The 911,656-nt window shown below is 62.2% G+C and carries 818 protein-coding genes, 12 tRNA genes, 2 other RNA genes and 9 pseudogenes (2 of these 841 running past the window's edge); 464 read left to right on the top strand and 377 right to left on the bottom strand.

What is annotated here, in order from left to right; genetic code table 11:
• A pseudogene (locus tag U0029_RS14545) lies at positions 1 to 502 on the top strand (IS3 family transposase); it begins 253 nt to the left of the window's first position.
• A gap of 49 nt (positions 503 to 551) precedes the next feature.
• Positions 552 to 801 (top strand): annotated as a pseudogene (locus U0029_RS14540) (integrase core domain-containing protein); the annotation flags it as partial.
• Between the two features lie 70 nt (positions 802 to 871).
• Here the strand turns inward: U0029_RS14540 and U0029_RS14535 are convergent.
• Complete coding sequence (locus U0029_RS14535) at positions 872 to 2,101, bottom strand: MFS transporter (protein WP_114852723.1); 1,230 nt, start codon at positions 2,099 to 2,101, stop codon at positions 872 to 874.
• 104 nt (positions 2,102 to 2,205) lie between these two features.
• On the opposite strand from U0029_RS14535, the gene U0029_RS14530 reads away from it, so the two are divergent.
• The 4 genes from U0029_RS14530 (at position 2,206) to arsH (ending at position 5,089) form a co-directional block, all read left to right on the top strand.
• Positions 2,206 to 3,030 (top strand): AraC family transcriptional regulator, encoded by an 825-nt coding sequence (locus U0029_RS14530; RefSeq protein WP_012416278.1) that lies wholly within the window; start codon positions 2,206 to 2,208, stop codon positions 3,028 to 3,030.
• Positions 3,031 to 3,236: 206 nt separating this feature from the next.
• Positions 3,237 to 3,596, top strand: a complete 360-nt coding sequence (locus tag U0029_RS14525; RefSeq protein ID WP_114852724.1) for an ArsR/SmtB family transcription factor — start codon at positions 3,237 to 3,239, stop codon at positions 3,594 to 3,596.
• Positions 3,597 to 3,951: 355 nt separating this feature from the next.
• Positions 3,952 to 4,374, top strand: coding sequence for an arsenate reductase (glutaredoxin) (gene arsC / locus U0029_RS14520; RefSeq protein WP_012416281.1), 423 nt, complete (start codon positions 3,952 to 3,954; stop codon positions 4,372 to 4,374).
• Positions 4,352 to 5,089 (top strand): arsenical resistance protein ArsH, encoded by a 738-nt coding sequence (arsH, locus tag U0029_RS14515; RefSeq protein ID WP_169507401.1) that lies wholly within the window; start codon positions 4,352 to 4,354, stop codon positions 5,087 to 5,089. The genes arsC and arsH overlap by 23 nt, the downstream gene beginning before the upstream one ends.
• A 234-nt stretch (positions 5,090 to 5,323) precedes the next feature.
• Here the strand turns inward: arsH and U0029_RS14510 are convergent, their stop codons facing one another.
• Both U0029_RS14510 and U0029_RS14505 read right to left on the bottom strand, forming a co-directional pair.
• Complete coding sequence (locus U0029_RS14510) at positions 5,324 to 6,826, bottom strand: M81 family metallopeptidase (protein ID WP_114852726.1); 1,503 nt, start codon at positions 6,824 to 6,826, stop codon at positions 5,324 to 5,326.
• On the bottom strand, positions 6,823 to 7,809 hold the full coding sequence (locus U0029_RS14505; protein WP_114852727.1) for a Bug family tripartite tricarboxylate transporter substrate binding protein: 987 nt from the start codon (positions 7,807 to 7,809) through the stop codon (positions 6,823 to 6,825). Before U0029_RS14505 ends, U0029_RS14510 begins: the two co-directional genes overlap by 4 nt.
• Before the next feature lie 111 nt (positions 7,810 to 7,920).
• Here U0029_RS14505 and U0029_RS14500 point away from each other — a divergent pair, with 111 nt between their 5' ends.
• From U0029_RS14500 to U0029_RS14380, 25 genes are all read left to right on the top strand, one after another.
• Positions 7,921 to 9,258 carry an aspartate aminotransferase family protein gene (locus U0029_RS14500; protein ID WP_039051518.1) on the top strand — a complete coding sequence of 446 codons (1,338 nt, stop codon included), beginning with the start codon at positions 7,921 to 7,923 and terminating at the stop codon, positions 9,256 to 9,258.
• Between the two features lie 24 nt (positions 9,259 to 9,282).
• Positions 9,283 to 10,152, top strand: a complete 870-nt coding sequence (locus U0029_RS14495; protein WP_114852728.1) for a MurR/RpiR family transcriptional regulator — start codon at positions 9,283 to 9,285, stop codon at positions 10,150 to 10,152.
• Positions 10,153 to 10,864: 712 nt separating this feature from the next.
• Positions 10,865 to 11,695, top strand: a complete 831-nt coding sequence (locus U0029_RS14490) for an alpha/beta fold hydrolase (RefSeq protein WP_012416288.1) — start codon at positions 10,865 to 10,867, stop codon at positions 11,693 to 11,695.
• A gap of 163 nt (positions 11,696 to 11,858) precedes the next feature.
• Positions 11,859 to 12,764, top strand: a complete 906-nt coding sequence (locus U0029_RS14485; RefSeq protein ID WP_114852729.1) for a VOC family protein — start codon at positions 11,859 to 11,861, stop codon at positions 12,762 to 12,764.
• A 65-nt stretch (positions 12,765 to 12,829) separates the two neighbouring features.
• Positions 12,830 to 14,002, top strand: a complete 1,173-nt coding sequence (locus U0029_RS14480; protein WP_012416290.1) for an acyl-CoA dehydrogenase family protein — start codon at positions 12,830 to 12,832, stop codon at positions 14,000 to 14,002.
• Between the two features lie 7 nt (positions 14,003 to 14,009).
• Positions 14,010 to 15,191, top strand: a complete 1,182-nt coding sequence (locus U0029_RS14475) for a flavin reductase family protein (protein ID WP_114852730.1) — start codon at positions 14,010 to 14,012, stop codon at positions 15,189 to 15,191.
• 70 nt (positions 15,192 to 15,261) lie between these two features.
• Positions 15,262 to 16,152, top strand: a complete 891-nt coding sequence (locus U0029_RS14470) for a LysR family transcriptional regulator (protein WP_012416292.1) — start codon at positions 15,262 to 15,264, stop codon at positions 16,150 to 16,152.
• A 178-nt stretch (positions 16,153 to 16,330) separates the two neighbouring features.
• Positions 16,331 to 17,131 (top strand): 2-keto-4-pentenoate hydratase, encoded by an 801-nt coding sequence (gene mhpD / locus U0029_RS14465; protein WP_114852731.1) that lies wholly within the window; start codon positions 16,331 to 16,333, stop codon positions 17,129 to 17,131.
• Positions 17,132 to 17,192: 61 nt separating this feature from the next.
• On the top strand, positions 17,193 to 18,143 hold the full coding sequence (locus tag U0029_RS14460) for an acetaldehyde dehydrogenase (acetylating) (RefSeq protein ID WP_012416294.1): 951 nt from the start codon (positions 17,193 to 17,195) through the stop codon (positions 18,141 to 18,143).
• A gap of 11 nt (positions 18,144 to 18,154) precedes the next feature.
• Positions 18,155 to 19,192, top strand: coding sequence for a 4-hydroxy-2-oxovalerate aldolase (dmpG, locus tag U0029_RS14455; protein WP_114852732.1), 1,038 nt, complete (start codon positions 18,155 to 18,157; stop codon positions 19,190 to 19,192).
• Positions 19,193 to 19,204: 12 nt separating this feature from the next.
• Positions 19,205 to 19,645 (top strand): hemerythrin domain-containing protein, encoded by a 441-nt coding sequence (locus U0029_RS14450; protein ID WP_039051515.1) that lies wholly within the window; start codon positions 19,205 to 19,207, stop codon positions 19,643 to 19,645.
• Positions 19,646 to 19,958: 313 nt separating this feature from the next.
• Positions 19,959 to 21,332, top strand: coding sequence for an MFS transporter (locus U0029_RS14445; RefSeq protein WP_114852733.1), 1,374 nt, complete (start codon positions 19,959 to 19,961; stop codon positions 21,330 to 21,332).
• Between the two features lie 93 nt (positions 21,333 to 21,425).
• On the top strand, positions 21,426 to 22,565 hold the full coding sequence (locus U0029_RS14440; RefSeq protein WP_114852734.1) for a porin: 1,140 nt from the start codon (positions 21,426 to 21,428) through the stop codon (positions 22,563 to 22,565).
• 53 nt (positions 22,566 to 22,618) lie between these two features.
• The gene (locus U0029_RS14435; RefSeq protein ID WP_012416299.1) at positions 22,619 to 23,086 is read left to right on the top strand and encodes a hypothetical protein; all 468 of its coding nucleotides are present in this window, start codon (positions 22,619 to 22,621) and stop codon (positions 23,084 to 23,086) included.
• A gap of 40 nt (positions 23,087 to 23,126) precedes the next feature.
• On the top strand, positions 23,127 to 23,312 hold the full coding sequence (locus tag U0029_RS14430; protein ID WP_012416300.1) for a hypothetical protein: 186 nt from the start codon (positions 23,127 to 23,129) through the stop codon (positions 23,310 to 23,312).
• A gap of 51 nt (positions 23,313 to 23,363) precedes the next feature.
• Positions 23,364 to 24,743: an MmgE/PrpD family protein gene (locus tag U0029_RS14425; RefSeq protein ID WP_249037549.1), complete on the top strand. Its 1,380-nt coding sequence runs from the start codon at positions 23,364 to 23,366 to the stop codon at positions 24,741 to 24,743.
• A 286-nt stretch (positions 24,744 to 25,029) separates the two neighbouring features.
• The gene (locus U0029_RS14420) at positions 25,030 to 25,668 is read left to right on the top strand and encodes a TetR/AcrR family transcriptional regulator (protein WP_231838586.1); all 639 of its coding nucleotides are present in this window, start codon (positions 25,030 to 25,032) and stop codon (positions 25,666 to 25,668) included.
• A gap of 195 nt (positions 25,669 to 25,863) precedes the next feature.
• Positions 25,864 to 26,778 carry an SDR family NAD(P)-dependent oxidoreductase gene (locus tag U0029_RS14415; protein ID WP_012416303.1) on the top strand — a complete coding sequence of 305 codons (915 nt, stop codon included), beginning with the start codon at positions 25,864 to 25,866 and terminating at the stop codon, positions 26,776 to 26,778.
• Between the two features lie 35 nt (positions 26,779 to 26,813).
• Positions 26,814 to 28,001 (top strand): Rieske 2Fe-2S domain-containing protein, encoded by a 1,188-nt coding sequence (locus U0029_RS14410; protein ID WP_049794120.1) that lies wholly within the window; start codon positions 26,814 to 26,816, stop codon positions 27,999 to 28,001.
• 3 nt (positions 28,002 to 28,004) lie between these two features.
• Positions 28,005 to 29,177: an acyl-CoA dehydrogenase family protein gene (locus tag U0029_RS14405; protein WP_012416305.1), complete on the top strand. Its 1,173-nt coding sequence runs from the start codon at positions 28,005 to 28,007 to the stop codon at positions 29,175 to 29,177.
• A gap of 13 nt (positions 29,178 to 29,190) precedes the next feature.
• The gene (locus U0029_RS14400) at positions 29,191 to 30,327 is read left to right on the top strand and encodes a CaiB/BaiF CoA transferase family protein (protein ID WP_114852735.1); all 1,137 of its coding nucleotides are present in this window, start codon (positions 29,191 to 29,193) and stop codon (positions 30,325 to 30,327) included.
• Positions 30,328 to 30,376: 49 nt separating this feature from the next.
• Positions 30,377 to 31,363, top strand: coding sequence for a substrate-binding domain-containing protein (locus tag U0029_RS14395; protein WP_012416307.1), 987 nt, complete (start codon positions 30,377 to 30,379; stop codon positions 31,361 to 31,363).
• A gap of 10 nt (positions 31,364 to 31,373) precedes the next feature.
• Positions 31,374 to 32,384 (top strand): cupin domain-containing protein, encoded by a 1,011-nt coding sequence (locus U0029_RS14390; RefSeq protein ID WP_114852736.1) that lies wholly within the window; start codon positions 31,374 to 31,376, stop codon positions 32,382 to 32,384.
• An 11-nt stretch (positions 32,385 to 32,395) separates the two neighbouring features.
• A complete protein-coding gene (locus U0029_RS14385; protein ID WP_012416309.1) occupies positions 32,396 to 33,250 on the top strand; it encodes a fumarylacetoacetate hydrolase family protein in 855 nt (284 codons plus the stop codon).
• A 12-nt stretch (positions 33,251 to 33,262) separates the two neighbouring features.
• Entirely contained in the window at positions 33,263 to 34,231 is a 969-nt protein-coding gene (locus U0029_RS14380) for a PDR/VanB family oxidoreductase (protein ID WP_012416310.1), read from the top strand.
• Positions 34,232 to 34,418: 187 nt separating this feature from the next.
• Here U0029_RS14380 and U0029_RS14375 read toward each other — a convergent pair whose 3' ends face one another.
• Both U0029_RS14375 and U0029_RS14370 read right to left on the bottom strand, forming a co-directional pair.
• Positions 34,419 to 34,613 carry a hypothetical protein gene (locus tag U0029_RS14375; protein ID WP_039051513.1) on the bottom strand — a complete coding sequence of 65 codons (195 nt, stop codon included), beginning with the start codon at positions 34,611 to 34,613 and terminating at the stop codon, positions 34,419 to 34,421.
• A complete protein-coding gene (locus U0029_RS14370) occupies positions 34,610 to 35,071 on the bottom strand; it encodes a hypothetical protein (protein WP_012416311.1) in 462 nt (153 codons plus the stop codon). The genes U0029_RS14375 and U0029_RS14370 overlap by 4 nt, the downstream gene beginning before the upstream one ends.
• 270 nt (positions 35,072 to 35,341) lie before the next feature.
• On the opposite strand from U0029_RS14370, the gene U0029_RS14365 reads away from it, so the two are divergent.
• Both U0029_RS14365 and U0029_RS14360 read left to right on the top strand, forming a co-directional pair.
• Positions 35,342 to 35,779 (top strand): hypothetical protein, encoded by a 438-nt coding sequence (locus U0029_RS14365; RefSeq protein WP_012416313.1) that lies wholly within the window; start codon positions 35,342 to 35,344, stop codon positions 35,777 to 35,779.
• Positions 35,780 to 35,793: 14 nt separating this feature from the next.
• The gene (locus tag U0029_RS14360; RefSeq protein ID WP_012416314.1) at positions 35,794 to 36,300 is read left to right on the top strand and encodes a hypothetical protein; all 507 of its coding nucleotides are present in this window, start codon (positions 35,794 to 35,796) and stop codon (positions 36,298 to 36,300) included.
• A gap of 149 nt (positions 36,301 to 36,449) precedes the next feature.
• Here U0029_RS14360 and U0029_RS14355 read toward each other — a convergent pair whose 3' ends face one another.
• The 5 genes from U0029_RS14355 to U0029_RS14335 are packed head-to-tail and all read right to left on the bottom strand — an operon-like array spanning position 36,450 to position 40,653.
• Positions 36,450 to 37,475 carry a Bug family tripartite tricarboxylate transporter substrate binding protein gene (locus U0029_RS14355; RefSeq protein WP_012416315.1) on the bottom strand — a complete coding sequence of 342 codons (1,026 nt, stop codon included), beginning with the start codon at positions 37,473 to 37,475 and terminating at the stop codon, positions 36,450 to 36,452.
• 54 nt (positions 37,476 to 37,529) lie between these two features.
• Positions 37,530 to 38,297, bottom strand: a complete 768-nt coding sequence (locus tag U0029_RS14350; protein WP_012416316.1) for an SDR family NAD(P)-dependent oxidoreductase — start codon at positions 38,295 to 38,297, stop codon at positions 37,530 to 37,532.
• Positions 38,294 to 39,013 carry an SDR family NAD(P)-dependent oxidoreductase gene (locus U0029_RS14345; protein ID WP_012416317.1) on the bottom strand — a complete coding sequence of 240 codons (720 nt, stop codon included), beginning with the start codon at positions 39,011 to 39,013 and terminating at the stop codon, positions 38,294 to 38,296. Before U0029_RS14345 ends, U0029_RS14350 begins: the two co-directional genes overlap by 4 nt.
• A gap of 8 nt (positions 39,014 to 39,021) precedes the next feature.
• On the bottom strand, positions 39,022 to 39,918 hold the full coding sequence (locus tag U0029_RS14340) for an isocitrate lyase/PEP mutase family protein (protein ID WP_012416318.1): 897 nt from the start codon (positions 39,916 to 39,918) through the stop codon (positions 39,022 to 39,024).
• 21 nt (positions 39,919 to 39,939) lie between these two features.
• Complete coding sequence (locus U0029_RS14335; protein WP_012416319.1) at positions 39,940 to 40,653, bottom strand: GntR family transcriptional regulator; 714 nt, start codon at positions 40,651 to 40,653, stop codon at positions 39,940 to 39,942.
• A 284-nt stretch (positions 40,654 to 40,937) separates the two neighbouring features.
• On the opposite strand from U0029_RS14335, the gene acnA reads away from it, so the two are divergent.
• The 4 genes from acnA to U0029_RS14315 are packed head-to-tail and all read left to right on the top strand — an operon-like array spanning position 40,938 to position 46,778.
• Entirely contained in the window at positions 40,938 to 43,619 is a 2,682-nt protein-coding gene (acnA, locus tag U0029_RS14330) for an aconitate hydratase AcnA (protein WP_114852737.1), read from the top strand.
• Positions 43,620 to 43,649: 30 nt separating this feature from the next.
• A complete protein-coding gene (locus U0029_RS14325) occupies positions 43,650 to 45,011 on the top strand; it encodes a dihydroorotase (RefSeq protein ID WP_012416321.1) in 1,362 nt (453 codons plus the stop codon).
• Positions 45,012 to 45,044: 33 nt separating this feature from the next.
• Positions 45,045 to 45,773, top strand: coding sequence for an isochorismatase family protein (locus U0029_RS14320; RefSeq protein ID WP_114852738.1), 729 nt, complete (start codon positions 45,045 to 45,047; stop codon positions 45,771 to 45,773).
• 9 nt (positions 45,774 to 45,782) lie between these two features.
• Positions 45,783 to 46,778 carry a CobW family GTP-binding protein gene (locus U0029_RS14315; RefSeq protein ID WP_114852739.1) on the top strand — a complete coding sequence of 332 codons (996 nt, stop codon included), beginning with the start codon at positions 45,783 to 45,785 and terminating at the stop codon, positions 46,776 to 46,778.
• Positions 46,779 to 46,903: 125 nt separating this feature from the next.
• On the opposite strand, the gene U0029_RS14310 is transcribed toward U0029_RS14315, so the two are convergent.
• The gene (locus U0029_RS14310) at positions 46,904 to 49,411 is read right to left on the bottom strand and encodes a heavy metal translocating P-type ATPase (protein ID WP_114852740.1); all 2,508 of its coding nucleotides are present in this window, start codon (positions 49,409 to 49,411) and stop codon (positions 46,904 to 46,906) included.
• Positions 49,412 to 49,759: 348 nt separating this feature from the next.
• On the opposite strand from U0029_RS14310, the gene copM reads away from it, so the two are divergent.
• A complete protein-coding gene (gene copM / locus U0029_RS14305; protein WP_012416325.1) occupies positions 49,760 to 50,473 on the top strand; it encodes a CopM family metallochaperone in 714 nt (237 codons plus the stop codon).
• A gap of 223 nt (positions 50,474 to 50,696) precedes the next feature.
• Here copM and U0029_RS14300 read toward each other — a convergent pair whose 3' ends face one another.
• The 17 genes from U0029_RS14300 to U0029_RS14220 all read right to left on the bottom strand — a co-directional run bounded on the left by U0029_RS14300 (position 50,697) and on the right by U0029_RS14220 (position 69,240).
• On the bottom strand, positions 50,697 to 51,530 hold the full coding sequence (locus U0029_RS14300; protein ID WP_012416326.1) for a PhzF family phenazine biosynthesis protein: 834 nt from the start codon (positions 51,528 to 51,530) through the stop codon (positions 50,697 to 50,699).
• 86 nt (positions 51,531 to 51,616) lie between these two features.
• Positions 51,617 to 51,955 carry a DUF3325 domain-containing protein gene (locus U0029_RS14295; protein WP_012416327.1) on the bottom strand — a complete coding sequence of 113 codons (339 nt, stop codon included), beginning with the start codon at positions 51,953 to 51,955 and terminating at the stop codon, positions 51,617 to 51,619.
• Positions 51,952 to 53,841 carry a PepSY-associated TM helix domain-containing protein gene (locus tag U0029_RS14290; protein ID WP_114852741.1) on the bottom strand — a complete coding sequence of 630 codons (1,890 nt, stop codon included), beginning with the start codon at positions 53,839 to 53,841 and terminating at the stop codon, positions 51,952 to 51,954. The genes U0029_RS14295 and U0029_RS14290 overlap by 4 nt, the downstream gene beginning before the upstream one ends.
• 2 nt (positions 53,842 to 53,843) lie before the next feature.
• Positions 53,844 to 56,306, bottom strand: a complete 2,463-nt coding sequence (locus U0029_RS14285) for a TonB-dependent siderophore receptor (RefSeq protein ID WP_114852742.1) — start codon at positions 56,304 to 56,306, stop codon at positions 53,844 to 53,846.
• A 111-nt stretch (positions 56,307 to 56,417) separates the two neighbouring features.
• Positions 56,418 to 57,374, bottom strand: a complete 957-nt coding sequence (locus tag U0029_RS14280; protein WP_114852743.1) for a FecR domain-containing protein — start codon at positions 57,372 to 57,374, stop codon at positions 56,418 to 56,420.
• Complete coding sequence (locus U0029_RS14275) at positions 57,371 to 57,877, bottom strand: sigma-70 family RNA polymerase sigma factor (RefSeq protein ID WP_041937490.1); 507 nt, start codon at positions 57,875 to 57,877, stop codon at positions 57,371 to 57,373. Before U0029_RS14275 ends, U0029_RS14280 begins: the two co-directional genes overlap by 4 nt.
• Positions 57,878 to 58,186: 309 nt before the next feature.
• Entirely contained in the window at positions 58,187 to 58,681 is a 495-nt protein-coding gene (locus U0029_RS14270; RefSeq protein WP_012416332.1) for a hypothetical protein, read from the bottom strand.
• Between the two features lie 165 nt (positions 58,682 to 58,846).
• Entirely contained in the window at positions 58,847 to 59,653 is an 807-nt protein-coding gene (locus U0029_RS14265) for an alpha/beta fold hydrolase (protein WP_012416333.1), read from the bottom strand.
• Positions 59,653 to 60,954 (bottom strand): O-acetylhomoserine aminocarboxypropyltransferase/cysteine synthase family protein, encoded by a 1,302-nt coding sequence (locus tag U0029_RS14260; RefSeq protein ID WP_012416334.1) that lies wholly within the window; start codon positions 60,952 to 60,954, stop codon positions 59,653 to 59,655. Before U0029_RS14260 ends, U0029_RS14265 begins: the two co-directional genes overlap by 1 nt.
• Before the next feature lie 370 nt (positions 60,955 to 61,324).
• Positions 61,325 to 62,722, bottom strand: a complete 1,398-nt coding sequence (locus U0029_RS14255) for a chloride channel protein (RefSeq protein WP_114852462.1) — start codon at positions 62,720 to 62,722, stop codon at positions 61,325 to 61,327.
• 228 nt (positions 62,723 to 62,950) lie between these two features.
• The gene (locus tag U0029_RS14250) at positions 62,951 to 63,190 is read right to left on the bottom strand and encodes a hypothetical protein (RefSeq protein ID WP_012416336.1); all 240 of its coding nucleotides are present in this window, start codon (positions 63,188 to 63,190) and stop codon (positions 62,951 to 62,953) included.
• A gap of 214 nt (positions 63,191 to 63,404) precedes the next feature.
• On the bottom strand, positions 63,405 to 64,184 hold the full coding sequence (locus tag U0029_RS14245) for a 3-oxoacyl-ACP reductase (protein WP_114852461.1): 780 nt from the start codon (positions 64,182 to 64,184) through the stop codon (positions 63,405 to 63,407).
• Positions 64,181 to 65,191: an ABC transporter substrate-binding protein gene (locus tag U0029_RS14240; RefSeq protein WP_012416338.1), complete on the bottom strand. Its 1,011-nt coding sequence runs from the start codon at positions 65,189 to 65,191 to the stop codon at positions 64,181 to 64,183. Before U0029_RS14240 ends, U0029_RS14245 begins: the two co-directional genes overlap by 4 nt.
• Complete coding sequence (locus U0029_RS14235) at positions 65,188 to 65,964, bottom strand: ABC transporter permease (protein WP_012416339.1); 777 nt, start codon at positions 65,962 to 65,964, stop codon at positions 65,188 to 65,190. Before U0029_RS14235 ends, U0029_RS14240 begins: the two co-directional genes overlap by 4 nt.
• Positions 65,961 to 66,701 carry an ABC transporter ATP-binding protein gene (locus U0029_RS14230; protein WP_012416340.1) on the bottom strand — a complete coding sequence of 247 codons (741 nt, stop codon included), beginning with the start codon at positions 66,699 to 66,701 and terminating at the stop codon, positions 65,961 to 65,963. Before U0029_RS14230 ends, U0029_RS14235 begins: the two co-directional genes overlap by 4 nt.
• A complete protein-coding gene (locus U0029_RS14225) occupies positions 66,698 to 68,161 on the bottom strand; it encodes an acyl-CoA reductase (RefSeq protein WP_012416341.1) in 1,464 nt (487 codons plus the stop codon). The genes U0029_RS14230 and U0029_RS14225 overlap by 4 nt, the downstream gene beginning before the upstream one ends.
• Entirely contained in the window at positions 68,158 to 69,240 is a 1,083-nt protein-coding gene (locus U0029_RS14220) for a LuxE/PaaK family acyltransferase (RefSeq protein ID WP_039052080.1), read from the bottom strand. The genes U0029_RS14225 and U0029_RS14220 overlap by 4 nt, the downstream gene beginning before the upstream one ends.
• A gap of 233 nt (positions 69,241 to 69,473) precedes the next feature.
• On the opposite strand from U0029_RS14220, the gene U0029_RS14215 reads away from it, so the two are divergent.
• The 5 genes from U0029_RS14215 (at position 69,474) to U0029_RS14195 (ending at position 74,444) form a co-directional block, all read left to right on the top strand.
• Positions 69,474 to 70,028 (top strand): GNAT family N-acetyltransferase, encoded by a 555-nt coding sequence (locus U0029_RS14215; RefSeq protein ID WP_039052078.1) that lies wholly within the window; start codon positions 69,474 to 69,476, stop codon positions 70,026 to 70,028.
• Positions 70,029 to 70,250: 222 nt separating this feature from the next.
• Entirely contained in the window at positions 70,251 to 71,276 is a 1,026-nt protein-coding gene (locus U0029_RS14210; protein WP_039052081.1) for a 2-keto-3-deoxygluconate permease, read from the top strand.
• On the top strand, positions 71,273 to 72,487 hold the full coding sequence (gene dtnK, locus U0029_RS14205; protein WP_039052079.1) for a D-threonate kinase: 1,215 nt from the start codon (positions 71,273 to 71,275) through the stop codon (positions 72,485 to 72,487). Before U0029_RS14210 ends, dtnK begins: the two co-directional genes overlap by 4 nt.
• On the top strand, positions 72,484 to 73,530 hold the full coding sequence (gene pdxA, locus U0029_RS14200) for a 4-hydroxythreonine-4-phosphate dehydrogenase PdxA (protein ID WP_012416346.1): 1,047 nt from the start codon (positions 72,484 to 72,486) through the stop codon (positions 73,528 to 73,530). Before dtnK ends, pdxA begins: the two co-directional genes overlap by 4 nt.
• 8 nt (positions 73,531 to 73,538) lie before the next feature.
• Positions 73,539 to 74,444 carry a GntR family transcriptional regulator gene (locus tag U0029_RS14195; protein ID WP_012416347.1) on the top strand — a complete coding sequence of 302 codons (906 nt, stop codon included), beginning with the start codon at positions 73,539 to 73,541 and terminating at the stop codon, positions 74,442 to 74,444.
• 198 nt (positions 74,445 to 74,642) lie between these two features.
• On the opposite strand, the gene U0029_RS14190 is transcribed toward U0029_RS14195, so the two are convergent.
• Positions 74,643 to 75,377 (bottom strand): GntR family transcriptional regulator, encoded by a 735-nt coding sequence (locus tag U0029_RS14190; RefSeq protein ID WP_012416348.1) that lies wholly within the window; start codon positions 75,375 to 75,377, stop codon positions 74,643 to 74,645.
• A 205-nt stretch (positions 75,378 to 75,582) separates the two neighbouring features.
• On the opposite strand from U0029_RS14190, the gene U0029_RS14185 reads away from it, so the two are divergent.
• The 11 genes from U0029_RS14185 (at position 75,583) to U0029_RS14135 (ending at position 85,072) form a co-directional block, all read left to right on the top strand.
• Positions 75,583 to 76,437, top strand: a complete 855-nt coding sequence (locus U0029_RS14185) for a fumarylacetoacetate hydrolase family protein (protein ID WP_012416349.1) — start codon at positions 75,583 to 75,585, stop codon at positions 76,435 to 76,437.
• Between the two features lie 11 nt (positions 76,438 to 76,448).
• The gene (locus U0029_RS14180; RefSeq protein ID WP_231838588.1) at positions 76,449 to 77,432 is read left to right on the top strand and encodes an ornithine cyclodeaminase family protein; all 984 of its coding nucleotides are present in this window, start codon (positions 76,449 to 76,451) and stop codon (positions 77,430 to 77,432) included.
• A 58-nt stretch (positions 77,433 to 77,490) separates the two neighbouring features.
• Positions 77,491 to 78,591, top strand: a complete 1,101-nt coding sequence (locus U0029_RS14175) for a cupin domain-containing protein (RefSeq protein ID WP_012416351.1) — start codon at positions 77,491 to 77,493, stop codon at positions 78,589 to 78,591.
• A gap of 26 nt (positions 78,592 to 78,617) precedes the next feature.
• Positions 78,618 to 79,103: an aromatic-ring-hydroxylating dioxygenase subunit beta gene (locus tag U0029_RS14170; RefSeq protein ID WP_114852460.1), complete on the top strand. Its 486-nt coding sequence runs from the start codon at positions 78,618 to 78,620 to the stop codon at positions 79,101 to 79,103.
• A gap of 14 nt (positions 79,104 to 79,117) precedes the next feature.
• Positions 79,118 to 80,407 (top strand): aromatic ring-hydroxylating dioxygenase subunit alpha, encoded by a 1,290-nt coding sequence (locus U0029_RS14165; RefSeq protein ID WP_012416353.1) that lies wholly within the window; start codon positions 79,118 to 79,120, stop codon positions 80,405 to 80,407.
• A 2-nt stretch (positions 80,408 to 80,409) separates the two neighbouring features.
• Positions 80,410 to 80,739 carry a non-heme iron oxygenase ferredoxin subunit gene (locus U0029_RS14160; protein ID WP_012416354.1) on the top strand — a complete coding sequence of 110 codons (330 nt, stop codon included), beginning with the start codon at positions 80,410 to 80,412 and terminating at the stop codon, positions 80,737 to 80,739.
• On the top strand, positions 80,736 to 81,962 hold the full coding sequence (locus tag U0029_RS14155) for an NAD(P)/FAD-dependent oxidoreductase (RefSeq protein WP_114852459.1): 1,227 nt from the start codon (positions 80,736 to 80,738) through the stop codon (positions 81,960 to 81,962). The genes U0029_RS14160 and U0029_RS14155 overlap by 4 nt, the downstream gene beginning before the upstream one ends.
• Complete coding sequence (locus tag U0029_RS14150) at positions 81,959 to 82,372, top strand: nuclear transport factor 2 family protein (protein ID WP_012416356.1); 414 nt, start codon at positions 81,959 to 81,961, stop codon at positions 82,370 to 82,372. The genes U0029_RS14155 and U0029_RS14150 overlap by 4 nt, the downstream gene beginning before the upstream one ends.
• Before the next feature lie 30 nt (positions 82,373 to 82,402).
• Positions 82,403 to 83,209 carry a 2-oxo-hept-4-ene-1,7-dioate hydratase gene (hpaH, locus tag U0029_RS14145; protein WP_012416357.1) on the top strand — a complete coding sequence of 269 codons (807 nt, stop codon included), beginning with the start codon at positions 82,403 to 82,405 and terminating at the stop codon, positions 83,207 to 83,209.
• 5 nt (positions 83,210 to 83,214) lie between these two features.
• A complete protein-coding gene (gene hpaI, locus U0029_RS14140) occupies positions 83,215 to 84,012 on the top strand; it encodes a 4-hydroxy-2-oxoheptanedioate aldolase (protein ID WP_012416358.1) in 798 nt (265 codons plus the stop codon).
• 82 nt (positions 84,013 to 84,094) lie between these two features.
• On the top strand, positions 84,095 to 85,072 hold the full coding sequence (locus U0029_RS14135; protein WP_012416359.1) for a Bug family tripartite tricarboxylate transporter substrate binding protein: 978 nt from the start codon (positions 84,095 to 84,097) through the stop codon (positions 85,070 to 85,072).
• A 138-nt stretch (positions 85,073 to 85,210) separates the two neighbouring features.
• Here the strand turns inward: U0029_RS14135 and U0029_RS14130 are convergent, their stop codons facing one another.
• The 3 genes from U0029_RS14130 to U0029_RS14120 form a co-directional block, all read right to left on the bottom strand.
• Positions 85,211 to 85,579 (bottom strand): EF-hand domain-containing protein, encoded by a 369-nt coding sequence (locus tag U0029_RS14130; RefSeq protein ID WP_114852458.1) that lies wholly within the window; start codon positions 85,577 to 85,579, stop codon positions 85,211 to 85,213.
• Positions 85,580 to 85,587: 8 nt separating this feature from the next.
• Positions 85,588 to 85,830, bottom strand: coding sequence for a glycine zipper 2TM domain-containing protein (locus U0029_RS14125; RefSeq protein WP_012416361.1), 243 nt, complete (start codon positions 85,828 to 85,830; stop codon positions 85,588 to 85,590).
• A 368-nt stretch (positions 85,831 to 86,198) separates the two neighbouring features.
• Complete coding sequence (locus tag U0029_RS14120) at positions 86,199 to 87,107, bottom strand: LysR family transcriptional regulator (RefSeq protein ID WP_039052083.1); 909 nt, start codon at positions 87,105 to 87,107, stop codon at positions 86,199 to 86,201.
• Positions 87,108 to 87,437: 330 nt separating this feature from the next.
• Between U0029_RS14120 and U0029_RS14115 the strand changes: the two genes are divergently transcribed.
• The 3 genes from U0029_RS14115 to U0029_RS14105 all read left to right on the top strand — a co-directional run bounded on the left by U0029_RS14115 (position 87,438) and on the right by U0029_RS14105 (position 90,842).
• The gene (locus tag U0029_RS14115; RefSeq protein ID WP_114852457.1) at positions 87,438 to 88,586 is read left to right on the top strand and encodes a DSD1 family PLP-dependent enzyme; all 1,149 of its coding nucleotides are present in this window, start codon (positions 87,438 to 87,440) and stop codon (positions 88,584 to 88,586) included.
• A 264-nt stretch (positions 88,587 to 88,850) separates the two neighbouring features.
• Positions 88,851 to 90,239, top strand: a complete 1,389-nt coding sequence (gene dbpA / locus U0029_RS14110; protein WP_114852474.1) for an ATP-dependent RNA helicase DbpA — start codon at positions 88,851 to 88,853, stop codon at positions 90,237 to 90,239.
• 84 nt (positions 90,240 to 90,323) lie between these two features.
• Positions 90,324 to 90,842 (top strand): GNAT family N-acetyltransferase, encoded by a 519-nt coding sequence (locus tag U0029_RS14105; protein ID WP_114852473.1) that lies wholly within the window; start codon positions 90,324 to 90,326, stop codon positions 90,840 to 90,842.
• 42 nt (positions 90,843 to 90,884) lie between these two features.
• On the opposite strand, the gene U0029_RS14100 is transcribed toward U0029_RS14105, so the two are convergent.
• Positions 90,885 to 91,826, bottom strand: a complete 942-nt coding sequence (locus U0029_RS14100) for a 2-hydroxyacid dehydrogenase (RefSeq protein WP_039052259.1) — start codon at positions 91,824 to 91,826, stop codon at positions 90,885 to 90,887.
• Between the two features lie 47 nt (positions 91,827 to 91,873).
• Entirely contained in the window at positions 91,874 to 92,800 is a 927-nt protein-coding gene (locus U0029_RS14095; protein ID WP_012416369.1) for a LysR family transcriptional regulator, read from the bottom strand.
• A 255-nt stretch (positions 92,801 to 93,055) separates the two neighbouring features.
• Between U0029_RS14095 and U0029_RS14090 the strand changes: the two genes are divergently transcribed.
• Positions 93,056 to 94,045, top strand: coding sequence for an N-carbamoyl-D-amino-acid hydrolase (locus tag U0029_RS14090; protein ID WP_039051463.1), 990 nt, complete (start codon positions 93,056 to 93,058; stop codon positions 94,043 to 94,045).
• A gap of 60 nt (positions 94,046 to 94,105) precedes the next feature.
• Here U0029_RS14090 and U0029_RS14085 read toward each other — a convergent pair whose 3' ends face one another.
• Positions 94,106 to 95,023 (bottom strand): LysR substrate-binding domain-containing protein, encoded by a 918-nt coding sequence (locus tag U0029_RS14085; protein ID WP_012416371.1) that lies wholly within the window; start codon positions 95,021 to 95,023, stop codon positions 94,106 to 94,108.
• A gap of 240 nt (positions 95,024 to 95,263) precedes the next feature.
• On the opposite strand from U0029_RS14085, the gene hydA reads away from it, so the two are divergent.
• The 9 genes from hydA (at position 95,264) to U0029_RS14040 (ending at position 103,747) form a co-directional block, all read left to right on the top strand.
• Positions 95,264 to 96,763 (top strand): dihydropyrimidinase, encoded by a 1,500-nt coding sequence (gene hydA, locus U0029_RS14080; protein WP_012416372.1) that lies wholly within the window; start codon positions 95,264 to 95,266, stop codon positions 96,761 to 96,763.
• Positions 96,764 to 96,810: 47 nt separating this feature from the next.
• Positions 96,811 to 97,665: a transporter substrate-binding domain-containing protein gene (locus tag U0029_RS14075; protein WP_114852456.1), complete on the top strand. Its 855-nt coding sequence runs from the start codon at positions 96,811 to 96,813 to the stop codon at positions 97,663 to 97,665.
• Positions 97,666 to 97,684: 19 nt separating this feature from the next.
• Positions 97,685 to 98,437, top strand: coding sequence for an amino acid ABC transporter ATP-binding protein (locus tag U0029_RS14070; protein ID WP_012416374.1), 753 nt, complete (start codon positions 97,685 to 97,687; stop codon positions 98,435 to 98,437).
• Entirely contained in the window at positions 98,437 to 99,114 is a 678-nt protein-coding gene (locus tag U0029_RS14065; protein ID WP_114852455.1) for an amino acid ABC transporter permease, read from the top strand. Before U0029_RS14070 ends, U0029_RS14065 begins: the two co-directional genes overlap by 1 nt.
• 10 nt (positions 99,115 to 99,124) lie before the next feature.
• Entirely contained in the window at positions 99,125 to 99,793 is a 669-nt protein-coding gene (locus U0029_RS14060; protein ID WP_012416376.1) for an amino acid ABC transporter permease, read from the top strand.
• Between the two features lie 96 nt (positions 99,794 to 99,889).
• The gene (locus tag U0029_RS14055) at positions 99,890 to 100,828 is read left to right on the top strand and encodes a dihydrodipicolinate synthase family protein (protein WP_114852454.1); all 939 of its coding nucleotides are present in this window, start codon (positions 99,890 to 99,892) and stop codon (positions 100,826 to 100,828) included.
• Positions 100,829 to 100,850: 22 nt separating this feature from the next.
• Complete coding sequence (locus tag U0029_RS14050; protein ID WP_114852453.1) at positions 100,851 to 101,507, top strand: aspartate/glutamate racemase family protein; 657 nt, start codon at positions 100,851 to 100,853, stop codon at positions 101,505 to 101,507.
• Between the two features lie 2 nt (positions 101,508 to 101,509).
• Positions 101,510 to 102,937 carry an FAD-binding oxidoreductase gene (locus tag U0029_RS14045; RefSeq protein WP_236824204.1) on the top strand — a complete coding sequence of 476 codons (1,428 nt, stop codon included), beginning with the start codon at positions 101,510 to 101,512 and terminating at the stop codon, positions 102,935 to 102,937.
• A 24-nt stretch (positions 102,938 to 102,961) separates the two neighbouring features.
• Positions 102,962 to 103,747: an SDR family oxidoreductase gene (locus U0029_RS14040; RefSeq protein ID WP_114852452.1), complete on the top strand. Its 786-nt coding sequence runs from the start codon at positions 102,962 to 102,964 to the stop codon at positions 103,745 to 103,747.
• A gap of 109 nt (positions 103,748 to 103,856) precedes the next feature.
• On the opposite strand, the gene U0029_RS14035 is transcribed toward U0029_RS14040, so the two are convergent.
• Positions 103,857 to 104,459: a LysE family translocator gene (locus U0029_RS14035; RefSeq protein WP_235354838.1), complete on the bottom strand. Its 603-nt coding sequence runs from the start codon at positions 104,457 to 104,459 to the stop codon at positions 103,857 to 103,859.
• A gap of 128 nt (positions 104,460 to 104,587) precedes the next feature.
• Between U0029_RS14035 and U0029_RS14030 the strand changes: the two genes are divergently transcribed.
• Positions 104,588 to 105,040 (top strand): Lrp/AsnC family transcriptional regulator, encoded by a 453-nt coding sequence (locus U0029_RS14030; RefSeq protein ID WP_114852451.1) that lies wholly within the window; start codon positions 104,588 to 104,590, stop codon positions 105,038 to 105,040.
• Between the two features lie 211 nt (positions 105,041 to 105,251).
• Positions 105,252 to 106,025, top strand: a complete 774-nt coding sequence (tam, locus tag U0029_RS14025) for a trans-aconitate 2-methyltransferase (protein WP_012416383.1) — start codon at positions 105,252 to 105,254, stop codon at positions 106,023 to 106,025.
• Positions 106,026 to 106,028: 3 nt separating this feature from the next.
• Here the strand turns inward: tam and U0029_RS14020 are convergent, their stop codons facing one another.
• Entirely contained in the window at positions 106,029 to 107,078 is a 1,050-nt protein-coding gene (locus U0029_RS14020) for an NADP(H)-dependent aldo-keto reductase (RefSeq protein WP_012416384.1), read from the bottom strand.
• 130 nt (positions 107,079 to 107,208) lie between these two features.
• A complete protein-coding gene (locus tag U0029_RS14015) occupies positions 107,209 to 107,604 on the bottom strand; it encodes a hypothetical protein (RefSeq protein WP_012416385.1) in 396 nt (131 codons plus the stop codon).
• A gap of 149 nt (positions 107,605 to 107,753) precedes the next feature.
• Here U0029_RS14015 and U0029_RS14010 point away from each other — a divergent pair, with 149 nt between their 5' ends.
• Entirely contained in the window at positions 107,754 to 108,080 is a 327-nt protein-coding gene (locus U0029_RS14010; RefSeq protein WP_012416386.1) for a 4a-hydroxytetrahydrobiopterin dehydratase, read from the top strand.
• Between the two features lie 2 nt (positions 108,081 to 108,082).
• Here the strand turns inward: U0029_RS14010 and U0029_RS14005 are convergent, their stop codons facing one another.
• From U0029_RS14005 to U0029_RS13995, 3 genes are all read right to left on the bottom strand, one after another.
• On the bottom strand, positions 108,083 to 108,808 hold the full coding sequence (locus U0029_RS14005) for a DUF6776 family protein (RefSeq protein WP_012416387.1): 726 nt from the start codon (positions 108,806 to 108,808) through the stop codon (positions 108,083 to 108,085).
• Positions 108,809 to 108,950: 142 nt separating this feature from the next.
• Positions 108,951 to 109,625 (bottom strand): N-acetylmuramate alpha-1-phosphate uridylyltransferase MurU, encoded by a 675-nt coding sequence (gene murU / locus U0029_RS14000; RefSeq protein ID WP_012416388.1) that lies wholly within the window; start codon positions 109,623 to 109,625, stop codon positions 108,951 to 108,953.
• Complete coding sequence (locus U0029_RS13995) at positions 109,625 to 110,656, bottom strand: aminoglycoside phosphotransferase family protein (RefSeq protein ID WP_012416389.1); 1,032 nt, start codon at positions 110,654 to 110,656, stop codon at positions 109,625 to 109,627. The genes murU and U0029_RS13995 overlap by 1 nt, the downstream gene beginning before the upstream one ends.
• Before the next feature lie 172 nt (positions 110,657 to 110,828).
• On the opposite strand from U0029_RS13995, the gene U0029_RS13990 reads away from it, so the two are divergent.
• From U0029_RS13990 to rsmA, 3 genes are read left to right on the top strand one after another with little or no spacing between them, the layout of a single operon-like run.
• A complete protein-coding gene (locus U0029_RS13990) occupies positions 110,829 to 113,222 on the top strand; it encodes an LPS-assembly protein LptD (RefSeq protein WP_114852450.1) in 2,394 nt (797 codons plus the stop codon).
• Positions 113,219 to 114,739, top strand: coding sequence for a peptidylprolyl isomerase (locus U0029_RS13985; protein ID WP_114852449.1), 1,521 nt, complete (start codon positions 113,219 to 113,221; stop codon positions 114,737 to 114,739). The genes U0029_RS13990 and U0029_RS13985 overlap by 4 nt, the downstream gene beginning before the upstream one ends.
• Before the next feature lie 14 nt (positions 114,740 to 114,753).
• Positions 114,754 to 115,542 (top strand): 16S rRNA (adenine(1518)-N(6)/adenine(1519)-N(6))-dimethyltransferase RsmA, encoded by a 789-nt coding sequence (gene rsmA / locus U0029_RS13980; protein ID WP_114852448.1) that lies wholly within the window; start codon positions 114,754 to 114,756, stop codon positions 115,540 to 115,542.
• Positions 115,543 to 115,754: 212 nt separating this feature from the next.
• Here rsmA and U0029_RS13975 read toward each other — a convergent pair whose 3' ends face one another.
• Complete coding sequence (locus U0029_RS13975) at positions 115,755 to 116,900, bottom strand: glycerate kinase (RefSeq protein ID WP_114852447.1); 1,146 nt, start codon at positions 116,898 to 116,900, stop codon at positions 115,755 to 115,757.
• A 92-nt stretch (positions 116,901 to 116,992) separates the two neighbouring features.
• On the opposite strand from U0029_RS13975, the gene pyk reads away from it, so the two are divergent.
• Positions 116,993 to 118,435, top strand: a complete 1,443-nt coding sequence (gene pyk, locus U0029_RS13970) for a pyruvate kinase (RefSeq protein ID WP_012416394.1) — start codon at positions 116,993 to 116,995, stop codon at positions 118,433 to 118,435.
• Positions 118,436 to 118,442: 7 nt separating this feature from the next.
• Here the strand turns inward: pyk and U0029_RS13965 are convergent, their stop codons facing one another.
• From U0029_RS13965 to glyQ, 11 genes are all read right to left on the bottom strand, one after another.
• The gene (locus U0029_RS13965; protein ID WP_012416395.1) at positions 118,443 to 119,672 is read right to left on the bottom strand and encodes a nucleoside recognition domain-containing protein; all 1,230 of its coding nucleotides are present in this window, start codon (positions 119,670 to 119,672) and stop codon (positions 118,443 to 118,445) included.
• A gap of 143 nt (positions 119,673 to 119,815) precedes the next feature.
• Complete coding sequence (gene def / locus U0029_RS13960) at positions 119,816 to 120,349, bottom strand: peptide deformylase (protein ID WP_012416396.1); 534 nt, start codon at positions 120,347 to 120,349, stop codon at positions 119,816 to 119,818.
• A 185-nt stretch (positions 120,350 to 120,534) separates the two neighbouring features.
• The gene (gloA, locus tag U0029_RS13955; RefSeq protein WP_012416397.1) at positions 120,535 to 120,930 is read right to left on the bottom strand and encodes a lactoylglutathione lyase; all 396 of its coding nucleotides are present in this window, start codon (positions 120,928 to 120,930) and stop codon (positions 120,535 to 120,537) included.
• Positions 120,931 to 121,040: 110 nt separating this feature from the next.
• On the bottom strand, positions 121,041 to 122,195 hold the full coding sequence (gene tcuB / locus U0029_RS13950; RefSeq protein ID WP_269467718.1) for a tricarballylate utilization 4Fe-4S protein TcuB: 1,155 nt from the start codon (positions 122,193 to 122,195) through the stop codon (positions 121,041 to 121,043).
• Entirely contained in the window at positions 122,185 to 123,585 is a 1,401-nt protein-coding gene (tcuA, locus tag U0029_RS13945) for an FAD-dependent tricarballylate dehydrogenase TcuA (RefSeq protein ID WP_114852470.1), read from the bottom strand. The genes tcuB and tcuA overlap by 11 nt, the downstream gene beginning before the upstream one ends.
• 78 nt (positions 123,586 to 123,663) lie before the next feature.
• Positions 123,664 to 124,584: a LysR family transcriptional regulator gene (locus U0029_RS13940; RefSeq protein ID WP_012416400.1), complete on the bottom strand. Its 921-nt coding sequence runs from the start codon at positions 124,582 to 124,584 to the stop codon at positions 123,664 to 123,666.
• A 4-nt stretch (positions 124,585 to 124,588) separates the two neighbouring features.
• A complete protein-coding gene (locus tag U0029_RS13935; protein WP_114852446.1) occupies positions 124,589 to 125,434 on the bottom strand; it encodes a M48 family metallopeptidase in 846 nt (281 codons plus the stop codon).
• A complete protein-coding gene (locus tag U0029_RS13930; protein ID WP_114852445.1) occupies positions 125,421 to 126,149 on the bottom strand; it encodes a lysophospholipid acyltransferase family protein in 729 nt (242 codons plus the stop codon). Before U0029_RS13930 ends, U0029_RS13935 begins: the two co-directional genes overlap by 14 nt.
• Before the next feature lie 3 nt (positions 126,150 to 126,152).
• Complete coding sequence (gmhB, locus tag U0029_RS13925) at positions 126,153 to 126,692, bottom strand: D-glycero-beta-D-manno-heptose 1,7-bisphosphate 7-phosphatase (protein ID WP_114852444.1); 540 nt, start codon at positions 126,690 to 126,692, stop codon at positions 126,153 to 126,155.
• Positions 126,689 to 128,824 (bottom strand): glycine--tRNA ligase subunit beta, encoded by a 2,136-nt coding sequence (gene glyS, locus U0029_RS13920; RefSeq protein WP_114852443.1) that lies wholly within the window; start codon positions 128,822 to 128,824, stop codon positions 126,689 to 126,691. Before glyS ends, gmhB begins: the two co-directional genes overlap by 4 nt.
• 1 nt (position 128,825) lies before the next feature.
• Positions 128,826 to 129,731, bottom strand: a complete 906-nt coding sequence (gene glyQ, locus U0029_RS13915) for a glycine--tRNA ligase subunit alpha (protein ID WP_012416405.1) — start codon at positions 129,729 to 129,731, stop codon at positions 128,826 to 128,828.
• Positions 129,732 to 129,973: 242 nt separating this feature from the next.
• Between glyQ and U0029_RS13910 the strand changes: the two genes are divergently transcribed.
• Positions 129,974 to 130,741 carry a crotonase/enoyl-CoA hydratase family protein gene (locus U0029_RS13910; RefSeq protein ID WP_114852442.1) on the top strand — a complete coding sequence of 256 codons (768 nt, stop codon included), beginning with the start codon at positions 129,974 to 129,976 and terminating at the stop codon, positions 130,739 to 130,741.
• Positions 130,742 to 130,808: 67 nt separating this feature from the next.
• Positions 130,809 to 132,329 (top strand): fumarate hydratase, encoded by a 1,521-nt coding sequence (locus U0029_RS13905; protein WP_012416407.1) that lies wholly within the window; start codon positions 130,809 to 130,811, stop codon positions 132,327 to 132,329.
• A 110-nt stretch (positions 132,330 to 132,439) separates the two neighbouring features.
• Here U0029_RS13905 and U0029_RS13900 read toward each other — a convergent pair whose 3' ends face one another.
• A complete protein-coding gene (locus U0029_RS13900) occupies positions 132,440 to 144,763 on the bottom strand; it encodes a C80 family cysteine peptidase (RefSeq protein ID WP_114852441.1) in 12,324 nt (4,107 codons plus the stop codon).
• A gap of 311 nt (positions 144,764 to 145,074) precedes the next feature.
• Between U0029_RS13900 and U0029_RS13895 the strand changes: the two genes are divergently transcribed.
• The 5 genes from U0029_RS13895 to U0029_RS13875 all read left to right on the top strand — a co-directional run bounded on the left by U0029_RS13895 (position 145,075) and on the right by U0029_RS13875 (position 149,677).
• Complete coding sequence (locus U0029_RS13895; protein ID WP_114852440.1) at positions 145,075 to 145,899, top strand: FAS1-like dehydratase domain-containing protein; 825 nt, start codon at positions 145,075 to 145,077, stop codon at positions 145,897 to 145,899.
• 24 nt (positions 145,900 to 145,923) lie between these two features.
• Positions 145,924 to 146,160, top strand: a complete 237-nt coding sequence (locus U0029_RS13890; protein ID WP_236824205.1) for a hypothetical protein — start codon at positions 145,924 to 145,926, stop codon at positions 146,158 to 146,160.
• Positions 146,160 to 146,984 carry an HpcH/HpaI aldolase/citrate lyase family protein gene (locus U0029_RS13885; RefSeq protein ID WP_012416411.1) on the top strand — a complete coding sequence of 275 codons (825 nt, stop codon included), beginning with the start codon at positions 146,160 to 146,162 and terminating at the stop codon, positions 146,982 to 146,984. Before U0029_RS13890 ends, U0029_RS13885 begins: the two co-directional genes overlap by 1 nt.
• 9 nt (positions 146,985 to 146,993) lie before the next feature.
• On the top strand, positions 146,994 to 147,509 hold the full coding sequence (locus tag U0029_RS13880; RefSeq protein ID WP_114852439.1) for a DedA family protein: 516 nt from the start codon (positions 146,994 to 146,996) through the stop codon (positions 147,507 to 147,509).
• Between the two features lie 113 nt (positions 147,510 to 147,622).
• On the top strand, positions 147,623 to 149,677 hold the full coding sequence (locus tag U0029_RS13875) for a PhoX family protein (protein ID WP_114852438.1): 2,055 nt from the start codon (positions 147,623 to 147,625) through the stop codon (positions 149,675 to 149,677).
• Positions 149,678 to 149,721: 44 nt separating this feature from the next.
• Here the strand turns inward: U0029_RS13875 and U0029_RS13870 are convergent, their stop codons facing one another.
• The 5 genes from U0029_RS13870 to hda all read right to left on the bottom strand — a co-directional run bounded on the left by U0029_RS13870 (position 149,722) and on the right by hda (position 153,605).
• Positions 149,722 to 150,318: a cysteine hydrolase family protein gene (locus U0029_RS13870; RefSeq protein ID WP_114852437.1), complete on the bottom strand. Its 597-nt coding sequence runs from the start codon at positions 150,316 to 150,318 to the stop codon at positions 149,722 to 149,724.
• 74 nt (positions 150,319 to 150,392) lie between these two features.
• Positions 150,393 to 150,866 (bottom strand): 2-amino-4-hydroxy-6-hydroxymethyldihydropteridine diphosphokinase, encoded by a 474-nt coding sequence (locus tag U0029_RS13865; RefSeq protein WP_114852436.1) that lies wholly within the window; start codon positions 150,864 to 150,866, stop codon positions 150,393 to 150,395.
• Positions 150,863 to 152,221: a polynucleotide adenylyltransferase PcnB gene (gene pcnB, locus U0029_RS13860; protein WP_012416416.1), complete on the bottom strand. Its 1,359-nt coding sequence runs from the start codon at positions 152,219 to 152,221 to the stop codon at positions 150,863 to 150,865. The genes U0029_RS13865 and pcnB overlap by 4 nt, the downstream gene beginning before the upstream one ends.
• Entirely contained in the window at positions 152,221 to 152,919 is a 699-nt protein-coding gene (locus U0029_RS13855) for an HAD family hydrolase (RefSeq protein WP_012416417.1), read from the bottom strand. Before U0029_RS13855 ends, pcnB begins: the two co-directional genes overlap by 1 nt.
• Complete coding sequence (gene hda, locus U0029_RS13850) at positions 152,916 to 153,605, bottom strand: DnaA regulatory inactivator Hda (protein ID WP_012416418.1); 690 nt, start codon at positions 153,603 to 153,605, stop codon at positions 152,916 to 152,918. Before hda ends, U0029_RS13855 begins: the two co-directional genes overlap by 4 nt.
• A gap of 276 nt (positions 153,606 to 153,881) precedes the next feature.
• Between hda and purM the strand changes: the two genes are divergently transcribed.
• Positions 153,882 to 154,931 carry a phosphoribosylformylglycinamidine cyclo-ligase gene (gene purM / locus U0029_RS13845; protein WP_114852435.1) on the top strand — a complete coding sequence of 350 codons (1,050 nt, stop codon included), beginning with the start codon at positions 153,882 to 153,884 and terminating at the stop codon, positions 154,929 to 154,931.
• Between the two features lie 45 nt (positions 154,932 to 154,976).
• Here the strand turns inward: purM and miaA are convergent, their stop codons facing one another.
• Complete coding sequence (gene miaA, locus U0029_RS13840) at positions 154,977 to 155,915, bottom strand: tRNA (adenosine(37)-N6)-dimethylallyltransferase MiaA (RefSeq protein ID WP_114852434.1); 939 nt, start codon at positions 155,913 to 155,915, stop codon at positions 154,977 to 154,979.
• Between the two features lie 2 nt (positions 155,916 to 155,917).
• The gene (mutL, locus tag U0029_RS13835; protein ID WP_114852433.1) at positions 155,918 to 157,783 is read right to left on the bottom strand and encodes a DNA mismatch repair endonuclease MutL; all 1,866 of its coding nucleotides are present in this window, start codon (positions 157,781 to 157,783) and stop codon (positions 155,918 to 155,920) included.
• Between the two features lie 107 nt (positions 157,784 to 157,890).
• On the opposite strand from mutL, the gene U0029_RS13830 reads away from it, so the two are divergent.
• Positions 157,891 to 158,526, top strand: a complete 636-nt coding sequence (locus U0029_RS13830) for a VTT domain-containing protein (protein WP_012416422.1) — start codon at positions 157,891 to 157,893, stop codon at positions 158,524 to 158,526.
• An 88-nt stretch (positions 158,527 to 158,614) separates the two neighbouring features.
• Here U0029_RS13830 and U0029_RS13825 read toward each other — a convergent pair whose 3' ends face one another.
• From U0029_RS13825 to U0029_RS13795, 7 genes are all read right to left on the bottom strand, one after another.
• The gene (locus U0029_RS13825; protein WP_012416423.1) at positions 158,615 to 159,535 is read right to left on the bottom strand and encodes an AEC family transporter; all 921 of its coding nucleotides are present in this window, start codon (positions 159,533 to 159,535) and stop codon (positions 158,615 to 158,617) included.
• Positions 159,536 to 159,631: 96 nt separating this feature from the next.
• Positions 159,632 to 161,365 carry a ubiquinone-dependent pyruvate dehydrogenase gene (gene poxB, locus U0029_RS13820; RefSeq protein WP_114852432.1) on the bottom strand — a complete coding sequence of 578 codons (1,734 nt, stop codon included), beginning with the start codon at positions 161,363 to 161,365 and terminating at the stop codon, positions 159,632 to 159,634.
• 7 nt (positions 161,366 to 161,372) lie between these two features.
• On the bottom strand, positions 161,373 to 162,875 hold the full coding sequence (gene mqo / locus U0029_RS13815) for a malate dehydrogenase (quinone) (RefSeq protein ID WP_114852431.1): 1,503 nt from the start codon (positions 162,873 to 162,875) through the stop codon (positions 161,373 to 161,375).
• 19 nt (positions 162,876 to 162,894) lie between these two features.
• Entirely contained in the window at positions 162,895 to 163,272 is a 378-nt protein-coding gene (locus U0029_RS13810) for a cupin domain-containing protein (protein ID WP_231838602.1), read from the bottom strand.
• A 27-nt stretch (positions 163,273 to 163,299) separates the two neighbouring features.
• Positions 163,300 to 163,530 carry a hypothetical protein gene (locus U0029_RS13805; protein ID WP_127812046.1) on the bottom strand — a complete coding sequence of 77 codons (231 nt, stop codon included), beginning with the start codon at positions 163,528 to 163,530 and terminating at the stop codon, positions 163,300 to 163,302.
• Between the two features lie 663 nt (positions 163,531 to 164,193).
• On the bottom strand, positions 164,194 to 165,555 hold the full coding sequence (locus U0029_RS13800; protein ID WP_039051444.1) for an N-acetylmuramoyl-L-alanine amidase: 1,362 nt from the start codon (positions 165,553 to 165,555) through the stop codon (positions 164,194 to 164,196).
• Entirely contained in the window at positions 165,486 to 166,019 is a 534-nt protein-coding gene (locus U0029_RS13795) for a bifunctional alanine racemase/tRNA (adenosine(37)-N6)-threonylcarbamoyltransferase complex ATPase subunit type 1 TsaE (protein WP_012416428.1), read from the bottom strand. Before U0029_RS13795 ends, U0029_RS13800 begins: the two co-directional genes overlap by 70 nt.
• A 144-nt stretch (positions 166,020 to 166,163) precedes the next feature.
• Here U0029_RS13795 and fumC point away from each other — a divergent pair, with 144 nt between their 5' ends.
• Complete coding sequence (gene fumC, locus U0029_RS13790; protein ID WP_012416429.1) at positions 166,164 to 167,552, top strand: class II fumarate hydratase; 1,389 nt, start codon at positions 166,164 to 166,166, stop codon at positions 167,550 to 167,552.
• A gap of 39 nt (positions 167,553 to 167,591) precedes the next feature.
• Here the strand turns inward: fumC and U0029_RS13785 are convergent, their stop codons facing one another.
• The gene (locus tag U0029_RS13785) at positions 167,592 to 168,491 is read right to left on the bottom strand and encodes an AEC family transporter (RefSeq protein WP_114852430.1); all 900 of its coding nucleotides are present in this window, start codon (positions 168,489 to 168,491) and stop codon (positions 167,592 to 167,594) included.
• Positions 168,492 to 168,708: 217 nt separating this feature from the next.
• On the opposite strand from U0029_RS13785, the gene U0029_RS13780 reads away from it, so the two are divergent.
• Together U0029_RS13780 and U0029_RS13775 are read left to right on the top strand one after the other, a co-directional pair.
• Positions 168,709 to 169,686 carry a tripartite tricarboxylate transporter substrate binding protein BugE gene (locus tag U0029_RS13780; protein ID WP_012416431.1) on the top strand — a complete coding sequence of 326 codons (978 nt, stop codon included), beginning with the start codon at positions 168,709 to 168,711 and terminating at the stop codon, positions 169,684 to 169,686.
• A gap of 119 nt (positions 169,687 to 169,805) precedes the next feature.
• Positions 169,806 to 170,348 carry a GNAT family N-acetyltransferase gene (locus U0029_RS13775; protein WP_114852429.1) on the top strand — a complete coding sequence of 181 codons (543 nt, stop codon included), beginning with the start codon at positions 169,806 to 169,808 and terminating at the stop codon, positions 170,346 to 170,348.
• Between the two features lie 55 nt (positions 170,349 to 170,403).
• Here the strand turns inward: U0029_RS13775 and U0029_RS13770 are convergent, their stop codons facing one another.
• The gene (locus U0029_RS13770; RefSeq protein WP_114852428.1) at positions 170,404 to 171,102 is read right to left on the bottom strand and encodes a hypothetical protein; all 699 of its coding nucleotides are present in this window, start codon (positions 171,100 to 171,102) and stop codon (positions 170,404 to 170,406) included.
• A 630-nt stretch (positions 171,103 to 171,732) separates the two neighbouring features.
• Here U0029_RS13770 and U0029_RS13765 point away from each other — a divergent pair.
• The 7 genes from U0029_RS13765 (at position 171,733) to U0029_RS13735 (ending at position 177,570) form a co-directional block, all read left to right on the top strand.
• On the top strand, positions 171,733 to 172,284 hold the full coding sequence (locus U0029_RS13765) for a carboxymuconolactone decarboxylase family protein (RefSeq protein WP_114852426.1): 552 nt from the start codon (positions 171,733 to 171,735) through the stop codon (positions 172,282 to 172,284).
• Between the two features lie 5 nt (positions 172,285 to 172,289).
• Positions 172,290 to 173,078: an ABC transporter ATP-binding protein gene (locus U0029_RS13760; RefSeq protein ID WP_114852425.1), complete on the top strand. Its 789-nt coding sequence runs from the start codon at positions 172,290 to 172,292 to the stop codon at positions 173,076 to 173,078.
• Positions 173,075 to 173,902 (top strand): ABC transporter permease, encoded by an 828-nt coding sequence (locus U0029_RS13755; protein WP_114852424.1) that lies wholly within the window; start codon positions 173,075 to 173,077, stop codon positions 173,900 to 173,902. The genes U0029_RS13760 and U0029_RS13755 overlap by 4 nt, the downstream gene beginning before the upstream one ends.
• A 12-nt stretch (positions 173,903 to 173,914) precedes the next feature.
• Positions 173,915 to 174,874 (top strand): ABC transporter substrate-binding protein, encoded by a 960-nt coding sequence (locus tag U0029_RS13750; RefSeq protein WP_114852423.1) that lies wholly within the window; start codon positions 173,915 to 173,917, stop codon positions 174,872 to 174,874.
• Positions 174,875 to 174,996: 122 nt separating this feature from the next.
• Positions 174,997 to 175,758, top strand: coding sequence for an alpha/beta fold hydrolase (locus U0029_RS13745; RefSeq protein ID WP_114852422.1), 762 nt, complete (start codon positions 174,997 to 174,999; stop codon positions 175,756 to 175,758).
• Between the two features lie 188 nt (positions 175,759 to 175,946).
• Positions 175,947 to 176,711 (top strand): MipA/OmpV family protein, encoded by a 765-nt coding sequence (locus tag U0029_RS13740; RefSeq protein ID WP_114852421.1) that lies wholly within the window; start codon positions 175,947 to 175,949, stop codon positions 176,709 to 176,711.
• Between the two features lie 259 nt (positions 176,712 to 176,970).
• Positions 176,971 to 177,570, top strand: coding sequence for a nitroreductase family protein (locus U0029_RS13735; RefSeq protein WP_012416440.1), 600 nt, complete (start codon positions 176,971 to 176,973; stop codon positions 177,568 to 177,570).
• 97 nt (positions 177,571 to 177,667) lie between these two features.
• Here U0029_RS13735 and yghU read toward each other — a convergent pair whose 3' ends face one another.
• On the bottom strand, positions 177,668 to 178,546 hold the full coding sequence (gene yghU, locus U0029_RS13730; protein WP_114852420.1) for a glutathione-dependent disulfide-bond oxidoreductase: 879 nt from the start codon (positions 178,544 to 178,546) through the stop codon (positions 177,668 to 177,670).
• Positions 178,547 to 178,855: 309 nt separating this feature from the next.
• Between yghU and U0029_RS13725 the strand changes: the two genes are divergently transcribed.
• Entirely contained in the window at positions 178,856 to 179,950 is a 1,095-nt protein-coding gene (locus tag U0029_RS13725) for a branched-chain amino acid aminotransferase (RefSeq protein WP_114852419.1), read from the top strand.
• A 129-nt stretch (positions 179,951 to 180,079) separates the two neighbouring features.
• Here the strand turns inward: U0029_RS13725 and U0029_RS13720 are convergent, their stop codons facing one another.
• The gene (locus U0029_RS13720; RefSeq protein ID WP_236824207.1) at positions 180,080 to 181,264 is read right to left on the bottom strand and encodes an HPP family protein; all 1,185 of its coding nucleotides are present in this window, start codon (positions 181,262 to 181,264) and stop codon (positions 180,080 to 180,082) included.
• A gap of 49 nt (positions 181,265 to 181,313) precedes the next feature.
• Here U0029_RS13720 and U0029_RS13715 point away from each other — a divergent pair, with 49 nt between their 5' ends.
• Positions 181,314 to 181,892: a flavin reductase family protein gene (locus tag U0029_RS13715; RefSeq protein ID WP_012416444.1), complete on the top strand. Its 579-nt coding sequence runs from the start codon at positions 181,314 to 181,316 to the stop codon at positions 181,890 to 181,892.
• A gap of 54 nt (positions 181,893 to 181,946) precedes the next feature.
• Here U0029_RS13715 and U0029_RS13710 read toward each other — a convergent pair whose 3' ends face one another.
• The 4 genes from U0029_RS13710 to U0029_RS13695 are packed head-to-tail and all read right to left on the bottom strand — an operon-like array spanning position 181,947 to position 187,033.
• On the bottom strand, positions 181,947 to 182,510 hold the full coding sequence (locus U0029_RS13710; protein WP_236824208.1) for a DUF2894 domain-containing protein: 564 nt from the start codon (positions 182,508 to 182,510) through the stop codon (positions 181,947 to 181,949).
• Positions 182,503 to 183,153 carry an OmpA family protein gene (locus tag U0029_RS13705; protein ID WP_114852417.1) on the bottom strand — a complete coding sequence of 217 codons (651 nt, stop codon included), beginning with the start codon at positions 183,151 to 183,153 and terminating at the stop codon, positions 182,503 to 182,505. The genes U0029_RS13710 and U0029_RS13705 overlap by 8 nt, the downstream gene beginning before the upstream one ends.
• Positions 183,150 to 186,341 (bottom strand): DUF802 domain-containing protein, encoded by a 3,192-nt coding sequence (locus U0029_RS13700; RefSeq protein ID WP_115600722.1) that lies wholly within the window; start codon positions 186,339 to 186,341, stop codon positions 183,150 to 183,152. Before U0029_RS13700 ends, U0029_RS13705 begins: the two co-directional genes overlap by 4 nt.
• A complete protein-coding gene (locus U0029_RS13695; RefSeq protein ID WP_114852416.1) occupies positions 186,338 to 187,033 on the bottom strand; it encodes a DUF3348 domain-containing protein in 696 nt (231 codons plus the stop codon). Before U0029_RS13695 ends, U0029_RS13700 begins: the two co-directional genes overlap by 4 nt.
• A gap of 216 nt (positions 187,034 to 187,249) precedes the next feature.
• On the opposite strand from U0029_RS13695, the gene U0029_RS13690 reads away from it, so the two are divergent.
• Positions 187,250 to 188,830, top strand: coding sequence for a methyl-accepting chemotaxis protein (locus U0029_RS13690; RefSeq protein WP_114852415.1), 1,581 nt, complete (start codon positions 187,250 to 187,252; stop codon positions 188,828 to 188,830).
• Positions 188,831 to 188,835: 5 nt separating this feature from the next.
• On the opposite strand, the gene U0029_RS13685 is transcribed toward U0029_RS13690, so the two are convergent.
• Complete coding sequence (locus tag U0029_RS13685; RefSeq protein ID WP_012416450.1) at positions 188,836 to 189,213, bottom strand: DUF1090 domain-containing protein; 378 nt, start codon at positions 189,211 to 189,213, stop codon at positions 188,836 to 188,838.
• A 350-nt stretch (positions 189,214 to 189,563) separates the two neighbouring features.
• Between U0029_RS13685 and U0029_RS13680 the strand changes: the two genes are divergently transcribed.
• From U0029_RS13680 to U0029_RS13670, 3 genes are all read left to right on the top strand, one after another.
• Positions 189,564 to 191,378: an ABC transporter ATP-binding protein gene (locus tag U0029_RS13680; RefSeq protein WP_114852414.1), complete on the top strand. Its 1,815-nt coding sequence runs from the start codon at positions 189,564 to 189,566 to the stop codon at positions 191,376 to 191,378.
• 82 nt (positions 191,379 to 191,460) lie between these two features.
• Positions 191,461 to 192,534 carry a linear amide C-N hydrolase gene (locus U0029_RS13675; protein ID WP_012416452.1) on the top strand — a complete coding sequence of 358 codons (1,074 nt, stop codon included), beginning with the start codon at positions 191,461 to 191,463 and terminating at the stop codon, positions 192,532 to 192,534.
• Positions 192,535 to 192,651: 117 nt separating this feature from the next.
• Positions 192,652 to 194,118 (top strand): amino acid permease, encoded by a 1,467-nt coding sequence (locus U0029_RS13670; RefSeq protein WP_114852466.1) that lies wholly within the window; start codon positions 192,652 to 192,654, stop codon positions 194,116 to 194,118.
• Positions 194,119 to 194,334: 216 nt separating this feature from the next.
• On the opposite strand, the gene U0029_RS13665 is transcribed toward U0029_RS13670, so the two are convergent.
• Entirely contained in the window at positions 194,335 to 194,607 is a 273-nt protein-coding gene (locus U0029_RS13665) for a hypothetical protein (RefSeq protein ID WP_012416454.1), read from the bottom strand.
• 172 nt (positions 194,608 to 194,779) lie between these two features.
• On the opposite strand from U0029_RS13665, the gene U0029_RS13660 reads away from it, so the two are divergent.
• Positions 194,780 to 196,078 carry an EAL domain-containing protein gene (locus tag U0029_RS13660; RefSeq protein WP_114852413.1) on the top strand — a complete coding sequence of 433 codons (1,299 nt, stop codon included), beginning with the start codon at positions 194,780 to 194,782 and terminating at the stop codon, positions 196,076 to 196,078.
• 122 nt (positions 196,079 to 196,200) lie between these two features.
• Entirely contained in the window at positions 196,201 to 197,745 is a 1,545-nt protein-coding gene (locus U0029_RS13655) for a hypothetical protein (protein ID WP_114852412.1), read from the top strand.
• A gap of 154 nt (positions 197,746 to 197,899) precedes the next feature.
• Here the strand turns inward: U0029_RS13655 and U0029_RS13650 are convergent, their stop codons facing one another.
• Positions 197,900 to 198,400 carry a GNAT family N-acetyltransferase gene (locus U0029_RS13650; protein ID WP_012416456.1) on the bottom strand — a complete coding sequence of 167 codons (501 nt, stop codon included), beginning with the start codon at positions 198,398 to 198,400 and terminating at the stop codon, positions 197,900 to 197,902.
• A 133-nt stretch (positions 198,401 to 198,533) separates the two neighbouring features.
• Complete coding sequence (locus U0029_RS13645) at positions 198,534 to 199,409, bottom strand: LysR family transcriptional regulator (RefSeq protein ID WP_114852411.1); 876 nt, start codon at positions 199,407 to 199,409, stop codon at positions 198,534 to 198,536.
• A 102-nt stretch (positions 199,410 to 199,511) separates the two neighbouring features.
• Between U0029_RS13645 and argC the strand changes: the two genes are divergently transcribed.
• A complete protein-coding gene (argC, locus tag U0029_RS13640; protein ID WP_114852410.1) occupies positions 199,512 to 200,420 on the top strand; it encodes an N-acetyl-gamma-glutamyl-phosphate reductase in 909 nt (302 codons plus the stop codon).
• A gap of 6 nt (positions 200,421 to 200,426) precedes the next feature.
• On the opposite strand, the gene U0029_RS13635 is transcribed toward argC, so the two are convergent.
• Together U0029_RS13635 and U0029_RS13630 are read right to left on the bottom strand one after the other, a co-directional pair.
• The gene (locus U0029_RS13635; protein ID WP_236824231.1) at positions 200,427 to 201,602 is read right to left on the bottom strand and encodes a TIGR03862 family flavoprotein; all 1,176 of its coding nucleotides are present in this window, start codon (positions 201,600 to 201,602) and stop codon (positions 200,427 to 200,429) included.
• A gap of 97 nt (positions 201,603 to 201,699) precedes the next feature.
• Complete coding sequence (locus U0029_RS13630) at positions 201,700 to 202,860, bottom strand: metallophosphoesterase (RefSeq protein WP_114852408.1); 1,161 nt, start codon at positions 202,858 to 202,860, stop codon at positions 201,700 to 201,702.
• Between the two features lie 97 nt (positions 202,861 to 202,957).
• Between U0029_RS13630 and U0029_RS13625 the strand changes: the two genes are divergently transcribed.
• Positions 202,958 to 203,266, top strand: a complete 309-nt coding sequence (locus tag U0029_RS13625; RefSeq protein ID WP_114852407.1) for a putative signal transducing protein — start codon at positions 202,958 to 202,960, stop codon at positions 203,264 to 203,266.
• A gap of 3 nt (positions 203,267 to 203,269) precedes the next feature.
• Here U0029_RS13625 and U0029_RS13620 read toward each other — a convergent pair whose 3' ends face one another.
• The 3 genes from U0029_RS13620 to U0029_RS13610 all read right to left on the bottom strand — a co-directional run bounded on the left by U0029_RS13620 (position 203,270) and on the right by U0029_RS13610 (position 206,496).
• Entirely contained in the window at positions 203,270 to 203,719 is a 450-nt protein-coding gene (locus U0029_RS13620) for a GNAT family N-acetyltransferase (RefSeq protein WP_114852406.1), read from the bottom strand.
• A gap of 83 nt (positions 203,720 to 203,802) precedes the next feature.
• On the bottom strand, positions 203,803 to 205,020 hold the full coding sequence (locus tag U0029_RS13615; protein ID WP_114852405.1) for an MFS transporter: 1,218 nt from the start codon (positions 205,018 to 205,020) through the stop codon (positions 203,803 to 203,805).
• Positions 205,021 to 205,122: 102 nt separating this feature from the next.
• Entirely contained in the window at positions 205,123 to 206,496 is a 1,374-nt protein-coding gene (locus tag U0029_RS13610) for a GntP family permease (protein ID WP_114852404.1), read from the bottom strand.
• A 259-nt stretch (positions 206,497 to 206,755) separates the two neighbouring features.
• Between U0029_RS13610 and U0029_RS13605 the strand changes: the two genes are divergently transcribed.
• Entirely contained in the window at positions 206,756 to 207,370 is a 615-nt protein-coding gene (locus tag U0029_RS13605) for a glutathione S-transferase family protein (protein WP_114852403.1), read from the top strand.
• Here U0029_RS13605 and U0029_RS13600 read toward each other — a convergent pair.
• Both U0029_RS13600 and U0029_RS13595 read right to left on the bottom strand, forming a co-directional pair.
• Positions 207,367 to 208,449 carry an NAD(P)H-dependent flavin oxidoreductase gene (locus U0029_RS13600; protein WP_012416466.1) on the bottom strand — a complete coding sequence of 361 codons (1,083 nt, stop codon included), beginning with the start codon at positions 208,447 to 208,449 and terminating at the stop codon, positions 207,367 to 207,369. The two genes, U0029_RS13605 and U0029_RS13600, sit on opposite strands and share 4 nt — an antisense overlap.
• Before the next feature lie 16 nt (positions 208,450 to 208,465).
• Positions 208,466 to 209,317, bottom strand: coding sequence for a LysR substrate-binding domain-containing protein (locus U0029_RS13595; RefSeq protein ID WP_114852402.1), 852 nt, complete (start codon positions 209,315 to 209,317; stop codon positions 208,466 to 208,468).
• A 141-nt stretch (positions 209,318 to 209,458) separates the two neighbouring features.
• Here U0029_RS13595 and U0029_RS13590 point away from each other — a divergent pair, with 141 nt between their 5' ends.
• The 4 genes from U0029_RS13590 to U0029_RS13575 all read left to right on the top strand — a co-directional run bounded on the left by U0029_RS13590 (position 209,459) and on the right by U0029_RS13575 (position 214,385).
• Entirely contained in the window at positions 209,459 to 210,409 is a 951-nt protein-coding gene (locus tag U0029_RS13590) for an adenosine deaminase (RefSeq protein ID WP_012416468.1), read from the top strand.
• Positions 210,410 to 210,668: 259 nt separating this feature from the next.
• Complete coding sequence (locus U0029_RS13585; RefSeq protein ID WP_012416469.1) at positions 210,669 to 212,168, top strand: ABC transporter substrate-binding protein; 1,500 nt, start codon at positions 210,669 to 210,671, stop codon at positions 212,166 to 212,168.
• A gap of 14 nt (positions 212,169 to 212,182) precedes the next feature.
• Entirely contained in the window at positions 212,183 to 213,979 is a 1,797-nt protein-coding gene (locus U0029_RS13580; protein ID WP_169507456.1) for a gamma-glutamyltransferase family protein, read from the top strand.
• A 7-nt stretch (positions 213,980 to 213,986) separates the two neighbouring features.
• Complete coding sequence (locus tag U0029_RS13575; protein WP_012416471.1) at positions 213,987 to 214,385, top strand: hypothetical protein; 399 nt, start codon at positions 213,987 to 213,989, stop codon at positions 214,383 to 214,385.
• Here the strand turns inward: U0029_RS13575 and U0029_RS13570 are convergent.
• Positions 214,382 to 214,822: a GNAT family N-acetyltransferase gene (locus U0029_RS13570; RefSeq protein WP_012416472.1), complete on the bottom strand. Its 441-nt coding sequence runs from the start codon at positions 214,820 to 214,822 to the stop codon at positions 214,382 to 214,384. The genes U0029_RS13575 and U0029_RS13570 overlap by 4 nt on opposite strands.
• Positions 214,823 to 215,010: 188 nt before the next feature.
• Positions 215,011 to 215,562: a Dps family protein gene (locus tag U0029_RS13565; protein ID WP_012416473.1), complete on the bottom strand. Its 552-nt coding sequence runs from the start codon at positions 215,560 to 215,562 to the stop codon at positions 215,011 to 215,013.
• Positions 215,563 to 215,785: 223 nt separating this feature from the next.
• On the opposite strand from U0029_RS13565, the gene U0029_RS13560 reads away from it, so the two are divergent.
• Positions 215,786 to 216,001 carry a hypothetical protein gene (locus U0029_RS13560; protein WP_012416474.1) on the top strand — a complete coding sequence of 72 codons (216 nt, stop codon included), beginning with the start codon at positions 215,786 to 215,788 and terminating at the stop codon, positions 215,999 to 216,001.
• 158 nt (positions 216,002 to 216,159) lie between these two features.
• On the opposite strand, the gene U0029_RS13555 is transcribed toward U0029_RS13560, so the two are convergent.
• On the bottom strand, positions 216,160 to 216,756 hold the full coding sequence (locus tag U0029_RS13555; protein WP_039052110.1) for a DUF2325 domain-containing protein: 597 nt from the start codon (positions 216,754 to 216,756) through the stop codon (positions 216,160 to 216,162).
• Positions 216,757 to 216,959: 203 nt separating this feature from the next.
• Here U0029_RS13555 and U0029_RS13550 point away from each other — a divergent pair, with 203 nt between their 5' ends.
• The 6 genes from U0029_RS13550 to cyoD all read left to right on the top strand — a co-directional run bounded on the left by U0029_RS13550 (position 216,960) and on the right by cyoD (position 222,929).
• Positions 216,960 to 218,159: an ATP-binding protein gene (locus U0029_RS13550; RefSeq protein ID WP_012416476.1), complete on the top strand. Its 1,200-nt coding sequence runs from the start codon at positions 216,960 to 216,962 to the stop codon at positions 218,157 to 218,159.
• 92 nt (positions 218,160 to 218,251) lie between these two features.
• A complete protein-coding gene (locus U0029_RS13545) occupies positions 218,252 to 218,809 on the top strand; it encodes a response regulator transcription factor (RefSeq protein ID WP_012416477.1) in 558 nt (185 codons plus the stop codon).
• A 269-nt stretch (positions 218,810 to 219,078) separates the two neighbouring features.
• Positions 219,079 to 219,987, top strand: a complete 909-nt coding sequence (cyoA, locus tag U0029_RS13540) for a ubiquinol oxidase subunit II (protein ID WP_114852400.1) — start codon at positions 219,079 to 219,081, stop codon at positions 219,985 to 219,987.
• 3 nt (positions 219,988 to 219,990) lie between these two features.
• Entirely contained in the window at positions 219,991 to 221,967 is a 1,977-nt protein-coding gene (cyoB, locus tag U0029_RS13535) for a cytochrome o ubiquinol oxidase subunit I (protein ID WP_039052112.1), read from the top strand.
• A gap of 6 nt (positions 221,968 to 221,973) precedes the next feature.
• Positions 221,974 to 222,588, top strand: coding sequence for a cytochrome o ubiquinol oxidase subunit III (gene cyoC, locus U0029_RS13530; RefSeq protein WP_012416480.1), 615 nt, complete (start codon positions 221,974 to 221,976; stop codon positions 222,586 to 222,588).
• Positions 222,588 to 222,929 carry a cytochrome o ubiquinol oxidase subunit IV gene (gene cyoD / locus U0029_RS13525; protein ID WP_012416481.1) on the top strand — a complete coding sequence of 114 codons (342 nt, stop codon included), beginning with the start codon at positions 222,588 to 222,590 and terminating at the stop codon, positions 222,927 to 222,929. Before cyoC ends, cyoD begins: the two co-directional genes overlap by 1 nt.
• A gap of 76 nt (positions 222,930 to 223,005) precedes the next feature.
• Here cyoD and U0029_RS13520 read toward each other — a convergent pair whose 3' ends face one another.
• Positions 223,006 to 223,305, bottom strand: a complete 300-nt coding sequence (locus tag U0029_RS13520; RefSeq protein WP_236824209.1) for a hypothetical protein — start codon at positions 223,303 to 223,305, stop codon at positions 223,006 to 223,008.
• Positions 223,302 to 223,883, bottom strand: a complete 582-nt coding sequence (locus tag U0029_RS13515) for an SAM-dependent methyltransferase (RefSeq protein ID WP_236824210.1) — start codon at positions 223,881 to 223,883, stop codon at positions 223,302 to 223,304. Before U0029_RS13515 ends, U0029_RS13520 begins: the two co-directional genes overlap by 4 nt.
• A gap of 334 nt (positions 223,884 to 224,217) precedes the next feature.
• On the opposite strand from U0029_RS13515, the pseudogene U0029_RS17295 reads away from it, so the two are divergent.
• From U0029_RS17295 to U0029_RS13500, 4 genes and pseudogenes are all read left to right on the top strand, one after another.
• A pseudogene (locus U0029_RS17295) lies at positions 224,218 to 225,072 on the top strand (PAS domain-containing protein); the annotation flags it as partial.
• Positions 225,058 to 225,732, top strand: coding sequence for a methyl-accepting chemotaxis protein (locus tag U0029_RS17290; protein ID WP_370510843.1), 675 nt, complete (start codon positions 225,058 to 225,060; stop codon positions 225,730 to 225,732). The pseudogene U0029_RS17295 and the gene U0029_RS17290, both read left to right, overlap by 15 nt.
• A 162-nt stretch (positions 225,733 to 225,894) precedes the next feature.
• Positions 225,895 to 226,560, top strand: coding sequence for a LysM peptidoglycan-binding domain-containing M23 family metallopeptidase (locus U0029_RS13505; protein ID WP_039052119.1), 666 nt, complete (start codon positions 225,895 to 225,897; stop codon positions 226,558 to 226,560).
• Positions 226,561 to 226,616: 56 nt separating this feature from the next.
• Positions 226,617 to 227,099: a YajQ family cyclic di-GMP-binding protein gene (locus tag U0029_RS13500; protein ID WP_012416485.1), complete on the top strand. Its 483-nt coding sequence runs from the start codon at positions 226,617 to 226,619 to the stop codon at positions 227,097 to 227,099.
• Positions 227,100 to 227,136: 37 nt separating this feature from the next.
• Here the strand turns inward: U0029_RS13500 and U0029_RS13495 are convergent, their stop codons facing one another.
• The 11 genes from U0029_RS13495 to U0029_RS13445 are packed head-to-tail and all read right to left on the bottom strand — an operon-like array spanning position 227,137 to position 243,036.
• Entirely contained in the window at positions 227,137 to 228,300 is a 1,164-nt protein-coding gene (locus tag U0029_RS13495) for a VWA domain-containing protein (RefSeq protein WP_114852399.1), read from the bottom strand.
• A gap of 42 nt (positions 228,301 to 228,342) precedes the next feature.
• Complete coding sequence (locus U0029_RS13490; RefSeq protein ID WP_012416487.1) at positions 228,343 to 228,840, bottom strand: hypothetical protein; 498 nt, start codon at positions 228,838 to 228,840, stop codon at positions 228,343 to 228,345.
• Positions 228,837 to 229,574 carry a hypothetical protein gene (locus tag U0029_RS13485; RefSeq protein WP_114852398.1) on the bottom strand — a complete coding sequence of 246 codons (738 nt, stop codon included), beginning with the start codon at positions 229,572 to 229,574 and terminating at the stop codon, positions 228,837 to 228,839. Before U0029_RS13485 ends, U0029_RS13490 begins: the two co-directional genes overlap by 4 nt.
• A 17-nt stretch (positions 229,575 to 229,591) precedes the next feature.
• Positions 229,592 to 231,157: a formylglycine-generating enzyme family protein gene (locus U0029_RS13480; RefSeq protein WP_162790371.1), complete on the bottom strand. Its 1,566-nt coding sequence runs from the start codon at positions 231,155 to 231,157 to the stop codon at positions 229,592 to 229,594.
• A complete protein-coding gene (locus U0029_RS13475) occupies positions 231,147 to 232,346 on the bottom strand; it encodes an ABC transporter permease (protein ID WP_114852396.1) in 1,200 nt (399 codons plus the stop codon). The genes U0029_RS13480 and U0029_RS13475 overlap by 11 nt, the downstream gene beginning before the upstream one ends.
• A complete protein-coding gene (locus U0029_RS13470; RefSeq protein ID WP_114852395.1) occupies positions 232,343 to 233,029 on the bottom strand; it encodes an ABC transporter ATP-binding protein in 687 nt (228 codons plus the stop codon). The genes U0029_RS13475 and U0029_RS13470 overlap by 4 nt, the downstream gene beginning before the upstream one ends.
• 12 nt (positions 233,030 to 233,041) lie before the next feature.
• On the bottom strand, positions 233,042 to 235,003 hold the full coding sequence (locus U0029_RS13465) for a vWA domain-containing protein (RefSeq protein WP_114852394.1): 1,962 nt from the start codon (positions 235,001 to 235,003) through the stop codon (positions 233,042 to 233,044).
• Between the two features lie 8 nt (positions 235,004 to 235,011).
• Positions 235,012 to 235,959, bottom strand: coding sequence for a hypothetical protein (locus U0029_RS13460; protein ID WP_012416493.1), 948 nt, complete (start codon positions 235,957 to 235,959; stop codon positions 235,012 to 235,014).
• 9 nt (positions 235,960 to 235,968) lie between these two features.
• Positions 235,969 to 238,677 carry a putative virulence factor gene (locus tag U0029_RS13455; protein WP_114852393.1) on the bottom strand — a complete coding sequence of 903 codons (2,709 nt, stop codon included), beginning with the start codon at positions 238,675 to 238,677 and terminating at the stop codon, positions 235,969 to 235,971.
• Positions 238,678 to 238,682: 5 nt separating this feature from the next.
• On the bottom strand, positions 238,683 to 241,784 hold the full coding sequence (locus U0029_RS13450; protein WP_012416495.1) for a virulence factor SrfB: 3,102 nt from the start codon (positions 241,782 to 241,784) through the stop codon (positions 238,683 to 238,685).
• 16 nt (positions 241,785 to 241,800) lie between these two features.
• Positions 241,801 to 243,036, bottom strand: a complete 1,236-nt coding sequence (locus U0029_RS13445) for an SrfA family protein (RefSeq protein ID WP_236824232.1) — start codon at positions 243,034 to 243,036, stop codon at positions 241,801 to 241,803.
• Positions 243,037 to 243,549: 513 nt separating this feature from the next.
• Between U0029_RS13445 and atzF the strand changes: the two genes are divergently transcribed.
• From atzF to U0029_RS13425, 4 genes are all read left to right on the top strand, one after another.
• Entirely contained in the window at positions 243,550 to 245,367 is a 1,818-nt protein-coding gene (atzF, locus tag U0029_RS13440) for an allophanate hydrolase (protein ID WP_114852391.1), read from the top strand.
• A 92-nt stretch (positions 245,368 to 245,459) separates the two neighbouring features.
• The gene (locus U0029_RS13435) at positions 245,460 to 245,834 is read left to right on the top strand and encodes a COG4315 family predicted lipoprotein (RefSeq protein ID WP_114852390.1); all 375 of its coding nucleotides are present in this window, start codon (positions 245,460 to 245,462) and stop codon (positions 245,832 to 245,834) included.
• A 12-nt stretch (positions 245,835 to 245,846) separates the two neighbouring features.
• Positions 245,847 to 246,371: an RNA polymerase sigma factor gene (locus tag U0029_RS13430; protein ID WP_012416498.1), complete on the top strand. Its 525-nt coding sequence runs from the start codon at positions 245,847 to 245,849 to the stop codon at positions 246,369 to 246,371.
• Positions 246,368 to 247,165: an anti-sigma factor family protein gene (locus tag U0029_RS13425; RefSeq protein WP_012416499.1), complete on the top strand. Its 798-nt coding sequence runs from the start codon at positions 246,368 to 246,370 to the stop codon at positions 247,163 to 247,165. The genes U0029_RS13430 and U0029_RS13425 overlap by 4 nt, the downstream gene beginning before the upstream one ends.
• 9 nt (positions 247,166 to 247,174) lie before the next feature.
• Here U0029_RS13425 and U0029_RS13420 read toward each other — a convergent pair whose 3' ends face one another.
• The 3 genes from U0029_RS13420 to U0029_RS13410 all read right to left on the bottom strand — a co-directional run bounded on the left by U0029_RS13420 (position 247,175) and on the right by U0029_RS13410 (position 251,892).
• Positions 247,175 to 247,879: an SDR family oxidoreductase gene (locus U0029_RS13420; RefSeq protein WP_114852389.1), complete on the bottom strand. Its 705-nt coding sequence runs from the start codon at positions 247,877 to 247,879 to the stop codon at positions 247,175 to 247,177.
• Positions 247,880 to 247,940: 61 nt separating this feature from the next.
• Positions 247,941 to 248,744: an EamA family transporter gene (locus U0029_RS13415; protein ID WP_114852464.1), complete on the bottom strand. Its 804-nt coding sequence runs from the start codon at positions 248,742 to 248,744 to the stop codon at positions 247,941 to 247,943.
• A gap of 607 nt (positions 248,745 to 249,351) precedes the next feature.
• Complete coding sequence (locus tag U0029_RS13410) at positions 249,352 to 251,892, bottom strand: autotransporter family protein (protein ID WP_115600721.1); 2,541 nt, start codon at positions 251,890 to 251,892, stop codon at positions 249,352 to 249,354.
• Positions 251,893 to 252,089: 197 nt separating this feature from the next.
• Here U0029_RS13410 and U0029_RS13405 point away from each other — a divergent pair, with 197 nt between their 5' ends.
• On the top strand, positions 252,090 to 252,317 hold the full coding sequence (locus U0029_RS13405) for a hypothetical protein (RefSeq protein WP_147294807.1): 228 nt from the start codon (positions 252,090 to 252,092) through the stop codon (positions 252,315 to 252,317).
• Positions 252,318 to 252,615: 298 nt separating this feature from the next.
• On the opposite strand, the gene U0029_RS13400 is transcribed toward U0029_RS13405, so the two are convergent.
• From U0029_RS13400 to U0029_RS13375, 6 genes are read right to left on the bottom strand one after another with little or no spacing between them, the layout of a single operon-like run.
• Positions 252,616 to 253,755, bottom strand: a complete 1,140-nt coding sequence (locus tag U0029_RS13400; protein WP_114852386.1) for a methyltransferase — start codon at positions 253,753 to 253,755, stop codon at positions 252,616 to 252,618.
• A 29-nt stretch (positions 253,756 to 253,784) separates the two neighbouring features.
• Positions 253,785 to 254,045: a formate dehydrogenase subunit delta gene (locus U0029_RS13395; protein ID WP_012416506.1), complete on the bottom strand. Its 261-nt coding sequence runs from the start codon at positions 254,043 to 254,045 to the stop codon at positions 253,785 to 253,787.
• A 24-nt stretch (positions 254,046 to 254,069) separates the two neighbouring features.
• On the bottom strand, positions 254,070 to 254,885 hold the full coding sequence (fdhD, locus tag U0029_RS13390; protein ID WP_114852385.1) for a formate dehydrogenase accessory sulfurtransferase FdhD: 816 nt from the start codon (positions 254,883 to 254,885) through the stop codon (positions 254,070 to 254,072).
• A gap of 18 nt (positions 254,886 to 254,903) precedes the next feature.
• Positions 254,904 to 257,765, bottom strand: coding sequence for a formate dehydrogenase subunit alpha (gene fdhF, locus U0029_RS13385; protein ID WP_012416508.1), 2,862 nt, complete (start codon positions 257,763 to 257,765; stop codon positions 254,904 to 254,906).
• An 11-nt stretch (positions 257,766 to 257,776) separates the two neighbouring features.
• Positions 257,777 to 259,333, bottom strand: a complete 1,557-nt coding sequence (locus tag U0029_RS13380; RefSeq protein ID WP_114852384.1) for a formate dehydrogenase beta subunit — start codon at positions 259,331 to 259,333, stop codon at positions 257,777 to 257,779.
• A complete protein-coding gene (locus U0029_RS13375) occupies positions 259,330 to 259,797 on the bottom strand; it encodes a formate dehydrogenase subunit gamma (RefSeq protein ID WP_012416510.1) in 468 nt (155 codons plus the stop codon). Before U0029_RS13375 ends, U0029_RS13380 begins: the two co-directional genes overlap by 4 nt.
• 136 nt (positions 259,798 to 259,933) lie before the next feature.
• Here U0029_RS13375 and U0029_RS13370 point away from each other — a divergent pair, with 136 nt between their 5' ends.
• Genes U0029_RS13370 through mobA form a run of 3 tightly spaced genes read left to right on the top strand, consistent with a single transcriptional unit; the run spans position 259,934 to position 262,689 of the window.
• Positions 259,934 to 261,001, top strand: coding sequence for a substrate-binding domain-containing protein (locus tag U0029_RS13370; protein WP_039052180.1), 1,068 nt, complete (start codon positions 259,934 to 259,936; stop codon positions 260,999 to 261,001).
• A gap of 28 nt (positions 261,002 to 261,029) precedes the next feature.
• Entirely contained in the window at positions 261,030 to 262,112 is a 1,083-nt protein-coding gene (gene moaA, locus U0029_RS13365; protein ID WP_114852383.1) for a GTP 3',8-cyclase MoaA, read from the top strand.
• The gene (gene mobA, locus U0029_RS13360; RefSeq protein ID WP_114852382.1) at positions 262,105 to 262,689 is read left to right on the top strand and encodes a molybdenum cofactor guanylyltransferase MobA; all 585 of its coding nucleotides are present in this window, start codon (positions 262,105 to 262,107) and stop codon (positions 262,687 to 262,689) included. The genes moaA and mobA overlap by 8 nt, the downstream gene beginning before the upstream one ends.
• Here the strand turns inward: mobA and U0029_RS13355 are convergent.
• From U0029_RS13355 to moaC, 5 genes are read right to left on the bottom strand one after another with little or no spacing between them, the layout of a single operon-like run.
• Positions 262,686 to 263,885, bottom strand: a complete 1,200-nt coding sequence (locus U0029_RS13355) for a molybdopterin molybdotransferase MoeA (RefSeq protein ID WP_012416514.1) — start codon at positions 263,883 to 263,885, stop codon at positions 262,686 to 262,688. The two genes, mobA and U0029_RS13355, sit on opposite strands and share 4 nt — an antisense overlap.
• On the bottom strand, positions 263,882 to 264,400 hold the full coding sequence (gene moaB, locus U0029_RS13350; RefSeq protein ID WP_012416515.1) for a molybdenum cofactor biosynthesis protein B: 519 nt from the start codon (positions 264,398 to 264,400) through the stop codon (positions 263,882 to 263,884). The genes U0029_RS13355 and moaB overlap by 4 nt, the downstream gene beginning before the upstream one ends.
• Positions 264,397 to 264,867 (bottom strand): molybdenum cofactor biosynthesis protein MoaE, encoded by a 471-nt coding sequence (locus U0029_RS13345; RefSeq protein ID WP_012416516.1) that lies wholly within the window; start codon positions 264,865 to 264,867, stop codon positions 264,397 to 264,399. The genes moaB and U0029_RS13345 overlap by 4 nt, the downstream gene beginning before the upstream one ends.
• Before the next feature lie 2 nt (positions 264,868 to 264,869).
• On the bottom strand, positions 264,870 to 265,121 hold the full coding sequence (gene moaD / locus U0029_RS13340; protein WP_049794130.1) for a molybdopterin converting factor subunit 1: 252 nt from the start codon (positions 265,119 to 265,121) through the stop codon (positions 264,870 to 264,872).
• Positions 265,102 to 265,590: a cyclic pyranopterin monophosphate synthase MoaC gene (gene moaC, locus U0029_RS13335; protein ID WP_114852381.1), complete on the bottom strand. Its 489-nt coding sequence runs from the start codon at positions 265,588 to 265,590 to the stop codon at positions 265,102 to 265,104. Before moaC ends, moaD begins: the two co-directional genes overlap by 20 nt.
• Before the next feature lie 119 nt (positions 265,591 to 265,709).
• Here moaC and U0029_RS13330 point away from each other — a divergent pair.
• The 3 genes and pseudogenes from U0029_RS13330 to U0029_RS13320 all read left to right on the top strand — a co-directional run bounded on the left by U0029_RS13330 (position 265,710) and on the right by U0029_RS13320 (position 271,181).
• A pseudogene (locus U0029_RS13330) lies at positions 265,710 to 269,170 on the top strand (DUF748 domain-containing protein).
• Positions 269,171 to 269,303: 133 nt separating this feature from the next.
• Positions 269,304 to 269,807: a peroxiredoxin gene (locus U0029_RS13325; protein WP_012416520.1), complete on the top strand. Its 504-nt coding sequence runs from the start codon at positions 269,304 to 269,306 to the stop codon at positions 269,805 to 269,807.
• 57 nt (positions 269,808 to 269,864) lie between these two features.
• On the top strand, positions 269,865 to 271,181 hold the full coding sequence (locus U0029_RS13320; protein ID WP_114852380.1) for an MFS transporter: 1,317 nt from the start codon (positions 269,865 to 269,867) through the stop codon (positions 271,179 to 271,181).
• A gap of 1 nt (position 271,182) precedes the next feature.
• Here U0029_RS13320 and U0029_RS13315 read toward each other — a convergent pair whose 3' ends face one another.
• Both U0029_RS13315 and bioB read right to left on the bottom strand, forming a co-directional pair.
• Positions 271,183 to 272,031: a V-type ATP synthase subunit I gene (locus tag U0029_RS13315; protein WP_012416522.1), complete on the bottom strand. Its 849-nt coding sequence runs from the start codon at positions 272,029 to 272,031 to the stop codon at positions 271,183 to 271,185.
• Positions 272,028 to 272,999 (bottom strand): biotin synthase BioB, encoded by a 972-nt coding sequence (bioB, locus tag U0029_RS13310; protein ID WP_012416523.1) that lies wholly within the window; start codon positions 272,997 to 272,999, stop codon positions 272,028 to 272,030. The genes U0029_RS13315 and bioB overlap by 4 nt, the downstream gene beginning before the upstream one ends.
• Before the next feature lie 548 nt (positions 273,000 to 273,547).
• Between bioB and U0029_RS13305 the strand changes: the two genes are divergently transcribed.
• Together U0029_RS13305 and U0029_RS13300 are read left to right on the top strand one after the other, a co-directional pair.
• Positions 273,548 to 273,787 (top strand): DUF4148 domain-containing protein, encoded by a 240-nt coding sequence (locus U0029_RS13305; protein ID WP_407655165.1) that lies wholly within the window; start codon positions 273,548 to 273,550, stop codon positions 273,785 to 273,787.
• Between the two features lie 83 nt (positions 273,788 to 273,870).
• Entirely contained in the window at positions 273,871 to 274,446 is a 576-nt protein-coding gene (locus tag U0029_RS13300; RefSeq protein ID WP_114852379.1) for a TetR/AcrR family transcriptional regulator, read from the top strand.
• Between the two features lie 111 nt (positions 274,447 to 274,557).
• On the opposite strand, the gene U0029_RS13295 is transcribed toward U0029_RS13300, so the two are convergent.
• The 7 genes from U0029_RS13295 to U0029_RS13265 form a co-directional block, all read right to left on the bottom strand.
• Positions 274,558 to 274,634 (bottom strand) — tRNA-Asp (locus U0029_RS13295).
• A gap of 38 nt (positions 274,635 to 274,672) precedes the next feature.
• A tRNA-Glu gene (locus U0029_RS13290) sits at positions 274,673 to 274,748 on the bottom strand.
• Positions 274,749 to 274,772: 24 nt separating this feature from the next.
• Positions 274,773 to 274,848 (bottom strand) — tRNA-Ala (locus tag U0029_RS13285).
• Between the two features lie 284 nt (positions 274,849 to 275,132).
• Positions 275,133 to 275,209: transfer RNA gene (locus U0029_RS13280), tRNA-Asp, on the bottom strand.
• Between the two features lie 38 nt (positions 275,210 to 275,247).
• Positions 275,248 to 275,323 (bottom strand) — tRNA-Glu (locus U0029_RS13275).
• Positions 275,324 to 275,347: 24 nt separating this feature from the next.
• Positions 275,348 to 275,423, bottom strand: a tRNA-Ala gene (locus tag U0029_RS13270).
• Between the two features lie 126 nt (positions 275,424 to 275,549).
• Complete coding sequence (locus tag U0029_RS13265) at positions 275,550 to 276,260, bottom strand: phosphatase PAP2 family protein (protein WP_052236173.1); 711 nt, start codon at positions 276,258 to 276,260, stop codon at positions 275,550 to 275,552.
• Between the two features lie 176 nt (positions 276,261 to 276,436).
• On the opposite strand from U0029_RS13265, the gene miaB reads away from it, so the two are divergent.
• The 5 genes from miaB to lnt all read left to right on the top strand — a co-directional run bounded on the left by miaB (position 276,437) and on the right by lnt (position 281,952).
• Positions 276,437 to 277,864 carry a tRNA (N6-isopentenyl adenosine(37)-C2)-methylthiotransferase MiaB gene (gene miaB, locus U0029_RS13260; protein ID WP_012416527.1) on the top strand — a complete coding sequence of 476 codons (1,428 nt, stop codon included), beginning with the start codon at positions 276,437 to 276,439 and terminating at the stop codon, positions 277,862 to 277,864.
• Positions 277,861 to 278,883, top strand: a complete 1,023-nt coding sequence (locus tag U0029_RS13255; RefSeq protein WP_012416528.1) for a PhoH family protein — start codon at positions 277,861 to 277,863, stop codon at positions 278,881 to 278,883. The genes miaB and U0029_RS13255 overlap by 4 nt, the downstream gene beginning before the upstream one ends.
• The gene (ybeY, locus tag U0029_RS13250) at positions 278,880 to 279,365 is read left to right on the top strand and encodes an rRNA maturation RNase YbeY (protein ID WP_114852378.1); all 486 of its coding nucleotides are present in this window, start codon (positions 278,880 to 278,882) and stop codon (positions 279,363 to 279,365) included. Before U0029_RS13255 ends, ybeY begins: the two co-directional genes overlap by 4 nt.
• Before the next feature lie 125 nt (positions 279,366 to 279,490).
• Entirely contained in the window at positions 279,491 to 280,363 is an 873-nt protein-coding gene (locus U0029_RS13245) for an HlyC/CorC family transporter (RefSeq protein WP_114852377.1), read from the top strand.
• Positions 280,360 to 281,952: an apolipoprotein N-acyltransferase gene (gene lnt, locus U0029_RS13240; protein ID WP_114852376.1), complete on the top strand. Its 1,593-nt coding sequence runs from the start codon at positions 280,360 to 280,362 to the stop codon at positions 281,950 to 281,952. The genes U0029_RS13245 and lnt overlap by 4 nt, the downstream gene beginning before the upstream one ends.
• Positions 281,953 to 281,957: 5 nt before the next feature.
• Here the strand turns inward: lnt and U0029_RS13235 are convergent, their stop codons facing one another.
• On the bottom strand, positions 281,958 to 282,950 hold the full coding sequence (locus tag U0029_RS13235) for an aldo/keto reductase (protein ID WP_169512743.1): 993 nt from the start codon (positions 282,948 to 282,950) through the stop codon (positions 281,958 to 281,960).
• Between the two features lie 265 nt (positions 282,951 to 283,215).
• Between U0029_RS13235 and U0029_RS13230 the strand changes: the two genes are divergently transcribed.
• The 3 genes from U0029_RS13230 to U0029_RS13220 all read left to right on the top strand — a co-directional run bounded on the left by U0029_RS13230 (position 283,216) and on the right by U0029_RS13220 (position 283,506).
• Positions 283,216 to 283,291 (top strand) — tRNA-Ala (locus tag U0029_RS13230).
• A gap of 24 nt (positions 283,292 to 283,315) precedes the next feature.
• Positions 283,316 to 283,391: transfer RNA gene (locus tag U0029_RS13225), tRNA-Glu, on the top strand.
• Positions 283,392 to 283,429: 38 nt separating this feature from the next.
• Positions 283,430 to 283,506: transfer RNA gene (locus U0029_RS13220), tRNA-Asp, on the top strand.
• Between the two features lie 166 nt (positions 283,507 to 283,672).
• On the opposite strand, the gene secF is transcribed toward U0029_RS13220, so the two are convergent.
• From secF to queA, 5 genes are all read right to left on the bottom strand, one after another.
• Positions 283,673 to 284,608: a protein translocase subunit SecF gene (gene secF / locus U0029_RS13215; RefSeq protein ID WP_114852374.1), complete on the bottom strand. Its 936-nt coding sequence runs from the start codon at positions 284,606 to 284,608 to the stop codon at positions 283,673 to 283,675.
• A 66-nt stretch (positions 284,609 to 284,674) separates the two neighbouring features.
• Positions 284,675 to 286,555, bottom strand: coding sequence for a protein translocase subunit SecD (gene secD / locus U0029_RS13210; protein ID WP_012416534.1), 1,881 nt, complete (start codon positions 286,553 to 286,555; stop codon positions 284,675 to 284,677).
• Positions 286,556 to 286,618: 63 nt separating this feature from the next.
• Positions 286,619 to 286,960 (bottom strand): preprotein translocase subunit YajC, encoded by a 342-nt coding sequence (yajC, locus tag U0029_RS13205; RefSeq protein ID WP_012416535.1) that lies wholly within the window; start codon positions 286,958 to 286,960, stop codon positions 286,619 to 286,621.
• A 143-nt stretch (positions 286,961 to 287,103) separates the two neighbouring features.
• On the bottom strand, positions 287,104 to 288,240 hold the full coding sequence (tgt, locus tag U0029_RS13200; RefSeq protein ID WP_012416536.1) for a tRNA guanosine(34) transglycosylase Tgt: 1,137 nt from the start codon (positions 288,238 to 288,240) through the stop codon (positions 287,104 to 287,106).
• The gene (queA, locus tag U0029_RS13195; protein ID WP_236824211.1) at positions 288,237 to 289,277 is read right to left on the bottom strand and encodes a tRNA preQ1(34) S-adenosylmethionine ribosyltransferase-isomerase QueA; all 1,041 of its coding nucleotides are present in this window, start codon (positions 289,275 to 289,277) and stop codon (positions 288,237 to 288,239) included. The genes tgt and queA overlap by 4 nt, the downstream gene beginning before the upstream one ends.
• Before the next feature lie 200 nt (positions 289,278 to 289,477).
• On the opposite strand from queA, the gene dacB reads away from it, so the two are divergent.
• Positions 289,478 to 290,881, top strand: a complete 1,404-nt coding sequence (dacB, locus tag U0029_RS13190; RefSeq protein WP_086935765.1) for a D-alanyl-D-alanine carboxypeptidase/D-alanyl-D-alanine endopeptidase — start codon at positions 289,478 to 289,480, stop codon at positions 290,879 to 290,881.
• 56 nt (positions 290,882 to 290,937) lie between these two features.
• Complete coding sequence (gene upp, locus U0029_RS13185; RefSeq protein WP_012416539.1) at positions 290,938 to 291,576, top strand: uracil phosphoribosyltransferase; 639 nt, start codon at positions 290,938 to 290,940, stop codon at positions 291,574 to 291,576.
• 5 nt (positions 291,577 to 291,581) lie between these two features.
• Here upp and cysG read toward each other — a convergent pair whose 3' ends face one another.
• Positions 291,582 to 292,967, bottom strand: a complete 1,386-nt coding sequence (gene cysG, locus U0029_RS13180) for a siroheme synthase CysG (RefSeq protein ID WP_114852463.1) — start codon at positions 292,965 to 292,967, stop codon at positions 291,582 to 291,584.
• A gap of 439 nt (positions 292,968 to 293,406) precedes the next feature.
• On the opposite strand from cysG, the gene U0029_RS13175 reads away from it, so the two are divergent.
• The 4 genes from U0029_RS13175 (at position 293,407) to U0029_RS13160 (ending at position 295,347) form a co-directional block, all read left to right on the top strand.
• Complete coding sequence (locus U0029_RS13175; RefSeq protein ID WP_114852372.1) at positions 293,407 to 294,120, top strand: hypothetical protein; 714 nt, start codon at positions 293,407 to 293,409, stop codon at positions 294,118 to 294,120.
• Between the two features lie 83 nt (positions 294,121 to 294,203).
• Positions 294,204 to 294,521 (top strand): DUF883 family protein, encoded by a 318-nt coding sequence (locus tag U0029_RS13170; protein ID WP_012416542.1) that lies wholly within the window; start codon positions 294,204 to 294,206, stop codon positions 294,519 to 294,521.
• A gap of 56 nt (positions 294,522 to 294,577) precedes the next feature.
• On the top strand, positions 294,578 to 294,991 hold the full coding sequence (locus tag U0029_RS13165) for a phage holin family protein (RefSeq protein WP_012416543.1): 414 nt from the start codon (positions 294,578 to 294,580) through the stop codon (positions 294,989 to 294,991).
• Positions 294,991 to 295,347 (top strand): hypothetical protein, encoded by a 357-nt coding sequence (locus U0029_RS13160; protein ID WP_012416544.1) that lies wholly within the window; start codon positions 294,991 to 294,993, stop codon positions 295,345 to 295,347. Before U0029_RS13165 ends, U0029_RS13160 begins: the two co-directional genes overlap by 1 nt.
• 49 nt (positions 295,348 to 295,396) lie before the next feature.
• Here U0029_RS13160 and U0029_RS13155 read toward each other — a convergent pair whose 3' ends face one another.
• Positions 295,397 to 296,203: a hypothetical protein gene (locus U0029_RS13155; RefSeq protein WP_127814978.1), complete on the bottom strand. Its 807-nt coding sequence runs from the start codon at positions 296,201 to 296,203 to the stop codon at positions 295,397 to 295,399.
• 143 nt (positions 296,204 to 296,346) lie between these two features.
• Positions 296,347 to 297,891, bottom strand: a complete 1,545-nt coding sequence (locus U0029_RS13150; protein WP_114852371.1) for a UbiD family decarboxylase — start codon at positions 297,889 to 297,891, stop codon at positions 296,347 to 296,349.
• A gap of 85 nt (positions 297,892 to 297,976) precedes the next feature.
• Between U0029_RS13150 and U0029_RS13145 the strand changes: the two genes are divergently transcribed.
• A complete protein-coding gene (locus tag U0029_RS13145; protein ID WP_012416547.1) occupies positions 297,977 to 298,801 on the top strand; it encodes a lytic transglycosylase domain-containing protein in 825 nt (274 codons plus the stop codon).
• A 10-nt stretch (positions 298,802 to 298,811) separates the two neighbouring features.
• Here the strand turns inward: U0029_RS13145 and U0029_RS13140 are convergent, their stop codons facing one another.
• Positions 298,812 to 301,040 carry an inverse autotransporter beta domain-containing protein gene (locus U0029_RS13140; protein WP_114852370.1) on the bottom strand — a complete coding sequence of 743 codons (2,229 nt, stop codon included), beginning with the start codon at positions 301,038 to 301,040 and terminating at the stop codon, positions 298,812 to 298,814.
• A 145-nt stretch (positions 301,041 to 301,185) separates the two neighbouring features.
• Positions 301,186 to 302,340: a pyridoxal phosphate-dependent aminotransferase gene (locus tag U0029_RS13135; RefSeq protein WP_114852369.1), complete on the bottom strand. Its 1,155-nt coding sequence runs from the start codon at positions 302,338 to 302,340 to the stop codon at positions 301,186 to 301,188.
• A 33-nt stretch (positions 302,341 to 302,373) separates the two neighbouring features.
• On the opposite strand from U0029_RS13135, the gene U0029_RS13130 reads away from it, so the two are divergent.
• From U0029_RS13130 to U0029_RS13115, 4 genes are all read left to right on the top strand, one after another.
• Positions 302,374 to 303,174, top strand: coding sequence for a hypothetical protein (locus U0029_RS13130; protein ID WP_114852368.1), 801 nt, complete (start codon positions 302,374 to 302,376; stop codon positions 303,172 to 303,174).
• Between the two features lie 97 nt (positions 303,175 to 303,271).
• Complete coding sequence (locus tag U0029_RS13125) at positions 303,272 to 305,560, top strand: NADP-dependent malic enzyme (protein ID WP_115600720.1); 2,289 nt, start codon at positions 303,272 to 303,274, stop codon at positions 305,558 to 305,560.
• On the top strand, positions 305,541 to 306,740 hold the full coding sequence (locus tag U0029_RS13120) for a patatin-like phospholipase family protein (protein ID WP_162790389.1): 1,200 nt from the start codon (positions 305,541 to 305,543) through the stop codon (positions 306,738 to 306,740). The genes U0029_RS13125 and U0029_RS13120 overlap by 20 nt, the downstream gene beginning before the upstream one ends.
• Positions 306,737 to 307,201 carry a barstar family protein gene (locus U0029_RS13115; RefSeq protein ID WP_012416553.1) on the top strand — a complete coding sequence of 155 codons (465 nt, stop codon included), beginning with the start codon at positions 306,737 to 306,739 and terminating at the stop codon, positions 307,199 to 307,201. Before U0029_RS13120 ends, U0029_RS13115 begins: the two co-directional genes overlap by 4 nt.
• A gap of 26 nt (positions 307,202 to 307,227) precedes the next feature.
• Here the strand turns inward: U0029_RS13115 and U0029_RS13110 are convergent, their stop codons facing one another.
• Positions 307,228 to 307,962 (bottom strand): 16S rRNA (uracil(1498)-N(3))-methyltransferase, encoded by a 735-nt coding sequence (locus tag U0029_RS13110; RefSeq protein WP_012416554.1) that lies wholly within the window; start codon positions 307,960 to 307,962, stop codon positions 307,228 to 307,230.
• A gap of 211 nt (positions 307,963 to 308,173) precedes the next feature.
• On the opposite strand from U0029_RS13110, the gene tkt reads away from it, so the two are divergent.
• The 5 genes from tkt (at position 308,174) to U0029_RS13085 (ending at position 314,254) form a co-directional block, all read left to right on the top strand.
• Positions 308,174 to 310,213, top strand: coding sequence for a transketolase (gene tkt / locus U0029_RS13105; RefSeq protein WP_012416555.1), 2,040 nt, complete (start codon positions 308,174 to 308,176; stop codon positions 310,211 to 310,213).
• A gap of 16 nt (positions 310,214 to 310,229) precedes the next feature.
• Positions 310,230 to 311,240 carry a type I glyceraldehyde-3-phosphate dehydrogenase gene (gap, locus tag U0029_RS13100; RefSeq protein WP_012416556.1) on the top strand — a complete coding sequence of 337 codons (1,011 nt, stop codon included), beginning with the start codon at positions 310,230 to 310,232 and terminating at the stop codon, positions 311,238 to 311,240.
• Positions 311,241 to 311,350: 110 nt separating this feature from the next.
• Positions 311,351 to 312,544 (top strand): phosphoglycerate kinase, encoded by a 1,194-nt coding sequence (locus U0029_RS13095; protein ID WP_114852666.1) that lies wholly within the window; start codon positions 311,351 to 311,353, stop codon positions 312,542 to 312,544.
• 91 nt (positions 312,545 to 312,635) lie between these two features.
• On the top strand, positions 312,636 to 314,036 hold the full coding sequence (locus U0029_RS13090; protein WP_305954674.1) for a SulP family inorganic anion transporter: 1,401 nt from the start codon (positions 312,636 to 312,638) through the stop codon (positions 314,034 to 314,036).
• Complete coding sequence (locus U0029_RS13085) at positions 314,033 to 314,254, top strand: hypothetical protein (RefSeq protein WP_305954673.1); 222 nt, start codon at positions 314,033 to 314,035, stop codon at positions 314,252 to 314,254. Before U0029_RS13090 ends, U0029_RS13085 begins: the two co-directional genes overlap by 4 nt.
• On the opposite strand, the gene fabI is transcribed toward U0029_RS13085, so the two are convergent.
• The 6 genes from fabI to U0029_RS13055 form a co-directional block, all read right to left on the bottom strand.
• Complete coding sequence (gene fabI / locus U0029_RS13080) at positions 314,239 to 315,009, bottom strand: enoyl-ACP reductase FabI (RefSeq protein ID WP_012416559.1); 771 nt, start codon at positions 315,007 to 315,009, stop codon at positions 314,239 to 314,241. The genes U0029_RS13085 and fabI overlap by 16 nt on opposite strands.
• On the bottom strand, positions 315,006 to 316,193 hold the full coding sequence (locus U0029_RS13075) for an acetate/propionate family kinase (protein ID WP_012416560.1): 1,188 nt from the start codon (positions 316,191 to 316,193) through the stop codon (positions 315,006 to 315,008). Before U0029_RS13075 ends, fabI begins: the two co-directional genes overlap by 4 nt.
• On the bottom strand, positions 316,190 to 317,128 hold the full coding sequence (locus tag U0029_RS13070; RefSeq protein WP_012416561.1) for a phosphate acetyltransferase: 939 nt from the start codon (positions 317,126 to 317,128) through the stop codon (positions 316,190 to 316,192). Before U0029_RS13070 ends, U0029_RS13075 begins: the two co-directional genes overlap by 4 nt.
• A gap of 20 nt (positions 317,129 to 317,148) precedes the next feature.
• Positions 317,149 to 319,797: a DUF3141 domain-containing protein gene (locus U0029_RS13065; protein WP_162790390.1), complete on the bottom strand. Its 2,649-nt coding sequence runs from the start codon at positions 319,795 to 319,797 to the stop codon at positions 317,149 to 317,151.
• A 137-nt stretch (positions 319,798 to 319,934) separates the two neighbouring features.
• Positions 319,935 to 320,609, bottom strand: a complete 675-nt coding sequence (yfcF, locus tag U0029_RS13060; protein WP_012416562.1) for a glutathione transferase — start codon at positions 320,607 to 320,609, stop codon at positions 319,935 to 319,937.
• Between the two features lie 57 nt (positions 320,610 to 320,666).
• Positions 320,667 to 321,152, bottom strand: a complete 486-nt coding sequence (locus U0029_RS13055) for a GNAT family N-acetyltransferase (RefSeq protein WP_039051488.1) — start codon at positions 321,150 to 321,152, stop codon at positions 320,667 to 320,669.
• Positions 321,153 to 321,315: 163 nt separating this feature from the next.
• Between U0029_RS13055 and U0029_RS13050 the strand changes: the two genes are divergently transcribed.
• From U0029_RS13050 to U0029_RS13035, 4 genes are read left to right on the top strand one after another with little or no spacing between them, the layout of a single operon-like run.
• Positions 321,316 to 322,254, top strand: a complete 939-nt coding sequence (locus U0029_RS13050) for a DnaJ C-terminal domain-containing protein (protein ID WP_114852668.1) — start codon at positions 321,316 to 321,318, stop codon at positions 322,252 to 322,254.
• A gap of 2 nt (positions 322,255 to 322,256) precedes the next feature.
• Positions 322,257 to 322,571 (top strand): chaperone modulator CbpM, encoded by a 315-nt coding sequence (locus U0029_RS13045; RefSeq protein WP_012416565.1) that lies wholly within the window; start codon positions 322,257 to 322,259, stop codon positions 322,569 to 322,571.
• A gap of 50 nt (positions 322,572 to 322,621) precedes the next feature.
• On the top strand, positions 322,622 to 323,320 hold the full coding sequence (locus U0029_RS13040) for an AzlC family ABC transporter permease (protein WP_114852669.1): 699 nt from the start codon (positions 322,622 to 322,624) through the stop codon (positions 323,318 to 323,320).
• Entirely contained in the window at positions 323,317 to 323,655 is a 339-nt protein-coding gene (locus U0029_RS13035; RefSeq protein ID WP_114852670.1) for an AzlD domain-containing protein, read from the top strand. The genes U0029_RS13040 and U0029_RS13035 overlap by 4 nt, the downstream gene beginning before the upstream one ends.
• Positions 323,656 to 323,658: 3 nt before the next feature.
• On the opposite strand, the gene U0029_RS13030 is transcribed toward U0029_RS13035, so the two are convergent.
• A complete protein-coding gene (locus U0029_RS13030) occupies positions 323,659 to 325,134 on the bottom strand; it encodes an inorganic phosphate transporter (RefSeq protein ID WP_114852671.1) in 1,476 nt (491 codons plus the stop codon).
• Between the two features lie 114 nt (positions 325,135 to 325,248).
• Here U0029_RS13030 and mog point away from each other — a divergent pair, with 114 nt between their 5' ends.
• The 3 genes from mog to U0029_RS13015 are packed head-to-tail and all read left to right on the top strand — an operon-like array spanning position 325,249 to position 327,117.
• Positions 325,249 to 325,881 carry a molybdopterin adenylyltransferase gene (gene mog / locus U0029_RS13025; RefSeq protein WP_012416569.1) on the top strand — a complete coding sequence of 211 codons (633 nt, stop codon included), beginning with the start codon at positions 325,249 to 325,251 and terminating at the stop codon, positions 325,879 to 325,881.
• Between the two features lie 55 nt (positions 325,882 to 325,936).
• Entirely contained in the window at positions 325,937 to 326,275 is a 339-nt protein-coding gene (locus U0029_RS13020) for a hypothetical protein (RefSeq protein WP_012416570.1), read from the top strand.
• The gene (locus U0029_RS13015; RefSeq protein ID WP_169507405.1) at positions 326,266 to 327,117 is read left to right on the top strand and encodes a peptidoglycan DD-metalloendopeptidase family protein; all 852 of its coding nucleotides are present in this window, start codon (positions 326,266 to 326,268) and stop codon (positions 327,115 to 327,117) included. Before U0029_RS13020 ends, U0029_RS13015 begins: the two co-directional genes overlap by 10 nt.
• A 15-nt stretch (positions 327,118 to 327,132) precedes the next feature.
• Here the strand turns inward: U0029_RS13015 and U0029_RS13010 are convergent, their stop codons facing one another.
• The 3 genes from U0029_RS13010 to U0029_RS13000 all read right to left on the bottom strand — a co-directional run bounded on the left by U0029_RS13010 (position 327,133) and on the right by U0029_RS13000 (position 328,650).
• Positions 327,133 to 327,426 (bottom strand): hypothetical protein, encoded by a 294-nt coding sequence (locus tag U0029_RS13010; protein WP_012416572.1) that lies wholly within the window; start codon positions 327,424 to 327,426, stop codon positions 327,133 to 327,135.
• Positions 327,427 to 327,500: 74 nt separating this feature from the next.
• Positions 327,501 to 327,767, bottom strand: a complete 267-nt coding sequence (infA, locus tag U0029_RS13005) for a translation initiation factor IF-1 (protein ID WP_012416573.1) — start codon at positions 327,765 to 327,767, stop codon at positions 327,501 to 327,503.
• A 349-nt stretch (positions 327,768 to 328,116) separates the two neighbouring features.
• Positions 328,117 to 328,650 (bottom strand): helix-turn-helix domain-containing protein, encoded by a 534-nt coding sequence (locus tag U0029_RS13000; RefSeq protein WP_012416574.1) that lies wholly within the window; start codon positions 328,648 to 328,650, stop codon positions 328,117 to 328,119.
• A gap of 77 nt (positions 328,651 to 328,727) precedes the next feature.
• Here U0029_RS13000 and U0029_RS12995 point away from each other — a divergent pair, with 77 nt between their 5' ends.
• Positions 328,728 to 329,618, top strand: a complete 891-nt coding sequence (locus U0029_RS12995) for a DMT family transporter (RefSeq protein WP_012416575.1) — start codon at positions 328,728 to 328,730, stop codon at positions 329,616 to 329,618.
• A 194-nt stretch (positions 329,619 to 329,812) separates the two neighbouring features.
• Here U0029_RS12995 and U0029_RS12990 read toward each other — a convergent pair whose 3' ends face one another.
• Both U0029_RS12990 and U0029_RS12985 read right to left on the bottom strand, forming a co-directional pair.
• Positions 329,813 to 331,303 (bottom strand): tripartite tricarboxylate transporter permease, encoded by a 1,491-nt coding sequence (locus U0029_RS12990; RefSeq protein WP_114852672.1) that lies wholly within the window; start codon positions 331,301 to 331,303, stop codon positions 329,813 to 329,815.
• Positions 331,300 to 331,728: a tripartite tricarboxylate transporter TctB family protein gene (locus U0029_RS12985; protein WP_012416577.1), complete on the bottom strand. Its 429-nt coding sequence runs from the start codon at positions 331,726 to 331,728 to the stop codon at positions 331,300 to 331,302. The genes U0029_RS12990 and U0029_RS12985 overlap by 4 nt, the downstream gene beginning before the upstream one ends.
• A gap of 647 nt (positions 331,729 to 332,375) precedes the next feature.
• On the opposite strand from U0029_RS12985, the gene U0029_RS12980 reads away from it, so the two are divergent.
• On the top strand, positions 332,376 to 332,828 hold the full coding sequence (locus tag U0029_RS12980; protein ID WP_012416578.1) for a GNAT family acetyltransferase: 453 nt from the start codon (positions 332,376 to 332,378) through the stop codon (positions 332,826 to 332,828).
• A gap of 42 nt (positions 332,829 to 332,870) precedes the next feature.
• Here the strand turns inward: U0029_RS12980 and U0029_RS12975 are convergent, their stop codons facing one another.
• Positions 332,871 to 334,148 (bottom strand): dicarboxylate/amino acid:cation symporter, encoded by a 1,278-nt coding sequence (locus U0029_RS12975; protein ID WP_012416579.1) that lies wholly within the window; start codon positions 334,146 to 334,148, stop codon positions 332,871 to 332,873.
• Between the two features lie 241 nt (positions 334,149 to 334,389).
• Between U0029_RS12975 and fba the strand changes: the two genes are divergently transcribed.
• The 13 genes and pseudogenes from fba (at position 334,390) to U0029_RS12915 (ending at position 352,121) form a co-directional block, all read left to right on the top strand.
• A complete protein-coding gene (fba, locus tag U0029_RS12970) occupies positions 334,390 to 335,454 on the top strand; it encodes a class II fructose-bisphosphate aldolase (protein ID WP_012416580.1) in 1,065 nt (354 codons plus the stop codon).
• 133 nt (positions 335,455 to 335,587) lie between these two features.
• Positions 335,588 to 336,469 (top strand): phosphoribosylaminoimidazolesuccinocarboxamide synthase, encoded by an 882-nt coding sequence (locus U0029_RS12965; protein WP_114852673.1) that lies wholly within the window; start codon positions 335,588 to 335,590, stop codon positions 336,467 to 336,469.
• A gap of 168 nt (positions 336,470 to 336,637) precedes the next feature.
• A complete protein-coding gene (purE, locus tag U0029_RS12960) occupies positions 336,638 to 337,159 on the top strand; it encodes a 5-(carboxyamino)imidazole ribonucleotide mutase (RefSeq protein ID WP_012416582.1) in 522 nt (173 codons plus the stop codon).
• A gap of 96 nt (positions 337,160 to 337,255) precedes the next feature.
• Entirely contained in the window at positions 337,256 to 338,434 is a 1,179-nt protein-coding gene (locus tag U0029_RS12955) for a 5-(carboxyamino)imidazole ribonucleotide synthase (RefSeq protein WP_012416583.1), read from the top strand.
• Positions 338,427 to 339,452: an L-threonylcarbamoyladenylate synthase gene (locus tag U0029_RS12950; protein WP_114852674.1), complete on the top strand. Its 1,026-nt coding sequence runs from the start codon at positions 338,427 to 338,429 to the stop codon at positions 339,450 to 339,452. Before U0029_RS12955 ends, U0029_RS12950 begins: the two co-directional genes overlap by 8 nt.
• Positions 339,453 to 339,579: 127 nt before the next feature.
• Positions 339,580 to 340,398 carry an IclR family transcriptional regulator gene (locus tag U0029_RS12945; RefSeq protein WP_012416585.1) on the top strand — a complete coding sequence of 273 codons (819 nt, stop codon included), beginning with the start codon at positions 339,580 to 339,582 and terminating at the stop codon, positions 340,396 to 340,398.
• Positions 340,399 to 340,877: 479 nt separating this feature from the next.
• On the top strand, positions 340,878 to 341,768 hold the full coding sequence (locus tag U0029_RS12940) for an arginase family protein (RefSeq protein ID WP_012416586.1): 891 nt from the start codon (positions 340,878 to 340,880) through the stop codon (positions 341,766 to 341,768).
• A gap of 34 nt (positions 341,769 to 341,802) precedes the next feature.
• The gene (locus tag U0029_RS12935) at positions 341,803 to 342,588 is read left to right on the top strand and encodes an ABC transporter substrate-binding protein (protein ID WP_012416587.1); all 786 of its coding nucleotides are present in this window, start codon (positions 341,803 to 341,805) and stop codon (positions 342,586 to 342,588) included.
• Between the two features lie 15 nt (positions 342,589 to 342,603).
• The gene (locus tag U0029_RS12930) at positions 342,604 to 343,296 is read left to right on the top strand and encodes an amino acid ABC transporter permease (protein ID WP_114852675.1); all 693 of its coding nucleotides are present in this window, start codon (positions 342,604 to 342,606) and stop codon (positions 343,294 to 343,296) included.
• Positions 343,297 to 343,299: 3 nt separating this feature from the next.
• Positions 343,300 to 344,046 (top strand): amino acid ABC transporter ATP-binding protein, encoded by a 747-nt coding sequence (locus tag U0029_RS12925; protein WP_012416588.1) that lies wholly within the window; start codon positions 343,300 to 343,302, stop codon positions 344,044 to 344,046.
• A gap of 160 nt (positions 344,047 to 344,206) precedes the next feature.
• Positions 344,207 to 345,766, top strand: coding sequence for an acetolactate synthase large subunit (locus U0029_RS12920; RefSeq protein WP_012416589.1), 1,560 nt, complete (start codon positions 344,207 to 344,209; stop codon positions 345,764 to 345,766).
• 862 nt (positions 345,767 to 346,628) lie between these two features.
• A pseudogene (locus tag U0029_RS17285) lies at positions 346,629 to 346,706 on the top strand (ESPR-type extended signal peptide-containing protein); the annotation flags it as partial.
• 114 nt (positions 346,707 to 346,820) lie between these two features.
• On the top strand, positions 346,821 to 352,121 hold the full coding sequence (locus U0029_RS12915) for an Ig-like domain-containing protein (RefSeq protein ID WP_162790391.1): 5,301 nt from the start codon (positions 346,821 to 346,823) through the stop codon (positions 352,119 to 352,121).
• Between the two features lie 163 nt (positions 352,122 to 352,284).
• Here U0029_RS12915 and U0029_RS12910 read toward each other — a convergent pair whose 3' ends face one another.
• Entirely contained in the window at positions 352,285 to 353,478 is a 1,194-nt protein-coding gene (locus U0029_RS12910; RefSeq protein WP_012416591.1) for an acyl-CoA dehydrogenase, read from the bottom strand.
• Between the two features lie 58 nt (positions 353,479 to 353,536).
• Positions 353,537 to 355,246, bottom strand: coding sequence for a thiamine pyrophosphate-binding protein (locus U0029_RS12905; protein ID WP_114852677.1), 1,710 nt, complete (start codon positions 355,244 to 355,246; stop codon positions 353,537 to 353,539).
• A 195-nt stretch (positions 355,247 to 355,441) separates the two neighbouring features.
• On the opposite strand from U0029_RS12905, the gene U0029_RS12900 reads away from it, so the two are divergent.
• The 5 genes from U0029_RS12900 to U0029_RS12880 all read left to right on the top strand — a co-directional run bounded on the left by U0029_RS12900 (position 355,442) and on the right by U0029_RS12880 (position 358,884).
• Positions 355,442 to 356,347, top strand: coding sequence for a LysR substrate-binding domain-containing protein (locus U0029_RS12900; RefSeq protein WP_012416593.1), 906 nt, complete (start codon positions 355,442 to 355,444; stop codon positions 356,345 to 356,347).
• A 1-nt stretch (position 356,348) separates the two neighbouring features.
• Positions 356,349 to 357,293, top strand: a complete 945-nt coding sequence (gene xerD / locus U0029_RS12895; protein WP_370510832.1) for a site-specific tyrosine recombinase XerD — start codon at positions 356,349 to 356,351, stop codon at positions 357,291 to 357,293.
• Between the two features lie 10 nt (positions 357,294 to 357,303).
• Positions 357,304 to 357,792, top strand: coding sequence for a Cys-tRNA(Pro) deacylase (gene ybaK, locus U0029_RS12890; RefSeq protein WP_012416595.1), 489 nt, complete (start codon positions 357,304 to 357,306; stop codon positions 357,790 to 357,792).
• A gap of 80 nt (positions 357,793 to 357,872) precedes the next feature.
• Positions 357,873 to 358,451 (top strand): DJ-1/PfpI family protein, encoded by a 579-nt coding sequence (locus tag U0029_RS12885; RefSeq protein WP_039051484.1) that lies wholly within the window; start codon positions 357,873 to 357,875, stop codon positions 358,449 to 358,451.
• Between the two features lie 73 nt (positions 358,452 to 358,524).
• A complete protein-coding gene (locus tag U0029_RS12880; RefSeq protein WP_012416597.1) occupies positions 358,525 to 358,884 on the top strand; it encodes a ribbon-helix-helix domain-containing protein in 360 nt (119 codons plus the stop codon).
• Between the two features lie 10 nt (positions 358,885 to 358,894).
• On the opposite strand, the gene pbpG is transcribed toward U0029_RS12880, so the two are convergent.
• Positions 358,895 to 360,124, bottom strand: coding sequence for a D-alanyl-D-alanine endopeptidase (gene pbpG, locus U0029_RS12875; protein WP_012416598.1), 1,230 nt, complete (start codon positions 360,122 to 360,124; stop codon positions 358,895 to 358,897).
• 401 nt (positions 360,125 to 360,525) lie between these two features.
• Here pbpG and U0029_RS12870 point away from each other — a divergent pair, with 401 nt between their 5' ends.
• The 10 genes from U0029_RS12870 to recR all read left to right on the top strand — a co-directional run bounded on the left by U0029_RS12870 (position 360,526) and on the right by recR (position 372,132).
• On the top strand, positions 360,526 to 360,801 hold the full coding sequence (locus U0029_RS12870; RefSeq protein WP_147294805.1) for a hypothetical protein: 276 nt from the start codon (positions 360,526 to 360,528) through the stop codon (positions 360,799 to 360,801).
• Positions 360,802 to 361,094: 293 nt separating this feature from the next.
• Positions 361,095 to 361,169 (top strand) — tRNA-Arg (locus U0029_RS12865).
• A gap of 323 nt (positions 361,170 to 361,492) precedes the next feature.
• Positions 361,493 to 362,686: an MFS transporter gene (locus tag U0029_RS12860; protein WP_012416600.1), complete on the top strand. Its 1,194-nt coding sequence runs from the start codon at positions 361,493 to 361,495 to the stop codon at positions 362,684 to 362,686.
• Complete coding sequence (locus tag U0029_RS12855) at positions 362,683 to 362,817, top strand: hypothetical protein (RefSeq protein WP_256682174.1); 135 nt, start codon at positions 362,683 to 362,685, stop codon at positions 362,815 to 362,817. The genes U0029_RS12860 and U0029_RS12855 overlap by 4 nt, the downstream gene beginning before the upstream one ends.
• 51 nt (positions 362,818 to 362,868) lie before the next feature.
• On the top strand, positions 362,869 to 365,520 hold the full coding sequence (locus tag U0029_RS12850) for a PD-(D/E)XK nuclease family protein (protein ID WP_114852678.1): 2,652 nt from the start codon (positions 362,869 to 362,871) through the stop codon (positions 365,518 to 365,520).
• A 3-nt stretch (positions 365,521 to 365,523) separates the two neighbouring features.
• The gene (locus U0029_RS12845) at positions 365,524 to 368,847 is read left to right on the top strand and encodes a UvrD-helicase domain-containing protein (protein WP_012416603.1); all 3,324 of its coding nucleotides are present in this window, start codon (positions 365,524 to 365,526) and stop codon (positions 368,845 to 368,847) included.
• 111 nt (positions 368,848 to 368,958) lie between these two features.
• An RNA gene (gene ffs / locus U0029_RS12840) (signal recognition particle sRNA small type) lies at positions 368,959 to 369,056 on the top strand.
• A gap of 143 nt (positions 369,057 to 369,199) precedes the next feature.
• Positions 369,200 to 371,140 (top strand): DNA polymerase III subunit gamma/tau, encoded by a 1,941-nt coding sequence (gene dnaX, locus U0029_RS12835; protein ID WP_114852679.1) that lies wholly within the window; start codon positions 369,200 to 369,202, stop codon positions 371,138 to 371,140.
• A 37-nt stretch (positions 371,141 to 371,177) separates the two neighbouring features.
• Positions 371,178 to 371,504: a YbaB/EbfC family nucleoid-associated protein gene (locus tag U0029_RS12830; protein WP_012416605.1), complete on the top strand. Its 327-nt coding sequence runs from the start codon at positions 371,178 to 371,180 to the stop codon at positions 371,502 to 371,504.
• Between the two features lie 19 nt (positions 371,505 to 371,523).
• Positions 371,524 to 372,132 (top strand): recombination mediator RecR, encoded by a 609-nt coding sequence (recR, locus tag U0029_RS12825; RefSeq protein ID WP_012416606.1) that lies wholly within the window; start codon positions 371,524 to 371,526, stop codon positions 372,130 to 372,132.
• A gap of 86 nt (positions 372,133 to 372,218) precedes the next feature.
• Here recR and lpxO read toward each other — a convergent pair whose 3' ends face one another.
• Genes lpxO through carA form a run of 3 tightly spaced genes read right to left on the bottom strand, consistent with a single transcriptional unit; the run spans position 372,219 to position 377,574 of the window.
• Positions 372,219 to 373,115, bottom strand: coding sequence for a lipid A hydroxylase LpxO (gene lpxO, locus U0029_RS12820; RefSeq protein ID WP_012416607.1), 897 nt, complete (start codon positions 373,113 to 373,115; stop codon positions 372,219 to 372,221).
• Between the two features lie 54 nt (positions 373,116 to 373,169).
• Positions 373,170 to 376,409 (bottom strand): carbamoyl-phosphate synthase large subunit, encoded by a 3,240-nt coding sequence (gene carB, locus U0029_RS12815; protein ID WP_012416608.1) that lies wholly within the window; start codon positions 376,407 to 376,409, stop codon positions 373,170 to 373,172.
• A gap of 10 nt (positions 376,410 to 376,419) precedes the next feature.
• A complete protein-coding gene (gene carA / locus U0029_RS12810; RefSeq protein ID WP_039051483.1) occupies positions 376,420 to 377,574 on the bottom strand; it encodes a glutamine-hydrolyzing carbamoyl-phosphate synthase small subunit in 1,155 nt (384 codons plus the stop codon).
• 206 nt (positions 377,575 to 377,780) lie between these two features.
• Here carA and tal point away from each other — a divergent pair, with 206 nt between their 5' ends.
• Positions 377,781 to 378,740 carry a transaldolase gene (tal, locus tag U0029_RS12805; RefSeq protein ID WP_012416610.1) on the top strand — a complete coding sequence of 320 codons (960 nt, stop codon included), beginning with the start codon at positions 377,781 to 377,783 and terminating at the stop codon, positions 378,738 to 378,740.
• A gap of 29 nt (positions 378,741 to 378,769) precedes the next feature.
• On the opposite strand, the gene U0029_RS12800 is transcribed toward tal, so the two are convergent.
• The 6 genes from U0029_RS12800 to U0029_RS12775 all read right to left on the bottom strand — a co-directional run bounded on the left by U0029_RS12800 (position 378,770) and on the right by U0029_RS12775 (position 384,882).
• A complete protein-coding gene (locus U0029_RS12800) occupies positions 378,770 to 379,408 on the bottom strand; it encodes a histidine phosphatase family protein (RefSeq protein ID WP_012416611.1) in 639 nt (212 codons plus the stop codon).
• On the bottom strand, positions 379,401 to 380,309 hold the full coding sequence (locus tag U0029_RS12795; protein ID WP_012416612.1) for a LysR family transcriptional regulator: 909 nt from the start codon (positions 380,307 to 380,309) through the stop codon (positions 379,401 to 379,403). Before U0029_RS12795 ends, U0029_RS12800 begins: the two co-directional genes overlap by 8 nt.
• A gap of 20 nt (positions 380,310 to 380,329) precedes the next feature.
• Positions 380,330 to 381,415 (bottom strand): ABC transporter ATP-binding protein, encoded by a 1,086-nt coding sequence (locus U0029_RS12790; RefSeq protein ID WP_012416613.1) that lies wholly within the window; start codon positions 381,413 to 381,415, stop codon positions 380,330 to 380,332.
• Positions 381,416 to 381,418: 3 nt separating this feature from the next.
• Positions 381,419 to 383,116 carry an ABC transporter permease gene (locus U0029_RS12785; RefSeq protein ID WP_012416614.1) on the bottom strand — a complete coding sequence of 566 codons (1,698 nt, stop codon included), beginning with the start codon at positions 383,114 to 383,116 and terminating at the stop codon, positions 381,419 to 381,421.
• Between the two features lie 67 nt (positions 383,117 to 383,183).
• Positions 383,184 to 384,506: an ABC transporter substrate-binding protein gene (locus U0029_RS12780; RefSeq protein ID WP_114852680.1), complete on the bottom strand. Its 1,323-nt coding sequence runs from the start codon at positions 384,504 to 384,506 to the stop codon at positions 383,184 to 383,186.
• Between the two features lie 85 nt (positions 384,507 to 384,591).
• Positions 384,592 to 384,882, bottom strand: a complete 291-nt coding sequence (locus tag U0029_RS12775; protein WP_012416616.1) for a hypothetical protein — start codon at positions 384,880 to 384,882, stop codon at positions 384,592 to 384,594.
• Between the two features lie 132 nt (positions 384,883 to 385,014).
• Between U0029_RS12775 and U0029_RS12770 the strand changes: the two are divergent.
• Together U0029_RS12770 and greA are read left to right on the top strand one after the other, a co-directional pair.
• Positions 385,015 to 386,332: pseudogene (locus U0029_RS12770) on the top strand (solute carrier family 23 protein).
• 597 nt (positions 386,333 to 386,929) lie between these two features.
• Positions 386,930 to 387,406: a transcription elongation factor GreA gene (greA, locus tag U0029_RS12765; protein WP_114852681.1), complete on the top strand. Its 477-nt coding sequence runs from the start codon at positions 386,930 to 386,932 to the stop codon at positions 387,404 to 387,406.
• Positions 387,407 to 387,583: 177 nt separating this feature from the next.
• On the opposite strand, the gene U0029_RS12760 is transcribed toward greA, so the two are convergent.
• A complete protein-coding gene (locus U0029_RS12760; RefSeq protein WP_012416619.1) occupies positions 387,584 to 388,177 on the bottom strand; it encodes a YhbY family RNA-binding protein in 594 nt (197 codons plus the stop codon).
• An 18-nt stretch (positions 388,178 to 388,195) separates the two neighbouring features.
• Between U0029_RS12760 and U0029_RS12755 the strand changes: the two genes are divergently transcribed.
• The 5 genes from U0029_RS12755 (at position 388,196) to U0029_RS12735 (ending at position 394,085) form a co-directional block, all read left to right on the top strand.
• Positions 388,196 to 388,855, top strand: coding sequence for an RlmE family RNA methyltransferase (locus tag U0029_RS12755; protein ID WP_012416620.1), 660 nt, complete (start codon positions 388,196 to 388,198; stop codon positions 388,853 to 388,855).
• 151 nt (positions 388,856 to 389,006) lie between these two features.
• Positions 389,007 to 390,890, top strand: a complete 1,884-nt coding sequence (gene ftsH / locus U0029_RS12750) for an ATP-dependent zinc metalloprotease FtsH (RefSeq protein ID WP_012416621.1) — start codon at positions 389,007 to 389,009, stop codon at positions 390,888 to 390,890.
• Positions 390,891 to 390,906: 16 nt separating this feature from the next.
• Entirely contained in the window at positions 390,907 to 391,743 is an 837-nt protein-coding gene (folP, locus tag U0029_RS12745; protein ID WP_012416622.1) for a dihydropteroate synthase, read from the top strand.
• The gene (glmM, locus tag U0029_RS12740; RefSeq protein ID WP_114852682.1) at positions 391,740 to 393,083 is read left to right on the top strand and encodes a phosphoglucosamine mutase; all 1,344 of its coding nucleotides are present in this window, start codon (positions 391,740 to 391,742) and stop codon (positions 393,081 to 393,083) included. The genes folP and glmM overlap by 4 nt, the downstream gene beginning before the upstream one ends.
• Before the next feature lie 186 nt (positions 393,084 to 393,269).
• Positions 393,270 to 394,085, top strand: a complete 816-nt coding sequence (locus U0029_RS12735; protein WP_012416624.1) for a GNAT family N-acetyltransferase — start codon at positions 393,270 to 393,272, stop codon at positions 394,083 to 394,085.
• A gap of 50 nt (positions 394,086 to 394,135) precedes the next feature.
• Here U0029_RS12735 and ppx read toward each other — a convergent pair whose 3' ends face one another.
• Positions 394,136 to 395,617, bottom strand: coding sequence for an exopolyphosphatase (ppx, locus tag U0029_RS12730; RefSeq protein WP_012416625.1), 1,482 nt, complete (start codon positions 395,615 to 395,617; stop codon positions 394,136 to 394,138).
• Positions 395,618 to 395,934: 317 nt separating this feature from the next.
• On the opposite strand from ppx, the gene ppk1 reads away from it, so the two are divergent.
• On the top strand, positions 395,935 to 398,010 hold the full coding sequence (ppk1, locus tag U0029_RS12725) for a polyphosphate kinase 1 (RefSeq protein WP_012416626.1): 2,076 nt from the start codon (positions 395,935 to 395,937) through the stop codon (positions 398,008 to 398,010).
• Between the two features lie 32 nt (positions 398,011 to 398,042).
• Here the strand turns inward: ppk1 and U0029_RS12720 are convergent, their stop codons facing one another.
• Positions 398,043 to 398,492: a C80 family cysteine peptidase gene (locus U0029_RS12720; protein ID WP_114852683.1), complete on the bottom strand. Its 450-nt coding sequence runs from the start codon at positions 398,490 to 398,492 to the stop codon at positions 398,043 to 398,045.
• Positions 398,489 to 407,926, bottom strand: coding sequence for a C80 family cysteine peptidase (locus U0029_RS12715; protein ID WP_115600719.1), 9,438 nt, complete (start codon positions 407,924 to 407,926; stop codon positions 398,489 to 398,491). The genes U0029_RS12720 and U0029_RS12715 overlap by 4 nt, the downstream gene beginning before the upstream one ends.
• Before the next feature lie 335 nt (positions 407,927 to 408,261).
• Between U0029_RS12715 and pstS the strand changes: the two genes are divergently transcribed.
• The 5 genes from pstS to U0029_RS12690 all read left to right on the top strand — a co-directional run bounded on the left by pstS (position 408,262) and on the right by U0029_RS12690 (position 412,314).
• Positions 408,262 to 409,299, top strand: a complete 1,038-nt coding sequence (pstS, locus tag U0029_RS12710) for a phosphate ABC transporter substrate-binding protein PstS (protein WP_012416627.1) — start codon at positions 408,262 to 408,264, stop codon at positions 409,297 to 409,299.
• 131 nt (positions 409,300 to 409,430) lie between these two features.
• A complete protein-coding gene (gene pstC / locus U0029_RS12705) occupies positions 409,431 to 410,444 on the top strand; it encodes a phosphate ABC transporter permease subunit PstC (RefSeq protein ID WP_114851921.1) in 1,014 nt (337 codons plus the stop codon).
• 14 nt (positions 410,445 to 410,458) lie between these two features.
• Positions 410,459 to 411,316, top strand: a complete 858-nt coding sequence (pstA, locus tag U0029_RS12700; protein WP_012416629.1) for a phosphate ABC transporter permease PstA — start codon at positions 410,459 to 410,461, stop codon at positions 411,314 to 411,316.
• A gap of 27 nt (positions 411,317 to 411,343) precedes the next feature.
• The gene (gene pstB, locus U0029_RS12695) at positions 411,344 to 412,120 is read left to right on the top strand and encodes a phosphate ABC transporter ATP-binding protein PstB (RefSeq protein WP_012416630.1); all 777 of its coding nucleotides are present in this window, start codon (positions 411,344 to 411,346) and stop codon (positions 412,118 to 412,120) included.
• 117 nt (positions 412,121 to 412,237) lie between these two features.
• Positions 412,238 to 412,314, top strand: a tRNA-Pro gene (locus U0029_RS12690).
• A 505-nt stretch (positions 412,315 to 412,819) separates the two neighbouring features.
• Here the strand turns inward: U0029_RS12690 and U0029_RS12685 are convergent.
• Both U0029_RS12685 and U0029_RS12680 read right to left on the bottom strand, forming a co-directional pair.
• Entirely contained in the window at positions 412,820 to 413,098 is a 279-nt protein-coding gene (locus U0029_RS12685; protein ID WP_114851764.1) for a BrnA antitoxin family protein, read from the bottom strand.
• Complete coding sequence (locus U0029_RS12680; RefSeq protein WP_236824233.1) at positions 413,079 to 413,249, bottom strand: BrnT family toxin; 171 nt, start codon at positions 413,247 to 413,249, stop codon at positions 413,079 to 413,081. Before U0029_RS12680 ends, U0029_RS12685 begins: the two co-directional genes overlap by 20 nt.
• Before the next feature lie 282 nt (positions 413,250 to 413,531).
• Here U0029_RS12680 and U0029_RS12675 point away from each other — a divergent pair, with 282 nt between their 5' ends.
• Genes U0029_RS12675 through U0029_RS12615 form a run of 13 tightly spaced genes read left to right on the top strand, consistent with a single transcriptional unit; the run spans position 413,532 to position 427,251 of the window.
• On the top strand, positions 413,532 to 414,329 hold the full coding sequence (locus U0029_RS12675; protein ID WP_012416633.1) for a GntR family transcriptional regulator: 798 nt from the start codon (positions 413,532 to 413,534) through the stop codon (positions 414,327 to 414,329).
• A 16-nt stretch (positions 414,330 to 414,345) separates the two neighbouring features.
• Positions 414,346 to 415,551 carry an ABC transporter substrate-binding protein gene (locus U0029_RS12670; protein WP_012416634.1) on the top strand — a complete coding sequence of 402 codons (1,206 nt, stop codon included), beginning with the start codon at positions 414,346 to 414,348 and terminating at the stop codon, positions 415,549 to 415,551.
• Between the two features lie 2 nt (positions 415,552 to 415,553).
• Positions 415,554 to 416,426, top strand: a complete 873-nt coding sequence (locus U0029_RS12665; RefSeq protein ID WP_114851766.1) for a branched-chain amino acid ABC transporter permease — start codon at positions 415,554 to 415,556, stop codon at positions 416,424 to 416,426.
• Between the two features lie 2 nt (positions 416,427 to 416,428).
• On the top strand, positions 416,429 to 417,400 hold the full coding sequence (locus tag U0029_RS12660; protein WP_169507407.1) for a branched-chain amino acid ABC transporter permease: 972 nt from the start codon (positions 416,429 to 416,431) through the stop codon (positions 417,398 to 417,400).
• Positions 417,393 to 418,148 carry an ABC transporter ATP-binding protein gene (locus tag U0029_RS12655; protein WP_039051607.1) on the top strand — a complete coding sequence of 252 codons (756 nt, stop codon included), beginning with the start codon at positions 417,393 to 417,395 and terminating at the stop codon, positions 418,146 to 418,148. The genes U0029_RS12660 and U0029_RS12655 overlap by 8 nt, the downstream gene beginning before the upstream one ends.
• On the top strand, positions 418,145 to 418,855 hold the full coding sequence (locus tag U0029_RS12650; RefSeq protein ID WP_012416638.1) for an ABC transporter ATP-binding protein: 711 nt from the start codon (positions 418,145 to 418,147) through the stop codon (positions 418,853 to 418,855). Before U0029_RS12655 ends, U0029_RS12650 begins: the two co-directional genes overlap by 4 nt.
• A gap of 2 nt (positions 418,856 to 418,857) precedes the next feature.
• Complete coding sequence (locus tag U0029_RS12645) at positions 418,858 to 420,126, top strand: 3-isopropylmalate dehydratase large subunit (protein WP_012416639.1); 1,269 nt, start codon at positions 418,858 to 418,860, stop codon at positions 420,124 to 420,126.
• A complete protein-coding gene (locus U0029_RS12640) occupies positions 420,123 to 420,623 on the top strand; it encodes a LeuD/DmdB family oxidoreductase small subunit (RefSeq protein WP_012416640.1) in 501 nt (166 codons plus the stop codon). The genes U0029_RS12645 and U0029_RS12640 overlap by 4 nt, the downstream gene beginning before the upstream one ends.
• A gap of 10 nt (positions 420,624 to 420,633) precedes the next feature.
• On the top strand, positions 420,634 to 422,304 hold the full coding sequence (locus U0029_RS12635; RefSeq protein ID WP_012416641.1) for a hydantoinase B/oxoprolinase family protein: 1,671 nt from the start codon (positions 420,634 to 420,636) through the stop codon (positions 422,302 to 422,304).
• On the top strand, positions 422,301 to 424,346 hold the full coding sequence (locus U0029_RS12630) for a hydantoinase/oxoprolinase family protein (protein ID WP_114851767.1): 2,046 nt from the start codon (positions 422,301 to 422,303) through the stop codon (positions 424,344 to 424,346). Before U0029_RS12635 ends, U0029_RS12630 begins: the two co-directional genes overlap by 4 nt.
• Positions 424,347 to 424,371: 25 nt before the next feature.
• Positions 424,372 to 424,980, top strand: a complete 609-nt coding sequence (locus U0029_RS12625) for a cysteine hydrolase family protein (RefSeq protein WP_114851768.1) — start codon at positions 424,372 to 424,374, stop codon at positions 424,978 to 424,980.
• On the top strand, positions 424,977 to 426,374 hold the full coding sequence (locus tag U0029_RS12620; RefSeq protein ID WP_114851769.1) for an FAD-dependent oxidoreductase: 1,398 nt from the start codon (positions 424,977 to 424,979) through the stop codon (positions 426,372 to 426,374). The genes U0029_RS12625 and U0029_RS12620 overlap by 4 nt, the downstream gene beginning before the upstream one ends.
• A 13-nt stretch (positions 426,375 to 426,387) precedes the next feature.
• On the top strand, positions 426,388 to 427,251 hold the full coding sequence (locus U0029_RS12615; protein ID WP_114851770.1) for an isocitrate lyase/PEP mutase family protein: 864 nt from the start codon (positions 426,388 to 426,390) through the stop codon (positions 427,249 to 427,251).
• A gap of 59 nt (positions 427,252 to 427,310) precedes the next feature.
• On the opposite strand, the gene U0029_RS12610 is transcribed toward U0029_RS12615, so the two are convergent.
• The 13 genes from U0029_RS12610 to U0029_RS12550 all read right to left on the bottom strand — a co-directional run bounded on the left by U0029_RS12610 (position 427,311) and on the right by U0029_RS12550 (position 442,226).
• Complete coding sequence (locus tag U0029_RS12610) at positions 427,311 to 428,291, bottom strand: Bug family tripartite tricarboxylate transporter substrate binding protein (RefSeq protein ID WP_114851771.1); 981 nt, start codon at positions 428,289 to 428,291, stop codon at positions 427,311 to 427,313.
• Positions 428,292 to 428,560: 269 nt separating this feature from the next.
• Complete coding sequence (locus U0029_RS12605) at positions 428,561 to 430,009, bottom strand: N-acyl-D-amino-acid deacylase family protein (RefSeq protein ID WP_114851772.1); 1,449 nt, start codon at positions 430,007 to 430,009, stop codon at positions 428,561 to 428,563.
• Between the two features lie 24 nt (positions 430,010 to 430,033).
• Entirely contained in the window at positions 430,034 to 431,329 is a 1,296-nt protein-coding gene (locus U0029_RS12600) for a D-amino acid dehydrogenase (RefSeq protein WP_114851773.1), read from the bottom strand.
• Between the two features lie 3 nt (positions 431,330 to 431,332).
• Positions 431,333 to 432,994 carry a thiamine pyrophosphate-dependent enzyme gene (locus tag U0029_RS12595; protein WP_114851774.1) on the bottom strand — a complete coding sequence of 554 codons (1,662 nt, stop codon included), beginning with the start codon at positions 432,992 to 432,994 and terminating at the stop codon, positions 431,333 to 431,335.
• Complete coding sequence (locus U0029_RS12590; protein ID WP_114851775.1) at positions 432,991 to 433,641, bottom strand: TetR/AcrR family transcriptional regulator; 651 nt, start codon at positions 433,639 to 433,641, stop codon at positions 432,991 to 432,993. Before U0029_RS12590 ends, U0029_RS12595 begins: the two co-directional genes overlap by 4 nt.
• Positions 433,642 to 433,937: 296 nt before the next feature.
• Positions 433,938 to 435,179, bottom strand: coding sequence for an MFS transporter (locus tag U0029_RS12585; RefSeq protein ID WP_114851776.1), 1,242 nt, complete (start codon positions 435,177 to 435,179; stop codon positions 433,938 to 433,940).
• Positions 435,176 to 436,390: a M20 aminoacylase family protein gene (locus U0029_RS12580; RefSeq protein ID WP_114851777.1), complete on the bottom strand. Its 1,215-nt coding sequence runs from the start codon at positions 436,388 to 436,390 to the stop codon at positions 435,176 to 435,178. The genes U0029_RS12585 and U0029_RS12580 overlap by 4 nt, the downstream gene beginning before the upstream one ends.
• Positions 436,387 to 436,881, bottom strand: coding sequence for a 6,7-dimethyl-8-ribityllumazine synthase (locus U0029_RS12575; RefSeq protein ID WP_114851778.1), 495 nt, complete (start codon positions 436,879 to 436,881; stop codon positions 436,387 to 436,389). The genes U0029_RS12580 and U0029_RS12575 overlap by 4 nt, the downstream gene beginning before the upstream one ends.
• 57 nt (positions 436,882 to 436,938) lie before the next feature.
• Positions 436,939 to 438,414, bottom strand: coding sequence for a sodium:solute symporter family protein (locus U0029_RS12570; RefSeq protein WP_114851779.1), 1,476 nt, complete (start codon positions 438,412 to 438,414; stop codon positions 436,939 to 436,941).
• A complete protein-coding gene (locus tag U0029_RS12565) occupies positions 438,411 to 438,623 on the bottom strand; it encodes a DUF3311 domain-containing protein (RefSeq protein WP_012416655.1) in 213 nt (70 codons plus the stop codon). The genes U0029_RS12570 and U0029_RS12565 overlap by 4 nt, the downstream gene beginning before the upstream one ends.
• A 135-nt stretch (positions 438,624 to 438,758) precedes the next feature.
• Positions 438,759 to 440,192, bottom strand: a complete 1,434-nt coding sequence (locus tag U0029_RS12560) for an NAD-dependent succinate-semialdehyde dehydrogenase (protein WP_114851780.1) — start codon at positions 440,190 to 440,192, stop codon at positions 438,759 to 438,761.
• A gap of 102 nt (positions 440,193 to 440,294) precedes the next feature.
• On the bottom strand, positions 440,295 to 440,792 hold the full coding sequence (locus U0029_RS12555) for a flavin reductase (RefSeq protein WP_012416657.1): 498 nt from the start codon (positions 440,790 to 440,792) through the stop codon (positions 440,295 to 440,297).
• Between the two features lie 69 nt (positions 440,793 to 440,861).
• Positions 440,862 to 442,226 (bottom strand): LLM class flavin-dependent oxidoreductase, encoded by a 1,365-nt coding sequence (locus U0029_RS12550; RefSeq protein WP_012416658.1) that lies wholly within the window; start codon positions 442,224 to 442,226, stop codon positions 440,862 to 440,864.
• Positions 442,227 to 442,443: 217 nt separating this feature from the next.
• Here U0029_RS12550 and U0029_RS12545 point away from each other — a divergent pair, with 217 nt between their 5' ends.
• The 3 genes from U0029_RS12545 (at position 442,444) to U0029_RS12535 (ending at position 443,847) form a co-directional block, all read left to right on the top strand.
• Positions 442,444 to 443,010: a helix-turn-helix domain-containing protein gene (locus U0029_RS12545; RefSeq protein ID WP_012416659.1), complete on the top strand. Its 567-nt coding sequence runs from the start codon at positions 442,444 to 442,446 to the stop codon at positions 443,008 to 443,010.
• 347 nt (positions 443,011 to 443,357) lie between these two features.
• Positions 443,358 to 443,723 carry a hypothetical protein gene (locus tag U0029_RS12540; protein WP_114851781.1) on the top strand — a complete coding sequence of 122 codons (366 nt, stop codon included), beginning with the start codon at positions 443,358 to 443,360 and terminating at the stop codon, positions 443,721 to 443,723.
• Between the two features lies 1 nt (position 443,724).
• The gene (locus U0029_RS12535) at positions 443,725 to 443,847 is read left to right on the top strand and encodes a hypothetical protein (RefSeq protein WP_256682173.1); all 123 of its coding nucleotides are present in this window, start codon (positions 443,725 to 443,727) and stop codon (positions 443,845 to 443,847) included.
• Between the two features lie 68 nt (positions 443,848 to 443,915).
• Here U0029_RS12535 and U0029_RS12530 read toward each other — a convergent pair whose 3' ends face one another.
• From U0029_RS12530 to U0029_RS12480, 11 genes are all read right to left on the bottom strand, one after another.
• On the bottom strand, positions 443,916 to 444,293 hold the full coding sequence (locus U0029_RS12530) for a DCC1-like thiol-disulfide oxidoreductase family protein (RefSeq protein ID WP_012416661.1): 378 nt from the start codon (positions 444,291 to 444,293) through the stop codon (positions 443,916 to 443,918).
• 427 nt (positions 444,294 to 444,720) lie between these two features.
• Positions 444,721 to 445,500, bottom strand: coding sequence for an enoyl-CoA hydratase/isomerase family protein (locus U0029_RS12525; RefSeq protein WP_114851782.1), 780 nt, complete (start codon positions 445,498 to 445,500; stop codon positions 444,721 to 444,723).
• A 20-nt stretch (positions 445,501 to 445,520) separates the two neighbouring features.
• The gene (locus tag U0029_RS12520) at positions 445,521 to 446,288 is read right to left on the bottom strand and encodes a GntR family transcriptional regulator (protein WP_012416663.1); all 768 of its coding nucleotides are present in this window, start codon (positions 446,286 to 446,288) and stop codon (positions 445,521 to 445,523) included.
• Between the two features lie 11 nt (positions 446,289 to 446,299).
• Entirely contained in the window at positions 446,300 to 447,100 is an 801-nt protein-coding gene (locus U0029_RS12515; RefSeq protein WP_114851783.1) for an alpha/beta fold hydrolase, read from the bottom strand.
• 2 nt (positions 447,101 to 447,102) lie between these two features.
• Complete coding sequence (locus U0029_RS12510) at positions 447,103 to 447,474, bottom strand: hypothetical protein (protein ID WP_114851784.1); 372 nt, start codon at positions 447,472 to 447,474, stop codon at positions 447,103 to 447,105.
• Positions 447,471 to 448,991 carry a class I adenylate-forming enzyme family protein gene (locus tag U0029_RS12505; protein ID WP_114851785.1) on the bottom strand — a complete coding sequence of 507 codons (1,521 nt, stop codon included), beginning with the start codon at positions 448,989 to 448,991 and terminating at the stop codon, positions 447,471 to 447,473. The genes U0029_RS12510 and U0029_RS12505 overlap by 4 nt, the downstream gene beginning before the upstream one ends.
• Entirely contained in the window at positions 448,984 to 449,712 is a 729-nt protein-coding gene (locus U0029_RS12500) for an ABC transporter ATP-binding protein (protein ID WP_012416667.1), read from the bottom strand. The genes U0029_RS12505 and U0029_RS12500 overlap by 8 nt, the downstream gene beginning before the upstream one ends.
• Positions 449,705 to 450,475 (bottom strand): ABC transporter ATP-binding protein, encoded by a 771-nt coding sequence (locus U0029_RS12495; RefSeq protein ID WP_012416668.1) that lies wholly within the window; start codon positions 450,473 to 450,475, stop codon positions 449,705 to 449,707. The genes U0029_RS12500 and U0029_RS12495 overlap by 8 nt, the downstream gene beginning before the upstream one ends.
• Positions 450,472 to 451,455 (bottom strand): branched-chain amino acid ABC transporter permease, encoded by a 984-nt coding sequence (locus U0029_RS12490; protein WP_012416669.1) that lies wholly within the window; start codon positions 451,453 to 451,455, stop codon positions 450,472 to 450,474. The genes U0029_RS12495 and U0029_RS12490 overlap by 4 nt, the downstream gene beginning before the upstream one ends.
• The gene (locus U0029_RS12485) at positions 451,452 to 452,309 is read right to left on the bottom strand and encodes a branched-chain amino acid ABC transporter permease (protein ID WP_012416670.1); all 858 of its coding nucleotides are present in this window, start codon (positions 452,307 to 452,309) and stop codon (positions 451,452 to 451,454) included. Before U0029_RS12485 ends, U0029_RS12490 begins: the two co-directional genes overlap by 4 nt.
• A 55-nt stretch (positions 452,310 to 452,364) precedes the next feature.
• Positions 452,365 to 453,522 (bottom strand): ABC transporter substrate-binding protein, encoded by a 1,158-nt coding sequence (locus U0029_RS12480; RefSeq protein ID WP_114851786.1) that lies wholly within the window; start codon positions 453,520 to 453,522, stop codon positions 452,365 to 452,367.
• 289 nt (positions 453,523 to 453,811) lie between these two features.
• Here U0029_RS12480 and U0029_RS12475 point away from each other — a divergent pair, with 289 nt between their 5' ends.
• Positions 453,812 to 454,120, top strand: a complete 309-nt coding sequence (locus U0029_RS12475; RefSeq protein ID WP_012416672.1) for a hypothetical protein — start codon at positions 453,812 to 453,814, stop codon at positions 454,118 to 454,120.
• Positions 454,121 to 454,576: 456 nt separating this feature from the next.
• Here U0029_RS12475 and U0029_RS12470 read toward each other — a convergent pair whose 3' ends face one another.
• Positions 454,577 to 455,659: a M14 family metallopeptidase gene (locus U0029_RS12470; RefSeq protein ID WP_114851787.1), complete on the bottom strand. Its 1,083-nt coding sequence runs from the start codon at positions 455,657 to 455,659 to the stop codon at positions 454,577 to 454,579.
• Positions 455,660 to 455,700: 41 nt separating this feature from the next.
• Positions 455,701 to 456,651, bottom strand: a complete 951-nt coding sequence (locus tag U0029_RS12465; protein WP_012416674.1) for a Bug family tripartite tricarboxylate transporter substrate binding protein — start codon at positions 456,649 to 456,651, stop codon at positions 455,701 to 455,703.
• 98 nt (positions 456,652 to 456,749) lie between these two features.
• On the opposite strand from U0029_RS12465, the gene U0029_RS12460 reads away from it, so the two are divergent.
• Positions 456,750 to 457,688, top strand: coding sequence for a LysR family transcriptional regulator (locus U0029_RS12460; protein WP_114851788.1), 939 nt, complete (start codon positions 456,750 to 456,752; stop codon positions 457,686 to 457,688).
• A gap of 14 nt (positions 457,689 to 457,702) precedes the next feature.
• Here the strand turns inward: U0029_RS12460 and U0029_RS12455 are convergent, their stop codons facing one another.
• Positions 457,703 to 457,915, bottom strand: coding sequence for a hypothetical protein (locus U0029_RS12455; protein ID WP_039051612.1), 213 nt, complete (start codon positions 457,913 to 457,915; stop codon positions 457,703 to 457,705).
• Positions 457,916 to 458,957: 1,042 nt separating this feature from the next.
• On the opposite strand from U0029_RS12455, the gene U0029_RS12450 reads away from it, so the two are divergent.
• The 5 genes from U0029_RS12450 (at position 458,958) to U0029_RS12430 (ending at position 463,265) form a co-directional block, all read left to right on the top strand.
• Positions 458,958 to 460,532 carry a cytochrome ubiquinol oxidase subunit I gene (locus U0029_RS12450; RefSeq protein ID WP_039051614.1) on the top strand — a complete coding sequence of 525 codons (1,575 nt, stop codon included), beginning with the start codon at positions 458,958 to 458,960 and terminating at the stop codon, positions 460,530 to 460,532.
• Positions 460,533 to 460,534: 2 nt separating this feature from the next.
• On the top strand, positions 460,535 to 461,668 hold the full coding sequence (cydB, locus tag U0029_RS12445) for a cytochrome d ubiquinol oxidase subunit II (protein WP_012416678.1): 1,134 nt from the start codon (positions 460,535 to 460,537) through the stop codon (positions 461,666 to 461,668).
• 10 nt (positions 461,669 to 461,678) lie between these two features.
• Positions 461,679 to 461,885, top strand: a complete 207-nt coding sequence (locus tag U0029_RS12440; protein WP_012416679.1) for a hypothetical protein — start codon at positions 461,679 to 461,681, stop codon at positions 461,883 to 461,885.
• A 66-nt stretch (positions 461,886 to 461,951) separates the two neighbouring features.
• The gene (locus tag U0029_RS12435) at positions 461,952 to 462,452 is read left to right on the top strand and encodes a DUF1440 domain-containing protein (protein ID WP_049794133.1); all 501 of its coding nucleotides are present in this window, start codon (positions 461,952 to 461,954) and stop codon (positions 462,450 to 462,452) included.
• Positions 462,453 to 462,761: 309 nt separating this feature from the next.
• Positions 462,762 to 463,265, top strand: coding sequence for a DUF1440 domain-containing protein (locus U0029_RS12430; protein ID WP_012416681.1), 504 nt, complete (start codon positions 462,762 to 462,764; stop codon positions 463,263 to 463,265).
• 27 nt (positions 463,266 to 463,292) lie between these two features.
• Here the strand turns inward: U0029_RS12430 and U0029_RS12425 are convergent, their stop codons facing one another.
• The 17 genes from U0029_RS12425 to U0029_RS12345 all read right to left on the bottom strand — a co-directional run bounded on the left by U0029_RS12425 (position 463,293) and on the right by U0029_RS12345 (position 482,795).
• The gene (locus U0029_RS12425; protein ID WP_012416682.1) at positions 463,293 to 465,065 is read right to left on the bottom strand and encodes an amidase; all 1,773 of its coding nucleotides are present in this window, start codon (positions 465,063 to 465,065) and stop codon (positions 463,293 to 463,295) included.
• Positions 465,066 to 465,074: 9 nt separating this feature from the next.
• Positions 465,075 to 466,082 carry an ABC transporter ATP-binding protein gene (locus U0029_RS12420; RefSeq protein ID WP_012416683.1) on the bottom strand — a complete coding sequence of 336 codons (1,008 nt, stop codon included), beginning with the start codon at positions 466,080 to 466,082 and terminating at the stop codon, positions 465,075 to 465,077.
• Complete coding sequence (locus U0029_RS12415) at positions 466,079 to 467,146, bottom strand: ABC transporter ATP-binding protein (protein ID WP_012416684.1); 1,068 nt, start codon at positions 467,144 to 467,146, stop codon at positions 466,079 to 466,081. The genes U0029_RS12420 and U0029_RS12415 overlap by 4 nt, the downstream gene beginning before the upstream one ends.
• A 9-nt stretch (positions 467,147 to 467,155) precedes the next feature.
• The gene (locus tag U0029_RS12410; protein WP_039051615.1) at positions 467,156 to 468,052 is read right to left on the bottom strand and encodes an ABC transporter permease; all 897 of its coding nucleotides are present in this window, start codon (positions 468,050 to 468,052) and stop codon (positions 467,156 to 467,158) included.
• A gap of 20 nt (positions 468,053 to 468,072) precedes the next feature.
• Positions 468,073 to 469,008, bottom strand: coding sequence for an ABC transporter permease (locus tag U0029_RS12405; protein WP_012416686.1), 936 nt, complete (start codon positions 469,006 to 469,008; stop codon positions 468,073 to 468,075).
• A gap of 33 nt (positions 469,009 to 469,041) precedes the next feature.
• Complete coding sequence (locus U0029_RS12400) at positions 469,042 to 470,622, bottom strand: ABC transporter substrate-binding protein (RefSeq protein WP_012416687.1); 1,581 nt, start codon at positions 470,620 to 470,622, stop codon at positions 469,042 to 469,044.
• A 48-nt stretch (positions 470,623 to 470,670) separates the two neighbouring features.
• On the bottom strand, positions 470,671 to 472,110 hold the full coding sequence (locus U0029_RS12395; RefSeq protein ID WP_114851789.1) for a M81 family metallopeptidase: 1,440 nt from the start codon (positions 472,108 to 472,110) through the stop codon (positions 470,671 to 470,673).
• 321 nt (positions 472,111 to 472,431) lie between these two features.
• Positions 472,432 to 473,721, bottom strand: coding sequence for a sensor domain-containing diguanylate cyclase (locus U0029_RS12390; RefSeq protein ID WP_012416689.1), 1,290 nt, complete (start codon positions 473,719 to 473,721; stop codon positions 472,432 to 472,434).
• Positions 473,722 to 474,068: 347 nt separating this feature from the next.
• Entirely contained in the window at positions 474,069 to 474,542 is a 474-nt protein-coding gene (locus tag U0029_RS12385; RefSeq protein WP_012416690.1) for a copper chaperone PCu(A)C, read from the bottom strand.
• A gap of 125 nt (positions 474,543 to 474,667) precedes the next feature.
• Entirely contained in the window at positions 474,668 to 475,060 is a 393-nt protein-coding gene (locus U0029_RS12380; RefSeq protein WP_039051617.1) for a hypothetical protein, read from the bottom strand.
• Between the two features lie 58 nt (positions 475,061 to 475,118).
• Positions 475,119 to 475,436 (bottom strand): hypothetical protein, encoded by a 318-nt coding sequence (locus U0029_RS12375; protein ID WP_012416692.1) that lies wholly within the window; start codon positions 475,434 to 475,436, stop codon positions 475,119 to 475,121.
• Positions 475,437 to 475,709: 273 nt separating this feature from the next.
• Positions 475,710 to 477,353 (bottom strand): Na+/H+ antiporter, encoded by a 1,644-nt coding sequence (locus tag U0029_RS12370; protein WP_012416693.1) that lies wholly within the window; start codon positions 477,351 to 477,353, stop codon positions 475,710 to 475,712.
• Positions 477,350 to 478,831: a TolC family protein gene (locus U0029_RS12365; protein ID WP_012416694.1), complete on the bottom strand. Its 1,482-nt coding sequence runs from the start codon at positions 478,829 to 478,831 to the stop codon at positions 477,350 to 477,352. Before U0029_RS12365 ends, U0029_RS12370 begins: the two co-directional genes overlap by 4 nt.
• A complete protein-coding gene (locus U0029_RS12360) occupies positions 478,821 to 480,710 on the bottom strand; it encodes an FUSC family protein (protein WP_012416695.1) in 1,890 nt (629 codons plus the stop codon). The genes U0029_RS12365 and U0029_RS12360 overlap by 11 nt, the downstream gene beginning before the upstream one ends.
• Complete coding sequence (gene mdtN / locus U0029_RS12355) at positions 480,697 to 481,749, bottom strand: multidrug transporter subunit MdtN (protein WP_114851790.1); 1,053 nt, start codon at positions 481,747 to 481,749, stop codon at positions 480,697 to 480,699. The genes U0029_RS12360 and mdtN overlap by 14 nt, the downstream gene beginning before the upstream one ends.
• 1 nt (position 481,750) lies before the next feature.
• Positions 481,751 to 482,032 (bottom strand): YtcA family lipoprotein, encoded by a 282-nt coding sequence (locus U0029_RS12350; RefSeq protein WP_039051661.1) that lies wholly within the window; start codon positions 482,030 to 482,032, stop codon positions 481,751 to 481,753.
• Between the two features lie 226 nt (positions 482,033 to 482,258).
• Positions 482,259 to 482,795 carry a DUF3455 domain-containing protein gene (locus U0029_RS12345; RefSeq protein ID WP_012416698.1) on the bottom strand — a complete coding sequence of 179 codons (537 nt, stop codon included), beginning with the start codon at positions 482,793 to 482,795 and terminating at the stop codon, positions 482,259 to 482,261.
• Positions 482,796 to 482,988: 193 nt separating this feature from the next.
• Between U0029_RS12345 and U0029_RS12340 the strand changes: the two genes are divergently transcribed.
• On the top strand, positions 482,989 to 484,458 hold the full coding sequence (locus tag U0029_RS12340; RefSeq protein ID WP_114851791.1) for a metal-dependent hydrolase family protein: 1,470 nt from the start codon (positions 482,989 to 482,991) through the stop codon (positions 484,456 to 484,458).
• Between the two features lie 69 nt (positions 484,459 to 484,527).
• Positions 484,528 to 484,776, top strand: a complete 249-nt coding sequence (locus tag U0029_RS12335; protein ID WP_039051618.1) for a hypothetical protein — start codon at positions 484,528 to 484,530, stop codon at positions 484,774 to 484,776.
• On the opposite strand, the gene U0029_RS12330 is transcribed toward U0029_RS12335, so the two are convergent.
• The 3 genes from U0029_RS12330 to U0029_RS12320 all read right to left on the bottom strand — a co-directional run bounded on the left by U0029_RS12330 (position 484,750) and on the right by U0029_RS12320 (position 489,000).
• Positions 484,750 to 485,445: a MarC family NAAT transporter gene (locus tag U0029_RS12330; protein ID WP_012416701.1), complete on the bottom strand. Its 696-nt coding sequence runs from the start codon at positions 485,443 to 485,445 to the stop codon at positions 484,750 to 484,752. The two genes, U0029_RS12335 and U0029_RS12330, sit on opposite strands and share 27 nt — an antisense overlap.
• Entirely contained in the window at positions 485,442 to 486,332 is an 891-nt protein-coding gene (locus U0029_RS12325) for a GntR family transcriptional regulator (RefSeq protein ID WP_012416702.1), read from the bottom strand. Before U0029_RS12325 ends, U0029_RS12330 begins: the two co-directional genes overlap by 4 nt.
• A gap of 88 nt (positions 486,333 to 486,420) precedes the next feature.
• A complete protein-coding gene (locus U0029_RS12320; protein WP_082011669.1) occupies positions 486,421 to 489,000 on the bottom strand; it encodes an aconitate hydratase AcnA in 2,580 nt (859 codons plus the stop codon).
• A gap of 206 nt (positions 489,001 to 489,206) precedes the next feature.
• Between U0029_RS12320 and U0029_RS12315 the strand changes: the two genes are divergently transcribed.
• The 10 genes from U0029_RS12315 (at position 489,207) to U0029_RS12270 (ending at position 499,414) form a co-directional block, all read left to right on the top strand.
• A complete protein-coding gene (locus U0029_RS12315; RefSeq protein WP_012416704.1) occupies positions 489,207 to 489,860 on the top strand; it encodes a thiopurine S-methyltransferase in 654 nt (217 codons plus the stop codon).
• A 121-nt stretch (positions 489,861 to 489,981) separates the two neighbouring features.
• Positions 489,982 to 490,140, top strand: coding sequence for a hypothetical protein (locus tag U0029_RS12310; RefSeq protein WP_012416705.1), 159 nt, complete (start codon positions 489,982 to 489,984; stop codon positions 490,138 to 490,140).
• A gap of 147 nt (positions 490,141 to 490,287) precedes the next feature.
• Positions 490,288 to 491,907 carry a methyl-accepting chemotaxis protein gene (locus U0029_RS12305; protein WP_114851792.1) on the top strand — a complete coding sequence of 540 codons (1,620 nt, stop codon included), beginning with the start codon at positions 490,288 to 490,290 and terminating at the stop codon, positions 491,905 to 491,907.
• A gap of 5 nt (positions 491,908 to 491,912) precedes the next feature.
• Positions 491,913 to 492,401: a chemotaxis protein CheW gene (locus U0029_RS12300; RefSeq protein WP_114851793.1), complete on the top strand. Its 489-nt coding sequence runs from the start codon at positions 491,913 to 491,915 to the stop codon at positions 492,399 to 492,401.
• Positions 492,398 to 493,618 (top strand): CheR family methyltransferase, encoded by a 1,221-nt coding sequence (locus tag U0029_RS12295; RefSeq protein WP_114851794.1) that lies wholly within the window; start codon positions 492,398 to 492,400, stop codon positions 493,616 to 493,618. Before U0029_RS12300 ends, U0029_RS12295 begins: the two co-directional genes overlap by 4 nt.
• Complete coding sequence (locus tag U0029_RS12290; protein ID WP_114851795.1) at positions 493,615 to 494,238, top strand: chemotaxis protein CheW; 624 nt, start codon at positions 493,615 to 493,617, stop codon at positions 494,236 to 494,238. Before U0029_RS12295 ends, U0029_RS12290 begins: the two co-directional genes overlap by 4 nt.
• Positions 494,235 to 496,454: a hybrid sensor histidine kinase/response regulator gene (locus tag U0029_RS12285; RefSeq protein ID WP_114851796.1), complete on the top strand. Its 2,220-nt coding sequence runs from the start codon at positions 494,235 to 494,237 to the stop codon at positions 496,452 to 496,454. Before U0029_RS12290 ends, U0029_RS12285 begins: the two co-directional genes overlap by 4 nt.
• Entirely contained in the window at positions 496,451 to 497,479 is a 1,029-nt protein-coding gene (gene cheB / locus U0029_RS12280) for a chemotaxis response regulator protein-glutamate methylesterase (protein ID WP_114851797.1), read from the top strand. Before U0029_RS12285 ends, cheB begins: the two co-directional genes overlap by 4 nt.
• A gap of 11 nt (positions 497,480 to 497,490) precedes the next feature.
• On the top strand, positions 497,491 to 498,501 hold the full coding sequence (locus tag U0029_RS12275) for a diguanylate cyclase domain-containing protein (protein ID WP_114851798.1): 1,011 nt from the start codon (positions 497,491 to 497,493) through the stop codon (positions 498,499 to 498,501).
• Between the two features lie 205 nt (positions 498,502 to 498,706).
• A complete protein-coding gene (locus tag U0029_RS12270) occupies positions 498,707 to 499,414 on the top strand; it encodes a flagellar brake protein (protein WP_114851799.1) in 708 nt (235 codons plus the stop codon).
• Positions 499,415 to 499,484: 70 nt separating this feature from the next.
• Here U0029_RS12270 and U0029_RS12265 read toward each other — a convergent pair.
• Together U0029_RS12265 and U0029_RS12260 are read right to left on the bottom strand one after the other, a co-directional pair.
• Positions 499,485 to 501,028 (bottom strand): annotated as a pseudogene (locus tag U0029_RS12265) (ABC transporter substrate-binding protein).
• A gap of 24 nt (positions 501,029 to 501,052) precedes the next feature.
• The gene (locus tag U0029_RS12260; protein WP_012416715.1) at positions 501,053 to 502,183 is read right to left on the bottom strand and encodes a C45 family autoproteolytic acyltransferase/hydolase; all 1,131 of its coding nucleotides are present in this window, start codon (positions 502,181 to 502,183) and stop codon (positions 501,053 to 501,055) included.
• Positions 502,184 to 502,586: 403 nt separating this feature from the next.
• Between U0029_RS12260 and U0029_RS12255 the strand changes: the two genes are divergently transcribed.
• The 3 genes from U0029_RS12255 to U0029_RS12245 are packed head-to-tail and all read left to right on the top strand — an operon-like array spanning position 502,587 to position 504,378.
• On the top strand, positions 502,587 to 503,324 hold the full coding sequence (locus U0029_RS12255) for a transporter substrate-binding domain-containing protein (RefSeq protein WP_012416716.1): 738 nt from the start codon (positions 502,587 to 502,589) through the stop codon (positions 503,322 to 503,324).
• A complete protein-coding gene (locus U0029_RS12250) occupies positions 503,324 to 503,485 on the top strand; it encodes an Rdx family protein (protein ID WP_082011670.1) in 162 nt (53 codons plus the stop codon). Before U0029_RS12255 ends, U0029_RS12250 begins: the two co-directional genes overlap by 1 nt.
• Complete coding sequence (locus U0029_RS12245; RefSeq protein ID WP_012416717.1) at positions 503,482 to 504,378, top strand: LysR family transcriptional regulator; 897 nt, start codon at positions 503,482 to 503,484, stop codon at positions 504,376 to 504,378. Before U0029_RS12250 ends, U0029_RS12245 begins: the two co-directional genes overlap by 4 nt.
• A 6-nt stretch (positions 504,379 to 504,384) precedes the next feature.
• Here U0029_RS12245 and U0029_RS12240 read toward each other — a convergent pair whose 3' ends face one another.
• From U0029_RS12240 to U0029_RS12230, 3 genes are read right to left on the bottom strand one after another with little or no spacing between them, the layout of a single operon-like run.
• On the bottom strand, positions 504,385 to 504,963 hold the full coding sequence (locus U0029_RS12240; protein WP_012416718.1) for an amino acid synthesis family protein: 579 nt from the start codon (positions 504,961 to 504,963) through the stop codon (positions 504,385 to 504,387).
• A 17-nt stretch (positions 504,964 to 504,980) separates the two neighbouring features.
• Complete coding sequence (locus U0029_RS12235) at positions 504,981 to 505,943, bottom strand: Bug family tripartite tricarboxylate transporter substrate binding protein (protein WP_162790332.1); 963 nt, start codon at positions 505,941 to 505,943, stop codon at positions 504,981 to 504,983.
• Between the two features lie 38 nt (positions 505,944 to 505,981).
• Positions 505,982 to 506,884 carry an NAD(P)-dependent oxidoreductase gene (locus U0029_RS12230; protein WP_114851800.1) on the bottom strand — a complete coding sequence of 301 codons (903 nt, stop codon included), beginning with the start codon at positions 506,882 to 506,884 and terminating at the stop codon, positions 505,982 to 505,984.
• A gap of 138 nt (positions 506,885 to 507,022) precedes the next feature.
• On the opposite strand from U0029_RS12230, the gene U0029_RS12225 reads away from it, so the two are divergent.
• The 3 genes from U0029_RS12225 to U0029_RS12215 all read left to right on the top strand — a co-directional run bounded on the left by U0029_RS12225 (position 507,023) and on the right by U0029_RS12215 (position 509,596).
• On the top strand, positions 507,023 to 507,973 hold the full coding sequence (locus U0029_RS12225; RefSeq protein WP_012416721.1) for a LysR family transcriptional regulator: 951 nt from the start codon (positions 507,023 to 507,025) through the stop codon (positions 507,971 to 507,973).
• Between the two features lie 67 nt (positions 507,974 to 508,040).
• The gene (locus tag U0029_RS12220) at positions 508,041 to 508,823 is read left to right on the top strand and encodes a metallophosphoesterase family protein (protein WP_012416722.1); all 783 of its coding nucleotides are present in this window, start codon (positions 508,041 to 508,043) and stop codon (positions 508,821 to 508,823) included.
• Between the two features lie 41 nt (positions 508,824 to 508,864).
• Complete coding sequence (locus tag U0029_RS12215; RefSeq protein ID WP_114851801.1) at positions 508,865 to 509,596, top strand: phosphatase PAP2 family protein; 732 nt, start codon at positions 508,865 to 508,867, stop codon at positions 509,594 to 509,596.
• Here the strand turns inward: U0029_RS12215 and U0029_RS12210 are convergent.
• The 3 genes from U0029_RS12210 to U0029_RS12200 are packed head-to-tail and all read right to left on the bottom strand — an operon-like array spanning position 509,565 to position 511,001.
• The gene (locus U0029_RS12210) at positions 509,565 to 509,978 is read right to left on the bottom strand and encodes an NAD(P)-binding domain-containing protein (protein WP_012416724.1); all 414 of its coding nucleotides are present in this window, start codon (positions 509,976 to 509,978) and stop codon (positions 509,565 to 509,567) included. The genes U0029_RS12215 and U0029_RS12210 overlap by 32 nt on opposite strands.
• Positions 509,975 to 510,397 (bottom strand): PaaI family thioesterase, encoded by a 423-nt coding sequence (locus tag U0029_RS12205; protein ID WP_114851802.1) that lies wholly within the window; start codon positions 510,395 to 510,397, stop codon positions 509,975 to 509,977. Before U0029_RS12205 ends, U0029_RS12210 begins: the two co-directional genes overlap by 4 nt.
• Before the next feature lies 1 nt (position 510,398).
• The gene (locus U0029_RS12200; protein ID WP_012416726.1) at positions 510,399 to 511,001 is read right to left on the bottom strand and encodes a TetR/AcrR family transcriptional regulator; all 603 of its coding nucleotides are present in this window, start codon (positions 510,999 to 511,001) and stop codon (positions 510,399 to 510,401) included.
• A gap of 323 nt (positions 511,002 to 511,324) precedes the next feature.
• Here U0029_RS12200 and U0029_RS12195 point away from each other — a divergent pair, with 323 nt between their 5' ends.
• The 18 genes from U0029_RS12195 to U0029_RS12110 all read left to right on the top strand — a co-directional run bounded on the left by U0029_RS12195 (position 511,325) and on the right by U0029_RS12110 (position 529,152).
• A complete protein-coding gene (locus U0029_RS12195) occupies positions 511,325 to 512,488 on the top strand; it encodes a porin (RefSeq protein WP_114851803.1) in 1,164 nt (387 codons plus the stop codon).
• Between the two features lie 196 nt (positions 512,489 to 512,684).
• Complete coding sequence (locus tag U0029_RS12190) at positions 512,685 to 513,044, top strand: NADH-quinone oxidoreductase subunit A (RefSeq protein WP_005012020.1); 360 nt, start codon at positions 512,685 to 512,687, stop codon at positions 513,042 to 513,044.
• A gap of 30 nt (positions 513,045 to 513,074) precedes the next feature.
• Positions 513,075 to 513,551, top strand: a complete 477-nt coding sequence (locus tag U0029_RS12185) for a NuoB/complex I 20 kDa subunit family protein (RefSeq protein ID WP_005012021.1) — start codon at positions 513,075 to 513,077, stop codon at positions 513,549 to 513,551.
• Between the two features lie 65 nt (positions 513,552 to 513,616).
• Positions 513,617 to 514,237 (top strand): NADH-quinone oxidoreductase subunit C, encoded by a 621-nt coding sequence (locus U0029_RS12180; RefSeq protein ID WP_012416728.1) that lies wholly within the window; start codon positions 513,617 to 513,619, stop codon positions 514,235 to 514,237.
• A 2-nt stretch (positions 514,238 to 514,239) separates the two neighbouring features.
• On the top strand, positions 514,240 to 515,496 hold the full coding sequence (locus tag U0029_RS12175; RefSeq protein ID WP_012416729.1) for an NADH-quinone oxidoreductase subunit D: 1,257 nt from the start codon (positions 514,240 to 514,242) through the stop codon (positions 515,494 to 515,496).
• Positions 515,497 to 515,537: 41 nt separating this feature from the next.
• Positions 515,538 to 516,032: an NADH-quinone oxidoreductase subunit NuoE gene (gene nuoE, locus U0029_RS12170; protein WP_012416730.1), complete on the top strand. Its 495-nt coding sequence runs from the start codon at positions 515,538 to 515,540 to the stop codon at positions 516,030 to 516,032.
• Positions 516,029 to 517,396 carry an NADH-quinone oxidoreductase subunit NuoF gene (gene nuoF, locus U0029_RS12165; protein WP_012416731.1) on the top strand — a complete coding sequence of 456 codons (1,368 nt, stop codon included), beginning with the start codon at positions 516,029 to 516,031 and terminating at the stop codon, positions 517,394 to 517,396. The genes nuoE and nuoF overlap by 4 nt, the downstream gene beginning before the upstream one ends.
• Positions 517,397 to 517,411: 15 nt before the next feature.
• Positions 517,412 to 519,739: an NADH-quinone oxidoreductase subunit NuoG gene (gene nuoG / locus U0029_RS12160; protein WP_012416732.1), complete on the top strand. Its 2,328-nt coding sequence runs from the start codon at positions 517,412 to 517,414 to the stop codon at positions 519,737 to 519,739.
• On the top strand, positions 519,739 to 520,812 hold the full coding sequence (nuoH, locus tag U0029_RS12155; protein ID WP_012416733.1) for an NADH-quinone oxidoreductase subunit NuoH: 1,074 nt from the start codon (positions 519,739 to 519,741) through the stop codon (positions 520,810 to 520,812). Before nuoG ends, nuoH begins: the two co-directional genes overlap by 1 nt.
• A gap of 21 nt (positions 520,813 to 520,833) precedes the next feature.
• A complete protein-coding gene (gene nuoI, locus U0029_RS12150; protein WP_012416734.1) occupies positions 520,834 to 521,322 on the top strand; it encodes an NADH-quinone oxidoreductase subunit NuoI in 489 nt (162 codons plus the stop codon).
• A 17-nt stretch (positions 521,323 to 521,339) separates the two neighbouring features.
• Positions 521,340 to 521,972: an NADH-quinone oxidoreductase subunit J gene (locus U0029_RS12145; RefSeq protein WP_012416735.1), complete on the top strand. Its 633-nt coding sequence runs from the start codon at positions 521,340 to 521,342 to the stop codon at positions 521,970 to 521,972.
• Positions 521,969 to 522,277 (top strand): NADH-quinone oxidoreductase subunit NuoK, encoded by a 309-nt coding sequence (gene nuoK, locus U0029_RS12140; RefSeq protein WP_012416736.1) that lies wholly within the window; start codon positions 521,969 to 521,971, stop codon positions 522,275 to 522,277. The genes U0029_RS12145 and nuoK overlap by 4 nt, the downstream gene beginning before the upstream one ends.
• A 17-nt stretch (positions 522,278 to 522,294) precedes the next feature.
• Positions 522,295 to 524,310 (top strand): NADH-quinone oxidoreductase subunit L, encoded by a 2,016-nt coding sequence (gene nuoL / locus U0029_RS12135; protein ID WP_114851804.1) that lies wholly within the window; start codon positions 522,295 to 522,297, stop codon positions 524,308 to 524,310.
• Entirely contained in the window at positions 524,307 to 525,809 is a 1,503-nt protein-coding gene (locus U0029_RS12130) for an NADH-quinone oxidoreductase subunit M (protein ID WP_012416738.1), read from the top strand. Before nuoL ends, U0029_RS12130 begins: the two co-directional genes overlap by 4 nt.
• A 9-nt stretch (positions 525,810 to 525,818) precedes the next feature.
• Positions 525,819 to 527,306, top strand: coding sequence for an NADH-quinone oxidoreductase subunit NuoN (gene nuoN / locus U0029_RS12125; protein WP_012416739.1), 1,488 nt, complete (start codon positions 525,819 to 525,821; stop codon positions 527,304 to 527,306).
• Positions 527,303 to 527,617, top strand: a complete 315-nt coding sequence (locus U0029_RS12120; RefSeq protein ID WP_012416740.1) for a DUF2818 family protein — start codon at positions 527,303 to 527,305, stop codon at positions 527,615 to 527,617. Before nuoN ends, U0029_RS12120 begins: the two co-directional genes overlap by 4 nt.
• Positions 527,618 to 528,035: 418 nt before the next feature.
• Positions 528,036 to 528,467 carry a glycine-rich domain-containing protein gene (locus U0029_RS12115; protein ID WP_114851805.1) on the top strand — a complete coding sequence of 144 codons (432 nt, stop codon included), beginning with the start codon at positions 528,036 to 528,038 and terminating at the stop codon, positions 528,465 to 528,467.
• Positions 528,451 to 529,152: a hypothetical protein gene (locus U0029_RS12110; protein WP_114851806.1), complete on the top strand. Its 702-nt coding sequence runs from the start codon at positions 528,451 to 528,453 to the stop codon at positions 529,150 to 529,152. The genes U0029_RS12115 and U0029_RS12110 overlap by 17 nt, the downstream gene beginning before the upstream one ends.
• On the opposite strand, the gene ispF is transcribed toward U0029_RS12110, so the two are convergent.
• Complete coding sequence (ispF, locus tag U0029_RS12105) at positions 529,127 to 529,615, bottom strand: 2-C-methyl-D-erythritol 2,4-cyclodiphosphate synthase (RefSeq protein ID WP_012416743.1); 489 nt, start codon at positions 529,613 to 529,615, stop codon at positions 529,127 to 529,129. The two genes, U0029_RS12110 and ispF, sit on opposite strands and share 26 nt — an antisense overlap.
• Entirely contained in the window at positions 529,612 to 530,298 is a 687-nt protein-coding gene (gene ispD, locus U0029_RS12100) for a 2-C-methyl-D-erythritol 4-phosphate cytidylyltransferase (protein ID WP_012416744.1), read from the bottom strand. The genes ispF and ispD overlap by 4 nt, the downstream gene beginning before the upstream one ends.
• Before the next feature lie 25 nt (positions 530,299 to 530,323).
• Between ispD and mfd the strand changes: the two genes are divergently transcribed.
• Together mfd and serB are read left to right on the top strand one after the other, a co-directional pair.
• Positions 530,324 to 533,788, top strand: coding sequence for a transcription-repair coupling factor (gene mfd, locus U0029_RS12095; RefSeq protein WP_114851807.1), 3,465 nt, complete (start codon positions 530,324 to 530,326; stop codon positions 533,786 to 533,788).
• Between the two features lie 25 nt (positions 533,789 to 533,813).
• Positions 533,814 to 534,671, top strand: coding sequence for a phosphoserine phosphatase SerB (serB, locus tag U0029_RS12090; protein ID WP_114851808.1), 858 nt, complete (start codon positions 533,814 to 533,816; stop codon positions 534,669 to 534,671).
• Between the two features lie 74 nt (positions 534,672 to 534,745).
• Here the strand turns inward: serB and U0029_RS12085 are convergent, their stop codons facing one another.
• The 4 genes from U0029_RS12085 to risA all read right to left on the bottom strand — a co-directional run bounded on the left by U0029_RS12085 (position 534,746) and on the right by risA (position 538,097).
• Positions 534,746 to 535,264, bottom strand: coding sequence for a carboxymuconolactone decarboxylase family protein (locus U0029_RS12085; protein WP_012416747.1), 519 nt, complete (start codon positions 535,262 to 535,264; stop codon positions 534,746 to 534,748).
• 58 nt (positions 535,265 to 535,322) lie between these two features.
• Positions 535,323 to 535,871, bottom strand: a complete 549-nt coding sequence (locus tag U0029_RS12080; RefSeq protein WP_012416748.1) for a peroxiredoxin — start codon at positions 535,869 to 535,871, stop codon at positions 535,323 to 535,325.
• A gap of 62 nt (positions 535,872 to 535,933) precedes the next feature.
• Positions 535,934 to 537,328: a sensor histidine kinase RisS gene (gene risS, locus U0029_RS12075; protein WP_162790333.1), complete on the bottom strand. Its 1,395-nt coding sequence runs from the start codon at positions 537,326 to 537,328 to the stop codon at positions 535,934 to 535,936.
• Positions 537,329 to 537,362: 34 nt separating this feature from the next.
• Positions 537,363 to 538,097, bottom strand: coding sequence for a response regulator transcription factor RisA (gene risA / locus U0029_RS12070; RefSeq protein WP_012416750.1), 735 nt, complete (start codon positions 538,095 to 538,097; stop codon positions 537,363 to 537,365).
• 129 nt (positions 538,098 to 538,226) lie between these two features.
• Between risA and tsaB the strand changes: the two genes are divergently transcribed.
• Together tsaB and U0029_RS12060 are read left to right on the top strand one after the other, a co-directional pair.
• Complete coding sequence (gene tsaB, locus U0029_RS12065) at positions 538,227 to 539,498, top strand: tRNA (adenosine(37)-N6)-threonylcarbamoyltransferase complex dimerization subunit type 1 TsaB (protein ID WP_114851810.1); 1,272 nt, start codon at positions 538,227 to 538,229, stop codon at positions 539,496 to 539,498.
• Positions 539,498 to 540,346: a uracil-DNA glycosylase gene (locus U0029_RS12060; protein ID WP_114851926.1), complete on the top strand. Its 849-nt coding sequence runs from the start codon at positions 539,498 to 539,500 to the stop codon at positions 540,344 to 540,346. The genes tsaB and U0029_RS12060 overlap by 1 nt, the downstream gene beginning before the upstream one ends.
• Positions 540,347 to 540,363: 17 nt before the next feature.
• Here the strand turns inward: U0029_RS12060 and lplT are convergent, their stop codons facing one another.
• Positions 540,364 to 541,680 (bottom strand): lysophospholipid transporter LplT, encoded by a 1,317-nt coding sequence (lplT, locus tag U0029_RS12055; RefSeq protein ID WP_114851811.1) that lies wholly within the window; start codon positions 541,678 to 541,680, stop codon positions 540,364 to 540,366.
• A gap of 267 nt (positions 541,681 to 541,947) precedes the next feature.
• Between lplT and smc the strand changes: the two genes are divergently transcribed.
• Genes smc through ligA form a run of 3 tightly spaced genes read left to right on the top strand, consistent with a single transcriptional unit; the run spans position 541,948 to position 548,650 of the window.
• On the top strand, positions 541,948 to 545,478 hold the full coding sequence (smc, locus tag U0029_RS12050) for a chromosome segregation protein SMC (protein WP_162790334.1): 3,531 nt from the start codon (positions 541,948 to 541,950) through the stop codon (positions 545,476 to 545,478).
• 44 nt (positions 545,479 to 545,522) lie between these two features.
• Positions 545,523 to 546,563 carry a cell division protein ZipA C-terminal FtsZ-binding domain-containing protein gene (locus U0029_RS12045; protein WP_012416755.1) on the top strand — a complete coding sequence of 347 codons (1,041 nt, stop codon included), beginning with the start codon at positions 545,523 to 545,525 and terminating at the stop codon, positions 546,561 to 546,563.
• Positions 546,563 to 548,650, top strand: coding sequence for an NAD-dependent DNA ligase LigA (ligA, locus tag U0029_RS12040; protein ID WP_114851812.1), 2,088 nt, complete (start codon positions 546,563 to 546,565; stop codon positions 548,648 to 548,650). Before U0029_RS12045 ends, ligA begins: the two co-directional genes overlap by 1 nt.
• 59 nt (positions 548,651 to 548,709) lie before the next feature.
• Here the strand turns inward: ligA and U0029_RS12035 are convergent, their stop codons facing one another.
• Genes U0029_RS12035 through msrB form a run of 4 tightly spaced genes read right to left on the bottom strand, consistent with a single transcriptional unit; the run spans position 548,710 to position 550,749 of the window.
• Positions 548,710 to 549,486: a peptidylprolyl isomerase gene (locus U0029_RS12035; protein WP_039051624.1), complete on the bottom strand. Its 777-nt coding sequence runs from the start codon at positions 549,484 to 549,486 to the stop codon at positions 548,710 to 548,712.
• Between the two features lie 39 nt (positions 549,487 to 549,525).
• Positions 549,526 to 549,795, bottom strand: a complete 270-nt coding sequence (locus U0029_RS12030) for a BolA family protein (RefSeq protein ID WP_012416758.1) — start codon at positions 549,793 to 549,795, stop codon at positions 549,526 to 549,528.
• Between the two features lies 1 nt (position 549,796).
• A complete protein-coding gene (locus tag U0029_RS12025) occupies positions 549,797 to 550,357 on the bottom strand; it encodes a septation protein A (RefSeq protein ID WP_012416759.1) in 561 nt (186 codons plus the stop codon).
• Positions 550,354 to 550,749 carry a peptide-methionine (R)-S-oxide reductase MsrB gene (gene msrB, locus U0029_RS12020; protein ID WP_012416760.1) on the bottom strand — a complete coding sequence of 132 codons (396 nt, stop codon included), beginning with the start codon at positions 550,747 to 550,749 and terminating at the stop codon, positions 550,354 to 550,356. Before msrB ends, U0029_RS12025 begins: the two co-directional genes overlap by 4 nt.
• 50 nt (positions 550,750 to 550,799) lie before the next feature.
• Here msrB and U0029_RS12015 point away from each other — a divergent pair, with 50 nt between their 5' ends.
• The 7 genes from U0029_RS12015 to U0029_RS11985 all read left to right on the top strand — a co-directional run bounded on the left by U0029_RS12015 (position 550,800) and on the right by U0029_RS11985 (position 557,768).
• Positions 550,800 to 551,477, top strand: a complete 678-nt coding sequence (locus U0029_RS12015) for an energy-coupling factor ABC transporter ATP-binding protein (RefSeq protein ID WP_012416761.1) — start codon at positions 550,800 to 550,802, stop codon at positions 551,475 to 551,477.
• Positions 551,474 to 552,061, top strand: coding sequence for an energy-coupling factor transporter transmembrane component T family protein (locus tag U0029_RS12010; protein WP_012416762.1), 588 nt, complete (start codon positions 551,474 to 551,476; stop codon positions 552,059 to 552,061). The genes U0029_RS12015 and U0029_RS12010 overlap by 4 nt, the downstream gene beginning before the upstream one ends.
• A 38-nt stretch (positions 552,062 to 552,099) precedes the next feature.
• Complete coding sequence (locus U0029_RS12005) at positions 552,100 to 552,651, top strand: biotin transporter BioY (protein ID WP_012416763.1); 552 nt, start codon at positions 552,100 to 552,102, stop codon at positions 552,649 to 552,651.
• A gap of 221 nt (positions 552,652 to 552,872) precedes the next feature.
• Positions 552,873 to 554,036: an ABC transporter substrate-binding protein gene (locus U0029_RS12000; protein WP_012416764.1), complete on the top strand. Its 1,164-nt coding sequence runs from the start codon at positions 552,873 to 552,875 to the stop codon at positions 554,034 to 554,036.
• 115 nt (positions 554,037 to 554,151) lie between these two features.
• A complete protein-coding gene (locus U0029_RS11995; RefSeq protein ID WP_012416765.1) occupies positions 554,152 to 555,189 on the top strand; it encodes a branched-chain amino acid ABC transporter permease in 1,038 nt (345 codons plus the stop codon).
• A gap of 3 nt (positions 555,190 to 555,192) precedes the next feature.
• Complete coding sequence (locus U0029_RS11990) at positions 555,193 to 557,031, top strand: branched-chain amino acid ABC transporter ATP-binding protein/permease (RefSeq protein WP_012416766.1); 1,839 nt, start codon at positions 555,193 to 555,195, stop codon at positions 557,029 to 557,031.
• Positions 557,028 to 557,768: an ABC transporter ATP-binding protein gene (locus U0029_RS11985; protein ID WP_012416767.1), complete on the top strand. Its 741-nt coding sequence runs from the start codon at positions 557,028 to 557,030 to the stop codon at positions 557,766 to 557,768. The genes U0029_RS11990 and U0029_RS11985 overlap by 4 nt, the downstream gene beginning before the upstream one ends.
• Before the next feature lie 9 nt (positions 557,769 to 557,777).
• Here U0029_RS11985 and U0029_RS11980 read toward each other — a convergent pair whose 3' ends face one another.
• The 12 genes from U0029_RS11980 to fdxA all read right to left on the bottom strand — a co-directional run bounded on the left by U0029_RS11980 (position 557,778) and on the right by fdxA (position 569,915).
• Complete coding sequence (locus U0029_RS11980; protein WP_114851813.1) at positions 557,778 to 559,859, bottom strand: phosphocholine-specific phospholipase C; 2,082 nt, start codon at positions 559,857 to 559,859, stop codon at positions 557,778 to 557,780.
• A 150-nt stretch (positions 559,860 to 560,009) separates the two neighbouring features.
• Positions 560,010 to 560,849, bottom strand: coding sequence for a branched-chain amino acid aminotransferase (locus U0029_RS11975; RefSeq protein ID WP_012416769.1), 840 nt, complete (start codon positions 560,847 to 560,849; stop codon positions 560,010 to 560,012).
• A gap of 283 nt (positions 560,850 to 561,132) precedes the next feature.
• Positions 561,133 to 562,116, bottom strand: a complete 984-nt coding sequence (locus U0029_RS11970; protein ID WP_012416770.1) for a branched-chain amino acid ABC transporter permease — start codon at positions 562,114 to 562,116, stop codon at positions 561,133 to 561,135.
• Complete coding sequence (locus tag U0029_RS11965) at positions 562,113 to 563,000, bottom strand: branched-chain amino acid ABC transporter permease (RefSeq protein ID WP_012416771.1); 888 nt, start codon at positions 562,998 to 563,000, stop codon at positions 562,113 to 562,115. Before U0029_RS11965 ends, U0029_RS11970 begins: the two co-directional genes overlap by 4 nt.
• A 93-nt stretch (positions 563,001 to 563,093) precedes the next feature.
• Entirely contained in the window at positions 563,094 to 564,308 is a 1,215-nt protein-coding gene (locus U0029_RS11960) for an ABC transporter substrate-binding protein (protein ID WP_114851814.1), read from the bottom strand.
• A 59-nt stretch (positions 564,309 to 564,367) separates the two neighbouring features.
• Positions 564,368 to 565,081, bottom strand: a complete 714-nt coding sequence (locus tag U0029_RS11955; RefSeq protein ID WP_012416773.1) for an ABC transporter ATP-binding protein — start codon at positions 565,079 to 565,081, stop codon at positions 564,368 to 564,370.
• Positions 565,078 to 565,851, bottom strand: coding sequence for an ABC transporter ATP-binding protein (locus U0029_RS11950; protein ID WP_114851928.1), 774 nt, complete (start codon positions 565,849 to 565,851; stop codon positions 565,078 to 565,080). Before U0029_RS11950 ends, U0029_RS11955 begins: the two co-directional genes overlap by 4 nt.
• A 227-nt stretch (positions 565,852 to 566,078) precedes the next feature.
• Positions 566,079 to 566,714: an endonuclease III gene (gene nth / locus U0029_RS11945; protein WP_012416775.1), complete on the bottom strand. Its 636-nt coding sequence runs from the start codon at positions 566,712 to 566,714 to the stop codon at positions 566,079 to 566,081.
• 6 nt (positions 566,715 to 566,720) lie between these two features.
• The gene (gene rsxB, locus U0029_RS11940) at positions 566,721 to 567,362 is read right to left on the bottom strand and encodes an electron transport complex subunit RsxB (RefSeq protein WP_012416776.1); all 642 of its coding nucleotides are present in this window, start codon (positions 567,360 to 567,362) and stop codon (positions 566,721 to 566,723) included.
• A 54-nt stretch (positions 567,363 to 567,416) separates the two neighbouring features.
• A complete protein-coding gene (locus tag U0029_RS11935; RefSeq protein WP_012416777.1) occupies positions 567,417 to 568,643 on the bottom strand; it encodes a polyhydroxyalkanoate depolymerase in 1,227 nt (408 codons plus the stop codon).
• A 137-nt stretch (positions 568,644 to 568,780) separates the two neighbouring features.
• Positions 568,781 to 569,572, bottom strand: a complete 792-nt coding sequence (locus U0029_RS11930) for a ferredoxin--NADP reductase (protein ID WP_114851815.1) — start codon at positions 569,570 to 569,572, stop codon at positions 568,781 to 568,783.
• Positions 569,573 to 569,591: 19 nt separating this feature from the next.
• Positions 569,592 to 569,915: a ferredoxin FdxA gene (gene fdxA / locus U0029_RS11925; RefSeq protein WP_012416779.1), complete on the bottom strand. Its 324-nt coding sequence runs from the start codon at positions 569,913 to 569,915 to the stop codon at positions 569,592 to 569,594.
• A gap of 162 nt (positions 569,916 to 570,077) precedes the next feature.
• On the opposite strand from fdxA, the gene pncB reads away from it, so the two are divergent.
• Together pncB and U0029_RS11915 are read left to right on the top strand one after the other, a co-directional pair.
• Positions 570,078 to 571,253, top strand: a complete 1,176-nt coding sequence (pncB, locus tag U0029_RS11920) for a nicotinate phosphoribosyltransferase (protein WP_039051668.1) — start codon at positions 570,078 to 570,080, stop codon at positions 571,251 to 571,253.
• Positions 571,254 to 571,293: 40 nt separating this feature from the next.
• Positions 571,294 to 571,647: a RidA family protein gene (locus U0029_RS11915; protein WP_012416781.1), complete on the top strand. Its 354-nt coding sequence runs from the start codon at positions 571,294 to 571,296 to the stop codon at positions 571,645 to 571,647.
• Between the two features lie 46 nt (positions 571,648 to 571,693).
• Here U0029_RS11915 and U0029_RS11910 read toward each other — a convergent pair whose 3' ends face one another.
• Both U0029_RS11910 and U0029_RS11905 read right to left on the bottom strand, forming a co-directional pair.
• Positions 571,694 to 572,212 (bottom strand): flavodoxin family protein, encoded by a 519-nt coding sequence (locus U0029_RS11910; RefSeq protein ID WP_114851816.1) that lies wholly within the window; start codon positions 572,210 to 572,212, stop codon positions 571,694 to 571,696.
• Complete coding sequence (locus tag U0029_RS11905; RefSeq protein WP_012416783.1) at positions 572,209 to 573,036, bottom strand: M90 family metallopeptidase; 828 nt, start codon at positions 573,034 to 573,036, stop codon at positions 572,209 to 572,211. The genes U0029_RS11910 and U0029_RS11905 overlap by 4 nt, the downstream gene beginning before the upstream one ends.
• A 203-nt stretch (positions 573,037 to 573,239) precedes the next feature.
• On the opposite strand from U0029_RS11905, the gene U0029_RS11900 reads away from it, so the two are divergent.
• The 6 genes from U0029_RS11900 to U0029_RS11875 all read left to right on the top strand — a co-directional run bounded on the left by U0029_RS11900 (position 573,240) and on the right by U0029_RS11875 (position 580,594).
• Entirely contained in the window at positions 573,240 to 575,471 is a 2,232-nt protein-coding gene (locus U0029_RS11900) for a RelA/SpoT family protein (RefSeq protein ID WP_114851817.1), read from the top strand.
• A 104-nt stretch (positions 575,472 to 575,575) separates the two neighbouring features.
• Positions 575,576 to 576,727 (top strand): acetylornithine deacetylase, encoded by a 1,152-nt coding sequence (gene argE / locus U0029_RS11895; protein WP_012416785.1) that lies wholly within the window; start codon positions 575,576 to 575,578, stop codon positions 576,725 to 576,727.
• Positions 576,728 to 576,863: 136 nt separating this feature from the next.
• Complete coding sequence (gene trpB, locus U0029_RS11890) at positions 576,864 to 578,063, top strand: tryptophan synthase subunit beta (protein ID WP_039051625.1); 1,200 nt, start codon at positions 576,864 to 576,866, stop codon at positions 578,061 to 578,063.
• A complete protein-coding gene (trpA, locus tag U0029_RS11885) occupies positions 578,064 to 578,924 on the top strand; it encodes a tryptophan synthase subunit alpha (protein WP_114851818.1) in 861 nt (286 codons plus the stop codon).
• 32 nt (positions 578,925 to 578,956) lie between these two features.
• A complete protein-coding gene (gene accD / locus U0029_RS11880; protein WP_012416788.1) occupies positions 578,957 to 579,835 on the top strand; it encodes an acetyl-CoA carboxylase, carboxyltransferase subunit beta in 879 nt (292 codons plus the stop codon).
• A gap of 213 nt (positions 579,836 to 580,048) precedes the next feature.
• Positions 580,049 to 580,594 (top strand): acyloxyacyl hydrolase, encoded by a 546-nt coding sequence (locus tag U0029_RS11875; RefSeq protein WP_012416789.1) that lies wholly within the window; start codon positions 580,049 to 580,051, stop codon positions 580,592 to 580,594.
• A 232-nt stretch (positions 580,595 to 580,826) separates the two neighbouring features.
• Here the strand turns inward: U0029_RS11875 and U0029_RS11870 are convergent, their stop codons facing one another.
• From U0029_RS11870 to U0029_RS11860, 3 genes are all read right to left on the bottom strand, one after another.
• A complete protein-coding gene (locus U0029_RS11870; RefSeq protein WP_039051626.1) occupies positions 580,827 to 581,456 on the bottom strand; it encodes a LysE family translocator in 630 nt (209 codons plus the stop codon).
• 83 nt (positions 581,457 to 581,539) lie between these two features.
• Complete coding sequence (locus U0029_RS11865) at positions 581,540 to 582,343, bottom strand: helix-turn-helix domain-containing protein (RefSeq protein ID WP_012416791.1); 804 nt, start codon at positions 582,341 to 582,343, stop codon at positions 581,540 to 581,542.
• Between the two features lie 253 nt (positions 582,344 to 582,596).
• The gene (locus U0029_RS11860; RefSeq protein ID WP_114851819.1) at positions 582,597 to 585,644 is read right to left on the bottom strand and encodes an Rne/Rng family ribonuclease; all 3,048 of its coding nucleotides are present in this window, start codon (positions 585,642 to 585,644) and stop codon (positions 582,597 to 582,599) included.
• A 520-nt stretch (positions 585,645 to 586,164) separates the two neighbouring features.
• Between U0029_RS11860 and U0029_RS11855 the strand changes: the two genes are divergently transcribed.
• From U0029_RS11855 to msrQ, 4 genes are all read left to right on the top strand, one after another.
• Positions 586,165 to 587,124 carry an RluA family pseudouridine synthase gene (locus tag U0029_RS11855; RefSeq protein ID WP_114851820.1) on the top strand — a complete coding sequence of 320 codons (960 nt, stop codon included), beginning with the start codon at positions 586,165 to 586,167 and terminating at the stop codon, positions 587,122 to 587,124.
• 1 nt (position 587,125) lies between these two features.
• Complete coding sequence (locus tag U0029_RS11850; RefSeq protein WP_012416794.1) at positions 587,126 to 587,782, top strand: HAD family hydrolase; 657 nt, start codon at positions 587,126 to 587,128, stop codon at positions 587,780 to 587,782.
• A 104-nt stretch (positions 587,783 to 587,886) separates the two neighbouring features.
• Entirely contained in the window at positions 587,887 to 588,846 is a 960-nt protein-coding gene (gene msrP, locus U0029_RS11845; RefSeq protein WP_012416795.1) for a protein-methionine-sulfoxide reductase catalytic subunit MsrP, read from the top strand.
• 11 nt (positions 588,847 to 588,857) lie between these two features.
• On the top strand, positions 588,858 to 589,487 hold the full coding sequence (gene msrQ, locus U0029_RS11840) for a protein-methionine-sulfoxide reductase heme-binding subunit MsrQ (protein ID WP_114851821.1): 630 nt from the start codon (positions 588,858 to 588,860) through the stop codon (positions 589,485 to 589,487).
• On the opposite strand, the gene U0029_RS11835 is transcribed toward msrQ, so the two are convergent.
• The 3 genes from U0029_RS11835 to U0029_RS11825 are packed head-to-tail and all read right to left on the bottom strand — an operon-like array spanning position 589,462 to position 591,548.
• A complete protein-coding gene (locus tag U0029_RS11835) occupies positions 589,462 to 590,244 on the bottom strand; it encodes an N-acetylmuramoyl-L-alanine amidase (protein ID WP_114851822.1) in 783 nt (260 codons plus the stop codon). The two genes, msrQ and U0029_RS11835, sit on opposite strands and share 26 nt — an antisense overlap.
• A gap of 3 nt (positions 590,245 to 590,247) precedes the next feature.
• Complete coding sequence (locus tag U0029_RS11830; protein ID WP_114851823.1) at positions 590,248 to 590,958, bottom strand: SAM-dependent methyltransferase; 711 nt, start codon at positions 590,956 to 590,958, stop codon at positions 590,248 to 590,250.
• Positions 590,955 to 591,548, bottom strand: coding sequence for a Maf-like protein (locus tag U0029_RS11825; protein ID WP_114851824.1), 594 nt, complete (start codon positions 591,546 to 591,548; stop codon positions 590,955 to 590,957). Before U0029_RS11825 ends, U0029_RS11830 begins: the two co-directional genes overlap by 4 nt.
• Positions 591,549 to 592,018: 470 nt before the next feature.
• On the opposite strand from U0029_RS11825, the gene U0029_RS11820 reads away from it, so the two are divergent.
• The 17 genes from U0029_RS11820 to recO all read left to right on the top strand — a co-directional run bounded on the left by U0029_RS11820 (position 592,019) and on the right by recO (position 607,845).
• The gene (locus U0029_RS11820) at positions 592,019 to 592,681 is read left to right on the top strand and encodes a DUF177 domain-containing protein (protein WP_012416800.1); all 663 of its coding nucleotides are present in this window, start codon (positions 592,019 to 592,021) and stop codon (positions 592,679 to 592,681) included.
• Positions 592,682 to 592,733: 52 nt separating this feature from the next.
• Complete coding sequence (rpmF, locus tag U0029_RS11815; protein WP_012416801.1) at positions 592,734 to 592,916, top strand: 50S ribosomal protein L32; 183 nt, start codon at positions 592,734 to 592,736, stop codon at positions 592,914 to 592,916.
• A 47-nt stretch (positions 592,917 to 592,963) separates the two neighbouring features.
• A complete protein-coding gene (plsX, locus tag U0029_RS11810; protein ID WP_039051628.1) occupies positions 592,964 to 594,028 on the top strand; it encodes a phosphate acyltransferase PlsX in 1,065 nt (354 codons plus the stop codon).
• Positions 594,028 to 595,014, top strand: a complete 987-nt coding sequence (locus tag U0029_RS11805) for a beta-ketoacyl-ACP synthase III (RefSeq protein WP_114851825.1) — start codon at positions 594,028 to 594,030, stop codon at positions 595,012 to 595,014. The genes plsX and U0029_RS11805 overlap by 1 nt, the downstream gene beginning before the upstream one ends.
• A gap of 59 nt (positions 595,015 to 595,073) precedes the next feature.
• On the top strand, positions 595,074 to 596,009 hold the full coding sequence (fabD, locus tag U0029_RS11800; protein ID WP_114851826.1) for an ACP S-malonyltransferase: 936 nt from the start codon (positions 595,074 to 595,076) through the stop codon (positions 596,007 to 596,009).
• Positions 596,010 to 596,762 carry a 3-oxoacyl-ACP reductase FabG gene (gene fabG, locus U0029_RS11795; RefSeq protein ID WP_114851827.1) on the top strand — a complete coding sequence of 251 codons (753 nt, stop codon included), beginning with the start codon at positions 596,010 to 596,012 and terminating at the stop codon, positions 596,760 to 596,762.
• Positions 596,763 to 596,977: 215 nt separating this feature from the next.
• Positions 596,978 to 597,217, top strand: coding sequence for an acyl carrier protein (acpP, locus tag U0029_RS11790; RefSeq protein ID WP_003813816.1), 240 nt, complete (start codon positions 596,978 to 596,980; stop codon positions 597,215 to 597,217).
• Positions 597,218 to 597,391: 174 nt separating this feature from the next.
• The gene (fabF, locus tag U0029_RS11785; RefSeq protein ID WP_039051629.1) at positions 597,392 to 598,621 is read left to right on the top strand and encodes a beta-ketoacyl-ACP synthase II; all 1,230 of its coding nucleotides are present in this window, start codon (positions 597,392 to 597,394) and stop codon (positions 598,619 to 598,621) included.
• A gap of 430 nt (positions 598,622 to 599,051) precedes the next feature.
• Positions 599,052 to 599,651, top strand: coding sequence for an RNA polymerase sigma factor RpoE (gene rpoE / locus U0029_RS11780; RefSeq protein WP_012416808.1), 600 nt, complete (start codon positions 599,052 to 599,054; stop codon positions 599,649 to 599,651).
• 12 nt (positions 599,652 to 599,663) lie between these two features.
• Positions 599,664 to 600,149: a sigma-E factor negative regulatory protein gene (locus U0029_RS11775; RefSeq protein WP_012416809.1), complete on the top strand. Its 486-nt coding sequence runs from the start codon at positions 599,664 to 599,666 to the stop codon at positions 600,147 to 600,149.
• Entirely contained in the window at positions 600,149 to 601,174 is a 1,026-nt protein-coding gene (locus U0029_RS11770; RefSeq protein ID WP_114851828.1) for a MucB/RseB C-terminal domain-containing protein, read from the top strand. Before U0029_RS11775 ends, U0029_RS11770 begins: the two co-directional genes overlap by 1 nt.
• Positions 601,175 to 601,219: 45 nt before the next feature.
• Entirely contained in the window at positions 601,220 to 602,716 is a 1,497-nt protein-coding gene (locus U0029_RS11765) for a DegQ family serine endoprotease (protein ID WP_012416811.1), read from the top strand.
• A 202-nt stretch (positions 602,717 to 602,918) separates the two neighbouring features.
• A complete protein-coding gene (gene lepA, locus U0029_RS11760; protein WP_012416812.1) occupies positions 602,919 to 604,712 on the top strand; it encodes a translation elongation factor 4 in 1,794 nt (597 codons plus the stop codon).
• A gap of 20 nt (positions 604,713 to 604,732) precedes the next feature.
• Complete coding sequence (gene lepB / locus U0029_RS11755; RefSeq protein ID WP_114851829.1) at positions 604,733 to 605,617, top strand: signal peptidase I; 885 nt, start codon at positions 604,733 to 604,735, stop codon at positions 605,615 to 605,617.
• Positions 605,618 to 605,622: 5 nt separating this feature from the next.
• A complete protein-coding gene (rnc, locus tag U0029_RS11750; RefSeq protein WP_012416814.1) occupies positions 605,623 to 606,378 on the top strand; it encodes a ribonuclease III in 756 nt (251 codons plus the stop codon).
• Positions 606,375 to 607,265 carry a GTPase Era gene (gene era, locus U0029_RS11745; RefSeq protein ID WP_012416815.1) on the top strand — a complete coding sequence of 297 codons (891 nt, stop codon included), beginning with the start codon at positions 606,375 to 606,377 and terminating at the stop codon, positions 607,263 to 607,265. The genes rnc and era overlap by 4 nt, the downstream gene beginning before the upstream one ends.
• A complete protein-coding gene (gene recO, locus U0029_RS11740) occupies positions 607,258 to 607,845 on the top strand; it encodes a DNA repair protein RecO (protein ID WP_012416816.1) in 588 nt (195 codons plus the stop codon). Before era ends, recO begins: the two co-directional genes overlap by 8 nt.
• Before the next feature lie 323 nt (positions 607,846 to 608,168).
• On the opposite strand, the gene U0029_RS11735 is transcribed toward recO, so the two are convergent.
• From U0029_RS11735 to U0029_RS11720, 4 genes are all read right to left on the bottom strand, one after another.
• A complete protein-coding gene (locus U0029_RS11735; protein WP_012416817.1) occupies positions 608,169 to 608,879 on the bottom strand; it encodes a Bax inhibitor-1/YccA family protein in 711 nt (236 codons plus the stop codon).
• A gap of 100 nt (positions 608,880 to 608,979) precedes the next feature.
• On the bottom strand, positions 608,980 to 609,216 hold the full coding sequence (locus tag U0029_RS11730; RefSeq protein ID WP_012416818.1) for a hypothetical protein: 237 nt from the start codon (positions 609,214 to 609,216) through the stop codon (positions 608,980 to 608,982).
• A gap of 23 nt (positions 609,217 to 609,239) precedes the next feature.
• Positions 609,240 to 609,677, bottom strand: coding sequence for a DNA polymerase III subunit chi (locus tag U0029_RS11725; protein WP_012416819.1), 438 nt, complete (start codon positions 609,675 to 609,677; stop codon positions 609,240 to 609,242).
• Between the two features lie 16 nt (positions 609,678 to 609,693).
• Positions 609,694 to 611,208, bottom strand: coding sequence for a leucyl aminopeptidase (locus U0029_RS11720; protein WP_114851830.1), 1,515 nt, complete (start codon positions 611,206 to 611,208; stop codon positions 609,694 to 609,696).
• Between the two features lie 54 nt (positions 611,209 to 611,262).
• Here U0029_RS11720 and lptF point away from each other — a divergent pair, with 54 nt between their 5' ends.
• Positions 611,263 to 612,381, top strand: a complete 1,119-nt coding sequence (gene lptF, locus U0029_RS11715; protein WP_012416821.1) for an LPS export ABC transporter permease LptF — start codon at positions 611,263 to 611,265, stop codon at positions 612,379 to 612,381.
• Positions 612,382 to 612,387: 6 nt separating this feature from the next.
• On the opposite strand, the gene U0029_RS11710 is transcribed toward lptF, so the two are convergent.
• Positions 612,388 to 613,311 (bottom strand): LysR family transcriptional regulator, encoded by a 924-nt coding sequence (locus tag U0029_RS11710; protein WP_114851831.1) that lies wholly within the window; start codon positions 613,309 to 613,311, stop codon positions 612,388 to 612,390.
• Positions 613,312 to 613,461: 150 nt separating this feature from the next.
• Between U0029_RS11710 and U0029_RS11705 the strand changes: the two genes are divergently transcribed.
• The 4 genes from U0029_RS11705 to U0029_RS11690 all read left to right on the top strand — a co-directional run bounded on the left by U0029_RS11705 (position 613,462) and on the right by U0029_RS11690 (position 618,232).
• Complete coding sequence (locus U0029_RS11705; RefSeq protein ID WP_012416823.1) at positions 613,462 to 614,670, top strand: ABC transporter substrate-binding protein; 1,209 nt, start codon at positions 613,462 to 613,464, stop codon at positions 614,668 to 614,670.
• Positions 614,671 to 614,727: 57 nt separating this feature from the next.
• On the top strand, positions 614,728 to 616,221 hold the full coding sequence (locus U0029_RS11700; RefSeq protein ID WP_012416824.1) for a CoA-acylating methylmalonate-semialdehyde dehydrogenase: 1,494 nt from the start codon (positions 614,728 to 614,730) through the stop codon (positions 616,219 to 616,221).
• 481 nt (positions 616,222 to 616,702) lie between these two features.
• Entirely contained in the window at positions 616,703 to 617,647 is a 945-nt protein-coding gene (locus U0029_RS11695) for a CysB family HTH-type transcriptional regulator (protein WP_012416825.1), read from the top strand.
• Positions 617,648 to 617,896: 249 nt separating this feature from the next.
• Positions 617,897 to 618,232: a DUF2325 domain-containing protein gene (locus tag U0029_RS11690; RefSeq protein ID WP_012416826.1), complete on the top strand. Its 336-nt coding sequence runs from the start codon at positions 617,897 to 617,899 to the stop codon at positions 618,230 to 618,232.
• Positions 618,233 to 618,431: 199 nt separating this feature from the next.
• Here U0029_RS11690 and U0029_RS11685 read toward each other — a convergent pair whose 3' ends face one another.
• Complete coding sequence (locus U0029_RS11685; protein ID WP_012416827.1) at positions 618,432 to 619,088, bottom strand: C40 family peptidase; 657 nt, start codon at positions 619,086 to 619,088, stop codon at positions 618,432 to 618,434.
• 269 nt (positions 619,089 to 619,357) lie between these two features.
• Here U0029_RS11685 and U0029_RS11680 point away from each other — a divergent pair, with 269 nt between their 5' ends.
• From U0029_RS11680 to ltaE, 5 genes are all read left to right on the top strand, one after another.
• A complete protein-coding gene (locus U0029_RS11680) occupies positions 619,358 to 621,247 on the top strand; it encodes a propionate--CoA ligase (protein ID WP_114851832.1) in 1,890 nt (629 codons plus the stop codon).
• Entirely contained in the window at positions 621,244 to 621,651 is a 408-nt protein-coding gene (locus U0029_RS11675; protein ID WP_012416829.1) for a heme-binding protein, read from the top strand. Before U0029_RS11680 ends, U0029_RS11675 begins: the two co-directional genes overlap by 4 nt.
• Positions 621,652 to 621,677: 26 nt before the next feature.
• A complete protein-coding gene (locus U0029_RS11670; RefSeq protein WP_231838672.1) occupies positions 621,678 to 622,949 on the top strand; it encodes an MFS transporter in 1,272 nt (423 codons plus the stop codon).
• Positions 622,950 to 623,088: 139 nt separating this feature from the next.
• Positions 623,089 to 625,068: an acetate--CoA ligase gene (acs, locus tag U0029_RS11665; protein WP_012416831.1), complete on the top strand. Its 1,980-nt coding sequence runs from the start codon at positions 623,089 to 623,091 to the stop codon at positions 625,066 to 625,068.
• A 368-nt stretch (positions 625,069 to 625,436) separates the two neighbouring features.
• On the top strand, positions 625,437 to 626,450 hold the full coding sequence (ltaE, locus tag U0029_RS11660) for a low-specificity L-threonine aldolase (RefSeq protein WP_012416832.1): 1,014 nt from the start codon (positions 625,437 to 625,439) through the stop codon (positions 626,448 to 626,450).
• A gap of 66 nt (positions 626,451 to 626,516) precedes the next feature.
• On the opposite strand, the gene U0029_RS11655 is transcribed toward ltaE, so the two are convergent.
• Positions 626,517 to 627,350 carry an NAD-dependent epimerase/dehydratase family protein gene (locus U0029_RS11655; protein ID WP_012416833.1) on the bottom strand — a complete coding sequence of 278 codons (834 nt, stop codon included), beginning with the start codon at positions 627,348 to 627,350 and terminating at the stop codon, positions 626,517 to 626,519.
• A 132-nt stretch (positions 627,351 to 627,482) separates the two neighbouring features.
• The gene (locus tag U0029_RS11650) at positions 627,483 to 629,129 is read right to left on the bottom strand and encodes an electron transfer flavoprotein-ubiquinone oxidoreductase (RefSeq protein WP_039051630.1); all 1,647 of its coding nucleotides are present in this window, start codon (positions 629,127 to 629,129) and stop codon (positions 627,483 to 627,485) included.
• A 135-nt stretch (positions 629,130 to 629,264) separates the two neighbouring features.
• On the opposite strand from U0029_RS11650, the gene U0029_RS11645 reads away from it, so the two are divergent.
• The 15 genes from U0029_RS11645 (at position 629,265) to ftsB (ending at position 646,264) form a co-directional block, all read left to right on the top strand.
• Entirely contained in the window at positions 629,265 to 629,717 is a 453-nt protein-coding gene (locus tag U0029_RS11645) for an acyl-CoA thioesterase (RefSeq protein ID WP_012416835.1), read from the top strand.
• A 108-nt stretch (positions 629,718 to 629,825) separates the two neighbouring features.
• Positions 629,826 to 630,524: a CoA transferase subunit A gene (locus U0029_RS11640; RefSeq protein ID WP_012416836.1), complete on the top strand. Its 699-nt coding sequence runs from the start codon at positions 629,826 to 629,828 to the stop codon at positions 630,522 to 630,524.
• Between the two features lie 12 nt (positions 630,525 to 630,536).
• Positions 630,537 to 631,190 carry a CoA transferase subunit B gene (locus U0029_RS11635; RefSeq protein WP_114851833.1) on the top strand — a complete coding sequence of 218 codons (654 nt, stop codon included), beginning with the start codon at positions 630,537 to 630,539 and terminating at the stop codon, positions 631,188 to 631,190.
• Positions 631,191 to 631,385: 195 nt separating this feature from the next.
• Positions 631,386 to 632,270 (top strand): MurR/RpiR family transcriptional regulator, encoded by an 885-nt coding sequence (locus U0029_RS11630; RefSeq protein WP_039051631.1) that lies wholly within the window; start codon positions 631,386 to 631,388, stop codon positions 632,268 to 632,270.
• Positions 632,267 to 633,247, top strand: a complete 981-nt coding sequence (locus tag U0029_RS11625) for an isoaspartyl peptidase/L-asparaginase family protein (RefSeq protein WP_012416839.1) — start codon at positions 632,267 to 632,269, stop codon at positions 633,245 to 633,247. The genes U0029_RS11630 and U0029_RS11625 overlap by 4 nt, the downstream gene beginning before the upstream one ends.
• 37 nt (positions 633,248 to 633,284) lie before the next feature.
• On the top strand, positions 633,285 to 635,168 hold the full coding sequence (locus U0029_RS11620; RefSeq protein ID WP_012416840.1) for a dipeptide ABC transporter ATP-binding protein: 1,884 nt from the start codon (positions 633,285 to 633,287) through the stop codon (positions 635,166 to 635,168).
• Between the two features lie 77 nt (positions 635,169 to 635,245).
• Positions 635,246 to 636,799, top strand: coding sequence for a glutathione ABC transporter substrate-binding protein GsiB (gene gsiB, locus U0029_RS11615; protein ID WP_012416841.1), 1,554 nt, complete (start codon positions 635,246 to 635,248; stop codon positions 636,797 to 636,799).
• Between the two features lie 50 nt (positions 636,800 to 636,849).
• Positions 636,850 to 637,770 carry a glutathione ABC transporter permease GsiC gene (gene gsiC / locus U0029_RS11610; protein ID WP_012416842.1) on the top strand — a complete coding sequence of 307 codons (921 nt, stop codon included), beginning with the start codon at positions 636,850 to 636,852 and terminating at the stop codon, positions 637,768 to 637,770.
• A gap of 7 nt (positions 637,771 to 637,777) precedes the next feature.
• Positions 637,778 to 638,671 (top strand): glutathione ABC transporter permease GsiD, encoded by an 894-nt coding sequence (gene gsiD / locus U0029_RS11605; RefSeq protein ID WP_012416843.1) that lies wholly within the window; start codon positions 637,778 to 637,780, stop codon positions 638,669 to 638,671.
• Between the two features lie 93 nt (positions 638,672 to 638,764).
• The gene (locus U0029_RS11600; protein WP_039051632.1) at positions 638,765 to 639,832 is read left to right on the top strand and encodes a DmpA family aminopeptidase; all 1,068 of its coding nucleotides are present in this window, start codon (positions 638,765 to 638,767) and stop codon (positions 639,830 to 639,832) included.
• Between the two features lie 12 nt (positions 639,833 to 639,844).
• Positions 639,845 to 640,663, top strand: a complete 819-nt coding sequence (locus U0029_RS11595; protein WP_012416845.1) for a M55 family metallopeptidase — start codon at positions 639,845 to 639,847, stop codon at positions 640,661 to 640,663.
• A gap of 14 nt (positions 640,664 to 640,677) precedes the next feature.
• Positions 640,678 to 642,474: an aminopeptidase P family protein gene (locus U0029_RS11590; protein ID WP_012416846.1), complete on the top strand. Its 1,797-nt coding sequence runs from the start codon at positions 640,678 to 640,680 to the stop codon at positions 642,472 to 642,474.
• Positions 642,475 to 642,696: 222 nt separating this feature from the next.
• Positions 642,697 to 644,349 (top strand): CTP synthase, encoded by a 1,653-nt coding sequence (locus U0029_RS11585; protein ID WP_012416847.1) that lies wholly within the window; start codon positions 642,697 to 642,699, stop codon positions 644,347 to 644,349.
• Positions 644,350 to 644,535: 186 nt separating this feature from the next.
• A complete protein-coding gene (gene eno, locus U0029_RS11580; protein ID WP_012416848.1) occupies positions 644,536 to 645,822 on the top strand; it encodes a phosphopyruvate hydratase in 1,287 nt (428 codons plus the stop codon).
• Positions 645,823 to 645,895: 73 nt separating this feature from the next.
• Positions 645,896 to 646,264: a cell division protein FtsB gene (gene ftsB / locus U0029_RS11575; RefSeq protein ID WP_012416849.1), complete on the top strand. Its 369-nt coding sequence runs from the start codon at positions 645,896 to 645,898 to the stop codon at positions 646,262 to 646,264.
• Positions 646,265 to 646,287: 23 nt separating this feature from the next.
• Here the strand turns inward: ftsB and U0029_RS11570 are convergent, their stop codons facing one another.
• The 6 genes from U0029_RS11570 to U0029_RS11545 all read right to left on the bottom strand — a co-directional run bounded on the left by U0029_RS11570 (position 646,288) and on the right by U0029_RS11545 (position 651,938).
• On the bottom strand, positions 646,288 to 646,941 hold the full coding sequence (locus tag U0029_RS11570; RefSeq protein WP_012416850.1) for a hypothetical protein: 654 nt from the start codon (positions 646,939 to 646,941) through the stop codon (positions 646,288 to 646,290).
• A gap of 59 nt (positions 646,942 to 647,000) precedes the next feature.
• Positions 647,001 to 647,921, bottom strand: coding sequence for an Hsp33 family molecular chaperone HslO (gene hslO, locus U0029_RS11565; protein ID WP_012416851.1), 921 nt, complete (start codon positions 647,919 to 647,921; stop codon positions 647,001 to 647,003).
• A 38-nt stretch (positions 647,922 to 647,959) separates the two neighbouring features.
• Complete coding sequence (locus U0029_RS11560; RefSeq protein ID WP_114851834.1) at positions 647,960 to 648,481, bottom strand: gamma carbonic anhydrase family protein; 522 nt, start codon at positions 648,479 to 648,481, stop codon at positions 647,960 to 647,962.
• A 5-nt stretch (positions 648,482 to 648,486) separates the two neighbouring features.
• Positions 648,487 to 650,151 (bottom strand): acyl-CoA synthetase, encoded by a 1,665-nt coding sequence (locus U0029_RS11555; RefSeq protein ID WP_114851835.1) that lies wholly within the window; start codon positions 650,149 to 650,151, stop codon positions 648,487 to 648,489.
• A 161-nt stretch (positions 650,152 to 650,312) separates the two neighbouring features.
• A complete protein-coding gene (locus tag U0029_RS11550; RefSeq protein WP_012416854.1) occupies positions 650,313 to 650,798 on the bottom strand; it encodes an RDD family protein in 486 nt (161 codons plus the stop codon).
• Positions 650,799 to 651,137: 339 nt separating this feature from the next.
• A complete protein-coding gene (locus tag U0029_RS11545; RefSeq protein WP_012416855.1) occupies positions 651,138 to 651,938 on the bottom strand; it encodes an AraC family transcriptional regulator in 801 nt (266 codons plus the stop codon).
• A 277-nt stretch (positions 651,939 to 652,215) separates the two neighbouring features.
• Here U0029_RS11545 and U0029_RS11540 point away from each other — a divergent pair, with 277 nt between their 5' ends.
• The gene (locus tag U0029_RS11540; RefSeq protein WP_012416856.1) at positions 652,216 to 653,892 is read left to right on the top strand and encodes a 2-isopropylmalate synthase; all 1,677 of its coding nucleotides are present in this window, start codon (positions 652,216 to 652,218) and stop codon (positions 653,890 to 653,892) included.
• A gap of 393 nt (positions 653,893 to 654,285) precedes the next feature.
• Here the strand turns inward: U0029_RS11540 and U0029_RS11535 are convergent, their stop codons facing one another.
• The 6 genes from U0029_RS11535 to U0029_RS11510 form a co-directional block, all read right to left on the bottom strand.
• Complete coding sequence (locus U0029_RS11535; RefSeq protein WP_114851836.1) at positions 654,286 to 654,474, bottom strand: hypothetical protein; 189 nt, start codon at positions 654,472 to 654,474, stop codon at positions 654,286 to 654,288.
• Positions 654,475 to 654,699: 225 nt separating this feature from the next.
• Positions 654,700 to 656,307, bottom strand: coding sequence for a THUMP domain-containing class I SAM-dependent RNA methyltransferase (locus U0029_RS11530; RefSeq protein WP_012416858.1), 1,608 nt, complete (start codon positions 656,305 to 656,307; stop codon positions 654,700 to 654,702).
• Positions 656,308 to 656,328: 21 nt separating this feature from the next.
• Entirely contained in the window at positions 656,329 to 656,757 is a 429-nt protein-coding gene (locus tag U0029_RS11525; RefSeq protein ID WP_012416859.1) for a CopD family protein, read from the bottom strand.
• Positions 656,758 to 656,884: 127 nt separating this feature from the next.
• Positions 656,885 to 658,087 carry a bifunctional 2-methylcitrate synthase/citrate synthase gene (prpC, locus tag U0029_RS11520; RefSeq protein ID WP_114851837.1) on the bottom strand — a complete coding sequence of 401 codons (1,203 nt, stop codon included), beginning with the start codon at positions 658,085 to 658,087 and terminating at the stop codon, positions 656,885 to 656,887.
• 68 nt (positions 658,088 to 658,155) lie between these two features.
• Complete coding sequence (prpB, locus tag U0029_RS11515; protein ID WP_012416861.1) at positions 658,156 to 659,049, bottom strand: methylisocitrate lyase; 894 nt, start codon at positions 659,047 to 659,049, stop codon at positions 658,156 to 658,158.
• 190 nt (positions 659,050 to 659,239) lie between these two features.
• Complete coding sequence (locus U0029_RS11510; protein WP_012416862.1) at positions 659,240 to 660,229, bottom strand: malate dehydrogenase; 990 nt, start codon at positions 660,227 to 660,229, stop codon at positions 659,240 to 659,242.
• Between the two features lie 317 nt (positions 660,230 to 660,546).
• On the opposite strand from U0029_RS11510, the gene U0029_RS11505 reads away from it, so the two are divergent.
• The 7 genes from U0029_RS11505 to U0029_RS11475 all read left to right on the top strand — a co-directional run bounded on the left by U0029_RS11505 (position 660,547) and on the right by U0029_RS11475 (position 666,363).
• On the top strand, positions 660,547 to 661,326 hold the full coding sequence (locus tag U0029_RS11505) for a GntR family transcriptional regulator (protein ID WP_012416863.1): 780 nt from the start codon (positions 660,547 to 660,549) through the stop codon (positions 661,324 to 661,326).
• 120 nt (positions 661,327 to 661,446) lie between these two features.
• Positions 661,447 to 661,860, top strand: a complete 414-nt coding sequence (gene sdhC, locus U0029_RS11500; RefSeq protein WP_012416864.1) for a succinate dehydrogenase, cytochrome b556 subunit — start codon at positions 661,447 to 661,449, stop codon at positions 661,858 to 661,860.
• A complete protein-coding gene (gene sdhD / locus U0029_RS11495) occupies positions 661,860 to 662,243 on the top strand; it encodes a succinate dehydrogenase, hydrophobic membrane anchor protein (RefSeq protein ID WP_012416865.1) in 384 nt (127 codons plus the stop codon). The genes sdhC and sdhD overlap by 1 nt, the downstream gene beginning before the upstream one ends.
• A 3-nt stretch (positions 662,244 to 662,246) precedes the next feature.
• The gene (gene sdhA, locus U0029_RS11490; protein ID WP_039051633.1) at positions 662,247 to 664,025 is read left to right on the top strand and encodes a succinate dehydrogenase flavoprotein subunit; all 1,779 of its coding nucleotides are present in this window, start codon (positions 662,247 to 662,249) and stop codon (positions 664,023 to 664,025) included.
• Between the two features lie 13 nt (positions 664,026 to 664,038).
• Positions 664,039 to 664,755 (top strand): succinate dehydrogenase iron-sulfur subunit, encoded by a 717-nt coding sequence (locus U0029_RS11485; RefSeq protein WP_012416867.1) that lies wholly within the window; start codon positions 664,039 to 664,041, stop codon positions 664,753 to 664,755.
• Positions 664,756 to 664,780: 25 nt separating this feature from the next.
• Positions 664,781 to 665,041: a succinate dehydrogenase assembly factor 2 gene (locus tag U0029_RS11480; RefSeq protein ID WP_012416868.1), complete on the top strand. Its 261-nt coding sequence runs from the start codon at positions 664,781 to 664,783 to the stop codon at positions 665,039 to 665,041.
• Positions 665,042 to 665,061: 20 nt separating this feature from the next.
• Positions 665,062 to 666,363 carry a citrate synthase gene (locus tag U0029_RS11475; protein ID WP_012416869.1) on the top strand — a complete coding sequence of 434 codons (1,302 nt, stop codon included), beginning with the start codon at positions 665,062 to 665,064 and terminating at the stop codon, positions 666,361 to 666,363.
• Between the two features lie 604 nt (positions 666,364 to 666,967).
• On the opposite strand, the gene U0029_RS11470 is transcribed toward U0029_RS11475, so the two are convergent.
• Together U0029_RS11470 and U0029_RS11465 are read right to left on the bottom strand one after the other, a co-directional pair.
• Positions 666,968 to 668,542, bottom strand: coding sequence for a sensor domain-containing diguanylate cyclase (locus tag U0029_RS11470; RefSeq protein ID WP_114851838.1), 1,575 nt, complete (start codon positions 668,540 to 668,542; stop codon positions 666,968 to 666,970).
• Between the two features lie 731 nt (positions 668,543 to 669,273).
• Positions 669,274 to 670,173, bottom strand: coding sequence for a LysR family transcriptional regulator (locus U0029_RS11465; protein ID WP_114851839.1), 900 nt, complete (start codon positions 670,171 to 670,173; stop codon positions 669,274 to 669,276).
• Between the two features lie 162 nt (positions 670,174 to 670,335).
• On the opposite strand from U0029_RS11465, the gene U0029_RS11460 reads away from it, so the two are divergent.
• The 5 genes from U0029_RS11460 to U0029_RS11440 all read left to right on the top strand — a co-directional run bounded on the left by U0029_RS11460 (position 670,336) and on the right by U0029_RS11440 (position 676,278).
• Positions 670,336 to 671,412 (top strand): putative 2-aminoethylphosphonate ABC transporter ATP-binding protein, encoded by a 1,077-nt coding sequence (locus U0029_RS11460; RefSeq protein ID WP_012416872.1) that lies wholly within the window; start codon positions 670,336 to 670,338, stop codon positions 671,410 to 671,412.
• Positions 671,413 to 671,422: 10 nt separating this feature from the next.
• Positions 671,423 to 673,147 carry a putative 2-aminoethylphosphonate ABC transporter permease subunit gene (locus U0029_RS11455; RefSeq protein WP_169507408.1) on the top strand — a complete coding sequence of 575 codons (1,725 nt, stop codon included), beginning with the start codon at positions 671,423 to 671,425 and terminating at the stop codon, positions 673,145 to 673,147.
• Between the two features lie 5 nt (positions 673,148 to 673,152).
• On the top strand, positions 673,153 to 673,995 hold the full coding sequence (phnX, locus tag U0029_RS11450) for a phosphonoacetaldehyde hydrolase (RefSeq protein WP_012416874.1): 843 nt from the start codon (positions 673,153 to 673,155) through the stop codon (positions 673,993 to 673,995).
• A gap of 119 nt (positions 673,996 to 674,114) precedes the next feature.
• The gene (locus U0029_RS11445) at positions 674,115 to 675,077 is read left to right on the top strand and encodes a putative 2-aminoethylphosphonate ABC transporter substrate-binding protein (protein ID WP_231838679.1); all 963 of its coding nucleotides are present in this window, start codon (positions 674,115 to 674,117) and stop codon (positions 675,075 to 675,077) included.
• A 73-nt stretch (positions 675,078 to 675,150) separates the two neighbouring features.
• A complete protein-coding gene (locus U0029_RS11440) occupies positions 675,151 to 676,278 on the top strand; it encodes a TIGR03364 family FAD-dependent oxidoreductase (RefSeq protein ID WP_012416876.1) in 1,128 nt (375 codons plus the stop codon).
• Between the two features lie 48 nt (positions 676,279 to 676,326).
• Here the strand turns inward: U0029_RS11440 and U0029_RS11435 are convergent, their stop codons facing one another.
• From U0029_RS11435 to U0029_RS11420, 4 genes and pseudogenes are all read right to left on the bottom strand, one after another.
• Positions 676,327 to 676,779, bottom strand: a complete 453-nt coding sequence (locus U0029_RS11435; RefSeq protein WP_114851841.1) for a DUF2214 family protein — start codon at positions 676,777 to 676,779, stop codon at positions 676,327 to 676,329.
• A gap of 99 nt (positions 676,780 to 676,878) precedes the next feature.
• Positions 676,879 to 677,562 (bottom strand): Fe2+-dependent dioxygenase, encoded by a 684-nt coding sequence (locus U0029_RS11430; protein ID WP_012416878.1) that lies wholly within the window; start codon positions 677,560 to 677,562, stop codon positions 676,879 to 676,881.
• Position 677,563: 1 nt separating this feature from the next.
• The gene (locus U0029_RS11425; RefSeq protein WP_114851842.1) at positions 677,564 to 679,759 is read right to left on the bottom strand and encodes a TonB-dependent receptor; all 2,196 of its coding nucleotides are present in this window, start codon (positions 679,757 to 679,759) and stop codon (positions 677,564 to 677,566) included.
• Positions 679,760 to 679,944: 185 nt separating this feature from the next.
• Positions 679,945 to 680,270 (bottom strand): annotated as a pseudogene (locus U0029_RS11420) (MFS transporter); the annotation flags it as partial.
• A 74-nt stretch (positions 680,271 to 680,344) separates the two neighbouring features.
• On the opposite strand from U0029_RS11420, the gene U0029_RS11415 reads away from it, so the two are divergent.
• A complete protein-coding gene (locus U0029_RS11415; protein ID WP_115600718.1) occupies positions 680,345 to 680,554 on the top strand; it encodes a hypothetical protein in 210 nt (69 codons plus the stop codon).
• Between the two features lie 92 nt (positions 680,555 to 680,646).
• Here U0029_RS11415 and U0029_RS11410 read toward each other — a convergent pair whose 3' ends face one another.
• Positions 680,647 to 682,929 (bottom strand): NADP-dependent malic enzyme, encoded by a 2,283-nt coding sequence (locus U0029_RS11410; protein ID WP_114851844.1) that lies wholly within the window; start codon positions 682,927 to 682,929, stop codon positions 680,647 to 680,649.
• Positions 682,930 to 683,084: 155 nt separating this feature from the next.
• Positions 683,085 to 685,742 (bottom strand): alpha-ketoglutarate dehydrogenase, encoded by a 2,658-nt coding sequence (gene mdeB, locus U0029_RS11405; RefSeq protein WP_114851845.1) that lies wholly within the window; start codon positions 685,740 to 685,742, stop codon positions 683,085 to 683,087.
• 225 nt (positions 685,743 to 685,967) lie between these two features.
• Here mdeB and U0029_RS11400 point away from each other — a divergent pair, with 225 nt between their 5' ends.
• The 12 genes from U0029_RS11400 (at position 685,968) to U0029_RS11345 (ending at position 702,997) form a co-directional block, all read left to right on the top strand.
• Positions 685,968 to 688,001 (top strand): OPT family oligopeptide transporter, encoded by a 2,034-nt coding sequence (locus tag U0029_RS11400; RefSeq protein ID WP_012416884.1) that lies wholly within the window; start codon positions 685,968 to 685,970, stop codon positions 687,999 to 688,001.
• A gap of 368 nt (positions 688,002 to 688,369) precedes the next feature.
• Positions 688,370 to 691,240 carry a 2-oxoglutarate dehydrogenase E1 component gene (locus U0029_RS11395; protein WP_012416885.1) on the top strand — a complete coding sequence of 957 codons (2,871 nt, stop codon included), beginning with the start codon at positions 688,370 to 688,372 and terminating at the stop codon, positions 691,238 to 691,240.
• Positions 691,241 to 691,286: 46 nt separating this feature from the next.
• Positions 691,287 to 692,486 (top strand): 2-oxoglutarate dehydrogenase complex dihydrolipoyllysine-residue succinyltransferase, encoded by a 1,200-nt coding sequence (gene odhB / locus U0029_RS11390; RefSeq protein WP_012416886.1) that lies wholly within the window; start codon positions 691,287 to 691,289, stop codon positions 692,484 to 692,486.
• A 67-nt stretch (positions 692,487 to 692,553) separates the two neighbouring features.
• Positions 692,554 to 693,978: a dihydrolipoyl dehydrogenase gene (gene lpdA, locus U0029_RS11385; RefSeq protein WP_114851846.1), complete on the top strand. Its 1,425-nt coding sequence runs from the start codon at positions 692,554 to 692,556 to the stop codon at positions 693,976 to 693,978.
• A gap of 77 nt (positions 693,979 to 694,055) precedes the next feature.
• Positions 694,056 to 695,147, top strand: a complete 1,092-nt coding sequence (gene zapE, locus U0029_RS11380; RefSeq protein ID WP_012416888.1) for a cell division protein ZapE — start codon at positions 694,056 to 694,058, stop codon at positions 695,145 to 695,147.
• A gap of 196 nt (positions 695,148 to 695,343) precedes the next feature.
• On the top strand, positions 695,344 to 695,784 hold the full coding sequence (locus U0029_RS11375) for a sigma-70 family RNA polymerase sigma factor (protein WP_086935826.1): 441 nt from the start codon (positions 695,344 to 695,346) through the stop codon (positions 695,782 to 695,784).
• Positions 695,777 to 696,688, top strand: coding sequence for a DUF4880 domain-containing protein (locus tag U0029_RS11370; protein WP_114851847.1), 912 nt, complete (start codon positions 695,777 to 695,779; stop codon positions 696,686 to 696,688). The genes U0029_RS11375 and U0029_RS11370 overlap by 8 nt, the downstream gene beginning before the upstream one ends.
• A gap of 112 nt (positions 696,689 to 696,800) precedes the next feature.
• Positions 696,801 to 699,266: a TonB-dependent siderophore receptor gene (locus tag U0029_RS11365; protein WP_370510831.1), complete on the top strand. Its 2,466-nt coding sequence runs from the start codon at positions 696,801 to 696,803 to the stop codon at positions 699,264 to 699,266.
• A 96-nt stretch (positions 699,267 to 699,362) separates the two neighbouring features.
• Positions 699,363 to 699,659: a DUF3649 domain-containing protein gene (locus U0029_RS11360; RefSeq protein ID WP_039051639.1), complete on the top strand. Its 297-nt coding sequence runs from the start codon at positions 699,363 to 699,365 to the stop codon at positions 699,657 to 699,659.
• A complete protein-coding gene (locus tag U0029_RS11355) occupies positions 699,656 to 701,275 on the top strand; it encodes a PepSY-associated TM helix domain-containing protein (protein ID WP_114851849.1) in 1,620 nt (539 codons plus the stop codon). The genes U0029_RS11360 and U0029_RS11355 overlap by 4 nt, the downstream gene beginning before the upstream one ends.
• Positions 701,272 to 701,601: a DUF3325 domain-containing protein gene (locus tag U0029_RS11350; RefSeq protein ID WP_114851850.1), complete on the top strand. Its 330-nt coding sequence runs from the start codon at positions 701,272 to 701,274 to the stop codon at positions 701,599 to 701,601. The genes U0029_RS11355 and U0029_RS11350 overlap by 4 nt, the downstream gene beginning before the upstream one ends.
• Positions 701,602 to 701,674: 73 nt before the next feature.
• Positions 701,675 to 702,997 carry a tryptophan--tRNA ligase gene (locus tag U0029_RS11345; protein ID WP_114851851.1) on the top strand — a complete coding sequence of 441 codons (1,323 nt, stop codon included), beginning with the start codon at positions 701,675 to 701,677 and terminating at the stop codon, positions 702,995 to 702,997.
• Positions 702,998 to 703,114: 117 nt separating this feature from the next.
• On the opposite strand, the gene U0029_RS11340 is transcribed toward U0029_RS11345, so the two are convergent.
• The gene (locus tag U0029_RS11340) at positions 703,115 to 705,166 is read right to left on the bottom strand and encodes an ATP-dependent DNA helicase (protein ID WP_012416896.1); all 2,052 of its coding nucleotides are present in this window, start codon (positions 705,164 to 705,166) and stop codon (positions 703,115 to 703,117) included.
• Between the two features lie 166 nt (positions 705,167 to 705,332).
• Between U0029_RS11340 and tex the strand changes: the two genes are divergently transcribed.
• Entirely contained in the window at positions 705,333 to 707,705 is a 2,373-nt protein-coding gene (gene tex, locus U0029_RS11335) for an RNA-binding transcriptional accessory protein Tex (RefSeq protein WP_114851852.1), read from the top strand.
• A 175-nt stretch (positions 707,706 to 707,880) separates the two neighbouring features.
• On the opposite strand, the gene U0029_RS11330 is transcribed toward tex, so the two are convergent.
• From U0029_RS11330 to U0029_RS11315, 4 genes are all read right to left on the bottom strand, one after another.
• Positions 707,881 to 708,543, bottom strand: coding sequence for an ADP-ribosyltransferase family protein (locus U0029_RS11330; protein WP_114851853.1), 663 nt, complete (start codon positions 708,541 to 708,543; stop codon positions 707,881 to 707,883).
• A gap of 6 nt (positions 708,544 to 708,549) precedes the next feature.
• On the bottom strand, positions 708,550 to 709,527 hold the full coding sequence (locus tag U0029_RS11325; protein WP_127815009.1) for a hypothetical protein: 978 nt from the start codon (positions 709,525 to 709,527) through the stop codon (positions 708,550 to 708,552).
• Positions 709,437 to 710,222, bottom strand: coding sequence for a filamentous hemagglutinin N-terminal domain-containing protein (locus tag U0029_RS11320; protein WP_115600716.1), 786 nt, complete (start codon positions 710,220 to 710,222; stop codon positions 709,437 to 709,439). The genes U0029_RS11325 and U0029_RS11320 overlap by 91 nt, the downstream gene beginning before the upstream one ends.
• Before the next feature lie 315 nt (positions 710,223 to 710,537).
• Complete coding sequence (locus U0029_RS11315; RefSeq protein ID WP_039051677.1) at positions 710,538 to 711,332, bottom strand: outer membrane protein assembly factor BamD; 795 nt, start codon at positions 711,330 to 711,332, stop codon at positions 710,538 to 710,540.
• 106 nt (positions 711,333 to 711,438) lie between these two features.
• On the opposite strand from U0029_RS11315, the gene U0029_RS11310 reads away from it, so the two are divergent.
• The 10 genes from U0029_RS11310 (at position 711,439) to U0029_RS11265 (ending at position 720,590) form a co-directional block, all read left to right on the top strand.
• Positions 711,439 to 712,401 carry an RluA family pseudouridine synthase gene (locus tag U0029_RS11310; protein ID WP_114851855.1) on the top strand — a complete coding sequence of 321 codons (963 nt, stop codon included), beginning with the start codon at positions 711,439 to 711,441 and terminating at the stop codon, positions 712,399 to 712,401.
• Positions 712,389 to 713,150: a peptidoglycan editing factor PgeF gene (pgeF, locus tag U0029_RS11305; RefSeq protein ID WP_012416902.1), complete on the top strand. Its 762-nt coding sequence runs from the start codon at positions 712,389 to 712,391 to the stop codon at positions 713,148 to 713,150. Before U0029_RS11310 ends, pgeF begins: the two co-directional genes overlap by 13 nt.
• Positions 713,151 to 713,288: 138 nt before the next feature.
• Positions 713,289 to 714,914, top strand: coding sequence for a class I poly(R)-hydroxyalkanoic acid synthase (gene phaC / locus U0029_RS11300; protein ID WP_114851856.1), 1,626 nt, complete (start codon positions 713,289 to 713,291; stop codon positions 714,912 to 714,914).
• Positions 714,915 to 714,970: 56 nt separating this feature from the next.
• Entirely contained in the window at positions 714,971 to 715,708 is a 738-nt protein-coding gene (locus U0029_RS11295) for a 3-ketoacyl-ACP reductase (RefSeq protein WP_012416904.1), read from the top strand.
• A 90-nt stretch (positions 715,709 to 715,798) separates the two neighbouring features.
• The gene (gene phaR, locus U0029_RS11290) at positions 715,799 to 716,362 is read left to right on the top strand and encodes a polyhydroxyalkanoate synthesis repressor PhaR (RefSeq protein ID WP_012416905.1); all 564 of its coding nucleotides are present in this window, start codon (positions 715,799 to 715,801) and stop codon (positions 716,360 to 716,362) included.
• Positions 716,363 to 716,531: 169 nt separating this feature from the next.
• Complete coding sequence (locus U0029_RS11285; protein ID WP_012416906.1) at positions 716,532 to 717,071, top strand: iron transporter; 540 nt, start codon at positions 716,532 to 716,534, stop codon at positions 717,069 to 717,071.
• Positions 717,072 to 717,073: 2 nt separating this feature from the next.
• The gene (locus U0029_RS11280; RefSeq protein ID WP_012416907.1) at positions 717,074 to 717,406 is read left to right on the top strand and encodes a cupredoxin domain-containing protein; all 333 of its coding nucleotides are present in this window, start codon (positions 717,074 to 717,076) and stop codon (positions 717,404 to 717,406) included.
• 10 nt (positions 717,407 to 717,416) lie between these two features.
• Positions 717,417 to 718,253 (top strand): FTR1 family iron permease, encoded by an 837-nt coding sequence (locus tag U0029_RS11275; protein ID WP_012416908.1) that lies wholly within the window; start codon positions 717,417 to 717,419, stop codon positions 718,251 to 718,253.
• Between the two features lie 25 nt (positions 718,254 to 718,278).
• Positions 718,279 to 719,640 (top strand): 4Fe-4S binding protein, encoded by a 1,362-nt coding sequence (locus U0029_RS11270; protein WP_012416909.1) that lies wholly within the window; start codon positions 718,279 to 718,281, stop codon positions 719,638 to 719,640.
• Between the two features lie 74 nt (positions 719,641 to 719,714).
• The gene (locus U0029_RS11265; protein WP_114851929.1) at positions 719,715 to 720,590 is read left to right on the top strand and encodes a PhzF family phenazine biosynthesis protein; all 876 of its coding nucleotides are present in this window, start codon (positions 719,715 to 719,717) and stop codon (positions 720,588 to 720,590) included.
• A 91-nt stretch (positions 720,591 to 720,681) separates the two neighbouring features.
• Here the strand turns inward: U0029_RS11265 and U0029_RS11260 are convergent, their stop codons facing one another.
• The 5 genes from U0029_RS11260 to cphA (U0029_RS11240) form a co-directional block, all read right to left on the bottom strand.
• Positions 720,682 to 721,014, bottom strand: a complete 333-nt coding sequence (locus U0029_RS11260) for a BON domain-containing protein (RefSeq protein ID WP_012416911.1) — start codon at positions 721,012 to 721,014, stop codon at positions 720,682 to 720,684.
• 66 nt (positions 721,015 to 721,080) lie between these two features.
• Entirely contained in the window at positions 721,081 to 721,245 is a 165-nt protein-coding gene (locus tag U0029_RS11255; protein ID WP_114851857.1) for a DUF1328 family protein, read from the bottom strand.
• A gap of 30 nt (positions 721,246 to 721,275) precedes the next feature.
• Entirely contained in the window at positions 721,276 to 721,476 is a 201-nt protein-coding gene (locus tag U0029_RS11250; protein ID WP_012416913.1) for a CsbD family protein, read from the bottom strand.
• An 806-nt stretch (positions 721,477 to 722,282) separates the two neighbouring features.
• Positions 722,283 to 724,856: a cyanophycin synthetase gene (gene cphA, locus U0029_RS11245; RefSeq protein WP_114851858.1), complete on the bottom strand. Its 2,574-nt coding sequence runs from the start codon at positions 724,854 to 724,856 to the stop codon at positions 722,283 to 722,285.
• A 68-nt stretch (positions 724,857 to 724,924) separates the two neighbouring features.
• Positions 724,925 to 727,537 (bottom strand): cyanophycin synthetase, encoded by a 2,613-nt coding sequence (cphA, locus tag U0029_RS11240; RefSeq protein ID WP_012416915.1) that lies wholly within the window; start codon positions 727,535 to 727,537, stop codon positions 724,925 to 724,927.
• 355 nt (positions 727,538 to 727,892) lie between these two features.
• Between cphA (U0029_RS11240) and U0029_RS11235 the strand changes: the two genes are divergently transcribed.
• Entirely contained in the window at positions 727,893 to 730,076 is a 2,184-nt protein-coding gene (locus U0029_RS11235; RefSeq protein WP_249037538.1) for a cyanophycin metabolism-associated ABC transporter, read from the top strand.
• Positions 730,077 to 730,080: 4 nt separating this feature from the next.
• Complete coding sequence (locus U0029_RS11230; protein WP_114851859.1) at positions 730,081 to 730,545, top strand: cyanophycin metabolism-associated DUF1854 family protein; 465 nt, start codon at positions 730,081 to 730,083, stop codon at positions 730,543 to 730,545.
• 5 nt (positions 730,546 to 730,550) lie between these two features.
• Here the strand turns inward: U0029_RS11230 and U0029_RS11225 are convergent, their stop codons facing one another.
• The gene (locus U0029_RS11225) at positions 730,551 to 731,681 is read right to left on the bottom strand and encodes a GNAT family N-acetyltransferase (RefSeq protein ID WP_114851860.1); all 1,131 of its coding nucleotides are present in this window, start codon (positions 731,679 to 731,681) and stop codon (positions 730,551 to 730,553) included.
• Positions 731,682 to 731,722: 41 nt separating this feature from the next.
• Between U0029_RS11225 and U0029_RS11220 the strand changes: the two genes are divergently transcribed.
• The 3 genes from U0029_RS11220 to U0029_RS11210 all read left to right on the top strand — a co-directional run bounded on the left by U0029_RS11220 (position 731,723) and on the right by U0029_RS11210 (position 735,662).
• The gene (locus tag U0029_RS11220; RefSeq protein WP_370510830.1) at positions 731,723 to 732,523 is read left to right on the top strand and encodes a ferritin-like domain-containing protein; all 801 of its coding nucleotides are present in this window, start codon (positions 731,723 to 731,725) and stop codon (positions 732,521 to 732,523) included.
• Between the two features lie 24 nt (positions 732,524 to 732,547).
• A complete protein-coding gene (locus U0029_RS11215) occupies positions 732,548 to 733,765 on the top strand; it encodes a lytic murein transglycosylase (RefSeq protein WP_012416920.1) in 1,218 nt (405 codons plus the stop codon).
• A 334-nt stretch (positions 733,766 to 734,099) separates the two neighbouring features.
• A complete protein-coding gene (locus U0029_RS11210) occupies positions 734,100 to 735,662 on the top strand; it encodes a sensor domain-containing diguanylate cyclase (RefSeq protein WP_039051645.1) in 1,563 nt (520 codons plus the stop codon).
• 7 nt (positions 735,663 to 735,669) lie between these two features.
• Here U0029_RS11210 and U0029_RS11205 read toward each other — a convergent pair whose 3' ends face one another.
• On the bottom strand, positions 735,670 to 735,987 hold the full coding sequence (locus U0029_RS11205; RefSeq protein ID WP_012416922.1) for a hypothetical protein: 318 nt from the start codon (positions 735,985 to 735,987) through the stop codon (positions 735,670 to 735,672).
• Between the two features lie 122 nt (positions 735,988 to 736,109).
• Between U0029_RS11205 and U0029_RS11200 the strand changes: the two genes are divergently transcribed.
• Both U0029_RS11200 and U0029_RS11195 read left to right on the top strand, forming a co-directional pair.
• A complete protein-coding gene (locus tag U0029_RS11200) occupies positions 736,110 to 736,634 on the top strand; it encodes a DedA family protein (protein WP_114851861.1) in 525 nt (174 codons plus the stop codon).
• A 104-nt stretch (positions 736,635 to 736,738) separates the two neighbouring features.
• A complete protein-coding gene (locus tag U0029_RS11195) occupies positions 736,739 to 737,161 on the top strand; it encodes a hypothetical protein (protein ID WP_114851862.1) in 423 nt (140 codons plus the stop codon).
• Here U0029_RS11195 and rfbB read toward each other — a convergent pair.
• From rfbB to U0029_RS11045, 29 genes are all read right to left on the bottom strand, one after another.
• Positions 737,158 to 738,213, bottom strand: a complete 1,056-nt coding sequence (rfbB, locus tag U0029_RS11190) for a dTDP-glucose 4,6-dehydratase (protein WP_114851863.1) — start codon at positions 738,211 to 738,213, stop codon at positions 737,158 to 737,160. The genes U0029_RS11195 and rfbB overlap by 4 nt on opposite strands.
• A 153-nt stretch (positions 738,214 to 738,366) precedes the next feature.
• Positions 738,367 to 739,245, bottom strand: coding sequence for a glucose-1-phosphate thymidylyltransferase RfbA (gene rfbA, locus U0029_RS11185; RefSeq protein WP_012416926.1), 879 nt, complete (start codon positions 739,243 to 739,245; stop codon positions 738,367 to 738,369).
• Between the two features lie 544 nt (positions 739,246 to 739,789).
• A complete protein-coding gene (locus tag U0029_RS11180; protein WP_012416928.1) occupies positions 739,790 to 740,761 on the bottom strand; it encodes a glycosyltransferase family 2 protein in 972 nt (323 codons plus the stop codon).
• Positions 740,758 to 741,159 (bottom strand): GtrA family protein, encoded by a 402-nt coding sequence (locus tag U0029_RS11175; protein WP_012416929.1) that lies wholly within the window; start codon positions 741,157 to 741,159, stop codon positions 740,758 to 740,760. Before U0029_RS11175 ends, U0029_RS11180 begins: the two co-directional genes overlap by 4 nt.
• Complete coding sequence (locus tag U0029_RS11170) at positions 741,159 to 742,070, bottom strand: transketolase family protein (protein ID WP_114851864.1); 912 nt, start codon at positions 742,068 to 742,070, stop codon at positions 741,159 to 741,161. The genes U0029_RS11175 and U0029_RS11170 overlap by 1 nt, the downstream gene beginning before the upstream one ends.
• Positions 742,070 to 742,882: a transketolase gene (locus U0029_RS11165; RefSeq protein ID WP_012416931.1), complete on the bottom strand. Its 813-nt coding sequence runs from the start codon at positions 742,880 to 742,882 to the stop codon at positions 742,070 to 742,072. Before U0029_RS11165 ends, U0029_RS11170 begins: the two co-directional genes overlap by 1 nt.
• Positions 742,879 to 743,928, bottom strand: a complete 1,050-nt coding sequence (locus tag U0029_RS11160; protein WP_119651586.1) for an NAD-dependent epimerase/dehydratase family protein — start codon at positions 743,926 to 743,928, stop codon at positions 742,879 to 742,881. Before U0029_RS11160 ends, U0029_RS11165 begins: the two co-directional genes overlap by 4 nt.
• Positions 743,929 to 743,947: 19 nt before the next feature.
• Complete coding sequence (locus U0029_RS11155; protein WP_049794138.1) at positions 743,948 to 744,835, bottom strand: phosphotransferase; 888 nt, start codon at positions 744,833 to 744,835, stop codon at positions 743,948 to 743,950.
• Positions 744,828 to 745,781 (bottom strand): sulfotransferase family protein, encoded by a 954-nt coding sequence (locus U0029_RS11150; RefSeq protein ID WP_012416934.1) that lies wholly within the window; start codon positions 745,779 to 745,781, stop codon positions 744,828 to 744,830. Before U0029_RS11150 ends, U0029_RS11155 begins: the two co-directional genes overlap by 8 nt.
• A gap of 342 nt (positions 745,782 to 746,123) precedes the next feature.
• Positions 746,124 to 747,209 carry a CDP-glucose 4,6-dehydratase gene (gene rfbG, locus U0029_RS11145; protein WP_012416936.1) on the bottom strand — a complete coding sequence of 362 codons (1,086 nt, stop codon included), beginning with the start codon at positions 747,207 to 747,209 and terminating at the stop codon, positions 746,124 to 746,126.
• Positions 747,196 to 747,981 carry a glucose-1-phosphate cytidylyltransferase gene (gene rfbF, locus U0029_RS11140; protein ID WP_114851866.1) on the bottom strand — a complete coding sequence of 262 codons (786 nt, stop codon included), beginning with the start codon at positions 747,979 to 747,981 and terminating at the stop codon, positions 747,196 to 747,198. Before rfbF ends, rfbG begins: the two co-directional genes overlap by 14 nt.
• Positions 747,982 to 747,984: 3 nt before the next feature.
• Complete coding sequence (locus tag U0029_RS11135) at positions 747,985 to 749,820, bottom strand: hypothetical protein (protein ID WP_114851867.1); 1,836 nt, start codon at positions 749,818 to 749,820, stop codon at positions 747,985 to 747,987.
• 683 nt (positions 749,821 to 750,503) lie between these two features.
• The gene (locus U0029_RS11130; RefSeq protein WP_211308638.1) at positions 750,504 to 752,168 is read right to left on the bottom strand and encodes an acyltransferase family protein; all 1,665 of its coding nucleotides are present in this window, start codon (positions 752,166 to 752,168) and stop codon (positions 750,504 to 750,506) included.
• Between the two features lie 55 nt (positions 752,169 to 752,223).
• Positions 752,224 to 752,559 (bottom strand): acyltransferase family protein, encoded by a 336-nt coding sequence (locus tag U0029_RS11125; protein WP_206611245.1) that lies wholly within the window; start codon positions 752,557 to 752,559, stop codon positions 752,224 to 752,226.
• 955 nt (positions 752,560 to 753,514) lie between these two features.
• Positions 753,515 to 754,333 (bottom strand): 4-hydroxy-2-oxoheptanedioate aldolase, encoded by an 819-nt coding sequence (gene hpaI, locus U0029_RS11115; RefSeq protein WP_114851868.1) that lies wholly within the window; start codon positions 754,331 to 754,333, stop codon positions 753,515 to 753,517.
• Between the two features lie 31 nt (positions 754,334 to 754,364).
• Positions 754,365 to 755,168: a 2-oxo-hept-4-ene-1,7-dioate hydratase gene (gene hpaH / locus U0029_RS11110; RefSeq protein ID WP_114851869.1), complete on the bottom strand. Its 804-nt coding sequence runs from the start codon at positions 755,166 to 755,168 to the stop codon at positions 754,365 to 754,367.
• 9 nt (positions 755,169 to 755,177) lie between these two features.
• Positions 755,178 to 755,585 carry a 5-carboxymethyl-2-hydroxymuconate Delta-isomerase gene (locus U0029_RS11105; RefSeq protein WP_012416942.1) on the bottom strand — a complete coding sequence of 136 codons (408 nt, stop codon included), beginning with the start codon at positions 755,583 to 755,585 and terminating at the stop codon, positions 755,178 to 755,180.
• Positions 755,585 to 756,385 (bottom strand): fumarylacetoacetate hydrolase family protein, encoded by an 801-nt coding sequence (locus U0029_RS11100; RefSeq protein WP_114851870.1) that lies wholly within the window; start codon positions 756,383 to 756,385, stop codon positions 755,585 to 755,587. The genes U0029_RS11105 and U0029_RS11100 overlap by 1 nt, the downstream gene beginning before the upstream one ends.
• Entirely contained in the window at positions 756,382 to 757,059 is a 678-nt protein-coding gene (locus U0029_RS11095; RefSeq protein ID WP_236824214.1) for a fumarylacetoacetate hydrolase family protein, read from the bottom strand. Before U0029_RS11095 ends, U0029_RS11100 begins: the two co-directional genes overlap by 4 nt.
• A 179-nt stretch (positions 757,060 to 757,238) precedes the next feature.
• Positions 757,239 to 758,699 carry a 5-carboxymethyl-2-hydroxymuconate semialdehyde dehydrogenase gene (gene hpaE, locus U0029_RS11090; RefSeq protein ID WP_162790339.1) on the bottom strand — a complete coding sequence of 487 codons (1,461 nt, stop codon included), beginning with the start codon at positions 758,697 to 758,699 and terminating at the stop codon, positions 757,239 to 757,241.
• 29 nt (positions 758,700 to 758,728) lie between these two features.
• Positions 758,729 to 759,115, bottom strand: a complete 387-nt coding sequence (locus U0029_RS11085) for a RidA family protein (protein WP_114851872.1) — start codon at positions 759,113 to 759,115, stop codon at positions 758,729 to 758,731.
• Positions 759,112 to 759,513 carry a RidA family protein gene (locus U0029_RS11080; RefSeq protein WP_114851873.1) on the bottom strand — a complete coding sequence of 134 codons (402 nt, stop codon included), beginning with the start codon at positions 759,511 to 759,513 and terminating at the stop codon, positions 759,112 to 759,114. Before U0029_RS11080 ends, U0029_RS11085 begins: the two co-directional genes overlap by 4 nt.
• A 39-nt stretch (positions 759,514 to 759,552) precedes the next feature.
• Entirely contained in the window at positions 759,553 to 760,557 is a 1,005-nt protein-coding gene (gene hpaD / locus U0029_RS11075) for a 3,4-dihydroxyphenylacetate 2,3-dioxygenase (protein WP_114851874.1), read from the bottom strand.
• 142 nt (positions 760,558 to 760,699) lie between these two features.
• A complete protein-coding gene (locus U0029_RS11070) occupies positions 760,700 to 762,100 on the bottom strand; it encodes an amidase (RefSeq protein ID WP_236824215.1) in 1,401 nt (466 codons plus the stop codon).
• A gap of 35 nt (positions 762,101 to 762,135) precedes the next feature.
• On the bottom strand, positions 762,136 to 762,861 hold the full coding sequence (locus U0029_RS11065) for an ABC transporter ATP-binding protein (protein WP_114851876.1): 726 nt from the start codon (positions 762,859 to 762,861) through the stop codon (positions 762,136 to 762,138).
• Complete coding sequence (locus U0029_RS11060; RefSeq protein WP_114851877.1) at positions 762,858 to 764,651, bottom strand: branched-chain amino acid ABC transporter ATP-binding protein/permease; 1,794 nt, start codon at positions 764,649 to 764,651, stop codon at positions 762,858 to 762,860. The genes U0029_RS11065 and U0029_RS11060 overlap by 4 nt, the downstream gene beginning before the upstream one ends.
• A complete protein-coding gene (locus U0029_RS11055; RefSeq protein WP_114851878.1) occupies positions 764,641 to 765,669 on the bottom strand; it encodes a branched-chain amino acid ABC transporter permease in 1,029 nt (342 codons plus the stop codon). The genes U0029_RS11060 and U0029_RS11055 overlap by 11 nt, the downstream gene beginning before the upstream one ends.
• 5 nt (positions 765,670 to 765,674) lie before the next feature.
• Complete coding sequence (locus tag U0029_RS11050) at positions 765,675 to 766,856, bottom strand: ABC transporter substrate-binding protein (protein ID WP_127812180.1); 1,182 nt, start codon at positions 766,854 to 766,856, stop codon at positions 765,675 to 765,677.
• A gap of 732 nt (positions 766,857 to 767,588) precedes the next feature.
• Positions 767,589 to 768,248, bottom strand: a complete 660-nt coding sequence (locus U0029_RS11045) for a Crp/Fnr family transcriptional regulator (RefSeq protein WP_012416955.1) — start codon at positions 768,246 to 768,248, stop codon at positions 767,589 to 767,591.
• 447 nt (positions 768,249 to 768,695) lie between these two features.
• Here U0029_RS11045 and U0029_RS11040 point away from each other — a divergent pair.
• A pseudogene (locus U0029_RS11040) lies at positions 768,696 to 768,809 on the top strand (IS5/IS1182 family transposase); the annotation flags it as partial.
• A 416-nt stretch (positions 768,810 to 769,225) separates the two neighbouring features.
• Here U0029_RS11040 and U0029_RS11035 read toward each other — a convergent pair.
• From U0029_RS11035 to ompA, 6 genes are all read right to left on the bottom strand, one after another.
• A complete protein-coding gene (locus U0029_RS11035) occupies positions 769,226 to 769,495 on the bottom strand; it encodes a helix-turn-helix domain-containing protein (RefSeq protein ID WP_114851880.1) in 270 nt (89 codons plus the stop codon).
• A gap of 375 nt (positions 769,496 to 769,870) precedes the next feature.
• Positions 769,871 to 770,276, bottom strand: a transfer-messenger RNA (tmRNA) gene (ssrA, locus tag U0029_RS11030).
• Positions 770,277 to 770,322: 46 nt separating this feature from the next.
• Positions 770,323 to 771,507: an MFS transporter gene (locus U0029_RS11025; RefSeq protein WP_012417024.1), complete on the bottom strand. Its 1,185-nt coding sequence runs from the start codon at positions 771,505 to 771,507 to the stop codon at positions 770,323 to 770,325.
• Between the two features lie 197 nt (positions 771,508 to 771,704).
• Positions 771,705 to 772,388, bottom strand: coding sequence for a phosphoglycolate phosphatase (gph, locus tag U0029_RS11020; RefSeq protein WP_114851881.1), 684 nt, complete (start codon positions 772,386 to 772,388; stop codon positions 771,705 to 771,707).
• Positions 772,385 to 773,110 (bottom strand): bifunctional 2-polyprenyl-6-hydroxyphenol methylase/3-demethylubiquinol 3-O-methyltransferase UbiG, encoded by a 726-nt coding sequence (ubiG, locus tag U0029_RS11015; RefSeq protein WP_012417026.1) that lies wholly within the window; start codon positions 773,108 to 773,110, stop codon positions 772,385 to 772,387. Before ubiG ends, gph begins: the two co-directional genes overlap by 4 nt.
• Positions 773,111 to 773,184: 74 nt before the next feature.
• Positions 773,185 to 773,769, bottom strand: a complete 585-nt coding sequence (gene ompA, locus U0029_RS11010) for an outer membrane protein OmpA (protein ID WP_012417027.1) — start codon at positions 773,767 to 773,769, stop codon at positions 773,185 to 773,187.
• A 391-nt stretch (positions 773,770 to 774,160) separates the two neighbouring features.
• Here ompA and gyrA point away from each other — a divergent pair, with 391 nt between their 5' ends.
• The 15 genes from gyrA (at position 774,161) to cysM (ending at position 790,533) form a co-directional block, all read left to right on the top strand.
• Positions 774,161 to 776,812, top strand: a complete 2,652-nt coding sequence (gyrA, locus tag U0029_RS11005; protein ID WP_114851882.1) for a DNA gyrase subunit A — start codon at positions 774,161 to 774,163, stop codon at positions 776,810 to 776,812.
• A gap of 7 nt (positions 776,813 to 776,819) precedes the next feature.
• Positions 776,820 to 777,950, top strand: a complete 1,131-nt coding sequence (gene serC, locus U0029_RS11000; protein WP_012417029.1) for a 3-phosphoserine/phosphohydroxythreonine transaminase — start codon at positions 776,820 to 776,822, stop codon at positions 777,948 to 777,950.
• Entirely contained in the window at positions 777,943 to 779,025 is a 1,083-nt protein-coding gene (gene pheA, locus U0029_RS10995) for a prephenate dehydratase (protein WP_012417030.1), read from the top strand. The genes serC and pheA overlap by 8 nt, the downstream gene beginning before the upstream one ends.
• Before the next feature lie 19 nt (positions 779,026 to 779,044).
• Positions 779,045 to 780,166 carry a histidinol-phosphate transaminase gene (gene hisC / locus U0029_RS10990; protein WP_012417031.1) on the top strand — a complete coding sequence of 374 codons (1,122 nt, stop codon included), beginning with the start codon at positions 779,045 to 779,047 and terminating at the stop codon, positions 780,164 to 780,166.
• Complete coding sequence (locus U0029_RS10985; RefSeq protein WP_114851883.1) at positions 780,163 to 781,056, top strand: prephenate dehydrogenase; 894 nt, start codon at positions 780,163 to 780,165, stop codon at positions 781,054 to 781,056. Before hisC ends, U0029_RS10985 begins: the two co-directional genes overlap by 4 nt.
• The gene (gene aroA, locus U0029_RS10980) at positions 781,056 to 782,375 is read left to right on the top strand and encodes a 3-phosphoshikimate 1-carboxyvinyltransferase (protein WP_114851884.1); all 1,320 of its coding nucleotides are present in this window, start codon (positions 781,056 to 781,058) and stop codon (positions 782,373 to 782,375) included. The genes U0029_RS10985 and aroA overlap by 1 nt, the downstream gene beginning before the upstream one ends.
• An 18-nt stretch (positions 782,376 to 782,393) precedes the next feature.
• Positions 782,394 to 783,062, top strand: coding sequence for a (d)CMP kinase (gene cmk, locus U0029_RS10975; protein WP_114851885.1), 669 nt, complete (start codon positions 782,394 to 782,396; stop codon positions 783,060 to 783,062).
• A gap of 258 nt (positions 783,063 to 783,320) precedes the next feature.
• The gene (gene rpsA / locus U0029_RS10970; RefSeq protein WP_012417035.1) at positions 783,321 to 785,033 is read left to right on the top strand and encodes a 30S ribosomal protein S1; all 1,713 of its coding nucleotides are present in this window, start codon (positions 783,321 to 783,323) and stop codon (positions 785,031 to 785,033) included.
• A 2-nt stretch (positions 785,034 to 785,035) separates the two neighbouring features.
• On the top strand, positions 785,036 to 785,395 hold the full coding sequence (locus U0029_RS10965; RefSeq protein ID WP_039051685.1) for an integration host factor subunit beta: 360 nt from the start codon (positions 785,036 to 785,038) through the stop codon (positions 785,393 to 785,395).
• A gap of 164 nt (positions 785,396 to 785,559) precedes the next feature.
• The gene (locus tag U0029_RS10960; protein ID WP_012417037.1) at positions 785,560 to 785,868 is read left to right on the top strand and encodes a LapA family protein; all 309 of its coding nucleotides are present in this window, start codon (positions 785,560 to 785,562) and stop codon (positions 785,866 to 785,868) included.
• A gap of 34 nt (positions 785,869 to 785,902) precedes the next feature.
• A complete protein-coding gene (gene lapB, locus U0029_RS10955) occupies positions 785,903 to 787,132 on the top strand; it encodes a lipopolysaccharide assembly protein LapB (protein WP_039051650.1) in 1,230 nt (409 codons plus the stop codon).
• Positions 787,129 to 788,070 (top strand): D-glycero-beta-D-manno-heptose-7-phosphate kinase, encoded by a 942-nt coding sequence (gene rfaE1 / locus U0029_RS10950; protein ID WP_114851886.1) that lies wholly within the window; start codon positions 787,129 to 787,131, stop codon positions 788,068 to 788,070. The genes lapB and rfaE1 overlap by 4 nt, the downstream gene beginning before the upstream one ends.
• The gene (rfaD, locus tag U0029_RS10945; protein ID WP_012417040.1) at positions 788,067 to 789,065 is read left to right on the top strand and encodes an ADP-glyceromanno-heptose 6-epimerase; all 999 of its coding nucleotides are present in this window, start codon (positions 788,067 to 788,069) and stop codon (positions 789,063 to 789,065) included. Before rfaE1 ends, rfaD begins: the two co-directional genes overlap by 4 nt.
• Before the next feature lie 103 nt (positions 789,066 to 789,168).
• Positions 789,169 to 789,558: a ComEA family DNA-binding protein gene (locus U0029_RS10940; protein WP_114851887.1), complete on the top strand. Its 390-nt coding sequence runs from the start codon at positions 789,169 to 789,171 to the stop codon at positions 789,556 to 789,558.
• 63 nt (positions 789,559 to 789,621) lie between these two features.
• Positions 789,622 to 790,533, top strand: a complete 912-nt coding sequence (cysM, locus tag U0029_RS10935) for a cysteine synthase CysM (RefSeq protein WP_012417042.1) — start codon at positions 789,622 to 789,624, stop codon at positions 790,531 to 790,533.
• Positions 790,534 to 790,578: 45 nt separating this feature from the next.
• Here cysM and mltB read toward each other — a convergent pair whose 3' ends face one another.
• Positions 790,579 to 791,718 carry a lytic murein transglycosylase B gene (gene mltB / locus U0029_RS10930; RefSeq protein WP_012417043.1) on the bottom strand — a complete coding sequence of 380 codons (1,140 nt, stop codon included), beginning with the start codon at positions 791,716 to 791,718 and terminating at the stop codon, positions 790,579 to 790,581.
• Between the two features lie 10 nt (positions 791,719 to 791,728).
• Between mltB and U0029_RS10925 the strand changes: the two genes are divergently transcribed.
• The 8 genes from U0029_RS10925 to U0029_RS10890 all read left to right on the top strand — a co-directional run bounded on the left by U0029_RS10925 (position 791,729) and on the right by U0029_RS10890 (position 801,483).
• A complete protein-coding gene (locus U0029_RS10925) occupies positions 791,729 to 792,652 on the top strand; it encodes a histone deacetylase family protein (RefSeq protein WP_236824236.1) in 924 nt (307 codons plus the stop codon).
• 70 nt (positions 792,653 to 792,722) lie between these two features.
• On the top strand, positions 792,723 to 793,472 hold the full coding sequence (locus tag U0029_RS10920) for an electron transfer flavoprotein subunit beta/FixA family protein (protein ID WP_012417045.1): 750 nt from the start codon (positions 792,723 to 792,725) through the stop codon (positions 793,470 to 793,472).
• A 2-nt stretch (positions 793,473 to 793,474) separates the two neighbouring features.
• Positions 793,475 to 794,404, top strand: a complete 930-nt coding sequence (locus U0029_RS10915; protein WP_012417046.1) for an electron transfer flavoprotein subunit alpha/FixB family protein — start codon at positions 793,475 to 793,477, stop codon at positions 794,402 to 794,404.
• A gap of 315 nt (positions 794,405 to 794,719) precedes the next feature.
• Positions 794,720 to 796,417 carry an aspartate-alanine antiporter gene (gene aspT, locus U0029_RS10910; protein WP_114851888.1) on the top strand — a complete coding sequence of 566 codons (1,698 nt, stop codon included), beginning with the start codon at positions 794,720 to 794,722 and terminating at the stop codon, positions 796,415 to 796,417.
• A 49-nt stretch (positions 796,418 to 796,466) separates the two neighbouring features.
• Positions 796,467 to 798,287 (top strand): acyl-CoA dehydrogenase, encoded by a 1,821-nt coding sequence (locus U0029_RS10905; RefSeq protein WP_114851889.1) that lies wholly within the window; start codon positions 796,467 to 796,469, stop codon positions 798,285 to 798,287.
• Positions 798,288 to 798,388: 101 nt separating this feature from the next.
• A complete protein-coding gene (locus tag U0029_RS10900) occupies positions 798,389 to 799,030 on the top strand; it encodes a peroxiredoxin (RefSeq protein WP_012417049.1) in 642 nt (213 codons plus the stop codon).
• 1,014 nt (positions 799,031 to 800,044) lie between these two features.
• Complete coding sequence (locus U0029_RS10895; protein WP_115600729.1) at positions 800,045 to 801,130, top strand: PA0069 family radical SAM protein; 1,086 nt, start codon at positions 800,045 to 800,047, stop codon at positions 801,128 to 801,130.
• A 107-nt stretch (positions 801,131 to 801,237) separates the two neighbouring features.
• The gene (locus tag U0029_RS10890) at positions 801,238 to 801,483 is read left to right on the top strand and encodes a hypothetical protein (RefSeq protein ID WP_114851890.1); all 246 of its coding nucleotides are present in this window, start codon (positions 801,238 to 801,240) and stop codon (positions 801,481 to 801,483) included.
• Positions 801,484 to 801,490: 7 nt separating this feature from the next.
• Here U0029_RS10890 and U0029_RS10885 read toward each other — a convergent pair whose 3' ends face one another.
• Complete coding sequence (locus tag U0029_RS10885) at positions 801,491 to 802,363, bottom strand: DMT family transporter (protein ID WP_114851891.1); 873 nt, start codon at positions 802,361 to 802,363, stop codon at positions 801,491 to 801,493.
• Positions 802,364 to 802,607: 244 nt separating this feature from the next.
• Here U0029_RS10885 and rplS point away from each other — a divergent pair, with 244 nt between their 5' ends.
• Positions 802,608 to 802,997: a 50S ribosomal protein L19 gene (gene rplS / locus U0029_RS10880; protein WP_012417054.1), complete on the top strand. Its 390-nt coding sequence runs from the start codon at positions 802,608 to 802,610 to the stop codon at positions 802,995 to 802,997.
• 162 nt (positions 802,998 to 803,159) lie between these two features.
• Positions 803,160 to 803,870, top strand: a complete 711-nt coding sequence (locus U0029_RS10875; protein WP_169507410.1) for a CoA pyrophosphatase — start codon at positions 803,160 to 803,162, stop codon at positions 803,868 to 803,870.
• A gap of 6 nt (positions 803,871 to 803,876) precedes the next feature.
• Here U0029_RS10875 and otnI read toward each other — a convergent pair whose 3' ends face one another.
• Genes otnI through U0029_RS10860 form a run of 3 tightly spaced genes read right to left on the bottom strand, consistent with a single transcriptional unit; the run spans position 803,877 to position 806,846 of the window.
• Complete coding sequence (otnI, locus tag U0029_RS10870) at positions 803,877 to 804,668, bottom strand: 2-oxo-tetronate isomerase (protein ID WP_114851892.1); 792 nt, start codon at positions 804,666 to 804,668, stop codon at positions 803,877 to 803,879.
• 25 nt (positions 804,669 to 804,693) lie between these two features.
• A complete protein-coding gene (rsgA, locus tag U0029_RS10865; protein ID WP_114851893.1) occupies positions 804,694 to 805,590 on the bottom strand; it encodes a ribosome small subunit-dependent GTPase A in 897 nt (298 codons plus the stop codon).
• Positions 805,587 to 806,846, bottom strand: a complete 1,260-nt coding sequence (locus U0029_RS10860) for a M48 family metallopeptidase (RefSeq protein ID WP_114851894.1) — start codon at positions 806,844 to 806,846, stop codon at positions 805,587 to 805,589. The genes rsgA and U0029_RS10860 overlap by 4 nt, the downstream gene beginning before the upstream one ends.
• Before the next feature lie 54 nt (positions 806,847 to 806,900).
• Here U0029_RS10860 and orn point away from each other — a divergent pair, with 54 nt between their 5' ends.
• Positions 806,901 to 807,446, top strand: coding sequence for an oligoribonuclease (gene orn, locus U0029_RS10855; RefSeq protein ID WP_012417059.1), 546 nt, complete (start codon positions 806,901 to 806,903; stop codon positions 807,444 to 807,446).
• A gap of 195 nt (positions 807,447 to 807,641) precedes the next feature.
• On the opposite strand, the gene paaX is transcribed toward orn, so the two are convergent.
• On the bottom strand, positions 807,642 to 808,565 hold the full coding sequence (gene paaX, locus U0029_RS10850) for a phenylacetic acid degradation operon negative regulatory protein PaaX (RefSeq protein WP_114851936.1): 924 nt from the start codon (positions 808,563 to 808,565) through the stop codon (positions 807,642 to 807,644).
• 158 nt (positions 808,566 to 808,723) lie between these two features.
• On the opposite strand from paaX, the gene paaA reads away from it, so the two are divergent.
• From paaA to paaK, 9 genes are all read left to right on the top strand, one after another.
• Complete coding sequence (paaA, locus tag U0029_RS10845) at positions 808,724 to 809,713, top strand: 1,2-phenylacetyl-CoA epoxidase subunit PaaA (RefSeq protein WP_012417061.1); 990 nt, start codon at positions 808,724 to 808,726, stop codon at positions 809,711 to 809,713.
• A 59-nt stretch (positions 809,714 to 809,772) separates the two neighbouring features.
• Positions 809,773 to 810,057, top strand: a complete 285-nt coding sequence (paaB, locus tag U0029_RS10840; protein ID WP_012417062.1) for a 1,2-phenylacetyl-CoA epoxidase subunit PaaB — start codon at positions 809,773 to 809,775, stop codon at positions 810,055 to 810,057.
• Positions 810,058 to 810,066: 9 nt separating this feature from the next.
• Positions 810,067 to 810,831, top strand: a complete 765-nt coding sequence (gene paaC, locus U0029_RS10835; protein ID WP_114851895.1) for a 1,2-phenylacetyl-CoA epoxidase subunit PaaC — start codon at positions 810,067 to 810,069, stop codon at positions 810,829 to 810,831.
• A gap of 26 nt (positions 810,832 to 810,857) precedes the next feature.
• Positions 810,858 to 811,328, top strand: coding sequence for a 1,2-phenylacetyl-CoA epoxidase subunit PaaD (paaD, locus tag U0029_RS10830; protein WP_086935827.1), 471 nt, complete (start codon positions 810,858 to 810,860; stop codon positions 811,326 to 811,328).
• Positions 811,329 to 811,339: 11 nt separating this feature from the next.
• Positions 811,340 to 812,428, top strand: coding sequence for a 1,2-phenylacetyl-CoA epoxidase subunit PaaE (gene paaE / locus U0029_RS10825; RefSeq protein ID WP_114851896.1), 1,089 nt, complete (start codon positions 811,340 to 811,342; stop codon positions 812,426 to 812,428).
• Between the two features lie 53 nt (positions 812,429 to 812,481).
• Positions 812,482 to 814,146, top strand: a complete 1,665-nt coding sequence (gene paaN / locus U0029_RS10820; protein WP_114851897.1) for a phenylacetic acid degradation protein PaaN — start codon at positions 812,482 to 812,484, stop codon at positions 814,144 to 814,146.
• Positions 814,147 to 814,156: 10 nt separating this feature from the next.
• Positions 814,157 to 814,945 carry a 2-(1,2-epoxy-1,2-dihydrophenyl)acetyl-CoA isomerase PaaG gene (gene paaG / locus U0029_RS10815; protein WP_114851898.1) on the top strand — a complete coding sequence of 263 codons (789 nt, stop codon included), beginning with the start codon at positions 814,157 to 814,159 and terminating at the stop codon, positions 814,943 to 814,945.
• The gene (paaI, locus tag U0029_RS10810) at positions 814,945 to 815,409 is read left to right on the top strand and encodes a hydroxyphenylacetyl-CoA thioesterase PaaI (RefSeq protein WP_012417068.1); all 465 of its coding nucleotides are present in this window, start codon (positions 814,945 to 814,947) and stop codon (positions 815,407 to 815,409) included. The genes paaG and paaI overlap by 1 nt, the downstream gene beginning before the upstream one ends.
• A gap of 63 nt (positions 815,410 to 815,472) precedes the next feature.
• Positions 815,473 to 816,789, top strand: coding sequence for a phenylacetate--CoA ligase PaaK (gene paaK, locus U0029_RS10805; protein ID WP_114851899.1), 1,317 nt, complete (start codon positions 815,473 to 815,475; stop codon positions 816,787 to 816,789).
• Positions 816,790 to 817,035: 246 nt separating this feature from the next.
• Here paaK and U0029_RS10800 read toward each other — a convergent pair whose 3' ends face one another.
• Positions 817,036 to 817,269: a hypothetical protein gene (locus U0029_RS10800; protein ID WP_114851900.1), complete on the bottom strand. Its 234-nt coding sequence runs from the start codon at positions 817,267 to 817,269 to the stop codon at positions 817,036 to 817,038.
• Between the two features lie 155 nt (positions 817,270 to 817,424).
• The gene (locus U0029_RS10795; RefSeq protein ID WP_114851937.1) at positions 817,425 to 817,670 is read right to left on the bottom strand and encodes a hypothetical protein; all 246 of its coding nucleotides are present in this window, start codon (positions 817,668 to 817,670) and stop codon (positions 817,425 to 817,427) included.
• A gap of 96 nt (positions 817,671 to 817,766) precedes the next feature.
• Between U0029_RS10795 and hemN the strand changes: the two genes are divergently transcribed.
• The gene (gene hemN / locus U0029_RS10790) at positions 817,767 to 819,146 is read left to right on the top strand and encodes an oxygen-independent coproporphyrinogen III oxidase (RefSeq protein ID WP_012417072.1); all 1,380 of its coding nucleotides are present in this window, start codon (positions 817,767 to 817,769) and stop codon (positions 819,144 to 819,146) included.
• Here hemN and U0029_RS10785 read toward each other — a convergent pair whose 3' ends face one another.
• Complete coding sequence (locus tag U0029_RS10785) at positions 819,147 to 819,890, bottom strand: response regulator transcription factor (RefSeq protein WP_114851901.1); 744 nt, start codon at positions 819,888 to 819,890, stop codon at positions 819,147 to 819,149.
• Between the two features lie 465 nt (positions 819,891 to 820,355).
• Here U0029_RS10785 and thrS point away from each other — a divergent pair, with 465 nt between their 5' ends.
• From thrS to ptsP, 6 genes are all read left to right on the top strand, one after another.
• Positions 820,356 to 822,308 carry a threonine--tRNA ligase gene (thrS, locus tag U0029_RS10780; protein ID WP_114851902.1) on the top strand — a complete coding sequence of 651 codons (1,953 nt, stop codon included), beginning with the start codon at positions 820,356 to 820,358 and terminating at the stop codon, positions 822,306 to 822,308.
• On the top strand, positions 822,308 to 822,877 hold the full coding sequence (gene infC / locus U0029_RS10775; protein WP_231838710.1) for a translation initiation factor IF-3: 570 nt from the start codon (positions 822,308 to 822,310) through the stop codon (positions 822,875 to 822,877). Before thrS ends, infC begins: the two co-directional genes overlap by 1 nt.
• 155 nt (positions 822,878 to 823,032) lie before the next feature.
• A complete protein-coding gene (gshB, locus tag U0029_RS10770; protein WP_114851903.1) occupies positions 823,033 to 823,989 on the top strand; it encodes a glutathione synthase in 957 nt (318 codons plus the stop codon).
• Positions 823,990 to 824,002: 13 nt separating this feature from the next.
• Positions 824,003 to 824,401, top strand: a complete 399-nt coding sequence (locus tag U0029_RS10765) for a PTS sugar transporter subunit IIA (protein ID WP_012417077.1) — start codon at positions 824,003 to 824,005, stop codon at positions 824,399 to 824,401.
• An 84-nt stretch (positions 824,402 to 824,485) separates the two neighbouring features.
• Positions 824,486 to 824,755 (top strand): HPr family phosphocarrier protein, encoded by a 270-nt coding sequence (locus U0029_RS10760; RefSeq protein WP_012417078.1) that lies wholly within the window; start codon positions 824,486 to 824,488, stop codon positions 824,753 to 824,755.
• Positions 824,756 to 824,858: 103 nt separating this feature from the next.
• Entirely contained in the window at positions 824,859 to 826,553 is a 1,695-nt protein-coding gene (ptsP, locus tag U0029_RS10755) for a phosphoenolpyruvate--protein phosphotransferase (RefSeq protein ID WP_086935828.1), read from the top strand.
• A 30-nt stretch (positions 826,554 to 826,583) separates the two neighbouring features.
• Here the strand turns inward: ptsP and U0029_RS10750 are convergent, their stop codons facing one another.
• Positions 826,584 to 827,852 carry an Nramp family divalent metal transporter gene (locus U0029_RS10750; protein ID WP_012417080.1) on the bottom strand — a complete coding sequence of 423 codons (1,269 nt, stop codon included), beginning with the start codon at positions 827,850 to 827,852 and terminating at the stop codon, positions 826,584 to 826,586.
• A 151-nt stretch (positions 827,853 to 828,003) separates the two neighbouring features.
• Here U0029_RS10750 and lhpI point away from each other — a divergent pair, with 151 nt between their 5' ends.
• Positions 828,004 to 828,939: a bifunctional Delta(1)-pyrroline-2-carboxylate/Delta(1)-piperideine-2-carboxylate reductase gene (gene lhpI, locus U0029_RS10745; protein WP_114851904.1), complete on the top strand. Its 936-nt coding sequence runs from the start codon at positions 828,004 to 828,006 to the stop codon at positions 828,937 to 828,939.
• Between the two features lie 97 nt (positions 828,940 to 829,036).
• Positions 829,037 to 830,200: an ABC transporter substrate-binding protein gene (locus tag U0029_RS10740; protein ID WP_012417082.1), complete on the top strand. Its 1,164-nt coding sequence runs from the start codon at positions 829,037 to 829,039 to the stop codon at positions 830,198 to 830,200.
• Positions 830,201 to 830,365: 165 nt separating this feature from the next.
• Here the strand turns inward: U0029_RS10740 and dut are convergent, their stop codons facing one another.
• Genes dut through U0029_RS10725 form a run of 3 tightly spaced genes read right to left on the bottom strand, consistent with a single transcriptional unit; the run spans position 830,366 to position 831,947 of the window.
• A complete protein-coding gene (gene dut, locus U0029_RS10735; protein ID WP_012417083.1) occupies positions 830,366 to 830,815 on the bottom strand; it encodes a dUTP diphosphatase in 450 nt (149 codons plus the stop codon).
• Between the two features lie 38 nt (positions 830,816 to 830,853).
• Positions 830,854 to 831,300 (bottom strand): hypothetical protein, encoded by a 447-nt coding sequence (locus U0029_RS10730; protein ID WP_012417084.1) that lies wholly within the window; start codon positions 831,298 to 831,300, stop codon positions 830,854 to 830,856.
• 11 nt (positions 831,301 to 831,311) lie between these two features.
• Complete coding sequence (locus tag U0029_RS10725; RefSeq protein WP_012417085.1) at positions 831,312 to 831,947, bottom strand: DedA family protein; 636 nt, start codon at positions 831,945 to 831,947, stop codon at positions 831,312 to 831,314.
• A gap of 89 nt (positions 831,948 to 832,036) precedes the next feature.
• Between U0029_RS10725 and U0029_RS10720 the strand changes: the two genes are divergently transcribed.
• Entirely contained in the window at positions 832,037 to 833,068 is a 1,032-nt protein-coding gene (locus U0029_RS10720; protein WP_012417086.1) for a metal-dependent hydrolase, read from the top strand.
• Positions 833,069 to 833,080: 12 nt separating this feature from the next.
• A complete protein-coding gene (gene pepE / locus U0029_RS10715; protein ID WP_039052074.1) occupies positions 833,081 to 833,785 on the top strand; it encodes a dipeptidase PepE in 705 nt (234 codons plus the stop codon).
• Between the two features lie 150 nt (positions 833,786 to 833,935).
• On the opposite strand, the gene U0029_RS10710 is transcribed toward pepE, so the two are convergent.
• Positions 833,936 to 834,406 carry an Lrp/AsnC family transcriptional regulator gene (locus tag U0029_RS10710; protein ID WP_012417088.1) on the bottom strand — a complete coding sequence of 157 codons (471 nt, stop codon included), beginning with the start codon at positions 834,404 to 834,406 and terminating at the stop codon, positions 833,936 to 833,938.
• A gap of 120 nt (positions 834,407 to 834,526) precedes the next feature.
• Between U0029_RS10710 and U0029_RS10705 the strand changes: the two genes are divergently transcribed.
• Complete coding sequence (locus U0029_RS10705; protein ID WP_039052065.1) at positions 834,527 to 835,468, top strand: membrane protein; 942 nt, start codon at positions 834,527 to 834,529, stop codon at positions 835,466 to 835,468.
• 15 nt (positions 835,469 to 835,483) lie between these two features.
• On the opposite strand, the gene coaBC is transcribed toward U0029_RS10705, so the two are convergent.
• The 4 genes from coaBC to U0029_RS10685 are packed head-to-tail and all read right to left on the bottom strand — an operon-like array spanning position 835,484 to position 841,063.
• Complete coding sequence (gene coaBC, locus U0029_RS10700; protein ID WP_012417090.1) at positions 835,484 to 836,680, bottom strand: bifunctional phosphopantothenoylcysteine decarboxylase/phosphopantothenate--cysteine ligase CoaBC; 1,197 nt, start codon at positions 836,678 to 836,680, stop codon at positions 835,484 to 835,486.
• A 48-nt stretch (positions 836,681 to 836,728) separates the two neighbouring features.
• Positions 836,729 to 837,244, bottom strand: coding sequence for a signal peptidase II (gene lspA, locus U0029_RS10695; RefSeq protein WP_114851905.1), 516 nt, complete (start codon positions 837,242 to 837,244; stop codon positions 836,729 to 836,731).
• Between the two features lie 2 nt (positions 837,245 to 837,246).
• The gene (gene ileS, locus U0029_RS10690) at positions 837,247 to 840,108 is read right to left on the bottom strand and encodes an isoleucine--tRNA ligase (RefSeq protein WP_114851906.1); all 2,862 of its coding nucleotides are present in this window, start codon (positions 840,106 to 840,108) and stop codon (positions 837,247 to 837,249) included.
• Positions 840,098 to 841,063: a bifunctional riboflavin kinase/FAD synthetase gene (locus tag U0029_RS10685; protein ID WP_039052066.1), complete on the bottom strand. Its 966-nt coding sequence runs from the start codon at positions 841,061 to 841,063 to the stop codon at positions 840,098 to 840,100. Before U0029_RS10685 ends, ileS begins: the two co-directional genes overlap by 11 nt.
• A 111-nt stretch (positions 841,064 to 841,174) precedes the next feature.
• Here U0029_RS10685 and purN point away from each other — a divergent pair, with 111 nt between their 5' ends.
• A complete protein-coding gene (gene purN / locus U0029_RS10680) occupies positions 841,175 to 841,780 on the top strand; it encodes a phosphoribosylglycinamide formyltransferase (RefSeq protein WP_231838725.1) in 606 nt (201 codons plus the stop codon).
• A gap of 180 nt (positions 841,781 to 841,960) precedes the next feature.
• Positions 841,961 to 843,271, top strand: coding sequence for an RsmB/NOP family class I SAM-dependent RNA methyltransferase (locus tag U0029_RS10675; protein ID WP_039052075.1), 1,311 nt, complete (start codon positions 841,961 to 841,963; stop codon positions 843,269 to 843,271).
• A gap of 6 nt (positions 843,272 to 843,277) precedes the next feature.
• Here U0029_RS10675 and U0029_RS10670 read toward each other — a convergent pair whose 3' ends face one another.
• A complete protein-coding gene (locus tag U0029_RS10670; protein ID WP_012417096.1) occupies positions 843,278 to 843,643 on the bottom strand; it encodes a hypothetical protein in 366 nt (121 codons plus the stop codon).
• A 250-nt stretch (positions 843,644 to 843,893) separates the two neighbouring features.
• Here U0029_RS10670 and U0029_RS10665 point away from each other — a divergent pair, with 250 nt between their 5' ends.
• A complete protein-coding gene (locus tag U0029_RS10665) occupies positions 843,894 to 845,102 on the top strand; it encodes a DesA family fatty acid desaturase (RefSeq protein WP_012417097.1) in 1,209 nt (402 codons plus the stop codon).
• Positions 845,099 to 847,351: a UvrD-helicase domain-containing protein gene (locus tag U0029_RS10660; protein ID WP_012417098.1), complete on the top strand. Its 2,253-nt coding sequence runs from the start codon at positions 845,099 to 845,101 to the stop codon at positions 847,349 to 847,351. The genes U0029_RS10665 and U0029_RS10660 overlap by 4 nt, the downstream gene beginning before the upstream one ends.
• Positions 847,352 to 847,706: 355 nt before the next feature.
• Here the strand turns inward: U0029_RS10660 and U0029_RS10655 are convergent, their stop codons facing one another.
• From U0029_RS10655 to dapC, 5 genes are read right to left on the bottom strand one after another with little or no spacing between them, the layout of a single operon-like run.
• On the bottom strand, positions 847,707 to 849,629 hold the full coding sequence (locus U0029_RS10655; RefSeq protein ID WP_114851907.1) for an ATP-binding cassette domain-containing protein: 1,923 nt from the start codon (positions 849,627 to 849,629) through the stop codon (positions 847,707 to 847,709).
• Entirely contained in the window at positions 849,626 to 850,516 is an 891-nt protein-coding gene (gene prmB / locus U0029_RS10650; RefSeq protein ID WP_114851908.1) for a 50S ribosomal protein L3 N(5)-glutamine methyltransferase, read from the bottom strand. The genes U0029_RS10655 and prmB overlap by 4 nt, the downstream gene beginning before the upstream one ends.
• 6 nt (positions 850,517 to 850,522) lie before the next feature.
• The gene (gene dapE, locus U0029_RS10645) at positions 850,523 to 851,656 is read right to left on the bottom strand and encodes a succinyl-diaminopimelate desuccinylase (protein ID WP_012417101.1); all 1,134 of its coding nucleotides are present in this window, start codon (positions 851,654 to 851,656) and stop codon (positions 850,523 to 850,525) included.
• Positions 851,656 to 852,477 (bottom strand): 2,3,4,5-tetrahydropyridine-2,6-dicarboxylate N-succinyltransferase, encoded by an 822-nt coding sequence (gene dapD, locus U0029_RS10640; protein ID WP_012417102.1) that lies wholly within the window; start codon positions 852,475 to 852,477, stop codon positions 851,656 to 851,658. Before dapD ends, dapE begins: the two co-directional genes overlap by 1 nt.
• A gap of 23 nt (positions 852,478 to 852,500) precedes the next feature.
• Complete coding sequence (gene dapC, locus U0029_RS10635) at positions 852,501 to 853,691, bottom strand: succinyldiaminopimelate transaminase (protein ID WP_012417103.1); 1,191 nt, start codon at positions 853,689 to 853,691, stop codon at positions 852,501 to 852,503.
• 45 nt (positions 853,692 to 853,736) lie between these two features.
• On the opposite strand from dapC, the gene U0029_RS10630 reads away from it, so the two are divergent.
• Together U0029_RS10630 and U0029_RS10625 are read left to right on the top strand one after the other, a co-directional pair.
• Positions 853,737 to 853,823, top strand: a tRNA-Leu gene (locus U0029_RS10630).
• 638 nt (positions 853,824 to 854,461) lie between these two features.
• Positions 854,462 to 854,800, top strand: a complete 339-nt coding sequence (locus U0029_RS10625; protein WP_039051389.1) for a DUF6693 family protein — start codon at positions 854,462 to 854,464, stop codon at positions 854,798 to 854,800.
• A gap of 380 nt (positions 854,801 to 855,180) precedes the next feature.
• On the opposite strand, the gene U0029_RS10620 is transcribed toward U0029_RS10625, so the two are convergent.
• From U0029_RS10620 to U0029_RS10610, 3 genes are all read right to left on the bottom strand, one after another.
• A complete protein-coding gene (locus U0029_RS10620) occupies positions 855,181 to 855,369 on the bottom strand; it encodes a hypothetical protein (protein ID WP_012417162.1) in 189 nt (62 codons plus the stop codon).
• A 190-nt stretch (positions 855,370 to 855,559) separates the two neighbouring features.
• On the bottom strand, positions 855,560 to 855,880 hold the full coding sequence (locus U0029_RS10615; RefSeq protein WP_114851909.1) for a helix-turn-helix domain-containing protein: 321 nt from the start codon (positions 855,878 to 855,880) through the stop codon (positions 855,560 to 855,562).
• Positions 855,877 to 856,176: a DNA-binding protein gene (locus U0029_RS10610; RefSeq protein ID WP_114851910.1), complete on the bottom strand. Its 300-nt coding sequence runs from the start codon at positions 856,174 to 856,176 to the stop codon at positions 855,877 to 855,879. The genes U0029_RS10615 and U0029_RS10610 overlap by 4 nt, the downstream gene beginning before the upstream one ends.
• A gap of 642 nt (positions 856,177 to 856,818) precedes the next feature.
• On the opposite strand from U0029_RS10610, the gene U0029_RS10605 reads away from it, so the two are divergent.
• Entirely contained in the window at positions 856,819 to 856,989 is a 171-nt protein-coding gene (locus U0029_RS10605) for a putative hemolysin (RefSeq protein WP_231838633.1), read from the top strand.
• 187 nt (positions 856,990 to 857,176) lie between these two features.
• On the opposite strand, the gene U0029_RS10600 is transcribed toward U0029_RS10605, so the two are convergent.
• Both U0029_RS10600 and U0029_RS10595 read right to left on the bottom strand, forming a co-directional pair.
• On the bottom strand, positions 857,177 to 858,970 hold the full coding sequence (locus U0029_RS10600) for an ABC transporter ATP-binding protein/permease (protein ID WP_211308639.1): 1,794 nt from the start codon (positions 858,968 to 858,970) through the stop codon (positions 857,177 to 857,179).
• 430 nt (positions 858,971 to 859,400) lie between these two features.
• A complete protein-coding gene (locus tag U0029_RS10595) occupies positions 859,401 to 859,589 on the bottom strand; it encodes a DUF4148 domain-containing protein (RefSeq protein ID WP_049794142.1) in 189 nt (62 codons plus the stop codon).
• Between the two features lie 291 nt (positions 859,590 to 859,880).
• On the opposite strand from U0029_RS10595, the gene U0029_RS10590 reads away from it, so the two are divergent.
• From U0029_RS10590 to U0029_RS10575, 4 genes are all read left to right on the top strand, one after another.
• Positions 859,881 to 860,201, top strand: coding sequence for a hypothetical protein (locus U0029_RS10590; RefSeq protein ID WP_012417168.1), 321 nt, complete (start codon positions 859,881 to 859,883; stop codon positions 860,199 to 860,201).
• Between the two features lie 307 nt (positions 860,202 to 860,508).
• The gene (locus U0029_RS10585; RefSeq protein ID WP_012417169.1) at positions 860,509 to 860,712 is read left to right on the top strand and encodes a cold-shock protein; all 204 of its coding nucleotides are present in this window, start codon (positions 860,509 to 860,511) and stop codon (positions 860,710 to 860,712) included.
• 277 nt (positions 860,713 to 860,989) lie between these two features.
• Positions 860,990 to 861,535, top strand: coding sequence for a DUF924 family protein (locus U0029_RS10580; protein WP_012417170.1), 546 nt, complete (start codon positions 860,990 to 860,992; stop codon positions 861,533 to 861,535).
• 255 nt (positions 861,536 to 861,790) lie between these two features.
• Entirely contained in the window at positions 861,791 to 861,997 is a 207-nt protein-coding gene (locus U0029_RS10575) for a cold-shock protein (RefSeq protein WP_012417171.1), read from the top strand.
• A gap of 69 nt (positions 861,998 to 862,066) precedes the next feature.
• On the opposite strand, the gene U0029_RS10570 is transcribed toward U0029_RS10575, so the two are convergent.
• Entirely contained in the window at positions 862,067 to 862,645 is a 579-nt protein-coding gene (locus U0029_RS10570) for a TIGR00645 family protein (protein ID WP_012417172.1), read from the bottom strand.
• Positions 862,646 to 862,824: 179 nt separating this feature from the next.
• On the opposite strand from U0029_RS10570, the gene tig reads away from it, so the two are divergent.
• The 4 genes from tig to lon all read left to right on the top strand — a co-directional run bounded on the left by tig (position 862,825) and on the right by lon (position 868,800).
• Positions 862,825 to 864,135 carry a trigger factor gene (gene tig / locus U0029_RS10565; RefSeq protein ID WP_012417173.1) on the top strand — a complete coding sequence of 437 codons (1,311 nt, stop codon included), beginning with the start codon at positions 862,825 to 862,827 and terminating at the stop codon, positions 864,133 to 864,135.
• Positions 864,136 to 864,137: 2 nt separating this feature from the next.
• On the top strand, positions 864,138 to 864,791 hold the full coding sequence (gene clpP / locus U0029_RS10560) for an ATP-dependent Clp endopeptidase proteolytic subunit ClpP (RefSeq protein WP_012417174.1): 654 nt from the start codon (positions 864,138 to 864,140) through the stop codon (positions 864,789 to 864,791).
• 103 nt (positions 864,792 to 864,894) lie between these two features.
• On the top strand, positions 864,895 to 866,193 hold the full coding sequence (gene clpX, locus U0029_RS10555) for an ATP-dependent Clp protease ATP-binding subunit ClpX (RefSeq protein WP_012417175.1): 1,299 nt from the start codon (positions 864,895 to 864,897) through the stop codon (positions 866,191 to 866,193).
• A gap of 174 nt (positions 866,194 to 866,367) precedes the next feature.
• A complete protein-coding gene (lon, locus tag U0029_RS10550; RefSeq protein ID WP_012417176.1) occupies positions 866,368 to 868,800 on the top strand; it encodes an endopeptidase La in 2,433 nt (810 codons plus the stop codon).
• Between the two features lie 235 nt (positions 868,801 to 869,035).
• Here the strand turns inward: lon and pdxR are convergent, their stop codons facing one another.
• Positions 869,036 to 870,532, bottom strand: coding sequence for a MocR-like pyridoxine biosynthesis transcription factor PdxR (gene pdxR / locus U0029_RS10545; protein ID WP_012417177.1), 1,497 nt, complete (start codon positions 870,530 to 870,532; stop codon positions 869,036 to 869,038).
• Between the two features lie 107 nt (positions 870,533 to 870,639).
• Here pdxR and U0029_RS10540 point away from each other — a divergent pair, with 107 nt between their 5' ends.
• Complete coding sequence (locus tag U0029_RS10540; RefSeq protein WP_012417178.1) at positions 870,640 to 871,884, top strand: benzoate/H(+) symporter BenE family transporter; 1,245 nt, start codon at positions 870,640 to 870,642, stop codon at positions 871,882 to 871,884.
• Between the two features lie 159 nt (positions 871,885 to 872,043).
• Here U0029_RS10540 and U0029_RS10535 read toward each other — a convergent pair whose 3' ends face one another.
• The 3 genes from U0029_RS10535 to U0029_RS10525 all read right to left on the bottom strand — a co-directional run bounded on the left by U0029_RS10535 (position 872,044) and on the right by U0029_RS10525 (position 875,813).
• Positions 872,044 to 873,237, bottom strand: a complete 1,194-nt coding sequence (locus U0029_RS10535) for an MFS transporter (protein WP_114851912.1) — start codon at positions 873,235 to 873,237, stop codon at positions 872,044 to 872,046.
• Positions 873,238 to 873,682: 445 nt separating this feature from the next.
• Positions 873,683 to 874,324, bottom strand: a complete 642-nt coding sequence (gene lexA / locus U0029_RS10530) for a transcriptional repressor LexA (RefSeq protein WP_114851913.1) — start codon at positions 874,322 to 874,324, stop codon at positions 873,683 to 873,685.
• A gap of 286 nt (positions 874,325 to 874,610) precedes the next feature.
• The gene (locus tag U0029_RS10525; RefSeq protein ID WP_114851914.1) at positions 874,611 to 875,813 is read right to left on the bottom strand and encodes an amino acid aminotransferase; all 1,203 of its coding nucleotides are present in this window, start codon (positions 875,811 to 875,813) and stop codon (positions 874,611 to 874,613) included.
• 75 nt (positions 875,814 to 875,888) lie between these two features.
• On the opposite strand from U0029_RS10525, the gene uvrB reads away from it, so the two are divergent.
• The 11 genes from uvrB to U0029_RS10470 all read left to right on the top strand — a co-directional run bounded on the left by uvrB (position 875,889) and on the right by U0029_RS10470 (position 885,342).
• A complete protein-coding gene (gene uvrB / locus U0029_RS10520) occupies positions 875,889 to 877,919 on the top strand; it encodes an excinuclease ABC subunit UvrB (protein ID WP_114851938.1) in 2,031 nt (676 codons plus the stop codon).
• Positions 877,920 to 878,168: 249 nt separating this feature from the next.
• Positions 878,169 to 878,660 (top strand): low molecular weight protein-tyrosine-phosphatase, encoded by a 492-nt coding sequence (locus U0029_RS10515; protein ID WP_012417183.1) that lies wholly within the window; start codon positions 878,169 to 878,171, stop codon positions 878,658 to 878,660.
• 189 nt (positions 878,661 to 878,849) lie between these two features.
• A complete protein-coding gene (gene iscR, locus U0029_RS10510; protein ID WP_012417184.1) occupies positions 878,850 to 879,383 on the top strand; it encodes a Fe-S cluster assembly transcriptional regulator IscR in 534 nt (177 codons plus the stop codon).
• 21 nt (positions 879,384 to 879,404) lie between these two features.
• Entirely contained in the window at positions 879,405 to 880,616 is a 1,212-nt protein-coding gene (locus U0029_RS10505) for an IscS subfamily cysteine desulfurase (RefSeq protein WP_012417185.1), read from the top strand.
• 36 nt (positions 880,617 to 880,652) lie between these two features.
• The gene (gene iscU / locus U0029_RS10500) at positions 880,653 to 881,057 is read left to right on the top strand and encodes a Fe-S cluster assembly scaffold IscU (protein ID WP_114851915.1); all 405 of its coding nucleotides are present in this window, start codon (positions 880,653 to 880,655) and stop codon (positions 881,055 to 881,057) included.
• Position 881,058: 1 nt separating this feature from the next.
• Positions 881,059 to 881,382 (top strand): iron-sulfur cluster assembly protein IscA, encoded by a 324-nt coding sequence (iscA, locus tag U0029_RS10495; protein WP_012417187.1) that lies wholly within the window; start codon positions 881,059 to 881,061, stop codon positions 881,380 to 881,382.
• 3 nt (positions 881,383 to 881,385) lie between these two features.
• Positions 881,386 to 881,892 carry a Fe-S protein assembly co-chaperone HscB gene (gene hscB, locus U0029_RS10490; RefSeq protein WP_114851916.1) on the top strand — a complete coding sequence of 169 codons (507 nt, stop codon included), beginning with the start codon at positions 881,386 to 881,388 and terminating at the stop codon, positions 881,890 to 881,892.
• 32 nt (positions 881,893 to 881,924) lie between these two features.
• Positions 881,925 to 883,787, top strand: a complete 1,863-nt coding sequence (hscA, locus tag U0029_RS10485; RefSeq protein WP_114851917.1) for a Fe-S protein assembly chaperone HscA — start codon at positions 881,925 to 881,927, stop codon at positions 883,785 to 883,787.
• 8 nt (positions 883,788 to 883,795) lie between these two features.
• Positions 883,796 to 884,137: an ISC system 2Fe-2S type ferredoxin gene (gene fdx / locus U0029_RS10480; RefSeq protein ID WP_012417190.1), complete on the top strand. Its 342-nt coding sequence runs from the start codon at positions 883,796 to 883,798 to the stop codon at positions 884,135 to 884,137.
• Positions 884,137 to 884,331: a Fe-S cluster assembly protein IscX gene (gene iscX / locus U0029_RS10475; RefSeq protein WP_012417191.1), complete on the top strand. Its 195-nt coding sequence runs from the start codon at positions 884,137 to 884,139 to the stop codon at positions 884,329 to 884,331. Before fdx ends, iscX begins: the two co-directional genes overlap by 1 nt.
• Before the next feature lie 114 nt (positions 884,332 to 884,445).
• A complete protein-coding gene (locus U0029_RS10470) occupies positions 884,446 to 885,342 on the top strand; it encodes a methylglyoxal synthase (RefSeq protein ID WP_114851918.1) in 897 nt (298 codons plus the stop codon).
• A gap of 44 nt (positions 885,343 to 885,386) precedes the next feature.
• Here the strand turns inward: U0029_RS10470 and U0029_RS10465 are convergent, their stop codons facing one another.
• The 6 genes from U0029_RS10465 to U0029_RS10440 all read right to left on the bottom strand — a co-directional run bounded on the left by U0029_RS10465 (position 885,387) and on the right by U0029_RS10440 (position 891,843).
• On the bottom strand, positions 885,387 to 885,674 hold the full coding sequence (locus tag U0029_RS10465) for a hypothetical protein (protein ID WP_114851919.1): 288 nt from the start codon (positions 885,672 to 885,674) through the stop codon (positions 885,387 to 885,389).
• A gap of 13 nt (positions 885,675 to 885,687) precedes the next feature.
• A complete protein-coding gene (lysS, locus tag U0029_RS10460) occupies positions 885,688 to 887,202 on the bottom strand; it encodes a lysine--tRNA ligase (protein ID WP_114851920.1) in 1,515 nt (504 codons plus the stop codon).
• A 6-nt stretch (positions 887,203 to 887,208) separates the two neighbouring features.
• Positions 887,209 to 887,958, bottom strand: coding sequence for an SDR family oxidoreductase (locus tag U0029_RS10455; protein ID WP_012417195.1), 750 nt, complete (start codon positions 887,956 to 887,958; stop codon positions 887,209 to 887,211).
• A 50-nt stretch (positions 887,959 to 888,008) separates the two neighbouring features.
• Positions 888,009 to 889,113 (bottom strand): peptide chain release factor 2 gene (gene prfB, locus U0029_RS10450; RefSeq protein WP_012417196.1). Its coding sequence is split into 2 segments (ribosomal slippage): positions 888,009 to 889,031 and positions 889,033 to 889,113, totalling 1,104 coding nucleotides; the frame shifts between segments, so codons are not numbered across the junction.
• A gap of 106 nt (positions 889,114 to 889,219) precedes the next feature.
• A complete protein-coding gene (recJ, locus tag U0029_RS10445) occupies positions 889,220 to 890,926 on the bottom strand; it encodes a single-stranded-DNA-specific exonuclease RecJ (RefSeq protein ID WP_114851939.1) in 1,707 nt (568 codons plus the stop codon).
• The gene (locus U0029_RS10440; protein WP_039051399.1) at positions 890,908 to 891,843 is read right to left on the bottom strand and encodes a hypothetical protein; all 936 of its coding nucleotides are present in this window, start codon (positions 891,841 to 891,843) and stop codon (positions 890,908 to 890,910) included. Before U0029_RS10440 ends, recJ begins: the two co-directional genes overlap by 19 nt.
• Positions 891,844 to 891,976: 133 nt before the next feature.
• Here U0029_RS10440 and U0029_RS10435 point away from each other — a divergent pair, with 133 nt between their 5' ends.
• The 5 genes from U0029_RS10435 to U0029_RS10415 all read left to right on the top strand — a co-directional run bounded on the left by U0029_RS10435 (position 891,977) and on the right by U0029_RS10415 (position 895,726).
• The gene (locus U0029_RS10435; protein ID WP_370510841.1) at positions 891,977 to 893,254 is read left to right on the top strand and encodes a lipoprotein-releasing ABC transporter permease subunit; all 1,278 of its coding nucleotides are present in this window, start codon (positions 891,977 to 891,979) and stop codon (positions 893,252 to 893,254) included.
• Positions 893,247 to 893,939: an ABC transporter ATP-binding protein gene (locus U0029_RS10430; RefSeq protein WP_012417200.1), complete on the top strand. Its 693-nt coding sequence runs from the start codon at positions 893,247 to 893,249 to the stop codon at positions 893,937 to 893,939. Before U0029_RS10435 ends, U0029_RS10430 begins: the two co-directional genes overlap by 8 nt.
• A 2-nt stretch (positions 893,940 to 893,941) precedes the next feature.
• Positions 893,942 to 894,742, top strand: coding sequence for a TatD family hydrolase (locus U0029_RS10425; RefSeq protein WP_012417201.1), 801 nt, complete (start codon positions 893,942 to 893,944; stop codon positions 894,740 to 894,742).
• 139 nt (positions 894,743 to 894,881) lie between these two features.
• A complete protein-coding gene (locus U0029_RS10420) occupies positions 894,882 to 895,115 on the top strand; it encodes an RNA-binding S4 domain-containing protein (protein ID WP_012417202.1) in 234 nt (77 codons plus the stop codon).
• Positions 895,116 to 895,147: 32 nt separating this feature from the next.
• Positions 895,148 to 895,726 carry a restriction endonuclease gene (locus U0029_RS10415; protein WP_012417203.1) on the top strand — a complete coding sequence of 193 codons (579 nt, stop codon included), beginning with the start codon at positions 895,148 to 895,150 and terminating at the stop codon, positions 895,724 to 895,726.
• A 64-nt stretch (positions 895,727 to 895,790) separates the two neighbouring features.
• On the opposite strand, the gene U0029_RS10410 is transcribed toward U0029_RS10415, so the two are convergent.
• The 5 genes from U0029_RS10410 to U0029_RS10390 are packed head-to-tail and all read right to left on the bottom strand — an operon-like array spanning position 895,791 to position 901,493.
• Positions 895,791 to 898,064, bottom strand: a complete 2,274-nt coding sequence (locus tag U0029_RS10410) for a xanthine dehydrogenase family protein molybdopterin-binding subunit (protein ID WP_115600715.1) — start codon at positions 898,062 to 898,064, stop codon at positions 895,791 to 895,793.
• A gap of 42 nt (positions 898,065 to 898,106) precedes the next feature.
• Positions 898,107 to 898,793: an isochorismatase family protein gene (locus U0029_RS10405; protein ID WP_114852620.1), complete on the bottom strand. Its 687-nt coding sequence runs from the start codon at positions 898,791 to 898,793 to the stop codon at positions 898,107 to 898,109.
• Entirely contained in the window at positions 898,790 to 899,863 is a 1,074-nt protein-coding gene (locus U0029_RS10400) for a hypothetical protein (RefSeq protein ID WP_012417206.1), read from the bottom strand. The genes U0029_RS10405 and U0029_RS10400 overlap by 4 nt, the downstream gene beginning before the upstream one ends.
• Positions 899,864 to 899,898: 35 nt before the next feature.
• Complete coding sequence (locus U0029_RS10395) at positions 899,899 to 900,720, bottom strand: alpha/beta fold hydrolase (RefSeq protein ID WP_012417207.1); 822 nt, start codon at positions 900,718 to 900,720, stop codon at positions 899,899 to 899,901.
• Positions 900,720 to 901,493: a maleate cis-trans isomerase family protein gene (locus U0029_RS10390; protein WP_012417208.1), complete on the bottom strand. Its 774-nt coding sequence runs from the start codon at positions 901,491 to 901,493 to the stop codon at positions 900,720 to 900,722. The genes U0029_RS10395 and U0029_RS10390 overlap by 1 nt, the downstream gene beginning before the upstream one ends.
• A gap of 305 nt (positions 901,494 to 901,798) precedes the next feature.
• Here U0029_RS10390 and U0029_RS10385 point away from each other — a divergent pair, with 305 nt between their 5' ends.
• The 4 genes from U0029_RS10385 (at position 901,799) to U0029_RS10370 (ending at position 907,734) form a co-directional block, all read left to right on the top strand.
• Positions 901,799 to 902,956 carry an FAD-dependent monooxygenase gene (locus U0029_RS10385; protein WP_039052052.1) on the top strand — a complete coding sequence of 386 codons (1,158 nt, stop codon included), beginning with the start codon at positions 901,799 to 901,801 and terminating at the stop codon, positions 902,954 to 902,956.
• A gap of 87 nt (positions 902,957 to 903,043) precedes the next feature.
• The gene (locus tag U0029_RS10380) at positions 903,044 to 903,565 is read left to right on the top strand and encodes a (2Fe-2S)-binding protein (protein WP_012417210.1); all 522 of its coding nucleotides are present in this window, start codon (positions 903,044 to 903,046) and stop codon (positions 903,563 to 903,565) included.
• Positions 903,562 to 906,357: a cytochrome c gene (locus tag U0029_RS10375; protein WP_114852619.1), complete on the top strand. Its 2,796-nt coding sequence runs from the start codon at positions 903,562 to 903,564 to the stop codon at positions 906,355 to 906,357. Before U0029_RS10380 ends, U0029_RS10375 begins: the two co-directional genes overlap by 4 nt.
• Before the next feature lie 60 nt (positions 906,358 to 906,417).
• The gene (locus tag U0029_RS10370; protein ID WP_012417212.1) at positions 906,418 to 907,734 is read left to right on the top strand and encodes an MFS transporter; all 1,317 of its coding nucleotides are present in this window, start codon (positions 906,418 to 906,420) and stop codon (positions 907,732 to 907,734) included.
• Between the two features lie 38 nt (positions 907,735 to 907,772).
• Here U0029_RS10370 and U0029_RS10365 read toward each other — a convergent pair whose 3' ends face one another.
• Positions 907,773 to 908,240, bottom strand: a complete 468-nt coding sequence (locus tag U0029_RS10365) for a MarR family winged helix-turn-helix transcriptional regulator (RefSeq protein WP_012417213.1) — start codon at positions 908,238 to 908,240, stop codon at positions 907,773 to 907,775.
• A 269-nt stretch (positions 908,241 to 908,509) separates the two neighbouring features.
• On the bottom strand, positions 908,510 to 909,445 hold the full coding sequence (locus U0029_RS10360; RefSeq protein WP_039052060.1) for a LysR family transcriptional regulator: 936 nt from the start codon (positions 909,443 to 909,445) through the stop codon (positions 908,510 to 908,512).
• Between the two features lie 190 nt (positions 909,446 to 909,635).
• Between U0029_RS10360 and U0029_RS10355 the strand changes: the two genes are divergently transcribed.
• Complete coding sequence (locus tag U0029_RS10355; RefSeq protein ID WP_012417215.1) at positions 909,636 to 910,931, top strand: MFS transporter; 1,296 nt, start codon at positions 909,636 to 909,638, stop codon at positions 910,929 to 910,931.
• A 15-nt stretch (positions 910,932 to 910,946) separates the two neighbouring features.
• Positions 910,947 to 911,656 carry the start of a M81 family metallopeptidase gene (locus tag U0029_RS10350; RefSeq protein WP_012417216.1) on the top strand. 793 nt of this gene lie beyond the right edge of the window, so 710 of the gene's 1,503 nt are visible here — the first part of the coding sequence; it begins with the start codon at positions 910,947 to 910,949; its stop codon lies beyond the right edge, outside the window.

Here is a 911,656-nt window from a genome sequence, read left to right as displayed (position 1 = left end):
GAACCAGAGCTGGTCGATGGATTTTGTTGCCGATGGCCTGGCCTACGGCCGTCGGTTCCGTTGTTTGAATGTGGTGGACGATTACACGCGAGAGTGCCTGGCCATTGAAGTCGACACGTCACTACCTGGACTGCGCGTGGCACATGTCTTGGAAAGGATCGGCATGATCCGCGGCTTACCCCGATCCATCACGGTGGACAACGGGCCGGAGTTCGCGGGCCGAGCACTCGATGCCTGGGCTTATCAGGCGGGTGTGAAGCTGTCGTTCATTCGGCCGGGCAAGCCCGTGGAGAATGCCTATGTCGAAAGCTTCAACGGCAAGTTCCGCGATGAATGCTTGAACGAACATTGGTTCCTGTCACTGCGTCAGGCCAAATCGTTGATCGAAGCATGGCGCCTCGAGTACAACACCGAACGGCCTCACAGCGCCCTGGGCTACTTGGCCCCAGAGCAGTTCGCCAAGAATCATCAGAAAGAAGAGATTTTTAACCCCGGAATCTAAATCAGTTTCGTACTAAATCCGGGGGCAGGTCAGCAACGCCTTGACTTGAATCCTGGATCGGTTGGCACTGAGCCGGGGATTATCCAAAGCCATCCGGACAGACAACGGTAAGGAATTCTGTGGGCGTGCCATGCTGAGTTGGGCGCATGACCGGAATATAAAGCTGTTCCTTATCGAACCTGGCAAACCCAACCAGGATGCTTACATCGGGCTGCTGGCGCGATTAGTGTCTCAATGAGCGTTGGTTTAGCAATCTGCTCCAGGCCAAGATCATCATCGAGGCCTGGAGAGGGCAGTACACCATCATGTCGGCGCGATGCGAGGTCGGCACGCGCTGATCAGGCGGCAACCGCGGATGGATGCGCGGCGTCATCGGCTCATTGCGAGGGTCGTTTTACGCATGGCGATGCCCAGTGCGGCGAAGGACAGCGCTAGGGGAATGAATGACACCCACAGCACGGTGTTCCAGCCGAAGGCCGACAGCAGGCCTCCGGACGAGAAGGAGCCGATCGCCATCAAGCCGAAGACGATGAAGTCGTTCAGGGACTGGACGCGTGTTTTCTCCTCGGGCCGATGGCATTCCAGAACCAGCGCGGACGCACCCAGAAAGCCGAAGTTCCAGCCCACGGCGAGCAGAATCAGTGACCACCAGAAGTGCATGACGTCGATACCACCGAGACCCACAGCGGCCGCGACGCCAATGAGGACGAGGCCCATGGTCGCGACCCGTCCCGCGCCGAAGCGGGAGATGAGTCGGCCGGTGAAGAAGCTTGGCGCGTACATGGCGATGACATGCCACTGTAGTCCCAGATTGGCGGATTCCTGCGAGTGGCCGCAGATGTACATGGCCAGTGGGGCGGCCGTCATGAGGAAGTTCATGAGCATGTAGGAGACGGCGCCAGCGATCACGGCGGCGATGAAACGCGGCTGTCGCGCAATCTGGGAGAGCGGCCGCCCGCCTGCGACTTCTGCGGCAGTGGGGGCGGGCAATCTGACGCCCAGAAGAATGAAGGCGGAAATCGCAGCCACCGCCGCCTGCGCCAGAAAGGTGGCGGCAAACAGGTGCGGCGGCCACAGGTTCATCGTCCAGGTGACGAGTTGTGGCCCGACGACACCGGCGGCGACGCCACCCGCCATGACCAGGGATAGCGCGCGCGCGCGCCGCTTGGGTTCCACGCCGTCCGCGGCGGCGAAGCGAAACGACAGCACGACGGCCGCATAGACACCGCCGAAGAAGGTGGCCAGGCTGAACAGCCAGAAGCTTTCTATCATGACCGCCAGCATGGCCAGCAGGCCGGTGAGCACGCCCGCGCCTGCGCCTAGCAGAAATGCCGCAAGCCTGCCGTAGCGCCTGGCGATGGCGCCCATGGGCAGCGTACATGTCGCCATGCCGACCACAAAGATGGAAATCGGCAGTGTCGCGAGCATGGGTGTCGGGGCGAGCATATTGCCGACGATGGAGCCCGTTGCATAGACAACCACCGAATTCGCGCCTGCCAGGGCTTGGGCGGTGGTCAGTCTCCAGATATTGCTTTGTTGAACGCCCTCGGGCAGAACAGCGGGGAGATCATGTCCCGGGGAGGCGCTACGTTGTGTCATTGCGGAGGGTGGCGTGAGCGGGAAATGGTAGAGAGGGCATTACAACTCAAGCTTAGGTTGATGATCTATCGAAAGAATGCCAAGTTATATAGAATCGGCGACATATGAACGCGCTCTTGCAGTGGAAAGCCATTACCGCGCCGCCGGATGTTCTGTCGCCTTCGCCAATGACCATGCGGGTGCAGTCCATCGGCGCGCGGAATTATTTCGCTGCGCATACGCATGAATGGCATCAGGTCGTGTACGCGGTTTCCGGCGTCCTCATGGTGACGGCGGAAGGGCGCTCCTTTGCCATATCGCCGAATCAGGCGGCATGGGTTCCGTCAGGAACGGAGCATAGTGTTGGGTCTTTCCTCGGCGCTGAATATCGCAGTCTGTGGCTTGCCGACCACCCCGGGGGGACGCTTTCTAAGGGCGGCGTGGCGGTCTTTGGCGTTTCAGCGCTGTTGAAGGCGCTGCTTGTCGAGGCGGCGACGCTTCAAGGCAATCCGGACGAGAGCGGGTATTTCGGTCGAATTTATAGATTGGTGCTCGATCAGCTCTGCCGCGCAAGCCCGATTTCATTGGTCTTGGCTTGGCCCGCGAGCGCTGCGCTACGGACGCTTTGCGAGACCTTGTATAACCAGCCGGCCGATCCGAGAGGCCCCGACGATTGGGGCCGGGAGCTAGGGATGTCGGGCCGGACACTGGCCAGGAAGTTTTTTGCGGAAACCGGATTGACGCTGCGCGATTGGCGTCGCCAGCTCAAGTTGTTCAGAGCCATCGAGTTGTTGGAAAGCGGGCTCGACGTAACGGCGATCGCGCTGGAGTTGGGCTATGGCTCCGCATCGTCCTTTATCTTTGCGTTCCGCTCTGCAATGAAGTGCAGCCCCATGGCGTATAAGCGGATACGGGCGCGAGATCCTGCCGGGGCGCCCGGCGAGGACTAGCCGCCGATACCGGGTCGCCTGGGCCAGGCCGAAAGGAGTGTTTCGCGGGCATGGCGCGGCTGACTCCGCTTTGATGCTTGGGGCTTGGGGCCGGCGCACCAGCACTTGGCCAGCGGCCGCCCCCAGAGCCGGCGTCGCGGCTTCTGATCGGGTCTGATGCGGGCTGAGGTAAGGCAATTATTCAATAATCGTTGTATTATTGATTTATGAATGAAGATCAAGCTGTCTCCGCACTCGGCGGTCTTGCCCATCCCCAGCGGCTGCGCGCGTTCCGCGCGCTGGTCGTCGCCGGCCTTCCCGGCCTCACCCCCAGTGTGCTGGCAGATCAACTCGGTGTTGCAAGGAATGCGCTGTCCTTTCATTTGAAGGAGCTCGCGCATGCCGGCCTGGTAAGCGCCGAGCAACAAGGCCGAAACCTGATCTACCGCGCCAATTTTTCCCAAATGGATGGCTTGCTCGGCTATCTCACCGAACACTGCTGCCAAGGGTTTTCTTGTGAGGTCTCCGACTCTGGACGTTGCACGGCCTGCGAATCAGGCACTGTCCAGGCAGCGATTTCACGTTGAGTTGCGCGTCGATGAGCTGCCTAAGCCCATCGGCTGCAGTTGCCCGTTTCTTGCTCAGGAGCCGGCCCGTGTTGAGTCCGACGCTGCGCAGGCGTGCAGCCCCTCCTGTGCGTGCCGCCATGCTTACGCGCGGTGACGCCGCGGTCTTGCGTCGCCAAACCGAGAGTGCGCAGGCGCTGAGCGCTCTGAAGCCCAGAGTAACAGCGGCCAAGCTGGCGACGAACGATCCGGGTCAAGCCTCCTGCTGCGACTGCCGCCGTGAGGGGGGGCGTTCCCCTGGGCCTGGCAGCCGGCGCTTGATGACTGCGCGGGCGTTGGTCTATTGATATTTCGGTCTTGCATTAACAGAGGTTTTATGAGTCCCATCACCATTTATCACAACCCCGCATGCGGCACTTCCCGCAATGTGCTTGGGCTGATCCGCAATAGCGGCGAAGACCCCACCATCATCGAGTATCTGAATACGCCTCCCGCCGCTGCCACGCTGAAATCGCTTATCGCGGCCATGGGGGTTTCGGTGCGAGAAGTGCTCAGAAAAAAGGGTACGCCTTACGACGATCTGAGACTCTCCGACCCGAAGTGGACGGATCAAGAACTGATCGACTTTATGATCCAGCATCCCATCTTGATCAATCGTCCCATTGTCGTCACCCCATTGGGTACGCGTTTATGCCGTCCATCAGAGCAGGTGCTAGACATTCTGCCCCAAGGTCAGCGCGGCGCTTTCAATAAAGAGGATGGCGAGCCGCTCGTCGATGCGGAGGGAAATCGTGTCTAAGGGCCTCGGCAATCTGCCCAACCTCGATCCGTCGTGCTTCGAGAAGCCAAGCGCCACCGAGTTATTCTCGCCTCAACGGGCGACACATGCTCCGCGTTTTCTGCTGCTATACGGTTCGCTGCGCGAGCGCTCCTACAGCCGTTTGGTCGCCGAGGAGGCCGCCCGGCTTTTACAGGCTCTGGGCGGCGAGACGCGGTTCTTCCATCCTTCTGGCCTACCCCTGGTTGATGACGCCAGCGAGGATCATCCTAAGGTCCGTGAGCTGCATGGGCTGGTTCAGTGGGCGGAAGGGATGGTCTGGAGTTCGCCGGAACGCCATGGTGCGATGAGCGGCTTGATGAAGACGCAGATCGACTGGATCCCTCTCTCCGTGGGGGCGCTACGTCCGACCCAGGGTAAGACGCTAGCCGTTATGCAGGTGTCGGGCGGGTCGCAATCATTCAACGCTGTGAATCAGATGCGCGTTCTGGGACGCTGGATGCGTATGCTGACGATTCCCAACCAGTCTTCGGTGGCCAAAGCCTACCAGGAGTTCGATGATGCAGGCCGCATGAGGCCATCGCCGTACTATGACCGTATCGTCGATGTGGTCGAGGAGTTGATGAAATTCACCTTGCTGACGCGCGATGTATCGCCGTACCTCTTGGATCGCTACAGCGAACGCAAAGAGACCGCTGCCGCGCTGTCGCAGCGGATGGAGCAAAAATCCATTTGATCCGCGAGGCGCGCATCATTGCCGGAGGGCGGGGAACCTTTATGCCGAGCGATTCAGGCCTCAGGCAAGGGTGGCAAGGCTGAGGGGCCGCGTTGTGCGGAGCGCTTCCTGTTCTGCGCTTGCCGATGGCCCGGATAGCAAAGCCTCGAGTGCGGAGGCGAGTCGTCGAAACGCTGACATTGCGGAGGGCCAGATTTTGATCGGGGTGGTTCCGGAAAGCCCGTGCTGGCTTGTTCAGTATTGCGCAATGATGTGCCGGTGCTTGAACGGGAGTTGTGACAGGTCCTGGGACGCCGGTCCGGGTGCGTCGCAGTCCAGTATTTCTGCGCAGCGCTGCGCAAAGGCGGCGCGAAAATGGTTCTTGGCTTTCACGCACAGCAGGCGTAATTGCGCCGGTTCTATGCCGTGCAAGGCATAGAAGGCGGGGTCGTCGGCCGCCACCACGCGCTCGGTCACGATGATCCGTACATCGGGAAGCGCGGTCAGGCGCAGCAAGGCGGTTGCGCCGCAGGAGCGGGCCAAGCCGGCGTGCATGGGGCCGTGGTTGATGAAGGCGCCGTCGGTCAGGCGCTCGACCTCTGCATGCACCGTCACGCCGCGGCCGAATTGCGCGCCGTGACGCGCGCCCAGTTGCCGGGTGATCGTCCCGCCCACGCCAGCCTCGCGCGCCGCCTGTACTGCCGACGCATCGGCGAAGCTGGCGAACAGTGTCGGGACGGCCGCCCGCGCGGCGATCAAGGCGGCAAACAGCCCCGGCGTATCGCAGCTGCCGCCCGATAGCGGGTTGTCGCCAGAATCCGTCACTGCGATCAGGCCCGGCAGCGGACTGGCCAAAGCCCGAGCCACCGCCTCCTCGGGCGTGGGGAGCGAGACGCGGAATTCAGCAGCCAGGGCATGGACATGAGCCATGACCTGGCGAGCAGCGCGATGCGCGCAGGCGCCGTCGGGGTCGCTGTCTTTGTCGCTGATGACGAGGACGGCGGCGCCGGTGGCGGCGGTGTCCGCGTACGGGAAACCGCCAAAGAGCGCGACTTCGATCACGGGGGGCACTGTTGCGTCACGGGCGATCTGTTCCAGTTGGTACATGGGCCCGCCCGGCGCCGTGCGCATATTGATGCTGGGCAAGATGACGCCTTCGTTGAGCACCACGCACCGGGTGCGCAATCCTGTCGTCGCGCAACGCACTAAGCCGTCAAGCACGCGCGCGGCCGTTTCTTCCATATCCACGTGAGGGTGGCTGCGGTAGGCGGAGGCGATGTCCAGGATCTGCGCCCATTCGGCGGGCAGATTGCCATGCAGATCGAAACTTGCGCCCAGCGGCACATCGGGCAGCAGCGTCCGCACCGCGCGCGCGAATTCCAGCTCCGGGGTTTCCCGCTTCTGGGTGATGGCGGCGCCGTGCAATGACAGATAGACCGCGTCCCAGCCGCCTTCGGCCATGCCTGCGCGAAGCCCCTCGATGACCTCGTGCAGGAAGTGGTCGAACAGGGTGTCGGGGACCGGGCCTGCGGGTAGGGCCGCCGCGCAGCGTAGCACGACGACTTGCCAGTCGGGATGGTGTTCGGCAAAGCGCGCCACCGCACCGAGTTCCGAAGCCGTGCCCCGCATGGTGGCAAGCACGGTTTCGCCCTTCTGCCATTCGTATTCCTGAAACCGCGCCAGGCTTGCCGGCTCGGGACAGAAGGCGTTGCCCTCGAACCAGAATCGCGCAACGGCCAGTCGTTTGCGCCGGGTCATTGGGGTGTTGCCTTGATGTCTTTGAGGAGTTCGCCGTAGCGCGCCTGCTCGGATTTCAGGTGGTCTGCCAGCCGGGCCGCATTCCCGCCTATCGGCACGGCCCCCAAGGCTCGGAATTTTTCGCGGGTCGCCGCTTGCGTTTCGAACGCATCGATGGCGGCCGAGATTTTGTCTATCACGGGCGCCGGCGTGCCGGCGGGCGCCACGATGACGAACCAGGAGGGCAAGAGGTAGCCGGGCACCGTGGCGCTGACCGGCGCCACACCCGGCAGCACGTCGAGCGGCTTGTCGCTGGCCACGCCAAGCGCCACAAGATTGCCTGCGCGTATCTGCTCCAGCGCCGAAGGCACATTGTCTCCGGCCAAATCGATATGGCCCGCAAGCAGATCCGCCGAGGCCTGCGACGCTCCCTTATAGGGCACATGGGCAAGCTCTACCTTGCCGAGTTTTTTGAGCAACTCCAGTGCAATATGGCCGGTGCTGCCGACGCCCGGCGACCCCCAGTTCAAGCTGCCGGGCTGTTGCCGGGCGCGCGCCAGGACATCGTCAATGTTTTTCATGCCGCTGGCCGGACTGGTCAGGATGACATTGGGTACGTCGGCCACGTATGACACCGCAGCGAAATCACGCGCCGGGTCAAAGGCCATCTTCGGGTAGACATAGGGGTTGATCGCCAGCGGGCCCGGCGTTCCCATCAGCAGCGTGTAGCCGTCAGGCGTCGCCCGGGCCACCTCGGCAGCCCCGATATTGCCTCCCGCGCCTGGCTTGTTTTGCACAATGACAGTTTGGTTCAGGGTCTTGCCCAATCCTTCCGCCACCAGCCGCGCCAACAGGTCGGTCGTGCCGCCCGCCGCGAAAGGCACGACCAGCTTGATGGGAGAGGCAGGCCATGCGGTGTCGGCGCGGACTGTGGCAGGCGCCGCAGTCCATAGGCTGGCTGTCAGGAGGGCGGCCCCCCAAATGCGGTTCGGCAATCTATTCATGAGGCGCCCCTGTCGTCCGAGCAGCACGGCTGCGAGATTGGATCAATTGATTTAAAAAATATTATGATGGATCATATGATCTATTTTTGAACCTTGTCAACAGGCTCCGTCATGACGCATATCTTTCATCGCAACCCGCGCAAACCGCCCAGTTTGGCCGTGCGCGGCCAGGGCAGTTTTCTGATCGACGCCCAAGGCAAGCGCTATTTCGACGGTTCGGGCGGCGCCGCCGTTTCCTGCCTAGGGCATGGCCATGCGGAAGTGATCGAGGCGGTTATTGAGCAGATTCGCAATTTGGAGTACGCGCATACCGGTTTTTTCAGTTCTGAGCCGGCCGAAGCGCTCGCCGAGCTGCTTGCGCGCGAATCGCCGGCCTCGCTGGGCAACGTGTATTTTCTTTCTAGCGGTTCCGAAGCGGTCGAGACGGCGCTGAAGATGGCGCGTCAATACCATGTGGAGCGGGGGCAGCGGGAGCGGCGCCACACGATCGCCCGTTTGCAGAGCTATCACGGCAACACATTGGGCGCCTTGGCTATCGGTGGCCATCGCGGACGCCGCGCGCTCTACCAGCCGCTGTTGCCGCAGAGTAGCCACGTGTCGGCATGTTTCGCCCGCCATTACCGCATGCCGGGCGAGGACGACCATACCTACGGTGACCGTCTGGCCGCCGAACTCGAGCAGCGCATACTCGAGCTGGGGCCGGAGACGGTCAGCGCGTTTATCGCCGAAACCGTGGTGGGGGCCACCGCGGGCGCGGTTTGCGCGGTGCCCGGCTATTTCGCCAAGATCCGGCGCGTTTGCGACCGTTATGGCGTGCTGTTGATTCTGGACGAAGTGATGTCGGGGATGGGGCGCACCGGCACCTATCACGCCTTCGAGGCGGAAGGGGTGGTTCCGGATTTGCTGTGCCTGGCCAAAGGCCTGGGCGGGGGCTATCAGCCGATTGCCGCAGTGCTGGCTCAGGACAGGGTGGTCGAGACGATTGTCGCGGGGTCTGGCGCATTTCAGCACGGCCATACCTATGTCGGTCATCCTGTGGCCTGCGCTGGCGCCTTGGCGGTGCAGCGTATTGTTGCGCGGGACGGGCTGGTGGCACAGTCGGCGCGGCTGGGCGACTATCTACACACCAGGCTTCAGGCGCAGTTCGGCGGACACCCGCATGTGGGCGATATCCGCGGGCGCGGCCTGTTTCAGGCGATTGAGCTGGTTGCGCGGCGCGCTCCCGACGAGCCCTTTGACGCCGCCTTGCAGGTGCATGCCCGCATCAAGCTCGCGGCGCAAGCCCTCGGTTTGCTGTGCTATCCGGGCGGCGGCACGATAGACGGCGAGCGCGGCGATCATGTTTTATTGGCGCCGCCTTATACGGCGTCCACCGGCGAGCTGGATTTTGCGGTCGAGGGTCTTGCGCAAGCCCTGGATACGGTCATCGCAGGCCTATCCGTAAAATAGGCGTCCTGCGAACAAGGAGCATCGATGGACAAGCGCATGGTAGACAAGCGGATAGAAGCGCAGTACGGCGAATTGCCGCCTGCCTTGCAGCGTGCTGCGCGTTACGCCATCGATAATCCCAAGTCTATTGCCCTGCAGTCGATGCGTGCGACGGCGGCCAAGGCGGGCGTGCAGGCCAGTGCAATGCACCGCCTTGCCCGTCAACTGGGTTTCGAGGGCTATGAGGCCTTGCGCACCGTGTACCGTGAATGGCTCGCCCGCAGCGCCGGCTCGTTCGCCGAGCGCGCGACCGCCTTGCAATCCCGCTCCGACAAGGCGGGGAGTCTAGCGCGGGAACTGGTGCTTGCGGATAGCGGCAACCTGGCCGCGCTGCTCGAGCCGGCGGCGCTGGAGGCGATCAGCGCCGCCAGCGAGATTCTGGCGCAGGCGCGTCGTATCTACGTGGGCGGACTGCGCAGCCTGTTTCCGGCCGCTTTTTATTTCAACTATGCCTGCGGCATGTTCAGGCAGGACACCGTGCTGCTCAGCGGTATCGCGGGCACGTTTGCCGATGACCTGCGCCATGCTGGGCCGGACGACGCCTTGCTGATGTTCAGTTACGACCCTTACGCCCGCGATGCCGTGTCGGCAGTGCGCTTCGCCCATGCCCGGGGGCTTAGGATCGTCAGCGTCACCGACAGCGTGGTGTCGCCCATCGCTGCGCCAGCCTCTGCCGTTATTCTGGTGGCCAACGCCACCCCGTCGCTGTTTCCCTCGGTGGTGCCGGCGCTGGCGGTTGCGCAGGCCTTGGTCGGCCTGCTGGTGGCCAGAGGGGGGCAGGCCAATTTGAGCGAGGTCGAAAAAAGCGAGGCGCAATTGCGGGAATTCGCGGTGTATACGAAGGACCGTTGCTGACAGTGGCTTAGCCTCCGCCGTTGTCACGAATCAGGAGGTTTTTGACTCCCTCGCCGTGTGCTTGTTGCCGGCGTCGGGGGCTGAGCTGCCTTCAAGCGCTTGGACAGTGAAACGCCAAGGGCCGAAGTCCTGGGTCCGGCGCTGAACCAGGCTCAAGCCTTTTCATTGGTGCGGCGGGGACGGTCTGTCTAGCGTTCATGCTGCGCAGCCGACTTCCGCCGCATCACGTGGGCATCGATATTGCTGGCGTGAGGAGGATTACGCGATGCCGCCGAGATCAGACAGGCCATCACAATCCGCACAAGCACTGCCTGCTTAAACCCGGCATGGCCTTGATTGAACTGCTTGGCTAGCCCGGCACTGCGAACAGCATCGAGCTCGAATTGCTAGGCGTACTTCGTTATGAACGGCTCCGCAACACTTGGCTACCCCTCCAAATCTTGGGGAGGGGCAGGCTATTTAGCGGGAGATTCGAGAGCCACGCGGTTGTAAAACGCACATCCACCCTGGAAGACTTGCCCTCGAGCTGGGGCGGCTGCATGCCCTTGTATTAGGGTTGTCGATTATTAACTCTAGAACGCAAATTCTAATATAGTCATCCCATTGCACGATGATGTAGCGCAACGTGCATCGACGGCAGATTGAGTCGTGCCAAGTCATAACAGCGGCGTGCGACAACGTTCGCGATAGCGCAGCCAACCGGAGGACACAAATGAGAGCTTTGACGGAAGAGGGCACCAGCAAGCGCATCAAGACCAAAAGCTGGGATATCCACTATCACGAGGCGGGCCAGGGCGCTCCGCTGATTCTTGTGCATGGTGGCGGCCCGGGCGCGTCCGGGTGGAGTAACTTTCACACGAACATCCCCTATCTCTCGGAAAAGTTCCGCGTTTTTGCTGTCGATCTGCCGGGCTGGGGAAAGTCGCAGTCGGTCAAATACGACCAGCGCGACAACAGCGGGGCGCTGGCGGAGTTCATCGAAGCGTTAGGCCTTGGAAAGGTCGCTCTGGTCGGCAATTCGATGGGCGGGTCGTCCTGCATACGCCTAGCCTACGAGCGTCCGGAGCTTATCTCGCATCTTGTCACACTGGGTTCCTCTGCGGGTGTGCCTAGCATCTTCGATCCGGCCGGCTTGAGCGAAGGCGTTAAAGCCCTGGAGGCGGCATACTTTCACCCGGGTCCGGAATCGATGCGCAAGTTCATCGCCACGATGGCTTTCGACACGCGTCATGTGACGGATGAGTTCGTGCAGGAGCGCGTGAGCATCCTGAATTCGCGTCCTGATCATATCGAAGGCTGGATCAGCGGGCATGGCAAGCCCATGGTCAAGATCGACCAAGCACGTCTGGCCGACATCAAGGCGCCGACGCTGTTGATCCACGGGCGCGACGACCGGACGGTGCCCTATACGGCGGCTCTGCATCTGATCCGCCAGATCCCCGATGCGCGCATGTTGCTCATTCCCCGCTGCGGCCACTGGGTGCAGTTGGAGCATGCGGATGAGTTCAATCGGAACGTCGCGTCGTTCATTCTGGAACATTGATCGCGAGTCACGCGCTGTCGGCGGCGCTTTTTCACATGTCAGGTAGATAAAGCGATATCGGTCGGGGCAGGTTCGGCTCCGACGTTTATCGCCGCTGTCTGTCGCCGTTAATAGAATTTAAATTCTAGATTAATAAGTCAATAATGACCGATGGGAGGCAGGATTGATTACCTCGCTTGCATATTTCGGCGCCACCTCGCCTGCTCATGCGGACTGGGACACGTTTGGCCCCCAGGTGTTGGGCGCCGAGCGTGTCGATCCCGGGCCAGACGGGGCGGTACGTCTTCGGTTCGATGAGATGGCCTATCGCATGGCGATTCATCCCGGCGACAGGAATGCCGTTGCCTATATCGGCTGGGAGACATCGGGCGAAGACGGCGCCGGGTCTATCGTGCAGCGCTTGATCGATCATGGCATTGCCGTCGCGCGGGCCTCGCAGGAAGAGGCCGCCCTGCGCCAGGTATTGGGCTTTTACTGGTTTGTCGATCCGGCGGGCATCCGGCACGAATTGGCCTGGGGGCAGATGCGCGCCCGGACGGCGTTCCGGCCCGGGCGCGCGATGAGCGGCTTTCGCACGGGAGATCAGGGCTTGGGCCATGTGGTGTTCGCCGTGCCGGACTTAGACGAGGCGGATCGCTTTTATCGCGAGGTTCTAGGCTTTCACCCCTCGGACACGGTGATCGATGGCCCGATCCATGCGCATTTCTACCATATCAACGGCCGTCACCATTCGCTGGCGATCGCGCGCTCTCCGAACCAGAGCGCAGCCTTCCTGCATCTGATGCTGGAGGTGAACACGCTGGAAGATGTCGGCACTGCGCTGGATCTGTGCGAAGCGCGCAGCGTGCCGATTACACGGACCCTGGGCTGCCACACAAACGACAGGATGACTTCCTTCTATCTGCACTCGCCCTCGGACTTTCGTATCGAGTACGGATGGGGGGGGCTGGAGGTTGAGGACCTGTGGGTGCCGCGCTACTACGACCGCACGAGTACCTGGGGGCATCGCCACCAGCATAAGGAATTGTCTCCCTTTCTCTTCATCGATCCGCCCGCTTCGCGGAGCTGAGGCTCTCGAGCAGGCAGGGACCCCAAAAAATATATCCCTATGCATAACCCATTAGGAGTCTGACCATGCACCCGGTTGTTCAAGGTCTTCAGGGTCTTGGCGAAGCTGTCGCCAAGGAAGTCGATCAAAGCGAGCGCTGCGGCTCGATTACGGATGAAGCGGCGCGGTTGCTGCGCGAGGCGGGCGTGATACGCATGCTGCAACCAAAAGACTACGGCGGTGACGAGGCGCATCCGCGTGAGTTCATGGAGGTGCTGCTGGAATTGGCGGCGCGCGCGCCCTCCATTGGATGGGTGAGCGGCGTGGTGGGCGTGCACCCGTTCGAATTCGCCCAGACCTCTCCTCGCTTGCAGGAAGAAGTTTGGGGCGCGGACAGGGATACCTGGATCGCCTCGCCGTATGCCTTCATCGGACGTGCAAGGCGGGTCGAGGGCGGCTTTATGCTCAGCGGCCAATGGCCCTTTTCTTCGGGCACCGATCATTGCCAGTGGGTGGTGCTGGGCGGCCGCGCCGAAAAGAAGAATGGGCCGGCAAACGAATTTACCGAGCTATACCACTTCATCCTGCCGCGGGCCGAGTACGAGATCCTGCAGGATTCTTGGAAAGTCATGGGGCTGGCCGGCACGGGCAGCAAGGATGTTGTGGTGAAGGAGGCTTTCGTGCCGGATTACCGGACGCTGGAAGTTGGCCTGCTCAACGCCCGCGAGTACGCGTCCAAGTACCGGCCTGGCTCGGCACTTTACCAAGTCCCTTTCGATCTGCTGTTTCCGTGCGCCATCGCAGCCGCCACGATTGGCATCGCCGATGGCGTCGTGCGGCATTTCTCCGAGTATTCGCGCGACCGTGTTTCGCGGATGGGCGTGAAGGCGACGCAGAATCCGTACCACATGTCGTCGTTGGGCGCTGCGATTGCGGACATCGATGCGGCGCGCTTGCAGATATTGTCGGACATCACAGACGCCTACGATGTCGTGTCGCGCGGCGAGCGTGTCAGCAGCGCAATGCAGGCCCGGGCGCGCGTGCACCAGGTGCGGTCCGTTCATCGTGCGGCGGCGGCAGCGGCCAGTGTCTTTAAGAATGCCGGTGGTAATGCGACCCGGCTCTCTAATCCCATCCAGCGGCAGTGGCGCGACCTGTCCGTCGCGCTGGGCCACGCGTGTAACGTGGAAGAGCCGGTCTATGCGGCTTTCGCCGGGTCCTTGTATGGAATCGCCGCTCCGGCGGGGGTCATCATCTGAGACGGCAATGGAACAGGGATACATCGATATCGAGCGCTTCCGCGCATTGTTGGGAAGCTATCCGACCGGGGTAGCGGTCGTCACGGGGCTGGATGCTGCAGGGCAGCCGCTGGGAATGGTGGTGGGCACGTTCACGTCGGTATCGTTGGAGCCGCCCCTGGTCGCGTTTCTGCCGATGAAGAGCTCGCGCACCTTCAACAGCCTGCGCGATGCTTCCAAACGCTTCTGCGTCAATATCCTCGCCGCCGACCAGGAGGCGGTCTGCCGTGTCCTGGCCACCTCGGTCCACGATAAGTTCGCGGGCATTGCATGGCGCAAGAGCCCAGCAGGCAATCCTGTCATTGATGGTGTGGTGGCCTGGATCGACTGCGATTTCCACAACGTTGTGGACGCTGGCGACCACGACATCGTGCTGGGTGCGGTGCAGGCCATGGGGCTGGAACGCGATGCGCTGCCCCTGCTGTTTTTCCAGCGCGGATATGGCCGCTTTTCCTCCGGCTCGCTCGTCCCGGTCAATGAGCGCGAGGTGTTGTGGCAGGTGCGGCTGGCGGAGGCGGCCAGGGTACAAATGGACGCCCTGGCCGCAGAATTGGACGTGGGTTGCAGCCTCATTGCTTCGGCCGGCGCCGAATCGATCTATGTCGCGGTGGCCGATAGGCCAGGATCGCCGCAAGGGCAGAGCCGTCTGGGCACCCGGGCGCCGCTCGTGCCGCCGCTAGGCGCGCTGTTCGTGGGCGGCGCGGGCGGCATGTCTGAAGACGCCTGGCTGGGCCGTCTTGGCAAGGGCAGCGCCGAGGCGGCCGCTAAGGCCAGGGAGCAATTGGCTCGGGTAAGCCGCCGGGGCTGGTCTATTTCTCTATTGGGCGGACTCTCGCCGCAAGAGCTGGACTTGGCGATCGACCTGTATTCCTGCACGCACAGGACACCAGAGCAGGAGCGGCGCTTCTATTCCACGGTGAACGCCATGTTCGACAGGCACGAGCCCGAAGACATCGCGGAAGATGAAGCCTACGACGTGCTGCATCTGTCGTTTCCGGTAAGACGTTCCAGCGGCGCAACCCTGTTCATTCTGCGGATCAGCGATCTGCCTGCCGGCCTGACCGGCGCGCAGATCGGAAATCTCGTGGAACGGCTCAGGATCGCTGCGTCCGATGTCGAATCGGCGATCGCCGGCATTCCGGAACGCTAGCCCGCCTTCCTGCCTATCCATTCAGCACGCGCCGCGTCGCGCCTTATCCACTCTGATCTCTTGCACTGCTATGGAAATCTCTCAATTACGCAGTTTCGTGGCAGTGGCAGAAGCGGGAAGCTACATCAGGGCATCCGACCTGATGAATGTGCCGCAGCCCACGCTGAGCAGGCAGGTGCGCACACTGGAGCTGGAGCTTCGCGCCAGCCTTTTCCATCGGCATGGTCGAGGTGTTCGGCTAACCGAGCGGGGCGGAAAATTCATCGACTACGCCCGTTCGGTTATCCACACGGTGGACGCGGCGGTGGCGTCGGTGCGCGACAGTGACGCGGTCTACACGGGCAGCCTGATCGTCGGCCTGACGCCCAGCATAGGCCGCCTGCTCATCCCGACGCTGGCCCCCTTGCTGAAAGAGCGATTCCCCAGGGCTTCGGTTAGGTTGACCGAAGGTCTTTCCGGGGCGCTCTACGAAAAGGTGCTGCTGGGCCAGATCGATTTCGCCGCAGTACTCAGTCCCGCAGGCTCATCCCACCTGGACATCGAGCCACTCGCGACCGAGCAACTGTACCTGGTCGGCCCGCCGGCGGCGCTGCCCGGCAGTCCTGACATCGAACTTTCGGAACTGGTCAACCTACCGCTGATCCTGCCCCACAGCAGCCAGTGGACGAGGCCGGCGCTGGAGACTGCCGCCGCTCGACTGGGCCTGCGTTTGCGGGTCGATCTGGAGATCGATTCCACCGCTTCGACTACGGAGATCGTCGCCGCAGGCGGGGGCTATTCCATCATGCCTGGCAGCCTGCGCAAGCTGCGAAGCTTGCCGCAACTGTCCTGGAGAAAAATCGTGAATCCCCATGTGGAGGCCACCGTCAGCATGATTTCGCCGGCAAGGCAGCCTCGCAGCCAATTGTCTGTGACCGCCGCGCAGGTCGTCCGGGAGGCGCTGCTCGACATCTACCCCTAGCCGGCAGCGCGGTAGCGGTCGGGCTATGCGAAATCCGAATAGCTGCGTTGCGGCCAGCCGCGTTGAAGCGTGGCGGCATTGATTTGAGAATGCATTGCGTGCCAGGACGGTCTGCCGCAGTGGTAAAGCTGAACTTCCGTCCGGCCGCCAAGCTGGACCCAACGACTGGGATGAAAAAGTGAGTGCAAAACTAGTGCAAGAACTGGCCGCGCGTCTGCGTCAGGCGGAACAGGAGCGCGCACCCATTGCGCCGCTGCGAAGCTGTTTAGCTGAGCTCGGCGATCGCGATGGGGAAAGCCTGGCCTACGCCATCCAGCAGGCCAATGTGGCGTTCGCCCTTGCTCAGGGCAGGCGTATCGTCGGCCGCAAGATTGGCCTGACGTCGCCTGCCGTCCAAAAGCAGTTGGGTGTGGACCAGCCCGATTTCGGTGTGTTGTATGCCGACATGCTGTACGGCGACGACGAACCCATTCCCGCGCATCGCCTGCTGCAACCCAAGATCGAGGCGGAAGTCGCCCTGGTGCTGGCCAAGGATCTGGAGCGGGCGGACACCACCTTGGTAGAACTGATTGATGCCGTCGGCTACGTGCTGCCGGCGCTGGAAATCGTGGGAAGCCGGATCGCCAACTGGGATATCCGCCTTACAGACACCGTGGCGGACAACGCCTCCAGCGGCCTGGTGGTCCTGGGAGGCGTGCCTGTAGCGTTGAGCGGCCTGGATCTGAAGCTCGTGGAAATGACCCTGAGCCGCAATGGCGAACTGGCCTCGCAGGGCGGCGGCGCCGCATGCCTGGGCCATCCCTTGAACGCGGCGGTATGGCTGGCGCGCAAGCTGGCCCTTCTGGGTCATCCCTTACGCGCCGGCGACCTGGTGCTGACCGGCGCGCTGGGCCCCATGGTGCAAGTTGCGCCGGGGGATCGCTTTGAAGCCAATATTACCGGCGTCGGATGCGTCAGGGCCCAGTTCGCTCCCGCCTGAGCTTTCCGCAGTTCGGCCCACCGGGCCGCCCTATAACTGATTTCTCATGAAGGCAAGCGCTATGACGCGTAGACTCAAGGCCGCCATCATCGGCAGCGGCAATATCGGCACGGACTTGATGATCAAGATTCTGCGCCACGGTAAACACATCGACATGGCGGCCATGGTCGGCATCGACCCCAAGTCCGATGGGTTGGCGCGTGCCGCCCGCCTGGGTGTCGCGACCACTTATGAAGGCGTTGCCGGCCTGATCCGTCTGCCTGTCTTCGCGGATATCGACTTCGTCTTCGATGCGACCAGTGCCGGCGCGCATGTGGAGAACGACGCCTTGCTGCGCGCGGCCAAGCCGGGTATCCGACTGGTCGACCTCACGCCTGCAGCGATCGGCCCCTATTGCATTCCGGTGGTCAATGGCGACGCGCACCTGGATGCGCTCAACGTGAATATGGTCACCTGCGGCGGCCAGGCGACCATTCCCATGGTGGCCGCTGTGTCGCGCGTCGCCCGCGTGCATTACGCGGAAATCGTCGCATCGATCGCCAGCAAGAGCGCCGGTCCCGGCACACGCGCGAACATCGACGAGTTCACCGAGACGACCGCCAAGGCCATCGAGGCAGTGGGCGGCGCGACGAAGGGCAAGGCCATCATCGTCATGAATCCCGCCGAGCCGCCGCTCATCATGCGCGACACCGTCTATACCCTGAGCCAGCCCGCCGACGAGGAGGCGATCGCGGAATCGGTGGAGCGCATGGTTGCCGCGGTGCAGGCTTACGTACCGGGCTATCGCCTTAAACAAAAAGTGCAGTTTGACCGCATCGACAGCCCCCTACGCATTCCCGGTGTGGGCGATGCGCTTAAGGGTCTGAAGACCTCCATCTTCCTGGAGGTCGAGGGGGCCGCACACTATCTGCCTGCCTATGCCGGCAACCTGGACATCATGACTAGCGCCGCCCTGCGCACCGCGGAACACATGGCCCAACGCATGTTGGCCGACGCCACCGTCTCTGCCTGATGAGAACGCATATGACTGCCAACAGAAAAATCTATATCTCCGACGTTACCCTGCGCGACGGTAGCCACGCGATCCGCCATCAGTACAGCGTGAACGATGCGCGGCGGATTGCCCAGGCCCTGGATGAAGCCCGCGTGGATTCCATCGAGGTCGCGCATGGCGACGGCCTGCAGGGGTCCAGTTTTAACTATGGGTTTGGCGCGCATACCGATCTTGAATGGATTCACGCGGTGGCCAGCGTGGTCAAGCACGCCAAGATCGCCACGCTACTGCTGCCCGGCATCGGCACGGTGCATGATCTGAAGGCGGCCTACGATGCCGGCGTGCGCGTGGTGCGAGTGGCCACGCACTGTACCGAGGCCGATATCTCCCGGCAACACATCGAGTGCGCTCGCGAGCTGGGCATGGAGGCGGTCGGTTTTCTGATGATGAGCCATATGACGACAGCCGAGGCATTGGCCGGGCAGGCAAAGCTCATGGAGAGCTATGGTGCGACGTGTTGCTACGTCGTGGACTCGGGCGGCGCGTTGAGCATGCAGGATGTGCGCGACCGCTTCCGCGCCTTAAAGGACGTGCTCAAGCCCGAGACCCATACCGGGATGCACGCGCACCACAATCTGAGCCTGGGTGTCGCCAATTCCATCGTGGCGGTGGAATCCGGCTGCGACCGTGTGGACGCCAGCCTGGCGGGTATGGGGGCGGGCGCGGGCAATGCGCCGCTCGAAGTGTTCATCGCCGCCGCCGAACGCATGGGCTGGAATCACGGCACCGATCTCTACAAGCTGATGGACGCCGCTGACGATATCGTGCGTCCGTTGCAGGATCGTCCGGTGCGGGTGGACCGCGAGACACTGGCGCTGGGTTACGCGGGCGTCTACAGCTCCTTCCTGCGCCACTCGGAAACCGCAGCGGCCAAGTACGGCCTGAAGACCGTTGACATCCTGGTGGAGCTTGGCAAACGCCGCATGGTGGGTGGCCAGGAAGACATGATTGTGGACGTGGCCCTGGACCTGCTGCGCCAGCGCCGTAGCGGCGCGGCCGCGGTATAGGGCGGCGTGGCGATGGAGTGGCATACCGACCTCGAACTGGGCTATGCCCCGATGGACGATATCCACGAGGAATTCGTGGATATCGTTGCCCGCCTGCAGGCGGCGCCCGATGATCGTCTGGCCGAGCTGCTAGCCGAATTGCACCTGCATCTGGCGTCGCATTTCGGCCAAGAAAACGCCTGGATGGAAGAGACGGCGTTTCCGCCTCGAGATTGCCATATCGGTGAGCACGATGCGGTGCTGAAATCCGTCAAGGATGTCCGCCTGCTGCTCGCTGACCAGGGGAATACCCGGATTTGCCGCGAGCTGGTCGCGGCCTTGGCCGACTGGTTTCCCGGCCACGCGGCGCATCTGGATTCGGCGTTGGCGCATTGGCTGTGCAAGCGGCGGCTGGGAGGAAGCCCGGTGGTGCTCAGGCGTGGGCAAGACCGTTGCAACCGCGGGCAGGCCTGAAAGATCTGGCCTTGATTGCATGCGCAGATCGTATAGCAGCCATGTCGAATTTTGAAGTTGCGGTGGCGGTATTCTGAGTCCAAAATTCTAGAAAATAAATTCCAGAGCATAGCTCGGGAAAATTATACCAACGGAGACAAAGTTGATGCATTTCGTGTCGTACCGACGCGCGTCCAGTCGCGCGCAGCGTGGAGGCGTTTTCCCTAGCCCTTTGGCCACAAGCGGCTTGCCATTGCCCCAGCCTCGCGAGTGATGCCGTGAGCGTCCGCACAGGCCACTGAACCGCATGCTCTACACCCAAGGAATTGCTTCCATGACAGACTCAACCACTGCAGCAGGACAGGATAAGCAGAAGCGGCGCGCTATCTTGGCCAGCTATCTCGGAACGACGCTCGAGTATTACGACTTTCTCTTGTATGGCGTCGCGGCGGCGCTGGTGTTTCCCCAGATTTTTTTCGTAACGCTGGACCCCTTGGCGGCCACGCTGTCGTCGTTTGCGACCTTTGCCGTGGGGTATTTCGCGCGGCCCTTGGGTGCGGTGGTGTTCGGCCACTATGGCGATAGACTGGGGAGAAAGAACGTCCTGGTGGTCACACTGATCCTGATGGGGCTTTCCAGCATGCTGATCGGTCTGCTGCCGTCGTATAGCCAGATTGGCATCGCGTCTCCGATCCTGCTGGTGGTTCTGCGGCTGCTGCAAGGGATTGCGATCGGCGGCGAGTGGGGCGGCGCGACGCTGATGTCTATGGAGCACGCCAAGCCGCGGGCGCGCGGCCTGGCGGTCAGCCTGGTCAGCGCGGGCGGACCCTCTGGCGCTGTGCTGGGAACGCTTGTGATGACGCCCTTCACCTTGCTGCCCAGCGACCAGTTCCTGGCATGGGGATGGCGTATTCCCTTTCTGCTCAGCGCGCTGCTGATGGTGTTGGGGCTGATCATACGCGTACGCGTCACAGAGACGCCGGAGTACGAGGCCGCGCGTAAGGAGCAGGCCGCCAAAGGGGTGCCCAAAGCTATCCCGCTGGTGATCGTGTTCCGCCACAACAAGGGCCAGGTGCTGTCGGGCGTATTGGGTGGATTGGCGCCGCTTTCTTTCGCGACCTTTGCAGCGGCGTTTCTGTTGAACTATTCCGTGGAGGTCGGCCATACGCGGACCAGCGCGCTGATGGCGATGACCATCGCCAACTTCCTCAATATCTTCACGCTGCCTCTGTTCGGGGCGGTCTCGGATCGCATTGGCCGCCGGCCGATGATGATTGCGGGCGCGGTCGGCGGCATGTTGCTCATCTGGCCTATTTTCCAACTGGTGCACAACGGTTCGTTCCTGACCCTGCTGTTGGCGATGGTGCTGGCCATGCCGGTTATCCAGGCGATGATGGGAGGAGTGTTCAACACGTGGATCAGCGAGAAGTTCGCCGCCGACGTGCGCTATAGCGGAATCGCGCTGACCTTCCAGATTGCGTCCACCTTGGGGGCTGGCCTGTCGCCCCTGATTGCCGCAAGCCTGCTGGCGGCCTCGGGCGGAACTAACCCGCAATGGGTGGCTGCCTATTTCGCGGGCATCTGCCTCATCAGTTGTGTGGCGTACCTGCTGGGTAAAGAGCGCTTCGACCAGGAGCTGCCTGCTAATACCGAAGGCGTAGAGGACGCAGCGCAGACAGCTCCCGTGACCAGAAAAATGCTCGCCTAGCAGCAGCTGGCATTACCCCCAAAGGAGTTCTACCCGATATCCGTACCTTGCACGGAGAGGCAAGGCTTTCTCAAAAAAATATCAAGGGACAAAATGAAGAGGGTTCAGGTGGGTTTGACCGCCCTGACGGCGGCCACAGCGGTATTCGGACAGGACTGTATGGCGGCAGAGCCAGCGCGGCCTAGCTCAGTGCAGATCTATGGCGTGGCCGACGTGGCGCTTGCGCACTACCAGACCTCGGGCAGTTCGGGGACCAAGATGCAGACCGGCGGTTCCGGATCACGCATCGGCTTTTTCACCAGCGAGGGCCTGAGCGATGGATGGCGGGTAAACACCCGTCTGGAGGCCGGCTTCAACATGAATTCAGGCACCAAGAGTTCCACTGGCGGCGTGCCCGACCGCTTGTGGAGCCGACAGGCCTATGTCGAGCTCGAGAATAAGGCGCTGGGCGGAGTGCGCCTGGGACGCCTGCAAGGGCCGACGTACAACTTTTTTCCCAAATTCGATCCAATGCTGGTCCCGGCGATGGACGTCTGGGGCGTGTTGACGACCTTGGGCGCCGCGCTGCCGGGATATGGGTCGGGCACAGGTGTGTCGTCCGGGTTCCTCATCAATCCGACTATGCGCACGCAAAACACCATCGCGTATATGTCGCCGAGCTGGCGTGGCCTGCAGGCGGAAGTCGCGTATAGCTTTAGCAATGGATCGAGCGTGGAGCCCGCGCTTCTGGAAGTGGGGCTCGATTATCGGTCAGGGCCGCTTGCCGTCGGTCTTTTGTTCGTGCACGCGGACAGCACCTCAGGCGCCGGCACGGTGCGCGCCACGAAGCCGGTTTCCGAAATGGCCATCGGCGCCAAGTACGATTTTGGACCCTTCAACCCCTATGTGACCTATATCCATCGCAACCTCACCGACCAGATGGTGGGAAGCGATGGCGCTGCACTCAACACCAATTCCGAGAGCGTGAAGCTGGTCGGGGCGGTGGTCCCGGTATCCAGCCGAGGCAACATCCGGATCACCTACGGGCGATACTCAAGCGGCAGCCCGGGGCGCGATGCAAAAAGCTATGGCCTTGCCTACACCTACGACGTCAATCCTCGCCTGATGCTGATGGTCGCGGCGACGCGGCTCACGCAGCAGGATAAGGCCAATTGGCCGGTGTTTCAAAGTCCCCGGCCCGATGCAGGCGCCTCGGTCAATGGTGTGATCACCGGTATGACCTGGCGTTTCTGACAGGCTTGCGCGACCCCTTTCCGGGAAATCCAAATTTTTAAAGGTTGATAGAAATGGCTGCTAAATCGCCGTGGTATTACATCATTCATTGGCTTAGGCTTTACTTTGGCGCCCACCTGCTTTTCTCTGGCATCCGCTATGCAGCGACCGGCTATGTGCCGGACATACCGGGTGTCGGGGGCGAGTGGGTGCAGGCGAACGCGAACATCTACCTCTACCAGACGATCAAGTACCTCGAGATCCTGACCGGCGCGATGCTGTTCTTTAACCGCTATGTGTTGTTGGCCCTGATCCTGGAATTCCCCGCGACGATCAACATCTTCTGGCTGAACACCTTCATCGTAGCGACCCCCCGCCAGTTGTTCACCGGGCCGCAGGAGCTTTTCATGAACGGCGTTCTGCTGCTGGCCTATAGCGGCTGGATGTACGCGGCCGTGAAGCCTAAGCTGGAACCGCTCTGGATCTGGGACGGCGCCAAGGCTTACGCGCCGCAAATCGGTCAACGCATCGTTCGCAAATAAGCGCCCGCGGGCCATTCCTGTTACGCAATGAGGTGAATCAATGGACAAGAATAAATGGATTGCCGCCGTGGTCTGCCTGTGCCTGACCGTCATCGCCTACATCGGCTCCACGGGTCTTTTCTATGCGCAGTTCCGGCCGATCCGCAACTATGATCTGGTCGCTTTCTTCGGTTCATGGGCAGGTCTGATCTACCTTTTCATCCGGGATCGGAACCGAGAGGACTGATCGCACCGGTCGTCTTTTGCCGGACTCGGCGCCCATCATAGGAAATCGATAATGAAGTTGACCCGCAGGCAGTTTGCGCAGTTCTCGGCGCTCTTGGCGACCGGCTGGGCCACAGGTTCCTCCTGGGCCCAGTCCAGCGGCAAGCCGGCAGGGGCGGCCGATGCCGCCCGGCACGACACCCTCTACACCCTGATCGACCACTGCCTGGGCTTGCGCTATGAGGCGCTGCCCGCCGATGTCATTGCGGCCACCAAGATTCAGATCCTGGACACGGTTGCCGTTGCGCTGCCCGCGCGCGATGCCGATGGGATCAAACAGCTCTATGCCTGGAGCAAAGAGCGCGGTGGCAAAGGCGAGAGCCTGGTCCTGGGCACTCATGACCGGCTGCCTGCCGAGACGGCCGCGCGCTTGAATGCTTCGATGGCGGCTGCACTGGAATTCGACGACACATACGAGCCGTCGCTGATCCATGCCTCCTGCGTCAATGTTCCCGTCGCCTTCGCCACGGCGGATGCCGTGGGGCGCATCAGCGGCAAGGAATTGATCGTGGCGGTGGCGATGGGCACCGACCTGGCCTGCCGGCTGTCGCGCGCCGGTTCGCCGGGCGTCTCGCCCTTTATCGTGGGCTGGGACCCGACCCCCATGTACGGCTTCTTGGCGGCCGCGCTGGTGGCGGGGCGCCTGCTGGGGCTGACGCGCGATCAATTGGTGGGCGCGGTCGGCCTGGCCTATCATCAGATGTCGGGTAATGCGCAAGCCGCTATCGATGGCACGCATGCCAAGCGATTCGGGAGCGGTTTTGCGGCCTATGGTGGCCTGATGTCTGCGCGCCTGGCGGCGAAGGGCGCTTTCGGGCCCATTAATGTGTTGGACGGTCCCAAGGGGCTTTTCAAGCAGTATCACGGCGGCAAGGTGGCGCGCGAGGCGCTGCTGGACGGGCTCGGGACCGAGTTCGTGGGCACGGGCATCGCACCCAAGCCCTATCCCTGCTGCCGCGGCGGGCATGTCGCTATCGATGGAGCGCTGGAGCTGGTAGAGGCGAACGACATCCGGCCCGCCGACGTGGCGCAGGTCATCGTGTACAGCCCACCGGCTGAAATGATGTTGTTGGGCGCTCCGCTGGATAAGAAGCAGAATCCCAAGACCATCGTGGAAGCGCAGTTCAGCAACCCCTGGATGGTTGCTACGGCTATCCAGGACCGGGACGTGGGCCTGCGCCATTTCACGCCCGAGGCTTTGCAGCGAGAAGATATCAGGGCTCTTGCCAGGCGGGTCGCCACGGCCGAGGATAAGCGCCTCGTGCGTCCTGACGGCGGCCCGGGATTCGTGCGGCTGGAGATCCGCATGCGCGACGGACGGGTGCTTACGAAAGAGGTGCGATACGCCAACCAAGGGCGATCCGAAGAATCCGATGACGCCGGCCGAGTATGAGAAGAAAAACTATGAGTGCGCGCAGGCGTCCGGCATGAAACGTGAGCAGGCGGCGCGTATCATTCAGCGCTTCATGAATCTCGACGCAGAGCCTGACGTATCCGACTTGAGCCTTGCCCTGGCCAGCTAGAAAGTCAAATAGTCTTTATGAAATAATGCGTGGCGCAATGAGGTGCTGCGGTTTGCAGCACCGAAATCCAGCAACCCGTTTTGTCGAATCGGATCTATGGTTTCTAACTCGAACAATCGTACCCGTAGGCCTGGTGAGCATAAATCGAGCGCCGCTGTGCGGGCTCGAATCCTTGAAACGGCGTTCAGCCTGATCTCCAAGTTCGGCTACAGCGGAACCACCATGGGCAAGGTGGCCACTAACGCGGCGCTTCCGATAGGCAGCGTGTACTGGCACTTCGAAAGCAAGGATTTGCTGCTTGCCGCGATGATCGAAGAAAGCTTTATACGCTGGCGCAATGAGACCGCTGAACGCAATCGGCCCCGCGAAGGCGAGACCTTCGAGGAGCACGTGACGCGCATCTTCGGCTCGACGGCCAATCCCAAATATTTCGCGGCCGATTTCTGGCGCCTGGGCGTCATTCTGAGCGTCGAGAAATCTGTCCCGGAACAAACGGCCAGAAAGCAATTCCTGACGATACGCGAAGCGCAAAGAAAGGAGCTGACTTCCTGGTGGAGCGCGACGCTGCCGCCGACGCTGCTCGAAACGCAGCCGGATCTGCCCGAACGGCTAAGCATGTTCACGTTGGCCATGCAGGATGGCAACGCCATCGCGGGCAGTTCGGGAGAGTCTTTGGACGACTTCCAGGCCATCTTGGCCTCCTGCCTTATCCATCTCGTATCGCAGGCGCGGCAGCAAGCCAGCGCCAGCACGGAAAGCAAGAAGAGAACCCGCGCCGCACGGACCCGCAGCTGAGGCCGCCCGCGCTTCCTGAACGCTGTGTCCACAGCGGTTCTTAACCCGGCATACGCCAAGCGCGCATGCCGGGTTTTTGTTTGTCGTCGCCTTCAGAAATACAGAATATGAATAGCAGAATGTGAGAAATCCGGCTTGGTGCAAGTGAGGTCGCAGCGGAGAATTTGCAGCAATCTCCTAAAGGCGCGAAATCACATGGATAGGCTGAAAAACAAGGTTGCGATCGTTTTCGGTGCGGGCCCGAACATTGGCGGCACGATTGCGCATTTCCTCGCACGCGAAGGGGCAAGCGTATGCGTCATGGACGCGAGCGAGGCGGCGGCCCAAGAGACGGTGGATTTTCTGCAAGCGCGCGGCTTGACCGCTTTCGGCGTCGCGGGCAATGCGCGTTGCGGAGACGATGTGCGCCGCGCCGTGGCTGAGACCGTGGCGCGTTACGGGCGCCTGGATGTGGCGGTAAACATGGCCGGCCGCGTGCACTGGAGCCATGTGCTAGACATGGATATGGACGATTGGAACGATTCCGTCGCCAGTTTCGTGACGGCCGGCCTGATCACGACTCAGCACTGCGCGCGCGCCATGCAACAGAGCGGCGGCGGAAGCATCATCCACATTCTCTCGACAGCGGCGCACTTTGGCGAAGCCGACGGCGCGGCTTATTGCGCGGCTAAGGCGGCGCTGCTGAGCTTCGCGCGCTCTTCGGCCTTGGATCTGGCGCATCTTGGCATCCGCGTGAACACCGTAACCCCTTGTTCCATGGAGCACCAGCTCTGGACAACGATGCGCGACGAAATGTTCGATCCCGCCTGGGTTGCTCCCGCCAGAACGGGCTTTTATTCGCGCCAGGAGTACCTGGACCAGATGCCTTTGCGCCGTTTTCCCCGCGCTGCGGACCTGGCTTGGGCCACGGTCTTTCTGGCGTCTGATGAGTCTGCCTGCATGACCGGATCGGACATGGCGGTGGATGGCGGGCTGCGCCACAAATACCCCACCTGGTCGCCGGGCAAGCACTATCCGCTGGATGTGCGGGACTATGCACGCAGCATACAGCTGACCAAATACGGAGAGCCGCAAGGGCCTCTGACCGATCTGTTGGGCGAGCCCGTTTGACGGCTCTCCTTCCTCGACATCATCAGGAGACGAATATGAATGCCTTGGACGAGCGTCGCCAGGAACGTGCGCGCCAGTTTCAGCGCTTGACACAGTGCGACCGCGATTCCGATATGGGAAAGCTGCTGCGCAAGTTCTGGCAGCCCATAGCGCTGTCGGAGAGCATCGAGCTGAACGCCGCCATTCCCGTCAAGGCGCTGGGCGAAGAGCTGACCTTGTATCGCGGCGCCAGCGGCGCCCTGCATCTGGTCGGTGGACGCTGCGCGCATCGCCGCACCCTGCTGCATACCGGTTGGGTCGTGGGCGAGGAAATCCGCTGTATCTATCACGGATGGCAATTCGACAGCAGCGGCGCCTGTGTGCATCGCCCGGCCGAAGGCGATACCGGCATGCCGCGCACCAAGATCGCCGGCTATCCCGTCCGGGAATACCTGGGGCTGGTCTTCGCCTACCTGGGCGAGGGCGATGCGCCCGAGTTCGACCTGCCTCGCAAGCCTCAGGCCGAGCAGGCCGGCGCGGTGGTCGCCAACGGCATGGAGCGTTGGGACAACAACTGGTTCCAGCAGGTGGAAAACTCGATGGATGCCGTGCACGTCAGCTTCGTGCACATGGCGTTGACGGTGGGCGCCTTCGGCAAGGCGGTGACGACCAGCATCCCCGAACTGAGCTACGAAGAAACGGCGGCCGGCATCCGGCAGACGGCGCGGCGCGCTAAGGATAATGTCCGCCAAAGCGACTGGACCTTTCCGAACAACAACCACATCACGGTGCCTGGCCTGACGCCGGAAGATCCCTGGCTGGATGTGTTCGTTTGGATGCTGCCCAACGACGAGCTGAATACGACGCGCTTCATGATCTACAGTCTGCCACCCGGCGCGAGCGAAGCGTCCAAGACACGATTCCGCGCTTACTTCGCCAAGTATGGCAAGTACGATCCGGCTGCGCACCATGACGAGCTGTTCGGCTCTCGGGTGTGGAAGAACCCTGAAGACACCTTCGTGGGTTTGACCGCCGCGCAGGACTATTTATCCATTCGCGGCCAGGAGCGCATCACCAAGCGCGAAGACGAAATTCTGGGCCGCTCCGACCTGGGTATCGTCACGTTGCGCAAGCTGTTCTGGCGCGAGCTGGACCTGTTGCGCGACGGCAAAGAGACCAAGCAATGGGTGTCGCTGGACGAGGCCGTCGAGCTGCCGCATCAGCCTGGCGCAATCGAGGGATAAACCATGCTCGATCTGATCCCGCACGAGTCCCTGCCTGAAGAATTGTTGATGTTTCGCTCTTCCATCCGGCGTTTCGTGGACAAGGAGCTGGTTCCGCTGGAGCATGCGCTGGGCGCGGACGGCCTGCTTGATGAGGTGCAGGCCCAGGCTGTGCGCGACCGCGCCCGCGCGGCCGGCTTCTGGCTGATGGATGTACCGGAAGCGTTGGGCGGGCAGGGGCTTTCCCTGCTGCCCCTGGCGGTATTCTGGGAAGAGGTGGGGCGTAGCACTGTGGCGTCCTGGGTCAGGCATCACGGCCTGTTCGGTCCCACGGTTGGCCCCATCCTGGCGGGGCTGAGCGAGCACCAACGCAAGGATTATCTTTATCCCGTTGTCGATGGCGCAAAAAAGTTCTGCTTTGCTCAGACCGAGCCGGACGCGGGCTCCGACCCCTCTGCCATGCGCACGCGTGCCGTGCGCACCGAGAAGGGCTACCGCATCAATGGAGTCAAGCGCTTTATTACGCGGGCCGGCCAGGCCGATTTCGCGCTGGTCATGGCAGTGACCGATCCTGAAAGGGGCGCCCGCGGCGGGATCTCTTGCTTCATCGTGGACATGCAGACGCCGGGGGTGCGCCTTGCCGGCGCGGAGCGCACGCTGATGGGCGATAGGCCTTGGGAAATCGCTTTCGAAGACGTGGACGTTCCTGCTGAGAACCTGGTCGGCGAGGAGGGCAGGGGCTTTGCCCTGGCCCAGGGCTATATCAACCACGGGCGCATCCGTCAGGGCGCGCATGCCTGCGGCGCTGCCGAGCGTTGCCTGGGATTGACCGCCACCTATGCCGGTCAGCGCAAGACCTTCGGCGCGCCCCTGTCGGAACGCCAGGGCGTGCAATGGATGCTGGCCGATGGCTTTACCGAAGTCTATGCCACGCGCCTGTTGGTCTACGACGCGGCGCGAAAGGCCGATGCTGGCATGGACGCCAAGCTGGAGACTTTCATGATCAAGACGTTCGGCGTGGAGATGGGTTTCCGGGTGGTCGACGCCTGCTTGCAGATGCATGGCGGCATGGGCCTGACGGAGGACTCTCCCATCGAACGCTTCTGGCGCGATCTGCGCAGCTACCGGATTACCGAAGGCCCGACCGAGGTGCTGCGCACCACGCTTGCGCGGCAAATTCTCAAGCACTTCCAGTGAGCTGTACGCAACAATGAAAACCGCACTCAACGATATTCTCGTCATCGAGCTAGGAACCGTGTTAACCGCCCCTTTGGCGGGCATGATGCTGGCCGACATGGGCGCGCGCGTCATCAAGGTGGAGCATCCCGATGGTGGCGATCCTTTCCGCCGTCACGCGGGTAAGTTGTACAGCCCGCATTTCGCCGCCTACAACCGCAACAAGGAGAGTATTCAGCTCGACTTGCAGACGGATCAGGGCAAGGCCGATCTGGCAAAGCTGATCTCCCGTGCGGACGTGCTGCTGGATAACTATCGTTCCGGCGTGATGCAGCGGCTGAGCTTTGACGAGGCCCGCCTCAAGGCACTTAATCCGCGCCTGATCCAATGCTCCATCATGGGCTTTGGCGCCAGCGGGCCCTATCGGGATCGTCCTTGTTACGACGCCGTGGCGGTGGCGCTGTCTGGCATCGCGGCTCAGATCGTGAACCCTGAGCAGCCGGCGCTCAGCGGCCCTTCCCTGTCCGACAACATCACCGGCATGTACGCCGCCTACGGGATACTGGGTGCGCTGCACAACAGGGACCGCACGGGCGAGGGCGCTAGAGTCGAGGTCAATATGCTGGAGGCCTCGGTGGCGTTTTCCCCCGAAGGCTTCGCGCAGTACACAGGGCTGGGCCTCGTCCCCAATCCGCTGTCGCGCGTGGCGATTTCGCAGTCGTACGTATTCCGCTGCGCGGACGGGCGTTTGGTTTCGGTCCATTTGTCGTCGGTGGAGAAGTTCTGGCAAGGGTTCGTCAAGGCTATCGAGCGGGACCATCTTCTGACGGACCCACGCTTTCAGACGCCGGTATCGCGTACCCGGCATTACCTCGAACTGGCTGCTATCGCCGGGGAGACGTTTGCGGCCAGGAACCGTGACGAATGGTGTCGGCGGCTGGAAGCCAACGATGTGCCCTTTGCCGCAGTCAACAGCGCGCCAGAGGTCATGCAGGACCCGCAGGTGCGCCATCTGGGCATTTTTTATGAGGTCCCGCATCCCGAACAGGGCAGGGTTACCGCGATACACCGGCCGGTGCTGATCGATGGCGAACGGGGGCCGTCCGATAAGGCAGCACCGACGCTGGGCGAACACACGGCCGCGATCCGGCGCGAATTCGAGCTGTCCTGATCCCACCGCGTTTCGCTTACCGCGAAGCCAAGAACAGAGAACACGATTCATGAGCAAACTGAAACTTTCCGTGGCTATCGGAAACTATGACCGCTGCCGTCCGCTGATAGACGGCGCCGTCCAGATCGACGGCGTGGACCCCACGATCATGACGCTGTCGCCCGAAGAGATTTTCTTTCGTGCTTTCCGCGGGCAGGAATTCGATATCTGCGAGCTGTCGCTGTCCAGTTCGACCCTACAGACTGCGCAGGGGAACTTTCCCTACGTGGGCATCCCGGTATTCCTGTCGCGGGCTTTTCGACACACGTCCATCTATTGCCGCACAGACCGGATCGAGAGCCCGGAAGACCTGCGCGGCCGCAAGATAGGGCTGCCGGAATATCAGTTGACCGCCAATGTGTGGGCGCGCGCAATTCTGCAGGACGACTACGGCATTATGCCGTCCGATGTGACCTGGGTGCGTGGCGGGATCTCTCACGCGGGTCGGCCCGAGAAAATAAAGATTAAGCTGCCGGATAACTTGACGCTGCAAGACGCGCCCGCCGGCGAGACGATCTCCAGCCTGTTAGCCCAGGGCGAGATCGACGGCTATATCGCCCCGCGCCACCCCGATGTCGCGCCGGGCACGCCCAATATCGGCTGGTTGTTTCGCGACCCCGTCGGGGCGGCCAAAGAGTACTACCGGCGCACCCGTATCTTTCCCATCATGCATATCCTGGGCGTTCGGCGCGAACTGGCCGAGCAGCACCCCTGGTTGCCTGGCGCCATTTACAAGGCATTCGAACAGGCTAAGCGTCAGGCAATCGAGCACCTGTCGGATACGTCGGCGACCAAGATCACGCTGCCTTTCGCCGAAGAACGCCTGAAGGAAGCGCGTGACCTCATGGGCGAGGATTACTGGTCTTACGGCATCGACGCCAACCGTCACGTGCTGGAGCACTTCTTCCGCCATCACCATGAGCAGGGGCTGTCGCCGCGCCTGGTGACGCCCGAAGACTTGTTCCATCCTGGCACGTTCGAAAGCTATCGCCTGTAAGGAGCCCGTGATGTCATCGAGCAGCGAAGCAATCCGCAGGCAGTGGCGCGAGGCCGGGCTGGCGCCGCTTTGGGAAAGCCCGAATGCGCACAAGGAGCAGGATGGCGCCGTACCCAGCCATATCTGGCGCTGGGAGCAAACGCGCCCCTTGATCGACCTGGCGTTCCAGGAGACTTCGCCGGCCGCAGTACAGCGCCGCGTCTTGCAGATGCTGAGTCCGCAATCGCACTCTGTCGCTGACGAGTACACCTGCGGCAACGTGTTGGCGGCCTTTCAGTGTCTCTTGCCAGGCGAGACCGCGCGTGCGCATCGGCACACCATGAACGCGTTGCGCTTCATGCTGGAAGGCCGGGGCGCTGTGACCCTGGTGGACGGCAAGGAGTGTCCGATGGCGTTCGGCGACCTCGTGCTGACGCCGGGAATGGCCTGGCACGCGCATCGCCACGACGGTAGCGAGCCGGTGGTGTGGCTGGACGTGCTGGACGTGCCTTTGCATATGTACCTGGGGACCGCCGTGTTTCAACCTGGGCCCATGGAGCCCAGGCCGCAGACGATGCGCGACGAGGCCTATGCTTCGCCGAATATCGCGCCTTGCGTCACGCTGGGTGATGCGGACAGGTCTCCGGTGTTCCGCTACCCCTACGAGGACGCGGTGCGCGCGCTGCACTATGCGCCCGCCTCGCGCGACGGCATCCGCAGGGTGCGCTACGTCAATCCCCTGACGGGACAGGGCGCTTTACCCCTGCTCGACACCACGATGCAGGAGCTGGACGCGGGCATGTCGTCCCGGCCGACCCGTTCGAACGCCAATCTGGTGGTCGCCGTGGTCGAAGGGCAGGGCGAGAGCCGGGTCGGGGATGCGCGGTTTCGCTGGAAGGCGCGCGATGTGTTTACCGTACCCCAGCACAACTGGGTCACTCATACCACATTCGAAGGGAAGGCGCGCTTTTTCGTCGTTTCGGATGCGGACGTGCTGCGCAGGCTGAACCTGCTGGCCGAAGACGTGCGCGAAGATTTCTGACAGGAAGAAAGATGAAGATCTGCTGGTTCAATGATGATCGACTGGGCGTCGTCGACGGCGCTTTCGTCGCGGACGTGAGCGCCGCCTTGCGGGCGCTGCCTGCCCCCGCTTACCCGAATCGCGCGGGCGATCTGGCGATCGCGCATCTTCCCGAGTTGCGCGCCGCCATCGAAAAACTGCTGTCTCAGGCGCCGTTCTATCCCCTGGATTCCGTGAGGCTGCTCAGCCCCGTGGCGAATCCGGGAAAAATCATCGGCGTGCCGGTGAACTACCTGAAGCACGTGGAAGAGGTGGCGGCCGACGTGGCGACCTTCACGGGCCGGGAGACTGGCAGCGTGCTCGAGCAGGGGCTGTTTCTCAAGGCGAATAGTTCGCTGATCGGTTGCGGCGAGCCGGTGCGCATCAGCATGCCGCAGAGGCTAACCCATCACGAAATCGAGTTGGCCGCCATCATCGGCAGGACCGCCAGGAACGTCTCCGAACAGGACGCGCTGGCCTATATTGCGGGCTACACGATTGCGCTGGACATGACGGTGCGCGGCGCCGAGGACCGCTCCATGCGCAAGTCCCTGGACACCTATTCCGTGCTCGGCCCCTGGCTGGTGACGGCCGACGAGATCGCCGACCCGCAGCGCTTAGGCTTACGCCTGAGCGTCAACGGCGCGGACCGTCAGGTGGCGAACACCTCGGAAATGATCTTGCATATCGCCGAGCAGATCGCCTGGGCCTCGCGCTTTTACACCCTGGAGCCTGGGGACGTCATTATGACGGGCACCTGCGACGGGGTGGGGCCGGTGGTGGCCGGGGACGTGATGCATGCCGAGATCGAGGGCATCGGCGCGATGACAGTGTCGGTGGCCGCCTAGGATGATGACGATATGAGCGCTTTTTTGCCGGGCTCGGACAAGGGCCTTTTGGAATTACGGGTGCAGGCGATCCGCTACGCGGCGCGCGACATCCACCTGGTGGAGCTGGTGCATCCGGACGGCGCTGAACTGCCCGCCGCCACTCCCGGGGCCCATATCGACCTGTATCTGGGTCAGGGTCTGGTGCGCTCGTACTCGCTGGTCGAGCCCGGCGCGCATCCCCGCAGCTACCTGCTGGGCGTCAAGCGGGAGGCCGCCAGCCGGGGAGGCTCGCGCTACGTGCACGAACAGCTGCGCGTGGGTACGACGCTGACGGTGTCTGCGCCGCGCAACCATTTTCCGCTCGCCGAGCATGCCCGGCACTCTATCCTGATCGCCGGCGGAATCGGTATCACGCCGATCTGGTGCATGGCCCAGCAGCTAGAGGCTGTGGGTGCTTCCTGGGAGCTGTGGTACAGCGCCAGGACGCGAGCGGATGCGGCGTTCCTGGATCGCTTCGAACCGCTTTTCGCCAAAGTGCATCTGCATTTCGACGACGAGCAGGGTTGCTTTCTCGACCTGGGCGCTGTCGTGCGCGGCGCCGCCGAGGATACGCATCTTTATTGCTGCGGCCCTACGCCTATGCTCGACGCCTACGAGGCCGCCGCCGCGCAGCGGGACCCCCGGACCGTGCACCTGGAGCGCTTTGGCGCGAAAGCCGCCGCGTCGCTGGAGGGCGGCTTTGTCGTGGCGCTTGCGCGCAGCGGTAAGGAGATGGCCGTGCCCGAGGGGGCCAGCATCCTGAAAGTCTTGTTGGATAACGGCGTGCCGGTGGATTTCTCTTGCCAGGAGGGCATTTGCGGATGCTGCGAAGTCGCGGTGCTGGAAGGGGAGGTAGACCATCGCGACGCGGTTCTCAGCGAGAGCGAGCGGGCTCAGGGCAAGACGATGATGGTTTGCTGCTCCGGAGCAAAAAGCGCCAGGTTGGTGCTGGATCTTTGACGCGGGCCGCAACTGCGCACGCTGCGGGCCGCAGCACGCTGACCCTGTAGGCGGCGCTGCCTGCCGGGCGAACTCGCGTTCGGCCATCGCCAAACCCTGCCCGCGCACAGAGCCCCTGGCTGACTGCGATGGCGCCGCGTCCGGGCAGGCGCCCGACATGAGGCGAGAACGCCGGGCTTTGGCCATGTTATCGGGCGTCTTGTTTGACGCGGTCCTTGATCATGCAAATCAGGGTGAGCAGGCATGCCCCAACGGGCGGACCCCAGTCGTAGATTCTCAACGGACGCGAACCCATCGTGGTGGAGAAGCCAATGACAATCAAAGTCCAGACTAGGGTGACGCCAAGGACTATGGCGAAATGTTTGAGACCGATGCTTTTCATGGCGTGTCCTGTCCGTGGTGGCGGTTTTTTTCCCAAAGAAACGCCGGCTTGGCTTTCAGCTTGAAAAGGCCGGCATAGCTTTTCCCATACGCAATTATCAGTAAACCGCAGAGCAGCAACTCCTGTGTGCCTGTGAACAATTGCCGAGGGTGGGGCGAAACGAAGAGGTTCAGATAGGCGATCTGGAAGGCCACCCCCGCCATGACGGCCAGAGCAAGGGGCACGAAAATATTGAACAGCAGCATGCCGCCCAGGACGATTTCAAGATATTTGATGAACGGGTAGAAGCCGATGTTGTTCATCTCGGCCAGGTAGGGGCCAACCGCTCCCGCCTTGCTGAAGTCGGGAATCACCCCGAACACGGCATAGTTGATTCCCGACTTCAGGAAGTGGATCGCATAGTAGAACCGCAACCACATGATCAGATACTTCCATGGCAAACGCTGAGCCTCCATCATTCATGCTTCCTTTGGAAATGGCTTTTTCTGATGCCAAAATCTAAAGGCGGCCGATGGGTCGAGCAAGCATGCAAAGTGGATGGCTGGTATGCCGATATGCAGACCCTGCAGATTCGGGCCACGCTCGCCACAAGAACGGAAATACAGGAATTGCATACCAGCGATGTGAAATCCGCTGTTGTTGTTTCTCGGCTTCCCGTTCAAAATCCCTGAAAACAAAATTCCGGAGTAAAAGTCCGGTAAATACCAAGTGGGAGACAAGGAATCTGCATGCGCATTCTGTCTTTATTGGGGGGCATCGCGCTGATTGCGTGGATCGCCCATGGTCTGCATACCAATCCGCGCTGGACCTGGGCCCCGGGCGAGGGGGAGCTGCCACGCGACGTCGTCGCCAAATACATGGACTTGGCCTATAAGCAGGGGAACACGGACAAAGCGGCGGAGCTGTTCTTTTCGCCCAAGATCAAGGACACGGTGGCTGCCACTGACGTTTTGCCCGCCAAGGGGGCTTTCGAGCCCAAGCTGGTTCGCGTCGTAGCCGAAGGCTTGAATGTCGTGGTGCAGTACCGGGCCGCATTGGATGGCGCCGATACCGAGTTCGTAGAGATCTTCCAGATCCAGAACGGCCGCATCGCCTCTCGTGAACGAGTCGCCCGGACTGACGCCGGACAGCCCGGCCGCGTGGTGGCCACGACACTGCGGGATTAGAGGGGAAGAAAAGAATGAAGGACTCAATAAGCTTCAAGTTGGACATCAGGACCGCCGGCCAACTCGTCATCGCCCTGATGCGTCTTTATCTCGGTGCCTGGATGGTCGTCAGCGGGGCGAGCTATTGGCTGCATCAACTGGGGTATCAGCCTATTTTTCCCCAACCTTTCGGTACGCTGCCCGCCTCCAACAAGATGCTGATCACCCTTGTCGAAGTCGGGCTTTTCAATTTGGTCAAGACGCTAGAGATCGTGGGCGGCCTGTTTCTGATAGGCAATATCTTCGTGCCATTGGGTTTGCTTATCCTTTTTCCCATCAGTGGCATGGTGTTCTACAACGCTGTCTTTCTGAATCAGCGGTATGACGGCATTTTCTCCCTGACCTATATGGGGACCCTCTGCCTGTATATGAATGTGGTGCTGCTGCTGGCCTACATCAAGCATTATCTGCCGATGTTGGCGCTCAATGCTCGCAGCGGCAGCCTGTCGGATATCAAGCGTCTGCCAGAGATATTCAGGTGATCTGCCTGGGGCGCACCCAAGGCGTCAGGGCGACGAACGCTTCGCGCATCTGCGGGAGATAGGCGATGCGCGGTCAAGCCCAATGGCTTGCCGTGCATCTGCCTTGGTGGTGCAGGCCGCCGCGCTGGCGGGGCGGGCGGTGCTGCGGTTTAGTCGATGCGGGCGCCGGAGATCTTGACGGCCTCGGCCCACTTTGCGATTTCCTGCTGCACGAAGACCTCGAACTGCTCGGGCGTGGTGGGCGTGAATTCGCTGCCGGCGGCGATGATTTTTTCCTTTGCCGCCGGGTCGGCCATGACTTCGCGGATGTCGGCCGAGATTTTTTCCACCAAGGGCTTGGGCGTGCCCTTGGGAACAAAGAAGCCAGACCAGGGCGGCGCGGCATAGCCCGTAAAGCCCTGCTCAGCCACCGTCGGGTAGTCGGGCGCGCTGGCAAAACGCTCGGCCGTGGTCAAGGCCACGATCTTCAGCTTGCCGCTTTTCGCGTAGGCTTGTACGGCGGGCAGGCCAGTGATGCCGACCTGGATCTGCCCACCCAGCAGGTCCGTCACCATCGGCGAGCTGCCGCGGTAGGGGATGTGCGAAAGCTCGAACTTGCCCTGGTTTTTGATCAGTTCCATGCCCAGGTGGGAAGCCGTGCCATTGCCATCGGAGCCATACGAATAGTACTTATCGGTGTTTTTCAGCAGCGCGATGAGTTCTTGCAGGTTGTTGGCCGGTACGTCGTTGTTGACGATGATCGCGTTCGGGTAGAGGGTGGCTTGCGTGACGGCCTCGAAATCCTTGAGGGGGTCATAGCGCATGTTTTTGTAGAGCGACGGGTTGATGCCGTGCGAGCCGGTGACGCCCAGCACTAGGGTGTAGCCATCAGGCGCGGCGCGAGACACGTATTCTGAGCCGACGTTGCCGCCCGCGCCCGGCTTGTTCTCGATGACGACTGGCTGGCCCCACTTTTTGGACAGGCCTTCGGCTACCAGGCGAGCGGTGATGTCAGTGGCGCCGCCGGCCGGGAAGGGCACGACGATCGTGACGGAACGATTGGGGAAGTTGTCGCTGCCCTGCGCAAAAGCGGGGGCGCTGACAAGCCCGATGGCCCCGGCAAGCGTGGCCAGCATACCGAGTGCTCTGCGGCGCGACAGGCGCGTGCGCGTGGCGGAAGTAATCGAGTGCGTCATGATTCAATCCCCTTGTTGTGGTGTAAGCATTGCGTGAGTAAAACGGTGGCCGCGCTATTGCGCGGTATAGCCGCCGTCGGCACGGATGTCCGTGCCCGTGATGAACGAGGCAGCCTCGCTGATCAGAAAAACTGCGGTTTGCGCGATCTCTTCAACGGTGCCGAGTCGCCCGGCCGGGTATTTGGCGGCTAAGGCGGCGCTGGCGGCCTGCGCGCTGCCGTAGCGATCCACCAGGCGGCTGGTCAAGACCGCGCCGGGCGATAGGCTCAAGGCGCGGATGCCGTCGGCGGCATGGTCCACCGCGATGGCCCGCGCCAGGGCGATCAGGCCAGCCTTGCTCGCCCCATAGGCGCCCCGGCCCGGCGCGGCGACGCTGCCCAGTTGCGAAGCAATATTCAGTACGACGCCGCCGCGCGTCATATGCCTAATCGCCCACTTGCTCATCAGCCAGGCGCCGGTGAGGTTGACGTCCAGCGCGAGCCGCCATTGATCCGGTGTCAGGTCGGCGACCTTGGCGCTTGGCGTGACGGTGGCGGCGTTGTTTACGAGAGCGTCGATGGCGCCCCAGTGGGTGGCGATCTGTTCCACGGCCGAGCGGGAGGCATCGGCGTCGGTGATGTCGCAGCTCAGCGTCAGGATGCGGGAGGGTGCGAGGGCTAAGGTCCGGCAGCCTTGCGCCAGCATGTCCGCGTCCCGATCCAGGAGGGCCACGCGGGCGCCGGCATCGAGACAATGCTTGGCGATAGCCTGACCGAGTCCGCCGGCCGCGCCGGTCACCATGACAACCTTGTCGTCCAGCAGGGGTGGGTTCGCGCTTGTCATGGTGTCATGGCTCCCAAGGAGGCGCCGCCACAAACGTAGAGTGTCTGTCCCGTGATGGCGCCCGCTTCGTCGCTGAGAAAAAAGGCGAGGGTCGCGGCGACTTCGCGCGCGGTGATCAGGCGGCCCAGCGGCAGGTCCAGGCTGGGCGCGGCACCCCGTTTCGGATCGTTCAGCATGGGGGTGTCGACCGCGCCGGGCGCAATCACGTTGACGGTGATGCCACGGCCGACGAGTTCAGCGGCCAGGCTGCGCGCCAGTCCAATCTGCGCAGACTTGGTGGCGGCATAGGCCAGGCGCTGCGCGCGGCCCAGCACGGCGCGGCTGGATACCAGCAGGATGCGGCCGCGACGGTCGGGCAGTTGCGGCGCCAAGGCCTGGACCAGCGCCATCGGCGCGGCGCCATGCAGGCGCCAGAGCAGCTCGGTGTCTTGCGGCCGCGTATCCCGCGCGCCGCCCGTGCGCACCAGGCCGGCGCAGTGCACCAGCGCGGTCGGCGCGCAGCCGTCCAGGTCCGCGCACAAAGCCTGCAAGGCGGCAGGGTCGGCCAGGTCGCAAACAAGATGGCGGTACTGCGTGTTGTCCTGGATGACGGGGGGCGCAATGTCCACTCCGGTCACCCGCCAGCCCTCGGCGAGCAGACGCTCGGCCAGCGCCAGGCCAATGCCGGATGCCGCGCCTGTCAGGATGCAATGCGCCGACGCCTTAGGCTTGATCATGGCAGTTCTCAGGTGTCCAACGTCGTCAGGCGCTTTTCCATGGCGCGCATCTGCTCGTAGCCCATCAGTTGCATGATGTCTTCGATGCCGACCAGCAAATCGGGACGATCCGCCGGTTCTCCTGTGGCGATGACGCCTTGCATGACCGCTAAGGCCTGGCGCATGCCGTGGATGGCGGCGGCCGGCAGCATACGGGGCAGGCTGATGCGCTTGACACCGATTTCCTTCAGGCGCGGCAAGGGAATCAGCGGGGTGGTGGGGCGGTTGCGGATGCCAAAGCCCATGTTGATGCTCACGGGGATGCCCGCAGCGTCCACCAGCCGCTTGATATCGTCTTCCGTGCGCACGGCATCGGGGAAGAGCATGTCCGCGCCAGCCCGGGCGTAAGCGCGGGCGCGCTTGACCGCGCCTTCGATGCCCTCGATCGCGAGCGAGTCTGTGCGGGCGATGATGACGAAATCGTCATCGCGCCGCGCCAGGCAGGCGGCTTCGATCTTCTTGACCATCTCGGCTTCGCTGACGACATCTTTGCCGGGCATGTGGCCGCAGCGCTTGGGGCTGACCTGATCCTCAAGATTGATCCCTGCGACGCCGGCTTCCTCGAACATCTGCACCGTGTGGTAGACATTGACCGGATTGCCGTAGCCGGTGTCGGCGTCGGCGGTGATCGGGATGGAGACGGACCTTGCCAGGTGGCGGCAATGGGTCACGTTTTCGGACAGGCCCATGACGCCGATATCGGCGATGCCCAGCAGCGCATTCGACACGGCTGCGCCGCTAGTGCAGGCGGTCTTGAAACCCGCAGCTTCAACCAGGCGGACGCTGTATCCATCGTAGACCCCGGGGGATACGAGGAAGGGTTCGTTCTTCAGCAATTGCCGGAACTGGTGGCGCGGGTTGTTCATGTCGTGCTGCTCCAAATAGCGTTATACGGCCGGGACGGGATGCCCGGCGATGCCGGATGCCCCTTCTGCCAGGTGTTCAAAAAGGTGTTGCGCTGCGCGTTCGATGTGAGAGCGCATGAGCGATTCCGCCAGCTCCGCATCGCGCGCGCGGATGGCGCGCAAGATCTGCCAGTGCTCGGCATAGGCGTCGTCCTTGCGTTCAAGCACGGTGCCAGAGTGCCGGCGATAGACGCGCAACAGGTGGTAGAGGTCGCCGCATAGGGCGTTGATGATGCGGGTGTTGCCGCTGGCCAGCACGATGCGCTCGTGGAAGTCGAAGATGCGCTCGCCGCCGGTGGCGGCTTCCAGGCGGCGCTGGCGGTCCTGTTCCAGCTCGGCGAGCAGCTGCGCGATTTCCTCGTCGCTCATGCGGCGGGTTGCTAAGTTGCAGGCCACGCCTTCCAGCGCCATCCGCATCTGGAACAGTTCCAGCGCGGACTCTGCCGACAGCGTGACGACGCGCGCTTTGATGTAGGGCTCGCGCGTGACCAGTTGAATGCCTTGCAAGCGGCGCACCGCTTCGCGAACCGGGCCGCGGCTGACGCCAAATTCCTGCGCCAGCGCCACCTCGTTGATGACGCTGCCTGGCGCAAGCCGGCCCTGGTAGATCGCTTCCAGCACGCGGTCGAACACCACGTCGGCCAACGGGCCGGAGGCGTCATCCTTGGTGGCGATGGAGGGCGAGGAGGTGTTCATAGTGTTAACAGCCTATCAAAGGGATTATAAAAGTGTCAACTCTTTTGGGTCGGGCGGGATTGCGGCTCGGCGTGCTGCGGGCGGCTGTTTTTATAGAAAAGACGGGATTTTTCGTCTATTTATCAGGGATTTCCCTAGGTTTCTTATCGAGAGAGGCGGCGTGGCGGGTGGAGCAGGCTTATCAAGGTCTATAAACCTGCCTCAAAAAACGCTCATAATGTTGACACTATTGTTTTTAAGATCGTAAGATGGTCTTAGTTGATATTCTCCCGGTTAGCCTTTCCATGATCCAGTCTTTCTCCTGTCGCGGCAGGGTGCTGCGCTATGCGGATCTGTCCGCCGCCGCCCATGCCGAAGGCCGTGATATCCGGACCTATCCCTATGTCATCCGCGTGCTGCTGGAGAACCTCTTGCGGCACCGGGCCTGGGGCGCGGCGGTATCCGAAGCGGAAATCAGCCGGCTGTGGGATTGGGGCAAGCACATCGGGGCGGATCTGCCGCTGCATGTGGCCCGCGTGATCCTGCCGGATTCCAGCGGGCTGCCGGTCTTGCAGGACCTGGCGGCCTTGCGCGACGCGGTCGCTCAGGCAGGCGGCGACGCGGCGCAGGTGGATACGCGAATTCCCGTGGATCTGATCGTCGATCATTCGCTTCAGGTCGACTATTGGGGCGACTCGGGGGCGGTGCAGCGCAATCTGCGACGGGAATTCGAACGCAACGACGAGCGCTATCGATTTTTGAAGTGGGCGCAGCAGGCCTATAAAGGACTGCGCGTCATTACGCCCGGCATCGGGATTATCCATCAGGTCAACCTGGAGTACTTGGCGCCGGTCGTCGCACACCAGACACGCCCGGACGGCGAGTGGGCCTATCCCGATTTCGTGATTGGCGGCGATTCTCACACCCCTATGGTCAACGCGCTGGGCGTGCTGGGTTGGGGGGTGGGCGGCATTGATGCCGAGGCGGCTCTGCTGGGCCATGCCTACACTTTTCCTATCCCGGAGGTCGTGGGGGTACGGCTGCACGGTGCTATCCAAGCCCTCACCACGGATGCCGCGCTGCTGGTTACGCAGCAATTGCGCGCCGCAGGCGTGGTAGGCAGCATGGTCGAATTCTTCGGCCCGGCCGTGGCGGCGCTTGCCGTGCCCGAACGCGCCACGATCGCCAATATGGCGCCGGAGTACGGCGCCACCTGCGGGTTTTTTCCGATCGACGCGCGCACGCTGGACTATGCACGCATGACGGGGCGCGACGAAGCGCAATTGGCCTTGATCGAAGATTATGCGCGTGCCAATCAGCTCTGGCGCGATACGGCGCAAGCCGCGCCTGCCTATAGCCGAGTGATCGATATCGACCTGTCGGCGGCGCGTCTCAGCCTGGCTGGGCCGCGCCGTCCGCAGGATCGCATGGATGTGGCGGATGTCGCCGCAGACTTCCGCCGTCGTCTGGGCGCGCCGCAATCGGAGGGCGGCTTCGAGGTGGACATGGGGCTTGCGGCCGGCCGCGACGTCGTCGGCCATGGTTCGGTGGCGCTGGCGGCGATTACTTCTTGCACCAATACGTCCAACCCCAGCGTGATGCTGGCGGCTGGCCTGATCGCGCGTAAGGCGCTGGACCGTGGTTTGACGCCGCCTGCCTGGGTTAAGCGCTCGCTGGCGCCAGGCTCACGCGCCGTGACCCGCTATCTCGAGTCTGCGGGCCTGCTGACGGCGCTGCAAGCCCAGGGTTTTCACGTCATCGGCTATGGCTGCACGACGTGCGGCGGTAAATCAGGGCCGCTGGACGCCGGGGTGGCCGAAGCCATTGTCGAAGGCGGCCTGGTTGCCGCTGCCGTGCTGTTGGGCAATCGGAATTTCGAAGGGCGTATTCACAAGCTGCTGCGCGCCAACTACATCGGGTCGCCCGCGATGGTGGTGCTGTATGCGCTGGCGGGCCGCATCGACGTGGATTTCGAGCGCGAGCCGCTGGGGCCGGGCGCGGACGGCGCCCCGGTTTATCTGCGCGATGTCTGGCCTAGCCAGGAGGAGATCATGGCCTTGATGCCTTTGGCTTCGGACCCGGCGCTGTTTGCCGAAGTGTATGACCCTGCCAGCCTGGACAGCGCCATCTGGCGCGATTTGGCCGCGCCGGCCGGTTTGCGCTTTCCCTGGGACCCGGATTCGCAATACCTGGTTGAACCCCCGTTCTTCAAGACCGAACCTGGCCGCGACGCCTTGGCCGACCTGGCGGCTGGCCTGGCGCGCGGACGTGTGCTGGCGGCGTTCGGCGATTCGCTGACGACCGACCATATTTCGCCCAGCGGCGAGATTCCCGCCGACACGCCTGCCGGCAGCTACCTGATCGCCAAGGGGGTGGCGCCGCGCGACTTCAACACCTATGTGGCCCGCCGTTGCAACCATCACGTGATGACGCGCGCCACCTTCGCCAACATCCGCATCAAGAACGCCCTGACACCGGGCATGGAAGGCGGCGTCACCCGCCACTATCCGAGCGGCCGGCTGATGCCGATTGTCGACGCCGCGACGGCCTACCGCGATGCGGGCGAGGCCTGCATCATCCTGGGGGGCAAGGACTACGGTATGGGCAGCAGCCGGGATTGGGCGGCGAAGGGCTCGGCGCTGCTGGGCGTGCGCGCGGTGATCGCGGAGTCGTTCGAGCGCATCCATCGCGCCAATCTGGTGGGTATGGGTGTGCTGCCGCTGGCGTTTGCGCCCGGCCAGGGCTGGCGTCAGCTCGGGTTGACCGGCGCGCAGACGCTGCGCTTGGAGAATGTGGCCAATGGCGTGTTGAAGGGGGAACCCATTGACGTGATCGCCGAGGACGGCAGCCGCCAGGTGCGCTTTCAGGCCTATGCTCAGGTGCTTACCCATGCAGAACGCAAGCTTATGGCGGAAGGCGGAATTCCCGCCAGCGTTCTCAACGCTTTCTTGACCGACACGAAGGCCGCCGACGCGGCCCATGGCTGACAACACGCATCATTCGGAAAACTCGACATCATGCTGGATCTCTTACTGACCAATGCAAGGCTGCTGTTGCCGCAGCAGGGCTTGACCGAGGGTGTGCTGGGCGTCATCGATGGCCGTATCGCCATCATCGCCGAACCCGGCACGCCGCTCCAGGCCCGCGAAACGATTGATTGCCAGGGGCTGTGGGTGTTGCCCGGCTTGATCGACCCTCATGTGCACTTCGGATTCGGCTCGCCGGAGACCGATTTCGAGACCGAGTCGCGCTTCGCCGCGCTGGGCGGCACGACTACGGTGCTGTCTTTCCACCGATCGGCCGACATCCGCGAATCCTTTGAAAGCGTGCGCGACCGCGCGCTGTCGCAAAGCTGTGTCGACTTTGGTTTTCATTTCGGCATCACCAGCAATCTGCATGTGGAAACGCTAGAGGAAATTTCACGCCGTTTCGGTGTGTCGTCTTACAAGCTATACATGATGTACAAGGGCGCGGCAGGTCTGTCCAAGGGCTTCACCGACATTGACGACGGCCTGCTGTATTCGGCCTTGCGCGCCACGGCCGCCATCCCCGGCGCAATCATGGGCGTGCACTGCGAAAACGTCGAGGTCATCCCCGTGCTGAGAGACCCTCTGCGCGCAGCCGGCCGCGATGATTTGAAGGCATGGAATGAGCAGAGCCCGGATTTTCTGGAGGCCGAGAACGTGCACCGCGTGTGCTATTTCGCGGCAAGGACTGGCGCCGCGGTCAATATCGTGCACCTGAGCAGCCGCGAGGCGCTGGACGAGGCGCGGCGCCATCGGCGCACGCCCAACGCGCCGCCCATTTACGTCGAGACCTGCCCGCACTATCTGTTTCTGAACGATGAGTCGCCCGCCGGAACCTATGCCAAGGTCAATCCGCCGGTGCGAGGCCAAAGCGATGTGGACGCCATGTGGGAAGGTGTGCTGGACGGCTCCATCACCACGATAGGCACCGACCATGTGCCCCGCAAGCGGGCCACCAAGGACAAAGACATCTGGGCGGCCAGCAATGGCTTCCCGGGCACGGGCCTGATGCTGCCGATCTTGCTGCACGAAGGCTATCACCGCCGAGGTGTTCCCCTGGAGACCTTGATGAAGCTTAGCGCCGAGAATTCCGCCCGCATCTATCGCATGCCGGGCAAGGGCAGCATCGAGATCGGCAAGGACGCGGACCTCGTCATTGTAGACCCCGACCTGCAACGCACCGTCGATCCGGCCACCCTGGAATCGAACTCCGATTATTCGCCTTACGAGGGCATGACCTTGAAAGGCTGGCCCGTGCGCACGCTGGTGCGCGGGCGCACCGTGGCGCTGGACGGCCGCATCACGGACGAGGCCCGCGCCAAGCCCGGCGGCCGCTTTCTCAAGCGTCTTTGAACTGAATCAATAGCCTTTCTGATGGAAACCACTATGAGCGACACCAAGCGAATCTGGGACGACTTCCTTACCGAACGCGACAAGCAAGTGCTGGCCCAGGCCGGCTACGGCAAGCGCGGCGGCTTCGGCAAGCGCCCCGCGCTTTTCATCATCGACGTGCAATACAATTTTTGCGGCGATACGCCCGAGGACATCCTGGAGGGCTTGAAGCAATACCGCACCCACTGCGGCCGCGAAGCCTGGGATGCGGTTGCGCATATCGTGCCGCTGCTGGAACTGGCGCGCGAAAAAAACATCCCCGTCTTCTATACCGAGAGCGGCCGGCGCGCAGACCTGTTGGACAGCGGCGTGCAAGTGGGCAAGAACCACCGGGGCGGGGAAAAGACGGTGCTGGCAAACACCCATGCGACCCAGACGGTGGAGCCGCTGGCCCCGCGTCCGCAAGACATCCGCATCACCAAGCAGAAGCCTTCCTGCTTCTTCGGCACGATCTTCATGAGCCACTTGAATTTTCTCGACGTGGACACCCTGATCCTGGTGGGCTGCACGTCGTCGGGATGCCTGCGAGTCACGACGGTTGACGCCTACTCATACAATTTCAAGGTCATCATCCCCGAAGAGGCGGCGTTCGACCGCTTCCAGGCCAGCCACGCCATGAGTTTGTTCGACCTTAACTGCAAGTATGCGGATGTGATCCCGTCGCGCGAAGTGCAGGATTACCTGCGCGGCCTGCCTGCGCCCGCCGATGCCGCGCGAGACTGAGCTGGAGCCATGGCCGCTACCGCTCGCCCTATCCCCGTCTACCTGCTGACCGGTTTTCTGGGCAGCGGCAAAACCACGCTGCTGTCCCGCCTGGTCCGCAGTCCGCGCTTTGCCGATACCGCAGTGGTCATCAATGAGTTCGGCGAGATCGGCCTGGATCATATGCTGGTGGGCAAGTCGGATGACACCGATGTCGTGCTGCTGGATTCTGGCTGTCTGTGCTGCGCGTCCACCAGTTCTTTGCAGGACACGCTGGAGTCCTTGTACTACCGTCGCCAGCGCGGTGAGATTCCGTCGTTTACCCGGGTGGTGGTGGAGACCTCGGGTCTGGCGGACCCCTGTCCGGTCATCAACACGCTGGCAGCCGATCCGCTGATCGCTCGGCACTACCGCTTCGGCGGCGTGGTGGCGACGGCGGACGCGCTGCACGGGATGGGCACGTTGGCTGCTTATCGAGAAGCCAGCACCCAGATCGCGATCGCCGACCGCATCGCGCTGACCAAGGTGGATCTGGCCGATGAGGCCGCGATTCAAGCGCTGAAGACCGCGCTGAGGGGATACAACGCCAGCGCGCCGATCCGTTCGGTCTCGCCCGCCACGGTGGATGAGGACGCACCGGCGCTGTTTGACGAGCTGCGCCCGGAGCATCTGGACGCGGTCGTATTGCGGGAGTCTCCGTCTGCCGCCGCCGGGCCGCTGGCGCATGTGCTGCGCTACGGTATCGTGTCCTATGCATTCCGGCAGCGTGCGCCGCTAAGTTGGCAAGCCTATGCCAACTGGACGCGGTATATGCAACGTCATGTCGGAGAACGCCTGCTGCGGGCCAAGGGCTTGCTGCGCTGGGAGGACGGGAGTCTGAGGGCGGTGCATGGCGTGCAGCATGTCTTCGCCTTGCCCGAAGCGCGGGTCTTGCGTGAAGACGCTGCGCCGGGCGCCATGGTCCTGATCGTGCGGGATATGTCGGCCGAAGAGTTGGAGCAGGCGATGCAAGCGCTAGGCCTGTGAGCGCCGGCAGAGCCCTTGCCGAAGGCTATCGCCTGTGGCCGGCCCCCCGATGCGGCGTGGGCCGGGCCAGGGCATCGCCCCTGCGATCCCCTGGCCGTCGTCTCCTTGCCGCTGACCGTTCTTGGTTACGGCGCCTCGTTAGCCGCCGTGTCCGCCGCCAGGGGCGGCTGGAAGCGGCGCAGCCGCAGTGCGTTGCCGAGCACGAAGACGCTGGACAGCGCCATCGCACCTGCCGCAATGATCGGTGAGAGCAGGATGCCGTAGGCCGGGTATAACACCCCTGCCGCGACGGGGATGAGTGCGGTGTTGTAGCCGAAGGCCCAGAAGAGGTTTTGGCGGATGTTGCCTATCGTGGCTTTCGAGAGGGCGATGGCATTGGGCACGCCCTGAAGATTGCCGGACATGAGCACGACGTCGGCTGACTCTACCGCGACGTCGGTCCCGGTGCCGATGGCCAGGCCAACGTCGGCCTGCGCCAGCGCGGGGGCATCGTTGATGCCGTCGCCGACGTAGGCGACATGGCCATGGCTGGCTTTGAGCCGGCGCACCGCTTCGACCTTGCCTTCGGGCAGCACTTCGGCCACCACTTCGTCTATGCCCAGCTGGCGGGCGATGGCTTGCGCCGTGCGCGCGTTGTCGCCGGTAATCATGGCCACCTTCAGGCCGAGCTTGTGCAAAGCCGCAATGGCCGCAGGGGTGCTGGCCTTGATCGGGTCGGCCACCGCGATGATGGCGGCCAGGCGGCCGTCGATTGCGGCGTAGAGCGGCGATTTGCCTTCGTTGCCCAGGCGTTCGGCGGTGTGGGCGAAGCCGGCCACGTCCAGGCCCAGTTCGCGCATGAAACGGTCTGCGCCGACTTCGACGCGGGAGCCATCCACGGTGGCGCGCACCCCCATGCCCGTGATGGATTCGAAGTTCGTCATCTCGGGCGGCGCGATGCCGCTTTGCTCGGCGGATTCGACGATGGCGCGGGCGATCGGATGTTCCGAGCGTGATTCCACGGCGGCCACTTTTGCCAGCACCTGCTTGCGGTCCAGACCTTCGGCGATCTCCAGGTCGGTCAGGACAGGGCGGCCTTCCGTCAGCGTGCCGGTCTTGTCCACGGCCACCACCTTGGCGTCCTTGAGCAGTTGCAGCGCTTCGCCCTTGCGAAACAGCACGCCCATTTCGGCGCCCCGGCCGGTGCCGACCATGATCGAGGTTGGCGTGGCCAGGCCCATGGCGCAGGGGCAGGCAATGATCAGTACCGCCACGGCATTGACGAGGGCGAAGGACAGCGCGGGGGACGGGCCGAACGCCAGCCAGACCACGAAGGTGAGCAGGGCTGCCAGCATGACGGTGGGCACGAACCATAGCGTCACCTTGTCTACGACGCCCTGGATAGGCAGTTTGGAGCCTTGGGCCTGTTCGACCAGGCGAATGATCTGAGCCAGCATGGTCTGGCCGCCTACGGCCGTGGCGCGCAGCGTCAATGCGCCATTCTGGTTGACCGTGCCGCCCACCACGGTATGGCCGCTTTCTTTTTCGACCGGAATCGGCTCGCCCGTGATCATGGATTCGTCTACGAAGCTGCGGCCCTCGATCACTTCGCCATCGACCGGTACGCGCTCGCCGGGGCGGACTTCCACGATGTCGCCCAGGGCCACGTCGCTGATGGGGATGTCTATGACGCGGCCGTCGCGCCGCACATGGGCTTCTTTGGCTTGCAGGCCGACCAGGCGTTTGATGGCTTCGGAGGTGCGGCCTTTGGCCCGCGCCTCAAGAAAGCGGCCCAGCAGGATCAGCGCCACGATGACGGCGGCCGCTTCGTAATAGACATTGACCGTGCCGGCGGGCAGCAGGCCGGGCGCGAAGGTGGCGACTACCGAGTAGCCGAAGGCGGCGGCTGTGCCGACCGCGACCAGCGAGTTCATGTCGGGGCCCAGGCGCACAAGCGCAGGAAAGCCCTTGGTGTAGAAGCGCCGGCCGGGAAAGACGAGCACCAGCAGGGTCAGCACGAATTGCAGGTACCAGCTTTGCTGGATGCCGATGGTGGCCGCCACCCACTCGTGCACGCCAGGGACCATGTGCGAACCCATCTCCAGCACGAATACGGGCAGCGCCAGCACGGTGGCCAGGATCAGGTCGCGCTTGAGTTCAGCGCGCTCGGCGTTTTTTTTCCCGGCGGCTTCGGCGTCAGCCTGCATGCTGGTATCGATGGGGTGCGCCTCGTAGCCCGCCTTCTTGATCGCCGCAATCAAGTCTTGCGTGTCCACCACGCCGCGCACGGTGGCCCGTTCGGTCACCAGGTTGACGCTGGCTTCGCTGACGCCGGGCACCGCTTTCAAGGCCTTTTCCACTCGGCCCACGCAGGAGGCGCAGGTCATGCCCTCGACGGCGAGCTCCACGGCGCCGGCTGGCACGTCATAGCCCACTTTTTCGACCGCCTGAACGAGCGCCTGGCGATCGACCGGGCCAGCCAGGCGGATATCCGCTCGCTCGGTGGCGAGATTGACGGACACGCTTGCTACGCCCGGGACTTTGGCCAGGGCGGTTTCGACTCGGCCCACACAGCTCGCGCAAGTCATGCCCTCAATAGGCAGACTGAGGACGGCTGCGGCGCTTCGGGCATCAGTCGTGGTTGGCGTATTCATGATGGGTTTCCCATGGTGGACGTTTGACATGTGAGCACCTTAAAGCTTGCCATTGTGGGAACGTCAAACATCAAATCCTGCGTATTGTCTGATTCTTTATGCTGTGACCGGAGATGATCGCCAAATTTAAGCACCTCCCTCATAAGATATGTCCTATTCTTATTTGCCGCAGCAAGCGCGTTGCTTGGTCTGCAGGCCGGGAAAATAGTGACGCAGCTCAATGCATCTGCCCATCGCGCAGGCAAGGGGCAGCGTATGACCCGGTGGACGGCGGTTGCGGGGGGTTGACCTTCCAACGGTGGTAAGTCATATCGTGAGCCTGCCTATTTCTTCTTATGGGAGTGTTTGATGAAGGCCAATAGACTCAATCTCCGCTTTGTTTCCGGGGCCTTGTTCGCCGTGGCAGGCCTGTTTGTGATCCAGGGGTATCAACAGCCGGCGCAGGCTGGGGGGGTGGTGTTGGCGGACGCTGGGCACGCGATGCCGGCCCGCTCCTCGGTGAAGGACAGCCCCGCCATCGCAGCTTACCGCGCCGCAGATGCCCGGATGCATCACGCCATGATGGTGCAATACAGCGGCGATCCCGATGTGGATTTCATGCGCGGCATGATTCCGCATCATCAGGGCGCGGTGGATATGGCCAAGGTGGTGCTGGAGTACGGTAAAGATCCGCAGGTGCGTAAGCTGGCCCAGGATATTGTGGCCTCGCAGTCCGGCGAGATCGGGATGATGAACAAGTGGTTAAGCGAGCACAGGGCGGCCCCGGGCAAGTCGGCTGATGCCGCGATCGCGGCTTACCGTGCTGCGTCGGATCGGATGCATCAGGCCATGATGATTCAATACAGCGGCGATCCCGATGTGGATTTCATGCGCGGCATGATTCCGCATCATCAGGGCGCGGTGGATATGGCCAAGGTGGTGCTGGAGTACGGCAAAGATCCGCAGGTGCGTAAATTGGCCCAGGGTATCGTGGCCTCGCAGTCTGGCGAGATCGGGATGATGAACAAGTGGTTAAGCCAGCATCAGCCGGCTGCTGCCGCAGCGAGCCAGGGTTCGCGATAAGGAGGCGATGCGGCCGGTGAGCGCATGGGGCCAGGCTCCGCGCGTTTATCGCTTTGCCGGGCGGCAGCGTCATCCTGAGCGCGGCGTAGGCGGTCTCGCCCAAGAGGCCGTTTTTCCGACCCCAGGGGCAAAGCCGAACGCAGGACGGTAGCCCAGTGCGGCTTTGGGGGCGTGGCTTGCAGGATGGCGCCGCCATGGCGAGCCAGGCGGCTGCCTGGGCGGCTTAGCCGAGAAGGGCGGACGTGCCGCGCACATTCACGGGCGCGCCGCGCTCAGCCGTGAAGCTCACCTCAATCCGGCAAGGCTGCCCCATGTCTACGCCCTGCATGATGACGATTTCGCCCAGTTCCGCTTCGCCCAGATCGCGCAGCATGCCGGCCAGTGCCGCCGCCGCGGCGCCGGTTGCGGGATCTTCCAGCACGCCGCCGATGGCAAAAGCGTTGCGGGCCTGAAAGCGGGTGGCGCTTTCGCGGAATAGGAAGGCGATGGTCCCGATGCCATGGTCTTGCATGAAGCGACGTCCTTGATTCAAGTCGTAGTGCATGCGGGCCAAGGCTGCGCGGGAACGCAGCGGGATGATGAGGTGGTCAATCCCGCCATTGGCCATGCAGGCTGGCAGCGCGGGGTCTAGCTCATCCCTGTCGTAGTCGAAGAGTTCGAGGGCTTGCGCCAGCAAGGCGGGGCTGGCGATGGCGCTATGCGTGGGCGGAGAGCGCAGCGTGCTCAGCCATGCGCCGTCTTGTTGCTCGGCCGCGACTTCGATGTGGCGGTTTGACAGCGCCAGCGGATACCGGCCCGGACCGAAACGCAGTCCAAGCACGGCGCCCAGCGCGATGGTTGCGTGTCCGCAAAAGGCGACTTCCGCTTCCGGGGAGTAATAGCGGGTGCGCCAAGCGCCGTGGCCGTCCGGGCAGGAGAAGACGGTTTCGGAGTAGCCGACCTGGGCCGCCACCTGCTGCATGGTGTCGGCTGAGGGCAGTTGATCAGCCAGCACGACGCCGGCCGGATTGCCGCCCTGGCCCTCGCAGGTGAACGCGGCGATACGATGAATGTGCATGGAATAAACCCCGGGTGTTGAGGATGCGGCCGAGTATAGCGGCCGACGCTCGAGAACAAGGAATCAGGGGGCGGCCCCCCCCCGTTTCAGGCAGAGACAAGAATCAGGCCAGTCAGTGCTGCCGCCACGGCCATAAGAGGGAGGCGTCTTGGCGCGTAGCTGAGCGTGAGGGTGGTCAGGATGGCGCCGCAAGACAGCATGCCCAGACAGACCAGGGCGGCTACCGCCGTTCCCCAGGCTTGCAGGCAGCCAGTCATCGTGGCCAGGACGAGCACACCGGCGGAGACACGCAGGCTGCCGCGCCGCCACGCTGTGCCGCCATGGCCGCTTACCTGCTCGTGATGCCGGTCCATCGCCAGCGCGGCGCAGGCGACGGCGGCGAAGGACAGCAACAGGGCGGCCAGGGCCGCAGCGGTGCTGTTCATGGTCCCCCCATTGTCCAGGCCAGCGCGGCCAGCGCGGCCAGCGCAGCCGTGGCCGCCAGCAGGTCGCGCCATGCGCGGGGCGCGGCGAATACCCATAAGATCGCCGCCGCGTAGATCAGAAAACTCAGCAGCGTGGCCAGGCTTAGCCCGATGGCCGGGCGGGCCAGGCCGCTTAGCGCGAGGATCTGCGCCAGCAGGGTGGCGCTGGCTGTGGCCAGCGCGTAGCCGCCTGCCACGGCGCACAGCAGGCGCCCCAGCACGCGCCGGCGATAGCCTGGCGGGGCGCTGGCCGGGCGTCCTGGTTTGGGCGCGGCCCAGACGCCCTCGCGCACCCGCAGGGCGGCAATGGCGAACAGGCCGCCGAACCCGAGGATGGCCGACTCCACCCCCGCGGCCTGTCCGTCGCCGGCGCGTGCGTAGGCCAGCAGATGCTGCCCAGTGGTCAGCGCATTCACCACGGGCAGCGCCAGGCAGAGCAGGCAGGCGGCGCAGAGCTGTTCGAGCCAGGCGCGCCGCGTGGGCCGAAGGCAGGCATGCAGCAGGCTGAGAAGCCAAACCAGGAAAAAGGCGCGAATCTCCCAGATGTCGCGGCCGGGAAGGTCCGCCTGGATCAGGCGGTTGGCATGAAAGTAGGCGATGCAAGCCAGGCAGGCGCCTGCGATGGCCGCGACGTTGAGGGATTCTGCCATGCGGTAGAAGGCGGCCGTGGCGGCGCCGAACTCGCCCGCGCTTTTGTTGCGCCGCTTGATCGTAAAGAGCACGGCGCCGGTCGCCATCATCAGCGCGCCCGCCAGACCGCAGATGAAATACAAGCCCTTGATGGTCCAGCCGCCATAGGCCGCCACATGCAGGCGCTCCATGATGTGATGCGCGACCTCCGACGTTTGCTTGCCGACGCTGGCGTGCAGCGCGGTGAAGGCGCCGCTGGCGCCGTCGAACACCGCCCGCGCGGCGGGGCTGGAGAGCTGGCGTATCGCCTTCTCTTCATCTGGCCGGGTATACACCGTGATGCGCTCTCCGGGCTGTCCGGGGCGTTCCACCATGATCATGCGCGCGGGGCGGTCCAGCGCCGCCTGCGCGGCCTGCGTCAGCAGGCCTAGCTGCTGGCGGGCGGGCATGCGCTCGTCAAGCTGTGGGGGCGGCGGCAGGGGGGCGGTGTTTGTGTGGGGGGGCTCTCTGGCGAGGTCGGCTTGCCAGCCTGCCATGCCCTGTTCGCCATAGACCGCATGCAGGGGGCCTGGCATATAGCTGATATAGAAGATCGCCAGCCCGGTGTAGGCGATCATCAGTTGAAAAGGCAGCGTGAGCACGGCCGAGGCATTGTGGCCGTCGAGCCAGGCCCGCTGGCCGCGGCCGGGACGGAAGGTGAAGCAGTCTTTGAAGATGCGTTTGTGCACGATGACGCCGGAAAACAGGGCGGCCAGCAAGCCTATCGTCAGCAGGCCCACCAGCCAGAATCCGATATTCCCGGCGTGCAGCGTGTAGTGCAGCGTCATGAAATGACGGCCGCCTTCGCTTTTGCGTCCCCAGGGCTGGGGCAGCAGGGCGCCGTCACGCGGGTCCAGCGCCGCTTCATGCGTGACGCCGCCTGCGCCGCGCCAGAACAGCTTCATCGCCTGCGAGGGGGCGGCGGGCAGTTCGATGCGCCAGAAGCGCGCATCGGCCTGCTGTCCGGCGAGATAGCGCGAGGCGGCCGCCAGCACGGCCTCTTGGGGCAGCGAGGCGCAGGCCTCGGGCAAGACGGGTTCGGACGCCATCCAATGCGAGATGGGCTCGCGGAACACGCTGAGGCTGCCCGCCAGAAAGATGAGGCACAGCAGCCAGGCGCACAGCAGCCCGCAGCAGGTGTGCAGCCAGCTCATGCGCTGGCGCAGGCCGGCTTTCATCGTCAGAACGTGCCGCGCAGCGTCAGCATGACATTGCGGGGATCGCCGTAATGGATGCCATTGACCAGGTTGCCGACCGCGCTGTAGTAGCGCTTGTTCAAGAGGTTGTTGAGGTTGACCGTGGCGGCCCAGTTGGGGTTGATCTGGTACTTGCTATAGGCGTTCCAGATGGCGCGCCCGCTGGCCTGCACCGTCGTGGCGCCGATCTGGCGCGATTGGCCGCTTTGCACATTGACGCCGCCGCCTATCGTGAAGGCGCTCCAGTCACCCGGCAGTTGGTAGGTGGTCCAGAGGTGGAAAATATGTTTGGGGGTGTACCAGGCGAAGGCCTGCCCCTGGCTGTTCTGGTCTTTCAGATATTTGGTGGTATTGAAGGTATAGCCGGCATACAGGTTCCAGCCCCGTGTCAGCTCGCCGCTGATCTCCGCGTCAAAGCCCTGGCTGCGCACCTTGCCGGCATCGGTGTAGCAGTAATAGTCGGCCGCGCAGGTCGGGCTGGAGTTGAAATCGACCTGAGCGCGGTGGCTTTGATCAATACGGAAAAGGGCGAAGGCCGTATTGACGCGGCCGTCCAGCAATTCGCCCTTGATGCCGAGTTCATAGCTTTCCCCGACGATGGGCTTGAGCGCCTGCCCCGAGGCGTTGACTTCGCTCTGCGCCTGGAAAATGTCGGTGTAGCTGACATAGCTCGTCCACTGCGGCGAGAGTTCCAGGATCAGGCCGGCATAGGGCGTGAGATGGGTGTTGGCCTGTTTGGTCTGGCCGTTGCTCAAGCGGCCCGCCGTGGTGGTGTCGGTGGTCCAGATTCGGTTGGAGCGGCTGAAGCGGCCGCCCAGCACGAGTTTCAAGGGGTCGGCCAGTTGCAGGCGCGTAGCGCCATAAAAGCCCAGTTCGCGGTTCGAGCCGATGCGCACCTCGTCGGTGCCCGCGCGCAGGGCGGCCGTGCTCGGCTCGGGCAGGTCCGGATCGAAATGGAAGGCGTTGAAGCTGGCGTAGTTGACCAGATAGGAATAGGAAGTGTCGATCTTGCTGTGGCCGTAATTGCTGCCCACCACCACATCGTGCGTGCGGCCAAAGGCGCGGAACCTGCCTGTCAGATGGGCGTCTACGCCCGAGGTGTCGATGTCGGCCACGGTTCTGGCCACGCTGACCGTCGCCATCTGTGTTAGCGGGTTCACGGCGCGGCTGGAGGCGGTGTATTTGAGGTATTGCTTCTCGCGCACGTAGGCGCCGGTCAGCTTGAAGCGCCAATCGTCATTGAAGGCATGGGTGAGATCCGCGTAATAGCCCTGGTTCGAGGTCTTCTGGCGGTTCCAGTCGGCGGCGAAGCTGGTGGGGCGCTTGAAGTCTACGGCTTCGCCCGTGCTGTAGCGCGGCAGACCCGAGATGGCAGGACGGCCCCGCAGGTCTTCGTGGCTATAGCCCAGGTTGACCTGGGTGCGTGGCGAGATGTCGTATTCGAGCGTGGCGTATAAGGTGGTGTTTTTCAGGTTCACCCGATCGACGAAGGAATGATTGTCCTGCCGGTCGATTAGGGCGCGGCTGCGCAGGCTGCCGTCTTCGTTCAATACGCGGCTGGCGTCCAGTTGCAGGCCATAGCGGTCCCAACTGCCCGCCTTGGTTTCGACCATGAGGCGGTCTTCCGTCAAGGGGCGTTTGCGCACGAGGTTGACTGCGCCGCCGGGCGAGCCCGAGCCTTGCAGCAGGCCTGCCGCGCCACGCAGCACCTCCACCCTGTCATAGAAGGCGGTGCCGCCCGAGTAGTTGCTGGCGCGGCCATACATATTGCGTTCCAGCGGGACACCGTCGTACTGGATCACGCTATTGTCAAAGCCGCGCGAGTAAATGTATTTGCCGCCCTGCGGACTTTGCTGCAAGGTCACGCCGGTGGTGTTTTCCAGTGCGTCATACACCGAGGCCAGATTTTGTTCATCCAGCCGCTGACGGGTCACCACACTGACGGACTGCGGAATCTCGCGCAAGGATTGCTCGCCCTTGCCTATGCTGACGGCGGGCAGGGTGTAGGAGCCGCTGCCTTCCGTGCTGAGACGATAGCCCTGGCCGGTCACCTTGACGGGCTCGAGCAGGGCGGTCCCGGCCAGACGCCGCACGGCATAGCCGCCGCTGGGCAGTCGTATGCCTTCAAAACCCGTGCCGGCCAGCAGGGTTTGCAAGCCGCGGTCCAGGCTCCAACTGCCTTGCAGTCCGGCGCTGTGCTGGCCGCTCACCTGGGCGGCTTCGAAGGAGAGATTCACGCCGCTGGCATGGGCGAATTGCCTGAGCGCCTGGTCCAGCGGACCGGCTGCGATGGCGTAGCGGTATTCCCGCCCGGTGGCCTCCTGCGCCCGCGCATCAGGCGCGACCCAGGCAAGGGCGGCGCTGCACAGCATGCCGGACAGGACGTTAGCAAGCAGGGTCGGGGCAAACGCCGGGCGTGCTGGCTGGGAAGTGCGGACGAGGATCATTGCGTAGTCTTGAGGGGCCAGGTTAGAGGATGTCTTTCTCTGTAGGCCGTTTGAAAACGCGTATCCCCTCACTTTTTCCAAACAAAAAATCGAGCCCGAAAAAAGCGGGCCTCAGGCAGGCCCTACGGCCACCCAGTAGCGGGTCCAGTAACGCAGCCGGATGGGCAGGGTCTGGGCCAGAAATGCCAGCGTCCGGTCGCTGTCGTCGACATGGTAGGTGCCCGACACCTTGAGATCGGCCACCTCGGGCGCACAACTGATGCGGCCGGGACGGTAGCGCGCCAATTCAGCCAGAAGGTCGCCCAGGCGCATATCCTGGCCCTCGATCGCACCCGCCAACCAGGCATCGCTGGTGATAGCCGGCGTTTGCATTGGCAGGGCGCGTTGACTGTCCAGCCGCCATGTCTGGCCGGCCTGGGCGATCATCCGGTCCGCGCCGCTGGCCGGGCGCAGCGCGACGGCATCTTCTTGCACGCTGATCCGCGCGTAAGCCTCTGCCAGGCGCACCACGAAACGCGTGCCCAGGGCCTGGGCCGTGCCGAAGGGCGTGCGCACGAAAAAAGGCCTTTTGACGGGCGATGCGGCATCGGCGCCGGTCTGAATCGAGATTTCACCGCGATAGAGCACCAGCACCCGCTCGGCCCCCTCCATGCGTAGGCCGACCGCGCTGTCGGTGTTCAGCATCAGCAGGGTGCCGTCAGCCAGTGTCAGGCGGTCGCGCTGGCCCACGCCGGTGCTGACGTCGGCCGCTTGCCAGGGCGCATGTTCGCGGATGACCCAGCCGGTGCTGGCCAGGCCGCCCAGCGCAGCCAGACTCTTGAGGACGGCGCGGCGCCGCCTGCGAGTCGTCGCCGTCAGGGTGTCCAGCGCCAGTCCCTGGGGCAGGGCGCTGAAGTCGGCGTTGACGGTCTGCACCCGCGTCCAGGCCTGCTCATGATCCGGTGCGGCCCGGCGCCAGCGTTCGAAGGCGGCACAGGTGCCCGGGTCGGGCGAGCCAAAATTCAGTTTGACTGACCAGGCGATGGCTTCATCGACCACCGAGGCGGGGAGGGCGCCAGCGTCCTTCACGGCTCACCGAAGCGGCAGGCATAGCAGTGGCGCAGGCCCGCCGCCACATAGCGCTCGGCGGTCGCCAGAGAGACCCCCAGACGCTGCGCTATCTGCGGGCAGCGCATGCCCTCGAGCTGCGCCCATAGAAACGCCTGGCGCACCTTGGGCTTGAGGGTATCGAGCATTTGATCGATTTTGATGAGCGCTTCGAGCACCAGCATCCGGGTTTCGGGCGAGGGCGCCAGGGCTTCGGGGGTATGCGCCAGCGCCTCCAGCCAGGCGCGTTCGAGTTCTCGGCGGCGCCAGTGGTCGATCAGAAGGCCGCGCGCAATGGCGCTCAGGTAGGCGCGGGGTTCGCGGGTTTCGATGGCCGCAGGGCGGCGCAGCAGCCGCAGGAATACATCGTGCGCAAGATCGGCCGCCTCGAAGGAGTTCCCCAGTTGCCGGCGCATCCAGCTTTGCAACCATCCGTGATGGTCGGCGTACAGCGTCTCGACGTGGGCTTGCTTTGAGGAGGTCATTCCATATTCTTGCAAATGATAATTATTATTTATTGTAGATAACAGATTTGGCGCAAGCAAGACGCCGATAGCCTGGGGAAAACGCTGGGCAAGACGAGGGTTCGCCCGGCGGCGGGGGGCGAGAGGGTGGCTGGCCTGCCGGTGTATCCGGCGGTTATGACTGGGCAGCAGCATTGCCGCCTGCCCCATGCTGAAGTCGGGCGCAATACACTTTGGCGCCGGGCGCTGTCAGCGAGGCCCGTATCGCGCGGGGGGGGGGGCGCTCAAGCCCGCAGCGTTCTTGCCCCGCGTGATTCATCCCGCCGGGCCTCAGCCCTGTCTGCCGAAGCCGCCCTGCGCCCAGACCGATGCGCTTTGTACGTTTAGCTTGTAGTTCGGGGCGACATGGGTCTGAGCCAGTTGTTCCCCGCTTTCGTTGTAGGCGCTCAGCACGGCATAGGGCTCGTCTTCGTCCGGAACGATATCGAGTTTGATAGTCAGGCGGCCCTCTGCGGCGTCGATTTTCACGCTCTTGTGCAGGGCGGCATGCAACTGCTGCTCATGGCGGCGCAGCACTTCATTCGCGGTTTTGACCAGGGTGTAGAAGGCGGAGGCGTCAAGCGGCTTGGGGTTTTTCTTGTCGCGGCCCATGGTCCATGGCCCGACCAGGGCCGGCTCCGCCTGCCCGTCCAGGGTCATTTCCACGGCCCAGCCGTCGTCGTCTTCGTTTTTGATGACACGGGCGGTCCAGCCGTCATCGCGCCACAGGCGGGCTTCCTGTTGTTTGGCTTCGTCGGGGGTATCGTTTAGCGGGGTGTCGTGCATGGTGATGCGGCTCCTGGATGCATTCGCGCCGTCTGGGCGCAGGCTTGCCGCCCCATCGGGCTGGCAAGCCTCGCGGCGGACTCGCGCGGGCCATGCACTGTAACTGACCCTGGGGCCGCCGGGCAGGGGGCGCAAGCAGGATCCGTTTTCGGGGCTTCTGGCCGGTCAGCTCAGGCCGAGCAGCACCTCGGTCAGCAGCGCCGGATGCGTGATATGGGCTTCGTGCGGCGCAGCCAGATCGACCCAGTTCCAGCCCTGTTGCGATTTCACCAGCTTGCGCGATTGTTCCAGAACGGGCAGCTCCGGCTGGGTGCAATGAATATAGGTGCGCGGCCGGCCGTTGCCGATCGGGTGTTGCAGCGTCAAGGGCGTGGTGTAGCTGGCCAGAGGGTGTTGCGTGAGCCGGCGTTTGACCCAGGCCTCGGTGTCGCTGCCGGGGGCGATGCCCCAGGCAGCGGGTAGCGGATCAGGGATGGGTACGGCCAGGCCCTGGGTCGCCTTGGTAGCGGCCGCGATGCGCGCGTCGGCATCGGCCTTGGGATACACCGAGAAGGCATTCTGGCCGTTTTTCAGCACGATGGAGTCAAAGTAGACCAGATGCGCCAAGGCCTCGGGGATGCGGTCGGCCACGCCTGTGATCGGGATGCCGCCAAAACTGTGGCCCACCAGAATCACATCGTTCAGCTCTTCGCTTTGAATGAGTTGAACGAGGTCCTCGACGAAGGTATCGATCGTGATGCCCTGGGCCAGCAAATGGGCGCGGTCGCCCATGCCTGTGTAGCTGGGGGTATAGACGCGATGCCCGGCCGCCCGCAGGCGGTCGGCGACGGGGCGCCAGCACCAGCCGCCATGCCAGGAGCCCGAGGCCAGCACATAGGTGTTGCTTTTCTTGGGCGCGGCTTCGGCCAGGGCCGTGCCACCGGTGATGAGAGGCAGGCCCGCGGCCATTTTCAACAGAGTACGGCGTTGCATTATTTCTCTACCTTGGCCAGCGCCTGATCGAGGTCAGCGATCAGGTCGTCGATGTGTTCGATGCCGATGGACAGGCGCACGGTTTCTTCGCGCACGCCGGCGCGCTGGAGTTCTTCGGGGTTGAGCTGTCGGTGGGTGGTCGAGGCCGGGTGGGTGGCCAGCGACTTGGCGTCGCCGATGTTGACCAGACGGGTGAAGAGCTGCAAGGCGTCCTGCAAGCGCGCGCCGGCTTGGCGCCCGCCCTTGACGCCGAAGGTGAACAGGCCCGGCGCTTTGCCCGCCATATATTTCTGCACCAAAGCATGATCGGGGTGATCCGCCAGGCCGGCATAGTTGACCCATTCGACCTTGTCGTGGCCGCGCAGAAAGGTCGCCACCTTGACGGCGTTTTCGACGATGCGGTCCACGCGCAGCGCCAGCGTTTCGATGCCTTGCAGAATCTGGAAGGCGTTAAAAGGCGAGATGGCCGCGCCGGTATTGCGCAGCGGCACCACGCGGGCGCGCCCGATATAGGCGGCCGCGCCAAAGGCCTCGGTGTACACCACGCCGTGATAGCTGACGTCGGGTTGGTTCAGGCGCGCGAAGCGGGTTTTGTGTTCGGCCCAGGGGAATTTGCCCGAGTCGATGATGGCGCCGCCCAGGCTGGTGCCGTGGCCGCCCAGATACTTGGTGAGCGACTGCACGACGATGTCGGCGCCGTGCTCGATGGGGCGCAAGAGATAGGGCGAGGGCACGGTGTTGTCCACGATCAGCGGCAGGCCGTGGCGGTGGGCCAGTTCGGCCAGCGCGGCGATGTCGGTGACGTTGCCCAGCGGATTGCCCACCGACTCGGCGAAGATGGCCTTGGTGCGCTCGTCGATCTGGCGCTCGAACGTGGACAGATCGCGCGGGTCGGCAAAGCGGGTGCTGATGCCGTATTGCGGCAGGGTGTGCGCCAGCAGGTTGTAGGTGCCGCCATACAAGGTGCTGGAGGACACGATGTTGTCACCCGCCTCGGTGATGGTCAGGATGGCATAGGTGACCGCGGCCTGGCCCGAGGCCAGCGCCAGCGCGGCGATGCCGCCCTCCAGGGCCGCCACGCGCTGCTCCAGCACATCCGTGGTGGGGTTCATGATGCGCGTGTAGATATTGCCCGGCACCTTCAGATCGAACAGGTCTGCCCCATGCTGGGTGTCGTCAAACGCATAGGCCACCGTCTGGTAAATCGGCACGGCCACCGCCCGCGTGGTCGGGTCGGGACGGTAGCCTCCATGCACCGCGATGGTTTCGAGGCGCCAATCAGGGTTTTGGGTGTCGCTCATGATTTACTCTTCAAGCGTGAATGCAAAAGGGGCCAGGCGCGAGCCGCGCGGCGGCAGCGATCGGCAGATCCGTCGGGCAGGCGGGGCATTGCCGCTGCGATGCCGGTCTATGCCTTGCTTCGGAGAGCCTGCGGCCCGCTCAGGTCTGAGCGGGGCTGGCCTGCCAATCGACACAAGCGGATTCTAGGGGGATGCCAGGAATCGGGATAAGGCTAAGTTTTCATAACCATATGCCGAATTTGTTTTAGGTCTACATTGCGGCAGGAAATAAATGCGAGCCCTTGCCCGGCATGAGCCATACCGGAATCCCGCGCGCTGGCCTGATATGACGCCGCCGGCAGAGCCGGCGGGTATCGTGGGAGGAGATGCGTCAGGGTTGGGCGGCCGCCGGCTTGTCTTTGATATGCGTGGCGATCACCTGCTGCCGGAACTGTCCGGCGGCCAGATGATAGAAGGCATGCGGCGAAAACTGGCGCGAGGTAGCCGACGCCAGCAGCGATGTGATCAACAGGCCGAACAGCATGGATTGGCTGCCCGTCATCTCCATGACGATCACGCTTGCCGTCAGGGGCGCCTGGGTGGCTGCCGCGAGAAAGGCCGCCATGGAAAACAGCACCAGCACCCGGGCGTCTGCTCCGCTTCCGAACCATTGGTAAAGCTGTTCTCCGACGCCTGCGCCCGCCGTCAGGGCGGGGGTGAAAATTCCGCCCGGAATGCCCGCCCAATAAGAGGCGACGGTCGCCGCTATTTTTGCTAGGCCAAAGCCCGCCTGGGCCGGCGCTTCGCCAGAGAGAGAGCCCGATGCGACGTGGTAACCCGTGCCGTACACGGCGCCGCTGGTCAGCAGCCCCAGCACGGCGACGATCAGGCCCATGACAAAGGCCGTGGCGATCGGATGGGCGCGCAGGGTGTCGCGCCAGCGGGGCGGGGTGCTGCCCACGACGCCTTTGCCGAGCAGCCAGGCGAAAATACCACCCAAGGCGCCATTGACCACGCCGACGATCCCCATCCAGATGACGATGTTCTGGGAAAAATCGGCGCCGACGAATTTGCCCAGATAGGGGTTGGTGCCGGATACCGCGACGACGATCAGACCCGTTGCCAGCACGCCAGTGAAAACCAGGCGCTGCCAGCGCAGGGCGGTGCCTCGCCCCAGTTCTTCGATGGCGAAGATGACGCCGGCCAGGGGCGCATTGAACGCGGCGGCCAGGCCGCCCGCGGCGCCGGCGGCAATCAATTCATTCGAATGAAAGCTGCGCAATTGCACGCCGCAGCGTTTCCAGAAATTGCCCCAGGCCAGCATCACGGCCGCACCGATCTGCACGGAAGGGCCTTCTCGGCCTATCGAGGCGCCTGCCAGCATGCCGCCAAAGGCGAGTGGCATTTTCCAGAGCGTTTGCCGCAGGGTGACCAGACTGGTCTGCGCATTGCCAGGGGGCAGGGAGAGGGCGGCCATTACCTGGGGAATGCCGCTGCCGGAAGCATTGGGCGCAAAGCGCAGCGTGCACCATCGGAGCCCGGCGAGGGCGCAGGGCAGAACGATGAGCGCGGCCCAGCTTGCCTGTCCGACCCATCGGGCATTCCATGCCAGGGCGATATCGGCCAGCCAGGTGAACAGCAGGGAAAGCCCTGCGACGATGGCCGCGCCGCCGAGCAAAATGCATAGCGGAATGATGCTGCGCGACAGGCGTCCGATCTGACGGGATTTTCGGCGCAGTAACAGACGGGTGCGCACCGCGACGGTACGGAGAAAGGGGTGCTCTTTCATCGGTGGGCCAAAAAATGGGCAGTGGCTCCCCTGAAAACGTCATGTGCCGGTTGGCGTATTCGCGATAGCGATGGCTGCTTGCGCGCAATAGCCTACAGCGGGCGAGTCCAGAGGGGATGTTATGCGGTCGAGGTCTTGAGTTTAGCCCTTGGGCATCGATCGATAGACCCTTTAAGCAAAGCGCAGCCCAAAACCAGGGGAATGCTGTGCTTGCGCCGAGCGCTCCGGTCAATGGCTGTTGACCCAGTCCTGCGTGCCGCGGATGAACCAGGGCAGATTCAAGCGCTCTCCCTCGCCGGACTGAATGGTCAGGCGCGGTGCTTGGGCATCTGGGGCTTTGTCCGCCGCTGTGGGGGCCGGGCGGCTTTGATAGTTCAAGTCGTTGCGAGGCGTATGCGCGCAGGCGGCAAGGGATGCGCAGGCAGCCAAGATAAGGGCTGAGCGAAGCGCTGAAGGGATAGCTTTCATGGTCTTCCTTAGGCGGCGCCGGATTGGGGCGTCGATTTGATGCCAGCATGGTAATGCAAGCGTTGGCGTAGGACAGGTCTTTTGGCCTAATCTGGGATGCGGCGCGAAGCCGGCCATGATCTGCCAGGAATCGCGGCTTGCAATTTTCTCAGGAAACGTAGGCTGGACTGCGGTCTGCTTCGAGCGCTTTGTCGCGGGATGCCCAGGCAGGCCATCAGCGCATGACCAGTCCGCCGTCCACGAACAAGACCTGGCCTGTCATGAAGCCGCTCCAGTCGGAGGCCAGAAACAGCACCGGCCCGGCGATGTCTTGGGGGCGGGCGATACGGCGCAGCGGCGTAGCCGCGATGAGAGCGTCGCGAAACGCTTCCTGGGTGCTGCCGCTGGTGTCGGTAGGGTAGACCAGGCCGGGCGCCACGCAATTCACACGCACGCCATAGGGGCCCAGCTCGGCGGCAAGATTGCGGCTGAAACCCACCAGGGCGCTCTTGGCCGTGTTGTAGTCGTGGTAGGGCACGACAGGATGCTCGACGAGGTTGCTGGCGATGTTGATGATGCTGCCCTGGCCGCGCTGCTTGAAGTGAGGCAGCGCAGCGCGGCAGCAATGATAGGCCGCGCCCACGGCGCCGTCGAACTGGCTTTGGTAGTCTTGCCAATCGAGGGTGTCGAAGGTCTGGCGCTGGCGCGGGTCAAAACGGTAGGGGCGCAGCGCATTGTTGACGATAACGTCGATGCGGCCGGTTTCCAGGATGATCTCATCCATCATGGCCTGCACGGCCGGCGCCGAGCCTACGTCGGCCTGCAAGGCCCAGGCCTGCGCGCCCGCGGCTTCGCATTCGGCCACGACGGCCTCGGCGGCTTCGGTATTACGCAGATAGTTGATGATGACGGTAGCGCCTTCGCGGGCGAAGGCGCGAGCGAGTTCGGCGCCGATGCCCCAGCTGGCGCCCGTTACGAGCACGACTTTGCCTTGGAGTTTGAGGGCGGCGTTCATGGCAGCAGGCTGGTGTCCAGCACTTGGCGGACCTCGATGGGGTGTTGAATCAGGCCCAGGCTGTGATAGGCGTCAGCCGCCTGTTGCCAGCGTTCGAGGTCAAACGCGCCCAGGGGCGGAGTGCGCCCGTCGGCGCCGGCCGGCGCCTGTGCGGCGGCATTGCGCAGGCTAATCACGTCGAGATTGATGCTGCGGTCGGTGCCGTCGATGGCGCGCTTGGCGGCAATGGCGGCGGCTTGCTCGGGCTGGGCGATCATCCAGGCGGCGCTGTCCCGATAGGCGCGCAGAAAGTCGCGCAGCAGGGGCGCTTCTTGCTGATAGGTGGCCTCGCGCACCACGAAGAGGTCGCTGGAAATATTGATGTGGTCGCGCAGCGCCATGACATCGACCTCGCCCAGACCACGGCGGCGGCCCACCACCAGGCCGGTATCGGTGGCGGCGGTGGCGTCGACCTGGCCTTGCAGCAGCGGTGCGAAATTGAGCACGCCGGTCACAACGATCTCGACATCCTTTTCGCTGAGGCCCGCCTGGTGCAGCAGCACCAGCAGATTCTGGCGCGTGCCGCTCGAAAAGCTGTAGACGCCGATGCGCTTGCCTTTGAGGTCGGCCGGACGTTTGATATTGGCCGATTTGAGCGAGACGACATTGAAAACGTTTTGCGGGTAGATGTCGTAGATGCCGCGCAGTTTCTCGCCCTTGTCGAGCGCCATGAAAAAAGAGCCGGGGTCCGTGAACGCCACATCGGCCTGGCCGCTCAGCAGATTGCGGATAGCGTCTCCGCCGCCTGCGCCGGGGATGTAGCCCAGCGCCACGCCCTGGCTTTTGAAAAAGCCCTTGTCGGGTTCGGCCAGCAGATTGCTGATTTCCGAAATGGGTTTGCTCCAGCCGCCTACGGTGATTTTGCGGTCTTGGGCGGCGCGCGCCAGAGGGCTGGCCAGCGACAGCGCGCTCAGGCTCAGGGCAGCGCCGAGCAGGGTGCGGCGAGAGGAGGAGGGGGATGGGGTCATGAGAGTTCGGTGTAGGGGCGCAGCAGGCGCTGCTCGAGGGCGAGAGTGGCCTGATAGCAGAGCAGGCCGATGAGGGCGATGGCGGTCAGCGCCGCGAACATGAGCGGCGTGTCCATCATGCCTTGAGCGGCGATGATGACGGCGCCCAGGCCGCTGCTGGCGCCGATAAACTCGCCGACGACGGCGCCGACCAGCGCCAGCACCAGCGCCACGCGCAGGCCAGCCAGAATGCCGGGCAGGCCTGCGGGCAGTTTCAGGCGCAGCAGGGTTTGCGTGCGCGAGGCGCCGAGCATGGCGAATAGTTGCAAGCGGTTAGCGTCCACCTGCCGCAGCGCGGTCAGGGTGTTTTCCATGAGCGGAAAGAAGCAGATCAGCGCGGTCATGATCACGGTGGGCAGCATGCCAAACCCGAACCACAGCACGAAGAGCGGGGCGAGCGCGAGCTTGGGCACGACCTGGCTGAGGATGACGTAGGGTTTGAGCAGGCCGTCGAGCAGGGGCGATTCGGCTAGCGCTATGCCCATGCCCAGACCGGCCGCGCCGCCCAGCAACAGGCCCAGCAGCATTTCGGCCAGCGTCACGCCGATGTGCGGCCAGAGATAGCCGCTGGCCAGGCTGTTCCAGAGCGTCAGGGCCACGGCCGACGGCGCCGGCAGCACCAGGGCGGAAATGCCGGTCTGGCGCACGGCCAGTTCCCAGCCGCCCAGGAGGATGCAGAGCAGCGCGGCGGCCAGTAGGCGGATAAGGGTACGCGGGAATGGGGCGCTGCTCATGCTTCGGCTCCGCGCATAGCGTCGTAGAGTTGCGAGCAATATTGATTGAAGGCCGCGCCATGACGCATGGAGGGCGCGCGCGGCGTGGGCAGCGTTACAGCGATATCGGCCGCAAGCCGGCCTTTGTGCATCACGGCGACGCGGTCGCCCAGGTAGACGGCCTCGCCGATGTCGTGGGTGATGAACAGCACGGTGGTGTGGTGCTGGCGGCAGATGGCCAGCAGATCGTCTTGGAGTTCTTCCCGCGTGATGGCGTCCAGGGCGGCGAAGGGCTCGTCCAGCAGCAGCAGGTCAGGGTTGAGAATGAGGGCGCGCGCCAGCGCGACCCGGCTTTGCTGTCCGCCCGACAGCTGGCGCGGATAGCGCAGCGCATGCTCGGCCAGCCCCAGCAGGGCCAGCAGGGCCTGCGCCCGGGCCTGGTCGGCGGGCTGCGGGCGGCCTTGCAGCGATACCGGCAGCAGCACATTGTCGATCACGCGCAGCCAGTCCAGCAGCGTGGGAGCCTGGAACACATAACCCAGCCGGGTCCGGGGGGCGCCGAGAATGTCTCCGCTTTGCGGGGCCAGCAGCCCGGCCGCCAGTTTGAGCAGGGTGGTCTTGCCGCAGCCGCTGCGCCCGACCAGGCAATGAAAGCGGCCGGTCTGCAATGACCAGTCTATGCCGTCGACGACGGGGGGCTGGCCAGGATAGGCATAGGACAGCTGCCGCAGTTGCAGAAAGAGCGGGGCGCTGCTCATGGTTCGTAGGGCGCGTAAGCGTCGGCAGCAGCTTCGGCGGAGTGTTCGATCTCGCTCATGCGCACCAGATCCAGCAGATTGAAACGCCCGTCGTTATGCCAGCCGGCTTCGGGCTGGCTCATGGCGCCCAGGGCGCTGATGCGGGTCACGCCCGCAGCGCCCAGCTGGTCAGCCAGTTGATACAGCTCTTCGGGGGTGGCGGCCACGCCGGCCGTTTGCAGATAGGCGGCATGCTTTGCCACGGCGGGCGCTACGTCGTCCAGGCTGTCGATGGCGGCGACCACGATGCTGCGTTGCAGGGCGGTGGGGGCAAGGTCCTGCGCATAGTCGGTATAGACCACGCTCCAGGCGTCGTCGGGGTCGCCGATCAGGATGTCGGCCGGGCGGCCCGCTGTCTGGCGCCACTCTATGGACTGACGCCATTTGGCCAGCGCGGCCGATTCCTGCAGATCGAGCCTGTGCCGGGGATAGCGGTTTTGCAGATTGGCGAGTTCGCCCGCGAGATAGGAGGCGAAGGCCTGTGGCGGCAGGGGTCCGCCGCGCTGCACATAAAAGATATGAGGGGAATAACAGCCTTGTTGGTCATAGCGCATGACGTCCCAGGCGGCCCGGCGGGCCAGCGCGGGGCCTTTGAGCGTATCCAGCGCGGCGGCGCTGATCACGCCAAAACCTAGCTTGTGGCCGTGCGCCAGTAAGCGGGTGCTGACCGGCAAGCGTTGTCGAATGGCTTGCAGCGCTTCGTTGCCGCCATAGGCCACCACGGTATCGGCCTGAGCGTAGAGGGCCGAGGCCTCATCGCCGCCCGCGCCCCGCCACCAGACCACGGCCAGGCAATCTGCCCAGGGCGGGTGGACGTCGGCTAGCAGGCGGGCGAACCAGCCGGCGAACAGCGGTTCGGCGCTGGGCAGCTTGCCGATATTGCCGGCCTTGACCAGCAGGCCGCAAACCAGGCTCCAAAGCGCCAGCGCGGGAACATTGCCGGCCCAGCTATGAACAAGCAGCCCCGGCCCGTAGGCCCGTACGGCCCCGCCCTTGGTCGCGGGCTGAAAGCCGTCCAGCACCTTGGGATTGGCGAAGTCTTCGGCCACGAAACGATGCAATTGCGGGGCGCGGAAGGTCTTGAGCAGGCCGGTCAGGCCGAGCCGCACCATGTTGGCGTCATAGCCCGTGACCCAGGGCAGCAGGGCGTCCGCCTGCTGGCGCAGGGGGTCGGCGGCATCCAGCAGCCGGGCCACGGCGCGGTCGATGACAGTGATGATCTCGGAGACGGTCATGGTCTTGAGATGCCTGGCGCTGGCCTGCCGCACACGCAGGGCCAGCGCGCTCATCTGCGCGGCCGACAGCACCGGCAGCGCGACCTCTAGCGTCTGGCCATCGCGCGCATAGGTCTGGACATGCCATTGCACCTCCTGCGCGCTCAGGCCGGGCAGATAGGCCGCCTCAATCCGGCGGGTGCTCATGCCGGGGTGGAGCGCAAAAATTCTTCCACCGCCAGCGAGCAGCCTTTGGCTTGCGCGCCTTCGGCCCGGCCAAGCAGCAGAAAGCCGCCTTCGGCGGGCGCGCCGACATCTTCGGTGAGAATGGTGGTGACCGAGTTGAAGTTGCCCAGATCGCAGTGCGCCAGGATGCCGCGCTCGCCGGCCGGCACAGTTTGGCCGGTGGCCGGATCGACCAGGCGCGAGCGTATCCAGTGCGGTCCGGATTTCACCGCAGGCAGGGTGGCGTTGCCGTTGTCGTAGAACTGCGTGCTCAATTCCGTCATGCCATACATATTGATGCAGCGCTCGCGCGGCACGCCCAATAGATCGGAAAGCTCGGAATAAAAGGCCTCCAGCGGCAGTTCGCGGGATTGTTTCTTGTAGCCGCCGGTATCGAGAATGCGGCTGCCGGGCGGCAGGCGGAAACGGCGGCCGCTTGCGCGCAGGGCATCGATCACATGCACGAAACTGAAGCTCGCGCCCAGCAGCGCATAGGGCTGGCCTAGGCGTTCGGCCTGTTCCAGCGCCTGCCACAGGCCGTCCAGATCCATGCCTTGCGGCGACATGAAATAACGGCTGTCCGCTGTGCCGAAGACCGATTTCGCCAGCGCCAGATAATGGGCCAGCGATGAGTTCGGCATGGCTTGCTCATCGGGAAACAGAATCCCCATGGGCAGGCGTTCCGCGCCTTGCATGAAGCGCTGCGCGAAATGGCGCGTCATCGACAGATCGTAGACGTCCAGATGCGGATGGAAATGCCGTCCGCGCGTATCGGCGCGGGTGGTGCCGCTGGTCATGAACACCCGCTCGTCGTCGCGAGGCGGTTCGCAGCGCAGCTCCAGCGCCTTGAAGGCGTCAATGGGCACGGGCGGAATATCGCTCCAGGTTTGCACCCGGCGCGGCGTGGCGTTGCGGCGCTGGCAGAAACTGCGGTAGGCGGCATTCGCGCCATATTGATAGCGAAACAGCGCGAGCGCGAGCCGGTCGAATTGCGCGTCGGTGCAGCCGTCCTGGGCAATGAAGGCGAGTAGGTCCGCGAGCGGCGGTTCGGCGTGGATCATGGACATTCGAGGATTCCGGTTCATGGACGCTCCGAAGCCCAGCCGCGAGGGCGCTGCGGCCCTGTCGAGATGTGCTCTTCTTACGCCGGGATAAGCCGGGTCAAGTTCGCGGGTGTGGATCTCAGCACTTGCGTGCACCCCGGAGCAGGCGCCATCTTAACCCGCAATGCCGTTTCGCCAGGGCGCGGCGATTCAGCGCTAGTATGGCGCGCTTACACGGTGCCAGACACGCTATGACGCTTATCCTTCCTTTTTCCAATTACAGCTTGCAGCGCGCCAGTGTCGCGGACGCGGCCGCGCGGTGTGACTATCAGTGGCGCAACCGCGAGCGGCTGCGTCCCTGGGAGCCTCTGCGCGACGAGGCCTATTACACGATCTCGGGCGTGGTCGCCCGCTGCCTGGAGCAGGAGCGGCAGATGGCGCTGGGCAATGCGCTGTATTTCGTGATCAAGCGCAGGGACGATGGCGCGATGGCGGGAGAGTGTGGCTTTACCAACATCGTTCGAGGGCCCTTTCAGGCCTGCTATCTGGGGTTTTCGCTGGACGGGCGGGAAGAGGGCAGGGGCTTGATGCAGGCCGCCTTGCAGATCGCCATCGCGCAGGTCTTCCAGTCCTTGCGGCTGCACCGGATCATGGCGAATTACCGGCCCGAAAACACGCGCAGCGGCGCCCTGCTGTCTCGCCTGGGTTTTGTGAAAGAAGGCTATGCCCGGCGTTATCTGAAGATCAACGGCGTCTGGCAGGACCATGTGCTGACGGCCAGGACGAATGAGGATGAACCCGATTGATGCGGGCCGTTCGATAAGGCCTCATCGCTGAGCGCCCAGAGCCGCGCTGCGACCGATGGCGGGAGCGGTGCAGGGGTTTGCCCGCGCTACCGCTTTCCGAGTCCTTGCCTTACTCTGTACGTACAGGTTGTACGGATAGGTATAAAATTACCCCATCCTATTTCCGATAAACCTGATCATGAATGCTCGCGTTCGCAAAAAAAACGTATGGAGACTCAGAAAGTGACAACTGAAACCACCCGCTCGCCGTTCTTCGGCACGATGCAGAAAATCCCCGGCGGCTTGATGCTGGTGCCCTTGATTCTCGGCTCTTTGATTGGCACGTTTGCGCCCGATGCCCTGGCTATCGGCGGCTTTACCACGGCGCTGTTCAAGAACAGCGCGCTGCCCTTGATCGCGCTGCTGATTTTCGCGACCGGCACCCACGTCAATGCGCGCACCGGCGGCCCTATTCTTGCCACGGCCGGCACCATCTTGCTGATGAAAACCATCGTGCCCGCCACGCTGATCATCATCCTGGGCGCTTATGTCGGTCTGGACGGCGTGCTGGGCGTTTCCATTCTGGCCATGCTGGCGGCTTTCGATAACAGCAACGGCGGCCTGTGGCTGGCCTACACGGGCCAGTATGGCGATGCCCGGGATCGCGGCGCTTATGTCGCCAGCGCCCTCAATGACGGCCCCTTCTTCAGCCTGCTGTTTCTGGGTGCTTCCGGCCTGGCCGATATTCCGGCCATTGCCATGATTGCGGCGCTTGTGCCTTTCCTGCTCGGCGTGCTGGTGGGCAATCTCGACCCCAAGTGGCGCGAGGTGCTCAAGCCCGTGCCGACCATCGTCATCCCCTTTTTCGCTTTTGCGCTGGGTACAGGCATCAATCTGGGCGCGGTCGTCAGCGGCGGCATCAGCGGCCTGATTCTGGGCCTGTTGATCAGCCCGCTCACGGGGGGGCTGGTTTATCTGGGCTATCGCCTGATCCTGCGCCGAGGCGGCAAAAGCGGCCTGGGATTTGCGGCGGGCACGACGGCCGGCAACGCGATCGCCACGCCCGCCGTGGTGGCGGCAGCCGACCCCAGCTTCCAGCAATACGTCGGCGCGGCCACGGCCCAGGTTGCGGCCTGCGTGCTGATCAGCTCGATTCTGGCCCCCGTGCTGGCTTCTTACTTTCTGAAGCGCGCCGGTCAGCTCAAGCCGGATACCGCCGATGATGTCGCCCTGGCCGACACTCGCACGGCCAGAGGAGAGGCGCTGTGAAACCCGTCGTCGCGATTGTTGCCGACGATCTGACCGGAGCGGGCGACACCGCGGTTCAATTCGTCAGGGCGGGCTGGAGCACGCGTCTGTCGGTGGACGGCGCGCGCGAAGCGCTCGTCTCGCCGGTCGATGTGGAGGTGCTGGCGGTCACCACGCACAGCCGCGCCATGCCCGACGCCGAGGCGGGCGAGGCGGTGCGCGACAATATCGAACGGCTGCGCGCCGCCGGCGCGTCGCGTTTGTATAAAAAGGTGGACTCCACGCTGCGCGGCGCATTCCGGGCGGAAATCGACGCCGCCCGCGCCGCCTGGCGTGCGGACGCCATCGCCGTGGTCTGCCCGGCGTTTCCCGCGACGGGGCGCACGGTCGAGAACGGGGTGCTCTTGGTGAACGGCGAGCCGGTCACGGCGACTTCAGCCGCCACAGATCCGGTCACGCCCGTTACCGAAAGCCATATTCCGACCCTGCTCGGCTGTGCCCATGTGCCTGTGCTCGACGGCGAAGGCCCCGCCTCGCTGGCGGCGCGCATCGCCCAGGCCGGCCCAACGGTGGTGGTCGACGCCCGCAATGAAGCGGACCTCGAGCGCCTGGCTCGCGCCATTGGCGAATTGGGCGCGCGCGCCTTGCCCGTGGGCGCGGGCGGTCTGGCCGCGCCCCTGGCCCGAGTCTGGGCGGGGGCGGATCAGCGTTCCCCGGTGGTGGTGGTCGTGACCTCGCAGCACAGCAACGCCCGGGCGCAGATCGCGGCCTTGCAGGCCGCAGGCGCCCTCTGCTGGTCGCCGTCGTTGGCGCAACTGGCCGATGCCGCCGTCTGGCAGCACTGGGCCGAGGCGCAATTGCGGGCGCTTGCCGAAGAGGGGCCGCCCGATGCCGGCACGCTGTTGCTGCTGGCCCCGGCCGGCAAGCTCGACGGCCTGGATGCCGATACCGTGGCGCAGCGTCTGGGCAGCCTGGCCGCGCAGGCGGTCAGCGCCTCGGGCGCGGCGGGGGTGGTCGCCACCGGTGGCGACGGCGCCCGGCAAGTTCTGGCGGCTTTGGGCGCAAACGGTATCGCCCTGGTCGATGAAGTGATGGGCGGCGTGCCTTTGGGCACATTGATCGGCGGCGCGGCTGCCGGTCTGCCCGTGGTGACCAAGGCCGGTGGCTTTGGCTCCGAAGACGTACTGGTTCGCGCTGTGCGCGCGATCCGAGATAGGAGATTCAAACGATGACGCAAGCCCCGCAGATCCCCCTTTTGGCCGTCACCCTGGGCGACGTCGCTGGCATCGGGCCGGAAATCACCGCCAAGATGCTGATGAAGCATGACGCGCTGCGCCAGAAGGCGCGGCTGGTGGTGATCGGCGATGTCGATGTAATGACCGAAGCCGTGCGCCGCCTGGGCGGCGACCCCGCCATCGTGCGCCGGGTCGAGCGCACCGCCGATGTCAGCAACACCCCCGGTACGATCGAGGTCTATCAGGCCGGCCCGTCGCTGGCTGGCGTGAAACTGGGCGAGATCAGCGCCGCTGCCGGCGACGGCTCGGTGCGCTTTGTCACTACGGCCTGCGCGCTGGCCCGGGCAGGCGAAGTAGACGGCATTGTGACCGCGCCCTTGAACAAGGCCGCCATGCACGCCGCAGGCCATAAATGGCCTGGCCACACCGAGCTGCTGGCCCATGAATTCGGCGTCAAGACCTTCTCGCTGGTGCTGTCTGCGGGCGATCTGTATATCTTCCATGCCACCACGCATGTGTCCCTGCGCCAGGCCATCGAAGACCTGACGCCGGCCCGCGTGCGCGCCGTGCTGCGCTTGGCCGGATCGTTCGCCAAGGCGCTGGGCCGTGGCGACCAGCCGGTCGCCGTGTCGGGTCTGAACCCGCATGCGGGCGAGAACCGCATTTTCGGTGATGAAGACGCCGATATCCTGGCGCCCGCTGTGGCCGAAGCCAATGCCGATGGCATTCTCGCCGCAGGTCCGATTCCGGCCGACGCGCTCTTTCCGCAGGCCGTGCGCGGCAAATGGCAGTTCGTGATCGCCTGCTATCACGATCAGGGCCATGCGCCCTTCAAGTCGGTTTATGGCGATGACGGCGTCAATATCACCGTGGGCCTGCCCGTGGTGCGCGTGTCGGTGGACCATGGCACCGCCTTCGATATCGCGGGTCAGGGCATCGCCCGCGAAGACAGTCTGGTGTTGGCGGCCGAGCGTGCGGCCGCTCTGGTTCCGGGCTGGACGCATGTATGGGAAACTGCGCAGGCCCAAACAGAAAACTGAGTTGCAAGATGGCGGTGACCCACGCTGGAGATTTACCCGTACTCGATCGTTCCGCTGACGTGCCCCTGCACGTACAGGTCGCCGCCCGCTTACGCGGCTACATCCGTGCCCGCAAACTGGGCGCCGGCACGCAACTGCCTAGCGAGGCCGCCCTGTGCGAGCGTTTTGGCGTGGCGCGCAGCGTGGTGCGGCAAGCCCTATCGGCCCTGGCCGCCGAGGGCATGATCCAGCGCGAGGCCGGGCGCCCGGCGGTAGTGGCCGCCGCCAGCGAGCACCGCCGCCTAGTGCAGCGATCCACGGGCTTGTATGCGCAATTGGCCCAGAACGGTGTGGCGCTCAAGACGCGGGTGCTGGGTTTCGGTCCTGCCGAGCCGCCCGGCGCAGTGGCCGATTTTTTCGGCAGCCGCCGCTTGCTCTTGCTGGAGCGCCTGCGCTATGTCGCCGATGCGCCGCTGGCCTATGTGCGCACCTGGCTGCCAGCCGTCCCCGGCCTGCAAGCCCAAGACTTGACCGATACCTCTTTGCACGGCGTATTGATTCAGCGCTTCGATTTGCATCCGGGCGCCGGCCGCAATCAGATCCGCGCGGTGGCTGCCGACACGGAGCTGGCGGCCTCGCTGCAAACGGAAGTGGGGGCGCCGCTCTTGATGCTGGAGGGGCAAAGCGCCGACCAGCACGGCCGGCCGCTGGAATGGTTCAGCACCTGGCACCGCGCCGAACAACTGGTGTTCGATGTGGATGTCGGCACGGGCGGCGAAGTCGTGCAGCCGCAATGGCAGGGCACAGCCCCCTGCGCGCCGCTTTTGGCCGCCGATGCGCTGGCTGCCGATCATCCGCTCGATCCCTTGGCCCGCGCTCAAGCGCTGGTGGCGGAACTCTCGGCTGAACTGGCGCGTCTGCGCGCGGAACGCTAGGCCTCCTCTGTCCGGCTGGCGTCTCGGCCACACGGCAATATCCCCTCGTCCTGCTCGCTGAAGGCCTTGCGGCCGCTGCTGAGCCAGGCTTCGGACCCCTTTGGCATCGCGAGCATGGGCGCCGTCGCAGACGGTGTTGTGGGGCGGCGTCTCTGTGGGGCTCTTATCGCGCGGGCCGGCCAGAGGCGGTCCTGTCCATCAACTTGCTAAGGGCGCGGCGCTTAAGGCCATGCTGTGACGTTCGGTCTTGATGGAATCGAGCATGACGCGCTTGTTTTCGCGGCTGCGGTAGGCGTGCTCGCGCATCAGGCTTTCGGCGCGGGCGGCTTCGCGCCGGGTGATGGCGCGCAACAGGTCTTCGTGGTCGGCCTGGGCGCGCAGCACATAGGGCGTCTCGAGCAGAGAGGGCGTGGAGGGCAGGGTGAGCGCGGCCGGACCGGCGAGCGGGGTTTTGTTGTTGTGTTCCAACGCAGACAGCAGGGCCCGGTTGCCTGCGGCCTGGCAAAGAATGTCATGAAAACGCTGGTTGATGCGGCCCCAGGCGCGGGCATCCACCAGGGTTTCGGGATTGCGTGCGGCGGGGGCGAGCAATTGCCGTCCGGCTTCAACGGTTTCTTTCAGGCTGGCCAAAACCTCATCGCTGACGCCGCGTTCGGCCAGCAGGCGAACCGCCATGCCTTCGAGCACGCCGCGTACGTCGACAGCGTCGCCGATCTCCTCCACGGTAAAGGCCCGCACGCGAAAGCCGCGTGAAGGCAGGCGCTCCAGCAGCCCTTCTGTTTCCAGCTCGGTCATGGCGATGCGCAGCGGCGTGCGCGACACGCCCAGTCTGGCGGCGAATTGCAGTTCGACGATGCGCTCTCCGGGCGCGATTTCGCCCGAAAGAATCATGTCGCGCAGTTCTGAGATGACTTTATCGATTTGTGCGGCCATGCCGGTCTACTCCTTCAAGCGCCGGACAGTGTACCGGGTGATTGCATGCAATGCGGAGTTTTCTTTGTGAGGAAAGCTTGTGAAAAAGCAAAATTGCATGCAATATATAAAAAACACGCGATGAAATTCAAATTTCATTGTTATTGCATGCAAACCGAGGCCGGAATGTTTTTTTGGCCTGGGGCGGCAGACTCGAGGAGACAAAATGAAGCTTCAAAGCTTCGTGCACGCTGGCGCCCCGGCCTGGGGCATCCGCGAGGGTGAGCAAATCCGGCTCATGACGTCGTATTGGCCCGATGTGGCCAGCGCCCTGGCGGCCGGTTCGCAAGCGCTGGCGCAGGCCGCGCGCCAACCCGCGCCGCTGATCGATGCTGCCGGGCTGCAATGGCTGGCCCCCGTGGTGGCGCCGGGCAAGATTCTCTGTGTGGGCCTGAACTATGGCCGTCATGTGCTGGAGGCGGGCCGCGAGCTGCCCAAGCATCCCTCGGTTTTTGCCCGCTATGCCGATTCCCTGGTGGGCGCGGATCAGCCGGTGTGGCGCCCGCAAGTGTCGGAAAAACTGGATTTCGAGGCCGAGCTGGCGGTGGTGATCGGCCGTGGCGGCCGTCATATTCCCGCCTCGCAGGCGATGGAGCATGTGGCGGGCTACACCTGTATGGCCGAAAACTCGGTGCGCGATTTTCAGAAGCACAACGCCCAGGTCACGCCGGGCAAGAACTTCGAGCGTTCGGGTGCGTTGGGGCCCTGGCTGGTCACGGCCGATGAGGTGCCCGACCCCACCGCGCTGCGGGTGCGCTCCTATCTCAATGGCGACCTGATGCAGGACGGCAGCGTGGCCGACCTGATTTTCTCCATCCCCACCCTGATTGCTTATATCAGCAGCTTTACCCCGCTGGCGCCGGGCGATGTGATCGCCACCGGCACGCCCGAAGGCGTGGGCGCCACGCGTCAGCCGCCGCGCTTTCTGCGCGCGGGCGATGTGTTTGAAGTGGATATCCCCGGCGTGGGCCGCCTGGCGAATCCCGTGATCGATGAACCGCAAAACAAGCAGGCCGTGTAATGAGTCAAACCATGCGATATCTCTCTGAAGCCGATGTGGTCGGCGTGCTGGACATGCCGCGCGCTATCGACGCGCTGGCCGACACGCTGGCGCTTCAGGGGCAGGGACAGGCGCGCAATGTGCCCAAGGCCCTGGCCACCTGGGGCGAGGGCAGCTCCATGCATGCGCTGGGCTCGGTCATGACCGGCGAGGGCGGCGTCTGTGGTTTCAAAACCTGGGTGCATACCCGCCAGGGCGGCGGCTCGGTGTTCACGCTGTTCGATGCCAGCCGGGGCACCCTGTTGGCCGTGATCGAGGCGCGGGCGCTGGGCATGTTGCGCACGGCAGCCATCACCGGTTTGGCCACGCGCACGCTGGCGCCGCAAGCGCCGCGCCATGCGGCCCTGATCGGCACCGGCCCGCAGGCGGTCACGCAATTGGCTGCACTGGCGGCGGTGCGCACGCCGCAATCTGTGCGGGTTTATAGCCCTACACCGGAAAAGCGCGAAGCCTTTGTGCGTCAGGCGCAGGGCCGCTATGGCTTTGCCGTCGAGGCGGCTGGCAGCCTGGAACAGGCGCTGGAGGGGGCCGAGATCGTGACCCTGATCACCCGTGCCGAACAGCCTTTTGTGGACGCGCAGGCTCTGCGCGACTGCCGCCACCTGAACGCCGTGGGCGCGATTTTGCCGGCCCGCGCCGAGTTTGCTCAGGATGTGTTCGAGCGCGCCGATCTGGTCGTGGTGGATGACCTGGAGAACGCCCGCCGCGGCTCGCGCGAGCTGCGCGAACGCTATGGCGCGGGCGCCGAGCCCTGGCAGGGCGTCGAGGTGCTGTCGGATTTGCTGGCCCGTGGCCAGGGCCGCGCGCCGGACGCGCGCCTGACGATTTTCAAGGGCATGGGTATGGGGCTGTCGGATCTGGCTTTGGCCCGCGTGGTCTATCAGGCCGCTTGCGAGCGCGATCTGGGCCAGCGCCTGGCGCCGCAGACCCGCGAAAACCTGTTGCTGTCGCGTTGACGCCGGCCGCACAAGACTATTCGGCGGGCCAGTCCCGCAAGCAGACAAGGAGAACACAATGTTCGTGGACGTGAGCGGGGCCGCACCCCGCCAACAGAATATGTGGCCGTCGATCGTGATTGCCAAGGAAGATATCGACCTTGAAATCGAACGCCTGATCGACGCGCCGCGCCCGGCCAATGGCCGCCGCGCCAGCCTCATCGTGCATCCGCAGGCCACCGCGCCCGGCCTGGGCCTGGCGCCGGGAACCGATGTGACGATCAATGTGGTGAACCCGGGCGAAAGCACGCTGAATCTGCGTAAGAACTCCAATATGCTGGAGATCTGTATCAGCGGAGAGGGCGTGGCCACCGTGGGCGGCCGTTCTTTCTCCATCGGCAAATGGGATGTGTGGAATACGCCGTCCATGCAGGTGCACAGCTACCGCAATGAGGGCAAGACACCCTGGGTGCGGCTGTCCTACTCTAATGCGCCGCTGCTGGAAAAGCTGGAAGTGCATTTCGTGGAAGAGTTCGAAGGCGATGTTCCGCCTTTGGACGCCAACACCACCCGCCGCGAAGGCCCGCAGGCCGGCGCTGCCCGCGCCCGCGATCTGGCGCTCAATGCGCCGGTCGGTTCGGATGGCGCGCGTCTGCTGGGTTATGAGTGGCTGATCGATATCGACGTGTTGGAGTCCAAAGCCTTGCACTGGCCTTACGCCAGCGTGGCCGAGCATCTGCCGTCGGTGGAAGACATTGCCAAGGGCTATAACGGCCGTCGTCTTTTTGTGTTGTACAACCCCGCCACCGAGCGGCGCATCGGCACCACGCACAGCTTTTTCGCGACGATTTCCAGTTCGCCGCCGGACAACCACCATGTGCCGCACCGCCACAGCTCTTCGGCCATCAACTATTACCTGCGCGGCGAAGGCTATAGCAAGGTCAATGGCGTGCGCCTGGACTGGAAGGCGGGTGACCTGATTTTGTCGGCGCCGGGCTGGGCCATGCATTCGCACCACACCAAAAACAGCACGACCTCGTCGCTGACGGTGCAGGACCATCCTTTGCAGATCGCGATGGAATCGCTGATCTGGCAAGAACGCATGCAGGAACCCATTCTCGCGCTGGGAAGCCAGAGCGGCTTCGAAAGCAACCGGGCCCAACTCGCTGCCGCCCGCTGACCCATTACGCAAGGATGTTCAACGCTATGTCTAAGCCTGACGATCTGCGCGCCCTGCGCGCCGAACTGCGCGATCTGTACGAGGATTACGCCTTTTGCCTGGATGAGGGCGACCTCGAAGCCTGGCCCGATTTCTTTACCGAAGACTGTCATTACCGCGTGCTGTCGCGCGAGAACCATGATGCCGGCCTGCCGCTGGGCCTGATCTACTGCATGAATAAAAACATGCTGAAAGACCGGGTTACGGCGCTGCGCGAAACCACCATGTTCGAGCCGCGCTCGCTGCGGCACTTCATCGGCGGCGTGATGGTGCGCGAGCGCCGGGGCGAAGAAGTGGTGGCCCAGGCCAATTTCGCCATCATGGAGTCGCTGTCGGATCGCGAGCCCAGCCTGAACATGGTCGGCCGCTATCTCGACGTCTGGCGCCAGACCGACGCCGGCTGGCGTCTGGCCAGCCGCGACTGCGTCTATGACAACTACCGGGTGCGCACCTCGCTCATCGTGCCCATCTGATTCCGGAATCCGCCATGTCCTGCACTCACAACGAATCCCACGAGGCCTGTGCCTCGCACGCGCCGGCCGTCGCCGAGCAACCCATTCACATCGAGCGCCGCTGGCCCGAAGAGGGGCATACCCGCATTCCTAACTGGGTCTACACCGACCCCGCTGTGTTCCAGAAGGAGATGGAGATCTTCTTCAATGGCAAGACCTGGAACTACGTGGGCCTGGAATGCGAAGTGCCGGAAGTCGGCTGCTATAAGCGCAACTGGATCGGCACCAGCCCGGTCATCATGGTGCGCACCGAAAGCGGCGAGATCGCGGTGCTGGAAAACCGTTGCGCCCATCGCGGCGCGCAGATCTGCTGGCAGAACACCGGCAAGGTCACGGACTTCACCTGCCCCTATCACCAGTGGAATTACGACCTGAACGGCAATCTGCAAGGCGTGCCGTTTCGCCGGGGCGCGATGGGCAAGGGCGGCATGCCGCGCGACTTCGATCCCAAGCAAAACGGTATCCGCAAGCTGCGCAGCGTCAATCGCGGCGGTTCGATTTGGGCCACTTTCTCCGACGAGGCGCCCAGCTTCGAAGAGTATTGCGGCGAGGAGGTGCTGGCCGAGATCGACCATATGCTGCCGGGCAAAAAGCTCAAGCTGCTGGGTTACAGCCGCCAGCTTATTCCTAGCAACTGGAAGATGTACCTCGAGAACCTCAAGGACCCCTACCACGCGACGCTGCTGCATACCTTCTACATCACTTTTGGTCTGTGGCGCGCCGATTCGAAGTCGGAGTGCATTCCGACTGGCGGCGGCGCGCACAGCGTGATGGTGTCGCACAACGAGGGCAAGAAGGTCACCGAGGCCACCTCGGAGATGAGCCGTTTCCGCAACGATCTGGAACTGCTCGATCTGGAAACCGTGACGCCGCGTGCAGAATTCAACCGCGGCCGTGTCGGCGGCGCCTGGGTATTCCCGGCGGCGCAGTTCGGCATCCAGGCCAATTCGCTCAAGACCCGTCATGTGATCCCGCGCAGCCCCACCGAGCACGAGCTGGTGTTCACCTATTACGGCTATGAAGATGACGACGAGGAGATGACCCGTTTGCGTCTCAAGCACGCCAATCTGCTGGGCCCGGCCGGTTTCGTGTCGATGGATGACAGCGAAATGCTGACGCAATGCCAGATCGGCGTGACAGGTTATCCGGGCGCGCGGGGCATCATCGAAATGGGCGGGCGCGATACGGAGCCGGCCGATTACATGGTGACCGAAGTGCTGATCCGCTCTTTCTATCAGTACTACCGGAAAGCGATGGGGTTCTGATCATGGCCGATACCGAAGTGTGGAAGCCCGTGGCGCTGGTCAAGGACATCTCGCCCGATACGCACACGCTGCGCGTGATGCTGGACGGCGAGGCGGTCTGCCTCTACAAGCTGGAAGAGCGGGTCTGCGCCACGCAGGATAAGTGCCCGCATGGCAATGCCAGCCTGGCCGAAGGCTGGGTCGAGGACGGCACGGTGGAATGCCCGCTGCATCAGGGCGTGTTTGATATCGCCAGTGGCAAGCCGCAGTGCCCGCCGGTCACGACCGATTTGCGCTGCTACGACGTGCGTGTCGAGGACGGCACCGTGTTTTTGCGCGCCGAGTCGGCATGAGCGCCTCCGGAACCATGTTGATCGTGGGCGCGGGCCAGGCGGGCGCCTGGGCGGCGCGCACCCTGCGCGAGCAGGGTCACGCCGGGCGCATCGTGCTGTGCGGCGCCGAGCCGCACCGGCCTTATGAGCGCCCGCCGCTGTCCAAGGGCCTGATTACCGGCGCCAGCACGGCCGCAGAGGCCGAGCTGCTGAGTCAGGCAGAAATTCAGGAGCGCGGCATCGAGTTTCTGCCGACGCTGGCCGTGGTGTCGATCGACCCCGCCGCTCGCCAGGTGCGTTGCGCCGATGGCCGAGAGATCGGCTACGACAAGCTATTGTTGGCGACCGGCGGCCGCCCCAGCCGGCCGCCCCTGGCCGGCCTGGACAGCGCCCGCCTGCGGGTGCTGCGTACGCTCGATGATGCGCTGGCCTTGCGCCAGGATTTCGCGGCCCGTCCGCGAGTGGCGATTATCGGCGGCGGTTGGATAGGGCTGGAAACCGCCGCGACGGCGCGCGTCCTGGGTTGCGAGGTGGCCGTGATCGAAGCCGGGCCGCGCCTGTGCGGCCGCAGCGTGATGGCGCCCCTGTCTGCCGAATTGCAGCGGCGGCATGAGGCGGCCGGTGTCGCGGTGCATCTGGCCCGTGGTGTGACCGGCCTGCAAGACAGGCCGGACGGCGTCAAGGTTTTGTTTGGTGAAGGCCCCGCCATCGAGGCCGATTTGGTGTTGCTGGCCGTGGGCATGCAGCCCAATGACGCGCTGGCCCGCGAGGCCGGCCTGGATTGCGCTCGTGGCGTGCGTGTCGATGCCGCTTGCCGTACCTCCGATCCGCATATCTATGCGGCGGGCGATGTGGCGCTGCTTTCGCACCCACGCGCCGCGCAAGGCTTGCGGCTGGAGTCCTGGCAGAACGCGCAGGATCAGGGCGTGGCGGCCGCCCGGGCCATGTTGGGGCAGGCGGTCGACTATGCGCCGGTGCCGCTGCTCTGGTCAGAACAATACGAACACATGATCCAGATCGTGGGCTTTCCGGATCTGGCGCAACACACCGTATCGCGAACGCTGGCCAATGGCGGACAGCTTTTTCTCGGCCTGGATGCTGGGGGCCTGGCGGTGGCGGCCGTGGGTATCGACGCGGGGCGGGATTTCCGCGCCGCGCGCAAATGGGTCGAGCAGGGCGCGCAGCCGCCGCTCGCTGATTATCAGGCCTGTGAAGCGCAGGCTGTCCAGGAGGGGGTGGCATGAACGATGCAAAGGCTTTGCTGTGCCAGGCGGCAGGCGAGCAGGTATTGAATTTCTTTGCTGCCCTCGATGAGCGCCGCCACGATGACGTGGCCGCGCTCATGGCCAGCGATGGCGTCTGGTATCGCCAGGGCCGCGAACTGATCGGGCCGCAAGCGGTGGCGCAGGCTCTGGCCCAGCGCGACCCGGCGCGGGAAACCGCCCATGTCGTCAGCAATCTGCGCGCCGAAATGACCGGCCCGGATAGCGCCCGCCTGCGTTTCTATCTGCTGGCCTACGACGGCCGCAGCGGCGATGATGCGCCGCGTCTGGTGGCGATCCGTTTCTGTGAAGACGAACTGCGGCACACCAGCGCCGGCTGGCGTTTCACAAAGCGCTCTAGCCAGCGGCATCTGCCGCCCGAGGCGCGCTGACCTTTCCTCCCTTATCTATCGAGAGTACTCATGGCTTTAGCTGTCTCTACCATCGACGCCATCGCCCGCCGCCTGCACGAGGCCGAGCGCACGCGCACCCAGATCCGTCAGGTTTCTCTGGACCATCCCGAGATGGACATCGCCGACGGCTATGCCATCCAGCGGCGCTGGATGGAAATCAAACAGGCCGAAGGCCGCCGTGTGGTGGGTCATAAAATCGGCCTGACCTCGCGCGCCATGCAGTTGTCGTCGCAGATCGACGAGCCGGATTTCGGCGCGCTGCTCGATGACATGCTGTTTACCGACGGCGCTGCCATCGCGCGTGACCGCTTCATCGTGCCGCGCGTGGAGGTCGAACTGGCCTTCATTCTCGACAAGCCGCTGCGCGGTCCTGACGTGACCCTGTTCGATGTGCTGGACGCCGTGCGATATGTGATTCCCGCGCTGGAAATCATCGATGCGCGTTCGCATCAGATCGACCCCGAGTCGCGCCGTCCGCGCAAGGTGTTCGACACCATCGCCGACAATGCCGCCAACGCGGGTGTCGTGATGGGCGGGCGTCCGGTGCGGGTCAATGATGTCGATCTGCGCTGGGTAGGCGCCATTCTGTCGCGCAATGCGGTGATCGAAGAAACCGGCCTGGCCGCAGGGGTGTTGAACCACCCCGCCAATGGCGTGGTGTGGTTGGCTAACCGGCTGGCCGGGCATGGCGTGGCGCTGGAAAGCGGCCAGATCATCCTCAGCGGCTCTTTCACCCGGCCGGTCTACGCCGAGCGCGGCGATGTCTTTTATGTTGATTACGGCCCGCTGGGCGCCGTCAGTTGCCGTTTCGAGTAAGACCCATGAAAACCCCTGGCAATACCTTTAAGGCGGCGCTGGCGCGCGGCGAATCGCAGATCGGCATGTGGTTGGGCCTGGCCGATGGCTATGCGGCCGAGGTCGTGGCTGGCGCCGGTTTTGACTGGCTGCTGATCGATGGCGAGCATGCGCCCAACACCCTGGACAGCATTCTTAGACAGCTACAGGTGCTGGCGGCCTATCCGCTGGAGCCCGTGGTGCGCCCCGCCTGGAATGATCCGGTGGAGATCAAGCGTTTGCTCGATCTGGGAGCCCGCACGCTGCTGGTGCCTATGATTCAGAGCGCCGAGGAAGCGGCGGCGGCCGTGGCCGCCATGCGTTATCCGCCTTCCGGCATTCGGGGGGTCGGGAGCGCGCTGGCGCGCGCCTCGCGCTGGAACCGTCTGCCCGGCTATCTTGCCGAGGCCGACGCGGCCATGTGCACCCTGGTGCAGGTCGAGACCCGCCGTGGCGTCGAGGCGCTGGACGAGATCTGCGCCGTCGAAGGGGTGGATGGCGTGTTCATCGGGCCCGCCGATCTGGCCGCCGACTACGGCTATCTCGGCCAGCCCAATCACCCGGCGGTGCAGGAGATCATTGAAGCGGCGATTGCCCGCATCCGGGGGCAGGGCAAGGCCGCCGGCATTCTGATCAGCGATCCCAAACTGGCCGACCGCTATATCGAATGCGGCAGCCTGTTCACCGCCGTGGGGGTGGACGCCACGCTGCTGGCCCGCGCCGCGACGGATCTGGCAGCACGGTATGGGCGTGCGGCCTCCAGTGGCGCGGCAGGCGTTTACTGATTCCCAGGGCCGGTCGCCGCCGGCCTTTTTACACACTTAAGGCCGGGACAAGGCCAGTAACGCATTATCGAGGAGACCTGAAATGTCCTTTTTCAAACCAACCGCCCTGTGGGCAGCCGGTATCGCCACCTGTTTGCTGGCGGGCGCGCCCGCCAGCGCCGAAACCTGGCCCAGCCGTTCCATCAGCCTGGTTGTGCCCTTCCCGGCCGGCGGCGGCGCCGACACACTGGCCCGGTTGATGAGTGAACCGCTCATGCGTGATCTGGGCCAAACCATTGTGATCGAGAACCGTCCGGGCGCGGGCGGCAACATCGGCAGCGCCACGGCCTCGCGTGCCGAGCCCAACGGCTACACCCTGGCCTATGCCACCAATGGCACGCAGGCCATCAATCACTGGCTGTATAAAAACACCGGCTTTTCGCGGGATGATTTCGAGCCCATTTCCCGGCTGACTACGATTGCCGCCGCCGTGGTCGTCAATCCTGACGAGCCGTATCAAAGCCTGAAGGATTTGCTGGACGCCGCGCGCGCCAAGCCTGGCATGCTGACCTGCGGCTCGGCCGGCAATGGCACCACGTCGCATCTGGCTTGTGAGCAGCTCAAGCAGATGACGGGCGTGGATATCGTGCACGTGCCTTACAAGGGGGGCGCTGCGGCCATGACGGATTTGATGGGCGGGCGTTTGTCGCTCTTGATCGATGTGATGCCCAATGTGGCGCAGCAAATCAAGGCCAAGCGCCTGCGCGCGCTGGCCGTCACGACCAATGAGCGGGTGGCCTCCAATCCGGATATCCCGACGGTGGCCGAGGCCGGGGTTCCGGGCTACTCCTTCTTTGCCTGGGATGCGCTCTATGCGCCCAAGGGCACGCCGCCTGCGGTGCTGGATCGCGTGAACGCCGCTGTTCACAAGGTTCTGGCTGAACCCGCCTTGCGCGCGCAGTTGGAAGAGCGCGGCGCCCAGCCCGCGCCGACCACCCGCGAGGGGCTCAAGACTTTCTCGAATGAGGAATACGAGCGCCTGGGCAAGGTGGTGCGTACGGCTGGCGCTGTGATCGACTGACAGGTCAGAGAGATGCTGCGCGCCGTCCGGGCCGGGAGTGCCGGCGGCGCTGTCGGGCAGTGTTTTTGTAGTACGGCGAAAGTGTAACGGCCTTCCAAGGAAGGCCGTTTTTTATGCGCAGAAGTGTTGCTGCCCCGCTTAGTTGAGGCTTAGAAAGCCATCGCCGTTGCGATCTTGCTTGCGGAAGTCGTTCATGACCTGAGTCATGAACTCCTCCCGGGTCACATAGCCTTTTTTGTTCTTGTCGAGCAGGGCGAATTCACGCTCGGTCAGGACATTCGCCGATTGCGCCGGCGTCAGTTTGCCATCGCCGCTGGTGTTGAGCTTGTCGAAAGCCTTTTCCATGAAGTTGCGGTACTTGGCTTCGCTGACCTTGCCGTCGCCGTTGGTGTCCATTTGCTGGTAGACCTTGGGATCGAACGCACGGGTCTGCGCTTGCGCGGACAGGGCCAGAACGCTCAGCGAGAGGGCGGCCACCTGGGCAATGCGGATAACAGATTTTTTCATGGTGATCCTCAGCGGCAGCCAATTTGATTGCCGGCATAGCTGCCCGCGCCCGCACCCGCCACCGTGGCGATGGTTTTGCCGGTGCCCCCGCCGACCATGCTGCCCAGCAGGCCGCCGACGACCGCGCCGCCGACCGTGCCGGCAATGCAATCGAATTCGGAGCTGGCTTTCGCACCGCCCGGCATATTCTGGCAACCCGCCAGAGCCAGGGCTCCGGCGGTCAGGGTAATCGCTATCAACGCTCTATTCATGAATGCACCTTCTGTGAACGGGGTTGGCTACCCGCAATAGGATATACAAGACGTGCAAAAAAAGGGAGCGCGGCAACGGGCCGCCGGCGCCCGTCGTTTGATATACGGCAGAGAAACCAAGATGAGGCGTAGGGCTTTCTAGGGCTCGCGGGATCGCCTGCCCTGGAAAAGCTAGGCATTGCCGCGTTGGCGGCTGGGCTCGCCCGAACCTGCCCGGCATTCGCGGTTTTTCGTACTTGTTCAACATTTTCCGAGAGCGGGAAGCAAGGAAAAAAACCTGTTGCGCTAGGGCAATATCCGGCCAGGGGGTTCTGGCTTTTTGGAGGCTCAGGGTGGCAAGCCCGGCTCGGTTCGAGGTGTTCAGTGCGCTAGGCGCTGTCCGCAAGCCAGGGAGTCGCCATCTCGTGCAGCTGCTCCAGAAACCGTTCGGTGCGCGCCGAACGGGATTTGCGCGAGGAAACCAGGGCGACGATATCGGCGTCAGGCAGGCGCCAGCCTGGCAATATCTCTAGCAGTTTTCCATCGCGGAGGGCTTCGGCCACATCCCATTCGGAACGGGCGAGTATGCCCAGGCCGCTCAAGGCCCATTGCAGCGCGACGCCGCCATCGTTGCTGGCCAGCCTGGGTTCGATGCGGACGGTGGCGCGGCGGCCGTCATGGTTGCCTAGCCGCCACAGCGTGACGTCTTCGTCGTTTTCACGCAGCGCGATGCAATCATGATGGTGCAGATCCTCGGGAGAGGCGGGGGTGCCCTGCCGTTTCAGGTAGGCGGGGGCGGCGCAGAGAATGCGCCGGTTTCTGGCCAGCCGGTGCATGATGAGCGATGAGTCGCGCAGCTCGCCGATATGGATCAGCACATCCCAGTGATGCGCGTCCAGACGCTGCGGCCGGTCGGAGAGCATCAGAGTGGCGGTGACTTCAGGGTATTGCTGTTGAAAGCGGCCTACCAGAGGCGCGATATGGCGCTGGCCAAAGCCCAGGGGCGCCAACACGCGCAGCTGTCCGGCGACCTGTCCGCGGCGGCTGGCCAGGGTATCGGCCAGGCCGCTGAGCTGAGCGCAGATCGAGCGCGCCCGTTCGGCCAGCAATTCGCCCTCATCGGTCAGGGCGATGCGCCGGCCGCTGCGATCCACCAGTTGAATGCCTAGCCGGCGCTCCATCGCGCTAAGACGCTGCGTGACGGCGGAGGGGGTGACGTCCAGCCTGCGCGCGGCATCGGCCAGCGTTTGCTCCGGCGTCAGGGCCATGAAAAATAACAAATCGTCCGTGCTCAGCATATTCATGCGTGCTTAATTCAGTATTAAGTTGATGTTAGCCATCTTTACCTCGCCCGGCCCCATACTTCAGACCAGAATTTCGCCACGCCTTTATCTGTGTTGCTAGCCGTTCTGCCTGGAGAAGGGCCTTGCGACGCGGGTTTGCTTCTTGCCTGCTGTCTTGCGGCGCGGTCTTCGATGCATTGCCCGCCGCAGCGCAGGCCGCCAGGCCTGACATCGCCCATGCTATCCCGCTTCGAATTCACGTATTTACCTCGTCCGGCGGTCCCGCTGGACAAGGGCGCAAACGCAGCCCGCGCCTGGGCTGTGCCGGCATATTGGAGTCATGAAATGAATAGGAAAACGCGGCCCACCCTCGACAGCCTTGATACGCCCTGCCTGCTGCTGGATGAGGCGCGCATGGAGGCGAACATCGAATACATGAAGGCCCGTATGCGGCGTCTGGGTGTCGCCCTGCGTCCGCATTTGAAAACGCCCAAGTCGGTCGAGGTGGCTCGGCGCGCGATGCAGACGCCGCAAGGGCCGGCCGCTGTGTCCACCTTGCAGGAGGCCGAGCAGTTCGCCCGGGCGGGGGTGCGGGATATTCTTTATGCCGTCGGTCTGTCTCCGGCCAAGATAGACCGGGTCTTGGCCTTGCGTGCGCAAGGCGTGAATCTGACCGTGGTCGTCGATAGCGTCGAGGCCGCGCAGGCGCTGGCCAGTCGTTCGCGCGCCGCGGGCGCGCCCATCCCCGCTTTGATTGAAATCGACTCCGACGGCCACCGCGCCGGCGTGCGACCGGAGCAGCAGGCTTTGCTCTGCGCGATCGGCCGCGCCTTGCACGAAGGCGGCGCCGAGCTGCACGGCGTGATGACCCATGCCGGGGAGTCATACAGCTCGCCGGATGTAGCGGCCATCCGTGATATGGCCGAGCGCGAACGCAGCGCGGCAGTGCGCGCTGCGGCCGTGTTGCGCGAGCAGGGTCTGCCTTGCCCGGTCGTCAGCGTGGGTTCCACGCCCACCGCGATGTTTGCCGAGAACCTCGAGGGGGTTACGGAGGTGCGAGCCGGCGTCTATGTGTTTTTCGACCTCTTCATGGCCGGCCTTGGGGTCTGTAAACAAGACGACATCGCCTTGTCGGTGCTGACCACCGTCATCGGGCATCAGCCGGAAAAGGCTTGGATTCTGGTCGATGCCGGTTGGATGGCCATGTCGCGCGACCGGGGCACGGCCAATCAGGCCGTGGACCAGTATTACGGCTTGGTGTGCGATGTGGCGGGCCATCCTTTGCCCGGGCTCGTGCTCAAGCAGACCAACCAGGAGCAGGGCATCATCACGCTGCGTCCGGGGGCGACCGGCGCGCTTCCCGATCTGCCCATCGGCACGCGTCTGCGCATTCTGCCCAACCATGCCTGCGCGACCGGCGCTCAGCACGACGCCTACCAAGTGCTGCGCGGCGCGGATGTGGCCGCCGTCTGGCCGCGCTTTCGCGGCTGGTAGCGGCCATGCCAAACGATGGCATGCTGTCGGACAAGCCGATGGTCGATGCGCGGCGGGTCAGGGGCGAGGTCGCCGGTCTGCTGGACTAGGCTTTCTTGCCGCGACGGCTCATCGGCGGGCCTGGCCATCATGTGCTTTGATCGGCAGCCCTGCCGGGGGGGCTGCCGATCAGGGCGGCGCCGATGCCTCGTGCTCGGCTTGGGCGCCAAAGGCATACACTGTCGCTTGAACTGTTTTTTGCAGATCTCGCGATCTGCTCCTATTGTGACCGATACGTCTTTTTCTTCCTTGCCGCTGCTCCCCGCCTTGCTGGAAAACCTGCAAAGCCTGGGTTTTGAGCAGATGACGCCTATTCAGGAGCAGAGCCTGCCCCTTATTCTTGATGGGCGCGATCTCATCGCGCAGGCCAAGACCGGCAGCGGCAAAACCGCGGCTTTCGGCCTGGGCCTGCTGCAATCGCTGGACCTGACGCGCCTGGTGCCGCAGGCCTTGGTGCTCTGCCCTACCCGAGAACTGGCCGACCAGGTGGCGCAAGAGCTGCGCCGCCTGGCCCGTTTGATTCCTAACGTCAAGGTGTTGACGCTGTGCGGCGGCGCTGCCGGTCGGCCGCAGGCCGAGTCGCTGGCCCGTGGCGCGCATCTGGTGGTGGGCACGCCTGGCCGTGTTCAGGATCATCTGGCGCGCGGCAACCTGGATTTGGCGGCCTTGAAAACCCTGGTGCTGGACGAAGCCGACCGCATGGTGGATATGGGTTTTTACGACGACATCGTCGCCATTGCTTCGCATTGCCCGGTCAAGCGCCAGACGCTGCTGTTTTCCGCGACCTATCCCGATAACATCCGCAAGCTCAGCGCTCGCTTTCTGCGCAACCCGGCCGAAGTCAAGGTGCAGACGCAGCACGACGCCAGCCGCATCGAGCAGATTTTTTACGAAATCGATGAGGCAGACCGGCTCGATGCCGTGGCCACCTTGCTGGCGCACTACCGGCCGGCCTCGACTCTGGTGTTCTGTAATACCAAGATCCGCAGTCATGAGCTGATCGAACGCTTGCGCGCCGACGGCATCAGTGCCCAGGCGCTCAATGGCGACCTGGAGCAGCGTGACCGCGACGAGATTCTGATCCAGTTCGCCAACCAGAGCTGCGCGGTCCTGGTGGCGACGGATGTGGCCGCGCGCGGTCTGGATATCCAGAACCTGAGCGCGGTGATCAATGTGGATGTGAGTAAGGACACGGAAGTCCATGTGCACCGCATCGGCCGCAGCGGCCGGGGCGAGCAGAAAGGCCTGGCCTTAAGCCTGTGCTCGCCCGAGGAAATGCGCTGGGCCAACCTGATCGAGCAATATCAGGGCGCGCCGCTCAAATGGGCGGATATCAAATCGCTGCGTTCCAAGGCGGACCGCCCTTTGCGCGCGCCCATGGTCACGCTGTGCATCCAGGGCGGTAAAAAGGACAAGCTGCGTCCGGGCGATCTGCTGGGCGCGCTCACGGGTGACGGCGGGCTGAGCTTCGAGCAGGTGGGCAAGATCAACATCACGGAGTTCAACGCCTATGTGGCGCTGGACCGTCAGATCGCCAAGCAGGCGTTCTCGCGGATTTCCAACAGCAATATCAAGGGCAGGCGCTTTCGCATGCGCTTTCTGGAAGAGTTCTGAGCGCTTGCTCCCGCGCCGGTCTTGAACGGCGCGGGAGCATGCTTGTACGAAAACGACCCGGCAGGGCAACAGGGGAAAAAAAAGATGCTTATTACGCGTTTGTTCGATACCGGGCCTGCGCTGGACGGCTTATCCGAGCTGCTCAAAAACTGTGTGGATGAGGGCGCCTCGATCGGCTTTCTGCCGCCGCTGGCGCAGACAGCCGCGCAAACCTATTGGCGGGAGGTCGGCGCCTCGCTTGGCGCAGGGTCCAGAGTGCTGCTTGTCTGCACCCAGGATCAGCGCATGGCCGGATCGGTGCAGTTGTCGCTGTGCGGCAAAGAGAACGGCCTGCATCGGGCCGAGGTCGAGAAGCTGATGGTGCACACGGACTTTCGCGGGCAGGGCATCGGCCGCCAATTGCTCGAAGCCATCGAGGCCATTGCCGTGCAGGCTCGCAGAAGCCTGCTGGTGCTGGATACCCGCACGGGCGATGTGGCGTCCCGGCTCTACCGCAGCGCGGCTTATGTCGAGGCTGGCCAGATTCCCGGCTTCGCGCGCGATGGCCATGGCGAGCTGTGCGGAACGACTTTTTTCTACAAGGTGTTGGCAGGCACGGCTTGAGGGCCGCGCCTGCCAGCGGGCTGCTGCGGGCAGGCCGCCGGATCAGATCGGGGTGAGCAGGGGTTCGCCCGCATAGAAGCGGCGGGCGTTTTCCAGGAATTTGTCGATCGTGCGTTGCACGGCTTCGGGCGACCAGCCGGCCACATGGGGCGTCAGCACGATGTTCTCCAGGTCGGCCAGACCGGAGGGCAGTTTGGGCTCGCCCTCGTAGACATCCAGGCCGGCGCCGGCCAGCCTGCCCAGGCGCAGCGCCTGCTCCAGCGCTGCGGTATCGACGACGCTGCCGCGCGCGATATTAATCAAATAGCCCGCCGGGCCCAGGCGTTCAAGAATATTGGCGTTGACGCGGTGGTGGCTGTCGGCGCCGCCGGGGATGGCCACCACCAGAATGTCTGCCCAATCGGCCAGGGCTTCCAGGCTGTCGAAATAGCGCCGTGTGGAATCCGGGCGCGGACGGCGGTTGTGGTAGCCGATCGGCATGTCAAAGCCCTGCGCCCGCTGGGCGATTTTCTCGCCGATGGCGCCCAGGCCAAGAATGCCGACCTGCTTGCCCGATACATTGGGCGGCAGCGTGAGCTGCGAGCGCCACACGCCTTCCCGCGTGAGCCGGTCCAGGCGGGGGATGCCGCGCACGATGGCCAGGATGAGACCCATGGCGTGATCGGCGACACAGCTATCGTTGGTGCCGGCGCCATTGGTGACGGCGATACCCCGCGCCTTGGCATGGGCCAGCGCGATATTCTCGTGCCCCACGCCCATCGAGCAGATCAGTTTGAGTCGCGGCAGGGCGTCGATCTGCGCGGCGCTCAGGCCGGTGGCGCCGTTGGTCAGTACGACTTCGGCGCGGTGGCCGGCTTCGATGATGGCCTGCTCGAAGCGTTCAGGCGTGGGCGCGTTGATGATCTCGAAGTGGGCGCCGATCTGCGCCAGACCTTCCGGGTCTACCGAGTTTTTGATGAGGAGCAGCGGTTTGTTCGATGACATGAGCAGAGTCGATGGGGGCGGGGTAGGGAGCGGGCTTGCCGGGGGCATCAGCTCGCGGGACTGCCGCGTGCAGGTGTCATCAGCGCCCGCAGCGTTTCGACGAAACGCCTTGCGGTGGCCGACAGGGGGCTGCTCGCAGCGTGCAGCAGATGGATGGGGTGGTGCAAACAGGGTTCGGTGGGCAGCAGCACGAAGTCCTTGCTAAAGCCCGGGTGGTAGCCCAGGCCCTCGACCAGCGCCACGCCGATGCCCTGGCGCACCAGGGCCAGGGCTTCTGGCGTGGAGCGGATTTCGATCTGCGGCGACAGCGGCACCGTGTGCAGGAAGCGGCTGGCCAGGCGTCCGAACGGCGTATTGGCGTCATAGCCGATCAGCAGATGCCCCTGCAAGTCTTCGGGGCGCACGCAACGGCGTCCGGCCAGCGGGTGGCCCAGCGGCACCGCGCAGCCCAGCCAGCCCTGGCCGACCTCGGCGCTGATGACATGGGCATTGGCCGGTGGCGGCATCGACGCGATGCCGAAATCGGCCTGTCCGAGCAGCAACTGAGGCAGCAGGGCGTCATAGGCAAGCGGACGGTAACGGATGGGGGTGGCGGGATGACGCTGGCGAAACTGCTGGATGGCCTGCGGGATCAGCCATTCGCTCAGACTGGGGCTGGACACCAGGGTCAGCGTGTCTGCCCTGCCTGCGCCTAGCGCGCCCGCCAGGGAATTGAAATGCCCGACACGCTCGAAAATGGCTTCCGCCTCGGGCATGAGGCGGCGGGCTTCCGGCGTGGGATGCAGCCGCCCTTTGACCCGCTCGAACAGACGATAGCGCAGACGGTTCTCAGCCGACGCGAGCAGACGGCTGATGGCCGGCTGGGTGACCGACAGCATGCGCCCGGCCTCGCTCAGCGAGCCGGTCAGCATGATCGCGTGGAAAACCTCGATCTGGCGCAGCGTCAACTGCGTCGAGGCAAGAGCGCCGGCCATGGGGCGAGCATCCAAAAACCCGAGAAGGCCATTTTATGGGCAAGACGCGGCCTGCGCGCAACACGCCGCTCATGCCCTTTTGCGCGGCGCTTATAAAAAAAGTATGGGCCCAGGCAGCCCTGTCGCTCAGGAAGGCCCTGTTTTCCCAATGAAAAGCCGGTTTGTGGCCCGCCATCGCGGCGCGCAGGGCGGGGCTGGGCGGGCGGCCGGGCATGCGCCATGCTGGAGGCTGTCTTTCCCTCAATGGATTGCCTCATGTCCCGTATCGTTACCGTCGCCGCCGCCCAGTTAGGCCCCATTCAACGCGCCGAGGGGCGCGAGTCGGTGGTCGCCCGCATGATCCGCCTGCTGGAACGGGCGCAGCAGCGCGGCGCCCAGGTAGTCGTGTTTCCCGAGTTGGCGTTGACCACTTTTTTTCCGCGCTGGTATTGCGAAAACCGGGATGAGGCCGATGGCTGGTTCGAGACCAGCCTGCCGTCGCCTGCCACTCAGCCGCTGTTCGACGCCATCAAGCGTTATGGCCTGATGGTCTATCTGGGTTATGCCGAATTGGCCTGGGAGCCGGACGAGCAGGGCGTCGTGCGCAAACGCCGCTTCAATACCTCTGTCGTGATCGCGCCCAATGGCGAGATCGTGTTCAAGTATCGCAAAGTGCATTTGCCCGGCCAGGCGGAGTTCGCGCCCTATCGCAAGGTGCAGCATCTGGAGAAGCGCTATTTCGAGGTGGGCAATCTGGGCTTTCCGGTGGTGCGCACGCCCGTCGCGCCAGGACTGGAGGTCAATATGGGCATGCTGATCTGCAATGACCGCCGCTGGCCGGAAGCCTGGCGGGTCTTGGGTTTGCAACAGGTCGAGCTGGTCATGGTGGGCTACAACACCCCTAGCCTGAATCATGAAAACCAGGGCTTCGAAGCCCATCATCTGCGTGTGCAGAATTCCCAGCTTTCCGTTCAGGCCGGCTGTTATCAGAACGCCACCTTTGGCGTTTCCGTCGCCAAGGCGGGAAAGGAAGACGGCCATGAACTGTTTGGCCATTCCATCATCGTCAACCCGCAGGGCGAGGTCATCGCCCTGGCCGCGTCATGGGATGATGAACTGGTGGTGGCGGACTGCAATCTGGCCATGTGCGATCTGGGCCGCAACACCCTTTTCAACTTCGCCAAACATCGCCGGCCCGAAGCCTATAGCCGCATCGTGGAACAGACCGGCAGCGTCGCGCCCGCGCAATGGAAGCCCTCGTTCTGAACGCAGTCGGGCCTCTGCTGTCTTGCCGCGTGACCCGATGCCGCAGCGACCTCGGCGGCCTCAGGCCGCTGCCTGGATGCCATGCTGATTGTCTTTGCGGATTTCGGCTTTGAGCGTTTCGATGAATGATTGGGAAATCTGCGACATCGGCTCGTCGCGCAGCCGGATGAGATGCGCATGGAGCAGTGGGCTGGCTTCTATGGGCCGGGTCACGAAGCGGCTGGCCGACCAACTGCGTGCAGAAAACTGATCCACCAGCGCGATGCCCGCGCCGGCCTGAACGAGCGCGCAGGCATTCTGGGGCGAACCGACTTCTACGACGGAGCGCAAGGGCTGGCCGCTTTGCTCGAACATGGACTCGACCATGCGGCAAAAGGGCGAACCCCGCTCATAGGAAATGAAGGGGTAGGCCAGCAGATCCTTGATCTGCAACACCGCGCGGCGCGAGAGCGGATGGTTGTAAGGGCAGATGCAGACCAGGCTGGTGCTCGCCAGCTCCTGTTGTTCGAGATTGGGGTGCTTGATAGGCAGGATGGTGATGGCGAGGTCGGCCTGGCGCTTCAATAGCCGTTCGGTTAGCGGTGCCTGGGTCAGGTATTGGAAGGTCAGCTTCACGTGCGGGTGGGTTTGCCGATAGCTGGCGATGGCGGCAGGGATGAGCATCTGCCCGATGCTGGGGCTGGCCACGATATTCAGTATGCCTTCCTGGTGCTCGAACAATTCTCGTGCAATGTCGTTCACCCTTGTCACGCCTTCGTAGACGATCTCGACCTCATGGAAAAGCCGCTGCGCTTCCAGTGTGGGTTGCAGGCGTCCGCGGGCGCGTTTGAAAAGAGGAAATCCGATGCGCTGCTCGGTATGCGACAGCAGTCGACTGACCGCGGGTTGAGACACAAAAAGCAGTTCGGAAGCGCCTCGTATCGAACCGGTGATCATCACCGCGCGGAAGACTTCGATTTGGCGGATATTCAGTTTCATGGCGGGCGGGTCACGCTGTGTTTGGGGCCTAGTGGTTAAGACGGATGCCGGGATGAAAAAGCAAGACGCTCAGGCTATACGTCAAATCCCCCGGAAAAACACGGGGTTTTCCCGACGAGTTTTCGGGCGCTGCCCAGGAGGCCTTAACAAAACGTTAAGGGGTGCGTTGAAAGAAGCAATAGGTATGCAGGCGGTGGAGGCCAATAATTTGCGCATCTGAATTTTTCAGGGTCGCTCGACATGCCGCAGGTTCAAGAATCCCCGCAACGCTTTGACCTGACCTTGCGCAAGGGCAGGATTTCAAACGCCGATGGCACTTTCTTCGCGGACATCGGCATCCGCGATGGAATCATCGTCGAGATCGGTCAGGACCTGAGTCCGGGCATTGAAGATGTCGACGCTTCCGGCATGTGGCTGCTGCCCGGCGGCATCGATAGCCATACCCATATCGAACAGCTCTCCGGCATGGGCGTGATGTGCGCCGACGATTTTTACTCCGGCACGGTGTCGGCCGCTTTTGGCGGCACGACGACCATTATTTCCTTCGCGGCTCAGCACCGTAATGACCGCATCCCCGAGGTGCTGGCGGATTACTCCCGCCGGGCGAGCGAGAAGGCGGTGATCGACTATGGCTTTCATCTCATCCTCGCCAACCCCGATGAGCAGGCCCTGACCCAAGAGCTGCCCGCCGTGATCGCGCAGGGCATCACCTCGATCAAGGTCTATATGACCTATGACAAGCTCAGGCTCGATGACTATCAGTTGCTGGATGTGCTGGCCGTGGCTGACGAGCACGGTGCCATGGTCATGTTGCATGCCGAAAACCATGACATGATCCGCTGGGTGGCGCGGCGCCTGCTGGAGCGCGGGCATAAGGCGCCGAAATTTCATGGCGTGTCGCATGACCCTCTGGCCGAATCCGAGGCGACGCATCGCGCTATCGCCCTGTCTAGGCTGTTGGATGTGCCGGTGTTGATCGTGCATGTGGCGGGGGCGCAGACCGTGGATATCATCCGCCGCGCGCGTCAGCTTGGCGCTCAGGTTTATGCCGAGAGTTGCCCGCAGTATTTGTTCCTGGAGGCGACAGACGCAGATCTGCCGGGTCTTGAGGGCGCGAAGTTTTGTTGCAGCCCGCCGCCGGGCGACAAGTTTTCGCAGGAGGCGGTCTGGGCGGGGTTCAAGGATGGCACGCTTGGGGTGTATTCCTCCGACCATGCACCCTATCGTTTTGACGCCTCGGGCAAGCTGCCCAAAGGCGATGCGACCACATTCAAGGAAATGGCCAACGGCGTGCCAGGTATCGAGCTGCGCCTGCCTTTGCTGTTCTCCGAGGGCGTCATCAAGGGCCGTCTGAGCATCGAGGAATTCGTCGCGCTGACCGCCACCAACCATGCCCGCATGTACGGTCTGGCGCCGCGCAAAGGGGCGATCGCTGTCGGCGCCGATGCCGATATCGCCATCTGGGACCCGGCCCGCCGCACGACCGTGACGGCCTCCTTGCTGCACGACGCCGTGGGCTACACGCCCTATGAAGGCCGCGAGCTGACAGGCTGGCCGGTCGAGGTCTACAGCCGTGGTCGCTGCATTATCCGCAACAACACGCTGCATGCCGAACGTGGCAGCGGGCAGTTCATTGCCCGCTCACGGCCCGACCCCGTCATGCACCGTCCGGCCTCTTCCGAAGACCGTAAGCGCTTCGGTGATTTCGTGGGTTTGAAGTCCGCCGCTCTCAGTAAATAAACCTGTGCGCCGATTGCCGGCGCCAGCCAACAAAGCAAGGGGATGTTATGCAGATGATCAATTCCGTACTCCGCCGTTGCATTTTCACGGGCGCTCTCCTGATGGCCTTTGCCGGGCAGACGCCTGCCCAGACGCCACCATTGCGCACGGCGGTGGACGCTACCTTCGCGCCGCATGCCATGACCCGTCTCGATGGCGGGGTTCAGGGCTTTAATGTGGATTTGGGCCGAGAGATCGCCAAGCGGCTGGGACGCGATCTCACGATCGAGGCCGCCGAGTTTTCCGGGCTGGTGCCGGGCTTGAACAGCCGGCGCTACGATTTTCTGATTGCGCCGGTGACGGTCACGCCGGAGCGCGCGCGTTCGCTCCTGTTTACCGAAGGCTATTTCGATACGGATTACACCTTTCTTGGCAGAAAAGATGCGCCGCCCCTGACCTCGCTGGAACAACTCAAGGGCAAGGTTCTCGCCGTCAACAAGGGTTCCAACTATGAGTCCTGGGCGCGTGACAACGCGGGGAAATATGGCTTTCGCTACGACGTCTATGGCGGCAACGCAGATGCCGTTCAGGCCGTGCAGGCCGGACGGGCCGACTACAACCTGGCGGGCGCGACCGTTGCGGGATGGGCGGCCAAGCAAAACAGGCGGCTGGCGACTAGTTACACCATCAAGACCGGCCTGGTCTGGGCGCTGGCCTTTCGCAAGGACGATAAGGAAGGCCGTCAGCAAGTCTCCAATGTGATCAAGTGCATGAAGCAGGACGGCTCCATCGCCAAGCTGGCTGAAACCTGGTTCGGCTTTGCGCCGGATGCCGACAACTCCGCCGTGCGGATCGCGCCGGGAACCGGCGTGCCCGATACGGAGGGCTATGACCCGACGCCCGTCACGCCACAGTGCGCCTGACGCGCCAAGGAGCCAGACCATGGAGACACAAGCCATCCTGGAAATCTCTGACCTGCGTAAGCACTACGGCGCTACGGAGGTGCTGCGCGGCGTCAACCTCAAGGTGCGGCGCGGCGAGCTGGTATGCGTGATCGGGCCCTCGGGCTCGGGCAAGAGCACCATGCTGCGTTGCTGCAATCTGCTGGAAGTGCCGACCTCGGGACGCATTGTCGCTAACGGACATGATTTGCGCGATCCGAAGACGAACATCAACCGGATGCGGCAGGACGTCGGCATGGTGTTCCAACAATTCAACCTCTACCCCCATCTGAACGCCCTGGACAATGTGTCGTTGGCGCTTTGCAAGGTGCAAAAGCGCAGCACCGCCCAGGCGCGGGAATTGGCTCAGGCGGCGCTGGAGCGCGTTGGTTTGGGACATAAGGCCTCGGCCATGCCCTCCCAGCTCTCGGGCGGGCAACAGCAGCGTGTGGGCATCGCCCGCGCGATTGCGCTGCAACCGCAAATCATTCTGTTCGATGAACCGACCAGCGCCCTCGATCCTGAACTGGTCGAGGATGTGCTGGAGGTGATGCGGGAGTTGCGCCATAGCGGCATGACCATGCTGGTCGTCACCCATGAAATGGGCTTCGCCCACGCCGTGGCGGACTATGTCGCCTTCATGGATGGCGGGGTGGTGGTCGAACATGGCACCGCCAAACAGGTCTTCGAGCAGCCGCAACAGCCGCGCACGCAGAGTTTTCTGTCCCGTTATGCCGGCAGGTTGGCGAACTGATGGACAGCCTTCACGCGTTTATCTTCACCTTCTTCAACATGAAGGTGGCCGTCGAGTACGCACCGGCCTTGGGTATGGGCGCGCTGCTCACGCTGGGCACGGGTCTTGCCGTCGTGCTGGCGGGTACCCTGCTGGGCGTATTGCTGGCCATTCTGCGCGCGCTGGCGGTCCGGCCGCTAAGCCTGGCGATCGTGATGTTCGCGGATGTGCTGCGGTCGCTGCCGCCCCTGGTTTTGCTGATTGTGCTGTACTTCGGCCTGCCGGAAGTCGGCCTCCCCCTGTCAGCCTTTCTAGTGACCTGGATCTCCCTGTCGCTGGTGCTTGCGGCCTATGCCGAAGAAAGTGTCTGGGCCGGCATAGCCTCTCTGCCGCCGGGGCAGATGGAGGCCGCCCGCTCGAGCGGTCTGTCATGGTGGCAGGCGATGCGATGGGTGATTCTGCCGCAGGCCGTGCGCCGCGCGGTGCCCACCCTGACCAACCGCATCATCTCCATTACCAAGAATACGGCGCTGGGTTCGGTGGTGTCCTTGCACGAATTGCTCAATGCCGCGCAGGGGGCCAGCAGTCTATCGGGCAACCCCACGCCTTTGATGATGGCGGCAATCGCCTATGTGATCATTTTTCTGCCTCTGGTGGTGTTCTCGCGCTGGCTCGAAAAAAACTGGGTCCGGTGCTGAGGGGAAAAACATGGAAAACCTGATTCACAGCTTTTTCAACCTCGAGATCTATGCCGAGGTATTCCCCCATCTCCTGAAAGGCCTGTGGACGACGATATGGCTTTCCGCCATCGTCATCCCGCTAGGCGCCCTGGCCGGGCTTGCGCTCGCCCTCGTCATGACGCAGGCCGGCCCGCGCGCGCTGCGCTGGATGGTCATCGGCTATATCGATTTCTTCCGGGCCTTTCCTCCGCTGGTGCTGCTCATCCTGGTGTATTTCGGCTGGCCCTTTCTGGGCATCGAACTGGACAAGCTGACGGCCGTGATCGTGGCCTTTGTTCTCAACAACGCCAGCTATTACGCCGAGGTGTTTCGCGCGGGCATTGAGGCGGTGCCCAAGGGCCAGATGGAGGCTGCCCGCTCGACGGGTCTGGGGCGAGGGCAGGCGCTGGGGTTTGTGGTGATTCCGCAGGCGGTCAGAAATGTGCTGCCCGACCTGGTCGGCAACAGCATCGAAGTCGTCAAGCTGACGACGATCGCCAGCGTCGTGGCGCTGCCCGAGTTGCTGCGCGCCGCCCGCGATGCGCAGGCCCTGGTCTATAGCCCTTCGCCTGTCGTGCTGGCTGCGCTGATGTATCTGGTGCTGCTTTGGCCCTTGACGCGCTGGCTGGGACGCTTGGAACACAGAAAACACCGTTAAGCCTTCTCTGCGAGATCCGGGGCGCGTCATCGCCCCGATTGGGAAACTTTGCCCGCCAATGGGCCTGTCATATCAACTCCTGGAGCTTTTCTGACTATGTCTTCTGATAAAAACCGCCTCAACGCGCAGGCGTCCGGCGTCTATGTCATCGCGGCTACGCCGTTTCGCGACGATGGCGAAGTGGACTGGCACAGTGTGGACAGCCTGACGGATTTCTATCTCGAAAAAGGCGTCACCGGCCTCACGATCCTGGGCATGATGGGCGAAGCGCCCAAACTCAGCGAAGAAGAAACCTCGCAGGTCATGGCCCGCATTCTCAAGCGCGTGAATGGGGCGGTCCCGGTCATTGTGGGTGTGAGCCATGCCTCCAACCGCCATATCGCCCATCTGTCGAAAGCGGCGATAGACCTCGGTGCCGCAGGCGTGATGGTGGCGCCCGTGTCCAATCTCAAAACCGACGATCAGGTCTATGGCTATTACGCCAACGTAGCCCGCATGCTGGGCGGCGACATCCCGATCTGCCTACAGGACTTCCCGCAGGTCACCGGCGTGCATACGTCCGTAGCGGTGATTCTGCGTCTTGTCGATGAGTTCGAGCAGATCGTGATGCTCAAGCACGAGGATTTTCCGGGGATGCGCAAGCTCAGCCAGGTTCGGCAGCAAAGCCTGGACGAGGGGCGCCGCCGCATCAGCGTTCTGGTGGGTAACGGCGGGCTGTTCCTGCCTCAGGAAATGCGGCGCGGCGCGGATGGCGCCATGACGGGCTTTGCCTACCCGGAAATGCTGGTGCAGGTATGCCGGCTGTTCGCGCAGGGCGAGCCTGAGGCCGCCGAGGATGTGTTCAACATCTATCTGCCTTTGCTGCGGCATGAGTTTCAGTATGGCATCGGGCTTGCGCTACGCAAGGAAACCCTGCGCCGCCGGGGCGCCATCAGGTCGGCCTTTGTCCGCAAGCCCGGTCCGGTGCTGGACAAGTGGGACCACGAGGAGCTGACGCGCTTGATCCAGCGTCAGGATGCCGCGCTGAACCCGTGACAACACTGCCGGAGGGCACACCATGGTCAAGACCCTGTATGTCATCAACCCCAATAGCGATAAGGCCGTCACGCGCGGTATCGAGGCCGCGCTAGCGCCGCTTAGCGATGCGCGCCACCCCCTGGAGTGCGTGACGATCGGCGAGGGGCCGCCCGGCATACAAAGCCAGCGCGATGTGGACGCGGCCGCTGTCATGGTGCGCGACTTCGCCGAGCGGCATCGCGAACAGGCGGCGGGTTTCATCACGGCCTGCTTCAGTGATCCCGGTCTGCACTCGCTCAGAGAGATGCCCGGCGTGATCGCCATGGGCATCAGCGAGGGCGCCGCGCTCAGCGCCATGGCCATGGGGGACCGCTTTGGCGTTATCGCGATGGCGCAGGCGGCCATTCCGAGGCATATGCGCGCCTGGCGGGCGATGGGAGTGGCCGGGAGAGTGGCCGGAGAGGTCGCTATCGGACGTACGGTGGCCGAGCTGGCCGACGCCGACGCGACGCTGGCGGCCATGGTGGCGGCGGGTAAAACCTTGAAAGACCAATATCGTGCCGACGTGCTGATCATGGGCTGCGCGGGCATGGCCAGCTATCGCGAAGCCTTGCAGGCCGCCGTGGGGCTGCCCGTGGTGGAGCCTAGCCAGGCGACCGCCGCGCTGGTGCTGGGCCGGCTGAGACTGGGGTGGTGATCATGGATCAAATGCTGGAGACGCGTGACGCCTTGTTCTTGCAGCGGCTGCATGCCATCGTGGGCGATGCGGGCCTGGTGCATGATGAGCAGGCCAAGGCCGCGCACGATTTGGACTGGCTAGGAAAGTGGCAGGGGCGTAGCTGCGCTGTTGTGCGTCCCGCCACAACCGCCGAGGTGGCTGCGGTGATGCGGCTGTGCCATGAAACCCGCACGCCTGTCGTGACGCAGGGCGGCAATACCGGCATGAGCGGCGGCGCCACGCCCGACGATAGCGGGGCGCAGCTTATTCTCAGCACGGCGCGGCTGCGCGCGATACGCGATATCGACCCGCTCAACAACACCCTGACGGCCGAGGCCGGGGTATTGCTCGCGCATGTTCAGGACGCCGCCACGCAGGCGGATCGTTATTTTCCGCTCAGTCTGGGCTCCGAGGGCAGTTGCACCATAGGCGGCAATCTGGCGACTAATGCCGGCGGCATCGCCGTTTTGCGCTACGGCAATATGCGCGAGCTGGCCTTGGGCTTGGAGGTGGTCTTGCCCACCGGAGAAATCTGGAATGGCTTGCGCGCTTTGCGCAAAGACAATACGGGTTATTGCCTGCGCGATCTGTTCATCGGTTCGGAGGGCACGCTGGGCGTGATCACCGCCGCCGTTCTCAAGCTCTATCCCAGGCCGCTGGCCCGCGTGGCCGCTTGGCTGGGCTGCGCAGACATGGCGGCCCTGCTGGAGGTGTTGGCGCGGATGCGCAATGCCTGCGGTGACCGTTTGGTCGCCTTCGAGATGCTCACTGAAGAATCGCTCGAGCTGGTGCTCGAACACGTCAGCGATACGCGGCGGCCGCTCGAAGGCCGCCACCGCTTCCATGCCCTGGTCGAAGTGGCCGACACGCGCAGCGACGATCTTGAGGCCTTGATGGAGTCGGTCCTGGGCGAGGCGATGGAAGCCGGCCTGGTTAGCGATGCCGTCATCGGCGCTAATCTTGCCCAGCGCCAGGCGTTTTGGAAAGTGCGCGAGGGCATTTCGCAGGCGCAAGTGCGGGCCGGTAAGGTCATCAAACACGATATCGCGCTGCCGATATCCCGTCTGCCGCAGTTTGTCGAGGCGGCGCAGGCCGCCATCCTGGGGTGCAGGAACGAGGCGCGGATTATCAACTTCGGCCATATGGGTGATGGCAATCTGCACTTCAATGTCTTGCTGCCCAAGGAGACCTCGGCGGCTGAGTTTTCCGGCCTGTTGTCAAGCATGAATCGCCTGGTGCATGACCTCGTGGATGAGGCCGGCGGCAGCATCAGCGCCGAGCATGGCGTGGGCCAACTGCGTCGCGATGAACTGCGGCATTACAAAAGCGGTGTGGAGTTTGGGCTGATGATGCTGATCAAGCAATCGCTAGACCCGAACCAGATCATGAACCCTGGAAAACTGCTTTAAACCCTTTGTGAGCGGAGAAAAGAAATGGATCTTGGCATCAAGGGCAAGACCGCCCTGGTATTTGGCGCAGGCGGCGGCCTGGGCGGCGCAATCGCGCGGAGTCTGGCCGCAGAGGGTGTGCACGTGGCGCTGGCCGATATCGATGGCGAGGCGGCGCAACGCAACGCCGCCACGCTGAAAGAAATGGGCGCGCGCGCCCATGCCCTGGCCTGGGATCTCGCCAGGCTGGACCTGATCGAGCAGAATCTCGCCCGTATCGAACAGGAACTCGGCCCGGTGGATATTCTGGTCAATAACACGGGCGGCCCGCCGCCGACCACCGCCTCCGGACAGGCCACGGCGCTCTGGATGCAGTATTTCCAAAGCATGGTGCTGTCGGTCATTGCCGTGACGGATCAGGTGCTGCCCGGTATGCGCGAGCGCGGCTTCGGGCGGATCATCACCAGCACCTCGTCGGGCGTTGTCGCGCCCATCCCCAACCTGGGGCTGTCCAACACCTTGAGAGCGAGTCTGCTAGGGTGGTCGAAAACCCTGGCCCGGGAAGTCGGGGCCGCGGGCATCACATCGAACATCGTGCTGCCCGGCCGTGTCGCCACGGCGCGCACCCAGTTCCTGGATGCGCAGAAGGCCAAGAAAGAAAACCGCGAGGTGCAGGCCGTCGCCGCCGACAGCGCCGCGACGATTCCGCTTGGCCGTTATGGCGAGCCCCAGGAGTACGGTGATGTGGTGGCTTTTCTGGCCAGCGCCCGGGCCTCCTATGTCACGGGGTCGGTTATCCGCGTGGATGGCGGCCTGCTGGCCAGCATCTGAGGCCGGCAGGCTTGGCGGCCAGGTGGCTTGGCTGGCCGCCTGGCCGGTTTCATCGGGCCTTGTTCCGCAGGCCTTGATCCCTCGGCCCCAGGCGGGATGTGTGCAGCGTTCAGATCAGCTGTTCGGCCAGCAACATGAGGGCGATCACAATCATCGCTACCCCGGAAAACTGGCCGACCCGGCGCGCCGCCTCAGGCCGCGCGCCCAGCAGGGTTTTGGCCCCTGCGCCCACCAGGGAATAGACCAGGGCGCAGTTCAGGATTTGCACCAGACCCAGCACGGTGATTTGCGTGGCGATGGGCCAGGCGCTGTCGCGGGTGGTGAACTGCGGCAGCAGGGCCAGATACAGCAGCAAGACCTTGGGGTTGACGCCGCTGACGAGAAAGCCGCGCGCGGCCCAGGCCCGCCAACTGCCTTGAACGCCTGCGCCGCTGCTGACTGCGGCTGCGGGGTGCTTGAGCTTGCCCGCGCCCAGCCAGAGCAGATAGGCCGCGCCGACGACACTCAGCAGGGTCAGGATACGCGGTTCGCTGACCACCAGGGCGCCGATACCCGCCGCAGTCAGCAGCGTGATCATCATGTAGCCGCTCAGCATCCCGCCCAGGGCAGGGGCAATGGCCCGGTGCCGCAGGCCAGCGGAAATGACATAAGCCCAATCGGGGCCAGGCACGATAACCAGAGACAGGGATACGATCCAAAAACTCAACAACATCCCGGTTTCCACGGCCGGCATCCTTCGTAAAACAGTGTGATGGCAATGCGGAAATGGTAGCGGCGGGCGTCAAGAAAGTGCTTCCGTTTATTTCTTGGACATCCTTCATTCTTGATAGAATTCCGCGTATGAATGCCATTGACAGAAAAATTCTTGCCGAGCTTCAACAGGACGCGAGAATTTCCCTCACTGACCTTGCCGCCCGCGTCGGGCTTAGCCTTTCGTCCTGCCATCGGCGTGTCCGCGCCCTGGAGGACAGCGGCGTCATCAGCGGCTACCGGGCCGAGGTGGACTATGCCGCCGTCGGCCTGCATTTCTCGGCCCTGGTTTTCGTGGTCCTGCGCGAAGGCAGCGCCGGCCACGTGCGTGCGTTCGAGGCCGCGCTGGTCGATGTGCAGGAAATCGTGCAGGCGCAACGCCTTTTCGGCGATCCCGATTACCTGCTCCATGTGGTTTGCCGCGACCTGGAGGCCTTCCGGGCGCTCTACGACAGCACCCTGTCGGCCCTGCCCAGTGTGCAGCGCCTGTCTTCGACGCTAGTGATGAAGCGGGTGCTGCGCGACAGGCCGCTTCCCCTCTAAGGTTCCGTCTTGCCGAGTCGGTTTGTGCCGGCAGGCGCCACGGACGAAAAACGGCGCGAGCGCGGCGGTGCTTGTCATCGCGCGCATCCGGGTCTGCGGGCGTCGCAAAGCCGCCTGGCGACGGCCCGCCGGACTTGAGGGGGGCGGGCCCGCGTTGCGGTCCGAACCGCTCTTGCCTAGACTGGAGGCCTCTTTTTGCGCAGGAGTCATCATGGGCTGGTCCGCTAAACAATATTCCACCTTCGAAAAAGAACGCACCCGGCCGGTGCGCGATCTGCTGGCGGCCATCGAGGCGGACGCGCCGCGCCGTGTCGTGGATCTGGGCTGCGGTCCGGGCAACTCCACCGAGGTGCTGGCTGCGCGTTTTCCGCAGGCCGAGGTCAGCGGCATGGACAGCTCCCAAGACATGGTGCTGGCTGCGCGCCAACGCATGCCGGGCGTGGCATTCAGCCAGGCCGACATCGCCACCTGGAATCCGCCGGAATCCTTCGATGTGATTCTGGCCAATGCCTCCTTGCAGTGGGTGCCCGATCACGCCACGCTTTATCCGCGTCTCTTGAGCAAGCTGGCGCCGGGCGGCAGCCTGGCGGTGCAGACGCCCGATAATCTGCAAGAGCCGGCGCACCGCCTGGCGCGCGAAGTGGCCGCGCAGGGGCCGTGGGCGGCGCGCATGAGCGAGACGCGTCACCCCGACCGTCATCCTGCCGAATGGTATTACGCCCTGCTCAAGCCGCTGGCTGCGCGTGTGGATGTCTGGCGCACGACCTATATGCACCCCTTGGCGGGCGCAGCCGCTGTGGTCGAGTGGTTCAAGGGCACGGCCTTGCTCCCCTATCTCAAGCAGCTCGACGATAGCGAACAGCCTGAATTCCTGGCGCGCTACGAGGCGGCCATCGCCAAGGCCTACCCGGCCCTGGCGGATGGCACGGTGCTCCTGCCCTTTCCGCGCATTTTTCTGGTCGCGACGCGCCAGCCGGCTGGCTGACGCTCAGGGTGCGGGATTGGGCCAGCGGGCGTGAATGGCATTGACGGCCTTGATGATCTCTTGCGAGATGCTCACGTCCACGCTGTCAATGTTTTCCTTCAGTTGTTCAAGCGTGGTGGCGCCGATCAGGTTGCTGGTCACGAAGGGACGGGTGTTGACCCAGCCCAGCGCCAATTGCGTCGGCGTCAGGCCATGTTCGCGCGCGAGGTCGCAATACGCCTGCGTGGCGGCGTCGGATTGCGGGTTGTTGTAGCGCGTGAAGCGTTCATAGACTGTCAGGCGTGCGCCGGCGGGCCGCGCCCCGTTCAGGTATTTGCCGCTGAGCATGCCCATCGCCAGCGGCGAGTAGGCCAGCAGACCGACATCCTCGAAACGGCTGAACTCCGACAGACCGGCTTCGTAATAACGATTGAGCAGGTTGTAGGGGTTTTGGATCGACGCCACACGCGGCAGGCCGCGGTTTTCCGCAAACTTGAGAAATTGCGACAGACCCCAGGGCGTTTCATTGGACACGCCAATGTGGCGCACCTTGCCTGCCCGCACGAAGTCTTGCAGCACTTCCAGCGTTTCCTCGATAGGCACGGTGTGCGCGTCATCGACCCAGGGATAGAACGGGCGGCCGAAGGTCATGGTGCTGCGGTCGGGCCAGTGCAGCTGGTACAGGTCGAGGTAGTCGGTCTGTAGACGCTTGAGGCTTGCATCCAGCGCTTCGGTGAGGTTTTTGCGGTCTAGAAAGGTCTTGCCGTCGCGGATGTGGCCGGGGCGCTTGGGGTCGCGCACGGGGCCCGCGGCCTTGCTGGCCAGCACGATGTCGTTGCGGCGGCCGGTTTTCGCCAGCCAGGTGCCGATATAGCTTTCGGTGCGGCCTTGGGTGGCGGCCATGGGCGGCACGGGGTACATCTCCGCCGTGTCCACCAGATTAATGCCGCGCTCCAGCGCGTAGTCCAGTTGCTCATGCGCTTGAGCTTCGGTGTTTTGCTCACCCCAGGTCATGGTGCCCAGGCCGATCAGGCTGACCGAAATATCGGTACGGCCGAGTTTGCGGTATTTCAAGGGAGTGCTCCAGTCTATGGGTCGCCAGCCGGCAACGCCTTGGCAGCCGATCTTACACCCGGGCGATGTACCGTTTGTGCAGGGGGATGACGGTCGTGGGGCTTTAAGCCCCACGACAGTTCGGTCTTTCTTAGGGCCTCTTGGCCTTGGGCGCGCGGCTGGCCTGGCAACGCCCTTGCAGGCCTGCGTTCAGCCAGCGGGTGTCGGCCGGTGAGGCCTGATAGGGGGCGCGGCAAACGAGGTAATGCGTTTGCAACACATCATCGAGCAGATAGCGGCTGCTGCGCGCGGCCATGGTCGTGCCGCCGATGCGGCCCGCAGCGCAATCGTCGCTGTCGCGCTTGACCTGGCAGAAAGTGATGTTGATCTGAAAGTCGCACAGGTTGCGCAGGCGCTGCCCGCCGGCTTCCTGGAGCAGACAGGCGTTCATGGTGGGGCCATTGATGCGTTCAGCCCTTGCGGGGGAAATGCAGGCCAGACCCAGCAGGCAGAAAGACAGACAAAAGGGCAGGGGGCGCAGAATCATGGCGGTGGATGGGATCGTCGTTCCGGGTTATACGCAATTTAGGCGCTTGCGGCTAGCCCGGTTTATGTCGGCGTCGCGGTAGTATGGCGGCAGGAGCCGCCATCGGTCCGTCCGCGGGGAGGGGCGACAGGCTGGCCAGGAGTTCCCTGATGAGCCAACGATATTTGCGCATGGATTTGTCCATCGCGCTTGGGGCCTTGCCGCAATGGCAGGCTCATCCCACCCGGCAGGCGCTGCAAAAGCGCTACCGCTTTGATCACTTCAATGCCGCCTTCGGTTTCATGAGCCGCGTGGCCATGTTCGCCGAGAAGATCGACCATCATCCGGAATGGAGCAATGTCTATAACCGGGTGGATGTCGTGTTGACCACGCATGACGCGGGCGGCGTTACCGAGCTGGATGTGCGCATGGCGCAATTCATGGACGAGGCGGCGGCCCAGGCCGGCGCAACCGGCTTGAGCCTGCCCGTCTACTGAGCTTAGTTGACGCGGGTGCCGTCGTTGTTGCGCACGTAGTAAATGCGCATGGCGTGCTGGCGCTGTTGGCCGTCCAGCACGCGGATGGTGACCGACCGCGGCGTGAAGCCCTCGGGCAGGGGCAGCTTGCCCACGCTGTGGTCATAGCGGGTCAGCTTCAGGGGCAGGGCATCGGGCGTGATGCGGTCGCGGCGCCCGTTGGCGAAATTGCCATCCACGGTGATTTCGACCGTGCCCTCGAAAGCTTTATCCGTGTCTTTGTCGCGCATGATCAGCAGTTGATAATCGAGCGCGCCGGGCTCGCGCTTGAATCGGGCCGAGCGCACACCGATATCGCCGCCACGAGGGTCCGGCGGCACGGCATCTTGGAACAACACCAATTCCTGGCGCAGCGTGTCGAGCTGGCTGCGCGCCGCAGCGAGGTCAGCGCTCAACTGCTCATGCGACGATTTGTTGCTGTCACGCTGCGTGATCGCCTCGTCGAGCTGGCTTTGCAGGCGCTGGCGCTCCATGTTGGCGGCGCTCAGTTCGGTGTGCAGTTGCTCGGATTGCTCGACCGTCAGGCGCTGCGGGCCGTAATTGGCTTGCAGAAAAAGCACGCCTCCTGCGCCTAGGCCGATCCCGATCAGCAAGAGCACCAACCAGCGCGGCAGACGGCGAGAGCGTTTTCCGGGCTGGTATAGCGAAGGTTTGAATACCGGTTTATGCGACCGTCCGAAGATCCCCATGCGAACAAACTTCCTATAGCGGGTGTAATGCGTGACGCTTGGCGTCACTTGGCAAAGTCAGGGAGGATACCGCGAGTCGATCCATCAGGTTTGCTCCGGACAACTCTGGTTTCCGACCTTGATACCGTGAAATATGGGGCGCTCAGGCCCCGGTCAATGCGTGGTCGAGGGCGGCGAGGCGCTCGGGGGTGCCGACATCGGTCCAGCGCCCCTCATGGCGCTGGCCTCGTACCCGGCCCTGCGCCATCGCGGCCCGCAACAGGGGCGCTAGCGGCGCCGGCGTGTCGGGCGGCAGTCCGGCGAACAGAGAGCCATCGTAGATGCCGATGCCGGAAAAGGTCAATCTCGGGCCGTCGCCACTATGGACCTGGCCATCTGCGCCGAGTAGAAAATCCCCCGCCGGATGTTGCGGCGGATTATTCACCAGCAATAGCCAGGCCCCGCCTGGCGCAGGGCGGCGCTCGGCTGCCAGGGCGGGGTTCCAGTCGCACCAGATGTCGCCATTGATGACCAGAAAGGGCTGGTCGCCCAGTAGCGGCAGGGCGCGGGCGATGCCGCCCGCCGTTTCCAGCGCGGGCGCCTCGGGCGAGTAATGCAGCGTCAGGCCGAATGCCGAGCCGTCTCCGAGCCGGGCCTCGATCTGTTCGCCCAGCCAGGCGTGGTTGATCACCACATCGCGAAAACCGGCCCGCGCCAGGCGCTCCAGATGCCAGACGATCAGGGGTTTGCCCGCGACGCAGAGCAAAGGTTTGGGCGTGTGGTCCGTGAGCGGGCGCATGCGCTCTCCGCGTCCGGCGGCCAGAATCATGGCGCGCATCAGAAGGTGTACCCCACCTTGACCTCACGCTGGTCCAGACGGTCGAGCAGCCGCAGCAGTGGGGTGAAGACCCCGTAACGCTGCGCGACCTGGCGGACATAGCCATTGACGCGGGGCAGGTGGTCCAGATAGCCCGGCTTGCCGTCGCGGTGGTTCAAGCGTGCGAAAACACCCAGTATGCGCAGATTGCGCTGTAGGCCCATCCATTCGTAGGCGCGGTGGAACTCCGCGAAATCGGCATCCACGGGCAGACCGGCGCGGCGGGCCATTTCCCAGTAACGGATCGCCCAATCCAGTTGCTGCGGCTCTTCCCAGGTGGTGCGGGCATCGGTGACCAGCGAGGCCAGGTCATAGGTGATCGGACCGGCCAGGGCATCCTGGAAATCGATCACGCCGGGGTTACCCTCGGGGCAGACCATCAGGTTGGGGGAATGGAAGTCGCGGTGCACGAAAACCGCAGGCTGCTCGCCATTGCTCGCGGCCAGCAGGGCGAAGATGCGTTCCAGGGCGTTGGCGCTCTGGTCGTCGAGCGTGGTCTGATGGTGAACGCCCACATACCATTCCGGGAAGAGTTCCAGCTCGGCGCGCAAGCGGGGCGTGTCGTAGGCGGCCAGACCGGTCGTGGCCGCCGTTTGCATGCGCACCAGCGCGGCCAGCGCGTCGCGGTACAGGCTTTGCAGGGTGGCGTCGTCGATGCCGGCCTGGATGCGCTGGGTGTAGTTCTGTTCGCCCAGATCGCTGAGCAGCAGCAAGCCTTGGTCCGAGTTTTGGGCCACAATGGTCGGCACATGGACACCCGCTGCGGCCAGCAGGCCGTCCACATGCAAAAAGGGCCGCACGTCTTCATGGGGCGGGGGCGCGTCCATGACGATCAAGGGGCGGCCAGCCGCTTGCAGGCGGAAGTAGCGCCGGAAACTGGCGTCGCCGGATACGGGCGTCAGGGTGTCGGGAGCCAGACCCAACTCGGCGGGCAGGCAGGCAAGCCAGGCGTGAATCGAGGCCAGGCGGGGGTCATTGTCGGGGGTAGTCAAGGCAACCGATCTCGCGGAAATGCGCTGGGAAAAAGGGGCCACCCGCAGGCGGCCGCACCGTCTCGCACGATCCGGGAAACCGGCGCGGCGAGGCTTCTCTATAATACCGGGTCGATCCAGCGTCCGCCCGGGGCTGGCGCGCCCCAAAACAGACACAGGTTGGTTTTTACTCGTGCATACGATCAGGTGCTTGATCCTCTCCGCTCTCAGCGTCGCCGGGGCCGCACAGGCCCAAGGCAGCCAGGATGCCGCCCCTGCCGGGCGCCAACCCGTGGGCAGCGTGGCTTCCCCTGGCCTGGAAATGCCGGGTCTGCGTCTGTCGCCCGGCTTGCGGGTGCGCAAGCTGACCGAAGATCAGATGCCCGCCTTCATGGAGGCCGATGAGATGTCGGGCGAGCCCTCCGCCGAGTTGCTGCTCAAGGGCAATGCCCAGGTGCGCCGGGTGGATGGGGTGATCAAAGGCGACTCCATCCATTACGACGACGCCACCAGCGAAGTCGAGGTCAAGGGCAATGCCCGCATCCTGCGCGACGCCACCCTGGTGACGGGGCCGTCTGCGCGGATCAATCTGAATACCTATAGCGGCGACATCGACAAGCCCAATTTCTGGATCGGCGCCAGCGGCGGCACGGCCCGCGCCGAGCACGCCGACATCTTCAGTCGCTCGCAGATGCGGCTGACCGATGTGTATTACAGCGGCTGCCCCTGCGAGAAACCCTCCTGGTACATCAAGGCGACGTCGCTGGACCTGGACGTCGACGAGAACGAAGGCGTGGCCCGCAACGGGGTGCTGTATTTCAAAGACGTGCCCATTCTGGCTTCGCCCTACCTGACCTTTCCCATCCGCAAGGAGCGCAAGTCGGGTTTTCTGCTGCCGACCTACGGCACGTCGAGCAAGACCGGCCTCGATATTTCCGTACCCTATTACTTCAACCTGGCACCCAATTACGACGCCACCCTGATTTCGCGTTATATGGGCAAGCGCGGTCTACAGTTGGGGGGAGATTTCCGGTATCTGGGGTATAGCTATGCCGGTTCGGTCTCGGGCACCTATCTGCCCAATGACCGCGACGCGGGCTTTGACCGTTACATGTATCGCCTCACCCACAAGCAATACCTGGGCAGCGGCTTTTATACCGACTGGGACATCAGCGGCGTGTCCGACGATAACTACTATCGCGACATGACCACGCTGGGCCTGAACACGGCCTCGACGACCTATCTGCCGCGCCAGGGGCGGGTGGGCTGGTCGTCCAATTACTGGCAGACCTATGTGCAGGTCTACAAGTACCGCACCTTGCAGGACCCGGACGCGCCGATCGTGCCGCCTTACGACAAGGAGCCGGAAATTTTCTTGCAGGGCGCGCGCTACGACTGGAACGGCTTTGATGTGCGCATGGACTCGACGGCGGTGCGTTTCCGCCGCCCCTTGTTCCTGGGCAATCGCATTGGCCAGGAAGGCGAACGCCTGGAGGCCTATCCCACGATCGCCTATCCCATCGTGCGCGCCGGCTGGTATTTCACGCCCAAGGCGGGCCTGAACTACACCCAGTATCACACCTCTTGGTTCAATCAGGATTGGAACCGGCTGGGCAGCCTGGCGCCTTATCGCGGCACCGAATCGCGCACCCTGCCTATTGTCTCGCTGGACACCGGTATGACGTTCGAGCGTCCTACGACGCTCTTCGGCAAGGACTCCACCCAGACGCTTGAGCCGCGCCTCTATTACCTGCGTGTGCCTTATCGCAACCAGAGCGCGTTGCCGGTTTATGACACCAGCCTGGCCGACTTCAGCTTTGAGCAGGCTTTCCAGGAAAACATCTATACCGGTGGTTGGGACCGTATCGCCAACGCCAATCAGCTTACGGTGGGTCTGACGACGCGCTGGCTCGATGCCAGCACGGGCTTTCAGCGTGTGGCGCTGTCGGCGGCGCAGCGGCTGTATTTCGAAGATCAGCGCGTGACGCTGCCGGGCGAGACGCCGCGCGAGAATGTGCGGTCCGATTTCCTGGTAGGCGCCAGCGCGGCCCTGACCGATACGCTCACCACGGATCTGGCGGCGCAATACAACCCCTATGACAACAACTGGTCGCGGGGCTTGGTCAGCGCGCGCTGGACGCCGCAACGCCAAACGACACTGGCGCTTGCCTATCGTTACCAACGTGACCCGATCAGCAATATTTCTTATGCGCCGCGCGGCCAGAATCAAGTCACTCTGGCCTTCCAATGGCCGTTCACCCAGCGCTGGTATGGGGTGGGCCGCGTCGATTACGCCATCCGTTCCGATACGGGTGGAGTCGTGGGGGCATCCGATTCTGCGCGTGTTACGCAAGCGATCGCCGGTCTCGAGTACAAGGGTGATTGCTGCTGGACGGGCCGGGTGGTCTTCCAGCGTTATGCGGTGGCGGCCAATGATGCCAACACTGCGGTTTTCTTCCAGCTCGAGTTGACCGGGCTGGGTGCTTTGGGGACCGATCCCCTCAAGCTGCTCGACAAGAGCATTCCGGGCTATCAACCGGTGTCTCAGCCGACACCGGCGGGCACGACATTTGAAAGGTATGAATGATGCGTAGGTTGCACTCGTCGCGCCGTTTTAGCGGCAGCCTTCTGGCATTGGCGCTAGGCCTGGCTTTGCCGCTGGCTCATGCGGCAGATAAGCCCGCTGCGGGCAAGCCTGCGGCCAGCCAGCCCGCCGCGAGCAAGCCGCAGGCCGGCGAACAGTTTGTGGACGGTATCGCGGCCATCGTCAATAAAGATGTCATCACCATGCGCGAGGTCCAAGATGGCGTCAAGCGCGCCAAGGTCGATCTGAAAGAGCGCGGCATTCAATTGCCCGACGACAAGGTGTTGCAGAAGCAGGTGTTGCAACGCCTGATCTTCGACCGCCTGGAGCGCCAGGAAGCCGATCGCCTGGGTATCCGTGTGGATGACGCCCAGGTCACTCAGGCCATCAATATGGTGGCTTCGCGCAATAAACTCACGCCGCAGCAATTGCGCGCCGAGGTCGAAAAAAACGGCCTCTCCTGGGATGACTACCGCAAATCCCTGCGTGAGGAAATCCGCACGGATCGTCTGCGTCAGCGTACGATCGACAACCACATCATCATCACCGACGCCGAAGTCGATGCCTATTTGAAAGACCAGGCGCGCAATCCGGCCTTGCAGCCGCAGTCGGCGCAGGCTCCGGTGCAGGAAGCGCCGGCTGCCGCTACCGGCCCGGTGATGCTCGCCCTGGGCCAGATCCTGGTGCGCGTGCCCGAAGGCGCTTCGCCCGACACCGTCGCCTCTTTGCGTAAAAAGGCCGAGGATATCCTGGCCCGTCTCAAGCGTGGCGATGATTTCGCCAGCGTGGCTGCCGCCTCCTCTGACGGCCCCGAGGCCCTCGAGGGCGGCGTGATGGGTGTGCGTCCGATCGATGGCTGGCCCGATCTGTTCGTTAAAGCGGTCAGCAATGTGCCCGCCGGACAGGTCAGCGGCATCATTCAGTCGGGTAATGGCTTTCATATCCTGAAGGTCTTGCAGCGCGGCCAGGCTGGAGCGCCGGCACCCGCCCGCGCCGCAGCACCCATGCCTGCACCCGCAGCCGGCCGCGCCGCGCAAGGGCCGGTGCAGGTCACGCAAACGCACGCCCGCCACATTCTCATCAAAACCTCCGCTGTCATGAGCGATCAGCAGGCGCGTCAGCGTCTGGAGCAGGTGCGTCAGCGTCTGGAGTCGGGCAGCGCCAAGTTTGAGGATATGGCGCGCCAGTACTCGCAGGATGCCACCGCCCCGCAGGGCGGCGATCTGGGCTGGGTCAATCCCGGCGAGATGGTTCCGTCCTTCGAGGCCGCCATGAATTCGCTCAAGCCGGGCGAGATCAGCCAGCCCATCGAGTCGCCCTTTGGCTGGCATCTGGTGCAAGTGCTGGAGCGCCGCCAAAAAGACGTGACCGACGAAATGCAGCGCATGCAGGCGCGCCAAGCCCTCTTCGAGCGACGCGCGGGTCCGGCCTTTGAAGACTGGATGGAACAACTGCGCGCCCAGGCCTATATCGATAATCGCCTGGAAAAGCAGGAACGTATCGAACAAAACAATCGCTGAGTACGGAACGCTCCATGTCGCAACACCAGGCGCGCAAGCGTTTTGGCCAACACTTCCTGACTGACGAAAGCGTCATCGACGCCATCGTGCGGGCCATCGCGCCCGCGCGTGATGACGCCATCGTCGAGATCGGGCCGGGCCTCTCGGCCCTTACCGCGCCGCTGATCGCACGCCTGAACCGCCTGTCCGTGGTCGAAATCGACCGCGACCTGGCGGCCAGGCTGCGCAAGAAATATCCGCCAGAGCAGCTGTCCGTGGTCGAGGCCGATGCGCTGACCGTGGATTTCCGCCAGTTCGGCGCCGGCATGCGCGTGGTTGGCAATCTGCCGTACAACATTTCCAGCCCGCTGCTCTTTCATCTGATGGGCGCTGCCGATCTGGTGCGCGATCAACACTTTATGCTGCAACGCGAAGTCATCGACCGTATGGTCGCCGAGCCCTGCTCGGCGGACTACGGCCGTCTGTCGGTGATGCTGCAATCGCGTTATCGCATGGAAAAGCTGTTCGATGTGCCGCCCGAAGCCTTCGACCCGCCGCCGCGTGTGGTGTCGGCCGTGGTGCGTATGGTGCCGTTGGGCCCCGATCGGCCCCAGCCCGCCAGCGAGGCCGCCTTCGAGGCCGTCGTGGCGCGGGCCTTCTCGCAGCGGCGCAAAATGCTACGCCGTGGCCTGGGCGACTGGGCGGCGCATGTCCCCTGGGATGACATCGGCGTGCCGCCAACCGCCCGTGCCGAAGAAGTCGGCGTGGCGCAGTTCATCCGCTTGACCGACGCCCTGCTCGCCGCCGGCGTAATCAAAGCCTGAACCCACAGCAAACCCTTGCCAGACACAACCCTGCTGTGGCGCACAGCAGGGTTTTTTATCGTAGGGCCGCCCCAAGATAAAAAAGCCCCCTCGGGGGGCAGCAAGCGCGCGAAGCGTGCGGGGGCGCGATCCTCTCGTAGGGCCGGTCCCCTCGGGGGCCCGTTCCTCTTGCCGCAGCGCTTACATCGTCAGCAGCCGTGCTGCATCAAGCGTTAATGAGCGGCCTTGCCACGGCAGGCCAGCACGAGCTGCATGACATCGCGAGCCCGGTCGCAGAGATGTTCGGCCGCGCTGTGCAAGGCTTGCTCCAGCGTTTGGGGCCCGGGCGCCAGGCTGAAGGCGGCCGCGATGCTGGCGCTGTGCAGGGCTTCATAGCCCGGGCCTAGCGAACCGGCCAGGGCCACGACAGGCACTCCCGCCTGTTGCGCCAAGCGGGCCACACCCGCGGGGACTTTGCCGCGCAGGGTCTGGGCATCCATGCGGCCTTCTCCGGTAAAGACCAGTGAGGCGTTCTGCAAGGCTGCGGCCAGTCCGCCCAGTTCCGCCACCAGCTCGGCGCCAGGGCGAAAGCGCGCGCGCAAAAAGGCCAGCGCGGCAAAGCCCATGCCGCCTGCCGCACCGGCGCCGGGCGTATCGCGGTGATCCCTGCCCAGCAAGGCCTGTGTGACGTCGGCCAGCCGTGCGAGCGCCGCATCCAGGTGTACGACCTGCTGCGGGGTGGCGCCTTTTTGTGGACCGAATACCTGCGCCGCGCCCTGAGGGCCGCAAAGCGGGTTGTTCACATCGCAGGCGACCTGCACATTCAGGCTGGCCAGGCGCGGGTCCAGACCATCGAGGTCGATGCGGGCCAGGTGCGCCAGCGACGCGCCGCCTGGCGCCAGTTCCTGGCTGTCTGCATCGAGAAAGCGTGCGCCCAGGGCGCGCATCATGCCGCAGCCCCCATCCGTGGTGGCCGAGCCGCCCAAACCTAGCATCAGTGTTTTCGCGCCTTGATCCAGGGCGGCGAGGATGAGCTCACCCACGCCATGGGTGTCGGCGGCCAGCGCATCGCGTTCTGCCGGCGCTATGCCTTCCAGGCCTGCCGCAGCCGCCATTTCGATCACGGCGCCGCCATCGTCCAGCCAACCCCAATGCGCTTGCCTGCTGCGCCCCAGGGCATCGAGAGCTTGCGTGCGCATGCGCCGGCCGGCGCGCGCGGCCAGCACGGCCTCTACCGTGCCCTCTCCGCCATCGGCCATGGGAATCAACACGGTGTGCGCATTAGGGCAGGCCTGTTTCACGCCACGCTCGATGGCGCGGGCGGCCTCAGGTGCGCTCAGGCATTCTTTGAATGAATCCGGGGCGATGACTATTTTCACGGCGAAAGCTCCTGTGGGCTGCGACATGATACCCGCGCCCGCCCAGGCGGCGTACCATAGGGCTCCTGTGGATTCTTTGGTTGAGAGTATTCATGCTTGTACTGCGCCGCACCAAAATTGTCGCCACCCTGGGCCCTGCAAGTTCCACGCCGCAGATGATAGGCGCGCTGATCGATGCGGGCATGGACGTCGCCCGCTTGAATTTCTCGCATGGTAGCCCCGACGATCACCGCGAACGTGCGCGCACGATACGCAAGCTGGCCGCCGAGCGCGGCCGCTTCGTCGCCATCATGGGCGATTTGCAGGGCCCGAAGATCCGCATCGCCCGCTTCGCCGATAAGCAGGTTGTGCTGGAACCGGGCCAGCCTTTCACCCTGTCGCGCAGCCATCCCAAGGATGCGGGCAACGCCGCCATAGTCGGTATCGATTTTCCTGAGCTGGTGCATGACTGCCGGCCCGGCGATGAGTTGCTCCTCGATGATGGCCGCATTGTGCTCCAGGTCGAGCGTGTCGAAGGCGATGCGGTGCACACGACGGTGGTGGTGGGCGGCGCGCTGTCGAATAACAAGGGCATCAACCGCCGTGGCGGCGGTATTTCCGCGCCCAGCCTGACCGACAAGGACCGCGAAGACATCCGTCTGGCCGCTGAACTGGAGCTGGATTATGTGGCGGTATCCTTTCCGCGCTATGGGCATGATATTGACGAGGCGCGCGCCCTGGTGCGCGCGGCCGGCAGCGACGCCTGGATCATCGCCAAGATCGAGCGCGCCGAAGCGGTGGCCGATGACGAGGCCCTGGATGCGCTGATCCGCGCCAGCGATGGCGTGATGGTGGCCCGGGGCGATCTCGGTGTCGAGGTGGGCGATGCCGAACTGGTCGGCATCCAGAAACGCATCATCCAGCATGCCCGCACCCTGAACAAACTCGTGATCACGGCCACGCAGATGATGGAATCCATGATCGCCAGCCCCATGCCGACCCGCGCCGAAGTCTCCGACGTGGCCAATGCCGTGCTCGATTACACCGACGCCGTGATGCTGTCGGCCGAAAGCGCCTCAGGCCAATATCCGGTGCAGGCGGTGCAGGCCATGGCGCGCATCTGCCTGGGCGCTGAAAAGCACCCGACCACCACACACTCGCATCATCGCCTGGGTGAAACCTTCGGGCGTTGCGACGAGACCATCGCGCTGGCGGCGATGTATGCGGCGAATCACTTTCCCGGCGTGAAGGCCATCATTGCCCTGACCGAAAGCGGCCACACGTCGCTCATCATGTCGCGCATCCGTTCGGGGGTGCCTATCTACGCCTATTGCCCGCATCCGCTGACACAGAACCGTGTGACGATGTTCCGTGGCGTGTACACGGTGCCGTTCTCGCCCGATGCGCACGATCCCTCCGTATTGAGCGATGCCGCCATCGACGAGCTGAAAAAACGCGGCCGTGTCGAGCCCGGCGATTGGGTCATCCTGACCAAGGGGGATTTCTACCGCGATAGCGGCGGCACCAATGGCATGAAGATTCTGCGGGTCGAGTAAACGGCGCTCAGGCGAAAAACCAGTAACATACGCCGATCGAGGCCAGCACCCCGGCCAGATCGGCTAGGAGCGCGCAACCCACGGCGTGGCGCGCGCGCAAAATACCCACAGAACCGAAGTACACGGCCAAGACGTAAAACGTGGTTTCGGTGCTGCCCTGCATGATGGCGGCCAGCAAGGCCGGAAAGCTGTCCACCCCGAAATGGGTCATGGTTTCGAGCATCATGGCGCGCGCCGCGCTGCCCGAGAAGGGTTTGACCAGCGCGGTCGGCAAGGCATCGACAAAGCGGGTGTCCCAGCCGGCCCAGGCGGCCAGCCAGCGTATGCCTTCGAGCAGAAAATCCAGGGCGCCGGAGGCGCGCAGCACGCCTACGGCGCACAGCATGGCCACCAGATAGGGCAGCAGATCGCGGGCGATCCCGAAACCCTCTTTCGCGCCTGTGATGAAGGTTTCATAGACCGGCACTTTCTTCCAGGCGCCGACCGTCAGAAAACCCAGCAGCACCGAGAACAGGGTCAGGTTGCCCAGGAGCGACGACAGCGCCGCGATAGCGCCGGCTGTCATGCTGGCCAGCAGGGCCATGAAGGCGCTCAGCAGCAGCGCGCCGCCGCCCAGCCAGGCCAGCACCACTGGGTCCCAGAGCCGCAGACGCTGGCAGACTGCCACCGCGAGTAGGCCGGCCAGTGTCGAGGCGCTGGTGGACAGCAGTATGGGCAGAAAGATCAGGGTGGGGTCGGCAGCGCCCTGTTGGGCGCGGAACATGAACAGCGTCACGGGCAGCAGGGTCAGTGACGAGGCATTGAGCACGAGAAACAGAATCTGCGCGTTGCTGGCGGTGTCCGGCCGGGGGTTGAGGGTTTGCAGTTCGCGCATGGCGCGCAGGCCGATGGGTGTGGCGGCGTTGTCCAGGCCCAGGCCATTGGCCGCGAAGTTCAGGGTGATCAGGCCGATGGCGGGATGGCCGCGCGGCACCTCGGGCATGAGGCGGGCGAACAGGGGGCCGAGCAGGCGCGCCAGCATTGTGACCAGGCCGGCCGATTCTGCGATACGCAGAAAACCCAGCCAGAGCGTCAGGGTGCCGAATAGCAGCACCATGACTTCGACAGAGATGCGGGCCATGTCGAACAGGCTGGCGACAATGCCGCGAAAGACTTCGGGTTCGCCCAGCCCGATCCAGCGGAACAGGCCCGCCGCCGCCGCGATCAAAAAAAAGGCCAACCAGAGTTTGTTCAGCATCGTTCATCAAGAGGGCCGGATGGATGGCCGCTATTGTCGCAGACGATGGGGCTCGTAAAGGGTCTGGCAAGCCGCTAACCTGCTTGTATCGACAAGCCGCGCAGCCTGCTGGCCCCCGCGCGCGGGCGCGCCCGCCCTGCCGCTCAATCGTCTTGATTGGGGTCCATGTCCGGAAACAGGATGTCGGTAAAGCCGAACTTCGAAAAATCCTGGATGCGCGAGGGGTAGAGGCGGCCGATCAGGTGGTCGCATTCGTGCTGCACCACTCTTGCATGAAAGCCGCTGGCCTCGCGATCGATCGCCGTGCCGTCAGGGGCGAAACCCTGGTAGCGGATATATTGGTAGCGCGGCACCAGGCCCCGCAGGCCCGGCACCGACAGACAGCCTTCCCAGCCGTCTTCCATCTCATCGGATAGCGGCGTGATGACCGGATTGCACAATACCGTCTTCGGCACGGCGGGCGCATCGGGATAGCGCGGATTGCGTTCAAAGCCGAAGATGACAAGTTGCAGATCCACGCCGATCTGCGGCGCGGCCAGCCCGACGCCATGGGCGTAGGCCATGGTGTCAAACATGTCGTCGATCAGTTGCTTTAGCTCGGCGCTGCCGAAGCGCTCGACCGGCGCCGCCACGCGCAGCAGGCGGGGGTCGCCCATTTTCAGGATGGAGTGGATCATGGAGACTCAGTTATTGCGGCCTGTGTTCAGGATGAGACGGCCCGATCGGCCGCCCCTGGGATGATGCTGCGTGTAGAACCGATACCCCCGGGCGTCATGGCGCTAGGCATGGCCGCCAGAAGGTCGCCATAGGGGAGCAAGCCCGCCTGATCGCAGGCGGGCTTTCGTCAGGTGCCGAGGCGGGCTCAGTCCACGCGGCCCTTTTTCTGGATGAACTCGATCTTATAGCCATCCGGGTCTTCGACAAAGGCAATGACGGTGGTGCCATGCTTCATGGGGCCGGCCTCACGGGTCACCTTGCCGCCTTTGGCCTTGACCTTGTCACAGGCTTCATAGGCGTTTTCGACTTCCAGGGCGATATGGCCGTAGCCTGTGCCCAGGTCGTACTTGTCGGTGTCCCAGTTGTGGGTCAGCTCGATGACGGCGCCTTCGGCCTCGTCTTGATAGCCCACGAAAGCCAGCGTGAAGCGGCCTTCCGGGTAATCATTGCGGCGCAGCAGGCGCATGCCCAGCACTTGGGTGTAGAAGTCCAGCGACTTTTCAAGATTGCCGACACGCAGCATGGTATGCAGAAAACGCATGTTTTTTCCTCAGGTAACGCGGCCGCACGCGTTGCGGCCATGACAGCATCGTAGCAAACCGGCCTGACAGAAAATCGAACTGTCCGCCAGGGCTGTCTGGAGAACAGGCCTTAGTCTGCGCCCGACAGGCCCCGGCTGGCCTGGCGTTTTTCGATGGCCGATTTCAGCAGCGCGGCCGAGCGGAAAATGCCGTGGGCGAACTTTCCATAGGGCAGCGTGAGAAACAGCGCCATCACCACGCCCAGATGCACGGCCAGCAACACAGCCATCCAGGCGGTATCCCGCAGGGCCAGCAGCAACAGACCGCTCAGGCTGGTGAAAAAAAGCAGGGCGATAAAGCCCCGGTCCATCGGGTGTTGGCGGGCATCTCCTTGCTGGGGATCGCGTTTGAGGTTGAGCCAGAATAGGCCGGCCGGCCCGATCAGCAGGCCGATGCCGCCCGCTGTGCCCAGCAGCACCGGCAGGCTGAACAGCGGGTAGGGCGCCTGCCAGCCCAGCATATAGTGGTAAAGCGTGGCGACCGAGGTGGCGGCGAAACACAGCATGAAGCCGTAGAACGTGCAGTGGTGAAAACGGCGGCGCGCCAGCGTGAAAGCGTCATCGCCTTCGTTACAGCCTTTGCCGTGGCCGCCATCGAGATAGGTCAGGCGCAAGACATGTCCCGCCGCTTCTGTCATGGCGGGCCCGTGCACCCGCCCGGGACGCTGATCGCGCCAGAAGCGCCGCACGCCCAGCGTCAGCGCCAGCACCGCATAGGCGAACACCAGACCGAACATCAGGGCCAGCATGTTATGCGGAAAGATGGCGTAAAAATTACCGGCCAGCGGCTCGTGCAGCCAGCCGCCATGGATGACGGCCAGAAGCGTCATAAACAGCGCCAGCGCGAAAGCGGCCGCCAGCGACAGGGTCAGGCCGTTGCGCTGATAGAGCTGCCCCATAGCCTGGGGCCAGGCGTAGCTGGCATAGGTTTGCCGCCGCAGCCGGGCCATGGCTCGCGGCACATTGACGCCGAACTCATGCGGCGGCGCGTATTGGCAGGCGTGCAGACAGGGGCCGCAATGGTGGCAAAGATTGGCCAGATAGTGGACATCGCCCCGTTCGAATTCCAGGCGGCGCGTCATGGCGGGAAACACGGCGCAAAACCCTTCGCAATAGCGGCAGGCATTGCAGATCTGCATGGCACGCGCGACTTCCTGTTCGGCGTCGTTCATGGCGGCGCGGGGCACAAAGCGCAGCGGCACGGCAGTCAGGGTTTCAGGCTGCATGGGGTACTCCTTGTTGGGCCCACGCGGCCGCGCGGGTTCCGGCGATGCGGCCGAAGGCCGTGCCGATGGACATGCCGACACCGGCCGTGTAGCCCTTGCCTAGCACATTGCCGGCCATCATTTCGCCGGCGACGAAGAGGTTGTCGCTGGGCCGTCCGTCAAAACGCACGGCGGTGGTTTCGTCGGTCTTCAAGCCCAGATAGGTGAAGGTGATGCCCGGACGCAGGGCATAGCCAAAGAAGGGGCCGCGGTCGATGGGCTGCGCCCAGTGGGTCTTGGCGGGCGTGATGCCTTCGGTATAGCAGTCATCCAGACGGGTGTGGTCAAAGTTGCCAGGCCGGCAGGCGCGGTTGTAGCCGTCCAGGGTTTGCATGAAGCGCGCCGGGTCCAGTTGCAGCTTGAGGGCCAATTCCGGCAGCGAGTCGGCGCGCATGCCCGGAAACACCGGCGGCATGAAGCGGCCCACCGCCTTGCTGTCGATGATGGAATAGGCAATCTGGCCCGGTTGCATGGCGACCAGGCGGCCCCAGATGGCGTAGCGCTTGGGCCAGAAGTCCTCGCCTTCGTCATAAAAGCGTTCGGCATCGCGATTGAGCACCACGCCCAGCGATACGCAATCGATGCGGGTGCAGATTCCGCCATCATATAAGGGGGCGCGGGCATCGATGGCGACGCAATGCGATTGCGAGGGGTCGCCGATGATGTCCGCGCCCGCCTGCATCATGAACTTCAGCAGCACGCCCTGATTAAAGCGCGTGCCCCGGATGAGAAAATTATCGGCCGGCCATTCGCCGCGCTCGTTCTGCCCCCAGGCCTCACGCAGCCATTCGCGGTTGGACTCGAAACCGCCGGCCGCCAGCACACAGCTGCGCGCTTCGATGCGCTCATCACCGATGCGGGCCGCCACGAAATGGCCATCGCGAATTTCCAGAGCGTCAACCGGCGCGTTATAGCGGATCTGCACGCCCAGCCCTGCCGCGCTGCGGTAATAGGCGTTGACCAGGGCTTTGCCGCCGCCCATGAAAAAGGCATTGGTGCGCGCGACATGCAGCGCGCCCGACAAGGGCGGCTGAAAGTTCACACCATGGCGGCGCATCCAGTCGCGGCAGGTGGATGACTCGCGGATGACCAGGCGGGCCAGTGCTTCGTTGGTGATCCCTCCGGTGACCTTGAGGAGATCCTGCCAATATTCTTCTTCGGAGTAGGCGTCTACCAGCACGTCCTGCGGCGCATCGTGCATGCAGCGCAGGTTGCGGGTGTGTTGAGAATTACCGCCCCGCCATGCGCGCGGCGCGGCTTCGAGCATCAGCACGCTGGCGCCGGCCTCGCGGGCCATCAGTGCGGCGCACAGGGCGGCGTTGCCGCCGCCGATCACCAATACATCTATCATGTCGGCATCCATCATTTGATGGCCGCGACTATAGGTGCCCGCGTTAGCGCCCGCCAGCAGGCGGCCGGCAAGACCTCTTCATGATTCGTGAAGGGTCGCGCCGGGCCAGGCTCCGGCGCGGACCTGTTGTGTGGCGGTTTGCGCCAGCAGCACCCTCGCGGCCAGCGCGGCGGGAGATAGCTCATCATCTGACAGACTCGCCAGCAGATTGGTGCGCGCCAGTTGGCGTTCGCGTATCAAGCCGGCCCGCAGCGAGCCGCCGCGCAGGCTGGCCGCGCCGGGTTGGATGGTGGCGCCGTGGCCGGCGCGCACCAGGTCCATCAGTACATCCAGGCCGTCGATCTCGGCCACGATGCAGGGCCGCAGGCCTATGCGGTCGAACGCCCGGTCAAGCAGGGCGCGCAGGCCGTGGCTGCCGCTGGGCAAGAGCAAGGGCAGGTCCGCCAGATTGCGCAGGCGTATCGCGCCGCCTGCGGGCAGACCGGGCATATCCGGACGGGCGATCAAAAATAGCTGTTCATCCAGCAGGGGCAGCACGCTCCAGCGCCGGGCGGTTTCGGTCTGGAATACGATGGCCACATCCAGTTGGCGCGCATTGAGCATAGTGGACAGATGTCCCGACAGGCTTTCCACCAGCCGCACCCTGACATCAGGGTAGTGTTCGCGCATGGCGCTCATGAAGGGCAGCGCGAGCACCGATGCCGTGGTCTGCGCCAGGCCGACGCTCACATGGCCGCTCAGGCGCGACTCACGTGCGGCGCGTACCGCGTCGTCGGCGTGGCGCAGGGTCAGTTGGGCCTGCCGCAGAAAAGCTAGCCCCGCATCGGTGAGCAACACGCCGGTCGATGTTCGGGTGAGCAGCCGTGTGCTCAATTCGCTTTCCAGGCGGCTGATCTGCTGGCTCAGGGCCGAGGTGACCACGCCCAGCTCGATGGCGGCGCGCCCCAGGCTGCCGCATTCGGCCGTCTTGACGAAGTAGCGCAGTTGGCGCAGCTCCATGGCTTCAGAAACGCGGCAACATGGCCGGATCATGCTGCTTGAGCACTTTCTTGGCGGCTTCGAAGCCGGGCAGAATCTGGCCGACTTCGGTCCAGAAGTCCTGGCTATGGTTCATCTCGCGCAGATGCGCGAGTTCGTGGGCGATGACGTAATCGATGATGTCCTGGCTGAAGTGGATCAGACGCCAGTTCAGCATAATGCAGCCGTCGCTGGTGCAGGAGCCCCAGCGGGTCGCCGCCGAAGACAGCCGCCAGCGGCGGATCTTCAGGCCGGTAAGCGTCAGGAAGTGCGCCAGCCGCTCGCCGAACAGCACGCCGGCGCGTTGCTGTAACCAGGCCTGGGCCGCGTCGCGGATGCGGGGGGATTCGGCGTCGGGGGGCAGGGGCAGCCAGAGTATGGCGCCGTCGGCGGCGGGGTCGCCCTCCAGGCGGGCGGCGCGCTGATTGGCCGCCAGGCCGATCACGATGCGCCGGCCCAGATAGGGCAGTTCTCCCCCGGCCTGCCAGCGCGTGTGCGCTAGGGCAAGCTGTTCGCGTCGGGCGTGCCAGTCGCGCAGCTTGGACAGAATCCAGCGCGATTTCTCGCGCACCGCGTCATCGATCTGGCCCAGCGTGACCCAGTTGGGCGCGGTGACCCGCAAGCCATCGTCGGTAACGACAAAACCGATGCTGCGGCGGCGCGAGCGCAGCAGCAGAAAACCGATGACCTGCTGCTCAGTCGGGACTTCGCGCCAGCGCGCGCCGGCCGGCAGCGCGTCGGGGCAGGGCGTGGGAATAACGACGGTATTGCCGCCGGCCTGCGCCGCAGGTCCGGCGTCAAATAGCAATTCGAGTTGGTCAGTGCTGGCCATACCTTTCTGGATTGAGCTGCCGCATTTCCGCATCTATCCAGGCGTGGACTCGCGCATTGAGTTCGTCGGGGTTCAGCCCTTCGGAGGGAATCGGTGGGCCGAAGGACACCGTGACCAGCCCAGGGCGCTTGACGAAGGCATTGCGGCGCCAGCATTCGCCGGCGTTCAGGGCCACGGGCACAACTGCCGCGCCGTTGCGCGAGGCGAGCAGGGCGCCGCCCATCTTGAAACGCCCCATCTGGCCGGGCGCCACGCGAGTCCCTTCCGGGAACAGCAGCGGCCAACGGCCGTCGGCCAGGCACTTGCCGCCTTCCCGCACGACCTGCTCGAAGGCATCGCGGCCCTTGGCGCGGTCGATGGGAATCATGCGCAGCAGCGCCAGGCCCCAGCCAAAAAAAGGCACCCAGTGCAGCGATTTTTTATAAACAAAACAGACTTGGCGCGGCATGTGCGCCGGGAAAAACAGCGTTTCCCAGGCGGACTGGTGTTTGGACAGCAGCACGATGGGGCCGTCGGGCAGGTTTTCGCCGCCCTTGATCCGCCAGCGGATGCCGCAAAACACCTTGGCGCCCCAGATGGCCAGGCGCGGCCAGCCCACCGTGAGTTTGTAGCGCCAGCGTTGCGGCAGCGGCGCCCACAGAATGCAGGCGAAGGCGTAGGGAATGACCGTGATGGTCAGGAAAAGCGCATAGAGAAATGAGCGTAGCCAGGCCATGTCTTATTCATCCAGGAGCAGGAGATCGACCACTTCGGCCAGGTTGGCGCAGATGCGCGTGCCGTCGGGCAGATGGCCTTTGCTGCGGGTTTTTTCGCCGTTGCCGGTTAGTACCAGCCAGGGCGAGCAGCCCGCCGAAGCCGCCGCCTGCAAGTCACGCAGAGAGTCGCCCACCGCCGGTACGCCATCCAGTTCGATGGCATAGCGTCGGGCGATGTCCCGCATCATCCCGGGCAGCGGTTTGCGGCAGTTGCAGCCTTCATCCGGCCCATGCGGGCACAGAAAGATGGCGTCGATGCTGCCGCCCAGGGCCGCCAGCTCGCGGCGCATCTTGATATGGATGGCGTTGAGCGTATCCATATCGAAGAGGCCGCGCGCCAATCCCGACTGATTGGTGGCCACCACCACGGTCCAGTCGGCCTGGGTGAGGCGTGCGATGGCTTCCAGGCTGCCCGGCAGGGCGATCCATTCGTCAGGCGATTTGACGAAGGCTTCGCTATCGCGGTTGATGACCCCGTCGCGGTCCAGGATGATGAGCTTCACTGCGCCAGCCTGGAGATGTCGGCGACCTGGTTCATCAGGCCGTGCAGCTGCTTGAGCAGAGCGAGACGGTTGGCGCGCAGGGCCGGGTCTTCGGCCATCACCATGACATCGGCGAAGAAGGCGTCCACGGGTTCGCGGGCCTGGGCCAGCGTGCGCAGATTGGCGGCGAAGTCGCCGGCGGCCAGTTGCGCTTCGGCTTGAGGTCCGAGCTGCTCGATGGAGCTGGCGAGCTTGATCTCCGCTGCGTCGGTCAGGCGGGCGGGGTCGACCTCGCCGATCTCGCCTTCGGCTTTTTTCAGCAGATTGCCGATGCGCTTGTTGGCGGCGGCCAGGCTGGCGGCTTCGGGCATCTGGTCGAAGGCGGTCACCGCGCGCACGCGCTCGGCCACTTGGTGCAGCGGCGGGTCCAGGGCAATCACGGCGTCGACCGCATTGCGGTCGTGTTCGCCGATGAGCTGATTGCGATAGCGCTCATAGATGAAGGCGCGCACCTCGGGGAGCGTGCTGGCCGGCACCTTGCCAGCCGGGAAGCTGGCTTCGGCCAGCGTCAACAAGCCGTTGAGCGACAGCGGGCCGTCTTCGCTGATCTTGAGCCAGCCGCCTGCGGCCAGCTGCTCGAAGGCGCTGATCAGGCCCAGCGCGGCGCGGCGCAGACCGAAGGGGTCACGCTCGCCGGTGGGGGCCAGGCCGATGGCCCAGATGCCGGTCAAGGTTTCGGCGCGTTCGGCCAGGAACAGCGTGACAGCGGTCAGGGTGTCCGCCGTGACCGGGCTGTCGTAGCGGTTACGGTACTGGTTGCGCAGGGCCTCGACGACTTCGGCCGGTTCGCCGTCGCCCGCCGCGTAGTAGGCGCCCATGATGCCTTGCAGCTCGGGGAATTCCCCCACCATGTTCGAGCTCAGATCGGCCTTGGCCAGCAAGGCGGCGCGGTCGCTGGCCGCTACATTGCCGCCCAGGGCCTGGGCCACGCCGCGCGCGATGGCGCGCACGCGCTCGACCCGTTCGAGCTGGGTGCCCAGCTTATTGTGATAAACGATGTTGCCCAGCGGTTCGACGCGGGCCGCCAGCGGCACCTTGCGGTCGGTTTCAAAGAAGAACTGCGCATCGGCCAGGCGCGGACGCACCACGCGCTGGTTGCCTTCGATGATATTGACCGGGTTGGCGGTGCGCATATTGCTCACGATGAGAAAGCGATGCGTGAGTTTGCCGGTCTGCTGGTCGAACAGCGGGAAATACTTCTGGTTCAGGCGCATGGTGAGGATGAGGCATTCCTGCGGCACTTGCAGGAACTGCTCCTCGAACTGGCCTACGTAAACGGTGGGGTGCTCGACCAGCGCGGTCACTTCGTCGAGCAGGGCGGCCACTGCCGGGTCATCGCCCAGCGTGCCCGCCAGCTTGCCGGCTTCGGCCAGCAACTGGCTTTCGATCTCGGCGCGGCGCTTTTCGAAGGACGCCACCACCTGCGCCTGCGCCAGCGTCGCTTCATAGGCGTCGGCCTGGGCGATGAGCACATCGCCTTCGCTCATGAAGCGATGGCCCAGGGTTGCGCGGCCGGCCTCTAGGCCCAGCACCGAGACCGGCACGATGTCGGCGCCGTGCAGGGCCACCAGACGGTGGGCCGGGCGAACGAATTTCACGGAGGTCTGGCCATCGGCCAGTTGATAACGCATGACCTTGGGGATGGGCAGGCCGTCGATGGCCTTCTCCAGGCCCTCTTGCAGGCCGGCGGCCAGTTGCGCGCCAGGGGCGGTGCCACGGGCGATCAGATAATCCTGTTTGCCGTCGGATTCGCGCTCCAGCGTGGCCGGGTCCAGGTGCTCGAGGCCTTTGGCGGCCAGCTTCTTGGCCAGCGCCGGGGTGGCTTTGCCGTCCTCGGTCAGGCCGATTTTGGCCGGCATCAGCTTTTCGGCATAGGCCTGGTCGGGGGCCTGGGCCAGAACGGCCGACAGATGCACGGCCAGGCGGCGCGGCGTGGCATAGGCGGTGACCTGGCAGCCGTCGGCCAGCAGGCCCAGGCTTTGCAGTGTGGCGCGCACGCCTTCGGCAAAGGACTCACCCAGGCGGTTCAGGGCCTTGGGCGGGAGTTCCTCGGTCAGCAGTTCAACCAGCAGGGGGCGGATAGTGGTGGTCATGTCAGGCAGCCTCCCCGGCTTTGTTGCGCAGCATGGGGAAACCCAGTCGTTCACGGGAGTCGTAATAGGCCTGCGCGACAGCGCGCGACAGGTTGCGGATGCGGCCGATATAGGCGGCGCGCTCGGTGACGCTGATCGCGCCGCGCGCGTCGAGCATATTGAAAGTATGGGCGGCTTTCAGCGCGGCCTCATAGGCCGGCAGCGCCAGCGGGACTTCCATCAGGCGCTTGGCCTCGGCTTCGTAGTCATTGAAATGCGCGAACAGCATCTCGGCCGAAGAATGTTCGAAGTTGTAGGTGGATTGCTCCACTTCGTTCTGGTGGAACACGTCGCGGTACAGCACGCGCTGACCGTTGGCGCCTTCCGTCCAGACGAGGTCATACACGCTCTCGACGTTTTGGAGGTACATGGCCAGGCGTTCCAGGCCGTAGGTGATCTCGCCCGTGGTCGGCGTGCAATCCAGGCCGCCGACCTGCTGGAAATAGGTGAACTGCGTCACTTCCATGCCGTTGAGCCAGACTTCCCAGCCCAGGCCCCAGGCGCCCAGCGTCGGGTTTTCCCAGTCGTCTTCGACAAAGCGGATGTCGTGCTGGGCCGGGTCTATGCCCAAAGCCTTGAGCGAACCGATATACAGGTCGAGGATTTCCGGGGGAGCCGGCTTGAGCACGACCTGATATTGGTAGTAGTGCTGCAAGCGGTTGGGGTTTTCGCCGTAGCGGCCGTCCTTGGGGCGGCGCGAGGGCTGGACATAGGCCGCGCGCCAGGGCTCCGGGCCGATGGCGCGCAGAAAGGTCGCCGTGTGCGAAGTACCGGCGCCGACTTCCATGTCATAGGGTTGCAGCAGGGCGCAACCTTGTTTGTCCCAGTACTCCTGGAGCGTGAGGATGATTTGCTGAAAGGTAAGCATAGGGTTCGTGGCTAGCGGTCGCCGTGCCGCAAGGGCAGGGCCGGGCGCGCGGACGCGGGAAAACCAATGATTTTAACTGGCTTGCGGCCGGTCACGGGCGGCAGGGGCGCGCAACAGGGTTTTTTGCCGCCCAGCCAGCGCCTTAACCGCCCGGCGGCTGCCATGCGCCGGCTCAATGGTCGTATCATTGCCCTTTGCCCCAGTCTTATATAAAACCGGTCAATCCGGCGGAAGGAGCCAACATGTCCGAACTCATCAAGGTGGAAGTCACCGGCGGTATTCAGATCATCACGATCAATCGTCCCGACGCCAAAAACGCCATCAACCTGGAAACCGCCGAGGCGATGGCCGCCGCGCTGGATCAGCTGGACGCCAGCGATGACATCCGCATCGGTATTCTCACTGGCGCGGGCGGCACCTTTTCATCGGGCATGGATCTCAAGGCCTTTGCGCAAAGCCGCCAGCGCCCGCTGATTCCGGGCCGGGGGTTCGCCGGTTTGAACGAGCGCCCGCCCCAAAAGCCGCTGATCGCCGCGGTTGAGGGCTATGCCCTGGCGGGGGGCTGCGAGATGGCGCTGGCCTGCGATCTGATCGTGGCCGCCGGTAATGCCAAATTCGGCCTGCCGGAAGTCAAGCGTGGCCTGGTTGCCGGTTCGGGCGGCATGATCCGCCTGCCGCGCCGCCTGCCTTATCACGTCGCCATGGAAATCGTCCTGACCGGAGACATGCTGAGCGCCGAGCGGGCCTATCAGCTTGGCCTGGTCAATCGCCTGACCGAAGCCGGTCAGGCGCTCGAAGGCGCGCTGACCCTGGCCCGCGTCATCGTCGAGAACGGCCCCCTGGCCGTGCAGACCGCCAAGGGCATCGTGCAGCAGTCGCTGGATTGGCAGCAATCCGAAATGTTCGAGCGCCAGCGTCCGCTGATCGCGCATATTTTCGAGTCCGCCGACGCCAAGGAAGGCGCGACCGCCTTCGCCGAAAAACGCAAGCCGGTGTGGCAGGGCAAATAAAACTATTTCACGCGAGGCCGGGTTTGCCGCCCGGCCTGTTGTTTTCGTTGTTTCTCACCGTACTACCATGACCGTCATCATCAAAGAAGAAGATCTGGTTCAGTCGATTGCCGACGGGATTCAGTTCATCAGCTACTACCACCCCGTCGATTACATCCGCCACCTGGCGCGCGCCTACGAGCGCGAAGAAAGCCCGGCTGCGCGCGACGCCATGGCGCAGATCCTGACCAACTCGCGCATGTGCGCCGAGGGCAAGCGTCCGCTTTGTCAGGACACCGGCATCGTCAACGTCTTCCTGAAGATCGGCATGGACGTACGCTTTGACACCAAGCACACCCTGCAAGCGCTCTGTGACGAAGGGGTGCGCCGCGGTTATACCAACCCGGAAAACCCGCTGCGCGCCTCCGTGCTGGACGACCCGATCTTCGCGCGCAAGAACACGCGCGACAACACGCCCTGTATCCTGCACGTCGAACTCGTGCCGGGCAACACGGTCGACGTGCAAGTCGCCTCCAAGGGCGGCGGCTCCGAGAACAAAACCAAGTTCGCCATGCTCAATCCCAGCGACTCGCTGGTGGACTGGGTGCTCAAGACCGTGCCGACCATGGGCGCGGGCTGGTGCCCGCCGGGCATGCTGGGTATCGGCGTGGGCGGCACGGCCGAAAAAGCCATGCTGATGGCCAAGCAGTCGCTCATGGAAGATATCGATATGTATGAGCTGCTGGCCCGCGGCCCGCAGAACAAGCTCGAAGAGCTGCGTATCGAACTCTACGAGAAGGTCAATGCGCTGGGCATCGGCGCCCAGGGTCTGGGAGGCTTGACCACGGTGCTAGACGTCAAGATCAGCACCTTCCCGACCCATGCCGCCTCCAAGCCCGTGGCCATGATCCCGAATTGCGCCGCCACACGTCATGCGCATTTCGTGCTGGACGGCTCCGGCCCGGCCCGTCTCGATCCGCCCTCCCTGAGCGAGTGGCCCGATGTGCACTGGGCGCCCGACTACAACAAGTCCAAGCAAGTGAATCTGGACACGCTGACCCGCGAAGAAGTGGCGAGCTGGAAGCCGGGCCAGACGCTGCTGCTGTCGGGTAAGATGCTGACCGGCCGCGATGCCGCGCACAAGCGAATCCAGGACATGCTGGCTCGCGGCGAGACGCTGCCGGTGGACTTCACCAACCGCGTGATCTATTACGTCGGCCCGGTCGATCCGGTGCGTGACGAAGTGGTCGGCCCGGCAGGTCCCACTACCGCCACCCGCATGGACAAGTTCACCGAGATGATGCTGGCCCAGACTGGCCTGATCTCCATGATCGGTAAGTCCGAGCGCGGCCCGGTCGCCATCGAGGCCATCAAGAAGCATCAATCCGCCTACCTCATGGCGGTTGGCGGCGCGGCCTATCTGGTGTCCAAGGCCATCCGCGAGGCCAAGGTGCTGGCTTTCGAAGACCTCGGCATGGAGGCCATCTACGAGTTCGACGTCAAGGACATGCCCGTGACCGTTGCCGTGGATGCCCAAGGCACCTCGGTGCACACCACCGGTCCCAAAACCTGGCAGGCCAAGATCGGCAAGATCCCGGTGGTTGCCTAACCCCGTGCATTGAGGGCAATGGAGCTGGCCCGCCCGCGGGCTGGCTCCGCTGCCTGCTGAGCTTGGCATTCTTAGCCTTGACAGGGGCAGGGATCGCGCGTTTGCCTAGCCTAATCGTTTGGTCTGGCGTGCACCGTTGCGGATTTATCGTCAGGATCCCAGTCTAGTCGCGTGCCGTGCATCTGTAGTCCATTCAGAAGATGCTGTGTATGTTTGCCAAGAGGGGTTTCCTCGAGGAATTCCTGTAAATCGGGCGCATCGGTGTCTTCGAGATAATCCAGGGTCATCGTATTGATGATGTTTTCCTGCACGATTTTCGAGGGGCGTTCGTTCTCGTAGCCATAGGCCTTGGACATCATCGCATACTGCGCCAGCACGACATCGCTTGCAAAATAGGGCGGCGTTTTGTTCCTGCGATAGTTGGCCTGCATGATCCAGGTGTCTGGAGAATAGGCATTGGTGAAGCTGTTTTGGAAGACGCCAGGGTCCCTATCGCTGAGCAGGTAGTTGAAGCCGCCTTCATGCCGGAAATAAAATTGCCCGCTTTGGGTCAGTAAGTCGATGGCTGCCCTGCGTTCGGGCGTGGCGAGATAATTGCCAAGAGCATCGCCAGCCCTTGCCTGGGATGTGTCGAAAGCAAACTTCACGTCTGATGCATCGATGGCATAGCCGCTTGGCTTGATGTTTAAGCCAGCCAGCAGGCGCCGGGCCTGTTTGCCTGCCTGCGTCTCGTTAATGAAGGCGTGTAGGCCTGCGGCCTGATCCGCATACGGGGCCACTTTTTGTTTATCACTATCGTTGAGTCTGAAACTGATGGTGCTGGGCAGCTGGTTTTGGAAACCATGCTCTGAGCCCGCCACCAGGTATTGCGCCAGAACCACGTCGGTACTGTTAAAGCGCGGCTCAGGCTGAGTTCGGACCTCGGGTGCCAGCACCGTCCAGTTGTTGGGCGCAATGACATTGCGGTAGCTATGCTTGGGTCCAGGGTCCTTGCTCTGGATGACCTCCATCCCAGGGATGCTGTACTCGGGGTTTTCCGTGAGATCCCTGTGCTCCATGTAATTCATTACGAAATCGAAGCGGCGTCTGTTATCAGGGTCGGAGAGATAGGCTGCCAATACCTGTGGGACCTCAGAAGATGCCGCGGCGTGGATGGTTTCGTCTGATGTTTGTGCCTGGGCGGGCAGGGCGCGCTTGGCCGGCGGCGGTGCGCTGCCGGATGACGCGGCCTCGGCAGGCAGGGGGCGTTTTGACCCCGTGGCGGGGCTGGGCGTGGGAGCGGCCTGCGCCGCCGATGCGTCGGTCGCTGATGGGTTTTCGACAGAATGCGCCGGGTAGATGCCGGTCACGCTGTGACGTCGGGCGGCTGCGGATGGGCGCAGGCGAGGCCCTTCGGGACTGTATAGTGGATAGTCGACCAGCGCGTCGACCATACCCGCATCCGGGCGCGCCTGCATCTGCGCATCCTCTAGCACTGCCCGCAGCACGTTTTGATTGTCGTAGGCCTTCAGGCGCAGGCGCAACGGAGTGTGGCTAGGGAAGAGCACTTCCTGGATGCTGTCGAAGATCGGATCTGTCAAATTAGCGAGCGGTGTGATGCTCGCGCCTCGTCCGGCGATGTGCAGCAAGGCGGTTGGGCCTTCCTGAGGGTTGAGGTACTGTCGGGCAGTTGCGACATTTTCCGATGTGGACATCATGGCTGGTTCGACATAGATGCCACCTTCTTCGAGCTGCTCCAGCGGCTGTGCCCATTGCCCTCGGTGCACCAACCCTTTCTCGTTATGGAAGCCCGCTTCGATCAAGTGGCGCGCGCCTGAATCGGCCGCTTCGATCAAGGCTTGCACGGGCCCTGAGGGCGCCTGAGCGCGTAAGGCCTGGTTGATGTCGCCGCTGGCGTGGATGTAATGCATCAGTGCGATGGCTTCGTGCGGCGAGAGCACCTGCGCTGCGGGCTGGTTCTCCGACATCATGGACAGATAGTTGTCCGCGTACTGCCCGGCCTGTGCCGGACTCAGCCTGGGCAGCAATTGGAAGATTTGTTGCAGCGTCTGCCTGCGTTGCTGTTGCTGCCTTTGCTCGGCAAAGAAGGCGGACAGCCTGCTGTCTGGTTCGGAGTCGCTGTCGCTATCGGTGCTGCTGCTGCTGCTGGAGTCGTCGTCGCCCAGACCGCCCTTGGCCACGCGGATTTTATGGCCCTCCGGAGCGATATCGATCTTGCCCTGATAGCCTTTGACCGCGATCTCCGGCCGTTGCAATGTTTGTTCGACCTGGCTGCGCAGATCCTGGCCTGAGCACGCGCCGGAGTCGCAGGCGACCAGTGACAGTTTGCTCACAGCGTCGGTCAATAGGGGGCTGATGCCCTCGATGAGGGATCGTGCATCGCGGCCGCCCAGGGTAGGCTGGCCATCCGCGGTTGCGCCGTGACCCACCAGTTGGATCTTAACGGGTCCTTTTTTCGTGTTGACAGCGGCGCGCAACAGTTTCAGTTCTCCAGAAGGTAGTTGCTGCATGATTACTGTGTTGTTGGCGTGCTTTGCCGCCAGTCGGCGGGCTGCCTGGCGTGTCAGGGGCTCGTTGTCGGCTAGCACGACGATACGGCGTCCATAGTCAGGATGGCTGCCAAGGTGAGGGGGCGGGTTTGCCAAGTTGGCGCCCGGCCTTTCCACTTTGCCGGCCGCTTGCGAAACGGGCAGGTAGGACGAGGCGGGAAGAGTCTTGCGCTTCGCCTCGCCAGAGGTCGGCGCCACGTTGGGTGCGACGCTGAGGATGGCCTGTTTCCCCTCGGGCGATTCTTGCAGCGGTGTGGCATGCATACCCAAGCCTTCCAGAATGCGTTGGATATGTTTTCCATTGGGGGGGGCTTTCAGCAAGCGTCCCCGGTCTGGTTGAGAGCCGGCCTGTTCGAAGAATTGCGCTGTAGCCTCGTTGACGATGTTGTCGCGAACAATGGCCTTGGGCTGTTGGCCGTAATAGCCATATTTCTTGGCTGTTGTGTCTGTCCTGGCTTTTGCCGGATGCGTTTTGGCCGTGCCGTCCTCCTTGGTCCGCAATGCGGATTTGGCGGGCGTGGTGGCGACGGATTTGCTTGTTCTCTTGAGGGCGCTCTGGCCGGCTTCCTTGGGAGTGCCGCTGGCGGGCAGATGTTTGGGGGCCGGGGTGTCTTTGGGGATAGCGGCTTTGCGGCTTGCCGCGTCGGTATCCTGCCGGCTGGGATATTCCTTGGGGCGTGCGGTTGGAGGCCGTCCGCCCATGGGGGGCGGCCCGCTGCTGCGGGATGCCTGGGCGTCGGCGCGGATGCCGGTGGCGAGTGTCGTGTTGCGCCGAACGGTATTGACGGATCGGCCTGCCGCCGCTTTGGCGGCGGGCTGGCGATTCGGCGCGATATCCATCGTCGCGTTGCGGCTCACCGGGTCGAAGGACAGCGAGGTTGCATGCATATCCAAGGCGTCGAGGATGCGGTTGGTGTACTTCCCGTTGGGGGTTTCTTTGAGATAGCGCTGGATGTCCGGCGCAGGACCCGCCTCGCTGAAAAACTTGAGCGATTGTGCGTTACTGATGTGGTCCTGTACGAAACGCGAAGGCAGGGTGCCGTAGTAGCCGTGTTTTTTGGCGACGTTAGCGTATTGGGCCAGCATGACATCGTTGGCGAAATAAGGCCGGTCGCGGTTGGGCCGGGCGATGCTCAGCACGGTCCATGTCGATGGAGAGAAGGCGTTGACGAACAGGTTCATGGGCAGGTCGGGATTTCTATCCGACAGAAAATGCGTGCTGCCTGGCAGGTTCGGACGATTTTCTTTGCGCCAGTGGAAGTCCGGTGAGTTCAGCAACATCTCGACTGCTGTCTTGCGTGCGGGCTGGGCGAAGTAGTCCGCCAGCATATCGGCCGGAGCATCTGGTCTGGTTTGCACATTCAGCGATATCCGGCTGCGTTGCATATCCGTTTCTATGCTTTGCGCCTGCACGCCGATCGCCTGCATGAGGTTCTGCGCGCGCCGGCCCGCAGGGCTTGTCGCCAGGAAGTCTGATAGGGACACGGTATCGCCTTGCCCGACGATGCTTTTGAAGTTCTGCAGGTGCAAACCAAAGGTGAGTTTGGCAGGCCGCTGATTCAGAAAACCCTCTTCTGATCCCGCGCGTATGAACTGCGCCACCGCGACATCGGTGGTGTTGAAACGCGGTTCCGGCCGGGTGCGCAGATCCGGCTCGTGGATATACCACTCACTAGCCGAATAACTATTGGTATACATATGCCGGGCATGCGGATCAGACGTCTGCATGACACGCACGTCTGGCCCTTCGTTGACATAGAACTCCGTTTCATCCGAGTGTTCCATCTCCTTGCCCTGCACGAAATCGAAGCGCTTTTTATTGTCGAGGTCGGACAAATACTTCGCCAGCACGTCGGTCTGTGCAGCGGGGGACTCGGCAGCCGTTTTCTTCTGCTTCGCCGTTTTGTCTTGGCTCCTGCTTTTAACGTTGATTTTTTTATCCGTCGCGCGCTTGGCGCCCGGCTCTGTGGTTTTGGCCGGCACGCGCTTGGGACCCAGGCCGCCGCTCTCGACACTGATTTTGCGCCCATCGGGGACGACATCGATGTTGCCGCCGTATCCCTTGACAGGCGTTGCGGGCAGGTGGGCCTGAAGCAGGCTGCTGATGTCCTTGCCGGGGCAGTTTCCCGAGCCGCATGAGACGAGCGCGATCTTGGCGGGCGTGTGGCCGAGTAAGGGTTGGATCTGGGTCGCGAGTTCGGCCGCGCTATAGCCCCCGATGGTCGGCGGTTTGTCCGCGGTATTGCCATGACCGACGATCTGGATTTTTTCCGGGCCAGCCGCCATGTCTGGGGCGGCGCGCAAGATCTTTGTCTCACCGGATGCCAGCCATTGCCGCAGCTCGGTGTTCGCGGGGTGCTTGTCAGCCAGGCGTTCAGCCGATTGCAGGGCTTGGAGATCGTCGCCGACTACCACGACGGTGCGTTTGCGGTACGGATCGGTTTGGCTTTGCGGGCGGTTCTGCGGCGGGGAACTAGGGTTGTCGTTCAGGAAAGAGGCAGATTCCGTGGCGGCCGCAACGCGGATTTCAGGGCCGTTGATCTGGCCTGTTGTCAGGTCCAGTACGGGCTGTCCGTTCTTGGGTTTGCTTTCTTTGATGACAATGAAATCGGTCTGTTCGGAGACATTGGGTGCATACCGGATGTGTCTTTGCTCACGATGGTTGACTTCAAAGATGGTATTGGGTTTAAAGATGATTTCGGATTGTTTGGTGACGTTGCCGACGTTGATGCCCGTCTCGCCTTCCACAAGGAAGAATACGGGCTTCATGGGTTCGCCGAGTTCCATGTGGGCGCGCATTGCTTTTCGCACATGGTGTGCGCTGGCGGAAGTAGACATCAGGGCTTTGTCTGCAAATCGGGTGCCGGGCTGGAGCAGGTCTATGGCTGGCATGACGCTGCCATCGACCCATCGATAGGAGGTGGAGGATGCGCCGGGCAGTTGATCAAGCGCCTGGGATATGGCGGCGGCCAGGTCGGCGGCGGGCTGTGTATGGGCCGGGTTCAGCGTCTTGCCGGTGCGTAAAACGGTGTTGATATCGGCGAAGGAAAGCCCGGGTATGTGTTTAGCGCCACGGTAAAAATCAAGCGCTTCGCGCTGGGGAGCGGGCAGATCTTCGATGGCCTGCCGCGTGTGCGTTTCATATTTGAGCTCATGCAGCAAGGCATTGGTGTCGCCGCTGCGGCGCAGCTCAAAGCCCAGTGCGAAGAGATCTACCATGCCGTGGCCGATGCCTTCGGAGATCGGCAGGTCGGCATCCCCGCCTGACCCGGCGGCCGGTTGGCGGGGCGCCCCATGCGAGAGGCTGTCCTCGAGGACGGCGTCAGGGCGCTGCCGGATGCTGCCGGTGTCACCCGTGGGGGTGGGGGGATCCTGGGTGCTGTCTGAGGGGTGTCGCTGGTAGGAGACCAGTGTCACATTGATGTGGTCAAGATCGGCGACTGCCATCGGACGTGGGCTGTCGTTGTCCGGCGCATCGCTATCCTGGGGGGTGATCTTGCCGAACTTTCCGCCCTTCTTGAAATCCGTAGCTAAGGGCCCGTCCAGATTGCCCTCGTCCTGCTCTTGCTTGGCCTTTTTCCTTCCCAGATCGAGTTTGGAGAGGGTGATGTTGATGTCATTTTGGGCCCACTTTCTATCGTCTTCGATCGTGCGGATACGGCTGACGTTTTCATTGAGCTGGCCCTCTGTGGCCCCAGTGCTTATCTGGCCATGGCCTTGGCGCTGGCCGACGTCGATGGTGCTATGCAGGGTGGCGGCGAAATGCTCGCCGGCGATGCGGCCGCCCGAAAGGGAGACGGTGGGCAGGCTGGTGGTGCCGGAGATGCCGATGGAGCCGCCGGCATAGCCGCCATCGTGGTCACGGTATTCCTTAAGGTCAGCGACGGACAAGGTGCCCTTGATGTCCACCTTGGCGCCTTTGCCGGCGGCACTGATCTCGCCGCCGGTCAATCGGGCATTGCCCTGTACGCTCAGGTCCAGCTTGTCGTTGGCGGCGAGGCCGGCGATCTGTTTGGCCAGGGCAGAGTTGTCGTGTTCGTGGCGCGCGGTCCCGCCCAGGTTGAAGGTTAGGGTGCCGAGGGTGCGGTTATTGATGGCCGCGCCCATCGAGGCATTCCAGCTGCCGCCCTGGGTCTTGCTCTGTTGGGTGTCGAGCTGGGTTTGCACATGCAGCGCGCCGCCGACCTTGGCCAGAATGGGTCCGCTGGCCTGGGCGCGCGCGCCCAGCAACAGCAGATCGCGCTTGCTATCGAGCTTGACCTGTTGGGCCAGGATGCGGCTGTGGTTATGCAGCAGGCTGTCGTTGTTGCTGATGCTGTGCGAGCCGGCCATGCTCAGGTTGACGCCCAGGCCGCAGGATGCCTGGATGGCGTTGCAGCTGGCGGATCCGTTCATGTAGAGGCTGACGCTGTGTTGCTCCCCCCATGATTTTTCGTTGGTCTTGGCGGACGTCAGCACGATGTTGCGGGCCGAGATCAGGTCAACGTGTTGGCCGCCGGAGAACTGCGTGCCAGCGAGCCGGATATCGCCCTGGTTGCTGACCAGCCGTATGTTGCCGCCTACGACATTGGTGTTTTCCGCGGTGCGCCTGTAATGGGATTTGCTGTTGCCAATCTCCATGCCCGCGCTCAGGGTGAGTTCGGCGGTGTCATTGAGCAGCAGATTGCTGAGGTCGCCCGCGACCTGGGCAGTTGTCATCAGCGGATCGACCTCGCGTCCCTGCGCGGCCTGTTGGGCGGTGACGCCGGCGTGGGTGGCCACATCGATCAAGGAAGATTGAGCGCTGGCTTTGGTGCCGAGGAAAAAGCTCTGGCTTGTTTCGTGTTGCTCGTGGATATCAAGGTATTTGGTGTTGGCGATGTCACCCGCAGTGATGTTCAGATTGCCATCGTGCAGGGCCGAGGCCTGGTTGCGGTCGGCGTTGATGTCGGCGCCGCCCATGTCGAAAGTCTTCGTCACCCATACCTTGCCGTTACCCAGGTTTAGCTGGGCATTTTGCTGGGTGGTGGTCTGGCTTTCCGTTTTGGCGTTCTCGAAATACAGGCCGAATTTCAGTTCTGCCCCCGCCATTTGGCCGTCGCCGGCATGGCTCTGCATTTTGCCGCCGACGCTCTCGAAGCTGGCTTCCTTGCCGCCGGCACCCGCCCGGCCGCTGGCCAGGAGGCCGAAAGTCGTTTCTTGCTGCCGATAGATGCTGTGCGTGGCGCTGGCGGCGGCCATCATCCGACCGCCGACGTCTACTTGGCTGTGCTCGGCCTGGATGCGGCCGCCCCTCATGAGCAGGTCCTGGGCCACGTCGATCTTCAGGTCCCGGGCGGAGAGGGTCGAGCCCGCGCCCTGGTCGCGGGTCTGGTGGGTTTGGGTGATGCGCGCGCCCAGCAGGCCCAGATCAAGCTCCAGCCTTTGGCTGCTGGAGATTTCGCGCACCTCGCCCAGATTCAGGGTCTGAGCCGTCAGCGACAGTTGCTGGCCGCTCAGGCTGGCGCCCAGGGTGTTGAGGTGTTGGCCGGCCTTGAGTGTGAGCGCCTGCTCGGCAAACAGGCCAGTTGTGTGATCTTTGACGAGGGCGGCCTCCTCGTCGGTCGTCATGCCGGTCAGAATCTCCAGATTGCGGTCCGCGTCCAGCTCCAGATGCCGGCCCCTGAGGATACCGCCCTTGATGTAGAGGTTGCGGCCCTGCAGGTGGGCAGTCTGATCGGCCTGGATGCCACCGTGAACGTGGTCGCTGTTGATGATTTTGACGTCGCCCTCCTGGACCTGGATATCGATATTGCGGGCAAGCGTCAGGGCATTGTTTTGCATGACATCGCCATGCTCCGTGACGATACGGATATCGCCGCCGGAGGCCATGACTGCGCCGCCTGCGGCTTGTTGAGCAGCCAGGGCGGCGACGGTGCGATCGCTGAGGTATACCTTGGGCATGAGCACGACTGTGCCATTGACCGGGGTCCAGACGTACCAGACGATATCGTCTTTCAGCCCGGCCAGCTGGGTGGCGTTCAAGGCTTTGCCGACTTGCAGGCTCAGCGCGGTTCGGGCTTGCGCGGCGTTGTCTATGAGGGCCTTGGCCAAGGCCGCGCCGCTGGCGGCTTGACGCAGATACTGCGCGCCCATCAATCGCTCCGCCTGGCGCTGTATGAGGATGGTGTCGAAGTAGTTGTCGCCACCGACATAAGTTTTTTCGCCTGGGGTATAGCCGATTTTCTCAAAAAAGTAGTCTGATCCGTAGAACGCTTCCTGCTTGACGAATGGCACGCGGGACTCGTAATAGGGGGTGCCGGCGTTTACAGCGGCACCAGAGTGGCCGAACAGATGATGATTGGCCAGAGTGTCGTCAAGCGCGGCCTTGAAATCGCTGTCTTGCAGCGTTGATACGTAGTAGGCCTGGCGGTGTGCGGCTTCGCGGCGTTTGGCCTGTTCCTCGGCGCGTTGCCGGGTGCGTTCTTCTTCGGCTTTGCGCTGGGCCTCTTGCGCGAGGAAGTTTTGCATTGCTTCCTTGGTGGGAAAGCGATGTTTGACACCGTCGATGAGGGTTTCGAACAGCGCTTGGCTGTCGGGTTCGGTGCCGGGTGTGGTGTTGTCGGCCGGCGGGGTGCTGCCGGTGTCGGACGGACGAGGTAGATTCCAGTTTTTGATGGCCTGTTCGAGGGCGGCTTGCAGTGAGGCATCAAGCCCTGATGGCAAAAGCGTGGTGACGTTCTCGCCGTTTTGCAGGCTGCCATTGACATGCAAGCCTGCATAGCCGCCCAGGGTGGTTTTGAGCTTGGGGTAGAAGGTCATGGTGCTGCCGCGCCGGCCTTCCTTGAATTCCCGCCAGCGTTGGCCGAGCTGCGCCTCGCTCAGGCCCTTCCAGTCGGCGCCTAGGGCGTGGCTCAAGGCGTCACTGAGCCGGGGAGAGGCATTGATGGAGTAGCTGGCGAGGGCGTCGGCATACCAGGCGTGCGAATAGGTATACAGGCCCCAGATAGTGCTCGATTGACCATCGAAAATATGTTGCATCAGGTCGAACAGGCTGGCGAAGCGCTCCGTCTTGGGGGTGAGGATTGCTGCGCTGTGCGTCGTTTTGATTTCGATGCCGTCTATGTTCTTCAGGTAGTCCTGTATGGAAATCTGGCGGGAGAAGGATTGATTGCGGACATCGGCGTCGATACGCTGTGTGCCCTGGGTCGTCAGCCGCCCCTGGTTGAGCACCTGATTGGCTTGGTTCAGGCGGCGATGCTGATTAATGTCCATATTGCCGCCGCTGTGAATGACACCTTGTTGGACCGCCAGTGAGGAAACGATTTCGCTTGCAATAAAGGGTTGCAGCTCCATCGCGATGAGCGTGAGCGGGAAGGTGCGCGCGGCGACGGCGCGGCCGATCTGTTGGCCGGTCTTTGGGTTGAAGCCCACGCTGCCGGTCAGCGTTGAGAGGTTCTCGAGCTTGGGGGTGTCGATGACCATGTCGCCGCGGCTCTCGATGCGGCCGCTCAGATTGCGCAGCAACTGTGCGGCCTGGATGGCGGCAGCTGCGTTGGCGTAGATCAGGCCGTGCGAGTGATTGAGGATGCGCTGGCTTTTCAGACCGATGTTGCGCTGGGCCCAGATCAGGGCGCCGTCATGGTTGTTGATGTCTGCCTGGGCGTTCAAGATGATGTCGCCCCCCGACTCGAGGGCGGCATAGTTGTCGATGTTGCCCGCCTTGGCTTCCAGGCGCAGGGTTGCGGTCTGGCTGATGGGGGCTTGGATCTGAATCCGAGGCGCTACGAGGTCCAGGAACTCGGTGGCCGAGGGGGCATGGCCGTCGAGCACCAGGTCGGCGCCCGTTTTAAAGCGCACGCGCGCTCCAGTGATCTGCCCCTGGCCTCGATGTGCGCCAGTCTCGATGTCCAGTTGTTCCGCGGCGTTGATATGGCCGGTATTAGCGAGGCGCTGCGGGGCGAGCAGGGCGGCATTCTGACCCCAGATATCACCGTCGTTGTCCAGGGAGGCGGCCACCAGGGCCAGTGTCTTGCCTTGCAGCCGCGCCTGATCGCCATTGCGCACAGACGCGGCACGCAGGATGGTGTCGAGCGCGCCCTCGATGCGGCCGGTATTGCGCAGATCATTCTGGACGTCGATAGTCAGTTTGCCGTGGCCGGTGCTTAGTTCGCCGGTGTTGTGCAGGGTGTCGGCCTGGAGGGACAGGCTGTCGCCCATGAGGGTGCCGCTGTTGTCTGCGCCGCCGCGGGCGCGGATGCGTAGTTCGCCGGCGGCGTCTATCGTGCCCGTATTGTCCAGGGTTTGGTCCAGGTCGAGCGTGAGAGGGCCCGAGAAGGCATTCAGGGCGCCGTGATTGCTCAGGCTGGCGCTGGCGAGGGTCAGCTGTTCGCCCTGGAGTGCGCCGGAGTTGTGCAGGGCTTGTTGCGTGGCCAGTGTCAGCGCGCCTTGCGCGCTGATGATGCCGGGGTTTCGCAGCTCACCCTGGGTTTCAATGCGGAGTTCGCCGCCGCCCACACTGAGCAAACCTTGGTTGTCCAGGGTGCCTGCCTGGATGTGGGTATCGCCCTGTCGCACAAGCAGGCCGCAGCAGCTGCGGGGAGAGGGGCGGGCGGCCGGCGTCGTGTCGGGTGCAAACGATGGCGGTCTGCCTTGAGCGTCGGTCTTGACCGAGGTGTCGGGGACGGCCGCCTGCCAGTCCGCCTGGCTTTGGTAGTCGCCAGTCAGTTGGATAGCGGCGGCCGGTGTTTGCGCGTTTTTGCCCTCCACGCTGAGCAGGGCCGAGGTCAGGGACAGGGATTGCGCCTGGATATGCAGGGTGTTGGCGTGGGCATTGCCCGCGAACGCGACCTGGCCGCCTGTCTGAATGCTCAGGGCTTCACCGGAGATGATGTTGCCGGCCTGGGCCAGGGTGACAGTCTGCCCGGCCTTGATGAAGGTATTGCCACGGGCGGTGCTGTGGGCAAGAACAATATCGCCGTTGGCTTGCACGCGGATGTCACTGGGAGATCGCAGCGATCCCTGCAGGCGCACGCCGGCACCGGCGTCGGTGGCCTGGATATAGATGTGGGCGCCATGCATGGCGCCCAGCGCGCTGGCGCTGATCAGGGTCTGCGGTGTTGCGGCTGGGGCGGGCAGGGCGGTGATTTGGCCGCTGCGCAGGTCGAGTTGGTTATGGCCGGCTTGTAGTCTCAGGGTGGCGGGGGATGAGGAGGCCGGGGCGATCGGACCGTTGATCCGCATGCTCTGTGCGATGAGGTCGAAGGTTTGCAGGCCGTCGGTGTTCACACCCCCAGCGCCGATGTCGATGGTGCCTTGTTGTGTCCATAGCGTCAGGGTCTTGTTGTCGTGCCGGACAGACCCGGTCGATAAGGTGAGGGCCCGGGTGTTGAGGGTGGACAGGCCATCGACACTGATACCGTTGGGGTTGGCGATGATAAGTGCGGCGCGTTTGCCAAAAATCTCCAGCGTGCCTTGGAGCCTTGAGGGTTCGCCGGGCGAGGTGACTTCGGCCAGGATGCTGTCGGCCGGCGGGCCGCTGCCCAGTTTGGGGTTCTTGAGGATGTATCCGGCCAGTTGCGAGCGGCCATCGTGGGTGCTGTTGTTGAAAACGGCGCCGGGCTGCTCGATATCCAGTTTCTCGAAGCGGTTGCGCGACAGGCCCTGGCTGTCAGGCGGGGCGATATTGATGACAGGCACGCCATTAGGCGCGGGAATGGCCGAGACCTGCGGGCCATCGGGCACGATGGCGGCCCGCGCGGGCAGCGCCATGAGCAGGCCTGCCAGGGGAAGCAGGCGGATCAGCAGGCGGGAGCGACCGATAAAGAGGCCGGCGCTCCCGCAGGCGACGCCGCTGCGGATCTCCGCGACCGCGATCCATTGGCCGGTGCGCCCATGCCGGCGCAGGCGATAGCAGTTCTTGTTCATGGCGAGGGTGTTTGGGTAGGCAGCAAACAAATCGGCGGCCGGGATATCAGCAACCTGTTTGGGGCAGGATGAGAGGGCCGACGTTAATCGTTTGCAGTGTAGGGATGAGGTTTTTCGACTTCCGGGAGCCGCTGCGCTTATAAGACTGGTGAGGCAGTGATGCGCTTTGGGCGAGTTCCCCAACGCTCATGGCGGGGCTGGGCTTGTCAGCTATGCCAGATCGAGCCCAGCCCCGCGGTGAGAAAAAACGAATTTACAGACGAGGCCGGACCCGGCATCCTCTGGGGGACGACACATAAAGGAGAGCAGTCATGTCAGAGCAGGCCCTGGAGCAGTGGCTAGGCAAGACCGAACACATTGCTGACACGCTGGACCCGGCGCACGCGCAGCGTATTGCCGCCACGCTGGGCGCTCCCCTGGCGGGCGATGCCTTGCCGCCGCTGTGGCAGTGGGCCTATTTCATCAAGGCCGTCGACCCCTGCGGCATCGGCCTGGATGGCCATCCGGCGCGTGGCGGTTTTCTGCCGCCGGCCGATGGCCGCAACCGCATGTGGGCGGGCGGGCGCGTGAATTTTCATTCGGCCTTACGTATCGGCCTGCCGGCCGAGCGTGTGTCTACCGTGATGGATATCCAGGAAAAAACAGGCCGCACCGGCCAGTTGCTGTTTGTCACCGTACGCCATGAGTATCTGCAAGATGGGCGGGTGGCCATCTCCGAAGAGCAGGACATCGTCTATCGCCAGCCCACGCCGCCCAAGCTGCAAGGCAGCGAACCGGCAGCTCAGGGACAGTGGCGCGAAACCATAGCGCCCGATGCGGTATTGCTGTTTCGCTATTCCGCCGTAACCTTCAACGGCCACCGCATCCATTATGACCATCCCTATGTGACCGAGGTCGAGGGCTATCCCGGTCTGGTGGTGCATGGCCCTTTGATCGCCACATCCATGCTGGCGGCCTTTTGCCGCGCGCATCCCGCAGCGCGCCTGAAGCACTATGCCTATCGTGGACTGCGGCCGCTCATCTCGCCGCAAGCTTTCGAGGTGTCCGGCCTGATCGAGGCGCCCGGACAAGCGCGCCTATGGGCCGCGCAAGACGGCACGCTGGCGCATCAGGCCGAATTGCGCTTCGAAGCCTGAGCGCGTCCCGGCCTCTGGACGGCATTGCTGTCGTCAGTCTGGAGCCGGCCACCGCTGCGCCTTTTTGCCCCCGGCAACTGGCGTGAGGGGGGCAGTCCGGTCGGGCCTATCCCGTCTTTCCTGCCGCCGACGCGCAGCAATGCCTTTAGCCCGCCTAAGGATGCTGTGCCGGCCGCGGGTGAGCATGCCGACGCGGTGTTAGCATCGCTGGAGTACGCGCCCGATGAGGTGGCGCGCCTGCATGCCGAGGAGGTCGTGTAATGCCCCCAGTCATTCGTACTGCGCTCTTCGTACCGGCCACCCGGCCCGATCGCATTCCCAAAGCCCTGGCCACCGGGGCCGACGTTGTCATCGTCGATCTCGAAGATGCCGTCGAGCATCTTGCCAAAGACAGCGCCCGCACCGCCCTGCTGGGCTTTCTGAACAGCCAGCCGGATGTCCGTCTGTGGGTGCGCGTCAACGACGCCAGCACGCCCTGGCATGACGCCGATCTGCGCGCCTTGCGCGGGCGGGCAGGCGTCAGCGGCATCGTGCTGCCCAAGGCCGAGAGCCTGGCCCAGGTCCGGCATGCGGCCCAGACCAATATCCCGGTGATTCCCATCATCGAGACGGCCCGTGGTGTGCTCAATCTGGCCGAGATCGCCGCCACGCCCGGGGTGCAGCGGCTGGCTTTCGGCTCGCTGGATTACTCGCTCGATCTTTCCATGACGCCCGATACCGAAGGCGCCGATCGGGTGCTAGACCACGCCCGGGTGCAATTGCTGCTGCATGGCCGCGTGGCGGGTCTGGCGCAGCCGCTGTATGGCGTGTTTCCGGGCATTCAGAACACCTCGGGCCTGCGCGCTGCAGCCATTCGCGCTCGCGATATGGGTTTTGGCGGCCTGCTGTGCATTCATCCCACCCAGGTGCCGGTCGTGCATGAGGCCTTTCTGCCGCCCCTGGCCGATCTCGAATGGGCGCGGCAGGTCGTGCGCGCTCACCGGGAGGGCGGTCAGGCCGCCTTCAAACTGGACGGGAAAATGGTTGACGCGCCCGTCATCGGCCGCGCTCGCCGCCTGTTGCAGCAGGCAGGCGAGAGCTGCTGAATCCCGCTTATGGAAACGCTGCACCATCTATTGCTGACCTATGGCGCCTGGCTGTTGTTCGCCTGCCTCTATCTGGAATCCATGGGCGCGCCCGTACCCGGCGAGTCCGCCGTGGTGGCGTCTTCTTTGCTGGCCTTGCATGGCGAGATGTCTTTCCCCGGCATGCTGATCGCCGTTTTTCTGGGAGCGGTGCTGGGCGATTGCACAGGCTATGCCATTGGCCGTTTCGGAGGCCGCCGTTTGTTGCTGCGTTACGGACATTTCGTGAAAATCACCCCGGAACGCCTGGCGAGCCTTGAAGCGCAATTCCGCAAGCGGGGCGTCTATGTCGTGATGGGTGCGCGCTTCGTGGTCGTGCTGCGTCAACTCAATGGTCTGATCGCCGGTTCGGCAGGCATGCCGTTTCATCGCTTTCTGGCCGCCAACATCGTCGGCGCGCTTGCCTGGACCGCTGTATGGGGGGCCGGTCCTTACTTGGTGGCCGATGTCTTTCAGCCCCTGCTGCACTGGTGGCATTCGCGTTGAGATTTCCTGTCGTATCGCCCTCGGGATGCTTTCGGCTTGCTGTCATGAGCGATTAACTTTCGCTTCTTAGGATCTTGCTTTTCCAATGGCCTAACTCCCCGACAGGAGCCCAAATGAGCAAGTCCATAACAGACAAGATCGTCCGCAATCCGAGCGGCAACCGGCCTTTCAGCGACATTCTTGAGCGCAATTTGTCGCGCCGCGCCGTGATGCGGGGCAGCCTGGTCGCCTTGGCCGGAATGAGCACCCTCGGCCTGGCCGCCTGCGGGGGGAGCGACGATGAGGATGACGCCGCTACGCCCGCCAAGCCCCAGGCCGCGCTCAAACTGGGTTTCCAATCGCTGCCGGCTTCCATGACGCATGCCTGTGTCGTGCCGGCTGGTTACGTCGCGCATGTTCTGGGCGCCTGGGGCACGCCGCTCAATGACAATGCCCAGCCCTGGGACAAGGACGGCAATAACTCCTCGAATGACTTGCTCAATTCGACCGGCATGCACCACGACGGCATGCATTACTTCGCCTTGGAAGGCAGTTCGAACGAAGGCTTGTTGGTCGTCAATCACGAATACATCGACCAAGCCGCGCTGCATCCCAACGGCCCGACGGTGCTTGCAGGCAAGCGTCCGGTCGAAGAGGTGCGCAAGGAAATCAATGCCCACGGCGTGGCGGTGATGCATATCCGCCGCCAGGGTGGGAAGTGGTCTATTGTGCCGAATTCGCGCTTTAACCGCCGTTTCACGTCGGCAACGCCCATGAAGCTGAGCGGCCCGGTCGCGGGCACCGACTGGGTCAAGACGCCGTACTCGCCCAATGGCTCGACCGTGCGCGGCACCAACAATAATTGCGGCAATGGCACGACGCCCTGGGGCACTTACATCACGGCCGAAGAGAATTGGGCCGCCTGCTTCGTCAATACGGCCCCGCGTCCGCCGCACCAGGTGCGTGTCGGCGTGGCGACCGCCCGAGGCCGTTATCAATGGGAAACCGCGGCCAATGATCCGTCCGAGCAACAGGGCGAGTTCGCCCGCTTCGATGTGACGCCTACCGGGGGGGACGCCACGCAGGATTGGCGTAATGAGGTCAATGGTTTCGGCTATCTGGTTGAAATCGACCCCTATGATCCGGCCAGCATCGCCACCAAGCGCACCGCCATGGGCCGCTTCGCGCACGAGGGCTGCACCTATAGCAAGCTGGAAGCCGGCAAGCCAATTGCTTTCTATACCGGCGATGATTCGCAATTCGAGTATCTGTACCGCTTCGTCTCCGAGGCGGTCTGGGACCCCAAGGATGCCCAGCGCAGCGACCGTCTGACCGTCGGCGCTAAGTATCTGGATCGGGGCACCCTGTATGTCGCCCGCTTTGATGCCGACGGCAGCGGTGTGTGGCTGCCGCTTACGCCCGAGACGGTCGGTCTGGATGGCGTGCGCACGCTAGGTCAGGAGTTCGGCGCGCTGGAGAACATCCTCATCAACACCCGCGCGGCGGCCGATTTTGTCGGCGCCACCCCGATGGACCGCCCCGAGTGGACGGCCACCCATCCCAGCAATGGCGATATCTATCTGAGCCTGACCAACAACACCGCGCGCAACGCCAGCAAGGGCACCAATCCGGCCAATCCGCGCCTGAATAATGTCAATGGCCATATCGTGCGTTGGCACGATGAGCCCGGCTCCACCCAGTTCAAGTGGGATATTTTCCTGTTTGGTTCGAGCGCCGGCGCGGATGCCGACACCAACCGTTCCGGCCTGACGGCGCTCAATGAGTTGGCCAGCCCCGACGGCCTGGCTTTCGATGACCGGGGCATCCTCTGGATTCAGACCGACAACGGCATCGACAATGGCCGCAAAAATGATGTGGCCCGGACCGTTAACGATCAGATGCTGGCCGTGATTCCGGGTTCGCTGGCCCATAGCAGTGGCAGCGGTCCTGCCATCAATGCCGCCAATCAGGCCGATCTGCGCCGCTTCTTTGTCGGCCCGGATGAGGCCGAAATCACCGGCTTTGCCTTCATGCCCGACTACACAGCCATTTTTCTGAACGTGCAGCATCCGGTGAACTGGCCGGCCTATGGCACGGATGACGCCACCCAGACGCCCACGGGCAGGGTGCGTCCGCGTTCATCGACGGTCGTGATCCAGCGCGCCGACGGTGGCCAGGTCGGCGTCTGATCGCAGGGTTTGGGAAAGGGGCGAGGGCCTGCCGGCCTTTTTTATCATGCAGCGTGCAGGGCGGCGGCGATGTCTGGCACGCTGCGCACCTCGGCGTGCTTGACGAGGATTTTGTCGAGCAGGACGCGATGCACCTCCGGGTCGCTATCGGCGCATCCCTCGCGCGCCACGACGATCCGGTAATCCAGGTCAGCGGCCTGCCGCAGGGTCGAGAGCACGACGCCCGAGGTGCTGATCCCGCAAAGCACCAGGGTGTTAATGCCCTTGGCCCGCAGCAGGGTGTTCAGGTCCGTTTCCGAGAAGGCGCCGTAGCGATGCTTGATGACCACGGGCTCTCCGTCCTTTGGCGCGACGGCCGGATGGATGGCGGTGTCCGCCGCGCCCTGCATGAAGCGTCCCTCTGCCTTCATGCCCGAGAAAACCCGGTTATTCGGGCTAACCTCAGGGTAGCCAGGCCGAAAAGAGAGCGTGACGTAGATGACCTGCGTGCCTGTCTCGCGGGCGGCTGCGAGCATCTGCGCCGTCGCGCAGAGCGCTGCGCGGGCCTGGTCTGCGCAAAGCGTGTTGTCCAGAATGCCGTGCTGATAATCCATTACCAGCAGAGCGGCGTTGACGGCCGCGATGGCGTAGGGCTTGGTCATGGGAAGGCTCACCAGGAAAAGAGCGCAGGATCGCGCTGTTCAACAGTAGAGCACGGCCAGGCCGATCCGTGGCCCTATAAGCGTTCGATGGCCTGATCGTTCAGTGCCCGCAGCAGGTCGCAGTAAGTGCCCTGGGCAAACCGCAGCGTCGGCGCGATGTCGCGCAGGGGATAGAGCACGAAAGCCCGTTCATGCAGTCGCGGGTGCGGCAGCACAAGGCGGGGCGTGTCCATGACGAGATCGCCATAGATCAGCAGGTCTAGATCCAGGGTGCGCGGCGCGTTTTTGTAAGGGCGCTGGCGGCCGTGGCAGCGCTCCAGATCCTGTAGGGCATCGAGCAGTTCCAGCGGCGTCAGCGTGGTGTCCAGCGCGGCGGCGGCATTGGTGAAATCCGGACCGCTGGCCTCTACCGGCGCCGAACGGTAAAAGGGCGAGGCTTCGCAGCGCCTCACCCCTGACAAAGCGGAAATTTCCGCGAGAACGGCGCGCAGCGTGGCAGGGCCGTCTCCGAGATTGGCGCCCAGGCCGATATAGGCGCGCACGCTCATTCTGCGGGGCTGGCGCGGCGGCGGCGCGGACGGCGGCGGCGGCGGGCCGTGCCGCTGCTTTCTTCGGGGGCGTTTTCACGCGGTTGGTGGGAGGCCTCCTCGATCATCTCGGCGCGCGTCGCATCATCGGCGTTGGCGAGATCCATCCACCATTGGGCCAGCACGCTGTCGAACTCGCCGGCGGCGGCGCGCAACTGTAGAAAATCGCAGGCGGCGCGAAAGCGCGGCTGTTCAATCAAGCGATAGATGGTCTTGCCGCCACGGCGTTCAAAGCGCGGCTGCATGAACCAGATCTCGCGCATGTCGGAAGAGAAACGGCGCTGGATGGCGAGTTTTTCTGTCTGCTCGTCCAGCACCGAGTCGGCCGCCTGCACCAGCGAGGGAATGTTGTGGTCGCCTTGGCCGCGCAGTTCCTTCCAGCGCGACTCGACCTGTTGCCACAGCAAGGCGGCGAAGAGAAAGCTGGGGCTGATCGTTTTACCGGCGCGCACGCGGGCGTCGGTGCGCTCCAGGGCCAGTTCGACAAAGTGCTCGCCGCCGGGCTGCTCCAGCACGACATCGAGCAGGGGCAGCAGGCCGTGGTGCAGGCCATCGGCGCGCAACTGGCGCAGGCAGTCCATCGCATGACCGCAGGTCAGCAGCTTGAGCATTTCGTCGAACAGACGCGAGGCCGGCACGTTTTCGATGAGCTCGGCCATGGTGGCGATAGGCTGGCGCGTGGCCGGATCGATCGTGCCATTGAGCTTGGCCGCAAAACGCACGGCGCGCAGCATGCGCACCGGGTCTTCGCGGTAGCGCGTGACCGGATCGCCGATCATGCGGATCTGACGCTTTTTCAGATCCTGCACCCCGTTGTGGTAGTCGATAACCTCTTCGGTGTGCGGGTCGTAGTACAGCGCATTCATGGTGAAATCGCGCCGCGCCGCGTCTTCTTCGTGGCTGCCGAACACGTTGTCACGCAGAATGCGGCCGTGCTCGTCGGTTTCCTGCTCGGCCGAGGCCGGAGCGCGGAAGGTGGAGGTTTCTATGATCTCTTGGCCGAAGACGACATGCACCAACTGGAAGCGCCGGCCGATGATGCGTGCGCGGCGGAACAAGGGGCGGATCTGCTCAGGCGTAGCATTGGTGGCGACGTCAAAATCTTTGGGCTCCAGGCCCACGATCAGATCGCGCACCGCGCCGCCCACGATATAGGCTTCGTAACCATGCTGGCGCAGCACTTCGCAAACTTTGATGGCATGGCGCGAGACGTTACGGCGATCAATGCCGTGGCGCTCTTGCGCGATGCGCTGCGGGCCTCGGTTGACCGGGCCGAACAGGCGTCCGACGAATTTTCGTATGGTGTCGGTGATCATCAGGACTTGGTGTCTACGAGATAGTCGAACAGATCCAGCACTGGCCATCCGCGTTCTTGCGCGGTCTGGCGCAGACTGGCGCTGGGGTTGGTGGCGACAGGGTGGGTCACGACTTCCAGCAAAGGAATGTCGTTGGACGAATCACTGTAGAAATAGGATTCGGCAAAATCAGCCAATGACAACTGGCGGTCTGCCAGCCATTGCTTGACCCGCAGCACCTTGCCTTCCTTGAAGCTGGGCGTGCCCTCGATGCGTCCAGTGTAACGGCCATTGCGATACTCGGCATCTGTGGCGATCAGGTGAGGGATGCCGAAGGCGCGCGTGATGGGCGCGGTGACAAAGCCGTTGGTGGCCGTGACCACGATGCACAGATCGCCCGCGCTCAGGTGCTTGCTGACCAGCTCGATGGCGGCGGGCAACATGGCCGGACGGATCACCTCGGTCATGAAGGTTTCGTGCCAGGCGGCCAGATCGACCGGATTGTGCGCGGCCAGCAGGCCCAGCATGAATTCGGCCGCCTGCTCGGCGGTGAGTTCGCCGCCGTTGTAGCGGTCCATCAGCTCGTCGTTGCGGCGGCGTGCTTCATCCGGGTCACCAGCCCGGCCCGTTCGAGCCAGGTAATCGGCCCATTGATAATCGCTGTCCAAGGGCAGCAGGGTGTGATCCAGGTCGAACAGGGCGATGCGGCGGGGGCTCATTTGACTTGAGATTCGGCAAGCATGGCGCGTAAAAGCGCCGTGGTGATGGGGCGGCCTGTGGCCAGGGAATAGCGATCCAGCGCGTCCAGGAGCGAGGCCAGCTTGCGGATGTCGCGCTCATGGTGCGTGAGCATCCAGTTGATGACTTCTGGCGCCAACTGCAAGCCGCGGTCTGCGGCTTGAGCCGAGAGCGCGGACAATTTGTCTGCATCCGAAAGAGGCTCAAGGCGGAAGACCAGATCCCAGCCGAGGCGGGTGCGCAGGTCTTCGCGCAAGGGCAGCGACATGGGGGCCCGGTCGCCGGCCACCGCCAGCGCGAAGGCGCGGTCGGTCGCGGCGGATTCGCGCCAGCGATTGTACAGGGCGAATAGCGCCGCCTGCCTGGCTTTATCCATTAAATGCACATCATCGACGGCGATGATGGCCGGCATGGGCGCCGTGGAGTCGGCCTCGGCCAGTTGGCGCAGCAGCTTGGGCCCGCTGGCCGCGTCGATGTACACCGCGTTGGGGCGCAGTCCGCGCAGCAAATGGGTACGGCCGCTGCCTGCCGGGCCCCACAGATAGACAGCGCGTCCGGGGGCGAGCGCGCGAGCGGCGGCCAGAGCCTCGCCATTGGGGCCGGCAATGAAGTTGTTCAGCGAAGGCGCTGGCGCAGGAAGTACGTCGAGCAGCAGCTGGCGGTTCATTGGAATTGCGATAAAACGGGCTGGGAGCGGGCTGACCCTGAACTTTAAACTACGAAAGCCATCGCCGTCTTACAAAGGTGGCGCCAGGAACGTTAAACCGGCACCTAAAGAGAGAAAGGCCCGGAAAAGCCCGAAAAAGCGAGGAAAAACACGGCCAGAAAGCGAGAAATCGGGCGTCGCGGCCTGGCTCGCCTGCCGCATCCTCCCGCTTCGTCTAAAATCCCGGGCTAGCTACTTCCAAAACCCGCAATTGTTACATACCCCACGGTTTTTCTCATGACTAATGAACATAGCGCTCCCCTGACCTACCGCGACGCCGGGGTCGATATCGACGCCGGCGATGCGCTGGTCGACCGCATCAAGCCCCTGGCCGCGCGCACCATGCGCCCGGGTGTGCTGGCGGGCATCGGCGGTTTCGGCGCCCTGTTCGAGGTGCCCAAGAAATACCGTGAACCGGTGTTGGTGTCGGGAACCGACGGCGTGGGCACCAAGCTGCGTCTGGCTTTCGACTGGAACCGCCATGACACCGTCGGTATCGATCTGGTGGCCATGAGCGTGAACGACATCCTGGTGCAGGGCGCCGAGCCGCTCTTCTTCCTCGATTACTTCGCCTGCGGCAAGTTGTCGGTCGATACCGCCGCCGCCGTCGTGGGCGGCATCGCCCGTGGTTGCGAGCTGGCGGGCTGCGCTCTGATCGGTGGCGAAACCGCTGAAATGCCCGGCATGTACCCGGACGGCGAATATGACCTCGCCGGTTTCGCGGTTGGCGCGGTCGAAAAAACGGCCATCATCGATGGCAAATCCATTCAGCCCGGCGATGTGGTGCTGGGTCTGGCCTCTAGCGGCGCGCACTCCAACGGTTATTCGCTGGTGCGCAAAATTCTGGAGCGCGCCGGCGCCCGTCCGGATCAGGACTTTCACGGCCAGCCGCTGGTCGATGTCGTCATGGCGCCCACGCGCATCTATGTGAAGCAGGTGCTGGCGGCCCTGGCCGAGCATGGCACGGCCATCAAGGGCCTGGCGCACATTACGGGCGGCGGTTTGCTCGACAACGTGCCGCGCATTTTGCAGCAAGGCCTGTCGGCCAAACTCTATCGCGACGGCTGGCAGATGCCCCAGTTGTTCCAGTGGTTGCAGCAGCAAGGCGCCGTGGCCGACTCCGAGATGTACCGCGTCTTTAACTGCGGCATCGGTATGGTGCTGGTGGTTGCGGCCGATCAGGCCGACGCCATTTCCGCCACGCTGCGTGCCCAGGGTGAAGCAGTCAGCCGCCTCGGCGAGATCGTGCCTCAGCAAGACGGCATGGCCCAGACCTTCGTGGTCTGAGGTTTGTTGGGCAGGAGGCGGCAGCCCGCTGCTTGCCGCCTTCGCTCAGCCGGGCAAATAGCGCGCGGCGATATCCACGACGCGCGCGGCCGTGCCCGCGGCCAGACAATCCACGATCACACGCTCAGGCTGGGCGCGCAGCCATGTCAGTTGCCGCTTGGCCAACTGGCGCGTCGCTGCGATGCCTTGTTCGCGCGCCTCGTCAAACGAAACCTCCCCATCCAGATAGGCCCACATCTGCCGGTAGCCCACGCAGCGCACCGAGGGCAGGCCGGGGTGCAGGTCAGTGCGTTGTTTCAGGCTGCGCACTTCCGCTTCCAGACCGGCTTGCAGCATGGCGTCAAAGCGCTGCGCGATGCGCGCATGCAAGCCGGCGCGATCGGAGGGTTCCAGGCTGATCGTCACGAAGCGTAGATCGGACGGCGCCGGACGGCGCGTGCCGGTCAAGAGCGCTGACATGGCCCGCCCGGACAGTAAACAGACTTCCAGCGCGCGCTGTATGCGCTGGCTGTCATTGGGTGACAGGCGGACGGCGGTGATGGGGTCATGCCGCGCCAGCTCGGCATGCAGCGCCGGCCAGCCCTCGTTTGCGGCCCGGGCTTCGAGCTCGGCGCGCAGTACGGGGTCGGCCTGAGGCAGGTCATCCAGGCCTTCACGCAGGGCCTTGTAATAAAGCATGGTCCCGCCGGCCAGCAAAGGAATGCGGCCTCGCGCCTGGATGTCCTCGATCAGGGCCAGCGTGTCGGTCCGAAAGTCGGCGGCCGAATACGCCTGGGACGGGTCGCGGATGTCCAACAGGTGCTGCGCCACCTGCGCCTGTTCGGCAGCAGAGGGTTTGGCCGTGCCGATATCCATGCCACGGTAAATGGTCGCGGAATCGACATTGATGATTTCCAGCGGCCAGCGCTCAGCCAGTGCCAGGGTCGCGGCGCTCTTGCCGGCGGCGGTCGGTCCGGCCAGGCAGATCAGGGGGAGGGTGTTCATGCTTATTGGCCGCGCAGGAAAAGTTTGTCCAGATCGTTGACCGTCCACTGTATCCAGGTGGGCCGGCCATGGTTGCATTGGTCTGCGCGTTCGGTCGCTTCCATCTGGCGCAGCAGCGCGTTCATTTCCTCGATCGTCAGGCGGCGGTTGGCCCGCACCGAACCGTGGCAGGCCATGGTGGATAGCAGCTCGTTGCGTTGCTCGGTCAAAAGCTGCGATGCGCCTACGGCGCCTAGGTCGCGCAGCACGGCGCGGGCCAGGCCTTCGATGTCGCCCCGCGCCAGCAGGGCCGGCACGCTGCGCACCGCGATAGAGGTCGGGCCGGAGGGCCGCATCTCGAACCCCAGTTCGCTGAGCTGTTCCGCATATTCTTCGGCCAGGGCGACGTCTTTTTCCTGGGCGTGAAACACGACCGGCACCAGCAGGTCCTGACGCGGCAGGCTGCGTTCGTCGAGCGCGTGCTTGAGCTGTTCGTAGACGACGCGCTCGTGCGCGGCATGCATATCGACCAGCACTAGGCCGCGTGCGTTCTGCGCCAGGATATACACCCCGTGCAACTGGCCCAGAGCCATGCCCAGGGGGTGTTCTTCCTCGCTGACCAAGCGGGCGGGGGCCGCCGCCTGAGGCCGGTCCGCCGTCTGGGGCGTGGCGCCGGGTTCGGCCAGCGGGCGATAGAGCGATTGCCAGTCGCGCGCCGAGACGCCAGCCGGCTCTTGCAGTCGGAAGGGCATCTGGCTGTGCGGCCGGGACGGGTAAGGCGCGGCCGGGGGTTGGGCGGGCGCCGAGGGGAGCGCCGCAGCAGGAGAAAGCGATGGGGGGGGAGGCGTCTCGGGCCTTATCGGCTCAGGCGGCGGATCTTCGGCATCGAGCGCCTGCGCGCCGCCGGTCTGCGCCAGGGCCTGGCCAACCACTTGAGAGACGAAGCGGTGGACTGCGCCGCTGTCGCGAAAACGCACTTCATGCTTGGCCGGATGCACGTTGACGTCCACCGCCGCCGGATCGACCTCTAGATACAGCACATAGGCCGGCTGGCGATCGCCATGCAGAACGTCGGCGTAGGCGCTGCGCAAGGCATGGCTTACCGTCCGGTCGCGCACATAGCGGCCATTGACGTAAAGGTATTGGCGGTCGGCGCGGGCCCGGGCCGCCGTGGGCCGGGTCACCATGCCCATCAGGCCGATCGCGCCATAGCGTGTGTCGACCGGCAGCGCCTGGCCAGCGAACTCGGCGCCCAGCACATCACGAATGCGCTGGCCCGGATCGGCGGGCAGCCATTGGCGCTGCGCTTTGTCGTGGTGAAACAGCCGGAAAGCGATTTGCGGATTGGCCAGGGCGATGCGTTCGAGCGCATCCAGGCAATGGCCGAATTCGGTGGCCTCCGAGCGCAGGAACTTGCGGCGCGCCGGCACGTTGTCGAAAAGCTGGCGCACGTCGACGGTCGTGCCCGGCGGGCCGGAGGCCGGGCTGATTTCGCCGCTGCTGGCGTCGATTTGCCAGGCATGGTCGCCGTTGCGCACACGCGAAATAATCGTCAGGCGCGCCACCGAAGCGATAGAGGCCAGGGCTTCACCGCGGAAACCCATCGAGACCACCGACTCCAGTTCGGATAAGGAACGGATTTTGCTGGTGGCGTGCTGCGCGACGGCAAGCGGCAGTTCTTCGGGCGGGATGCCAAAGCCATCGTCGCTGACCGCGATGCGGCGGATGCCGCCGCCTTCGAGCCGGATCTCGATGGCGCGCGCACCGGCGTCGATGGCGTTTTCCAGGATTTCCTTTAAGACGGACGCCGGGCGCTCGATGACCTCGCCGGCCGCAATCTGGCTGATCAGCAGGTCGGGGAGTTGGGCGATGGGGCGTCGTTCAGACATGGTGGCGCAATCCAGATTCAAGGGGCTGGCTCGATTTTAGCCCCTGTGCCGCTGGGCTATAGTGTCTCTTCTTTTTTGGGTATGGGTTTTCGAGGCCGGCGCAGACAATGGAATTTCTCAATATGATCCTGCACATCGATCAGACGCTGGGCGTCTGGGTCGATCAATACGGGGTGTGGGTGTATCTGGTGTTGTTTCTGATTGTTTTTGCGGAAACCGGGCTTGTGGTCTTCCCGTTTCTGCCGGGGGACTCTCTGCTGTTTATCGCAGGCGCTTTTGGGGCGACTGGGGCGATTGATCCCGTCCTGCTCGCCATCCTGCTCATTGTGGCGGCAACGACCGGCAATACCCTGAATTACTGGATAGGGCGTTCGCTCGGGCCCAAGGTATTCACCATGAATGTGCGCTTTCTGGACCGGGGGGCGCTGCTCAAGACCCATCTGTTCTATGAAAAGCACGGCGGCAAGACCATCGTCATGTCGCGCTTCATTCCCGTGGTCCGCACCTTCGCGCCCTTTGTGGCCGGTGTTGCGCAGATGGCGCAGGGACGCTTTCAACTCTTCAATGTGGGCGGCGCCATTCTTTGGGTGCTTGGCCTGATTGCCGCGGGCTATTTCTTTGGCAATATCCCCATCGTCAAAAACCATCTCAACACCATTGTCTTGCTGGGGCTGGCCGCCGCTATCGTGCCGGTGGTGGCGGCGGGCGTCTTGCGCTTTGTGCGCAGCCGTCGGACACACTGAGCCGGGCGTGCTCTCTCGCTGTCCGGTGACGCCGGCCAGCTCGGGACAGATAACGCGATCCCCTCGAGGATCGCGTTTTTTAGCAAGCTCAGAACTGCGCGGCGACAGCGATCCCCACCGTGATCGACACGAGCGAGAACAGCGTGCTCAGCAGTACCGTGGAGGCAGCGTCGTCCATATAGGCCTGATTGGTGACGGCCAGCGCAGGCACGGCGGTTGCCGTGGGCAGCACACCGATCAGAAAGGCCGAGATCAGCAGGTCGCCCTTCAGGCCCAGCGCTAGGCCCATGCCCAGGATGAGCGCAGCCTGCAGCACGTTCTTGACCAGTACGTTGAAAACCAGCTCGGGGCGGATTTTGAGCTTTTCTCCCGACAGGAACAGGCCCAGGAAGAACAGCGCTACGCCGCCTGCTGTTTTGCCCAGTTCATTGACCGAGTTTTGCAGCAGTTCGGGCAGCTTGATGCCGGCCACGGCCAAGATCGCGCCCAGAATGGGTAGAAAAACCAGGGGTTGCGAAACGGCATGCCAGAGGGACTTGAGCGGGCTGGCGCCTTTCTGGCGGCCGCCCAGGGCCAGCAAAGCCAGCGGGATGATGATGACTGTATAAATCAGGTTGCCGATCACCATGGCGATCAGGCCCGCCGAGCCGACGGCGGCTAGCAGCACCGGAGGCCCGCAGTAGGCCATATCCGGGAACGATGCCGACAGAGCCTGCATGGTGGCGTCGGTATGGGTGTGCTTGAAAATCAGCTTCCCGGCGATATAGGCCACGATATAGCTGCCGATCAGGCCCACGGCCAGCGACAGCGCGTAATCGACGTTCAGGATAGCGGAGGGCGAGGAGGTGGCCGCCGCCAGAAACAGCGCCAAGGGCAGGGCGATTTTGACGACGAAGTCGGCGAAGGCCTGGGCGTACTCGCGTTTGACGAAGTGATAGCGGCCTGACAGCCAGCCAACCAGAAACCCCAATACGATCGGCCCCAAGGCCGCGAGCATGGTGTGCACCATATCGAAGATATCCCCTTGTTGTCATGATGGGGCGGGGGTCTTTCGAGCTATTCCCCCGCCTCTTTCATCCAAAGCCGCTGCGGCGAGCCTAAGGTGTCAACGCCCCGACAGATTGACCCTGGCCAGATCGATCACGTCATGCATGCGGCCGTCCATTACGGCGCGCAGCCCCCAAAGGCTGAAGCCCTTGACCTGCTCCAGCCCGATGGTGGGCGGTAGCACCAGCTCTTGTTTGGCGGTCATGACATCGAGCAGCGCCGGGCCGTCGTGGGCCAGCACCTCGTCGATGGCGGCCGGCAAGGCGGCCGGGTCTTCGACGCGCACGCCATGGATGCCGACCGCCCGAGCCACGGCGGCAAAGTTCGGGTTGTCGAGATCCACGCCGATATTCACAAAGCCGGCAGCCTTCATTTCCAGCGCCACAAAGCCGAGCACGCCGTTGTTGAACACCACCACCTTGATGGGGATGTTGTGCTGTTTGAGCGAAATCAAGTCGCCCATCAGCATGGAGAAACCGCCGTCACCCGAGAAGGTCACGACCTGGCGTCCGGGCTGGGCATATTGGATGCCGATGGCCTGCGGCATGGCGTTGGCCATGGAACCATGAGCGAGCGAGCCGATCAGACGGCGCTGGCCATTCATTTTCAGATAGCGCGCCGACCAGACGATGCAGGTGCCGACGTCTGCGGTGACGATGGCGTCGTCGTCGATCTTGTCGCTCAGCAGCCGGGCCAGATACTGCGGATGGATAGGGCCGCCCGGCTTGCCCTGCGCCAGCTCGTCCAGCCCTTCGCGGGAGCGGGCGTAGTGCGCCAGCGCCCTGTCCAGAAACTGGCGATTCTGGCGAGCGGCCAGCTTGGGCAGCAGCGCATCTAGGGTCAGGCCGATATCGCCCACCACGCCCAGGGTGAGCTGGGCACGCCGGCCCAGGTGTTCGGGCCGGATATCGATCTGCGCGATCTTGATTTTTTCGGGCAGAAATTGTTTGTAAGGGAAGTCGGTGCCCAGCATAAGCAGCAGATCGCAGTCATGCATGGCGGCATAGCCGGACGAGAAGCCGATGAAACCCGTCATGCCGACATCGAAAGGATTGTCGTATTCGACATGCTCCTTGCCGCCCAGCGCGTGGACGATAGGGCTTTTCAGCGCATCGGCCAGCTGCATCAGCTGCGTATGGGAGCCTGCGCAACCGCGTCCGGCGAACAGTGTGATGCGCTGGGTGCCATTGAGCAGATCGGCCAGCTCGTCAATCTCGGCTGGCGCAGGTGTGATGCGCGGTTGCGGCGGCAGCAGTCCCCGGCGCGGCGTGACCGCCTTGACCGGCGAAGCGCGCAAAGCCACGTCGCCCGGCAGCACAATCACGGCCACGCCGCGCTGCCCGACTGCGGCGCGGATCGCGTTGTCTAGCACATAGGGCAATTGGCCGATGTCCGAGATCAGCTCGCAATAATGGCTGCACTCGCGGAACAGCTCTTGCGGATGGGTTTCCTGGAAATACGCGCCGCCGATTTCGCTGGAGGGGATGTGAGCCGCAATCGCCAGCACCGGGGTGCGCGTGCGGTGCGCATCGAACAGGCCATTGATCAAATGCAGATTGCCTGGGCCGCAAGAGCCCGCGCATACGGCCAGCTCGCCAGTGACCTGCGACTCGCCGCAGGCGGCGAAAGCCGCCACTTCCTCATGGCGCAGCCCCACCCACTCGATAGCGGGACGCTCGCGCACGGATTCGGTCAGCCCGTTCAGGCTGTCGCCGACTACGCCGTAAATGCGTTTGACGCCGGTCTCGATCAGGGTTTCGATGACCAGATCGGCTACGTTTTTGATTGTCATGCCTGCCTCACACGTAATCGAGATTCAACACGGACGCCGTTGACTTGCGGATGCTGAAGCAGGCTTCGGCATCGGTCTTCAGGTCCACACCATAGGTCGGGATCACTGTTTTCAGGCGCGGCAGCCAGGCGTCTGCGGTCAGCTTATCGGCGAAGCATTTTTGCAGCACTTCCAGCGCGATGAAGGCGGCGGTGGAGGCGCCGGGCGAAGCGCCCAATAGCGCCGCGAAGGAGCGATCGGCCGAGGTGACCAGCTCAGTGCCGAACTCCAGCACGCCCACCTTGTCCGTGCCGGGCTTGATGATCTGCACGCGCTGGCCAGCAACTGCGTGAGTCCAATCATGGTTGCGCGCCTCGGGGTAGTACTGGCGCAGCATCTCGAACTGATGGCCGGCGCTTTGCAGCACTTGCGATACGAGATATTCCGTCAATGGCCAGTTATCCTTCGCCACATCCAGCATGGGCAGGACATTGCCGGGACGCACCGAGCGGAACAGATCGGTCAGCGAGCCATGCTTCAGAAAACGCGACGAGAAGCCGGCGTAGGGGCCGAACAGCAGCGAACGCTTGCCGCCGATGATGCGGGTGTCCAGGTGCGGCACCGACATCGGGGGCGAGCCGTGCGGCGCCTTGCCATAGACTTTGGCGTGATGCCGCTCGCTCACGCTATCGACATCGCAGCGCAGCCAGATGCCGCTGACTGGGAAGCCGCCGTAACCGTGGCCCTCCGGAATACCGGATTTTTGCAGCAGTTCGATCGCCCCGCCGCCGGCGCCGACGAAGACGAATTTGGCCTGTATCGTCTGCTGCGCTTTGCTGCCGCTGTCGCGGATGCCGATGCGCCAACTGCCATCGCGCTGGCGGGCGAGATCATGCACATGCTTCAGATAGTGCACCTCGAAACCGGCCTGTTCCGTAAGCGACTTGATGAGCAAATGCGTCAGCGCGCCGTAGTCCACATCCGCGCCGGAAACGATGCGGGTGACTGCAATCGGCTCATTGCCGCTGCGGCCTTGCATCACGAGCGGCACCCATTCGGCGATCTGCTTGGGGTCTTCGCTGTATTCCATGCCGCGATAGCAATGGTGCGCCGACATTTCCTTGAAACGCTGGCGCAGGTATTTGACGTTGTCTGCGCCCCAGACCATGCTCATGTGGGGGCAGGGGTGAATAAAGGCCTGCGGATTGGGAATCGCGCCCGTTTTCACCAGATAAGACCATAGCTGGCGCGACAGATCGAACTCAGTGTTCACCTCCAGGGCTCTGGAAATATCGACCGTGCCATCTGGGCGCGGCGGGGTGTAGTTCATCTCGCAATTGGCGGCATGTCCGGTGCCCGCGTTATTCCAGCCGTTGGAACTCTCCATCGCGCAATCATTCAGCGTCTCGAGCATCACGATTTTGAGCGAGGGCTCCAACGCCTTCAGCACCGTGGCCAGCGTGGCGCTCATGATGCCTGCGCCTATCATCACAATATCCGCCCGCTCGGGCAGATTGCTTGTCGTGGTCATGACGACTCCTCCGGCGTGTTCAGGCTTGGGCGCGCACAAAGGGCAGCACGGCGTCCTTGTGCAGAATCACATAGGCCCGCCGCCAGGGCTGCTCATCAATCAGCCGCCAGCGATGGCCGCCGCCCGTCGTGTCTTCGGCCAAAAGAATGTCGCCCGGATGCAGGGTGAAGGTCGCGCCACCCCGGGTTTCGAATTCCAGCGTTCCGCTCAGGGTCAGAACGAACTGGCGCGTTGGCGCCTCATGCCAGGTGAAACTGCCGCCCTGGCTGGTTTCGCGGAAAGAAATGCTGGCGCTTGCGATGACCGTGCTTAACAGGTCACCGCGCTCACCCTGCGGTAAATCTATCCACCCTTGCTCAAAGTGCGACTGATCGTCATCACCTGTCCACAAACGCACGCATCGAATCATCGCTATCCCTGTTGGTCAGTTCTCGCAATATGGAGCGGAGCGCCAGCTTGCCTCATTCGTCCGCTGGTTGGAAATAGGCCTGATGATTTTCCAAGGTTCGTCCGCAGCGAGGTGGGGGCATCGCGCATGACCCCATGCCCGCGCTATCCCCGTGGTGCGGTTGATGACCGCTTGCCGGCCATGCTGAATATTCGCTTCGACGTGCGGTTCGGCTGCCGCCTGGATATCGGTATGTTCGTCGATCATGGGCTTCCCTGGTCAAAACGTCGGTATCCGGGCATCTGGGGGTTACGGGTACGCAATGACCCCATGCCACCGGCGATATTGGACACATGAATTCGAACATTCAGAGCAACCATATTTGTCAAGGTGTGGGGGATCAATCGGACAAGTCAGAAACGATAAGAGCGGTTCCCCCTCCCTGTGCTTGTCATCATTTGCGCAGATTTGAGGTGTTGCGAGAGGGCGCCCCGCCGCCATCCTGACGGGGGGGGCGTCCTGAAGCGCTTAGCCTAGCGGGGCTGTGCACGGCCTGCGTTTTTCGCTTGTCACCGTGGGGGCCCCGCTGGCCTTGCTCTTGTCGCGGCGGGCGTTCCTGCCTGCGCCCTGTTTCTCGCCGCGCTTTGCGTCGTTTTCTTCGCCGGTGCCGGATGTTGTTCCTTTCCCGCCGCCGCCGGCTTGTTCGGCGCGACTGTGATCGTGGCGTTTTTTGACGGATGCGCGTATCGAAAGCTGGCGCTTGGCACGTAGGGGAGGCTGCCGCCCTTGCCAGCACAACCATCCATCGCGGGCCGGCTTGCCTCCCTTGTTTGCCTCCCCTTGCTTGCCTGGGTGCTAAGGCCTGAGAGCCGTTTCGACAAGCAAAAAAAATCCACCCCTGAGGGGTGGATGTCCAGGCCGCAGACCGGCTTAGCTAGCGTCGCTCAAGCGGGCCAGTGGCGGATTGGCGGTGAAATAGCGGTCGATGCCCGTCATCATGGCTTGCGCGAGTTTGTCCAGATGGGCATTGCTGCGCAGCTTGGCCTCTTCTTGCGGGTTGCTGATGAAGGCGGTTTCCACCAGGATGGAGGGAATGTCAGGCGCCTTGAGCACGGCGAAACCGGCCTGTTCGACACTGTTTTTATGCAGGCGGTTGATCTTTTTGATTTCTTCCAGGAAGGCCGAGCCAACCTTGAGCGAATCGCTGATTTGCGCGGTGGTGGACAGGTCGAGCAGCACCTTGGCGACCTGACGGTCGTGGCTGCCCAGGTTGACGCCGCCGATCAGGTCGGCCGCGTTTTCCTTGTCGGCCATCCAGCGCGCCTGGGTGCTGGACGCGCCTCGCTCTGACAGGGCGAAGACCGAAGAGCCGTTGGCCGTCGGTTTGACCCAGGCGTCGGCATGGATGGACACGAAGAGATCTGCGCGCACGCGGCGGGCCTTTTGCACGCGGACATTCAGGGGCACGAAATAATCGTCGTCGCGCGTCAGGTAGGCCCGCATGGCGGGCTGGGCGTCGATCAGGGCCTTGAGCCGGCGGGCAATGCGCAGCACGACGTCTTTTTCGCGCAGGCCGCTCGCGCCGATGGCGCCGGGATCTTCGCCGCCGTGGCCTGGATCGAGCGCAATGGTCAGCATGCGGCGGCGCGCGCGGCCGGGCGCGGGAGCCGGCTTAGGGGTGGGTGCAGGCGGCGTCTGGGCCGGCTGCTGTCCGCGGGCCAGCGGTGCGGGCTGATTGCGCGAGATGTCGTCCAAGATACGCGCGAGCGGATCATCGACATCAGGGCCGGACGATTTGTTCAGGATGGCGACCAGCGGGTCCTGTGCGATCTTGGGGTAGAGATCCAGCACCAGCCGGTATTGGTAGTCACCGACGGGCTTTAGCGTGAAGACCTGCGGCGCCACGGGCTGTTTGAGGTCGAACACCAGCCGCACGACATTGGGCCGGTTCTGCGCGACACGCAGCCCGCGGATATAGGGGTCGTCGGGACGCACCTTGGAGATGAGGTCGGTGAGCGAGGCGTTGGTGCTCAGGCCTTCGATGTCGACGACCAGACGATGCGGATTTTCAAGCGTGAACTGTTCCGCCTTGAGTTCGCTGTCCAGTTCGAGCGTGACGCGGGTGTACTCATCGGCGGGCCAGGTGCGGACCGCAAGAATGGTGGCGGCCCGAGCCAGCCGGGGCAGCACCGGCAAGACGAGCAGTGTCGCCGCGACGCTGATCAGGCGTCGGCGAGTGGCGGCGCGGGGTGCGAGCGCGCCGCTATCGGAGGGACAATCGCGTTCAACCATGTTTGTCCTCTGGCGGTGTAGGCGGTCAAGGTGGCGTCGCGTCCCTGGTCGGCATGAGCCAGGTTGATATCCAGATCCGGCACCGGTAAAAACTGGCCGGCGCGTTCGGGCCATTCGATCAAAACGACAGCATCGTCACGCAGTAAATCGCGGAATCCTGCGTCCAACCATTCGCGCGTATCACTAAGTCTATAAAAATCAAAGTGATAGAAGTATAAGTTAGAAACTTTATAGGATTCAAGCAGCGCGTAGGTCGGGCTTTTGATGCGGCCCTTGATGCCGCTGGCGCGCAACAGCGCCCGAGTGAAGGCGGTTTTGCCCGCGCCGAGGTCGCCGCGCAGGTGGACCCGTCCCCCAGCCTGGCCGGCCGTCCCATTGACCAGAGGCGCCAATTGTCCGGCCAGCGCGTCCGTGGCGCTTTCGTCGGGCAGATGCAGTGCAAGTCGGGCGAGGGGATCGGGCATAGTCAGTGGCCAAGTGGTAAAAAACGGGTGTGACTCGGATTATAGAAAGCCGCGCCTTTCTGCTACGCTTTGATATTGATTCTCATTGTCGTTTGTTGAATTTCTGCCTGACAGAATTCTTTCGCTCTCACGGAGTTGCTATTCATGAAAACTCGCACCGAAAAAGATACATTCGGCCCGATCGAAGTCCCTGATGATCATCTTTGGGGAGCGCAGACGCAGCGTTCGCTGCATTTTTTTGCGATTTCCACCGAAAAAATGCCGGTCCCGCTGGTGACGGCAATGGCGCAGCTCAAGCGCGCCGCCGCGCAGGTCAATGCCGAACTGGGCGAGCTGGACCCAACCATCGCGCAGGCCATCATCGCCGCTGCCGATGAAGTGATCGCCGGCAAATGGCCGAATGAGTTTCCGCTGTCGGTGTGGCAGACTGGTTCGGGCACCCAGAGCAATATGAATATGAATGAGGTGCTGGCCAATCGCGCCTCGGAGATCCTGGGGGGCGAGCGTGGCGAGGGCCGCAAGGTCCATCCCAACGACCACGTCAATCGCGGCCAGTCCTCCAACGACACCTTTCCGACCGCCATGCATGTGGCCGCAGCCGTGCAGATCGAGCACCATTTGCTGCCTGCGCTCAAGACTTTGCGCGCCACCCTGGCCAAAAAGAGCGCCGATTTCCATGACATCGTCAAGATCGGCCGTACCCATTTGCAGGATGCCACGCCGCTTACGCTGGGCCAGGAGATTTCGGGCTGGGTGGCCCAGTTGGATCTGGCCGAAGCGCAGATTCGCGCTACCTTGCCGGGCCTGCATCAATTGGCCATTGGCGGCACGGCGGTCGGCACCGGCCTGAACGCGCATCCGCAGTTCAGCGTAAAAGTCTCGGCCGCGCTGGCCCACGATACCGGCTCTGCCTTTGTGTCGGCGCCGAACAAATTCCAGGCGCTGGCCTCCCACGAGGCTTTGTTGTTTGCCCACGGCGCCCTCAAAACGCTGGCCGCCGGCGCGATGAAGATCGCCAACGACGTGCGCTGGCTGGCCAGCGGCCCGCGCTCGGGCCTGGGCGAGATCAGTATTCCCGAGAATGAGCCGGGCAGCTCCATCATGCCGGGCAAGGTCAATCCCACGCAGTGCGAAGCCCTGACCATGCTGGCGGCGCAGGTGCTGGGCAACGATGCGGCCATCAATATCGGCGGCGCCAGTGGTAATTTCGAACTGAACGTTTACAAGCCGCTCGTCATTCACAACTTCCTGCAGTCGGTGCGTTTGCTGGCCGATGGCATGGCCAGCTTTGACGAGCATTGCGCGCGCGGCATCGAACCCAACCGCGAGCGTATCGCCGAACTGGTGGACCGGTCCTTGATGCTGGTCACGGCCTTGAATCCGCATATCGGCTACGACAAGGCCGCGCAGATCGCCAAGAAGGCGCACAAGGAAGGCCTGTCGCTCAAGCAGGCCGCGCTGGCGCTGGGTTATGTGAGCGAAGCGCAGTTCGCCGAGTGGGTGGTGCCCTCCCACATGACTAACGCCAAGTAAAGGCAGTTTGCCGCGCCTGCGGGGCCGTCGCAGGCGGTGTCAGAGGCGCGGCGCCGCCAGCAGCCATAGGGGTATCGTCAGGGCGGATAGCAGCGTGCCCAGCGAGATCAGCACCGCCACCATGCGACCGTCGCCGCCCATGCGCATCGCCAGCACATAGGCTGCCGATGCGGTGGGCAGCGCCGCAAACAGCAGCAGCATCAGCGCTTCCTGAGCCGGCAGGCTGAATAGCCGCGCCACGCCTAGCGCGACGGCAGGCAGGGCCAGCAGCTTGACAGCCAGCATCCAACTGATCAGCTTGCCGTGCCCCCGGCCGCCTTCCCAGGAGAGGTTCGCGCCCACGCAGATGATGCCCAGCGCGATGGCGGCCGCGCCTAGGCGGGCGAGCATGGTGTCTAGCGGTCCCGGCAAAGACAGGCCGGCCAGATTGCAGGCCAGCGCCAGCATCGTGGACACCAGCAGGGGATTGCGCGCCAGTTCGCGCAGCAGGCCGCTGCCGCTGTGGCGCGCCAGACCGTATACCGCGGCAATATTGGCCATCGGCACGGCAAAGCCGACGATCAGGGCCATGCTGGTCTGTCCGGTCGGGCCGCCCAGGCTGGCAGCCAGCGCCAGACCGATATAGGTATTGAAGCGATAGCCGCATTGTGCGGCCGAGGCCAGCGCCACCGGCGCGGATTTCAGCAGCAGGGCGGCCATCCAGGAAAGCACGACGCCTGCGGCGATCACGGCCGCCGTGGCCTGTAGAAGCAAAAGCGCGTTGCCCGCGCTGATGGGGGTGCGCAAAATCGATTGGAACAGCAGGGCCGGAAAAAGAATGTAGTAGACCAGCCGCTCGCAACCCGCAAAAAACTCACGCGAAAAGTTCAACCTGTGGCGCAGCGTCCAGCCCAGGGCGACCAAGAGAAAATCCGGTAGAACAAGCAGGGCAACCGACATGGTTCAAGGCGCAGAGTGAGGGTTCGCAAAGGGTCGCTATCCTACCGTGCCAGGGCTATTTACTGCTATTCTCTATTTTCGAGCGCGTGTTTCGGGCCTTGCAACGGGGCTCGCGCACGTTCGCCAATAATCACATAGACATAGGTGGCCTACAGGCCGCCGTTCCCGCACCGGCGCTGCTCACGCGCGGCGCCGCCAATCAGGAGGAAACACACCGATGATCAAAGTACGCACTCTCGCTCAGGCGCTGGCCTTGGCCGTGGGCATTGCGGGCGCTGCCGGCGCCCATGCGGCCTATCCCGACAAGCCCATTCGCGTGATCGTGCCGTTTGCGCCGGGCGGTTCGACCGACATCATCGCTCGTATCGTGACGCAGCGCATGGCCCAGGAACTGGGTCAGCCCATGGTGGTCGAGAACAAGGGCGGTGCAGGCGGCGCTATCGGCGCGGCTGAAGCCGCCCGCGCTGCGGCCGATGGCTACACGCTTTCCATCGCCACGGTGTCGACCATGGCCGTGAACCCGGCCTGCCGTCCCAAGGATCTGCCCTACGACCCGATCAAGGATTTCCAGCCCGTGACCAACTTCGCCAATACGGCGAATGTGGTGGCGGTCAACCCCAAGTTCCCGGCCAAGGACTTCCCGGCCTTCCTCGAAGAGCTGAAGAAGAACCCCGGCAAGTATTCCTATGGCAGCTCGGGCACTTGTGGCGTGCTGCACTTGATGGGCGAGTCCTTCAAGATGGCGACCGACACGGATATCGTGCACGTGCCCTACAAGGGTTCGGGTCCGGCCGTGGCCGATGCCGTGGGTGGCCAGATCGAATTGCTTTTCGACAACCTGCCGTCCTCCATGTCGCAGATCCAGGCTGGCAAGCTGCGTCCGATGGCTGTGGCCTGGCCCAAGCGCGTCGAAGCGCTCAAAGATGTTCCGACCTTCGCCGAAGTCGGTTTTCCGGTCTTGAACCAGCCGGTCTGGTACGGTTTGCTGGCGCCTAAGGGCACCCCCAAGGAAATCGTTGACAAGCTGCGTGACGCAGCCGTTATCGCGCTGAAGGACCCGCGTGTTCTCAAGACGCTGGACGACCAGGGTTCGGCACCTTCGGGCAACACCCCCGAAGAGTTCGCCAAGGAAATCAAGGAACAGTACGACTGGGCCGCCGACGTGGTGAAAAAGCAAAACATCAAGTTGGACTGATCCCGGCATGATGTCCAAGGCGCCGTAGCAATACGGCGCTTTTTTTGTTTATCGACCATTAGCGGGGTAGGCGCAGGGCTATCTACAATGTGCGTCGTCCTTGATACTCGGAGGCTCGCATGAGCACCTCGCACGCTGAAGTGCGTTTGATAGATTGCACCGAGGCCGAACATTCGGCCGCCATTTTGGATATCCTGAACGACGCCATTGTCAATTCGACGGCGCTTTATGATTACCATCCTCGCCCCCCCTCGGCGATGGCGGCGTGGTTCGCGGCCAAGCGGGCGGGCGGCTATCCGGTGGTCGGCGCGGTTGATGGCGAGGGCCGCTTGCTGGCCTTCGCGAGTTGGGGCGTGTTTCGGGCCTTTCCCGCTTTCAAGTACACGGTGGAGCGCAGCATCTATGTGCATGGCGACCAGCGGGGCCGCGGCCTAGGCGGCCTCTTGCTGCGTGAATTGATACGCCGCGCCTGCGAGGCTCAGGTGCATGTGTTGGTGGGCTGTATTGACGCCAGCAACAGGGGCAGCATTGCGCTGCATGAAAAACTCGGCTTCAAGCACAGCGGTACCTTGTCTCAGGTGGGGTTCAAGTTTGGGCGCTGGGTCGACGCTTCCTTCTATCAGCTCACCCTGGCCACGCCCGAGGAGCCGCGCGACGGCTGAGACCCAAAAGCGGGATGTGGGCGGCCAGCGAGCCCGCGTGTTGCACCGCCGCCTGTCAGTAGTGCCAAGTCAGGCCTAGGGTATAAGCCTGCGTGTGGGCGCCATCGACATAGTGCCCATATAGAAAGTCCACATCCATGTCGCCGCGAGTTAGGCGCAGCCCGCCCTGATAACCCCGCGGATCACCCCGGCGGCGGAAGGTTTCACCGATCAGGGACAGGGTTTCATTCAGGGTATAGGCGAGTTGCACGCCTTCGGTATAGGCGTCGCGCCGGTCGGCGCCGTCATCATGTGACCAGCCCACGTTCAGGTTCAAATTCAGTTTGTCGCCCAGCGGGATGGTCACGGGAATGAGGAGCGCACCTGCATCCATACGGTCACGGCGCGTATTCCATTGCGCATTACCCGATAGCGCGACACCCACGCCGCTTTCACTGGGCAGTAGATTCCATTTGAAGGTGGGCCCGATGCCCAGGCCGTGATCACTGCGGTCACGCGTGTATTCGCCTTGCATGCCCAGCTCCAGCGAAGGCAGGCTGCTTGGCGTGCAGGCCATGCCCAGGTGCCCCAGGCCTTGTTTCGTGCCGTAGCGCGAGGCCCAGGTCTCCACGTGGCAATGGCCAGGCGTTTCGACATCGGCATCGTCGACCACGAGGGCGCCGCCAGCCTGAGCCGCCGTGAGATTGGCGCTAAAGAGCAGGCCGCCCAGGGCGCGCCAGGCCAGACCTTGGGGGGATATCCAGTTTTGTTTCATGTTTATCATCCTGTTGCCGGGGCGTGCCCCAGTCGTTCAAAGACAGTAGCGCAACCGTGTCGGGAGACCTGCCGCGTCGGGCAGGTAAGCGTGGGGGCCGACGTGAAAACATCGGCTTCGTTGCGGCGGGCAGTCTGGCCGATTTCCGATGCTTGCATGCTGTGGGAAGCCGGTTTGGATTGCCCTGTCCATCGTAGTCTCCGATGGTTTCGTGTCCGCGTCCAGAGCGGCGGATATCAACCTTTTTTACCCATTGGACGAGTGCGATTGCCTTGGCGATCGGGGAGAGCGGCAGCCCGCGGGCGGGGTTCTCCACGTTAGGCTTGCCGTTGAGGTGAACCGCCGCAAGTGTAAGGGCGCGTGGGCCTGACAGAAAGACTTTGAGGGGCGATGCCTGGGTATCGCCGTCAGGCCGCAGCCGTGATCGGCGCAGGCGTGGTGAGGGCTTTTATCTCCCTTGCCTGGCGTGCAGGATGTGTGGCCTGCGGCCGCCTGGGTCAAGGCGGCCGAGAGGCAGAGGCTTTGCGCCGATGTCTACCGAAAACGATATCGATATGGGCAGAATGTATTTCCGCTGGCGTGGGCGGCTGGTTAGGATGGCCCGGCGTCCTTATTCCTAGCCTATCTATCGTGCCTCGTTTGTCTGTCCCGGATCTGAGCAAACTCGATCCCGAAACCGTTTTCCTCTATCAACAGTTGCTGCGCGACTATGGCCCCTACGGCAATATGCTGAGCGCTTTCTTGCCGCGCCCGCCGGCGCTCAAGCATCTTTTTTCTTATCTGGTCGAGTCGAAAAAAGAGGGCCTGATTTCGCCGCGCCATCTGGAAATCGCGCTGTTGGCGGCGTCCAAGGCCCATGCCTGCCATTACTGCGTGACGCTGCACGAACCCAAGCTGGCTTCGCAGGGGATTTCGCAGCAAGCCATCGACCGCCTGTTGGAGCCGGAGGTCCCCGGCCTGGATGATCAGGATTTGGCCGTGCGAGATTATGCGGTCGCCGTGACGCTGGACGCCGCCCGCATCGGCGATGGGCTTTTCGCCCGTCTGCGCCGTTATTACGACGAGCCTGCCGTCGTTGAGCTGACCATCCGCATTGCGCTGTGCAGCTTTTTCAAGCGTTTCAATGAAGCGCTGGAAGTGCCGTCCGAAGACGTGGTGGCGTTCGAGCTGCCGGCGGCCTGACGCTCATGTCCGTTACGCCCAAACTTCAGGTCCGCCATATCAGCAAGCGCTTCCAGGGCGAGCAGGGCGCCGTGCAGGTGCTCGATGACATCAGCCTGGATGCGGGCAGCGGGGAGTTCGTCAGCATCATCGGTCCCTCGGGTTGTGGCAAGTCCACGCTGTTCAACATCTTGACCGGCCTGCTTGATCCCGATGCGGGTTCTATCCTGCTCGATGGCAAACCGGTCGCGGATTTGCGCGGCCGGGTCGGCTACATGCTGCAACGCGACCTTCTGATGCCCTGGCGCACGGTGCTGGATAACGTGATCGTGGGCCTGGAGCTGCGCGGCGCGCCGCGGGTCGAGTCGGTCGAAAGGGCGCGGCATTATCTGCATGCCTTCGGTCTTTTGCAGTTTGAGGACAGTTACCCCAAGGCTTTGTCGGGCGGTATGAGGCAAAGGGTGGCCCTGGCGCGCACCCTGTTGCCGGACCCGGATGTGCTGTTGCTGGACGAGCCGTTTTCCGCGCTCGACTATCAGACCCGCTTGTTTCTGGAAACCATGCTGGCCGATACCGCCAGCAAGCAGGGCAAAACCGTGGTGCTGGTCACGCATGACATCGATGAGGCCATCGCTTTGTCGCAGCGCATCTTCGTGTTGAGCGCCCGGCCGGGCCGGCTCAAGCGCGTGCATGACATTCGTTTGGGCGAGCCGGCCTCGCCGCTGGCTGCTCGCCGCCACCCTGGTTTTTCCACCTATTTCGATACCCTCTGCCAGGAGCTGGACATCCAGACCGGGCAGGCGGAGGCAGCATGAGCACTATCTTGTCTGGCGTCGCCACGCGCGCGCCCCGTTTGAAATTGCCGCGGCCGCCCGTGCTGGCTGCGCAACTATTGATTCTCGTGCTTCTGTTCGGCGCCTGGGAGCTGGGCGTGAGCGCGGGCTATATCAACGGTTTTTTGTTCGGCTCGCCGGCCGGTGTCGCACAGGCCGCCTGGAAGATGATGCTGTCGGGCGAACTGCTGGAACATGCGGGCTATACCCTGTGGGCATCGGCGCTGGGTTTTGTGGTCGGCACGGCAGTAGGCACTGCGCCCGGTCTGGGGCTGTGGTATTCGCCCTATGCGGCCAAGGTGGTCGAGCCCATTCTGGTCGCCGTCAACAGCGTGCCCAAGATAGCGTTCGCGCCGCTGATCATCCTGTGGTTTGGCACCGGACTCATTTCCAAGGTGGCGCTGTCGATTTCGCTGACCGCCATTGTGGCCCTGCTGGCGGCATTTCAGGCTGCCAAGGATACCGATCCGGATATCCAGCGCATGATGGCGTCGCTGGGCGCCACGCGCAACCAGGTGTTCGGCAAGGTGGTCGTGCCCGCGGCGCTGCCCTACATCATCAGCACCTTTCGCATCAATATCGGTTTCGCGTTGGTCGGCACCGTGGTGGGCGAATTCATTTCCTCCAAGTACGGCGTCGGCCACGTGATTTTCGTGGCGTCGTCGCTTTATGACCTGAACACGGTCTGGGTCGGCATTTTCACGCTCATGCTGCTCGGCTTTGTGCTGTATGCCGGCGTGGATATTGCCGAAAAACGCCTGTTGCGTTGGAAAGACCAGACCTACGCCACGCAATTCAAACTCTGAGTTTCATTCACTATGAACTATTCCCGTCTCGCGCTTGCCGCGGCGCTGTCTTGCGCCAGTCTGGCCGCCCACGCCAAGGACCAGGCCGTCGTCTCGGCGGCGTTTAAGTCGGTTTTTTATCTGCCGGTGTATTTCGCCCAAGAGCAGGGCTATTTCAAGGATGAGGGGCTGGATGTGCGCATTGATGTCGCCTCGTCGTCGACAAACGCCCTGGCCGCCGTGATTTCCAAGAGCGCCGATTTTTCCTTGCATGGCCCGGAATGGACCGCCATTTCCTTTGGCCGTGGCGCGCCGGTCAAGGTGGTGGGCGGCACGCTCAATCGTCTTGGCGTCTGGCTGACCTGCAAATCGGCCTTCGATTTCAAGGATTTCACCAGCCTGAAGGGCGCGACCATCGCCACCGGGGCGATGCCCACCACCAGCACTTCCGCCTTTCTGAAGATTTTGCGCAAGGCGGGTCTGGACCCCAAGCGCGACGTGAATCTGCTGGAGGTGCCGCTGGGTAATGAAGCGGGGCCATTGAGCGCCGGTCTGGCTGATTGCGCCGTGCTCTACGAGCCGGGAGCTTCTCAGGCCGAAGCTCAGGGTTTTAAGGTCGTATCGGCCTTCTCGCGCGAGATCGGGCCCTACACCTTCTCGGCCATCTCCACGCGCCAGGACATTGATCCCCATGTCGCCGGAAAGCTGGTGTCGGGGCTGGATCGCGCGCTCAAGACAATACATAAAGACCCTGAGGCCGCTGTGCAGAGCGGTTTGAAGCTTTTCCCCAATTTGCCGCCCGAAGTCGTGCGTAAGTCGGTGATGCGCCTGATCGATGACGGCGTGTTCGCCGATTCCGCCGCGATCGTGCCGCAGGCGCTGGCCGATGCGCTACAGACCCAGGTTGACCTCGGCAATCTCGATAAGATCCCGGCCGACCCGCGCTGGCTGGATCTGAAGTGGTCCAAGGAGATCGACGCTAAGACCTATTGATTGCTGTCGTGTTCGACGCCGCCGGCTAAGGGCGCGGGGGCCGAGAGCCTTAGCCAGGGCTGGCTGCGGACTTGTGGCGGCGGCGCGCTATCATCCTAGGCTTATCCGTCCGGGGCGCGCCCATGCTCAGCATTCAAGACCACGACATCGACACAGGCCAAGGCCGTCTCTTTGCCCGCAGTTGGCAGACTGGCAGCGCACTGCCGCCTTTGGTGCTTTTGCATGACTCGCTGGGTTGTGTGGCCTTGTGGCGCGATTTTCCCGAACAACTGGCGCAGGCTTGCGGGCGCGATGTCATTGCTTATGACCGCCTGGGTTTTGGCCAGTCCGATCCCGGCCGGATCACGCTGGATTTTGTGCAGCGGGAGGCGGACAGCGGGTTTCTGGCCCTGCGGGAGCACTTAGGTATTAGCGCCTTTGTCGCCCTGGGCCATAGCGTGGGCGGCGGCATGGGCATTGCCTGCGCGGCGCGTCACGCGGCCGATTGCCAAGGCCTCATCACGATCGCCGCCCAGGCTTTTGTCGACGAGCGCATTCTGGCTGGCGTGCGCCAGGCCCGTGAGGGCTTCGCCCAGCCGGGCCAGATGGCGCGTTTGCAGAAATATCATGGCGACAAGGCCGCCTGGGTATTGAGCGCTTGGATCGACACCTGGCTGTCACCCGAATTTGCTGCCTGGAACCTGGATGCCGAGCTGCGTCGCATCGGCTGCCCCGTTCTCGCGCTGCATGGCGATCAGGATGAATACGGTTCACCGGCGCATGCCGCGCATATCGCCCGGCTGACGTCCGGACGCGCCCATGTTTTTCAGGGTCTGGGCCATATGCCGCACCGCGAAAAGCCGGAGCAGGTCTTGGCCGAGATCCGTGGCTGGCTTGAACCATAGTGTCGAAAAAGCCCAGAGCAGCGGATGTTGCGCTGCGACAAATTCCGGTCTGATAACGCGAATTTTTCGCCAGGCGGCTGCAAAGGGCTCGGGTACTATCCCCGGTGATTTAAGTATTTATCCGGGCAAGATCAAGGAAATAGCCTGCGTGATCTTCGTCTTTATCACCGCAATAGCGAGGAGTTTTCATGCGCTTTGGTATGTTGACCAAAACTACTTTCGTCCTGGCGGCCCTGACCGTCATGGCGTCCGCGCAGGCCCAGAGCCGGAATTTTGTCGGTCTGGGTCTGGGCGTGGTTCCGCTTTATGAGGGTTCCAGCAAATACCGTGTGCTGCCCGTACCCCTCATCAATTATGAATCCGGCAGCTTTTTCATCTCTCCTCGCGCCGGTCTGCCGGCCCTGGGCCTGAAAACCAAGCTCGCGCCTGACCTGACCGGCGGCCTGTTCCTCGGCGCCAATCTAGGCCGTGATGCAGATGATTCCCGGCTGACACGCGGCATAGGCGACATTAAATTCCATGCCGCTTACGGCGCATTCGTCGAATGGGCGCCTGGCAGCTACTCATTGGGCGCGGCCTACCGGCAGGCTGCCCATTCCGGATACGGCGGCACGCTGGAGTTGCGGACTTCCTACGCCTTTTTGCAAGACGATCGCAACAGCCTGCGCCTGGGCCTGAGCACCCAGTGGGGCAGCCGTGATGACATGCAGACCTGGTTTGGCGTCACCTCGTCGCAGGCCGCCAAGAGCCGCGCCGGCCTGTCGACCTATTCGCCTTCTTCGGGTTTCAAGTCGGCCTCTCTGTTCTCGAACTGGGTTTACCGTTTGAACAGCAGCTGGAGCACCATCACGACGGTCGGCCTGACCTCCGTGCTGGGTGATGCGCGTGACAGCCCGCTGAACGAACGCAAGGTCAATATGTTTGGCGGCGTGGGCATGGTCTACGCTTTCTGAGCCCCGGCTTCGCTGACCCCGCCCGCTCCTGGCCGGAGCGGGCTTTTTTTATGGGGCCCGCCGTCCCCCGATCGGGACTGGCCACGCTGATATCGAGCCGGTTTGGCGTGGCGTCGAGGCACTGTTGTTGCCAGTAGAACAAACTGTCTCGCAGCGTATGATGAAGTCTAATCATTTATTGCTGGCAAGCGCTTATCAGTGGTCGGTAGAATCGCGGCAAGTCTCCCCCTAATCTTTACTGTCGAAAGGCTATAAGGTCATGAGCAACGCTTATATCGATGCGCTTAAACAGCGCCGCACCCAGTATTCCCTGGGCCGCAACCTGTCCTTGTCCAAGGATGCGCTGGTCTCTCTGATCCAGGAAGCCATCAAACACAGCCCTTCGTCCTTTAACTCGCAAAGCTCGCGCGCGCTGGTGCTGTTCGGCGCCGAAAGCGACAAGCTGTGGGCCCTGGCCACGGATGAGGTCCGCAAGGTTGCGCCCGCCGAAGGCTTTGACAAAACCGAAGCCAAGCTCAAGAGCTTTGCCGCCGGCGTGGGCACGGTGCTGTTCTTCGAAGACCAGGACGTGATCCGCGGCTTGCAAGAGAAGTTCGCGCTTTATGCCGATAACTTCCCGGTCTGGTCGGAACAGGCCAGCGGCATGGCCCAGCTCTCGGTCTGGAGCGCGCTGGCCAACGCGGGAGTCGGCGCCAGCCTACAGCACTACAACCCCCTCATCGACGCCGCCGTGGCCCGTGAATGGAATGTGCCGGCTTCCTGGAAGTTGCGCGCGCAAATGCCCTTCGGTTCAAACGAAGCGCCCAAGACCGACAAGGCCTTCATGAGCGACGCTGACCGCTTCATCGTGGCCGGCTGATATAGCGCCTCAAAAACAGCACCTCAAAAAAAACGGAGCCTGCGGGCTCCGTTTTTTTTGGGGGGTGGTAGGTTCAGCAGTCTCGAACCGCGCGAACCTAGTTGCCGGCTTGTAGTTTGTCTTGCGTGCGGGTCGTAAAGTCGCTGGCGTCGTGGCGTTCGTGTAATTGCTCTGACAGCGGGCCGCGCAGGCGATTGACGATGCGGCCGCGTTGCACGGCCGGACGGGCCAGCAGGGTATCGGCCCAACGCTGCACATGGCGATATTCGTGAACGGCGAGGAATTCTGCCGCATCGTACTGCCAGCCCTTGATCAGGCCGCCATACCAGGGGAATACCGCGATGTCGGCGATGGTGTATTGGTCGCCGGCCAAGAACTCGTGCTTGGCCAGCCGCTGATCCAGCACGTCGAGCTGGCGCTTGACTTCCATTGCGAAGCGGTCGATGGCGTATTCGATCTTGACTGGCGCATAGGCATAGAAATGCCCGAAGCCTCCGCCCAGATAGGGGGCGCTGCCCATTTGCCAGAACAGCCAGGACAGCGTCGCGGCGCGCAGGGCAGGGTCCGTGGGCAGGAAGTCAGCGAATTTTTCGGCGAGGTAGAGCAAAATGGCGCCGGACTCGAATACGGGAATGGGGCTCTGGCCGGAACGGTCCACCAGGGCGGGAATCTTGGAGTTGGGGTTGATGTCGACAAAGCCGCTGCCGAACTGGTCGCCGTTGCCGATGTTGATCAGCCAGGCATCGTACTCAGCGCCCTGGTGGCCGCGAGCCAGCAACTCTTCGAGCAGAATGGTGACCTTCTGGCCGTTGGGCGTGCCCAGTGAATAAAGCTGTAGGGGGTGGCGGCCGACCGGCAGGGTTTTTTCGTGGGTGGCGCCGGCGACCGGGCGGTTCAGGCTGGAGGCGGCGGAGGCGGTGCTGGCTCCGTTCTGATTCCAGGTCCAGACTTTGGGCGGCAGGTATTCATTGCTCATGGAAGGGCGCTCCGTTAGAGGGTGACGTTTATGATTTTGCCGCGTTTCTTGCCTTACCTCCCGATTAACCTTGTGGCGCAAACTTATTTTTTGCGCCCCGCATCGCTGTCTCGCAAGCCTGCGATGCCTGGCGGCGCCCCTCTTTCGCCATGCGGCGCGATGTCGTCCTGCGTTGCCGAGCGAGGGACAAACGGGCGGTCGCCGCATCGGACGGTGCAAGATCACGGGTCAGGCCACGATATCTGAGCGGGATGGCGTATCCTTGCGCCATCATGCTGCATTCATACCCCTGATCTGCTGGAGACAGAAATGAGTCAAGACAAACCCACTTTCTTGATTGAGCACCATCCGAATCCGGTGGCGCCTGCCGAGCGCGAGCGCCTGCTCCAGGACCCCGGGTTTGGCCGGATTTTCACCGACCACATGGCTACCGTGCGCTATAGCGCCGAGCGTGGCTGGCATGACGCCAAGATTACCGCCAGGGCTGATCTGCGTCTCAATCCTTCGACGCTGGTGCTGCATTACGCCCAGGAGATCTTCGAAGGCCTGAAGGCCTACCGCCTCCCTGATGGCGGTTCGACGCTGTTTCGCCCTGACGCCAATGCCCGTCGCTTTCGCAGCTCTGCCGCCCGTCTGGCGATGGCCGAACTGCCCGAGAACATTTTCGTGGAGTCGGTTCAAGCCCTGGTGCGCGCCGACCGCGACTGGATTCCCTCGGCTGAAGGCGCTTCTCTCTATTTGCGTCCCTTCATGATTGCGACCGAAGTGGCTTTGGGCACCAAGCCTTCGTCGGAATATCTGTATGCCGTGATCGCCTCGCCGGTGGGCGCTTACTTCAAGGGTGGCGGTTCGGCCGTGACCATCTGGGTTTCCGACAACTACACGCGTGCGGCGCCGGGCGGCACTGGCGCGGCCAAGTGCGGCGGCAACTATGCGGCCAGTCTCCAGGCCCAGGCCGAAGGCGCGCGCGAAGGCTGCGATCAGGTGGTCTTTCTGGATGCGGTCGAGCGACGCTGGATCGAAGAGCTGGGCGGCATGAATGTGTTTTTCGTGTTCGCCGACGGTTCGCTCCAGACCCCGCCGCTTACCGGCACCATTCTGCCCGGCATCACCCGTGATTCGCTCATCACCCTGGCGCGCGATCAGGGCCTGACGGTGCGGGAGGAACCCTATTCCATCGACCAATGGCAGGAAGACGCCAAGAGCGGCAAGCTGGTCGAGTCCTTTGCCTGCGGCACTGCCGCCGTGGTCACGCCTATCGGCCAGGTCAAGGGCCGCAAGCATGGCTTCACCATCGGCGATGGCGGCGCAGGCGCCACCACGCTCAAGCTGAAGGCGGCCTTGCAGGATATTCAACGTGGCCGTGCCGAGGACAAGCACAACTGGCTGCACAAGGTAGCCTGAGCGTCGCACAGAGATTCAGCGCGGGTGGCGGCGTTGCAAGCCCTTTACGCTTGCAACGCCGCCTGAGGCGGCATCATCCAGGCATCGTACAGCTCGGTTTGCCGGGATTTTTAGCTTCGGGCGCTGCTGTCAGTGTTCGCCGTCGGGGGGCGCCAGCCGTTTTTCATCTTGCGCCAGGGTGATCTGATACAGCGCGGCGATGAGATCCGATTGCGTGACCAGGCCTTGCAACTGGCCCTGCTCATCGAGCACGGGCAGGCAGTGTCGGCCATCCGCCATGGGCCGCGCCAGCTCGATGGCGGGCAGGTCGGGGGTGGCGAAGGCGCGGTCACGATGCAGGCAGTCGGCCAGCGCGGTGTTCAGCCCGTCCATGGCGTCGTGTTCGTGCAGCAGGCCCAGATAGCGGCCGTCCTCCAACACCGGCAGCACGCTCAGACGGTGGTGTCGCATCAAGGCCAGCGCATGCGCCAGGCTATCCTGTGCCGTGACACTCACCACATCACGCGACATGATGTCGGCGCACCGCAGCTCGGCGTGGCGCCGCGATGCGGCGCGGGTTTCCGCCGCGATCACGATGGCCTGGAGATCCTCTTCGCTGATGTCCAGCAACTCGCCGCGTTCGGCCAGGGTTTGGCGCAGGTCTTCGGGCGAGAAGCCCAGGCGCTGGCTGGGGGCTGGGTCGCGCGTTCGGTGCGGCGTGGCGCTATCTTGGGGGCGGCGGGGATAATGCCGTTTTAGCAGGCCGTTGAACAGCAAAGCCATGCCGAGCAGCGCTAGGGAGTTGATGCCCACGGGCCAGAGGGCAAAGCCGAAGCCGAGCTTGGCGACGGCCGGTCCGCCCAGCACCGCGGTCAGGGCCACCGCGCCGCCTGGCGGGTGCAGGCAGCGCAGCGCGAACATGGCTGCGATCGCCAATCCGCATGCCAGCGCCGCCGCCAGCGCGATGTCGGGAATATAAAGCGCGCAGGCCACGCCCACCAGGGCGGATACGACGTTGCCGCCCATGAGGGACCAGGGTTGGGCCAGCGGGCTGGCGGGGGCGGCGAACAGCAATACGGCGGATGCGCCCATCGGCGGAATGATCCAGAGGCTGGCAGCGCCGAGCACGTGGCGGCCTATCCATTCGGTGCATAACAGGCCGATCAGGGCGCCCAGGGCGCCATAGCATTTTTCGCGGGAATTGGCTCCGGCGGGGACTGGCGCGAAGGCGCTCAGCCAGGCGGTAAAGCGGGCAGACAACACTTTCTCCAGGCGGCGATTCCGCCGCAAGGCTTGGGAATGTAGCACGTGCTCCGGTGGCGAAGCGATGCGCATTTTGGTTCAATCGGCAGGCTGTTACGCCGCAGTATCTTCAGGAGCACCCATGTCTTCCCATTTTCAGTCCGTGGCGCTGGAACACGCCAGCCGCCTTATCAATCATGGTCCGACCGTGCTCGTCACCACGCGCCATGGCGCTGCGCGCAACATCATGGCGGCGGCCTGGTCCATGCCGGTGGAGTTCTCGCCGCCCCGTGTGTCGGTGGTGATCGACAAGCACAGTTATACGCGGGAGCTGCTGCATGCCAGCGGCCATTTCGCCCTGCTTATACCGGGCGCGGCCTGGGTGGACCAAACCTATGCCGTAGGCAGCGTATCAGGCCGCGATGGCGACAAGTTTCTGCGCTATGGTCTTGCGACTTTTGACGGCCCGGTGCTGGGTCTGCCCCTGATCGAGCAGGGCATGGCGGCCTGGATGGAGTGCCGCCGGATTCCCGAACAACACACTGAAGATGCTTACGACACCTGCTTTGCCGAGGTGGTGAGTGCAGCTGCCGATCCGCGCATTTTCTCTGGCGGGCACTGGAATTTCTCTGAAGCCAATCGCGACCTGCATACGCTGCATCATCTGGGTGCCGGCAATTTTGCGGTGGCGGGCATGCCGCGAAAGGCGCGCGAGCTTTAATTCGCAGGCTCGCTTGAGCGAGCCGATCTCGGCGCCTGCTCGAGCCGGGCTGCTTCAGGACCGTGGCTTGCGCGCGCGGCGAGGCTCTTTGGGCGGGGCGGGCGCGGTCAGCCGCTCCAGCCATGACAGCGTTTCGACATAGCTCATGAACTGATACAGATAGTCGGGCGAGAGCGCCCGCATATGCGATAGCGCCCGGTGCGCCAGATGGTCGGCGTTCAGCGGCCCGGCATTTTCCGGCAACTGCGCCATGGATTGACGCAGTTGCTGGTCGGCGCTCAAGCGCGTCCAGAGCGCGCGGAAACTGTCCAGCAGCGGCAGGTCTGGGTAGTGTTCGCGCAAAGAATGGTCCAGGCCTGCAGGCCGCTCGGCGATGTGAGCCAGTAAGGCCTGTAATTCGCTCAAGGGCGGGGTCTCGGGCGCGGCCGGCGCGGCCTGCACGGCGGCAAGCCGGGCTGCGTAGTCGTCAAGATGCCGCGCCAGATGGGCTTGGGCCGCCTCGCGTGCGCCGCCGGCCAAGGCTTGGACGCGCCGCGCCAGGGCCTCAAGCCGCGCGAAGCCGCAGGGATCAAGGCGGTCGGCGCCCTGCTCGCGCCAGCGTTGCAGGCGCTCAGTCACGCGCAGCGTCCTTGCCGGTGCCGGTCTGACGGGGCACCGGCGCGATTTCCACGCGGCGGTTTTTGGCCTGGCCTTCAGCATCGTCATTGGAGGCCACCGGCTGCTCGGAGCCGAAAGCCGCCGCGAACAGCGATGACGCGGGAATGCCCGCGTCGATCAGGGCGCGTGTCACGGTAAGCGCACGCTGAGCGGAAAGCTCCCAGTTGTCGCTGAAACGACGGTTGTGCTCACTCACGCGCTGGTTATCGGTAAACCCGCTGACCATCAGGATTTCGTCGCGGCTCTGGAGATAGGTTTTCAGCGGCTCGGCCAGGCTCATGAGCAGCTCCCGGCCTTCTGGCTGAAGCTGGTCGGAATTCAGCGCGAACAGCACGCTGCCGCTGATCCCGATGCGGCCATCGACCAGCGTCACGCGGCCTCCGGCCAGAGGCACGGCCAGCGCCTGTTCCAGCGTCTCGCGCCGCTGGGTTTCGGCCTGACGTTCTTTGACTTCTTCGTCCAGCTTGACCGACAGTTGCAGCTGCACGCCGATAATGCCCACCAGAATGAGCACAAAGGCGCCCAGCAGTACGGCCATCAGATCACCAAAGACTGCCCAGGCGGGCGCCGGGGTGTCCTGGCCAGCGTCGAGCTCATCTCTCATGCCGTGCCGTCATGGTTGATTTGCCGCAGTTCTTGCAGGATCTGTTTTTGCGACAGCATGGAAAGGTCAACGACTTCGCGGGCCTGGGCCACGTAATAGGCCAGCTGTTCGTCGCTGCGGGTCAGTGATTTGGCCAGCGCCGATTCGATTCGCTCAAGCTGGGCTACCAGCTTGCTGTTGGACTCGTCGAACAGGCGTACCGCCGTGCCCAGAGCTTCGCCCAGGCTGGCGACGTCGGCGGCGCTGCCGCTGACTTGATCGGCCACGGCCGCAATTTTGCCGGTTTCGCCTGCTATATGCTCGGTGAAACGATGGCCTACCCGGTCCAGCAGTTCGGCCGACGAGGCCACCAGCGCGTCCACCGCGCTGCGCTGTTCGGTGCTGGCGTGATTGATGGCCTGCAACAGGGTATCGACCGTTTCCAGCAGATGACCGCGCTCTTGCAGCATGGCGTTATCGCGCGCCATGCTGTCAGAGAGTTTTTGCCGCAGCTCGGCCACCATGTCGGCGGCGGCCTTGGGCGCTTGTGACGCGGCCTCCAGCAGGCGTTCGATTTCGGCGATAGTGCGCTGGGACTGCATGTCGGCCTGGGTGGTGATGTCGCTGATGGCAGCCGAGAAGTTGTCGCAGATTTCCTGTTGACGCGCCAGACTGCGGTTGCCGGTGTCTTCCCATTCGGTGCGCAATGCCGCAGCCACGCCGGCTAGGGATTGTGTCCAGGCCGACAGCCGCGCCTCGTCGCGAGCGGCCAGTTCGCCATGCAGGCGGCCATGGGCCTGATCGATTGTGGCCAGCAAAGACGCCGAATGGTCTTCGAAACGTTGCGCTGCCGCATCCAGCGCCTGTTGATGCGCACCGGTCAGCGCGGCGCTGGCTTGTTCGTGCTGGGCCAGCGCTTCGCCCCATGCCCGCGCTAGTTGCTCGGTGGTGACATCCAGGCGGGCCGCCACCTTGTCGACCAGGCTGGCCGAGCGGGTGTCGAAGGCGGCTGCGAAACCTGCCAGCGCATCGCGCAGGTGCTGAGCCAGCGCCGCCTGTTCGCGGGCTTGCCCGTCGAGCGCGCTGCGCCATTCTTGCAGGGTGTTCGCCGTGTTGGCCGACACCGCTGCCGCGCTGCTCTCCAGACGGGCGGCAATGCCGTCGATCAGCGCGCCCGAGCGGGTTTCGAAGGTGTGCGCGAATTGCTCCAGCGTGCTGCGCAGGCACTGGTTGAGGGCTTGCTGCCCCTGCTGTTGGCTGGCCAGGGCTTCTTGCCAGGCGGCCAGGGTGTGCTGGGCATGGTTGGCGATGCTGCCGGCCGCGCCGTCCAGGCGGGCGGCCACGCCATCGACCAGCGACTTCGCACGCTGGTCGAAGTTCTGGCCGAATTGTTCCAGCGTGCTGCGCAGGCCCTGGTTGAGGGCTTGCTGCCCCTGCTGTTGGCTGGCCAGGGCTTCTTGCCAGGCGGCCAGGGTGCGCTGGGCATGGTTGGCGATGCTGCCGGCCGCGCCGTCCAGGCGGGCGGCTACGCCATCGACCAGCGACGTCGCACGCTGGTCGAAGTTCTGGCCGAATTGTTCCAGCGTGCTGCGCAGGCCCTGGTTGAGGTCTTGCTGCCCCTGCTGTTGGCTGGCCAGGGCTTCTTGCCAGGCGGCCAGGGTGTGCTGGGCATGGTTGGCGATGCTGCCGGCCGCGCCGTCCAGGCGGGCGGCCACGCCATCGACCAGCGACGTCGCGCGCTGGTCGAAGTTCTGGCCGAACTGTTCCAGCATGCCGCTTAGTTCGCGGGTGAGAGCGTGCTGAGCTGTCCGCTGTTCAGCCAGCGCGGTCTGCCAGGTGGCGGCCACGCCCGTCTGGGTGGCCGTGACGCTGTCAGTGACGGTGGTGAGGCGCTCGGTAATCTGCGTGAGCAAGCTGGCCGAGCGGGTTTCAAAGGTGCCAGCAAATTGCGCCAGCGCCGCGCTCAGTTGCGCAGCCAGCGCTTCCTGGTTTTCCTGCTGGCGTTGCAAGGCTTGCGACCAGGCCTGCGCCGTGTGTTCCGAGCCGGCCGCCAGTGCCGAGGTGCTGTGCTCCAGCCTGGCCGACACATCCGCCAGCAGCGCACCTGCGCGGGTATCGAAACCCGCGCTGAAACCCTCCAGCGTGGCGCGCAGATCCTGGTTCAGTATCTGGTTGGTCTGCTGCTGCTCGGCCAGAGCATGAGACCAGTTACCGGCTAGGGCAGCGCTGGTTTTCTCCAGGCGTGCCGACAGGCCATCCATTTGCGCTTGCATGGCCTGGGTGATGGTCTCGCGCCAGGCCGTGGTTTCGCGCGCCAGGGTTTGCATGGTGGTTTCGACAGCGGGTTGGATGGCGGCGCCAGCAGCCTGGGCGCTGGCGCTCACGCTGTGGGTGAGTGCGGTTTCCACCGAGTTGGCCAGACGTCCATAGACTGCTTCGGTCTTGCTGTGGAAGGCCTGCTGACCTGCCAGCAGTTGTTCGTTCAGGGTTTGATTCTGGCGCTGCATGGCGGCCATCATGGCGGCTAGCTGTTCGGCCAGTGCCGGCATGACCTCTGCCTGACCGCGCAGCAGCTTGAAGCTTTCCTCGCGTTGATGGGCCAGCGAATAGGCGCGCAGCGTTGTGGCCGCTTGCGTGTCGAGCAATTGGCCCGCCTGCAGGCGCGAGCGGCGGCACAGGGCCGAGAGCAGGCCCAGCATGGCCGAGGCGGCCACGCCGGCGACCGAGGTGCCGAAGGCGAAACCCAGGCCTTTGACGGGCGCAGCCAGCGAGGCGCGCATGGCCGCCAGGTCGGTGGCGCTTTCCAGCGCCATGCCGGTGCCGCGCAGCGTGGCGACCATGCCCAGAAAGGTGCCGAGCATGCCCAGCAAGACCAAGAGACCCACGAGATAGGGAGTCAGGGCGGGGCCGGGCAGGCTTATGCGCTCGCCCTCGATGCGCAGTCGCGCCGTGTTGCGCAAGCTGGGGTGCAGGCTGTCGAGCCAGTCCGAGAGTTGTGCGGGAGCGGTGCTCAGCCCTTGCAAGGCCCGTGTCAGGCTGCGAGTGGCCTGTTGATAACACAGCAATTCGATGGCGCCGGCCAGATAACAGACGGCGATCAGGGCGGTGATGGAAAGCGCCAGGGGATTCGTGCCGGCATAACCGGCGCCAATCCAGCCTATGGCGGCCAAACCCGTGAGAAAGACGATGATGTGTAGGAGACGGGTCATGACGTCCTTATACGAAGAGCGGCGAACAGCCCTTCGACTGGTTGTAGTCGAACATCGAGCTCGGCGAGCAGAACACTTTGCATGTCCTGGCGAAAGGTTTGCAGCCAGCCGCCATGTCGGGCCTCTGGCTGGCTGGCCTCTTCTTCGGCCAGGCGCAGGCGCTGAAAGTGTTTTTCGAGCAGGCCGGGCACATTGGCCAGGAGGGCGCGCTCATGTGGGATCAGGGCGCGTTCCATGATGGCGTCGATCACGGCCAGCTGGGTTAGCTCGGGCGTGCTCGTTGCCAGCGTGGCCCGCAGGCGGGTGCGCAGGTTGCCGATGCGCGTTTCCATGGTTTGCTGCAAGGCCAGATAGAGCTGGCGGTAGGTCCGGTAGTCATCTTCGGCGGGCGCGTCCTTGGCCTGAAATGGCGAGGGGCCGCGCTGTTTGATGTCGCGCGCGATCGCGTTGGACAGCCCGGCGCGCAGCAATATCAGATCGCGCTCCTGGACCCGATCCAGGCGAGCCTCGCCAGGCATGGGATGGCTGTTTAGCGCTGCCGCGAGAGCAAGCCCGTCTGTCCAGCCCAGCCATTGGCTGAGACGGTCGGAAAGGGATTGTCCAGACTCGGGAACGTCCGCGTCGGTCAAGCGGGTCAGCAAGCGGATGAAAGCCGGTCCGCCAACACCGGAACGCCGGGGCGATTGCACCATGCAGCAGGGCCAAAAAGCCAGGAGTTTACACGCGCCGACTGTTTTACATGTCCGAATCTCCGAGGCTTGCCGGACAGGTCTTAGGGGCCTGTTTGCGGAGAAAATTGACCGGCATCAATAAAATCCAAGGAATCTGTCCCCCTATGCCTTGACCCCCTTAGAGCAAGAGGCGATAATTGTTACAATAGTTCACAAAAATAGTAGAATTTACTAGTAATGAGACTAAATAATTACAAAATCGGCACGCGGTTGGGGGGCAGTATCTGGGTGCTGTTGCTGCTGATGGGCGCCATGATGGGGGCTAGTCTGTGGGGCGTGGCCCAGATGCGCGCGGCGCAGCATCATCTTGGCGACTCGCTGCGGCGGGTGGCGCTCACGACGGAATGGCGAGGCGTGCTGGATTCTCACCTGGAAGCGGTGTCGGCCTTTTTGCGCGGTTCCGATCCCCAAGAGCAGCAACGCTTGCTGGCCAAGTTCGCAGCGCAGACCAAACGAAGCAATGAAATCCGCGCCAGCCTGGAGAAATACGCCTCAGCGGCCGGTGAGCGCGCACTGGCTGATATCTGGCCGGCGATGGATAACTATCGCCAGGCTCGGGCGCAGGCCGCGGAAATCAAAAGCCGTAATGACCCGGCCGACATGGCGCGGCTCGATGCTTTGGTCAACGAGCAACTGCGGCCCATGATGCAGGCCTATATCGACCGGGTGGGGGATTATGGCGATATGGCGCGCGGCCAAGCCGACCTCGCCGGCGAGCAGGCCGAATACGCTTCCAACTTGGTGCGCGCACTGCTGTTTGCATTTGGCCTGACGGCGCTCGTGCTGGGCGGATTGCTAGGCTGGCTTGTCACCCGCAGCATCGTGCGGCCTATTGGCTACGCCGTGAAGATTGCCGAAACCGTGGCCGCCGGCGACCTTACCCTGCGCATCGACGTGCAGGGCAAGGACGAAACGGGCCGTTTGTTGCTGGCTTTGCGCGATATGAACGCGCGGCTGGCGAGCACCGTAGCCGGTATTCGGGTGGGTGCCGAGAATATTTCCTCGGCGTCCAATCAGATCGCGGCTGGCAATATCGACCTGTCCGCGCGCACGGAAGAACAGGCGGCTTCGCTGGAGCAGACGGCCGCCTCGATGGAGGAGCTGGCTTCAACGGTCAGGCAAAACGCGGACAATGCCCTGCAAGCCAATCAGCTGACCTCCAGCGCGTCGGAGGTGGCGTTGCGCGGCGGCAAGGTGGTGGCCGACGTGGTGCACACCATGCAGGATATTACGGCCAGTTCCGGCAAGATCGCCGAGATTGTGGCGGTCATCGACGGCATTGCTTTCCAGACCAATATTCTGGCCCTGAACGCGGCGGTCGAGGCGGCGAGGGCGGGGGAGCAGGGCAAGGGTTTCGCCGTGGTCGCCGCCGAAGTGCGTTCCCTGGCGCAGCGCAGCGCCAGCGCCGCCAAAGAGATCAAACATCTGATCGAGGATTCCGTCAGCAAGGTCGGCATGGGGGCGAGGCAGGTCGAAAACGCTGGCGCCACCATGCGGGACATCGTCAACTCGGTTCGCCGGGTGAGCGATATCATGGGTGAAATCACCGCGGCCTCCGCCGAGCAATCCATCGGCATCGAGCAGGTGAATCAGGCGGTGTCGCAGATGGATGCGAACACGCAGCAGAACGCGGCCATGGTCGAGCAAGCCGCCGCTGCGTCCGGCGCCATGCAGGAGCAGGCGCGTGAATTGCTGGGGTCGGTCAGCGCTTTCAAACTGGGCCGGACCCCCGTGCGTGCGCCGCCGGCCCTGGTCTGAACGGTTCAGCGATTGAGTTCGGCGCGCTCTTTTTCGAGATCGCGCCGGGCCTCTTGCAGCTTGCGCTGCGCTTTGGCGATGTCTTTGGGGTCGCCCTTGGTGGTTTTTTCGGCGAGTTCGGCTTCGCGCTGCGCCACCTTGGCTTGGGCGCTGCGCACCGAGGCCTCGCGCTCTCGCTGCAATTGGGCGTCGTCACAATGGGCCGCGCCCGCCAGGGCCTGCTCCAGCCCGTGCACTCGATGCGAGTTGCCGGCCGCCCGGGCGGCGTTGAGCTGGGTTTCGATGGCCTGTTTTTTTGCCGCACAACCCCGTAGCTCAGCATGAGCGGCAGGCAGCATGGCGCTTAAACCAAGGGCTAGAACCAAAGGTTTAAAGAAAGACATGATGGGCTCTCCAGGCAAGTGAGGAGATTCAAGGATACCGGGCTTGCCTTCTCTTGTGTCGCGGCAAAACCCCATGTGGGGCATGGGCTCTGCGTGTTTTTTCCCGGAGAGCAGATAGAATCGAATCGATTCATACCCGCTTTTGCTTCCATCTCACCACCACACCCAGGGAGGCCAGAACCATGTATTCGCTAGCCGACCCGCGCGTGTCTTCGCGACCTCATTAAGTCGCCCCTGTGGCGTTCTCCGCCACATTTCTTCGTACTGTCCATCCTGCGCGGCGCGCTTGCTGCAGCTAGGGGTATCCGTTTTCTCTTTGAGCGCCGGCCTGTTGGCCGGTCTATTCCACGATGGCTAGAACCCGAAAAGAACGACGTAGCCAGACATTCCGTCATGTGCTGGGCTTTGCAATACGCCATTGGATCAAGCAACCTTGGCGCCTTTTGATCGTTGCCTCCATGGCTCTGCTGTCGGCGCTGGCCGATGTGCTGACACCGATGTATGCCGGCCGCCTTGTCGATGCCATCGCCTCCGGGGCGCCTGGTGAGCAGACCATCTGGCAGGCCGCCATCACGGCCTTCTGGTTATTGGTGGCGCTGGGCGTGGGCAGCACGCTGCTGCGCCAGCTGGCCTTTCAGAACATCATCCCCTTCACACTGAACATGATGCGCGGCATTGCGACGGATGCGTTTCACCGGGTGCAGCGGCTGTCCTCTGACTGGCATGGCAACAGTTTCGCCGGCTCCACGGTGCGCAAGATCACACGTGGAATGTGGGCGGTGGACATGCTCAATGACACCCTGCTCACCGCGCTGCTGCCGTCTTTCGTGATGCTGACGGGCGCGACCCTGCTGCTGGCCCTGACCTGGCCGGTCATGGCCCTGGTGGTGGGCCTGGGCGCTGCCTTGTATATCGGCATCACGATCGCGCTCACGCTGCGCTATGTGGCGCCGGCCGCCCGGCTGTCCAATGCCTGGGATACCCGCATGGGTGGCGCGCTGGCGGATGCGATCAGTTGCAATGCCGTGGTCAAGGCGTTTGGCGCTGAGGCGCGCGAAGAAAACCGCCTGCAACGCGTGATCGCCAAATGGCGGATGCGTACGCGCCGCTCCTGGGTGCGCGGCACGATCAACGGCGGCCTGCAGGGCGCCATGATGACCACCATGCAGGCCGCCATGCTCGGGACTTCACTTTATCTGTGGGCGAATGACCGGGCCAGCGTGGGCGACATCACCTTCGCCATGACGCTGTTCTTCGTGCTCAAGGGCTATCTGCGCGAGGTCGGCATGGATTTGCGCAACTTGCAGCGTTCGGTCAACGACATGGAAGAGCTGGTCCTGCTGCACAAGCAGCCCCTGGGCGTCGATGACCGGCCCGGCGCGCGCGCCATTCAAGTCGGCGCCGGCGAGATACGTTTCGAGGACGTCACCTTCCGTTACGGCGCACAACGCCAGCCGCTCTACGAACATTTTTCCATGCGCATCGCACCGGGCGAGCGTGTCGGTCTGGTTGGCCATTCCGGCTCGGGGAAAACGACCTTTATCAAGCTTATCCAGCGTCTCTATGACGTGGATGAAGGCCGCATCACCATCGACGGGCAGGATATCGCCACCGTGAAGCAGGCTTCCTTGCGGCGGCAGATCGCCATCGTGCAGCAGGAGCCGATTCTGTTTCACCGCACCCTGGCTGAAAACATCGCCTATGCACGGCCCGACGCCTCGCGCGCCGAGATCGAGGAAGCCGCCCGGCAGGCCAGCGCCCATGATTTCATCATGGCGCTGCCCAAGGGCTATGAAACCCTGGTGGGGGAGCGCGGCATCAAACTCTCCGGTGGCGAGCGTCAGCGGGTGGCGATTGCGCGGGCCTTTCTGGCCGATGCGCCCATTCTTATTCTGGATGAGGCGACATCCAGCCTGGATAGCGAAAGCGAGGTGTTGATTCAGGAGGCCATGACCCGTTTGATGCAGGGGCGCACCACGCTGGTGATCGCGCACCGCCTGTCTACCGTGCGCGCGCTGGACCGCCTGCTGGTGATGGATCATGGCAAGGTGCTGGAGGAAGGCAGCCATGATGTGCTGGTGCGTCGTCAAGGCGGTGTCTACCGGCGCTTGTTCGAGCGCCAGGCGCTGGAACTTACCAAAGGCCTGGACGACGTGCTGCCCTGATGCAGGGGGGATTTGCGCCGCGAACCCCGCTTGCGGTAAGTTTGCCAGGGGGCGGGCTGCCGTCCGCCCAACGGGAGCCGACATGAAAAAGCAAGTTCAGCCCTCTTTTTTAAAACCGGTGGCCAGCGCCTGGCTAGCCGCCGCCCTGCTTTGCGCGCCCCTGATCGCGCAGGCCTGCACCCGGGTGGTTTATCTGGGGCCCGATGACAACATCATGACCGCCCGTTCGATGGACTGGAAGGTCGATGTGGGCACGAATCTTTGGATCTTTCCCCGGGGCATGAAGCGTGATGGCGCGGGCGGCCCCGGCACGCCCCAATGGACTTCCCGCTATGGCAGCGTTATCGCCAGCGGCTACGACATCTCCACCACGGATGGCGTCAACGAAGCCGGGCTGGTCGCCAATCTGCTGTGGCTGGTGGAGTCGCAATATCCCGACGCCGCGGCGGGTAAGCCGCCGCTGTCGGTGTCGATCTGGGCGCAATACATGCTGGACAACTTCGCCACCGTCAAAGAGGCGGTGGCGGCGCTGGAGAAAGAACCTTTCGTGGTGGTCACCGACAAGGTGCCGGGCGAAGACCGGCTGGCCACGCTGCATTTGTCCTTGTCGGACAGCACGGGCGACAGCGCCATCGTCGAATACATCAATGGCAAACAGGTCATTCATCACTCGCGTGAATACCAGGTGATGACCAACTCGCCCATTTTCGAGACACAGCTGGCCCAGGAAACCTATTGGCGCGACATCGGCGGCACGGTGGTGCTGCCGGGAACCAATCGCTCGGCCGATCGCTATGCCCGCGCCATGTTCTATATCAACGCGGTTCCCAAGAGCGAAAACCCGCAGATGGCGCTGGCCAGCGTGTTCAGTGTGATCCGCAACGTGTCGGTGCCCTATGGCATCACTACGCCGGATCAGCCCAATATCTCGTCCACGCGCTGGCGCACCGTGGTTGACCATAAGCGCAAGCGGTATTTTTTCGAGTCGGCCGTCAGCCCGAATATTTTCTGGGTCGATTTGAATAAGGTGGACTTCTCACCCGAGAGCGGCAAGGTGCGCAAGCTGGACCTGGGCCCCGAGCAAAGCCACATATACTCGGGCGCGGCCAACGAGGCTTTCAAGGACAGCAAGCCATTCGCATTTCTGGGCGTCTAGTTGACGGGTGGGCGGCGGGCTGCGTTATGCTCGCCGCTTTTCTAGGCCGCCCGGCGGGCGGCCCATCACCCTGAGGAAGTCATTTTGGCCGAACAACATCGCAGCCAGGCTGTGGGCATGCCTGCCAAGGATGTGTCCACTCCCACTGGCCTTCGGCGCACCCTGTCGGCGCGTCATCTGTCCATGATTGCTGTGGGCGGCTCCATTGGCACCGGCCTGTTCGTGGCTTCCGGCAACACGATTGCCCAGGCGGGCCCGGGCGGCGCTTTGCTGGCCTATGCCCTGATCGGCCTGATGGTGTATTTTTTGATGACCAGCCTGGGCGAGCTGGCCGCCAATATGCCGGTGGCAGGCTCTTTCGCCACCTATGGCGCGCGTTTCGTCGAGCCGGGCTTCGGTTTTGCCCTGGGCTGGAACTATTGGTACAACTGGGCCGTGACGGTCGCGGTCGATCTCGTGGCCGCGCAGTTGGTGATGGCGTACTGGTTTCCCGATGTGCCGGGTGTCTATTGGAGCGCGCTGTTTCTGGCCATCACCTTTGGCCTGAACGCGTTGTCGGCGCGTGGTTTCGGCGAGGCTGAGTTCTGGTTTGCGCTCATCAAGGTGATTGCCGTGCTGGCTTTCATCGTCATGGGCGTCTTGATGATTCTGGGCATTATCCGTGGCGGAGAGCCGGACGTCTGGCAGAACTGGGTGGTCGATGATGCGCCGTTTGCCGGGGGCTTCGCGGCGCTGATCGGTGTGGCCATGGTGGTGGGGTTTTCGTTTCAGGGCACCGAACTGATCGGCATTGCGGCGGGGGAGTCCAAAGATCCGGCGCGCAATCTGCCCCGCGCGGTGCGCCAGGTGTTCTGGCGCATCCTGCTGTTTTATGTGTTCGCCATCGGCGTGATCGGCTTTCTGATCCCTTATACCGATCCGCAGTTGCTGCGCAACGAGGTGGGCGATATCGCCGTCAGCCCTTTTGCACTGATTTTTGACCGCGCCGGCCTGCTGGCTGCGGCTTCGATCATGAATGCGGTGGTGCTGACCTCCGTGCTCTCGGCCGGCAATTCCGGGATGTATGCGGCCACGCGCATGCTGTATGCGCTGGCGCGGGAAGGCAAGGCGCCCGCCCTGTTCGGCCGGGTGTCGCGCAACGGCGTGCCGGTGTTGGCGCTGCTGGCGACAACGGCCGTGGCGGCGCTGTGTTTTCTGTCCTTTTTGTTCAGCCCCAACGAAGTCTATATCTGGCTGCTCAATACTTCAGGCATGACCGGCTTCATTGCCTGGTTGGGCATTGCCGTCAGTCATTACCGTTTCCGTCGCGGCTATCTCGCTCAGGGTAAGAGTCTGGCTGATCTGCCTTATGTGTCGCCCTTCTTTCCCTTCGGGCCGATGTTTGCGTTTGCGCTCTGTCTTGCCATTACGCTGGGGCAGAACTATGAAGCGTTTTTGCAGGATCGGATTGATTGGGCAGGCGCGGCGGCGACCTATATCGGCATTCCCTTGTTTCTGCTGATCTGGGGAGGCTATCGCCTGCTGCGCGGTTCGCGTTTCGTGGCCTACGACGAGATGGATTTTTCCCAGGGTCGCGAGCGCTGAGCCTCAAGATCGGGTTTCCTCGCCCAGCATTTGCCGCCGTGGTTCGCGCAGCCCCGCCTGCGGCAGCATGCTGGAAAGCCCCCGTCGCGCGCGCTCGTGCTGGCGCGATGGTCTGTCTTTTGCGTTGGCCTGCTTGCGTGTGCCGGATAGGGGCGCTTTTGACAGGCCGCCCGGCCAGGAGCCGGGACTGGCTGTCGGTTCGCTGAGCGCAGACGCTCAGAGTTTGGCGCCCTTGGTCACGGCTAGCGCAAGCTGGAGGGTTTCCGTGACGCGTTTTTTGGCGCCGGCCTTGGCGTCCTGAGGCCAGTCCAGCGTCTTGGTCAGGTATTGCAGCAGCGAGTCCGCCACATCGTCGAGGACGCCTAGGGCTTCCTGCGGTTTTTGCTGACGCATCGCGAAAAGGGCGATGTGTGCAGCATTGAGGGCCAGATCGCCCAGGGCTGTCTGCTGTTCGGCGCTGGGGCCGGTAGGTTGGGTGGAATCGCTCAATTCAGGCTCCAGATTGACCGCAGGGCGGTATAGAACGCGAGACTATAGGAAAAAAGACGCTCCTGGACAAACGGCGGGGGCTTGAGCGTTGGCGGCGTTTTCGTCTTCATCCTATGTGCGGCGTCCGCAGGCTTAGATAGGATCAAGCAGTGGTCGAACAGAGATTACAGATGTGGACAACGATACCGCTCAGCCTGATGGCAGCGTCGGTCGGATATTCGCTTTCGCAGCCAGTGCCGAACGCGCTGCGAAACTATCCAGAAAAATTCTAGAAAGCGGCTTTGGCGAGCCTGAGAGCACGCATTTATTCGATGCCATGCTATGCCGCCTACGCGAACAGCACTTCGCGGTGGTCGTGGCGGAACTGCACCCGCAACATCATGACGCCTTGCGTCTGCCCGACGCGCTGCGTGAGCGGGCGCGCTGGCCGGTTCCGCATATTCTATGGGTCGGCGATTACACGCCGGCGCGATCGCCATTCCTGCCCGGCGAGTCGCAGGCGCGCCCAGGCAGGCTGGCTTTTGCGCTTGGCGCCCTGGTCGGAGGCATTAGCTTGCAGGCGCTCCAGGCGCATGCCTATCTGGCCCGCAGCAAGGGGATTCATGCCGAAGCCGTCTCCGACGAAGGGGGGCTGCGTCAATATCTGCGCATGCTGGCCCGTCAGCCCGTCTCTGCGACACTTCTTTCGTCCTCGCCGCAGGCGCCGGACTTTACCGACGACGAGCTCTGCGAGGCGCTGGAGTCCGGGCGTGGGATGCGGGTTGATCTGCAACCGCAGTTCGACTTGCGCACGCGCAGAATCGTCGGCGCGGAGGCCCTGATCCGTTGGCGCCACACTGGTCCCGGCGATGTGCCGGTGTCGGCCATGCTGCCCGTGGTTTCCCGCCTGGGGCTGGATGGTCTGCTGTTTGGCTATGTGCGCGACCAGGTGATCGAGACACTACGCCTCTTGCGAAGTCATGGCCGTTGCGTGCCGATCGCCATCAATATTTCCGCCGCCACCTTGAGCCAGCCGGGCTTGATTTCTCTTCTGGGCGAGCGGGTCCGTGAGGTCGGGCTGGGACCGGAGTTGATCAAGATCGAATTGACCGAAGACGCCGCGCCTCTGGATGAGCTCAGCCTGTCCACCGCGCTCAATTGTTTGCGTGCCGAGGGCTTTCTGCTTTCGCTCGATGATTTTGGAACCGGCTCGGCGAGCTTTGAGCTGTTGGCGGACATTCCCTTCGATGAACTCAAGGTCGCGGGCAAGTTCGTGCGCGATGTCGCGCAGCGCGAGTCCTGCCGCGCCATTCTCGCCGCCTTGTCCCGCCTAGGGCGTGCTTTGAATATGTGTCTGGTGGCCGAGTGTGTCGAAACGGAGGCCGACATCGCCTGCTTGCGCCAGCTTGGTGTGCAGGTCGGTCAGGGCTATGCCTTGTGCCGACCCATCAGCGCGCCGGACTTTCTGGGCAGAATGATGCAGCAGGAGTGAGCGCTGCGATTGGCATGGCATGTCGCGCTGTTCGGCGCGTGTTGCTTTGGGGCTTAATCTTTGGCGCAGGCTGCCGTTAACTGGCGACGAGAGCTACGCCTCGCTACAGAGAACAGCCTGTCATGACCACCATTTCTGCTTTGACGGCCAGCACTGCCCTGGCCCCTGCTCCCGTAGTGGCGCGGACTGACAGGCTGCCCGTTCAGCACAATGCAGGTGTCCGGGTTGAGCTGACCGGCGGCAAGGCCTCGTCTTCCGTCTATATCGAGCCCTCGCCCGCGCCGTCGGCAGGCAAGGCGGTCTGGGAGCGGTCTGCGGATGACACCGTATCCGCGCTTATGCAGCGCAATTTTTCTTCTACCGCGCCCGAGCTGCGTTTCAAGGGTCTGGGCGGCGCTTTGCTGGAACGTTTTCGCACCGACGGCAGCCCTTACTCGCAGTCGCTCATGCAAGCGCGGCCCGGCAGTCTGGATGCGGCATCGCAATGGGCCGAATTGCATCGCGAAACCGAGAACCAGGTGACGCTCTCGGTCAAGACCGCCAGCGGCAAGGCAGTGCAGATCAAGCTTGGCAGCGGCCCGGACGGCTTGGCCGTTTCGGTCGAGACGGCCAACGACGAAGCATTGAGCGCCGAAGAGCGTAATGCTCTGGCGGATCTGTCTACCGTTTTTCAGGACGCCATCGATGGTTTGGCTGGCGGCGACGCTGCGCTCAAGGTGTCCGGCCTGATGGCTTTCGACACTAAGGTGCTGTCCTCGGTCGATTTGAAAGCCAATATCAAACAGCATGACAGGGTGCAATCGCTGTCCTTGCATGCCGATGCCAAATCGCGCTCGCTGGAAGCCGTGAGCGCGGCCGGCACGGTCAAGGTCGATGTCGATCTCAGCCAGTCAGGCCTACTGGGCAAGGCCTCGCAACGTGACGCAGCCGTGCGCGACTACCTGAACCAGTTCGACCGCGCCCGTCAGCGTGGCGATGGCGAGCAGGCCTTGATGACCCAGTTCAAAGATGCTTTCAAGGCGCTGCATAGCCATTACGGTAACGCAAGCGAGCCGGATAGGCTGTCGCGCGAAGTGACGCTCAGCCGTGGCGATCGCAGCGTGTTGAGCGGCATGGCCGATTTCAGCGCCTCGATCAGCCAGGTTTCGACCTCGCCCAATACGGCTTTGCCGCAGGAGCGCGACAGTTTCAATTATGAGGCCTCTCAGCGCACGGCAGTCACGGGAGAAAATACCGCCAATCGTTCGGTGCGCCAGGAGCAGCAATCCGCGCTCAAGGCCAGTTACCACCGCCCGCTTCAGAAGGATATTCCGATGAATCTCGGCGGCGCGCGCGAAACGCAGAACTACAACTATTACGAGATCGCCGATCGCAGCAAGAGCCTGACCGAGATTGCCTATAAAGACGGGGAACTCATCAAGGCGGATCTGAGCAGCGTGGTCAACGAATCGACTAAGGTCAGCAAGTTCATCAACGGCAAGCAGGCCGAAGTGAACGATATTCCTTCCGAATTCACGCAGCGCAAGAGTCTGCGCTCCCTGCTGCGCGCAAGCGACCGCGCCGCTATGGCGGGCGCCAGGGAACAACTGCGTCAGCATCAGCCGCTGCTGATCGAAAACGGCTACGACAAACTGGCCAGTACTGCCGCCAAGGTGCGCGTGCGCTGAACGCCGCCAAACCGTAAAAAATGGCAGATCGCGTATCTGCCATTTTTTATTGGGCCGCAATGCAAGTTGATCTCACCGCGTGCCGATTAAGCCGCGCGACCCGCTCTTACGCAGCGGCTTTCGCCCGTCTGCTGCACGACATCCCCGGAACCTCTTAGGGCAGGCCTAAGCCTGCGCAGCTTGGGTCCCCTCGCAACGCCATATGAATCAAGGGGAAAGGCCGTCCCTGGCCATCCAGCGGCGAGCGGCCCGTCTGTTCAAAACCGTAATGGCGGTAAAACTCCCAGGCCTGCGGATTCTGTTCATTGACATCCACCGTCAGTGCGCCATGGTCTGCCCTGGCCTGATCCAGCAGGCGGCGTCCCAGGCCCTGTCCGCGTGCGGCCGGCTCGATGAACAGCATGGCCACATCGGCGCCCTGCGCGTGCACCTGTAGGCCCATGAAGCCCAGGCAAAGGCCTGATGCCTCTTCGGCCAGCCATAAGGTGACGGCGGGCAGATAGTGATCCCGCACTTCGGGGTAGAGGGCCAGCACGGTGGCTTCGTCGAGAAAGTCGTGGGTGGCGCGCACTGAGCGCAGCCATAGCTGGGCTAGGGTTTCGGCGCTCGGCGTGGTGTCAGGCTGCCACAGGCGTACTGTGATCGTGGAAGGCATGCCTGCAGTGTAGCCGCGCCGCTTAGCGCCGTTCTCGCCTGGGCCTGGCCGGCGGCAAGCCTTGGACCTGAAGGTTGCCGGGGCGCGGGTGGTGCTGGCCGCTCGCGCGGATGGCGGCAGCCCTGTGCGGGGTTCAACGCTGGCGCAGTGCATCCAGCACATGGCGGGTCGCCGTTTCCATGGCGGCGGCGCGATGGGCGATGCCCAAAGGCCGCCATAGCGCTGGACGCAGGGGGCGCATGGCGATGCGGTCGTCGGGCGGCGGGGCAGTGGCCTCATGCGGCAAGAGGGCGGCCCCGTAACCTGCCGACACCAGGCTTTTGATGGCGTCGTTGAAATTGAGATGGATGCGCGCCTTGGCCCGCAGACCCGCCGCAGCGAACCATTCCGTCGTGATGCGGGATAGCCGCGTGCTCGCGTCGTTCAGGATCAGCGCCCGGTCCGCCAGCCATTGTGGGGTGATTCGGGCGGGCGGCCGCCAGGCCGCGGGCACAAAGGCCATGACGGGATCGCGGCGCCAGGGCCGCACCGTCAGGCCGGGCGTTTCGGCTTGCGGCAAGGCCACCAGTGCGATGTCCAGGGGGCCCTTGCTCAGCCGGGTCAGGCTTTCCTGGGAGGTCAGGACTTCCACCTGGACGTCGATGCCAGGGTGGGTGTTGCCCAGCGCTTCCAGGGCCCGAGGCAGGAGATGGGCAATGGCGCCGGTGGAAGCGCCCAGCCGCACGCGGCCAGCCAGCCCCTGCACCTGGCGCTGCACATCGTCCAGTGCCTGATCCGCTTCGGCCAACAGACTGCGCGCCCGCGCAACCAGGGTGTCGCCGATGGGGGTGGGGCGCACCTGGCCCCGCTGGCGGGAGAGCAGGGGCGCGCCGATGCGGGCTTCCAGCTCGGTGATATGCAGGCTGACCGTAGGCGCAGCCAGGTGCAGCGCGCGGGCGGCCTGCACGAACGAGCCGAGATCGGCAATGGCCACCAGGGTGCGCAGACGGTCCAGGCTGATTTCACGCATGAGCTGTTATTCAGAAATACTGAATCTGAGAGTTATGAAATTCAACTTTTCTTAGTTTAAGCCAAGCGGGATCATAGGCGCATCCGATCCGGGGAATGCACCATGACTCAAGCACTTGTTTTTATCGACGGCGACCAGGGCACGACGGGTTTGCAGATCCATGAACGCCTGCGCGGGCGCGATGACCTGCGCATCCTGACCTTGCCCGCCGCCGAGCGCAAAGACAGCCAGCGCCGCGCAGAGGCTATCAATCAGTGCGATATCGCCATTCTTTGCCTGCCTGATTCCGCCGCGCGCGAAGCGGTCGCCGCCATTCGTAACCCCGCCGTGCGTGTGCTGGACGCCAGCTCGGCGCACCGGCTCACACCGGGTTGGGAATACGGTTTTCCGGAGATGGCGCCGGCACAGGCGGAGCGTATCGCCCGCGCTGCCCGGGTGAGCAATCCCGGCTGCTATCCCACCGGCGCGGTCGGCCTGTTGCGTCCGCTGGTGGCGGCCGGGCTAGTGCCAGCCGATTACCCCATCACCGTGCATGCCGTGTCGGGCTATTCCGGCAAGGGGCGCGTCGGTGTGCAGGAGCATGAAGGCGGCGCTGATGCGCCGCCTTATGCGGCCTATGGTTTGGGGCTCGCGCACAAACACACGCCCGAAATCGAACATTACGCCGGGCTGGCCGCCAGGCCGGTATTCACGCCGGCCTATGGATCATTTCGCCAGGGGATCGCGCTCACGATCGCCTTGCAGCGCCGCCTTTTGCCTGCAGGGGCCGATGGGCGCGCGATGCGCGACTGCCTGGCTCGCCACTATGTGAACAGCGTCCATGTGCAGGTTTGCCAGGCCCTGCCCGAGCAGCTCGATCCGCGAGCGGCCAACGGCAGCAACGCCCTGCACCTGCATGTCTTCGAGAACGCCGAGCATGGGCATATCCTGCTGGCGGCGGTGTTCGACAACCTGGGCAAGGGCGCAGCGGGCGCGGCCGTGCAGAACCTGGATCTGATGTTGCAGGCCTGAGGCGTGTCAGGCGTGGTCGGCGAGCAAGCCTTGCGCGGCGGCCTTGCCGCTGGCCATGCAGGCGGTGAGCAGATAGCCGCCCGTCGGCGCTTCCCAATCCAGCATTTCGCCTGCGCAATACACGCCGGGCGCATCGCGCAGCATGAGCTGCGGCGTGAGGGCCTCGAAGCAGATGCCGCCAGCGCTGCTGATCGCCTCGTCGATGGGGCGGGGCGCCTGTATACGGATGGGCAGCGCCTTGATGCGCTGCGCCAGCAGGTCCAGATCATGGAAGTCCGGCAGGCATTCGCGCAGCAGACCGGCCTTGACACCCTTGAGACCCAGACGGCTTTGCAGGTGGCTGGACCACGAACGCGCGCCGCGAGGATGATGCACGGCATCGGCCACGCGGGCCGCGCTCCAATCAGGCAGCAGATCCAGCCAGGCGGTGGCTTCGCCCTCGCCGAGCAGGGTGTCGCGCAGCGGGGCCGATAAGGCGTAGACCAGGCTGCCTTCGATGCCCGAGGCGCTGATCATGCACTCTCCCCGCCTGCCTGGCCCGTTTTCCGACAAGGCGAGCGCCACGGATTTAAGCGGCTGCCCGGCGTAGCGTTCGATGAAATGGGGGCTCCAGGCGACATCAAAGCCGCAGTTGGCTGGCAACAGGGGGGTGACCGCCACCCCGCGCTGCGCCAAGGGCGCCAGCCAGGCGCCATCCGAACCCAGACGGGCCCAGCTTGCGCCGCCCAGAGCCAGCACCACGGCGTCGGCCGAACTTGTCAGCGTTCCTTCGGGTGTATCGAAGCGCAGCGTTTGCGGGCTCGCGGGTTCGCTGGCAAGCCAGCCTTGCCAGCGGTGCCGCATGTGAAAGCGAACCCCCTGAGCGCGCAAGCGCGTCAGCCAGGCGCGCAACATGGGCGCCGCCTTCATTGCTTTGGGAAAGACTCGGCCTGACGTCCCGATGAAGGTCTCCACGCCCAGGGCGTGGGTCCAGTCGCGCAGCGCATCGGGTGAGAGCAGTGCCAGCCAGGCGGCGACCTGTTCGGCGGCTGCGCCGTAGCGGCCGATGAAGGCGGGCAGCGCTTCGCTGTGCGTCAAGTTCAGGCCGCCTCGGCCTGCCAACAGAAACTTTCGGCCTACCGAGGGCATGGCGTCGTAAACATCGACCTGGGCGCCGCCCAGCGCCAGCGTTTCGGCAGCCATGAGACCGGCGGGGCCGCCACCGATGACGGCGACGTGTAGGCGGGAAGGGGAGGAGGACATGAAGAAAGAAATGCCGGCTGTTCAGGCCGGCATTGTCTCATGTGGCTCGGGTCAAGCGAACCAGGCTGATCTCGGACGGTGCGGCCAGACGCATGGGGGGGCCCCAATAACCGGTGCCTCGGCTGGTGTAGACCCAGAGTTTGCCCTGTTTGTGCAGGCCCGATGTGAAGGGCTGTTGCAGGCGCACGAAAAAGCCCCAGGGGAAGAACTGGCCGCCATGCGTGTGTCCCGATAGTTGCAGGGTGTAGCCCAGCGGCGCGGCGGCCAGGGCGCTACGCGGCTGATGCGCGAGCAGCAGCTTGACGGCCGCATCGGCCGGGGCGCCGTTCAAGGCTTGTTGCGGATCGCTGCGCTGTGCGGGATCGAAGTCGCCGGCCGTGTAGTCGGTGACGCCGGCGACCACGACCTCCTGCCCCTTGATCGTGACGACCGCGTGTTCGTTCAGCAAGACCTTCAGGCCCAGGCGGCGGAGCTCGCCTATCCATTGATCCGCGCCCGAGTAGTACTCGTGATTGCCCGTGACCAGATAGACGCCGCCCGGCGCGCGCAGCTCACCCAGTGGTCGGGTGTGCGGCCCGAGCTGGGTCACGTTGCCATCGACGATATCGCCGGTGATGGCGATGATGTCGGGGTTCAAGGCATTGACCGCGTCCACAATGGCCTGGACATAGGGGGCTTTGATCGTGGGGCCGACATGGATGTCACTGATCTGGGCGATGCGCAAGCCCTCGAGCTCGGCAGGTAGCCCGGCAATGGGTACGCGGACCGCTTTGACATGGGCCAGCCGTCGGGCATTGAAAAATCCCAGAACGCTGCCAGCCAGCGCCAGCAAGGGCACCGCCATAGCGCTGACTTCGCGCAGCCGGATCGGCGGCGCGCCGCCGGTGGCCAGCCGCCACAGGCCTGCGCCGACCAAGACCACATCGCGCAGCACCGTGAACACAAACAGCGAAGAGAAAAAGCCCATGGCCAAGAGGCCAGCCCAGGCCAGGCGGTCCGCCCAGGGCTGGCGTCCCGAGGAGCGGCTCAGCATGCCCAGCGGGATCAAAATGCAGGACAGCACCAGCACTAGGGTGGCGCCGACTTGCCAGATTTGTCCTAGCGGTACGGCAGGGATGATACGCAGGCCGACATAGACATGGGCCAGTACGCCTAAGGCGAGAAAGCGGAGAAAGAAAGAGGAGTTGCGCAGCGCCATGACAATCCAGGGGCAAAAGCGGATTCTAATCCCGCAAGCGCGGGGCCTTGCCCGCAGACGAGAATAAAATACCTTATCTTCCCCCCGAGCTCATACCATGTACCGGCTTGTCCGCGCGCCCAGTCTTTTGTTGGCCCAGCATTGGCTGAACCTACTGCGTCAGGCACGGGTGTCCGCCGAGCTGCATAACCAGCATCTGCAAGGGGTGATGGGCGAAATTCCGGTGGATCAGTGCGGGCCGGAGATCTGGATCGAACGTGAGTCCGACCGCGATTTCGCCATGCGTTTGATTGGCCTTGAGCCCGCAGCCGAGGCGGCGGCCTTGCCCTGGACCTGCCCGCGCTGCGCAGAGGTCCTGGAAGCGCAGTTCAGCGAATGCTGGCGCTGCGGCACCGAGCGTCCCTGAGCTTCAGCGCTGTGTGCCGCGCTCCTTCTTGTTTGCGGCCTTCATCAGGTATTTGGGGGCTTCCTGATAGCCCAGCCGCTCATAGAATCCGTGCGCCGCATTGCGGTCTTCGTGGCAATGCAGCTCGATGCGGTCACAGCCTCGGGCCCGGGCGGCGGCATGGACGGCGGCTTCGAGCAGCGCTCCCGCCCCCATCCCGCGTGCTTCGCTGGCGACACAGCAATAACTGATGCGGCAGAAATCCTGGGGCAGCCCCAATTGCGGGATGAAATGATAGGAAATGAACCCGATTACCGCCTGCCCGCGTTCGGCGACAACAATGCCGGCGTCAGGGTGGTCGAGCAGCTGCGTCAGGCGCCGGGCCAGAAAGCCCTCGGCGCCCGGATAGCCCAATTGGTCGAGCAGTTCGGCGATCCGGTCACCGTCAGCCCGGTTGGCGGCGCGCAGGCGCATGGCGCACTCCTTGAAAAAGCTTCTGGTATAGCGCGCTGGCATGACGGTTTGATGTCTGTCATGAAAGCGCAGCCTTTTTCGCCTCAGGGACCCGGGGCCAGTGTTTTGAGTTTGCGCAGTTCGGGGAACCACCACATCCATAGCCCGGCGACTGCCATCGTGCCCAGGCCACCCAGCACAACGGCCGGCACCGTGCCCAGCAGCGCCGCCGTCAGGCCCGATTCAAACTCGCCCAGTTGATTGGACGCGCCGACAAAAAGCGTGTTCACGGCGCTGACCCTGCCGAGCATCTCATCAGGGGTGTGCAACTGGACCAGCGAAGAGCGCACCACCACGTTGATCGAGTCGGCCGCGCCCAGCACGGCCAAGGCGGCAAGCGAGACCGGGATGGAGGTCGACAGGCCGAAGGCCACGGTCGCTATGCCGAACAGCATCAGGGCGCCGAACAGCATGCGGCCGACATGTTCGCCCATGGTCAGCCGGGCCAGCGCCAGCGAAGTCAAGGCCGCGCCCAGGGCCGGGGCGGCGCGCAGGGCGCCCAAGGCCCAGGGGCCGGCATCCAGAATGTCTTTGGCGAAAACCGGCAAGAGCGCGGTCGCGCCGCCCAGCAGCACGGCGAACAGATCCAGAGAAAGGGTGCCGAGCAGAATGCGGCGGCTGGCGATAAAGCGGATGCCGGCAAAGAGGGTGTGCCAGGTGGTGGGCGCCTTGTGCGCCGGCGGGCGTTGCGTGCGCACGCGCAGAATGGACACCAGCCCGACGCCATAGATCAGCGAAGCGGCGCAATACACCCAGCCCGTGCCGATGCCATAGCCGATGCCGCCCAGCGCCGGGCCGGCGATCTGGGCGATCTGGTTGGAAGACGCCGACAGCGCAGTGGCGCGCGGAATCCCGTCGCGCGGCACGATGGCCGGAATCAGGGTGGGCAGGGTCGGGGCCTCGAAGGCGCGCGCCGAACTCATCACGATCACGGTGGTGTAGATGAGGGCCGTGCCTCCGAAGCCGTGCAGGGCGGCCGCAGCCAGCACTAGCGTGGCCAGGGCTTCCAAGGCCATGCAGATGGCCACGATGCGCCGCCGGTCGTAGCGGTCGGCGACATGCCCGACCACCAGGGTCAAACACATCATGGGCAGGAACTGAGCCAGCCCGATCAGCCCCAGGTCCAGCGCGCTGCCCGACAGGGCATAGACTTGCCAGCCCACCGCCACAGATACGATTTGATAGGACAGCGAGGCGCAGAAACGGGCAGCGAGGAAGCGGCGCAATGAGGGGCTGGAGAGCGGATCGGCGGCCGTGGACATGGGGGCGGCTAGGGAAGCGAAGCCCGGCCGCCTCCCGGCTGAGGCAGGGGCGCGGTTAGCGCTTTTAAGTGGATAGGCGCGTGGATAAACACGCGCCGGCATTCAGATCACGCCGCTCAATGCGATGACGGTCACGAGGGCGATAAGCGGCCCCACGATGGTGACCACCGCGATATCGCCATAGGAGCTGCGGTGCGTCAGGCGGCAGATCGCCAGCAGCGTGATGATGGCCCCGGATTGCGGCAGGGTGTCCATGCTGCCCGAGGCCAGCACTGCCACGCGGTGCAGCAGCTCGGGGCTGATGCCAGCCTTATGGGCCATGGCTAGATAGTCGGCCCCCAGGGTCTGTAGCGCGATGCTCATGCCGCCAGAAGACGAGCCCGTAATGCCCGCCAGTGTGCCCATGGCGATGGCCTCGGAAATCAGCGGGTTGCCGGGCGAGACGTTCAGGACTGCGTCGCGGATGAGAGCGAAGCCCGCCAGGCTAGCGATGACCGCGCCGTAACCGACTTCCGATGCCGTATTGAACAAGGGCAGCATGAATCCGAACACCCCCTTGTTGACGGTTTCGCGCAGCCCCTTCCAGTGCTTGAGGCGCATCAGGATCAGCACCGTGCAGGAGGTGGCCAGCGCGATGATCAGCGCCCACAAACCCGCCATCTTGGAGGGGTCCAGGCCAGGATGCTGTTTTTCGAGGGGGCCGAAATCCATGCGCGGGAATACGATGTAGGTGAACAGGGCATTGATGCCGATCACCAGCAGCAGGGGCAGCAGAGCCTGGGCCAGCGGCACTTTCGGGCGCTCTTCGTCGTGCGAGGCTTCTTCGGTGTGTTGGCCATAGCCCTCGTTGGCCACTCTCGCACGCTTGGCGCGGCTGAGCAGCCACGCCATGCCCACGCCCAGCATGATGACCCCCGCGATGGTGCCCAGCAGGGGCGCGGCAAACACATTGGTGCCGAAATAGGGGATGGGCAGCGCGTTCTGGATGGACGGCGTGCCGGGCAGGGCCGTCATCGTGAAGGTGAAGGAACCCAGCGCGATGGAGGCCGGGATCAGTCTTTTGGGGATGTTGGCGTCACGAAACAGCACTGTGGCGATGGGATACACCGCGAAAGCCACTACGAACAGCGACACCCCGCCGTAAGTCAGCACGGCGCAGGCCAGCACAACGGTCAGGATGGCGTGGCGCGTGCCGAGTTTGTCGGTGATCCTGCGGGCGATGGCCTGGGCTGCGCCGGAGTCCGACATGAGCTGGCCGAACAGCGCACCCAGCAGAAAGATGGGCAAAAACTGAATGACATAGCCGCCCAGGGCGTGCATAAAGGTCTGGGTATAGGCCGGCAACAGAACGGTGATGTCCCCTGACATCACCACGGCCAGCGCCGCCATGATGGGTGCCAGGATCAGTACCGTGATGCCTCGGTAGGCGAAGTACATGAGCAGAAGCAGCGAGACGACGATTGCCAGTATTCCCATCGGTGCAGAGTCCTTTCTGAACTTGAAACAACAGGGCGCGGCGGCGCCCATGCAGTGCCGCGCAGAGTAGGTAGCTTACTGTTTTATGTCGACGTTACTTAGACTGATACGCACGGCTTTATTGCGTCAAATCATGACACGGCGCCAGGACAAACCGTAGTCCCAACCTGCTGTTATGGTAGGTATCCTTGCTCTCTGTCTCTATTCCGCAGACGCATCCTAGGCGTAGACTGGCTCTCTCCTATTGCTGGAGCCGCTCATGCGCATCCTGGGTAAAGCCTCTTCCATTAACGTTCGCAAGGTGTTGTGGGCCTGCGACGAACTCAACCTTCGCTACACGCGGGAGGATTGGGGTGCCGGCTTTCGACCCACGGCCGAGCCCGATTTCCTGGCCCTCAATCCCAATGGCCAGGTTCCTGTCGTTGTCGATGGCGATTTCGTGCTGTGGGAGTCCAACAGTATTCTGCGTTATCTGGCCAATCAGTATCAGGGTGAGTGCTTGTATCCACGGTCTGCCCGAGAGCGGGCGCGGGTGGACCAATGGTTGGACTGGCAGGCCACCGATCTGAATTCGGCCTGGCGTTATGCCTTCATGGCCCTGGTGCGGCGTGCGCCGGGCTATCAGGACGCAGCCCTGATCGAGGCTTCCTGCCAGGCCTGGCTCGGGGCCATGCTTGTGTTGCAGGCCCGCCTGGCCGAGACCGGCGCTTATGTGGCGGGCGAGCGTTTCAGTCTGGCCGATATCGCCATCGGGCTGTCCGTACTGCGCTGGCGGGCCACCGAGTTCGAGCGTCCGGCGCTGCCGGGGATCGACGCCTATTGTGATCGCCTGAGCCGGCGCGCCGGTTTTTCGGCCTGGGCCGAGCCTCGCTAGCGAGGCAGGGCAGCTTGGCGCGCGGCCTGCCACTCTTGCGCCAGGGTCGCGACCAAGGCTGCGGCGGGCAGACCGCGCGACAGCGCGGCGGCCTGCCCGGCCCATTGCGCGGCGTAGCCGTTGTCGCCCCGTGATTTGGCAGCGGCGTTCAGGGCTTTGCCCGCGTCGTAGGTGATGGGATAGTCGGGGATGGGCGGGCAGTCCGGCGCTTCTCCTAGTTCCGTGAAGCGGTTGACGATGCAGCGCGCCAGACGGCCGGAGATGGCGCTTGTGAAGGTGGTGGCCACAACATCATGGCCCAGCAGCGCGGCGCGGTAGGCCGCATCGGCCGAGGATTCCGGGCAGGAGATAAAGGCCGTGCCGAGTTGAGCGGCCTGGGCGCCCAGGGACAGCGCGGCGGCGACGCCCTGGCCGTCCATGATGCCGCCCGCAGCGATGACGGGCCGATCCACGCCGGCGGCCAGCAAACGGGTCAGGGCCAGCGTGCCCAGGCGGTGGTCGCGCGGGGTGTCATCAAACACACCGCGATGGCCGCCCGCTTCGATGCCTTGCGCCACGATGGCGTCGATTCCGGCTTCGGCGATGCGGCGGGCTTCGGAAAGCTGGGTGGCGGTCGCCATCAGGTAGATGCCGGCGGCGCGCAGCGCCTCGAGTTTCTTGCGCTCGGGCAGGCCGAAATGCAGGCTGACGACCGCCGGCCGGGTTTCCAGCAGCATATCCAGCATATCGTCATCGACCTGAAAGCTGGTGTAGATCTCGGTGATGCGTTCCGGAGGGGCGGCGCCAAAGCTTGCGAAGTGGGGGGCCAGTCCGGCGAGCCAGGCGCTTTCACGTGCTGGATCGGCCACCGCCGGACGATGACAAAACAGATTCACGCCAAAGGGGCGGGAGGTCAGCGCGCGGGTAGCCTCGATCGCTTTGCGCGCCGTCGGGGCATTGCTCGCGCCCAAGCCCAGCGACCCCAGAGCGCCGGCATTGGAGACGGCGGCGGCCAGGGCGGGCGTGCTGACGCCCGCCATCGGAGCCTGAATGATGGGCCATTGCAGCCCCAGGCGGGAAAGGAAGTCGGAACGCGGCATACAAGGTCTCCGGAGGTCAGTCGCGCAAGGCGGACAACAAGGCTTGATAGTTGGCGCTGTCCTGGCCTTTGCGACGGATGAGAAAGCAGTGCGCGGGGCCAATGACGCGCGAAGGCGGCGTCAGCGTTTGCAGATCGAGCACGGAACGCGGCAGAACGGCCATGGCCGAACCCGCCATCACGCAGGCCAGAATGGCGTGGTAAGAGCCCAACTCCAGCATCTGTAGGCGGGCCGGGTCTTCGCCGGCGTCGCGCAGCCATTGTTCGGCGCGGTCGCGATAGGCGCAGCCGCGGGCGAAGGTGGCGAGCGCGCGTGGCGCGGCATTGCCGGGCGGCGTGATCAGCAGCAATTCTTCCGTGAACAGATAATCGCCTTCGAGCGCTGCACCCAGGGCTTCGTCCAGCCTGGCGCCGGGGGGCTGGGCGCTGGGGTAGGCGACGATGGCGCAGTCCAGTGCATGGCTGGTGACGGCGTCGGCGAGAAAACGCGTAGTGCCGGTGCGCAACTGAATTTCTACCGCAGGCCAGCGGGCGTGCAGCCGGGCCAGCGGCAGCGGCAGGCGGCTGGCTGCCGTGCTTTCCATCGAGCCCAGGCGCAGGCGGCCCTGCGGCCCGGCCGCGCGCAAGGCCTGCTCGGCCTCGTCGGCCAACGCCAGGAGACGCTGCGCGTAGTCCTCTAGCCGGCGGCCGGCGTCAGAGAGCGTCATGCGTTTGTGCTCGCGCATGAACAAGGCCTGGCCCAGATGATCTTCCAGCTGCCGGATGCGGGTCGTGACATTCGAGGGCACGCGGTCTAGCGCCTGAGCGGCTCGCGTCACGCTTTGTTCGCGGGCCACGGCCAGAAAAATCCTGAGATCGGAGAGGTCCATGCTTTCTTCCCCATGCTCAGCCGAGCATGGCACTAAATTCTTAAAAAAAGAATAAAAATAAAATATCGTTCATTATTGCAGAATATTGGCTCGCAGGCGGCAGCGGTATGATCGTGCCAGCGCTGTTTTCAAGGACGCATCATGCAAGACTGGCTGACCGCTCTGCCCAAAGCGGAACTACATATCCATCTCGAGGGGGCGCTGGAGCCCGAGCTGCTGTTCGCGCTGGCGCAGCGCAATGGCGTGACACTGCCCTGGCCCGATATCGATGCGTTGCGCCAGGCCTATCAGTATCAGAACTTGCAGGAATTCCTCGATCTGTATTACCAGGGCGCGCATGTCCTGCGCACCGAGCAGGACTTCTACGATCTCACTTGGGCCTATCTGCGCAAATGCGCCGAGCAGGGCGTCACCCACACCGAGCCTTTTTTCGATCCCCAAACGCATACCGACCGCGGCGTGCCGTTTCAGGTCGTGTTGAGCGGTATTCAGGCCGCGCTGGCCGATGGGCGGCGCGATTTGGGCATACAAAGCGGCTTGATCCTGAGCTTTTTGCGGCACCTGCCCGAGGAGGCCGCGATGCGCACGCTTGATGAGGCGCTGCCTTATCGCGATGCGTTTATTGCGGTCGGCCTGGACAGCAGCGAGGCCGGTTTTCCGCCGCGCCTGTTCGAGCGCGTATTCGCCCGAGCGCGGGCCGAAGGCCTGCCGGCCGTGGCCCATGCGGGCGAAGAGGGGCCGCCCGAGTACATCTGGGAGGCCTTGGAGCGTTTGCAGGTCAAGCGTATCGACCACGGTGTGCGGGCCTGGGAAGACCCGCGTCTGATCGCGCATCTGGTCGATACGCAAATACCCTTGACGGTCTGTCCTTTGTCCAATGTGCGCTTGCAGGTTTTCGAGCACATGGGGCAGCACAATGTGCTCGAGATGCTGGAGCGGGGGCTGAATGTTTGCATCAACTCCGATGACCCGGCTTACTTCGGCGGCTATGTGCTGGAGAATTTCATGGCCCTGCGCGAACACCTCGGCATGAGCCAGGAGCAGGCCCGCCGGCTGGCGGCTAACAGCCTGGCCAGCGTATTGACCGCCTGATTTCAGGCCGCGTCGAGATCCCGCAGGCGCAAGAGGTTTGCCACGACCGCCGAAGGCGCACGGCCAGACCCCGCACCGCACACCCTGCGTGCTTTCGAGCGCGCAGGCCTGGGCGAGGAGTTCAAGACGGCAACTAAGCAGGTGGGCTAAGGCCGCCAGGCAGCCTCATGCATGACAGCAAACGCCGGGCTAGCCCGGCGTTTGCCTGTTTGCGTCGGAGTAGAATGCCGGACTAGTTCACTCTAGGGGGAGTATTGCCATGTCTAAACTTCGAGTTGCCCTGGCCATCGCTGGCCTGGTCGCCAGCGCCGCCGTGTCGGCGCAAACCACTTTGCGCATTGGTCTGCAAGATGATCCTGATGTGCTGGACCCCGCGCGCGCGCGCACTTTCGTGGGCCGCCTGGTGTTCGCTTCGCTGTGTGACCGTCTGGTGGATATCACACCCGATCTGAAGTTCGTGCCGCAACTGGCCGAATCCTGGTCTACCTCTGAGGACGGCAAAGCCCTGACTTTCAAGTTGCGCAAGGGCGCGGTCTATCATGACGGCAACCCCATCGATGCCGCTTCGGTCAAGGCCAACCTCGAGCGCGCCATGACGCTGCCCGACAGCAACCGCAAGAGCGAGCTCTCCTCCGTCGCCAGCGTTGAAGCGCCCGATGCCCAGACCGTCGTGCTACACCTGAAACAGGCCGACGCCTCGTTGCTGTCGCAGCTTTCCGACCGCGCCGGCATGATGATTTCGCCGGCCACCTTCGACAAGGACCCCGGCAGCAAGCCGGTGTGCTCCGGGCCTTACCGTTTCAAAGAGCGCGTGCAAAACGACCGCATCGTGCTGGAAAAATTTCCGCAATACTGGGATGCCGGCCACTACCACTTTGACCAGTTGGTGTTCACGCCGATTCCGGACTCCACCGTGCGCCTGAACAATCTGCGCTCCGGCGGCCTGGACATTGTCGAACGTATCGCGCCGACCGACGCCGATGCGGTCAAGAGCGATTCCAAGCTGGCCCTGGCTCCGGTCACGGGCCTGGGTTTTCAGGCCATCGCGGTGAACATCGCCAACGGCGACCGCGTTAGCGCGCCGTTCAAAGACGCCCGCGTGCGTCAAGCGCTGGATCTGGCCATTGACCGCGACGTGATCAATCAGGTCGTGGGGCAGGGCATGTTCCAGCCCGCCCACCAGCCGTTCTCGCCGGCCAGCTTCGCCTACGATACGGCCGTCGAACACAAGGGCCGCGACCCGAAGAAGGCGAAGGCGCTGCTCAAAGAAGCAGGCTATGACCGCGTCAAGTTCGAGCTGACCTACGGCAACAACACCACCATGCAACAGGTCATGGAGCTGATCCAGGCCATGGGCGCCGAAGCGGGTTTTGATATCTCGCTGCGCCCTTTGGAGTTCGCCGCCATGCAATCCGCGTTGTCGCGTGGTGATTTCCAGGTGGGTCAAACCGGCTGGTCGGGCCGTGTCGATCCTAGCGGCAATATCCATCAGTATGTGAGCTGCAAGGGCAATCTGAACGATGGCCGTTTCTGCGACGCCGAGATCGACAAGTGGCTTGAAGAAGCCCGCGCTATCTCCGACGAGGGCAAGCGCCGCGAGCTCTACAGCAAGGTGCTGCAAAAGATGACCGTTGAGCGTCCCCAGATCTATCTGTACTACCTGCCGTGGGTGTTCGGTACGCAGAAGAAGGTCGAAGGTTTCGTGCCCTATCCTGATGGCCTGATCCGCCTGAAGGACGTCAAGCTGACCAAGAAGTAATCATGGATACGCGCATGTTCACGACCCGTCCGGAGATTCTGGGCAGCTTTGGCGTGGTGACGTCCACGCACTGGCTGGCCAGCGCCAGCGGCATGAGTCTGCTGGAGCGGGGCGGTAACGCCTTCGATGCGGCAGTGGCGGCCGGTTTCGTGCTGCAAGTGGTTGAACCGCATCTGGTCGGCCCGGCTGGCGAGGTGCCGGTAATCTTCCACTCGGCCCGCACCGGCAAGACCGAAGTGCTGTGCGGCCAGGGCTGCACACCGGCTGGCGCCACGCTGGAGCACTATCGTGGCCTGGGCCTGGATCTGATTCCTGGCAACGGTTTGCTGCCTGCCGTGATTCCGGGCGCTTTCGACGCCTGGATGCTGCTGCTGCGCGATTACGGGTCGATGCGCGTGCGCGATGTTCTTGAACCGGCGATTTTTTATGCCGAATCCGGCCATGCGCTGATGCCTCGCATCAGCAATACGATTGCCGGCTTGAAAGACTTCTTCGAGCAACACTGGCCCAGTACGGCCGAGGTCTACCTGCCCGGCGGGCAGGTGCCTCGCGCCGGAAAGCTGTTCCGCAATCCGGCGCTGGCGCGCACCTGGCGCCGGGTGCTCGAAGCCGCCGAGGCGGTGGGCGCCGATCGCGAACGCCAAATCGACGCCGCTCGCGATGCCTTTTATCGCGGCTTTATCGCCGATGCCATTGACCGTTTCGTCCAGAACGAAGTCATGGATGAAAGCGGCCGGCCGCAGCGCGGCGTGCTGCGCGCCAGCGATATGGCGGGCTGGTCAGCCAGCTACGAAGCGCCGCTGACCTACGATTACGGCGACTACACTGTCGCCAAAGCCGGCGCCTGGAGCCAGGGGCCGGTATTCTTGCAAACGCTGGCCCTGCTCAAGGGCGCAGATCTGGGCGCCATGGGCGCCAACAGTGCGGCCTTCATTCACCACGTGACCGAGGCCATGAAGCTGGCTTTCGCCGACCGCGAGGTGTATTACGGCGATCCCAGCTTTACCGAGGTGCCGCTCGATATCCTGTTGTCGGATGCGTATAACGATGCGCGCCGGGCCCTGATCGGCGAAGCCGCCTCGCATGAGTTGCGGCCGGGTCAGGTGCCGGGCTTCGAGGCCCAGTTGGCCCGCGTGATGGATACGCTGTCGCGTCTGTCCAAGGTCACGCCGGTCGGTGCGGGCGGCAACGAACCCACGCTTGCCGACATGCGGGCATCAGTTAAACGAGGCGATACCACCCACGTCGATGTGATCGATCGTTGGGGCAATATGGTGTCGGCCACGCCTTCGGGAGGCTGGTTCCAGTCCTCGCCCATTATTCCCGAGCTGGGCTTCGGCCTGAATACCCGCGCTCAGATGTTCTGGCTGGAACCGGATCTGCCATGCACGTTGGCGCCGGGCAAGCGCCCGCGCACCACGCTTACGCCGTCGCTGGCCCTGCGCAGCGGCAAACCCTATATGGTGTTCGGCACGCCGGGCGGAGACCAGCAGGAGCAATGGCAGATGTTGGTGTTCCTGCGTCATGTGCATCATGGGCTCAATCTGCAAGAGGCCATCGACCAGCCCATGTCGCACACCCAGCATTTCCCGACCTCTTTCTACCCGCGTGACCGCAAGCCCGGGCATTTGGCTGTCGAGGCCAGCTTTGGTCCCGAGGTGATCGAGGATCTGCGCGCGCGCGGCCACCAGATCGAGCAAGCCCCTGCCTGGAGTGTTGGCCGTGTAACCGCCGCCGCACTCGATGAGGATGGCCTCTTGCATGCCGCGGCGACGCCGCGCCTTATGCAGGCCTACGCTATCGGCCGCTAACGCCGCCATGGCCGGTTCGCTCTTTGATCCGCCGCCCAAGCGAACACCGGTGCGCGTGAATACGCTGGCATGGGTGTTCGAGGCGCTGGAGCGCGAGCCGGCTTATGCGCGGCGCAAGATGTTTGGCTGCGAAGCCGCCTACCTGGATGAACGCCTGCATCTGTTGGCCGCAGATCGTGGCGGCAGCTTTGACGGTCTGCTGGTCTGCACTTCGCAGGAACATCATCCCTCGCTGATGGCGGCGTTTCCTGGCCTGCATCCGCATCCTGAGTTAAGAAAATGGCTGTATCTGCCGCAGAGCCACGAAGATTTTGAAGCGCTGGCCGCCGCCATCGTCAGCCTGGCGCGGGCGCGTGATGCGCGCATCGGCGTAGCGCCCCGTCCCAAAAAGCGGCGCCTCGGTTAAGCGCCGCCCGTGTACCGGTAAGCGACGTCCCACTCGGATTCGCCCACCTTCTCGAAACCCTGCGCCAGATAGAAGGCATTCGAGCGGCTGCCCCTGAGCGCGGTCAGTTCGATGCTGGCGCCCAGGGCGCGTGCGCGGCTGCGGAGTTGCGCAAGCACTGCTGAGCCAATACCCCGTCCGCTGTGATCGGGATGCAGATAAAAATGCGCAAGCCGCCAAACAGGCTGGCGGTCATCCAGAATAAAGAACCCCACCCGCTCGCCGTCTGCCTCGATGTGGCGCGTAAGCGCCGGGTCGAAACTGGCGCGCAGCCGTTCGCGCGAGCGCGCCGGGTCATAGCGGCCCAATGCCTCCAGGCTGGGGCGCATGGCGGCCCGCCGCAACTCGGCGAGCGCGTCGAAATCGGCTTCTTGGGCAAGCGGGGTATGCAGCAGCATGGCGGGTTTCCCATGGCGGGCTTTTGTCGGGCGGGCTCCAGAGAATCTGCCACAGCCCCGGCGCCATGGCCAGCCCGATCTCAAAGGCGCGCGGCAATAGGGCCGCGCGCCTGTTGTCGCCAGGCCGCGACGGGCCTGGCGCCTATGCACACTCCTGAGCACGGGTCGCGTCAGAAGTTGCGCCCGGATCAGTGCCCCGCGCTGCCGGCCTCGCGGCTGGCTTCGAACAGGAACCAGGTGCGGCGTTCCGTTTCGTCGATCCAGTTTTCCAGCAGGCTGGAGCTGGCGATGTCGTGATGTTCGTCGGTAATGTTGTGCGCTTCGCGCAAAGCGGCGGCTAGCGCTTTGTTGTCCTCGCGCAGCTCGGCCAGCATGTCCAGCGGTTCAACGTAATCGGCATCGTTGTCCAGCACGCGTTGCGAGCGGGCGATGTGGCCGATGGAGCGCAGCGTGGTGCCGCCGATTTTGCGCACGCGCTCGGCCAAGGGATCGGTCATGGCGAACAGTTCGTCGCCCTGTTCGTCCAGCAAGAGGTGATAGTCGCGAAAGTGCGGGCCGCTCACATGCCAATGGAAATTCTTCGTCTTCAGATACAGGGCGAAAACATCGGCGAGCAATTGGTTGAGCGCGGCGGAGATGTCGCGGGTGGCGTCTTGCGCCAGATCAGTCGGGGTTGCAATAGGGCGTTTGCGGCGTTCGGTCGCCACGGCTTTCTGTTTCGTATCCAGCTTCTTGGCCATGCAAGTCACTCCTTTTAGGGGATTAAGACCGACTCAGTTCCGGCGCCTTGTTGCGCGCCAGCCTCCCTAATAGCGTAAACCCCAGGGGCAGGCTTTGCCAACTTCACATAGCCGACTTGCATTGAGCACAGGGATGGGCGAGGATGATTAGCGTCGAATGACGACACACATCAACGGCAATCTCTATGCGGCCTAGGTTGCCGCCTTCCACGGAGTCATCAGCATGGAATGGAAAATCGCACGTAATGGTTGGGTGGGCGATCGCAATTTCGACGTCGAGCTTGCCGAAGAAGAGGCCGGCTATGTGCCGCGCGTGAAGGTCTTTGGTTTCCCGCCGATGGAGGTGCCGGGCGCGCCTTATCCCACGCAGGATCTTGCACTCAAGGCCGCCTTGGCCCGCCTGTCTGAAGAGTTCGACGAAGCGCCTCGTTTTGCTTGAGGTCGCTCAGGCGGCGGACTGCGCCGCCATCTAAGGCCGGCGCATCCTGTGCCGGCGGCGCCGGTTTGCTTCGCCGAGCGGTGTCGGCCGGCCAGCCTTGATCCCGTATCGCGTCGTGCAGGGTGAGCGCGCCGGCAGGCGCTCAGGGAGCTACGCGCTCAGGGCTTGGGCCGATGCCGCTCGGGCGGGCGAATCACGGCGAGCGCCTGCGGGCTATCGACCAGCACGCACTGCTTGCCAGTGCGCTTGCAATGATCGCGCACCAGCCAATAAGCGTCGTGGCTGATGCAGCCGGTCTGGCAGATGACCAGGTCGGCAGCACGCAGACTGGCCTCCAGGGCATCGTCTTCGCCTTCATGTTTCAGAAAGCGCCCGCCAGTGCTTTCCACCAACTGCCGGGCCAGACCTTCGGTGTTGCCATCTCCGCCCACGCAGAGCACGGCGCGGCCGCCCTGTCGCTGGCGGGTCAGCGAGCGGACCCGTTCGATCAGGTTTTCGACCTGCCGGGCCAGCGTTTTGCGGCGCGGCAGTCCGGCGTCGTTGCGCAGCGCCTGGCATTCCTCATCGGCCCAGGCCATGCGGGTGTCGCGCAGCACGACCGCGATGCGTGTCTGGAACAGGGCGTGTTCCAGCGAGGCGATCTGCTCGGCCTGGCGCCTCAGGCGTAGAGAGCAATCCGCCTGAATGCGGCCATAGGCCTGGAGAAGGGCGGCGTGCTCCGAGCGCAGTTGTTCGGTGTCGGAAAGCGTGGACATGCGGCCTCCAGAGAAACGGACGCGGGCCCAAGCCCGCAAAACGCATCATTATAATTAATAATCATTATCGTTTATGGGCGAGTAAGGTATCAGAACATCTGGCAAGGATGTAGGCCGTCTGCCCTACAATCCGGGCTGACGTCCTGATCGCAGCCTGGTTGGCAGGTTGCGGCGAACTCCGTTTTTCGCGGCGCGCTTTATTTATGCCTGGTAGTACCGCCATCTCCTTTTTGCGCACCTTGTGCAGCCTGCGCTGGTTCGCCATCGGCGGGCAGGCTGTTACGGTGCTGATCGCCAATGGTCTGTTGGACCTGCCCTTGCCGCTTGGCCCCCTGTGGGCCGGCGTCGGCACCCTGATGGCCTTCAACCTCTACGCCAGCCTGCGGCTGCGCGGCGCGCGCGATGTTTCCTATGCCACGGCCTTCGCCCATCTGATGGTGGACATGGTGGTGCTGGCCTGGATGGTGGGTTGGAGCGGCGGTATTACCAATCCCTTCGGCACGATGTTCCTGGTGCCGATTGCCCTGGCGGCTTTCGCCTTGCCGCGGGGCTGGGCTTTTGCCGCCGCACTGGCCTGTCTGGCGGGGTATACCGCAGCGGCCGTGCTGGGCCGGCCGCTGCTCAGCAGCGACGAATCTTATGTGCTGCTGCTCTGGGGACTGGGCGCCAACTTTCTGATCTCGGCGGGCGTGGTGCTGTATTTCTCGATCCGGCTGTCCGCCGACATGCGGGCCCGCGCTCGCGAGTTGGCACTGCTGCGCGAGCGCTTCACGCGCAACGAGGGTATTGTGGCGCTCGCCACCCATGCGGCCGCCATGGCGCATGAGCTCAATACGCCACTGGCCACCATGACCCTGCTGGCCGATGAGGTGCGCGATGAGGTCAGTGACGAGGGGGTTCGCGCCGATGTCGATACCCTGCGCGAGTTGCTGGCCCTGTGCCGCGAGCGTATCCGTAATCTGGCCGTGCCCACCGAGGTGGATCTGGTCAGAGTGGTGGGGCAATGGCGGCTGGTGCGTCCGACCATCGATCTGCGCCGCACGGGAAGTCTGCCGGAATCCCTGCGCGTCGAACCGGCCATTGCTCACCTGTTGCAGGCGCTGTTGAACAATGCGGCCGATGCCGGTGAAGAGGCCGGCGATCCCCGGGTAGACTTGCATCTCGAATACCGGAACGGGGCCTTGCGCGGCGAAGTGCGGGATCATGGGCGGGGGTTTGACCCGAACCACACCCTCTTGCCCGCCCTGTTCAATAGCAATAAGCCGGGCGGATTGGGGGTCGGATTGGCGTTATCCCACGCCACTGTAGAACAATTAGGGGGCGAAATGACGATTTCCGCAGCAGAAGGCGGGGGCTCCCGCACCAGTTTCCATTTGCCCCTGGGCGGTTCATCCCAGGCCTAGCAGGCGCCCGCATCGGCGGATAAATACAGTACTTCGGTGGTTTCTGGCTGCCGGCGCCACGATATCGCGCCAGCTTGCGTACTATTACTACTATGACGGAATCCCATTCCCCGGTCGGTCTGCTGATCGACGACGACGAGCTTTATGTGCGGACTCTGCAGCGCAGCCTGGCGCGGCGTGGGCTGGAGACGCATATCGCCTGCAATATCGCCGAAGCCTTGCGCCTGGCCGAAACCATTCGGCCGGCTTTCGCCTTGGTGGACCTGCGCCTAGGAGAAGATTCGGGTCTGACCCTGATTCGGCCCTTACGGGCTCTACGCGAAGATATGCGCATTTTGCTGGTCACCGGCTATGCCAGCGTCGCCACGGCCGTCGAGGCTATCAAGCGGGGCGCCGATGACTACTTGCCTAAACCGGCGACCGCCCCCATGATATTGAGAACGCTGGGTCTCATGAAAGCGGAAAGCGTGGCGATCGAAGACACCATGACGCCGCTGCACCGCCTGGAATGGGAGCACATCCAGCAGGCCCTGCACGAGACGGGCGGCAATGTGTCGGCCGCGGCGCGTTTGCTGGGCATGCATCGCCGCTCGCTGCAGCGCAAGCTGATGAAAAAACCCGGCCCCGAGCGCGATCCCGTCCTCGAGTAGCGTTTTCACGCCAATGCCCGCAGAAACATCTGCGTCATATTGTCGCAGCTCGTCATTCCGTCTGGGTGCCTATTATTACCCTGCTGACAAGCGTTTGGGGTCGTATTACCGCCTGGGACTTTTCCGGGGTGCGTCATTTTGTCGCACCCCCTCGGCGGCAGCACTGGCTACAGTCTAGCCCTTGATCAATGGTTCTGTGAGAAGTTCCCCTCAGTGTGAACGGACCCGCAGGGCAGCGAACCCTTTCTCCATCCATCCCAAGGCTGTACGTGAAACACCCCCACCTTGCGACTCTCGCGCGCGCGCTAGCTGTCGGCGCTGTCATGCTGCTAGGCGGCTGTTCGATGGAAATTCTCTCTCCCAAGGGAGACATCGGCGCCCAGGAAAAAACCCTGCTCCTCACCGCTCTCGGCTTGATGCTGTTGATCGTGGTGCCCGTCATTTTCATGACGCTCTACTTCGCCTGGAAGTACCGCGCCTCCAATACGGAAGCCGAATACCTTCCCAAGTGGTCGCACTCGACCCGGATCGAAGTCGTGGTCTGGACCATTCCCTGCATCATCATCGCCATCCTGGCCGTGCTGACCTGGAAGTCCTCGCACGCGCTGGACCCTTACCGGCCGCTGCAATCCGACGTCAAGCCGGTGACCATCGAAGTGGTGTCGCTGGACTGGAAGTGGCTGTTCATCTACCCCGATTACGACATCGCCACGGTGAACCAGATCGCCTTCCCGGTAAATACCCCGGTCAACTTCCGCATCACCTCGCAGTCGGTGATGAACTCCTTCTTCATTCCCCAGCTGGGCAGTCAGATCTACTCGATGTCCGGCATGGAAACCAAGCTGCACCTGAACGCGTTTGAAGTGGGCGATTACGCCGGCATTTCCGCGAACTACAGCGGCAGCGGGTTCTCTGGCATGCGCTTCCGTGCGCTGGCCATGACGCAGCAGGGCTTTGACGACTGGATCGCCAAGGCGCGCGCCTCGAATAATCCGCTCACCCCGGCGGTCTATGAGGCGCTGACCAAGCCGAGCGAAAACAATCCGGTGACGATGTACTCCGAAGTTCCGACGGGCATGTTCGACTTCATTGTGCATAACCAAATGAGCAAGATGGCCGGTGTCGACCCTGCGACGTGCACGCCCGCCACGAATAATCTGATCGCTGTTGCGGAGTAATTGATGTTCGGAAAACTCACCCTGGAGGCCATTCCGTACCATGAACCTATCGTCATGGTTACGCTGGCCGCTGTCGCCCTGGGAGGCCTCGCGCTCCTAGGCGCGATCACCTACTTCGGCAAATGGAAGTATCTGTGGACCGAGTGGCTTACCACCGTGGATCACAAGCGCATTGGCGTGATGTACATCATCGTCGCCCTGGTCATGCTGCTGCGCGGTTTTGCCGACGCCATCATGATGCGCACCCAACTGGCCGTCGCATCGGGCGATAACCCTGGCTTCCTGCCGCCGCACCACTACGATCAGATCTTCACCGCCCACGGCGTCATCATGATTTTCTTCATGGCGATGCCCTTCATCACGGGCCTGATGAACCTGATCGTGCCGCTGCAAATCGGCGCGCGCGACGTGGCCTACCCCTTCCTGAACTCGCTGAGCTTCTGGCTGTTCTCGGCCGGCGTGGCGCTGATCATGATGTCGCTGTTCGTGGGCGAATTCGCTGCGACCGGCTGGCTGGCCTATCCGCCGCTGTCCGGGCTGGAATACAGCCCGAGCGTGGGGGTGGACTACTATATCTGGGCACTGCAGATATCAGGGCTGGGTACGACACTTAGCGGCATCAACTTCATCGTCACCATCCTGAAGATGCGTGCGCCGGGCATGACCCTGATGAAGATGCCCGTGTTCACCTGGACTGCTCTGGTGACCAACATCCTGATCGTGGCCGCCTTCCCGGTGTTGGCCGCCACGCTGGCCCTGTTGACCGCCGATCGCTACATGGGCACGCACTTCTTCACGAACGACGGTGGCGGTAACGCCATGATGTACGTGAACCTGATCTGGATCTGGGGCCACCCCGAGGTCTACATCCTGATCCTGCCTTGCTTTGGCGCGTTCTCGGAAATCATCGCGACCTACTCGCGCAAGCCGTTGTTTGGCTACAAGTCCATGGTCTACGCCACGGCTGCGATCGGCGTGCTGTCCTTCCTGGTCTGGCTGCACCACTTCTTCACGATGGGCGCGGGGGCCAACGTCAACGCCTTCTTCGGCATCGCCACCATGATTATCTCCATCCCGACCGGGGTGAAGGTGTTCAACTGGTTGTTCACGATGTACAAGGGCCGCGTCGTGTTCACCACCCCGGTGCTCTGGACGGTCGGCTTCATGGTCACCTTTGTGATCGGCGGCATGACCGGCGTGCTGATGGCGATTCCGGCCGTGTCTTTCGTGCTGCACAACAGCCTGTTCCTCATCGCGCACTTCCACAACGTCATCATCGGCGGCGTGGTCTTCGGTTGTATCGCGGCGATGACCTACTGGTTCCCCAAGGCTTTCGGCTTCAAGCTGAATGAGCGTCTGGGCCGTTACTCCTTCTGGTGCTGGTTCATCGGTTTCTACCTGGCCTTTATGCCCCTGTACATCCTGGGCTTCAAGGGCATGACCCGCCGTCTGAACCACTACGACAACCCGGAGTGGCAGCCTTACCTGATCGTTGCCCTGATCGGCGCCTTCTTCATCGCCCTGGGCATCTGGTTCTTGTTGCAACAGGTGGTGATGTCTATCGTCGATCGCAAGAACAACCAGGATCTGACGGGCGACCCCTGGAATGGCCGTACCCTGGAGTGGGCGACTTCTTCGCCTCCGCCGTTCTATAACTTCGCTCACGTGCCCCACGTCGATTCGCTCGACCAGCACTGGGAAGATAAGGAGCGCGGTGTTGCCTTCAAGCAGCCCAAGACCTACGAAGACATCCACATGCCGCGCAATACCGCCGCAGGCATCTATATCGGCGCCTTTGGCCTGATCATGTCCTTCGGCCTCATCTGGCACATTTGGTGGCTGGCCATCGTGGGTCTGGTCGGCATGATCGGTTCCTTCATCGTCCGCGCCTTCGATCGCGATATCGACTACTACGTGCCTGCGGCCGAAGTCGAGCGAATCGAGAATGAATACTACGCCAAACTGCAAAAGGCGATCTGATCCACTATGACGCACGCTGTAGCCTCTCACTCTCAAGATGCCCACCACGGGCATGAGCACCACGACGATGGGTCCAAAACCGTTTTCGGTTTCTGGGTCTATCTGATGAGCGATTTGCTCATCTTCTCGGTGCTCTTCGCCACCTTCGCCGTGCTGTCCGGCGCGACGGCTGGCGGCCCGACCGGCCGCGATCTCTTCGACCTGAACTTTGTTCTGGTCGAAACCATGCTGCTGCTGATCTCCAGCTTCACGTTCGGCGTGGCCATGTTGAATATGTATGCCGGCAAGACCAACAAGGTCATCGCGTGGCTGGTCATCACCTTTATTCTGGGCGCAGGCTTTATCGCCATGGAACTCTATGAGTTCCAGCACCTGATCCATCAAGGTGCGGGCCCGGACCGCAGCGCCTATCTGTCGTCCTTCTTCTTCCTGGTCGGCACCCACGGTCTGCACGTCACCGCCGGTCTGCTGTGGATCATCATCATGATCATCATGGTGTGCCGCCATGGTCTGGATGCCACCAATAAGCGCCGTCTGGCTTGCCTGAGCCTGTTCTGGCACTTCCTGGACATCGTCTGGATCTGCGTCTTCACCTTTGTTTATCTCATGGGAGCCATCTGATGTCTGCTCATCACGACGCCGCCCACGCCGATGGCGGTCACGGCAGCCTGAAGTCGTACATCATTGGCTTCATTCTCTCCATCATCTTGACCTTGGGTTCTTTCTGGCTGGTCATGAATGGCACCTTCTCGCGTCCGCTCGTGCTGGGCGGAATCCTGGTGCTGTGCGTGGTTCAGTTGTTGGTGCAACTGGTGTTCTTCATGCACATGGGCACCGCCAAGAGCGAGCAGGACAACCTGTCGGCTTTCCTGTTTACGGTCATGATCATCGCCATCATTGTGGGTGGTTCGATCTGGGTGCTGCACAACATGAATGCCAACATGTTGCATCCCATGCCCTGATACGGCATTGCTGTAAACAACAACGGCGCCCTTGGGCGCCGTTGTTGTTTTGTGGGCCGATGAGGGCTTGCACACTCTAGGGCCGCCGGGCCGTCACTGTCGGGAACAGGCAGGCCGGATCATCGTGGAAGACGATGTCGTGAAAGCCGGCTTCTTCGAGCAGCGCGCGGGTTTCGCCGTGGGTGCGCAAGCCGGTCCAACGCGGTGCGGCCAGCCGTGTGAACAGCACCTGCTGCAACATCAGGTCGTCGGCATTCAGGCGGTCCAGGCGCCAGGGCGAGGCCGGATTCAGGCTGGGGGGCGGCGTCATGAAGCTGGTCAGAAAGAGGCCGCCCGATTTGAGCTCGGCAGCGCAACGTCGATAGAGCTGCGTCACGCGCTCGGTGTTAGGTTCGTAGATGACAGGCCGTGGCTGACGACGATGTCAGCTTCGGCGGCGATGTCGCCTTGCCAGGCATCTTGTTGGCGCAGATCGACGGGAAGCCCTTGTTGCAAGGCGCGCGAGCGGGCGGTGGCGAGCGCCTGGGCGTCGATATCGACGCCGATGAGATGCACCTCGGGTGCGTTGCGGTAGTCCAGGCTGAGCAGATCGGTCAGGGTGCCGCAGGGAATGCTGAGCAGCGTCATCCGGGGGCGCAAGGCCGCTTGCAAAAGCTGTCGAAAAATTCCATAGCGATGGCGGGTCGCCAGCGTGGCGGGCAGCCGCTCGAGCAGCAGGATGTCAGCGTGATTGCGAGCGCTACCGGATTGATGCGTGACCACCACGTCGGTCCAGTGGGCATCCAGCCCGCCATGCGCCATCACGAAGGCGCCCAGTTCGCTGCCTGCGACGGTATCTAGCAGTTCGAGCTGACGTTCGACCGGCCAGCCGGGCAGATCGCCCAGCTGTTCGATGCGGCTGCGAAGGTCCACGCAGGGCTGGGTGTGGCCGTGGCTGAGATTGCGGTCGTTCATGGGCTTGGGCTGCCGGTAGAGAAGGGAGGCCGACGATACTGCTTGCGTCCAGGGTGAACTAGGACGTGCGGTCTGATATTGCATGAAAGTGTGAGACCCTGGCCAAGCTTCGATTAATCGGTCATCCTGCGCTGAGCAAGAGGAGAGCGCCGCCTGCGGCCCTGCGGATTTCCCCTAGTGAAATCAACGGTATTGTTGCCATTATTTATGGCAAAATATATCCAATAGTTTCATGGTGTGGATAGTAAAACGTATAGAAATATAAAAAGCACTGTCCGCCTTCCGGCAGGACGGCGAGGTCGCGCTTTGGCTGAGGGGCCGATAAGTGGCGGATATGCCAGGGGAAGGAGGCCGGTTTAGGGATGCGGGTGGCGCGCCATGTTCTGTGTCTCGGTTATGCACATCCCGACCCGCTCGGCAGCACTTGACCCGATGTGTTTGTCCTACCCCAAAGGAGGAGGCGATGATGCAGCGCTTTTCTTTAGGCAAATGGCTGGGAGTTCAGCACGCTGAACAGCGCGCGAGACTGGCGGCGCTGGACAAGGTGCAGGCCATCATCGAATTCGATCCCGATGGCACTGTGCTGACGGCGAATGGCAATTTTCTGAATATCTTCGGCTACACGCTGGCCGAGATCATCGGTGAGCATCACCGCATGTTTGTCGATCCCAAGCAATGGGCTTCATCGGACTACCAGCGATTCTGGGAAAAGCTCGCGATGGGCAGGCCCGATTCGGGGCGTTACCGCCGCATCGCCAAGGATGGCGGCGATATCTACTTGCAGGCCAGTTACAACCCGATCTGTGATGCTCAGGGGCAAGCGCTGAAGATCGTCAAATACGCCACGGATATCACCGAAGAGCAAATACGCCGCTCGGATGCGCAAGGCCAGTTGGAGGCTATCAGCAAGGTGCAGGCCATCATCGAGTTTGATCTGTGCGGCAATATCCTCGACGCCAATGAGCTGTTTCTGGCGGCAATGGGCTATCGCCTCGATGAAATCGAAGGTCAGCATCACCGTATGTTCGTGCAGCGCGCTGAGCGCTCCAGCCCCGCCTATGCCGAGTTCTGGCGCAAGCTGGGGGCAGGCGAGCATCAAACCGGCCAATATCTGCGCATCGGCAAGGGAGGGCGCAGCGTCTGGATCGAGGCCAGCTATAACCCGATTTTCGATGTGGATGGGCGCCCCTTCAAGGTCGTGAAGTACGCCACCGATATCACGCGCCGCATCACCGCCGCGCAAACTTTGCGGCTGGCGGTGCAGGGGCTGAGCGAGAATGCGGTTCGCGCCTCGCAGGCCAATGAGCTCGCCCAGCAGGCCTGCCGGGTGGCCGAACAGGGCGGGAATACGGTGGAAAACGTCATCACCACGATGAACACCATCACCGCCAGCTCGCGCAAAATTTCCGACATCATCGGCGTGATGGACCGTATCGCCTTCCAGACCAATATCCTGGCCCTGAATGCGGCCGTCGAAGCGGCGCGCGCTGGCACGCATGGCAAGGGTTTCGCCGTGGTGGCCGCCGAGGTGCGCAGCCTGGCGCAGAGCAGCGCTTCAGCCGCCAAAGAAATCAAGCATCTCATTAACACCTCGGTTGAGCAGATTGGGCGCGGCGCTGAGCTTGTGCAGTCAGCCGGCAGCACGATGACCGATATCGTGGCGTCATCGCGCCGTGTGACCGAGATCATGAGCGCGGTGCTGCAAGAGTCGCTCGAACAATCCGCCAAGCTAGAAGGTGTGACCGAAGACCTCGGCAGCGCCAATAACGGCCAGCAGGCCGCGACCGGCCTGCTGGCCTTGTGTGATCGCGCTCCTGCCCACGCGGCATCAGGCGGCGGCCTTTCATGAAAGACAGAAAAAACTGTAAAACTTCGTCAGGATGACGGTGTCGAAGGGCGCGCGGGGTTCAGGCCCGCGGCCCCTATGCCGTATTTCTTGGTACGCTTGCCGGGTCATCCATCTCCCAACGCCGACGTTTTGTTCCTCGCCTTTGTCTCTCGCTTCTCGCCGCTGCGCCTGCTGTTCGCCACGGCCCTGCTCGCTGTTCTGGCGGGCTGCGCATCATCTTCTGTCAGTCCGGGATTTCATCGGGTGGAGTCCGGCGAAACGCTGAGCGCTATTGCACGGCGCTACAACCAGAGCGTGCCTGACCTGGTTCGTTGGAACAAACTGAACAGCGCCAATCGCATCGAGAAGGGGCAGTTGCTGCGCGTGCAGCCTCCCGGCGGCACCTCGGGTACGGTCGCCAGCAAACCCCGGTCCAGCGCAGCTTCGCCGCCGCCGTCTGCCCCGCGCGGCGCGCCGGTGACCGGCATCACGCTGATCTGGCCGGCCGAAGGCAAGCTCACGCGGACGTACAACGGCACCTCGTCCAATGGCCTGACTATCGCCAATGCCTCGGGCACCCCTGTGCTGGCTGCTGCCGCCGGCACAGTGGCCTATGCGAGCCATGGTCTGCGCGGCTATGGCAATCTCGTGATTTTGCGCCATGGCAATAACTTCATCACTATCTATGCGCACAACCGCAAACTGCTGGTCAAGCAGGGGCAGAGTGTCAAGCAGGGGCAGCAGATTGCCGAGATGGGCAATAGCGATGCCAGCAGCAATCAGCTTTATTTCGAGTTGCGCCGCGATGGCAAGCCGGTGAACCCCACGGGTGTGCTGCCGCGCCGCTGAGAAGGCAGATTCGTCTTAAACTTGCGGCCGTTTCCCTTCTTTCAGGATGAACCCTCATGCCGAGCTTTGATGTCGTTTCCGAAGTTGACAAGCACGAACTGACCAACGCGGTCGATCAGGCCAACCGCGAATTGTCCACCCGCTTCGATTTCAAGGGGTCGGATGCCAAGTTCGAGCTGGAAGGCTATGTGGTGACCCAGGTCGCCTCCAGCGCCTTTCAACTCAAGCAGATGCTGGACATTCTGCGCGGCCGGCTGGGTGCGCGAGGCATAGACGTGCGCTGCCTGGACGAGGAAAGCCCGCTCGAAAATCTGGGTGGCGCGCGTCAGAAGATCACCATCAAGCAGGGTATCGAGCAGGCGGTCTCCAAGAAGCTGATCGCCGCCATCAAGGCGAGCAAGCTGAAGGTCGAGAGCCAGATCAACGGCGAAAAACTGCGCATCACCGGCAAGAAACGCGACGATCTGCAGGCGGTGATGCAGTTGCTGCGCAAGACAGAAGTGGACCTGCCGCTGCAGTTCGATAACTTCCGCGACTAAACCTGCGCCCAGTCCGGCGCAGGCTTGAGCCCCGCTTTTATTTCGCGTCGAGCAGCTTTCTCGCTTCGGCCGACAGGTCTACCGATTGACCTTTGTGGTCGCCCCAGGTGTAGGCGTTGCCCTGGGTTTCCTGCGCCACACAGGGGTCGAGATTCTTCTGGCCGGTCAGATCGACCTGGTTGATGCGCAGACGCGGTTGTTTGGCATGCAGTTCTCGGGCCACGGCGCAGACGTCTTCGTCGCAACGATCCGGTCCGCCCGCAAAGACGAAGATCAGGGCATCGCGGCTCTTGCCGTCCACGGCTTCGGCCGCCCGGCGCAGGCTGGCTCCGAGAGAGGCCTTGCCGCCATTGTCGGATTGCTTGACGGCCGAGAGCATTTGGCCGCGGTCCGAGGCCGGGAAGGGTCCCTGATAGGTCGGCGCGCGGCATTCGCCGCCGCCATAGCGCACCAGATGTGCGGTCGTTTTGGATGGCAGGCCCTGGCTCAGCCGCTCGATTTCCCTGCTGGCAAGTTCCGCCCGGCTTGGCGAACCCTGGCCTGCCCGCTCATTCATGGCTGCCGAGGTGTCAAGCACGATGACCAGTTCGGTCGGCCAGTTTTTGTCGTCAGGCTCGGCCTTGGCCGGGGGCGCCGCCGGTTCGGGGGCGATCTGCTCGGGAGGGACGGTTTGCGCGGGGGGCACCGGCACGGCCGGACGCATCCATAGCCACCAGCACAGCAGGGCCAGCAGCAAAAGCAGTAAGAACAGCGGCAGCGCAATCCATAGCCAGCGCCGCCGGCTTGGAGGCGCGGCGGCCGGCGCGGGCATTCCCTGCGTGAGCAGCAGATGGCCTTCCACGCTGAACATGCTGGCCGGATCGGCCCGGCTTTGCAGGCTGCGCACCAAATTGGCTTGCGGCGCCATGCCCCGCGCGTCGAGCGATCGAGCCAGGCTTTGCAATTGGGCCTGGTGTTCAGCATGCCGTGCCAGCAAGGCTTTTTGCTGCGTTTCGTTCAGCGACGCAAAGGGGGTGACGGCGCCTTCCTGGCTCGTCCACCACTCCAGAGAGGCGTCGCTGCCCAGGCGCGGCAGGGCATAGACCTGGGCGACGCTGGGTGGGAAATGGCGTTCGAGAACCGCAACCCGCTCCTCGAAGAAGCGGGCCATCTCGTCGGTGGAAGTGCCCTGGGGCAGAGGATCACGCTGAAAACGTTGCACGGTGCGGAAAGGATTGGCGCGCGGCGAACCGCGCGATGTTGGCTAGGGGGCTTGCAGCACGCTGGCGCGCAGTCGTTTGACCATTTGTTCCAGGTCTTGCACCTGGCGTTGGCGGGCGGCGATGTCGGCGTCGCCGGCCTTGATCGGCTGGGCCTGCAAGGCCGCGAGGTCTTTCTCGGCCAGTCTCAGTTGCAATTTGAGCTTGTCATTGGCGCCAGCGCGCTGGCGCACTTGATCCAGCAACTGGCGTGTGCTGGCCACGGCGGCATCACGCGCTTTTTGCTGCTCCTGGACCGATTGACCCAAGGATGCGCGCTGCGCCTCCAGCGCGTCGAGCGATAGGCGGAACAGGGCGTTTTCTTCCTGTGCCGCAGACAGCCTTGCCTCTTTCTGGTCTACCGTCTGGCGGTAGCTGCCCGAGCCATCGCACTGCATTTTACGGATGACGCTCACGTCGCGGTTGGCGGGATCGCAGGCGCCCGGCGGCAGCGAGGCGCAGCCGGCCAGGCCCAGCATCAGCAGGGGGGTAAGCCGTTTCATACGATCTTGCCCCAGTCCAGCGAGTCGCGCTGCGTGCTGAGCGTGCCCATGGCGGTGCGCAGCTTGGCCGCTTCGGCCTGGAGTTTTTCGATTTGGGTATCGAGCTTCTTCAGATCTTTCTTGGAGCCATCCTGAGTGCTGGCGGCGGCTTCCCGGTAGGCCGCGATCTTGTTGTCGATATTGTCCTGCTCTTGTTTGATGCGTGCGATGTCGGCGTCGACATTGCGCAGTTGCTTGCGGGCGCTGGCCTGATCCAGCTTGCCCTGGGCGACATCCAGGCGTAGCTGCTCGATCTTCTGACGGTCTGTCTCGATCACGGCCTGCAGCGTCTGCGAGCGCTGCTGGAGCTTTTGCGTGTCTTTTTCCACGTCCTGCGTGACGGCATCCAGCATCTCGCCCGTGGTCTTGTACTGGCTGCGGCGGTAGTCCAGATAATAGTTGGTGCCCATGGCGATACCGCAGGCGGCGATGCCCGCCACGACGGCGCAGGTGGCTTTCTGCTTGGAGGGGGCAGCCAGCAGGCAGAGCGCCACCCCGGCGACCGCCGCGCCCGCGCAGGCTTCAAAGCCCGAGCGGCTGAAAAATTCGGCATCATTGCCCTGGGTTAGGCGGGGGTCGAGTTGTGTGCCGCCCAGCATGGTGCTGCCCGTGCTGGCACAACCCGAAATCGCCAGCGTCGCAGCGACCAGGGCGGCGATGGAGGCGCGCCGCCATCCCTGTTTGAATACTTGCATGTGCTTCTCCTGTTGCTTTAGTTTTTGACTGTTGCCACACAGGCAGACAGCCATTTTTCCTTTTCCACCTTCCAGGACTTCAGATAGCCCTTTTGGTGTCCCCAATACACCTTGAGATAGGGCGTGAGGCCCTTCAGTTTTTCGTTTTGCTCAAGGATTTTTTCCATCACGGGCAATTGCCGGGCAATGTTTTCCTGGCCGTACAGGGTGGAGGCATCCACCAGGGTGCTGGCGTAGTACTGCGTGGTTTCGCCCAGTTCGTAGCGGCGCTTTTGCAGATTGGTTTTGTAGCTGGCGCATTCGGCGGCATCCGGGGTGGCGGCGCACAGATCGTCATAGGTTTTCTGCACGTAGTCCACATAGCGCCCGTCATCCCGCAGCTTGGTGCACAGGAAGGCGCCCAGGTTCAGGCTGGCGCGGATGGCCTGGTCGCGGGCCTCTTCCTGCTTTTGATTGCTGGCGCGCAGCTTGCCTTCGAGGTCTTTGAGCTGCTCCTTGAGCCTGCGGTCTTCGACTTTGCCCGCCAGGTCGCCCAGTTCTTGCACGGCGCTTTTGCCTTTGCCCGAGGGGTCGTTGGAGACCTGGCCGCTGCCCAGCGCTTTCCATCCAGTTTCCAGTTGCTGTATGCGGTCGCGTGAAGTCAGTTCGGGCGCAGCGATTACCCAGCGCAGTCCGACGGTTTTCTCTTTTTGCTCGCCGTCCTCGTTGTAATAACTGCCTTCGCGCCGTGCGGCCGAACGGATGCCGTCCTCCGCTTTACGGAAGTCGCCTCCCCGTATGACATAGGCGCCGGTGCCGCCGTGCTGACGGTCCAGCTTGTTCAAGCGGAAGGCGTCCTGGGTCATTTCGGCCACGTTGCCAAGTATGTCGTGCAGACCGAGCGGATTGGGTTTGAGCAATCCCACCGGCTGCGCCTTGCCATTGGCCGATTGCGCGCCGGCATACCATTCATGATCGACGATGCCTTCCGGCATGGGATAGCGGGCCTCGGCGAATGCGGCAGCGTCGACATTGATCCCGCCGCGTGCGGCGAACTCCCACTCGATTTCCGTAGGCAGTCGCACAAAGCCGCTGACCCCATCCTCTTTGGGCAGGACATTTTTTTGTTGTTTACGCAACCAGATGTTGTATAGGTGCGCTAGCTGCGCCGCATCGAACCAGCCAATGTCGCTTAGGGGCAGCATGCCATTGCGAGACGGCGTGGGGCAGCTCTTGGCGGCCTCGCCGGTCAGTGTCTGGAGCGCCTGATACTGTTGTTGCGTCAGCTCGTACTTGGCCATCAGGTAGTAGCGCGCCTTGCTTCCCTGTTCGGTGAAGCTGCCGGCAATATGGGCAATACGCCGTTGTTCGAGGAAGGCGAAGTTTTCGCTCTCTTGTCCCACGTTGATAGGCAGGTCGTCTAGCGGACCCGCAGCCGGCACGACAATCTTGCGAAACACCAGCGCGCCCTCGCAAGGCAGGGGCAGCACGACGTCATCCTTGGCCGGCTTGGGGTTGTAATAGCGTTCTTCCCACTTTGGGGCCGCACCGGCCGCACCCGCGAAGGCCGACAGAATAAGCAACAAAGCCGCTTTAGATTTCACGCAGACTCTCCGCAGGTTGAATACGGCGCGCGCTGAGCGCGCCCAGTTGCGATACCAGCAGCGCCACGGCCAGGGTGATGGTCAGGGCGATCAGGGCATGCTGCGGCGTAATGCGGCAGATAAAGCTCTGGGTGTCCTGGCTCAGGCCGAGCAGGTGGTTAAAAATGGCGCTGCCTGCAAAATAAACACCCAGGCCCAGCACGAAGGCGATAGCCGTCAGGATCAGGGCCTGGATCACGATGTAGAGGTTCACCTGGCGGCCTTCTAGGCCGATCAGGCGCAACACGGCGATGTCGCGCCGCTTGCGCCTGATGTTGGCCAGAAAAGCCCCAGCGAGAGAGGCCAGGCAGCCCAGCACGCCCGTGCCGGCGATGACGCCGAACACCGTGGACAGCAGGTGGTCAATGGCCTTTACCTTGTCTATCTCGGCCAGGCGGCTGGTGGTTTCGATGCGCATATCGTTGAGGTGACGTTCCAGCGCCTCGACGGCGTCGATGTCGCGCGCGTAGACACGCGCCTTGGCGAAGCGTTGGCGGGCAAGATCCAGGGGCTGGCCATCTTCGGCGCCCAGGGCGGCATAACCGTCGCGATACCACTCCATATCGCGCAAGAGCTCGGGCTGGACAAAGGCGGCCGGACGGGGATAGGCCGACGGCGCCAGCACGGCATGGACGATCAGCGGCACCATGGCCCGCTGGTCCCGGCCTTCGAGGCGGCGGCTCACTCGCATGCGCAGCGTATCGCCCGGGTTGGCGCCCAGCCGTGTGGCGGCCTGTGCGCTCAGCACGACTGCGCCGGCTGCCGGTGCGCGCAGGCCTGCCATCAAGGGGTCGCCGCTGGCGGTGGGCAGCACGTCGGCATTCTCCAGAAACTGCGCGCCGGAGCGCAACAGATCTGCCTGGGTGTTCAGCGAGCGGGTCAGGCCGATGACGAAGCCGGCTTGGGGATGTTGCGCCAGGGCGTCAACCCAGGTCTGATCGTAGCTGCCGCTATTGAGCAGACGGATCTCGAGGTTGTGCGGGTCATTCAACAATTGATCGCGCATGGTGCTGATCACGCCGTGTTTCAGACCGAATAGGAGCAACAAGGGCGCGATGACGGCCACCAGCGAGGCCACCATACACAGGGACACCAGGCGGTCATGACGCAGGTCCGCACCGGCCAGGCGGGCGATCTGGCCGAGTTTCATACGGCTTCCTCGAACTCGGTCACCCCGGCGCGTGAATAGGCCTTCAGATGGCGCAGGCCGAATTCTTGCACCAGCGCCCAATCGTGGGTGACCACCACCGTTACCATGCGGCAACGGCGGGCCAGGTCGATGAACAGACCGAAGAGGCGGCGCGAATTGTCGGGGTCGAGCGCCGAGGTGGGCTCGTCGGCCAATAGCAGGCCGGGGCCGTGCGCCATGGCTCGCACTACGGCCACGCGCTGGCGTTCGCCGAGCGATAGCGCGGCAGGCCGTTGGCCGAGCAGGGCGCTCAGGCCCAGTTGTTCGATGGCCTGCGTGGTGTGCGCGTCAGCGTCCGGCATGCCCTGTAGTCGGCGTGGCAGGGCGATGTTTTCTCCGGCAGACAGATAGGGCAGCAGGCCGCCCGATTGCAGCACGAAGCCGATGCGCGCCGCCCGCAAGGCGGCCAGTCCGCGCTCATCGTCGCGCCGCATCATGGCGGCGACATCTCTCGTGCCGTCCAGGATGTAGCGGCCGATGGTCGCCGGGGCCAGCAACAGGCCTAGGCCTTCGAGCAGGGTGCTCTTGCCGCAGCCGCTGCTGCCGACCACGGCGATGACTTCGCCCGGGGCCAGTTCGAGCGTGGCAAGCCGTACTTCGAAGGCAGGGCCGCGAATCAGCCGCAGATCTTCGATCTGCAACATATCAGTCCGGCCTCACGGCATCATTTCCAGCGGCACGGGATAGACATAGTCGCGCTGGTCGCTATCCTTGGCCAGCGCGACCCAACGATCGGCATCGGCGTTGTAGATCTGATAGTGGCGCAACTTGGTGCTGAGCGTGCGGATGAATTTCTCCTGCGCCAGGCCGTCCATGCTCTTCCAGCTGTCTTCGTCCAGGTTGAGGACCTCGCTCTGATAGGGCAGGCCTTCGAGATACTCGGCCATAAAGCCCATGTCCGACAGCTTGGATTGCTTGAGCTGGTTGGGGTCAGCGCCCATGGCGGCAGCCACCGAGCGCAATTGCTGGAACATGTCGGAAGACGAGATCAGACCCTGGTTGGCGGCATCCACGATCTTACGCATGACGTCGTTCAGATCGCTCAACTGGCCCTTGGTCAGCAGGACTCTGACGTCGGTGGTCGGGATATTTTGCTTGATGAGGTCGCGGTCACTGATCCAGGCCTGAAACACCGGGGGGGCCTGGGCGCCGATTTTTTCGCCCAGATAGGCAAGCTTCATTGCATTGCCGATCAAGGCCGCGTCATCGCGCATCTTGTCGTCGGCGTTGGCGGGTTTGCGCCCCGGGTCGCTGGCATTGGCTGCGCTGCCCACGGCATCCTCTCCCTGGTAGGCGGACTTGACCTGCTGCGTGATGGCGGCAGCCAGCATGTCCACTTTTTTGCCGTACTCATTCACGTCACCGGCGTTGACCGGGTAGTACAGCGAAAGGTTGGTGTTGCCGTAGGTGGAGAGGTTGCGGTATTGCGACTCTGCGTGGGCATGGTTGTTCTTGCCGGCCGCGGTTTTCAGATGCAGCGTGTAAATCGCCACCCCTGGCTTGCCTGCTTCCAGCCGCACCTGGCTGGCGTCCAGCCCGGTCGAGGACAGTTTGTTGCCGCCGTCGATGGCGCCGGCGTCTGTAATCAGCACGATGTAGCGCGCGCCGAAGTTGCGCCAGTCCACCTTGTTGATGGCCTCCGTGACGCCTGCATAGGCATCCTCGTCGAACAGGCTGCTGGACACCGAAGCCTGTTTCAGGTCTGACACCTTGGACAGAAAGTCCGCGCCGTCTTTGACGGTATTGGGATCCGCATAGACCCGGCTGACATATTCCAGGCCCGGCACTGCCTTGACGTTGGAGCGGAAGGCGACCAGACCGAACTTGACGCGGTCGCCCAGCTTTTCTTGCTCGATCTGCGAATAGACCCGCCGCACGGCCTCGCGGGTACGCTCGATATAGGGGTCCATCGAGATGCTGGAGTCCACCACGAATACAACGGCCGCCGAGAATTCCTTGATCTGATTACTGCGCTGCTCGGCCGATGAGGTGTCGCCCGAGGCCGGCGCAGTGGTCGCGTCCTTGCTGACCGAAGCGACATTCAGCACACGGGTGCGAAAGCCCTGCTCGGTCATGACCTCTTCGCCGCTCAGGATGGGCAGCAGATAGAAGTGCTTTTGCATGTCCACGAAGAGCTCGGGTTCCTGGGCCACAATGCCGGCAGCCTTACCCTGAGATTTGAGCTGATGGCGCACCGGCGCAATCTTCTCGACCGGATCGACGGCGTTGAGCACGGCGTCAAGCTTGTCGCGTTCCTGGAAGAAGAGGGTGCGGTCGCGGCCGGCGGGGTTGGTGAAGGCCAGTGACAACTGCATCTTCCAGTCCACCGTGCAGGCCTGGTTCAGCCAGCCGGTGGTCTTGCCATAAGAGTCGGGGCCGACCTGTAGCCATTTGCCGCCATCCGCGTCCTGCCGGGCGTAGACATAGAAGCGGCTGAAGGCGGGCTGGGGCACGCCGGCCGCGCCGGGCTTGGCGTGCAGTTGGCAGCCGGGCGTGGTCAGCACGCGCTGGTATAGCGTCTTCTTGCCTTCCTGGAGCAGGGGCGAGGCCGCGTGCGCGGAACTCAACCCGAGCAAGAGCAGCAGGGCGGCGGTCTTTAACGGCGGGACGTGAGGCATGGCAGGGATCACTTGGGCAGTGCTTGCAGTTTGGCGAGCGCGTCGGGCTGGTCGGCTTGTTTTTCCAGCACGGACTCATACCAGTAACGGGCGGTGGCGGCCTCGGGCTTGAAGCAGGCGCTCTTGGCGCTGGCCGGGTCGTATTCCTGGGCGTAGGCCAGCGCGACGGTGATGTCGCCGGCATTGGCGCGGTTGGCGTATAGGCGCTGGGCGATATCGCATTGGCCAGCGTCGCGGGCAGCGTGAATCACAGCAAGGAGGGCGTCCGCTTCCTTGACGTCACGGATGCAGCTTTGCACAAAACTCATGGTGTCAGCGCCAGGCAGGGCGGCAACCGAGCAGGCTTGCGTGGCCTGCGGCGGTGTGACCACCGTTTCGGCCGGTTTGCGGGCCTGATTCAAGAAGTAATAGGCCAATGCGCCAAGCAGCGCCACAAGCAGCATCGTCAGCAGGATGGGCACCAGGCGCTGGCGCTTGGGCTTGAGATAGTCGTCGGGCAATCCGGATGCTGCAATCGGCGGATCGTTTTGCATGACGGGAGGGTCGGCGGGTTTGGGCGCAGCCGCAGCGCTGATGGCGCTACTGCCGCCTATCTTCGGCGCAGCGCCTGCTGCGCTGCTGGGCAGCACGTCAGCATCGCAGCGGAAACTGTGCCGCGTTGCTTCACCGCCCGCTACGCGGGTATAGCCGCGGCAGCTTTGGCCTTGCGTGCCGGCCAGCAGGGTGTCCACGAAATCCGGGCCCACCGGCATGATCAGGGTCTGGCCCTGGACGCTGGCGCCTTGCAGAGAGATCCATTGTTCGTCGCTGACCCAGCCGCGGCTCGCGATATCCAGATAGGGGGTATCGGCGTTGCGGCGCACCGAGAGTTCGATCTGCGAGGCATCGGTCTCCCAGGGAGAGATGCGCAGTTCTGCGCGGCCAGGAGCGACCGCCTTGAGAAGAATATTTGCCATGATGTTCGACTACGTCTGGCGGAATCCCTGAAGGATGCCGCCCAGAGCCTGGTTTTGTTCGATAGAGATTTCACTGCCGGCCATATGGCCCGCATTGCCTTGCACCACATTCATCAGGCCGGTCAGCCAATAGCCGGCATATTCGGTATTGGTGTCGGCCGGCTGCTCGTCGAGCTGCGGGAGGTCAGTGGCATCCAGACGGGTGGTGCGGGCGAAAAGCCGTTGCTTGTTGGCGATGCTGACTGGCCGCTCTTCGAGTGGCATGGTCAGATAGCCTAGCCAGGCGATGAAGTCGTTCAGTATAAGTTGTGCGCGCAACACCTGACGCATGACTAGCTGCTCGCGCGTGGAGCTGCTGTCCTGGCGGCCGGTCAGGCTGGCTGCCAGGCTGCCCTGTAAATCCAGGCGGTTGGCCGCCGTAATGAGCTCATCGACCAGCGTCTCGACAACTTCTTTCTTGATAAAGAGGCTGTCGATCAGGCGCTTGCGCTCCGGCAGATCGCGCAGGTGGGCGATCCACCGCTGGAAGACCGCTTCCGCGTAAAGATGGTCGGCGGTCTTGAGGGCCGCCTTGACCGGCTTGGCCGCTGGCGCTTCTGCGCTTTGCGCGAAAGGATTGCTGTCAACCGTGGCGAAGGGGTTGTCCTCGACCGAGGCGAAAGGATTGACATCGGGGGTGTCTTGCGTAGCGGCCTGGTCGCCCGACTCGTCAGCCTGCGGTTGGCGGTGCAAGCCGTTCAAGTACAGATCGCGCAGGTCTTCGCGCGGCAGCTCCATGGCGTGCATCAGCTCCATGGCGTGCATCAGCTCGGGAATGGCCTTGCGCACACCGTAAAGCGCTTGCGCCAGAAACTGGCCACGCTGTTTTTTTAGCGCGACATCGTCGCCATCGATGTCTTTATGATATTGCGCCAGGCGGGCCAGGATGCCGCCTTCGCGCTGTAGTTCTTCAGTGTGCTGCTGGCGCAGTCGGCTAAGCTTGAACTCCAGGTCGGCAATGCCGGCGATACCATCAGCCAGACGGCTCATGCCGCCGTCGTTCTCCTTGAGCACCGCTTCCCAGGCCCGCTGCGGGTCCGCCACGCGGCGCGCCACCGAGTCGTGGCTGATGAAGGCTTGGCCCAGACGCGCCAGTCCTTCGCGCTTGTCAGGGTCGATCTCTTCGAGCCCGCCCCGGATCTTGATGAAAGAGCCTTCGATCAGGGGTTTGCGCACCAGATAGACATTATTGAAAGCGGTTTCGCTCCAGGTTTTCATGAAGCCCAGGTGGCCGTAGCGCTCTTCCATGGTTCCCTGAACCATGCCATACCAGCCTTCGACGATTTGCGAGTCGCCATCCAGGCGCAGCATGTTTTGCAGACGCATGTCGAATTTGGTGATGGCCCAGAACAGGCCGCAGGCGCGCTGGCCCCGAGATTGCGGTGTTTCGCCTTGGGTGCGGTCCACCCAGCGCTCCAGCACGTTGGCGATGTCGCTCACGTTGCTTTGTTCGTGCGTGCACAGCACCAGGCCATTCATGGCCTGTGTGTCGGTATAGCTTTCGAACAAATAGGCGACCTTGCCGCGCAGGAAGAGTTGCGCCACCGGATTCTCGTCCGCCGAGATGTCAGAGAGCCGGCTGGCCTTATAGCGTCCGCGGTAGCCGGGGAAGTCCAGCAGATCGACGGCTTCGATGCTGGCCACGCGCTTGGGCTCGACCGAAGGAAAAACCAATTCGACCGTGAGCGCCGCCAGATGCGAGACGCGCACATCGGTGGGCGCGGCCAGCTTGCCGCTCACTTCGGGCCGGACGGTGACGATGTTGTCTTGCGCCGAACCCTGGCGCACCAGCGCGTCGACCGACATGATACTGTCGCGGCCATATTGCAGGCGGCCATCCACCGTGGTCGTCAGCGCCGACAGAGGCAGGAAGGCCGTGCTGGCGTTTTTCAGCTTGCGCAGGCTGGCCGCGAAATCGGCGTAAACCTGAGTCAATTCAGGCAGCGCGCCCCAAAGCAGCGAAAAGAATTGGGCACGGTCGTCGGTGGACAGGCGCGGCGCGAGTGTCATGGCCTCTTGCCAATAGCCGTTTTCAAGCGGCTGCAAGGCCTTGCCGAAGGCGGCGCGCGCGTAGTCCCAGAGCGAAACGACATCGTCGGCGCTCAAACCTTCTTGTGGGGTGGCCTGCGCGCGGCCGGCATAACGGTTGAGCATCTCGCTGACCCGCTGCTCATTCAACTGATAATCGACCTTGTTCTGATCGAAATCATTGAACCAGGCGTTGCAGAGAATCTTGGCCAGATCGATTTCCGCCAGCAGCCGGACTTCGATCGGAAAGGCGGCATCTTCGGGTGTGCGCGCCTGATTGGTGAATCGCGTCACCAGACCCGTCGCTTCCTTGCCGCTGCCGGGTGGATTGATATGGTCGATGAAATTGACGCGCTGGCCGCCGTAGACGGTTTCGAACTTTCCCTGGTCGTTGGCGCCCAGGGCGGAAATCAGGAAGGACTTGCCCGCCTGCGACTCGCCGAAGAAACCCACGGTCATGGGGGTGCCGGCGGCTTTTTGCAGGTTGCGGCTTTTGTTGCGCGTCTGACGCAAGGCGTGCACCAGGCTGTCGGCCTCGCTATTAAGGCGTTTGGAGTTGCCGCGCACCTGCTCGACCCATTCGATGGCCCTGCCCGCGTTGTCCAGAATGGCGCCCCATTGGCGCGTCAGTTGATCTTGTTGTTGATTCATGATGATCAGATTTTCACGCTGCCGCTATCGAGCCAATAGGCATCCTGGCCTAGCCCGGCGTGCAGCAGGGTGTTCAGTTCAAAGCGCACACCGCTTTTCTGGATTTCCACGGCGCCCACGCCTTGGGCGCTTTCGACTTGCAGGCGGTCGCTGATAAGCCCCTGGAGCTTGTCGCGTTCCTTCGGGCTCTTTACCGAAAAAAACACATGCGCTTTGGGGTCTGGCAGGCTGGCGTCCTTGTTCTGGTTCTCGCGGTACTTCTGGTTCCAGGCGTGCTGGAAACTCAGCAGATACATGGGGGCGGCGGGCCAGCGCTGCGAGGCCAGCTGGCGGTAGCCCAGACGGGAGTCGCCATTGAGAACGTAGGGCGCGGTGTTGCCCGAAGCCTCTTTGGGCAGTTCGATGCAGCCGTCTTCCAGCGGCTGGCCGTCGGGAGTGCTGGTGGTGATGTTCGCGAACAGCACGTCTTCCTGTTTGATCAGGTTGTTGCCGTCGACCCGGCCAAAGTAGCGGATCAGCGGCAGCGGCCGGATGCGCGATGGGCTGAAGTAGAAGTTCGGCAGGCGGCGGTTTTCCGTCAGCCAGCAGACCAGCGCCCCCACCGAGGCCGTGGTTTTGGGATCGGGGATCAGGCCGCTCTCGTGAAAGGGGAACCAGGTGCCGCTACGGTAGTTTTGCATCGGCAGCACGCGGCCCGCAGGCAGGGCGGCCAGACTGCGGATCAGGGTGCGCACACCAGGCAGGCAGGAGGGCCGTCCAGTCAGCAGCAGCACATCGCAGTCGTAGTGCGCTACGACTTCGCTCAATGACGTGAGCGTCTTGCAGATGTTCAGGCCATCGGTCAAGAACTTGGCGTGCAGAACGGCCGGATCGAAGCTCAGGACGATGTCGTCCATATCCAGCGTCGTCGGCTTGCCCAGGTTGCTGCTGAGATTCTTAGCGACGAATTCGCGCACGGGCGCGCTGATGACCGCATGCTCACCTAGCCACTGTGCCCATGTCGCCGTCCGCTTCTGGCTGCCTTGTTCGACATCGTAGCGTTCGTAGGCCGCCAGCACGGCCAGCGCCAGTGGATAAAACACTTGCAGGGTCAACTGCTGGCGCAGCACCAGATCCACCGCGCCCAGGCTGCGCGCGCCGCAAATCTTGTCGGCGAGGTCGGCCGGAGCGGCAACGCCCTTGTCTTTTAGCGCCTGCTCGAACGAGGGCAGAATGAACTGCCGGACGACGTCCAGCACGATGTCGTCGCCTGCGACCTTGAAGCCGTCACGGAACCGTTGCGTCGGCAGGATGGGGGCATTGCTGCCGCCGCCTGCGCCATCGCGCTGCAAATGGTAGTCGTTGATCACCAGATCGGTGGTGCCCCCGCCAATATCAATCGAGGCTACGGTAATCCGTTCGCGGTCGAGTTTGCCGGGGCGGGCCAGAGCGGCGAAGAATTCTTCCGGGTGGCCACCGAAGTGTTCACCCACTTCGGTATAGAGATAGACCAGTTGTGCGCAGGTGGCCTCGTCCCATTTGACGACAACCTTGGGCAGCGGCACGCGCAGGCGCGATTCATCGCCCATGTCGCTGATCGGGTCTACATCGTAATTGCCCGTATGCCAGCCCAGGCTCTTCCAGAGCAGTCCCAGCGCCTGTTGCACGCAATCACGGAAGATGGTGCGCTCGACCTGCGGCATGCTGGGCGGCACCGTCAGAATGACCGTGCGCAGCCAGCGCGAGGTGGCGGTGCTGCCCTGACTGTTGCGATACAGAATGCTGTTGATCTGCGTGACCGCCTGATTGAAGACCTCGTTGAGCATCAGCGTCATCAGCGACGAGCGCGAATACTTGGTCTCGAACACCGATTCGGCTTCGCCCGTCACATAGAGCGCCCGGCCCAGATCGTCGATCAGATCGGCCAGCGGCTTGAGCGTCGCCATCGGTTCCTGGTGGCCCCGCAGGCTGCTGGTGTTCAGGCGCCAGACCTGATCGTAGGGGCGCTCATCCCAGAGGTAGCGTTTGGGGCTGGACAACCCCGTCGAGCCTTCCGTGCCTTCACGCAGGGCCGCCAGCTTGGCGGCCTCGGTGCCCACGCGGGTCATGCTGGCCCAGGCGAAGGCATCGGGCCGCCCGCTTTGCATCGACCATTGATCCAGCCCGAGATTGATTTTGGCGAATTCGACGCGTGACTCGAAGGGCTGGTCGTAAGTATGTTCGGGCGCGCTCATGTCGCGCAGCCGCAGAGGCTTGTTGCCATGCAGACCGCGATTGTTTTGCTCGGGATCTTCGACCAGGATGCCGCAGGTGCGCGAGTTGCCTACGTCCAGCACCAGGTCCACGGCTATCGGTTTGCCCGCGCCTATGGCGTTGCGCAGCTTGACCTTGACGATCGGCACGGCCACCTTGGGCTCCCGGTTGGGATGGGTGGTCGGGGCCGGGCCGCGCATCAGGCTCAGCACGTTCAGGTAATGGGCAATGTGGCGCAGCTGGCCCAATTCGGTCTGGATGTCCTCGCGTTCGCGCTTGGCTTGCAGGCAACGATCCTGGAATACCTCCTTGATCCATTCCTTGACCCAGTTGAGGTCGAGAAACCAGCGCATTTCGCCCAAATGCACCGCCAGCCGGAAGGCCTGGCCGTTGCGCAGGTCTTCATCATTGGGTGCCAGATAGGCCACACCTTCCCGTTTGGCCATGATGCGGGTATCAAAAGCCAGTGTGATGCGATGGGTGTGCCCGTGTTCGTCGGGCGTGGGAAGCTGCACGATGCGCAGACGCGCCCAATTGTTGGGGCCCTGATCAAAGCGCGTATCGGATAGGTAGCGGAAAAAAGGCACAGGCAGCCAGAGCGAGTCCAGCAGCGCCAGGCTTTCTTTCATGCTGACGTCGTCCAGGCCAGGACCGGGGCGCGCGCGCTCCTTTTTCTCGGCTTGCGCTTCGTAATACAGATTGCCGTCTTTGTCTTCGAACAGGCGCGCCAGCATGCCGTTATCGAAGCGGGCGAACTGGCCCGCCGGCTCGCGGCGCAGGTCCAGCGTGACGGCCAGATCAAGAAACTGAATGCCAGTGTCGCCAAACAGATCGACGGCTTGAGTTTCGGTATAGGTCTCGACTTTGGGCAGCATGGGCGATGCTCGTGATTCAGGGCTTGCGCATGGTCAGGGGGAACTGCTCGGCACCATAGTTGCCGGTGCAGGACGCAGTGCGGTTGGCGTCGGGCTGGCAGCGGATGGCGGGCATTTCATAGCTTGTGCCGTCGCTGCACCGGGCCGCGGCGCCGTTGTTGATGAGCAGGGCGCCGCCACTCATGGCCGCGCCTACCGGCGCCTGGCATGACACGCCGTTGTGGCGTTTGAGGGTCACGTGACCCTGGCCTTGTTCAAACTGGTATTGCAGGCGCAGCGGCTCGCCGGTGTTGCGATCCTGGATACCGGCGCGTACGCGCCAGTCGCCGTTCAAAAAATCCGCCCGGCCGTCCGGCGCCTGCTCCGGCAGGGTCAAGGGGTCGGTCTGCGCGGCAGGGCTGTCATTCGGCGCTTGGGGCGGCACTGCCTTGTCCTGGCCTGCCGCGGGCGAGGCTTGCGGGGCGGCATCTGCCGTCGTGCCGGATTTGCTTGCGGCTTCGGATGCGATGGGCTGGGCAGGGAGGGCTTCGTGCTGTGCGCGGGTCAGTGGGGTTGCCAAGGCAGGCGCCTGTCCGGCGGCGGGCAGCACTGAGGCGGCGGCGCCGCTGAGCGTCACATTGGGAAGGCTGGGCGTGGCCGGCTGCGTGGCAGAAACCGGTAATGCTGGCTTGTCTGGCATGCAGGCGCGCAAGCCCAACAACAGCAAGGCCAGCAGCAAGAGCGGCAGCAGCCAGAGCCACCAGCGCCGCCACCAGGGTTTGTCTGCCGTCGCGGGCGGGAGGAGGGGCGCAGGGGGGCTGCCCGGCGCCGAGGGCGCCGCCGGGCTGGACGGCGCGGCGCTCAGGCTATTGAGTGGCGTGTGATCGCGGCTGGCTCCGGCGCTGACAAAGCCCCAGAAAGTGATGACGGGTTTGCCGTTCACCAGATAGATATGGCTGTTGTCCGGGTGCTGCGTGATCCAGGGCAGCAACTGCGCGAACAAAGAGGTGCTGCCCTCTTCCAGTGAAGCGCGCAAATCTTGAATCTGCTGGCGCACCTCGTCCAGACGGGCCGTGGCGGCCGTGCGCTCGTTTTGCGTCGCGGCGCTCCAGGGGACGACCGGACCTGCCTCGGGGGCATACCAGTCGATCAGGCTGCCGTCGGCGCTAGCCTGCGGAATGGCGAAATGGCTGGCCAGATCGGGACGGCGGCGCTTGAGTGTTGACAGGATTTGTGACGCGGCCAGGTAGACGGGCTGCCCTCGTTCGCCCAGCGCTTCATAGAGATCGATTTTTTCACTGCGAAGCTTGACGCCAGAAATTCCCCAACCACCATTTCAACATTATGACCCTTATTTCGAGTCGTATCAGAGCGTTGAAATTTAACACGATTTAGTAATGTTTTTTTACGTGCTTAATCGTGTCAAGATGTTGAGGGATAAGGGAATAGATCATTGGTTTTATATTTTTATCTCTATTTTTCCGTCGAACATTGAAAACTTATAATTAAAAAAGTGCAGTGAAAGTAATATTTTTGCATTGGATTTAGCAGGGATAAATGTCGCTGCGGATTCTCCGGCGGCTGGATTCTGTCCCGCTGGGGACGGGTTTTCCCTGCCAGCGTCCCGTCAGCGCACAACACCGGTGCATTCCATCCCCATGCAAGTGCGCACCTCGCTGGTCTAGCGCGGCGTGCGAGGCGATATGTGAGGGAAAGGGGGCAGGCTGCGCAGATGGCACGGCGCTTGCTTGGGTATACCCACATGTATACCACTGAGGACTCCCGCATGAATGATTCCGTCGTATCCACTCAGGGCTGGACCTTGGCGCACTGGCGTCAGGCCTATCGGGAGGGCGCCACACCCGAGTCGCTGCTTGCCGTGCCGCTTGCGGACAATGCCTGGATCACGCGCATCCCACGGCTGGATGCGCAATTGCGCGAGCTGGAGGGACGCCTGAGGGCGGCCGGTGGCGATATGCGCAATCTGCCGCTTTATGGTGTGCCCTTCGCGGTCAAGGACAATATCGACGCAGCCGGATGGCCCACCACGGCGGCCTGTCCGGCCTTTGCCTATCAAGCTGAGGCGGACGCCACGGTCGTTGCGCGTTTGCGGGCGGCAGGGGCCGTCCTGCTGGGTAAAACCAATCTCGATCAGTTCGCCACGGGTCTGGTGGGCACGCGCTCACCGCATGGTCCGGTCGCCAACAGTTTCGATGAGCGCTATATCAGCGGTGGGTCGAGTTCCGGTTCGGCCTCGGTCGTCGCGCGTGGTCTGGTGCCTTTTGCGCTGGGCACGGACACCGCCGGGTCCGGACGGGTGCCGGCAGCCTTCAACAATATCGTCGGGCTTAAGCCCACACGCGGCTGGTTGAGCACGGCGGGCGTAGTGCCGGCCTGCCGCACCCTGGATTGCGTTTCAATCTTTGCGCTGACGGTGGAGGATGCGCTGACCGTCGCGGACATCGCGGGCGGCTACGACGCTCTCGACCCCTATTCCCGCGCCGAACCCGTAGGCCTGCGTCGTCCTTGGCATACGCCGCCGCGTTTTGCCGTGCCGGCCGATACGGAGTTTTATGGCGACGCCCTGGCTCGCGAAGTCCATGAGGCCGCGCTCGAGCGCTTGCGGTCGATGGGCGCAAGCATCCAAGCCGTGGATTTCTCGCCCTTTGCCGAATTAGCCGAGCTGCTTTATCAGGGCCCCTGGGTGGCCGAGCGTTTCGTGGCATCGCGGGCAGTCTTGCAAAGCCATCCCGGCGCCATGCATCCCGTGGTGCGCGGCATTGTCGAACAGGCCGGGCAATACAGCGCCGTCGACGCCTTCACCGCCGAATACCGTCGGGCCGAATTGGCCCGGCGCATTCAAGAAACCCTGGCAGGATTCGATGCCCTGGTCGTGCCGACCACGCCCTCTATTTACACCATCGCGCAACTGTTGGCTGATCCGCTGAGCTTGAATTCGCGTCTGGGCATCTATACCAACTTCACCAATCTGGCCGATCTCAGCGCGTTGGCGCTGCCGGCGGGTTTGCGCGCGGACGGCCTGCCTGCCGGGATCACGCTTATCGGCCTGGCCTGGCAGGATCACGCGCTGGCGGCGTTCGGGCAGCGCTGGCAAGAGACTCTGAATCTGCCCCTGGGGGCGACGGGTCAGCGCTTGCCCGCCAGCGCCCGCGCGCTGTCTGCGACGGAGGACAGCGTGCGTCTGGCCGTGGTAGGAGCGCATCTGACCGGGATGCCCTTGAACCACCAGCTGATTTCACGTGGCGCGAAGCGCGTCGAGCAGACCTGCACCGCGGGCGATTACCGTCTTTATGCTCTGGCCGACACGGCGCCGCCCAAGCCCGGTCTAGTCAAGATGCGAGAGGGCGGGGCGCCCATCGCGGTCGAGCTTTGGGATATGCCGCTCTCGGCCTTTGGCAGCTTTGTGGCCGAGATTCCCGCCCCGCTGGGCATCGGCACGCTGACCTTGATAGATGGCCGCGAGGTCAAAGGGTTTATCTGCGAGCCTTATGCGGTGCAGGGCGCTCGCGACATCACGGCGTTTGGCGGTTGGCGCGCCTTTCTGAACGGGTTGAGGGCGGACCCTTGCCCGACGCCTGAGTAAGATGGGGGAGGTTTTTTCATCGTTCAGGGAATATTCGAGGTCTTGCCGTCGTCGATAGCTTGGTATGCCCCCTTACTTCAAGGAGTACGACCATGAAACGACATTACGCAGCGCTGGCCCTCGTGAGTCTGAGCCTGTTGGCCGGCGGCGCTCACGCCCAGTCGCCTGCCAAAACCGAGTCCGGCATCTTGGTTGATGCCAAAGGCATGACGCTTTACACCTTTGACAATGACGTCAGCGGCAGTGGCAAAAGTGTCTGCAATGACGCTTGCGCCAAGGCATGGCCACCCCTGATGGCCACCGCCGGCGCGCAAGCCCTGGGGGATTGGTCCATCGTGACGCGTGACGATGGCGCCAAGCAATGGGCTTACCGGGGCAAGCCGCTTTATTATTTCGCGAAGGACACCAAGGCCGGCGACAAAACGGGCGATAATTTCAAGAACGTCTGGCATCTTGTGAAGCCCTGAGCCTGCCTTCCCATGTCCGGTGAAATCGAAGCCCTGATCGTGGCCTGCATCCCCAGTCTGCGGCGTTATGCCCGCGGACTGACCGGAGACCGCGACCGGGCCGATGATCTGGTGCAAGACACCCTGGAGCGCGCCTGGAGCCGTTATTCACGCTGGCAGCGGCGTGGCGAACTGCGCGCCTGGATGTTCGGGATCATGCACAATCATTTCATCGACGGGCTGCGCGCGCAGAAGCGCCAGCCCGAGTTCGCGACCGACGCCGATATACCGGAGCTTCCTATCCGGCCTACTCAGGACGACGGCCTGGAGGTGCGCGATCTGGATCGATGTCTGGCCCGGCTGACTCCCGATCTGCGCGCCGTCATCCTGCTGGTTTCGGTGGAAGAATTCAGCTATCAGGAGGCTGCGCGCGTGCTGGATGTGCCGCTGGGCACCGTCATGTCACGTCTGTCCCGGGCGCGCGAAAAGCTGGCGGCCATGCTGGCCGATACGGCCGCGCCTCGCGTCTCCGCTTCTTTGCATCGCATCAAACCATGAACGACGACCTAATCCTGCCGCCGCCCGGCGCGCCTATCGCCGAGGCGGATCTGCACGCCTACGCCGATGGGCTGTTGCCTCCCGCGCGGCGCAGCCTGGTCGAAGCCTATCTGGCCGGTAATGCCGCGGCCCGCGAGCAGGTGCAGCAATGGATAGAACAGAAACGCCTGTTGCGCGAGCACCTGAAGGGCGTGCTGGATGAGCCCTTGCCTTTGCGCCTGCCCTTGCGTGCGGCGCCGCGTCGCAACTGGGGCTGGGCGCTGGCGGCCGGCCTGTTGATCGCCGTGAGCAGTGGCGCTGCGGCCTGGCTGGCGCGGGGCGCTTTCGACGCCCATATGCAGCGCACTCAGCTTGCGCAGGCGATGGACAGCGGCGGCTTTGCACAGCGGGCGGCCGTGGCGCATGCCGTGTTCGCCTCGGATATGCGGCGTCCCGTGGAGGTCGGCGCCGATCAGGAACAGGCCATGGTCACCTGGCTGACGCGCCGGCTGGGCAAACAGGTTCATGCCCCTGTTCTCACTGCGGCGGGCTATGAGCTGGTGGGCGGCCGGGTGCTGCCGGGCAGACAGGGGGCCGTGGCGCAACTCATGTATAGCTCCGCCGCCGGTCAGCGTTTGACGCTCTATGTCACTCACGAAGCCAAAGGCGAAACGGCCGCGTTCCGCTATATGCAGGACGGGCCGGTGGGCGTGTTTTACTGGATCGAGGGGCGTCTGGGCTATGCCTTGTCGGGCGAGGTTCCGCGCGAAGAGCTGCTGCGTCTAGCCGAGAGCATCTACCGGCAACTGAACTGATGACCCCTCTCAGACCGAACGGGTGATGCCCCCGTCGATACGGATATTCTGGCCGGTGATGTAGCTTGATTTGTCCGAAGCCAGGAAGGCGATCAGATCGGCGACCTCGTCGGCGCGGCCGTAGCGGCCCATCGGGATGCGCGCAAGCCGGTCATCTTTCTCGGGCAGGCTGTCGATAAAGCCGGGCAGCACGTTGTTCATGCGCACATTGGCGGCGGCATACTCATCCGCAAACAGCTTGGCGAAGGCCGCCAGCCCGGCGCGGAACACCCCCGAGGTCGGGAAGGCCGCTTCGGGTTCAAAGGTCGCGTAGGTGGAAATATTGACGATCGAGCCGCTGCGCTGGGCCTGCATGATGGGCGCCACCAGGCGCGTGATACGCACCACGTTCAGCAGGTAGTAGTCCATGCCCAGGGCCCAGTCGGCATCGCTGATTTCCAACAGCTTGCCCTTGGGGCCGTGGCCGGCGCTGTTGACCACGGCGTCGATGCGGCCCCAGCGCTGCATGGTGGCTTGCACCAGACGGGCGATGTCCTCGGCCGAAAGATTGGAGCCGGTCACGCCCAGCCCACCCAGTTCTTCCGCCAGAGCTGCGCCCTTGCCCGAGGACGACAGAATCGCCACTTGAAACCCCTCGGCCGCGAGTTTGCGTGCGGCGGCTGCGCCCATGCCGCTGCCCCCGGCTGTGATGATGGCGATTTTCTGCTGGTTCATGTCTGCTCCCTGTTTGTGAGTCACTTATTTGAGCAGGGGCGCCTTCGGGATGCAAACCGCGCTAACCTCGTCGATTGCTGGCCGTAATGCCGGCCGAGGCGAGCACGATGGCCCCTACGGCCAGCCATTGCTGTGTGTTGAGCGCTTCACCCAGGAAAAACAGCCCTGACAGGGCGCCGAAAACGGGCTCCAGGCTTAGCAGCGTGCCAAAAGTGCGGGCCGGCAGGCGGCTCAGGGCCTGTATCTCCAGCACATAGGGCAGGGCGCTCGAGAGAATGGCCACGGCGATGGCCCAGGGCAGCAGAGCCGGTGCGAACATCGCCGCTGCCCCGGCGTGCGCCAGGCCGAAGGGCAGCACGCCCAGGGCAGCAATGCTGGCGGCCAGCGCCACGGTGCGCGAGCCGTAGCGCAGGCCGGCCCGCTGCCCGAACACGATATAAAGCGCCCAGCACAGACCGGCCGCCAGGGCATAGCCCACTCCCACCGGGTCCAGCGAGCTCAGGTTGGTGCCATGAGGAATCAGGGCCAGCAGGCCAGCGGCGGCCAGCGCAATCCAGGCAAAATCTTTCAAACGGCGCGACGTCAGCACGGCTACGGCGAAGGGGCCGGTGAATTCCAACGCCACGGCGATGCCCAGCGGCACCGTGCGCAGCGCCATATAGAACATCAGGTTCATGCCGCCCAGTGTCAAGCCATAGAGCGCGACATCCCGCCAGCCGCGGGCATCCAGCCTCAGACGCCAGGGTTTGAGCAGGGGCAGCAAAATGAGTGCCGAGAAGAACAGCCGCAGCGCGGCAGTGCCCTGCGCGCCCACGGCGGGAAACAGGGATTTGGCCAGCGCGGCGCCGCCTTGCAGCGAGGCCATGGCGATCAGGAGCAGAACAACCGGGTAGAGCGGGGAGCGGGACATGAGGCGTGGGCGGAGAAAAACAGTCCGCGATTCTACGGTAAGCGCAGATCGCAGCGGCGCACCGCCAGTTTGCCGCCATGATTCGAATTCAGCCCACCCGAGATCTACGGGCCGACAGTCCCTCTCGCGCCGCCCAGTTAGCCGGCTTTTCTACACGTTTTTTACGTGGGCGTCACGGCCTTTGGCAACACCGCCCTGCCCGAGATGCAGCGCCAGGTGGTCGAGGCGCACGATGGATGAACGTCGCATTTGGGCGGCACTGACCTAGGGCCCAAGTTGATGGGGAGGGTTGGCAGGTGGCTGGATGGGCGACCCGTTGGCCCTTCATGCGTGCCGATGGTGATCCTGCTCGAGCTGAGGGAGGGCGGAGCAATCTTGGTGTGACCAGACCGCGTTCCTGTGAGGGCCGGGCTGATGGCCGCCAGCGCCGTGCTCATTAGCCTGGCGTCAGTGCGCGATGGGTATAACGCCGTCATGACAGGGTGGCGGTCGCCACCCTGTCCCCAGCGCATTTTTGTGGCGGCCAGCGCCCTAGCACAGGCCTGGCCGCCAGTTTCGCGGCTTAGAAGGCCCAGCGCGCCTGGATCTTGGCGGTGTGCTGGGTATTGCCTTCGCCGAACTCGCCAGCGTAGTTCAGCGCCAGCGTGCCATTGCGGCTGACGGCCAGATCGGTGCCGATTTCCACCAAGCCGGTACTGCGTGCGATGGCATTGCCATTGATGGAGAAGGATTGACTGCCGTTAAAGGCCACTTTGCCGCGCGAGGTGAGGTCTCCGCTGAGATTGCGGTAACCGACACCCGCCCGCAGCACGCCCTGGGTCTTGCCCAACTCATATTTCCACTGGCTGCGCAGCCCCAGCGTGGTGGTCAGGGAGTGCTGGTTCGTCGCTTGGCCGCTGAGGGCAGCGGTTCCGCCCGATTCATCGAAGGCGCGGGTGCGCAGATTGTTCCACGACAGGCCGAGATAGGGCTCAACGCTGGCCTTGCTCGACAAGGGCATCAGATAACCTACTTCGCCAAAGAGCTGCGCGGTGCTGGCGCCGTAGTCGGCGGTCAGGGTCTCGGGCAGCAGCGCCGCCGCCATATTGCGGGAGGTGCCGATGTCATGCCAGGTGTAAGCCGTGCCGAGCATGAGGTTCAATCGGCCGTTGCCCGCGTCCCAGCCTCGGCCGCCATAGAGCGACAGGCTGTAGTTGTCGATCGAGCCGCTGGCCGAACGATTGTTGATGTTGACATGGGTATTGGAATATCCCACCGCCGCGCCCAGCCGCCATTGTTTGCCGATGGCATGGTCCGCGCCGATATAGAGGCCATAGTTGCTGGCCCGCATGCCGGGATTGCTGGCGTTGCCCTTGTCGCGCTGCCAATTGCCGACCACTTCCGCCCACATCGGCTGAGCCGCCGAAGACGGCAAGGCTGCGGCAGGATAGGTGCCCGAGCCCTGGGCCAGCGGCGCCCCGGCGCGCAGGCCGGCCGTGAGGTTGCGATGCAGAATCGTCATGGGCACGTTGATTTGCGGCGCCGAAATAGCCATGGTTTGCAGGGCGGCGTTCATGCCGAGCGCACTATCGCCGGACAGGGCCTGCAGGGCTGCGCCTGGCGCGCCTTTCGGCAGGGTCAGCACGTGCTGATACAACTCGCTATCATGCGGCAGCGTTTCCAGCGCCCTGCCCGCAGCGGCTGCATTGCGGGTTTCGGCGAGTGAGGCAAGGTCGCCGTTCTGGCTGAAGGTGACGTTGGCAGTCTTGTCGGTGTAGCCGACCTTGCTGGTCAAGTAGGCCATATTGCTGTCTATGGTCGTGTCCTTGAACGTGCCAGTCAGCGAACTGCCTTCCAGCAGGGTGTAGGCTTCGCCGATTTTGACGCCAGGCTTGGCGTCGACGTGGAGATTGGCGCCCGTGACGATAACGTTTCCCGTGGCTTTGACCTGCGCCTGAGCGGGGTCGGTCTGGTCGTCGATTGTCACGCCCAGCGTGGTGCCGCCGGCAAGCGAAAAAGTGCCCGTGACAGCAACGGGGCCGTGCACTTTTATTTGCCCATTATTGGTCACAAAGGTGTTGCCCAGTGTGCCTGCGCTCATGCTCAGCAGGCCGCCTTGTACTTCTGCGCCGCCAGAGAGGTGGCTCTGACGCGCATCCAGCGTGCCGCCGGTCACGGTGGTTTTGCCTTCAAGCGTCTGGCCGTTCAGCACGGTATAGCCCGCTTGTTGCAGCACTGCGCCCTTGCCCGTAATGCTGGGCTCGAATACATAGCTGCCGCTGTTGTCGCTGTGGTTGAAGACGATGGCTTGTTGCGTGTCGTCGCCACTGAATTTGACGCCTTTTTCACTGCTATCGAGAAAACCCGGCGCGGCTGCGGCGCTTTCGCCGCCGATGATCAGTTTGCTGTCCTTGCCCTGGAAGTCCAGGCCGTACTTGCCCAGTTCCAGCTTTGCGCTGTTTTGCAGGGTGATATTCACCTTGTCGCCGGCGGTAATGCCGGTGGCATCCAGCGTGGAGTTCTGGCCGGTAACGAGCAGGCTGGCTTTCGGTTTGAGCACCTCCTTCACGTTCAGGGCGGCGGGTTCAGCGGCCGCTGCTGCCGCCTGGGGCTTGGCATTCAGGCTTATGCTTGCCGTCGCTCCGTTGTTGGAGCCGATGACGACCTTCGCCCCGTTTTGCACGGTGATGCTTGCCATGCCCGGGCCCGAGGTCAGGCTGGTGGCATAGAGCGTCGATCCATCAACCAGCACTGACGATGCGTCGTTTTCCTGGCCCGACATTTTCAGATCGCCGCCGTTGCCATCGTCTGCCGTCGCGTCTGCAGTGAGCGTGAGCATGGCGCCCTTGGTGACGGAAAGCGTAGCCTGGTTTTTCAGTTCGGCCTGCTTCATGTCCAGTTTCGAGCCGGTGCCGCTGACGGTGATGCTGGCGTTTTCGAAGCTGGCGGGCTTTTGCAGGTCCAGTTTGGCGCCCTTCTCGACTTCCACCAGGGCGGGATGACCGTTGGCGCCTGTCGCTGTCGTCGCGCCTTCGATGGTGAGCGTGGCGCCACCGGTCACCGTGAGCGTGGCGGGACCTGTTTCTGTGCTGGTGAGGGTTGCGTCGCCGGTCGCACGGGGCATGACGGTATCACCCTCGATCAAGAGGTGGCCGTTTTGGATCTCTAGCTTGTCGATAAGCGAGTCTGATGCGGACGAAGAGGAGGTAATAGACTCTGATTTATCAACGATTTTTTTATCTATGATATTTGGCGTGGTAGGGTATCCCCCCCCCCCATCCCGGTATGGGTGTCGCCGTCGCTCGCAGTGCCCTGCTGCTCATGTTCGCCCTGGTCTTGATGATCCTGGCTCTTGTCTCCTTCTGCTTTGGCCCCGTCAGCTTTGTCCTTGTCTTCTTCTTGAGCGCCAGCATCATGATTCCCGGCGGCCTCACCGTTTTTGGCCTGGTCGCCAGCTTCCTGCTCGTCTTTTTCACCGACTTGAGCAGCGGGCTGAGCGCCGTCAGCGGCCAAAGCCATCGGAATGTGCAGATAGAGCGGGGCCGATAAAAAGAGGCCAGCCAGCATTTTGCGCGTGAGCGACGCAGGGGACGGCGGGTTGAAGGGGACCGGAGAGGCCTGAATTATGACGATTACCTTTGCTAGTGAAAGCGTTATCTCGAGAATCCTGAGAGGGATGTGCAAGATTAGGTAAATGTCCGCTAAGACCCGTCAAACGCCGCAAAAAATAGGTCTCAATTAAGAGGGGTGCATCATTATCCGACGATGTGTGGAGCACCTTGTTGCAAGGATAGGAATGCGCGCGGCATTGACGCCTTTCTATAAATGGCCGTAAAAGCGGCCGCGTTTAACGCTCGCAGGTCAGCCGCCAGAGCGAGGTGGTTTCGCGCGAGCGCGCGGCATGCAGCGGGTCGCTCTTGTCCAGGGCGCGGGGATGTTGCGGTTTTGCCGTGTGTTGCCCCGCCACGCGCAAGCCCGCCGCCTTAATCCAGTTCTGCAAATCATCGGGGGCGCGCAGGCCGAGGTGTTCGGCCAGGTCGGAAATGATCAGCCAGGCTTCGCCGCCTGGCAGCAGATGCCCGCTCACCCCCTGCAAATAGGCGCGCAGCATGCGGCTGTTCGGGTCGTATACGGCATATTCGATGGGCGAGCTGGGTTTGGCGGGAATCCAGGGCGGGTTGCAGACGATGAGCGCCGCTTTCCCTTCCGGGAACAGATCGGCGCGTTGCAGACTGACCCGCGCCGACAGGCCGAGCCGGGCCAGATTGTCGCGAGCGCAGGCCAGCGCGCGCGGGTCCAGGTCGGTGCCGATGACAGGCTGCGCGCAGCGTCGCGCCAGCACGGCGGCCAATACGCCGGTGCCGGTGCCGATATCGAATATAGGGCCCTCGGGCATGGGCGCGCGCGCCACCAGGTCGATGTATTCGCCGCGCACCGGGGAGTACACGCCATAGCAGGGATGGATGCGTTCGCCATTGAGCGCCGGGATGACCACGCCTTTCTTATGCCACTCGTGTGCGCCGAGCAGGCCTTGCAGCTCGCGCAGCGATATCAGGTAGTTGGAGCCAGACGGGATGCCGGCGGCCGCGCAGGCGGCGGTGATATCGGGCGCGCGCCGCAGGCTAAGGCCATGGTCCGGTTCAACCTCGATGAGCAGCATACCCAGCGTACGGGCCCGTTGTGCCTGCCACATGCGGTGTTGGTTGAAACACTCGCGCGGGGTTTCAGCCAGTTTGGCTTGGCGCTTGTCCAGGCGCCGCGCCATGGCCTGGAGCAGCTGCCGGGCATTCTGGAAGTCGCCGCGCCATAACAGGGCGGTGCCTTCGCAGGCTTTTCGATAGGCGATGTCGGCCGGCAGGCGGTCATCGATGAGGTCGATGCGGCGCGGCGTGGGCGCGCCGCTTTCGGATTGCCAGCGTGCCTGGCGGGCGCTGCCGTCGGCTTCGGTCCAGTGGACGGCAGAGGGGGGAGGAGATGCGAAGGACATAGGCCGGCAATGTAGCCGGTTTTCTCGCCTCAGGCGATCCGGGCCTGGCGTGGCGTCAGTCGGGCCATGTTGAGCACGACGGCCTCCCGCACCAGCGGATGCAGGCGGATTTCCGGTGCATCGCCCTCGGGATAGGCCGCGAGAAAGTCCAGCAGTTGCCAGCGCATGCGTGGCTCCCAGAACTTCTGAATGTGGTTGGCCACACCCTCCAGCGCCTCGGCGTGGTCTGGGTAAGCGTCGAAGAAATCGCCGATGCGATTAACCATGCGGATGAGATTGGCGGCGTCCATGAGCGTAGGGATAGCAGGGCCGTCTCAGCGGAGACGGCCGGGGTGGGTGTAAAGGGTGGCGTTGGCCTCTCGCACGAAGCCGGCCAGGGTCAGTCCGGCCTGATCGGCCAGGCGGCAGGCCAGCGCGGTCGGGGCGGAGACGGCGGCCAGCACCGGAATGCCGGCGCTGGCGGTCTTTTGCACCATCTCGAAGCTGGCGCGGCTGGATACCACGGCCATGCCCAGGGCGGCGGGCAGGCCGGCGCGGGCCAGGGCGCCGATGAGTTTGTCGAGCGCATTGTGACGGCCGACGTCTTCGCGGCTCAGCCTAAGCGTGCCTGTGGCGTCGGCCCAGCCTGCCGCATGGGTGGCGCCGGTGAGATCGTGCAGGCGCTGTTGACCGCGTAGCGCGCGCATGGCCTGGAGCAGCGCCGCCAGCGATAAATCAGGGCCGGGCGCGACCGGCGCAACCGGGCGCAGGACTTCGGGCAGGGTTTCCACACCGCACAAGCCGCAGCCGGTACGGCCCGCCATGGCGCGGCGTCTTTCCTTCAGGCCGACCTCGCGGGCTGTGGCGATTTCCACTTGCACGACGATGCCGTCGGCGCGCGGGTCGAGATCGATACCGCGCACCTCGCTTGCCGTAGCGACGATGCCCTCGCTGAGTGCGAAACCCAGCGCGAAGTCCTCCAGGTCGGCCGGTGTGGCCAGCATCGTGGCATGGCTGATGCCATTGAACTCCAGCGCCACGGGGGTTTCTTCGGCTAACTTGTCGTGCTGCGGCAGGCCTTGCCCGTCGCGCACGCGCAGCACTTCGACTTCACGGTAAGCAGGCCAGGAGGGTTCGCGGGCAGATGTCATGGCAGGAAGGTTTGAGCGTTATTTCCCGGCCATCGTGGCGCTTTCGCTCAGCAGGCGCTGCTGCACTTCGGTAAAGCGCGTCCAGTGACGCTGCCATTCCGAGGGCTGCGATACCCGCGTGACCTGCACCGCCGTGACTTTGTACTCGGGGCAGTTAGTGGCCCAGTCGGAGCTGTCGGTCGTGACCACGTTGGCGCCCGATTCCGGGAAGTGGAATGTTGTGTATACCACGCCCGGTTGCACACGGTCGGTCAAGGTGGCGCGCAGCACCGTTTCGCCGGCGCGGCTCTGGATGCCGACCCAATCGCCGTCGCGCACCCCCCGGTCTTCGGCATCCTGGGGGTGGATTTCGAGCAGGTCTTCGCTGTGCCAGTGCACGTTCTCGGTGCGCCGGGTCTGTGCGCCCACGTTGTACTGCGACAGAATGCGGCCCGTCGTGAGCAGCAGCGGGAAGCGCCGGGTGCTGCGCTCATCGGTGGGCACATAGCGCGTGATCATGAAACGGCCCTTGCCGCGCACGAAGGCATCGATATGCATGATGGGTGTGCCCTCGGGCGCCTCGTCGTTGCAAGGCCATTGCAGGCTGCCCAGGCGCTCCAGCTTTTCGTAAGTCACGCCCGAGAACGTGGGGGTGAGCCTGGCGATTTCCGCCATGATCTCGGAGGGGTGGCGGTAGTGCATGGGGTAGCCCAGCGCATTGGCCAGCGCCACGGTGATTTCCCAGTCGGCCATGCCGTTGCGCGGCTCCATGACCTTGCGCACGCGAGAGATGCGCCGTTCCGCATTAGTAAAGGTGCCGTCTTTCTCCAGGAAGGATGAGCCGGGCAGGAAGACGTGGGCGTATTTGGCGGTTTCGTTCAGGAAGAGATCCTGCACCACGATGCATTCCATGGCCGACAGGGCCGCCGCCACGTGCTGCGTGTTGGGATCGGACTGCACGATGTCTTCGCCCTGGCAGTACAGGCCCTTGAAACTGCCTTCCAGCGCGGCTTCGAACATATTCGGAATGCGCAGGCCGGGCTCGGGCTGTAGCGTGACTCCCCAATCCTGCTCGAAAAGACCGCGCGCGGCATCATCGGAAATATGCCGGTAGCCGGGCAGCTCATGAGGGAAGGACCCCATATCGCAAGAGCCCTGCACATTGTTCTGTCCGCGCAGCGGGTTCACACCCACACCTTCGCGGCCGATGTTGCCGGTGGCCATCGCAAGGTTGGCGATGGCCATGACGGTGGTCGATCCCTGGCTGTGTTCGGTCACGCCCAGGCCGTAATAGATGGCGCCGTTGCCGCCGCCAGCATACAAACGCGCCGCGCCGCGCACGGCCTGCGCTGGCACGCCGGTGATTTCCTGTGTGGCTTCGGGAGAGTGCTCGGCGCGCGCTACGAATTCCTGCCATTGCGCGAAGGCCTCCGGCTCGCAGCGGTCGGCGACATAATCCTGCTTGACGAGCCCCTCGGTGACGATGACATGGGCCAGCGCCGTGAGAAGCGCCACATTGGTGCCGGGGCGTACTTGCAGGTGGTAATCGGCCTTGATGTGGGGCGAGTTCACCAGTTCGATGCGGCGCGGATCGATCACGATGAGGCGGGCGCCTTGGCGCAGACGCTTTTTCAGGCGCGAGGCGAAGACCGGGTGGCCGCTGCTTGGGTTGGCGCCCATCACGATGACCACGTCGCTGAACATGACCGAGTCAAAGGTCTGGGTGCCAGCCGACTCGCCCAGCGTTTGTTTCAGACCGTAGCCGGTGGGCGAGTGGCACACGCGCGCGCAGGTGTCGACATTGTTGGTGTTGAAGGCGGCGCGCACCAGTTTCTGCACCAGCCAGGTTTCTTCGTTGGTGCAGCGCGATGAGGTGATGCCGCCCACGGCATCGCGCCCGTAGCTGGCCTGAATACGGCGGAACTCCGATGCGGCATAGCGCAGGGCCTCGTCCCAGGACACTTCTTGCCAGGGGTCGGTGATGCGTTTGCGGATCATGGGTTTGAGCACGCGTTCGCGGTGGGTCGTGTAGCCCCAGGCGAAACGGCCTTTCACGCAGGAGTGCCCGCGATTGGCCTGGCCGTCTTTCCAGGGCACCATGCGCACGACTTCCTGGCCTTTCATTTCGGCCTTGAACCCGCAGCCCACGCCGCAATAGGCGCAGGTGGTGATGACCGAGTGCTCGGCCTGCCCGAGCATGATGACGGTCTTTTCCTGCAAGGTGGCGGTCGGGCAGGCCTGCACACAGGCGCCGCAGGACACGCAATCGCTTTCCATGAAAGACTGGCTCTGGCCCGGTGAAACCCGCGATTCGAAACCCTTGCCCGCGATGGTCAGCGCGAAGGTGCCCTGTGTTTCCTCGCAGGCCCGCACGCAGCGGTTGCACACGATGCACTTGGACGGGTCATAAGTGAAATAGGGATTGGACTCGTCTTTCTTTGCTTGCAGATGGTTGGCGCCGTCTTGGCCATAGCGCACATTGCGCAGCCCCACCACGCCCGCCATGTCTTGCAGTTCGCAATCGCCGTTGGCCGCACAGGTCAGGCAATCCAGCGGGTGGTCGGAGATGTAAAGCTCCATCACGCCGCGGCGCAGTTCGCGCAGCTTCGAGGTTTCGGTGCTGACGACCATGCCATTTTCGGCCGGCGTCGTGCATGAGGCGGGGTAGCCGCGCCGCCCGTCGATCTGCACCAGACAGAGGCGGCAGGAGCCGAAGGCTTCCAGGCTGTCGGTGGCGCACAGCTTGGGAATATTGATGCCCGCCTCGGCGGCGGCGCGCATGACCGAGGTGCCCTCCGGCACCGAGATGGTCTGCCCGTCGATGGTGAGTGTCACCAGGTTTTCGCTCTGGCGCGGCGGCGTGCCGAAGTCACGATCGCGTTTGATTACGGTTTCCAGCATGTCGGTCTCCTTCAGGCGGGCTGGGCGGTTTGCCCGAAGTCTTCAGGGAAATGGTTGAGCGCGGATAGCACCGGGTAGGGGGCCATACCCCCCAGCGCGCACAGCGAGCCGCCTAGCATGGTGTCGCAGAGGTCGCGCAGCAGATGCACCTGCGCCTCGCGTTGCTCGCCGCCGGCCATGATGCGGTCCAGCGTTTCGACACCGCGCGTGGAGCCGATGCGGCAGGGCGTGCATTTGCCACAGGACTCGATGGCGCAGAACTCCATCGCATAGCGCGCCATGCGGGCCATATCCACACTGTCGTCGAAGGCCACCACCCCGCCGTGGCCGACCATGGCCGAGATGGCGATATAGGCTTCGTAGTCCAGCGGCACGTCCCATTGGGATTCCGGCAGATAGGCGCCCAGCGGCCCGCCGACCTGTGCGGCGCGCAAGGGCCGGCCGCTTGCGCTGCCGCCGCCGAAGTCATAGAGCAGCTCGCGCAGGCTCAAACCGAAAGCCTTTTCCACCAGCCCGCCCTGGCGGATATTGCCCGCCAATTGAAAGGGCAGGGTGCCGTGCGATCGGCCTACGCCGTAGTCGCGGTAAAAGGCCGCGCCCCGGGCCAGAATGGTGGGTACGGTGGCCAGCGAGATCACATTGTTGATGACGGTGGGTTGGCCGAAGAGTCCGCTGATTGCCGGCAGCGGCGGCTTGGCGCGCACCACGCCGCGCTTGCCCTCCAGGCTTTCTAGCAAAGCGGTTTCCTCGCCGCAGATATAGGCGCCCGCACCCTCTCGGACTTCAAGGTCAAAGCATCGGCCGCTGCCGTGGATATCCTCGCCGAGCCAGCCGACCTCACGGGCGCGTCCGATGGCCGCGCGCAGGGTGGCGATGGCATGGGGATACTCGGAACGCACGTAGATATAGCCATAGCGCGCGCCCACGGCCAGGCCGGCGATGGTCATGCCTTCGATCAAGGCATAGGGGTCGCCTTCCATGAGCAGCCGATCCGCGAATGTGCCGGAATCGCCTTCATCGGCGTTACAGACGATGTATTTCGTGGCAGACGGCGCGCTGTGTACGGTTTTCCATTTGATTCCGGTCGGAAAGGCCGCGCCGCCGCGCCCGCGCAGGCCCGATGCGGTGACCTCTTCGATGATTTGTTCCGGCGTCAGGTTCAGCGCACGCTCCAGGCCGGCGAGTCCCCCGTGGGCCGCATAGTCTTGAATGGACAGCGGATCGATCACGCCCACTCGGACGAAAGTCAGGCGTTCCTGGTGACGCAGATAGGGGATGGTCTCGGTCAGGCCGTGCCCCAGAGGGTGTGCGGCGCCGCTTAGCCAGCCGGCGGCGAACAGGCCCGGCACATCGTCGAGGCTGACCGGCCCGTAGGCCACGCGGCCTTCGGGCGTGGCCACCTCGACGAGCGGTTCTAGCCAGAGCAGGCCGCGTGAACCGTTGCGCACGATGTCCACCGGCTGATTCAGGCGTTCGGATTCGGCCAGGATGGCGGCGGCGACTTCGTCGGCCCCGACTGCCAGCGCTGCCGCATCGCGCGGCACATAAATGCGGATAGGTGTTGTCATGCCTGGCCTCCCTGATCGATCAGACGATCCAGCCGTGCAGGCGTCATCCGGGCATGGGGCCGGCCGTCCAGCATGAGCGCTGGCGATTGCGCGCACAGGCCAAGGCAATAAGCCGGTTCGAGCGTGAAAGCGCCATCGGCGCTGCGGGCGTGGAAGTCACAGCCCAGCCGCGCTTGCGCATGGGCGGCGAGCGCGTCGCCACCCATGGCCTGACAGGCCTCTGCGCGGCAGATTTGCAGCACATGGCGGCCTGCCGGCTCCGTGCGGAAGTGCGGATAGAAGGTGATCACGCCATGCACCTCGGCCCGCGACAGCGACAGGGCTTCAGCCAACACCCCGACCGTCTCGGGCGGGATACAGCCCAGTTCTTCCTGGAGCGCGTGCAAGAGCGGCAGCAGGGCGCCGGGCTGATCCGCGAAGCGGGCGGCCAGCCGCTGCGCAACAGCGATGGGATTGGGGGGCATGACGGGTCTCCTTCTCGGGTTTGCTACCTGCCGTCAGTGTGATTAATATGTTTATTTTTACATATAAAAAACGTCGCGGCAGGCTTGTTAGGGCGGTACTCTACGCTTCAGATCAGGCGGCTTCAATATGCAAGAAATGACATATAAATTTCGTGTCGGTTTGCGTCCGCAATGGCATCTGGCCCTTGATGGCGACGCCGACGAGACCTCCATGCAGGAATTGCTGGCGCTTCTGGCCGCCATCGATGCCGAGGGCCATATCGCCGGCGCCTGTAAAAGTCGCGGGCTGTCTTATCGGCATGGTTGGGGCTTGTTGCGCCGTTTTGAGGCTTTGTTCGGCACGGCGCTGGTGCTGACGCGGCGGCGGCAGGGCAGCGAGCTGTCTGTGTTTGCGCAACGCTTGCTCTGGGCCAACCGCCGCATCGAGGCCCGGCTGGCGCCCACCTTGGAAAGCCTGGCCTCGGAGTTGCAAGAAGAATTGCAGCGGCTGCTGCCGCAAGAGCTGCCGCCTCTGCGCTTACAGGCCAGCCATGGCTTTGCTGTCGAGGCCCTGATGCAGCAGGGCGCCCGCGTGGAGCTGCGTTATCGCAACGCCAGCGAAGCGCTGGCTTCGCTGGCGCGGGGGGAATGCGATCTGGCGGGTTTTCAACTGCCTAGCGGGGAGTTCGAGCGCGACATCTTGGCCCATTACGCCCAATGGCTGGATCGCGAAACCCATATGCTGATTCATCTGGCGCGGCGCAATACCGGGTTTTTCGTGATGGCCGGCAATCCCAAGGGTATCGCCGGCGTGCGGGATCTCGCCCGGCCCGATGTGCGCTTCGTCAACCGCCAGATGGGGTCCAGCACCCGCTATCTAGCCCATTTGCTGTTGCAGCGCGAAGGTATCGATGTCAGCCAGGTGCAAGGTTTTCAGAGCAACGAATTTACGCATATGGCGATTGCCGCCCATATCGCCAGCGGCATGGCTGACGTGGGCATGGGGGTGGAAACGGCGGCGCGCCGCTTCGGCCTGGATTTCATTCCGCTGGTTCAGGAACGCTATTTCTTTGCCCTGCGCCGGGCCGAGCTGGGCCAGCCGCTCATGCAGGACTTTCTGCGCGCGCTGCGCAGCCCGGCTTACCAGGCCGAGATCGGCGCGCTGGCAGGCTATGACGCGAGCGATTGTGGCCGCATAATGGCCTTGGCCGACGCTTTTTCCTAGGCAGTCATTCAAGGGCTATCATCCCATCATGTCTTCCGTGATCCATCTCGTTGATGAACACATCCCTGTCGCCGTCGCGCCGCCCGCAGCGGGTGAGCCGCTGCGGGATCAACGCGGCCGTCCCCTGCGTGATTTACGCATCTCGGTGACGGATCGCTGCAACTTCCGTTGCACTTACTGCATGCCACGTGACGTATTCGACGCCAGCTATCGTTTCATGCCACATTCGGCCCTGCTGTCATTCGAAGAAATCACCCGCGCCGCGCGTGTGTTCACCCGACTGGGCACCGAGAAAATCCGCCTGACCGGTGGCGAGCCGCTGCTGCGTAAAGATGTCGATAAGCTCATCGCCATGCTGGCTGATCTGCGCACGCCTCAGGGGCTTCCCCTCGACCTGACCCTGACCACCAACGCCAGCCTGTTGGCGCGCAAGGCGAGCGCCCTCAAAGCGGCAGGCCTGGGCCGTGTCACGGTCAGCCTCGATGCACTGGACCCCGGGCGCTTCAAACAACTGGCGGATGCCGACTACACCCCATCCGATGTGTTGCGCGGCATCGATGCTGCGGCTGCGGCGGGGCTGCCCGTCAAGGTCAATATGGTTGTGCGCCGTGGCGTCAATGACGATCAGATCCTGCCTCTGGCCAGACATTTTCGTCATAGTGGCCATGTGCTGCGTTTTATCGAGTACATGGATGTCGGCAACAGCAATGGCTGGAACCTCACCGAAGTCTTGCCCAGCGCCGAACTAATCGCTCGCCTGAGCACCGAGTTCGCGCTGGAGCCCTTGGAGGACGCGCCGATGGGGCGGGTCGCCGAGCGCTGGCGCTATGCCGATGGTGCGGGTGAAATCGGTGTGATTTCCAGCGTGACCCACGCTTTTTGTGGCGGCTGTACGCGGGCCCGCCTGTCGCCCGAGGGGCAGTTATTCCTCTGTCTGTTTGCTTCGCGTGGCTATGATCTGCGCACCTTGCTGCGCAATGGCAGCGACGACGAGTCGTTTGCCGCCGCGCTTAGCGGCATCTGGACGGTCCGCCGTGACAACTACTCCGAGCGGCGCGGCCAAGCAGGCGTTGCTCAGGAAAAAATCGAGATGAGTTACATCGGTGGCTAAGCGCGCGATCTCCGGGCTGATTCTCGCGGGCGGGCAGGGCAGGCGGGTCAATGAGGCCGATAAAGGTCTGCTGCCCTGGCGCGGCCAGCCCCTGGTCGCCCATGTGGCGCAACGCCTCGCTCCTCAGGTGGGCGCCCTCTACATCAGCGCTAATCGTCATCTCGAAACCTATGCGCAATACGGCAAGGTGCTGCCCGACGATGCGGCGCTAGGCCCTTGGCAGGGCCCGCTTGCGGGGCTTGCCGCCGGCTTGGCGGCCTGCCGGGATGACTGGCTGGTATGCGTGCCTTGCGACACCCCTCTGATTCCGCGAGATCTGGTCCTGCGGCTCACGCAGGCGGCCGAACATGCCGGGGCGTCGATGGCCGTGGTGTCCAGCCAGGGACGCCGGCACGCTGTCTGCATGGCGGCGAGAGCCGCCCTGGCGCAGGATTTGCGCGCCTATCTGGCCGCAGGCGACCGCAAGGTCGCCCTATGGCAAGATCGGGTTGGCGCCATCGAAGTGGCTTTCGATGACGAGCCCCAGGCTTTCATCAACCTCAATACGGCGGAAGATTTCGCTTTCGCGCAGGGCTAAGCCTGCCACAGGCGCATGTCGTAATAGCGTACCTGCGCGCCGTCCTGGATATCGGTGTCGTAGGGCAGCCGCGCCAGCCCATCCGACCAGGCCAGGGAGCTCAGTACGCCCGAACTCTGATTGGTGTAGGCATGCAGCTCGGGCGTGAGGCCCACACGGTATTGCACCCGCAGAAATTCCTCGCGGCCATCTCGGCGGGTATGCGCTGTGCGTAAAGCCACATGATCGACGCGCGGGTAGATCTCCCGGCGGCCTTGCATGCGGCGCAGCAAGGGAGAGACCAAGACCGTGAATACCGTGTAGGCCGATACCGGATTGCCTGGCAGGCAGACCAGAGGCTTGCCGCGCGCATGGGCCAGCGCTACCGGCTTGCCCGGTTTCATGCGTACCTTCCAGAGCACCAACTGAGCTCCCATGGACTCCAGCACCGGTTTGACCAGATCGCGCTCGCCGACTGAGACGCCGCCCACGCTCAGGATCAAATCGCAATCGTCCAGCAACTGATCGAAGGCCGCTTTCAGGCTCTCCTCGTCGTCGCGGGCGTGCAGTACATGAGTGGCTTGCGCGCCCATGCCTTCGGCCAGTGCGGCCAGCATGGCGCCATTGGAGTTATAGATCTGCTGGGCTTGGCGGGGCGCGCCCGGCGGCACCAGTTCATCGCCGGTGGTGAGGATGCCCACGCGCAGCCGGTCGATAACCTCGGCCTGCGCAATACCCTGGGAGGCCAGCAAGGCGATGTGCGCGGCTTGCAAGACCGTGCCCCCCGCCAGCAGCAGCGCGCCGGCGCGGGTGTCTTCGCCTCGTTTGCGCACATGCTGGCCTGCGCTCGGCGCGAGCAGAATCTCGACCTGGCCGTCGGTTTCACGAGCGTCTTCCTGCATGATGACGGTGTCGGCCCCTTCGGGGAGCAGGCTGCCCGTGAACAGGCGCGCCGCCTGCCCGGCCTCCAGCCGCGCCGGCATCTCGCCCGCGAATACGCGTTGCGTCACGGGCAGGGCGCGTCCAGCCTGATAATCGGCGTAGCGGATGGCATAGCCGTCCATGGCGCTGTTATCGGCAGAGGGCAGATCCAGCGTGGCCGTGATGTCCTGCGCTAACACGCGGCCGGCCAGTCTGGCCAGGGGCAGGGTCTCGCGGCGTGTTAGCGCCGCCGCGGCCTCGGCCAACTGGGCCTGGGCCTGATCGAATTCCATCATGATGCGTCCTTGCGCGAGAGCTGCGTGGCGAAGTTGCAGGGTTTGTATCGGCTGTCGAGTTGTTCGGCAATGATGCGCGTCCAGGCGGTTTTGCAGGCGCGGGTCGAGCCAGGCATGCAGAAGATCACCGTCTGATTGGCATAGCCCGCCAGGGCGCGCGACTGGATGGTCGAGCTGCCGATATCATCATAGGAAATCTGGCGGAACAGTTCGCCAAAACCTTCGATTTCGCGGTCAAACAAGGGCCTTACCGCTTCGGGCAGGCAGTTGCGCGGCGAGAAACCGGTGCCGCCGTTGGTCAGGATGACCTGGACCTCAGGGTTGGCGATCCAGTCGCTGAGCACGCGCCGGATCTGATAGATGTCGTCCGGCACGATGGCGCGGTGCGCGCAATGATGGTTGGCCGCGACGATATGTTCGGCCAGGAGATCGCCCGAGGTGTCTTCGGCGGGGCTGCGCGTATCGCTGATGGTCAGCACGGCGCAGACCAGCGGGATAGGGGTGTTGGCGTTCATGCTGTCTCCTCGTCCTTATTCCAGGCATCGGTGCGCGCTTCGTCGCTGGCGCGCTGCTCGACCCAGAAGCTGTTGCCGCTGGCCAGCGTTTCGCGCTTCCAGAAGGGCGCGCGTGTTTTCAGCGCGTCTATCATGAATTCGCAGCCGCGAAAGGCATCGCCGCGATGCGCGCTGGCGGCGGCGACGAACACGATCTGGCTTTCGCGCGGCAGGGCGCCGACGCGGTGGGCGATGACCGTGCCGGCCAATTGCCAGCGCGAGCGCGCCGTCTCGGCGATCTCGGCCAGTTCGCGTTCGCACATGCCGGGATAGTGTTCCAGGAACAGCGTCTCGGTGGCTTCGTCCGGCGCGTAATCGCGCACATAGCCGGTAAAGGTCACGATGGCGCCAGCGGCCGCGCCGGCTTCGGCGCGCAGACCCGCCAGCAGGGCGCCGGCATCGAAGTCTTCGGTTTGTACGACGATCATGGCTAGCCTCCGGTGACCGGCTCGAAGACCGCGACTTCGTCGCCGGCCGACAGCGGCGCCTCGCCTTTGACGTGATTCTGGTTGATGGCGATTTTCAAGCGCTTCACGCCCGCGAGTTGGGGATAGCGTGCGGCCAGATCCGCCATCAATTGTTCAGTGTTGGCCGGTTGCGGCAGGGGCAGGCGTTCGGCGCGCTTACCCAGCATTTCCGCGACTCGGGCGAAATACCGCAGTTCAATCGTTGCGCCACTCACCGCTCTTACCTCCGGATTTGTAGGCCAGCCTTACCTGTTCGATAACAATGCCTTTGTCGGCCGCTTTGCACATGTCGTAAATGGTCAGGGCTGCCACGCTACAGGCGGTCATGGCCTCCATCTCGACGCCGGTTTTATAGCGTGTGCGGCAGGTGGCGCGGATCTCCACGCGATGGCCTTCATCGTCGAGCGAGAACTCGATGCCGACAAAGGCCAAGGGCAGGCTGTGGCACAGCGGGATCAGCTCGGCGCAGCGCTTGGCCGCCAGCACACCCGCCACGCGAGCCGTATTCAGCACTTCGCCTTTGCCCTGACCGGGCTGGGTAAGCAGGCCATAGGCTTGCGGGCTCATGCGCACAGCGGCACGGGCAATGGCGAGCCGGTCGGCATCGGCTTTGTCGCCCACGTCGACCATGCGCACCTGGCCGCTGTCGTCCAGATGGCTCAGGGTAGGAAGAGAGTCAGACATCTCGAAAGGAAACCTGGCAAAAAAGGATTTGGCCTTGCCGGCTGGCAGGCCACCCTATGATAGACGAGCCCGGTTCGGGAGCGTGATAATCTCCGAGAAACCTGTCAGGAGTTGCCGATATGTCCTTGCGTCCACCAGCGCTGAAGCTTTCGCGCCGTTGCGCGAAAATTTTTGGGGCGGTCGTGCTGGTGGTGCTCGGTCTGGCCGGTTTGGCGGCATGGCAGCTCCCAAAAGTGCTGCGCAGCGCGCTGACCCACGATGTGGCCGCCATGCTCGGCCGCGAAGTCAGCGTGGGCGATATTGCCTTCAATCCTTTTACCCTGACTCTGCGTGCGCAGGATCTGGCCATTGCCCAGCCGCAATCCCAGACCGCCCTGCTCAAGGTCGGGCTGGTCGAGGTCAGCGCGGCTTGGCGCTCTTTGTTCTGGTTTGCGCCCGTGCTGGATCGCGTGCGTGTCGTCGCGCCGCAGCTCGCGCTGACGCGCGAAGATTTGTTGCGCTTTAATTTTTCCGATATCCAGCAAAAGCTGGCCGCTTCCGAAACGTCCGCCGAACCCGCCACGCCGCCGGCCGGCTTGCCGCGTTTTGCGCTGCATCGTTTCAGCCTTGAGGGCGGCCGCATCGAGCTTGACGACAAGGTCAGCGGCCGCAAGCAGCGCATCGACGATATGTCGCTGAGCCTGCCCTTTCTTTCCACTTTCGGCCATGATCGCGACGTGGACCTGCGGCCCGCTGTGCATATGCGGATCAATGGCAGTCCGCTGGATATCGGTGGTGTGGCGCGCCCCTTCGATGCGCTGCCTTCGGCCAAGCTCGATCTTCGTGTCGAGGGGCTGGGCTTGCAGCAATGGGCCGATATCTGGCCCTGGACCTGCCCCTCATTCTCGATCGCGCCTTGCTCGACAGCCGTCTGCAATTGGTCTACCAGCAGGCGGCGGATGGGCCGCCTGCCTTCAAGCTGACTGGCGAGGCGGGCCTGCGCCAACTGAATGTCCGCGAAACCTCGGGTGCGGAACTGCTGCGCTGGAGCGCGCTGAATCTGAGAAATATCCTTAGCGAGCCGCTGGAACAAAAACTTGCCATCGAGGAAATCGCGCTCTGGGCGCCTCAGGCTTGGGTGAGCCGCGACGCCCGTCAGCGCATCAACTGGCTGGAGATTATCGATAAGCTGGGGCGTGTTGCGTCTGGCGGCGCGGCCGGCGCAAGCGGGCCGCGGCTCGGGCCGGCCTCTCCGGCAAGGGCTCAGGCGGCGGCGCCGCCTGAAAAAATCGCAGCAACAGCGGGCGGACAGGCCGATGGGCAGGCAGACGAAAACGTGGCGCGGCTTGTGCCTGCCACGCCGCCCGGATGGCAGCTGACGATCGACGCCGTCAATGTTCACGATGCCGAGGTGATGCTCAGTGATGCCGGGCTCGGTCTGGACTATCCCCTCGACGGCCTGAACCTGACGGCCGAGAACGTGCAATGGCCGCAGCCCGCTGGGCAGCCCATCCGTCTCTGGGCCGATATGACGCGCAGCGCCGATGGCGCTTGGCTGCGCGCTAAGGGGCCGCTGGGGCTCCATCCCTTGGCGCTAGACCTGCAATTGCACCTGAGCAATCTGGCGCTGGCGCCCTTTGCGCCGGCGGTGTTGGCGGCTGTGCCGCTGAGCATCCAGGATGGCCGCCTGGGCTTGGACGCCCGGCTGGTGCTGGATCAGCAGTTCAGCGCGCGCGATGTCTCGCTCTCTCTGACCAGCCTGACCGTTCGTGACGAGGCCATGCGCCCGGCGCTGGACCTTCGCCTGGGGCAGATGGAGATTCAGGCAGACCAGTTGTCCATGGGCGCCGCCCCGACAAACTTCACGCTGAAGGCTGCCGATATCCAGGGCAAAGGGCGGTTGGCCATGCAAGGCGTCTTGACCTCCGCACCCCTCAGTCTCAAGAGCCAGGTGGATCTGAGCGGCCTCGATCTGGCGCCATTCGGTCCCTATGTGGCCTCCAGCCTGAATGCCACGGTGCGTGCGGTGACCGTCGGCGCGCAGGGGCAGGCCGAGTTCGCAGCCGCCAACGGCCAGACGCCCATGACCGCTGCCTGGCGAGGCGCGGCCGAGGTCAGTGATTTTGATCTGCAAGACCGCGTTAATCAGGCGGACTTTCTCAACTGGGGCAAGCTGGCTTTCAGCAATATGCAGGTGGCCGTGCGCGGCGATGCCTTCTCGGCCAATCTGGGCGATATTGTGCTGGACGATTTCTACGGCCGGCTCTTGCTCAATGCGCAGGGCAGCCTGAACGTCATGGATCTGGTGGCCGAACCGGGGCAGGCGGGCGGCTCCATCACGCAAGACACGCAGACCCGCTCTCGCCCGGCCGCTAAGGCCAGCGGGGCGTCGGCCAAACAGGCGGCGGCCATGCCCGATATGTCGGTCAACAGCGTGACGCTCAAGCGTGGCCGCATGAGCTTTACCGACCGCTTCGTGCAACCCAATTACACGGCCGAGCTTTCCGCTATCGAAGGGTCGATCTCGGCGGTGTCTTCTCGCAATCCCAAGCCTGCTACGGTGAAGGTGGGCGGACGGGTCTACACCACCGCGCCGTTTTCCATCAGCGGCACGGTACAGCCCTTCGCGCAATATCTGGCGCTCGATCTCAAGGCGTCCGCCAAGGGCGTGGATCTGCCTCGTTTCACGACCTATTCGGCCAAGTACATGGGCTATCCCATCGTGCGGGGCAAGCTCTCGGTCGATGTTCAGTACCAGATCAAGGATCGCGCCTTGCAGGCTAGCAATCGCGTCATACTCAACCAGCTCACCTTCGGCGATAGAACCGATAGCAAAGATGCGCTGAAACTGCCTGTGCTGCTGGCGGTCGCCCTGCTCAAGGACAGCAAGGGTAATATCGACATCAATCTGCCCATCTCCGGCTCACTGGATGACCCTCAGTTCTCGGTGGGCGGGATTATCGCGCGGGTTTTTGTGAATCTCATCGTCAAGGCCGTCACCTCTCCCTTTACCCTGCTGGCCTCGGCCTTTGGCGGCGGCGAAGAGCTGTCGTATATCGAATTCGCACCAGGCAGCGCCCAACTGACGGCCGAGAGCGAAAAACGCCTGCAAACGCTGGCTAAGGCGCTGAACGACCGGCCGGGCCTGAAGCTGGATATCGCCGGACGGGCGGACCTCAACACCGATGAAGACGGCTTGCGCGCGGCCTGGGTCGAGCGGCAAATCCGTCTGGCCAAGGTGCGCGACACAGCGGGGCGGGGCAAGAAAATCCATCCCGACGGGGTCGATGTCAGTCCGGCCGAGCGCAATAAATATCTTGAAAAGGTGTATGACGACACCAAGATCGAGGGCAAGCCGCGTAACCTCATCGGGATGGCCAAATCGATACCGGCTGAGCAGATGATGGCTTTGCTCAAGGGGGTGGCGCCGATTTCGCAGGAAAGCCTGCGCAAACTGGCCGATGAGCGTGCTCAGACGGTATACGAGACATTACAGACTGAGGGCCCGGCCGACCGGATTTTTCTGGTCGCGCCCCAGCTCGACGCTTCGGGCATCAAAGACGATGGCAAGCCTTCGCGGGTGGATTTCTCTCTGAAATGAGGGTGTGTGTGCAAACGTTTGGCGTTTTTTCCTGATCGGACGCAAGTCCGATCGGGGCTGGCGCGATCTATGATTGAGGTCAGGCGGCTTGCCGCCTCAAACCAAGAAACAACTGTTCCTGTTGGAGAATTGCATGACAATTTCTGTTGGCGCCCGTGTTCCGGATGGCACCCTCACCGAGTTCATTGAAACCGAAACCCCGGGCTGCCAGCTCGGCCCCAATGCCTTTCAGGTGGCCGACCTGACGCGCGGCAAGAAAATCGCCTTGTTCGCCGTGCCGGGCGCTTTTACGCCGACCTGCTCGGCCAAGCATCTGCCTGGCTATGTGGCGCAGGCCGAGGCTTTCAAGGCCAAGGGCGTGGATGAAATCTGGTGTGTCGCGGTCAATGACGCCTTCGTGATGGGCGCCTGGGGTCGTGATCAGCACGCCACGGGTAAAGTGCGTCTGCTGGCCGACGGCTCGGCGCTCTGGACGCGCGAGCTGGGTCTCGAGCTTGATCTGATCGCGCGCGGCATGGGCGTGCGTTCGCAGCGCTATTCGGCCTTGATCGAAGACGGCGTGGTCACTCGCTTGAACATCGAAGCTCCCGGCAAGTTCGAAGTGAGCGACGCCGAAACGCTGCTGTCGCAAATCTGATCCATCCTTAGCGGGAGGCCGGCTGGCCTCCCTGCGCACGCTGCCGCCTGCCCCCCCATGTTCGCCACCATTTCCTCGTTTTCGTCGCTGTACTTCGCCACGTTGTTGATGCTCATCGGCACGGGCTTGTTCAACACCTATATGGGCCTCACCCTGACGGCGAAATCCGTCAATGAGGTTTGGGTCGGCGCCATGATCGCGGGGTATTATCTGGGCCTGGTTTGCGGTGCGCGCCTGGGTCATAAACTGATTATCCGGGTGGGGCATATCCGGGCTTTCGTGGCGTGCGCGGCGGTGGCCACCAGCATGATTCTGCTGCAGGCGCAAACCGACTCTCTGCCCATCTGGCTGCTTCTGCGCCTGATCTCCGGCATCATGATGGTGACCGAGTTCATGGTCATCGAGAGCTGGCTCAACGAACAAACCGAGAATCATCAGCGCGGCCGCGTGTTTTCGGTTTATATGGTCGTCTCCGGCTTGGGCACCGTGCTTGGCCAACTGGCGCTGACGCTCTACGCCAACCTCGACAGCGGTCCGCTGGTGCTGGTGGCCATGTGTTTGGTGCTCTGCCTGGTGCCGATCGCCGTAACGGCGCGCTCGCACCCGCCCACGCCGCGTCCGGCGCCCCTGGATTTCTTTTTCTTCGTCAAACGTGTGCCGCTGGCCATGACCGTCCTGTTCGTGGCGGGCAATCTGAGCGGGGCTTTTTACGGTTTGGCGCCGGTTTATGCCGTCAAGTATGGCCTGGATACCTCGCAGGTGGCGCTCTTTGTGGCCGTCGCCGTCACGGCCGGTCTGCTCTCGCAATGGCCTATCGGATGGCTGTCCGATCGTATCAACCGCGCCGGCCTGATCCGTTTCAATGCCGCGTTGCTGGTGCTGCTGCCCGTCTTTATGTGGGGTTGGGTGGACCTGCCTTTCTGGGCCTTGCTGGCGCTATCGGGCATGCAGGGGATTTTGCAGTTCACGCTCTACCCCCTGGGGGCGGCGCTGGCCAACGACCATGTCGAGGCCGACCGCCGTGTCAGCCTGAGCGCTGTCTTGCTCATGGTGTATGGCGTGGGCGCCTGTCTGGGGCCGCTGGTGGCCGGCCTTATCATGTCTCTGGGCGGCTACACCACTTACTATGTTTTCGTGCCCCTTTGCGCGCTCATTCTTGTCTGGCGTGTGCGGCCCAGCGCCATCACCGGTGTCAATCAGGTGGATGAGGCGCCGGTCCAGTTTGTACCCATGCCCGATACCCTGCAATCCTCACCTGCGGTGGTAGCCCTTGATCCCCGGGTGGATCCGGTCGCCGATCCCGACATGGAAATGCTCACGCCGATGGCCGATGTCATGCAGCCGCCCAATAACGAGCCGCGCGCCGGCTCTTGAGTCAAAGCGGCAGCATCACGGCGACTGCGGCCAGCGCCAGGGCCAGTCCCAGGCCATTCAAGGCCGACAGTTTTTCGGAAAACAGCAGGGCGCCTGCCGCCGTGCCCACGGCGATCACGCCCATATTCATCGAGGCGAAGACCAGCGCGGGTTGATCGGGCAGGCTTTGGTGGGCCCGGATATAGCTGTAGATGTTGCCGAAGTTGATGAGGCCCAGCAGCACGCCCGCAGCCAGGTCGCGTGCGCGCCAGGCAGCGCCGCGCCACAGCAAGTAAGCCAGCATCAGCAGACCGGCCAGCACAAAGGCCCCGAGCAAAGCGGCCGGAAAGCCCGCGCCGCCTCGCGCCATGACCTTGAAGAGCACATCGATCAGGCCATAGCCCACCCAGACGACCAGAGGCCATAGCCAGGCGCCGCGCTCGCCGCCGTCGTGCGCGGGTTTGCGCAGCAGGCAGAACAGCGCCGCACAGGCGAGGGCGATACCGGCCAGCTTGCGCGCCGTGAAGACCTCGCCAAATAGCACAAAGGCGGCGCCTAGCGCGATGAAGAGCGACAGGCGCTGGGCGGCATCGGTCCGCACGATGCCTGCGGCGCGCACGGATTGCGCCAGCGCCATGAAAATCAGCGGTAGCAGCACACCCAGACCGCCCAGCGCAAGCAGCAGCGATCCCTGCGGCAAACGGTTCAGGTCCGGCTGCAGCAACAGCAGGCATAGCGCGGATGCGACGGCGTAGTTCGTCAGGATGGCCTGGCGGGCATCGATGCCCTGGCGGCGGGCCAGTTTCAGAAACACCGCCAGCCCGACGCTGCACAGCACACTGAACGGTAGAAACAGCAGACCGGAATTCATACCGTCTCGGGACGCATGCCCAGCTTGCTCATCAGGGCGCGGTCGGCCTGCACCTGAGGATTGCCGGTGGTCAGCAAGGATGCGCCGTAAAATATGGAGTTGGCGCCTGCCAGCAGGCATAGCGCCTGTTCGGCTTCGCTCATGGATTGGCGCCCCGCCGACAAGCGCACTTTGGCGCGCGGCATGGTGATGCGGGCCACGGCGATGGTGCGGATGAATTCAAACACATCCACGGGGGCGGCTTCGGCCAGCGGCGTGCCGGGAATCGGCACCAAATGGTTGATGGGCACCGACTCCGGGTAGGGTTCCATATTGGCCAGTTGCGCGATCAGGCTGGCGCGGTCGCGGCGCGATTCGCCCATGCCGATAATGCCGCCGCAGCACACATGGATGCCGGCGTTCCGCACACGGGCCAGCGTGTCCAGGCGGTCCTGATAGCCCCGTGTGGTGACCACGTTGCCGTAGAACTCGGGCGAGGTGTCGAGATTGTGGTTGTAGTAATCCAGCCCTGCCTCTTTGAGCTGTTCGGCCTGACCGTCTTGCAGCATGCCCAGCGTGACACAGGTTTCCAGGCCCAGCGCCTTGACCTCGCGCACCATCTCGGCCACCGCCTCCAGGTGATGGGGCTTGGGGCTGCGCCATGCCGCGCCCATGCAAAAACGCTGCGCGCCGGCGTTTTTGGCGGCCCGGGCCTCGGCCAGCACCTCGTCCAGCGGCATCAGTTTTTCTGCAGCCAGGCCGGAGTCGTGGCGGGCCGACTGCGAGCAATACCCGCAGTCTTCCGGGCAGCCGCCGGTCTTGATCGACAACAGGCTGGAGAGCTGGATTTCAGTGGCGTCGAAGTGCTCCCGATGGACGCTCTGAGCCCGGTGCAGCAACTCCGGAAACGGCAGTTCGTACAGGGCCACCACGTCGGCGGTGCGCCAGCGTCCGGCCGTGGGGCGGATGGGCAGGGGGATGGTCTGCATTCGAATCTCCTGAGTAGCGGAACGGCGGATCGTAGAAAGCCGTTGCTCGAATGGCAATGTGCCGAAAAAAGGCAAAATTGAATGCGAATAAGCAGGGGAAGGATGAAAAAGAAGGCGAGATGTCGGCCTGAGTGGGTTAAATTGCCGGCATCTCCAGAAAGCGGAGCTGCCCTGAAAATTGTTTCTTATTGTAAATGTACGATGAGAGGGAGATTTGCCTGCGGGCGGGCATACATGCGGGGGGGGCTGAAGCGGGATGGGATGCGCCGCAAAATTACAAGTGCATACAGGTTTCCGGCTTGTCTTATCTATCTACTAGTAGGTAATATTCATCCAACGGTCAACGCCGCATCGTTTGTGAAAGAAGCCGTTCAGAAATAAAGCAGTACGAGGCTCCGCCTCTTTTTATTTCTCCTGATATCTACCTATAGGTAGATAGATTTAAAAATCGCTGTCAAAGATTGTCCTTACGGAGATTCACCATGAAGACCCTTGTTTCCGCCCTGATTCTTTCCGCCGCCTTCGCCGGAGCCGCCTAAGCCGGTGAGTTGGATTGGCCGCCCGCCCAAGACAGCAGCAGCACGCTCAGCCGCGCCCAGGTCGAGTCCGAGCTGGCCTCCGCGCGTCAAGCAGGCCTGATGGCCTCTGGCGAAAATGATTACCCGATCGCCGCTTATGCCCAGGGTGCCATGGCCACCCGCGCTCAGGTCAAGGCTGAGCTGGCGTCCGCCCGCGCGCAGGGTCTGACCGACAGCGCTGAGTTGGACTATCCACCCACGGCCGGCTGATGCGCCGCCTCGCGGCCGCACGCCCGCTCAGGCGTGCGGCCGGCGTGAGTGCATCCCGATCTATGTGTAGGTAAACTAACGCCATGGATACGCCAACAGCAAACTCGACCCGCGATCAGCTCCTGAGCCACGCGCAAAAATTGATTCGCTCACGCGGATGCAATGGCTTAAGTTACCGCGACTTGGCCGATTATGTGGGCGTCAAAACGTCCAGTATTCATTACTACTTCCCCTGCAAAGACGATCTTTTGCTCGAAGCGCTGGAAAGCTATAGCTCGCGTGCGCTGGCTTCCTTGCGCAATATCGACGCCACGCTCGCGCCCCGTGAGCGCCTGGACCGTTATTTCGAAAAAATCGAAGCGCAGCTTTGCGCCGGAGACGAGCTTTGCCTAGGCGGCATGTTGGCCGCCGAAATCATCTCTTTGCCTGAGAGTGTGCGGCAGGCCTTGCAGGGGTTCTTCCGCGGGCAGGAGCAGTGGCTAATGGGGGTGCTTCGCGATGGCCGGGCCGATGGCAGTATCGTCTTCCATGGCGACATCGAAACCGCCGCACGCGCGCTGTTCGCCGCCGTGCAGGGGCTGATGATTACCGCCCGTCTGTTTCGCGAACCCGCGCGCCTCAAAGAAACCCTGTCCGATCGGCTCGCTTGCATTGTTTGAGGCGCTTGCCGTCTGTGGGGCAGGCCGCAATGGCTGCTAGCCTGCTACGGGTAGCCTTCGCCGCGAATGAAAAAAGCCGCTTGATTTGCAATCAAGCGGCTTTTTGAAATTTGGCGGAGCGGACGGGGCTCGAACCCGCGACCCCCGGCGTGACAGGCCGGTATTCTAACCAACTGAACTACCGCTCCGCAGCGGTGACACCTTGCGGCATCTTGCCAAGCAAGCTTGGCGTCCCCTAGGGGATTCGAACCCCTGTACTCACCGTGAAAGGGTGATGTCCTAGGCCTCTAGACGAAGGGGACCTCGGTACTGCTTCCGTCGCCGATTGGTGGAGGTAAGCGGGATCGAACCGCTGACCTCTTGCATGCCATGCAAGCGCTCTCCCAGCTGAGCTATACCCCCGTTGTCACATCAGGCGGTAGAGCCCTGAGGCGCTTGCCGTTTTCTGTGCCGTTTGGCGAACGGGTCCGAATTATGCACTATTTTTTTATCTTGTGCCAATTCTCTTTGCGGCATTGCTCATGGGCGTCATTCAAGCCTGAATTGCCTGCTCGCAAAACGGCAATTCGGATTGCTGAGCGGCTCATGGCGTGCTGAATGCGAAAGCCCTTCATAAAGACCTTCAGGGCCTTTGCCTCGAATGAAAAAAGCCGCCTGATTTTGCAATCAAGCGGCTTTTTGAAATTTGGCGGAGCGGACGGGGCTCGAACCCGCGACCCCCGGCGTGACAGGCCGGTATTCTAACCAACTGAACTACCGCTCCGCAGCGGTGACACCTTGCGGCATCTTGCCAAGTAAGCTTGGCGTCCCCTAGGGGATTCGAACCCCTGTACTCACCGTGAAAGGGTGATGTCCTAGGCCTCTAGACGAAGGGGACCTCGGTACTGCTTCCGTCGCCGATTGGTGGAGGTAAGCGGGATCGAACCGCTGACCTCTTGCATGCCATGCAAGCGCTCTCCCAGCTGAGCTATACCCCCGTCTCACATAACGCGGCATTACCCGAAGGCCTTTGCCGTTTTTGTGCCGATTGGCGAATCGGGGGCGAATTATGCACTATTTTTTTAAAGTGTGCAGGGAAGCCGCCGAATGATCGGGAAATCGGTTCAGGAAGCCTTCCACCACCGCCATGGCGCGCGCAGCGGCCAATGGTAGCGGGTGTCAAGAATGCGCGGCGCCAGCAAGACGGCGCAGCAGATCGCGATCAGTGCGCCGACGCAGACATCGCTCAGGAAGTGGTCGCGGTTGATCACGCGGCTGGCCGCCACCAGCACCGCCAGGGTCATGACGGGCCAGCGCCAGCGTGGCGATAGAATCGCGATCACCGACGCCACGGCGAAGGCGGCCAGGGTATGACTGGAGGGGAAGGAGTCATAGGGCTTGCCGGCGAATACCTGTCCCAGGCCATAAATGCCGTGGTCCAGCAGCGCTTCGGGTCGGGCGCGCGAAACCAGGCGCTTGAGCAGCCAGGTGATGATGCCCCCCACCGTCATCGTGGCAAGCAGCAGCAGCGAGCCGCGCGCCATGCGATCAAAACCGCTCTTGAAAGGGCAGCTCCAGCCTCGCGCCAGGCCGTTGAGCGCCCAGATATAGCAGATGAGGCCGACAGCGACATAGAGGCCGGCATCGCCCAGATTGCCGATACGATCGAAGGCCTTGTCTAGCGCGGGCGGAACATTGACGTTCAACCAAAGGCTCAGCGGGCGATCGAGCCAAATGGCGCAGGCCAGCAACAGCAGGGCCAAAGCCAATGCTCCCGTTGCGCCGCGAGCAAGGCGCGATGTGCGCTGAGAGGGGGTGGGTACGCCTGTCGTCATGACCGTGGAAGGGTCCGTTCAGAAAAAGTAAGCGCGCGCAGCCGCGCGGCGGCTAATAGTAATGGCCCAAGCCCCAGGGTCAAAGGCGATTTAATGGCTAAGGCGCTAAAATAGGGGACTTTCCCAATCCTTTTTGATAACGCCCCCGGGATCTACAACCGTCACGGCGTCCCTCCATGCACGAAACGACACTCAAGCGCGAAGGCGCAAGCACGCCTTCCAATCCCACGCCTTCCACCCACGCCGCCGGCAGTGGCAAGATCTATATCCGCACCTTCGGCTGCCAGATGAATGAGTACGACTCCGACAAAATGGTCGACGTGCTCCGCGAAGATCAGGGCCTGGAAATGACCGACAACCCCGAAGAGGCGGATGTCATTCTCTTTAATACCTGTTCGGTGCGCGAGAAGGCCCAGGAAAAGGTCTTCTCCGATCTGGGCCGCGTGCAACATCTTAAAAAACTCAATCCGAATCTCGTGATCGGTGTGGGGGGATGCGTGGCCAGCCAGGAAGGCGCGGCCATCGTCAAGCGCGCGCCCTATGTGGATGTGGTGTTCGGCCCGCAGACCCTGCACCGCCTGCCCGAACTGATCCGTCGCCGCCGTGACGAAGGCGTGTCGCAGGTTGACATCAGCTTTCCCGAAATCGAGAAGTTCGACAATATGCCGCCTTCGCGTGTCGAAGGCGCGACGGCGTTTGTGTCCATCATGGAAGGGTGCAGCAAGTATTGCAGCTTCTGCGTGGTGCCCTATACACGTGGCGAAGAGGTGTCGCGTCCTTTCGAGGATGTCTTGACCGAAGTCGCCGATCTGGCCGACCAGGGCGTGCGCGAAGTGACTTTGCTGGGCCAGAACGTCAATGCCTATCGCGGCCGTATCGAGGGCAGCGACGAGATCGCCGATTTCGCCATGCTGCTCGAATACGTGCATGAAATTCCTGGCATCGAACGCATCCGCTACACCACCTCGCACCCCAAAGAAATGACGCAGCGCATGGTTGAGGCCTATGCCCGCCTGCCCAAGCTGGTGTCTTTTCTACATTTGCCGGTGCAGGCCGGCAGCGACCGCGTGCTGGCGGCCATGAAGCGCGGCTATACCGCGCTCGAATTCAAGTCGGTCGTGCGCAAGCTGCGCGCGGCGCGACCCAACCTGACGCTGTCCTCCGACTTCATCGTCGGTTTTCCGGGAGAGACCGAGGAAGATTTTCAAAAAACCATGAAGCTCATCGCTGATGTGGGTTTTGATACCTCGTTTTCCTTTGTGTATTCGCGCCGTCCCGGTACGCCAGCGGCCGATCTGCAAGACGACACGCCTCAGGACGTTAAACTCAAACGTTTGCAGCAGTTGCAGGCGCTCATCAACGAGCAGGCCGCCGCCATTGCCCAGAGCATGGTGGGCACGCGTCAACGCCTCCTGGTTGAAGGTCCGTCGCGGCGCGATCCCAATGAACTCATGGGCCGCACCGAGAACAACCGCATTGTCAATTTTGAAGGGCCGTCACGTCTGATCGGCAACATGGTGGATGTCATCATCACCCATGCTTTCACCAACTCGCTTCGCGGCCGTGTGGCCGGTACCGAAGAGAGCGACCAAGGAGCAGCATGAGCAATCCGCGCAGCCGCCGCAGCATCCCTGTCATCGTGACCCTGGACGGCGACAATATTCATCTCTCCAACCTCTGTGGCCCGCTGGATGAAAATCTGCGGCAACTGGCTGACGGCATGGGCGTGAAGCTCTCGCGTCGTGGCAGCCGCGTCACCATCGAGGGCGAGCAGGCTGAGCTGGCCGGGCGGGCTTTGCGCCGCTTTCACGAGCAGGCCACGCATCGCGCCCTGTCCGTCGATGATATCCAGCTTGGCCTGGTCGAGATCGGCGTGGGGCGGCGTGTCGAAGTGCAGGCCGATCCGCGCGATATCGATCCCAGTCTGCCTCCTGTCGATGATGAAAGCGATGGCATCGCCTTGCGCACGCGGCGCTCGGACCTGCGTCCGCGCACTCCGCGCCAACGCGATTATCTGAACAATATTCTCAAGCACGACATCACTTTCGGTATTGGCCCGGCCGGCACAGGCAAGACCTGGTTGGCGGTGGCCTGCGCCATTGACGCGATGGAGCGCGACTTGGTCCAGCGTCTGGTGCTGACGCGTCCGGCGGTCGAGGCTGGCGAGCGCTTGGGTTTTTTGCCTGGCGATCTGGCGCAGAAGGTGGACCCCTATCTGCGCCCGCTATACGACGCGCTTTATGACCTGATGGGCTTTGAGCGGGTGCAGCGTCTCTTCGAGAAGCAGACCATCGAGATCGCGCCGCTGGCTTATATGCGGGGGCGCACCTTGAATCATGCCTTCGTGATCCTGGACGAAGCCCAGAACACCACGCCCGAGCAGATGAAGATGTTCTTGACCCGTATCGGCTTTGGCAGCAAAGCGGTCATCACCGGCGACCCGTCCCAGGTCGATCTGCCGCGCGGCCAGTTGAGCGGTCTGGCGCATGCCTCCAAGGTGCTGGCCGATGTGCAGGGCATCGCCACGACCCGCTTTACCAGCCGCGACGTGGTGCGTCATCCGCTGGTGGCGCGCATCGTCGATGCCTACGAATTGTCCGAGAAGGCCGAAGGTAAGTCATGAAGGCAGGCGAGCCGGGTCTTGCGCTGGCGGTGCAGTATGCGGTTGCCGAACCGCGTCTGCCGCGCTGGCGGCTGCGCCGCTGGGCGGGCTACGCTCTGGCCGGCGCGGCGGCCGATGGTCTGATTGATTTTCAGGCCGCCGAATTGAATGTGCGCTTGGTAGGGCAGGCTGAGGGCCGGCGCCTCAATGCGGATTTTCGAGGGCGCGATTACGCCACCAACGTGCTGACCTTCGAATATGGCGTAGACCCGCTGGGCACGGCGCGCGGCGATATCGTGATCTGTGCGCCCGTGCTGGCCCGCGAGGCCCGGGAGCAGAAAAAATCCTTTGTGGATCATGCGGCCCATCTGACCATACATGGTGTGCTGCATGCTTTGGGCTACGACCACATCAAGGTCCGTGAGGCCAAGCGCATGGAGGCGCTGGAGACCCGCATCCTGGCCCGCATGGGCATTGCCGATCCCTATCTGCTTGCCGACTGACAAGCAGGCGGCGCTTGCACTAGGAAAACCCGGACATAGCGGCGTGTTGCCGCTGCCGGTAGAACTAGCATGGATTCGAAAGATATCGGTTATGCTGATCGTTTTAATACGAGTCCATTTGGACAATGTCTGACCCTTACCCTGCTGCCGATTCCGCGACTGCCGCGAACAAATCCTCCAAATCTCTGCTGGACCGCGTGTTATCGCTGGTCCGGCGCGAGCCAGAAGACCGCGAAGGCATCAAGACCTTCCTAGAAGCCGCCCACGGCAGAACCTTGCTCGACGCCGAGTCTTACGCCATGATCAAAGGCGCGCTGGCGGTCTCCGAGCGCACGGCTGCCGACATCATGGTGCCGCGCTCGAAGATGGATCTGCTGGATGTTTCCCAGCCCTTGCAGCAACTGCTGGCCACCATCATCGAGACCGCGCATTCGCGCTTTCCTGTCTACGAGAACGACCGGGACAATATCCTGGGTATTTTGTTGGCCAAGGATCTGCTGCGCTATATGCTGGACCCATCCATCGAGCTGCGCGCCCTGATCCGTCCTGCGATTTTCATTCCTGAATCTAAACGCCTGAACGTGCTGTTGCGCGAGTTCCGTGAGGCGCGCAATCACCTGGCCATTGTCATCGACGAGCACGGCGGCATCTCGGGTCTGGTCACCATGGAAGATGTGCTCGAACAGATCGTCGGCGAGATCGAAGACGAGTTCGACGAAGACGAAGAAGAGTCCATTTTCCCTGAAGGCGAAAATCAGTGGCGCCTGTTGGCCGCTACCGAGATCAGCCATTTCAATGACACCTTCGGCACCCATTTGCCCGATGACGAATATGACAGCGTCGGCGGTTGGTTGGGCGGCAAGTTGGGGCGTATCCCCCGCCGGGGCGATACGGCTGATTTTGAGGATTTCAGCTTCGAAGTCATCCGCGCGGACCCGCGCCGTGCGCTGTGGTTGCGCGTGCGCCGGGTGCCGGTCCGTCAGGAGACGGAGGAGTGAGGCGCGGCTGGCCGCTGGCTGGCCTGCTGGCCCTTGCCGGCGTATTGCATGCCCTGAGTTTCGCTCCGGGTCCGCTGCCTTCCTGGAGCCTGGCCTGGGTCCAGGTATTCATGCTGGCGGTGCTGGCCCATGCCGTGCTGCAGGCCCCTACGCGCCGCGCGGCATGGCTGCGTGGCTGGGGCTTCTCCAGTGTCAGCTTCACGGTCGGTTTGTACTGGCTGTATATCAGCATGCACGATTACGGAGGCCTTGCCGCACCCTTGGCGGCGGCAGGCGTTCTGTTGCTGTCGGTTTTTCTGGCGCTTTTCCCGGCTACGGCGGGCTGGCTGGCGCGCAGTATCTGTCCCCCCGGTCAAGCCGCCAAGCCCTGGCGCAGCGTCTGGGTCGCCCTGGTCTGGGCGGCCTGCTGGACGGTATTCGAGTGGTTGCGCGGCACCCTCATGACGGGTTTTCCCTGGCTCAATATCGGCTACGGCGTCGTAGATAGCCCGATCGCAGGTTGGGGGCCCGTGCTGGGGGTTTACGGCATGGCCTTTGTTACGGCGTTTTGCGCGGCGGCGCTGGCTGGCCTCAAGGGCGAGGGTTCCGCCAGGCAGGCGCTGGCGGCGGGGCTGGCGGTGTTGCTGGTGCTGGCCGGCGGCCTGCTCGCTTTGCTGCCGTGGTCGCGGCCCTATGGCGATCCGCTCAGTATCCGGCTGGTGCAGGGCAATGTTGAGCAATCACAGAAATTCGATCCCGCCTTGATCGAGACCGGCCTGCTGCGTCATCTGGAACTGGCCGCCCTGACCGGGCCCGCCGGCAGCGCCTCTTCGCCCGATCTCATCATCCTGCCTGAAACCGTTATTCCCTTGTTCCAGAACCAGCTTGCGCCCTCGGTCTGGGAAGCCTGGAAAACCATCGCCGGCCGCCAATCTGCGACTATCGCGATGGGGGTGCCGCTGGAGGTGCCTGACGCCACGGGGCGGCTGCGCTACACCAATAGCGTCATCGGTCTGGATGCGCACACCCCGCTGGAGCAGTTGCGGGGCGGTACGACGGCCATGCGCTATGACAAGCAGCATCTGGTGCCCTGGGGGGAATTCGTGCCGCCGGGTTTCCGCTGGTTTGTCGATATGCTGAATATCCCGCTGGGCGACTTTGATCGCGGTGCGGCGTATCAACAGCCCTTCGCGGTGGCTGACCAGCGTATCGCCTTCAATATCTGCTACGAAGATCTGTTCGGCGCTGAGCTGCTGCCCGCGCTCTATCCCGACAATCAGGGCGGCGCCACCATTCTGGCCAATGTCAGCAATCTGGGCTGGTTTGGCGACACCTGGGCCTTGCGCCAGCATTTACAAATCGGCCGCTTGCGTAGCATCGAGACGGCACGCCCCATGGTGACGGCCACCAATACCGGCGTTACCGCCGCCATCGATGCCCGTGGCCATGTCGTCGCGCAATTGCCCACGCATCAGGCGGGGGTGTTGCCGGTGGTCGTGCAGGGCATGACTGGCCTGACGCCCTATGCGCGATTTGGCGACAAGCTCGCCCTGGCCATCGCCGGCTTGATCCTGGTTGCGGCCGCAGCGCGCCGCCGCAAGCGTTCTTAAGCGTCTCAACGCAGAAAGTCGGTCGGCGTCGGCAGGCTTTCTGATTCGGGCGGCAGCAAGGGGCCGCTGCCTGCGCCGGTGCGTGCGCAGGCGTCCGCGATCAATTGCATTGCATCGTCATCCAGCTCCAGCGTGGCGGCGCCCAGCCAGTCATCCACCTGGGCTGGGCTGCGCGCGCCCACGATGGCGCCCGTCACGCCGGGCCAGGCCAGTGTCCAGGCGATGGCCACTGTGCCGACTGTCGTGCCGTGGCGCTCCGCGAGCGGACGCAGTGCGTCGGCCAGGCTGAGGTTGCGCTCCAGATCGGGCGCTTGAAACGCTGCGTCGCGAGAGCGCCAATCGTTCTCGGGCAATACCCGGTTGGCATCGAATGCGCCCGACAGCAGTCCTGATTGCATGGGGCTATAGACGATTACGCCGGTCTGCCTGGATTCGCACCAGGGCAGGATGCCGTCGCCGGCATCGCGCCGGATGGCCGAGAAGGGCGGTTGCACGCTGTCCACATGACCCATGGCTTCGGCCGCCTGCAATTGTGAGAGGCTGTGGTTAGAAAGGCCCACGGCGCGCACCTTGCCTTCGCGCTTGAAGTCCAGCAGCGTCTGCCAATACACCTCCAGCGGAGTACCGTCGGTCGCTGGCCGGTGCATCTGGTAAAGGTCGATACATTCCACACCCAGACGTTTGAGCGAACCCTCCAGCTCGCGCCGCAGGCTGTCTGGCTGACCCACGCAGCGGGTCGCGCCCTGATGCTCCAGCAGGCCGCCTTTGGTAAACACATAGGGGCGTGCCGACGGAGGCATCTGTGCCAGCGCTTGCCGGATCATGTCTTCTGCATGCCCCTGGCCATAGGCGGCGGCCGTGTCTATCCAGTTGATGCCGCGGTCTACCGCGTGGCGGATAGTCCGTACCGATACGCTGTCATCCTGTGGCCCCCAACTAAAGGCCCAATCGGCACCGCCGATCGCCGAGGCGCCGAACCCCACGCGCGATAGGGCCATGCCGGTGTTGCCCAATTGTCGGGTCGGAAAAGAAGTGAGGGTCATCGTCATCGCTCCATAGGCAGTCGGACCACTCTAGCATGTGAGATTGAGGGCGGTGGGCCCGATCGCTTCTCGGATGTCATCTTGGGCAGAGCAGGCACACGAAATTTTTCGTTTTTTCTATATTTTCCTGTGCCAAGGCTTGCACGCTTCAAAAAACTCGTGCATAATCTCATTTCTTCGCGGTTGACGTAAAAATCATCTGCAAATTGCTGGAAACCCGGGGGGTATAGCTCAGCTGGGAGAGCGCTTGCATGGCATGCAAGAGGTCAGCGGTTCGATCCCGCTTACCTCCACCAATCGGCGACGGAAGCAGTACCGAGGTCCCCTTCGTCTAGAGGCCTAGGACATCACCCTTTCACGGTGAGTACAGGGGTTCGAATCCCCTAGGGGACGCCAAGCTTGCTTGGCAAGATGCCGCAAGGTGTCACCGCTGCGGAGCGGTAGTTCAGTTGGTTAGAATACCGGCCTGTCACGCCGGGGGTCGCGGGTTCGAGCCCCGTCCGCTCCGCCAAAATTTCGAAAAGCCGCTTGATTGCAAAATCAAGCGGCTTTTGCTTTTTCCTGGCATGTTTCTGTGTTGCCTGCCGTATCGGCCTGTCTTTCCTGGTGGTTTGCCAAGCTGCGAATAAAAAGCGCCGCATGTGCGGCGCTTGATGTCACTCAGGACAGAGAAAGCGTCAGGGCGCCTCGATCTCGCCTTCAGCCTTTTTGGGCTGTTTGACCAGATCCTCGCGCTTTACGCCGAACCACATCGCCAGGGCGGCCGCCACGAATACCGAGGAGTAGATGCCGAACCAGATGCCGATGGTTAGGGCCAGAGCGAAGTAGTGCAGGCTGGGGCCGCCGAAGAACAGCATGGCCAGCACCATCATCTGCGTCGAACCGTGGGTGATGATGGTTCGCGAAATGGTTTGCGTGATGGCGCTATTGATGACTTCATGGACGTCGGCCTTGCGGTACTTCCGGAAGTTTTCACGGATACGGTCCATGATAACGACCGACTCGTTGACCGAGTAGCCCAGCACAGCCAGCACGCCTGCCAGTACCGAGAGCGAGAACTCCCACTGGAAAAAGGCGAAAAAGCCCAGAATGATCACCACGTCATGCAAGTTGGCGATCACGCCAGCCAAGGCGAACTTCCATTCGAAGCGGATGCCCAGGTAGATCATGATGCCGACCACCACGAACAGCAGCGCCATCAGGCCGTTGTTCAGCAACTCCTGGCCGACCTGTGGCCCGACGAATTCGACGCGGCGCAATTCGACGGAGTTGTCCGCCGCTTTTAGGGCGGCCAGCACGGTTTCGCTTTGTGTGGCCGATGTCTGGCCAGCGGATACCGGCAGACGGATCATGACATCGCGAGAGGTGCCGAAGTTCTGCACCTGGAAATCGGTGTAGCCGAGCTTGCCCACCACGCCGCGCACCTGATCGAGCTGGGCGGTCTGGGCGTAGCTGACTTCCATCACCGTGCCGCCGGTAAATTCGATCGACAGGTGAAAGCCGCGCGTGATGATAAAGAACACCGCCGCGATGAAAGTCACCAGGCTGATGATGTTCAGCACCAGCGCGTGGCGCATGAACGGGATGGTGCGATGAATCCGGAAAAATTCCATGTTTCGCCTTGCTGTCTTTTGAGGAGCCGGACGGCGCGGCGATAAAGCCGCGCCCGCCCGGTTCTATCACTTGGTTCCGGGTTTCCAGACCGTGCCGATGGAAATCTTGGCGAGCTTTTTGCGGCCGCCATACCAGAGGTTGGCCAGGGCGCGCACACCCACCACGGAGGAGAACATCGAGGTCAGGATGCCCAGGCAGTGCACCACCGCGAAGCCGCGGATGGGGCCAGACCCGAAGGCCAGCAGCGCCAGGCCGACGATGAGTGTGGTCAGGTTGGAGTCCAGAATGGTGCCCCAGGCACGCTCGAAGCCATGATAGATGGCTTGTTGCGGAGAGGCGCCTGCTCTGAGCTCTTCGCGGATACGCTCATTGATCAGCACGTTCGAGTCGATGGCCATGCCCAGCGTGAGCGCGATAGCCGCGATGCCGGGCAGGGTCAGGGTGGCCTGCAGCATGGACAGCAAGGCCAGCAACAAGAGGACGTTGAAGGTCAGGCCGATCGTGGAGAACACCCCAAACAGGTGGTAGTACACGATGATGAAGACCGCGATGGCAATAAAGCCGTAGAGCGTCGAATAAAAGCCCTTGGCGATATTGTCCGCGCCCAGGCTCGGACCGATGGTGCGTTCTTCGATGATGGACATCGGCGCCGCCAGCGCGCCAGCGCGCAGCAGCAGCGCGGTGTCGGCCGCTTCTTCCGCAGACATGCTGCCCGAGATCTGCACCTGGCCGCCGCCGATTTCGCTACGGATGACCGGCGCTGTCACCACTTCGCCCTTGCCGTTTTCGAACAGCAGAATGGCGATGCGCTTGCCCACGTTGTCACGCGTGACATCGCGGAAGATGCGCGCGCCCTTGGAGTCCAGGGTCAGGTTGACCGAGGGCTGCTGGGTCTGGTGGTCGCGGCCGGGCTGAGCGTCCTGGAGATTTTCGCCCGTCAGGATGACCTGGCGGCGCACGAGAATCGGGCGGCCGTCGCGGTCGGAGTAGCGCTCCAGGCCGAAGGGCACGGTGCCGTTGGCGAGGGCGGCTTGCGCGGCGGGCGAATCGTCCACCATGCGCAGCTCCAGGGTGGCGGTGCGGCCCAGCAGTTCTTTGGCCTTGGCCACGTCCTGCACGCCGGGCAGTTGAACGACGATGCGGTCAGCGCCTTGTTGCTGAATCACGGGTTCGGCCACGCCAAGCTCGTTGATCCGGTTGTGCAGGGTGTTGATGTTCTGCTTGAGCGCGGTTTCCTGCACGCGCGCGATGGCTTGCGGGCTGAGGGCGCCATCGAGCACGAAACGGCCGTCCTCGTTGCGATCGATGAATTGCAGATCGGTCATGCGGCTGCGCAGGGCTTCGCGGGCGCGGTCGCGCAGTTCGGGGCTGGAGAAGGTGGCGACGATGGCTTGGCCGCTGCGTTCGACGTTGACGGCGTCGATTTTCTGGTCACGCAGGATGGAGCGGGCATCGGCGGCCAGCGAGTCATAGCGTGCCGTCAGGGCGCCTTGCATATCGACTTGCAGCAGGAAATGCACACCGCCGCGCAGGTCGAGACCGAGATACATGGGCCGGGGTTCGAACCAGCCCAGCGAGCGCATCCAGGGCGGCGAAGCGGGCAGCAGGTTCAGGGCCACGGTGTAATGCGGATCACCGGCAACCGTATTCAGGCTGCGATCCAGCAGGTCCCGGGCCTGCAACTGGATGTCGGTGGACGGAAAGCGCGCCCGGATCGTGCCCAGCGTGCCGTTTTGTTCATAGTAGACGCTGGTGGCCGATAGCTTGGCGTCGGCCAGAATCTGTTCAACACGGGGCAACAGCGACGGCTCGACCTTGATAGTGGCCTTGGCGCTGGAAATCTGCACGGCGGGGGATTCGCCGTAAAAATTGGGCAGGGTATAGAGCAGGCCGATGACGACCGCAACCAAAACCGTGATGTACTTCCAAAGGGGATAGCGGTTCATTGCCGGCTACGCATTCAAGGGGTGGAACGGACAAAGGGCCCCGCGAGGAGCCCAATGTGACTGTTACAGGGCCTTGATGGTTCCCTTGGGCAGCACCGACGTCACGGAGCTCTTGGTCAGCGTGATTTCGACCGGCTTTTCGGCCAGGTCAGCCACTTCGATGGAGATGTAGCTGTCAGTTACTTTCGCCACTTTGCCGAGGATGCCGCCGGCGGTGACGACTTCGTCGCCCTTGGCCAGGGCGGCGACCAGGTTGCGGTGCTCTTTCTGGCGCTTCATCTGCGGACGGATCATCAGAAAATAGAGGATCACGAACATCAAGATGATGGGCAGGATGCCGCCGAGGATGTTGCCTTCGGGGGCGGCCTGGGCCAGAACGAGGCCAGTGGTATCGATCACGGACATAGGAAGTACTCCTGGTTGAGTTTTAACGCTTTTGCGTTTTTGCTTGCGGCTGATGCCTTGTTTTGTCCCTGTCCCCGCGCGAGCCTTGGACAGGGTAGCCGGCTATTGTAGCGATGTTGGGCGCTGGCTGGCGCAGGCCGCGTTCAGTCCACGCCGCGTGCGCGGTCGGCGGCGAATTGCGTCCGCCAGGTCTGGAAGCGGCCGGCCGCGATCGCCTCGCGCATTTCGGCCATGATGGTCAGGTAGAAATGCAGGTTGTGCAAAGTGTTCAGGCGTGCGCCGGTGATCTCGTTGGCGCGTTGCAGGTGGTGCAAATAGGCGCGCGAGAAATGGCCGCAGGTGTGGCAGGCGCAGCTCGGGTCCAGCGGGCGGGTGTCGTCGCGGTACTTGGCGTTGCGGATCTTGACGTCGCCAAACCGTGTGAACAGCCAGCCGTTACGGGCATTGCGGGTGGGCATGACGCAATCGAACATGTCCACGCCGCGCGAGACGCCTTCGACCAGGTCTTCGGGGGTGCCCACGCCCATCAGATAGCGCGGCGCATGCTGCGGCAGGCGGGGCGCCACATGGCCCAGGATGCGCATCATGTCCGCTTTGGGCTCGCCCACCGACAGGCCGCCGATGGCGTAGCCATGGAAACCGATGTCGGTCAGGCCGGCCAGCGACTCATCGCGCAGGTTTTCATACATACCGCCTTGAACGATGCCGAACAGCGCGTTCGGATTACCCAGGCGATCGAACTCCTCGCGTGAGCGGCGCGCCCAACGCAAGGACATGCGCATCGAGCGGGCGGCTTCTTCCTGGGTGGCGGGACGGCCGTCGATTTCGTAGGGCGTGCACTCATCGAACACCATGACGATGTCAGAATTCAGCGAGCGCTGGATGCGCATGGATTCTTCGGGCGTCAGAAAGAGCCGGGCGCCGTCGATGGGGGAGGCGAACTTGACGCCTTCCTCGGTGATCTTGCGCATGCCCTGCAAGCTGAACACCTGAAATCCGCCCGAATCCGTCAGGATGGGCTTGTCCCAATGCATGAAGCCGTGCAGACCGCCATGCTTTTCCATGATGGCGGTGCCGGGGCGCAGCCACAGGTGGAAGGTGTTGCCCAGCACGATTTGCGCCCCGATTTCCTTGAGTTCATGCGGCAGCATGGCCTTGACGCTGCCGTAAGTGCCCACGGGCATGAAAATAGGGGTTTCGACTACGCCGTGGTTGAGCGTCAGGCGTCCGCGACGCGCGCCGCCGTCTGTGGCGAGCAGTTCGTATTTGAGTCCGGTCATGGCTGGGGAGATTCGATGAACATGGCGTCGCCGTAGCTGAAGAAACGGTAGCGGCCGGCCACGGCGTGGGCGTAGGCTCGGCGGATAGGCTCGATGCCGGCGAGGGCCGACACCAGCATCAGCAGGGTCGACTGAGGCAGATGGAAGTTGGTGATCAGGGCGTCAACCACGCGATAGCGGTAGCCCGGCGTAATGAATAAGCGGGTGTCGCCCTGAGCGGCAGCCAGGGGGCCATCGCCCGCCGCGGCGGCGGACTCCAGTGCGCGCACGCTGGTCGTGCCCACGGCGATGACGCGGCCGCCGGCCGCGCGGGCGCGGGCAATGGCTTGAACTGTCGCTTCGGGTACGGTGTACCACTCGGCGTGCATGATGTGCTCGTCGATCTTCTCTACCCTGACCGGCTGAAACGTGCCCGCCCCGACGTGCAGGGTCACGAAAGCGCGTGCTACCCCCAGCGCCTCGATACGGGCTAGCATGTCCTGATCAAAATGCAGGCCGGCGGTGGGCGCGGCGACGGCGCCGGGCTCGCGGGCATAGACGGTCTGGTAGCGTTCGTTGTCTTCGGATTCTGCGCTATGGGTGATGTAGGGAGGCAGGGGCGTCGCGCCATGCGCCTCCAGCAAATCCAGCACCGGGCCTGCGAAGCGCAGGTCGAACAGCTCTCCCTGGCGGCCCATCACTTCGGCCCGGACCGCGCCGCCGGCCAGCTCAAGCCGCATGCCGGGTCCGGGCGATTTGCTGGCGCGAACATGGGCCAGTGCCCGATCGGGTTCGGTGATGCGTTCCACCAACACCTCGACCTTGCCGCCGGTGGCTTTCTGGCCGGTCAGGCGGGCTTTGATGACGCGGGTGTCATTGAAAACCAGCAAATCATTGGGGCGCAGCAGGGCGAGCAGATCGGCAAATTGACGGTCATGCAGCTGGCTGCCGGCGTCAAGATGAAGCAGGCGGCTGCCGCCGCGCTGGGCGGCGGGAGTCTGCGCGATCAGCTCGGGCGGCAGGTCGTAATCGAAATCGGAAAGCGTAAACGTGGGCACGATGGCGTCCGGGCGGCTTGGTATGGAAGGGCGGCGTCTGGCACCGGGGCAGCCTGCTATTGTAGACGCCCGCCGCGAAGAGGCCCTCCACCACGCGGTGCGCACCTTAGGTATGCTTGCACCTTCGGCCATCAGAAATTGCGATAGCGGGCATGGGACATCGGGCTTGGAGGCGCGCCGCGCAGGCGCTGGGATTGATAATGGCTGCGGCCTGGGCCGCACTGACGCCAGCCGCGGGCCAGGCTCAGGTGGCGGGCCTGCCTCCCAAGCTCATGCAGGCCTGGAAGGCCACCAAGCTGCCCGATGAGGCGCTCTCGGTGGTGGTCCAGGAGGTCAATGGGCCGCGTATGCTGGCGATCAATGCCCAGACGCCGCGCAATCCGGCTTCTGTCATGAAGCTGGTTACCACCTGGGTTGCATTATCGGAATTGGGGCCAAATTACAGTTGGCGCACCGACTTCCTGACTGACCCTGGCGTTCGCCCCGATGCGCAGGGCCGGCTCAACGGCCCGCTGTATTGGCGTGCCGGCGGCGATCCGCAATTCATGTTGCAAGACCTCTGGACCCTGTTGCGAGACTTGCGCCTGCGCGGCGTCAAGGAGATCAGCGATCTGGTGGTTGATCGCAGCATTTTCGGGCAGGTCGCTATTGACCCGGGGGCCTTCGATGGCGCACCCGACCGGGCGTACAATGCCAGCCCCGATGCCCTGATGGTGGGCTTTGGCGCCCTGCGCCTGCTGGTCACCCCCGATCCGGTCGCCCGCAAATGGGTGGCGACCGTCGATCCTCCTGTGTCCGGCCTGCGCCTTGAGGGCGCGATCCAATGGACCGACGCCCGCTGCCCTGGTGCGCCGGCGGTGTCCACACAGCCTGTCGTGACCCAGGAGGGCGTGAGCCTGCGCCTGTCCGGGGCGGTGGCCGGTTCCTGCGGCGAATTCAGCCTCTATCGTCTGGCGCTGTCTCAGCCCGAATACACGGATGCGGTCTTTCGCCTGCTGTGGCGTGAGCTTGGCGGCACATTCAAGGGTAAGATGCGCCCCGGCGTGGTGCCAGGCGATGCCATTGTGCTCGCTTCCCACGAGTCGCCCACCTTGGGCGAGGCTATCCGCGTGATCAATAAGCGCAGCAATAATGTCATGGCGCGCACCTTGTTGCTCACATTGGGCGCCGAGCGGGGCCGTCGTCCAGCGACCGTCGCCAGCAGTGAGTCGGTCGCCAAGCAGCTGTTGTCCGGGCAGGGGCTGAACATGCCTGAGTTGGTGCTGGACAATGGCGCGGGGCTATCGCGCGATGCGCGCGTGTCGGCAGACAGTCTAGCGGCCATGCTTTCGCTGGCCTGGCGTTCGCCCGTCATGCCGGAGTATCTGGCGTCAATGGCGATTGCCGGGGTGGATGGCACCGTGCGCCGCCGCATGCAGGGTAAGGGCGCTCTGGGGATGGCGCATCTGAAAACCGGTTCCCTGCGCGATGTGCGCTCGATTGCGGGATATGTGCTGGGTAACAGCGGTAAGCGCTATGTGGTCGTCAGTATGGTCAACCACGAAAACGCCGCCGCGGTGCGCAGCTTCGATGATGCCTTGATCGCCTGGTTGGCGGAGCAGTAAAAAAGATATGGCCCGTTCTGCGGGTTTCTAGCATTTAATTTTTGGAGAATCCGGACATGCCCGTGCATGAAATCCGTCATCCGCTGGTGCGGCACAAACTAGGCATCATGCGTCGCGTCGACCTCAGCACCAAGAGCTTTCGCGAACTCTCGCAAGAGGTGGCCGCGCTCTTGACCTATGAGGCGTCCAAAGACATGGCGCTGGCGCCCGCCACGGTCGAAGGCTGGTGCGGAACGGTCGAGGTCGAGAAGATCGCCGGCAAGAAAGTCACCGTCGTGCCTATTCTGCGCGCCGGCATCGGCATGCTGGACGGCGTGCTCAGCCTCATCCCTGGCGCCAAGGTCAGCGTCGTGGGTCTGGCCCGCAACGAAGAAACCCTGCAAGCGCATACCTATCTCGAGCGTCTGGTCGGCGAACTCGATCAGCGTCTGGCGCTGATCGTCGATCCCATGCTGGCGACCGGCGGATCGATGGTCGCGACCATCGATATGCTCAAGCGGGCGGGCGCGCGTGAAATCCGCGCGCTGACCCTGGTCGCCGCGCCCGAAGGCATCAAGGCCGTGCTGGATGCGCACCCCGACGTGAATATCTACACCGCCTCGATCGACCAGGGCTTGAACGAGCAGGGTTACATCATGCCCGGCCTGGGTGACGCGGGCGACCGCATTTTCGGCACCAAGCAAAAGGTCGAGTAAGGCCTTCAGGGCTTGCCGAACCAGGCGAGCCTGTCCGCCAGCGCCGCCACTTCGCCCACGATCAAGAGCGCGGGCGAGGCGACGGCCTGTTCTCGCGCCCGTTCGGCCAACTGCGATAAGCGTCCCGTCACCACGCGTTGGCTGGGGCGGCTGCCGTTTTCGATCAGGGCGAAGGGCGTGCTGCCAGGTCGGCCATGGGCCACCAGCCGGGCTGACAGGATGTCGAGCTGTCCCACTCCCATATAGAAGGCCAGTGTCTGCTGGCCTCGGGCCAGCCCGTCCCAATCCAGCGCTTCTTCGTCGGCCCGGCAATGCGCCGTCACCAGATGCACGGATTGCGCATAGTCTCGGTGCGTCAGCGGAATGCCGGCATAGGCGGCGCAGGCCAGCGCCGCCGTGATGCCGGGCACGACCTCGTAATCCACGCCGTGGGCGCGCAGATGTTCTAGCTCCTCGCCGCCACGTCCAAAAATGAAGGCATCTCCGCCCTTGAGACGCACCACGCGCCGGCCGGCGCGGGCATGCTCGACCATCAGCTCGTGAATGCGTGCCTGGGTGGCGTTATGGTTCTCACCCAGGCGTTTGCCTACGGTGATGCGCTCGGCATCCCGGCGCGCCAAGGCGAGCACTTCGGCGCTTACCAGGCGGTCATGCAGAATGACGTCGGCCTCGTTCAGTGCGCGCAGCCCTTTGAGCGTCAAAAGGCCGGGGTCGCCAGGACCGGCTCCGACCAGCACTACCCGGCCGTCCTGAGACAGGGCAGGGCGGGCCAGCGCCTCGTCCAGCGCTTCCTGGGCCTGTTGCGGCTGGGCGCGGCGCAAGGCGGCTGCGACCGGCCCGTCCAAGAGCCAATCATAAAAGCGGCGCCGTTCTTTCAGATCGGCGCGAGCGGCGCGAATGGCCGGTCGGTAACGGGCGGCCAGTTCGGCCAGCGCCCCCAGGCTGTGATCGAACAGGGATTCCAGCCGTTCGCGCAGGCGCCGGGCCAGCACAGGGGCAAGCCCCGACGATGAGATCGCAACGATGAGGGGGGAGCGGTCGACGATGGACGGTACCTGAAAGCTCGACAGCGCCGGGTCATCGACCACATTGCAGAACTGCCGCCGGGCACAGGCGGCTTCGTAGACGCGGGTATTGACCGTTCGGTCGTCCGTGGCCGCGATGATCAGCCAGGCGTCCTTCAGCCAGTCAGCGTCGAACTCCCCTTGCAGATGGGTGATGGTTTGCCCTTGCGCCAGACGGGCCAGCTCAGGCGTCAGCGTTGGAGCGCCGACGGACACGGCCGCGCCAGCCTCCAGCAAGGCCTGCGCTTTGCGTGTGGCGACGGCGCCGCCGCCCACAACCAGCACGCATCGGCCTTTGATATCGGAAAAAATCGGAAAGAGCTTCATGAACACCCGGGCCGTGCCTTGCCATCGTCGGCCCATCATAGGAGGCCCAAAGCGTCCCTACAACGTTTGCTTTCTTCCTTTCTTATAGCCAAAAACGATTTGAAATGCGCATCTTTGGTGCGTGGCGTGCACCGGCATGGCCCTTCGTTGCTCGTTTCATGGTGCGAACACGATGCAAAAGCATGAAAAAACAAGGGTTTGTTCTTTGGCTTATCTGTTTTTGTGTCTGGCATGCGGTTTGCTTTAGACAACAGGTCCGCAAGGACAGGAAGGCCGTCCCAGAGATGGCCCAAGGGGAAAAGCAGTGCAGGGAGGCGTTTCGTCCAGAGGGCGAAACGCCATTTCTGTTGAATGCGTCAGGTTTGTGCGGGGCGGGCGCGCAACCGGTGTAGTATCAGGAGGCGCTGTTGTTGGCGCATTCCTTCTACAGGAGCGACCGTTGTTTCGTTGGATATCCACACTGGCGCTGGCTGGCTTGGCCCCGATTGCGCAGGCAGGCGTGTGCGACGCCCAGTTCATGCACGACGGCGGGCAGGTGCAGTTCACCGGGTCCGGGACGATCAATCTGGGTGCCGATCTGGCTTTCAGTGAAGTCAGCCGCAGCAACGCCGATAACTGCCGTGCGCGGGTGCGTGGGGTGGCGACATTCGCCTACGGCGGTCTGCCGCCGGGCAAGTCCAAGCTGGATTACCTCATGACCGTCAAGAAGGGGCAGGCGGCTTTTGTCCGCTACGATCAGGCCGGCGAGGCTCCCGCTACGGACGGCCAGTTCGATCTGCGCATTCTGGGCCTATTTGCCTACGATAAGATCACGGGCCAGGGGCAAAGGCTGCCGGGGGGCAGTTACCGGATCAACATCGGTAAAGAGGCGCCCGTGGGCGGCCAGCCCAGCACCACGATTCGCATTGGCGAGAAAACCGTTGGCGCACGGCGGGAGATTGTCACGGCGCTCGGTAAGCAGTCCTGCTGGCCGATCAGCTATTCGCGCACCAGCGATCCCACGACAGCCACGTTCAAGGGGCTTACCCTGCCCATTCCCGGCATGAACACCACGGTGACCGACTGGTATTGTCCGGCGACGCATCTGGTTATGAAGCAGGAAATCGACTTGTCTGGAAACAAGTCTCAAGTTGAGATTACCCAAATTAAGTAGCAGTCCGTAGCAAGGCGCGTGATCCGCTTGCGGATCACGCTGGTATCATCAAATCACTGACGACACATCACAAGGAGTCCTCTATGCCCGCGAAAAAAACCGAAGACATCTCCAAAGATAAATTGATCGACAGTGTTAAGAGCAGCCTGAACGATGTCGAGAGCCTGCTGCGCGAAGCGGCATCCTCCTCCGGCGAAAAGGCTTCCGAATTGCGCGAGCTCGCGCTCGGCTCCCTCAAGCGCACCCGCGAAGCACTTTACGACGCTCAGGACGCCATGGTTGAACGTGGCCGCCGTGCGGCCCGCGCCACGGACGACTACGTCCACGACAATCCCTGGCAAGCCATCAGCATTGCAGGCGTGACCGGCCTGCTGCTCGGCTTGCTGATCAGCCGCCGCTGATCGCCTGGGTCTTTGCGAGGCGCCGCGCGGTGCCGCAGCAAGGCCCACCTATCCCCATGAGTTTACGCACCTCGGTATTCGGCGTGGCCGCCAGCCTGGTCGGGCTGGCGCGCACGCGTCTTGAACTTTTGGCTCTTGAAGCCGGCAACGAGAAATTGCGCCTGCTCAAAGTGCTGGGTATGTCCTTCGGCGCTCTGCTGTTTCTCACTCTGGCCGTCCTGGTGTTCACCGTTGCGATTGCGGTGGCCTTCTGGCCCACTCCGGATCGCTATGCTGCGTTGGGTTGGCTGGCCGGCATTTATGGCGTGATCGGTGTGCTGCTGCTTTGGCTGGTGCGCCGTGAGCTGGTTGACGGCCCATTGCCGTTCGCCGCTACGCTCGAAGAACTGGGCCGGGACACCGACCTGCTCGAACGCGTGCGTGACGCCCAGGCTGATCTGGATCGCCGCGAGGCGGAAGGGGGGAAGTGATGGCGCATCGACACTCTCCTGTCATTAATCGCCAGGTCCGTATCGAATTGCTGCGTGCTCGCGCCGCCATCGAGCGCGAGGCCTTGGCGCAAAATATCGCTGAAGCCGGCCATGCGCTGGAGCCGTCCAATCTGATCAAGAGCCTGCTGCCTAGGTTCAGCAAAGGGCAGACTTCCCAGTGGCTTGTGCAGGCGTATAACCTGGCTCGCCGCTATCCCTTTGTCAGTTCTGCCGCCTCTGCCCTGTTTATGCGTGGGGGCAAACGGCTGGGATTTTTGCGCTGGGCCGGTATCGGCTTGGCGGGATGGCAGTTGTTCCGCACCTGGAAGGCAGAGCAAAAGTCGGATGAGTCATAGCTTCGGCAAGTCACAAAAAATGCAGCCTCAGGGCTGCTTTTTTTGGCGTTTACTCTATTTCGATGGGGGTCGTATTCGAGGCAAAGCCCGAAACGGTGTTAAAGGGCACAAGTTGCCCCGCCACATAGAAGCCTGAAGGGACGGAGACGTGCAGCTCGGAGTCGTTGACCCATTTGAAACTCGCCGAAAGCGTGTCGTGCCCGGGCAAAATCATTTGCGGGTTGTTGGGATATTTGCCTTGCAGCATGGCACTGATCGGGGCATCGAAACTCAGCGTGGTGTCGAATCCCTCGACCTTCAGCGCCCGGTATAGAACCAACCGCCCAGGTCGGGCAAGATCTTCTTTGATGGGAGCGGTATCGGGAAGTTGGGCGATGGTTTGTTCGAAGGGCCCTTCCATGACCTCGTTCCATCGCATTTTGGATGCAGTCACTTTGATGGACTTGGCCAAGGCGAAGTCGGTCTGCAGCTGGCCGCTGACTGGCAGAATCTCCGTGCTGAAACTGCCTACGGCGTCGCCAGAAAGATGGATGCTGTTAATGCCATCGCAGGTAAATGTTTGCCCGGCCAGTGACCAGGCTTTCGCGTCGGGGATGGCGTGGTTACGCCAGCGCACGCGGTAGCCGCCGCCTGCTGCCTCGGGTGCCTTGCGCCAGATGGAACCTGGCCCCAGCGTATTGGAGGCGCCGAAGAATAGCGTGGTGCTGCTGTTGATGTCTGAGTCGGCGCAGCGTTCGAGTATTTTGGACCAGGCGGTCTTGATCGTTGGCGAACATCCTTGAAGCAATGCTGCGCTGCTTACTATGAACAATAGAGCTAGCCCTCTTCTGTTTAGCATAAGAATTCCGAGCGTCAATCGTATTGGTCGTATTGATCGTGCTTGGTCTCAGGCCGTTGAGCATTGCCCGCGCCTCGCAGAACGAATATTGTCGCTTTGCGGGTTAGAAGTGAAACGCCAGGTATCAAAGACAGGACGCCGGAGCGTCCTCTGGGGCGTGTTTACAGCCCCAGTTCTTGCCACATGGCGTCAACACGCGCTTTGACGTCATCGTTCATTTTGATGGGCACTCCCCATTCGCGTTGGGTTTCGCCTGGCCATTTATTGGTGGCATCCATGCCCATCTTGCCGCCGAGCCCGGAGACCGGCGAGGCGAAATCGAGATAGTCGATCGGCGTGTTCTCGACCAGCAGGGTATCGCGCACCGGGTCCATGCGCGTGGTCATGGCCCAGATGACCTCGGCCCAGTTGCGTGTGTTGACGTCTTCGTCAACCACCACGATGAACTTGGTGTACATGAATTGCCGCAGAATGCTCCAGACACCGAACATCACGCGTTTGGCATGACCGGCATACTGCTTGCGGATGGAGACCACGGCCAGGCGGTAGCTGCAGCCTTCCGGCGGCAAATAAAAATCCACGATTTCAGGCAATTGCCGGCGCAGCAGCGGCACGAACACTTCATTGAGCGCGACACCGAGCACCGCCGGTTCATCCGGCGGTTTGCCGGTGTAGGTGGTGTGGTAGATCGGATTTTTGCGCATGGTGATGCGCTCGACCGTGAAGACGGGGAACCAATCCTGTTCGTTGTAGTAGCCGGTGTGATCGCCGTAGGGACCTTCCAAGGCCATTTCATAGCCGGTATCCGGCGCGGGTGGGGCGCCTTCGGGAACATGGGGGGGCAGGGCGCGCGGATCGCTGGACGGCAGCAGATGGCCTTCGAGCACGATTTCGGCCGTGGCCGGCACCGACAGGGTGCTGCCTAGCGCCTGGGTGACCTCCGTGCGCGAGCCGCGTAACAAGCCGGCGAACTGATATTCGGACAGGCTGTCGGGCACCGGGGTGACGGCGCCCAGCGTCGTAGCCGGATCTGCGCCCAGTGCAACCGCGATCGGGAAAGGCTGGCCCGGATGGGCCAGACGATGATCACGGAAATCAAGCGCTCCGCCGCGATGCGATAACCAGCGCATGATGAGCTTATTGCGACCGATGACTTGCTGACGATAAATGCCCAGGTTTTGCCGCTTGGCATTGGGGCCGCGCGTGATCACCAGGCCCCAGGTCAGCAGCGGGGCCACGTCACCCGGCCAGCAGGTTTGGATGGGCAGGCGCGACAGATCGACGTCATTGCCCTCCCATACCACTTCCTGGCTGGCCGCGCCCCGCACGGTCTTGGGGCTCATGTCCCACAGCGCGGCTTTGAGCATGGACACTTTGGCCAGCGCATCGCGAAAGCCGCGCGGCGGTTCGGGTTCACGTAGCGAGGCCAGCAATTCGCCCACATCGCGCAGTGCGGTGACGTTTTCCGCGCCCATGCCCCAGGCCACGCGGTTGGGCGTGCCAAAGAGGTTGGCCAGCACAGGCATTTCTGATGCCTGGCCCTTGTGGCGGGCCTGCTCGAAGAGCAGGGCGGGGCCGCCGGCGCGCAATACGCGGTCGGCGATTTCCGTCATTTCAAGCTTTGTGGAAACGGGCGCGGCAATGCGTTTGAGCTCGCCCTGGCGCTCAAGCTGGTTCAGAAAGTCTCGGAGGTCGCGGTACTTCACAACAGATCCCGGCAGGTTGGTTACATTTTTGATGCAATTACAGGTTAACATCCAGCCCTTACTTTCCCAACGCAGGAGGTGCACTATGCCCGATGCGTCAATGGCCGGTGTGTTTCGACAACTGGCCCAGGGAGTGCATCACAACCTCGCCGAGGGGCTGCGCTTATGCTCGGTCTACCTGGGTATCGCGGTTATCGTGACCGTCAGTATGGGGTTTGCTTTGCCTGGTTTGCGCGACCAGGCCTTGCAAGTGCACAAAGCCCTGTTGACCGCCCTCGCGCCAACGTCCTTGTCCGCCAGCCCCGATGCCGGGGGCGAGTCGGAAGGTTCCGCCGCCATGGTGTTGGTCGTGCCGAATGCACCGGCCAGCAATGCTACCGGTTTTTTGGGACCGCTACGCTCGGATCAATCGACGGCGTCCTCACAACGCAAATCCGTTGCGGGCACGACCAGCGGCCAGGTGGAGGCGTTGCGCAACTATATCTCGCGTAAATACAAGGTCGCCTATGACGCGACCGGCGTGCTGGTGAATACGGTTTACAAGGTCGGCCGCGACAAGCAGCTCGACCCTTTACTCTTGTTGGCGGTGATTGCCATCGAGTCCCGTTACAACCCCTTTGCCGAAAGTTCGGTCGGGGCGCAGGGTCTCATGCAGGTCATGACGCGCATTCACCAGGACAAGTTCGATGCCCTGCCTATCGGCAAGGTCAGCGCGCTGGACCCGGTAGCCAACATTCATGTGGGCGCCACCATCCTGAAGGATTGCATTGACCGGCGAGGGTCTGTCAATGGCGGGCTGGCTTGCTACGTCGGGGCAACCGGCCCGGATGATGGCGGTTATGGCGCCAAGGTGCAGGCCGAGCGCCGCCGCCTGGCGTTGGCTTCGGGCATCGCTTTGGCGCGCGACTGAGGTCCGGTGCTCAAGCGGTCGAGTAGTGGTACTCGACCGGAACTCCGACACCGCCATCCTTGCCGCTGACGGTCACCGAGACGATGCCGGCGGTTTCTTTCTGGGATGACGTGGCATGGAAGTTTCCTTGCGCATCAGCCTGGACCGTCATGTCGTCTCCCGATGGGAACAGCACAAAAACGCTCAGCCCGGGTTCGGTCTGGCCGCGTATGCTGAGTTTGCCGGCGGTGTCTGCCGTGGCGCTGCTGATGTGGGCGGTGGGAGGGTTGCGAGTATAGGTCTGCGTGGCGGCGCTGCCGACGCCGGCGGAGCGCCCGGTAGCGATGACCATGATTTCGCCTGAAGGCATGCTCTTGGATGTCGATACGGCTGTGTAGTTGCCCGAGGCATCGGCATTGACCGTGGTGGAGCTGCCGTCCGGGAATTGCACATAGACCTCGGCATTTGCCTGAGTGAGGCCGGAAACGGTCAGCTCGCCAAGCGTGGAGGGAATCACGCTGGTGATGGTGGCTTGCGGGGCTTCCGGCGTATAGGGCTTGAACACGGCGTCACCGACCGCGCCGTCGATGCCGCTGGCCGTGATCATGATGTCGCCGGACTGCAGCACCGCGCCAGGCGAGTGCAGGGTGTATCTGCCCTGGGCGTCGGCCGTGGTGTTGGCATCCGTGCCGTCGGGGAAATTCGCTTGTATGGCGGCGCCGGCCTCGCTGCTGCCCTGGATGGTAAGCCGGCCTACCAGGTCGGCAGAGACGGCATCCACGGTGGGTTCGCCGGGAGGCTGCTTGACGTAAGCGTAGGTGCTGGCCTCGCTGACGCCGCCATCTGGCAGGCTGGCGGTGACCAGGATGTCGCCTGAGGCATGTGGGCGCGTCGAACTCAGTATGAAGCTGCCGTCGGCCTCTGCCTTGCCGTTAACCTCTTCGTCGTCGGGGAATACCGCCCAGATGTCCGCGCCGGCCGCCGCCCGGCCGGAAACGCGCAGCAGACCATTGCGCAAGGTTTCGACGCGTTCGATGCGCGGAGCGGCCGTCATCTCGATCTGCGGGTTTGCTGTGTAAAAGCGGCTGACCTCCGGGCTGCTGTCTCCATGGACATTGCGCGCTTGGGCGCGCACGGTGCCGCTGGGCATGTCGGGACCCGAACGGGCTGTGTAGCGCCCACTGGCATCTGCTCGGACCCAGTTGCCTGAACCATCGGGAAACGTCAGCATGATCCGGGCGCCCGCTTCTGTTTGCCCGGAGACTTCGATTGCGCCGTTGGTCGGGTCGCCGCGCAATTGCGCGATGGACAGAGGCAGGGTGATGGCCTTGCGCCGGGTGTTCAAAACGATGCGGGACTCTCGCTCCACCCATTGATGTCGTCTGCTGGTCAGATTGAAGGGCTGAGACTCGCGGCGTAGCTGGCGTGATAGCGGTTCCTGCAAATTGATTCGCACATTCAGCTGTACCGAAGTCTGTTTCTGGCCATCCAGTGTGCGGGTCTGGTTCAGGCCGATATTGAACAGCGCCCCGGGCTGATAGGCCACGCCGTAGCGGAAACCGGAGGCATTGCGTTGCGCTCGGCCGCTATCGAAGACGTCGATGCCGGCGCCGTGCCATCGGAAATAGGCCGCTTGCAGACTCAGGCCGGCATCGCTGCTGAGTTGGCCGCCTAGGTCGTAGCCTGCAGCGGGCCGTTCTTCGCGGCGGCTATCGCGCCGGGCGCCTTTCCAGCCCGATAGCGGGGCGTAATAGTTGGCGTACAGGCTGTAATGCGGAGCAATGGCCTCCAGGCCGAGAGAGCCACGCACATGCTGTTTGCCAAACTCGTAGTCCAGGAAGGCATTGCTGCCGACGATCAGGCCAGGGCTGGCCTGCTGGCGCAGAACGATGCCGGTATTGGCTGTGGGCCTTTGGTTCTGGTTGTGCAGACCCGCTTGCAGCATCAGAGCGCGGCGCTCGCTCACCATCAGGTCATCGATGGTGCGCAAGCTGAAGGACAGGCGGCCGGGATCGAGGTCATAGCGCAGCCCGCCGTCGAGATGGCGCAGCCAGGGTAAGCCGGTTTGCCGCGAGGCTTGCAGGCCGGCGGCAACGCCGGCGTCCAGCGCGGACTGCGCCAGGCCGGGCGAGGTGTCCGGATGCTGGGCCCGCGTCCAGAGATTGCGGGCGACCTCGGATTCGATAGCGCTCCCGTAGGCGACGGGCGGAAGCAGGGTGGGGCAGAGCAGCAGGGTCAGTAGTCTCGCAGGGCTTGGCATGGAGCAATAGAGCAAAGGCGTTGGCAGTCCTGGACTGCGAGGCTCCTTACTCTATTGAGAGCACGCCTAACTGAATGTAAGCTGACTTCCTGGTGTGGTGTGGGTTTTTTCTTTTTTTACCCAATCACGAACGAAAATAAGATGATTAGAGGAGCTTTCCGATTCGCGCCACGGCTTCCTGCAGACGGTCAAGGCCGGTTGCATAGGAAAAACGCATGGTGGTGAGGCCGTGGGTCGGACCGAAGTCCACGCCGGGTACGGCGGCAACGCCCGCCTCGTGCAGCAGGCGTTTGGAGAACGTCAGGCTGTCCTGGCCCAATTGGCTGATGTCCGAGTAGATATAAAACGCGCCATCGGGCTTGACCGGCACCGGAATGCCCAGGCGCTCGAACTCGGGCAGCAGGTAGTCGCGGCGTTGGCGAAACGCATCGCGGCGCTGCGCGAAGATCTTCAAAGCGTCCGGGCTGAAGCAGGCCAGCGCGGCGTGTTGCGCCAGCGTGGGCGCGCAGATCTGCAGGCTGGCCGACATTTTTTCGAGGACGCCTATCATGGATTCCGGCACGATCATCCAGCCCAGGCGCCAGCCCGTCATATGGAAGTACTTTGAGAAGCTGTTGATGATGATGAGGTCATCGTCCAGGGTCAGAGCCGAGCGCGGCGCCTGTTCATACGACAGCTCCAGGTAGATCTCGTCCATGATGGTGTAACCCTGGCGCTCGCGCACGGCGGCCAGAAGCTCCTTGAGTTCCTCATGGCCGATGCTGGTGCCGGTCGGGTTGCTGGGCGAGGCGATCAGCACGCCTTGCGTAGACGGGCCCCAGTTATCCCGCACATCCTGTGCGCTCAGTTGGAAGCGCTTGGCCGCGTAGCTGGGCACCAGCTTGGGCCGGCCGCCCGCAGCCAGGATGAAATTGCTGTTGGCCGGATAAGAGGGGTCTGGCATGAGGACTTCGCTACCGGGGTTCACCAGGGCGGCGCAGGCCAGGGCGAGGGCGCCCGAAGCGCCTGCCGTCACGATGACGCGCTCGGGGTTGAAGCGCGCGCCAAATTCGGTGGCGTAGAACTCGGCGATGGCTTCGCGCAGCGGCATCAGGCCGCCTGGGGCGCAATAGCCGCTCAGGCCGGCGCGCGCGGCGCGTTCCAGCGCTTCCACGACCTGGGGCGGGGCGGTGAAGTCCGGCTCGCCGATGCCCAGGCTGATGATGTCGCGCCCGGCCGCGGCCATCGCTTGCGCTTCTTTAAAAAGTTCTACAACCTGGAATGTCAAAAAATCGTTGGTACGGGAGGCAAGGCGCGGCATGATAAGTCTCAAAGCGAAAGAGAGATTTTAGCCATGCAATCATCCCGACGCGCCTTTCTCCTGGGGCGCAGGCCCGAGCGAGCGCCCTGGGAGGCCTTTTGCGAGGGCCTGCGGGCCGTCATCGTGGGTGAATTGCGACAGCGGCGTCTGATCCTGGGGCATCCGCAGGATGTCTGGCGCGCGCGTGAGCTGGCTGCCCACTACGGCATCGTGCTAGGCCTATGGGGTTTGGCGGGGCCGCCGGAGGGGCTTTGGCTAGACCCTTGTGCGCTGCGGGCCTGGCGCGAGGAGGACGGGGCGCTGGTGGCGGCACCCGGTTGTCCGGTCGGCGAATTGGCCAGGGCCGGCTTGCCGCAATTCAGGCAGGCCGATCCGCAGCAAAGTGTGGCGGTCTGGCTGGCCAGCGCCACGGATTATGCGCGCCCCGCCGACAGCGGCCTGAATGCCGTTACGGTCATGTTTGCCGATGGCGTGGTGGAATCCCTTGGCCCTTTCGGGCTTGCCGGCAGCCAGCCTTTACGGTCGGGCACCACGCAGCGGCTGGTGCCCGCTCTGTTTCGGCTCGCTGCTGGCACGGATGCCGCCGGGCAGCGCTGGCCTGCCCGCTTTCGTCTGGATGCCTTGCGCCAGCCGGCCAATCTGGCTCAGGTGCTGCTGGGGCATGGGGGGGCGCTAGCCTGGGTGCAGGAGAGTCGCTGGCGGCCCGGTCTGCCCGCGGACAGCCCCTTAAGCCTCAGCGTCGAGGGCGAGCGGGTGGATCAGCAGGTCAAGGCTTTGTTTGATGCGCAGGGACGTTTCATCTGTGCTCAAGGCCACCCGAAACACCCGTCATGAGCGAGCGGCGGAGTAAGATATCGCCAGGCTGTCGTCCTACATGATGGGGCGGCTCTCTGTTTTTCTATTGACGTTTTTACACGATACGACCGCAACTATGGATGCCAATCTTCGCAAAGCCGCGCTGGAATATCACGAGCACGGCCGGCCCGGCAAAATCTCGGTCACGCCGACCAAGCAATTGACCAATCAGCGCGATCTGGCGCTGGCCTATTCGCCCGGCGTGGCGGCGGCCTGTGAAGAAATCGTCGACGATCCCGCCAACGCCTTTCGCTATACCGCGCGCGGCAATCTGGTGGGTGTGATCTCCAACGGCACGGCTGTGCTGGGTCTGGGCAATATCGGCGCGCTGGCCTCCAAGCCCGTGATGGAGGGCAAGGCCGTGCTGTTCAAGAAGTTCGCCGGCCTGGACGTGTTCGATATCGAAATCAACGAGACCGACCCTGACAAGCTGGTCGAGATCATCGCCGGCCTGGAGCCCACCTTCGGCGGCATCAACCTCGAAGACATCAAGGCGCCCGAGTGCTTCACGGTCGAGCGCAAGCTGCGCGAGCGCATGAAGATTCCCGTCTTCCATGACGATCAGCATGGCACCGCCATTACCGTCAGCGCCGCCTTCATCAACGGCCTGAAGGTCGTGGGCAAGGACATCAAGCAGGTCAAGGTCGTGACCTCGGGCGCCGGCGCGGCCGCGCTGGCCTGCCTGGACCTGATGGTGGACCTGGGCCTGCCGCTGGAAAACATCTGGGTGACCGATATCGAGGGTGTGGTTTACGAAGGCCGTGTCGCGCTGATGGACCCGGACAAGGCCCGTTTTGCGCAAAAAACCGACGCGCGCAAGCTGGCTGATGTCATCGCTGACGCGGATGTGTTCCTGGGCCTGTCGGCCGGCGGTGTACTCAAACCCGAAATGGTCGCCGCGATGGCGCCGCGCCCCCTGATTCTGGCCCTGGCCAATCCCACGCCGGAAATCCTGCCCGAAGTCGCAAATAGCGTGCGTGACGATATCGTCATGGCCACGGGCCGTTCGGACTATCCCAACCAGGTCAACAACGTCCTGTGTTTCCCCTACATCTTCCGCGGCGCGCTGGACGTCGGCGCCACCACGATCACGCGTGAGATGGAAAAGGCCGCGGTTTACGCCATCGCCAAGCTGGCCCAGGAAGAACAGAACGAAGTCGTGGCGGCCGCCTATGGCACTTACGATCTGTCTTTCGGTCCGAATTACCTGATTCCCAAGCCCTTTGATCCGCGCCTGATCGTGCGCATCGCGCCGGCCGTGGCCCGCGCGGCGATGGCCGAAGGCGTGGCCACCCGCCCGATTGCCGATCTGGACGCCTACGTCGAACAGTTGCAGCAATTCGTCTACCACTCCGGCGCTTTCATGAAACCCCTGTTCGCCATCGCCAAACAGGTCGTGCGTGACCAGGGCCGCGCGCGCATCGTGTTCACGGAAGGCGAAGATGAACGCGTGCTGCGTGCCGTGCAAGTCATCGTGGACGAAAAACTCGCCAAACCGATTCTGGTCGGCCGTCCGGCCGTGTTGGCCACGCGCATCGAGAAATTCGGCCTGCGCTTGCGTCTGGGCCAGGACGTCGAGGTCACCAATCCGGAGTACGACGAACGCTTCCATCAATACTGGACGACCTACTGGGAACTGATGTGCCGCCGTGGCATCACCAAGGAAATGGCGCGGGTCGAGATGCGCCGCCGCTCGACGCTGATTGGCGCGGTCATGGTGCGCCTGGGCGATGCGGATGGCATGGTTTGCGGCAGCGTGGGCGCCTACCACGACCATTTGCGTTTCATCGACGAGGTGATCGGCAAGAAGCCGGGCGCCAATATCTACGCCGCCATGAACATCCTGCTGCTCAATGAGCGCACGGTGGCGCTGGCCGATACGCACATCAATGACGATCCCACTGCCGAACAGATCGCCGAGATCACTCAGGCTGCCGCAGAAAAGATGCGCCGCCTGAATCTGGCGCCGAAAGTGGCGCTGCTGTCGCGTTCCAACTTTGGTTCCGGCAGTTCGGCATCGGGCAGCAAGATGCGCGCCGCGCTGGATATCCTGCGCGAACAGACCCCGGACCTTGAAGTCGATGGCGAAATGCACGGGGACTGCGCGCTGGACGAGGCCCTGCGCCTGCGCATTCTGCCCTCGTCCACGCTCAAGGGTGAGGCCAATCTGCTGGTCTGCCCCAACGTGGACTCCGGCAATATCGCCTACAACCTGCTCAAGACGGCCGCAGGCGGTAATGTGGCCGTCGGTCCCTTCCTGCTGGGCGCCAACGCCCCCGTCAATATCCTGACGTCCAGCTCGACCGTACGCCGCATCATCAACATGACTGCCCTGACCGTGGTCGATGCCAATCTCGCACTCTGACCCTGCCGGTCCACCGCGCTCCACGGGTCTGGTTCTGACCGGCGGCGGAGCGCGGGCGGCCTATCAGGTCGGGGTGTTGAGCGCGGTGATGGCCTTGCTCGATCCGCAGCGCCGGCCCAGCTTTCCCAATCCCTTTCCCATCATTTGCGGCACCTCGGCCGGCGCGGTCAACGCAGCGGCGCTGGCCTGCCGCGCTGACCGGCCGCATCTCGCGGTCAGACGCATGCGCCACCTCTGGTCATCCCTGCACATCAGCATGGTTTACCGGGCGGATGCGCCAGGGCTGATCCGCACCGGTGTCAGGTGGCTGGGCTTGCTGGCCCTGGGCTGGATGTTTGCCGGCCGCCGCCGTCCGCAGTCCTTGCTGGATAGTGAGCCCTTGGCCCGATTGCTGGAGCGTTCGCTGGATTTTCCGCGCATGCGCGACAATCTGCGCCGGGGGCAGCTATCCGCCCTGGCGATCACGGCCTCGGGCTACACCAGCGGCGAGCATCTGACTTTTTATCAGTCTGAGCGCGTGATCGAACCCTGGCGCCGTTCGCTGCGGCGCGCCGTGCCCTTGGATATCAGCACAGATCATGTCATGGCGTCGTCGGCCATTCCTTTCGTTTTTCCTGCCCGGGCGGTCACGGTGCATGGGCAGACGGAATGGTGCGGGGATGGGTCAATGCGCCAATTGGCCCCTATCAGCCCCGCCATCCATCTCGGCGCGCACCGCGTGCTGGTGGTGGGCACCAGTTTTCGCGATGAAACCCATCCGGAGAAACGTGCGGCCGAGCCGCCCTATCCGTCGCTAGCCCAGGTGGGCGGTCATGCCTTGGCCAGTATTTTTCTGGATGGTCTGTCTTCGGATCTGGAGCGCCTGGAAAACACCAACCGCCTCCTGGAGCATTGTGCACAGTCTGGCGGTCCACGCCCCGTGGAGGTGTTGGCCATCACGCCCAGCCAGTCGCTGGATCAGCTTGCCCTGGAACATTTGAGCGCGATGCCCGTCGAGGCGCGTACCCTTTTTCGCGTACTCGGTGTATCGTCCGTGCCGGGGCATGCAGGGGGTGGCTCGCTCATATCCTATTTGCTCTTCGAAAGTGCCTACACAGAACGATTGATAGAACTGGGTTATGCCGATACGATGCGGCGTAGTGAAGACGTATTGCAGTTTTTCCAGGAGGCCCAGGCATGACGCGCAACGGCCAGACCACGCTGATAAAACAATTGCGCCGCGGCGGCGCAATCGAGCACGACGATACGGACAAAGAGTCCATGGTCAATGCTGCCCACGAACTGGGCATGGCCCTGCTCGTGGCCGATTGCGATCGTGCGCGCAGCCGTTCGGCGGTGTTGCGCGCCATCGCCAAGGCAGTGGATTTTCCCGAGTTCTTCGGCGGCAATCTGGATGCCCTCTACGATTGCCTGTGCGACACCATCCTCGATAACAAGACGGGTGTCGTGCTTTGGCTGTATCGCCTGCATTCGGGTGATCCGGCGCTGGCAGACGATGCCGTCGCCATCGAGAACGCCTGCGCCGACGCGGCGCAGTTCGCCAGCGAGAACGGCCGGGTATTCTGCTATCTGGTCGAGCATGCCGGACGGCATCCCGATCCGGAGCCGGGTGTGGCGGCTACGCCTTACGGCGAGGTCTGAACTACCGTCTGAGGCCGCCTGGGGGATCAGTTCCAGCCCAGAAGGGCGGTGACGGAAGCGATAAGCGCCAGACCCGCCGTTTCGGTGCGCAGCACTCTGGAGCCCAGCCTGACCGAGGCCACGCCCGCCGCACGCGCGGCGGCGAGTTCTTCTTCCGACCAGCCGCCTTCCGGGCCGACCAACAGTGTCAGGGCTTCGGGGGCTGGCTGGCTTGCCAGCCAGCCGGGCAGGTCATCGGCCGCTTCCGGGTGGCACATCACCCTTGCCCCCTGGGCCGGCTGGGCCAGCCATTCCCGCAGGCTCGATGGGGCGCTGACCTGAGTCAGACGGTTGCGGCCGCATTGTTCGGCGGCGGCCTGGGCGATGCGGCGCCAATGCGACAGACGTTTTTCCAGGCGCGGACCGCTCAGTTGCAGGACACTGCGCTGCGCGGCGATAGGCGCGACGGCGGCGGCGCCCAGCTCCACGGCTTTTTCGATGATCCAATCCATTTTGTCGCCTGACGGGAGCCCCTGAGCCAGCGTGATGCGGCCGGGCAGTTCGGCTTCGCGCGCGACATGTTCCGCCAACTGCGCATAGCCCGTCTTGCCTTCGATTTCCAGCCGGGCCGGATACTCGCCGCCTCGCCCATCGAACAGCACAATGACGGCGCCGTCGCGCAGGCGCAGCACACGGATGGCGTGATGAGCCAGGGCTTCGGGTAGCGCGAGGCGCTGTCCGGCAGCTAGAGGGGTATCGCAGAAAAAACGGGGCAGACTCATGCTTGGTGGGCGATAAAAATTACGGGACGCATCAAAGGCCGCGCTCGGGGGAAGGCCGCATTTTGGCCTGAAGTGGGCGTCCGGCGCCAGCCGGACGAGCGGTTTTTAATCGCGTCGGATGGGGTTACCCCCAGATGGTAAAATGCTGAGCTTTCCACCATCTACCTCTGGCGCCTTGATATGAGGTGCCAATGCCTAAGAGCCTTCTTGCATGAGCACCTCGACTGCCCCCAAACCTGTCTTGGCAGATGCCATCCGTGTACTCGCGATGGACGCCGTACAAAAAGCGAATTCGGGGCATCCCGGCGCTCCGATGGGCATGGCTGAAATCGCCCAGGCGCTGTGGTTGAACAACCTCAGCCATAACCCGGCCGATCCGGCCTGGGCCAACCGCGACCGTTTCGTGTTGTCCAACGGTCATGGTTCCATGCTGATCTACGCGCTGCTGCACCTGACCGGCTACGACCTCTCGCTGGACGAGTTGAAGAACTTCCGCCAGTTGCACTCCAAGACGCCGGGGCACCCCGAAGTGGGCATCACCCCGGGTGTCGAGACCACCACGGGGCCGCTGGGCCAGGGGCTGGCCAACGCCGTGGGCATGGCCCTGGCAGAGTCGCTGCTGGCTGCCGAATTCAATCGCCCGGGCCACCAGATCGTCGATCATCACACCTATGTGTTCATGGGCGACGGCTGCCTGATGGAAGGTATCTCGCACGAGGCCTGCTCGCTGGCCGGCACACTCAAGCTGTCCAAGCTGATCGCGCTTTACGACGATAACGGCATTTCCATCGACGGCCACGTCGAGCATTGGTTCGGCGATGACACCGCCAAGCGTTTCGAGGCCTATGGCTGGAACGTGATCCGTGGCGTGGACGGCCATGATGTGGCCGCCGTCGATGCCGCCATCAAGGCCGCTCGCGCCCAATCGGAAAAGCCCACGCTCATCATCTGCCGTACCGTCATCGGCAAGGGGGCGCCCACGATGGCTGGCACGCATAATGTGCACGGCGCGCCGCTGGGCAACGAGGAAATCGCCGGTGCTCGCGCCGCCATGGGCTGGAGCGCCACGCCCTTCGAGGTGCCGCAGGATGTGCGCCAGGCCTGGGATTCCCGCGATGCCGGCGCCGCAGCGCAGCGCGCCTGGCAACAGGTCTTTGATGCTTATGCTCAGGCTTTCCCGGCCGAAGCCGCCGAATTCACCCGTCGCATGAAGGGCGAGCTGCCTGCCGACTTTGCCGAGAAGGCGCAGGCTTTCGTTGCGGCCACCGTCGCCAAGGGCGAAACGGTCGCCACCCGCAAGGCCTCGCAATTCGCCATCACTGAACTGGCTGGTCTTTTGCCTGAGCTGCTGGGCGGTTCGGCGGATCTGACCGGTTCGAACTTCACCGACTGGAAGGGGGTGACTGCTGTGCGCGCTGCCGAGCAAGGCGGTGTGAACTTCGGCCGCCATATCAATTACGGTGTGCGTGAATTCGGCATGGCCGCCATCATGAACGGCATCGCCCTGCATGGCGGCTATCTGCCTTTCGGCGGCACCTTCCTGACCTTCTCCGATTACTCGCGCAACGCTATTCGCATGGCCGCGCTGATGAAGCAGCGCGTGGTGCATGTGTTCACTCACGACTCCATCGGCCTGGGCGAAGACGGTCCGACCCACCAATCGATTGAACACGCCGCCAGCCTGCGTCTGATTCCCAATCTGTCGGTCTGGCGTCCTTGCGACACGGTGGAAACCGCCGTGGCCTGGAATTTGGCGGTAAGCCGTCCGGCCAGCATCGGCATGGATGTCCATGATGGGGGCCCGACCGCGCTCTTGCTGTCGCGTCAGAATCTGCCCTTTGTGCCGCGTGATGAAGCGACCTTGAAGGCAGTTGAAAAGGGCGGTTACGTCCTGCGTGATGCGCCCGAAGCGCGCGCCGCCATCTTGGCGACCGGTTCCGAAGTCGCGATTGCGCTGGCTGCCCAAGAGGCCCTGGCGCAGGAGGGCATCGCGGTGCGGGTGGTTTCCATGCCCAGCACCGATGTGTTCGATCGTCAGGATGCGGAATGGAAGCGTGCCGTGCTGCCTCCTGGCATGCCGCGCGTGGCCATCGAGGCCGGCGTGACCGCTTTCTGGCACAAATATGTAGGTCTTGACGGCGTGGTGCTCGGCATCGACCGCTATGGCGAGTCGGCCCCGGCAGGCACGTTGTTCAAGTTCTTCGGCCTGACCTCCGAGAAGGTGGCCGAGGCCGTCAAGCAGGTTTTGTAAAAAAGGAGCTTTCGTCATGACTATTCGCGTCGCTATCAACGGCTATGGCCGTATCGGCCGCAACATCCTGCGCGCCCATTACGAAAACGGCAAAAAACACGACATCGAGATCGTGGCCATCAATGATCTGGGCGATCCCAAGACCAATGCGCACCTGACGCGCTTTGACACCGCCCACGGCAAGTTCCCCGGCACCGTCGAAGTTGACGGCGAGTACATGGTCGTCAACGGCGACAAGATCCGCGTGCTGGCCAACCGCAACCCGGCCCAGCTTCCCTGGGGCGAGCTTAAGGTTGACGTGGTGCTGGAGTGCACCGGCTTTTTCACCTCCAAGGAAAAGGCCAGCGCCCACCTGCAAGGCGGCGCCAAGAAAGTCATCATCTCGGCCCCGGGCGGCAAGGACGTGGACGCCACCGTCGTGTTCGGCGTGAACCAGGACGTGTTGCGTGCCGAGCACACCGTCATCTCGAATGCTTCTTGCACCACTAACTGCCTGGCCCCGCTGGTCAAGCCGCTCAATGACAAGCTGGGTGTCGAGACCGGCCTGATGACGACGGTGCATGCCTACACCAACGACCAGGTCCTGACCGACGTCTACCACGAAGACCTGCGTCGCGCCCGTTCGGCCACCATGAGCATGATCCCGACCAAGACCGGCGCCGCTGCCGCAGTCGGCCTGGTGCTGCCCGAACTCAATGGCAAGCTGGACGGTTACGCCATCCGCGTCCCGACCATCAACGTGTCCATCGTCGATCTGACCTTCATCGCCAAGCGCGACACGACGGTCGAAGAGGTCAACGGCATTCTGAAGGCCGCCGCCGATGGCGAGCTGAAGAACATCCTGACCTACAACACCGAACCGCTGGTCTCGATCGACTTCAACCACAACCCGGCTTCGAGCAACTTTGACGCCACCCTGACCAAGGTGTCGGGCAAGCTGGTCAAAGTCTCGTCGTGGTACGACAACGAGTGGGGCTTCTCCAACCGCATGCTCGACACCACTGTCGCGCTGATGAACGCCAAGTAAGTTGCCATGCGCACGGAGCCTTTCGCGAGGCTCCGGCTTGGACAACAGGCCGGGCCCCAGGTGCCGGCCTTTTTCTTGTCCACGCAGACCTATAGAACAAGGAAGACAATATGTCCAAAGTGAATACGCTGTCGGCTCTCGCCAAGGAAGGCAAGCTGGCTGGCAAGCGGGTTTTCATCCGCGCCGATCTGAATGTTCCCTTCGATGAGGCCGGCCGCATCAGCGAAGACACCCGTATCCGCGCCTCCGTGCCGGGCATTCGCATGGCGCTGGACGCCGGCGCTGCGGTGATGGTCACCTCGCATCTCGGACGTCCCAAGGAAGGCGTGCTGACCGAAGAAGACTCGCTGGTCCGCGTAGCTCAGCGCCTGTCCGAACTGCTCGGTCTGCCCGTGCCGCTGGTGCAGAACTGGGTTGACGGCGTGAAGGTGGATGCGGGCAGCGTGGTGCTGCTGGAAAACTGCCGCGTCAATCCGGGCGAGAAAAAAGACGACGAGACGCTGTCACGCAAGATGGCCGCGCTGTGCGACGTTTATGTGAATGACGCCTTTGGCACTGCGCATCGCGCGGAGGCCACCACGCATGGCATCGCGCGTTTCGCGCCCATCGCCTGCGCCGGTCCGCTGCTCGAAGCCGAGCTGGACGCGCTGGGTCGTGCGCTGCACGACCCCAAGCGTCCGCTGGTGGCCATTGTCGGCGGCTCCAAGGTCTCGACCAAGCTGTCCATTCTGCAGGCGCTGGCCGGTAAGGTGGATCAGTTGGTGGTGGGCGGCGGTATCGCCAATACCTTTATGCTGGCCGCGGGCCTGCCCATTGGCAAGTCGCTGGCCGAACCCGATCAGATCGCCGAGGCGCGCGCCGTCATCGATATGATGGCCCGCCGCGGCGCGGCCGTGCCTATTCCGACCGATGTGGTGTGCGCCAAGTCTTTTGGCGCCGATGCCGAGGCCACCGTCAAGGCGGCTGCCGAGGTGGCGGATGACGACATGATTCTGGATATCGGCCCGCAAACGGCCCAAACGCTGGCTGCTATTTTGGCCCAGGCAGGCACCATCGTCTGGAATGGTCCGGTGGGGGTGTTCGAATTTGATCAGTTCGCCCATGGCACACAGGTGATCGCCCGGGCGATTGCCGACTCGGAAGGCTTTTCCATCGCGGGCGGCGGCGATACGCTGGCCGCCATCGCCAAGTACAAGATTGGCGACAAGGTTGGCTATATCTCTACCGGCGGCGGCGCCTTCCTGGAGTTTCTGGAAGGCAAGTCCTTGCCCGCTGTGGCGGTGCTGCAAGAGCGCGCGGCCTGACGTTTTACGGCTGCGGGTATGATCGGGGCCTGGACCGCGTGAGCGGCCAGGCCCCGGTTTCTTGTGGTTTATTTCATTTCTGACCCTGTCGATGAATCTGAAACGCTTGTTCGGACCTGGGCTGCGCAAATGGCGCGGTGTCAGCGCAGCGTCGGCGCGGCGCGATGCGCTGGCTGGCCTGAGCGTCGCCGCCGTGGCGCTGCCCGTAGGCCTGGCCTATGCCACCATGATGGGCTTGCCTGCCGCCAGCGGCCTGTGGGCGGCGATTGCCGGCATGCTGGGCTACGCGCTCTTCGGCGCCTCGCGCACCCTGGTCGTCGGCCCGGATACCGCCACCTGCACCTTGATCGCCGCGACGCTGACCGGCCTGTCTATCGTTGATCCGCAGGCACGTCTGGCGGCCGCAGCCGGCATGGCCGTAGTGGTGGGGCTGGGTTGCTTGCTGGCTCGCGTGTTCCGCCTGGGCGTCTTGGCCAATCTGTTGTCGCGGCCTGTGCTGGTGGGTTATATGGCGGGCGTGTCCGTCACGCTGGCCTGGTCGCAGTTGGCCATCCTGACCGGCGCGGGGCCGCATTCTTCCGACTTGCTGCGCCCCTTTGATGCCGTGACCCGGCTCGTCACGGGCGCCCATCCCGCCACCTTGGTCTTGGGTTTGATCTGCTGTGCCGCGCTTGCCGCGCAGCGCATCTGGCGGCCTCGCTGGCCGGGGGCCGTTGTGTTGGTCGCCGCAAGCTGCGTTCTGTCGTGGGCCCTGAACTTTCCCGGCCTGGGTATTGCCGTCGTCGGCGAGATTCCGGCCGGCCTGCCCAGCTTCCAACTACCCGAGGACTTCCGCAATGTGCCCGGCTTTCTGCTGGGCGCGGGCGGCGTGCTGTTGGTGAGTTTTTCCAGCGGCATCGTCACGGCGCGCAGCTTTGCCACGGTCAGCGGTGAAGAGGTCGAGCCGAATCGCGAGTTGGTGGGCTTTGGCGCCGCGAATCTGGCCGCCGGGCTGTTTCAGGGTTTTGTCGTGACGGGCGCCGATTCGCGCACGGCCGTCAGCCTGTCTTCGGGAGCGACGTCGCCGCTCGCCAGCATTGTTGCCGCCCTGACGTTGGGGGTGATTGTGAGTGTGGCGACTGGCTTGCTGTACTGGCTGCCGCAGCCGGTGCTGGCCGCGATCCTGCTCTTCGCAGCCATGCATCTGTTTCAGTGGGGGGCGTTTGTGCAACTGGCGCGTGTGTCACGCGCAGAACTGGGCTTTGCGGTGCTGGCGGCGGTTGGCGTGGTGTTTTTCGGGGTGCTGGGCGGTGTGGTCACGGCTGTGACCGCGACGCTGATGTATGTCATGTACGTGACGGCCAATCCGCGCGACGCTTTGCTGGGCAGGCTGCCGGGCGATCATGCGCTGTGCAAGCTGCATCTCAATCCCAGCGCAGCCGCCGCCGTGCGCGCGATGTCGTGGCGCTGGCGGGCAATGCCAAATGGTTTGTTCTGGATGCCGAGGCCATGACTCACGCCGACGCCGATGCGGTCGAGGCTCTGTTCACGCTCAAGCGCGAACTCGATGCGCGCGACACCGTGATGATGATTGCAGGCGGCCATGGCCTGTTCCGCACCGCGATGGAGCGCTCCGGCCTGATCGAGGCGGTCGGGCCGGAGCAGGTTTTCATCAGCGCTGAACACGCGGTGGCGTCGATCGAGCAGCGCAGGGCTCAGTCGACGATGTGATAGCCGCCGTCGATGTAAAGGGTCTGGCCGGTCATGCGGCGCGCCGCATCGGTGGCCAACCATGCCGTGGCCTCGCCGACATCGTCGATGTCGACCAGGCTGCGGATGGGCGCTTTTTCCTGGGCTTTGTAAAGGAGGTCGTCAAAGCCGGCGATGCCCGAGGCGGCGCGGGTCTTGAGCGGGCCGGGTGAAATGGCGTGCACCCGTATGCCTTGCGGGCCCAGCTCGGCGGCCAGATAGCGGGTGGCGGATTCCAGCGCGGCCTTCACCGGCCCCATCATGTTGTAGTTTTCGACCACCATCTGCGAGCCGTAATAACTCATGCAGAACAGGGTGCCGCCCTGTGGCATCAGCGGCTCGGCCAGGTGCGCCATACGGATGAATGACCAGCAGGACACATCCATGGCCGTTAGAAAACCCTCGCGGGAGCAATCGACAACACGTCCTTGCAGATCGTCGCGTGGCGCGTAGGCAATCGAGTGCAGCACGAAATCCAGGCTGCCCCAGGTCTGTGTGACGCGCTCGAACACCGATTCGAGTTCGCCTGCGCGCATCAGATCCAGCGGCATGAGCAAGGACGCCTCGATCTGCCGCGCCAGCGGCTCGACATGCACATGCGCTTTGTCGTTGAGATAGGTGAGCGCTAGCTCCGCGCCCATGGCGCGGAAGGCCTTGGCGCATCCCCAGGCGATGGAGTGCTCGTTGGCGATGCCCGTGACAAGGCCGCGCTTGCCGGCCAGAGGCAGGTGGTTCATAGTGACCTCACCAGATCCAGCGTGTGTTGGGCGATGATCAGCTCTTCGTTGGTGCGCACCACATAGACGCCGATCTTGCTGTCTTCGGTGCTGATGCGCGGGCCGTTGTGCGCATTGCGTTCGGGGTCAATGCGCACGCCCAGCCACTCCCAGTGGCGGGCGATGCGCGCCCGCATCGTGGGGGAGTTTTCGCCGATGCCTGCGGTGAAGATGATGGCGTCGATGCCGTTCATGGCACAGCCCAGGCCGGCCATGCCTTCGGCCACCCGCCATGCGAAATAATCCAGCGCCATACGGGCAGCCGGCGCCTCGCTGGCTTCCAGTTCGCGCAGGTCATTGCTGATGCCCGACATACCCTTCAAGCCACAGTCGTGGTAGAGAAAATGCTGTATCTCGTCATGGCTCATGCCTCGCTCCATCAGCCAGAGCACGATGCCGGGGTCCAGGCGGCCGGGGCGGGTGCCCATGGGCAGGCCTTCGAGCGCCGTGAATCCCATCGTGCTGTCAACGCTCTTGCCATTGGCGATGGCGCAGGCCGACACGCCCGAGCCCAGGTGGGCGGCGACAATCTTGCCGTCGGCGATCTCGGGCAACGCGCGTTTGACGCGCTGGGCGACATATTCGTAAGAAAGACCATGAAAGCCATAGCGGCGCACGCCTTCCTGGTAGAGCGAATCGGGCAGGGCATAGCGGTCGGCCAGCGCAGAATGACTGCGGTGAAAGGCGGTATCGAAGCAGGCCACCTGCGGCAAGTCGGGACGGCGCTGGCGGATCACCTGTATGGGCGCCAGGTTGTTTGCCTGATGCAGCGGCGCCAGCGGGCTGAGCGCCTGCAATTGTTCGATCACGGCCTCATCGACCAGTACCGGCGCATCCAGATCGGGACCGCCGTGCACCACGCGGTGGCCCACGGCCAGCGGCGAGCCCGTCAGGTGGCCGTTGAGCCATGTGCCGACCACTTCTTGAGCATCATGCACATCGGCGGCATGGCGCGGCGAGATGTCGCGCTCGGTCAAGGCCTGGCCCTGCGCGCCGCGCACCCGCAGGCGCGGGCGCTGCGTGCCGATGCCTTCGAGCTGTCCACCCAGCAGCGGCAGCAAGGCCTCGCCGATACCGTAGAGATAGAACTTGATGCTCGAACTGCCGGCGTTGATGACGAGAATGCTGTCGTCGTGTGGCTTCATTGGACGGACACCTTGCGGCTCAGATGATGGGCGTAGATCATGGCGACCGCGCAAGAGGCCAGGCGCGATCGGGCGCTATCCGCGCGGCTGGTCAGGATAATGGGTACGCGTGCGCCCAGCACGATGCCGGCGGCATCGGCCCCTGCCAGAAAGCTAAGGTTTTTCGCCAGCATATTGCCCGCCTCCAGGTCGGGCACGACCAGAACCTGGGCGCGTCCAGCCACCGGCGAGACGATGCCCTTGACCTGGGCGGCCTGCGGGCTGATGGCGTTATCCAGGGCCAGTGGGCCGTCCAGCACGCCGCCCACGATCTGGCCCCGGTCGGCCATCTTGCACAGCGCCGCCGCCTCTATCGTGCCGGGCAGCGAGGTCATGATCTGCTCGACCGCCGACAGGATGGCCACGCGCGGCGTGCCCAACCCCAGGCCCAGATGCAGTTCGATGGCATTGCGGATGATGTCGGCCTTGGTGTCGAGGTCGGGGGCGATATTGATGGCCGCATCGGTGATGAACAGCGGCTCGGGGTAAGTGGGCACATCCATGATGAACACATGGCTGATGCGGCGGCCGGTACGCAGCCCGGTGTCGCGGGCGACCACCTCATGCATCAGCTCGTCGGTGTGCAGGCTGCCCTTCATGAGCAGGGTGGCCTGGCCGCAACGCACGCGCTCGACAGCCACCGCTGCCGAGGCGTGGCTGTGCGGCGTATCGACAATTTCAATCGAGGTGAGATCCAGGCTGCAGCGCTCGGCGACTTCGCGGATCTTGCGCCGAGGGCCAATCAGGATGGGCTCCAGCAAGCCCAGGCGTGCGGCCTCCAGGGCGGAGCTCAGCGAGGTCTCGTCGCAGGGATGCGCAATGGCGCAGACCGCGGGCGGCAGCTGGCGCGCGTGCGCGATCAGACGTTCGTAGTGCGGTACATGGTTTGCAGTCATGGTTTTCATCCCTTGAACAATCAGCCTCGTTTGCGGATGCCGGCGGATTGGGGGGTGGCCGGTTTAGCGGCGGTCCGGGGTTTGGCCTTGGTCGCCGTGCCGTCAGCGGGTCTGGCGCGGGGTGGGGCTTTGGCGACCGGGGCCGAGGTGTTGCCTGCGGTATTCCTGGCAGCGGCCTTTTGGGTGGATGTCTTGGAGGCCGCCGCCTTTTTGGCGCTTGCGGCCTTCACGGCAGCTTTTGCGCCAGGCCTGGTTGCGGGGCTTTTCGGTCTGTCGGCCAGCCGGCTGCTTTGTCCTTGCTCTGACAGGTGCAGACCCGCCGCGAGCAGGGCGGCGCGGCCGACTTCCGTGTTGCCGAGAGAATCGAGCAGGGGCAGGCGCTCGACGGGTTGCGCGCTGGCTGCTTCATGCTTGCGGGCCCGCCGTTCGGCCGAGTCGAACAGACGCTCCATTTCTGCAACCATGGCCTGGGCACGGGGCGACAGGGGTTTGGCGGCTTCGACAATGTGCCGGGTGACCGCCAGCGTCAGGCGGATGAGGTCGGCAGGCACGCCCTCGAGCAGCTTGGGGATGGCGCGCAAGCTTGCCGGGCCATCCAGACGCATGAGCAGGGCCTGGTCGCGCACCGTGTCCTTGAAGTCTTGCAGTGCGATATTGGTTTCGATATCGCTGCGCAACTGCCGGATCATGGCGTAGCTGCGCTCATCCAGCCCGCCGCCCGCGTTCGACACCGCCAGCAGCATGCGGATGGCGGCTTCGCGCACGCCCCCTTGCGAAATCCGTGCGCGCAGTTCGTCGTGGCGCAGATGCACGAAGTCCCGGTGTTCGGGCGATACCCCCGGATGTTTGCGCGGCGCGCCGGGGCGTGCGCCCAGGCCGGCCCAATCCTGCACCAGCAGAGAGCCGTAAATATTCATGAAACTGCGCTCGATGGCGGCATCGCGCAATTCGGTATAGATTTCCAGGCCGGCGACGATGGCTTGCGACATCATTTGCTGTGCTAGCAGGAAAGGGTTGTCGGGGGCCACCGGTTGACGGTTTGCACGCACCTCTTGCGCCAGCTGCGCGACCGGCGCCACAAAGGGGTTGCGGTCCGAAATCAGCTCATAGGGCAGGCGCAGCGGGTGCATGCGTTGCGCCCACTCCGCCGATTGCGGCGTGACGGCTGCCTGCACCCAGGGCCGCACAAAGCTGCGGTACAGCCCCAGATTGATATCCGAAATGCGCGCCACGGCGGCGAAACGCCTGTCATCTTCTTCGATGCGGTCCACGATGGCCCGCACGTCGTCCAGCGTGCGCTGGGGGAAGGACAGGACGTAATCGCCGTGAGCCAGGTCGGCATTGACGGTATCGGGCGTTTTGTCCTTAATTTCGGTCTGATAAATGCCGGGGGGCAACACATCGATCATGTCGATGTTGCTGGTGAATTCCTGGTGTTCTTTGCGCGCCACGCTACCCGACACGAAAATGCCGAGGTGGCCGATGCTTTCGTGGATGGCATAGACAATGGTCTGACCGTGGGCGATGACCTCGCTATCGTTTTGATAGAGATCCGTGATCCAGCCCAGCGCCTGCGGCGGCGGCGTGATGTTGTCGCCTTTTGAGCAGAATACGATGATGGGTGAGCGGATATTGCGCAGGTCGATGCGGATGCCGTCTGAGGTGACCAGGCCGGCCGTGGCCAGGCGATTACCCACGAATAGGTTGTCGACGATATATTGGATTTCAGACGCATTCAGAAAAACGTGGCCGCCCCACCATTTTTCGAATTCCAGATAGCGCGGCGCTTCGGTATCGACCTTGGAGTACAGGTTGTATTGCTTGCTCCAGAGGGTGTTGGCCGGATTGAGATTTTCGAAATTCTGCACCAGCCAGGCGCCATCGAATTTACCGTTGCCGAGATCGGCGGCGTATTCGGTCAGCCAGGAGCCCCCCAGCATGCCGCCGGAGTAGCGCATGGGGTTTTTGCCGCGCCAGCCGGCCCAATATGACAGGGGCGCCCCCGCCACGATGATGGGACCGAACAGTTCGGGCCGCATGGCGGCCGTCATCATGATCTGCCAGCCTGCCTGGCAATTGCCGACCACGACAGGTTTGCCCTCGGCATTGGGATGACGGGCGATGATTTCTTCGAGAAAGCGCGCCTCGGCGCGCATCACGTCTTCGACCGTCTGGGTTGGCGTGGGCTGGGGCAAGAAGGAGGCGAAATAACAAGGGTGGCCGGCTTTCACCGCCACGCCGATCTCGCTTTCGGGTTTGAAACCGCCGATGCCGGGGCCGTGGCCGGCGCGGGGGTCAACCACCAGAAAAGGGCGTTTTTCAGGGTCCGCCGGGGTGTCGGCGGGCGGCACGATGCGCAGCAGCATGTAATTGACGGGGCGTTCCAGTTCGCGGCCGTCGAGCAGCACCTCGCTGTCCATCGCCAGGACATTCGGCTCGCACTTGGCCATGTGCACCAGGTACTGGTTGCCGCGCTGGCGCATCACGTCGGTATAGAGGATGCTGCGCTGCCATGCATCGACCGAATAGTTGTACGCAGCCTGCCACAACGCCGGGCCAGGCAGAGCCTGAAAGGCGGATGGGTCGGGCTGAAAAAGGGAGGTGAACAGGGCGGGTATGCTATCCGCGGATGTTTCTGTGGTCTTGCGGGGTTTGCCCGAGTCTGCCATGGAGGTCTCCTGCTTGATCGGCGTGTAGCCTGGCCCCCCGGGGAGTGGGGATAGGGTCCATTACACCGCAAGAAATGGTGCGTCGCAACAATGACTCGGACTGAAGGCGGCCTGTCCGCCTCCTCGTCCTATGCCGTTCAGGCGCGCGCGCTGGCGTTGTGGCGCAGCCATCGCTGCACAGAGGGCCGCTGCCATTGCTGTTCGGCGTAGTCGGCTAGCCAGGCCGGGAGTTCGCTAGGCGTCAGACGTCTCAGCATTAGCGCCAGCTCGGTGTCGGCGATACACCAGTTGGCGAACAGCGTTGGCTGCGCCGGTTTGAGCAGCCGTTCGGCCACCCGCAGCAGCTTGGCGCTGGCCGGCAGCGCGGCTTCGCTCAGGGGCCTGGCGATTTTCGCGTGAAAGACGTGTTCCGTCGGGCGCTCCTGGCGCAAGGCGAGCAGGTCGCTGCGCAGCCAGGCCTGCAATTGGCGCGCACGAGCACGCTCCTGCCGGTCAAGGGGATAGAGCGCGGAGAATTGCGGCGCCGGAAAGCTCTCTTCGAGGTATTCGGCAATGGCGCTGGACTCGGTGAGATGAAAGCCTTCGTGACAGAGCGCCGGCACACGACAGGTCGGCGCGCGCTGCTGGAAGGGCGCCATGTATTGCTCGTGGGCGCCCAAGTCCACCAGGCGAAGCTCAAAGGGCAAGCCTTTTTCGCTCAAGGCGACATGCGATGACATCGCATAGGGGCTCAGGAAATCGGCGTCAACGTAAAGCGTCAGATTCAACACAGGTCTCCGGCAGCGCGGGGTGAGACGATCAGAGTAGCGCATGCGCCGATTGCGGTCACGGCGCCTGTGGCGCACAGACCTCAGTCGGCGCGCAAGGCTTCACGCAGCCCGTTTTTTCTGCCAGAACTGGGCGACGCCCGTGGCTTCCTGCAAGGCATAGCCTTCATAGCCCATCTTGCGATAGAGCGCACGTGCGGCTTCATTGCCTTCCAGCACTTCCAGCGTGATCTTGCAGCAGTTCAGCTCACGCGCCAGATCGTCCAGCGCACGGAGCAGTTGCTGGGCGACGCCCTGGCCGCGAAAGCGCGCCGACACCATGAAATCATGCAGATTCAGTAGCGGTTTACAGGCAAAGGTCGAAAAACCCTCGAAGGTGATGGCCAGTCCGGCGGCTTGGTCGCCGGACCAGGCCAGCAGGGCGCGCGCGGTGGGGCGGCGGGCCAGCTCTGCAATGAGATTTTCCTGCGTCCAGGCCGGCAGCGGTTCGCCGCCGCCCATAGGTTCGCTGGCATATTCATTCAGCAGGTTCAGGATGGCCTGGGCGTGGGCCGGATTGTGAAAATCGGCAAGGGTAATCGTGATCACGGTTGACTCAGAGAGCGTTTGAAGTAACAGGGTGATTATGCCGTGTCGGAGGATGTTGTCTGCGCGATTGATAATTCCGGCTATAAGCCCTATCTTGTGATGATCGTCCGGTTGTGCGGGATCCGCACGGCCGCCCATTTGTCATGCAAAAAAGAGCCGGAAGATGGAGTTCAAGGACTACTACAAGATATTGGGCGTGGAGAGTTCCGCCACCGAAGACGACATTCGCAGCGCCTATCGCAAGCTGGCGCGCAAGTATCACCCGGACGTCAGCAAGGAAAGCGATGCTGAGACCCGCATGCGCGAGGTCAATGAGGCCTACGACGTGCTGCGCGACAAGGAAAAACGTCAGGCCTATGACAACCTGGCTGCCGGGGTCTCTCCCGGTGGCGGCTTCCAACCGCCTCCCGGATGGGATCAGGGTTTCGAGTTTCATTATGGTCCGGGCGGTGGGGACGATGATGGCTTTAGCGACTTTTTCTCCTCCCTCTTCGGCGGCCAGCAACGCCGCCGCGCGCAGCAGGAAAATTTTCGAGCGCGTGGCGAAGACCAGCATGCGGCGATCGAGGTCGATGTCGAAGACGCCTTGCATGGCGCCACCCGCGAAATCAGCCTGCGCTCCATGCAGCCCAACGCTCAGGGACAGCCTGAAATCAAGTCACGCACGCTCAGCGTGAAGATCCCCGCCGGTGTGCGCGAAGGGCAGTTCATCCGTCTGGCAGGCCAGGGCCAGCCCGGCTATGGCGGGGCGGAGCCCGGCGATCTCTATCTGGAGGTGCGCTTCCGGCCGCATGACCGCTATCGCGTGGACGGACGCGATCTTCATATGGATCTGCCCGTCGCGCCCTGGGAGGCCGCCCTGGGCGCCACCGTGAAAGTGCCCACCCCCGGCGGTACGCTGGAAGTCTCGGTTCCGCCTGGCTCCAAGGCCGGCCGCAAGCTGCGTTTGCGTGGCCGGGGCATTCCGGGCGATCCGCCGGGCGATTTGTATCTCGTGCTGGATCTGGTGTTGCCTCCGGCAGATACGGAGGCTGCTAGGCAGGCCTATAAAACGCTCGCTGAACAATTGCCGTTCAATCCGCGCAGCCATTTTGGGGTATGAAGATGAAGTCTGTCACCATTACGCAAACCACCATCGTCTGCCCGGCCGATCCCCTGACCGCCGATGACCTGGCGCGAGCCTGCGAGGCTGAGCTGGAATGGGTTCGCCGCCTGGTCGAGGTCGGTATCGTCGCCGCCCACGGCGAGCATCCTGCAGCTTGGCGTTTCGAAAGCACCGATCTGCGCCGCGCCATGGATGCGCGGCGTCTGGAACGCGATTTTGGCGCCGGCCTGGATGCGGCGGCCCTCATCCTCGATCTGAGCCAGGAAATCCGCCGCCTCAAGGGCCAGTTGCGCGCGCTCGGACTCAATGGCTGAGCGTCTGTCAGCGATCCTTACAATACGGGTTTTGCATCACGGCAAAACCCATGAAAGCGCATACTGTTTCGTCCTTGCCTGACGCGGGTAGCGGGCTTAAAGCCTGTTTGCCCGTCATGATCGGTTATTTCCCGGTGGCGGTGGCCTTTGGCATTGCCGCGACCGGGGTGGGCCTGGCTCCCTACCAGAGCCTCCTCATTTCCATGCTGGTCTATACCGGAGCCAGCCAGTTTCTGTTGCTGGCCTCGATCAAGTCGGGCACGCCCTGGCTCTGGGTCGTGGCCTTGTGCTCGCTGCTCAATGCGCGGCATCTGCTTTACGGTCCGATTCTTTCGCGGTTTCTCCCTGAGTCGCTGCGCACTCGTCTGCGTCTGGCGTTTTTGCTGACCGACGAGGTCTTCGCAACGGCCTTGCAGCAATTGGCTGAGGTGCCGCCCGAGCGTCACGCGCGTTGGATGACGGCGCTGGGCCTGGGGGCCTGGCTGACCTGGATAGGCGGCACAGCGGTGGGCGTCTATGCCGGCGACAGCCTGGAGCAACACTATCCGATGCTGTCCCAGGTCATGCGTTTTGCGTTGCCTGCGCTGTTTCTGGCCCTGGTGTGTCAGAGCTTGACGCGCGGCCTGTTGCTGCCGCTGGCGGCAGCTTTTGCGGTCAGCGCCCTGCTGACGGCATCAGGACAGGGCACATTGGGGATTTTATTGGGCGCCGTGGCGGGCAGCCTCTGTTATCGCAGGGAGCGAGTATGACCAGCGGTCTGGATTTCTGGGTGGCCGTGTTGGCAATGGCCGCCGTTACCTATTTGTCGCGTGGCCTGCCCTTCATGTTGCCGCCGCGCCACCGTCTGCTGCGCAAGCTTGCACAGGAAGACTCTGCGCTGTCAGCGCTGGGGCCGGTGCTGTTGGCGGCGATTGCCGCCGCCGTCATCGTGCCCGACCTCTGGGGCGAACAGCGCGTCGCACAGATCGCGCCTTATCTGGCCGGCATGGCCGTGACCGCCCTGGCGGCCCGCCTGTCTGGCAACAGCGGCCTGGCGGTGATCGCCGGGCTGCTGGCTTATGGCGGCGGGCTGCTGCTGTGCTGAAGTCTAGCCGGTAAACAATACCCCGAGCCAGAACAGGCCCGCGGCCAGCAACATGGAGGCGGGCAGGGTGAAGATCCAGGCCAACAGGATGTTGCGCACGGTGTTGCCTTGCAGGCCGCTGCGGCTGGCCACCATGGTGCCGGCCACGCCTGACGACAGCACATGCGTCGTGGATACCGGCAGGCTGAATACATTGGCCAGACCGATGGCGCCTACGGCCGTTACCTGTGCAGCCATGCCTTGCGCATAGGTCATGCCTTGCTTGCCGATTTTCTCACCCACGGTCAGCACGACGCGGCGCCAGCCCACCATGGTGCCGATGCCCAGCGCCAGGGCCACGGCGACGATGACCCACAGCGGGGCATATTCCGTGGTGGACGTCAGATCGGCGCGCAGGCGCTGAAGATCAGTGCGTTCGCGTGCGTCCAGGTTAGGCTGGGCCATGACTTTTTTGGCCGTGTCGTCCAGGCAGAGCAGGTAGCGGCGCACGGCGATGCGGTCGTCTGCCGTCAGGTCTGCATACTTGTGCACCCCCGCCAGACGGCTTTGCACGGCGTCGATGGTGGCCCTGGTCAGTTGTGCGTCACAGCGGAAATTGGCGGGGAGATCGCTGGCTTTGCCCGGCCGCGACAGCGCCAGATACTCGCCCAGCGTATCGGTGTTGCGCTCATACAAGGCGGACAGATGCGAGACCGCGTCGCGCGTGCGGTCGATCTGATAGGGGGTGGCGTTCACATCCAGCACGAACTTGGCCGGCACGATGCCGATCAAGACCAGCATGATGAGGCCGATGCCTTTCTGGCCATCGTTGGACCCATGCACGAAGCTCACGCCCATGGCCGACAGCACCAGCACCAGCCGGTTCCAGAACGGCGGATGCTTCTTGGCATCCAGTTCGCGCCGCTGTTCCGGCGTCTTGTGCATTTTGGACAGCGGGAAATAGCGTTTCAAGAGCAGCAGCAGGCCGGCCGCCACGGCAAAACCGGCTACCGGTGAAACGAGCAAGGACAGCCCGATTTCGATGGCCTTGTTCCAGTTCACGCCCGCGCCTAGCGGCAGATCGGTCAGCATGGCGTTGGCCAGACCCACGCCCAGAATCGAGCCGATCAGGGTGTGCGAGCTGGAGGCCGGGATGCCGAAGTACCAGGTGCCCAGATTCCAGGCGATGGCGGCCGCCAGCATGGCGAAAACCATCACCAGTCCGCGTCCGGTATCGACGTGGATTAACAGCTCCACTGGCAGCAGATGGACGATGGCGTAGGCGACGCCCACGCCGCCCAGCAGCACGCCGAGAAAGTTGAAAATCCCGGAGAGCACCACGGCCAGATGGGGCGGCATGGCTTTGGTATAGATTACGGTGGCTACGGCATTGGCCGTATCGTGAAAGCCGTTGATGAATTCAAACGCCAGTACGAAAGTCAGTGCCAGCACAAGGCTGAGACCGACCCAGAAGTCAAGGCCAGAGAAGAGATCGAGCATGGAATGGAGCCGATATGGAGTGGCCGAATTATTGCAGATTTGTGACCTGCCCTCGGGCGGCCTCCGTTGCGGTAGCATTCCGGCTGACTCCCGATTCTTTTTGATGGACATTCCATGACGCGTTCGCAGGCCCTTGTTCGCAACCATCCCGATGAACTCATCGTTGGCCTGGTCTCGGTTTCTGACCGTGCCAGCGCCGGGGTGTATACCGATCAGGGCCTGCCTTCCCTGCGCGAATGGCTGGGTCAGGCGCTGGCCTCGCCCTGGCGGGCGGTCGAGCGTCTGGTGGCGGATGACGCCGAGGCCATTTCCGCCGCCTTGATAGAACTGGTCGATCAGGTGGGTTGCGATCTAGTGCTGACGACCGGCGGCACCGGGCCGGCGCGGCGCGATGTCACGCCCGAGGCGACACGGGCTGTGGCCACCCGCGAAATGCCTGGTTTCGGCGAGCAGATGCGCCAGATCAGCTTGCAATTCGTGCCCACGGCCATTTTGTCGCGGCAGGTGGGCGTGCTGCGTGAAACCCCCGATCACGCCGCGCTCATTCTCAATCTACCCGGCCAGCCCAAGGCGATCCGCGAAACCCTGGAGGGTCTCAAAGACGAGACGGGGGCGTCCCGCGTGCCGGGGATTTTCGCTGCCGTGCCTTATTGCATCGATCTGATCGGCGGCCCCTATATCGAGACACGTTCCGAGGTGGTCAAGGCGTTCCGGCCGAAATCGGCCCAGCGTCAGCCGAGCGTCTGAGCGTCTGAAGGCTTGCGGTATATTGGCCGCAGTTTTTTCCCGTCTGGAATTCCTCATGTCTATCCGTATCGCCCTTATCCTGGCTTTGGCTGCGCCGCTGGCGGCCTGTGTCACCGCCAAAGACCTCAGCTCGCTGGATCCGGTGTTCTACGGCTCCACCCAGCGCAGCGCGCAAGACTATATCGAGTGTGTGGCAGCAGCCTGGAAAGGGCAGGGCGTGAAATTTCAGCAACACCCGTTGCGTGACGGTTTTGAGCTGACGGTCGACGGCGCCTTGGGCGTCGAGGCCGTCCTCAGCGCCAGCACCTATCGCGGCAAGACCGACGTGCGGCTGAACTCGCGCTTGGCGCAGCGCGCTCAGCCGCTGGCCGAGGCGGGCAATCTGTGTCTGTGAGCCGTCGCCAGATCATCGCTGGCGCCCTGGCTGCGCTGATCGCCGCACCGGGTGTTCAGGCGGCCGGCTTTATCGCCCGCAGTTTGAACCAGCCCGTGCCCGGCGGTGTGGCCGTGATCGGGCTCGGTGCGTCGGAGCAGGCGCCCAAGGCGCGCTTTCAGGGCCGGCCAGTGCTGGTCGTGCGCGACAGCGATCAGGATTGGGTGGCGATTGTCGGTATCGGCCTGAAAACCCCGGTGGGAGAGCAAAAGCTGGCTGTGCAGGCGCAGGCCGGGCAGCGTGCGCGCGATATCCCGTTCAAGGTCGGTCCCAAAGACTATGCGGCCCAGCACATCACGCTGAAGAACCGCCGCCAGGTCAATCCTGATCCGGAGGACCTCAAGCGCATCGAGCGTGAGCTGGCGGCCCAGAACGCCGCCTATGCGGCCTTTCGCGCCGATGTCACGCCCAGCAACGTCTTGCTTGACCGCCCTGTGCAAGGGGGGCGGCTGTCCAGCCCTTTTGGGCTGCGCCGGTTTTTCAACGGCGAAGAACGCAATCCGCACTCTGGTCTGGATTTCGCCGTGCCGACCGGCACGCCGGTGCGTGCGCCAGCGGCTGGCAAGGTCGTGCTGGTGGGAGATTATTTCTTCAATGGCAAAACGCTGTTTATTGATCATGGCCAGGGCTTGATCAGCATGTTCGCGCATTTGTCGGCTATCGATGTGAAGCTAGGCGACAACGTGGCGCGAGGCGCTGTCGTCGCCAAGGTGGGCGCGACGGGTCGCGCCACAGGTCCGCATCTGCACTGGAACGTCAGCCTGAACGATGCCCGGGTAGATCCGGCCTTGTTCATCAAATAAGCGGGCCGTTGCGGCTCATTGCGCCTGGCTGCCCTGCATAATCTGGTGGGCATACAGGCGTTCGGCGTAGTCCAGCTCCCGGGCGATGCGTTGCTGCATATCGCGCTGCTGGTCTAGGCAGATATCGAATTTGGTTTTGGCCTGGGCGTAGTTCAGGCCGGTATGGCGCAAGCTATTGATGAAGTTCTCGCGAGACTGCATCAAGAGGGTCAGGCCGCGCTCACTGTGTTCGTGCGCCCGCCTCGCTCGCGCCAAGCGGTCGGCGGCTTGGCGCAAAGCGTCGGCGGGGTCGGGATGCGTCGTACTCATACCGCGATTTTCCCATGCCGGCGGTCACGGCGATTGGCCCAGAACGGGCCGGGAAGCTGGCTAGTTCGCTGGGCTTAGCGGCGCACGAAATTGCGATTGGCTGGTGCAGACGAGGGGCGCTCGTCTTTGTGACGGAAGTTGATGCGGCCCTTGGTCAGGTCGTAGGGCGACATTTCCAGCGTGACGCGGTCACCGGCCAGAATGCGGATACGGTGCTTGCGGATGCGGCCCGAGGCATAGGCGCCCACTGCAACACCATTGTCCAGGGTGACGCGATAGCGGCTGTCGGGCAGCACTTCGTCAACAACGCCCTGGAGTTCGATGAGTTCTTCTTTCGCCATGGTTAGACTCCTTTTCTAGTACGCGCATGCCGGAGCATGCGCCAAACGCCCAGCGCAAGAGAGCAGTGCGGCGCAACAGCGTCGCGACTGGCACGGGTACGGGCCGGCCCCTGGAAGGGCCTCAATAAGGCGGGTACTCACGCCGCGAGGGCAATGTGCGCCGTAAGGCGCGGCTTGGTCGCGGCAAGACGCGTTCTTGCCGGAAGAAGCTGCGGGAAGCGGTATCAATGCTGCCCGCTAGGTCTGGGGAGGGGAGATCGCGCAGGCGACCCATTGGTGTTCAGACCCTGTGGATAAGACTAAAGCAATTGTAGCGTGGATACCACGTTATGACCAGTGTCAAGGGCTTTCAATACACCACATTGCGCGTGAAACGCAACACTGTCTCGCCTTCGTTCAGGTAGGCATAGTCCGCGCAGCTATCGTAGGCCGTGGCCGAACCGGCTGCCAGCAATCGGGTTACACCCTCATAGCGCAGCGTTAATTCCCCCTCGATGACGTAAAGTATTTCGCTCCAGCCTGGCGGATCGGGTTCGGCTTGATATCGCTCGCCCGGCGCCAGCGTCCATATCCAGAGTTCGGTATTTGCCTTGCCTGGCGCAGAGGCCACCAGATGGGCCTGGCTGCCCGGATGCAGACCACGCCAGGTGAGCGCGCCTGGAGTTTGCCCTGGCGAGGACACCAGCTCAATGAAATTCACGTCCAGCGCTGTGGCGATCAGGCCCAGTTTGGCCAGACTGATATTGGCTTCCCCGCTTTCCAGTCCCACGATCATCCGCCGGCTCAGGCCAGCCCTTGCGGCCAGCGCCGTTTGGCTCAGGCCGCGTTCGGCGCGCAGTCGGCGCACATTGGCGCTGACATGTTCTAGGACGGGTTCGGACAAATTTTTCTCCTGTCGGGACTGGCGTGGGGCACACCATTTTGCGTGAATTCGAGAGCTTGTCTATACTGCGCAATATAATGCGCATATCATCCTCACGCCTGCCTGAGCTCGCCCTCATCCTGATCACCGTTGTATGGGGCGGCACCTTTCTATTAGTGCAGTACGCCATGCAGTTCAGCGGCGCGCTGTTCTTTGTCGGCTGCCGTTTCGCCGCGGCTGCGCTGGCGGTGGGTCTGCTGTGCTGGCGCATTTTGCCCGGCATGACGCGTCAGGATCTGATGGCAGGGGCGATCATCGGTTCGACCATCACCCTGGGCTATGGCTTGCAAACGATGGGCCTGCGGCACATCCCCAGCTCCGAGTCCGGCATGTTGACCGGTCTTTATGTGCCCCTGGTGCCGTTATTGCAATGGCTGGTGTGGCGGCGGCGTCCGCATGTCATGTGCTTGTTGGGCGCGGTGTGCGCCTTTGCAGGCCTGGTCTGCTTTGCTGGCGGCGATGTCAGCCTGTCATTTTCCTACGGGCAGACGCTGACCCTGTTAGGGGCTTTCGCCATTGCCGCCGAAATCATCCTCATCAGCCATTTCGCGCCTCGCGTCAATCTGCGCCGCGTGACGGTGGCGCAGCTGGGTTTCGCCTCGCTGTTTGCCTTTCTGCTCATGCCCTTGACGGGCGAGACGGCCATTCCTGAGTTTTCTTGGCAATTGGCCGCGCTGGCCATTGGCCTGGGCGTGACCAGCGCCATCATCCAAGCCACGATGAACTGGGCGCAAAAAACGGTAGACCCTTCGCGTGCCGCCATCATTTACGCCGGTGAACCCATCTGGGCCGCTGTCTTTGGCCGAATTGCCGGTGAGCGTCTGCCGGCCCTGGCGCTGCTCGGTGGCGCTCTGATCGTGCTGGGTATTATCGTGAGCGAGCTGCGTCCGCGCGGCTGGCGCGTGCGAACGGGCAGGCCGGCCAGCTAAGCGCGGTTTATGCCCAAAGTGCGGCCGGTCTGCCGCAGCGAGAACTTGTGAGCGGCCCTCAGCGAGGCAGAGCGCGTCCGCACTGCCTTTTCTTTTGAGAGAATGCCGCCCCAGGGTTTCTTGGCCAGAGATGAAGCGGCCTGAGAAGGGTGCGCGAAACCTGTCACCGGGGCGGCGTGGCCTTAATGATTTTCTTACTGCAATTCGGGTGACTGTTTGCGCAGAAAGCCCCGGAATTGCCAGAGAACGATCAGTGCGATGACGCCAAGCAGCGTAGCGCTAATGGGCCGGGTGACGAAGACTCCAAAGTCGCCACGGCTCAGGAGCATTGCGCGCCGGAAGTTTTCCTCCAGCATCGGGCCGAGAATAAAGCCCAGCATCAGCGGCGCCGCTTCCATCCCCAGGCGCATAAAGATATAGCCGATGAAGCCGAAGCAGGCCGTGATGTAGATGTCGTCCAGGCTATTGTTAATGCTGTAGGTGCCGATGCAGCAGAAAAACAGAATCGACGGGAACAGCACGGTGTAGGGAATCTTGAACACCGTCAGCCAGTAGCGCACCAGCGGCACGTTCAGGATCAGCAGAAAGCAGTTGCCGATCCACATGCTGGCCACCAAGCCCCAGAACAGGTCAGGGTGGGTGCCTATCATGTTGGGGCCGGGTTGGATGCCCTTGACGATGAAGGCCGCCAGCATCAGCGCCATGACGGCGTTTTCGGGGATGCCGATGGCCATGAGCGGAATGAAGCTGGTGCGTGCTGCGGCCTCGTCGGCGGCAGCCTGACCGGCCACGCCTTCGATGGCGCCCGTACCGATTTCTTGGCGGTACTTGCTAAAGCGTTTGTCCGCAGCATAGGCAGCGAATTGGGCGATCGTCGGGCCGCCGCCAGGCAGAATGCCCAGCACCGAGCCGATGACGCTGCCGCGCAGGGCGCTGGGGATGATGCGCTTGAATTCGGGCCAGGTCGGGATCAGCTTTATCTTGCCGTTGAACGGTGTCAGCGTATTGCGGTTATCGAGGTTCTTGACGATTTCCGCGATGCCGAAGCAGCCCAGGGCAATACTGATCAGGCCGATGCCGTCTTGCAGGAATGCCAGGTCCATCGTGTAGCGTGGCATGCCCGTGTTGACATCAGTGCCCACCACCCCGAGCAGCACGCCTATCATGGCCATGGCCAGACCGTTGAGCATGTTGCCGCTGCTCACGAAGCTCACACAAAAAAAGCCCAGCAGCATCAGCGCGCAGTAGTCGGTGGGGCCGAACAGCAGGCCGACTTCGCCCAGCGCAGGCGCCATGGTCGACAGCACCACGATGGCGACGGTGCCGCCAATGAAGCTGGACACGCCGGCAGTAAATAACGCCAGACCGGTTTTGCCCTTGAGGTTCATGGCATAACCGTCGATGCAGGCCACGATGCTGCTGGCATGCGGGATTTTCATCGTGATGGCGCTGACGCTGTCACCATACTGCGCGCCGTAGTAAATACCGGCCAGCATGATGAGGGCGCCGCCGGTTGGGATGGAGTAGGTCAGCGGCAGCAGCAGGCTGATGGTCGAAAGCGGGCCCAGGCCGGGCAGCAAGCCGATTAGCGTACCCACGACGCAACCCAGCGCGCAGTACATCAGGTTTTGCAGCGTCAACGCGTGCTCGAAGCCGAATGCGAGATTGTTGAGGATTTCAGTCATAGCAGCGGCAGGCTCAAGCCGAGGAAGTATTTGAATCCGAAGGCCACGGCGCACAGGCCTACCGTGATCTTCAGGTTGCGAACTACGGAGTACGACGTGCCGGCCAGCGTCGAAATAAAGACGAGGCAGGCAATGCCCAGCAGCATATTGATGAAGTGCGAGACCAGGACAAAGGCGATCAGCGCCGACAGCACGATCACGATGTTCTTGATGTTGTAGTCAAGCTTCTCGGGGGCTGCAAAGCGGGCGCGCGCAATGGTGGCTATGCCAATTAGAACCAGCAGGCCGCTGACGATGAGTGGAAACAGGCCAGGGCCAAAACGGCTGAGCGTACCGATCGGGTAGCGGAGTGCCGCGCCTCCGAACACGATACCGATCAGCATGATGAATAGACCCCTAACCACGATGCGGTTATTCAGATTCATGATGCCCGTCCTTTCGCGAGGACCGCGCTGTGCTTACTCCCAACCATGATGGATGGCCTCCTTTTTTCATTATTTGTCGAACACCCACGCCGTTTCAGCGTCGGTGTAGAGCGCGATACTAGGGAGGCAGGCTGTCAGTGGGCTTTCAGGTTCAAGGGAATTTGTTCGACTAGGCGTAAGTACTATTGCGGCAAAACCACAGCCTTGTTTTTCGGTTCAGGACAGTGTCAGATACCCCCTTAAAAAAAGGGGTTTCAGGCGTTTTTGTTCAGATTTCCGTCAGGCATCGAATAGGCGCCTGCAATGCCTCGTGGCGGGAAAATAGGCCGCGTTCAAAGTCCGTCCATGAGCGAGGCGTCGCAGGCAGGGGGCGCTGATCCGCGAGTAGGCGTGCAACAGGCTTGATGTTGACGTACAGATGACTTGCCTGGCGCTCCGGGCGCAGGTAGTCTATGACCCATGAATACGATGTCCGCCGCGTCCCGTATTGCTGTCCGACGAATCACTCAACGTTGTTGAGTGGCTGGTCAGCGCGCGCGCCGCGTCCCTACCGAAGGCCACGATCTGTAATCGTGGCCTTTTTGTTTTTCACGCGGAACAGATCTGACCTTCGGTTCAAGAAATTTTCAACCCGAAGGAGTCACAGCATGACCGCAGCATTCCTGAAAATCCGGCCCTATGCGCATCACGATGAAGCGCAGGTTGTCGCGCTTTGGCGCGTCTGCGGCCTGACGCGGCCTTGGAATAGTCCCTATAGAGATATCGCCCGCAAACTGACCGTGCAGTCGGAATGGTTTTTGGTGGGGGAGATCGAAGGAGGGGTGGTGGCCAGTGTGATGGCCGGCTACGACGGACATCGCGGTTGGATCAACTATCTGGCGGTTGATCCGGCCTGGCAGAAACGCGGCTATGGCCGCGCCTTGATGGCGGCGGCGCAGGCGCGGCTATTGGCGGCCGGCTGTCCCAAAGTCAATCTGCAAATTCGCCGTGACAATGCCGCAGTACAGCAGTTTTATGCGTCGATGGGCTTTGCGCCCGACGATGTCTTGAGCCTGGGCAAGCGCCTGATCCCGGATACCGAAGAGCAGGCGCTGGGCTGATGTAGGCCGAGGGGCGAGGGCGGGCAAGCCCGCCCGCTTGCTTTAAGCCTGGGCCTCGTCTTCGGCGCTGGCCGACGCGATTTCGTCGTCGCTGGCGCGGTCGCCTTCCATCTTGGCGATGACGGCCGTAGCCAGGCTGTTGCCGACCACGTTGGTGGCGGTACGGCCCATATCGAAGAACTGATCGATGCCGATGATGAGCAGCAGACCGGCCTCTGGCAGATTGAACATCGGCAGGGTTGCGGCCACCACGACCAGCGAGGCGCGCGCCACGCCTGCCATGCCCTTGCTGGTCACCATGAGCACGAGCAAGAGCATGAGTTGCTGCGTGAAGCTCATGTCGATGCCATAGGCCTGCGCGATGAAAAGCACCGCGAAGGACTGATACATCATGGAGCCATCCAGGTTGAAGGAATAGCCTAGCGGCAGCACGAAGCCGGAAATGCGCGGCGATACACCGAAGCGCGTCAGCGCCTCGATGGTCTTGGGGTAGGCCGATTCGCTGCTGGCTGTCGAGAAGGCCAGCAGGATGGGCTCTTTGATCAGCCCGCCGAGGCGGCCCACATCACGACGCAAAAAGAGATAGCCCACGCCGAACAGCAGCGCCCACAGCAGGGCCAGGCCGAGATAGAACTCGCCAATCAGCTTGCCATAACTCACCAGCACGCCCAGCCCTTCCGTCGTGACGGCGGCCGCCATGGCGGCAAACACGCCCAGCGGCGCGAATCGCATGACGTAGTCGGTCACGCGGAACATCACCTTGGCCAGTTCATCAATGGCCGAAACGATGGTGGTGTGGCCGCTGCGCCGCACAAAGGCAAGCGCTGCGCCGAAAAACAGCGAGAACACCAGAATCTGAAGGATTTCATTGTTGGCCATGGCTTCCATGATGCTGCGCGGGAAGACATGGGTAATGAAAGCCTTGAGCGTGAAGTCGCCGGTTTTCAGGCTGGTGGTGGCGCTGGCGTCGGGCAAGGCCAGGCCCAGTTGGGCGCCGGGCTGGAACAGATTGACCAGCAAGAGGCCCAGCAGCAGGGAGGTGGCCGAGGCGACGATAAACCACAGCATGGCGCGCAAACCGATGCGGCCGACCGCAGCCCCGTCAGTCATACTGGCCAGGCCTGAGACCAGGGTGGCGAACACCAGCGGCGCGATGATCATCTTGATCAGGCGCAGGAAGATGTCGGTCACCATGCTGAAGTAGGAGGCCAGTTCCTTAGCATGTTGCGCATCCTGCGCATAGCGGTTGCAGAGATAACCCACCGCAATACCGAGCACCATGGAGATGCCGATATAGCGTGTCAGCTTTTTAGTATTCATGGAAAGTACAGATGAAGTCCGCGGTGATGTCCGTCAGATGGACGGAACGTAGGACCGAATGATGGTTCTCCAAAGCTGACAGCTAGTTGTCAGCTCGGGGACGGATCGCGGGGGAGGTAAAGCGCGTGAAGATGTTACGCCCTGAGGCCATCCCATAAGACGCGGGATGAAAGACGGCTAAAATCATGCGATTAAGCCGGATTTCATCATCCATCAATACGAGAATTCAGGAGTCCTTGTTATGGCCCTCGTTTCCATGCGCCAGTTGCTCGACCATGCCGCCGAGCACGGTTATGGCATCCCCGCCTTCAATGTCAACAATCTGGAGCAGGTCCAGGCCATTATGGAAGCCGCTGCGGAGACCGACAGCCCGGTCATCATGCAGGCCTCGGCCGGCGCGCGCAAATATGCGGGCGAAGGCTTTCTGAAGTACCTGATCCAGGCTGCTGTCGAGTCGTATCCGCATATTCCGGTCGTCATGCACCAGGATCACGGGCAGTCCCCGGCGGTCTGTCAAGGCGCCATCAATCTGGGTTTTTCCAGCGTCATGATGGACGGCTCCCTGAAGGAAGACGGCAAAACCATCGCTGACTACGAATACAACGTCGAAGTGACCCGCAAGGTGGTCGACATGGCCCACAAACTGGGCGTGACGGTGGAAGGCGAACTGGGCTGCCTGGGCTCGCTGGAAACCATGGAAGGCGATAAGGAAGATGGTCACGGCGCCGACGGCAAGCTCACGCTGGAACAATTGCTGACCGATCCCGAGCAGGCCGCCGACTTTGTGCGCCGTACCCAGCTCGACGCACTGGCCATCGCCATCGGCACCAGCCACGGCGCCTACAAGTTCACGCGTAAGCCCACCGGCGACATCCTCTCGATCAAGCGCATCAAGGAAATCCACGCCCGCCTGCCCAATACCCACTTGGTGATGCACGGCAGCTCCAGCGTGCCCCAGGAACTCTTGGCCGAGATCCGCGAATTCGGCGGCGACATGAAGGAAACCTATGGCGTGCCCGTCGAGGAAATCCAGGAGGCCATCAAATATGGCGTGCGCAAGATCAACATCGACACCGATATCCGTCTGGCCATGACGGGCGCCGTGCGTCGTTTCTTTGCCGAAAATCCGGGCAAGTTTGACCCGCGTGAATACCTCAAGCCCGCCCGCGCCGCCGCCAAGGCGATCTGCGTGGCGCGTTACACCGAGTTCGGCGCAGCCGGCAACGGCAGCAAGATCAAACCGATTCCGCTGGCCGAAATTGCCCAGCAGTACGCTGCCGGCAAGCTGGCTCAGCTTGTGCAATAAGCGCATCGCCGCTGTTTTCTGCGCTAATGCGCAAACGGCGGTGCGCGGCGGGGCAGTCATCGCCCTGCTGGCCGGCTCCGCCGTCTCCTCCCGTCAGCCGCCGACGGGATCTTTACTGCCATAGGCCCATTCCGTGACTTCCGCTTTGCATGAATCCAGCATCAAGTCCCTGCCTCTTCTGGGGCGGGGCAAGGTGCGTGATATGTACGCGGTCGGCGACGACAAGTTGCTGATCGTGGTGACCGACCGCATCTCCGCTTTCGACGTCATTCTCGATGACCCGATTCCGGGCAAAGGCCAGGTGCTGACCGAGCTGACCGAGTTCTGGCTCAAGAAGCTGGCCCACATTCTGCCCAACCACTCGACCGGTATTGCGCCTGAAGACGTCGTAGCGCCCGACGAGGTCGAGCAGGTCAAGGGGCGCGCGGTCGTGGTCAAGCGTCTCAAGCCCATTCTGGTCGAAGCCGTCGCGCGCGGCTACCTGATCGGTTCGGGCTGGAAAGACTATCAGGCAACGGGTGCGGTTTGCGGCATCAAGCTGCCCGCCGGCCTGAATCAGGCCAGCAAGCTGCCCGAAGCCATTTTCACGCCCGCCGCCAAGGCCGAGTTCGGCATGCACGACGAAAACGTCGACTTCGCGCACGTGGTCAAGGAAGTCGGCCAGGAAATGGCCGAGCGCATCCGCGACGTCACGCTGCGTCTGTACAGCGAGGCTGCGCAATTCGCCGCGACCAAGGGCATCATGATTGCCGATACCAAGTTCGAATTCGGTCTGGACGATCAGGGCACGCTGCACCTGATGGACGAAGTCCTGACGCCGGACTCCTCGCGCTTCTGGCCGGCCGACGGCTATCGCGAAGGCATCAGCCCGCCGTCTTTCGACAAGCAGTTCGTGCGTGATTGGCTCGAAACGCAAACCTGGGACAAGACGCCTCCCGCTCCGCGCCTGCCTGCCGACGTGCTCGAAAAGACTGCGGCCAAGTACCGCGAAGCGCTGGATCGTCTGACTGCCTGATCTCGGGACGGAGACGGTTCCCGGAGAACCGTCTCCGCCTGGAAAACAGCGGCTAGGGCGTTTTCCCCCGGCAGGCCGCGCCGGGCCGGGTAAAATAAAGGGCTTAGCGGCCGGGCATTGCCCGGCCTGGTTGCTATCCATCCTTGCCCAGGCGGCGCGCTTTTGGTCATGACCACACAACACTCGGCAGTTTCTTCTTCCTCCCTCAGCCCTCTGGTGGGCGTCATCATGGGTTCTTCCAGCGACTGGGAGGTCATGAAGAACGCGGTGGCGATGCTGGAATCCTTCGGCGTGCCCTTCGAGGCCCGTGTGATTTCCGCGCACCGCATGCCTCAGGATATGGCCGAATACGGCGCCGTAGCCCGTCAGCGCGGCCTGCGCGCCATTATTGCCGGCGCAGGCGGCGCCGCCCATTTGCCGGGCATGATGGCCGCCTTGACGGAGGTGCCGGTGTTCGGCGTGCCCGTGCCGTCCAAGTATCTGCGCGGTGAGGATTCGCTGCTGTCCATCGTGCAAATGCCCAAGGGCGTGCCGGTGGCCACTTTCGCCATTGGCGAGGCAGGCGCAGCCAATGCGGCGCTGCACGCCATCGCCACGCTCGCGACGACCGATGATGCGCTGCATGCCAAATTGCTTGCCTTTCGCGCCAGCCAGACCGAGGCCGCGCGCAATATGACCTTGCCTGTCTGATGACGCGCCGGCCTGCGCTTTTGCGGCCTTGCCGGCTTTTTTTGATCGTGGCGCTTTCATAGCGCCCAGTTTTTCCCGCCCCTGGCGGGCCTGACCATGTCGCAATCTCGATCCGAACTCTTTGTCGCTCCCGGCGCCTGGCTGGGCCTGCTGGGCGGAGGCCAATTGGGCCGCATGTTTTGCCATGCCGCGCAAAGCCTGGGCTACCGCGTGGCGGTGCTGGACCCGGCCGAGGAGTGCCCGGCCGGCATGGTAGCCGACCTGCACATTCGTGCCGCCTACGATGATCCGCAAGGACTTCAGGCGCTGGCGCAGCGCTGCGCGGCGGTGACGACGGAGTTCGAGAACGTGCCGGCCGACAGCCTGCGTGCGCTGGCTGCGCAATGCCGCGTCACACCCTCTGGCGACGCGGTCGCCGTGGTGCAGGACCGCATTGCCGAAAAGCGCTTTATCGCGGCGCAGGGGATTCCGGTCGCTCCCCATGCCGCCGTGGGCGCCGAGGCGGACCTGGTTGCGGCGCCCGACACGCTGTTCCCTGGCATTCTCAAGGTGGCGCGCCTGGGTTATGACGGCAAGGGGCAGGCCCGCGTCGCCAATCGCCAAGAGGCCCTGGCGGCTTTTACCGAGTTCGGCGGCGTGCCTTGTGTGCTGGAGGCTTTGCTGCCGCTGGACCATGAAATTTCTGTGGTGATCGCGCGGGCCGTCGATGGCGCCAGCGTGGTTTTTCCCATTGCCCGCAATGTGCATCGCGATGGCATTCTGGCCGTTTCGACGGTGGGCCAGGATGAGGGTTCGGCCCTGCAAGCGCAGGCGCGCGCGGCGGCCCAGGCCATTGCTCGCGGCCTGGACTATCACGGCGTGCTGTGCGTAGAGTTTTTCGTGCTGCGAGATGGCAGTTTGGTGGTCAATGAGATCGCGCCGCGCCCGCATAACAGCGGTCACTACAGCATGGATGCCTGTGTCACCAGCCAGTTTGAGCAGCAGGCGCGGGTCATGGCCGGCCTGCCCTTGGGCAGTGCGGATCTCATGGCGCCGGTCGTCATGCTCAATCTGCTGGGCGACCTTTGGTTCGAGGGCGAAACCCAGCGCGAGCCCGACTGGAGTGCGGCGCTGTCGGTGGACGCGGCCAAGTTGCATCTTTACGGCAAGCGCGACGCGCGGCATGGCCGCAAGATGGGTCATGTGAATATCGTTGGCGCCACCCTGGATGAGGCGCGGCGCGGCGCCGCCCGCGTGGCGCAGGCGCTGGGTCTGCCCGATCCCGATCATGAGTGATGCGCAAATCCAGGCTGCCGCGCGGCGGCTGCTCGAAGGCGGTCTCGTCGCCTTTCCTACGGAAACGGTTTACGGCTTGGGCGCTGACGCTGAGAACGCTCAGGCCGTAGCCGGCATTTATGCCGCTAAAGGCCGGCCGGCCAATCATCCTGTCATCGTGCATATCGCTCCGCAGGGCGATCCCGGTTATTGGGCCAGCGAAGTGCCGCCCGAAGCCAGCAAACTGATCGAGGCTTTCTGGCCCGGTCCCTTGACGCTGATTCTCAAGCGCCGCCCTGGTGTGGGCGAGGCCGTCAGCGGCGGGCAGGACAGCATTGGCATCCGCTGTCCTTCTCACCCCGTCGCGCAGGCCTTGCTGGCGGCCTTCGCCGCGCAAAAGCCGGGCGGGCAGGGCGGCGTAGCTGCGCCGTCCGCCAATACCTTTGGCCATGTTTCCCCCACACTGGCCGCTCATGTCCGCAGTGAATTTCCGCGTGAAGTGGCGGCCGGCATGCCGGTGCTCGACGGCGGCGCATCCGAGGTGGGTATCGAATCCACGATTCTCGATCTTTCCCGCCTGGATCAGGGCATGGGGCCGGTGCTGCTGCGCCCGGGGCACATCAGCGCCGAACAAATCGCCCAGGTGCTTGGCGTGGCGGTGCGCCGTCCTGATGCAGCCGCGCCGCGCGCTTCGGGCACCTTAAAGGCGCATTATGCGCCCCGCACCCCGCTGGAACTGGTGGACAGGGCCTCTCGTCCGCTTGGCAAAATCCATGGCCGCATTGCGCTGGTGGCCTATAGCTGGCCGCCGCAGGAAGGCGACGGGCTGATCTGGCATCGGGTGCCGGCAGATCCGGCGCGTTACGCCCAGGCGCTGTACGCCACCTTGCGTGAGCTGGATGCGCAGGGCTACGAACGTATCTGGGTCGAAGCCCCGCCAACCGACGCGGCCTGGGATGCCGTCAACGATCGTATCGGCCGCGCAGCCGCTGCCTTCAGCCTCGATACCTCGGGCCTGGCCGAAGGCAAAACACCGTAATCCGCCGTGCGTGCCGCTGCGTGCAAGATAGCGGCCTGGTCCCTCTGTGCGAAATAATTTGCATCGGTGAGCGATATGGATAGTTCGGATTGCGGTACGCTATGCGCACCCTGATCTGAGTGCCCTTATGTCCGCATCTGCTGAGGATTCTCCTCTTTACGTCGCCGCGCTGGCGCGAGGCATCTCGCTGCTATCTGCTTTCAGTGAGGGCCGTCCTGCATTAACCCTGCCTGAGTTGGCCGAGGCCACGGGCCTGTCTAAAAGCGCCGTACAGCGCTTTGCTCATACGCTCTGGGTTTTGGGCTATTTGCGCAAGCATCCGCAAACCAAGAAATTCTCGCTGTCGCCGCGTTCGCTGGAGCTGGGCATGCGCTATGCGCAAACCAGCGCCCTGGTGTTGGGCGGCAATCCTTTTCTGCATCTGCTTAATCGCAGCAGCGAAGAAACCTGCAGCCTGGCTGAGCCCGATGGTCTGGATATGGTGTACGTGGCGCGCTTTGCCACGCACAAGCAGATGTTTGTTCACATGCCGGTTGGCAAGCGCTTGCCGATTTACTGCACGGCCGCCGGCCGGGCGGTGCTGTCCCGTCTGGACGAGGATCGTGCCCGTGCGCTCATGGCGGCCTGCGAACGCCGCGCCCATACCGCCAACAGCATCACCGACCTGGACGCCCTGATGGCTGAGGTGGCCTATGCCCGCCAGCATGGCTATGCGCGTTCGAATAGCGAGTTCTATCCGGGCGACATCACCGTCAGCGCCCCGATCCTCGATCCGATGGGTACGCCGGTGGGGGCGATCAATGTTTCCGTGCCAGCCAGCCGTTGGTCTTTCGAAGAGGCGCAGGCGGTTTTCGGCCCGCAAGTGGTCGAGACCGCGCATGCCATCAGTGCGTCGCGCACCATCGGCCTGACCCAGCCCTTTTACATGATGGAAGCGCCGGTCTAGGCGCTTAAGCCAGGCCGCAGGCGGGGCCGCGGATGTCAGCCCACTCAGGCTTAGCAGTCAGGGCAGTGGCCGTAGAGCGGCGCGCTGGCGCCTGCTAAAAATAGCTGCGCACGCAACGTATGCGCCCTTGGCGCCGATCGGCAGGCCTGCCCGCCATTGGCCGCCATCTTCACAACAATCCACGGTGTAGGCCTGCTGCTGTTCGAGGCGCTCGCGCATGTCGCCGGTCGCCGCAAACCTGCTTGCCGCTATCGTGTTCCGCGCCGCTCGGTCGCATCGCCTTTCCGCTGTCCTTGCCTGCTTTCCGCCGGGGAATTCCCTAATTCCGTTTGTTTTCTCATCGCTCAATAATGACATGACCATATCGGTAGACGATATGATTAAACAAACAGGCGCTACGGCGCTTTGGGGGAGGGCTTGTGCTGCAAAAGGAATTCGCGCTCGCGGACACCACCGTGTTTGCGCCAGGGAGTCGTTTCATGGACCTGCCTGCGCCGTCGGTGCAAGATGAAGCGCCAGGGGTCTGTGTATTGGGCATTCCGTTTGATTGCGGCACCCATCCCTTTCGTGTCGGATCGCGCCAGGGGCCGGACGCCATCCGCGAACAGTCGCGGCTATTGCGGCCTTTTGATTTGTTTCGCCGTGCGGGCGTGGAGAACCCCGCGCAGTTCTTGCGGGCCGTGGATGCGGGCAATGTGGTGTGTTGGCCTGGCGACCCCGAGCGCTCCTATCCTGTGATCGAGACAGCGGTGGATCGCATCCTGGAGGCTGGCGCCATTCCTGTCACGATGGGTGGAGATGGGGCAGTGACCTTGCCGCAGTTGCGGGCGGTGGGACGGCGTCATCCCGGTCTGGTAGTGCTGCATTTCGATGCGCATACCGATACTTACCCGGTTTCCGGCTACAACACGGCAAGCACCTTTACCCGAGCCGCCGAAGAAACCCTGCTGGACGTAAGCGCCAGCTTTCATGTGGGCACACGCGGCAACTCTTTTATGGGCGGTGTGGTCGAGTATAGCCGCGAGGTCGGCTATACCGTGATTCCCTTCGATGATTTTGACCGCGACCAGGTGGCGATGCTTGACGAGATCAAGCGCCGCGTCGGCGATCGTCCGGTCTATCTGTGTTTCGATATGGACGTTTTCGACCCTTCTTGTGCGCCGGGTGTGTGTACGCCCGAATGGGGCGGGTTGACGGCGAAGGAGGGTCTGGCCCTGCTGCGGCGCCTATCGGGCCTGAACTTCGTGGCATTCGACGTGAACACCGTATCGCCGCCTCAGGATGTCGGCGGCGCCACGGCCTTTCTGGCTGCGACCGTGATGCAGGAGTTTCTTGCATTGGCCGTCGCCGCTATCCGGCGCCATGCCTAAATGGGCCGGCCATAACAACCGCAAGGGGAAAACGATGAAACGCATCATCAACAGTCTGTTGGCCATCAGCCTGCTGTGCTCGGCGGGTCTGTCACAGGCGCGCAGCTTGGAGCAGATCCGAGCTGCGGGCAGCATGAACGTCATCACCACGGCCTCCGCGCCGCCGCATGGTTTCAAGAACCCGGCGAGCAACCAGCTCGAAGGCATTATGGTCGATGTCGCGCAGGGCGTGGCCCAACACCTGAAGGTCAGCATGAAGCTATCCGAGGTGCCGTTTTCGGGCCTCATCCCCACCCTGACATCCGGCCGGGCCGACGTCATGTCCGCGCCGCTCTTTATCACGCAAGAGCGCGCGCGCGTCATCGACTTCAGCGCGCCCGTGTATGAATGGGGCGAGGGCATTGTCGTCAGCGACAAGAGCAAGAAAAGCTATGCCCGCTTTGGCGACATGAAAGGCCAGCGGGTGGGGGTGCTCGTGGATTCCGTGCAGTTCAATATGATCAAGGACATGCCAGGCACCAAGGTCACGACCTACCAGGACTATGCGACGCTGTTAGCCGATGTGCGCGCCGGCCGCATCGACCTTGGCATCGTCGATCCGCCTAGCATCATCTATCAAATCCAGACCCGCAAGATCCCGGGCGTGAAGCTCGACACGACCTATCACCCCGAGAAGAAGTGGCAGGTGGGCCTGGCCGTTGAGAAGGGGAATAAAGATCTCCTCGACGCCGTGAACGCGGCCATCGCCACGATGAAGCAAAACGGCGAGATGGCCGAGATCGGGCGCAAGTGGGGTGTGGCGGATCTGATGAGCCAATAAGCGCAGGAGATGACGATGGATATCGCCACCCTCAAGATGTATTTGACGCCGCTGGCCGAAGGCTCGCTCTGGACGCTGGCGCTTTTCTTCTGTTCGGCGTTTTTAGCGGTTGCGGTAGGCTTGGTCGTCTGTCTGTGCCGTTTATCCAAGTCGGCGGTGCTCTCACGCGCCGCCCGCTTTTACATCGAGGTCATACGCGGTACGCCCCTGTTGCTGCAACTGTTCTACATCTACTACGGTCTGCCCGAAATGGGGGTGGTGATCGGGGGCTTCACGGCAGGGGTGCTAGGCCTCACGCTGAACTTTGGCGCCTACCTCGCCGAGCTGTTTCGCAGCGGTATCCAGTCTGTGGATTCCGGTCAATACGAAGCGGCGCGGGCGCTGGGCCTGTCGCGTTTTCACAGGCTGCGCGACATTGTGCTGCCCCAGGCGCTGCGCACCGTGTTTCCTGCCTTGGGCAACTACACGCTGGTGCTGATCAAGGAAACCTCGCTGGTCGCCGTCATCAGTGTCTACGAGTTGATGCGAGCCGGTGAAATGCTGGCCGGCGCAACCTTCCAGGCGCTGACCGTCTACACCATGGTGGGCATCATCTATTTCTGTATGTGCAGCGTGCTGTCTTGGGTGTTCAGACGCTCTGAAAAACGGCTTGCCGTGCCCGGCTACTGGAACGGCGCCGGCGAAAACCATGACATTACCAAGGCCTGAAGCATGAGCGCCCAACCCATTATCAGCCTGCGCGGTGTCTCCAAATGGTATGGCGATTTCAAAGTTATCGACAACCTCTCCCTGGACGTTCATGCCGGCGAAAAACTGATTCTCTGCGGCCCCTCGGGTTCCGGGAAGTCCACCACTATCCGTCTCATCAACCGGCTGGAAGAGCATCAGCAGGGCGATATCGTCGTCAATGGTATTGAACTGAATGAGCAACTCTCCAATATCGAGCGCATCCGCGCCGATGTCGGCATGGTGTTCCAGCACTTCAACTTGTTTCCGCATCTGACCGTATTGCAGAACTGCACCTTGGCGCCCATGCGCGTCAAACGCGTAGCGCCCGCCGAGGCCGAGGCGCGCGCCATGCAGTATTTGCAGCGCGTGCGTATCCCGCAACTGGCCGATAAATTCCCCGGCCAGTTGTCGGGGGGGCAAAAACAGCGCGTGGCGATTGCGCGCGCGCTATGCATGCAGCCCAAAGTCATGTTGTTTGACGAGCCTACCTCGGCGCTGGACCCGGAAATGGTCAAGGAAGTGCTGGAAACAATGGTCGAACTTGCGCGCGAAGGCATGACCATGATCTGCGTCACGCATGAGATGGGTTTTGCGCGCGAGGTCGGTGACAGGGTGGTGTTCATGGATGGGGGGCGCATCGTCGAGAGCGCGCCGCCGCAGCGTTTTTTTACCGCGCCGCAAAGTGAAAGAGCCCAGGCTTTTCTGGGGCAGATCCTCAGTCCTGCCTGACCCGCTCTACAACCCTGGGTTCGCGCGGACGGCTGCGAGTGGTTCCATCTCGGGGCGCCGAAATGGATCTAGCGGCCGTTGCGGCCTGTCCCTATCATGTCCGGCAACCGGGCAGGCGCTAGGCCTGCCCGCCCTTTTTCTTTGACTGTGACCTTGAACCATGAACGGCGCCGACAGCCTTTGCGATACCCTGCTTGTCAATGACATCGACGTTTGCTTTGCCAACCCTGGCACCTCGGAAATGCACTTTGTCGCCGCACTGGACCGCAAGCCGCGCATGCGTTGCGTGCTGGGCCTGTTCGAAGGCGTGGTAACGGGGGCGGCCGACGGCTATGCCCGCATGGCCGACAAACCCGCAGCGACTTTGTTGCACCTGGGGCCCGGTCTGGGCAACGGCCTGGCCAATCTGCACAATGCCCGCCGCGCTCGCACCCCGATGGTCAACGTGGTGGGCGATCACGCTACCTATCATGTGCAATACGACGCGCCGCTCACCAGCGATGGCGAGGCCGTTGCGCGTCCGATGTCGCATTGGGTAGGGCGGATCGAGGACGCCGCTTCGGTCGCCGCCCGCACGGGCGAGGCCATCCGCGCTGCCCGTCAGGCGCCGGGTCAGGTCGCCACCTTATTCCTGCCGGCCAACGCCGCCTGGACCGACCTTCCCGACAACACGCCCGCGCCCCGGCCGGTCGCGTTCGATGGCCCCGCGCGTCCTGATGGCGACGCGGTGCGCGCCGCCGCCGCTGCCATCCGGTCGGGAGAAAACACCACCTTGCTGCTGGGTGGCGATGCTTTGCGCGGCCGGGCGCTGGCCGCGGCGGCGCGCATTGCTCAAGCGACGGGTGTGCGCCTGGCCAGCGAAACGTCTAACCGACGCATCGAGCGCGGCCTGGGCCGTGCGCCGGTCGAGCGTTTGCCGTATCCCGTGGATATGGCGCTGGAATTTCTAAAAGATGTGCGCAATCTGGTGTTGGTGGGTTCGCGTTCGCCGGTGGCTTTCTTTGCCTACCCCGGCAAGCCCAGCCTGCTGGCCCCCGAGGGTTGCCATACCGTCACCCTGGCCACTCAGGAGCAGGATCTGGCGCATGCGCTGGAATGGCTGGCCGAAGAGCTGGGCATCAAGCCGGATGCGCCGCAACTGGCCGCGCCGGGCTGGACCGAAGCCCTGCCCACCTCGGGCAAGCTCACCAGCGCCGCCGTCAATCTGCTCACGATGCGTCATCTGCCCGAAAACGCCATTGTGGTCGATGAGTCTATTACCCAGGGCCGCGAAATCGGCTCGCACAGCATCAATGCCGCCCCGCACGATTGGCTCCAACTGACAGGCGGTGCTATCGGTATCGGTATTCCCATGGCCGCAGGCGCCGCCGTCGCCTGCCCGGATCGCAAAGTCGTCACCATGCAAGCCGACGGCAGCGGCATGTATACCGTGCAGGCGCTCTGGACGCAGGCGCGGGAGCGTCTGAACTGCCTGACCATTGTCTATGCCAACAACAGCTATCAGACGCTGCATGGCGAGATGCGCAACGTCGGAGTGCAAGAGCCGGGCCGCAATGCGCAGCGCATGCTGGACCTGGTCGATCCCAAGCTGGACTGGGTCAGTCTGGCCCGCGGCATGGGTGTCGAAGCGGTGCGCGTGGATACGGTGGAGAGTTTTGCGCAGGCGCTGCAAACCGGTCTGAAGCATCGCGGCCCTTTCCTTATCGAAGCCGTCATTTAAGTCCTATTCATTTAAGTTCCATTCAGAAAAAGACCGTGTCCTTGCGTGAGGGCACGGTCTTTTTTATGCATGAGATCGGCGGCTCACCGGATAGGCCAGATGAGGTTTGCGGATCTGCGCGAGGGCGGCGGCCCATGAGTGGGGAAGGCTTACCTGGGTTCTTATACCCATGCGCTCCCCGCGAGTCATAGGGCGGTGTGGCATGAGCGATAGGGCGAGACGCCGATCGACGCGGCTCAGGAAGACGTTACGTCCCTGCGAGAGCCACTAGCCCTTTCAATCTGGACGAGTTAAGCAAGGCCCAGGCTAAAACTGGCGAAGCCAATCCGCATTGTTTGGGTGAAGGGTGGGTTCTTCTCAGGCCAGGACACAAGGTCAGGAGAGAAGCAGGCACCCATGTTTTCGCTTGTCGTCGGGTCTGTCTATGGAGGTGTGGATGCGCGCAGCGCACAGCCACACGCTATTGCGGCGAGGCCGGTAAGGCTTGATCCCTCGTTGCGTGTTGCGACACCAAGAAGTGGCAGCAATAAATGACAGCATGTCTGACCGCCGCAAAACTAATCGACTTGACCGAAGAGTATTCCTGCATACCGAGAGGATGTGGACGATTTTTTGAGTTTGTACGTATCAGTATGGTTTTCGGCTGTGGTGTAAGCCACTTCTTGATCGTGTTTCTCGTCTAAGCCAGAAGCGCAGCGTTTTTGGGCATCCTGGCGGTATCGCCATAGCACTCCTGCAACTGATTTTTCCGAGCTTCTTCTGCATCGGGCAGGAAGGCGTTCGACCGTGTTTTTGGGATGCCAAGCCAAGAAGGCCAGAGGGTCGTTGCGGTCTCAACAGGAGATTGTTCGTGAACCGAGGCATGTATCGCGTTATTTGGTCGCAGGCCCGCGACGCTTGGATTGTTGTCAAGGAAGGTGTCGTCAGCCACGCAAAGGGCTCAGGCCGAAACAGGCGTCGTCGAGCCCAGCGCGCGGCTTCCTCTGCGGTCTGCCTGTCCCTGGGCATGCAGGCCGCCGCGCCTCTGGCGGTACTCGCACAGGGAGCGCCCGAGATGACGAACCGACCCGAGGCCGGTGATATCGTGCCTAGCGATGTGCTTACACAAGTCGCCGTCCGGGCTCAGGATCTGGCGCGCCGCCAGGCGGATCGGCGCGAGGGTGCCCAGGTCGATGCCGACTATCTCAAACAACAGGGGCAGGCGCAATTCAACCAGTTTCTGCAAGAAGGGGTGCGGGCGGCAAATGAAAGTGGATTGCGCTTTTTGCGCAATTTGCAAGGTGATCTGCGTCACGATTTCGATAATGGGCGCACCTCGCTGGAGTTGCGCACGATAGACCAGGTATATCGCAAGGGCGCGAACACGGGTTTGCTGCAACTGGGCGGGCATAACCAGAACAACCGTCCCACGGCCAATCTGGGCGGGGTCTATCGGCGCGATATTAATGAGCGACTCATGCTGGGCGCCAACGCTTTTCTGGACTATGAGTTTGCTAAACAGCATTTGCGCGGATCTTTGGGCGTGGAAGCCATCGCACCCGAGTTCTCGTTCTACGGCAATGTGTATGCACCCATGTCGGGCTGGACTGGCGCCAAGCGCGACAACAGGCGTGAAGAGCGTCCGGCTTCTGGCATGGACTTAGGCATGAAGTACAGCCCTGGGTTCGCGCCAGGTCTTAGCCTTAAGGCCAACTATTTCCGCTGGAATGGCGCAGCGGTCGATTACTTCGACAATGGCCGCACGCAAGACCGCGCCACCGGCTTCAAATATGGTGTGCAGTACAAGCCGGTGCCCTTATTGAGTCTGGGGGTGGAGCAGACCCGGGTGATCGGCGGTGCAAGCCAGACCAGCGTGCAGTTGGGCGTAGCGCTCAATCTGTCGGAGCCCTTATCCAAGCAGCTGCGGCGCGGCGGTGAAACGCCGGTCTTTAATCTGGACGCGCATCGTAACGCGCTGGTCGAGCGCGAAAACCGCATCGTGCTCAATACCCGCCAGAAACTCATCATCCTGCCGCTGACGGTCACGACGGTGCTTACGGATTCCGTGAGCGGCCGCATCACGCTGGTGGGCCAGACGCAAGCGCAAGCCACCGTGAATTGGACCCTGCCTGATGGCAGCAGCGGCCAGTCGCGGGCCGACGCCTCCGGTGTCTATCGCATCGAGTCGCGCAAGGATCAGCCTTCGGGTCCCATCCGCCTGAAGGCGGTCAATCAATACGGCGACCGCAGTCGCGAGGTGGTGTATCAATACGAGGATGGTCTGGTGCTGGGCGGGCTGGAGGTCAAGATCCTCGTCATGCAAACCCTGCCTGCCAATGGCAAACTGAAGGTGCGGGGCAAGACCGAGCCGAAGATGGATGTGCGCGTGACCTTCCCTGATGGTGAGGTGGTGCAGCTTCGATCCGCGGATGACGGCAGCTTTACGGCGCTGTCCAAGCAGCGAGTGCCGCGCGGAGTTGTCCAGGTGCGCGTCACCGATCCGTCCACGGACCAGGAAGCCGTGGCGCAAGACATGTATGAGCCGCCCGCCGCTGTCGCACCCACCATAGATAAGGTGACGACGGATCCTGCGACGGGCCGGGTGACGATAGTCGGCGAGGCTGAGCCCCGAAGCCGCGTCGAGATCCGCTTCAGCGATGGCACGACCGAGGTGGTGGATGCCGATGACGAGGGGCATTACAGCGCGACCTCGGCGGGCGATTTGCCCAGTGGTGAGTTGCGCGCCACGCGCTTGCCCGCTGCGGGCGAGCAGCCTTTGTCGACCCGCCGCGAATACAAGGACGAGGTCGATAAGACGGCGCCCGAGGCGCCGAGCATCACAAAGGTTAGCACCGATGCCACGACGGGCCGGGTGACGGTAAGCGGTTCTGCGGAACCGGATGTGGTCGTGACGGTCATGTTCCCAGACGGTACAGAGAAAACCGTGCCGACCAATGATGACGGGACCTACCGCGCCACTTCCGACGGCAATATGGTCTCGGGCGATATCCTTGCTCATGCCACGGACAGGGCGAAAAACAGGAGCCCCGATACCCGTTATGCTTATGCCGACGCGGTCGCTCCCGCCACGCCCGTGATTCGCCGTCTCACCACCAACAGTACGACGGGCCAGGTCACTGCTGCGGGTACGGCAGAACCCGGCAATCAGGTAGCGGTGACCTTTCCCGACGGCACGCAAAAAACGGTGACGGCGGACGGCGAGGGCCACTACACCGCCGAGTCCGAGGGTGATCAGCCCAGCGGTGATGTCAAAGCGCAGGCGGTGGATGCGGCGGGCAATAAGAGCCCTGAGGCGAGCAAGAACTACGCGGATACTGTCGATAAAACGCCGCCTCCCATGCCCAGCATCACGTCCGTGAGCGCGCATCCTGACACGGGGCATGTCACCGTGCAGGGGGAAGCCGAGGCCGGCGATCAGGTGGCGGTGACTTTCCCCGACGGTGAGCGCAAAGTCGTGCCGGTCAAGGACGATGGCAGTTACACGGCGACCTCTGACCATGATCAGCCCAGTGGCGACATCACGGTCTCGGCCACGGATGCGGCAGGTAATAGCAGTCCAGAGCTGAAGCGTTCCTATACCGACACCGTCGATAAAACCGCGCCGGCAGCGCCGACGATCACGGATGTGGCGACCGATGCCACGACGGGCTATGTCACAGTCATCGGCACGGTGGAACCTGATGCTCAGGTCACCGTAACCTTCCCTAGCGGTGAGAGCAGGCAGGTGTCGGCGGATGCGGGCGGTGCCTATCGCGTCAGCTCTGACACGGATCAACCCAGCGGCGAGATCAAGGCGCAGGCCGCCGATGCGGCGGGCAACAAGAGCCCCGAGACAAGCCGGAATTACGTCGATACCGTAGACAAAACAGCGCCAGCCGCGCCGACGATCACCAATGTCGCGACCGATGCTGCGACAGGCCACGTCACGGTCTCGGGCAGGGCGGAATCTGATACGCAGGTGACCGTGACCTTCCCCAGCGGTGAAAGCAAGCAGGTGCCGGCGGATGCGGGCGGCGCTTATCGTGTCAGCTCCGACACGGATCAACCCAGCGGCGAGATCAAGGCGCAGGCCGCCGATGCGGCGGGCAATAAGAGTCCCGAAGCCACCAAGGCATATGACGATACAGTGGACAAGACAGCGCCGCCCCTGAGTATCACTAACGTGAGTACGGCGCCAGCCACTGGTGTCGTGACCGTGACAGGTAACACCGAGGCGGGCAGCAGCGTAGCGGTGAACTTCCCAGGCGGACAGAGCGTGAATGTCACGGCCGCTGCGGACGGCAGCTATACCGCCAGCTCGACCAGGGATGTTACGCAATCGGGCGACATCACGGCGACGGCAAGGGATGCGGCGGGCAATGTTAGCGCGCCAGCCACGCAGGCCTATAACGATATCGTCGATAAAACACCGCCGCCCGTGAGTATCACTAACGTGAGTACGGCGCCAGGCAGCGGCATCGTCACGGTGACGGGCGTTTCCGAGCCGGGCGCTTCCGTGGTGGTGAACTTCCCCGGCCGTGGCACTGCGCGTGCCGAAGCGGCCCCGGATGGCGGCTACACGGTGAGTTCAACGGGGCCTGTCGAATCCGGAGCGATACAGGCCGTGGCGACGGATAGCCATGACAACCATAGCGAGCCCGTTCGCCGAGACTACCTTGACACGACAGCGCCTGCCGCGCCGGTCATCAGCGAGGTGACGGCCGGACCGACGGGCCTGGTGACGGTCGAGGGCAGGGCCGAGGTGGGCAGCACCGTGACCGTCACCTTCCCCGACGGCGCCAGCAAACAGGTGCCGGTAGCTGACGCAGGCACCTACCGTGTGACGTCGGATGCGAATCAACCCAGTGGAGATATCAAGGCCAGCGCCACAGACAAGGCGCGCAATAAGAGCCCGGAGGCCACTCAGGTCTACACTGATCAGACGGCTCCCGCCGTGCCGCTTATCAGCACTGTGAATACGAGCCCCCAGACGGGTGTGGTCACGGTTGAGGGGACGGCCGAGGCGGATAGCCAGGTCAAGGTGAGCTTCCCTGATGGGACGAGCAAGACCGTTTCGGCTGACGGCAGCGGCCATTACACCGCGACCTCCGATCATGACCAGCCCTCTGGTGAGATCAAGGTCCAGGCCACCGATGCGGCGAATAATAAGAGCCCAGAAGCCACCAAAGCGTATGCCGATGGGGTGGACAAAACACCGCCGGTCGTGAGCATCAGCAATGTGCAAGCTGCGGACGCCACCGGCATCGTGACGGTCACCGGACATACCGAGGCCGGTAGCACCGTGCAGGTGACCTTCCCTGACGGACAAGCTGTGAATGCGACGGTTGATCAGGATGGCAGCTATACCGCCCGCTCTAGTAAAGATGTCACGCAGTCGGGCGACATTACGGCGACGGCGACGGACGCCGCCGGCAATCCCAGTGCGCCTGCGACGCAGGCCTATGACGATACCGTGGACAGGACGGCGCCGCCCGTGCCGACGATCAGCAGCGTTACGGGCAATGCGGCAGGCCAGGTCACGGTGGTGGGTACCGCCGAGCCCGGCAGCACCGTGACCATCAACTTCCCCGGCGGCAGTGAGAAGCAGGTGCAGCTTAATGCTGACGGTCAATACTCGGTAACATCCGATGGTCATATCCCGACAGGCGACATCAAGGCCAGTGCGACGGACAGGGAGGGTAACAAGAGCGCCGAGGTCAGCAAGGCCTACATGAGCGCGCCGCCGGCCCCTGTTATCAACAGCGTCACCACGGATGCGAACACGGGTCGCGTGACAGTCAGCGGTACCGCCAAGCCCAATGGCAAGGTGTTGGTGACTTTCCCCGGCGGTTCGCAGCGTGAAGTGTCTGTCAGTGCGGGGGGAGATTACACTGCCACCTCGTCCGATGATGAGGAGTCCGGCGAGATAAAGGCAGTTCTTCTGGAGGGCGCCGAGCGTAGTCGGGAAACCAAGCGCAACTACGCCGACGAGGCGGTTAGGTTGTCAGCAAAAGATGTCGAGATAGAAAACGGAGACCAGGCCGGTTTCTGGCTTACCGTCACACATTCGGTGGGCAGCTACGGGTACAGCCTACTCAGCATTCAAACTTCAGGAAAAGTCAGCGTGAAGCTGCTGCCTAGCGATCCCTCAGACCGTAATCAGCAAGAGTTGGTCAAGGTCATTGCATTGCAAGTTTCCGGCCCTTATGCATGGAGCGGCGCGGTTAACGTCAGCGCTGACAAGTATATCGATCAAAATCCGCCATCTTGGGTACCCGCTGGGACATACCCCGTCAAGATCGTAGTGACTCAAATCGCAACGGGAGCAACGGTGGAGGTGTCAGGAACCATCGTCTACAGCAAGACTGCTGTTTGACGAAGAGGGCGTCTGACGCGCAAAGGCAGGAAACAACATGGCCTGGATGCGCTAGCGCATTCAGGCCATGTGTTCGCCTCAAGTTTTTGCGGCCAAGGTCAGGCCTTTTGGGAGCAGTCCATCTATTAAGATGGGCTGCCGGGCATGACTGGGGGGGCCTGGCTTAGAAAAAGGCCTGGATGCCCGTCTGGGCGCGGCCCAGAATGAGGGCATGCACATCGTGCGTGCCTTCGTAGGTGTTGACCACTTCCAAGTTGACCAGGTGGCGGGCCACGCCGAACTCATCGGAGATGCCATTGCCGCCCAGCATGTCACGCGCCACACGGGCGATGTCCAGCGCCTTGCCGCAAGAGTTGCGCTTCATGATGGAGGTGATTTCAACGGCGGCGGTGCCTTCGTCTTTCATGCGGCCCAGGCGCAGGCAGCCTTGCAGCGCGAGCGTGATTTCGGTCTGCATGTCGGCCAGCTTTTTCTGGATCAGCTGATTGGCGGCCAGGGGACGGCCGAACTGCTTGCGATCCAGCGTGTACTGGCGGGCGGTGTGCCAGCAGGCTTCCGCCGCGCCTAGCGCGCCCCAGGCGATGCCGTAGCGGGCCGAATTCAGGCAGGTGAAGGGGCCGCGCAGGCCGGAGACGCCGGGCATCATCTGGGCGTCGCTGATCTCGACTTCGTCCATGACGATTTCGCCGGTGATCGAGGCGCGCAGGCCGACCTTGCCGTGAATCGCCGGAGCCGTCAGGCCCTTCATGCCTTTTTCCAGGATGAAGCCGCGGATTTTGCCGTCGAACTCGCCGCCCACGCACTTGGCCCACACCACGAACACGTCAGCGATCGGCGAGTTGGTGATCCACATCTTGGCGCCCGACAGCTTATAGCCGCCATCAATCTTGACGGCGCGGGTTTCCATGCCGGCAGGATCGGAACCGTGATTGGGTTCGGTCAGGCCGAAGCAGCCGATCCACTCCCCGGCGGCCAGCTTGGGCAGATATTTGCGCTTTTGCTCTTCGCTGCCGAATTCATTGATCGGCACCATCACCAGCGAGGACTGCACGCTCATCATGGAGCGATAGCCGGAATCGACACGCTCGACTTCACGCGCGATCAGGCCATAGCTGACGTAGTTCAGGTCGGCGCCGCCATATTCGGACGGGATGGTCGCGCCCAGCAGGCCCAGTGCGCCCATTTCCGCGAAGATGGCCGGATCGGTCTTTTCGTGGCGAAAGCCTTCCAGCACACGTGTGGCCAGCTTGTCTTGCGCGTAGGCATGAGCCGCGTCGCGCACCATGCGCTCTTCTTCAGTCAGTTGCTGATCCAGCAACAGCGGGTCTTCCCAGTTAAACGAGGGCGTCGAGGACATTCGGTACTCCGGTATAGATGTTTTATTAGTTTAAACCTAAAATTTTTCGTGCGCTGGCTCAGGCATGCGCCTTGAGCGCCGCAGCACGAATCTTCTCCAGCGTCGTTGACGGCGAGATCGTTTCGGGATCGATCAGGCAGTGCAGGATGGCTGGTTTGCCGCTGGCTAGCGCCCGCTCGAAAGCGGGGCCGAACTCAGCGCTGGTTTCCACGCGTTCGCCATGGCCGCCAAAGGCGCGGGCGTAATCGGCGAAATCAGGGTTTTTCAATTGTGTGGCGCTGATGCGGCCGGGATAGTGTTTTTCCTGGTGCATGCGGATCGTGCCATACATGCCGTTATCGATCAGCACCACCACAAGGGGCAGGTCGTATTGCACTGCCGTCGCAAATTCCTGGCCGTGCATTAGGAAGCAGCCGTCGCCTGCGAAACAGACCACGGTCTTGTCGGGCCATACGCGCTTGGCGCCCACGGCGGCCGGCAGGCCGTAACCCATGGAGCCCGAGGTCGGCGCGAGCTGCGTGCCGTAGCGGGTAAAGCGATGAAAGCGGTGCAGCCAGGTGGCATAGTTGCCCGCGCCGTTGGTCATGATGGCGTCGGCAGGCAGCCTGGCTTCCAGATAAGCCATGACCTCACCCAATTGCAGCCGGCCCGGGGTCTGGATGGTCTTGGGGTCGCTCCAGGCGAGATAGCTCTGATGCATCGCGTCGGTGTCGGTAGCCCAGACCGGCGCTGCGCTCGGCGCGGGCAGGGCCGCCAAGGCGGCGCTGAACGACACCGGCGAGACGTTGATGGCCAGGTTGGGGCGATAGACGCGCGCCAGCTCGGCGCTGTCCGGGTGCACGTGCATCAGCTTCTGGCGCGGCACGGGAATGTCCAGCAGCGAGTAGGTCTGGCTCGGAATTTCCGACATGCGCCCGCCCACCAGCAGAATCAGATCGGCTTCGCTCAGGCGGGCCAGCAGCGCCGGATTGATGCCCAGGCCGACATCGCCGATATAGCAGGGGTGGTCGGCCGGGAACAGCATCTGGCGGCGAAAGGAAACGGCCACGGGCAGGGCATGCGTCTTGGCGAAGTCGGCGAATTGCGCGACGGCTTCGGCGCTCCAGCGCGTGCCGCCCAAAATCGCGACCGGCTTGCGCGCCGAGGCTAGCGCTTGCGCCAGGGTCTCCATCTGGCCTGCGCCAGGCGCTGCATCGATGACTTCGTAATGCGGCGCATCGGCCACCTCAGCGGTCTCGACCAGCATGTCTTCCGGCAGCGCGATCACCACGGGGCCGGGGCGGCCGGAGGTGGCGACATGAAAGGCGCGAGAGATGAGTTCGGGAATGCGTTCGACCTGATCGATCTCGGTGACCCATTTGGCCTGCGAGCCGAACACGGCGCGGTAATCCATTTCCTGGAAGGCTTCGCGTTCGCGCATGCCGCGTTCGACCTGGCCCACGAAAAGGATCATCGGTGTGGAGTCCTGCTTGGCGATATGGACGCCGGCCAGGGCATTAGAGGCGCCGGGACCGCGCGTGACCATGCAAATGCCTGGCTCTCCCGTCAATTTTCCGTGCGCGTCGGCCATCATGGCCGCGCCCCCCTCCTGGCGGCAGACCGTGACCTCGATGCGGGCATCATGCAGCCCGTCCAGCACCGCCAGATAACTTTCACCCGGCACGCAGAACACATGTTTGACGCCGTGAGCGGCCAACTGATCAACGAGTATGTGTCCGCCGATGCGGCTTGCGGGAGGGGGTGAAGACGGGGAACTGGAAAGAGTCATATCGGCCTGTCGTGAATGTCGCGCCAGAATAGTGTTCGGCGCTTGCACAAAGCAATTGATAAAATTGCACAAGATAGTGAGCTGCCAGCACGTGCCGGCCCGCTGCGGGGCAGCGGTCCTGGGAGGGTGCGAATAGGCGGCGCGCCTGCCAATCCGGATTAACCCGAGGCAGGCCGACGGAGAAACATACACTGCATGAGAAACGGCATTCCCAACTTGAGCGCGCTTCAGGCTTTCGAGGCTTCGGCGCGCCTGGGCAGCTTTTCACGCGCAGCGGAAGAGCTGTCGCTGACCCATAGCGCGGTCTACCGGCAGGTGGCCAGCCTGGAGGCGCGCCTCGGCGTGCAATTGTTTACGCGGGTGCGCCGCCGTATCGTGTTGACCGATCCAGGTGCCGAGTATGCCGGGCGTATCCGCCACCATCTGGATCAAATCGAAACCGACACCTTTGGCCTGGTGAGCCGCACCGGCATGGGGCGCAGCATCCATATTGCCGTCGTGCCCACCTTGGCCACGACCTGGCTGATCCCGCGTCTGGCCGATTTTCAACAGACGCAGCCCGACATCAGCGTTAGCCTGTCGGTGCGCACCCTGCCATTCCAGTTCAAGGACCAGCCTTTCGATGGCGCGCTTTATCACAGCGATGGCGTATGGCCCGGCAGCAAGGGCGCGCTGCTGTTCCCAGAGCGCGAGCTGGTGCCGGTCTGCGCGCCGGCGCTCGCTGGCGAGGCGCGCGAGCGCGGTGGCCTGGGCGGCATGACGCATCTGCATCTGGCTTCGCGGCCCGATGCCTGGCGGCAATGGTATGCCATCAATAAGCAGCCCTATGGACCGCAGGCAGCGGGCGGCCCGCGCTATGAGTTGTTCACCATGGTGATGGCCGCGGTGCAGGCTGGCCTCGGCGTGGGGCTGATGCCGCGCTTTCTGGCCCGGCCAGCGCTGGATGCCGGGACACTGGCCATGCCGGTTTCGCAGGCTTTGCAGGTCAGCCAGGGCTATTACTTCGGTTACCCCCAGCACAGCGAGCCATCTGGCGCATTGAGGGCGTTCGAGACCTGGCTACAGGCGGTAGCCTCGCAAGAGGCCGCCCGCAACCCGTAGAATGGCGGCATCCCCGCACTCTCTGTCTGCCATGCCAGATCCCTTGCTCGCCCAGGCCGATATCGACGCTTTCATCGACGCTCTCTGGCTGGAAGATGGCCTGGCCGCCAATACGCTGGCAGCTTACCGGCGTGATCTGAGCGCCTTCGCGCGCTGGCTGCAACAGACTGGCCAGGCCGCGTCCGGGCAGTTGTGCGAGGCCTCGGGCGGCGATATCGAGGCCTGGTTCGCCGTGCTTCACCAGGACAGCCGGCCCGCCACGGCCAACCGGCGTCTGGCGACGCTGCGTCGTTTTTATGCCTGGGCGCTGCGCGAGAAGCGCACGGGGACCGATCCCTGTCTCAAACTGGCGGCGGCGCGGCAGCCTTTGCGTGTGCCCAAAACCCTGTCGGAAGCGCAGGTCGAGGCCTTGCTCGGCGCCCCCGATCTTGGCACGCCGCGTGGCCTGCGCGATCGCGCCATGCTCGAAACCCTTTATGCCACCGGCCTGCGCGTCTCTGAACTGGTCGAGCTGCAGACGCTGGACGTGAGCCTGAGCGATGGCGTGGTCCGGGTGGTGCAGGGCAAGGGGGGCAAGGACCGTCTGGTGCCGATGGGGGCCGAGGCCGCGCATTGGTTGCAGCGTTACCTGACCCAGGCTCGGCCTGCTTTGGTGGGTGCCCGCCAGTCCGATGCGCTATTTGTCACCGGAAGGGCTCAGGCCATGTCGCGCCAGGCGTTTTGGCAATTGGTTAAAAAGTACGCGCAGCGTGCCGACGTGCATGCCCCCCTGTCGCCGCATGTGCTGCGCCACGCCTTCGCCACCCATTTGCTGAATCACGGCGCAGATCTGCGCGTGGTGCAGTTGCTGCTGGGTCATGCTGATATTTCCACGACCCAGATCTATACCCATGTGGCCCGCGAGCGCCTGAAGGCCTTGCATGCGGCCCATCATCCGCGCGCTTAGCGTCCGAGCCATGAGTAAAACCCGCCACGTATCCGAAACGCCCGCCACCCAATGGCTCAAACAGCATAAAGTGGCTTTCACCGAACACACTTACGCCTACATTGATCACGGCGGCGCGGGCGAGGCCGCCCGGCAACTGGGCCTGGACCCGCATGCCGTGGTCAAGACGCTCATCATGGAAGATGAGGCGGCCCGCCCCTTGGTGGTCGTCATGCATGGCGACCGCGAAGTCTCCACCAAAAATCTGGCGCGCCAGGCAGGGCTGAAAAAAGTCCTGCCTTGCCAGCCCGAAGTAGCGCAGCGTCACTCAGGCTATCAGGTCGGGGGGACGTCGCCTTTCGGCACGCGCAAGCGGATGCCGGTTTATATCGAAGAGAGCGTGCTGGCCTGTCCTCAGGTTTATATCAATGGCGGGCGGCGTGGCTATCTGGTGGGCATTGCGCCCGCCGTGCTGCTCGATCTGCTGGGCGCAAAGCCTGTCAGCGTGGGGCTCGAATAGCGGCTGCGGTAATCCTGTACCACCCGGCTCCGCTGCTCCGGCGTCACAATGGGGCGCACCTTATGGAGTGGGAGACGACAATGAGCAAGAAACTCTTGATGTTGGTGGGCGATTACGCAGAAGACTACGAAACCATGGTGCCCTTTCAGACCCTGTTGGCGGTCGGGCACAGGGTTCATGCGGTATGCCCGGACAAAAAGGCAGGCGACACCGTCGCCACGGCCATCCACGATTTTGAGGGCGCGCAAACCTATAGCGAAAAGCGCGGGCACAACTTCACGCTCAACCATGATTTCGCCTCGGTCGATCCGTCCCAGTACGACGGCCTGGTGATCCCAGGCGGGCGGGCGCCGGAATACCTGCGGCTGAACGAAAAAGTATTGGACATCGTGCGGCACTTTGATGCCGCGCGCAAACCCATTGCCGCGGTTTGCCATGGCGCGCAACTGCTGGCCGCAGCAGGCATTCTCAAGGGGCGTACCTGCTCGGCCTATCCGGCCTGCGCGCCGGAGGTGCGCTTGGCCGGCGGCACCTACGCGGATATCCCCATCGATCAGGCCTGCACGGACGGCCATCTGGTCACGGCGCCGGCCTGGCCCGCGCATCCGGCCTGGCTGGCGCAGTTTCTGGCCGTGCTTGGCACCCGTATCTCTCACTGAGTCAGGGCGCGCCGGCCGCACTTGCCGCCGGCGCGCGCTTGCTCGTACAGTGAAGCCCTGACCGGAGGGGCTCATGTGCGAGATCTTCATCCGCGCCAACGCGCAATCTTATGCCTACGAGAGCCGTTCTTTGCGGCTGCACGGTGTGGCCACCAGCATCAGGCTGGAGAAGCTGTTTTGGATGGTGTTGCAGGAAATCGCCGAGCGTGATGGCCTGCGTGTTTCCAAGCTGCTTGAAAGGCTGTATGACGAGCTGATGGCCTACCGGGGCGAGGCGGCCAACTTCACGTCATTTTTGCGCGTCTGTTGTTTGCGCTATCAGATGCTGCAGACCGCAGGCCGTCTTCCGCCCGCTGTGCCCATCAGTTCCTTGGATGCCGCTGCCGTGTTCGAAGGCCTGCCGGGCCATCTCTATGACCCGGTTCATGCCTGATTCAAGCGCCCTACAGCATGGCCACATCGCTTTGCACGATGCGGCGGATGCGCATGGCGTCGCCAATGCGTGAAAGCTTGCCTTGCGAGTCCAGCAGCACGATGGCCATGTCGCGCCCATTGATGCGGGCCAGCATGACCAGGCACTCGCCTGCCTCGTTAATAAAGCCTGTTTTGGACACCTTGATGTCCCAATCCGGCTTGCGCACCAGCAGATTGGTGTTGCGGAAGGTCTGGGTGCGTTTGTTGATTTCCACGTCGTACTCGGTGTCGGTCGAGTAGCGGTGGATGAGCGGACGCTGCGAGGCGGCGCGCAGCAAACGGGCCAGATCGTGCGGCGAGGACACGTTTTCGCTGGACAGGCCGGTGGGCTCGACGAAGCGCGTGTTGATCATGCCCAGCGAGCGCGCCTTGGCATTCATTGCCGCCACGAAAGCCTCCAGCCCGCCCGGATAATTCCGCCCCAGTGCGTGCGCGGCGCGGTTCTCTGACGACATGAGGGCCAGGTGCAGCATGTCGCCGCGGGACAGGCGAGTACCTACCCGCAGACGCGAGGTCGTGTGCTTGAGCGTATCGATATCTTCGTCGGTGACTTCGAGGATTTCGTTCATGGGCTGGTTGGCGTCAACGACGACCAGCGCGGTCATGAGTTTGGAAATCGAAGCGATCGGGCGCACGACGTTTTCGTTCTTGGCGAACAGCACCGTCGAGGTTGTGAGGTCTTGCACATAGGCCGTGGAAGAGCGCAGCGCACGCGCCTCGGCTGCTGGCGAGGCGGCGGCCGGCGCCAGTCCGGCGCTAGCGATCTTGCGGACTTTGGGGGAAGCTTTTTTGTTGCCCGCTGTGTTTTTGGTTGCGGCTTTCGACTGGGAAGATGTCGCCGACTGGCTCGCGGTCTTGCTGGCAGTTTTGCCCGTTGTCTTGGCTGCGGTCTTGCTTGCGGGTTTCGCCGCCTTGGCGTTGCGGGTTTTATTGGCGGAAGTGTTCTTGCTGGCGCCCGCTTTAGCGTTGGTGGCGGGCTTTGCTCCCGCCTTGGCTGCGGGCTTGGCCGCGTTGTTATTGCCGGATTTCTTAGCGCTGGCGGCTTTTTTCTTGGCCGCCGCGCACTCGGCGGATTTTGCGTTGACTTTGCAGGGGTCCGCCGGTTTGGCAGCGTGGGCGTTGGCCGAGAGCAGGGAGCCGGCTGCCAGCGCGAAGGGCGCCATGGCCGCTGCGACCGCGCGTATCCAGGGAAATGCCATGATTGCAGGCCTTATCTGTCTGTATGAAAGTACGACCCGGTTGCGTCTAGGAAGAAGCTAGAAAAAAACCAAGCTAAATTATGGGTTTACGAGCCAAATTTAAACAGCAATTTAAACTTCCGCGCAAGTAGGGCCCCATTTTTTTAGCGCAACGAACAGGGGCCATATGAGCAGCGTGGCGCGCAGCGGCAGGAGCCTACCCCAATTTTGCTTGCAATCACTTGAAAGTGAACATGATTTAGGGAAAGTCTGGGATCGGACCTTAGTTGGCGTTTGTCCTAGAGAACGTGTTTTTTCGGATATGTCTTAACTCGCTCCGGCCCAGGCAGGCTTCACGGCCTGATCAGGGCCGGCAGGCTTTGCAGCAAGAGATCGCGCGCCCTGATGCCTGCATTGGGCGATTGGGATTTTTCACCCTGAATGCGCCGGGCAAAGACGATTTTCTGCTTGCCTCGGCCTGCCCAGCAGACGTACCCGCCATAGGCTTGGCTCGCGTCATCGTGCTTGTCGCGGCCCGCGGCACCTGTGCCGGTCTTGCCTTAGACCGTCCAACCTCCAGGCGTCAGCGCATGGTGGGTGATGTTTTCCGTCATTCCATAAGCCCTGGTGCTGACAGGCAATTGCCGTTTGGCGAGCTTGCGCAGAAAGAGGGTGTGCTCGAACGCAGAAATCTGTAAAGAACGGCATGACCCGGACGGTATGCAATTTTTTCTGCGCGGTGTCGGAAGCGAGCGCGCCGGGTCGTCATCGCCTGGGCTTTCAATAGGCTTAACAGCAGCAAAAAGGCCTATTCTTTATAAGCAGATGAAGGCTTGCTGCCGCTGGTGGCCTTGGCGCTGGCTGTCCATGCTAAAGCCCGCTGCGAGCTGAAGCGTTTTTTTCTTTAAATAATCAATCAGTTGCTTATCCGGCGGCTAACTTCTGCTTTCTTGTCTAACCCTTGCTTCTGCTGCTATAGTCGCGGCCTCGCGTCCCTGTAGTTCAATGGATAGAACAGGTTCCTCCTAAGAATCAGATCCAGGTTCGATTCCTGGTGGGGACGCCACCTGCCTTAACGGCGGCTGGCGAGACGAGACGCGATAGACGAACAGGCAGCCACGGCTGCCTGTTGTCGTTTCGGCAGCCATACGGCTGCTAGTTGTTGTTTCCGGCAGGGGTTGCGGTGCTGCCCTGGCATTGCGGGATTTTATGCGGGTCTAGGCCAGATCCGCACCCATCGAGGCCATCCTGGCCTTGGGGTCATGCTGCCGCCGCCATGGCTCTGGGACTATGATTCGTCTTATGCGCCGGGAGGGCGCCGCCGCGCAGACGATACGCGGTTTTTCATAACAGGGCGCCACGACGCCAGAAAGAGACAGGCCGACTGCTATGTCGAATACAGACGCGTTATCCGTGCGCACCATCCTCATGGGCACCTTGGTGGTTCTGCTGGCCATGGGGGTGAGAGCGACCTTCGGTCTGTTTATGCAACCCATGGGGCTGGCGCATGACTGGGGGAGAGAGACTTTTTCCTTTGCCTTCGCCTTGCAGAATCTGGTCTGGGGCGTATCCAGCATCTTCATGGGTATGATGGCCGACCGCTATGGGTCAGGCCGCACGATCGCGCTGGGCGCCGTGCTGTATTTCATCGGCATGGTGGGCACGCGCTACGCGGGCGATCCTTTCATGCTTTATCTCATGAGCGGCGTGGTCGTCGGTTTGGGGCAGGCGGGCACCACCTTTCCCGTCATTCTTCCCGTGATCGCTCGCGCCGTGCCGCCGGCCTATCGCAGTACGGCGATGGGTATCGCCAGCGCGGGCGGCTCGATGGGGCAGTTTCTGGTCGTGCCGACCGGGCAGTTCGCAATCAATCAGATGGATTGGACCGGGGCGCTGTGGCTGCTGTCGCTGATGACGGCGGCCGCACTGCCGCTGGCCTGGTATCTGCGTGGCAAGCCTCAGGGGCATGCGGGTTCTCAGACGCTGGGATCGGCGGTGCGCCAGGCGCTCAAGCATCCGTCCTTCCACTTTTTGTTCTGGAGCTACTTTGTTTGTGGCTTCCATACCGCCTTCATTACCCTGCACCTGCCGGCCTTCGTGACCGATGCCGGCCTGAATGCCAGCAATGGCGCGACTGCCATCGCCTTGATCGGTCTGTTCAATGTGTTCGGTTCTTTCTATGCCGGCAAGCTGGGTGGACGCTACAGCAAAAAATGGCTGCTGGCCGGCATTTACACCATGCGGGCGATGGGCATCATGGTGGTGCTGCTCTTCCCGCTTACCCCGCTGGTGCTCTACGTGTTCGCGGCCTGGATGGGGCTGTTCTGGCTCGGCACGGTGCCGCTGACCCAGGGGTTGATCGGCGAAATCTATGGCCTGCGCTTTGCCGCCACGCTCTCGGGCATTGCTTTTCTGGGTCACCAGATCGGCAGTTTCAGCGGCGTGTGGCTGGGCGGTTACGCCTATGCCCATACGGGCAGCTATAACGCGGTGTGGTGGCTCGCCCTGGCCCTGTCGCTGATCGCCGCTTTGCTCTGCCTGCCCGTGCGCGAACGGGTGTTGACGCAAGAGGCCGTGGCGTGAAGCCGCGCCGCTGGCTGCGTTATCTGGGCGGGTTGGCGCTGGCGGCGGTGCTGCTGCTGGGTTTTGTGGGCTATCTGTCGCCCGACATGCGTCTGAACTGGGAGAGCGTGGCGGCAATGTGCGGATTTTGAAGGCCGGGCGGGCTATCCTAGCGGCTGACCGCAACCGCCCGTTTTCTCTGCATGCCTCTACTCTCGGATTTGCCCTCTTGCGATACGCCCGGGCTGGGTGACTTACCTTGCGCGGGCACGCTGGTGCTCACCGTCAATAACCGGCTGTCGCGTCGTCTCACCCTGGAGCTGGCCGCTCAGCTGCGCCTGGGGCGCCAGGTCAGTGAGCTGCCGCGCATTTTGCCTTTATCGGCCTGGCTGGTGAGCGCCGCCGACGAGCTGTCCTTTACTGCGCAAGCCGAGCTGCCGGCGTTCCGCCTGGGCGGTTTTGCGGCCCAACTGGTCTGGCGCGACGCCATCGTGCGCGAAGAGGCCGACCGCGAACTGCTGGATATCGACCAGGCGGCCAAGCTGGCCATGGACGCCGACATGCTCTGTGATGAGTGGCGGCTGCAGATTCCCGAGGCTGCGCAGACGGACGAGTATCGCGGCTTTGCCCGCTGGCGCGGACGCTATCGCGCCTTGCTCGGCGAACTCGATGCCGACGATGCCAACCAGGGCTATGAACGGGTGCTGCGCGCCTTGCGGGCAGGAGAGCTCAGTGCGCCCGAACGCGTGGTGCTGGCCGGTTTTGGCGAAGTTTCTCCACGTTTTGCGCGCTTGCTTGCCGCCTTTGAAGAGGGCGGCGCCCAACTCATGGCCTGGGGCGAGGCGCGTCCGCGTCTGGCTGAGCCCAGGCGTGTGCTGGCCGCGGACCATGGCGCCGAGTGGCGGGCCGCCGCGGCCTGGGCCGCCGAGCGCCTGCGCGCGCATCCTCATGGCCGCTACGCCATCGTGTCCGCTCAGTTAGAAAGCGAGGCGCCGTTCGCGCGCCGGGTGCTGGATCAGGCCCTGCAGGCCAGCGGCGGGCAAGACGCGCTGCTTTTTAACGTGGCGGTGGGCCGTCCGCTGATCGAGTGGCCGGCGTTGCGCGCCGCGCTGGCCTGGTTGCAGGCTTTGGCCGACATGGCGGCCGCTGGCAGCGTGGCGGTCCCCGTGCTGGGCGCGGCCCTACTGGCCGGTCATTGTGCCGGCGATCGCAGCGAACGGCATGCTGCAATCGATGCACGCTGGCGGCGCCAGGGCCGCATCAGCCTGAACGAAGAGGCCTGGAAACAGGCTTTGCAATATTGTCCGCGCCTGGCGCAAGCCTGGGAGGCGGCCATGACGGTCTGGCGTCTGGGGCCGGCGCGCGCGCCTTGCGATATCTGGATGCCGCGCATTCGCGAGGCCTTGAAGGCCTTGGGGTTTCCTGGCGAGCGCACGGTCGATAGCGTGGGCTATCAGCTTATGGGCGCGCTGGGCGAGCTGTTGGGCGATTTCGCAGCACTGGCGCCGGCAGTCGGCTCGCTGGACGGGCGTGGGGCAGTGCGCCTGTTGAGCAGCGCGGCGCGCGCGGGCAGCTTTCAGCCGCAGCGTGATCCGCAGGCGCGTCTGGACGTGCTGGGCCTGCTCGAAGCCGAAGGCGGCAGTTGGGACGGCGTCTGGATGCTTGGCCTGACCGACGAGGTCTTGCCCGCCTCGCCCAAGCCGAACCCGCTATTGCCCTTGATGGTGCTGCGTCAGGCTGGGGCGCCTCGCGCCACCCCAGAGCGCGAGCGCGAGTGGGCTGAGAACATCTACGCTGCGCTGCGCACCTGCGCGCCGGAAATGATCGTCAGCTGCGCCGAGCATGAGGGCGAGCGCGAGCTGCGTCCTTCCCCCTTGATTGCCGCTGCGCCTTTGCTGGAAACCGCCCGGCTTGGCGCAGATGCGCAGACGGGCTGGCCGCAGCAGGTCTTAGAGGATGAGCAGGGTCCGCCGCTGAACCCGGCGAGCCTGAGTACCGGCGGTCTGGATGTGCTCGACACCCAGGCACGCAACCCGCAATGGGCTTTCGTGCGCCATCGGCTGGGCGCCCGCGAACTGGCGCCGTATGCGCAGGCCGCGGCGCAGAATGTGCGTGGCCAGTTTCTGCATCGGGCGCTTGAGCTGGCCTGGCGCATGCTGCCCGATCAGGAGTCCTTGCATCTCTCGATGAGCGAAGGCCGTTTGCAAACGCTGTTGAACGAGGCGGTTCAAGAGGCGGCGGATCAAGAACTGGCCGCTTACGCGCCGGCGCTGCGTGCGCTGGAGTGCGCGCGCGCCGCCGGCGTGCTGGCGCGCTGGATGGCGCTGGAGGCGCAGCGGCTGCCTTTCGCCGTTGGCGAACTCGAGGCCGAGCACACTTGGCGGCGCGGTGCCTTAGCGCTCAAATTGCGCCTGGACCGCATGGACAGGCTGGCCGATGGCCGTGCTGTCATCCTGGATTACAAAACAGGTTCGGCGCAGGCGCGTCCCGAGGCGGACTGGTCGCGTGCGCGGCCCATCAATCTGCAACTGCCTTTCTATGCCTCGGTGTTGGGTGAGGGCGCCCCGGAGGTGGCCGGGCTGATACTCGCGCAGATTCATGCACGTCATGTCGGTGCGCAAGGGCTGTGCGCAGAGGATCTCGGCATCGAGGGGCTGCGGGTGGCGGCCGAAAGCGAAGCCTTTGGGGGCCGCGATTGGGCGCAGATCCTGGCCGGGTGGCGCGCCGCCATCGAGAGCCTGGCCGACGAGTATGCGCGCGGCCATGCCGCCAACGTGGCCTGGGGCCGCGACGACCTGAAATACTGCGATGCCATGCCTTTTCTGCGCCTGCATCTGGATGAAGACGAGGCCTGAACCATGAGCGAACGCCAACCCCAAGACCATGCCCAGCGTCTGCGCGCGCTGGACCCGCAGACTTCTTTTCTGGTGCAGGCGCCAGCGGGCTCAGGCAAGACTGAGCTGCTGACCGACCGTATTCTCGCGCTGCTGGCCACGGTTAACCGGCCAGAGGAAATCGTCGCGATCACCTTCACGCGCAAGGCCGCCTCAGAAATGCATGCCCGCGTGCTTGAAAAACTGGCGCGTGCGCAGGGGCCGGAGCCCGAGGCCGCGCATGAGCGCCGCAGTTGGCGGCTCGCTCGCGCCGCGCTCGCGCGCGATGCCGAGCGTGGCTGGCATGTCTTACAGCATCCGGCCCGTCTGGCCATCCGCACCATCGACTCATTCTGTTCCGGCCTGGTGCGCGGCATGCCCTGGCTCTCCGGCCTGGGCGGCATGCCTGATATTGCCGATGATGCCCGCGCCTGTTACGAGGCCGCCGCCCGCGCCACCTTGGCGCTAGCCGATGAGCATGATTCGGTCGTTAGTCTGCTGGCCCACCTGGACGTGGACATACAGGCTGCCGAACAGGCCATCGCCGGCATGCTGGCCCAGCGGGATCAGTGGTTGCCTTTGCTGGCCTATGGTCTGGACCGTGAGGGCTTGGAGCAAGCCCTGGCCGAAACCCTGGCCGAAGAGTTGGATATCCTGCGTGGCCTCATGCCGCCAGGTTGCGACGCGGCCCTTTGTGGCCCGGCCCGCATGGCTGCGGCCGAATTGTCGGCGGGTGAGGATGCGCGGCTGGCCCCCTTGCTCGACTGGGTCGATCCCTTGTTTCCCGATGCCCAAGACCTGCCGCGTTGGCGCGCCGTCGCCCATTTGCTGCTGACTGGCAGCGGCACGCTGCGCAGCCCCAAGGGGGTCACCAAGGCTTTGGGTTTTCCTGCCAAGACCGCGCACAAGGAAGCCTTTGTGCAATGGCTGTCGGGTTTTAGCGGCGACGAGGCCTGGATCAGCCGGCTGGCGGCGCTGCGCGATATGCCTGATGCCGGTTTCACTGAGGCGCAATGGGAGGTGTTGAGCGCGCAATTGGTGACGCTCGCGCTCGCGGTGGGGCAGTTGCAGAAAGTGTTCGCCGAGGCCGGCGAAGTGGATTTCATCGAGATTGCCCAACGCGCCCAGCGCGCCCTGGGCGATGCCGATGACCCTGGCGAGCTGCTCCTCAAGCTCGATGCCTCGATCCGCCATTTGTTGGTCGATGAGTTTCAGGACACTAGCCAGACGCAGATCGATCTGCTGACTTCTTTGACCTCCGGCTGGCAGCCGGGTGATGGCCGCACCCTGTTTCTGGTGGGTGACCCTATGCAGTCCATCTATCGTTTTCGCAAGGCTGAAGTGGGCTTGTTCTTGCAGGCGGCCGAGCGTGGCATAGGCGAGCTGCGGCTGGAGTATCTGCAGCTGACCGATAACTTCCGCTCTCAGGGCGGTGTGGTCGAATGGGTGAATCGCAGCTTCGCCGATTTGCTGCCTGCCGAGAACGATGCGGCGGCCGGGGCCATTCGCTACAGTGCATCGGCGGCTTTCCATCCTGTCCTGCCTGGCGAGGCGGTGCGCTTTCATGCTGCCTGGGCCACCGATGGTCCGGCCTCGGGGGATGCAGCCGCCGAAGATATCGCCGTGGCGCTGGCGCGGCAGGCGCTGGCCGAGCATCGGGGCAGCGCGCATCCTGTCGCCATTCTGGTACGGGCCCGCGCCCATCTGGGCAGCCTTTCGCGCCGACTGGCCCAGGAAGGGATTCCTAGCCGTGCCGTCGAACTCGTGCCTCTGCGCTTGCGTCCGGTTGTCGCGGATCTGGTCCAGTTGCTGCGCGCGCTGTCGCATCCGGCCGACCGTATGGCCTGGCTGTCGGTGCTGCGCGCACCCTGGTGCGGCCTTACGCTGGAAAGCCTGCAACGCCTGTTTGGCGCGGATCACCAGGCGCCCGTTCCCGAGTTGTTGCGTCTGGCGCTGGCCCCAGATGCGCCGGCCATTCTGGCTGAGGATGAGCACCGCCGCCTGTCCCGCGTCGCGGCGCTCTTGCTCGACCGAGGCAATGATTCCGGCGCCTTGCCGCTGGCGGCCTGGCTGCAACGCGTCTGGCAGGCGCTGGGCGGCGCCGCTTTGTATGCCGGTGTGGGCGCGGCCAGCGACGCGGAAAGCCTGTTTCAGCTCGTCGAGCGGCTGGCCCCGCATGGCGGCCTGGACATCGCCGTGCTGGATACCGCCGTAGCGCGTCTTTTCGCCGCACCGGATGTGGAGGGCGAGCAGGGGGCTGTCGAAATCATGACCATGCACAAATCCAAAGGTCTGCAATTCGACAGCGTCATCCTGTATGGCCTGCATCGGGTGCCGCGCGGTGATCAGGCGCCGCTAGTGCGTTTCGAGAACAACCTGGGGCGGGTGCTCATGGGCCCGATCAAGGCCCGCGCTGACGCCGAGGCCGATCCCCTTTCGCGCTATCTCGGCGCACGCGAAGCCCGGCGCGCCGCTTATGAAACCGACCGTCTGCTTTACGTGGCGGCCACGCGCGCGCGCAAACGCCTGCACCTGATCGGCAATCTGGTCTTCGACGCCGAAAAAGGGCTGCGCGCACCGGCGGCCTCCAGCCTGCTGGGCCGGCTTTGGAACCATGTGCAGGCGGGCGAGGCGCCCGAGGCAGCGCCAGCCCAGGCGCAGGCCAGTGGGCCGTTTTGGCAGGGCGAACCGCTCAGGCGGCTGGATGATGCGACGGTCGCGCTATTGGCGGCCCGTCCTGGGTGGCCTGCCGCAGCGGCTGGTTTCCTCGCTGACGCCGAACATCCGGCCTGGCAATTGGAGGCGGGCTATGAGGCCGCCATTGGCACGCTGGCTCATGCCTGGCTGGCGCGCATCGGCGAAGAGGGGGGGCAGTATTGGGATGCAGCGCGTTTGTCTGAGCACCGGCCTGCGATGCGGCGTCAGCTCACGCGGGCGGGCATTCCCGACAGCCAGGCGGATGACGCTGCCGATGCTGTGTTGCAAACCCTGCAGGCCACGCTGTCGGATGGGCCGGGCATCTGGCTTTTGAGCCAATCGCGGGCCCGCCGGGAGTGGCCGCTGATCGATGCCACGGGCAGGGTATCGGTCATCGACCTGGCGCTCAGCACCGAAGACGGCTGGCTTATCGTCGATTACAAAACCGGGCAGGCACAGCCGGGCGAAGGCGCGGAACACTTCGCCCAGCGCATGCGTTTGCGCCACGCCGAGCAGCTCAAGCGGTATTGCGCTCAAGTCACGGCGCTGGACGGCCGTCCAGCGCGCGCCGCGCTCTACTTTCCGCGTGCCCAGGCCTGGATCGAGCTATAGGCCAGGCAGGCGGTTGTTCTGGGCGACGAGGCGGGGTGGCAAAAGGGGCGGCATCGCTGCGCTGCCGGCGGCCTAAAGCGGGGTCTGGTTCATTCTGATAGAATGGCGGCTGGCGGGCCCCTTCGCATGGTTCGACGGTGAACCTGGTCAGGTCGGGAACGAAGCAGCCATAGTCGTTTAGGGCCAGTGCCGGAGTAAGGCTCGCCTCCCGGTTTTCCCAAAAGGGGCGCCGTGCAAGGAATAATTGGTGTTTGTCACCTGTTCCTGCGCGGCGCCCCTTTTGTTTTCGCGGCAAGACCGTTTATCGTCGTGTTCCGGCCCAGGCTGGCTCATCAGGCTCTACAATCCCCGCATGACTTATCTGGTTCTGGCCCGAAAGTGGCGTCCGCGATCCTTTGATACCCTGGTCGGCCAGGATCACGTTGTGCGCGCCTTGACGCATGCGCTGGATACTCAGCGGTTGCACCACGCCTGGTTGTTCACCGGCACTCGCGGTGTCGGCAAAACGACGCTCTCGCGCATTCTGGCCAAATCCCTGAACTGCGAAACCGGCATCACCTCCAAGCCCTGCGGTGTCTGCCGCGCTTGCACCGAGATCGATGCCGGCCGCTTTGTCGATTATCTGGAGCTCGACGCGGCGTCCAACCGCGGCGTCGAAGAAATGACCCAGCTGCTGGAGCAGGCCGTCTACGCGCCGGGCGCCGGCCGCTTCAAGGTCTACATGATCGACGAAGTCCATATGCTTACGGGTCACGCGTTCAACGCCATGTTGAAAACGCTCGAAGAGCCGCCGCCGCACGTCAAGTTCATACTCGCCACCACCGATCCGCAGAAAATTCCGGTCACGGTGCTGTCCCGTTGCTTGCAATTCAACCTGAAGCAGATGCCGCCCGAGTCCATCGTGGGGCATTTGCAGGCCGTCTTGGGTCAGGAGCAGATCGGTTTCGAAGTGCCGGCCCTGCGCCTGATCGGGCAGGCCGCGTCGGGCTCGATGCGCGATGCGCTCTCTCTTACCGATCAGGCCATCGCCTATAGCGCGGGCAACCTCACCGAAGAGGCTGTGCGAGGGATGTTGGGCACGATCGATCAGCGTCATCTGGTGCGCCTGCTCGATGCACTCACCGCTGGCGATGCCCGCAGTGTGCTGGCGGTGGCCGATGAGCTCTCCACACGGGGCCTGTCGTACACCGGCGCCTTGGCCGATTTCGCCGTCCTGCTCTCGCGTGTCGCGATTGAGCAGCGCGTGGCGGGCGCGACGCCGGGCGATGATCCGCTGGCGCAGGATGTTGCGCGCTTGGCGGCCAATCTGCATCCCGACGCGGTTCAGCTTTTCTATTCCGTCGCGGTGCACAGCCGTAGTGAATTGAGCCTGGCGCCCGATGAGTACGCTGGGTTTGTGATGGCCTGTTTGCGTATGTTGGCCCTCAATGGCGAGGCTGGCCCCGCCACTCAGATCGAGGCGCCGCGCGCGGCATCGCCTGCGCCTGTGGCCGTACCGGTCGCCAAGGCGGTTGACGCTGTTAGGCCGGCCGAAGCGCCTGTCGGCACCGCTGAGCCGCCGCCTGCCGTCGCGGCTGTCCCTGCGCCGGCCGAGCCCGCGCCCGCCGCTGCGGCGCCCGAGCCTGCTGTCCTGCCGCCTTGGGAAGAGGCGCCGGTCGCTGTGGCCGAGGATGCTGTCGTGCCGCAAGAGGCAGCGCCGGCGCAGGCCGTAAAGAATGACAGCCCGCCTTCCTGGGTGGAAGAGCTTATTCCTGACGATGCCCAAGAGGCTTATGCGCCGCAGGCCTACACCCAGGACCCCGATGACGACTTCGAAACCCTGGCCGTCGAAGCGCCTGCTCCCGTTGTGCCGCGTGTCGCCCCACCACGTGCGCCGCGACAGTCGCGTGCCCGCCTGAGCGATATGTCGGCCCAGAACTGGCCAGACCTGGCGGCGCGCCTGCCGGTCACCGGCCTGGCGGCCGAGTTGGCTCGCCAAAGCGAATGGGCTGGCGTGCAGGGTGATGCGGTCATGTTGCGCGTCGCCGTGCGCACGCTTGCGGAAAGCGAGAGCCGGGTGCGTTTGCAGACCGTGCTGTGCGAGCATTTTGGCCAGGGTTTGCGTTTGGAAATCGAGGTGGGCTCCACGGGTGACGCCACCGCTCATGCGGTCGCACGCATTGAGCGCGCGGCGCGTCAGCAGGCCGCCGAAGACGCCGTCGCGGCCGATCCCTTCGTGCAGGCCCTGATCAACGATTTTGGCGGTCACGTCGTGCCGGGCTCGGTACGCGCCGTCGAACCGCCGGCCGCCTGAGGCCGGCACTCAACTTATTCCTTGAGGAAGACATACCATGATGAAAGGACAACTGGCTGGTCTGATGCGCCAAGCTCAGCAAATGCAGGAAAACATGAAGAAGGCCCAGGATGCGCTGGCCGATATTCTGGTCGAAGGCGCTGCCGGCGGCGGTCTGGTCAAGGTCACCATGTCGTGCCGCAACGACGTCAAGCGCATCGCCATCGACCCCAGTCTGCTGGCCGATGACAAAGACATGCTGGAAGATCTGGTGGCTGCCGCCTTCAATGACGCGTTGCGCAAGGCCGAGGCCACCTCGCAGGAAAAAATGTCTGCCCTGACCGCTGGCCTGCCGCTGCCTCCGGGTATGAAGCTGCCGTTCTGAGGTTCGCCGCGCTGCGATCATGGACAACGCCTTACCCGAACCCGAGCCGCTTATTGCGCTGATCGAGGCCTTGCGCCGCCTGCCTGGCGTGGGCGCGCGCTCTGCCCGCCGCATGGCCTACCATCTGCTACAGCACGATGTGCAGGGGGCCGATATGCTTGGCCGGGCCTTGGCGGGCGCGGTGCAGAATCTGCGGCGTTGCGCCCGTTGCAACAGTTTTACCGAAGACGATGTCTGTGTCATCTGCGCGAATCCCAAGCGTGATGCATCCCTGCTGTGCATTGTCGAAACGCCGGCCGATCAGAATGTCATCGAGTCCAGTCATGGTTATCGAGGGCTTTACTACGTGCTGATGGGCCGCCTTGCCCCCCTGGAGGGCGTCGGGCCGCGAGAGCTGGACTTTCAGCGTGTGCTCGATCGCGCCGCCGACGGCCTGGTGCAGGAAGTCATTCTGGCCACCAACTTCACCGCCGAAGGCGAGACCACGGCGCATTTTCTTGGCGAGGCGCTGGCCGAGCGCGGCCTGAAAGTCACGCGCCTGGCGCGTGGGGTGCCTGCGGGTAGCGAGCTGGAGTATGTCGATGCCGGCACCATTGCCTGGGCGCTGATGGAGCGCCGCGCTACCTAGCGGCGTGGTGCGGCTGCCCGGCTTTCGTTCGCAAACGAAACCGCCCGCTTGCGCGGGCGTCAATGGCGGCTTGCACGCTGTCTGGATTACAAAAAGATCAGTGCGAAGATTCCAATAACGAGCAGCCACTTCAAAATATAGTAAAGCGTCTTGTTCTTTTTCTTGATGCTCTTGCCAAAGCGGCGGACTGCGTAAACCGTGCCAAAGATACGGTTGATCCCGCCGGTGCGGTCGCCTTCCTGGTTGGGGGAGGTGGCGGCGCGCAGCAAAATATTGCCAAAGAAGTTATTGACTGCCTGCGCCCAGCGATACTTCATCGGGCGTTCCAGATCGCAAAACAGAATGATGCGGTTCTGGTCGGTTTTGTTTTCGGCGTAATGAATGAAGGTCTCGTCGAACACCACGGCCTCGCCGTCGCGCCAGTAGTAAGTCTGGCCATCGACGTCGATATAGCAGTCCGGGCTGTTGGGCGTGATCAGGCCCATGTGAAAGCGCAGCGAACCGGCATAGGGGTCCCGGTGGCGCGGCAAACGGCTGCCCGGCGGCAAGGCTGTGAACATCGCCGCCTTCATGCCTGGAATGTTGCTGACCAGCTCGGTGGTCAGCGGGCACAGGGCGCGCGCCGACGGATGGTCAGTGTCATACCACTTGAGGTAAAACCGCTTCCAGCCGCTTTTAAAAAACGAGTTGAAACCCGCATCGTTGTATTTGTCCGAGGCCTTGATATGGCCCTCGCCAAACAACTGTTCCGCTTCGGCGCGGATGTCTTCCCAGCGGTCCATCAGGACTTTGACTTGAGGGAAATACTTCAAGTCCAGATAGGGCTGGTTGGGCACGCCCGAAAAGGCGTACATGAAGACATTGATGGGTGCTGTGAAGCTTGAGTGATCCAGCGCCTGGCGCGAAAATCGGTGCCGCACGCGGCCACGGTAGTGCACGACCACGGCGCAGACGATGAATAACGCAAGTATGAACCACTTCATGCCGTATCCTTCCGGGTCCGGATGGCTATCCGGACCCCGATTTCCCTCTAGGGCCTATTGATGCAGGGAGGCGTGCAGGTCCTGCAGCGGATAAACCTGGAAACCCAGGCCTTCGCGCAGGAATTGCATCCCTTCGACCGCGGCACGGGCGCCTGCGATAGTGGTGAAGAAGGTTACCCGATTTGCCAGGGCTTGCGTTCGGATCGTGCGCGAGTCGGCAATCGCGTTGCGGCGCTCTTCGACCGTATTGATCACCAGGGCGATTTCACCGTTTTTGACCATGTCCACGATGTGCGGACGGCCTTCAGTGACCTTGTTGACCAATTGCACCGGAATGCCGGCAGCCTCGATCTCTGCCGCCGTGCCACGGGTGGCCACCAGCTTGAAGCCCAGCTTGTGCAGGCCGCGCGCCACTTCGACGGCGCGCGACTTGTCCTGGTTTTTCACGCTGATGAATACCGTGCCCGATTCGGGCAGGCGCACGCCTGCCGCCAATTGCGACTTCACGAAGGCTTCGCCAAAGCTGCGGCCCACGCCCATGACCTCGCCGGTGGACTTCATTTCGGGGCCGAGAATGGTGTCCACGCCGGGGAATTTCACGAAGGGGAATACCGCTTCCTTGACCGAGTAGTAAGGCGGTACGACTTCCTGCGTCACGCCTTGCTGGGCCAGGGTGCGGCCAGCCATCGCTCTGGCGGCAATCTTGGCCAGTTGCAGGCCGGTCGCCTTGGAGACGTAGGGCACCGTGCGCGAGGCGCGCGGATTCACTTCGAGCACGTAGACGTCGCCGTCTTGCACGGCGAACTGCACGTTCATCAGGCCGCTGACATTCAGCGCGCGGGCCATCGTAGTGGTCTGGCGCTTGATTTCAGCCACGATATCGGCCGACAGCGAGTAGGGCGGCAGGCTGCAGGCGGAGTCGCCCGAGTGCACGCCGGCCTGCTCGATATGCTCCATCACGCCGCCGATGAACACCGTCTCGCCGTCGGCCAGGCAGTCCACATCGACTTCGGTGGCGTTATTCAGGAAGCGGTCCAGCAGCACGGGCGAGTCATTGCTCACCTTGACGGCCTCGCGCATATAGCGCTCGAGATCCTGTTGTTCGTGCACGATTTCCATGGCGCGGCCGCCCAGCACGTAGCTGGGGCGCACAACCAGCGGATAGCCGATTTCGGCAGCATGGGCCAGCGCTTCGGCCTCGGTGCGAGCGGTGCGGTTGGGCGGCTGACGCAGACCCAGCTTGTTCAGCAGTTTCTGGAAGCGCTCGCGGTCTTCGGCCACGTCGATCGATTCGGGGCTGGTGCCGATGATGGGCACGCCGTTGGCCTCAAGGGCGCGGGCGAGCTTCAGAGGGGTCTGGCCGCCGTACTGCACGATCATGCCTACCGGATTTTCCTTGTGCACGATTTCGAGCACGTCTTCGAGCGTCAGCGGCTCGAAGTAGAGGCGGTCGGATGTGTCGTAGTCGGTCGAGACGGTTTCCGGGTTGCAGTTGACCATGATGGTTTCGAAACCATCTTCGCGCAGCGCCAGCGAGGCATGGACGCAGCAATAGTCGAACTCGATGCCCTGGCCGATCCGGTTCGGACCGCCGCCCAGCACGATGATCTTCTTGCGATCGGTCGGCTGCGCCTCGCACTCTTCCTCATAGGTGGAGTACATATAGGCGGTGCGGGTGGCGAATTCGGCCGCGCAGGTGTCAACGCGCTTATAGACTGGACGCACATTGAGCTGGTGCCGCAGCTTGCGCACCTCGGATTCCGAGGAGTCCAGCAGGAAGGCCAGGCGGCGGTCGGAGAAGCCGCGGCGCTTGAGTTCAAACAGCGTGGCGTAGTCCAGGTCGGACAGCGTCTTTTGTTCGAGGGCCAGTTCGATATCGACGATCTCTTTGATCTGCGACAGGAACCAGGGGTCGATGTGGGTGAGGCTGTGCACCTCGTCGAGCGAGAAGCCCTGGGCGAAGGCGTCGCCCACATACCAGATGCGCTCGGGGCCGGGCTCGCCCAGTTCGACCTGCAATTTTTCGCGGTCGGTGGTTTTTTGGTTCAGGCCGTCCACGCCGACCTCCAGACCGCGCAGGGCTTTCTGGAAGGACTCCTGGAAGGTGCGGCCCATGGCCATGACTTCGCCGACTGACTTCATCTGCGTGGTCAGGCGGGCATCGGCCTGCGGGAATTTTTCGAAGGCGAAACGCGGCACCTTGGTGACCACGTAATCAATGGTGGGCTCGAAGGAGGCCGGGGTTGCGCCGCCGGTGATTTCGTTCTTGAGCTCATCGAGCGTGTAGCCCACCGCCAGACGGGCGGCGACCTTGGCTATCGGGAAGCCCGTGGCTTTGGAGGCCAGCGCCGAGGAGCGCGAGACGCGTGGGTTCATTTCGATGACGATCATGCGGCCGTTCTTGGGGTTGACCGCGAACTGCACGTTCGAGCCGCCTGTATCCACGCCGATCTCGCGCAGCACCGCGATGGATGCGTCGCGCATGATCTGGTATTCCTTGTCCGTCAGCGTCTGCGCCGGCGCGACCGTGATTGAGTCGCCGGTGTGCACGCCCATGGGATCGAGGTTTTCGATCGAGCAGACGATGATGCAGTTGTCGGCCTTGTCGCGGACGACCTCCATCTCGAACTCTTTCCAGCCCAGGAGCGACTCTTCGATCAGCAGCTCATTGGTGGGCGAGGCCTCCAGGCCGCGGCGGCAGATGGTTTCGAATTCTTCGGCGTTGTAGGCGATGCCGCCGCCGGTGCCGCCCAGGGTGAAGCTGGGGCGGATGACGGCCGGGAAACCCGAAGTGCCGATTTCAGCAGCGATGCGGCGCTGAACTTCCCAGGCTTCTTCCATGGTGTGCGCCACGCCCGACTTGGCCGATTCCAGGCCGATGTCGTTCATGGCCATCTTGAACTTCTGGCGGTCTTCGGCCTTCTCGATGGCGTGCTCGTTGGCGCCGATGAGCTCAACCTTGTACTTGGCCAGCACGCCGTTGTGAGCCAAGTCCAGGGCGCAGTTCAGCGCGGTTTGGCCGCCCATCGTGGGCAGCAGGGCGTCGGGGCGCTCGCGCTCGATGATTTTCTCGACCGCCTGCCAGGTGATCGGTTCGATGTAGGTCACATCGGCCGTCTCCGGGTCCGTCATGATGGTGGCGGGGTTGCTGTTGACCAGAATGGTGCGGTAGCCCTCGGCCTTGAGCGCCTTGCAAGCCTGCGCGCCCGAATAGTCGAACTCGCAAGCCTGGCCGATGATGATCGGGCCGGCGCCAATGATGAGGATGCTTTTTATGTCTGTACGCTTGGGCATGGTGGAATCTTTATTTCTGGCCGGCCATCAGGCTGATGAACTTGTCGAACAGCACGATGATGTCGTGCGGGCCCGGGCTGGCTTCAGGGTGGCCCTGGAAGCAGAAGGCCGGGCGGTCGGTAAGCTCGAAGCCTTGCAGGGTGCCGTCGAACAGCGAGATGTGCGTGACGCGGGTGTTGGCCGGCAGGGTGGCGGCGTCGACGGCGAAACCGTGGTTCTGGCTGGTGATGAACACCCGGCCGGATTGCACGTCTTGCACCGGATGATTGGCGCCGTGGTGGCCGGTCTTCATTTTGACCGTCTTGCCGCCCACTGCCAGGCCCATGATCTGGTGGCCCAGGCAGATGCCGAAAACCGGCAGCTTGCGCTCCAGAAATACGCGCGCGGCGGCAATGGCGTAATCGCAGGGCTCGGGATCGCCCGGCCCATTGGCCAGAAACACGCCATCGGGATTGAGTTTGAGCACGTCTTCGGCCGGGGTTTGCGCCGGCACCAGCGTGATGCGGCAGCCCCGGTCGGCCATCAGGCGCAGGATGTTCTGTTTGACGCCGAAGTCGTAGGCTACGACGTGGAAGCGGTCTTGCTCGGGCTGGCCGTAGCCTTGGCCCAGTTCCCAGGTGCCTTGTGTCCAGGTGGTGGTTTCCTTTTGGGAAACGACCCGGGCCAGGTCCTGGCCGGCCATGCCGGGGAAAGAGCGCGCCAGTTCAACGGCGCGCTCGGCGTCTTCGCCAACGAAGATGCAACCGCCTTGCGCGCCCTTGTCGCGCAGAATGCGGGTCAGTTTGCGGGTGTCGATACCCGCGATCGCGACCACACCTTGCTCCGTCAGATACTCGGGCAGGGATTGCGTGGATCGGAAATTAGAAACTCGCGCGGGGCAGTCGCGCACCACCAGACCGGAGGCGTAAACACGATTGGCTTCGACGTCTTCAGTATTGACGCCGGTATTGCCAATGTGGGGATAGGTCAAGGTCACGATTTGACCGTTGTAGCTCGGGTCGGTGAGAATTTCCTGATAGCCCGTCATGGCGGTGTTGAACACCACTTCGGCTACGGTATGACCCGGCGCGCCTATCGATACGCCTCGAAAAATGGTACCGTCCGCCAGAGCCAGAATTGCAGGAGGGAAGCGGTTGATTCCCTCGGGAAAAAGTTGCGGCAGCACAGTGAACCCCGGTTTCAAAATCGATAATCAAACTTTCAGATTATAACCTGAAATGTGGGTGTTCCGGGGGGTTGACTGCAAAATCATGTCAGATCGAGCTGCGCCGTCTCAGCGGACTCTGAACGCGGCGCCTGGCGATGCCGACCGGCAACATCGTAAGCGTCAGGTGCTACCCTAGGGCTTGTCTCAATCTTGTTAGCGATGCCATGCCCTCACAGCTCGAAGCCCTGCGCCGCCATACCACCGTTGTCGCCGACACCGGCGATTTCGAGACCATGCGGGCGCTGCGCCCCACTGACGCCACAACCAACCCGTCCCTGATACTTAAGGCGGTTCAGCAGGCTGCCTATCGCCCCCTGCTCGATCAGGTGGCCCGTGATCATCGTGGCGCGCCCTTGGCCGAGATCACGGATCGTCTGCTGGTCGCTTTTGGGCGGCAGATTCTCGACATCGTGCCGGGCCGGGTGTCTACCGAAGTCGATGCGCGTCTGTCTTTCGATACCCGCGCTACCATCGAGCGGGCGCGCAGCCTGATTGCGCTGTACGAGGCGGCAGGGGTGGCCCGCGAGCGTGTGCTCATCAAGATCGCCTCGACCTGGGAAGGCATTCAGGCCGCCAGGCTGCTTCAGCAAGAGGGCATACGCTGTAACCTGACCCTGCTGTTTTCGCTGGTGCAGGCCGCCGCCTGCGCCGAAGCGGGGGTGCAGCTGATTTCGCCCTTTGTGGGCCGCATCTACGACTGGCATAAAAAAGCCGCCGGCGCGCAATGGAACGAGGCGCAGCAGTCCGGCGTCAATGACCCTGGGGTGCAGTCCGTGGCACGCATCTTCGCGTATTACAAGGCCTATGGCGTCGCCACCGAAGTGATGGGCGCTAGTTTCCGCAATACGGGGCAGATCCTGGCGCTGGCGGGTTGCGATCTGCTGACCATCAGCCCGGAATTGCTCGCCCGGCTGGACGCTACCGAGGGCGAGGTCCCGCTGAGCCTGAGCGAACCTTTGCCCGGTGCGGCCCTGCCCAAGGCGCTGCCGTCAGGCGAGATCGCCTTTCGCAGTCTCTTGAACGAAGACGCTATGGCCAGTGAAAAGCTGGCCGAGGGCATACGGCTTTTCGTGGGCGATGCCCAGCGGCTGGACGATTTGCTGCGGGCGGCGGGCGCTTACTGAGGCGTGGGCGGGATGGGCCTGCGAATGCCTTAAGGCTGGATATCGTTGCCTACCTCTTGTTTGACGTGGGCAACATCACCCCAGTCGAGAATTCGCCATTGCTTGCCATCAATCGCGACACGATTGATGCTGACATTGAGCAGGCTGGCATGGCGCGGTGCATTCAGCGCGACACCTTCTGCCTGCCGCCAAATGATGTCGAGCACGCCACCATGGGTAAAGACCAGCACGCGCTGGCCGGCATGACGCTGAGCGATGTCTTCGACAGCCGTCACTACGCGGGCGCAGAAGTGGCCCAGAGTTTCTCCGCCGTCTAGCGCGCGCGTGGGATCGCGGCTTTTCCAGGCAGCGGCCGCAGCGGGAGCCAGCTCGTCGATACGCTCCAGATCGAGGCCCTCCAGCACGCCAAAACTGCGCTCGCGGATGCCGGGTTCAAGACGCATCCTCAACTCCAGCGCCTGGCTGACGGGTTCGGCCGTGCTCAGGGCGCGCTTCAAGTCGCTGCTATAGAGGGCATCAAAGGGTGCTGTCTCGGCGCGCAGCCGCTCAGTCAGGCGTTGCGCCTGTTCCAGGCCGGCGCTATTGAGTGGGATGTCTTGCCAGCCTTGCAGGCGGCGTTGGCGATTCCAGTCGGTTTCGCCGTGGCGGATAAACCAGATTTCAGTCATGTGATGGCATGGCGTTTGGGCCGGGCTTCCATATTTTTTGAACCACGGAGCTTAGCGCGACCAGCAGGGCTTCGCCAGCGCGCTCGGGAGGCTGAATAAAGCCTAGCGTCGCATCAGCGCGGGCCTGACCCCAAACAATGAAGTCGCCCGCGGCGGCGCCGGATAGCGCGGTCTCTTCCCGCAGCAAGGCGCAGCCAGCGCCCGCGCGCACCATCGCGTCCATATTGGCCTGATCATCGTTGCGCATGACCACGCGCGGCGCCAGCCCGTGTCGCTCGAACATGTCACGCAGGAGCAAATGGGAGTGGCTGCCTGCCGGTCCGTCGAGCCAGGGGAGCTGAGCGATATCGCGCCACCCGGCGCGTGTCAGTGTGGCGCTCAAGGGCCGCGGGATGGCGATGCGATAGCGCACGCTGCGCAGGGCCCGCCAATGCACGCTACGGGGAGGATGCGCCACGATGACCAGCGCCGCCGCCAATCGTCCGCCCTGCACCTGCTCAAGCAAAGCGTCGGCCGGCAGCATATGGGTTTTGAGTTCCACCAGGGGTAGGCGTTGCATCAGGGTGGAGGCCAGATCGCCCAGGCGCAGAAACTCCGGGCGTTCGCTAGGCACGCCCAGGTCCACCGCGCCCTGCAAGGCGCCTTGCAATTGCTGCGCTTCGGACTTGAGTTGAACGCCCAGAACCAGAAGTGCCTCTGCGGTGGGTAGCAGGGCTTCGCCGGACTTGGCCAACACCATGCGGCCCGCGCTGCGTTCAAACAGCGCGACTCCCAGGCTTTGTTCCAAAGCCTTGATCTGTGCGCTGACTGCGGGTTGCGTGAGGGAAAGGGCTTCCGCCGCGCGGGTCAGGTGGCCCAGCCGGGCCACCGTGACGAACGCGCGGATCTGATAAATTTCCATGGGAGCAAGTGTAGGCTTGCTCAGGCCGCGAGCAAACGGATCTGGCTGGGCTCCAGGCCGACCGAGACCGGCGCGCCGATCGGAAAGGGCGACAGGCCCGCCATATGGGTCTGGTCGGCAGTCAGGCGCTGTTCTCCGACGGCAAGCTGATAGCGCGTGAATTCGCCCAGAAACTCGCTGGCTTCGACCACGGCGGGCAGCCAGACATAGCGTGCGTCGCCCAGGCTGTCGGCCATGTCGATTTGCACCGTGTGCGGGCGAAAGCTTGCCGCCAGGCGAGCGCCCTCCGGCACTTCGCTGTTAACCGGTAGGCGCAGCTCGCCCACGCCTTCCACGGCCAGAACCACGCTGTCGCGGCTGCGTTCGCGCACCTTGCCTTCCAGCACGTTCATGGTGCCCACAAAGTTGGCCACGAAACGGTTGACGGGATAGTCGAACAGGGTGGTGGGAGAACCGATTTGTTGGACTACGCCACGGTCTAGCACCGCCATGCGGTCTGCCGTGGTCATGGCCTCTTCCTGGTCATGGGTTACGAAGATGGTGGTGATGCCAAGGCGGCGTTGCAGCGCGAGCAGATCCTGCCGCATTTGCACGCGCAGCTTTTTGTCCAGGTTGGATAGGGGCTCATCGAGCAGCAGCACCTGCGGCTCGATGACAATGGTGCGCGCCAATGCCACACGCTGCTGTTGTCCGCCTGACAATTGGTTAGGCCGACGCTTGCCGAACTGGGTCAGGCCCACCAGATCCAGGGCGGCATCGACGCGTTCCCGGATCTCGGCGCGCGGCAGCTTGCGCTCGACCAGCCCAAAGGCGACGTTGTCCCACACGGTCATATGCGGCCACAGCGCATAACTTTGGAACACCATGCCGATATTGCGTTTCCAGGGCGGCGTGCCGCTGATGTCCTTGCCGTCGATCAGCAACTGGCCGTGGCTGTGCTGATTGAAACCGGCGATCAGCCGCAGCAAGGTCGATTTTCCCGAACCGGAGGGCCCGAGCAGGGCGAAGAACTCGCCGGGCTCGATGTTGATATTGATGTCCTTGAGGACTTCATTTTTGCCATAAGAGAGCCGGATATTGCGGCACTCGACGCTGATTTTTTTCATGGTTCAGTCCTCGTTGCGGATCGGGCGCTGGCGGGCCGAAGCGCGCTCGACCAGCAAATGGGAAACATAGGTGCCGATGCCCACGGCGGCGACGGCCAGCACCCCCAGGGCCGCGCCGGGGCCCCGGCCTGCGGCGCTCTGCATATAGAGATAAATGCCGTAGCTCATGGGCGCTTGGCTGTCACGGGTGACCAGCATGATGGTGGCGGATAGCTCGACTGCGGCCGTCACGAAGCTGGTGACGAAGCCGGCCAGCATCCCGCCTGCCATCAGCGGCACGACCACCCGGCGCAGCGTCCGCAGACGGTTGGCGCCCAGCGATTCTGCCGCCTCTTCCAGCGAAATATGGATCTGCTGCAAGGAAGCCACGCAGGCGCGCAGGGCATAGGGCAGACGCCGCACCGAGTACGCGAGCATGATGAGTACCCATGACGACGTCAGCAATTCGCCGCCGATTTCCACGCCCCGGAAGGTGCGCAGATAGCCGATGGCGAGCACGATGCCGGGGATGGCCAGGGCGGCGGAGGCCATGAAGTCCAGCCATTGACGCGCAGGCAGGCGGGTGCGCAACATCAGGTAGGCGATGGCCGTGCCCAGAATCACATCCACCCCGGCCGCCAGACCGCAATAGAGCAGGGTGTTGGCGATCATGCCTTGCGACTCGGAGAACACCGCGCTGTAATGCGCCAGCGTGTAGCCGTCGGGCAGCGGCGCGTAGCTCCAGACGGTAGCGAGTGACAGGAGCAGCACGCCCATGTGAGGCGACAGCACCAGCGCCAGCACCAGAATGATCCAGCCATAGGCCAGCACCGACTCGGCAGGGCGTAGTTTGCGCTTCTGGATGGCGCCGCCGCCTTTTTGCAGCGTGGAGTAATCCTTGCCGCTCAGCATGCGGGCCGACAGCCACAGCGCCAGAATGGAAAAGCCGATCATGATGACGCTGATCACATAGCCCAGCGGGTCTTCCAGCCCCACCTGCGTGATGCGCAGATAGGCCTGCGGCGCCAGCATATTGGTCGTGCCCAGCACTAAGGGCGTGCCCAGGTCGTCGAACACTTTCACGAATACCAGCGAGGTGCCGGCCACGTAGCCGGGCAGGGCCAGCGGAAAAATCACGCGGCGAAACAGGCGAAAGCCACGCGAGCCCAGATTGAAGGCGGCCTCTTCCATTGCGCCGTCGATATTGCGCAGCGCCACCACCAGATTCATCAGGATGAAGGGGAAGTAGTGCAGCGATTCGACGAAGATGACGCCATTGAGGCCTTCCATGAAAGGGATGGTGAAGCCGAACCAATCATCGAGCAGCAGGTTGACCGACCCCGAACGGCCGAACAGCAATTGCATCGCCACCGCGCCGACGAAGGGCGGCATGATGAGGGGCAGCACCCCCAGGGTTTGGATGATGAGCGCGCCCCGGAAATCGAAGCGCACGGTGAAATAGGCCAGCGGCACGGCAATCAGGGATGCCAGCAGCGCAGACCAACCCGCCACATAGAGGCTGTTGAAGAAGGCCTCTTTCATGAGCGGCTGGCCGAAGAAAGCGCCAAAATGGCCCAGTGTGAAACTGCCGTCGGCGTTCACGAAAGCAGTGTGGAAAACCGTGCCGACCGGAACGATCAGAAACAACAATAGAAAGGCCAGCACCAGCAGCGCGGCCAGAAGCGGCCCGGCGGGCAGGCGGGATCGACCCGTTAGCATCATAAGGGTTCCTGCGGGATGAGAGTAAGCGCCGCCCCTGTCTGGGCGGCGCCTGCCTGAAGCGGCTGGATTACAGCGCGGCGGCTTCGCGCGCGAGTTTTACGGCCTGTTCATAGTTTGCGCGGGCCTGCGCATTCCATTCACCCTCGAGCTGGGTGATTTTCTGATTGACGGCGGCGTCTTTCTTGTTGCCCGCGAACAGTTTGAGGAAGGCCGGGTCGGCCACGGCCTTGCCGTCCACCACGGGCGCCCAGGCCAGCTTGCGCGCCTGCGCAAGCAGTTCGGCCGGCTTGCCTTCGGCGGCGCGTTTGCCCAGTTTGGCCTCGGCCTCGTAGATTGCTTTGGTCGCCGCCTGCAGTTCCTTCAAGCGGAAGCTGATGGTCTGGTCATACAGGCTCTGCACGATGTAGTAGCGTGTCTGTGACAGGTTTGCATCGAAATGCACCTTGCTGCGCTTGGCGATTTCTTCAGGATTGGGATAGCCGGGCGGGATTTTTCCCTGCATGTCTTTATAGGGCAGCACTGGCAGGCGCGAAATCTTGGGTTCCAGCAGCAGTTCCTGACCCGCCTGGCTCAAGGTGAAGGCGATGAATTTCTTGCCTTCTTCGGTGTTCTTCGCACCCTCGATGAGAGCAATATTGGCGGGCACGATGGAGGTTTCTGTCGGGTAGACAAACTCCACCGGGAACTTAGAGTATTTGCTCGACAGTCCGAAGAAGTCGATCACGGGCCCGGCGCCGAACTGGCCGTTGTTCACGCCATCTGGCACGCCGAAAGAACGTTCGGTGACCGCGCTGGCATTGCCCGACATGCGCAAAATGGTCTGCCAGCCCTCATCCCAGCCTTCACCCTGCAAAATGGTTTCGACGGTCAGGTGCATGGTGCCCGAGCGCGACGGCGCAGTGATGCCCACATGGCCGAACCATTGCGGCGATAGCAGGTCTTTCCATTCCAGCGGGGGAGGCAGCTTGTTGGCTTTGATATAGCGCGTGTTGTACATAATGCCGTAGCCCGCCAGCGCCTGACCCATATACAGACCCGAGGGGTCGTTGATCGGGTAACTGCCGATCTTGTCGGGCACAGCCTTGTTCAGCGCATCGGGCGCCTTGGCCAGCAATTTGTCGCGGGCCAGCACCTCGAAGGCGTCAGGCGCGCTGGCCCAGAACACTTCCGGGCGCTGGCCCGCTGGCGTTTCGCGCACGAAGGCGATGCCGGATACGGTGTTCTTGTTCAGGATTTCCAGGGTGACCCCCGGATTGGCTTTCTCGAAGGCGGCCTTGTAAACCTGGGTCAGGTCCTTGGGAAAGGACGTGATGACGGTCACGGTGCCGGCCAGGGCGGGGACGGTGGCCGCGAGCAAGGCGGCCGCCAGCGTGGTACGCACGGCGTTCATGGTCTGTCTCCTCTGTGTTTTTATGTGGTTCAGACCATAGACGCGGGGCGGCACTGCGTCCAATCACAAATTTTGATGTGCCCGATCAGGCCGGGGCTTTGCGCATCTGCTCAGCCTGCGCCAGCAGCGTTTTCTGGATCTGGGCCTGGATCGTGGCGGCCTGATTGTTCAGCGCCTGGAGTTGTTGCAGCTTTTGTTCGGGCGCAGCGCTGCTGGCGCGCACCCGCTCCATCTGCTGCATCACCATCTGCAATTGTCGCTGGAGGTCGCGCAAGACTTTCTGCCAGGTTGGTTCATTGCCGGTTTCCTGGGCCTCCGCCTTATTGCCGGAGAGTCGCCCGGCGTAGGGATGGGCGCCGGAAGGAGGGATGATCATGGGGCTGCCTCGTGTGAGATGGGGGAAAGTCCTGATACGGCAGTCCGAGGAGGAACTTAAACCTCGCTTGTCCCTGATCTGATCGTGCCTTTACACTTCGCCCCGACCTTTCCTTCTCTTCTGTCGGATCTTATGTCCAACTCTTATTTTCCGCGCTGGCGGTTGGCCGATGATGCCGCCCCTGGCGCTATTATCGCGCCCGATGAACGTCTGACCTGGCCCCAAAATATCGCGATGGGTGCGCAGCACGTGGTGGCCATGTTCGGCTCGATGGTGCTGGCGCCCCTGCTCATGGGGTTTGACCCCAATGTCGCCATCCTGATGTCTGGGATAGGCACGCTTATTTTCTTTTTGTTCGTCGGCGGCCGCGTGCCCAGCTATCTGGGGTCCAGCTTTGCCTTCATCGGCGGGGTGATTGCCGTGACGGGTTATGCCGGGAGCGGTCCGAACCCCAACGTGGGGGTGGCGTTGGGCGCCATCATCGCCTGTGGCCTGGCCTATACCTTGATCGGCCTGGTGGTTTGGGTGGCCAATGCGCGTGGGGGGGGCTGGCGCGAGCTGGGTCGAGGCCTTGATGCCGCCTGTCGTGACGGGGGCGGTGGTGGCCGTGATCGGACTGAACCTGGCGCCCATTGCTGCCAAGGGCGCGATGGGCGGTTCCGGCTTTGATGCCGCCATGGCCATTGTCACCATTCTTTGCGTGGGGGGGATCGCGGTGTTCACCCGAGGGATGGTGCAGCGGCTGCTGATCCTGGTCGGCCTTATTCTGTCCTGTGTCATTTACGCGGTGCTGGCTAATGGCCTGGGCTTAGGCAAGCCGATCGATTTCTCGGGTGTGATGGCGGCCGCCTGGCTCGGGCTTCCGCACTTTTCTTCGCCCGTGTTCAAGGCCGATGCCATGGGCCTGATCGTGCCGGTCGCCATCATTCTGGTGGCCGAGAACCTTGGACATCTCAAGGCGGTGAGCGCCATGACTGGCCGCGATATGGACCGTTATCTTGGCCGCGCCTTTGTGGGGGATGGCGTCGCGACCATGGTGTCCGGTGCGGTGGGCGGGACTGGGGTGACGACTTATGCCGAGAATATCGGGGTCATGGCCGTCACCCGCATCTATTCCACGCTGGTATTCGTGCTGGCTGCGCTGATTGCCATCGTGCTGGGGTTTTCGCCTAAATTCGGCGCCCTGATCCAGACCATCCCCGGCCCGGTGCTGGGCGGCATGTCCATCGTGGTGTTCGGCCTGATCGCCATTGCCGGCGCACGCATCTGGGTGGTTAATCAGGTGGACTTCAGCGATAACCGCAATCTCATCGTGGCTGCGGTCACTCTGGTGTTGGGCGCGGGTGACTTTACTGTCAAGCTGGGCAGCTTCACTCTGGGCGGCATCGGTACCGCGACCTTCGGGGCCATCATTCTCTATGCGCTGTTGGGGCGCTCGCGTCGAGCCTGAAGCCTTAGGGATAGGCTTGTCCGGCCTCTGTCGGGGCAGATTTACGGGGGCGTGTGCGGGCGGTGCTCCTGCCCGTCAGCCGGAAAGGCCTGTGCCCTTCTCGCGGTCTTGCCCTGTGAGGAGGGCCAGGATGCGCTTCGGTCCTGGTGGTCCGATCCTAGTTGTCGGGTTCTGGCTGTCGGGTCCGCAGTCAGCCTAAGATTTCGCGCATTCGGAACGTAGGATATTGTCCCCGGTTTCTGTCGATAACATCGGTTTTTTTTCAGAAAAAAGCCGGTAATTGGCGCCGAACAGCCCATAAGTCCGGGGGCTTTCCAGGGGGCTTGCTTTTCCCCTGCAGATTGACCACAATGACAACTTGACTGCCCCGGTTCCGACCCGAGCCGGGGTTTTGTTTTGGCCTGAGCCACGCTGCGCCAAACATGTTTAGCGGTCTGCCCGGGAGTGTTGGGGCCAGCCGCCAACATTCTGACAAACCCTGCTCCGCCCCGGACGACCCCGCCGGCGCGGGGATGAAGTACTGTCTTTTGACAGCGTGGATCGGGCTTCACCGAGACGCCTCTTAGGGGCGTTTTCTACTTTTGCTGGGATAACCACATGTCTGCCATTCCTTTGACAGTGCGCGGGGCCGAGCGCTTGAACCAAGAGCTGCACCGGCTGAAAACCATTGAACGTCCGGCTGTGATCAATGCGATCGCTGAAGCCCGGGCCCAGGGTGACCTGTCGGAAAATGCCGAATATGACGCTGCCCGTGAGCGTCAAGCCTTTATCGAAGGCCGTATCGCCGAGCTCGAAGGCACGCTCTCCAATGCGCATCTGATCGATCCGTCCGCCCTGGATGCGGAAGGCCGCGCCGTGTTTGGCGCAACCGTCGAAATCGAAGACCTGGATTCGGGTGACCGCCTGACCTACCAGATCGTCGGTGACGTCGAAGCCGATATCAAGTCCAACCTGATTTCGGTGTCTAGTCCGGTAGCCCGCGCCCTGATCGGCAAGTCCGAAGGCGATGTGGTCGAAGTGAAAGCCCCTGCGGGCTTGCGTGAGTACGAAGTGATCGGCGTGCGCTACCTCTAAGCGCGTCAAACCGCCCCCCTTCGAGCGGCCGCTTTTTTGCACGGTCGTTGTTGTCTCGAATCCAGGGGGGCGCGGTTTTATCCAGAATTTTTGCTTTGCACCGAGTGCGCGTGCAAATGAAAAAGGAGCCCTAAGGCTCCTTGAAGCACAGGCGCCCCAGGGCTCCTGGAGAACTGCTTATTTGCTCTTGATCACGCGGGCGCGCTGCAGGCCGCCCCGGGCGCTGGTGCCGCTGCGCGCGCCAGCGCGCAAGGACAGCGCGCTGCCTGCGCGGCGCGGAATGCCATGTGCGTCAGCCGCCTTGGGCTTGCGGGTAGACGGGCGCATCGGGCGGCCTTTCTCATTGAGGGGCACGGCGCGCGGCGAGGCCGTTTCGGCCTCGGTGGGCTTGCGCGAGCGGCTCTTCGAGAGCGACTTGCCTTCGGCGGCCATCTTCTTGGGCGTGTGCGGCTCATTGGCGCGGCGCTTGCCGGAAGACGCCTCGGCCGGCGTGGCGTTCGAAGGACGGAATAGAATCAGGGTTTTGCCCAAATGGTGGACCGGCGCGCAAGACAGCGTATCGCAGATGCTCGCGAGCAGCTCTTCGCGGGTGTCGCGGTCGTCGCCGCCAGCCCGGACCTTGATGAGCTCGTGGGCGTTGAGGGCGCGGTCGATTTCTTTCAGGACGGCGTCGGTCAGGCCGGCGTCGCCAATCAGCACGACGGGCTTCAGGGGGTGGGCGGCGGAACGAAGATCGCTACGCTCGCGTGAGGTGAGTTCTAATATAGGCATGCTTGGAATTGTACGGTAATGGCCAAAAAGAAATTCTCCAAAGACTGGATTCATCAGCACATCAATGACCCTTATGTGAAGCTGGCGCAACAAAAGGGCTATCGTGCCCGCGCCGCCTTCAAGCTGATCGAGATCCTCGAAGTCGAAAAACTGCTCAAAAAGGGCGATGTGGTGGTCGATCTCGGATCGGCGCCAGGTAGCTGGTCGCAAGTCGTGCGCGAGCGTCTGGCCGGCCCGGGAGGGGTGGTCGACGGGCGCATCATCGCCCTTGATTTACTTCCCATGGAGCCGATTGCCGGGGTCGAGTTCTTCCAGGGCGACTTCCGCGACGACGAAGTGCTGCATGAACTAGAGCGGCGCGTCGGAAATCACGCGGTAGATCTTGTAATCTCGGATATGGCCCCCAACTTGTCGGGCGTAGGGGTGGCAGATTCCGCCCGGATACAGCACGTCTGTGATCTGGCCCTGGAATTTTCCTGCGCGCATCTCAAGCCTAATGGTGTCTTGATCGTCAAGGCTTTCCATGGCAGCGGGTTCTCGCAGATCGTCCAGTCTTTCAAGCAGCGTTTCAAGCGGGTCGTCGAGCGCAAGCCCAAGGCGTCGCGTGATAAATCCTCTGAAACTTTCCTCGTGGCGCGTGATCTGAAGGACCCGGTCTTGAATCAAACGACAGAATAAGAACCCTGCGGGGGGGGGCCCGCCATGCGCCATCCGGCGCGATCTGCCATGTCAGGGTAGAATGGTTTATTGACTATATATAGCAGGCCGGGCGTTGTTGCGCGCGGGAACGCCGGGTCTGCCGGTCGGAATCGATAGCAGGAGATCGACCTTGAACAATTCGTTTTCTAAAGTTGCGGTATGGATGGTGATCGCGCTGGTCCTGTTCACGGTATTCAAGCAGTTCGACGGACGTGCTCAGAGCCAGGACGGTGTTAGCTATACCCAGTTCATGGATGACGCCAAAGCTGGCCGCATCCGCAAGGTCGATGTGCAGGGCGACGTGCTTTACGTCACGCCTGACACGGGCCGTGCCTATACCCTGACCTCGCCGGGCGATCTCTGGATGGTCTCCGACTTGCTCAAATATGGTGTGCAGGTTTCGGGCAAGGCCCGCGAAGAGCCCTCGCTCTTGATGAGCATCTTCGTGTCCTGGTTCCCGATGCTGCTTCTGATCGGCGTGTGGGTGTTCTTCATGCGCCAGATGCAGGGCGGCGGCCGTGGCGGCGCATTCAGCTTCGGCAAATCGCGTGCCCGCATGCTCGATGAAAACACCAATCAGGTCACCTTCGCTGACGTCGCCGGTTGCGACGAAGCCAAGGAAGACGTTCAGGAACTGGTTGATTTTCTGCGCGATCCGAGCAAGTTCCAGAAGCTCGGCGGCCGGATTCCTCGCGGCGTGCTGATGGTGGGCTCTCCCGGCACCGGTAAAACGCTGCTCGCCCGCGCCATCGCTGGCGAAGCCAAGGTGCCTTTCTTCAGCATTTCCGGTTCTGACTTCGTCGAAATGTTCGTTGGCGTGGGCGCGGCTCGCGTGCGCGACATGTTCGAAAACGCCAAGAAGCACGCACCCTGCATTATCTTCATCGATGAAATCGACGCAGTCGGCCGCCAGCGTGGCGCCGGTCTGGGTGGCGGTAACGATGAGCGCGAGCAGACCCTGAACCAGATGCTGGTTGAAATGGACGGCTTTGAGTCCGGCCAGGGTGTGATCGTGATCGCTGCCACCAACCGCCCCGACGTGCTTGACCCGGCGCTGCTGCGTCCGGGCCGCTTTGACCGTCAGGTCGTGGTGCCGCTGCCCGATATCCGTGGCCGGGAGCAGATTCTCAAGGTCCACATGCGCAAGGTGCCCTTGTCGCCCAACGTTGACGCCACCATTCTGGCGCGTGGCACGCCTGGTTTTTCGGGCGCGGATCTCGCCAACCTGGTCAACGAGGCGGCGTTGTTCGCGGCTCGTCGCAATGGCCGTACGGTTGACATGTCCGACTTCGAAAAAGCCAAGGACAAAATCATCATGGGCGCCGAGCGCCGCTCTATCGTCATGCCCGAGGAAGAGCGCCGCAATACGGCTTACCACGAGTCCGGCCATGCCATCGTGGCCCGCCTGCTGCCCAAGACCGACCCGGTTCACAAGGTCACCATCATCCCGCGTGGCCGTGCCCTGGGCGTGACGATGCAGTTGCCGGAAAGCGATCGCTACAGCATGGACAAGGAGCGCCTGCTGAACACCATCGCGGTGTTGTTCGGCGGCCGTATCGCTGAAGAAGTCTTTATGCATCAGATGACGACCGGCGCCTCCAACGACTTCGAGCGCGCAACGGCGATCGCCCGCGACATCGTCACCCGCTACGGCATGACCGACGAGCTGGGGCCGGTGGTGTACGCCGAGAACGAGGGTGAGGTGTTCCTGGGCCGCAGCGTGACCAAGACGACCCATATGTCTGAGGCGACCATGCAAAAGGTCGACAACGAGATCCGCCGCATCATCGACGAGCAGTACGGCGTGGCGCGCAAGATCCTCGAAGACAACCGCGACAAGGTCGAGGTCATGACTCACGCCTTGCTCGAATGGGAAACCATCGACGCTGACCAGATCAATGACATCATCGAAGGCCGTCCGCCCCGTCCTCCGAAGACCCCGCACGGTGGTCCCTCGGATACCCCGGATGCGCCGGCCAGTGGCGTCGCGGGCAACACGGCTGCTGCGGTGTAAGGCTAGCGCCTGATTCATGGTCCATTCTTTTTTGTGCGGGCGCTTTGAGCTGGATCTCGGGCGCCCGCTTGTCATGGGTATTGTCAATGTCACGCCTGATTCCTTCTCGGATGGCGGCCTGCACAACGACCCGGACGCAGCCATCGCGCACGCCCATGCCCTGATTGCAGAAGGCGCTCATATCCTCGATCTGGGCGGTGAATCCACACGCCCTGGTGCGCCGGCTGTGTCGGCCGACGAGGAAAAGCGGCGTTTGCTGCCCGTCATCGAGGCGCTGCGTGATTGCGGTGTGCCGCTTTCCATCGACACCTTCAAGCCTGAGGTCATGCGTGCGGTGCTCGATGTCGGCGCCGACATGATCAACGATATCTATGGTTTTCGTCTGCCGGGCGCGGTTCAAGCTGTTGCGGACTCGCGTTGCGGCCTGTGCGTCATGCATATGCAGGGCGAACCGGGTACGATGCAGGACGCGCCGCAATACGCCGATGTCCTGGGTGAGGTGCGCGGTTTCCTTGATGCCCGGGCAGACTGCCTGCTGGCCGCCTCGGTGGATGCGCGGCGCATCGTGCTCGACCCCGGCTTCGGCTTCGGCAAAACCGCGAACCAGAATTATCAGTTACTGCGCGGGCTGGACAGCTTGCGCGACTATCCGCTGCTGATTGGTGTCTCTCGCAAATCCATGATCGGCGCCGCCACCGGACGGCCCGTCGGCGAGCGTCTGCCCGGCAGCATTGCCGCCGCCCTGGCCTGTGTGGCCCGTGGCGCTGCTATCGTGCGCGTGCACGATGTGGCCGCCACGGTGGATGCCCTGAAGGTCTGGCAGGCGGCTGAACAAGGAGCCATCTTTTCATGAGTCAACGCAAGTATTTCGGCACCGACGGGGTGCGTGGCGAAGTCGGCGGTCCGGTGATCAACGCGGCCTTCGCGCTGCGCTTGGGTTATGCGGCAGGCCGGGTGCTGGTGCGCCGCAACGCCAGCCGCCAGGGTGGCCGCCCGCAGGTTCTGATCGGCAAGGACACGCGTATCTCCGGCTACATGCTGGAGTCCGCGCTGGAGGCCGGCTTGTCGGCTGCGGGCATCGACGTTGTGCTGGCCGGGCCCATCCCGACGCCGGGCGTCGCCTATCTCACGCGCGCCTTGCGTCTGGTGGCCGGCATTGTTATCAGTGCATCGCACAACCCCTACCAGGACAACGGCATCAAGTTTTTTTCGGCGGAAGGCACCAAGCTGCCTGACGAGGTCGAGGCCGAGATCGAAGCCGCGCTCGAACAGGAGTTGGGCTGCGTCAAGTCGGAGGACCTCGGGCGCGCGCGGCGCATGTCGGATTCGCAAGGCCGCTATATCGAGTTCTGCAAGAGCACGGTGCCGCACTCTCTGGACCTGCATGGTATGAAGCTGGTGGTCGATGCCGCCAATGGCGCGGCCTATCACATCGCGCCCCACGTTTTCCGTGAGTTGGGGGCCGAGGTTTATGCCATTGGTGTGTCGCCTGACGGCTTTAACATCAACAAGGGGGTAGGCGCCCTGCATCCTGAGTCCTTAGCCGAAGAGGTGAAGGCGCGCGGCGCGCACTACGGTATCGCGCTAGATGGCGACGCCGACCGTTTGCAGATGGTGGACGCGAGCGGCCGCATCTATAACGGCGATGAGTTGCTCTACGCCATCGTGCGCGATCGTATGCGTCAGGGCAAGGTGGAAGGCGTCGTGGGCACGCTGATGACCAACTACGGTTTCGAGCTGGCCATGGGCCGCCTGGGCGTCGCGTTTGAGCGCGCCAATGTGGGCGATCGTTATGTGTTGGAGCAATTGCTGGCGCGCGGTTGGCAGTTCGGCGGCGAGAGTTCGGGGCATTTGCTTTGCCTCGATTGCCACACTACGGGCGACGGCACCATCGCCGCTCTCCAGGTTCTGGCGGCATTGCATGCTAATAAAGCCTCATTGTCCGACTGGATTGCCGATCTGCGCCTTTATCCCCAGGTCATGATTAATGTGCCTTTGCAGCCGGGCCAGGATTGGAAGACCCATGCCGGATTGGCGGCCGCGCGCGCAGGGGTCGAAGCCGAGCTGGCGGGCCGAGGCCGTGTGCTGATTCGCGCTTCGGGGACTGAGCCCAAACTGCGGCTGATGGTTGAAGCTGAGGATTTGGCATTGGCTCAGGCGAGTGCACAGAAACTGGCCGACAGTTTGGGCTGAGCCATTTTCAATAAACCTGGATTGCAACGGCCCGCCTTGCGCGGGCCGTTGTGTAACTACGTGAAAACTTGCCGTTTCCTGCGCGCTTGGCGCGGCCGGCGTAAACTTCATAGTCAAGTAATATTTTGGTCAGAATACTGACATGACGCGCGTCCACACTTGCTGCAAATTTAGGAGCCCCGCGCAATGCTTGAGCTAGCCCGCATGGACAAAGTGACCGACGGCACCGGCAGTTGGGCCGGCGGCAGCCAGCGCACCTTGGCGGTGGGGTTGGCTCGCACGCCCGAGGAGGTCGAGCAGATTCTGCGTCTGCGCTACCAGGTTTTTACGCAGGATATGGGGGCGGTGTTCCCGGATGCGCGCGACGGTATCGAGCAAGACCGTTTTGATCGCTGGTGCGAGCACCTCATGGTGACGGAATTGGATACCGGCCGGGTCGTGGGGACTTACCGTATCCTGACTCCCGAAAAAGCCCGAGAAGCGGGAGGCTATTATTCCGAGTCGGAGTTTGACCTGTCCGGCCTGGGGCCGCTGCGCAACGAGGTGGTCGAGCTAGGCCGTTCTTGCACGGATTCCGAGTACCGCAGCGGCACCGTCATCATGCTGCTTTGGTCCGGTCTGGCCGAATACCTGCGTCGTGGCGGCTATCGTTATGCCTTGGGCTGCGCCAGCGTCAGCCTGCGCGATGACGGCGTAACGGCCGCTGAAGTCTGGCGTATTGTTTCCAAGAGCCTGCCCGCCGATGGCGAACCGCGAGTCAAGCCCTTGCATCGCTATCCGGTGGAGCGTTTAGGCAGTGATCTGCCAGCCCGCGTGCCGCCGCTGATCAAGGGCTATCTCAAATTGGGCGCCCGCATCTGCGGCGAGCCGGCCTGGGACCCGGATTTCAATGCCGCCGACTTCCCGGTCCTGATGGACATGGAAATGATGGACGAGCGCTACAAACGTCATTTTGGTTTGATCGAAGACGCGCCTGCGCTGCGTCCCACCGGCACGCGCTGACTACCGCTCGCGTCGCCTGATCATTCGAATCCGGCGACGCGCTCCTCGGCTCAGTGTTCACGCAGCGCGAAAGAGAAACCCACCTTGCCCCATTCGGAGACTTCGCCTCTTAGGGTGAAGTCGGTGAGCGGATGGCTGTCCAGCCACTCGCGGGCGATATCCACCTGAATATCCGTACCTTGGACGTGCAGCGTAAAAGGCAGGGGCGTGTCTTCACGCCTGCGCATGAGCAGCACCGCCATGCGCAGGCAGAGGATGGCGATCCATTGTCCACGGCTGCGCACAAGGGGTTCGGCTTTGGCGAGCTTGCCCTGGTGCGCCAGCGCCAGCATCGCCATCAGACGTTGGTCCGCCTGAGAGAAGCCTGGCATATCGGCGTTTTCTAGCACGTAGGCGCTGTGCTTGTGATAAGCGTTGTGGGCGATCGACAGGCCGACCTCGTGCAAATCCGCGACCCAGCCGATGGCGTTGCGCAGTTCAGCCCGTTCCGGGCCGGCGGGCATCAGTTCATCAAAGAGCGCCAGGGCCGTCTGGCGCACGCGGCGCGCCTGGTTGACGTCGATGTGATAACGCTTCATGAATTGCCGCACCGACTCGTCGCGCTTGTCGTGCTCGTCGTCACGGCCGATCAGGTCGTGCAATACACCCAGGCGTAAGGCGCCATCGCCGGTATGCATGGTCTCGATGCCCAGCTCATCGAAGAGGGCGCTCATGATCGCCAGCCCGCCAGGCAACACGTCGGCGCGCTCCAGTTTGATGCCGGGCAGTTCTGCCGGCACGACTTTGCCGCTGCGGATGATGCGATCTTTGAGTTTGGCCATGCCTGCGGCAGTAATGGCCGGTGCGAAACCGCACTCCGTCAGGATGGCGAACAGCGCCTTCGCGGTGCCGGAGGAGCCGTAGGCCTCTTTCCAGCCGGTCTTGCGGTATTGGCGCGAAATTACCTCGATTTCGCGGCGGGCCGCGATTTCGGCCTGTTTCATGGCGTTGCCATCGACGCGGCCGTCAGGGAAAAACTGACGGCTGTAGCTGACGCAGCCCATATAGAGGGAGGACATCAGGCCAGGCTCGAAACCTTTGCCGATGATGACTTCGGTAGACCCGCCGCCGATATCGATCACCAGCCGCTTATTGGCCGAGGGGGGCAGGCTGTGCGCCACGCCGGTGAAAATCAGGCGGGCCTCTTCGCGGCCGGCGATCACTTCAATGGGAAAACCCAGGGCGGCTTCGGCGCGGGGCAGAAAATCAGCGGTATTGCGCGCGACCCGGAAGGTGTTGGTGGCGACCGCACGCACCCGGTTGGGATGAAAGCTGCGCAGGCGCTCGCCAAATCGCTCCAGCACGCTGACAGCGCGGTCGATGGCGTCGTTGGCCAATATTTTGTCCTGGCCGAGTCCGGCGGCCAGGCGCACAGTTTCTTTCAGGCGGTCGATTTGATATATCTGCGCCACGCCGTCTTCTTGGACGACGCGGCCGATAGAGAGGCGGAAACTATTGGACCCCAGGTCCACGGCAGCCAGAAGATGATCCATGTGTTCGCGGGTAAGACGTGACGGTTTGATTATAGAGACCCCATGTGACAAGGCCGGCCGGTCTTTCGTTTTCCTCAGTATATCGGCCTCTGTTATGTGTCCCGAATTTGTCGTACCCTATGAAAACCGGGCCGCGTCATAGAAGTGTCACGATTTTGCAGTAAAACCAGAGGCTGTGAAAAACCCCGGCTCACAGGCTGGTGCATCTTTATCACTTGAGGGGGAGCCTTCGGCTCCGGATGAGGTGCCTTGCACGGTCTTGCCGCGAGCGGTGGGGCTGGCGCCTTGGCGCGTGGTCTCTTTGTATGGAACTCAGAATGTCCATCCGTTCGTTTGACGAACCTTTGCTGCTGAACCGCGAACTGTCCTTGCTCAAATTCAACGAGCGCGTACTGGCGATGGCCGAAAACCCCGATACGCCTCTGTTAGAGCGCCTGCGCTACGTCTGTATCGTGAGTTCCAATCTGGACGAGTTTTTTGAAATTCGCATATCCAGTCTGAAAGAGCAGCAGCGCCAGAGCCCCAAGGTTGTCGGGCCGGATGGCCGCACGCCCGATCAGGCTTTTGAGGAGGTTCAGGTCGCCGTGCACCGCCTGGTAGCGCGGCAATATGATCTGCTCAATGATCAGATTCTGCCGCGTCTGCAAAAAGAGGGCATTGTCTTGCACCATGCCTCTGAATGGAATGAAGAGCAACTTGCCTGGGCGCATGAGCTCTTTAACCGCGATGTCATGCCCCTGCTCACGCCCATCGGGCTGGACCCGGCTCATCCCTTTCCGCGCGTCTATAACAAAAGCCTGAACTTCATTGTGGCGTTGTCGGGCGCGGATGCCTTTGGGCGTCAGGCATCCATCGCCGTGGTGCAGGCGCCGCGCGCGCTGCCGCGTCTTATCAAAATGCCTTCCGAGTTGTCTGGCCATCCGGAAGGCTATGTACTGCTGACCTCCTTGTTGCGCGCTTTTGTCGGCGAGCTCTTCCCTGGCTTGGAAATGCTGGGTTGCTATCAGTGGCGCGTGACACGTAACAGCGACCTGTTTGTTGATGAAGAAGAAGTCACCAACCTGCGTCATGCCTTGCAGGGCGAATTGTCGCAACGCAATTTCGGCGCAGCCGTGCGCCTGGAAATCGACAAGCTGACGCCGCCGGAACTCGAGAGCTTTTTGCAGCGCGAGTTTTCGCTTACGCCAGCCGATACCTATCGCGTCAATGGGCCAGTCAATCTGTCGCGACTCATGCAGCTTTGCAATGTGGCGACCCGGCCCGAGTTGCTGTTTCCCGGCTATCTGGCGCCGGTTCCCGCTCCGCTGGACCGCATCGAAGACAAGCCTGCCGAGTTGTTCGCCGCCGTCGCCGAGCGCGACCGTCTGCTGCATCATCCTTACCAGTCCTTCCAGCCGGTGATCGATTTTCTGACCGCCGCCGCGCTGGACCCTGATGTGATGGCCATCAAGCAGACCATCTATCGGACGGGCGAAGATTCCGAACTGATGAAAATCCTGCTGGCCGCCGCGCGCGCTGGCAAGGAAGTCACTGTGGTTGTGGAGCTGATGGCCCGCTTTGACGAGCAGACCAATATCAATTGGGCCGCCCGTCTGGAAGAAGTGGGTGCGCATGTCGTATACGGCGTCGTGGCGCATAAAACCCACGCCAAGATGGCGCTGGTGCTGCGCCGCGAAAAGGGCCGTCTGCGCCGTTATGCCCATTTGGGCACCGGCAATTACCATCCGCGCACCGCTCGTCTCTATACCGATTTTGGCCTGTTGACGGCCGACCCGCGTCTTTGTGAGGATATGGACAAGGTGTTCGGTCAACTGACCGGCTTGGGCGCGCGGCGCGAACTCAAAGCGCTGCTGCAATCGCCGTTCACCCTGCATCAAGGCATGATTGATCTGATCCGCGCCGAGGCCCGCGCCGCCAAGGCGGGCCGCCGTGCGCGCATCATGGCGAAAATGAATTCCCTGCTCGAAGAAGAGGTGATTGCCGAGCTTTATAAAGCCAGCCAGGCAGGGGTCAAGATCGACCTGATCGTGCGAGGTGTTTGCGCCTTGCGCGCGGGCGTGCCAGGCCTGTCGCAGAACATACGCGTGCGCTCCATCGTGGGCCGTTTTCTGGAGCATTCGCGGGTGTTTTACTTTTACGCCGATGGCCAAGAAACCACCTATCTTTCCTCGGCCGACTGGATGGACCGGAATTTCTTCCGCCGCGTCGAGGTGGCTTTTCCGATCTACGACAAAAGCCTCAAGAAACGCGTCATCGACGAGGCCTTCACCTTTGCGCTGCGCGACAACCAGCTGTCCTGGCAGCAGCGCGCCGACGGCGATTACACCCGAGTGCAAAGCCGCCGCCCGCCTTTTAACGTGCATCAGTATTTAATGGAGAAACTGGGGGGCTAGTGGCGGTGTCGCTCACAATGATCAATGGCCATTCAATCCTTGTCCGCCCTTTTTTTGAGGGGCGATTGTCCGGCCGTCTCGCCGCTTTGTGACCCTAGACTTAGGCTTGTGGTCGGCGTGACAGCGGCCTTACCGGTATAGATGGTGATTTGGGGACGGCCAAGTCGGAGGGCGCGCAGGCTGGCGGCCAAGTCATCACGCAGTTTTGGCCCCGCGCAGGGTGTCGTGGCGCAGTCGACCAGGGTGACTTTTTTTAAGGTGGCTCCCAGCGTGAAAGTCTGGTTGACTTGTCGGATTAGTTCCGCCGTTTCCTTCGTGGTGAATCCCCCGATGACAGGCTTTCCTTTGTAAAAACTGCCATGGCCGACGAGTTGGATCTTCTGCGGGCCCGGCCTGATCTGCTTACCTATCGTGTGGACATAGACGGAGTCGCCTATGTCCATGCTTACCCAGACGCTATTCGTCGAATGTTTGGTGCTCAGGCTGCGTGCGACTTCCTGGTTGAAGGGGTCGTTTCGAGTTGCAGCACGATACGCGAGCGATAAGGATCCCGACTGCTTGCAACAGTGCTAGGGATGCCGTTGGTGGGCTGAGAGGGTAAGCCGGAATCAATGTCGTCATTGGCCGCTATGGGCTCACCATCGCTATCCAGGCAAGTGCGGCATGCAATAAAGTGTATGGCCTTATAGGGATGACCCGTTGCCTTTACCATTTTCAGCACATCGGAGAATCGGGCGGAGGGATTCTCAGGCTTTGCTGCGGTAATGACATCAAAACGGGTATTGACCATCCCCGCGTGCGCGCTTTCCAACATATCGACGTCTTCGCGCTCTAGATCGTAGTCAGGGACCCGCGTCCCTGCGGCAGCGACTTCGACGCGTTGCGTTTTTTTTGCGAGAAACTGCCTGTATTGATGAAACGCAGAGCCAGCTGCCTGGGCGGCATGCCGAATCTCCTTGCGGCTCGAGAAGTCAATGGCAGGCATGCCCCGCAAAGCCAGATCGGGGGCTGCCATGACTTGTTCTAACGCGATTCCGTGGGTTGGTTCTCCATGACGGCTGTAAAAATAAATCGGCGCCACTCCATGAGGAATGCGCGTATAGCCGATGTCGTCACTCGGGCTGTCCAGGTGTGGGGGAGTCCAGGATCCGTGCGCTAGCACGATGAGCTGATCCGCCGTCCCATTCTGCGTGATTTCTACTTTGTCATTGCCCATCAGGGTGACCCCGGAAGTGGGGTGGGGCGTGCTGAATTGAATAACGGGCGTTTTAGTGTTTTTGCCGGGTGATGCAGGAGCGTTGTTGTGGCGGGGTTTGGAGCAGCATATTCCCAAGCCTCCCTCCTTGACCCGTGTTTTTTTGCCCAGGCTGCTGACATCGACCTTGCCGTCATAAGCAGACACGACAGCGTGCGGCGCCTGTTGGCGCAGCACACCGCGCAACTGACTGGCGATATCGCGGCCTGCGCAGGCGCCGGTGTCGCAGCCGACTAGGGCCACTTTATCGAGCTTGGCGTCGGCGCCCAGCCGAGGGCTTAAGTCTTGAATCATGGCGGCCAGGGTTGCGGCATTTTTGCCGCCTAGCGTCGCTTCGTCGTGCGAGCCATGCCCGACGAACTGGAGTTTGATGCGGCCGTCGAGCCGGGGCATCGTCGCGGTCGCAGTCCGCCAGGCCTCTTGGGTGGCGGCCGCGAGCACGATGCTGTTTGCGGCATGTTTGCCGGCCAGCCGCGCTGCGGCGGTTTGCGTGGCGGGGTCGGTGGCCAGCGGCACAATCAGCCTATGCTGGTAGCGATCGCCGGGAGCAAGCGAAGGCCCGCTCGCCTGGGAGGACCGCTGCGGTGTTTTATGTTTGGGGATTGCGCCGCTCAGTGCGGGCCTGTCCTGTCCGTGCGAGGGGGGAGGACTGGGGAAGTCTTGGATCTCGACGCGGCTTTTCAGGATGCGCCTAACTTCGTCGCTCAGCCGGTTTCTTGCGCAGGCGGCGGTGACGCAGCTCACGAGGCTGACTTTCTCCAGCCATGCGCCAGGCTCAACAGCCGTGCTCGCAGTACGTATGAACTGTGCCGCTTCGCGCGCGGTGATGCCGCCGATGATGGGCGTTCCCTTGTGTTGACTGGCATTGCCCACTAATTGAATCTTCTGCGGGCCAGGTTGAATCTGCTTGCCAGCGCTGACCAGGCTCACGCGATCACCGGGTCGAAGACGGAGCCAGGCAGTGTTTTCGGGGTGTCGGGCGGTCAGGCGACGCGCGGCCTTTTCATTGGCCAGATCGGCGTCGAGTTGAATGACGACGCGCGAACCATAAGGGTCCGGAAGCGGTGAAACCAGGGGGGGACTCTCAGGGCGGGCGTCATCGAGCGCAACAAAGATAATGTCGTTGCGGGCAGGTATTGGCCGGCCTTGCGCATCTCTACAAATGCGGCAGGGCAGAAAATGGATGGCTTTGTACTGGCTGCCTGTCGCCGTCGCCATGTTCAGTACGTCCGAAAACGGTGTCGTGCCACCACGGTCCGTCGCGGTAGCGACATCAAAACGCGGGTGGAGATTTCCGGCATGCGCGTCGCTGAGTAAACCGAAGTCCTCGACTTTGAGGTCGTAATTTGGCACCCATGATCCGGGTGGCGCGACTTCGACTCGCTGCGCCTTTTGTGCACTAAAACGTTTGTGATCGTGGAATGAAAAACCGTTTTTTTGCGCGTTGTAGCGCAGTTGCTTGCGGCTCGAGAAAGTGATGGCGGGCATGCCTTGCAAGGCGATGTCGGGCGCCTCCAAGATCGCTTGCAACGCGGCCCCATAGCTGGTTTCTCCATGACGGCTGTAAAAATAGACAGGCGCCAGCTCTTGGGGGATGCGCGTATAGCCGCTGTAGTCTCGCAGACTGTCTAGGTGTAAGCCTGTCCACGAGCCGTGAGCCAGAATAATCAGTTGATCTGCCGTCCCATTCTGCGTGATTTCTACTTTGTCATTGCCAAGCAGCTCGTAGCCCGATGTGGGATGCGTAATACGGTAGCGAATCAGAGACTGAGGCGCTTCGAGTGATTCTTCTCGCGTCGCAGTGGCGCTGTCGTGGCGCGGTTTGGAGCCGCCTATGCCCAAACCTCCCTCGGTCACACGTAATTTTTTGCCCAGGCTGCTGACATCGACCCTGCCCTCATAAGCAGACACGACAGCCTGCGGCGCCTGTTGGCGCAGCAGGCCGCGCAACGGGCTGGCGATATCGCGGCCTGAGCAGGCGCCCGTGTCGCAGCCGACCAGGGCCACTTTATCGAGCCGGACGCCCAGCCGAGGACTCAGGCCTTGAATCATGGCGGCCAGGGTTGCGGCATTTCTTTCTCCCAGCGTGCTCTCGTCGTTCGAGCCATGCCCGACGAACTGAAGTTTGATGCGGCCGTCAAGCCGGGGCATCGCCTGGGCTGCGGTCCGCCAGGCCTCTTGGCTGTCGGCCGGGAGTAGGATGCTGTTTGCGGCATGTTTGCCGGCCAGCCGCGCTGCGGCGGTTTGCGTGGTGGCGTCAGCGCTCAGCGGCACAATCAGCCTATGCTGGTAGCGATCACCAGTGGCAAGCGGCAGAGAAGGGCTGCGCTCCCTAGGTGCCCGGCTGTCTGGAATCGATGCGCTTGGCGCAAGTTCGGTGCTCGAGGTTCCGCTGCCGCTCGATGGGCTTTTTTTCTGACCTACATCAGGAGCGCTGGTCGCGAGAGCTTGCGGATCGCTTTGCCCTGCACCCAAACCCCTGTCGCCGAGCACCTGCAGGTTCAAGGTTTCGGGGGCGGCTCGAAGTGCGTTCAGCTCCTGTGGCACGCATCTTCCAGCATCGCAACTGACCGACCTGATCTTGCTCGAGTCCGGCGGCGCTTTCGCTGTGGCTTGCGCCTCCTGAAGGGGGGCGTGCGCAGCGACCTTATCCGGCAGGAGTTCGGCGCTACTGGGGCCGACCCGGTTACGTTTGAGGTCCATAGCCGTGAGGCCATCGAGCTCGCCCCGGGCCATTTTCTGTTTGGCTTGCTTGCTGCCTACATCCAGCTTGGAGAAGGTGATCTGGATGTCGTTCTGGGCCCAGCGCCGCTTGTGCTGGACGACCTCTTGTTGAGTGGCCTGCTGCATGAGCGGCCCTTCGGTGGCGGCCTGTAGTGTGCCGTTGCCCCGCGTTTGACCTATATCCACGGTCGCGTTCAAAGTAGCGGCGTAGTGCTCGCCCGCGATGCGGCCCGCATTGAGTGTGAGGGTGGGCAGGCTGCTCGATTGCGAGATGCCGGCCGAAGCCCCGCCGTAGCCGCCGTCATGATCGCGGGATGCTTGCAGGGTCCGGGCGATCAGCTTGCCCCCGATGTCTACCGAGGAGCCCGGGCCCGCCGCCGTGATGGCCGCGCCGGTGAGGGCGGCGTCGCGCCCGACCCGCATCGTCAGGCGCTGGCCGGCGTGCAGGCCGGCGGCCTGTGTGGTGGTGTCGTAGTTGTCGTGTTCGTGATGCACCGTGACGCCGGCATTGAAGAGGACCGCGCCCAGGGTGCGGGTGTTCACGCCCGCGCCTGCCGACAGGCTCCAGTCTCCGCCGTTGGAGGCGCTGCGCTGATGGTCTTGCAGGGTGTCGAGACGCAGCGACCCGCCGGCTTGCACCGTGAGCGCTTGATCGGCCTGCGCGCGTGTGCCGATCAAGTTCGTGTCGCCGCCGGATTTCAGGGTGATGTGCTGAGCCTGGATTTGGCTGTTGGCATAGCGCCGTGCCTCGAGTTGGCTGGTGGTGTGCGAGCCGCCCAGGCTGACATTGCCGCTGGCGCCGCAGGCGCCCTGGACCGCATTGCAACTGGCGCTGTAGTTCATATAGCCCGACAGGCTATGGGACTGGCTGCTGGCGGACTCGGTGCTTTGCGCGCTGCGGATGTGCAGGGCGTGGGCGGCATCGAGCACCACCGACTCGCCGCCCGCAAAGCGCGCGCCCACGAGCTCGATGTCGCCCTGTGTGCTGGTGAGGTGCAGGTTGCCGCCCAGGATGTGGCTGTTCTCGCTTTGCTGGTGGTGGTCGCTGCGGCCGTAACTCAGCTCGGCGCCCAGGCTGGCCGAGACCTCGCCGGTGTCGTTGAGCACCAGATTGCTCACATCGCCGACGGCCTGCAAGGCGGTCAGCCCGGGGTCCACCTCGGCCTGCTGGCCCTGCTGCGCGGTGGTGCCGATATGGGTGGCGACATCGAGCAGGGAGGATCGGGCATTGGCCTTGAGCCCCACGAAGAAGCCGCCGCTTTCTTCCTGCGAGCTTGCCGTGTCGAGGTAGCGGGTGCTCTCGATGGCCTGGGCCGAGATCGCCAGGGTGCCGGCGTGGGCGGCGGTGTCCTGGGCGCGATCGGCGTTGATATCGGCGCCGCCCAGGTCCAGGCGCCCGCCGACTTCGAGCCTGCCCGCACCGAGGTTGAGCTGGGCATTGTGATGGGTTGTCGCCTGGGAGTGGGCGTGCGCGTAGGAGAAACTGATCCCGGTGCGCGCCTCGGCGCCCGACATCGCGCCCTGACCGGCCGCGCTCTTGTGGCCCGAGTACTGATTGGCCGTGGCGCTGGCTTCCTGGCCGCCGGCGCCCGCGCGCGCGCCGATCATGAGTTCGAAGGCTATATCTTGCTGCGTGGACATGGTGTGGCGGGCCGAGGCCACGGCCACCATGTCCCCGCCGATCTGGCCCGTGGTGCGGCGGGCCTGTATCTGGCCGCCGAGCAGGCCCAGGTCATGACCGATATTCAAATCCAGCGTGTCGGCCTGTATCGTGCTGCCGGCCCCCTGGTTCTGGGTGTGGCGGGCATTGGACTCGGCAAAAAACAGCGTCAGAAAGTCGCTGTTGAAATGGTGTTCGCGTTGGCCCGAGGCTTGGCGCACTTCGCCCAGGTAAGCATTATTGGCCTGGAGAGCGACGCGCTCGCCCGCGAGCTGGGCGCCGCGCATAAGGAGGTCTTGTCCGGCCTGCGCGGACAGGCTGTCGCCCGCGAACACGCCGGTGTGCGTATCGCGGCGGAACTGGCCCTGGCCGTCGGCGGCGCGCCCGGTGACGATCTCCAGCCTGTGCTGCGCCGCCAGCGTCACGGTCTTGCCCTGGATGACGCCGCCCTTGATATAGAGATTGCGCCCGGCGATGTCCACCGCCTCATCGGCCTGCACGCCGCCCCGTACGCCGTCGCTATTGACGATTTGCACATCGTTCGCCCCGGCCTGCAAGCGCACGGTGCGGCCCGCGATCCAGGCGTTATTCTGCTGGATAGCGCCGCCCTCGACCCGGATATCGCCTGCCGAGGCCAGCGCTGCGCCGACCGCGGGCTGGGCGCGCGTCCCTTGGCCGAGATAGACCTGGGGCATCAACACGGACTGGCCGTCGATCTCGTGCCAGGTATACCAAACGATATCGTCCTGAAGCCGGGCCAGTTGCTCGGCCGTGGGCGCCACGCCCACTTGCAGCCCGAGCGCCGCCTGCGCCTGCGCGGCGTTGTCCATCAACTGCCGGGCGAGGTTCGTGTGCGGCATACGCGAGAGCTGCGCGCCCATCAGCCGCTCGGCCTGACGCCGGATAAAGCGGTCATCAAAATAGTTATCGCCTGCGACATACATCGGGGCCTGGGGCCGATAGCCGACGCGCTCAAAGAAGTAGGCCGAGCCATAGAACCGGCTCGGGTCCACGAACGGCACCCGGGTCTCGTAATAGGGCGTGGGCACGGCGCCTACAGGGCCCGCATGGCCGAACAGATGGTTGTTGGCTAGCAGTTGCGCCAGCGTGTCGGCAAAGTCGTCGGCCTCCTGGGCGGGCAAGGCCGGTGAGGGCGTTCCGCTTGGCGTGGCGTGGTTCGCACCCTCCGGCGGCGTGGCAGGGTCGGCTTGTGGATGCTGTGTGTTGGCCTGCGTCGGTGCTGGCGATGGGCTCAACGATGTTGCAGGCGTTGCTGGCAGCGGCTTCCACCCCTGTTTGGCCGTTTGCATGGCGGCGCGCAACGCCGGGTCCAGGCCCGCCTCCAAATGAGCGGGCATGGCCTCGCCGTTTTGCAGGCCGCCCTGTATCGTCACCCCCTGGTTGCCGCCGATGACGGCCGTCTGCGCGGGATAGATGGGCAGGATGCCGCCGCGCTCGCCCTGGATCAAGGCCTGCCAGCGTTGGCTGCGCTCGTCCTCGCTCAGGCCGCGCCAGTCACCGCCCAGCGCCTGCGCCAGCGCGCTGGAGAGCGCGGGCGCCTGGCGCATATCGGTCAGCGCCAGGGCGGTGCCCAGCCAGGCGTTTTTGTAGTCGTAAAGCCCCCAGATCTTGTACCAGTTGTCGCTCTCCTTGGGATGCCGGGTCAGGGCATGGTCGAGCAAGGCGTACAGGCTTTGCTTGCGTACGATGGGGCTCAGGCTGGCCGCGCTGTCCCATATCTCGTACGGGACCGGGATGCGCTGGAAGTAATCGATGAGCGACAGCGGCTTGAAGGGGGAGGTGTTGCGCACCTGGGCGTCGATGTCCTGCTGGCCCTGGGCGGTCAAGCGGCCCTGGTTCAAAACCTGGTTGGGCTGGCCGTGGCGAGCGCCCTGGTTCACGGCCATGGCCCCGCCGGCGTGAATGACGCCCTGCTCGGCCTGCAAGGTCGAGACGATGTCGCCGCCGGAGAAATCGCCGATCTGGAGATGGGCCGAACGCAGAAACCGTCCCACCGAATACCTCGCGCCCCGCACCCGGCCGCCCTGGCTGGGATCGACCCGGACATCGCCGCTGACCTCGGCCAGGTTTTGCAAATCGGGCGTGTCGATCTGCATTGCCGCGCCGCTCTCGATGCGGCCCAGGCGGTTGATCAGCTGACCCCGCGCTTCGATGGCCATGGCCCCCTGGGCATAGATCAGGCCATGGCGTGCGTTCAGGAGATCCTGGCTGGCCAGCCCCAGGTCTTGCGCGCTCCAGATCAGCGCGCCCGTCCGGTTGCGGATGGCGCCTTGGGCGCGCAGCACCAGGGTCTGGCCGGCGGTGATGGCGCTGGCGTTGTCCAGATCGCTTTCGGTGGCCTGCAGGGTGAGGGCGGCGGGCGAGGCGAGCGGGGCGGCCACGGTGATCGCGGGGCTGCTGATGCGCAGGGCGCTGCTCGCCTGGGGCGCGGCGGCGCGGGCGTCCAGGGTCAGTGGCTGCGAGGTGCTGAGTCGGGTGTTCTGACCTGCCATCACGCCGGTGTTGGCATACGTGCCCGTGGCGATATCCAGCCTGCGCTGCGCCTCGATGCGCCCCGTGTTGGCCAGCGCGCCGGGGGTTTGCGCCAACAGGTCTTGCGCTTGCAACGCGCCGCTGTTGTCCAGATGGTTGGCCTGCACGGCTAGCAACTGGCCGCCGACGATCTGGCCGGTGTTGAGGAGCGCGCCTAGGCTGTGCGCGCGGAGTTCGCCTTGGCTTCTGATCCGGCCGCTATTGCGCAGCGTGGTCTGGCTCAAGAGCCTCAGATCGCCCGCAACCGTTTGCATTGCGCCGCTGTTTTGCAGCGCGGCCGCTTCGGCCTGCAAGCGCTGGCCGCGTAACTCGCCGGCATTGTCCAGCGTGGCGGGTGTCTTGATCACCAGCGCCCGGCTGGCCTCGATGCGGCCGGCATTGTGAGCCGCCCCGCCGAGCTGCAACTGGATCTCCCCATCGCGGGCCGCAAGCAGGCCGGCCTGCGCCAGGCTGCCCGCTCGCAGGCGCGCATGGCCTTGATCCAGGGTTAGCGTGGCGGCCTTGGCGCTGCGATACCCCTGGGCCAGTGTGATGCGGATCGCCTCGTGCTCCGGGACGCCCCGCACGCGCCATACGCCCGCATCCCAACTCAGGCTGCGCCCCTCGATGGTGAGCCTGCCCGCCTGCCCCTGGCCCTGCACCTGAATCGCGCCGCCTGCGTGCAACGCGAGCGCCTGCCTGGCCAGGGTCTGGCTATCGGCTGCGCCCAACTCCAGGTCCTGGCCCGCCTGGACACGGATCTCGCCCCGCGCGGCGCTTGTGCGCAGGCTGACCTGGCCGTCGGCCTGCACGATGAGGTCCTGGGCCGAGGCCAGCACCCCTTGCATGCGCACCCCGGCGCCCGAGCCGCTGGCGCGCAAGCGGATGTAGGCCCCGTGCATGGCGCCCAGCGCCGAGCCGGCGATCAAGGCCGGCGTTGCCGTCTCCAGCGTCTGGGGCATGACCTCCCGCAGAGCCGCATCGTAGCGGCTCGCGCCCGCTTGCAGCCGCAGCGCGGCGGGCGCGCCGCCCGAGCCCGGGGCGATCGCGCCCTGGACCCGAATCGTGTGGGCGACCACATCAAAGGCGGCAAGCCCATCGGTGTTGACGCCCTGCGCGCCAAGGGTGACCTCGCCCTGGCGCACGTCCAGCAACAGCCTGGGCGCGCCCTCGAGCACCCGGCCCGTGGACAGGGTCAGGGCCGAGACATTGATCGTTGACAGACCGTCGGCCTGGATGCCGTTGGGGTTGGCGATGACCAGGGCCGCGCGCGGACCGAAGACCTCCAGCGCCCCGCTCAGATGGCTGGGCGCCAGCCCCTGCACCTCGGCGAGAATCAGGGCGGCCGAGGGGCCGCCGCTCAGCCGCGGGTTGCGTAACAACTGCCCGGCCAGCTGCGAGCGCCCGTCGCGGGTGCTGTTATTGAACACCGCGCCCGGCTGCCGGGTGTCAAAAGAGGGAAAGGGATTGCGCGAGACGCCTTGGGCATCGGGCGGCGCGATAGCGATCACCGCCACGCCATTGGGCGCGGTATCGATCGATACCCGGCCATCGGCCGCTAGTTGCTGCGCCAGCGCCGAGTCCAGACCGGCGAAAACCAGGCTGGCCGCCAGGGGCAGCAAACGCCAGCGTTGGCGCCGCCCGCCCCGCCGGCCTGAAGCGCCCACGCTGCAAAGGATTTCAGCGACGGGCACACATTGACGGGTATGGTGACTCCAGCGCAGACGGTAGCAATGGGTATTCATGGGGGGTAACACAGCGCCGCGCGGCGTCAGAGTAGGGGTAGCCGGAAAAATAGCCCCAGGCTTAAAGGAGGAGGGTAAGAAGGGTTTTTTTAGGAAAGACGGCAGGGATGGCGACGATATCGTCCGGATGGGCCGGTCCTGGCGCCGTGGCGATTGCTGCCACGATCCAGGGCAGCAATCGCGGCTTGCCGACGAGAGGGGCGGATCATCCCCATAAAAAGGGCGGAATATGACTGTCACTATCTTGTCATCTTGCTTCCTTAAGATTCGCTTCGTCAGCCAAGAACGGGCATACAGCCCGCAGATTTTTATCCAGAGCACAGAAGGAACCCCTAATGTTCAAACGTGTCTTCAAGCAAGTTTCGATGGGCGTGGCCCTGAGCGCCGCTGTTTTTGCCGTTCATGCCGCCGACATCACTGGCGCAGGCGCCTCCTTCCCCTACCCGATCTATGCCAAGTGGGCCTCCGACTACAAGGCTGCCACCGGCAACAGCGTGAACTACCAATCGATCGGCTCGGGCGGCGGCCAGCAACAGATCAAGGCCAAGACGGTCGATTTTGGCGCTTCGGACGATCCTTTGAAGGCTGAAGACCTTGAGCAAAACGGTTTGCTGCAATTTCCGGCCGTGATCGGCGGCACCGTCGCGGTCGTGAACCTCGACGGTGTGGCCCCTGGCCAACTGAAGTTGTCGGGCAAGGTTTTGGCCGACATCTTCCAGGGCAAGATCACCAAATGGGATGATGCCGCCATCAAGGCGCTGAACCCCGATGTCAAGCTGCCCTCGGCCGACATTGTTGTCGTGCACCGTTCGGACGGTTCGGGTACCACCTTTGGCTGGACCAACTATCTGTCCAAGGTCTCGCCCGACTGGAAGAGCGCCGTGGGAGAGGGCAAGGCCGTCAAGTGGCCCGTCGGTCAAGGCGGCAAGGGTAATGAAGGCGTTGCCGCCTACGTTGGCCAGTTGAAGAACTCGATCGGCTATGTTGAATATGCCTACGCCAAGCAGAACAAGCTGGCCTGGACCCAGTTGCAGAACAAGGCGGGCAAGTTTGTTCAGCCTGAGCAGAAGGCCTTTGCCGCCGCCGCTGCCAATGCCGACTGGAAGAGCGCGCCTGGCATGGGCGTGGTGCTGACCGACGAGCCGGGCGCCGATTCCTGGCCTGTGACCGCCGCCACCTTCATTCTGGTGCACAAGGTTCAGGATAAGCCTGGCCAAGGCAAGGGCGTGCTGGAATTCTTCGACTGGGCCTTCAAGAATGGCGCCAAGTCGGCTGAAGCCCTGGACTACGTGCCGCTGCCGGAAGCCGTCACCAACGAAATCCGTAGCGCCTGGAAGACGGTCAAGAGCACTGACGGCAAGGCGGTTTACTAATCAGGAAGTGCCTGGAGTGTGGCCTCTGCCAGCGGGCAGAGGCCGGCAGGCTCTCCCGCAGGCAGCACCTGGCCTTGTCGCAGTCCCTTCTTTTTCAGCTCTTGTTGCGGCGTCAAAAGGAAAGCATCTCCATGAGCGCGGTAATGGATAATAGTGTGCCGCTGCCAACCGGCAAGGCGGACACAACCACCGGCACGCCTTCGCCTATGAAGCAAAACCGTAATGCGCTAATGGATGCGCTTTTCAAGAACCTGACTCGCCTGTTCGCCTTCTTGGTGTTTATCCTGTTGGCGGCGATTCTGGCTTCTCTCGTCTATGGCAGCCGTGAATCGCTGGCCAAATACGGCCTGTCTTTTTTGTGGCTCAATGATTGGGACCCGGTCCAGCAAAGCTATGGCGCAGTCGTGCCCATCATCGGCACCCTGCTGACCTCGTTTATCGCGCTGGCCATCGCCATTCCGGTGTCCTTCGGCATTGCGGTATTCCTGACCGAACTTGCCCCTGCCTGGCTGCGCCGTCCTTTGGGCACGGCCATTGAAATGCTGGCGGCCATCCCGTCCATTATTTATGGCATGTGGGGCCTGTTTGTCTTCGTGCCCGTGTTCCAGCAATACGTGCAACCCCTGATGATCGCCACACTGGGCAGCATCCCCGTGGTCGGCAGCCTGTTCGCGGGCCCGCCCTTCGGCATCGGCATTTTCACCGCAGGCCTGATCCTGTCCATCATGATCATCCCCTTTATTGCGGCGGTGATGCGCGATGTGTTCGAACTCGTGCCGCCCATGCTCAAAGAGTCCGCCTATGGACTGGGCAGCACAACCTGGGAAGTGATGTGGCGAGTCGTGCTGCCGTTTACCAAATCGGGCGTGATCGGCGGCGTCATGCTTGGCCTGGGCCGTGCCTTGGGTGAAACCATGGCGGTCACCTTTGTGATCGGTAATGCCTTTCGCTGGTCGGGTTCTTTGTTCTCGCCGGGCAACTCCATCGCCTCGGCCCTGGCCAACGAATTCAACGAAGCAGGCGGCATCCAGAAGGCCGCCTTGCTGGAGTTGGGCCTGATCCTGTTCCTCATCACCACGGTTGTGCTTGCGCTGTCCAAGGTGTTGCTGGCTCGCCTCTCGGCCTCGGAAGGCCTCAAGACCTGACCGGGGGAATACACATGGCTCAATCCGCACTCAATATGCAAAACGGCGTGTATCGCCGCCGCCGCATCGTCAACCGCTGCATGCTCACCGTCTCCCTGGGAGCCCTGCTGTTTGGTCTGTTCTGGCTGTTCTGGATCATCCTGACGCTGTTGGTGAAAGGCGCGCCTGCGCTGTCGTACACGCTGTTTACGGAAATCACCCCTCCCCCGGGGCAGGGCGGCGGCCTGATCAACGCCATTGTCGGCAGCCTGCTGATGGCTGGCGTAGGCACCCTGATCGGCACGCCGATCGGAATTCTGGCAGGCACCTACCTGGCGGAGTACGGCCAGCGCGGTTGGCTGGCGCCCGCCACGCGCTTTCTGAACGACGTGTTGCTGTCGGCGCCGTCCATCATCATCGGCTTGTTCATCTACGCCGTGTATGTGGCGCAGGTGGGGCATTACTCCGGCTGGGCCGGCGCCCTGGCGCTGTCCATCCTGGTGATCCCGGTGGTGGTTCGCACGACCGACAACATGCTGCTGCTCGTCCCCAACAGCCTGCGCGAAGCGACCGCCGCGCTCGGCTGCCCCAAGTGGCGCATGATCACCATGGTCTGCTATCGCGCCGCCCGCACTGGCATCATCACCGGCGTGTTGCTGGCCATTGCCCGCATCTCCGGTGAAACCGCGCCGCTGCTGTTCACGGCGCTATCCAACCAATTCATGTCATGGAATATGAACGCGCCCATGGCCAACCTGCCGGTCGTTATTTATCAGTACGCCGCTAGCCCCTTCAAGGACTGGAACAACCTGGCCTGGGCAGGCGCCACGCTGATCACCCTGCTGGTGCTGGGGATCAACATCATTGCCCGCAATATGTTCCGCAAGTCGTAAGTCTGCGTATCGGCACTAGGAAAACACATGGAAAACACCGCACAAGCCGTCAAGTCCAAGATCGAGGTCAAGAACCTCAACTTCTACTACGGCAAATTCCACGCGATCCGCAACGTCAATATGTCGATCCGCGAGAACAAGGTCACCGCCTTTATCGGCCCTTCGGGTTGCGGCAAGTCCACGCTGCTGCGCACCTTCAATCGCATGTTCGAGCTTTACCCCGGCCAGCGTGCCGAGGGCGAAATCCTTTTGGACGGCGAGAACCTGCTCACTTCCAAGACCGATATTTCCCTGATCCGGGCCAAGGTCGGCATGGTTTTTCAAAAGCCCACCCCCTTTCCGATGAGCATCTACGACAACATCGCCTTCGGCGTACGTCTGTTCGAGCGACTCTCCAAGGGGGAAATGGACGAGCGCGTGGAATGGGCGCTCTCCAAGGCTGCGCTGTGGAACGAGGTCAAAGACAAAATCCATCAAAGCGGCAACAGCCTGTCGGGCGGCCAGCAACAGCGCCTCTGCATTGCACGCGGCGTGGCCATCAAGCCTGAAGTGCTGCTGCTCGACGAGCCCTGTTCCGCCCTGGACCCCATTTCCACGGCCAAGATCGAAGAGCTGATCGCCGAGCTCAAGCATGAATACACCGTCGTTATCGTGACCCACAACATGCAACAGGCCGCCCGCTGCTCCGATTACACGGCCTATATGTATTTGGGTGAGCTGATGGAATTCGGCGCCACCGACCAGATTTTCGTCAAACCGGCCCGCAAGGAAACCGAGGACTACATCACTGGCCGTTTCGGCTGATGCCAGCCCCCGCCCAGCGATGCCGCCGCCGTTGCCGGGGGTTTTGTATGGGTGGCGGATCGCTTAGGACATTCTCTGGCCCCTATGTGAGTCCGCATCTGTTATAGTGCCTGCCTTCGGGGCGTAGCGCAGCCTGGTAGCGCATCTGCTTTGGGAGCAGAGGGTCGCGAGTTCGAATCCCGCCGCCCCGACCAATATCCATGCGGGTCTTCAGATTCCCGCAGTGCAAGAAAAGTCTCTAGGTGGACCGGCCACCTGAAAAAAAGGCTCCAATCTCATCGAGGTTGGGGCCTTTCTGTTGGTCCACCTGAATTCGGTCAAGTTTCGGGGATCGCGTCGGTAGTCGGCCGGTCATTCAGCCAGCGCTGTAGGTCGGTAGCGCGCCACCCCACGCGGCCAGCACGTAGTTGGACCGGATGCGGGCCTTTCTTGATCAGGTCGTAGACAGTCCATTTGGCCAGCCCGATAACGTCCTTTAGCTTACCGATACGGGCTATCCAGACGCATCGCGTCTTTTGACGCGAAGTCCAGAGCTTGGCCTGAGCCGCGCGCAGAGCAGACCTGCTATCGGGGTCTTTAAGTTGGGTGGATATGATCCCGAAAACTGCCTTTTTGCCTCGCAGCCTAGCCCTGGCCCTAGCGCGAGACAGTGAGTCATCGTGCGACCGGGCTGGAGAAGAAACTTCGGCCAGTTTTCGATTAAGCGGGCCGGTGCGTTTTGAGCCAGTCCTTTAGCGCCGCATCAATACGAGTCTGCCAGCCCGCCCCGGATGCCTTGAAGGTATCCAGCACTTCGGGCGAGAGCCGGATAGTGACAGCCTGTTTGGTCGGGGACTTTTGCGGCCCACGGCGGCGCAGGCCGAGCTTTGCTTGAAGCGCGGTAGGCAACACCTCGGATGCGGGCTTGGCGCGGGCGAGTTCCGCCTCGCCCCATTCGGGGCTGTCCTTGTCGATCATTTCAGGATTGGGTTTTTTCATAGCGGGCTACCTTTCGGCTGTTGGCCTTACGCAGGCGGATAACGCGGATGGCTTCGGCGTGCACGGTAAATACAAGCATGTAAAGCCGTTCGTCAACCTTGCCCAGGGTTTGGTAGCGAACTTCGCTGTAGCCCTGGCGGGCATCTTCAATGACCAGCGCGCCGTTCCAATCGAAGCCATGAACCAGTTCAAACGTCAGTGGTTTGAGCCACGTAGTCGGTCTGCTGCCTTGGCCTTAAGGTCGCGCGAGGCGCCGAGCGGTTCGTGAGCGGGCCGCTCACCGGGGCCGCTGCAGCGATCGCGCGTTTTACGACGCCAAGCAAGGCGGCCGCAATCGCATCGAATCGGCGCCCTCAGTGTTTTCCCGATGGAACAAGTTGCCATGGCATTTGTTCCATTGACGATACATTAGGACACCCCTAGAGTTCCCGCCATGGGAACCTCACTACCGCTACCGAAGTATCACCAGATCTACCTCGTCCTGCGCGAACAGGTGCAGGAGGGGCGTTTCGATCAGGACGGCGTGCCGGGGGAACATGCGCTGGCCGACCAGTTCGAAGTCGCCCGCATCACCATCCGCAAGGCGATGGAGATGCTCGTGGCCGATGGCCTGGTGTCGCGCCGGCCCGGTCTGGGCACTTGGCCGCTGCGCGCGGCGGCGAATCCCGCCAGCGCGCCCAAGGCCGGCCCGCCGCAAAAGGCCAATCTGACCGGCCTGCTCGAAAACATCGTCAACATGGGCCTGCGCACGTCGGCGCAGGTGCTGGACAGCACGCTGGTGTCGGCGCCGCCCCTGGTAGCCGAAGCGCTGCATCTTGCGCCGGGCGCGTCGGTGCACAAGAGCCTGCGGGTACGCAGCACCGAGGCGGGCCCCTTGTCTCATATCACGACTTATGTGCCGCAGGCCGTGGCCGACTTCACCCGCGAGGACCTGGAGCGCGAACCCCTGCTGATGCTGCTGGAGGCGGCCGGCGTGGAGTTCGGCGCCGCCACGCAGACCATATCGGCGCGGCTGGCCGACGCGCAGGTGGCGCGTCACCTGGACGTGGCCGTGGGTTCCGCGCTGCTGGCCGTGACGCGCATCGTGTGCGATGTGAACGAACGGCCCGTGCAACTTCTGCAAGGCCTGTACCGGCCGGATCGCTATCAGTACCAATTGCTGCTTTCACGCGTCGGCAGCATCGACGCCAAGGTCTGGGTCAGCGAAGAGCTATCCGCCCAGTTCCATTGACCCCCGGAGATCGTCCATGAATTCGCGCCGCACCTTCCTCTATCAATCCGCCGCCGCTGCCGCCTTAGTTTCGGCGCCTTGGGTGGTCCGCGCCCAGAGCGCCAAGCCCGTCAAGATCGGGGTCCTGCACCCGGTGACGGGAGCGCTGGCCTATTCGGGCCAGCAATGTCGCCTTGGCGCACTATTGGCGATCGAGGATATCAACAAGGCCGGCGGTATCAAGTCGCTGGGCGGCGCGCCGCTGGAAGCGGTGCTGGGCGATGCGCAATCGCGGCCCGAGGCGGGCTCGGCCGAGGTCGAGAAGATGAACGAGGCGGGCGTGTCGGCCATCGTCGGCGCCTACGCCTCGGCGATCTGTCTGGCCACGACGCAGACCGCGGCCAAGTACAACCTGCCGCATGTGGTGGACGTGGGCGTGGCCGACCAGATCGTCGAGCGTGGCCTGAAGAACACCTTCCGTTTCGGCCCGGGCTACCGCGCTTCTAGCGAACGCGCCATCACCGACCTGGCGGCGCTGAACGACGCTGCGGGCAGGCCCGCCAAGACCGTGATGATCGTGCATGAGGATTCGCTGTTCGGCACTGGCACCGCGGCGCTGCTGTCGAAGTCGCTGCCGCAGCACGGCTTCGAGGTCAAGGACGTGGTCAAGCACCCGAATCCGACCCGCGATTTCAACAACATCGTGCTGCGCATGAAGTCTCTCAATCCGGATATCGTGATTCCGGCCAATTACTACAACGAATACGCCTTGTTGTTGCGTGCCATGAGGCAGCAGAAGGTGCAGCCCAAGGCAATCTACTCGGTGCTGGGCGGCGCGGCCTCCAGCTATAAATTCCTTAAAGAATTCCCCGATATCGCCAACGGCATCATCGATTGCAACCACTGGTTCAATCCCAAGGATGCGCGCGTGGCGCCGCTGAAGGCGCGCGTCGAGGAGAAGGGCGCCTACTTCAGCTACGAGGTCTTCATGACCTATACCGCGATGATGCTGTTGGCCGACGCGCTGGAACGCGCCAAGTCCGCCGACCGCGCCGCCATCACCGAGGCTCTGGCGTCCAGCACCTTCGCGGACCACATCATGCCCTATGGCCCGACCAAGTTTGTGGACGGCCAGAACACCGGCGCGCAGCCCTTGCTGACGCAGGTGATCGGCGGCGACATCAAGGTCGTCATCCCGGCAGACTACCGCCAGGCCGACGCCATCTTTCCGCTAAAGGCCTGAGCGTGCTCGATCCCGCCATCCTCTTTTCCTCGGTGCTCAACGGCCTGACCACGGGCGCGGTGTACGCGCTGATCGCCCTGGGCCTGACCTTGATCTACGGCGTGCTGCACATCATCAATTTCGCTCAGGGCGCGGCCTTGATGGTGGCGCTGTACGCCGTGTACCTGCTCAAGGACCGCCTGAACATCGATCCCTATGCCGCCTTGCCGCTGGTGGTGGCGGGCATGTTCGCGCTGGGCTACGCCTTGCAGCGTTATGTGATTAACCGCGCCAGCCACGGCAAGGACGAGAACATCCTGCTGGTGACGCTGGGCCTGGCCATCGTGATGGAGAACTTGGCGCTGGTGTGGTTCAAGTCGGATACGCGCACCATCGAGACTGCCTACACGCTGTCGACGGTAGAGATCGGGCCGGCCATGATCGCCTTGCCCAAGATTATCGCCTTTTGCGGCGCGCTGGCGGTGGCAGCGGTGCTGTTCTGGATTATCCGCAGCACGGATCTGGGCCGCGCGATCCGCGCCGTGTCCAAGGAAAAACAGGGCGCCAAGCTCATGGGCATCGACGTGGAAAAGGTCTATGCGCTGTCGTTCGGCATAGGCATGGCCTGCCTGGGCGCGGCGGCCTGCTTCCTGCTGCCGGCCTATTACGTAAATCCGCAGGTGGGTAGCGGTTTCGTGCTGGTGGCTTTCACCATCGTGGTGCTGGGCGGCATGGGCAGCTTCGTGGGCGCGTTGGTCGGCGGCTTGCTGATCGGGGTGGTGGAGTCCATCGGGGGCCTGTTCCTGGGCGACTCGCTGGGCCAGATGGGCATTTTCGCGATCTTTATCGCGGTGCTGCTGTTTCGCCCGCAGGGGCTGTTCGGGGCGAGGGGCTGAGCATGGGCAAGGATTTGTTGACTATCGCGCTGTTCGGCGCGGCGCTGGTGGCCGCCACCGCGTTGACGGAGTCGGGCGTGGCTCTGACCTTCGTGATGATGTCGCTGTACGCGGCCCTGCTATCGCAGGCCTGGAACATTCTGGGCGGCTATGGCGGGCAGCTGTCGTTTGGCCACGCCTTGTTTTTCGGCGTGGGCGCCTATGCCCAGGCGCTGGCGCAGTTGAACCTGGGCATCAATCCCTGGCTGGCGCTGCCCATGGCTATCGCGCTGGGCGCGCTGGTCGGGCTGGCGGTGGGGGGGCTGACGTTCCGCTATGGCCTGAAGGGTTCCTACTTCGCGCTGGTGACGCTGGCTTTCGCCGAGGTGTTCCGCATCCTGGCGCTGTCGGTGTCGTTCACCGGGGGCGGCGCGGGCCTGATGTTGCCGTTGCAAGAGGGCGTGGCGAATATGCAGTTCGGTTCGCGCCGCGGCTACATCTACCTGTTGTTGGGCTTCGTGCTGCTGGCGCTGCTGGTCACGGCCTGGCTGCGCCATTCGCGCTTCGGCGCCTATCTGCAGGCGGTGCGCGACAACGAGGACGCGGCGCGCGCCATCGGCGTGAATCCGCTGCGGGTCAAGCTTGGCGGCATCGCGCTGTCGGCGGCCTTCATGAGCGCGGCGGGCGCCTTCTATGTGCAGGTGTTCCAGTACATCGATCCGGGCATCGCCTTCGGTACCGCGGTGTCGGTGGAAGCCCTGGTGGGCGCCATCGTCGGCGGGCTGGGCACCTTGTGGGGACCGCTGCTGGGGGCGGTCACCTTGCATGCGCTGAGCGACCTGACGCGCAACCTGTTCGGCGAATTGCCGGGCATCAGCATGGTCATCTACGGCGTGGTGCTGATCGTGATCGTGATGTTCCTGCCTCGCGGCATCACCGGCAGCGGACAGGCGCTGAGCCGTTTGTTCAACGCCAAGGAGCGCACCCGTGTCTGAGATTCTGCTGCAAGCGCGCAATCTGTCCATCACCTTCGGCGGCCTGAAGGCGGTCCAGGACGTGAGCCTGGACGTGCGCCAGGGTTCGCTGACGGCCCTGGTCGGTCCCAATGGCGCGGGTAAGACCACACTGTTCGGCCTGTTGTCCGGCTTTCTCAAGCCCGGCTCCGGTTCGGTGCATTTCGGCGGCGCCGACATCACCGGCCGCCCGCCGCACGAGTCGGCGCGGCTGGGACTGACGCGCACCTTCCAGATCGTGCAACCCTTCGGCGCGCAGACGGTGCGCCAGAACATCGCGGTGGGCGCGCACTTGCGCCTGGGCAATCGCCGCGAGGCGCTGGCCGCGGCCGAGGAAGTGGCCGCCCGCGTCAACTTGCAAGCCTTGCTGGACCGTCCGGCGGCGGACCTGACGGTGGCGGGGCGCAAGCGCTTGGAGTTGGCGCGCGCGCTGGCCACGCGGCCGCGTTTGCTGCTGCTGGACGAAGTGCTGGCAGGGCTCAACCCCAGCGAGATCGACGAGATGATTCCGGTGGTGAAAAAACTGACCGACGACGGCGTGACCGTGCTGATGATCGAACACGTGATGCGCGCGGTGATGAGCCTGGCCGAGCAGGTATGGGTGCTGGCGCAGGGCCGGCTGATTGCTTCGGGTACGCCTGGCGAGGTCACCCGCGATGCGGCGGTGGTCGAGGCCTATCTGGGCCAGGGCGCGGCGGCCAGGCTGGCCGCGCAGGGAGCGCCGGCATGAGCGCGCTGCTGGAAGTCCAGGGCTTGCGCGCCGGCTACGGTCGCATGGAAGTGTTGCGCGGCATCGACCTGCGGGTGGACCAGGGCGAGATCGTGGTGCTGCTGGGCAGCAACGGCGTGGGCAAGTCCACCTTGAACAACACGGTTTGCGGGCTGTGCCGGCCCTGGGGCGGCACGGTGCGCTTCGAGGGACAGGACCTGACCGGCCGCCATTACCGCGAGGTGGTCAAGGCCGGGCTGATCCAGGTGCCGGAAGGCCGGCGCGTGTTTCCTAACCTGAGCGTGCGAGAAAACCTCGAGCTGGGCTCTTTCACCCGGGCACGAGAGCGCCGCGCCGCCAATCTGGAGAAGGTGTTGCACATCTTCCCGCGCCTGCGTGAACGCCTGGCGCAACTGGCCGGCACCATGTCGGGCGGCGAACAGCAGATGCTGGCGATCGGCCGGGGCCTGATGGCCGAGCCTCGCCTGCTGATCCTTGACGAACCTTCGCTGGGCCTGTCGCCGCTGATGGTCGAGGAGCTGTTCGGCCTGATCGGACGCCTGCATAGCGAGGGACTGGCGATCCTGCTGGTCGAGCAGAACGTGGGCCAGTCCCTGGAGATGGGACAGCGCGCCTATGTGCTGGAAAACGGGGCGGTGCGCTATAGCGGCGCCTGTTCGGAACTGATGGCCAGCGACGACGTGCGCCGGGCCTATCTCGGGATGTAGCGATGGCTGAGCCTCAATCGCTGGCCCAGAAGCTGATCGCGGCGGCCTGTGGCCGTTCGTCCGTCGCCGAGGGCGAGATCGTCACCTGTGCGGTCGACCTGGCCATGTTCCATGACTCTAGCGGCCCGCGCCGCCTGCAGCCCATGCTGGAGGAGCTGGGCGCCAAACTGTGGGACCCATCAAAGGTGGTGCTGGTTATCGACCACTACGTGCCCGAATCCGATGACGAGTCGCGCCGCATCGTGCGCATCGCGCGCGATTGGGCGGCCGAACAGCGGCTGCCCAATGTCTACGACTCGCTTGGCATTTGCCACGTGGTGGTGCCGCAGCACGGCCATATCCGCCCCGGCATGTTCTGCGTGGGCGGGGACTCGCATTCGCCCACCGGCGGCGCGTTCGGCGCCTATATGTTCGGCATCGGCAGCACCGAGATGCTAGGCGTGGCGGTCACCGGGCAGATCTGGGTGAAGGTGCCCCAGACCCTCATGATGCGCTGGAACGGCCGCCTGGCGGAAGGCGTGACGGCCAAGGACATGATGCTGCGCATGATAGGCCGCTACGGCATGAACGGCGGCCGCTACCAGGCGGTGGAATTCTGCGGCGAAGCGGTGCGCGCGCTGTCCATGCAGGAGCGCATGACCCTGTCCAACATGAGCGCCGAACTGGGCTCGCAGGTGGGCCTGATCGCGCCCGACGAAACGACTGCGGCCTATTTGCGCGAGGCGGGCGTGACGGAGGAACTGGATCTGGCGCGCTGGTGCAGTGACGAAGGCGTATCGGCCGAATGGCAGGATTTCGACGCCGCGGCGCTGGCGCCGCAGGTGGCCGCTCCGCACAGTCCGGCCAATGCCCGCGACGTAGATCAATATGCCGACGTGCCCCTGCAGGTCGCCTATATCGGCGCCTGCACGGGCGCCAAGCTTGAGGACCTGCGCGCCGCAGCCAGCGTGCTGCGCGGCCGGCGGTTGGCCGCCGGCATGCGGCTGATGGTGGCGCCGGCCAGCCAGCAGGATCAGCGTCAGGCCGAAGCCGAAGGCGTGATGCAGGCGCTGCGCGAGGCCGGCGCGGACGTGTTGGCCACGTCCTGCGGCGCTTGCGCCGGCTATGGCGGCTCGATCCCCGACGGCGCCAGCGTCATTTCCACCACGGCGCGTAATTTCAAGGGGCGTATGGGCTCGGAAACGGCCCAGGTCTACCTGGCTTCGCCTTATACGGTTGCGGCGTCGGCGGTGGCCGGCCGCATCGCCGATCCTCGGGAGTTCATGGCATGAGCGAGCAGTCTGTGACGCACCGCGTCTGGCGCGTGGGCGCGGATATCGACACTGACGCGCTGGCGCCGGGCGCCTACATGAAGTTCGGCATCGACGAGATCGCGCGCCATTGCCTGCAACGGGTGCGGCCCGAGTTCGCCGCCAATGTCCGGCCTGGCGACGTGCTGGTGGCGGGGCCCAACTTCGGCATCGGCTCCTCGCGCGAGCAGGCGGCAGCGGCGCTGGTGCGCCTGGGCGTCGCTGCGGTCGTCGCGCCGTCCATCAACGGCCTGTACTTCCGCAATGCCTTCAACGTGGGCCTGCTGCTGCTGACCTGCGAGCAGGCCGAAACCCTGCAAGAGGGTGAACGCATCTCCCTGGACCCCGCCGCCGGCCGCATCCGCCGCGCCGGGGGCCAAGCCCCAGAACTGCATTGCGACACCGTGCCCGCCTTCCTGCTGGAAATGGTGCAGGCCGGCGGACTGCTGAATCTGCTGAAACAGCGCAAGACTCATTAGGAAGGACATCATGCTAGATCCCGTCACACTCGCGGTCCTCAAGGGCCGCCTGGAACAGATTGCGGACGAAATGGACGCCACGCTGTACCGCAGCGCGTTCAATCCCATCATCGCCGAAGCTCATGACGCCTGCCATGGCATGTACGACGCAGCCACAGGCGCCACGCTGGTGCAGGGCAAGTCCGGCCTGCCGGTGTTCGTGGGCGCGATGGCCTTCGCCGTCAAGGCCGCTGCCAAGGCGGCCGCCGAGCGCGGCGGCATGGTCGACGGCGACGTATGGCTGTTCAACGATCCCTATGAAGGCGGCACCCACGCCAATGATTTCAAACTGGTGCGTCCGGTATTCCGTGGCGGCAAGCTGTTCTGCTTTCTGGCGTCGGCGGCCCATTGGCACGACGTGGGCGGCGCCGTGCCGGGCAACTACAACCCGGCCGCCACCGAGTGCTGGCAGGAAGCCGTGCAGATTCCGCCGGTGCGCATCGTGCGCGCCGGCGTGCTGGACTTGGATGTGCTGGCCATTCTGAAGGCGAATACCCGCCTGCCCGACAGCCTGTGGGGCGACTTGAACGGCCAGCTGGCAGCGCTGGAGCTGGGGGCGGGCCGGCTGGACGGCTTGCTCGATGAATATGGCGACGCCACCGTGCTGGAGTCGCTGGACACCTTGCGCGAGCGGGCGCGCCGCCTGATGCGCGACCATATCTCGCGGCTGCCCGACGGCGAGTACGCCTTCGAGGACATGCTGGACAACGACGGCGTGCGCGACCAGCCCTTGCGCATCGCGCTCAAGCTCAGGGTCGACGGCGAACGCCTGACGCTGGATTTCACCGGCACCTCGCCGGCCTGCGCCGGCCCGGTGAACATCTCTCGCGCCACGGCGATCGCGGCCTGCTATGTCGCCTTGAAGCATCTTTTTCCGGACGTGCCGGCCAATGCCGGCGTGCTGGACGCGGTGGAGGTGGTGCTGCCGGACGGCCTGGTGATCTCGGCCGACCGCCCGCGGCCGGTGGGCGGCTATACCGAAACCATCCTGCGCATGATCGACGTGATCTTCTGCGCCATGGCCCAGGCCGAGCCCGGCCGTGCGCTGGCGCAGGCCTACGGCACCATCAATGCCTTGTCGATCGCCGGCTATCGCAGCGATGAAGCCCGACGCGGCCAGCGCTGGGTGATGTTCAGCTTCTTTGGCGGCGGCCATGGCGGCCATTCGGACGGCGATGGGCTCAGCCACGGCAACGCGCCCATCTCTACGGCCACTATCCCGCCGCTAGAGATCCTAGAAGCGGCCTATCCCGTGCGTTTCACCCAATGGGCGCTGCGGCCGGATTCGGCGGGCGACGGCCAGCACCGCGGCGGGCTGGGCGCCATCTATGAAATCGAATTGCTGGAAGACAGCGCCGAGGCCTTCATCTTCGGCGAGCGCGGCCGCAGCGAGCCCAAGGGCATTGCCGGTGGCGGGGACGCGGCGCTGAACGTGTTTCGCTATCAGCAGGACGGCGGTTGGCAGACCCCACCCATGAGTTCGAAGATGCGGGGCATCCAGCTCAAGCGCGGTGAGCGGGTGCGTCTGGAGACGCCAGGCGGGGGCGGCTACGGCGAGCCTGCCGCGCGCACGCAGGCGGCGCGCGAGCACGACCGCAAGATGGGTTATGTGGGTGAAAATCTGAAGGAGCAGGCGGCATGAGCGCGGCACAAGGCTTGGTGGTAGGCGTGGACGTGGGCGGCACGTTTACGGATATATTCGTGCTGGACGAAGCCGCAGGCAGCGCCCGCGTAGTGAAGGTGCCTTCGACCCGTGGCGAGGAAGCGCGCGGCTTTATGAATGGCATTGCCCGCGTGGCCGATGGCGCGAACGCCATCGCCACCATCGTGCACGGCACCACGGTGGGCACCAACGCGCTGCTGGAACGCAAGGTGGCGCGTACCGGCATCATTACCACGGCGGGCTTTCGCGACGTGCTGGAAATGCGCCGGCGCGACCGGCCCCAGACCTGGGGCCTGCGCGGCAACTATGAGCCTGTGGTGCCGCGTGATCTGCGGCTCGAGGTCGACGAACGGGTGCTGGCCGACGGTACGGTACATACGCCGGTGGACCTGGCCCAGGTCGAGGCCGCGGCCCGGCAGTTGCTGGAGCAGGGCTGCGACGCAGTCTGCCTGTTTTTCGTCAATGCCTATGCCAACCCCGTCAACGAGGCGCAGGCCGCGGCCTGCGTGCGCGCGCTGTGGCCCAATGGCAATGTCACCGCCGCGACCGAGGTGCTGCCCGAGATCCGCGAATTCGAGCGTTGTTCCACGGCGGCGCTCAACGCTTCGCTGCAACCGGTGGTGGGCAGCTATCTGATCCGGCTGGAATCGGACCTGAAAGACAACGGCTTCGGCGGCGAGCTGCTGGTGGTGCAGAGCAACGGCGGCGTGATGTCGCGCCAGACTGCCTGCGACGTGCCGGTGCGCACCGCGCTGTCCGGACCGGCAGCGGGCGTGATCGCCTGCGCCGCTATCGCGCGCGCCGCCGGCTTTCCTAACGTAGTCAGCGGCGATATGGGCGGCACTTCGTTCGACGTGTCGCTGGTGGCGGGCGGGAATGCCTCGCTGTCCGCGCAGACCGCCATCGACTTCGGCATGGTGGTGCGCGCGCCTATGATTCAGATCGAGACCATAGGCGCGGGCGGCGGCTCGATCGCCAGCGTGGACGCGGGCGGCTTGCTGCAGGTGGGCCCCGAGTCCGCCGGCAGCATCCCGGGGCCGGCCTGCTATGGCCGGGGCAATACCCGGCCCACCGTGACCGACGCCAACGTGCTGCTGGGTCGCATCGCGGCCGAGCGCCCGCTGGGCGGTGGCCTGCTGGCGCAGATGGACGTGGAGTTGGCGCGCGCCGCCATCGAGGAGCACGTGGCCAAGCCGCTGGGTCTGGACGTGCATGCTGCGGCCGAGGCCATCTTGACCGTGGCTAATGCCAAGATGGCGGGCGCGATCCGCGTCGTGTCCATCGAGCGCGGCCATGATCCGCGCAAATTCGCTTATATGCCGTTTGGCGGCGGCGGCGCGCTGCATGTCTGCGCCATGATGAATGAGGTGGATGCCGCCCGCGGCATCGTGCCGCGCTATCCGGGCGTCACCTCGGCCCTGGGCTGCGTCATGGCGGATATGCGTCATGATGGCGTACAGACGCTGAACGTGGCGCTGGATGCGCTGGACGCGGACGATCTGCTTGCCCGCATCGACGGCCTGGCGCTGGCCTGCCAGGAGCGGCTGGATTCCGCCGGCGTGAGCTTCGAGGGCATACACGAAAGCATCGAGCTGGATATGTTGTACGTCGGCCAGAGCCATACCGTGCGGGTGGAAATCGGCCGCGGCGAGCTGCACCGCGCCGGCATCGGCGCGGCCTTCGATCGCGCCTACCGCGCCGCCTTCGGCCGCAGCTTGGAAGGCATCGCGGTGCGCATCCTGAACCTGCGTTATGCGCGCATCGGCCAGCGGCCCAAGTTCGACCTGGCACTGCTGGCCCCGACCAGCACCGAGATGCCAGCCGCGCTGGGCACGCAAGCCGTCTTCCACGACGGGCAATGGCATGACGCCGTGCGCTACGCCCGCCTGGACCTGCCGGTAGGCGCCGAAGTGGCGGGGCCCGCCATTCTGGAGCAGCCGGACACCACGATCTGGATCGAGCCGGGCTTTGTCGGCCAGGTGGATACCCTGGGCAATCTGCTGATCGCCCGCCAGGCCTAGTGTGAACCCATCCCAGGAGCGGCCCATGTCTGCCTTCGACCCCCGTAGTACCGCGCTGGTCATCATCGACCTGCAGAACGACTTCCTCGCGCCTGGCGGCGCTTACGACCGCGGCGGCGCGGTCAGCCCGCAGGCGCGCGCCCTGCCGGCCCGCGTGGCGCCCGTGGCCCGCGCGCTCAAGCAGCAGGGCGGCTTTGTGGCGGCCAGCCAGTTCACCCTGTGGCCGGACGCGCAGGGCGAACCCATGATCTCGCCTCACCTAAGGCAGCTACGTCCCTTCCTGCGCAAGGGCGATTTCGTCGCCGGTTCGCCGGGACAGGCCAATGTGTCGGAGCTGGACGGGTTGGTGGACGTGTCGGTCTGGAAAGTGGCGTATTCCGCCTTCTTCAACACCCAGCTGGACTGGGTGTTGCGCCGCGCCGGCATTTCCAGCGTGGTGATCGCCGGCATCGTCACCAACGGCGGCGTTGCCAGCACGGCGCGCGACGCCCATATGCGCGACTACCACGTGGCGGTGCTGGCTGATGGCTGCGCGGCGCCCACACCGGCCATGCACGACGCCGCGTTGGCGGATCTGCGCACCGTGGCCGACGTGCTGTCCTGCCAGGATTTGCTCGGCAGGTTGGCCTCGTGAGCGCGCCACAGGTCCTGCGCGGGGCCGCGCCCGACGCGGTCACGGTGCATGTGCCGATAGCCATCATCGGCGCGGGCGCCTGCGGCTTGACCGCTGCGCTGCGCCTGGCCGATGCCGGCATCGAAACCGTGCTGATCGAGCGCGATGCCGCGCCCAGCGGCTCTACCGCCTTGTCCTCGGGTTTTATTCCCGCAGCGGGATCGGCGGCCCAGCATGCTGCCGGCATCGAGGACGACGCGCTGCGCTTTGTCGCGGACATACAGGCCAAGGCCGGCGGCGCGGCGGCAGAGCATCTGGTCGCCGCCTACGCGGGCGCGTCCGCCGCCGCCTTGGACAATCTGGCGCGCCATGGCCTGACCTTCGAGGTGCTCGATGGCTTTCTTTATCCGGGCCACACCGCCCGCCGCATGCACACCCTGCCTGAGCGCACCGGCGCGGCCCTGGTCGCCGCGCTAGAGCGCGCCGCCACGCAGGCCGGCGCCTATCTGCTGACCCGCGCCCTGGCGCGGCAGATTTGGACGGACGAGGACGGCCGCGTCACCGCAGTAGGCTGCGAGCGGCCGGACGGCTCTATCGACGTGATCGGCTGCGACGTGCTGCTGCTGGCCTGCAATGGCTTTGGCGGCAATGCGGCGATGGTCGCCCAGCATTTGCCGGCCATGCGCGAGGCCGTCTACGGCGGCCACGTCGGCAACGATGGCAGCGCCATCGAATGGGGCGCGCAGCTGGGCGCGCGTCTGGCCGACATGGGCGGCTACCAGGGCCACGGCTCCTGGGCCACGCCCCAGGGCGCGTTGATCTCCTGGGCCGTGATGATGGACGGCGGGGTGCAGATCAACCGCGAGGGACGCCGTTTCCACGACGAAACCCATGGCTATTCCGAGGCCGCCGTCCATGTGCTGGCGCAGCCTGGCGGGGTGGCCTGGAATGTATTCGATGACCGTACGCTGGCCCTGGCGCGCGGCTTTCCGGATTTTGTCCAGGCCGAGGCGGGGCAGGCGCTCAAGACCTGCGCGGACAGCGCGGCGTTGGCGGCGCTGATCGGCTGCGACGCCGGCGTGTTGCGCCAGACCCTGGCGGACGCGGCGCCCGGCATCTCCGACGCGCACGGCCGGCGCTTCGAGCGCGCCTTGCTGGCGCCCTACCACGCCGTCAAGGTGACTGGCGCGCTCTTCCATACGCAGGGCGGGCTGGACATCGATGCGCATTGCCGCGTGCTGGATCAGGCGGGCAGGGCGCTGCCGAACCTGCTGGCCGCGGGCGGCGCCGCACGCGGCGTATCGGGTAATGAGGTGTCCGGCTATCTGTCTGGCAACGGCCTGCTCAGCGCCGTGGCGGGCGGCCATATCGCCGCCGCGACGGCCGCATCCTTGCTGGGCCGCGAGTTTTCCTAGGATACAACTGACCATGCAAAAACAGAATCTGCAAGCACAGCTGGCCGGCGGCGCCGTGCTGGCTCCCGGCGTTTACGACGCCTTGTCTGCGTTGATCGCCGAGCAGGCGGGATTCGGGGCCTTGTATCTGTCGGGCGCTTCGATCGCTTATGCGCGGTTGGGCCGCTCGGACATCGGGCTGACCACTTATAGCGAAGTTGAGGACACGCTGGCCCGCATCACCGAGCGGGTGGCAACGCCCGTCATCGTCGATGCGGATACGGGTTTTGGCAACGCCTTGAACACGCAGCGCACGGTGCGCGGCCTGGAGCGCGCGGGCGCCGCCATGATCCAGTTGGAGGATCAGACCTCTCCCAAGCGCTGCGGTCACCTGGACGGCAAGAGCGTGATTCCTGCGGCAGAAATGCGCGGCAAACTGCGAGCCGCAGCGGATGCGCGCGTCCATGCCTCGACCTTGATCCTGGCGCGCACCGATGCCTTGGCCGTGGAAGGCCTGGAAGCCGCGCTGGATCGCGCCGAGTCGTATCTGGAAGCGGGCGCGGATGCGCTATTCATCGAAGCGCTGCGCACCCCCGAGCAGATGCAGGCGGCGTGCAGCCGGTTTGCGCATCGCGCTCCCTTGCTGGCCAATATGGTCGAAGGCGGCAAGACCCCGGTGCAAAACGCCGACGCCCTGGCCGCGCTGGGATTCCGCATCGTGATCTTCCCGGGCGGCACGGCGCGCGCTGTGGCGCACACCTTGCAGGGCTATTACGCCAGCCTGCGCCAGCACGGCACGACTGCGCCGTGGCGCGAGAGCATGCTGGATTTCGACGGCTTGAACGCGGTCATTGGTACGCCCGAGCTGCTGGAGCGGGGACGGCGCTACGAGGGCTGAGGCCGGCCCAGCGCACACCGTCGAGATCGCGCCGCCGGCAAGCGCCGGCGTCGCGAGCGCTAACCGAGCTGTAGGTTGGCCTGATCCGCGAGTTTGCGGAACTTGGCGCCCTCATTGCTGACGAAGGCGGTGAATGCCTCGGGTGTGTTCGGGCTGGCCTGCACACCCAGGGTCAAGAGTTTCTCCTTGACCGCCGGTTTTTGCAGGATGTTGCCGATGTCGGCACTGATCTTCGCGGCCAGCGCGGGCGGCAAGCCTTTGGGGGCGAAAATACCCGCCCATGCGGACAGCTCATAGCCGGGAACGCCGCTTTCGGAAAAGGTGGGAACATCGGGGAGCAGAGGCGAGCGCTCGCTCGTCGTGACGGCAAAGACCTTGACCTTCCCCTCTTTTACGAACGGAAGACTGGCGGTCAGGTTGTCGAAAGCCAGTGGAATCTGTCCGCCCATCAGATCGTTCAGGGCGCCGGCACTGCCCTTGTAGGGGATATGCGCCAGCTTTAAACCCGTCATCTGGCAAAACAGTTCTCCTGCCAAGTGAGGAGACGTGCCGTTGCCGGGGCTTCCGTAGGCAAACTTGTTTGGGTTTTTCCGAACGAGATCGACCAGCTCATCCAGGTTGTTGGCGGGAAAGCTCTCGTTGGCGATGAGCATATTCGCGACGTTTCCGACCAGTGTGAGATGCGTGAAGTCCTTAACCGGGTCGTAGCGGATGTTTTTGTACAGCACCGGGTTGATAGCGTGGGTGCCCACGCCGCCGCTCAGCAGCGTATATCCGTCTCCATCGGCTCGCGCAACGTAATCGGTGCCAATGCTACCGCCAGCACCGGGTTTGTTTTCCACAACGATAGATTGTGCCCATTGCTTACCCAATTCTGAAGCGAGGACGCGGGCGATCAGATCGGGTGCGCCTCCCGGCGTATAGGGCACTACGATCTTGACTACCTTGGAGGGGAAGCCCGGTTCGGCGTGTGCCATCCGGACCCAGGGAAGGACGCCTGCGGCGGCGAGAGTGGTAAGAAAACTGCGGCGGCTTGTCATAAGTGCTCCGTGAAGTTGCCGATGCCGCTTGATCCGAAAAACAGCGAATGGCGGCTGACGGCTGGATCGAAACTTTTTTGTAAAAGGCAGGTGTTTCGCAACGCCTGCGCTTGCTCGCCACCGTCGCCGCCCGTATTTCGCCGGCAACATGCCCCGGCCTTTACCGGCTGATGCGGTGGCTCCCCTTGCTTGCTGCTGCTAGATACGCTTTACGACTCGCGAAGCGCCTGTGTGCGGCTAAGTCCGCAACGCGAGTTTGGCTTTTACTGCTAACTTCTGCGCAGGACCTGGCCAGGCCGCTTGCCAGTCGTTCGTCCCGCTTCCCAGACCGGCACGCCATTGGTCCAGACGGTGTGAATACCGATTGCAGGCCTCGTCGGCTCCTTGAATGTCGCGCGATCGATGACTGTTTCCGCGTTCAGCAGGACCAGGTCGGCGTGAGCGCCTTCTCGTATGACGCCGCGGTTTTTCAAGCCAAAGCGCGATGCGGTAAGCCCGGTCATCTTGTGGACCGCGGCCTCGAAGGAGAACAGCTTCAAAGACCGGGAGTGGTGCCCCAGCACGCGCGCAAACGTGCCCCATAAGCGAGGGTGTGGCGTCTGGTCGTGGGGTAATCCATCCGAGCCGATCATGGTGGGTTCGAAAGCAAGAATTCGATTCACGTCCCCGTCATCCATGCGGAAGTAGGCGGCGCCAGCGGGCTGTAGGCGATTCACCGCTTCGGCGACCGAACATTCCAACTCCCGCGCAATATCCTTGATGTCGCGGCCAGAATATTGCGGATAGGGCTTGGACCACGTCACAAGCGTCGTGGCGGCATTGGCGACCAAGGTCTGGGTCAGCACCGTGGACGATGCGTTGTAGGGGTAGCAATCCAGGCAGATAGCTTGCGCTTTCATTTGCTGTCGAATGATGTCGAGCGTCTGCACTGACCGCCCGTGGTTGGCTGCCCCTACCAGCTTGTGGTGCGAGATGACTACCGGCACGCCCAGTTCTTTTCCGACGCGAAACGTTTCTGAAAGCGCGTCGACAATGTGATCGCCCTCGTCCCGCATGTGTGTGCAGTACAGTCCCTGAGCCGCGGTCAAGGGCCGGCAGACCTCGATGACCTCTTCGGTGGATGCGGCCATTGCGGGCGCATAGGCCAGCCCTGTCGATGCACCGATTGCGCCGGCTTCAAGGGCTTCTTGCACATGGGCTCGCATCCTAAGCACTTCCGGGCCTGAGGCAGGGCGAGAGAGATCGGAAACTTCCAGCACCCGCAGATTCGTGTGCCCGACCAGCATCGCGCAGTTTGTGGCCGCGGGCTGTTCCTGCAGGGCGGCCAAGTAAGCTCGGAAGGTCTTGAATCGATACCAGTCACCCGTTGCATCAAGCAGATCGAGCGGCGGAACGGGCGCCGCCGTTAGCCCCGCGGCCATGGGCGCTAGCGAAATGCCGCAATTGCCCCCGATGACCGTGGTCACTCCCTGACTGACCTTCGGGGTCATAGCCCCATTGGAAAGCAGCTCCCGGTCATCATGGGTGTGGGCATCGATAAAGCCGGGTGCGAGGGTCAGCCCATCTGCGGCAAGTTCGTTGCGGCCTTGTACTCCCGATAAATCGCCGATTTTGACGATAAACCCGTCTTGTATCGCTACGTCGGCTGCAATGGCCGGACTGCCGGTGCCATCAATGACCTGGCTGCCTCGGATGACGGTGTCGTAGAGTGGTGGCATTTTTTTCCCCAAAGGTCTTTCGGCTTAGCTTGGCTGCAAGGGGCGCGCGATGGCGTTACGGCGCCGCGCGCTACTGGTCAAGCTGAAAAGTGGCTCCGAGATGGCTGAGCGCCGTCCCTCGATGCGGTCCGACAATACTTCGGCGCTTCCGGCTGCCAAGGTGAAACCCAAGGCGCCGTGGCCCACGTTGAGCCACAGCCGCTCGTAAGGGGTGGCGCCTATGATGGGCTTGCTGTCTGGGCGCGCGGGTCTCAAGCCTGTCCATTCCGTCGGGATGCCCGCCGCGTTCAAGCGAGGTAGATAGTCGTCCACTTGCGCTTTGAGCGCGGCTATCCGTTTGCGATCGACGGCCAGTGATCGGTCACCGATATCGACCATCCCTGCCACGCGCAGGCGATTGCCAAGCCGTGCATAGACGACTTTGTTGTGAACGTCGCTCAGACTGGTGTGCGGGGCGCAGCTATCTGAAGTCAGTTCATAGGTCAGGCTATAGCCCTTGAGGGGGTAGATGAGCGGGTCGATGCCGACCGAAGCGCAAAGCGTTTGCGCCTCAACGCCATTGGCGATGACGAAGCCGTCAGCGCCGAGGGAGCCTGCACTCGTTTCCAATGCGATGGCGCGGCTGCCCTCTAGCACGACGCGATTCACGCGGGTGCCAAACTGGAACGTAACGCCTAGAGACCGGCTCAGATAATGTTGGAGTTCCGTGCACAGCGCATGGCAGTCGGCGGCATCTTCCGTGGGCGTGAATATGCCGCCCACGATTCTCGATGCAATATCTGTCAGCGCAGGCTCAACATCGACGCATTGCTGCGGCGTATAGTCATGCTGCTCGCAACCCAGGGAGGCCTGAAACCTGGCTAAGGCCTGGGCGGCTCGATAGGTATCGATATTCTGGTAGACGAGCAGCTTGCCGCTAGGGGCGAAGTCGAAAGAAAAATCATGGTCTTGCACCATTTCATGCATAAGCCGGCGGCTCAAGGCCCCAAGTTGGAGCAGCTCTCGGGTCGTGCGCTCTGCCGCGCTATGCTGACATAGGCCGATGAACGTCCAAAGCCAACGCCATTGGGCCCGGTCAAGCCTGGGGCGGAATCGCAGCGGTGAATCCGCGCTCAACAGCCAGCCGGGCAGCTTCTGTAGCACGCCTTTGTCCGCAAGCGGGGAGACGAAGCTATAGCTGAGTTGGGCGCCGTTCGCCAGGCTCGTGGCGGTTCCGGCTTGTGGCTGGCCATCTACAACCGTCACCTCATGCCCCCGCTTCGCCAGGGCATAGGCGGAAGTCATGCCGATGATGCCTGCGCCGATCACGATAATTTTCATGGCTCACGCGCCTTCGCGTAGCTGTGCGATCGTGGCGGCCACTGAAATATGGGCAAGGCTGGTTCGCACCACGATAACGGCGGCGCGATCTGCCGCCAGGGCTTCTTTCAGGGCAGGCTCGGCATCCGAGCTGTGGTCGACCTTCAGCGCCAATGCACCAAAGGAACGCGCCATACCCAGAAGATCCGGGTTGCTCAACTGCGTTGCGCTCACGCGGCGGGGAAAATGCTTTTCCTGGTGCATACGGATCGTGCCGTACGAAGCATTGTCGGAAATGATGATGATGGGCTTGGCGCCCGACTGCATTGCGGTGGCCAGTTCGGTGCCCGTCATCAGGAAGCCGCCGTCTCCAACAAAGCAAACCACTTTACGATCGGGTAAGCGCAGGCTGCATGCCACCGCAGCCGGAACCCCGTATCCCATTGCGCCGGATGCCGGAGCGATCATTTTTCGGCCACCGCCAAAGCGCAGGAATCGTTGTACCCATCCGCCGAAGTTGCCGGCATCCAAAGTGATGATGCTGTCGTCGTCGAGCAGACGGTCCGCGGCCTTGACCATCGCGGCGAAAACCACGCCGTCGTCCGCATCGAGCGGGCCGTCCCACTTGCGCAGGTCAACGACGACCTCATGCAATCGATCGGCCCATGCCAAATGCGAAGAGGCCGGGGCCTCGGGGGCGAAACCTTTGAGATCTTTCAAGAATGCAGCAGGGTCGGCCGTCAATCCCAGCTTCAATCCTCGCACGTGCCCGACGGCGCGAGGGTCGGGCCATACCTGCACCACAGGTTGGCTTGGCAGCGGCGCGGCGGGGAATGTATAGCCCTGCGTGGTCACGTCTCCCAGGCGCGTGCCCACAGCCAGCACGAGGTCGGCCTGCGCTACTGCGTCGGTCAACTTTTTTGGGGCGCCGTATGTCAGGTGGCCGGCAAAGAGCGGATGATTATTGTCCAGGACATCCGCGTGCCGGACTGCCGTGGCGACGGGAATGCCGAACGCTTCGGCGCATTCGCGCAATGCCTTCTCGCCTACGTCCCCTTTCAGCAGCCCACCGGCGATGATCAGCGGATGCGCCGAGTTTGCGATGAGCGCCGCGATTTCTGCGAGTTGAGACGGGGCCGCGCCACCTACCGGCAGAGCAAACGGCGCAGCAGGAAAGGCTGTTGAATCCTGTTCCAGCATGTCCTCCGGGAGGGAGACCACGACTGGGCCGGGCGTGCCGCTCGCGGCGGCATGAAAAGCCTGCGCCACGACGTCCGCGATTCGGTTTGCATCGTTGACTTCCGTTACCCATTTGGCGATGCTGCCAAACACCCGCGGGTACTCGATTTCCTGAAACGCATCCATGCCGCGATGGGGTCTTTCGACCTGGCCGACGAATACGACGAGGGGCACCGCATCTTGCTGTGCGGAATGAATCGCGATGCTCGCGTTCATGGAGCCCGGTCCACGGCTGACGAACAGCACACCGGGTTTGCCTGTCAGCCTCGCATCGCCCAGGGCCATGAAACCGGCGCCGCCTTCGTGCCGGCATGTCACGACCTCGATGGCTGAGCGGTCCGATAGCGCGTCCAGAATGCTCAGATAGCTTTCTCCTGGTACGCAAAAGACGCGATCTACGCCGTGGTTTATCAAGCTGTCAACAAATACATCAGCAGCGCGGGTCACTTCGATTTCTCCTGAATGTTCCGCTTTCCTTCGAGGTCGCAGAGGGGCGTGGTCTTGAGGTTTTCGGGCAGCGTGCCTACCATTGCCTCGACTGCAGAGAAGATTCGCGCCCAGCCTTCATTGCTCCGTAATGGAACGCCCAGGAAGTGGCTCTCCGTCTTGGATCGCAGCATGAGGTAGATCATGCCCGCCAACATGACGCTTACGTGAGCAGGAACGTCTGCCTCATCCGTCAGCCCGTCTACCCTGTCGATGAAGGCGCGGGCAGTCCGTTCGCGCCGGTCAGCCAATTGAGCGGTGATGTCGTTACGCTCTACTAGCTCCCACAGCCGTATTTCCCGGAGTGCTTCGTTACTCCCCAATGCCTCGATTTGCGCACGCAGCATGGCCAGGATGAGTTCAGCAGGTGTTTGATAACTCGATTCTTTCGCCGTCAGGAGGTCGGATCGCCCGGTCCAGTAATCCTGCTCGAGCATCCAGGCCATCAGCAAGCCGGGCAGGCTATCGAAATATCGATAGATCAATTCCTTGCTGACTTTGGCGCGCGCAGCGATGACGTTGACGCCGACGCCTTTCATTCCTGTCTCGCGGATCTGCGCTTCAAGCGCCTCCATGATTTTTCTTTTCGTTTGCTCACGACGGGTCATTAGTCGTTTATTTCCCTTGGTGACTTGGCAGGCACATAGGCCAAGGCAGAGCCTCATTCAAATAAGGGTGTTCTGCAATGTGACCACATGGTCACAAAAAGAATGGTAGCGATATTTCATTTTTCTCAGCAAGGGAAAAATCGAAATTTCTTCTAGTCGTTTACCCGTGTCGAGTGGCCTGCGATTGGCCATTCTTCGGTGGCGGCGCGCCACGGCTTGCCTGCTTTTTCACCGTAGCCGCCCTGTCAGGGGGCTCTCCATTCTTGACGATTGCCGCACCATCCGGACCCGGATGGTCAATGCTGGGCGGCCCGGGCTGTCAGGACATAGCCGAGCAAGCCGATCACCGGGCCGGGCACCAGAATCCAGACGGCATCCAGGCCGATTCGCTCCAGGAAAGACGTGGTTAGCGCGATGGAAACGACGGTAATCGCGAAGCCGATCGAGTTCTGAATGGCGAGTGCCGAACCCACGATTTCGGGTGGACAACTACGTGCCGACAACGCCGAGAATTGGGGCGAGTCCGCCACCACACAGGCCCCCCAGAAGATCAGTAGCGCCATCAGGGCCGTGGCGGGCAGGGCATGCCAGAAAAGCGCGAATAGGGTGGCGCACAGCCCAGAGAGGCAGAGGGCCCCGAGGGCGACGGCAGCGCTTCCATGGCGCTGCGAGACCAGCCCGCCCAGGATACAGCCGAGCGCGCCTAGGGCAATGATTGCGAAGGAGAGCCCCGGAATCCCCGCGACCGGCAGCTGGGAGGCCAGATCCGTTCTGGTCACCAGATCGGGAACCACGGTCCAGAAAGCGTATAACTCCCACATATGGCCAAAGTATCCCCAGGCCGGGGCGCGGAATTCCTTGATCTTGAAGGCGGAGAGCACATGGGGTCTGGCAGGCGCGGCGGCCGGTGTCTGCGCATCGCGCGGACCTCGGGCGGGAAGAAAGGGGCCGTCCCCTAGCTTGAAGATCATCAGCCCACCTGCCAAGGCAAGGGCCGAAGACGCCAGGACGACGGATTGCCATGGAAGGCCGGCTCCAAGCTCCCGCAGGAGGTGGGGCAGGGCAGTGCCCAGGGTGAGCATGGCGACGAGCTGGGCGAGCGCCATGCCCGTGCGCGCGGGCTCCCAGCTTACGATCAGCTTCATGCCGAGGGGGTAGATCCCGGCAAGAGAAAGGCCCACGAAGAATCGATAGGCGATCGCATCGCCAAGACCATTGGCGGCGAGCGCGAACAGCCCGTTGAAGACCGCCCCGAGAACCGTGTTTAAGGCAAATACGCGGCTCGCGGGATAGCGGTCGGCAAGGCCGAATAAGGCGAGCAGCAGTGTGCCGAGAATGAACCCCGCCTGGACGGCGCTCGTCAACCAGCCGATGTCCGAGGCGGTGAGCTGCCAAGAGATGGCCAGGTCGGGCGCCGCGCTGTTTGCGCTGAACCACAGCGAGGTGCCCAGTAGCTGAGCGATGGCGATCACGGCCGAAGGGCGTAGCCAGCGTTTTGCTTCCAGGCGCTGGGCAGGGGCAATCGATGGGGTTTTCATCCCGATTCGCCCGATGGTTTGAGGCCCTGCACCGGTCGGAAATACGCCTGTGCGAGATTGACCCAGTACTGGACGCCATGCGCGATGGCGCTATCGTTGAAGTCGTAATGGGGGTGGTGAAGAGGGGGCGATTGCCCGTCTGGCGCCCCATTGCCAATCAGAACGTATGCGCCGGGCTTCTCTTGGAGCATGAAGCCGAAGTCTTCTGATGTCATATTGGGTGGCGTGTTCACGTCCACCTTATCGATCCCAAAGCTGTCTTGCAGCACTTTCGCGCAAAGCTGCGTCTCGGCGGCCGTGTTCACGGTGGCGGGATAGAACTGAAAGCATTCCAGCGTGATGCTGGTGTTCTGGGCCAGCGCCAGGCCCTTACAGATATTGCGCATGCGCTCTTGCAGCATCTCCAGCACATCGGTGGAGAGCGCGCGCGCCGTGCCGCGTATCTCGACGCTTTCGGGGATGACATTGTCGGTGTGCCCGGCGTTGAGCATGCACACGGAAATCACCGCGGGTTCGATGGGATTCTTGTGCCGTGCCGCCAGCGTTTGCAGTTCCAGGACGAGCGTGCAGGCCAGCGGAATCGGGTCTCGGCCCAAATGCGGCTGCGCCGCGTGCGCCCCCTTGCCCAAGACAAGGATGCGGAACCGCAGGCCGGCAGCCATGATCGGTCCGGGCCGGATACCCGCGCTGCCTACAGCTAGCGCGGGCCAGTTATGCATGCCGAAAACTGCATCCGTCGGAAAGCGGGTGAACAAGCCTTCATCGATCATCCGCTTGGCGCCCGCGCCGCCCTCTTCGCCGGGCTGGAACACGAAATGCACGGTTCCGGGTAACTGAGGCAGGCGTTTTAGCGCCCGGGCTGCCCCCAGCAGCATGACGATGTGGCCGTCGTGGCCGCAAGCGTGCATGCGTCCCTGGTGTCGCGAGGCATGTTCGAAATCGTTGGCTTCCTGGATAGGCAACGCATCCATATCCGCTCGCAGCATGATGGCCCGTCCAGGATTTTTGCCGGGCAGCGTGGCCACTATTCCGGTCTCGGCAATGCCTCGCTCGACAGCATAGCCATAGCTTTCCAATGCCTGGGCGATGGCGTCCGCGGTGAGGTGCTCTTCGAAGCGCAGCTCCGGTCTAGCATGAAGCTGTCTGCGCAACGCTGAGAGGCCCTCGATCGGGTCTGGGCGTACGTCGGCGGCGCGGGTGTCTATGCTCATGGCGGGCCGGCTTGGTCGAGGGTTTGTGGAGACCGCTCGAAGCGGTTCAGCGCATTGAGCATGCCATCGCAGGCATCGGCGACCTCTTTGCCCTTGTGCTTCAGGTGAGCGGAGAAGAACTTCTGGTGATCACTATGGGAGTGAAAGTGATGGGGGGTCAGCGACATGGAAAAGACCGGCACATTCGTTTCTAGTTGCACGCGCATCAGTCCGTCGATGACGGCTTGCGCGACGAACTCGTGCCGGTAGATGCCCCCGTCGACGACTAAGGCGGCGCCCACGATGGCCTCGTATTGTCCGGACCGTGCGGCGCGCTGGGCCAATAGCGGGATTTCGAAGGCGCCGGGAACGTCGTAGGTAACGATGCCATCCGATGCGCAGCCGTAATGGGCCATCCTGTCATAGAAAGCTAGCCTGGCATGGGCCAGCAGGTCGGCATGCCAGCTGGACTGAATGTAGGCGATGCGCCTGGTCGGTGTCTTGTTCCGCATAAACGTAGATGTGCGGCGCCGTTCGCAATGAACGGCGCCGCAGGCTCGGGTCAGGGGTTAGGAGGCGTTGGGGGAAAGTCGGGCTGGGGCGGAGAGACTGCGTGTCAAGACCGAGACGACGGTCAGGACGACTAAGTTGAAGAACAGCGCGATCATGCCGACGTTCAAGTCCTTCAGGGCAGTCGGCAGGAAGGGGAACATGCCCGCGACGGTTTGCTTGGTGAGGGAGACATAGGCCACCATCGAGACGCCCACAATGATGCCGGCGAAGGCGGCGGGCTTAGAGACCGGATTCGACTTGAACAGGCTGGCCAGGAACACAGGGAATAGCTGCGTCACGAAAGCATATGCCATGAGTAGAAGCGCTACGATCGTGTCTCCTCCGCCCAGCGTGAACCAGACGGCCACCGCCATGATGGCGGGCGCCAGCCATTTGGCGACGCGGGCAATGTGCGCATCTTCCACGCCGGGCCGCATGGGGCGGTAGACGTTGTTTGCGAGCAGCGTGGCGGAGGTCATCAGGATCATGGACCCGGGAACCAGCGCGGTGAGGATGCCTGCTGCGCCAATCACACCAACAAACCAGGGGTCGAAGGTCTGCAATGAGATCTTAAAGAGCGCCAGGTCGATTTCGCCGCCCTTCAGACCGGGAACCTGCAGAATCGCGGAGAAGCCGACGAACAGGATGAACAGCAGCATGAGTTGGTATATCGGCAGGACGAAGGCGTTCTTGCGCAAGACGCCAGCGCCCTTTGCCGTGTACACCGCCATAAACATGTGCGGCCACATATAGAAGCCGAGGGTCGACAGCACTACGGTCGACACCATCCATGTTGGGCTCTGGCCCACGTCACGCAGCGCCAGAAAGCCGGGCTTGGCAGCCTCGATGGCGGTGAACATGTTCTCGATGCCGCCGTAGTAGTGATACGGCAGGTAGAGGCCGAGAAAGACGGCCACGAACATCACCAAGGCGTCCTTGATCACAGACGTCCAAGCCGATTCGTGGACCCCGGACAGCGCGACATAGGAGGCGACCACGATCGCGCCGATGATGACGCCCTGGTTGGCGGAGATGGCCGAGTAGGAGGCGATGCTGACGATGATGCCCAGCCCCTTGAGCTGCAAGACCAGGTAGGGGATGAGCGCGATGAAACCGACGATGGCCACCAGCACGCCCAGCGCATTGCTTTTGTACTTGGCAGCGAAAAAGTCGGGCTGCGACAGCAGCCGGCGCTCTTTGGCATACCGCCATACTGGCGGCAGGATGAAGTACGAAAGAATGAAGGGCAGGCTGCCGTAGCCCAGGAGGTAGTAGGCGCCGGCGCCATTGCCGTAGGCGTAGCCGCTGCCGCCCAGGAAGACGAAAGTCGTGTAGATTTCTCCGGCCATCAGCAGGAACACGATAGCTGCGCCGAAACCGCGGCCACCGACTGTCCACTGCTCCAGGCTCATGTCCTTGCCGCGTCTCGCCCGGATACCGAGAAAGAGCGCGATGCCGACCGCCAAGGCAATAAAGATTAGTGCACTGTTCATTTTGTGTGCCCGTCCTCTTGGGTGGAGGCCGCTTTTTGGTCAGAGAAGTAGATGATCGCCATCACGATGGATGTGAGGACGAGGGACAGGGTCAGCCAAGACAGCAGAAACGGCATCCCGAGCAGGAAGGGGGTGACGCGATTGAGAAAGAACGGTCCGACTAGGACCATGAGGACTGGCGCTAAGGCCAGGGTGTGGACGGCTCGCATGGATGAATCTCCAGTTTTTCCCTTGTGATTTGACGTGGGTCGACCTCAAGGCGACGGTTCATCGCCTCGATAATCTCTACACGTGGTTATTACGGTCAGCGTGGCCGACGCCGACCGCTTATCGTCGATGGAGGTTTATGCCCAATCCATCAAATGGGAGATGCTCTTGACGTGCGTGTAGCACTCAAGGCCTTCTGTGCCGCCTTCGCGGCCGTAACCGCTTTCCTTGACGCCGCCGAAAGGCGTTTCGGACACGGCAGACACCAGGTGATTGATCGCCAGGTTGCCCACCTCGAGTTCGTCGCCCAGCTTGTAGGCATTGGCCGCAGATGTCGTAAAGGCGTAGCCGGCCAGCCCGTAGGGCAGGGCATTCGATCGCGCGATGGCCTCGTCGATGTCTGCGACGCGCACGATGAGGATCAGGGGGCCGAAAGGTTCTTCTTTCATGGCTCGGGCATCGTCGGGCACGTCGGCAAGCACGGTGAAGGGGTAGACGCATCCCGCGCCCGCAGGCGGCTTGCCGCCGCAGACCAGGCGCGCGCCGCGTGCGAGCGCATCTTTCGTGAGGGCGTCGATGGCGTCGAAGCGGCGGCGATTGACGACGGGCCCGATGTCGTTGCCTGCGTCCATTGCATTGCCTGTCTTGATCTGGCTGCCGTGACGCTGCATGGCATCGACGAAAGCGTCGTACACCGCATCATGGACGAAGAAGCGCGTGGGCGAGACGCACACCTGCCCCGCGTTGTTCAACTTCCCCTTGATGCAGGCAATCGCCGCCTTTTCCGGGTCTGCGTCTTCGCAAATCACTACGGGCGCATGACCGCCCAGTTCCAGAATGGCCGGCTTCATGTGTTGCGCCGCGAGCCCTGCCAGATGCTTGCCCACCGGCGTCGACCCGGTGAACGTGATACCGCGCACCGTGGGATTGGCGATGAGATGCGCCGAGATCATCGCCGGATCGCCGAACACGAGGTTGAGTACGCCGTCGGGCAGCCCGGCGTCTTTGAACACTTCGGCGAGCAGCACGGCGCCAGCCGGCGTTTCCTCGGCCGCCTTCAAAATGATCGAGCACCCTGCGGCCAATGCGCCGCCCACCTTCCGGGCGGGGGAACTCATCGGGAAGTTCCAGGGCGTGAAGGCCGCGATGACCCCTATGGGTTCTCGGATAACCGTGTGGCGCATGCCGGGCTCGGCCGGGACGACGCGGCCGTAGAGCCGCTTGCCTTCGTTGGCGTCCCATGTCATCAGATCGCAGCCACGGAGCACTTCGGCCTGGCTCTGGGCCAGCGTCTTGCCCTGTTCGAGAGAAATGGCGTGGGCGATTTCCTCCACGCGTTCGCGTAGCAGGGCTATGGCCCGCAACATGATGTCGGCGCGCAGGGCGGGCGCGGTCTTTCTCCAGACGCGGAATCCTTGGGCGGCCGCCTGGATGGCATCGTCGAGATCTTGAGCGCTGGCTTTGGGGACCGAGCCGATGACCGTACCGTCAGACGGATTGATGACAGGGTCGCCAGCGGCTCGGCGCCACTGGCCGCCGATAAGCATGCGGATTTCTGGGTAAGCGTGCATTCTGATATCCAAGATCTTGATTCTGTTTTCGGGTCTGACCCGCGCCGCTCGGCTAGGAGTGAGGAGACGCAAGAGGCCTCTTTGCGCGGTAGACGAAGGACGCTAGGCGGCTCGCGCAGCGCGCGGCAGTCGGTGGAAGTCACGTCCGAAGTACATCAGGCCTTCGCGGTCGGCGGCGCTGCGGATGGCCTTGATTTCGCAGTAGAAAACGGTGTGTGTTCCAACCTCGTTTGCGGACGTCACTTCGCAGTCCAGCGCAGCGACGCCATCCACGAGCGCTGGCGCGCCGGTTTCGAGTCGATCCCAGGTCGCGGCGGCGAAACGGGATTCCATGGCCACATCCTTGGAGGCGAATTGCATGGCGATATGGCTTTGATCGCCAGCGAGGATATTCACGCAGAGGTTGCGGTTCTCGCGGATCACAGCGTTGTTCTTGCTTGCCCTGTTGATGCAGACGAGCAGTGTGGGAGGCTCATCCGTGACAGAGCAGACAGCGGAAACCGTGCAACCGGCGAGCCCCGCCTTACCTTCACTCGTAATGACATTGACTGCTGTGCCGAGGCCGGACATGGCTTCTCGATAGTTCAATTTATCAATCATGATGATGCCTTCATTTTTTCGCCCGGGCATACAGGCGCTTAGCCTGGCTTGCCCGGGGGCGGCAAAGGCTTACTTGCCGTTGTTACGATAGGTGGCTGCGGGATGCGAGGCCGGCAGGCGGGGCTGGCCAAACAGCTTTTGGCGATAGCAACCGTCACGGTAGGCGGTTTTGTAGACGCCTCGCTCCTGCAATTGCGGAATGAGAAGTTCGATGACGTCGTCAAAGCATTCGGGAACCACGGTGCGCGACAGGTTGAAGCCGTCGACGTCGGCCTCTTCGCTCCAGCTGATAAGCTGCGAGGCAATTTGATCGACCGAGCCGACCCAGGGCGTCTGCCTGCTGCCTAGGACCATTTGCTCGAGCAGCTTGCGGCGCGTCCATTGTGGGCCGCTGGCGCGTGTCATTGCTTCCACGTTCGACACAATGGCTTGGCTTTTTCCGGTGTCTACGGGTTCATCAAGGTCGTATTTGGCAAAGTCGATGCCCAGCGACGCCGCCGCATGGGCGAGGGCGCCTTCGCTGCTGACATATTTACGGTACTCGGCGAATTTTTCCTGGGCCTCGGCCTCGCTGCGGCCTAGGATCAGGGTGGCGCCAAGAAAGACCTTGATGTCATCGGCCCGGCGGCCGAGCTGTACGGCCTGGGCGCGGATGTCGCCGACGATTTCCTTGACGCCCTCCTTTTTCTGGCCGTTCACGAAGACGCATTCCGCGTGCGTGGCGGCGAACTTGCGGCCGCGGGAGGAAGACCCCGCCTGATACAGTACCGGCGTGCGCTGCGCGGAGGGCGCGCTAAGGTGCATGGCGTCCACTTTGTATTGGGGGCCGGCGTGATGGATCATTCGAACCTTGGCGGGGTCGGCGTAGATGCCGCGTTCGCGATCGGCGAGCACCGCGTCGTCATCCCAGCTGCCTTCCCACAGCTTGTAGACCAGCGACATGTATTCGTCCGCCAGGTCGTAGCGGTCGTCGTGAGCGATCTGGCCATCAATGCCGATTGCGCGGGCGGCGCTGTCGAGGTAGCCGGTCACGATATTCCAGCCGACGCGGCCGCCCGTGAGGTGGTCCAGGGTCGACATGCGACGGGCGAACAGAAAAGGCTGTTCGTAGGTCAAATTCGAGGTGACGCCAAAACCCAGATGCTGGGTCACAGCCGCCATGGCGGGGATAAGCAGGGTTGGATCATTAACCGGCACTTGCGCCGCGCTGCGCAGGGCCGCATCTGCGTTGCCGCCGAGCACGTCGTACACGCCGACCACGTCGGCGAAAAAAATTCCGTCAAACAGACCGGCCTCGAGCCGTTTCGCGTAATCTACCCAGTATTGCAGTTCGCCATGCCGAGTGGATTGATCCCGAGGGTGCGTCCAAAGGCCTTGTTGGATGTGGCCGACGCAGTTCATGTCGAAGGCGTTGAAGTGGATTTCACGTGGCATATCATTTTCCGAAGCGGTACTTAGGGGGGGCCGGGGTGAGGCCCGGATCGCGCGTCTAGCTATGTCGTCAATTATAGTAAACGGTTGATTACTATCAAAGACGATTTGGCTAGGTACAAACCCGGAATGTCTTTGTGTGCTAGGAGCGCGGCTTGAGCGGCTGGCGTCATCGGTGCCGATACAATCACGAACAAGACCCGCCGATTTCACTGCCGATATGAACAACCCAATCCCTGATCCTTCCATCGCCATCGCCACGCGGCTGCGTATAGAGCGCGAGGCCCGAGGCTGGTCCTTGGGCGAACTTGCCGACAGGTCGGGCGTGTCTAAGGCAATGATCAGCAAGATCGAGCGCTGCGAAGCCAGTCCCACGGCTACCATTCTGGGCAAGCTTTCTGGCGCGTTCGGGCTGCAGTTGTCCATGCTTTTGGCACTGGCCGAGCGCACCGGCGAACGCCTAAGCAAGGCGGATGCGCAGTCGGTATGGGTGGACCCGGAAACCGGCTACGAGCGCCGTGTGGTGTCACCCCGTAACGGGACGATGCTCGAAATGGTGCAAGTGACCCTCCCCGCCGGCGTACGGGTCGACTACCCGGCCAGCGCCTTCGTGTTCCAGCATCAGCAGATCTGGGTTCTCGAAGGCGCGCTGACGTTCCAGGAGGGGGAGGTCACGCATGTCCTCGAACGCGGGGACTGTTTGCAGCTTGGCCTGCCGGCCGCCTGTGCATTTCATAATGCGACGGACGCGCCCTGCGTCTATGTGGTGGCGCTGGTTCGCCGCTAGGGCGGGTGTGCCGGGCTCCGCCATCCGCTGGCGGTGCCATCGCTATCGGGAACATCCGCTGGGCGGCGGCGCTAAAACCTATCGTCAGGATTCAGACGACACCGCGCCGTGACACATACCCCTAGCTGAGCAAGCCCTGTCCATACCCATGAAGCGGGAAGTCAATGCTGTTCGGCTGACCCGCGGGCTTCCCGGGGGGCGCCTATGGTTTTTTCGCGACGCTCACCTCAGGTTTGGTCCTCTTTGAGGAGGCGGTTTGCCATGATCGCGACGCCACCGCCACATTGTGGCCATTATCTGAATCTAGGGACGGCCTTTGGCTGCACGGTGTTCGACGGTGTGATGGTATGGCGTTACAAGAAAGGACGGTGCTTATCTCGTGTTTGATTCTCAGCCCTATTGCCCTCATGTGGCTGGTGGCGGAGTTCTACCATCCTCCCAACCGGGAAAGGTTGAGCAATCTGAGAACAAACCTCTTGAGGCCTCTTTGGCAGGCGTTTACCCATCCGGTCGGCAAGCAAAGAGTGGCCTTCGGGCAGTTTTTTGTCGGGGTTGCGATCCTCAGTGGTATGGCCGCCGCCACGATGGCTTTTGAAACAAGCTGGAGAGCGGCGACGTGGATGCTTTGCCTCGAGCTGTCCGGTCTGTTGCTGGCGACGGCGCTGGCCATCGCCTTGGCGAGTTTGTTCTACGGTATGGAACGAGGCGGCTGATATGGATCTCGGAACGACGGTAATGTTTGGCGTGCTCGCCGCTGTCCTGGGTTGTGGTCTGTTCGTCGCCAATAATGTGATCAAGACGGACCGCGAAAAGCGGCGAGCGTCCCGGCAAGCTTAGGGATGACAGACCAGCAAACCCGCATCGGCAGGATAGGGCGGGCTGGGCGATAGGCCGCCGGGCGTAGCTTAGGGGCGGAGCTTCTTTCGTCCAAGCAGGGCCAGCGTGGCATTGCGCCCTGTTCGCAGGAGGGGGTAGAGGATGGCGGACAGCCTGGGGCGGCGAAAGATGCCTGCGTTAATCCGGTTAAACAGATTGCTGCCGGAACTGAGCATGGCCAGCCTGTGGATGCAGTCGGCTCCCCAGTAGTCCTGCCCGTTTAGGTGCAGCAACATGCCCTGATCCAGGTCGTAGCCGCGCGCCAGGTAGTCGGCCGTTAGTGCCGGATGCTCCCGTATATCGAGTATGTCTACCGGCCCGACGGCCTTGCGTAGCTGCACCCACTGCACATAGTTTGAGCAGAAAGGGCAGTCGCCGTCATAGAGCAGGAAGTTGTTGGCAGGCATGTACAGGGCTTAGGTCTGCGGTTGATGGCATGAACGCAAATCTCGGTGTCAGGCGTGTTGGCGTCGGCGGCGCGCATCGCTTGCACCCGGCAGGGGTCCGAGGTCATGGAAGCAGGGCTTGCCTCCAGACTCTGGGAAATAGTACGCCTCGCGATTCAGTTCTCATCTTCCGTTCAGTCGGTATGCAAGCCCGCTATGTCCGAATGCTAGGTCGGCCAATGTCTGTCATTCGAGGGCGTTGCCATGTCTTGCGCTGTCGGTTAGGGCGAACAGGGGTCTGTAGCGCCATCAATCGGCGATGCATGCATGGCTTTATCGAATGACTTCCAGTTTGCTTGTTTATATTAAAACGACTGCCCGCACAGGGACGGCTATAGGCCGCGGTTCGCCCCATGTGGTCTTGAGCTGTAGGCGCTCGATTTGTCTGTTACTTCACCAGAAAGGCTTCACGCGCACGCCTGCCCTCGTCGCTGTCGCGGCAGACCAGGGCCTGGTCGGCATCCATGTAAATGCCTAAGCGATTGAGTGCGTTGGCATGGAGGTTGACCGACTCTTTGGTCATGCGAAGAATGGCCGGCGGGGTTTGTGCGGCACGCCTGGCGAGGGACTGGGCTTGGGCGAGCGCCTGTCCGGGGGGGGCGATGTCATCGATGAGGCCCCAGTCCAGGGCCTGCGCCATGCCGAGCCGTTCGGCCAGGAGAATGGCGCGTTTGGTGCGCGGTGCGCCAATGAGGTTGACCATGCGAGGAATGGCTCCCCAGCCCATGTTGAGGCCGACTTTGGCTTCGGGCAGGTAGATAGTGGCGTTTTCGGCCGCCACGCGCCAATCGCAGGCCAGCGTCAGCGCGACCGCGCCGCCGACTGCCGCGCCTTCGATGGCGGCGATGGTGAGTTGGGGCAGTTCTTCCCAGAGGCGGCACAGCCGGGCTCCGCGCTGCGCCGTATCGCGCCGAACCAGGATCTGGGTGTCATCCTCTTGCCATTTTTGAGGATCTTTGAGGTCGATGCCGGCCGAAAAAACGTCGGCCGCGCCGGTAAGCAACACGGTGTGGATAGCCAGGGACTCTGCCAGGTCTTGCGCGACATGGGTGAGCGCAAGCAGGGTGTCCTGATCGATGGCATTGCGATTGACGCCGCGGTCGAATCGAACGACTGCCTGAGCGTCCTGGATGTCGACGGTGACGCTGTTGCCGTATTTGCCCTTCATGGCGGTTTCCTGTGGGAGAGTCAGCTCCGCGTCTTGTGCTGCCCGTCGCGGCGCGACAGGCGGGTGACGTAGCGGAACTCGTAGGGGGGATAGAAGCTGACCGCAACCTCGAGCAGTTTGCCGGACGGGTTGCGGAAGGAGCGGATGATGAGCAGGGCGGGATCAGCGGCCTCGTATTCGAGGAAGCGCGCCACGCGCGGCGGAAAGCGCGACGCGGAGATTTCCATCTCGATGGCTTCGACGACTTCGCCGCAATGCTCTTCGAGCAGGGGATAGACACCGCCAGGCTTGCTGGAAATGAAGTCGGCCACCGCTTCATATTCTTTGCGCAAATAAATGTCTGTCCAGGAAATGGCGCGTTTGGTCCCCGGCACGCAACGATAGGTTTCCACCTTGAACCAGTCAGCCGGATCACCGTCGAGCGCTGTTTCCCTGGGCAGTTTGGACAAGTCCATGACGCGCTTGTGCACGTGCAGGTCGGTGAATTCCAGATAGCGCTGCAACTGATTGGTGGTTTCGAGTTCCAGACCGAACTGTGGCTCGGGATGCTGGCGCACGACGGTGGTGCCGGCTCTGCGGCGGCGCTCGACCACGCCCAGATCGGTGAGTTTGCGTACGGCCTCGCGCGCGGTGTGGCGGCCGACACCGAACTGCTCGCACAGCTCCATTTCCGTGGGCAGTTTTGCGCCCACCGGAAATTGCCCTTCCCGGATCATCTCGAGAAGATGATCGCTGATGCTCTGGTAGAGCGTGGGTTTTGCTGCGGGAGGTTGGTTGTTCTGGGTCATACCTGTGTTGTCTAGAGCGAGAGACGCATCATTGCGGCTCGCGTGTCCTGGTAGAAGGGCTCCGGGCATTCGCTTTGAGGGAAGTGCCCGACGTTTTGCCATTCTATATATTCCACTGCTATCTGAGCTTCGCTCAGTCGCCGCGCAACCTCGCGGGCGGATTCCGGCGGCACGGACCAGTCTTCAAGGCCTTCGACGATGACGACGGGGCAGCGTATGTCTTGCAGGATGTGCTCCATGCGAAAGCCGCCAAAGGCGCAGATATCGGCGAAGGCGACGGCGGGGTTGCAGCGGCGGGCATCGGCGATGATGTCTTCCACACGCTCGTCGCTGACGGCGCTGCCCATCAGGGTGCGGAAACTCACCTCGAACCAATCGCCGGGATTGATGCGGGCCATGTTGAGAATGTCGGGGTTGTAGCCCGAGGATTTCACGACGTTGACGGAAGCGCCGTCCACCAGCACCAGTCCGCGCACTTGGTCGGGCGATAGCGCGGCCGCCTGAGCCACGACGCCGCCGCCCATCGAGTGCCCCATCAGCACGGCGTCGCGGATCTGCATGGCCGCGAGAAATTGCAGCACATAGCGGGCGTTGTCCGGCGTTGCGTCGTAAGGGCCGCCTGCGGGCAGACTGCTTTTGCCGTGGCCGGGCAAATCCAGCACATAAACGCTGTAGTGCTGCGCGAAAAGGTCGATGACGTATTTCCAGGACAGGCTGTCCTGGCTAGCGCCATGCACCATGACCAGCGCCGGCCCCTTGCCCGCGTGTTCGTAGTAGGCGCGCAGGCCCTCGGCGGTGACAACATAAGGCATGATCAGCGTTCCAGGTTGGCGGTCAGGCGGGTCAAGGCGTAGAGCAGCAGCCAGTTCTGCACGCAGCGGCGCAAATCGCCGCGCACGGTCAGGCGGTGCTGACGCACGAGCCGATTGAAGGGCAGGCCACGAGCAAGGTCGTCAAACGCGCCCTGGCCGCCTTCGAGATAAAAGGCCGCTTCGCCCAGGCCTGTGCCGCTTTGCACGCCGCTTGCCGAGATGGATAGCCAGAGGGCTTGGCCGCTGTCAGTGTTGAGCAGGCCCAGGCGCAGATCCGCCAGGATGGCGTGTCGCGCCAGGAAGGCGTCATGGGAGGCCAGGCGTGTCCAGGCGGCCAGCACGGCCGGGTCAAAAAGATTAAGCGTGGAAGTCATGAAATGAACTGCTCTTTGAGGCGGAATTTCTGCACTTTGCCGGAAGAGGATTGCGGCAGAGCATCAACGATGAAAATGCGCTTGGGCACTTTGAATCCGGACAGATGGGCGCGGCAGTGCTCGCGCAGCGCATCGATCCCGGGCATGCGGCCCGCGGCCGGCACGACGGCCGCGACCAGCTCCTCGCCCCAGTATTCATGCGGCACGCCAAAGGCTGCGGCCTCGCGCACATCGGTGTGGCTGGTCAGGCAGTTTTCGACTTCCAGCGCGGCCACGTTTTCGCCGCCTGTCTTGATCATGTCTTTGCTGCGGCCCAGAAAATGGGAGAAACCGTCGTCATCGATGCGGATCAGGTCGCCGGTATGCAGCCAGCCCTGCGGGTCCAGCACCTGCGCGGTCAGCGCCGGCTGCTTCCAATAGCCCTTGAAAATGGTGGGGCCGCTCACTTGCAGCTCGCCGGGGCCGCGCTGGTCTGGCAGCACCTGGCCGTCGCTGTCGACCAGCCGGTATTGCACATGCCGCCACAAATAGCCGATCGATCCTGGATGTTCGAGGATTTCGCGGGTGTAGCGGTTCTTGATGGTCGTGACACAGCTTTCGGTCATGCCAAAGCCCCAACTGAATTCGGCATTGGGAAAGACCTTGCGGATAAGCGCCTGCCGCCATTCACCCAAGGGGGCTGCAGCCGTCTGCACAAACTTGGCCGAAGGCAGTATGAGCGCGCCGAAATCGGGGTGGTCGGTCAGGCCGACCCACATGGTGGACAGCAGAAAGATATGCGTGGGCTGCTGCTCGGCCAGAGCTTGGATCACCACGTCGATATCAAAGCGCGGCAGGATGTGCAGGCTGCCGCCCGCATACAGGATGGGGCCGTTAACCACCCCGAATCCGCCGATATGAAACAGCGGCGTGGCCAGCAGCGAGCGCGCCTCGGCGTCGATGCCCAGCTCCATGATGTAGTTGACAGCATTGGCCGACAGATTGCCGTGCGTCAGCATGGCGCCTTTGGGCGTCGAGGTGGTCCCCGAGGTGTACATGATGAGGGCTACGTCATCATCGCCGACCTTGCCGAAACGGCGTGTGACGGGATCGTTGCAGTGCGGGTCGGCAAGGTCGGCGGGCAGCGCGTCGAGCCATGCCGGAGGCGAGGGCAGGGCGTCGTCCTGGCTGAGGGTATCGACTAGCGCCTGATGCGCGGCGTCGTAGATGAAGACCTTGGGTTCGGCATCGCGCAGCAGATGATCCAGCTCGGCCAAGCCGTAGCGCGTGTTGACCGGGACGATGGCGAAGCCGCCGATGGCCGTTGCGTGCAGCAGGGCCAGGTAATCGATGGAGTTGCCTGCCATGATCGCCACGCGGTCGCCAGGCGCGACACCTAGCCCGGTGAGATAGTGCGCCAGCGCGCGAGCGCGCGCGCACAGTTGCGCGAAGGTCAGCGCTCGCTGGCTGTCGGAGATGGCGGTCTTGCCAGGGTGCCGCTCGGCATTGAACATCGCGACTTGATAGATATTAGGCATGGCTATGTGTCTCGGCGGCATGGCCCAGGTAGGCGGCGGCCACCTGGGGGTTGTTTGATACGGATGCGCTGTCGCCGGCCAGGGCCAGACGCCCCGTTTCCAGCACGACGGCGTGATGAGACAGCTTGAGCGCGAGCCGCGCGTTCTGTTCTACGAGAATGATGGTGGTGCCATCTTGGCTGATCTGGCGGATGGCGCGGGCGACTTCTAGCGTCACGGCAGGCGCCAGGCCCAGAGAGGGTTCGTCCAGCAGCAGCAGGCGCGGGCGCGACATCAGGGCCCGCCCGATCGCGCACATCTGCTGTTCGCCGCCTGACAGATAGCGGCCCAGGCTGCGCTCGCGTTCTTTCAGCCGCGGGAAATACGCATAGACATGGGCGATATCGGCCTCGATGCCGGCGCGGCCGTGGCGCAGGTAAGCGCCCATGACGAGGTTTTCGCGAACGCTCAATTCGGGAAACAGCCGCCGCCCTTCGGGCGATAAGGCGATGCCCATGGCTACGCGCCGTTCTGTGTCCAGAGACTGGATGGCCTTGCCTTGCAGGCGGATTTCTCCGGCTCTTGGCGGAACCAGCCCGATGATGGCCTTCATCAGCGTGGATTTGCCTGCGCCGTTGGCGCCGATGACGGCGCATACCGTGCCAGCCTCCACGCCAAAGGACACATCATTCAGGGCCTGTACTGCCCCATAGCTTACCGACAGTCGGTCGATTTCAAGCATCGTCAAGGTCTGCTCCCAGATAGGCTTCGATCACCTTGGGGTCTTGCTGCACTTCTTCTCGCCTGCCTTCGGCCAACAGTTTGCCGTTGACCAGCACGACCAGGCGCTGACAAAGCCGCATGACCAGCCCCATATCGTGTTCGACCACGACGACGTCGATACCGGCGGCGTGGATGCGTTCGATCAGATCGGCCATGGCGACCGTCTCGACCGGATTCAGGCCTGCGGCCGGCTCGTCCATCAGCAACATGACGGGCATGGCAGTCAAGGCCATGCCGACGCCCAGGATTTTCTGCAAACCGTAAGCCAGCGAGCCGGCGTCGGCGTCGGCCAGGGAGGCCAGCCCGATCAGGGCCAGGGCTTCGTCGGCCTGGCGGGCGGCCTGCTCGCGACCGCGCCTCAGCCCCCAGGGATTGAATAGCGACTGCGGCGTGGGGAATTGCCGGAAAAGTGCTGCGCGATACAGGTTCTCGTAGACGCTATGCCCGGCGAAAACGTGCGTGGACTGGAAGGTGCGCACTAGCCCGCGCCGGGCGATGGCGGCCGCCGACGCGCCGGTCAGCACTTCGTCGTTCATGCGCACCTTGCCTGCCGAAGGACGGGCCGACCCGGCGATCAGGTTGAACAGCGTCGTCTTCCCCGCGCCGTTGGGGCCGATGACCCCGGTGATCTGTCCCGGCACCGTCTTGAAGGACACGGTATCCACGGCGCGGATGCCGCCATAGAACCGGCTCAGTCCTTGTACCTCGAGTTGGGCCGTCATGGTTTTTCTCCGCGCAGGCCTTGCGTCAGCGAGCGTGCCAGTGCGGTCAGACCCTGGGGCATGAAGAGCAGCAGCAGGATGAGCGTCAGGCCGTAGATCAGACGCTGATACTGTTGCAGGCCGCGTAGCAGTTCGGGCAGCGGCACCAACAGGACGGCGCCAATCACGGCGCCGGCCAGTGCGCCCACACCACCGAGCACATTCATGATGACGGCATTGACCGCAGTCCAGAAGCCAAAGGCGTCGGGTGAGATATAGCCTTGGTAGTGAGCGTAGATGCTGCCCGCGCAGCCGGCGATGGCGGCGCTCAGCACAAAGACGCTGACGCGAAAACTCAGCACATTCAGGCCGCCAGAGGTCACCAAGGCCTCGTTTTGTTGCAGCGATGCGGCGACCATGCCCCATTCGCGGCGATACAGCAGGCGCAGGCCGAAATACACCACGAGCGCGAAACTCACCGCCACCAGGTAGGCGCCGTAACGTCCCGGCGGGATGGGCAGACCGGCCGACATGGGAGGAATATCGCCAAAACCATTGTTGCCGCCAAACAAGCCGTGAAACTCGATGAAGCACAGAACGATCGCCTCGCCCAGCGCGAAAGTCAGCAGGGCGAAGTGCACGCCTTTGATGCGCATGAAGACCGGCCCGGCCAGCGCAGCGACCAGGGCGGTCAGCACACCCGCCATGATGAAGGCGGCAGGGAAGGAGAAGCCGTGATCGCGGCTCAGGATGGCGGAAGCATAAGCTCCTAACCCGAACAACGCGCCATGCGCCAGTGATAACTGCCCGATGCGCAAAAGCAGATTCATACTCATGGCAAGGGCCGCGTAGATCGAGACCATGACGGCTAGATGGAGGTAGAAGCGTGGCTGGCCGGTCCAGATAGGCCAGCAAAGCAGCGCCACAATGGCCAGGCCATGCAGCAGCCATTGCCAGACGCCGTCTTTGCGGTAGAGCGCGAGATGTGGAGAGGCAGTCATGAGGATTTACCCATCAGGCCGCTGGGTTTGACCACCAGCACGGCCATGACGATCAGAAAGGACACCATGGTCGCGACCGTCGCGTTGTAGAAAGTTGCGGCGATGGCCTCGGTAAAGCTCAGGATGAGCGAGGCGACGACGGCGCCGGGCAGACTGCCCAGGCCGCCCAGCACCACGATGATGAAGGCTTTGACCACGACGGTTTCGCCCATATAGGGGTGGATGGTGTAGACGGGCGCCATGAGTGCGCCGGACAGGCCAGCCAGGCCGCAGCTCAGGGCAAAGGTAAAGGCCATGATCTTGCGTGAGCTGACTCCCTGCAAGCGGGCGACTTCGCGGTCCTGGGCCACCGCGCGGATGGTGATGCCCAGGCGCGTGCGCTCGATGAGAAAGTAGAACGCCGCCAGGGCGATCACACTGACGCCGACAATGAGCAACTGGTCTTTGGCAAAAAAAGCGGGGCCGATCTGCCAGGCGCCCTCGACCGGGCGGCGCACGGATTGCTCGTCTACGGAAAACACCAGGGATATCGCGGCCTGCAAGGTGATGGCCAGGGCCAGCGACATGATCATGCCGCCCATTTCATCGCCGGTGAAACGACGAAACAGCCCACGTTCGACCAGCAGCCCGAGCACCCCCACGGCCAGGGCTGCCGTGGCCAGCGCCGGCAGATAGGGCCAGGACAGGGTGCCGTAGAAAATGAACATCGCATAGGCGCCCAGCATGTAAAACTCGCCGTGCGCGAAGTTCACGACGCGAAGAATGCCGAACACCAGCGTGAAGCCCAGTGCCACGAGCGCGTAGACGAAGGCCGACATCAAGGCGATGATGACGATCTGCAAGGTAATCTGCATGGTTCAAACCGTTGTGGTCATGGCTGCGCGCCCTCTGCGGGCGCGCAGCTGGTGGTCAGCGGGCGTCGAATTTTTCGACGACTTCGGCCTTGCCACCCTTGATCACACCCAGGTAGGCCGGGGTGGCGATCTGGTGGTTGACGCCATAGACGTCTTTGCCGCCCCAGACAATGCTGCCTTGGATGCCTTCAAAGCTCGGGCTGGCTTCGATCTTCTCGACCACGGCCGCCGTGTTGGTGATCGTGCCGGCTTCCTGGATGGCCTTGAACAGCAGGCGTGTCGCGTCGTAGAAGTAAAAGGCAAAGTCATCCATGCTGTTGCTGTGATACTTGCCATAGGCCGCGCTCAGGCGCGCATAGGGCGCACTGGTCGGGTCGGCAGACAGGTAGACCAGCGTGCCTTCGGCGTTGTCAGCGCCCGCCGACTTCACGGTTTCCGCCACGTTGTTGCCGCCGAACTTCGTGAAGCGGCCTTTAAAGCCCATTTCACGCGCCTGGCGGATGACGATGCCGGCAGGCCCGGGCGGCACGGTGTCCAGCTCGATGAAGTCCACGTTCTTGGCCAGGATGCTGGTCAAGAGTGTGCGGAAATCATTCTGCGAGCGCTCGAAGAACTTGGCGTCGGCGACGGTGTAGCCGGCGTCTTCGTAGGCTTTCTTCTGCGTTTTCTGTGTGCTCCAGCCGGTCGCGTCATTGGGCGAAAGAATGGCCACGCGCTTGAGTTCGGGGTGTTTTTTTTTCAGCCAACCGATCAGTTGGCCGTTGTATTCATAGGTGGTGGGCAGCACGCGGAACAGATAGCGCGTATTGGCATCGAGAATCTCGGTCGAGTAGCTGTTGGACAGCAGCAAGACCTTGTTGCGTTCGGTGATGGGTTTCATCGCCATGACCGAAGCCGAGCCGATCGGGCCGATGATGAATTTCACGTCGTCCTGATCGATCAGCCGATTGACGGCGGTTACCGCGTCGGCTGCCTTGTAGTGGTCGTCGTAGGTGATGACCTCTACCTTGTATTTCTTGCCCGCCACGTCCAAGCCGCCAGCCTGGTTAGCCTCCTCGACGGCGACCTTGACGCCGCCATCAATGGCCAGCCCCCACGGCGCCCCCGGCCCCGTCATGCCGCCGACCACGCCCAGCTTCAATGTCTCCGCCTGCACCGTTAGCGCCGTCAACAGCCCGGCAGCCAAAAATGCGGCTTGTAATCCCTTTTTCATTGTCGTTCCTCAACGTTAATTGACCGGACATAATGGAATTTGATCCGAACAATAAGTTATCAACGAAAGGCTGTCTAGAGAACTTACGAATTTTTATTTGGATATTCCCAGTGCGTCATAGAGGAGCGGGGGGAAGGAGGCAGGGTTTTCCTGATCTGGCATGGTCAGGTTTTGCCATGGGTGTTTCAGGGATTGATGAATAGACATTGGCGTTTGGATTGCGCTTCAGTATCCTTGCGGTCCGCCGTGACCTCTCGGCCTAGGTCCTGTCTTCCTAATTCGGATATCCATGCGCGCAGTTGATCGCAATTACATAAAACAATTGTTGTCCATAGCCGGCTATATGTCGGGGCTGGCCCTGCTCTTTGTCGGCTGGGTGGCCTTGCTGGATTTTCCTGGCCATTGGGCTATTCCCACGGCGGTGGTATTCGAGCTTGCCTTGATCGCGTTGGTGTTGCGCAGCGAGTGGGCGGGCCGCCGAGTCGACGGCGCGGCAGGTTGGATGACTTTCGGCTACTTCTTAGGTCATGCTTGGCTTTTCGGCGGCGCTGCAGTGCTGCGTCTGATCATCTGGCTATGGCAGATCGTGCTGGGTTAGCGGCGAGCTTTTTGGCTTACCGCTCGCGGCGCAGTGCCGGAGCGGGGCTGCGCGTCTTGTTCGGCGGGCTTGTCTTTGGGACGGACCCAGGCCTCGAGCGTGGCCTGGGAGACTGGCAGGTTTACGACGGTCTGCTTGGGCGGGATGGTTGCAGAAACCACTGGCCCAGAGGTCCGGCATCTAGCTCGATGCGATCCGCCCCCTTGCTGCTTTCAACGACGCGTTTCTCGTGCGCTGGGTGATCCTCGGGAATCATGGTAGCGATGCGCGCGCTGCTCAGTTCATTGCTCTTCATCGAGGAGACGAACGAACTGCGAGCTTCCCTAGGTCGTGCCCTGTACCGTTGCTGCCTGATGGGGCGTCAGCAGATACATGACGCAGGCGCAGAATATTGCAGCAGCGTGGTGGCCCCGCTAGGGGCGCGCTTTGCTTGGACCTTGATGTCAGTTGGGCAATTCAAAGTCCTCGGCAAGCTTGCAAGATGGTGCTGCGGCTTTGCGCCAGTATCATGGCCATCCAGATGTCCTCGTCCACATAGAAGGCATCGCGCAGTTCGCGTTTGGCCTGGATTTGCCCGCTGCTTCTCGCAAGATGCGGGCGTTGTTCGAACCATTGCTCCGCACGCAGCTGAAATAGGGAAGTCGGCGACCGGGTGCCGAATTCCAGGGCAATGGCAAAGTTGGCCGTGTCGGGGCAGGCTTCGAACAGGGCGCCTAGCGCGTGGCCTTTGACTTGGCGCGAGGCCGAGTCGTTTTCCCAGGCAGCGATGACGTCGCTGCCCCATATCTGGCGTGTGAGCGCCAGGTTGTCGTGATCTTCAGGCCGCCCGCCATGGATTTTTTCGCCATGGCCATAAGGACCCAAACCGGTATGCACATCAATCCAGGCGATGCGTTGGCGGGTACGGCCATACCTGTGTAGGGCAGTACGTAAGGTTAGGTTGCTCCAGCTCGGGGTCTGGCCGCCATAGAAGAGGCCATCGGGATGCGCGGTCTGTCCCGTGGTGACGGCTTCACGAAAACCCGCGTAGCCATGTTTTTGCTGATAGTCCAGAAGGGCGGCGTCGTTGTCGGCAGACGGTGGCCATTGTTTTGGAAGCAGTATCTCGTGCAGCTGATCGTAGGCAGGGTTTTCGATTGGCTCGTCGTTCGGACGAAAGTTGCGGTTCAGATCGATATTGTCTTCATTGACCCGGCGCAGATGCGAGAAGCCATGCGGATTGATGGCGTGAATCAGAAGACAGCCCAACTGTTTGCGACGGATCAGCTCCAAGAGGCCGTCGTCGTTCAACAAGGCAAGCTGGCAGGCCGAGCCGCAAAATCCCTCTACGCCATGTGTGCCTGACGACAGGATCAATAGTTGATCTGCATCGGGTGGGCCTAGATAGGCCAGGTCCATCGCTAGCGCTTCGCCTTGCGCACCGAGCCGCCCGGGCAGCAGATGGGTCGAGAGATCCGCCTTTTGTTGCCGGGCGGCCTCTTGGAAAGCGTTGCGGGCTTCGACGTAGTTGTGGCAGAAATACTGGCGTGGCTGGAGCATGGATGGGGTCCTGGACGTAGTTAAATAAGGGCAGGGAGGAATTAGCGTGCAGCGAGTCGCTGCGCGCGCAGGGCCCAGGCTTGATGGATGGCTTTCATGTTGTGGGCGAGGGTAGTGGCATCGCCGAAATTGACTTGTGTGCCGAGCACTTGCATTTGCCGATGCATCTCCTCCGATTCGAGCGCCCGGGCTACCAGGCCCTGTAACAGGTCGGCGCGCGCTTGTGGCAGACCGCGCGGGGCGAAGAGACCGACGACGCCACCTTGCTCCATACCGTTGATGCCCTCTTCGCTGAAGGTGGGCACCTCAGGGATATCTGGGTGTCTGCCTGATCCCGACACGACAAGCAAGCGAATCCGTCCGGCGCGCATGGGCTCCAACAGCTCCGCTAGTGAGGTCATCCCCAAGGCCAGATGTCCGCCCTGAACATCCATCACGAGCGGCGAGCCGCCGCGATAAGGAACCGCAGCAATCGGCAGGCTCATGCGTTCGCCAAGCAGTTCGACGGCGAATTCCGGAATGCTGCCTGGGGCGGGAACGCCGATAGAGATCGGGCCGGACAGCGTCTTGAGGTCTTGCAGGGTCCGCAAAGGCGAGTCGGCCTTCACTGCCAGGCCCAGGATGCTCTTGTCGGTAATCTGCGCTACCGGCGCAAAGTCGTCCGGGGAGGCGAAGCCGGGTTTTTTCAGCGTATGAGGCAGGATGGACAGGGTATGGTCGTTGGTGAGAAGCAGCGTGCGGCCGTCAGGGGCGGCGGCCAGCATCGCCTGCGCGGCCAGCAGTCCGCCAGCTCCAACGCGGTTTTCCACGACCACAACCTCGCCCAATCCCCCTTCGATCTGGCGTGCAAGTAAGCGTGCAATGACATCCACGCCGCCGCCAGGCGAGAAACCGACCAGAATGCGGGTCACCGGGGCGGCCTGAAGCCGTCCGGCTACGCTGCCTAATGCGATCGCCGTCAATAGTCTGCGGCGGGTAAGCGGTAGGTTCATTGCAGGCTCCAGGTCTTGCCCTAGGGGGCGTGGTTTTTGGGCAGAATAGGAAATAACCAGCGATAAAAAAAGACAGCCCTTCTTGGAAGGTGATAGAGATGATTGATCTTCATGAAAACCCTGATATTGGCTGGAGTGTCAGCCTGCGGCAGTTGGAACTGTTTCGTGCAGTGGCCACGCGTGGCAGTTTGCGCGCCGCTGCACGGCACCTGGGCCTGAGTCAGCCAACGTTGACGCATTCGATGAAGGTGCTGGAGCAGGGTGTGGGGGCGCCGCTGTTTGTGCGTTCGGCTAAGGGCAGCAGTTTGACTGGCATTGGGCAGACCTTGCTGAGGCACAGCCAGCTAGCATTGAACGAATTGCATCGCGCGCAGGAAGAAATCGCGCGCTTGCAGGGCGAGCGTGGGGGGCGGGTTGCGGTCGGCTTCAGCTCGGCGGCGACCAGTTTGCTCCCGCTGGCCTTGAGTCGTTTTCAGGAGGCCTGCCCAGGCGTTACGTTGGCGCTTTCCGAGTTGAGCAGCTCGGAGCACGATCGGGGGTGGTTGGATGGCACCTACGACTTCATTGTGTCCAGCGAGGTCGATGAGCATCCTGCTGATGCGCACCCTCGAGAGTTGCTGTATAGCTTGCCGCTTACCGTCATGGCGCGCAGCGGCCATCCGTTAGGGAAGGCGCGTTCGCTGGCCGAATTGCAAGATGCTTTATGGGTGTTGCCGGAGTATGGGCCGGCGCTTTTGCGGCGTTTGTTCGAGTCGGCGGGACTTGCTCCTCCCAGGCGTTATGTCATGTGCTTGTCGAGCCAGATCGCGTTCACGCTTTTGCGGTTTACTGACGCGCTTGGCATGATGGCTCCCAAGTCGCTGGCCACGTTGCGCAATGCCCATGATTTACGTCCTGTGCCCTTGAGAAAACCGGTGCCGGCTACGCTGCGTGTCAGCCTGCTGGCGCGTGATCTCAATGCGCTGACACCAGTGGCACAGCGTTTCGCCGACTGTTTGCGCGAGGCGGCTCGACTACGCCGTGCCGGCAATGTCTAGGCGCTGGGCCCGCGTCATGCGTTGCCGGTGTTTGGCACGCTTATTCGTCCGCTCTCAGGTAGTGGTCGATGTAGTCCGGCCCGCTCCCCCTTCAAGCGCCAGAACAGCAGGGTAAATGGCAGCGCCGTGTTGCGCGTGCTGAGCAGGGCGTCGTAGACAACGTTGGCGACGGCCTGGCGATAGGCGGCCGGTTTACCGGCGATGAGGTCGATGCGAACCCGAGGCATTGAAACGCTCCATTAATCAGATGATTGATGGGCGCGGTGATACGGGAAAATGCTGGCAGCTGCGTAGGCCGTCGTATTGCCGGGGCGCGAATTTGTTTTATCCATGCTGCCCCTGGCGCAGGCGCTGAGTTTGAAACAAAGAGAGCCGACAATGCTGGCATAGATTGTCATGTGTCGGCTGTGGGTGATCGTCCGGCTTGGTTGGTAATAAACAACAACGGTCGGGATAAATGGCTCGCCCTAAGCCGTTTCATATTTAATGGCGGCATGATAAGGATCAAGCACAGCCATAGTTTGATCGGCTGCCCGGATCATGTCTGGTTCAAAATGGCGGGCGCGCTATCCATGCCTGTATGCAAAGACAATGCTGGCCGGTTTGTTCCGGCCTTAGCAGGCCAGTAGCGCATGCAGTATTGCGGATATCCTGCGGTGGTTTGAAAAGCAGGCCCGTCGGTTTGCTTGGGGCTGCTCAGAATTGCCGTACCCGGAGAGGCGCAGTATTTTCTCTGAGGGCTTTGATGTGTCAAGTAATTGGTTTACCGGCCTCGGCGGAGGGGGAATTCGTTCTTGTACTAAATTTGTAGCCTGATCATCATGATCCAATCGAATGTGCTGTTTGTCCGGCCTCGGGCGTGTGTGATTCCGATGAGGCGACGTTGGGAAAGAGCGGGACGGACGGCGTTTGGCGCGAGGGGCGCCAGGTCATGAAGGCGGGGGCTGGGGCAACACCCTGGCTGCGGCCTCCATGCGAGACCGATTGCAGCTGAGCAAAAAATATGCAGAGCGATGCGATAGCGACAGATCTCATAAAGCGCCAGCGGCCTGCCGGCCCGCTGAGGGCGCTCGTCATGCTGGCTGAAAGCTGTAGGCGCTTCAGCCATTTCCTTTTTCAAGTGCATCGTCCCACCATGTTTGCGCACGGGGAGGCGTCAGGCCGTTCTGCGGCCTTTTCATATTGCACGATCCCGGACAGGCATAGCCTCAGGGCTATGGCCTGATCCGGTAATTTCGTTTTTTTTGGGCTTTTAGAAAGGACGGTGTGATGGTTGATGATCTTGTCGTCGATTTATCGCGGTTTCAGTTCGCCGCGACAGCGCTTTACCACTTCTTGTTTGTCCCCTTGACACTGGGCCTATCCTTCATCCTCGCGGTGATGGAAACGGTTTATGTCACCACCGGACGGGTTATCTACCGTCAGATGGCGCAGTTTTGGGGCAAGCTCCTGCTCATCAACTTCGCCCTGGGCGTAGCGACGGGTCTGACGATGGAATTCCAGTTCGGTACGAACTGGTCGTTCTATTCCAGCTTCGTCGGCGATACCTTTGGTACGCTGTTGGCCGTGGAAGGCCTGATGGCGTTCTTTATGGAGTCGACTTTTGTCGGCCTGATGGTGTTTGGCTGGGACCGCCTGAGCAAGGCGCAGCACTTGGTTGTCACCTATTTGGTCGCGATCGGTTCCAACCTGTCGGCCCTCTGGATTCTGGTGGCCAACTCCTTCATGCAGGCCCCGCATGGCGCTGAGTTCAACCCCGTCACCATGCGGATGGAGTTGAGCAGTTTTTCCACCCTGTTCTTCAACCCCGACGCGCAGGCCAAGTTCGTTCACACGGTGCTGGCCGGCTATGTGACAGCCGCGATCTTCGTCTGTGGTGTGAGCGCCTACTATCTTCTGCGCAACCGCCATAACGATCTGGCTCGCCGTTCTTTCCGCATCGCCGCGCTCTTCGGCGTGGTGGGCACCTGCGGTGTGATGACCCTGGGCGATGCCCTGGGTTTCGTCGGCGCCCACGCTCAGCCTTCCAAGCTGGTGGCGATGGAAGCCCTCTGGAAGACGGAAAAAGCGCCGATGGCGTTCAACGCCATTGCCTTCCCGTCGCAAAGTGAGGAGCGCAACCTGTATGAGTTGCAGGTGCCGGGCGCCTTGTCGCTGCTGGTGACGCACTCTTTGACGGGCACCGTGCCCGCTGCCGATGTCTTGCAAGAGCAGGCCAAGGAGCGCATCCGCAACGGCATTCCTGCGGTGCAGGCCATGCAGCGTCTGAGCAGCAATCCTCAAGACGCCGAGGCGCGGGCGCAGTTCGAAGCGCACAAGGCCGACATGGGTTATGGGCTGTTGGTGCAGCGCTACGCGCCGGACGGCGATCTCACCAAGGTCACCGACGCCGATGTGGCGCGCGCGTCCAAGGACACGATCCCCGAGGTATGGCTGGTGTTCTGGTCGTTCCGGGTGATGGTGGCTGCCGGTCTGTTGATGCTGGCCTTCTTCGTGCTGGCGACCATGTACACGCTGACCAATCAGGTGCAAAACCGCCCCCGCTTCCTGCGTTTCAGTCTCTGGATGATTCCCGTGCCCTTCATCGCCTGCGAAGCGGGCTGGATCGTGGCCGAAGTCGGGCGTCAGCCGTGGACGGTGTACGAGGTATTGCCGACCTGGTTGTCTGCTTCCACGCATAGCGTCAGCTATATGATTTTCTCGGTAGTGGGCTTTGTGGCGCTTTACACGATCTTCATCGTGATCGAGATGTTCCTCATGGTGCGCGCCATCCGTAAGGGTCCGGACGACACCGGCGGACACGACCCCCAACCGGCGTTGGCCGCTACTCACACGCGGAGCTAATCATGGAAGTTTCATTCGTTCTCACTGTTATCTGGTGGCTGCTGCTGGGCGTGCTCCTTATGGGGCTGGCCATCATGATGGGTATGGACATGGGCGTGGGCACTTTGCTGCGCTTTGTGGGCAAGACTGATGATGAGCGGCGTGTGTCGCTCAACATCATCGGCCCGCATTGGGACGGCAACCAGGTCTGGTTCATCTTGGGCGGCGGCGCGATTTTTGCCGCCTGGCCGCTGGTGTACGCCACGGCGTTCTCGGGCTTTTACATCGTGATGCTGGTCTTGCTCTGGAGCATGATCGTGCGTCCGCTGGGCTTTGAGTACCGCAGCAAAATGTCGTCGCCGCGTTGGCGCAATGCCTGGGACTGGACGCTGTTCCTGTCCGGCGCTCTGCCGATGATTGTCTACGGCGCGGCTGTGGGTAACGTGCTGCAAGGGGTGCCCTTTCATTTTGACTGGCGCCTGACCTCTTACTACACCGGCAGTTTCTGGGCGCTGTTCAATCCCTTCGCCATACTGTGCGGCCTTGTGTCCTTGTCGCTCTCGATCTATATGGGCGGCAATACCTTGATGCGCAGCGGCGAGTCGACTATGGCGCAGCGCGCGCGCAAGGCCTCGATCTTCGGCGGCGTGGTGTTTTTGGTGCTGTTCACGATCGGCGGTGTGTGGGCTTCCATGCTGGACGGCTTCAAGCTGGTGAAGCAACCTGGCGCCGGCGTTGCGCAAACTCCCTTGCATCAGGTGGTCGAGCGCAGTGTGGGCGGCTTGCTGGACAATTACGCCGCGCATCCCATTCTGTGGATTCTGCCTATCGTGGCCTACGTCGCCATCGTGCTGGGTATGCTGGCCACGGCCAGGAGGCAGCGCATCCTGGGTTGGTGGCTGGGCGCCATCACCTGGATCGCCGTGCTCGGCACGGCAGGCGCCGCGATGTTCCCCTTCATCATGCCGTCGTCCACCAATCCTTCGCACAGCTTGACCGTGTGGAATTCGGGCGCCAGCACGCTGACCCAGGGCTGGATGCTGGGCTTTACCGTGATCTTCATTCCGCTGATCATTCTGTATACGAGCTGGGCATTCTGGGTCATGCGCGGCAAGGTTGATGCCAAGAGCGTCAACGCCAACGATCACGCTTACTGAGGAGGTATTCATGGCGGCATTTTTCAAATACATCTTCTGGCTGGGGGTCTCGCTGATCGCCATCGTGCTGGGTGTCCTCCTGGGGGATTACGGTCCCTGGTACTTGTCTTGGGTGCTGGGTACCGGATTGATGATTCTGGTCGCGGCTTCTGCTGGGGTGTTGTTCGAGGCCCAGGAAGACGCCCAGGACAAGATCGATGCGGCGCAAGGTCGGTAGTAATCGTCCGTCCCATTTTGTCCGTCCCATTCGCGGGCTTCGGCCCGCATCTTTCAGGAGTGCCCCGTGAATTTGACGAGCATGGCAGGCGAACGTAAAAGTTCTTTTGGCACGCTGCTTGGTGTGGGTATTTGGGCGGGCTTCATCTCTGCAATGGTCAAGTCGGGGGTGGAAACCATTATTCCCCCCCGTCCTCCCAGCGCGGTGCCGCCGCCTATCGGCTTACTCGACCTGATGGGTTTTGATGCTGGGTCGATGAACTATGTGTTTAACCAGACCGCCGTGAACTGGGGCGGTAATGGTGTGCACATTCTGTTCTCGATGGTGATCGCCTTCGTCTACGCCTGGCTGGTGGAACGCTGTTCCAAGGTCGGTGTCTGGTGGGGGGTGCCTTTTGCCTGGATTACCGCCACCATTGGCGCGCATTGCATCGTGCTGCCCTTGCTGGGCATCGGCCCGCGTCCCTGGGACATCGGTACGGATGGCTTTATCTCCGAGTTTGTCGGTACCGCCATCTGGATCTGGACGATCGAGTGCGTGCGCCGCGTGATGCTGCGCAAAACCTGAGGTCGTCTTGGCCTGAAGAAGCGCGGCGGTGGGCAACCACCGCCGTTTTGCATGGTGCGCCACTGTGCTCGCAAGGCCTGCCGTTCAAACGGCTTGGCCAGGTGCAGCGCCTGGCCGCAGTCTCTCCGCCACGTTTTTATCGGATTTGCCCTATTTAGATCGGCTTGCCTGTGTCTCGGACTGAGGATTCCGGATCATGCGCGGCGGGGTTGACGCTGGGCGTCGATGAAAACGACCTCTCTTGCCAGCCAGATCTGGCAGCAGAGGCATGTTGCGGGCGGTAGCCCGCTTCTTTTAGGAGTAGCTGAGTTGGTACAAACCTGTGGTGGCGCCTGTGAACGCAAGCATTCTCTGAGTGTCCTGATCGGCTTTGGCATCTGGGCGGGCTTTCTCTCCGCCCTGGTCAAGTCGGGGGTGGAAACCCTCTTGCCGCCGCGGCCCCCGGGGGCGGTGCCGCCTCCCATCGGCTTGCTGAACCTGATGGGCTTTGATGCCGGGTCGATGAATTATGCGTTCAATCAGGCTGCTGTGAATTGGGGCGGCAATGGCGTGCACATTCTGTTCTCGATGGTGATGGCCTTTGTCTATGTCAGGCTGATGGAAGTCTGCTCCAAAGTCGGCATCTGGTGGGGCCTGCCTTTCGCCTGGCTCACCGCCACCATCGGCGCCCATGGCATTGTGTTTCCCTTGCTGGGTATCGGTCCGCTGCCCTGGCACATAGGCGTCGACGCCTATATCTCGGAATTTTTTGGTACAGCGCTCTGGATCTGGACCATCGAGTGTATGCGTCGCGTACTGCTGCGCAAGGTTTGAGACGGCGGCAAGAGGGCTGTCCTGCGGTCAGCCTGTGTGCACGCGGCCGCAATCCACCCCCAGGGGATGGCGCTGCGTGTACAGCCGCACAATAAGACCGGGCCCGAGCAAAGCCTGCGCCCAATCGCCTTGCAAGGGCAGCACCCCCTCTGCTGACAGGCTCGCGCGCAGCAAGGGCGCGATGACCGGGCCTAGCGGACTGTGCAGCGTGAGGGCGATCAGGGCGTCGCTGTCTCGGCCTTCCGCCTGGGCCTGAAAGCGCAGTTCAGCGCGCGGCAGATCGGCCTCGTAGTGCAGAGTCACCGCGATGTCGGCAGGATCGGCGGGCGCATGGTGCAGGGTGCGCCGTCTTGAGGCGGGCAGGCGGAGTAATTGCGGGGTCGTGAACGGTGCGCGGCGCGGCTGGCTGGCCCGCTCCCAGTGCAGGGCGGCGTCGAGCAGCGCCTGGTCGCTGCCGGGCCGGCCAAGCAATTCCAGGCCGAGGGGCAGCGCATCGCTGGTGAAGCCCGCCGGCAGGCAGAGGGCGGGAAAGCCGATGCCAGGGCTTAATTGCGCGTTGGCGCCGCCTTGCGGCTCGCCGATCATGGCTGGCCGGCGGCGTAGGGAGGGATAGGCCAGTACATCCAGGCCGTGCATGGCCTGCTGTACGGAGTCACGCAGGGCTTGCCGCAGCAGCAGGGTGGCGGCTAAGCGGCTGCCGTTGCTGTCCTCAGTCGCGTTGCGCAGGCGCAAGACCGCATCCAGCGCCTGATGGTGCAGGCCACGTTTCAGAATGCCGCCCAGGCTGTGGATCGGGGTCTGCGGGTGGCGTGCAAGATAGGCTGCAAGCGCCGTACGAAACTCCAGCGGTGTCAGGCTGCTGGCCCGCAGGCGTTCGGTCAGTTGCGGTATCTGTATTTCGACCACGTCGGCGCCCAAGTCGCGCATGGCGTCAAGCGCCTCGCGGCAGCGGCGGGAAATCTCCTCCTCGTCGGCGTCGCTGCCGAAGAGTTCGCCGATGACGCCGATGCGCAATCCTTTCAAACCCTCAGGGTTGAGACGCGCATGGAAACCGCCACCCCCCATCCTGCTGGCCGGGTCTTGCGGATCAGCACCGGCCAGCGCATCGAGCAGCAAGGCGAGGTCATGCACGCTGCGCGCCAAGGGGCCTGCGCAATCCTGAGTGGGAGAAAGGGGTACGATGCCGCTGCGCCCGATCAGCCCCGGCGTCGCTCGCAGGCTGACCAGATTATTGACGGCTGCAGGGATGCGCAGGGAACCGCTGGTGTCGCTACCCAGGCCGGCGGTTGCGAAACTCGCCGCGATGGCGGCCGCCGTGCCGCCGCTAGAGCCGCCCGGCACCCGCCGGGGATCATAGGGGTTGCGGGTGCTGCCGGTCAGTGAGGAGGTGTTCGTGATGCCGGCAGCCAGCTCGTGCAGCGTGGTCTTGCCAACGATGACTGCCCCGGCTTCTCGCAAACGGCCTAGGGCCCAGGCGTCCTGCGTGGGCTGATGCGTGGCTAGCGCCAGTGCGCCGGCGCTGGTCGGCATGTCGGCGCTGTCGTAATTGTCTTTGACCAGCAGGGGGATGCCATGCAGCGGTCCGCGCGGCCCATGCCGGGCGCGTTCCTGGTCCAGCGCACGGGCCTCTTCCAGAGCGCCGGGCGCCAGACAGACGACGCTGTTCAGCTTTGGGCCATCTTGGTCGTAAGCGCGGATGCGCGCCAGGCAGGCCAGCAGCAGGCTCTCGGCGGTGGCCGAGCCATCGGCCATCCGCGCTTGCAAGGTGGCGATATCCGCCTCGAAGATCTCGTCCTGCATCGTTGCGGCTTAGCGGAAGTGGCAGGCCACCCAGTGTGAGGCGCCCGCTACGCTTACGGGCCGTTCGGTGAGCGCGGGCTGCTGTTCGCTGCAAATAGGCTTGGCCAGCGGGCAGCGCGTATGGAAACGGCAGCCCGAGGGGGGATTGGCCGGGCTGGGCGGGTCTCCAGGCAGCAAGCGGCGTTGCGCGGGCTGGTGTGGGTCGGGCACCGGCACGGCCGACAGCAGAATCTCGGTATAGGGGTGTAGCGGCCCGGAGAACAGCGTATCGCGGTCGGCGACTTCGACGATGCGGCCCAGGTACATGACCGCGACGCGATGGCTGATATGGCGCACTACGGCCAGGTCATGGGCGACGAAGAGGTAGGCCAGGCCCATCTCTTTTTGCAGGTCCATCAGCAGGTTGATGACCTGCGCCTGCACGGATACGTCCAGCGCCGAGACCGGTTCGTCGCAGACGATGAGTTTGGGCCGCAGCGCGAGCGCGCGGGCAATGCCCAGACGCTGACGTTGGCCGCCGGAAAACTCGTGCGGGTACTTTTTCATGGCCTCAGGGCGCAGGCCGACTTTGGAGAACAGCCAGGCCAGTTCTTCCTGGCGGCTGCGCGATCCGGCGAGGGCCGGAAAGTTGCGCATCGGCTCACCCACGATCTCGCCTGCCGTCATACGCGGATTGAGCGAAGCGTAGGGGTCTTGAAAAATGATCTGCATGTCGCGCCGGCGCTGGCGCATCTGTTCGGCCGACAGACCCAGCAGTTCTTCGCCTTCCAGGCGCACGGAGCCGGCCGTGGGTTGAATCAGGCGCAATACGGCTTTGCCGGTCGTCGTCTTGCCGCAGCCGGACTCGCCCACCAGAGACAGGGTCTCGCCGCGCGCGACATCGAAGGACACGCCATCGACAGCCTGCACTACGGGTTTTTTCTTGCGCAACAGGCCGCCAGGCGAGCCGTAGTGCATCTTCAGGTCGCGGACTTGCAGCAGGGGCTGGCTCGTCGGAGTGGGACGTTCGGCGCTCATGCTTGGCTCCGGCTTGTGGCGGGCTCGCCGCCAGGTTGAGCGCCGCCTGCGATGCCGGCGGCGATATCAGCGGCCTCGAAGCAGGCCACGACATGATCGTCGCCCTGCAACTGCAGCGTGGGATCTTCGTTGCGGCAGCGCTCGGTGGCATAGGCGCAGCGCGGCGCGAAGCTGCAACGCTGACCAAGCTCGTGCGAGGCGGGCACCATGCCCGGGATTTCAGTCAGCCGGGCCGACGAGGTGTTCATGGATGGCATGGATGCCATCAGTGCCCGGGTGTAGGGATGCAGTGGCCGGTCGAACAGTTCGGCGACAGGTGCTTCCTCGACCTTGCGGCCGGCATACATCACCACCACGCGGTCACAGCATTCGGCGACCACGCCCAGATCGTGCGTGATCATCACGATGCCCATGCCGAGTTTGCGTTGCAGCTCGCGCAGCAGGTCCAGGATTTGCGCCTGGATGGTGACGTCGAGCGCGGTGGTCGGCTCGTCGGCAATCAACAGTTCCGGGTTGCAGGCCAGGGCCAGCGCGATCATGACACGCTGGCGCATGCCGCCAGACAGCTCGTGCGGATATTCGCGCACACGCCGTTCGGGTTCCGCGATCTGCACCAGCCGCAGCATTTCTTCAGCCCGTTTATAGGCCTGCGCGCGTTTGAGCCCCTGATGCAGCATCACCGCTTCGGCAATCTGCCGGCCGATGGTGAGCACCGGGTTGAGCGAGGTCATGGGCTCTTGGAAAATCATGGAAATCCGGTTGCCTCGGATTTCACGCATTTCCTTTTCGCTCAGTTTGAGCAGGTCTGTGCCGCGATAGCGCACGGCGCCCGACACATAGCGTCCGGGCGGGGTGGGAATCAGGCGCAGGATGGAGAGCGCGGTAACGCTCTTGCCACAGCCGGATTCGCCAACCACGCCCAGTGTACGGCCGGCTTCGACACGGTAAGACACGCCATCCACCGAACGCACCGTACCATTGACGGTGTCGAAATAGGTGGACAGCCCATCGATCTCCAGCAGGGGCGCCTCGGAGGCGCCAGCCGGGTTCGGAATGGCGGACATCTCGCGCTCCTACAGTTGATTGGCCAGGCGGGGATCGAGCGCATCGCGCAGGCCGTCGCCGATCATATTGATCGACAGCACGGTCACGGCGAGCAGGATGCCCGGATACAGAATGGTGTAGAAGGCTACCGCAACATAGTTGCGGCCTTCGGCCATCATGTTGCCCCAGCTCGGAACCTGGGGCGGTACACCGACACCCAAAAACGACAGCACCGCTTCGGTCAGCACTGCGGTGGCGGCGATGAAGGTCGCCTGCACCACCAGGGGTGTCATGGTGTTGGGCAGCACGTGGCGCCACAAAATCACCGGAAGGCGGGTGCCGATGGCATGGGCCGCCTCGACAAAGAGCTGTTCGCGCAGCGTCAGGGCGAGCGAGCGCACCAGCCGCACGACGCGGGGCACCTGAGGGATCGTGATGGCGATGATGACGGTGGTCAGGCTGCCGCGAATCACGGCCATCAGGGCAATGGCCAGCAGGATGTCGGGAATCGCCATCATGCCGTCCATGATGCGCATGATGAGCGCGTCGGCCCAGCGCACGAAGCCCGCAATCAAACCGAGCAGAACACCGATCGCGGTGGCCAGCAGGGCCACGGAAATCGCCACGGTAATCGACACCCGGCCGCCCCAGACAGCGCGGCTGAAGATATCGCGGCCCAGCGCATCCGTGCCGAAATAGTGCTCGGCGGAAGGGGGCTTCAGGCGTTCCAGCGGATTGATGGCCAGCGGATTGTGGGTGGCCAGCAGGGGCGCTGCAAGCGCCATAAGGGCCATCAGGATGAGAATGACCAGGCCGATGATGAGGGTGGGGTGCTTACGCACCCAGCGCCAGCGCCGGGCCTGGGCCGAGAGGGCGTCATGCACGAGCGGTTGGCTGGCAACGGGAATAGGCGTGCTATCAGACATACGTGAACTTCCGAAGGGCGCTAGTAGCGGATGCGCGGATCGAACAGCCGATAGCTGAGATCGATAAGCAGATTGATCACGACATAGGTGGCGGCCGAAACGAGGAGCACGCTCTGGATCACCGGGTAGTCATGGTGTTGCACGGCGTCGATCACCAGCCGGCCCAGGCCGGGAATAGCGAACACGGTTTCGGTGACGACCACGCCGCCGATCAACAGGGCGATGCCGACGCCGACCGTCGTGGCGATGGGAATGGCCGCGTTGCGCAGCGCATGGCCGAGCACCGGCAAGACGCCCAGACCCTTAGCGCGGGCGGTGCGGATGTAATCGGCGTGCAGCACTTCAAGCACCGTACCGCGCGTCATGCGGGTAATCAGGGCGATATACACCAGAGCCAGATTCACGCATGGCAGGATAAGGCTGCGCAGCCATGGCCAGACCCCTTGCGACAGGCTGACATAGCCTTGCACCGGCAGCCATTGCAACTGCACCGCAAAGCTGTAGATCAGCAGATAGCCCACCAGGAATACCGGCACCGAAAAGGCCAGCACGGCGAAAATCATCACCAGCCGGTCGATCCAGGTGCCGGCCCGATACGCGGCCAGCACACCCAAGGGAATGGCGATGAGAATGGACAGGCCCATCGTCAGCGCGGCGATCGACAGCGTCGGTTCGACGCGCTGCGCCAGCAGGGTCGTCACGGGCACGTGGGTGAAGATCGAAGTGCCCATATCGCCTTGCAACAAGCGGCCTGCCCAAAGCATGAACTGACGCCACAGGGGCTCGTCCAGGCCCATCGCCAGGCGCAGCTTGGCGATGTCCTCTGCCGTGGCGAAATCGCCTGCGATCAGTGCCGCCGGATCACCCGGCGACAGATGGATCAACATGAACACCACGACCGCCACTACCAGTAGCACCGGGATGATGGAAAGTACCCGTCTGACTACGTATCCCATAAATCTTCCATGCTTAAAAGGCTCTGAGGGTGATTACTTGTCCAGCACCCACATATTGGGCACGCTCCAGATGCCGTCGGCATTCTTGAGCGTGTCAGTCACGACGAACACGCGCGAGAATTGGCCTGCCGGCACATAGGGGAAGACTTCGTAAGCACGCTCCTGGAACTTGTCCAGCGCGGCCTTGCGGTCGGCCGGCTCTTGCGCGGCGATCCAGGCGTTGCGGCGCTTGTCCAGTTCTTCATCGCAGGGCCAGCCCGGCAGGCTGTTGCCGCAGGCCGCGCCCAGATAGGTGTTGTTCAAGGGCGAGTTGACGTTGAACTCCGAGGCCGTCGACATGAACAGATTCCAGCCGCCTTGCGGGCCGGACGCTTTCTTTGCGCGGCGCGCCGTCATCGAGGCCCAGTCCATCGCCTGGATGTCCAGGTTCAGGCCGATCTCTTGCAGCAATTGCACGGCAACCAGTGTCGCAGCGTTGATCGTGGCGTGGTCGGTGGGCAGCAGAATCGTGACCGGCTCCCCCTTGTAGCCCGACTCGGCCAGCAGTTTCTTGGCCTGAGCGAGATTGGGTTTGGCGAAGGGCTCAGAGCCCGCCTTGGTGTCGTTCGGGCTGCCGCAGATGAAGGCGGTGGGACAGTGCTCCACACGCAGATCCTTGGGATAGCCCATCGCGCTGAGGAATTTAGCCTGATCGATCACGTGTGCAATCGCCAGACGCGCCTTGGGGTTGTTGAACGGAGGGAATGCCGAGTTGGGAATAATGTAGAGCTGGTTCTGCTCCATGACGCCCATCTTGACCGACTTGTCTTTGCGCAGCGTGTCGATGTAGTCGGGCGGCGCCTGCTCGATCATGTCGACTTCTTTGTTCTTTAGTGCCGCAACGGCGCTGTTGGAATCTGGAAGAATGATCCATTCCACGCGGTCAGCATGCGAGGTCTTGTCGCCGGCCAGTCCCGAGGGAGCGGCTTTGGGGCCGACGTAGTTCGGGTTGCGCACGAACACGATCTTGCTGCCCGGCACCCACTCGTCACGCTTGAACAGATAAGGGCCCGAACCCGTCACTTCACCCAGCGGACGGTCGGTGGGCATCTTGGCCATGCGTTCGGGCATGATGAAGGCCGGATAGCTGGATACCTTGGCCAGGCCGTCGAGCACCAGCCCGAAGGGCTGTTCGAGGGTCAGCTTGAACGTGTTGTCATTGACCACTGCCCATTTACCGCCGGCTGCGGCCAGCGCGCGCCCGATGTTGTCGCGTGCGCCCCAGCGTTCCAGGGAGGCGACGACATCGGCAGACGTGACCGCCTGGCCATCACTGAATTTCTGGCCTGGACGCAGGGTGAAGGTCCAGGTTTTTTTGTCGTCCGAAGTCGTGTATTTCTCGACCATCTGCGGCTGGACTTGGCCCTTGGCATCCATGGCGAACAGGGTGTCATAGACCATGTAGCCGAAGTTGCGCGTGATGTAGGCCGTGGTGAACGAAGGGTCCAGCACTTTCAGGTCGGCGTGGGGAACCAGGCGCAGGGTCTTTTCCTGAGCCTGCGCAGCGCCGGCGCCCAATACACAGAGGGCCGACAGGGAAAATGTCAGGAGATGGGCAAACAAAGTCTTCTTCATGAGAACGGACTCCAGTGCGGGAAGGTAATGTGCGGGCGCAGCCTTGCCTTAAAGCGGCCACTTAGGCAGGCGGATTTTTGAATAACTGAGGGTCTTCCAATCTGGCGTGGCCACGCCAGGGCCGCCTACATAAATCACATGTCGTGCAAGCTGCGAAAACGAAGCGTAAAAATGCTGGGCCGATTTCACGATGACCAGACGCTTTGCATTCAGGTCACAGCCCAGTTGCGTGAACAAATCGACATTGATGGCCTGATTGCGCAGCGAGGTCAGGACGATTTCCACCCCCTGGGTTTCGATCAGCGCACAATCGCCCATTTGTGCGGGCGCGCCGGACAGGCCGGTCATCACCAGGCCGGGGTGCAAGGCCTTGACGGTGCAGCGGGTATCGACCGGGTCTCCCGACAGGGGGCCGACCTTGCCGCCCAGACGCATCATGAGCGTGGTGCCCACGCCGGCATCGAAGGCAATGCGCACTGCGACCGGGTCCCACAGCGGTCCCATGGCGACATTGCCAATACCGCGCTCCAGCACGCGGCGCAGCACAAACGTGGAATCGCCCGGCGCGCCGCTGCCAGGATTGTCGGGCCGGTCTGCGAGTACGACCGGCGCGCCATCAAAGGCCAGCGCCTCATCCAGCGCTTGATCGATGCTGCGATAAGGCACCATCAGGGCGTCGCGCATAGCGATGAGTTCGTCGGCCAGCCCGCGCGCCAACGCCTGAGCGGCAGCGGCGTCTCCGTCCGTGTAGACCAGCATCTTGCTTCCCATCTCGGGCACGTCACCCGTGGCAAAGCCCTGGATCGCCGAGATGGACAGCACCCCGTTCTTGCCTTCCAAGGCCTGCATGCGGCTGACGAAGCCACGAGCCGGATCACGCGAAGTATGCATCGGCACGATCATTTCGCAGTCGACCATGGCCGCCACTGGCCGGATGCGACCGGCCTGGGCCAGCGCGCAAAGATCGACCAATTCTTCGGCGCGCTCGCGGATGTCGGTATGGGGATATTCTTTGAATGCCACCAGCAAAGTGGCTTTTTCGACCATCAAGGGCGTGATATGCGCATGAGGGTCCAGTTCGGCGCCCACCACGACGTCGGGGCCGACGATCTCGCGCACTCGCGCCAACAGATCGCCTTCGCAGTCATCGTAGCCATCGGCCACCATGGCGCCATGCAAACCCAGCAAGACCATATCGACAGGCATGGCGGCGCGCAGGTCGGCGAGCAGCTCGTCGCGCAGGGTTTCGTACGCTTCGCGGGTCGTCGCGCCGCCCGGCTGGGCCGAGGTCACGAGACCTTCAGCTAGGTCCCAACCCGCGGCGCGGCCGCGCAGGCGGGCGATGTAAAGCGGGGCGCCCGCGAAGGTCACGCTGTCGGGATGCGCGCCTGCCGGGTAGTAATCCCGGTCGCGGAATGAAGAAAGGCTGGTCGGCATGGGCGCGAAAGTATTCGTTTCGGTGCCCAGGCCTGCGCTGAAAACTCGCATGTTCGTTCTCCGGTCAGTAAGCGGAGAACCCATGCATCGCACAGGCGGATGAATACATGTTTTTCCCCAGGAATATTTTTTGAGTCCTGATGCCCCCCTGCTTATCGCGGTGAGCTTATATAGGCTCTATTCTGACGCATGCCAGATGAGTTCGGCCGATTATGCAGAGGCGACTCTGACAGAACCAATAGCAAAGACGGCCGTATTCATAACTTTGGGGTATGGCCCCTGGGGAAAACAGGGAAGTGCAGGCCGCGCATGCAGGAAAACCCCGAGGCGGGGTCGGGGCGATTCTTGCACGGCTTTGTTGCGGCGCTGGAATCAGCCGCCGGTTTGATCCCACTCGGCGATGGCGACCTGGTTGCGGCCTTGCGCTTTGGCCTTGTACAGCGCTTTGTCGGCGCGCTGAATGAGGGATTGAGGGGTTTCGGCGGGGCTCGAGGTGCCCACGCCCAGCGACAAGGTGACCTGGCCCGTGATGGGGTCGGTGAGGGTGGCGATAGTGTTGCGGATGCGTTCCGCCAGGGCGACGGCTTTGATGAGGGGGCAGTTGGGCAGCAGGATCAGGAATTCTTCGCCGCCCCAGCGGGCAACGGCGTCGCCCTCGCGCACATTGTCCCTGATCAGGTTGGCGCAGCGTTTCAGCACGGTATCACCCAAGAGGTGGCCGAACTGATCATTGATTTTTTTGAAGTGATCGATGTCGGCCATGATGACGGAATAGAAACGGCCGCTTTGGTGCGCAGCGCGATGCAGGCGCTGTATTTTCGCGGCGGCGCCGCGCCGGTTAAGCAGGCCGGTGAGGGCATCGCTGCGCACCTGCTTGCTCAGGAGCTTTTCGCGCGCTACGAACTGTGAGATGTCTTTCAGCACGCTGATGTAGTGTTTGACGCTGCCTGATTCGTCCGTCAGCGTGGTGATGACCTGTTCAATATAGGCGTTGCTGCCTTTCGCATTTTGATTGGGAAAGGTGTGGCGCGTACGCTTGCCCCCGTGGATGACACTGAGGAGATTCTTGTAGAAATCCGGGTGAGGCTGACCGGAGTTGGTGGCTTGCGGCGTCAGCTGGTGTACTTCCTTGGCGCTATAGCCGATGGCGCGCTGGAAAGCTTGGTTGGTAAATAGGATATGGCCCTTATCATCGGCGATGAGCACGGCATCATGGGTGGCGTTGAGGGCCTGCGCCAGAAGCGCCTGGCGCTGTTGCGCCAGCGTGCGCGCGGTGATGTCGCGTTGAACCGAGACAAAGTGCTCGATGCCTCCCTGCGCGCCACGTACGGGCGAGATATTCCATTCCACCAGATAGGGGCTGCCGTCTTTGCGGTAGTTAAAGGTGGAACCCTGAAAATAATCACCATTTTTCAGGCACAGGCGTAAGCGGTTGATGACCGTTTTGTCCGTCAGCGGGCCTTGCAGGATTTTCGGCGAGTTGCCGATGAGTTCTTCGGCGGTATAGCCCGTCATGGCGCACAACGCCGGGTTGCTGTATACGATGATAGGCTCGACACCGGCTGTGGTGATCAATACCGAATTGAATGACTGATTGATGGCGAGTTGAAGCAGCTCCAGCGCGTGATGCGGCATGGAGAGATTTCGTTCGGGAGCGTTCATGAATCTGCGTGCTGGGTCTTGATTCTATTAAGGCATCTTTCTGAGGGCGTCGCCTCGATGGCCTGTTGCGCCCCGCAACGATGTTTCAACCCGGATTGCTGACGACATACGGTTTTTAGAGGGTGCTGGCGAGCCGCTTTATATGCCGCCCCATTATAGTCGTCCTGCGGGGGTTCTGTCTTTTTGGCAGCATTTATACGAATTTCATCATATTTATGCTTATTTTGGCAGAAATTGAAAGACGTATTCGGCGGTTTAACAAAAGACGACGTTACATCTATTGCGTCAGTGGGCTGGACGGCAAGCGCGGCCGGCAATCGTTCAGATGCCGGCCGCGCTGGTGTGCGTCAGTGGGCTTTGTGATGTGCGTTGCCGCTGCGCTGGGTGGTCAGCGGACGTACCTCGACTTCGATGCGCTGGGTGTGGCGTTTTCCATCAGCCGATTCGGTGACCAGCGTGAGAGGCACATGCTCGCCGGTGGTCATCTGGCGCTGTAGGTCCATCAGCATGATGTGATAGCCGCCAGGTTTGAGCTCCACAGCCTTGCCGGCAGGCAGCGCAACCGAATCGACCTGGCGCATACGCATTACGTCGCCTTCCATTTTCATCTCATGGATTTCGGTCGAGCGTGCGACATCCGAGTGGGCTTCGACCAGTTTGCTGTCCGCGGGGGCGCGCACCGTCATGAAGGCGCCGGTGGACTTCTGGCCCGGCACGCTGGCGCGTATCCAGGCATTGTCGACGCTGACCTGGGCGTGTGCGGTTGCGGCAAGCAGCAGGCCCAGAGCGGCCGAGGCGCCGAGTCGTTTGAGGATTTTCATGGTTGATTCCTTGATAGGGCCGCCCGATTGCAACGGTGCGGCCGGTTCCCGATGGTGCCTTCCGGCATGGGCGCAGAAGGCGTGACCGAAAGCGGCGGCTGGCCAGGAGGACTGGCGTGCCTGCTTTACGCGCGTGTAGCCGGCGGGGCGCGTGAGCCCAGAGGCGGGCCCGGCGGCGGTCCGGCCAGGCTGGCGCGATAAGCAGGAAGGACCGGTGCTTTGTGGGCCTGTGCCGCTGAGGGAGAGGGCATGAGGCCGGTCGGCGGCAAGATGGCCTGTGCCGGCAGGGTGCCGAAGGCGCAGGTCTTGGCGTCCATGGCGGGATTGCCGGGTTTGCCCGGGGTTTCCAGTTCGACGAACACGGTGCCCGCGCCGCTGCACAGGGTCAGCAGGGCGTGGGAGGGGGCCGCCATGAAACCGTTGGGAATCAGTGCGCGGAGCAAAAACGCCGCCATCGCCAGACAGATCAGGATCTGCCAGGACCGATTACCGCGATGGTTTGCCGTCGTGCTACGCATGCGTCGGATTCTAGTACAGCTCGCCGTCAAGAGATCAGACGTTTTGATCAAGACAGGATTAGAGGTATTCCGTCGTTAATAACAGGCCGATGGTTTTTCCTTCTTCTTTGATCTCGGTCACGCGTTGTTCTGCCCTATCGGTTTGGATGATTTCGCCGGGGCGCAAAGCCGTGCTCCAGAGTTGTTCGCCACGGCCATCAAAGTTTCGGCAGCTCGTGCTGGCCTGCTCACCGCCGAAATGCGTGGTGGGACAACTGGGTTGGGTAATGGCGCCGATGAATTCGATGCGTAGGGTTTCGGCAAAGACCGGGACCATGAGGCTGGCCCCGGCAATGATCAGCGCGCTGCGGATCAGGGGTGGGTGTGTCTTGAACATTGCTATATCTCATTGATGCTAGTGATCGCCCAATGAGTAGAAAGAGGGTCAAAAGATTTTTTTGAGCCCGAATTCTAGGCTAATGATTCAATATCCTTTGTTGAGGAGAGTTCCCCAATTTGCTTGGAGTTCAAGGGTTTGGAAATAGCAAGAAACCCTAAAATAATCCGAAGTGGTTTGATGCAAATAGGGTGTCAGATCAGAACAGGCTGTGCTCGGCAGGCCGACGCCGCCCGCGTGGCGGCCCGTAGCGGCCCGAGGTGGCGGCGTCCATCATTCCACGGCGCGCAGCCGGGCTTCCTGCAAGTCGAGCTGCTGCGCGTGCTCGCGCGCCAGCGTATCGGAGATGCGGTGGGTGCGCGCCAGGCGGTAAACGGCATAACGCGAAGCCGTTACGGCCGCCAGACGCAATTCGCGCTCGATACGGATGCGTAGCGCCAGGTCTTGGGCTGACCCATCCGCCTCGGCTTCGCCAGCCTGACGGCGCAAGCTGGCCGCCAGTGCATCGGAGACCTCGGCGTAGAGGGCGGCATCTTCAGGGTGCGCGGCAATCTGCTTCTTTGTGGACGCTTCCAGACTTTCGAGCGCGGCACGCAGCATGGCCTCTTGCGCCAGCACCCGTTCCTGGTGAACCCGGTCATTGGGCGGGAAGGTCAGCCCGCGCAAAAGCGGCGGCAGGCTGATGCTGGCGAACAGCAGAGAAAACACAATGACAAAGGCCGCTAGGCTGATCGCGAGATCGCGCGCGGGGAAGGGCGTGCCATCGCCCAAGGCGAAAGGCAGCGTCATTACGCCAGCGAGGGTGACGGCGCCGCGCACGCCTGCTACAGACATGGCCAGAACGAGGCGGGGAGAGATAGGTAGGGGTTTGTGGCCTTTACGGCGCGACCGGTAGGCGCTGATCTTGAGCGAGGTGGCCACCCATATCAGACGCACCAGCACTAGGGCCAGGCAGATAAAGAGACCGTAGACCGGCAGCCAGTAGAGGGCATGGCCACCGCTCTCGGCGGCGGCGCGCGACAGATTGGCGAGAATGGTCGGAAATTGTTCACCCAGCAGGACGAACATCATGCCGTTGAGCGTGAACTGCACCATATTCCATACGGCAGTGCGCTCGACCCGCGTGGTGGCCAGCAGCCGGCCCGACATCTCGATATAGCTCATGGTGATGCCCGCAGCGACGGCGGCGAGAATGCCTGAGGCGCCGACCTGTTCGGCCACGAAGTACACACAGAAGGGAATGATGAGGCTGAGCAGCACGTCGCTGCCCGGCTCGGAGCCGAAGCGGCGCGTAAGCAGCGCGCGCGTGCGCATTAAAAGCCAGGTCAGCGCGATGCCGGTGCAGATGCCGGCGACCGTCAGCCAGACAAAATACATCGAGGCATTAGTCAGCGAGAACGCGCCGGTCATGGCGGCGACGACGGCCAGGCGAAAGGCGACCAGCCCGCTGGCATCGTTGAACAGCGACTCGCCCTCGAGCACGGCCATCATGCGGCGGGGAATCCTGACTCGGTGGGAAATCGCCTCGACGGCGACCGGGTCGGTAGGCGAGACGATGGCGGCAATTGCGAAAGCCACCGTCAAGGGAACCAGGGGAATCATCCAGTGGATGAAATAGCCCACGCCAAGCACCGTCAGGAAGACCAGGCCGAAGGCCAACTGGACGATGGAGGAAGCCTCTTGCAGCACGGCGAGCTTGGACACCCGCCAGCCATCCAGAAACAGCAGCGGTGGCAGGAACAGCAGGAAGAAGATATCGGGTTCGATCAGGACGCCGCGCTGAAAGACAGCGGCGATCAGAAAACCGAAAGCGATCTGAATAAAGGGCAGCGGAATGGCGCGCGGCAAAATGCGCGCCAGGACTCCGCTAAGCATGACAGCCACCAGCATGGCCATGATGATGGCGAAAGTGCTCATCGCGATTCTCCTCCTGAGGGAGGCACAAGGCTGTCATTGAGTTTGCCCAGCGCAAAGGCAAGTGAGACGGCTGCGACTTGCGCGGCCGCGTGGGCGTCGGCCCGTGCAATGCGCGCGCTGAGCAAACCATTGGCCGCTTCCGTGGCGACGGTAATGGTGCCCAGGCCCTGTTTGTAGGCGTCCAGCGCCGCATCGTAGGTCAAGGCCGTGGTGTCAACCAGCGTGGAGGCGGCCTCATAGGATTGCAGGGCCGTTTCCAGCAGGTTGGAGGCGATGACGATTTCGCTCATGGCGGTGTTGCGCAGCTTCTCCAGCGCGGCCTGGGCGGCCTGCACCCGCTCTCTGGCATCGTGCAGGCGCGAGCTGCGCATGCCGCCATCGTAGAGCGGCATCGTGAGGCCCAGCAGCACGCCGCGCGTCACCGAGCCGTTCGAGAGCCCGGACACCGGCCCGATGGATAGTTTGTTGTGGCCGCCCATATAAAAGCCGGCCAGGAACACCTTGGGCAGAAAGTCTGCCTGCGCCACATCCACGCCGTTCTCGGCCGCCTTGAGCGAAGCGATGCTGGCCATGATGTCGGGGCGTTCAGCCAGGGCGCGTTGCAGGATAGCCCCTTGGGGGAGCTCTTGCGCAGAGGGCAGGGGAGCCGCCGCGCTGTCGGCTACGCGAACCGGCGTGCCTGGCGGCAGGCCGAGGTGATCCAGCAGGGCTTGATAGGCGTTGCGCTCCAGGCCTGCGCTGCGTACTTGTTGCAGGCGCGCCTGGGCGACCAGTTGGCGCGCCTGGGCCTCTTCGATCGAGGTGGCCAGGCCGCTCTTGCGCTTGGCCATCACGGCGGCCAGCACGCTTTCGCTGTTTTGCAGGGTTTCGGCGCTGATCCGCGTACGCTGGCGCGCCGCGCCATATTCGTAGTAGTTGCGGCTGACGTCGTAAACCAGCTTTTGATGCACCAGATTGAATAGAAAGTTAGCGCCCAAGGACAGGTTGCGCGCCGCCTCGTTGGCTGAGGCGCGCATGCCGAAGTCAAACAGCAGCCATTCCAGCGTGAGTGCGGGTACCGTGCCTCGCAGGCTGCTGTCTATCGTGGGACGCTGACCGAGTATTTCGGGCAGGCGCCGATCCGTCTCCAGTCGTCCGGTGATGACGGTGGCCGACAGGCGGGGAAGGTAGGTGGATTCGGCCAGCCCGACGGCCGAGGCAGCTTGCCGCGCCTGGCTCCAGGCCAGGCGGGTGGCCGGATTATTACGTTGCGCCATATCGATGAGTGCGGGCAGATCGTAGTCGCGGTCTGCCGCCGGCCTGACGGGCAGCGCCGGGCTCTCCGTGGCCAGCGCACGCCATTGCGCGGGCGCTGCGGGCGGCTGCCAGGCGCGATTGGCCGAGGCGGGGGCGCGGTCGATACTGCTGGCGCAGGCCGCCAGCAGTACGGGGCTGCACAGCGCCAGCCAGCGCAAAGGGGCAAGCCGGTCAGCGGCCATCGATCAAAGTCTCCAGTCGTTGGATGTCGGCGCCCAGCGCGCCGGGCAGGGCCGCAGAGGGCGTCAGCGCCGGTGCGCCGTCCGGCGCCTTGGCCGCAACGGCGCGGGCCAGCGCATCCAGACGCTCGGCGGCGCGAGCGTCGGCGGGTGGGCTGATCAGTAGTTGCAGGCTGGCTGTATCCATGGTGTTGCAGATCGCATTGATCTGGGCGATGTCGGCGTCGGAGGGGCGGTGCCGGTACACCTCGAAATGGGCAACGCCCAGGGCCTGCCGCGTTTGCGCCAGGCTGTCTGCGACCTTGGAAGCGTAAGCCAGCCGCAAATCGCGCGCCTCGGCCGTGTTGCCGGGAGCCGCCACGCGCGAAAGATAGCTCAGGGATTGTTGCAGGCTATCCCATACTTTATGCAGTACCCCGACAGGCCAGAACTGCGTGAACATGACGTACAGCACGAAGTTGCCCAGCAATACGCCCACGACACGGTCACGCGCGGTATCCATATCGAAGGTAGGGCCAAAACCCTGTAACACGGTGAGCAAAAAAGCCAGGGCGATTTGCACACCCGCATAGGAGATGCGCTCGCTGCCCACCGCCACCCAGGCCGAGAGCAGAGTGCCAATAAAGACCAGCACCATGATGGCGCCTACCGAGGTCATGTGCGGCATCAGGAAAACGATGGAGCCGATGCCCAGCGCCGCACCGATCAGGCAGCCCGTGATGCGCAATACCAGTTTGTGCGTGGTTTCAGCGACCGATCCCAGCGCCGCCACATAGCAGGTGATCATGGCGGTGTGAATGCCTTGCCATTGCGCCGCGGTATAGATGAGATAGCAAAGAATGGCCGCCGCCGTGGTTTTGATGGCGTAGCGCAGGTGCTCGGGATTGCGGCGGGCGTCGGCGCGCATGAAAGGTTGGCCAGGCGCCGGGGTGGGGTAGTGATCCGGCGTGCCCGACAGCTCGCGCAGCGCTGCGTGGATGTGCCGGGCCGTCTCGTTGAGTCCGGAAGCGGCAGGGGCAGGGGCGGGGGCGGCCTGGCCACGCGCTAGGGCTTCGGCCGCCTGGCGCATTTGGGTCGCCAGTTCGTCGCGCTGGGCCTGCGGGGTGTCTGGCGGCAGCACTTGCAGGGCGGTGGCGATGCGATAGCTTTCCTGTAGCGCACGCGCCACACGGCGCAGCTCGTTTCTGCGGCCCAGCGCCAGCAGGCGTGTCATGCCCAGCCGTTTGATGGATGCTTCCTGGCCGTCGCCGACGAGTTCGAGCAGGCGGGCGCGGTGCTGCGGCGTATCCTGCGCGGCCAGGTCGGCGCAGGCGCGCAGTCGGACATCGAGCGTATGGCGCAGCAGCGCAAGCGGTTTGCGGCCCAAGGTGAGATTGACCGCCAGCACACAGGCCATCGGCATGGTGGCCATGAGCCAGGCATAAAGAATGGCGCGAGTGGCAGCTTCGCCAAAGGGCACCATATCGAGCAGGGTCAGCACGAAGGCGAGCACCAGGGCAATGATGCCGCCCAGCTCGCCGAGCTTGCTTGCGGAGCCCAGATAGAGCAGGCCGATCGAGGTCACGGCGATGGCCAGGATGCGCAGCGCTGGCACATCGATGGTCCAGCGGGTCAGCATGAAGAGCACAAGGACGACCACGGCCACCAGTATCGTCAGGGCCACCGCGAGGATGACACCCTCGGCCGCGTCGGGCTTCATCACGAAGAAGATCAGATAGCAGCTGAGGGCGGCCTCGGGAATCCCGTAAACGGCCGCCATCATGGTAGTGAGCGCGCAGGTGAGGGCGATGCGCCAGGCTTGCGCGAAACGGCCCGGAAAGGGGTCGATCAGGTCATGGCGGGCCAGGCGTAGAAACCCTGACCAGGATTCAGCACTGTTCATCGGTATGAATGATGACGGTGGCCGAGCCTCCTACGCGCATCAGCTCCGGTGGCGGGTCTTTCAGCAGCACGCGCACCGGAAAACGTTGGCCTACACGCACCCAGTTCAGCGTTTTGGGAACATAGGGTAGGCTGCGCGGGATGGGGATCAGGTCTTCGCTCGCCACGCCCCAGCCGATGGAGTCCACGACGCCGGCAATCGGCCTGGAGCGGTCGGCGGCGACATAGGCGCGGGCGCAGGCCCCTGGCTTGATGGCGCTCAGTTCGGTTTCCAGAAAGCCTGCCGAGGCCCACCATCGGGTCGTGTCGATCAGCGTGAAGGCGGATTGCGCGGGAACGAGGTAATCGCCATTGGCGATAGACAGGCCGACGACGCGGCCATCATTGGGAGCGCGCACCTGAGTGTCGCGCAACTGCCGCTCGGCGATGGCCAGCGTGGCCCGGTTCTGCGCGACCACGGCCAGGGCGGCATCGGTGTCGCCCACCAGCGACCGCGCGGCATCCTGTTGCGCGAGCGCTTCTTTCAGGCTGGTGTCGGCATTGCGCTTTAGCGTGCGGGCGTCGTCCACTTGCTGCGCGGTGACATACCCCTTGGGCAGCAGACCCTGTAGGCGTTGCAGGGTCTGGCCGGCCTGGGCGGCGTTGATGCGCGCGCGTTCGACCTGCTCGCTGGCGATGGCGGCGTTTGAGGATTCCGCCGATACACTGCGTTTGCGTGTCGCGAGCGCCGCTTCGGCGGCCTGCAGGCCGGCCCGGGCCTGCTCGACCTGCAACTGATAAAACTCGGGGTCTACCGAGAACAGGAGTTCGCCCTGGGTGACTTTGCTGTTTTCCTGCACGGCCAATTGTTGGATGCGGCCGGGCACGGATGAGGCCATACGCGCCACATTGGCCGTGATGACCGCGTCTTCAGATAGGGGGCGAGCGCCGATGCGAGCGAAATACGCCCAACCTAGCCCGATGGCCAGGACCATGATGACGATTAGGATGACAACAGCGGCGCGGCGCCGATTGCCCGGTTCGGAGTGGGGGGTCGGCATGTCAGCGAGCGTAAATCGTCAGAGAGAGCAGGAACATGACGGCCGCGGCGAAAGCCAGATAGGTCAGGAGATGCAAGGGCAGGTATTCGTCTACGCCTGTTCGCACCAGGATGACGCGCAGCACCAGCGCGGCGATGCAACCCGCCGTGGCGCACAGCAGCCAGGAGGGAAAATAGGAATTGAACAGAACGACATAGGGCGGACGATCACCTGCGCAGCCGGTCAAAAGTGGCGTGAGCCACAGCGCCAGGGCAATCAGGCGATGGCCAGCGGGTTGTTGCATATTGCCCAAAAAATGCTCTCCGAAGAATCGTCGTGTGACACCGTCAGGGCCGTCGCGTTGCATTGATGGCAAGATGATACAAGGTTCAGATGAAAACGCAGCGCGCGCCGGTGGGCGATCGCGCTGCGGTTTTCCTACATGTCAGATTGATTTTCCTTAGCTCTGCAGGGATGTGCCGGACAGGCCTGCGCGAGCCAGCAGGGGGCTCGCTGCAATGTGCGCAGGATCAGTTGGGCGACCAGAACACGTATTCGGCCGTGTAGGGGCTCTCGGCGAGCTTGCCTACCGTGTTGACATCGCAAGGCGTGGTGGGGGCGCCGCCGCCGCTGCTCACCAGGCGCTGGATATAGGTCACGCCGGTCAGGATGCCGCCGGGCCCGCCGGAGGGGTTGGCGATGACCAGTTGATCGTACAGCCGGTTCTCACCGATGTTGGCGCGCACGATTTCCATGCCGGTCAGGTTGGAGCCGTCGGAGGCTTGCCAGGTTTCCGGAGGGCTGCTGAACGTGGCTTGCGCGGTTTTGTTGCTGAGTGTCGCCTTGGCCTTGATGATGCGCCAGACGGGGGCGCCCGGCGCGCCAGGCAGGGGTTCTGGCCGCAGGCATTCGTAGGTGATGACGCCTGTGGCGGGTGCGCGCCAGGACACATAGTTGCCGGCGGGAACATGCATGATTTCCGGTACGGCGGCCGAGGCGCTGAATGCGGCGGCGATGAGTGGGAGGGCCAGTAGATGACCCAGCGGGCGACGCGAGTATTGCTTCATGCTGACTCCTGTAATTCAAGCCGGATTCATAAAGGACTGCCAGGATTCTACAGGCAGAGCGCGGCTGCGGTACTTGAAAGTCGCTGCGGCGGCTGCCGGCGCTGCTCAGGCTTTCCGTTCCCGTATGGGGAGGGTAAGGTAGGGGCGGTTTGGATGGTCTTTAGTATTTATCACTATGACGGGAGTGGGTCGGATGTATATGACAGGCTTTACGGGCGTGCCGCGTGCGCGCCGCCGGAATCCGGAGGCCTGCGGTTGCCGCAAGCACGGGCCTTTGATGGCCTGGATGAATCGCAGAGTTGAAAACGACCTGGTGCTGCGCATGGCCGCGGGCGGCGTGGCGGAGACCGTGCGTCCCTTTGGCGCGTTTCGGGCTGACAGCGCCTTTGCGGGTGACCCCCAGGTCAGCGCAAAGCCGGTGATCTTCACCAATCTGCGTTTGTTCGACGGGCTCACATCGAGCCTGCGCGACGGCATGGATGTGCGCGTCGAGCACAACCGAATCACGGATATCCTGCCTGCCGGTCAGGGCCGCGAGGGTGCGGCCGTTGTCGATTGCGGTGGCCGGGTCTTGATGCCCGGGCTCATCGATGCGCACTGGCACAGCATGCTCTGCGGCATTACGCAGATGGCGGCCATGACCGCCGACCCCGCCTATATCCATCTGGTCGCGGCCCGCGAAGCGCAACATACATTGATGCGCGGCTTTACCAGTGTGCGCGATGCCGGTGGCCCCAGTTTCGCGCTCAAACGCGCTATCGACGAAGGGCTGGTGCACGGGCCGCGCATCTATCCTTCCGGCGCCATGGTGTCGCAGACCTCAGGGCATGGGGATTTCCGCATGCCTTATGAAGTGCCTTCGCGCCCGGATGCGCTCAGCCATTTCGAGTTGGCCGGTGTCAGCGCTATTGCGGACGGTCATGACGAAGTGCTGCGGCGCGCACGCGAGCAGTTGATGCTGGGCGCCTCGCAACTGAAACTGATGGCGGGCGGCGGCGTCACCTCGCTCTACGATCCTTTGACCAGCGTACAGTTCACCGAAGAAGAGCTGCGCGCAGGGGTGCAGGCGGCGGCGGATTGGGGCACTTATGTGATGGTGCACGTCTACAGTTCCCAGGGCATACAGCGGGCGCTCAAGGCCGGAGTCCGTTCCATCGAGCACGGGCAATTGGCTGACGAGGAGACGGCGCGCATGATGGCCGACCATGGCGCTTGGTGGAGTTTGCAGCCTTTCTTTGGCGATGAGGACGCCAACCCTCACCCCGATCCGGTCAGCCACGCGAAACAACAGCAGGTCGCCCAAGGCACCGAGCGCGCCTATGCGCTATCCCGGCAGTTCGACATCAAGACGGCCTGGGGTACGGACATCCTGTTTTCGCCGCAGTTGCTGGCGCGGCATAGCCATATGCTGGCCAAACTGACCCGTTTGTATGCGCCGTTAGATTTGCTGCGCATGGCCACGGGCGCTAATGGTGAACTGCTGGGCATGTCGGGTCTGCGCAACCCTTATGCTGGCGCTGTCGGGACCATCACCCCTGGCGCATTGGCGGATCTTCTGGTGGTCGATGGCGATCCTTCGCGTGACCTGGATTTCCTGACGGAGCCGCAACGCAATCTGCGGCTCATCATGAAAGATGGCAGGGTCTACAAGAACTCGCTCTGATGTCCTGCGAGGCGGCGGCTCTCAGTTGCGCCGTATGCTGTGGTTTGGATGGGCAGCTGACCTAGGTCTTTGCGTAGCGGCAGTCTGCACCACGGCTTTCCGGGCAAGGCCGCTAAGCGCGGCCTTAACGCGGATTCCTGGCTGCTCGGTCTGAGCGCCGCCGCTTGGCTCTTGAACCAGGCTGCGGTGAGCTTGTCGGGCGTCTTTCCCGGCCAGAAGCACGAAAAAAACGCCGCCTCCAAGCTTCATCATCAGCCCGCTATGCTGGGTCTGGCTTGCCTCGCCGGCCAACTACCCGATGTGGGGGTGGCTGCTTAGATAGGTCGTCACGATTTCGAGCACCCCATTGATGATGAATTGCACGCCCATGCAAACCAGCAAAAAGCCCATCACGCGAGAGATCGCCTGCACGCCATCGTGCCCGATGATTTTCACGATGCGGCCCGCGGACCGCAGACAGACCCAGAACAGCAGGCCCAAGAGCAAAAACACCAGGATAGGCGTGACCTCAAGCACCCAGCGCGAATACTCGTGATCGGTGTGGATGGTAGACGTGGCGCTCACAATCATGGCGATGGTGCCCGGACCGGCTGTGCCCGGCATGGCCAGGGGCACGAAAGCGATATTGGGCACGCTGCGTTCGGCGATGTTGGTGGCGGCGTCGGCCTCGGGAATATCGTCCGTGGTGGTCTGCGGAAATAGCATGTTGAAACCGATGGCCGCGACGATCAAGCCGCCAGCGATGCGCAGCCCCGGGATCGAAATGCCAAAGGTGCTCATGATCCAGGTGCCGGCGTAGAAGGTCACCAGCATGATGCCAATGACATAGAAGGTTGCCTGGCGAATCTGCTTTTGGCGTTCCCGGAAGGGGATGTGTTCGCTCAAGGAAAGCAGCAGCGTCATGGATGTGAGCGGATTGGCCAGCGGCAGCATGAGGGTCAGGCCCAGTCCGGTGAGTTTGAAGAGGTCGATAACGTCGTTGATCATGGCGATAGGGTCTCGGCGTGCAGGAGTGGGGCGAGTTGTTCGATGCCGCGCAGGGTGTGCTGCAAATGCTCGCGCAGCGCCCGGGAGGCCGCCCCGCAACGTCCGGCTTCCAGCAGATCCAGGATGTGCAGATGCTGCTCGCAGTGGCTGCGGTAGCGTGTACGGTCGCGCATGAAGCGGTAGGACAGCAGGCGGCGCACACGGTTCACACGGCGGATGGCGTCGATGAAGAACACATTGCCGGAGGCCTCGACCAATGATTCATGAAAACGCACGCCGCGTTCGTGAATCTGGTCGGCGCTGTCGCTGTCTATGCCGCCGTCGAGGAGATGCTGCTCGGCCTGCCGGCAACGGGCCAACACTACCGGGTCTAGCCGGTAGCCCGGTTCGAGCAAGGCGGCCGGCTCCAGCGCCAGGCGCAGCCGGTAGGATTGCAGCAAGGCGTCGGGAGTGCGCAGCATGGGCGAGAACTCCCAGCCATAGCCGGGGCGGCGCGAAATCCAGCCTTCGGCCGCGATGCGATCAAGCACGGCATTCAGTTGCGCGACGGTCAGCTTATAGCGCTGACGCAATTGCGCTTCCGTCACGGCGTCGGGCAGATCACCGCGCAGCAGGTCGTCAGCGATGCGGAAATAGGCTTGGTCGCCGGTCGCGGCCGGCGCGTTCAGCGTTACCTGGTGCGCGGCGGCGGTCACGAAATAGCCGCGATTGGGTTGCCGCAGGAGCAATCCTTGCGCCGCCAGTTCTTGCAGCGCGTCGTTGACAGGGGTGCGCGAGACGCGCAATTGGTCGGCCAGCCACTGGGCGGGCAAGTGTGCGTCCGGCGCCAGTCTTTGCGTCTGGATCAAGCGAATGATCTGGGCAGCGATGGCGTTTGGAGGGTTCATGCGGATGACTTTAACCCGGAATCTGCGCCGTGGAAGCGGCGCCGGAGATCGCGGTCAGGGCCTGCCAGGCTGGCAGGCGGGTCCGCCGTCAGGATAGGGCGCGTTGCAGAATGCTGGGAATCACGCCGCCAGCGCGCAGCAGCTCGCATTCGAGCTGGGTTTCCACCGCCGCCGTGGCGTCGCAGGCGCTGCGGCTTCCATCGGCATGCCAGATGCGCACGGCTACGGTGGCGCGCGGTTGAATATCGGCCGCATCGATCTCGACGCGCTCGCCTGTCTGAAGTCCGGGCCAATTCGCCGGAAGGCGCAGCGGCAGCACACCCATGCCGATCAGATTGGAGCGATGGATGCGCTCAAAGCTCTTCGCCAGCACGGCGCGGATGCCGAGCAGGCGCTGCCCCTTGGCGGCCCAGTCGCGCGAAGATCCGGTGCCATAGCGTTCGCCCGCGACCAGCACGACGCTTTGTTTCTCCGCCTGATAGCGGGCCGCCGCCTGCCAGATCGGCATGAGCTCGCCGCTGGGCAGATGCCGGGTGTGCGCCACCGGCGCGTCGGGCGCCAAGTGGTTGCTGAGCGTGCGGCTGTAGAAGGCCGCCCGCAACATGACTTCCCAATTGCCGCGCCGGGAAGCAAAGACGTTCAGCTCATGCCTGTTTTCGCCGCATGCTTCAAGATAGTCCGCCACCAGGCTGTCGGCCGGGATAGCGCTGGCAGGTGAAATATGGTCGGTCGTGATGTCATCGCCCAGCACCAGGAGGGGATAGGCCGTGTAATGGCCTAGCAGGCAGCCCGCATCACTTGCGGCAAACGGAGGGCGGCGCAAGATGGTGGATGCGGGGTCCCAGGGAAAGCGCGCGCCTGCGGGCGCCGGCAAGGCATGCCAGGCGGGATTGCGCGCGGCCTGCGCGAAGTCATGGGCGAAATCATGGGTGGACAGGCCTTGTTTCAAGCAGGCCTGAATGTCTGCCTCATCCGGCCAGAGATCGGCCAGCATGACGGGCTGGCCTTGGCCATCCCGGCCGATTGGCCCATGCATCAAATCCAGGCCTGCGTCACCAGCCAGGGCGTAGGCGATCACCATGGGCGGCGACATGAGAAAGCCGAGTTCCAAATCGGGATGTACGCGGCCCGGGAAGTTGCGGTTGCCGGACAAAATGGCGACTGGGCGAGCCGCGCCAGCGCGCTGGGCTTGTTCGATGCGCTCCGGCAAGGCGCCCGAGTTGCCGATGCAAGTGCTGCAGCCAAAGCCGACAATGTCAAAACCGACAGCGGCCAGGTCGTCCAGCAAACCGGCGCGTTTTAGATAACTGAGGGCGGCCGGCGATCCGGGCGCCAGCGAGGTCTTGGTCCAGGGGGCGGCGCGCAGCCCGCGCGCGCGGGCCTTGCGTGCAAGCAGACCGGCGGCCATCAGCAAGGCGGGGTCGCTGGTGTTGGTGCAACTGGTGATGGCCGCGATGGCGACAGGATGGGCGGGCAGATTGTCCGTCCCCCCGGCAAAACCTGCCAGGGCCTGTGGGATGCGCGCCAGGGGCAGGCGGTCCTGTGGCCGGCGCGGCCCGGCTGCGCTGGCGCCGATCTGCTCCAGCGCGATGTGCAGGGTCTGTGTGTAGCGCGGCCGGGCCTGCGGATCGAACCACAGGCCGTTGCGTTGCAGATAGGCCCGCGCCAGCGTGAGGGCTTTTTCGTCGCGGCCGGTTTGGCGCAGATAGTCCAGCGCTTCTTCGTCGGGCGGGAAATAAGCGGTGCTTGCCCCGTATTCGGGCGCCATATTGGCGACGACGGCCCGTGTGCCGGCAGACAGGCCGGACACGCCCGGGCCGAAGAACTCCACAAACTCGCCTGACACGCCGATGGCGCGCAGACGTTCGGTGACGGTCAGCGCCAGATCGGTCGCCAGCGAGCCTGGCGGCAGGGCGCCGGTCAGCTCGACGCCAATCACCTCCGGGATGCGCAGCATGGTGGGCATGCCGAACATCACGGTCTGCGCTTCCAGGCCGCCCACGCCCCAGCCCAGTACGCCGATGCCGTTGATCATCGGCGTATGGCTGTCGGTGCCCAACATCATGTCGGGAACCGCCCAGGGCTCGCCCTCACGGAGCTCAATCTGCACCAGCGTGGCGAGCTGCTCCAGGTTGATGGTGTGCATGATGCCAGTGCCCGGCGGGTGAATGCGCACGCCGTTTAGCGCGCTGCTGGCCCAACGCAGGAACTGATAGCGCTCGCGGTTGAGGCGGATTTCATGCGCGATATTCAGGCGGGCCGCGTCGGGGCGGGCATAGGCGTTGACAGCCAGCGAATGATCGACCGACACGTCCACCGGCAGGCAGGGGTTGAGCCGGGCAGGATCGGCGCCCGCTTCGGCCAGCGCGTCGCGCATGGCGGCGATATCGACCAGGGCAGGAGTGCTGGTCGTGTCGTGCATGAGTACCCGGCCAGGCTGGAAAGCGATCTCGGCATGGCTGCAGCCTGCGCGCAGCCAATCGCGCAGCGCGGCGACAGCGGCTTCACGTTCGGCGCCGCGCATATGGCGCACGGCGTTTTCCAGCAGCAGGCGTAACACGACTGGCAGGGGGCCGGCATCGAGTGCGGGAAGGTCGACGATGAAATAGCGGTCGTTGCCGACAGTCAGCGTAGCCGGAGAGAAAGACGCGGTAGTCATGCCCGGCATTATTGCATTTTTCAATTTTAAAAAGCAATTATTCATCCATGATGCTCGGGCTGAACGTCGCTGCGGCGCGATCCGCCTGGCCTCATCGGGCCCTATCGGTATCAAGGCCTCTCAATAGCCTGCGCTGGCCCGGAGATCGAAGGGCGCGCGTGGCCTCTACAATGCGCTGACACCGCCTGTCGCGGTGCGCTGAACAAGGGGAGAGCATGGACGCGGATTTCTGGCTGGATCGTTGGCGTGAGGGAAAAACAGGTTTTCATCAAGACCGTGTTACGCCGCTCTTGCCCAAGTACTGGCCCCGCCTGGCACTGCCGACTGGCGCGCGCGTGCTGGTGCCTCTGGCGGGTAAGTCGCTGGACATGGTGTGGCTGGCCGAACAGGGCCATGAGGTTTTGGGAGTCGAGCTTTCGTCGCTGGCCGTGCAGCAGTTTTTCGCCGAACAGGGTTGGGCCCCACGCCGGTGGGAGAGCGCCTACGGCCAGCATTACGCGGCCAACGGTGTCGAATTGATCTGCGGCGATATCTTCAAGCTCGACGACGCAGCGCTAAAGGATTGCCTGGGTGTGTATGACCGCGCCGCCCTGGTGGCGCTGCCCGAGACGATGCGGCGCGCCTATGCTAACCATGTCTATGGACAGATGCCGGCCGGCTACCGCGGGCTGTTGCTGACGCTGGATTACCCTCAAACACAAATGGAAGGCCCGCCTTTCTCGGTCGACGAGGCCGAGGTGCAGGCGCTGTTTGGCGAGCAGGCCCATCTATGGGACCGTCGTGACATTCTGGAGAAGGAGCCCAAGTTTGCCGAGCGCGGCGTCAGCAGACTGGACACCTTGGTTTTCCGCTTGAGTGCAGCCTCGTAACCCGCTAAGCCTGTCTCGATGGCGTTATAGAATCCTTGCGAGCCCGCTCAAACTGCCCTGCGGGCAGCGCTGCCCCTTGCCACACCTGCTGCCGGGCTTCGGCCGGTACCGGAGAAATCGTATGAAAGCCCTGTTCCTGATCTGTTTTTCCGCCTTGCTGTCCGGCTGCGTTTCGGGCCAGTTTGCGCATCCAGGCCCGCCGCACCCCGGCGCGGTCAATCCCTACAGCAGTGGCGGTTTCCACGACGCCGGGCCCAATTATCCCGATACCGGCCGCTGACGCCAAAGCCCTGTCGGGGCCTGCCTCGGGTAAGCGCCAAAACAGCGGAGAGAAATATTTAGTAGGCGTTGCATTTAATTGTGTGCGCTCCTGCAATAATCATCCCTGTTATGACGCCGCATCCTGCGGCGAATTTCAAGGTCTCCGATGAAGAATCTCACGCTACGCCAGCGTCTGTTAGGCAGTTTTCTGGTCATCCTTGGCATCATGGGTTTGACCTCCGGGCTGGATTACAACCGGCTGGAGCACATCGAAAACGAGGTGGGCGTCATCAATACGGACGCGGTGCCGGGGATCTACTACAGCACCTCGATCCGCGCCGCCTGGTTTATGGGCTTTGTGGCCTTGCAGGACGCTTACGACAGCGAAGATCCGGCGGCGCGCCGTGCCGCCTTGCAGTCCCTGCCCGAACATGACCGGGCACTGGATGAGCTCATCCGGCAGTATGACCAGACCGTTCTGCGCGCCGACGATCGCGAGATATTCAAAGCGTTTCTGCTTGATTACGCCGCCTACAAAGCACTGCGTGAGCGTTTGCTAACGTTGCCGGAGTTTGCCGGAACCGATGCGGCGCGGCGCTTCATCCGCAATGATCTGCGCCGGGCCTTTAGTGTCGGGCGCGATGTGCTGGCGCGCATGGTGGCCGAAAACAAGGCGCAGGCCGATCGGGCTGCCCAGGGTATCCAGAAAACCATCGACGATGCGCAGTTCAGCCTGCTGATCTGGCTGAGCATTGCCATTTTGGTCGCCATGATTTGCGGCTATCTCTTGCTGCGCTCCGTTGTCCGGCCCGTGCGCGAAATCGTCAGGATGCTGGCTGGCATGAGCGGGGGCGATCTGACCCAGCGCATGGCGCTGGAGCGGCGTGATGAATTCCATAGTATCGAGATCGGCTTTAATGGCATGGTCGAAGAGCTGACCGGCCTGGTGGGGCGCACCCAGCGTTCCGCAGTACAGGTTGCGACCTCGGTGACGGAGATCGCCGCGACGGCGCGCCAGCAGCAGGCGACCGCCTCCGAGGTTGCCGCCACCACGACCGAGATCGGGGCCACCTCGCGCGAGATCGCCGCGACCTCGCGGGATTTGGTGCGCACGATGGATGAGGTGTCGGGCGCTGCCGAACAAACCGCCCAATTGGCGGGCCAGGGCCAGCTTGGCCTGGGCCGCATGGAAGACACCATGCGCAATGTGGTCGGCGCGGCGAGTTCGATCAATGGCAAGCTGGCCGTGCTTAATGAGAAGGCCGGCAGCATCAATCAGGTTGTGACCACGATCACCAAGGTGGCCGACCAAACCAATCTGCTGTCCCTGAATGCCGCCATCGAAGCCGAGAAGGCTGGCGAGTACGGGCGGGGCTTTGTCGTGGTTGCCACGGAGATTCGCCGTCTGGCCGACCAGACCGCCGTGGCGACGCACGACATCGAACAGATCGTGCGCGAGATCCAGTCGGCGGTGTCGGCGGGTGTCATGGGAATGGATAAATTTTCCGAAGAAGTGCGGCGCGGCATGAGTGATATGCAGGAAATCGGTGAGCAGCTCTCGCAGATCATCCAGCAGGTGCAGTCGCTTGCGCCACGCGTGCAAATGGTCAATGAGGGCATGCAGACCCAGGCCGTGGGAGCCGAGCAAATTAATCAGGCCCTGCAGCAGCTCGGCGATGCCGCGCAGCAAACCGTCGAGTCGCTGCGCCAATCGGCCCAGGCCATCGATGATCTCAATATCGTTGCCAGCGATTTGCGCAGCGGTGTGGCACGCTTCAAGGTGTAGCGCGCATGAGCGGCAATGCCGATCGCTATGGGCGCGAACGTCTCTACCTGCAATTTCGTATCGGCGCCGACCGTTATGCGCTGGACTGCGCCTTGGTGGTCGAGGTCCTGGGGCCTGCGCCGATCAAGCAATTGCCTGGCACGCCAGTCTGGGTGCTTGGCCTGCTGGACTACCGCGGACACCCCCTGCCTGTGGTGGATGTCAGCGCTGCGGCAGGCGAAGGCGCTGCGCCCCGCCTGACCAGCACCCGTATCGTCGTCGTGCGGCCTTTTGGGCAGGAAAGCGCGCGTCTCCTGGGTCTGTTGCTCGAGGGCGTGACCGATACCCTGCGGCTAGACCCGGACCGCTTTGAGCCGGGCGGTTTACGCCAGGATGGCGCGCCCTTTCTGGGGCCTGTCATTCGCGATGCGCGCGGCTTGATTCAGCGCGCGGACTTAGACAGGCTGCTCGATGACGAGGTCAAAGCCCTGCTTTACCCGGAGCCCGCGCCATGATTCAGCCCGACTTTCCCGAGCTGCTCAAGCGCCGTATCGGTTTGGATACCGCTTGTATCGGCGAGGCGGCCGTATCGCGGGCAGTGCGCTTGCGCATGCAGGCCAGCGGTGTGGATGATGAGGCCAGCTATTGGACCCGGCTGCTCAGCAGCGAAGAGGAAATGCAGCAGCTTATCGAGGCCGTGGTGGTGCCGGAAACCTGGTTTTTCCGCTACCCGGAATCCCTCAAGGCGCTGGCTGGCCTGGCGCTGCGGCACCGTGGCGAACTGCGCATCCTGAGCCTGCCCTGTTCTACGGGAGAGGAGCCTTATTCCATCGCGATGGCCTTACTGGACGCGGGGCTCAAGCCGGAGGCGTTCCGCATCGATGGGGTGGATGTCAGTGAGCGTGCGCTTGCTGTGGCGCAGGCTGGCCGTTATGGCCGCAATGCCTTTCGCGGTGGAGAGCAGGGCTTCCGTTTGCGCTATTTCGATGCGCATGGGCAGTTGTCCCGTGCGGTCATGAATTGCGTGCGATTCATGCAGGGCAATCTGTTTGACCCGGTGCTGCAGGCTGGCTTGCCTGGCTACGATGTCTTGTTCTGCCGCAATCTGCTGATTTATTTCGACAGCACGACGCAGGCGAGGGCTTTGGCCACACTGACCCGCATGGTGAGTACGGATGGCGCCATTTTCGTGGGGCCGGCCGAGGCCAGCCTGTTGACCGCGCGTGGCTATCCGGCTCTGGCGGGAGCCGGGGCTTTCGCTTTTTCGGCCAGGCCCGCGCCCATGCCGGCCTTGCGGCCCCGGCGAGCGCCTGACAGGTCCTCAGTGGCCGCTTTGTCGCAAGCCGCACCCCGTCCTCCGGCCTTTTCGTCGGCCGTCCGGCTGCTGCCAGTCCCTCCGCCGGCCTCCCCGCCGGTTGATGCGGCGCAGCGTGACGCGGCCTTGCAATCCGTCGCGGCCTTGGCCGATCAGGGCCGGCTGGATGAAGCCTGGGCCGCCAGCGAGGCATTTATGGCCAAGCATGGCGCCAGCGCCGGGATTTGGTATCTGCGCGGCCTGATCAAAGATGCCGGCGGGCAGGTCGAGGCAGCGCATGATGCCTACCGCAAGGCCCTGTATTTGGACCCGGCCCATCGTCAGGCGATGTTGCAGCTTGCAGCCCTGCTGCATGCCGAAGGCAAGCAAGAGGCGTCAGAGCGTCTGAGCGCCCGCGCCAGGAGATTGGGGCCATGATGAAACGCCTGAACGATTGCTGGAACCGCATTGGCGTGCAGGGAGACCATCGTTGCGAGCGCCTGCCGGAGGTCATCCATTGCCGTAATTGCGATGTTTACGCTGCCGCTGCGCGCACGGTTCTAGATAGCCTGCCGCCGCAGGAGTCCGCGCCCGCGCCTTTGCGCGCAGCCAGCCGCGCCTCGTTGGCGCTTTTGGTTTTCCGGGTGGGGCCGGAATGGCTGGCCTTGCCCAGCCGCTCGCTGGAAGAGGTTGCGGCCATGCGCCCTATTCAGCGCCTGCCGCATCAACGCGACCCGGCGGTGTTGGGTTTGACCAATATCCGTGGCACCTTGACCCCTTGTCTTTCCCTGGCGCAGGTGCTCGGCCTGACTGTGCCGGCGCGCGCCTGTGTTCCCCGGATGCTGATTTTCGGCAAGGGCGCCCGCCGTGTGGTGCTGCCTGTCGACGAAGTGGGCGGCATTCATGGCGTGGATGGCGCTGCGCTGGAGCCGATACCCCTGACAGTGCAATATGCCCCGGCGCGGTTTTCACGCGGCATGGCGTATTGCGCATCCCGCCTGGTTGGCGTGCTGGACGAAGATATCTTGATGAACGCGCTGGAACAGAGCCTCGCATGAATCCGGAACAAATGCGTGATGCCTCCTTGCTGGAACTCTTTCAGATGGAGACCAGCAGCCAGGTACAGATCCTAAACGATGGCCTGCTGGCATTGGAGAGCGATCCCGCCTCGATGCGGGATATCGAGGCTTGCATGCGGGCGGTGCATTCTTTGAAAGGGGCGGCCCGCATTGTCGACCTGGAGCCGGCCGTGCGTATCGCTCACGCGATGGAGGACTGCCTCATGGCGGCCCAGCAGATGCGCTTGGTGCTGTCGGCGGCGAATATCGACGTTTTGCTGCAAGGCGCGGATATGTTGCAGCGCGCGGCGCAGACGAATGCGCCCCTGGACACCGAGATCGATGATTGGATCGCGCGGCTGGAGGGGCGTGCCGCACCCTCGGCCAGCGGCGTTCCCGAACCCGTCATCAACGCCATGCCGGTAATGCCCCAGCGCCGGGCGGCCGACCAGAGTCCGGCAGAAGCGCCGGGATTGCAGGGTGAGCGGGTACTGCGGGTCAACGCCGACACCTTGAACCGCCTGCTTGGCCTGTCCAGCCAAAGTCTGGTCAAGTCGCATTGGATCGCGCCTTTTGGCGGCAGCTTGCAGCATTTGCGCCGGACGCAGGCACAGGCAATCAAGGCCCTGGAACTCGCGCGCGCCGCGCTGGACGAGGAGGGGGCCTCCGAGGGCCTGCGTCTGGCGCTGGAGGATGTCCACGCGCGGCTGCGTCATGTGCAGGGAGAGTTGAGTCAGCGCGCCCAGGAGGTAGAACAGTTCAGCTGGCGCCTGGGAGATCTGAGCCAGCGGCTGTATGACACGGCGCTGGCCTGCCGCATGCGTCCCTTCGGTGACTGTGTGCATGGTCTGCCCCGGGTGGCGCGCGATCTGGCGCGCGCGCTGGGCAAGCAGGTGCGTCTGGAAATTCAGGGGGAAGACACTCCGGTCGATCGCGACATCATCGACAAGCTGGATTCGCCGCTTATGCAGCTGTTGCGCAATGCCCTCGATCACGGCATCGAAATGCCCGCAGCACGGGTCGCCGCCGGCAAGTCGCCGGAAGGCTTGATTGTGTTGAGCGCGCGCCACGCCGCAGGCCGGCTGGTGATAGAGGTGACGGACGATGGGGCGGGCATGAATGTCGAGCTATTGCGCCGGCAGGTCATCGAGCGTGGGCTGACCGATGCCGAAACCGCCGCCCGGCTGTCGCAGGCGGAACTGCTGGAGTTCTTGTTTCTTTCCGGTTTTTCCACCCGGGCAGAGGTCAGTGAAATATCGGGGCGTGGCGTTGGCCTGGATGTGGTGCAAAGTGTGTTGCGCGAGCTGCACGGCAGCGTCAGGGTGCAGCAGGAGTCTGGGCAGGGAAGCCGGTTTTCGCTTGAGCTGCCCTTGTCCCTGTCGGTTCTGCGCAGTTTGCTGGTGGAGATCGATGGCGATATCTACGCTTTTCCGCTGGCCGCCGTGCAGCGGGCTTTGCGAGTGCCCCTGGCTGAAATCGGCCAGCTCGAGGGCCGGCAGTACTTTCGTTTTCAAGGGCAGTCCGTCGGCCTCGTGCCTGCCCGCCAGATTTTGCGGCTGGGCGCCGAACCTGCGGCGGCCGATGAGGTTTGCGTGGTGCTGATCGGCGACCAGGAGTCGCGCTATGGCGTAGCGGTGGACCGCTATCTCAGCGAGCGCACGCTGGTGGTGCAGCCGCTGGACCCTCGCCTGGGCAAGGTGCGCGACATTATGGCGGGTGCTTTGCTCGATGACGGTACGCCGCTGCTGATTCTGGATGTCGAGGATGTGCTGGCGTCGGTGCGCCAATGGGTCGAGGGGGGCGAGACAGCCCAGATGCAGGGGGCCCAGGCGCGCAGCCGGCGCCGTGTGCTGGTGGTGGACGACTCGTTGACGGTGCGCGAGCTCGAGCGCAAGCTTTTGCTCAATCGAGGTTATGACGTGGCGGTGGCGGTCGATGGGATGGAAGGCTGGAATATGTTGCGCGGCGACGCCTTCGATCTGGTCATCACCGATGTCGATATGCCGCGCATGGATGGTATTGAACTAGTTACCCGCCTGAAAGCCGATCCGCGTCTGCGCGGCACGCCCGTGATGGTGGTCTCTTATAAAGATCGCGAGGAGGACAGGCAGCGCGGGCTGGATGCCGGCGCCGACTACTATCTTGCGAAAAGCAGCTTTCACGACGATGCCCTCATGCAGGCCGTCGAAGACTTGATCGGGGAGCCCGAGAAATGAGAGTTGCCATCGTCAACGATATGCCTTTGGCGGTCGAGGCTTTGCGACGCTCGCTGGCGCATGATCCGGAGCTGAGTCTGGCCTGGATCGCCAGCGATGGCTTGCAGGCTGTGCGCCGGTGCGCGGCCGACCTGCCGGATGTGATCCTGATGGATTTGATGATGCCGGTCATGAACGGCGTGGAGGCGACCCGCCTCATCATGGCCGAATCGCCTTGCGCCATCATTGTCGTGACCTCGGATGTCCTGCAGCACACGTCGTTGGTGTTCGAGGCGATGGGACATGGGGCGCTCGACGCTGTCGATACCCCGGTGCTGGGCCGGGGCGATCCCAAGGCTGCCGCACAGCGGCTGCTGCGGAAAATTCGTAATGCCGGCTGGCTCATCGGCAAGAAAACGGTGGCGCTCGAGCGAACGACCGCCATGGCCTCTTCCGATACCGACGCCGCCTTGGTGGTCATCGGCGCCTCGGCGGGCGGGCCGCCCTCTCTGGCCGCCGTTCTGCGGGCCTTGCCAGCCAGTTTTCCTGCCGCCATTGTGCTGGTTCAGCATGTAGACGCCGCCTTCACCTCAGGCATGGCGGCATGGTTGAATGAACAGTGCGCGCTGCCGGTGCGGCTTGCCTCCGATGGGCTGCGGCCCGAGGCAGGCGTGGTGCTCTTGGCCGGCGCGGGCGAACATCTCGTGTTGGGCGCCGAGCGCAAGCTCCACTACACCGCAGAGCCCCGCGAAAGCGTATATAGCCCCTCGATCGACGTGTTTTTCCATAGCGTTGCTCAGCATTGGCGCGGCCGCGCCGCCGGGGTGCTGCTGACCGGCATGGGCCAGGATGGCGCTCTCGGTCTGAAGGCTATGCGCGAACGGGGCTTTTTCACGATTGCCCAGGATCGCGCCACCAGTGCCGTGTATGGCATGCCCAAGGCCGCTGCTGCTTTGGACGCCGCCTGTGAAATTCTGCCTTTGGGCGATATCGCGCCGCGCCTCGAAAAGGTTTTCGCGCCGCCAGCCAATCCGCTCTTTAACTAGGAATCCGAGTTATGCTTGCCCAAAGACCAGAAAACCCTCCTGCTCCCGAAGCTGCCGGCGCCATGGTGTTGCTCGTCGATGACCAGATTATGGTGGGCGAGGCGATACGGCGTGCTCTGCTCTCGGAGCCTGAAATCGAATTTCACTATTGCTCGGACCCTAACGATGCGCTCAAGACTGCCGTGCAGATGCGGCCTACCGTCATCCTGCAGGATCTCGTGCTGCCGGGCGTGGATGGCTTGACGCTGGTGCAGGCCTATCGGGCGCATCCGGTCACGCGCGATATTCCCATCATTGTTCTGTCCACCCGGGAAGATCCGGCGATTAAAAGCGCGGCCTTCGCCGCCGGCGCCAACGACTATCTGGTCAAGCTGCCCGACACGATAGAGCTGGTTGCACGCCTGCGTTATCACTCGCGTTCTTATCTCGCGCTCCAGCAGCGTGACGAGGCCTATCAGGCCTTGCGCCAGAGTCAGCAGAAATTGCTAGAAACCAATATGGAACTGCGCCGTCTCACCAATTCCGATGGGTTGACGGGCTTGGGCAATCGCCGCTATCTGGACGAATATCTGGCGGCGGAATGGGCCCGGGCCTATCGCGAACAGCATGAGATCAGCCTGCTCATGATCGACGTCGATCACTTCAAGCTGTTTAACGATCTCTACGGCCATATCGCCGGCGACGAGGCGCTCAAGCGTGTCGCGACGGCCATCCTGGCTTGCTGCGACCGCTCGACAGACCTTGCGGCGCGATTCGGGGGCGAGGAGTTCGCGATGGTGTTGCCGGGCAAGGCCGCGGGCAGCGCCCGGCTGACGGCTGAAAAACTGCGCCGCAGTGTGGAGGCCATGCAGCTGCCGCACGAGGGCAGTGGCGCCGGTAGCTGGTTGACGGTGAGTATCGGCGTGTCAACCGTCACGCCAAGGAACGGCCAGCCATTCACGGATTTGATCGAGCAGGCCGACCGCGGGCTTTATGAAGCCAAGCGGCAGGGGCGCAATCGTATCGTTCAGGCGGCGGCTTGAGGCAAGGGATGGTAGCGCTGAAGTATCGGAATGTTGCGCCACGGATGTAACAAATCGCCAGTAATTGACGGCATTTTACTAGGAATTCGATGCAGATAGCTCCCTGCATCGTGCCTCACTGTGTGAGCATGTAAAATCTGGTAAATTGCCACGGAAATTTGTCACAGCTGCGTCGACGCAGCAAGCCTGCGAACGACATAAAGCTATGGACCACGAAGACTATCTGGTCACGGGACGTCTCGAAATCGTGCATCTGCTGCTCGCTATCATGCAGCGGCAGACACTGGTGTTCATGCATGTGCCGGGCCGTCCCATCAATAGCGTTACCACGCTGCTGGCCCTCGATGCAGACCGTGGGGAGGTGCTGCTGGACGCCGCTCAGAACGGCAGCCTTAACGAACGCATCGTTTCGGGTGATGACGTATCGTTCGAAACTGCGATGGACAACATCCGCGTTTCGTTCACGGGCAGTCAGATGTCCATGCAAACTTATGAAGGCCGGCCCGCTTTGCGCATGGCGTTGCCACAGGCAATTTCCCGCATGCAGCGGCGCGATTCTTACCGCATTGAAGTGCCCGTGCTCAAGCCTGCGACCTGGTCCATGGCAGGGCGCCGCCTGACCTTGGCCTTGAAAGACATCAGCTCGACCGGCCTGGCTCTGAACGATGTAGAGCTACAGATGGACACCGCCTTGGGCGATGAGTACGACGGGGTGCTGAGCCTGCCCGACATGGGTGCCTATGCCCTGACGGTAAGGGTGGTGCACTGCGCGGACCAGGAGATCGGCAAGGGCAAAGTCGCCCGTCGTATCGGCTGCACCTATGTCGATCTCGAGAGTGGCATCCGTATCCGTATTCAATCGTATGTGAATACCTTGCAGCGCGAGATGATCGCCCGTCAGCGCGGCAATTAAGGCTTGCGCGCCGCGAATGCAGAACCCTGGCGCTTACTGCGCCAGGGTTCTGCATCCCGGACAATCCGGTTTATTTCTTTTCGACTTCCCAGCCGCGAGGTTTCTTCACGGCCCAGGGGGTATAGCCTTCGACATTGGCGCGGACGGCGCCGACGTCCATCCCGTTATAGATGGGATCGAAGGGATGTCGGCCAGGAACAGCGTGTGCAGTTCGTCGAACAGGCGTTGACGTTCTGCATGATCGGTGGTCTGCGCAGCCTGGCCGACCCGTTCGATGGCCTTGGGGTTGTCCCAGAGCTTGCGCGGCTGCTTGTCTTTGTTGCCGGTCAGCATTTCGTAGTTCAGCGCGGCGTCTAGGCGTGCCGAGTACGGAAAGGTCATCATCTGATACTTGCCCGCGTTGTAGCGGTCTAGTTGCGTGGCCCATTCTAGGGTTTCCATTTTGGCGTTGATCCCCACGCTTTGCAGCATCGCCTGAATCAGCACGGCCGCGTTATACGACTGCGGATAGCGTTTGGTGGCCAGAATGCTCAGCGCTTGACCGCGGTAGCCGGATTCGGCCAGCCGCTGGCGGGCCAGTTCGGGGTCGTACTTCCAGCCCTGGTTCTGCACCGTGCCGTAATAAGGCGAGGCCTGTGGCACCACCGAGTTGTTGGCCTTGGCCAGGCCTTCGGTCACGGCGGCAGCCAGTTGTTCGTAGTCGATCGCGTGGGCGATGGCCTCGCGCAGCTTGGGGTTGGACAGTATAGGGTCGCGGGTCTGCATCAGCAGTCCGGTCATGCTCATCAAGGGGGCGTAGCTGACCTTGACGCTAGGCTCTTTCTTCAGCACCGGGACATCGTTATATGAAAGGTCTTCGATGATGTCGATGTCGCCACGCAGCAATGCGGCCTTGGCGGTCGAATCGTCGGGCACGATGACAAAACGCAGCTCGTCGACCAGCGGGCGCTTCGAGCCGGTGTAGCCGTCACGCTTGCCGTCCTGGTTGGCGTAGTTGGCGAAACGCTTCAGGCTCACATATTCGCCGCGCCGCCATTCGGCGAGGCTGAAGGGGCCGGTGCCGATGGGCTTGTCCCAACTCCCGTCGGCCTTGACGGAGGCTTGGTTCAGAATGCCTGTGCCGCCGCAATCTAGACGCGCCAGCGTACCCAGGAACAGGCCATTGGGCTTGTCCAACTGAAACACCACGGTCTTCGGGTCTGGAGCGGTCACGCTTTCGACCTTGGACAGGCCGCGGCCGTCGAATTCGCTCACGCAGCGCCAGCCCGAGTCCGGACGCATATAGTGATTCCAGCTCCACAGCACGTCGGCCGAGCTCAGGGGTTCACCGTTGTGGAAGGTCACGCCGTCGCGCAGCTTGAAGGTATAGGTCCTGCCATCGGGACTGATATCCACCGATTTGGCCAGCAGCGGCCGGATTTCCGTGTCCTCGCCGTAAGCGACCAGGCCTTCGACGATGTGCGGCACGACCGCATCGCTATTGCTGTCCCGGTTGACGCCGGGTTCCGTGGAGCGGATGTCGGTCGTGAAAGAAATGCGCAGCGGCTCAGCGGCCAGCACGGGGTGAGCCAGCGCGGCGCAGGCCAGCGCTGCGGCTAATCGGTGCAAAGTCATAGTGAATCCCTAATCTAAGAAGGGTCAGACGAAGGCGGGCAGCACTTGAGGATCTTCGGTCAGGCTGTAACGCGTGAACACACGGTTCAGGGCGGGCAGGGGAGCGACTTCCATAACGCCCTCGGCCGGCTCCATGATGACCATCGCGACCGTAGCGGAAATATTGTCGTGGCTGCCGGGACGGGGTGGGCGGCACACCGAATAGGGCGCGCCGAAATCGTCAAAGAAGGCGCGTTTCATATCGTCGCGGCTCAGCTTGTCGGTCTGATTCAGCAGCTTGCGCACACGCCAGTCGCGGTAGGCGCTGTCCGGTGTCGAGGGACGGCCGGTATCGCGCAGCTTGCCCAGCGCCACATCGCTCACCCAGTGGTTGGCGTGTACGATCAACTGGTCCTCGCCCGGATAAATCGGGAAGGCCTCGTCGGTCGTGCATTCGTAGTCGATGCCGAAACCCTGGGCCATGCCGATCATGATGTTGTTCGAGCAGGACTTGGCCGTCGTGGCGACGGCCTTGATCGCCAGTGCGAAATGTTCCTGCTCCAGCACCTTGCGGCGGATGAGCGACAGCGGCACCCCGAGCTGGGTGAAATCGCGCTCGCATTCCAGGTAGTTGGCGGTGATCGAAATGCCACAGGCATTGAAGCCGGAGCGCGAGAGGCCGCCCGCTTCGACGAATGTCAGAAAGTCGGGGCCATTGTCATTGCGCACGCGCAGCACGACCGAAGTGTCGGCGCATTCGGCGCGCCAGTCCCAGTTCTGTCCATGGATCAGGTTGCCGGTAGCCGAGCGCTCGGGCAGGATCAGCGCGCCCGTGCAGCCATCTAGCTCGGTGATCTTCTTTTTTTCGGCGCGGGCCTTGGCGACGACTTCGGTGCGCGCATTGATCATCACAATGTCTTCGAAGGGCAGGTCGGCGCCTGCGGCGATGCCGCGCATTTCTTCAATATAGTGCGGGGCAAACTGTTCGATTTCCGAGACAAAGCCAGCGATGAGACGGCTGCGTGCCGGGCCGTCATAGCCCAGATCGACCAGGGTTTTGCCGTACAGGGCGGCACTTTTGCGCACGCGGTCTGCGGCTTGCTGGCCATAGGAGCGGCCACGTTCTTCCGGGCTGCCGGAGACGGAAATAAAAGGGAACTGCTCGATCGTTGCCATGGGCGGATACAGGAATATAAGACAAAGTTATTAAGGGGGGCAGAGAAAATCTTAGCCTATTTTGGCGCCAATTTTTCCAAGGGTTTTCCTCAGGAAAGCGAGGATGTTGAGGGCGGTTTGATTGTACTTTTAAAGATAAAAATACATTTATAGTGAATTACACCAAGGTCGCAGTGCCCTCAGCGGCTCGGGGGGCAAGCCTAGCCACTCGGCGCAGGCGACCTTTCGCTTCTCACTACAATCGGGCAGCTCGCAAGTCCTGCGTTTCGCGGTGCCTGACATGGCGGCTGCCACGGATGGGAGGGCGGCGCCATAGGCGGCTTCCGAGGCCGCAAACGGCATTTGCGCGGTAGGCTAGGCGGCTGGCAGGATGCTGATTGCGAGCAGCTAAGGAGCACACACTATGACGTTGGACGACGAGACAGGCGCGGCATTTTTGTCCCAGGGGAAGTTGCGCGCTTCCATCAATGTGGGCAACCCCATTCTCGCGCGCCGCGATGCCGAGGGCGGCGTGGCGGGCGTGTCGGTGGATTTGGCGCGCGAGTTCGCAAGACGGCTGGGCGCCCATCTCGAATTGCGGGTGTTTGCCTCGGCCGGCGAGTCTGTCGAGGCGGTGTCGGCCGGGGAGACCGACCTCGGCTTTTTCGCCATTGATCCCAAGCGCGGCGAGCACATCGCGTTTACCGGCCCCTACGTCATCATCGAAGGGGCCTATCTGGTGCGCGCGCAGTCTGCCATCACCCGGCGCGACGAGGTCGATGCCAGCGGCATGACCGTGATGGTGGGCAAAGGCAGCGCCTACGATCTCTATCTCACCCGTGAGTTGCGTCACGCCAGTATTGCGCGCGCGGCTACCTCGCCAGCGGTCGTCGAGACCTTTCTGGCTGAAGGCGCGGACGTCGCTGCGGGCGTGCGCCAGCAATTAGAGGGAGATGCCCGGCGCTTAGGCGGCTTGCGAGTGCTGGATGGCCACTTTATGTTGATCCGTCAGGCCATGGGCCTGCCCAAGTCGCGCGGCGTCGCGGCGCAGGCCTATCTGGCCGCTTTTGTCGAGGAGATGAAGGCCAGCGGTTTCGTGGCGCAGGCCCTGCGGCGTCACGGTATCGAGGGCGCAGCGGTGGCAGGTCCGGGAGAGGGCTGATGGCCGCGCCGCGTATCGCTATTCCTGTTTGCCCCCCGTGTCAGTGGCTGTTGCGTGCGGCCTGGATAGCCCGGGAGCTGCTCGCGACGTTTGGCGCCGAGCTGGGAGCGCTTGCGCCGCGCCCAGACCGGCGCGGCCTCATTTTGCGGATCGCGGCATGACGCTCAAGCAACTCGAAGCCTTTTACTGGGCCGCCACGTGCGCCAGCTTTGCGGTGGCCGCGCAGCGGCTGCATCTGTCGGTGTCGTCCCTGTCCAAACGCATCGCGGAATTGGAGGAAGACCTTGGGCAGCCGCTGTTTGATCGTGGCGGGCATCGCGCTGCGTTGACCTCAGCCGGGGACCGCTTGCTGCCCCAGGCACGCCAGTTGCTGGCTGCGGCCGACCGCATCCGGGCGTCGATGGGCGCGCGCGACGAGCTTGCCGGACGCTGCCGCTTCGGGGTGGGTGAATTGAGCGCGCTGACCTGGCTGCCGTCTTTGATAGGCAGTGTGCGCCAGCGCTATCCTTCGCTGGCGCTGGAGCCCTATGTGGATGTCGGGCAGGTGCTCGAGCGCAAGGTCGCGGATGGCGAGCTCGATTTCGCCGTGATCGCAGGCCGTTCTTCCCGGGCAGGTATTGTGTCGACGCCGGTTGGCGAGGCCCGTTTTGTCTGGGTGGGAGCGCCGCGCGCGGTGGGCGAGGCGACGCAGGTCACGCCGGCCTTGCTGCAACGGTGTCCGCTGGTTTCCTTGCCGGAAGGGGCAGGCACCACCCAGTTGTTGCAAACCTGGCTCAGAACGCTGACCGAGGCGCAGCAGCGCCTGCATTGCAACAACTGGGGCGCGATTGTCGGCATGCTGGTCGAGGGCACGGGCGTAGGCCTGCTGCCCCTGCATTGGGCGCAGGCTTTGGCGCGCGAGGGCAGCCTGCGCATCCTGGCCAGCGATCCGGCGCCGGGCGTGTTGCCCTACGCCTTTCAATGTCGGGGTGACGACAATCGGGTGCTGGTCGAGAAGATGCGCACGGAAGTGATGGGCGCGGTGGATTTTTCCGCGCCTTGCCGGCTGCCCTGACGGTGTTCAGCGTTGGCCGTCGTGTATCGAAACAGCTTGCTTGCTCAGGCCGCCCAGGCGCGAATGCACCCGGCCGCCCGTGCCCATGACCAGCGCGAACAGAATCTCATCCGGGCGCGGCGCGTCCTGAATGCCGATCTCGATGCTGTTGAAATGGCTGCGCACATAGGAGGCATGGATGTAGTGCACCGGCACCATCATGCGGTAGCCGGCCGAAGCGACCGCCTTGACGGCAGGCACCATGGCGCGAGGCTCGCCCAGCACCGTGCGCATTGCCCAGCCTCCGGCCTCGTGCCAGACCGCACCATGCTCCATCTCGCCATTCACGCCGACAATCGCGGCCTTGCTGTATACCTCGACGTTTTCCTTGCCGAGGGTGTCGACCAGCTCGGTGGCCAGCAAGGTGCCGAGTGAACGCAGTTCTGCCATGAAAGGCATCAGATCGGGCTCATAGCGGCCGGCATAGGGATTGCGGATGACCGCGCAGGCCGCTGCCAGCTTGAGCGGCTGCGCTGGAGCGGGGCCGTTCTCGTGATAGGTGGTTTCGATGGTGAGAGTGCGTTTGCGGATGTCGATCAGTGACATGAATCGTCCTTCAGAAATTATTGGGGGGGAATGCCGGTTTCTTTGACGATGTCTGCCCATTTGTCGATTTCGCTGCGCACGAAAGCGCCAAATTGCGCCGGGCTTTGAGTCTTTACGCTCAGGCCTTGGCGGGCATAGGCCTCGCGCAGGGCAGGCGAGTCCAGCGCCCTGTCCAGGGCTTGCGCCAGACGTTGGGTGACTTCGGCGGGCATGCCGGCGGGGGCCATGAGGCCGAACCAGACCGTCAGATCAAAACCTGGCGCCCCGCTTTCGTTCAGGGTCGGGATGTCGGGTGTGAGGGAAAAGCGTTCGGGTGTGCTCACGCCATAGATCTTGACCTTGCCGGCGCGTGCCTGTCGCAGGCCGTTTGCCAGGTCAGTGAAGGTCAGGTCAACCGTGCCGCCGATGACGTCGGTCAGCGCCTGCGGGCCGCCGCGATAAGGCACGTGCGTGACGCTCATATCACCCATGGCGGCCAGTTTCGCGCCGAACACCTGTGCGCTGCCGGAACCATAGGCATAGCTGAGCTTGCCGGGATGTTTGCGGCCGTACTCGAACAGTTCGCCCACATTAGCGCCGGCGACATCGTGGTTGCCCACGAGCAAATAAGGCGTTTCGGCCACAGCGCCGATGGGCATCAGATCCCGCGCCGGGTCATAGGGCAGGTTTTTGAACAGGCTGACCGCGCTGGCCGCGGTCGATACCCCGACCACGACCAGGGTATAGCCATCGGGTTTGGCGCGCACAACATCGTGCGTGCCGATGATGCCGTTGGCGCCAGGCTTGTTTTCCACGACGACCGGCTGGCCCAGATCGGCCGCCATGCCCTGGCCCAGACTGCGTGCGACCACATCGGTGATGCTGCCGGGCGGGAAGGGCACCATTAAGCGTATGGGACGTTCCGGATAGGCGGCGCGGCTGGGTCCGGCCAGTCCGCTCAGCGTCAGCCCGAGCACGAAGGCGAGCAGGGTTTTATACATGGTTGTCTCCTTTGTCGTTATGGTGCGGCGCGATCCGTTTAGATGGCCTGTTGCTCCAAATGGCGGTAGATGGCGGTGTTGTCGCTGCCAGCCGGCAATTGCGCCAGCGCTTCTTTCCAGAGACCTGCGCACAGCGCGAGTTGGCGGGCCTCAAAACCGGTAAGGGCCTGCAAGGATTGCGCGGTGTCCAGATCCTTGGCCATCAGCGCCAGCGCGAAGCCGCCGTTATAGGTTTCGGGGATGATGAACTGCTTGAGCTTGGTCTCTGTGGCGACGTTGCGGCCGCTCGAAACATTCAGAACGTCCGCCAGAACGGCAAGGTCAAGATCCATGCGGCGGGCGATCGCCAGCGCCTCGGACGCGGCCAGCAGTCCCGCAGCGTAAACATAGTTGTTCAGGGCCTTGATGGCGTGTGCCGAGGCGATCTTTCCGGTCGGGATAATGGTTGCGCCCATGTTCGCCAGAATAGGGAGCGCGCGCTCCAGATCGGCGGGCAGGCCGCCCGCCATGATGGCGAGCGTGCCGTCGATGGCCTTGGCGACGGCGCCGGACACTGGCGCGTCGAGCATGCTGATGCCGCGCGTGTTCAAGGTTTCGGCCAGTCGCAGTGTGTCGGCCGGATTAGAAGAGCCCATATCGATCAGCAGCGAACCCGGCCGCAAAATCTCGATCAGGCCGGGCTGGCCCGCGCTACCCAGCACGACGGCATTGGTGATGAGGCTGTTGGGCAGCATGGTGATGACGGCATCGCATTCGGCCAGGTCCGCCAGATCAGCCGCGCGCCTGAGGCGTTGGTTCCAGGCAGGGTGCGCGGCCAGGCGGGTGAAAGGGGCTTGCGCGCTGTCGTGAGCCAGAATGCGCCAGCGCGCATCGCGGGCCAGATTTTCCAGCATCGGCAGCCCCATCATGCCTAAGCCGATGAAACCCAGTTTCTGCATCATGCCTATTCCTTATCGAAGCATCCGGCGTGATCCGGATGAAAACGAAAATCCTAGCGGCAGCATGTGCTTATGCGGTAATGCAAACTTAAATCCAGGTTATAACAATCTGTTATCGATTCAATTGGAAAGACGCGCCCCATGCGGTTCAAACTCAGGCAGATGGAGGCCTTTCGGGCCGTTATGCTGACCGGCTCCATGAATGGCGCAGCGCGTTTGCTTTTCGTTTCGCAGCCCGCCGTCAGCCGTCTCATCAGCCATACGGAGCAGACCTTGGGGTTGCGCTTGTTCGAGCGCGACAAGGGCAAGCTGACGCCCACGCCCGAAGCCTTGCGTCTGTTTGAAGAAATCGGTCCGCTCTTCGATGAGGCCCTGCGCATTGACGAGTTGGCGCGAGACCTCGCGGTGCGCCCCGAAGGCACGCTCAATCTGTGTTCCAGCCCGAGTCTGGCCTTGAATTTCCTGCCGCCGGTGATCGCCCGTTATATCGCCGAGCATCCCGATGTGCGGGTGAAATACCACACCACGCTGCTCTCCGATATGGCGCATGAGCTGCTCGGGCGCAAGGTCGAGCTGGCCGTGTCGGTGCTGCCGATCGACCATCCCAATCTCGTGGCCGAGACCTTTGCCGACGGCCATATGGTGTGCATTCTGCCGGCGGGCCATCCCCTGGCGGACAATGCGGTCGTGGCGCTGGAGGCCTTGGCCCGTGAACGGCTGGTGCTCTACAACCGCAATATTCCCTTCGGCCAATTGGTGGCGGCGGCTTTTCAGCGTGCCGGCATCGCCTGGCGTCCCGCCGTGGACATCGTGCGCGCCGAATTGGCCTGCGCGCTGGTGGGCAGCGGCGCCGGGGTCGCCATCGTCGATGAATTCTCCGTCAGCGGTCAGGGCTGGCCTGGCGTGGTGGTCCGGCCCTTGCGGGAGGCCATCCCGTTGGCGCTTAGTTTGGTCCGTTCGCGTTTTGAGCGGCCTAGCCGCCACACACAGCGCTTTGTGCGCATGCTTAAGGCTCATGCCGCCCATTCGGCCCATTCGGCTGATAGGCCGCTTGCAGCCAGGCCGCAGCCTGGGCTATCTTCGCTGCCATGACTTTCCCGTCTCTAGCCCGCTTCGCCGGGCGCCTCAGCCTTGTTGAGGTTTACCCGCCGGTACGGATATGACGCGGGTGCTGCACATCTCCGACACCCATTTCGGCAGGCAGGTCGTGCCGGTGGTGCAGGCGCTCGAGGTGCTGATCCAGCGTCTCGACCCCGATCTCGTGTTGCTGAGCGGCGATATCACGCAGCGGGCGCGCCGGGGGCAGTTCGCCGCCGCGCGGCAATTCGTCCAGGGCCTGCGGCGCCCGGTGCTGACCGTGCCGGGCAATCACGATATGCCGCTTTTCAATCTGGCGGCGCGTCTGTTCAACCCTTACGGCAATTACCGGCGAGCGATGGGGGTAAATCTTGAGCCGGTTTTTGACGGCGAGCACTTGTTGGTGGTTGGCGTGAACAGCTCGCGTCCCTCGCGGCGCAAGCATGGAGAGGTCTCGCCCGAGCAGATCGAGCGCGTTGCGAGTCGGCTGCGCGCCGCCCGTCCGGGGCAGTTGCGCATCGTTATGCTGCATCATCCGGTGCGCGGTCCGAAAGCGGGCGACAGCGCCAATCTGCTCATCCGCCGGGAGTTGGCGGTTCCGGCCTGGGTGGATGCCGGCGCCGATTTCATCGCGGCGGGCCATGCCCACTTGCCCTATATGCTGCCTTTGGGCGGCAGCCGTTGCGCCTGGTGTCTACAGGCCGGAACGGCCGTGTCGAGCCGCCTGCGGGGCGGCATGCCGAATTCCGTTAATCTGATTGAGCACGGCGGTCATGATGTCTGCCTGGTGCAGCGCTGGGACTTCAACGCCGCCTCCGGTTTTCAGGAGACGGTGGTGCAAACCTTGACGCTGTCGCGTCCCTGATCAAGAAAGCAGGAAAGAGAAGGCCGCAAGGCCAATGAAAGATGAATGATTTCGCCATCTGGGCTGCGGCTCATCCCTATTACTGGCTCTGCGGCCTTCCTGTCCTGAGCGCCGTGTTGGGCGGCCTGTTCTGGCACGCCTTCAGAGACGCCCGACCCGGGCGGCGCGGCCTCCTCTACGGCGCCTTCGCCGTTCTAATGGCCGCGCTGTTTCTCTGGCTGGCCCTGGCCGTGCGCCAGGGCGGCAGTCTGGTGGCGTTCGATACTGCCCTGGCGCGCGCGCTCGGCCGTTCGGCCTCGCCGGAGCTGCTTGGGATATTGTCCTGGTTCACCTATCTGGGTGACCGCCGTGTACTGGGCGCCCTGGCCCTTGTCATGGTGTTGCTCTTGCTTCTGCGCCGGCAGTGGGTGCTGGCGGTGGCGGCCACGGCAGGCAGCGGGGGGCTCAATTGGGTGCTGAAGCATCTCATTCAGCGCGATCGGCCGGACTTCAGTCACGGCTTCGCCCATGCTAGCGGTTTCAGCTTTCCCAGTGGGCATGCTTCCGCCTCTATGGCGGTCTATGGCTTTGCCTGCTATTTGCTATTGCGTCTCCTGCCGGAAAGGCTGCGGCCCGTCTGCGTGGCACTGACCGCCGCGCTGGTGACGGCCATAGGCGTGAGCCGGGTGTTGCTGCAAGTCCATTATTTCAGCGATGTGGTGGCGGGCTTCGCCGTCAGTGCGCTTTGGCTGCTGCTCTGCATCACAGGGGCCGAACGGGGGCTGCGGCGATAAGCCTTGGCAGGGTCTCCGGGGTGGCGGGCCGGTAGGCCGCGCCCGCCTGTCCGATCGCGCCGCTCAGCCGCCGGCCCCATTCGCCGGCCTGGGGGCAGAGATCCCAAACCTGTTTGCCTGCCAGCCGGACATTGACGGCGCCATCGCTATAGCGTTTGAGGCTGCGGTCGATCTCGCGCGGGTCATCCAGGGCCAGCACAATGATCTGCGACTCACGCAGGGCTTCGGCCGCGCTGCCGGCCAGGGTGGCCAGCCCGCGCAAGGTCTCGCAGCGTTCGGGGGCGCGGTCGTAGACGGTCAGGTCGAGTTCCGGCCGTTGCGCCAGCAAGAGTCGGGCGGCGCGCCCGCCGGGGCCCTTCATGCCGATGATGCTGACCTTCATGGCGCAGGCACAGACCAGGTGCTGACGCTATGCGCCACCGGCTCGCCGCCTCGCTCGGCGCGTAGCGTCACCTCTCCGGCTGTCAGGCGGCCTACCTTTAGCAGGCGGGCCTCGGCCAGGATCGCGCCCGCTGGCGCCTTGCGCAGATAGTTGATGGTCAGGCTGGCGGTTAACGCGCCTGCTTGGCCGGTTGCGCCCACCACGGCCGCATACAGTGCGACATCGGCCAGCCCCATCAGCATGGGGCCGGCCACGATGTCGCCCAGGCGCAGATGCCGCTCGCTGGGCGGCAGTCGCAGGTTTGCCGTGCCGGGGCCTATCGCCTCCACCTCGATGCCTAGTAACTGAGAGAAGGGGTGCTGGTCGGCCAGCAACTGGCGAAACTCGGCAAGCGTCATCCGGGCGCTCTGCGTATCCATATCAGCGTTGCTCCAAGGCCAGGCAATAATGGTCCAGCAGCGTGTCGGCGCGCTGGTGCAGGGATTTGACCCGCCGGGTGTGATGCATCAGCAGCAGGCCCATCAAATAGGTAAACACATTGATTTCTTCCACCGCCACCTGTTCGGCCGACCAACCCTTGCTGGCGGCCAATCCCTTGCCGAGGCGGTCTACACACTGGCGCAGTAGTGCATTGAGCGCCTCGTCCGTCTCCCGGCCCAGGCCGCGCGGCGCCAGGCCTCTATAAAGATAGAGGCCGAGCGAGAACTCGGTTTCCCGGTCGGCGTAATAGGCGAAGAAACCCTCGATAGCCGCGCGCGCGGCCCCGGCGGGCGCCGCCAGGCTCAGTTCAAGGTCGAGGTGGCTGAGTAGGCGCAGCAGAGACGAGCGCAACAGCTCGCCATAAATGGCTTCTTTGCCCTCGAACCAAGGGTAGATGGCGCCTGTTGTGCAGCCCGCCTCTCTGGCGATGGCCCGAATGGTGGTTTGTTCCAGTCCGTCGCGTGCGAACACGCGTTCCGCGGCGTCCAGAATGATCTGGCGCCGCAGCTTGGCCAGCCGATCCGACCGAGAGGGCTCTGTCATATCAAGTCAAAGGGATATCAATGTTTTAAAAAAATAACGCTGTTATTAAATCATAGTATCTAGGTAGATCGTTGTTTGGTGTCGGAAAAGCGTCTTCCTGCTGGCTAAGGGTAAGCCCGCGCTCAACGGGGCTAAAGGGGACGGGGTGTTGCATTGAGCCAACAGTGCCGAGGCAAAGCGGGTGTTTTCTGCAGCTCGGCATAGCCAGCCCCCGGGAATTTTGATGCAATAGCGTCAACTTCCCTTAGCGGAGTTAGGGGGGCGGCAGGCCTGGTCGTGCGGCTGTGCTGCTCTTGTCACTCAAATCTACGGAGATTTCTTAAATGAAAAAGACTCTGCTCGCAGCCGCCCTGCTCGCTGGCTTCGCTGGTGTCGCCCAAGCTGAAACGTCGGTGACCCTCTACGGCATCATCGATACCGGTATCGGCTACAACAAGGTCAAGGGTACGGGCTACGACGCCAGCCGCGTCGGCATGATCAACGGCGTGCAGAACGGCTCCCGCTGGGGCCTGCGTGGCACGGAAGATCTGGGTGACGGCCTGCAAGCCGTTTTCCAGCTGGAATCGGGCTTTGACTCGAGCAACGGTAACTCGGCTCAAGGCGGTCGTCTGTTCGGTCGTCAAGCCACTGTCGGTCTGCAAAGCGCCTCCTGGGGCCGTCTGGACTTCGGTCGTCAAACCAACATCGCTTCGAAGTACTTCGGTTCGATCGATCCGTTCGGCGCCGGCTTCGGTCAAGCCAACATCGGCGTTGGCCTGAGCGCTGCCAACACCGTCCGCTACGACAACATGGTCATGTACCAAACCCCGTCGTTCAGCGGCTTCCAGTTCGGTATCGGCTACTCGTTCTCGGCTGATGACACCAAGTCGGACAAAGACGGCTTCGTGAACGGTGTTTACACCAAGAACGGCGTTCCTGGCCAAACCGGCTTCGCTACCGCCGACAACACCCGCGCCATCACCACCGGTCTGCGTTACACCAACGGCCCGTTGAATGTTGCTCTGTCGTACGACCAACTGAACGCTTCGAACAAGCTGTCGAACGCTCAAACGAACGCTACGCCGCGCGCTTACGCCATCGGCGGTTCGTATGACTTCGAAGTCGTCAAGCTGGCGCTGGCCTACGGCCGCACCACCGACGGTTGGTTCGCTGGTCAATCGCTGCCGAGCGGCACCAGCCTGTCCGGCTTCGGCACCAACGTGTTTGCTGACGGCTTCAAGGCCAACAGCTACATGGTCGGCCTGAGCGCCCCGATCGGCGGTGCTTCGAACGTCTTCGGTTCGTGGCAAATGGTTGACCCCAGCAACAACAAGTTGACTGGTGTCAAGGGTGCTGACGAGACGATGAACGTCTTCTCGCTGGGCTACACCTACGATCTGTCCAAGCGCACCAACCTGTACACCTACGCTTCGTACGCCAAGAACTACGCCTTCCAAGACGACGTGAAGAGCACGGCTGTCGGCGTCGGTGTTCGCCACCGCTTCTAATGGCTTGCGGGGATTTATCCCCGCTCGCACTTAAAGCGTAAACAGACAGTCCTTCGCCCTGTCTGTTTAAAAAAAAGCCACCCTTTTGGGTGGCTTTTTTCTTCTTGGAATACCTTCTCCAGCCTATAGAGTTCAGCCGGAAGTAACCGTGTAAATGCTACAATCTGAAGGTTTGCGCATTTGACGGACGCCCTGAATGAACCTGCAACAGTATTTTCCCGTCCTGCTGTTTATCGCCGTAGCCACCTTGATCGGCTTCGCGCTGATTACGGCCGGCTCTCTCCTTGGGCCGCGACGTCCCTATGCTGAGAAGCTCTCTCCCTATGAGTGCGGTTTCGAGGCCTTTGAAGACGCGCGCATGAAATTTGATGTGCGCTATTACCTGGTGGCCATCCTCTTTATCCTCTTTGACCTGGAAATCGCTTTCTTGTTCCCTTGGGCGATTGCTCAGGGTACGGTTGGATTGGTGGGTTTCTGGACGGTAATGGTCTTCCTGGCCGTTTTGACGGTCGGTTTCATCTACGAATGGAAGAAGGGCGCGCTGGATTGGGAGTAACACTCTCCTCGCACGCTAGCAGAGACGAATATGGCTATTGACGGTATTCTTAAACAAGGTTTTATTACCACCAGCGCTGATAAATTCATCAACTGGGCAAAAACCGGTTCGATGTGGCCCATGACCTTTGGTCTGGCCTGTTGCGCGGTGGAAATGATGCATGCGGGCGCCGCCCGTTATGACCTTGACCAATTCGGGATTATTTTCCGCCCCAGCCCGCGCCAGTCCGATCTGATGATCGTGGCCGGCACGCTGTGCAACAAGATGGGTCCGGCGCTGCGCAAGGTCTATGACCAGATGCCGGAACCGCGCTGGGTGGTTTCGATGGGCTCCTGTGCCAATGGCGGCGGCTACTACCACTACTCCTACTCAGTGGTGCGGGGTTGCGACCGCATTGTGCCGGTTGACGTCTACGTCCCCGGATGCCCGCCCACGGCCGAGGCGCTGGTTTATGGTCTGCTGCAAATGCAGAACAAGATCCGCCTGACCAACACGATCGCGCGCTAGGCCATGGCGCAGGCCGTTCGCGGCCTAGCGCGGCGTAGCAGTACCGGTTTACCAATGCGTAAAAGATGATGACCAGGCTCGAAACCCTGAAAAACAACCTGCAGGCCACACTCGGCCAGGATATCGCCCTGACCGAAGCGCTCGGCGAACTGACGCTCGAAGTGCCGGCCGATCAATGGCTGACGGTGTGCAACAAGTTGCGCACGGACGCTGGCCTGCGGTTTGAAAGCTGTATCGACCTCTGTGGGATGGATTACCAGACTTGGGGCGATGGCAGCCATGCCAATGCCCACGACGAGCCAGCGCGGCCTGGCCGTTTTGCCGTGGTGATCCATTTGCTGTCGATTGAACACAATTGGCGTTTGCGCGTGCGCACCTACGCGGTCGATGAAGAGTTTCCCATCGTCGCGTCGCTGATCGAGTGCTGGCCTGGCGTGAATTGGTATGAGCGCGAAGCGTTCGACCTCTATGGCATCGTGTTTGAAGGCCATCCGGATCTGCGCCGCATCCTGACCGACTACGGCTTCATCGGGCATCCGTTTCGCAAAGACTTCCCGCTCTCGGGCACCGTGGAAATGCGCTACGACCCCGAGCAAAAGCGCGTCATTTACCAGCCGGTCACGATCGATCCGCGTGAAATCACGCCGCGCATCGTTCGTGAATCCTCTTACGGCATGGGGCGTTAATCATGGCAGAAATCAAGAACTACACGCTTAACTTCGGCCCGCAGCACCCGGCCGCCCACGGTGTGTTGCGCCTGGTGCTCGAACTGGACGGCGAAGTGATTCAGCGCGCCGATCCGCATATCGGCCTGCTGCATCGCGGCACCGAAAAGCTGGCTGAACACAAAACCTTTATTCAGGCGCTGCCCTATATGGACCGCCTGGATTACGTGTCCATGATGTGCAATGAGCACGCTTACGTCATGGCCATCGAAAAAATGCTGGGTGTCGAAGCGCCGCTGCGCGCGCAATACATCCGCGTGATGTTCGATGAAATTACCCGCATCCTGAATCATCTGATGTCGCTGGGTTCGCACGCGCTGGACGTGGGCGCCATGGCGGTGTTTCTGTACGCCTTCCGCGAGCGCGAAGACCTGATGGACTGCTATGAAGCGGTCTCGGGCGCGCGCATGCATGCGGCCTATTACCGGCCGGGCGGTGTCTACCGCGATCTGCCGGACACCATGGCCCAGTACGGCGAGACCAGCAAGTATCGCAGCGACAAAGAACTGCGCGCCATGAACGACGCGCGTTCGGGCTCCTTGCTGGACTTCATCGAAGACTTCACCAATCGCTTCCCGGCCTGTGTCGATGAGTACGAAACGCTGCTCACCGACAACCGCATCTGGAAGCAGCGTCTGGTCGGTATCGGCGTGGTCGATCCCGATCGCGCCAAGGCGCTGGGCTTTACTGGCCCCATGTTGCGCGGTTCGGGCGTGGCCTGGGATCTACGCAAGACGCAGCCTTATGAAGTCTATGATTTGATGGACTTCGACGTGCCCGTCGGCGTGAACGGCGATTGCTATGACCGTTATCTGGTGCGTGTGGCCGAGTTGCGCGAAAGCAACCGCATCATCCGCCAGTGCGTCGAGTGGCTGCGCAACAACCCCGGCCCGGTCATGATCGAGAACCACAAAATCGCCCCGCCCAAGCGCGAGGCCATGAAGAGCAACATGGAGGAGTTGATCCACCATTTCAAGCTCTTCACCGAGGGTTTCCATGTTCCTCCCGGCGAAGCCTATGCCGCGGTGGAGCACCCGAAAGGCGAATTCGGCATCTATCTGGTGTCCGATGGCGCCAACAAACCTTACCGCCTGAAAATTCGGGCGCCCGGTTTTGCCCACCTGCAATCGCTGGATGAGATGTCGCGCGGCCACATGATCGCCGACGCCGTCACCATCATCGGCACACAGGACATCGTTTTCGGCGAAATCGACCGCTGATTTATCAGTCTAGAGCGCCCGCATAAATCCGGATTCAAACTATGCTGCTTTCCGCACAGGCCTACCAGAAGATCGACCGCGAACTCGCGAAGTTCCCGGCCGACCAGAGGCAGTCGGCCATCATGGCTTCGCTTGCCATCGCGCAAGAAGAGAAGGGCTGGTTGTCTGCTGAAATCATCGAAGACGTGGCCAAGTACATTGGCGTCGCGCCTATCGCGGTTCAGGAAGTCGCCACGTTCTACAACATGTTCGACGTCAAACCCGTTGGCGTTCACAAGATCGCTGTCTGCACCAATTTGCCCTGTGCCTTGCGCGACGGCGAAAAGGCGGGCGAGTATCTCAAGCGCAAGCTGGGCGTGGGCTACCGCGAGACCACCGCCGACGGCAAATTCACCCTGATCGAGGGCGAGTGCATGGGCGCTTGCGGCGATGCCCCGGTGCTCATCGTCAATAACAAGCATATGTGTGTGCGCATGTCGGAGCAGAAGCTCGATGCCCTGGTTGACGGCCTGAAGTCGCAAGGAGAGCCGGCATGAACACGCTGGAATTGTTCAAGCAGATGGGTACTGGCTTGACCGCCAACCCCGGCGCCGATCTGTCCACTTCCATGATCTTCCACGGCCGTCATATCGGTCCGCAAATTTTGGAAGGCCTGGATGGCGACAACTGGCGCCTGGCCGAATACGTCAAGCGCGGCGGCTACGAAGCCCTGCGCAAAATCCTGACCACCGGCATGAAGCCGGAAGACGTCATCGCCGAGGTGAAAGCCTCGGGTCTGCGCGGCCGTGGCGGCGCGGGCTTTCCGACCGGCCTGAAGTGGAGCTTCATGCCGCGCGCCTTTCCGGGCCAGAAGTATCTGGTCTGTAATTCGGATGAGGGCGAGCCGGGTACGTTCAAAGATCGCGACATTCTGCGCTTTAATCCGCACATCGTGATCGAAGGCATGGCCATCGCCGCCTATGCGATGGGCATCAGCGTCGGCTATAACTACATCCACGGCGAAATCTTCGAAGTCTACGAGCGCTTCGAAGAGGCGCTCGAAGAGGCGCGCGCCGCCGGCTTCCTGGGCGATAAGCTGCTGGGTTCGGACTTTAACTTCCAGTTGCACGCTTTCCACGGCTACGGCGCCTATATCTGCGGCGAAGAAACGGCCTTGCTGGAATCGCTGGAAGGCAAGAAGGGGCAGCCGCGCTTTAAGCCGCCGTTCCCGGCCAGCTTCGGTCTGTACGGCAAGCCCACCACCATCAATAACACCGAGACCTTCGCGGCGGTGCCCTGGATCATCCGCAATGGCGGCCAGGCCTATCTCGAGGTAGGCAAGCCCAATAACGGCGGCACCAAGATCTTTTCGATCACGGGCGATGTCGAGCGTCCGGGCAACTACGAAATTCCGATGGGCACGCCGTTCTCCAAGCTGTTGGAGCTCGCGGGCGGCATGCGCGGCGGCAAGAAGCTCAAGGCGGTGATCCCCGGCGGGTCGAGCGCCCCGGTGTTGCCTGCCGACATCATCATGGAATGCACGATGGACTATGACTCCATCGCCAAGGCGGGCTCCATGCTGGGTTCGGGCGCGGTCATCGTCATGGACGAGACCCGCTGCATGGTCAAATCCCTGCTGCGTCTGTCGTACTTCTATTTTGAAGAAAGCTGCGGTCAATGCACGCCTTGCCGCGAAGGCACGGGCTGGCTGTACCGCATGGTCCACCGCATCGAGACCGGCCAAGGCCGGGCCGAGGATCTGGACATGCTGGACACCGTGGCCGGCAACATCATGGGCCGCACCATTTGCGCGCTGGGTGACGCCGCAGCCATGCCGGTACGCAGCTTCATCAAGCATTTTCGCGACGAATTCGCGCACCACATCGAGCACAAGTCTTGTGTGGTCCCGCAATATCTGTAGGTCTCAGGAACAGCAATGGTTGAACTAACCGTCGACGGCAATAAAGTCGAAGTGCCCGAAGGTAGCATGGTGATGCATGCGGCCCAGAAGATCGGGCTGTACGTGCCGCATTTCTGCTACCACAAGAAACTGTCCATCGCGGCCAACTGCCGGATGTGCCTGGTTGAAGTGGAAAAGGCGCCTAAGGCGCTGCCGGCCTGCGCCACCCCCGTGACCAATGGCATGGTGGTGCATACCTGCTCCGAGAAGGCCCGTGCCGCCCAGAAGTCGGTCATGGAATTCCTCCTCATCAATCACCCCCTCGACTGCCCGATCTGCGATCAGGGCGGCGAATGCCAGCTCCAGGATCTGGCGGTGGGCTACGGCGGTTCGTCCTCGCGTTATCACGAGGAAAAGCGCGTGGTTTTCCACAAAGACCTGGGCCCGCTGGTGTCGGCCGAGGAAATGTCGCGTTGCATTCACTGTACCCGTTGCGTGCGCTTCGGCCAGGAGATCGGCGGCATGATGGAGCTGGGTATGCTCAATCGTGGCGAGCATTCCGAAATCACTTCCTTCGTGGGTCGTTCGATCGAGTCCGAGCTGTCGGGCAATATGATCGACATCTGCCCGGTTGGCGCGCTGACCTCCAAGCCTTTCCGCTACAGCGCCCGCACCTGGGAGCTGGCTCGCCGCCGCTCCGTCAGCCCGCATGACAGCGTCGGCGCCAACCTGGTTGTCCAGGTCAAGGGCGACCGTGTTCTGCGCGTGGTTCCCTTCGAGAATGAAGACGTCAACGAGTGCTGGATCAGCGATCGTGACCGTTTCTCCTACGAGGGTCTGAACAGCGAAGACCGTTTGGCGGCGCCGATGATCAAGGGCGCTGACGGCAAGTGGCAAGAGGCCTCCTGGGCTGATGCCTTGCAGGCTGTTGCTCAGGGCCTGTCGCGAGTGCGCGAAGGCTTTGGCGCCGGTCAGATCGGCGCGCTCGCCACCGACTATGCCACCACGGAAGAGTTCTCGCTGCTGGCTCGCCTGACGCGCGCTCTGGGCTCCGAAAACATCGACTTCCGCCTGCGCCAGACCGACGCCAGCTTCGACGCCGCGCTGTCGGGCGCGCCGTGGCTGGGCATGCCGGTGGCCGAGCTGGATAATCTGGACCGCGTCCTGGTGATCGGTTCCTTCCTGCGCAAAGATCATCCCCTGATGGCTCAGCGTCTGCGCCAGGCCGTCAAGCGTGGCACGCAGGTGCTGCTACTTGATAGCTCGGCCGATGATCCGCTGCTGCCCGTGGCTGCCCGCCTGACGCTGGCTCCCTCGGAGCTGGCTCGCGGTCTGGCCGAAGTGGTCGTGGCGCTGGCCCAGATCAAGCAGGCCGCCGTGCCGGCCGAGTTCGCCTCGGTCACGCCGGGCGAAGATGCCAAGCGCATCGCCGCCAGCCTGGCTTCGGGTGGCAATACGGCCGTGCTGATGGGCAATCTGGCGGTGGCCGCGCCCAATGCTTCCACGCTGGCTGCCAATGGCCGCGCGGTGGCAGACCTGGCGGGAGCCAAGTTCGGTTTCCTGACTGCAGGCGGCAACACGGTGGGCGGTTATTTGGCCGGCGCCGTGCCGGGCCGTGGCGGCAAGACCGCCGCCCAGATGCTGGCCGAACCCCTGAAGGCTTATATCGTGCTGCACGCCGAGCCCTTGCTGGATGCCGATAACGGTCCGCAGGCACTGGCCGCCTTGAAGGGCGCGCAGTTCGCCGTCGCGCTGACGTCCTATCGGTCTTCCGCCGAAGCCTGGGCCGATGTGATGTTGCCGGTTGCGCCATTTACGGAAACCTCGGGCACCTATGTCAACGCCGCGGGCGTGGCGCAGAGCTTCAAGGGTACGGTCACGCCTTACGGCCAGACCCGCCCGGGCTGGAAGGTGTTGCGTGTGCTGGGCAATGTGCTGCATCTGGCCGGTTTCGACGATGAAACCTCGGAATCCGTGCGTGATGCCGCGCTGGCCGGCGGTGTTGAAGGCCGCCTGTCCAATGCGATCTCGGCAGCCATCGGTCTGGGTCAGCCCGCCGGTGCGCTGGAGCGCGTGGCCGATGTGCCGATCTACCGTAGCGATGCCATCGTGCGCCGTTCCGAGCCGCTGCAAGAACATCTCGCTTCTCGCGCGCCCAAGGCTCGCATGAACGGCCGTACTTTGGCCGCCTTGGGTCTGACCGCAGGCGTCAAGGTGCGTGTCGCCTCGGCGCAAGGCGCGGTCGAACTCGAAACCGCGCAAGATGATGCGGTGGCCGACAATGCCGTGCGGGTTTCCGCCGCGTTCGCTCAAACTGCCGCTCTGGGCGGTGCCTTTGGTCAAATCAGCGTGGAGCGTGCCTGATGGAATGGCTTAATGTTCTTGAAAGCCAGGGTCAGGCATTGCTCGGTCCCACGGCTTGGCTAGTGGTCTGGACGATCATCAAGATTGTGATCATCGCGGTGCCCATCATTCTGTGCGTGGCGTATCTCACGTACTGGGAACGCAAGATGATCGGCTGGATGCACGTCCGCCTGGGTCCCAATCGCGTGGGCTTCAAGGGGCTGTTGCAGCCTTTTGCCGACGTGTTCAAGCTGCTGACCAAGGAAGTGGTGGTCCCGTCGCAGGCCAACAAGATCCTGTTCATCGTCGCGCCTGTCGTGACCTTGATGCCGGCGCTGGCGGCCTGGGCCGTCGTGCCCTTTGGTCCGGAAGCCGTGCTGGCCAACGTCAATGCCGGTCTGCTCTACGTGATGGCGATCACCTCGATTGGCGTCTACGGTGTCATCGTGGCCGGTTGGGCCTCGAACTCCAAGTACGCTTTCCTGGGTGCGCTGCGCGCCTCGGCACAGATGGTGTCGTATGAGCTGGCCATCAGCTTTGTGCTGGTGACGGTGCTGCTGGTGTCCGGCAGCCTGAACATGAACGAAATCGTTCTTGGCCAGGGCCGCGGCTGGTTTGCCGAGCGTGGCCTGACCTTCCTGTCATGGAACTGGTTGCCGCTCCTGCCTCTGTTCGTGATCTATGTGATCTCGGCCGTGGCGGAAACCAACCGTCACCCCTTTGACGTGGTGGAAGGCGAGTCGGAAATCGTGGCCGGCCACATGGTCGAATACTCGGGCATGGCTTTTGCCCTGTTCTTCCTGGGCGAATACGCCAACATGATTTTGCTGTCAGCGATGGCGTCGATCATGTTCCTCGGTGGCTGGATGTCGCCCATCGACATTGCGCCGTTGAACTGGATTCCCGGCTGGATCTGGCTTGGCATCAAGACTTTCTTCGTCGTGTCGCTGTTCATCTGGTTCCGCGCATCATTCCCGCGTTACCGCTATGACCAGATCATGCGTTTGGGCTGGAAAATCTTCATCCCGCTGACCGGCGTGTGGCTGGTCGTCGTGGCGATCTGGATGCAGACGCCCTGGAATATTTGGCGTTAAGGCGCCGGATCGAGGCTGGATATGGAAGCGATCAAGGATTTTTTCGGCAGCCTGCTGCTGACCGAGTTGTTCAAGGGCATGCGCCTGACGGGCAAGTACTTTTTCAAGCGCAAGATGACCTTGCGCTACCCCACGGAGAAAACGCCGGCTTCGCCGCGTTTCCGTGGCCTGCACGCATTGCGCCGCTACCCCAACGGGGAAGAGCGCTGTATCGCCTGCAAACTCTGTGAAGCGGTCTGCCCTGCGCTGGCCATCACGATCGAGTCGGATCAGCGCGAGGACGGCACCCGCCGCACCACGCGTTATGACATCGATCTGACCAAGTGCATTTTCTGCGGCTTCTGTGAAGAAAGCTGCCCGGTGGACTCCATCGTGGAAACGCATATTCACGAGTACCACGGCGAAAAGCGCGGCGATCTGTATTTCACCAAAGACATGCTGCTCGCCGTTGGCGACCGCTACGAAGCCGATATCGCCCAACGCCGGGCCGAAGACGCTCCTTACCGTTGATCGCCAGGGTCTGATCCATGACTTTTACTTCTGTCCTGTTCTACTTACTGGCCTTCGTTCTGGTGGTGGCGGCGTTTCGCGTCATCACCGCGCGTAGCCCCGTGACGGCTGTTCTGCACCTCATCCTGGCATTCGCCAACGCGGCCATGCTGTGGATGTTGTTGGGCGCCGAGTTCCTGGCGCTATTGCTGGTGCTGGTCTATGTGGGCGCCGTGATGGTGCTCTTCCTGTTTGTCGTGATGATGCTCGATATCCGCATCGACCATCTGCGCCACGGCCTGAAGACCTACCTGCCGCTGGGCCTGATCATCGGTGGCATCATGGTGGTCGAAATGGGCTTCGTGCTGTTCACGACCTGGGGCGACGCCGGTCCGCAAGTCGTGATGGCTGGCGACTACAACAACGCTCGCGCACTGGGCGAAGCCATGTACACGCAATACGTATTCGGCGTCGAAGTCGGCGCCGCGCTGCTGCTGGTCGGCATGGTTGCCGCGATTGCACTGACGCTGCGCCGTCGCCGCGATGCCAAGTACAACGATCCGGCCGCCGCCGTCCGCGTCCGCGCCAAGGATCGCTTCCGCATGGTCAAGATGCAGGCCCAGAGCGAGCGCGCCCAGGGCACTGCCGCCGAGCAAGGAGAAAAACAATGACCATTACCCTGGCCCATTACCTGATTCTCGGGGCGATCCTATTCGCCATCGGCATCTTTGGCATTTTCCTCAATCGCCGCAATCTGATCATTCTGCTGATGTCCATCGAGCTGATGCTCTTGGCCGTCAACATGAACTTCGTGGCGTTCTCCAGCTGGTTCGGCGACACCGCCGGCCAGGTGTTCGTGTTCTTCATCCTGACCGTGGCCGCCGCCGAGGCCGCCATCGGTCTGGCGATCCTGGTGCTGCTGTTCCGCAACCTGAACACGATCAACGTTGACGATCTCGATCGCCTGAAGGGCTGACGGGGTATTGGAAGAAAATGTCTAGCTCACCCAATCTCTATTTGCTTATCGCGCTGGCCCCACTGGCTGGCGCGATCGTGGCCGGCCTGTTTGGCACCGGGTTCCTGGGGCGTCCGGTTGGCCGCCGCGCTGCCCACTGCATCACGATTCTGTTCGTGGCGTTCTCCGCCATCGGATCTCTGTTCGTGCTGCGTGACGTGCTCGACGGTCACACCTTTGACGGCGCGGTCTACACCTGGACCCTGATCGGCAACACCAAGCTGGAAATCGGCTTTTTGATCGACTCGCTTTCGGCCATGATGATGGTCGTGGTGACCTCGGTTTCGCTGATGGTGCACATCTACACCATTGGCTACATGTCCGATGATCCGGGCTATCAACGCTTTTTCTCCTACATCTCGCTGTTCACCTTCTCCATGCTGATGCTGGTGATGTCGAACAACATGGTGCAGCTCTTCTTCGGCTGGGAAGCCGTGGGCCTGGTCTCCTATCTGCTGATCGGTTTCTGGTACACCCGCCCGACGGCGATTTTCGCCAATATGAAGGCCTTCCTGATCAATCGCGTCGGTGACTTCGGCTTTGTGCTGGGCATCGGCCTGTTGTTCGCCTATGCCGGCACCATGCACTACGGCGAGGTGTTCGCCCAGGCCGATAAACTGGCCGGCATGCAATTGCCGGGCAGCGACTGGGCCTTGCTGACCGTGGCGTGTATTTGCCTGTTCATCGGCGCAATGGGTAAGTCGGCGCAGGTTCCGCTGCACGCTTGGCTGCCCGACTCGATGGAAGGCCCGACCCCGATCTCGGCCCTGATTCACGCCGCCACCATGGTGACGGCAGGGATCTTCATGGTTGCGCGCTTCTCGCCGCTGTTCGAACTGTCGGATGTCGCACTGTCCTTCATCATCGTGATCGGCTCCATCGGTGCGCTGTTCCTGGGCGTGCTGGGCATCATTCAGCACGACATCAAGCGCGTCATTGCCTATTCGACGCTGTCCCAACTGGGTTATATGACGGTTGCGCTGGGCGCTTCGGCCTATTCGGTCGCTGTGTTCCACCTGATGACGCACGCCTTCTTCAAAGCGCTGCTCTTCCTGGGTGCGGGTTCGGTCATCATCGGCATGCACCACAACCAGGACATCCGTCATATGGGCGGCCTGCGCAAATACATGCCCATCACCTGGATCACCTTCCTGCTGGGTACGCTGGCGCTGGTCGGCACGCCGTTCTTTTCGGGCTTCTACTCGAAAGAGAACATCATCGAAGCCGCCGCAGCCGCCAATGTCTGGGGCGCGGGCTTCGCCTACTACGCCACCCTGATTGGTGTATTCATCACCTCGCTCTACTCGTTCCGCCTGTACTTCCTGGTCTTCCATGGCAATGAGCGTTATCCGACGCACGATGAGCATGACGTCAGCGATGAGCCGGATGGTCATCATGGCCACGGCCACGGCGGAAAGCCGCATGAATCGCCCTGGGTTGTCACGCTGCCGCTGGTGCTGCTGGCCATTCCCTCGGTGCTGGTCGGCGCCTGGGCTGCCGAGCCCATGCTGTTCGGCAAGTTCTTCGATGGCGTGATCAAGGTTCTGCCTCAGCATCCCGCCATGCATGAGCTGCAAGCAGAATGGCACGGCTGGGTCGCCTTCGGCCTGCATGCGGTTCAGACGCTGCCGTTCTGGCTGGTGGTCGCTGGCGCTGTCACGGCCTGGTATTGCTATCTGATCAATCCCGCCGTTCCGGCCAAGGTCGCTCACAGCCTGTCCGGCCTGCATACTCTTCTGGCCAACAAGTACTACGTGGACTGGATCAACGAGAAGATCATCGCTCGCGGTGTGCGTTGCCTGGGCCAGGGCCTTTGGCAAACCGGTGACCGCCGCCTGATCGACGGCCTGCTGGTCAATGGCAGTGCCCGCGTCGTGGGTTGGGTGGCCGCGGTCAGCCGCCACTTCCAGTCGGGTTACATCTATCACTACGCGTTCGCGATGATCATCGGCATCATGGCGCTGGTGACTTTCTTTGTGCTGATTCCCCAATGATGGCAAGCGAAATGGCATCCAACAATTTCCCCTGGCTCACGCTTGCGATCTTTGTCCCGATCGTATTCGGTCTGCTGGTGCTGGCGCTCGGCCGGGACGACCGTCCCTGCCTGACGCGGGGGCTGTCGCTGATCGGCGCGGTCGCTGGCTTCCTGGTCACCATTCCTCTCTATACCGGTTTCGACAAAACCACCGCCGCGATGCAGTTTGTCGAGAAGGCCTCGTGGATCGAGTCCTTCAACGTCAACTATCACCTCGGCGTCGACGGCATTTCCGTCTGGTTTGTGCTGCTGACGGCTTTCATCACCATCATCGTGGTGGCGGCGGGCTGGGAAGTCATCACCAACCGCGTGCCGCAGTACATGGCCGCCTTCCTGATTCTCTCGGGGCTGATGGTCGGCGTGTTCAGCGCGCTCGATGGCCTGCTGTTTTATGTGTTCTTTGAAGCGACCCTGATCCCGATGTACATCATCGTGGGCGTGTGGGGCGGACCGAACCGCGTTTACGCAGCGTTCAAGTTCTTCCTCTACACGCTGATGGGTTCGCTCTTGACCCTGGTTGCGTTTGTCTATCTCTGGAATGTGTCGGGCGGTTCGTTCGACATCCTGACCTGGCAGCAAACCAAGCTGGGCTACACGCCGCAGATCCTGATCTTCATCGCGCTGCTGGCGGCCTTTGCGGTCAAGGTGCCGATGTGGCCGGTGCATACCTGGCTGCCCGATGCCCACGTCGAAGCGCCCACGGGCGGTTCGGTGGTGCTGGCCGCCATCATGCTCAAGCTGGGCGCCTACGGGTTTCTGCGCTTCTCGCTGCCGATCGCACCCGATGCCTCGCACAGCCTGTCGGGCCTGATGATCGCGCTGTCGCTCATCGCGGTGATCTATATCGGTCTGGTGGCGATCGTTCAAGAAGACATGAAGAAGCTGGTGGCCTACTCCTCGGTCGCCCACATGGGTTTCGTTACCCTGGGTTTCTTTATCTTCAACACGGCCGGCGTCGAAGGCGCCATCGTGCAGATGATCTCCCACGGTTTCGTGTCTGGCGCCATGTTCCTGTGTATTGGCGTGCTTTATGACCGCATGCACAGCCGCCGCATCGCCGATTATGGTGGCGTGGTCAACGTGATGCCGCGTTTCGCGACCTTCTTCGTGCTCTTCTCGATGGCCAACAGCGGTCTGCCGGCCACCAGCGGTTTCGTGGGCGAATTCATGGTCATCATGGGCGCCGTCGAACACAACTTCTGGGTCGGTCTGCTTGCCGCGACCGCGCTGATTCTGGGGGCTTCGTATTCGCTCTGGATGGTCAAGCGCGTGGTCTTTGGTGACATCACCAACCCGCACGTTAGTGAAATGTCCGATCTGAACCGCCGTGAGTTCTGGATTCTCGGTGTCATGGCGATCGCCGTGTTGTACATGGGGATCTATCCCAAGCCCTTTACCGACGTGATGCACGTCTCGGTTGAGGCCCTGCTGCAACACGTTGCCGTCTCGAAACTGTAAGACAAGACAATGATGCAATCCCACATCGATTTCGCTTTGGCCACACCAGAGATCCTATTGCTGGTGCTGGCGCTGGCCGTGCTGCTCATCGACGCGGTAAGCAGCCATCCGGATCGCAAGACCACCTATGTGCTGTCGCTGGCCACTCTGGCCATTCTGACCGTGGTGTCGCTGTTCCAATGGAGCAACGGCGTGTCCGGCAAGACCTTCAACGGCATGTATGTGACGGACTCGTTCTCGCATCTGCTGAAGATCACGTCGTATATCGCCGTGGCGGTCACGCTTATCTATGGCCGTGTCTACGCCCAATCGCGTGACATGCTGCGCGGCGGCGAGCTCTACGTTCTGACCCTGCTGGCGCTGTTGGGCCAGATGGTCATGATCTCGGCGGGCAGCCTGGTGTCGGTCTACCTCGGCCTAGAGCTGATGTCGCTGGCGCTCTACGCCCTGATCGCCCTGCGCCGTGATGATGTCGTGGCCACCGAAGCCGCCATGAAGTACTTCGTGCTCGGCGCGCTGGCTTCCGGCTTCCTGCTCTACGGCATGTCCATGGTGTACGGTTCCACCGGCCATCTGGATCTGGCTGAAATCTCCCGCGTGATCGGGTCCGGTCAGGCCAAGGAACTGCCTCTGGTTTTCGGCATCGTCTTCCTGGTCGCCGGTCTGGCCTTCAAGCTGGGCGCCGTGCCCTTCCATATGTGGGTGCCTGACGTTTATCAGGGCTCGCCCACGGCCGTGACGCTGATTCTGGGCGGCGCGCCCAAGCTGGCGGCCTTCGCCATGACGCTGCGTCTGCTGGTCGATGGCCTGCACGGTCTGGCTGCGGACTGGCAGTCCATGCTGATGATTCTGGCGGTGCTGTCGCTGGCCATCGGTAATCTGACCGCCATCGTCCAGACCAACTTCAAGCGCATGTTGGCCTACTCGACCATTTCGCACATGGGCTTTGTGCTCCTGGGCTTGGCCTCGGGTGTGGTCGTCGGCAAGGCGGAAGCCGCGTCCGCCGCCTATGGCGCGTCCTTGTTCTACATGATCACCTATGTGCTGACCACGCTGGCCAGCTTTGGCATCGTGCTGTTGCTCTCGCGCCAGGGTTTTGAGTGCGAACAGATTGACGATCTCAAGGGTCTGAACCGCCGCAGCCCCTGGCATGCCTTGATTGTCCTGCTGCTGATGTTCTCGCTGGCCGGCATCCCGCCGCTGGTGGGTTTCTACGCCAAGCTGGCCATTCTCCAGGCGGTCATCGAGTCGGGTCATGTGGCGCTGGCCGTGGTCGCGGTGTTGTTCTCGCTGATCGGTGCGTTCTACTATCTGCGAGTCGTCAAAGTGGTTTACTTTGACGAGCCGGTCGCCGAGGACGCGCCGCTGTCCGCCACCTGCGTGCAGCGTGGCCTGCTGTCGGTCAATGGCGCGCTGATTCTCATCCTGGGCATTTTGCCTGGCGGCTTGATGGCGCTGTGCGTGCAGGTCATCAAGACCTCGTTCGCTGGCTTATGAGTCAGTCTCTCGCCGTCTGGTTGTTGATCGCGCTGGCTGTTGTCAGCGCGAATCTGCCCTTCCTGACGGACAGGGTGTTCGCGGTGTTCGCGCTCAAGGGCGGCAAGACCGTTGCTATCCGTTTTCTGGAACTACTGGTCTATTACTTGATTGTCGGACTGGCTGGCCGCGCCTTCGAGTCCGCGTTGGGCAATCCCTTTGCACAGACCTGGGAGTTTTACGCCATCACCCTAAGCCTCTATCTGGTGTTGGCCTATCCCGGCTTTGTCTACCGCTATCTGTTTTTGCGCAAACGCTCACGCCCGGCTTGAGGGCAAAATCATGTAAACCCCCGAACGCCGTCCTGGCTTTCGGGGGTTTTTACATATTGGCGCAGAGGCGGCTGCCATCTGCTTGAGGGCAGCATGAGTACGCCTGTCTGATTGAATTCGAGCAGAGCATGTTCTTGTCTACAAAAGTCTCACTATGCGTACTCGGTAGCCAAGTCGGCTGCTGTTAATGGAGGCAAGTCATGCAAACCAATCAGCTAGACATGGAGATCCTGGGCCTCGAATTTCTAGAGGTTGATATGAAGCGCTTGCTTGAAGTGGTAAGCGACGCTGTTCCCAGGCACTGCCGTGGAGGAGGCGAGTGGTGATCAGGTAGTTGGCGGCCACCATAAAAGGTGGCCGCGAAAACGAGTCACCATGACAGGATTTCAAGAACGAGAAAAAAAATGCTGATCGGCCGATGCCCGATATGGCCTCTGCAAGACAGCACATTATCCAGATGGATCTGGCCAATATTCGCAAGAAAATCTGTTCCGAGGATCTGTTGTTGCGCAGAACTTGGACCGTAAGCGAGGCGCATTTAGGACTAGCGCTATACAAAAACTTCCTTTATTTAAGTAAGAAATACCATCACCGAGATAGGCGGCTCGTTCCTTCTATGGAGATTGATGAGATTTGGCACCATCATATTTTAGATACTAAATCGTATTTTTTTGATTCTGAAAAAATATTCGGTACGTATTTTCATCACGATCCCTACTTTGGTACTCGAGGTGAGGCTGACCAGCAGAACCTCAACGACGCTTTTGCATTCACTCAGAAGCTTCATGTGCTGGAGTTCGGCTACCGGATTCCTGCAATTTGGGGGAAATGCCGTGAGCTACTGGCATGACTTCCGGCGCGACTTTCCCGCTTTTGTACGCAATCGCTTTGTACCCTTTGTCGGTGCGAGCGCCATCTTCGCGCTGGCGGCGCATAAAGATACGCAAGTACTGGCGGCAAGCGCCTATCTGATTGCCACACTGGCCCCGCCCGCGACAATAGCAGTGCTGAGTCTGGCGGCAGCAGGCAATCTTATCGCGGGGCGGGATAGCCAGCGGGTCTGTCGCGCGGTGTTGGGCCTGGCCTTAGGGCTGGCCTTTCTTACTCTGCTTGTCACGGCTGCCCTGACCGTGGTTTGGGCAGCGCGTTTTGAGCGATTGGGCGCCTGGCAGGCCGCCTGGCTTTACCTGCTTGCTGCGGCTTTGCTGGTCGTCAATACCGCCTTACTGAGCCTGCATGAGGCGAGCGGAGCTGCCGTCCAATGCGCCTGGACGCTGCGTCTGGCCTTGTGGCTGGGGCAGTTGCGCGCCATCGGCGACACCTTGCTGCCGCAGGCCATTTACGGTTTGACACTGTTGTTGGGCTGGGGCTTGCTGCTGCATGGTCTGGCCGAAAGCGGCCAGACCGCGGTGGCTGTCTATCTCTTAGGCCACAGCGCTTTGCTGCTGCTTGTTGCGGCAGGATTGAGCTGGCGCTGGCATAGGCTGCAAGGCCTCGCACAGACCCGGCTTAAGCCTGGCGCGCCAACAAGGTAACCACCGTAGCGGCAATGCCTTCTTTGCGCCCCAGATAGCCCAGTCCTTCATTGGTCTTGGCCTTGATGTTGACCAGGTCATGAGCAATGCCTAGATCGGCCGCAATATTGGCGACCATGGCCGGCGCATGCGGGCCGATCTTGGGAGCCTGGGCATGTACCGTGGCGTCCACATTGACTACCTGCCAGCCGGCGGCATCCACTCTTGCCATGGCCTCGCGCAGCAGCACCCGGCTATCCGCGCCTTTAAAGCGCGGATCGGTGTCTGGAAAGTGGCGCCCGATATCACCCAGGCCGGCAGCACCCAGGATGGCGTCCGTGACGGCATGCAGCAGCACATCGGCATCGGAATGGCCGAGCAGGCCGTGGCTGTGCTCGATACGCACGCCGCCGATGATCAGCGGGCGGCCCGTCACCAGGGCGTGGACATCAAAGCCCTGTCCCACGCGAAAAGGAATTGTCATAGCCATTTCTCCATCAATGCAAAATCGTCGGGCCAGGTCACTTTGAAGTTGCGTGCCGAGCCTCCGATCAGGCGAGGTGACAGCCCTTGCGCCTCGATGGCGGAAGCCTCATCGGTTACGGGCAGACCCTGTTCGCGGGCCGTCTGCAAGGCGTGGCGCAGCATGCCTGCACGGAACATCTGAGGGGTCTGCGCCAGCCACAGACCGTCGCGGTCTAGGGTGGCGCGCACGCGCGCCGCGCCGGATTTCACGGTGTCGGCCACCGGCAGGGCCAGCAGGCCGCCGACCGCATCGTCCAGGCAGCCGTCTATCAGGCGTGCAAGCGCATCGGCCGGCAAGCCGGGGCGCGCCGCGTCGTGCACGAGCACCCAGGTCTCGGGGGCTAGCGCCGCATCATCCAGGGCGGCGGCAACGGTATCGGCTCGTGTCGGGCCGCCGCAGGGACGCCACAGGGTGCGAGGCAGTCCGCGCAGGGCCTCGGCGGCCCAATCGTCGCCGGCGCTGACCGCCACGCGCACCTGGCCAATGCGTGCGTCGGCCAGCAGCGCCAGCACGGCCCGGCGCAACATGGGTTGGCCGTTGAGCGTGCGATACTGCTTGGGTACCGCCTCCTGGCCAGGTTGACTGGCGCGGCTGCCTACACCGGCCGCGGGCACAATTGCGATAAGGGGTTCGGACTTCATCAGGAGATTTTATAATTTCCCGGTAATGCCTGACTCATCGACTTCCCTAGCAGTGGACATACAACTTCCCTCGATCGCTTCCACCCTGGCCGCCCTGAAGCCCGGCACGCGCTATGTCCAATCTTGCCCGCCCGGTTCTGGCGATGGCTGGTTGTTGGCCGATCTGGCCCGGCGGGCAGGCAAACCCATTGTTGTGCTGACGGCCGATCCGGTCCATGCACAGCGTTTGGCAGATGAAATTCCCCTGTTTGCGCCCGAATTGCGCGTGCGGCAGTTACCCGATTGGGAGACCCTGCCTTACGATGCATTTTCACCGCACCAGGACTTGATCTCCGAGCGCCTGCATACGCTGCATGCGCTCATGACGCAGTCCGTCGATATCCTCACGGTTCCGGTCACCACGGCTTTGTACCGTCTGCCGCCGCCGTCTTTTCTGGCGGCTTATACCTTTTCGTTCCGCCAGCGCGACAAGCTCGATGAACAGGCCCTGCGCACGCAATTGACGCTGGCCAATTACAACCACGTCACGCAGGTCACGGCGCCCGGCGAGTTCTGCCTGAGGGGCGGGCTCATCGATCTGTTTCCCATGGGCTCCGCCTTGCCTTACCGGCTCGATATGTTCGATGACGAAATCGAGTCTATACGCGCGTTCGACGTCGATACGCAGCGCAGCCTCTATCCCGTCGGTGAGGTGCGTCTGCTGCCCGGGCGCGAGTTTCCCATGGACGAGTCCGCACGCACGCTTTTCCGTGCGCGTTTCCGAGAAGTGTTCGAGGGCGACCCGTCCCGCGCCCTGCCGTATAAAGATATTGGCAATGGCATCGCCTTCGCGGGCGTCGAGTACTACCTGCCCTTGTTTTTTGAACAGACTGCGACGCTGTTCGATTATCTGAATAGTGCCACCCTGACCGTCACGCTGGGCAATATCGATGATGCCATCCAGCGTTTTTCTCAGGATACGGCCAGCCGCTATAGCTTTCTGAAAAGCGGTCGCGAGCGGCCGGTGCTGCCGCCCGAGGCGCTATTTCTGAGCCGTGACGGCCTGTACGAAGGTTTCCGGGGCTTTGCTCGCCTGGCCCTGACGGGCGACTCACCGCACCCCGATTTTCGCGTCGCGCCGGACGTGGCCGTCGCGCGCCGCGCCGATGATCCGGTTGGCAAACTGCGGGCTTTGGTGGGCCGCTCGGGGGCGCGTGTGCTGTTGTGCGCCGATTCGGCCGGGCGGCGCGAAACCTTGTTTCAGATGCTGGCCGAACAGAATCTCGCGCCGGCGGAGCAAACGGACACCATCGGAGCCTTTCTCGCCTCGTCAGCCTCGTTTGGCCTGACCATCGCGCCTATGGCGGCGGGTTTCGGCCTGGCCGAGAACGGCCTGGTTTTTCTTACCGAAAACGATCTTTACCCGGGCAATGGGGGCAGCCGGCGCCGGGGCAAGCGCGCCCAGGAAGGGGCCAGCAATGTCGAGGCCATGGTGCGGGATCTGGCCGAGCTGCGCGAAGGCGATCCCGTCGTTCATGCTCAGCACGGTATCGGCCGTTATCATGGCCTGATCAATATGGACATGGGCGAGGGCGAGATGGAGTTTCTTCATCTGGAATACGCCAGCGGCGCCACGCTCTATGTCCCGGTATCGCAGCTTCATGTGATCGCCCGCTATAGCGGCGCTGATCCCGAGGCTGCGCCTTTGCATCAGCTTGGCTCCGGGCAATGGGACAAGGCCCGCAAGAAGGCCGCCAAACAGGTGCGTGACACGGCTGCCGAACTGTTGGCGTTGTACGCGCAACGCGCGGCGCGTGAAGGCTATGCCTTCAATCTGCCCCTCTCGGATTACGAGTCTTTTGCCGAGGGCTTTGGTTTCGAGGAAACCGTCGATCAATCCGCGGCTATCCAGGCTGTCATCATGGATATGACCTCGGGTAAGCCGATGGATCGCCTGGTCTGCGGCGACGTGGGCTTTGGCAAAACCGAGGTGGCTTTGCGTGCGGCTTTCCTGGCGGTGGCCAATGGCAAACAGGTTGCCTTGCTATGCCCGACCACGCTGTTGGCGGAGCAGCATGCGCAGACCTTTTCCGACCGTTTCGCCGATTGGCCAGTGCGCGTGGTGGAACTGTCGCGCTTTCGCTCCGCCAAAGAAGTGGCCGCAGCCGTCGAGGGCATCAATGATGGCCGCGTGGATATCGTGATCGGCACGCACAAGATTCTCTCCAAAGAGGTGCGCTTCAAGCGTCTGGGGCTGGTCATCATCGATGAGGAGCACCGTTTCGGCGTGCGCCAGAAAGAGGCCTTGAAGGCCTTGCGGGCCGAGGTCGATGTGCTCACCCTGACAGCCACGCCCATCCCGCGCACGCTGGGCATGTCGCTCGAGGGCATACGCGATTTTTCGGTCATCGCCACGGCCCCGCAAAAGCGCCTGGCCATCAAGACCTTTGTGCGGCGCGAGGATGGCAGCACCATACGCGAAGCCTTGTTGCGTGAGCTCAAGCGGGGAGGGCAGGCGTATTTCCTGCATAACGAAGTCGAGACCATCCACAACCGGCGGGCACGTCTCGAAGAGCTGGTGCCCGAGGCTCGCATAGGCGTGGCCCACGGTCAGATGCCAGAGCGCGAGCTAGAGCAGGTGATGAAGGGCTTTTATCAGCAGCGCTATAACGTGCTGTTGTGCACCACTATCATCGAAACCGGTATCGATGTGCCCAGCGCCAATACCATCGTGATTCATCGTGCTGACCGTTTCGGTCTGGCCCAGTTGCATCAGTTGCGCGGCCGCGTGGGCCGCTCTCATCATCAGGCCTATGCCTACTTGCTCACGCCGGGCGAAGATGCAATCACCGCCAACGCCAAAAAGCGGCTGGAGGCCATCCAGGCGATGGAGGAGCTGGGGTCGGGTTTCTATCTGGCCATGCATGACCTTGAAATCCGCGGCACCGGCGAGATCCTGGGCGATTCGCAATCTGGCAATATCCAGGAGGTCGGTTTCTCGATGTACAACGAGATGCTGAGCGAAGCCGTGCGCGCTCTCAAGTCGGGTGAAGAGCCTGATCTGGATGCGCCCTTTAACCTGGCTTGCGAAGTCAATCTGCATGCACCAGCGTTGCTGCCATCGGATTACTGCCCCGATGTTCACGGCCGTCTGGCCATCTATAAACGCCTGTCGCATGCCCAGGATGAGGACGATCTGATCCGTATCCAGGAAGAGCTCATCGACCGATTCGGCAAACTGCCCGAGGCAGCCCAGACTTTGCTCATGACTCACCGCTTGCGCCTGATGGGCGAGCCGCTAGGTATCGTCAAGATCGATGTCAGCGAAGCTCAGGCTTTGCTGCAATTCGGCGCCAAGGCGGCGGTGGACCCCCTGCGCATCATCGAACTGGTGCAAAAGCAGCGTCACATCAAGCTGTCGGGCCAGGATAAGCTGCGTATCGAAATCACTGCGCCGCAGACCAGCGCACGCTTTGACGCGGTGCGTGCCGTGCTGCGCGCCTTAAAATAATCGGCTACCTTTTTTTCGCCTATCCATGAGCACCAATCTCATCATTCAATCGCCGGGCCTGACCGCCCACCATGCCGAACAACTGGCTGCCCTGGCGCAGGCCGATGGCATCGCCCGCATCAGCGCCACCGCTGCGCGTTTGCTCAACGTCGAGGATGACGAGGCCACGCGCGCCGAGGTGCGTAAGTGGGCCGAGGGGCATGCGGTCGATGCCGCGTTCGTGCCGGCGGGTCTGGCTCTGTCGAGCTGCAAGGTGTTGGCGATGGATATGGACTCCACGCTCATCAATATCGAGTGCATCGATGAGATTGCGGCTTGCGCCGGTATCGGTGAGCAGGTGGCTCAGATTACCGAAGCCGCCATGCGCGGCGAAATCAAAGACTTCTCCGAAAGCCTGCGTCGCCGGGTCGCCCTGTTGCAGGGCACGCCGGCAAGCGTGCTCGAGCGCGTCTATGAAGAACGCTTGTGCCTCAATCCTGGCGCCGAACAACTATTGGCCTGCGCACAGGCGGCTGGCATCAAGACCCTGTTGGTTTCGGGGGGCTTTACGTTTTTCACCGAGCGTTTGCGCAAGCGTCTCAAGCTCGATAGCGCCTACGCCAATACGCTGGAAATAGATGCTGATGGCAAATTGACCGGCCAGGTATTGGGCGACATTCTCGACGGCGCGGCCAAGGCCCGCCACCTCGAGGCCTTCACCGCCGCGCATGGCGCGACCGTGGAACAGACCATCGCTCTGGGAGACGGGGCCAACGATTTGCTGATGTTGGCGCGCGCGCGTTTTGCGGTCGCCTATCATGCCAAACCGATCGTTCGTCAACAGACCGCCTATGCGCTCAACGTCAGTGGCCTGGACGGCGTTTTGAACTGGTTCGAGCGCTGAGCCGGCCACAGATAAAAAAAGCAAGCGGCGTATCGCCGCTTGCTCGAGCGTGAAGGCCCTGATTGGGCCTGTGCTTACTTGCCTTGCGCGGCGAGGGCCAGCGCAGCGGCATTCACGACCGAAGCGATGCGGCCGGCGTCGCGCAGTTGCTCCGTCGTCAGGCCGTCCTTCTTGAGATTTTCGTAGTGCGACTGCACGCAGAAGTGGCATTTGCCGACAATCGATGCCACCAGCGCGAACAGTTCGAAGCGTTTTTTGTCTACGCCGCCATGTGTCGCATAGGCGTTCATGCGCAGTTGCGCCGGCAGGCTCTTGAGTTGGGCGTCACCGGTCATTTCTACGTAGGGATACCAGGTGTTGTTCATCCCCATGAGCGCGGCAGCGGTCAACGCGGCGTTGGCGTCAGTTTCCGGCAGCGCGCCCTGAAAGGCCTTGATCAGGAATGCATTGCCCGACGCGTAGGCCGCAGCCAGCGCCGCGCCCAGTGCATCTTCCTGGGGCAGGGTGGAACGCGCAATGACGCTATCCAGATTCAGGCGGATGTCTTTGGCCCAATCCGGCAACTGCTCTTTGATCGAAGAAAGGAATTCCATAGTTTTTACCTATATTCTGGGTGAAGAAAAGGCCCGGACGAGCCGGGCCCCTGGAACATTACAGCGTATCGCCACCGACCGTGCGGTTGCACGGGCAGAGTTCGTCCGTTTGCAGACCGTCCAGCAGACGCAGCACTTCTTCAGGGTTGCGGCCGACGTTCAGGTTGTTCACCGAAACGTGCTGAATGGTGTTGTCCGGGTCGACGATGAAGGTGGCGCGCAGCGCAACGCCAGCACCCTTTTCACGCACGCCCAGTTGGTCGATCAGGGCGCCGGTGGTGTCGCCGAACTGATAGTGACCCAGCTTGTTGAGGTCCGGGTGCTCACGGCGCCAGGCCAGCTTGACGAATTCGTTGTCGCTCGAACCGCCCAGCAGAACGGCGTCGCGATCTTCGAAGTCCTTGGCCAGCTTGTTGAAACCGACGATTTCGGTCGGGCACACGAAGGTGAAGTCCTTCGGGTAGAAATAGATGACTTTCCACTTGCCGGGGAACGAGCTTTCGGTGATTTCTTCGAACGCCGAAACGCCGTTTTCTTCGTGGTGGTTAAAGCCGGGCTTGACGCCGGTGACCTTGAAAGACTCGAGTTTGTCGCCAACAGTTTTCATGTGCTGCTCCCAGTAAGTTGTTGGTGGAGGTGAGACCGAAGCCTCAAACCACTAATTCTACGCTATTGATTTTCCGTGTCTAATTGATAATTCCTAAACTTGACTTTGGGTAACTCTATCCTGGCAATGAGCCCGCCGCCGTGCCGGGGCAGCATTTTGAGTGAGCCGCCGACGTGTTTGAGCAGGCGTTCGACAATTGCCAGACCGAGCCCCGCGCCGCTGACGCCAGTCCGGGCAGCCTCGCCCCGCGAAAATGGGCGTAACAGGCGTTCCACCTCTTCGGGTGCGATGCCCGGGCCGCGATCCGATACTTCGATGGCCAGCATATTGCCTTCCGATTGCACGGTCATGACGAGATGCGCCATGCCGTCGGTCGAGCGGCCGTAGCGGCGCGCGTTTTCGATCAGGTTGCCGACGATGCGCTTCAGATCCAATGCCGTGATGCGGGCGCGCAGACCCGGTTCGATGCGGGCTTCCAGCTCTCCGCCGAGCGAGGCGGTATGGCTGCGCTCTCTTTCATACAGTTCTGACAGGACGGAGGAGATGTCCGTCGCCAGTTGGGGCAGTGTGCCCGCTGGCCTTGCGTACTCCATCAGTTGCCCGATGCTGTGATCGATCTGGCCCAGGTCATCGTCAATGGCTTGGCGTGCGTCTTCAGTCACGCCGCTCATTTCGATTTCCAGACGCATACGCGCCAGAGGGGTGCGCAAATCGTGTGATATGCCCGCCAGCATCAACTCCCGGTCAGCCTCGGCCTGGCGCAGGTCTTTCGCCATGCGGTTGAAGGAGGCGTTTAGGTCGCGGATCTCCCGCGGGCCCTGTTCGGGCAGCGGCGCCGGGGTTTCGCCGCGCGACAGCACCTGCGCTGCGCGCGCCAGCCTCGATAGCGGCCGGTTGACGAAGCCCACACTGACCGCCGCGCCTACCAGAGAGAGCAGCAAAGCGGTGGCGCCCCAGCCCAGCCATTCGATGCCGCCCGTCAGGCCGATCTGCTCGCGCTCGAAAACCAGCCAGTACAAATCCTGGTCGATGCGGAAACTCACCCAGAAACCCGGCACCTGGTTTACGCTCCAGGCGATCTGTGTCTCTGCGCCGAAGCGGCTGCGGATGTGCTGCGCCACCCGTTGCCAGTAGTCGTCATCGGGCAGGGGTTGGGTGAAATCCGTGATTTCTCGCGGATAGACCTGAATGCCTTCGTTGGTGGCAAGGTCGAGCAGCAGTTTGCTGCGCTCGTCGGCCTGGGAGTAGATCAGCGCGGTGCGGGTGATATTGACTGCCGTAATGACGCGTTGCGCCATCTGGTTAGCCCGTGGCCCCAGCTCCATACTGAAAAAGACTTGCAGCCAGGCCACCAGGCTTACGAGCATGAGCGCGGCCAAGAGCAAAAAGGTGCGCCCGAACAAGCCGAGGCGCAACCCCGAGGTGAGCTGCTTCAGGTTTTTTCTCAGATGGGGCACCAGGCCTTGCTCCTGCCTAGTGCGGTCTGCTGAATCAGTTGCCGCCATCCGGTACGAAGACATAGCCCAGGCCCCATACGGTCTGGATGAAAACAGGCTTGGACGGGTTGGGTTCGATCAGTTTGCGCAGACGCGAGATCTGCACGTCCAGGCTGCGGTCGAAGGCTTCGTACTCACGGCCGCGAGCCAATTCCATCAGCTTGTCGCGCGAGAGCGGGATTTTGGGATGGCGGGCAAAAACCTTCAGTACCGAAAACTCGCCGGTCGTGATGGGCACTTGCTCGCTGTTGCGCGTCAGGGTGCGGGTCGACAGGTTCAGCACATAGGGGCCAAAGGCGATCGACTCGTTTTCCTGGCTTGGCGCACCCGGGTGCTCTTCGGTGCCGCGGCGGCGCAGGATCGCATTGATGCGGGCCAGCAATTCGCGCGGATTGAAGGGCTTGGAGAGGTAATCATCTGCACCCATTTCAAGGCCGACGATGCGGTCGATTTCCTCGGCCTTTGCTGTCAGCATGATGATGGGCGTGTTGTCGTGGCCGCCACGCAGGCGACGGCAGATCGACAGGCCGTCTTCGCCCGGCAGCATCAGGTCAAGAACCAGCAGGTCAAAGTGCTCGCGCTGCCAGAGTTTGCCCATTTCCTTGGCATCCTCGGCGACGAAGACATTGAACCCTTGTTCCGACAAATAGCGACGCAGAAGATCACGGAGTCGGGGATCATCATCGACGACCAGTATCTTGCGGATGGGGGCGGTGTTTTGCGTGTTCATGGCCCGAAATGTAACAGTGACGAGAAGCACCGACTAGTAGGCGCTCACAAGATATTACACATTGCGCCTTACGGTTGAAATCCCTCTTACAACCCGGATGTTCGGGGCCAATTTCGTACAATTAGCACTATGGATCTAAACCTGCTCGCCTTTGAAACATCTTCCTCTCGCTGCGGCGTGGCTTTGCTCACGCGGCGCGGCGGCGTGGAGCACCTGAATGTTCTTGAACACGAGGGGGCTCAGGAGCACGCCGAGCGGCTGTTGCCGATGGCGCAGCGACTCCTCGACGACGCCGGTCTGCGTCCCGCTGATCTGAGCGCTGTGGCTTTTGGTCAGGGGCCGGGCGGCTTTACCGGGCTGCGCGTGGCTTGCGGTGTCGCCCAGGGCGTGGCCTTGGGATTGGATATTCCTGTGCTGCCTGTGGTGTCGCACATGGCTGTCGCCGAGGCGGCGGGCGCGCTGTACGGCCAGGCGGTGCTGGTTGCGCTGGACGCACGCATGGATGAGGTTTACGCGGCGGTCTATCGCCGCGTGCCCAGCCCAGACGGCCCGGCCTGGGAGGTGTTGTCTCCCCCCTTTCTTATCGCCGCCACAGAGCTGGTTGCCTGGGCCAAGCATCAGATGCCGCTTTGGCGTCTGGATAGCCCGCCGCTGCGGGCGGGCGACGCTTGGGCGGCCTACCCCGAGCTCATGCAGACGCCTGCGGACTGGCCGCTCAGCCCGGCTGAACGGCCCCGGGCTACTGAGGTGGCTAGCTTGGCCGGGCGGGCCGGTGCGCAAGGCGTGGACCCGGAGCTGGCCGCGCCGCTGTACGTGCGCGACAAGGTCGCTTTCACGACAGCGGAGCGAGAAAAAGGGCAGGGTGGCAATCCGCGCGCCGAGCCGGCGCTGGCTGCTGCGGTCGTGGCGGATGTTGCGCCGCCTGCCTCGGACTCGGATTTGATCAGCCTGGACGGTATGACACTCGCAGATCTGCCCGCCGTGGCGGCGCTGGAGGCGCAGGTGCAGGCCTTTCCCTGGACGGAAGGGAATTTCAAGGATGCGCTGGCCGCTGGCTACGACTGCTGCGTGTTGCGGGAGGGCGGGCAGGTAGTGGGTTTTTGCGTGTTGATGCATGCGCCCGATGTCTCGCATATTCTCGTGATCGCGGTCCAGCGCCAGCGTCAGCGCGCGGGCCTGGGCCGGCGTTTGCTGGCCTGGAGCGCTCGGCGCGCCTGGGAGCATGGCGTGCAGGCCTTGTTGCTTGAGGTCAGGCCGTCGAATCAGGCGGCGCTGGCCTTTTATGCCAAGCTGGGCTTTCTGCGTGTGGGCCTGCGCCGGGATTACTATCCTGCCGGTCAGGGCAAGCGCGAGGATGCTTGGGTGATGCAGCAAGCACTGTCCTCGGAAACGGCTGCATGATGGCGGCGCCGCGCGTCAATCCATTACAGCGCCTGTGGCTGCGCGAAATCGGGATCGAAAAAACCTGGTTGCGCGGCCCACCGGAAAGCGCGTCTCAGGCTGGCGAGTCCTCAGGTCTTGCGGCGCCGCCGCCCGCCAGGCCTGCTTCGCCGCGCGTCAGCAATCCCCCCGAGGGCAGGGCAGGCGAAGCCGTCCCGCGCGAGCCTCGGCCGTCCCAGGCTCGGCCCGTGCCCGTCGAGCTTGCGGCGCCGCTTGGCGCCGGCGCCGATACGGCGCGCCGCGTGGCCGATTTCGATCTTGCTCGCCTACAACAGGAGGTGCTTGCGTGCACGGCCTGCGGTTTGTGCCAGGGGCGCAAGCATGCCGTGTTCGGTGATGGGGCTCAGGCCGCGCGCTGGATGGTCGTGGGCGAGGCGCCGGGCGAGCAGGAGGACAGGCGCGGCCTGCCCTTTGTGGGACGTTCGGGGCAGTTGCTCGACGCCATGTTGGCGTCGGTCGGTATGAGCCGCGAGCAGGATGTATTCATTGCCAACGTCATTAAGTGCCGTCCGCCTGGCAATCGCAACCCCAAACCTGAGGAGATTGCCGCTTGCAGCCCCTACCTGATGCGGCAGATCGCCCTGCTTCGTCCCGAGCGCATTCTGGTGCTTGGCCGCTTTGCTGCCCAGACACTGCTGGGCACGGATGCCGCGATCAGCAGCCTGCGCGGACGCCAGCATGTGCTGAAAACCGAAGCGGGGCGTGAGATTCCGGTGGTGGTCAGTTACCACCCGGCTTATCTGCTGCGCAGCCCGGCTGAAAAAGCCCGGGCCTGGCAGGATTTGCAATTGGCCAGGCAGATCGCCTAGACGGTCTGGGCCAAACCTCAATGTGAGGAAGTGTCCAGAGCCTTGCCGTGGCCTTCCTGACCGATCTGCTCATACAGTTCTGGGTGTTTGTTCAGATTGCGCTTGCTCCAGCGCATGAAAATCAACATCAATATCGTCACGATCAGGCCGAAGATGACGATCACGGTGTTGATGGACATGCCCAGCCAGAGCATCAGCGTATAGACCGCGACCATCAGCAGGATGTTGAGCTGCTCGTTGAAATTCTGCACCGCGATGGAATGTCCGGCCGACAGCAGCACGTGACCGCGATGCTGGAGCAGGGCATTCATGGGCACCACGAAAAAGCCGGCCAGCGCGCCCGTCACGAGCAGCAGCAAATAGACGCTCCAGGGCGAGTACACCAGCGGCATGAGCAATACCACCAGCCCCATGCCGGCCCCTACCGGCAGCACGGATAGTGCGCGGCGCAGCGGGATGCGGCCGGCGGCCACCGATCCGATGACGGTGCCTAGCGCCGCCACGCCCATCAAGATGGATGCCTGATCGAGGCGGTAGCCCAGATGGCTGCGGCCCCATTCGATGACGATGAGTTGCAAGGTGGCGCCTGCCCCCCAGAACAGCGTGGTGACTGCCAGGGAAATCTGGCCCAGCTTGTCGTGCCACAGCACCACCACATAGCCCGAAAATACGCGCACCAGCTTGAAGGGGTTGGTTTGCTGCTTCGGGTAGCGGACATGGGTGTCGGGAATCAGCAGGTTGCACAAGGCAGCCAGCAGATAGATAAAGGCGATGACCAGAATGGCGGCTTCGGCGGGGGTGTGGACCAGTTTGCCGACGATATGGGGGTGCAGCAGCACGTGGGAGACGGCGGGAGAAATCAGCGCGCCGCCCAGCACCGTGCCGATGATGATGGACAGCACCGTCAAGCCTTCGATCCAGCTATTGCCCTTGACCAGCATGGCCGGCGGCAGCATCTCGGTGACGATACCGTACTTGGCGGGTGAGTAGGCCGCTGCACCTATGCCAACCAGACCATAGGCGACGCAGACCAGATAGGTCTGGTAATGATCGGGGATGCCCATGCTGGCATAAGAGAACATCAGCAGACAGCCGGCCACTTTCAGCGCATTGGTGACGAACATGACGCGGCCCTTGGGGTAGGAATCCGCGAACGCCCCGACGAAGGCCGCCAGCACCACGTAGGCAAGCGCGAACGACCACTTCATCAAAGGCGCCATCCAGTCAGGACCGTTGAGTTCGAGAATCAAGGCAATCGCCGCTATGAATAGCGCATTGTCTGCCATCGAAGAGAAGGCCTGGGCGGCCATGACCAGATAAAACCCGCGTTTCAAGAATATCCCCGCTGTGTCTGGCCCAGAGGCCGGAACGATTTAATTCAGTGTCAGATTCAATGTGTGAGCGAGTATAGCGTTCAATGTCGCTGATACGCGCGTTGCGGATTCGCCTGCCTGGGCCGGGCTCGGCCGGCAGGGACGCGGCGACCTGGGCTGGGGTATCATACGGCCGTTACCAGACCGGCCGAAGAGGCCGGTTTGCCAATCTGTGCGGCAGGTCCGTTCAACGCCCCTCGTTCAACCTACCCGGTCCGTCATCCAACAGTGCGCCTCACCCAACTCAAACTCGCTGGTTTCAAGTCTTTTGTTGACCCGACCGTCATTCCCGTGCCAAGTCAGTTGGTGGGTGTGGTGGGTCCGAATGGCTGCGGCAAATCCAATATCATCGATGCGGTGCGCTGGGTGCTGGGCGAAGCCAAGGCCTCCGAGCTGCGCGGCGAGTCGATGCAAGATGTCATTTTCAACGGTTCGGGCAATCGCAAGCCGGCGGCCCGGGCTTCCGTTGAAATGGTGTTCGACAATAGCGAAGGCCGCGCCGCCGGCCAGTGGAGCACCTACGCCGAAATCGCGGTGCGGCGCGTTCTGACCCGTGACGGCACCAGCAGTTATTTCGTCAATAATCAGCAGGTCCGGCGCCGCGATATCCACGATATTTTTCTGGGCACGGGCCTTGGCGCGCGCGGCTACGCCATCATCGGTCAGGGCATGATCAACCGCCTGATCGAAGCCCGCCCGGAAGAGCTGCGGGTTTTTCTCGAAGAGGCCGCTGGCGTGTCGCGCTATAAAGAGCGCCGCCGCGAAACCGAAAACCGCCTTTCCGACACCCGCGAGAACCTGACCCGCGTCGAAGATATTTTGCGCGAGCTGAGCAGTCAGCTCGAAAAGCTTGAGGCGCAGGCCGAGGTGGCCCGCCAGTATCGTGACCTGCAGGCCGATGGCGAGAAAAAGCAATTCGCGCTCTGGTTTTTGAAAGAAAGCGGCGCGCGCGAAGAGCGTGAGCGCAAAAACCAGGAAATAGCCCAGGCCCAGAACAATCTGGAAGCCGCCATCGCGCAATTGCGTGCGGGCGAGGCCGCCCTGGAATCGCGGCGGCAGGCGCATTACGCCGCCAGCGATGCCGTGCATCAGGCCCAGGGCCAGCTCTATGAGGCCAATGCCCAGGTCAGCCGGCTTGAAGCCGAAATCCGTCATGTGGTGGATTCGCGCAACCGCCTGCAAACCCGCCGTGACCAGCTCAACGCCCAGATCGAAGAGTGGGTGGCCCAGCAGGAGCATTGCACTGAGCAGATCGCCGCGGCCGAGGAAGATCTGGCCACGGGCGCAGCCCGCAGCGAAGAGGCTCGGGCCGCCGCCGAAGACGCGCAGGCCGGCTTGCCGGCTATTGAGGCGAGGGTGCGCGACGCCGCTGCCGGCCGCGACGAGATGCGAAGCGCTTTGGCGCGTGTGGAACAGAACCTGGCTCTGGTGGCGCAGACGCAGCGCGATGCCGACCGTCAATTGCAGGCCCTGGAGCAGCGCCGCGAGCGTCTGCAACAGGAAATGCGCGAACTGCATACGCCTGATCTGACCCGCCTGGAGCAACTGGCTGGCGACCGTTTCGCCGGCGAAGAGCAGCTCGAGGCCGCTCAGCATGAGCTGAGCACGCTCGAAGAGCGGCTGCCCGAAGCGGACGCCGAGCGTGGCCGAGCCCAGGGGCTGGCCCATCAAGAGGCCCAAAACCTTGCCCGCCTGGAAGCGCGGCTGGCCGCGCTGGTCAAGTTGCAGGAAGACGTGCAGAAGCAGGGGGCGCTGGAGCCCTGGCTGGCCAAGCATGAACTCGCCGGTCTGGGCCGCCTGTGGCAGAAACTGCATATCGAGCCTGGTTGGGAGGCCGCGCTCGAGGCCGTGCTGCGTGAGCGCATGGCCGCGCTGGAAGTCCGCAACCTGGACTGGACCCGTGCCTTTGCCTCGGATGCGCCGCCCGCCCGCCTGGCCTTCTACCAGACCCCGCCCGCGGCGCCTGCACCGCTCAACGAACCCGGCTTCAGCCCCCTGACCAGTCTGTTGCGGGTGACCGCCCCCGATTTACGCGCGCTGCTCAATGATTGGTTGCGGGCTGTCTACGTCGCCGACGATTTTGCCCAGGCCTTGGGCGCCCGTGCGACCCTGCCTGCTGGTGCGGTCTTTGTTGTCAAGGCCGGCCACCTCATCGATGCGCATGGTGTGCGTTTCTATGCCCCTGACTCCGAGCAGGCCGGCATGTTGGCCCGGCAGCAGGAAATCGAGAATCTGCAGCGTGAAATCAAAGCGCAGCAGCTTATCGCGGACCAAGCGCGTGCTGCAGTGGCGCGTGCCGAGGCCGCCTGGCAGCAGGCCTCGCAGGCGCTGGTTCCGGCGCGTCAGCGGGTCGCCGAACTCACACGCCGCCTGCACGATGTGCAGCTTGAGCACTCTCGCCTGCAACAACAGGCTGAGCAATCGGGCGAGCGCGCCAAGCGCTTGCGCGAAGATCTGCAGGAGTTGTCGGCCCAGGAAGAAGACCTGCGCGCCACTCGCGAAGAGGCCGAGGCGCGTTTCGAAGCCCTGGATCTGGAACTGGCCGAGCATCAGGGCCGTTTCGCGGATGCCGAAATGGACGGCGAAACCCTGGCCGCTGCCGCCGATGCCGCCCGCGCACGATTACGCGAACTGGAGCGCGCCGCCCAGGAGGCCGAGTTCGCTGAGCGCGCTACCCAGGTGCGCATCACGGATTTGCAACGCAATCGTCAGTTGGCGCTTGATCAAAGCCAGCGTGCCGCCGCCGAGTTACAGCAGTTGGAAGTCGAACTGACCGAGCTGGACGCATCGGCCACCCAGGCCGGCTTGCAGGATGCGCTGGAGCAGCGCGTCGAGCGAGAAGAGGCGCTTGCGCGGGCGCGCCTGGAGATGGACAACCTGGCCGCCTTGTTGCGGGGCGCCGATGAAGACCGCGCGCAGCAAGAGCGCCTGCTTGAACCCTTGCGTGCCCGCATCATGGAATTGCAGTTGCAGGAGCAGGCCGCGCGGCTGGCTGAAGAGCAGTTCACGGAACAGCTCAATGCCCGCGAAGTGGATCGCCAGGCCCTGGCCCAGGAGTTGGCGGCCATGCCCGAAACCTGGCATCGCGCCACTTGGTTGCAGTCTGAAGTTGGCCGTATCTCGCGGCAGATTGACGCGCTGGGCTCGGTTAACCTGGCGGCACTGGATGAGCTCAGTACTTCGCGAGAGCGCAAGACCTTCCTCGATTCGCAGCAGCAGGATTTGATGATGGCGATGGAAACGCTCGAAGACGCGATCCGCAAGATCGACCGTGAAACCCGCGAGTTGCTGCAAGAGACCTTCAATACCGTGAATGGCCATTTTGGCGAGCTCTTCCCCAAGTTGTTCGGGGGCGGCGAAGCCAAGCTCTCCATGACGGGCGATGAAATTCTGGATGCGGGTGTTCAGGTCATGGCGCAGCCGCCGGGCAAGCGCAACAGCACCATTCATCTGTTGTCGGGCGGTGAAAAGGCCTTGACCGCCACGGCGCTGGTGTTTGCCCTGTTCAAACTCAACCCCGCCCCGTTCTGCTTGCTGGACGAAGTGGACGCGCCGCTGGATGATGCGAATACCGAACGTTATGCCAATCTCGTCAGCAGCATGAGCGCGCAGACGCAATTCCTTTTTATCTCGCACAACAAGATCGCAATGCAGATGGCCAAGCAACTCGTCGGCGTTACCATGCAAGAGCAAGGGGTTTCGCGTATCGTTGCCGTAGATATTGACTCGGCCGTCCAAATGGCCGCCGAAGCCGCATAACCACCTCTATCTTGAAGGGCGCCTTGCCGGCGCGGGATTTTTACATGAGTGATTTGCAGATTGGGCTGATCGCCCTGGGCATACTGCTGATACTGCTGGTATTGGGTTTCAACTGGTGGCAGGATCGCCGTGTGCGCCGTCGCATGCAGGAGCATTTTCCTGCCACTGAGCAAGATCCTTTACTGGGTGCCGGAGATCAGGCTGCGGCAACGCTTGCCGCCAAACAGCGCCGCGAGCCAGGCATGGGCCCGCCGCCCGTCGCGCCCAACCCCGAGGCCGACGACAGCGAGGAGCCCGATCCCGCTGTCGAAGTCGTGATCGAGATCCACTTTGCAGAGCCCGTCCGGGGCGCCGATCTGCTGCCTTATGTGCAATCTCTGCGCCAGATCGGCAAGAAGCCCTTGCGCGTGTTCGCCAGCACGGATCGTGGCCGCCATCGCAGCCGTATCGACGCCGATGATTCCTATAGCGCTTTGCAGCTTGCTGTGCTGTTGGCCAACCGTAGCGGTCCCCTGAGCGCGATCGAGTGGTCGCAAGCCTGGGCGCGCGCCCAGGACCTGGCTGACCGTTTCGAAGGCAGCATCGAGGGTCCGGATCAACAGGTGGTGCTGGAGCAGGCGGCTAGGCTGGACGATACCTGCGCCGCGCTGGATACGCAGGTGGGCCTGACGCTCTTGCTGGGCGGCGCGCAACCTGCGGCGGAAGTGCTGGATGTGGCCCGCAGCCTCGGCTTTTCGCCCGAGGGCTCGCGCCTGGCCTGGTTGGCTGACAACGGCGCCGTGCGTTTCACGCTGGCGCGTGGCGATGGCGCGCCCTTTGATGCCGGCACGGGGGGGGTCGAGCGGCTCTATCTCTTGCTGGATGTGCCCTGCAGTCCACCTGATCCGCACGCTTTTGGCCGCATGGTTGAAGTGGGTCGTGATCTGGCTGCGCGGCTGCGTGCCGAGTTGGTCGATGATCAGTGCCGAGTGCTGGCCGAAGGGGCTGAAAACGTGATTGATGAGCGGCTGCAAGTGCTGTTCGATCAGCTTGAGCAGGCGGGTTTGCCGGCTGGCAGCGAGCGGGCTCAGCGGGTGTTTGCCTGATGTCTGCTTTCGAACAGGCGGCCCGAGAACAGGCCGCTCGGCTGCGGGCTGAAATTGCGCAGCACAATATTCGTTATTACGTGTATGACGAACCCAGCATCACAGACGCCGACTATGACGCGCTGATGCGCGAGTTGATGGCTCTGGAGGCGCAGCACCCCGAGCTGGTCACGCCCGATTCGCCCACGCAGCGTGTCGGCGCGGCGCCTCTGGCCGAGTTTGGCAGCGTGCGTCATGCCGTGCCCATGTTGTCTTTGGGTAATGGATTCGAAGACGAAGACGTTCTGGCTTTCGATAAGCGGGTCAGCGACACCTTGCGTGAGGCCGGTCTGCTCGGTCCAGCCGAGCAGGCGCACTATTTCTGTGAGCTCAAGCTCGACGGTCTGGCTATCAGTTTGCGCTACGAAAACGGCGAGCTGGTACAGGCTGCGACGCGCGGCGATGGCCAGGAAGGTGAGGATGTCACGGCCAATATTCGCACCATCAGGGCGATCCCTCTCCAGTTGCGGGCTGGCGCACCTGCTGTGCTCGAGGTGCGCGGCGAAGTGCTGATGAACCGTGCCGACTTCGAGAAGCTCAATCAAAAACAAGCGGCGCGTGGCGAAAAAATTTTCGTCAACCCGCGTAATGCGGCGGCCGGCAGTCTGCGTCAGCTCGACCCGCGCGTCACGGCCCAGCGCCCTCTGCGCTTTTTTGCTTACAGCTGGGGAGAGGTGCAGGGTTTGTCGCGTGATGACGCGCCGGCCTTTGACGAAGCCTCGCCCGGCCTGGTTTCTACCTTGCCGCGCGATACGCATGGCGGGATGCTGGATTGGTTGGCCGGGCTGGGTTTGCCGGTCAACGTGCGCTTTAATCACAAGGCTCAGGGAGCTGAAGGCCTGTTGGCCTTCTATCGCCGTATCGGCGCCGAGCGGGGCAGTCTGCCCTACGATATCGACGGCCTGGTCTACAAGGTGGATGCCTTGGCCGCGCAGCGTGTGCTTGGCTATGTCGCCCGCGCGCCGCGCTGGGCGTTGGCGCACAAGTTTCCCGCCGAAGAAGCCACGACGGAATTGCTGGATATTGAAGTGCAGGTCGGCCGCACCGGCGCTATCACGCCGGTCGCCCGGCTTAAGCCCGTGTTTGTGGGCGGTGTGACGGTCACCAACGCAACCTTGCACAATGAAGATGAAATCCGCCGCAAAGATGTGCGCATCGGTGATCGGGTCATTGTGCGCCGCGCTGGCGATGTGATTCCCGAGGTTGTGGGCCCCGTGTTGGAAAAGCGCTCGGGCGAGCTGCCGCAATTCGTCATGCCGACCCATTGTCCGATCTGCGGGTCGGCTATCGAACGTCTCGTAGACGAAGCCATTGCCCGTTGTACCGGCGGCCTGTTCTGCCCGGCGCAGCGTAAGCAAACGCTGCTGCATGCCGCCGGACGCAAAGCGCTGGACATCGAAGGGCTGGGTGAAAAACTCGTCGAGCAGTTGGTGGACAACGGCAGCCTAAAGACCTTGGCTGATGTCTTCCGCCTCAATGCCTTTGAACTTGCCGCGCTGGATCGAATGGGCAAAAAATCCGCTGACAATCTTGTCGCGGCCATTGACCAGGCGCGCCGTCCCTCGCTGGGCCGTTTGCTGTTCGCGCTGGGCATCCGTCATGTGGGTGAAACCACCGCGCGTGACGTGGCACGGCATTTCGGCAATATCGACGCCATCATGGATGCCGATGAAGCCGCCTTGCTGGCCGTGCCTGATGTGGGTCCGGTGGTGGCGGGCTCCATTCATCGCTTCTTTCAGGAGGCGCATAACCGTGAGGTGATACGCGAACTGGAAAAGCAGGGCGTGCATCCTCAGGCTGAGGCGCAGCTTCAAAGTGGCGATCTGGCTGGCAAAACCTTCGTCTTGACGGGCACCATGCCCACCTGGAGCCGCGACGAAGCCACGCGCCACATCCTGGCTGCGGGGGGCAAGGTCAGCGGCTCTGTGTCCAAGAAAACCGCTTACGTGGTGGCCGGCGAGGAGGCGGGCAGCAAGCTTGTCAAGGCAAGGGAACTGGGCGTGACCATTCTGGACGAGGACGGCCTTAAGGCCTTGCTGGGCCAGTAAACGGTCATCTAGCAAAAAAAACGCCAGTCGTGAGACTGGCGTTTTTTGCTGCCAAGCGCTTATTGCACCTTGGCTTTTTCACGCAGTTCTTTCTGGAAAGCGTTCAGCTTTTGCTGGCGCATCATTTCTTCCAGTTGGGAGCGGACTTGGTCGAGCGGCGGGAATTCCACAGCACGGGCGTCCTTTTCCTGGATGATGTGCCAGCCGAACTGGGTTTGCACCGGCTTGTCGGCGATCTCACCCTTCTTCAGTTTGGTGATCGCATCAGCGAAGGGCGGCACGTAGTTGCTTGCGGGCGCCCAGCCCAGATCGCCACCGCGCTCGGCGCTGCCGGGGTCCTTGGAGTACTTCTTGGCGGCGTCTTCGAACTTCAGCTTGCCGCTCTTGATTTGTGCCAGCAGATCGTTGGCGGTCTTTTCGTCTTCAACCAGGATGTGGCGAACATCATATTCCTGCTTGCCGGCCTGTTCTTTCTTGATTTTTTCGTACTCGGCCTTGACCTCGGCATCGGTGACCGGGTGCTTTTTCAGGTAATCGGCCATCAGGGCGCGAACCAAGATGCCCTGGCGGGCCAGTTCGATTTCGGTCTGGGTGTCGGCCTGCTTGGCGATGCCTTGCTTTTCAGCCGCTTGCACGAAAACCTGGCGATTGATCATTTCCTGCTTGACCTGATCGCGCAGCTGGGGCGAATCCGTGGCGCCTTGGGTGACGAGCAGTTTGACGAAATCGTCAACGCTTTTCTGCGAGATGGCCTTGCCGTTCACGGTGGCCACATTTTGTGCGTAAACCGGTACGGCGACCGCGCAAGCGGCAGCCAACATAAGCATGCGTTTCATGGATGAGCTTCCTATTCGAAGTTTTAATGGGGGGAGCGCTTATCGCGGAGTTTGCGTATCCAAGGCAAGCGCATGTATCGGGAAGGGAATGAGGTCTTGCAAATAATGATATACCAAGCGATGGCGGGCAACAGGCGTTAAGCCCTTGAAGCTCTCCGAGACAATCAGAACACGATAATGCCCTGCGCCACCCTCGGCGCCAGCATGACCAGCATGCAAATAGGACTCGTCTAATATATCCAACTGGCTTGGGGCCAGTGGAGCGAGGCGTTCTCGGATGAGTGCAATACGGTCTGGAGTGTGTGTCATCTCAATCAGGGTGTTTGTCTTTGCCGGGTTCCTGCATATGCCGGCCCAGCCAGAGGGATTGCACGATAACGAAGGCGATCAAGAGGCCCATCAGGCCGAAAACCTTGAAATTCACCCATTGTGATTCGGTGAAGTAGCCCGAGAAGGCCACGTAGAGATTGGCGCCGCCGGCCAGGGTGAAGAACAGTGCCCAGGACAGATTGAGCTTGTCCCAGAGCGCATCAGTCAAACTGATCTGTTTGTCGAGCAGGCGGCGAATGAGGTTGCGGCGCAACAGATAGCGGCTGGCCAGCAATGCGCCGCCGAACATCCAATACAGAACCGTCGGCTTCCATTTGATGAAAACATCGCTATGAAGCCAGAGCGTGGCGCCGCCAAAAATGACGATCACCGACATATTGATCCAATGCATGCCCTCGATGGCCTTGCCCGTCAGCTTGAGCCAGATGAGCTGTGCGATGGAGGCCGTGATGGCGACGGCGGTGGCGGCGTAAATATCGGCGAAGCGATAGGCAGCGAAAAAAAGAATCAGGGGGAAGAGGTCGAACAGGAACTTCTTCATGCGTCGGGCTCGAACTTCAGGGACAACGAGTTGATGCAGTAGCGCAGGCCAGTCGGCTCAGGCCCGTCGGGGAATACATGGCCCAGGTGCGAATCGCAGATATTGCACAGGACTTCCGTGCGCACCATGCCATGGCTGGTGTCCCTTTCTTCGCGGACGCGCTCAGGATCGATGGGCTCGAAATAGCTGGGCCAGCCGCAGCCTGCGTCGAACTTGGTGTCGGAGGCGAACAGGGGGGTTCCACAACCCACGCAGCGGTAAATGCCGTGAGTAAAGGTATCCCAGTAGCGGCCGGTGAAGGCGCGTTCGGTCCCTTTTTCGCGGGTGACGTGGAACTCCTGGGGGCTCAGTTGAATGCGCCATTCGGCGTCAGTTTTACGTACTTTTTCCATGGCGGTTTGGATCGGCGCAGTGCGAAATGGTTCGGGCATAATCCCGCTCCATGTTAATCGAGTTTGATGAGACGGTCGTGACGATGGACGGCAGGCAGCGTTTGAGCGTGCCTCGGCTGACCCTGTCTGAACGCCGTATCGGTATTGCCGGCCCCAATGGCGCCGGTAAAAGCACCTTTTCACGCCTGATAAATGGCCTGCTGCTGCCGGACCAGGGGAGGGTGCGCGTCAATGGTCTGGACACACGCCGCGATGCGCAGGCCATCCGCCGTCAGGTCGGTTTTGTGTTCCAGAATCCCGATAATCAAATTGTTTTTCCCATTGTGCGGGAAGACCTCGATTTTGGCTTGAAGCCTCTGGGTCTGCCGTCCGCAGAGCGCGCCATGCGCGTGTCGGCTCAGCTTGCCAGCCTGGGGATCAGCGCCTTGGCCGACCGCAGCAGTTTCAGCCTGTCGGGCGGCGAGCGGCAGTTAGTGGCGCTCGCCGCGGTGCTGGTGCGCGACCCCGCGCTGATTGTGTTCGATGAGCCGACCACGCAGCTGGATCTGCGTAATCGCAATCGGGTGCGCGATGCCATTGCCGCCCTGGCGCCCATGGCCATCGTGGTCAGCCACGATCTGGAGCTCCTGGCGGACTTCGACCGGGTGCTGGTGATCGACGATGGCCGCATCGCGGCCGATGACCAGCCGGCCGCAGCCTTGCGTTGGTACCGGGAGCATTGCTCATGATGGAGGCGCTCTATGTGCCTGGCCACTCTTTACTGCATCGTCTGCCTGCGGGGGTGAAACTGCTAGGGCTGGCGGCGGCGGGTGTGCTGTTGTTTACGGTGCGCGATCTGCGTTTATTGGGGCTGGCCTGCCTGGTTGGCGGCGCGCTGATAGCCTGTTGCCGTCCCCGGCCGCAGCGTCTGTGGCGTCAGTTGCGGGGGCTGTTCTGGATCGTGCTGGCGCTCGCTTTGTTTACCTGGTGGGCGCAAGACGGACAGCAGGCCTTGGTCGTTCTGGCTCGGACGGCCGCCCTGATCTGTTTTGCCACGGTGCTCAGCTTGAGCACGCCGGTGTCCGCTTTGCTGGCCACGATCGAGCTCGCCCTGTCTCCTTGGTCGCGCTGGGTGAACCCGGCACGGGTGAGTCTGGCTTTAGCCCTCTGCCTGCGTTTCATTCCCGAGATATGGCGCAACTATCAGGAAATCCGCGAGGCGCAGTCCGCGCGTGGTCTGGCGCGGCATCCGCTTGCGCTGCTGGTGCCCCTGATTGTGCGCACCCTCAAGCGTGCCGACGAAGTCGCTCAGGCCATTGACGCGCGCAGCTGATGCGTCACGCCCGAGTCCCCTATTGAGAAGAAAGGTCCATGACAAACAGAAATTTGGTTCTGGCGGCGCTGTTCGCCGCCTTGATGGTGGTGTTGAGCCTGATGCCGCCGGTTCCTTTACCCGCCATCCCCGTCCCTGTGACGCTCCAGACGCTGGGCGTGATGCTGGCGGGCATTATGCTCGGCCCATGGCGTGGCGCGGCCGCTTGCCTGCTGTATCTGGTGCTGGCCGCAATCGGTCTGCCGGTGCTGCCCGGTGGGCGGGGCGGCCTCGGCGTATTCGTAGGGCCCACTGGCGGTTTTCTGATGGGCATGTTGCTGGGTGTGGTGGTCGCCGGTCTGCTGGCTCGCGCACTGGCCCGTGGCGGCATGTGGCGCATGCTCGGCGGCTATTTGCTGGCCTGCCTCGTGGGGGGTGTCGCGGCGGTATATGCCGTGGGCGTACCTTGGCTGGCCGCCGTAACGCAGATGGGCCTGGCCAAAGCCGCATTGGCCGTGGTGGTGTTTTTGCCTGGCGACCTGGTGAAGGCGCTGGTCGCGGCTTGGGTCGCCTGGCGTGTCGAACGGGTGTGGCCGTTGTTGCGGCGTTGAGGTTCCGGGATTACCCGGAAAGACGCCGGAAAGTGTTCCGTGGAAAATTCGCCATTAACAAACGCATTTGTTTTAAGCTGTGCAACCTAGGGTTGATACCGGGACAAGGATGGCTGTGTTCTGATACTCTTTTAATCCTATAATAATTTTTTCTGTATAACTTTAAACAGGTCCCTCGCTCATTCCGGAGCATGTCGGGCCACCACAGGAGACAAAAAATCATGCGCAAGCACTTTGGCTTGTCGGCGGCTGCCGCCGCCGTTGCCCTGGGTCTGTCGTTTGCCGCAAGCGCGCAGGTCAAGGTTGGCGTTACCGTGGCTTCGACCGGCCCGGCCGCTTCGCTCGGCATCCCCGAACGCAACACCGTTGCGCTGCTGCCCAAGGAAGTTGCAGGCCAGAAGGTCGAGTGGATCGTTCTGGATGACGCTACCGACACGACTCAGGCCGTCAAGAATTCGCGCAAGCTCGCATCCGATGACAAGGTTGACGTGCTGGTGGGCACCTCGGTCACGCCGGGTTCGCTTGCCATGGTTGACGTGGCCTCCGAACTCAAGGTGCCCATGATCAGCGTGGCAGCCAGCGCCAAGATCGTCGAGCCGGTGGACGAGAAGCGCCGCTGGGTCTTCAAGACCCCGCAGAACGATGCCTTGATGGCCAGCGCCTTGGCTGATGCCATGGTCAAGTCCAATGTCAAGACGCTGGGCTTTATCGGCTTTGCCGACGCCTACGGCGACGGCTGGCTTGCTGTGATGGAAGAGGCCGCCAAGGCCAAGGGCATCAAAGTCACCAGCGTCGAGAAATATGGCCGCACCGACACCAGCGTCACGGGCCAGGTGCTCAAGCTCGTTGCCGCCAAGCCGGATGCCATCCTGATTGCCGGTGCTGGCACCCCCTCGGCGCTGCCGCAAAAAGAACTGAAGGCGCGCAACTACGGCGGCCTGATTTTCCAAACCCACGGCGCCGCCAACAATGATGTGCTGCGCGTCTGCGGCAAAGATTGCGAAGGCATGCTGTTGCCGGCCGGCCCCCTGCTGGTCGCTGCGCAATTGCCGGACAGCAACCCGGTCAAGAAGTCCGCGCTCGAGTATGTCGGCGCCTACGAGAAGGCCCATGGTGAGGGTTCGGTCAACACCTTCGGCGGCCATATGTGGGATGCCGGCCAACTGGTGGTCGCAGCCATCCCCGAAGCGCTGAAGACCGGCGCCAAGCCCGGCACGCCGGAGTTCCGTGTTGCCATGCGGGATGCCCTGGAGAACGTCAAGAATCTGGCGGTTTCCCAAGGCGTGTTCAATATGAGCCCGACCGACCACGCTGGTTTCGACGACCGATCGCGCGTCATCGTCAAGGTCAAAGATGGCAAGTGGACCTATCAGCCTAACCTGTAAGCGTAGCTAGGTTGACGTAGTATCGCTGCTTCATCATGCACCGGCCATTGCGGCCGGTGCATCGTATTCGTCCTGCCTGGGACACGAAGAAAGTTGTACATAAGGTCGTAGTTCGATGGATTCCTCAATTGCGCTGATCCTGCTGCAAGATGGCATCGTGAACGGCTCCATCTATGCCCTCCTGGGCATGGCGCTGGTGCTGGTCTTTGCCGTCACGCGCGTCATTTTTATTCCACAAGGCGAGTTCGTTGCATTCGGCGCATTGACGTTGGCCATGCTGGTCGACGGCCGGGTGCCGGGCACTGTGTATTTGCTTACCCTGCTTGGCGGTTTGGCGTTTCTGCTTGAATTGTTGCGCGCGGCCCGTACCGGCTTGTGGTCGTCGCTGCCCAAAAGCATTCTGAGCTGTATCGTCCTGCCCCTGGTGCTGCTCTGGATCACCACCTCGTATGCGGCACCCGGCAATTCGCTGTGGCTGAACATGCTGCTGACGCTCGTCCTGGTGATCCCGATGGGCCCGATGGTGTATCGCATTGTTTATCAGCCTCTGGCCGAGGCCAGCGTGCTGGTGCTGCTGATCACTTCAGTGGCCGTGCATTTCGCGCTCATGGGTCTGGCGCTGGTGTTCTTCGGCGCCGAGGGCTGGCGCACACCGGCCTTCGTCAGCGGCCAGGTCGATTTCGGCTTTACGACCTGGTCGGCGCAAAGCCTGTTTGTGGTGGCAACCTGCGCCATCCTCATCGTCGCGCTGTGGCTGTTCTTCGGCAAGACCCTGTACGGCCGCGCCCTGCGTGCGACGGCCGTCAACCGCCGTGGCGCCCGCCTCATGGGTATCAGCACCACGATGTCCGGCAGCCTGACCTTCACCCTGGCCGTGGCGATCGGTGCGATGTCCGGCATGCTGATCGCTCCCATCACGACGGTGTATTACGACACTGGCTTTCTCATCGGGCTCAAGGGCTTTGTCGGCGCCATCATCGGCGGTCTGGCCAGCTACCCGGTTGCGGCTGCCGGTTCGCTGCTGGTGGGTGTCTTGGAGGCTTTTTCTTCGTTCTGGGCCAGTGCCTACAAAGAAGTCATTGTGTTTACTCTGATCATTCCGGTTCTCGTCTGGCGTTCGTTCAGCAGCCGTCATGTGGACGAAGAGGAATAAGCCATGAACCGCATCTTGCTCATTGCTTTTATCGTATTGCTGGCGGCACTGCCCGCCTTGCCCGTCACGCCAGAATTCTGGATTACTCAACTGAATTACATCGGTCTGGCCAGCCTTGTGGCGCTGGGTCTGGTGCTGCTGACGGGCGTGGGTGGCCTGACTTCCTTCGGCCAGGCGGCCTTCGTCGGTATGGGCGCGTACACCACCGCCTATCTGACCACGCAATACGGCACTTCGCCCTGGTTGGCCCTGGTGGCGGGCCTGATCATCACCGGCGCCTTGGCCTATTTCCTGGGTGTCATCACGCTGCGTCTGTCGGGCCACTATTTGCCGCTGGGCACCATCGCCTGGGGGCTTTCGCTCTTCTATCTCTTCGGCAATCTGGATTTTCTGGGTAAGCATGACGGCATTGCCGGCATCGAGCCTTTGTCCATCTTCGGGGTCTCGCTGGCCGACGGACGGCATATCTATTACCTGATCTGGGTATGGGTGTTGCTGGCCTTGTGGGCGACGCGCAACTTGCTGAGCTCGCGTCCCGGGCGCGCCATCCGCGCGCTGAAAAGCGGCGCGGGTATGGCCGAGTCGATGGGTGTGAACACCGCCCGCTACAAAACCATTATTTTTGTGTGGGCGGCCTTGCTGGCCTGCGTGTCGGGCTGGCTTTACGCCCATATGCAGCGCGCCGTCAGCCCCAGCCCCTTTGGTCTCAACTATGGTATTGAATACCTGTTCATGGCGGTGATCGGGGGCGCGGCTCATGTTTGGGGCGCTTTGCTGGGCTCGGCGGTGATTCTCGGGCTCAAGGATCAGTTGCAGAACTGGCTGCCCAAACTGCTCAATACCGACACCAATTTCGAACTCATCGCCTTTGGCGTACTGATGATTTTGATGTTGCAGTACGCGAGCAACGGTCTGTGGCCGATTCTGGCCGCAGCCTGGGGGCGCGTCACCGGCAGCGCCGGATCGCGCCGCAAGCTGGCGCCGCCGCCTGAGGCGCCGGCTCTGCCGCAGCGCCAACGCCCGGCCGCCGGCGAGTTGGTGCTCGAAGTGAACGCCATTCGTAAGCAGTTCGGCGGGCTGGTTGCCGTCAATGACATCAGCTTCAAAGTCCGCGCCGGCGAGATCATGGGTCTCATTGGCCCCAATGGCGCGGGCAAGAGCACGACCTTCAATCTGATCAGCGGCGTGCTGCCGGTCACGCGCGGCGAGATCCGTTTTATGGGGCAGCGCACGGATGCCCTGGCGGCGCGCGCTATCGCACAGCTTGGTGTGGGCCGCACCTTTCAGCACGTACAACTGCTGCCCACCATGACCGTGCTGGAGAACGTTGCGCTCGGCGCGCACATGCGCTCCGACGTGGGCGTAATCGCCGGTGCCCTGCATAGCGACCGCGCCCGCGAAGCGCAATTGCTGCATGAGGCGGCGGAGCAACTGCGCCGTGTCGGTCTGGGCGATTATCTGTATGAGCAGGCCGGCAATCTGGCCCTGGGCCAGCAACGCATTCTTGAAATTGCGCGCGCCCTGGCTTGCGATCCGGTGCTGCTGCTGTTGGACGAGCCGGCTGCGGGCTTGCGCTACAAGGAAAAACAGGAGCTGGCCCAGGTGCTTGAGCAGTTGCGCTCCGAAGGCCTGAGCATCCTGCTGGTGGAACACGATATGGATTTTGTGATGCGCCTGACCAATCATCTGGTCGTCATGGACTTCGGCACCAAGCTGGCCGAAGGCGTGCCGGCCGAAGTGCAACAAAACCCGGCAGTGCTGGAAGCCTATCTCGGCGGCATCGACGATGATCTGCCCGAAGCGGATCAGGCCAAGCCTGTGGCGGCTGGAGGTGTGCAATGAGCGCCGTTCTCGAGGTGCGCGGCCTGTCGGCGCGCTATGGCAAAGTTGGGGCGCTGTCCGAAGCGGCGCTGCAGGTTCAGGCTGGCAGCATCGTGACGGTGATCGGCGCTAACGGGGCGGGCAAGTCCACCATGTTGAACGCCATCATGGGCTCCTTGCCGCAAACGGGTCATGCCGTAGGTTCGGTGCAATACGCGGGTAAAGATGTGTCGGCCTGGCAGGTCGAGCGACGCGTGGGGGCGGGCATGTCATTGGTGCCCGAGCGCCGCGAGCTGTTCGGCAGTATGTCGGTAGAAGATAATCTGCTGCTGGGCGGCTTTCGCCGCTATCGCGCCCGTGAGGCCGGCTGGCGCGACACGCTTCAGGAAGTTTTTGAACTCTTTCCCCGCTTGCGCGAGCGCCGCGGCCAGCAGGCGGGCACCCTGTCCGGCGGTGAGCGTCAGATGCTGGCCGTGGGCCGCGCCTTGATGGGCAAGCCCAGCCTGCTGATGCTCGACGAGCCCAGTCTCGGCTTGGCGCCGCGCATCGTGCGCGAAATCTTCCATATCATTGCGCGTCTGCGCGAGACGGGCGTGGCCATTTTGCTGGTCGAGCAAAACGCCCGCGCGGCTTTGCAAGTGGCGGACTACGGCTATGTGCTTGAGACCGGTGAAATCATTCTGCATGGTCCGGCGCGAGAATTGGCCGGCAATCCACGCGTGATCGAAAGCTATCTCGGCCTGGGCAAGCAGCACTGACGTTCGGGTTCAGCGTGTAAGTCGTACCGGGCCACCCATGGCGGGGTCCGAGACCGAGGGCAGGCCGTCTTCCATACGGCCTGCCAGTCGGCGATAAAAGTTCGCCTCATCAGGGTTGCGGATTTCAACGTCATACCAACGGCCATGAGCGGCCACCGACCATTGCAGGCTGCGTGTGTGCTCCGGTGCCAGCGTGAGTGTTTGCGCGGCCAGATCGTTGTAGGTGACGCCCTCTGCGCGCAGGCGCAAGCGGCGCGCTGAGCGATTCGTCAAGGTCAGCTCCAGCATCTGAGTGTCGGCCAGGTAGCTGAGGCGGGTCTGAATGGCGGCGCTGCCCGAATAACGCCGGTGATAGCCATTCGGCCCGAGCACCCACAGATCGTGCTGCGTCCCTGGCCAAAAATCATGCAGGCGCTTTCCCGCCTCGACGGTATATCGGCGCGGCGTGCGGGCTAGGTCGCGGCAGTCATAAACATGGAAGACCGCGCCGGCCAGTCCGTCATTGATGAACTCCAGCTCGATGCCGCTCGGGCTCACCCGTTCGTTGACATGCAGAAGGTAGGGCAGGGGACGGGAGGGCCGCGTACCGAGGTGCTGGCTCGGCATGGCCGCCTGGACTGGCGGGCGAGGTAGGGTCGTGCCGGGCAGCGCGGCGGCGCGCTGTGCCAGCGCCTCTGTCGGGGGCAGGCTGATAAAGCGCGCCTGTGTCGGGGCCTTGAAGTCAAAGGCCGATGTCAGGTCGCCGCAGACGGCGCGCCGCCAGCGTGAAATATTGCTTTCCGCCACGCCGAAGCGCCGTTCGATGAAACGCAAAATCGAGGTGTGGTCGAATACCTCGGAATTGACCCAGCCGCCACGGCTCCAGGGCGAGATGGCCAGCATGGGCACCCGTGGCCCCAATCCATAGCTGCGCCCTTGCAGGCGAGGCAGGTCATCATCCTCAATGCCGGTGATGATGTGATGGTATTCGCCCGATGTGTCCACGGTAGAAGCGCCAACCCTCTGGCCATCCTCCTGGGCAGGCGGTGCGGGTGGGGGCATGTGGTCGAAGAAACCGTCGTTTTCATCGAACATTAGCAGTAGCACCGTCTTGCTCCAGACTTCCGGGTTTGCCGTCAAGGCTTGCAGGACGCGGGCCGTGTAGTCGGCGCCCTGAGCGGGGCTGGATGGGCCCGGATGCTCGGAACCCGCCTTGGTCGCGCAGATCCAGGACACCTGCGGCAAGCGGTTTGCACGCACATCCGCCTCGAGGTCTTGCAGGCGGTAGGTGCTGAGCGCATCGCGTTTGAGCGCAGCGTCGGCGCCGGGCAGTCCGCGATAAGCGTCGCGATAGCGCTTGAAGCCCGCCGTGGGGTTGAGCGAAAAATTATCCTTCATGTCCTGGTATATGCGCCAGCTGATGCCGGCCTGTTGCAGGCGTTCGGGATAGGTCGTCCAGGTGTAGCCGCCGTTCGGATCGCCGCCCTTCAGGGCGTTATAGGTATTGCCCAGCGCGGGGCCGTGACCACGACTTAGCGGGTCATTGCTGCCGGTCCAGGCAAATAGGCGATTGGTGTTCGTGCCGCCGGTAAAGGAACAATGATAGGCATCACACACGGTGAAGGCATGGGCTAGCGCAAACTGAAAGGGCACATCGGCTTCGGCGAAATACGCCATGGAATGATCGTGCTTGAAAGCCGGCCAGCGGTGCATGCGCCCGAGATCCCAGGCGTCTTGTGCGTTGGACCAGGTGTGCGGCGTGCCCTTGACACGCATCAGGTCAAACCTGTTTGCCGTGTCCAGGCGAAAAGGCTGCACGATCCGGGCCTTTTCGTTGAGCTGGCTCCAGACCGTGGCATGCTGGCGCGGCCCGAGGTCGGGCACCGGGATGGGGAAACGATCTCCAAATCCGCGCACCCCGGCCAAGGTGCCGAAGTAATGGTCGAAGGACCGGTTCTCTTGCATGAGGATGACGATGTGTTCGACGTCCTCAAGTGTGCCGCTGCGCCGTCGGGGCTCAATGGCCAAAGCCCGACGTATTACTGCGGGCAGCAGCGTCAGCGCAGCGCCGGCCACGGCGGTGTCACGGAGAAAATCGCGTCGGTTCTTCATGATTAGCAGAGTAGGGCCCGCAAGCTGACAAGAAGATGAGCGCTACCCAGACGGGCGGCAAGCCGGCTTGTCAGCTCAGTGCGGATCACGCGGCCACATAGCTTGTCCCCTTGCCTTGTGGGGCGGCCGGCACGCGTGCGCGGCATGGGCTTATGCCGTTTTCTCCGCATAGGCCATATAAAGACGGTGAGCGCGCTGCGCCAGCGGTCCGTAGGGCAGGGCCCGGTCTTCGACGCGGTTGACGTGCAGCACTTTGCCGTAGTTGCCGGTGGAGAACACTTCGTCGGCAGCTTCGAGGTCGGCGCGGGTCAGGCTGCGTTCATGTACGGTCACGCCATCTTCGCGCAGCAGCGTCAGCACCCGTTGCCGCGTGATTCCATTGAGAAAGGTGCCGTTGGGCACAGGCGTGAATACGACGCCATCCTTGGCCAGCCAGATATTGCTGGACGCGAACTCGGCCAGATGACCGTCGCCGTCGCACATGATGGCGTTGTCAAAGCCGCGGGATGCCGCTTCGGCAATTGCGCGCTGACCGTTGGGGTAGAGGCAGGAGGCTTTGGCATCGGTGGGCGCCATATTGGGCCAGGAGCGCACAAAGCTGGAGAAACCGGCCGAGAAGCCCTTGCTGCCCGGCATGGGCGCATTAAAAACATGGAGCACAAACTGGGTTTTCTCGGCATCCGGCAGCAGAAAGCCGTCGGCGCAATAAAACATGGGCTTGATGTACAGCTCGCTGCCGGCGGGAAAGCGCGCGATGGCCTCGAGGCATAGCGTTTCTATCTCTGTCGCCGACAACTGCGGTTTCATCAGCATGCGTTCGGCCGAGCGAACCACTCGCTGGCAGTGCAGATCCAGATCCGGCGTCAGGCCGCGAAAAGCGCGAGCGCCATCGAAAACCATGCTCGCCATCCAGAAGGCATGATCGGCGGGTCCGAGCAGCTTGGGGTTGTCGGTCATCCATTGGCCGTTGTACCAGAAGAGGGCGTCCATCTTGCTTCTATCCTTGAGTCGTAGGCGAGTGCCAAGGTTTAAAGCATAACGGATACCTCATTTCGGCAGCCTGAGCTGCCCGCGCACCGCGCATTTTTCTTCCCAGGGTCTCGGAGCCTGTGCGGGGCTGTCCTGACCTCGGCCTAGATCGGCATCAGGACGGCCAGCGCGCGAACGCCAGCCCCTGCGGCGGCGGCGGGTTCGAAACCCGGCAAGCCCTATCGCCTTGTCCGGGTTTTCTGGCGAAGCGGCATGGCGAGGAAAACCTGGCAAGGCGAGGGCTTCAGGCGCGCGCCATGCGGCGGCGCTCCAGCCATGCGCTGAATTCGCCCACCAGGCCGCGGCGGAACGCCATGACGCAGATGACGAATATCAGGCCGATCACGATGGTGACCGATTCGCCCAGGCGCAAGAACCAGTCCATGCCTGTCAGATTGGCCATGAACTGGCCAAAATCGCCCACCTTGTTTTCCAGCAGCACTACTACAAAGGCGCCAATGATGGGGCCGGTAAGCGTACCCATCCCGCCCACCAGGGTCATGAGAATGACCAGGCCAGACATCTGCCAGGTGGCGTCAGAAAGCGTGGCCGACACGAAGACCAGTGTTTTGGCGGAACCGGCCAGGCCGGCGATGGCCGCCGACAGTACGAAGGCCAGCAGCTTGAAGCGATCCGTGTCATAGCCGAGCGAGATCGCCCGGGGCTCGTTCTCGCGCAGGCCTTTGAGCACCTGCCCGAAGGGTGAGTGCACGGTGCGCCAGATGATGAAGTAGCCAATGATGAACAAGACCATCACCAGGTAATACAGGTTGATGTCCTGAGACAGGTCGATAAAGCCTAAAGCCTTGCCGCGCGGCACGCCTTGAAGTCCATCCTCGCCGCCCGTGAACTTGGCTTGCAAGAAAAAGAAAAACACCATTTGCGCCAGCGCGAGCGTGATCATCGCGAAATAGATGCCACTGCGTCGGATGGCCAATGCACCCATCGCCAGGCCCAGCAGCGCAGCCACCACGACGCCGAACAACAGGCCCAGCTCGGTCGGCCAGCCCCACACCTTCAGTGCCTGCCCCGTCGCATAGGCGGCGCTACCCAAAAAGGCCGCATGGCCAAAGGAGAGCAGGCCGGTATAGCCCAGCAACAGATTGAAGGCGCAGGCAAAGAGCGCGTAGCACATCACCTTCATGACAAAGATCGGATACACGCCTAGAAACGGCAGGGCGCCCACAACGATCACGGCGGCGGCATAGCCTAGCAGTTGACGGTTCATTTCTCTTTTCCAAACAGCCCGGCCGGGCGCAGCAGGAGCACGATGGCCATGATGATGAAAACAACGGTGCTCGAGGCTTCTGGCCAGAACACCTTGGTCAGGCCTTCGATCACGCCCAGCCCGAGGCCGGTGACGATGGCGCCCATGATGGAGCCCATGCCGCCGATCACGACCACTGCGAACACGACAATGATGAGGTTGGAGCCCATCAGGGGAGAAATTTGCAGCACCGGCGCGGCCAGCACGCCGGCAAACCCGGCCAATGCCACGCCGAAACCGTAGGTCAGGGTGATCATGCGCGGGACGTTGACGCCGAAAGCTTCGACCAACTTGGGATTTTCGGTGCCAGCCCGCAGCAGCGCGCCCAAACGGGTGCGTTCAATGACGAACCAGGTGGCCAGGCAGACCACGAGGGAAGCGATCACGACCCAGCCCCGGTAGATGGGAAGAATCATGAAACCCAGGTTGGTCGCGCCGCGCAGCAGATCCGGTGTGGGGTAGGGTTGGCCGGAGACGCCATACAGGCTGCGGAAAATACCCTCGATCAGCAGCGTCAAGCCGAAGGTCAGCAAGAGGCCATAGAGATGATCCAGTTTGTACAGATGGCGCAGCAGACAGCGCTCGATGATGATGCCGAACAGGCCGACCACCAGCGGCGCCAGAATCAGCATGACCCAGTAGTTCAGGCCAAGATAACTCAAGCCCATCCAGGCGACGAAAGCGCCCAGCATGTAGAGCGCGCCATGGGCGAAATTGATCACGTTGAGCAAGCCGAAAATCACGGCGAGTCCCAGCGACAGCATGGCGTAGAAAGAACCGTTGACCAGCCCTAGCAGTAATTGCCCTAGCAAGGCCTGGATGGGGATGCCGAAAATATCAGTCATCGTGTGGAAGTCCTGCGCGTGCGATGAGAGTTGTTGCGATGAGGGCGCAGCCGCCCCGCTCGAGCGGGGGCGGCCTGAGCCTGAGAGCGCGGCTTACTTCTTGAGCAGCTTGCAGGTCGATTCGGACAGCTTGGTGTACACCTCATCGCCCGGCAGGGTGGCCACCACCTTGTAGTAGTCCCAGGGGCCTTTGGATTCGGCCGGTGTCTTGACCTGCATGAGGTACATGTCGTGCACCATGCGGCCGTCCTCGCGCACCTGTCCGTTCTTGGCGAAGAAGTCGTTGATCTTGTTCGACTTCATCCACTTCATGATGCTGTCGGCATCGTCGGTGCCGGTGGCTTTCACGGCATCCAGGTAGAACTTGGCGGCAGAGTAATCCCCCGCCTGCAACATCGAGGGTTTGCGCTTGACGCGATCTTCGAAGCGCTTGGACCAGGCGCGGGCGTCATCTGATTGATCCCAGTACCAGCCGTCGGTCAGATACATGCCTTTGGTGGCGTCCAGGCCGAGCGAGTGGATGTCGTTGATGAAGACCAGCAGGCCGGCCATTTTCATGGCGTTGGTGATGCCGAATTCGTTTGCCGCCTTGATCGCGTTGATCGTATCGCCGCCGGCATTGGCCAGACCAAGAATCTGCGCTTTAGAGCTTTGCGCCTGCAACAGGAAAGATGAGAAATCCGATGCGCCCAAGGGAGCGCGAACCTGGCCTTTGACCTCGCCGCTAGAGGCCTTCACGACATTGGCGGTATCGCGCTCCAGGGCGTGCCCGAAAGCATAGTCGGCAGTCAGGAAAAACCAACTTTTCCCGCCGTCTTTCACGACGGCCGAGCCGGTACCGCGCGCCAGCGCGACGGTGTCGTAGGCGTAATGAACGGTGTAAGGCGAGCACTGGGCGTTGGTGAGATCCGATGCGCCCGCGCCCACCGCGATGAAGGGCTTTTTCTTTTCGGCGGCGACTTGCGCCATGGCCAGGCTGGTTGCCGAATTGGTGCCGCCGATCAGCACGTCGAGATGCTGCTGATCGAACCACTCGCGGGCGCGCGCCGACGCCACGTCGGCCTTGTTCTGGTGATCGGCCGTCAGCAACTCGATTTTCTTGCCGTTGATATTGCCCCCTGCATCCTCGATCGCCATGCGGATGGCCTCGACACCAGCCTTGCCGTCGATGTCGGAATACACGCCCGACATATCGGTGATGAAGCCGATACGGATGACGTCATTGGAAATGCCGTTTGCTTGGGCGGGTAGCCCTAGGCTTCCCAGGCCTGCCAAGGCCAGTGCTGCAGTGATGATGCGCAACTTCATGGGATGACTCCTATCTTTCCTTTTGGGGGCGCCGGCAGGCCGGCAATTGACAGGTTTTTTCAGACGCCCAGCAGGTCGTTGAGCGTGTCCTGTTTCTCGGGGAGTTCCGCCGCACCGAAGTGCTCGACGATCTGGCCATGCTCCATGACATAGAAGCGGTCCGCCAGCGGGGCAGCGAAACGAAAGTTCTGTTCCACCATCACGATGGTGTAGCCGCGTGCCTTCAAGGCGGTGATCATGCGTGCCAGCGCTTGGACGATCACCGGGGCCAGACCTTCGGAAATCTCGTCCAAGAGCAGCAGATTGGCGCCGGTGCGCAGAATGCGCGCCACGGCCAGCATCTGCTGCTCTCCGCCGGAAAGTCGGGTGCCCGGCGAATGGCGGCGCTCATGCAGATTGGGGAACATCTCGTAGATTTCCGCCAGCGACATGCCGCCGCCCAGTGCCCCGCCCACCGGAGGGGGCAGCAGCAGGTTTTCTTCGCACGACAGGCTGGCGAAGATGCCTCGTTCTTCGGGGCAATACCCCACGCCCAGATGGGCGATTTTGTACGTGGGCAGATCGATGGCTTCAGTGCCGTGAATACGCACAGAGCCCGAGCGCGATCCGGTCAGGCCCAGCACGGCGCGCAGCGTCGTTGTGCGGCCCGCGCCATTGCGTCCCAGCAGTGTGACGACTTCTCCTTTGGCGATGCGTAGATTGACGCCGTGCAGGATGTGCGATTCGCCATACCAAGCTTGCAAATCTGTGATTTCAAGCGCGGGTGCGGTCATGCGTGGGCTCCTTGCAGTTCGCCTGTCGCGGTGCCCATATAGGCTTGCATGACGGCCGGATGACGGGAAACCTCGGCATAAGGGCCTTCAGCCAGCACTGCGCCGCGAGCCAGCACCGTGATGGTGTTTGCGATGCTCGGCACGACGTTCATATTGTGTTCGACCATGAGGATGGTGCGGCCGGCGCTCACGCGCTTGATGAGTTGCGTGACGCGATCGACATCCTCATGGCCCATGCCTTGCGTGGGCTCATCGAGCAGCATCAGCTCGGGCTCCATGGCGAGCGTAGTGGCGATCTCCAGCGCGCGCTTGCGGCCATAGGGCAGGTTGATTGTCATTTCGTTGGCAAAGCCGCCTAGGTCAACCTCTTCGAGCAATGCCCGCGCCGGCGCGTTCAGATGCGCGAGTCCGGCCTCGCTGCGCCAGAATTGATAAGACAGGCCTGTGCGGCGCTGCAGGCCCAGGCGCACGTTTTCCAGCACGGTTAGATGCGGGAAAACAGCGGAAATCTGGAATGAGCGGATGACGCCTCTACGCGCGATCTGAGCCGGGCGTTCACGCGTGATGTCATGCCCGTTGAAGTAAATGCTGCCCGATGTGGGCGACAAGAATTTTGTCAGCAGATTGAAGCAGGTCGTCTTCCCGGCCCCGTTCGGGCCGATGAGCGCGTGTATGTGTCCACGCTTAATGCGCAGGTTGACGTTGTTGACCGCGACAAAGCCGCGAAACTCCTTCGTCAGTCCTTTTGTCTCCAGGATCGTATCGTCCATGACGCTGCACCCGCGTTGGCTTTTTTTGAAAGGGTTGCGGCGAGTATGCGATAGCTCTCCCTGCCAATTCCATGGGGGTTTCTCATAGGTTTTGCGCTGCGCCATGCAGGATTGTCAACAGGGTGACAATGGCGCGCTGCCAGGGCGCTTGGCGGGGGGCGCCACACAGATCGCGCCGCGGTAATCAGACCGGAGCACGACCCTGGCGGCCGCTCAGGAGCGCCTCGTCAAGCGGCCGTCTTGGATTTGAATTCGCACAAGTCCGCGATGCCGCATTGCGGACATTTCGGCGTGCGCGCCACGCAAATGTAGCGGCCGTGCAGGATCAGCCAGTGATGGGCATCAAGCTTGAATTCGGACGGCACCACTTTTTCCAACTTGAGCTCGACTTCAAGCACATTTTTTCCGGGCGCCAACCCGGTGCGATTGGAGACACGGAAAATATGGGTGTCCACGGCCATTGTCGGCATGCCGAAGGCCGTGTTGAGCACAACGTTGGCCGTCTTGCGCCCGACGCCGGGCAAGGCTTCCAGCGCCTCTCGGCTGCGCGGCACCTCTGCGCCATGTTGTTCGAGAATGATGCGGCTGGTGGCGATGGCGTTTTTGGCCTTGGTGCGAAATAGGCCGATCGTCTTGATGTATTCAGCAAGCCTGGCCTCGCCCAGCGCCACCATGCCTGCGGGCGTGCCATGCTGCGCGAAGAACTTGCGTGTCGCGATGTTCACAGACTTGTCCGTGGCCTGCGCCGATAGCAGCACGGCGATCAGCAACTGGAAGGGGGTTTCATATTCCAGTTCGGTGGTCGGATGCGGGTTGGCGGCCCGCAGGCGCTCAAAAATCTCGCGGCGTTTGGCGGCATTCATGGCGTATCAGGGACGTTGGGTGCGACGCGCGCGTGCGCGCGCCAGGGCGGCCTCGATGGCGGAGCGCTTTTGTTCGCTGGCCTCTGGCGCAGTCGGGGTGGCGACGGCGGGCTGTAGGGTCTCTTCGGCGCTGGCGTCGGCCATGAGGCGCGCATTGTCGGCCGTTTCCCGAGCCAGCCGCAGGGCGCGCTCCCTGTGCCGCTGGCGCGCCGCACTGGCGTCGCTGGCAGTCCAGTCGCGGCCGGCGGGCACCATGTCGATGCAATCCACCGGACAGGGCGCTACGCACAGATCACAGCCACTGCACAAGTCGGCCAGAACGGTGTGCATGCGTTTATTGGCGCCTGCGATGGCGTCCACCGGACAGGCCCGGATACAGAGCGTGCAGCCGATGCAATGCGCTTCGTCGATGCGCGCCACCAGCAGCGGCCCGGGTTCGCCGCGTTCGCGGTCGAGCGGCAGCTCGGGCAGCGATAGCAGGGCGGCCAGTGTTTTGACGCCCTCCTGGCCGCCAGGAGGGCAGCGGTTGATGTCTGCCGCGCCGTCGGCAAGCGCCTGGGCATAGGGCCGGCAGCCGTCATAGCCGCATTTGGTGCATTGCGTTTGAGGCAGTACGGCGTCGATGCGGTCGGTGAGTGAAGGCAGCATAGAAAAGAAAACGGGCCCTGAAACACGTCGGGCCCGTAGAGAAATCGGGGCGTGTCAGGACAGGCGGATGAATTCCGCAATTTTAGGGCAGACCTGCTCGCGCCAACGGCGGCCCGAAAAAATACCGTAATGCCCTGCACCCTGGACCGTGTAGTGCATCTTACGCGCGGCCGGGATGCCGCGACAGAGTTTGATGGCGGCGCGGGTCTGACCCTGGCCCGAAATATCATCGAGTTCGCCTTCCACGGTCAATAGCGAGGTTTTCCGGATGGCTTGGGGACGGACACGCTCACCATCGATATCCCACGTGCCGCTGGGCAGACGGAACTCTTGGAACACGCTGCGTATGGTGTCCAGATAGAATTCGGCCGGCATGTCCAGCACCGCGTTGTACTCGTCGTAGAAACGGCGATGGGCCGCCACATCGCTATCGTCGCCGCGCAGCAGATGCAGATAGAAGTCGTAATGCGACTTTAGGTGGCGATCCGGATTCATGGCCATGAATCCGGCGTGCTGCAGAAAACCCGGATAGACCTTGCGGCCGGCGCCAGGGTAGTTGAGTGGTACGGCATGGATGAGCTGGGTCTCGAACCAGGCGTAAGGCTTGGTGGTCGCCAGGTTGTTCACCTGAGTGGGAGACTCGCGTGGGTCGATCGGGCCGCCCATCATGACCATGCTGCGCGGTTGTGCCGGCTCTTCTGCGGCAGCCATGAGTGAGATGGCCGCCAGCACGGGCACCGTCGGCTGACAGACTGAAATGACATGCAGGTCCGGCCCCAGATGGCGGATGAAGTCCTGCACATAGCGCACATAATCGTTCAGATGGAAGGGGCCGGCCGAGAGGGCAACCATGCGCGCATCGACCCAGTCAGTGACGTACACATCATGCGCCGGCAGCAAGGCGCGCACGGTGTCGCGCAGCAGGGTGGCGTGATGGCCCGACAGGGGGGCCACTAGCAGCACGCGCGGGTCATTGCGGTCAGCCGTGTCGCGCAGATCGCGCTGGAAATGCACTAGACGGCAGAAAGGCCGGTCGAGTGCGATCGTTTCCATCACCTTGACTTCGCGGCCGTCTATCGGGGTGCTGTTCAGACCCCATCCAGGTTTCTGATATTCCTTTCCGATGCGGTGGATCAGTTCACAGCTGGCAGCCAACTGCCGTGACAAGGGTGTGTAAGCCAGAGGGCTGTAGGGGCTGGAGAACAGTTGCGAACTGGCGTCCGTGAATGCGGCCAGAGGCCGCAAGAACGCCTTTTGCATTTCGTGCAATTCGTACAGCATCGGGATGGCAATCCTGGATGGGCGGCGACTTTATCGGGTGCTGGACTATAACGGTATTTCGATAAAGTCTGATTTTTCGCCTGTTTCGTGGCGGGATTGTTGCGAAAAAGCACCGCCCTTCTGAATGCCGTCTGGGCTTACCAGTAGTTTTCGACGGCCAAATTGCCTGGAATCCCGCGACGGCCCGGCGCGAAACCGCGTTCGGCGAGCAGTTTTCGCCCATCGGCCAACATGCCCGGATTACCGCAAAGCATGATTTTCACCAGTGCCGGCTCCAGTTTTTCGCCCAATAGCGCTTCCAGCTGGCCGTCGGCCAGCAGTGTGGTCAGGCGCGCTTGCGGCAGGCCGGGCAGGGATTCCCTTGTCGCGATCGGCAGGTAGCGCAGCTTGTCCGCCCTGGCCTGAAAATAAGGCGCCAGGTCAGCACGCTGGTGTAGCTGCTCGATTTCTTCGCGGTAGGCCAGTTCTTCGGCGTAGCGCACGCCATGCACCAGCGCGATCCGGTCAAAGCGCTGCCACGTGGCCGGGTCGCGCAACATGGACATATAGGCCGACAGGCCGGTGCCCGAAGCGAGCAACCAGAGCGAGCCGCCCGGTTCGAAACGATCCGGGGTCAGAAAGCCGAAGGGTTTTTTCTCGATATATAGCGAATCGCCAGGCCGCAGCGCGGCCATGCGGGGGCTGAATTCCCCTCCGGGCATGACGATGGAGTAGAACTCCAGTTCGGACTCGCCGGGGGCGGACACCATCGAGTAAGCGCGCCAGATAGACGGCTCGGTGCCGCCCTGGGCCGGCAAGCCCACACGGGCAAATTGCCCGGCCTGGAACGCGAACTGCTCGTCGCGCGTGACCCGCAGGGAAAACAGTTTGCCAGGAACCCAGTTGCGGATAGCCGTGACGGTCTGGTGGGTGTATTTGCTATCGGTCATAGGCCGCAGGGCAGGCCTTTCAGCGCTCGAGATGTTGCAGTTTGTCTTGCACGCCGTTCCATTCGTCGGCGTCAGGCAGCGGCTTTTTGGCGCGGCTGATGCTGGCGAATTCAGCCGACAATTCGGCGTTAAGGGCGATGAATTTCATTTGGTCTTGCGGCACGTCTTCCTCGGCGTAAATCGCATTGGCCGGGCATTCGGGAATGCACACGGCGCAATCAATACACTCATCCGGGTCGATTACCAGGAAATTCGGACCTTCCCGAAAACAGTCCACGGGACATACATCGACGCAGTCCGTGTATTTGCACTTAATACAGTTTTCGGTAACAACGTGGGTCATTCTGAAGAACTCCGGGATCGGGCATGGCTTGTAAGCTTTGTTGTCCGGGATTTTACCCGAGCAAGGCTGTCAGGCACGATAACCCAGGATGCGGGCAGGGTGGCAGTGCTTGGAAAGCGGCTCGATATGCTATGGTTTGCGCAAAATGAATCCGCCAGCACCATGATTATCACTTCGTTGCTCGACACCGACCTGTATAAGTTCTCCATGATGCAGGTGGTGCTGCATCATTTTCCTGCTGCGCAGGTCGAGTACCGTTATAAATGCCGGAATCAGGGCGTCGATTTGCGTCCCTACCTGGACGAAATCCGCCAGGAAATCCACGCACTGTGCCAGTTGCGCTTCACTAGCGAAGAGCTCGATTATTTGCGCGGCCTGCGCTTCATCAAGAGCGATTTCGTCGATTTTTTGGGCCTGTTTCATCTGCCCGAGCGTTGCATCGCCATTGAAGAGGGCAGGGAGCCTGGCGAGATATCCATCACGGTGAAAGGCCCCTGGTTGCACACGATTCTGTTCGAGATTCCTGTGCTGGCCATCGTCAATGAAGTCTATTTCCGCAACGTGCAGACCCATCCCGACTGGGAAGAGGGCCGCCAGCGTTTGCAGTCCAAGATGCATCTGGTGCTGGACGACCCGGCGCTCACCGATTTCCGCGTGGCCGAATACGGCACCCGCCGGCGCTTCTCAAAGCGCTGGCATGAAGAGGTCGTCGCCACCATGAAGGCAGAGATGGGGCAGCACTTCGCGGGCACCAGCAATGTGCTGCTCGCCATGCGCCATAACGTGCTGCCGTTGGGGACGATGGGGCACGAGTATCTCCAGGCCTGCCAGGCCCTGGGGCCGCGCCTGCGCGACTCCCAGGTCTTCGCCTTGGAAGTCTGGGCCAAAGAGTACCGGGGAGACCTCGGCATTGCGCTTTCCGATGTGTATGGCACCGACGCCTTTCTGCGCGATTTCGATATGTATTTCTGCAAGCTCTTCGATGGCGCGCGCCATGACTCGGGTGACCCCTTTGTCTGGGGAGAGCGCCTGCTGGAGCACTATCGCAAAAATCGGGTCGATCCTCGCACCAAGACCCTGGTATTCTCCGATGCGCTGACCTTCCCGCGCGCGATCGAACTGGCTCGCCAGTTTGCCGGCCGCTGCAAGGTTTCATTCGGTATCGGCACCAATCTCACCAACGATTTGGGTCATCAGCCTTTGCAGATCGTGATGAAAATGGTCCGCTGCAACGGGCAGCCGGTCGCCAAGGTTTCCGACGCGCCCGAGAAAACCATGTGCGACGATCCGGCCTATCTGGCCTATCTGCGTCAGGTTTTCGAGCTGGCGCCAGCCTGATTTCTTTTTTTCCGCCGCTAACCACTCTAAGGGGAAGTTTATGAGCAGCATCAAGCGCTTCAATATTGAAAAGCGTCTCTCTGACATGGCCGTTTACAACGGTGTCGCGTATCTGGCTGGCCAGGTGCCTGACGATGCCTCGCTGGACATCACGGGTCAAACCGCTCAGGTGCTGGCGACCATCGACCGTCTGCTGGCCGAAGCGGGCACCGACAAGAGCAAAATCCTGATGGCCCAGATCTTCGTGGCCAATATGAAGGAATTCGACGGCATGAACAAGGCTTGGGACGCTTGGGTCGCCGCAGGCAATTCGCCTCCGCGTGCAACGGTCGAGGCCCGCCTGGCCAATCCCGATTACAAGGTCGAGATCGTCGTGACGGCCGCCATCGCCTGATGTGAGGCGTCCACCCGGTTTGAGCGGACGCCGCGCAGGCGTTCGCTCAAGCAGGGAGGGCCCCCAGCAGCAGGGTGGCCGCCAGCAATCCTCCCAGGTTCTGCGCTTGGGCGGCTGTCGGCCCATCCAGTTGTTTTGGCGCGAGAATGGCCTCCGGGGTCTGTGCGCCGTTGCGCACGACCAGCGTCGGGGCGATCCGATTCAGTCGCCATCTGGTGCAGATACGTTCGATCTGCCTTGCCGCGCCTTCGCCATCCGTGCCGGCGCTGATGACGGCGCCATAGGGGCGTCCGGCCAGATGCGTGTCCACCGCGTAGTAGCAGCGGTCAAAGAAGTCCTTCATTTCGCCGCTCAGGCTGCCGAGGTTTTCGGGGGCGCAGAATATCAAGCCATCCGCCGCCAACACATCCTGCCCCTGCGCTTCGTGAGCTGGCAGCCGCCGCACCCGGAAATCATCGCTGTGGCCCCCCTCGGCCGCAGCCTGCAAGGCGCCGCTTTCCAGCGCTTGAGCTAACAGGCGCGCCGCGCCCGTACGTGAGTGCCACACGATAAGCAGTTCTTTCATGACAGTCTCGCTAGCGGGTCTTGTTGGTAGTAGGCGCGCAGTAGTGCGTACCAATCAGGCATCGCCTCGGCCAAGGGCCAGGGAGCGGTGAAGAAATGTTCGGAACTGACAGCGAAGAACTCGGCCTCATCCGTTGCCGCGTAGGGGTCGAGCGGGAGTTGACCATACCAGGTATCGGCATCCGGGCTCTCCGGATCGATGTCGGGCGGAATGGCCGCCTCGATCTCATCCAGCGCCCGGCGAAAGTGCGCGAGGCTGTCTTGCAGTGTCTGCTGCCATTGGCGGGGAGAAAGACCCGGGCCCAGGTCGGGCATGCCGTCAGCGCTGCCGGCGCGTAAATCCAGTTTGTGCGCAAACTCGTGGATAACCACGTTGAAAGCCTCCTGGGCGTCTGCCGCGTCGTCCCAAGAGAGAATCACCGGGCCGCCATCCCAGGCCTGTCCGGCGGCCTCTTCGAGGTATTCGTGCACCACGCCATCTTCGTCCTGCATGACCTGCGGGATAGTGAATCCGCTGGGGTAGACAATGATCTCGTCCCAACCGGCATAAAGTTGCGGACTGAGTTTGAGAATGGGCAGCGCGGCCTGCGCGCAGATAGACAGGCGCATGAAGTCGTTCAGCTCCAGGCAGCCTGCGGCATTGATTTGTTTGCTGGCCAGCAGCCAGGCGGCGCGGGCGCGCAGCGCCTCCAGATCGGCGGCGTCCAGCGCATCGAAAAAGGGGTGTGCAGCCAGCACGTCGCGCCATAGCGGCTCGGGAATGCGCGCCTGCATCTCCTGCACCTCTGCCTGCGATGCACCACGGCCTGTCAACCATCTGAACATATCCATATTCCCCTCTGCGCTGCCTGGCGGGTGGGCTTGCTGGCCCGTAGTGTAGAGTGTGCGAAATATTTCTAAAATGATCGGAGCGACAGCGCCGCCAGATTATGGCGCAGTTTCGGTCTGGCGCTCTGCTCAGGGTATCTGCGCTGTCCAGAGTTGCACCGCTGTTTCATTGTCTTTCCCGAATCTCAGCCTGACTCGCTATGTCTGCCTCTGACACGTCAACGTTGACCGAGCCCTTCGATATGGCCTGGCGCCAGGCGGCCGGTGCCGGCCTGGACGAAGCCGGCATGGATTTGCTGGTCCAGGCTGCAGCCTGGGCTTTGCCGCGCTTTGACGGGCAGAACGCCATCACGGGCGAGCCGCTGACACACCATGCGGCGTGCGTGGTGCGTATTCTGGCCAATCTGCATACGGATGCCGCTACCCGTGCGGCCGCTTTGCTGGCGACCTTGCCCGCTGACCTGAGCGCATCGCCGCTGCGCAATGATCCTTTGACCAAGGTGTTCGGCGCCGAGGTGGTGCGCCTGGTGCAGGGCGCCCGTGCCCTGCTGCGATTGGGCGTCGTGGCACGCCAGGCGGCCGATACGGCAGCCGTGACAGGTTCTCAGAAAGAAATGCAGCGCAAGATGCTGCTGGCCATGGCGGCCGACCTGCGCATTGTGCTGATGCGTCTGGCTTCTCGGCTGCAAAGTCTGCGCTGGCATGCGGAAACCAAAACGCCCTGTAATCCGGCTTTTGCCCGCGAGACCCTGGATCTCTACACGCCCTTGGCCAATCGTCTGGGCATCTGGCAGATCAAGTGGGAAATGGAAGACCTGTCTTTCCGTTTTCTTGAACCCGATCGCTATAAGGAAATCGCCCGGCTGCTGGAGGAAAAGCGCGTCGAGCGCGAGGCCTTCATTACCGACACCATTGCGCGCATTCAGGCTGTGCTGGCGCGGGCCGGTATCAAGGGCGAGGTCAGTGGGCGGCCCAAGCACATCTACAGTATCTGGAACAAAACACGGATCAAAGGCCTGGATTTTTCCAAGCTCTATGACTTGCGCGCCTTGCGCGTCATTGTGGATGACGTGCGCGACTGCTATTCCGCGCTGGCCCTGGTGCATGAACTGTGGACGCCCATCCCCGAAGAGTTCGACGACTATATTTCCCGGCCCAAGCCCAATGGTTATCGCTCGCTGCATACCGTCGTCATGGATGAGGAGGGCCGTGCGTTCGAGGTGCAGATCCGCACGCGGGAAATGCATCAGTTCGCCGAGTACGGCATGGCGGCGCACTGGCGCTACAAAGAGGCCGGCGCGAAAGGGGGACAGGTGGCGGCCTCGAGCGACTATGACCGCCAATTGGCCTGGATGCGCCAACTGTTGGCCTGGAATAGCGATGTCGAGGCGGCCAATGAAGATGGCGTGCATACGCCCCGCGAGGTGCCTGAGCATCAGGGCGATGACCGTATTTACGTACTGACGCCCCAGGCGCGGGTGATCGAACTGCCGCAGGATGCCACGCCAGTGGATTTTGCCTATCACCTGCACACCGATCTTGGCCACCGCTGCCGGGGAGCCCGTGTGGATGGGCAGATGGTGCCCCTGCAAACCCGTTTGTCGACGGGACAAACCGTGGAAATCATCGCCGCCAAGTCGGGCGGCCCCTCGCGGGATTGGCTGAATCCGCAGCTTGGCTATCTGGCCAGCCCCCGGGCTCGCGCCAAGGTGCGCATGTGGTTTAACGCCATCGAGTTGCAGCAGCGCATCACCCAGGGCCAAGCCCTGGTCGAAAAGGAGTTGCAACGCCTGGGCAAGACCGCCATCAACCTGGAGCAGTTGGCGCAGAGCCTGGGTTTCGCCAAAGCAGATGATTTGTATGTGGCGGCGGCCAAGGAAGAGTTCAGCCTGCGGCAGATCGACAGCGTATTTCAGCAGCCGGTAGCCGCGCCAGAGCCGCCCTCTTTGCTCACGCATGCGCGTAGCGCCGACAGCGCCGAAAAGACGGGCAAGAGCGGTGTATTGGTGGTGGGTGTCGGATCTTTGCTCACGCAGTTGGCGCGTTGCTGCCGTCCCGCGCCGCCCGACGATATCCAGGGTTTTGTCACGCGGGGGCGCGGTGTGTCCATTCATCGCGCCGATTGCCATAGTTTCAAAGCGCTCGCCGAGCGCGAGCCCGAGCGGGTCATTGCGGTCGATTGGGGAGACACCTCAGATAGCTACTACCCGGTCGACATCAGCGTGCGTGCCCACGATCGCCCCGGCCTGCTGCGCGACCTTTCTGAGGTCTTCGCCCGCCTGCGGCTGAATGTCGTGGGTGTGAATACCCAGAGTAAACAATCGCTTGCCCATATGGTGTTTACCGTTGAGGTGCGTGGCGCGAGCTCTTTGCAAAAGGCGCTCGACGCCTTGCGCGAGGTGGCCGGCGTGTCGGCGGCCAGCCGCCGTTGATTAGGGATTTCCCCTGTGCCGCTTGCTGAAGACAGGCATAAAACGAGCTATTCGCGCGCTACATAGCTGTCCTACACTCAGGATTTATCTCAGGGTCTTGCAACATGAACGCACGTGCTTGGCTGGAAACGCTGGTTGGTTTCGACACCACCAGCCGGAACTCGAATCTGGCTTTGATAGAAACCTGCCGCGATTGGCTGGGGCAGCAGGGTGTTCAGGCCTGGCTGGTGCATAGCCCTGAGCGCAATAAGGCGAATCTTTTCGCCACGCTGCCGGCCGCGGATGGCAATACCCAGGGCGGTATCGTGCTTTCCGGGCACACCGATGTGGTCCCGGTCGATGGGCAGGATTGGGCCACGGACCCGTTCAAGCTTTATGAGGCCGACGGGCGGCTTTATGGCCGCGGGTCTTGCGACATGAAGGGCTTTATCGCCGCGTCGCTGGCCTTGGTCCCCGAATACCTGGCCATGCCGCGCACCAAGCCTATTCATCTGGCCTTCTCCTATGACGAGGAGGTGGGCTGCGCTGGCGCGCCCTATCTGATCGCCGATCTCCATGATCGCGGCATCCGGCCCGAAGGCTGCGTGGTGGGTGAACCGACCGGCATGCAGGTCGTCGTGGCCCACAAGGGCATCAATTTGTTTCGTTGCCGGGTGCATGGCAAGGCGGCGCATTCCTCGCTGACGCCCCGTGGCTGCAATGCCATCGAATACGCCGCACGCCTGATCTGCCACATCCGTGACCTCGCGGATGGTTTCAAGGCCAATGGGCCTTACGATCAGTTTTACGACGTGCCGTTCTCGACCATGACCACCAATCAGATTCATGGTGGCATCGCGGTCAACACCATCCCAGAACTCTGTGAGTTTTCTTACGAGTTTCGGAATTTGCCGGGCATGCCCGCCGAGCAGATCCAGGCGCAGGTCGAGGCCTATGTGCAACAGACGCTGTTGCCGCGCATGCAGGCCGAGTTCGGTGATGCCCGCATCGAGATTGAAAAGGGCGCGTACGCGCCGGGCCTGGAGGCTTCAGAAGAGGCCGCCATCACCCAACTGGTGCGCGCACTGACCGCCGACCGCCAGACGCGCAAGGTGGCGTATGGCACCGAAGCAGGCTTGTTCCAGGGCATGGGCATTCCCACCGTGGTGTGCGGTCCGGGTCATATCGAGCAGGCGCACAAGCCCAACGAATATGTGGCGCTTGACCAGTTGGCCGACTGCGAAAACTTTTTGCGCCGCCTGGGTCAAGCCCTTTGAACAGGCCCGGATAGACCGGCGCCTACGCCGGTTTCTCGTGCTCGGGTAAAATGCCAGGTTCTGAACTGGCGCCAATCGATGGCGGGCATAGGGCCCGGCTTTGCATAGGCGCTGGCGATCTTTAGGTAGACCCCAGGTGAAACCTTACGACCTTCCGGACGAGAAGGGGCATTTCGGCCCCTATGGTGGCGTTTTCGTTGCCGAGACGCTCATGCACGCCTTGAGCGAGCTGCGAACCGCCTACGACAAGTACCGTGTCGATCCGACGTTTATCGAAGAGTTCAACTATGAGCTCCGACATTTCGTCGGCCGGCCCAGCCCTGTCTATCATGCTGCCCGATGGTCGAAAAAGCTGGGCGGCGCCCAGATCTGGTTCAAGCGCGAAGACCTCAACCATACCGGCGCGCACAAGATTAATAACTGTATCGGTCAGGCCCTGCTGGCCAGACGCATGGGCAAGCCCCGCGTGATTGCCGAGACTGGCGCGGGCCAGCACGGCGTGGCCAGCGCTACGGTCGCGGCACGCTATGGCATGGAGTGCGTGGTGTATATGGGCAGCGAAGATGTCCGCCGCCAGGCCTCCAACGTCTATCGCATGAAGCTCTTGGGCGCCAAGGTCGTGCCGGTGGAGTCGGGCTCGCGCACCCTGAAAGACGCGCTCAATGAAGCCATGCGCGACTGGGTCACCAACATCGAGAACACTTTCTATATTATCGGCACCGTCGCCGGTCCGGACCCCTATCCGCGCATGGTGCGGGATTTCCAGACCGTAATCGGCAAAGAGTGTCTGGTGCAAATGCCTGCCGACGCCGGCCGTCAGCCCGACTATGTCGTCGCGGCGGTGGGGGGCGGCTCCAATGCTTTGGGCATTTTCCATCCCTATATTCCTCACGAGGATGTGCAGCTCATCGGTGTCGAGGCCGCAGGCGAAGGCATGGAAACCGGCCGTCACGCGGCATCGCTGGCTGCCGGCCAGGTGGGCGTGCTGCATGGCAACCGCACCTATGTGATGCAGAACGCCGATGGTCAGGTTCAGGAAACGCATTCCGTTTCCGCTGGCCTGGATTATCCTGGCGTCGGTCCCGAACATGCCTGGCTGAAAGACAGCGGCCGCGCCAGCTACGTCGGCATTACTGACGACGAGGCCCTGGCCGCGTTTCATGATTGCTGCCGCATCGAGGGCATCATGCCGGCGCTGGAGTCCTCCCACGCCATTGCACAGGCCGTCAAAATGGCGCCGACGCTGCCGCGCGATAAGATCATTCTGGTCAACCTGTCGGGCCGTGGCGACAAAGATATGCATACCGTTGCCGAACGCGCGGGCCTTGAGCTGTAAATAACCATGAGCCAACGAATTGCCGCCGCTTTTTCCCGTGTCGCCGAGGCGGGTCGCGCCTCGGCTTTGATTCCCTATATCGCAGCGGGCGATCCCTCGCCCGCTGCGACCGTACCGCTGATGCACGGGCTCGTGAAGGCCGGCGCCGATGTGCTCGAACTGGGTGTGCCGTTTTCAGATCCGATGGCTGATGGCCCGGTGATCCAGCGCGCCGCAGAGCGCGCCATCGCGCAGGGCATGGGCTTGTCGCGAGTGCTGCAAGCCGTGGCCGAGTTTCGTCTCACGGACAGCATCACGCCCGTCGTGCTGATGGGTTATGCCAACCCGATCGAACGCATGGGGCAAGAGGCTTTTGCGCAGGCAGCCCGCGATGCCGGCGTGGACGGCGTGCTAGTGGTCGATTATCCCCCCGAAGAAATGGATGAGTTCGGCATCGCCCTGAATCGGGCCGGTGTCGCCCCGATTTTTCTGATTGCCCCCACCACCACCGAGGCGCGCATGCAGTCTATCGGCCGGGTGGCGCGAGGTTATGCCTACTACGTGTCGCTCAAGGGCGTCACGGGCTCGGGCAGCTTGAATACCGAGGATGTGGCGCAACGTCTGGCCGTCATCCGCCGCCACATCGGCGACCTGCCGGTGGGGGTGGGTTTCGGCATTCGTGATGCCGAGAGCGCCAGCCGTATTGCGCTTCATGCTGACGCCGTCGTTATTGGCAGCAAACTCATCGAAACCATGGAGCAGGCTATCGTCAATGTGCCGCCTGCTGAACAGACCGACGCCGCGGTCAAGGCCGCCAGCCAGTGGCTGGGCGGCATCCGCGCCGCGCTGGATCAAGTTAAACGAGAGCGCGCGCAGGGCTGAAATCCGCGCAAGCCGTCTACAGGATAAAAAACATGAGCTGGATCGAAAAACTCCTGCCGCCCCGCATCAACAAAACGAGCGACGGCGGCGCCCGCCGCGTGCCCGAAGGCTTGTGGGTCAAATGCCCGTCTTGCGAGTCGGTGCTTTACAGCGAAGACCTGGCAGCCAATCAGCACGTCTGCCCCAAGTGCAGCCATCATATGCGCATTGGGGCCCGCGCTCGCATCGACATGCTGCTGGACGTCGAGGGCCGCGTTGAAATCGGCCAGACCACCCGTTCGGTCGATTCGCTCAAGTTCAAAGATACGCGTAAGTATCCCGAGCGTCTCCAGGAGGCCATGAAGCAGACGGGCGAGACGGACGCGCTGGTGGTCATGAGCGGTTCCATCCGCGGCGTGCCGGCGACGCTGGCCTGCTTTGAGTTCGAGTTCATGGGCGGCTCCATGGGGTCGGTGGTGGGCGAGCGCTTCGTGCGCGGCGTGAAGGCGGCTATCGAACATAAGACGGCCTTCATCTGCGTGGCCGCCTCGGGTGGCGCGCGCATGCAGGAAAGCCTGTTGTCGCTCATGCAGATGGCCAAGACCAACGCCATGCTGACGCAGTTGGCGCGCGCCGGTTTGCCTTTCATCAGCGTCCTGACCGACCCCACCATGGGGGGGGTTTCGGCCTCTTTCGCCTTCATGGGCGACATCGTGATTGCCGAACCCAAGGCGTTGATCGGCTTCGCCGGCCCCCGCGTGATCGAGCAGACCGTGCGTGAAAAGCTGCCCGAAGGCTTCCAGCGTGCAGAGTTTCTGCTTCAGAAGGGAGCGATCGACATGGTGGTCGACCGCCGGCAGTTGCGCGAAGAACTCGCCCGCCTCATAGCCTTGCTCAACAAACAGGCCGCGGACGTCGTCGCAGCAGCCTGAGCGCCGATAGCCGAGTCAACGGGCGCTAATCGCATGATTAGCGCCCGTTTTACTTAGCCCTGATGTGATGCAAAGTTTTTTATTGTGTCGCATTATGTCGGCTTTTCAGAGGGGCTCTTGCCTAAGCGCCATAAAATTGGCCGACATCATCGCGGTTTCTGATATGGTTCAAGGGTATCTGTCTGCACAGATTGACTGCACTTTGGAGTTCAAATGTACGGCCTGAATAATAAAACTGCTCTGACCAGCATCGCCGCGATGGTGTTGGCTTTGGCTGCCGGTACTGCCCAGGCGCAACAAGGCAGCGAAGGCGGTGTCAGTATTCATTACGGTATTGGCGAGCATTACAAACGCCTCTCGCTCAATTACGAAACCCCTTCTTGGTGGAGCTATCAGTTTGGCGGTAATTGGGGGCGTTTGGATCTGAATGGCGAGTTCGGTGGGGCCTATTGGTCGGCTGACGGTTCGCGTTCTCCAGGCCACGTTTGGCAGGCTAATGCCATCCCCATGTTCCGCTGGTGGGCAAATGATCGTTTCTACCTCGAGGCCGGTATTGGCGCGACGGTTTTCTCGAGCACCAGTTTCGCTGACAAGCGGATTGGCTCGGCATTCCAGTTCGGTGATCACGTCGGTCTGGGTTTCCTGCTGACGCAGAACAACCGTATCGGTTTGCGTTACTCGCATTTCTCGAATGCCAACATCAAGACACCCAATCCGGGTCTGGACGTTGTTCAGCTGACGTATACCTATCAGTTCTGATTTGCGCTTTGCCCTTGTCCAGCCGCCGGCCTTGTCCGGCGGTTGTCGTTGCAGGCTAGCACTGCCTTGCCCGGCTCAAGAATCCTCTAGCGCCGAGCTAAATCCTGCGGCGGCGTTCTTGATATGCGCTGACCTTTCTTTCGCGCGTTGGCGGTGACTCGAGGCCAGGTCTCGATAGGCATTCTGTGAAGAGGGCAAGATAGGTGTGCTCGCGTATGCCGCTGCGCCGGGTTCAAGTTATTTGCAGAATGAAGACGCCCAGTGCCAGAAGAATCAGCATCGCGCCAGAAAGGCGTTCGAGCCAGGGCAGCGCCTTGGCAAACCGCCGCAGTATGGCCTGGTTGCCGATCATCATGGCAACGAGCAGGTCCCAGAGCAGGACGATGCTAAACATCCAGGTGCCGTAGGTCGCTTTCCAGCCTGGGCTGGCGTAGGGGCCGGTAAGCATTGCCGCCAGACTGGTATAGAACAGCGCGTTCTTCGGGTTGAGCATGCCCGATAGGAAGCCCATGCCGAGTGCCTGGCTCCAGGCGCCCAAACCATGTCGCGCCCCTGTCTTGCCCGCCACGCCACTCAGGTCATTGGCGCCGGCGTGGCGAATGAACACGACGCCGAGATAGAGGAGATAAACACAGCCGGCCCATTGCAGGCTGACAAACCATAGGCTATCCGCCTGCAACGCGGCCGTGCCGGCGAAGGCAGCCAGGATGAATACCCCGTTTGCGACAGCGATACCCAGGCAGACGCCTGCGGCGAGGCGCCAGCCTGAGCTTAGCGAGGTACGGACGATCAGAAAGAAGTCGGGGCCGGGAGACAGCAGCGCCAGGAAATGGGCTGCGGCGATCATCAGGAATTGCTGCATGGGAAAACAAACTCGTCGTTTTTCCCCGCAGTCTGGCGGCCGTAGCACCTTCTGTATTGAAGGAAATTGCGGCCTTCGTGGTGTCAGGGCCGAAAACGGCCGGGCGTGACACCGGCATGCGCTTTGAACACCCGCTGGAAGTGGGCCTGATCCGCAAAGCCGAGGTCTTGGGCGACAGCAGCAAGGCTGCTCCCGCTACGGAGCCAATCTCTGGCAAGGTTGACGCGCTGGTTGAGTTGCCATGCATGGGGCGTCAAACCGGTGACGGCCCGAAAGGCGCGGATGGTCTGGTAGCGGCTCATGCTGCTTAAGGCGGCCAGTTTGTCCAAAGTGACCGCACTGGTAGGCCATGCCCGCAAATGGTCCAGGGCCGGCTTGATCTGCCTGGCCAGGCTCGATGGAATGCTGGCTTCTTTGATCCGCTGACCCTGGGCTGAGTCGTAATCGCCGATGAACTCGATCAGTGCGGCCTCCTTGTTATGTCGGTCGGCCTGCGAAAACAGCAGAGCATTAAGCTGACAAAAGCGCATGTAGTCCCGAGGCTCGGTCACGATCCGCACAGGCTCTGTTGCCTCCGAGCGGACGTACTCCTGTCTCACAGCCTGGAGCCATGCTGCATCCAGGTGCAGCATCTGGTAACTCCAGGCGGTATCGGGCGCCGGGTTGCAGGAATGAACACGCGATGCCGGCACGAATATGAGTGACCCAGGAGAGAGGGCGACCGGTCCATGGCTGGCTCCGGTGAAAACGCTGGCGCCGCCATCGATAGCGCCAATTGAAAAGGTGGGGTGATGGTGCGGCTTGTAGCAGGCCCGGCTCTGGCAGGCGCGCCGGCTCTCCACAAAGGGCAGGCTAGGGTCGCGCCAAAACGCCTGGGTGGCATCCATCGTTTTTTCCTCTTCAATGCTTCGTCTACCTGAGCTTACTTCAGGTCAGCGTTCCTATCGCGTTGAAGACCGCCTGTTGGCAAGCAGGGCGAGCTTTCCTGGTCATGCTCCAGTCTCAGCGCCGCTGCGTCGCCGGATGGTGCTTAGGCGCTTTGGCTCTGGCAGATTGGGCTGGCGCCGATGCCTGTGGCGCGGAAAGCAAAGCCCCCCTTGTGCTTAAAGCGCAAGGGGGGCTTTGTGCCTAATCGAACAATTACTGCTGCGTTTCGACTTGCACCAGCGGCGTGGCGGATACTTGGGCTACAGGCTTGCGCTCACGGCCCAGGCGCACCGGCGCGGCATCGGCTTGAGGCGCTGCGTTAACCTGCCGTGCCGGATCGGTCTGCACCCAGGTCAGGCCAGCGGCTTGCACCACGGCGTTCAGCGTGTTGTCGCTGACGACAATGGGGGCGGCCGGGCTTGCGGCGACCGGGGCCGTTTCCACCGGGGCGGCAGCGAGGACCGGAACCGTTTCCACCGGGGCGGCAGCGGCGACCGGAGCCGTTTCCACCGGGGCGGCAGCGAGGACCGGAGCCGTTTCCACCGGGGCGGCAGCGGCGACCGGGGCCGTTTCCACCGGGGCGGCAGCCACGACCGGAGCTGTTTCCGCCGGGGCAGCTGCGACGGCCGGAGCCGTTTCCACGGGGGCGGCAGCCACGACCGGAGTCGTTTCCACGGGGGCGGCAGCGGCGACCGGGGCCGTTTCCACCGGGGCGGCAGCGACGGCCGGAGCCGTTTCCGCCGGGACGGCAGCCACGACCGGAGCTGTTTCCACTGGGGCGGTTTGAACTGGGGTAGCGATGTGGCTGCTCACAACCTGGACGGCGGCGGGAGCCGCTTCATCAGCCTGGTCGTCATTAGCGTCGTCGCCGTCGATGGGTTGACCCTCAGCATTCAGCGTTACGCCGTCTTCCTGGCTGCGACGGCCGCGGCGGCTGCGGCGGCGGCGGCGCTTGCGTTCCGGATCGCTGGCGTTTTCGCCCTCGGCACCTTGCGATGCCTCGGTGTCAGGCTGGGCTTCGGGTTCAGTCGTTGCGACCAGTGTTGCGGCGGGAGCGGCCGGCATGGTGGGCAGGGCGGAGGCCACGGTTTCGGCCAGTGCGGCCACCATGGTTTCCTGTTCGCTCATCGGTGCGTCGGTGACGCCGTCTTCGCGGCGGCCGCGGCCACGTCCACGGCGATTGCGGCCGTTACGCGGTGTGCCTTCGCCATCCGTCTCGGGAGCCAGCGCGCGCGTTTCGGCGGCGAGGTTTTCCCGATTGTCGCGGGTCTCGGTGTTGCGAGCTTCCGCGTTACGATTTTCCGTCGTGCGGTTTTGGCGCGATTCTGCGCGCTGCTCGGGCACAGCGCGCTGTTCGTTGCGCTGTTCCGTCCGTGTTTCGTCCTGGCGGCGTGCGCCACGGCGTTGCTCTTGCCCTTCGCTGGTTTCACGGCGATTGCGGTTGCGGTCCGAACCATGACGCTCGCCACGGCGCTCTTGGCCGTCTTGGGCGCGCTTGGCGCGATTGCCGCTGGGGCGCTTGCTTTGCTCAGCCGATTTTTCAGCCGGCTTGGTTTCGCTGCTGCCCGAGATCCAGTTGATCAGGCGCTTGAACAGGCCGCCAAATCCCGAACCCTCGGCAGGTTTGGCCGCCGGGGCAGGGGTCGATACCGGGGCGGGCTGGGCCGGGGTGATGCCCTTGACCAGTGCCTCGGGGCGAGCCTTGACTTCCTGCTCGCGCGGGCTCCAGGTGACATCGGTGGCAGGTGCTTCGGCCAGCTCGAAGCTGGTCTTGGTTTCTTCCAGGCGCGGATCGTCGTGGCGCAGGCGCTCGATATGGTGGTGGGGCGTTTCGAGGTGCTTGTTGGGGATCAGCACCAGATTGACCTTCAGGCGGGCTTCCATCTTGGCGATGTCGGCGCGCTTTTCGTTCAGCAAGAAGGTGGCGACATCAACCGGCACCTGAGCGTGCACGGCCGCCGTGTTTTCCTTCATGGCCTCTTCTTCCAGCAGGCGCAGCACATGTAGGGCGCTGGATTCCGCATCGCGGATGACGCCGGTGCCGGTGCAGCGCGGGCAGGTGATGTGCGAGCCCTCGTTCAGGGCGGGGCGCAGGCGTTGGCGCGACAACTCCATCAGGCCAAAGCGGGAAATCTTGCCCATCTGCACACGAGCGCGATCAAAGTGCAAGGCATCGCGCAGGCGTTGTTCGACAGCGCGTTGATTCTTGCTGTCTTCCATGTCGATGAAGTCGATTACGATCAGGCCGCCGAGGTCGCGCAGGCGCAACTGGCGGGCCACTTCGTCGGCCGCCTCCAGATTGGTGCGCAGGGCGGTTTCCTCGATGTCGGCGCCCCGGGTGGAGCGGGCCGAGTTCACGTCGACGGCGACCAGCGCTTCGGTGTGGTCGATGACCACGGCACCGCCCGAAGGCAGTTGTACCGTACGCGAATAGGCCGTTTCGATCTGGTGTTCGATCTGGAAGCGCGAGAACAGCGGCGTGTCGTCGCGGTAGCGTTTGACGCGCTGGACGTTGTCCGGCATCACCACGCTCATGAATGCGGCGGCCTGATCAGCGATTTCGTCGGTATCGATAAGGATTTCACCGATTTCCGGCGAAAAATAGTCGCGGATAGCCCGGATGACCAGGCTGGACTCCAGGTAAATCAGGATGGGAGCGGCGTTATCACGCGCGGCGCCATCGATGGCTGTCCAGAGCTGTAGGAGATAGGCAAGATCCCATTGGAGCTCATCGACATTGCGGCCGATGCCGGCTGTGCGGGCGATGATGCTCATGCCTTGCGGCACATCGAGCTGCTCCATCGTGTCACGCAGCTCTTGGCGATCTTCGCCTTCCACGCGTCGGGAGACGCCGCCGCCGCGCGGGTTGTTGGGCATCAGCACCAGATAACGGCCAGCCAGCGAGATGAAGGTGGTCAGGGCGGCGCCCTTGTTGCCACGTTCCTCTTTTTCGACCTGGACGATCAGCTCCTGGCCTTCGCGCAGGGCGTCCTGGATGCGGGCGCTGCGCACATCCACGCCTTCTTTGAAGTAGCTGCGGGCCACTTCTTTGAAGGGCAGAAAACCGTGACGATCTTCGCCGTAGTTGACGAAGCAGGCTTCCAGACCGGGTTCGATGCGGGTGATGACGCCTTTGTAGATATTGCCTTTGCGCTGTTCGCGGCCGGCGGTTTCGATATCGAGGTCGATGAGCTTTTGCCCATCAACGATTGCGACGCGCAGTTCTTCCTGGTGCGTCGCATTAAACAGCATGCGCTTCATGAGTGCGGTTCTCCGTTGTCAGGACGCGCCGATATCGGCGCGTGACCTCGGGCCACTCGGGCTGCGGCTGAAGCAGGCAAGAAGAATGCGGACCGTACCTGAGCGGCGCTCAGGCGTATCCGCCGCGCGTCACGCGGGCACGTCGCGCCACGAGGCGCGGGGTTCTGGCAGCAGGGGGGTCGGCTTCACGGGTGTGGATTGACGAAACGGTTGCTGTGAACGTCAGATGCATCGTGCATCTGGTGCGTAATAAATATTCGACGATTCTTGCTTTGCTTCAAGCCGCTTGCGGCATGCAACGGATCTCTGCCAGGAAGGCGGGCAATGCGTGCCACACCACCATCCGGCAGATCGCGGTTGCGCCGGCGACCAAGTAAACCCAGGAGCTGAACGGAGACAGTACAATGGTGGCCCGCGCATCAGACGGAGGCGCGAATCTCTCCGCATCTCAACGCCAGGCGACGGTTTCACACCCGCTATCAGCCTCTGAAGTTCAGCCCTTTAAGGCTGTCCCGATTATATGCCTCTTTCCGCAATGCGCAAACAAACTTCCCCCGCAGTTCCCTCTGTACGCATGGTTGAGGTCGACGCCGGTCAGGAAGGGCAGCGCCTGGATAATTTTCTGTTGCGCTTGTGCAAGGGTGTTCCCAAAAGCCATATTTACAAGGCGATACGGGGTGGTGAGGTGAGAGTAAACAAGGGCCGGATCAGTGCGGACTACCGTCTGGTTGTCGGCGATGTGGTCCGCGTGCCTCCGCTGCGCCTACCTGATCCGGGTCAGCCCAAGCCCGTGCCGGCCTCCGAGTTTCCGGTGGTCTATGAAGACGATGCCATGCTCGTGATCAATAAACCGGCGGGCGTGGCCGTGCATGGCGGCAGCGGCGTGTCTTTCGGCGTTATCGAGCAGTTGCGCGCCGCCCGTCCTGAGGCGCGTTTTCTAGAACTGGTCCATCGCCTGGACCGTGAAACCTCCGGCCTGCTCATGATTGCCAAGAAGCGCAGCGCGCTGCTGGCCTTGCACGCCATGCTGCGCGAAGGCCGGGGCAGCAAGCGTTATCTTGCTCTGGTCGAGGGGGATTGGGTCAATGACCGCCAGCACATCCGCCTGGCGCTCAGCAAATGGACCACTCAGAGCGGAGAGCGCCGGGTCAAGGTCGACCCGGATGGGCAAACCGCCCACACCATCATTTCGCTCAAACAGCGTTTTGGCGATTACAGCCTCGTCGAAGCCGAGCTGCGTACGGGGCGTACTCATCAGATCCGCGTGCACCTGGCGGCCAGCGGTTTTCCCATCGTCGGCGATGATAAATATGGGACAGATGAAACGCGTGCGTTATTCGCCCGGCAAGGGTTCAACCGCATGTTTCTGCATGCCTATCAGCTGACGCTGGATCATCCGCTTACGGGTGAGCCCCTGAGCCTTACCGCGGAGTTGCCCGCCATCTGTAGCAAGCTATTGCATCAACTGGAGAAAGCCTGATATGTCTTATGCATTGGTGGTGTTCGATTGGGACGGTACCCTCATGGACTCCACGCACAGCATTGTGGCCGCCATCCAGGCGGCCGCCCGCGATCTGGACTTGCCCGTGCCCAGCGCTTCCGAAGCCAGTTGGGTGATTGGTCTGTCCCTCGAAAGCGCGCTCAAGCGGGCGGTGCCACAACTGACGCCGGCGCTGCTGCCTCGCTTTCTTGAGCGTTATCGCATTCATTATTTGTTGCGTGACCCGGAATTGCGGCTATTCGATGGTGTGCGCGAATTACTCGACAGTCTGGCGAACCAGGATGTTCGCCTGGCTGTGGCGACCGGCAAAAGCCGGGTTGGCTTGAATCGGGTGTTGGCGGCGACAGGTTTGGGGCCGGTTTTCGATGCAACACGAACAGCCGATGAAACATTCAGCAAGCCGCATCCGGAAATGTTGCACCAGTTGATGAATGATCTGGATGTAGATCCCTCGCGCGTCGTCATGGTTGGCGACACCACCCATGATCTGCAAATGGCCGTCAACGCCGGCGTGCATGGTCTGGGTGTTTCCTATGGTGCGCACAGCTTGAGCGAGTTGCAATCGTGCAGCGCCGAGGCGGTGGTGCATAGTGTGCCCGAGCTGGCGCAATGGCTCGCTTCGCGAGTTGTGGTCTGATTTGCCCGCTCTGCTGGATAAAAAAGCGGCTTGAAAAATTGAATTTTTTGGATGGGTTGGGCGTCTATAGCCTATATAAACGTGCACTCCCATAGGATATATTCATGCTGATCCGCAAAAACCCGGTCATTCCCTCCTCGGAAATCACGCCGGAAGCCGTGTGGCGATCCCGCCGCGATTGGATGGCGCGTAGCGCCGCGCTTGCGGCGACGTTGGGTTTGTCTGGGTGGACGCAGCGAGTGGCCTGGGCGCAGGACGACAGTTTGCCTGGTAAGGTGTCCCCCGAGTTCTCGGTGCCGGACAAGCAAACCTCGTTTAAAGACGTCTCAACTTACAATAATTACTACGAATTTGGTCTGGGTAAGGCCGATCCTGCCCGCAATGCCGGCGCGCTCAAGACCCGTCCCTGGACGGTGAGCGTCGAGGGCGAGGTGGGCAAGCCTCGCACCTTTGATATGGATGAGCTGCTCAAGCTGGCTCCGATGGAAGAGCGGGTCTACCGTCTGCGCTGCGTGGAAGGCTGGTCCATGGTCATCCCCTGGACGGGGTATTCGCTTGCGAACCTGCTCAAGGCCGTCGCCCCTACCGGTAATGCAAAATTCGTCGAATTCACGACGGTCGAGCAGCGGGATACGATGACGGGCCTGAATTCCGGCGTGCTGGATTGGCCTTATACCGAAGCCTTGCGCCTGGATGAGGCCATGCATCCGCTGACCATGCTCGTCTTTGGCGTGTATGGCAAGTTGCTGCCCAACCAGAATGGTGCGCCCTTGCGTCTGGCCGTGCCCTGGAAATACGGTTTCAAATCCGCGAAGTCTCTGGTGCGTATCCGTTTGCTTGAGCAGATGCCGCGCAGCAGCTGGATGAAGGCGGCGCCTCAGGAGTATGGTTTCTATGCCAATGTCAATCCGCAGGTGCCGCATCCGCGCTGGAGTCAGGCGACCGAGCGCCGCATAGGGGAGGATGGTCTGTTCAGCCCCAAGCGTCCCACGCTCATGTTCAATGGCTACGCCGACCAGGTGGCTGCGCTCTACCAAGGCCTGGATCTGCGGAAAAACTACTGAGGCCGCCTCCCATGAGTAATTGGTCGGTTCAGGCAGTGGGCCGCATAAAACCCTTGTTGTTTTTGCTGGGTCTGGCGCCTGCTGGCCGCTGGGTCTGGCTAGGTATGCATGACGGCCTGAGCGCCAATCCGGTTGAGTTTCTGACGCGGTCCTCGGGCACTTGGACGCTGGTTTGTCTGTTGGTCACCCTGGCCATCACGCCGCTGCGCCGTCTGCTCGGGCAGCCCGCCTTGGTGCGCCTGCGCCGCATGTGTGGCCTGTTCGCGTTTTTCTATGGCCTGCTGCATTTCACGACCTGGATATGGTGGGATCGTGGCCTGGACCTGCTTTCCATGTTGCAGGATCTGGGCCAGCGGCCCTTTATTCTGGTGGGTTTCGCCGCCTTCGTCTTGATGCTGGCGCTGGCGCTTACGTCCACGCAGTGGTCCATGCGCCGCCTGGGCAGGCGCTGGCAAACGCTGCATCGCGCCATCTATGCCATCGGGCTGCTGGCTATTTTGCATTTCTGGTGGATCAAGATGGGCAAGAACGATTTGCGAGAGCCCATCATCTATGGTGCCGTGCTGCTGCTGTTGTTGGGCTGGCGCGTCGCGGCGGCGGTTCGCCGCCGCATGCTCACTGAGCCCGCATCGCGAGCATGATGGCCGCCGTTTCGGCATCGGGTTGGCCGTCGTGGCGTGTCGGCCGGTAGTGCATTTGGAAAGCTGCCAGCACATTGCGGGTGGCGCGGTCGAGTTGGCCGTGGCGCGGGCTGTCATAGCCTAAACGCGACAATTGCTCTTGAAACCAGCTCACGCCGGGTAGCGCTTGCGATTGCAGGCGCGTCAGGTGGGCGGCTGCGCCAGCCTCGTCGTACCAGCGGCCGATGCCTGCCTGAGCGAGTTCACGCCAGGGAAAGAGGGGGCCCGGGTCCAGTTTGCGCTGTGGGGCGATATCGCTGTGGCCGACGATGTTTTCGGGGCGGATGCCATGGCGCTGGATGAGTTCGCGTAGCAATCGGGTCAGCGCGGTCATCTGGGCGGGCGAGTAAGGCGTGTAGCGCAGGCTGCCGTCGGCCTGTGTTTGGCCGCCGGCATTGACGAGTTCAATCCCTATCGAGGTGAGGTTTATTGCGGTTTGCTCGAACCAGCGGCTGGCTCCTGCATGCCAGGCGGCACGGTTTTCGTCCACCAATTGGTAAGTGCGGCCGGCAGGTTTTTCGGCGATAAGGTAGTGGGCGCTTACTTCGTCTCTTGATAGCGTCTTTAGAGAGGTAGCGTCATCGAGCGCGGTGTAATGCAGCACCATGTGGCGCACGCGGTTACTGTGGCCTGAGGCTGTCACCGAGCGTTCTATGGCAGGCGTGGCGCAGCCCGCAAGGGCGGCGCAAGCCAGCAGCAGCTTGAGCAGTCGCAGCATGGTTCAGCGCGCCAGGAATAGAAACAGGGTGGGCTGTTTGTCCAAGTCGGGCGCTGGCGTCTGTTTCCATTGGGCGATGGTCTTGGTCGCCACCCATTCCTGGGAGGTCGTCAAGGAGCGTGCGAGGCAAAGCCGGGTATCGCCCTTTAGCGCCGACAGCAGGGTGTTGAACATGGCGGTGTTGCGATACGGTGTTTCGATCAGCATTTGCGTCTGATCATGCTTGGCCGAATGCTGCTCCCAGGTGCGCAATTGCTTGGCGCGTTCTGTCGCATCCACCGGCGCGTAGCCATGGAAGGCGAAGCGCTGGCCGTCCAGGCCGCTTGCCATGAGGCCCAGCAGGATCGAAGAGGGACCCACCCAGGGTTTGACGGTATGGCCCAGGCGGTGGGCGGCGGCGGCCACCTTGGCGCCCGGGTCGGCCACGGCGGGGCAGCCGGCTTCGGAAATCAGGCCAATGTCTTTGCCGGCCTTGATGGGGGCCAGCCAGGCCTCGATCTGGCGGTCGTCTGCCTGATCGTTGAGCGTATGGATGGTGATTTCCTGTAGAGGGCGCTCGGTGCTGACTGTCTTCAAAAAGGCCCGTGCTGTCTTGGCGTTTTCCGCGATGTAGCAGTCCAGCCTGCCGGCGAGCGCGCGCACCTCGGTGGGCAGCCAGCATTCAATCGGGGCCTCGCCCAGGCCGACCGGGATGAGATGAAGCGCGCCGGTCATGACGGGCTCCGCAAAGGGTCCAATCCGAAGCGGCGCAGCATGCCCGTCAGGGCGATCAGGGGCAGGCCGATGATGGCGGTTGGGTCATCGCTGCGCATGCTTTCCATCAGTGTGATACCTAGCCCTTCCGCCTTGGCGCTGCCGGCAGTGTCATAGGGTTCTTCTGCGCGCAGGTAGGCGTCTATCGCGGCGTCCGTCAAGGGTCGGAACTCGCAATAGGTGATGACATCGGCCTGTTCAGTACGCTGGCCGTCGGTGACGGCCAGGGCGCTGTGGAACTCGACAATACGCCCGGACAACTGCCTCAGTTGCGCCTTTGCGCGCGCAAAGTCGCCGGGTTTGCCGATGGGCTGGCCATCGACCGTGGCCACTTGATCCGAGCCGATCACGATGCAGCCGGGGTGCAGGCGGGCGACGGCCATGGCCTTAGCGACGGACAGGCGCAGCGCCAACGCCGCGGGCGCCTCGCCAGCTTGTGGTGTTTCGTCCACATCTGGCGAGATGCTTTCGAAGGGCAGGCGCAGCCGTTCCAGCATGGCGCGGCGGTAGCGCGAGCTGGAGGCAAGAATGAGGCGAGGGTTTTGGTGCATCTGGAGTTTGACGGTGGTCTCTAAGTCACGGTATTATCTAACGTTTTGCGGCAATTTTATTTGCGTTTGCGCGCCTTTAGCGTGCTGCTTGAATTTTTTTGCTGGTTTTTTGCTGGTTTTTTTGCTGCCGGTTGCGGTGTTGAGTGGCTTTAAGTGGCTCTTAATATGACTTTAAGTGGCATGGCATAAGGTGGCATGACATAAGTGACTTGATTGGCTTTAATCCAAACAAGAGTCCAGGCAAAAGCTCAAGCAAGAACCCGAGCGAAAACGCATAAAGCTGAATGAAAAGCAGGTTGCGGCAGGCTTGAATTGCGGCGAGTTTTGCCGTTCAAAGAGTGCCCGGCGAGAGGACGATCTTGCAGGATGGGCTTCTTGGACGCATTATGCGGGCTCATTGGGATTCGTTGAGGCTCATTGGGTCTTGATGAAGGCAAAGCTCGGTGTATGAGCAAAGGTGCCCAAGGATTATGGTCGATTCGGTAGACAAGGTTTTTGGCAGGGCAGACGCTGCGATCGTAGATGTTTTTGCGATGGCTCGTCAGGGCACGCAGGCATCAGGTGAAATCGCACTGGTGCGGCTGGCCCGGTTCATGGAAGGCATGCCTGAGCAGGCGGCTGGCGAGGCAGGTATGGTTCAATGGACCGTGTCTGGCGAGATCGGCCGGGGCACGGGCAAGACGGGGGGCTTTGTTTCCGGTCAGCCGCTGCTGCGTTTGCATATCAAGGCTAATCCGGTCCTGATCTGCCAGCGTTGCAATACGCCTTTCGTTTATCCGGTGGATACCACCGCCGTGCTGCAACTGGTCGAGTCGGAAGACGATCTTGACGACGAGTTGGCCGATTTGCAGGATGCCCAGGATACGGGTTTGGATTTTGCGACTGACGTGCCTGAGAAGGTCGTGGGTTCGCATCGCTTCGATCTGTTGGCCCAGGTCGAAGATGAGCTTATTTTGAGTATTCCGTATGTGCCGCGTCATGACGTTTGTCCGGAGTCTTCCGGGCGGCCGGCGGGGCAGCAGACGGAAAACAAAATGAGCCAAGAGGCCGGCTCGGATGATGCTTTGCAGGAATCCGGGTTTAAGCGTCCCTCGCCGTTTGCGGTGTTGGAACAATTGAAGCGCAAGAATTGAAATCACCTCGGGCCGCATTCGCGTACAATGCGGCCCGTCTCTAGGAGTCATCATGGCTGTTCAACAAAACAAGAAGTCCCCGTCCAAGCGCGGCATGCACCGCTCGCACGATTTTCTGGTGAACCCGCCGACGGCTATCGAACCCACCACGGGCGAATCGCATCTGCGTCACCACATCAGCCCCAATGGTTTCTATCGCGGTCGCAAGATCCTGAAGACCAAGGCTGACGAATAAGGCCTGTCGGCCGAACTCGTAACCGGGCTGGAAGCTGGCTAGCACCCGTGATACGCATCGCTATAGACTGCATGGGCGGGGACCACGGTCTGCCCGTCACCATACCGGCCGCGATCGAGTTCGCTCGACAATATCCGGACACCCGGCTATTGCTGGTCGGGTTGCCGGATGCGATCGAGGCCGCGCTCTCCGAACATCGTTCGGCGCCGCGCGATCGCCTCGAAATCGTTGCTGCCTCGGAAGTCGTCACAATGGACGACCCCGTAGAGGTGGCTTTGCGCCGTAAAAAAGACTCGTCCATGCGGCTAGCTGCACAAGCCGTCAAGGACGGTCGCGCCGACGCCTGCGTGTCGGCGGGCAATACCGGCGCATGGATGGCGATTTCCCGCTATGTTCTCAAGACGCTGGATGGCATTGACCGTCCGGCGATCGCCACGTCTATCCCTAATCAGGTCGGAGGCGCTACGACGGTGCTGGATCTGGGGGCCAATGTCGACTGCACGGCAGAGCATCTGCTGCAGTTCGCCATCATGGGCGCTGCACTCGCGCAGGCGGTTGATCATCTCGATCGGCCGACGGTGGGTCTTCTGAACATCGGTGAAGAAGTCATCAAAGGCAATGAGGTGGTCAAAGAGGCCGCCGAATTGCTGCGCGCCAGTCCGCTCAATTTCCACGGTAACGTGGAAGGCGATGATATTTTCAAGGGCACGGTCGATGTGGTCGTCTGCGACGGCTTCGTCGGGAATGTCGTGCTTAAATCCGTCGAAGGATTGGCGAAGATGCTCTCTAGCGTCATTCGCGAAGAATTCAAGCGCAATTTCATCACGCTTCTGGCAGGCGCTGTCGCCTCGCCGGTCCTGAACCGTCTGCGTCGGCGTGTCGACAACCGCCGTTATAACGGCGCGGCGCTGCTGGGTCTGCGTGGTGTGGTGATCAAGAGCCATGGCTCGGCTGACGCCTATGCCTATGGATTTGCGCTGCAACGCGCTCGCGGAGCGGTCGCCAGCAAGTTGCTGGAACGCACGGCCCAGACCGTCGCTCAAATCAGGGAACGCGTTCAATTGAACGAAGCGGCAGCCCAACAGGCTGCAGCAGCAGAGGGCACCGTTTGATGAGCATGGCAATGAAATATTCGGTGATCGCAGGTTCGGGCAGCTATCTGCCCGAGCGTGTCGTGTCCAATGATGAGCTGGCCGTCGAATTGGCCCAGCGTGGTATCCAGACCTCCGACGAATGGATTGTCGAGCGCACGGGTATCCGCCAGCGGCATCTGGCTGAGCGCGGCGTCACGACCAGTGTGCTGGCGACCGAGGCTGCCCGTCGCGCCATGGCGGATGCTGGCGTGGGGCCTGCTGATCTGGATCTGATCATCGTGGCCACCTCGACGCCCGATTTCGTATTCCCCAGCACGGCCTGCCTGGTACAGGCCAACCTGGGCGCAAAGGGCGGTGCTGCTTTCGATGTGCAAGCGGTGTGCAGCGGCTTTGCCTATGCGCTCACCACTGCCGACAGCTTCGTGCGCGCTGGTCGCGTCCGTTGCGCGCTGGTCATCGGCGCCGAAGTGTTTTCCAGCATTCTCGACTGGAATGACCGCAGCACCTGCGTTTTGTTTGGTGACGGCGCTGGCGCCGTTGTCATCAAGGCGGCCGACGAACCGGGCATTCTGGCCGCACAGCTGCATGCAGATGGCAGCCAGACCAAAATTTTGTGCGCGGCGGGTAATGTCGCTTATGGCCAGGTAACGGGCGATCCCTTCTTGCGCATGGATGGTCAGGCTGTTTTCAAGCAGGCGGTGACCGTGCTGGACCGATCGGCACGCGATGTGTGCGCAGAAGCTGGCATGACCATCGATCAGGTCGATTGGCTGGTGCCGCACCAGGCCAACGTCCGCATTCTCAATTTCCTCGCGCGCAAGCTCAACGTGTCGGCCGACCGTGTTGTCGTCACCGTTGATCAGCACGCCAATACCTCGGCGGCCAGCGTGCCTCTGGCTCTGGATGCCGCCCGTCGCGACGGGCGGATCAAGCCCGGCCAGCATGTCCTCATGCAGGGCGTGGGTGGTGGCTTTACCTGGGGTTCGGTGCTGGCCCGCATGTAGCGCGGCTGGGCTCAGGCCCGCTGCGCGGTTTGATAACGCAGAAGAGATCACGGACCACCATGAAACTCGCATTTGTGTTCCCCGGCCAGGGCTCCCAGTCCGTTGGCATGATGGATGTCTGGGCTGGCAATTCCGCCGCTGCCGATGTGTTGGCGCGTGCTGGCCAGGCTTTGGGGCAGGATCTCGCCGCCCTGATCGCTCAGGGCCCGGCTGAACAACTCAATCTCACGACCAATACGCAGCCGGCCATGTTGACCGCCGGTGTCGCCTGCTTCGCCGCCTGGCGCGACGCGGGTGGCCCGCTGCCGGCCTTGATGGCGGGCCATAGTCTGGGTGAGTATGCGGCGCTGACGGCTGCCGGTTCACTGGCGCTCGAAGATGCCGTGCGTCTGGTACGTATCCGCGCTGATGCCATGCAGGCTGCCGTACCGGTTGGTGCTGGTGCGATGGCTGCCATTCTGGGTCTGGATGACGATACGGTGCGCGCCGTGTGCCTGCAGTCGGCACAGGGTGAAGTCGTCGAGGCTGTCAATTTCAACGCGCCTGCTCAGGTCGTGATCGCCGGGCATAAGGCCGCGGTCGAGCGTGCTTGCGAGGCGGCCAAGGCTGCCGGCGCCAAGCGCGCGCTGCTGCTGCCGGTGTCAGCCCCATTTCATTCCAGCCTGTTGCAGCCGGCCGCTGCCGTGTTGTCGGGCGCATTGGCCGAGGTGGCGGTTCAGTCGCCCCAAGTGCCTGTTGTCAATAATGTCGACGTCGTAGTTCAGAGTGAGCCGTCTGCAATTTGCGATGCGCTCGTCCGTCAGGCCTGGCATGCTGTGCGCTGGGTTGAGACGCTGCAATTCATGAAAGCGCAGGGCGTCACCCATGTTATCGAGTTTGGTCCGGGCAAGGTCTTGACCGGTCTGACCAAACGCATCGATAGCGAACTCACCGGCCTGGCCGTGACTGATCCTGCCTCGCTGGAAGCTGCGCTGGCGCTCGTGAAGGGAAACTGAATGGAACATACTAGCAAAGACCTCGAAGGCAAGATCGCTCTGGTGACGGGCGCTACCCGCGGTATCGGCCAGGCCATCGCACAAGAACTCGCGGCGCGCGGCGCCAAGGTCGTCGGTACGGCAACCTCCGAGTCTGGCGCGGCTGCTATCACCGAGGCCTTGTCGGCCAGCGGTGGTCGTGGAGTGGTGCTGAACGTCACCGATGCGGCAGCCGTTGACGCCTTGCTAGACGAGCTTGGCAAAGAGGGAGGCGGTCCCCATATCCTCGTCAACAACGCAGGCATCACGCGCGATACGCTGGCTATGCGCATGAAAGATGAAGACTGGTCGGCTGTCATCGACACCAACTTGAGCTCGGTATTCCGTCTGTCGCGTGCCGTGCTGCGCAATATGATGAAGGCCCGTTGGGGCCGTATCATTAACATTACCTCCGTGGTCGGCTCTTCCGGCAATGCCGGCCAGGCCAATTACGCGGCGGCCAAGGCAGGGGTGTCGGGCATGACGCGTGCGTTGGCTCGAGAGCTCGGCAGCCGCAACATCACGGTAAACTGCGTGGCGCCAGGTTTCATCGACACCGACATGACCCGTGTGCTCGGTGAGGCGCAGACCGCCGCGCTGCTGCAACAAATTCCGCTGGGCCGCCTTGGCGCCCCGGCTGATATCGCCAACGCGGTGGGCTTTCTGGCCAGTCCGCTGGCGGGTTACATTACAGGTACGACCCTGCACGTCAATGGCGGGATGTACATGCAATAAGTGCGGCATCCTGGCCGCGCCTTCGGGGGCGGTCAGAATGTCGTTCGGGCACCCTTTGGCCAGCCGATTCCAGTAAACGGCGCGGTGCGGCCCCCTCAGCGCCTCGCGAGGCTGAAGGCCGGAAAAAATGCGGTGTTTTTTTTCTCACGGCCCGGCGTTTGTTTTCTTCAACGCTTGGCTATAATTCGCGGGATTTTTCCCAATTGGAGATCTGCATGGAAAGCATCGAACAGCGCGTCAAGAAGATCGTCGCTGAACAACTTGGCGTGAACGAAGCCGAGATCAAGAACGAGTCCTCCTTCCTTGACGACCTCGGTGCCGATTCGCTCGACATGGTCGAGCTGGTCATGGCCCTCGAAGACGAATTCGAGACCGAGATCCCCGACGAAGAGGCCGAAAAGATCACGACCGTGCAGCAAGCGATTGATTACATCAATTCGCACGGTAAGCAGTAATCAGCGCAAGCCATCTATCCCGTCGTCTCCGGACTTCGGGAGTCAGGGCGGTTTTTGGGATATTGCCGTGCGGTCCGCGTGGAGAGGCAACCGGCCGTATAGGTTCGGTCGTCCCGCGCGGTCTGCAAGGTCAGCCAAAAACCGCCTTTATTTTGTCTGTTTGAGGAGTCATCCGTGAAGCGACGTGTCGTCATCACAGGCCTGGGCATCGTTTCCCCCGTAGGCAACGATCTCACCACCGCTTGGGACAATATCGTCAACGGACGTTCTGGCATCGGCCGTATCTCGCGATTTGATCCGTCGGCCCTGACCACCCACATTGCGGGTGAGGTCAAAGGCTTTGACGTCACCGAGTATTTGCAGCCCAAAGAAGCACGCCAGATGGATACGTTCATCCATTACGGTATTGCTGCGGGCATGCAGGCTTGGCGCGATTCGGGCCTGGAAGTCACCGAGGAAAACGCCGAGCGTATCGGTGTGATCGTGGGTTCCGGTATCGGCGGTCTGCCTCGTATCGAAGAGACGCAGACGGAGTTGCTGGCTAAAGGCCCGCGCCGGATATCGCCGTTCTTCGTCCCGGGTTCGTTGATCAACCTGATTTCTGGCCATCTGTCCATCATATATGGACTGAAAGGCCCCAGCTATGCCGTTGTGTCCGCTTGCACGACAGGTTTGCACAGCATTGGCGATGCCGCCCGCCTGATCGAGTACGGCGATGCCGATGTCATGATCGCAGGCGGCGCCGAATCGACGGTGTCTCCGCTGGGCATTGGCGGTTTTGCCGCCATGCGTGCGCTGTCCACGCGTAATGATGATCCCGCCACGGCTTCGCGTCCCTGGGACCGTGACCGTGATGGTTTCGTGCTGGGTGAGGGCGCAGGGGTGCTGGTGCTCGAAGAGTACGAACATGCCAAGAAGCGCGGCGCCCGCATTTATGGCGAGTTTGCCGGCTATGGCATGAGTTCGGATGCGCATCACATCACCGCGCCCGACAAAGACGGCCCGCGCCGCGGCATTATCAATGCTCTGCGCAACGGCGGTCTCAATGCCGACGATATCCAGTACGTCAACGCGCACGGCACTTCTACGCCCTTGGGCGACAAGAACGAAAGCGATGCGCTTAAGTTGGCCTTTGGCGATCACGCCCGCAAGCTGGTCGTGAACTCGACTAAGTCCATGACCGGGCATCTGTTGGGCGCCGCTGGCGGTATCGAGGCGGTGTTTACGACGCTGGCGGTCTACAACCAGATTTCGCCTCCGACCATCAACATCTTCAATCAAGATCCTGAGTGCGATCTGGACTATTGCGCCAATCAAGCTCGTCCGATGAAGATCAACGTTGCACTGTCCAATTCCTTCGGCTTTGGCGGCACCAACGGGTCGATGGCTGTCCGCCGGCTTTGATATCGAGCCCCGGCCAGGCTTGGCAATTTGAGGTGCCCACCGGCTTGCCGGCGGGCACCCGCTGGCCGGTGGCCTTGCCTGCGATCCTGGCTGGCGCAGCAGGCGCCGCGCAGCCTTGCTTGTTGCCGGCGCTGCTGCCTGTGTGCCTGAGAGGGCGGCGCTCGTTCCCGAGTGCTCTGGGTGCCCATCCCGATCCTCGCCGCTGGCGGGCGCGCGGCGTCGCCGGGTGGCATCCGGCGCTTTTGCATGACGTGATCTTTTATCGGAGCCATATGGTCCTGATTATCGAGTCGCGCGTTTCCAGGTGTGTTACAAATAGCAAGATTAACTGCACTGTCTGGCGTCGGAACCTGACCCTGGATAAGTGGCGGCGTTTTCGCGTCGTCGCGCGGATCGCCGTGTGCGAAGCGGCATTTCTCAGAGGGGCGTCATGAGCGAACGCGACGTCGACGCCGAGCTTGTTGCGCGTGTGCAACGCGGTGACAAGAAAGCATTCGACCTGCTGGTCACGAAATACCAGCGCAAGATTCTTCGTCTGCTGGCGAGGATGATCCGCGACCCGGCCGAAATTGAGGACGTGGCGCAAGAAGCTTTCATTAAAGCGTATCGGGCCCTGCCCCAGTTTCGCGGCGAGAGTGCTTTTTATACCTGGCTCTACCGTATTGCCATCAATACCGCCCGCAATTGGCTCGCGTCATCGGGGCGACGTCCCAGCGCACCCAATGCAATTGAAACGGAAGATGGTGAAACTTTTAACGAAACCGAGAACCTAACCGATATAAGCACGCCGGAAGCGATGTATGCCAGCCGGGAAATTGCCGAGACGGTCAATGCGGCCATCGACGAATTGCCCGAAGAGCTGCGCACGGCTATCGTCCTACGTGAAATTGAAGGTATGAGTTACGAAGACATCGCCCAGAGCATGGACTGCCCCATTGGTACGGTTCGTTCCCGCATTTTTCGTGCGCGGGAAGCCATTGCCAATCGGTTGCGCCCCCTGCTTGACACCGATGCCGAGCGTCGCTGGTAAGGAGTGGCAGTCATGCAAACAGCAGCCAAGTCCGTGATCGCCGAAGCCTCAATCGAGGAGTCGGTTTCCGCCTGGATGGACGGCGAAGGATCAGAGGACTTTTTACATCAACTGGTCTCGCCGCAAGGTCGTAAGACCTGGGACGAGTATCACCTCATCGGCGATGCCTTGCGCAGCGCCGACCTGATGATTACCCCGAGCGCCAATTTCCAGGCCCGTTTGTCGCGCGCCTTGGAGGCCGAGCTGCCCATCGTGGCCGCGCCGCGCCGCCGTTCGCCCCTGCGCATGGGTTTGTCGAGCCTGGCGGTGGCCGCTGCCGTGGCAACCGTGGTCTGGGTGGCTCAGCCCTATCTGGCCTCCGGGCCGGTCAGTTCCGCGCCTGTGCTGGCTGAGGTCAGCCGCGATGATCCGGGTCTGCGCGACTATCTCGAGGCTCATCGCCAGATGGCCGGCCCGAGTGCGGTGCGGCAGGTCTCATTCGAGACCGGAGCACGCTGATGATGCGAGTGCAGCGCATGCGCACCGACCGGCGCGTGGCTTGGCAGCATTTGGCTGTTGCCATGGCATTTTGCGGCATGGCAGGCTGGTATGGCACGGCGCGGGCGCAAAGCGCCCCGCTGCCTGATCCGGTTCAGTTGCTTGCTGATATTCAGCAAGCTGCTCGCACGCAGGACTACGCAGGCGTTTTCATGTATCAACAAGGCGACACCATGCAGTCGTCGCGCTTGGTCCATATCGTCGATGGTACCGGAGAGCGCGAGCGCCTTGAGATTCTCGATGGCCAGCCGCGCGAGTACCTTCGGCACAATGAAAATGTGCAGTGTCTGATTCCCGAGCATGAGACGGTCTTGCTGGAGCGTCGCCGTGGCGACCGCTTTCCCGGGCTGCTGCTGGGTGATCCCAAAGACCTCACCAAGCACTACGTCATTCGCGCCGAGTCCAAACTTCATCGCGTCGCAGACCGGCAGTGTCGCCCGATTTCGATCGAGCCGCGCGACGCGCTGCGCTATGGCTACAGGCTTTGCGCTGATGTCGATACCAATCTTTTGCTCAAAGCGCAGACGGTAGATGGCAAGCGGGGTGTGGTTGAGCAGGTGTCGTTCTCGTCGCTGCGTGTCGGCAGCGATGTCGATGCCGGATCACTCAATTCGCGCTGGAATACGCGAGATTGGCGTATCGTCGAGCCCGATATGAAGCCTGTCGATCTGGCGGCGCTCGGTTGGCGCATCCCTGCGCCCGAGGGCTTCTCACCCGTTATGCAGGTGGCTCGGCAAATGGGTAAGGGAACGGTTAGCCAGGTTGTGCTGTCAGATGGTTTGGCGGCGATTTCCGTCTTCATCGAACCTTATGACGGAACTCGCCATCACCATCCGCCCGCCGGGCTTGTCCAGCGTGGCTCGATCAACATCTATGGAACCCGCATCGCGGACTATTGGATGACGGTGTTGGGTGAAGTACCCGCGGCAACGCTGGAAACCCTGGCTCAAAATACGGAGTACGTGCCTGCGTCGCCACCCGAATAATGACAAGACCTGCAAAGGGTATAGGGGTCTTTACGGAGCTCTCATATGAAAAAAACTGATTCGTCGAACTTGTTTTTCCGGCGGCTGGTCGCAGCCATGATGATGGGGTCGGCCCTGGCCCTGGCGCAAGCGCCGATGGTCGCCCATGCTCAAACCCCGGTCGCCGGCGGTGTGCTGCCTGATTTCACCGCCATCGTCGAGAAGGCCGAGCCTGCGGTCGTCAATATCCGCACCACGGCCACGGTGCCGGTGCGAGGTGGCCCGGGCGGGCCTGGCGGCGGCAACGATCCCTACGACATGTTCCGCTGGTTCTTCGGGCCGGACTTCCAGCCCCCTGGCATGCCTCCTGGCCAGCGCCGTCAGCAACCGCAACCCTCGCAGCCGGAAGAGCGCACGGTGCCGCGAGGTGTGGGTTCGGGCTTCTTCATCTCCGATGACGGCTACATCATGACGAACAATCACGTCATCAGCGATGCCGCCGACATCATCGTCACGCTGACCGATGGTCGTGAGTTCAAGGCCAAGGTCATCGGCTCCGACGAGCGCACCGATGTTGCCCTGATCAAAATTGACGCCAAGGGCATGACGGCCTTGCCGATCGGCGACAACAAAACGCTCAAGAAGGGGCAGTGGGTGTTGGCCATCGGCTCGCCCTTCGGCCTTGAGTCCACCGTGACTTCGGGTATCGTCAGCGCCATCGGCCGCGATACCGGGGAGTATCTGCCTTTCATTCAGACCGACGTCGCCGTCAATCCCGGCAACTCTGGCGGCCCGCTGCTGAACATGAAGGGCGAGGTGGTCGGTATCAACTCGCAGATCATTTCGCGCAGTGGCGGCTTCATGGGCATTTCGCTGGCGATCCCGATCGATGAGGCCATGCGTGTGGTCGAGCAGTTGCGCACGACGGGTAAGGTCACCCGTGGGCGTATCGGCGTGCAGATCGGCGAAGTGGGCAAGGATGTCGCCGACGCCATCGGTCTGCCGAAAGCGGAAGGCGCTCTCGTGAGCAGCGTGGAGGCGGATGGCCCCGCAGACAAGGCGGGCGTTCAGCCGGGCGACGTGATTCTGAAGTTCAATGGTCAGACCATCAAGCGCTGGTCGGATCTGCCGCGCATCGTGGGCGATGTCAAACCCGGAACCTCGGGCAAGATGGAGGTTTGGCGCAAGGGCAAGCCCGTGACGCTGGACGTCAAGGTGGCTGAGCTGAAGGCCGAAAAGGCGGCTTCTACCAGTCGAGATGACAAGGAAGAAGCGCCGGCAATCAACAACCATCTCGGCCTGAGCGTGGTTGACGTGCCCGCTGATACGCAGCGCAAGTTGCGCATCAAGGGGGGCGTTCAGGTTCGTGCTGTAGAGGGTGTGGCAGCTTCTGCGGGGCTGCAAGCCGGTGATATCGTGTTGGCAGTCAATGACACCGACGTGATCAACGCCGGCCAGTTCGCCAAGGTGGTGGACAAGCTGGATAAGGCCAAGACGGTCGGCCTGTTGGTACGCCGTGGCGACCAGACGCAATGGGTCGCAGTACAGCCCGCCAGCAAATAAGCGCCAAGACCGGCTAAAATGGCTGGTTGCCGCGAGAGGGGGCGCATCGCGCCCCCTCTTATTTTGGCCGTTTCCCAGTGTGGGAGCATTGCGGCTCACACCAGCACTTTGGCCCGCTTTGATTCTGCGTTGACGCATAGGGGCGATGCCGAAGCTGGCTCGCCACTTCCGGTCTGTGCTCGTCCCTTATATAAATTCTTCTATGCAGCATATCCGTAACTTTTCCATCATTGCCCATATCGACCACGGCAAATCGACGTTGGCCGATCGCTTGATCCAGCGTTGCGGCGGCTTGGCGGCTCGCGAAATGTCGGCTCAGGTGTTGGATTCGATGGACATCGAGCGTGAGCGCGGCATTACGATCAAGGCCCAGACGGCGGCGCTGGAGTACAAGGCCCAGGACGGCAAGGTTTACAACCTCAATCTGATCGACACCCCGGGTCACGTAGACTTTTCTTATGAAGTGAGCCGTTCCTTGTCGGCTTGCGAGGGCGCATTGCTGGTGGTGGACGCGTCCCAGGGCGTCGAAGCGCAAACCGTGGCCAACTGCTATACGGCTATCGATCTGGGCGTGGAGGTGCTGGCTGTCCTGAATAAAATGGACTTGCCCCAGGCCGATCCCGAGGGCGCGCGCCAGGAGGTCGAAGATGTCATCGGCATCGACGCCTCCGACGCCGTACTGGCCAGCGCCAAGACCGGGATGGGCATTGACGAGATTCTTGAGGCCATCGTGGCCCGTGTGCCGTCCCCTGAGGGTGACCCGGAAGCTGCGCTGCAGGCGCTGATTATCGACTCCTGGTTCGATAACTATGTCGGTGTCGTGATGCTGGTGCGCATCGTCAACGGTGTATTGCGCCCGAAAGACAAGATTTTGCTGATGGCTTCCGGTGCCACGCATCTGTGCGAGCAGACCGGCGTGTTCACGCCCAAGTCGCAGCCGCGTGCGCAGTTGTCGGCAGGCGAGGTGGGCTTCATCATTGCGGGCATCAAAGAGTTGGCGCATGCCAAAGTGGGTGACACCATCACCTTGGCTGGCAAGCCCGCCGCCGCGCCTTTGCCGGGCTTCAAAGAGGTCCAGCCGCAGGTTTTCGCCGGCCTCTACCCGGTCGAGAGTTCCGAATACGATCAGTTGCGCGACTCGCTCGAAAAACTCAAGCTTAACGACGCTGCGCTCATGTTCGAGCCTGAAGTGTCGCAGGCCCTGGGTTTCGGTTTTCGTTGCGGTTTTCTTGGGCTCTTGCACATGGAAATCGTGCAGGAGCGTCTGGAGCGCGAGTTCGATATGGACATCATCACCACCGCGCCGTCGGTGGTGTACGAGGTCGTTGAGCGCGACGGTACGGTGTTGACCATCGAAAGCCCCTCGCGCATGCCGGAAGTCGGCAAGATTGCCGAAATCCGCGAGCCTATCGTCAAGGTCACGCTTTTCATGCCGCAGGAGTATGTCGGTCCGGTGATGACGCTGTGTAATAACAAGCGCGGCAACCAGATCAACATGACCTACCATGGTCGGCAGGTGCATCTCACCTATGAGATCCCGCTGGCTGAAATCGTGCTGGACTTCTTCGATCGTCTGAAGTCCGTGTCGCGCGGTTATGCCTCGATGGACTACGAGTTCCTCGAGTACCGCCCGGCAGACGTGGTTAAGGTCGATCTGCTGATCAATGGCGACCGGGTCGATGCGCTTGCCATGATTGTGCACCGCTCGAATGCCCGCTACCGTGCCCGTGATGTGGTGTCGCGCATGCGTGCCCTGATTCCGCGCCAGATGTATGACGTTGCCATTCAGGCAGCGATCGGCGCTGAAGTCATTGCGCGTGAGAACGTCAAGGCGCTGCGTAAGAACGTGTTGGCCAAGTGCTACGGCGGCGATATCTCGCGCAAGAAAAAGCTGCTCGAAAAGCAAAAGGCTGGCAAGAAGCGCATGAAACAGGTCGGGACTGTGGAAATTCCGCAAGAAGCCTTTCTTGCCATTCTGCAGGTCGAGGACAAGTAGTCGTATAGGCGGTAGCAAACATGAGCTGGAATTTCGCTCTTATTCTTTTCGTGCTGTTGGTCATCACGGGCGTCATCTGGGCGGGCGATTTGCTCTTCTGGCGCAAGGCGCGGCAGCGCCGTGCGGTAGCGGCGGCCGAGCAGGTCAAGGCGCTGGGTATCACGGATGCCACCGAGGCCGAGCGTCGGCGTCAGGAGGCGGTCGAACAGGCCGCCAAGATGCCCTGGTGGATCGAATACGCCGTGAGCTTTTTTCCGGTCATTCTCTTTGTGTTCGTGTTGCGCTCCTTCGTGGTTGAGCCCTTTCGCATTCCGTCTGGCTCCATGTTGCCCACGCTGCAATCGGGCGATCTTATCCTGGTGAACAAATTCGACTATGGCATCCGTCTGCCTGTGATCGACAAGAAAGTGATCGACATCGGCGAGCCCAAGCGCGGCGACGTTGTGGTGTTCCGCTACCCGGTTGATCCGGATGTGGATTACATCAAGCGCATCGTCGGTTTGCCGGGTGATGAGGTGGCCTACCTGGATAAAAAGCTCTATATCAACGGTGAGCTGGTGCCCCATTTCCGTGATGGCGATTATTTTGAGCCAGACCGGGTGGCCTATATTCCGCAATATAAAGAGAAATTGGGCGAAGTTGAGCACAAAATCCTGCTTGATGAGGGGAAATTTCAGGAATATGGCCCGATATGGCAATACCCCTACAGGGAAAACTGCCAGTATTTGCGCAATGGAGTACGCTGCAAGGTGCCCCAGGGCCAGTATTTCGCCATGGGTGATAACCGCGACAATAGTGCCGACAGCCGCTACTGGGGCTTTGTGCCTGACAGTAATATTGTGGGCAAGGCATTCTTTGTCTGGATGAATTTTGGCGATTTGAGCCGCATAGGTCGTTTTCACTGATAGTCATGTCCCTAGCCACGCTGGAAACCCGTCTCGGCCATCACTTCGGTGATCAGGCACTGCTCGAGCAGGCCCTGACACACCGCAGTCATGGCGCGCGTCACAATGAGCGGCTGGAATTTCTGGGCGACTCCGTTCTGAACTTCGTTGTCGCCGCCATGCTGTTTGAGCGTTATGCCAAACTCGATGAAGGCGATCTGTCGCGCGTGCGCGCCAATCTGGTCAAGCAGGCTTCATTGGCCGACATCGCGCAACGTCTTGAGCTGTCTCCCTATCTGCGTTTGGGCGAAGGCGAGATGAAAAGCGGCGGCTTTCGCCGCCCGTCCATTCTTGCCGATGCCGTTGAAGCGTTGTTCGGCGCAGTTTTCCTGGATGCGGGCTTCGATGCCGCTCGCAAGGTGATCGAACAGCAGTATGTGCCTGTGCTTGCCAACGTCGATCCCGAGACCCTGGGCAAGGATGCCAAGACCTTGCTGCAGGAATTCCTGCAAGGCCGCAAGCTGGCCTTGCCGCTGTATACGGTGGTGGCGACTCACGGCGCGGCGCACAGCCAGCAGTTCGAAGTCGAATGCGCCATCCCTGCCTTGGAAATCAAAGTCACGGCCGCCGGCGCGAGCCGCAGGGCCGCCGAACAATCCGCCGCCAAATTGGCCCTGGAGGCTGCTTTGGTGGTAAGCCCTCGCGCAACCCGTAAAGGCGGGCGTGCGCGCAAGACCGCCCAACTGTCGCTGCCAGTGGCAGTGGCTCAAGAGGTTAAATGAGTTCTCAAGCATTCCGTACCGGTTTCGTCGCCATCGTGGGCCGACCCAATGTGGGTAAGTCCACCCTGACCAATGCCCTGATCGGTTCCAAGATTTCCATCGTGTCGCGCAAGGCGCAGACGACGCGCCACCGTATTCATGGCGTGCTCACGCGCGAGCATGAGCAGTTTGTATTCGTTGACACGCCGGGTTTCCAGACCCGGCATGGCGGCGCCATGAACCGTATGATGAATCGCGTCGTGACGCAGGCCCTGGCCGACGTCGATGTGGTGGTGCATGTGGTCGAGGCGGGGAAGTGGTCGGAGGGGGATGCCAAGCTGTTGCCCCTGCTGCCCAAGGCGGAACGCACCATTCTCGCCATTAGCAAGATCGATGCCCTCAAGAGCCGCGATGAGCTTTTCCCTTTCGTCGCCAAGATCATGGCGCAACATGCTTACGGCGCCGTGGTGCCCGTGAGCGCCACGAAAAATCATCAACTGGACCAGTTGCTGGAAGAAATCGCGCAGCGTTTGCCTGAAGGCGAACCCATGTTCGAAGAGGACACGCTGACGGATCGCTCTATGCGCTTTATCGCAGCAGAGCTGGTGCGCGAGAAGATTTTCCGTTTGGTCGGCGATGAACTGCCCTATGGCTGTACGGTCGTCATCGAGCAATGGGAAGAAACCGATGCCCATGCACGCATTGCTGCTTGCGTTGTGGTCGAACGCGACAGTCATCGGCCCATCCTCTTGGGGGCGGGTGGGCAGCACATGAAGCGTATCGCTACTGAGGCCCGCCAGGACATCGCCAAGCTGCTCGATAAGCCGGTGCATCTGGAGGTGTACATCAAGGTCCGCAAGGGCTGGTCTGATCGCGAAGGTGCTTTGCGCGATCTGGGTTATGAGTAAGCGCGCTCAGCGCGTTCACGATAATCGTGCCTATATGCTCCACGCCACGGCGTGGCGCGAAACCTCTCTTATCGTCCAGAGCTTTTCCCGCGAGCATGGCTGTATTGCGCTGGTCGCCAAAGGCGCCAAGCGTCCGTATTCCGTATTGCGGCCGGTCTTATCGGCCTTTCAGCCGCTGTTGATGTCATGGAGCGGTGGCGGGGAAGTCAAAACCCTGATCCGCGCCGAGGTGGCGGGCGTGCATCCGCTGGGCGGGGCGGCGCTGATGTCCGCCTGGTACATGAATGAACTGCTGCTGCGCCTGCTTCCGCGTGAGGATGCGCATCCGCTGCTATTTGACGCCTACGAAACCGCCCTTCAGCAATTGGCGGGCGGGACGCGCGCGGCCGGCGCGCTACGTCGTTTTGAATGGGTTTTGCTGCGTGAAACCGGTTATGGCGTCGATGAGCGTGAGCCTGATTTCAGCGATCCCCGCATCGAGCCGGAACTGCGCCGTGAGCTGCGCGAGCGTCTCGAAATGCACTTAGTGGGGCGCCCGCTGTCCACGCGCCGCGTGCTGATGGATTTGCAGCGCCTCTGAACCTCTGGCGGGCAGACAGGTGCCGTGAGCTCATCCGATTGCGTTCTGAGATTGCGCCTCGACAGAGCTCGGCTGTTGCAGCGCAGCCTTCGCTCCCCATGGTTGGTACGCGAGGTCGCGCAAAATGCTTGGCGCTCGGTGGTGGGGTGACCATGATTCGAGAAGTGGCCCCGGCGCGACGCTTGGATAGCGGTCCATAAACGTCGCGCCGCTGGGCCTGGCGCTTCAAATCAGTCTCTTGGAGTCCAGCGCTTGGCAACAAAAAACCCGCCGGTAAGGGCGGGTTGAAAAGCGGGCCCAGCGGGTGGGCTCGCACGTCGAACTTAGTCGCGATTGCCGCCGAAGATGCCCAGCAGCATCAGCAGGTTCGAGAAGACGTTGTAGACATCCAGATAGATGGCTAGGGTGGCTGATACATAATTGGTTTCGCCGCCATTGACGACGCGCTGCAAGTCCACCAGCATGAAGGCCGAAAAGATCACGATGGCCAGCACCGAGATGGTCAGCATCATGGCGGGCATCTGCAGGAAGATGTTGGCCAGCGCGGCGACAAGAATGACGATGGCGCCGGTGAAAAGCCATTTCTGCATGCCGGAAAGGTCACGCTTGATGGTGGTGGCCAGCGTGGCCATGGTGCCAAACACGATGGCCGTACCGCCAAAGGCCGTCATGACGAGCTGCGAGCCGTTGCTCATGCCAAGCACAAAGCCCAGCAGGCGCGAGAGCATGATGCCCATGAAGAAGGTGAAGGCCAGCAGCAGCACCACGCCCAGAGAGTTGTTCTTGTTTTTCTCGATGGCGAACATCATGCCGAAGGCGCCGATCAGGAATACGATGGCCGACAGGCCGGGGCTGCCACCCATGACACGGTTGATGCCGGTGTAGAGGCCGACGGCGGCGCCCAGCACCGTAGGAATCAGGGACAGAGCTAGCAGCCAATAGGTATTGCGCAGCACCTGGTTGCGGACGACTTCGCCCGGCGCGCCGGCCAGCGGGCCGGAGCGATTGAAGGGGGACGGACGGTATTCGTTCATGTGAACTCCTTTTGGCAAAGGGGCTTGCCTGATTTGCTTAGAGCGAAAGCATAACTGACAGTTCCCTGAAAAATCCAGTATTGCTACAAGATGCGGGCGCTCAGCCCGGCCGCAAGCGTTGCAAGGCACGATCAACGATGCCGGGCACTTCGGCCTCGAGGCGCGCGCGCATGTCCGCGGCCGCCTGGGAGGCGGCCTGTTCTATGGCCTGCTCCAGTTCGGCTTGCAGCAGGGCGCGAAGGACAATATCAGAGGCCATGCCGACCGGCGCGGTGATTTCCGGCTCGATTTGCTGGGTGAGGGTCGGGATGCCAGGGTCCGAAAACGGGGAGGACATAGAGTGTGAGAGTGACGGCGTAATCAGGCGCTGCGGCTCAGGTCGTGGCTGTGCGGGGTGTGGCCGGCCGCGACGTAATCGCGCCAACGCACCCGGGCGGCTGCGCGGTCAGTGTCGTTGCCGGAGACGATTTCGAGCACGCGGGGGAAATCGTCATAGTGCGGCGGGCAGGCGTCATCCAGATTGAGCAGCCAGGCGTCCGGAGCGAGTGCGGCAGCCTGTTGCGGGTTCGTGGCGGTGAGCACGATGGGTGTGTGGGCCGCCAAGGCGTCACGCGCCAGCACATGCGGCACGAAGGAAATATCGTCAAAGGCCCACAGCAAGCGGTCGAAGGCTGACAGGCGGTTGGCGTCGCTGCAATAGACAATGAGGCGTTGGCCTGCCAGATAGCGTTTGCGGGCAGTCTGGCAGGCTGCCCGCAGCCGATCCGCGGCGCCAAAGGCGAAGTCGATTCGGGTCATGCGGGCTGCTCTTTCCTCAGGCGGCCTGGTTCAGCAGGTATTGCATGAGCAGGGGGACCGGGCGGCCGGTGGCGCCCTTGTCCTTGCCACCGCGCCAGGCCGTGCCTGCGATGTCGAGGTGCGCCCAGGGATAGGCCTGGGTGAAGCGCGACAGGAAGCAGGCGGCCGTGACGGCGCCGGCCTGCGGGCCGCCGATGTTGGCGATGTCGGCGAAATTGGACCTCAGTTGTTCCTGGTAGGCATCGTCCAGGGGCATGCGCCAGGCCGGATCTTGCGTCTGACGGCCCGCTTCAAGCAAGGCGCTGGCCAGCGCATCGTCTTTGGAGAACAGGCCGGTGTTGACGCCGCCCAGGGCAACGACGCAGGCGCCGGTGAGGGTGGCGATGTCGATCACGGCCGAAGGCTTGAAGCGTTCGGCATAGGTGAGCGCATCGCAGAGAACCAAGCGGCCTTCCGCATCGGTATTGAGGATTTCGATAGTCTGGCCAGACATGCTGGTGACGACGTCGCCCGGCTTGTTTGCCGTGCCGCTGGGGAGGTTTTCGCAGGCAGCGATCAGGCCGACGACCTCCAGGGCGGGGGCCAGTTCGGCCAGCGCGCGGAAGGTGCCGAGCACGCTGGCTGCGCCGCACATGTCGTACTTCATTTCGTCCATCGTGGCGGCGGGCTTGATCGAAATGCCGCCGGCATCGAAGGTGATGCCCTTGCCGACCAGCACTACCGGGCCGGCTGCGCCACGGGTGCGGCGCGCCGTTGCAGGCTTGCCGTTGTAACGCAGCACGACGAAGCGCAAGGGTTCGGCCGAGCCTCGCGCCACCGACACGAAAGAACCCATGCCCAGCGCTTCGACCTGCTTGCGATCCAGAACTTTGACCTTGATCAGGGTTTTGAATTCCCGCGCCAGCTTGCGGGCCGTTTCGCCCAGATAGGTCGGCGTGCAGATATTGCCGGGCAGATTGCCCAGCGTGCGGGTCAGCGCCATGCCGTTGGCGATGGCGGCGCCTTCGCGCAGGCCTTGCTGCGTTTGGGCTGCTTCGGCGCGCTCGATGATCTGGGTGATTTTCTTGAGCTTGGGCAGGGCCTCGCGATCGGGTTTGCCGAAGGTGGCGTCGTAGTGATAGGTGGCCTGGCCGGCAGCGATGGCGGCCGCACGGGCACGGTCGCGCATCGTGCTGTTTTCGATGGGCAGCGCGGCCAGCGTGGATACGCCTTCGGTGAGCTGCGCGGCCACCAGGTAGCCGGCGAAAGCCTGTTCTGCACCGCTGTGGGCGCGAACACTGTATTCTTCCTGCTTGCCCAGACCCACCAGCACAACACGCTGCGCGGAAATACCCGCCAGATTGCGCAATACCAGGGTGGCACCGGCGCGGCCACGGAATTCAGTTTTCGTGACAGCGCGGATAGCACCGTTGCTTGCGTGATCGATCTGTTCGGCGGCGGGGCTGAGCACGCCGTCGGCATACACGCCTACTGCCAGCGCCGAAGTCTTGATCAGGTGCAGGGAAGCGGTGGTCTGTGTGCTAAATTCCATGAAGATTTCCCGAGTGCGTCGTACGTTGCGGACCATTATCCCGCATATTCTCACATGTCTCTATTTAAACGGTCTGTCGTCAGCGAGATTACCAGCCATGCTGGCGTGGTCTTCTCCACTCTTGTGGTGGTTTGGCTGAGTGTTCTGCTGGTGCGTCTGTTGGGCGAGGCTGCGGGAGGTACGATCGGCGCGGACGTGGTTCTTGGCCTAGCGGCCTTTTCCACCATTACTGCCTTACCGACAATTCTTGCGGTTTCGCTCTTTATCGCCGTGCTGACGACGGTGACGCGGAATTACCGGGAATCGGAAATGGTGGTCTGGTTCGCCAGCGGCTTGTCGCTGGCGGATTGGGTGCGCCCCGTGTTGCGCGTTGCGATTCCGGTTGCCCTGATGGTGGCGGGCCTGACGTTGGTGGCGGCTCCCTGGGCGTATCGGCAGATTGGCGAGTACCGCGAGCGCTTTGAACAACGCTCCGATCTGTCTAAGGTGGCAGCGGGGCAGTTTGCGGAATCCGGGCGCGGCAATCGCGTGTTTTTCGCGGAAGACCCGGTCGATCCGGGCGATGAATTGGGCGCGGTGTTCGCGCGCGCCATCGATCCTGAATGGTTCAGCGTCCTGACGGCGAAAAGCGCTCGTGGCGAAACGCTGGAAAACGGCGATCGCTTTCTGGTGCTAAGTAAAGGCCACCGCTACGACCTCAAGCCTGGCACGCCCGAGGTGCGTCTCACTAATTTCGAAGAGTACGGCATCCGCCTGGAAAGCAAGGGCGGAGAAGATCCTATCGCTTCGGCGCGTGCTGCGGCTGAGCGCTCGAGCAAAGCCCGTTCGACGACCCAGCTTATGGAAGACAACACCAATAGCTCGTGGTCGCAGGTCATGTGGCGCGTATCCTTGCCGCTGGCGGCGCTCAATCTTGCTTTGCTGGCAATTCCGCTGGGCGCCGTGAACCCGCGCCTGGGGCGTTCGGGAGACCTCCTGATCGCCGGCCTGGTGGGCTTGCTCTACATTAACCTGATCAATCTTTCGCGCGCTTGGATCAGCAGCGGCAAGCTGCCGTTTGGCGTTGGGGTGTCGGCGATTCATATCATCGTGCTGGCCTTCACGGTATTCCTGCTCTACAAGCGCCTGCGCGTGAAGGCGCCCAAGCCGCCCAAGACCGCCGCAGCGGCCTGAGCCGTCTCAATCCAGGCCTGTCACCAGTTGGCCCGCGCGGCCCGCGAGCAGTTCCTGATTGCGTTCTGCGGCCGCGCGCATGAAGTCCCACAGCAGGCTCATGCGCTTGAGACGGTAGAGATCTTCGTGGCAATACATCCAGAAGCTGCGTGTGATGGCGACATCGCCGCCGAGCACCGGCTTCAGGCGCGAGTCTTGCGCGGCGATGAAACAGGGCAGGATGGCCAGTGATTGGCCTTGCAGCGCGGCGTGGTATTGCGCCACGACGCTGGTGCTGCGTAACACGACGCGGCTGTTTGGCAGCAAATCCTCCAGGTAACGTAAGCGCTCGCTGAACAGCAACTCATCCACATAGCCGATGAAGCTATGTCCCGACAGGTCGGCCCGTGTGCGTATCGGAGGATGGCGCGCCAGATATTGCGGTGTGCCATACAGCATCAATGTGTAGTCGCACAAACGGCTGCAAATATAAGGGCCGCGTTGTGGACGTTCGATGGTGATGGCGAGATCGGCCTCGCGCTTGGATAAGCTGACAAAGCGCGGTACCGGCAGGATATCCAGCGTGATGTGTGGATAGCGGCGTTGGAAGTCGGCCGCCAGCGGCGTCACGACATAACTGCCGAAACCTTCGGTGGCGCCGATGCGGATATGGCCGGAAGGAGCCTGGCCGATGCCGGATAGATTTTCCCGCGCCGCATGTACGGTGCTCTCCAATTGTTCGGCATGCACGAAAAGACGCTGGCCGTCTTCGGTAAGCACAAAGCCGGCGCTGCGGGATTTTTCAAACAACAGGCTGCCGAGCTCGGCTTCCAGGGCACGGATGCGCCGCGCCACGGTCGTGTGTTCGACGCCCAATGTGCGAGCGGCGGCGCTGACGCGCTGGCTGCGCGCCACCTCCAAAAAGTAACGCAGGCTGTCCCAATCCAGCATGGTCTTGTCCCTTGGCTCGTGGATGTCTTGTGTATTTATGCACAAGACATGTGCATTTCTGGCGTTGCTGGTGGATTTTCACACATCTACACTAGCCCGAGCCGCCGCCTCGATGTGGCAGGCATAAAAAAATTCTTAGGAGACAGGCATATGAAATCACGCGGTGTTGCCGCAGGGTTATGCGTGGGCGCTTTGCTGGGGGGGCAGGCTTGGGCGGCCACGCCGCCGGTCAAGATCGGTGTGTTGACGGATATGTCCGGCACCTATGCCGGCATGGGTGGCCCAGGATCGGTCGCCGCCGCGCAACTGGCCATCGATGATTGCCTGGCCGCCGAATGCAAAGGCATGAAAATCGAGCTGGTGTCTGCGGATAATCAGAATAAGGCAGACGTAGGGGCGGCGCGCGCCCGCGAATGGTTTGACCGTGATGGGGTGAGCGCTATCGCCGACTTGACCAATTCTGCCGTAGCACTGGCGGTTCAAGGCATCGCACGGGAAAAAAACAAGGTCGTGATGTTCTCCGGACCGGCCACGACGGCGCTGACGAACAAGGATTGCTCGCCCGTGGGTTTTCACTGGATGTTCGACACCTATTCGCAGTCCGCAGGTGGCGCGAAGGCGACAGTGAAGGCGGGCGGCAAGTCCTGGTATTTCGTGACTGTGGATTACGCCTTTGGTCATTCTCTGGAGGCCGATACGGTCAAGGCGGTCAAGGCGCTGGACGGCACGGTCGTGGGTAGCGTGCGCCATCCTTTGAATGCGCCCGATTTCGCGTCTTACCTCTTACAGGCGCAAAGCTCCAAGGCTCAGGTGGTGGCGCTGGCCAATGGCGGGCAGGATACGGTCAACGCGGTCAAACAGGCGCGCGAGTTTGGCATTGTCGAAGGCGGCCAGCGTCTGGTGTCGCTCTTGATCTTTCTGTCGGATCTGCGCGCCCTCGGGCTGGATAGCGCGCAGGGCTTGTCGTATGTGGATGGTTTCTATTGGGACCATGACGATGACACACGCGCTTGGTCGGCGCGCTTCGAAAAGGCTTTTCGGGGTTTGAAACCCACCATGACCCAGGCGGGCGTGTATTCCAGTGTGCTGCACTATTTACGCGCGGTGGCTGCGACTGGCAGCACCGATGGCAAGGTCGTCGCCGACAAGATGCGTGAACTGCCGATCAAAGACCCCATTATGCGCAATGCGGCAATCCGCCCCGACGGCCGGGTCATTCACGATATGTATCTGTATGAAGTGAAAAAGCCCGCCGAATCCAAGGGCGGCTGGGACTATTCCAGGCTGATCGCGACGATCCCCGCCGCAGAAGCCTTTCAGCCGCTGGCGGACTCCACCTGCCCGTTGGTCAAGTCTTGAGTGATCTACCTGGGCGGCCCGCTGGCCGCTCACATCTGCCTGTCTGAGGAGCAAGCAATGAGTGAAGTTCCCCGCGTGCCGCTGTTGATTGGCGGCAAATTGGTGCAGTCCAAAACCACCCACTGGCGTGATGTGATCAACCCGGCCAATCAGGAGGTGGTGGCCCAGGTGCCCTTTGCCACCCGCGAGGAGCTGGACCTGGCCGTGGCCGACGCCAAACAGGCGTTTCAAACCTGGCGTAACGCGGGCCAGGGCCAGCGCATGCGCGTGATGTTGAGGTTTCAGCAATTGCTGCGCGAGAACAGCGGCAAGCTGGCCGAAATGATCACCCGCGAGCATGGCAAGACGCTGCCTGACGCGGAAGGGGAGGTCGGCCGGGGGCTGGAAGTAGTGGAGCACGCCTGCTCGATTGCCAGTCTGCAATTGGGTGAGTACGCCGAGAACGCCGCCTCGGGTATCGACGTCTACACGCTGATCCAGCCACTGGGGGTATGCGCGGGCATTACCGCCTTCAATTTTCCGGTGATGTTGCCTTGCTTCATGTTTCCGATCGCCGTGTCTTGCGGCAACACCTTCGTGCTCAAGCCTTCTGAGCAGGACCCGACAGCCTCGCTCTATCTGGCGCAACTGGCGCTGGAGGCGGGCCTGCCGCCGGGTGTGCTGAACGTGGTGCACGGCGGTCCCGATATCGCCAATGGCCTGTGCGAACATCCGGATATCAAGGCGGTATCTTTTATCGGTTCGACTCGGGTCGGCACCGAGATTTACGATCGAGCCTCTAAGGCTGGCAAACGTTGCCAATCAATGATGGGTGCCAAGAATCATTGCGTTGTCCTGCCGGACGCCGATCCTGAGGTGGCGCTCAATCAATTGGTGGGCGCGGCCTTCGGGGCGGCGGGCCAGCGTTGCATGGCGACTTCCGTTGCCGTGCTCGTCGGCGAGGCGCGCAACTGGTTGCCGGATTTCGTCGAGCGCTCCCGCAAGCTGAAGGTCAATGTCGGCACGGACCGCGAAGCCGACCTGGGCCCGCTCGTGTCCATCAATGCCCGCAAGCGCGTGGAAAGCCTGATTCAGCAGGGCGTGGATGAGGGCGCCAAGCTGCTGTTGGACGGCCGTGGCGTCAAGGTGGAGGGCTATGCCGCAGGCAACTTCGTGGGCCCCACCATCTTTGACGGCGTGACCGAAGCCATGAGCATTTATCAGGAGGAGATTTTCGGTCCTGTGTTGTGCGTGGTGGGCGTGGAAACCCTGGAGGAGGCGGTGGCCTTCATCAATCGCAATCCTAACGGCAACGGCGTGGCGCTCTTCACGCAGGACGGCGGCGCAGCGCGCTATTTCCAGAATCATATCGATGTCGGGCAGGTGGGCATCAACATCCCGATTCCTGTTCCTGTGGCCTGGTTCAGCTTTACCGGATCGCGCGGCTCCAAGCTGGGTGACCTAGGCCCCAATGGCAAACAGGCGGTGCAGTTTTGGACGCAGACCAAAACCGTGACCGCTCGTTGGTCGGCGCATGGCCGCTCAGTGAATACCACCATCACGATGCGCTGAACCTCAGGCCGTCGCCTATTCAGGGCTGCGGGCAGCCCTGCCGTGCTTGCACAAGATCTTCTTGCCGGCCTGCCGACACTGGCGGCGATCGGGTTTGCAGGCCAGGCACGGACTGCCTCCATCATGCTTGCTCGATGGGGGCGAGTCTCGCATAACGTAGGGACGCCGGCACTGGCCTCGAGCCCTGCTCGGTGGCGGGTGACAGATGTCCTGGCCAGCGGTTTGCCGCGCTATGGCTGAGCAAGGTGTCGCCCCGGGGTCTTTGTGTGATGCGTTCTGCTCAAGGGAGGATGACGATAGACCTTGACGGCGGGCATCCTGGCCACGGGATGGTTTGCGTTCGGCGTCTTGCCACCTCAGCCAACACTCATGCATGGTGAAAAAACGAGCACAGCACTCAGGTTTATGCTTATATGAATATGTGATTTAGGACGCGGCCTATATTACTTACAATAGGGTATAAAAATGGGGACCTGCCTCTATGAACCTGCAGCAATTTCGCTTTGTGCGCGAAACCATTCGCCGTGACTTCAATCTTACTGAAGCGGCGCGCATGCTCTACACCTCGCAGCCTGGCGTGTCCAAGGCCATCATCGAATTCGAAGATGAGCTGGGCATCAAGATTTTCGAACGTCACGGCAAGCGGATCAAAGGGCTGACCAAGCCCGGTCTGGCTGTCTCGCAGGTCATCGACCGCATCATGCGTGAAGTCGACAATCTGAAAAAAGTCAGCGATGAGTTTGCTCGTCGAGATGAAGGCGGTTTGGTGATTGCCTGCACGCACACCCAGGCCCGCTATCTTTTGCCGCGCGTGATTCCGGCCTTCCGCAAGCAATTCCCCAAGGTGCATCTGTCGCTGGCTGAAGGCAGCCCGGCGCAACTGGCGGAAATGGTGTTGCACGAGCAGGCCGACCTGGCCCTGGCGACCGAGTCGCTGGCGCTGACGCCCGGCCTGGTGACCATGCCTGTCTACACCTGGGAGCACACGGTGGTGGTGCGCCCGGATCATCCGCTGGCCGAATTGAAGTCTTCCGAAGCCAAGCGCCTGAGCCTGGCGCAGTTGGCCGAGTATCCCATTGTGACCTATGACCGGGCATTTACCGGCCGCAGCACGATTGATGAGGTGTTCGCCAACCAGTCTATTCATCCGGATATCGTGCTCGAGGCCATCGACGCCGACGTCATCAAGACCTATGTGGATGTGGGTTTGGGGATAGGCATCATCGCGGGCGTTGCTTATGATCCGCGCCGTGATGGCAATCTCGTGGGGCTGCCGGTCGGCCATCTGTTCGGCACACACACGACGCGCGTCGGGGTGAAATCGGGCGTATTCCTGCGCGACTACGTCTATACCTTTCTTGAAATGCTGGCGCCCTCATTGACCCGGCAAGCCGTAAGCGACGCGGTCGGTCACGATAAGACGTGAGCCTGGTGTTGATCTATCCGCGCTTCAGGGGGGGCATCCCCTGGCAGATAGGCCGTTCAAGCTGTTGGCGGCCAGCCGGCTGCGACCGGCGAGATAGCGTTAGCAAATGGCCTGGGAGGAAGGGGTCAGGGAAGCTATGCCGAGTTGCTACCCGATTAAAATAATTAAATGGGAATGACTCTCATTTGATTGACTATTCAATGGGAATCATTATCATTACAGCTCATGCAATCAGCAATGAGGTGAATCATGGTGGCAGGCTTGAGCGCGGTGGTGGTCGGTGCAGACCGTCTGGGCAACATCCCCGATCTGCTGAAGGGGCACAATATTTCGATCACGCATCACATCAGCGGGCGTGATCCTTCGCATCAAAAGAAAACGTTGCAACTGCCATCTGGCACGCAGTTGGTTATTCTTCTAACCGATTTTCTTGGCCATAACGTCATGAAAACCTTCCGCAACGCGGCGCAGCGTGGCGGCATACGGGTCGTGGCTTGTCGGCGCTCGGTCTGCAGCATGCAGCAAGCCCTTCAGCAATGCGGGCTGTGCAGCCAGGCCTGCGACAAAAAAGTCACCAAACACTGAACGCCTCATGCCACCCGTTTTAGTCCTGCCCTCCAATGTCCGGGTGTTGTCCTGACTTTTATTAGCTTGCGATGAGTAGGGTTGTTTGCCCCAGTCCGCGCCCCGTTATCGGGGCTTTTTATTGGGCGTGTCCAGTCGCGCTTGCAGCGGCAAAACGCCGGCGTAAAGCCGGCGTTTTAGGCTGATGAGGCGAAGGCTATCAGTTGTTCGAAGCCTGGGCTAGCAGGCTGCCATCCAGCCGGCGGGCGCCGTTAAAACGCTTGGACCAGTAGGCGATGGTCATGTTTTCAACCCGCACCACACCGCCCGCGCTGGGCGAATGCACGAAGCGGTTGTCACCCATATAAATGCCCACATGCGAGTAGCGTCTGCCCAAGGTGTTGAAAAACACTAGGTCGCCGGGTCGCAGTTCTTTGCGGTCGATAACGGTGGATTGGCGAGCGAGGTCGGCGGCGTTACGCGGCAGCTTGAGGCCGAGGGAACGTTCAGCTGAATAGGCAATCAGGCCGCTGCAATCAAAGCCGGTGTCGGGCGAGGTGCCGCCGAAACGGTAACGCACACCCAGTTGATTCAGGGCCTCGGCAACCAGCGCGCTTTCGCTGCGGAAAGGCGCCTGCACCTGGCGTTGGCGTTCGCGCTTGAGTTTATGGGTCACCAGAAGACCGATAGGGTCTTCGGTAGTGGCGACCCACTCGGTTTCGTAGGGGTCGATTTCGGAGTCGTAGGCGTTAGCAGACTTGTTGCTCTTGGTCGCGCATCCGGCCATCACTGCCACGCAAAAGACCGACGCAAGAAGGCGCAGGCCACGGCGGGCTGAGCGGAGGGAGGGACGCGCGATGTAGGAGTGTCGATGCATGCTCGCCGAAACCGTTTCAGACCCTCGGAGCTGGGGGCTGAAACCTGGTTAGGAAAAATTTATGACTGGATTCTATCAAACCTATTATTACATCCGGGTGTAAGCACATGGGAAAAGTAGAAATTTCGTACCCGAATGAAGCCTGGGGGAATCCCGGGGGTGGCCGGCAAGCCTGGTGCAAGGTTGACTGCCGACAATAAGAGCAGGCGATTTAGGGCAGCATCGCCGATTCCTAAGAAAAGCTGGCAAACCATAACAGGAGACAAGGCATGGAAAGAACCCGGGATTTCCACTATCGGTCGATTCACGATAGGGATGCCTTTTGGCGTGAGCAGGCAGGGCGCATTCACTGGGAAACGCCGTTCGACGAAGTCTTGGACTTTAGCCACCCCCCTTTTTCACGATGGTTTGTCGGTGGGCGCACGAATCTTTGCTACAACGGCGTGGATCGCTGGTTGCCCCAGGCCGCGGATGCTCCTGCGCTGATCTGGGTGTCGACAGAGGTGGACCGCGAGCAGGTGTACACGCGGCGTGAGCTGTATGAGGAGGTGAACGCGGTGGCGTCCATGTTGCGCGAGCAGGGGGTAGGCCGTGGCGACCGTGTGCTGCTGTACATGCCCATGGTGCCGGAAGCGGTGTTCGTCATGCTGGCCTGCGCACGCATCGGCGCTATCCATTCCGTGGTGTTTGGCGGTTTTGCCTCGGTCAATCTTGCTCAGCGCATCGATGATGCCCGGCCTAAAGTGGTGGTATGCACCGACGGCGGTTCACGCGCTGGCAAGGTGGTGGCCTACAAGCCGCTGCTGGATAAGGCGCTGGCGCTGGCGCAGCATCCTCCTGCCAGCGTGCTCGTGTTTGACCGGGGTTTGGCGGCCTGCGAACGCCAACCGGGCCGCGACCATGATTACGCAGCGCTGCGCGCCCGGCATGAGGGCGCGCGGGTGCCCGTGACCTGGCTGGAGTCATCCGAGCCGAGCTACATTCTCTACACCTCGGGCACGACCGGCCGCCCCAAAGGCGTGCAGCGAGATACGGGGGGATATGCCGTGGCGTTGGCGTCCTCGATGGAATATCTGTTTGACGGCAAACCCGGCGATACCTATTTCTGCACCAGCGATATCGGCTGGGTGGTGGGCCACTCTTATATTGTTTACGGGCCGCTGATAGGCGGGCAGGCCAGCATTCTGTATGAGGGCACGCCGGTGCGGCTTGACGGGGCGATTCTTTGGCGCCTCGTGGAGCGCTATCGTGTCAATACCCTGTTTTCCGCCCCGACTGCGGTGCGCGTGCTCAAGCGCCAGGAACCGGCCTTGCTCAGGCAGCATGATCTGTCATCCTTGCGCGCGCTTTACCTGGCGGGTGAACCGCTGGACGAGCCTACGGCGCAATGGATAGGTGAAGGTCTGGGCAAACCCATCATCGATAACTATTGGCAGACGGAGTCCGGCTGGCCGATTCTGTCCGCGCAGCCCGGCGTCGAGCAGGTGCCGACGCGTTTTGGCAGTCCGTCATTTCCGGTATATGGGTTTGATGTGCGCGTCGTCAGCGAGATAAGCGGAGAGGATCTGGGGGCGGGCGAGAAGGGGGTGGTGGCGATTGCGCCGCCCTTGCCGCCAGGAGCCTTGTCCACGCTCTGGGGAGATGATGAGCGGTTTGTGCAGACTTATTTCAGCTCCATCCCCGGCCGTCAGTTGTATTCGACCTTTGACTGGGGTTTGCGCGACGAAGACGGCTATTGGTTCATCCTGGGGCGCACCGATGATGTGATCAATGTCGCGGGACATCGCCTGGGCACGCGCGAAATCGAAGAATCCGTCAATAGCCATGAGGACGTGGCCGAGTGCGCAGTCGTGGGGGTGTCGGATAGCCTTAAAGGTCAGGTGGCTCTGGCTTTCGTGGTGCTGAAAAGACCGGAAACCCTTGATGCGTCGGCTGCGGCGCAAGCCTTGGAAGGGGCTATCATGCGCGTGGTGGAAGATCAGCTGGGCGCGGTGGCGCGGCCGGCGCGCATCCGCTTTGTCGGGGCGTTACCCAAGACACGGTCCGGCAAAGTGTTGCGCCGGGCCATTGTGGCTATTTGCGAAGGTCGCGATCCCGGCGATCTCACCACTATTGAAGACCCCTCGTCACTCGAACAGATCAAGGAATCGCTGCAATGAAGTCCAAACTCGTCCTGGGCACTGAAGACGTCAAGAAAATTCTCGCGGCGGCCGAGGCGCACGCCTTGGCTCATCAATGGGCCGTGTCCATCGCCGTGGTGGACGATGGCGGTCATCTGCTGGGCGCGTTGCGCGGTGACGGCGCTGCGCCTATTTCTGCTTACATCGCCGCAGCCAAGGCGCGCACTTCGGCGCTGGGTCGCCGTGAGTCGCGCAACTATGAAGAACTCATTAACAACGGCCGTCATTCTTTCCTGTCCGTTCCTGAGCTGGAAGCCTTGCTGGAAGGGGGCGTCCCCGTTCTTGCCGATGGCCAGGTGGTGGGGGCCGTGGGGGTTTCGGGTGTGAAGTCCAGTGAGGACGCGGAAATCGCCCGTGCCGGCATCGGGGCGCTTGCCCTGTGAGTGTGCCGCCGGACAGCGTCAGCGGGATGTTGAACTCCGGCGTGCGCCGGCGTGAGGTCTGGGCCTGGGCCATGTATGACTTCGCCAACTCCGGCTACACCACCGTCATTTTGACGACGGTATTCAGCACGTATTTCGTGGCCGTGGTGGCCCAGAGCGCGCAATGGGCAACGCTGGCCTGGACGGCGGCATTGTCGCTGTCATATCTGGTCGTCATGCTGACTATGCCGGCGCTAGGCGCGCGCGCCGATGCGCGTGCCGGCAAGCGGCGCTTGCTCTACACCAGCACCGTGGGTTGCGTACTCGCGATGTCATTGCTGACCCAGACCGGCCCGGGTGATGTCTGGCTGGCCCTGGTGGCGGTCGTCCTGTCGAATTACTGCTATTGCGTGGGCGAGTCGGTGGTGGCGTCGTTCTTGCCCGAGCTGGCGCGGCCTGAAGCCTTGGGCCGGGTGTCTGGCTGGGGCTGGGGTTTCGGCTATTGCGGCGGTATGTTGACGTTGGGTCTGTGTCTGGCCGTAGTCAGCGCTGGCGAGGCGGCGGGGCAGGAGGCGGCGCAATATGTGCCCTGGGTGATCACCCTGACCTGTGCGGTATTCATGTTGGCCGCGCTGCCTTCCTTTTTCATGTTGCGTGAGCGTTCGCACGCACGCAGCCTGCACCGCCAGGGGCCCGGCATGCTGCGGCGACTGGCGGCTGCCTGGCGCGAAACCGGCGAGCGCTATCCCGAGTTTCGCAGCCTGCTGATTTGCGGCGCCTGCTATCACGCCGGCATTGCTGTCGTGATCACCCTAGCGGCTATCTATGCCAAGGAAGCGATGGGTTTCACGATGCCGCAGATCATGCTGCTGGTGTTTGCCGTCAATATCGCCGCGGCCTTAGGCGCGTTCTGTTTCGGCTATGTGCAGGATGGCATTGGCCACAAGCGCGCGCTGGCCATGACGCTGGGGTGCTGGATCATCATGGTGCTGCTGGCCTATGCAGCCACCACTGCAACGGTGTTCTGGATTGCGGCAACACTGGCGGGCTTGTGCATGGGCACGAGCCAGAGCGCCGGACGGGCCATGACGGGAGCTATGGCGCCACCCGGGCGGCTGGCGGAGTTTTTCGCACTGTGGACTTTCGCGGTGCAATTAGCGGCAGTCGTCGGGCCCTTGACCTACGGCCTGGTGACTTGGGTCACGGCAGGCAATCAGCGTCTGGCCATACTTGTGACGGGCTTGTTCTTCGTGGGAGGTCTTGCGCTGCTCAGCCGCGTTGACCTGGCGAGGGGTATTGCCCGCATAAGAGCGGCCTGAGGCCGGCTGCTATGCTTATATATTCACTTTTAAAAAGGGCGCCAGATGAGCGTTTAGCTCGCCGCCCACAAGAGCATGACGCTAGGGTTGCGCCTTAGCACAACCGCAGCATCAATAATCACGAATCCGGAGACAAACCATGTCTAACGCCATCCAATCCGTCCTGGTGGAAAACCGTGTGTTTCCCCCGCCCGAGCGCGCCGTCGAGGGCGCCAGCATTTCCGGCATGGAGGCCTATCGGGCGCTATGCCAGGAAGCCGAGCAGGATTTCAACGGTTTCTGGGCGCGCCATGCGCGCGAGAACCTGCAATGGACCAAGCCTTTCACCGAGGTGCTGGACGAAAGCAACGCGCCGTTTTACCGCTGGTTTGGCGACGGTGAACTGAATGTGTCGGCCAATTGTCTGGATGTTCATCTCGGCAATGGCAACGCCGACAAGACGGCCATCATTTTCGAGGCCGATGACGGCCAGGTCGAGAAAGTCAGCTACCGTGAGCTGCTGGCCCGTGTCTGCCGCTTCGCCAATGGCTTGAAGTCCCTGGGCTACAAGAAGGGCGATCGCGCCATCATCTACATGCCCATGTCGATTGAGGCCGTGGTGGCCATGCAGGCCTGCGCCCGTTTGGGCGTGACCCACTCGGTGGTGTTCGGCGGTTTCTCGGCCAAGAGTTTGCAGGAACGCATTGTTGACGTGGGCGCGTCGCTTGTCATCACGGCCGATGAGCAGGTGCGCGGCGGCAAGGTCATTCCGCTCAAGCCTGCCGTTGAAGAAGCCTTTGCGATGGGGGGCTGCGATGCGGTCTCCAAGGTGATCGTTTACCGCCGCACCGGCGGCAAGATCGCCTGGCAAGAGGGCCGTGATCTCTGGATGCATGAGGTGCAGGCCGGCCAGCCGGATACCTGCGAGCCGGTGCCGGTCGAGGCTGAGCATCCGCTGTTCATCCTCTATACCTCGGGCTCGACAGGAAAGCCCAAGGGCGTGCAGCATGCTTCGGCCGGTTATCTGCTGTGGTCCTTGCTGACGGTCAAGTGGACGTTTGACGCTCGCGCCAGCGATGTCTATTGGTGCACGGCGGATGTGGGCTGGATCACCGGTCACACTTATATTACCTATGGCCCCCTGGCGGCAGGGTTGACGCAGGTCGTGTTCGAGGGGGTGCCGACTTTCCCCAATGCAGGCCGTTTCTGGGACATGATTGCGCGTCATAAGGTCAGCGTTTTTTACACCGCGCCCACTGCCATCCGTTCGCTCATCAAGGCATCGGAGGCCGCACCGCAAACGCATCCGCGCAACTTCGATTTGAACAGTCTGCGCATTATCGGCACGGTGGGCGAACCCATTAATCCGGAGGCTTGGATCTGGTATCACAAACAGGTCGGCCAAGAGCGTTGCCCGATTGTCGATACTTGGTGGCAGACCGAGACGGGTGGTCACATGATTACGCCCTTGCCAGGCGCCACGCCGCTCAAGCCGGGGTCGTGCACCTTGCCTTTGCCCGGCATTACTGCGGCCATCGTCGATGAGACGGGGGCCGATGTCGAGCAGGGTAATGGCGGTTTCCTGGTCATCAAGCGGCCCTGGCCTTCGATGATACGCACCATCTGGGGCGACCCCGAGCGTTTCAAAAAGAGCTATTTCCCTGCTGAGCTGCGCGGCTATTATCTCGCGGGCGACGGCGCGCAGCGCGACGCGGACGGCTATTTCTGGATCATGGGTCGCATCGACGACGTGCTTAACGTCTCCGGCCACCGCCTGGGCACGATGGAAGTCGAGTCGGCGCTGGTTGCGCATGAGCTGGTGGCCGAGGCAGCCGTGGTGGGGCGTCCTGATGACACCACTGGCGAAGCCGTCGTGGCTTTTGTGGTGCTCAAAGGCGCGCGTCCGGAAGGCGAAGCGGCGCAAGCCATCGCCAAGCAATTGCGTGATTGGGTCGCCAAGGAAATCGGCCCCATTGCCAAGCCCAAGGACATCCGGTTTGGCGACAACCTGCCCAAGACGCGTTCTGGCAAGATCATGCGCCGTCTGTTGCGCGTGGTGGCCAAGGGCGAAGAAGTGACGCAGGATGTGTCTACGCTGGAAAATCCTGCCATTCTTGAACAATTGGCCAAACCGCTTTAAGCCGGATTGCCAGGGCGCATCATTAAGGCCTGCGCGAGATCGCAGGCTTTTTTTTGCCTGAAACCTGGGTCTGTTTTCTGGAGGGTTTGCGATGAACCGTAGCAGTGTCGACCGCATCGGCTTGAGCCTGATGCTGGCGGGCGGCTTGTTGCCCTGGGCTTGGATGGTGCCGCAGATTTCCCCAGTGTGGGGTGGCAATTGTGGGCGGGAATGGCCTATATCATTCTCGTGGCGATTGCGCTGGCCTGGTTGATGCTTCGAACGCCCGGCGCCGATAGCGTTGGCGGGCATGGTTTTGATTATGGCGGGGATTGTGGCGGTCAGCAGGGCTCGGCCGCGCAAAGCCCGCGAATGAAAGGGAAGGCAAGATGATCGATTTTCGTAGCGATACCGTAACCCGTCCTTCGGCGGCCATGTTGCAGGTGATGGCACAGGCGCCTGTGGGTGATGACGTGATGGGTGATGATCCCAGTGTCATCCGACTACAGCGGGCAGTGGCCGAGCGAGCCGGCAAGGAAGCGGGCTTATTCTTCCCCACGGGTACACAAAGCAATCTGGCAGGCCTGATGGCGCATTGCGGCCGTGGCGACGAGTATCTGGTGGGCCAGTTGGCGCACACTTATAAGTATGAAGGGGGCGGTGCGGCGGTGTTGGCCAGCATCCAGCCTCAGCCTGTCGAGCATGACCCCGATGGCTCACTGCCACTGGCCAAGTTGGCCGCGGCCATCAAGCCGGAGGGCGATGCGCACTATGCGCGCACACGATTACTGGCGCTGGAGAACACCTTTCACGGCAAGGTTATCCCGCAGGATTACATTCTGGAGGCCACGGCGTTCGCCCGGAGCAAGGGCTTGGGCACCCATTTGGACGGAGCGAGAGTGTTCAATGCCAGCGTGGCGACAGGTCTTGCGCTAGAGACGCTGTGCCAGCCGTTTGACAGCGTGTCGATCTGCTTTTCCAAGGGGTTGGGCGCACCGGTGGGGTCGGTGCTGGTGGGCAGCCAGGCACTGATCGATGTGGCGCGCCGCTGGCGCAAGGTGCTGGGCGGTGGCATGCGTCAGGCCGGCGTGCTGGCGGCCGCAGCGCACTATGCGCTGGATCACAATGTGACCCGGCTGGCGCAAGACCACGAAAATGCCCGTGTTCTGGGCGCGGGTCTGGCTGCGCTGCCTGGTGTGCAGGTGCTGTCGCAGCATACCAATATGGTGTTCGTGCAGTTTGCTGCTGAGCACCGTGCGGCCCTGAACCACAGCCTGAAAGAAGAGGGCATCCTGATGAGCGCCGTCTATGAGGGGCCGGTGCGTTTGGTCACCCATCTCGATATCTCGCCTGAAGCGATCCAACGGACACTGACGGTGCTGAGACGCATCTTGAAGGCCTGATCGGACCTGTTCCAGCCTGCTCCGGTGATGTCAATCAGGGCGGCCCTTGCGCCGCCCTGATTGACATCAAATCATGCCGCAGTCGATCAGCTCACGGTAGCCGGCGATGGTGTCCGGCCAGCGCAGCGCAAAACCGCTGCTCTTGAGTCGTTGATTGCTCAAGCGTTTGCTGCCGACATCGGCCGGAGGGGGGCCCGCTTCGGGAGGTGGGGCGTTCAACATGCGCGCTAGCTCGCCGTAAAGCTGATCCAGCAGCATGGGGGTGTCATCGACCCCCAAATAACAGGGCAAGGGTGCATCGATGTGCAGCAGATGATCAAGGGCCGCCGCGGCGTCATCGATATGCATGCGATTCGCCCAATGGTCAGCCGCCGCCCGAGCCTGGCCTTGACGCAAGCGTTGCAGCAATTGGGTGCGGCCTGGGCCGTAAAGGCCAGCCAGCCGCAGTGAGACTGCGCCGGGTAGGGCGGTCTGCAAGGCCTGCTCGGCTTCCAGCAGAATGCGTCCGTTAAAGCCCTGGGGTGAGGTCGGCGAGTCTTCGTCTATCCATTGGCCGCTATGCTCGCCGTAGACTGCCGACGAAGACACGAAAACCCAGCGCTCAGGCTTGCGGTTCAAGGCCGCCAGCAGATGGCGTTGGCCGTGCAAAAAAACGGCTCGGTAGCGCTCGGGCTCGCGCGCGCCAGGGGTGGGGAGATAGGCAACACGCTGAATGTGCTGCGGCAGTCCGGCCAGGCTGGCGGGGTCGGCCAGGTCAGCGGTGATCCAGCGCATCCCAGCGGGAAACGACGCGGGGGGCTGGCGGCGCAAGCCCCAGACCTCATCGCCGCGTGCGAGTAGCCGTTCGGCCACACGCAGACCCAGATCACCGCAACCGGCCAGCAAAATGGTTTGCGTCATGATTTCTCCAGCGTTCAAAAAGGGGCGTTCGTCGCTGCCTGTCAGGCTATCGATGAAGGATAGGGCAGATGGGCCGCCGTCATGGCAGAGGCGGGCCCCCGCATCAAACAGGGCGCCGAAGCGCCCTGAGGATTACATACCGTTGTAGACCGGTCCTTCGCCGCCCTGAGGCGCAACCCAGACGATATTTTGTTTCGGGTCTTTGATGTCGCAGGTCTTGCAGTGCACGCAGTTCTGCGCGTTGATCTGCAGGCGGTCGGCGCCGTGGTCATCTTTGATGAACTCGTAAACACCGGCCGGGCAGTAGCGCGCCTCAGGCCCGCCGTAGGTAGCCAGGTTGACCTCTACCGGAATGTCGGGGTTTTTCAGCGTCAGATGAATGGGCTGATTTTCTTCGTGGTTGGTATTCGAGATAAAGACCGAACTCAGGCGATCGAAGGTCAGTTTGCCATCGGGCTTGGGATAGTCGATGCGGGCGCATTGCGCGGCCGGTTGCAGGCTGGCGTGATCGGGTTTGTCGTTGCGCAGCGTCCAGGGCATTTTGCCTTTGAGCAGCAATTGTTCAACACCGGTCATGACAATGCCGACGCTGCGCCCCTTCTTAAACCATTGCTTGAAGTTACGCGCCTTGTTCAGCTCTTCGTGCAGCCACGACGATTCGAAGGCCTGCGGGTAGGCCGCCAATTCGTCGGCCCGGCGGTCGGCCACGATGGCATCGAAGGCGGCTTCCGCCGCCATCATGCCGGACTTGATGGCGGCATGGCTGCCCTTGATGCGAGAGGCGTTCAGGAAACCCGCCTCACAGCCAATCAGGGCGCCGCCCGGGAACACGAGTTTAGGCAGGGACAGCAGGCCGCCCGCGGTGATCGCACGCGCGCCGTAGGCGATGCGTTTGCCGCCTTCGAAGGTGCCGCGAATGGCCGGATGCGTTTTATAGCGCTGAAACTCTTCGAAGGGCGAGAGCCAGGGGTTGGCGTAGTCCAGGCCGACGATCAGGCCGACCACCACGATGTTGTTGTCCAGGTGGTAGAGAAAGGAGCCGCCATAGGTATCGGAGTCCAGCGGCCAGCCGGCGGTGTGCACGACGAGACCGGGACGTGATTGGGCCGGATCGACTTCCCACATTTCTTTGATGCCGATGCCATAAGACTGCGCATTACGGCCTTGCGCCAGTTTGAATCGCTCTGTGAGTTGGCGCCCCAATTGGCCGCGCGCGCCCTCGGCGAACAGCGTGTAGCGGGCCAGCAGTTCCATGCCGGGCTGGTAGTGAGCCGTGTGTGAGCCGTCACGGGCGATGCCCATGTCGCCGGTGGCCACGCCGCGCACGGCGCCGTTCTCGTCGTAAAGCACTTCGACGGCGGCAAAGCCAGGAAAAATATCAACGCCTAGCGCCTCGGCCTGCTCACCCAACCATTTAGCCACTTCGCCCAGACGGACGATGTAGTTGCCTTTATTGTGGAAACAGGCGGGCAGCAGCCACTCTGGCGTGGAGCGAGCGCCCTTGTCGGAGAGGAACAGAAACTTGTCTTGAGTGACCGGCACGTTGAGCGGCGCGCCCTTTTCTTTCCAGTCGGGGATCAGCTCGGTCAGGGCAATCGGGTCCATGACCGCGCCCGATAGAATGTGGGCGCCTATCTCAGAGCCCTTCTCAAGCACGCAGACGCTGATTTCCTGGTTTTTTTCGGCAGCCAGTTGTTTCAGGCGAATGGCGCTGGCGAGGCCAGCGGGGCCACCGCCCACGATGACCACGTCATATTCCATCGACTCGCGTTCAGACATTATAAATATCCCCTTATCCAGTCCTACACTTGCAGGAAGTATCATTAATCAAAGATGGCTCGATTGTATTGCAGCTAGCCTCGGGCTGGCCGTCATGCGTCTGCGGGCTTGAATAATGGGTTTCAGGAGTCTGGCTTGGATCAAACGGCACAAGCGCCGGCGCCGCTTCAGGCGGGCGCGCGGCATTACATCGATCTGCCCTTGCGTTGGGGCGATTCCGATGCATTGAATCATCTGAACAACACCATTTATTTCCGTCTCATGGAAGAGGCGAGAATGTCGATTCTGTATGGGGCGGGTCTGACCTTGCCTGCCCAAGAAGGGGCCATCCTCGCCCATGCTTCGTGCGATTTTCTGCGCTCTTTCGTCTATCCGGCCACGGTGCGCGTCACGCATGTGCTGACCCGTATAGGGCGCTCCAGCATGGAGTTCGAGCTGATTCTCGACAAACTGGGTGATGATAGTGGCCCCTATGCCCGAGGCCGTAATGTGCTGGTCTGGATGGATTACGTGGCCAATCGCTCGCAGCCCTGGCCGTCCGAGGCCTTGTCTCGTTTGGGGCGCCTATTCTCGCCGCCAGCCTCCTGAGATCGCATTGCTGCGATTAAAATCTGCTAAAGCAAAACAAAGTAAGGCCAGGGTTTCGCCCCTCTGGCGCACCACTGATCTCATGATCTCAAACAAGGAGTTGGAGTGATGGACAAGGTTTATGCAAGCGCCAAGGAGGCGCTGGCAGGCATCGTCAAGGATGGGCAAATGATTGCTGTCGGGGGGTTCGGCCTCTGCGGTATCCCCGAAGCCCTGATCGGCGCGCTGCGTGATTCGGGTGTCAAAGATCTGACCTGTGTGAGCAATAACGCCGGTGTCGATGGCTTTGGCCTGGGTCAGTTGCTCAACACCCGCCAAGTGCGCAAGATGATCGCTTCCTATGTGGGCGAGAACAAAGAATTCGAGCGCCAATATCTGTCTGGCGAGCTTGAGCTGGAGTTCACGCCGCAGGGCACGCTGGCCGAGAAGCTGCGTGCGGGCGGCGCGGGCATTCCGGCATTTTTCACGCGCACCGGTGTCGGCACCATCGTGGCCGAGGGTAAAGAAATCCGCGAATTCGATGGCCTGCAATATGTGATGGAGCGCTCTCTCACGCCGGATGTGTCCTTGGTCAAGGCGCATATCGCCGACCGTAGCGGCAATCTGGTGTTTCGCAAGACGGCGCGCAACTTTAATCCCAATGTGGCGATGGCAGGCAAGATCACCGTGGTCGAGGTCGAGCAGATCGTTGATACGGGCAGCCTGGACCCGGATCAGATTCATCTGCCCGGTATCTATGTCAACCGGATCGTGCTCAACGCCACCCCGGAAAAGCGCATCGAACAACGTACCACTCGCCCGGCCTGAGGAGACAAGAACATGGCATGGTCCCGCGATGAAATGGCCGCGCGCGCCGCGCGCGAGCTGCAAGACGGCTTTTATGTAAACCTGGGTATCGGTCTGCCGACACTGGTCGCCAATCACGTGCCTGCCGGCATGGAGGTTTGGCTGCAATCCGAAAACGGTTTGCTCGGTATCGGTCCTTTCCCAGCGGACCACGAAGTCGATGCCGACCTCATCAACGCCGGCAAGCAGACCGTCACCACCTTGCCCGGCTCGTCGATTTTCTCGTCCGCCGACTCTTTTGCGATGATCCGGGGCGGCAAGATCAATCTGGCAATCTTGGGCGCGATGCAGGTCTCTCAAAACGGAGATCTGGCCAACTGGATGATTCCGAGAAAGATGGTCAAGGGCATGGGGGGCGCCATGGATCTCGTGGCTGGTGTCGGCCGCGTGGTTGTGTTGATGGAGCACATTGCCAAGAAGAAAGACGGCACCGAAGACATCAAGCTCTTGCCCGAATGTACGCTGCCCCTGACAGGGGTGGGGGTGGTCAACCTGATCATCACCGACCTGGGTGTGATGGAAGTCACGCCTGAAGGCCTGAAATTGATCGAGTTGGCGCCGGGCGTCACCATCGAGGAAATCCAGAGCAAGACCCTGGCCAAGCTGGACGTTTCCGCCGTTCGCTAAGCTTGCCGCGATTTCAAACCCTGGGCGCGAACATGCCCAGGGTTTTTATTTGTCCAAAAGACTATGTCTGTGACATGGTCTTTACGGATTGCAGGGTAATCCCTAAATATGAAAATTTATTTTCTTTTCTAAAATACCTATGTAAACAAATTTACACTCACCGATAGCGCTTGCTTGCGTTTCTCCCTCCCCTAGATGTCTAAAGCCGCTACCTCTATTGCTGAACGGATTGCTCGCGCTCAGCCGAGTTTTAGCCGGACTCAGCATCGCATGGCTGAGTATGTGCTGACTCACCCTTTCCGGGTGGCGACCATGACCATCGACGAATTCGCCGCAGCGGCGGGTGTGTCGGTGGCGACGGCCAACCGCTTCGCGCGCGCGCTGGATCTGCCGGGCTATCCGCAGTTTCGCGCCGAGCTGGCGCGCGGCTTCGAGGCGGCGCTGGAGCCTGTCGAGAAATTGCGCGTGGAGCTAGCCCATTCGGCCAGCGCGGTGCAGATTTTCGCGGCCACCTTGCAGGAAGACATCCAGAACGCGCAGCAAACGTTGCAGAATCTGGACGAGGGCGCCTGCGAGCGGGCGGTGGAGTCGGTCTTGCAGGCCGAGCGTGTGTTCATCATAGGCTTTGGCGCCAGCGGCTATCTCGCTGGCCTGTTGCAGCGCGGTCTGTGCATGCATCTGCATTCGGTCGAGACACTGGCCGGACCCGGCGGCGTTTCGCACGCGGCCCGCCAGATGGCTCGCATGACGCCTCGCGATCTGGTGATCGCGATCGCTTTTCCCCGTTATCTGGCTGATACCGTCACCCTGGCCAGCGCGGCCAAACAGGCAGGCGTGCCGGTGCTCGTTCTGACAGACCGGCCCACATCGCCCCTGGCGCCTTGTGCCACGGTGGCGCTGTATGCGTCCAGCGCGCGCCAGTTCTCCTCCAATGCGGAAACCGCGGCGCTTGGCCTGATCGAGGGCTTGTCGGCCGCAGTGGCGCATCGCGCCAAGAATTCAATAGAAGCCGCCATGGGTGTGACGCAATCGGTCATGCCCTGGTTGATCCATGGTGTAGCAGGAACAGGAAAACGATGATTACCCCCGTTATCGCGATTCACGGCGGCGCTGGTGCGATGTCGCGCGCGGCCATGTCGCCGGAGAAGGAACAAGAGTATCTGCAGGCGCTGCGCGCCATCGTGCAGGCGGGCCAGGCCGTGTTGGCCGATGGCGGCAGCGCGTTGGATGCGGTGACCGAAGCGGTGCGCCTGCTGGAAGATTGCCCGCTATTCAATGCCGGTCATGGCGCGGTTTTCACCAGCGCCGGCACTCACGAGCTGGATGCGTCCATCATGGACGGCGCTACCTTGCGTTCGGGTGCTATCGCCAACGTCGATTGTGTGCGTAATCCGGTGCTGGCTGCCCGTCGCGTGCTCGAAGACAGCAAGCATGTTTTCTTCGTGGGTGAAGGCGCGGTTGCCTTCGCACGCGATCAGGGGCTCGAGCTGGTTGACCCCTCGTATTTCTCCACCGAGGCCCGCCGGGAACAATTGTTGCGTGTGCAACGAGAAAACCCGGAGGCGGCGGTGCTGGATCATGATGGCCAGGCTCTGGTCGCCCGCGGGCAGCCCGCTCCGGCCGACCCGCTGGATTCCGACCGTAAATTCGGCACGGTGGGCGCCGTGGCCGTTGATGCCCAAGGCAATCTGGCTGCGGCCACCTCGACTGGCGGTATCACGAACAAACAGGTCGGACGCGTGGGTGACGCCCCGCTGATCGGCGCCGGCTGCTATGCCAATAACCGGAGCTGCGCGGTGTCGACCACCGGTACCGGCGAGATGTTCATCCGCATGGTCGCCGCTTACGACGTGTCGGCGCAAATGGAGTATCTGGGCGCCTCGTTGCAGGAGGCGGCAGATCGTGTCGTTCAGGAAAAACTACCCACCATCGGCGGCAAGGGCGGTCTTATCGCCGTTGATGCCAAGGGCAATGTGACCTTGCCCTTCAATACCGAAGGTATGTATCGCGGCTACGGCCGAGTTGGCGAAGACGCTGTCGTCGCCATTTACCGATGATGTTCACGTCATCGAGCATTTAGGAACGGAATTCAATATGGTTGATCGCGCTCAGACCCTGGCGCTGCCGGAAAACCGCGTGGTCCAGGTTGACGACCTGACAGTGCGCTTTGTGACCTCCGAACGGACGGTTGAAGCGGTGCGTAATCTGTCTTTTCATGTCGATCGTGGTGAAACCCTGGCGATTGTCGGCGAGTCGGGCTCGGGAAAATCGGTGACCTCGCTGTCGCTGATGCGCCTGATCGAGCATGGCGGCGGTCGTATCGCACAGGGCCGGATGGCCCTGCGCCGACGCAATGGTTCGGTGGTCGATCTGACCAGCGCATCGCAGCGCACCATGCGCAGCGTGCGCGGTGCGGACATGGCGATGATCTTCCAAGAGCCCATGACCTCCTTGAACCCGGTGTTCACCGCGGGAGATCAGATCGCAGAAACCATTCGCCTGCACCAGGGCAAGGATGCAGCGGCGGCGCGTGCCGAGGCGCTGCGCATGCTGGAGCAGGTGCGCATCCCCGAAGCCAAGTCGGTGCTGGACCGCTATCCGCATCAACTCTCGGGCGGCATGCGCCAGCGTGTCATGATCGCCATGGCGCTGGCTTGCAAGCCGGCGCTGCTCATCGCTGACGAGCCGACCACCGCACTGGATGTCACGATTCAGGCGCAGATCTTGCAACTCATCCGTCAGTTGCAAGATGAAATGCACATGGGCGTGGTCTTCATCACCCACGACATGGGCGTGGTTGCCGAAGTGGCTGACCGTGTGCTGGTCATGTATCGCGGCGATAAAGTCGAGGAGGGCGCTTCCGAGCGTGTGTTCGCTGCGCCCGAGCATCCTTATACCAAGGCGCTATTGTCGGCCGTGCCCAAGTTGGGCGCTATGCGTGGTACCGATCTTCCCGCGCGCTTCCCGCTATTGCAGGTGGATGGCCGCATGCCGGAAGAAGAGAAGCATAGCCCTGAGCAGAAAGCGCCAAGTGCCGGGGATACACAACCGGTTTTGAGCGTACGCGATCTGGTGACCCGTTTTGACTTGCGCGGCGGCATTCTTGGCCGTGTGCAGCGCCGTGTCCATGCGGTCGAGAAGGTGAGCTTTGACCTGTTTCCTGGCGAGACGCTTTCTCTGGTGGGTGAATCGGGTTGCGGAAAATCCACGACAGGCCGTTCCTTGCTGCGTCTGGTGGATAGCCAGAGCGGCGAGATCATTTTCGGCGGGCGCGATATCGTCCGTCTTAAGAATACTGAGCTGCAATCGCTGCGCCGCGATATTCAGTTTGTGTTCCAGGATCCCTTCGCCTCGCTCGACCCACGCGTGACGGTAGGTTTTTCCATTATGGAGCCCTTGCTGGTGCATGGCGTGGCCTCGGGCCGCGAAGCCGAGCAGCGCGTGGCCGAACTGCTGGAGCGTGTGGGCTTGCCCCCGGAGATGGCGCAGCGTTATCCGCATGAGTTCTCGGGTGGTCAGCGTCAGCGTATCTGTATCGCGCGCGCCCTGGCCCTCAATCCCAAGGTGGTGATTGCCGACGAATCCGTCTCGGCGCTGGACGTGTCCATCCAGGCGCAGATCGTTAATCTGCTGATCGATCTGCAACGGGATCTGGGCGTTTCCTTTTTGTTCATCTCGCACGATATGGCGGTCGTCGAACGCATCAGCCATCGTGTAGCGGTGATGTATCTGGGCCAGATTGTCGAGATTGGTCCGCGCCGCGCCATTTTTGAAGATCCACAACACCCCTACACCAAGAAGCTCATGTCGGCGGTACCCATCGCCGATCCGGCGCGCAGGCATTTGAAGCGCGCCTTGCTGTCCGAGGAAATTCCGAGCCCGATCCGCAAGCTGGGCGACGAACCCGTCGTGCAGCCCCTGGTGCAAGTTGCCCCGGGCCATTTCGTAGCGCGCCATGCCGTTGGTGGCGCCTATTGACGCCACGGCCGGCGGCTCGCCGCTAGTCGTTTTTTTTGTCCACCAAGCTGTTTCTCCTTACTGACTCAGGAGTTGCAATGAATAAAGTACTGCGCCCCACCAAACTGATCGCCGCCGCCGCGCTGGCCTTCGGTGTGCTCGCTTCGCCGCTGGCCCAGGCCAGCAAGGATGTGACCTTCGCGGTTTCGATCGCGCTGGAAAGCCTCGATCCTTACAACACCAACAGCACCCTGAATCAGGCCGTGGGCAAGGCTTATTACGAGGGCCTGCTGGAATTCGATAAAGACCTGAAGATCCAGAAGGTGCTGGCCACCGATTATTCGGTCAGCGATGATGGTCTGGTGTATACCTTCAAGCTGCGTCCTGGCGTGAAGTTCCATGATGGCACCGATTTCAATGCTGAAGCGGTCAAGCTCAACTTTGAACGTCCGGCCAATCCCGACAATCGTCTGTCGCGCTACATTCAGTTCAGCGTGATTGACAAGATTGACGTGGTTGATCCCCTGACCGTCAAGATCACTCTCAAAAAGCCGTTCTCGGCCTTCTTGAACGCTTTGGCCCATCCGGCCGCGATGATGATCTCGCCCGCTGCCCTGGCCAAATATGGCAAGGATATTGCCTTCCATCCCGTGGGCACCGGCCCCTTCGAATTCGTTGAGTGGAAGCCCGCCGAATACCTGAAGGTCAAGAAGTTCGACGGTTATTGGAACCAAGGCAAGCCCAAGGTCGATAGCATCACCTTCCGCACCGTGACCGACAACAACACCCGTGCCGCCGTGGTGCAGACGGGTGAGGCGCACTTTGCCTTCCCGATTCCCTTCGAGCAGGCCGCCGTCCTGGCCAAGAACGATAAGCTGGATGTGGTCGATCACAAAAATTCGATCATGGCCCGCTACCTGTCCATGAACACCCAGGTCAAGCCGTTCAACGACGTGCGGGTGCGGCAGGCTATCAACTACGCCATCAACAAGGAAGCGTTGGCCAAGGTGGGTTTCAATGGCTACGCCTCCCAGGTTGACGGCGTGGTTCCCAAGGGGGTTGATTTCGCGCACCAGAATGGTCCCTGGCCCTATGATCCCGCCAAGGCTCGCCAACTGCTGAAGGAAGCCGGTTACGACAAGGGCTTCGAAACCACGCTCTGGTCGGCCTATAACGACGGCACCTCGGTCAAGGTCGTGCAGTTCCTGCAGCAACAACTGGCTCAGGTCGGCATCAAGGCTTCCGTTGAGGTGCTGGAATCGGGTCAGCGCGTGCAGCGTGTGCAGCAGGTGCAAAAGCCTGAGGATGCCAAGGTGCGCCTCTATTACGCCGGCTGGTCGGCCTCGACCGGCGAGGCCGATTGGGGTCTGCGTCCTTTGCTGTCGACCGCAGCTTTCCCGCCGGTCCTCAACAATGTCGCCTACTACTCGAACCCGTCGGTCGACGCGGGCATCCAGGAGGCGCTGGCCACGACCGATCGCGCCAAGAAGGCCGAGATTTACAGCAAGGTTCAGGACACCATCTGGAAGGACGCCCCGTGGGCCTTCCTGGTGACCCAGAACAATGTGTACGTGAAGTCGAAGAACCTCTCTGGCGTCTACGTTGAACCCGACACCTCGTTCTGGTTCGGCGACATCGATCTCAAGCAGTAAACGCGGCTCGGCGGGGGCATGGTGCCTCCGCCGATGTCTCAGGAATTTCAATGCTGACCTATATCGTCAAACGTCTTTTGGGCATGATCCCGACGCTGTTGCTTGTCTCGGTGGTCGTGTTCCTGTTTGTGCACATGTTGCCGGGCGACCCGGCGCGTCTGGCCGCAGGCCAGGACGCCGACCAGGCTACGGTCGATCTGGTGCGCAAAGAGCTCGGGCTGGATCTGCCGTTGCCGCAGCAGTTCGTGCGTTATTTCGGCCATATGCTGCAGGGTGATCTCGGCATCTCCTTGCGCACCAAGCGCCCGGTCTCTACCGAAATTGCCGAGCGCTTCATGCCCACATTCTGGTTGACGATCACCAGCATGGTCTGGTCAGTCACGTTCGGGATGATCTTCGGCATCGTCTCGGCAGTCTGGCGCAACCGCTGGCCCGACCGATTGTTCATGACGCTCGCTGTCTCGGGGATTTCGTTTCCGGCCTTCGCGCTGGGGATGATGCTGATGCAGGTCTTTTCAGTAAACCTTGGCTGGCTGCCAACGGTGGGCGCCTCCAGCTGGAAACACTATATTCTGCCGTCGATCACGCTGGGCGCGGCCGTCGCCGCCGTGATGGCGCGCTTCACGCGAGCCTCTTTCGTTGAGGTCATCCAGGAAGATTTCGTGCGCACGGCGCGCGCCAAAGGCTTGGCCGAAAGCCGTGTGGTGATCAAGCACACGCTGCGCAATGCCTTGATTCCGGTTGTCACGATGATGGGTTTGCAATTCGGCTTTCTGCTGGGCGGCTCCATCGTGGTCGAAACGGTATTCAACTGGCCTGGTCTGGGACGTTTGCTGGTCGATGCGGTGACGCAGCGCGATTACCCCGTGATTCAAGGCCTGGTGCTGCTGTTCTCCTTCGAATTCATCCTGATTAACCTGATTGTTGACGTGCTGTACGGCGTGATCAATCCCAGTATTCGTTATAAGTGAGGCGGCCATGAGCAACACGACTACCGCCGCGGTACCCAATAAACAGAACGCGGTGCGCACGCCGGTCACCGAGTTCTGGCGCAAGTTCAAGAAGCAGAAGCTGGCCGTGGGCGCGGGCCTGTTCGTGCTGGCCCTGATCGTAGTGGCGATTTTCGCGCCCTGGATCGTGCCTTACGATGCGGAGAATTACTTCGACTACGACGCGCTCAATGCCGGTCCGTCGATGGCGCACTGGTTGGGCGTGGATTCTCTGGGCCGGGATATCTTCAGCCGCATCTTGATGGGTGCGCGCATCTCCTTGGCTGCCGGTTTTATGTCGGTGGCGATGGGCGCCGTGGTGGGCACCTTCATGGGCTTGATGGCGGGCTATTACCAAGGCTGGTGGGAGCGCATCACCATGCGCATCTCCGATGTGCTGCTGGCTTTTCCCGGCATGCTGCTGGCTATCGGCGTGGTCGCCATCCTGGGCTCGAACATGATCAACGTGATCGTGGCCGTGGCTGTGTTCAGCGTGCCGGCCTTCGCCCGACTGGTGCGAGGCAACACCTTGTCGCTCAAGCAGATGACCTATGTCGAGGCTGTGCGCAGTGTGGGTGCCTCTGACTGGACCATCATCATGCGCCATATCCTGCCCGGTACGATTTCGCCCATTGTGGTGTATGGCACCATGCGTATCGGCACCTCCATCATTACGGCCGCGAGCCTGTCCTTCCTGGGCATGGGCGCGCAGCCGCCCACGCCAGAGTGGGGCGCGATGCTCAATGAAGCTCGTGCTGATATGGTTTTGGCGCCGCATGTCGCCGTGTTCCCGGCGCTGGCGATTTTCCTGACCGTGCTGGCCTTCAACCTGCTGGGAGATGGCTTGCGCGATGCGCTCGATCCCAAGATCGACCGCCGCTAAGTTAGTAGGCAGTGCGGATACCGAGAGGGCGCGGCGCAAGCCGTGCCCTTTTTTCCTGATGGATTTGGAGGACGCCGCTCGGGCGGCTTAACCATGACGATTAACGATTTCCACGCCGAACAGCCCCGTGTCGGCCAATTGCCCAGCGGCCCGCGCGACAGCATCAGCGATATCGCTGGCGTTACCGTCGGCCATGTCACCCTAGCCGATGGCCCCTGCCAGACAGGCGTGACGGTCGTGCGCCCGCATCAAGGGGATCCGTATCTGGACAAGGTGCCGGCAGCGGCGGCCGTCATCAATGGCTTTGGCAAAAGCGTAGGGTTGGTGCAGGTGGAGGAGTTGGGCGTCTTGGAAACGCCGATCGCCCTTACCAACACTTTTGGCGTGGGTACCGTTGCCAACGCTCAGATCCGGCAGGCCATCGCGGCGAATCCGGAAATCGGGCGAGGCTGGCCGACGGTCAATCCCCTGGTGTTCGAATGCAACGACGGTTATCTCAACGATATTCAGGCGCTGTCCATCAGCGAAGACGATTATCGTCGCGCACATGATGCCGCAGCGGCTGACTTTGCCCAGGGCGCCGTGGGCGCGGGCCGGGGCATGTCCAGCTTCACACTCAAGGGGGGGATTGGTTCGGCCTCCCGCATTGTCGAAGCTCAGCCGGGCCAGCGCTATACCGTCGGCGCCTTGGTGCTTTCCAATTTTGGCCGCCTGCCGCTCATGACGATCGCAGGCCGGCCCTTTGGGCAGCGCTTGGCAAAACACGACGAACTGTGCCCGGAGAAAGGCTCCATCATCTTGTTGCTGGCCACCGACGCGCCCCTTGATGCCCGCCAGCTTGGCCGTCTGTCGCTACGTGCCGGGGCTGGCCTGGCGCGCACCGGCTCTGTGTTTGGCCATGGCAGCGGTGACATCGCACTGGCCTTCTCCACTGCTTACACGGTGCCGCATCAAAGCGAGCGCGCCATGCCTGCTCAGGCCATGTTGCATGAAACGCGTATCGATCATTTGTTTGAAGCTGCCGCCGAGGCCTGTGAGCAGGCCATTATCGCCGCGCTCTGGCGTGCGGAAACCGTATATGGGCGCGATGGCCATGTGCGCCGTGCCATTACCGAAACGATACCCGACTGGCGTCAGTGGCTGGCCGACCGGGATTTCTGAGGAAGTATCGCAATGAAGATTCTGATTTCTACCGACATCGAGGGTGTGGCCGGCGTTTTCCACGCCGAACAGGTTCGGCCCGGCAATGGCGAATACGAGCGGGCCCGCACCTGGATGACGGCCGAAGCCAATGCCGCCGTGGCGGGTGCTTTCGCAGCAGGAGCGACCGAGGTGCTCGTCAATGACTCGCACGGCGGTTTTCGTAATCTGCTGCCTGATCAGATCGACGAGCGCGCCCGGCTCGTGCTCGGCAAACCGCGTTATCTTGGCATGATGGGCGGTTTGGAAGAGGGCTGCGACGGCGTCATGATGGTGGGTTACCACACGCGCTCTCAGGGGCGTGGGGTGCTGGCGCATACGATCAACAGCTTTGCCTTTGCGCGCGTGCTCATCAATGGCATGGAGCTGGGTGAGGCGGGCTTGTACGGCGCCTTGGCCGGCGAGCTGGGCGTGCCGGTGATTTTCGCCTCGGGCGATGATGCCTTCATCGAGGAAACGCGGCCTTTGTTTCCGGCGGCGCAGTGGGTGCAGACCAAAGTCGCGCATGGGCAGGGCAGCGGTGTCACGCTTTCGCCAGCCGCTGCGCGGCGGGCTATTGCCCAAGGCGCCGAGCGCGCCGTGCGCGATCTTGCGCAGACGGCTCCTTTTGTGATCGCCGGGCCGATAGAATGCCGTTTGCAGACACAGTCGGCGGCGCTGGCTGATCTTTTCTGCATGTGGCCGACGCTTGAGCGCGTCGATGGCGTTACCCTGCGTTTCGATGTTCCGACCATGCAGGCCGCCATTCGCACGCTCAATAGTCTGGCCGCCATGTCTTTCATGTTGCGCTAAGTATCGAGGAAACCATGTCTACCCCTGAACACCGTATCGGCGCCTTGCGCCAGGCCATGCGCCGCCACAAGCTGGACGCCTATATCGTGCCGTCCGCCGATCCGCACCTGTCGGAGTACCTGCCCCAACGCTGGCAAGCACGCCGCTGGCTGAGCGGGTTTACGGGCTCAGTGGGAACCTTGGTCGTTACGGCGGACTTCGCTGGTTTGTGGGTGGATAGCCGCTATTGGGTGCAAGCCGAGGCCCAACTGGCCGGCAGCGGCATCCAACTCATGAAGATCGCGCTGGTTAGCACGCCGGGTCATATTGACTGGCTGGCTGAGCATGTGCCGGCCGGCGGATGCGTGGGGGTGGATGGCGCGGTGCTGGGTCTGTCCGCCTTCCGCGCCCTGTCCGCGGCGCTGGCGCCTGTTGGCGTGTCGCTGGATATCACCCATGATTTGCTCGATGAGGTCTGGACCGATCGCGCCGGTTTGCCCGACGCCCCGGTCTATGAGCATCTGGCGCCCTATGCTTGCCAGTCGCGCGCCGAGCGCCTCGCCCTAGTGCGCCAGGCCATGCTGGCCAAGGGGGCCGATACGCATCTGGTCAGCACGCTCGACGACATTGCCTGGATCTTCAACCTGCGCGGCGCAGACGTCAGCTACAACCCGGTGTTTCTGGCTCACGCCCTGATCGGCAGGGATTACGCGACCTTGTTCGTGGCCGAAGGCAAGATCGATGCCGCGCTGGCTGCGGTGCTGGCCGCTGATGGCGTGGAGGTGGCGCCGTATTCCCAGGCGGCCGAGGCGCTCGGTACGCTGGAGCGCGATCAGACGCTGCTGATTGACCCGGCCCGCGTGACCTGCGGCGTGTTTCATGCGATGGACCCCGAAGTTCCCCGCGTCGAGGCCATCAATCCGTCTACCCTCATGAAATCGCGCAAGAGCGAAGCCGAGTTGGCCAATGTGCGTGAGGCGATGGCGCAGGACGGCGCCGCGCTGTGCGAATTCTTCGCCTGGTTCGAGGCCGCGCTAGGCCGCGAAATCGTAACCGAGCTCACGATCGACGAGCAGATCACCCAGGCGCGTGCACGCCGGCCCGGTTATATCAGTCCCAGTTTCGCCACCATCGCCGGCTTCAATGCCAATGGTGCAATGCCGCATTACCGTGCTACGGAAGCATCCCATGCCGTGATTGAAGGCGACGGCCTGCTGCTCATTGATTCGGGCGGCCAATATCTGGGCGGCACGACCGATATCACCCGTGTTGTTGCGGTGGGCACGCCCACGGCCGACCAGAAAGTGGATTTCACCTTGGTGCTCAAGGGCATGATCGCGCTGTCGCGCGCGGCCTTCCCGCGTGGTATCGCCTCGCCCATGTTGGATGCCCTGGCGCGCGCCCCGATCTGGGCGGGCGGCGCGGAATACGGTCACGGTACCGGTCATGGCGTGGGCTATTTCCTGAACGTGCACGAAGGCCCGCAGGTCATCTCTTATAAGGCGGCGCCGACTGTGCATACCGCCATGGAACCGGGCATGATCACCTCTAATGAACCCGGTATCTATCGCCCGGGCCGTTGGGGGGTGCGCATCGAGAACCTGGTCGCCAACCGGAGTTGGCTGAGCGGAGAGCTGGGTGAGTTCCTGTGTTTCGAGACCCTGACGCTGTGCCCCATCGACAGCCGCTGCATTGAGCGCTCCCTGATGCGCGCCGATGAGATCGCCTGGCTGGACGACTACCACCGTCAGGTGCGCGAACGCCTCGCACCGCTGGTGCAGGGGGCTGCGCACGATTGGCTGATGACGCGCACCGAGCCGCTGGGAGCTTGATAAAAGCCGGGGTGTTGGCGGCAAGCCACACCCCGGTTTTTTTGTAAGATCGGGGCTGGACCGAGCGCTGGCGCGCTGCGGCCCTGTATTGAGGGGGCTTGGCGGAGACGGCGGGAAGACTTGAGCCGTATCGGGGTGTAAGGGATAACCCAAACATGTCGCGCCGCACAGGTATAATCCAAATTTCCCGCTAGCGCCCGCTTAATCACGGGCGCCACTACGATGACCAAATACGTATTTGTCACCGGCGGTGTGGTGTCATCCCTGGGCAAGGGTATCGCCGCCGCGTCTCTCGCCGCGATCCTCGAATCGCGCGGTCTGCAAGTCACACTGCTCAAGCTCGATCCGTACATCAACGTCGATCCCGGCACGATGAGCCCGTTCCAGCACGGAGAAGTATTCGTGACGGAAGATGGCGCCGAAACCGACCTTGATCTGGGCCACTACGAGCGCTTCATCTCGACGAAGATGCGCCGCGTGAATAACTTCACCACCGGCCAGATTTATGAGTCTGTGCTGCGCAAGGAGCGGCGTGGCGACTACCTGGGCAAGACCGTTCAGGTGATTCCGCACATCACCAACGAAATCCAGGATTTCGTGGCGCGTGGCGCAGATTCGGCCTGGCAGGGCAATACCGATGTCGCCATCGTCGAGATCGGCGGCACCGTGGGCGACATCGAATCGCTGCCCTTCCTGGAGGCCGCTCGTCAGATGAGTCTGCGCATGGGCCGCAATAGCGCGGCCTTCGTGCACCTGACGCTGGTGCCCTATATTGCCTCGGCCGGTGAGCTCAAAACCAAGCCCACGCAGCACTCGGTGCAGAAGCTGCGCGAAATCGGCATCTACCCGAACGCGCTGCTGTGCCGCGCCGACCGCCGTATTCCCGACGACGAGCGCGCCAAGATTTCGATGTTCTCCAATGTGCCGCTGGATGCTGTCATCTCGGTGTGGGACGTGGATTCAATCTACAAAATCCCCGCCATGCTGCATCAGCAGGGCGTTGACAATATCGTGTGTGAAGCTCTGGGCCTCACCCCGCCGCCGGCCGATCTGTCCATGTGGGACAACCTGGTCGACGCGCTGGAGCACCCGCAGCACGAGGTTACGATCGGCATGGTTGGCAAGTACGTCGATCTGACCGAATCGTACAAATCGCTGAGCGAGGCGCTGGTGCATGCCGGCATCCATACGCGCTCCAAGGTGAAGATCGAATACATCGATTCCGAAGACATTGAGGCGCGTGGCACTGAGCAACTGAAGCATCTTGACGCCATTCTGGTGCCGGGAGGTTTCGGCAAGCGCGGCACGGAAGGCAAGATCGCCGCCATCCGCTATGCCCGCGAAAACGGCGTGCCCTATCTGGGCATCTGCCTGGGCATGCAATTGGCCGTGATCGAGTTTGCGCGTCATGTGGCCGGTCTGGGCGGCGCCAACAGCACCGAATTCGATCCGTCTGCGCCGCATCCCGTGGTGGCCCTGATCACCGAGTGGATGGATCGCGAAGGCAAGGTCGAGAAGCGTGATACCAATTCTGACCTGGGCGGCACCATGCGCAAGGGCGCCCAGCGCTGCCCGATCAAGCCGGGCACGCTGGCGCAGTCGATCTATGGCGACGACGTCAACGAGCGTCACCGCCACCGTTACGAGGTCAACAACGTTTACGTGCCCCGCCTTGAGGCGGCAGGCCTGGTGATCAGCGCCCGCACCCCGACGGAAAACCTGCCCGAAATGATGGAGTTGCCCAATCATCCGTGGTTTGTCGGCGTGCAGTTCCATCCTGAGTTCACGTCCACGCCGCGCGATGGTCATCCGCTCTTTTCGAGCTATATCCGTGCCGCTCTGGAAAGCAAAAACCGCCGCGATCCGCAGGCTTGATTCCAACGGGGTCTGAAAGACCCCTCTGGTTTCCAGCCTGCAAGGGCGGCGGCGGGGCATCTTTCGGATACAAGCCGAAGATGCCCCGATCTGTATCCCTGGCTATCATGCTAGGGCTGGCTTGCCGAGATTTCCCGCGCCCGCGGCCGCATCAAGAATTTGTTCATCGTTCAGGGAATGTAAGCAATGAGTGCAATTGTCGATATCATCGGCCGCGAGATTCTGGATTCGCGCGGCAACCCCACCGTCGAATGTGACGTGCTGCTGGAGTCGGGCGCCATGGGCCGCGCCGCCGTGCCTTCGGGCGCATCCACCGGCACCCGCGAAGCCATCGAGCTGCGCGACGGCGACAAAAACCGTTATTTCGGCAAGGGTGTGCTGCGCGCCGTCGAAAATCTCAACACCGAAATCTCCGAAGCGCTGATGGGTCTGGATGCTCAGGAACAGACCTTTGTTGACCGCACGCTGATCGAGCTCGACGGCACCGATAGCAAAGAGCGCCTGGGCGCCAATGCCATGCTGGCCGCCAGCATGGCCGTAGCCCGTGCCGCTGCTGACGAATCCGGCCTGTCCCTGTACCGTTATTTCGGTGGCAGCGGCCCCATGAGCATGCCCGTGCCGATGATGAACGTCATCAATGGCGGCGCGCATGCCAACAACACCCTTGACCTGCAGGAATTGATGATTCTGCCGGTGGGCGCGGCAAGCTTCCGCGAGGCGCTGCGCTGGGGAGCTGAAGTTTTCCATGTGCTCAAGAAGCTGATTCATGCTCAGGGCATGTCTACGGCCGTGGGCGACGAGGGCGGTTTTGCGCCCAATCTGGCTAACCACGAAGCGGCCATCCAGCTCATCCTGAAGGCCATTACCGAGGCCGGTTACGAGCCGGGCACCCAGATTGCTTTGGGTCTGGACTGCGCCAGCTCGGAGTTCTACCGCGATGGCAAGTACACGCTGGCGGGTGAAGGCGGTGTGTCGCTGTCCTCGCAAGAATTCGCCAATCTGCTGGCCACCTGGTGCGACAAGTACCCCATCATCTCGATCGAAGACGGCATGGCCGAAAACGACTGGGATGGTTGGAAGCTCCTGACCGACCAACTCGGCAAGAAGGTGCAATTGGTGGGTGATGACCTGTTCGTCACCAATACCCGCATTCTGCGCGAAGGTATCCAGAAGGGCGTGGCCAACTCGATTCTCATCAAGATCAACCAGATCGGCACCCTGACCGAAACCTTCGCCGCCATCGAAATGGCCAAGCGCGCCGGCTACACCGCCGTTGTGTCGCACCGTTCCGGCGAGACCGAAGATTCGACTATCGCCGATATCGCGGTGGCGACCAACGCCATGCAGATCAAGACCGGTTCGCTGTCGCGCTCGGATCGCATGGCCAAGTACAACCAGTTGCTCCGCATCGAAGAGGAACTGGCCGAAGTGGCCTCGTATCCTGGCATCGAAGCGTTCTATAACCTGCGCTGATACGGCAGCCGGGGCGTAAGCCCCGGCTTTTGTAAGCCAGGATCTGTTTACCTTAAACCTGGGTGTCCGATTTATGCGCCTGTTGTTCCTGGTGCTTTTCGCTCTGGTTGGTCTGATCCAATACCCCCTTTGGATGGGCAAAGGCGGGTGGTTGAAGGTTTGGGACTACCGCAAAGAAGTGGCCGCCCAGCGCGAAGTCAACGAAGGTCTGCGCGCCCGCAATAATGCACTCGAAGCCGAGGTCCGCGATCTCGAGAGCGGCACCGGCGCCCTTGAAGAGCGCGCCCGCGGCGATCTGGGCATGATGCGTGAGGGTGAGGTGTTCGTGCATGTATTGCCGCCCGGCACGCCTTTGCCTTCAGCCAACGCCATTCCCCAGGCGACCGCGCCCAAGCCGCCGCAACGTCCGGTAAACGCCGCACCTGCTGCGCCGCGCCGCTGAGTTTTCTGCCGATCGATCATCGTTTAGCCGCAAGGGCGGCTGCGTGTGTTCACCCCTGCACTGTCCGGCCAGCGCACAGCGTGGCTGTGCATTTCCAGCGTGAGTTCCAGCCTTAAGGGCAGCCAACCCGCCGCCAGTAGCGCGCGGCGGCAGGGGTCCGCCGTCAGGCCGGCGAGCGCCGGCAGCAGCGCTGCCAGAAACGGAGTGGCCGGTGCGCTGGCGTAAGTGAGGCGCAAGCGCAGCATATTGGCTTCATGGATGCTGGGCGAGCCAGGCCGTGCGGCCTGTTGCTCGGCTTGATAGTCATTGCGAATGGCCGGAGAGGGCAGGCCGCGTAATTGCCGCCCGTGCCGGCGATAGTGGGCCTCGCCGGGTTGCAAGACCTCCAGGCGCCAACGGCGCAGGCCCTGAGCCGCCAGCCGGTCCTGATCGTCATGCGGCAAGGCTTTCAGGCCGGCCTCCAGGGCGCGGGCCATGGTCTGGGGATGGATGTGGCTGAAGCTGGCGGCGCGTGCCGCATCCAGTAAGGCCAGATGCAGAATTTGGCGCTGGCGATGCCACAGCATACCCTCGTAAAGCGCCCAGGCGGCCAGTAGCAGCGTCAGCGCGGCGATGCTGAATTCCAAGGCGGCCTGGCCCGCCTCGCGATAATCAAAAGAAAATTGGCCTCGGCTCATGAACCTTAGTATCGGTGCATGCGCCGAGGCCGTCGATTGTGGACCTCACCTGTGCTGATTTAATGCATGGTGGGAGGGTTTTGCGCCGGGTGTGGGGAGGCATCGGTGAACAGGCCTGTGCAATCCACCTTGTCGAACAGATAGGGCTTGCCGCAGAAGTCGCAGCGCACCTCGACCTTGCCTTGTTCGGCAAGGATGTCCTCGACTTCGGTTTGACCCAGGGAACGCAGCATGCCTGCCACACGCTCACGCGTGCAGGGGCAGAACCAGCGGACCGGACTGGGCTCAAAGGCAATCAGGGTTTCTTCCCAAAAGAGACGGTGGGTCAGCGTGTCCATATCGGTCGACAGCATCTCTTCCGAGGTCAGCGTGTCGGCCAGATGCAGGGCGCGGTTCCAGGCTTCGCCCGGGTTCTGCGCTTCCAGCTCGTTGCCGCCGTGGTCGGGCAGGCGTTGGATGAGCAGACCGGCTGCGTAATCATCATTGGCGGCCAGCCACAAGCGGGTATCCAATTGTTCGGAGGCTTTCATGTAGTGCTGTAGAGCTTCGGCCACCGTCTCGCCCTCCAGCGGAACGATGCCCTGGTAAGCCTGCTGGCCCGGCAGCTTGCGCTCCGGATCGAGAACAACCATGAAGCGGCCGCCGCCCTGTGCGTTGAGCAGGGACTGCATGGTGCCGTCTGCCGGCACCTCATGGCCTTCGCGGATCTTCACCGTGGCGCGCAGGCTCAAGTCAGAACGGCACTCGACCACCAAAAGCGCGATCGGGCCATCTCCCTGGATCTGCAACACCAAAGAACCCTCGAACTTGATATTGGCCGCGAGCAGGGTCGAGGCAGCGACCAGTTCGCCCAACAGCCGCGTGATCGCCGGGGGGTATTGTTGATGGGATTGCGCCTGCTTCCAGGTGTCGTGCAAACGCACGGATTGAACGCGCACGGTGCGCGCCTCGAAGAGGTATTTCTTGAGTAAATCAGTCATGCAGGAATCTTAGCCGATTGAGGTCGGCCCCGGCGGCTTCACCCTATGCGCTTTAAGGCCGTCTTGTAATGCAGGCCGCGCGCGACATAGTGCTGCGCCCCGCTGTGGATAGTCGCGATTTCTTCCGGGGACAGTTCACGGACGATCTGACCTATGCCGATGACCAGCGAATTGTCCGGAATGCTGCGGCCTTCCGGCACGATGGCGCCCGCGCCGATCAGACAGTTTTTGCCGATGACCGCTTTGTTCAGCACGATGGCTTGCATGCCGATGAGGCTGCCGCTTTGAATTGTGCAGCCATGCAGCATGGCCTGATGCCCAACTGTCACATTCGGCCCGATGTGTATCGGGCAGTCCTGATCGACATGCAGCACGCTGCCTTCCTGGATGTTGCTGCCTTGGCTGATCACGATGGCGGCATTATCGCCCCGGATGGAAACATGCGACCAGATGCTCACTCCCGCCTGCAATTCCACCTGGCCGATGATGTCGGCACTGTCGGCGACATAGGCGCTGGGGTCGATGCGGGGGGTGTGCTCATCCAGCTGATAAATAGGCATGGGTTTCAGACGTCATGGTTGGCGGCGCGCTCTTGTTCGCGCCGGCGCAGCACGGCGCGTTGGATCTTGCCCGTAGTCGTCATGGGCAGATGCTCGACGTACTCGATTTCCTTGGGATACTCGTAGGGAGCCAGGCGCTCGCGCACGTGCTCTTGAAGCTTTTGAGTCATTGCGTCCCTGTCCTCGCCGGCGTAGTCCTCGGTCAGAACCACATAGGCTTTGACCAGCGCACCGCGCTCAGCGTCGGGCTTAGGCACCACGGCGGCGTTGGCGACTGCCGGATGCGCGATCAGACAGTTTTCGATTTCGCCCGGACCGATGCGATAGCCCGCCGATTTGAAGACGTCGTCGGCCCGGCCTGCATACCAGAGGTAGCCATCGGCATCGACCGTGGCCAGATCGCCTGTGCGGCACCAGTCGCCGGTGTATTTGTCGGCCGTCGCCGCGTCCTTGCGCCAATAACCGAGAAACAGCACCGGGTCTGGGTGACCGTGGATGTCCAGGCGATTGAGCGCCACCTCGCCGATTTCGCCGGGGGCCACGGCATGGCCAAGCTCATCGATGACGGCCACGTTGTGGCCGGGATAGGGCCGCCCCATGCTGCCCGGCCGTGCCGGCCAGCGTTTGTGGCTGTTGCCTACGATGTAATTCATTTCGGTCTGGCCGAACATCTCGTTGGGCGTGACGCCCAAGGCATCCTGACACCAGTTGAAGACCGTTTCACCCACACTTTCGCCTGCGCTCATGATGGCGCGCAGCGCCAGGCGGTGACGGCTGCGCGGCTCGGGGACCGACTTCATCATCATCTTCAGCGCCGTCGGGAAGAGAAAGGTGTTGGTGACCTGATAGCGTTCCATCAATTCAAATGCGCGTTCGGCCGAAAAGCGGCCGCGGGCGCCGACGATGGGGTGACCGAAATACAGGGTGGGCAGCAGTGCGTCCATCAAGCCGCCGGTCCAGGCCCAATCCGCCGGTGACCAGAACACGTCACCCTGCTTCGGGAACCAGTTCTGGGAGGCCACAAAGCCGGGCAGGTTGCCGATCAGCACGCTATGCGGCAGCAACGCGCCCTTGGGGGCGCCGGTCGTGCCCGAGGTGTAGAGCAAAATGGCCGGGTCTGAGGCGCGAGTGAGCACGGCTTTGAACTCGCCTGGCTGGCGCGCCAGCAGACTGCGCCAGGGCAGCACACGCTCGTCGGCAAAGCCGATGCCGATGATTTGATGCAGATGCGGGCAGTGCTCGCTGGCCGCTAGCAGATTGGCCCGGGATGCGGCATCGACAATGGCGATGCGGGCTTCGGAGTCACGGAGGCGCGACTCCAGGGCCTCCGGTCCGAACAGCGGCGACAGGGGCAGCACGACCGCACCGACGCTGTAGATGGCCATGTGCGCAACAACCGTCTCTGGGCGTTGTCCTAACACAACACCGATTCGGTCGCCGCGCTCCACGCCCATCTTGGTGAGGCCGTGCGCAAGCTGGTTTGCTGCCTCGGCGAGCCGGGCGTAGGTCCAGACTTCCCGGTTGCCGGCTTCATCTTCATAGAAGATGGCAATACGGCGTGCGTCCGCGCCGCTGGTCGCCCAGCGGTGGCAGCAGACATCCGCGATATTGAACTGAGTCGGAACCAGCCAGCGGAAAGATTGGTAAAGCGACTGATATTGGTCGTTCATGGCCCTTTCTTGTGAGCTCGGTGGCAACGAGAACCTGCATCTGCAAGCATGAACGAGAGGGACGGGATCTGCAACATCCCCGTACTTCTAAGGGGGACATATACGGGTATTTACGGATATGCCTTGGCCTGGGCCGTGGAAAAAACAACGTGCGGCAGCGTTTAAGGCGGTCCGAGCAGGCGCGTGCCCAGCAAACGGTCATGCAGAAATTGGCCGTCCCGGTCTGTCCAGGTGTACACAAAGAGGCTGAAGGGTGCAACTGCGATCAGCAGATCCAGCGCGGGCCAGCCGCTCAGACGCGCCATGAGGGCGATCAGGCCGGCCGTCGCCAGGGGGAGCGGCCATAGCAAGAGATAGCGCAGCACCAGGGTGGTGGTGCCCGGCACGCTGCCGCCGCGAGTCAACAGCCGGATCTTCCAGGTTTGCATGGGCAGGGTCTGGCCCTGCTGTCTCCAGCACAGTACAAAGTAGAGGCCGATAACCAGAAATAACCACGCCTGGCGGGCATGGCGTAGGGCCAGGCCGTGGCGGCTTTGTGTCAGTGTGTCGAAGAGCGTGTTGGCCAGAAAGACCACGCCAAACAGCAGCACACCTTCATACAACATGCAGGCGAAGCGGCGCGCGCGGCTGGGTGTCGAAGCGTTCATGTTGCGTATTATGGCGCTAGCCGGCTCGCGACCGGCAATCTGTTTCGAACGGCCCGATCAGCACGAAAGTGCTCGCCCTCGTCGAGGCGCTCGATGCCTCTCAGAAACCCCTGTACCCCGCAGAAAGCCATCATGGTGTCAGCTCCTCCGGTGCCGACCGACCCGAATGGTGTGGTCAGGAGTAGCCCTCTGCTCTTTATCCGGCCAGCACATCCGTCCCAGTGCGGCGCATCCTGGATAAGCCTCATCCGCCGTCACGTTTCTTGCGCAATCGGTCGGTGGCCAAAAAGACTGTTATGGCAAAGGTTTAGCGTAAATTTCGCTGTAGGGCGGCAGCGTTTACCGATTCGTCGAAAAAGCGGAAGGCGGCTGCCCGAATTGCTTGCTGAACGCCGTCGTGTAGGCGCTATGGCTATCGTAACCACTGGCCAGCGCCACCTGCGTGATCGGTGTTCCCTGCATTAATAGCGTCAGCGACGACATGAGCCGCAATTGTTGACGCCATTTGCCGAAAGTCATACCTGTCGACCGAAGAAAGTGCCGGTGGAAAGTTTTGTCGCTCATTGCCAGCCTATCGGCCCACTCGGCGGCGGTGGCCGCGTCGCCAGGCCTATCCAGCAGCGCCTGGCATACCCGCTGCATCGGACCGTCGGCAGTTCCTGTCGGCCACGGCAGATGAAGCGGAAGAACCGGCTGTGCGTGCACTTCCTCGACCAAGAGCGCCCCGAGCAAACGCAGGCGCTTGGACGATTTGGCCTGCTCGCCGGCCAGCGCCATGATCAGTTCGCGCATCAGGCCAGAGACATGCACGACGCAATCCCTTGCTGGCATGCGGACGCAAATGTCCTTGCGTACGAACAGGCCATGTGCTTGCAGCGCTACAGGCATCAGCAATTGGTGTGAGACGTCTGATCGAAGCCAGACGGCTGCTGTGGGCGGCACCAACCATTGACCACTTTCAGCCTCCACACGCAACAAGCCGCGGTCTGCATAGATCAGATGACCATAGGGATGTTTATGCCGCGGCACGACGTGGCCTGCAGGGTAGTGCACGGTGACGCCGAACACGGGCAAACCGCGAGCTTCCTCGGCACTCAGATCTAGCGCTTGGCCGCCATCGTCGGGGGAGGAGAAGCCCATATTTATGCAAAATGTCTATTTTGATAAAGAAGTTGTATATTTTTATGTAGATGGACGGTGTGTGCAAGCCTAACATCCAAGGCAGGGCAATTTACCGGGTCTCTCCAACATGTTCATACAGGATCTTTTGCAACGGCTGCTAGCGCTGACTGCCGGTCGGGGTTTGCGCGCGTCCGTTCGTGCCATGACCCATCCTGATTCCCCCTGACCCCGACCGTCGTCAGCTTGCTTCAAGCCAGGGGAATCGGGTGCCAACGATTCCTCTTGAGCGCTGTTCATGCTGACTGATCCTTCCCAGAAATATCGCCCCATGGCTCCCGTCGATCTTGCCGACCGTCAATGGCCGTCACGCCTCCTGACGCAAGCCCCGATCTGGCTGTCCACCGACTTGCGCGATGGCAATCAGGCCTTGTTCGAGCCCATGAACTGCGAGCGCAAGCTGCGCTTGTTCCATGAGTTGCTGCGTATCGGTTTCAAGGAAATTGAAGTGGGTTTTCCTGCGGCGTCGCGCACGGATTTTGAGATCGTGCGCCAGCTCATCGATGCGGGACAGATTCCCGAAGACGTCACGCCTATGGTCATGACGCCATTGCGCGAAGACCTGATCGCCGAAACGGTACGCGCCGTAGCGGGCGCTCGGCGGGTGATCGTGCATTGCTACAACGCCATTGCGCCCGCCTGGCGCGAAATCGTGTTCGGCATGAGCGTGCCGCAGATCATCGAAATGGTGGAGCGCCACATTGTTTTGCTCAAGCGACTGACGGCTTACCACCCCGAAACCGAATGGGTGTTGCAATACTCGCCCGAGACATTCTGCATGGCCGAGCTGGACGTTGCGCTGGACGTCTGCAATGCCGCCATTCGAGCCTGGGACGCCGGGCCGCAGCAGCCAATGATCGTCAATCTGCCGACCACGGTGGAAGTCTCCACGCCCAACGTCTTCGCCGACCAGATCGAATGGATGGACCGGCGGCTGGAGCGGCGCGAGCACATCGTGCTGTCGGTGCATCCACACAATGACCGAGGCACTGGCGTGGCCTGCGCCGAACAGGCCATGTTGGCCGGTGCGCAACGCGTCGAAGGCTGCTTGTTTGGCAATGGCGAGCGCAGCGGCAATGTCGATGTCGTGACGCTGGCGTTAAACCTTTATACGCAGGGCATTGCGCCAGGACTGGACTTCTCTGACATCGCAGCGGTCGCCCGCGTTGCTGAGGAGTGCACCGCCTTGCCCATCCATCCGCGCCACCCCTATGTGGGCGACCTGGTCTACACGGCTTTCTCCGGCTCGCACCAGGATGCCATCGCCAAGGGCTTTTCCGCGCAGAAGGCCGATGCGCCCTGGCGCGTGCCTTACCTGCCCATCGACCCGAAAGATCTGGGCCGTACTTATGACAGCATCGTGCGCGTCAACAGCCAGTCGGGCAAGGGAGGGATCGCCTTCTTGCTTAAGCGCGACCATGGCATCGTCATGCCGCGCCGCATGCAGGTCGAATTCAGCGCCATCGTCCAGGTGCTGGCAGACTCCGTCGAAACGGAACTGAGCAGCGAACAGATTTGGGCCCTGTTCGAATGCAGCTACCTTGCCCCGGTGAGAGAGCAGGCGGGCTTCATTTACCGAGGCTATCGCCTGTTTGAGCATGCGGACGGGCAGGGTATCAGGCTGGAATTGACGGATGCGAACGGCATTGTGAAGACCGTCGAGGGGGTGGGCAATGGTCCGATTGCTGCGACGGTGGCGGCGCTGGGCTTGCCTCTGCGCATCGACAGCTATGAAGAGCGCAGCTTGGGCGCGGGTTCCGATGCCGTGGCGCTAGCCATTGTGGAAGGCGTTATGCCTGGCGTGCCTGGCTCGCGCTTTGGCGTGGGCCGTGATGCGAACATCGTGACTGCGTCGGTTATGGCGGTGCTGAGTGCGGCTGCTCGATTTTCCAAGGAGGCGGCAGCGGTCGGCTGACCGGGAATCCACGGCCGCTCATGACGCATACCCTATGCGGTCGTTGCCGGTTTGGGTACTCGCCCTCGAAGAGGGCGCTGCGGCGTCTCCCTTGAGGGCGAGCGTCAGGCACAGGGCTCGCCCCGTCTAGCGCAAGGGCTGAGGCATCGAGCAATCGTTGTGGCCGCAGCGGCGCTGAAATAGGGGCTGGAGGAGGGGCCGGCCGTTCCGGCTAGGCATCCGACCGGCACGCCTGTGCCGGCCAGGGCTTCAAGGAGCGAAATCAAGAAAAAAAACCCGCCGGTTAGGGCGGGTCTTAAAAGGGGCTTTGCAGCCCCCAAGGGGAAAATCAAGAGGAACACAAGGTTCCGAATTCGGTACAGCGTGTGCCTGGGCCTAGCCCAGGCGTGGCGCTCAGGCGGCGGCCGAGTCGTTCTTGCCCAACAGCGACTTGAGGCCGTGGCTCAGTTTGCGCAGGCCGTTAGCCATGGCGCGCACCGGGTGGGGCCGAAACTGCTCTTCCATCGCTTGCAGCATCAGTTGGCGTTCAAGTTCGTCGGTCAGGCGGGTAGTGTTGTACAGGTTGTTCACGATAGCCTCCATCGGGCTGACTTGTTTATGCTCTAGGGTTAACCCGAATTATAGGGTTTACCCTAGATGATTGCAAGCCTTGCTGTGACCACACCGTGTATTTGTGCAACACGCCTGTACTGATAATGCCCCAATACGGAGCCTCTGTGAGCTTGCTTTGCACCTTAATGTTGCGGCATTGCAGCAGTTTTACAACTGATGTCTGGGCTTGGGCGGCTCCGGTCTACGCAAATGCGTCTAAAGGAGGCCACTGGGGCCGTCGCGATAGCCGGCCTGCACGAGCTCAAATGCGAACAGGCGGCAATCCAGTGAGCCGTTGTGCAGCGGGATACGGCGCACCGGCTTCAGGCGCATACGTTGGGGCAGTTTCATGTCGCTTGAAATGATATGCGCCTGCCAGCCGGCAAATTCGTGTTTCAGGCAGGCCGACCACTCACGCCAAAAGTCATCAGCGATTTCCATGCGCTCGCCGTATGGCGGATTGGTGACGATCCAGCCCTGGCTCGCGGGAGCCTTGACGTGGCGGGCATCGCCAACCTCGAAGCGGATGGTCTCTTCGGTCAACCAGGCGCGCTCGGCGTTCGCACGGGCGAACTCGATGGCACGCTCATCGATGTCATAGCCGATGAGCGGCGTCTCGAGCTGTGTGCGGATGCGGGAGCGGGCGTCATCTTTGAGATCACGCCAGCGGCGTGCGTCATGTTGGCGCATGCGCTCGAAACCAAACGGACGCGAGATGCCGGGCGGCACGCCCAGCGCGATCCAAGCGGCCTCAATCAGAATTGTGCCACTGCCGCAGAAGGGGTCCAGCAGCGGCGCCGACGGGTCCCAGCCGGCCAAAGCCAGCATACCGGCGGCGAGGTTCTCACGCAGCGGGGCTTCGCCCTTGTCCAGACGCCAGCCGCGCTTGAACAGCGATTCGCCAGAGGTATCCAGGTAAAGCGTGGCGTGTGTGCCTTCCATGAACAACTGCACGCGGGCGTCCGGGCGCACCGTATCGATGCTGGGGCGCGCGCCTTCGCGGTCGCGCAAGCGGTCGCAGATGCCGTCTTTGACGCGCAGATTGCAGTACTGCAAGCTATGAACCGGGCTTTTGATGGCCGAGGTATCTACGCGTAGGGTGTCCTCGGGGCCGAACCAGTTTTCCCAGGGCACGCTGTAGGCAAGGTCAAGCAGCTCATCCTCATGGTTGAGATTGCCTGCGCCCACCTGCACCAGAATGCGGGCAGCCAGACGCGAATACAGATTGGCGCGCTGAATGCCCGACCAGTCGCTGGTAAAGCCGCAGCCGGCGCGCCCGGCCTGCGCATCGTCAAAGCCCAGTGCCTGCATTTCGGCGGTCAGCGCGTCTTCCAGGCCTTGGGGGCATGGCGCATAGCAACGGAAAATCTCGGCTTGACGGCCGCTATGGCGCCGGCGGCGATAGGCTTGCGGGCTATCCACCTCGACCGGGCTGTCTTCAGTGAGTCCCGGGCCTTGGGCATCGCCCGCGAACACATCGTCCCAGTCGGGCGCTGGCGTATCGGCGCGCACCACTCCCATGCCGCTGCGGCGGCGGTTCTCGCCGGCCTGGTCATCACCGCGAGACCGGGTGCCGCGGCTTGCCGCCGCATAGGGTTGAGGCCGGCTGCGCTGGGCTGGGCGCTCCGCGTAGCCGCTGGCGGCTTCGGGTTCGCGGGCGGGCGGGCTCTCGGCGCGGGTGTAGTGGGCGCGTTCGATCTGTGCGGCCTGACGCGCACGGGCGCCGCTGCGCTTGCGCCGCAACGGTGCGTCATTGCCGTCGGGAGACGGCTTCGCTTTGATCGTCAGGGTTTTGCGCGGACGATCATTTTCATCTTGGGACATACGGGAAGGCGGATAAGGTCATCAAAATGGTTTGAGGACGACGAGCGCCACCACCAGCACCAGCAGCACGACAGGAATTTCGTTAAACCAGCGATAGAACTTGTGCGATCGCTGGTTGCGGCCCTGTTCGAACTTACGCAGCATCGAGCCACAGGCATGGTGATAGCCGATCAGCAGAATCACCAACAACAGTTTGGCATGCATCCAGCCATTGCCCGGGCCCAGGCCTATGCCATAGCCGACATAGAGCCACATGCCCAGTAGAACGGCCGGCACGGCCAGTATGGTCATGAAGCGGTAGAGGCGGCGGGCCATGCCGATAAGACAGCTTTGGACGGCGGGGTCCGATTGCTGCGCCAGATTCACGTAGATGCGCGGCAGGTAAAACAGCCCCGCAAACCACGAAGCGACAAAGACAATGTGAAAAGTCTTGACCCAGAGCATGCCCATGGTAGCGCGTCCTTGTTGAGAAACACGCCATTGTAGGCGAGAGCGCGCGCTGTGTTGCGCATGCCGCTTTTGCGCAGCGGTGGGCCTTGCAAGGGACAGGGCCCGGATGGCCCTGTCCGCATAGGTCTTACTTGCGTTTTTCCAGAGGTAGGTACTTCTGGTTTTCCGGGCCAGTGTAATTGGCGGTCGGCCGGATGATCTTGTTGTCGATGCGCTGTTCAATAATGTGTGCGGACCAGCCGGCGGTGCGTGCGATCACGAACAGCGGCGTGAACATCGCGGTGGGCACGCCCATCACGTGGTAGCTGACGGCCGAGAACCAATCCAGATTGGGGAACATCTTTTTGGCGTCCCACATCACGCTTTCAAGCCGGTCGGCGATGTCGAACATCTTGGTGCTGCCGGCTTTCTTGGACAGCTTGCGGGCCACTTCCTTGATGACCTTGTTGCGCGGGTCGGAAATGGTGTAGACCGGGTGGCCGAAGCCAATGATGACTTCCTTGTTCTCGACGCGCCGGCGAATGTCGGCCTCGGCCTCATCGGGCGAGTCATAGCGTTGCTGCACTTCAAATGCCACCTCATTGGCGCCGCCGTGCTTGGGGCCACGCAGCGCGCCGATGGCGCCGGTGATGGCGGAATACATGTCCGAACCCGTGCCAGCGATCACTCGACTCGTGAAGGTCGAGGCGTTGAACTCATGCTCTGCGTACAGAATCAGCGAGGTGTGCATGGCGCGCACCCACTCATCGGAGGGCTTTTGGCCATGCAGCAGGTGCAGGAAGTGCCCGCCGATGCTGTCGTCGTCGGTCTGGACATCGATGATGCGGCCGTTGTGGCTGTAGTGATACCAATACAGCAGGGCGGAGCCCAGGTTGGCCATCAGGCGGTCGGCGATGTCGCGCGCGCCGGGGATATTGTGATCATCCTTTTCGGGCAAGACGCAGCCCAGCACCGATGTTGCCGTGCGCATCACATCCATCGGATGGCTGGCGGCAGGCAGTGACTCCAGTGCGGTCTGCAGCTGGGCCGGCAGGCCGCGCAGAGAGCGCAGCTTTTCCTTGTAGGCTTTCAGCTCGGCTTTGTTGGGCAGTTTGCCGTGCACCAGCAGGTGGGCGATCTCTTCGAATTCGGCGACATCGGCAAAGTCCAGGATGTCGTAACCCCGGTAGTGCAGGTCATTGCCGCTACGGCCAACGGTACATAGCGCGGTGTTGCCGGCAACCACGCCAGACAGGGCGACGGACTTCTTGGGTTTGAAGCCGGTTTGCTCCGGGGAGGCTGTCTGTGTTGCCGAGGACTGTGGCGCGGTCTTTTTCTGAGAGGTGCTCATGGCTCTGGTGCTCCTTCCGATGGGAATAGATGAGGCCGGCCCACCCTGTAGGGCTGGCGCGGCATGCCTTAGTTCGACTTGTCCTTGGCGAACAGCGAATCGAGCTGCGATTCGAAGGCGTGATAGCCGATTCGATCGTAGAGCTCTTCGCGGGTCTGCATCAAGTTCAGCACATTTTTCTGGTGGCCATCGCGGCGGATGGCCTCGTACACGGCTTCGGCAGCCTTGTTCATGGCACGGAAGGCCGACAGCGGGTAGAGCACCATGCCCACGCCCGACTGTTTGAGCTCATCGACGGAGAACAGCGGCGTTTGGCCAAACTCGGTGATGTTGGCCAGTACCGGCACCTTCACTGCATCGACAAAGCGGCGATAGGTAGCCAGGTCGTAGGCCGCTTCGGCGAAGATGGCATCGGCGCCAGCCGCTACGCAGGCCAGGGCGCGTTCGATGGCGGCGTCCACGCCGTGCGAGGCGATGGCGTCGGTGCGGGCAATCAGGTAGAAGTCGCTGTCGGTGCGTGCGTCGGCTGCGGCTTTGACGCGGTCTGCCATTTCTTCCGTGCTGACGATTTCCTTGCCGGGACGATGGCCGCAGCGCTTGGCGCCGACCTGATCTTCGATATGGCAGGCCGCCGCGCCGAACTTGATCAGGCTCTTGACGGAGCGTGCGATGTTGAAGGCCGAGGGGCCGAAGCCGGTATCGATATCGACCAGCAGTGGCAGATCGCAGACGTCGGTGATGCGGCGCACGTCGGTGAGGACATCATCCAGGGTGTTGATGCCCAGATCGGGCAGGCCCAGCGAGCCCGCCGCCACGCCGCCGCCCGACAGGTAGATGGCCCGGTAGCCGGCGCGCTTGGCCAGCAGGGCGTGGTTGGCATTGATGGCGCCGACGATTTGCAGCGGCTGTTCTTCGGCCAAGGCGCGGCGAAAGCGGGCGCCGGGGGATTCGGGTCTGGACATGGGTATGGGTCTCCGATGCCGGCATGAGCCGCCGGGGATCGTTGTTATGGACGGACTTACCTTAGCGGAGGCGGCGACGCTATTCTGTCCCGCTGATGACAATCGTCCGCAGCACTGGGCATTGGGAGGAAAAAGCGGCCGCTCTTGGAAATTGGGCCCGCATCATGCGGGCCCAATCTGGAACATGCGATTACTTCAGCAGATCCTTGATGCCATCACGCTCTTCCAGCAGCTCTTTCAGCGTGAAGTCCATGCGCTCACGCGAGAAAGCGTCGACTTCCAGGTCCTTGACCATGGTGTATTCGCCGTTGGCCGTGGTGACGGGGAAGCCGTAGATGATGCCTTCCGGGATGCCATAGGAGCCATCCGAGGGGATGCCCATGGTGACCCACTTGCCGTTGCTGCCCAGAACCCAGTCACGGACGTGGTCGATGGCGGCGTTGGCGGCCGAGGCAGCCGAAGACAGGCCGCGGGCTTCGATGATGGCCGCGCCGCGCTTGCCCACGGTCGGGATGAAGGTGTCGCGGTTCCAGGCTTCGTCGTTGATCAGCTTGGCCAGCGGCTGGCCGTCAACGGTGGCGAAACGGTAGTCGGGATACATCGTGGGCGAGTGGTTGCCCCAGACGATGAGCTTCTCGATGCCGGCGACAGCCTTGCCAGACTTGCCAGCCAGTTGCGACAGGGCGCGGTTGTGGTCCAGGCGCAGCATGGCCGTGAAGTTCTTGGCCGGCAGATCCGGGGCCGACTTCATGGCGATGTAGGCGTTGGTGTTGGCCGGGTTGCCGACGACCAGCACCTTGACGTTACGGCTGGCCACTTCGTTCAGGGCGCGGCCCTGAGCCGTGAAGATCTGGGCGTTGACGGTCAGCAGATCCTTGCGCTCCATGCCGGGGCCGCGCGGGCGGGCGCCGACCAGCAGGGCGACGTCGGCGTCCTTGAAGGCGGTCTTGGGGTCGGCGTGCGCGGTGACTTCCTGAAGCAGGGGGAAGGCGCAGTCTTCCAACTCCATGATCACACCCTTGAGCGCCTTCTGGGCTTTTTCGTCGGGGATCTCGAGCAGTTGCAGGATGACGGGCTGATCCTTGCCGAGCATTTCGCCGGAGGCGATGCGGAACAGCAGGGCGTAACCAATTTGGCCGGCGGCGCCGGTGACGGCGACACGCATGGCGGGCTTAGACATGAAGTTTCTCCAATAGATGGACGGCGGGAAGACTCGCGCCAAACAGTGTAATCCCTGGAGCCCGCCGATCTGGTCTGCCACGGCGCTCCGACAGGGCGGAATCCTAGATCGAATTCACGGCTCAGTCAATTTCTCTTATATCTTATATAAGACATAAGACATTGGACACGATGCGTCTGCCTGTGCAATAATATCGTGTTTGTCCGGCATCGGGCTTTTTGTCAGTCTCAGCCCAGGCCCGCCAGGCGGGCACCGTCAGCGTAACGCTTCGGCTCCGTCCCTGGCACCGGGCAAATATGAAGAATTCAAGACCTTTTATGGCAGACCCTCAGCCCGACTCTCCGCTACGCTCCCGTACCGCCCGCCAGGCGGGCGAGGGGGCGGCTTTCAGTCCGCTGTACCGTCAGATCAAAGACTTGCTGATCCAAAGCCTCGAACGAGGCGAATGGAAGCCCGGCGAGCTCATCCCATCCGAAATCGATCTCGCCGCGCGCTTTCAGGTAAGCCAGGGCACGGTGCGCAAGGCTGTCGATGAATTGGCTGCCGAGCACATGTTGCTGCGCCGCCAAGGCAAGGGTACTTTCGTCGCCACGCACCAAGAGGCCCGCGTGCGCTACCGTTTTCTGCGTCTTGCGCCCGATGAGGCCAGCGAAGGTGGCCGTGCCGAAAGCCGCGTGCTGGAGTGCCGGCGCGTGCGTGCCTCGGCAGAGATTGCGCGCGCCTTGGCGGTGCGCGCCGGCGAAACGGTGGTGTCCATCCGGCGCCAGCTCGCCATGAATCACACGCCTACCATCATCGACGATATCTGGGTGCCCGGCGCGGCCTTCCGTGGCCTGACGCTGGAACTGCTCAAGGCCAACCGAGCGCCGCTTTATGGGCTGTTCGAATCCGAGTTCGGGGTCAGTATGGTGCGCGCCGACGAAAAAATCCGCGCGGTGGCGGCCTCGGAAGAGATCGCGCCGTTGTTGCATGTCACGCCGGGTACCCCGCTTTTGCAAGTGGACCGCATCTCGTACACCTATGGGGATCGCCCGATGGAGGTGCGCCGCGGGCTCTACCTTACCGATCACTATCACTACCGCAATAGTTTGAATTGATGAATTTTTCCCTACGATTTGATACTAACCCGTTCTCTGAGCGAAAATAGAGCGTTTGCTCGCGAGGGCAATAGTATTTTCATCTGCACGTTTCCTTAGTTCCGAAACATCGAGGCCGTCATGTCCGACTCAGCTGCCAAGCCGCGTCCGCAGTTTCGCAATATCAGCGTTCCGCAAATCCTCAGTTATCGCCTGCCCCTGGCCGGCAAACTGTCCATCCTGCATCGCGCCAGCGGCGCTTTGCTGTTCCTCTGTTTGCCCTTGGTCATCGTGCCGCTGTTCGCGGCCAGCGTGGCCTCGCCCGAGAGCTTCGCTCAAGTGGCCCAATACGCGGGCAATCCTCTGATCAAGATCGTGCTGCTCGCGCTGATCTGGGGCTATTTGCACCACTTCTGTGCCGGCATCCGTTATCTGGCTCTTGACCTGCACATCGGTATCGACAAGGCAGCCAGCCGCAAGAGCGCCGCCGCCGTGTTCGTCGTCAGCCTGCTGCTGACCCTGGTCTTCGCGCTCAAATTGTTCGGAGTCCTGTGATGCAAGACAGCAAAAATTACGGTCCCAAGCGCCTGGTCGTCGGCGCCCATTACGGCACCATCGATTTCATCGCTCAACGCCTCACGGCGGTCATCATGGCCGTCTACACGCTGGTGTTGATTATCGGCCTGCTGATTATGCCGGCCTACAACTATGAAAACTGGAAGGCGCTGTTCACCTTCCACGTCTTCGCCATTCCGCTGGGCCAGATTCTGGCCTCGCTCGCTTTCTTTGCGCTGGCCTGGCACGCCTGGATCGGCGTGCGCGACATCTGGATGGATTACATCCGGCCGGTGGGCTTGCGCCTGCTGTTGCAAGTGCTGACCGTCTTGTGGCTGGTTGGCTCGGTCGTGTACTTCGCGCAAATCATCTGGAGAATCTAAGCCGTGGTCGCTGTCATGAATTCATTGCCGCGCCGCCAGTTTGATGTGGTGGTCGTGGGCGCCGGCGGAGCCGGCCTGCGCTGTTCGCTGCAACTGTCCCAGGCGGGACTGTCGGTTGCGGTCCTGTCCAAAGTGTTCCCCACGCGCTCGCACACGGTTGCGGCGCAGGGCGGGGTGAGCGCCTCGCTGGGCAATATGAGCGAAGACAATTGGTACTGGCATATGTACGACACCGTCAAGGGGTCGGACTGGCTGGGTGACCAAGACGCCATCGAGTTTATGTGCCGTGAAGCGCCCAACGCCGTGTACGAGCTTGAGCACTTCGGCATGCCTTTCGACCGCAACCCGGACGGCACCATCTATCAGCGCCCGTTCGGCGGCCACACCGCCAACTTCGGCGAGAAGCCCGTGCAACGCGCCTGTGCTGCGGCTGACCGTACCGGTCACGCCCTGCTGCATACGCTCTATCAGCGCAACGTTGCTGCCCGCACGCAGTTCTTCGTCGAGTGGATGGCCCTGGACCTGCTGCGCAACGAAGACGGTGACGTCGTAGGTGTGACCGCCCTCGAAATGGAAACCGGCGACATCTACATCCTGGAGGCCAAGACCACGGTGCTGGCCACCGGCGGCGCCGGCCGTATCTGGGCGGCATCGACCAATGCCTTTATCAACACCGGCGACGGTCTGGGCATGGCTGCCCGCGCCGGCATCCCGCTGCAAGATATGGAGTTCTGGCAATTCCACCCGACCGGCGTGGCGGGCGCAGGCGTGCTGATCACCGAAGGCGTGCGCGGCGAAGGCGGCATTCTGTTGAACAAGGATGGCGAGCGCTTCATGGAGCGCTACGCGCCCACCTTGAAGGATCTGGCCCCGCGTGACTTCGTGTCTCGCTCGATGGACCAGGAAATCAAGGAAGGCCGTGGTTGCGGTCCGGACGGCAGCTATGTGGTGCTCAAGCTGGACCACCTCGGCGCCGACGTCATCAACAAGCGTCTGCCTTCCATTCGCGAAATCGCCATCAAGTTCGGTAACGTCGACCCGATCAAGGAGCCGATTCCGGTGGTGCCGACGATTCACTACCAGATGGGCGGCATTCCGGCCAACTATCATGGTCAGGTGCTCGAGCGTGTCAATGGCGAGAACAAGATCATCAATGGCCTGTACGCTGTCGGCGAATGCGCGGCGGTGTCGGTGCACGGCGCCAACCGCCTGGGCACGAACTCGCTGCTGGATCTGATCGTTTTCGGCCGCGCTACCGGCAACCACATCGTCAATTCGCATCCCGAGCGTCAGCACGCCCACAAGCCGCTGCCCAAGGAAGCCGTCGACTTCTCGCTGGAACGCGTCAACAAGCTGGAAGCCCGCACCTCGGGGGAAAAGACTCAGGACGTGGCCAACGCCATCCGCATGTCGATGCAGCGTCACTGCGGCGTGTTCCGCACGCTGGATCTGCTTAACGAGGGTGTCGGTCAGATCGAGGACCTGGCTCAAGTTGCGCAGAATATTTTCTTCAAGGATAAGTCCAAGGTGTTCAACACCGCCCGCGTCGAAGCGCTGGAACTGGCCAATATGACGGAAGTGGCTCGCGCCACCATCAAGTCGGCCGCCAATCGCACCGAAAGCCGTGGCGCTCACGCCTTGAACGACCACCCGAACCGCGACGACGAAAACTGGCTCAAGCATACGCTGTGGTATTCCGAAGGCAGCCGCCTGGATTACAAGCCGGTTCAGATGAAGCCTCTGACGGTCGACTCTTTCCCGCCCAAGGCCCGTACTTTCTAAGCAGGATGCTGGCATGAGCTCCAAACGAATCGTTAAATTCGAAATCTACCGCTACGACCCGGACAAGGACGAGCGTCCCTACATGCAGAAACTGGAAGTCGAGCTTCAGCCGACTGACAAGATGCTGCTGGATGCGCTGGTGCGCATCAAGAACGACGTCGACGACAGCCTGGCCTTGCGCCGGTCCTGCCGCGAGGGTGTGTGCGGTTCCGATGCCATGAATATCAATGGCAAGAACGGCCTGGCCTGCACGACCAATCTGCGCGAGCTGAAAGAACCCATCGTTCTGAAGCCCCTGCCTGGTCTGCCCGTGATCCGCGACCTGATCGTGGACATGACGCACTTCTTCAACCAGTACCATTCCGTTAGCCCCTTCCTCATCAACGACACGCCGCCGCCCGAGCGCGAGCGTCTGCAGTCGCCCGAGGCGCGCGAGGAACTGGACGGCTTGTACGAGTGCATTCTGTGCGCTTGCTGCTCGACTTCCTGCCCGTCGTTCTGGTGGAATCCAGACAAGTTCGTCGGCCCTGCCGGCTTGCTGCAAGCCTACCGCTTCATCGCCGACAGCCGCGACGAAGCGACCGGCCGCCGTCTGGACAATCTGGAAGATCCCTACCGTTTGTTCCGCTGCCACACGATCATGAACTGTGTCGACGTCTGTCCCAAGGGGCTGAACCCGACCAAGGCGATCGGCAAGATCAAAGAACTGATGGTCCGGCGTACGGTCTAGTGTTTATTGGTATTAAAGGCCTTCAATGAGCAAGCTGACGGAATTGCAAAGGGCTCGGCTCCGCTGGCGCGCGCGCCGCGGCTTGCTCGAGAACGACCTCATCATCACCCGGTATCTGGATGCCAATGAGCTTCAGCTTACCGACGACGACGTATCGGTGCTAACGCAGCTCTTCGAGCTTGGCGACAATGATCTGCTTGATCTGCTGCTGGCGCGCAAAGAACTTGAGGGTGAGTTGGATACCCCTAGGCTGCGCGCCATCATTGCCCAGATGCGAGAGCTCTGATTCATTACGAGGAAACAGCGATGAATTTGTCTGATAAAAAAGCCACTCTGTCCCTATCCGACGGCAGCGCAGCTATCGAACTCCCGGTGTACAAGGGCACGGTCGGCCCGGATGTTATCGACATCCGCAAGCTGTACGGCCAGACCGGCATGTTCACCTATGACCCTGGCTTCATGTCGACGGCCGCCACTTCCTCGGGTATTACCTACATCGACGGCGACAAGGGCGAATTGCTGTATCGCGGTTATCCGATTGAGCAGCTGGCTGTCAACTGCGACTTCCTGGACATCTGCTACCTGATCTTGAACGGCGAACTGCCCGACGGCGCTCAGAAGACGGATTTCGACTCGCAAGTGACCCATCACACCTTGGTCAACGAGCAGTTGCACTTCTTCCTGCGCGGCTTCCGTCGTGATGCGCATCCGATGGCAGTGCTGACCGGCCTGGTGGGCGCATTGTCGGCCTTCTACCACGACTCGACCGACATCACCAACGCCCAGCACCGCCACATCTCGGCAATCCGCCTGATCGCCAAGATGCCGACGCTGGTCGCGATGGCCTATAAGTACTCGCAGGGCCAGCCTTTCATCTATCCGCAGAACAATCTGTCGTACACCGGCAACTTCCTGCGCATGATGTTCGCCACGCCTTGCGAAGAGTACAAGGTCAACGAAGTGGTCGAGCGCGCCCTGGACCGCATCTTCATTCTGCACGCCGACCACGAGCAGAACGCCTCGACCTCCACCGTGCGTTTGTGCGGTTCGTCGGGCACCAACCCCTTTGCCGCTATCGCTGCCGGCGTGGCCTGCCTCTGGGGGCCGGCTCATGGCGGCGCCAACGAAGCCTGCCTGCAAATGCTCGAAGAGTTGCAGGCCAATGGCGGCGTGGAAAAGGTCGGCGAGTTCATGGAGAAGGTCAAGGATAAGAACTCGGGCGTGCGCCTGATGGGCTTTGGCCACCGTGTCTACAAAAACTATGACCCGCGCGCCAAGCTGATGCAGGAAACCTGCAAGGAAGTGCTGGGTGCCCTGGGCCTCGAGAATGACCCGCTGTTCAAGCTGGCCATGGAACTCGAGCGCATCGCCCTGGAAGACGATTACTTCGTGCAGCGCAAGCTCTACCCGAACGTCGATTTCTATTCGGGCATCGTGCAACGCGCTATCGGCATCCCGACCTCGCTGTTCACGGCCATCTTCGCGCTGGCCCGTACGGTGGGCTGGATTGCCCAGTGGAACGAAATGCTGTCCGACCCCGAGTACAAAATTGGCCGTCCGCGCCAGTTGTACACCGGCTCGGTCGTGCGCGACGTTCCCAAGCGCTGATCGCAGTCGCTGGCCGCTTGCCTCGCGAGCAGCCAGCAAGATTGCCGGTTTGGGCCGTTACCGGGTAGTAAGGGGAGGGGTGCTAAGGCACCCCTCTTTTTTTCTGTGCTGCTCACCCAATGATGGCGATGTCGAAATGACCGGCAGCATGCTCAGGCTGGCCCGCCAGCTGTCATTTCAATCCTAGGCCTCAAGGTGTGAGGGCGCTCAGGCCATCTGCTTCATGGCTGGACCCGGTAGACCCTGCCTAGGTTAGGCATCTCCCCTGCATCGCTACGTCGTCAGCCGCTTGCCACTCCTTGAGCGGAACCCGTACTGCGCCACAGGCCATGAAGGCTGGCGCGCAGGGTGTCATTCAGATCAAGCCCGCCTTCCCCGGCCCGATGCTTGACCTCCGACCGCGGTCCGGCCAGCCTCCGCCACCGTCGTTTTGCCTTAGATAATCGCCGGCGTCGGTGCGTCCTTGTGTTTGGTCGTCCAGCTTTGGGCGTCGTCTCCTTGTCGCCAATGCCCTCAGTTGTGAGTTGAGGCAGAGGCTTCTACGGGGCAATAGGGGATTTTTCCCGCTTAGGAAGGCAGCAAAAGCGGGATGGGTCTCCAATCTTTATTCCAATTCGTCTGCTGTTTCGACACGATTTCGTCCGTTGGCTTTGGCCTGGTAAAGCATATCGTCTGCCATTTTGCTTAGTTGGGATAGCTTGCTGCAATCGTAGGGCCAAACTGCGACACCAAGCGAAATAGTGATATTGCCCACAGTATTGAAATCGTATTCGCTAACTTGGACCCTAATTCGTTCGGCCATTTCCTTTGCTGAATCGCGACTCATTGCGGGCGCCAAGATGAGGAACTCTTCCCCTCCAATTCGACAGACGACGTCAGCAGCCCTTGCGCATGAGGACATGATCTCTGACAGCTTCTTTAATACTTCATCGCCTACAGCATGGCCATAGGTATCGTTAACTTTTTTAAAGTGATCGATATCAATGGCGATGATGGCGACCGAGCGGTGGTATGACTCCCAAGTGTTGATGCATATCTCGTATACCCTTCTGTTCGCTAATCCAGTCAGAGCGTCTTTAGCTACATCGGAGTTGAGTTTATCTATCTTGCCTTGCATAAAGCTAATGCCAGAAATCAATGCTTTTTGTAAGGCCATAGTTTCGAAATACCAGGCTTTGGTAGTCTTGATTTGGCCTATGTCCATCGTCGACGCGCCCTCTGCAAGTCGTCGAAGAGGTTTGGAAATTATTCTTGCGCACTGAACAATAAATAATATAAGCAAAATTGTCATTGGCAAAGCATTGAGCATGACTCGGTAAATTAGCTCGTTCATCGGCTCAAGCGTGCTTGACAAGGGGCGTTGCGTAACGATTCCCCAGCCAACTTCTGGCACATAGTGATACCCGGCGAGCATTTCGATTCCCTCGCTATTGACTATTTGCTTAAGGCCAGAGTTTTTATTGGAAATATCATCAATGACTGGATTTCCATTTACTTGATCGCCAATTCTTTTTTTATCGGGGTGAAATATTATCCGTCTCTCATCGTCGACGACATAAATATATGATCCGTCTATATGGAAATGCTTGTTAAGCATATGGTTTAGTATACTCGGATCGTTTAAATATATCGTGCCGCTGATGTATCCCAAATAGACTTCCTCATTGTCAAATATGGGCTGAGAGACTGTTATTAGAAGCCGCCCTGTTTGTGCAATGAATGGATCACTTATGAATGGTTTTTTTTCGCGTAGGGCGATTTCTGATCCGGCTGACGATAGGGTTTGACCCTTTATGCCTAGGTCTGGGTCAGTGGCCAAGACCACGCCTTCGTTGTTTGCAATAAAAACAGAGTTAAAAATATTCGACTGATTTCTTATTCTTTTCGCCTCATCATCGAGGAGTTTTTTGTTTTTGAAATCTTGAGAAAGAATTCTTGATGAATAGAGCAGTTGGGTGCTCGCTGAACTCATGAGATCTCTTACGCTGAAAGCTATTTTTGTAGCATAGGCATAGTTTGACTCAAGCGTGTTGTGAATTAATGATTCTTTTTGCACTCTAAAAGAGGCAAATAAAGAATTTGAAAGTGTAATAGATAGGCTTAATAAAGATAATATTAGTATAAGTTTCTTTAAGTCTATTTTCATTTCTATGGTCGTGGCGCGAGGTTTGGTATTCATCGGTGTAAATATTATTTATACGATGCCGATGAATGCCATTGCAGTGAGCAAGGGTATGAGTTTTTTGTCGTGCTCAGCATATGCCTGGCCGACCGGTGCGGTGCTGTACCGATTAATTAAGTCAAAGATTGTAAGCGACTGTATTGCCGATTGAAAATCGGGTTACGCCACAATTGAAAGCATTGACGAAGAGCGAAGACGAGTGTGCGAACCTAGTCTCAAGGGGCAGCAAGAGGCCGACGGTGGGGCGATATTGGCGCTGCCCGCCAGAAAGAAGTCCAGTCCTTGTTGGCCAAGGCTGCAGCGGGTGCCGACGTGATGGTGGCATTTCCAGGGAATCATCCGCAGCGAATGCGGTTTCAGCTGGGATGATCAAGGTCCAGGCCATGGCTGATGAGGGCGGGAAGAAAACCGTTCAGGAATACAGCCCGATTAATGTTGCTCAGGTTTTTGCCCTGGAGAAGGGGTATGTCTGTCCATCTAAGAAATTCCGTTTTCGGCGTCCAACCATCCATCGTTAGATTCTGGTTTAGCAATGTTGCAGGCTAGGGCTATTGTTTTATGAGCGTATCGAGACTCATCGAGCCAAGGGCGCTCCGGCAAGCTGTTTGGGTCTGGCCGTCGCGCTTAGCTGTGGCTTGAGAGGGGCCAATTCTGGGCAGGGCGTCCAGGTCTTTTCGGGAGGCTTAGTGTTTCTGGCCAGGTCCAGAGCCTTGATGGCGCAAGGGGGCCTATGTTGTTGCGATTGATGGCGAACTTTGGGCGGGCTGTTCAGCCTGCGGCGCCAGTTCCAGAAAACGTGCGATCAATTGCACGGGCTGGCGCTCGCGCAGGTAGTACAGATATTCGTGCATGAGAATACGGCAGTCCGAGAGGTCCAGTGTGGCCAGTTCCGCGTAGGCGGGCACTTCGCGTGCCGGGATCAGGCTGATGCCCAGATTGCATTGGACCGCCTGCCGGATGGACTCCCGGCTGCCGATCTCCAGTACCCGACTGGGGGTAATGCTGGCGTCGCTCAAGGCCTGTTCGGTCAGTTGCCTTGTCATGGAACCGGGTTCGCGCAGCAGCAGGGTGTAAGGCTGCAAATCGGCCAGCGTGACCGAGGTGCGGCTGGCCAGCGGATGTTCGCGGTGCAGCACGACGCGCAGGGGGTCAGCGGCGATCATGCGGCGATACAGATGCTTGTCGTCCATCACATAGGAGGACGTAGCGATCTCGATGCGGTACTCGTGCAGTGCTTTGAGCACGCTTTGTGAGTTGCCTATGGTCAGGCTCAGTTCGATGCCCGGATAGCGTTCGTTATATCGCTTGACCGTATCCATGATGTAGAAAGGGCCGGTCGCGCCTATGCGCAAATTGCCTTCGCGAAGTTCGCGGGCGTCACGCAGGCGGAACTCAATTTCGCTTTCTTGAAGCATCAGTTTTTCGACCAAAGGCATCAGGCGGTGCCCGGCATCGGACAGTCGCAGAGAACGCCCCTGGCGATAAAACAATTCGATCCCGTAGCGGGACTCCAATTGGCGTAATTGGCCTGTCACAGTGGGCTGGCTTACTCCCAGTTGTGTTGCGGCTTTGGTCACTGAGCCGCAACGGGCGACCGCGTAGAAGGATTTGAGTTCGGCGACGAGCAAGAGGGAAGAGTCGCGCCGACGGCGCGCCTAAAAAGCGATAAGGGCCGCCAGTAGACCAAAAGTTTTTGATGATTTCATTACTGCATTTTCGTGGACTGTCATAAACGGTCAATGAAAACTCCCGATACTGGCGGCCAGGCAAGCATCCGCAAGGGAGGAGTAATGAGCCTAGCCGACGACACTTTTCTGTCGGTGCGCAATCTCGTGAAGCGTTTTGGTAAGCACACCGCATTGGCGGATGTGTCGCTGGACATTCGCGCAGGTGAACTGGTTTGTCTCCTTGGCCCTTCGGGCTGCGGCAAGACGACGCTTTTGCGCGCTATTGCCGGATTGGACTCTCAGGACAGCGGCACGATCATCCTGACCGGGCGCGATATTTCCCGCGCCTCCCCGGCCGAGCGCGACTACGGCATTCTGTTTCAGTCGTATGCCCTATTCCCCAATCTGACGGTGACGCAGAACGTGGCTTATGGCTTGAGCGGCCAGCGCGCGCACCGCCAGCATGTGGCCGCACGAGTCGAAGAAATGCTGGATCTGGTCGGTCTGTCGGGCGCGGCCCAAAAGTATCCCGGGCAATTGTCGGGCGGTCAGCAGCAGCGCGTCGCCTTGGCGCGAGCGCTCGCTCCGGCGCCGTCCTTGCTGTTGCTGGATGAGCCTATGTCGGCCCTGGATGCCCGAGTGCGTACGCACCTGCGCGCAGAACTGCGCACGCTGCAGCGTCGTCTGGCCATCACGACGCTGATGGTGACGCATGATCAGGACGAGGCGATGGAAATGGCCGACCGTATTGCGGTCATGAACGGGGGGCGGATTGAGCAGTTCGGCACGCCGCGGGAACTGTATCGCCGTCCGGCCACGGCCTTTATCGCGGACTTTGTCGGTGAGGCGAACTGGCTGGGCTATGAGCGCGTGGACGGTGCGCATGTGCGCGTCGGCCGTCAGGTCTTGCAGGTGCACGAGGCGCCGGCGGCCGAGCGCGGCCGTCTGTTTGTGCGTCCGGAAGCCATCCGCTTGGGCGAGTCGGGCAGTTTGCCGCCCGCGAACACCTTTCTGGCGGAAGTTCAGGATGGTGTGTTTCTCGGCAGCAACTACCGGATGACGCTGCGCATCGAAGGTATGCCCGGACAACTATTGCAGGCCATTGTTCCGCCTCAGGTCGGTGATGCGCTGCTCGATCAACATGCTGCCGGCCGTTGCTGGGTGGAGCTGCCGAGCGATGCGCTACGTCCCTACGCTTGATGTTGCTGCCATGTCTGTTGAAACCCCGCCTGCTATGTGCGCCCGCCTACCTTCACGCAAACGTCTGCCGGGCTGGCTGGGCCGGTGGGCCACGCTGGGTGGGCAGGGTGGCTATGCCTTGGCGCTGATCGTGTTTCTGGCCTTACCGTTGATCGCCATTTTGGTGCGTGCCATCACCGGCGAGCAGGGCGGGCTGGCGCTGCTACGCGCTATTGTTTTTCAGGGCGAGTTTCTCGCCATGGTCGGGCGTAGCCTGACAGTGGGCGTCGTGACCGTCGCGCTAGTGGTGCCCTGCGCATATTGCTATGCCTATGGGCTGACCCGCACCCAACTGCCCTTCAAGGGCGCGCTGCGTATGCTGGCCTTGCTGCCTTTGCTGGCGCCGTCGCTGCTGCCGGGGATTTCCTTAATCTATCTGCTGGGGAATCAGGGCCTGCTGAAAGCCTGGACCGGCGGGGCGACGATCTACGGTTTTTGGGGCATTGTGATCGGCGAGGCGTTCTACACCTTTCCTCACGCCTTGCTGATTCTGGTGACCGGCCTGACGCTTGCGGATGGGCGTTTGTACGATGCGGCCCGCGCCATGGGAGCGGGTCATCTGCGAACCTTTCTTACCGTCACCCTGCCGGGTACGCGCTATGCCGTTTTTTCTGCCTGCTGCCTGGTGTTCACCCTCACGGTGACCGACTTCGGCGTGCCCAAGGTGATCGGTGGTGATTACAACGTACTGGCCGTGGAGGCCTATAAGGCGGTGGTTGGGCAGCAGAACTTCTCCAAGGGTGCGGCCATTGGTTTGATGCTGCTATTGCCGGCCGTATTGACTTTTTTGCTGGACCGCCATTTGCGCACGCGTCAGGGCGCTGGCATGACAGGGCGCTCGCAGCGCTATGAGCCGGGCGTGCATCGTGTGCGCGACATGGCTTTCCTTTTGGCGAGTGGCGTCATCGCTTTCCTGTTGGCATTGCTCGTGGGTGTGGCGGTCTGGGCTTCCTTCATCAAGATGTGGCCGTACAACCTGTCGATGTCGCTGCGCTCGTACGACTTCGACAATATGGATGGCGGCGGCTGGCTGGCCTGGCGCAACAGCATCACGCTGGCCACGCTGACAGCCGTGATCGGTACGGCGCTAGTGTTTGGCGGCGCTTGGATGGTGGAAAAACTTTCGGCTCGCGGTGTCGCGCGGCCCCTGCGCGCTGTCGTGAGTTTGCTGGCGCTTACGCCAATGGCGGTGCCGGGCCTGGTGTTGGGGCTGGGCTACATCTTCTTCTTCAATAGCCCGGACAATCCGCTCAACGGCCTGTACGGCACGATGGCCTTGCTAGTCATTTGCACGATCGTGCATTTCTATACCAGTGCGCATTTGACGGCAGTGACCGCGCTCAGCGCGCTCGATCCCGAGTTCGAGGCGGCGTCGGCAGCGCTTAAGGTGCCTGCCCTGATCACCTTCTGGCGTGTGACGCTGCCGCTGTGCCTGCCGGCCGTGTTGGCGACCTCGCGCTACCTGTTTGTTTCCGCCATGACCACTGTGTCGGCCGTCGTATTCCTCTACAGCCCTTCAACCGTGCTGTCCGCCGTTGCCGTGCTGAACATGGACGACGCCGGCTTTATCGGTCCGGCAGCGGCAATGTGCACGGTCATCATGGCGACCTCCGCCGCGGTGTCGCTGCTCCTGCATGCGGCCAGCCGGGCGCTCCTGCGCCGCACGCAGAACTGGCGCATGGCGCCGCAAGATTGATTTCAATGCCTTTCTTTTTTTCTGGATATGCCATGAACGCACTTCCTGTGCGGCTTGAAGCCGTGATCTTTGACTGGGCCGGCACGCTGGTCGATTTCGGGTCTTTTGCTCCGACGCGTGTGTTCGTCGAAGCCTTTGCACAGTTCGGCGTCGCACTGACGCTGGAGCAGGCGCGCGGCCCGATGGGCATGGGAAAGTGGGATCACATCCGCGCCTTGTGTGACGATCCGGGCATCGCGAGCCAGTATCAAGAGCGCTTTGGCGCCCTGCCGGATGACGCGGCGGTGACGGCAATTTACGAGCGTTTTCTGCCCATGCAACTGGAGAAGGTCGCTGAGTATTCCGACGTGATTCCGGGTGCACTGCAGACCCTTCGGGAAATCCGCGAGCGTGGCTTGAAGGTCGGCTCTTGCTCCGGGTATCCGGCCTCGGTCATGCGTCGCGTGCTGGAGCGGGCTCTGGCAGGCGGGCTTGAAATCGCTACGGTTGTGGCCAGTGACCAGGTACCGCGCGCGCGCCCCGCACCGGCGATGGCGCTGAAAAATGCCGTTGAGCTGGGCGTGGCAGATGTCGCCGCTTGCGTGAAAGTGGACGACACCGGCGTGGGCATCGAAGAGGGGCGCCGCGCCGGCATGTGGTCGGTGGGGCTGTTGCTCTCGGGCAATGCCGCCGGCTTGACGCGGGATGCGTATCAGGCCCTGGACGAGGTCGGGCGCGAAGCCGCCCGTGCTCGTGCGCGTCAAGCCTTTGCCAGTGCTGAACCGCATTACTTCATTGACACGATAGCCGATCTCCCGAGTGTGCTTAGCGACATCGAAGCACGCCTGGCAAGCGCCGAACGACCCTGAGTTTCTCTCGCTCTTTCTCCCTCCCCCTTCGTACTTCACACCGGAGTTGAACCATGCCCAAGTTTCACCTGCTCGCGCGCCGTTTCGTCGGCCTGCTCGCCCTGGCTGCCGCGCCCGCGATGGCGCAGCAAACCACGCTGACCGTTTACACCGCGCTGGAAGCGGATCAGATCAAGGCCTACCAGGCCGCTTTCGAGCGCGAGTACCCCGATATCAAGATTCAATGGGTGCGTGACTCTACCGGCATCATTACCGCCAAGCTGCTGGCCGAAAAAAACAACCCCAAGGCTGACGTTATTTGGGGTCTGGCTGGCACCTCGCTGGGCCTGATGGACAAGGAAGGCATGCTGGAACCCTATGCACCCAAGGGCCTGGACCAGATCGCTCCCAATATGCGTGATGCCAAGCCCGTGCCCGCCTGGGTCGGCATGGATGCCTTCGCCTCGGCCATTTGCTTCAACACCATCGAAGCCAAGAAGCAAAACCTGCCCGTGCCCAAGAGCTGGCAAGATCTGACCCGTCCGGAATATGCCGGCAAAATCGTGATGCCCAACCCGGCCTCTTCGGGCACCGGCTTCCTGGATGTCAGCGCCTGGCTGCAACTGTTTGGCGAAGAAAAGGGCTGGGCCTATATGGATGCCCTGCATAAGAACATCGGCAGCTATACGCACTCGGGTTCCAAACCCTGCAATCTGGCTGCTTCGGGCGAGTTCCCGATTGGCGTGTCGTTTGATTATCGAGCCGCCAAGCTGAAGGCCGATGGCGCTCCGATCGAACCCATCTTCCCGTCGGAAGGCCTGGGCTGGGAAGTCGAAGCCACCGCCATCGTGAAGGGCACCAAGAACCCTGAGGCGGCGCGCAAGGTCGCTGACTTCTCCGCCAGCCGTGCCGCCAACGAACTGTATAAGGCCAATTTCGCCGTTCTGGCCATCCCGTCGGTTGCGACGTCGAACCCCAATCTGCCGAGCGATCTGGCTTCGCGCATGATCAAGAATGACTTCGTGTGGGCCGCCACCCATCGCGATCCCATCATCGCTGAGTGGACCAAGCGCTACGACAGCAAGTCGGAGCCCAAGAAGTAAGCAGGCAGGTCGCAGGAATCGGGGCGGGTGCGGCCAGCGCTGCACCCGCCCTATGCTTAGATGAGAACTCGCAATGAAAACCTTTGATGTCGTCGTCGTCGGTGGTGGAATGTTGGGCATGGCCCACGCCTGGGCTTGCGCCCGGCGAGGGCTGTCGGTAGCGGTGGTGGAGCGCGCCGTTCAGGCGCACGGCGCCACCATACGTAATTTTGGGCAGGTGCTGGTGACTGGCCAGGCGCCGGGCGAAATGGCGGGGCTGGCGCGTCAAACGCGCGCCCTGTGGCTCGAACTGGCCGGCAGGGCGGGCTTTCATGTGCGCAGCAATGGCTGCCTGGTGCTGGCCCGCAATGCGCACGAGCGCGATGTGCTGGAAGAGTTCGCCAGCGCAAGAATGCAGGCCGAAGGTTATGCCGCGCAACTGCTGACCGGCCGTGAGCTCGGCGCCTATTACGGCGGGCGGCTGGATCATCATTGCGCCGCCCTGCGCGGCAGCGACGATTTGCAGATCTACTCGCGCGAAGCCTTGCCCGCCATTACCCGTCACCTTGCCCAGGATCTGGGCGTTGCCATGATCAATGGCACGCTGGCGCGTCGCGCCGAAGGCGGTGAGGTGCACACCTCGGCGGGTGTCTTGCGAGCGCGCCACGTTTTTGTCTGTCCTGGACATGATTATCTGACCTTGTGGCCTGAACTGTTTGAGCCCTTGAAGCTGGAAGCCACGCGTTTGCAGATGCTGCGGCTGGCTTTCGCCGAGCATGGGTTCGCCTTAGATATGCCTTTATTGACGGGCCTATCCTGCGTGCATTACGGCGCGTTCTCCGATCTCCCGAGTGCGCAGCGCCTGCGGCAGATCTTCGAAGCACGCAGCCCCTTTCTGATGCGTGAGGGCATACATCTGCTTATCAGTCCCACGCCTTATGGCGAGCTGATCGTCGGGGATTCCCATCGCTATGGGGTGGATGCGCCGCCCTTCAATGATGAAGCGGTCGATGAAGCGCTGATTGCGCTGGCTCAACAGGCTCTGGGAGCGCGCCTGCGTGTGCTGGAGCGCTGGCAGGGTGTGTACGGCGCGCATGGTCCGGCGCCGTATTCGGTGTTGCAGGCCGATGCGCATACCACCGTCGCCCTCATGCATTCAGGCGTGGGCATGACAGTAGGTTTGGCTATCGGTGAAAACAGCGTGGCGGCAGTACTAGGCTAAAGCTTGATGAGCCCTCGACAAGGAGGGCTCATCGAGGCATGGGCCTATTCAAAAACTGACACCGCCGGCCATCAAGGTGGCGAACAGCAGCATCAGAATGAGAAGGTGGGCTTCGATCATGACCCAACGGCGCACGCTTTTGACCTGCTCGGGCGAAGGCGGCGTGCCATCATGGCCGGTGGCGTTGTCGCGCCAGCGCAGGTAGTGCAGCGTGGGTTTGATCGAACAGAGCCCGATAATGACAAATAGCGTGATCTTGGCGTGAAACCACGGATTGATCATATAGAACAATCCGCCTTTGGCGCCGAAAGCAAAGCGCAGCACACCGCTCACCAGAGCCAGCAGCGCGGCCAGCAGGTAGAAGCGGTCATAGCGGATCAAGCGGGCGATAGTCTCGCTATTAAGCGAAGGACGCAGCAGCACAGACTCGGCGGTGAGCAACACGACGACGAGAAAGATGGCGACATAGTGCAGCCAAGCGAGCAGAGCGTCTTGCAACATGGGTACCTCCTTATGGTCAGGGGCCGGCGTATGCCGGCCATGCGCGTTTTTACCTGAAAACCGTCAACCGCGGCATAAGGATTTGGCGTTGCAGAGCGTTTATGGGCTGGCCCAGCGGCGCAGCAGATTGTGATAGACGCCCGTCAATGTGACGACACTGGGGGCGCCGACGCCCAGCTCTTGAGCAGCGTCTTGAATCGCACCATCGAGTTCGAACAGCAAGGACCGCTGACCGTCATCTCGCACCAGGCTTTGTATCCAGAAGAAGGCCGCGATGCGCTCGCCTCGTGTGACGGCCGTGACGCGGTGCAGGCTGCCGGCAGGGTAGAGCACCATGTCACCGGCCGGCAGCTTCACGCGATGCTCGCCATAGCTGTCTTGGATGATCAGCTCACCGCCATCATAGGTGTCAGGCGGGCTGAGAAACAACGTGGCCGATAGATCGGTGCGCACCCCGCGCGATTCGCCGGGTGGGTAGCGGATGGCATTATCAACATGAATGCCAAAGCCGTCTCCTTCGGCGTAGCGGTTGAACAGGGGCGGGAAGATGCGCGTTGGCAGCGCACCTGAGAGAAAGAGCGGCATGCGCATTAGCGCCCGTTCGATTTCGGCGGCAATTTGCAGCCCGATCGGGCTGTCGGCGGGTAGCTGCCGGTTGCGCTTGACTTGCGCCGACTGAAAGCCGGCGGTCTGCGCGCCGTCTATCCAGTCGGCGCCTTGCAGCGCCCGCAGGCTGTGCTGTGCGAAGTTGGCCGCAAGCACTTCGGGGATATGCAGCAGCATTTCAGTAGCGCCAGGAAGCGCTCAGTATCGCCGACCGCCCGCTACCGTATTCGATCGCAGAGGAGCGGGCATCACTACCTGCGTTCTGTCGCACGCGTTCGATAAATACCTTGTCGGTGAGGTTGTCGATATTCAATTGCAGGCCGAGATTGCGGTTAACCTGGTAAGCCACCATCATGCTGTGGACGATGTAGCCAGGCAGTTCTCCACCACCTGACGAGCTCACGGCTCGCTTGCCTATGGCGCGCAGCCCATAACCCGCCCGCCAGCCGGAATGCCAGGTATAGGTGTTCCAAAGACTTGCGCTATGGCGCGGGGTATTGCCCAGCGGCCGGCCTTCCTGGCCAGGTCTCGAGGCGAACTTGAGCGTCTTGCTGTCTAGATAGGTGTAGTTGGCGTAGATTTCCCATTGCGGTGTCAGCTTGCCCGCAACGCCGAGCTCCAGACCGCGCACCCGTTGTTTACCGCTCAAGGTGGTGCTGCCATCTGTCTGGGTCTCGCGGGCGTTCTGTTTTGTGACTTGAAACAGCGCGGCGTTGACGGCCAGTTGGCGCTCGATCAACTCCCATTTGCTGCCCAGTTCCCAGCTGTGATTGCGTTCCGGGGCCAGGCCTTGATTGGCCGCAGTGACGCCCCGTCCTGTGGTGACTAGCCATTCGGCCGACGGATTGAAAGAATTGCCATAGGCGAGGTAGATGCGGCCAGCTTCGGTGGGTTTGTAGGTGAGTGAGCCGCGTCCGCTGAGCGCGCGGTCGTTTGTCTTGAGGCGACGTTCGGCACCGTTGACGGGCATGCTGTGTAGCGCGCCCCTGACCCAGTCGTGACGCAGACCCACACCGATATCCCATTGGGGCGACACTGAGATGTTGTCCATGAGGTAAAGCGCGCGGGTTTGCAGCGAGGCGTGGTCCTTGCTGCTGGTCTTGCGCTGCGTGGGCCCCGTCCAGTGTCCGGGCGGCCGAGCCAGGGGATAGCCGCCAGCGGGGTAGTGGCTGGCGATGCCATAGCCATAGGTTTTACGATGATAGGTTTCGTCAGAAAGCTCAATGCCAGCCACCATTTGATGTGTCATGCCTAGCAATTCGAATCGCGTGCGCAGATTGGTTTGATTGGCTGCCAGGGTGTTGAACGAGTCCCGCCCATAGGCTTGCGGACCGGCTGGTTTGTAGTAACCGACTGGCAGTCCGCGGATGTTGATGTGAGCTGCGGAAATGACGGTGTCGCGTTCTAGTTTGGAATAGCGCGTCAGGTTTTGCAGGATGAGCCCGGAGTCGAAACGATGCTGGATGTCTGAGGTGGCGACATGAGAGTCCACATTTTCGCGGTCTAGATTGCGCCATCCGAAATAGGCATTCCGCCCTGCCAGCGGCGCCCCGTTGCGCGCGGGGACGCCGTAGTCGGGCAGATTGTGGTCGGTCTGGAAGGAGTAACTGAGTGTCCATTGCGTGGCGCCGCCCGCGCCCAGCGTCATGGACGGTGCGATGCCCCAACGCTTGCGGTCCACACGAGGCCGACCCGGGACATCGTTGCCGTGCGCCATGAGGTTCAGGCGCCACGCCGCCGCCGAGCCGGGCAAGGTTTGATTGGCATCCAGCGTGACTCGCCGGTAACGATCGCTGCCCAAGGCAGTGTCAGCGCGGATAAAGTCCTCATTGAGAGGACGCTTGCTGATCAGGTTGATGTTGCCGCCTGTCGTTCCTGCGCCGCCGAACACCGAGTTCGGGCCCTTGATGACTTCTACCGACTCCATGTTGAAGAGGTCGCTGCGATAGGTCTGCCCGGTGTCGCGCAGGCCGTCGACCTGAATATCGGTGCTGGCATTAAAGCCCCGGATGTTGATGTTGTCGCCCGATCCGCCGCCACCTTCGCCCGCGTTGAAAGTGATACCGGAGACGTTGGACAATGCTTCGCGCAAACTGTTGTCGTTTTGTTCGCGCAACAGACTTTGGGGGATGATATTGATGGTTTGAGGTATATCCAGCAAAGGTTGTACGTATTTGGGTGAGGCGGAGTGATCCGTTTTGACACCGGGTTGCGCCCGCTCGGTGACGTCGATGGGGGCGAGCTGAGCAGGCGCGGGTGCTGCCGTGTCGGCTGCCTGGGCGCTTGCCGAGACCGTCAGCGCGAGGAGTGCCGTGCTGAAGCGGCGTTGCGGAGGGAGGGCTGCAGTGCGCACAGAAAAAGATTGAGTAGTCATTGCGTCTAATAATGATTCGTATTCAATATTTATTACGCATTACGGCCGATGAGGCAGCGGATGCGAGCGGCAGGGAGATCAGATAGCTCTAGAATGATCTGCGCCCGAGCCTTGTCGGTCGATGAGATTGTTTTTCTATATGTGTAGGTAATTGCCTAATCGAGAGCGGCCTGTCTGATCACTGGCTACCGGGTAAGACGGCTGCCGGCCGTTGTTCGGGCTGAGGGAATGGGGCGTGTGCCGGCCCAGAAGATCAGGGCCGGGGCGCTGACCGCCGCGCCCGGCAGGCAGATGCCGCTCCAGCCAGCACGCCCAGGCCGCTGTCAATGGCATAGAACAGCACATACAGACCCACCAGCCGGCGATGGGCCTCTGGCCTGGTTCGGAAAATCAGGCTTTGATTCGTGACGTGTAAAACCTGCCCGCCGAGCTCGAGCACGATAATGCCCAACACCAGCGCCAGTAAGGACGTTTTCATCTGCGACAACGGCCACCAGGCCCAGAGCAATATCCTCGCTGACCGGCTGCGCAAGCTAGTGGAGGCCGGCATCCTAGGCCTCCGATGGCACGGCTTATCAAGAGTATGTGTTGACGCCGCAAGGCGAACGGTTGTTTCCCTTGTTCGTGGCTTTGCGTCAGTGGGGTGAGCGTCAGTGGTTCGCGCCCGGTGAGCCGCCCTCGGCTCTGATTGACCGGTGCAGCGGCCAGACGGTGCCTTTTAAGGCGGTGCGAGATGCCAAGGGCGCAGTGCTGCCGCCATCCGCCACCGAGGTGCGCAAGCTGCCGACGGCCTGAGCCAGCCGTCATCGTCCTTGGATAAAAACAAGCCCCTGGCAAAACCAGGGGCTTGTCGAGAAAACCGGCCGGGGCCTGGACCCCGGTTGTTTTTAGCTGACTTCGGCCTCTTGCTGCGCGTCCACGACGGCCAGCGCCGTCATGTTGACGATGCGGCGCACGGTGGCGCTGGTGGTTAGGATGTGCACCGGACGGGCTGCGCCCAGCAGGATGGGGCCCATGCTCACGCCGTTGCTGCCCGTCATCTTGAGCATGTTGTAAGTGATGTTGCCGGTATCCAGATTGGGCATCACCAACAGATTGGCCGGACCCTTGAGCGAGCTGTCAGGATAGGCCTGGACGCGGATTTTTTCCGACAGTGCTGCGTCGGCATGCATTTCACCATCGACTTCCAGATGCGGCGCGCGTTCAGCGACCAGGCGGCGGGCTAGTGCCATCTTGCGCGAGGATTCGGTCGGACGGCTGCCGAAGTTGGAGTGCGACAGCAGTGCAATCTTGGGCACTACGCCAAAGCGCATCATTTCCTCACCGGCCTGAATGGTGATGTTGGCGACTTCTTCGGCCGTCGGATTTTCGTTGACGTGGGTGTCAGCGACGAACAGCGTTTGGTCGGGCAGCATCAGCACATTGAGCGCGGCGAAGGTCTGGCCAGGTTTGGTGCCAATGACCTCATCGATGTACTTGAGCTGGTTGTCGTACTTGCTGGCCACGCCGCACAGCAGCGCGTCGGCATCGCCACGGCGAAGCAGCATAGCGCCGATGAGGGTGTTGTGCTTGCGGATCATGCTCTTGGCCACGGTCGGCGTGACGCCGTTGCGAGCTTGGAGCTGATAGTAAGCCTGCCAGGTGTCGTTGTAGCGGCTATCGTCCTCAGGATCGACGATCTCGATGTTCTGGCCTGCGGCAAGACGCAGGCCGAACTTCTTGATGCGCATCTCGATGACTGCGGGGCGGCCGATCAGGATGGGGAAAGCGAGTTTTTCGTCGACCACGACCTGCACGGCGCGCAGCACGCGCTCATCTTCACCGTCGGCGTAAACCACGCGCTTGGGAGCGGTCTTGGCCTGGCGGAACAGCGGGCGCATCAGCTGACCGGAGTGGTACACGAAGCCCATCAGCTTTTGGCGATAGGCATCAAGATCTTCGATGGGGCGGCTGGCCACGCCGGACTCGGCGGCAGCCTGGGCCACGGCCGGCGCGATCTGGACGATCAGGCGCGGATCGAAAGGCTTGGGAATGATGTATTCCGGGCCGAACGTCAGTTCCTGGCCTGCATAGGCGCGGGCGACTTCGTCGTTTTGCTCGGCCTGGGCCAGCTCGGCGATGGCCTTCACGCAGGCCAGTTTCATTTCTTCAGTGATGCGCGTGGCGCCGACATCCAGCGCGCCACGGAAAATGAAGGGGAAGCACAGGACGTTGTTGACCTGGTTGGGATAGTCGGAGCGGCCGGTCGCAATAATGCAGTCCGGGCGAGCGGCCTTGGCCACTTCCGGGCGGATTTCCGGTTCGGGATTGGCCAAAGCCAGAATCAGCGGCGAAACCGCCATGGTCTTGACCATCTCGCCAGTCAGCACGCCAGCAGTGGAGCAGCCCAAGAATACGTCGGCATCCTTGACCACATCAGCCAGCGTGCGAGCCTCGGTTTGCTGCGCATAACGGCGCTTGTTGGCCTCCATGTTCTCGTCGCGGCCTTCCCAGATCACCCCGCGCGAATCCACCACGTAGATGTTTTCGCGCTTGATGCCAAGGTGGACCAGTAGATCCAGGCAGGCGATGGCGGCGGCGCCGGCGCCGGAGCAGGCCAGCTTGACGTTGCCCATTTCCTTGCCGACCACTTTCAGGCCGTTCAGGATGGCGGCGGCCGAGATGATGGCGGTGCCGTGCTGGTCGTCATGGAAGACGGGAATCTTCATGCGCTCGCGCAGCTTCTTTTCGATGTAGAAGCATTCCGGCGCTTTGATGTCTTCGAGGTTGACGCCGCCCAGCGTGGGCTCTAGCGCGGCGATGATGTCGACCAGTTTGTCGGGATCGTTTTCAGCCAGTTCGATATCGAACACATCGATACCCGCGAACTTCTTGAACAAGCAGCCCTTGCCTTCCATGACCGGCTTGGCCGCCAGCGGACCGATGTTGCCCAGGCCCAGCACGGCAGTGCCGTTGGTGATTACGCCGACCAGATTGGCGCGCGAGGTGTACATCGACGCGGCTTCGTTGCCTTTGTCGAAGATGGCCATGCAAGCTGCGGCCACGCCGGGGGAGTAGGCCAGCGACAGGTCATCCTGGTTGGCCAGCGTCTTGGTCGGGGTGACGGAGATTTTGCCGGGGGTGGGATAGGCGTGGTAGTCCAACGCCAGCTTGGTGAAAGTTTCGTCCATGAGGTACTGCCTTTGCTTTTACGAGAGCGCCAACTGAAAAAACGGTCTTGCGGCCATAGCCGACCCTGCCGCGTGTTTCGGAATAGCGGCATATTTCAACAGAAAGCGTTCAATCGTGCTTGGCTCGACATTGTTGCAATGCAACGCAGCCGCGCTCAGCCCCGCCAGGGAGGCAGCCTGCGCGAGGCAGCGGTGAGGTTTTGCCGCTGTGTCTGGAGGGCCGTCTGCCAGGTTTTATCGCGGGCGGCCAGCAGGTCCAGCGCATGCAGCACAATCCATTCGGCGCTGATCTCGAAAAAGTCGCGCAGTCGCTGGCGTGTGTCGCTGCGCCCAAACCCGTCGGTCCCCAGGCTGCGGTAAGGGCCGGGCACCCAGTTGCTGATCTGGTCCGGGACTGCGCGCACATAATCGGAGACCGCTACGGTGGGCAAGGCGTCAGGCAGGCAGTGCGCGATCCAGGCGGGAGCGCTTTCCATGCCGAGCGCCGCCTCGCGTTCGGCGCGGCGGCTGTCGCGCGCTAGTTCGCTGAAACTCGTCACGCTCCAGACTTCGGCGTAGATGCCGTGGCGTGACTCCAGCAAGGCGGCGGCGGCAAGAGATTCAGGCAGCATGGGGCCTGCGCCCAGCAGGCGCAGCGCGGGTTGCGGCACGGCGCGCACACGATGCATGCCACGCAGAATGCCTTCGCTTGCGCCTGCTGGCAGGTCGGGCTGCGCCAGGTTTTCATTGGTGACAGTCAGGTAATAAAACTCGTCATGTTGCGCCTGCAACATCCGCTGCATGCCGGCCTCGACGATAATGGCGACCTCATAGGCATAGGCAGGGTCGTAGGCCCGGCAGTTGGGCACGCTGGCGGCGATCAGATGGCTGCTGCCGTCCTGGTGCTGTAGACCTTCACCTCCCAGCGTGCTGCGTCCCGAGGTGGCGCCGATCAAAAAACCCCGACAGCGCTGGTCAGCGGCTGCCCAGATCAGGTCGCCGATACGCTGAAAGCCGAACATCGAGTAATAGATATAGCAGGGCAGGGTGGGCAGGTTGTGGGTAGAGTAGCTGCTGCCTGCAGCCGTCCAGGAGGAAATCGCGCCTGCCTCGGTGATGCCTTCTTCGAGAATCTGGCCGTCGCGGGCCTCACGATAGGAAAGCACCGAGCCGATATCCTCTGGCTCATAAAGCTGACCCTGGGCGGAATAGATGCCAATCTGCCGAAACAGATTCGCCATGCCGAAGGTGCGCGCCTCGTCGGCCACGATGGGAACCACGCGTGGACCAAGCGGCGCCTGCTTGAGCAATTGCGTCAGCATACGCACCACGGCCATGGTCGATGACATTGTTTTGCCACCGGCTTGCAGAGCAAAACCGGCGAACTCGGCGGCGCCGGGCGTGGACAGTGCGGTATCGCCGGCCCTGCGGCGGGGCAGATAGCCGCCCAGCGCCTGACGCCGCGCATGAAGATGGCGCATTTCCGGGCTGTCTTCGTGCGGACGATAAAAACGCAGGTTCAGGCAGTCGTCGTCGGAAATGGGCAAATCAAAACGATCCCGGAAGGCCAGCAGCGCCTCGTCATCAAGTTTTTTCTGTTGGTGCGTGGTCATGCGGCCTTGGCCGGTTTCGCCCATGCCGAAACCCTTTTTAGTCTGTGCCAGGATGACAGTAGGCCGACCGCGATGCCGTACTGCGCGGTGGTAGGCCGCGTGGATTTTCTGCATGTCGTGGCCGCCGCGGCGCAGGCGGTCGATGGCATCGTCGTCGAGATCGGCGACCAAGGTCGCCAGCGCCGGGTTTTGGCCGAAGAAATGCGAGCGGTTATAAGCGCCGTCTTTGGCGGCGAAAGTCTGGAACTGACCGTCGACGGTATTCTGGAAGGCCTGCGCCAGGACGCCTTCGCTATCCCGGGCGAGCAGGGGGTCCCAGTCCCCGCCCCACAGCAGTTTGATGACATTCCAGCCTGCGCCATCGTACAGCGTCTCCAGTTCGTCGATGATGCGGCCATTGCCACGAACCGGTCCATCAAGCCGCTGCAGATTGCAGTTGATGACGAATACCAGGTTGTCCAGTTTTTCGCGGGCAGCCAGCGTCAGAGCGGCGACCGATTCCGGCTCATCCATCTCGCCATCGCCGAAAATACCCCAGACACGGCGTCCGGCCGGAACCGACAGGCCGCGATGTTCCAGGTAGCGCATGAAGCGCGCCTGATAGATGGCGTTGATCGGGCCGATGCCCATCGAACCTGTCGGAAACTGCCAGAAATCCGGCATCAACCAGGGATGGGGATAGGAAGACAGCCCCCGTCGGCCTTGGGCGCGGGCGCTGATTTCCTGTCGAAAAAGCGCTAGATCCTCTTCATCCAGAAAGCCCTCCAGATAGGCGCGGGCGTAGATGCCGGGGGCCGAATGAGGCTGCATATAAATCAGGTCGCCTGGCGCCTCGGCGCTGCCCGCGCGAAAGAAATGGTTGAAGCCTACCTCGAACAAGTCTGCCGCTGAGGCATAGCTGGCGATATGCCCGCCCAGCTCGCCATGGGCCTGGTTGGCCCGCACCACCATCGCCAGGGCATTCCAGCGGTTGATGCAAGCCAGACGTGCTTCCAGAGCGAGATCGCCCGGGAAGGCCGGCTCATCGGTTCGGGCGATCGTGTTCAGATAGGGGCTGTTGCGCGGTAGCCGCAAGCCCAGATCGGCCGCATGGGCCAGCAGACAGCGCAGTACCTGGGTGGCCCGCTCGGCGCCCTCGGCATGCAACAAGGAGCTCAGGGCATCGCGCCATTCAGCGGTCTCGATGGCGTCGCTGTCGACGGTGGGGCAGATGGCGGGCATGTCTGTCTCCGAGGGATTATGATGATTATCCTAGCCCTGAGTCATCAGCATGAGCGACCGAAAGCTGCGCAGCCCAACCCGGCCGCGCAGCATGAACTGAGAAAATTTCCGGGTTTGACGGGTGAATCTGCTGATTCACGGGTATCCCCGGAGCCCAGGCCGCCTGCGGTATCTACCATGGCGGGTTACCGGCAAGACCATGTCGGACAAGTAAGGAGGATGAGAATGGTGGCGGGTTTACGGGTTCCGGATGAGAGTTCCTTGCCGGAACTGACTGTGCGCGGTGTTTTGCTGGGCGTGGTCATCACAGTGATTTTTACGGCGTCCAATGTCTTTTTGGGTCTGAAGGTGGGGTTGACCTTCTCATCAGCCATCCCGGCCGCTGTGATCTCGATGTCAGTATTACGTTTTTTCCCGGGTGCCAACATCCTGGAAAATAATATGGTGCAGACTCAGGCCTCGGCGGCCGGGACGCTTTCGTCCGTCATCTTCATCCTGCCCGCGCTGGTCATGCTGGGCTACTGGCAGAACTTTCCGTTCTGGCAGACGCTGCTCATCTGTGCGGCCGGCGGCATGCTGGGCGTCATGTTTTCCATTCCGTTGCGCCATCTGATGGTGGTCAAGAGTTCGCTGCCTTATCCGGAGGGAGTGGCGGCGGCCGAGATCCTGCGTGTGGGGGATAAGGCCCGCGGAGCACCGGGGGCATCCGTGGGTATGGGTGACATTCTTGTCGGCGGCGGCGTGGCCGCCCTGGTCAGTTTCGCGGCCAGCGGCCTGCGGGTTTTAGGCGAGACCGTCAATGGCTGGTGGTCGATAGGGGGCGCGGTGCTGCGCCTGCCCATGGGCTTTTCGCTCGCTTTGCTCGGGGCGGGTTACCTCATCGGCATCGTAGCCGGCCTGGCCATGCTGACCGGGCTGATCATCGCCTGGGGAGTGGCCGTGCCCATTCTGACGCTTCAGTCTGCAGCGAGCGCGGGTCAAAGCCTGGCCGAGTTCGGCACCCATATCTGGAGTACGCAGGTGCGCTTCATTGGCGCGGGCGTGATCGGCGTGGGGGCGGTCTGGACGCTGGTTTTGCTGTTTATGCCCATGATGCGTGGCCTGGCGGGTATGTTCGGCGCCATGGCCGAGGGCGGGCGTGCAAGCGGCGCGGTCCCGCGCACCGAACGCGATTTGCCTGGCGTGTGGATCGCGCTGCTCACACTGGTGATGGTTGCGGCGCTGGTGATGGTGTTCGCGAACTTCCTGGCCGATGCGCCCGCCGCGCAGGGGCAGGTCTGGTCGCTGGTGAGCTATGCCGTGCTGTTTGCCGTTGTTTTCGGCTTCCTGGTGGCGGCGGCCTGTGGTTATATGGCCGGGCTGGTCGGGTCCTCGACCAGCCCGATTTCCGGCATCGGCATCGTTGCCATCGTGCTGGTGTCGGTGTTGATGGTCGCCCTGCACCGCGCGGATGGTCTGTTGGCTAGTCCCGGAGGGCTGAGGCTGGCGACGGCGCTGGCCATTTTCACCACGACGGCGGTGATCGCCGTCGCCTCCATTGCCAATGACAATTTGCAGGATCTGAAAACCGGCTGGCTCGTAGGAGCGACGCCCTGGCGGCAGCAGGTGGCGCTGCTGATCGGCTGTCTGGTCGGCGCGGCAGTCATCTCGCCGGTGCTGGATCTGCTCTATAACGCCTATGGCTTTGCTGGCGCATTGCCCAGGCCTGACATGGACCCTAACCTGGCACTGTCCGCGCCACAGGCCTCGCTGATGCTGGCGATTGCAAGCGGCATCTTCCTGAAAGACCTCAACTGGCTCATGATCTTGATCGGGGTGGCGGTAGGCCTGGGGCTGATTGTGGTTGATCAGGTTCTCAAACATCGGTTCAAGGTTGCCCGTCTGCCCGTTCTGGCCGTCGGCATCGGCATTTACTTGCCGCCCTCGATCAGTGCGCCCATCGTGGTGGGGGCGATTCTGGCCTGGGTGCTGGAGCGGATGCTGCAGCGTCGGGCCCAGGCGCGAGGCCTGACCGAGGCCGAGTATTCGATGGCGGCCAGACGGCGTGGCGTGTTGCTCGCGTCGGGGATGATCGTGGGCGAAAGCCTGGTCGGGGTGTTTATGGCTGCCGTTATCGGCGCTTCCGGCCAGGATGACCCGCTGTCTGTAGTCGGTCCGGGTTTTGCCGCCACGGCGCAATGGCTGGGGCTGATCGTCTTTGTTTTGGTGGTGATCGGGTTTGGCCGGCGGGTGTTGGGACGCGGGGGCTTGGCGGCTTAGGCCAGACGTCGTATCCTGGTCTCTTGACGTGTCGGGCGGCTGCGGTAACACCCGCGCCGCGGGATGCGCTCATGAGGTCGCGTAAAGGGGGCGTTGGCGCCCCTTGCGTTCGGCCTGGGGCAGGCGCTGGGGCAGGCATTTTGGCCGGAGCTGCCGGTCTTGCCTGGCTTGCGTGTTCTGTTTCGTGTTCTGTCATGCAATTGCCGCGAGACGGCGACAAACTCGAAGGAGTATACTGACCATACGGCTTTCGAGGCTTGCTTGTACGTGCCTTCTGCCCCTGCTATCCGCCAATCGGGAAGCCCGTGTCGCGGAAGGTTTTCCTGCATCGTTTGCGAGTGAGGCACTCGCCAAGGTGAAGCGACATTATGTCAACGGAATCAGAATCCCTTTCTACCTCTTATTTGTTCGGGGGCAATGCTCCCTACGTCGAGGAGCTTTACGAAGCTTATCTCGATAATCCCGGTTCCGTGCCAGATCAGTGGCGCGCCTACTTTGATCAACTTCAGCATTCCCCTGCGACCGATGGCCAGGAGACGACGCGCGATCAAGCGCACGCTCCCGTAGTCGAGTCGTTCGCGCAGCGCGCCCGCGCCAACGCTTTCGTGCAACGCGCCGCCGAGCCCGATCTGTCGGTGGCGTCCAAACAGGTGTCGGTGCAGTCCCTGATCGCTGCCTACCGTTCGCTGGGTTCGCGCTGGGCCGATCTCGATCCGCTCAAGCGCCAGGAGCGCCCCCCGATCCCCGAGCTCGATCCGGCCTTTTATGGTCTGACCGAAGCGGATCTGGATCAAACCTACTCGGCCACTAACACCTACTTCACGACCGCCAGCACCATGACGCTGCGCGACATCCTGAAGGCTTTGCGTGACACCTACTGCCGTTCGATCGGCGCCGAGTTCATGTACGTCTCCGATCCGGCCGCCAAGCGCTGGATCCAGCAGCGTCTGGAATCGACGCTGTCTGCCCCGGCGTTCTCCCCCGAGGAAAAACGCCACATCCTCCAGCAACTGACGGAATCCGAAGGGCTGGAGCGTTTCCTGCACACCAAGTACGTCGGTCAGAAGCGCTTTTCGCTGGAAGGCGGCGAGAGCTTCATCGCCTCGATGGACGAAGTGGTCAACCATGCCGGTGAAGCGGGCGTTCAGGAAATCGTGGTCGGCATGGCTCACCGCGGCCGTCTGAACCTGCTGATCAACATCATGGGCAAAATGCCTGGTGATTTGTTTGCTGAGTTTGAAGGCAAGCACGCCGAGGGCCTGACTGATGGCGACGTGAAGTACCACAACGGTTTCTCGAGCGACATCTCGACTCGTGGCGGCCCGGTCCACCTCTCACTGGCTTTTAACCCTTCCCACCTCGAAATCGTCAATCCGGTGGTGGAAGGTAGCGCCCGCGCCCGTCAAGAGCGCCGTGGCGACCAAGAAGGCAAACAGGTTCTGCCGGTGTTGGTGCATGGTGACGCGGCTTTCGCCGGCCAGGGCGTTGTCATGGAAACCCTGAATCTGGCTCAGACCCGAGGCTATGGCACGGGCGGCACGCTGCACATCGTCATCAACAACCAGATCGGCTTCACCACCTCGGACCCGCGCGACTCGCGTTCGACGCTGTACTGCACCGACGTGGTCAAGATGATCGAAGCTCCGGTGTTCCACGTTAACGGCGATGATCCCGAAGCCGTGGTGTTCGCCACCCGCTTGGCGCTGGACTACCGCATGCAGTTCCGCCACGACGTCGTTCTCGACATCGTCTGCTTCCGTAAGCTGGGTCACAACGAGCAGGATACCCCCTCGCTTACGCAGCCGCTGATGTACAAGCGTATCGGCCACCATCCGGGCACCCGCAAGCTGTACGCCGACAAGCTGACCACGCAAGGCGTGCTGGCCGAGGGCGATGCCGACCAAATGGTCAAGGATTATCGTCAGCTTATGGAAGATGGTCAGCGCACCATCGAGCCGGTGCTGACCGACTACAAGAGCAAGTACGCGATCGACTGGTCCGCCTTCCTGGGCGCCAAGTGGACCGACCAAGCCGACACGGCTGTGCCGCTGGCTGAGCTCAAGCGCATTGGCGAGCGCATCACCACCGTGCCGGAAGGCTTCACGGTGCATCCGCTGGTCGCCAAGCTGCTCAATGACCGCCGCAACATGGCCAAGGGCGAGCAAAACCTCGATTGGGGCATGGGCGAGCATCTGGCTTTCGCAACCCTGGTGGCTTCGGGTTACGCGGTGCGCATCACCGGTCAGGACTCCGGCCGTGGCACGTTCACGCACCGCCATGCAGTGCTGCACGACCAGAACCGCGAGCGCTGGAACGACGGCACCTACATCCCGCTGCAGAACGTCTCGGAAGGTCAGGCTCCCTTCGTCGTCATCGACTCCGTGCTGTCCGAAGAAGCCGTACTGGCTTTCGAATACGGCTACTCGTCGGCCGAGCCCAACACGCTCACCATCTGGGAAGCCCAGTTCGGCGACTTCGTCAACGGCGCTCAGGTCGTGATCGACCAGTTCATTACCGCCGGCGAAGCCAAATGGGGCCGCCAATCGGGCCTGACCATGATGTTGCCGCACGGCTACGAAGGCCAGGGTCCGGAGCACTCCTCGGGCCGCATCGAGCGTTTCCTGCAACTGTGCGCGGATAACAACATCCAGGTCGTTCAGCCGACCTCGGCTTCGCAGATTTTCCATCTGCTGCGCCGCCAGATGATCCGTCCGTTCCGCAAGCCCTTGGTGATCTTTACGCCGAAGTCGCTGCTGCGTAACAAGGATGCGGGTTCGCCGCTGTCGGATCTGGCGGGAGGGAGCTTCCGGCCGGTTATCGGCGAAGTGGACGAGAGCATCAAGGCCAACTCGGTCAAGCGCGTATTGGCTTGCTCGGGCAAGGTTTATTACGACCTCGTCAATGCCCGTCGCGAGCGCGAAGCCAGCAATGTCGCCATCGTTCGCGTCGAACAGCTCTATCCCTTCGCTCACAAGGCGTTCGAAACCGAACTGCGCAAGTATCCGAAGGCGACCGAAGTGATCTGGGTCCAGGACGAACCGCAAAATCAAGGCTCTTGGTTCTATATCCAGCACCACCTGTACGAGAATATGTCCGAAGGCCAAAAGCTGGGTTATGCCGGCCGTGCGGCTTCGGCGTCGCCTGCCGTGGGTTACCTGGCCAAACACCAGGAGCAACAAAAGGCGCTTATCGAGCAGGCGTTCACGCCCAAGTTCAAGGGTTTCGTGCTGACCAAGTAATCGCGGTCGCGGATCACAGAACACTCAATTAACGGAATTCATCATCATGGCTATTACTGACGTTGTTGTGCCCCAGCTTTCCGAATCGGTTTCGGAAGCAACCCTGCTGACCTGGAAGAAGCAGCCCGGCGCTGCTGTCGAGGCAGACGAAATCCTGATCGAAATCGAGACCGACAAGGTCGTGCTCGAAGTGCCCGCTCCCGCCTCGGGCGTGCTGGCTGAGATTGTCAAGGCTGACGGCGCCACCGTGACCTCGGGCGAGTTGATCGCCCGCATCGATACCGCCGCCAAGGCGGCTGCAGCTCCCGCAGCTGCGGCAGCTGCACCGGCTGCGCCTGCCGCACCGGCTGCTGCCAGCACCTCGGCTGCTGGCGTGGCTTCGCCTGCCGCTGCCAAGATTCTGGCTGAAAAGGGTGTGGATGCTGCCAGCGTGGCCGGTACCGGCCGTGATGGCCGCGTCACCAAGGGCGATGCCCTGGCTGCCAATGCCGCTCCGGCCAAGAAGGCTGCTGCTCCGGTCGCGCCGCCCACCCTGTCGCTGGACGGCCGTCCGGAACAGCGTGTGCCGATGAGCCGCCTGCGCGCTCGCGTGGCAGAGCGTCTCCTGCAATCGCAGCAAGAAAACGCCATTTTGACGACGTTTAACGAAGTCAACATGCAAGGCGTGATCGACCTGCGCAATAAGTACAAGGAAAAGTTCGAGAAAGAGCACGGCGTGAAGCTGGGCTTTATGTCCTTCTTTGTGAAGGCCGCAGTGGCCGCCCTGAAGAAGTACCCGGTCTTGAACGCCTCGGTCGATGGCAAGGACATCATCTACCACGGTTACTTCGACATCGGCATCGCTGTGGGCAGCCCGCGCGGTCTGGTTGTGCCTATCCTGCGCAATGCCGATCAACTGACCATCGCTGAAATCGAGAAGACCATTGCCGATTTCGGCAAGCGTGCTTCCGAAGGCAAGCTGGGTATCGAAGAAATGACCGGCGGCACCTTCTCTATCTCGAACGGTGGCGTGTTCGGTTCGATGCTCTCGACCCCGATCATCAACCCGCCGCAATCGGCCATTCTTGGCGTGCATGCCACCAAGGAGCGCCCGGTTGTCGAGAACGGCCAGATCGTGATTCGCCCGATCAATTACCTGGCCATGTCCTATGACCACCGCATCATCGACGGCCGTGAAGCCGTGCTGGGTCTGGTCGCCATGAAGGAAGCGCTGGAAGATCCGCAACGTCTGTTGCTGGATCTGTAAGTCCACGCAGGCGCAGCCGGGCTTAGGCCCGCCTGCGCCTTTCTTCCTTTTTCTACGCGAGAACACTATGTCCAAACAATTCGACGTCGTCGTCATCGGCGCGGGCCCTGGCGGCTATATTGCCGCGATCCGCGCCGCGCAACTGGGCCTGTCGGTCGCCTGCATTGACGCCTGGCAAAATGGCGAAGGCGGTGCGGCTCCTGGCGGCACCTGCACCAACGTTGGCTGCATTCCGTCCAAGGCCTTGCTGCAATCCTCGGAAAACTACGAAGCGGTCAACCACCACTTCGTCGAGCACGGCATCGAGGCCAAGGATGTCAAGCTGAACTTGAGCACTCTGATCGGCCGCAAGAACAAGGTCGTCAAGCAAAACAACGACGGCATTCTGTTCCTCTTCAAAAAGAACAAAGTCAGCTTCTTCCACGGCAAGGGCGCTTTTGTCGGCCAGGTCGAAGGCGGTTGGGCGATCAAGGTCACCGGCACGTCTGAGGAAGACTTGGTGGCCAAGCACGTCATCGTGGCGACCGGTTCTTCGGCCCGCGAACTGCCGGGCCTGCCTTTTGACGAAAAAAATGTGCTGTCCAACGATGGCGCGCTTAACCTGTCGGCCGTGCCCAAGAAGCTGGGTGTGATCGGCGGCGGCGTGATCGGCCTGGAAATGGGCAGTGTGTGGCGCCGCCTGGGTGCCGAAGTCACCGTGTTGGAAGCCATGCCGGAGTTCCTGGCGGCAGCTGACCAGCAGGTGGCCAAGGAAGCTCTGAAGGCTTTCACCAAGCAGGGTCTGAATATCCAGACCGGCGTGAAGATCGGTGAAATCAAGGCCGGCAAGTCGATCACCATTCCTTACACCGACGCCAAGGGCGGCGAGCACAAGCTGGTGGTGGATAAGCTCATCGTCTCGATTGGCCGCGTGCCCTATACCGGCGGCCTGAACGCTGCAGCGGTTGGCCTGAATCTGGACGAGCGCGGATTTATCGCCGTGGACGCCGATTGCAAGACCAACCTGCCTAATGTGTGGGCAGTGGGTGATGTGGTGCGTGGTCCCATGCTCGCACACAAGGCCGAAGAAGAGGGTGTGGCCGTGGCCGAGCGTATCGCCGGTCAGCATGGTCATGTCAACTTTGATACCGTGCCTTGGGTGATCTATACCTCGCCGGAAATCGCCTGGGTGGGCAAGACCGAGCAGCAACTCAAGGCCGAAGGCCGCGAGTACAAGGCCGGTTCCTTCCCCTTTATGGCCAATGGTCGTGCGCGCGCTATCGGTGACACCACCGGTTTCGCCAAGGTGATCGCCGATGCTAAGACCGACGAAGTTCTGGGCGTGCACATTATCGGCCCGATGGCTTCCGAGCTGATCGCCGAAGCCGTGACCATCATGGAATTCCGCGGCGCTGCCGAAGACATCGCTCGCATTTGTCATGCGCACCCGACCTTGTCCGAAGCCGTCAAGGAAGCCGCTTTGGCGGTGGATAAGCGCACGCTGAATTTCTGATTCAGCCCGCTTTCTGACTTATCGCGACGCCGTCAGCCCGTCAGGGTTGGCGGCGTTTGCACTGCCGGATTTCCCACATGAACGCCCGCGAATATTACGAGCATGCCCTGGCCGAACGGGGCTATAAGCCGGATGAGGCGCAGTTGCGCGCCGTAGACCGGCTGCAGAAGTACTACGACGATTGGATGCGCTTCAAGGCGCTGCGCTCCAGCGCTTTGAAGCGGCTTTTGAATCGCCCGGACGTGCCGCGCGGGGTGTATCTCTGGGGCGGTGTGGGGCGTGGCAAAAGCTTCCTGATGGATGCCTTCTATGCAACCGTGCCAGTCGAGCGCAAGACGCGCCTGCATTTCCATGAGTTTATGCGCGGTGTTCACCGGGAGCTCGAGAACGTCAAGGGCATGCAGGACCCGCTCGATGAAGTGGCGCGGCGCGTGGCCAAACGCTATCGCCTGATCTGTTTTGACGAGTTTCATGTGTCGGACGTCGCGGACGCCATGATTCTCTATCGTTTACTGCTCAAGCTGTTCGAGTATGGCACGTCTTTTGTCATGACCTCCAATTATGAGCCGTCCACGCTCTATCCCGAGGGCTTGCACCGTGACCGTATCCTCCCGGCGATTGAACTGATCAAGAGCCGCATGGATATTCTCAATGTGGATTCGGGCATCGACTATCGCCGTCGTTCGCTGGAGCAGGTGCAGTCTTTCCATTACCCCTTGGATCAGGCCGCGAGCGATGCGCTGGAACAGGCTTTTCAGCAATTGGCCGATACCGCTCCCCAGGAGCCGGTGTTGCATATCGAGCATCGCGAGATCCGGGCCAAGGCTTTGTCGGGTTCGGTGGTTTGGTTTGACTTTGCCACACTCTGTGGCGGGCCACGCTCGCAGAATGACTATCTTGAACTGGCGAACCGTTTCCATGCCGTCATCTTGTCGGGTGTGCCCCGCATGGGGCCGCGCCAGGCTTCCGAGGCGCGCCGTTTTACCTGGCTGATTGACGTGTTCTACGACCATAAGGTCAAACTCATCATCTCGGCCGAGTGTGCGCCCGAAGCCTTGTATACGGAGGGCGCGCTGGCCAATGAGTTTCATCGCACGGTTTCGCGTATTTTGGAAATGCAATCGCGCGAATACCTGGAGTCTGAGCGCCGCCAGATCGGCACACTCTGAGGTCTTGCCCCGCTTCTTGGCGGGGTGTTGTTTTTCTGCGATTCCATGCTTCGATGCTAGGTGGTTTTATTGATAATGAAAGTTGTTATCAATAACATTTCTACTTTTACGAATTGAATGCCGTATCGTGTCCGTCATCCCCGACAAAGCCAACGCATCCGTGGACGGCCTGTATCGCCAACACCGTTCCTGGTTGATGGGGTGGTTGCGGCGCAAGCTGGGGGGCTCGGATCATGCCGAAGACATGGCGCAGGATGTTTTCATTCGCATCATTCAAGGGCGCAAACAAGTCGATGTAGTCCAGGCTCGCGCCTTCCTGACCACGATCGCACGCGGCATGCTCATCGATCACTGGCGCCGTGCCGCACTGGAAGCGGCTTATCGCGACTATCTCGCCAGTCTGCCTCAGGTGAGCGAGCCAGGACCCGAGGCGCGTATCGAGGTCATGCAATCGCTCGCCGTGCTTGATCGGATGCTAGCTGGCTTGTCGCCGCGTGCCCGTGAGGCTTTTATGTTGTCGCAAATTGACGGTCTGACCTATCCCGAGATCGCAGTTCGCCTTGGGGTATCGGTCAGCTCGGTGCAGCAATACATGGTGAAGGCCATGAGCGCCTGCTATGAGGTGTTTCATGCTTGATGCGCGCCGTCGGGCCATTGAATGGTGGGTGGTATTGCAGTCGGGTACGGCAAGTGCGAGTGACCGTGCACAACTGAACGACTGGCTGCTCGCCGACCCCCGTCACCAAGAGGCCTGGAGCCGCGTGCTTGAGGTGGAGCAGGGGGTGAGGCGCGTGCCGGCGGCACTGGCGCAGGCCGTGTTCAAACCGACATCCCGGCGTGCCGTTCTGCGTGGTCTGGGCGCTGCCAGCATCGCTGCCCTGTCGGGCTGGGCGGTGTATCGCCATACGTCCTGGCAACGCCTCATCGCCGATCGCAGCACGGGTCTGGGCGAAGTAGACACATTAGCCATGGCGCCAGGGCTAGATGTTGCGCTTGCCAGTGATACGGCGGTGCAGGTCTACCGCAAGCGGGGTCACCAAGCGCTGCGGCTGTTGCGGGGCGAAGTGTTTGTCCATGCTCAGGGTGTCGCCTTCACACTGGACACCGATTCTGCTTCGATCGCAGCAGATAGCGCTCGTTTCTGCGTCTCGCTCGATGAACAGGGCTGCCGTGTTGAACTCTTGGACGGCGAGCTTGCGATCGAGCGCGGCGACTACTCGCTGAGGGTGGCCGGCGCGCAAGGCCTGAGGCTGTCTGCTTCCGGCGGCTTGACGCGGTTAGCGCCCAATCCTGATGCGGCAGCTTGGGTCGATGGCATGCTGGTGGCGCATGACTGGTCACTGCGGGAATTGGTTGCGCGACTGGCTCGGCACCGCCATGGGGTCATCCATGTGGATGCCGACATCGCTGGCCTTCGAGTGTCGGGCGTCTTTCCCTTGTACGACGCTGAGCGGGCTTTGGCCGCTGTTGCGCGCAGCTTGCCGATTGCGCTGCATCGCAGAGGGCCGTTGTGGTTGAGTGTGGTGCCGGCCCAGGTCTGAGGCTGGCGCGCTACTTTTTACAGCGAGCACTTTTTTTGTAACGGCGTTGCAGGTTTGCGCCGAGGCTTACGGAATGCCCTGTGACAAGGCAATAACGAAACAGGAGTCATTCGTGTTATCAATACTTTTTGTATCCCGTCGCCAGCGTGTTGCACAGCGCGTGCTCGCTGCCAGTCTGGCCTTTTCGGGCGGTTTGCTTGCCCCTGTTGCCGGGGCGCAGACGGCCGTCGGGAGCTATGACATTGCGGCTGGCCCTCTTGCTGAAGCACTGACGCGATATGCGCAGGCCAGGGGCGTCGTATTGTCGTTCGAGCCGTCGCGTTTACGCGGTTTGTCCAGCCCTGGATTGAAGGGAGAGTATGGCGTCGCCGAAGGCTTCGCCCGATTGCTTGCTGGCAGCGGCATGCAGGCCCGCCAGGGTGCTGACCGCGTCTGGACGATTCATGCCGCGCCCCAGCACGGCACGCAGACGCTGGCGCCCATCGCCGTTACGACGATGGACAGCGCCTTGATGCCAACGGTGGGGTATGTGGCGAAGGCCAGCATGACGGCAACCAAGACCGATACGCCCTTGATCGAAACACCGCAATCGGTGTCTGTCGTTACGCGCGAGCAGATCCGGGAGCAGGGCGCCCATACGCTGAATCAGGTGCTGCGCTATACGGCGGGTGTGACGCCGGAGTCGCGCGGTGCGACCGCAACCCGTCTGGATCAGTTCACCGTGCGGGGTTTCTCTGCTTCCAGTTACCTGGATGGCATGCGTGTTTTCGGTGGGCGCGATGCCTTGCCCCAGGTTGACGCCTATCGCCTTGAACGCGTGGACATCATCAAGGGGCCGTCGTCCGTGCTTTATGGCCAGGGCGGCCCGGGCGGGGTGGTCAATCAGGTGAGCAAACGCCCGCTTGATGAGCGCTTGAACGAAATTGAACTGCAGGCGGGCAATTTTCATCACCGCCGTGTCAACATGGATTTCGGCGGCCCGATCGACGAGGGCGGCGAGTTTCTCTATCGCCTGACCGGCTCGGCCTATGGCGCGGACGGCCAGGTCGAACACACCAAAGAGAAGCGCTATTTCATCGCGCCAGCCTTTACCTGGCGGCCGAATGCGGATACCAGCTTAACCCTGCTTGCCAATTTCCAGCGTGATCCGGATATGGGCTCCTATGGCGCATTGCCGGCCATGCGCACGGTGCTGTCGGCGCCCGATGGCCGCAAGCTGCCCTCTAACTTCTACGACGGCGACGCGAATTTCGAAGAGAGCGACCGCAGGAGCCACTCGCTGGGCTATGTGTTCGAACATCGTTTCAACGACACCGTCAAAGTGTCGCAGAGCCTGCGTTACCTGCATTCGGAAGGGGTTTATCGCAGTGTGTACGGCGCGAGCACCAACTATTACGGTTATACCGGTCCGGACTACCGCTATCAGAAGCGCGCGTCCATCGCCACCGATGTCGATGTTGACGCGTTGACGCTCGACAACAATTTGCAGGCCAATTTCAATACCGGGCCGCTGGCGCACACCCTGTTGTTCGGTTTTGATTATCAGCATGTGCGCACGAATACCTTGGCCGGCTATGGCACGGCACCGTCGCTGGACGTATTCAATCCGGACAACTCTATGACGATCGCGGTGCCGGCCTACAGCTCGGATCAAACGCAGCGTCAGGTGCAAACCGGTTTGTATGCGCAGGATCAGATCAAGCTGGATCGTCTCTCGCTGGTGCTGGGCGGCCGCTACGACTGGGCCCGCACGCATACGGGCACCGATAACCTGGCAACAGGTCGCCACAGCAGCAGCGCGCTGGCTGCCGAGGCTTTTACGGGCCGCGCGGGCGTGATCTACAACTTCGACAACGGCCTGGCCCCCTATGCCAGCTATAGCGAGTCTTTTGAGCCGCAATCAGGCGCCGGCTGGAATAACTCGCCTTTCAAGCCCATCAAGGGCAAACAGTATGAAATGGGCTTGAAATATCAGCCGCCGGGCTCCAACACGCTCATCACGCTGGCAGCTTTTGATATCCGCCGCAGCAATATGTTGACGACAGACCCAGACCCCTCGCATATGTGCGGTACCGGCCGCTGCAATGTCCAGGCTGGCGAAGTGCGTACCCAAGGTTTCGAGCTGGAAGGCAAGGCCGAGCCGCTGCGTGGCCTGTCGGTGACGGCGGCGTATACCTATCTCGACAACCGATACGAGAAGGCCAACCCCAACGCCGTCGGCTTTAACCTGCAGGGCAAGCGTCCCTATGGCGTGCCCGAACATCAGGCCTCAGTCTGGACGCGTTATCAATTGCAGGAAGGCCCGCTGGCCGGTTTGGGCGTGGGTGCGGGAGTGCGTTACCTCGGCAGCAGTTGGGGTAATGACAAGAACACCTTCAAGGTGCCATCCGCCACGCTGGTGGACTTGATGCTGGACTATGACCTGGGCCGTTTGACCGCGTCGCTCAAGGGGATGCAGGTGGCGCTGAATGTCTCCAACCTGTTCAACAAGGAATACGTGGCGTCGTGCTACGACGATTCCTGGTGCTGGTATGGCTATCAGCGCTCTGTGAAGGCCAGCCTGCGTTATCGCTGGTAAGACAAGACGCCCGCTGGTTTTCTGTAATTAGTAATGCTTATAATTTGCAGAATTAACAAGCCACGGGCGGTCTGTGGCATTTTCTTTGGCATCAACGTGAAAGCTCCCAATTCTGGCGCAGGTTTACTGCGCTACCGATTCGCCGTCGCCTCACGTGCGCTGGCAGCCATTTTTGGCGGCTACGCGCTCGCTTGCGCAGTCGCTGCCTGCCTGGCCGTGTGGCTGCCCATGCGTCGCGTGGATGCGGTGATCACCGCGCAAATGCTGTCGTTCGTGGCCTATGCCTGCGCGGCGATCTGGGTCTTCGCGACCTACAACGCTTGGCGTGCCTGGGCTGGCGTGCTCGGGTCAGCGCTCGTCATGGCGGGTCTGTACTGGTTGGGGGCACGATGAAGGCCGTGGCTTCCAAGGCCGCCACCAAGCGGCCCCCCCAGGCTGAAGGCCTGCGCCAGGCCATGTCCTGGCTCCATACTTGGTCCGGCCTGATTTTCGGCTGGCTGCTGTTTGCCATGTTCCTGACGGGTACGCTGGCTTTTTTTCGGCCTGAAATCACCCGTTGGATGCAACCTGAAATCCACACTCAGGCCGTGCCTTCCGCGCAGGCCGTTGAGGTCGCCGAACGCTATCTGCGCGAACATGCCCCGGATGCGGCACGTTGGTCTATCAGCGTGCCGACGGACCGTGAGCCTTGGATAAGCGTCAGTTATCCGGTTCCCAATCCGCCGCCGGGCCAGCGTGGCGTGAAGCGTGTGCGGCTTGACCCTGTCAGCGGTCAGGCCATCGCCGCCCGCCAGACCCGTGGCGGCGACTTTTTTTATCGCTTCCATTTCGAGCTGGAAATGGGCTTTCCGTGGGGGCGCTGGCTGGCCAGCATCGCCGGCATGTTCATGCTGGTGGCCATCAGCAGCGGTGTGATCACCCACAAAAAGATATTTACCGATTTCTTTACCTTTCGCCCCCGCAAAGGGGGGCAGCGCGCCTGGATGGACGGTCATAACGCCTTGTCGGTATTGGGGCTGCCTTTCCATTTGATGATCACCTTCAGCGGTCTGGTGCTTTTTATGGCGATGCTGATGCCGGCCGGCATCTTGGCGGCCTACGACAATCAGCGTGCCTACTTCGATGACCTGTTCCCGGCTTCCGCCGTCATGCCGGCCCAGAAAAAGGCCGCGCCGCTGACGCCGCTTGCCCCCCTGGTGGAACAGGCGCAAACCCTTTGGCCGGGCGGTCAGGTCGGACGGCTTACCGTCCATCACCCGGGTGACGCGGGCGCTACGGTGACGGTTACGCGCTCCACTGCCGATGGCGTGTCGTATGGCCGTGTGGCGCCGTCAGCCTCTTTCGATGGTGTGACGGGCGAGATGCGCGGCGCTCGCGAGGCCGAAAGTGCGGCGATGACGACGGCGGGCACTATTATGGGTCTGCATCTTGGGCTGTTTGCCCAACCGCTGCTGCGTTGGTTTTACTTTCTGGTCAGCCTGGCTGGCACAGCGATGGTCGGCACGGGTCTGGTGCTGTGGGTCGCTAAGCGCCGTCAGAAGCTGCCCGCCGGACGCGGCGATACTTTCTCTCTGCGCGTGATCGATGCCCTGAACGCGGGCACCATCGCCGGGGTGTTCCTGGGGGTGGCGGTGGTCTTCCTGGCCAACCGTCTGCTGCCTCTGGATCTGCCTGAACGTCAGTTCTGGGAGTCGCGCAGCTTCTTCATCGTCTGGGGCCTGAGCCTGCTGTATGCCTTTGCGCGTCCGCTCACCAAATGGCGCGACCTCATGTCGCTGGCAGCATTGGCCTTTCTGCTGGTGCCGGTCGTCAATGCGCTCACGACGCAGCGCCACCTTGGTGTGTCCTTGCTGGAAGGCGATTGGGTCATGGCAGGCTTTGATCTGACCTGCCTTGCTGCGGGTCTGCTGTTGGGGTGGATAGGCATGCGCAAGAAAAAGGCCGTTGCGCCCCGCCGCAAGGCGACGCCTGCCCATCTGGAAAAACAAGCCCTGGAGGGGCAGGCATGAGCGTTGCTGCTTTTTTTCTGGCCTACGCCGGTTTCGCTGCCCTGAGCCTGGCCATGGAACGTCATTTCGAAGATGTCTTCGATCGTCCGCCGCCGCCGGCATTGCAGCGTTGGCTGCGTACGGGCGGCACGCTCGCCCTGGCCGCTTCGCTATGGTTGTGCGCTCGTGTTTCCGGCTGGTCGTATGGCATCGTGTTATGGACGGGCCTTTTGACGGTGGCGGGCCTGCTGCTCATAGGGATCATGACCTACCGGCCCCGTCTGGCCTGGGCCACGGGTGCGGCCTGCCTGGCCTTGTCGCCGTTGCTGTCTATGCTGAGTGCTTGATGGCCCGCTTAGCGCAGGCGCGGCGCGGTAAACTGGGGCTTCGTTTGTCTTGAGCCGCCTTACTCTTCGTGTCATGACTACTCGCGTTCTAACAGGTATTACCACCACTGGCACTCCTCATTTGGGCAATTATGCGGGCGCTATCCGTCCTGCGGTGCGCGCCAGCGCGCAGCCCGGCGTGGATGCCTTTTTCTTCCTGGCCGATTACCACGCGCTGATCAAGTGTGATGACCCGGCGCGTGTGGCGCGCTCGCGTCTGGAGCTGGCCGCGACCTGGTTGGCCTCCGGGCTGGACCCTGAGCGCGTGACGTTTTACCGGCAATCGGATATTCCCGAGATTCCTGAGCTGTGCTGGTTGTTGACCTGCGTCACGGCCAAAGGCCTGATGAACCGCGCCCATGCTTATAAAGCGGCAGTGGATCAAAACGAGGCCAAGGGCGTAGAGCCTGATGACGGCGTCACGATGGGTCTGTTCTCCTATCCGGTGCTGATGGCCGCTGACATCCTGATTTTCAATGCGCACAAAGTGCCGGTGGGTCGTGATCAGATCCAGCATATCGAGATGGCGCGCGATATCGCACAGCGTTTTAATCATCTGTATCAGGGTGATTTTTTCCTGCCGCCGGAAGTGCAGATCGAAGAAGATGTCGCGACCTTGCCGGGCCTGGACGGCCGCAAGATGTCCAAGAGCTATAACAACACCATTCCCTTGTACGAGGGCGGCGCCAAAGCCTTGCGTGGCGCGATTTCGCGCATCGTGACCGACTCGCGCCAACCGGGTGAACCCAAGGATGCGGAGGGTTCGCATTTGTTCATGCTATACCGCGCTTTCGCTACCCCTGAAGAGACCAAGGCCTTCCGCGCCGAGCTCGAAGGCGGCATGGCCTGGGGGGATGCCAAGCAGACGCTGGCGGATCGTCTGGAGCGCGATATCGCGCCCATGCGCGAAAAATACGAAACCCTGATCGCCAATCCTGGCCGCATCGAAGACATCCTGCAAGCTGGTGCCGCCAAGGCCCGCAAGCTGGCGCTGCCGCTGATGGAGCGCGTGCGTGATGCTGTCGGCTTGCGTACGCTTAGCGCCGGCCCTGCCGTCGCCAAGGTCGGCAAAAAAACCGCTGCCAAGGGCGCGCGTTTTGTCAGTTTCCGGGACAGTGACGGCAGTTTCCGTTTCCGTCTCCTGGCGGCCGATGGTGAAGAGTTGCTGTTATCGGCCAATTACGCTGACCCCAAGGCGGCTGGCGCGTTGATGCGGCGTTTGCAAGAAGAGGATGCCCAACTGCGTGACTCGGACGGCGGCGTGGAGGTCCTTCTCGATGGCGCGGTCGTGGCCCAGGGGGCGGTCCAGGCGGACAAGGTCCGGCAAGTATTGGAAAGCCTGCGTCAGCCTGCTTGAGCGGGTTGCAGCGCCGGCTCGCTGGAAGCAGAGACCCTGCCAGGCGGGAAAGCTATGATGAGTGGCTTTTTCCTGCGGCAGGGCCCGGCCGATGTGACGACCAGCGTACGTTCAGCCTTATTGATCGCTGGCGTGCCGTTGATAGAAAGCCAGCGCTTCGCCGATGGCCCGGGTGCGGGCGAATGGCGGCAGACCACGCCACAGGCTTTTGCCGTAGGGCTTCTCTACCAGACGCGGATCGGCCACCATCAGCACACCCCAATCGCTCTCGGTGCGAATGAGGCGGCCGGCACCCTGTTTGAGCGAAATCGCTGCTTCGGGTAATTGATACTCGGCAAAAGGATTGCCCCCGCGTTCGCGGCAGGCGCGCAGACGCGCTTCGATCACCGGATCATCGGGGGGGGCGAAGGGCAGTTTGTCGATGGCTACCAGGGTGAGCATGTCTCCGGGCAAGTCGATGCCTTCCCAAAAACTGGCGCTGCCCACAAGCACAGGATGGGTCAGGCGGGCAAACTTATCGAGCAGGTCGCGGCGGGTGGATTGCCCCTGCTTGAGCAAAGGCCAATCGTGGCCGGCGTCTTCGAAGGCTTCGGCCAGAAGCTCGGCCAGGCGATCGACCGCACGCAGGGTCGTGCAAAGCACCAGCGCGCCACCCGGATTCACCTCAAGCAAGGGCATGAGGTTGTCGACAAAGCGTTGAGCGAACTGCGGCGATTGGGGCTCTGGCATGCCTTGCGGCACAAACAGCAGGCCTTGCTTGGCGTAGTCGAAGGGGGAGTCCCAGCGTCCCGTACGCGCCTTGGATAAACCCAGTTGGCGCGTGAAGTGGCCGAAATCGCCCTGTACCGACAGCGTGGCCGAGGTGAGAATCCAGGCTTGGCCTGATTTCCGATAACGAGAGAAAGCCTGCGCCACCGACAGAGGCGCGGCATGCAGGCGCACATGATGTTGCCCCAGCTCGACCCAGCGCACGGCGGGCCCGCTCCAGGCGTGTTTGCCGTTTTGCCCTAATTGGCTGATTGCGTCGGCTTCGGCCGAGTTGGCGTCTTCGCCCCAGCCTTCTTCCGCTGTGCTGTGCCGTCCCGGTGTGGCCCAGCGGGTCAGTTTCACGCAGAGGTCGGCGCCCAGGCGCGCCGCCGCAGCCAGGTCGGGGTGTTTTTCCGAGATCTCCACCAGTGCGCGGGTAGCGGCATCGAGCACGGTGCGTAGTTGCGCCAATGCGGCGTCAAAGGCTTCGGGTTCGGGCATGGCCTCGAAAGTCGCCTTGCGGCCCGGCAGGCGTTCCAGCGGCGCGCAGACCAGGCGCAGCTCGCGCGCGGCTGTCTCCACATGCCGGCTCACATCACTCCACTTGGCGGCCTCGCGCGCATAGGCCAGACCCGCCGCTTCCATCGCGCGGGTGAAGTCCAGGAGTTGGTGCGTCGAGACATTGCTGCCCAGAAAGCGCGTTGCCGTCTCGGGCAATTGATGCGCTTCGTCGAAAATGACTGTATCGACCTCGGGTAGCAGATCGGTCACGCCTTCTTCACGCAGTGCCAGATCCGCCATGAAAAGGGCGTGATTGACGACCACGATATCGGCTTCCTGCGCGCGGCGCCGGGCGTTCACGACGAAGCAATCGCGGATATGCGGGCAATCCTGGCCCAGACAGTTTTCACGCGTGGAGGTTACACGCTGCCAGATCTCGGCATCTTCGGGAATTTGCGCCAGGTCCGCGCGATCGCCAGTTTTGGTGATGCCTGCAAACACCTGGATCTGGCGCAGTTGTGCAACCTCGGTCCGTGATTTCAATGCCCGATCGTCACCTTGAAGACGCTCCAGGTGATAGTGACAGAGGTAGTTGCCGCGGCCTTTGAGCAAGGCTGCGGTGACGGGGGCGGACAGCGCGGCGCGCACCTTGGGCAGATCGCGGGTATACAACTGATCTTGCAGCGTACGCGTGCCGGTCGAGACCAAGACCTTGCCGCCCTGCACGATGGCCGGCACGAGATAGGCCCAGGTTTTGCCTGTGCCGGTGCCCGCCTCAGCGACCAGTGTGGCGCGGTCCACCATCGCGCTCTCGATGGCCTGAGCCAGTTCGAGCTGCGCGTTGCGGGGCCGGAAACCCGGCATGGCCTTGGCCAGCGGGCCGTCGGCATTGAAAAATTCTGAAATATCCAGGTCCAGCATTCGGTGTGACTTGCGCTAAATTGGACGCCATATTAACGCGCCGACGGGTGTCCCGTCCTTGGGCCTGACGTGACCGAATCGCGGCGGTCTATCGGCTTGGCCGCGATGGCTTGTGGCACAATCCGGCCCTTGTCTGCCCCTTTTTTACCCTTGTTGACGGATCGAGATGTCTGAAACCTCCGCTCTCACGAACGCCGCGCCGGGCGTCGATCATGCCCGGATCATCGAGCAACTGGCCACTGAACTGACGGTGCGTGCAAGCCAGGTCTCCGCGGCCGTGGAACTGCTGGATGATGGCGCCACCGTGCCCTTCATCGCCCGTTACCGCAAGGAAGCCACCGGTGGCCTCGACGACGGCGCGCTGCGCACGTTAGAGGTCCGGCTTTCCTATCTGCGCGAACTCGAAGAGCGCCGTTTGGCCATCCTGGATTCCATCAATCAGCAGGGCAAACTCAGTCCCGAGCTGCAACAGGAAATCGCCAGCGCCGAAACCAAGCAGCGTCTGGAAGACTTGTACGCGCCCTACAAGCCCAAGCGCCGCACTCGCGCCCAGATCGCACGCGAAGCCGGCCTGGAGCCGCTGGCCGACGCGATCCTGGCTGATGCCGCCTGCGATCCCGCAGCCCTGGCGGCGCAGTATCTCAACGCCGAAGCCAACATCAATGACGCCAAGGCCGCGCTCGATGGCGCGCGCGATATTCTGGCCGAACGCTTCGCCGAAAACGCCGATCTCTTAGCCAATATGCGAGAGCACATCTGGACCACGGGGCTGCTGTACTCCAAGATGGTCGATGGCAAAGAGGCCGAAGGCGCCAATTTCCGCGACTGGTTCGATTTCAACGAGCCGCTGCGCACCCTGCCTTCGCATCGCGTGCTGGCGCTCATGCGTGGCCGTCAGCAAGGTGTGCTGGAGTTGCGAGTGGGCTTGCAAGAAGAACTGGAAGCGCAAACACCCCATCCCTGCGTGACTCGCATCGCCGGTTTTCTCAAGCTGGGCAAGGATTTGTTTGCACTCGACGCGACGCCGCGCGACCGCTGGTTGGGCGAGGTCTGCCGCTGGACCTGGCGTGTCAAGTTGCTGACTGCCTTCGAAAGTGAGTTTTTCGGCCGTCTGCGTGAAGAGGCCGAGGCCGAGGCGATCCGTGTGTTCGCCGCCAACCTCAAAGACCTGCTGTTGGCTGCGCCCGCCGGTCCGAAAACCGTGCTCGGGCTAGACCCCGGCATCCGCACGGGCTGCAAGATCGCGGTCATCGACCGTACCGGCAAAGTGGTCGATACCGCCACCGTCTATCCTTTCGAACCGCGTATGGATCGCAAGGGCACCATCAATACCTTGGCCGCCTTGTGCGCCAAGCACAAGGTCGAACTCATCGCCATTGGCAATGGCACGGCCTCGCGTGAAAGCGAAAAGCTCGTGGGCGAGATGATGAGCCAGTTTTCCGAGCTGTCGCTCACCCGTGTCGTGGTGTCCGAGGCGGGCGCATCGGTCTATTCTGCATCGGAAGTCGCCGCCCTGGAGTTTCCCGATCTCGACGTTACGCTACGTGGCGCAGTCTCGATTGCCCGGCGCTTGCAAGACCCGCTGGCCGAGTTGGTCAAAATTGATCCCAAGGCTATCGGCGTGGGTCAATATCAGCACGATGTAAATCAGCGTGAACTAGCCCGCTCTCTGGACGCCGTGGTTGAAGACTGCGTGAACGCGGTGGGCGTAGACGTCAACACGGCTTCGGCGGCGCTGCTGGCGCGCGTATCAGGCTTGAACGGCTCGCTGGCCAAGAACATCGTTGCCTGGCGCGACGAAAATGGCGCCTTTCCCACGCGCGACATGTTGCGCAAGGTGCCGCGCTTCGGCGAAAAGGCTTTTGAGCAGGCGGCGGGCTTTTTGCGCATCCCCAATGGCGACAACCCCTTGGATGCGTCGGCGGTCCACCCTGAGGCTTATCCGGTTGTTGAGCGCATTGTTGCCCGCATCAAGGCCGATGTGCGCCAGATTATCGGTCAGCGCGAAGCGCTCAAGGGCGTGTCGCCAGCCGATTTCACCGATGAGCGCTTTGGCCTGCCCACGGTGCGCGACATCTTCGCCGAACTTGAAAAACCCGGTCGCGATCCGCGCCCTGAGTTCAAGACCGCGCAATTCAAAGAGGGCGTTGAAACCCTCAAAGACCTCCATCCGGGCATGCTGCTTGAAGGGGTGGTGACCAACGTGGCCAACTTCGGCGCCTTCGTGGATATCGGCGTTCACCAAGATGGTCTTGTGCACATTTCCGCGCTGGCCGAAAAATTCGTCAAAGATCCTCGCGACGTCGTTCGCGTGGGTCAAACGGTAACGGTCAAAGTGCTGGAAGTGGATGTGCAACGCAAGCGCGTCGCGCTCACCATGCGGCTTAACGACAATGCCGAACCGCGTCGTGCCGCACCTGCCGCAGCGCGCGGCGAGCGTGCGGGCGGCACCCCGCGGCGGCGCAACGAGGACGGTGCGCGCGGTACGCCTGTGGCCAACAGCGCCATGGCCGACGCTTTCGCCAAGCTCAAGCGCTAAGCGCTCAGGCGACGCCCTCTGTAAGGGTCCGGTTCTCCTTTTTCTCAGAGGATCGGGCCCAAGATTTTGTTGGTGCGCCCCGGGGGGCATCATCTGCTACGCATAAGAGGCCGGTCCGGCGTCGCTGTGTGCCCCCTCTGGGACTACGGATGAGTCGCACTCTTCGGTCTCTTTGCTAAGGCAAGGATCTGGATTTGTCTTGCATCAGGGCAGCGGAAGCTCTATTCAGCGGCCCCGAATGCCACGTGGTATTTGCTCGCTTGTGCGCCTCATCCTCGGAAAGCAAACGGTGTGCGGGTTTAAGCGGCGAAGCTGAGATGGCCAAATCCTGCTCGTAATATTTCCCCTGCGGCGAGTCGAAACCACTGTCGCTCAGCACCAGTCTTTGCCTGCCCCGACTATCCTTGCCCGATAGCAGAACATGTAGGGGAGTGGAGGGCGGTAGCAGAACCTCTTGCTGTGTCGGGTAGATCGCATAAGGTGCGATGTCCATGCCTGTGTTTGTGAAAATAGTTAGTAGGCCGATATTGCTAGAGATCGCTGGTGTAACGGTGGGTTTTCTCCTGATTTTCCCCATGATCTGGTCTGCTGCTTTTTTGAGTGGGTGATGCGCAATGTCCGCAGGTTTCGTTTGCGCATTGGCAATCGCGATTGTTTCCGTGAACTGGGGAGTTTGTGAAGTTGATAGAAAGGCGGGATCGACAAACACCTGACCCTCTGAGGGTAGGGCGGGAAACGCCTGTTTCAAGCCCACGCCACGATGGAGTTTTTGCACAGGTGGACTGCTTTCCTGTTTCAGTTGCTTTTGCTTGAATGCATCGTTGATATTGCGGATCAAATACTCTTATTCTGGCGACAGCGCCGCGTTGGAGCGTAAGGCAGAGTTGACGGTCTGGAATGCTCCACCCGTATAGGCCGTAAGCGAGAGCCTTTGATCGAACGTTAAGTCATTTTGCGCATCCGCTTTGACCGCATGGGCGAGACTGCTCAGTGCCCATTTGCGTAGGAACGCTTTCGGGATCGAAGGGATTTTTCGGTGCAACACGGTGAGCTGTTCTTCTAGATTCAATGTCCTGTTTGAATCATCACTCGAAGTCGCTGGCGATTTTCCCTGGCTACTGCTTGCACTGATGGTGGGCAGGTGTTCTGATACGCGAGAGTCGTCTTGCTTGGCGCCTTGAGATGTAAATAAGCGGCGTAGCCACTGAAGGGGCTTGTGTGGACGTTCCATTGACGGTGCTGAGGCTTGCTCCTGAGCAAGTTCTGCCTCTGTGGTAGTACGAGGTGGCGGGTTTCGCCGATGTAGCCACGCTCTGAAACGGCCGAAGCGTGAGGCAGGCGCGTCGGCGGTAGGGCCGAGGGTTCGTGGCCGAGAGAGCATGCCGCCCAAGCCGCCGCTTTCGATGTGTTGTATGTGCCCGTCGGCAGAGACATCGATGTGGCCTTCATACCCGACAATACGAGGTCTCAATGCTTCGGGGTCTTTTCCGCCTTCTGTTTTTTTCAGGTTTTGTGGCGCGCATCTTCCAGCATCGCAACTGACCGACCTGATCTTGCTCGAGTCCGGCGGCGCTTTCGCTGTGGCTTGCGCCTCCTGAAGGGGGGCGTGCGCAGCGACCTTATCCGGCAGGAGGTCGGCGCTACTGGGGCCGACCCGGTTACGTTTGAAGTCCATAGCCGTGGGGCCATCGAGCTCGCCTCGGGCCATTTTCTGTTTGGCTTGCTTGCTGCCTACATCCAGCTTGGAGAAGGTGATCTGGATGTCGTTCTGGGCCCAGCGCCACTTGTGCTGGACGACCTCTTGTTGAGTGGCCTGCTGCATGAGCGGCCCCTCGATGGAGAGCCTGCCCGCCTGCCCCTGGCCCTGCACTTGAATCGCGCCGCCTGCGCGCCGAGGGTGACCTCGCCCTGGCGCACGTCCAGCAACAGCCTGTGCGCGCCCTCGAGCACCCGGCCCGTGGACAGGGTCAGGGCCGAGACATTGATCGTTGACAGACCGTCGGCCTGGATGCCGTTGGGGTTGGCGATGACCAGGGCCGCGCGCGGGCCGAAGACCTCCAGCGCCCCGCTCAGATGGCTGGGCGCCAGCCCCTGCACCTCGGCGAGAATCAGGGCGGCCGAGGGGCCGCCGCCCAGCCGCGGGTTGCGCAACAACTGCCCGGCCAGCTGCGAGCGCCCGTCGCGGGTGCTGTTATTGAACACCGCGCCCGGCTGCCGGGTGTCAAAAGAGGGAAAGGGATTGCGCGAGACGCCTTGGGCATCGGGCGGCGCGATAGCGATCACCGCCACGCCATTGGGCGCGGTATCGATCGATACCCGGCCATCGGCCGCTAGTTGCTGCGCCAGCGCCGAGTCCAGACCGGCGAAAACCAGGCTGGCCGCCAGGGGCAGCAAACGCCAGCGTTGGCGCCGCCCGCCCCGCCGGCCTGAAGCGCCCACGCTGCAAAGGATTTCAGCGATGGGCACACATTGACGGGCATGGTGACTCCAGCGCAGACGGTAGCAAAGCTTGTTCATGGTGGATTACCTTGCCAAGCGATAGCGCAGCGCGCCATCCATCATCGATCGTCGATAAGCGCAAGAAGATAGAGGAGGCTCTTGCTGTTTGTGTGTAGTCTTTTTCTTTTTATCGGGGGCGTGTGAGATAGACGACGAGCGGAAGAGTGGATCCTGTCGCGCCTTCGCGTTGAACGAGCTTAGCCGCATGCGGACACGTAAATAAGCCCCGGAAAAGCACTGCCCCCCAGAGCTCGGACGTAGTCCAAGGTCTGGGGGGCAGTTCAAAAGCAGGGGCTTATTTCAGCGAGGGCTCTGTTTATGGAGCGGCGCAGATCAGCGGAATTGGAAGGGGTTCCACCAGCTCTTGTCGTCTTTGAATCCTTCCGCCTTGAGCTTGCTATTGGGGAAGTTTTTGTCGAGGACGCGCTCGGTGTCTTCTTTGAGCTGCTTCATCTGCAGTTTGTCGTAGGACAGCACCATGATGTAGAGCGCTTCTTCCGTGGCCGGCGCGCCATCGAAATCCGTCAGGACGGTCTGGGCGCGATTGATGGCTGCCACGTAGGCGCCACGCGTGTAGTAGTAGCGCGCGACGTGCACTTCGTTCATGGCGATGGCATTGACCAGCCAGTTCATGCGCTGTTCGGCATCCGGCGTGTACTTGCTATCCGGGAAGCGCTTGATCAGTTCATTGAAGGCGTCGTACGAGGCGCGCAGGCCCTTGGGGTCGCGTTCGGCCGGGTCTTGACCGGTGAGGTTGGCCATGAAGGCGCTGGCGGGCGTGAAGTTGATCAGCCCCTTCAGATAGAGCACGTAGTCGGTGCCAGGATGGTTTGGATACAGTTGTTGGAAACGATCAATAGCAGCCAGTGCCTGTTCGTTTTCGCCGTCTTTCCAGTTGACGTAGGCCAGTTCGATCAGAGCCTGTTGGGCGTAGGTGCCGAAGGGATAGCGGCTCTCGATGGCGGTCAGTCGATCACGAGCTTCCTTCCAGTTGCCGGCAGCGACTTCCTGCTTGGCGTCGGCATAGAGTTGCTCGGCGCTCCAGCCGGCAGTCTTGTCGTACTTGTTGTCGGAGGTGCCGCAACCGGAGACCAACAGCACGGCGGCGAGCGCCAGCGCGGCGCTCAGGATCTTTCCGCGACGGGAAGCGGGATGCGAGGGGGCTGTGGTGCGGAGAATCACGAGAATCGTTTCCTTGGTGTTAGGATGCTGGGCTGATTATATGATTTGTGCCATGTCCGATACAGATGTCAGCGCAGACGCGCTTGCCGACTACGAACCCTTAGCCATTTTCATCCCCCCTGATGTCCCGGCCGATCGCCTTGACAAGGTGTTGGCCGGCCTGATGCCGGGGCATTCCCGCAGCCGCTTGCAAGGCTGGATCGAGGCCGGCCATGTGCTGGTGAATGGCCAGGCAGCCAAGGTGCGCCAGCCAGTCGGCCCGGGAGATGTTCTCACAGTCTGGGAACAGCCGGCGCCGGAAAGCCTGGCATTTTCTCCCGAACCCGTGGATTTTGACGTCATAGACAGCAGTTCAGACTGGATCGTCGTCAACAAACCCGCCGGGCTGGTCACCCATCCCGGCGCGGGCAACTGGACGGGCACTCTGCTCAATGGCTTGCTGCATCGTTTCCCCGAGCTTAGCCGTGTCGCACGGGCGGGCATTGTGCATCGCCTGGACAAAGACACCTCAGGTTTGATGGTGGTAGCTCGCAATGAGCTGGCTCAGACTCATCTGGTGCGTCAGTTGCAGGCGCGTAGCATGGGGCGTGAGTATCTTGCCCTGGCCCATGGCTGGTTGGCGGGGGCCGGCACGGTGGATCGGCCTATCGGCCGCGATGCGCGCGTGCCCGTGCGCATGAGCGTAGAGCGTCCCATCGCAGCCAAGCCCGCCATTACCCATTACCTGCCGCAGCGCCGGGGCGAAGCGCAGGAGGGAGAGCGTGTGACTGAAGTGATCTGCCGACTCGAAACGGGCCGCACCCACCAGATCCGCGTGCACCTGGCTAGCCTGGGGCATCCCCTGCTTGCTGACACGATTTACGGTGGTCGCGCGTTGGCCGGCGCCACGCGGCAGATGTTGCATGCGCGGGCCCTGCATTTCGATGATCCGGGCGGACGGGGTGAGGTGACTTTCGAGGTGGCGTTGCCGCCCGACATGCAGGCCGTGCAAGGAGCCCTGATATGGACCGCTTGATCGGCAGTCTGCCGGTCGTTACCGGCCCGGAATGGAAGGGTGTGACGTATTTCTGTACCACCCGCGAAGGCGGGGTGGGTGTGCCGCCTCACGACAGTTTCAACTTGGGTGTCCGTGCGGGCGACCGCCCCGAGGCGGTCGCCGAAAACCGGCGTCGCCTGGCGGCGGCTTTGCCGGGCGAGCCGCGCTGGTTGCGGCAGGTGCATGGCCCCGTCGTGCATGATGCCGATCAGGCAAGGCCTGACGAGGAAATCGCCGCGGATGCCAGTGTGACGACAGAGCCGGGACGGGTGTTGGCCATTATGGTGGCCGACTGTCTGCCCGTGTTGATTGCCGACGCGCAAGGGCAGGTGTTGGGGGCAGCGCATGCCGGCTGGCGTGGCTTGGCCGGTGGCGTGCTCGAAAACACCCTGGCCTTGATGCGCAGCAAAAAGCCTGCTGCCGATGGCTGGCGGGCCTGGGTCGGGCCCGGTATCGGACCGTCGGCCTTTGAGGTCGGCGCCGATGTGCTGGAGGCATTCGGCGCCGCCGGCGATGCCGAAGTGGCGCAGTTTTTTCACGCAGCTGCCGAAGGAAAGTGGCTGGCTGATCTTCCGGGGCTGGCGCGTTTACGTCTGAAACGCGCGGGTGTGTCGGACGTGGCGCTGAGCGGTCTGTGTACCTTCCAGGATCGCGCACGTTTTTTCTCTTACCGGCGCGATCGCGAAACGGGGCGTATGGCAATGTTGGCCTGGTTGGCACCTGCTTGAGCGCATGCCGATGAATTGAGTGCGGGCAGCTTGCAGCGCCTGCCCGATCGAGCACGGCTTTCTTGGATTACCCGCATTGACAGGCATTTTTCGTAGATGCAACATCAACGTGCGCAGTTCCGATAACAAGGTGTCGAAGTGAACGCCCCTCTTTCCGCCGCATGGCCAGTTCCGGTGAGCGTGGCGCCGGATGCCCTGGCAGATATCCAGGCCGAGTTTTCCCGAGAATGGTTGCGCATCTGCGATGAGGCTCGGCGCGGCGTGTTGCCCGCTCCCGCTGACAAGCGATTCTCCGCTCCTGCATGGAAGACCGATTCCCGTCATTTGCTGATGGCTCACGCTTACCTGTTGTCCGCTCAGGTGCTCAACCGCATGGTCGATGCCGCGCAAGTCAGCGAGCCCTTGCGCAGCCGGCTGCGGTTTTCCATCATGCAATGGGTCGATGCGCTGTCGCCAGCCAATTTTCTGGCCTTCAATCCGGATGCGCAGCAATCCATCATCGAGTCCGGCGGAGAGGCGCTTCTTGCGGGTTTGACCAATCTGGTAGCCGATATCAAAAAAGGCCGCATTACGCAGACTGACGAAAGCCAGTTCGAGATCGGCCGCAATGTCGCGGTGACACCCGGCGAGGTGGTTTACGAAAACCGCCTCATGCAGCTCATTCAGTATGCGCCGCAGACCAGCAAGGTGTATGAGCGGCCCTTGGTCGTGGTGCCGCCCAATATCAACAAGTATTACATCCTGGATTTGCAGCCGGATAATTCCTTTGTGCGTCACGCGGTGCAGGCGGGCCATACGGTTTTCATTGTTTCCTGGCGCAACCCTCTGGCTTCCGATCAGGATGGCGTGGATAGCGCGACCTGGAGCGACTTCCTCGACGAAGCCGTACTCAAGGCCCTGGCGGTGGCGGCTGATATCACGGGGCAGAAACAGCTTAATGCCCTGGGCTTCTGCGTCGGGGGCACGATGCTGGCCGCCGCGTTGGCCCTGGCCGATGCGCGAGGCGAGCAGCCCGTCGCCTCGTTGACCCTTCTGACCTCCTTGCTCGATTTTCACGATACCGGCGTGCTCAACGTTTTCGTTGATGAAGGCCACGCCTTGTTGCGAGATCAACAATTGGGGCAGGGCGGCTTGATGCCGGCCCGCGATCTGGCCACGACATTCTCTTTTTTGCGGCCCAACGAACTGGTCTGGAATTATGTGGTGGGCAACTACCTCAAAGGCCAGACTCCACCGGCGTTTGATCTGCTGTTCTGGAATGCAGACAGCACCAATCTGCCCGGGCCGTTTTTCTCGTGGTACTTCCGCAATACCTATCTTGAGAACAATCTGAAGGTGCCGGGTCTGGCGCGGGCGGCCGACACGCCGCTCGACCTGACGCGGCTGCGCATGCCGGCCTATATCTACGGGTCGCGCGAAGATCATATTGTGCCCTGGCAGTCCGCCTATGCTTCCACGCAATTGCTGCGCGGCCCAATGCGATTCGTGCTGGGCGCCTCCGGCCATATTGCCGGCGTGATCAATCCGCCGGCCAAAAATCGCCGTAGTTACTGGGCGCATGACGGTCAAGAGGTGTTGCCCGGCGATCCTCATGTTTGGAGGGCGGGCGCGCAAGAGCACGCAGGAAGTTGGTGGCCCGACTGGGTTCAGTGGCTGGCGGGCCATGGGGGACGGCAGATTGCCGCCCGCCGCCGCCTTGGCAATAAAACCTATAGGCCCATCGAACCGGCGCCGGGCCGATACGTTAAAGTCAGGGCAGTCTGAATACAGAGCCTGCCCGGTTCAGTTTCAATCTTGCGTCGAAACAGGAGGAAGTCAATATGAGCGGAAAACTGGCGTATGTGACAGGCGGCATGGGGGGCATTGGAACCTCCATCTGCCAGCGTCTGGCCAAAGATGGCTTCCGTGTGGTGGCGGGCTGCGGGCCCAGCCGCAATTACCAGCAGTGGCTGGATGAGCAGGCTGCGCAGGGCTACACTTTTCATGCGTCGGTGGGCAATGTTTCCGATTGGGACTCTACCGTCCAGGCTTTCAATCGCATCAAGAACGAACTTGGCGAGATCGATGTCTTGGTCAATAACGCGGGCATCACGCGTGACGGCTTGTTCCGCAAAATGACGGTCGATGACTGGCGCGCCGTTATCGATACCAACCTGAACAGCCTGTTCAACGTCACCAAGCAGGTGCTGGACTCGATGGTCGATCGCCAATGGGGCCGCATCATCAATATCAGCTCGGTCAATGGCCAGAAAGGGCAGTTCGGTCAGACGAATTACTCCACAGCCAAGGCGGGCATTCACGGCTTTACGATGGCTTTGGCCCAGGAAGTCGCCAGCAAGGGCATTACCGTCAACACGGTGTCGCCCGGCTATATCGGCACGGATATGGTGCGCTCTATCCGTCCCGACGTGCTCGAGAAAATCGTGGCCACGATTCCCGTGCGCCGTCTGGGCTCTCCCGAAGAGATCGCCTCTATCTGTTCCTGGCTTGCTTCTGATGAGTCGGGTTTCGCCACCGGTGCGGACTTCTCGCTCAATGGCGGCCTGCACATGGGCTGACGAGGCCCATGGGGACAGGCCAGCGCCTGTCCGGCAAAGCACGTAAAATAGTTGAGAATTAAAAGAGATCGCCCGATCTCGGGGATAGCCATGACGCAAGCTCAATCTGACGCACCCCAGCGTCTGATCAAGAAATACCCGAACCGCCGCTTGTACGACACCCAGACCAGTTCTTACATCACTCTGGCGGACGTCAAGCAGTTGGTGCTGGCCAATGAGGACTTTCAGGTCGTTGATGCAAAAAGCGGCGAGGAGCTCACGCGCAGCATTCTGCTGCAAATCATTCTTGAAGAAGAAAGCGGCGGCATGCCGATGTTCTCTTCTAGCATGCTGTCGCAGATCATCCGTTTCTACGGTCATGCCATGCAGGGCATCATGGGTTCTTATCTGGAAAAAAACATCCAGGCCTTTATGGAAATCCAGCAGCGCATGGCCGAGCAGTCGCAAGGACTGTATGGCGGCGGCAATCAGTTCGGTCCTGAAGCCTGGACGCAGTTCATGAATGTGCAGACGCCCATGCTGCAAAAAATGATGAACAACTACATCGATCAGAGCAAAAATCTGTTTGTACAGATGCAGGATCAGATGCAGGATCAGACACGAGCAATGTTCGCCAACTTCCCGTTTCCACCCGGGCAGGGCGGGCGCAACTGACCTTGTCCGGCAATAAGCAGAACGGCGTCCTAAATGGACGCCGTTCTGCTTTTGTGCCTGTAAACAGGACTTTATTTAAGATCTTTGTAAGCTGCTTGCCTCTACCATTAATGAAAAGCGTTCTTGTTTGTGTTTTTCACAAGCTTTCACTTACCCGAGGATAAGCCCAATGTTTAAGAAAGCCCTCTTGCTGGCCGCAGCCGCGATGACGATTTCTGGCGCCACGATGGCTGCCGAGTATCCGATCGGCAAACCGGTGGAAAAGGGCGGCATGGAAATCGGCGCCGTCTATTTGCAGCCGGTTGAAATGGACCCTCCGGGCATGATGCGTCCGGCCAAGGACTCCGACATTCACCTGGAAGCGGATATCCATGCGTTGGCCGATAACGTTACGGGCTTCCCGGAAGGCGAGTGGATGCCCTACCTTGTCGTCAACTACGAGATCCAGAAGGTGGGTAGCCAAAACGTGCAGAAGGGCCATCTCATGCCTATGGTGGCGAATGACGGCCCGCATTATGGCGACAACGTCAAGCTGGAAGGCCCGGGCAAGTACAAACTCAAGTACACGATTCTGCCGCCTACCGCCGACAAGGCATCCCATTTCGGTCGTCACGTTGACAAGGAAACCGGCGTGGGTCCGTGGTTTGAACCCATCGAACTCAACTATGAATTCGTGTTCGCTGGCACTGGCAAGAAGGGCGGATACTGATCATGCGCGGCCTGTTGGCCTTGTTGCTGGCCTTGATGCTCTGGATGCCGGCTCACGCCGACGAAATGCCGACGTTCACGCTCACGTTCAAGCCCGATGGCACTTTCGAGCCCGTCAGGCTTGAGGTGCCGGCGGGCCGCTTCAAGGTCGAGCTGATCAACGAAAGTAATGAGCCGGTGGAATTCGAATCGATTCCGCTGCGCAAGGAAAAGGTGCTGGGCCCCGGCGTGAAGTCCTTTGTGGTGATCACGATTACACGGCCGGGCGAGTATCCTTTTTTTGATGATTTTCACCAGAACGTGAAAGGCACGCTGGTGGTCAAGCCCAAGGAATAAGCCGGGCCCTATGGAACAGGTTGCATTCATTGTCTGGCGTGAAAGCGTCGAGGCTCTGCTGGTGGTAGGTATTCTGTATGCATGGTTGCGCGCTACGCCGGAAGGCAGGCGCGGTCTGCCGTATCTATGGGGCGGGGTGGCGGCAGGCCTGGCGCTGGCCTTGATGCTGGCGCTGGTGCTGCTGGGTGTGTCCGAGTGGCTGAGCGACACTGGGCAGGAGTGGTTCCAGGCGGCTATGTCATTGATCGCCTGCGTGCTGGTGGTGCAGATGGTGGTCTGGATGAAACGCCACGGCCGCACGCTCAAGCGCGAGCTTGAAGGCGGTGCGCGCGCCTCCATCGCGAATGACAACTGGTGGGGCTTGCTGGTGCTTGTCATGATTGCCGTGGCCCGTGAAGGCAGTGAAACGGTGGTGTTTCTGTACGGCACCGTGTCGGCCGCTCAGCATGGTGGCAATCCCTGGATGCTGGCCTTGGCTGGCCTTGGCGGTTTTTTGGTCGCCTTGTTGACCTTCTGGCTGTTGCAGCTTGGCGGCAAACTCATTACCTGGCGGCGCTTCTTCCGTGTCACGGAAGTGCTGCTGCTCCTGCTGGCCGGTTCGCTGCTGGTGGGGGGGTTGGACCATCTGATTTCGCTGGATGTCGTTCCCACCCTGATGGACCCAGTATGGGACAGTTCGTGGTTGCTGGACGATAGCAGCGGTGTTGGCAAAATTCTGGCCGATTTCGCGGGTTACCGCGCCTTCCCAGCCTTGATTTCCGTGTTGGTCTGGCTGGTGTATTGGCTGGTGGTGTGGGGATTTCTGCGCCGCGCCGATGCCCAGGCTGCACAAATGACGGCCCGCTGAGGCAAGCGGCCGACGAGGTTTTGCAATGGCTACTGCGTTAGGGCGGGCGGCCGCCCGCTTTGCTGATTTTCTTCGCGATCATGCCCCGTTGCTGCGCAAGCTTCAGTGGGGCATTGTTGCGATATACGCCTTTCTTTTGATCGTGCCGGCCTTTCTGCCCTTACCGGGCCGCACGGCGTCGCTGTTCAACAATCTGACCGTACTGGCGCAGTTTGCCTTCTGGGGCATTTGGTGGCCTTTTGTGTTGGTGTCCATGCCTATTTTGGGACGAGCCTGGTGTGGCTGGTTCTGTCCGGAGGGCATGTTGGCAGAATGGACCAGCGAGCGGGGTCAAGGCCGCGCCATTCCCAAGTGGATGCGCTGGGGCGGCTGGCCTTTTGTGGCTTTTGCCCTGACGACGGTTTACGGTCAATTGGTGAGCGTGTATCAGTATCCGCTGGCCGTGCTGGCCGTGCTGGGCGGCTCAACGGTGGCCGCCATGATCGTCGGTTACCGTTACGGCCGCAGCAAGCGGGTCTGGTGCAAATATCTCTGTCCGGTCAATGGCGTATTCAATCTTCTGGCCAAGCTCGCGCCCTGGCACTATAAGGTCAATGAAGAGGCTTGGCGGCATCCCGTGATTCGTATCGAGCCCGTCAATTGCGCGCCGCTTGTGCCCTTGCGGCACATGAAGGGCGCTGGTGACTGTCATATGTGCGGCCGTTGCAGCGGCTATCGCGGCGCCATCGCGCTTACGCCGCGTTCTCCCGAGCAGGAAATCGTCAGGGTGGCCGATGGCGACGGCTGGCAAACCGCGCTGATCTGTTTCGGCTTGATGGGCGTGGCAATCGGGGCCTTTCTCTGGAGCGCCAGCCCCTGGTTCGTGACGCTCAAGCAATGGGCCGCCACCTGGCTGGTCAATCACGACATCATGTGGCCACTGCTCGACAACGCACCCTGGTTCATCCTGACGCACTACCCCGAGGTCAATGACAGTTTCTCCTGGCTGGATGGCGCCGGGATTCTGGCTTTCGTTGCTGGGGCTACGGTCTGTGTGGGTGGGGCGGTGTTTGTCAGCCTTTGGGTGGCGAACCGCATTAGTCCGCTGGCTCAAGGCATGCACAAGCTTGCGCAATCGCTGATCCCCTCTGCCGGCATTGGCGTGTTCTTGGGCCTGTCGGCCACGACAGTGACGCTGCTGCAGCATGAGGGCCTGCGTACGGCCTGGGTGAAGCCGCTGCGTTTCACGCTGCTGACCTTGGCGGTGCTTTGGACCCTGCGTCTGGCCTGGCGTATCCTGTCCCAAAGCCAGGTCGGCGCGCTGCGCCGTGTTTTGTCCTGGCTGGTCGTGGCTGCCGGGCTGACGCCGTTTTGCCTGGCCTGGTGGCTGTTCTTCGCGGCTTGGTAAAAATCGCGCGCGGCTGTATCTGTCGCCCCTGACGGACAGCCGCTATATTGGGCATTTTCTCCGAGCCCTGCGCCATGCCTGCTTACCGCTATCGTCTCGTCAATGTGTTCGCCGAAGCGTTCTTCGGCGGCAATCCGCTTTGTGTGTTTGAAGATGCGCAAGGCATGTCGTCAGAAACCATGCGTGATCTGGCGCTGCAATTCAATCTTTCCGAAACGACTTTTGTGCTCGACCGCCCGGAGCCGGGCGTGGCTGTGGTGCGCATTATGACGCCGACGCATGAAATGGCGTTTGCCGGCCATCCCTCGTTGGGCACGGCGCATGTGCTGCGCGACTTGGGTCTGGCCGTCGAGGGCATGACGACCTTGTCGGTGCCGGCCGGGCGTGTGCCCGTAAGTGCTGAGGGCGATGTCTGGACCCTGGTGACGCCTTCAGTCGGCGCACCAGGTGTGCGGACGCCCGAGGCCAGCCGCGCCGAGGTGGCGGGGTTTCTGGGTATTTCGCCCGAAGACATCGCAGGCGATCCCGTATGGATGAATACCGGTATCGAGCAGTGCGTGGTGCCCTTGGCCTCCCCAGAGGCCGTGGCGCGTAGCGTGCCCAGGGATGCGCCGCAGTGGGGTTCTAGCCTGGATGGCCGCCGCGTCTTGTATGCCTTCGCGTTTGATGAGGGCAGGCGCAGTCATGGCCGTGAAGTGGTGCGGGCGCGGTATTTCAGTGCCCGTGGCGCGAGCGTGGTCGAAGATCCGGGTACAGGATCTGCCTGCGCCAATCTGGGGGGATGGTTGCTGACACAAGGTCGAGCCATTCCCGATGGCGTGGTGGTGGAGCAGGGCGATGCTTTGAGGCGCCCCTGCCGTTTGTTCCTGGATGTAGATGTGGCGACACAGGCTATTCGTGTGGGCGGCCGTGTCATCAGCGTGGGGGAAGGCGTAATGCATTTGCCTTGAGGCCAGTGACGCTGCAGGCGCCGGCGGGCATCTCTGCAGCGTCGAGGGCCGGGCGGCGTCGCCGCCCTCAGCCATGGTTTGCAGCAGGCCCTTACTTGGCGCGAGCCATCTCCACCTTCACGTCATTTTTGACCTGTTTGACGCCGTCCACGCCGCGCGTAACGATGGCGGCCCGATCAGCCTGGAAAGCCGTGCCCACTGTGCCGGTCAGGGTCACGACGCCATTATTGGTTTCGACGGCGATGTCGAGTGCGCTGAGGTCCTTGTCGGCCACGATGGCTGCTTTCACCTTGGCGGTGATTGCGGCGTCGCTGGCGTATTCTCCTACGGATTGCTTGGGCTGTGCTTCAGCAGCGTGCGCCAGGCCGGTGAAAGCGGCGGCCGAGCCCAGGGTGATGGCGGCGAGCAGTTGACGAGTTTTCATAAATGTTCTCCTGGTAATGGCGCTTGAGCTGGGTGCTCAAGCGAAGGTGCTGCGAGGCTGCGGATGCTATTTCTTTCTCAAAGCGCCACTGAGGACGGATAGCAGTGCGAGCACCAGGAATACAAAGAACAGGATCTTGGCGATGCCGGCAGCGCTGGCGGCGATGCCGCCGAAGCCCAGAACCGCCGCGATGAGGGCAATAACGAAGAAAACAGCCGCGTAATACAGCATGATGATTCTCCTCGAATGTGAGCACCCGGATCAGCGGTTGCGGTCGAAGAAGTCGCGCACTTCCTGTTGAGCCTGCTCGCGGGTTTTGCCATAGCGCTCTTGGATCAGACCCGCCAGGCGTTCGGCATTGCCTTCGGTGCGGGTGAGCTCGTCGTCGGTGAGTTCTCCCCAGGCGGCACGGGCTTTGCCGGTGAGTTGCTTCCACTTGCCCGCAATAATGTCGTTGTTCATATCGCCTCCTTGAGTTGCTGTAGGCGGATCACCTGGCCGGGTGATCTGCGTTGAGAACCGATCGGCATGGGTCTACCCTAAAAGTCCTGAGCAGGCAGTGTCAAACTAGGCTGTGGATGAATGTAACAACGCCGTCCTAGGACGTTTCTTAGGGCGGCGCGCAACAGGCAGCGTTACATTTCAGAGAAGTCTTGATCAGAATTGAGCCGTGTCTGTAACGGCATCCATCAAAGCATGCGGCGTAATGCGTCGTCGCATTTGAAGTAGTGATGCCAGAGCGCGGCCAGGGCCGTGCAGGCCGCTCACGCAGCCTGCCGAGCAGCAGAGGGCGCGCTTTTACGGAGGGCCACGGGTTGGCGCCTATGAGATGCCAACCCCAGTCCAGGCCGATGAGGGTGACGGGCCGGCCATGTTCACCGTCAGGATGGCTAGCAGGAGTTGGGCAGAATAAAGACCTAATGCGCCAAATGCCTGGCACGCGCCAGCAGGGCGGATTGATTCAGAGCTGGAGGCGGTTCATGGCGGGGGCAATCGCCTGCCGTCAGCAGCAACGGTACGCCCGCGCATAAATGCCCGTCTCGGCGCATCTCCCCGGATGGCGATATAGGCCAGCGCAAGCCGCGCGGCAGTTATGCAGCGCAGGGCGAGCGCGCCTCGCCTTGTACCGGGGCAATGGCCGTCTCGATATGGACCGCTTCCTCACAGAGCAAGAAGCCTTATCCTAGGGCAAGCCACCGGCCAGCTTGCTTGACGTCAGCTCTGCTGCGCGGACGATCCGGCCCCGAAGCCGGGGCCGGCTGCCTAGGTCAGCCTTTCTCGGCGACACGCTGCGCGATGTGCGCCAGCGCTTCCTCTACCTGATCGACCAGGATCAGGCAGAGGTCGCCCGGTGACAGGCTTTCCAGTGCGCGGTCGATCGCAATGAACTCACCGCGGATTTCTTCGATCCGGGAGGCGCGCTTGGCCTGCGTGAGCCCTTGGCGCAGCAGCGCGATGACCTCGCCGTCCTCACGCCCGCGTTGGCACTGATCTTCATAGAGCAGCACGTCGTCGAAGTAATCGCCCAAGATTTCGGTCTGGCGGCGAAGGTCCTCATCACGCCGGTCGCCCGCGCCGCTGATGACGACGCTGCGCCGCTTGGCCGGTAAGGCTTCAATCGCCGAGACCAGGGCTTCGATGGCGTCGGGGTTGTGGCCGTAGTCGGCGATCAGGGTAGCGCCGCCGTAATCGAAGACATTGAAGCGGCCCGGTGCGGTCTGCGCGTCATTGACGAAAGAGGCCAGCGCCTGGCGTATTGTCGCCCAGTCGATGCCCAGGCCCCAGGCTGCGCCAATGCAGGCCATGGCGTTTTCGACCTGGAAGGTGATCGCGCCGCCCCGCGTGAGCGGGATTTGGGCCAGCGGAATACGGACTTCCTCGCCGCCTTCGGCCGCTACGATGTCATCGTCTTCACGGTAGACCACACGACGTCCTTGTGCGCGATGTGTGGCGATGATGGGGTGATTGCGATCGGGTGCGAAGAAGGTCACGTCGCCTGGGCAGACGCTGGCCATTGCGGCGACATGCGTATCGGCGGCGTTCAGGACGGCCATGCCCTTGTTGCGCACATATTGCACGATCACGCGCTTGACTGCGGCCAGCTCTTCAACGGTGGTGATATAACCCAGGCCGAGGTGGTCGCCCATGCCGATATTGGTCACGATGGCGACATCGCAGCGGTCAAAGGCGAGGCCTTCACGCAGAATGCCACCGCGCGCCGTCTCGAACACAGCCGCATCGACATCGGGGTGCAACAGGATGCGGCGCGCACTGCGCGGTCCGCTGCAATCGCCGGTGTCGATACGGCGAGTTCCTATGTACACGCCGTCGGAGTTGGTCATGCCGACACGTTTGCCGGAGACGGCCAGAATGTGGGCGGACAGGCGCACCGTGGTGGTTTTGCCATTGGTGCCAGCGACTGCGATGACTGGAACGCGGGCATCGTCGCCTTCCTTGAACATCTGGCCGATGATGGCCTCGCCCACGGGGCGGCCCTTGCCGAACGACGGTGTCAGGTGCATGCGCAGGCCTGGCGCCGCATTGACTTCCACCACGCCGCCATGTTGGTCTTCCAGCGGCAGATGCACGGTTTCGGCCACCACGTCCACCCCGCAGATGTCCAGGCCTATCATGCGCGCCGCCGTGACGGCGCGCGCTGCCATTTCGGGGTGCACCTCGTCCGTGACGTCGGTGGCTGAGCCGCCCGTGCTCAGGTTGGCGTTGTTGCGCAGCACGACCAGCGCGCCTGAAGGCGGCACGGATTCGGGCGCATAGCCCTGTTTGCTCAAGACGCCCAGGGCGATATCGTCCAAGCGGATCTTGGTGAGCGAGGTGGCATGGCCGTCGCCGCGCAGCGGGTCGGTGTTGATGTCATCGACCAGTTGGCGGATGGTATGCACGCCGTCACCGGTCACCTGCGGCGGATCGCGGCGAGAGGCCGCTACCAGGGTATCGCCCACCACCAACAGCCGGAAATCATGGCCGGGTATATAGCGCTCGACAATGACTTCGGAGCTGATCTGCGCGGCGGCCTCGTAGGCGGCCAGCACACGCTCACGCGTTTCAATATTGACGGCCACGCCGCGCCCCTGGCTGCCGTCGCGCGGCTTGACGACCACGGGGCCACCAAGTTCCTGCGCCGCTTCCCAGGCGGCTTCTGCGTCGTCCACAGAGCGGCCCATGGGCACCGGCACGCCCGCGGCGTCCAGCAACATCTTGGTGAGATCTTTGTCTTGGGCGATGGACTCGGCGATCGCGCTGGTATGGTCGGTTTCTGCGGCCTGAATGCGGCGCTGACGGCTACCCCAGCCGAATTGCACCATACTGCCCTGCGTCAGTCGGTGATAAGGGATGCCCCGCGCCACGGCAGCGTGGACGATGGAGCCGGTCGAGGGGCCCAGACGCAGGTCTTCATCGAGCTCGCGCAAACGCGCAAGCGCCTGCGGCAGATCAAAGGGCTGGTCATGCAGAGCCGCCTCGATGAGGCTCAGGGCCAATTCCAAGGCCAGCCGGCCTACGTCTTCTTCGCTGTATTCCACCACGACCTGGAACAGGCCAGGCTCGGGTGTAGGGGAGGTGCGGCCGAAGGTGACCGGGCAGCCTGCATGCGCCTGCATAGTGAGCGCAATGGCTTGCAGCACGTGGGCCAGCGAGATGGCGCCGCTATGGCCTTCCGGTCGCAACAGGCCGATTTGGGGAAAGCGCGCGCGCAGGCGGGCTTCGAAATCGGGCAGGTCATCGATGGAGCATTCGGCCGGCGCGCAGAGGGCGACGGTTTCGATGGCGGTGTTGCGGCTCCAGAGGTTGGGACCTCGCAAGGCGCGGATTCGGGATACTTCCATGGCAGGTTTTCCTGTCGTCGAAGTGCGCCGCCTTATAGGCGGCGCCAGCATATTGTTTGTGGGTCTGTTTACTGTTGAATCCAGCGGCGCACCAGGTCAATGGTGGGGCCGGAAAACGCTTCGTCGGACTGCAGCAAAATGAAATCGTCGCTAGCCGCCGCGGCAAGCACATGCTCGATGGCTCGCGCGTGATCCGCCTCCTCGACAATCTGTACCGCAGGCCCGCTTTGCGTCAGGCCTTGGCGCAGCAGGGCGCGGGCCTGGCCTGCCGGGCGTTTGCTTTTGACCGTGGCGTCGTCATAGAGAACGACAAGGTCAAAAAGCTGGCCCAGCAGCCGGCCCTGCTCGATCAGATCGGCGTCCCGCCTGTCCATGCCGCCGGAGTACACGGCGATACGGCGTTTGGCCGGGAAACGCTGCACGGCAGCCGACAGGGCGCGCAGACCCGAGGCGTTGTGGACGTCATCGACCACCACGCTGACCGAGTCGCGCTGGAACAGCGTGAACTGCCAGGGCGCGTCTGCCTGATCAATGTCGAAGGTTTCGATTCCGGCACGGATGAGGTCGACCGGGATGTCCAAAGCCCAGGCGGCCGCCACGGCCGCCAACACGTTTTCGGTCTGGAACTCCACGCGTCCGCCATGCGTAAGCGGAATGGCGGCGATAGGAGCCAGTTTTTCTTCTTCCTCGCCACGTGCCAGCACGATGTGCTCGTCGCGCAGGAATACGGTGCGTTTGCCCTGGGTGCGGTGTTGCGCCAGCGCAGGCAGTTGCGGATCGATGCCGAAGAACAACACTTCACCATCGCACAGTTCGGCCATCTCCACTACGCGGGCGTCGCGCGCATTGAGCACCGCCGCGCCGGTAGGCAGAACCACGTCAACCTGCGTGCGGAACACGGTGAACAGGCGTTCGGTTTCGTTGATATCGAAATCGCCCAGATGGTCGCCGTCGTCGATATTGGTCACCACGCCGACCTGGCAGCGGTCATAGGCCAGGCCTTGGCCGAGAATCACGCCGCTATCGTTCTCGATGACGGCAGCCTCGACGTTGCGGTTCATTAACACCCGGCGGCCTGCCGCCCAGTTGGCGCAATCGCCTTTTTGCACCAGGCGTTTGTTGAAGTAAAGGCCCTCGCTGCAAGCCAAGCCGGTCTGTTTGCCCGACAGGTGCAACAGACGGCTAATCAGGCGGGCAACCACTGTCTTGCCATTAGTGCCCGTGACCCCGACGATGGGAATCCGGCCGTCTTCGCCTTCGGGGAACAGGTGATCGACGATGGCGCGGCCGACTGGGCGCGGGGTGCCTTCGGCCGGCTTGATGTGCATCAGCAGGCCAGGGCCGGCATTGACTTCGACGATGGCGCCACGCTGCTCCGCCAGGGGGCGGGAGATATCTTCCGCCACCAAGTCCACGCCGGCGATGTCCAGCCCCACGGCGCGGGCAGCGAGCGCTACCAGTTCAGCCGTATCGGGGTGAACGCGGTCGGTGACATCGAAGGCGACGTTGCCGCTGCGCTGAATGAGTACGCGGCGGCCTTCGGCGGGTACGCTTTCGGCGGTCAGTCCCTGGCGGGCAATTTCCAGACGCGCGGCAGAGTCCAGGCGCACGGGGTTGAGCGGGTGGTTTTCGGTTCGGCCCCGGCGCGGGTCAGTATTGATCTGGCTGTCGATCAGGTCTTCGACTGTGGAGACCCCGTCTCCGGTAATCCAGGCCAGTTCACCGGCGGCGGCAGCCACCATGCGGTCGCCCACCACGAGCAGGCGGTGTTCGTTACCGGGAACAAATCTTTCGACAATGACGCCGCTGCCTTCATCGACGGCAACGGCATAGGCCGACTCGACTTCTTCACGGGTTGACAGATTGGTGAATACGCCTCGGCCGTGGTTGCCATCATAGGGTTTGATCACCACAGGCAGGCCAATACGCTCAGCCGCCGCCCAAGCCTGTTCGACGCTGTCAACCAAATGCCCTTCGGGCACCGGCACGCCGCAAGTCTCAAGAATGGATTTGGTCAAATCTTTATCGCGCGAAATGCCTTCGGCGATGGCGCTGGTGCGATCGGTCTCCGCCGTCCAGATGCGGCGTTGGCGTGCGCCGTAGCCGAACTGCACCAGATTGCCCTCGAACAGCCGGGTATAGGCGATGTCGCGGTCATCGGCCGCATCGACAATGCAGGCCGTGCTCGGGCCCAGGCAATGGCGATCGACCAGGCGGCGCAAATCGGCCACGGTCTGCGCCACGTCGAAATCGCGGTCTTCGATGGCGGCCATGACCAGATCACGGGCGGCTGACAGCGCGGCGCGGGTGACAAGCTCATGCCAGGCGCGCACGATAACTTTGTACACCCCGACCTTGGAGGTTTCTCGCGCCTTGCCGAAGCCGCCCGGCAGGCCCGCCAGGTTTTGCAGCTCCAGCGTCACATGCTCCAGGATGTGGGCAGGCCAGGTGCCTTCGCGCAGACGCTGCAGAAAACCGCCGCGCACCCCTGGGCTGCAACGATGTTCGATCAGCGTGGGAAGCCAGGCGGTCAAGCGCTCATAGAAACCCGGTATGAGGTTGGAGGGGTATTCCTCCAATTCTCCGATATCAACCCATGCCTCCAGCACCGGACGGTAAGTCCAAATATTCGGGCCGCGCAACGCCACGACATCGATAAATTCAATGTCCTTTTTTTTCATGTTTCTTTGAGAGTTTATATCGCCTGGCTGGCGCGAAGAGCCCGGACAGGGAGTAAGTTCGGGTAGCGCACGGAGAATATAAGCCAAGCGGGATTGGGCGGAAGAATTTCCTAGGGTGGAAAATATGAAAACCGACTGCTACTATACGCCGCCTTTTTGCCCATATAAACTCAAGCTGTTGTAAGGAACGGACAGGTTTTCGGACCCCAGTTGGGGCCGCCAAGCTGAGTCGAAGGTTGGCTCCAAAAGCGTTCTGATGAAAAAACACGATCCTAATTCCGGCGCTACAGGGCGCGAGTTACCTGTTCGGTGGCAGGCCGAAGTCGAATCATAACTCGACGCTAGTGAAACCCTCTTGGGCTGGCTTGAGACCGATCTTGACGCACGTCTGTGTTTTCGTCCAGGTCTCGTCGCGGTCACCGACCGCCGTTTGCTGGCGCGTGCGCCCGAAGATGAGCGCTGGCGTGTGTTTCCTTATGCGCCAGGCCAACGCCTGACGCTGCAGGATCACGCGGGGGCAGTCTGTCTCGAACTGGCCGATCCGCAGGAGCGGCTCGGCCAATGGCGCTTTACGCTGGGCCGCAACCCGGCGGCGCTCAAGTTGCTGACGGTTTTCGAGGGGCAGCACGCCCTGAGGTTGTCGGGTGCCGCGACGCAGAAAAAGCAGGGTGTCGATGTTTGCCCAACCTGCCAGAATCCTTTGCCCGAAGGCGAGGATGACTGCCCGGCTTGCAGCGAAGAAGTCCAACCTTCAACGACCTGGGCGCTGTTGCGCCTGTGGCGTTTTGCGCGACCCTATCGCGTACCGTTGATCAGCGGTTTCATTCTGACCCTGCTCGCGACGGCCGCCACCCTGGTGCCGCCCTACCTCACCATGCCGCTCATGGATGACGTGCTCATCCCTTTCCAGAACGGCGAAGTCATTGATTACAACAAGGTCAGGCTTTATCTGGGCGGGCTGCTGGCTTCTGCCTTGGTTGCCTGGGGGCTGGGGTGGGCCCGCACCTATATCCTGGCCTGGGTCAGCGAGCGCATCGGCGCTGACCTGCGCACCACCACCTATGCGCATCTACAAACCCTGTCATTGGAGTATTTCGGCGGCAAGCGCACCGGGGATCTGATGGCGCGCATTGGCAGCGAAAGTGATCGCATCTGCGTGTTTTTGTCGCTGCACCTGCTCGATTTCGCCACTGATGTGCTCATGATGGTCATGACGGCCGTCATTTTGTTCTCGATCAATCCCTGGCTGGCGCTGGTCACCCTGCTGCCCTTGCCCTTCATCATGTGGATGATTCACGTGGTGCGAGACCGCCTGCGGCACGGTTTTGAAAAGGTGGATCGCATCTGGGGTGAAATCACCAATGTGCTGGCCGACACCATTCCCGGTATCCGCGTGGTAAAGGCCTTCGCCCAGGAAAAGCGCGAAGTGCACCGCTTCCGTGAGGCCAATAACCGCAATCTGGAGGTCAATGACCGCGTCAATACCGTGTGGTCGCTGTTCTCTCCCACGGTGACGTTGTTGACGGAAATCGGCCTGCTTGTGGTGTGGATTTTCGGCATTTGGCAGGTGTCGCAAAAGCAGATCACCGTTGGGGTGCTGGCGGCCTTCCTGGCTTATATCGGGCGCTTTTATATCCGCCTGGACTCCATGAGCCGCATCGTCTCGGTGACCCAAAAAGCCGCCGCCGGCGCCAAACGCATTTTCGACATTCTGGACCATGTCTCCAGCGTGCCGGAACCGCAAAAGCCCGTGCCGATGCCGCCGGTGCAGGGCCGCATTGATCTGCGCAACATTGGCTTTCGCTATGGCAACCGTTCGGTTATCCGTGGCATGAATCTCTCGATTGCGCCGGGTGAGATGATCGGTCTGGTCGGCCACAGCGGTTCGGGCAAGAGCACGCTCATCAACCTCATCTGCCGTTTTTACGATGTTTCCGAAGGCGCCATCGTGGTCGATGGCGTGGATATCCGTTCTTTGCGCGTGGCCGATTACCGGCGCAATATCGGGTTGGTGCTGCAAGAACCTTTCCTGTTTTTCGGCTCTATTGCCGAGAACATCGCCTATGGCAAGCCTGAGGCCAGCCGCGAGGAGATTATTGCCGCGGCGCGCGCAGCGCATGCGCATGAGTTCATTCTGCGCCTGCCGCATGGCTACGACTCACTGGTCGGCGAACGCGGTCAGGCCTTGTCGGGCGGGGAGCGGCAGCGTATTTCCATCGCTCGCGCCTTGCTGATCGACCCGCGCATTCTTATTCTCGATGAGGCCACGTCGTCGGTGGACACCACCACCGAGAAAGAAATCCAGAAGGCGCTCGACAATCTCGTGCGCGGCCGCACCACGATCGCCATTGCCCACCGCCTGAGCACGTTGCGTCGCGCCAACCGCCTGGTGGTCCTGGATCGCGGGCGCATCGTCGAAGAGGGTACCCATGAGGCGCTGATGGAGCGCGAAGGCGCTTACTACAAGCTTTACCAGGCGCAGGCGCGCAATAAAGAAAACGAAGCGGAAGACGGCGACGACGTCGCCGCCGTCGCATAACATCATGAACCCAGACTTTCAGCTAGGGCGCAATGCGCTAGGCCGCCTGATCCTGACCCTCGATGGGCAGACTTATGAGGGGGTGATGCCCGTGCGGGCCTTTCCTATCAGCGCGCCGGCTCGCGGCCTGTCGCTCGTGACTGCCGATGGCCGAGAGCTGCTCTGGCTCGACGACATCGAACAGGCGCCGGCCGAGGCGCGCGCGCTTATCGAAGCAGAGCTTGCGGGCCGTGAGTTCATGCCCGAGATCCGTCGTATTGCAGCGGTGTCCACCTATGCGACGCCGTCCACCTGGACGGTTGAGACAGATCGGGGCGATACGCAATTCGTGCTGCGCGGCGAAGAAGACATCCGCCGGCTCATGGGGCAGACGCTGCTGATTTCGGACAGCCACGGCATTCATTATCTGATCCGCGATCAGCTTGCGTTGGACCGGCACAGCCGCAAAATTCTCGATCGTTTTCTCTGACGTAATCAGGGCTCGCCGCGTCGCAGAGGCGTGTGGCGGGCCAGTTCATCCAGATACTCGTTGATGGCCTGCGTTTCGTGACCGAGAAAGTCATCGATGGCGGCCGCGAAACGCGGGTCGGCAATCCAGTGCGCTGACCAGGTCGGGGTAGGCAGCAGGCCGCGCGCCATTTTGTGTTCGCCCTGAGCGCCGCCTTCAAATCGGGACAGACCTTCCTTGATGCAGTACTCGATGGCCTGCAGATAACAGGTCTCGAAATGCAGGCCGGGCAGGAAAGTCATGGCGCCCCAGTAGCGCCCATAAAGGGTATCGCCGCCGCGCAGATTGAGGGCGCAGGCCAGCGGCGCTTCATCGCGCTCGGCTATCACCATGACCAGCGTGTCCGGCTGCGTCGCCAACAGCCGCTCGAAAAAGGCCAGCGTCAGATAGGGCGGGTTGCCGTGTTCCCGATAGGTCCGCTCGTAGCAGGCATGGAAAAACGCAAGTTCCGCGCTCCCAATCTGCCTGCCTCGCAGATGCCGGAAACGCACGTCTTGCACCTTTTTGCGATCCTGGCGCAGTTTTTTGCGTTTGTCGTGGTTGAAGCTTGCCAAAAAGGCATCGAAGTTGGTGTAACCGGCGTTACGCCAATGGAATTGCACGCCTTCGCGCAGCATACAGCCCGCTTCGCGCAGGGCCTCGATATCCGTCTGGTCGGCGAATAGAACATGCAAGGATGAAAGCTTCAGTGCCGCGGTCAGTTCGATCAGCCCCTGGGCCAACGCGGCGCGCGCCGGGGCATGGGCCGCCAGTAGCCGCGGGCCGCTGACGGGTGTGAAAGGCACTGCTGCCAAGAGCTTGGGGTAATAGCGCAGGCCGTGGCGCTCGTAAGCGTCGGCCCAGGCATAGTCAAATACATACTCGCCCCGTGAATGGGTTTTCAGATACAGCGGTACGGCGCCAGCGAGCGTGTCACCCTGATGCAGGCTCAGAAAAAACGGCGTCCATCCGGTACGCGGACTGGCGCAGCCCGTGTCGTGCAGGGCAGAGAAATACGCATGCGATAGGGCAGGGTGCCCGCCGGTCAGCCGGTCCCATTGGGCGGGGTCAAGGCTGTCCAGCGGCGTATCAACTTGCAGGCGGTAAGTGTCGATCATGGCGCAATGATAAAGTGCGGCCAGGCAATGGATGTGGAAACATGATGCAAAGGCGCAGCCTCAGAGTGCAGGCATTGGCGGCATTGGCCGTTTCTTCATGGCAAGACAAGGTGGCGGCGGTTGCCGCCATTGATAGCGCGGCAGAGGCGGGCGCATCAGATGTGCTGCTCGCGTCTTCAGCCTTGCCAGGCAGGCCGGACTACCCTGAGCTGGTGATGCCGGCTCAGGTCAAGCAGCGCTCGGTGCAAACGGCACAGGGGCGCGCCGTATTGCTGCACGCGCTCGCGCACATCGAATTCAACGCCATCAATCTCGCCTTGGACGCGGTCTGGCGCTATCCCGGGCTGCCTGAGGATTTTTATCGGGATTGGATCAAGGTGGCGCAAGAAGAAGCCTATCACTTTGACCTAATCAACCGCCATCTTGGCCGACTGGGCAGGCAGTACGGTGATTTTCCGGCCCATAACGGGCTTTGGGAAATGGCCGAGAAAACGCGCGGCGATCTCCTGGCCAGGCTAGCCTTGGTGCCTCGCACCCTTGAGGCGCGCGGTTTGGACGCCTCACCGCTGATTCGCGCCAAACTCGCCCAGGCAGGGGACGCCGAAGGCGCCGCCATTCTGGACATCATTCTCCGCGATGAGATTGGGCATGTGGCGATCGGCAACCATTGGTATCGCTTTTTTTGCGCACAACAGGGGCGCGACCCCATCACGGCCTACGCAGAGCTCGCGCTTCACTACGGCGCGTCGCGCTTGCGCGGGCCGTTCAACCTCGATGCCCGACGTGCCGCCGGCTTCGATGAGGCGGAGTTGGCCGCCCTGCGCGCGCAGGACAGCCCATAGCCGCGCAAGCGCACCCCGTTTAGAATGGACCGCATGAAAAAACCTTCGATTTTGCTTGCCGTGGCCGCGTGCTTGGCCGCTGGTCTTGCCCACGCCGCACCCACTGCGCAAGAACTGAAAACCTACCGTCAGTGCCTGGTCGATTTGCGCGCCAAAGCCCCGGAGGCAGGTGTCACCCAGGCCAACTACGATCGTTACACCGATGGCCTGGAACCCGATATGGATGTCATCAGTTTTCTCGATGCTCAGCCTGAGTTCAAAACGCCTATCTGGGACTATATGGCGGGGCTGGTCGATGCAGAGCGTATCGATGACGGCCGCCAGGGCCTGAATCAATGGGCTTCCGTTCTGGCGCGGGTTGAGGCGGAATATGGCGTCGATCCGGCGACCGTGGTGGCGGTCTGGGGGGTGGAAAGCAATTTTGGCAAAAACCTGGGGGGTCGCCCACTCCTGACTTCCCTGTCCACCCTGAGCTGTTTTGGTCGTCGCCAAAGCTATTTCCGGGGCGAGTTTCTCGCCACGCTGCGCATCATCCAGGACGAGCATGTGTCGAGCGATCGCTTGAAGGGTTCCTGGGCGGGGGCTTTCGGCCAGACACAATTCATGCCTTCCACCTATCTGCGTCTGGCTGTGGATTTTGACGGTGACGGTCGCCGCGATCTGGTTGACAGCGTGCCCGACGCGCTGGCGTCCACGGCCAATTTCCTCAAACGTGCGGGCTGGAACAAAGCGCTGCCTTGGGGATTCGAGGTCAATTTGCCTGCGGGCATGGATATCTCTACGGCGGGCCGGCGTAACAAGCAGCCGATGTCGGCCTGGGCTGCGCGGGGCATCAAGCGGGTCGATGGCCAACCATTGCCCGGCGGCGAGATACCGGCGGCCTTACTGCTGCCTGCGGGCCCGGAAGGCCCCGCTTTTCTGGTGACGCGCAATTTCGATGCGCTGTACTCGTATAACGCCGCCGAAAGCTATGCGCTGGCGATTGCCCATTTGTCGGATCGATTGCGCGGCGGCTTACCGTTTGCACGGCCCTGGCCAACGGATGATGCGGGTCTGTCGCGCGCCGAGCGCAAAGAGATCCAGGAGTTGCTGGTCGCAAGAGGCTATGACATCGGCATGCCCGATGGCGTGATTGGCGCGCGGACTCGCCAGGCTTTGCAATCCGTGCAACGCGAATTGGGCTTGCCTGATGATGGGCGTGCTGGGCAACGGACGCTGAAGGCTTTGCGCGCCCAACCTTGAGCGCTCTATCCGCCGGGGGCATCAGGGTTGGAGTCAATCGCGAGCAGACGGATGGCTGGATTTATCTCAAGGCAGGCGCATTGGCTGCGCAAGCAAGATGCGCGGTCAAGCGTCGGCGCTCGCGGTGGTGTGAAGCGTCGCCTAAGGCGCTCGGGCTGCCAGTAAAATGATCGCCATCCGTTTCCTGGAGTGATGGAAATAATCAGAAATACCGGGAATTAAAAACCATGGCGTTTCATGGCCTGGCCGGACAAACCGATTTTCATCGGCGTACATCATTCTGGCGGCTATCATCCTAATACCTTGCGGACTAGCGTCTTAACTCTCTGCCTTGATGCGTCGACTTGATTTACGCCGCCTGATTTTGGGGCTGAGCATACTGTCCTTACTGCTGGCTTTGGCCGGCGCCTTGTATGCCAGCACCGTAGTGCAGCGAGACATCCTTCTTAACAACTCCTTGGAAGACAATCGGGCTTTCGCGCAGAAACTTGCGCGTAGCGCAGACATCTTTCTGCGAGAGAGCCTGGGCGAGTTGTCATATTCGGCGCGCCTGATCGGCGCCGATGACGCCTCCCCGGAAATCGTGCGCCGCGAGCTGGAGCGTCTGAAGCATCAGAGCAGTCGCTTTAATGCAACGGCTTATATCAATGCAGAGGGTGTGTTGGTAGACGTCTTGCCAGGGGGGGAGGCGCTTCCTGGCAGGGTCATCAGCACCACTCAGATGGAGCAGGCACTGGCCAGCCGACTGCCTCGTGTCAGCGATCCTTTTTTAGCGGCAACTGGCCGTTGGGTGCTGGCCTTATCGCAGCCGGTGTTCAAGGCGGACGGACGGTTTGGCGGTTTTGTGATGGGCGTTCTTCATCTCCATGAGCGCAATGCCCTCGCCGAACTCCTGGGCGAGCAGACGCATCAGAACGGCTCTTACCAATACGTCGTCGACCGGCGCGGGGTGCTGCTGTTCCACCCGGACACGCCGCGTGTCGGGCGTTTAGTGGATCAGAATCCTGTGGTGCTGGCCATCATGAATGGCGAGGAGGGGACTCGGCGTTTGTTCAATAACGATGGTGTCGACATGCTGAGTGGCTATGCTTTGGTCCATGAGACCGGCTGGGGTGTCGTCGCGCAGCGGCCGGTGGATTCCGTGTTGGCGGGCACGCGCAAGCTGCTGTTGCTCACCATTCAGACCTCGCTGCCCTGGCTCTGTTTATCTTTGCTATGCGTATGGTGGCTCGCCAATCGCATTGCGCGCCCGCTGTCGCAACTGGCCGCGGCTGCCGCCGATCTGGACAAACCACGCATCGCGGAACGGCTTGCTTCGGTAGGGACCTGGTATCGCGAAGCCGAACAGCTCAAGACCGCGCTCGCCACTGTCAGCCGCAAGATCGGGACCAAATTCAATCAGTTGCGCCAGGACAGTCTGACGGATGCGCTCACTGGTCTGCTAAACCGACGCGGCCTGGACGAAATCCTGCAAAGCGAACCCCGTTATGGCCGGGCTATGTCTGTGCTGGCTGTGGATATCGATCATTTCAAGGCCATCAACGACGAGCTGGGCCATGCAGCGGGCGACGCGGTCATACGCGGTATTGCCGCGCTTCTGCGTAGCCGGGCGCGCGCCAGCGACATTCTCGGCCGCCTGGGCGGAGAAGAGTTTGTGGTGCTCTTGCCCAATACGGATCGAGCTCAGGCTTTGCAGGCTGCCGAACGCATTCGCGCCGCTGTGGAGACGTTCCAGGCGGTGCCGGGTGGCGCCTGTACCGTGTCGATAGGCGTCGCTGTTTATCCGCATGAGGGCGCTTCGCTCACAGCCGTGCTGGAGCGTGCGGATGAGGCCCTATACGAAGCTAAGCGTGGCGGCCGCAATCGAGTGTGCGATGCGGCCGAGATGCGCGCTTGATGCCCGCTCAGGCTGATGCCGTCAACCAGGGCAGCGGACAGGGCGTCACCACAAAGCAGGCGCCGCCATTATCCTGCTTCCAGACAAAGCCAGGTTTCAATCCTTCGGGCAGAGGCAGCATCAAAATATGGGGCTCACCCCGGAAATCTCCCTCCCAGCCCGCCTCCTCGGCTGCGGCCTGCGCCGCATTAAAGGCGGCGCGCCAATCGTCGCGCATGAAGCCCATCTCCATGCTTTCTTCGGACAGTGCCAGCGCTTCGGCCACCGTTAACAAAAAATCCCAACCCTGGTCCATGGGCGGTACGCAATAGACATGCCAACTCATCTTGATCCTCTTTGGCAGGATGCCAGCGAACGCATTGAATAACGCATCAAGTATTCAGTGTAGCCAAGCTGCCGGGAAGGGCGGCGGTAAAGTAGGGATCTTGATTCAAGGGCTTTTTTCTTATGTTTGAATCGCTGCATGCCTTCTACACCACGCTGCTTGCAAAGCTGCCAGCCCTGGGGCCCTGGCTGGCGCCGCTGGCCTTCCTGCTGGCCTTCATCAAGTCTTTGCCGCTGCTGGCCTTGTTCATACTCGGCACCGCCTTGTTGTTATCGATCGGCGCGGCCATCCATCTCAGCCAGGCCGGCTTTCTAGAGGTATGGCTGGCTATCTCGCTGGGGGCGGCGCTGGGCGATTGGGTGGCCTTCTCCCTGGGTATCTGGGCCGGCCCGCGTGTCCTCCAATGGAGCTGGCTGCAATCCAGGCCGCAGCTCGTGGTGCGTACGGATGCCTTCGTCAAACGCTGGGGCGTGCTCAGTATTGCGCTATGTCGTTTCTTCGGTCCCCTGCGGGCCACGGTGCCGCTGGCCGCCGGGGTGTTCGGGATGCCTGCTAGATGGTTTCAGCTCGCCAACTGGGGTTCCGCCTTGCTGTGGGCTGCCGCGCTACTGGCCCCGGGTTGGCTGGGGGGCCACTGGCTGAAATAGGTGTCAGCGTCTGATATCGCGGCTGTTTGCGTGGGTGTGGCTGGCGATATCTATCCTGGGTGTGTATGCGTTGTTAAGCTCCTGCGCTGGGCACCCGTTTAGCCATGTTGACCTCATCCTCTCTTGCCAAGCATCTTGCTTTGTTCGCAAGCGCCTTGGTCCTGATTTGCCTGGCCATGCCGGCCTGGTCCGCTACCCAGACTTCCCGGCTGATTTTTGCCCAAGACACCATTGGTTCGGTCGTGCATGGCGAGATTCGTGGCACGACTATCCGCGACTATCTGGTGCGCGCCAAGCGCGGGCAAACCATGAAGGTCAGCCTGCTGCCCAGCAACCACTACGCTTTTGTTACGGTCATTCCGCCAGGGGGGCAGGCCCCCTTGTTTGTCGGAGAGTCCTCCGACGAGCGGGATTGGGCGGGCATTCTGCCCGCATCGGGCGGCTACCGCGTGCGTGTGCTCATGAATGAAGCTGCCGCCCGCCGTGGCGTCTGCGCCACCTACGATCTTGCTATCTCCCTGCGTTAGCTCGCATAGTGCCGGTCTATCCACTGGCGGTAAGCGCCGCTCTGCACATGGCTGACCCATTCGGCGTTAGCGAGATACCACTCAACCGTTTTACGCAGGCCGCTCTCGAATGTCTCTGCGGGCCGCCAGCCCAGTTCGCGCTCGATTTTTCTGGCATCGATGGCATAACGACGATCATGGCCAGGGCGGTCCGCGATGTGCGAGATGAGGCGGCGATAGCTGCCCGAGACATCGGGTTTGAGTTCATCCAGCAGATCGCAAACGGCCTGAACGATCTCGATATTGGGTTTCTCGTTCCAGCCGCCGACGTTATAGGTTTCGCCAGGCCGGCCGGCTTGCAGCACCCGCCGGATGGCGCTGCAGTGATCCTTTACGTAGAGCCAATCGCGTATCTGCATTCCGTCGCCATAGATCGGCATACGCTGGCCCGACAGCGCATGGGTGATCATCAGCGGGATCAGCTTTTCCGGAAAGTGATAAGGCCCATAGTTGTTCGAGCAATGGGTGGTCAACACCGGCAGACCATAGGTGTGATGCCAGGCCCGCACCAGATGGTCGCTCGCCGCCTTACTCGCTGAGTAGGGGCTGTTGGGCTGGTAGGCACGGGTTTCGGTGAAGGGAGCTTCCTCTGGCTCCAGCGACCCATACACCTCGTCGGTCGAGACGTGCAGAAAGCGAAATGCTGCCTGCCTCTTGTCATCCAGGCCTTGCCAGTAAACTCTTGCTGCCTCTAGCAGTGTGAACGTGCCATCGATATTGGTGCGCAGGAAATCGTCCGGATCGTGGATCGAACGATCGACATGGCTTTCCGCCGCGAAATGCACGATTGCGCGGGGCTGGTGTGTGGCCAGCAATTGATCGATCAGTGTCCGGTCGCAAATATTCCCCTGAACGAAGAGATGGCGTGCGTCGCCAGCAAGGTCGGCCAGATTCTCCAGATTGCCGGCATAGGTCAGGGCATCCAGATTGACCACGGCCTCCTGTTCCCCAGCCAGCCAGTCCAGAATGAAGTTTGAGCCGATAAAGCCGGCGCCGCCGGTCACGATGATCATGGCAGAAGGCCTTTTTTTAAGGGCTTGGGATGGGAGCAGGGCTCTGCAGCGGTCGGAATCGTGTGCATTGACTTAGGTGTGACAAGAAGTCGTGTCGTCCGGGAGCGTATATGCCTTGAGACAGCATCGTGCGGCCGCCCCGCTTGATTAGCCTTACCCTTGCAATTTACGCCATGTGGCAGCGATGCCGCTCAAGTAGGTGCGGTAATCGCAGGCTGGCATCTGATCAAGCAACGCTTCAAAACGCTGAATATCCAGAAATCCCCGAACCAGTGCCGCCTCTTCCGGGCAACCTATCTTCACTCCCTGGCGTCGCTCAATCGCTTCGATATACGACGATGCCTCATGCAAAGCCGTGCTGGTGCCGGCATCCAGCCATGCGAATCCACGGCTCAGGCGGCGGACCTGCAATTTGCCACGCCGCAGGTATTCTAGGTTGACGTCGGTGATCTCCAGCTCGCCTCGCGCTGAAGGCTTGATCGCGCGAGCGAAGTCCACGACCTCGTTGTCATAGATATATACCCCCGGCACGGCATAACTGCTCTTGGGTTGGCCAGGTTTTTCCTCGATGGAGATCGCACGGCCGTTGCGATCGAACTCCACCACACCATAGCGCTCCGGATCTTTGACGTGATACGCGAAAATCGTTGCGCCACCTTCAAAGCTGGATGCTGCGCGTGGGAAGTCGTCGCCGCCGGAGAAGATGTTGTCCCCCAGCATCAGGATCACGCTGTCGCTGCCTATAAAATCTGCCGCGATCAAAAACGCCTGCGCAATACCCTCTGGCCGGGCCTGTTCACGGTACGCAATCGAGATACCCCACTGGCTGCCATTGCCCAGCAGTTTTTGGTACCGAGGTAGATGTTCCGGGTTCGAGATCAGGCAAAGCTCCCTCACGCCCGACGCGATCAGCACCGTGAGTGGGTAGTAGATCATCGGTTTGTCAAAAACTGCCTGCAGTTGCTTGCTGGAAACCTGGGTGAGGGGATAAAGGCGGGAGCCGGTGCCGCCCGCCAGGAGGATTGCTTTCAATTCAGGTTCTCGTTTTTTCTACTTTCAGAAGACTCTTTTACGCGGCTGACATCGCTGCGGCGTCGTCGGCCGCACGTGTGCTCAAGCTTTTTCGTTTACGCAGGCCCAGGGCTGTCGTATCAGCCTAGGGTTGCCCATAGGCCTTGCCGCCCGGCGCTGGAACACGATTGTGAGCGCGGCTCAGCCCACAGGATTCCGTGGACCCGCCCGGCTCGAACCGCCTCAAGATGCGTATTCTCAACGGTAAGCCTGTCCTTTGCGCGTATTTTGCGGCACGCTCCGGCAATTTTCAGGGTGCTGCCGCTTAGGTGTTCGCGCTTCGTCTTGCGCTGCTGGGTGTGGCGCCCTTGCCTGCGTGGTTCAGGGCGCTCCGGATACCTATTGCATTTTGAATTTTCAGAGGAGCCGGTGCTGCGATAGATTGCCGCATTCTCGAGCAACGCTCCGATGGCCAAGCATCCCGGTTTCCTGGGTGTTCTGAGCGATTCGGCATCCATGCCTTTGGTTGTCTTGCATCAAGATGCAGAAACCATAAGGCCTGATCTCAATCCGGTTCTGATCGTGTGGTTTGAGGCTGAGTGGACGTATCGAAATTGATACGTTCGCTCTCCACGACCAGCGGTAGATCCCTGACCTGTGTCTGAATGGCGCCAATGTACTCGCCTATCATCCCGAGAAAAATCATCTGAACTGCACTGAAAAAAAACAATCCGATGACCAGGGGCGCTGTGCCGATATTAAAAGAGTTCCAGAAAAACAGCTTTGCTAAAAAATAGCCAATGGCGACGAGCAGGCTCAGACTGGCCAAGCCGAATCCGCACAGTGTCATGAGGCGCAGTGGAACTTTGGAATGCTTGGTGATCCCTAGCATTGCCATGTCGTAAAGAGAGTAGAAGTTCTGGCTCGTGACTCCACGCAGACGCCGGGGTTGCTTGAAAGGCACCGTCGCGATGGGATAGCCTATCTCGCATACCAGACCTCTGAAGTACGGATAGGGGTCTTTTAGCTTGAGAAGAATATCAAGCACTTTACGGTCGAACAGCCCGGAACCCGTTGCGTTTGGAACCAGGGGGACCTCTGAGATGCGGCCGATGGTTTTGTAGTAAAGCTTACGCACGGCGAACATCAGCGATGATTCTTCGCTGACAGGCTTGATAGCCATGACCGATTTATAACCAGCCTCCCACTTTTTAATAAATTCTGCAATTATCTCGGGCGGGTCCTGGAGGTCGGAAGCAATCAGAACGGCGGCATCACCTGATGCTTGCAATAATGCGTGGAAAGAAGATCGGACGTAGCCGAAGTTCCGTGCGTTGACGATGATTTTAAGGTGCGGGTCATGTCCGGCACGATCCCTCAAGATGCTGACGGTGCGATCTGTCGAGCAGTTGTCGATGCACAGGTGCTCATAGTCGTACGGCTGAGATCTCATCACGGCTGCGATGCGCTCACAAAGTTCTACTACGTTCTCCTCCTCATTGAACAGCGGAGTGACGATACTGATTTTTTTTCTCATGATGGAAACACGTAGCGACTATTCAGGTAATAAGAAACAAGTGCAAGGGGCAGCAGAAGCAGCAGGCCTGCTGACCATTCCTTAAGGCCAAACTGGAGCAGCAAGGCCACTCCGGCGACATTTAAAGAATAAATAACACAATAGACAGCTATGAAACGAAAGATCCGTGAGTTGTCATGCGACCGAAACACCAGGACGCCTGTGCTCTTGAAATTGAAAAGGGTTCCCAGAACCGTCGCCACGGCGATGGCAATGCTGTAATGCCAGCCAATGTAGAGACCAAGCAGAAAGATGGAGTACCCGACTGCCGTGTTTAGCATGCCGACCATCAAGAACTTCAAGAGTCTGGTGTCGCACCACACAGCCTTGAAGGCAGATAAGTAAGCCATCTTGCGCATTACAGGTCGATAGCGGCGAGCGTCAATCCAGCCGCATGACGCAGATACTCCTGCGTGCCGGAAGTGCCGATGAAGATATTTGGAACGGCAATTCGCCTGACCCGCGGCATTTCAGCGAGCTTGCCCTCGGCATAAAGGTCGCTCAAGGACTCAACGACAGAGCTTCCGAAGCCGCCATTCAGTTGGTGTTCTTCGACCGTAATGATTCGCCTGTACCGTTGGCCCACCCTAGCCATGTAATCGCGGTCGTAGTTGCCCACGAAGGGCGCGCTCCACAAGGCCCAGTCGCGCTTGGTGTTGCGAAGTTCAATCAGCATCGGGTGCACCATCGCACCGGTTGCCAACACAAGAGTCCCTTCGCCTTCGCGCACGGTTGTAAATCTGCCCGGCGTGATCTCAAGAAATTTTGTCTGCTCATGCACAGATGGTTCGCCGGCCTTGTTCAGGCGGACATAGCCTGGCCCCCTATGGTTGGCCATAAACAAGGCGGCAGCTTTGGCTTCGTGGGCATCGGCCGGAGCGCAAATCGTCATGCCGGGGAGGGCGCGCATCATGGCCAAATCCTCGGTCGTATGGTGTGACACACCTTGCGGCCCATAGGCATAACCCGCTCCCACGGCGACAATCTTGACGTTCGCCTCGTGGTAGCAAACATCGTAGCGGATTTGCTCCATACAACGCAGCGTGGGAAAGTTGCCGATCGAGTAGGTGAATACGTTATATCCCTCCCGCGCAAGGCCGGCCGCCACGGTTGTCATGTTTTGTTCTGCGATGCCGGCGTTTAAAAAGCGCTCAGGAAAGCGGCTGGCAAAGGGCTCGAGTACTGAATAGCCCAGGTCACCGCAAAGCAGGAAAATATCTTCGTGCTGTGCTGCCAGGTCAACCAGTGTGTTGATGAATGTATTACGCATTATGCAGACTCCAGTTCTTCTCGTGCCCGCTGCACTTCCTGGTCAGAAGGTGAACGATAGTGCCAGACCAGCTCGTTTTCCATGAAGCTGACGCCCTTGCCCTTTATCGTGTGGGCGATAAGGCATTTGGGGCGACCTGAGCGTGAGGATTTGAAGTTCCGAAGCGTGGCCTGGAGAGCTTCGAGCGAATGTCCGTCAACCTCTTCAACTTCCCAATTGAAGGCCCTGAATTTGTCTGCAAGCGGCTCCAGGTTCATGACATCCTTCACACTGCCAAAACTTTGAATTTTGTTGAAGTCGATCACGGCAACGAGATTGTCCAGCCGGTTGTGTGCGGCAAACAGGATGGCTTCCCAGTTGGAACCCTCATCAAGCTCGCCATCACTCAAGATGGCGAACACGGTGTTTTTCATTTGGCGCCGCTTGCAAGCCAGGGCGCTGCCACATGCCACGCCCAGGGCATGGCCAAGGCTGCCCGTGGAAAGCTCCACGCCTGGCAATCGGTGATTGACATGCGATGTGAAATAGCTGCCGTTCTCGGTAAATTCTTCTAGAAGATTTTTGCCTTCGAAGAAGCCGCGATGCTCCAGTGCGGCATAAAGTGCGGTGCAGGCATGCCCCTTGCTGTACAAGAGACGATCACGGGATGGCTCATCAGGGGCGTCTGCGCGGACATCGAGGACGGCGCCATAAAGAACGGCAAGAACGTCTGCGATCGAAAAGGCGCCGCCTATGTGCGAGGTGCGCTTCTGGCTGCAAAGTTCTAATACTCGCAAACGTATCTGTTTGGAGAAGGCGGAAAGGTCGGTCATGTCTGGGGGCTCTTAATCTGCTCGCGATACCATTCCAAGGTGCGTCTGATCGCGTCTTCGAAAGGCACGGTTATTGAAAGTCCAAGCTCTTCACGGGCCAGCGTTGTGTCAGGGATATAGCGGGAGGGCGCTGCGCCCGGAGCGGGCTGTCCAAGCACCTTGATGTCTATCGTCGGCTTTCCAGTCACGTGCACGACGGCTTGAGCCAGATCGCGAATCGATACGCCCAGTTCCGAACCCACGTTGTACGCAGCCCCGGCTTTGCCGCGAACGAGGATAGCCCATAGCCATGTCACCATATCAATGGCATACATGTATGAGCGCAGCGCAGTGCCATCGCCTTGGATGATGATCGCATCGCCCTGCAATGCATCGCGAATGAAATTGCCCGCTGCAAAATGCGCGCCCAGCTCAAGATAGGGGCCAATCTGAGCGAACACCCGTGCCGACTTGCACGAAACCCCGTATTCTTGCCCGTAGGCGTTGCCTAGCCATTCGGTCGCAATCTTGCCAAGCCCATAAGCGCTGCGCGGCGATGTCACATCGGGAACGCAGGGTAAAGACTCAGAAGCGCGATCGACGTTGTCTGGGAATCGCCCATAGACCGCGCCCGAAGACAGCATGAGCACGTTGGCGATGCCTTGGCGCCTGGCGAATTCGAGCACATGACGGGTTCCGGCCACGGTGACGTCAAAGATTTCCAGGGGCGTGTGGCTGGCGACCACATCAGTGGCGGCATGAATGGCGTGGGAAAAGCCCTCCTGCTTGCAACTGAAGTCGCGGACATCGCCCTTGATTAGTGTCATGCACGGATCATGGGCCAGATGCGGATATTTTTCTGCAAACTCCGCAGGCTTGCGGCTGAGCACAGTCGCGTTGAGTTGCAGATCCAGCACACGATTGGCATGGCATAGCGATTCAAGCAGCCAGCGCCCAATATAGCCTGTGCCGCCGGTAATAAAGATACGGGCGCCGCGTAAGGCCGACAGGTCCGCCCGTGCAATCGCAGTGATTGCTTCGACATCTGCGATCGGTGCGCGTGGCATGGCATTGCCAGAACTCACCTCAATCAAGATTAAAAACCTCCAGCAAACGTTGCTCGATCGTGAGGGTATTGCAGAGATAGCTGCCGTTGCGTACCGACATCCAGGACTTCAGCAATAGGATAAGCGCCATCAGCGCAATCTCCTGGGAAGGCTCAAGGGGAGTGTGGCCGAGTGCTGCTTTCGACAACCACTTTCTGTTCTGGAAAAAAGTCAGCCAATACAAGTAGTCGTATCCAGCGATGCCCCAGAAAGCATCTTCCCAGTCCAGCGCAACGAGTGAGCCGCCATCACTCATGATGTTGGCAGGCCCGAGATCACCGTGGCATAGCTGTAAAGAAAGGTCTGCGCTGATCCCCTGCAGACGATCGAGCGCGGCGCGCGCGGTATCGGTCACAAGGGGCGAGAGCAGATTCGCGCCAGCCAGGAAATCCAACGCCGGCGTTGCCCTCGCCAGCAACTCATGGATGCTGTCTGAGGCAGGTACGACACCGGCGAGTTCCGGGTGCTTGCGCAGCTGCGCTTCATATTCGGCTATCAGAGCCCTTACGCTTGGCGGACTTGGCGAGGCGCAAGGCGAAAGCAGCCTGGTGTGCAACCATGTCCGCTCGGAACTGCCTTGCACCCTATGCACGAGCTGCGGGTCCGTTTGCGCGAGCGCCGTTACCTTTAGGAATTCGGCCTCTCGCTTCAAAGTGAGACGGCCTGAGGGGAGGGCGTGGGTCTTGAAGAACCGCGCCTGACCATTCAAGTTCGCCTTGAAACCCACCCCCAGCGTACCTCCCGGAACAGGCGTCAGCCCGGCCAGGTTGGTGCCGAACAAGGATCTGAGATCTGATGTCAGCAGATCTTGCTCGACTTCGCCAGTTGGGCGGGATTCAGTTCCGCCGTACCTAAGCTTGCTAAGCACCGTAATACTTCTTCAGGTAGTCGACCTGGTCGTAGCCAAAGTGACGGGCCAGTGCAGAGGTGCCTTGAGCAATTTGCGCTTTCTCGGCATCGCTCAATTCATCAATGATCGACTCGTTATATTCTGCGGTGCTTTTCAGCACGGTGCCCCAGGGAGCGATATTGTCCTTGATTTCAACACCGTTCCAGCTCGGATAAAGCATGGTTTCGGAGAACGGCACACCGATAAAGTCAGCGACGTTCTGCATGAAATTGCGCTTGTCGGCGACCAGATCCTCGTAGCGGAAGATACGCACGTTTTCCGGGTGCATCTTGGCATACATTTCGACCGTGGAATGATAGATATTCCAGGTGATGAGATATTTGCTCAAGGGCTGGGGGAAGGGGCGGCGTTTCGTGTCGCGATAGGCAGAGAAGGGGTTGCGCACGATGTGCATGATCCGGGCATTGGGAAAGTCACGAACGATACGATCCGCGTCAATGCCGATTGCAGGGGAATAGCCCACATAGGCCATGTCCTCGCGTGGGGCGGTGTAGTAGTTTTTCCATGCCATGAATGTGGCGCGGAAAAACGCTTCCACGACTTTCGCACGGGGATAAAAGTCCGCAGTTCCGAGCAGGCTTTCGAACGCTGCCAGGCGATCTGCCTCGATCAGTTCCAGGTTCGCGTCCTTAAACTTCGAGCCGTTTCGTTTGCGAAGAAAGGTCTTCATTTCCTCATCGATCATTTGCTCATAGAGTTCAGCGGGACGAAGACCTTCAGGGAATTCGGGGTAGCGATATTGCACCCGCTCGACCGACGCCAGGAAGTCGTTGAAGTTGCGGTTGCCGAGCTGCGATTCGAAGGGATAAACCAGGAGATCCGGATGGCCATCCAAATGGCGATGGGTCACATTGCCTCCGTGCTCAAAGCCGGCGGACACCATCACGAAGTTGAACTTGCTCATTGTTAGTTTTCCTTTCTATAGAAATCAAATTTCTTAACGCTGGTGGCTTGTTTCATTGCCTTGGTTTTTAATAGACCAACGCATTGCGCTGCCGCCAGAAAAAAGTACTTAAGGTTGAATATCCCCACGACAGGCATCGGACAGGCCTGCTGCGGGATGTGTGCGGCTACAGTGCCACGACAGCTGGGCATTACTTGCCAAGTCCTTCAGTCATACCCGTTCTATCGCGCTAGTCCCGCATCGTAAGCCCCGACAGATGCCTTCTGAAAGGCGTGGTCCAGCGTGCCGCTGTCGGGAAGGCAGGCGTGTGATGAGCGCGACTTGTGTCAGTAAAACTACCCCTTACCCTGCCTGTGCTGTGTCATGGCTATAGGCCGCTATTTCCTTGAGGCAGATTTCCCGCATGTCGGCACCCGCCAAATGCGCTTTATGCCATGCCACGATACGCGAAAGCGTTTGCTCGAGAGACCAAACAGGCTTCCAGCCCAGTTCTCTGCTGGCCTTGGTCGAGTCCAGCATCAAGAGATGCGCCTCGTGTGGGTGCGCATCTTGATCGAGCGTCCAGCGAGCCGGCGGCCCCCATGCCATGACCAGTTGTTCGACAATCCACTGAACAGGTCTTGCATCCGTGGCCGCAGGGCCAAAATTCCAGGCGTCGGCGAATTCCGCTCCGCGCTCATACAAAGCCTGGGCCAGCATCAAATACCCGCTCAGAGGTTCGAGCACATGTTGCCAGGGTCGGATGGCGTTTGGTGACCTGATGTGCACAGCCTGGCCTGCGCCGATCGCGCGCATAATGTCGGGGATAAGCCGGTCTTGCGCCCAGTCACCGCCTCCGATGACGTTGCCAGCCCGAGCCGATGCGACTGCCACGCCGTGGGAGCCGTAAGCGCTTGGCGAAAAATAGGAATTCCGATAGGCGGTTGTGACAAGTTCAGCGCAACCCTTGCTGCTGCTGTAGGGATCGTGTCCCCCCATGGGATCGTCCTCGAGGAAAGGACGCCGTGTTTCCCGGTTCTCATAGCATTTATCGCTGGTCACGACCACCACGGCTCTTACCCCTGGTACATGACGCAGCGTTTCAAGCACATGCACGGTACCCATCACGTTGGTTGCATACGTGTCGACGGGGTGCGTGTAGGAGTATCTGACCAGCGGTTGCGCGGCCATGTGGATGATGATTTCAGGCTTGGCCGCCTGCACCGTCTCGAGTACCCGTTCGGCATTGCGGATGTCGCCAATGATAGATGTCATGCCCGCACCGGCGCTTGCCACCCCGAACAGGTCGGGCTGTGTTTCCGGTGCCAGCGCCATGCCGGTGACCTGCGCGCCCATCTGGGTCAGCCATAGCGATAGCCAGCTTCCTTTGAACCCGGTGTGGCCGGTAAGGAGCACGCGGCGGCCGGCCCAGAATTCAGGCTTTATCATGATTCCAGACCTTCCAAGGTGCCTTGCCTGTCTGCCATAATTCTTCGAGATGGTTTTTATCGCGCAGGGTATCCATCGGCTGCCAGAACCCGGTATGTCGGAATGCAACGAGTTCGCCCCTGGCGGCCAGCTGTTCGAGCGGGCCATGCTCCCAGACGGTGCTGTCGTCAGTCAGCAGATCAATGACCTTGGGCGACAGCACGAAAAAGCCGCCGTTGATCATTGCGCCATCACCAGCGGGCTTTTCCTGGAAACTCATTACCCTGTCCCCATCGAAACGCAGCGCGCCAAAGCGTCCGGGAGGGAAGGTGGCGGTTACCGTGGCCATGGCTCCTTTTTCGCGATGAAAGCGCAACAGCTCACCGATGTTCACGTCACTGACGCCATCCCCATAGGTGAAGCAGAAGGCATCTTCGTCGCGCAGGTACTCCGCCACCCGCTTTAAGCGCCCCCCGGTCATGGTGCTTTCGCCCGTATCCACCAATGTTACCCGCCATGGTTCGGCATTGTTCTGATGAACTTGCATCGAATTTTTCTGCATATCGAACGTTACGTCCGACATATGTAGAAAGTAGTTGGCAAAATACTCTTTTACTATGTATCCCTTGTAACCCAGGCAGATAATAAAATCATTCACGCCATAGGATGAATAAATTTTCATTATGTGCCAGAGGATAGGCTTTCCGCCTATCTCTACCATGGGCTTGGGTTTGAGATGCGTCTCCTCGGAGAGCCTAGTCCCGAGACCACCGGCAAGAATTACTGCTTTCATAATTTAACCTTGATGTTTTTTTCGCACTTTGTTGCAGCTATCTAAAATTTCTGCTGGCGAATCCGGTTTGTATAGTTCTTGATGGCGGGGGATGGTGTATCCACCTGCGCCTGCAGCTGTTTCCCAGTCTGCGACGCGCGTATATCCATCCGGGAATGCTGATCCGATACTGGACATAAGTTCATTCGAGATGCTTCTTGGCCCCTCGGGCTCCAGCAATACCCAGGCGGCAGCGATTTTTTCGCATGGTGTGCGCTCCAGGGCAACTTTCGCGAGGTCTAGGCTGCCTGGATATCCGCCGACATTCCATGCCTGTCCGATGCTCTCCGCACCCAATGCGTATAACAATCCTGGTGATTGCCCGGACAGATCGATAACCGGCGTCCCAGGTGTAAAGCCATTTTTCTTTGCGGCGCTTACAGCGCTGGAAATATACTTTGCATAACTGTCGGGCAGGACGAGCGTAGACTTTTTAGCTCCGAACGTTACGGCTGTGTCGTTAAGCTTGATGGCTTGTGGCTGCCGGTAGGGTGCTTCAAAGCCGGTCTGTAAAAGCACCACTGTGATGGTCTGTGTTGCTATTGCCACAGGTAGTAAAACCAGCCATGAAGCGCGCTCGCGGACCAAAGGCGTCAGAAAAATCAAGCCTGAAAATAGCCAGAATATTGCTGCAGCGCCGCCTGCGCTCCAATAATTGCCGTTGGTTCCAAACGCGTAAATATAGGGGGTGGCCAAAAAAAAGCATGCAATGGCGCGTTGAGGTGCTGGGATGCTTTTCAGGCGGTCAAATTTTCCCAGTGTCAGGCCTGCGGCTGCCGCCGAGAAAAAAAGACCAAAAATCAGAAACGACCGGAACGGTCCAGTGTCTGGCGCAAGGCCGATATTGCCTACTGTTGCCAGCGCAGTAACGGAAAAAAATCCCGTCGCTATTAAAAAACCAGCTAACGATAAAATTCTTTTCCTTGAATATAAGGAATAGATAGAAGCAAATATCGATATGAAAATCGTTGCTATGAGAGCAATGGTGTTCTCTGTGAGATGAAAGCTGTCAATGCGAAAAATGTGCAGCAAGGTGTGGCCGCTGCCAAGGATTTTGCCGAATTCAATGGATTTTTTTATTCTATTGATAAATTCAAGTATCGATCCGTCGATAAGCATCGCGCTGAAAAGCAAAAGCGAAGCTGATACTGCGACTGAAATAAGAATAAGTCTTGCCGAAAATTTACGTGCAAAGACTAAATATAAAAAAACACCCAAGGCTAATGCCAGTGCCGTGCTGGGTTTGGCCATAAAGGCGAGCCAGCCGCCTATGCCGATGAGCGACCAGCCAGTCAGGCTGGCAGGCCGGTAGCTGTTGTCAGAAAGAAGCATGCCAATCGCAGTGAGCAGCAAGGCCTGCAAAGCCAAGCTGTTATAGCTCGGCGTAAGCAGCCATGCATCAAGCTGGATTAAAGCGCTCGTCGCCAAACCTGCGGTAACGGCAAGCAGTGTGAGGTGATTGTTTTTCACCTCTGAGGCCATGGGTTTAAGAAATAAGTAAGCTAAAGCCCAGGCGAGTCCAAAAATAGTAAATATATTGGCCTGCCTGAGATTGACTATGTCTCCTCCCAGTAAGTTGTATATCGGGTGGTAGACAAAACCAAACTGAGTGTGTGAATAGTCGTGGATAAACGGGTTGGCCATCGAAACCACGTAAAAACTTTCGTCCGTGAACTCGAAGCCATAGTTGCTATACTTGAGTAGCCACCACAGGAGTAGAGCCGTCCCAGTCGCGCAAAGCGCAAGCAACGCGTTTTCCACGCATGCCAGGGGGGCTGCTTGGCCGTGCTTATCAGTCATAATAAGAGCTATGTTTTTTCATCATGCTTAAACTTTTCAAGTTTAACCGTTGACAGCATGGAAGTCATGAAAATCGGGCATGCCTCAGCGGCGTAATTTCATCGCTTTGTCTAGAACCTGGGCTGTCGCCTCATGGCAGTCGGTTGAGAGACGCGAAGTTCAGGGAGTGTCGAGAGAGGCGCTTCTTTCTGGAGCAGCGCCGCGACAGCCAGGCGGGGTCGGGCAAGGGGTAGCCGAGGAGCCATGGCGTCGGTGTTACTTCCAGGCTCTGCATCCCAGCAGCATGCGCCTGCGGTCAAAGAAAGCCAAGCTGCGCGGGCCGGTGTTAACGCTATTGGCGGTTGCTGCTTTGGTGTGATTGAGCAGCACGTTCGCTTCTAGGTATCAGTACATCCTGCAGCGTCGGCTTCTGGTGCCTGGCAAGTCCGAAGCGCTATTTCTTCGCGGTCATCGACCAACCGAGTCCCGCGGTCGACCACCGGCACGCGGGCTCCAACGCCCCTGAGCCATGAGCAAGACAAAGTTACCTGCCTGAGTGGAGGGGGGCGCACGCCAAGATTACCCTCGGCGTCAAGGTGGCAACATGCGGCAAAAGGGCGAGCGGCAGCGCATGTGGCTTTTCCAGCAACGATGGACTGTCTCCGGCGCTTTTTATGCATGCTCGAGTTTGTCTCCTCTCTACATTAATGTGTATTTGATAAAGGCTGTTTGAATTTTTCTTTGTTGGTCGTGAACGCAGGAAACTTATCGGCCACATAAATAGATCCCGCTGCGGTTAGGTGACCGGCATCCCATGCAACCAGAGAGTCGACACCAGGTCCTGTTCTGGTTAGGCAACCTTCCTTATTGCAAAGTATGTCTGCTATCGAGATGTAGTTGACCCCTAGAGCAGGCATTTCTGCCTTAAAGGTGGCATCTAGGGTAATAAGTTGTTCAGGCTTTCCCTCTTTTAAGCGCTCGGGTATTTGAAAGCTTGTGCTAGGCCGTAAACGAAAGGCCTTTGCCAACTGTTGCGGCAGGCCGTTTGACCATTGAGGCGCAGGGCCGACTAGATAGATGGTTTCAACTCCCTGCTGCTTGATTTCTGAAATGGTTTTTTTCAGCTCGGCCAAATGGTTAAGGTTAAGCCAGTTGGCGGCCATGACGATTTGACGCGGTTTTCTGGTACTAATCCACTCAAAAATATGGTCGTTAATCGCCTTGCAGTTTGGTCGGCCAGGTATTTCGACTCCGATGATCGGAGGACAGGCGGAGGCGGTGCGTTGAATAATCTTTAATTCAGTGCCAAACCTATGAATTAGGCCAGGATAAAGGTGGGCTGCATAGGAATCGCCCCATAATAGAAGTCCGTCTGTATCGTTTACTGGTGCGGGCAGAGCCTGCGGATTGTCATCGCATGTGCTGAACACATCGTATTTTTGTTCAGGGTCAAGGAAGCAACTGCCTGACCTGTAGTCGAGGGTGTAATCGTATTTGTATTGTGCAAGTTGCCCAAATGTATGGTCGTATCTGAAACTGAGTCCGTCGCGCAGGTAGGTGTGGTATCCCGTGTAGCCGATAGCCGCCACCAATAGCACCAGTAGGTATACCTTCAGAGCAGAGCTTGCCTTACCAAACCGTAGGGGGCGCTCGACCAGTCGGTAGGTTAACCATGCAAGGGCGACGGAGAGCAGAGCCGCAGCGATCCGTATGTTTCGATCAGGCATGCCTCCTTCTAGAATTCTGGCGAACGAAAGCAAGGGCCAATGCCATAAGTACAAGGGGAGGCTGATCAATCCGAACCACACGGCTATCTTGTTCGATAGCAGCTTTCTGTTTGGCCAGGCTTGGTGTCCGGCCGCAATGATCAGCACAGCACCGGCGACCGGGAGCAACGCCCACTTGCCCGGGAAAGTGACGTCTTTGTCGATCCGCCAAAACCCGTAGGCCAGCAGCAATAAGCCAAGAAATGCCAGCGTATTGGCCAGCGTGTGGCCATCGTTTTCGACTTTTTCTCGGTATAAGGTCTTGATGAGCCAGCCGTCTATCTTTAAGCGCCCGCTCTGGTACGCACCTGCCTTGTACAAGCTGAACCAAGCTAACAAGCTGCCGCACAGCAGCTCCCAGAAACGTGTCTGAGGCGAATAAAAGGTGGCGACCGGGTGGTTTTGGACCCCTTTCAGGTTGAGGGCGAATGAGGCGATGGCAAGCACAACCGTAATGGTCAGTAGGTTGAGCCTGTGTTTCCAGGCAAACCAAAGTAGAACTGGCCAAACGAAATAAAACTGCTCTTCGATACCCAGGCTCCAGAGGTGTAGCAAAGGCTTGGTGTCTGCTGAATTATCGAAATACCCGGCTTCTGACCACAACACCAGGTTGGCGACAAAGCCTGCGCCGGCGGCGATATGCTTGCCAAGCTGTTTGTTATTCGCCTGCCATCAAGAAAAACCATCCAAATGCATAGCAGGCAAGCAGTACTAGCAGCAGCGCCGGAAAAATCCGTTTGATCCGTCGGGCGTAGAAATCGCTAAAGCTGAAGGTTCCGGCATCTAGGCTTTTGAAGAGGATGGTGGAGATCAAGAAGCCGGAAATGACAAAAAATACATCAACACCGATAAATCCCCCGCTTATCCATGCGGGAAAGGCATGAAAACCCACGACGGAAAGGACGGCAATCGCTCGCAGTCCATCAATGTCTGGGCGGTATTTAGGGTGAGTGTTTGCGGCAGCCGCAGGGTGCTGTGCAGGGTTGTCGGACACGTGAGGTTATTAGCCAGTAAGCAGTTTTTAATAGGTGTATAAATTCTAATGAGTCGATGGCAGCATATGCTGTGCCGACACAGGAATATTTGGGTGTTCGTGATTGTAAGACCATAGCCGTTTTGTCGCGTAGTCTTGGACTTGGGCGACGGTCTCGAACAGGCAATACGCCGCCAGGCATACCGTACGGTCAGCCAACGGGTCGCGCATGAAGTCCACTGACTCGCCCTCATTCAACGTCAATGGCACCGTCAACGGCTCCGGCGGCTGACGCATCAAACGTTTTCCGGATTTGATGCGCAGTTCAACTCCAACTGCCGCGCGATGCGATAGACGCGCATGTGATTCTCGCCACAACCTTGGGCGTTGCACCGGTACAAGAATCGCAGGCCAGAGCCCCCGTTACACGGCTTGTGGGTCAACCTGCTCTGCCCATCAGCGATAAGGTCATTCTCCGGCGAAGTCTTGGCCTGATACCGATAGCGCGTTTGCCTCACGCCAAAGGCAGCTCAGCTTGGTCATTCTCGATGGCCTGATCGGTATGCCCTCGGCAAGGGGGGGCGGCAATTGAGCGAGGCATATCACTGTGCACTTTGCAGCGTGATCTGAAGCACCGTGTGAGTTATTGTGCAGGGGTGGGGACTGTAGGGCACGCAAGGCTGCTCTTTATTTGATTGAATCTGGCTTGCCTTTGGCAGAGGTCGGCTTTCTTTGCGGCTACGCGGATCAGGTCCACTTCAGCCGGACGTTGGCAAAAGGGTAGGGATGCCGCCTCAACAGTCGCGCTTGAAGGCGAGGTTCGGGCAAAAGCGCCTGGGTCAGTCCCTTTGATTGACATGCCGTATAAGGCTGGAGGTCAGGCCAATGCCCGGAACGCCGCATTCACAGTCGCTCCGATTCGTGTCTTCGGTTCCTTCGCCAATACGGGGCAGAACCGAAGCGGCGTTGCGTCTATTCAATAACCATTGCCCGACAGCGAAGCCCTCTGAGGGGGGCTTGATGTCTCCCTGAACGTCGCGGCCAATTCCCGCGCGGCCCGCACGAGCAGGCTGGTGTCGACGCCCACTGCCACGAATAACGCGCCAGCCTCCAGATAGCTGCGCGCCGCCTCAGGATCAGCGCTGAGCACGCCCGGTGATTTGCCGGCCGCACGTACGCACTGGATGCCTTGAATGATCGCTGCCCGTACGTCCGAGTGCCCAGCCTGTCCAAGCAGGCCTAGGGATGCAGACAGATCCGCTGGACCGAAAAAGACGCCGTCGACACCTTCTACCCGGCTTATCGCCTCCAGATTCTCTAGACCTTTTCGTGTCTCGACCTGCACCAGCAGGCACATCTGCTCGTCGGCCTGAGCTAAGTAATGGTCGATCTGGTTCCAGCGCGATGCGCGGGCGAGCGCGCTGCCGACACCACGAATGCCGCGCGGCGGATATCGCATGGCTGCCACCATCTGGGCTGCCTGCTCTGCCGTCTCGACCACAGGAATCAACAGGGTTTGTGCTCCTACGTCGAGGTACTGCTTGATTAAGGGTACGTCGCCGATCACTGGCCGCACGATAGGATGTACCGGATAGGGTGCCACCGCCTGCAATTGACCCAGCACAGTGCGCAAATCATTCGGCGCATGCTCTGCGTCGAGCAGTAACCAGTCGAAGCCGGTTGCGGCGAGGGCTTCTGCAGCGTAGGCATCGGCCAATCCGACCCAGAGGCCTATCTGGACGAGCCCTTCCTGCAGGGCTTCTTTGAAGGTGTTGCGAGGCATCGAAAGTGACATAGTTAGCAGGCAGGATGGGAGTCTGGGGGTTCTAGACAAACCGGAAGGCGATGCTGCCTAAGCGGCCGTAGTCAGCGTGAAAGGTGTCGCCGGCCGCAGCCGTCGTTGGCCGCGTGAACGAGCCTCCTAGAACGACCTCTCCTGCTTCGAGGAATTCACCCCATGGAGCCAATTTGTTGGCCAGCCACGCCACGCCATTGGCAGGGTGGTTCAGAACGGCGGCCGCTAGCCCGGACTCCTCGATCACCCCGTTCTTGTAGAGCAAGGCGCCGATCCTTCGAAGATCCACAGCATCCGGTTTAACAGGCAGGCCTCCCGTAATAATCCCGGCATTGGCAGCGTTGTCGGAAATCGTATCGAACACCTTGCGCGGGGCTTTCGTGTGCCGATCGAACTGCTCGATACGCGCATCGATGATTTCTATGGCGGGAACCACATATTCCGTGGCGTCTAGCACCTGGAAGATGGTGACGTTCGGTCCTTGTAGGCGTTTTTTCATCACAAAGGCCAATTCGACCTCCACGCGCGGCGCGATAAAGCGCCCGACTGGAATATCACTGCCTTCGGCGATAAACATGTCGTCGAGCAGCGTGCCGTAGTCCGGCTCAGTGATCTGACTGGCCATCTGCATGGCCCGCGAGGTCAGGCCGATCTTATGTCCGCGCACTGAGCGCCCGGCGGCGATCTTTTGGCGCACCCATTCGCGCGAAATGGCGTAACCGTCTTCAATAGTCATCTGCGGAAAACGCCGGGAAAAATGCTGGACCTGCACACGCGACTTTTCGGATTGGTCCAGCTCCGCGGCCAGTCCAGCAATAAGCTCTTTGCTTAACATAGGCAGTTCTCAGTTTTTTTTGAACAAGGGATGAAGACTGCTGTGCTTGGCGTCGTACACCTGTCCCGGACTTTCATCAATTTGCAGCGTGATTCCGACCGGGCGTTTGGCAAGCAAGGGGTCCATTCGAGACTTGAGCACGTCAAGCAGGGTGTCTCCCACCATCTTGTGGACAGCAGTACTGCGCCCCAACCCCATGCGCAGATTGGCATAGAGAAAGCCATAGTCTCCCTGGCCATCAGCGATCGCCGAATGCGTCGCAGCATAGGCAAGCACGCGCGTGCCACCAAGAGGGAAGACTTGTTTTCCGTTCTCGTCGCGCACGCTGCCCATCGTGTCTGCCAAGGCCCGGCACAGGCCAGTAATATCGACATCGCCTTCGATGTCGGGCGAATACAGCAAGACAAGATGGGGCATCAGTGATCCCCCCTGCGGCCATATGCCGGCGACATCCCTTCCCACTGCCCGAGCAGTTCATCGCCGCCGATCGTGTTGACCAGGCTGCCCACACCCTCCACTTCGGTGACGATTTCATCGCCCACTTGGCAATCGACAACACCCTCCGGCGTTCCCGTCAGGATAAGGTCCCCCGGATTGAGCGTCATTATCGAAGACAGGTAGGCGATGAGCGACGGAATGTCGTGCACCATCTCTCGGGAGGAGCCGTCCTGGGTCAGAGTTCCATTGACCCATGTGCGAAAGCGCAGATTCATCGGATCGGGAATATCGACGGCATCGACCATCCAAGGGCCGATCGGCGTGCAGGCGTCACGGCTTTTCACTCTCAGATTGGGACGATAGAAATTTTCGAGGTAGTCACGGATGGCGTAATCATTGGCCACGGTATAGCCGCGCACGACTTCGTATGCGTGTTCGCTCGGCACGTTGCGGCAGGTCTGGCCGATTATCACGGCCAGCTCGCACTCGTAGTGCATATAGCTCACATCCGCAGGTCGACGCGTGAAACGGCGATGTCCGGTCAAAGCATTGATGCCTTTCAAGAACACCAGCGGAGCCTGCGGAGCCTGGTTAAACGCGATTTCCTTGGCGTGATCCGCATAGTTCAGGCCGAGGGCGAAGATGGTTCCAAACTCGCAAGGCGGCAGCCATTGCACATCTGTTTCCGCCAGAACGCGACCGTCGGATAGTCGTACTCCCTTGGGCGCCTCGGTGGCTGACCAGATCTGGTTTTCATAGATAACACGTGCATGCTTCATGCCAGTTCCTCCACGACAAGGGTATGACTTAGGCTGCCAAGTCCATCGACCTCGATGCGTATGCTGTCGCCTGGATAGGCAAGCGGCGCGCCTTCTGGCGCACCGAGAAGCAATACATCGCCGGGAGATAGGGTCAGAAACTCGGTGACCTCGGCAATCAATTGAGGCAGCGGCCGCACCATGTTCGACAGCGAACGGCGCATTACTTCATTGCCGTTGATGGATACGGATAACTTGGCATGAGCGAGATCGAACTGGCTGGCATCCTGCATTGGCCCGATCGGACAGAATCCATCGCGGCAGCGTTGGGCTATCGGGGGGCGGTAGTAATCCTCATGCGGCAGCGTTATGTCGCTCACCACGATATAGCCGGCAACGTAGGCAAGTGCATGCTCTGCGCTTACGCGACTTGCGGCGCGGCCGAAGACAACCCCGACCGTGGCGTCGATGCGCACCACGCCCGGTTCGACTGGGATTGCCACGGCAGCGCCTTCGCCAGCTAGCGTGTTTTGCGGTTTGATGTAGAGAATGGGCGCCTTAGGCGCGTTCTTGTAGGGGGCAAGGGAGAACGACGGCGTCATTCGCTCAACCGTTGCAGGGTCGTTAAGCAGCACGCCATAGACCGTACCGATCGCAGGGCTTGGCCTAGAAGTAGAAGTCTGAAGAGGCATCATCACGGTTACATCGATTTGGCTTCGCGGTTAGATCGCGGCGCCTTGAGTCAGAGCAGGGCGAGGCGGCCCACCCGCAGAACGCATATCCACCGCCGAGTAAGGCAAGCCTGCGCCGCAGGAAGGCGGCACATGAGTAGCTCGGGTCTCCCGAGAAACGGGTTTCTTGAGTCAGCGCAGCATCACGCCACCCCCCACTTTGGAATAGGGTGCTCGCCGAAAGACAGGCACACGTTCTTCACCTCGCAAAAGGCTTCAAAACTGAAGTCGCCACCTTCACGACCTATACCCGAATCTTTGATGCCACCGAAGGGCTGGCGTAAGTCGCGCACGTTCTGGCTGTTGATGAACACCATGCCCGCCTCAATGCCGGCAGCCAGGCGGTGCGCCTTGCCGATATCTTGGGTCCAGATGTAAGAAGCCAGCCCATACTTCACATCGTTAGCCAAACGCAGCCCTTCTTCTTCAGTCTCGAAGGGGATCAGGCATACCACTGGGCCGAAAATCTCTTCCTGGGCCACGCGCATCTGGTTATGCACATTGGTCAATACAGTGGGGCGAATGAAGTTGCCGTTCTTTACTCGTTCGGGCAGGTTGTCGGGGCGGCCACCGCCAGCCGCGACCGTCGCGCCCTCCTGACGGCCGATCTCGATGTAGCCGTTGACTTTTTCCCAGTGCGCGCGCGAGATCATGGACCCTACGTTAGTGCGTTCTTCGCGAGGGTCGCCAACTATCAGGCGATTGGCTCGCTCAGTGAACTCGCGCGCAAAACGGTCGTAGATCGACGATTGAACGAAGATGCGTGAACCTGCCGTGCAGCGTTCGCCGTTGATCGAGAAGATCGTAAACAGCGCCGCGTCGAGCGCCCGTTCGAGATCTGCATCCTCAAACACCAGCACTGGCGATTTGCCCCCTAGTTCCAGCGAAAGCCGCTTCAGCCCGGCGACGCTGGTAATCCGCTTGCCAGTGACGGTGCCGCCGGTGAAGGAAATGGTTCGCACGTCTGGATGAACCGCGAGCGCTTCGCCCGCCTCAGAGCCAAAACCATGTACGACGTTGAGCACACCCTTAGGCACTCCGGCTTCGAGAGCGATACGGCCAAGCAGGTCGGCAGTCATTGGTGACAGCTCCGACATCTTGAGTACTGCGGTGTTGCCCAGTGCGAGACAGGGCGCCACCTTCCAAGTAGCGGTCATCAGCGGCACGTTCCACGGCGAGATCAGACCACAGACACCGACGGGTTGCAGCACCGTGTAGTTGAGCATACTGCGGTCGACCGGATAGGTCTTGCCATCCAGACGCGTTGCCACTTCCGAGAAGAAATAGAAGTTGTCGCTGGCGCGGGGAATTAGCGTATGCCGGGTCTGGTGAAATGGCAGGCCGGTATCGTCAGTTTCCAGTTCCGCCAGCGTCTGCACGTTCTGCGCGATCAGATCGCCGAAGCGGCGCATGATGCGCGCGCGTTCCTTGGCAGGCATGCCGGCCCAGGCCGGAAAAGCCTGTTTGGCGGCCTCGACTGCCGCAGCGATTTCTTCTTGGCCGCCAGCGGCTACCTCAGCGAGGATTTCGCCGGTCGCCGGATTCAGGTTCTCGAACGTGCGGGGACTTTCAACCTCGCGTCCGTTGATGAGATGTTTGATCATTTTCATATTTTTCTGCCGCTTGATGCGTTTCAGTCCTTGTATGCCACCAGGTCAATCTCAATCTTCAGGCCAGGCTTAGCCAGATGCGAGATACCTACGGTGGAGCGGGCAGGCAGCGTGCCGTGGAAGAACTCCTTAAACACGGCATTCATGGCAGCGAACTCGTTCTGCATGTCGGTCATGTAAATCGTCATGCGCAGCGCCTTGTCCAGCGAGGTTCCGGCTGCCTCGAGCAGTGCCTTGATGTTGGAGAGTGTTTGGCGCGTTTGGGCATCGATATCCTCGGCAAAGGCATCGCTTACCGGGTGCTTACCCACCTGGCCAGAGACGAACACCAGGCCTCCCCAGACCAGGGCCGGCGAAAACGGCAGGCTATGTACTGCGCCGGGCAGCGTCACGGTGAGTGGGGCGTTCATCGCGTCGAACCCTCATCCATCACAGCGATCACGTCAATCTCGACCAGCAATCCGGGGCGGACCAGATGTGCAACGCCGACTGTTGAACGTGCCGGAGGCATTTCTGGGAACACCTCGCGAAACACCTTATTCATGCCTTCGAAGTCGGCAGCCATATCGGTCATGAAGATATTGGCCTTGACGACGTTACGCATCGAGGCTCCTGCGGCCTCGATGACATCCTGAAGGTTACGGAAGGCCTGGCGTGTTTGTTCTTCGATGCCGTTTCTGATCTCGCGCGTAAGCGGGTCAGAACCGGTATGGCCGGATACGTAGAGCGTATTTCCTGCGCGAACGGCAGGTGAGTACGGGCGATGCGGAAGCAGCCCGGTAGCGGGAACAATGATCTGACGAGTCATAGCAATTCAAAAATGTGAGTGTCGGGAACGGCGACGGGATCAGTCGATGTAATTCGGAATGGCAGCAATGAGGGCGGGCTGCGGCTCCAGCACCTGGCCCGTTTCAATGGACGCTACGCTCATCGACTCCTCGTACCAGCGGCGCGGAGGCGGCGGCCCCCACAGCGTCTGACGCCGCGGATTGTTGACGTTCCAGCGCACCGGATCGGCATTGCGGTCGGTGGTCATGTAATCGCCTGTATACAGTTCGAAGCGGTTGCCATCAGGGTCGCGCACGTACACGAACAGGGCATTGGAGATGCCGTGACGTGCGGGACCACGCTCGATGTTGTCCGCGTAGCCAGCGCCTGCCAGCGCATCGGCGGCGCGAATCACGCCCATTGGCTCTAGCACCGAGAAGCCGACGTGGTGCACGGCCGGCCCGTTTCCCGTCATCACTGCAATGTCATGCACGGTAGATTTGCGGTATAGCCAGCTGGCCCAGATACGCTGTTCAGGGGGGGCGGATTCTGTCAGTTCGGCAGCGTTAAAGCCCAGCTCGTTGACATACCAGTCGTAGCCCTTCTGCGCGTCGGGCGTCAGGACGTTGACGTGATCCAGCCGAGTCGGCACGCCATGACGGTGCAGATGGTATTTCTGCAGCAGCCACTCAACGGGCGCCATGCTGGCGTAATAAGCCACCGGAAAACCCAGCGGGTCCTGCACCAGCAAAGTGCGTCCTTGGGCGTAGCGCTCGCCGGCAGCGAACCAGCGAGTCGGCAGACCCATGGCGCGATGTTTCGCTTCGAGCACATCCAGATCCTGCTCGCAAGAGACCTTAAAGGCGAAGTGGTTCACCCCAGGACGCTCTGCCTTGCGCAATATCATGCAATGGTGCTCACGGTCTTCTGTTGCACGTAGATATACGGCGTTGGCGTCCCGGTCGGATTCGAACAGGCCAATGACGTCGACATAGAAATCACGGGCGCGCTCCAAGTCGGTCACCTGGAATTCCATATAGCCCAAGCGAAGAATATTGAAGGAGCCTTGTGAGGGGTTGTTCATGTCTTGAGTACCTCGTTAGAGTATTGCTGCGTTAGGTGGCCATGCAGGTCTCTACTTTCACCGCGTTCTTGCTGCATGGAAATGATTCTCCAGATGCAAGAGGTGAAGGTCTGTATCGGCCGATACATTCGCGGCCGATGCCTTACAAGGTGTAGGCTAGTGGTGACAGGCGAATGGGGATTTGTTGTTCAAGCCAGGCGCCGAGCGTCATCAGACGATCGTCACAGTAGCGTGGCGCGACGAACTGGATGCCGACCGGCAAGGTGCTGCCTTCGGGCCAGACCGGGTATGACATGGCAGGGACTTGGGCAATGTTGAAGGCTGGCGTGAACGGGTTCCAGGACATCGGATCGTTGCTGCGCCAGCCCTCGGGAGACAGGCGTCCTGCCTCGAAAGGAAGGATAGGCATGGTCGGAAGCATCAGCACATCTACGCGGTCGAACAGCTCGGCTAGCGCATTCGCATACAGGTCGCGCAGACGGCAGGCTTCCAGGAAATCGAACAGCTTCAAGCCTTCGACCGGTTTTACAAAGTCGAACAAGCCCGGATCTACTTTGCTTTGTTCCGCCTGGGGTACGCCGCGCAGTGAAGTCTCACAACCGACACGATAGAAAATCAGCGCAGTGGCCGTTGCTGCGGCCACGTCGAAATCCACGGTTTCCACGTTGAAGCCGGAGGACTCGATTAGGGCGATCGTATCGCTCATGCCGCGCCGAACTTCCTCGCAGCTCGACGCTGACCATCGGCTTGCATCCAGCACGCCGATGGTCAGCCTTTTCGCGTCATCCGATAAAGCCTGGACATCGTCCTTGATCGATCCGGTAAAGGATGTCCAGTCCTTACCAGAAGGACCTGCGGCGACACGCATCACTTCCGCGATTTCGCGCATGCTCGCCCCGATCGGTCCGGTATGCACCACTTGCGAAAAGGCAGAAGGAAGTGGGCTGGCAGGAATACGCCCAAAAGAGGGTTTGAATCCAATCAGTCCGGTAAAGGAGGAGGGAATGCGCACCGACCCGCCGGCATCGCTGCCCATCGACACACGCACCACGCCCGCCGACACCGCAGCCGCACAGCCGCCGCTGCTGCCACCGGGCGTGAGCTGGATATTCCAGGGATTGCGCGTAATACCGTAGGCGGGGCTATCGGTCACGGTTTTCCAGTTGAACTCAGGGGCGCGCGTCTTACCCAGCGGGATCATCCCAGCATTTAGCAGGCGTTGGACAAACACCGTGCTGGTTGCCTGAGGCTCTCCGCTGCTAACTGCCGATCCGCGCCGTGTCGGCCACCCTTTAACGGCCGCGAAATCCTTGACGGTCACCGGCATGCCGTCGAGCGGCCCCAAAGGCCTGCCCAAACGCCAGCGTGTTTGCGACTGGGCAGCCGCGCGTAGCGCGCGATCATGATCCAGCATTGCAAGCGCGTTGATCGACAGATTGACGTTTTCGGCGTGGCGCAATGCGCTGTAAGTGACTTCAACCGGAGAGACCTCGCCGCTTGCATACAGGGCCCGGATTTTTTCGAAAGATAATTGATGAAGCATCTGCGTTCTTGCCCTCAATGGGTTACCGTTGCTACTCAAACGGCAATGCCGAGGTAGCTCTGTACCAAGGCAGGATCGTTGGCCAGCTCGCTACCTGTCCCGCGTTTAACCACGCGTCCGACTTCGACGAGATAGCCCTCGTCAGCAGCACGCAGCGCGAGCCGAGCGTTCTGTTCTACGAGGATGACGGTCAGCTTCTCCTTGCGCTTGAGCTCGACGATGACTTCCATGATCTGCTGGACGATGCGGGGGGCCAGGCCGATGGACGGCTCGTCGAGCAGGAGCACGCGCGGCTGCGCGATCAGAGCGCGTCCGATCGCGACCATCTGCTGCTCTCCACCCGACAGAGTCCCAGCCTGCTGTTCGCGGCGCTCTTTGAGTACAGGGAAGAGCGAAAAAATGCGTTCCAGCTCGTGGTTCACATCCAGCTTGCGGCGCTTGGCGAATGCGCCCAATCTCAGGTTATCCTCAACCTTCATCGAGGCGAACAGCGCGCGTTTCTCCGGCACCAGATACATCCCGCGCCGCACCCGCTCCTCGATCGGAGCATGGCCCAGATCCACCCCGTCTAAACACACGGTTCCGCTGCGCACCGGCAAGGCGCCCATCAGAGCCTTTAGCAAGGTCGTCTTGCCTGCGCCATTGGCGCCGATCAATGTCACCATCGATCCCGCCATCACATCGAAACTGATGTTATCGACTGCGGTTACCGGGCCGTAGCCGACTGTCAGTTCCCGCACTTCAAGCACTGGGGCGTTCATGACTCGGCTCCCAGGTAAGCGGAGATGACGGCGGGGTTGCTCTGGATTTCCTCGCGATTTCCTTGTGCAAGCAGCGTGCCATGATTGAGCACGAAGATATGATCGACGCAGCCCATCACCAGCTCCATATCATGCTCAACCAGCAAAATGGCCATATGCCGCTTGTCGCGTAGTGACTTGAGCAGGGTTACCAATTGCGCTTTTTCTCCGGCCCGCAAGCCGGCTGCCGGTTCGTCAAGGAGTAGCACATCCGGACGCGACATCAGCGCGCGCGCCACTTCGACCATGCGCTGGCTGCCCAGAGGCAAGCTGCCGATCGGCCGTTGCGCCGTCTCCAGCAGGCCGACTTGCTCAAGTGCCACCCGCGCCCGCTGCGCCATGACCGCTTCTTCCTTGCGGTCCAGTCCGAGCGCGGAGCTCACGAGTCCGGCGCGGCCATCAACGTAGCCGCCTATCATCACGTTCTGTAGTACTGTGAGTTCTGGCACAAGCTTTACATGCTGGAACGTGCGCGCCATACCGGTACGGATCACATCGCGCGCTTGCGGCGGTAAAGGCTTGCCGTCGATGCGCACCTCACCCGTGGTGGCCGGCGCTACTGCGGTAATGGCGTTAAAAAGTGTGGACTTGCCCGCCCCATTGGGACCAATCAGTCCGGTGATCCGGTTCCTCAGCACGCTGATGCTCACCCCCTTGAGCGCCTGCAAACCACCGAAACGCTTCGTCACGTTATCGACGTCGATGCGCTCGATAAGCGGGCGTACATCAGCCAATTGCGGTAACTGCGCCTCTTTGTCCTCGGGCGCATCTCTCTCCCGATCACGCGGCTTTATCCAGGTAAGCAGTCCATCTGGCCAGCGCAGCAGCATCAGTATCAGAATGACACCGAACAGCATGGTTTCCATCTGTCCCGGCACCCCCAACACCTTGGCGAACAGATACTGGGCACCTAGCTCCATTAGCATGAAAGTCACCGCGCCCAGAATGGCGCCGACAGGATGCGCGACGCCACCCAGTACAACCATGATCAGGTAGTTGAAAGATGCGCCGATCGTAAACGAGGTCGGGCTTAGAAACCTCATGTAATACGCATACAAACACCCCGCTAGCGCGGCGAGCGCCGCCGACATCACGAAGACTTTCATCTTCACTGCCGGTACGTCGGCGCCGAATGCGGTGGCCATGGTGCTCTGCCCCTTGATTGCCTTCGCGATGCGGCCAACGCGTCCGCGATAGATGCGGCGATACGCGAGGTAAGTTAGCGCGACTAATACCCAAGCCACTATCGTGATGCCGCGGGTATCCAGTGTCAGGCCAAAAGCGCTAAGCGGTGGAATATCGGAGAATCCCGATGCTCCTCCGGTGATGTTGATGGCGGCCACGAAACAGACATAGATGGCCATGCCCCATGCCAGCGTGGCCAAAGGCAGTGAGTGCCCTTTCAGGCGCAGTGTGATCCGGCCGAGGAAATAGGCCACCGCCATACATAACGCCACGGAAATGGGAATGGTCAGCAAGGTGGGTACGCCAAAGTCGCGTGACAAGATGGCGCAGGAGTACGCCCCTATACCCACAAAGGCAGCGTGGCCCAGCGAAACCTGGCCGGTTCCCAGCACGAAGGACAGACCTATGCACACAAGCGCATTGATGCCTACCATGGCCAGCAAACCAACGTAGTATGTCGGGAGTTGGTTGACCAGGGCCAGGCCAATGACGGTCAGCACCATCATGATCCAGATACCGTTCTTTGAGCGCCCTGCGGCACGCCTGGAGAGAGATTCAGTGTTCATCGAGATCTTCTTGTGCATGGCGGTTGCGCCAAAGCATGATGGGAATGACTAGAGCAAATACCACGGCATCGCGATAGGAACTGCTAAGGAAAGAAGCAAGCGACTCCAGCATCCCAACAATCACCACGCCGAGTACCGAAAGCGGATAGTTGACGAGGCCCCCCATTGCCGCGCCGACGAATCCCTTGAGGCCAACGACAAACCCCATTTCGTAGTGAGCCGTAACCAGCGGGGCCAGCAGCAGCCCGCTCGCACCTGATAGCGCGGCTGCCAGGAAAAAGCTGAGGCGACCCGCCAGCACGACCGGAATGCCGCAATACTGTGCGCCTTCCCGATTGACTGAAGCTGCTCGCAATGCTTTGCCGAGCAGCGTGAAGCGGAAGAAAGCGAATAGCGCCAGCGCAGCCGAGATCGACGCCGCCATCACGAATAGCGACTGATAAGCGATATCCATGGGCCCTAAGGTCAGGCGCCCGTCGCTGATTGCAGGAACCGGGCGCGGATCTGCGCCCCATAGCAATAGGGCCAGCGGGTGCATGATCATGGAAACTCCCACGCCGATGATGACCAGGACGACTGAGCTGTTGCCAGGATTGGGTTCGACCGTGAGGCGGTAGACGATGGGGCCGAGCGATGCAACCAGCGCCAATGCAGCCAGCATCTGCAAGCCCAGTGACCCGCTCTTGCAGGCTGCTAGAGTCAGCATGGCAAGCACCGCAGCTGCTGCGGCGTATTGCCCGATGGGGCGCAGCACGCTGCGGCGGTTTAGCACCGCCTGACGCAGGTCTAAAAGAAGGCACGCTGCTCCCCCAATCGCGAGAACCCATACGATTGGGGCGATGCTGCCCTCGATGAAGCTGGCCAGTGTCAGGGCGCCGAACGCCACATACTCACCTTGGGCGATGTTGACAACGCGTGTGGTGGTAAAGATCAGCACAAGACTAATCGCTACCAGCGCGTATACCGCTCCATTGGTCAACCCGTCAGCCAGCAGAAACAATGCGGTTCTAAGGTCCATCGTGTTCACTGCCTTTGCAGAGCGAACCGGCCATCCTTCACGGTGACCAAGAAGGTGCTACGCGAATCCAAGCCCAAGTGGTCATTGGCGCTGAAGTTGAAGATACCGATTACGCCTTGATAGTCCCGCGTGTTTTCGATTTCGTCGCGCAATGCCGCACGCGCCTCGGTGAGGTTGCCGGAACGGGTCGCGTTCGGAACCTTTTTCCAGGCGTTCACCGGGATCATGACTGCGTCATAGGCTTGAGCCGCAAACATATCGGCCTTGCCTTCACCATACTGGCCATCGTAGAGCTTCACGAAATCGGCTATGGCTTTTTTGAGCGGATTGTTTTCATCCAGCTGTTGATGCACCGTCATGCCTGCCGCGCCCACGACCGCGCCCTCGACAGCACGCTTACCGACGGCCAGGAACGCGGGAGTCGGCGCTCCGCCACCGTGATAGATTGGGCCTGAGTAGCCGACACGTTTGAGTGTTTCATGCGCCAGTGCCGCCGATGGTGGAATCGCATGGAAGTAAACGGCGTCTGGCTTTTGTCGGGCCACGCGAAGCGCCTGCGGCGTGAAGTTGGTGTCACCGCGCGAGAAACGTTCGACCCCAACGACATCCAGGCCCTTAGCCTTAGTCAGGGCGTTGAACTCAATCCAGCCGCCCTCACCGTAAGAATCATCAAGACCCATGAAGGCTACGCGCTTGTAGCCGCGCTTGATCATGTCGTCCAGCGTGTAGTCGAGCATCAGGCGGTCGGTGATGGGGGTCTTGAAGGTAAATTTGCGCTCGGATGCCGGCTCAATTACCGTCGCCGCTGCGGCCAGCGAAATATTAGGTATCCGCTCCTGATCCACGATCTTGTTGACGGCCATAGATGCCGGGGTCGTCGTGCAACAGATAACGATATGTGCCTTGTCTTCCTGCGCCAGTTTCCTCACGGCATTGATGGCCTTTGTTGGATCAGAGCCATCGTCGTACTTGATGAAGCGGACCTTAAAGGGCAGGGAGGTATCGGCCTCAAGTTTCTGTTCCAGCATGTTGATTGCCGAAACTGCTCCAGCCGCAATAGCAGAAGCGCCACCCGTGACAGAGTTCACTGTTCCGATGCGGAGCTCGGGGCGGCTGTCTGCAACGGCTGCCAGCGGAATCATGAGGGTCAGTCCTGCTGCAGCCAGACAAGAGCGAAGAGTTTTCACGAAGTACCTCCCGTAGGTTGATCGATCCGACCAGTGTCGGTCTCGCGAATTCTCCCTCTTCCCGAACGAACTCAATGTATCCAGCGATACAACGGAACTTGAATCTCGACCAGGGTAATCCCACCCCTAGCGCAAAAGCCTCGTCGCCAGAAGTAGCGTCTTCTCGTCGAAGCGTTCTACTGCATGAAGAACTCCAGATTCACAGATAGCCACATCTCCCTGGCCATCGAGCAGGTGCAGGCTGGTTTGACAGTGCCGGGCTGATAGCGGGAGCTAAGGGCAGAATGCCGACGTCGAACGGTTCAAGCGGACCGTGGCTGGTTGTTTCACTATCATTGGGGCGATCCGGACTGCGCGCAGGGGAGTGATCCTGCGCGCGAGCGCCCAAATGCGGCACTGGGCGGATGCACTCCAACACAGCGCTAGGCCATGGCCGCGTAGCGCTCTTGCTGCGGGTAATCGCTGAGGGCTTGCCCATACGCCCACGCATGGCATACGACCCTCGCTTAGAGGTGGCTTTATACAAGTCGCTCATTGAGAGCGGCAGTCAAGTGCGGCAGGCTGCCATAGCCGATGAGATATCAAGACCCCGAAAGGGGCTGGGCATAAGATCACCCCTATTGGGGTGCGGAGCGCTGAACCGCCATCTGTATTCAGCACTCATCCACTAGAAGTGGGGGTTTACTAAGCGGTTGAATCCGCATTCCGGGCAGGGTTGCGATCTTCCTCCGTTTAGAGGTCATGAGATCTTGCTGCCCGTTTTAAAACGATAGAGCCTGTTCCCATCTGCAGACGCCCCTCGCGCTTCAACCTTTGTAGTGCTCGAGTAACCGTTACACGTGACAGATTTGTCAGGTTTCCGATCTGTTCATGGGTAAGGTTGATGCGTAATACAGGATTAACGGCATCGATTCGGTCGGCGTGTGTTTCCGCCATTTGTTCTAGAAGAATCAGGATGCGCTGCTCTGGAGACTCAAACACGGCTTGATGCAGGCGTGCTACGGCTTGCCGTTGTTTAATGCTTAAGGCATAGATCAAGGATGCCGCGAAACGTGAACTCTTCTGAATATACTCCTCTAGTTTGTTTGCCTGAAACCGCAGAAGTTCAGAGGCTTCCAGCGTACGTGCTGCGGAATAGCGGGGCAGCGCGGTGAAAGCAGCAGCCTCTCCGATTAAACTGCCTGGCCCCATAATATTGAAGGTCGATTCCTGGCCATTAGATCCAATGTTTGAGACATAAACTTTGCCAGATACGAGCACATAAAAGCGGTAGTCTATTTCTCCTTGGGAGTAAAGGTATTGGCCTTCGAGAAAGTGAACCCTCTCCCCCAATCCTGATTCTAGGAGGTGTGTAATGAATTCGCCACGAGGCATCCAGGTTTCAGAGGTCATGTTGCGCGTATGCTGGCCGGTGCATTAATTTGTCTGCTCCGGCATTATTTAATAAAGCAAACAAATTTCTAATTTGTACGTCAGTTTTTTGGTTAAGCGACTCGATTGAAAATAGTGGAATTTCACCGTAGACGCTTTGCAAGCCTCAGCCTTGCTATATGAATCTGTTCCGTAAGTTATCCAGGCAAGCTATCAACGGGAAAACTACAACGTCATCCTCAAAGCGCCAGGCTTGATAAGTGTATGGCTGGATAGGCGTAGCCTGAAGCTTTTTTGATGTGGCCATTTCGATTTAAAAAAAATAGTGCTGCAATGGCATGGCTTGCTTGGCCAGTACGGGACTTCAGTAGGGGCGACAACTCGGTTTGAATGTTCATGTGTCTGATACATCCAGTCAAGATGGTAGATCTACTGGGGTATTGGACGGAGATGACGCTTGTTGAGGCGGGCTGGTGGAAATGCAAAAAGCACGCCCATGAGAACCGTCGGCCATGGCGCAGTTTGCACATTGCTCTTGACGCCAGGACGTTGCAGATTCGAGCTATCGGTATGGCTTGGAACCAAGGGTATTGCCCAAGTGAAAACCTGCTCACCTCACCATTGAGGGAATGGACGATGAGCATGCAGACGGCATCAAACGCCAGACAGCCAAGCGCAAGCATGCGCAGAAGTTGGGCAACACTTAGGGTAAGACGATGGCGGCGGAGGCTGGCATGCGGTGTTTCCCGCTGTGCACGCCAAACCGCTGAAGTCGCCGCCAAAAAATCGATCTCAGGTTGGCCGTCTCATCAGGGTGATGATTGAAGTGTCGCCGTTGTTGGGCTGGCGGCGCATCTATGGAGTTCGACAGGAACACGGTGCCGCGCAGGTTGCCCTTGCTGTAGTGGCAGCGCTTCATTGGCGTCGGGCCCTGGTATCCAGGCGCGGTACGGTTTGGTTTAAAACGCCGGGCCTGCAGCCGGCCGATGCGCGGGGAGTTACGCCGTAGGCGGTTCGGTGAAGTCGAACTCCGCACCGATTTCGCGCATTTTTTCCACAACTCGCGCCAGTTCGGCGGGGCTCAAGGCAAGTCGGGCGGCAAGATGGAACAGATTGGGGTAGGGCATTTCTCGCGGAGTTGATCCGCCTGTGTACTTTCGCCAATGTTGCTCGCCCACGCAGGCGAGCTCAGCCATTTGTTTGCCGGTGTAGTCAAGTGCAGTCTTAAGGGCTTGGAGTTGGGCGGGTGTCGGCGCCGTGTAGGTCATCGTAGTTTCCCTTTTGGTGGACTGCTGTTTTATCCGATTACCCGTTTTACGAGGGCTGCGCCGGTGGCGTACGCTGCGGTAATAAGAAGGATGTTGGCTCGTTTGCGTATCATTTTGGCGGCATCCTCACGCGCCCACATGCTGATTTCCGTGACGCAAGGTGCTTTCAGCATGACTCCCGGCCGTTAATTGCAAGTAGGCTTTTGCGTGCCGCCCGTGACGATCCGCCAATTTGCGGCCGCAGCCTTCGAAAACCGCCGTGCGCCATCCTTAGAGGGGGGGGGCAAAAACTGACCAAGCGAGCCAAACAGCGCGCAAAAAAAAGCCAACTTTTAGAGTTGGCCTTTTCTAAGTGCTTGATATTGCTTGAGAATTTGGTGGAGCCGGGGGGAATTGAACCCCCGTCCGCAAGCCCTCCGCAGTCAGTTCTACATGCTTAGTTGATCTATTTGGATTTAACCCCGGACTTAGCCGATCAACGGGCCGGACCGAAGCGATTCACGTAATTTAAGCCTGAACCGTGTGACCCCAGCGCAGACCGATTCCTTGTGAATAACACTGCTGCGGTTCAAGGGTTGCCCCTTTAGGCGATGGCTCCCTTACGGGAGTTGCTTCCTCCGCCTGACCCAAGGACAGATCAGTGCAGCGGCTCACCGCTTAAGCGGCGAGAGCGAAACGCTCGTCGTTGGCGTTTGTATTGTTTCCAGTGGTTTTACGAGCGTACTGGTGCTCGACATGCCCTGAACTGTTTCATGACCCACGTCGAATCCGGATCGGCCCCGAGTGAACTTTCTATTGTACGTGATTAGGGGACATGCCGCCAGGCATCAATGCATGGCGTGGATATGGGGGGAGGAATCGATGGGGGGGCGGTGGCGTGAGCGGATCATGAGGCCTGCGGCGAGCAGGAGCGCGGCGGCCAGGATCAAGGCGGAGGACCAGCCGAGGTCGCTGAGACTCAGGCGCTCGATGACGCCGCCGCCCACGACGGCGCCCAGCCCGATGCCGATGTTGGCGCCGGAGATGTTGAGCGAGGCGGCAAAGGCGGGGGCCTGGGGGGCGGATTTCATGACGCGCACATGGCAAACGATGAACAGGGCGGCCTGTGCGATGCCCCAGACCCCGAGTGTGAGAGCCAGCGCGATGTGGGCCTGCATGGCCATCGTGATGACGGCGAGGCTGGCGGCCATCAAGGCGGTGAACAGGGAGGTAGTGCCCAAGGGGCTTTTATCGACCAGTCTGCCGCCCAGTGTGTTGCCGACGATGCCGATGGCGCCAAAGCCCATCATGCTCCAGCCCACGATGCGGCCGTCAAAGCCGGCCAGGCGCTCGAGCATGTCGGCCAGATAGGTGTAGGCCGTGAACATGCCGGTAAAGATCAGCACCGAGAGCAGCACATTGCCAACGACGAAGGGGTCGCGCAGAACGCGTAACTGGGTGGTAAAGCGCAGGCCGGTATTGGCGACGCGGATGGCGGGGAAGGTCAGGGCAAGAAGGATGGCCTTGGCAAAGGACACCCCGGCCAGAATGCCGAAGGCAGCGCGCCAGCCGAAGGCATCGGAAATCAGTACGCCGATAGGGATGCCGAATACGGTGGCCGCGACGATGCCGAAGGCCACCATGGAGATGGCGCGGCCGGCGTGCGCGGGGCCGACCAGTTCGACAGCGGTGGCGCTGGCCAGGGACCAGAACACGGGCAGCGCTAGCGCCGGGATGAAGCGTGCGATGGCCATGATCCCGATATTGGGCGCGAGTGCGGCTACGACGTTGGAGAGCCCGAAGAGGATGAGTACGCCCACAAATAGGCGTTTGCGCTCGATGTTGGTGGCGAGTGCGGTGAGGAAGGGGCCGGCGCTTGCCACGGTAAAGGCGAATAGCGATACCAACAGACCGGCCTGGGAGACCGTAACCTGCAGGTCACGCGCCATCGGCGGCAGCAGGCCGATGATGAGGAATTCGGTGGTCAGGATGGTGAATCCGGCCGCCGATAGCAACAGAATGGGCAATAGCATGGATATCCAGCACGCCTAAGGCGTGAGATGACGGGCTTGGAAAGGCAAAAACTTGGGGCGCGTGAACGGAGCTGGGCGCATGTGGCGCCGGCGAGATACGCACATTGTGCGGTGCAAAGGCGGCGTGATAAAGATGCCGCGTTTGTCAGGACTGGTCGGTCGAGCGGGATAATCGGGGCTTGCGCCCCGTGCGCAGCTTAGGGGCGCAAATCCTGCGGCAGCAGGGCGGCGATGGCTTCCCAAAGCGCCAGTGGCGAATCGACCAGGCGCTCCGCCTGCCAGTGGGAGGCATCCTCGCCGTCGCCGTCGCCGACGTAGCCGTAGGCGGCGGCAATGGCGGGCATGCCGGCGGCGTGCGCGGCCTGGATGTCGCGCAGATCATCGCCGATATACACGCACCGGTCAGTTGTGTAGCCCGCCTGCTCGGCGGCATGCAACAGCGGCAGCGGGTGCGGTTTGGCATGCGCCGTGGTGTCGCCGCAAACCAGTACGGCGCTGTGCCTAACCAGATCCAGGTGCTCGACGATGGGTAGGGTGAGGTGGGTGACTTTATTGGTGACGATGCCCCATGCCAGCCCCTGAGCCTGAATATGGTTCAGCAAATCGGCAATGCCAGGAAAAAGCCGGCTTTGCTGCGTCGAGCCTTCGGCATAGTCGGCGAGGAACTGTAGGCGGGCTGGCTCGTAGTCAGCATCGCCGGGTTGCAGGCCGAGCGCCACTCGCAGCAGGCCGCGCGCACCTTGCGAGGCAAGCGGACGCAGGGTTTCGTAGGGCAGAGGGGCCATGTCGCGGCGGATGCGCTGGCGGTTGGCCGCCGCCACCAGATCGGGGGCGGTGTCGGCCAGGGTGCCGTCGAAATCGAACAGGATCAGTGCGCTCATTTGCGGGTTGCCATCAGATAGTTGACCGAAGTGTTGCCCGACAGCGAGTAAATCTGCGTGATGGGGTTGTATTCCATGCCGCGCATGCCCGAGGGTTCCAGGCCGGCCTGGCGTGCGCTGGCGGCCAGTTCGCTGGGTTTGATGAAGTGCTCGTAGCTGTGCGTGCCGCGCGGCAGCAAGCGCAGCACATATTCGGCGCCGATAATCGCAAACAAAAAGGATTTGGGGTTGCGGTTCAGGGTCGAGAAAAATACCCAGCCTCCCGGTTTGACCAGCGCGGCGCAGGCGCGCACGACGGAGTTGGGGTCGGGTACGTGTTCCAGCATTTCCATGCAGGTCACGATGTCGTACTGGCCGGCTTGTTCGGTCGCCAGTTCTTCGACGGGCACGGCGCGGTATTCCACTTTGACGCCGGACTCCAGTCCATGCAAGCGAGCGATTTTGAGGGATTTTTCGGCTAGATCGATGCCGGTAACGTCTGCGCCGGCCTGGGCCATCGCTTCGGAGAGGATGCCTCCGCCACAGCCGACGTCCAGCACCCGGCGTCCTTGCAGGCTGCCCGCGAGCTCCTGTATCCATTCCAGCCGCAGTGGGTTGATGGCGTGCAGAGGCTTGAATTCACTCTCCGGATCCCACCAGCGTGCGGCCAGGGCGCTGAACTTGTCCAGTTCGGCCTGGTCTACGTTAATGTTGGGGCGAGAGGCAGAGTTAGCAGTGGTCATAGGCGGCGAGGTGGGCGGACGAAAAAAGGGCCTCGCTAAGCGAGGCCCTTTTATTGTACCGACTCGTGCAGCAATTACTTGCGGCTACCGACGATTTCGATTTCCACGCGACGGTTACGGGCGCGGCCTTCGGCGGTCTTGTTGGAGGCGATCGGGTTCAGCTTGCCCTTGCCTTCCGTGTAGATACGGTTCGGATCGATGCCCTTGCTCACCAGGTAAGCCTTGACCGAAGCGGCGCGGCGCTCGGAAAGCTTCATGTTGTAGGCTTCGGTACCGATCGAGTCGGTGTTACCGACGGCGATGATGGTTTCGAGATCGATCGCGCGAGCTTGCTGCGCGACTTGATCCAGCAGCTGACGGCCTTCGGGCTTCAGCGTGGACTTGTCGAAGTCGAAGAAGGTGTCAGCGTTGAAGACCACCTTGGCGGCCATCGGGGCGGGCTTTTCCTTCGGTTGCTGAGCAACCGGGACGCCGTCGCAGCCGGGGATGCCGGTGGCCGGGGTCCAGAAGGCATCGCGCCAGCACAATTCATTCGTGCCGTTCTTCCAGACGTTGCCATACGGATTGCGCCAGTTGTCCACGGTCTGAGCCGAGGCAACACCAGAGGCCGTAACGGCGGCGAAGGCAAGCGCCAGAGCGAATTTGGAGGGTTTGTTCATGTTTCTCCTCGTTGAGCTTGAAGCTGGATAAGTGACTCGCAGCGAACCCCCGCCGCATATCAGGAAAACGGGGCCAGTATAGCAACGCTCCGAACAGGTTCAAAGGGCCACCACTGGGTCTCCTGCGTGCTGGAAACAATCTTAAGGCATTTGGGAACCTTTGGCTCCTCTTAAGCCGGCCCGTGGCCCAAGGATATGAGCATTTGGTCCCCTATGCAGTATTCGTGTTGGTTTTTGGCAACAGGTGCGGGATTGTCGAGCCGCTCAGCCCGCTTGTCATCGATCATCGGCTGCCTCGGCCATCAATCCGGGTGCCGCTGCAATCGAATGTTAGAATTTACCGTTTACCCGGCCCGGGTTCCTCCTTACACACGATTCTGTCGCTATATATATGGATTCCTTTGCCAAGGAGACGCTTCCGGTATCGCTGGAAGAAGAGATGCGCCGCAGCTACCTCGATTACGCAATGAGCGTGATCGTTGGACGGGCGCTACCGGATGTGCGAGACGGCTTGAAGCCCGTGCACCGGCGCGTGCTCTACGCGATGCACGAGTTGAACAACGATTGGAATCGCGCTTACAAGAAGTCCGCGCGTATCGTCGGTGACGTCATCGGTAAATACCACCCTCACGGCGATCAGTCCGTGTACGACACCATTGTTCGCATGGCGCAGGACTTCTCCATGCGCTACATGCTAGTGGACGGGCAGGGCAACTTCGGCTCTATCGACGGCGATAACGCCGCCGCCATGCGATACACCGAAATTCGCCTAGCCAAGATTGCGCACGAGTTGCTTGCCGATATCGATCAGGAAACCGTCGATTTCGGGCCCAACTATGATGGCAGCGAGCAAGAGCCGCTGTTGCTGCCCTCGCGCCTGCCCAATCTGTTGGTGAATGGCAGTTCGGGGATCGCGGTGGGCATGGCCACCAATATTCCGCCGCACAATCTCGGCGAAGTGGTGGAAGGCTGTCTGTACTGCCTGCGCAACCCCGAGTGCACGATCGATGAGTTGCTGGAGATTATTCCGGCTCCGGATTTCCCCACGGGCGGCATCATCTACGGCATGGTGGGCGTGCGCGAAGGCTATCGCACCGGCCGCGGGCGCGTCATCATGCGCGCCAAGACGCATTTCGAAGACATGGACAAGGGCAACCGTCAGGCCATCGTGGTCGACGCCATCCCTTATCAGGTCAACAAGAAGACCTTGCAAGAGCGTATCGCCGAGTTGGTCAACGAGAAGAAGATCGAAGGCATCTCCGACATTCGCGACGAGTCGGATAAAGATGGCATGCGTCTGGTCATCGAACTCAAGCGCGGTGAAGTGCCTGAGGTCGTGCTCAATAATCTGTACAAGAACACGCAGTTGCAGGACACCTTCGGGATGAATCTGGTGGCGCTGGTCGATGGCCAGCCGCGCCTGCTCAACCTCAAGCAACTGATCTCCTATTTCTTGCAGCATCGCCGCGAAGTCGTGACGCGCCGCACGGTGTTCCAGTTGCGCAAGGCCCGTGAGCGCGGCCATGTGCTGGAAGGCCTGGCGGTTGCGCTGGCAAATATCGACGACTTCATCGCTATCATCAAGGCTGCGCCGACGCCGCCCGTGGCGCGTCAGGAATTGATGGCGCGCAATTGGGATTCTTCCCTGGTGCGTGAAATGCTGGCGCGTGCCGACGGCGATGTGGTCGGCGGCCGCCAGGCTTTCCGCCCGGAAGATCTGCCCGAGGGTTTCGGTTTGCAGGGCGACGGCCAATACCGCTTGTCGGAAACGCAGGCTCAGGAAATCCTGAACATGCGCTTGCAGCGCCTGACCGGCCTGGAGCAGGACAAGATCATCGGCGAGTACAAGGACGTGATGGACACCATTGCCGATCTGCTCGATATTCTCGCCCGCCCGGAACGCATTACGACCATCATCGGAGAAGAGCTCCAGGCCATCAAGGCGGAGTTCTCGACTGGGGCCAAGGATAGCCGCCGCTCCGAGATCGAGCTCAACGCTACCGAGTTGGACACCGAGGATCTGATTACGCCGATGGACATGGTCGTGACGATGTCCCATGGCGGCTATATCAAGAGCCAGCCCTTGTCGGAATACCGCTCGCAAAAACGCGGCGGGCGTGGCAAGCAGGCGACCCAGATGAAAGAAAACGACTGGGTCGATCAGCTCTTTATTGCCAATACGCACGACTATCTGCTGTGCTTCTCCAACCGTGGCCGGGTCTATTGGCTTAAGGTCTGGGAGGTTCCGCAGGGCACGCGCAATTCGCGCGGCAAGCCTATCGTCAATATGTTCCCGCTGGCGGACGGCGAGAAGATCACCGTGGTGCTGCCGGTCAAGGAGTTCAGTGACGACCACTACGTGTTCATGGCGACCTCGCGCGGCACCGTCAAGAAGACAGCGCTGTCTGACTTCTCCAATCCGCGTAAGGCCGGCATCATCGCGGTCGATCTGGACGAGGGCGATTACCTCATCGGCGCCGATCTGACCGATGGCAAGCACGATGTCATGCTCTTCTCGGATTCCGGCAAGGCCGTGCGCTTTGACGAGAACGACGTTCGCCCCATGGGCCGCGCGGCGCGCGGTGTGCGCGGGATGATGCTCGAAGACAGCCAGAGCGTGATCGCGCTGCTGGTGGCGGGCGATGAAAGCCAGAGTGTGCTCACCGCGACCGAAAACGGTTATGGCAAGCGCACGTCTATCGCCGAATACACCCGTCATGGCCGTGGCACCAAGGGCATGATCGCCATCCAGACCAGCTCGCGCAACGGCCGTGTCGTGGGTGCCGTGCTGGTCAACCCGAGCGATGAAATCATGCTGATCACCACCGGCGGCGTTCTGGTGCGCACCCGCGTGAGCGAGATCCGCGAAATGGGCCGCGCCACGCAAGGGGTGACCCTCATCAGTGTCGACGATGGCAGTTCGTTGTCGGGTGTGCGCCGCGTGGCGGAAAGCGATGCCGATGATGACGAGGCGGCCGACGCTGCGGATGGCTCGGACGGTGCCGACGGCGTCGCTGAATCGACTGAAGAACCTACGGAGTAAGCAAGAGATGGCGCGCCCCTGGAATTTCTCGGCTGGACCTTCGGCCCTGCCCGAGTCGGTGTTGCAGCAGGCTGCGGCGGAGATGCTGGATTGGCACGGCAGCGGCATGTCGGTGATGGAAATGAGTCACCGCGGACGCCAGTTCGTGCAGATCTGTGACGAAGCCGAAGCGGACCTGCGTGAACTCATGAATGTGCCGGCGGATTACGCCATCATGTTCATGCAGGGGGGCGGTCTGGGCGAGAACGCCATCGTCCCGATGAATCTGATCGGCCGGCGCGGTTTACCGGCTGCGGATTTCGTGGTGACGGGTCATTGGTCTACCCGTTCGCACAAGGAAGCGGGCCGTTATGGTGACGCGCAGATTGCGGCATCGAGCGCGCAGGCGGTCAATATCGATGGGCATGAGCAGCGCCCCTTTACCTGGGTGCCGCCCCTGAGCGATTGGCGGGTGCGTCCCGAGGCTGCCTATCTGCACCTGTGCAGCAATGAGACCATCGGTGGCGTCGAGTTCACCGAATGGCCTGATCTGGCCGCGTTCGGCGCACCGGATGTGCCCTTGGTGGTGGATGCTTCCTCGCATTTTCTGTCGCGTCCGCTCGATGTCACGCGTACCGGCCTGCTGTTTGCCGGCGCACAGAAGAACGCTGGCCCCGCTGGCGTGACGGTGGTCATTGCGCGCCGCGATTTGCTGGGCAAGGCGTTGTCCATCTGCCCATCAGCCTTCGATTACGCCAATGTGGCTGCTGAGCACTCGCGCTACAACACGCCGCCGACCTTCGCTATTTATGTCGCGGGTCTGGTCTATAAGTGGGTTAAGGCGCAGGGCGGGGTGCAAGGGCTGGAGGCCGCCAACAAGGCCAAGGCCGATCTGCTTTACGGTTATCTCGATGCCAGCGGGTTTTATCGCAACCCGGTGCATCCGGCAGTGCGTTCGCGCATGAACGTCCCCTTCGTGCTGCATGACGAGTCGCTCAATGACGCCTTCTTGAAGGGGGCTGAGGCCGCGGGTCTGTTGGCGCTCAAGGGCCACAAGAGCGTGGGCGGGATGCGCGCATCGATTTACAACGCCATGCCGCTGGCAGGCGTGCAGGCTCTGGTTGATTACCTGAAGGAATTCGAGCGTCTCCATGGATGATTTGCAGGCCAAGCTGCGGCCGCTGCGCGACCGCATTGATGCCCTTGACAGGCAGATTCTTGAGCTTCTCGGTCAGCGGGCGCGCACGGCTCAGGAAGTCGGCGAGGTCAAGCATGCGGCGCATGCGGACGGCCCGGTGCTGCGCCCTGAGCGCGAAGCCGAGGTCATCCGAGGCTTGCAGCAGAGCAACCTCGGCCCCTTTCCCAATGACGCGGTCGCTGCCGTCTGGACTGAAATCATGTCGGCCTGCCGGGGCTTGGAGCGCGGCATGACCGTGGCCTACCTCGGGCCGCAAGGTTCCTTCTCCGAGCAGGCTGCGCTGGAGCAGTTTGGCCATTCGGTTACGCAATTGCCCTGCGCTTCGTTCGATGAGGTGTTTCGCGCCATCGAGAGCGGCCAGGCCGATGTGGGGATGGTGCCGGTCGAGAACTCCACGGAAGGCGCCGTCAACCGCAACCTGGATCTGTTGCTGAACACGCCGCTCAAGATCATGGGCGAGCGTTCGCTATTGATCCGTCATTGCTTGATGTCGCAGTCCGGCACGATGGAAGGGGTGCAAACCATTTCCGCGCATCCTCAGGCGCTGGCGCAGTGCCAGGGTTGGTTGAACCGCCATTATCCTGACCTTAAGCGGGTGGCGGCGGCCAGCAATTCCGAGGCTGCCCGGGTTGCGGCCGGCGATCCCTCCGTGGCCGCCATTGCCGGTGAGGTTGCGGCGCAGCCCTGGAAGCTGGGCATCGTTGCCGCGGGTATCCAGGATGACGCGCAAAACCGCACCCGGTTCGTCGCCATCGGCCACATCGAGCCCTTGCCCAGCGGACGGGACAAAACCAGTTTGATTCTGGCTGTGCCTAATCGTGCCGGCGCGGTCTACGATATGTTGTCGCCGCTGGCAGTCAATGGTGTGTCGATGACGCGCTTTGAGTCGCGCCCGGCGCGCACCGGGCAGTGGGAGTACTACTTCTATATCGATTGCCTCGGCCACCAGAAGGACAGCAATGTGGCCGCAGCCTTCGCCGCACTGGCCCAGCAGGCCGCCTTTTTCAAGATTCTTGGCTCCTATCCCGCGCAATAAGCCCGGTTCCGCCGTCACCATGACCCAAGCAAACAAAACCCTCGCCGCGCCTGCTCATGTGGGCGCCATCGCCCCGTACCAGGCTGGCAAGCCCATCGAAGAACTGGCCCGCGAATTTGGCCTGGACCCGGCCAGCATCATCAAGCTGGCATCCAACGAAAACCCTTTGGGCATGCCGGAGTCGGCCCGCCAGGCCATGCTGGCCGCGGCGGGCGCGTTGGCGCGCTATCCTGATCCGGCCGGCTTCGATCTGAAGGCGGCGCTGTCTGCGCGGTATGGCGTGCCGGCGAACTGGATCACCTTGGGTAACGGGTCGAACGACATCCTGGAAATTGTCGCGCTGGCGCTGCTGGCGCCGGGCCGCGCGGCGGTCTATGCCCAGCATTCTTTCGTGGTTTACCGCTTGGCCACGCAGGCGCGCGGCGCGCGGCACATTATGGTGCCCGCCCAGGCGTACGGCCACGATCTGGACGCGATGTTCGCGGCCATCGATGAAGAGACGCGGGTGGTGTTCATCGCCAATCCCAACAATCCGACGGGCACTTTCGCGCCGGGCGCGGCGATTGCGCGTTTTCTTGAGCAGGTGGCTCAGGCGCACGGCGAGCGTGTGACCGTGGTGTTGGATGAGGCCTATAACGAATACCTCGATCCCGAGCACCGTTTCGACAGCGTCGAATTAGTGCGCCGTTTTCCCAACCTGATCGTTTCGCGCACGTTTTCTAAAGCCTATGGCCTGGCGGGATTGCGCGTGGGCTTTGCGCTCGCGCAGCCGGCGCTTACTGATCTGCTCAACCGCGTGCGCCAGCCCTTCAACGTCAATACGCTGGCTCAGGCGGCCGCGATCGCGGCGTTGGGCGATGCCGAGTTTTTGCAAAATGCCTACGCCACCAACAAGGCAGGCAAAGCACAGCTTTGCGCGGCCTTCGATAAGCTCGGGCTGTCTTATGTGCCGAGCTATGGCAACTTTGTGCTGGTGCATGTGGGAGATGCGCCGCGCATCAACCTCGAACTGCTCAAGCGCGGCGTCATCGTGCGTCCGGTGGCGGGCGACGGCCTGCCCGAGTGCTTGCGTGTCTCGATTGGCCTGCCTGCCGAGAACGAGCGCTTTATCGCTGCCCTGACTGAGATTTTGTCGGCATGAGCGCCTCCCCGACCGCACAGCAGGCGTTGATTCCTGTTCTGGCGGTGGTGGGTGTGGGATTGATTGGGGGCTCTTTCGCGGCAGCCTTGCGTCAGGCCGGTCAGGTCGGGCGTGTGCTGGGCGTGGGCCGTAATCCTGATTCGCTGGCGCAGGCCAAGCATCTGGGCTTGATCGACGATATTGTCAGCCCGGAGATCGCCGCTGCCCAGGCCGACCTCATCATGTTGGCGACGCCGGTCGGCAGCCTGGGGCCGATGCTCGCACGCATGCGCGATCATCTGCGCGCTACGACCGTGATTACCGATGGCGGCAGCACCAAGGCCGAAGTCGTGGATGCTGCGCGTGCGGCCTTGGGTGATCATATCGGCGCTTTCGTGCCGGGGCATCCTATCGCTGGCGCTGAGCGCACCGGTCCCGATGCTGCCGATGCGAGCCTGTATGCCGGCCGCAAGGTGATTCTCACCCCGCTAGCCGAGAATGCTGCTGATGCCGTGGCGCTGGTGCGCGCTGCCTGGGAGGTTTGCGGCGCGATGGTGCTCGAGATGACGCCAGAGGCGCATGACAGTGTGCTGGCTTCTGTGAGCCACTTGCCGCACTTCCTGTCGGCCGTTTATATGGCGCAGGTGTGCGAGGCGGACGACGCCGCGACGCGCCTGGCGCTCGCGGGCTCGGGTTTTCGCGATTTCACCCGCATTGCCGCAGGCTCGCCCGAAATGTGGCGCGATATTTTCCTGTCTAACCGTTCGGCCATGCTGGCCGAGCTGACGGCGCTGCGCGCCGTGCTGGACCGAACCGAAGCCGCTTTGCTAGCCGCTGATGGCGCGGGCTTGCAGCAATGGCTGCAGGATGCCGCATTGGCGCGGCGGGCCTGGCGCAAGGAGTCTTCCTGATGAATGCATTGGCCTATCTGGATTTGCCTCATATCCGCCAGGCGCGCGGCCTTGCCGCGCTGCCGGGCTCCAAGAGTATTTCCAATCGTGTGCTGCTGATTGCCGCGCTGGCTGAGGGCCGTACCGAAATCAGCGGCCTGCTTGATTCCGATGACACCCGGGTGATGCTTGCGGCTTTGCGGCAGCTGGGCGTGGCCGTAACGGATCTCGGGCAGGGCAGGGTGGCGGTCGAAGGCGCCCGCCGTTTCCTCGCCGAAAAGGCGGAACTGTTTTTGGGCAATGCCGGAACGGCCTTCCGTCCCCTGACTGCCGCGCTGGCCCTGATGGGTGGCGACTATCGTCTCTCTGGTGTGCCGCGCATGCACGAGCGCCCGATCGGCGATCTGGTCGATGCGCTGCGTGCCTGGGGCGCCCGCATTGATTATCTGGGTCAAGCGGGCTATCCGCCCCTGCATATCGGCCGGGGAGACATCCGTGCAGACCGGGTGCGGGTGCAGGGTTCGGTGTCAAGCCAATTTCTCACGGCATTGCTTTTGGCCGCGCCCATCGAGGCTGGCGCCAGCGGCCGCCCGGTCACCATCGAGGTGATCGGCGAGCTGATTTCCAAGCCGTATATCGAGATCACGCTCAATCTTATGGCGCGCTACGGTGTCAATGTGGTGCGTGATGGCTGGCGTGCTTTCACCATCGAGGGCGATGCGCGTTACCGCAGCCCTGGAAGCATCGCCGTCGAAGGAGATGCTTCCACAGCCTCCTATCTGCTGGCCTTGGGTGTTCTGGGGGGCGGTCCGGTCCGTGTCACGGGCGTGGGTGAGCAGAGTATTCAGGGCGACACCGCCTTTGCGGATACGCTGGCTGCGATGGGCGCGAACATCACCAAAGGCAGTGACTGGATCGAGGCCAGCGGCCAGGCCGTGGCCGAGGGGGGGCGGATTAAGGCGTTTGACGCCGACTTCAATCTGATTCCCGATGCGGCGATGACGGCCGCCACGATGGCCTTGTTTGCCGACGGCCCCTGCCGTTTGCGCAATATCGGCAGCTGGCGTGTCAAAGAAACCGATCGCATTCACGCGATGCACACGGAGCTGGCTAAACTGGGGGCCAAGGTCGAAAGCGGGCCGGATTGGCTGTCGCTGACGCCGCCTGCCGACAGTGATTGGCGTGATGCGCATATCGGCACCTGGGACGACCACCGGATGGCCATGTGCTTTTCGCTGGCCGCCTTCGGGCCTGCGGCGGTGCGTATTCTTGACCCGGGCTGCGTCAGCAAGACCTTCCCGGATTATTTTGACGTGTATGCGGGCCTGGTCAGCGCCTGAGCCCTGGACGGATATTTCATGAGCTCTGATGCTGCCGGCTCCGCGCCGGTGATCACCATTGATGGCCCGACCGCCTCGGGCAAGGGCACGATCGCCCATCGTGTGGCCAAGAAACTGGGGTTTGCGGTTCTGGATAGCGGGGCGCTCTACCGGCTTACTGCGCTGGCCGCGCTCAACGCAGGCGTGGCGGCGCAAGACGAGAGCGCAGTGGCCGCCGTTGCCCAGGCGCTTGATGTCCGTTTCGATGGCCCGCATGTGTACTTGCAGGGCGTGGATGCCGGGCATGAAATCCGCCGGGAACACGTGGGCAATTATGCCTCTCGCGTGGCGGCTTATCCTGCCGTGCGTCAGGCACTTCTCGATCGGCAGCGGGCTTTTCGCCTGCCGCCCGGCCTGGTGGCGGACGGCCGCGATATGGGCACCGTGGTATTCCCCGACGCCTCACTAAAGATATTTCTCGTCGCCAGTGTCGAAGCCCGGGCGCAGAGGCGGTATAAGCAGTTGATCGATAAGGGTATTTCTGCTAATCTTGATGAGCTTTTGCGGGATATGCGAGAGCGCGATGCGCGCGATACGCAGCGCGCTGTGGCGCCTTTGGCGCCGGCGGCAGACGCAAAAGTGCTGGATTCTTCTAACCTGACAGTCGAGCAGACTGTGGCGGCGGTGCTTGAGCACTGGCGTCATTGACCGGTGCCGTGCGCCGGCTTGGTCTGGGGCGGTATTAGCGCCACGGCCACTATCAGGTGGGTAAGAGGGTAATCTGCGAAATGTAGTGCGCAACGTTTTTCGGGACGTTGTTTTCAGGCCCTGCCGGCCTATGTGTACGCTCACACGGGTCACCCCGCAAGGGCGGCGCCAACCGGCAGGTTTTTTGACTCCACTGCGGCGGGCAAGCCGTCGCGGTGTGTAGCAACGGCCATTTTGGCCTAATGGATTATTAACCTAATGTCTTCCGTTTCCACTTCCGCCTTCGGCGGTGAGAACTTTGCCGACCTGTTTGCCGAGAGCCTCAAGAGCCAGGACATGAAGTCCGGCGAGGTCATCAGCGCCGAAGTCGTTCGCGTTGACCACAATTTCGTGGTCGTGAACGCTGGCCTGAAGTCCGAGGCGCTGATCCCCCTGGAAGAGTTCCTGAACGACCAGGGTGAACTCGAAGTACAACCCGGCGATTTCGTCTCGGTGGCGATCGACTCGCTGGAAAACGGCTACGGCGACACCATCCTGTCGCGTGACCGCGCCAAGCGCCTGTCGGCCTGGCTGCAACTGGAAAAGGCCCTGGAAAATGGCGAGCTGGTTACCGGCACCATCACGGGCAAGGTCAAGGGCGGTCTGACCGTCATGACCAACGGCATCCGCGCCTTCCTGCCGGGTTCGCTGGTCGACCTGCGTCCTGTCAAGGACACCACCCCCTACGAGGGCAAGACCCTCGAGTTCAAGGTCATCAAGCTCGACCGCAAGCGCAACAACGTTGTGCTGTCGCGCCGCCAAGTGCTGGAAGCCAGCATGGGCGAAGAGCGTCAGAAGCTGCTCGAAACCCTGCACGAAGGTGCTGTGGTCAAGGGCGTGGTCAAGAACATCACCGACTACGGCGCGTTCGTGGATCTGGGCGGCATCGACGGCCTGCTGCACATCACCGACATGGCCTGGCGCCGTGTGCGTCACCCCTCCGAAGTCCTGCAAGTGGGTCAGGAAGTCGAAGCCAAGGTCCTCAAGTTCGACCAGGAAAAGAGCCGCGTGTCGCTGGGCGTCAAGCAACTGGGCGAAGATCCGTGGGTGGGTCTGGCTCGCCGCTACCCGCAAGGCACCCGTCTGTTCGGCAAGGTGACCAACCTGACCGACTACGGCGCCTTCGTTGAGGTCGAAGCCGGCATCGAAGGTCTGGTGCACGTCTCCGAAATGGACTGGACCAACAAGAACGTGGACCCGCGCAAGGTTGTCACCCTGGGCGAAGAAGTCGAAGTCATGGTTCTCGAGATCGACGAAGACCGTCGCCGTATCTCGCTGGGCATGAAGCAGTGCCGTCAGAATCCGTGGGAAGAGTTCGCCACGAACTTCAAGCGCGGCGACAAGGTGCGCGGCGCTATCAAGTCGATCACCGACTTCGGCGTGTTTGTCGGTCTGCCTGGCGGCATCGACGGCCTGGTCCACCTGTCCGATCTGTCGTGGACGGAAACCGGCGAAGAAGCCGTTCGCAACTTCAAGAAGGGCGACGAAATCGAAGCCGTGGTTCTGGGTATCGACACCGAGAAGGAACGCATCTCCCTGGGCATCAAGCAGCTCGAAGGCGATCCGTTCAACAACTTCGTCGCCACCTACGACAAGGGCGCTGTGGTTCCTGGCACGATCAAGCAGGTCGAAGCCAAGGGCGCTGTCGTGACCCTGTCCGTCGACGTCGAGGGTTATCTGCGCGCTTCCGAGATCTCCTCGGGCCGTGTTGAAGACGCCACTACCGTGCTGAACGTTGGCGACAACGTCGAAGCCATGATCATCAACATCGACCGCAAGGCGCGTTCGATTCAGTTGTCGATCAAGGCCCGGGACAACGCCGAAACGGCTGAAACCATCCAGCGCATGTCCGAAGCCAGCGCCTCGTCGGGTACGACGAACCTGGGCGCGCTGCTGAAGGCCAAGCTGGACCAACAGCGCAACGACGGTTGAACGTGACCAAGTCGGAGCTGATCGCCGCTCTGTCGGCCCGCTATCCCCAGCTGGCCGCCCGCGACACCGATCTGGCCGTCAAGACCGTTCTTGATGCCATGACCCAGGCCCTGGCCTCGGGTCAGCGCATCGAGATCCGCGGTTTTGGCAGCTTTTCCTTGTCGCAGCGGTCACCCCGCGTGGGACGCAACCCCAAGTCTGGCGAGCAAGTGTTGGTGCCTGGTAAGCAGGTGCCGCATTTCAAGGCAGGTAAAGAGTTGCGAGAGCGCGTGGATCTGGCAGGTAACGAAGCGGGTGGCGATTCTTCTAACGAATCGTCAGACCCGTTGCAGGCTGAGATGGATATGCACGCAATGCATTGATGTCGTAGTGCCCGACGCAAAGCCCCTTGAGGTCAGTTCCGTCTCAAGGGGCTTTGTCTTTGCCGCTGTCGGAAGGTAAACCTGACAAAAGCCCCACATGGGCCACGGATTCGGTCCCGCTTGCGCTTACAATCAAAAGTCTTACATATCATGGAGCACGCGCCATGCGCTACCTTGTCTGGGCCCTGCGATTGCTCGTTTTTATCGCTGTATTGATGTTCGCGCTAAAGAACACGGAACCGGTCGCGGTCAAGTTCTACGCGGATCATGTGCTGCAAGATGTGCCGCTTATCGTGGTCATGCTGGCGACTTTTGTTTTGGGCGCGGTTTTCGGTTTATTGCTGACGGTGCCTGCGTCGATGCGACGTCGCCGCGAAGCACAACGCCTGCGCCGCGAAGTTGAACGCCTGCAGGCGTCTGGTACGCAAACGCCTGTCGCGCCCGAAGCGGTCGCGCCGATGTCGCCGCTGTAAAGCGGTTTTTCACTGGATCGCAAGAGTCTGAACTGTGGATTTTGAACCCTGGTGGCTGATTTTCGTCCCGGTGCTGTTCGCCCTGGGCTGGTTGGCGGCGCGCTTTGACTTCCGGCAGATGCTGCGTGAAACACGTACCTTGCCGGATTCTTATTTTCGTGGCTTGAATTTCCTGCTGAATGAGCAGCCGGACCGTGCGATCGACGCCTTTGTCGAAGTCGCCAAATTAGACCCTGAAACGACCGAATTGCATTTCGCCCTGGGCAGTCTGTTCCGCCGTCGCGGCGAAATGGAGCGCGCCATCCGTGTGCACCAAAGCCTCTTGAGCCGCTCCGACCTGCCACAGGCGGAACGTGAGCACGCGCAACATGAACTGGCGCAGGATTTTCTCAAGGCGGGCATGCTGGACCGGGCCGAGGCGGCTTTCGAGCAGCTCAAAGACACCGACACCCGTTACGCCCTGCCCGCGCTGCGTTCGCTGATTCGCATTTATGAATCCGAGCATGATTGGCCGCGCGCTATCGAGGCGGTCAAAACCTTGCAGGGCTTGGTTGACGAGCCGGTGCCGCAACTGGTGCACTACTACTGTGAGCAGGCGCAGGCTGCGCTGAGCGCAAAGCCCGCCGATATCGAAAGCGCCTTGGCTGCGCTCGATGCGGCAGATCATGCGGCCGCTGCGACGGGCCACGGCGGCTCGATGAGCCGAGGCTCCAAGGTACGCACCTCGATGCTGCGTGCGCGCCTGGCTGCGCTGGAAAGCGATAGCAAGCGCGAGCGTCTTTATCTCGAAGGCATTCTGGCGGAAGCGCCCGAGTACGCCGGCCTGGTGGCCGAGCAGTTGCTGAACAATTATCGGCAGGCAGGAGAGGCCGTGCAAGGCCTGGCGCATTTGCGCGCGCAATACGAACGTCATGCCTCGCTAGACCTCTTCAATGTGGTATTTCGCGAGTTGCGGGCACAGCAGGGCAGCGGACCGGCCTGGGCCTTTGCCCGTGAGGCGCTGCGTCACCATCCCTCTCTATTGGGTCTGGACCGCTTGCTCGAGGCTGAATTGGCGGCTCCGGCCGTCGCCGGCGCACCGAGCAGCCCCGTGCCGGGCGCGGACATGACGCTGCTGCGCAGTCTGATCCACAAACATACACAACGCCTTGACCGGTATGCCTGCCGCAGCTGCGGTTTTCAGGCACGCCGCTTCTATTGGCAATGCCCGGGCTGCAATGCCTGGGAAACCTATACGCCACGCCGTTTGGAAGAACTTGAATGATGACTTTTCCCGCGCAAGCTGTCGCGCGTGCTCGCGTGCTCGTCGTCGGCGATGTCATGCTGGACCGTTATTGGTTCGGTGAGGTCGAGCGTATTTCCCCCGAGGCGCCGGTACCCGTGGTGCGCGTAGCCCGACGAGAAGACCGTCTGGGTGGCGCCGCCAACGTCGCACGTAACATCGCCGCGCTTGGCGCTCAGGCTACCCTGATCGGGGTGGTTGGCGCTGATGAGGCGGGTGGGCGCATTGCTGTGTTGGCGTCCGAGGCCGGAGTGCATACGCGGCTCGTTACCGATCCGGATCGTCATACCACCTTAAAAATGCGGGTGTTGGGCCGTCAACAGCAATTGCTGCGCATCGATTTCGAAGAGGAGCCGGGCCAGGCCATACTCGAAGGCGTGGATGCCGCGCTGGCAGCCGCCTTGTCCGACTGTGATGTGCTGGTGCTTTCCGATTATGCCAAGGGTGCGCTGGCCCGCGTCGAGGGCTTGATCGCCCTGGCGCGAGCCCGCCAGGTGCCGGTCTTGGTCGATCCCAAGGGCGACGACTATTCCCGCTACCGGGGCGCCACGCTGGTGACGCCTAATCGTGCTGAAATGCAGCAGGCGGTGGGCCGCTGGTCCAGCGAAGCGCAGCTCGATCAGCGCGCGCAGGCCCTGCGCCAGGATCTCGATCTGGAGGCCTTGCTGGTGACGCGCTCCGAGCAGGGCATGACCTTGTTCACGCAGGACGGCCGCCAGCATGTGGATGCACAGGCGCACGAAGTATTCGACGTGTCGGGTGCCGGCGATACGGTGCTTGCCACACTGGCCGTCATGCGGGCCACCGGCCTGGACTGGGCGGATGCGATGAGCTGGGCCAATCGTGCTGGCGGCATCGTCGTCGGCAAGCTGGGCACCTCGGTGGTGACTGGCGCTGAACTTGCAGGAGAAGCAATATGATTGTTGTGACGGGCGCAGCCGGCTTTATTGGCAGCAATCTGGTACGCGGCCTGAACCGCCGGGGCATTTACGACATCATCGCGATTGATGATCTGACCGAAGGCGATAAATTCCGCAATCTGGTCGATTGCCGCATTGCCGACTATATGCATCACGAAGACGCGCGTGCGCTGCTCAAGGCGGGCCAGTTTCCGCGCGTGCGGGCCGTGCTGCATCAAGGGGCCTGCTCGGACACCACCGAGCGCAATGGCCAGTACATGATGGACAACAATTACCGCGTGACGCTGGAATGGTTCGAATATTGCCAGGCGAATCGCGTGCCCCTGATCTATGCGTCGTCGGCGGCAGTCTATGGCGCATCGACTGTCTATGTCGAAGATCCGGCCAACGAAGGCCCTTTGAACGTTTACGGCTATTCCAAGCTGCTGTTTGATCAGGTGCTGCGCACCCGCATGGACAAGTTGACTGCCCAGGTCGTGGGCCTGCGTTACTTCAATGTCTATGGCCCGCATGAGCAGCACAAGGGCCGTATGGCCTCGGTTGCGTTCCACAATATGAACCAATTCCTGGCTGAGGGGCATGTGCGCCTGTTCTCAGGCTGGGACGGCTACGCGGATGGCGGTCAAAGCCGCGATTTCATTTCGGTGGAAGATGTCGTCGATGTGAACCTGCACTTTCTCGATCATCCGGGCACATCGGGGATCTTCAATTGCGGCACGGGCCGTGCGCAGCCTTTCAATGACGTGGCTGCTGCCGTCGTCAATACCTTGCGGGCGGAGCAGGGCGAGGCACCCTTGTCCTTGGACGAGCTCGTGAGCCAGGGCCTGATCCGCTACATCCCCTTTCCGGATGACCTTAAGGGGCGCTATCAGAGCTTTACCCAGGCCAATGTCGATGCTTTGCGCGCGGCCGGCTATACGGCCGTCATGCGTGATGTGCAGACAGGCGTAAGCGAGTACGTGCGCTACTGGCGGTCGCGCAAGTCACTGGCGTAGTTTTACGCTGAGGCAAAAAATCGAACTGACGGGCCCTTGAGGGGCCCGTCAGCGCATTCTGGAGGGCCTGACGGCGGTCGCCGTCTTTTCTTCTGGAGTCATTATGCGTTTCGCCCCCTTGCTATGCACGGCATTACTGCTGGGCGCCGCCTTCCCGGCGACGGCCCTTGACCTCAACAGCGCTACCGCTGCGCAACTGCGCGAATTGAAAGGGGTGGGGCCGCGCAGCGCCGAACTCATTGTGCGCGAACGCGAGCGCGGCGGGCCTTTTTTGTCCTTGCAGGATCTAAGCGAGCGCGTGCGCGGCATCGGTGAGCGCAAGATCGCCGGCTTCGCCGAGGCTGGCCTGACCGTGGGGCAAGCGCCGTCTTCGCGCACTGCCGTCTCGGCGCCCCCTGCTGTTCCCCCTGCGGCGTCAAGCTCGGCCTCGACGCGCAAACCTGGGGCCTCCTCCAACAAGCCGGTTCCAGCGAAGGCAGTGCGCCAACCCTGATTTTTCCCTGCGCCTAGCACGGGTTTGCGATAGCGGGGCGGGCCGCAGGGTTATGATCAACTCATGAACGCCATCACTTACCCCACTATCGAGCAGACCGTCGGCAATACGCCGTTGGTGCGCCTGCAACGCATTCCTGGCGAACTCGGCCAGGCCCGTGGCAATGTCATCCTAGCCAAACTGGAAGGCAATAATCCGGCAGGTTCGGTCAAGGATAGACCGGCGCTGTCCATGATTTTGCGCGCCGAAGAACGCGGCGAAATCAGTCCCGGCGATACGCTGATCGAGGCCACCAGCGGCAATACCGGTATTGCCCTGGCCATGACCGCAGCCATGCGAGGCTATCGCATGGTGCTGATCATGCCCGACAATCTTTCAGTAGAGCGCCGCGCTGCCATGGCGGCCTATGGCGCCGAGCTGATCCTCACGCCAGCCGACAAGGGCGGCATGGAGTATGCGCGAGATCTGGCTACCGCCATGCAGGCCGAGGGCAAGGGCAAGGTCTTGGATCAGTTCGCCAATCCGGATAACCCACGCGCCCATATCGAAGGCACGGGGCCGGAAATCTGGGCGCAGACGCAGGGTCAGGTGACGCATTTCGTCAGCGCCATGGGCACCACCGGCACCATTATGGGCGTGGCTAGCTATCTCAAATCGCGCAATCCAGCGGTGCAAGTGGTGGGCGCACAGCCGGCCGAAGGCTCGCAGATTCCGGGCATACGCAAGTGGCCGCAAGCTTATCTGCCCAAGATTTTCGATGCTTCGCTGGTGGATGCCTACGAGTCCATCGTCCAGGCCGATGCCGAGCAGATGGCGCGACGCATGGCGGCCGAGGAAGGTATTTTCGGTGGGATTTCTGCGGCGGGTGCGCTGGTTGCCGCCTTGCGTGTGGCCGAGCGCGTAGAAAACGCCACGATCGTATTTATCGTTTGCGATCGCGGTGACCGTTATCTGTCTACGGGTGTTTTCGACTGAGGGGCGACGCCGGGCCCGAGCGCCCGGCATCCTGACCGCAACACCTTATGGGCGGCCGACTCGGGCTTGCAGCGCTGCTGCCAGGTCAGCCACCGCTGTGGCATAGAAGTAACTGCGGTTGTACTGCGTGATGACAAAGAAGTTGGCGGTGCCGGTACGATATACCGCCGTGCCGCGTGCTTCTTCGGCAAGATCGATCACGCCTAGCGGGCTGTTCTGCCAGGGTTCGGCGCTGGCGCCAGGCCTGAGGTGCGCCCCGGCCTGCTGCAATCCGGCCCAGTTCAGTTTGGGCACCAGACCGCCATCCACCAGGGACGATGGGTCGGCGGGCAGGATAACGGGGGCAAACACGGGTAAGCCACGTTGCCAGCCGTGTTTCTGTAAAAAGCTGCCTACCGACATCACGGCATCGGGCACGCTGTTAGCCAGATCGATGTGGCCGTCGTCATCGCCATCCACTGCGTAATGGGCAATGCTGGTGGGCATGAATTGCGGCATGCCGATCGCACCGGCGAACGAGCCCAGCGTGCCGGGCTCCAGCTTGCCCTGTAGCGTCAGCGTGATGAAGTCAGCCAACTGTTTGCGGAACATCTCGACCCGTTCGGGGCGGGCGGGTTCGGGGTGGTCAAAGGCCAGCGTCGCCAGCGCATCGATGACGCGGAAATTACCCATGTTGCGGCCATATAGCGTTTCGACGCCAATGATGGACACGATGATGGACGCCGGGACGCCGTATTGCTGCGCAGCGCGCTCGATCACGGCACGGTTTTCGTTCCAGAATTCCACGCCCCAGCCGATGCGCTTGGGTTCAATGAAGCGCGCACGATAGGTATCCCAGCTTCGCCATACCTTGCGTCCAGGAACCGAGGGGGCAATCAGGCGGGCCACGGTGCTGCTGTAGCGCGCATCGGCCAGTAGGTCCAGCACGGCTTGTGGCGGCAGGGCGCGCTCGCTGGCCAAGCTTTCGCCAAAGCGGCTTACCTCGGGCCTGAGTTTGCCGCTTGCGCCCAGCGTGGCGGAAGGTTCTGCCGCAGGGCTGTCCGGTCCGATGCGAATGGCCTCGGGTTTACCCTTGGTGTTCGAGGGGTTTGCGCTGGCGTCTTGGAGCTTCAAAGGGGGGGAGGCACAACCTCCCAGGAGCATGGCCAGTAGGCCGATTTGCAGGAAACGCCGGGTGATGAACATAATCTTCCCTATGGAGACCATGTATCTTACTCATCCGTCGTGCAAACTGCATGAAATGGGCAGTTGGCATCCCGAGAGCCCACAGAGGCTGGATGCCATTTCCGATCAACTTCTGGCCAGCGGTCTGATGCCCTATCTGGGCGAGAGAGAGGTGCCCGCGGCCACGCGTCAAGACATTTTGCGCGTACACAGCGCCTATCACCTGGATCGTCTGCGCGGCCTGTCTCCGGAGCATGGCTATGCCGAGATCGACCCGGACACGCTTATGAATCCGCATACGCTAGAGGCTGCCTATCATGCCGCCGGCGCGGGCATTGCGGCGGTTGACGCACTGATGGCGGGCGAGGCCCGGACGGCGTTTTGTGCGGTTCGCCCGCCCGGGCATCATGCCGAACACAGCCGTGCGATGGGCTTCTGTTTTTTCAACAATATCGCCATCGCGGCCAGTTACGCCATGCAGGTTCATGGTTTGACGCGGATCGCCATCGTTGATTTCGATGTCCATCATGGCAATGGCATCGAACAAGCTTTTGCGGGTGACGAGCGCGTACTGATGTGCAGCTTTTTCCAGCATCCTTTTTTCCCCAACAGCGGGGCTGAGCATGCTGCGGCCAATATGGTGAACGTGCCGATGGATGCCTACACCACTGGCCCCAAGGTGCGTGAGGTGGTGCGCCAGCAATGGTTGCCGCGTTTGGAAGCCCACGCACCGCAACTGATCCTGGTGTCAGCCGGTTTTGATGCGCATCGGGAGGACGATATGGCACAGATGGGGCTGGTGGAAAGCGATTACGCCTGGATCACCGACCAGCTCGTCGCGGTGGCGGATCGTTATGCGCAAGGCCGTATCGTGAGCACGCTGGAGGGCGGGTACAGTCTGTCCGCGCTGGGCCGCAGTGTGGTTGCACACATCAGGTCGCTGTCTAAGCTGTAGAATCAGGAAAGATTTCGTGTAATGCAAACCCCGGCATATCGCCGGGTAATTATTGTCTGGAGGCTGCTGGATGAAGGTATTGGTACCCGTCAAGCGCGTCGTTGACTACAACGTCAAGGTGCGCGTGAAGTCCGATCAATCGGATGTGGACATCGCCAATGTGAAGATGTCGATGAACCCCTTTGACGAAATCGCTGTCGAAGAGGCGACCCGTCTGAAAGAAAAGGGCAGCATTGCGGAAGTGATCGCCGTATCTTGCGGCGTGGCGCAATGCCAGGAAACCTTGCGCACCGCCATGGCCATTGGCGCCGACCGCGGCGTGTTGGTGCAGACCGACGCTGAGTTGCAGCCGCTGGCTGTCGCCAAATTGCTCAAGGCCTTGGTCGACAAGGAACAGCCGCAACTGGTGATTCTGGGCAAGCAGGCGATTGATGATGACGCCAACCAGACCGGCCAGATGCTGGCTGCCTTGCTGGACTGGCCGCAGGCTACGTTCGCCAGCAAGGTCGAGCTGGGCGATGGCAATGTCACCGTGACTCGCGAAGTCGATGGCGGCCTGGAAACGCTGACGCTCAAGCTGCCGGCCATCATCACGACCGACTTGCGCCTGAATGAGCCGCGTTATGTCACGCTGCCCAACATCATGAAGGCCAAGAAAAAGCCGCTGGACACGGTCACGCCGCAGGACCTGGGTGTGGACGCCGCGCCGCGCCTGAAGACCCTGAAAGTCACCGAGCCTGCGGCCCGCAAGGCTGGCATCAAGGTGGCCGACGTCGCCGCGCTGGTCGAAAAACTCAAGAATGAAGCGAAGGTGATCTAACAATGACGACGCTTGTTATTGCTGAACACGACAACGCCCAGCTCAAGGGCGCGACCCTGAATACTATTGCGGCCGCCGTCAAGATCGGTGGCGATGTGCACGTGCTGGTGGCGGGCGCCAACGCCCGTGGCGTGGCCGAGCAGGCCGCCGCTGCCGCCGGCGTGAGCAAGGTCTTGCTGGCCGATGCGCCGCAACTCGCCGAAGGCCTGGCGGAAAATCTGGCCGCCCAGGTTTTGGCCGTGGCGCCGGCCTACAGCCACATTCTGTTCCCGGCCACGGCTTCGGGAAAGAACGTCGCGCCGCGCGTGGCTGCCAAGCTCGATGTGGCCCAGGTTTCCGACATCATCAGCGTGGAGTCGGCGGATACCTTCCAGCGCCCGATCTATGCCGGCAACGCCATCGCCACCGTGCAATCGGGCGATGCCGTCAAGGTCATCACGGTTCGCGCCACCGGCTTTGACGCCGTGGCTGCCACAGGCGGCACGGCTGCGATCGAAGAGATGGCCGCCGTGGCGGATTCCGGCTTGTCCAGCTTTGTGGGCCGTGAAGTCGCTAAGAGCGACCGTCCCGAATTGGCGGGCGCCCGCGTGGTTGTCTCGGGTGGCCGTGGTCTGGGCAGCGCCGAGAACTTCAAGATCCTCGATCCGCTGGCCGATAAGCTGGGCGCGGCCCTGGGCGCTTCGCGCGCAGCCGTTGATGCGGGTTATGCCCCCAACGATTGGCAGGTCGGACAAACCGGCAAGATCGTAGCTCCTCAGCTGTATGTGGCAGTCGGTATTTCCGGCGCCATCCAGCACCTGGCGGGCATGAAAGACTCCAAGGTCATCGTGGCTATCAATAAAGACCCGGAAGCGCCGATCTTCGGCGTGGCCGATTACGGTCTGGTGGGTGATCTGTTCCAAGTGGTTCCGGAACTGACCAGCGCGCTCTGATCGCGCCGACAGGCAGACCCCCCGGTCTGAATGGCATCTCAACAGTCGGACTGCGGTCCGGCAGTCGGGAAGCTGTTCTGACCGGGGGTTTTTTATCGGCGGTCCGCAAGACGCTCGCGCGCTCTTACCGTTTACACGCCGGAAAGCGGCCCTTAGGCTTGGCAGCAGCCCTTGCACAAAGGCGATGGTTTGGCTTTCGTCCTGTTTCTGATAATGTCTGCGACGCATGCAAGACACACTGCGTAGAGGGCTCAGGATGAAAGAGTTAGTCGCAAGTCATGTAAGTCATGCTAGTCAAAAGACGGAGCGCGCGCGATGAACTGCTCCGTCGGTTTTTTTGAGTCTGTGCCTATCGCCATTCTTTTCATTGCGGTCGGTCTAGGTTATTTCATCGGCAAGTTCCGGATCGGCCCGGTGGCGCTGGGAGGTATCTGCGGGACTTTGATCGTGGCGCTGTTATTGGGCCAGACAGGCTGCCAGGTGGGCGGTCCGGTGCGTGAACTTTCGTTCGCGCTTTTCATCTTTGCCATGGGTTATGCCGGCGGCCCGGGCTTTTTCGCCAATCTCAATCGCTCCAGCCTGCGCTTCATGGTCTTGCCCATCATCGAGGCGGTGCTGGTACTGGTGATTTCCTTGGTGGCGGCGCGTATTTTCGGCTTCGATGCTGGAACGACCGCCGGTTTGGCGGCGGGCGCGGCGACGGAGTCGGCCGTGGTCGGCACTGCCTCGGAGGCCTTGCGCCATCTGGGCTTGTCGGCGGCAGAGCTGCAGAGCCAGGAGGCCAATATCGCCACGGCTTACACCCTGACCTATCTGGTGGGGATGTTGAGCATCGTATTCTTTACCAGTCAGGTTGCGCCGGCGCTGCTGCGTATCGATTTGCGCACGGCCTGCAAGGAGCTGGAAACCAAGCTGGGGGGATTGCCCGAAGACGACGAGGCCACCTTGCCGGCCCTGCCGCGGCTGGTGGGCCGCGCGCACATTGTGGCGGCTGCCGAGGGCATGACGGTGCAAGAGGTCGAGGAAAAGCTTGCCGGGCGCACAGTGCTGACCCGTTTGTTGCGCGATGGCGAGGCGGTGGAGCCCGCAGCCGAGGAAGTGCTGCGCACCGGCGACATCGTGGTGATCGTGGGGCTGCGTTTTTATGCCCTGCGCGGTACCAAGGTTATTGGGCCTGAAATCCAGGTGCCGGCCGCCCACGCCGAGGCGCTTAATTTGCAGGAGCGTCAGGTCGTTATCGGTAGCAGGCGCGTCAATGGCCATACGCTGGCGCAATTGGCGCAGACCCCGCAGGCCCGCGCTGCGCGCGGGGTGTTTCTTCATAGTGTCGAGCGCGGCGGCATGAGCTTGCCGATGATGCCGTCGACGGTGCTCCAATATGGCGATGTGCTCAGACTAGTGGGCGCCGACCCCCAGCTGAGCAAGGCCGTCGAACATCTGGGCAGCGAGTTGCGCCGCGATGGCGGCACCGATCTGGTGTTTATGAGCATCGGCATTCTGGCGGGGCTGGGTATCGGCAGCCTGTCAGCGACGGTTGCAGGTTTGCCCCTGTCGCTGGGCAGTGGGGGCGGCGCGCTGGTGAGTGGTTTGATCTGCGGTTGGCTGTCGGCGAAGCGGCCGTCGATCGGGCATGTTCCCGCACCGGCCCTCAATCTGCTCAAGGAGTTGGGGTTGGCGATTTTCATTGCTTGCGTCGGCTTGTCGGCCGGGCCGCAGGCGATTACTCTTTTAAAGCAGCATGGGCTTATTCTGCCTGTCATTGGTTTGGCGGTGTCGCTGGGCCCGGCCTGCGCCTCCCTCTGGATTGGGCATAAATTGCTCAAGATCGAGGGGCCGCTGCTCTTGGGGGCGATTGCCGGACAACATGTCAGTACGCCGACAGTCAGCGCCGTGATCGAGCGGGCCGGAAGCTCGGTGCCCATCCTGGGCTACACCGTGACCTACGCCATTGCCAATGTACTGTTGCCGGTGCTGGGGCCATTGATCGTAGCTTTGGCCTATCACCTGGGTTGATCGTCATCACGGGCGGCAGTCACGCCGATTTTTATAGAACGGAGACATCATGAGCTACACCACGCCGCTGCGCGATATCCGCTTCGCCCTGAAAGAGCTGGCGGGTTTGGAGGAAATCCTTCAACTGCCGGGTTTCGAGGAGGTGGAGCCGGATCTGGTCGATGCCATCCTCACCGAGAATGCGCGTTTTGTGCAGGATGTGGTGGCACCGCTCAATGTGTCGGGGGACCGTCAGCCGCCTGTCTTGAAAGAGGGGGTGGTGACTACGACGCCGGGTTACGCCCGCGCCTTTGCGGAGTACTCGACTGGCGGCTGGCAGGGCTTGCAGCATCCGGTGCAATGGGGCGGTCAGGGCTTGCCGCAGTTGGTCGCCGCGCCGGCAAGCGAGAACTTCCAGGCAGCCAGCCTCGCTTTCTCGCTATGCCCCATGTTGACCGATGGCGTGATCGAAGCGCTGCTCATGGTGGGTTCGCCCGCGCAACAGAAAGCCTATGTGCCGCAGCTGATTGGCGGGCGCTGGACCGGGACCATGAATCTCACCGAGCCGCAGGCAGGCTCTGATCTGGCACTGTTGGCGACCCGCGCCGTGCCGCAGCCCGATGGCAGTTATCGCCTCACAGGGCAGAAAATCTTCATTACTTACGGCGAACATGATCTGGCCGAAAACATCATCCACCTGGTGCTGGCCCGCCTGCCGGATGCGCCGGCTGGCGTGAAGGGAATTTCCCTGTTCATCGTGCCCAAGGTGTTGGTCAACGAGGACGGCTCACTGGGCAGGCGCAACGATGTCTGGTGCGCGTCGCTGGAACACAAGCTGGGTATTCACGGCAGCCCGACAGCGGTGATGCTGTACGGCGCCGGCAAGGGTGAGGTGGGCGAGGGCGCGGTCGGCTATCTGATCGGCCAAGCCAATCGGGGCCTGGAATATATGTTCATCATGATGAACGCCGCGCGTTTCTCCGTGGGCCAGCAGGGCATCGCGCTGTCTGAGCGCGCCTATCAAAAGGCTCAGGCTTATGCACGTGAGCGCATACAGGGGCGTGCCATCGAAGGTTCGGCGGGTCCGGTATCGATTTCGCATCACCCGGACGTGCAGCGCATGTTGCTGACCATGCGCGCGCTGACCGAGGCGGCTCGGGCCGTTTCCTATGTGGCGGCGGCCGCGCACGACAAGGGCAAGCATCATCCAGACGCTGAGGTGCGGGCACGCAATCAAGCCTTCTATGAATACCTTGTGCCTATTGTCAAAGGCTTTTCGACCGAATCTGCCGTGGAGGTGGCGTCCTTAGGGGTGCAGGTTCACGGAGGCGTGGGTTTTATCGAGGAAACGGGGGCCGCGCAGCATTACCGCGATGCGCGCATTCTGCCTATTTATGAGGGCACCACCGCGATTCAGGCCAATGATTTCGTAGGCCGCAAGACTCTGCGCGATGGCGGCGCTGTGGCGCATGCCTGCATTGCGGCCATGCGCGATACGCTCAGGGCGCTGGAGGCTGAACAGGCCGACGAGGCCAGCGGCGAAGGGCTGCAACGGCTGCGTGAGCATTTTGCCGAGGCCATTGATGCCTACGAAGAGGCGGTGGTTTTCGTGCTGCAACACGCGGCTAGCGAGGTGCGCGCGGTGTTCTTTGGCAGCGTGCCCTATCTAATGCTGGCAGGCGTGACGCATGGCGGCTGGCAAATGGCGCGTGCCGCACTGGCGAGCTACCGCAGGATTGCCGAGGGCAGCAATGATGTGTTCTACCGCAATAAACTAGGCACGGCGCTGTTTTATGGCGCGCATATTTTGCCCCGCGCACGGGCCTTGGGTTCGGCGGTGCGCGCCGGGCGGGTCGCCGAGTTGAGCGCCGGACTGGCGGGCGTGGCATGACCCCAGTAATACAACATAAGGTTATATGGCTTGCTTATTTCCCCTGTCGCGGGTTTGATGCAAGAATCCGTTAACCGCCAACCTGAAGCAGGAGATACTCTATGGCTCACCTCCGTCTGGGCGATACCGCGCCCGACTTCGAACAGAAATCGTCCATCGGCACGCTGCGTTTCTATGACTATCTCGGCGACAAGTGGGGCGTGCTGTTCTCGCATCCGGCCGACTTCACCCCCGTGTGCACGACCGAACTGGGCTATACCGCCAAGCTGGCCGACGAATTCGCCAAGCGCGGCGTCAAGGTGCTGGCGCTCTCCGTGGATGGTGAAGATTCGCACAAGCAGTGGATCGATGACATTAACGATACGCAATCGACCCAGGTGAATTTCCCGATTCTGGCCGATGAAGACCGCAAGGTTTCCGAGCTCTATGACATGATTCACCCGAACGCCAACGCCACGCTTACCGTGCGTTCGGTGTTCATCATTGATCCCGCCAAGAAGGTGCGTCTGATCATCACCTACCCGGCCAGCACGGGGCGCAATTTCAATGAGATCCTGCGCGTGATCGACTCGCTGCAACTGACGGACAATTACAGCGTGGCCACGCCGGTCAACTGGGAAGATGGCGATGACGTCATCATCGTGCCTTCCTTGAAAGACGAGACCGTGATCAAAGAGAAGTTCCCCAAGGGTTACAAGGCGCTGCGCCCTTATCTGCGCATCACGCCGCAGCCCAACAAGTAAGCGCCAGCGCATCGAAAGCAGGGGGCTGTGGCCCCCTGTTTTTTTAAGGCAATGGGCCGGGTTTAGGCCCTCTCGAGTCCGTAAATCTGGACTGCCACCATCTCCCTGGCAGCGCAAGTCCGATGGCCCGAGATGCAAGATGGCAGCGGCGGCGCTCCTGTCTTGGCTGAGCGATGATCGGGAGGCGAAGCGCGCAGGGCATCGCCCTCACATCGCCCTCACATCGCCCTCACATCGCCCTCAATAAGGCGGACTCTGACTGCCATGCTCCCCGGGCAGGGTACCGTGCGTGGCAGACAGGCCTTGCCCGCGTGTTGATCCGTATTTGAGTTACCCAGGAAAAGCTGTTGTTTTTTGTCCAAATCTATATGGGCTGCGGCTTTCCAGGGAGATTCCTGGTCGTGAAAACAAATCTCAGCACCATGAGTCGGAGTTGCGGTACAGTCAGAACGACGTTCTCGCAGGACTGAGGGGCTTGTCAAAAGTACTGTGTTTTTGTACAGTACTTACATGATGAGAACCGAACATTCGCTTTCCGCCGGTTTTGGGTCCCCGGCTACCGCCCCCGCCGCTTCGCGCGGTCGGGGTGCGGTTACTAATGTTCGCCACCGCTTCGAGCAAACCGAGCGCGAAGTTTTCGACGACGGTTGGTTCGACGGCGAGGCTGTCGATGACGCTTCCCCTGACGATGTCTATATCGAGTCCGAGGAAGCGTACTCCGATGAGGCGGTGCCTGATGTCGCGATTTCTGATGAAGTCGGTCCCGATGAGGCGGGTTCCCCACGTTTTCCGCAGGACGGGGTTGCATCAGAGGAGTCTGGTCTTTGCCGCGTCGATCAAGGCCATGTCTGGGGGATTCACGGCGTTTCCGCTCGGAGTGCAGGCCGCAATATCGGCCTTAACACGGGCTTTAACACCGGCCTTAACACGGGCCGTCATACCGGCTGCGATGAGCCGAAGCCTGGCGTTTCGCGAGCGGCTGCTCAGGAGCTAGGCAGTCAGGCGGCTTCGGCGATCCGTGCTCAATCACCTGCGGTGCCTGCCTCTCTTTCGGTGGGGCTGTCGACGGCCGCGACCCAACGGCATATTCCCGTGCTGGCCGTGCCGCGAACCTCGGTCAAGGCTGAGCAGGCGCGCAAGATGCTTGCGCGCAACGATTCCCCCGACATCCCCTTTGATGTGGCCGTCAATCCTTATCGTGGCTGCGAGCATGGCTGCGTATATTGCTATGCCCGGCCCACCCATGCTTATCTTGGCTATTCGCCTGGGTTGGATTTCGAAACCCGTCTGGTGGCCAAGGCCAACGCCGTGCAGGCGCTGCGGGCCGAGCTGGCCCGCCCCGGCTATAAAGTTGCCCCAATCAATTTCGGGTCGGCGACCGACATTTATCAGCCTGTGGAGCGCACCTGGCGCCTCACGCGCGGCCTGCTCGAACTCATGGCAGAAACGCATCATCCCTTGACCCTGGTCACGAAAAGCGCCTTGATCGAGCGTGACCTGGATCTGTTGGCTGCGCTTGCGCGCGAGCAATTGCTGACGGTCCATATCAGTATTTCCACGCTTGATCCGGACATGGCGCGCACGCTAGAGCCCCGGGCCACGGCCCCTTCGCGCCGCCTCGAAACCCTGCGCAAATTGGCCCAGGCGGGGGTGCCTGTGGGGGTGCTGGTCGCACCCGTCATTCCCTTTATCAACGATGACTCGCTGGAGCAGATACTGGAGGCCGCCGCCGAGGCGGGCGCCACCTCAGCCGGCTACACGGTGGTGCGCTTGCCTTGGGAGGTCAAAGAGGTTTTCGAAACCTGGTTGCATACCCACTTCCCTGACAGGGCGCAGCGCGTGTTGCATCGCATCGAAGATATGCGTGAGGGCCGGCGCAACGACAGCAGTTTTGAGACCCGCATGCATGGTACTGACATCTGGGGGGACCTGCTGCGTCAACGCTTCCAATTGACCACCCGTCATCTTGGGTTGGCAGGCCGATCGGCCGAGTTGGCGCTGGATCGTTTTCAGCCGCCGGTGGTGGTGTCTGCTAGTCGGCGCAGACGTGGCGCAAAGGCCGCCCGCGAGGCCGGCCAAATGGCTTTGTTCCAAGACTGAAGCGATCTCGGGCTGCATGGTGGTGCCCAAGACGCTTGTTTCAGCCGTTCCAGTGCCTGGGCCGGCTCATTCCTGTCGTGCTGGCAGGTTAACCAAGGAGCGTCATCATGACGACGGTAGTAGCTGATGCATTACTCACCGAGCCGCGCCGGACTCGTGGCTGGCCTTTCCGCGCCAATCCGCCTGCCGTCCCGGCTGAACCTGAACCAGAGGCTCAGGCCGACATCGAGGCCGACATGGCGTTGCAGCGCAGCGAGCTGCGCCGCCGCATGATCTGGGATGTCGTCATGGTGTTAGCCTGGGGGGCGTTGATCCCTGGCCTGATGTGGTTGGGCGCGGCGGCAGGTTTCTGAGGGTGGGCTAGCTGGAGCCCAGCAAAATGACGCCCGCCAGAATCGCGCCGCAACCGGCCAGGCGTCCGGGCCCGACTTTTTCACGCAATAGAAACATGCCTGCCAGGGTGCCCAGCATCATCGACATCTCGCGTGCCGGGGCTACCAGGCTGAGTGGGGCGCCCATACGCAGGGCGTACAGCACCAGGATATAGCCCAAAGGCGAAAGCAGGCCTACGCCGATCGCCAGATGCCAATGCCCGCGCATGGCGGCGAAGTATTGTTTGCGCCGCTGCATGACATGCGGGGTCATCATGAGTGTGCGTGTGGCGCAGGTAAACCAGTCGAATACCACGGGCATGATCAGCAGCGTTTTTACGCCATAGGCGTCCACGACCGTGTAGGCGGCGATGAACAGCCCGATGACGCCCCCCCAACGCACTCCGATCCAGGCATGCGGTGAGCGGAACATAGCCAGTTTGCCCTGCGTGGCGATCAGCAATACGCCGCCAACCACGCAGAGCATGCCGGCCACTCCGCTTGTGGTGGCGGTCTCATTGAGCAGCATGAATGCGCCCATTGTCGATAGCAGGGGCCCCGTTCCCCGCGCGATCGGATATACCACCGACAGATCGGCCACCTGATAGCCGCGTTGCAGGCAGAGGCTATAGCCCAGGTGCAGCAAAGAAGAGGCCAGAATACAGAGCGCTACCGGCCAGCTCCAGGTCATGCCTTCGTCCAGCAGCACCCAGATCATCCAGGGGGCGTAAAGTAGGCTGGCCGCCAAGCCATAGGCAAATACGAACACCGGCCCTACCATTGCCGCCCGTTTGGCGAGCAGATTCCATGTCGCATGCGCAATGGCGGCGAGGACAACCAGCAGAAGGGACGTATGACTCATGGTGGTGGCGGGCGAGCAAAGGCGCAAGCGTACTCGAACCGGGACAATGAGATTGCAGGAGAAACTGGTCAAAAAAAGAGCACTGATGTAAAATCAACGATTTGCCAAATCTCATCCTCTGCTTGCGGCACACGAAAAATGAAGGAAGCAGCCGCTTTCTTCATGCAAACAACGGCAAAAACGCCTCGGGTCTCAGTGCCCTCGGGCAAAAATCCGCAAAGACCAAGATGATTCTGGAGTTCTCATGAACCTTATCGCTCTTCTCGAACAGGAAGAAATCAAGCGCCTGACCGGCGACAAGCCCGTGACCGAATTCGCCCCTGGCGACACCGTGATCGTGAGCGTGAACGTGGTTGAAGGTACCCGTAAGCGTGTCCAGGCCTTCGAAGGCGTGGTTATCGCCAAGCGCAACCGTGGCCTGAATTCCGCCTTCATCGTGCGCAAGATTTCGTCGGGTGAGGCCGTGGAACGTACGTTCCAGCTGTACTCGCCGCAAATCGCCAGCATCGAAGTCAAGCGTCGTGGCGACGTGCGACGTGCCAAGCTGTACTACCTGCGCAACCGCTCGGGCAAGTCGGCTCGCATCAAGGAAAAGCTGGTCAGCAAGCAAGCCAACCACCAGGCTCAAGGTTAATCTTCGGATTGACTTCAGGCTGTGGCTTGAATGCTATCTGCTCGCCGGTATCGTTCCGGAGTTTGTCGGGCGGAGACGAAAAGGCACCTGCAAGGGTGCCTTTTTTTGGCCTGGCGGCGGGTGTTGTCATACAAAGTGTTGGTATCACCAGGCAAACAGATCATGTCTGAACTTCCTCGAGGGCGCAGGCCCATCATCCAGCCCGATTTCGATCCTAAAGCACAGCCCTGGCGGCCTGCGGCAATGGGTTTGCAGCGCCTTAACCCTGAACGGCTGACGCCGGACTCGCTGCGTGGCTCGCTCAGGCCGCAACGCGAGTGGGCGCTGGACGAGCTTGGCTTGGAAAGCGAGCCTTATCCTGGCCGCGAGGGCGCGCCGGTGCTGGCAGCGGTGCTAATACCCATGGTGATGCGGCCGCAGGGCGTGAGCGTGATGTTGACGCAAAGAGCCGCGCATTTGCACGATCATGCCGGCCAGATCAGTTTTCCTGGCGGTCGCGTCGAAGCGGTGGATGGCTCGCCTGTCGTGACGGCCCTGCGTGAAGCGCAGGAAGAAATCGGACTGCCGCGAGACAGGGTGGAAGTGCTAAACAGCATGCCCGAGTATCGGACCTCGACCGGCTTTTCCATCACGCCTGTGGTGTCTCTGGTAGAACCCGATTTCGCTTTGGCGCCAGACGCTTTTGAAGTGGCGGAGATTTTTGAGGTGCCGCTCAGTTTTCTGATGGACCCGGCCAATCACCGGCTGTATCAAGCGCGGCTGGCGGACGGCCGGCTGCGTCGCTACTACGCGATGCCTTGGGGCGAGCGCTTTATCTGGGGCGCAACAGCCGGCATGTTGCGCAATTTGTATAAAAGCCTCGCGGCGCGCTAAGTACGCTCAGTTCGGGCGCCGGGCGGCTTCCAGCCATTGCAGGCCGCTTCGGGTGTCCGCAGCCGGACGGTACTCACAGCCCACCCAGCCGTCATAGCCGAGTTCGTCCAACAGCCGGAACAGATAGGGATAGTTGAGCTCCCCCTGATCCGGCTCCTGGCGCAAGGGCACGCCGGCGATTTGCACATGCCCCACCCGGCCCTGGGGAATGTAGTGGCGCAGGCGTGTGCTGACGTCGCCCTCCATGACTTGGCAATGATAAAGATCCATTTGCACCTTGACGTTGCCGGCACCCGTCGCCTGCGCGATGGCGTGGCCGTCGGCTTGGTGGTTGAGGTAATAGCCAGGCATGTCGCGGTTATTGATGGGCTCGATCAGGATGTCGATAGGGACGGCGGCGGCGAGCTGCGCGGCGTAGGTAAGGTTGTCGATATAGGTCCGACGCAGCTGCGCGGGATCGGCATCCGGTGCCGGACAGCCGGCCATGACATGCAGGCGCGGGCACTGCAGCGAAACGGCATAGTCCAAGGCCTGATCCAAGCTGGCGCGGAAATCGTGCTGGCGGCCGGGCAGGCAGGCCAGCCCCCGCTCACCGAGCTGGGCGTTTCCGGCGGGGGCATTGATGAGCACCAGTTCCAGGTCATGGGCTTGCAGGTGTTCACGCCATTGCGCAGGGCTGTGCGCATACGGAAACTGCATTTCCACGGCCCGGAAACCGTCGCGCGCGGCGCTGGCGCAGCGCGCCAGCATGTCGACGTCCGGATAGAGCGTGGAGAGATTGGCGGCAAAACGTGGCATGTCGGCGTACTGGGTGCGAGAGGAATCAATAGCGCTGGCGTTCGGTCTCGGCCAGTATGCGTTCGTAGAGTGCATAACGGCCAGGATCGATGGCCCTGTCTTTGAGCGCTTCGACCACCCCGCAACCCGGTTCATGCCGGTGAGTGCAGTTGTAGAAACGGCAGTGCTCGATATAGGCCTTGAACTCAGGAAAGCCGCGCAGGATGTCTTCGCCGCTCAGGTGTTGCAAGCCGAAGGCCTGGAATCCGGGTGAGTCGATCAAGTCGCCGCCCGGTGAGGGCAGGTGATAAAGGCGGGTGCTGGTGGTGGTGTGGCGCCCCATGTCCAGTGCTGTCGAGTGTTCACGCGTGGCAGCCTGGGCTTCAGGAATCAGGGTGTTGAGCAGGGTGGACTTGCCCATGCCGCTTTGACCCAGTAGCAGATTGACCTTGCCCGCCAGCCGCGGCGCCAGTTTCCGGCGCACGGCCTCGCTGTCCTGGGCGCTGAGCTCGATAATCGGCACGCCTAGCACCCGGAGGGGGGCCAGCCGTTCGCGGGCGGCTGCCACGCCGGCGGTAATGTCGATCTTGTTCAGGATGATGATGGGTTCGATGTCCGCGCTCCAGGCCCCGGTCAGGGCGCGGCCGAGCAGGTCTTCGGAGAAGGTGGGTTCTACCGCCACGACGATCAGTAACTGATCGACATTGGCGGCGAATTGCTTGGAGCGCATCTCGTCGGAGCGAAACAGCAGATTGCGGCGGGGCAGCACCGCGTCTATGGCGCCTTCATCGTTGCCCTGCGGCGTGATGCGCACCCAATCGCCCACGGCCGGGCCGGTTTTCTTGCCGCGCGGAAAACACTTGCGCACATGGCCGTCGGCCAGCTCCACGCTGTAATGCCGCCCATGCGCGGCGATGATGCGTCCCTGCGTATCGCCGCTCATATCTGCGCTCCTGCCTGCAGATGGCGGATGCGTACTGCCGCAGGCGGATGGCTGTCATAGAACGCCGAGTGCATCGGGTCGGGCGTCAAGGTGGCGGCATTGTCGTCGTACAGTTTGACCAGCGCGGCCGTCAGATAGCCGGGCGAGCTTTGCTCGGCCGCGTAGCGGTCGGCTTCGAACTCGTCCCGGCGCGAATACCAGCTGGCAAGCGGGGTGAACATGAAAGTGAACACGGGCACGACCAAAAAGAAAAGAATGAGCGCGAGCGCATCGTTGCGGCCGCCCAGTTGGGGCAAGACGCCCAGATCGACATAAAACCAGCTTTGTCGGGCCAACCAGCCCAGCGCGGCAAAGAAGCCCAGGGCCACCAGCAGGCTCAAGGCGATGCGTTTGATGATGTGCTTGTGTTTGAAATGCCCCAGCTCGTGGGCCAGCACGGCTTCGATTTCATCCGCATTGAGCCGGGACAGCAGCGTGTCGAAGAACACGATGCGTCGGCTTTTGCCAAAGCCCGTGAAATAGGCGTTGCCATGAGCCGAGCGCTTCGAGCCATCCATGACGAACAGGCCCTTGAGGGTGAAGCCGCAGCGCTCTGCCAGACCCTGGATACGTGCGCTGAGCTCGCCGTCCCGCAGCGGCGTGAATGTGTTGAATAGCGGCGCGATATAGGTCGGTGCGATAAAAATGAGCAGCAGATTGAAGGCTGTCCACAAGCCCCAGGCCCACAGCCACCAGAAGCTGCCGGCTTCGGCCATCAGCCATAGGATGGCGGCCGCCAGCGGCAGACCCAGGCAGCAGGTCACAAGCAGGCCCTTGAGCGTGTCGGAAACGAATAGTCTTGGCGTCATGCGGTTGAAGCCGAAGCGGCTTTCCAGCCCGAACTGGCGCCACAGGGTGAAGGGCAGGCCGGCCAGGCCCAGCAGCAGCGCGACGCTGACCAGCAGCAGCAACTGTCGCAGGAAATCGGATTGAGTCAGTTGGCCCAGCGTCAGATCTAGCCATTGCAAACCGCCAAACAAAGTCAGCCCCAGCAGGATAAGCGCATCATAGATTCGTTCAAGCATGCCCAGCCGCACACGCGCCACGGTATAGTCAGCGGCACGTTGATGGCTGCGCAGGCCGATTCGGGCGGAAAATTCGTCTGGCACGGCATGACGATGCTGGGCGACGTGCCGGATCTGGCGGCTGGCCAGCCAAAGGCGCACGCCGGTGTCGGCAATCAGCAGGGCAACGAACAGCAGGGTGAATAAGGGCAATCGGGCACCTTGTGCAGGGGTGTGCGAAAATCGCGTGTTTTAAAGGCAAATTATATGGCTGCCAACGAAAATCGCCTGGTCTGGCTCGACATGGAAATGACCGGGCTCGACCCCGAGAAAGAACGCATCATCGAAGTCGCCGTCGTGGTGACCGAACCCGATCTTACCGTGGTGGCCGAGGGCCCGGTTCTGGTGGTGCACCAGAGCGACAGCGTGCTCGAGGCGATGGACAACTGGAACAAATCCACCCATGGCAAGAGTGGTCTGATTGACAAGGTCAGGGCTTCCACCCTGACCGAGGCGCAGGCCGAACAGCAATTGATCGACTTTCTGTCGCAGTATGTGCCGGCCGGCAAGTCGCCCCTGTGCGGCAACACCATTAGCCAGGATCGTCGTTTCATGTTTGCCTACATGCCGAACCTGGAGCGTTTTTTCCACTACCGCAATCTGGATGTCAGCACACTCAAGGAGTTGGCGCGGCGCTGGGCCCCGGCCGTCTACAAGAGTTTCGAGAAGAAAAGCCGGCATGAGGCGCTGGCCGACATCTATGAATCCATCGACGAGCTGAAGCACTACCGCGAGCATTTCCTCAAACTCTGAGGCTTAGAAAAGCGCGGCGGGCAGTACGGAGTACGCGGGAATCCTGCGCTGGCTTCCTGCAAGCGTGCGCCCTCGACAGGTTCAGACATTCTGGCGGTTTTCTGAGCCTTGCCCATGATCTCGCCATCGCCTGGGCGCCGCTCCTGCCGCGCATGAGCTTGCGCTCTGACGAATAGCGTTGGCGCCCGCTCAGGGCTAGGGCCTGCCCCCGAAACGCTTGAGCGCATCGGGCGCGAGCGGGCGGTAGCGCTCGTTTTCGCGGCCTGCCACGGCATCCAGATGCTGTTCCGAGCCATCGAACAGACTCCAGTACAACTGGCCGCATAGCGCCCGCGCTGCTACGCCAGGCCAGTCGGCCGGCAACATGGGCATGGGCAGTTGCGGATCGTGCAAGACGATGCGCCGCCAGTGATGCAACAGCAGCACGCGCAGGGCGAAGGCCTGTTCCGGCGTGGGTGGGTTGTGTGCCAACAGGGGGTTGAGCGGTGCGAACATGCGCTCGAATAGGCGGTATTGCTCCGCCACCGCCTCCAGATTCCAGCACTGCGGCACCAGGCTGGCGATAGGGAGTCCCCCTGCGCCGGCCAGATCGCGGGCAGCCAGTACCAGCGCCTTGTCGGGGATGCCCAGTTGTTCCAGTATGTCATGCGCGGCGCCCACTTCGGTGGCCGGATGGGCGAACAGGCCTGGCGCCACCAGCGCGAACCCTTCCCATTCCAGCGCCCGCCGAAGTTCGGTGCGTTCAGCCAGGCCGTTGCCGCCCGTGCGCGGCAGCGCGACCAGCGTCCATTCTCCTTGCCATTCCTGGGGCGGGCCTTCGTAGATGCGCTGCGAGGCCAGCGCAGTAAGGCGCCGCCCGGTATCTGCCATCAGATAAAGACTGCGCCGCCCATGACGCTCGGATTGCAGCCAGTCCTGGGCCACGAGGCGGAAAACGCTGGTGCGCAGCAAACGCTCGTTGATGCCCACCGGGGTCAGCAACTCGATCAGATCTCCCAGCCAGATGGCGCCGCCGTGCGGCGCCAAAGCGTCGCCCAACAAGCTCACGCAAAGCGACTTGGCGCGGGGTGGGTCCTGCGCGAGCAGGCGGTTCAGGAACTGATCTGTTGTTGCGTCCATAAAAGCGGGGCGGCCTCTACCTGTGGTGGTGCTGCGCGACATGATACATAAATCCAATGTGATACAGATATAAGTTTGACAATGGATTTTTTGTATTAAATAATCGCTCCATCAAGAAAACCATTGACTGGCTACTGTGCCAGTCCAAGGAGACGACTATGTACGCGCAACTGGTGGAGACCGGTGTGAAGCAGTTGCGGAGCAAGGACGAACTGTCCGGCTCCGAGCGCGAGTTCCAGCGCCGCGTGGATGAAGGTATCCGCATCGAAGCCAAGGATTGGATGCCTGAAGCCTATCGCAAGACCTTGGTGCGGCAGATTTCTCAGCATGCGCATTCCGAGATCGTCGGTATGTTGCCCGAGGGCAATTGGATTACCCGCGCTCCATCGCTCAAGCGCAAGGCCATTTTGCTGGCCAAAGTGCAAGATGAGGCCGGCCACGGGCTCTATCTCTACAGCGCCGCCGAAACCCTGGGCGTGTCGCGCGATGATCTCATCAGCGATCTGCATTCCGGCAAGGCCAAGTACTCCAGCATTTTCAATTACCCCACCCTGAGCTGGGCCGATATCGGCATGATCGGCTGGCTGGTGGACGGCTCGGCCATCATCAACCAAATCCCGCTTTGCCGTTGCTCTTATGGTCCCTATGCCCGCGCGATGGTGCGAGTCTGTAAGGAGGAGTCCTTCCATCAGCGCCAAGGCTATGACCTGCTGATTCAGATGTGTCTGCATGGCACGCCCGAGCAAAAGGCCATGTGCCAGGACGCGCTCAACCGCTGGTGGTGGCCTGCCCTCATGATGTTCGGCCCTTCGGACGCCGACTCTCCCAATAGCGCGCAGTCCATGCAATGGAAGATCAAGCTCTTTTCTAACGATGAGCTGCGCCAGAAGATGGTGGATCAGACTGTGCCGCAGGCCGAGTACCTGGGGCTGACGGTGCCCGACCCAGACCTGAAGTGGAACGCGGAACGCGGTCACTACGACTTCGGCGAGATCGATTGGGCCGAGTTTTACGCCGTTATCAAAGGCAATGGTCCTTGCAACCGCGAGCGGCTGGCCGCACGCGTCAAGGCGCATGAAGACGGCGCCTGGGTGCGCGATGGTCTGGCGGCTTACGCCGATAAGCAGGCCCGCCGCAAGGCCGCCTGAAACGGCGCCCACCTGTTTCCTTCCGTAAGCAAAGGCGCGACGCGCCGGGAATACGCATCATGAGCAAAGAATGGCCCCTCTGGGAAGTTTTCATCCGCAGCCAGCACGGCCTCGCGCACAAGCATGTGGGCAGCCTGCATGCGCCGGATGCCGAAATGGCGATCAACAATGCACGCGATGTTTACACGCGTCGTAATGAAGGCCTGAGCATCTGGGTCGTGCGCGCCAGCGATATCACCGCCAGCAGCCCCGGCGACAAAGAACCGCTGTTCGAGCCGGCCAATAACAAGGTCTATCGTCATCCGACCTTCTTCCCGATGCCGGAAGAAATCAAACACATGTAAGGCGGCGGCATGGATAAACATCTGTTTGAATATCTTCTGCGCCTGGGTGACTCTACGCTTATTCTGTCGCAGCGGCTGGGCGAGTGGTGCGGGCATGGTCCCGTGCTCGAAGAGGATCTCGCGCTGACCAATACGGCGCTGGATTTGCTGGGGCAGGCTCGCATGTGGCTGACGCTGGCTGCTGAGGTCGAAGGCGCCGGGCGCGACGAAGATCAGTTGGCCTATTTGCGCGACGCGCATCAGTTCCGCAATTGTCTGCTAGTCGAGCGGGTCAACGGCCACTATGGCGACACGATGGCGCGCCAGTTTCTGTTCGATGTCTGGCACTACTTCCTGTTGCGCGGCCTGACCGCCTCCACGGATGAGCGCGTGGCCGCCATCGCCGCCAAGTCGCTCAAAGAGGTCACCTATCACGTGCGCCGCGCTTCGGACCTGGTGGTACGCCTGGGCGATGGCACCGAAGAAAGCCACCGCCGCATGCAGGCCGCCCTTGATGCGGCCTGGCCCTATGCGGGTGAGCTGTTTGTCGATGACGAGGTCGATCTCGATCTGGCTGGGCGGGGTATCTGCGTGGCGCGTGCAAGCCTGCGCGCGTCCTGGCTGGCTCATGTGCGTGAGGTACTCGAAGAGGCCACGCTTACCGTGCCCGATGAGCAGGAGGCTTTTCATCCTGCCCATCGCGGCGGCTGGCAGGGCCGTCATACCGAAGCGCTGGGCTATGTGCTGGCCGAGATGCAGCATTTGCAGCGCAGCTATCCAGGAGCCCGCTGGTGAGTGCCGTGGCGGACAGCAGCCAGGTCATGCGCTGGCTCGAGTCGGTGCCCGACCCCGAGATTCCGGTGTTGTCCGTGGTGGACCTGGGTATCGTGCGTGAAGTGGGTTGGGAAGAGGGCACCTGTGTGGTCACCATCACGCCCACCTACTCGGGCTGCCCCGCTATGCGTGAAATCACCGAGGATATTGTGCAGGTGCTGGCCGGCCACGGACTGGAGCAGGTGCGGGTGCAGACCCGTTTGTCACCGGCGTGGACGACTGACTGGATGACCGAGCGTGGCCGCGCCGCCCTGAAAGGCTATGGCATTGCCGCGCCCGCGGAGCGGGCGGTGGACATCTCCGGCATCAGCCGCAAGCAGGCCATGCCTGCGATCCCCTGTCCGCGTTGTGCTTCGTCCAACACGCGCCTGATCAGCAATTTCGGCTCGACATCCTGCAAGGCCCTTTACCGCTGCGCGGACTGCCGCGAGCCTTTCGACTACTTCAAGACGCATTGAGCGGTTTTCTCATGAGCCAGCCCCAATTTCATACGCTGAAAGTCGCTGACGTGGCGCGCAATACGCGCGACGCTGTCGTGGTCACTTTCGATCTGCCCGACACGCTGCGCGACACCTTCGCCTTCCGTCCCGGCCAGTACCTTACCCTGCGCACGCAGCTCAATGGCGAGGAGGTCCGCCGCTCTTACTCGATCTGTTCGGCCCCTCAGGATGGCATCCTGCGCGTGGCGATCAAGCAGGTCGATGAGGGTGTGTTTTCCAGTTGGGCCAACCAGCAGTTGCAGCCCGGCCAGGACCTTGAAGTAATGGCGCCGGCGGGGAATTTTACGGTGGACTTCTCGCCCGAGCATGCGCGGCATTACGTGGCCTTCGCGGTGGGCAGTGGCATTACACCGGTGCTGTCGCTGGTGAAAACTGCCCTGGGCAGCGAGCCGCGCAGTCGCTTCACGCTGTTTTTTGGCAACCGTGCGTCGTCCTCGGTGCTGTTTCGCGAAGAAATCGAAGACCTGAAGAACCGCTACATGGAGCGTTTTTCGTTGGTCTACATCATGAGCCGCGAGTCTCAGGATATCGAGTTGTTCAATGGCCGTCTGGATGGCGACAAAGTTGATCAGCTCATGACGAGCTGGATGAGCGCGGATGAGGTTGATTACGCCTTCGTCTGTGGTCCGCAAACCATGATCGAAAGTGTGGTGGAGCGTCTGGGCGCGCGTGGCCTGGATAAGTCGCGCATCAAGTTTGAACTGTTTGGTGCCCCCAAGGGGCCGCGCAGCCTGCGTTCCGGCCGCGATGCGCCTGTGGCGCCCGGCAAGGGGCAGTGCGAAGTGACCGTTATTCAGGATGGCCACAGCCGCAGCTTCTCCATCGCCAAGAACCAGCTCAATGTATTGGATGCGGCGCTGGCGCAAGGTGTTGAATTGCCCTATTCCTGCAAGGGGGGTGTCTGTTCGACATGCCGGTGCAAGGTCGTGGAGGGCGAAGTGGATATGGATGCCAACTTCGCGCTGGAAGATTATGAAGTGGCGCGCGGCTTTGTCCTGAGCTGCCAGAGCTATCCTGTCAGTGACCGGTTGGTGCTGGACTTCGACCAGGAAACCTGAGCGCGCCTGGCGCCTGTTGCGAAATCATTAAAAAATAAACTGGAGAGATGGCAATGTCCCAAGATTTCTTTGAACTTCACCAGCCGGTGCTCGAAAAGGCCTTGCAGGCCGCCCGTGAACGCGGTTACTGGAGTCCGTTCGCAGAATCCCCCAGCCCGCGCAACTATGGCGAGACGGCTGCTCAGGACGGCCAGGCTGCGTTTGACGCCTTGCTCGGCAAAGCGTTTCCGCTCGTGGTGGATGGCGCAGAAGGCAGTGTGAGCGGTGAGGTTTCGCCTTTTGGCTTTCCGCTGAATATCCGCTATCCGCGCATCTCGCCGGATCGTCTCGTGGCTGCTGCGCAAACCGCCGGCGAGAGCTGGCGCCGTGCCGGCCCGCGTGCCTGGGTGGGCGTTTCGCTGGAAATCCTGACCCGCCTGAACCGGCGCAGCTTCGAGATGGCCCAAGCCGTGCAGCACACGACAGGGCAGGGCTTCATGATGGCTTTCCAGGCAGGCGGCCCGCATGCCCAGGATCGTGGCCTGGAAGCCGTGACCTATGCCTGGCAGGAAATGTCGCGTATTCCCGATGTCGCCATCTGGGAAAAACCGCAGGGCAAGAACGAGCCCATCAAGATGGAGAAGCGCTTTACCATCGTGCCGCGTGGCGTCGCGCTGGTGATCGGTTGCTCGACCTTCCCGACCTGGAACGGTTATCCGGGCCTGTTCGCGAGTCTGGCTACCGGCAACACCGTCATCGTCAAGCCGCATCCCTCGGCCATTTTGCCGCTGGCCCTGACGGTGCTGGTGGCGCGAGAAGTCCTGGCCGAGGCGGGCTTCGATCCCAACGTCGTGCAACTGGCCGCGCATGAGGCCGGTGATGACACGGCTCAACAGTTGGCGCTCAATCCCGCCGTCAAGTTGATCGACTTTACCGGCAGCAGCGCCAACGGCAACTGGCTGGAGCAAAACGCCCGCCAGGCGCAGGTTTACACCGAAAAGGCCGGTGTCAATCAGGTCATTATCGATTCGGCAGCCGACATCAAGGGTGTGGCGCGCAACCTGGCATTTTCGCTGGCGCTGTACTCGGGTCAGATGTGCACCGCGCCGCAAAACATCTATGTGCCGCGTGATGGTATCGACACCGCCGAAGGCCGTTTGAGTTTTGATGAAGTGGCGGCCGCCATCGCCAGCGCGGTTGAGAAGCTCTCTGGGGATGCCGCTCGTGCGGTTGAGTTGACCGGCGCCATTCAGAATGAAGCCACCGCGCAACGCATCGACGCTGCACGAGCGCTGGGCCTGCCGTTATTGGCCGACTCGCGCGTGCTGGAGCATCCGCAGTTCGCGCAGGCCCGCGTGCGTACGCCGCTGGTCTTGCGTGCCGACGCGGATGACGCCCGCATTTTCCAAGAGTGGTTCGGCCCTATCTCCTTTGTCGTTGCCACCGACTCGACCGCGCACAGCGTCAAGTTGGCGCGTGACACTGCCCGCGCACATGGAGCCCTGAGCCTGTCGGCCTACACCACCGACGACGATGTGGCGGCACAGGTGCAGGATGCGGCCGAGCAGGCTGGCGTGGCGCTTTCGCTCAACCTCACGGGTGCGGTATTCGTGAATCAGACCGCAGCATTCAGTGACTTTCACGGCACGGGCGCCAACCCTGCGGCCAATGCCGCATTGTCGGATAGCGCGTTTGTGGCCAACCGCTTCCGCGTGGTGCAGACCCGCCGTCACGTTTGAGGAGCGAGGCATGAGCTATCAGGATATTCAGTTCTCGCTGGCGGATGGCATTGCCCGCCTGACCTTGAACCGCCCGGACAAACTCAACAGCTTCACGGCCCGCATGCATGAGGAAGTGGCGGATGCCCTGACTCAGGTTGAAACGCAGGGCGCGCGCGTCCTCGTTCTGACCGGAGCAGGCCGGGGTTTTTGTGCCGGACAGGATCTTTCCGAGCGTCGTCCGGCGCCGGATGGCACGCCGCCCGATCTGGGAGAGACGGTCGAGAAATACTACGGCCCGCTGGTGCGGCGGCTGGCCGCGCTGCCCTTGCCGGTGGTGGTGGGTGTCAACGGGGTGGCGGCTGGCGCTGGCGCTAACCTGGCCTTCGCCGGCGATATCGTTATCGCCAAAGAGTCGGCCAGCTTTATCCAGTCATTCTGCAAACTTGGGCTGATCCCTGACACGGGTGGCACCTTCGTGCTGCCGCGACTGGTGGGACGCGCCCGCGCATTGGGTCTGGCCATGCTGGGCGACAGGATTGCAGCGCGTCAGGCGCAGGAATGGGGCCTGATATGGCAATGCGTGGCTGACGAGGCCTTCGATGACAGGCTGAATCAGCTCGCCAGCCATTTCGCCAAAGCGCCGACCCAGGGGCTGGCCATGACTAAGCGCGCTTTGCAGGCCAGCCTGGGTAACGATCTGGCCACTCAGTTGGATCTCGAGCGCGACATGATGCGTCAGCTCGGTCATAGCGCGGACTACGCCGAGGGCGTAGCCGCCTTTCTCGACAAGCGTGAACCACAATTCAAAGGGCAGTGATGAACGCAGCCGCAACACAAGTTGTACCGGATGATCCGCAAGCGCTGGCCGATGCGGTCGGCACTACCATGTATGCCGGCGATGCGGCCTCTCAGGCGCTGGGAATGAAGGTCGAGGCCATCGCTCCCGGCTATGCCCGCCTCGTCATGACGGTGCGTGGCGACATGCTAAACGGTCACAAGACTTGCCATGGTGGCTTCATCTTCGCGCTGGCCGACAGCAGCTTTGCCTTCGCTTGCAATTCGCGCAATGTCAGCACCGTGGCCTCGGGTTGCGTGATCGATTATCTGGCTCCGGGCTTTGAAGGCGATGTGCTGACGGCCGTTGCCCAAGAGCGTTCGCTGGCAGGTCGCACCGGTGTTTACGACGTTACGGTCACCAATCAGGACGGGCGCAATGTGGCGCTCTTTCGTGGCCGATCCTATCGGATAAAAGGGCAGATCGTCGGCAACGAAGCCGTGTGAGCCCGAGCTTTACTTATTGCGAAAGCGGCCTTTCGTGGCTGCGCAGAACAGGAGAGAGACACCATGCCCAACACCGTAAGCAAGCCGGGGCTGGACGCCATAGAACACGCCAGCCGAGATGAGCTGGAGGCTTTGCAGTTGGAAAGACTCAAGTGGACGCTGCACCACGCCTATCAGAATGTGCCGCATTACAAGCGCGCCTTTGATGAAGCCGGTGTGCATCCGGATGATCTGAAGCAGCTTTCGGATATCGCCAAGTTTCCCTTTACGACCAAGAAAGAACTTCGCGACAACTATCCTTATGGCATGTTCGCTGTGCCGCGTGAGCGCGTGGCGCGTGTTCATGCATCGAGCGGTACCACGGGCAAGCCCACCGTCGTGGGCTACACCCTCAAGGATCTGGACACCTGGGCTAATCTGGTTGCGCGCTCGATCCGTGCGGCAGGCGGCAAGCCCGGCGATATCGTACACGTGGCCTATGGTTATGGTTTGTTCACCGGCGGGCTGGGAGCGCATTATGGCGCCGAGCGTCTGGGGTGTACGGTGATTCCGATGTCGGGTGGCCAGACCGAGAAGCAGGTGCAACTGATCAATGATTTCCGTCCCGACATCATCATGGTCACGCCTTCTTATTTCTGCAACATTATTGAAGAGCAGCGCCGCCAGGGCCTGGACCCGCGTGCCAGTTCTCTGCGCATCGGTATCTTCGGCTCCGAGCCTTGGACTGGCCAATTGCGTGAGCAGGTTGAAAGCGAAGCGGCCATTGACGCAGTCGATATCTATGGCCTGTCGGAAGTGATGGGCCCCGGTGTCGCGAGCGAGTGCGTGGAAACCAAGGACGGTCCGGTCGTCTGGGAAGACCATTTCTACGCCGAGATCATCAACCCCGATACGGGGGAGCCCGTGGCCGACGGCGAGCTGGGCGAATTGGTGTTCACCTCGCTCACCAAGGAAGCCATGCCGGTCATCCGCTACCGCACGCGTGACCTGACCCGCTTGTTGCCGCCGACCTCGCGCAGCATGCGCCGCATAGGCAAGATCACCGGCCGCAGCGACGATATGCTGATTGTGCGCGGCGTCAATCTCTTCCCGACCCAGGTTGAAGAGCAGGTGCTTAAGATCAACCAGTTGGCGCCGCACTACCAATTGGTGCTCACGCGCAGCGGCAATTTGGATGAGTTGGAAATCCTGACCGAGTTGCGCCCGGAGTTTGGCCACTTATCCGAAGGCGAGCGTGCGGCGGTGGGCAAGGAGCTGCAACATGCCGTGAAATCCTATATCGGTGTGAGCGCGAGGGTGCAAGTCGCCGAGGTCGGCCTGGTCGAGCGCACGCTGACTGGCAAGGCACGTCGTGTGGTGGACAAGCGGCCCAAGTTTTGAGCGACCTCGGGTCGATGCGGTTTGGCTCAGGTCGATCCGCGCGCGAAGACTGGGAACGCCTATCTTCACGATGAGATAGACCAATCAGGGCTAAGCGAGACAGGGGGGCAGACAGCCCGGCTCTGAAGCGAGCCGGGCTGTCTTTATGGGCTTGTGCGGGGCTTGGTGTGCGGCAGGATCACCCTGTCAGTCCGGGCTCGAACGCTGGCGCAGCGTTTTGCGGCTAGGCAGTGTGGCGCAGGGCGATTAACGCAGCCTGGGGCGTCGTTGCAGGACGACGCCCGCATGGCCATAGCCGCTCCTCTGGCGGGTGCGCAACTCTTCCATATAACGCATCAATTCCGCCTCTGCCGAGCTGATTTCGGTGGCGATTTTCGTGGCTTCCCGGTTCATCATGCGATTGGCGGCCGCCAGGGTACGTTGGGCGCGTTGCTCTGCGTCGGACGAGGTATTCAATTCGGGGTGGGGGCGCTTGCTCATGGGAGGAGGCGGAATCTGCGATGTTGCGAGAATGTTTCTAAATTTTACATCCTTCTTGGAAGATACTGAAAGTCAAGGATTGCAAAGTCGCGGGCTTAGGCGCCGTATCGGTTCACGCCTCTCCTAGGCAAGTGTTGTGATCCGGCACCCTGCGCTCAGGAAGCGTCGTCTTCAGATTGAGTGAAGGCGCGGACAAGCCGGGAGATTTCCTCTAGCTCATTTTGCGCACCTTGCACCCAGACGGGCTGATCGAAAGGGCTGTTGTCAGCGTAGCTGCGTAAATCGTTCAGCAGTTCCAGCGCCATGTCGGTGGCTTGGGTGTGGCCGCGCGTGGAGAGCGCGATGGAAATGGCCAGGGCTTGGCGCAGGGCCAGTAGACGGCCGTCGAGTTCAGTTTCCATGGGGATATCCTGCATTGAGTGGAGTGGCTTCATTCTACGCGCCTGCTCTTGCGCCAAATCAAATGATGGCGGGTTCGCGACGCGCATAATCGCCACATGCTCTCAGCCACATCACGTACCGCGTTTCAGCCTGAGCTTCTGGATAAAGTCGCAAAAAACGGGCCTCGATACACTTCTTATCCCACTGCGGACAGACTGAGTCCCGATTTTGGCGCGGAGCAATGGCAGACCGCGCTGCGCGCCAGCGATCCGGCTGAGTCCTTGTCGCTTTATGTTCACATTCCGTTCTGTGATTCGGTTTGCTATTACTGCGCCTGCAATAAGGTCGTGACTCGGCACCACGAGCGTGCCACGCCTTATCTGGAGGCCTTGCGCGGCGAAATGCGTTTGCAGACGCAGGGGCTCGGTGCGCGCAGAACCGTGACACAGCTTCACTTTGGCGGCGGTACGCCCACCTTTCTTTCAGACGCCGAACTCGCAGAACTGATGGCGGATATCCGCCATCATTTTGATCTGGCGCCCCAAGCCGAAATATCCATCGAGATCGACCCCCGCACCATAGACGCGAAGCGTCTTTTTGCTCTGGCGGCGATGGGCTTTAACCGTTTGAGCTACGGTGTGCAGGATTTTGACCCGGCGGTGCAGGAGGCGGTGCATCGTGTTCAACCTTATGAAGCGGTGCGCGAGCTGATGCGCAGTGCCCGCGAGGCGGGCTTCCGTTCTATCAATGTCGATCTTATTTACGGCTTGCCACGGCAGTCGGTGGCGTCTTTTTCTCGTACCATCGCTCAGGTCGGCGAATTGCGTCCGGACCGTATTGCGTTGTATGCCTATGCGCATCTGCCTGCGCGTTTCAAGCCTCAGCGGCGCATCCTGGCGGAAGAGATTCCCGATCCGGCAAGCCGGGTTGCGCTATTGAGCGCGGCAATCTCAGGGTTCATGGATATGGGTTATGCCTACATCGGCATGGATCATTTCGCGCTGCCCGAGGATAGCCTTGCTCAGGCGCGGCGCGATGGCTCGCTGCACCGCAACTTCCAGGGCTACAGCACACAGCCGGATCGTGATCTGCTTGCGCTAGGCGTGTCGGCAATCAGCCAGATGGGCACGGTGTACAGTCAGAATCACAAGGATCTGGACGCGTACTATGCGGCGCTCGGGAACGGAGACTTTCCGGTTGAACGCGGGCTGCAATGCACCGAGGATGACCTGTGGCGGCGAGCCATCATCATGGACATCATGTGCCGGGGGCGAGTCGATCTTGGCGAGCGTAGCGCCGAGCGGGGAGAGGCGGATGCCTTTACCGAGGAGCTGCCTCAACTGCGGCAGCTCGAAGCCTTGGGTCTGTTGAAACTCGACGCTGGCGTGCTGATCGTGACGGAGCCGGGCTGGTTTTTTGTGCGGGCGATTGCAATGGTTTTCGATGCGCGCCTGCGTGATGCCGGGCTCAGCGATCGTTACTCGCGCATTGCCTGATCAGCCGCAGATATTCTGCTCGAATTTCTCGTTCAGATAGAGTGCCAGCGCCAGATCATCAGCCAGGCCCAGTTTTTTCATGGCTCGGCGCTTATGCGTGCTGATGGTCTTTTTGCTGCGCAGCAGTCGTGAGGCGACCTGGGTGACGGATAGGCCTTGGGAAATCTGCCGCAGCACTTCGAGTTCGGCAGTCGTCAGTTGCGAGTCCGGGTGAGCGGGTTCGGTGACTTGCGAGCGGCCGTCTTTCCAGCCGAGAAACTGCCGGCGGTCTGCGGCAGTCTGACGGATGACTTCGACCAGGGTTTCAACCGAAGCTTCCTTGGGCAGATAGGCGTTGGCACCGGCCCGGTAGGCGGCGAATTCGGTCTCGCTGTTTTTGCCGGCCGAGAAGGTGATGATGGCCATTTCAGGGTACTGACGGCGCAGGCGGCGGATGAAATCCATGCCGTCCCAGGGTTGGCGCGGCAGATAAAAGTCTACGACCGCGACATCACAAGGTTGTTGACGCAGGGTTTTGGACAAGGCGTCGGCGCGGGTTTCCACGCATTTGACCTCCAGGTCGGTTTGGTTGCGCAGATAGGCGGCCAGCCCCAGTGTGATGGCGGGATGATCATCGAGAATGGCCACGCGGATCTTATGGCTTGGGCGTGACAGCAGCATGTAGCGGCGTACGCCGTAGCCGGGATCGCCGGTTTCTTCGGGTTTGTCTTGGCTGGATGGAATGGGAGGTAGATTGTTCGACATGCTTTTAATCCTGAAAATTCTGTTAGAGCGGCTTTGTCCGATTGGGAGTCGCCTTAGAAGCGCAGGTTAAAGGCAATTTGGTGCAAATGGCGCGACGCGGAAAAATCGGGAAATGTCCTACATATGCGCGTAAAGTTGTCCTAAATGAATGCTTTTTGTTTCCTGGGTGATACGTCGCTTTACTGCGGTATGGCTTCCGGGATAGGCGTGAAAAGTGATACAATTAGGGCAGATTACCGAATGCATTCCGGCAGCACGTGGGATGTCAACGGTCTGATGCTTTACCTCTCATTCAAAGGGCCTCACATGTTTTGCGCGCTGGCACGAACTACGACCACGACCTATCGCCCCATGTCGCGTTAAGTCGTTAGTGGTGTTTGTTGTCGGCAGACAAAAAACGCAAAACAAACAGGCAGATAAAACGCGGCTAGATAGCCGCGTTTTTTGTTTCCAGGAATCCCGTCGATGGTACAAATCACTTTGCCGGATGGCTCGCAGCGCCAATATCCCGGGCCGGTCACGGTCGCGGAGGTTGCGCAGTCCATCGGAACCGGCCTGGCCAAAGCGGCCCTGGCCGGCCGAGTCACGGTCAACGATGCTGAGCCCAAGCTGGTCGATACAAGCTTTCGCATCGATCAGGATGCGAAGCTGGCTATCGTGACCGCCAAGGACGCAGATGGCCTGGACCTGATTCGGCACTCGACTGCGCACTTGCTGGCTTATGCCGTCAAATCGCTCTATCCGGATGCGCAGGTTACGATCGGCCCGGTCATCGACAATGGCTTTTACTACGATTTTTCGTATAAGCGCCCGTTCACGCCCGAAGACCTCCAGGCCATCGAGAAGAAAATGGCCGAGTTGGCCCGCAAGGATGAAGTCGTCACGCGCGAAGAATGGACGCGTGACGATGCCGTGGCGTATTTCAAGAGTATCGGTGAGAACTACAAGGCCGAGATCATTGCCTCCATCCCGAGCAATGAAAAGATCAGCCTGTATCGCGAAGGCGAGTTCATCGATCTGTGTCGCGGCCCGCACGTCCCGTCTACCGGCAAGCTCAAGGTGTTCAAGCTGATGAAGCTGGCGGGTGCCTATTGGCGTGGCGACAGCAACAACGAGATGCTGCAGCGCATTTACGGCACGGCCTGGGCGACCAAGGACGAGCAGGATGCCTATTTGCACATGCTTGAAGAGGCCGAACACCGCGACCATCGCAAGATTGGCCGTGACCTGGATCTGTTCCATTTCCAGGACGAAGGTCCGGGGCTGATTTTCTGGCATCCCAAGGGCTGGACGCTTTGGCAACAGGTGGAGCAGTACATGCGCGCGGTCTACCGCGACAATGGCTACCAGGAGGTCAAGGCGCCGCAGATCCTCGATCTGTCTCTGTGGAAGAAAACGGGGCATTGGGATAATTACCGTGAAAACATGTTCACGACAGAGTCGGAGAACCGTGTTTACGGCCTGAAACCCATGAATTGCCCTGGCCATGTGCAGATTTTCAATGCCGGCCTGCATTCTTATCGTGAACTGCCCCTGCGTTATGGGGAGTTCGGTCAGTGCCATCGCAATGAGCCTTCCGGCTCATTGCACGGCATGATGCGCGTGCGGGGGTTCACGCAGGACGACGGCCATATTTTCTGTACTGAAGATCAGCTTCAGGATGAGTGCGCCGACTTCACAGCGCTGCTGCAGAAGGTGTACCGCGATTTTGGTTTTACCGAGGTGCTGTACAAGGTGGCCACGCGGCCCGAGAAGCGCATCGGCAGCGACGAGATCTGGGATAAAGCCGAAACGGCCTTGATGGAAAGCCTGCGCCGCACGGGCTGCGAGTTTGAAATTTCGCCGGGTGAGGGCGCCTTCTACGGTCCCAAAATCGAATACACGCTGAAAGACGCCATCGGCCGCCATTGGCAGTGTGGCACCATTCAGGTGGATTTTTCGATGCCTGTGCGTCTGGGTGCTGAGTATGTCGATCAGAATGACCAGCGCCGCGCGCCGGTCATGTTGCATCGTGCAATTCTCGGTTCTTTGGAACGTTTTATCGGCATGTTGATCGAAAACCATGCGGGCGCCATGCCCCCGTGGCTGGCTCCGGTGCAAGCTGTTGTATGCTGCATTTCCGAGCCGTCTGCCGAATATGCGGCCAAAATCACACAAAGCCTGAAAAAACAAGGCTTTAGAGTACAGGCCGATTTGCGTGGTGAAAAAATCACTCGTAAAATCCGTGAACACAGCTTGCAGAAGGTTCCGTACATCCTCGTCGTGGGCGACAAGGAAGCACAAAATGGAACCGTCGCCGTGCGTGGGCTGGGCGGCCTGGATCTGGGCGCCATCCCCTTCGACGACTTTGTCGCGCGCCTGAATGAAGATGTCGCCAGCCGGCGCAACGTCGTTCAGCCAGACAGCAAGGCTGTTTAATCTTTCTAGGAGTTTTCAACATCGCCACTGAAAAAAGCATTCGCATCAACGGTGAAATCCGCGTCCCCGAGGTGCGCCTGATAGGTCTGGAGGGAGAGCAGCTTGGTATCGTCAAGATTACCGACGCTTTCCGTCTTTCAGAGCAAGCTGACGTGGATCTGGTCGAAATCGCGCCCAATGCCGATCCTCCAGTCTGCCGCTTGATGGACTTCGGCAAGTTCAAGTACCAGGAACAGAAACGCCAGGCCGAGGCGCGTTCCAAGCAAAAGGTCATCCAGGTCAAGGAAGTCAAATTCCGCCCGGCGACCGACGAGGGCGATTACCAGGTCAAGCTGCGCAATCTGCGCCGCTTCCTCGAAGAGGGCGACAAGGCCAAGGTAACGCTGCGTTTCCGGGGCCGTGAAATGGCTCACCAGGAACTCGGCATGCGGGTACTGGAGCGAGTGCGTGATGACCTGACCGAACTGGCCCAGGTTGAAGCGATGCCCAAGCTGGAAGGCCGTCAGATGGTCATGGTGCTTGCACCGAAGAAAAAAGCGGCTGTCACCAAGACCGATTCGGTCGGTTGACTCCGTAATCCCGGCCCGGGTCTTCCGAACAGGAAGATTCCGGGCCGCTTTGCGTCTGTAGTTCCACGCGGGGTGGGCCCGGTTGCGCTACGATGTATCAATCGGCTCCGCGATCTTCGTGCTGAAGAGGCGGGGCAGAGGTGTCAGGAAACGTAATGCACGTCTTGTTCATCATTGATCCCTTGCCGCAACTCAAGGCATACAAGGACAGTTCCGTTGCCATGATGCGTGCCCTCGTGGCGCGCGGCCACACACTGAGCGTGGCGCTTCAGGGCGATCTTTATATCGATGCAGGAACGGTGGCGGCGCACAGCCAGCCCATCGAGTTGCTTGCGGGCGCAGACCTGCATGAGCAGGGCTGGTGGCGTGATAACGGTCCGGCCGAGGATGTGCCCTTGTCGGCTTTCGGCGCCGTGCTGATGCGTAAAGACCCGCCCTTTGACATGGAGTACGTCTATTCGACCCATTTGCTCGAGTACGCGCAGGCTCAGGGCGCCAAGGTCTTCAACGCGGGTTCGGCTATCCGCAACCATCCGGAAAAATTGGCTATCACGGAAGTCGCCGAACTGACGGCGCCGACCCTGGTCACGCGCAATATGAGCCGCATCAAGGCGTTTCACGGGCTGCATGGCGATGTGATTGTCAAACCGCTTGATGGCATGGGCGGTACCGGCATTTTCCGTCTGCAACCCAATGAGGCCAATCGCAACGCCATTCTGGAAACGCTGACTGACAATGGCGCGCGGACCATCATGGCGCAACGCTACATCCCCGAGATCGTCAAGGGCGACAAGCGAGTGCTTATCATCGGCGGCGAGCCCGTGCCTTACGCCTTGGCCCGCATTCCGCTGGCGGGTGAAACGCGCGGGAATCTGGCTGCGGGGGGGCGTGGTGTGGCCCAGCCCTTGTCGGCACGCGACCGCGAGCTCGCACTGACTGTGGCGGCTAAAACCGCCGGACGTGGCCTGCTTCTGATCGGTCTGGATGTCATTGGCGACTACGTAACCGAAATCAATGTGACCAGCCCCACCTGCTTTGTGGAAATCACCGAGCAAACGGGTTTTGATGTCGCCGATATGTACGTCCAGGCGCTAGAGCGCGCTGCTGGCTAAGCGCAGGTAAGCCATGACCGGGATTGTTATTGTTGTTCATGCTCCCTTGGGCACAGCGATGCGCGAGAGCGTGCGACATGTGCTGGGCGACATCACCGATGTATTGGCGGTGCATGACATCGAGCCCGAAGACCTGCCCGACGATCTGGCGCCTCAGGTACTGCAAGATATCCTGCGCGTGAGCAAAGGGCAGGGCGTTCTGGTTCTGACCGACCTGATCGGTGCGACGCCGGCCAATATTGCCAAGCGTGCGGTGGCGGATGCGCAATCACAGGGTTTGCAGTGTTGCGTCCTTGCGGGACTGAATACTCCGATGCTTTTGCGGGCCCTGACTTATCGTAATTTGTCATTGGCCGAAACACGTGAAAAGGCCCTGGCAGGCGGCGTTCAAGGCTGCTTGCGTGTAGACTGATGCGGGGCAGGCTAGGCGTGCCCTGGTCCCCTGAATATCCACCTAGCGCGGCCTCGGCGAGCCGGGCTGTGACCACCATAGAATATGCCTACGTTAGATATTGTCATCAGCAATAAACTTGGCCTGCACGCCCGCGCAGCGGCCAAACTCACGCAGCTCGCCAGCAAGTTCAGCAGCGAGATATTCATTGCACGCGGCGCGCAACGTGTCAACGCCAAGAGCATCATGGGCGTGATGATGCTTGCCGCCGGCTTGGGTGTCACGGTCAAGGTTGATGCATCCGGCAGCGATGCCGAACAGGCCCTGGCAGAAATTCAATCCTTGTTCGAAAATAAATTCGGTGAACACGAATAGCGTCGAACCTAGTCATGCAGCGGGCGCCATGCAAGCGCCGCTGGCGCTTGCCGACGACGGGGCTGGCTCTGCCAGTCCCGTCTTGTCTTTGTTCGGTAAAGGCGTGGCGCGGGGCTATGCCATCGGCCGCGCCGTGGTCCTGGGCGCGGCAGCGCTTGAGGTCGCCCACTATCGTATCGCTGTGGAAGACGTTGCGGCAGAGTGCCAACGCCTGACTGAGGCGCTGGATCAAGCGCAGGCGGATCTGCTGCAATTGGCTGACAGCCTGCCCGAAGATGCGCCGCGCGAACTGGGCGCCATGCTGAATGTGCACAGCCTGCTTATCGGCGATCCGATGCTGGCAGAGCAGGCCCGCGCCTTGATCTCCGAGCGCTTCTATAACGCCGAGTGGGCGCTGACTGCGCAGGGGCAGGTGCTGAGTGAGCAGTTCGACGCGATGGAGGACGAGTATCTGCGCGAGCGTGGCGCCGATGTCCGGCAGGCGATCGAGCGTGTCTTGCTGGTGCTGTCGGGGTCTTCGACCATGCTGCCCGATTATTCACATGTCGCTGGCGACGACGCGCTAGTGGTGGTGGCGCACGATATTTCCCCGGCGGACATGCTGCGCCTGCGTGGCGGGCGCTTCGCCGCTTTTGTCACGGATCTGGGTGGACCTACGTCTCATACTGCCATCGTCGCCCGCAGCATGGGCGTGCCGGCCGTGGTGGCAATGGGCAATGTGCGCGATATCGTTCGTGATGGCGATGTGTTGATCATCGATGGCGCTGCAGGTGCGGTGGTGGTGAATCCGTCGCCGCGCATTCTCGATGAGTACCGGGCGCGCCAACGCAGCTATGCCGATGAGCGTGCAGAACTGGCCTTGCTGCGGGATGTGCCGTCCGTCACGCTGGACGGCATCGAGATCAAGCTGGAGGCCAATATCGAACTGCCCGAGGAGGCCGCGCTTGCGCTGGCCGCCGGCGCGGATGCGATCGGCCTGTTCCGCAGCGAATTCCTCTTCATGGGCCGCGAAGATCTGCCGAACGAAGAAGAACAGTATCAGGCTTATGCTTCGGTGGTGCGGACCATGGCGGGCCGGCCCGTCACCATCCGCACGTTAGACATCGGTTCTGATAAGACGCTGGATGGCGAAGCAACCGTCGCCACTAATCCAGCCCTGGGCCAGCGGGCCATTCGTTATTGTCTGGCGCGACCCGAGATGTTCGCTATGCAGTTGCGGGCCATTTTGCGGGCGTCGGCGCATGGCCCGGTGCGGATGCTGGTGCCCATGATTTCGCATATGCATGAGGTCAAGGCCGTGTATGCCGCGCTGGACTCGGCGCGGCGCGAGCTGGATCTGCGGGGCCAGCCCTACGCAGACCAGTTGGCGGTGGGGGCCATGGTGGAAGTGCCGGCCATGGCGATTGCCATCGAGCCTTTTGCTCAGGCCTTGGATTTTCTGTCCATCGGAACCAATGACCTGATCCAGTACACCCTGGCGATTGACCGCGGTGATCATGATGTGTCGGGCTTATACGATCCACTGCATCCGGCTGTGTTGCGCCTGATTGCCGCCACGATCAATGCGGGGGTGCGTGCCGGTATCCCGGTGGCGGTATGTGGCGAAATGGCGGGTGATTCCCGTTTGACACGCTTGCTGCTGGGCTTGGGCCTGACCGAATTTTCCATGCATCCGCAGCAATTGCTGGACGTCAAGCGTGAGGTGCGTCGCGCCCATTCCAACGCCCTGCGCGTGAAGGTGGCCACGGCATTGAACCGCGCCTTGCCGGTCGATCTGGATTATCTGGATGCCGCCTGAGACCGGCCGGCGCAAAGGCGCCGGTCTGTCTCAGTGCATCATGCCAATCAGCAAGTAGCCGTCGAGCAGCACAATCCCCGTCGTGGCAGCGATGGCTGCCCAGGCCCAGGCGCCATTCAATTTCCAGTGGCCCATGACATCGCTCCGGCATGCCAGCAACACCAGCGGTATCAGGGCGAAGGGCAGAGCCAGGCTGAGAATGACTTGGCTCAGCACCAGAATGCTGTCAGGGTCTTGCCCGCCGCTGGCAATCAGCATGGCGGTCGCGGCCAGGGCCGCCACGACGCGCGTCATCAGGGCGCGGCGCGACGCGGAAAGCTGTTTGCCGCGTTCAAAACCCGAAGAAAGAATCTTGCCCGCCATAACGCCGGTGATGGTGGAGCTTTGGCCAGCCGCATACAAGGCAAGGGCGAACAACAAGGCCGCGCCAGCGCCCAGCGTTTGGCCGATCGCATGGTGTGCGGTGTCCAGGTTGGCGACGGCAGGCCCTTCCCCAGCTAGGGAGGCCGCGGCCACGATCATGATGGCCGAGTTGACCAGCATCGCAAAACCCAGAGACAGCAGGGTGTCGTTGCGTGCTACCCGGAACGCCGCACTGCGCATCGAGTCGGGCAGGTCGCGCGCGCGTTGTGACAGCGTGCCGGCGTGCAGATAGAGATTGTGCGGCATCAGGGTGGCCCCCAGAATGCCGAGCGCGATCATGAAGCCTTCCGGGTCGGCCAGCGCGCGGCTGCTTTGAGCGATGCCATGGACGATGTCGCCGGCGGCGGGGTTGGCCTTGGCCATTAGCACGATAAAACTCAGGGCTACCACGCTCAGCAGGATGGCGATGACCCGCTCATGGCGCTCCACGTTGCCGCGCGCAATGTAGAACACCGTGAAGGTGGCGATACCGGTCAGCGCCACGCCTGCCATCAAGGGCAGGCCGAAGAGCAGGCGCAGCGCAATGGCGCCGCCGATCAGTTCGGCGAGCGCGGTGGCAAGAATGGCGGCTTCGCCGGCCAGCCAGGCCGCGGTGGCCGCGTGACGCGAGAAATGGCGCGCCGTGAGCGCGGCGAGATCCTCACCGGTGGCCAAGGCCAGCCGCGCCACCAGGATCTGAAAGCCCATGGCCAGTACAGCGGCCGCCAACACCACCATCAAGAGGCCATAGCCGAAACCCGCGCCGCCGGCGATATCTGTTGCCCAGTTACCGGGGTCGATGTAACCGACCGCCACGAGAACGCCTGGCCCGATCAGGCGGCGCAGGCCAGGATGGCGGGCTGCAGGGCCGGACAAAGCAAGAATCAAGCGAGTCATAGCATACCTTTATGAGAATGGTTCTCATTCTATATCTAATCATATACTTGTCCAATGATTTGCTTCTTATGCTGTGATAGGGGCAGGCAATCGGTCGGGAAAATGGGGGAAAAGCGGGAATGCGGTGATAATGCCGCGCAGGAGGAATAGCATGCAGATCATCGATACCGACGCGACGCGCCGGGTTCTGGCCTTTGACGCCGTCGTCCCCACCTTGCGCGAGGCGTTTGCGGGTGCTTATACGGTGCCGCCGCGCGGCGTGCACAACATCGTTTCCGGCGACCGCCAGGGCACGACGCTTATCATGCCCGCATGGAGCGAGGCAGGGTATTTCGGCGTGAAGGTCATCAACATCTTTCCTGAAAACACGCGCGATGGTCTGCCAGGCTTGCACGCCACCTATACGTTATACAGCGCTCGCAGCGGTGTGCCGCTGGCCCAGGTCGATGGCGACGTGATCACGGCTTTCCGCACGGCCGGTGCGGCAGCGCTCGGCGCTGACTATCTGGCTCGCCGCGATGCCCGTCGTCTGCTGGTGTTGGGCTCGGGCCGTATCGCGGGTCTGGTGCCTGCCGCCATGAGGGCTGTGCGGCCCATCGAGGAGGTGCTCATCTGGAATCTGCGACCGGCAGGCGCCGAAGCCTTGGCCGCCAGCCTGCGCGAAGAGGGTATCGAGGCCCGCGCCGTGAGCGATCTGCAAGAGGCGGTGCAGGGGGCCGACATCATCAGCTGTGCAACCCTGTCTACCGTCCCTTTGGTGCGCGGCGAATGGCTGCGGCCGGGCACCCATCTCGACCTGATCGGCAGCTTCAAACCCGAAATGAAAGAAACCGACCCGGCGTGTTTTGCCAGCCATGCGGTGTATGTCGATACCGATGAGGCGCCGACCAAGTCGGGTGATCTGTTGGAGGCCTTCAAGGCGGGCACGCTGACGCCGGCCGATATCCGGGGAACCCTGTTCGACCTCGTGGCTGGACGGGTGGCTGGCCGTTGCGATGACCGTCAGATCACGGTTTTCAAGGCGGTGGGCAGCGCACTAGAAGATCTGGCGCTGGCGGCTCAGGTCTATGAGGCGCACCGGGACTGAGGGTGCTTACGGGTGGGCGGACTTGTCGGCATGAGGCAGAATAGGGACCTCGTGGCGCTGCGCCGCCTTTCGTTTTTTCTCCACACGGAACCTCATCATGCTCTCGATTCTTCAGCGGTGCGCTGTCTTTGCGGTGGCCCTTGGTTGCGCTGCCAGCGCCCGGGCCGAAGTCGTTATCGGTGTCGATGTCTCTACCACCGGCCCGGCGGCGGCCATAGGCATCCAGACCAATAACGCCATCCGCCTTTGGCCCAATACGTTGGGCGGGCAGCCGGCGCGCTATGTCGTCCTGGATGACGGCACCGACGTGAGCCGGGCGGTCAAGAACCTGCGCAAACTGACCTCGGAAGACAAGGTCGATGCCATCGTCGGGCCCAACATTACGGCCGCCGCGCTGGCTGGTCTGGATGTGTTGGCCGAAACCGGCACGCCCATGATTGCTTTGGCGGCCTCTGCCGTGATCGTCGAGCCGCTGTCGGACCCCAAACGAGCCTGGGCATTCAAGATGCCGCAGAATGACTCGCTGATGGCCTCTGTGCTGGCGCAGGATATGAAAAAGAAGGGCCTGAATTCGGTCGCCTTCATCGGTTTTGCCGATTCCTATGGCGATAGCTGGTGGAAGGAGTTCAGTGCCGCCGCCGAAGCCGCCGGCCTGAAAATTGTGGCGCAGGAGCGTTTCCAACGCACTGACGCCTCGGTGATGGGCCAGGTGCTCAAGGTCATGGGCGCCAAACCCGATGCCGTGCTGATTGCCGGCGCGGGCACGCCGTCGGCTTTGCCGCAAAAAACTTTGCAGGAGCGGGGCTACAAGGGTGCGGTGTACCAGACGCATGGCATTGGCACGCTGGAATTCCTGCAAGTGGGCGGCCCGGCCGTCGAAGGGACCTTGTTCCCGACCGGCCCGGGCGTGGTGGCGCGCGAGCTGCCCGACAGCAACCCCGTCAAGAAAGTGGCGGTCGCTTTCGCCGATAAGTACGAGGCGCAGTATGGCGCCCACACGCTGACGCAGTTTGCCGGTGACGCTTATGGCGCCTGGATGTTGTTGGACTCGGCGGTGAGCCGCGCGCTCAAGACGGGCGCCAAGCCGGGCACGCCGGAGTTTCGTAACGCCCTGCGTGCCGCACTGGAAAATACCTCTGATCTGGTGGTGCCCAATGGCGTGCTGAATATTACGCCCAAGGATCATCAGGGTTTTGATGAGCGTGCCCGCGTGATGGGCGTCATTAAAGACGGTAAGTTCTCGTATGCCAGCCAGCCCTGATAGATACCAGGGTTAGCTGCGCTAATTTCCCGGGGGCAGGCACTATCCTGCCCCTTGTTCTTGGCATTCAATTCGTAGTCAAACGATTTGTTTGAGTACGAATGGGATTGTCTGAGGGGAGTGTCAAGCGAGCAACGCGCAGGTTTCGGCGCACAGCGGCGGCGTTCAGCTGCGGCCTGTACTGCCGAAACCGCCGGCGCCACGTTCGGAGGCGCCGAACTCATCGACGACATTGAAGCTTACCTGTTGCACGGGCACGATCACCAATTGCGCCAGACGTTCCATGGGCTCCAGGGTGAATGCTGTCTGGCCCCGGTTCCAGGTCGACACCATGAGTTGGCCCTGGTAGTCAGAGTCGATCAGGCCTACCAGATTGCCCAGCACAATGCCGTGCTTATGGCCCAGGCCCGACCGGGGCAGGATGATTGCCGCGTAGCCAGGGTCTGCTACGTGAATGGCCAGCCCAGTAGGCACGAGCGTTGTTGCGCCCGGCTCCAGGGTAATGGCTTTATCGATGCAGGCACGCAGATCGAGCCCGGCCGAGCCCGGCGTGGCGTAGGTGGGCAGGTAGTCGCGCATGCGCGCGTCGAGGATTTTGAGATCGACGGATTTCATGGGTGGAACACAACAAGAAGAGGGAGCCTGTCTGGCGCTCAGGGTTTGGGCGGCAGGTTCAGGGGCGGAAGGTTGCGTGCAGGCTGGCGCGACAGCGCCAGCGCGCGGGCAGCACGGCGGAACAGCCAGAAGCCGATCAAGCCGGGAATGAGAATTCGGATGACATTATCGTGCTCGCCCGCTGCGAAGGAGGCGAAGTTCCATACCGCCAGGCAGATCGCCACAAAGCCCAGCATACGCAGGGTCGAGCTGGTCTGGCGATAACGCGCCTGTTCGGCCATGGTGGGCGCCTGGGTTTCGGCTGCCGGGCTGATGTTCAGCTTGGGCTTGGCGCGCCGCGAGGGGACTTCGCCGGGGGCCTGTGCAACGGCTGTGTTTGCCGGTTCTGTTGGCAGGCGGGTGCCGGCGGCCGCAGGCGCACTGCGGGACAGTTCTTCGACGTAGCGCGCGAAGTCACCGTTTTTGGGTTCGCCTGGGATCGACATGACGCTCCTGCTCAGGGTTTGGAACGGCGGGCCGGTTGGCGCCGCTTTTTCAGCATGGCGGCGGCCAGCCAGACGCCAAGCAGCACAGAGGCCAGTGCCCCCGCGATCAGGCCGAATTGCTGGCTGTCACGAGCAGCGGAAAGACCTTTGGCGGCAAAATAGCCCGGCGCCAGCATGGCTGGCAGCCAGACGGCGGCAGACAGGATATTGGCGAGCTGAAAGCGGGCGTGCTTCATGCCCATAATGCCGGCCACCGTGGGAATGGTAGAGCGGATGGGGCCCAGAAAGCGGCCCAAAAACACCGAGGCGAAGCCGTAGCGGCTGAAGAACAACCGGGCGCGCGCGACGGCCGTGCGTTGCGTGGACAGCGGCCAGCGGCGGGTAATGCCGGGCCCGAGCCAGCGGCCAATGAAATAGGAGAGCGCATCGCCGACGACTGCGCCCGCTATGCCCCAGATCAGGATGCCCCAGGGCGGCAGAGTGCCCGCGCCGATCAGGCCCCCGGTCAGCAGCATCAGCGCCGTGGCGGGTATCAGCAGGCCCAGAATCAGCATGGACTCGCCCAGGGTAAGTAAAAAGGTTATCGGTCCGGCCCATTCCTGGTTGGCTTCGATGAACATCCCGATCTTGTTGATATACGAGTCCATGCGCAAATGAATATGAGTAATCCTGTATCTTAACGCCTGCGAAGCGGGGACATAGCGTCTCGGACGTTTGTTCGGATGGGGCGGGATTCATGGATTCAGTAACACAAGCGGTATTGGGCGCAGGGATACAGGCAACGTTGTTGGGGCGCTGGCAGGGACGGCGTGCGCTGCTTTATGGCGCGGCGCTTGCCACGCTGCCGGACCTGGATGTGTTGATCCGCTATCCCGACCCGGTTTCGTCCATGACCTATCACCGGGGTTTTTCGCACTCGATTTTCGTGCTGACGGCGTTTGCCCTGCTGCTGATGTGGCTGATTCGCAAACGTTGGCCGGCAGCAAAATACTCGGCGGCCCGCCTGTTTCTGACCTTATGGCTGGTGCTTGTCACGCACCCGTTGCTCGATGCGTTTACGGTGTACGGCACGCAGTTGTTCTGGCCTATTCCCTGGATACCGGAGAGCTGGTCGTCTGTATTCATCATCGATCCGGTGTATACCCTGCCGCTGCTGTTTGCAGTACTGGCCGCCGGCGTGAGCGGTGTATCTGAACGGATGCGGCGTATTCTGGGGGCTACCCTGTTATTCAGCACGGCCTATCTATTCGCCGGGCTGGCGGGGCGTTTTCACGCCGAGCGCGAGGTGACGGCGGCCTTGCGCGCACAGGGCGTGCAGCCTACGCAGGTGTTGGCAACCCCTACGCCTATGAATATTCTCTTGTGGCGGGTTATGGCCAAGACCGATGGCGACCAGTATTACGAAGCGCTTAGCGGCTGGTTTGACCGTCAGCCGCCGGAGATCGTGGCCCAGCCGCTTAATCTCGAACTGGGCCAGGCGCTGGCCGGTGATGCCTTGTTGGCCCGTTTGCGCTGGTTTACCAATGACTGGCTGCGTTTTGACGCGATGGGCGACAATCTGGTGGTTACGGATCTGCGCATGGGTATGCCCGGCTACCATAACTTCCGTTTCGTGATGGGCGAGCGCGACAACGGACAATGGCGGCCGGTTACCCCTGCACGCTGGCCGGCCGATCGCGGCGGATGGAATGAGCTGCGGCAATTGTGGGCGCGCATCGTAGGCGCGCCTCTGCCTCTGGCCGATTGGGCCAAGCGCAATTTTTACTGATACCTAAGAATGATGAACGCACTTCTTTTGAGCAATTCGTCCAGCGACGCTGGCTATCTGACCCACGCCCAGCCCTGGCTGGCCGAGTTCACCACCATGTTGACGGGCGACGGCCCGGCGCTATTCGTGCCCTTTGCCGGTGTTGGCCGCTCCTGGGATGATTACACGCAGCAGGTCGCCGATGCGCTGTTGCCCGCCGGCATCGCGATCCGTGGCCTGCATCACGAGGCAGATCCGGCCTGCGCCTTGGCCGAAGCCCGACTGATCATCGTGGGAGGGGGCAACACCTTCCATCTGCTGCGCGAGCTGCGCCGCCGCGGCCTGTTGTCCTTGATTGCCGAGCGCGTGCGCGCCGGTCAGGCGGGTTATGTGGGCTGGAGCGCGGGCGCCAATATTGCCGGGCCCACCCTCTGCACCACCAATGACATGCCTATCGTTGATCCGGGCGGTTTCGATGCGCTGGGTCTGGTGCCCTTCCAGATCAATCCGCACTACACCAAGGCGCATCCGGCAGGCCACCGTGGCGAAACCCGCGATCAACGCCTAGCCGAGTTTTGCGCGGTACAGCCAGAGCGCCAGGTGGTGGCGCTGCCGGAAGGTGATGCGTTGCGGGTGGACGGCCGTGGCTTGGCCCTGCTCGGGGCCCACGATGCCTATTTATTCCAGGGAGCCAGCGCGCCACGCGTCCTGACGCCGGGCCGTATTGCTCTGGTTTAAGCCCCTGCCGCCCTGGCTGGCCTATCGGGCAGGCCTTCAAGAGCGGCGATCGTTCGCCCGGGCGGTTGGGTGATGCGCATTCAAATTGCGTATGGCCTGTTTGGCTGGCTTGGACGCTCAAGCCGCAAGTCCAGGCGCGAACGGGCGGGGTCAGCCGGCGTCTGGCAAAGGTGGGCTGGGTTCATTTTTGACGGTTTGCAGGACGACGTGGGTGTAGAACGCTTCGACGTTCTCGTCCTGGTCGAAGTGCCGGTCTGCGAAGGTGAGATATTCGTCCATATTGTTCATGTGGACGATGACCACGCAAGATACCGTGCCTGTCACGAGATAGCAGTGGGTGACGGCGGGCTCCGCGATCAGCGCTTGCATGAGCTCGCGCCGATATTCGGAACCGTGACGCGTGAAGGTCAGGGTGACGACGGCGCTCAGGGCCCGGCCGGTCTGTGCCGGGTCTAGCAGCGCGACGACGCGCTGAATCGTGCCGGCCTCTTTGAGCCGCGCTACGCGGCGCAGGCAGGCCGAGGCGGACAGACCCACTTGTTCGGCCAGCGCGGCGTTGGAAAGATCCGCGTTGCGTTGCAGTATGCCAAGAATGCGGTGGTCGATAGGGTCCAGAATCATAAACGCAATAGTGTTGCTTTCAAGGGTCGGGTTATAGCGCGGTTTGCGCGAGCAAAGCAATGCGTGCTTAGGTGCGCTTTCGCGATATGCTGCCGCCTTTACTCGGATCAGATCAATGCCATGCGGGACTACGCCCAACACCTGCTGCGCCGCAGCCTGCGCCTGTTTTTCACCCTGGCGAAGGTTATGCTGCCCATCATGCTGCTGGTGCAGATCGGCCAGTGGTTGGGCTGGGTCGACGCCCTGGGCCGAGTGTTCGGCCCGGTCATGGGTTTGTTGAACTTGCCGGCGCAGGCGGCCCTGATATGGATGGCTAGTGTCTTCGTCGGGGTCTATGGCGCGCTTGCGGTGTTGGCAAGTCTGGCCGCAGGCCTGGAGATGACGGCGGCGCAGTTTAGCGCACTTGCCTCGATGATTTTGTTCGCGCACAGCCTGCCGGTGGAGCAGGCCATTGTGCGCCGCGCAGGCGCGAGTTTCTGGGCCACGGCCGCGCTGCGGTTGGGCGCGGCGATTTCTTATGGCGGCGCCGTATCCTGGGCCTGTAATGCCATGGGCTGGCTGTCTCAGCCGGTTTCTTTCGAGTGGTTGCAGGGCGCGGATATGGCGGGTGATCCCGCTCATCTCAGTGTTGGCGCCTGGTTGCAAGGCACCGCGACCTCGCTTGCCTTGACCTTCGTCGTCATCACGGTCTTGCTGGTCTTGCTGGACATCATGGACCGTAGCGGTCTGACACGCGCCCTAAGGCGCGGGCTCACGCCGGTGTTGCGCTGGTCGGGCCTGGAGCCGCAAGTCGCACCCGTGACAATGCTAGGGGTTTTGTTGGGGCTGTCTTATGGGGGCGCCTTGATTATCGAGGAAGCCCAGCGTCAGCAGTTCTCGGCGCGAACGCGTTTTCTCGCGCTGTCCTGGTTGTCTTTATCGCACTCGCTCATAGAGGACACGCTGTTACTGGTCGCGGTGGGGGCGAACGGCTGGATCGTGTTGTTGGGCCGGGTGTTGTTGACCCTGCTGGTGGTGGCCGCGCTAGCGCGGCTCTGGCGCCCCGACGCGCGCCCGGCTTGACGGCCAGTGCGACCGTCAAGCCGGCATGCGGGCCGCGATCTCGGCGATCAGGCGGCGGGCGGCATCCAGTTTGGGCGCTGCCGGCAGGGGATGCACGCCAAGGGCATCGAACAGCACCAGTTCCGTGCTGTCGGCATCCATGACTTTATGCGCGAGATTGCCCACCAGCAGGGGAATGCCTTTGCGCTGGCGTTTGGCTTCCGCATGCTCGGCCAGCTTTTCGGTTTCGGCGGCAAAGCCGACACACCAGGGGCCGCCGGGCAGGCGGGCGACTTCGGCCAGAATGTCCGGGTTGGGCTCGAATTCCATCTGGGGCTGACCGCCGCCTTCATGGTCTTTTTTGAGCTTTTGCTGGCTCGGATTTTTGACGCGCCAATCGGCCACGGCTGCGACGCCAACAAAGATATCGGCCTGCATGGCGTGGGCCATGACGGCTTCGTACATCTGCTGCGCTGTCATGGCGTGCAGCACCGTTACCCCGCGAGGCGCTGTCAGGGCCGTGGCGCCGGTCACCAGTGTGACCTGGGCACCGGCTTCGCGAGCGGCGCGGGCCAGCGCATAGCCGGTCTTGCCCGATGAGCGGTTGGTCAATACACGCACCGGGTCCACCGGTTCTGAGGTTGGGCCGGCGGTGAGGAGAACATGGCGGCCGGCCAGCAGCTTGGGCTGGAAAAAAGCGATCAGGTCAGCCAGGATTTCCTGAGGTTCCAGCATGCGGCCCGAACCCGTTTCGCCGCAGGCCTGCTCGCCCGCTGCGGGACCAAGCAGTGTGATGCCGTCTGCGAGCAACTGAGCGGCATTGCGCTGAGTGGCTGGGTTGGCCCACATCTCACGGTTCATGGCCGGCACGACCAGCAAAGGGCAGGCGCGCGCCACGCAAAGCGTCGATAGCAGGTCGTCGGCCAGGCCGTGCGCCAGCTTGGCCATAAAGTCGGTACTGGCTGGCGCGATCAGCACGGCGTCGGCGCCGCGAGTCAGGTCGATATGGGCCATGTTGTTGGGCACGCGTGCATCCCAGGCATCGACAAAGACGGGCCGTCCTGACAAAGCCTGCATGGTGATCGGCGTGATGAAATGCGTGGCCGCTTCGGTCATGACGACATCGACCGTAGCCCCTTGCTCGGTCATGCGGCGCACCAGTTCGGCGATCTTGTAGCAGGCGATGCCGCCGGTCATTCCGAGAACGATGCGTTTGCGGGCGAGATCAAGCATGGTGGCTGCGCGGCGCGCAAACGCCGCTTTTATGGGTTGTAGGTGGAATCAGGCGCCAGGCGTTTGCCTGGTTTTGCCCCGGCCTCGGAACAGTTCGTCGAGCACCAGCAGCACGGCGCCACAGGTAATGGCGACGTCGGCGATGTTGAAGGCAGGGTAATACCAGTCCTTCCAGTAGAACAGCAGGAAGTCCACCACATGGCCATAGACCAGGCGGTCGATCACATTGCCGATTGCGCCGCCCAGAATCAGGGTAAGGGCTGCACGAAAGCGCGGCTGGTCAGGCGTGCGGCGCAGCAGCCAGAGAATGACGGCTGCCGCGACCACACCCAGGGAGGTGAAAAACCAGCGCTGCCAGCCTTCTTCGGAAGCAAGAAAGCTGAAGGCCGCACCCCGGTTGTAGAGCAGGGTGAAGTCGAAGAACGGCAGCACGTTGACGCGCTCGCCGAAGGAAAAAGCCGTGTTGAAGTAGATCTTGGTGATCTGATCCACTACGACGATCAGCAGCGCGGCCAGGAGCGGGCCGCCCAGCTTTCCTCTTGCCCTGGGCGAGGCTTGCGTCATGCTCAGGCCTTTGCGCGGCTTTCGCCCGCGCCGAACAGATTGGACACGCAACGGCCGCAGATCTCGGGGTGATCGGCATCTTGACCCACATCGGCGCGCCAGTGCCAGCAGCGTTCGCATTTCTTGTGAGCCGAGGGGGCGATCTCGATGGCCAGTTCGCCGGCGCGGGCATGCACCGTGGCGCGCGAGACGATCAGCACGAAGCGCAGGTCATCCCCCAGGGCAGACAGCAGCGCAAGATCTTCGCCGTCGGCATAGATGTCTACCTCGGCTTGCAGCGACGAGCCGATGAGGCCTTCGCCACGGACGTCCTCCAGCTTGCGCAACACATCGGCACGGATGGCTCGCAGGCGGCCCCAGCGGCCGGCAAGCGCATCGGCGTCGGCGTAAGGGGGCAGCGTGTGGTAGACCTCGGTAAAGATGGTCAGGCGAGCGGCGTCGGCCTGGTGCTTGAGCGCCGAGTCTGCCAACACCTTCCAGGCCTCTTCGGCGGTGAAAGACAGGATGGGCGCCATCAACTTGACCAGCGTCTGGGTGATGTCGAGCAAGGCCGTCTGGGCGCTGCGGCGGGCATGACTGCCAGGCGCGTTGGTGTACAGGCGGTCTTTCAGGATGTCCAGGTAGAAGGCGCCGAGGTCTTCCGAACAGAAGGTTTGCAGGCGCGAGACGGCCGGATGGAAGTCATAGCTTTGGTAATGAGCCTGTACTTCGGCTTGCATCTGCGCCGTCATTACCAGGGCATAACGATCGATTTCGAGCAGGTCGCCGTAGGGCACGGCCTGGTTCACGCCATCAAAGTCCGCCACGTTGGCCAATAGGAAGCGCAGCGTGTTGCGGATGCGGCGGTAGCCCTCGACCACCCGCTTGAGAATCTCGTCGGAGATAGACAGTTCGCCCGAATAATCGGTCGAGGCGACCCACAGGCGCAGAATTTCTGCGCCCAGCGAGTCGGAAACCTTTTGCGGCGCAATGACGTTGCCGACCGACTTGCTCATCTTGCGGCCCTGGCCATCAACCACAAAACCGTGGGTCAGCAGGCCCTTGTAAGGGGGCTGGCCATAGAGCATGCAGCCTGTCAGGAGCGAGGAGTGGAACCAGCCGCGATGTTGGTCGGAGCCTTCCAGATAAAGGTCGGCCGGCCAGGCCAATTGCTCGCCATGCGAGCCGTGGAGGGCGTGATCTTTACCGCCCAGCACGGTGGCGTGGGTGCTGCCCGAGTCAAACCATACATCCAGCGTGTCGCGGTTTTTCTCGTAGCTGTCGGCCTCATCGCCCAGCAGTTCTCGCGGGTCCAGCGATTGCCAGGCTTCGATGCCGGATTTTTCCACGCGCTTGGCGACCTCTTCAAGAAGCTCGACGGTACGCGGATGCAGGGCGCCGGTTTCCTTGTGCACGAAGAAAGCCATCGGCACACCCCATTGGCGCTGCCTAGACAGCGTCCAGTCGGGGCGGTTGGCGATCATGGCGTGCAGGCGCGCACGGCCCCAGGCAGGGTAGAAGGTGGTGGCTTCGATGCCGGCCAGCGCGCTTTCGCGCAGGGTCTGGCCGCCGCCCTCGGGCGTGACGTCCATCCCGGCGAACCATTGGCTGGTCGCGCGGTAGATGACCGGCGACTTGTGGCGCCAGCAGTGCATATAGCTGTGCGACAACTTTTGGACGTGCATCAGCGAGCCGGCCAGCTTGAGCGCCTCGACGATTTTGGGGTTGGCGTCCCAGATCGACAGGCCGCCAAACAGCGGCAGCGTAGCGATGTATTTACCGTCGCCCATCACGGGGCTCAGGATGTCGGCATCCGCCAAGCCATGGTTTTTGCAGGAGACGAAGTCTTCAATACCGTAAGCGGGTGCAGAGTGCACGACACCCGTGCCGGTGTCCAGGGTCACGTAGTCGCCCAGATAGATGGGCGAGGTGCGGTCATAGCCTTCGGCGGCGCGGGCCAGCGGATGCGCGAAGCGCAGACCGTCCAGCGCCTGTCCCGGCGCCGTGGCTATGATCTCGCCTTCCAGGCCCCAGGTTTTGAGGCAGGCCTCGACGCGCTCTTTGGCGATCAGGACCAGGGGGCCATGTACCGGGGTGGGCGAGACGCGCACCAAGGCGTACTCGATTTCCGGATGAACATTGAGCGCCTGGTTAGACGGAATGGTCCAGGGCGTGGTGGTCCAGATGACGATAGCGCCGTCGTCCACGCTGTCCAGGCCGAAGGCGCCGGCCAAAGCGGCCTTGTCCGTAAAGGGGAAGGCCACGTCAATAGCGGGATCGACACGATCGGCGTACTCGACTTCGGCCTCGGCCAGCGCCGAGCCGCAGTCGAAACACCAGTTGACGGGTTTCAGGCCACGGAAGACATAGCCTTTTTCAAGGATGCGGGCCAGCACGCGGATCTCATCGGCTTCATTGCTGAAGTTCATCGTGAGATAGGGGTTGTCCCAGTCGCCCAGCACGCCCAGGCGTTTGAAATGCTGGCGCTGGCGATCCAGCTGCTCCAGCGCATAGGCGCGGGCCTTGGCATGCACCTCGGTAACCGGCAGGTTTTTGCCGAATTTTTTCTCGACCTGGATTTCGATCGGCATGCCGTGGCAATCCCAGCCCGGCACATAGGGCGCGTCATAGCCAGCCATGCTGCGGCTCTTGACGATGATGTCCTTCAGAATCTTATTGACTGCGTGCCCGATGTGAATGTCGCCGTTGGCATAGGGCGGGCCGTCATGCAGGATGAACAGCGGCCGGCCTTTGCTGGCAGCGCGAATCGCCTGGTAGACGCGGTTTTCCTCCCACTGCTGAACCCAGCCAGGCTCGCGCTTGGCTAGATCGCCCCGCATGGGGAAGGAGGTGTCGGGCAGATTGAGGGTCTTTTTATAGTCCATGAACGGCAAAATAGGCACGCGCGTTTCGCGCGTCTTCGGCGATGGCGGCAGTCAGGGAAGGGAGATCGGGATACTTTTCTTCGTCCCGAAGTTTGTGCAGAAATTCAATGTGTACGAGTTTACCGTAAGCATTGATGCGCTCGTCGAGCAGATAAACCTCGAGCAGCACTCGCCCGGCTTCTTCGACGCTGGGACGCACGCCCAGGCTGGCTACGGCTGCCAGAGGCTGGTCGCCCAGGCCGTGGGCGCGCACCACGTAAATGCCAGAGCGGGCGGCGAAGCGAGGGGCCACGCGCAGATTCATGGTGGGAAAACCCAGTTCACGGCCAAGCTTGCGGCCATGAATCACGTGGCCGCTGACTCGAAACGGGTGGCCTAGCAGGTGCTGGGCACGTTCCAGATCACCCACAGCCAGCGCCGTGCGCACCTCCGAACTGGAGATGCGGTGCCCGTGGCGGTCGGTCACATCGGCCAGGGTAGCCACCTCGAATCCGTGGCTGAGTCCGGCCTCGCGCAGCAGATCGATATCGCCGCTGCGCTTGCGCCCGAAACGGAAGTCCTCGCCCACGAGCAGCCAGCGTGTGCGCAGGCCTTTTACCAGCAGGTCTTCGATGAAGGCGTTGGCCGACATGTCCGCCAGCCGGGCGTTGAAAGGCTCTATCAGAACTTGCTTGATGCCGGCGCAGGCGAGCGCGCTGACCTTGTCGCGCAGGCCGCTGATACGGGTGGGCGCAAGTTCGGGGCGCCGGTTCAGGCGCGCGAAATACTCGCGCGGATGCGGCTCGAACGTCATGACGGAGGGGATGAGGCCGCGTTTTTCGGCGGCTTCGCGTACCTGGGCGAGGATGGCCTGATGGCCCCGGTGCACGCCATCGAAATTGCCGATGGTCAGGGCACAGGGGGCGCATTGGCCGGGGGGCGGCAGGTGGTGGTAGATGCGCAGCGATGGTTTCACGGACAAGAGTTTACAATTTTGAGTTGGCTCGCCTCGGAATTTCTTATCTTGCCTCAATCTCAATCGACCCCCTGCCGTTTCGTCATCCTGATTTCAGGGCGGGGCAGCAATATGCAATCGCTGGTGCAAAGTTGCGCGGATCAAGTCTGGCCTGCCGAAGTGGCGGCAGTCATCGCCAGCCGTCCCGACGCTCCCGGCCTCGAGTGGGCCGCTGAACGGGGTATTCCTACGGCGGCCCTGTTTCACAAGGAATTTCCCAGCCGCGAAGCTTTTGACGCGGCGCTGGCCGCCGAGATCGACCGCTTCGAACCGGATTATGTGTTGCTGGCGGGCTTTATGCGCGTGCTGACGCCCGGCTTCGTCAATCATTACGCTGGCAAGCTGGTTAATATCCACCCTTCGTTGTTGCCAGCTTTTCCGGGTTTGCACACCCATGCCCAGGCTCTGGCGACGGGGGTCCGCATTCACGGTTGCACTATACATTTTGTAACTCCGGTGCTCGACCACGGCCCCATCATCGCCCAGGGCTGCGTGCCGGTGCTGGCAGGCGACACGCCCGAGGCGCTGGCGCAACGTGTGCTCGAGGTCGAGCACCACGCCTATCCAGCCGCCGCGCGCTGGCTGGCCGAGCGGCGAGTGAGTCTGACCGCCGATCATCGCGTCGATGTTCAGGGCGATCCGAACCGACTGTTTATCTGGCCGCCGGCAAGCCTTTGAGGGCCGGCGGTTCAACCGGGGTACTCCCCAGGAATCATCATGAATAACAAATACCAAGGCTCCGCCGGCAAGTCCGGGCGTTCCGAGCGTAACGGCGGCGGCTATAGCAATAGTGGCGGCAACAATTCCGACCGTCCGCGCCGACCGTTGGCGTCCTATCGTGTTCATCAGATCCAGCTCGTGCTGGGCGAGATGCTCAGATGGGAGCATCCGGCCGACGCCGTGCTGTCGCATTGGCTGAGGGCCAATCCGGCGCTGGGCGGGCGCGACCGGGCCGAGCTGGCCGAGGGCGTCTACGACGTGCTGCGCAATTTGCGCCGTTACCGGCAACTGGCCGAGAGCGGTGTGGGGCCGGCCGAGCGCCGACTCGCCATCCTGGGGCTGGCGGCCACGCGTGGTGTGGAATACGTCAACGATGCGCTCGATCCCGGCGAGGCGGCGTGGCTCGCGCGGGTGGATCAGGTTGATCCCGCCTCCCTGCCTGCTAACGTGCGCTATAGCCTGCCCGATTGGCTGGCCGAACGCCTGAGCGTGCTGCCACAGGCCGAGTCTCTTATGGGCGCGCTAAACCAGGCGGCCCAACTGGATGCGCGCGCCAATCCGCTTAAGATCGAGCGGGATGCACTGCTGGAAGTGCTGCGCGCCGGCCCGGCCGGCCGCTATGACCCGCAACCCATGCCGTACTCGCCTTGGGGTATCCGCTTCAAGGGGCATCCGTCCATCAACCGCTGGCCCGAGTTCGAGAAGGGCGAGGTTGAGGTGCAGGACGAGGGCAGTCAGCTGCTAGCCCTGCTGGTGGGGCCGCGCCGCAGTGAAATGATTATTGATTTCTGCGCGGGCGCGGGCGGCAAAACCTTGTTGCTGGGCGCCTTGATGCGTTCGACCGGCCGGCTGTACGCGCTCGATGTGTCGGCCGCCCGCCTGGCGCGCGCCAAACCGCGCTTTGCGCGCAGCGGCCTGTCCAATGTGGTGCCCGTCGTCATCGATAGCGAGAACGACGCCCGGGTCAAGCGTCTGGCGGGCAAGGCGCAGCGCGTGCTGGTCGATGCGCCCTGCAGCGGTTTTGGCACCCTGCGGCGCAATCCTGACCTGAAATGGCGCCAGAACCCCCAGTCGCTGGCCGAGATGGTCGCGCTGCAGCACCGCATTCTCAAGAGCGCTGCGCGTTGTGTGGCCCCGGGCGGTCGCCTGGTGTATGCCACCTGCAGTCTGTTGCCAGAAGAGAATGCCCAGCAGGCAGACCGTTTTCTGGCCGAGAACCCTGGCTTTGAACGTCTCGACGCCGCTGCGCTCTTGCATAACCGTTGCGACAAGCTTCAGCTTGAGGGGCCTTACGTGCAGTTGCGGCCAGACCTGCATGGCACGGACGGTTTTTTTGCTGCGGTATTCGAGCGCAAAAAAGCCAGTCGTGCGGCTGAAACGGTGGCAGAGCCTGTCCTGGCAGAACCTGAGACGGTGTCCGATGCAGAGCCCGAGGAGCCTGCCGCTTGAAGCGGGTCAAGGCAATACGATGATGTCCGCGCTGCCGGTTTCCGGCGCGCGGCCGCGCGTTTGAAACCGGGTTTCCCAGCTGATGCGCTCGCGTCCGGTCTTATCCGCGCGGTAAATCACCTGGGCGACGGGGGCATTGATATGGCCGCAATGGCCGCTGGCGCTGATGGTGTGCTTACTGCCAACCACGGTGGCCTTGCCTAATGTAGCAGTCTGGGTCAGACGCAGGCGCGGGGCGGCCAGCGCCTGACAGCCGCGCAGCTCGTAATAACTGACCAGCACGGCGGCCTGTCCCGGCTTAATTGAAATGGGGTCGGATTGTGCGGGCAGGGCCGCCATCGCGAACAAGGCCGTGGCGATAGGGCGTAACATAGTCTTGGTTGCTCACTTGGGGTAAGACAGAATATATCTTGCCACCCTTAATGTAGCAAAATGTATGTTGACCCTGTTACCCGGGCCGCCCATCCCCATAACCAGGGGGTAGTCTGAGCTGCGGCGCAGCCTCAGGGTGTGGCTTAGTACTTGATTTCCCTCAAAAACTATTTTGAAACGGCGCTGTCATAAGAAATTCAGGTGGGCTACACTTTACCCACTCTTTCTGTGAGGCTTAGAAAACGGATTTATGGATTACATCCTTTCTTTTCTGTCTGGTGGTCTGACTCAGGCCAGCTGGTGGCAGATTGTGGCGTTCACGCTCATCGTGACGCACATTACGATCGTAGCAGTTACCGTCTTTTTGCATCGCAGCCAGGCGCACCGAGGCCTTGACCTGCATCCCGCCGTCATGCATTTCTTCCGATTCTGGCTGTGGATGACCACGGGCATGGTGACGAAGGAGTGGGTGGCCATTCATCGCAAGCATCACGCCAAGTGCGAAAAGGAAGGCGATCCGCACTCGCCCATGCTGTTCGGCATCTGGAAGGTGCTGTTCCGCGGCGCAGAACTCTATCGCCAAGAGTCCACCAACAAGGAAACCATGGCCAAGTTCGGCCACGGCACGCCCGATGATTGGCTCGAGCGTAATCTCTATGCCAAGCACAGCCTGTGGGGCGTGCTGACCATGCTCGCCATTGACGTGGCCTTGTTCGGCGCCATCGGCCTGACCGTCTGGGCCGTGCAAATGGCTTGGATTCCCTTCTGGGCTGCCGGCGTTGTCAACGGGGTGGGCCACTACTGGGGCTACCGCAATTACAACAGCCCTGACACCAGCACCAATGTGTTCCCCTGGGGCTTCATCATCGGCGGCGAAGAGCTGCACAACAACCACCATGCTCATGGCACCTCGGCCAAGTTCTCGGCCAAGTGGTACGAAATCGACGTGGGTTGGGGCTATATCACCGTGCTGCGCTGGCTGGGGCTGGCCAAGGTCAAGAAGGTCGCTCCCAAGCTGACTCTGGACCCTGATGCCAAGGCGATCGATCTGCGCACCTTGCAAGGCGTCATCACCCACCGCTACGAAGTCATGGCCCGTTATGCCGACGTTATCAAGAAGGCGGCTGGCGAAGAGCTCAACAAGCTCAAAGCCTCGCGCCGCAAGGGTAGCGCCGACTGCAACTGGACCCTGCTCAACCGCGTTCGCCGCACGCTGACCCGCAACGAAGAGGTGCTGCAGCCTGCACAGCTCGCCGAGGTTGATCAGGTCATCGCCAAGAACGCTTCCCTGTCCACGCTGGTGCAGATGCGCCGGGAACTGGGCCGTATCTGGGAGAGCTCCAGCGCCAGCAGCGAGCAGCTGTTGCAGGATCTGCAAGCCTGGTGCCAGCGCGCCCAGCAAAGCGGCATCGCTGGCCTCGAGCAGTTCGCGCTGCACCTGCGCCGCTACGCGGCATGATGCTCGATAAGCTCAACCCGCAACAACTCGCTGCCGTTACTCTCGAACCGCTTCACGCCCTGGTCCTTGCCGGGGCGGGTAGCGGTAAGACCCGGGTTCTCACGACCCGCATGGCCTGGCTGATTCAAACCGGTCAGGCCAGTCCTTTTGGCATTCTGGCAGTTACGTTCACGAACAAGGCCGCCCGCGAGATGTTGATGCGCATGGCAGCCACCATGCCGATCGATACGCGCGGCCTGTGGATCGGTACCTTTCACGGCCTGTGCAATCGCATGTTGCGCGCGCATCACCGCGATGCGGGCTTGCCGCAGGCCTTCCAGATTCTCGACACGGCCGATCAGCTCGCCGCCATCAAGCGTTTACTCAAAGCGCAGGGCATCGACGACGAGAAGTATCCGCCCCGTGACGTGCAGCGTTTCATCAACGGCAGCAAGGAAGATGGCCTGCGCCCGGCCGAGGTCGAGGCCTGGGATGCGCACCGCCGCAAACTCGTCGAGATTTATCAACTCTATGAAGCGCAATGCCAGCGTGAAGGCGTGGTCGATTTCGCCGAGCTCTTGTTGCGCGCCTATGAGTTGCTGAGCCGCAACGCGCCCGTGCGCGAGCACTATCAGCGGCGCTTCCGACATATCCTTGTCGATGAATTCCAGGATACCAATACGCTGCAGTACAAATGGCTGCGTCTGTTGGCTGGCGGCGGGGCGGCGATCTTCGCCGTGGGCGATGACGATCAATCCATTTACGCCTTTCGGGGCGCCAATGTCGGCAATATGGCCGACTTCGAGCGCGACTACGCCCAGGGGCGGGTGATTCGCCTGGAGCAGAACTATCGCTCTTTCGGGCACATTCTGGATGCAGCTAATGCGCTGATCGGCCATAACAGCGGCCGGCTGGGTAAAAACCTCTGGACCGACCAGGGGGAAGGCGAGCTGATTCGTATCATCGAGCAGCCCTCCGACGGCATGGAGGCGCAGTGGGTGGTCGATGAAATCCGTTCCTTGATCAACGAAGGCCGCGCGCGCAGCGAAATCGCCGTGCTCTATCGCAGCAACGCCCAGTCTCGGGTGCTCGAGCATGCGCTGTTTTCTGCCGGCGTGGCGTACAAGGTGTATGGCGGCCTGCGCTTTTTCGAGAGGCAGGAGATCAAGCATGCGCTGGCCTATCTGCGCCTGATCGCCAATCCCGATGACGACACCTCGCTGATGCGGGTGGTGAATTTTCCGACACGCGGCATCGGCGCCCGCACGCTCGAACTCTTGGCGGACGCCGCTTCCAGCAGCCAGACCAGCCTCTTTGGCGCGGTGGCACGGGTGCCGGGTAAGGGCGGGGCCAATCTCGCGCAGTTCGCGCAGCTTATCGGCAGGCTTGCCGCCGAGACACGTGATTTGCCGCTGCCCGAGATGGTTGGGCACATCATCGAGGAAAGCGGCCTGAAGGCGCATTACCAGGCCGAGCGCGAAGGCGCCGAGCGCCTCGAAAACCTGAATGAACTCGTGACGGCGGCGGCGGTGTTCGCGGCCGAAGAGAACTTCGACAGCTTGCCTGCGGGCGTGGCGCTGCAAACCGACGCTGCCGAAGGCGAACCGCCTGTGCCCAGCATGTCGCCTCTTGCGGCGTTTCTGTCGCACGCGGCGCTTGAGGCGGGTGACAACCAGGCTCAGGCAGGCCAGGACGCCGTGCAGCTTATGACGGTGCATGCTGCCAAGGGCCTGGAGTTTGACGCCGTCTTTATCACCGGTCTGGAAGAGGGCTTGTTCCCGCACGAGAACAGCATTCTTGAGCCGGCAGGCCTCGAAGAAGAGCGGCGCTTGATGTATGTCGCCATCACGCGGGCTCGCGAGCGGCTCTACCTGACGCTGGCGCAAAGCCGTATGCTGCATGGTCAGACTCGTTATGCCATGCGTTCGCGTTTTCTCGAAGAAATCCCCGAGTCTCATCTCAAATGGCTTAGCCCGCGGGCATCGCAAGGCGCGGGTGGGGGCATGGCTTGGAGCGAGCGCGGCGACGCCTATGGCCGTCGCCAGACAGGAACCATCACGCCGCGTGCGCCACGCTCGCTCACGACAGGCGTGACCGTCGGTGACGCCCAATACCGGGTGGGTCAGGGTGTGCGTCATGCGCGCTTTGGCGAGGGCACGATCATCGGTTTGAGCGGCACGGGCCAGGATGCTCAGGCCCAGATACAGTTTCGCGACGCTGGCACTAAGACACTGGCGCTGGGTATCGCCAAGCTGGACATCATCGCTTGATGCGGTCTGGCTCCTGCCCACGGGCAGGAGCCAGACCTGCTGTGCTTTCGTTGCAAGCGGCTGAGATTCGATCCCGCTGCGCTTTCTTCTGTGGTGTTGCCCGAGTCCCTATCAGCGCTGGCGCGCTCGAGTACATCAAATTCCTCCGCGGTCAGATCCCAGGTTCGCATTGGTCTGAAGAACGAGGGGCAGATCGACGGATGCATGTTTCTCTGCGAACGAAGCTTGCTTGTGTCGCTCAGGGTATAGAGGGTTGCGCGCGCAACACAAGGCTAAGCAGGATGATGCCGGCACCGGACGGCATCATGTTCCGTCAAGGCGCCACCGCAAGCGGGCGCTTGCGGTGGCGGCGAGATCAACTGCCAGGGTCGATCTCTTCAAGCGAGGTCTGGATTTCCAACCATTCTTCTTCCAGCGTGCCCATGCGCTTGTCAAGCTCACCGTGCTCGGCCATTACCTGCTGGCGTTCGGTGCGTCGTGCATCGGAATAAAGATCGGCGTCAGCGATCAGCGCGTCCAGCGTTTGCAGGCGTACGCGCAGTTTTTCCATTTCGCTTTCAACCTTGCTCAGCCGGGCCTGTAAAGGCTTGCGCAAGGTGGCCAGTCGTTGGCGCTGCTCTGCTTCCTGGCGGCGCTGCGCCTTGCGGTCGGGCGCATCGGCATCTTTGGGCCCGGCTGCTTCGGCACGCTCTTGGGCATTCCGTGCACTCAGCCAGTCGCGGTAGTCTTCCAGATCACCATCGAATTCATGGACCTGTCCGTCGGCGACGATCCAGAAGCTGTCCACGGTCGTGCGCAGCAAATGGCGGTCATGCGACACCAGCAGCATGCTGCCCGAAAACTCGGCCAGCGCGGCGGCCAGCGCTTCGCGGGTTTCCACGTCGAGGTGGTTGCTGGGTTCATCGAGCAGCAGCAGATTGGGCTTTTGCCACACGATGAGCGAGAGCGCCAGTCGCGCCTTTTCACCGCCTGACATCGGCGCCACCTTGCCGTTGACCGTGTCGCCAGAAAATCCGAAGCCGCCCAGATAGTTGCGCAATTCCTGTTCACGGGCGTCCGGCGCCAGACGCGTCAGATGCTGTAGCGGCGTGCTCTCGAGGTCGAGCATATCAAGCTGATGCTGATGGAAGTAGCCGATGGCGAGCCCGCGCGAGGCGCGGCGTTCTCCCGCCTGCAGGGGCAGCTCTTCGGCCAAGGTCTTGATCAGCGTGCTCTTGCCCGCGCCGTTGGCGCCCAGCACTCCCACGCGAGCACCGGCGCGCACCATCAGTGTCACCTTGTTCAGGATGGACACGGCCTGGCCGCGCTCATCGGTATAACCCGCCGCCATCTTGTCCAGCACTAGCAAGGGGTCCGGCGTGTGGTCGGGCGAAGGAATACGGATGTCGATGCCTGCTTCAGCCTGCAAGGGCGCAAGCACCTGCATGCGGGCCAGGGCCTTTACACGGCTTTGGGCCTGTTTGGCTTTGGAGGCCTTGGCTTTGAAGCGGTCGATGAAGCCTTGCAGACGGGCGGTTTCACGCGTTTGCCGTTCGTGGGCGATGCTGGCCTGGCGCAACCTTTCTGCGCGCTGTGTCAGGAAGTCTTCATAGCCGCCCCGGTAACGGATCAGCTTGCCATGATCGAAGTGCAGAATCACGCGCGCCACCGCATCCAGAAATTCGGTGTCGTGCGAGATCAGCAACACCGTGCCGGGATACGCCGCCAGCCATTTCTCCAGCCACAGCATGGCATCGAGATCCAGGTGGTTGGTCGGCTCGTCCAGCAACAACAGTTCGGACGGTGCCATCAGCGCGCGCGCCAGGGCTAGCCGCATGCGCCAGCCGCCTGAAAAACTGCTTACCGGCTGCATCCATTCGTCAGGCGCGAAACCCAGGCCCGCCAGCAATTGCTCGGCGCGCGAGGGGGCGCTCCAGACATCGGCCTCGGCCAGCGCGGCTTCGAGTTCAGCGATACGGCTACCTTCGTTGTCGCTCACGCCGGCACGCTCGGCCTGCAAGGCGCGCAAATGGGTGTCGCCATCGATGACAAACTCGCGCGCCGGCTTGTCATCGGCGGCGATTTCCTGCTGCACGCTGGCGATCCGCCAGCCAGCGGGCACATCGAGCGAACCGGCATCCTGGTCCAGGCTGCCGGTCAGCAAGGCGAATAGCGAAGATTTGCCCGCGCCGTTCTTGCCGACAAAGCCCACGCGCTCGCCTGGGTTCACCACGAACTCGGCGCCGTCCAGCAGCACCTTGGTGCCACGGCGTAGGGTCAATCCAGAGGCACGTATCACAGTTGCTCGCGGGTCAGTAGCAAGATCTGATCCGAGGCGTCCTCGGTATCTAGCCAGATGGGTTCGAGTTCAGGAAAAGCCGCCTCGAAGTGATCTCGCTCGTGGCCGATTTCCAGCACCAGCACTCCTTGCGGCGACAGGTAGCGCGGCGCGGCTTGCAGAATGCGCCTGACCAGATCCATGCCGTCCGCACCACCGGCCAGCGCCAGTGCCGGTTCGGCGCGGTATTCGGCCGGCAGCTCTGACATGGATTGGCTGTTGACGTAGGGCGGGTTGCAGACAATCACGTCGTAGGCTGCCGCGGGCAGGTCGTCGAACAGATTGCTGCGATGCAATCTGAGACGGTCTTGCAGCCGGTATTCGTCCACATTGCGCTGCGCTACATCAAGCGCGTCTGGGGAGATATCGACGGCATCGACCTCGGCGTAGGGAAAGGCGAGGGCGGCCAGGATGGCGAGACAACCCGAGCCAGTGCACATGTCGAGCGCACGCCCGACCGATTCCGGCTCGGCTACCCAGGGTGCAAGGCCCTGATCCAGCAGTTCCGCAATCGGTGAGCGTGGCACGATGACCCGCTGATCGACATAGAAACGATGGCCGCGCAGCCAGGCTTCATGCGTCAGGTAGGCTGCCGGCACGCGCTCGGCGACGCGACGGTCAATCAGCGTGAGAACGCGATCGCGCTCTTGGCTCAATACGCGCGCATCCAGAAAGGGATCGAGCGAATCGGGCAGCAGGTGCAAACCGTGCAGAACCAGATAAACCGCCTCATCCCAGGCGTTATCCGAGCCATGGCCCAGCGCAATGTGGCTTTCGTGAAAACGCGACACCGCATAGCGGATCAGGTCGCGCAGAGTTTGCAGTTCTTGTCGATCAGTAGACGGCATAACGCCTCAATGAGCCAGCAGCAGGTTTTCCAACGTGCGCCGGTAAATGTTCTTGAGAGGGTCCAGGCAGTCCAGCGCGACACGCTCATTGATCTTGTGAATCGTGGCGTTGGTCGGGCCGAACTCGATCACCTGCGGGCAGATCTTGGCGATGAAGCGGCCATCCGAGGTGCCGCCCGTGGTCGATAACTCCGGGGTGAGGCCGGTTTCGGCCTGAATGGCCGACGACAGCGCATCGGTGAGCGAGCCGCGCGCAGTGAGAAAGGGCTCGCCGCCCAGATCCCACTCCAGATCGTACTCGAGCCCATGGCGATCCAGCACTTCATGCACGCGGGCCTTGAGCGACTCTGGCGTGCTCGCGGTCGAGAAGCGGCAATTGAATTCCACGATGGCCTCGGCTGGCACCACATTGGTTGCGCCCGTGCCCGAATTCAGGTTCGAGATCTGGAAGGTCGTAGGCGGGAAATACTCATTGCCCTTATCCCACTCGATACCGACCAGCTCGGCCAGCGCCGGCGCAAACTGATGCACCGGATTGCGCGCCAGATGCGGATAGGCCACGTGGCCCTGTATGCCCTTGACCGTCAGCGTGCCGCCCAGCGAGCCGCGGCGGCCATTCTTGCAGACGTCGCCCAACTCATGGGTCGAAGTCGGTTCGCCCACGATGCAGTAATCCAGTTTCTCGCCGCGGGCCTGGAGCGCGTCGCAGACGATCACGGTGCCGTCGATGGCGGGGCCTTCTTCGTCGGAAGTCAGCAAAAAGGCCAGCGAACCCTCATGCTGGGGATGGGCCGCGACGAATTCTTCCACTGCCACCACGAAAGCGGCAATCGAACTCTTCATGTCAGAGGCGCCGCGGCCATAGAGATAGCCGTCACGCTCGGTGGGTACGAAGGGATCGCTATCCCATTTTTCGCGCGGGCCGGGCGGCACCACATCGGTGTGCCCGGCGAACACGACCAGCGGACCCTGTGTGCCGCGCCGGGCCCACAGATTGGTCACGCCGCCACGCGCGATGGTTTCGCACTGAAAGCCGATGCGCGCCAGGCGTTGCGCCAGCATTTGCTGACAATCCTTGTCTTGCGGCGTGACCGACGGACGGGCGATCAAGTCCCGAACCAGATCCAATACTGCGCTCATTACGCCCTCAGCAAATCGTTGATGCTGGTCTTGGCGCGGGTCTGCGCATCCACACGCTTGACGATCACGGCGCAGGCCAGGCTATGCGAACCGTCTGCCGACGGCAGCGAGCCGGGAACCACGACAGAGCCCGAGGGTACTCGGCCATAGGTGATCGTGCCCGTGGCGCGGTCAAAGATCTTGGTGCTTTGCGACAGGAATACGCCCATGGCCAGCACGGAGTTCTCTTCAACCACCACGCCTTCCACGACTTCGGAGCGCGCGCCGATGAAGCAGTTGTCTTCGATGATGGTGGGGTTGGCCTGCAGCGGCTCCAGCACGCCGCCGATGCCCACGCCACCCGAGAGGTGAACGTTTTTGCCGATCTGAGCGCAAGAACCTACGGTCGCCCAGGTATCGACCATCGTGCCTTCGTCAACGTAGGCGCCGATGTTGACGTAAGAGGGCATCAGCACCACATTACGGCCAATAAAGGAGCCACGGCGGGCCACGGCAGGCGGCACCACGCGGTAACCGCCTGCTTTGAAGGCGGCGGCGCCAAAGTCGGCAAACTTGGTCTGCACCTTGTCGTAGAAGGTCAGGGGGGCTTCGCCCATCACTTCGTTATCTTGCAGGCGGAAGGACAGCAGCACCGCTTTCTTGATCCATTGATGCACGATCCATTCACCGCTGGACTTGTCGGCCACGCGCAGGCGGCCTTGATCCAGCGCGTCGATCGTGTGCTCGACCGCTTCACGAACTTCGGCGCTCGCGTCGGCAGGCGACAGGTTGGCTCGGCTTTCCCAGGCTTTTTCGATAGTGGTTTGCAGATCGAGAGTCATGACGCTTTATTGGTAAGGGTTGATCAAACAGAAGTCTTGATGAAATGCACGATGCGCTCCGCTGCTTCGACGCACTGCTCGAGCGGCGCCACCAGCGCGATACGTACGCGTCCGTCGCCTGGGTTCACCCCGTGAGCTTCACGGGCCAGGAAGCTGCCAGGCAGCACGGTCACAGCGGTGCGGCCATACAGATCGCGCACAAACGCCGTATCGGGTCCCGGCGTGGGCGCCCACAGATAAAAGGCGGCTTGCGGCATGCGCACATCCATGACGCGCTGCAGAATGGGCACCACCGCTTCGAACTTGGCGCGATACTCGCGCCGATTCTCGGCCACATGATCCTCATCCGTCCAGGCGGCCACGCTCGCGGCGGCAATCACCGGGCTCATGGCGCTGCCATGATACGTGCGATACAGCAGAAAGCGGCCGATCAGCTGTGCATCGCCCGCCACGAAGCCCGAGCGCAGGCCTGGCACGTTCGAACGCTTTGACAGGCTGGAGAACGCTACCACATTGCGGTAGTCGTTACGTCCGAGACGGCGTGCCGCCTGGAGACTGCCCAAGGGCGCCTCGTCGAAATAAATCTCCGAATAGCACTCATCCGAAGCAATGACAAAGCCGTAGCGGTCCGACAGATCGAACAGAACCTGCCAGTCTTCCAGCGACATGACGTTGCCTGCCGGATTTCCGGGCGAGCACACAAAAACCAGTTGTGTGCGCCGCCACACCGCTTCAGGCACGGCAACCCAGTCGCAGCCGAAATCACGGGCGGGGTCCGCGTTGACGTAAAAAGGCGTAGCGCCAGCCAACAGGGTGGCGCCTTCGTAAATCTGGTAGAAAGGATTGGGGCAGACCACCAGAGCATCTGCGCCCGGGTCCACCACCGCCTGCGTAAAAGCAAACAAGGCCTCGCGTGACCCGAGCACCGGCAATACCTCGCGATCGGCATCCGGTGCCGGGATGCTGTAGCGCTGCGCCAGCCATTGCGAGATGGCCTCGCGCAGGGCCGGCTCACCCTTGGTGGCCGGATACACTGACAGGCCCTGCAAATTGGCGCAAAGCGCCTCTCCCACACGGGCGGGGGCGGCGTGTTTCGGTTCACCGATCGACAGATTGATAGGAGCCAGCCCCTGCGGCGGCGAGCCGGCCTCAGCCAGCAAGGCACGCAGCTTCTCGAAGGGATAGGGGTTCAGAGCATCGAGTCTTGGATTCATAGAGCAAGATTTTAACAAGCAAGCTACAATAGCAGGCTTGGCTTTGCGAAGGTGGCGAAATTGGTAGACGCACCAGGTTTAGGTCCTGACGCCGTAACAGGTGTGCGGGTTCGAGTCCCGCCCTTCGCACCAAGAAACCCCTTAAAAATCAGTTGCTTATAGTTTTTGTTTTGTTTTTTTTGGGCTGTTTTAGGGCTGTTTTGGCGTAGGAAAGACAACTTTGCGCCAAGATTTTCCCAGTACGTTCGAGCAAAACTCCGCTTGTCGGCTTTGCTGTTTTGGACGAAGCAGACGCGCCATTGGGCGCGGCGTGTTGTATTTACGCCGCTACCAATTCGGCGCGTTTTTGCTTTTCGGTCGGCGCGACGCGGAAATGCTCAAGCTCCCGCTTGTTTGCCTCTGTGCCGGCGATAGCAGTTATCGCTATCCTTGACCTGTCGCCTTGCTCCATTCGTCCTTGATGGGATGTGATCTGCCAGGCCGGCGCCCTGGTTGATCCACTTCATGGATACCGCCCGCCTCACATCTCGGAGGGGGCGAGCAATGTTTGTCATGGTTAAGCCACGCTGCGCCTTTCTATCGGTTTTCGTTTGTAGGACAGAAGAGACCACGATTCTCGAAGGAAGGGTTAGCAAAACTGGGGCGATAATCCAGGGGGGCGGCGGTTTGCTGAGAGCTACGGTCAAGGCATTTTCATCATTGTTGTAATATTTTGATACGTTTGTGCATGTATGGTAAATTTATCCTTAACTAATGCCGGAGATGTAGCCATGAAGCAATTGCAGCTGAAATCCGATCTTACGGTCGGGGATATTATTGGTCACGGAATCATCTGGATCATTCTGGCCTTCATTACATTCGGCCTGGCGCTGTTTGTATTCCCCTACTACATGCAACGATTCATCATTAGCCGGACTTCGGTGCTCGATGATTCGGGTAAGCGCGTTGGGCGGCTGGTGTGCACCATCGATTTGGCCAGCATCATCGGCAATATCATTATCTGGGCCATCATCTCCATCCTCACGCTGGGCATTGGATATTTCATCTTCCTGTACAAGATCAATGCCCATTGCATGAATCACACAAAGGTTGTGGATTTCACAGGGTGATCGCGCTGATTGTGTGAGCTGACCCGCCTGTTCTGGCGGGTTTTTTTATGAGAAGTGCCAGATCACTGGCGGCTTTCGATGAAATGGGTGGCGACGATGTCGTCTATCGCCGCAGTATCGGGAGGGTGCTTGGGTGGCCGTCTAGCCTTGGTGGAATGCAAGGCCGGCGGCAAGCACGCTAGTCCGAACGGACGGTCAATCTGGTGAATGCGCCAGGTCGTGATTGAGCTGCCCGGAAAAAACGCTTCTCAGAAAAAGGCCTTGCCGCCAGCCAGACTATTGCTGCCGGCGGACTTGACCGCAGAGGCGATACGGCTGGCTGGGCAGGCTAGCCAGGCCAGCGGCCTGCACGCCCCTCGGTGGAGAGGCTGTGCTTTTAATCAGGCAAGGTCGATCTGCTCGACGGCAAGTTTTTGCAGGGCGGGCACGCTCATCTGCCGGTGCTCGGCCGGATCGCCATCCAGGTCGAAGCTTGCTTCCTCGCCGGTATCTGTGTGCGCCAGTACCACGCGCGTTTTCTGCTTACCTTGTGCTTGGCCGAAAAGAATGCTCTTCAAATTCCAACTCATGGGCTCTCCCCGGTAGTCGATGTGTAGGAGTGTTAACCATAGCAGATGCTGCCCGTGGATCGGATAGTCTGTGTAACCCTAGCGGTATCGGAAACAGGCTGAGCCCCTCCTGGCCCTGTAGGCGTTTTTGTCTGGCTGGACTGGGACGGGCCTGGCGATTAGGTCGGCCGGCCACGCCATCGCTTACCCCCTAAACATCGGCCAGCTGGAGATATAGCTCAGGATGTTTGTTAAGGAGCTTGAGCAGGCACAGCACCCCCCCGGGCGGCATGTAGCGACCTTGCTCCCAGTCTCGTAGCGTGGCAACCGGCGTGGCAATTCGCTTCGCGAACGCGGTTTGCGTGAGGCCGGATTTCGCTCGCGCCTGGCGTATCAGAATCTGCTCTGGACTGGTGACGCGACCTGCGCCACCCTGTGCTTCTCTTAAGGCCTGACGCAACTCTGGCAGCGGTTCGCCCGCATCGGCCTCGATCACTTTCGCTGCGGCTTCAATGTCGATTCTTCTTTTCATCTCATATCGTCCATTTCTAATGGGGAAGAGCCCGAAGTTCTGAGCGCGGCTTTGGCATAGACAGCGACTAATAGCAGGGCGTGATCTTCCGGCAGGTGGAAGTAGATAATTTTTGCTTCACAGGACTTGAGGGTACGCCGCCACCGCACTTGGCGCGCGCCGCCCACGCCAGGAATGGCGCGGCCTGACGCCGGGTGGACGGCGATCCAGTCGATGAACTCCTGCTGCTCGCTGCTTGACCACAGCTTTCCTGCCTGTTTCTGGAAGGTTGGGGTTTCGATGATGGTAGGGGGCATATTCTACGGGATACCCGTATTTGTGGAATCTGCACTTTCTATCCATGCGTCGATATCGCTGGGCGAGGGGGGATGAAAATCGGCCCGGTCTGCCGCCGGTTCGTGACGCTGCGCTACACGAGGAGGGGGCTTTCCTCAATACCCTTGTGCTTGACTCTTGCTTGGCCAAATTTGAGCCCTGCTAGGTTCAGGCTTTCAACAACGCGACGATATCGACGCGCTTGGTCAAGCATGGAAATGCTCATAGCTGACCGGCGAGCCATCGGGTCTGGTACCGCGCGCCTACTCGCTTGCCATGCGCGGCATTGCCCATCGAAGTCCTTGGCCTTGCTTCTGTTTTGCATCGTTCGGGATGAGGCAGAGCGGCTTTGCTCATTGCGACGCCGGGCCGTAGAAACCACGCGCTTTCTATTGATGGCTGGCCAGGCAAGGACAGCTTTGGCGATGAAGCGGTATCAGACATGTACGCGTTTTAGGCTCTGTGCTTGGAGATATGCTTTCTTGTCTTAAAACGGACAAGAAAGCATATTGAAGCGTTGCTAGACTGTGCAAATGCCAGGCAATTATGGAAGCTCATCAATGAGAAAGATTGGAATCGGGCTCGCTTCGTTATTGGTTGCGGGGTGCACGAACTCCGGGGGCTTGGCCAAACCGGTTGGTCAGGTGAGTCCAGCGTCGGTGCATTGTGTTGAAGTGGGCGGCACGCTTGAGCTACAGCGGGCTGGCCAGGGCCAGCTCGGTATGTGCACCCTGCCGGATGGCAGCCGGATCGAAGAGTGGGCCCTGTTCCAGCGCGATCGCGCCTCTCGGTAACAGCCCGGTGCCTGCTGGCCCTCCTTTTTCGACCGCCGGCCTGCGCGGACGCTGGGTATGGTTGTCCTGAGAAAAATGCGCCGCCAGGTTGTCGGAAGTCCGCTTCTCGCAAGGACTGCGTGCTTGCAGCCGCTGTCGCTTGATCCAGCGCGCGCGGTGCTCGAGCCCGGCCTGGGCGACCGCGCACTCAGCGGTTCTTTGAGAGCTGCCAATCCTCTGCCGTCAGGCGCAGGCTGTGGGTGTGGAACGCCGTCAAGGTGTTGCGATGTCCCACGCTGACCAGAATGCTTGCTGGCAGCTGACGCCGCAGCAATGTATACATGGCCGCTTCCAGTCCCTCGTCAAGGGCGGAAGTGGCTTCGTCTAGAAACACGATGGCGGGCTGGTTGAGCAATACGCGGGCGAACGCGATGCGCTGTTGTTCGCCGAGAGAAAGCACGCGTGACCAGTCGGTGTCTTCGTCGAGGCGTTTGCTCAGGTGCGCCAGACAGACCTGTTCCAGAATGGCATGCAAACGCATGTCCTGGGCCGGATCGCCCGCGGCGGGGTAGGCGATGACCTCGCGCAGATTGCCCAGTGGCAGGTAGGGGCGCTGAGACAGAAACAGCGCTCTTTCCCGAGTGGGGCGTTCGACTTCACCCTGTGCGTAGGGCCACAGGCCGGCCAGGCTACGCAGCAATGTGGTCTTGCCTATGCCCGACTGACCCTGGATCAGCAAGGACTGGCCGGGCTCAAGCGACAGGTTCAGGCCGCTCAGCAGGCTTGACCCATCGGGGCTGTCGAGGTGCAGGTCTGCTACCCGCAAGCGGGCAGGGTTGTCGCGCGTCAGCACGGTGGGCAAGGCGCGAGCCGCTTCATTGGTGTCGAGAAACCCGTTCAGCCGTTGCAGGGTGGCGCGGTACTGCGCAAAGCTGTCATAGGAGGTGCGAAAGAAGGACAGGGCGTCTTGCACTTGGCCGAAAGCCTGAGCGGTCTGGATGACATCGCCCAGCTTGATGGCGCCGCTGAAAAAACGCGGCGCCTGCACGATAAAGGGAAAGACGACGGCAAGCTGGCTGACCGACAGATTGAAGCCGTCGAATTTCAAGCCCCGGAAAACCAGTTGCCAGGCGTTGGCAATCAGCATGCGGAAACGATGGCCGAGGGCGCGTCCTTCTGTAGCTTCGCCCTGATAGAAGGCGATGCTCTCGGCATTGTCCCGAAGCCGCACCAAGGCATAGCGAAAGTTTGCCGACAGGCGTTCCTTCATGAAGCTGAGCTGAATCAGGGGGCGGCCGATACGAAACGCGAACAAGGTCGCAATGATGACGTAGAGGTAGACGGCAAACACTATTCCTTTCGGGATGTCTAGGCCGGCCAAATGCATCACGCCGGACAGACCCCAGAGGATGACGGTGAATTCGAGCAGCGAAACGACGGCATTGACCGCGCCGAATGCCAGGCTGCGTGAGCTGATGGCGAAATTGGCAATGTCCAGTTCGATGCGCTGATCGGGGTTGTCGGCAGGCGCGGCCAGGAAGTGATCCCGGTAGTAGGCGCGCCCGTCCAGCCAGTCGGTCATCAGCCGTCCTGTCAGCCATTGACGCAGCCTGATGTCGAAGGCCTGGCCGACATAGCTGTCCACCAGCGAGCGCATGATGTGCAGGCTGGCCAGCACGGCGAAGATAGCCAGATAGCGCCAGAAGCTTGTGATATCCAGTGCTTGCAGGCTGCTGTAAAAGCCGTTGTACCAAAAGGAGAACAGCACGGTCATGCGTACGCTGGCCAGCGTGAGGAGTAATAACAGGGCCAGCGTGGCCAGCGGCCGCCAACTGTTGCGCGGGTGGAGATAGGGGCCTGCGAGCCGCCAGAACTGACGTCCCCATTGCGTACGATTGATAAGGAGCGTGGTGGCTGCCGTGCCAGCCACCACAGTGATACAGAATGCCTTCAGCAGCCAGATCATGCTGCTGCTCAATTGTGTATGCCAATCCACCTTGATCCACTTTGGTCTAACAGGGCCCTGTTTGCTTAGATCAAGTCGCCCCGATTAGTTCCGGGCTGACGGCGGTGGCTGGCCGGCAGCTCATTGTTATCCATGAAGCTGCTAAGGGAATTTGAGCTTGGCTGGATTTTTTGTCGTCAAAATGACATAAATCTTATGAAACAAGCCCAAAAAATGAAGGCTTTACTGTATTAGTTTTTAAGACGGAGTCACCAAAAATATTGCGAAAAATCAAATGTTCTGCACTTCGTGCCGGGTGTGAAAAAAGCAGTAAGCGGACCTGAGATGCGGGTTTTTACTTATATCGTACTGTTTCGAAGTACAGCGAACGAGGCGTTTTGGCCGGCTAGGGTTGATATAAAAAGCAGAGCGCCGGCGGCGCTCTGCTTAATGCCAGGGGCCTTGCGGTTCGCTGGGTGCTTACGACTTAGTTGTTGCTTGGAGGGTAGTCCAACTCGCCAAAGGTGTATTCCCCATCGGCTTTAGCCTGGCGCAGTTGCTCTTCGATCTGTGTCCGCGATGTGGGCGCCTCGGAAGTGATCTGGACATCCCGAAATGGCAGGTTGTTCGGTTCGACGTTGTCTGCGGCAATCGCGCTGGCGCTCAACGCCGTCATAGATAGCAGTGCAAGGGTCGCCTGAGCAATAAGCCTGTTTTCACGGATCGGCTGAGGTTTAGCCGGCGCCAAGCGCGCCGAGTGACTCCGCGGAGCGCAGACTGGGAATGGAAGGCGGCTACCTCAGTCATCTGGGCGCCTATAATGCGCATCCCCCTGCCTGTACGCAGAGGGGGGCGTTGACCTTGCGAAGCCGGCCGGGTAGCGCAGTATTAATGACCGCTATATTTGTTCGCCACTGCCCGTGCCCAAGCACTTCCGGCGCGGCGCTCCCCCTATCAGGAAGCACACATGGAAATCACCAGCCGCCAGATTGGCGAATTTGAATCGGGCATCAGCCTTGAGGCCACGATGGATGGTGCTCGCTTTGGTATTTATCTGGTGCTGGGCGCGCCGGATCTTGACACGATTCCAGATTTCGTGCCGCCCGAGGCATTGTCTCAGGGAGCGTCGATTCATGCCGCCTCAGTGGATTCAACGGAAGGTGCTCAAGAGCAAATCGACGAGGTGCTGGATAACCTCAATCCCTCGGATGTTGTCGTGTTTTTCTGTGCTGATGTGGACTGCTTTGCTGCCGCGATGGACCTGTTGGGTGTGCCGCTCGAAGAGTGATCAAATTCTTACCATAGTTACGCTCGCATGCTGTTGATTATTAGTAAATAGGACTTGTGCAAATATTTGCGCACATATTAAGCAGCCAGTAACGGCAGTTTCTATTTGTTGCATTCTTCAGACGTAATTTTATGGATTATCTTGACTTGGGAGAGGAACCTGACGATAGTGACGGCACGAGAGATCAAGTGTTGCGAAGTTTGTGCAGTGCCGTGCCTTTTTCGGCGTCCGTTATTGTTCTGCTGTCCCCTCCTTGATTGCATCGTTTCTCCGGGCGCATAGCGCCCACTATCTTAGGAAATACAGTATGGAAACCGGCGTCGTTAAGTGGTTCAACGCAGAGAAAGGCTATGGCTTCATCACCCCGGAATCGGGTGGTAAGGACCTGTTCGCCCACTTCTCCGAGATTCAATCCAATGGCTTCAAGACCCTTGAAGAGAACCAGCGCGTGAGCTACGTCACCGCCATGGGCCCCAAGGGCCCCCAAGCCACCAAGATCCAGCTGATCTAAATTAGCTGAGTTTTGGTCGCAAAAAGCCCCGCAAGGGGCTTTTTTGTTGTCTTTTTGCCGCATTTGTACAGGCCTTGGGCGCTTACAGATCGGTTTCGTTCAGATACCCTAACTCTCGGACGCTTGGCCGCTTTCGACGGGGGAGTCCCCCGCGGCGGGCAAGCCTGGGCGGCGCGGGGGATTCCCCCTGCGGCATCATGCTTCGGGCCCTGCGCCCCTCGAGGCACTGGGCGGGTGACGGCCTGCCTGGCTGGAACCCTTAGCACAGGAGATACCCATGTTTGGCAATGCATTGGCCGCCGACGTCGTCGGCTTTTGGCGTGAGGCGGGGCCCCGCCGCTGGTTTGCCCGCGATGATGCGTTTGATCACGAGTTCCGCGAGCGTTTTCTGGCCTTGCATTACGCGGCCGCACGCGGTGAGTTGGCATCCTGGGAGCAGAGTCCGGAGGGGGTGTTGGGCTTGCTTATTCTGCTGGATCAGTTTCCGCGCAACGCCTTCCGCGGAACCGGGCATATGTTTGCGACCGATGGACTTGCGCTGGCGATTGCCCGCCGTGCGCTTGTAAACGGATTCGATTTAAAAATCGAAATGCAATTAAGGCCTTTCGTTTATTTGCCGTATGAACATGCTGAAAATCTCGCCGATCAAGACGAGTGTGTCAGATTAATGACTCAGTTCGGTGGTGAAACGTTGCGGTATGCAATTGTTCATCGCGATGTTATTGCGCAGTTTGGCCGCTTTCCTCATAGGAATGCCAGTCTTGGGCGTGACACCTCAGTTGCAGAACAGTATTTTCTCGACAAAGGCGGGTTTTCCGGCTGAAGCGTTTGGAATGAAAACCGGGTTGCCTGTTGTGTTGGACCGACGAGCAGCTTCAAAATTAATTCTAAATGTATCTTTTGTATCAAAAGAATTGGACGAGTATTAGAGTTTGACCGTTGCGCAAAAACACTCCTACACTGACCTGGCGAGGTCAAGCGATGCGGTCAGGTCCTATGTCGCAAGCGTGTTTCCCGTCCCCCCTCCTTGGCGTCTTGCATCCCGCGAGCAATCGCTGCTTTGGTTGAAGGACAGTTCATGGCAACCGGTATTGTTAAGTGGTTTAACGCTGAGAAGGGTTACGGTTTCATCTTGCCCGACGACGGTGGCAAAGATCTCTTTGCGCACTATTCCGAGATCCGCAGCGAGGGTTACAAGTCACTGCAAGAGAATCAGCGTGTGTCTTTCGAAATCGGAGAGGGGCCGAAAGGTCCAAGCGCGAAAGACATCAAGGTTATTGTTTGATGGTCTGATAATGCAAAAGCCCCAGTGATGGGGCTTTTGCATTAACGGGCTGTGCGGCTTGGCGCCAGCTCAGTGTCGCTTGTGCGGACTGCCGCCGGCGTGGTGAGCATGGTGCGAGCCGCTGTTCGTCAGCTTGTCGACAAAGGCGATGCCGATGGCCGACAAGATGAATACGACATGGATGATGGTTTGCCACATCACCCCGGTTTCCGTGAAGCGCGCGCCGGTGGAACCCAGATTGCCTGCCTCTATGAAGGTGCGAAGCAGGTGAATAGACGAGATGCCAATGATGGCCATTGCCAGTTTGACTTTCAGTACGCTGGCGTTGACGTGGCTTAGCCACTCTGGCTGGTCAGGATGGTTCTCGAGGCGCAGGCGCGAGACAAAGGTCTCATAGCCGCCCACGATCACCATGACTAGCAGGTTGGAAATCATCACGACATCGATCAGCCCAAGGACAATGAGCATGATGTCCTGTTCGCCGAAGGTGCTGGTATGCGAAACGAGATGCCAGAGTTCCTTCAAAAACAGGAAGACATACACACCTTGGGCGACGATCAGGCCAAGGTAGAGGGGGAGCTGCAGCCAGCGTGAGCTGAATATTAGTGCGGACAGGATGCCGGGTCGGTGAGATTGGTGAGCATTCATCGTTGCGAGCCTTGGGGTATGGGAATCAGGCGGTTCGCATTCTAGCAATGCCGGCGGCGATTCTGGGGCCCGGCGCAAAGCCCTCGTGGCCGGGTTTCGGGCTCTCTGCCCACTTTCCGGTAAAATTGCACGTTTACCCGTTTCGTTTTCTTTTCATCCCTCGGAAAATAGGTCTTTTAATGCAGCCTGTGGTTGAAACCCTCTCCGGCCTGGAGCGCCGTGTTGATCTGGCCATTTCGGTGGCCGACGTGGAAAAGGAAGTCCAGGCGCAGCTCAAGCGCGTGGCCCGTACCGCCAAGGTGCCCGGCTTCCGTCCCGGCAAGGCGCCGATGGCCATGCTCGAGCGCAGCCATGGTCCGAGCGTCCGCTATGACGTGATCAATTCCCAAGTCGCCCGTGCCTTTGAGCAAGCCGTCGAAGCCGCCCAGTTGCGCGTGGCGGGAAGCCCTTCGCTCGAGCCCAAGACGGAAGGCGTGGACGAGAACACGCTGGCCTTCTCGGCCACTTTCGAGGTTTATCCGGAAGTCGCTGTGCCTGACCTGTCCGATCTGGCCGTCACGCGCTATGAAACTGAAGTCACCGACGCGGAAGTCGACAAGACGCTGGATGTCCTGCGCAAGCAACGCGCCAGCTATGAAACCCGCGAAGGCCGCGCCGCGCAAGACGATGACCGCATCGTTCTCGATTTCGCCGGCACCATCGACGGCGTGCCTTTCGAAGGCGGCAAGGCCGAGAACTTCCCCTTCATCCTGGGTCAAGGCCGCATGCTGCCTGAGTTCGAGGAAGCCGCTCGCGGCCTGAAGGCAGGTGACACCAAGGTTTTCCCGCTCAGCTTCCCTGAGGACTACCAGGGTAAGGAAGTCGCCGGTAAGACGGCTGAATTCACCATCACCGTCAAGGAAGTGGCCGAGGCTGTTCTGCCCGTCGTCGATGCCGAGTTCGCCAAGTCGCTGGGCCAGGCCGACGCCGATGTCGAAAAGCTCAAGGCTGACATCCGTGGCAATATCGAGCGTGAAGTGAAGGTCCGTTCGCAAGGCCGCACCAAGACCAGCGTCATGGATGCGCTGGTCGAGGCCGCCAAGTTCGACGTGCCCAAGTCTCTGGTCGACAACGACGTGCAAGGCCGCATCGCTCAGGCTCGTGAAGAGCTCAAACAGCGCGGTGTGCCGAATGCCGACAGCATGCCCATGCCTGCCGAAGTGTTCGCCGTCGAATCCGAGCGTCGCGTGCGCCTGGGTCTGCTAGTTTCCGAGCTGGTCAAGCAGCAGCAGTTGCAGGCCAAGCCCGAGCAGGTTCGCGCCCGCATCGAAGAGTTCGCTCAGAACTACGAGCAGCCTGCTCAGGTTGTCAGCTACTATCTGTCGGATCGTCAGCGTCGCGCCGAAATCGAAGCGATCGTGCTGGAAGACAACGTGGTGGCCTACGTGCTGGAAAAGGCCAAGGTAACCGATGAGAAGGTTCCCTTCGATCAGTTGATGGGGATGGCATAACTATGCAGAGATTCACCGATTTCTATGCGGCAATGTACGGCGGGGCGTCGGTGACGCCCACCGGATTGGGCTATATCCCGATGGTTGTGGAGCAGTCCGGACGCGGCGAGCGCGCCTACGACATTTATTCGCGCCTGTTGCGCGAGCGCCTGATCTTTTTGGTCGGGCCGGTCAATGACGCCACGGCCAATCTGGTCGTCGCCCAGCTGCTGTTCCTGGAATCGGAGAATCCTGATAAGGACATTTCCTTCTACATCAACTCGCCTGGCGGGTCGGTGTATGCCGGAATGGCCATTTTCGACACCATGCAGTTCGTCAAGCCCGATGTGTCCACCTTGTGCACGGGCCTGGCGGCGAGCATGGGCGCCTTTTTGCTGGCTGCGGGCAAGAAGGGCAAGCGTTTCTCCTTGCCTAACTCCCGTATCATGATTCACCAGCCGTCGGGTGGTGCTCAGGGGCAGGCCAGCGACATCCAGATCCAGGCTAAGGAAATCCTGGATTTGCGCGAGCGTCTGAACCGGATTCTGGCTGAGAACACTGGCCAGTCCATGGAACGCATCGCCATAGACACCGAGCGCGACACCTTCATGTCTGCTGAAGATGCGCTATCGTATGGTCTGGTAGACAAGGTTCTGGCACGCCGCGAAGACGTCTGACGTATATTTGGCTGGCGGCGGGCTCTGACTGCACGTCTGATAAGCGTTAAGTGCTTCCCCTGGGTCCAGGGGAAGCATCTTCTACTAGAGACTAGAACCACTTATGCCTGAAAAAAAGGGATCGGCAGACGCAAAAGTGCTGCATTGCTCTTTCTGCAATAAGAGCCAGCATGAGGTCCGCAAGCTGATCGCAGGTCCATCCGTATTCATCTGTGATGAGTGCATCGACCTGTGCAATGACATCATCCGCGAGGAAGCGCAGGCAACCGCGCGCGCGGCGATTCGTTCCGAATTGCCCACTCCGGTTGAGATCAAATCCTTCCTGGACCAATATGTAATTGGTCAGACCGGCCCCAAGCGTATGCTGGCGGTTGCTGTCTATAACCATTACAAGCGCATTCGTCACGGCGAAATCAAGGGCGATGAGGTCGAGCTCTCCAAGAGCAACATCATGCTGATCGGGCCGACAGGCTCGGGCAAGACCCTGCTGGCCCAGACGCTTGCTCGCATGTTGAATGTTCCCTTCGTCATGGCCGACGCGACCACGCTTACCGAAGCGGGTTACGTGGGCGAGGACGTCGAAAACATCATTCAGAAGCTGTTGCAGAACTGCAATTACGATGTTGAGAAGGCGCAGCGCGCCATTATCTACATCGATGAAATTGACAAGATTTCACGCAAATCCGATAACCCCTCGATCACGCGCGACGTGTCGGGTGAGGGCGTGCAGCAGGCGCTTCTGAAACTGATCGAGGGTACGGTGGCTTCGGTGCCTCCCCAGGGCGGGCGCAAGCATCCCAATCAGGATTTTGTGCAAGTTGATACGACCAACATCCTGTTCATCGTGGGCGGTGCCTTCGATGGTCTGGAAAAGGTTATCCGCGACCGCACCGAGAAGTCGGGCATCGGTTTTTCGGCTGCAGTGCGCGCCAAGTCCGAGCGCGGTGTCGGCGAGCTGTTCGGCGAGGCAGAACCTGAAGATCTGATTAAGTTTGGTCTTATTCCCGAACTGGTCGGTCGTCTTCCCGTCGTCGCGACGCTGGATGAACTTGACGAGGCCGCTCTGGTGCAGATTCTCACCGAGCCCAAGAATGCCCTTATCAAGCAGTTCCAGAAACTGTTTGCTATGGAGAGCGCCGAATTGGACATCCGTCCTGACGCCCTGCACGCCATTGCTCGCAAGGCGCTGCAGCGTAAAACCGGCGCGCGTGGTTTGCGTTCCATCCTGGAATCGGCCTTGCTCGACACCATGTACGATTTGCCGACGGCAGGCAATATCCGCCGCGTGGTGGTCGATGCCAATGTCATCGAGGGTGATGGCAAGCCTTTGCTTATTTACGCAGATGAAGTCGCAGGGTCCGATGAGTCGGCCCAAGGCGAGGTCCGTGACGCGGCGGCCTGAGGCGGCAGCATCCACGCAAAACCCGTCTTTGACGGGTTTTTTTATATCTTGATGTCGAGAGGCAATCTGCATCTTGATTTTTGGGCTATTGTTCCCATATCAGACGTAACCGACCTGGGGCTCATTTGATGTTGCGGCCCTTGTGTCCCTCTCATTCACTCTGAGGAACTCACTATGTCTGCAAGCCAGACCCTGCCTTCAGATCCTATCGACCTGCCTTTGTTGCCCTTGCGCGACGTGGTGGTGTTTCCGCACATGGTCATCCCGCTATTCGTGGGCCGTCCGCGCTCGATCCGTGCGCTGGAAATCGCCATGGAAGCCGGCAAGAGCATCATGTTGGTGGCGCAGAAATCCGCGGGTAAGGATGATCCGACGCCTGAGGATGTGTATGAAATCGGCTGCGTGGCCAGCATCCTCCAGATGCTCAAACTGCCCGACGGCACCGTCAAAGTGCTGGTCGAGGGTACGCAGCGCGCGCGCATCAACCGCGTCGTGGACGGCGAATCGCACTTTACGTGCGAAGTCAGCCTGATCGAGCCCGACACCGAGACTGGCCCCGAAACCGAGGCCTTGCGCCGCGCCATCGTGGCCCAGTTTGAGCAGTACGTAAAACTCAACAAGAAGATTCCGCCCGAGATTCTGACCTCGTTGGCGGGTATCGACGACGCCGGCCGTCTGGCCGACACGATTGCCGCCCACCTGCCGCTCAAGCTCGAGCAAAAGCAGAAAATGCTGGAGATCGTGCCGACCGCCGAGCGCCTGGAAGCCCTGCTTACCCAGCTGGAAACGGAGATCGACATTCTTCAGGTCGAGAAGCGTATTCGCGGCCGTGTGAAGAAGCAGATGGAAAAGAGCCAGCGCGATTACTACCTGAATGAGCAGGTCAAGGCCATTCAGAAGGAGTTGGGCGAAGGCGAGGAAGGCGCCGATCTCGAAGAGCTTGAGAAGAAAATCATCGCCGCGCATATGCCTAAAGAGGCGCGCAAAAAGGCGGATGGCGAACTCAAGAAGCTCAAGCTGATGTCGCCCATGTCGGCAGAAGCCACCGTGGTGCGCAATTACATCGATACGCTCATCAATCTTCCCTGGAAGAAAAAGAGCAAGATCAACAACTCGATCGCTAACGCCGAACGCGTGCTGGACGATGACCACTATGGCCTCGAGAAGGTCAAAGAGCGCATCGTCGAATATCTCGCGGTGCAGCAGCGCGTCGACAAGGTCAAGGCGCCCATTCTGTGTCTGGTCGGTCCTCCGGGCGTCGGCAAGACCTCGCTTGGCCAATCCATCGCCAAGGCCACGAACCGCAAGTTTGTGCGCATGGCGCTGGGCGGTGTGCGCGATGAGGCCGAGATCCGTGGCCATCGCCGTACCTACATCGGTTCGATGCCGGGCAAGATTCTGCAGAACATGTCCAAAGTGGCTGTGCGCAATCCGCTCTTCCTGCTCGATGAAATCGATAAGCTCGGTATGGATTTCCGTGGCGATCCGTCGTCGGCGCTGCTGGAGGTGCTGGACCCCGAACAGAACCACACTTTCCAGGACCATTACATCGAGGTCGATTTCGACCTTTCCGATGTGATGTTCGTGGCGACGAGCAACACGCTGAACATTCCCCCGGCCTTGCTGGACCGTATGGAAGTCATCCGCCTATCGGGTTACACCGAAGAGGAAAAGATTCATATCGCCAGCGATCACCTCCTGCCCAAGCTGATGAAGAACAATGGCTTGAAGGAGAACGAGCTGACGGTGGACGAGAGCGCTTTGCGCGATATCGTGCGCTACTACACTCGTGAAGCCGGTGTGCGTGCGCTGGAGCGCGAAGTGGGCAAGGTGTGCCGCAAGGTCGTCAAGCAGTTGCTGACGGCTCAGGACAAGGGCGAGGCGGCGCTTGCGACCCCTGTCGTGGTGAATGCCGACAATCTGAGCGACTACCTCGGCGTGCGCCGTTACAGCTTTGGCATGGCCGAAAAAGACAACCAGATCGGTCAAGTGACTGGCCTGGCCTGGACTGAGGTGGGCGGCGATCTGTTGACGATCGAAGTGGCGGATATGCCCGGCAAGGGCGTTATTCAGCGCACGGGTTCGCTGGGCGACGTCATGAAAGAGTCGGTCGAAGCGGCGCGCACGGTCGTGCGCTCGCGGGCCCGCCGCCTGGGCTTTGCCGATAGCGTCTTTGAAAAGCACGATATGCATGTGCACGTGCCGGAAGGCGCCACGCCCAAGGATGGTCCGTCGGCGGGTATCGCGATCACCACGGCCATGGTTTCCGCCTTGTCGCGCATTCCGGTGCGTGCTGATGTGGCCATGACCGGCGAAATCACGCTGCGCGGCGAAGTGCTGCCCATCGGTGGCCTGAAGGAAAAACTCCTGGCGGCGCATCGCGGTGGTATCAAGACGGTCTTGATACCCGAAGAGAACGTGAAAGACCTCGCCGATATTCCGGATAACGTTAAAAACCGTCTGGAAATCGTGCCGGTGCGCTGGATCGACAAGGTGCTTGAGCTGGCGCTGGAGCGTCAACCTGAGCCGCTGGCCGATGAAGAGCCCGTCAAGGAGGCGCTGGTCAGCAAGCCGGTCGAGTCGAACGATCCCGTGCTCAAGCACTGATTGCTCGCCGCAAGGCGGTAACGCCGCCGGTTAATGGCATACACCCCAAAAGTTGGACACCGATCCAAACTTTGGGGTGTTTTTCATGGGCTGTCGCTTGCCGCGGCAGTTTGTCGCCTTGGGGTGTCGCTTATGTAGTGAGCGCTATCCGGTTGACTGCTTTTGAAACCTGCGCCGAGCGACGCCTAAAGCCAGGGCAAGGAGGCGGGCGTCGTTTCAGGGTAAAGAGAGCGCTTTACGGGCAGAGCGCGCGCAGCACCTTCGCCAGTTTCTTGATGGCGATTTCCAATTCGTGCGGTGCATGGGCAGCAAACCCCATGAGAAAGCCGGCCTTGCGCCAGCTTGTGGCATGTAGCGCGGTCAGCCCTAGCAGGTCGACGCCCGCGCGCCGGGCGGACTCCAGCGCTTCGTTTTCGGGAATGTCTCGGATAAACACGCAGGGCATCTGCATGCCTCCTGCAGGCACTCTTGGCTCAACAAAGTCGGCCAAATGCTCACGGACCAAACGGGCAAGCACATCCCGCCGTTCGGCATAGACAAGCCGCATCGTGCGCACATGCGCGCCATAGTGGCCGCCTTCGATGAAACGAGCCAGAGTCAGCTGCGGGATCGGCGCATTGTGCCCGTCCATTAAGGTGCGCGCCACGGTCATGGGGGCAACAAGCGATGACGGCAACACCATGTAGCCGATGCGCAGGCCTGGAAACAGCGATTTCGTGAAGGTGCCGATATAGATCGTCCGTTCATTCGAATCCAGCCCCTGCACGCATGCGGTGGGCTTGCCGGCGTAGTGAAATTCGCTGTCGTAGTCGTCCTCTATGATCCAGCTCTGGTGCTGGCGAGCCCATTCAATGACGGCCAGCCGCCTGTCCAGTGCCAGCGTCGCCCCGGTCGGAAACTGGTGGGAGGGTGTCAGGAATACGGCTTTGGGATGCTCGCCTAGCGCATTAGCTGCCTGGCTCAGATGTTCTACGCGCAAGCCCTCGGCGTCGAGCGGAATCGGCAGGCATTGCAGCCCTGCGGCGTCGAAGGCCTTGCGCGCACCATGGTAGACAGGATCTTCGATAAAAATCCGGTCGCCAGCATCGAGCAGCACGTGAGCGCACAGGTTCAGGGCTTGCTGGGAACTGGTCAGCACCAGCACGCGCTCGGGTGTCGCACGTGCACCGCGTTCGAGATTGACATAATCCGCGATGGCACGTCGCAAGGGTTCCATGCCCTGCGGCGGGCTGTGCAGCAGCGCCAGGGTGCCGTATTCCTTCAGCACCTGTCGCTCCAGCCGCTCCCAGGTCTGGAGTGGAAAGTTGCGCGTTTCCGGGACGCCTGGTGCAAAGGGGCGAGGGGTCAGAAAGTCCCGAATCCCGCCGCCTTTGAATATGACGTTCCCACGCTGGCTCAGGCGCGGCGCTGTCTTGTTCACGGCAGTGCGACGTGCTTTGCCCCTTGCTGTCAGGTGCTGGGTCCGCTCCGACACGAAGCTGCCGCTGCCCACGCGCCGCTCGATGAAGCCCTCGGCATGCAGCTGGGTGTAGGCCGACTCGACCGTATCGCGGGAGATCCCCAATGATTTTGCCAGTGTGCGTGACGCAGGCAATGGTCTGCCCACATCGAGCGCCCCGTCGAGGATGAGTTGCCGGACGGCCCGATGGATGCGCACATGCAGGGGCAAAGTCCCATGCGCCGGGTCGCTCATCCAGGCTTTAACGGATTCAAGTTGGGCATTTTTGAACAATTGGCCGGTATACGCCTAGAAAAATGGATGGGTAAATCAGTCCATTTTGGCGCTACAAATGCGTCTTGTAAACCTAAGTCACCGTTTTCAGGAGCCCGAGTCAGATCATGCCAGCCGCCCCGTCACCTAGCCCCGTTCGCTGGAGCGACCTCACCCATCCAATCGTTGCCGGTTTGATCTCGGTCATCGTCAACTACGGCGGCACTTTTATTCTGGTGTTCCAAGCCGCCAAGGTGGCGGGTCTCAGCCCCGAGCAGACGGCTTCGTGGGTATGGTCGATTTCGATTGGTGTGGGGGTGACAGGGATCTTCCTGAGCTGGATTTCACGCGAGCCCATCATCACGGCCTGGTCTACCCCCGCAGCCGCTTTCCTCGTCGTGGCGCTGGCGACGACGCCCTACGCGGAAGCGGTCGGCGCCTACCTGATCTCGGCCGCAGCCTTCGTGGTGCTAGGGCTGTCTGGCTGCTTCGAGCGGGTCATTCGCATGATTCCCCCGGGCGTGGCCGCCGGGCTGTTGGCCGGTATCCTGCTTCAGTTCGGTATCGGCGCTTTCGGCGGCATTACCGTCGATCCCTTGCTCGCAGGTGTGCTGTTCGTTTCCTATGTGGTGTTCAAACGATTCAGCGCTCGTTACGCCGTGGTCGGCATCCTCGTGCTGGGGCTGGCCTTTTTGCTGGCTCAGGAGCGCGTCGATCTGTCCGGTTTGAGGCTGGAGCTGGCGAAGCCGGTATTCACCATGCCCATGTTCTCGCTCAATTCCCTCCTGAGCCTGGCCCTGCCGCTTTTCCTCATCACGCTTACTGGGCAGTACATGCCCGGCATGCTGGTGTTGCGCAACGACGGCTTTAAGAGTAGCGCCAACCCCATCGTGGCCCTGACAGGGTTGGGCTCGTTACTGATGGCGCCCTTCGGTTCACACGCCTTTAATATCGCTGCCATTACGGCCGCCATCGCTACGGGCAGAGAGGCTCACGAAGATCCGTCCAAGCGCTGGATCGCCGGCATCGCCGCAGGCGTATTCTATGTGCTGGTCGGAGTATTCGGGCTGACGCTCGCCGCCGTGTTCATGGCCTTGCCTGCGACCTTTATCACCACGCTGGCCGGTCTGGCGCTGTTGGGCACGATTGGCGGCAGCCTGGCCAGCGCGCTGGCCGATCCCAGGTCCCGCGAAGCATCGCTCATCACCTTCCTGGCCGCCGCCGCCAACATTAAGCTGCTTGGTATTGGTGGCGCTTTTTGGGGGCTGGTGATCGGCCTGGTGGCCTATGTGGGTCTCAACGGTCGCTTGCCGCAACGGGCAGCCAAGCCCGTCGTTGCTGGGCAGCCTATTAACGAGCGGCCAAGTCGATGATCGAGCCGCCAGGCGCGCAAACCTGGCGCGGACAGCCCAGCCGCTATCCCGAGGCCGCTAGGGCCTAGGATATCCGACACGACCTCGGCGCGGTGCAGGCGCTTCTGTTAACGCCCGCGCGCTTTGGCCCGCCCGAGCTTCTGTTCCGGCCTGTGCGGCTCAGGACCGGGTTTGGCGCCGCAGCGCCGGGTTCATGAAGCCCATCGTAACGATCAGTGAAATCGCCAGGACGGCCATGGCCGCCCAGGCCAGGCCCTGCGCTTTGCCCCAGCCCAGCAGCAGGCCGCCGACGATGCCGCCCGCAGCCACGGCGGTATTCCAGCCGGTGGTGTACATGGCCTGGGCGACATCGACCGAATCGCCGGCGAAGCGCGATAGGGCTGCTTGCGTGAGGGTGCCGAAGCCGCCTACCGCCAGTCCCCACAGGGCAGCAGCAGAGTAGACGATAGGAGCGGCATGACCCCACAGGCCGAATAGCATGGCGGCCAGTGCGAACAGCAACATGTTGGCCAGCGCGAGAAAGCGCAGGCGTCGATCCACGAGGGCGCCCACCATCCAAAGCCCGACGACCGAGCCCGCGCCGAAGGTGAAAAGCACCACATCAACCTTGCTGGCCAGCCCGGCAACCTGCAGCAGCGGTTCGATGTAGATGTACAGAATGTTGTGCGCGACGACGAAGCTGAACACCACAATCAGCACGGCGCGGATGCCGGGCTTGAGAAAGACCTTTGCCAGCGGCTGGCGTTGGTCGCGGCTCTGGCCTGCGAAGTCAGGCACGACGGTTTTTATCCATACGATGAGCACCAGGGCGAGCAAACTCATCAGCCCGAAGGCCGCTTGCCAGCCGATATGCCGTCCCAGCAAAGCGCCGGCGGGTACGCCGAGCACTAGCGCAATGGTGCCCCCGATGCCGACGGTTGCAATCGCGCGTCCGCTCAGGTGGGCGGGAGAGATACGGACGGCGTAGCCCGCCAGCATAGACCACACGATGCCGCCGAATACGCCGGCAAAGAATCGCGCGGTGATGGACAGCGTGTAGTCGCGCGACAGGGCGGTAAGCAGGTTGACGACGGCGAAGCCGGCGATTGCGAACAGCAGCAGAGGGCGTCGGCGCACACCCTGTGTGAGCGTCATCACCGGAATCGCGGCGACCAAGGCGCCCACGGCATAGACCGTGATGAACTGGCCTGCCAGGCTTTCCGATACCTCCAGGCTTTGCGCAATCGATGAGAGTACGCCCGCAGGCAGAATTTCAGTGAGCAGCGTGATGAAAGCGGCCATCGCCAGCGCGAGCAGACCGCCCAGTGGCAGTTGTTGCGCGTGGCGGGATGGGGTTGCGAGGGTGCGAGTCATTCCTGGTATTTCCGGTTTTGGCTCTTGGTGGAGCGTGGCGGCGTAATCATGCCTGCATAGGACTGCGTGGATATCATGTCGCCCTGAAATTAGGGAAGCCAAGGCGGCAGCTTGTTTGCGACTGATACGGAGCCGGCAGTCATGCCTGCGCCAGCAGAGCAGGTGTGGGTTGCAGCAGGAGCGCCGATGTCTAGCTCGCGCTTGATGTGCGGGTCGAGCAAGCGGGTTTGTCTTCGTGCGAAACGATCCTCGAACAGGCGGCGCACATGCCGCAGCCGCCGCTTGATCGATTCGGAGGCAAGACCATTGCCGCAGGCCGGGGGGGGCACGCCGGATGGCGTAGCGCCGGGCGGCTGCGCGGCGACTTTGTGTCGGCGCGCCTAGGGGTCTTGGTGGGTTTGATCAGAGGGCAGGGCCGGGGTGGTTCTGTGCTCTGGTGCAGGTATTAATGCAGAGCGTGGGTGCGGATCAGGCCGACAGCAACCCCTTCGAGCGCGAATTCGTCATCGGGGGCCACCAGGATGGGAGAGAACTCGGGATTTTCGGGCAGCAGCTCGATGCGGCTGCCGTGGCGCTGCAGACGCTTGACGGTGACGTCATCGCCCAGCCGGGCCACGATGATCTGCCCGTTGCGCGCCTCGCTCGATTTTTTGACTGCAAGCAGGTCGCCCTCAAGAATGCCTGCGTCACGCATGCTCATGCCGCGCACTTTGAGCAGGTAGTCAGGGGCTTGCGAAAAGAGGCTGGGATCGACGCCGACGTCGCGCTCGACATGTTCGGCGGCCAGAATCGGGCTGCCGGCCGCCACCCTGCCTACCAGCGGCAGCAGCAACTGTGACAGCGAAGCCAGGATGGGGGAGGGCGTGGGTTCCGCATCTTTGAGGCGTATGCCGCGGGACGCGCCCGCCGTGAGCTCGATGGCGCCTTTGCGCGCCAAGGCTTTGAGGTGGTCTTCGGCAGCGTTGGGCGATCGAAAACCCAAGGCCTGGGCGATTTCGGCACGTGTGGGAGGAAAGCCCGTACGGGCGACGGTTTGCCGGATGAGGTCCAGGATTTCCTGCTGGCGTTCCGTGAGTTTCGTGGCCATGGTCGTGATCTCAATAATGGCCCGAGGCTTGTGTAAACCACGGACTGTATGTATATACAGCGTGATTCTGGGGGACATAGCCAAAAAATGCAAGTGATGGCAGATGGCCCGCCTGCGCCATGATCCGCGTGTTGCGTCTTACATGGCAGGGTGGTGATCGGGCAGGGAGGGGCAGGCGCGAAGGGGCCAGGGACTGCGCCTGAAGGGGGCATGGGCTAGGCCCGAAACGAACAAACCTTCCGTGTTGGCGGAAGGTTTGTCAGGGCTGGCGCGCAAACGCCAGCGATTACTTCAGAACGGCGGCGATCGCGGCAGCGACGGTGTCGATATTGCGGCTGTTCAGGGCGGCTACGCAGATGCGGCCGCTGGACACCGCGTACACACCGTGCTCATCGCGCAGGCGGTCCACTTGGGCAGCGGTCAGGCCCGAGTAGGAGAACATGCCGCGTTGTTGCAGCACGAAGCTGAAGTCCTGCGTCACGCCTTGCGCCTTGATCTTCTCGACCAGCTGCTGGCGCATCAGGCGGATGCGGTCGCGCATGGCGTCCAGTTCCTGCTGCCATTCGGCGAACAGTGCGGGCGTGTTGAGTACGGCGGCAACCACGCTGCCGCCGTGGGTCGGCGGGTTGGAGTAGTTGGTGCGAATGACGCGCTTGAGCTGGCTCAGGACGCGGGTGGCTTCGTCCTTGTCGCCGGCGACGGCGGTCAGGGCACCGACGCGCTCGCCATACAGCGAGAACGACTTCGAGAACGAGGAGCTGATCAGCATGGTCAGGCCCATGCTGGCGAACAGACGCACAACCGAAGCGTCTTTTTCCAGGTTTTCGCCAAAGCCTTGGTAGGCGATGTCGAGGAAGGGGACCAGTTTGCGGGCCTTGACGACTTCGGCGATCTGCTTCCACTGCTCGGCCGTGGGGTCCACGCCGGTGGGGTTGTGGCAGCAGGCGTGCAGCACGACGATGGTCTGTTCGGGGGCTGCTTGCAGCGAGGCCAGCATGCCATCGAAATTCAGGCCATGGGTGGCGGCATCGTAATAAGTGTAGGTTTCGACTTTGAAGCCGGCGCGCTCGAACAGGGCGCGGTGGTTTTCCCAGCTCGGGTCGCTGATCAGGACTTTGGATTGCGGCAGCAATTGCTTGAGGAAGTCGGCGCCGACTTTCAGCGCGCCGGTGCCGCCCAGCGTCTGGGTGGTCAGCAAACGGCCTTCGGCAGCCAGCGTGGAATCGGCGCCGAACAGCAGGGCTTGCGCGCCCTTGTTGTAAGCGGCGATGCCTTCGATGGGCAGATAGCCGCGGGCGGCAGCGGCTTCGACACGGGCCAGTTCGGCCTTGCGAACGGCGCCGAGCAGCGGGATGTGTCCCTCATCGTCGTAGTAGACGCCCACGCCCAAATTCACTTTGCCAGGGCGGGTGTCGGCGTTGTACTGCTCGTTCAGACCAAGAATGGGGTCGCGCGGGGCGAGTTCGACGGAAGCGAAGAGGGTGCTCATGGGACTAGATTGAGTGGGTGGACGCACAATCGCGTGCTGTGGATAATGGTGGGTTTACCCTCGGACAAGTCTAGCATGACAGACCCTGGATACGTCGAATTTCCCGGCAGTCCTTTTCAACTCTTTCAGCCCTATGCGCCGGCTGGCGATCAGCCCGCCGCCATTGAGGGACTCGTCCAGGGGGTGGCTGATGGACTGATGTACCAGACCTTGCTTGGCGTCACGGGCTCGGGTAAGACATTTACCATGGCCAACGTGATCGCCCGGCTAGGGCGTCCGGCCTTGGTGCTCGCGCCCAACAAGACCCTGGCGGCGCAGCTTTACGCCGAGATGCGCGATTTCTTTCCCAAGAATGCGGTCGAGTATTTCGTCTCTTACTACGATTACTACCAGCCTGAGGCCTATGTGCCCACGCGCGACCTGTTCATTGAGAAGGATTCCTCAGTCAATGAACATATCGAGCAGATGCGTTTGTCGGCCACCAAGAGCCTGCTGGAACGGCGCGACACCATCATCGTGGGCACGGTGTCCTGCATCTACGGTATCGGCAACCCGGGCGACTACCATGCAATGGTGCTGATCCTGCGCGCAGGAGATCGTATTTCCCGCCGTGAGGTGCTGGCCCGGCTGGTCGCCATGCAGTACACGCGCAACGATGCTGATTTCACGCGCGGCGCGTTCCGCGTTCGCGGTGAAACCATCGACATTTTTCCGGCGGAAAGCCCCGAACTCGCCTTGCGCCTGACGCTATTCGATGATGAGGTTGAAACGCTGGAGCTGTTTGACCCTTTGACCGGCAAGGTGCGTCAAAAGCTGCCGCGTTTTACGGTCTATCCGGGGTCGCATTACGTGACGCCGCGAGAGACGGTGCTGCGCGCCATCGAGACCATCAAGGAAGAGTTGCGCGAACGGCTGTCCACGTTCACGAATGAGGGCAAGCTGCTCGAAGCTCAGCGGATTGAGCAGCGCACTCGTTTCGATCTTGAAATGTTGCAAGAGCTGGGTTTCTGCAAAGGCATTGAAAACTATTCTCGTCATTTATCCGGCGCGGCGCCGGGTGAGCCGCCGCCGACGCTGATTGATTATTTGCCTGCCGATGCCCTGATGTTCATCGACGAAAGTCACGTCACGGTGGGGCAGCTGGGTGGCATGTATCGGGGTGACCGGGCGCGCAAGGAGACACTGGTGCAATATGGTTTCCGCCTGCCTTCGGCCCTGGATAACCGGCCTTTAAGACTAGAGGAGTTCGAAGCCCGCATGCGCCAGTGCGTTTTTGTGTCCGCCACCCCGGCGGATTACGAACGCCAGCATGCCGACAACGTCGTCGAGCAGGTGGTGCGGCCGACAGGCCTGGTTGATCCTGAGGTTGAGGTGCGCCCGGCCCATACTCAGGTGGATGATCTGCTGGGTGAAATCCGCCATCGCGTGGCGCGGCAAGAGCGTGTGCTGGTCACCACGCTGACCAAGCGCATGTCCGAGGACCTGACTGACTTCCTAGCCGAGCACGGGGTGCGGGTGCGATATTTGCACTCGGATATCGACACGGTTGAGCGGGTGGAAATTATCCGGGACCTGCGTCTGGGGGTCTTTGATGTGCTGGTGGGCATCAATCTGTTGCGCGAAGGCCTCGATATTCCAGAGGTGTCGTTGGTGGCCATTCTCGATGCGGACAAGGAGGGTTTTCTGCGTTCTGAGCGCAGCCTGATTCAGACCATAGGCCGCGCCGCCCGCAATCTGCATGGCCATGCCATTTTGTACGCTGACCGGATCACTGACTCGATGCGCCGTGCCATGGATGAGACCAGCCGGCGGCGCAGCAAGCAGTTGCAGCACAACGCAGACCACGGCATTACGGCGCGCGGGGTGAATAAGGCGGTGCGAGAGCTGATCGATGGCGTCATGGCGCCCGCGACCACCCATGACGCGCTCGAAGATGCCGTGCCGCTCGCTGCCCTGACGGATGAAAAAGCGATGGCGCGCGAGATCAAGCGTCTTGAAAAGCTGATGATGGATCATGCCCGCAACCTGGAGTTTGAGCAGGCCGCTGCGGCTCGGGATGCCTTGACCGCGCTCAAAAATCGGCTGCTTCTGGACGGAGTCAGGTGAGGGCTGCCGCCGCCTTGCACACAGGGTGGCGGCGCCAGGAAAGAAGCAGGTATTTGCTTATTGCTACGTGTGCAAAATTCAGGTTCAAAACTGGGGAAATCGAGACAAAAACAACGATTGGCGCCGCCAATTTGTTCGGTAAGTTGTTGTTTTTAATAAATAAAAAATATATTCGCGAGCTTGCTGGCAAAAGCATAAAAAAGCAAAAAATGCTTGCTATATTCCGGGTTTTCCCGCAGACTTCTTCCCATGATGACCAAGGTACTTTTCGTTTGCATGGGCAATATCTGCCGCTCGCCGAGCGCAGAGGGTGTTTTTCGCCACCTGGTGAACGACGCCGGCCTGGCTGAGGTGGTGCAGATCGACTCTGCGGGCACCCACGCATTCCATATCGGCGAGGCGCCGGACGCCCGGGCTGTGGCGGCCGCTCGCAAGCGCGGCTACGACATTAGCCAGCTCCATGCCCGGCAGGTCACGGCGGAAGATTTCCGCGAATTTGACCTCATTCTCTCGATGGACTGGGACAATCTGTCTGCCTTGCAGCAGCAGTGCCCGAAAGCCTATCAGCATAAATTGATGTTGCTGATGCGTTTTGCCAATGATTTTGAAGAAGCCACGGTTCCTGATCCCTATTATGGCGGTCAGGAAGGCTTCGCCAAGGTGCTCGACTACCTTGAGGATGCCTGTCAGGGCGTGTTGGAGCTGGTGCGCAAGCGCGCCACTCAGTATCAGGCGGCCTGATCTCCGGGCGGCTGCCATGGTTGAAAAAACCGCGCCAAGGCGCGGTTTTTTCAACTTGAGATACTTAGCAAATTACTCGGGAATTTGCTATACTTGAGACAATTACTCGGGTATTCATCTCGGGTGCCAAGACCGGGATTGCTGCCTGTATCCGGCAGGCGGGGCCCGGCGGATTCACAGGAAATCACCATGCGGCTAACCACCAAAGGACGTTTCGCCGTGACTGCCATGATCGATCTGGCTATGCGGCAGCATAGCGGTCCGGTCACTCTCGCGGCGATCAGCCAGCGCCAGAATATTTCCCTTTCTTATCTGGAACAGCTGTTCGGCAAGCTGCGCCGCCACGAACTCGTGGACAGCGTGCGTGGTCCGGGCGGCGGTTACTCCCTGGCGCGCCTGGCGCGCAATGTGACGGTGGCTGACATCATTTTTGCGGTGGACGAGCCGCTGGATGCCACCAGTTGCGGCGGCAAGCGGGACTGTACCAGCGGCAACGATGGCAAGCCGGGCAAGTGCATGACGCACGAGCTCTGGGCAACCTTGAACCGCAAGATGGTCGATTACCTGGATTCGGTTTCCCTGCAAGACCTGGTGGATCAGCAGCGCTTGCGCCAATTGCAGGAAGCCAACAATCAAGCCCAAGGCTGTTCGGTGCGCGTCAACCGTGCGGGCGCCAATGCCGCAGCCGCCACGCCTGCCGCCAATGCGGCGGCCACCGTCTAAGAAGCATTAGGAACTGTACTCATGAGCAACCGCCCGATTTACCTGGACTACTCTGCCACGACGCCGGTCGATCCTCGCGTGGTCGAGAAAATGATTCCCTGGCTGTACGACAACTTCGGCAACCCCGCCTCGCGCAGCCATGCTTTCGGCTGGGATGCCGAAGAAGCGGTCGAGAACGCGCGCGTCGAGGTGGCCAAGCTGGTCAATGCCGACCCCCGCGAGATCGTCTGGACCTCCGGCGCCACGGAATCCGATAACCTCGCCATCAAAGGCGCGGCCAATTTCTATGCCGAGCGCGGCAAGCACATCATTACCGTCAAGACCGAGCACAAGGCCGTGCTGGACACCTGTCGCGAGCTGGAGCGCCAGGGCTTCGAAGTGACCTATCTCGATGTCAAGGAAGACGGTCTGCTGGACCTCGACGTTTTCAAGGCCGCTTTGCGTCCTGACACCGTGCTGGTGTCGGTGATGATGGTCAACAACGAAATCGGCGTGATCCAGGACATCGAAACCCTGGGTGAAATCTGCCGTGAAAAAGGCATCATTTTCCACGTTGACGCAGCTCAGGCGACCGGCAAGGTCGAGATCGATCTGCAAAAGCTCAAGGTCGATCTGATGTCCTTCTCGGCCCACAAGACCTATGGCCCCAAAGGCATCGGCGCGCTCTATGTGCGTCGCAAGCCGCGTGTGCGCATCGAAGCGCAGATGCATGGCGGTGGCCATGAGCGCGGCTTTCGTTCGGGCACCCTGGCCACCCATCAGATCGTTGGCATGGGTGAGGCATTCCGCCTGGCGCGCGAAGAAATGGGCACGGAAAACGAGCGCGTGCGCATGTTGCGTGACCGCCTGTTCGCCGGCCTGTCGCAGATCGAAGAGGTTTATGTGAACGGCAGCATGGAGCACCGTGTGCCGCACAATCTGAACATCAGCTTCAACTACGTCGAAGGCGAGTCCCTGATCATGGCGATCAAGGAACTGGCCGTCTCCAGCGGCTCGGCCTGCACCTCGGCCAGCCTGGAGCCTTCCTATGTGCTGCGCGCGCTGGGCCGCAATGACGAACTGGCGCACAGCTCGATCCGTTTTACCCTGGGCCGCTTTACGACCGAACAGGAGGTCGATTTCACGATCGAACTGCTGAAGAGCCGCGTCGGCAAGCTGCGCGATATGTCGCCGCTCTGGGAAATGGCCAAAGAAGGCATCGATCTGAACACCGTGCAATGGGCCGCGCACTGAGCGTGCCGCACACGATAGAACACGTGGAGAATCATCATGGCATATAGCGACAAGGTCCTGGACCACTACGAAAATCCCCGCAACGTCGGTTCTTTCGAAAAGGGCGACGACTCCGTTGGCACCGGCATGGTCGGCGCGCCGGCCTGTGGTGACGTCATGAAGCTGCAGATCAAGGTCAATAGCGCAGGCGTGATCGAAGACGCGCGCTTCAAGACCTACGGTTGCGGTTCGGCCATCGCCTCCAGCTCGCTGGTGACCGAGTGGGTCAAGGGTAAGACCCTGGATCAGGCTCTGTCCATCCGCAATACCCAGATCGCCGAAGAACTGGCGTTGCCGCCGGTCAAAATCCACTGCTCCATCTTGGCCGAAGACGCCATCAAGGCGGCGGTTCAGGATTACAAAACCAAGCACGGCGCGGCCGAGGCTGTTACGGCAGACTGATATGGCCGTCACCCTGACCCAACAAGCGGCCAATCACGTCAGCCGCTATCTGCAAAAGCGCGGTAAAGGGATCGGGCTGCGCCTGGGCGTGCGCACGACCGGGTGCTCGGGCATGGCGTACAAGCTCGAGTATGTGGACGATCCTGATGCCGAGGATGTGGTGTTCGAGAGCTTTGGCGTGAAGGTTTTTGTAGACCCAAAAAGCCTGGCCTATCTGGAAGGCACTGAGCTGGATTACGCCCGCGAAGGTCTGAACGAAGGCTTCAAGTTCAGCAATCCTAACGAAAAGGCGACCTGCGGCTGCGGCGAGTCGTTCACGGTGTAAACCTTGGCCGCTGACGATTATTTCAGTCTGTTTGGTTTGCCTTCTAAGTTTGCGATCGACGCTCAGGCCCTCGAAGAGGCCTGGCGTCTCGTGGCGGCGCGGGTGCACCCTGACCGCTACGCCACGGCCAGCGCCGCTGAGCGCAGGGTGGCGATGCAGTGGGCGGCCCGCGCGAATGAGGCTTACCGTCTGTTGCGTGATCCTATGCTGCGCGCCCGCTATCTGTGCGAGTCGGCAGGCAGAGACTTGCAGACCGAGAGCAATACGGCGATGGCTCCGGCCTTTCTGATGCAGCAGATGGAATGGCGCGAGATGCTCGATGATGCCCGTCACGATGAGCGGGCCCGAGCGGCTTTGGGCGAGGAGCTGGAGCAGGCGCGTGAGGCGATGCGCGCCTCGCTCGCCGAGCTGATCGACACGCGTCAAGACTATGCCGCCGCCGGCCAGAAAGTGCGGGAATGGATGTTCATCGAGAAACTGGCCCAGGAATTGGCGGCCGTCCAGCCCTAGTGGCGGCCCCGCTCTCAGCGACAAATACAACAATGGCTTTATTGCAGATTTCTGAACCCGGAGAGTCCCCCGCACCGCACCAGCGACGTCTGGCGGTGGGGATAGATCTGGGTACGACTCATTCTTTGGTAGCGGCGGTGCGCAGCAGCGTGCCCGAGGTTTTGTTGGATGCCGATGGCCAGGCTTTGCTGCCTTCGGCCGTGCGCTATCTGCCGGGCGGACGCGTCATGATCGGCCGTGGCGCTCTGCCGCATCAGGCCAGCGATCCGCTCAATACGGTGGTGTCCGTCAAGCGTTTCATGGGCCGCTCGGCCGATGATGCGCGCGCGAGCGGCGCCCCGTATGAGTTTGTCGATGCGCCGGGTATGTTGCGCTTGCGCACCCTGCATGGCGATCTGAGTCCCGTCGAGGTGTCGGCGCAGATTCTGGCGACCTTGCGTCAGCGCGCCGAGGATGTCTTGGGCGATGACCTGGTCGGAGCCGTGATTACGGTGCCGGCCTATTTCGACGATGCGCAGCGCCAGGCGACGCGCGATGCCGCCAAGCTGGCTGGTCTGAATGTGCTGCGTCTGTTGAACGAGCCGACGGCCGCGGCGATCGCCTATGGGCTGGATCGGGCTGCCGAGGGGGTTTATGCGGTCTATGACCTGGGCGGCGGCACCTTCGATATTTCCATTCTGCGCTTGAGCAAGGGCGTGTTTGAAGTGATTGCCACCGGCGGCGATACCGCTTTGGGGGGGGATGATTTCGACCATGCCATCGTGGCCGATCTGGTGTCTGCCGAGGCCTTGGAATCTTTGTCGATGTCCGACCGCCGCAGCCTTCTGGTGGCGGCGCGGGCAGCGCGTGAAACCCTGACCGATGCCGACGATGCGCCCATGACGTTGACGCTGGACAGCGGGCGGGTGATTAACGCGACGCTCACGCGGGCGCACTTCGAAACGCTGGCCGCCGGGTTGGTTGAACGCACCTTGCAGGCGGCGCGACGCGCCCTGCGGGATGCTGGGCTGGCCTTGGGTGATGTGCAGGGCGTCGTCATGGTGGGTGGCGCGACGCGCATGCCCGTCGTGCGCCGCGCGGTGGGCGAATTTTTCGGCACCTCGCCGCTGACCGATCTCGATCCTGACCGTGTCGTCGCGCTGGGCGCAGCCTTGCAGGCCAATCTGCTGGCCGGCAATCGGGCGCCGGGCGAGGACTGGTTGCTGTTGGACGTGACGCCTTTGTCGTTGGGCCTGGAAACCATGGGTGGGCTGGTGGAGCGCGTCATTCCGCGCAACAGCACCATTCCCGTGGCGCGGGCTCAGGAGTTCACGACATTCAAGGACGGCCAGACCGCGATGAGCGTGCACGTCGTGCAAGGTGAGCGCGATCTGGTGAGCGATTGCCGCTCGCTGGCGCGCTTCGAGCTGCGCGGCATTCCGCCCATGGTGGCGGGCGCGGCCCGCATCCGCGTGACCTTTCAGGTCGATGCCGACGGCTTGCTTAGCGTGACAGCGAGCGAGCAGAGCACGGGCGTCGAGGCGGCCGTGACAGTCAAGCCCTCTTATGGCCTGTCCGATGATGAGATCACGCGCATGTTGTCGGAAAGCGTCTCGCACGCCGATGACGATGCGCGCGCGCGCATGCTGCGCGAACAACAGGTCGAGGCCCGTCAACTGGTGGAGTCCGTCAGTGCGGCGCTAGCCGTTGATGGCGATCTGCTGAACGCCGACGAGCGCGCCGTGGTTGACGCTGCGTTGGCCGCCGCCGCTGCGGCGCAAAACGCCGCCGAAGTGGATGCGGTGCGTCAGGCGGTTCAGGCGCTGTCTGATGCCACCGAGGATTTCGCCGCCCGCCGCATGGATCGCAGCATCCGTGCCGCGCTGGCCGGCCGTAAACTGGACGAACTTGCTTAATCGACCCCATGCCGAAACTGACTGTATTGCCTCATCCCGAGTTGTGCCCTGAGGGTGCCGTGATCGATGACGCGCCGACAGGCGTGTCGATTTGCCGGGTTTTGCTCGATAACCATATCGACATCGATCATGCTTGCGAGCTGTCCTGTGCCTGCACGACCTGCCACGTCGTGGTGCGTCAGGGTTACGCATCGCTGGAAGAAGCCAGCGATAACGAGGAAGACCTGCTGGATAAGGCCTGGGGCCTGACTTCGGTGTCTCGTCTGTCTTGCCAGGCCATTGTTGCCGACGAGGATTTGACGGTCGAGATTCCGAAATACACCATCAACCATGCCAAGGAAGATCACTGATGAAGTGGATAGACACTTATCAGATTGCCGAGGCTCTGGTGGATACCCATCCCGATGTGGACCCCAAGACGGTGCGTTTCACGCAGTTGCGCGATTGGGTGCTGGCCTTGCCCGGCTTTGACGATGATCCCGCCCGGTCGGGCGAGAAGATTCTCGAGGCCATCCAGATGGCCTGGATTGAAGAAGCCGAGTAAACGCGGTTTGCCCGATATCCCGCCTTGTGCGGGATTTTGCTGTTTGGGCCGGTGTCATGAGACGGCGTGCCCGCGGCGGTATCATTGCATTTTTCTTCCGTGTGACGACTCATCATGACCGTGTCTTCTTTGCGTTTCGGCCTGGCCGCCAACCGCCTGCATCACGAGACGCCCGATGCCGCGCTGTTCAACTGGTTGCGGGCCAGCGGGGCTTCCATTCGTGAAATGGGTATTGAGCTGCATACCGTGGGGCGGACACACGACGCCATCGTGCGCGAGGGCATGCTACAGGGGTATCGCGGCTTGATCCGCTATCCCTACGGGCGCGAGGGCGGTCTGATGAAGCTCGTGGCCCGAGTGACCCAGGGGCGCGATGGTCAGGCTCCCTTCGATGGCGCCATCTATTTGATTGATCCGGTTGATCCTTCGTCGATTTTCCCGGAGGCGCTTGCGCTCAAACGCCAATGCATCACGCATGGCCGTCCGTTCATTTCGACGCTGGCGGGCGCGATTGAGTGGATCGAGATCGAGCGTGTGCTGGCAGGGTTGGCGCCTGATCCCGCCCTGAACCGCTTGTTCCGTTTTGAGGGGCAGACGCTGGCCATGATCGCTCACGATGCGCTTAAAGACGAGATGATGGCGTTTGCCGACGCCAATTTCGATGTGCTCTCGCAGTTTGCGCGGCGCGTGGCGACGGGTACGACGGGCGGGCGGCTCAATGAGCTGGCCTGGTCGCGCGGCTGGCCCAAGGATCAGCCCTGGGTGACGCGCTATCTGAGCGGTCCATTGGGCGGCGATGCACAAATCGCCGAACTGGTGTTGGAGCATCAATGCCAGCGCGTGATTTTCTTTGAAGATCCGCATGTGGCGCGTCAGCATGAGGCGGATATTCAGCTTCTCGAGCGTGCGGTGCGCGTTGTGACCGAGTCGGCCATTTGCGCTACGTCGCCATCTGTGGCGCGGCGCTGGGCCGACGCGGTGCGCCGTCATCAGGCGCAGTCCAAGGCGTAGTCAGAAAGGGCGGCGCAAGGGCAGCGCGAGGGGCCGTCCGCTGCTCAGCGCGGCCTGCGCTGCCAGGCCAGCAGGCCGCAGGCCAGCGCCAGAATGAGCTGTACCATCGCTATGGGCAGCAGGAAGTCCAGCTTACCGTCGGCGCCAACCAGGCTGGCGCGGCTCATCCAGAGCAAGCAGGCCAGCACGGCGCTGGCGAGCAGCACCGCGCAAGCCGCACAACAAAACAGAAAGCCGCGCCGCGCCAGCCCTCTAGACCGGCGGCGGCGCGGCAAAACGAGATAAAGCCCAAGCGCCACGAAGCCTGCAAGCAAGAGGATCTTGGCCAGCATCGCGGCGCCTGCCTCAGTCTTCGCGGCGCAGGTGCGGGAACAGAATTACGTCGCGGATGCTGGGGCTGTCGGTCAGCAGCATCACCAGACGATCGATGCCGATGCCGCAGCCGCCCGTGGGGGGCATGCCGTATTCCAATGCGCGGATATAGTCGGCATCGAAATACATGGCTTCTTCGTCGCCCGCGTCTTTGGCTTCGACCTGGGCCTGAAAGCGTGCCGCTTGGTCTTCGGGATCGTTCAGTTCGGAGAAGCCGTTGGCGATTTCACGGCCCGTGATGAAGAGCTCAAAGCGTTCGGTGATGCCTTCGCGCTTGTCGGAGGCGCGAGCCAGCGGCGAGACTTCGACCGGGTAATCGACGATAAAGGTCGGCTCCCAGAGTTTGGACTCGGCCGTTTCTTCGAACAGGGCGAGTTGCAGAGCACCCACACCGGCGCGTGCGAGCACCGGGCCGTTGACGTCGGCGCCAAATTTCTTCAGTTCGGCGCGCAGGAAGTCCGCGTCGTCGAGTTGGGGCTGGTTGTAATGCGGGGCATGTTTGAGAATGGCTTCGCAGATCGTCAGGCGCGCGAACGGCTTGGACAGATCGAGTTCACGCTCTTGATAGGTCAGTACGGCGCTGCCCGTGGCGGTGATGGCCGCCTGGCGGATCAGGCTTTCGGTGAAGTCCATGATCCAGCGATACTCCGCATAGGCGGCGTAGAACTCCATCATGGTGAACTCAGGGTTGTGGCGCGGGCTTACCCCTTCGTTGCGGAAGTTGCGGTTGATCTCGAACACGCGGTCAAAGCCACCGACGACCAGGCGCTTGAGATAAAGCTCGGGCGCGATGCGCAGGTACATTTCCATGTCCAGCGCATTGTGATGGGTGACGAATGGCTTGGCCGCGGCGCCGCCCGGAATCGGGTGCAGCATGGGCGTTTCGACTTCCAGGAAGTCGGCAGCCAGCATGGCCTGGCGGATGCCGCCGATGGCCTTGCTGCGCGCCTCGAAGGTGCGGCGCGTGGAGTCGGTCATGATGAGATCGACGTAGCGCTGGCGGTAGCGCAATTCCTGGTCGGACACACCATGGAATTTGTCGGGGAGCGGGCGCAGCGACTTCGACAGCAAGCGGGCGCTGGTGGCATGCACCGAGAGCTCGCCCTTGTTGGTCTTGAACATCGTGCCTTCGATGGCGATGATGTCACCGATATCCCATTGCTTAAAGGCCGCATAGACCTCTTCGCCCAGCGAGCCGCGTTCCAGGTAAAGCTGGATGCGGCCGCTGCCGTCTTGCAGGGTGGCGAAGCTGGCTTTGCCCATCACGCGTTTGAGCATCATTCGCCCAGCCACCTTGACGCGCACGGCGGCATCGACCAGAGCTTGCGGGTCCTGGTCGTCGTATTTGTCGTGCAGCTGCGCGGCGCGCGCGTCCGGAACGAAGTCGTTCGGGTACGCGACACCCGCTTCGCGCAGTTTGGCCAGCTTGGCGCGCCTTTCGGCGATCAAGCGGTTTTCATCCTGGGCGGTGGGCAAGTGATCAGTCATGATGGGTCATTGGTAATTGCGGATATCGTCGATTTCGGTCTGGCCGAAATCATCGCGATCGAGGAAGGCGAGAATGCGGCTGGCCACATCTGCCGGGGCGGCCAGCTTGCCGCTGGAATGGAAGTCCTGGAATCGGGCCAGGTCCGGGAAGGACGAGGGGGCGCTGGAGCGGATGTCGGCTTGCATGCCAGTGTCGACAATGCCGGGGGCCAGCGACACGACGCGCACCCCTGTCGGGCCGTGTTCTTTGTTGAGCACGCGGCTGTACATGTCGAGCGCGGCCTTGGTGGCGCAGTACACCCCCCAGCCGGCGGTGGGGTTACGCCCTGCGCCCGAGGATACATTGATGATGCGGCGGTCGGCCTGCAGGCCTTCGACGGCCTGCAAGAAGCGGCTGGTGAGTAGCATCACGGCCGTGACGTTGAGCGTGAAAGCCTGGGTGATCGCGGCGCTGTCATCGAGTGCGCCGGTGTTGGCCACCGGGTGCACCGTGCCAGCGTTGTTGATGAGCACATAGCGTTTGGCGTCACGCGGGATGACTAGCGATTGCGCCACATCGGCAGCGGCCTGGGCATCGGAGAGATCGACCTGGATTTCGGTTAGGCTGATGCCAGCCGCAAGGGCCAGCTCGGCCAGTTCCGGGTCAGCGCGGCGCGCCAGTGTGACGAGCCGGGTGCCCGGTCTGAGCAGGCCGCGCGCCAAGGCGGCGCCCAGGCCACGCGAGGCGCCGGTCAGGATGGCGAACGTTTCGGTCATGATGCAGGACTCCTCAGGGTGGAGACGGCAGGGCGCGAGGCCCTGCGGGATCAAACGCCTTGCTTCAGGCTGGCCTGGATGAAGGGGTCCAGGTCGCCGTCCAGCACTTTCTGCGTGTTGGAGATTTCGACGTTGGTGCGCAGATCTTTGATGCGGCTCTGGTCCAGGACGTACGAGCGGATCTGATGGCCCCAGCCCACATCGGTCTTGGAGTCTTCGAGTTTCTGCTGCTCAGCCATGCGTTTGCGCATTTCGAGTTCGTACAGCTTGGACTTCAGCATCTGCATCGCTTCGGCGCGGTTGCGGTGTTGCGAGCGGTCGTTCTGGCACTGAACCACGATGCCGGAAGGCATGTGCGTGATCCGCACGGCCGAGTCAGTTTTGTTGATGTGCTGACCGCCCGCGCCGCTGGCGCGGTAGGTATCGACGCGCAGATCGGCAGGGTTGACCTCGACCTCGAAGGACTCATCGACCTCGGGGTAGACGAAGACGCTGGCGAAGGAGGTGTGACGCCCGCCGGAGGAGTCGAAGGGGCTCTTGCGGACCAGGCGGTGCACGCCGGTTTCGGTGCGCAGATAACCGAAAGCATATTCGCCTTCGAGCTTGATCGTGGCCGATTTGATACCCGCGATTTCGCCTTCGGATTCTTCGAGCACCTCGGCTTTGAAGCCTTTGCGCTCGGCGTACTTCAGGTACTGGCGCAGCAGCATGGAGGCCCAATCCTGGGCTTCGGTGCCGCCGGCGCCGGCCTGGATGTCCAGGAAGCAGTTCAGCGGGTCGGCCGGATTGGAGAACATGCGGCGGAACTCGAGGCCTTCGAGCCGTTCCTGGAAGGTGTTGGCGTCGTTTTCGATGGATTCGAGCGTGGCGTCATCTTCGTCGGCGGCGGCCAGCTCGAAGAGCTCGAGTGCGTCGGCCACGCCCTGTCCGAGTTCGGTCAGCGTTTGCACAACGTCTTCGAGCGATTTTTTTTCACGGCCCAGATCCTGGGCGTGCTTGGGATCGTTCCAGACCGCCGGGTCTTCGAGTTCGGCGTTTACGACGTGCAGGCGTTCGGTTTTGGCATCGTAGTCAAAGATACCTCCGTAGAGCCTGTTCGCGCTCCGCGTAGTCGGCGAGGCGGGCGGCGATCTGGTTCTGACGTTCGGCTTCCATGAGTGATCCTGGTGACTTTTGTGCGAAACCTAGCATTTTAACGTGCTTGGGCCGGAGCAGGTGCTCCGGCCCGTTTATGGGTGTGGCGCAGCTTCGCGCAAGGCGCTCAGGCCGCCCCGGCGTACTCGATGACCAACTGCGCCGACACCAGTCCGTTCCAGACGTTTTGCTCCAGTCGATAGGCGGCCTGAATATGCTCGGGCAGCATCTCGTCGTGGCCAAACCAGATGGCGTCAAAGTGCTGGCCGTTGCGCTCCAGGGAGAGCTTGAGGTGTTTTTCGCCGACGAGCCGCTGGCTGCGGACGATGAACTCGTCGAGAAACAGCGGGGCGGCGAAACCGGCGCCCCAGACCTGCTGCTGCAACATGCCCGCCACTTCGGCATTGGCATAGCCGCTTTCCAGCGAGCCATCGGTTTCCAGCAGGGGTTCGAAGTGGTCGCGGCCGGTCAATTCGCGTACGGCGGCATCGAAGGCGGGTGCGAAGGCGGTATAGCCGTCTATGCCCAAGGTGAGGCCGGCGGCCATGGCATGGCCGCCGAATTTGCGGATCAGGCCAGGATGGCGCTTGGAGACGAGATCCAGGGCATCGCGCAGGTGGACGTCGGGAATCGAACGCCCCGAACCTCGGATTTCGTCATCGCCTGCGGGGGCGAAGGCCAGGGTGGGGCGCCAGAATTTTTCTTTCAGGCGCGAGGCGACCAGGCCCACGACGCCCTGGTGCCAGGACGGGTCAAAGACGCAGACGGTGGCGCCTGCGGCCGCATCCGGCGCCTCCATGGCGGCCATGGCCTGTTCGCGCATTTCGGCTTCGATGCCGCGGCGCTCGCGGTTGATGGCGTCGAGTTCGCGCGCCATGCGCAGCGCCTGATCTTCGTCGTCGGTGCTCAGACAGGCGATGCCCAGACTCATGTCGGCCAGCCTGCCGGCGGCATTGATGCGCGGGCCGAGCGCGAAGCCCAGGTCAAAGCCGCTGGCCGATCGCGGCTCGCGCCCGGCCACGGCAAACAAGGCGCGCAGGCCCGGCTGCATTCGGCCCGAACGCATGCGCAGCAGGCCCTGTGTGACGAGCAGGCGGTTGTTGGCATCGAGTTTGACCACGTCCGCCACCGTGCCCAGAGCGACCAGATCCGAGAGCGCATCCAGGCGCGGGCCGCCATCGGCGGCATAGACGCCTCGGCGGCGCAGTTCGGCCCTCAGTGCCAGCATCATGTAGAAGATCACGCCCACACCGGCCAGGTTCTTGGACGGAAAGCCGCAGCCGGGCTGGTTCGGGTTGACGATGGCCAGGGCCTCGGGCAAGGTGTCGCCCGGCAGGTGGTGGTCGGTGATGACGACGCCGATGCCCGCCGCATTGGCCGCCGCGACGCCGTCCACGCTGGCGATGCCATTATCGACGGTGATGATGATGTCCGGCTTGCCGGCGCGGTGCGCCACGGCCAGGTCCACCACGGCGGGCGACAGGCCGTAGCCGGTCTCGAAGCGATTGGGCACCAGAAAATCGACGTCGGCGCCCATGGCGCTCAGGGCCCGCAGCCCTACCGCGCAGGCGGTCGCACCGTCGCAGTCGTAGTCGGCGACGATCAGGAGGCGTTTGCCGGCCTGAATGGCGTCGGCCAGCACCGTGGCCGCGTGGCCGGAGTGGGTGAGGGCGCCTGGAGGCAGCAGGGCAGGCCAGGCCATTTTGGTCTGGGCGGGGTCGGTCACGCCGCGCGCGGCCCAGAGCCGGGCGAGCAGGGGGTGAATACCCGCCGCCTCCAAGGCTAGGCTGGCGGGCAGGTCGGGACTGCGGACGGTTAAGCGGGGTGTGACCACCAGGCGCTCCAATTATGTTTGGGTGCGGGCAGCCATTTGGCCAGGCCCGAGCGTGGTTTGAGGGTGAGACGGGTCTGGCGATCGCGGCCCAGCAGGGTGAGATCGAGCGCCCGCAGCGGCCATCCCTGGGCATCTGCGAGCGGTTTGAACCGTTCGCGGTCCAGCGTCGCCAGGGCCTGTAGCCAGCCGCCCCAGTCGGCGGCGCGCGCTAGCGCGTCGAGTTCGGGCCAGACCTGAGCCTGCGGTGTTCTGATCGGCCAGGGGCGAGCGCCGCCGTAGAGCCAGAGCCCGTTGACCTCGGGCACGCCTCGGGCGGCGCGGGCCTCATTGACCGGGTGTTCGTGCCAGGCCATCTGAATCTCATTGAGAAAGCGGCGCCACGGACGGTTGGCGGCATCCTGCGTCCACCAGTGTTGCAGACGGTCGCCGGCAACCGCAAGCGGGCTGGCGGCCCGGGGGACGAGGCCCGCGGGCAGACGCAGGCGCCAGCGCTGCGGGTGGAGGATCTCGGCGCCGAACTGGCCGTCCTCTAGCAAGGGCTGGATGGCTTCGAATAGTCCGGCGCTCTCTTCGGGTCGCAGATCCATCAGGCCAGGGTCGAGCAGCACGGCGGAATCCGCGCCCAGGGCCAGATGCACTAGATCGCCCAGCCAGACGGCCTCGCTTCCCTGAGCTTGCGCCAGCAGCGGCCCTAAGCCTGCTCCCAAGGGCAGGCCTGGCTCGGGCTGATAGCCCGCCGCCTGCAATTGCCAGCCTTCATAGGCGGTGCAGCCATGGGTGCGCGGGTCGAAACGAGAGGGCAGAGCCTGAGCCAGCGTCAGCCAGCGGCTGAAAACGGGCGCGTAATCGGGAAGGTGGCGCGCCAGTTCGCTGGCGGCGGCGAGATCGGGCAGGGCGCCGGGGATGACGATATACATGCCCAGATTGTAGTCGCCAAGCGGCATGGGTCGGCGGCAAAGACTCGGTCATACAGTCGGTCACACAGTCGGGCTCGGGATGGGGCGCAAGCCTGTGTTTTGACGCGCGGGTTAGTGCCATAATGCGCAGGTGCTGAAAATACCCTACGAACTATGGATCGGCGCCCGCTACGCGGGTCTGGCCGGATCAGGTCGGCGCGGCGGACGCCGCGACCGCTTCATTTCCTTCATTGCGGCCTCCTCCATGGCGGGGATTGCGCTCGGTGTCGCGGCCTTGATTGTCGTGCTCTCCGTGATGAACGGTTTTCAAAAAGAGGTGCGCGACCGCATGTTGTCGGTGCTGCCGCACATAGAGCTTTATATTCCCGGCGCCCTGCCAGAGCGGGTTCTGGATCAATGGCAGCAGTTTGGCGACGCGGCGCGCAAGAATCCCGAGGTCATCGGCGAGGCGCCCTTCGTGGCGGCCGGAGCCATGCTGGTGCGGGGTCAGTCCTTGCATGCCGTGCAGGTGCGCGGTATCGATCCCGCGCTGGAAGGGAAGGTGTCCGATCTACCCAAGCAGATGGTGACTGGCAAGCTCAGTGATCTGAAGCCAGGCGGTTTTGGCGTGGTGCTGGGCAATGAGCTGGCCGATAACATGGGCGTCAAGACAGGCGATACGCTGTTGATGCTTGCACCGCAAGGCTCGATCAGTCCGGCCGGTTTCGCGCCGCGCATGCGTCAGTTTACGGTGGTGGGCACGTTCTCTTCGGGGCATTACGAATACGACTCCTCCCTGGCTTTCATCGATGATGAAGATGCCGCCAAGGTGTTCCGCGACAGCGGCACGGCGGGTGTGCGCCTGCGCGTGGCCGATATGCAGCGCGCGCCGGAAGTGGCCGCTGAGCTGACCCGGGTGCTGCCGCCCTATGTCATGGCGAGCGATTGGTCGCGTAATAATCGCACCTGGTTCGCCGCCGTGCAGACCGAAAAACGCATGATGTTTCTTATCTTGGCGCTGATTGTCGCGGTGGCTGCGTTCAATCTGCTGTCTTCGCTGGTCATGGCGGTCAAAGACAAGCAATCCGATATCGCCATTTTGCGAACGCTGGGCGCAGGCCCGGGCGAAGTGGCGCGCATTTTCCTGGTGCAAGGGGCCCTGATCGGCGTGATCGGCACGGTGCTGGGGGTGGCGGGCGGCATGCTCATCGCCTGGAATGTGGATGTCATCGTGCCCTTTATCGAAGGCCTGTTCGGCGTGCATTTCCTGCCGCGCGAGGTGTATTTCATCAGCGCTTTACCGTCCGATCCGCAAATGGCTGATATCGTCACCATCGGCGTGACCTCGCTGGTGCTATCGCTGCTGGCCACGCTGTACCCGAGCTGGCGCGCGTCGCGCCTGCAACCTGCCCAGGTTCTGCGCCATGACTGACACTTCGCTGCAAGCGGCGCTGCGCGCCGAACACCTAAGCAAGGTCTACGACGAAGGTCCGGCGCGCATCCAGGTGCTGGATGACGTTTCGCTGACGGTGGCGCGTGGCGAGATGGTCGCCATCGTAGGCGCTTCGGGTTCGGGCAAGAGCACACTGCTGCATATCCTGGGCCTGCTGGACGTGCCGACCAGCGGCTCGCTGGTGGTGGACGGCACCGCCACCGAGGGCCTGTCGGAGGCGCGTAAAAGCGCGGTGCGTAATCGCAGCCTGGGTTTTGTTTATCAGTTTCACCATCTGTTGCCGGAATTCTCGGCCTTGGATAACGTCGCCATGCCCTTGATCGTGCGCCGCATGGACCGCGATCAGGCCCGCCTGCAGGCCCGTGAAGTGCTGGGCCTGGTGGGTCTGGCTGCACGCGAAGGGCATTATCCGGGCCAGCTTTCGGGCGGCGAGCGCCAGCGCGTGGCCCTGGCGCGCGCGCTGGTCACGCGGCCCGCTTGCGTGCTGGCCGACGAGCCTACCGGCAACCTGGACCGCCAGACGGCTCAGAACATGTTCGAGCTGCTCTCCCGCGTCAATCGCGAGTCGGGCACGGCTTTCGCCATCGTGACGCACGACCCGGAACTGGCGGCCCGCGCCGACCGGCAGCTGCATATGGCAAACGGGCGCCTGCTGCCGGGTTAATCATGCTGATCGACACCCACTGCCATCTCGACGCTGCCGAATTCGACGCTGACAGGCGGGCGTTGTGGCAGGCGGCGCGTGAGGCGGGGGTGGGCGCCATCGTGATTCCCGCCGTTGAGCGCGCCAACTTCCGCAGGGTGCGCGATCTGGCCCATGCCATGGACGGCGGCGCTTATGCGCTGGGCATCCATCCGCTTTATGTGGAACGCGCCCGCGACGAGGATCTTCAGGCTTTGCGCGAGGCGGTCGAGGCCGCCTTGCTGGACCCGCGCTTTGTCGCCATCGGTGAGATCGGGCTGGATTTTTTTGTACCCGAGATCGCCAGCGGTGCGCCGCGAGAGCGCCAGGAGCGTTTTTATGCCGCGCAACTGGACCTGGCCGCTGAATTCGGGCTGCCGGTGCTGTTGCATGTGCGCCGCTCTCAAGACATGGTGCTCAAGTATCTGCGCCGTCAACGCGGCTTGGTCGGCGGCATCGCCCATGCTTTCAACGGCAGCGCGGAACAGGCCAAGGCCTTCATCAACCAGGGTTTTGCTCTGGGTCTGGGCGGCGCCATGACCTATGCGCGAGCCTTGCAGATACGCCGTCATGCCAGCGATATCGCGCTGGATCATCTGGTGCTGGAAACCGATGCGCCCGACATTCCTCCCGCCTGGCTGCATGAACCCGAGCGCCGCAATACGCCGGGCCAATTGCCGCGCATTGCGGCCGAGCTGGCGGTGTTGCGCGGGTGCGCCCTCGAAGCCATCGCGGCTCGCACCAGCGCCACGGCGCGGCGGGTCTTACCGCGCTTGCAGGCCTGAGCGCTGACGCGGGCGGCGCTAGGGCCGGCGCCGGCAGGGCCTTGATCGCTTCGTTGAGCTTGGGCTTAAACAATATGCGCGACAGCCGCATCAAGTATCATTCCCTCCGACTCCCGTGCCACGACTTTCGTATTGACGCATGCCCCTTATTGAATTCGAGCTTGCCCAAGGCAGCCCCCATATAGAAATCAACCAATTGCTCAAGGCCAGCGGCGTCTGTGACAGCGGCGGGGCCGGTAAAGCCCTGGTTGCGCAAGGCCTGGTCCGGGTGGGCAATGAGGTGGAAACGCGCAAGACCGCCAAGATTCGCGGTGGCCAGATTGTGAGTTACGGTGATACCCGTATCGTGGTCAGAGATGCGCCGTCGCCCTGACGCAGCCCCCGAAGCCTGACTGCCGAGCCGCCATGAAACTCAAACTGTCTCAGAATTCTATTTTTGCGGTGTTGTTGCGCTCGCCCTGGTGGATGAGTGCGGGCGTGGCCGTTTTCTTGTGCGTGGCCGCGTTTGGCGCCTTACCCAAGGACTTCGCCGCCGTGGCGGTGTTCTCGGCGGTACCGTTTGCCATTATTTCGCTGCTTTCCGCCGTCCGGCAATGGAAAAAGCCGTCCGAGGCGCGCGTTCTGGCCGTGGCGCAAGCCGTGGCGGACATGTCGTGGGCGCAGTTCGCCGATACCGCCGAGGCCGGTTTCAAACGTGACGGTTGCGAGGTGGAAAGGTTGCAGACAGCGGGGGCGGATTTCTTGCTGCGCCGCGGGGATCATCAGGCGCTGGTGAGCGCCCGGCGCTGGAAGGCCGCCGCCGTGGGCGTCGAACCCCTGCGTGAATTACAGGCCCTGCGCGAGAAGCGCGGCGCGCGCGAGGCCATCTTTATTGCATTGGGCGATGTTTCCGACAAGGCCTGGCACTACGCCCGCTTGCAAGATGTGTCGCTAATGACTGCGCCCGAGCTGGCCAAATTGCTGCGCGACCAAAAGTTGCAGTAAGCGGGCATTGGCCTGGGCAGGCTGCAGCCCTGCTTTCCTATGGACCGTTTTCGTCCTTTAGGTTTCAGGCATGCGTCAAGGCCGCTCGTACTGCGTCGGGCGTGAAAGGCGCTTCATAGAAGCGCTTGCCGGTGGCGTCGAACAGGGCGTTGGCGATGGCGGCGGGGCCTGGCACGGAAGCGGATTCTCCCGCGCCCATCGGCGCCTGGTCCTGGCGCGGCATCAGCAGCACGTCGATGGGCGGCAGGTCTTTAAAGCCGATGATGGGGTAGCCGCCCCATTCGCGGCTGGTCACGCCCTGGCTGTCGAAAGTGACTTTTTCCAGCAGGCTGCGGCTCAGTGTCTGGTTGATGTTGCCGTGGATCTGGTGGCGCACGCCGTCCGGGTTGACCATCATGCCGGTGTCCTGGCCCACGACGATGCTTTGCACCCGGATGCGCCCGCTGACAGGGTCGACGCTCAGGTCGATAACCCAGGCGGCCCATGCCGCGCCAAAGCCGGGAAACTTGCTGTGCACGTAACGCGCATAGGCGACGCCACGCCCGAGCAGCAGGCCGTCGGCGCTCGGGCGGCCACGGCTGCCCTGCGTGCCAGCGCGCCATTGCGCTCGTTCTGCGGTGGCTTCGATGAGGTCGATGGCGCGGCTATCGTCCAGGTGGCGTATGCGGTAGGCCACTGGGTCGGCGCCCGCCGCGTGAGCCAGCTCATCGATCATGCAATCATGGGCAAAGGAGTTGGGCAGGGCCGATACGCCGCGCAGCCAAGAGGCGCGCACCAGCGGCGCGAGGTCGTGGCAGACGATGCGGCGGTTCTGGTAGCGATAAGGCGGGACGGACGTGCGGTCGCCCATTTCGAGGGTGCGCGGTTCGGCGGGAATGGCTCCAGTCAGGAGCAGGGCCAGCAGCGGGGCGTCATTCGAGGGATAGCGCACCGCGAAGTCGTAGGCGAGCAGCTCGCCCTCGGCGCTGATGGCGGCGCCCACGTCCATCAATTGCCCCGTGCCCTTGGGTTCCCATTGGTGTTCCTGCTCGCGGGTGAGCTGGACGCGCACCGGTGCGCCGACGGCGATCGAGAGCAGGGCGGCATCGGCGCAGACATCGTCGGCGCAGTTGCGGCCATAACAGCCCGCGGCCTCCAGCCGCACCAGTTCGATGCGGTCTTCGCCCAGCTTCAGCAGGCGATCCAGATCCGTGCGCAGCATGTGCGGATTCTGTGAGCCGGTCCAGACGGTGAGCCGCCCGTCGCGGAAATCCGCCACGGCGCATGAGGGGCCGATGGAGGCATGCATTTGATAGGGCCAGACATAGCTGCGGCGCAGATGCGTCGCGGCCTGGGCGCAGACGGCCGGGACATCGCCTTCTTCAAGCAGGGTCCGGGGGCGGGCCGGCTGGGCGCGCAGGGCCTGGGCCAGATTGTCCAGGCGCGGGGCGGGCGGGATGGGTTTCCAGCGTATCTTCAGGGCGCGCATCGCGGCGATGGCCTGCTCCTCCCTGTCGGCCACGACACCGATGAAATCGCCCTGCGCCACGACCTGCACATTGCCCGGCAGATGGGCTACCGATGCGCGATCTAATTCGGCCAGGCTTTGGCCAATGAACGACCCGCCGTCTCGCCCTGGGTGGGGCGGGCGGATGACCCGCCCGTGGCGCATGCCGGGTATCCGCACATCGTGCACGAAACTGAGTTCGCCGGTCGCTTTGGCAGGAATATCCACGCGGGCGATGTTCTGGCCCACGATGCGGTATTCGGCGGCGGGCTTCAGGCCTACCTCCTGGTCGGGCGGCGCCAGAGTCAGGCGGGTGTGCCGGCCTTGCAGCAACTGCCCGTAGCCGAGGGTCCGCCTATCCTGGCTGTCGGCCGGGCGAATGACGCCGTCACACACCCGTAGGGCTTCGCGCGGCAGATTCCATTGCGCGGCGGCCAGCGCCATCAGGTGCTCGCGCGCCTGCGCGGCGGCGCGGCGCAGGGGAATGGCTGAGATCTGGATGCTGGCGCTGGCAATGGTGGGCCCCTGATTGGGCGCGGCATTGGTATGGCCGAGCACCATTTCGAGGCGGGACAGCGGCACGTCGAGTTCTTCAGCCACGATCTGCGCGAGCGCGGTGCGGATGCCCGTGCCCAGATCCACATGGCCATTGAAGGCCAGTACGCGCCAGTGGGTATCCGGGTCCTGAATCAGCGCCACGAAGAGTTCCGGGCTTGCCTGAACATAATCGGTGGACACGCCCGGCTGTCCGGGCGCCGGGCGTGGGGGGGCGGTCGGCTGGCGCACGACGAGCAGGGCGCTAGGGTGGGCGAGCAGCACGCCCGCCAGCGCGAGAGGCTGAGGCAGAGTCATGGGGCGATGGGTGTTCGGGGCTGACCTGAAATTATGCCGCGCTCAGGGGGCGGGGGACAGCGGGCTATCCGTGATGGCCTTGGTGTCGGCCAGCGCCTGCGCCAAGGGCATGACGGCGGCGTACTTCTGCGCCATATCGAAGAGGTTGGCATCGTGCGGGCCGATAGCTCGGTCGCCGCAGCAGTCCGAGACAACCAGCGGCCGAAAGCCCGCCTGCATGGCGTCGACCACGCTGGCTCGCACGCAGCCGCTGGTCACGCATCCTGCCACCAGCAGCGTTTGCACGCCCCGTTGCGCCAGCCAGGGGGCCAGCATGGTGCCGAAGAAGGCGGAGGGGGTGCTTTTGCGCACGACATATTCGCCCGTGGCCGGGCTCAGCTCGGGCACGATGGCGCTGTTGTAGCTGTGCTCTTTGAGCGCCAGCATGGCGGGCACTTTGATGCAGAAGATATTGCTATCGGCGTCGTCATCCGAGAACACGATGCGGCTGTGCGCCACGGGCCAGCCGCGCTCGCGGGCGTGCGCCAGCAGATGACGGGTTTGTGCGATGGCGGGGGCAATGTTGCCGCCGCCTAGCACGGCAGGGTCTGCGAAGCCATTGACAAAGTCGATGATGAGTAGCCCGAAAGGGGCTTTGAGCGGCAGCGGCGTGCCGAAACCCTGCCGTGCGTAGGCGGATACATCGCCGGCCGTGCCGGGGGTGGGAAGGATTTGGGTGGAGGCGTTCATTTGCGGTCCTTGCGGCGGGCGGCATAAGCCAGCCCGGGTTCGTCTTGCACAATGCCGTCGATGACCATGGCCTGGTCATCCAGGGTGACGCTGCATCGGCGCATGGGAATATCGATATGGCAGGCCGTGGTGCGGGCGCCGCCCGCTTCATTGTTGGGGCCCATGGACCACAGGAAATTGCCCTCGAAGGCGCGCGCGTCCATGCCGATATGGGCTTCTTTGTCGTAGTGCGCCAGCATCGACCACTGCGCGCGCGGCTGCAGGCCCCAGCCGACATGCGATACCGCATAGGCTTCCGGGTCTTCGTAGGCGGCCATGTAGTCCTTCAGAATGTCGGCCTGCAAACCGCCATTGATGCGGGTCACATAACCTTGTTCGATGATGAGCTCGATCGGGTCGCTGACATACTCTTTCAGGGGGAGCAGGATGTCGCCGCGGTCGAGAATGACGCGGCCCTGGCTTTGCCCTTCATTGGGCCAGGTCAGCACGAAACCGCTGGGCCAATGGTCCCAGCGGCCCGGTTCATCCACGAAGCCATATTCGGAGATGGCCGGAAATTCGCCCAACTGGCAGCGCAGGTCTGTGCCTGCCGCCGAGGTGATGTGCATCTGGCGCGCCGCCGCGATATGGCGGGCGGCGGCTTGCACGCGGCTGCGATCCGCTTCGGTGGGCACCAGGCGGCACAGCACTTCCGGCGGTTCGATGGCCAGCAGAATCTTGGTGCCGGTTTGAAGAATCTCGTGCTGTTCGGGCGAGAACAGCAGCGTCATCAGGTCTAGCACCAGATCGCTGGCTTTGAGGGCCGCAATCGCGGCCGGGTTGCCGGTCAGCGGCGTGGTGCCTAGATAGGCCAGCGCATCACGGCTGATCGACTTTTCGGCGTTGACCGGCGGCAGGTCCAGGCGGTTGGTGCGAGCGCCCATGTCGGTGGCGGCGGCGATGGCGCAGCGCAGGGTTTGCGGGTGCGTGTCGGCGCCGGTCAACACGGTGACGGTCTGGCCGGCTTCGAGACGCGAGAGCGTGAGTACCTGCTTCCAGGCCTTTATCAGATCGATATCGCTAACGGACATGGGGTTTCCTCATGGAGTCGGTAGAAGGGCGGGCCTCAGTCCAGCGTATGGCCGAGGAAGTCGCCAAAGGCGGCGTAAAAGCCGGCTTCGTTATCCCAGGGGATCATGTGACCGGCGTTGCTTACCCGCACATGCTGGGTTTGCGGGGCTAGTCTTTGCCATTCGGCCACATCCTCCTCGCGCACGACATCGCCGCGTTCGGCAGTCATCAGCAGCAAGGGCAGGCGCAGGTCGGGCAGATTGGCGTGAATGTCGTCGCGCCCGAAGTCTTCGAAACTCTGCACGATGGCGGGCTCATAGCAGGTGTGCAACCATTGAGCGCGCAGTTGACGCTGCTCTTCTGTCCAGGTGGGGCAGAAGGCCCGCATGTCCTCGGCATTCATGCCATGGGTGGCCTGGCGGATCGAGTCCACATACCAGGGCAGCTTGGCGGGATAGGCGCGGCGGCCCGGTCCGGATACGGGCGGGTCGATGACGACCAGGCGCTCCAGCCCTTGCGGCTGGGCGCTGGCCGCACGCACGGCGATGCGCCCGCCCATTGAATGGCCGGCCAGTGCGTAGCGCCTGAGCCCCAGGGCCTGCGCGAAGGCGATGACATCGGCGGCCTGGGCATCCAGGCCATAGTCCAGGTCGGGGCCGCTGGCCGACAGGCCGCGCCCGCGCACATCCAGCACATAGGTGTCGAAATGGCGGCCCAGACGTTCGCCTACAAAACCCCAGGTGACGGCCGGGCTGGTGATGCCAGGTATGACGATGACGGCCGGCCGCTCGCTGCGCATGGCGCCGCCGTAACGCAGATAGTGTTGGCGGATGCCATTGGCGTGGACATGGCCGCCGTAAAGAAAGTGGCTGCTCATCATGCGCTCCGGGAGTAAGGGTAGGCACCGGACAGCAGGGCTCCCGCACCGGGTACGACGGGGTCCAGGCCGAGCGACTTGAGAATGGCGTAAGTGGTGGCGATGGAGGCGGTGAGCACCGGCTTACCGGTTTCGGCTTCGACCTGGGCCACGGCCGCCAGCGAGGGCATTTGCACGCAGGCCGACAGCACGATGACGTCGGCGTCGGCCACGTTCATGCCGGCGACGATGCCGGGCAGTTTGGCGGGATCGTGGCGGCCCACTTCGAGATTGTCGGGGATTTGCAATGCGCGCCAATCGACGATCTCAAAGCCTTCGGCGCTGATGTAGTCCATGACCAGCTCGGTCAGCGGGATCATGTAGGGCGCGACCAGGGCGATTTTCTTGGCGCCCATGATGTGCAAGGCATCGACCAGGGCGCCGGCGCTGGTGATGACAGGTGCGGTGGCGCCGTTCTCGGCAGTGCGCTGGGTCAGGCGCTCTTGCGATTTGCGATGGTAGCCGCGGCCCATCGCCATGATGGCGACTAGGCAGGCGTAACCCAGCACATCGACCTGTGCATCGCTGAGTTCCTGCGCGCAACGATCGCTTTCGGCGTCCATCGCCGCTAGTTCTTCCTTCTGCACTTTCTTCATGCGCATGCGGCTGGAATGGAAAGTGAATTGATCGTCGGGCCGCAACACCGAGTGCGCGCGCAGCATGGCGGGCACCTCGGTTTCCATGGTTGTGTTGGAGCTGGGAACGATCTGGCCGATACGGAAATGCTTGGTCATTGGCTTGCCTCGAGCAGTGAAGCTAGGGTTTTCGATAAATTCTCAAAATGAGCGTCTACGCTCTATTCTTACAAACAGCGAGGCAGATAGCCAGTCCGTTTTTTCTAGTGGTTTTCACCTAATGGACTGAAAATCTTGCGCTATTTTCAATATTTTCGTTTTGTTTGAGGTCGAATTGAAAGCTGCGATGCCAAAAAAATAAAGTGTGTACTTTGTAATTTTGGTGTGTCTGGCCTCTGGGCCGCCAGTTCGATATCCGGTCTCTCGCGCATCCCCCTCATTTCTATCCAGCAAGGAGAAGCTCCGTGTCCAAATCCCCTCGTATCGCCATTGTTGGCGCCGGTCTTGGCGGCGCCGCAACTGCGGCGCTGTTGCTCAAAGAGGGTCTGAATGTCCGTGTCTATGAGCAGGCGCAGACCTTCTCGCGGCTTGGGGCGGGCATTCATGTGGGCCCCAATGTCATGAAGGTGCTGCGGCGCATTGGCATCGAAGACGCCCTGAACGCGCAGGGCTCGCACCCCGACTACTGGTATAGCCGTCATTGGCAGACGGGCGACATCCTGGCGCAGATCCCCTTGGGCGACTATGCCGTCAAGAACTACGGCGCCTCCTATCTCACCGTGCACCGGGGCGATTTCCACGCCTTGTTGATCGATGCCTTACCCAAAGAGACGATCGCTTACGGCAAATCGCTGGTTGACGTGGAGGATAGGGGGGATGTCGTGGTGATGCATTTCGCCGACGGCACCTCCGAGGAGGCCGACATCGTGATCGGCGCCGATGGGGTGAACTCGCGCATTCGTGAAGCCCTGCTCGGGCCCGAGCTGCCCAAGTACGCCGGCTATCTGGCGCACCGCGCCGTGTTCCCCACGCCGCAAATCAAAAGCGGCATGCTGCCCTTTGACTCCTGCGTCAAATGGTGGAGCGATGACCGCCACATGATGGTCTATTTCGTGACGGGCAAGGCCGACGAAATCTATTACGTGACCGGCGTGCCCGTTGAGCACTGGGATCTGAACGACCGCTGGCTGCCCAGCAGCAAAGAGGAAATGCGCGAGACCTTCAGCGGCTGGCATCCCACGGTACAGGCCCTGATCGACGGCACGGTTGAAGTCACCAAGTGGTCTTTGCTGGAACGTGATCCCCTGCCGCTGTGGAGCCGCGGACGCATGGTGTTGCTGGGTGACGCCTGCCATCCCATGAAACCCCATATGGCCCAGGGCGCGGCAATGGCCATCGAGGACGGCGCCATGCTGGCGCGTTGCTTCAAAGAAGTCGGCCTGGACCGGCATGAGTTGGCTTTCGCCCTCTACGAGGCCAACCGGGCCGAGCGCGCCAGCAAGGTGCAGCGCATCTCGCATGACAACACCTGGCTGCGCACCAATGAAGATCCTTCCTGGTGCTTCGGCTATGACGTGTTCAACGAACCGCTGGTGGACCCTAAAGTCGGAGCAGTGGCCTGATGGCTGTCTGCCAGCCGGGTTTTTATGGGCTTGCTCACAAGTCTGGCTGGCGGCACCCTTGCAACCTTTCCACTGCAACTGCGTCTTATGGCATCTTCCCTTTCTACCGCTAGCGCCATCCGGCTGATGGTCAATGGATGCACGCATGACGTACCGGCTTCGGCCGATACGGCCTTGCTGCATGTGCTGCGCAACGATCTGGAGCTCAATGGCCCCAAGTATGGCTGCGGCCTGGGAGAGTGCGGCGCCTGCACCGTGCTGATCGATGGCGTGGCGGCGCGCTCCTGTGTGATTCCGGTCAAAGCCGCGCAGGGCAGGGCGGTAACCACGCTGGAAGGTCTGGGCAGGCGGCAGGCGCCCGGGCCTACACAGCAGGCCTTTATCGAGTGTCAGGCCGCGCAATGCGGTTATTGCCTGAATGGCATGATCATGACGGTCGAAGCGCTGTTGCGCCGCAATCCTCGTCCCACCGAACACATGCTGCGTAACGAGCTACATCACAATCTTTGCCGTTGCGGCACCCATGTCGAGATCATGCAGGCTGCGCTGCGAGCGGTGCAGTTGCGCGCCGAGACAGGGGCGCAATCTGCGGACGAGGCAAGGCGATGAGCGGTTTGCCGGCGCTTGCGCCTTCCGATCTGCTGCATGGTCTCGCATTGCGCCCGCCCGTCGTGGCATGGGACGGCGTGCGCTATCAAGGCAGTCTGTTGTCCACCCTGCGTCTGGACGAAGTCCGCAGCCAGGCCGGTGTGGTGGCGGTGGTACGGCATGCGAACTTCGCGGGCGTGGTTGCCGTCACGCCTTTGTATGCCCGGCAGGCCGCCGGGGACCTGGCGGCGGTTTGGCAGGCGCCGCGCGATGGGGGCGCACAAGCCGACGTGCAGGCCGATGCCGCGGCTTACCATTTGCGCCTGCCCCTGACACAGACGGGGGCGCGAGTCATCGTCTGGAGTCTGAACGGCCATACCAGTGTGTGGCTGCCGGCCTGCGCGCCCGATGTGCAGGCGGCTGTGCGCTGCGAGCTGGCTGTGTTGTTGCAGCAGGCCGATACGGCGATTGGCGTGGCGCTGATCAATGACGGCGCGCCCGCCAAGGGTCAGCTACTGGATTTGATGGATGCCGCCGCCGAGGCGGCGCTGCTGTCGCAATCGACCGGCCGGCCCGTCTGCGTGCCTTGCCAGGCTCAGGCAGCCGCCGAACTCGTGCTGCGGCCTGCGCAGGCCGGTGCAGCCGAGGTCTTGCCCGGCAAGGTGATGCCCGCCGCGCCAGCGGCCAGCGTGTTGCATGCGCAAGGGCCCTGGGCGATGCGTCCGAGTCTGGCGCGGCTATTGAGCCAGCCTGCTCAGGCCTGCGCTTCGGCGCAAGCCACCGTATGCGGCGATATTCCCTTAGTGGCGCGCAAACAGACGGTCATCGCACCGCGCGCCAGTATTCAAGACCTGAATGCCGCGCAAGTGTTCGCTCAGGAAAGCCTGTGGCATGAGCAGGCGCTGGCCCAGGGCGAGGACCCCGTGGCCTGGCGGCTGCAACACCTGCCTGAAGGGCGGGCTAAGGATCTTGCCCGGCAAGTGATCGAAAGGGCCGGACAACAAGCGGATGACGCCGCGCCGGGCCTGCTGCGAGGCAGAGGCTTCGCGACCGCGCAGGTGGAGTCCGTGGATGAGGCCGGGATCGCCCGCACCACCTGGAGTGCCTGGGTTGCCGAGGTGACGGTGCAGGCCCAAACGGGCCAGGTGGAGGTGACGCGCGTCGTCGCGGGCCACGATAGCCAGCATTTGCACGCCGCCGCCCAGGCCGAGATCGAACACCAGAACCCAAGGCTCTTGGCCAATGCACGCCAATTGCTGGCCGGGCCGCCTGCTTTTGATGACTGGGGTGTCGCCGCCGAGACTAGCCCCGCGCAGGGCAGCGCCGCAGAACTGGCCACGCGCGATCCGGCGCTTGAGCTCAAGCATGGTGCGCTGGCGATGGACGGCGTGGTCACGCTGCCCGCGGCGGCGGCCATCGCCAATGCCATCCATGACGCCACGGGGGTGCGCCTGCGTGCGGCGCCTTTTGATACCGAGCCACTGCGTCTGGCGCTGGCCGGCCGCGAGCGCGGCCCGCGCCGCTGGAAATGGCTGTTTGCCGGCATGGCCGGGTTGGCCGGCATGGCGGCGGCAGTCTGGCCCGTGAAACCGGCGCTGCCGTTGACGGAAGGGCCGGATGTCTCCTTGTATTCGGCTGCGGCGATCGAGCGCGGCCGTCTGGTGGCGGCGGCGGGAGACTGTGTGGTTTGCCACACTGCGCCCGGCGGCAAGGACAATGCTGGCGGACTGGCGTTGGAAACGCCTTTTGGGCGGGTCTATAGCACCAACATCACCCCTGATAAGGATACGGGTATCGGCCGCTGGTCGTATGCGGCCTTCGAGCGCGCCATGCGCCAAGGGGTGCATCAAGATGGGCGGCAACTGTATCCGGCTTTTCCTTATACGGCCTTCGCTAAACTGAGCGACGGCGATATGCAGGCGCTATATGGCTATCTGATGTCGCAGCCTGCTGAGCGGGCCGAGCCGCCCAAGACGGCGCTGGCCTTTCCTTTCAATATGCGTCCCCTGCTGGCGGGCTGGAATGCTTTGTTCCATGACCCAAAGCCGTTCACGCCCGACCCCTCGCGCAGCGCGCAATGGTTGCGCGGCGCCTATCTGGTCGAAGGGGCGGGTCATTGTGCGGCCTGTCATTCGCCGCGCAACCGTTTTGGCGCGGAAAAAACTGGCCTGCATTATCTAGCGGGGGGCGAGGCCGAAGGCTGGACCGCGCCCGCGCTGAATCAGTTGGAGGCAGGCGGCTGGAGCCGCGAGTCGCTGTTCCACTATCTGCGCTCCGGCTATTCGCCAAGCAGCGGTGTGGCCGCCGGGCCGATGGCCCCGGTGATACATGGCCTGTCAGCGCTGCCCGACAGCGATCTGCTGGCCATTTCGACTTATCTGCTGGACTTGCCGGGCGCGGCGCCCAAGCCCCAGATTCAAGCGCAAGCCGCCACGCCCGTCGCGCTGCCGCTGACCGTGCAATCTTTGCAGGCACGCAACGAGCGCGGGGAGCGTATTTATCAGAATGCCTGCGCGGCCTGCCATGAATCCGACAGCGGCCCGACGCTCTTCGGCGTCAAGCCTCGCCTGAGCCTGAATACCAATGTGCATGCCGCTACGCCCGACAACCTGATTCAAATCATTCTTCATGGCATCCAGACGCCCGCCGATGAGGCGCTGGGCTATATGCCGGGATTTAAAGACAGTCTTAACGATGGGCAGATCGCGGATCTGATGAGTTATTTACGGGAACGTCACGCGCCGGGGGAGCCTCCCTGGCCGGACCCCGGCAACACAATTAGCAGGCTGCGCGCTCCGGCGCATACCAACTAAAAGACGCGCACATAACGCGCACAGTAGTCAGTGTGGATCACAACAAGGGGTTTTTCATTCATGTCAGCTTCATTGGTTTCAGTGGACAAAGCCATTCAGGTGGCGGGCGTCGGCAAGTTTCAGTACCGGCTATTCGTGATTTTCGGCCTGGTCTGGATGGCGGATGCTATGCAGGTGCTGTCGATCGGCTTTAGCGCGCCATCGATCGCCAAAACCTTCGGCATCACCGTGCCGCAGGCCCTACAGACGGGCACGCTGTTCTTTGTGGGCATGTTGATCGGCGCTTTCGCCTTTGGGCGGATGGCGGATCGCATCGGACGACGGCCGGTGCTGATGATGGCCGTCGTCATCGACGCCTGCGCTGGCGTGGCTTCGGCTTTCGCGCCCGAATTCGCCTGGCTGCTGTTTCTGCGTTTCCTGACGGGTATCGGCGTGGGCGGCACCTTGCCGGTGGACTACACCATGATGGCCGAGTTCCTGCCGAGTGCGCGCCGTGGCCGCTGGCTGGTGCTGCTGGAATCGTTCTGGGCCGTTGGCACGATTCTCCTGGCCTTGCTGGCCCTGGCTGCGGTCTCGTGGGGTAATGATGCCTGGCGTGTCATCTTCTTCGTGACCGGCTTGCCCGCGCTGGTCGGTGTGGTGCTGCGCTTTTACATCCCCGAATCGCCGATGTATTTGAACCGCAATGGCAAATCGGATCAGGCGCGTAAAGTCCTCGAACGCGTGGCTCGGGTCAATCGCCGCGACGTGGTCGTGCCCGAGCTGCAACCCGAAACGCCCGTGCATAAATCCCTGTTTGCGCTGTTCTCTTCCAGCTTCCGGCGTCGCAGCATCGGGCTGTTTCTCGCCTGGGCGCTGATCTCCATTGCCTACTACGGCGTGTTTGTCTACCTGCCCGTCAAGCTCAGTTCCGAAGGCTTTGCCTTTATGCGCGGCCAGGAGTTCCTGGTGGTGCTGGCCTTGGTGCAATTGCCGGGTTTCGCTTTGTCGGCCTATGGCGTCGAGCGCTGGGGCCGCAAGCCCACGCTGGTCGGTTTCCTGCTGTTGAGCGCGGTGGGCTGCCTGTTGTATAGCCTGGGTACCTCGCCCGTCGTGGTGGTGGGTTCGACCCTGTTGATGAGCTTTTCGCTCTTGGGCACCTGGGGCGCGCTGTATGCCTTCACGCCAGAGGTCTACCCGACCGATCTGCGCGCCAGCGGCATGGGCATGGCAGGGGCCGTGGCGCGCTTTGGCGGCCTTTTCGCACCCGCCATCATCGCGCCCATCATGAGCACCCACTTCACTTTCTCGCTGGTGGTGCTGTCCGCCATGCTCGTGGCTGGCGCCGCGTGCATCTGGTCGGTGGATGTGGAATCAAAAGACCGCGCACTCGATTGAGTTGATCGCTAGTCTTTCATGAGGGCGACGAACCGGCATCAAGCCGGTTCGTCGCTTTGCAGCATTTTGGTCAGCAGAAAATCCAGCGCCAGACGTTCCGCGGGGTTCAGATTTCCGTAGGTGCTTTCGGTGATCTGCTCGGCGAAGGGCTCCATCTCCTGGACCAGCGCCTGGCCCACCGTTGTGAGATTGATCACCACTTTGCGGCGGTCGACGGGGTCGTGGTCCACCTGCACCAGGCCGCGTTGCTTCAAGCGGTCTACCACGCCGCGCACCGTCGCTTGGTCGATGACGGTGGTTTTGACCAGATCCGCCAGTGAGCTCGCGCCGTTGTCCCGCACGGAACACAGCACGACGAATTGCGCGGCCGTGAGTTGAGAGTCCGGGATGTATTGCTGAAAAAGCGCCGTATGCCGCTGATAGACGCGCCGTAGCAAATGACCGATTTGATGGGAGAACAAATAGCCATCTGCGTCGGACCGACGCTTGTCTTTTTTATTGCGCATAAGCCTGTCCCATACTCCGCTTTTTCTTAGCGCGCCGCTTGCGCGCATTGTTTGTGAGTTGCGCCTGCCAGTAGTTTTCACGCATACCGGGGGTGGTGCTATTTTACTGTGAGGTCGCGCCGGCATGGCGTTTTTGACGACTGCGCCGCGCAAGCAGCTAGGCCTCTTGAGGTCGGAGCGCCGGGTGATGGCTTTCCCCGGATGAGGACGGCGATGCGCTCTTCTGTGTCACCGACCAGGCCGGGCGGCAAGCGGTATTGACCCGAGACTCAGGCAGGCACACCGGGAGCCGCTTCGCCCCGAAACACCGGCAGGTGGTTGGCGATCTGGCGCAGGATTTCCAGGGCGGCGTCTGATAGGGGGCGCCCGGTTCGCACCAGCATTTGGCATTGCGTGCCGGTCAGCGCCGGATGCTCGACCGCCCGCCCGACGAGGCTGCCTTCGGCCAGCTCGCGGTGGGCGCCCAGCGCGGGCATCAAGGTCACGCCAGCGCCGCTTTCCACATATTGTTTGAGCACCCGCAGCGAATTGGTCGTCAGGCTGGGGGTGAGGTGGATGCGTTCGGTCAGCTCGACGACATCGATGATGCGGCGCAGCCCATAGGGGGCTGACATCAAGGCGTAGGGATAGGCCAGCATCGCTTGCAGGGTGATCGGCCCGCCTTGCCGTGCTAACGCATGGTTAGGGGCGGCCAGCAATTGCACGGGATGCACGGCCGCCAGGCGGCAGCGCACGCGCGGATCGACGGGCGGGTTAAAGGCCAGCCCCAGATGCGCGGCATCGCTGGCGACGAGTTCGACCACTTCGTTGACCGAGGCGGTTTCCACATCGAGTTGGATGAGCGGGTGACGGCGGCAGAAGGGGCCGATCACCTGTTCCATCAGGGTGTCGATGAAGCCTTCGCTGATCACGATTTTCACGTGGCCGCTACGCATGCCGCGCAGGGCTTCCAGCCTGGCGGCCAGATGTTCGTGTTGGGCCTGGCAGCCCTGGTGATAGTCCAGCACCATGCTGGCCGCTTCAGTCGGGGCCAGGCCTCGGCCGCGCCGCTCGAACAGGGTGACGTCCAGCTCTTGTTCCAACAGGCGGATTTGCCTGCTGATGACCGAGGCGGCAGTATCCAGCTTGTCGGCGGCAGCGCGCACCGAGCCGCAACGCACCACCTCGTAGAAATAGCGCAAACGCGCTTGATTGATATCTTGCACAACTTCTCCGCGCACAAATTCCAAGTACTGTTGCCTGTAGGGCAACGGTACTGTAGCAGTGCGGTGCTTGTTCGTCATAAGCCCTCTACCAATAATGTTGGCCTGATTACGCGCCGGCCGGCCGCCTGCCGGCTTGATAACGAACGACCTGGAAAAAGCGGGCCTTCCGTGCCCGCGGGGAAATTGATTCATGGCTTTGACGAACAGCTTGCCGGACCCCCGGCTTAAACCGCTTTATGACAAGATCACCTGGCGTCTGCTGCCTTTTTTGCTGCTGTGCTATGTGTTTGCTTATCTGGATCGCGTGAACATCGGCTTTGCCAAGTTACAGATGCAGACCGATATCGGGCTGTCGGATGCTGCCTATGGTCTGGGCGCGGGTATTTTCTTTTTGGGTTATGTGCTGTTCGAAGTGCCGAGCAATCTGCTGCTCAACCGCATCGGCGCGCGCCGCACCATCAGCCGCATCATGGTGCTGTGGGGCCTGACCTCGGCCGCCATGTTGTTTGCCCGCGATGAATACTCGTTCTATGCCTTGCGCTTTCTGCTGGGGGTGTTCGAGGCGGGTTTCGCGCCGGGCATGATTTTTTACCTGACTTATTGGTACTCGCAGTCGCGCATGGCGGGCGTCATGGCCGTGGTTATGCTGGCCGGCCCGATCGGCGGCATGTTCGGCGGGCCCGTGTCCACCTGGATTATGAGCGCTTTCAATGGCGATCATGGACTGGCGGGCTGGCAATGGATGTTTCTGCTGGAAGGTCTGCCTTGCGTGGCGCTGGGTGTTATTGCCTACTTCACCATGACAGACCGGCCTGAACAGGCCAAATGGCTCAGCCAGGAAGAGAAGGCTTTGCTGGCGTCTGACCTGGCGCGGCGCAGCGCAGCGCCGCAGCATTTTCGGGCCGTGCTGCGCAACCCCACGGTCTATCGCCTGGCGCTGACCTATTTCTGTCTGATCTGCGGTATCTACGCCGTCAGCTTCTGGTTGCCGACCCTGCTCAAGATTGCCGGCATCACGGATCTGCGCGCGATTGGCTGGTATTCCGCGCCGCCCTACCTCGTGGCCATGTTTGCGATGATACTTGTTGCGCGCAGTTCGGATCGCCGCAAAGAGCGCCGCTGGCATACGGTCGTGCCCGCGCTCTTTGCAGGTTTGGCGCTGTGCGTGGCCACTGTCCTGTCCACCGATTTCTGGCCCTCGCTCATTGCCATCACGCTGGCCACCGCGCTGATGTGGGCGTCGTACACCGTGTTCTGGGCCATTCCTTCCCAAGTCTTGAGCGGCGAGGCGGCCGCAGGCGGCATCGCGCTCATCAACAGTATCGGTTTGCTGGGCGGCTTTCTGAGCCCTTCGCTCATAGGCTGGTCGCAAAAGATGACCGGTTCGCTCTCCAGCGGCCTGTATCTGATTGCCGGCCTCTTGATTGTGGGCGGCCTGCTGCTCATTACCACCCGCTTGCCGCAGGCCGGGCAGACTGGCCGCTGATTCAAGGAGCCCATCATGCATATTCTGGTTGCCGGTTTTCAGCACGAAACCAATACCTTCGCGCCTTCCAAGGCCGACTACGAAAACTTTGTTCGTGGGGAAGGCTTTCCTGCGCTAGTGCGGGGCGAGGATCTGCTCGCGCTGCGCGAGGTCAATATCCCGGCGGGGGGCTTTCTGAACGCCGTGCTGTCCGAGGGGCATACGGTGCGCCCGGTCATCTGGGCAGGCGCCAGCCCCTCGGCGCATGTGACGCGCCAGGCCTTCGAGCGCATCACCGGCGAGATCGAGGCGGCAGCTCGTGAGGGCCGCTATGACGCAGTCTATCTCGACCTGCATGGCGCCATGGTCACCGAAGATTATGACGACGGCGAAGGTGAGATTCTGCGCCGCGTGCGCGCGGCCGTGGGCCCGGACACCCCCATTGTGGCGAGCCTGGATCTGCACGCCAATGTGACCCAGGCCATGCTGGATCAGGCTTGCGCGCTGGTGGCGTTTCGCACCTATCCGCATGTGGATATGGCCGAGATCGGCGCTCGCGCGGCGGCCTTGCTGCAAGCGCGTATCGCCGCGGGCAAGCATTGGCACACGGCCGTGCGTCGCCTGCCTTTTCTGATCCCGATCAATGGCATGTGCACGCTGCTGGAACCCGCGCAGAGCGTGTATGCGGAGCTGGGAGAGCTGGAAGCGAAGACGGCTGGGCTCGACAGTCTGTCGTATGCGCCAGG

The organism is Bordetella avium (assembly GCF_034424645.1).
Lineage (GTDB): Bacteria > Pseudomonadota > Gammaproteobacteria > Burkholderiales > Burkholderiaceae_B > Bordetella > Bordetella avium.
The sequence above is the reverse complement of the archived record's forward strand: the minus strand, read 5'-3'. Positions and strand labels throughout refer to the sequence as shown.

Coding starts and splice junctions, on each gene's coding strand:
- U0029_RS14535 (WP_114852723.1), bottom strand. CDS start 2,101: ATGACACAACGTAGCGCCTCCCCGGGACATGATCTCCCCGCTGTTCTG.
- U0029_RS14530 (WP_012416278.1), top strand. CDS start 2,206: ATGAACGCGCTCTTGCAGTGGAAAGCCATTACCGCGCCGCCGGATGTT.
- U0029_RS14525 (WP_114852724.1), top strand. CDS start 3,237: ATGAATGAAGATCAAGCTGTCTCCGCACTCGGCGGTCTTGCCCATCCC.
- arsC (WP_012416281.1), top strand. CDS start 3,952: ATGAGTCCCATCACCATTTATCACAACCCCGCATGCGGCACTTCCCGC.
- arsH (WP_169507401.1), top strand. CDS start 4,352: ATGCGGAGGGAAATCGTGTCTAAGGGCCTCGGCAATCTGCCCAACCTC.
- U0029_RS14510 (WP_114852726.1), bottom strand. CDS start 6,826: ATGACCCGGCGCAAACGACTGGCCGTTGCGCGATTCTGGTTCGAGGGC.
- U0029_RS14505 (WP_114852727.1), bottom strand. CDS start 7,809: ATGAATAGATTGCCGAACCGCATTTGGGGGGCCGCCCTCCTGACAGCC.
- U0029_RS14500 (WP_039051518.1), top strand. CDS start 7,921: ATGACGCATATCTTTCATCGCAACCCGCGCAAACCGCCCAGTTTGGCC.
- U0029_RS14495 (WP_114852728.1), top strand. CDS start 9,283: ATGGACAAGCGCATGGTAGACAAGCGGATAGAAGCGCAGTACGGCGAA.
- U0029_RS14490 (WP_012416288.1), top strand. CDS start 10,865: ATGAGAGCTTTGACGGAAGAGGGCACCAGCAAGCGCATCAAGACCAAA.
- U0029_RS14480 (WP_012416290.1), top strand. CDS start 12,830: ATGCACCCGGTTGTTCAAGGTCTTCAGGGTCTTGGCGAAGCTGTCGCC.
- U0029_RS14475 (WP_114852730.1), top strand. CDS start 14,010: ATGGAACAGGGATACATCGATATCGAGCGCTTCCGCGCATTGTTGGGA.
- U0029_RS14470 (WP_012416292.1), top strand. CDS start 15,262: ATGGAAATCTCTCAATTACGCAGTTTCGTGGCAGTGGCAGAAGCGGGA.
- U0029_RS14460 (WP_012416294.1), top strand. CDS start 17,193: ATGACGCGTAGACTCAAGGCCGCCATCATCGGCAGCGGCAATATCGGC.
- dmpG (WP_114852732.1), top strand. CDS start 18,155: ATGACTGCCAACAGAAAAATCTATATCTCCGACGTTACCCTGCGCGAC.
- U0029_RS14450 (WP_039051515.1), top strand. CDS start 19,205: ATGGAGTGGCATACCGACCTCGAACTGGGCTATGCCCCGATGGACGAT.
- U0029_RS14445 (WP_114852733.1), top strand. CDS start 19,959: ATGACAGACTCAACCACTGCAGCAGGACAGGATAAGCAGAAGCGGCGC.
- U0029_RS14440 (WP_114852734.1), top strand. CDS start 21,426: ATGAAGAGGGTTCAGGTGGGTTTGACCGCCCTGACGGCGGCCACAGCG.
- U0029_RS14435 (WP_012416299.1), top strand. CDS start 22,619: ATGGCTGCTAAATCGCCGTGGTATTACATCATTCATTGGCTTAGGCTT.
- U0029_RS14430 (WP_012416300.1), top strand. CDS start 23,127: ATGGACAAGAATAAATGGATTGCCGCCGTGGTCTGCCTGTGCCTGACC.
- U0029_RS14425 (WP_249037549.1), top strand. CDS start 23,364: ATGAAGTTGACCCGCAGGCAGTTTGCGCAGTTCTCGGCGCTCTTGGCG.
- U0029_RS14415 (WP_012416303.1), top strand. CDS start 25,864: ATGGATAGGCTGAAAAACAAGGTTGCGATCGTTTTCGGTGCGGGCCCG.
- U0029_RS14410 (WP_049794120.1), top strand. CDS start 26,814: ATGAATGCCTTGGACGAGCGTCGCCAGGAACGTGCGCGCCAGTTTCAG.
- U0029_RS14405 (WP_012416305.1), top strand. CDS start 28,005: ATGCTCGATCTGATCCCGCACGAGTCCCTGCCTGAAGAATTGTTGATG.
- U0029_RS14400 (WP_114852735.1), top strand. CDS start 29,191: ATGAAAACCGCACTCAACGATATTCTCGTCATCGAGCTAGGAACCGTG.
- U0029_RS14395 (WP_012416307.1), top strand. CDS start 30,377: ATGAGCAAACTGAAACTTTCCGTGGCTATCGGAAACTATGACCGCTGC.
- U0029_RS14390 (WP_114852736.1), top strand. CDS start 31,374: ATGTCATCGAGCAGCGAAGCAATCCGCAGGCAGTGGCGCGAGGCCGGG.
- U0029_RS14385 (WP_012416309.1), top strand. CDS start 32,396: ATGAAGATCTGCTGGTTCAATGATGATCGACTGGGCGTCGTCGACGGC.
- U0029_RS14380 (WP_012416310.1), top strand. CDS start 33,263: ATGAGCGCTTTTTTGCCGGGCTCGGACAAGGGCCTTTTGGAATTACGG.
- U0029_RS14375 (WP_039051513.1), bottom strand. CDS start 34,613: ATGAAAAGCATCGGTCTCAAACATTTCGCCATAGTCCTTGGCGTCACC.
- U0029_RS14370 (WP_012416311.1), bottom strand. CDS start 35,071: ATGATGGAGGCTCAGCGTTTGCCATGGAAGTATCTGATCATGTGGTTG.
- U0029_RS14365 (WP_012416313.1), top strand. CDS start 35,342: ATGCGCATTCTGTCTTTATTGGGGGGCATCGCGCTGATTGCGTGGATC.
- U0029_RS14360 (WP_012416314.1), top strand. CDS start 35,794: ATGAAGGACTCAATAAGCTTCAAGTTGGACATCAGGACCGCCGGCCAA.
- U0029_RS14355 (WP_012416315.1), bottom strand. CDS start 37,475: ATGACGCACTCGATTACTTCCGCCACGCGCACGCGCCTGTCGCGCCGC.
- U0029_RS14350 (WP_012416316.1), bottom strand. CDS start 38,297: ATGACAAGCGCGAACCCACCCCTGCTGGACGACAAGGTTGTCATGGTG.
- U0029_RS14345 (WP_012416317.1), bottom strand. CDS start 39,013: ATGATCAAGCCTAAGGCGTCGGCGCATTGCATCCTGACAGGCGCGGCA.
- U0029_RS14340 (WP_012416318.1), bottom strand. CDS start 39,918: ATGAACAACCCGCGCCACCAGTTCCGGCAATTGCTGAAGAACGAACCC.
- U0029_RS14335 (WP_012416319.1), bottom strand. CDS start 40,653: ATGAACACCTCCTCGCCCTCCATCGCCACCAAGGATGACGCCTCCGGC.
- acnA (WP_114852737.1), top strand. CDS start 40,938: ATGATCCAGTCTTTCTCCTGTCGCGGCAGGGTGCTGCGCTATGCGGAT.
- U0029_RS14325 (WP_012416321.1), top strand. CDS start 43,650: ATGCTGGATCTCTTACTGACCAATGCAAGGCTGCTGTTGCCGCAGCAG.
- U0029_RS14320 (WP_114852738.1), top strand. CDS start 45,045: ATGAGCGACACCAAGCGAATCTGGGACGACTTCCTTACCGAACGCGAC.
- U0029_RS14315 (WP_114852739.1), top strand. CDS start 45,783: ATGGCCGCTACCGCTCGCCCTATCCCCGTCTACCTGCTGACCGGTTTT.
- U0029_RS14310 (WP_114852740.1), bottom strand. CDS start 49,411: ATGAATACGCCAACCACGACTGATGCCCGAAGCGCCGCAGCCGTCCTC.
- copM (WP_012416325.1), top strand. CDS start 49,760: ATGAAGGCCAATAGACTCAATCTCCGCTTTGTTTCCGGGGCCTTGTTC.
- U0029_RS14300 (WP_012416326.1), bottom strand. CDS start 51,530: ATGCACATTCATCGTATCGCCGCGTTCACCTGCGAGGGCCAGGGCGGC.
- U0029_RS14295 (WP_012416327.1), bottom strand. CDS start 51,955: ATGAACAGCACCGCTGCGGCCCTGGCCGCCCTGTTGCTGTCCTTCGCC.
- U0029_RS14290 (WP_114852741.1), bottom strand. CDS start 53,841: ATGAAAGCCGGCCTGCGCCAGCGCATGAGCTGGCTGCACACCTGCTGC.
- U0029_RS14285 (WP_114852742.1), bottom strand. CDS start 56,306: ATGATCCTCGTCCGCACTTCCCAGCCAGCACGCCCGGCGTTTGCCCCG.
- U0029_RS14275 (WP_041937490.1), bottom strand. CDS start 57,877: ATGACCTCCTCAAAGCAAGCCCACGTCGAGACGCTGTACGCCGACCAT.
- U0029_RS14270 (WP_012416332.1), bottom strand. CDS start 58,681: ATGCACGACACCCCGCTAAACGATACCCCCGACGAAGCCAAACAACAG.
- U0029_RS14265 (WP_012416333.1), bottom strand. CDS start 59,653: ATGCAACGCCGTACTCTGTTGAAAATGGCCGCGGGCCTGCCTCTCATC.
- U0029_RS14260 (WP_012416334.1), bottom strand. CDS start 60,954: ATGAGCGACACCCAAAACCCTGATTGGCGCCTCGAAACCATCGCGGTG.
- U0029_RS14255 (WP_114852462.1), bottom strand. CDS start 62,722: ATGAAAGAGCACCCCTTTCTCCGTACCGTCGCGGTGCGCACCCGTCTG.
- U0029_RS14250 (WP_012416336.1), bottom strand. CDS start 63,190: ATGAAAGCTATCCCTTCAGCGCTTCGCTCAGCCCTTATCTTGGCTGCC.
- U0029_RS14245 (WP_114852461.1), bottom strand. CDS start 64,184: ATGAACGCCGCCCTCAAACTCCAAGGCAAAGTCGTGCTCGTAACGGGC.
- U0029_RS14240 (WP_012416338.1), bottom strand. CDS start 65,191: ATGACCCCATCCCCCTCCTCCTCTCGCCGCACCCTGCTCGGCGCTGCC.
- U0029_RS14235 (WP_012416339.1), bottom strand. CDS start 65,964: ATGAGCAGCGCCCCATTCCCGCGTACCCTTATCCGCCTACTGGCCGCC.
- U0029_RS14230 (WP_012416340.1), bottom strand. CDS start 66,701: ATGAGCAGCGCCCCGCTCTTTCTGCAACTGCGGCAGCTGTCCTATGCC.
- U0029_RS14225 (WP_012416341.1), bottom strand. CDS start 68,161: ATGAGCACCCGCCGGATTGAGGCGGCCTATCTGCCCGGCCTGAGCGCG.
- U0029_RS14220 (WP_039052080.1), bottom strand. CDS start 69,240: ATGATCCACGCCGAACCGCCGCTCGCGGACCTACTCGCCTTCATTGCC.
- U0029_RS14215 (WP_039052078.1), top strand. CDS start 69,474: ATGACGCTTATCCTTCCTTTTTCCAATTACAGCTTGCAGCGCGCCAGT.
- pdxA (WP_012416346.1), top strand. CDS start 72,484: ATGACGCAAGCCCCGCAGATCCCCCTTTTGGCCGTCACCCTGGGCGAC.
- U0029_RS14195 (WP_012416347.1), top strand. CDS start 73,539: ATGGCGGTGACCCACGCTGGAGATTTACCCGTACTCGATCGTTCCGCT.
- U0029_RS14190 (WP_012416348.1), bottom strand. CDS start 75,377: ATGGCCGCACAAATCGATAAAGTCATCTCAGAACTGCGCGACATGATT.
- U0029_RS14185 (WP_012416349.1), top strand. CDS start 75,583: ATGAAGCTTCAAAGCTTCGTGCACGCTGGCGCCCCGGCCTGGGGCATC.
- U0029_RS14180 (WP_231838588.1), top strand. CDS start 76,449: ATGCGATATCTCTCTGAAGCCGATGTGGTCGGCGTGCTGGACATGCCG.
- U0029_RS14175 (WP_012416351.1), top strand. CDS start 77,491: ATGTTCGTGGACGTGAGCGGGGCCGCACCCCGCCAACAGAATATGTGG.
- U0029_RS14170 (WP_114852460.1), top strand. CDS start 78,618: ATGTCTAAGCCTGACGATCTGCGCGCCCTGCGCGCCGAACTGCGCGAT.
- U0029_RS14165 (WP_012416353.1), top strand. CDS start 79,118: ATGTCCTGCACTCACAACGAATCCCACGAGGCCTGTGCCTCGCACGCG.
- U0029_RS14160 (WP_012416354.1), top strand. CDS start 80,410: ATGGCCGATACCGAAGTGTGGAAGCCCGTGGCGCTGGTCAAGGACATC.
- U0029_RS14155 (WP_114852459.1), top strand. CDS start 80,736: ATGAGCGCCTCCGGAACCATGTTGATCGTGGGCGCGGGCCAGGCGGGC.
- U0029_RS14150 (WP_012416356.1), top strand. CDS start 81,959: ATGAACGATGCAAAGGCTTTGCTGTGCCAGGCGGCAGGCGAGCAGGTA.
- hpaH (WP_012416357.1), top strand. CDS start 82,403: ATGGCTTTAGCTGTCTCTACCATCGACGCCATCGCCCGCCGCCTGCAC.
- hpaI (WP_012416358.1), top strand. CDS start 83,215: ATGAAAACCCCTGGCAATACCTTTAAGGCGGCGCTGGCGCGCGGCGAA.
- U0029_RS14135 (WP_012416359.1), top strand. CDS start 84,095: ATGTCCTTTTTCAAACCAACCGCCCTGTGGGCAGCCGGTATCGCCACC.
- U0029_RS14130 (WP_114852458.1), bottom strand. CDS start 85,579: ATGAAAAAATCTGTTATCCGCATTGCCCAGGTGGCCGCCCTCTCGCTG.
- U0029_RS14125 (WP_012416361.1), bottom strand. CDS start 85,830: ATGAATAGAGCGTTGATAGCGATTACCCTGACCGCCGGAGCCCTGGCT.
- U0029_RS14120 (WP_039052083.1), bottom strand. CDS start 87,107: ATGCTGAGCACGGACGATTTGTTATTTTTCATGGCCCTGACGCCGGAG.
- U0029_RS14115 (WP_114852457.1), top strand. CDS start 87,438: ATGAATAGGAAAACGCGGCCCACCCTCGACAGCCTTGATACGCCCTGC.
- U0029_RS14105 (WP_114852473.1), top strand. CDS start 90,324: ATGCTTATTACGCGTTTGTTCGATACCGGGCCTGCGCTGGACGGCTTA.
- U0029_RS14100 (WP_039052259.1), bottom strand. CDS start 91,826: ATGTCATCGAACAAACCGCTGCTCCTCATCAAAAACTCGGTAGACCCG.
- U0029_RS14095 (WP_012416369.1), bottom strand. CDS start 92,800: ATGGCCGGCGCTCTTGCCTCGACGCAGTTGACGCTGCGCCAGATCGAG.
- U0029_RS14090 (WP_039051463.1), top strand. CDS start 93,056: ATGTCCCGTATCGTTACCGTCGCCGCCGCCCAGTTAGGCCCCATTCAA.
- U0029_RS14085 (WP_012416371.1), bottom strand. CDS start 95,023: ATGAAACTGAATATCCGCCAAATCGAAGTCTTCCGCGCGGTGATGATC.
- hydA (WP_012416372.1), top strand. CDS start 95,264: ATGCCGCAGGTTCAAGAATCCCCGCAACGCTTTGACCTGACCTTGCGC.
- U0029_RS14075 (WP_114852456.1), top strand. CDS start 96,811: ATGCAGATGATCAATTCCGTACTCCGCCGTTGCATTTTCACGGGCGCT.
- U0029_RS14070 (WP_012416374.1), top strand. CDS start 97,685: ATGGAGACACAAGCCATCCTGGAAATCTCTGACCTGCGTAAGCACTAC.
- U0029_RS14065 (WP_114852455.1), top strand. CDS start 98,437: ATGGACAGCCTTCACGCGTTTATCTTCACCTTCTTCAACATGAAGGTG.
- U0029_RS14060 (WP_012416376.1), top strand. CDS start 99,125: ATGGAAAACCTGATTCACAGCTTTTTCAACCTCGAGATCTATGCCGAG.
- U0029_RS14055 (WP_114852454.1), top strand. CDS start 99,890: ATGTCTTCTGATAAAAACCGCCTCAACGCGCAGGCGTCCGGCGTCTAT.
- U0029_RS14050 (WP_114852453.1), top strand. CDS start 100,851: ATGGTCAAGACCCTGTATGTCATCAACCCCAATAGCGATAAGGCCGTC.
- U0029_RS14045 (WP_236824204.1), top strand. CDS start 101,510: ATGGATCAAATGCTGGAGACGCGTGACGCCTTGTTCTTGCAGCGGCTG.
- U0029_RS14040 (WP_114852452.1), top strand. CDS start 102,962: ATGGATCTTGGCATCAAGGGCAAGACCGCCCTGGTATTTGGCGCAGGC.
- U0029_RS14035 (WP_235354838.1), bottom strand. CDS start 104,459: ATGTTGTTGAGTTTTTGGATCGTATCCCTGTCTCTGGTTATCGTGCCT.
- U0029_RS14030 (WP_114852451.1), top strand. CDS start 104,588: ATGAATGCCATTGACAGAAAAATTCTTGCCGAGCTTCAACAGGACGCG.
- tam (WP_012416383.1), top strand. CDS start 105,252: ATGGGCTGGTCCGCTAAACAATATTCCACCTTCGAAAAAGAACGCACC.
- U0029_RS14015 (WP_012416385.1), bottom strand. CDS start 107,604: ATGATTCTGCGCCCCCTGCCCTTTTGTCTGTCTTTCTGCCTGCTGGGT.
- U0029_RS14010 (WP_012416386.1), top strand. CDS start 107,754: ATGAGCCAACGATATTTGCGCATGGATTTGTCCATCGCGCTTGGGGCC.
- U0029_RS14005 (WP_012416387.1), bottom strand. CDS start 108,808: ATGGGGATCTTCGGACGGTCGCATAAACCGGTATTCAAACCTTCGCTA.
- murU (WP_012416388.1), bottom strand. CDS start 109,625: ATGCGCGCCATGATTCTGGCCGCCGGACGCGGAGAGCGCATGCGCCCG.
- U0029_RS13985 (WP_114852449.1), top strand. CDS start 113,219: ATGATGCGTAGGTTGCACTCGTCGCGCCGTTTTAGCGGCAGCCTTCTG.
- rsmA (WP_114852448.1), top strand. CDS start 114,754: ATGTCGCAACACCAGGCGCGCAAGCGTTTTGGCCAACACTTCCTGACT.
- pyk (WP_012416394.1), top strand. CDS start 116,993: ATGCTTGTACTGCGCCGCACCAAAATTGTCGCCACCCTGGGCCCTGCA.
- U0029_RS13965 (WP_012416395.1), bottom strand. CDS start 119,672: ATGCTGAACAAACTCTGGTTGGCCTTTTTTTTGATCGCGGCGGCGGCG.
- def (WP_012416396.1), bottom strand. CDS start 120,349: ATGATCCACTCCATCCTGAAAATGGGCGACCCCCGCCTGCTGCGCGTG.
- gloA (WP_012416397.1), bottom strand. CDS start 120,930: ATGCGTTTTCTGCATACCATGCTGCGTGTCGGCAATCTTGAAAAGTCG.
- tcuB (WP_269467718.1), bottom strand. CDS start 122,195: ATGCAGCCTGAAACCCTGACTGCCGTGCCGCTGCGCTTTGTGCCCCGC.
- tcuA (WP_114852470.1), bottom strand. CDS start 123,585: ATGATAGATGTATTGGTGATCGGCGGCGGCAACGCCGCCCTGTGCGCC.
- U0029_RS13940 (WP_012416400.1), bottom strand. CDS start 124,584: ATGGAGCTGCGCCAACTGCGCTACTTCGTCAAGACGGCCGAATGCGGC.
- U0029_RS13935 (WP_114852446.1), bottom strand. CDS start 125,434: ATGGCCAGCACTGACCAACTCGAATTGCTATTTGACGCCGGACCTGCG.
- U0029_RS13930 (WP_114852445.1), bottom strand. CDS start 126,149: ATGGCCTGGCTACGCTCATTTCTCTATGCGCTTTTCCTGACCATCACG.
- glyS (WP_114852443.1), bottom strand. CDS start 128,824: ATGACCACCACTATCCGCCCCCTGCTGGTTGAACTGCTGACCGAGGAA.
- glyQ (WP_012416405.1), bottom strand. CDS start 129,731: ATGCTTACCTTTCAGCAAATCATCCTCACGCTCCAGGAGTACTGGGAC.
- U0029_RS13910 (WP_114852442.1), top strand. CDS start 129,974: ATGTCCGAACTCATCAAGGTGGAAGTCACCGGCGGTATTCAGATCATC.
- U0029_RS13905 (WP_012416407.1), top strand. CDS start 130,809: ATGACCGTCATCATCAAAGAAGAAGATCTGGTTCAGTCGATTGCCGAC.
- U0029_RS13900 (WP_114852441.1), bottom strand. CDS start 144,763: ATGAACAAGAACTGCTATCGCCTGCGCCGGCATGGGCGCACCGGCCAA.
- U0029_RS13895 (WP_114852440.1), top strand. CDS start 145,075: ATGTCAGAGCAGGCCCTGGAGCAGTGGCTAGGCAAGACCGAACACATT.
- U0029_RS13885 (WP_012416411.1), top strand. CDS start 146,160: ATGCCCCCAGTCATTCGTACTGCGCTCTTCGTACCGGCCACCCGGCCC.
- U0029_RS13880 (WP_114852439.1), top strand. CDS start 146,994: ATGGAAACGCTGCACCATCTATTGCTGACCTATGGCGCCTGGCTGTTG.
- U0029_RS13875 (WP_114852438.1), top strand. CDS start 147,623: ATGAGCAAGTCCATAACAGACAAGATCGTCCGCAATCCGAGCGGCAAC.
- U0029_RS13870 (WP_114852437.1), bottom strand. CDS start 150,318: ATGACCAAGCCCTACGCCATCGCGGCCGTCAACGCCGCTCTGCTGGTA.
- U0029_RS13865 (WP_114852436.1), bottom strand. CDS start 150,866: ATGAGCGTGCGCGCCTATATCGGCCTGGGCGCCAATCTCGGAGACGGC.
- pcnB (WP_012416416.1), bottom strand. CDS start 152,221: ATGATCACCGACACCATACGAAAATTCGTCGGACGCCTGTTCGGCCCG.
- U0029_RS13855 (WP_012416417.1), bottom strand. CDS start 152,919: ATGAGCCCCCGCCGCATCGCCCTGTTCGACCTGGATCACACCCTGCTG.
- hda (WP_012416418.1), bottom strand. CDS start 153,605: ATGAACCGCCAGCTGCTGCTCGACGTACTTCCTGCGCCAGCGCCTTCG.
- purM (WP_114852435.1), top strand. CDS start 153,882: ATGACTAATGAACATAGCGCTCCCCTGACCTACCGCGACGCCGGGGTC.
- miaA (WP_114852434.1), bottom strand. CDS start 155,915: ATGAACACCCTCCCCCTGATCTGCCTGGCCGGACCGACCGCCGCCGGC.
- mutL (WP_114852433.1), bottom strand. CDS start 157,783: ATGTCTGAACGACGCCCCATCGCCCAACTCCCCGACCTGCTGATCAGC.
- U0029_RS13830 (WP_012416422.1), top strand. CDS start 157,891: ATGGAATTTCTCAATATGATCCTGCACATCGATCAGACGCTGGGCGTC.
- U0029_RS13825 (WP_012416423.1), bottom strand. CDS start 159,535: ATGGTGCACACCATGCTCGCGGCCTTGGGGCCGATCGTATTGGGGTTT.
- poxB (WP_114852432.1), bottom strand. CDS start 161,365: ATGACAATCAAAAACGTAGCCGATCTGGTCATCGAAACCCTGATCGAG.
- mqo (WP_114852431.1), bottom strand. CDS start 162,875: ATGACCACGACAAGCAATCTGCCCGAGCGGGCGGATATTGTGATGATA.
- U0029_RS13805 (WP_127812046.1), bottom strand. CDS start 163,530: ATGATCGACGAACATACCGATATCCAGGCGGCAGCCGAACCGCACGTC.
- U0029_RS13800 (WP_039051444.1), bottom strand. CDS start 165,555: ATGGTTGAACGCGATTGTCCCTCCGATAGCGGCGCGCTCGCACCCCGC.
- U0029_RS13795 (WP_012416428.1), bottom strand. CDS start 166,019: ATGCCCGATCCCCTCGCCCGACTTGCACTGCATCTGCCCGACGAAAGC.
- fumC (WP_012416429.1), top strand. CDS start 166,164: ATGAAAACTCGCACCGAAAAAGATACATTCGGCCCGATCGAAGTCCCT.
- U0029_RS13785 (WP_114852430.1), bottom strand. CDS start 168,491: ATGTCGGTTGCCCTGCTTGTTCTACCGGATTTTCTCTTGGTCGCCCTG.
- U0029_RS13780 (WP_012416431.1), top strand. CDS start 168,709: ATGATCAAAGTACGCACTCTCGCTCAGGCGCTGGCCTTGGCCGTGGGC.
- U0029_RS13775 (WP_114852429.1), top strand. CDS start 169,806: ATGAGCACCTCGCACGCTGAAGTGCGTTTGATAGATTGCACCGAGGCC.
- U0029_RS13770 (WP_114852428.1), bottom strand. CDS start 171,102: ATGAAACAAAACTGGATATCCCCCCAAGGTCTGGCCTGGCGCGCCCTG.
- U0029_RS13760 (WP_114852425.1), top strand. CDS start 172,290: ATGTCCGTTACGCCCAAACTTCAGGTCCGCCATATCAGCAAGCGCTTC.
- U0029_RS13755 (WP_114852424.1), top strand. CDS start 173,075: ATGAGCACTATCTTGTCTGGCGTCGCCACGCGCGCGCCCCGTTTGAAA.
- U0029_RS13750 (WP_114852423.1), top strand. CDS start 173,915: ATGAACTATTCCCGTCTCGCGCTTGCCGCGGCGCTGTCTTGCGCCAGT.
- U0029_RS13745 (WP_114852422.1), top strand. CDS start 174,997: ATGCTCAGCATTCAAGACCACGACATCGACACAGGCCAAGGCCGTCTC.
- U0029_RS13740 (WP_114852421.1), top strand. CDS start 175,947: ATGCGCTTTGGTATGTTGACCAAAACTACTTTCGTCCTGGCGGCCCTG.
- U0029_RS13735 (WP_012416440.1), top strand. CDS start 176,971: ATGAGCAACGCTTATATCGATGCGCTTAAACAGCGCCGCACCCAGTAT.
- yghU (WP_114852420.1), bottom strand. CDS start 178,546: ATGAGCAATGAATACCTGCCGCCCAAAGTCTGGACCTGGAATCAGAAC.
- U0029_RS13725 (WP_114852419.1), top strand. CDS start 178,856: ATGAGTCAAGACAAACCCACTTTCTTGATTGAGCACCATCCGAATCCG.
- U0029_RS13720 (WP_236824207.1), bottom strand. CDS start 181,264: ATGCGCATCGCTTCGCCACCGGAGCACGTGCTACATTCCCAAGCCTTG.
- U0029_RS13715 (WP_012416444.1), top strand. CDS start 181,314: ATGTCTTCCCATTTTCAGTCCGTGGCGCTGGAACACGCCAGCCGCCTT.
- U0029_RS13705 (WP_114852417.1), bottom strand. CDS start 183,153: ATGAGAGATGAGCTCGACGCTGGCCAGGACACCCCGGCGCCCGCCTGG.
- U0029_RS13700 (WP_115600722.1), bottom strand. CDS start 186,341: ATGACCCGTCTCCTACACATCATCGTCTTTCTCACGGGTTTGGCCGCC.
- U0029_RS13695 (WP_114852416.1), bottom strand. CDS start 187,033: ATGGTGCAATCGCCCCGGCGTTCCGGTGTTGGCGGACCGGCTTTCATC.
- U0029_RS13690 (WP_114852415.1), top strand. CDS start 187,250: ATGAGACTAAATAATTACAAAATCGGCACGCGGTTGGGGGGCAGTATC.
- U0029_RS13685 (WP_012416450.1), bottom strand. CDS start 189,213: ATGTCTTTCTTTAAACCTTTGGTTCTAGCCCTTGGTTTAAGCGCCATG.
- U0029_RS13680 (WP_114852414.1), top strand. CDS start 189,564: ATGGCTAGAACCCGAAAAGAACGACGTAGCCAGACATTCCGTCATGTG.
- U0029_RS13675 (WP_012416452.1), top strand. CDS start 191,461: ATGAAAAAGCAAGTTCAGCCCTCTTTTTTAAAACCGGTGGCCAGCGCC.
- U0029_RS13670 (WP_114852466.1), top strand. CDS start 192,652: ATGCCTGCCAAGGATGTGTCCACTCCCACTGGCCTTCGGCGCACCCTG.
- U0029_RS13655 (WP_114852412.1), top strand. CDS start 196,201: ATGACCACCATTTCTGCTTTGACGGCCAGCACTGCCCTGGCCCCTGCT.
- U0029_RS13650 (WP_012416456.1), bottom strand. CDS start 198,400: ATGCCTTCCACGATCACAGTACGCCTGTGGCAGCCTGACACCACGCCG.
- U0029_RS13645 (WP_114852411.1), bottom strand. CDS start 199,409: ATGCGTGAAATCAGCCTGGACCGTCTGCGCACCCTGGTGGCCATTGCC.
- argC (WP_114852410.1), top strand. CDS start 199,512: ATGACTCAAGCACTTGTTTTTATCGACGGCGACCAGGGCACGACGGGT.
- U0029_RS13635 (WP_236824231.1), bottom strand. CDS start 201,602: ATGGCTGCCGAAACGCTGGCGCTGGGCGGCGCCCAGGTCGATGTTTAC.
- U0029_RS13630 (WP_114852408.1), bottom strand. CDS start 202,860: ATGGCGCTGCGCAACTCCTCTTTCTTTCTCCGCTTTCTCGCCTTAGGC.
- U0029_RS13625 (WP_114852407.1), top strand. CDS start 202,958: ATGTACCGGCTTGTCCGCGCGCCCAGTCTTTTGTTGGCCCAGCATTGG.
- U0029_RS13620 (WP_114852406.1), bottom strand. CDS start 203,719: ATGCGCCTGCGCGCCGCCAACCGGGCTGACGGTGACCGGATCGCCGAA.
- U0029_RS13615 (WP_114852405.1), bottom strand. CDS start 205,020: ATGTCCACGGCCGCCGATCCGCTCTCCAGCCCCTCATTGCGCCGCTTC.
- U0029_RS13610 (WP_114852404.1), bottom strand. CDS start 206,496: ATGGGAATACTGGCAATCGTCGTCTCGCTGCTTCTGCTCATGTACTTC.
- U0029_RS13605 (WP_114852403.1), top strand. CDS start 206,756: ATGCGCATCCTGGGTAAAGCCTCTTCCATTAACGTTCGCAAGGTGTTG.
- U0029_RS13600 (WP_012416466.1), bottom strand. CDS start 208,449: ATGCCGCGTTCCGACTTCCTTTCCCGCCTGGGGCTGCAATGGCCCATC.
- U0029_RS13595 (WP_114852402.1), bottom strand. CDS start 209,317: ATGGACCTCTCCGATCTCAGGATTTTTCTGGCCGTGGCCCGCGAACAA.
- U0029_RS13590 (WP_012416468.1), top strand. CDS start 209,459: ATGCAAGACTGGCTGACCGCTCTGCCCAAAGCGGAACTACATATCCAT.
- U0029_RS13585 (WP_012416469.1), top strand. CDS start 210,669: ATGTCTAAACTTCGAGTTGCCCTGGCCATCGCTGGCCTGGTCGCCAGC.
- U0029_RS13580 (WP_169507456.1), top strand. CDS start 212,183: ATGTTCACGACCCGTCCGGAGATTCTGGGCAGCTTTGGCGTGGTGACG.
- U0029_RS13575 (WP_012416471.1), top strand. CDS start 213,987: ATGGCCGGTTCGCTCTTTGATCCGCCGCCCAAGCGAACACCGGTGCGC.
- U0029_RS13570 (WP_012416472.1), bottom strand. CDS start 214,822: ATGCTGCTGCATACCCCGCTTGCCCAAGAAGCCGATTTCGACGCGCTC.
- U0029_RS13565 (WP_012416473.1), bottom strand. CDS start 215,562: ATGGCCAAGAAGCTGGATACGAAACAGAAAGCCGTGGCGACCGAACGC.
- U0029_RS13560 (WP_012416474.1), top strand. CDS start 215,786: ATGGAATGGAAAATCGCACGTAATGGTTGGGTGGGCGATCGCAATTTC.
- U0029_RS13555 (WP_039052110.1), bottom strand. CDS start 216,756: ATGTCCACGCTTTCCGACACCGAACAACTGCGCTCGGAGCACGCCGCC.
- U0029_RS13550 (WP_012416476.1), top strand. CDS start 216,960: ATGCCTGGTAGTACCGCCATCTCCTTTTTGCGCACCTTGTGCAGCCTG.
- U0029_RS13545 (WP_012416477.1), top strand. CDS start 218,252: ATGACGGAATCCCATTCCCCGGTCGGTCTGCTGATCGACGACGACGAG.
- cyoB (WP_039052112.1), top strand. CDS start 219,991: ATGTTCGGAAAACTCACCCTGGAGGCCATTCCGTACCATGAACCTATC.
- cyoC (WP_012416480.1), top strand. CDS start 221,974: ATGACGCACGCTGTAGCCTCTCACTCTCAAGATGCCCACCACGGGCAT.
- cyoD (WP_012416481.1), top strand. CDS start 222,588: ATGTCTGCTCATCACGACGCCGCCCACGCCGATGGCGGTCACGGCAGC.
- U0029_RS13515 (WP_236824210.1), bottom strand. CDS start 223,883: ATGAACGACCGCAATCTCAGCCACGGCCACACCCAGCCCTGCGTGGAC.
- U0029_RS13500 (WP_012416485.1), top strand. CDS start 226,617: ATGCCGAGCTTTGATGTCGTTTCCGAAGTTGACAAGCACGAACTGACC.
- U0029_RS13490 (WP_012416487.1), bottom strand. CDS start 228,840: ATGAAACGGCTTACCCCCCTGCTGATGCTGGGCCTGGCCGGCTGCGCC.
- U0029_RS13485 (WP_114852398.1), bottom strand. CDS start 229,574: ATGCAAGTATTCAAACAGGGATGGCGGCGCGCCTCCATCGCCGCCCTG.
- U0029_RS13475 (WP_114852396.1), bottom strand. CDS start 232,346: ATGAAACTCGGCCAGATCGCCCGCCTGGCCGGTGCGGACCTGCGTCAT.
- U0029_RS13470 (WP_114852395.1), bottom strand. CDS start 233,029: ATGTTGCAGATCGAAGATCTGCGGCTGATTCGCGGCCCTGCCTTCGAA.
- U0029_RS13465 (WP_114852394.1), bottom strand. CDS start 235,003: ATGCCTCACGTCCCGCCGTTAAAGACCGCCGCCCTGCTGCTCTTGCTC.
- U0029_RS13460 (WP_012416493.1), bottom strand. CDS start 235,959: ATGGCAAATATTCTTCTCAAGGCGGTCGCTCCTGGCCGCGCAGAACTG.
- U0029_RS13455 (WP_114852393.1), bottom strand. CDS start 238,677: ATGAATCAACAACAAGATCAACTGACGCGCCAATGGGGCGCCATTCTG.
- U0029_RS13450 (WP_012416495.1), bottom strand. CDS start 241,784: ATGCTGCCCAAAGTCGAGACCTATACCGAAACTCAAGCCGTCGATCTG.
- atzF (WP_114852391.1), top strand. CDS start 243,550: ATGAATGATTCCGTCGTATCCACTCAGGGCTGGACCTTGGCGCACTGG.
- U0029_RS13435 (WP_114852390.1), top strand. CDS start 245,460: ATGAAACGACATTACGCAGCGCTGGCCCTCGTGAGTCTGAGCCTGTTG.
- U0029_RS13430 (WP_012416498.1), top strand. CDS start 245,847: ATGTCCGGTGAAATCGAAGCCCTGATCGTGGCCTGCATCCCCAGTCTG.
- U0029_RS13425 (WP_012416499.1), top strand. CDS start 246,368: ATGAACGACGACCTAATCCTGCCGCCGCCCGGCGCGCCTATCGCCGAG.
- U0029_RS13420 (WP_114852389.1), bottom strand. CDS start 247,879: ATGAACCAGCAGAAAATCGCCATCATCACAGCCGGGGGCAGCGGCATG.
- U0029_RS13415 (WP_114852464.1), bottom strand. CDS start 248,744: ATGGCCTCGCTGCAAGGCGGCGCCGCGCTGGCCAAATCCCTGTTTCCC.
- U0029_RS13410 (WP_115600721.1), bottom strand. CDS start 251,892: ATGCCCCGTGCGACCGGCGACGCAACCCTCACCAGCACAGAAACAGGT.
- U0029_RS13405 (WP_147294807.1), top strand. CDS start 252,090: ATGTTCGCCCTGGTCTTGATGATCCTGGCTCTTGTCTCCTTCTGCTTT.
- U0029_RS13400 (WP_114852386.1), bottom strand. CDS start 253,755: ATGTCCTTCGCATCTCCTCCCCCCTCTGCCGTCCACTGGACCGAAGCC.
- U0029_RS13395 (WP_012416506.1), bottom strand. CDS start 254,045: ATGGACGCCGCCAATCTCATCCGCATGGTTAATCGCATCGGCGATTTC.
- fdhD (WP_114852385.1), bottom strand. CDS start 254,885: ATGACATCTGCCCGCGAACCCTCCTGGCCTGCTTACCGTGAAGTCGAA.
- fdhF (WP_012416508.1), bottom strand. CDS start 257,765: ATGCTGGAAACCGTAATCAAACGCGATCGTGACTTCGGCACGCCGCCG.
- U0029_RS13380 (WP_114852384.1), bottom strand. CDS start 259,333: ATGACAACACCTATCCGCATTTATGTGCCGCGCGATGCGGCAGCGCTG.
- U0029_RS13375 (WP_012416510.1), bottom strand. CDS start 259,797: ATGCCCCCCAATCCCATCGCTGTTGCGCAGCGGCTGGCCGCCCGCTTC.
- U0029_RS13370 (WP_039052180.1), top strand. CDS start 259,934: ATGACATATAAATTTCGTGTCGGTTTGCGTCCGCAATGGCATCTGGCC.
- moaA (WP_114852383.1), top strand. CDS start 261,030: ATGTCTTCCGTGATCCATCTCGTTGATGAACACATCCCTGTCGCCGTC.
- U0029_RS13355 (WP_012416514.1), bottom strand. CDS start 263,885: ATGATGGAATTCGATCAGGCCCAGGCCCAGTTGGCCGAGGCCGCGGCG.
- moaB (WP_012416515.1), bottom strand. CDS start 264,400: ATGAACGCCAACACCCCTATCCCGCTGGTCTGCGCCGTGCTGACCATC.
- U0029_RS13345 (WP_012416516.1), bottom strand. CDS start 264,867: ATGATCGTCGTACAAACCGAAGACTTCGATGCCGGCGCCCTGCTGGCG.
- moaC (WP_114852381.1), bottom strand. CDS start 265,590: ATGTCTGACTCTCTTCCTACCCTGAGCCATCTGGACGACAGCGGCCAG.
- U0029_RS13325 (WP_012416520.1), top strand. CDS start 269,304: ATGACAATTTCTGTTGGCGCCCGTGTTCCGGATGGCACCCTCACCGAG.
- U0029_RS13320 (WP_114852380.1), top strand. CDS start 269,865: ATGTTCGCCACCATTTCCTCGTTTTCGTCGCTGTACTTCGCCACGTTG.
- U0029_RS13315 (WP_012416522.1), bottom strand. CDS start 272,031: ATGAATTCCGGTCTGCTGTTTCTACCGTTCAGTGTGCTGTGCAGCGTC.
- bioB (WP_012416523.1), bottom strand. CDS start 272,999: ATGCAGACCATCCCCCTGCCCATCCGCCCCACGGCCGGACGCTGGCGC.
- U0029_RS13300 (WP_114852379.1), top strand. CDS start 273,871: ATGGATACGCCAACAGCAAACTCGACCCGCGATCAGCTCCTGAGCCAC.
- U0029_RS13265 (WP_052236173.1), bottom strand. CDS start 276,260: ATGACGACAGGCGTACCCACCCCCTCTCAGCGCACATCGCGCCTTGCT.
- miaB (WP_012416527.1), top strand. CDS start 276,437: ATGCACGAAACGACACTCAAGCGCGAAGGCGCAAGCACGCCTTCCAAT.
- U0029_RS13255 (WP_012416528.1), top strand. CDS start 277,861: ATGAGCAATCCGCGCAGCCGCCGCAGCATCCCTGTCATCGTGACCCTG.
- ybeY (WP_114852378.1), top strand. CDS start 278,880: ATGAAGGCAGGCGAGCCGGGTCTTGCGCTGGCGGTGCAGTATGCGGTT.
- U0029_RS13245 (WP_114852377.1), top strand. CDS start 279,491: ATGTCTGACCCTTACCCTGCTGCCGATTCCGCGACTGCCGCGAACAAA.
- U0029_RS13235 (WP_169512743.1), bottom strand. CDS start 282,950: ATGGCCCTATCGCGCGTGGGGTTCGGCGCCTCGGCGATCGGCGGTGCC.
- secF (WP_114852374.1), bottom strand. CDS start 284,608: ATGGAATTTTTCCGGATTCATCGCACCATCCCGTTCATGCGCCACGCG.
- secD (WP_012416534.1), bottom strand. CDS start 286,555: ATGAACCGCTATCCCCTTTGGAAGTACATCACGGTTTTGGTTGCGGTC.
- yajC (WP_012416535.1), bottom strand. CDS start 286,960: ATGTCCGTGATCGATACCACTGGCCTCGTTCTGGCCCAGGCCGCCCCC.
- tgt (WP_012416536.1), bottom strand. CDS start 288,240: ATGACCGGACTCAAATACGAACTGCTCGCCACAGACGGCGGCGCGCGT.
- dacB (WP_086935765.1), top strand. CDS start 289,478: ATGGCTGCGGCCTGGGCCGCACTGACGCCAGCCGCGGGCCAGGCTCAG.
- upp (WP_012416539.1), top strand. CDS start 290,938: ATGCCCGTGCATGAAATCCGTCATCCGCTGGTGCGGCACAAACTAGGC.
- cysG (WP_114852463.1), bottom strand. CDS start 292,967: ATGAAGCTCTTTCCGATTTTTTCCGATATCAAAGGCCGATGCGTGCTG.
- U0029_RS13170 (WP_012416542.1), top strand. CDS start 294,204: ATGCCCGCGAAAAAAACCGAAGACATCTCCAAAGATAAATTGATCGAC.
- U0029_RS13165 (WP_012416543.1), top strand. CDS start 294,578: ATGAGTTTACGCACCTCGGTATTCGGCGTGGCCGCCAGCCTGGTCGGG.
- U0029_RS13160 (WP_012416544.1), top strand. CDS start 294,991: ATGGCGCATCGACACTCTCCTGTCATTAATCGCCAGGTCCGTATCGAA.
- U0029_RS13145 (WP_012416547.1), top strand. CDS start 297,977: ATGCCCGATGCGTCAATGGCCGGTGTGTTTCGACAACTGGCCCAGGGA.
- U0029_RS13140 (WP_114852370.1), bottom strand. CDS start 301,040: ATGCCAAGCCCTGCGAGACTACTGACCCTGCTGCTCTGCCCCACCCTG.
- U0029_RS13135 (WP_114852369.1), bottom strand. CDS start 302,340: ATGCCGCGCCTTGCCTCCCGTACCAACGATTTTTTGACATTCCAGGTT.
- U0029_RS13130 (WP_114852368.1), top strand. CDS start 302,374: ATGCAATCATCCCGACGCGCCTTTCTCCTGGGGCGCAGGCCCGAGCGA.
- U0029_RS13125 (WP_115600720.1), top strand. CDS start 303,272: ATGGATGCCAATCTTCGCAAAGCCGCGCTGGAATATCACGAGCACGGC.
- U0029_RS13120 (WP_162790389.1), top strand. CDS start 305,541: ATGCCAATCTCGCACTCTGACCCTGCCGGTCCACCGCGCTCCACGGGT.
- U0029_RS13115 (WP_012416553.1), top strand. CDS start 306,737: ATGACGCGCAACGGCCAGACCACGCTGATAAAACAATTGCGCCGCGGC.
- U0029_RS13110 (WP_012416554.1), bottom strand. CDS start 307,962: ATGAGTCTGCCCCGTTTTTTCTGCGATACCCCTCTAGCTGCCGGACAG.
- tkt (WP_012416555.1), top strand. CDS start 308,174: ATGAGCACCTCGACTGCCCCCAAACCTGTCTTGGCAGATGCCATCCGT.
- gap (WP_012416556.1), top strand. CDS start 310,230: ATGACTATTCGCGTCGCTATCAACGGCTATGGCCGTATCGGCCGCAAC.
- U0029_RS13095 (WP_114852666.1), top strand. CDS start 311,351: ATGTCCAAAGTGAATACGCTGTCGGCTCTCGCCAAGGAAGGCAAGCTG.
- U0029_RS13090 (WP_305954674.1), top strand. CDS start 312,636: ATGAATCTGAAACGCTTGTTCGGACCTGGGCTGCGCAAATGGCGCGGT.
- U0029_RS13085 (WP_305954673.1), top strand. CDS start 314,033: ATGACTCACGCCGACGCCGATGCGGTCGAGGCTCTGTTCACGCTCAAG.
- fabI (WP_012416559.1), bottom strand. CDS start 315,009: ATGAACCACCTGCCTCTGGCCGGCAAGCGCGGCCTTGTCACGGGCATC.
- U0029_RS13075 (WP_012416560.1), bottom strand. CDS start 316,193: ATGAAGCCACACGACGACAGCATTCTCGTCATCAACGCCGGCAGTTCG.
- U0029_RS13070 (WP_012416561.1), bottom strand. CDS start 317,128: ATGACTGCAAACCATGTACCGCACTACGAACGTCTGATCGCGCACGCG.
- U0029_RS13065 (WP_162790390.1), bottom strand. CDS start 319,797: ATGGCAGACTCGGGCAAACCCCGCAAGACCACAGAAACATCCGCGGAT.
- yfcF (WP_012416562.1), bottom strand. CDS start 320,609: ATGCGCTACTCTGATCGTCTCACCCCGCGCTGCCGGAGACCTGTGTTG.
- U0029_RS13050 (WP_114852668.1), top strand. CDS start 321,316: ATGGAGTTCAAGGACTACTACAAGATATTGGGCGTGGAGAGTTCCGCC.
- U0029_RS13045 (WP_012416565.1), top strand. CDS start 322,257: ATGAAGTCTGTCACCATTACGCAAACCACCATCGTCTGCCCGGCCGAT.
- U0029_RS13040 (WP_114852669.1), top strand. CDS start 322,622: ATGAAAGCGCATACTGTTTCGTCCTTGCCTGACGCGGGTAGCGGGCTT.
- U0029_RS13035 (WP_114852670.1), top strand. CDS start 323,317: ATGACCAGCGGTCTGGATTTCTGGGTGGCCGTGTTGGCAATGGCCGCC.
- U0029_RS13030 (WP_114852671.1), bottom strand. CDS start 325,134: ATGCTCGATCTCTTCTCTGGCCTTGACTTCTGGGTCGGTCTCAGCCTT.
- mog (WP_012416569.1), top strand. CDS start 325,249: ATGACGCGTTCGCAGGCCCTTGTTCGCAACCATCCCGATGAACTCATC.
- U0029_RS13020 (WP_012416570.1), top strand. CDS start 325,937: ATGTCTATCCGTATCGCCCTTATCCTGGCTTTGGCTGCGCCGCTGGCG.
- U0029_RS13010 (WP_012416572.1), bottom strand. CDS start 327,426: ATGAGTACGACGCATCCCGACCCCGCCGACGCTTTGCGCCAAGCCGCC.
- infA (WP_012416573.1), bottom strand. CDS start 327,767: ATGGCGAAAGAAGAACTCATCGAACTCCAGGGCGTTGTTGACGAAGTG.
- U0029_RS12995 (WP_012416575.1), top strand. CDS start 328,728: ATGCGCATATCATCCTCACGCCTGCCTGAGCTCGCCCTCATCCTGATC.
- U0029_RS12990 (WP_114852672.1), bottom strand. CDS start 331,303: ATGACTGAAATCCTCAACAATCTCGCATTCGGCTTCGAGCACGCGTTG.
- U0029_RS12985 (WP_012416577.1), bottom strand. CDS start 331,728: ATGAATCTGAATAACCGCATCGTGGTTAGGGGTCTATTCATCATGCTG.
- U0029_RS12980 (WP_012416578.1), top strand. CDS start 332,376: ATGACCGCAGCATTCCTGAAAATCCGGCCCTATGCGCATCACGATGAA.
- U0029_RS12975 (WP_012416579.1), bottom strand. CDS start 334,148: ATGAATACTAAAAAGCTGACACGCTATATCGGCATCTCCATGGTGCTC.
- fba (WP_012416580.1), top strand. CDS start 334,390: ATGGCCCTCGTTTCCATGCGCCAGTTGCTCGACCATGCCGCCGAGCAC.
- purE (WP_012416582.1), top strand. CDS start 336,638: ATGACCACACAACACTCGGCAGTTTCTTCTTCCTCCCTCAGCCCTCTG.
- U0029_RS12955 (WP_012416583.1), top strand. CDS start 337,256: ATGTCGCAATCTCGATCCGAACTCTTTGTCGCTCCCGGCGCCTGGCTG.
- U0029_RS12950 (WP_114852674.1), top strand. CDS start 338,427: ATGAGTGATGCGCAAATCCAGGCTGCCGCGCGGCGGCTGCTCGAAGGC.
- U0029_RS12945 (WP_012416585.1), top strand. CDS start 339,580: ATGTCCGCATCTGCTGAGGATTCTCCTCTTTACGTCGCCGCGCTGGCG.
- U0029_RS12940 (WP_012416586.1), top strand. CDS start 340,878: ATGGACCTGCCTGCGCCGTCGGTGCAAGATGAAGCGCCAGGGGTCTGT.
- U0029_RS12935 (WP_012416587.1), top strand. CDS start 341,803: ATGAAACGCATCATCAACAGTCTGTTGGCCATCAGCCTGCTGTGCTCG.
- U0029_RS12930 (WP_114852675.1), top strand. CDS start 342,604: ATGGATATCGCCACCCTCAAGATGTATTTGACGCCGCTGGCCGAAGGC.
- U0029_RS12925 (WP_012416588.1), top strand. CDS start 343,300: ATGAGCGCCCAACCCATTATCAGCCTGCGCGGTGTCTCCAAATGGTAT.
- U0029_RS12920 (WP_012416589.1), top strand. CDS start 344,207: ATGAACGGCGCCGACAGCCTTTGCGATACCCTGCTTGTCAATGACATC.
- U0029_RS12915 (WP_162790391.1), top strand. CDS start 346,821: ATGACGAACCGACCCGAGGCCGGTGATATCGTGCCTAGCGATGTGCTT.
- U0029_RS12910 (WP_012416591.1), bottom strand. CDS start 353,478: ATGTCCTCGACGCCCTCGTTTAACTGGGAAGACCCGCTGTTGCTGGAT.
- U0029_RS12905 (WP_114852677.1), bottom strand. CDS start 355,246: ATGACTCTTTCCAGTTCCCCGTCTTCACCCCCTCCCGCAAGCCGCATC.
- U0029_RS12900 (WP_012416593.1), top strand. CDS start 355,442: ATGAGAAACGGCATTCCCAACTTGAGCGCGCTTCAGGCTTTCGAGGCT.
- xerD (WP_370510832.1), top strand. CDS start 356,349: ATGGCGGCATCCCCGCACTCTCTGTCTGCCATGCCAGATCCCTTGCTC.
- ybaK (WP_012416595.1), top strand. CDS start 357,304: ATGAGTAAAACCCGCCACGTATCCGAAACGCCCGCCACCCAATGGCTC.
- U0029_RS12885 (WP_039051484.1), top strand. CDS start 357,873: ATGAGCAAGAAACTCTTGATGTTGGTGGGCGATTACGCAGAAGACTAC.
- U0029_RS12880 (WP_012416597.1), top strand. CDS start 358,525: ATGTGCGAGATCTTCATCCGCGCCAACGCGCAATCTTATGCCTACGAG.
- pbpG (WP_012416598.1), bottom strand. CDS start 360,124: ATGGCATTTCCCTGGATACGCGCGGTCGCAGCGGCCATGGCGCCCTTC.
- U0029_RS12860 (WP_012416600.1), top strand. CDS start 361,493: ATGTCGAATACAGACGCGTTATCCGTGCGCACCATCCTCATGGGCACC.
- U0029_RS12850 (WP_114852678.1), top strand. CDS start 362,869: ATGCCTCTACTCTCGGATTTGCCCTCTTGCGATACGCCCGGGCTGGGT.
- U0029_RS12845 (WP_012416603.1), top strand. CDS start 365,524: ATGAGCGAACGCCAACCCCAAGACCATGCCCAGCGTCTGCGCGCGCTG.
- dnaX (WP_114852679.1), top strand. CDS start 369,200: ATGACTTATCTGGTTCTGGCCCGAAAGTGGCGTCCGCGATCCTTTGAT.
- U0029_RS12830 (WP_012416605.1), top strand. CDS start 371,178: ATGATGAAAGGACAACTGGCTGGTCTGATGCGCCAAGCTCAGCAAATG.
- recR (WP_012416606.1), top strand. CDS start 371,524: ATGGACAACGCCTTACCCGAACCCGAGCCGCTTATTGCGCTGATCGAG.
- lpxO (WP_012416607.1), bottom strand. CDS start 373,115: ATGAAGTGGTTCATACTTGCGTTATTCATCGTCTGCGCCGTGGTCGTG.
- carB (WP_012416608.1), bottom strand. CDS start 376,409: ATGCCCAAGCGTACAGACATAAAAAGCATCCTCATCATTGGCGCCGGC.
- tal (WP_012416610.1), top strand. CDS start 377,781: ATGCCCTCACAGCTCGAAGCCCTGCGCCGCCATACCACCGTTGTCGCC.
- U0029_RS12800 (WP_012416611.1), bottom strand. CDS start 379,408: ATGACTGAAATCTGGTTTATCCGCCACGGCGAAACCGACTGGAATCGC.
- U0029_RS12795 (WP_012416612.1), bottom strand. CDS start 380,309: ATGGAAATTTATCAGATCCGCGCGTTCGTCACGGTGGCCCGGCTGGGC.
- U0029_RS12790 (WP_012416613.1), bottom strand. CDS start 381,415: ATGAAAAAAATCAGCGTCGAGTGCCGCAATATCCGGCTCTCTTATGGC.
- U0029_RS12785 (WP_012416614.1), bottom strand. CDS start 383,116: ATGATGCTAACGGGTCGATCCCGCCTGCCCGCCGGGCCGCTTCTGGCC.
- U0029_RS12780 (WP_114852680.1), bottom strand. CDS start 384,506: ATGAACGCCGTGCGTACCACGCTGGCGGCCGCCTTGCTCGCGGCCACC.
- U0029_RS12775 (WP_012416616.1), bottom strand. CDS start 384,882: ATGATCATCCCTCCTTCCGGCGCCCATCCCTACGCCGGGCGACTCTCC.
- greA (WP_114852681.1), top strand. CDS start 386,930: ATGTCTGCCATTCCTTTGACAGTGCGCGGGGCCGAGCGCTTGAACCAA.
- U0029_RS12760 (WP_012416619.1), bottom strand. CDS start 388,177: ATGCCTATATTAGAACTCACCTCACGCGAGCGTAGCGATCTTCGTTCC.
- U0029_RS12755 (WP_012416620.1), top strand. CDS start 388,196: ATGGCCAAAAAGAAATTCTCCAAAGACTGGATTCATCAGCACATCAAT.
- folP (WP_012416622.1), top strand. CDS start 390,907: ATGGTCCATTCTTTTTTGTGCGGGCGCTTTGAGCTGGATCTCGGGCGC.
- glmM (WP_114852682.1), top strand. CDS start 391,740: ATGAGTCAACGCAAGTATTTCGGCACCGACGGGGTGCGTGGCGAAGTC.
- U0029_RS12735 (WP_012416624.1), top strand. CDS start 393,270: ATGCTTGAGCTAGCCCGCATGGACAAAGTGACCGACGGCACCGGCAGT.
- ppx (WP_012416625.1), bottom strand. CDS start 395,617: ATGGATCATCTTCTGGCTGCCGTGGACCTGGGGTCCAATAGTTTCCGC.
- ppk1 (WP_012416626.1), top strand. CDS start 395,935: ATGTCCATCCGTTCGTTTGACGAACCTTTGCTGCTGAACCGCGAACTG.
- U0029_RS12715 (WP_115600719.1), bottom strand. CDS start 407,926: ATGAATACCCATTGCTACCGTCTGCGCTGGAGTCACCATACCCGTCAA.
- pstS (WP_012416627.1), top strand. CDS start 408,262: ATGTTCAAACGTGTCTTCAAGCAAGTTTCGATGGGCGTGGCCCTGAGC.
- pstC (WP_114851921.1), top strand. CDS start 409,431: ATGAGCGCGGTAATGGATAATAGTGTGCCGCTGCCAACCGGCAAGGCG.
- pstA (WP_012416629.1), top strand. CDS start 410,459: ATGGCTCAATCCGCACTCAATATGCAAAACGGCGTGTATCGCCGCCGC.
- pstB (WP_012416630.1), top strand. CDS start 411,344: ATGGAAAACACCGCACAAGCCGTCAAGTCCAAGATCGAGGTCAAGAAC.
- U0029_RS12685 (WP_114851764.1), bottom strand. CDS start 413,098: ATGAAAAAACCCAATCCTGAAATGATCGACAAGGACAGCCCCGAATGG.
- U0029_RS12675 (WP_012416633.1), top strand. CDS start 413,532: ATGGGAACCTCACTACCGCTACCGAAGTATCACCAGATCTACCTCGTC.
- U0029_RS12670 (WP_012416634.1), top strand. CDS start 414,346: ATGAATTCGCGCCGCACCTTCCTCTATCAATCCGCCGCCGCTGCCGCC.
- U0029_RS12660 (WP_169507407.1), top strand. CDS start 416,429: ATGGGCAAGGATTTGTTGACTATCGCGCTGTTCGGCGCGGCGCTGGTG.
- U0029_RS12650 (WP_012416638.1), top strand. CDS start 418,145: ATGAGCGCGCTGCTGGAAGTCCAGGGCTTGCGCGCCGGCTACGGTCGC.
- U0029_RS12645 (WP_012416639.1), top strand. CDS start 418,858: ATGGCTGAGCCTCAATCGCTGGCCCAGAAGCTGATCGCGGCGGCCTGT.
- U0029_RS12640 (WP_012416640.1), top strand. CDS start 420,123: ATGAGCGAGCAGTCTGTGACGCACCGCGTCTGGCGCGTGGGCGCGGAT.
- U0029_RS12635 (WP_012416641.1), top strand. CDS start 420,634: ATGCTAGATCCCGTCACACTCGCGGTCCTCAAGGGCCGCCTGGAACAG.
- U0029_RS12630 (WP_114851767.1), top strand. CDS start 422,301: ATGAGCGCGGCACAAGGCTTGGTGGTAGGCGTGGACGTGGGCGGCACG.
- U0029_RS12625 (WP_114851768.1), top strand. CDS start 424,372: ATGTCTGCCTTCGACCCCCGTAGTACCGCGCTGGTCATCATCGACCTG.
- U0029_RS12615 (WP_114851770.1), top strand. CDS start 426,388: ATGCAAAAACAGAATCTGCAAGCACAGCTGGCCGGCGGCGCCGTGCTG.
- U0029_RS12610 (WP_114851771.1), bottom strand. CDS start 428,291: ATGACAAGCCGCCGCAGTTTTCTTACCACTCTCGCCGCCGCAGGCGTC.
- U0029_RS12605 (WP_114851772.1), bottom strand. CDS start 430,009: ATGCCACCACTCTACGACACCGTCATCCGAGGCAGCCAGGTCATTGAT.
- U0029_RS12600 (WP_114851773.1), bottom strand. CDS start 431,329: ATGAAAATTATCGTGATCGGCGCAGGCATCATCGGCATGACTTCCGCC.
- U0029_RS12590 (WP_114851775.1), bottom strand. CDS start 433,641: ATGACCCGTCGTGAGCAAACGAAAAGAAAAATCATGGAGGCGCTTGAA.
- U0029_RS12585 (WP_114851776.1), bottom strand. CDS start 435,179: ATGAAAACCCCATCGATTGCCCCTGCCCAGCGCCTGGAAGCAAAACGC.
- U0029_RS12580 (WP_114851777.1), bottom strand. CDS start 436,390: ATGAGCATAGACACCCGCGCCGCCGACGTACGCCCAGACCCGATCGAG.
- U0029_RS12575 (WP_114851778.1), bottom strand. CDS start 436,881: ATGCGGAACAAGACACCGACCAGGCGCATCGCCTACATTCAGTCCAGC.
- U0029_RS12570 (WP_114851779.1), bottom strand. CDS start 438,414: ATGAACAGTGCACTAATCTTTATTGCCTTGGCGGTCGGCATCGCGCTC.
- U0029_RS12565 (WP_012416655.1), bottom strand. CDS start 438,623: ATGCGAGCCGTCCACACCCTGGCCTTAGCGCCAGTCCTCATGGTCCTA.
- U0029_RS12560 (WP_114851780.1), bottom strand. CDS start 440,192: ATGCACGCTTACCCAGAAATCCGCATGCTTATCGGCGGCCAGTGGCGC.
- U0029_RS12555 (WP_012416657.1), bottom strand. CDS start 440,792: ATGATTGATAAATTGAACTATCGAGAAGCCATGTCCGGCCTCGGCACA.
- U0029_RS12550 (WP_012416658.1), bottom strand. CDS start 442,226: ATGCCACGTGAAATCCACTTCAACGCCTTCGACATGAACTGCGTCGGC.
- U0029_RS12545 (WP_012416659.1), top strand. CDS start 442,444: ATGAACAACCCAATCCCTGATCCTTCCATCGCCATCGCCACGCGGCTG.
- U0029_RS12540 (WP_114851781.1), top strand. CDS start 443,358: ATGGCGTTACAAGAAAGGACGGTGCTTATCTCGTGTTTGATTCTCAGC.
- U0029_RS12535 (WP_256682173.1), top strand. CDS start 443,725: ATGGATCTCGGAACGACGGTAATGTTTGGCGTGCTCGCCGCTGTCCTG.
- U0029_RS12530 (WP_012416661.1), bottom strand. CDS start 444,293: ATGCCTGCCAACAACTTCCTGCTCTATGACGGCGACTGCCCTTTCTGC.
- U0029_RS12525 (WP_114851782.1), bottom strand. CDS start 445,500: ATGAAGGGCAAATACGGCAACAGCGTCACCGTCGACATCCAGGACGCT.
- U0029_RS12520 (WP_012416663.1), bottom strand. CDS start 446,288: ATGACCCAGAACAACCAACCTCCCGCAGCAAAACCCACGCTCTACCAG.
- U0029_RS12515 (WP_114851783.1), bottom strand. CDS start 447,100: ATGCCTTATGTTGTCACCGCCGAGGGCCTGCGCGCCTACTACGAACAC.
- U0029_RS12510 (WP_114851784.1), bottom strand. CDS start 447,474: ATGACTTCCACGCTTAATCTTTTTGACCCGGCCGTGCTGGCCGCCTGG.
- U0029_RS12505 (WP_114851785.1), bottom strand. CDS start 448,991: ATGCCTAATATCTATCAAGTCGCGATGTTCAATGCCGAGCGGCACCCT.
- U0029_RS12500 (WP_012416667.1), bottom strand. CDS start 449,712: ATGCTTGAAATCGACCGACTGTCGGTAAGCTATGGGGCAGTACAGGCC.
- U0029_RS12495 (WP_012416668.1), bottom strand. CDS start 450,475: ATGACGGCCCAACTCGAGGTACAAGGACTGAGCCGGTTCTATGGCGGC.
- U0029_RS12490 (WP_012416669.1), bottom strand. CDS start 451,455: ATGACTGCCTCTCCACATCTCGCGCTCTACCGCAAAGACGGCGTCTGG.
- U0029_RS12485 (WP_012416670.1), bottom strand. CDS start 452,309: ATGCAGATTACCTTGCAGATCGTCATCATCGCCTTGATGTCGGCCTTC.
- U0029_RS12480 (WP_114851786.1), bottom strand. CDS start 453,522: ATGAAAAAGGGATTACAAGCCGCATTTTTGGCTGCCGGGCTGTTGACG.
- U0029_RS12475 (WP_012416672.1), top strand. CDS start 453,812: ATGCGCGCAGTTGATCGCAATTACATAAAACAATTGTTGTCCATAGCC.
- U0029_RS12470 (WP_114851787.1), bottom strand. CDS start 455,659: ATGCTCCAGCCACGCCAGTATTTCTGCCACAACTACGTCGAAGCCCGC.
- U0029_RS12465 (WP_012416674.1), bottom strand. CDS start 456,651: ATGAACCTACCGCTTACCCGCCGCAGACTATTGACGGCGATCGCATTA.
- U0029_RS12460 (WP_114851788.1), top strand. CDS start 456,750: ATGATTGATCTTCATGAAAACCCTGATATTGGCTGGAGTGTCAGCCTG.
- U0029_RS12455 (WP_039051612.1), bottom strand. CDS start 457,915: ATGCCTCGGGTTCGCATCGACCTCATCGCCGGTAAACCGGCCGCCTAT.
- U0029_RS12450 (WP_039051614.1), top strand. CDS start 458,958: ATGGTTGATGATCTTGTCGTCGATTTATCGCGGTTTCAGTTCGCCGCG.
- cydB (WP_012416678.1), top strand. CDS start 460,535: ATGGAAGTTTCATTCGTTCTCACTGTTATCTGGTGGCTGCTGCTGGGC.
- U0029_RS12440 (WP_012416679.1), top strand. CDS start 461,679: ATGGCGGCATTTTTCAAATACATCTTCTGGCTGGGGGTCTCGCTGATC.
- U0029_RS12425 (WP_012416682.1), bottom strand. CDS start 465,065: ATGCAGGACGAGATCTTCGAGGCGGATATCGCCACCTTGCAAGCGCGG.
- U0029_RS12420 (WP_012416683.1), bottom strand. CDS start 466,082: ATGAGCGCCGAACGTCCCACTCCGACGAGCCAGCCCCTGCTGCAAGTC.
- U0029_RS12415 (WP_012416684.1), bottom strand. CDS start 467,146: ATGTCCGCCATTCCGAACCCGGCTGGCGCCTCCGAGGCGCCCCTGCTG.
- U0029_RS12410 (WP_039051615.1), bottom strand. CDS start 468,052: ATGTCTGATAGCACGCCTATTCCCGTTGCCAGCCAACCGCTCGTGCAT.
- U0029_RS12405 (WP_012416686.1), bottom strand. CDS start 469,008: ATGGGATACGTAGTCAGACGGGTACTTTCCATCATCCCGGTGCTACTG.
- U0029_RS12400 (WP_012416687.1), bottom strand. CDS start 470,622: ATGAAGAAGACTTTGTTTGCCCATCTCCTGACATTTTCCCTGTCGGCC.
- U0029_RS12395 (WP_114851789.1), bottom strand. CDS start 472,110: ATGCGAGTTTTCAGCGCAGGCCTGGGCACCGAAACGAATACTTTCGCG.
- U0029_RS12390 (WP_012416689.1), bottom strand. CDS start 473,721: ATGAACGCTCCCGAACGAAATCTCTCCATGCCGCATCACGCGCTGGAG.
- U0029_RS12385 (WP_012416690.1), bottom strand. CDS start 474,542: ATGAAAATCCTCAAACGACTCGGCGCCTCGGCCGCTCTGGGCCTGCTG.
- U0029_RS12380 (WP_039051617.1), bottom strand. CDS start 475,060: ATGCGTAGCACGACGGCAAACCATCGCGGTAATCGGTCCTGGCAGATC.
- U0029_RS12375 (WP_012416692.1), bottom strand. CDS start 475,436: ATGTTCAAGACACACCCACCCCTGATCCGCAGCGCGCTGATCATTGCC.
- U0029_RS12370 (WP_012416693.1), bottom strand. CDS start 477,353: ATGAGCACTTTCGCCATCATCATGGCCATGCTGGTGGCTGTCATGCTT.
- U0029_RS12365 (WP_012416694.1), bottom strand. CDS start 478,831: ATGGCCGCTGACCGGCTTGCCCCTTTGCGCTGGCTGGCGCTGTGCAGC.
- U0029_RS12360 (WP_012416695.1), bottom strand. CDS start 480,710: ATGAACAGTGCTGAATCCTGGTCAGGGTTTCTACGCCTGGCCCGCCAT.
- mdtN (WP_114851790.1), bottom strand. CDS start 481,749: ATGCCGACCCCCCACTCCGAACCGGGCAATCGGCGCCGCGCCGCTGTT.
- U0029_RS12350 (WP_039051661.1), bottom strand. CDS start 482,032: ATGCAACAACCCGCTGGCCATCGCCTGATTGCCCTGGCGCTGTGGCTC.
- U0029_RS12345 (WP_012416698.1), bottom strand. CDS start 482,795: ATGAAGCAATACTCGCGTCGCCCGCTGGGTCATCTACTGGCCCTCCCA.
- U0029_RS12340 (WP_114851791.1), top strand. CDS start 482,989: ATGTATATGACAGGCTTTACGGGCGTGCCGCGTGCGCGCCGCCGGAAT.
- U0029_RS12330 (WP_012416701.1), bottom strand. CDS start 485,445: ATGATCAACGACGTTATCGACCTCTTCAAACTCACCGGACTGGGCCTG.
- U0029_RS12325 (WP_012416702.1), bottom strand. CDS start 486,332: ATGAACCCTCCAAACGCCATCGCTGCCCAGATCATTCGCTTGATCCAG.
- U0029_RS12320 (WP_082011669.1), bottom strand. CDS start 489,000: ATGCCGGGCATGACTACCGCGTCTTTCTCTCCGGCTACGCTGACTGTC.
- U0029_RS12315 (WP_012416704.1), top strand. CDS start 489,207: ATGGACGCGGATTTCTGGCTGGATCGTTGGCGTGAGGGAAAAACAGGT.
- U0029_RS12310 (WP_012416705.1), top strand. CDS start 489,982: ATGAAAGCCCTGTTCCTGATCTGTTTTTCCGCCTTGCTGTCCGGCTGC.
- U0029_RS12305 (WP_114851792.1), top strand. CDS start 490,288: ATGAAGAATCTCACGCTACGCCAGCGTCTGTTAGGCAGTTTTCTGGTC.
- U0029_RS12300 (WP_114851793.1), top strand. CDS start 491,913: ATGAGCGGCAATGCCGATCGCTATGGGCGCGAACGTCTCTACCTGCAA.
- U0029_RS12295 (WP_114851794.1), top strand. CDS start 492,398: ATGATTCAGCCCGACTTTCCCGAGCTGCTCAAGCGCCGTATCGGTTTG.
- U0029_RS12290 (WP_114851795.1), top strand. CDS start 493,615: ATGATGAAACGCCTGAACGATTGCTGGAACCGCATTGGCGTGCAGGGA.
- U0029_RS12285 (WP_114851796.1), top strand. CDS start 494,235: ATGAATCCGGAACAAATGCGTGATGCCTCCTTGCTGGAACTCTTTCAG.
- cheB (WP_114851797.1), top strand. CDS start 496,451: ATGAGAGTTGCCATCGTCAACGATATGCCTTTGGCGGTCGAGGCTTTG.
- U0029_RS12275 (WP_114851798.1), top strand. CDS start 497,491: ATGCTTGCCCAAAGACCAGAAAACCCTCCTGCTCCCGAAGCTGCCGGC.
- U0029_RS12270 (WP_114851799.1), top strand. CDS start 498,707: ATGGACCACGAAGACTATCTGGTCACGGGACGTCTCGAAATCGTGCAT.
- U0029_RS12260 (WP_012416715.1), bottom strand. CDS start 502,183: ATGGCAACGATCGAGCAGTTCCCTTTTATTTCCGTCTCCGGCAGCCCG.
- U0029_RS12255 (WP_012416716.1), top strand. CDS start 502,587: ATGACGTTGGACGACGAGACAGGCGCGGCATTTTTGTCCCAGGGGAAG.
- U0029_RS12250 (WP_082011670.1), top strand. CDS start 503,324: ATGGCCGCGCCGCGTATCGCTATTCCTGTTTGCCCCCCGTGTCAGTGG.
- U0029_RS12245 (WP_012416717.1), top strand. CDS start 503,482: ATGACGCTCAAGCAACTCGAAGCCTTTTACTGGGCCGCCACGTGCGCC.
- U0029_RS12240 (WP_012416718.1), bottom strand. CDS start 504,963: ATGTCACTGATCGACATCCGCAAACGCACTCTCACCATCGAAACCACC.
- U0029_RS12235 (WP_162790332.1), bottom strand. CDS start 505,943: ATGTATAAAACCCTGCTCGCCTTCGTGCTCGGGCTGACGCTGAGCGGA.
- U0029_RS12230 (WP_114851800.1), bottom strand. CDS start 506,884: ATGATGCAGAAACTGGGTTTCATCGGCTTAGGCATGATGGGGCTGCCG.
- U0029_RS12225 (WP_012416721.1), top strand. CDS start 507,023: ATGCGGTTCAAACTCAGGCAGATGGAGGCCTTTCGGGCCGTTATGCTG.
- U0029_RS12220 (WP_012416722.1), top strand. CDS start 508,041: ATGACGCGGGTGCTGCACATCTCCGACACCCATTTCGGCAGGCAGGTC.
- U0029_RS12215 (WP_114851801.1), top strand. CDS start 508,865: ATGAATGATTTCGCCATCTGGGCTGCGGCTCATCCCTATTACTGGCTC.
- U0029_RS12210 (WP_012416724.1), bottom strand. CDS start 509,978: ATGAAGGTCAGCATCATCGGCATGAAGGGCCCCGGCGGGCGCGCCGCC.
- U0029_RS12205 (WP_114851802.1), bottom strand. CDS start 510,397: ATGGATACGCAGAGCGCCCGGATGACGCTTGCCGAGTTTCGCCAGTTG.
- U0029_RS12200 (WP_012416726.1), bottom strand. CDS start 511,001: ATGACAGAGCCCTCTCGGTCGGATCGGCTGGCCAAGCTGCGGCGCCAG.
- U0029_RS12195 (WP_114851803.1), top strand. CDS start 511,325: ATGAAAAAGACTCTGCTCGCAGCCGCCCTGCTCGCTGGCTTCGCTGGT.
- U0029_RS12190 (WP_005012020.1), top strand. CDS start 512,685: ATGAACCTGCAACAGTATTTTCCCGTCCTGCTGTTTATCGCCGTAGCC.
- U0029_RS12185 (WP_005012021.1), top strand. CDS start 513,075: ATGGCTATTGACGGTATTCTTAAACAAGGTTTTATTACCACCAGCGCT.
- U0029_RS12180 (WP_012416728.1), top strand. CDS start 513,617: ATGATGACCAGGCTCGAAACCCTGAAAAACAACCTGCAGGCCACACTC.
- U0029_RS12175 (WP_012416729.1), top strand. CDS start 514,240: ATGGCAGAAATCAAGAACTACACGCTTAACTTCGGCCCGCAGCACCCG.
- nuoE (WP_012416730.1), top strand. CDS start 515,538: ATGCTGCTTTCCGCACAGGCCTACCAGAAGATCGACCGCGAACTCGCG.
- nuoF (WP_012416731.1), top strand. CDS start 516,029: ATGAACACGCTGGAATTGTTCAAGCAGATGGGTACTGGCTTGACCGCC.
- nuoG (WP_012416732.1), top strand. CDS start 517,412: ATGGTTGAACTAACCGTCGACGGCAATAAAGTCGAAGTGCCCGAAGGT.
- nuoH (WP_012416733.1), top strand. CDS start 519,739: ATGGAATGGCTTAATGTTCTTGAAAGCCAGGGTCAGGCATTGCTCGGT.
- nuoI (WP_012416734.1), top strand. CDS start 520,834: ATGGAAGCGATCAAGGATTTTTTCGGCAGCCTGCTGCTGACCGAGTTG.
- U0029_RS12145 (WP_012416735.1), top strand. CDS start 521,340: ATGACTTTTACTTCTGTCCTGTTCTACTTACTGGCCTTCGTTCTGGTG.
- nuoK (WP_012416736.1), top strand. CDS start 521,969: ATGACCATTACCCTGGCCCATTACCTGATTCTCGGGGCGATCCTATTC.
- nuoL (WP_114851804.1), top strand. CDS start 522,295: ATGTCTAGCTCACCCAATCTCTATTTGCTTATCGCGCTGGCCCCACTG.
- U0029_RS12130 (WP_012416738.1), top strand. CDS start 524,307: ATGATGGCAAGCGAAATGGCATCCAACAATTTCCCCTGGCTCACGCTT.
- nuoN (WP_012416739.1), top strand. CDS start 525,819: ATGATGCAATCCCACATCGATTTCGCTTTGGCCACACCAGAGATCCTA.
- U0029_RS12120 (WP_012416740.1), top strand. CDS start 527,303: ATGAGTCAGTCTCTCGCCGTCTGGTTGTTGATCGCGCTGGCTGTTGTC.
- U0029_RS12115 (WP_114851805.1), top strand. CDS start 528,036: ATGCCCGATATGGCCTCTGCAAGACAGCACATTATCCAGATGGATCTG.
- ispF (WP_012416743.1), bottom strand. CDS start 529,615: ATGACAATTCCTTTTCGCGTGGGACAGGGCTTTGATGTCCACGCCCTG.
- ispD (WP_012416744.1), bottom strand. CDS start 530,298: ATGAAGTCCGAACCCCTTATCGCAATTGTGCCCGCGGCCGGTGTAGGC.
- mfd (WP_114851807.1), top strand. CDS start 530,324: ATGCCTGACTCATCGACTTCCCTAGCAGTGGACATACAACTTCCCTCG.
- serB (WP_114851808.1), top strand. CDS start 533,814: ATGAGCACCAATCTCATCATTCAATCGCCGGGCCTGACCGCCCACCAT.
- U0029_RS12085 (WP_012416747.1), bottom strand. CDS start 535,264: ATGGAATTCCTTTCTTCGATCAAAGAGCAGTTGCCGGATTGGGCCAAA.
- U0029_RS12080 (WP_012416748.1), bottom strand. CDS start 535,871: ATGAAAACTGTTGGCGACAAACTCGAGTCTTTCAAGGTCACCGGCGTC.
- risA (WP_012416750.1), bottom strand. CDS start 538,097: ATGAACACGCAAAACACCGCCCCCATCCGCAAGATACTGGTCGTCGAT.
- tsaB (WP_114851810.1), top strand. CDS start 538,227: ATGGATCTAAACCTGCTCGCCTTTGAAACATCTTCCTCTCGCTGCGGC.
- U0029_RS12060 (WP_114851926.1), top strand. CDS start 539,498: ATGGCGGCGCCGCGCGTCAATCCATTACAGCGCCTGTGGCTGCGCGAA.
- U0029_RS12045 (WP_012416755.1), top strand. CDS start 545,523: ATGAGTGATTTGCAGATTGGGCTGATCGCCCTGGGCATACTGCTGATA.
- ligA (WP_114851812.1), top strand. CDS start 546,563: ATGTCTGCTTTCGAACAGGCGGCCCGAGAACAGGCCGCTCGGCTGCGG.
- U0029_RS12035 (WP_039051624.1), bottom strand. CDS start 549,486: ATGAAACGCATGCTTATGTTGGCTGCCGCTTGCGCGGTCGCCGTACCG.
- U0029_RS12030 (WP_012416758.1), bottom strand. CDS start 549,795: ATGACACACACTCCAGACCGTATTGCACTCATCCGAGAACGCCTCGCT.
- U0029_RS12025 (WP_012416759.1), bottom strand. CDS start 550,357: ATGAAGAAGTTCCTGTTCGACCTCTTCCCCCTGATTCTTTTTTTCGCT.
- msrB (WP_012416760.1), bottom strand. CDS start 550,749: ATGGAAAAAGTACGTAAAACTGACGCCGAATGGCGCATTCAACTGAGC.
- U0029_RS12015 (WP_012416761.1), top strand. CDS start 550,800: ATGTTAATCGAGTTTGATGAGACGGTCGTGACGATGGACGGCAGGCAG.
- U0029_RS12010 (WP_012416762.1), top strand. CDS start 551,474: ATGATGGAGGCGCTCTATGTGCCTGGCCACTCTTTACTGCATCGTCTG.
- U0029_RS12005 (WP_012416763.1), top strand. CDS start 552,100: ATGACAAACAGAAATTTGGTTCTGGCGGCGCTGTTCGCCGCCTTGATG.
- U0029_RS12000 (WP_012416764.1), top strand. CDS start 552,873: ATGCGCAAGCACTTTGGCTTGTCGGCGGCTGCCGCCGCCGTTGCCCTG.
- U0029_RS11995 (WP_012416765.1), top strand. CDS start 554,152: ATGGATTCCTCAATTGCGCTGATCCTGCTGCAAGATGGCATCGTGAAC.
- U0029_RS11990 (WP_012416766.1), top strand. CDS start 555,193: ATGAACCGCATCTTGCTCATTGCTTTTATCGTATTGCTGGCGGCACTG.
- U0029_RS11985 (WP_012416767.1), top strand. CDS start 557,028: ATGAGCGCCGTTCTCGAGGTGCGCGGCCTGTCGGCGCGCTATGGCAAA.
- U0029_RS11980 (WP_114851813.1), bottom strand. CDS start 559,859: ATGAAGAACCGACGCGATTTTCTCCGTGACACCGCCGTGGCCGGCGCT.
- U0029_RS11975 (WP_012416769.1), bottom strand. CDS start 560,849: ATGGACGCCCTCTTCTGGTACAACGGCCAATGGATGACCGACAACCCC.
- U0029_RS11970 (WP_012416770.1), bottom strand. CDS start 562,116: ATGAACCGTCAACTGCTAGGCTATGCCGCCGCCGTGATCGTTGTGGGC.
- U0029_RS11965 (WP_012416771.1), bottom strand. CDS start 563,000: ATGACTGATATTTTCGGCATCCCCATCCAGGCCTTGCTAGGGCAATTA.
- U0029_RS11960 (WP_114851814.1), bottom strand. CDS start 564,308: ATGAAGTTGCGCATCATCACTGCAGCACTGGCCTTGGCAGGCCTGGGA.
- U0029_RS11955 (WP_012416773.1), bottom strand. CDS start 565,081: ATGACCGCACCCGCGCTTGAAATCACAGATTTGCAAGCTTGGTATGGC.
- U0029_RS11950 (WP_114851928.1), bottom strand. CDS start 565,851: ATGGACGATACGATCCTGGAGACAAAAGGACTGACGAAGGAGTTTCGC.
- nth (WP_012416775.1), bottom strand. CDS start 566,714: ATGAATGCCGCCAAACGCCGCGAGATTTTTGAGCGCCTGCGGGCCGCC.
- rsxB (WP_012416776.1), bottom strand. CDS start 567,362: ATGCTGCCTTCACTCACCGACCGCATCGACGCCGTACTGCCTCAAACG.
- U0029_RS11935 (WP_012416777.1), bottom strand. CDS start 568,643: ATGCTGTACGAATTGCACGAAATGCAAAAGGCGTTCTTGCGGCCTCTG.
- U0029_RS11930 (WP_114851815.1), bottom strand. CDS start 569,572: ATGACCGATAGCAAATACACCCACCAGACCGTCACGGCTATCCGCAAC.
- fdxA (WP_012416779.1), bottom strand. CDS start 569,915: ATGACCCACGTTGTTACCGAAAACTGTATTAAGTGCAAATACACGGAC.
- pncB (WP_039051668.1), top strand. CDS start 570,078: ATGATTATCACTTCGTTGCTCGACACCGACCTGTATAAGTTCTCCATG.
- U0029_RS11915 (WP_012416781.1), top strand. CDS start 571,294: ATGAGCAGCATCAAGCGCTTCAATATTGAAAAGCGTCTCTCTGACATG.
- U0029_RS11910 (WP_114851816.1), bottom strand. CDS start 572,212: ATGAAAGAACTGCTTATCGTGTGGCACTCACGTACGGGCGCGGCGCGC.
- U0029_RS11905 (WP_012416783.1), bottom strand. CDS start 573,036: ATGTTCAGATGGTTGACAGGCCGTGGTGCATCGCAGGCAGAGGTGCAG.
- U0029_RS11900 (WP_114851817.1), top strand. CDS start 573,240: ATGTCTGCCTCTGACACGTCAACGTTGACCGAGCCCTTCGATATGGCC.
- argE (WP_012416785.1), top strand. CDS start 575,576: ATGAACGCACGTGCTTGGCTGGAAACGCTGGTTGGTTTCGACACCACC.
- accD (WP_012416788.1), top strand. CDS start 578,957: ATGAGCTGGATCGAAAAACTCCTGCCGCCCCGCATCAACAAAACGAGC.
- U0029_RS11875 (WP_012416789.1), top strand. CDS start 580,049: ATGTACGGCCTGAATAATAAAACTGCTCTGACCAGCATCGCCGCGATG.
- U0029_RS11870 (WP_039051626.1), bottom strand. CDS start 581,456: ATGCAGCAATTCCTGATGATCGCCGCAGCCCATTTCCTGGCGCTGCTG.
- U0029_RS11865 (WP_012416791.1), bottom strand. CDS start 582,343: ATGGATGCCACCCAGGCGTTTTGGCGCGACCCTAGCCTGCCCTTTGTG.
- U0029_RS11860 (WP_114851819.1), bottom strand. CDS start 585,644: ATGAAGCGCATGCTGTTTAATGCGACGCACCAGGAAGAACTGCGCGTC.
- U0029_RS11855 (WP_114851820.1), top strand. CDS start 586,165: ATGCCTCTTTCCGCAATGCGCAAACAAACTTCCCCCGCAGTTCCCTCT.
- U0029_RS11850 (WP_012416794.1), top strand. CDS start 587,126: ATGTCTTATGCATTGGTGGTGTTCGATTGGGACGGTACCCTCATGGAC.
- msrP (WP_012416795.1), top strand. CDS start 587,887: ATGCTGATCCGCAAAAACCCGGTCATTCCCTCCTCGGAAATCACGCCG.
- msrQ (WP_114851821.1), top strand. CDS start 588,858: ATGAGTAATTGGTCGGTTCAGGCAGTGGGCCGCATAAAACCCTTGTTG.
- U0029_RS11835 (WP_114851822.1), bottom strand. CDS start 590,244: ATGCTGCGACTGCTCAAGCTGCTGCTGGCTTGCGCCGCCCTTGCGGGC.
- U0029_RS11830 (WP_114851823.1), bottom strand. CDS start 590,958: ATGACCGGCGCGCTTCATCTCATCCCGGTCGGCCTGGGCGAGGCCCCG.
- U0029_RS11825 (WP_114851824.1), bottom strand. CDS start 591,548: ATGCACCAAAACCCTCGCCTCATTCTTGCCTCCAGCTCGCGCTACCGC.
- U0029_RS11820 (WP_012416800.1), top strand. CDS start 592,019: ATGGTCGATTCGGTAGACAAGGTTTTTGGCAGGGCAGACGCTGCGATC.
- rpmF (WP_012416801.1), top strand. CDS start 592,734: ATGGCTGTTCAACAAAACAAGAAGTCCCCGTCCAAGCGCGGCATGCAC.
- U0029_RS11805 (WP_114851825.1), top strand. CDS start 594,028: ATGAGCATGGCAATGAAATATTCGGTGATCGCAGGTTCGGGCAGCTAT.
- fabD (WP_114851826.1), top strand. CDS start 595,074: ATGAAACTCGCATTTGTGTTCCCCGGCCAGGGCTCCCAGTCCGTTGGC.
- fabG (WP_114851827.1), top strand. CDS start 596,010: ATGGAACATACTAGCAAAGACCTCGAAGGCAAGATCGCTCTGGTGACG.
- acpP (WP_003813816.1), top strand. CDS start 596,978: ATGGAAAGCATCGAACAGCGCGTCAAGAAGATCGTCGCTGAACAACTT.
- rpoE (WP_012416808.1), top strand. CDS start 599,052: ATGAGCGAACGCGACGTCGACGCCGAGCTTGTTGCGCGTGTGCAACGC.
- U0029_RS11775 (WP_012416809.1), top strand. CDS start 599,664: ATGCAAACAGCAGCCAAGTCCGTGATCGCCGAAGCCTCAATCGAGGAG.
- U0029_RS11770 (WP_114851828.1), top strand. CDS start 600,149: ATGATGCGAGTGCAGCGCATGCGCACCGACCGGCGCGTGGCTTGGCAG.
- U0029_RS11765 (WP_012416811.1), top strand. CDS start 601,220: ATGAAAAAAACTGATTCGTCGAACTTGTTTTTCCGGCGGCTGGTCGCA.
- lepA (WP_012416812.1), top strand. CDS start 602,919: ATGCAGCATATCCGTAACTTTTCCATCATTGCCCATATCGACCACGGC.
- lepB (WP_114851829.1), top strand. CDS start 604,733: ATGAGCTGGAATTTCGCTCTTATTCTTTTCGTGCTGTTGGTCATCACG.
- rnc (WP_012416814.1), top strand. CDS start 605,623: ATGTCCCTAGCCACGCTGGAAACCCGTCTCGGCCATCACTTCGGTGAT.
- era (WP_012416815.1), top strand. CDS start 606,375: ATGAGTTCTCAAGCATTCCGTACCGGTTTCGTCGCCATCGTGGGCCGA.
- recO (WP_012416816.1), top strand. CDS start 607,258: ATGAGTAAGCGCGCTCAGCGCGTTCACGATAATCGTGCCTATATGCTC.
- U0029_RS11735 (WP_012416817.1), bottom strand. CDS start 608,879: ATGAACGAATACCGTCCGTCCCCCTTCAATCGCTCCGGCCCGCTGGCC.
- U0029_RS11730 (WP_012416818.1), bottom strand. CDS start 609,216: ATGTCCTCCCCGTTTTCGGACCCTGGCATCCCGACCCTCACCCAGCAA.
- U0029_RS11725 (WP_012416819.1), bottom strand. CDS start 609,677: ATGACCCGAATCGACTTCGCCTTTGGCGCCGCGGATCGGCTGCGGGCA.
- U0029_RS11720 (WP_114851830.1), bottom strand. CDS start 611,208: ATGGAATTTAGCACACAGACCACCGCTTCCCTGCACCTGATCAAGACT.
- lptF (WP_012416821.1), top strand. CDS start 611,263: ATGTCTCTATTTAAACGGTCTGTCGTCAGCGAGATTACCAGCCATGCT.
- U0029_RS11710 (WP_114851831.1), bottom strand. CDS start 613,311: ATGCTGGATTGGGACAGCCTGCGTTACTTTTTGGAGGTGGCGCGCAGC.
- U0029_RS11705 (WP_012416823.1), top strand. CDS start 613,462: ATGAAATCACGCGGTGTTGCCGCAGGGTTATGCGTGGGCGCTTTGCTG.
- U0029_RS11700 (WP_012416824.1), top strand. CDS start 614,728: ATGAGTGAAGTTCCCCGCGTGCCGCTGTTGATTGGCGGCAAATTGGTG.
- U0029_RS11695 (WP_012416825.1), top strand. CDS start 616,703: ATGAACCTGCAGCAATTTCGCTTTGTGCGCGAAACCATTCGCCGTGAC.
- U0029_RS11690 (WP_012416826.1), top strand. CDS start 617,897: ATGGTGGCAGGCTTGAGCGCGGTGGTGGTCGGTGCAGACCGTCTGGGC.
- U0029_RS11685 (WP_012416827.1), bottom strand. CDS start 619,088: ATGCATCGACACTCCTACATCGCGCGTCCCTCCCTCCGCTCAGCCCGC.
- U0029_RS11680 (WP_114851832.1), top strand. CDS start 619,358: ATGGAAAGAACCCGGGATTTCCACTATCGGTCGATTCACGATAGGGAT.
- U0029_RS11675 (WP_012416829.1), top strand. CDS start 621,244: ATGAAGTCCAAACTCGTCCTGGGCACTGAAGACGTCAAGAAAATTCTC.
- U0029_RS11670 (WP_231838672.1), top strand. CDS start 621,678: ATGTTGAACTCCGGCGTGCGCCGGCGTGAGGTCTGGGCCTGGGCCATG.
- acs (WP_012416831.1), top strand. CDS start 623,089: ATGTCTAACGCCATCCAATCCGTCCTGGTGGAAAACCGTGTGTTTCCC.
- ltaE (WP_012416832.1), top strand. CDS start 625,437: ATGATCGATTTTCGTAGCGATACCGTAACCCGTCCTTCGGCGGCCATG.
- U0029_RS11655 (WP_012416833.1), bottom strand. CDS start 627,350: ATGACGCAAACCATTTTGCTGGCCGGTTGCGGTGATCTGGGTCTGCGT.
- U0029_RS11650 (WP_039051630.1), bottom strand. CDS start 629,129: ATGTCTGAACGCGAGTCGATGGAATATGACGTGGTCATCGTGGGCGGT.
- U0029_RS11640 (WP_012416836.1), top strand. CDS start 629,826: ATGGACAAGGTTTATGCAAGCGCCAAGGAGGCGCTGGCAGGCATCGTC.
- U0029_RS11635 (WP_114851833.1), top strand. CDS start 630,537: ATGGCATGGTCCCGCGATGAAATGGCCGCGCGCGCCGCGCGCGAGCTG.
- U0029_RS11630 (WP_039051631.1), top strand. CDS start 631,386: ATGTCTAAAGCCGCTACCTCTATTGCTGAACGGATTGCTCGCGCTCAG.
- U0029_RS11625 (WP_012416839.1), top strand. CDS start 632,267: ATGATTACCCCCGTTATCGCGATTCACGGCGGCGCTGGTGCGATGTCG.
- U0029_RS11620 (WP_012416840.1), top strand. CDS start 633,285: ATGGTTGATCGCGCTCAGACCCTGGCGCTGCCGGAAAACCGCGTGGTC.
- gsiB (WP_012416841.1), top strand. CDS start 635,246: ATGAATAAAGTACTGCGCCCCACCAAACTGATCGCCGCCGCCGCGCTG.
- gsiC (WP_012416842.1), top strand. CDS start 636,850: ATGCTGACCTATATCGTCAAACGTCTTTTGGGCATGATCCCGACGCTG.
- gsiD (WP_012416843.1), top strand. CDS start 637,778: ATGAGCAACACGACTACCGCCGCGGTACCCAATAAACAGAACGCGGTG.
- U0029_RS11600 (WP_039051632.1), top strand. CDS start 638,765: ATGACGATTAACGATTTCCACGCCGAACAGCCCCGTGTCGGCCAATTG.
- U0029_RS11595 (WP_012416845.1), top strand. CDS start 639,845: ATGAAGATTCTGATTTCTACCGACATCGAGGGTGTGGCCGGCGTTTTC.
- U0029_RS11590 (WP_012416846.1), top strand. CDS start 640,678: ATGTCTACCCCTGAACACCGTATCGGCGCCTTGCGCCAGGCCATGCGC.
- U0029_RS11585 (WP_012416847.1), top strand. CDS start 642,697: ATGACCAAATACGTATTTGTCACCGGCGGTGTGGTGTCATCCCTGGGC.
- eno (WP_012416848.1), top strand. CDS start 644,536: ATGAGTGCAATTGTCGATATCATCGGCCGCGAGATTCTGGATTCGCGC.
- ftsB (WP_012416849.1), top strand. CDS start 645,896: ATGCGCCTGTTGTTCCTGGTGCTTTTCGCTCTGGTTGGTCTGATCCAA.
- U0029_RS11570 (WP_012416850.1), bottom strand. CDS start 646,941: ATGAGCCGAGGCCAATTTTCTTTTGATTATCGCGAGGCGGGCCAGGCC.
- hslO (WP_012416851.1), bottom strand. CDS start 647,921: ATGACTGATTTACTCAAGAAATACCTCTTCGAGGCGCGCACCGTGCGC.
- U0029_RS11560 (WP_114851834.1), bottom strand. CDS start 648,481: ATGCCTATTTATCAGCTGGATGAGCACACCCCCCGCATCGACCCCAGC.
- U0029_RS11555 (WP_114851835.1), bottom strand. CDS start 650,151: ATGAACGACCAATATCAGTCGCTTTACCAATCTTTCCGCTGGCTGGTT.
- U0029_RS11550 (WP_012416854.1), bottom strand. CDS start 650,798: ATGAACGCTTCGACACCCAGCCGCGCGCGCCGCTTCGCCTGCATGTTG.
- U0029_RS11545 (WP_012416855.1), bottom strand. CDS start 651,938: ATGGGCTTCTCCTCCCCCGACGATGGCGGCCAAGCGCTAGATCTGAGT.
- U0029_RS11540 (WP_012416856.1), top strand. CDS start 652,216: ATGCTGACTGATCCTTCCCAGAAATATCGCCCCATGGCTCCCGTCGAT.
- U0029_RS11535 (WP_114851836.1), bottom strand. CDS start 654,474: ATGGAGGCTATCGTGAACAACCTGTACAACACTACCCGCCTGACCGAC.
- U0029_RS11530 (WP_012416858.1), bottom strand. CDS start 656,307: ATGTCCCAAGATGAAAATGATCGTCCGCGCAAAACCCTGACGATCAAA.
- U0029_RS11525 (WP_012416859.1), bottom strand. CDS start 656,757: ATGGGCATGCTCTGGGTCAAGACTTTTCACATTGTCTTTGTCGCTTCG.
- prpC (WP_114851837.1), bottom strand. CDS start 658,087: ATGAGCACCTCTCAGAAAAAGACCGCGCCACAGTCCTCGGCAACACAG.
- prpB (WP_012416861.1), bottom strand. CDS start 659,049: ATGTCCAGACCCGAATCCCCCGGCGCCCGCTTTCGCCGCGCCTTGGCC.
- U0029_RS11510 (WP_012416862.1), bottom strand. CDS start 660,229: ATGTCTAAGCCCGCCATGCGTGTCGCCGTCACCGGCGCCGCCGGCCAA.
- U0029_RS11505 (WP_012416863.1), top strand. CDS start 660,547: ATGGCAGACCCTCAGCCCGACTCTCCGCTACGCTCCCGTACCGCCCGC.
- sdhC (WP_012416864.1), top strand. CDS start 661,447: ATGTCCGACTCAGCTGCCAAGCCGCGTCCGCAGTTTCGCAATATCAGC.
- sdhD (WP_012416865.1), top strand. CDS start 661,860: ATGCAAGACAGCAAAAATTACGGTCCCAAGCGCCTGGTCGTCGGCGCC.
- U0029_RS11485 (WP_012416867.1), top strand. CDS start 664,039: ATGAGCTCCAAACGAATCGTTAAATTCGAAATCTACCGCTACGACCCG.
- U0029_RS11480 (WP_012416868.1), top strand. CDS start 664,781: ATGAGCAAGCTGACGGAATTGCAAAGGGCTCGGCTCCGCTGGCGCGCG.
- U0029_RS11475 (WP_012416869.1), top strand. CDS start 665,062: ATGAATTTGTCTGATAAAAAAGCCACTCTGTCCCTATCCGACGGCAGC.
- U0029_RS11470 (WP_114851838.1), bottom strand. CDS start 668,542: ATGAATACCAAACCTCGCGCCACGACCATAGAAATGAAAATAGACTTA.
- U0029_RS11460 (WP_012416872.1), top strand. CDS start 670,336: ATGAGCCTAGCCGACGACACTTTTCTGTCGGTGCGCAATCTCGTGAAG.
- U0029_RS11455 (WP_169507408.1), top strand. CDS start 671,423: ATGTCTGTTGAAACCCCGCCTGCTATGTGCGCCCGCCTACCTTCACGC.
- phnX (WP_012416874.1), top strand. CDS start 673,153: ATGCCTTTCTTTTTTTCTGGATATGCCATGAACGCACTTCCTGTGCGG.
- U0029_RS11445 (WP_231838679.1), top strand. CDS start 674,115: ATGGCGCAGCAAACCACGCTGACCGTTTACACCGCGCTGGAAGCGGAT.
- U0029_RS11440 (WP_012416876.1), top strand. CDS start 675,151: ATGAAAACCTTTGATGTCGTCGTCGTCGGTGGTGGAATGTTGGGCATG.
- U0029_RS11435 (WP_114851841.1), bottom strand. CDS start 676,779: ATGTTGCAAGACGCTCTGCTCGCTTGGCTGCACTATGTCGCCATCTTT.
- U0029_RS11430 (WP_012416878.1), bottom strand. CDS start 677,562: ATGCTGCTGCATATCCCCGAAGTGCTTGCGGCCAACTTCGCACAGCAC.
- U0029_RS11425 (WP_114851842.1), bottom strand. CDS start 679,759: ATGACTACTCAATCTTTTTCTGTGCGCACTGCAGCCCTCCCTCCGCAA.
- U0029_RS11410 (WP_114851844.1), bottom strand. CDS start 682,929: ATGGACGAAACTTTCACCAAGCTGGCGTTGGACTACCACGCCTATCCC.
- mdeB (WP_114851845.1), bottom strand. CDS start 685,742: ATGCCCGCCATCTGCCCCACCGTCGACAGCGACGCCATCGAGACCGCT.
- U0029_RS11400 (WP_012416884.1), top strand. CDS start 685,968: ATGGTGGCGGGTTTACGGGTTCCGGATGAGAGTTCCTTGCCGGAACTG.
- U0029_RS11395 (WP_012416885.1), top strand. CDS start 688,370: ATGTCAACGGAATCAGAATCCCTTTCTACCTCTTATTTGTTCGGGGGC.
- odhB (WP_012416886.1), top strand. CDS start 691,287: ATGGCTATTACTGACGTTGTTGTGCCCCAGCTTTCCGAATCGGTTTCG.
- lpdA (WP_114851846.1), top strand. CDS start 692,554: ATGTCCAAACAATTCGACGTCGTCGTCATCGGCGCGGGCCCTGGCGGC.
- zapE (WP_012416888.1), top strand. CDS start 694,056: ATGAACGCCCGCGAATATTACGAGCATGCCCTGGCCGAACGGGGCTAT.
- U0029_RS11375 (WP_086935826.1), top strand. CDS start 695,344: ATGGGGTGGTTGCGGCGCAAGCTGGGGGGCTCGGATCATGCCGAAGAC.
- U0029_RS11370 (WP_114851847.1), top strand. CDS start 695,777: ATGCTTGATGCGCGCCGTCGGGCCATTGAATGGTGGGTGGTATTGCAG.
- U0029_RS11355 (WP_114851849.1), top strand. CDS start 699,656: ATGAAGGCCGTGGCTTCCAAGGCCGCCACCAAGCGGCCCCCCCAGGCT.
- U0029_RS11350 (WP_114851850.1), top strand. CDS start 701,272: ATGAGCGTTGCTGCTTTTTTTCTGGCCTACGCCGGTTTCGCTGCCCTG.
- U0029_RS11345 (WP_114851851.1), top strand. CDS start 701,675: ATGACTACTCGCGTTCTAACAGGTATTACCACCACTGGCACTCCTCAT.
- U0029_RS11340 (WP_012416896.1), bottom strand. CDS start 705,166: ATGCTGGACCTGGATATTTCAGAATTTTTCAATGCCGACGGCCCGCTG.
- tex (WP_114851852.1), top strand. CDS start 705,333: ATGTCTGAAACCTCCGCTCTCACGAACGCCGCGCCGGGCGTCGATCAT.
- U0029_RS11325 (WP_127815009.1), bottom strand. CDS start 709,527: ATGCAGCAGGCCACTCAACAAGAGGTCGTCCAGCACAAGTGGCGCTGG.
- U0029_RS11320 (WP_115600716.1), bottom strand. CDS start 710,222: ATGAACAAGCTTTGCTACCGTCTGCGCTGGAGTCACCATGCCCGTCAA.
- U0029_RS11310 (WP_114851855.1), top strand. CDS start 711,439: ATGTCCGATACAGATGTCAGCGCAGACGCGCTTGCCGACTACGAACCC.
- pgeF (WP_012416902.1), top strand. CDS start 712,389: ATGGACCGCTTGATCGGCAGTCTGCCGGTCGTTACCGGCCCGGAATGG.
- U0029_RS11295 (WP_012416904.1), top strand. CDS start 714,971: ATGAGCGGAAAACTGGCGTATGTGACAGGCGGCATGGGGGGCATTGGA.
- phaR (WP_012416905.1), top strand. CDS start 715,799: ATGACGCAAGCTCAATCTGACGCACCCCAGCGTCTGATCAAGAAATAC.
- U0029_RS11285 (WP_012416906.1), top strand. CDS start 716,532: ATGTTTAAGAAAGCCCTCTTGCTGGCCGCAGCCGCGATGACGATTTCT.
- U0029_RS11280 (WP_012416907.1), top strand. CDS start 717,074: ATGCGCGGCCTGTTGGCCTTGTTGCTGGCCTTGATGCTCTGGATGCCG.
- U0029_RS11275 (WP_012416908.1), top strand. CDS start 717,417: ATGGAACAGGTTGCATTCATTGTCTGGCGTGAAAGCGTCGAGGCTCTG.
- U0029_RS11270 (WP_012416909.1), top strand. CDS start 718,279: ATGGCTACTGCGTTAGGGCGGGCGGCCGCCCGCTTTGCTGATTTTCTT.
- U0029_RS11265 (WP_114851929.1), top strand. CDS start 719,715: ATGCCTGCTTACCGCTATCGTCTCGTCAATGTGTTCGCCGAAGCGTTC.
- U0029_RS11260 (WP_012416911.1), bottom strand. CDS start 721,014: ATGAAAACTCGTCAACTGCTCGCCGCCATCACCCTGGGCTCGGCCGCC.
- U0029_RS11255 (WP_114851857.1), bottom strand. CDS start 721,245: ATGCTGTATTACGCGGCTGTTTTCTTCGTTATTGCCCTCATCGCGGCG.
- U0029_RS11250 (WP_012416913.1), bottom strand. CDS start 721,476: ATGAACAACGACATTATTGCGGGCAAGTGGAAGCAACTCACCGGCAAA.
- cphA (WP_114851858.1), bottom strand. CDS start 724,856: ATGGAAGTATCCCGAATCCGCGCCTTGCGAGGTCCCAACCTCTGGAGC.
- cphA (WP_012416915.1), bottom strand. CDS start 727,537: ATGAAAAAAAAGGACATTGAATTTATCGATGTCGTGGCGTTGCGCGGC.
- U0029_RS11230 (WP_114851859.1), top strand. CDS start 730,081: ATGAACCCAGACTTTCAGCTAGGGCGCAATGCGCTAGGCCGCCTGATC.
- U0029_RS11225 (WP_114851860.1), bottom strand. CDS start 731,681: ATGATCGACACTTACCGCCTGCAAGTTGATACGCCGCTGGACAGCCTT.
- U0029_RS11220 (WP_370510830.1), top strand. CDS start 731,723: ATGATGCAAAGGCGCAGCCTCAGAGTGCAGGCATTGGCGGCATTGGCC.
- U0029_RS11215 (WP_012416920.1), top strand. CDS start 732,548: ATGGACCGCATGAAAAAACCTTCGATTTTGCTTGCCGTGGCCGCGTGC.
- U0029_RS11210 (WP_039051645.1), top strand. CDS start 734,100: ATGCGTCGACTTGATTTACGCCGCCTGATTTTGGGGCTGAGCATACTG.
- U0029_RS11205 (WP_012416922.1), bottom strand. CDS start 735,987: ATGAGTTGGCATGTCTATTGCGTACCGCCCATGGACCAGGGTTGGGAT.
- U0029_RS11200 (WP_114851861.1), top strand. CDS start 736,110: ATGTTTGAATCGCTGCATGCCTTCTACACCACGCTGCTTGCAAAGCTG.
- U0029_RS11195 (WP_114851862.1), top strand. CDS start 736,739: ATGTTGACCTCATCCTCTCTTGCCAAGCATCTTGCTTTGTTCGCAAGC.
- rfbB (WP_114851863.1), bottom strand. CDS start 738,213: ATGATCATCGTGACCGGCGGCGCCGGCTTTATCGGCTCAAACTTCATT.
- U0029_RS11180 (WP_012416928.1), bottom strand. CDS start 740,761: ATGAGAAAAAAAATCAGTATCGTCACTCCGCTGTTCAATGAGGAGGAG.
- U0029_RS11175 (WP_012416929.1), bottom strand. CDS start 741,159: ATGCGCAAGATGGCTTACTTATCTGCCTTCAAGGCTGTGTGGTGCGAC.
- U0029_RS11170 (WP_114851864.1), bottom strand. CDS start 742,070: ATGCGTAATACATTCATCAACACACTGGTTGACCTGGCAGCACAGCAC.
- U0029_RS11165 (WP_012416931.1), bottom strand. CDS start 742,882: ATGACCGACCTTTCCGCCTTCTCCAAACAGATACGTTTGCGAGTATTA.
- U0029_RS11160 (WP_119651586.1), bottom strand. CDS start 743,928: ATGCCACGCGCACCGATCGCAGATGTCGAAGCAATCACTGCGATTGCA.
- U0029_RS11150 (WP_012416934.1), bottom strand. CDS start 745,781: ATGAGCAAGTTCAACTTCGTGATGGTGTCCGCCGGCTTTGAGCACGGA.
- rfbG (WP_012416936.1), bottom strand. CDS start 747,209: ATGATAAAGCCTGAATTCTGGGCCGGCCGCCGCGTGCTCCTTACCGGC.
- rfbF (WP_114851866.1), bottom strand. CDS start 747,981: ATGAAAGCAGTAATTCTTGCCGGTGGTCTCGGGACTAGGCTCTCCGAG.
- U0029_RS11135 (WP_114851867.1), bottom strand. CDS start 749,820: ATGACTGATAAGCACGGCCAAGCAGCCCCCCTGGCATGCGTGGAAAAC.
- hpaI (WP_114851868.1), bottom strand. CDS start 754,333: ATGTCACTTTCGATGCCTCGCAACACCTTCAAAGAAGCCCTGCAGGAA.
- hpaH (WP_114851869.1), bottom strand. CDS start 755,168: ATGTTAAGCAAAGAGCTTATTGCTGGACTGGCCGCGGAGCTGGACCAA.
- U0029_RS11105 (WP_012416942.1), bottom strand. CDS start 755,585: ATGCCCCATCTTGTCTTGCTGTATTCGCCCGACATCGAAGGCGATGTC.
- U0029_RS11100 (WP_114851870.1), bottom strand. CDS start 756,385: ATGAAGCATGCACGTGTTATCTATGAAAACCAGATCTGGTCAGCCACC.
- U0029_RS11095 (WP_236824214.1), bottom strand. CDS start 757,059: ATGATGCCTCTTCAGACTTCTACTTCTAGGCCAAGCCCTGCGATCGGT.
- hpaE (WP_162790339.1), bottom strand. CDS start 758,699: ATGATCAAACATCTCATCAACGGACGCGAGGTTGAAAGTCCCCGCACG.
- U0029_RS11085 (WP_114851872.1), bottom strand. CDS start 759,115: ATGAACGCCCCACTCACCGTGACGCTGCCCGGCGCAGTACATAGCCTG.
- U0029_RS11080 (WP_114851873.1), bottom strand. CDS start 759,513: ATGACTCGTCAGATCATTGTTCCCGCTACCGGGCTGCTTCCGCATCGC.
- hpaD (WP_114851874.1), bottom strand. CDS start 760,557: ATGAACAACCCCTCACAAGGCTCCTTCAATATTCTTCGCTTGGGCTAT.
- U0029_RS11070 (WP_236824215.1), bottom strand. CDS start 762,100: ATGCTTCATCAATTATCTTTCGAAAAAATCCGGGCCCTGTATGCAAGC.
- U0029_RS11065 (WP_114851876.1), bottom strand. CDS start 762,861: ATGAACGCCCCAGTGCTTGAAGTGCGGGAACTGACAGTCGGCTACGGC.
- U0029_RS11060 (WP_114851877.1), bottom strand. CDS start 764,651: ATGAACACTGAATCTCTCTCCAGGCGTGCCGCAGGGCGCTCAAAGAAC.
- U0029_RS11055 (WP_114851878.1), bottom strand. CDS start 765,669: ATGGACCTTAGAACCGCATTGTTTCTGCTGGCTGACGGGTTGACCAAT.
- U0029_RS11045 (WP_012416955.1), bottom strand. CDS start 768,248: ATGACCTCTGAAACCTGGATGCCTCGTGGCGAATTCATTACACACCTC.
- U0029_RS11035 (WP_114851880.1), bottom strand. CDS start 769,495: ATGACCTACACGGCGCCGACACCCGCCCAACTCCAAGCCCTTAAGACT.
- U0029_RS11025 (WP_012417024.1), bottom strand. CDS start 771,507: ATGCTATTGCCCATTCTGTTGCTATCGGCGGCCGGATTCACCATCCTG.
- gph (WP_114851881.1), bottom strand. CDS start 772,388: ATGAGCGCACTGATCCTGTTCGATTTCGACGGCACCCTGGCCGACACC.
- ubiG (WP_012417026.1), bottom strand. CDS start 773,110: ATGACCACTGCTAACTCTGCCTCTCGCCCCAACATTAACGTAGACCAG.
- ompA (WP_012417027.1), bottom strand. CDS start 773,769: ATGAACAAACCCTCCAAATTCGCTCTGGCGCTTGCCTTCGCCGCCGTT.
- gyrA (WP_114851882.1), top strand. CDS start 774,161: ATGGATTCCTTTGCCAAGGAGACGCTTCCGGTATCGCTGGAAGAAGAG.
- serC (WP_012417029.1), top strand. CDS start 776,820: ATGGCGCGCCCCTGGAATTTCTCGGCTGGACCTTCGGCCCTGCCCGAG.
- pheA (WP_012417030.1), top strand. CDS start 777,943: ATGGATGATTTGCAGGCCAAGCTGCGGCCGCTGCGCGACCGCATTGAT.
- hisC (WP_012417031.1), top strand. CDS start 779,045: ATGACCCAAGCAAACAAAACCCTCGCCGCGCCTGCTCATGTGGGCGCC.
- U0029_RS10985 (WP_114851883.1), top strand. CDS start 780,163: ATGAGCGCCTCCCCGACCGCACAGCAGGCGTTGATTCCTGTTCTGGCG.
- aroA (WP_114851884.1), top strand. CDS start 781,056: ATGAATGCATTGGCCTATCTGGATTTGCCTCATATCCGCCAGGCGCGC.
- cmk (WP_114851885.1), top strand. CDS start 782,394: ATGAGCTCTGATGCTGCCGGCTCCGCGCCGGTGATCACCATTGATGGC.
- rpsA (WP_012417035.1), top strand. CDS start 783,321: ATGTCTTCCGTTTCCACTTCCGCCTTCGGCGGTGAGAACTTTGCCGAC.
- U0029_RS10960 (WP_012417037.1), top strand. CDS start 785,560: ATGCGCTACCTTGTCTGGGCCCTGCGATTGCTCGTTTTTATCGCTGTA.
- rfaE1 (WP_114851886.1), top strand. CDS start 787,129: ATGATGACTTTTCCCGCGCAAGCTGTCGCGCGTGCTCGCGTGCTCGTC.
- rfaD (WP_012417040.1), top strand. CDS start 788,067: ATGATTGTTGTGACGGGCGCAGCCGGCTTTATTGGCAGCAATCTGGTA.
- U0029_RS10940 (WP_114851887.1), top strand. CDS start 789,169: ATGCGTTTCGCCCCCTTGCTATGCACGGCATTACTGCTGGGCGCCGCC.
- cysM (WP_012417042.1), top strand. CDS start 789,622: ATGAACGCCATCACTTACCCCACTATCGAGCAGACCGTCGGCAATACG.
- mltB (WP_012417043.1), bottom strand. CDS start 791,718: ATGTTCATCACCCGGCGTTTCCTGCAAATCGGCCTACTGGCCATGCTC.
- U0029_RS10925 (WP_236824236.1), top strand. CDS start 791,729: ATGGAGACCATGTATCTTACTCATCCGTCGTGCAAACTGCATGAAATG.
- U0029_RS10920 (WP_012417045.1), top strand. CDS start 792,723: ATGAAGGTATTGGTACCCGTCAAGCGCGTCGTTGACTACAACGTCAAG.
- U0029_RS10915 (WP_012417046.1), top strand. CDS start 793,475: ATGACGACGCTTGTTATTGCTGAACACGACAACGCCCAGCTCAAGGGC.
- aspT (WP_114851888.1), top strand. CDS start 794,720: ATGAACTGCTCCGTCGGTTTTTTTGAGTCTGTGCCTATCGCCATTCTT.
- U0029_RS10905 (WP_114851889.1), top strand. CDS start 796,467: ATGAGCTACACCACGCCGCTGCGCGATATCCGCTTCGCCCTGAAAGAG.
- U0029_RS10900 (WP_012417049.1), top strand. CDS start 798,389: ATGGCTCACCTCCGTCTGGGCGATACCGCGCCCGACTTCGAACAGAAA.
- U0029_RS10890 (WP_114851890.1), top strand. CDS start 801,238: ATGACGACGGTAGTAGCTGATGCATTACTCACCGAGCCGCGCCGGACT.
- U0029_RS10885 (WP_114851891.1), bottom strand. CDS start 802,363: ATGAGTCATACGTCCCTTCTGCTGGTTGTCCTCGCCGCCATTGCGCAT.
- rplS (WP_012417054.1), top strand. CDS start 802,608: ATGAACCTTATCGCTCTTCTCGAACAGGAAGAAATCAAGCGCCTGACC.
- U0029_RS10875 (WP_169507410.1), top strand. CDS start 803,160: ATGTCTGAACTTCCTCGAGGGCGCAGGCCCATCATCCAGCCCGATTTC.
- otnI (WP_114851892.1), bottom strand. CDS start 804,668: ATGCCACGTTTTGCCGCCAATCTCTCCACGCTCTATCCGGACGTCGAC.
- rsgA (WP_114851893.1), bottom strand. CDS start 805,590: ATGAGCGGCGATACGCAGGGACGCATCATCGCCGCGCATGGGCGGCAT.
- orn (WP_012417059.1), top strand. CDS start 806,901: ATGGCTGCCAACGAAAATCGCCTGGTCTGGCTCGACATGGAAATGACC.
- paaX (WP_114851936.1), bottom strand. CDS start 808,565: ATGGACGCAACAACAGATCAGTTCCTGAACCGCCTGCTCGCGCAGGAC.
- paaA (WP_012417061.1), top strand. CDS start 808,724: ATGTACGCGCAACTGGTGGAGACCGGTGTGAAGCAGTTGCGGAGCAAG.
- paaB (WP_012417062.1), top strand. CDS start 809,773: ATGAGCAAAGAATGGCCCCTCTGGGAAGTTTTCATCCGCAGCCAGCAC.
- paaC (WP_114851895.1), top strand. CDS start 810,067: ATGGATAAACATCTGTTTGAATATCTTCTGCGCCTGGGTGACTCTACG.
- paaD (WP_086935827.1), top strand. CDS start 810,858: ATGCGCTGGCTCGAGTCGGTGCCCGACCCCGAGATTCCGGTGTTGTCC.
- paaE (WP_114851896.1), top strand. CDS start 811,340: ATGAGCCAGCCCCAATTTCATACGCTGAAAGTCGCTGACGTGGCGCGC.
- paaN (WP_114851897.1), top strand. CDS start 812,482: ATGTCCCAAGATTTCTTTGAACTTCACCAGCCGGTGCTCGAAAAGGCC.
- paaG (WP_114851898.1), top strand. CDS start 814,157: ATGAGCTATCAGGATATTCAGTTCTCGCTGGCGGATGGCATTGCCCGC.
- paaI (WP_012417068.1), top strand. CDS start 814,945: ATGAACGCAGCCGCAACACAAGTTGTACCGGATGATCCGCAAGCGCTG.
- paaK (WP_114851899.1), top strand. CDS start 815,473: ATGCCCAACACCGTAAGCAAGCCGGGGCTGGACGCCATAGAACACGCC.
- U0029_RS10800 (WP_114851900.1), bottom strand. CDS start 817,269: ATGAGCAAGCGCCCCCACCCCGAATTGAATACCTCGTCCGACGCAGAG.
- U0029_RS10795 (WP_114851937.1), bottom strand. CDS start 817,670: ATGGAAACTGAACTCGACGGCCGTCTACTGGCCCTGCGCCAAGCCCTG.
- hemN (WP_012417072.1), top strand. CDS start 817,767: ATGCTCTCAGCCACATCACGTACCGCGTTTCAGCCTGAGCTTCTGGAT.
- U0029_RS10785 (WP_114851901.1), bottom strand. CDS start 819,890: ATGTCGAACAATCTACCTCCCATTCCATCCAGCCAAGACAAACCCGAA.
- thrS (WP_114851902.1), top strand. CDS start 820,356: ATGGTACAAATCACTTTGCCGGATGGCTCGCAGCGCCAATATCCCGGG.
- gshB (WP_114851903.1), top strand. CDS start 823,033: ATGCACGTCTTGTTCATCATTGATCCCTTGCCGCAACTCAAGGCATAC.
- U0029_RS10765 (WP_012417077.1), top strand. CDS start 824,003: ATGACCGGGATTGTTATTGTTGTTCATGCTCCCTTGGGCACAGCGATG.
- U0029_RS10760 (WP_012417078.1), top strand. CDS start 824,486: ATGCCTACGTTAGATATTGTCATCAGCAATAAACTTGGCCTGCACGCC.
- U0029_RS10750 (WP_012417080.1), bottom strand. CDS start 827,852: ATGACTCGCTTGATTCTTGCTTTGTCCGGCCCTGCAGCCCGCCATCCT.
- lhpI (WP_114851904.1), top strand. CDS start 828,004: ATGCAGATCATCGATACCGACGCGACGCGCCGGGTTCTGGCCTTTGAC.
- U0029_RS10740 (WP_012417082.1), top strand. CDS start 829,037: ATGCTCTCGATTCTTCAGCGGTGCGCTGTCTTTGCGGTGGCCCTTGGT.
- dut (WP_012417083.1), bottom strand. CDS start 830,815: ATGAAATCCGTCGATCTCAAAATCCTCGACGCGCGCATGCGCGACTAC.
- U0029_RS10730 (WP_012417084.1), bottom strand. CDS start 831,300: ATGTCGATCCCAGGCGAACCCAAAAACGGTGACTTCGCGCGCTACGTC.
- U0029_RS10725 (WP_012417085.1), bottom strand. CDS start 831,947: ATGGACTCGTATATCAACAAGATCGGGATGTTCATCGAAGCCAACCAG.
- U0029_RS10720 (WP_012417086.1), top strand. CDS start 832,037: ATGGATTCAGTAACACAAGCGGTATTGGGCGCAGGGATACAGGCAACG.
- pepE (WP_039052074.1), top strand. CDS start 833,081: ATGAACGCACTTCTTTTGAGCAATTCGTCCAGCGACGCTGGCTATCTG.
- U0029_RS10710 (WP_012417088.1), bottom strand. CDS start 834,406: ATGATTCTGGACCCTATCGACCACCGCATTCTTGGCATACTGCAACGC.
- U0029_RS10705 (WP_039052065.1), top strand. CDS start 834,527: ATGCGGGACTACGCCCAACACCTGCTGCGCCGCAGCCTGCGCCTGTTT.
- coaBC (WP_012417090.1), bottom strand. CDS start 836,680: ATGCTTGATCTCGCCCGCAAACGCATCGTTCTCGGAATGACCGGCGGC.
- lspA (WP_114851905.1), bottom strand. CDS start 837,244: ATGACGCAAGCCTCGCCCAGGGCAAGAGGAAAGCTGGGCGGCCCGCTC.
- ileS (WP_114851906.1), bottom strand. CDS start 840,108: ATGGACTATAAAAAGACCCTCAATCTGCCCGACACCTCCTTCCCCATG.
- purN (WP_231838725.1), top strand. CDS start 841,175: ATGCAATCGCTGGTGCAAAGTTGCGCGGATCAAGTCTGGCCTGCCGAA.
- U0029_RS10670 (WP_012417096.1), bottom strand. CDS start 843,643: ATGTTACGCCCTATCGCCACGGCCTTGTTCGCGATGGCGGCCCTGCCC.
- U0029_RS10665 (WP_012417097.1), top strand. CDS start 843,894: ATGGATTACATCCTTTCTTTTCTGTCTGGTGGTCTGACTCAGGCCAGC.
- U0029_RS10660 (WP_012417098.1), top strand. CDS start 845,099: ATGATGCTCGATAAGCTCAACCCGCAACAACTCGCTGCCGTTACTCTC.
- prmB (WP_114851908.1), bottom strand. CDS start 850,516: ATGCCGTCTACTGATCGACAAGAACTGCAAACTCTGCGCGACCTGATC.
- dapE (WP_012417101.1), bottom strand. CDS start 851,656: ATGAGCGCAGTATTGGATCTGGTTCGGGACTTGATCGCCCGTCCGTCG.
- dapD (WP_012417102.1), bottom strand. CDS start 852,477: ATGACTCTCGATCTGCAAACCACTATCGAAAAAGCCTGGGAAAGCCGA.
- dapC (WP_012417103.1), bottom strand. CDS start 853,691: ATGAATCCAAGACTCGATGCTCTGAACCCCTATCCCTTCGAGAAGCTG.
- U0029_RS10625 (WP_039051389.1), top strand. CDS start 854,462: ATGAAGCAATTGCAGCTGAAATCCGATCTTACGGTCGGGGATATTATT.
- U0029_RS10620 (WP_012417162.1), bottom strand. CDS start 855,369: ATGAGTTGGAATTTGAAGAGCATTCTTTTCGGCCAAGCACAAGGTAAG.
- U0029_RS10615 (WP_114851909.1), bottom strand. CDS start 855,880: ATGAAAAGAAGAATCGACATTGAAGCCGCAGCGAAAGTGATCGAGGCC.
- U0029_RS10610 (WP_114851910.1), bottom strand. CDS start 856,176: ATGCCCCCTACCATCATCGAAACCCCAACCTTCCAGAAACAGGCAGGA.
- U0029_RS10595 (WP_049794142.1), bottom strand. CDS start 859,589: ATGACGGCGTTGAGCGCCAGCGCGATTGCCGCAGACAACGTCGAACCG.
- U0029_RS10590 (WP_012417168.1), top strand. CDS start 859,881: ATGGAAATCACCAGCCGCCAGATTGGCGAATTTGAATCGGGCATCAGC.
- U0029_RS10585 (WP_012417169.1), top strand. CDS start 860,509: ATGGAAACCGGCGTCGTTAAGTGGTTCAACGCAGAGAAAGGCTATGGC.
- U0029_RS10580 (WP_012417170.1), top strand. CDS start 860,990: ATGTTTGGCAATGCATTGGCCGCCGACGTCGTCGGCTTTTGGCGTGAG.
- U0029_RS10575 (WP_012417171.1), top strand. CDS start 861,791: ATGGCAACCGGTATTGTTAAGTGGTTTAACGCTGAGAAGGGTTACGGT.
- U0029_RS10570 (WP_012417172.1), bottom strand. CDS start 862,645: ATGAATGCTCACCAATCTCACCGACCCGGCATCCTGTCCGCACTAATA.
- tig (WP_012417173.1), top strand. CDS start 862,825: ATGCAGCCTGTGGTTGAAACCCTCTCCGGCCTGGAGCGCCGTGTTGAT.
- clpP (WP_012417174.1), top strand. CDS start 864,138: ATGCAGAGATTCACCGATTTCTATGCGGCAATGTACGGCGGGGCGTCG.
- clpX (WP_012417175.1), top strand. CDS start 864,895: ATGCCTGAAAAAAAGGGATCGGCAGACGCAAAAGTGCTGCATTGCTCT.
- lon (WP_012417176.1), top strand. CDS start 866,368: ATGTCTGCAAGCCAGACCCTGCCTTCAGATCCTATCGACCTGCCTTTG.
- U0029_RS10540 (WP_012417178.1), top strand. CDS start 870,640: ATGCCAGCCGCCCCGTCACCTAGCCCCGTTCGCTGGAGCGACCTCACC.
- U0029_RS10535 (WP_114851912.1), bottom strand. CDS start 873,237: ATGACTCGCACCCTCGCAACCCCATCCCGCCACGCGCAACAACTGCCA.
- lexA (WP_114851913.1), bottom strand. CDS start 874,324: ATGGCCACGAAACTCACGGAACGCCAGCAGGAAATCCTGGACCTCATC.
- U0029_RS10525 (WP_114851914.1), bottom strand. CDS start 875,813: ATGAGCACCCTCTTCGCTTCCGTCGAACTCGCCCCGCGCGACCCCATT.
- uvrB (WP_114851938.1), top strand. CDS start 875,889: ATGACAGACCCTGGATACGTCGAATTTCCCGGCAGTCCTTTTCAACTC.
- U0029_RS10515 (WP_012417183.1), top strand. CDS start 878,169: ATGATGACCAAGGTACTTTTCGTTTGCATGGGCAATATCTGCCGCTCG.
- iscR (WP_012417184.1), top strand. CDS start 878,850: ATGCGGCTAACCACCAAAGGACGTTTCGCCGTGACTGCCATGATCGAT.
- U0029_RS10505 (WP_012417185.1), top strand. CDS start 879,405: ATGAGCAACCGCCCGATTTACCTGGACTACTCTGCCACGACGCCGGTC.
- iscU (WP_114851915.1), top strand. CDS start 880,653: ATGGCATATAGCGACAAGGTCCTGGACCACTACGAAAATCCCCGCAAC.
- iscA (WP_012417187.1), top strand. CDS start 881,059: ATGGCCGTCACCCTGACCCAACAAGCGGCCAATCACGTCAGCCGCTAT.
- hscA (WP_114851917.1), top strand. CDS start 881,925: ATGGCTTTATTGCAGATTTCTGAACCCGGAGAGTCCCCCGCACCGCAC.
- fdx (WP_012417190.1), top strand. CDS start 883,796: ATGCCGAAACTGACTGTATTGCCTCATCCCGAGTTGTGCCCTGAGGGT.
- iscX (WP_012417191.1), top strand. CDS start 884,137: ATGAAGTGGATAGACACTTATCAGATTGCCGAGGCTCTGGTGGATACC.
- U0029_RS10470 (WP_114851918.1), top strand. CDS start 884,446: ATGACCGTGTCTTCTTTGCGTTTCGGCCTGGCCGCCAACCGCCTGCAT.
- U0029_RS10465 (WP_114851919.1), bottom strand. CDS start 885,674: ATGCTGGCCAAGATCCTCTTGCTTGCAGGCTTCGTGGCGCTTGGGCTT.
- lysS (WP_114851920.1), bottom strand. CDS start 887,202: ATGACTGATCACTTGCCCACCGCCCAGGATGAAAACCGCTTGATCGCC.
- U0029_RS10455 (WP_012417195.1), bottom strand. CDS start 887,958: ATGACCGAAACGTTCGCCATCCTGACCGGCGCCTCGCGTGGCCTGGGC.
- U0029_RS10440 (WP_039051399.1), bottom strand. CDS start 891,843: ATGTATATCGTCATCCCCGGCGCCCTGCCCGATCTCGCCGCCGCCAGC.
- U0029_RS10430 (WP_012417200.1), top strand. CDS start 893,247: ATGACTGACACTTCGCTGCAAGCGGCGCTGCGCGCCGAACACCTAAGC.
- U0029_RS10425 (WP_012417201.1), top strand. CDS start 893,942: ATGCTGATCGACACCCACTGCCATCTCGACGCTGCCGAATTCGACGCT.
- U0029_RS10420 (WP_012417202.1), top strand. CDS start 894,882: ATGCCCCTTATTGAATTCGAGCTTGCCCAAGGCAGCCCCCATATAGAA.
- U0029_RS10415 (WP_012417203.1), top strand. CDS start 895,148: ATGAAACTCAAACTGTCTCAGAATTCTATTTTTGCGGTGTTGTTGCGC.
- U0029_RS10410 (WP_115600715.1), bottom strand. CDS start 898,064: ATGACTCTGCCTCAGCCTCTCGCGCTGGCGGGCGTGCTGCTCGCCCAC.
- U0029_RS10405 (WP_114852620.1), bottom strand. CDS start 898,793: ATGAACGCCTCCACCCAAATCCTTCCCACCCCCGGCACGGCCGGCGAT.
- U0029_RS10400 (WP_012417206.1), bottom strand. CDS start 899,863: ATGTCCGTTAGCGATATCGATCTGATAAAGGCCTGGAAGCAGGTACTC.
- U0029_RS10395 (WP_012417207.1), bottom strand. CDS start 900,720: ATGAGCAGCCACTTTCTTTACGGCGGCCATGTCCACGCCAATGGCATC.
- U0029_RS10390 (WP_012417208.1), bottom strand. CDS start 901,493: ATGACCAAGCATTTCCGTATCGGCCAGATCGTTCCCAGCTCCAACACA.
- U0029_RS10380 (WP_012417210.1), top strand. CDS start 903,044: ATGGCATCTTCCCTTTCTACCGCTAGCGCCATCCGGCTGATGGTCAAT.
- U0029_RS10375 (WP_114852619.1), top strand. CDS start 903,562: ATGAGCGGTTTGCCGGCGCTTGCGCCTTCCGATCTGCTGCATGGTCTC.
- U0029_RS10370 (WP_012417212.1), top strand. CDS start 906,418: ATGTCAGCTTCATTGGTTTCAGTGGACAAAGCCATTCAGGTGGCGGGC.
- U0029_RS10365 (WP_012417213.1), bottom strand. CDS start 908,240: ATGCGCAATAAAAAAGACAAGCGTCGGTCCGACGCAGATGGCTATTTG.
- U0029_RS10355 (WP_012417215.1), top strand. CDS start 909,636: ATGGCTTTGACGAACAGCTTGCCGGACCCCCGGCTTAAACCGCTTTAT.